The sequence below is a fragment of the Paenibacillus sp. M2 genome (assembly GCF_046713495.1).
Lineage (GTDB): Bacteria > Bacillota > Bacilli > Paenibacillales > Paenibacillaceae > Paenibacillus > Paenibacillus amylolyticus_B.
In genome coordinates, this window is the sequence record NZ_CP169648.1 from 2,709,988 (window position 1) to 3,632,733 (window position 922,746).

At 44.7% G+C, this 922,746-nt stretch carries 746 protein-coding genes, 8 pseudogenes, 2 riboswitches and 1 other annotated feature (1 of these 757 only partly in view); of the genes and pseudogenes, 602 read left to right on the forward strand and 152 right to left on the reverse strand.

Going from position 1 to position 922,746, the window contains the following annotated elements; all coding sequences use genetic code 11:
- Window positions 1-14: 14 nt before the first annotated feature.
- Window positions 15-602 (reverse strand): SMI1/KNR4 family protein, encoded by a 588-nt coding sequence (locus ACETMN_RS12660; RefSeq protein WP_091017071.1) that lies wholly within the window; start codon window positions 600-602, stop codon window positions 15-17.
- A 447-nt stretch (window positions 603-1,049) separates the two neighbouring features.
- Between ACETMN_RS12660 and ACETMN_RS12665 the strand changes: the two genes are divergently transcribed.
- The 21 genes from ACETMN_RS12665 to ACETMN_RS12765 all read left to right on the forward strand — a co-directional run bounded on the left by ACETMN_RS12665 (window position 1,050) and on the right by ACETMN_RS12765 (window position 19,374).
- On the forward strand, window positions 1,050-1,928 hold the full coding sequence (locus tag ACETMN_RS12665) for a methyltransferase domain-containing protein (protein WP_091017069.1): 879 nt from the start codon (window positions 1,050-1,052) through the stop codon (window positions 1,926-1,928).
- 37 nt (window positions 1,929-1,965) lie between these two features.
- Window positions 1,966-2,343 (forward strand): NIPSNAP family protein, encoded by a 378-nt coding sequence (locus tag ACETMN_RS12670; protein ID WP_091017067.1) that lies wholly within the window; start codon window positions 1,966-1,968, stop codon window positions 2,341-2,343.
- Window positions 2,344-2,347: 4 nt separating this feature from the next.
- Window positions 2,348-2,851: a GNAT family N-acetyltransferase gene (locus ACETMN_RS12675; protein ID WP_256975161.1), complete on the forward strand. Its 504-nt coding sequence runs from the start codon at window positions 2,348-2,350 to the stop codon at window positions 2,849-2,851.
- Window positions 2,851-3,393 (forward strand): GNAT family N-acetyltransferase, encoded by a 543-nt coding sequence (locus tag ACETMN_RS12680; RefSeq protein ID WP_091017065.1) that lies wholly within the window; start codon window positions 2,851-2,853, stop codon window positions 3,391-3,393. The genes ACETMN_RS12675 and ACETMN_RS12680 overlap by 1 nt, the downstream gene beginning before the upstream one ends.
- Window positions 3,390-3,959, forward strand: a complete 570-nt coding sequence (locus ACETMN_RS12685) for a hypothetical protein (protein ID WP_411736190.1) — start codon at window positions 3,390-3,392, stop codon at window positions 3,957-3,959. The genes ACETMN_RS12680 and ACETMN_RS12685 overlap by 4 nt, the downstream gene beginning before the upstream one ends.
- Complete coding sequence (locus tag ACETMN_RS12690) at window positions 3,953-4,414, forward strand: GNAT family N-acetyltransferase (RefSeq protein WP_411736191.1); 462 nt, start codon at window positions 3,953-3,955, stop codon at window positions 4,412-4,414. Before ACETMN_RS12685 ends, ACETMN_RS12690 begins: the two co-directional genes overlap by 7 nt.
- A gap of 155 nt (window positions 4,415-4,569) precedes the next feature.
- Entirely contained in the window at window positions 4,570-5,037 is a 468-nt protein-coding gene (locus tag ACETMN_RS12695) for an NUDIX domain-containing protein (protein WP_091017060.1), read from the forward strand.
- A gap of 349 nt (window positions 5,038-5,386) precedes the next feature.
- Window positions 5,387-5,932 (forward strand): GNAT family N-acetyltransferase, encoded by a 546-nt coding sequence (locus ACETMN_RS12700; RefSeq protein WP_210107857.1) that lies wholly within the window; start codon window positions 5,387-5,389, stop codon window positions 5,930-5,932.
- The gene (locus tag ACETMN_RS12705) at window positions 5,929-6,564 is read left to right on the forward strand and encodes a hypothetical protein (RefSeq protein ID WP_411736192.1); all 636 of its coding nucleotides are present in this window, start codon (window positions 5,929-5,931) and stop codon (window positions 6,562-6,564) included. Before ACETMN_RS12700 ends, ACETMN_RS12705 begins: the two co-directional genes overlap by 4 nt.
- 50 nt (window positions 6,565-6,614) lie before the next feature.
- The gene (locus ACETMN_RS12710) at window positions 6,615-7,643 is read left to right on the forward strand and encodes an alpha/beta fold hydrolase (protein WP_411736193.1); all 1,029 of its coding nucleotides are present in this window, start codon (window positions 6,615-6,617) and stop codon (window positions 7,641-7,643) included.
- Between the two features lie 26 nt (window positions 7,644-7,669).
- Complete coding sequence (locus ACETMN_RS12715; RefSeq protein ID WP_149846549.1) at window positions 7,670-8,086, forward strand: hypothetical protein; 417 nt, start codon at window positions 7,670-7,672, stop codon at window positions 8,084-8,086.
- A 206-nt stretch (window positions 8,087-8,292) separates the two neighbouring features.
- Window positions 8,293-9,480 carry a glycoside hydrolase family 5 protein gene (locus tag ACETMN_RS12720; protein ID WP_149846550.1) on the forward strand — a complete coding sequence of 396 codons (1,188 nt, stop codon included), beginning with the start codon at window positions 8,293-8,295 and terminating at the stop codon, window positions 9,478-9,480.
- Between the two features lie 204 nt (window positions 9,481-9,684).
- On the forward strand, window positions 9,685-10,224 hold the full coding sequence (locus ACETMN_RS12725; protein WP_149846551.1) for a GNAT family N-acetyltransferase: 540 nt from the start codon (window positions 9,685-9,687) through the stop codon (window positions 10,222-10,224).
- A gap of 163 nt (window positions 10,225-10,387) precedes the next feature.
- Window positions 10,388-10,663, forward strand: coding sequence for a hypothetical protein (locus ACETMN_RS12730; protein WP_149846552.1), 276 nt, complete (start codon window positions 10,388-10,390; stop codon window positions 10,661-10,663).
- A gap of 11 nt (window positions 10,664-10,674) precedes the next feature.
- Window positions 10,675-11,475, forward strand: coding sequence for a phosphotransferase (locus ACETMN_RS12735; RefSeq protein ID WP_317451999.1), 801 nt, complete (start codon window positions 10,675-10,677; stop codon window positions 11,473-11,475).
- A gap of 235 nt (window positions 11,476-11,710) precedes the next feature.
- The gene (locus ACETMN_RS12740) at window positions 11,711-12,592 is read left to right on the forward strand and encodes an AraC family transcriptional regulator (protein WP_036609061.1); all 882 of its coding nucleotides are present in this window, start codon (window positions 11,711-11,713) and stop codon (window positions 12,590-12,592) included.
- Between the two features lie 22 nt (window positions 12,593-12,614).
- Entirely contained in the window at window positions 12,615-13,886 is a 1,272-nt protein-coding gene (locus tag ACETMN_RS12745) for a sugar ABC transporter substrate-binding protein (RefSeq protein WP_341072981.1), read from the forward strand.
- Between the two features lie 91 nt (window positions 13,887-13,977).
- Window positions 13,978-14,883 carry a carbohydrate ABC transporter permease gene (locus tag ACETMN_RS12750; protein ID WP_105598307.1) on the forward strand — a complete coding sequence of 302 codons (906 nt, stop codon included), beginning with the start codon at window positions 13,978-13,980 and terminating at the stop codon, window positions 14,881-14,883.
- A gap of 5 nt (window positions 14,884-14,888) precedes the next feature.
- A complete protein-coding gene (locus tag ACETMN_RS12755) occupies window positions 14,889-15,707 on the forward strand; it encodes a carbohydrate ABC transporter permease (protein WP_373419856.1) in 819 nt (272 codons plus the stop codon).
- Window positions 15,708-15,736: 29 nt separating this feature from the next.
- Window positions 15,737-18,268: a hypothetical protein gene (locus tag ACETMN_RS12760; protein WP_411736194.1), complete on the forward strand. Its 2,532-nt coding sequence runs from the start codon at window positions 15,737-15,739 to the stop codon at window positions 18,266-18,268.
- Between the two features lie 35 nt (window positions 18,269-18,303).
- Window positions 18,304-19,374 carry a glycoside hydrolase family 105 protein gene (locus ACETMN_RS12765; protein WP_091017036.1) on the forward strand — a complete coding sequence of 357 codons (1,071 nt, stop codon included), beginning with the start codon at window positions 18,304-18,306 and terminating at the stop codon, window positions 19,372-19,374.
- Window positions 19,375-19,433: 59 nt separating this feature from the next.
- Here ACETMN_RS12765 and ACETMN_RS12770 read toward each other — a convergent pair whose 3' ends face one another.
- Window positions 19,434-21,683, reverse strand: a complete 2,250-nt coding sequence (locus ACETMN_RS12770) for an FAD-dependent oxidoreductase (RefSeq protein ID WP_411736195.1) — start codon at window positions 21,681-21,683, stop codon at window positions 19,434-19,436.
- Window positions 21,684-21,835: 152 nt separating this feature from the next.
- On the opposite strand from ACETMN_RS12770, the gene ACETMN_RS12775 reads away from it, so the two are divergent.
- The 13 genes from ACETMN_RS12775 to ACETMN_RS12835 all read left to right on the forward strand — a co-directional run bounded on the left by ACETMN_RS12775 (window position 21,836) and on the right by ACETMN_RS12835 (window position 35,704).
- Complete coding sequence (locus tag ACETMN_RS12775; protein WP_091017033.1) at window positions 21,836-22,603, forward strand: helix-turn-helix domain-containing protein; 768 nt, start codon at window positions 21,836-21,838, stop codon at window positions 22,601-22,603.
- A gap of 210 nt (window positions 22,604-22,813) precedes the next feature.
- Entirely contained in the window at window positions 22,814-24,634 is a 1,821-nt protein-coding gene (locus ACETMN_RS12780; RefSeq protein ID WP_411736196.1) for a sensor histidine kinase, read from the forward strand.
- Between the two features lie 23 nt (window positions 24,635-24,657).
- Complete coding sequence (locus tag ACETMN_RS12785) at window positions 24,658-25,509, forward strand: helix-turn-helix domain-containing protein (protein WP_091017029.1); 852 nt, start codon at window positions 24,658-24,660, stop codon at window positions 25,507-25,509.
- A gap of 168 nt (window positions 25,510-25,677) precedes the next feature.
- Window positions 25,678-26,994, forward strand: a complete 1,317-nt coding sequence (locus tag ACETMN_RS12790; protein ID WP_091017027.1) for an ABC transporter substrate-binding protein — start codon at window positions 25,678-25,680, stop codon at window positions 26,992-26,994.
- A 208-nt stretch (window positions 26,995-27,202) separates the two neighbouring features.
- On the forward strand, window positions 27,203-28,084 hold the full coding sequence (locus tag ACETMN_RS12795) for a carbohydrate ABC transporter permease (RefSeq protein ID WP_192132165.1): 882 nt from the start codon (window positions 27,203-27,205) through the stop codon (window positions 28,082-28,084).
- Window positions 28,085-28,101: 17 nt separating this feature from the next.
- The gene (locus ACETMN_RS12800; RefSeq protein ID WP_244660929.1) at window positions 28,102-28,998 is read left to right on the forward strand and encodes a carbohydrate ABC transporter permease; all 897 of its coding nucleotides are present in this window, start codon (window positions 28,102-28,104) and stop codon (window positions 28,996-28,998) included.
- 133 nt (window positions 28,999-29,131) lie between these two features.
- Window positions 29,132-29,602 (forward strand): GyrI-like domain-containing protein, encoded by a 471-nt coding sequence (locus ACETMN_RS12805; protein ID WP_256975194.1) that lies wholly within the window; start codon window positions 29,132-29,134, stop codon window positions 29,600-29,602.
- A gap of 663 nt (window positions 29,603-30,265) precedes the next feature.
- Window positions 30,266-30,814, forward strand: a complete 549-nt coding sequence (locus ACETMN_RS12810; RefSeq protein ID WP_091017021.1) for a glutathione peroxidase — start codon at window positions 30,266-30,268, stop codon at window positions 30,812-30,814.
- A gap of 65 nt (window positions 30,815-30,879) precedes the next feature.
- Entirely contained in the window at window positions 30,880-31,743 is an 864-nt protein-coding gene (locus tag ACETMN_RS12815; RefSeq protein WP_223199924.1) for an AraC family transcriptional regulator, read from the forward strand.
- A gap of 136 nt (window positions 31,744-31,879) precedes the next feature.
- A complete protein-coding gene (locus ACETMN_RS12820; RefSeq protein WP_091017016.1) occupies window positions 31,880-32,134 on the forward strand; it encodes a hypothetical protein in 255 nt (84 codons plus the stop codon).
- Window positions 32,135-32,280: 146 nt separating this feature from the next.
- The gene (locus ACETMN_RS12825; protein WP_036670536.1) at window positions 32,281-32,880 is read left to right on the forward strand and encodes a nitroreductase family protein; all 600 of its coding nucleotides are present in this window, start codon (window positions 32,281-32,283) and stop codon (window positions 32,878-32,880) included.
- Between the two features lie 93 nt (window positions 32,881-32,973).
- The gene (locus tag ACETMN_RS12830) at window positions 32,974-34,605 is read left to right on the forward strand and encodes an S-layer homology domain-containing protein (protein WP_223199925.1); all 1,632 of its coding nucleotides are present in this window, start codon (window positions 32,974-32,976) and stop codon (window positions 34,603-34,605) included.
- Between the two features lie 181 nt (window positions 34,606-34,786).
- The gene (locus ACETMN_RS12835; protein ID WP_091017013.1) at window positions 34,787-35,704 is read left to right on the forward strand and encodes an NAD(P)/FAD-dependent oxidoreductase; all 918 of its coding nucleotides are present in this window, start codon (window positions 34,787-34,789) and stop codon (window positions 35,702-35,704) included.
- Window positions 35,705-35,825: 121 nt separating this feature from the next.
- Here ACETMN_RS12835 and ACETMN_RS12840 read toward each other — a convergent pair whose 3' ends face one another.
- Window positions 35,826-36,035: a hypothetical protein gene (locus ACETMN_RS12840; RefSeq protein WP_091017011.1), complete on the reverse strand. Its 210-nt coding sequence runs from the start codon at window positions 36,033-36,035 to the stop codon at window positions 35,826-35,828.
- Between the two features lie 247 nt (window positions 36,036-36,282).
- Here ACETMN_RS12840 and ACETMN_RS12845 point away from each other — a divergent pair, with 247 nt between their 5' ends.
- The 5 genes from ACETMN_RS12845 to ACETMN_RS12865 all read left to right on the forward strand — a co-directional run bounded on the left by ACETMN_RS12845 (window position 36,283) and on the right by ACETMN_RS12865 (window position 39,427).
- Window positions 36,283-36,636, forward strand: a complete 354-nt coding sequence (locus tag ACETMN_RS12845) for a DUF3243 domain-containing protein (protein ID WP_091017009.1) — start codon at window positions 36,283-36,285, stop codon at window positions 36,634-36,636.
- 293 nt (window positions 36,637-36,929) lie between these two features.
- On the forward strand, window positions 36,930-37,496 hold the full coding sequence (locus tag ACETMN_RS12850) for a hypothetical protein (RefSeq protein ID WP_036609022.1): 567 nt from the start codon (window positions 36,930-36,932) through the stop codon (window positions 37,494-37,496).
- Between the two features lie 157 nt (window positions 37,497-37,653).
- Window positions 37,654-38,511, forward strand: coding sequence for a heme o synthase (cyoE, locus tag ACETMN_RS12855; RefSeq protein ID WP_047842615.1), 858 nt, complete (start codon window positions 37,654-37,656; stop codon window positions 38,509-38,511).
- Between the two features lie 196 nt (window positions 38,512-38,707).
- Window positions 38,708-39,190: a tetratricopeptide repeat protein gene (locus ACETMN_RS12860; protein WP_411736197.1), complete on the forward strand. Its 483-nt coding sequence runs from the start codon at window positions 38,708-38,710 to the stop codon at window positions 39,188-39,190.
- Window positions 39,191-39,220: 30 nt separating this feature from the next.
- Entirely contained in the window at window positions 39,221-39,427 is a 207-nt protein-coding gene (locus tag ACETMN_RS12865; RefSeq protein ID WP_091017005.1) for a hypothetical protein, read from the forward strand.
- Between the two features lie 37 nt (window positions 39,428-39,464).
- Here ACETMN_RS12865 and ACETMN_RS12870 read toward each other — a convergent pair whose 3' ends face one another.
- On the reverse strand, window positions 39,465-40,340 hold the full coding sequence (locus ACETMN_RS12870; protein WP_307543201.1) for a LysR family transcriptional regulator: 876 nt from the start codon (window positions 40,338-40,340) through the stop codon (window positions 39,465-39,467).
- Window positions 40,341-40,505: 165 nt separating this feature from the next.
- On the opposite strand from ACETMN_RS12870, the gene ACETMN_RS12875 reads away from it, so the two are divergent.
- The 10 genes from ACETMN_RS12875 to ACETMN_RS12920 all read left to right on the forward strand — a co-directional run bounded on the left by ACETMN_RS12875 (window position 40,506) and on the right by ACETMN_RS12920 (window position 52,619).
- Entirely contained in the window at window positions 40,506-41,453 is a 948-nt protein-coding gene (locus ACETMN_RS12875) for a DMT family transporter (protein ID WP_091017003.1), read from the forward strand.
- 189 nt (window positions 41,454-41,642) lie between these two features.
- A complete protein-coding gene (locus ACETMN_RS12880; protein ID WP_091017001.1) occupies window positions 41,643-42,674 on the forward strand; it encodes a LacI family DNA-binding transcriptional regulator in 1,032 nt (343 codons plus the stop codon).
- Between the two features lie 247 nt (window positions 42,675-42,921).
- Entirely contained in the window at window positions 42,922-45,471 is a 2,550-nt protein-coding gene (locus tag ACETMN_RS12885) for a beta-mannosidase (protein ID WP_411736198.1), read from the forward strand.
- A 166-nt stretch (window positions 45,472-45,637) separates the two neighbouring features.
- Complete coding sequence (locus ACETMN_RS12890; protein ID WP_091016997.1) at window positions 45,638-46,189, forward strand: hypothetical protein; 552 nt, start codon at window positions 45,638-45,640, stop codon at window positions 46,187-46,189.
- 77 nt (window positions 46,190-46,266) lie between these two features.
- Window positions 46,267-46,971 carry a response regulator transcription factor gene (locus tag ACETMN_RS12895; RefSeq protein ID WP_017688950.1) on the forward strand — a complete coding sequence of 235 codons (705 nt, stop codon included), beginning with the start codon at window positions 46,267-46,269 and terminating at the stop codon, window positions 46,969-46,971.
- A complete protein-coding gene (locus ACETMN_RS12900; protein ID WP_091016995.1) occupies window positions 46,968-48,008 on the forward strand; it encodes a sensor histidine kinase in 1,041 nt (346 codons plus the stop codon). The genes ACETMN_RS12895 and ACETMN_RS12900 overlap by 4 nt, the downstream gene beginning before the upstream one ends.
- A 34-nt stretch (window positions 48,009-48,042) precedes the next feature.
- A complete protein-coding gene (locus ACETMN_RS12905) occupies window positions 48,043-48,768 on the forward strand; it encodes a cytochrome c biogenesis CcdA family protein (RefSeq protein WP_411736199.1) in 726 nt (241 codons plus the stop codon).
- An 18-nt stretch (window positions 48,769-48,786) separates the two neighbouring features.
- A complete protein-coding gene (locus tag ACETMN_RS12910; RefSeq protein WP_105598324.1) occupies window positions 48,787-49,368 on the forward strand; it encodes a redoxin family protein in 582 nt (193 codons plus the stop codon).
- A gap of 16 nt (window positions 49,369-49,384) precedes the next feature.
- On the forward strand, window positions 49,385-50,473 hold the full coding sequence (msrB, locus tag ACETMN_RS12915; protein WP_411736200.1) for a peptide-methionine (R)-S-oxide reductase MsrB: 1,089 nt from the start codon (window positions 49,385-49,387) through the stop codon (window positions 50,471-50,473).
- Between the two features lie 235 nt (window positions 50,474-50,708).
- On the forward strand, window positions 50,709-52,619 hold the full coding sequence (locus tag ACETMN_RS12920) for an AraC family transcriptional regulator (RefSeq protein ID WP_411736201.1): 1,911 nt from the start codon (window positions 50,709-50,711) through the stop codon (window positions 52,617-52,619).
- A 134-nt stretch (window positions 52,620-52,753) separates the two neighbouring features.
- On the opposite strand, the gene ACETMN_RS12925 is transcribed toward ACETMN_RS12920, so the two are convergent.
- Together ACETMN_RS12925 and ACETMN_RS12930 are read right to left on the reverse strand one after the other, a co-directional pair.
- Entirely contained in the window at window positions 52,754-53,425 is a 672-nt protein-coding gene (locus ACETMN_RS12925) for a hypothetical protein (RefSeq protein ID WP_411736202.1), read from the reverse strand.
- Window positions 53,426-53,469: 44 nt separating this feature from the next.
- On the reverse strand, window positions 53,470-53,991 hold the full coding sequence (locus tag ACETMN_RS12930; RefSeq protein WP_091016986.1) for a hypothetical protein: 522 nt from the start codon (window positions 53,989-53,991) through the stop codon (window positions 53,470-53,472).
- Between the two features lie 228 nt (window positions 53,992-54,219).
- Between ACETMN_RS12930 and ACETMN_RS12935 the strand changes: the two genes are divergently transcribed.
- From ACETMN_RS12935 to ACETMN_RS12955, 5 genes are all read left to right on the forward strand, one after another.
- Window positions 54,220-54,897 (forward strand): SOS response-associated peptidase, encoded by a 678-nt coding sequence (locus tag ACETMN_RS12935; RefSeq protein ID WP_091016984.1) that lies wholly within the window; start codon window positions 54,220-54,222, stop codon window positions 54,895-54,897.
- A 206-nt stretch (window positions 54,898-55,103) separates the two neighbouring features.
- Window positions 55,104-56,234 carry an NADH-dependent flavin oxidoreductase gene (locus ACETMN_RS12940; protein ID WP_411736203.1) on the forward strand — a complete coding sequence of 377 codons (1,131 nt, stop codon included), beginning with the start codon at window positions 55,104-55,106 and terminating at the stop codon, window positions 56,232-56,234.
- Between the two features lie 137 nt (window positions 56,235-56,371).
- Window positions 56,372-57,139: a DeoR/GlpR family DNA-binding transcription regulator gene (locus ACETMN_RS12945; RefSeq protein WP_411736204.1), complete on the forward strand. Its 768-nt coding sequence runs from the start codon at window positions 56,372-56,374 to the stop codon at window positions 57,137-57,139.
- Between the two features lie 20 nt (window positions 57,140-57,159).
- Complete coding sequence (locus tag ACETMN_RS12950; RefSeq protein ID WP_192132148.1) at window positions 57,160-57,618, forward strand: OsmC family protein; 459 nt, start codon at window positions 57,160-57,162, stop codon at window positions 57,616-57,618.
- Between the two features lie 58 nt (window positions 57,619-57,676).
- On the forward strand, window positions 57,677-58,267 hold the full coding sequence (locus ACETMN_RS12955; RefSeq protein ID WP_411736205.1) for a DUF2062 domain-containing protein: 591 nt from the start codon (window positions 57,677-57,679) through the stop codon (window positions 58,265-58,267).
- Here the strand turns inward: ACETMN_RS12955 and ACETMN_RS12960 are convergent.
- Window positions 58,245-59,174 carry an AEC family transporter gene (locus ACETMN_RS12960; protein ID WP_411736206.1) on the reverse strand — a complete coding sequence of 310 codons (930 nt, stop codon included), beginning with the start codon at window positions 59,172-59,174 and terminating at the stop codon, window positions 58,245-58,247. The genes ACETMN_RS12955 and ACETMN_RS12960 overlap by 23 nt on opposite strands.
- A gap of 214 nt (window positions 59,175-59,388) precedes the next feature.
- Here ACETMN_RS12960 and ACETMN_RS12965 point away from each other — a divergent pair, with 214 nt between their 5' ends.
- The 13 genes from ACETMN_RS12965 (at window position 59,389) to ACETMN_RS13025 (ending at window position 75,554) form a co-directional block, all read left to right on the forward strand.
- Complete coding sequence (locus tag ACETMN_RS12965) at window positions 59,389-60,471, forward strand: beta-propeller fold lactonase family protein (protein WP_210107884.1); 1,083 nt, start codon at window positions 59,389-59,391, stop codon at window positions 60,469-60,471.
- A gap of 386 nt (window positions 60,472-60,857) precedes the next feature.
- On the forward strand, window positions 60,858-61,490 hold the full coding sequence (gene hxlA / locus ACETMN_RS12970; RefSeq protein WP_036670570.1) for a 3-hexulose-6-phosphate synthase: 633 nt from the start codon (window positions 60,858-60,860) through the stop codon (window positions 61,488-61,490).
- Between the two features lie 4 nt (window positions 61,491-61,494).
- Entirely contained in the window at window positions 61,495-62,058 is a 564-nt protein-coding gene (gene hxlB / locus ACETMN_RS12975) for a 6-phospho-3-hexuloisomerase (protein WP_091016976.1), read from the forward strand.
- Between the two features lie 267 nt (window positions 62,059-62,325).
- Entirely contained in the window at window positions 62,326-62,685 is a 360-nt protein-coding gene (locus ACETMN_RS12980; protein ID WP_062833989.1) for a winged helix-turn-helix transcriptional regulator, read from the forward strand.
- A gap of 500 nt (window positions 62,686-63,185) precedes the next feature.
- Window positions 63,186-64,988, forward strand: a complete 1,803-nt coding sequence (gene pepF / locus ACETMN_RS12985) for an oligoendopeptidase F (RefSeq protein WP_091016974.1) — start codon at window positions 63,186-63,188, stop codon at window positions 64,986-64,988.
- 136 nt (window positions 64,989-65,124) lie between these two features.
- Window positions 65,125-65,613: a DUF2500 domain-containing protein gene (locus ACETMN_RS12990; RefSeq protein WP_223199927.1), complete on the forward strand. Its 489-nt coding sequence runs from the start codon at window positions 65,125-65,127 to the stop codon at window positions 65,611-65,613.
- A 235-nt stretch (window positions 65,614-65,848) separates the two neighbouring features.
- Window positions 65,849-67,342 (forward strand): rhamnulokinase, encoded by a 1,494-nt coding sequence (locus tag ACETMN_RS12995; RefSeq protein ID WP_091016971.1) that lies wholly within the window; start codon window positions 65,849-65,851, stop codon window positions 67,340-67,342.
- 1 nt (window position 67,343) lies between these two features.
- Window positions 67,344-68,105 carry a DeoR/GlpR family DNA-binding transcription regulator gene (locus tag ACETMN_RS13000; RefSeq protein ID WP_411736207.1) on the forward strand — a complete coding sequence of 254 codons (762 nt, stop codon included), beginning with the start codon at window positions 67,344-67,346 and terminating at the stop codon, window positions 68,103-68,105.
- 244 nt (window positions 68,106-68,349) lie between these two features.
- Entirely contained in the window at window positions 68,350-69,078 is a 729-nt protein-coding gene (locus tag ACETMN_RS13005; RefSeq protein WP_411736208.1) for a (Fe-S)-binding protein, read from the forward strand.
- On the forward strand, window positions 69,075-70,595 hold the full coding sequence (locus ACETMN_RS13010; protein WP_192132139.1) for a LutB/LldF family L-lactate oxidation iron-sulfur protein: 1,521 nt from the start codon (window positions 69,075-69,077) through the stop codon (window positions 70,593-70,595). The genes ACETMN_RS13005 and ACETMN_RS13010 overlap by 4 nt, the downstream gene beginning before the upstream one ends.
- On the forward strand, window positions 70,585-71,310 hold the full coding sequence (locus ACETMN_RS13015) for a lactate utilization protein C (protein ID WP_091016967.1): 726 nt from the start codon (window positions 70,585-70,587) through the stop codon (window positions 71,308-71,310). Before ACETMN_RS13010 ends, ACETMN_RS13015 begins: the two co-directional genes overlap by 11 nt.
- A 216-nt stretch (window positions 71,311-71,526) precedes the next feature.
- A complete protein-coding gene (locus ACETMN_RS13020) occupies window positions 71,527-72,081 on the forward strand; it encodes a glutathione peroxidase (RefSeq protein WP_411736209.1) in 555 nt (184 codons plus the stop codon).
- 299 nt (window positions 72,082-72,380) lie between these two features.
- Window positions 72,381-75,554, forward strand: coding sequence for a bifunctional cytochrome P450/NADPH--P450 reductase (locus ACETMN_RS13025; RefSeq protein WP_411736210.1), 3,174 nt, complete (start codon window positions 72,381-72,383; stop codon window positions 75,552-75,554).
- Window positions 75,555-75,753: 199 nt separating this feature from the next.
- On the opposite strand, the gene ACETMN_RS13030 is transcribed toward ACETMN_RS13025, so the two are convergent.
- Window positions 75,754-76,176 carry a hypothetical protein gene (locus tag ACETMN_RS13030; protein WP_091016962.1) on the reverse strand — a complete coding sequence of 141 codons (423 nt, stop codon included), beginning with the start codon at window positions 76,174-76,176 and terminating at the stop codon, window positions 75,754-75,756.
- A gap of 124 nt (window positions 76,177-76,300) precedes the next feature.
- Between ACETMN_RS13030 and ACETMN_RS13035 the strand changes: the two genes are divergently transcribed.
- A complete protein-coding gene (locus ACETMN_RS13035) occupies window positions 76,301-76,645 on the forward strand; it encodes a hypothetical protein (protein ID WP_341073001.1) in 345 nt (114 codons plus the stop codon).
- Window positions 76,646-76,816: 171 nt separating this feature from the next.
- Here ACETMN_RS13035 and ACETMN_RS13040 read toward each other — a convergent pair whose 3' ends face one another.
- The 7 genes from ACETMN_RS13040 to ACETMN_RS13070 form a co-directional block, all read right to left on the reverse strand.
- On the reverse strand, window positions 76,817-78,472 hold the full coding sequence (locus tag ACETMN_RS13040; RefSeq protein WP_341073002.1) for an MGH1-like glycoside hydrolase domain-containing protein: 1,656 nt from the start codon (window positions 78,470-78,472) through the stop codon (window positions 76,817-76,819).
- A 29-nt stretch (window positions 78,473-78,501) separates the two neighbouring features.
- Window positions 78,502-79,830 carry an ABC transporter substrate-binding protein gene (locus ACETMN_RS13045; protein ID WP_210107891.1) on the reverse strand — a complete coding sequence of 443 codons (1,329 nt, stop codon included), beginning with the start codon at window positions 79,828-79,830 and terminating at the stop codon, window positions 78,502-78,504.
- Between the two features lie 39 nt (window positions 79,831-79,869).
- Entirely contained in the window at window positions 79,870-80,709 is an 840-nt protein-coding gene (locus ACETMN_RS13050) for a carbohydrate ABC transporter permease (RefSeq protein WP_341073003.1), read from the reverse strand.
- Window positions 80,710-80,714: 5 nt separating this feature from the next.
- Entirely contained in the window at window positions 80,715-81,629 is a 915-nt protein-coding gene (locus tag ACETMN_RS13055) for a carbohydrate ABC transporter permease (RefSeq protein WP_091016954.1), read from the reverse strand.
- A gap of 116 nt (window positions 81,630-81,745) precedes the next feature.
- Window positions 81,746-83,302, reverse strand: coding sequence for a response regulator (locus ACETMN_RS13060; protein WP_411736211.1), 1,557 nt, complete (start codon window positions 83,300-83,302; stop codon window positions 81,746-81,748).
- Window positions 83,277-85,094: a sensor histidine kinase gene (locus ACETMN_RS13065; protein WP_341073005.1), complete on the reverse strand. Its 1,818-nt coding sequence runs from the start codon at window positions 85,092-85,094 to the stop codon at window positions 83,277-83,279. The genes ACETMN_RS13060 and ACETMN_RS13065 overlap by 26 nt, the downstream gene beginning before the upstream one ends.
- 118 nt (window positions 85,095-85,212) lie before the next feature.
- Complete coding sequence (locus tag ACETMN_RS13070) at window positions 85,213-86,502, reverse strand: Gfo/Idh/MocA family oxidoreductase (protein WP_105598348.1); 1,290 nt, start codon at window positions 86,500-86,502, stop codon at window positions 85,213-85,215.
- A 127-nt stretch (window positions 86,503-86,629) separates the two neighbouring features.
- Here ACETMN_RS13070 and ACETMN_RS13075 point away from each other — a divergent pair, with 127 nt between their 5' ends.
- From ACETMN_RS13075 to infC, 17 genes are all read left to right on the forward strand, one after another.
- Window positions 86,630-87,532 (forward strand): AraC family transcriptional regulator, encoded by a 903-nt coding sequence (locus tag ACETMN_RS13075; RefSeq protein ID WP_341073006.1) that lies wholly within the window; start codon window positions 86,630-86,632, stop codon window positions 87,530-87,532.
- Window positions 87,529-87,975: a RidA family protein gene (locus ACETMN_RS13080; RefSeq protein WP_091016945.1), complete on the forward strand. Its 447-nt coding sequence runs from the start codon at window positions 87,529-87,531 to the stop codon at window positions 87,973-87,975. The genes ACETMN_RS13075 and ACETMN_RS13080 overlap by 4 nt, the downstream gene beginning before the upstream one ends.
- A gap of 6 nt (window positions 87,976-87,981) precedes the next feature.
- A complete protein-coding gene (locus ACETMN_RS13085; RefSeq protein ID WP_411736212.1) occupies window positions 87,982-88,572 on the forward strand; it encodes a GNAT family N-acetyltransferase in 591 nt (196 codons plus the stop codon).
- 116 nt (window positions 88,573-88,688) lie between these two features.
- A complete protein-coding gene (locus tag ACETMN_RS13090; protein WP_105598351.1) occupies window positions 88,689-88,919 on the forward strand; it encodes a phosphotransferase in 231 nt (76 codons plus the stop codon).
- A 42-nt stretch (window positions 88,920-88,961) separates the two neighbouring features.
- Window positions 88,962-91,184 carry a class I SAM-dependent methyltransferase gene (locus ACETMN_RS13095; protein WP_091016940.1) on the forward strand — a complete coding sequence of 741 codons (2,223 nt, stop codon included), beginning with the start codon at window positions 88,962-88,964 and terminating at the stop codon, window positions 91,182-91,184.
- Window positions 91,181-91,759 carry a histidine phosphatase family protein gene (locus ACETMN_RS13100; RefSeq protein ID WP_256975157.1) on the forward strand — a complete coding sequence of 193 codons (579 nt, stop codon included), beginning with the start codon at window positions 91,181-91,183 and terminating at the stop codon, window positions 91,757-91,759. The genes ACETMN_RS13095 and ACETMN_RS13100 overlap by 4 nt, the downstream gene beginning before the upstream one ends.
- Window positions 91,760-91,819: 60 nt before the next feature.
- Complete coding sequence (locus ACETMN_RS13105) at window positions 91,820-92,482, forward strand: PolC-type DNA polymerase III (RefSeq protein ID WP_091016938.1); 663 nt, start codon at window positions 91,820-91,822, stop codon at window positions 92,480-92,482.
- 22 nt (window positions 92,483-92,504) lie between these two features.
- Window positions 92,505-92,879, forward strand: a complete 375-nt coding sequence (locus tag ACETMN_RS13110) for a hypothetical protein (RefSeq protein ID WP_091016937.1) — start codon at window positions 92,505-92,507, stop codon at window positions 92,877-92,879.
- A gap of 179 nt (window positions 92,880-93,058) precedes the next feature.
- The gene (locus tag ACETMN_RS13115) at window positions 93,059-94,063 is read left to right on the forward strand and encodes an ABC transporter substrate-binding protein (protein WP_091016935.1); all 1,005 of its coding nucleotides are present in this window, start codon (window positions 93,059-93,061) and stop codon (window positions 94,061-94,063) included.
- A gap of 294 nt (window positions 94,064-94,357) precedes the next feature.
- Window positions 94,358-95,836: a helix-turn-helix domain-containing protein gene (locus tag ACETMN_RS13120; protein ID WP_411736213.1), complete on the forward strand. Its 1,479-nt coding sequence runs from the start codon at window positions 94,358-94,360 to the stop codon at window positions 95,834-95,836.
- A 125-nt stretch (window positions 95,837-95,961) separates the two neighbouring features.
- A complete protein-coding gene (locus tag ACETMN_RS13125) occupies window positions 95,962-96,279 on the forward strand; it encodes a hypothetical protein (RefSeq protein ID WP_411736214.1) in 318 nt (105 codons plus the stop codon).
- Window positions 96,280-96,573: 294 nt separating this feature from the next.
- Entirely contained in the window at window positions 96,574-98,946 is a 2,373-nt protein-coding gene (locus ACETMN_RS13130) for a putative PEP-binding protein (RefSeq protein ID WP_411736215.1), read from the forward strand.
- A gap of 115 nt (window positions 98,947-99,061) precedes the next feature.
- On the forward strand, window positions 99,062-100,999 hold the full coding sequence (locus ACETMN_RS13135; RefSeq protein ID WP_411736216.1) for an LTA synthase family protein: 1,938 nt from the start codon (window positions 99,062-99,064) through the stop codon (window positions 100,997-100,999).
- Between the two features lie 234 nt (window positions 101,000-101,233).
- A complete protein-coding gene (locus ACETMN_RS13140) occupies window positions 101,234-102,241 on the forward strand; it encodes an LLM class flavin-dependent oxidoreductase (protein ID WP_036670607.1) in 1,008 nt (335 codons plus the stop codon).
- A gap of 99 nt (window positions 102,242-102,340) precedes the next feature.
- Window positions 102,341-103,093: a metallophosphoesterase family protein gene (locus ACETMN_RS13145; protein ID WP_100528824.1), complete on the forward strand. Its 753-nt coding sequence runs from the start codon at window positions 102,341-102,343 to the stop codon at window positions 103,091-103,093.
- Between the two features lie 483 nt (window positions 103,094-103,576).
- The gene (locus ACETMN_RS13150; protein ID WP_076330830.1) at window positions 103,577-104,509 is read left to right on the forward strand and encodes a manganese-dependent inorganic pyrophosphatase; all 933 of its coding nucleotides are present in this window, start codon (window positions 103,577-103,579) and stop codon (window positions 104,507-104,509) included.
- Between the two features lie 120 nt (window positions 104,510-104,629).
- Complete coding sequence (gene infC / locus ACETMN_RS13155) at window positions 104,630-105,121, forward strand: translation initiation factor IF-3 (RefSeq protein ID WP_091031425.1); 492 nt, start codon at window positions 104,630-104,632, stop codon at window positions 105,119-105,121.
- Between the two features lie 185 nt (window positions 105,122-105,306).
- On the opposite strand, the gene ACETMN_RS13160 is transcribed toward infC, so the two are convergent.
- On the reverse strand, window positions 105,307-106,131 hold the full coding sequence (locus tag ACETMN_RS13160; protein WP_091016920.1) for a protein-glutamine gamma-glutamyltransferase: 825 nt from the start codon (window positions 106,129-106,131) through the stop codon (window positions 105,307-105,309).
- Window positions 106,132-106,403: 272 nt separating this feature from the next.
- On the opposite strand from ACETMN_RS13160, the gene ACETMN_RS13165 reads away from it, so the two are divergent.
- Window positions 106,404-109,151, forward strand: coding sequence for a PAS domain S-box protein (locus ACETMN_RS13165; protein WP_411736217.1), 2,748 nt, complete (start codon window positions 106,404-106,406; stop codon window positions 109,149-109,151).
- 49 nt (window positions 109,152-109,200) lie between these two features.
- Here ACETMN_RS13165 and ACETMN_RS13170 read toward each other — a convergent pair whose 3' ends face one another.
- On the reverse strand, window positions 109,201-109,413 hold the full coding sequence (locus ACETMN_RS13170) for a hypothetical protein (RefSeq protein WP_017688899.1): 213 nt from the start codon (window positions 109,411-109,413) through the stop codon (window positions 109,201-109,203).
- Between the two features lie 119 nt (window positions 109,414-109,532).
- On the reverse strand, window positions 109,533-110,288 hold the full coding sequence (locus ACETMN_RS13175; protein WP_411736218.1) for a hypothetical protein: 756 nt from the start codon (window positions 110,286-110,288) through the stop codon (window positions 109,533-109,535).
- Window positions 110,289-110,894: 606 nt separating this feature from the next.
- On the opposite strand from ACETMN_RS13175, the gene ACETMN_RS13180 reads away from it, so the two are divergent.
- From ACETMN_RS13180 to ACETMN_RS13250, 15 genes are all read left to right on the forward strand, one after another.
- Complete coding sequence (locus ACETMN_RS13180) at window positions 110,895-112,589, forward strand: M3 family oligoendopeptidase (RefSeq protein WP_076217123.1); 1,695 nt, start codon at window positions 110,895-110,897, stop codon at window positions 112,587-112,589.
- Between the two features lie 250 nt (window positions 112,590-112,839).
- Window positions 112,840-113,991, forward strand: coding sequence for an iron-containing alcohol dehydrogenase (locus ACETMN_RS13185; RefSeq protein WP_091016916.1), 1,152 nt, complete (start codon window positions 112,840-112,842; stop codon window positions 113,989-113,991).
- A 565-nt stretch (window positions 113,992-114,556) separates the two neighbouring features.
- The gene (locus ACETMN_RS13190; RefSeq protein ID WP_091016914.1) at window positions 114,557-115,726 is read left to right on the forward strand and encodes a glucose-1-phosphate adenylyltransferase; all 1,170 of its coding nucleotides are present in this window, start codon (window positions 114,557-114,559) and stop codon (window positions 115,724-115,726) included.
- A 26-nt stretch (window positions 115,727-115,752) separates the two neighbouring features.
- Window positions 115,753-116,856 carry a glucose-1-phosphate adenylyltransferase subunit GlgD gene (gene glgD / locus ACETMN_RS13195; RefSeq protein ID WP_074094772.1) on the forward strand — a complete coding sequence of 368 codons (1,104 nt, stop codon included), beginning with the start codon at window positions 115,753-115,755 and terminating at the stop codon, window positions 116,854-116,856.
- 359 nt (window positions 116,857-117,215) lie between these two features.
- Complete coding sequence (locus tag ACETMN_RS13200; RefSeq protein ID WP_091016913.1) at window positions 117,216-119,648, forward strand: glycogen/starch/alpha-glucan phosphorylase; 2,433 nt, start codon at window positions 117,216-117,218, stop codon at window positions 119,646-119,648.
- Between the two features lie 265 nt (window positions 119,649-119,913).
- The gene (locus ACETMN_RS13205) at window positions 119,914-120,783 is read left to right on the forward strand and encodes an effector binding domain-containing protein (RefSeq protein WP_091016912.1); all 870 of its coding nucleotides are present in this window, start codon (window positions 119,914-119,916) and stop codon (window positions 120,781-120,783) included.
- Between the two features lie 41 nt (window positions 120,784-120,824).
- Entirely contained in the window at window positions 120,825-121,283 is a 459-nt protein-coding gene (locus tag ACETMN_RS13210; protein ID WP_091016910.1) for a VanZ family protein, read from the forward strand.
- A 309-nt stretch (window positions 121,284-121,592) separates the two neighbouring features.
- Window positions 121,593-123,305, forward strand: coding sequence for a glycoside hydrolase family 13 protein (locus tag ACETMN_RS13215; protein ID WP_411736219.1), 1,713 nt, complete (start codon window positions 121,593-121,595; stop codon window positions 123,303-123,305).
- Between the two features lie 98 nt (window positions 123,306-123,403).
- Window positions 123,404-124,096 (forward strand): metal-dependent hydrolase, encoded by a 693-nt coding sequence (locus ACETMN_RS13220; protein WP_091016906.1) that lies wholly within the window; start codon window positions 123,404-123,406, stop codon window positions 124,094-124,096.
- 239 nt (window positions 124,097-124,335) lie between these two features.
- Window positions 124,336-125,691, forward strand: coding sequence for a C4-dicarboxylate transporter DctA (dctA, locus tag ACETMN_RS13225; RefSeq protein WP_091016905.1), 1,356 nt, complete (start codon window positions 124,336-124,338; stop codon window positions 125,689-125,691).
- A 374-nt stretch (window positions 125,692-126,065) separates the two neighbouring features.
- Window positions 126,066-127,787, forward strand: coding sequence for an alpha,alpha-phosphotrehalase (treC, locus tag ACETMN_RS13230; RefSeq protein WP_091016903.1), 1,722 nt, complete (start codon window positions 126,066-126,068; stop codon window positions 127,785-127,787).
- Between the two features lie 28 nt (window positions 127,788-127,815).
- Window positions 127,816-129,834, forward strand: a complete 2,019-nt coding sequence (gene treP, locus ACETMN_RS13235) for a PTS system trehalose-specific EIIBC component (protein WP_411736220.1) — start codon at window positions 127,816-127,818, stop codon at window positions 129,832-129,834.
- A gap of 222 nt (window positions 129,835-130,056) precedes the next feature.
- On the forward strand, window positions 130,057-130,905 hold the full coding sequence (locus ACETMN_RS13240; protein WP_411736221.1) for a chemotaxis protein: 849 nt from the start codon (window positions 130,057-130,059) through the stop codon (window positions 130,903-130,905).
- A 79-nt stretch (window positions 130,906-130,984) separates the two neighbouring features.
- On the forward strand, window positions 130,985-131,263 hold the full coding sequence (locus ACETMN_RS13245) for a YkgJ family cysteine cluster protein (RefSeq protein ID WP_411736222.1): 279 nt from the start codon (window positions 130,985-130,987) through the stop codon (window positions 131,261-131,263).
- 76 nt (window positions 131,264-131,339) lie between these two features.
- Window positions 131,340-131,543, forward strand: coding sequence for a hypothetical protein (locus tag ACETMN_RS13250; RefSeq protein WP_017688872.1), 204 nt, complete (start codon window positions 131,340-131,342; stop codon window positions 131,541-131,543).
- An 85-nt stretch (window positions 131,544-131,628) separates the two neighbouring features.
- On the opposite strand, the gene ACETMN_RS13255 is transcribed toward ACETMN_RS13250, so the two are convergent.
- From ACETMN_RS13255 to ACETMN_RS13265, 3 genes are all read right to left on the reverse strand, one after another.
- Window positions 131,629-131,988, reverse strand: coding sequence for an AbrB family transcriptional regulator (locus ACETMN_RS13255; RefSeq protein ID WP_411736223.1), 360 nt, complete (start codon window positions 131,986-131,988; stop codon window positions 131,629-131,631).
- Between the two features lie 4 nt (window positions 131,989-131,992).
- Complete coding sequence (locus ACETMN_RS13260) at window positions 131,993-133,303, reverse strand: MFS transporter (RefSeq protein ID WP_411736224.1); 1,311 nt, start codon at window positions 133,301-133,303, stop codon at window positions 131,993-131,995.
- 77 nt (window positions 133,304-133,380) lie between these two features.
- Complete coding sequence (locus tag ACETMN_RS13265; RefSeq protein WP_091017723.1) at window positions 133,381-134,085, reverse strand: O-methyltransferase; 705 nt, start codon at window positions 134,083-134,085, stop codon at window positions 133,381-133,383.
- A 139-nt stretch (window positions 134,086-134,224) separates the two neighbouring features.
- On the opposite strand from ACETMN_RS13265, the gene ACETMN_RS13270 reads away from it, so the two are divergent.
- Window positions 134,225-135,121: a LysR family transcriptional regulator gene (locus tag ACETMN_RS13270; RefSeq protein ID WP_411736225.1), complete on the forward strand. Its 897-nt coding sequence runs from the start codon at window positions 134,225-134,227 to the stop codon at window positions 135,119-135,121.
- A gap of 112 nt (window positions 135,122-135,233) precedes the next feature.
- Here ACETMN_RS13270 and ACETMN_RS13275 read toward each other — a convergent pair whose 3' ends face one another.
- Window positions 135,234-135,950, reverse strand: a complete 717-nt coding sequence (locus tag ACETMN_RS13275) for a YoaK family protein (RefSeq protein WP_091016890.1) — start codon at window positions 135,948-135,950, stop codon at window positions 135,234-135,236.
- 85 nt (window positions 135,951-136,035) lie between these two features.
- On the reverse strand, window positions 136,036-136,914 hold the full coding sequence (locus tag ACETMN_RS13280) for a prolyl oligopeptidase family serine peptidase (RefSeq protein WP_091017721.1): 879 nt from the start codon (window positions 136,912-136,914) through the stop codon (window positions 136,036-136,038).
- Window positions 136,915-137,159: 245 nt separating this feature from the next.
- On the opposite strand from ACETMN_RS13280, the gene ACETMN_RS13285 reads away from it, so the two are divergent.
- Together ACETMN_RS13285 and ACETMN_RS13290 are read left to right on the forward strand one after the other, a co-directional pair.
- A complete protein-coding gene (locus ACETMN_RS13285; protein WP_036608962.1) occupies window positions 137,160-137,903 on the forward strand; it encodes a GTP pyrophosphokinase family protein in 744 nt (247 codons plus the stop codon).
- 6 nt (window positions 137,904-137,909) lie between these two features.
- Window positions 137,910-139,145 (forward strand): multidrug effflux MFS transporter, encoded by a 1,236-nt coding sequence (locus tag ACETMN_RS13290; RefSeq protein WP_411736226.1) that lies wholly within the window; start codon window positions 137,910-137,912, stop codon window positions 139,143-139,145.
- A 138-nt stretch (window positions 139,146-139,283) separates the two neighbouring features.
- Here the strand turns inward: ACETMN_RS13290 and ACETMN_RS13295 are convergent, their stop codons facing one another.
- The gene (locus ACETMN_RS13295; protein WP_411736227.1) at window positions 139,284-139,886 is read right to left on the reverse strand and encodes a hypothetical protein; all 603 of its coding nucleotides are present in this window, start codon (window positions 139,884-139,886) and stop codon (window positions 139,284-139,286) included.
- Window positions 139,887-140,160: 274 nt separating this feature from the next.
- On the opposite strand from ACETMN_RS13295, the gene ACETMN_RS13300 reads away from it, so the two are divergent.
- The 6 genes from ACETMN_RS13300 (at window position 140,161) to ACETMN_RS13325 (ending at window position 148,131) form a co-directional block, all read left to right on the forward strand.
- Entirely contained in the window at window positions 140,161-141,153 is a 993-nt protein-coding gene (locus tag ACETMN_RS13300) for an iron-hydroxamate ABC transporter substrate-binding protein (protein ID WP_244660926.1), read from the forward strand.
- Between the two features lie 166 nt (window positions 141,154-141,319).
- Window positions 141,320-141,940 (forward strand): flavin reductase family protein, encoded by a 621-nt coding sequence (locus ACETMN_RS13305; protein WP_411736228.1) that lies wholly within the window; start codon window positions 141,320-141,322, stop codon window positions 141,938-141,940.
- A gap of 240 nt (window positions 141,941-142,180) precedes the next feature.
- Window positions 142,181-143,335 (forward strand): type III polyketide synthase, encoded by a 1,155-nt coding sequence (locus ACETMN_RS13310; protein WP_411736229.1) that lies wholly within the window; start codon window positions 142,181-142,183, stop codon window positions 143,333-143,335.
- Between the two features lie 114 nt (window positions 143,336-143,449).
- A complete protein-coding gene (locus ACETMN_RS13315; RefSeq protein WP_411736230.1) occupies window positions 143,450-145,696 on the forward strand; it encodes an MMPL family transporter in 2,247 nt (748 codons plus the stop codon).
- 191 nt (window positions 145,697-145,887) lie between these two features.
- Window positions 145,888-146,907 carry a dienelactone hydrolase family protein gene (locus ACETMN_RS13320; RefSeq protein ID WP_411736231.1) on the forward strand — a complete coding sequence of 340 codons (1,020 nt, stop codon included), beginning with the start codon at window positions 145,888-145,890 and terminating at the stop codon, window positions 146,905-146,907.
- Between the two features lie 108 nt (window positions 146,908-147,015).
- Entirely contained in the window at window positions 147,016-148,131 is a 1,116-nt protein-coding gene (locus ACETMN_RS13325) for a rhamnogalacturonan acetylesterase (RefSeq protein ID WP_411736416.1), read from the forward strand.
- A gap of 128 nt (window positions 148,132-148,259) precedes the next feature.
- Here the strand turns inward: ACETMN_RS13325 and mnhG are convergent, their stop codons facing one another.
- The 6 genes from mnhG to ACETMN_RS13355 are packed head-to-tail and all read right to left on the reverse strand — an operon-like array spanning window position 148,260 to window position 154,168.
- A complete protein-coding gene (gene mnhG / locus ACETMN_RS13330; RefSeq protein WP_074094788.1) occupies window positions 148,260-148,652 on the reverse strand; it encodes a monovalent cation/H(+) antiporter subunit G in 393 nt (130 codons plus the stop codon).
- A complete protein-coding gene (locus ACETMN_RS13335; RefSeq protein ID WP_017688855.1) occupies window positions 148,636-148,920 on the reverse strand; it encodes a Na(+)/H(+) antiporter subunit F1 in 285 nt (94 codons plus the stop codon). The genes mnhG and ACETMN_RS13335 overlap by 17 nt, the downstream gene beginning before the upstream one ends.
- Window positions 148,920-149,396, reverse strand: coding sequence for a Na+/H+ antiporter subunit E (locus ACETMN_RS13340; RefSeq protein ID WP_105598383.1), 477 nt, complete (start codon window positions 149,394-149,396; stop codon window positions 148,920-148,922). Before ACETMN_RS13340 ends, ACETMN_RS13335 begins: the two co-directional genes overlap by 1 nt.
- Before the next feature lie 6 nt (window positions 149,397-149,402).
- On the reverse strand, window positions 149,403-150,881 hold the full coding sequence (locus ACETMN_RS13345) for a Na+/H+ antiporter subunit D (RefSeq protein WP_105598384.1): 1,479 nt from the start codon (window positions 150,879-150,881) through the stop codon (window positions 149,403-149,405).
- Window positions 150,874-151,212 (reverse strand): Na(+)/H(+) antiporter subunit C, encoded by a 339-nt coding sequence (locus ACETMN_RS13350; RefSeq protein ID WP_036670645.1) that lies wholly within the window; start codon window positions 151,210-151,212, stop codon window positions 150,874-150,876. The genes ACETMN_RS13345 and ACETMN_RS13350 overlap by 8 nt, the downstream gene beginning before the upstream one ends.
- 1 nt (window position 151,213) lies before the next feature.
- Window positions 151,214-154,168: a Na+/H+ antiporter subunit A gene (locus ACETMN_RS13355; protein ID WP_105598477.1), complete on the reverse strand. Its 2,955-nt coding sequence runs from the start codon at window positions 154,166-154,168 to the stop codon at window positions 151,214-151,216.
- 301 nt (window positions 154,169-154,469) lie between these two features.
- Between ACETMN_RS13355 and ACETMN_RS13360 the strand changes: the two genes are divergently transcribed.
- Together ACETMN_RS13360 and ACETMN_RS13365 are read left to right on the forward strand one after the other, a co-directional pair.
- A complete protein-coding gene (locus ACETMN_RS13360; RefSeq protein WP_091016871.1) occupies window positions 154,470-156,110 on the forward strand; it encodes a diguanylate cyclase domain-containing protein in 1,641 nt (546 codons plus the stop codon).
- A gap of 71 nt (window positions 156,111-156,181) precedes the next feature.
- Window positions 156,182-156,703 (forward strand): hypothetical protein, encoded by a 522-nt coding sequence (locus ACETMN_RS13365; RefSeq protein WP_091016869.1) that lies wholly within the window; start codon window positions 156,182-156,184, stop codon window positions 156,701-156,703.
- A 103-nt stretch (window positions 156,704-156,806) separates the two neighbouring features.
- On the opposite strand, the gene ACETMN_RS13370 is transcribed toward ACETMN_RS13365, so the two are convergent.
- Window positions 156,807-157,946: a GGDEF domain-containing protein gene (locus tag ACETMN_RS13370; RefSeq protein WP_091016867.1), complete on the reverse strand. Its 1,140-nt coding sequence runs from the start codon at window positions 157,944-157,946 to the stop codon at window positions 156,807-156,809.
- 232 nt (window positions 157,947-158,178) lie between these two features.
- Between ACETMN_RS13370 and ACETMN_RS13375 the strand changes: the two genes are divergently transcribed.
- The 7 genes from ACETMN_RS13375 (at window position 158,179) to ACETMN_RS13405 (ending at window position 170,036) form a co-directional block, all read left to right on the forward strand.
- A complete protein-coding gene (locus tag ACETMN_RS13375) occupies window positions 158,179-164,889 on the forward strand; it encodes an isopeptide-forming domain-containing fimbrial protein (protein WP_411736232.1) in 6,711 nt (2,236 codons plus the stop codon).
- On the forward strand, window positions 164,886-166,577 hold the full coding sequence (locus tag ACETMN_RS13380; protein ID WP_091016864.1) for a DUF11 domain-containing protein: 1,692 nt from the start codon (window positions 164,886-164,888) through the stop codon (window positions 166,575-166,577). The genes ACETMN_RS13375 and ACETMN_RS13380 overlap by 4 nt, the downstream gene beginning before the upstream one ends.
- Before the next feature lie 153 nt (window positions 166,578-166,730).
- Window positions 166,731-166,988, forward strand: a complete 258-nt coding sequence (locus tag ACETMN_RS13385; protein ID WP_036608707.1) for a YolD-like family protein — start codon at window positions 166,731-166,733, stop codon at window positions 166,986-166,988.
- A gap of 100 nt (window positions 166,989-167,088) precedes the next feature.
- Complete coding sequence (locus ACETMN_RS13390) at window positions 167,089-167,208, forward strand: hypothetical protein (protein WP_017688846.1); 120 nt, start codon at window positions 167,089-167,091, stop codon at window positions 167,206-167,208.
- Between the two features lie 156 nt (window positions 167,209-167,364).
- A complete protein-coding gene (locus ACETMN_RS13395; protein WP_036608705.1) occupies window positions 167,365-167,868 on the forward strand; it encodes a ferritin in 504 nt (167 codons plus the stop codon).
- Between the two features lie 471 nt (window positions 167,869-168,339).
- Window positions 168,340-169,080 carry a polysaccharide deacetylase family protein gene (locus tag ACETMN_RS13400; RefSeq protein ID WP_091016861.1) on the forward strand — a complete coding sequence of 247 codons (741 nt, stop codon included), beginning with the start codon at window positions 168,340-168,342 and terminating at the stop codon, window positions 169,078-169,080.
- 44 nt (window positions 169,081-169,124) lie between these two features.
- Window positions 169,125-170,036, forward strand: coding sequence for a hypothetical protein (locus ACETMN_RS13405; RefSeq protein ID WP_091016859.1), 912 nt, complete (start codon window positions 169,125-169,127; stop codon window positions 170,034-170,036).
- A gap of 179 nt (window positions 170,037-170,215) precedes the next feature.
- On the opposite strand, the gene ACETMN_RS13410 is transcribed toward ACETMN_RS13405, so the two are convergent.
- From ACETMN_RS13410 to ACETMN_RS13420, 3 genes are all read right to left on the reverse strand, one after another.
- Window positions 170,216-170,815, reverse strand: coding sequence for a response regulator transcription factor (locus tag ACETMN_RS13410; RefSeq protein ID WP_036608692.1), 600 nt, complete (start codon window positions 170,813-170,815; stop codon window positions 170,216-170,218).
- Complete coding sequence (locus tag ACETMN_RS13415; protein ID WP_105598392.1) at window positions 170,812-171,960, reverse strand: sensor histidine kinase; 1,149 nt, start codon at window positions 171,958-171,960, stop codon at window positions 170,812-170,814. Before ACETMN_RS13415 ends, ACETMN_RS13410 begins: the two co-directional genes overlap by 4 nt.
- A gap of 87 nt (window positions 171,961-172,047) precedes the next feature.
- On the reverse strand, window positions 172,048-173,106 hold the full coding sequence (locus ACETMN_RS13420) for a fatty acid desaturase (protein ID WP_091016855.1): 1,059 nt from the start codon (window positions 173,104-173,106) through the stop codon (window positions 172,048-172,050).
- Between the two features lie 374 nt (window positions 173,107-173,480).
- Between ACETMN_RS13420 and ACETMN_RS13425 the strand changes: the two genes are divergently transcribed.
- The 11 genes from ACETMN_RS13425 to ACETMN_RS13475 all read left to right on the forward strand — a co-directional run bounded on the left by ACETMN_RS13425 (window position 173,481) and on the right by ACETMN_RS13475 (window position 188,211).
- Window positions 173,481-174,320, forward strand: coding sequence for a YitT family protein (locus tag ACETMN_RS13425; RefSeq protein ID WP_062834072.1), 840 nt, complete (start codon window positions 173,481-173,483; stop codon window positions 174,318-174,320).
- A gap of 537 nt (window positions 174,321-174,857) precedes the next feature.
- On the forward strand, window positions 174,858-176,069 hold the full coding sequence (locus ACETMN_RS13430) for an ROK family transcriptional regulator (RefSeq protein ID WP_411736233.1): 1,212 nt from the start codon (window positions 174,858-174,860) through the stop codon (window positions 176,067-176,069).
- A gap of 36 nt (window positions 176,070-176,105) precedes the next feature.
- The gene (locus ACETMN_RS13435) at window positions 176,106-177,164 is read left to right on the forward strand and encodes an ROK family protein (RefSeq protein ID WP_411736234.1); all 1,059 of its coding nucleotides are present in this window, start codon (window positions 176,106-176,108) and stop codon (window positions 177,162-177,164) included.
- A gap of 43 nt (window positions 177,165-177,207) precedes the next feature.
- Window positions 177,208-178,431, forward strand: coding sequence for an MFS transporter (locus ACETMN_RS13440; RefSeq protein ID WP_223199933.1), 1,224 nt, complete (start codon window positions 177,208-177,210; stop codon window positions 178,429-178,431).
- 21 nt (window positions 178,432-178,452) lie between these two features.
- Entirely contained in the window at window positions 178,453-180,696 is a 2,244-nt protein-coding gene (locus ACETMN_RS13445) for a helix-turn-helix domain-containing protein (RefSeq protein ID WP_149846563.1), read from the forward strand.
- A gap of 238 nt (window positions 180,697-180,934) precedes the next feature.
- Complete coding sequence (locus ACETMN_RS13450; protein ID WP_105598397.1) at window positions 180,935-181,306, forward strand: hypothetical protein; 372 nt, start codon at window positions 180,935-180,937, stop codon at window positions 181,304-181,306.
- 394 nt (window positions 181,307-181,700) lie between these two features.
- Complete coding sequence (locus tag ACETMN_RS13455) at window positions 181,701-183,302, forward strand: extracellular solute-binding protein (RefSeq protein WP_091016844.1); 1,602 nt, start codon at window positions 181,701-181,703, stop codon at window positions 183,300-183,302.
- 111 nt (window positions 183,303-183,413) lie between these two features.
- Entirely contained in the window at window positions 183,414-184,316 is a 903-nt protein-coding gene (locus ACETMN_RS13460; RefSeq protein ID WP_091016842.1) for an ABC transporter permease, read from the forward strand.
- A 39-nt stretch (window positions 184,317-184,355) separates the two neighbouring features.
- Window positions 184,356-185,228, forward strand: coding sequence for a carbohydrate ABC transporter permease (locus tag ACETMN_RS13465; protein WP_091016840.1), 873 nt, complete (start codon window positions 184,356-184,358; stop codon window positions 185,226-185,228).
- 244 nt (window positions 185,229-185,472) lie between these two features.
- Window positions 185,473-187,191 (forward strand): hypothetical protein, encoded by a 1,719-nt coding sequence (locus ACETMN_RS13470; RefSeq protein ID WP_091016838.1) that lies wholly within the window; start codon window positions 185,473-185,475, stop codon window positions 187,189-187,191.
- 54 nt (window positions 187,192-187,245) lie between these two features.
- Window positions 187,246-188,211 carry a sugar phosphate isomerase/epimerase family protein gene (locus ACETMN_RS13475; protein ID WP_091016836.1) on the forward strand — a complete coding sequence of 322 codons (966 nt, stop codon included), beginning with the start codon at window positions 187,246-187,248 and terminating at the stop codon, window positions 188,209-188,211.
- A gap of 135 nt (window positions 188,212-188,346) precedes the next feature.
- Here ACETMN_RS13475 and ACETMN_RS13480 read toward each other — a convergent pair whose 3' ends face one another.
- The 4 genes from ACETMN_RS13480 to ACETMN_RS13495 all read right to left on the reverse strand — a co-directional run bounded on the left by ACETMN_RS13480 (window position 188,347) and on the right by ACETMN_RS13495 (window position 194,402).
- A complete protein-coding gene (locus ACETMN_RS13480; RefSeq protein WP_091016835.1) occupies window positions 188,347-188,982 on the reverse strand; it encodes a response regulator in 636 nt (211 codons plus the stop codon).
- Entirely contained in the window at window positions 188,979-191,318 is a 2,340-nt protein-coding gene (locus ACETMN_RS13485) for a sensor histidine kinase (protein WP_411736235.1), read from the reverse strand. The genes ACETMN_RS13480 and ACETMN_RS13485 overlap by 4 nt, the downstream gene beginning before the upstream one ends.
- Before the next feature lie 128 nt (window positions 191,319-191,446).
- The gene (locus ACETMN_RS13490; protein ID WP_179198538.1) at window positions 191,447-193,483 is read right to left on the reverse strand and encodes a serine hydrolase; all 2,037 of its coding nucleotides are present in this window, start codon (window positions 193,481-193,483) and stop codon (window positions 191,447-191,449) included.
- A gap of 334 nt (window positions 193,484-193,817) precedes the next feature.
- Window positions 193,818-194,402: an AAA family ATPase gene (locus ACETMN_RS13495; RefSeq protein WP_091016831.1), complete on the reverse strand. Its 585-nt coding sequence runs from the start codon at window positions 194,400-194,402 to the stop codon at window positions 193,818-193,820.
- Window positions 194,403-194,647: 245 nt separating this feature from the next.
- Between ACETMN_RS13495 and ACETMN_RS13500 the strand changes: the two genes are divergently transcribed.
- Together ACETMN_RS13500 and ACETMN_RS13505 are read left to right on the forward strand one after the other, a co-directional pair.
- Window positions 194,648-194,983 carry a PadR family transcriptional regulator gene (locus ACETMN_RS13500; protein ID WP_167483549.1) on the forward strand — a complete coding sequence of 112 codons (336 nt, stop codon included), beginning with the start codon at window positions 194,648-194,650 and terminating at the stop codon, window positions 194,981-194,983.
- A complete protein-coding gene (locus tag ACETMN_RS13505; protein WP_091016829.1) occupies window positions 194,980-196,317 on the forward strand; it encodes an FtsW/RodA/SpoVE family cell cycle protein in 1,338 nt (445 codons plus the stop codon). The genes ACETMN_RS13500 and ACETMN_RS13505 overlap by 4 nt, the downstream gene beginning before the upstream one ends.
- Before the next feature lie 49 nt (window positions 196,318-196,366).
- Here the strand turns inward: ACETMN_RS13505 and ACETMN_RS13510 are convergent, their stop codons facing one another.
- A complete protein-coding gene (locus ACETMN_RS13510) occupies window positions 196,367-198,178 on the reverse strand; it encodes an ABC transporter substrate-binding protein (RefSeq protein ID WP_091016827.1) in 1,812 nt (603 codons plus the stop codon).
- 134 nt (window positions 198,179-198,312) lie between these two features.
- Between ACETMN_RS13510 and ACETMN_RS13515 the strand changes: the two genes are divergently transcribed.
- From ACETMN_RS13515 to ACETMN_RS13540, 6 genes are all read left to right on the forward strand, one after another.
- The gene (locus ACETMN_RS13515; protein WP_179198537.1) at window positions 198,313-199,932 is read left to right on the forward strand and encodes a DUF4153 domain-containing protein; all 1,620 of its coding nucleotides are present in this window, start codon (window positions 198,313-198,315) and stop codon (window positions 199,930-199,932) included.
- A 92-nt stretch (window positions 199,933-200,024) separates the two neighbouring features.
- Window positions 200,025-200,375, forward strand: coding sequence for a hypothetical protein (locus ACETMN_RS13520; RefSeq protein WP_223199934.1), 351 nt, complete (start codon window positions 200,025-200,027; stop codon window positions 200,373-200,375).
- On the forward strand, window positions 200,312-201,199 hold the full coding sequence (gene yidC / locus ACETMN_RS13525; protein WP_091016824.1) for a membrane protein insertase YidC: 888 nt from the start codon (window positions 200,312-200,314) through the stop codon (window positions 201,197-201,199). The genes ACETMN_RS13520 and yidC overlap by 64 nt, the downstream gene beginning before the upstream one ends.
- Before the next feature lie 285 nt (window positions 201,200-201,484).
- Window positions 201,485-203,452, forward strand: a complete 1,968-nt coding sequence (locus ACETMN_RS13530; RefSeq protein WP_411736236.1) for an AraC family transcriptional regulator — start codon at window positions 201,485-201,487, stop codon at window positions 203,450-203,452.
- A gap of 117 nt (window positions 203,453-203,569) precedes the next feature.
- Window positions 203,570-204,595, forward strand: a complete 1,026-nt coding sequence (locus tag ACETMN_RS13535; RefSeq protein ID WP_091016820.1) for a FecCD family ABC transporter permease — start codon at window positions 203,570-203,572, stop codon at window positions 204,593-204,595.
- Window positions 204,592-205,605, forward strand: coding sequence for a FecCD family ABC transporter permease (locus tag ACETMN_RS13540; protein ID WP_091016818.1), 1,014 nt, complete (start codon window positions 204,592-204,594; stop codon window positions 205,603-205,605). The genes ACETMN_RS13535 and ACETMN_RS13540 overlap by 4 nt, the downstream gene beginning before the upstream one ends.
- 242 nt (window positions 205,606-205,847) lie before the next feature.
- On the opposite strand, the gene ACETMN_RS13545 is transcribed toward ACETMN_RS13540, so the two are convergent.
- The gene (locus ACETMN_RS13545; RefSeq protein WP_244660889.1) at window positions 205,848-206,954 is read right to left on the reverse strand and encodes a helix-turn-helix transcriptional regulator; all 1,107 of its coding nucleotides are present in this window, start codon (window positions 206,952-206,954) and stop codon (window positions 205,848-205,850) included.
- Between the two features lie 150 nt (window positions 206,955-207,104).
- Here ACETMN_RS13545 and ACETMN_RS13550 point away from each other — a divergent pair, with 150 nt between their 5' ends.
- The 13 genes from ACETMN_RS13550 to ACETMN_RS13610 all read left to right on the forward strand — a co-directional run bounded on the left by ACETMN_RS13550 (window position 207,105) and on the right by ACETMN_RS13610 (window position 222,333).
- Complete coding sequence (locus ACETMN_RS13550) at window positions 207,105-207,791, forward strand: class I SAM-dependent methyltransferase (RefSeq protein WP_411736237.1); 687 nt, start codon at window positions 207,105-207,107, stop codon at window positions 207,789-207,791.
- Complete coding sequence (locus ACETMN_RS13555; protein WP_091016813.1) at window positions 207,775-208,878, forward strand: saccharopine dehydrogenase family protein; 1,104 nt, start codon at window positions 207,775-207,777, stop codon at window positions 208,876-208,878. Before ACETMN_RS13550 ends, ACETMN_RS13555 begins: the two co-directional genes overlap by 17 nt.
- Window positions 208,879-208,956: 78 nt before the next feature.
- The gene (locus tag ACETMN_RS13560) at window positions 208,957-209,250 is read left to right on the forward strand and encodes a hypothetical protein (RefSeq protein WP_074094818.1); all 294 of its coding nucleotides are present in this window, start codon (window positions 208,957-208,959) and stop codon (window positions 209,248-209,250) included.
- Window positions 209,251-209,328: 78 nt separating this feature from the next.
- The gene (locus ACETMN_RS13565; RefSeq protein ID WP_091016811.1) at window positions 209,329-210,621 is read left to right on the forward strand and encodes an amidohydrolase; all 1,293 of its coding nucleotides are present in this window, start codon (window positions 209,329-209,331) and stop codon (window positions 210,619-210,621) included.
- Window positions 210,622-210,813: 192 nt separating this feature from the next.
- Entirely contained in the window at window positions 210,814-211,872 is a 1,059-nt protein-coding gene (locus tag ACETMN_RS13570) for a dockerin type I domain-containing protein (RefSeq protein WP_411736238.1), read from the forward strand.
- Between the two features lie 91 nt (window positions 211,873-211,963).
- Window positions 211,964-213,916 carry an S-layer homology domain-containing protein gene (locus tag ACETMN_RS13575; protein ID WP_411736239.1) on the forward strand — a complete coding sequence of 651 codons (1,953 nt, stop codon included), beginning with the start codon at window positions 211,964-211,966 and terminating at the stop codon, window positions 213,914-213,916.
- 194 nt (window positions 213,917-214,110) lie between these two features.
- Window positions 214,111-216,075, forward strand: coding sequence for an ATP-binding cassette domain-containing protein (locus ACETMN_RS13580; protein ID WP_411736240.1), 1,965 nt, complete (start codon window positions 214,111-214,113; stop codon window positions 216,073-216,075).
- Window positions 216,076-216,102: 27 nt separating this feature from the next.
- Window positions 216,103-216,771 (forward strand): response regulator transcription factor, encoded by a 669-nt coding sequence (locus ACETMN_RS13585; RefSeq protein WP_091016806.1) that lies wholly within the window; start codon window positions 216,103-216,105, stop codon window positions 216,769-216,771.
- Window positions 216,772-216,773: 2 nt separating this feature from the next.
- Window positions 216,774-218,105: a sensor histidine kinase gene (locus ACETMN_RS13590; RefSeq protein WP_179198536.1), complete on the forward strand. Its 1,332-nt coding sequence runs from the start codon at window positions 216,774-216,776 to the stop codon at window positions 218,103-218,105.
- 212 nt (window positions 218,106-218,317) lie between these two features.
- A complete protein-coding gene (locus ACETMN_RS13595) occupies window positions 218,318-220,153 on the forward strand; it encodes a UbiD family decarboxylase (RefSeq protein ID WP_192131918.1) in 1,836 nt (611 codons plus the stop codon).
- Window positions 220,154-220,436: 283 nt separating this feature from the next.
- A complete protein-coding gene (locus tag ACETMN_RS13600; RefSeq protein ID WP_036608620.1) occupies window positions 220,437-221,522 on the forward strand; it encodes an HD-GYP domain-containing protein in 1,086 nt (361 codons plus the stop codon).
- A 161-nt stretch (window positions 221,523-221,683) separates the two neighbouring features.
- A complete protein-coding gene (locus ACETMN_RS13605; RefSeq protein ID WP_091016800.1) occupies window positions 221,684-222,157 on the forward strand; it encodes an SRPBCC family protein in 474 nt (157 codons plus the stop codon).
- Window positions 222,158-222,171: 14 nt separating this feature from the next.
- Window positions 222,172-222,333, forward strand: a complete 162-nt coding sequence (locus ACETMN_RS13610) for a hypothetical protein (RefSeq protein ID WP_155985038.1) — start codon at window positions 222,172-222,174, stop codon at window positions 222,331-222,333.
- A gap of 1 nt (window position 222,334) precedes the next feature.
- Here ACETMN_RS13610 and ACETMN_RS13615 read toward each other — a convergent pair whose 3' ends face one another.
- Window positions 222,335-223,555, reverse strand: coding sequence for an MFS transporter (locus ACETMN_RS13615; RefSeq protein WP_091016799.1), 1,221 nt, complete (start codon window positions 223,553-223,555; stop codon window positions 222,335-222,337).
- Between the two features lie 287 nt (window positions 223,556-223,842).
- On the opposite strand from ACETMN_RS13615, the gene ACETMN_RS13620 reads away from it, so the two are divergent.
- Together ACETMN_RS13620 and ACETMN_RS13625 are read left to right on the forward strand one after the other, a co-directional pair.
- The gene (locus ACETMN_RS13620) at window positions 223,843-224,424 is read left to right on the forward strand and encodes a TetR/AcrR family transcriptional regulator (RefSeq protein WP_091016797.1); all 582 of its coding nucleotides are present in this window, start codon (window positions 223,843-223,845) and stop codon (window positions 224,422-224,424) included.
- A 159-nt stretch (window positions 224,425-224,583) separates the two neighbouring features.
- Window positions 224,584-225,552 (forward strand): D-2-hydroxyacid dehydrogenase family protein, encoded by a 969-nt coding sequence (locus ACETMN_RS13625; protein WP_091016795.1) that lies wholly within the window; start codon window positions 224,584-224,586, stop codon window positions 225,550-225,552.
- Between the two features lie 185 nt (window positions 225,553-225,737).
- Here ACETMN_RS13625 and ACETMN_RS13630 read toward each other — a convergent pair whose 3' ends face one another.
- Entirely contained in the window at window positions 225,738-226,775 is a 1,038-nt protein-coding gene (locus tag ACETMN_RS13630) for a LacI family DNA-binding transcriptional regulator (protein WP_091016794.1), read from the reverse strand.
- Window positions 226,776-227,163: 388 nt separating this feature from the next.
- Between ACETMN_RS13630 and ACETMN_RS13635 the strand changes: the two genes are divergently transcribed.
- From ACETMN_RS13635 to ACETMN_RS13695, 13 genes are all read left to right on the forward strand, one after another.
- Window positions 227,164-228,213, forward strand: a complete 1,050-nt coding sequence (locus ACETMN_RS13635) for a 2,3-butanediol dehydrogenase (RefSeq protein ID WP_091016793.1) — start codon at window positions 227,164-227,166, stop codon at window positions 228,211-228,213.
- Between the two features lie 181 nt (window positions 228,214-228,394).
- Complete coding sequence (locus ACETMN_RS13640; RefSeq protein WP_411736241.1) at window positions 228,395-229,708, forward strand: hypothetical protein; 1,314 nt, start codon at window positions 228,395-228,397, stop codon at window positions 229,706-229,708.
- Between the two features lie 334 nt (window positions 229,709-230,042).
- Complete coding sequence (locus ACETMN_RS13645; protein ID WP_411736242.1) at window positions 230,043-231,146, forward strand: NADH:flavin oxidoreductase; 1,104 nt, start codon at window positions 230,043-230,045, stop codon at window positions 231,144-231,146.
- Between the two features lie 398 nt (window positions 231,147-231,544).
- The gene (gene nagZ, locus ACETMN_RS13650; RefSeq protein WP_244660888.1) at window positions 231,545-232,885 is read left to right on the forward strand and encodes a beta-N-acetylhexosaminidase; all 1,341 of its coding nucleotides are present in this window, start codon (window positions 231,545-231,547) and stop codon (window positions 232,883-232,885) included.
- A 41-nt stretch (window positions 232,886-232,926) separates the two neighbouring features.
- Window positions 232,927-233,631 carry a response regulator transcription factor gene (locus tag ACETMN_RS13655; RefSeq protein WP_091016788.1) on the forward strand — a complete coding sequence of 235 codons (705 nt, stop codon included), beginning with the start codon at window positions 232,927-232,929 and terminating at the stop codon, window positions 233,629-233,631.
- On the forward strand, window positions 233,628-234,611 hold the full coding sequence (locus tag ACETMN_RS13660) for a sensor histidine kinase (RefSeq protein ID WP_143786522.1): 984 nt from the start codon (window positions 233,628-233,630) through the stop codon (window positions 234,609-234,611). Before ACETMN_RS13655 ends, ACETMN_RS13660 begins: the two co-directional genes overlap by 4 nt.
- A 312-nt stretch (window positions 234,612-234,923) precedes the next feature.
- Window positions 234,924-235,694 carry an ABC transporter ATP-binding protein gene (locus ACETMN_RS13665; RefSeq protein WP_036608600.1) on the forward strand — a complete coding sequence of 257 codons (771 nt, stop codon included), beginning with the start codon at window positions 234,924-234,926 and terminating at the stop codon, window positions 235,692-235,694.
- The gene (locus ACETMN_RS13670) at window positions 235,669-237,627 is read left to right on the forward strand and encodes an ABC transporter permease (RefSeq protein ID WP_091016786.1); all 1,959 of its coding nucleotides are present in this window, start codon (window positions 235,669-235,671) and stop codon (window positions 237,625-237,627) included. The genes ACETMN_RS13665 and ACETMN_RS13670 overlap by 26 nt, the downstream gene beginning before the upstream one ends.
- Window positions 237,628-237,800: 173 nt before the next feature.
- Entirely contained in the window at window positions 237,801-239,246 is a 1,446-nt protein-coding gene (locus tag ACETMN_RS13675; RefSeq protein ID WP_091016784.1) for a 4-hydroxyphenylacetate 3-hydroxylase family protein, read from the forward strand.
- A gap of 234 nt (window positions 239,247-239,480) precedes the next feature.
- Window positions 239,481-240,188, forward strand: coding sequence for a response regulator transcription factor (locus tag ACETMN_RS13680; protein ID WP_091016782.1), 708 nt, complete (start codon window positions 239,481-239,483; stop codon window positions 240,186-240,188).
- Complete coding sequence (locus ACETMN_RS13685) at window positions 240,166-241,623, forward strand: sensor histidine kinase (protein ID WP_091016780.1); 1,458 nt, start codon at window positions 240,166-240,168, stop codon at window positions 241,621-241,623. The genes ACETMN_RS13680 and ACETMN_RS13685 overlap by 23 nt, the downstream gene beginning before the upstream one ends.
- Window positions 241,624-241,659: 36 nt before the next feature.
- The gene (locus ACETMN_RS13690; RefSeq protein WP_091016778.1) at window positions 241,660-242,739 is read left to right on the forward strand and encodes an AI-2E family transporter; all 1,080 of its coding nucleotides are present in this window, start codon (window positions 241,660-241,662) and stop codon (window positions 242,737-242,739) included.
- A gap of 28 nt (window positions 242,740-242,767) precedes the next feature.
- A complete protein-coding gene (locus ACETMN_RS13695) occupies window positions 242,768-243,166 on the forward strand; it encodes an Asp23/Gls24 family envelope stress response protein (RefSeq protein WP_074094839.1) in 399 nt (132 codons plus the stop codon).
- A gap of 69 nt (window positions 243,167-243,235) precedes the next feature.
- On the opposite strand, the gene ACETMN_RS13700 is transcribed toward ACETMN_RS13695, so the two are convergent.
- On the reverse strand, window positions 243,236-244,081 hold the full coding sequence (locus ACETMN_RS13700) for an AraC family transcriptional regulator (RefSeq protein WP_091016776.1): 846 nt from the start codon (window positions 244,079-244,081) through the stop codon (window positions 243,236-243,238).
- Between the two features lie 201 nt (window positions 244,082-244,282).
- On the opposite strand from ACETMN_RS13700, the gene ACETMN_RS13705 reads away from it, so the two are divergent.
- From ACETMN_RS13705 to ACETMN_RS13715, 3 genes are all read left to right on the forward strand, one after another.
- Window positions 244,283-245,287, forward strand: coding sequence for an aldo/keto reductase (locus ACETMN_RS13705; protein WP_091016774.1), 1,005 nt, complete (start codon window positions 244,283-244,285; stop codon window positions 245,285-245,287).
- 266 nt (window positions 245,288-245,553) lie between these two features.
- Window positions 245,554-247,146, forward strand: a complete 1,593-nt coding sequence (gene mbcS / locus ACETMN_RS13710) for an acyl-CoA synthetase MbcS (protein ID WP_373419839.1) — start codon at window positions 245,554-245,556, stop codon at window positions 247,144-247,146.
- Between the two features lie 115 nt (window positions 247,147-247,261).
- Window positions 247,262-248,506: an aminopeptidase gene (locus tag ACETMN_RS13715; RefSeq protein WP_091016772.1), complete on the forward strand. Its 1,245-nt coding sequence runs from the start codon at window positions 247,262-247,264 to the stop codon at window positions 248,504-248,506.
- A gap of 88 nt (window positions 248,507-248,594) precedes the next feature.
- Here ACETMN_RS13715 and ACETMN_RS13720 read toward each other — a convergent pair whose 3' ends face one another.
- Window positions 248,595-249,053 (reverse strand): GyrI-like domain-containing protein, encoded by a 459-nt coding sequence (locus ACETMN_RS13720; RefSeq protein WP_091016770.1) that lies wholly within the window; start codon window positions 249,051-249,053, stop codon window positions 248,595-248,597.
- Window positions 249,054-249,218: 165 nt separating this feature from the next.
- Here ACETMN_RS13720 and ACETMN_RS13725 point away from each other — a divergent pair, with 165 nt between their 5' ends.
- Both ACETMN_RS13725 and ACETMN_RS13730 read left to right on the forward strand, forming a co-directional pair.
- On the forward strand, window positions 249,219-249,710 hold the full coding sequence (locus tag ACETMN_RS13725) for a hypothetical protein (RefSeq protein WP_256975153.1): 492 nt from the start codon (window positions 249,219-249,221) through the stop codon (window positions 249,708-249,710).
- A 21-nt stretch (window positions 249,711-249,731) separates the two neighbouring features.
- A complete protein-coding gene (locus ACETMN_RS13730; protein WP_411736243.1) occupies window positions 249,732-250,379 on the forward strand; it encodes a hypothetical protein in 648 nt (215 codons plus the stop codon).
- A 48-nt stretch (window positions 250,380-250,427) separates the two neighbouring features.
- On the opposite strand, the gene ACETMN_RS13735 is transcribed toward ACETMN_RS13730, so the two are convergent.
- The 3 genes from ACETMN_RS13735 to ACETMN_RS13745 form a co-directional block, all read right to left on the reverse strand.
- Entirely contained in the window at window positions 250,428-251,060 is a 633-nt protein-coding gene (locus ACETMN_RS13735; protein WP_091016769.1) for a nitroreductase family protein, read from the reverse strand.
- Window positions 251,061-251,565: 505 nt separating this feature from the next.
- Window positions 251,566-252,339, reverse strand: coding sequence for a D-alanyl-D-alanine carboxypeptidase family protein (locus tag ACETMN_RS13740; RefSeq protein ID WP_076330915.1), 774 nt, complete (start codon window positions 252,337-252,339; stop codon window positions 251,566-251,568).
- Window positions 252,340-252,793: 454 nt separating this feature from the next.
- On the reverse strand, window positions 252,794-253,156 hold the full coding sequence (locus ACETMN_RS13745; RefSeq protein WP_076214772.1) for an iron-sulfur cluster biosynthesis family protein: 363 nt from the start codon (window positions 253,154-253,156) through the stop codon (window positions 252,794-252,796).
- Between the two features lie 168 nt (window positions 253,157-253,324).
- Here ACETMN_RS13745 and ACETMN_RS13750 point away from each other — a divergent pair, with 168 nt between their 5' ends.
- The 7 genes from ACETMN_RS13750 to ACETMN_RS13780 all read left to right on the forward strand — a co-directional run bounded on the left by ACETMN_RS13750 (window position 253,325) and on the right by ACETMN_RS13780 (window position 260,071).
- Window positions 253,325-253,909 (forward strand): TetR/AcrR family transcriptional regulator, encoded by a 585-nt coding sequence (locus ACETMN_RS13750; RefSeq protein WP_091016765.1) that lies wholly within the window; start codon window positions 253,325-253,327, stop codon window positions 253,907-253,909.
- A 131-nt stretch (window positions 253,910-254,040) separates the two neighbouring features.
- Window positions 254,041-254,487: a nuclear transport factor 2 family protein gene (locus tag ACETMN_RS13755; RefSeq protein ID WP_310334847.1), complete on the forward strand. Its 447-nt coding sequence runs from the start codon at window positions 254,041-254,043 to the stop codon at window positions 254,485-254,487.
- On the forward strand, window positions 254,477-255,337 hold the full coding sequence (locus ACETMN_RS13760) for an ergot alkaloid biosynthesis protein (RefSeq protein WP_411736244.1): 861 nt from the start codon (window positions 254,477-254,479) through the stop codon (window positions 255,335-255,337). The genes ACETMN_RS13755 and ACETMN_RS13760 overlap by 11 nt, the downstream gene beginning before the upstream one ends.
- Before the next feature lie 197 nt (window positions 255,338-255,534).
- Window positions 255,535-256,509, forward strand: a complete 975-nt coding sequence (locus tag ACETMN_RS13765) for an ABC transporter ATP-binding protein (RefSeq protein WP_411736245.1) — start codon at window positions 255,535-255,537, stop codon at window positions 256,507-256,509.
- Window positions 256,502-258,016, forward strand: coding sequence for an osmoprotectant update ABC transporter permease/substrate-binding subunit OpuFB (gene opuFB / locus ACETMN_RS13770; RefSeq protein ID WP_411736246.1), 1,515 nt, complete (start codon window positions 256,502-256,504; stop codon window positions 258,014-258,016). Before ACETMN_RS13765 ends, opuFB begins: the two co-directional genes overlap by 8 nt.
- Before the next feature lie 50 nt (window positions 258,017-258,066).
- A complete protein-coding gene (locus tag ACETMN_RS13775; RefSeq protein WP_411736247.1) occupies window positions 258,067-259,413 on the forward strand; it encodes a dihydrolipoyl dehydrogenase family protein in 1,347 nt (448 codons plus the stop codon).
- A gap of 37 nt (window positions 259,414-259,450) precedes the next feature.
- A complete protein-coding gene (locus ACETMN_RS13780; RefSeq protein WP_223199939.1) occupies window positions 259,451-260,071 on the forward strand; it encodes a DUF1349 domain-containing protein in 621 nt (206 codons plus the stop codon).
- Between the two features lie 229 nt (window positions 260,072-260,300).
- Here the strand turns inward: ACETMN_RS13780 and ACETMN_RS13785 are convergent, their stop codons facing one another.
- Window positions 260,301-260,774, reverse strand: coding sequence for an SET domain-containing protein (locus ACETMN_RS13785; RefSeq protein ID WP_411736248.1), 474 nt, complete (start codon window positions 260,772-260,774; stop codon window positions 260,301-260,303).
- A 197-nt stretch (window positions 260,775-260,971) separates the two neighbouring features.
- Between ACETMN_RS13785 and ACETMN_RS13790 the strand changes: the two genes are divergently transcribed.
- Together ACETMN_RS13790 and ACETMN_RS13795 are read left to right on the forward strand one after the other, a co-directional pair.
- Window positions 260,972-262,528: an ABC-F family ATP-binding cassette domain-containing protein gene (locus ACETMN_RS13790; RefSeq protein ID WP_017688769.1), complete on the forward strand. Its 1,557-nt coding sequence runs from the start codon at window positions 260,972-260,974 to the stop codon at window positions 262,526-262,528.
- 449 nt (window positions 262,529-262,977) lie between these two features.
- Window positions 262,978-268,203 (forward strand): S-layer homology domain-containing protein, encoded by a 5,226-nt coding sequence (locus tag ACETMN_RS13795; RefSeq protein WP_411736249.1) that lies wholly within the window; start codon window positions 262,978-262,980, stop codon window positions 268,201-268,203.
- A 169-nt stretch (window positions 268,204-268,372) separates the two neighbouring features.
- Here ACETMN_RS13795 and ACETMN_RS13800 read toward each other — a convergent pair whose 3' ends face one another.
- Entirely contained in the window at window positions 268,373-268,933 is a 561-nt protein-coding gene (locus ACETMN_RS13800) for an NAD(P)H oxidoreductase (protein ID WP_091016753.1), read from the reverse strand.
- 175 nt (window positions 268,934-269,108) lie between these two features.
- Here ACETMN_RS13800 and ACETMN_RS13805 point away from each other — a divergent pair, with 175 nt between their 5' ends.
- The 4 genes from ACETMN_RS13805 (at window position 269,109) to ACETMN_RS13820 (ending at window position 274,322) form a co-directional block, all read left to right on the forward strand.
- The gene (locus ACETMN_RS13805) at window positions 269,109-269,498 is read left to right on the forward strand and encodes a winged helix-turn-helix transcriptional regulator (RefSeq protein ID WP_091016751.1); all 390 of its coding nucleotides are present in this window, start codon (window positions 269,109-269,111) and stop codon (window positions 269,496-269,498) included.
- A gap of 219 nt (window positions 269,499-269,717) precedes the next feature.
- A complete protein-coding gene (locus ACETMN_RS13810) occupies window positions 269,718-271,553 on the forward strand; it encodes an assimilatory sulfite reductase (NADPH) flavoprotein subunit (protein WP_091016749.1) in 1,836 nt (611 codons plus the stop codon).
- A 53-nt stretch (window positions 271,554-271,606) separates the two neighbouring features.
- Entirely contained in the window at window positions 271,607-273,328 is a 1,722-nt protein-coding gene (cysI, locus tag ACETMN_RS13815; RefSeq protein WP_091016747.1) for an assimilatory sulfite reductase (NADPH) hemoprotein subunit, read from the forward strand.
- Between the two features lie 277 nt (window positions 273,329-273,605).
- Window positions 273,606-274,322, forward strand: coding sequence for a YebC/PmpR family DNA-binding transcriptional regulator (locus tag ACETMN_RS13820; RefSeq protein ID WP_091017712.1), 717 nt, complete (start codon window positions 273,606-273,608; stop codon window positions 274,320-274,322).
- 86 nt (window positions 274,323-274,408) lie between these two features.
- On the opposite strand, the gene ACETMN_RS13825 is transcribed toward ACETMN_RS13820, so the two are convergent.
- The 4 genes from ACETMN_RS13825 to ACETMN_RS13840 form a co-directional block, all read right to left on the reverse strand.
- On the reverse strand, window positions 274,409-274,897 hold the full coding sequence (locus tag ACETMN_RS13825) for a DMT family transporter (RefSeq protein ID WP_091016744.1): 489 nt from the start codon (window positions 274,895-274,897) through the stop codon (window positions 274,409-274,411).
- Between the two features lie 14 nt (window positions 274,898-274,911).
- A complete protein-coding gene (locus ACETMN_RS13830; protein ID WP_091016742.1) occupies window positions 274,912-275,610 on the reverse strand; it encodes a Crp/Fnr family transcriptional regulator in 699 nt (232 codons plus the stop codon).
- A gap of 45 nt (window positions 275,611-275,655) precedes the next feature.
- Window positions 275,656-276,081, reverse strand: coding sequence for a DMT family transporter (locus ACETMN_RS13835; RefSeq protein ID WP_036608521.1), 426 nt, complete (start codon window positions 276,079-276,081; stop codon window positions 275,656-275,658).
- 528 nt (window positions 276,082-276,609) lie between these two features.
- Window positions 276,610-277,407 carry a Nif3-like dinuclear metal center hexameric protein gene (locus tag ACETMN_RS13840; protein ID WP_091016740.1) on the reverse strand — a complete coding sequence of 266 codons (798 nt, stop codon included), beginning with the start codon at window positions 277,405-277,407 and terminating at the stop codon, window positions 276,610-276,612.
- A gap of 345 nt (window positions 277,408-277,752) precedes the next feature.
- Here ACETMN_RS13840 and ACETMN_RS13845 point away from each other — a divergent pair, with 345 nt between their 5' ends.
- From ACETMN_RS13845 to ACETMN_RS13940, 20 genes are all read left to right on the forward strand, one after another.
- Complete coding sequence (locus ACETMN_RS13845) at window positions 277,753-278,349, forward strand: biliverdin-producing heme oxygenase (RefSeq protein ID WP_091016738.1); 597 nt, start codon at window positions 277,753-277,755, stop codon at window positions 278,347-278,349.
- A 281-nt stretch (window positions 278,350-278,630) separates the two neighbouring features.
- Window positions 278,631-281,171 (forward strand): diguanylate cyclase domain-containing protein, encoded by a 2,541-nt coding sequence (locus ACETMN_RS13850; RefSeq protein ID WP_091016736.1) that lies wholly within the window; start codon window positions 278,631-278,633, stop codon window positions 281,169-281,171.
- Between the two features lie 209 nt (window positions 281,172-281,380).
- Window positions 281,381-282,958, forward strand: a complete 1,578-nt coding sequence (locus tag ACETMN_RS13855; protein ID WP_091016734.1) for a TerB N-terminal domain-containing protein — start codon at window positions 281,381-281,383, stop codon at window positions 282,956-282,958.
- A gap of 6 nt (window positions 282,959-282,964) precedes the next feature.
- A complete protein-coding gene (locus tag ACETMN_RS13860) occupies window positions 282,965-284,308 on the forward strand; it encodes an ATP-binding protein (protein WP_091016732.1) in 1,344 nt (447 codons plus the stop codon).
- On the forward strand, window positions 284,305-286,524 hold the full coding sequence (locus tag ACETMN_RS13865) for a DEAD/DEAH box helicase (RefSeq protein WP_091016730.1): 2,220 nt from the start codon (window positions 284,305-284,307) through the stop codon (window positions 286,522-286,524). The genes ACETMN_RS13860 and ACETMN_RS13865 overlap by 4 nt, the downstream gene beginning before the upstream one ends.
- Before the next feature lie 77 nt (window positions 286,525-286,601).
- A riboswitch (purine riboswitch) is annotated at window positions 286,602-286,712 on the forward strand.
- Window positions 286,713-286,818: 106 nt separating this feature from the next.
- Window positions 286,819-287,778 carry an EamA family transporter gene (locus ACETMN_RS13870; RefSeq protein WP_091016728.1) on the forward strand — a complete coding sequence of 320 codons (960 nt, stop codon included), beginning with the start codon at window positions 286,819-286,821 and terminating at the stop codon, window positions 287,776-287,778.
- Between the two features lie 205 nt (window positions 287,779-287,983).
- Complete coding sequence (locus ACETMN_RS13875) at window positions 287,984-288,409, forward strand: cupredoxin domain-containing protein (RefSeq protein WP_017688751.1); 426 nt, start codon at window positions 287,984-287,986, stop codon at window positions 288,407-288,409.
- A gap of 96 nt (window positions 288,410-288,505) precedes the next feature.
- Window positions 288,506-289,528, forward strand: a complete 1,023-nt coding sequence (locus ACETMN_RS13880; protein WP_091016727.1) for an SDR family oxidoreductase — start codon at window positions 288,506-288,508, stop codon at window positions 289,526-289,528.
- Window positions 289,529-289,683: 155 nt separating this feature from the next.
- Window positions 289,684-297,192, forward strand: a complete 7,509-nt coding sequence (locus tag ACETMN_RS13885) for a fibronectin type III domain-containing protein (RefSeq protein WP_091016725.1) — start codon at window positions 289,684-289,686, stop codon at window positions 297,190-297,192.
- A 127-nt stretch (window positions 297,193-297,319) separates the two neighbouring features.
- Entirely contained in the window at window positions 297,320-298,030 is a 711-nt protein-coding gene (gene treR / locus ACETMN_RS13890) for a trehalose operon repressor (RefSeq protein ID WP_076249494.1), read from the forward strand.
- Between the two features lie 173 nt (window positions 298,031-298,203).
- Window positions 298,204-301,542: a DUF5107 domain-containing protein gene (locus ACETMN_RS13895; RefSeq protein ID WP_091016723.1), complete on the forward strand. Its 3,339-nt coding sequence runs from the start codon at window positions 298,204-298,206 to the stop codon at window positions 301,540-301,542.
- Between the two features lie 52 nt (window positions 301,543-301,594).
- On the forward strand, window positions 301,595-303,934 hold the full coding sequence (locus ACETMN_RS13900; protein ID WP_091016722.1) for a beta-galactosidase: 2,340 nt from the start codon (window positions 301,595-301,597) through the stop codon (window positions 303,932-303,934).
- Between the two features lie 410 nt (window positions 303,935-304,344).
- Window positions 304,345-305,277, forward strand: coding sequence for a glycoside hydrolase family 5 protein (locus tag ACETMN_RS13905; protein ID WP_373419854.1), 933 nt, complete (start codon window positions 304,345-304,347; stop codon window positions 305,275-305,277).
- A gap of 178 nt (window positions 305,278-305,455) precedes the next feature.
- The gene (locus tag ACETMN_RS13910; protein WP_091016717.1) at window positions 305,456-307,525 is read left to right on the forward strand and encodes a bifunctional aldolase/short-chain dehydrogenase; all 2,070 of its coding nucleotides are present in this window, start codon (window positions 305,456-305,458) and stop codon (window positions 307,523-307,525) included.
- 19 nt (window positions 307,526-307,544) lie between these two features.
- Complete coding sequence (gene rhaA, locus ACETMN_RS13915) at window positions 307,545-308,816, forward strand: L-rhamnose isomerase (protein WP_091016715.1); 1,272 nt, start codon at window positions 307,545-307,547, stop codon at window positions 308,814-308,816.
- A gap of 156 nt (window positions 308,817-308,972) precedes the next feature.
- The gene (locus ACETMN_RS13920) at window positions 308,973-310,646 is read left to right on the forward strand and encodes a ribonuclease J (protein WP_091016712.1); all 1,674 of its coding nucleotides are present in this window, start codon (window positions 308,973-308,975) and stop codon (window positions 310,644-310,646) included.
- A 243-nt stretch (window positions 310,647-310,889) separates the two neighbouring features.
- Window positions 310,890-311,873 carry a LacI family DNA-binding transcriptional regulator gene (locus tag ACETMN_RS13925; RefSeq protein WP_091016711.1) on the forward strand — a complete coding sequence of 328 codons (984 nt, stop codon included), beginning with the start codon at window positions 310,890-310,892 and terminating at the stop codon, window positions 311,871-311,873.
- Window positions 311,874-312,218: 345 nt separating this feature from the next.
- A complete protein-coding gene (locus tag ACETMN_RS13930; RefSeq protein ID WP_091016709.1) occupies window positions 312,219-313,694 on the forward strand; it encodes a glycoside hydrolase family 32 protein in 1,476 nt (491 codons plus the stop codon).
- A gap of 26 nt (window positions 313,695-313,720) precedes the next feature.
- The gene (locus ACETMN_RS13935) at window positions 313,721-315,703 is read left to right on the forward strand and encodes a sucrose-specific PTS transporter subunit IIBC (RefSeq protein WP_091016707.1); all 1,983 of its coding nucleotides are present in this window, start codon (window positions 313,721-313,723) and stop codon (window positions 315,701-315,703) included.
- A gap of 424 nt (window positions 315,704-316,127) precedes the next feature.
- Window positions 316,128-316,523, forward strand: coding sequence for a hypothetical protein (locus ACETMN_RS13940; RefSeq protein WP_091016706.1), 396 nt, complete (start codon window positions 316,128-316,130; stop codon window positions 316,521-316,523).
- A gap of 127 nt (window positions 316,524-316,650) precedes the next feature.
- On the opposite strand, the gene ACETMN_RS13945 is transcribed toward ACETMN_RS13940, so the two are convergent.
- On the reverse strand, window positions 316,651-318,375 hold the full coding sequence (locus ACETMN_RS13945; protein WP_091016704.1) for a cellulase family glycosylhydrolase: 1,725 nt from the start codon (window positions 318,373-318,375) through the stop codon (window positions 316,651-316,653).
- A 259-nt stretch (window positions 318,376-318,634) separates the two neighbouring features.
- Here ACETMN_RS13945 and ACETMN_RS13950 point away from each other — a divergent pair, with 259 nt between their 5' ends.
- From ACETMN_RS13950 to ACETMN_RS13970, 5 genes are all read left to right on the forward strand, one after another.
- The gene (locus ACETMN_RS13950; RefSeq protein ID WP_091016702.1) at window positions 318,635-319,465 is read left to right on the forward strand and encodes an amidohydrolase family protein; all 831 of its coding nucleotides are present in this window, start codon (window positions 318,635-318,637) and stop codon (window positions 319,463-319,465) included.
- A 465-nt stretch (window positions 319,466-319,930) separates the two neighbouring features.
- Entirely contained in the window at window positions 319,931-321,373 is a 1,443-nt protein-coding gene (locus ACETMN_RS13955; RefSeq protein WP_091016700.1) for a 6-phospho-beta-glucosidase, read from the forward strand.
- Window positions 321,374-321,861: 488 nt separating this feature from the next.
- The gene (gene licT, locus ACETMN_RS13960) at window positions 321,862-322,692 is read left to right on the forward strand and encodes a BglG family transcription antiterminator LicT (RefSeq protein WP_091016698.1); all 831 of its coding nucleotides are present in this window, start codon (window positions 321,862-321,864) and stop codon (window positions 322,690-322,692) included.
- A 211-nt stretch (window positions 322,693-322,903) separates the two neighbouring features.
- On the forward strand, window positions 322,904-324,787 hold the full coding sequence (locus tag ACETMN_RS13965; RefSeq protein WP_091016697.1) for a beta-glucoside-specific PTS transporter subunit IIABC: 1,884 nt from the start codon (window positions 322,904-322,906) through the stop codon (window positions 324,785-324,787).
- Window positions 324,788-325,283: 496 nt separating this feature from the next.
- A complete protein-coding gene (locus ACETMN_RS13970; RefSeq protein ID WP_091016695.1) occupies window positions 325,284-326,753 on the forward strand; it encodes an Msr family ABC-F type ribosomal protection protein in 1,470 nt (489 codons plus the stop codon).
- Window positions 326,754-327,042: 289 nt separating this feature from the next.
- Here ACETMN_RS13970 and ACETMN_RS13975 read toward each other — a convergent pair whose 3' ends face one another.
- Window positions 327,043-327,633, reverse strand: coding sequence for a biotin transporter BioY (locus tag ACETMN_RS13975; RefSeq protein WP_091016693.1), 591 nt, complete (start codon window positions 327,631-327,633; stop codon window positions 327,043-327,045).
- A 112-nt stretch (window positions 327,634-327,745) separates the two neighbouring features.
- Between ACETMN_RS13975 and ACETMN_RS13980 the strand changes: the two genes are divergently transcribed.
- The 8 genes from ACETMN_RS13980 (at window position 327,746) to ACETMN_RS14015 (ending at window position 333,738) form a co-directional block, all read left to right on the forward strand.
- Window positions 327,746-328,600, forward strand: coding sequence for an ATP-binding cassette domain-containing protein (locus ACETMN_RS13980; protein WP_091016692.1), 855 nt, complete (start codon window positions 327,746-327,748; stop codon window positions 328,598-328,600).
- Window positions 328,585-330,354: an ATP-binding cassette domain-containing protein gene (locus ACETMN_RS13985; RefSeq protein WP_091016690.1), complete on the forward strand. Its 1,770-nt coding sequence runs from the start codon at window positions 328,585-328,587 to the stop codon at window positions 330,352-330,354. Before ACETMN_RS13980 ends, ACETMN_RS13985 begins: the two co-directional genes overlap by 16 nt.
- A 140-nt stretch (window positions 330,355-330,494) precedes the next feature.
- Entirely contained in the window at window positions 330,495-330,794 is a 300-nt protein-coding gene (locus ACETMN_RS13990; protein ID WP_091016688.1) for a hypothetical protein, read from the forward strand.
- Window positions 330,795-330,961: 167 nt separating this feature from the next.
- A complete protein-coding gene (locus tag ACETMN_RS13995) occupies window positions 330,962-331,537 on the forward strand; it encodes a GNAT family N-acetyltransferase (RefSeq protein WP_411736250.1) in 576 nt (191 codons plus the stop codon).
- 121 nt (window positions 331,538-331,658) lie between these two features.
- A complete protein-coding gene (locus ACETMN_RS14000; RefSeq protein ID WP_411736251.1) occupies window positions 331,659-332,504 on the forward strand; it encodes a S8 family serine peptidase in 846 nt (281 codons plus the stop codon).
- On the forward strand, window positions 332,459-332,680 hold the full coding sequence (locus tag ACETMN_RS14005) for a hypothetical protein (RefSeq protein ID WP_411736252.1): 222 nt from the start codon (window positions 332,459-332,461) through the stop codon (window positions 332,678-332,680). The genes ACETMN_RS14000 and ACETMN_RS14005 overlap by 46 nt, the downstream gene beginning before the upstream one ends.
- A gap of 15 nt (window positions 332,681-332,695) precedes the next feature.
- Window positions 332,696-333,121 carry a hypothetical protein gene (locus ACETMN_RS14010; RefSeq protein ID WP_411736253.1) on the forward strand — a complete coding sequence of 142 codons (426 nt, stop codon included), beginning with the start codon at window positions 332,696-332,698 and terminating at the stop codon, window positions 333,119-333,121.
- A 35-nt stretch (window positions 333,122-333,156) separates the two neighbouring features.
- Entirely contained in the window at window positions 333,157-333,738 is a 582-nt protein-coding gene (locus ACETMN_RS14015) for a GNAT family N-acetyltransferase (RefSeq protein WP_411736254.1), read from the forward strand.
- A gap of 120 nt (window positions 333,739-333,858) precedes the next feature.
- Here ACETMN_RS14015 and ACETMN_RS14020 read toward each other — a convergent pair whose 3' ends face one another.
- Window positions 333,859-334,218 carry a MerR family transcriptional regulator gene (locus ACETMN_RS14020; protein ID WP_091016682.1) on the reverse strand — a complete coding sequence of 120 codons (360 nt, stop codon included), beginning with the start codon at window positions 334,216-334,218 and terminating at the stop codon, window positions 333,859-333,861.
- 101 nt (window positions 334,219-334,319) lie between these two features.
- Here ACETMN_RS14020 and ACETMN_RS14025 point away from each other — a divergent pair, with 101 nt between their 5' ends.
- Window positions 334,320-335,030, forward strand: coding sequence for an SDR family NAD(P)-dependent oxidoreductase (locus ACETMN_RS14025; RefSeq protein WP_091016680.1), 711 nt, complete (start codon window positions 334,320-334,322; stop codon window positions 335,028-335,030).
- A 590-nt stretch (window positions 335,031-335,620) separates the two neighbouring features.
- Here ACETMN_RS14025 and ACETMN_RS14030 read toward each other — a convergent pair.
- A complete protein-coding gene (locus ACETMN_RS14030; RefSeq protein WP_411736255.1) occupies window positions 335,621-337,138 on the reverse strand; it encodes a sensor histidine kinase in 1,518 nt (505 codons plus the stop codon).
- Entirely contained in the window at window positions 337,138-337,821 is a 684-nt protein-coding gene (locus tag ACETMN_RS14035) for a response regulator transcription factor (protein WP_091017711.1), read from the reverse strand. Before ACETMN_RS14035 ends, ACETMN_RS14030 begins: the two co-directional genes overlap by 1 nt.
- Window positions 337,822-338,048: 227 nt before the next feature.
- Here ACETMN_RS14035 and ACETMN_RS14040 point away from each other — a divergent pair.
- From ACETMN_RS14040 to asd, 6 genes and pseudogenes are all read left to right on the forward strand, one after another.
- A pseudogene (locus tag ACETMN_RS14040) lies at window positions 338,049-340,214 on the forward strand (glycosyltransferase family 39 protein).
- Window positions 340,215-340,491: 277 nt separating this feature from the next.
- Window positions 340,492-341,478, forward strand: a complete 987-nt coding sequence (locus tag ACETMN_RS14045; RefSeq protein WP_411736256.1) for a glycosyltransferase family 2 protein — start codon at window positions 340,492-340,494, stop codon at window positions 341,476-341,478.
- Complete coding sequence (locus ACETMN_RS14050) at window positions 341,471-341,863, forward strand: GtrA family protein (protein WP_149846586.1); 393 nt, start codon at window positions 341,471-341,473, stop codon at window positions 341,861-341,863. Before ACETMN_RS14045 ends, ACETMN_RS14050 begins: the two co-directional genes overlap by 8 nt.
- Before the next feature lie 57 nt (window positions 341,864-341,920).
- The gene (gene galU, locus ACETMN_RS14055) at window positions 341,921-342,793 is read left to right on the forward strand and encodes a UTP--glucose-1-phosphate uridylyltransferase GalU (protein ID WP_091016669.1); all 873 of its coding nucleotides are present in this window, start codon (window positions 341,921-341,923) and stop codon (window positions 342,791-342,793) included.
- 151 nt (window positions 342,794-342,944) lie between these two features.
- Window positions 342,945-343,790, forward strand: coding sequence for a class I SAM-dependent methyltransferase (locus tag ACETMN_RS14060; RefSeq protein WP_091016668.1), 846 nt, complete (start codon window positions 342,945-342,947; stop codon window positions 343,788-343,790).
- A 79-nt stretch (window positions 343,791-343,869) separates the two neighbouring features.
- Window positions 343,870-344,146 (forward strand) — a binding site (T-box leader).
- A gap of 169 nt (window positions 344,147-344,315) precedes the next feature.
- The gene (gene asd, locus ACETMN_RS14065; RefSeq protein WP_074094892.1) at window positions 344,316-345,401 is read left to right on the forward strand and encodes an aspartate-semialdehyde dehydrogenase; all 1,086 of its coding nucleotides are present in this window, start codon (window positions 344,316-344,318) and stop codon (window positions 345,399-345,401) included.
- A gap of 166 nt (window positions 345,402-345,567) precedes the next feature.
- Here asd and ACETMN_RS14070 read toward each other — a convergent pair whose 3' ends face one another.
- The gene (locus ACETMN_RS14070; protein WP_192131805.1) at window positions 345,568-346,062 is read right to left on the reverse strand and encodes a MerR family transcriptional regulator; all 495 of its coding nucleotides are present in this window, start codon (window positions 346,060-346,062) and stop codon (window positions 345,568-345,570) included.
- Window positions 346,063-346,235: 173 nt separating this feature from the next.
- Here ACETMN_RS14070 and ACETMN_RS14075 point away from each other — a divergent pair, with 173 nt between their 5' ends.
- Window positions 346,236-347,087, forward strand: a complete 852-nt coding sequence (locus ACETMN_RS14075; RefSeq protein WP_091016664.1) for an aldo/keto reductase — start codon at window positions 346,236-346,238, stop codon at window positions 347,085-347,087.
- Between the two features lie 121 nt (window positions 347,088-347,208).
- On the opposite strand, the gene ACETMN_RS14080 is transcribed toward ACETMN_RS14075, so the two are convergent.
- Window positions 347,209-348,177 carry a bile acid:sodium symporter family protein gene (locus ACETMN_RS14080; RefSeq protein ID WP_074094894.1) on the reverse strand — a complete coding sequence of 323 codons (969 nt, stop codon included), beginning with the start codon at window positions 348,175-348,177 and terminating at the stop codon, window positions 347,209-347,211.
- 141 nt (window positions 348,178-348,318) lie between these two features.
- Here ACETMN_RS14080 and ACETMN_RS14085 point away from each other — a divergent pair, with 141 nt between their 5' ends.
- The 5 genes from ACETMN_RS14085 (at window position 348,319) to ACETMN_RS14105 (ending at window position 356,605) form a co-directional block, all read left to right on the forward strand.
- Window positions 348,319-348,789: a DUF6376 family protein gene (locus ACETMN_RS14085; protein WP_143786521.1), complete on the forward strand. Its 471-nt coding sequence runs from the start codon at window positions 348,319-348,321 to the stop codon at window positions 348,787-348,789.
- Window positions 348,790-349,100: 311 nt separating this feature from the next.
- Window positions 349,101-349,856: an SDR family NAD(P)-dependent oxidoreductase gene (locus ACETMN_RS14090; protein WP_076211740.1), complete on the forward strand. Its 756-nt coding sequence runs from the start codon at window positions 349,101-349,103 to the stop codon at window positions 349,854-349,856.
- A gap of 486 nt (window positions 349,857-350,342) precedes the next feature.
- A complete protein-coding gene (locus ACETMN_RS14095; RefSeq protein ID WP_091016659.1) occupies window positions 350,343-351,140 on the forward strand; it encodes a sulfite exporter TauE/SafE family protein in 798 nt (265 codons plus the stop codon).
- Between the two features lie 187 nt (window positions 351,141-351,327).
- Window positions 351,328-353,709 (forward strand): polyprenyl synthetase family protein, encoded by a 2,382-nt coding sequence (locus ACETMN_RS14100; protein WP_091016657.1) that lies wholly within the window; start codon window positions 351,328-351,330, stop codon window positions 353,707-353,709.
- A 268-nt stretch (window positions 353,710-353,977) separates the two neighbouring features.
- Window positions 353,978-356,605, forward strand: a complete 2,628-nt coding sequence (locus tag ACETMN_RS14105) for a PAS domain S-box protein (protein WP_179198534.1) — start codon at window positions 353,978-353,980, stop codon at window positions 356,603-356,605.
- 123 nt (window positions 356,606-356,728) lie between these two features.
- Here the strand turns inward: ACETMN_RS14105 and ACETMN_RS14110 are convergent, their stop codons facing one another.
- Window positions 356,729-358,495, reverse strand: a complete 1,767-nt coding sequence (locus tag ACETMN_RS14110) for an ABC transporter substrate-binding protein (protein WP_411736257.1) — start codon at window positions 358,493-358,495, stop codon at window positions 356,729-356,731.
- Window positions 358,496-358,817: 322 nt separating this feature from the next.
- On the opposite strand from ACETMN_RS14110, the gene ACETMN_RS14115 reads away from it, so the two are divergent.
- The 3 genes from ACETMN_RS14115 (at window position 358,818) to ACETMN_RS14125 (ending at window position 364,166) form a co-directional block, all read left to right on the forward strand.
- Entirely contained in the window at window positions 358,818-360,053 is a 1,236-nt protein-coding gene (locus tag ACETMN_RS14115) for an MDR family MFS transporter (protein WP_105598566.1), read from the forward strand.
- Window positions 360,054-360,654: 601 nt separating this feature from the next.
- Window positions 360,655-362,400, forward strand: a complete 1,746-nt coding sequence (locus tag ACETMN_RS14120; RefSeq protein ID WP_091016650.1) for an ABC transporter ATP-binding protein — start codon at window positions 360,655-360,657, stop codon at window positions 362,398-362,400.
- Window positions 362,397-364,166 (forward strand): ABC transporter ATP-binding protein, encoded by a 1,770-nt coding sequence (locus ACETMN_RS14125; RefSeq protein WP_091016648.1) that lies wholly within the window; start codon window positions 362,397-362,399, stop codon window positions 364,164-364,166. Before ACETMN_RS14120 ends, ACETMN_RS14125 begins: the two co-directional genes overlap by 4 nt.
- A gap of 115 nt (window positions 364,167-364,281) precedes the next feature.
- Here ACETMN_RS14125 and cyoE (ACETMN_RS14130) read toward each other — a convergent pair whose 3' ends face one another.
- Window positions 364,282-365,211, reverse strand: coding sequence for a heme o synthase (gene cyoE, locus ACETMN_RS14130; RefSeq protein WP_036608378.1), 930 nt, complete (start codon window positions 365,209-365,211; stop codon window positions 364,282-364,284).
- Window positions 365,212-365,673: 462 nt separating this feature from the next.
- Here cyoE (ACETMN_RS14130) and ACETMN_RS14135 point away from each other — a divergent pair, with 462 nt between their 5' ends.
- Both ACETMN_RS14135 and ACETMN_RS14140 read left to right on the forward strand, forming a co-directional pair.
- Entirely contained in the window at window positions 365,674-366,594 is a 921-nt protein-coding gene (locus tag ACETMN_RS14135) for an NAD(P)/FAD-dependent oxidoreductase (protein ID WP_192131791.1), read from the forward strand.
- A gap of 299 nt (window positions 366,595-366,893) precedes the next feature.
- Window positions 366,894-370,157: a bifunctional cytochrome P450/NADPH--P450 reductase gene (locus tag ACETMN_RS14140; RefSeq protein WP_411736258.1), complete on the forward strand. Its 3,264-nt coding sequence runs from the start codon at window positions 366,894-366,896 to the stop codon at window positions 370,155-370,157.
- Between the two features lie 303 nt (window positions 370,158-370,460).
- On the opposite strand, the gene ACETMN_RS14145 is transcribed toward ACETMN_RS14140, so the two are convergent.
- Window positions 370,461-372,281, reverse strand: a complete 1,821-nt coding sequence (locus ACETMN_RS14145) for a collagen-like triple helix repeat-containing protein (protein WP_091016644.1) — start codon at window positions 372,279-372,281, stop codon at window positions 370,461-370,463.
- Between the two features lie 261 nt (window positions 372,282-372,542).
- On the opposite strand from ACETMN_RS14145, the gene ACETMN_RS14150 reads away from it, so the two are divergent.
- The 3 genes from ACETMN_RS14150 (at window position 372,543) to ACETMN_RS14160 (ending at window position 375,639) form a co-directional block, all read left to right on the forward strand.
- Window positions 372,543-373,130 carry a TetR/AcrR family transcriptional regulator gene (locus ACETMN_RS14150; RefSeq protein WP_074094904.1) on the forward strand — a complete coding sequence of 196 codons (588 nt, stop codon included), beginning with the start codon at window positions 372,543-372,545 and terminating at the stop codon, window positions 373,128-373,130.
- A gap of 68 nt (window positions 373,131-373,198) precedes the next feature.
- Window positions 373,199-374,680, forward strand: a complete 1,482-nt coding sequence (locus tag ACETMN_RS14155) for a DHA2 family efflux MFS transporter permease subunit (protein WP_091017707.1) — start codon at window positions 373,199-373,201, stop codon at window positions 374,678-374,680.
- 311 nt (window positions 374,681-374,991) lie between these two features.
- On the forward strand, window positions 374,992-375,639 hold the full coding sequence (locus ACETMN_RS14160) for a hypothetical protein (RefSeq protein WP_091016643.1): 648 nt from the start codon (window positions 374,992-374,994) through the stop codon (window positions 375,637-375,639).
- A gap of 87 nt (window positions 375,640-375,726) precedes the next feature.
- Here ACETMN_RS14160 and ACETMN_RS14165 read toward each other — a convergent pair whose 3' ends face one another.
- Window positions 375,727-376,704: an alpha/beta fold hydrolase gene (locus ACETMN_RS14165; RefSeq protein WP_091016641.1), complete on the reverse strand. Its 978-nt coding sequence runs from the start codon at window positions 376,702-376,704 to the stop codon at window positions 375,727-375,729.
- A 199-nt stretch (window positions 376,705-376,903) separates the two neighbouring features.
- Here ACETMN_RS14165 and ACETMN_RS14170 point away from each other — a divergent pair, with 199 nt between their 5' ends.
- The gene (locus ACETMN_RS14170) at window positions 376,904-377,881 is read left to right on the forward strand and encodes an MBL fold metallo-hydrolase (protein ID WP_411736259.1); all 978 of its coding nucleotides are present in this window, start codon (window positions 376,904-376,906) and stop codon (window positions 377,879-377,881) included.
- Between the two features lie 53 nt (window positions 377,882-377,934).
- Here ACETMN_RS14170 and ACETMN_RS14175 read toward each other — a convergent pair whose 3' ends face one another.
- Entirely contained in the window at window positions 377,935-378,516 is a 582-nt protein-coding gene (locus ACETMN_RS14175) for a LysE family transporter (protein ID WP_091016638.1), read from the reverse strand.
- Window positions 378,517-378,644: 128 nt separating this feature from the next.
- Between ACETMN_RS14175 and ACETMN_RS14180 the strand changes: the two genes are divergently transcribed.
- Window positions 378,645-379,199, forward strand: coding sequence for a helix-turn-helix domain-containing protein (locus tag ACETMN_RS14180; RefSeq protein WP_105598573.1), 555 nt, complete (start codon window positions 378,645-378,647; stop codon window positions 379,197-379,199).
- 133 nt (window positions 379,200-379,332) lie between these two features.
- Here ACETMN_RS14180 and ACETMN_RS14185 read toward each other — a convergent pair whose 3' ends face one another.
- The gene (locus ACETMN_RS14185; protein ID WP_411736260.1) at window positions 379,333-381,750 is read right to left on the reverse strand and encodes a family 43 glycosylhydrolase; all 2,418 of its coding nucleotides are present in this window, start codon (window positions 381,748-381,750) and stop codon (window positions 379,333-379,335) included.
- Between the two features lie 385 nt (window positions 381,751-382,135).
- Here ACETMN_RS14185 and ACETMN_RS14190 point away from each other — a divergent pair, with 385 nt between their 5' ends.
- Window positions 382,136-385,873, forward strand: coding sequence for an alpha-L-arabinofuranosidase C-terminal domain-containing protein (locus tag ACETMN_RS14190; RefSeq protein WP_411736261.1), 3,738 nt, complete (start codon window positions 382,136-382,138; stop codon window positions 385,871-385,873).
- A 137-nt stretch (window positions 385,874-386,010) separates the two neighbouring features.
- On the opposite strand, the gene ACETMN_RS14195 is transcribed toward ACETMN_RS14190, so the two are convergent.
- Complete coding sequence (locus tag ACETMN_RS14195) at window positions 386,011-387,408, reverse strand: TrkH family potassium uptake protein (RefSeq protein ID WP_105598576.1); 1,398 nt, start codon at window positions 387,406-387,408, stop codon at window positions 386,011-386,013.
- Complete coding sequence (locus ACETMN_RS14200; RefSeq protein ID WP_091016628.1) at window positions 387,392-388,057, reverse strand: potassium channel family protein; 666 nt, start codon at window positions 388,055-388,057, stop codon at window positions 387,392-387,394. Before ACETMN_RS14200 ends, ACETMN_RS14195 begins: the two co-directional genes overlap by 17 nt.
- Window positions 388,058-388,369: 312 nt before the next feature.
- Between ACETMN_RS14200 and ACETMN_RS14205 the strand changes: the two genes are divergently transcribed.
- From ACETMN_RS14205 to ACETMN_RS14225, 5 genes are all read left to right on the forward strand, one after another.
- A complete protein-coding gene (locus ACETMN_RS14205) occupies window positions 388,370-389,275 on the forward strand; it encodes an ABC transporter permease (protein ID WP_091016626.1) in 906 nt (301 codons plus the stop codon).
- Between the two features lie 15 nt (window positions 389,276-389,290).
- Window positions 389,291-390,181 (forward strand): carbohydrate ABC transporter permease, encoded by an 891-nt coding sequence (locus ACETMN_RS14210; protein WP_411736262.1) that lies wholly within the window; start codon window positions 389,291-389,293, stop codon window positions 390,179-390,181.
- Window positions 390,182-390,243: 62 nt separating this feature from the next.
- Window positions 390,244-392,025 carry a sensor histidine kinase gene (locus ACETMN_RS14215; protein WP_411736263.1) on the forward strand — a complete coding sequence of 594 codons (1,782 nt, stop codon included), beginning with the start codon at window positions 390,244-390,246 and terminating at the stop codon, window positions 392,023-392,025.
- 4 nt (window positions 392,026-392,029) lie between these two features.
- Complete coding sequence (locus ACETMN_RS14220) at window positions 392,030-393,709, forward strand: response regulator (protein ID WP_091016620.1); 1,680 nt, start codon at window positions 392,030-392,032, stop codon at window positions 393,707-393,709.
- 119 nt (window positions 393,710-393,828) lie between these two features.
- Complete coding sequence (locus ACETMN_RS14225; RefSeq protein ID WP_091016618.1) at window positions 393,829-395,472, forward strand: extracellular solute-binding protein; 1,644 nt, start codon at window positions 393,829-393,831, stop codon at window positions 395,470-395,472.
- Between the two features lie 82 nt (window positions 395,473-395,554).
- Here ACETMN_RS14225 and ACETMN_RS14230 read toward each other — a convergent pair whose 3' ends face one another.
- On the reverse strand, window positions 395,555-395,815 hold the full coding sequence (locus ACETMN_RS14230; protein ID WP_091016616.1) for a hypothetical protein: 261 nt from the start codon (window positions 395,813-395,815) through the stop codon (window positions 395,555-395,557).
- A 95-nt stretch (window positions 395,816-395,910) separates the two neighbouring features.
- The gene (locus ACETMN_RS14235; protein ID WP_047842809.1) at window positions 395,911-396,039 is read right to left on the reverse strand and encodes a DUF4023 family protein; all 129 of its coding nucleotides are present in this window, start codon (window positions 396,037-396,039) and stop codon (window positions 395,911-395,913) included.
- 206 nt (window positions 396,040-396,245) lie between these two features.
- On the opposite strand from ACETMN_RS14235, the gene ACETMN_RS14240 reads away from it, so the two are divergent.
- The 4 genes from ACETMN_RS14240 (at window position 396,246) to ACETMN_RS14255 (ending at window position 399,709) form a co-directional block, all read left to right on the forward strand.
- Window positions 396,246-396,998, forward strand: a complete 753-nt coding sequence (locus ACETMN_RS14240; RefSeq protein ID WP_091016614.1) for a TrmB family transcriptional regulator — start codon at window positions 396,246-396,248, stop codon at window positions 396,996-396,998.
- Between the two features lie 127 nt (window positions 396,999-397,125).
- The gene (locus ACETMN_RS14245) at window positions 397,126-398,289 is read left to right on the forward strand and encodes an MFS transporter (RefSeq protein ID WP_091016612.1); all 1,164 of its coding nucleotides are present in this window, start codon (window positions 397,126-397,128) and stop codon (window positions 398,287-398,289) included.
- 217 nt (window positions 398,290-398,506) lie between these two features.
- The gene (locus ACETMN_RS14250; RefSeq protein ID WP_091016610.1) at window positions 398,507-399,073 is read left to right on the forward strand and encodes a sugar O-acetyltransferase; all 567 of its coding nucleotides are present in this window, start codon (window positions 398,507-398,509) and stop codon (window positions 399,071-399,073) included.
- A 39-nt stretch (window positions 399,074-399,112) separates the two neighbouring features.
- Window positions 399,113-399,709 (forward strand): sugar O-acetyltransferase, encoded by a 597-nt coding sequence (locus ACETMN_RS14255; protein ID WP_091017706.1) that lies wholly within the window; start codon window positions 399,113-399,115, stop codon window positions 399,707-399,709.
- A 185-nt stretch (window positions 399,710-399,894) separates the two neighbouring features.
- Here the strand turns inward: ACETMN_RS14255 and ACETMN_RS14260 are convergent, their stop codons facing one another.
- Window positions 399,895-401,328, reverse strand: a complete 1,434-nt coding sequence (locus tag ACETMN_RS14260) for a glycoside hydrolase family 1 protein (protein ID WP_091016608.1) — start codon at window positions 401,326-401,328, stop codon at window positions 399,895-399,897.
- 180 nt (window positions 401,329-401,508) lie between these two features.
- Between ACETMN_RS14260 and ACETMN_RS14265 the strand changes: the two genes are divergently transcribed.
- Window positions 401,509-402,477 (forward strand): LacI family DNA-binding transcriptional regulator, encoded by a 969-nt coding sequence (locus tag ACETMN_RS14265; RefSeq protein ID WP_091016606.1) that lies wholly within the window; start codon window positions 401,509-401,511, stop codon window positions 402,475-402,477.
- A gap of 204 nt (window positions 402,478-402,681) precedes the next feature.
- On the forward strand, window positions 402,682-402,975 hold the full coding sequence (locus tag ACETMN_RS14270; protein ID WP_091017704.1) for a DUF3817 domain-containing protein: 294 nt from the start codon (window positions 402,682-402,684) through the stop codon (window positions 402,973-402,975).
- A gap of 79 nt (window positions 402,976-403,054) precedes the next feature.
- On the opposite strand, the gene ACETMN_RS14275 is transcribed toward ACETMN_RS14270, so the two are convergent.
- Window positions 403,055-403,192 carry a hypothetical protein gene (locus ACETMN_RS14275; RefSeq protein WP_179198532.1) on the reverse strand — a complete coding sequence of 46 codons (138 nt, stop codon included), beginning with the start codon at window positions 403,190-403,192 and terminating at the stop codon, window positions 403,055-403,057.
- Window positions 403,193-403,310: 118 nt separating this feature from the next.
- Between ACETMN_RS14275 and ACETMN_RS14280 the strand changes: the two genes are divergently transcribed.
- From ACETMN_RS14280 to ACETMN_RS14305, 6 genes are all read left to right on the forward strand, one after another.
- Window positions 403,311-403,655 (forward strand): thioredoxin family protein, encoded by a 345-nt coding sequence (locus tag ACETMN_RS14280; RefSeq protein WP_091016604.1) that lies wholly within the window; start codon window positions 403,311-403,313, stop codon window positions 403,653-403,655.
- Between the two features lie 180 nt (window positions 403,656-403,835).
- Window positions 403,836-404,858 carry a LacI family DNA-binding transcriptional regulator gene (locus ACETMN_RS14285; RefSeq protein WP_091016602.1) on the forward strand — a complete coding sequence of 341 codons (1,023 nt, stop codon included), beginning with the start codon at window positions 403,836-403,838 and terminating at the stop codon, window positions 404,856-404,858.
- Between the two features lie 119 nt (window positions 404,859-404,977).
- Window positions 404,978-405,967 (forward strand): ABC transporter permease, encoded by a 990-nt coding sequence (locus tag ACETMN_RS14290; RefSeq protein WP_206099103.1) that lies wholly within the window; start codon window positions 404,978-404,980, stop codon window positions 405,965-405,967.
- A 15-nt stretch (window positions 405,968-405,982) separates the two neighbouring features.
- Window positions 405,983-406,870 (forward strand): carbohydrate ABC transporter permease, encoded by an 888-nt coding sequence (locus ACETMN_RS14295; protein WP_017688674.1) that lies wholly within the window; start codon window positions 405,983-405,985, stop codon window positions 406,868-406,870.
- Between the two features lie 37 nt (window positions 406,871-406,907).
- Window positions 406,908-408,551: a sugar ABC transporter substrate-binding protein gene (locus tag ACETMN_RS14300; RefSeq protein ID WP_179198531.1), complete on the forward strand. Its 1,644-nt coding sequence runs from the start codon at window positions 406,908-406,910 to the stop codon at window positions 408,549-408,551.
- A gap of 29 nt (window positions 408,552-408,580) precedes the next feature.
- Window positions 408,581-409,927, forward strand: coding sequence for a glycoside hydrolase family 30 protein (locus ACETMN_RS14305; protein ID WP_091016600.1), 1,347 nt, complete (start codon window positions 408,581-408,583; stop codon window positions 409,925-409,927).
- Window positions 409,928-410,040: 113 nt separating this feature from the next.
- On the opposite strand, the gene ACETMN_RS14310 is transcribed toward ACETMN_RS14305, so the two are convergent.
- Entirely contained in the window at window positions 410,041-410,448 is a 408-nt protein-coding gene (locus tag ACETMN_RS14310) for a hypothetical protein (protein ID WP_244660886.1), read from the reverse strand.
- Window positions 410,449-410,656: 208 nt separating this feature from the next.
- On the opposite strand from ACETMN_RS14310, the gene ACETMN_RS14315 reads away from it, so the two are divergent.
- Both ACETMN_RS14315 and ACETMN_RS14320 read left to right on the forward strand, forming a co-directional pair.
- On the forward strand, window positions 410,657-411,745 hold the full coding sequence (locus ACETMN_RS14315) for a hypothetical protein (protein ID WP_411736264.1): 1,089 nt from the start codon (window positions 410,657-410,659) through the stop codon (window positions 411,743-411,745).
- 59 nt (window positions 411,746-411,804) lie between these two features.
- On the forward strand, window positions 411,805-412,878 hold the full coding sequence (locus ACETMN_RS14320; protein ID WP_091016595.1) for a glycoside hydrolase family 99-like domain-containing protein: 1,074 nt from the start codon (window positions 411,805-411,807) through the stop codon (window positions 412,876-412,878).
- A 43-nt stretch (window positions 412,879-412,921) separates the two neighbouring features.
- Here ACETMN_RS14320 and ACETMN_RS14325 read toward each other — a convergent pair whose 3' ends face one another.
- Window positions 412,922-413,767, reverse strand: a complete 846-nt coding sequence (locus ACETMN_RS14325; RefSeq protein ID WP_091016593.1) for an AraC family transcriptional regulator — start codon at window positions 413,765-413,767, stop codon at window positions 412,922-412,924.
- Window positions 413,768-413,889: 122 nt separating this feature from the next.
- Between ACETMN_RS14325 and ACETMN_RS14330 the strand changes: the two genes are divergently transcribed.
- The 9 genes from ACETMN_RS14330 (at window position 413,890) to ACETMN_RS14370 (ending at window position 431,967) form a co-directional block, all read left to right on the forward strand.
- The gene (locus ACETMN_RS14330) at window positions 413,890-415,347 is read left to right on the forward strand and encodes an alpha-L-fucosidase (protein WP_091016592.1); all 1,458 of its coding nucleotides are present in this window, start codon (window positions 413,890-413,892) and stop codon (window positions 415,345-415,347) included.
- Between the two features lie 281 nt (window positions 415,348-415,628).
- A complete protein-coding gene (locus tag ACETMN_RS14335) occupies window positions 415,629-417,020 on the forward strand; it encodes an exosporium glycoprotein BclB-related protein (protein WP_091016589.1) in 1,392 nt (463 codons plus the stop codon).
- 685 nt (window positions 417,021-417,705) lie between these two features.
- Window positions 417,706-422,952: a S8 family serine peptidase gene (locus tag ACETMN_RS14340; RefSeq protein ID WP_411736265.1), complete on the forward strand. Its 5,247-nt coding sequence runs from the start codon at window positions 417,706-417,708 to the stop codon at window positions 422,950-422,952.
- Window positions 422,953-423,209: 257 nt separating this feature from the next.
- Entirely contained in the window at window positions 423,210-424,382 is a 1,173-nt protein-coding gene (locus tag ACETMN_RS14345) for a GntR family transcriptional regulator (protein WP_306299282.1), read from the forward strand.
- A 223-nt stretch (window positions 424,383-424,605) separates the two neighbouring features.
- Window positions 424,606-425,907, forward strand: coding sequence for a glycoside hydrolase family 125 protein (locus tag ACETMN_RS14350; RefSeq protein WP_091016584.1), 1,302 nt, complete (start codon window positions 424,606-424,608; stop codon window positions 425,905-425,907).
- Window positions 425,908-425,985: 78 nt separating this feature from the next.
- Window positions 425,986-427,365 (forward strand): extracellular solute-binding protein, encoded by a 1,380-nt coding sequence (locus ACETMN_RS14355; RefSeq protein ID WP_091016582.1) that lies wholly within the window; start codon window positions 425,986-425,988, stop codon window positions 427,363-427,365.
- Between the two features lie 68 nt (window positions 427,366-427,433).
- Window positions 427,434-428,300 carry a carbohydrate ABC transporter permease gene (locus ACETMN_RS14360; RefSeq protein ID WP_091016580.1) on the forward strand — a complete coding sequence of 289 codons (867 nt, stop codon included), beginning with the start codon at window positions 427,434-427,436 and terminating at the stop codon, window positions 428,298-428,300.
- A 22-nt stretch (window positions 428,301-428,322) separates the two neighbouring features.
- Window positions 428,323-429,147, forward strand: a complete 825-nt coding sequence (locus tag ACETMN_RS14365) for a carbohydrate ABC transporter permease (RefSeq protein WP_091016578.1) — start codon at window positions 428,323-428,325, stop codon at window positions 429,145-429,147.
- Between the two features lie 18 nt (window positions 429,148-429,165).
- Entirely contained in the window at window positions 429,166-431,967 is a 2,802-nt protein-coding gene (locus ACETMN_RS14370; RefSeq protein WP_091016576.1) for an alpha-mannosidase, read from the forward strand.
- Between the two features lie 514 nt (window positions 431,968-432,481).
- Here the strand turns inward: ACETMN_RS14370 and ACETMN_RS14375 are convergent.
- Complete coding sequence (locus ACETMN_RS14375) at window positions 432,482-433,114, reverse strand: hypothetical protein (protein ID WP_091016574.1); 633 nt, start codon at window positions 433,112-433,114, stop codon at window positions 432,482-432,484.
- A gap of 431 nt (window positions 433,115-433,545) precedes the next feature.
- Between ACETMN_RS14375 and ACETMN_RS14380 the strand changes: the two genes are divergently transcribed.
- The 28 genes and pseudogenes from ACETMN_RS14380 to ACETMN_RS14515 all read left to right on the forward strand — a co-directional run bounded on the left by ACETMN_RS14380 (window position 433,546) and on the right by ACETMN_RS14515 (window position 462,416).
- Entirely contained in the window at window positions 433,546-434,796 is a 1,251-nt protein-coding gene (locus ACETMN_RS14380; RefSeq protein WP_179198530.1) for an MFS transporter, read from the forward strand.
- Window positions 434,797-435,031: 235 nt separating this feature from the next.
- The gene (locus ACETMN_RS14385; protein ID WP_411736266.1) at window positions 435,032-435,169 is read left to right on the forward strand and encodes a hypothetical protein; all 138 of its coding nucleotides are present in this window, start codon (window positions 435,032-435,034) and stop codon (window positions 435,167-435,169) included.
- A 181-nt stretch (window positions 435,170-435,350) separates the two neighbouring features.
- Window positions 435,351-436,355, forward strand: coding sequence for a Gfo/Idh/MocA family protein (locus ACETMN_RS14390; RefSeq protein ID WP_091016572.1), 1,005 nt, complete (start codon window positions 435,351-435,353; stop codon window positions 436,353-436,355).
- A gap of 24 nt (window positions 436,356-436,379) precedes the next feature.
- Window positions 436,380-437,303 carry an AraC family transcriptional regulator gene (locus tag ACETMN_RS14395; protein ID WP_256975146.1) on the forward strand — a complete coding sequence of 308 codons (924 nt, stop codon included), beginning with the start codon at window positions 436,380-436,382 and terminating at the stop codon, window positions 437,301-437,303.
- A 12-nt stretch (window positions 437,304-437,315) separates the two neighbouring features.
- The gene (locus ACETMN_RS14400; RefSeq protein ID WP_091016569.1) at window positions 437,316-438,413 is read left to right on the forward strand and encodes a Gfo/Idh/MocA family protein; all 1,098 of its coding nucleotides are present in this window, start codon (window positions 437,316-437,318) and stop codon (window positions 438,411-438,413) included.
- A gap of 151 nt (window positions 438,414-438,564) precedes the next feature.
- Window positions 438,565-439,278 (forward strand): glycosyltransferase, encoded by a 714-nt coding sequence (locus ACETMN_RS14405; protein ID WP_091016567.1) that lies wholly within the window; start codon window positions 438,565-438,567, stop codon window positions 439,276-439,278.
- Between the two features lie 385 nt (window positions 439,279-439,663).
- Entirely contained in the window at window positions 439,664-440,416 is a 753-nt protein-coding gene (locus ACETMN_RS14410; protein WP_091016565.1) for a FadR/GntR family transcriptional regulator, read from the forward strand.
- Window positions 440,413-441,624, forward strand: a complete 1,212-nt coding sequence (locus tag ACETMN_RS14415) for a M20 family metallopeptidase (RefSeq protein ID WP_091016564.1) — start codon at window positions 440,413-440,415, stop codon at window positions 441,622-441,624. The genes ACETMN_RS14410 and ACETMN_RS14415 overlap by 4 nt, the downstream gene beginning before the upstream one ends.
- Window positions 441,621-443,186 carry an ABC transporter substrate-binding protein gene (locus ACETMN_RS14420; RefSeq protein ID WP_091016562.1) on the forward strand — a complete coding sequence of 522 codons (1,566 nt, stop codon included), beginning with the start codon at window positions 441,621-441,623 and terminating at the stop codon, window positions 443,184-443,186. Before ACETMN_RS14415 ends, ACETMN_RS14420 begins: the two co-directional genes overlap by 4 nt.
- A 101-nt stretch (window positions 443,187-443,287) precedes the next feature.
- Window positions 443,288-444,205: an ABC transporter permease gene (locus ACETMN_RS14425; RefSeq protein WP_091016560.1), complete on the forward strand. Its 918-nt coding sequence runs from the start codon at window positions 443,288-443,290 to the stop codon at window positions 444,203-444,205.
- A 16-nt stretch (window positions 444,206-444,221) separates the two neighbouring features.
- Window positions 444,222-445,151 carry an ABC transporter permease gene (locus ACETMN_RS14430; protein ID WP_091016558.1) on the forward strand — a complete coding sequence of 310 codons (930 nt, stop codon included), beginning with the start codon at window positions 444,222-444,224 and terminating at the stop codon, window positions 445,149-445,151.
- Between the two features lie 21 nt (window positions 445,152-445,172).
- Window positions 445,173-447,191: an alpha/beta hydrolase family protein gene (locus ACETMN_RS14435; RefSeq protein ID WP_091016556.1), complete on the forward strand. Its 2,019-nt coding sequence runs from the start codon at window positions 445,173-445,175 to the stop codon at window positions 447,189-447,191.
- The gene (locus ACETMN_RS14440) at window positions 447,188-447,664 is read left to right on the forward strand and encodes a hypothetical protein (protein WP_091016554.1); all 477 of its coding nucleotides are present in this window, start codon (window positions 447,188-447,190) and stop codon (window positions 447,662-447,664) included. Before ACETMN_RS14435 ends, ACETMN_RS14440 begins: the two co-directional genes overlap by 4 nt.
- Before the next feature lie 166 nt (window positions 447,665-447,830).
- Entirely contained in the window at window positions 447,831-448,193 is a 363-nt protein-coding gene (locus ACETMN_RS14445) for an Asp23/Gls24 family envelope stress response protein (RefSeq protein ID WP_091016552.1), read from the forward strand.
- 32 nt (window positions 448,194-448,225) lie between these two features.
- Complete coding sequence (locus ACETMN_RS14450; protein WP_091016551.1) at window positions 448,226-448,834, forward strand: GNAT family N-acetyltransferase; 609 nt, start codon at window positions 448,226-448,228, stop codon at window positions 448,832-448,834.
- 252 nt (window positions 448,835-449,086) lie between these two features.
- Complete coding sequence (locus ACETMN_RS14455; protein ID WP_017688649.1) at window positions 449,087-449,692, forward strand: pentapeptide repeat-containing protein; 606 nt, start codon at window positions 449,087-449,089, stop codon at window positions 449,690-449,692.
- 137 nt (window positions 449,693-449,829) lie between these two features.
- The gene (locus tag ACETMN_RS14460; RefSeq protein WP_192131724.1) at window positions 449,830-450,213 is read left to right on the forward strand and encodes a hypothetical protein; all 384 of its coding nucleotides are present in this window, start codon (window positions 449,830-449,832) and stop codon (window positions 450,211-450,213) included.
- A gap of 35 nt (window positions 450,214-450,248) precedes the next feature.
- A complete protein-coding gene (locus tag ACETMN_RS14465; protein ID WP_411736267.1) occupies window positions 450,249-450,785 on the forward strand; it encodes a GNAT family N-acetyltransferase in 537 nt (178 codons plus the stop codon).
- A 376-nt stretch (window positions 450,786-451,161) separates the two neighbouring features.
- Window positions 451,162-452,640: pseudogene (gene abc-f / locus ACETMN_RS14470) on the forward strand (ribosomal protection-like ABC-F family protein).
- Between the two features lie 215 nt (window positions 452,641-452,855).
- On the forward strand, window positions 452,856-453,422 hold the full coding sequence (locus ACETMN_RS14475) for a TetR/AcrR family transcriptional regulator (protein WP_105598607.1): 567 nt from the start codon (window positions 452,856-452,858) through the stop codon (window positions 453,420-453,422).
- 244 nt (window positions 453,423-453,666) lie between these two features.
- On the forward strand, window positions 453,667-454,182 hold the full coding sequence (locus ACETMN_RS14480) for an RNA polymerase sigma factor (RefSeq protein WP_091016540.1): 516 nt from the start codon (window positions 453,667-453,669) through the stop codon (window positions 454,180-454,182).
- Window positions 454,169-455,779, forward strand: a complete 1,611-nt coding sequence (locus ACETMN_RS14485) for an RNA polymerase subunit sigma (protein WP_105598608.1) — start codon at window positions 454,169-454,171, stop codon at window positions 455,777-455,779. Before ACETMN_RS14480 ends, ACETMN_RS14485 begins: the two co-directional genes overlap by 14 nt.
- Window positions 455,780-456,148: 369 nt before the next feature.
- Window positions 456,149-457,303: a glycosyltransferase family 2 protein gene (locus ACETMN_RS14490; protein WP_253435165.1), complete on the forward strand. Its 1,155-nt coding sequence runs from the start codon at window positions 456,149-456,151 to the stop codon at window positions 457,301-457,303.
- A 37-nt stretch (window positions 457,304-457,340) separates the two neighbouring features.
- Window positions 457,341-458,648 carry an aminotransferase class III-fold pyridoxal phosphate-dependent enzyme gene (locus tag ACETMN_RS14495; protein WP_192131716.1) on the forward strand — a complete coding sequence of 436 codons (1,308 nt, stop codon included), beginning with the start codon at window positions 457,341-457,343 and terminating at the stop codon, window positions 458,646-458,648.
- Window positions 458,649-458,690: 42 nt separating this feature from the next.
- Window positions 458,691-459,722, forward strand: a complete 1,032-nt coding sequence (locus tag ACETMN_RS14500; RefSeq protein ID WP_091016533.1) for a zinc-dependent alcohol dehydrogenase — start codon at window positions 458,691-458,693, stop codon at window positions 459,720-459,722.
- 80 nt (window positions 459,723-459,802) lie between these two features.
- Window positions 459,803-461,047: an MFS transporter gene (locus tag ACETMN_RS14505; RefSeq protein WP_411736268.1), complete on the forward strand. Its 1,245-nt coding sequence runs from the start codon at window positions 459,803-459,805 to the stop codon at window positions 461,045-461,047.
- Window positions 461,048-461,141: 94 nt separating this feature from the next.
- Window positions 461,142-461,735, forward strand: coding sequence for a DUF1349 domain-containing protein (locus ACETMN_RS14510; protein ID WP_091016531.1), 594 nt, complete (start codon window positions 461,142-461,144; stop codon window positions 461,733-461,735).
- Window positions 461,736-461,774: 39 nt separating this feature from the next.
- On the forward strand, window positions 461,775-462,416 hold the full coding sequence (locus ACETMN_RS14515) for an HAD family hydrolase (protein WP_411736269.1): 642 nt from the start codon (window positions 461,775-461,777) through the stop codon (window positions 462,414-462,416).
- On the opposite strand, the gene ACETMN_RS14520 is transcribed toward ACETMN_RS14515, so the two are convergent.
- Window positions 462,413-463,228, reverse strand: a complete 816-nt coding sequence (locus ACETMN_RS14520; protein WP_411736270.1) for an AraC family transcriptional regulator — start codon at window positions 463,226-463,228, stop codon at window positions 462,413-462,415. The genes ACETMN_RS14515 and ACETMN_RS14520 overlap by 4 nt on opposite strands.
- Window positions 463,229-463,523: 295 nt before the next feature.
- Between ACETMN_RS14520 and ACETMN_RS14525 the strand changes: the two genes are divergently transcribed.
- The 3 genes from ACETMN_RS14525 (at window position 463,524) to ACETMN_RS14535 (ending at window position 466,393) form a co-directional block, all read left to right on the forward strand.
- The gene (locus ACETMN_RS14525) at window positions 463,524-464,666 is read left to right on the forward strand and encodes an NAD(P)/FAD-dependent oxidoreductase (RefSeq protein WP_411736271.1); all 1,143 of its coding nucleotides are present in this window, start codon (window positions 463,524-463,526) and stop codon (window positions 464,664-464,666) included.
- Window positions 464,663-464,950 (forward strand): hypothetical protein, encoded by a 288-nt coding sequence (locus ACETMN_RS14530; RefSeq protein WP_411736272.1) that lies wholly within the window; start codon window positions 464,663-464,665, stop codon window positions 464,948-464,950. The genes ACETMN_RS14525 and ACETMN_RS14530 overlap by 4 nt, the downstream gene beginning before the upstream one ends.
- A gap of 210 nt (window positions 464,951-465,160) precedes the next feature.
- Window positions 465,161-466,393 carry a cytochrome P450 gene (locus ACETMN_RS14535; protein ID WP_105598613.1) on the forward strand — a complete coding sequence of 411 codons (1,233 nt, stop codon included), beginning with the start codon at window positions 465,161-465,163 and terminating at the stop codon, window positions 466,391-466,393.
- A 101-nt stretch (window positions 466,394-466,494) separates the two neighbouring features.
- Here ACETMN_RS14535 and ACETMN_RS14540 read toward each other — a convergent pair whose 3' ends face one another.
- Complete coding sequence (locus ACETMN_RS14540) at window positions 466,495-467,934, reverse strand: DHA2 family efflux MFS transporter permease subunit (protein ID WP_411736417.1); 1,440 nt, start codon at window positions 467,932-467,934, stop codon at window positions 466,495-466,497.
- Window positions 467,935-468,216: 282 nt separating this feature from the next.
- On the opposite strand from ACETMN_RS14540, the gene ACETMN_RS14545 reads away from it, so the two are divergent.
- From ACETMN_RS14545 to ACETMN_RS14620, 16 genes are all read left to right on the forward strand, one after another.
- Window positions 468,217-468,822: a TetR/AcrR family transcriptional regulator gene (locus ACETMN_RS14545; protein WP_091016521.1), complete on the forward strand. Its 606-nt coding sequence runs from the start codon at window positions 468,217-468,219 to the stop codon at window positions 468,820-468,822.
- A gap of 45 nt (window positions 468,823-468,867) precedes the next feature.
- A complete protein-coding gene (locus ACETMN_RS14550; protein ID WP_411736273.1) occupies window positions 468,868-469,185 on the forward strand; it encodes a GNAT family N-acetyltransferase in 318 nt (105 codons plus the stop codon).
- A gap of 73 nt (window positions 469,186-469,258) precedes the next feature.
- A complete protein-coding gene (locus ACETMN_RS14555) occupies window positions 469,259-469,933 on the forward strand; it encodes a response regulator transcription factor (protein ID WP_017688634.1) in 675 nt (224 codons plus the stop codon).
- Window positions 469,930-471,300, forward strand: a complete 1,371-nt coding sequence (locus ACETMN_RS14560) for a sensor histidine kinase (RefSeq protein ID WP_411736274.1) — start codon at window positions 469,930-469,932, stop codon at window positions 471,298-471,300. Before ACETMN_RS14555 ends, ACETMN_RS14560 begins: the two co-directional genes overlap by 4 nt.
- A 217-nt stretch (window positions 471,301-471,517) precedes the next feature.
- Entirely contained in the window at window positions 471,518-472,504 is a 987-nt protein-coding gene (locus ACETMN_RS14565; protein WP_411736275.1) for an alpha/beta fold hydrolase, read from the forward strand.
- A 126-nt stretch (window positions 472,505-472,630) separates the two neighbouring features.
- The gene (locus tag ACETMN_RS14570) at window positions 472,631-473,614 is read left to right on the forward strand and encodes an alpha/beta fold hydrolase (protein WP_411736276.1); all 984 of its coding nucleotides are present in this window, start codon (window positions 472,631-472,633) and stop codon (window positions 473,612-473,614) included.
- Between the two features lie 128 nt (window positions 473,615-473,742).
- A complete protein-coding gene (locus ACETMN_RS14575) occupies window positions 473,743-475,197 on the forward strand; it encodes an alpha/beta hydrolase family protein (RefSeq protein WP_411736277.1) in 1,455 nt (484 codons plus the stop codon).
- Between the two features lie 36 nt (window positions 475,198-475,233).
- A complete protein-coding gene (locus ACETMN_RS14580) occupies window positions 475,234-477,321 on the forward strand; it encodes a serine hydrolase domain-containing protein (RefSeq protein ID WP_091016512.1) in 2,088 nt (695 codons plus the stop codon).
- A 227-nt stretch (window positions 477,322-477,548) separates the two neighbouring features.
- Window positions 477,549-478,223, forward strand: coding sequence for a response regulator transcription factor (locus tag ACETMN_RS14585; RefSeq protein ID WP_091016510.1), 675 nt, complete (start codon window positions 477,549-477,551; stop codon window positions 478,221-478,223).
- Complete coding sequence (locus ACETMN_RS14590; protein ID WP_091016508.1) at window positions 478,220-479,581, forward strand: sensor histidine kinase; 1,362 nt, start codon at window positions 478,220-478,222, stop codon at window positions 479,579-479,581. Before ACETMN_RS14585 ends, ACETMN_RS14590 begins: the two co-directional genes overlap by 4 nt.
- Before the next feature lie 194 nt (window positions 479,582-479,775).
- Window positions 479,776-481,905 (forward strand): serine hydrolase domain-containing protein, encoded by a 2,130-nt coding sequence (locus ACETMN_RS14595; RefSeq protein ID WP_411736278.1) that lies wholly within the window; start codon window positions 479,776-479,778, stop codon window positions 481,903-481,905.
- A 57-nt stretch (window positions 481,906-481,962) separates the two neighbouring features.
- Window positions 481,963-482,904 (forward strand): alpha/beta hydrolase, encoded by a 942-nt coding sequence (locus ACETMN_RS14600; protein WP_341073104.1) that lies wholly within the window; start codon window positions 481,963-481,965, stop codon window positions 482,902-482,904.
- Between the two features lie 177 nt (window positions 482,905-483,081).
- Window positions 483,082-483,456 carry a hypothetical protein gene (locus ACETMN_RS14605; RefSeq protein WP_091016503.1) on the forward strand — a complete coding sequence of 125 codons (375 nt, stop codon included), beginning with the start codon at window positions 483,082-483,084 and terminating at the stop codon, window positions 483,454-483,456.
- 2 nt (window positions 483,457-483,458) lie between these two features.
- A complete protein-coding gene (locus ACETMN_RS14610) occupies window positions 483,459-485,177 on the forward strand; it encodes an ABC transporter ATP-binding protein (protein WP_091016502.1) in 1,719 nt (572 codons plus the stop codon).
- Window positions 485,178-485,500: 323 nt separating this feature from the next.
- Window positions 485,501-485,923 (forward strand): MarR family winged helix-turn-helix transcriptional regulator, encoded by a 423-nt coding sequence (locus ACETMN_RS14615; protein WP_091016501.1) that lies wholly within the window; start codon window positions 485,501-485,503, stop codon window positions 485,921-485,923.
- Window positions 485,920-486,999 (forward strand): threonine aldolase family protein, encoded by a 1,080-nt coding sequence (locus tag ACETMN_RS14620; protein WP_091016499.1) that lies wholly within the window; start codon window positions 485,920-485,922, stop codon window positions 486,997-486,999. The genes ACETMN_RS14615 and ACETMN_RS14620 overlap by 4 nt, the downstream gene beginning before the upstream one ends.
- 179 nt (window positions 487,000-487,178) lie before the next feature.
- Here ACETMN_RS14620 and ACETMN_RS14625 read toward each other — a convergent pair whose 3' ends face one another.
- Window positions 487,179-488,096, reverse strand: coding sequence for an AraC family transcriptional regulator N-terminal domain-containing protein (locus tag ACETMN_RS14625; protein ID WP_411736279.1), 918 nt, complete (start codon window positions 488,094-488,096; stop codon window positions 487,179-487,181).
- A gap of 371 nt (window positions 488,097-488,467) precedes the next feature.
- On the opposite strand from ACETMN_RS14625, the pseudogene ACETMN_RS14630 reads away from it, so the two are divergent.
- The 13 genes and pseudogenes from ACETMN_RS14630 to ACETMN_RS14690 form a co-directional block, all read left to right on the forward strand.
- Window positions 488,468-488,743 (forward strand): annotated as a pseudogene (locus ACETMN_RS14630) (aldo/keto reductase); the annotation flags it as partial.
- A 163-nt stretch (window positions 488,744-488,906) separates the two neighbouring features.
- Window positions 488,907-489,686: a class I SAM-dependent methyltransferase gene (locus ACETMN_RS14635; protein ID WP_105598627.1), complete on the forward strand. Its 780-nt coding sequence runs from the start codon at window positions 488,907-488,909 to the stop codon at window positions 489,684-489,686.
- Window positions 489,683-490,312, forward strand: coding sequence for a pentapeptide repeat-containing protein (locus tag ACETMN_RS14640; protein ID WP_411736280.1), 630 nt, complete (start codon window positions 489,683-489,685; stop codon window positions 490,310-490,312). The genes ACETMN_RS14635 and ACETMN_RS14640 overlap by 4 nt, the downstream gene beginning before the upstream one ends.
- Window positions 490,313-490,382: 70 nt before the next feature.
- Window positions 490,383-490,483: riboswitch (guanidine-I (ykkC/yxkD leader) on the forward strand.
- A 100-nt stretch (window positions 490,484-490,583) separates the two neighbouring features.
- The gene (locus ACETMN_RS14645) at window positions 490,584-490,922 is read left to right on the forward strand and encodes a DMT family transporter (RefSeq protein WP_411736281.1); all 339 of its coding nucleotides are present in this window, start codon (window positions 490,584-490,586) and stop codon (window positions 490,920-490,922) included.
- A complete protein-coding gene (locus ACETMN_RS14650) occupies window positions 490,922-491,236 on the forward strand; it encodes a DMT family transporter (RefSeq protein ID WP_105598630.1) in 315 nt (104 codons plus the stop codon). Before ACETMN_RS14645 ends, ACETMN_RS14650 begins: the two co-directional genes overlap by 1 nt.
- 117 nt (window positions 491,237-491,353) lie before the next feature.
- Entirely contained in the window at window positions 491,354-492,781 is a 1,428-nt protein-coding gene (locus ACETMN_RS14655) for a DEAD/DEAH box helicase (RefSeq protein ID WP_105598631.1), read from the forward strand.
- Window positions 492,782-492,924: 143 nt separating this feature from the next.
- Window positions 492,925-493,281: an MmcQ/YjbR family DNA-binding protein gene (locus ACETMN_RS14660; protein WP_411736282.1), complete on the forward strand. Its 357-nt coding sequence runs from the start codon at window positions 492,925-492,927 to the stop codon at window positions 493,279-493,281.
- Window positions 493,282-493,337: 56 nt separating this feature from the next.
- Window positions 493,338-494,027: a hypothetical protein gene (locus ACETMN_RS14665; RefSeq protein ID WP_091016482.1), complete on the forward strand. Its 690-nt coding sequence runs from the start codon at window positions 493,338-493,340 to the stop codon at window positions 494,025-494,027.
- Between the two features lie 171 nt (window positions 494,028-494,198).
- A complete protein-coding gene (locus ACETMN_RS14670) occupies window positions 494,199-495,086 on the forward strand; it encodes an alpha/beta hydrolase (RefSeq protein ID WP_411736283.1) in 888 nt (295 codons plus the stop codon).
- 265 nt (window positions 495,087-495,351) lie between these two features.
- Window positions 495,352-496,509, forward strand: coding sequence for a type III polyketide synthase (locus tag ACETMN_RS14675; protein ID WP_411736284.1), 1,158 nt, complete (start codon window positions 495,352-495,354; stop codon window positions 496,507-496,509).
- A complete protein-coding gene (locus ACETMN_RS14680) occupies window positions 496,496-497,215 on the forward strand; it encodes a methyltransferase domain-containing protein (protein WP_411736285.1) in 720 nt (239 codons plus the stop codon). Before ACETMN_RS14675 ends, ACETMN_RS14680 begins: the two co-directional genes overlap by 14 nt.
- A 6-nt stretch (window positions 497,216-497,221) precedes the next feature.
- Window positions 497,222-498,370, forward strand: coding sequence for an NAD(P)/FAD-dependent oxidoreductase (locus tag ACETMN_RS14685; RefSeq protein ID WP_411736286.1), 1,149 nt, complete (start codon window positions 497,222-497,224; stop codon window positions 498,368-498,370).
- Between the two features lie 178 nt (window positions 498,371-498,548).
- Window positions 498,549-499,739, forward strand: a complete 1,191-nt coding sequence (locus tag ACETMN_RS14690) for a PLP-dependent aminotransferase family protein (RefSeq protein WP_091016474.1) — start codon at window positions 498,549-498,551, stop codon at window positions 499,737-499,739.
- A 69-nt stretch (window positions 499,740-499,808) separates the two neighbouring features.
- On the opposite strand, the gene ACETMN_RS14695 is transcribed toward ACETMN_RS14690, so the two are convergent.
- Window positions 499,809-500,234: a MaoC family dehydratase gene (locus tag ACETMN_RS14695; RefSeq protein ID WP_411736287.1), complete on the reverse strand. Its 426-nt coding sequence runs from the start codon at window positions 500,232-500,234 to the stop codon at window positions 499,809-499,811.
- Window positions 500,235-500,398: 164 nt separating this feature from the next.
- Here ACETMN_RS14695 and ACETMN_RS14700 point away from each other — a divergent pair, with 164 nt between their 5' ends.
- The 9 genes from ACETMN_RS14700 (at window position 500,399) to ACETMN_RS14740 (ending at window position 509,862) form a co-directional block, all read left to right on the forward strand.
- A complete protein-coding gene (locus ACETMN_RS14700; protein ID WP_091016470.1) occupies window positions 500,399-501,394 on the forward strand; it encodes a LacI family DNA-binding transcriptional regulator in 996 nt (331 codons plus the stop codon).
- A gap of 116 nt (window positions 501,395-501,510) precedes the next feature.
- Entirely contained in the window at window positions 501,511-502,395 is an 885-nt protein-coding gene (locus tag ACETMN_RS14705) for a helix-turn-helix domain-containing protein (protein WP_188310548.1), read from the forward strand.
- Window positions 502,396-502,480: 85 nt separating this feature from the next.
- Window positions 502,481-503,746 carry an ABC transporter substrate-binding protein gene (locus tag ACETMN_RS14710; protein WP_091016467.1) on the forward strand — a complete coding sequence of 422 codons (1,266 nt, stop codon included), beginning with the start codon at window positions 502,481-502,483 and terminating at the stop codon, window positions 503,744-503,746.
- Window positions 503,747-503,851: 105 nt separating this feature from the next.
- On the forward strand, window positions 503,852-504,742 hold the full coding sequence (locus tag ACETMN_RS14715) for a carbohydrate ABC transporter permease (RefSeq protein ID WP_091016465.1): 891 nt from the start codon (window positions 503,852-503,854) through the stop codon (window positions 504,740-504,742).
- A gap of 14 nt (window positions 504,743-504,756) precedes the next feature.
- The gene (locus ACETMN_RS14720; protein WP_091016464.1) at window positions 504,757-505,638 is read left to right on the forward strand and encodes a carbohydrate ABC transporter permease; all 882 of its coding nucleotides are present in this window, start codon (window positions 504,757-504,759) and stop codon (window positions 505,636-505,638) included.
- Between the two features lie 201 nt (window positions 505,639-505,839).
- Window positions 505,840-507,249, forward strand: coding sequence for a spore germination protein (locus ACETMN_RS14725; protein WP_091016462.1), 1,410 nt, complete (start codon window positions 505,840-505,842; stop codon window positions 507,247-507,249).
- 40 nt (window positions 507,250-507,289) lie between these two features.
- The gene (locus ACETMN_RS14730; RefSeq protein WP_179198528.1) at window positions 507,290-508,405 is read left to right on the forward strand and encodes an endospore germination permease; all 1,116 of its coding nucleotides are present in this window, start codon (window positions 507,290-507,292) and stop codon (window positions 508,403-508,405) included.
- Window positions 508,406-508,447: 42 nt separating this feature from the next.
- Window positions 508,448-509,599 (forward strand): Ger(x)C family spore germination protein, encoded by a 1,152-nt coding sequence (locus tag ACETMN_RS14735; RefSeq protein WP_188310549.1) that lies wholly within the window; start codon window positions 508,448-508,450, stop codon window positions 509,597-509,599.
- Window positions 509,600-509,643: 44 nt separating this feature from the next.
- Complete coding sequence (locus ACETMN_RS14740) at window positions 509,644-509,862, forward strand: hypothetical protein (protein WP_091016457.1); 219 nt, start codon at window positions 509,644-509,646, stop codon at window positions 509,860-509,862.
- 87 nt (window positions 509,863-509,949) lie between these two features.
- On the opposite strand, the gene ACETMN_RS14745 is transcribed toward ACETMN_RS14740, so the two are convergent.
- On the reverse strand, window positions 509,950-511,224 hold the full coding sequence (locus tag ACETMN_RS14745; RefSeq protein WP_149846621.1) for a stalk domain-containing protein: 1,275 nt from the start codon (window positions 511,222-511,224) through the stop codon (window positions 509,950-509,952).
- A gap of 181 nt (window positions 511,225-511,405) precedes the next feature.
- Between ACETMN_RS14745 and ACETMN_RS14750 the strand changes: the two genes are divergently transcribed.
- Window positions 511,406-511,774: a hypothetical protein gene (locus ACETMN_RS14750; protein ID WP_091016454.1), complete on the forward strand. Its 369-nt coding sequence runs from the start codon at window positions 511,406-511,408 to the stop codon at window positions 511,772-511,774.
- 18 nt (window positions 511,775-511,792) lie between these two features.
- On the forward strand, window positions 511,793-513,025 hold the full coding sequence (locus ACETMN_RS14755) for a sialidase family protein (protein ID WP_149846622.1): 1,233 nt from the start codon (window positions 511,793-511,795) through the stop codon (window positions 513,023-513,025).
- Between the two features lie 80 nt (window positions 513,026-513,105).
- Here the strand turns inward: ACETMN_RS14755 and ACETMN_RS14760 are convergent, their stop codons facing one another.
- Both ACETMN_RS14760 and ACETMN_RS14765 read right to left on the reverse strand, forming a co-directional pair.
- Window positions 513,106-513,531 (reverse strand): hypothetical protein, encoded by a 426-nt coding sequence (locus tag ACETMN_RS14760; RefSeq protein ID WP_149846623.1) that lies wholly within the window; start codon window positions 513,529-513,531, stop codon window positions 513,106-513,108.
- Between the two features lie 42 nt (window positions 513,532-513,573).
- Window positions 513,574-514,809, reverse strand: a complete 1,236-nt coding sequence (locus ACETMN_RS14765) for a GAF domain-containing hybrid sensor histidine kinase/response regulator (RefSeq protein WP_149846624.1) — start codon at window positions 514,807-514,809, stop codon at window positions 513,574-513,576.
- A 162-nt stretch (window positions 514,810-514,971) separates the two neighbouring features.
- Between ACETMN_RS14765 and ACETMN_RS14770 the strand changes: the two genes are divergently transcribed.
- From ACETMN_RS14770 to ACETMN_RS14790, 5 genes are all read left to right on the forward strand, one after another.
- A complete protein-coding gene (locus ACETMN_RS14770) occupies window positions 514,972-515,280 on the forward strand; it encodes a hypothetical protein (protein WP_149846916.1) in 309 nt (102 codons plus the stop codon).
- Between the two features lie 153 nt (window positions 515,281-515,433).
- Complete coding sequence (locus tag ACETMN_RS14775; RefSeq protein ID WP_411157706.1) at window positions 515,434-516,039, forward strand: esterase/lipase family protein; 606 nt, start codon at window positions 515,434-515,436, stop codon at window positions 516,037-516,039.
- Between the two features lie 205 nt (window positions 516,040-516,244).
- Window positions 516,245-517,243: a helix-turn-helix domain-containing protein gene (locus tag ACETMN_RS14780; RefSeq protein ID WP_091016447.1), complete on the forward strand. Its 999-nt coding sequence runs from the start codon at window positions 516,245-516,247 to the stop codon at window positions 517,241-517,243.
- Between the two features lie 130 nt (window positions 517,244-517,373).
- On the forward strand, window positions 517,374-518,168 hold the full coding sequence (locus ACETMN_RS14785; protein WP_091016445.1) for an SDR family NAD(P)-dependent oxidoreductase: 795 nt from the start codon (window positions 517,374-517,376) through the stop codon (window positions 518,166-518,168).
- Between the two features lie 189 nt (window positions 518,169-518,357).
- A complete protein-coding gene (locus ACETMN_RS14790; protein WP_091016444.1) occupies window positions 518,358-521,177 on the forward strand; it encodes a glycoside hydrolase family 2 TIM barrel-domain containing protein in 2,820 nt (939 codons plus the stop codon).
- A gap of 105 nt (window positions 521,178-521,282) precedes the next feature.
- Here ACETMN_RS14790 and ACETMN_RS14795 read toward each other — a convergent pair whose 3' ends face one another.
- Together ACETMN_RS14795 and ACETMN_RS14800 are read right to left on the reverse strand one after the other, a co-directional pair.
- The gene (locus ACETMN_RS14795; protein WP_091016442.1) at window positions 521,283-522,656 is read right to left on the reverse strand and encodes a sugar phosphate nucleotidyltransferase; all 1,374 of its coding nucleotides are present in this window, start codon (window positions 522,654-522,656) and stop codon (window positions 521,283-521,285) included.
- A 17-nt stretch (window positions 522,657-522,673) separates the two neighbouring features.
- Window positions 522,674-523,483, reverse strand: a complete 810-nt coding sequence (locus ACETMN_RS14800) for a DUF6492 family protein (protein WP_091016440.1) — start codon at window positions 523,481-523,483, stop codon at window positions 522,674-522,676.
- Window positions 523,484-523,625: 142 nt separating this feature from the next.
- On the opposite strand from ACETMN_RS14800, the gene ACETMN_RS14805 reads away from it, so the two are divergent.
- The 5 genes and pseudogenes from ACETMN_RS14805 to ACETMN_RS14825 all read left to right on the forward strand — a co-directional run bounded on the left by ACETMN_RS14805 (window position 523,626) and on the right by ACETMN_RS14825 (window position 530,454).
- Entirely contained in the window at window positions 523,626-524,450 is an 825-nt protein-coding gene (locus ACETMN_RS14805) for a YheC/YheD family protein (protein WP_091016438.1), read from the forward strand.
- A 198-nt stretch (window positions 524,451-524,648) separates the two neighbouring features.
- Window positions 524,649-525,389: pseudogene (locus tag ACETMN_RS14810) on the forward strand (LytR/AlgR family response regulator transcription factor).
- A 1-nt stretch (window position 525,390) separates the two neighbouring features.
- Window positions 525,391-526,692 carry an ATP-binding protein gene (locus ACETMN_RS14815; RefSeq protein WP_091016434.1) on the forward strand — a complete coding sequence of 434 codons (1,302 nt, stop codon included), beginning with the start codon at window positions 525,391-525,393 and terminating at the stop codon, window positions 526,690-526,692.
- Window positions 526,693-526,802: 110 nt separating this feature from the next.
- A complete protein-coding gene (locus tag ACETMN_RS14820; protein ID WP_091016433.1) occupies window positions 526,803-528,854 on the forward strand; it encodes a serine hydrolase domain-containing protein in 2,052 nt (683 codons plus the stop codon).
- 196 nt (window positions 528,855-529,050) lie between these two features.
- Complete coding sequence (locus tag ACETMN_RS14825) at window positions 529,051-530,454, forward strand: PQQ-binding-like beta-propeller repeat protein (protein ID WP_091016431.1); 1,404 nt, start codon at window positions 529,051-529,053, stop codon at window positions 530,452-530,454.
- Between the two features lie 69 nt (window positions 530,455-530,523).
- Here ACETMN_RS14825 and ACETMN_RS14830 read toward each other — a convergent pair whose 3' ends face one another.
- The gene (locus ACETMN_RS14830; protein WP_091016429.1) at window positions 530,524-531,198 is read right to left on the reverse strand and encodes a class I SAM-dependent methyltransferase; all 675 of its coding nucleotides are present in this window, start codon (window positions 531,196-531,198) and stop codon (window positions 530,524-530,526) included.
- A gap of 165 nt (window positions 531,199-531,363) precedes the next feature.
- Here ACETMN_RS14830 and ACETMN_RS14835 point away from each other — a divergent pair, with 165 nt between their 5' ends.
- The 13 genes from ACETMN_RS14835 (at window position 531,364) to ACETMN_RS14895 (ending at window position 550,589) form a co-directional block, all read left to right on the forward strand.
- The gene (locus ACETMN_RS14835; RefSeq protein ID WP_091016428.1) at window positions 531,364-531,987 is read left to right on the forward strand and encodes a hypothetical protein; all 624 of its coding nucleotides are present in this window, start codon (window positions 531,364-531,366) and stop codon (window positions 531,985-531,987) included.
- Window positions 531,988-532,156: 169 nt separating this feature from the next.
- The gene (locus tag ACETMN_RS14840) at window positions 532,157-533,137 is read left to right on the forward strand and encodes an SDR family NAD(P)-dependent oxidoreductase (protein ID WP_091016427.1); all 981 of its coding nucleotides are present in this window, start codon (window positions 532,157-532,159) and stop codon (window positions 533,135-533,137) included.
- A gap of 265 nt (window positions 533,138-533,402) precedes the next feature.
- On the forward strand, window positions 533,403-534,293 hold the full coding sequence (gene murB / locus ACETMN_RS14845; RefSeq protein WP_091016425.1) for a UDP-N-acetylmuramate dehydrogenase: 891 nt from the start codon (window positions 533,403-533,405) through the stop codon (window positions 534,291-534,293).
- A gap of 147 nt (window positions 534,294-534,440) precedes the next feature.
- Window positions 534,441-535,166: a hypothetical protein gene (locus ACETMN_RS14850; RefSeq protein ID WP_091016423.1), complete on the forward strand. Its 726-nt coding sequence runs from the start codon at window positions 534,441-534,443 to the stop codon at window positions 535,164-535,166.
- Between the two features lie 238 nt (window positions 535,167-535,404).
- Complete coding sequence (locus tag ACETMN_RS14855; protein ID WP_091016421.1) at window positions 535,405-536,364, forward strand: ABC transporter permease; 960 nt, start codon at window positions 535,405-535,407, stop codon at window positions 536,362-536,364.
- Between the two features lie 2 nt (window positions 536,365-536,366).
- On the forward strand, window positions 536,367-537,236 hold the full coding sequence (locus tag ACETMN_RS14860) for a carbohydrate ABC transporter permease (RefSeq protein WP_083679484.1): 870 nt from the start codon (window positions 536,367-536,369) through the stop codon (window positions 537,234-537,236).
- 23 nt (window positions 537,237-537,259) lie between these two features.
- Window positions 537,260-538,798 (forward strand): ABC transporter substrate-binding protein, encoded by a 1,539-nt coding sequence (locus ACETMN_RS14865; protein WP_411736288.1) that lies wholly within the window; start codon window positions 537,260-537,262, stop codon window positions 538,796-538,798.
- Window positions 538,795-540,123 carry a Gfo/Idh/MocA family protein gene (locus tag ACETMN_RS14870; RefSeq protein WP_091016418.1) on the forward strand — a complete coding sequence of 443 codons (1,329 nt, stop codon included), beginning with the start codon at window positions 538,795-538,797 and terminating at the stop codon, window positions 540,121-540,123. Before ACETMN_RS14865 ends, ACETMN_RS14870 begins: the two co-directional genes overlap by 4 nt.
- 1 nt (window position 540,124) lies before the next feature.
- The gene (locus ACETMN_RS14875; RefSeq protein ID WP_411736289.1) at window positions 540,125-542,356 is read left to right on the forward strand and encodes a glycoside hydrolase family 105 protein; all 2,232 of its coding nucleotides are present in this window, start codon (window positions 540,125-540,127) and stop codon (window positions 542,354-542,356) included.
- Window positions 542,357-542,443: 87 nt separating this feature from the next.
- Window positions 542,444-544,738: an AraC family transcriptional regulator gene (locus tag ACETMN_RS14880; protein ID WP_411736290.1), complete on the forward strand. Its 2,295-nt coding sequence runs from the start codon at window positions 542,444-542,446 to the stop codon at window positions 544,736-544,738.
- Between the two features lie 43 nt (window positions 544,739-544,781).
- Window positions 544,782-546,839 (forward strand): glycoside hydrolase family 65, encoded by a 2,058-nt coding sequence (locus ACETMN_RS14885; RefSeq protein ID WP_091016412.1) that lies wholly within the window; start codon window positions 544,782-544,784, stop codon window positions 546,837-546,839.
- Window positions 546,840-546,906: 67 nt separating this feature from the next.
- Window positions 546,907-548,052, forward strand: coding sequence for a glycoside hydrolase family 105 protein (locus ACETMN_RS14890; protein ID WP_256975137.1), 1,146 nt, complete (start codon window positions 546,907-546,909; stop codon window positions 548,050-548,052).
- Complete coding sequence (locus tag ACETMN_RS14895) at window positions 548,049-550,589, forward strand: glycosyl hydrolase family 95 catalytic domain-containing protein (RefSeq protein WP_256975136.1); 2,541 nt, start codon at window positions 548,049-548,051, stop codon at window positions 550,587-550,589. The genes ACETMN_RS14890 and ACETMN_RS14895 overlap by 4 nt, the downstream gene beginning before the upstream one ends.
- 163 nt (window positions 550,590-550,752) lie before the next feature.
- Here ACETMN_RS14895 and ACETMN_RS14900 read toward each other — a convergent pair whose 3' ends face one another.
- A complete protein-coding gene (locus tag ACETMN_RS14900) occupies window positions 550,753-551,529 on the reverse strand; it encodes a DUF817 domain-containing protein (RefSeq protein ID WP_091016411.1) in 777 nt (258 codons plus the stop codon).
- A 266-nt stretch (window positions 551,530-551,795) separates the two neighbouring features.
- Between ACETMN_RS14900 and ACETMN_RS14905 the strand changes: the two genes are divergently transcribed.
- The 7 genes from ACETMN_RS14905 to ACETMN_RS14935 all read left to right on the forward strand — a co-directional run bounded on the left by ACETMN_RS14905 (window position 551,796) and on the right by ACETMN_RS14935 (window position 557,232).
- Window positions 551,796-552,140 carry a YojF family protein gene (locus tag ACETMN_RS14905; protein WP_091016410.1) on the forward strand — a complete coding sequence of 115 codons (345 nt, stop codon included), beginning with the start codon at window positions 551,796-551,798 and terminating at the stop codon, window positions 552,138-552,140.
- Window positions 552,141-552,163: 23 nt separating this feature from the next.
- Window positions 552,164-552,838, forward strand: coding sequence for a bacillithiol biosynthesis deacetylase BshB2 (bshB2, locus tag ACETMN_RS14910; RefSeq protein ID WP_091016408.1), 675 nt, complete (start codon window positions 552,164-552,166; stop codon window positions 552,836-552,838).
- 317 nt (window positions 552,839-553,155) lie between these two features.
- Window positions 553,156-554,544 (forward strand): nitrous oxide reductase family maturation protein NosD, encoded by a 1,389-nt coding sequence (locus ACETMN_RS14915; RefSeq protein WP_411736291.1) that lies wholly within the window; start codon window positions 553,156-553,158, stop codon window positions 554,542-554,544.
- Entirely contained in the window at window positions 554,541-555,122 is a 582-nt protein-coding gene (locus ACETMN_RS14920) for a nitrous oxide reductase accessory protein NosL (RefSeq protein ID WP_091016406.1), read from the forward strand. Before ACETMN_RS14915 ends, ACETMN_RS14920 begins: the two co-directional genes overlap by 4 nt.
- A 28-nt stretch (window positions 555,123-555,150) precedes the next feature.
- Complete coding sequence (locus ACETMN_RS14925; protein WP_411736292.1) at window positions 555,151-555,972, forward strand: ABC transporter permease; 822 nt, start codon at window positions 555,151-555,153, stop codon at window positions 555,970-555,972.
- Complete coding sequence (gene ccmA, locus ACETMN_RS14930; protein ID WP_411736293.1) at window positions 555,965-556,678, forward strand: heme ABC exporter ATP-binding protein CcmA; 714 nt, start codon at window positions 555,965-555,967, stop codon at window positions 556,676-556,678. Before ACETMN_RS14925 ends, ccmA begins: the two co-directional genes overlap by 8 nt.
- 62 nt (window positions 556,679-556,740) lie before the next feature.
- Entirely contained in the window at window positions 556,741-557,232 is a 492-nt protein-coding gene (locus ACETMN_RS14935) for a TlpA family protein disulfide reductase (protein WP_411736294.1), read from the forward strand.
- Between the two features lie 174 nt (window positions 557,233-557,406).
- On the opposite strand, the gene metE is transcribed toward ACETMN_RS14935, so the two are convergent.
- A complete protein-coding gene (gene metE / locus ACETMN_RS14940; protein WP_411736295.1) occupies window positions 557,407-559,701 on the reverse strand; it encodes a 5-methyltetrahydropteroyltriglutamate--homocysteine S-methyltransferase in 2,295 nt (764 codons plus the stop codon).
- Between the two features lie 223 nt (window positions 559,702-559,924).
- Here metE and ACETMN_RS14945 point away from each other — a divergent pair, with 223 nt between their 5' ends.
- The gene (locus tag ACETMN_RS14945) at window positions 559,925-560,548 is read left to right on the forward strand and encodes a hypothetical protein (protein ID WP_411736296.1); all 624 of its coding nucleotides are present in this window, start codon (window positions 559,925-559,927) and stop codon (window positions 560,546-560,548) included.
- Window positions 560,549-560,621: 73 nt separating this feature from the next.
- Here ACETMN_RS14945 and ACETMN_RS14950 read toward each other — a convergent pair whose 3' ends face one another.
- Window positions 560,622-561,287 (reverse strand): MBL fold metallo-hydrolase, encoded by a 666-nt coding sequence (locus ACETMN_RS14950; protein WP_091016395.1) that lies wholly within the window; start codon window positions 561,285-561,287, stop codon window positions 560,622-560,624.
- 218 nt (window positions 561,288-561,505) lie between these two features.
- Between ACETMN_RS14950 and ACETMN_RS14955 the strand changes: the two genes are divergently transcribed.
- Window positions 561,506-561,976 (forward strand): GNAT family N-acetyltransferase, encoded by a 471-nt coding sequence (locus ACETMN_RS14955; protein WP_091016394.1) that lies wholly within the window; start codon window positions 561,506-561,508, stop codon window positions 561,974-561,976.
- A 142-nt stretch (window positions 561,977-562,118) separates the two neighbouring features.
- Here ACETMN_RS14955 and ACETMN_RS14960 read toward each other — a convergent pair whose 3' ends face one another.
- The gene (locus ACETMN_RS14960; protein WP_091017691.1) at window positions 562,119-562,487 is read right to left on the reverse strand and encodes a winged helix-turn-helix transcriptional regulator; all 369 of its coding nucleotides are present in this window, start codon (window positions 562,485-562,487) and stop codon (window positions 562,119-562,121) included.
- 124 nt (window positions 562,488-562,611) lie between these two features.
- On the opposite strand from ACETMN_RS14960, the pseudogene ACETMN_RS14965 reads away from it, so the two are divergent.
- Both ACETMN_RS14965 and ACETMN_RS14970 read left to right on the forward strand, forming a co-directional pair.
- A pseudogene (locus ACETMN_RS14965) lies at window positions 562,612-563,129 on the forward strand (arginase family protein); the annotation flags it as partial.
- A gap of 102 nt (window positions 563,130-563,231) precedes the next feature.
- Complete coding sequence (locus tag ACETMN_RS14970; protein ID WP_179198519.1) at window positions 563,232-564,410, forward strand: MFS transporter; 1,179 nt, start codon at window positions 563,232-563,234, stop codon at window positions 564,408-564,410.
- 85 nt (window positions 564,411-564,495) lie between these two features.
- On the opposite strand, the gene ACETMN_RS14975 is transcribed toward ACETMN_RS14970, so the two are convergent.
- Complete coding sequence (locus ACETMN_RS14975; protein WP_091016392.1) at window positions 564,496-565,308, reverse strand: undecaprenyl-diphosphate phosphatase; 813 nt, start codon at window positions 565,306-565,308, stop codon at window positions 564,496-564,498.
- Between the two features lie 209 nt (window positions 565,309-565,517).
- Between ACETMN_RS14975 and ACETMN_RS14980 the strand changes: the two genes are divergently transcribed.
- From ACETMN_RS14980 to ACETMN_RS14995, 4 genes are all read left to right on the forward strand, one after another.
- On the forward strand, window positions 565,518-566,546 hold the full coding sequence (locus tag ACETMN_RS14980) for an ABC transporter substrate-binding protein (protein ID WP_091016389.1): 1,029 nt from the start codon (window positions 565,518-565,520) through the stop codon (window positions 566,544-566,546).
- A gap of 184 nt (window positions 566,547-566,730) precedes the next feature.
- On the forward strand, window positions 566,731-567,156 hold the full coding sequence (locus ACETMN_RS14985) for a MarR family winged helix-turn-helix transcriptional regulator (RefSeq protein ID WP_091016387.1): 426 nt from the start codon (window positions 566,731-566,733) through the stop codon (window positions 567,154-567,156).
- Window positions 567,157-567,353: 197 nt separating this feature from the next.
- Window positions 567,354-567,698 (forward strand): rhodanese-like domain-containing protein, encoded by a 345-nt coding sequence (locus tag ACETMN_RS14990; protein WP_091016386.1) that lies wholly within the window; start codon window positions 567,354-567,356, stop codon window positions 567,696-567,698.
- Between the two features lie 112 nt (window positions 567,699-567,810).
- On the forward strand, window positions 567,811-568,833 hold the full coding sequence (locus tag ACETMN_RS14995; RefSeq protein ID WP_091016384.1) for an NADH:flavin oxidoreductase/NADH oxidase: 1,023 nt from the start codon (window positions 567,811-567,813) through the stop codon (window positions 568,831-568,833).
- A 134-nt stretch (window positions 568,834-568,967) separates the two neighbouring features.
- On the opposite strand, the gene ACETMN_RS15000 is transcribed toward ACETMN_RS14995, so the two are convergent.
- The gene (locus ACETMN_RS15000) at window positions 568,968-569,894 is read right to left on the reverse strand and encodes an AraC family transcriptional regulator (RefSeq protein WP_091016382.1); all 927 of its coding nucleotides are present in this window, start codon (window positions 569,892-569,894) and stop codon (window positions 568,968-568,970) included.
- Window positions 569,895-570,183: 289 nt separating this feature from the next.
- Between ACETMN_RS15000 and ACETMN_RS15005 the strand changes: the two genes are divergently transcribed.
- A complete protein-coding gene (locus ACETMN_RS15005) occupies window positions 570,184-570,765 on the forward strand; it encodes a TetR/AcrR family transcriptional regulator (protein WP_091016381.1) in 582 nt (193 codons plus the stop codon).
- 96 nt (window positions 570,766-570,861) lie between these two features.
- Here ACETMN_RS15005 and ACETMN_RS15010 read toward each other — a convergent pair whose 3' ends face one another.
- Window positions 570,862-571,275, reverse strand: a complete 414-nt coding sequence (locus ACETMN_RS15010) for a MerR family transcriptional regulator (protein WP_017688550.1) — start codon at window positions 571,273-571,275, stop codon at window positions 570,862-570,864.
- Between the two features lie 191 nt (window positions 571,276-571,466).
- Here ACETMN_RS15010 and ACETMN_RS15015 point away from each other — a divergent pair, with 191 nt between their 5' ends.
- The 3 genes from ACETMN_RS15015 to ACETMN_RS15025 all read left to right on the forward strand — a co-directional run bounded on the left by ACETMN_RS15015 (window position 571,467) and on the right by ACETMN_RS15025 (window position 573,667).
- Window positions 571,467-572,507 (forward strand): NAD(P)-dependent alcohol dehydrogenase, encoded by a 1,041-nt coding sequence (locus tag ACETMN_RS15015; RefSeq protein ID WP_210108109.1) that lies wholly within the window; start codon window positions 571,467-571,469, stop codon window positions 572,505-572,507.
- Window positions 572,508-572,660: 153 nt separating this feature from the next.
- Window positions 572,661-573,167, forward strand: a complete 507-nt coding sequence (locus ACETMN_RS15020; RefSeq protein ID WP_411736297.1) for an HIT family protein — start codon at window positions 572,661-572,663, stop codon at window positions 573,165-573,167.
- A gap of 128 nt (window positions 573,168-573,295) precedes the next feature.
- A complete protein-coding gene (locus ACETMN_RS15025) occupies window positions 573,296-573,667 on the forward strand; it encodes an iron chaperone (RefSeq protein ID WP_091016376.1) in 372 nt (123 codons plus the stop codon).
- Window positions 573,668-573,741: 74 nt separating this feature from the next.
- Here the strand turns inward: ACETMN_RS15025 and ACETMN_RS15030 are convergent, their stop codons facing one another.
- The 3 genes from ACETMN_RS15030 to ACETMN_RS15040 all read right to left on the reverse strand — a co-directional run bounded on the left by ACETMN_RS15030 (window position 573,742) and on the right by ACETMN_RS15040 (window position 576,295).
- Window positions 573,742-574,722: an aldo/keto reductase gene (locus ACETMN_RS15030; protein ID WP_091016374.1), complete on the reverse strand. Its 981-nt coding sequence runs from the start codon at window positions 574,720-574,722 to the stop codon at window positions 573,742-573,744.
- Window positions 574,723-574,952: 230 nt separating this feature from the next.
- Entirely contained in the window at window positions 574,953-575,831 is an 879-nt protein-coding gene (locus ACETMN_RS15035; RefSeq protein ID WP_091016373.1) for an SDR family oxidoreductase, read from the reverse strand.
- A gap of 146 nt (window positions 575,832-575,977) precedes the next feature.
- Complete coding sequence (locus tag ACETMN_RS15040) at window positions 575,978-576,295, reverse strand: winged helix-turn-helix transcriptional regulator (protein ID WP_091016372.1); 318 nt, start codon at window positions 576,293-576,295, stop codon at window positions 575,978-575,980.
- A 366-nt stretch (window positions 576,296-576,661) separates the two neighbouring features.
- On the opposite strand from ACETMN_RS15040, the gene helD reads away from it, so the two are divergent.
- Together helD and ACETMN_RS15050 are read left to right on the forward strand one after the other, a co-directional pair.
- On the forward strand, window positions 576,662-579,076 hold the full coding sequence (gene helD, locus ACETMN_RS15045; RefSeq protein WP_091016370.1) for an RNA polymerase recycling motor HelD: 2,415 nt from the start codon (window positions 576,662-576,664) through the stop codon (window positions 579,074-579,076).
- A gap of 221 nt (window positions 579,077-579,297) precedes the next feature.
- The gene (locus ACETMN_RS15050) at window positions 579,298-580,002 is read left to right on the forward strand and encodes an SDR family oxidoreductase (RefSeq protein ID WP_036616036.1); all 705 of its coding nucleotides are present in this window, start codon (window positions 579,298-579,300) and stop codon (window positions 580,000-580,002) included.
- A 117-nt stretch (window positions 580,003-580,119) separates the two neighbouring features.
- Here ACETMN_RS15050 and ACETMN_RS15055 read toward each other — a convergent pair whose 3' ends face one another.
- The 3 genes from ACETMN_RS15055 to ACETMN_RS15065 form a co-directional block, all read right to left on the reverse strand.
- Window positions 580,120-580,950 carry a carbohydrate ABC transporter permease gene (locus ACETMN_RS15055; protein WP_017688542.1) on the reverse strand — a complete coding sequence of 277 codons (831 nt, stop codon included), beginning with the start codon at window positions 580,948-580,950 and terminating at the stop codon, window positions 580,120-580,122.
- Window position 580,951: 1 nt separating this feature from the next.
- The gene (locus ACETMN_RS15060; protein ID WP_036670879.1) at window positions 580,952-581,824 is read right to left on the reverse strand and encodes a carbohydrate ABC transporter permease; all 873 of its coding nucleotides are present in this window, start codon (window positions 581,822-581,824) and stop codon (window positions 580,952-580,954) included.
- 68 nt (window positions 581,825-581,892) lie between these two features.
- Complete coding sequence (locus ACETMN_RS15065) at window positions 581,893-583,206, reverse strand: ABC transporter substrate-binding protein (protein WP_091016368.1); 1,314 nt, start codon at window positions 583,204-583,206, stop codon at window positions 581,893-581,895.
- Window positions 583,207-583,412: 206 nt separating this feature from the next.
- On the opposite strand from ACETMN_RS15065, the gene ACETMN_RS15070 reads away from it, so the two are divergent.
- The 4 genes from ACETMN_RS15070 (at window position 583,413) to ACETMN_RS15085 (ending at window position 589,964) form a co-directional block, all read left to right on the forward strand.
- The gene (locus tag ACETMN_RS15070; RefSeq protein WP_091016366.1) at window positions 583,413-585,176 is read left to right on the forward strand and encodes a sensor histidine kinase; all 1,764 of its coding nucleotides are present in this window, start codon (window positions 583,413-583,415) and stop codon (window positions 585,174-585,176) included.
- 16 nt (window positions 585,177-585,192) lie between these two features.
- Window positions 585,193-586,719: a response regulator gene (locus tag ACETMN_RS15075; protein WP_091016364.1), complete on the forward strand. Its 1,527-nt coding sequence runs from the start codon at window positions 585,193-585,195 to the stop codon at window positions 586,717-586,719.
- A gap of 243 nt (window positions 586,720-586,962) precedes the next feature.
- Window positions 586,963-588,948 carry a methyl-accepting chemotaxis protein gene (locus tag ACETMN_RS15080; protein WP_179198524.1) on the forward strand — a complete coding sequence of 662 codons (1,986 nt, stop codon included), beginning with the start codon at window positions 586,963-586,965 and terminating at the stop codon, window positions 588,946-588,948.
- Window positions 588,949-589,208: 260 nt separating this feature from the next.
- Window positions 589,209-589,964 carry a gamma-glutamyl-gamma-aminobutyrate hydrolase family protein gene (locus ACETMN_RS15085; protein WP_091017689.1) on the forward strand — a complete coding sequence of 252 codons (756 nt, stop codon included), beginning with the start codon at window positions 589,209-589,211 and terminating at the stop codon, window positions 589,962-589,964.
- 108 nt (window positions 589,965-590,072) lie between these two features.
- Here ACETMN_RS15085 and ACETMN_RS15090 read toward each other — a convergent pair whose 3' ends face one another.
- Window positions 590,073-592,397: an MMPL family transporter gene (locus ACETMN_RS15090; protein ID WP_091016360.1), complete on the reverse strand. Its 2,325-nt coding sequence runs from the start codon at window positions 592,395-592,397 to the stop codon at window positions 590,073-590,075.
- A gap of 20 nt (window positions 592,398-592,417) precedes the next feature.
- Window positions 592,418-593,041: a TetR/AcrR family transcriptional regulator gene (locus ACETMN_RS15095; RefSeq protein WP_411736298.1), complete on the reverse strand. Its 624-nt coding sequence runs from the start codon at window positions 593,039-593,041 to the stop codon at window positions 592,418-592,420.
- Window positions 593,042-593,299: 258 nt separating this feature from the next.
- Here ACETMN_RS15095 and ACETMN_RS15100 point away from each other — a divergent pair, with 258 nt between their 5' ends.
- The 5 genes from ACETMN_RS15100 (at window position 593,300) to nspC (ending at window position 598,982) form a co-directional block, all read left to right on the forward strand.
- Window positions 593,300-594,193, forward strand: coding sequence for a TetR/AcrR family transcriptional regulator (locus ACETMN_RS15100; RefSeq protein WP_091016357.1), 894 nt, complete (start codon window positions 593,300-593,302; stop codon window positions 594,191-594,193).
- 218 nt (window positions 594,194-594,411) lie between these two features.
- Window positions 594,412-595,665, forward strand: a complete 1,254-nt coding sequence (locus ACETMN_RS15105; protein WP_197997667.1) for a cytochrome P450 family protein — start codon at window positions 594,412-594,414, stop codon at window positions 595,663-595,665.
- 113 nt (window positions 595,666-595,778) lie between these two features.
- On the forward strand, window positions 595,779-595,916 hold the full coding sequence (locus tag ACETMN_RS15110; RefSeq protein ID WP_223199950.1) for a hypothetical protein: 138 nt from the start codon (window positions 595,779-595,781) through the stop codon (window positions 595,914-595,916).
- A 698-nt stretch (window positions 595,917-596,614) separates the two neighbouring features.
- A complete protein-coding gene (locus ACETMN_RS15115) occupies window positions 596,615-597,853 on the forward strand; it encodes a saccharopine dehydrogenase family protein (RefSeq protein ID WP_017688530.1) in 1,239 nt (412 codons plus the stop codon).
- Window position 597,854: 1 nt separating this feature from the next.
- Window positions 597,855-598,982, forward strand: coding sequence for a carboxynorspermidine decarboxylase (gene nspC / locus ACETMN_RS15120; RefSeq protein ID WP_411736299.1), 1,128 nt, complete (start codon window positions 597,855-597,857; stop codon window positions 598,980-598,982).
- A gap of 174 nt (window positions 598,983-599,156) precedes the next feature.
- Here the strand turns inward: nspC and ACETMN_RS15125 are convergent, their stop codons facing one another.
- Window positions 599,157-599,930, reverse strand: a complete 774-nt coding sequence (locus ACETMN_RS15125; RefSeq protein WP_091016353.1) for an SDR family NAD(P)-dependent oxidoreductase — start codon at window positions 599,928-599,930, stop codon at window positions 599,157-599,159.
- A gap of 111 nt (window positions 599,931-600,041) precedes the next feature.
- Here ACETMN_RS15125 and ACETMN_RS15130 point away from each other — a divergent pair, with 111 nt between their 5' ends.
- Window positions 600,042-600,398 carry a MerR family transcriptional regulator gene (locus ACETMN_RS15130; protein WP_091016351.1) on the forward strand — a complete coding sequence of 119 codons (357 nt, stop codon included), beginning with the start codon at window positions 600,042-600,044 and terminating at the stop codon, window positions 600,396-600,398.
- 90 nt (window positions 600,399-600,488) lie between these two features.
- Window positions 600,489-601,361 carry a YitT family protein gene (locus tag ACETMN_RS15135; RefSeq protein ID WP_091016350.1) on the forward strand — a complete coding sequence of 291 codons (873 nt, stop codon included), beginning with the start codon at window positions 600,489-600,491 and terminating at the stop codon, window positions 601,359-601,361.
- Window positions 601,362-601,436: 75 nt separating this feature from the next.
- Here the strand turns inward: ACETMN_RS15135 and ACETMN_RS15140 are convergent, their stop codons facing one another.
- Window positions 601,437-602,108 carry a cyclase family protein gene (locus ACETMN_RS15140; protein WP_091016348.1) on the reverse strand — a complete coding sequence of 224 codons (672 nt, stop codon included), beginning with the start codon at window positions 602,106-602,108 and terminating at the stop codon, window positions 601,437-601,439.
- 162 nt (window positions 602,109-602,270) lie between these two features.
- Between ACETMN_RS15140 and ACETMN_RS15145 the strand changes: the two genes are divergently transcribed.
- The 6 genes from ACETMN_RS15145 to ACETMN_RS15170 all read left to right on the forward strand — a co-directional run bounded on the left by ACETMN_RS15145 (window position 602,271) and on the right by ACETMN_RS15170 (window position 608,010).
- A complete protein-coding gene (locus ACETMN_RS15145; RefSeq protein WP_017688524.1) occupies window positions 602,271-602,465 on the forward strand; it encodes a hypothetical protein in 195 nt (64 codons plus the stop codon).
- A 199-nt stretch (window positions 602,466-602,664) separates the two neighbouring features.
- On the forward strand, window positions 602,665-603,393 hold the full coding sequence (locus ACETMN_RS15150; RefSeq protein WP_411736300.1) for a hypothetical protein: 729 nt from the start codon (window positions 602,665-602,667) through the stop codon (window positions 603,391-603,393).
- Complete coding sequence (locus tag ACETMN_RS15155; RefSeq protein ID WP_256975132.1) at window positions 603,336-604,598, forward strand: ABC transporter substrate-binding protein; 1,263 nt, start codon at window positions 603,336-603,338, stop codon at window positions 604,596-604,598. Before ACETMN_RS15150 ends, ACETMN_RS15155 begins: the two co-directional genes overlap by 58 nt.
- A gap of 25 nt (window positions 604,599-604,623) precedes the next feature.
- A complete protein-coding gene (locus tag ACETMN_RS15160) occupies window positions 604,624-605,208 on the forward strand; it encodes a nitroreductase (protein ID WP_091016346.1) in 585 nt (194 codons plus the stop codon).
- Window positions 605,209-605,439: 231 nt separating this feature from the next.
- Entirely contained in the window at window positions 605,440-606,573 is a 1,134-nt protein-coding gene (locus tag ACETMN_RS15165; RefSeq protein WP_091016344.1) for a serine hydrolase domain-containing protein, read from the forward strand.
- 294 nt (window positions 606,574-606,867) lie between these two features.
- Complete coding sequence (locus ACETMN_RS15170) at window positions 606,868-608,010, forward strand: DUF4309 domain-containing protein (RefSeq protein WP_179198523.1); 1,143 nt, start codon at window positions 606,868-606,870, stop codon at window positions 608,008-608,010.
- A gap of 102 nt (window positions 608,011-608,112) precedes the next feature.
- Here the strand turns inward: ACETMN_RS15170 and ACETMN_RS15175 are convergent, their stop codons facing one another.
- Complete coding sequence (locus ACETMN_RS15175; protein ID WP_091016341.1) at window positions 608,113-609,087, reverse strand: DMT family transporter; 975 nt, start codon at window positions 609,085-609,087, stop codon at window positions 608,113-608,115.
- A gap of 274 nt (window positions 609,088-609,361) precedes the next feature.
- Here ACETMN_RS15175 and ACETMN_RS15180 point away from each other — a divergent pair.
- From ACETMN_RS15180 to glyA, 9 genes and pseudogenes are all read left to right on the forward strand, one after another.
- A pseudogene (locus ACETMN_RS15180) lies at window positions 609,362-610,325 on the forward strand (LacI family DNA-binding transcriptional regulator).
- Complete coding sequence (gene rbsK / locus ACETMN_RS15185; RefSeq protein WP_091016337.1) at window positions 610,318-611,196, forward strand: ribokinase; 879 nt, start codon at window positions 610,318-610,320, stop codon at window positions 611,194-611,196. Before ACETMN_RS15180 ends, rbsK begins: the two are co-directional and overlap by 8 nt.
- Window positions 611,196-611,597, forward strand: a complete 402-nt coding sequence (rbsD, locus tag ACETMN_RS15190; protein ID WP_091016335.1) for a D-ribose pyranase — start codon at window positions 611,196-611,198, stop codon at window positions 611,595-611,597. The genes rbsK and rbsD overlap by 1 nt, the downstream gene beginning before the upstream one ends.
- A gap of 14 nt (window positions 611,598-611,611) precedes the next feature.
- Window positions 611,612-613,093 carry a sugar ABC transporter ATP-binding protein gene (locus ACETMN_RS15195; RefSeq protein WP_091016333.1) on the forward strand — a complete coding sequence of 494 codons (1,482 nt, stop codon included), beginning with the start codon at window positions 611,612-611,614 and terminating at the stop codon, window positions 613,091-613,093.
- A gap of 10 nt (window positions 613,094-613,103) precedes the next feature.
- Window positions 613,104-614,066, forward strand: coding sequence for an ABC transporter permease subunit (locus ACETMN_RS15200; protein ID WP_370511443.1), 963 nt, complete (start codon window positions 613,104-613,106; stop codon window positions 614,064-614,066).
- Between the two features lie 14 nt (window positions 614,067-614,080).
- Window positions 614,081-615,013 (forward strand): ribose ABC transporter substrate-binding protein RbsB, encoded by a 933-nt coding sequence (gene rbsB / locus ACETMN_RS15205; protein ID WP_091016330.1) that lies wholly within the window; start codon window positions 614,081-614,083, stop codon window positions 615,011-615,013.
- Between the two features lie 325 nt (window positions 615,014-615,338).
- On the forward strand, window positions 615,339-616,082 hold the full coding sequence (locus ACETMN_RS15210) for a YggS family pyridoxal phosphate-dependent enzyme (RefSeq protein ID WP_091016329.1): 744 nt from the start codon (window positions 615,339-615,341) through the stop codon (window positions 616,080-616,082).
- Between the two features lie 19 nt (window positions 616,083-616,101).
- Complete coding sequence (locus ACETMN_RS15215; protein ID WP_179198522.1) at window positions 616,102-617,307, forward strand: benzoate/H(+) symporter BenE family transporter; 1,206 nt, start codon at window positions 616,102-616,104, stop codon at window positions 617,305-617,307.
- 25 nt (window positions 617,308-617,332) lie between these two features.
- Entirely contained in the window at window positions 617,333-618,577 is a 1,245-nt protein-coding gene (gene glyA / locus ACETMN_RS15220) for a serine hydroxymethyltransferase (protein ID WP_091016327.1), read from the forward strand.
- A 135-nt stretch (window positions 618,578-618,712) separates the two neighbouring features.
- Here the strand turns inward: glyA and ACETMN_RS15225 are convergent, their stop codons facing one another.
- A complete protein-coding gene (locus tag ACETMN_RS15225) occupies window positions 618,713-619,333 on the reverse strand; it encodes an NAD(P)-dependent oxidoreductase (protein WP_091016325.1) in 621 nt (206 codons plus the stop codon).
- 45 nt (window positions 619,334-619,378) lie between these two features.
- On the reverse strand, window positions 619,379-620,809 hold the full coding sequence (locus tag ACETMN_RS15230; RefSeq protein ID WP_091016324.1) for a PLP-dependent aminotransferase family protein: 1,431 nt from the start codon (window positions 620,807-620,809) through the stop codon (window positions 619,379-619,381).
- 285 nt (window positions 620,810-621,094) lie between these two features.
- Here ACETMN_RS15230 and ACETMN_RS15235 point away from each other — a divergent pair, with 285 nt between their 5' ends.
- The 4 genes from ACETMN_RS15235 (at window position 621,095) to ACETMN_RS15250 (ending at window position 626,220) form a co-directional block, all read left to right on the forward strand.
- Window positions 621,095-623,200 (forward strand): serine hydrolase domain-containing protein, encoded by a 2,106-nt coding sequence (locus ACETMN_RS15235; protein WP_179198521.1) that lies wholly within the window; start codon window positions 621,095-621,097, stop codon window positions 623,198-623,200.
- A 343-nt stretch (window positions 623,201-623,543) separates the two neighbouring features.
- Window positions 623,544-624,992: an amino acid ABC transporter substrate-binding protein/permease gene (locus tag ACETMN_RS15240; protein WP_091016320.1), complete on the forward strand. Its 1,449-nt coding sequence runs from the start codon at window positions 623,544-623,546 to the stop codon at window positions 624,990-624,992.
- Window positions 624,985-625,713, forward strand: a complete 729-nt coding sequence (locus ACETMN_RS15245; RefSeq protein WP_091016318.1) for an amino acid ABC transporter ATP-binding protein — start codon at window positions 624,985-624,987, stop codon at window positions 625,711-625,713. Before ACETMN_RS15240 ends, ACETMN_RS15245 begins: the two co-directional genes overlap by 8 nt.
- A 132-nt stretch (window positions 625,714-625,845) precedes the next feature.
- Window positions 625,846-626,220 (forward strand): hypothetical protein, encoded by a 375-nt coding sequence (locus tag ACETMN_RS15250; protein WP_091016317.1) that lies wholly within the window; start codon window positions 625,846-625,848, stop codon window positions 626,218-626,220.
- A gap of 83 nt (window positions 626,221-626,303) precedes the next feature.
- Here the strand turns inward: ACETMN_RS15250 and ACETMN_RS15255 are convergent, their stop codons facing one another.
- The 3 genes from ACETMN_RS15255 to ACETMN_RS15265 form a co-directional block, all read right to left on the reverse strand.
- Window positions 626,304-627,584 carry a glycoside hydrolase family 27 protein gene (locus ACETMN_RS15255; protein ID WP_091016315.1) on the reverse strand — a complete coding sequence of 427 codons (1,281 nt, stop codon included), beginning with the start codon at window positions 627,582-627,584 and terminating at the stop codon, window positions 626,304-626,306.
- A 108-nt stretch (window positions 627,585-627,692) separates the two neighbouring features.
- A complete protein-coding gene (locus ACETMN_RS15260; RefSeq protein ID WP_091016313.1) occupies window positions 627,693-628,574 on the reverse strand; it encodes an AraC family transcriptional regulator in 882 nt (293 codons plus the stop codon).
- 26 nt (window positions 628,575-628,600) lie between these two features.
- Window positions 628,601-629,212: a TetR/AcrR family transcriptional regulator gene (locus tag ACETMN_RS15265; protein ID WP_091016311.1), complete on the reverse strand. Its 612-nt coding sequence runs from the start codon at window positions 629,210-629,212 to the stop codon at window positions 628,601-628,603.
- A gap of 138 nt (window positions 629,213-629,350) precedes the next feature.
- On the opposite strand from ACETMN_RS15265, the gene ACETMN_RS15270 reads away from it, so the two are divergent.
- From ACETMN_RS15270 to ACETMN_RS15285, 4 genes are all read left to right on the forward strand, one after another.
- Complete coding sequence (locus ACETMN_RS15270; RefSeq protein WP_091016308.1) at window positions 629,351-630,112, forward strand: alpha/beta hydrolase; 762 nt, start codon at window positions 629,351-629,353, stop codon at window positions 630,110-630,112.
- A 199-nt stretch (window positions 630,113-630,311) separates the two neighbouring features.
- The gene (locus ACETMN_RS15275) at window positions 630,312-630,746 is read left to right on the forward strand and encodes a ribonuclease domain-containing protein (RefSeq protein WP_091016306.1); all 435 of its coding nucleotides are present in this window, start codon (window positions 630,312-630,314) and stop codon (window positions 630,744-630,746) included.
- Between the two features lie 14 nt (window positions 630,747-630,760).
- Window positions 630,761-631,036: a barstar family protein gene (locus ACETMN_RS15280; protein WP_091016304.1), complete on the forward strand. Its 276-nt coding sequence runs from the start codon at window positions 630,761-630,763 to the stop codon at window positions 631,034-631,036.
- A 275-nt stretch (window positions 631,037-631,311) separates the two neighbouring features.
- Window positions 631,312-633,006, forward strand: a complete 1,695-nt coding sequence (locus tag ACETMN_RS15285; RefSeq protein ID WP_091016303.1) for an ABC transporter substrate-binding protein — start codon at window positions 631,312-631,314, stop codon at window positions 633,004-633,006.
- 137 nt (window positions 633,007-633,143) lie between these two features.
- Here ACETMN_RS15285 and ACETMN_RS15290 read toward each other — a convergent pair whose 3' ends face one another.
- Window positions 633,144-634,007, reverse strand: a complete 864-nt coding sequence (locus ACETMN_RS15290) for an AraC family transcriptional regulator (RefSeq protein WP_091016301.1) — start codon at window positions 634,005-634,007, stop codon at window positions 633,144-633,146.
- A 163-nt stretch (window positions 634,008-634,170) separates the two neighbouring features.
- Here ACETMN_RS15290 and ACETMN_RS15295 point away from each other — a divergent pair, with 163 nt between their 5' ends.
- The 5 genes from ACETMN_RS15295 to ACETMN_RS15315 all read left to right on the forward strand — a co-directional run bounded on the left by ACETMN_RS15295 (window position 634,171) and on the right by ACETMN_RS15315 (window position 642,476).
- The gene (locus ACETMN_RS15295) at window positions 634,171-635,688 is read left to right on the forward strand and encodes a glycoside hydrolase family 43 protein (RefSeq protein WP_091016299.1); all 1,518 of its coding nucleotides are present in this window, start codon (window positions 634,171-634,173) and stop codon (window positions 635,686-635,688) included.
- Window positions 635,689-635,695: 7 nt separating this feature from the next.
- Window positions 635,696-637,246 carry a glycoside hydrolase 43 family protein gene (locus tag ACETMN_RS15300; RefSeq protein WP_091016298.1) on the forward strand — a complete coding sequence of 517 codons (1,551 nt, stop codon included), beginning with the start codon at window positions 635,696-635,698 and terminating at the stop codon, window positions 637,244-637,246.
- Window positions 637,247-637,371: 125 nt separating this feature from the next.
- Window positions 637,372-639,051 carry an extracellular solute-binding protein gene (locus ACETMN_RS15305; protein ID WP_091016296.1) on the forward strand — a complete coding sequence of 560 codons (1,680 nt, stop codon included), beginning with the start codon at window positions 637,372-637,374 and terminating at the stop codon, window positions 639,049-639,051.
- 48 nt (window positions 639,052-639,099) lie between these two features.
- The gene (locus ACETMN_RS15310; protein ID WP_411736418.1) at window positions 639,100-640,866 is read left to right on the forward strand and encodes a sensor histidine kinase; all 1,767 of its coding nucleotides are present in this window, start codon (window positions 639,100-639,102) and stop codon (window positions 640,864-640,866) included.
- Complete coding sequence (locus ACETMN_RS15315) at window positions 640,851-642,476, forward strand: response regulator (RefSeq protein ID WP_091016293.1); 1,626 nt, start codon at window positions 640,851-640,853, stop codon at window positions 642,474-642,476. Before ACETMN_RS15310 ends, ACETMN_RS15315 begins: the two co-directional genes overlap by 16 nt.
- A 124-nt stretch (window positions 642,477-642,600) precedes the next feature.
- On the opposite strand, the gene ACETMN_RS15320 is transcribed toward ACETMN_RS15315, so the two are convergent.
- Window positions 642,601-643,368: a helix-turn-helix domain-containing protein gene (locus ACETMN_RS15320; protein WP_047842955.1), complete on the reverse strand. Its 768-nt coding sequence runs from the start codon at window positions 643,366-643,368 to the stop codon at window positions 642,601-642,603.
- A gap of 274 nt (window positions 643,369-643,642) precedes the next feature.
- Between ACETMN_RS15320 and ACETMN_RS15325 the strand changes: the two genes are divergently transcribed.
- The 15 genes from ACETMN_RS15325 (at window position 643,643) to ACETMN_RS15395 (ending at window position 664,798) form a co-directional block, all read left to right on the forward strand.
- Window positions 643,643-644,995, forward strand: a complete 1,353-nt coding sequence (locus ACETMN_RS15325) for an ABC transporter substrate-binding protein (RefSeq protein WP_091016292.1) — start codon at window positions 643,643-643,645, stop codon at window positions 644,993-644,995.
- 105 nt (window positions 644,996-645,100) lie between these two features.
- On the forward strand, window positions 645,101-647,998 hold the full coding sequence (locus ACETMN_RS15330; protein WP_091016290.1) for an extracellular solute-binding protein: 2,898 nt from the start codon (window positions 645,101-645,103) through the stop codon (window positions 647,996-647,998).
- 19 nt (window positions 647,999-648,017) lie between these two features.
- On the forward strand, window positions 648,018-648,974 hold the full coding sequence (locus ACETMN_RS15335) for a carbohydrate ABC transporter permease (protein WP_036615906.1): 957 nt from the start codon (window positions 648,018-648,020) through the stop codon (window positions 648,972-648,974).
- Window positions 648,975-648,976: 2 nt separating this feature from the next.
- Window positions 648,977-649,852 (forward strand): carbohydrate ABC transporter permease, encoded by an 876-nt coding sequence (locus tag ACETMN_RS15340; protein ID WP_091016289.1) that lies wholly within the window; start codon window positions 648,977-648,979, stop codon window positions 649,850-649,852.
- 15 nt (window positions 649,853-649,867) lie between these two features.
- Window positions 649,868-651,331, forward strand: coding sequence for an NHL repeat-containing protein (locus ACETMN_RS15345; protein ID WP_036670947.1), 1,464 nt, complete (start codon window positions 649,868-649,870; stop codon window positions 651,329-651,331).
- On the forward strand, window positions 651,315-651,950 hold the full coding sequence (locus ACETMN_RS15350; RefSeq protein WP_074095068.1) for a YIP1 family protein: 636 nt from the start codon (window positions 651,315-651,317) through the stop codon (window positions 651,948-651,950). Before ACETMN_RS15345 ends, ACETMN_RS15350 begins: the two co-directional genes overlap by 17 nt.
- A gap of 17 nt (window positions 651,951-651,967) precedes the next feature.
- Window positions 651,968-654,544 (forward strand): DUF5696 domain-containing protein, encoded by a 2,577-nt coding sequence (locus ACETMN_RS15355; RefSeq protein ID WP_411736301.1) that lies wholly within the window; start codon window positions 651,968-651,970, stop codon window positions 654,542-654,544.
- A gap of 53 nt (window positions 654,545-654,597) precedes the next feature.
- A complete protein-coding gene (locus ACETMN_RS15360; protein WP_411736302.1) occupies window positions 654,598-655,443 on the forward strand; it encodes a carbohydrate ABC transporter permease in 846 nt (281 codons plus the stop codon).
- A gap of 17 nt (window positions 655,444-655,460) precedes the next feature.
- The gene (locus ACETMN_RS15365; protein WP_036615897.1) at window positions 655,461-656,408 is read left to right on the forward strand and encodes a carbohydrate ABC transporter permease; all 948 of its coding nucleotides are present in this window, start codon (window positions 655,461-655,463) and stop codon (window positions 656,406-656,408) included.
- 58 nt (window positions 656,409-656,466) lie between these two features.
- Window positions 656,467-656,601 carry a hypothetical protein gene (locus tag ACETMN_RS15370; RefSeq protein WP_256704251.1) on the forward strand — a complete coding sequence of 45 codons (135 nt, stop codon included), beginning with the start codon at window positions 656,467-656,469 and terminating at the stop codon, window positions 656,599-656,601.
- Window positions 656,602-656,682: 81 nt separating this feature from the next.
- A complete protein-coding gene (locus ACETMN_RS15375; protein ID WP_100526246.1) occupies window positions 656,683-658,386 on the forward strand; it encodes an RICIN domain-containing protein in 1,704 nt (567 codons plus the stop codon).
- Window positions 658,387-658,680: 294 nt separating this feature from the next.
- Window positions 658,681-661,032, forward strand: coding sequence for a helix-turn-helix domain-containing protein (locus ACETMN_RS15380; protein ID WP_411736303.1), 2,352 nt, complete (start codon window positions 658,681-658,683; stop codon window positions 661,030-661,032).
- Window positions 661,033-661,307: 275 nt separating this feature from the next.
- Window positions 661,308-662,162: an ABC transporter permease gene (locus ACETMN_RS15385; protein WP_411736419.1), complete on the forward strand. Its 855-nt coding sequence runs from the start codon at window positions 661,308-661,310 to the stop codon at window positions 662,160-662,162.
- Window positions 662,163-662,189: 27 nt separating this feature from the next.
- Window positions 662,190-663,119 (forward strand): carbohydrate ABC transporter permease, encoded by a 930-nt coding sequence (locus ACETMN_RS15390; RefSeq protein WP_036615892.1) that lies wholly within the window; start codon window positions 662,190-662,192, stop codon window positions 663,117-663,119.
- Window positions 663,120-663,139: 20 nt separating this feature from the next.
- Window positions 663,140-664,798, forward strand: coding sequence for an ABC transporter substrate-binding protein (locus tag ACETMN_RS15395; RefSeq protein WP_411736304.1), 1,659 nt, complete (start codon window positions 663,140-663,142; stop codon window positions 664,796-664,798).
- Window positions 664,799-665,022: 224 nt separating this feature from the next.
- Here ACETMN_RS15395 and ACETMN_RS15400 read toward each other — a convergent pair whose 3' ends face one another.
- Window positions 665,023-666,165: a glycosyl hydrolase family 8 gene (locus tag ACETMN_RS15400; RefSeq protein WP_411736305.1), complete on the reverse strand. Its 1,143-nt coding sequence runs from the start codon at window positions 666,163-666,165 to the stop codon at window positions 665,023-665,025.
- A gap of 288 nt (window positions 666,166-666,453) precedes the next feature.
- Between ACETMN_RS15400 and ACETMN_RS15405 the strand changes: the two genes are divergently transcribed.
- The 14 genes from ACETMN_RS15405 (at window position 666,454) to ACETMN_RS15470 (ending at window position 683,102) form a co-directional block, all read left to right on the forward strand.
- Window positions 666,454-667,737 (forward strand): SGNH/GDSL hydrolase family protein, encoded by a 1,284-nt coding sequence (locus ACETMN_RS15405; RefSeq protein ID WP_411736306.1) that lies wholly within the window; start codon window positions 666,454-666,456, stop codon window positions 667,735-667,737.
- Between the two features lie 41 nt (window positions 667,738-667,778).
- Window positions 667,779-668,552, forward strand: a complete 774-nt coding sequence (locus ACETMN_RS15410) for an alpha/beta hydrolase (protein ID WP_036615880.1) — start codon at window positions 667,779-667,781, stop codon at window positions 668,550-668,552.
- A 71-nt stretch (window positions 668,553-668,623) separates the two neighbouring features.
- Window positions 668,624-669,259: a glycoside hydrolase family 11 protein gene (locus ACETMN_RS15415; RefSeq protein WP_036615877.1), complete on the forward strand. Its 636-nt coding sequence runs from the start codon at window positions 668,624-668,626 to the stop codon at window positions 669,257-669,259.
- Window positions 669,260-669,392: 133 nt separating this feature from the next.
- Entirely contained in the window at window positions 669,393-670,232 is an 840-nt protein-coding gene (locus ACETMN_RS15420; RefSeq protein ID WP_411736307.1) for a formylglycine-generating enzyme family protein, read from the forward strand.
- A gap of 349 nt (window positions 670,233-670,581) precedes the next feature.
- The gene (locus ACETMN_RS15425) at window positions 670,582-671,697 is read left to right on the forward strand and encodes a helix-turn-helix domain-containing protein (protein WP_036615870.1); all 1,116 of its coding nucleotides are present in this window, start codon (window positions 670,582-670,584) and stop codon (window positions 671,695-671,697) included.
- 22 nt (window positions 671,698-671,719) lie between these two features.
- A complete protein-coding gene (locus tag ACETMN_RS15430) occupies window positions 671,720-673,483 on the forward strand; it encodes a sensor histidine kinase (protein ID WP_411736308.1) in 1,764 nt (587 codons plus the stop codon).
- Between the two features lie 13 nt (window positions 673,484-673,496).
- Complete coding sequence (locus ACETMN_RS15435) at window positions 673,497-675,038, forward strand: response regulator (RefSeq protein ID WP_340935988.1); 1,542 nt, start codon at window positions 673,497-673,499, stop codon at window positions 675,036-675,038.
- A gap of 139 nt (window positions 675,039-675,177) precedes the next feature.
- Window positions 675,178-676,833 carry an extracellular solute-binding protein gene (locus tag ACETMN_RS15440; protein ID WP_036671131.1) on the forward strand — a complete coding sequence of 552 codons (1,656 nt, stop codon included), beginning with the start codon at window positions 675,178-675,180 and terminating at the stop codon, window positions 676,831-676,833.
- Window positions 676,834-676,945: 112 nt separating this feature from the next.
- Complete coding sequence (locus tag ACETMN_RS15445; protein WP_017688458.1) at window positions 676,946-677,911, forward strand: ABC transporter permease; 966 nt, start codon at window positions 676,946-676,948, stop codon at window positions 677,909-677,911.
- A 12-nt stretch (window positions 677,912-677,923) separates the two neighbouring features.
- Complete coding sequence (locus ACETMN_RS15450; protein ID WP_017688457.1) at window positions 677,924-678,826, forward strand: carbohydrate ABC transporter permease; 903 nt, start codon at window positions 677,924-677,926, stop codon at window positions 678,824-678,826.
- A 282-nt stretch (window positions 678,827-679,108) separates the two neighbouring features.
- Window positions 679,109-679,483, forward strand: a complete 375-nt coding sequence (locus ACETMN_RS15455; RefSeq protein ID WP_411736309.1) for a response regulator transcription factor — start codon at window positions 679,109-679,111, stop codon at window positions 679,481-679,483.
- Window positions 679,473-680,108 (forward strand): hypothetical protein, encoded by a 636-nt coding sequence (locus ACETMN_RS15460; protein WP_017688455.1) that lies wholly within the window; start codon window positions 679,473-679,475, stop codon window positions 680,106-680,108. The genes ACETMN_RS15455 and ACETMN_RS15460 overlap by 11 nt, the downstream gene beginning before the upstream one ends.
- Window positions 680,101-681,063 (forward strand): sensor domain-containing diguanylate cyclase, encoded by a 963-nt coding sequence (locus ACETMN_RS15465; protein WP_100526257.1) that lies wholly within the window; start codon window positions 680,101-680,103, stop codon window positions 681,061-681,063. The genes ACETMN_RS15460 and ACETMN_RS15465 overlap by 8 nt, the downstream gene beginning before the upstream one ends.
- A gap of 1,241 nt (window positions 681,064-682,304) precedes the next feature.
- Window positions 682,305-683,102: a hypothetical protein gene (locus tag ACETMN_RS15470; protein WP_036615847.1), complete on the forward strand. Its 798-nt coding sequence runs from the start codon at window positions 682,305-682,307 to the stop codon at window positions 683,100-683,102.
- 73 nt (window positions 683,103-683,175) lie between these two features.
- Here the strand turns inward: ACETMN_RS15470 and ACETMN_RS15475 are convergent, their stop codons facing one another.
- Window positions 683,176-683,520 carry a winged helix-turn-helix transcriptional regulator gene (locus tag ACETMN_RS15475; RefSeq protein WP_074095086.1) on the reverse strand — a complete coding sequence of 115 codons (345 nt, stop codon included), beginning with the start codon at window positions 683,518-683,520 and terminating at the stop codon, window positions 683,176-683,178.
- A gap of 247 nt (window positions 683,521-683,767) precedes the next feature.
- Between ACETMN_RS15475 and ACETMN_RS15480 the strand changes: the two genes are divergently transcribed.
- From ACETMN_RS15480 to nfsA, 4 genes are all read left to right on the forward strand, one after another.
- Complete coding sequence (locus tag ACETMN_RS15480; protein WP_411736311.1) at window positions 683,768-684,802, forward strand: LLM class flavin-dependent oxidoreductase; 1,035 nt, start codon at window positions 683,768-683,770, stop codon at window positions 684,800-684,802.
- A 26-nt stretch (window positions 684,803-684,828) separates the two neighbouring features.
- Window positions 684,829-685,956, forward strand: a complete 1,128-nt coding sequence (locus tag ACETMN_RS15485; RefSeq protein ID WP_100526260.1) for an NtaA/DmoA family FMN-dependent monooxygenase — start codon at window positions 684,829-684,831, stop codon at window positions 685,954-685,956.
- Window positions 685,957-685,998: 42 nt separating this feature from the next.
- Entirely contained in the window at window positions 685,999-687,102 is a 1,104-nt protein-coding gene (locus ACETMN_RS15490) for a Gfo/Idh/MocA family protein (protein WP_100526261.1), read from the forward strand.
- A 73-nt stretch (window positions 687,103-687,175) separates the two neighbouring features.
- Window positions 687,176-687,916: an oxygen-insensitive NADPH nitroreductase gene (gene nfsA / locus ACETMN_RS15495; RefSeq protein ID WP_100526262.1), complete on the forward strand. Its 741-nt coding sequence runs from the start codon at window positions 687,176-687,178 to the stop codon at window positions 687,914-687,916.
- Between the two features lie 228 nt (window positions 687,917-688,144).
- Here nfsA and ACETMN_RS15500 read toward each other — a convergent pair whose 3' ends face one another.
- Window positions 688,145-688,690, reverse strand: a complete 546-nt coding sequence (locus tag ACETMN_RS15500) for a TetR/AcrR family transcriptional regulator (protein ID WP_100526263.1) — start codon at window positions 688,688-688,690, stop codon at window positions 688,145-688,147.
- 244 nt (window positions 688,691-688,934) lie between these two features.
- Here ACETMN_RS15500 and ACETMN_RS15505 point away from each other — a divergent pair, with 244 nt between their 5' ends.
- The 4 genes and pseudogenes from ACETMN_RS15505 to ACETMN_RS15520 all read left to right on the forward strand — a co-directional run bounded on the left by ACETMN_RS15505 (window position 688,935) and on the right by ACETMN_RS15520 (window position 690,807).
- Complete coding sequence (locus ACETMN_RS15505) at window positions 688,935-689,696, forward strand: SDR family oxidoreductase (RefSeq protein WP_411736312.1); 762 nt, start codon at window positions 688,935-688,937, stop codon at window positions 689,694-689,696.
- 116 nt (window positions 689,697-689,812) lie between these two features.
- Window positions 689,813-690,238: a MarR family winged helix-turn-helix transcriptional regulator gene (locus ACETMN_RS15510; RefSeq protein WP_100526265.1), complete on the forward strand. Its 426-nt coding sequence runs from the start codon at window positions 689,813-689,815 to the stop codon at window positions 690,236-690,238.
- A gap of 151 nt (window positions 690,239-690,389) precedes the next feature.
- Window positions 690,390-690,581 (forward strand): annotated as a pseudogene (locus ACETMN_RS15515) (DUF896 domain-containing protein); the annotation flags it as partial.
- Entirely contained in the window at window positions 690,538-690,807 is a 270-nt protein-coding gene (locus tag ACETMN_RS15520; RefSeq protein ID WP_411736313.1) for an RNA chaperone Hfq, read from the forward strand. The pseudogene ACETMN_RS15515 and the gene ACETMN_RS15520, both read left to right, overlap by 44 nt.
- A gap of 234 nt (window positions 690,808-691,041) precedes the next feature.
- Here ACETMN_RS15520 and ACETMN_RS15525 read toward each other — a convergent pair whose 3' ends face one another.
- The 3 genes from ACETMN_RS15525 to ACETMN_RS15535 all read right to left on the reverse strand — a co-directional run bounded on the left by ACETMN_RS15525 (window position 691,042) and on the right by ACETMN_RS15535 (window position 694,162).
- The gene (locus ACETMN_RS15525; RefSeq protein ID WP_411736314.1) at window positions 691,042-692,169 is read right to left on the reverse strand and encodes an NtaA/DmoA family FMN-dependent monooxygenase; all 1,128 of its coding nucleotides are present in this window, start codon (window positions 692,167-692,169) and stop codon (window positions 691,042-691,044) included.
- Between the two features lie 20 nt (window positions 692,170-692,189).
- A complete protein-coding gene (locus ACETMN_RS15530) occupies window positions 692,190-693,398 on the reverse strand; it encodes an MFS transporter (RefSeq protein WP_237175360.1) in 1,209 nt (402 codons plus the stop codon).
- A gap of 320 nt (window positions 693,399-693,718) precedes the next feature.
- Complete coding sequence (locus ACETMN_RS15535) at window positions 693,719-694,162, reverse strand: MarR family winged helix-turn-helix transcriptional regulator (RefSeq protein WP_100526269.1); 444 nt, start codon at window positions 694,160-694,162, stop codon at window positions 693,719-693,721.
- Between the two features lie 262 nt (window positions 694,163-694,424).
- On the opposite strand from ACETMN_RS15535, the gene ACETMN_RS15540 reads away from it, so the two are divergent.
- Window positions 694,425-696,743, forward strand: a complete 2,319-nt coding sequence (locus tag ACETMN_RS15540) for a glycosyl hydrolase family 95 catalytic domain-containing protein (protein ID WP_411736315.1) — start codon at window positions 694,425-694,427, stop codon at window positions 696,741-696,743.
- 119 nt (window positions 696,744-696,862) lie between these two features.
- Here the strand turns inward: ACETMN_RS15540 and ACETMN_RS15545 are convergent, their stop codons facing one another.
- Window positions 696,863-697,714: an AraC family transcriptional regulator gene (locus ACETMN_RS15545; RefSeq protein ID WP_036671148.1), complete on the reverse strand. Its 852-nt coding sequence runs from the start codon at window positions 697,712-697,714 to the stop codon at window positions 696,863-696,865.
- Between the two features lie 159 nt (window positions 697,715-697,873).
- On the opposite strand from ACETMN_RS15545, the gene ACETMN_RS15550 reads away from it, so the two are divergent.
- From ACETMN_RS15550 to ACETMN_RS15585, 8 genes are all read left to right on the forward strand, one after another.
- Complete coding sequence (locus ACETMN_RS15550) at window positions 697,874-699,856, forward strand: hypothetical protein (protein WP_411736316.1); 1,983 nt, start codon at window positions 697,874-697,876, stop codon at window positions 699,854-699,856.
- A gap of 101 nt (window positions 699,857-699,957) precedes the next feature.
- Complete coding sequence (locus ACETMN_RS15555; protein ID WP_411736317.1) at window positions 699,958-701,544, forward strand: response regulator; 1,587 nt, start codon at window positions 699,958-699,960, stop codon at window positions 701,542-701,544.
- A 5-nt stretch (window positions 701,545-701,549) separates the two neighbouring features.
- The gene (locus tag ACETMN_RS15560) at window positions 701,550-703,262 is read left to right on the forward strand and encodes a sensor histidine kinase (protein WP_411736318.1); all 1,713 of its coding nucleotides are present in this window, start codon (window positions 701,550-701,552) and stop codon (window positions 703,260-703,262) included.
- A gap of 121 nt (window positions 703,263-703,383) precedes the next feature.
- Entirely contained in the window at window positions 703,384-705,045 is a 1,662-nt protein-coding gene (locus ACETMN_RS15565) for an ABC transporter substrate-binding protein (protein WP_036615821.1), read from the forward strand.
- A 42-nt stretch (window positions 705,046-705,087) separates the two neighbouring features.
- The gene (locus tag ACETMN_RS15570) at window positions 705,088-706,764 is read left to right on the forward strand and encodes an ABC transporter substrate-binding protein (RefSeq protein ID WP_411736319.1); all 1,677 of its coding nucleotides are present in this window, start codon (window positions 705,088-705,090) and stop codon (window positions 706,762-706,764) included.
- Window positions 706,765-706,901: 137 nt separating this feature from the next.
- Window positions 706,902-707,843, forward strand: coding sequence for an ABC transporter permease (locus tag ACETMN_RS15575; protein WP_047844314.1), 942 nt, complete (start codon window positions 706,902-706,904; stop codon window positions 707,841-707,843).
- Window positions 707,844-707,858: 15 nt separating this feature from the next.
- On the forward strand, window positions 707,859-708,779 hold the full coding sequence (locus tag ACETMN_RS15580) for a carbohydrate ABC transporter permease (protein WP_036615816.1): 921 nt from the start codon (window positions 707,859-707,861) through the stop codon (window positions 708,777-708,779).
- Between the two features lie 98 nt (window positions 708,780-708,877).
- Window positions 708,878-711,139, forward strand: coding sequence for a glycoside hydrolase family 3 N-terminal domain-containing protein (locus ACETMN_RS15585; RefSeq protein WP_411736320.1), 2,262 nt, complete (start codon window positions 708,878-708,880; stop codon window positions 711,137-711,139).
- Between the two features lie 91 nt (window positions 711,140-711,230).
- Here ACETMN_RS15585 and ACETMN_RS15590 read toward each other — a convergent pair whose 3' ends face one another.
- Together ACETMN_RS15590 and ACETMN_RS15595 are read right to left on the reverse strand one after the other, a co-directional pair.
- Window positions 711,231-711,875, reverse strand: coding sequence for a TetR/AcrR family transcriptional regulator (locus tag ACETMN_RS15590; RefSeq protein WP_411736321.1), 645 nt, complete (start codon window positions 711,873-711,875; stop codon window positions 711,231-711,233).
- Window positions 711,868-713,070: an MFS transporter gene (locus ACETMN_RS15595; protein ID WP_036671164.1), complete on the reverse strand. Its 1,203-nt coding sequence runs from the start codon at window positions 713,068-713,070 to the stop codon at window positions 711,868-711,870. The genes ACETMN_RS15590 and ACETMN_RS15595 overlap by 8 nt, the downstream gene beginning before the upstream one ends.
- Window positions 713,071-713,207: 137 nt before the next feature.
- Here ACETMN_RS15595 and ACETMN_RS15600 point away from each other — a divergent pair, with 137 nt between their 5' ends.
- The 9 genes from ACETMN_RS15600 (at window position 713,208) to ACETMN_RS15640 (ending at window position 723,908) form a co-directional block, all read left to right on the forward strand.
- On the forward strand, window positions 713,208-713,630 hold the full coding sequence (locus ACETMN_RS15600) for a DUF3237 domain-containing protein (protein WP_036615809.1): 423 nt from the start codon (window positions 713,208-713,210) through the stop codon (window positions 713,628-713,630).
- Between the two features lie 239 nt (window positions 713,631-713,869).
- Entirely contained in the window at window positions 713,870-715,450 is a 1,581-nt protein-coding gene (locus tag ACETMN_RS15605) for a histidine-type phosphatase (protein ID WP_411736322.1), read from the forward strand.
- Between the two features lie 185 nt (window positions 715,451-715,635).
- The gene (locus ACETMN_RS15610) at window positions 715,636-716,127 is read left to right on the forward strand and encodes an RNA polymerase sigma factor (RefSeq protein ID WP_036615805.1); all 492 of its coding nucleotides are present in this window, start codon (window positions 715,636-715,638) and stop codon (window positions 716,125-716,127) included.
- Entirely contained in the window at window positions 716,127-717,101 is a 975-nt protein-coding gene (locus ACETMN_RS15615) for a hypothetical protein (protein ID WP_411736323.1), read from the forward strand. The genes ACETMN_RS15610 and ACETMN_RS15615 overlap by 1 nt, the downstream gene beginning before the upstream one ends.
- Before the next feature lie 198 nt (window positions 717,102-717,299).
- Window positions 717,300-718,055, forward strand: a complete 756-nt coding sequence (locus ACETMN_RS15620; RefSeq protein WP_411736324.1) for a carboxymuconolactone decarboxylase family protein — start codon at window positions 717,300-717,302, stop codon at window positions 718,053-718,055.
- Between the two features lie 128 nt (window positions 718,056-718,183).
- A complete protein-coding gene (locus tag ACETMN_RS15625; RefSeq protein WP_036615799.1) occupies window positions 718,184-719,065 on the forward strand; it encodes a LysR family transcriptional regulator in 882 nt (293 codons plus the stop codon).
- 178 nt (window positions 719,066-719,243) lie between these two features.
- Window positions 719,244-721,133: a beta-glucoside-specific PTS transporter subunit IIABC gene (locus tag ACETMN_RS15630; protein ID WP_411736325.1), complete on the forward strand. Its 1,890-nt coding sequence runs from the start codon at window positions 719,244-719,246 to the stop codon at window positions 721,131-721,133.
- Window positions 721,134-721,161: 28 nt separating this feature from the next.
- Window positions 721,162-722,586 (forward strand): 6-phospho-beta-glucosidase, encoded by a 1,425-nt coding sequence (locus ACETMN_RS15635; protein ID WP_036671179.1) that lies wholly within the window; start codon window positions 721,162-721,164, stop codon window positions 722,584-722,586.
- A gap of 131 nt (window positions 722,587-722,717) precedes the next feature.
- Window positions 722,718-723,908 carry an MFS transporter gene (locus ACETMN_RS15640; protein ID WP_411736326.1) on the forward strand — a complete coding sequence of 397 codons (1,191 nt, stop codon included), beginning with the start codon at window positions 722,718-722,720 and terminating at the stop codon, window positions 723,906-723,908.
- Window positions 723,909-723,967: 59 nt separating this feature from the next.
- On the opposite strand, the gene ACETMN_RS15645 is transcribed toward ACETMN_RS15640, so the two are convergent.
- Together ACETMN_RS15645 and ACETMN_RS15650 are read right to left on the reverse strand one after the other, a co-directional pair.
- Complete coding sequence (locus ACETMN_RS15645) at window positions 723,968-724,534, reverse strand: GNAT family N-acetyltransferase (protein ID WP_411736327.1); 567 nt, start codon at window positions 724,532-724,534, stop codon at window positions 723,968-723,970.
- 30 nt (window positions 724,535-724,564) lie between these two features.
- Window positions 724,565-725,440, reverse strand: coding sequence for a LysR family transcriptional regulator (locus tag ACETMN_RS15650; RefSeq protein WP_411736420.1), 876 nt, complete (start codon window positions 725,438-725,440; stop codon window positions 724,565-724,567).
- A gap of 109 nt (window positions 725,441-725,549) precedes the next feature.
- Here ACETMN_RS15650 and ACETMN_RS15655 point away from each other — a divergent pair, with 109 nt between their 5' ends.
- From ACETMN_RS15655 to ACETMN_RS15695, 9 genes are all read left to right on the forward strand, one after another.
- Window positions 725,550-726,944, forward strand: a complete 1,395-nt coding sequence (locus ACETMN_RS15655) for an MFS transporter (RefSeq protein ID WP_411736328.1) — start codon at window positions 725,550-725,552, stop codon at window positions 726,942-726,944.
- Window positions 726,945-727,343: 399 nt separating this feature from the next.
- Window positions 727,344-728,708: a cytochrome ubiquinol oxidase subunit I gene (locus ACETMN_RS15660; protein ID WP_036615789.1), complete on the forward strand. Its 1,365-nt coding sequence runs from the start codon at window positions 727,344-727,346 to the stop codon at window positions 728,706-728,708.
- Window positions 728,708-729,721 carry a cytochrome d ubiquinol oxidase subunit II gene (locus ACETMN_RS15665; RefSeq protein ID WP_174806461.1) on the forward strand — a complete coding sequence of 338 codons (1,014 nt, stop codon included), beginning with the start codon at window positions 728,708-728,710 and terminating at the stop codon, window positions 729,719-729,721. The genes ACETMN_RS15660 and ACETMN_RS15665 overlap by 1 nt, the downstream gene beginning before the upstream one ends.
- A gap of 14 nt (window positions 729,722-729,735) precedes the next feature.
- Window positions 729,736-731,559: a thiol reductant ABC exporter subunit CydD gene (gene cydD, locus ACETMN_RS15670; RefSeq protein WP_411736329.1), complete on the forward strand. Its 1,824-nt coding sequence runs from the start codon at window positions 729,736-729,738 to the stop codon at window positions 731,557-731,559.
- Window positions 731,556-733,283, forward strand: a complete 1,728-nt coding sequence (gene cydC, locus ACETMN_RS15675) for a thiol reductant ABC exporter subunit CydC (RefSeq protein ID WP_411736330.1) — start codon at window positions 731,556-731,558, stop codon at window positions 733,281-733,283. Before cydD ends, cydC begins: the two co-directional genes overlap by 4 nt.
- A gap of 240 nt (window positions 733,284-733,523) precedes the next feature.
- Window positions 733,524-734,219 carry a response regulator transcription factor gene (locus tag ACETMN_RS15680; RefSeq protein ID WP_411736331.1) on the forward strand — a complete coding sequence of 232 codons (696 nt, stop codon included), beginning with the start codon at window positions 733,524-733,526 and terminating at the stop codon, window positions 734,217-734,219.
- The gene (locus ACETMN_RS15685; protein WP_411736332.1) at window positions 734,192-735,469 is read left to right on the forward strand and encodes an ATP-binding protein; all 1,278 of its coding nucleotides are present in this window, start codon (window positions 734,192-734,194) and stop codon (window positions 735,467-735,469) included. Before ACETMN_RS15680 ends, ACETMN_RS15685 begins: the two co-directional genes overlap by 28 nt.
- Window positions 735,470-735,574: 105 nt before the next feature.
- The gene (locus ACETMN_RS15690) at window positions 735,575-736,264 is read left to right on the forward strand and encodes an ABC transporter ATP-binding protein (RefSeq protein WP_105598978.1); all 690 of its coding nucleotides are present in this window, start codon (window positions 735,575-735,577) and stop codon (window positions 736,262-736,264) included.
- Window positions 736,257-738,917: an ABC transporter permease gene (locus ACETMN_RS15695; RefSeq protein ID WP_411736333.1), complete on the forward strand. Its 2,661-nt coding sequence runs from the start codon at window positions 736,257-736,259 to the stop codon at window positions 738,915-738,917. The genes ACETMN_RS15690 and ACETMN_RS15695 overlap by 8 nt, the downstream gene beginning before the upstream one ends.
- 198 nt (window positions 738,918-739,115) lie before the next feature.
- On the opposite strand, the gene ACETMN_RS15700 is transcribed toward ACETMN_RS15695, so the two are convergent.
- On the reverse strand, window positions 739,116-739,391 hold the full coding sequence (locus ACETMN_RS15700) for a hypothetical protein (RefSeq protein ID WP_411736334.1): 276 nt from the start codon (window positions 739,389-739,391) through the stop codon (window positions 739,116-739,118).
- 187 nt (window positions 739,392-739,578) lie between these two features.
- Between ACETMN_RS15700 and ACETMN_RS15705 the strand changes: the two genes are divergently transcribed.
- On the forward strand, window positions 739,579-741,195 hold the full coding sequence (locus tag ACETMN_RS15705; RefSeq protein ID WP_411736335.1) for a helix-turn-helix domain-containing protein: 1,617 nt from the start codon (window positions 739,579-739,581) through the stop codon (window positions 741,193-741,195).
- A 28-nt stretch (window positions 741,196-741,223) separates the two neighbouring features.
- Complete coding sequence (locus tag ACETMN_RS15710) at window positions 741,224-742,969, forward strand: sensor histidine kinase (protein ID WP_411736336.1); 1,746 nt, start codon at window positions 741,224-741,226, stop codon at window positions 742,967-742,969.
- Between the two features lie 105 nt (window positions 742,970-743,074).
- Here the strand turns inward: ACETMN_RS15710 and ACETMN_RS15715 are convergent, their stop codons facing one another.
- The 4 genes from ACETMN_RS15715 to ACETMN_RS15730 all read right to left on the reverse strand — a co-directional run bounded on the left by ACETMN_RS15715 (window position 743,075) and on the right by ACETMN_RS15730 (window position 747,766).
- Window positions 743,075-743,965, reverse strand: a complete 891-nt coding sequence (locus ACETMN_RS15715) for a carbohydrate ABC transporter permease (RefSeq protein ID WP_047842997.1) — start codon at window positions 743,963-743,965, stop codon at window positions 743,075-743,077.
- Between the two features lie 18 nt (window positions 743,966-743,983).
- Window positions 743,984-744,874 carry an ABC transporter permease gene (locus ACETMN_RS15720; RefSeq protein ID WP_036615758.1) on the reverse strand — a complete coding sequence of 297 codons (891 nt, stop codon included), beginning with the start codon at window positions 744,872-744,874 and terminating at the stop codon, window positions 743,984-743,986.
- A 90-nt stretch (window positions 744,875-744,964) separates the two neighbouring features.
- Window positions 744,965-746,569 (reverse strand): extracellular solute-binding protein, encoded by a 1,605-nt coding sequence (locus ACETMN_RS15725; RefSeq protein WP_211083331.1) that lies wholly within the window; start codon window positions 746,567-746,569, stop codon window positions 744,965-744,967.
- Window positions 746,570-746,755: 186 nt separating this feature from the next.
- A complete protein-coding gene (locus ACETMN_RS15730; RefSeq protein ID WP_411736337.1) occupies window positions 746,756-747,766 on the reverse strand; it encodes an alpha/beta fold hydrolase in 1,011 nt (336 codons plus the stop codon).
- 123 nt (window positions 747,767-747,889) lie between these two features.
- On the opposite strand from ACETMN_RS15730, the gene ACETMN_RS15735 reads away from it, so the two are divergent.
- A complete protein-coding gene (locus ACETMN_RS15735) occupies window positions 747,890-748,774 on the forward strand; it encodes a LysR family transcriptional regulator (RefSeq protein WP_091019043.1) in 885 nt (294 codons plus the stop codon).
- A 66-nt stretch (window positions 748,775-748,840) separates the two neighbouring features.
- Complete coding sequence (locus tag ACETMN_RS15740) at window positions 748,841-749,305, forward strand: NUDIX domain-containing protein (RefSeq protein WP_223199688.1); 465 nt, start codon at window positions 748,841-748,843, stop codon at window positions 749,303-749,305.
- Window positions 749,306-749,468: 163 nt separating this feature from the next.
- Here ACETMN_RS15740 and ACETMN_RS15745 read toward each other — a convergent pair whose 3' ends face one another.
- Entirely contained in the window at window positions 749,469-749,816 is a 348-nt protein-coding gene (locus tag ACETMN_RS15745) for a winged helix-turn-helix transcriptional regulator (protein ID WP_411736338.1), read from the reverse strand.
- 134 nt (window positions 749,817-749,950) lie between these two features.
- On the opposite strand from ACETMN_RS15745, the gene ACETMN_RS15750 reads away from it, so the two are divergent.
- Complete coding sequence (locus ACETMN_RS15750; RefSeq protein WP_210108174.1) at window positions 749,951-750,865, forward strand: DsbA family protein; 915 nt, start codon at window positions 749,951-749,953, stop codon at window positions 750,863-750,865.
- Window positions 750,866-750,996: 131 nt separating this feature from the next.
- Window positions 750,997-751,569: a hypothetical protein gene (locus ACETMN_RS15755; RefSeq protein WP_091019036.1), complete on the forward strand. Its 573-nt coding sequence runs from the start codon at window positions 750,997-750,999 to the stop codon at window positions 751,567-751,569.
- A 507-nt stretch (window positions 751,570-752,076) separates the two neighbouring features.
- On the opposite strand, the gene ACETMN_RS15760 is transcribed toward ACETMN_RS15755, so the two are convergent.
- Window positions 752,077-753,585, reverse strand: coding sequence for an alpha-N-arabinofuranosidase (locus ACETMN_RS15760; RefSeq protein WP_091019034.1), 1,509 nt, complete (start codon window positions 753,583-753,585; stop codon window positions 752,077-752,079).
- A 207-nt stretch (window positions 753,586-753,792) separates the two neighbouring features.
- Here ACETMN_RS15760 and ACETMN_RS15765 point away from each other — a divergent pair, with 207 nt between their 5' ends.
- The 5 genes from ACETMN_RS15765 to ACETMN_RS15785 all read left to right on the forward strand — a co-directional run bounded on the left by ACETMN_RS15765 (window position 753,793) and on the right by ACETMN_RS15785 (window position 760,712).
- The gene (locus ACETMN_RS15765) at window positions 753,793-754,725 is read left to right on the forward strand and encodes an ArsR/SmtB family transcription factor (RefSeq protein WP_091019032.1); all 933 of its coding nucleotides are present in this window, start codon (window positions 753,793-753,795) and stop codon (window positions 754,723-754,725) included.
- A gap of 232 nt (window positions 754,726-754,957) precedes the next feature.
- On the forward strand, window positions 754,958-755,806 hold the full coding sequence (licT, locus tag ACETMN_RS15770) for a BglG family transcription antiterminator LicT (protein WP_091019030.1): 849 nt from the start codon (window positions 754,958-754,960) through the stop codon (window positions 755,804-755,806).
- Between the two features lie 158 nt (window positions 755,807-755,964).
- On the forward strand, window positions 755,965-757,902 hold the full coding sequence (locus ACETMN_RS15775) for a beta-glucoside-specific PTS transporter subunit IIABC (protein WP_411736339.1): 1,938 nt from the start codon (window positions 755,965-755,967) through the stop codon (window positions 757,900-757,902).
- Window positions 757,903-757,944: 42 nt separating this feature from the next.
- Window positions 757,945-759,411 carry a glycoside hydrolase family 1 protein gene (locus ACETMN_RS15780; RefSeq protein ID WP_091019026.1) on the forward strand — a complete coding sequence of 489 codons (1,467 nt, stop codon included), beginning with the start codon at window positions 757,945-757,947 and terminating at the stop codon, window positions 759,409-759,411.
- A gap of 173 nt (window positions 759,412-759,584) precedes the next feature.
- Entirely contained in the window at window positions 759,585-760,712 is a 1,128-nt protein-coding gene (locus ACETMN_RS15785) for a phosphotransferase enzyme family protein (RefSeq protein WP_256975276.1), read from the forward strand.
- A 104-nt stretch (window positions 760,713-760,816) separates the two neighbouring features.
- On the opposite strand, the gene ACETMN_RS15790 is transcribed toward ACETMN_RS15785, so the two are convergent.
- On the reverse strand, window positions 760,817-761,668 hold the full coding sequence (locus tag ACETMN_RS15790) for a helix-turn-helix transcriptional regulator (protein ID WP_091019100.1): 852 nt from the start codon (window positions 761,666-761,668) through the stop codon (window positions 760,817-760,819).
- Between the two features lie 176 nt (window positions 761,669-761,844).
- Here ACETMN_RS15790 and ACETMN_RS15795 point away from each other — a divergent pair, with 176 nt between their 5' ends.
- Window positions 761,845-763,251 carry a glycoside hydrolase family 4 gene (locus ACETMN_RS15795; RefSeq protein ID WP_091019024.1) on the forward strand — a complete coding sequence of 469 codons (1,407 nt, stop codon included), beginning with the start codon at window positions 761,845-761,847 and terminating at the stop codon, window positions 763,249-763,251.
- A 79-nt stretch (window positions 763,252-763,330) separates the two neighbouring features.
- Here the strand turns inward: ACETMN_RS15795 and ACETMN_RS15800 are convergent, their stop codons facing one another.
- Complete coding sequence (locus tag ACETMN_RS15800; RefSeq protein WP_411736340.1) at window positions 763,331-764,218, reverse strand: LysR family transcriptional regulator; 888 nt, start codon at window positions 764,216-764,218, stop codon at window positions 763,331-763,333.
- Between the two features lie 346 nt (window positions 764,219-764,564).
- Between ACETMN_RS15800 and ACETMN_RS15805 the strand changes: the two genes are divergently transcribed.
- From ACETMN_RS15805 to ACETMN_RS15825, 5 genes are all read left to right on the forward strand, one after another.
- A complete protein-coding gene (locus ACETMN_RS15805) occupies window positions 764,565-765,311 on the forward strand; it encodes an acetoacetate decarboxylase (RefSeq protein ID WP_411736341.1) in 747 nt (248 codons plus the stop codon).
- 14 nt (window positions 765,312-765,325) lie between these two features.
- Complete coding sequence (locus ACETMN_RS15810) at window positions 765,326-766,357, forward strand: ketopantoate reductase family protein (protein WP_411736342.1); 1,032 nt, start codon at window positions 765,326-765,328, stop codon at window positions 766,355-766,357.
- A 192-nt stretch (window positions 766,358-766,549) separates the two neighbouring features.
- A complete protein-coding gene (locus ACETMN_RS15815) occupies window positions 766,550-767,200 on the forward strand; it encodes a hypothetical protein (RefSeq protein ID WP_411736343.1) in 651 nt (216 codons plus the stop codon).
- Window positions 767,201-767,537: 337 nt separating this feature from the next.
- On the forward strand, window positions 767,538-768,815 hold the full coding sequence (codB, locus tag ACETMN_RS15820) for a cytosine permease (RefSeq protein ID WP_411736344.1): 1,278 nt from the start codon (window positions 767,538-767,540) through the stop codon (window positions 768,813-768,815).
- Window positions 768,784-770,052, forward strand: a complete 1,269-nt coding sequence (locus ACETMN_RS15825) for a cytosine deaminase (RefSeq protein WP_091019012.1) — start codon at window positions 768,784-768,786, stop codon at window positions 770,050-770,052. Before codB ends, ACETMN_RS15825 begins: the two co-directional genes overlap by 32 nt.
- A gap of 87 nt (window positions 770,053-770,139) precedes the next feature.
- On the opposite strand, the gene ACETMN_RS15830 is transcribed toward ACETMN_RS15825, so the two are convergent.
- The gene (locus ACETMN_RS15830) at window positions 770,140-771,264 is read right to left on the reverse strand and encodes a GerAB/ArcD/ProY family transporter (RefSeq protein ID WP_411736345.1); all 1,125 of its coding nucleotides are present in this window, start codon (window positions 771,262-771,264) and stop codon (window positions 770,140-770,142) included.
- Window positions 771,265-771,394: 130 nt separating this feature from the next.
- Here ACETMN_RS15830 and ACETMN_RS15835 point away from each other — a divergent pair, with 130 nt between their 5' ends.
- The 6 genes from ACETMN_RS15835 (at window position 771,395) to ACETMN_RS15860 (ending at window position 777,164) form a co-directional block, all read left to right on the forward strand.
- Window positions 771,395-772,357: a helix-turn-helix transcriptional regulator gene (locus tag ACETMN_RS15835; RefSeq protein ID WP_091019008.1), complete on the forward strand. Its 963-nt coding sequence runs from the start codon at window positions 771,395-771,397 to the stop codon at window positions 772,355-772,357.
- A 156-nt stretch (window positions 772,358-772,513) separates the two neighbouring features.
- Window positions 772,514-773,254, forward strand: a complete 741-nt coding sequence (gene map, locus ACETMN_RS15840) for a type I methionyl aminopeptidase (protein WP_091019006.1) — start codon at window positions 772,514-772,516, stop codon at window positions 773,252-773,254.
- A 169-nt stretch (window positions 773,255-773,423) separates the two neighbouring features.
- The gene (locus tag ACETMN_RS15845) at window positions 773,424-774,662 is read left to right on the forward strand and encodes a DUF418 domain-containing protein (protein ID WP_091019004.1); all 1,239 of its coding nucleotides are present in this window, start codon (window positions 773,424-773,426) and stop codon (window positions 774,660-774,662) included.
- Window positions 774,663-775,125: 463 nt separating this feature from the next.
- Window positions 775,126-775,497 carry a hypothetical protein gene (locus tag ACETMN_RS15850; protein WP_411736346.1) on the forward strand — a complete coding sequence of 124 codons (372 nt, stop codon included), beginning with the start codon at window positions 775,126-775,128 and terminating at the stop codon, window positions 775,495-775,497.
- A gap of 426 nt (window positions 775,498-775,923) precedes the next feature.
- A complete protein-coding gene (locus tag ACETMN_RS15855) occupies window positions 775,924-776,301 on the forward strand; it encodes an ArsR/SmtB family transcription factor (RefSeq protein ID WP_411736347.1) in 378 nt (125 codons plus the stop codon).
- Window positions 776,298-777,164, forward strand: a complete 867-nt coding sequence (locus ACETMN_RS15860) for an aldo/keto reductase (protein ID WP_411736348.1) — start codon at window positions 776,298-776,300, stop codon at window positions 777,162-777,164. Before ACETMN_RS15855 ends, ACETMN_RS15860 begins: the two co-directional genes overlap by 4 nt.
- Here the strand turns inward: ACETMN_RS15860 and ACETMN_RS15865 are convergent.
- Together ACETMN_RS15865 and ACETMN_RS15870 are read right to left on the reverse strand one after the other, a co-directional pair.
- Window positions 777,158-778,507: a response regulator gene (locus ACETMN_RS15865; protein WP_411736349.1), complete on the reverse strand. Its 1,350-nt coding sequence runs from the start codon at window positions 778,505-778,507 to the stop codon at window positions 777,158-777,160. The genes ACETMN_RS15860 and ACETMN_RS15865 overlap by 7 nt on opposite strands.
- A complete protein-coding gene (locus ACETMN_RS15870) occupies window positions 778,507-780,216 on the reverse strand; it encodes a sensor histidine kinase (protein WP_091018980.1) in 1,710 nt (569 codons plus the stop codon). Before ACETMN_RS15870 ends, ACETMN_RS15865 begins: the two co-directional genes overlap by 1 nt.
- A 155-nt stretch (window positions 780,217-780,371) precedes the next feature.
- Here ACETMN_RS15870 and ACETMN_RS15875 point away from each other — a divergent pair, with 155 nt between their 5' ends.
- The 5 genes from ACETMN_RS15875 to ACETMN_RS15895 all read left to right on the forward strand — a co-directional run bounded on the left by ACETMN_RS15875 (window position 780,372) and on the right by ACETMN_RS15895 (window position 786,914).
- The gene (locus ACETMN_RS15875) at window positions 780,372-781,418 is read left to right on the forward strand and encodes an ABC transporter permease (RefSeq protein WP_256975272.1); all 1,047 of its coding nucleotides are present in this window, start codon (window positions 780,372-780,374) and stop codon (window positions 781,416-781,418) included.
- An 18-nt stretch (window positions 781,419-781,436) separates the two neighbouring features.
- On the forward strand, window positions 781,437-782,306 hold the full coding sequence (locus ACETMN_RS15880) for a carbohydrate ABC transporter permease (protein WP_017688372.1): 870 nt from the start codon (window positions 781,437-781,439) through the stop codon (window positions 782,304-782,306).
- Between the two features lie 160 nt (window positions 782,307-782,466).
- Window positions 782,467-784,152 (forward strand): hypothetical protein, encoded by a 1,686-nt coding sequence (locus ACETMN_RS15885; protein ID WP_091018978.1) that lies wholly within the window; start codon window positions 782,467-782,469, stop codon window positions 784,150-784,152.
- 71 nt (window positions 784,153-784,223) lie between these two features.
- Entirely contained in the window at window positions 784,224-785,942 is a 1,719-nt protein-coding gene (locus ACETMN_RS15890; protein WP_091018977.1) for a discoidin domain-containing protein, read from the forward strand.
- Window positions 785,943-785,972: 30 nt separating this feature from the next.
- Window positions 785,973-786,914 (forward strand): family 43 glycosylhydrolase, encoded by a 942-nt coding sequence (locus ACETMN_RS15895; protein WP_091018975.1) that lies wholly within the window; start codon window positions 785,973-785,975, stop codon window positions 786,912-786,914.
- Window positions 786,915-786,980: 66 nt separating this feature from the next.
- Here ACETMN_RS15895 and ACETMN_RS15900 read toward each other — a convergent pair whose 3' ends face one another.
- The 3 genes from ACETMN_RS15900 to ACETMN_RS15910 form a co-directional block, all read right to left on the reverse strand.
- A complete protein-coding gene (locus ACETMN_RS15900; protein WP_091018973.1) occupies window positions 786,981-787,508 on the reverse strand; it encodes a DinB family protein in 528 nt (175 codons plus the stop codon).
- Between the two features lie 144 nt (window positions 787,509-787,652).
- A complete protein-coding gene (locus tag ACETMN_RS15905) occupies window positions 787,653-789,674 on the reverse strand; it encodes an ATP-dependent DNA helicase (protein ID WP_091018971.1) in 2,022 nt (673 codons plus the stop codon).
- A 59-nt stretch (window positions 789,675-789,733) separates the two neighbouring features.
- Window positions 789,734-791,224, reverse strand: a complete 1,491-nt coding sequence (locus tag ACETMN_RS15910) for a PLP-dependent aminotransferase family protein (RefSeq protein ID WP_091018969.1) — start codon at window positions 791,222-791,224, stop codon at window positions 789,734-789,736.
- Window positions 791,225-791,371: 147 nt separating this feature from the next.
- On the opposite strand from ACETMN_RS15910, the gene pdxS reads away from it, so the two are divergent.
- The 8 genes from pdxS to ACETMN_RS15950 all read left to right on the forward strand — a co-directional run bounded on the left by pdxS (window position 791,372) and on the right by ACETMN_RS15950 (window position 803,117).
- The gene (gene pdxS / locus ACETMN_RS15915) at window positions 791,372-792,256 is read left to right on the forward strand and encodes a pyridoxal 5'-phosphate synthase lyase subunit PdxS (protein WP_200869424.1); all 885 of its coding nucleotides are present in this window, start codon (window positions 791,372-791,374) and stop codon (window positions 792,254-792,256) included.
- 151 nt (window positions 792,257-792,407) lie between these two features.
- Window positions 792,408-794,921, forward strand: a complete 2,514-nt coding sequence (locus ACETMN_RS15920) for a GH39 family glycosyl hydrolase (RefSeq protein WP_411736350.1) — start codon at window positions 792,408-792,410, stop codon at window positions 794,919-794,921.
- Window positions 794,922-795,121: 200 nt separating this feature from the next.
- Entirely contained in the window at window positions 795,122-796,354 is a 1,233-nt protein-coding gene (locus ACETMN_RS15925; protein ID WP_091018968.1) for a PTS sugar transporter subunit IIC, read from the forward strand.
- A gap of 19 nt (window positions 796,355-796,373) precedes the next feature.
- Window positions 796,374-798,647 (forward strand): beta-glucosidase, encoded by a 2,274-nt coding sequence (locus ACETMN_RS15930; protein WP_091018966.1) that lies wholly within the window; start codon window positions 796,374-796,376, stop codon window positions 798,645-798,647.
- A 369-nt stretch (window positions 798,648-799,016) separates the two neighbouring features.
- The gene (locus ACETMN_RS15935; protein WP_091018964.1) at window positions 799,017-800,099 is read left to right on the forward strand and encodes an ABC transporter substrate-binding protein; all 1,083 of its coding nucleotides are present in this window, start codon (window positions 799,017-799,019) and stop codon (window positions 800,097-800,099) included.
- A gap of 168 nt (window positions 800,100-800,267) precedes the next feature.
- On the forward strand, window positions 800,268-801,116 hold the full coding sequence (locus tag ACETMN_RS15940; protein ID WP_256975270.1) for a copper amine oxidase N-terminal domain-containing protein: 849 nt from the start codon (window positions 800,268-800,270) through the stop codon (window positions 801,114-801,116).
- 208 nt (window positions 801,117-801,324) lie between these two features.
- Window positions 801,325-801,984: a TetR/AcrR family transcriptional regulator gene (locus ACETMN_RS15945; RefSeq protein ID WP_091018961.1), complete on the forward strand. Its 660-nt coding sequence runs from the start codon at window positions 801,325-801,327 to the stop codon at window positions 801,982-801,984.
- Window positions 801,981-803,117: a choline esterase gene (locus tag ACETMN_RS15950; RefSeq protein WP_091018959.1), complete on the forward strand. Its 1,137-nt coding sequence runs from the start codon at window positions 801,981-801,983 to the stop codon at window positions 803,115-803,117. The genes ACETMN_RS15945 and ACETMN_RS15950 overlap by 4 nt, the downstream gene beginning before the upstream one ends.
- Window positions 803,118-803,260: 143 nt before the next feature.
- Here the strand turns inward: ACETMN_RS15950 and ACETMN_RS15955 are convergent, their stop codons facing one another.
- Together ACETMN_RS15955 and ACETMN_RS15960 are read right to left on the reverse strand one after the other, a co-directional pair.
- Window positions 803,261-803,599 carry a cupin domain-containing protein gene (locus tag ACETMN_RS15955; RefSeq protein WP_091018956.1) on the reverse strand — a complete coding sequence of 113 codons (339 nt, stop codon included), beginning with the start codon at window positions 803,597-803,599 and terminating at the stop codon, window positions 803,261-803,263.
- Between the two features lie 79 nt (window positions 803,600-803,678).
- Entirely contained in the window at window positions 803,679-804,356 is a 678-nt protein-coding gene (locus ACETMN_RS15960; RefSeq protein ID WP_256975280.1) for a helix-turn-helix transcriptional regulator, read from the reverse strand.
- Between the two features lie 352 nt (window positions 804,357-804,708).
- On the opposite strand from ACETMN_RS15960, the gene ACETMN_RS15965 reads away from it, so the two are divergent.
- From ACETMN_RS15965 to ACETMN_RS15990, 6 genes are all read left to right on the forward strand, one after another.
- Window positions 804,709-806,178 (forward strand): ATP-binding protein, encoded by a 1,470-nt coding sequence (locus tag ACETMN_RS15965; RefSeq protein ID WP_411736351.1) that lies wholly within the window; start codon window positions 804,709-804,711, stop codon window positions 806,176-806,178.
- Window positions 806,179-806,184: 6 nt separating this feature from the next.
- Window positions 806,185-806,877: a response regulator transcription factor gene (locus ACETMN_RS15970; protein WP_091018952.1), complete on the forward strand. Its 693-nt coding sequence runs from the start codon at window positions 806,185-806,187 to the stop codon at window positions 806,875-806,877.
- Window positions 806,878-806,996: 119 nt separating this feature from the next.
- Entirely contained in the window at window positions 806,997-808,505 is a 1,509-nt protein-coding gene (locus tag ACETMN_RS15975) for an S-layer homology domain-containing protein (protein WP_091018950.1), read from the forward strand.
- A gap of 10 nt (window positions 808,506-808,515) precedes the next feature.
- On the forward strand, window positions 808,516-809,220 hold the full coding sequence (locus tag ACETMN_RS15980; protein WP_091018948.1) for an ankyrin repeat domain-containing protein: 705 nt from the start codon (window positions 808,516-808,518) through the stop codon (window positions 809,218-809,220).
- Window positions 809,221-809,506: 286 nt separating this feature from the next.
- Window positions 809,507-810,220: a beta-glucanase gene (gene bglS / locus ACETMN_RS15985; RefSeq protein WP_091018946.1), complete on the forward strand. Its 714-nt coding sequence runs from the start codon at window positions 809,507-809,509 to the stop codon at window positions 810,218-810,220.
- A gap of 227 nt (window positions 810,221-810,447) precedes the next feature.
- Window positions 810,448-812,094 (forward strand): extracellular solute-binding protein, encoded by a 1,647-nt coding sequence (locus ACETMN_RS15990; RefSeq protein ID WP_411736421.1) that lies wholly within the window; start codon window positions 810,448-810,450, stop codon window positions 812,092-812,094.
- Window positions 812,095-812,247: 153 nt separating this feature from the next.
- Here ACETMN_RS15990 and ACETMN_RS15995 read toward each other — a convergent pair whose 3' ends face one another.
- Together ACETMN_RS15995 and ACETMN_RS16000 are read right to left on the reverse strand one after the other, a co-directional pair.
- Window positions 812,248-813,924, reverse strand: a complete 1,677-nt coding sequence (locus ACETMN_RS15995) for a response regulator (RefSeq protein WP_411736352.1) — start codon at window positions 813,922-813,924, stop codon at window positions 812,248-812,250.
- A complete protein-coding gene (locus ACETMN_RS16000) occupies window positions 813,900-815,609 on the reverse strand; it encodes a sensor histidine kinase (RefSeq protein ID WP_192131508.1) in 1,710 nt (569 codons plus the stop codon). The genes ACETMN_RS15995 and ACETMN_RS16000 overlap by 25 nt, the downstream gene beginning before the upstream one ends.
- 146 nt (window positions 815,610-815,755) lie before the next feature.
- Between ACETMN_RS16000 and ACETMN_RS16005 the strand changes: the two genes are divergently transcribed.
- From ACETMN_RS16005 to ACETMN_RS16045, 9 genes are all read left to right on the forward strand, one after another.
- Window positions 815,756-816,706, forward strand: coding sequence for an ABC transporter permease (locus ACETMN_RS16005; RefSeq protein WP_017688355.1), 951 nt, complete (start codon window positions 815,756-815,758; stop codon window positions 816,704-816,706).
- A gap of 15 nt (window positions 816,707-816,721) precedes the next feature.
- A complete protein-coding gene (locus ACETMN_RS16010) occupies window positions 816,722-817,600 on the forward strand; it encodes a carbohydrate ABC transporter permease (protein WP_017688354.1) in 879 nt (292 codons plus the stop codon).
- A gap of 43 nt (window positions 817,601-817,643) precedes the next feature.
- The gene (locus ACETMN_RS16015) at window positions 817,644-822,101 is read left to right on the forward strand and encodes a carbohydrate binding domain-containing protein (protein ID WP_411736353.1); all 4,458 of its coding nucleotides are present in this window, start codon (window positions 817,644-817,646) and stop codon (window positions 822,099-822,101) included.
- 135 nt (window positions 822,102-822,236) lie between these two features.
- A complete protein-coding gene (locus ACETMN_RS16020; RefSeq protein WP_219845137.1) occupies window positions 822,237-822,365 on the forward strand; it encodes a DUF6254 family protein in 129 nt (42 codons plus the stop codon).
- A gap of 363 nt (window positions 822,366-822,728) precedes the next feature.
- Window positions 822,729-824,027: an NCS2 family permease gene (locus ACETMN_RS16025; protein ID WP_124114804.1), complete on the forward strand. Its 1,299-nt coding sequence runs from the start codon at window positions 822,729-822,731 to the stop codon at window positions 824,025-824,027.
- A 166-nt stretch (window positions 824,028-824,193) separates the two neighbouring features.
- The gene (locus tag ACETMN_RS16030) at window positions 824,194-825,171 is read left to right on the forward strand and encodes an alpha/beta hydrolase (RefSeq protein ID WP_341073189.1); all 978 of its coding nucleotides are present in this window, start codon (window positions 824,194-824,196) and stop codon (window positions 825,169-825,171) included.
- 141 nt (window positions 825,172-825,312) lie between these two features.
- Window positions 825,313-826,077, forward strand: a complete 765-nt coding sequence (locus ACETMN_RS16035) for a MerR family transcriptional regulator (RefSeq protein ID WP_411736354.1) — start codon at window positions 825,313-825,315, stop codon at window positions 826,075-826,077.
- A 12-nt stretch (window positions 826,078-826,089) separates the two neighbouring features.
- Window positions 826,090-826,734, forward strand: coding sequence for a GNAT family N-acetyltransferase (locus ACETMN_RS16040; RefSeq protein ID WP_411736356.1), 645 nt, complete (start codon window positions 826,090-826,092; stop codon window positions 826,732-826,734).
- The gene (locus ACETMN_RS16045; RefSeq protein ID WP_411736357.1) at window positions 826,727-827,743 is read left to right on the forward strand and encodes an alpha/beta hydrolase family protein; all 1,017 of its coding nucleotides are present in this window, start codon (window positions 826,727-826,729) and stop codon (window positions 827,741-827,743) included. Before ACETMN_RS16040 ends, ACETMN_RS16045 begins: the two co-directional genes overlap by 8 nt.
- A gap of 110 nt (window positions 827,744-827,853) precedes the next feature.
- Here ACETMN_RS16045 and ACETMN_RS16050 read toward each other — a convergent pair whose 3' ends face one another.
- Entirely contained in the window at window positions 827,854-829,206 is a 1,353-nt protein-coding gene (locus ACETMN_RS16050) for an MATE family efflux transporter (RefSeq protein ID WP_411736358.1), read from the reverse strand.
- A gap of 136 nt (window positions 829,207-829,342) precedes the next feature.
- Between ACETMN_RS16050 and ACETMN_RS16055 the strand changes: the two genes are divergently transcribed.
- Window positions 829,343-830,026 carry a TetR/AcrR family transcriptional regulator C-terminal domain-containing protein gene (locus tag ACETMN_RS16055; RefSeq protein WP_411736359.1) on the forward strand — a complete coding sequence of 228 codons (684 nt, stop codon included), beginning with the start codon at window positions 829,343-829,345 and terminating at the stop codon, window positions 830,024-830,026.
- Window positions 830,027-830,072: 46 nt separating this feature from the next.
- On the opposite strand, the gene ACETMN_RS16060 is transcribed toward ACETMN_RS16055, so the two are convergent.
- Window positions 830,073-830,960: a LysR family transcriptional regulator gene (locus ACETMN_RS16060; protein ID WP_411736360.1), complete on the reverse strand. Its 888-nt coding sequence runs from the start codon at window positions 830,958-830,960 to the stop codon at window positions 830,073-830,075.
- A 157-nt stretch (window positions 830,961-831,117) separates the two neighbouring features.
- Between ACETMN_RS16060 and ACETMN_RS16065 the strand changes: the two genes are divergently transcribed.
- Together ACETMN_RS16065 and ACETMN_RS16070 are read left to right on the forward strand one after the other, a co-directional pair.
- The gene (locus ACETMN_RS16065) at window positions 831,118-831,957 is read left to right on the forward strand and encodes an SDR family NAD(P)-dependent oxidoreductase (RefSeq protein WP_210108199.1); all 840 of its coding nucleotides are present in this window, start codon (window positions 831,118-831,120) and stop codon (window positions 831,955-831,957) included.
- Complete coding sequence (locus ACETMN_RS16070) at window positions 831,947-833,125, forward strand: MFS transporter (protein ID WP_411736361.1); 1,179 nt, start codon at window positions 831,947-831,949, stop codon at window positions 833,123-833,125. Before ACETMN_RS16065 ends, ACETMN_RS16070 begins: the two co-directional genes overlap by 11 nt.
- Window positions 833,126-833,154: 29 nt before the next feature.
- Here the strand turns inward: ACETMN_RS16070 and ACETMN_RS16075 are convergent, their stop codons facing one another.
- Entirely contained in the window at window positions 833,155-833,556 is a 402-nt protein-coding gene (locus tag ACETMN_RS16075; protein WP_411736362.1) for a VOC family protein, read from the reverse strand.
- Between the two features lie 200 nt (window positions 833,557-833,756).
- A complete protein-coding gene (locus ACETMN_RS16080; RefSeq protein ID WP_210108200.1) occupies window positions 833,757-834,416 on the reverse strand; it encodes a helix-turn-helix transcriptional regulator in 660 nt (219 codons plus the stop codon).
- Window positions 834,417-834,584: 168 nt separating this feature from the next.
- Between ACETMN_RS16080 and ACETMN_RS16085 the strand changes: the two genes are divergently transcribed.
- From ACETMN_RS16085 to ACETMN_RS16115, 7 genes are all read left to right on the forward strand, one after another.
- Window positions 834,585-835,943: an MFS transporter gene (locus tag ACETMN_RS16085; protein WP_411736363.1), complete on the forward strand. Its 1,359-nt coding sequence runs from the start codon at window positions 834,585-834,587 to the stop codon at window positions 835,941-835,943.
- Between the two features lie 24 nt (window positions 835,944-835,967).
- The gene (locus ACETMN_RS16090) at window positions 835,968-836,303 is read left to right on the forward strand and encodes a winged helix-turn-helix transcriptional regulator (protein ID WP_179198612.1); all 336 of its coding nucleotides are present in this window, start codon (window positions 835,968-835,970) and stop codon (window positions 836,301-836,303) included.
- Window positions 836,293-836,652, forward strand: coding sequence for a HesB/IscA family protein (locus tag ACETMN_RS16095; protein ID WP_091018913.1), 360 nt, complete (start codon window positions 836,293-836,295; stop codon window positions 836,650-836,652). The genes ACETMN_RS16090 and ACETMN_RS16095 overlap by 11 nt, the downstream gene beginning before the upstream one ends.
- Before the next feature lie 21 nt (window positions 836,653-836,673).
- Window positions 836,674-836,961: a HesB/YadR/YfhF family protein gene (locus ACETMN_RS16100; protein ID WP_091018911.1), complete on the forward strand. Its 288-nt coding sequence runs from the start codon at window positions 836,674-836,676 to the stop codon at window positions 836,959-836,961.
- Window positions 836,962-837,156: 195 nt separating this feature from the next.
- Window positions 837,157-838,521, forward strand: a complete 1,365-nt coding sequence (locus ACETMN_RS16105; RefSeq protein ID WP_091018909.1) for an MFS transporter — start codon at window positions 837,157-837,159, stop codon at window positions 838,519-838,521.
- A 70-nt stretch (window positions 838,522-838,591) separates the two neighbouring features.
- Window positions 838,592-839,815, forward strand: a complete 1,224-nt coding sequence (locus ACETMN_RS16110; RefSeq protein ID WP_091018907.1) for a macrolide family glycosyltransferase — start codon at window positions 838,592-838,594, stop codon at window positions 839,813-839,815.
- A gap of 137 nt (window positions 839,816-839,952) precedes the next feature.
- A complete protein-coding gene (locus tag ACETMN_RS16115; RefSeq protein ID WP_091018905.1) occupies window positions 839,953-841,182 on the forward strand; it encodes a multidrug effflux MFS transporter in 1,230 nt (409 codons plus the stop codon).
- 163 nt (window positions 841,183-841,345) lie between these two features.
- Here the strand turns inward: ACETMN_RS16115 and ACETMN_RS16120 are convergent, their stop codons facing one another.
- Window positions 841,346-842,320 (reverse strand): helix-turn-helix transcriptional regulator, encoded by a 975-nt coding sequence (locus ACETMN_RS16120; protein WP_091018903.1) that lies wholly within the window; start codon window positions 842,318-842,320, stop codon window positions 841,346-841,348.
- A gap of 105 nt (window positions 842,321-842,425) precedes the next feature.
- Here ACETMN_RS16120 and ACETMN_RS16125 point away from each other — a divergent pair, with 105 nt between their 5' ends.
- Window positions 842,426-842,908 carry a GyrI-like domain-containing protein gene (locus tag ACETMN_RS16125; protein WP_091018894.1) on the forward strand — a complete coding sequence of 161 codons (483 nt, stop codon included), beginning with the start codon at window positions 842,426-842,428 and terminating at the stop codon, window positions 842,906-842,908.
- A 94-nt stretch (window positions 842,909-843,002) separates the two neighbouring features.
- On the opposite strand, the gene ACETMN_RS16130 is transcribed toward ACETMN_RS16125, so the two are convergent.
- From ACETMN_RS16130 to ACETMN_RS16140, 3 genes are read right to left on the reverse strand one after another with little or no spacing between them, the layout of a single operon-like run.
- Window positions 843,003-844,124 (reverse strand): Ger(x)C family spore germination protein, encoded by a 1,122-nt coding sequence (locus ACETMN_RS16130; RefSeq protein WP_091018892.1) that lies wholly within the window; start codon window positions 844,122-844,124, stop codon window positions 843,003-843,005.
- A complete protein-coding gene (locus ACETMN_RS16135; protein WP_091018891.1) occupies window positions 844,121-845,209 on the reverse strand; it encodes an endospore germination permease in 1,089 nt (362 codons plus the stop codon). The genes ACETMN_RS16130 and ACETMN_RS16135 overlap by 4 nt, the downstream gene beginning before the upstream one ends.
- Complete coding sequence (locus ACETMN_RS16140; protein WP_076327538.1) at window positions 845,202-846,665, reverse strand: spore germination protein; 1,464 nt, start codon at window positions 846,663-846,665, stop codon at window positions 845,202-845,204. The genes ACETMN_RS16135 and ACETMN_RS16140 overlap by 8 nt, the downstream gene beginning before the upstream one ends.
- 232 nt (window positions 846,666-846,897) lie before the next feature.
- Between ACETMN_RS16140 and ACETMN_RS16145 the strand changes: the two genes are divergently transcribed.
- The 12 genes from ACETMN_RS16145 to ACETMN_RS16200 all read left to right on the forward strand — a co-directional run bounded on the left by ACETMN_RS16145 (window position 846,898) and on the right by ACETMN_RS16200 (window position 869,664).
- Entirely contained in the window at window positions 846,898-849,195 is a 2,298-nt protein-coding gene (locus tag ACETMN_RS16145) for a copper amine oxidase N-terminal domain-containing protein (RefSeq protein ID WP_091018889.1), read from the forward strand.
- Window positions 849,196-849,312: 117 nt separating this feature from the next.
- On the forward strand, window positions 849,313-851,601 hold the full coding sequence (locus tag ACETMN_RS16150; RefSeq protein ID WP_411736364.1) for a DEAD/DEAH box helicase: 2,289 nt from the start codon (window positions 849,313-849,315) through the stop codon (window positions 851,599-851,601).
- A gap of 17 nt (window positions 851,602-851,618) precedes the next feature.
- The gene (locus ACETMN_RS16155; RefSeq protein ID WP_192131464.1) at window positions 851,619-852,374 is read left to right on the forward strand and encodes a class I SAM-dependent methyltransferase; all 756 of its coding nucleotides are present in this window, start codon (window positions 851,619-851,621) and stop codon (window positions 852,372-852,374) included.
- 246 nt (window positions 852,375-852,620) lie between these two features.
- Window positions 852,621-853,568 (forward strand): ABC transporter permease, encoded by a 948-nt coding sequence (locus ACETMN_RS16160; RefSeq protein ID WP_192131462.1) that lies wholly within the window; start codon window positions 852,621-852,623, stop codon window positions 853,566-853,568.
- 13 nt (window positions 853,569-853,581) lie between these two features.
- Entirely contained in the window at window positions 853,582-854,451 is an 870-nt protein-coding gene (locus ACETMN_RS16165) for a carbohydrate ABC transporter permease (RefSeq protein WP_411736365.1), read from the forward strand.
- Window positions 854,452-854,516: 65 nt separating this feature from the next.
- On the forward strand, window positions 854,517-856,103 hold the full coding sequence (locus ACETMN_RS16170; RefSeq protein ID WP_192131460.1) for an extracellular solute-binding protein: 1,587 nt from the start codon (window positions 854,517-854,519) through the stop codon (window positions 856,101-856,103).
- 93 nt (window positions 856,104-856,196) lie between these two features.
- Complete coding sequence (locus ACETMN_RS16175) at window positions 856,197-857,936, forward strand: histidine kinase (RefSeq protein ID WP_411736366.1); 1,740 nt, start codon at window positions 856,197-856,199, stop codon at window positions 857,934-857,936.
- Complete coding sequence (locus ACETMN_RS16180) at window positions 857,936-859,546, forward strand: response regulator (protein ID WP_105598828.1); 1,611 nt, start codon at window positions 857,936-857,938, stop codon at window positions 859,544-859,546. The genes ACETMN_RS16175 and ACETMN_RS16180 overlap by 1 nt, the downstream gene beginning before the upstream one ends.
- Before the next feature lie 96 nt (window positions 859,547-859,642).
- Window positions 859,643-861,874 carry an FAD-dependent oxidoreductase gene (locus ACETMN_RS16185; protein ID WP_341073199.1) on the forward strand — a complete coding sequence of 744 codons (2,232 nt, stop codon included), beginning with the start codon at window positions 859,643-859,645 and terminating at the stop codon, window positions 861,872-861,874.
- Window positions 861,875-861,891: 17 nt separating this feature from the next.
- Window positions 861,892-863,100: a GDSL-type esterase/lipase family protein gene (locus ACETMN_RS16190; protein WP_411736367.1), complete on the forward strand. Its 1,209-nt coding sequence runs from the start codon at window positions 861,892-861,894 to the stop codon at window positions 863,098-863,100.
- A gap of 307 nt (window positions 863,101-863,407) precedes the next feature.
- The gene (locus tag ACETMN_RS16195; protein WP_411736368.1) at window positions 863,408-868,438 is read left to right on the forward strand and encodes a hypothetical protein; all 5,031 of its coding nucleotides are present in this window, start codon (window positions 863,408-863,410) and stop codon (window positions 868,436-868,438) included.
- Window positions 868,439-868,776: 338 nt separating this feature from the next.
- Window positions 868,777-869,664: a cation diffusion facilitator family transporter gene (locus ACETMN_RS16200; RefSeq protein WP_091018871.1), complete on the forward strand. Its 888-nt coding sequence runs from the start codon at window positions 868,777-868,779 to the stop codon at window positions 869,662-869,664.
- Between the two features lie 124 nt (window positions 869,665-869,788).
- Here the strand turns inward: ACETMN_RS16200 and ACETMN_RS16205 are convergent, their stop codons facing one another.
- Window positions 869,789-870,259 carry a ferritin family protein gene (locus ACETMN_RS16205; protein WP_091018869.1) on the reverse strand — a complete coding sequence of 157 codons (471 nt, stop codon included), beginning with the start codon at window positions 870,257-870,259 and terminating at the stop codon, window positions 869,789-869,791.
- Window positions 870,260-870,367: 108 nt separating this feature from the next.
- The gene (locus tag ACETMN_RS16210) at window positions 870,368-870,808 is read right to left on the reverse strand and encodes a hypothetical protein (RefSeq protein WP_091018867.1); all 441 of its coding nucleotides are present in this window, start codon (window positions 870,806-870,808) and stop codon (window positions 870,368-870,370) included.
- Between the two features lie 539 nt (window positions 870,809-871,347).
- Between ACETMN_RS16210 and ACETMN_RS16215 the strand changes: the two genes are divergently transcribed.
- Window positions 871,348-872,070: a DUF421 domain-containing protein gene (locus ACETMN_RS16215; protein WP_306299287.1), complete on the forward strand. Its 723-nt coding sequence runs from the start codon at window positions 871,348-871,350 to the stop codon at window positions 872,068-872,070.
- A gap of 83 nt (window positions 872,071-872,153) precedes the next feature.
- On the opposite strand, the gene ACETMN_RS16220 is transcribed toward ACETMN_RS16215, so the two are convergent.
- A complete protein-coding gene (locus tag ACETMN_RS16220; RefSeq protein WP_373419883.1) occupies window positions 872,154-873,518 on the reverse strand; it encodes an alkaline phosphatase in 1,365 nt (454 codons plus the stop codon).
- A gap of 345 nt (window positions 873,519-873,863) precedes the next feature.
- Between ACETMN_RS16220 and ACETMN_RS16225 the strand changes: the two genes are divergently transcribed.
- The 25 genes and pseudogenes from ACETMN_RS16225 (at window position 873,864) to ACETMN_RS16345 (ending at window position 901,133) form a co-directional block, all read left to right on the forward strand.
- The gene (locus ACETMN_RS16225; RefSeq protein WP_091018861.1) at window positions 873,864-875,678 is read left to right on the forward strand and encodes a family 43 glycosylhydrolase; all 1,815 of its coding nucleotides are present in this window, start codon (window positions 873,864-873,866) and stop codon (window positions 875,676-875,678) included.
- Window positions 875,679-875,917: 239 nt separating this feature from the next.
- Window positions 875,918-876,232: an ArsR/SmtB family transcription factor gene (locus ACETMN_RS16230; RefSeq protein ID WP_091018859.1), complete on the forward strand. Its 315-nt coding sequence runs from the start codon at window positions 875,918-875,920 to the stop codon at window positions 876,230-876,232.
- Window positions 876,229-878,697: an FAD-dependent oxidoreductase gene (locus ACETMN_RS16235; protein WP_091018857.1), complete on the forward strand. Its 2,469-nt coding sequence runs from the start codon at window positions 876,229-876,231 to the stop codon at window positions 878,695-878,697. The genes ACETMN_RS16230 and ACETMN_RS16235 overlap by 4 nt, the downstream gene beginning before the upstream one ends.
- Before the next feature lie 143 nt (window positions 878,698-878,840).
- Window positions 878,841-879,167, forward strand: a complete 327-nt coding sequence (locus tag ACETMN_RS16240; protein WP_091018855.1) for an ArsR/SmtB family transcription factor — start codon at window positions 878,841-878,843, stop codon at window positions 879,165-879,167.
- 73 nt (window positions 879,168-879,240) lie between these two features.
- Complete coding sequence (locus ACETMN_RS16245) at window positions 879,241-880,536, forward strand: arsenic transporter (protein WP_091018854.1); 1,296 nt, start codon at window positions 879,241-879,243, stop codon at window positions 880,534-880,536.
- Window positions 880,537-880,574: 38 nt separating this feature from the next.
- On the forward strand, window positions 880,575-880,994 hold the full coding sequence (gene arsC, locus ACETMN_RS16250) for an arsenate reductase (thioredoxin) (RefSeq protein ID WP_047843093.1): 420 nt from the start codon (window positions 880,575-880,577) through the stop codon (window positions 880,992-880,994).
- Window positions 880,995-881,245: 251 nt separating this feature from the next.
- The gene (locus ACETMN_RS16255) at window positions 881,246-882,064 is read left to right on the forward strand and encodes a MerR family transcriptional regulator (RefSeq protein WP_091019092.1); all 819 of its coding nucleotides are present in this window, start codon (window positions 881,246-881,248) and stop codon (window positions 882,062-882,064) included.
- A gap of 24 nt (window positions 882,065-882,088) precedes the next feature.
- Complete coding sequence (locus ACETMN_RS16260) at window positions 882,089-883,273, forward strand: MFS transporter (RefSeq protein WP_411736372.1); 1,185 nt, start codon at window positions 882,089-882,091, stop codon at window positions 883,271-883,273.
- Window positions 883,233-883,545: pseudogene (locus tag ACETMN_RS16265) on the forward strand (arsenate reductase); the annotation flags it as partial. The gene ACETMN_RS16260 and the pseudogene ACETMN_RS16265, both read left to right, overlap by 41 nt.
- Before the next feature lie 917 nt (window positions 883,546-884,462).
- Complete coding sequence (locus ACETMN_RS16270; RefSeq protein WP_047843096.1) at window positions 884,463-884,747, forward strand: helix-turn-helix transcriptional regulator; 285 nt, start codon at window positions 884,463-884,465, stop codon at window positions 884,745-884,747.
- A gap of 1,527 nt (window positions 884,748-886,274) precedes the next feature.
- Window positions 886,275-887,357, forward strand: a complete 1,083-nt coding sequence (locus tag ACETMN_RS16275) for a helix-turn-helix domain-containing protein (protein ID WP_091018850.1) — start codon at window positions 886,275-886,277, stop codon at window positions 887,355-887,357.
- Entirely contained in the window at window positions 887,354-888,130 is a 777-nt protein-coding gene (locus ACETMN_RS16280; RefSeq protein ID WP_047843097.1) for an ATP-binding protein, read from the forward strand. Before ACETMN_RS16275 ends, ACETMN_RS16280 begins: the two co-directional genes overlap by 4 nt.
- A 1,009-nt stretch (window positions 888,131-889,139) precedes the next feature.
- Window positions 889,140-890,423, forward strand: a complete 1,284-nt coding sequence (locus ACETMN_RS16285; protein ID WP_091018848.1) for a DnaB-like helicase C-terminal domain-containing protein — start codon at window positions 889,140-889,142, stop codon at window positions 890,421-890,423.
- 214 nt (window positions 890,424-890,637) lie between these two features.
- Window positions 890,638-891,669 (forward strand): toprim domain-containing protein, encoded by a 1,032-nt coding sequence (locus ACETMN_RS16290; protein WP_256975267.1) that lies wholly within the window; start codon window positions 890,638-890,640, stop codon window positions 891,667-891,669.
- A 92-nt stretch (window positions 891,670-891,761) separates the two neighbouring features.
- Complete coding sequence (locus tag ACETMN_RS16295; protein WP_091018845.1) at window positions 891,762-892,292, forward strand: sigma-70 family RNA polymerase sigma factor; 531 nt, start codon at window positions 891,762-891,764, stop codon at window positions 892,290-892,292.
- 432 nt (window positions 892,293-892,724) lie between these two features.
- Window positions 892,725-893,384 (forward strand): hypothetical protein, encoded by a 660-nt coding sequence (locus ACETMN_RS16300; protein WP_091018844.1) that lies wholly within the window; start codon window positions 892,725-892,727, stop codon window positions 893,382-893,384.
- Window positions 893,385-893,495: 111 nt separating this feature from the next.
- Window positions 893,496-895,370, forward strand: coding sequence for a DNA polymerase (locus ACETMN_RS16305; protein ID WP_179198611.1), 1,875 nt, complete (start codon window positions 893,496-893,498; stop codon window positions 895,368-895,370).
- Window positions 895,371-895,931: 561 nt separating this feature from the next.
- Window positions 895,932-896,693, forward strand: a complete 762-nt coding sequence (locus tag ACETMN_RS16310) for a DNA polymerase (protein WP_091018840.1) — start codon at window positions 895,932-895,934, stop codon at window positions 896,691-896,693.
- A gap of 141 nt (window positions 896,694-896,834) precedes the next feature.
- Window positions 896,835-897,224 carry a hypothetical protein gene (locus tag ACETMN_RS16315; RefSeq protein WP_143786557.1) on the forward strand — a complete coding sequence of 130 codons (390 nt, stop codon included), beginning with the start codon at window positions 896,835-896,837 and terminating at the stop codon, window positions 897,222-897,224.
- A 264-nt stretch (window positions 897,225-897,488) separates the two neighbouring features.
- Window positions 897,489-897,728, forward strand: coding sequence for a hypothetical protein (locus ACETMN_RS16320; protein WP_091018837.1), 240 nt, complete (start codon window positions 897,489-897,491; stop codon window positions 897,726-897,728).
- Window positions 897,728-898,846, forward strand: coding sequence for a hypothetical protein (locus tag ACETMN_RS16325; RefSeq protein WP_179198610.1), 1,119 nt, complete (start codon window positions 897,728-897,730; stop codon window positions 898,844-898,846). Before ACETMN_RS16320 ends, ACETMN_RS16325 begins: the two co-directional genes overlap by 1 nt.
- A 70-nt stretch (window positions 898,847-898,916) precedes the next feature.
- Window positions 898,917-899,135: a hypothetical protein gene (locus ACETMN_RS16330; protein WP_047843105.1), complete on the forward strand. Its 219-nt coding sequence runs from the start codon at window positions 898,917-898,919 to the stop codon at window positions 899,133-899,135.
- A gap of 158 nt (window positions 899,136-899,293) precedes the next feature.
- Window positions 899,294-899,647, forward strand: a complete 354-nt coding sequence (locus ACETMN_RS16335) for a hypothetical protein (protein WP_047843106.1) — start codon at window positions 899,294-899,296, stop codon at window positions 899,645-899,647.
- Window positions 899,625-899,954 (forward strand): hypothetical protein, encoded by a 330-nt coding sequence (locus tag ACETMN_RS16340; RefSeq protein ID WP_091018835.1) that lies wholly within the window; start codon window positions 899,625-899,627, stop codon window positions 899,952-899,954. Before ACETMN_RS16335 ends, ACETMN_RS16340 begins: the two co-directional genes overlap by 23 nt.
- An 882-nt stretch (window positions 899,955-900,836) precedes the next feature.
- Window positions 900,837-901,133 carry a hypothetical protein gene (locus tag ACETMN_RS16345; protein WP_047843108.1) on the forward strand — a complete coding sequence of 99 codons (297 nt, stop codon included), beginning with the start codon at window positions 900,837-900,839 and terminating at the stop codon, window positions 901,131-901,133.
- Window positions 901,134-901,272: 139 nt separating this feature from the next.
- Here ACETMN_RS16345 and ACETMN_RS16350 read toward each other — a convergent pair whose 3' ends face one another.
- Window positions 901,273-901,326: a hypothetical protein gene (locus tag ACETMN_RS16350; protein WP_143786560.1), complete on the reverse strand. Its 54-nt coding sequence runs from the start codon at window positions 901,324-901,326 to the stop codon at window positions 901,273-901,275.
- A 184-nt stretch (window positions 901,327-901,510) separates the two neighbouring features.
- On the opposite strand from ACETMN_RS16350, the gene ACETMN_RS16355 reads away from it, so the two are divergent.
- The 15 genes from ACETMN_RS16355 to ACETMN_RS16425 form a co-directional block, all read left to right on the forward strand.
- Entirely contained in the window at window positions 901,511-901,753 is a 243-nt protein-coding gene (locus ACETMN_RS16355) for a hypothetical protein (protein ID WP_091018833.1), read from the forward strand.
- 267 nt (window positions 901,754-902,020) lie between these two features.
- Window positions 902,021-902,344, forward strand: coding sequence for a hypothetical protein (locus tag ACETMN_RS16360; RefSeq protein ID WP_091018831.1), 324 nt, complete (start codon window positions 902,021-902,023; stop codon window positions 902,342-902,344).
- Between the two features lie 326 nt (window positions 902,345-902,670).
- Window positions 902,671-903,381: a transglycosylase SLT domain-containing protein gene (locus tag ACETMN_RS16365; protein WP_091018829.1), complete on the forward strand. Its 711-nt coding sequence runs from the start codon at window positions 902,671-902,673 to the stop codon at window positions 903,379-903,381.
- Between the two features lie 816 nt (window positions 903,382-904,197).
- A complete protein-coding gene (locus ACETMN_RS16370) occupies window positions 904,198-905,055 on the forward strand; it encodes a sigma-70 family RNA polymerase sigma factor (protein WP_411736374.1) in 858 nt (285 codons plus the stop codon).
- 508 nt (window positions 905,056-905,563) lie between these two features.
- Window positions 905,564-905,845, forward strand: coding sequence for a thioredoxin family protein (locus ACETMN_RS16375; RefSeq protein ID WP_082219096.1), 282 nt, complete (start codon window positions 905,564-905,566; stop codon window positions 905,843-905,845).
- A gap of 1,627 nt (window positions 905,846-907,472) precedes the next feature.
- Window positions 907,473-908,222: a hypothetical protein gene (locus ACETMN_RS16380; protein WP_411736375.1), complete on the forward strand. Its 750-nt coding sequence runs from the start codon at window positions 907,473-907,475 to the stop codon at window positions 908,220-908,222.
- A gap of 484 nt (window positions 908,223-908,706) precedes the next feature.
- Window positions 908,707-909,078 carry a hypothetical protein gene (locus tag ACETMN_RS16385; RefSeq protein ID WP_411736376.1) on the forward strand — a complete coding sequence of 124 codons (372 nt, stop codon included), beginning with the start codon at window positions 908,707-908,709 and terminating at the stop codon, window positions 909,076-909,078.
- 623 nt (window positions 909,079-909,701) lie between these two features.
- Entirely contained in the window at window positions 909,702-910,757 is a 1,056-nt protein-coding gene (locus ACETMN_RS16390; RefSeq protein WP_091020944.1) for a hypothetical protein, read from the forward strand.
- 158 nt (window positions 910,758-910,915) lie between these two features.
- Window positions 910,916-911,377 carry a DNA polymerase III subunit gamma/tau gene (locus ACETMN_RS16395; RefSeq protein WP_091020945.1) on the forward strand — a complete coding sequence of 154 codons (462 nt, stop codon included), beginning with the start codon at window positions 910,916-910,918 and terminating at the stop codon, window positions 911,375-911,377.
- 32 nt (window positions 911,378-911,409) lie between these two features.
- Window positions 911,410-911,712: a hypothetical protein gene (locus ACETMN_RS16400; RefSeq protein WP_235431569.1), complete on the forward strand. Its 303-nt coding sequence runs from the start codon at window positions 911,410-911,412 to the stop codon at window positions 911,710-911,712.
- A gap of 64 nt (window positions 911,713-911,776) precedes the next feature.
- Window positions 911,777-917,050 carry a hypothetical protein gene (locus tag ACETMN_RS16405; RefSeq protein WP_091020946.1) on the forward strand — a complete coding sequence of 1,758 codons (5,274 nt, stop codon included), beginning with the start codon at window positions 911,777-911,779 and terminating at the stop codon, window positions 917,048-917,050.
- Between the two features lie 56 nt (window positions 917,051-917,106).
- Window positions 917,107-917,727 carry an S-layer homology domain-containing protein gene (locus ACETMN_RS16410; protein ID WP_091020947.1) on the forward strand — a complete coding sequence of 207 codons (621 nt, stop codon included), beginning with the start codon at window positions 917,107-917,109 and terminating at the stop codon, window positions 917,725-917,727.
- A gap of 1 nt (window position 917,728) precedes the next feature.
- The gene (locus ACETMN_RS16415) at window positions 917,729-918,772 is read left to right on the forward strand and encodes a hypothetical protein (RefSeq protein WP_047843119.1); all 1,044 of its coding nucleotides are present in this window, start codon (window positions 917,729-917,731) and stop codon (window positions 918,770-918,772) included.
- A gap of 176 nt (window positions 918,773-918,948) precedes the next feature.
- The gene (locus tag ACETMN_RS16420) at window positions 918,949-922,281 is read left to right on the forward strand and encodes a peptidoglycan DD-metalloendopeptidase family protein (RefSeq protein WP_306299296.1); all 3,333 of its coding nucleotides are present in this window, start codon (window positions 918,949-918,951) and stop codon (window positions 922,279-922,281) included.
- Window positions 922,282-922,367: 86 nt separating this feature from the next.
- Window positions 922,368-922,746: the 5' portion of a hypothetical protein gene (locus tag ACETMN_RS16425; RefSeq protein WP_047843121.1), read on the forward strand. It continues 41 nt past the right edge of the window; only the first 379 of its 420 coding nucleotides appear in the window; the start codon lies at window positions 922,368-922,370; its stop codon lies beyond the right edge, outside the window.

The window sequence follows — 922,746 nt, forward strand, 5'->3', positions numbered from 1 at the left end:
TATGTGCAACTTTATTACTCTTCTTCGTTTAGAAAAACAAAACCACTGTCAACAAGCCCCTGTAAATACTCGTCAAAGCTGTTTGCAATCACTACGTATTCGTCAGGGTCGTGCAAAAAGCGAATGATTTGACCACGTACACCTCCATCAGTAGGATTAAAATCAATATAAAGTCTGGATGTTCCACCATTGTTCATACAGTCTGAAAAATGAATATATTTCCCTGGAAGAAGTCCCTCAGGATTGATCTTAGAGTCAACGGCATCCTCTTCATCTTCGTATTCTAAAAGATAAGAGACGTCTTCTTCATTTTTTGAACTTTCGAGCATTTGTTGGGTAGACAGTAAGTAATATGGATATCTACCTTCTTCAACATCTGAGCCAAGAATACAAACCGTAATTTCTTTTTCTCCGTACTTCCTCCAATATGTACCATCAATATTTTCAAGTAAAACGATGAGTGATTCTGGACAATTTGGATATTTTGATCTTAATGTAGTTATATCTTCTTTTGTAGCACCGCTCGCTGTTTTCAGTTCCTCAAGTTCTTCTGGTGATAATGCTGCTCTTAATCGATTTAAAAATTTGTTTACCAAATCCATTATGTTGACCTCCCAATCATAAAATATAAAGCAAATATACGCAGATAAAATAAATGTACTGCGTTGGTGTGAAAAATATATCCCCTACAATATGTCCTGTATACTAAGATCAGTTTATCATTTTTCTCTAGTTTATTGGCAACTACAAGTATTAACTATCGGTCTGGTGATAAAGGCGCGTGGAGTTAGCTGCTAAGGTTGGATAGACCCTCCCATATTTTCGTAGTACACTTATGTAAGTAATTGGAATGCTTAGTTTTATAGTAACGATATAGAGGAGCGGAATACATTGTCATTACATATGCTGCACGGCAATTTTAATACATATGATAGGCATTTTATGAGGGTTCTGCTCAATAGCTCTTCAACCAGGATGTGAGTGAAAATCTCCTATAATATTTGAATGTTTATGAATACGATTACATCTTATGAAGGAGGGATTTCACCTTGTCTGAGTATTATTGGGATGACCAGATTGAATATCTGAGAAATACGCGATGGCTTTATTATAACGATGATTATCTTGAGTTTCTGGTTCAACGTGTATGGAATATTGAAAATTCAGTAGATATTATCGACTATGGGTGTGGATATGGCTATCTCGGCTTGAAACTGCTTCCTTTATTACCCGAGGGATCAACCTATACCGGATTAGACAGAGGTAAGGAATTAATTACGCAGGCCAAAGAGATTTTCTCAAAGACCTCTTATCAAACGACTTTTATAGTAGATGACATTGAAACAGTGCAAGTGAAACGTCAATACGAAATTGCGATAAGTCATGCCTTCTTATTACATACAACAGAGCCGATCACCATTCTTCAGAAGATGATTGAAAGTCTAGTAGATGAGGGTAGAATGATATGTTTTGAACCTCATTGGATCGCTAATATGTCAAATTATGAATTACATGGACTTGAACAATCCAAGATTGTTCAGCTTGGTGTTCTCCAAAAATTGTTCGAGGAGGATACCAAACGGAATGGTAAAGACGGAAATATCGGTATGAAGATTCCAATCCTGCTTAGCCAACTTGGCTTGAGAAATGTAGAATGCCGGGTGAGTGACAAGGTTAACTTCTTAGATCAACACATGGCAGATTCGGATAAGGAAAAGCTTTTTCATGCATTAAAAGAAGAAGGATTGGGACAAGAACCGAATGACAGACATGAAGGAGTTACTCATTTGATGGAAAGAGGACTGAATTCAGAAGAAGCGAATAGAGAATATGAAGCAGAGAGTGTATTTGCTAGGAAGTTTAATGAAAACTCATGGTTAACTTACGCTCCAAACATGAAAATTACATCGGGAATTGTGACGAGATAAGTGTATTGTTTCTAATACTCATAAGGAGGTACAGAGGATGATATATAGGAGAAAAACCTATGTTATTGCGACTTCTTTTGTAGAAGAGTTTAATGCTCTATTTAATGATGTTTTGCTGCCATCCCAGTTGAAATACGGATCAAGACTTATTGGAAGATGGCATACACCAATCGATGATGAAACCAGTGAAATTTTTGCGATGTGGGAATACGACACCCTTGAACAATACGAAGAGATTGAGAAAAATATAAAATCAGATACAGAACACGTAGAGCGAGTTCAAGCGCGTTTTGATCAGATCGGAAGACATCGGTATAAAGAAGTATTTCGAGAAGAAATTAGGCAAGCATTTTTCACATCAACAGTAGATCGCGAACAAACGATTTTGAAGAGAAATATAAGAAAAAGGAGATGAAAGTATGATGGAGACAGAACGACTTATATTTCAGAAATATACCAAAAATGATTTTGATTTACTTTTTGAGATGACTCGTGAGCCAAATATGATGAAATTCATAAGACATGGAGGACCCTGGACGAAGGAAGAAACCATGCAAAGCTTGGAAAAGTTCATCAACTGGAATAAAGACGATAAAGGGCTGTTCCTCGCATTTAATAAAGAGGATAACAAGTTGATTGGAACCTCTGGACTGATTCCTCAAATCATTGAAGGCAATGATGAGCTTGAAGTTGGTTACTGGGTTATAGAGCAATACTGGGGAATGGGTTACGGATATGAACAAGCAAAAGCGTGGAAAGAATATGGCATGGATTACTTGAAACAGAAAAGATTAATATCTTTAATTCAACATGGCAATGTGGGTTCTATGAAAGTCGCGCAAAAGAATGGCATGAAACACGAGAAGGACGTAGACATCATTGGGAAAAAGGTAGCAGTGTACTCCATTGAGGTGAATGGATGATGACTCCATTTCCTGAATTAGAAACCAAAAGATTGCTGTTAAGAGAGATTAAACAGAGTGATTCCCAAGACATATTTCATATTTTTTCTTCAGATGAAGTTACAAGATTCTACGATGTAGAAACTTTTACGAATACAAAACAAGCAGAAGAACTTATACAAAGGTGGAAAGAACGATTCGAAAATGGTCAGGTGATCCGCTGGGGGATTGCTTTGAAATCGGATAACAGAATTATTGGAACATGCGGATTTCATGGTTGGATGAAACAACATTATAAAGCTGTGATGGGATATGAGTTAACACCGGAGTTCTGGCGGCAGGGTTACATGACCGAGGTAACTCGGAAAATCGTTGAATATGGATTTAAGAACCTTGAATTAAACAGAATTGAAGCATTTGTAGAGCCAGAGAACGCGGGATCAAGGAAGTTGCTTGAGAAAATTGGGTTCAGTGAAGAAGGCATATTGAAAGAACATTTTATTTGGAAAAATCGATTTGTTGATAATGTCATCTATGCATTTTTGAAGAAAGAATATGTATGAGAATACGAATTATTGGATCTTGCGGTAGTGGGAAATCAACATTAGCCAAAGAATTGTCGGATAAATTCGGTATTCCTTCCTATGAATTAGACAATCTCATATGGGACAGAAGCGCCGAAAATCTGAGATATCCTGAAAAGGTTAGGGACGAATCCTTCCAATCTATTGTCAGTTCAGAAGCCTGGATCATAGAAGGAGTGCAGTACAAAGATTGGACTTTAACATCCATACAAGAAGCAGATTTGATTTTTGTATTAAATCCAAATGTGTTCATTAGAGATTATCGGATTATAAAGAGGTTTGTATTGTCCAGAACGGGATTGCGACCGTGGAATTACAAGCAGTCATTCAAGGACTTATGCAAGATGATTGTGAAGTGGAACCATCAATATAATATAGGTGCAGCCATAGATGTGATTACCGAAAATAACAAGACAGCAATGATCACTAAGAATAAAAAACAAGTGATACAGTTGATTGAACATCAATTGGAAGCGGTTGTAAGTGAGAGTGAAAAGAACGTTAGAATTAATCAAGGATTGTCGAAAGAGGAGGTGCAGTGTTGAATATAAAAATACTACCAGTCTCACGAGAGAATTGGGAAGAGGCGCTGAAGATCTCTTTGTATAAACACCAAGCGTCATTAGTTCCATCTGTTATTGAGGGGATCGCTTACGCCTATATAAAACCGTGGGATGAAGCATTTGATCCTTACGTACTTGAGATTGATGGGAAGGTATTTGGTTTCTTTTATCTGAGTTATACTCCCGATAGTACAGATAATTACTGGATTGGTGGTTTTCAAATCGATAAATCCTATCAAGGCAAAGGAATGGGAAAGCGCGCTATAAGAGCCATTCTAGATTACATTACAAAACTGCATCCGTTGTGCAAGGTTATTTCATTAACGGTTGAACGGGATAACGAAATAGCACAGAATTTGTATAAGAGCATGTCTTTCATTAGTGAGAACAGAACCAATTTAGATGATGAAGTGATCTACAGGTTGGCAATGAAATGAAAGACTCAACATTTCAGAGGGCAGTATATCTTTGTTAACCAAGATCGAGGATTGGTTGCGGTATTCACAACGATTATTTCCGATAATAGCTTGTTACCACTTCAGTGGTTTAACAATTATATATTGAAAGAATAGTTGTTTATGGGAGAGATAACATGAGCCAATGGTTTGATCTAGATGAACTTGATCCAGAGTTAATCAAATTTGCAGTGATAATCGCTAAATATAACCATAAATTCATCATTATCAAAAATAGGAAAAGAGGAGGTTGGGAAATTCCAGGAGGCAACAAAGAAATAGGGGAAACACTTTTACACACGGCAAGTCGAGAACTCTATGAAGAGACAGGGGCAGTACGCTTCGAATTAATACCTTATGGTGTATATGAATGGAATGGGAGCTTTGGTATGGTTTCTTATGCTGAGGTTAAATTGCTGGAGAGCTTACCGGAGTCTGAAATTGATGAAATAAAGCTTGTGGATGTATTACCTGAAGGGATGAACTTCGGAGATATGTTTCATCGTTTCTCAGACAGATGGGATGGACTTGAGAACTATGAGCTTAAGAAATACACCATTGAAATAAATCATTTGAATGAGTTACCAGTAATTAAAATAAGCTAGTTTTAGTTGGAGGAACTCTGTTTTGAAACTAAAGGAGATGAAAAGAATTAGTGAATAAGAATAAGGGACTCATCATGTCACTATTACTTTTATTGCTTTTAATTTTGTTATGGGATTCCTTTCGAACTTCAATTTTTGAAGCAGTTACTGTTCAAAAGATTAGTGAAAATGAAATGACTGTAATTAATTTTAATAATCTTGAAAGAACAATAGCCGTTCCAATGGATATGTCTAAACTAATTGAAGAGAACAAGGAATACACTATTTTGTACGATAAAAGGGTCTTTGATAAATACAGACTTCGATCAATAAAGCCATAGGATTTTAGAAATAACTTAGGAAAGAATGGATGGAAACGACCATGATAACGTATAGAACGTTGACCCTTGATGATGTGAATCAGCTGCAGGAAATAGATCGCTCGGAACATATTGATCTCATCTATGAAATGAGAGAGAACCGATTGGTTGAGCTTGAACAAAATCATGAGTGCTCAAACTGGGATGAGATGCTTTTGAAAGAGATTCAAAATCGATATGTCTATGAATTAGAACAAGGTGGCATGGCATATGGCGCGTTTGCTGACGATCAATTAATCGGATTTGGAGTGCTGGCACATCAACTTAGAGGAAGAGAACAAAATCAATTACAAGTTGACTTGATGTATGTCTCACGCGGGTACAGAAGACAAGGTATTGGAAAACGTATTTTAAACCAATTAGGTGAAGAGGCTAAGAAACGTGGCGCACAGTATCTGTATATTTCCTCCACAGAGACGAGATCGGCAGTATCCTTTTACAGAAGCCAGGGCAGCCAGATTACTAGTGAAATTGATCATGAACTTTATGACAAAGAGCCGAAAGATATACACATGATAAAGGAGCTGGGCACATGACAACGGTTGGGATACTCGGAACCATTCATAATCCAGAACTCAGAGAGCGATATCATTGTTCCCTTTCCCTTTACAAGGATGTGATTACTGAGTTTAAACCAGATCTCATTTGTGGTGAAGTTCATCCGCAGAGTTGGTTGAGGTATCTGAAGGACAAACATGATAGAGGATACTGGGGAGAACCAGCCAGTGAGTATTGGGAATTGGTCTTCCCTTTATGCGAGGAGCATAACATCCCATTTGTCCCTATAGATTGGTTTGAATTGGATGTGTGGAATGCTTTTGATCCATTCAACGGTTATTCGGGCGTGGAACGCAAAGAACTTGAACAACAGGATGATCATTGGTTTGCGGAGCAAATGGAGACGTATCAGTTTGGCGAGATTCCTTTTAATTCGAAGGAGTTCGATCGTGTAACCAGACAAAAGTATGAATGGTTGCATCAGGTAAACGCGAAGGCACAGAACTTTCGATGGGTGGTCCGTAATCAGATTATGATTCAAAGAGTCAAAAATACAATTGAAGCTCATCCAGGAAAACGAATCCTCTGTATCGTAGGAGCCGATCACAATTACATCTTCCAAGAAGAGCTGATGATAGAACCCGTTGAATTGTTGTATCCGTTACGATAAAGGAACTGTTGGTAGAATTACAAATGAAACTTATATTTAAGGAGCATTACATGCGCAAAAAAATACGTAAAACACTCAAATACAGCATATTCAGTATTATTTTAATAGTTATAGTAGCTCTGATATTTCCCACATGGACACCGAAAATTAAAGGTGAAAACAGCATTAGCATGTTAGAGCAGGTCGAAATTAACGGTACAGGGCATGAAGTCATGATCAGAGGTGTTGATCGGACTAACCCTATCCTGATTTTTGTGCATGGTGGGCCGGGATGCTCGGAGATTCCATACGTAAGGAAGTATCAGAAAGAGCTTGAGCAATACTTCACGGTGGTGCATTATGATCAACGTGGGAGTGGGAAGTCCTATCACTTTTTTGAGGATTACTCAAATCTAACAACAGATGTATTAGTAGATGATTTGTTAGCGTTAAGGGGTTATGTATCTAAAGAGTTAGGTCAAGAGAAGGTTATATTAATCGGTCATTCATTTGGTACATACATCGGGATGAAAGCTGCGGCTAAAGCACCCACTCGGTTTCACGCTTATATAGGCATTGGACAGATGGCTAATACACTTCAGAGCGAACGGGAAAGTTTGGAGTACACGTACGAGCAAGCGAAACAAGCTGGTAATGCAGAGGACGTAAAAAAACTAGAGCTAATTCGCAGCTCGATCGAGCAAGGAAAGGACCTTACGCCTAGAATTTTGTTGCAAAAGTACGGTGGTGCAGCCAGGCTCATCCATGAGAATAGAGATTATATTTCAGGATTCCTTTTAAATCCCGAATACAATGGGCTGGATATGATTCGCTTTTATACAGGGATGTTCAGTTCACAAGACATCTTACTGAAGGAAGCATTTGATCAAAATTTACCTGATATTGTTGATCATCTGGAGATTCCTACCTATTTTGTAACGGGTAAATATGATTATATGACCACTGCGAATGCAGCACGTGATTATTTTGACGTATTGGATGCACCGATCAAAGACTTCATTGTTTTCAACGAGTCGGCGCATTACCCACAGTTTGAAGAGAAAGAAAAATTCGTAAAGTGGTTAAATGAGCTATTTTAATATGCATGGAGAGGAGCAAGATCATATTGTTAAATGATTTCATTGAGCTTGAAGAAGAGAGTGATGAGAGTTACCGGTGTTACACTCTGCAAAATACAGTGCAAATATTTGAACATTGCATACAGGATGAGGATTTAAATGACGTCCGAATATATGTTTCCACTAATACACCGTTAGTTACAATTGATGATAAAATAGAAGATTACATTAAGTGGTTTTCAACTTGTGAGACTGTCTTTCGAGAATATTATGAGAATGAACTTCAGGAAAAAGTACATCAGAATTGGTTTAATGAGATTGAAGTCTATCGTGTAGATATCACATTTAACAGTATAGCCGACTACGGCGCAACAATATCTTGCGGAGATAATATCCTGCGCGATCACATCATGATTATTGATTTTGATAGAGAACAAATCCAAGCAATCCACTTAAACGGCTAGATGGAGTGTTTTGTAATAAACAGTCAGAAAAAACGCAAATAATATCGCTTTATTTTCCATATATGTGTTATTATGTTGGTGCCAGACGAAATTTTCATTTGTTTGATCGATAGGAAAGGAGGCGCGAATTCTCGAATCATTCAATCTGAATCAATAGATTAACTGCACTGCTTGTTAAAAATAATAGAATAAGCGGAGGTATGGTTATGTTCAAAAAATGGAAGAAATTCAGCATCAGCAGCTTGGCGCTTGTGTTAGTGGCTGCCGTGGCTTTTACCGGATGGAGCCCTAAAGCATCAGCAGCAGACGCTTCGCAAGTGGTGGCTGAGATGGGTGCAGGTTGGAATCTGGGCAATCAGCTGGAAGCAGCGGTAAATGGCACACCGAGTGAGACAGCTTGGGGCAATCCTACGGTGACTCCGGCGCTGATCCAAAAAGTGAAAGCTGCGGGCTTCAAGTCTATTCGTATTCCCATCTCCTATTTGAATAACATTGGAAGCGCTCCCAATTATACAATTAATGCGGCATGGTTGAATCGAATTCAGCAAGTTGTGGATTATGCGTACAATGAAGGTATGTATGTCATCATCAATATTCATGGTGATGGGTATAATTCCGTACAGGGTGGATGGCTGCTTGTGAATGGTGGCAATCAGACTGCCATTAAGGAAAAATATAAGAAAGTGTGGCAGCAGATTGCCACCAAGTTTAGCAACTACAATGATCGCCTTATTTTCGAATCCATGAACGAAGTTTTTGATGGCAACTATGGCAATCCGAACTCGGCGTATTACGCCAACCTGAATGCTTACAATCAGATCTTTGTGGATACGGTTCGTCAAACTGGAGGTAACAACAATGCCAGATGGTTGCTGATTCCAGGTTGGAATACCAATATTGACTTCACCGTTGGTAATTATGGATTCGTGCTCCCAACGGATAATTTCCGATCCTCAGCAATTCCTAGTTCGCAGAAGAGAATCATGATCTCGGCACACTATTACTCTCCGTGGGATTTTGCAGGTGAGGAAAACGGTAATATCACGCAGTGGGGTGCAACAGCAACGAATCCTGCCAAAAGGTCTACTTGGGGACAAGAGGATTACCTGGAATCGCAGTTCAAGTCCATGTACGATAAATTTGTGACTCAAGGCTATCCTGTAGTGATTGGTGAATTCGGTTCGATTGATAAAACGTCGTACGATTCCAGCAACAATGTGTATCGCGCCGCTTACGCCAAAGCAGTTACAGCAAAAGCCAAGAAATACAAAATGGTTCCTGTTTATTGGGATAACGGGCATAACGGTCAACATGGATTCGCATTGTTTAACCGTTCGAACAATACCGTGACTCAGCAAAGTATCATTAATGCGATCATGCAAGGTATGCAATAGTTTACTGTCTATCTGTATCCGTGTAAACGGCGTGTTCCTTCAAAAGGGACATGCCGTTTTTTATGCTACCCGAAGATAAATTTAAACAACATTTACCAATGCATTTTACATAAGCGACATACAGAATTCATTAAATCCCACAATAGCTTTTATATACTTAATTTGCTTGATATAGCGAACTAAAAGGACTAGGTGGTAGACAGAATGTTAAAAAAACGTGATTTGCAGGAATGCCATTCACTGTACAGCTTAATGATGGACCCCGCAGTTTTTCCCTACGTTCGTTATGCATGCCAATCGTATGAGGAATATCTATTCCTGACCAAACAATTGATGGCTGAAGAAGAACAAAAAACGGTGATTTCCCGAACGATTTTGAATGAAACAGGGCAGCCTATTGGAACCATTGATCTATATCATATTGAGCATCAAACCGGTTTTTTAGCCACTTGGATCGGATCACCGTTTTTTGGAAATGGGTATAGCCAAAGAGCCAAATCAGCCTTTTTTGTTGAATTGTTTCTGGAACATGGGATTGAAACGGTATTTATGAAGATACGCAAGCAGAATATAAGATCCAGAAAAGCGGTACAAAAACTGCCTTATGTGAAGTTAGCCAATGATGTGTATCCAGATGTATATCAACGGATTAATATGAATGAACAGATGTATGATCTGTATTATGTTGGACGGTCAGCCTTTTTCCAAAATAGTATGGATCTGCACCAAGTGGTAGCTACGTAACTTATTCAGAGAGCGTCAATAGCGGCGTCAGTGATGACGCCGCTATTTGATATGATATAGGAACGGACTGTTAATATAACATGCAGGAATATAGACTAGAGAATCGAAAGACATTAAGTAGATAACCTCATAAAAAGTGGACGGTTAATCAAGGAGGCATGAAATGAATAATATTAACAAGATTTTGGGTGTAGTCCTCATGCTTGGCAGTGTGTTTATTTCAACGATGGAGAGAATTTCAACACGAGTCTCTGTCGCTATAGTAGAAGCAGGATACGCTTCAGGAGGGACCAGCGTACCCCAGTTTGCTCAGATGAACGAGCATTCAACAGGTTTACTCGTATACTTCATGTTCTTCGTTGGATTCATACTATTGGTCTCGGGATTCCCAGGGAGTTATAAGAAAAATCGTAATCATGGGCATAACAAGGAAGTTTAGCTTGAGGAGGGATGAAAGTGGCCAAGCAGGAGGAAGTGTTATCGGGAGGTAATGTGAATCAGGTTGTCCGAATAGGTGAGACGGTTCGCAGGCATGCGAAACCAAATCCATATGTGATTGAATTGCTTTTACATCTCGAAAAAGTTGGTTATGATCACGCCCCTCGATTTCTGGGAATAGATGAACAGGGGCGAGAAACGCTCTCTTACCTCGAAGGCATCGTTCCAGGCAATGACTACCCTGATCTAGAAGAATATATGTGGTCAGACGAATCTTTGATTGAAGTCGCGAAACTGTTGAGAAGTTACCATGATGCGACGGTTGGATTTACAACAACATCAGTATCAACGAACAGATATCCAGGCATAACTGAAGATGAAGTTGTATGTCATAACGATTTTGCGCCGTATAATGTGGTGTACAAGGATGGCCGTCCTCAAGGCATTATTGATTTTGATATGGCGGGTCCGGGTCCGCGAATGTGGGATATCGCCTATGTCTTGTATACATCCATTCCACTTGCAGATTTCTCACCAGAGATGGACGGAAAGGGTGTAATGCCATACGCCAGCCAGGCGCACGGAACTGTTCGAAAAGAACGGATTGCCTTATTCATGTCTACGTACGGGCTGAGTGTTCCAGCAGATTTGAAGGATTGGGTCATATCCCGTATCCGTTTCATGTGTAAAACACTGACTGATCGTGCGGCTGATGGAGATGTCGCTTTTATGAAGATGGTCGAAGGGGGTCATCTGGCCCACTATGAGAAAGAAGTCATTTTTCTTGAAAACCATTGGGATGAATGGGTTTGAAAGGTAATGCTAATGGACCGCATGATAGCCTACGGGCTGGACAGCGGTTTTTTTGTTTCCAGCTTCGAATCCCTATGAATTCCATTCTAATCATTTTCAACAATTGTGATCAACAATACAGCAATATAGTTCAGATTAGATCGAAATAACTGTGATACAATTCATTGTAAAGCGCTATCATTGTAAATTATTAAACTATATTGCTTTTTATATTCTGGGAAGGGAGATCTTACTGATGCTAACCATACACACCCCGACGAATATTGCTTTGCAGGAAAATGAAGTTTATGTGCGATCAGAAGCAGATAATTTTCAGGATGAATGGCCTGTTCATACGCATAATGGGTATGAGATACATTATTTTATTCAAGGAGATGCAACCTTTTTAATCGGTGACCGAATATATAAGCCGTTGCCTGGAGATATGTTTATATTCAGAGGCGGTGTGCCCCACCGAATCAATCCTTCAAGAGAAATGGTGTACAAGCGAAGTTTTGTCAATTTCACGGAATTATTGCTTTTGGACATGCTTGCTGTCAGTCAGTTAGAGAATCTGATGTCCATATTCCGTCATCCCAATGGGTTATTGGTGCATTGGCCTCCGGAGGAGCGTGAGTATATCACAGCTATTTTTAAGGGAATCAAGGAGGAGATGGGGGCAGGAAATACAGGGTACAAAACAATGGTCAAATTGAGTCTTACCCAATTGCTACTGCGGATTTACCGGAAAACAACCAGTGAGCAATCCGCCAATCCTATCTTATGTTCTTCCCAGAAGCAGACAAGCGTAAGTCGGGTTCTTCATTATTTAAACCAGAATTATACGGAGAATGTTTCATTGGATGAACTGTCCAAAACACTCCATTTGAATAAATACTACATTTGTCATTCTTTCAAAGAGACGACGGGATATACCATAAGCAACTATGTTATACGGAAAAGAGTTGCAGAGGCCAAAAAATTGTTGCTGTCTACGGATGCACCGATTTTGTCCATATCTGAGACGTTAGGTTTTAACACACCTGTATATTTTAGCAGGGCCTTTAAACAATATGTGGGTGTATCACCACAGTTATTCCGTAAAAGTGAATTGCTCAACGAAGCCAAAATTCATTAGAACCTTCCAAGGAGATGTTGATATGACAAGAAGAACAACGTTTAAGCTCATCACTAGCATGGTATTGGTCATGTTACTCATCGTATTAACTGCTTGCGGAAATTCAGGTACCAATGCTAATCCAAAACAAACAACCCTGGATTTCCTGTGGTTCTCTGATGGCAAAGAAGGAGAGGTCATCAAGGAAATCATTAAAGATTATGAGCAGACCAATACCAAGGTTAAAATCAACCTGATTGAAGTTGGCTTCAAGGATATCCAAACCAAATTAAAAACCATGTTATCCGGTGGAAAGCCACCTGCCCTGAGCCGGGTCACGGATACCGGATCATTTGCTAATCAGGCGGTTGATCTAACACCTTACGTGGACAATGCGGACCAATTCGAGGATCAATTTATTGACTCACTTAAACCATATTATGTTATTAATGACAAACTGGTAGCGGCGCCTATGGATGTTACAGCGAATGGGCTTATTTATAACAAAACCTTATTTGATAAAGCTGGCGTCAAAGTACCGACCTCTCCTAACCAAGTATGGACGTGGGATGAATACACAGCTGCGTTAAAAGAGGTTATGGACAAAGGCGGAGCACGTTATGGCATGGTATGGGATGTCACACCGCATAGATGGTCCACTCTTTTGTATCAGAATGGCGGAAGCATCTTAACAGAGGATGGCACTGCGGCAGCGATTAACAATGAAGCCGGAATCCGTAGCATGGAGCAATTCAAGCAGCTTCATCAAGAAGGGATCATGCCCGAATCCGTATGGCTCGGAGGGGAAAATCCGAACAACCTGTTCCGTTCCGGGACGGTGGCTACCCACTGGGCTGGTAACTGGATGATCAGCAATTACAAGGATATCACCGATTTTGAATGGGGAGTCACCTACATGCCAAAAGGAACACAACGTTCTTCCGTACCAGGCGGGAAGTTTCTGATGGCTTTCAAAGGCAGCGGATATGAGCAGGAGGCGGCAGAATTTATTGAATACTTAACGTCCAAAGAAGTGAATTCAAAATATAATCAGGAGTCATTGTTTATGAGTCCACGGAAGGACAGCGCTGTCCTGAATTATGAATTTGGCAAGGAGATGTTTGAAATCTTCGCTGATGAACTGAAGAACAGTTCGCCTCTTGCAGCTAATGACTGGTCCAGACAGACCATTATATCCAAAATTACAACGGACCTGAAAAATAATATTGTTGAGGTTCTATCCGATGAGGCAACTCCGCAGGAGGCGCTGGATCGAACAGCCAAACTGATTAACGAGGCTATTGGCAGTCAATAAACGTAATGCCATGTGGTTCATTCGTATTCGGGGGCTTAGCGATTCCTGTGAAGCCTCCCTTTCGAATAACGCATAAGGAAGGGGCAAGCAGATGAGTGAAGGACAACGATTAAACAGGAATACGCTGGCAAAACAGAACAGGAAGCTCGTTATTGCTCCTTATCTGTTTATATTACCCAATCTCCTGATCTTTGGAACTTTTATCGTATTTCCCTCTTTATTGGGCCTCTATTATTCCTTCCATGTCTATGATGGATTGAACCCAATGAAGTTCAACGGGCTGGACAATTACATCAAAATTATAGGAGATCGGGAATTTTGGTCGACCATCGGACGAACGGGGATTTATGCAGCAATTGTTGTCCCACTAATATATGCAGCAGCGCTCGGCATTGCTTTGCTGCTTGCGCGCGAGATTAGAATGCGCGGTTTCTTCAGGGCCGTATTTTACTGGCCGACCATGATTTCTTACATTATCGTAGGCTTGACCTGGAAGTGGATTTTCGGAGATTCATTTGGCATTTTGAATCATCTGCTAACCGTGGTTGGTGTGGAACCTGTCGGCTTTTTAACCTCTTCCTTTTGGGCAAATACGGCTGTAATCATCGCGACAGTATGGTCACGTGCAGGCTTTTTCATGGTCATTTTTATCGCGGGTTTGCAGGCTATACCTACGGATTATTATGAGGCTGCCCGCTTGGACGGGGCTACGGGAATGAAGGTGTTTCGCTATATCACGCTCCCGCTTTTGAAGCCCACAAGCTTGCTTGTTGTTATGCTGACTCTGATTGACGCGTTCAAAGCATTTCCACTTATGTTTGCGCTTACAGGTGGTGGGCCGGGCAAAGATACCACCTATATTGTTCAATATATTTATGAGATTGGCTTTAACAGACAGGAGCTCGGTCTGGCCAGTGCCATGTCGGTGATGCTGTTTATCCTTATTGGTGGATTCTCGGCTCTGCAATTCCGTCTATCGAAAGGAGGGGCTACGTAATGGTAATGAAGCCTATGGTCAAAGTTGTCATCTACAGTATGTTAACTGTTGCTGCAGTGGTGTGGCTCCTGCCTGTCCTGTGGGTCGTGATTTCTTCTCTGAAAACGAATAGCGATCTATACAGCTTCCCTCCCAAGTTGTGGCCGCAGCCCGTCACCTTTGAGCATTTCAAGGCGGCATTCAGCAAAGGTGATTTTGGCTTATATTTTATGAATAGTACGATCGTAACGGTGTCCTCAACGCTGCTGCTGTTATTGATTAATTCCATGGCAGGCTTTGCACTCGCGAAGTACCGCTTCCGCGGAAGCTCGATCATATTAATTGCTTTTATCTCAACACTTATGATTCCGATTGAGGTAATCATGATTCCTATATTCAAGGTGCTGAGCGCACTGGGGATGTATAATAGCCTGCTCGCGATTATTATCCCGCCAGCAGCAACCCCGACAGGTGTGTTCCTTATGCGCCAGTATTTGTTGAGCGTACCGGACGAGCTGTTGGAAGCTGCCCGAATGGATGGCGCGGGCGAATGGAAAATTTACTGGAGTATTATTCTTCCGATAGCGAAGCCGATTCTTGCGGTGCTCGCAATCTTCTCCTTCATGTGGAGATGGGATGATTTTGTATGGCCGTTAATTGCGATTAGTGACCCATCGAAATATACGATTCAGCTTGCGCTTTCTAATTTTATTGGTGAATACAACGTGGATTGGGGAAGTTTGCTTGCGATGTCCGTCATCACGATGCTTCCGGTACTGATTGTTTTTATGGTTTTCCAGCGATATTTTGTCAGCGGTATGATTACTTCAGGAATGAAAGGATGAGTTGAATGTCAGATACCACCCGAAGTGGGATGGATACCTTGAATTATAAACCTATGAAATTAGGTCACAATCAGGTCATTAATCATTGGATGATCAGCGGCATATATACGAAGCCTGTTGCATTTGTTCCAACAACGATGGAGGGAGATATTAATGATTGGCTAATCGATGGTTTTGCCATTCATGAGAATCCATGCAGAAAGGAATTTGTAGAACATAGGAGAACGCAGCCTATGAACCGATTTTTTGATCAATGGAGCGAGTTTCCTAGCCCGGGAGACGACTTCGTTGGAGAAGAGAACGGAATGCCTTGGGCACTGTATTCTCCTTGGAATAATCCACGGGTGGAGCAATCAGGATTTTGGTTTGTACCGACACATCTGCGCAGTTACGCGGCGACAAGACTGATTTCTCCGACTGCTCATACCGCCTCTTTGCAGATTAAGACCTATGGCAGTCTGACGTTGTGGGTGAATGGGGAAATGGTAACGGACTTTGCACCACTCACGCGTAACAAGGAACAGGAAATCGTTATTAAAGCTGAACTTGTAGGCGGAATCAATGAGATCTATGCCTGCTGGGAGGATCTGGCTGAGCGGGATACGATGTATGCTTTTGCGGTGGAATACCTGGGCGACGAGGAATTGGTGATTTCCCTGCCTATTGCTCCTCATTTGGCGGAGTCTGTGAGATCCGCAGAGGAAGCCCTCGAACAGGCTTATTTTCCTTCGGATCTCTTCAGAGGTGAGCAGATTAAGCTTAAGCTGCCGCTTCCCTTACCGGACATCGTTAGAGAGGTTGATATTCAGTATGGCAATTTTTTTGATGGCACCGAAAATAAGACGATACAGATAGCCGAAAAGGAAACGGACCTGGTCCTGGCGCATACGAATCAACTCGGTCATCATTACGTATACTTCACACTGTCTATTTCAGTTTCAAATGTTGTACTAACCAAGAAGTTTGGCTGCCAATCCTATGATACCAGCTATGATGAGGCTGCTCAGCAAGCTGCGGATATTGAAGCCCGCAAATCCCTGGCTCTGCAATGCATTGCCGAGAAGGGCAGTCCCAATATTCATAAGGCCATCGCCATGCTCAAAACAGGAGGTAATCTGCAAGAAGCAGAGAGCATTTTGCTTGATGGTGTGGAAGGGATTGAGCAACGAAAGGATTGCAGTGACTTCTATCTGGTGGGGCTGTTCCGTCTTTGGAGAGATGAGCGAAATAGTGGTCTGTTCAGTGAATCGTTCTGGGATCGGGTAAAAGCAAGCATTCTGGGCTATCGATACTGGATTGATGAACCTGGCGATGATGTGATGTGGTTCTTCAGTGAGAACCATGCCTTGTTGTTCCATACCAATGAACTGTTAGCCGGACAATTGTTTGGAGATAAAACATTCAGCAACAGTGGTGAATCCGGTGGAGTCCATCGTCAAAAAGCAGAGCAGAGGCTTGCATTATGGTTTGAGCGCTTTTTGGATGAAGGATTGGCAGAATGGAATTCAAGTGCATACATTCCGATTGATGCGGTTGGGCTATTGCATATCTATGAGTTTGCCCATAATGAACAGCTCAGGCAGCAAGCCAAAAAGGCAATGGACCTGTTATTCTATTATATTACCGTTCAGATGCATCAAGGAGTCTTGTCCACAACGTTTGGGCGCAGCTATGAGAAGGAACTGCTGGGTGGTTATGCAGCGGGAACCACTTCAATGTGCTGGATCGCTTATGGCGTTGGCAATGTAAACAATTATTCAATAAGCAATGTTGCCTTGAGTTTATCGGATTACAGTCCTCCAGCAGCATATCAGGAGCATCTCTTGCTTGGGGAGAATCAGCAATTGGTGTTCGCCAATCAGCAGGGCAAGGGAGGTTACGCCAAGCTCTATCACTGTCGGACTAAGGAATACTCCTTATCCTCAATCATTCGCTTCCGCCCAGGCAAGCCAGGTTATCAGGAGCATGTCCAGCATTTATCTCTGTCACCTGAGGCGCTGATCTGGGTGAATCATCCGGCAGAAATATACAAGCATGGGGATGGTCGACCTTGCTTCTGGGCTGGGAATGGGATATTGCCCGATGTTGTTCAGCATGAGGGGATCGCTTTGATGATGTTTGATATTCCTGCGGATAACAACTCTGACTGGACACATGCTTATTTTCCTACTCACTCCTTCACGGAATGGGTAAGGCATGAGAACTGGCATTTTGCTCGTTTGGATAAGGGGTATGCAGCTATATATGCGGCTAACGGGACGAGTATGGAGAGCAACGGGGTGACAAGAGAACGTGAGCTTATTTCCCCTGGTTTGCGTAACGCCTGGATTATAAGAGCAGGAAGCGAACAGCAATTCGGGTCATTTGACGCTTTTATCAACCAAGTTCGTTCTTCAAGCCCGCAATTCGACAGTCAAGTTTTAACTCTCACTCTAATAGACCCGGTATATGGTCCAATTCGATGGGGAATGAACAAGCCTTTTCATATTCAAGAAGAGGAAATCGTACATGACGGTCATGGAGTGAAGGGACAACTGAAGTTACTGGACATGGAGCGCTGAATCGTGTGCAAGAAACCAAGGGAGTGATAACCAACATGCTGAATCAAATGGTGCTGCAGGAGAGAATAAGCAAGGTATCTCAAGCGATGGAGTCTATGAAAAACACAAGCATCAATGAACAGTTTCCCATCGGACTAATCGACATACATCTATGGGAATGGCCGCAAGGTGTCGGTCTGTATGGCTTGCTTCAGCTCCATGAGGCAACGAAAGATCCTAAAGTGCTGGAATTTCTCGAATCATGGTACAATGCAAGGCTGATGGAAGGATTACCAGAAAAAAATGTGAACACCTGCGCTCCGCTCCTTACTTTGATTTCACTATGCGAGCTGACCGGAAACAAAGAGTACGAACATGTTTGTGAGGAGTGGAGCAGTTGGATCATGGACGGACTGCTGCGAACCGGAGATGGTGCGTTTCAACATATGATCACGGGAGATGCCAATGATGGTCAAATTCTGATTGATACTTTGTTTATGACGGTGCTATTTTTGGCCAAGGCAGGGGTATACTTCAAGAAACCCGACATGGTGGAAGAAGCCAAACGACAGTTCCTTGTGCATATCAAATATCTATATAACAAGAAAACCGGATTGTTCTATCATGGCTGGGATTTCAACGAAAATCATAATTATGGTGCTGTTCATTGGGGAAGAGGCAATGCATGGTATACGGCGGGAGTTATGGATTTCCTGAATATCATTCCGATCGAAGACGGGCTAAAGGCCTATCTGCTGGATACAGCAACCGCTCAAGTCAGAGCACTGAGCAAGCTTCAGGGTGAGGATGGCATGTGGCACACTGTGCTGGATGATCCAACCTCTTACAAAGAAACCTCGGCAACAGCAGCGATTGGATACGGCATTCTCAAGGGAATCCGGTATGGATACCTGGATGAATCCTATCGCCAGAATGGCTTGAGTGCGCTTGAAGCGGTGTTGAAACAAATTGATGATCACGGAGTTGTACAGCAGGTGTCCTATGGTACTCCTGTGGGGCAGGATGCTCAGTTTTATAAAGATATAGCGATCAGTCCGATGGGCTATGGACAAGCACTTACGTTGTTTATCCTGATTGAGGGCTTGCGGGTTCCAACCGCCGAATAGAATAAGGCGGACTTGTACGGAGGATGGGGGATACAGTTTCCTGTATCCTCCTTTTTGTTTTAGTAAGCTCGAATCTCGATTAATTCGGCATATCTGCTGCCATTTGTGGCATCAATTATAATTCTCAGAGCCTTAGCTGACATAGGCACATCCAGGCGATGAACGACTTTTCTTCTGCGGTTTTCAGTAACGTTGATAATGTCGATCCACTCGCCAGACGGAGCCAATACCTCGACTCGATAATCACGCACCAGCTCAGGCATCACGCGGAATGTTGTGTGATGGTGATGCAAATTAACCAGATCCTCGTTCACATCATCATTAAACGTCAAGTGCAGTTCAGCCAAGGTTTGTGGCTCTTCCCATATCAGTTGTACCCATTGAGGCTTGCCAGACTGCATCGGCTGCGACATCCACTGCTGCGGCCCACCGTAAGGGCGATGATAACCGTTGATCGTGTTGTCCGATGAATAGGCCGAAGTCTCAGAGAGGGTACGACAGCAGAATGGCTGACGCGCCAACCCCTGCATGGACCATAATACGACAGGCTGATCCGTGGCATGATCCTCCAGATTTTTGGACACGTGGTTTTCTTCTGTTTTGAAGAAGATCAGCACCCCGCTGTGTGCTTCTGTCGAATGGTAGAGTGAGACGGCTTTATTGGAGCGGATGATCATAAAAGCATTCTGTGGTTCTTCCGGTCGCCATTCGAGCGGCAGCTTCACCCACTGCGCAGTTCCTGTTGTAACGTTAACAGTCGCCGTAACTTGTAACGAATGCGGGACGTAGTTCTCCTTACGCCCCGTATCCCACAGCTCTACCGTCAGCGCGGTATCGCTGGATGCATCCAGCAGCAGCTCCAGGCCGCTGAGCACTGGATGCACAGGCAGCAGCAGGGCAACATCCGTACCCAGCGGGTACGTCTCGCCAGGCTGCTCAAGGGCGATGCCCGTCAGCGTGCTGGAGGCTGTAACCTTGGCACGCCGGGCTAGATCCAGCTCATCGTGGCTGCGCACCCCGATGATGGAAGCGTCCTGCCGCAGCAACGTCTGCTGCAGGACCGCCAGATGCCTCGCGTGCAACTCGCGCGGCGACACCCCCATGGCCGCGCAGAGCGCCGCGCCCGTACCCGCGGCTTCGCCGATGACCGCGCATGTGGCCATGACGCGGGTTGTGCCGAAGGCGACATGTGATGCACTGATGTCGCGCCCGGCCATGAGCATATTCCGCACATTTGCGGAATACAGCGAGCGGAACGGCACGTGATATATGCCATCGGCATGCATATGCTTAGAGCCGCTCGCTTCGGCATACATGCCCTGCGGGGGATGCAGGTCAATGGACCAGCCGCCAAAGGCAACGGCATCCGGGAACTCCCGCTGGCTGATAATATCGTTCTGGGTGAGCACATAGTCACCCGTGAAGCGGCGGTACTCCCTTTTGCCAGGCAGAGAACCAATCCACTCCAGCGTCATATGGTCGGCATCAAACTTACCGGAATTCTTGATATAGTCCCAGATCCCGTAGATCACGGACCACAGTTCATCACGGATCAGCTCATTGTCGTGTACGGTGTCATGTTCCCCGCCCCATTCAATCCACCAGTAATGACAACCGGAATCCCCGCTGCGAATGACCCGGCGAATCGGAATGCTGGTCTGTGTAATATCCTTTGCAAAAGAAGGGGGGATATAACGGACAGGCGCACCAGCATCCTTGGTATAAAAGAGAAGTGTACTGCCCAGCGTGATCTGATCAGCCACCTCCGGTGCCCACTCTTCGCCATATTCGCTGCGGGCTTCCCGACCGAGTGCAAACTTGGCACCAACCAGAAAGCCAACCAGTCCATCGCCCGTACAGTCCAGATAGATCTGACTTTCGAATCGGATTTTGCGCTCAGAACCCATCATCCACCCGGTAACAGAGGTGATCATGCGTTCATCTCCATCCCCAGTGGCCTCGACTTCATGTACATCCGTGTTCAGGTACAGGCGGATGTTGGATTCAGCTCGAACGGCTTCCAGAATGATCAGGTCCCAGAGATAAGGATTGCCCTCTGGATTACGATACTGATTCTCTACAAACAGTTCCCCCATGATGCCCGTCTCGCGGGCATAGCGGTTAATTCCGTGGGCGGTAGCGCCGCAGACCCATACGCGTACTTCACTGCTGGAATTGCCGCCGAGCACAGGACGATTCTGCACCAGCGCGACCTGTTGGCCCAGCCGGGCAGCAGATATGGCAGCGCATACGCCAGCAAGCCCGCCCCCGATGACGGTGATATCCGGTGTAACGAGTTCATGCTTCATACGAACACCTCTCTCATTGAATATGGATAAGCCTTAGCTAAGATTTCTTGTTTCATATCTATAATTTCATATTAGTTCTATATATTTACTTTTCAAATACACTATATTATCATCGAGCATATACTTTATTTCATAACAAAGGCAGGTGTGTCATGGAGCTTCTTAATCACATCTACTGGAAGAAGAAAGCTGAATTTGCTCTGGCAGAAGATATCTACGACGCTTGGGTCGTCTTTGCCGTGGAAGAGGGCGTATTTCGTTACGAGATTGACGGGCAGACCGGAGAGGCGGGTTTTGCTGATCTGGTGTTGTGCCCACCCCGCGTTCCTTTTCGCAGAGAGACAGTAACCCCGCTGACATTTCACTATATGTTGTTCCGTTGTAACTCCGCAGAGGATGAGAGTCTCCTGCCGCCAATCGGAAAATCTCTCATTAATGATACGAAGCGTCTGGCATCAACATATGCCTACCTGCGTCTGGCGAGTGAGGACAACGATGAGGCTACAAAAGGATGGAAAACTCATCTGATGTTGGATTTGTGGCGGCTGTATCAATGGGAGCGCAGACAGAGCGGGCTAATGGAAACCAAGTTCACGGAGGATGCCCTCATGGCTGAAGCGGCGGTATTGTTGGAGGAGTGGGCAGGAGAGGCGGTCAGTCTCCGAATGTTGGCCCAACATTTGGCTTTGAGTCCAGTCCAGCTCACCCGAAGGTTCCGGGAAGCCTTTCAAGAGACACCATCCGATTATCTGAAAGCGATTCGTCTCAAAAAGGCAAAAGCCTTGCTGGCAGATAGCCGTCTGACCCTCACGCAGATAGCTGAGAGATGTGGATATGAGAACGGATTTTATCTGAGCCGCGTATTTTCGTCCACCATAGGAATCAGTCCCTCGGAGTATCGGCGAAGACATCAAGTATGAGGTTATCGGTCTCGTCCATCTAGCCATCCATCCATTCATTCACTCACTCACTCATTCATTCTTGCTTTCACCAATAGAACATATCTGTGTAGTTCACATGAATGCAGGCAACGAATATCACAAATCCATGCAAATCATTCGACTCCGGCTGTAAATGGCAGGCAGGTGCTATAATGGGGTCATTAATTGTAGGGGAGCGAGCACTAAGGAATGAAGAAGCCAAATTGGAAAAGTTGGTTGCCACAGCGGCTCAGATACCGCCTGTTCGGTGCATTTGTGGTGTTGATTCTTTTACCGTTCAGTGCATTGAATGTCTACAATTATCAGCAGATTGAATCGCTGGTCGAGCAGAAAATCAGTGAGCAGAGCCATGAGCAACTAGTCCAGATGTACCGCTCTTTGGAGGACCAGATGAGCATTGCCTTCAAAACGCTCATTTTTCTGGAACAGGATTCCGCGGTAAGAAGTGTGCTAACCTCCCCGGACAGCCGTACGCCGCTGGAGAACAAGTCGCTGGTAGAAGAAAAGTTCAAGATGATCAACAACAGTTTCTTCCTATATAACCCTTCGGTGTACTTTACCTTGCTGGATTTTCATGATAGCGTTTACACTTCGTATTTGCCCAAAAAAGCACTGACTTATGGCCCCTATCTGGAACAATTCCGCGAACGTTTGGGGGAAATAACCATTCCAAAAGGCGGTACGGATTCACACTCGCTTCAACCGGAAGAACTTTTCTATCGCTGGGATGCACGGGATTCTAACCCTGTGCTCCGAGAGTTATCCTCCAGCCCATATCTGTTGTCGCTGTATGCTTACATGGAAGATAGCGGCGGCAAGCGATACGGGCTGGCACGAATTAGCATTGATTATTCCTACTGGTTCCAGACCATGCTGAAGGATTCCCAGACTAACCAAGAGTATTACCTTATTACAGGTAGTGGAGAGACCATCGCCAGTTCATCCAAAACATCGGTGCTTTCCCCGGAGGTTACGCGTGAAATAGCTCTTCATCCGGCACAGGCTTATCTGACTGATCCAGCCTCGGATACGCTGATTAACTACGTGTACATTGAATCACTGGACTGGTATATGGTGAATCGCATTCCGCTGTCCATTCTGTTTACAGAGATATCCGAGCTTAAACAACGTTACTTTCTGACCTTTTTTGGCTTCACAGGAGCATTTGTAGTGATGGCTTTTATGATCTCGGCAACGTTCACGCGCCCCTTGTCGCACTTACAGAATAAGATGAGGGAGGTTGTCCGCAAAAACCTCAAGATTCGTATTCCCGAAGGCCGCAGCCGTGGGGAAGTGCTGGAACTGACACGCACGTTCAATACGATGCTGGATGATGCCAATCAGATGATCAACAGACTCAAGGCGGAGGAACGCCAGAAGGAAGCGGTACATTTTCATATGCTCCTGGCCCAGATGAATCCGCACTTTCTCCTGAATACATTGAATACAATGAAATGGAGCGCGATCCGCAGCGGGAATGAAGAGATCTCCGAGATGTGTGTTTCCTTGGGCAAATTACTGGAGGTCAGCCTGAATTCACAGGTCGAATTGGTATATCTGAAGGATGAGATCGAGTTGGTTCAAGCCTACCTTCATATTCAGCGGATTCGTTACCGCGATAGCTTTGAGGTGACTTGTGAATTTGACGATAAACTGGAATATGCGCTGGTGCCCAAGCTGAGCTTGCAGCCACTTGTGGAGAATGCCATTCACCACGGTGTCGGGCCACTGGAACATCTTGGTCAGATCCGCATCGGAATTTACAGGCAAGACACCGGAAAGCTGATGCTGGAGGTGGCAGACAACGGAATTGGAATGGAGGAATCCCGGCGTTTGCAAATGACCCGCACACGTCCGGGGATCGGCCTGTCTAACCTTAAGGAACGATTGCGGTTATTGTTCAAAGGCCAAAGTGAACTTGAAGTGATTGATACCAAGCCTGGGACATTAGTGAGGTTCAGCATTCCTTTTTTATTGTCGACGCCTTACGTACAGAAGCGATCAGACTAGCGCACTGGAGAGGGGAATCTGGCATGTGGAAAGTATTACTTGTGGAAGATGAAGTATTTGTACGTGAGTCGGTGCGAGAGATTATTTCCTGGGAAGAGCTGGGCTTCACGGTCATCGGGGAATCCGGTAACGGGACCGAAGCGCTGGCGATGATTATACAGGATACACCGGATCTGGTACTGACCGATATTGTCATGCCAGGTATGGATGGTCTGGAATTACTCAAACAGACCCGTCAGGCCGGGTTAAAAACCAAGTTTGTCATGCTCACCTGTATGGGGGAGTTCGAATATGTACGCCGTGCAATGGAATACGGGGCTTCCAATTATATTCTGAAACTGTCCATGAGTGTGAATTCACTGCGTGATACACTCCGTAAAGTAAGTGCAGAACTGGGAGCTTCGACTGAAGCCCTGACAGAGACAGATCATCATCAAGTGCCACCTTCCACACCGGTTCCCACATCAACGCCTGTTTCGCCTGATTCTCTTACGGTCTCTTCTGCGCCCCCGTCTGATACGGATCTTCCATTTACACCTGTTCGTGAGCCGATTGTGAAACATCCGGAGATTAGCAAAATAATTCATTATATCGGGCAGCATTACGACCAGGACATTACCGTCAAATCCATGTCACGATATGTGATGATGGGTGAGAATTATGTGAGTGCTTTGTTCAAAAAGAAAACCGGCCATACCCTGATTCACTACTTGCACGGGGTACGGATGGAGAAAGCGGCTGAATACTTGCGTGAGACGGATCTTCCTGTACAGGAGATTGGTTACCGGGTAGGATTCGGAAGCGATAATTATTTTATCAAAATATTCAAGCGTTGGACCGGTTGCACGCCCAGCCAGTATCGTCATCGTTCGTGACTCACAGGATGAGTAGAAGGAATATGTGTACCGAGTGCTCAGGCAAGCACAAGTAAATCCGTATTTTTGTTCAATCCGAATCATGGATATGTATCTTATGAACCCAGCAAGGTCCCTGCTACGATGTAACGGAAGGTACACTTCAATTCAGGGAGGTCATGGGACCAGATGAGAATCAAAAAAGGATTAACGGGATTAATCGTAGGTGCGCTGATGCTGGGCTTGCTTGCCGGCTGTGTTGGTAAAAATGAGACGAACGGTGGGGATAACGGAGGTGGAGCGGCAGGGGGAAAAGTGAAGCTCACCATGTGGGGCGCGGTGCCGCCCGAGAATGGTCCACAGGAGGTGGTAGATACCTGGAATGCGGAGCATCCTGATATTCAGGTTGAATATGTGCGGTTTGTGAATGATGATGATGGCAACCTGAAGCTGGATACGGCGCTGTCCACCGGGCAGAACGTCGATCTGTATGTCAACTATACCCTCACGAATCTGGATAAACGCATCAAGGGTGGGACAGCACTGGATCTGGGTGAGTTCACTGATTACAACATTGATGAGAAAATGGGTGAAGATGCGGCTTCCTGGAAAGTGGACGGAAAATATTACGGGATGCCAACCAAGAAAAACGCTGCCTTTTTCGCACTAAATATGAAAGCGCTTGATCAGGCCGGACTGAGTGTTCCAAAAGCCTGGACTTGGGATGAAGCCCGTGAATATGCACTTAAGCTGAAGGCTTCTGGCTTCAAGTACGGATTGGTGCAGCATACCGCTTCCTATGTAGACCCGCTCGATTCCGTTCTGGTGAAGAACGGCTATGTTAAGGCAGACGGTACTTCCAACCTCGATGATCCACTTGTTACCAAATGGCTGGAGACATTGAACGGAATGATGAAGGAGGATGCAACCACCCCTCCGCTCGGAGAGCAGTTGACTTCCAAAATGCCGGTGGAAAACATGTTCCTTGGCGGTGAGTCTGCCATGATTAATATCGGCGAATGGCTGATCCGCACATCAAACAATATGACCGAGTTCCCGCGGGATTGGAAAATCGCCTTTGCCCCTGTACCAAGACTGGCTGCACAAGAAGCAGATATGGTGAAGAGCGGGGGACTTGGTGACTTTATTGCGATCAATTCCAAGTCGAAAAATAAAGAAGCCGCATGGGAGTTCCTGAAATGGTACGCCGATGGGGGAATGATGCCGATGGCTGCGGGTGGACGTTTGCCTTCCTCGAATGCGGTTGATCAACAGACTGCCATTGATCATCTGCTGGGCGATTATGCCGATTCTTATGATAAGGAGTCACTGGAATTTGTGTTGTATGGTGACGAGACACCTACGTTTGTCCGCAGCATTGCGCAGGAAGTGGTTGATCTGCGTGCACAGGAGTATGAAAAGTTCTTCCTCGGTAACCAGACTGCCGAAGTAACGGTACAGAACATGGTCAAACGCCATAATGACTGGCTGAAGCAGAATCAATAGAATGCAAAAGTAATAAGTCCAAAGACCGTCCCTAATGGGGCGGTTTTTTGTATATAAGTAATAGAACAATTCCATGTTGTTTTCCTCCGAAAGTCACTGCCGAAATACATAGTTCTGTGATATCAGGTACAGGGTTATGTTCCTTAAATGTTAGAGGACATCTTGTTATGCTTAATTCCAGAACAGATGTTAAGGAGTGGGGGAGCATATGCATAAATCCTGGATGAAACGACAGAGCAGGCTCGGGTATTTGTTTATTGGGCCCAATATGATTGGCGTGCTGTTGTTTTTTATTATACCGGCTATCTATTCATTCTATCTCATGTTCACCGATTACAAATTCATGAGCCCTGAGACACATTTTGTGGGGCTGGACAATATCCGCCGAATGTTCAATGATGATCTGTTTGGGGTGGCGCTGCGAAATACATTTGTATTTCTGTTAGCGGTTCCAGTATCGATGGGGTTGGCATTTATCGTGGCTGTAGCATTGAACAAGTCGGTGTACTGGCAAAAAACACTGCGCGCCCTCTATTTCATGCCCTATATCACTAGCGGCGTTGCGATCGCCTTTGTCTGGATGCTGCTGTTCCAGCCAACGTCGGGACCGATCAACGGTTTTTTGCGGGGGATCGGTATTACAAACCCACCTGGCTGGTTATCGACAACTGAATGGTCCATGTATGCGATTGATATCATCTGGATTTGGTTCATGCTGGGGTACAACATGATTATTTATTTAGCAGCTCTGCAGGAGATCCCGGAGGAATTAGTTGAGGCTGCTAAGATTGATGGAGCCCGCCCTTGGCAGACCATTCGTCAAGTGATCTGGCCGCTTGTGAGCCCAACGACCTTTTTGCTGCTGATTACAGGACTGATTATGACGATCAAAAACTTTGGCATTATTCAGGCGATTACTCAGGGTGGGCCGGGAAACAGTACAACCGTCCTGTCGCTGTTTATCTACCAGAATGCCTTCCGCTACTACGAGATGGGATATGCTGCTGCCATTAGCTGGGCGCTCTTTGCCATCATCATGGTCTTCACAGTATTGCAGTGGCTCGGACAGAAACGTTGGGTTCACTATTAAGGAGGGAAGGGATCGTTATGGAGAAACCAATTGCCACGAACGCGAAGCCCACAGCTCCGCATGCACCTAAAGGTAAAGTCCGCATGGAGTCCTTGACCCAGATTCGGAGAATCATACTGACACTTCTGATGTCCGGGTTTGCTTTGCTGATGATTATGCCGTTTATCTGGATGATTAGCACGTCGTTCAAATCTCCTGCGGACGTATTCACCTATCCCATCCAATGGATACCCTCCAGCATGAACTGGGAGCATCACATTAAGGTCTGGAGCGGAGCGGATACCTTTGCCACCTATTATCTGAACTCGTTGAAAATATCACTAATTAGCACGATCGGAGCTGTGTTTCTCTCGGCGTTTGCAGCTTATGGCTTCGCAAGGATTCAATTCAAAGGACGGGAGACACTGTTCCTCATCTATCTCTCGATGATGATGGTGCCTCCGCAGGTGCTCTTTGTGCCCAAGTTCCTCATGTTCGAATGGGTCGGCATCTATAATACGCATTGGGCCTTGATTCTGCCCGGAATGTTCACGATCTTTGGGGTGTTTATGCTGCGGCAATTCTTCCTGTCGGTGCCATCAGAGATTTCGGAAGCGGCGTTCATCGACGGTGCCGGTCACCTGCGCATATTTTTCAGGCTGATTCTGCCCTTGGCGAAGCCAGCGCTGGCTACACTTGCGATCATTGATTTCTCCTGGCACTGGAATGACTATGAGAATGCGCTTGTGTTCCTCATCGACAAAGACCTGTATACCGTGCCGCTTGGTCTGCAGAACTTTATTCTGGAGAACAACGTGGATTACAACGGCATGATGGCCGCTGCCACGGCAGGCATTATTCCGATGATCATCGTTTTTCTGGTGGGGCAGCATTATATTATCCAGGGCGTGGCCGGAAGTGCCGTGAAGGGCTGAAGCTGCTACCACTGCAATCCATCAAATAACCCTTTTGCTGAACGAAGAAATCTTCGCGGCAGAAGGGTTTTCTGTTGAAAGGGAGAATTAATCCATGATCTGAGTTTATCCAATGGAGGCGATTCTCTTGGAAATGAAAGTCATCACTTTGCCTGCTTTTTACGTTGTAGGATATTCAATCGAAGCGACGGTAGAAGAGTTTGAATCGGGGCTAGGCAAGAACCATTACCATAAGCTAGTGGAGAGAAAGAAGGGATTTCATTATCGAAAAAATAACAACGTCATGTTGATGCAGATATATCCGAGTGACGAAAATTTCAATGCAAAGGTCGATAAGTTCACACATTTAATAGGATATGAAGTTACCAGTTTGGAGAATGTCCCTTCCGAGATGATAAGTCATGACGTCCCTGATAGCCAGTATGTGATGTGCACGCATCGAGGGATTGAGTCAGAGATTGGTGATACATACGACTATATATATGGAAAGTGGATCTGCGAAAATGGGCATCAACTGAAAAATTATGATTTTGAAATTTGGGATGAGCGTTATCAACCGGAAAGTCCCAATAATGAAATAGATATATATGTAGCTTTGCAGTGATGCTATCGGGATTGATGGGACACATTTAAATGAAGGAAGAGGATGTTGTTGTTGCTGAGTATAATCATATTTATTGTTTTTATATTGTGTGGTATTTCTTCGTTCTTTCTAACCTTTTTTCCTAGTTGGATCTTTTTAAATTTGATTGGAGTAGTAGCGGGTGTGTTTACACTTGGTATGGGGTTGTTTCATAGCATGAAGCAAACAAAAAACATCGTAAAACGAATATCTCTCAAGTGCTGTTGCATCATTTTTGGTATCGGCTCGATATTACTTTTTGTTCCTAAGACAGTGTCGGGTATCCAGGATATAGGTCCTTATCTCTCCCAAGATTACGAAACAATAACGGGTAAACCTAACTACATAGGGTCTATGGGCAGGAAATGGAGGGAACAAACCATCGAAATAAATCAATTGGAATTGATTAACACTCGAGATATCGATTGGGAAAATCGAGATAAAACGTTGGAAATAAAGTATCTGCCTAGAACCAAATATGTTATGAGCATTAGCGTAGTGGAGTAATAGATATTTTCGCAAAGATTTTGGAGTCTAATCTGAAGGATCCATATCTTCAGCAATACAATAGTTCAAACTTCGTATATAATATAAAATCATATGATGCTGTATGACTACATAACTATCGCGAGGTGCACTAGACTTATGCCAACCATCTACGACTTTACCGTAACCAGAACCAGTGGAGAGCGTTTCCCACTCTATCAATATGAAGGAAAACCTGTGCTCATCGTAAACACGGCAAGTAAATGTAAATATACGCACCAGTTTGATGACATGCAGAAGCTGTATGACCAGTACAAGGATCAAGGACTTCAGATTATTGGTTTCCCATGCAACCAGTTTGCAGAGCAAGAGCCTGGAAGCAGTTCGGAAGCAGAATCCTTCTGCCAGATTAACTATGGTGTGAAATTTCCGATGTTCTCCAAATTGGACGTGAATGGAGAAGGGGCGCACCCTCTCTACGACTTTTTGAAAAAATCAGGGCCTTTTGCTGGCTTTGATGAAACCGATATACAGGCCAAACTATTGAAATTGATGGTGTCCGATAAAGCACCAGAATGGTTACATGGAGATGCAATCAAATGGAATTTCACGAAATTCCTGATTGATGCAGAGGGTCGTGTGGTCAGACGCTTCGAACCTATCGATTCCATCGATGAGATTCAAGAGAGTATTAAACAGCTTCTATAATTTCACTTTGATATCTCATACAGGGGTATGACACGAATCGTTTCCCTCTTCCGAACAGGAGGTGCATGAATGTGCCGAGCATGATGCAATTTAGTGCTTCACTGGAGTATAGTTACCGATCCACCAGCACGTTTAACCCAGGCAAGTCAGATGGATTCCATTCACATCCACATTATGAGATTTATTATTTTCATGACGGAGAATGTACCTATATCATAGGAGATCGGGTATATAACCTGGAGCCGGGTGATCTGGTGTTAATGCATGGCTTGACCCTTCACCGACCACATCCGAAGCCAGGCAGTGCTTACGAGCGAAGCACACTGCATTTTGATCCGTCTGCCATTCGCAGCAGCCTGCATCCGGACCGTATGGTTGAGGTCCTGAGACCGTTTGAAGAACTCAGAAACTGTCGGGTCAATCTGAAGGGAGATAACCGCTCTGAATTTGAAGCTCTATTGCATGATCTTCATCGTCTGTCTCAAAGTCAGAGCAATTTCAGGCAAGAGCGAATGAATGTCAGACTGTGTGATCTGTTGTATTTTGTAGCAGAGATCTGCCAGGGTGATGTCCAGGAACAACTTCCCTCATCGGAGAGGGAGCGGCATGTCCAACACATTATTCGTTATGTGGATACGCATTATATGAAGGACATTGGTCTGGATGATCTGGCACTGGAATTACATCTATCCAAACCGTATCTGGCAGGCATGTTTAAGGAAATGACAGGTTTGACAATATTCAAATACCTGTATGACCGTCGCATCAATCAGGCGAAGCTTTTGTTTCAGTTCCAGCCTGAGATCACCGTGACAGAAGCAAGTCGATTGTCCGGTTTCAAGCGCCTTTCGCATTTTAGTCGGATGTTCAAACAAAGTGTGGGATGTTCGCCTGATCTTTACCGTACCCAATTGCATCGCCAATCATAGAAGTCGTCTTTGAGCTGACCAGCTTGTCTGGTTGGCTTTTTTTGTTGATTTTCGTTTGAGGAATGCATCCCACTGTGTTTAGAGGACACGCAGAACAGGTAAAGAAAGGTAATGAACCCAGAGGAGGCGAATATGAATGAAACAGCGCACACCGGATCAGAATAACAGTGATACCCAACAGGAACAATCCCGTGACAATCCTGAACAATATAAGACAGAGCACGAAAGTCTGCTTGACCGACATGAAGAAGAACAGACTGTAGATCCAATTCCGATGGAAGATCTGAATATGGAAGCTCAGGAAGAGAAGAATAAAGATCAGACAAAAAGCAACTCGTCTACGGAAGAGAAATACCGGGCGGATTATCGCAAAAAGACGGGCGAAGGATAATTCCAATTGTTGTTTTGGGCAAACTTGTTGAAATATTTTCGGTGAATGTATATTTAGTGAAAATAAATTAGTTTGTTGACTAATGTAGGTTACTATATTATAGTTACTATGTTGGCAGTTGAAAAAAATTTGGGAGGCGAATAAGAATGACAACTTTTTTTGATGCGTTGAAAAACAGAAGATCTTATTATGGAATCAGCAAGGAATCTACAATTTCGGATGCTAAAATCCAGGAAATCGTAGAAGAAGCGGTGAAATATACACCAACTTCCTTTAACTCACAAACATCCCGTGCCGTTGTATTGCTCGGTGAACAACATGATAAATTGTGGAATCACACAGAAGAAATTTTGCGTGAAGTAGTAGGCAATGAAGAAGCCTTCAAATCCACAGCAGAAAAAATGACTGGATTCCGCAGCGGATATGGTACGGTTCTCTTCTTCGAAGATAACAATGCGATCGCACAGCTTCAACAAAATTTTGCAGCTTATGCAGATAACTTCCCAATCTGGGCTAACCAATCCAACGGTATGTTGCAACTGGTAATCTGGACTGCTCTGGAACAAGAAGGTCTGGGTGCATCTTTGCAGCACTACAACCCGTTGATTGACGAGAAAGTGAAGCAAGAATGGAACATTCCTGAGAACTGGAGATTGATCGCTCAAATGCCATTTGGTAAACCAACGGCAGCACCGGGTGAGAAAGAATTCCAACCAATTGAAGAGCGCGTAAAAGTACACAAGTAAGCTTCGCATTCCCAACATTTAACCACATACGGCCTCGCTTCAATTTGATACGATGATAGTTGATCGTAATCCAATGAAGCGAGGCTTTTTAATGTGAATAATAGATTAAAAGACATAACGAACCAACGGATATGGAAAATGGCTTTATGCGGGTTATTAACCCTTGGATCGGTGGCTGGATACGGCTCTACTGTTCAGGCTGCAACCGTGCAGCAACAGTTTCAGGATACACGCACCAGTTATGCGAAGGATGCCATTACACATCTGGTGAACAAAGGCATTGCTGCCGGTACGTCAGAGACTACGTTTGAACCGAAGAAAGCTGTTACTCGTGCAGAATTTGCGACGTTTGCGGTGAGATTACTAGGTTTAAAGCCCGTTAAAAATAATATAAATCCCTATCAGGATATAAACATGAATGCTTGGTATTACGGCAACGTTGCTGCCATGACGAATCTTTTTATTCTGGAGGGTAAGGGTCAGGGAACGTTCCAGCCTAATGCCTCCATTACGCGCGAAGAAGCGGCTGCCCTTCTTGTTCGAATGTTGAAACAACAACCCGTAGAGACCTCGCTCTTATCTTCAACGTATTTTGACGCAGCGGATATCTCGGACTGGGCACGTCCATATGTTCAGACGGTATATCAACTTGGACTAATGCGGGGAAGTGGAGGCGTGTTCCGACCACATGACCAGGTAACGCGAGAAGAAGCAGCCGTAATGCTCGATGCCATTTTACAAAAGAAAACATGGTCTGAGCAGTTACAACGTGGGGATGAACTTGGCGTTCAGTTGGGCTGGCAATATAACTCCACTACTGCTGAATTCAAGAAGCAAGTGGAACAGTCTGAAGTGAATACACTCGTCCCACGCTGGTTTTTCCTGAACAGCAGTATGAAAGTAACGGATCACGCAGACCCGGCATTGATCTCCTGGGCATCCGCCACCGGCAGGCAGCTATGGCCATTACTTGGGAATCGTTCCGATTCGGCACTTACGCATCAGATGTTATCCAGCTCAGCCAACCGAGCGGCAGTGATCTCACAGGTAGCCGCTTATGTCAAAACCTATAAACTGGACGGCATTAATGTGGACTTCGAGAATGTTGATCCGGCGGATCGTGAAGGTCTGACGGCATTTGTCACCTCTTTGACGGCTACGTTGCACGCACTGGGTGCAGTTGTTTCTGTGGATGTATCGCCAGACCTGGGTACTGATTGGACGGATGCATTTGATTATGCCAAACTGGGCGCTGTATCGGATTATATGGTGCTGATGGGATACGAGGAACACTGGAGCGGTGATCCGAAAGCAGGATCAGTGGCTTCTCTTCCATGGGTGGAAAAGGCTTTGGATACCATGCTCTCCGAGGTGGTACGTGCCAAAACAATTTTGGCCCTTCCGCTGTATACACGAGACTGGTCTTCAGTGAATCCAGCAACCAGCTCTTGGGACATTACATTGGCAGACCAGGGAATGCGTGCGCATGCTACGGGATCTGTAAGACGATGGGATGCAAGTCTGGTTCAATATATTATCGGGTACAACAGTAATGGTAAGCCAAGATATATATGGGCAGAGGATAGTCGTTCGTTATCAGCCAAAGTGTTAATGAGTGAGCAACGGCAAATCGCTGGACTGGCTTACTGGTATATGGGCGGCGAAACAGCCGATGTATGGAACGCCATTTCAAATGCTTCGCGATTTGAATCGTATAACTTCTAAGCAATCATGAATCTTATAGACCCAAACTCATCGTGATTCCGGCGGATGGTTTGGGTCTGTTTGTTTTGGTATAAGATAAGCAATATGAGGAATCGTTTAAGCTTGGCTGAACGGTTTAATGTATAGAAGGACAAACAATTTAATTAAATTAGATAAATGGAAGTTCAGGAGGAGAAGGAGCATGCGAGAGGTTGATTGCATAATTGTAGGTGGAGGGCTCGCAGGGCTTCAGGCAGCCATTCAGCTTGGACGTTATTCAGCTCATCAGGTGTTGGTAATCGACGCGGGAGAAGGCAGATCGACGTTGTGCCGGACTTATCATAATATCCTCGGTTTCCCCGATGGGGTATCCGGTGAAGAGCTTAGAGAACGAGGCAGGATGCAGGCAGAGCGGACCGGTGTATCTTTTGAGAAAGACCGTATTGTTAAAGCAGGACGTCATGGAGAGAAGATCCAATTGTTCGGTACTTCAGGAACTGAATATAGGAGCAAAACCGTGTTATTGGCAACGGGGCTCACGGATAGAGTTCCGGACATTCCGGGACTAACCCCTACGCTGGGTCGAACAGTGTATGTCTGCCCTGATTGCGATGGTTATGAGATTCAGGATCAACGTACGGTACTATTGGGATCTGGCGAACCAGGTGCCAATATGGCGATGATATTAATTCAGCGTACGAATGATCTGTTATATATCAATCATGAGCAGGCTCCCATATCTGCAGAGCTGCATCGCAGCATGAAAGAGGCGGGAGTTCGTTATCTGGAAGCGGCTGTCCAGGAAGTACAACAGATTGAGGATGGCCATATCACCGGTGTTCTGACCGAGGATGGACAGATCTTTGAGTCGGAGCGTGGATTTATCGCATTTGGAGGCAATCGTGTACACTATGAACTGGCGGAGCAGCTGGGAGCTGTAATCGCAGATAATAAACATGTGGAAGCTGATCCGCGCAGCTTGCAGGCAGCGACGAATGTGTGGATTGCCGGGGATTTGGGCCTGCACGCAGAACAAGCAACCGTTGCGATGGGTGAAGGTTCCATTGCCGCGATCTGGATTCATAAGGCGTTACAGCAGATGACAAAGGATTCACGTTGAACCTCACCTTCAAATATGAGGTTGATTATTTAATTGTTCATTACCAAAAAGTCCTCCCAAGCCATATATGTGGCAGGAGGACTTTTTGAGCTATCTTTTGCTAGGGAGAAAAAGATTACGCTTATTTGTCTGATGAATCCGTTGACTTGGAAGATGACGTCTTGTCCTTCGAGTCATGGGAGAAGTCTTTGCGAATGTTGTCCACGATATCGCCAACCACGCCTTCAATCATATCGGTTGGTCCGGGATTATTTTTGTCTGGATGGATAACGGTATTCACTCCTGGTTCAAGTTCATCATTTTTCTTCTCATGTTTGGTTTTATCACGCATGGGATATCCCTCCTGGTTCAATATTGTATAAGGTGTTCATTAACATATCCAAACACCGTTACGTATATGTAAACGATTAACCGCTGTAGTTCTTTTGAAACGTGTACTTGCTCATATATAGAAGATATATACAGAATTGAACGTACTGATTAAACTTCTGCAATACGTTTATATTATAGATAACCAATGAGTATTAAGTTTAAAGCTTAATAACAATAAACAAACTATTATACAGGAGGTTATTCAAATGAATGAAGAAAATCATGTAATCCATAAAGATGGTCAGGTTTCAACGGACAAGGTGGACAATGCAATCGAAAAGATTGCACCGGAAGAGAGAGAACAGATTTTACAAAACTTTGATGCATTCAAAGAATACCTGGGTAAACGAATTGCGATGGGCGAGTCTATCGGATTAAGTGAAGAACAGATGGCTAAAATTGCCCAGAAAGTAGCAGACCATCTGGCTGCGAACGAAGAGCCTCGTAACCGTGAAGAAAAACTGCTTCAGGAGCTGTGGAATGTCGGCAAGGAAGATGAACGTCACATGCTGGCTCATATGCTCGTTCGTTTGGCACAAGACTCCACAACCAATCATTAAAATTAACATGTATGCATAAGCATAATATTCATGAACAAACATAAGAATCTTATGCTAGTCAATAACCTCTGAATGGCGATGCCTTCAGGGGTTATTGCCGTTTACGGAGACTACAGACACGAGTGATGACGCACATTGTAACTATTTTTAATCTGGCTGATACTTTTATAATCCCTGTTCCAAGTATGATAGGAAAAGAAAGAACGTTGGAATCGATAGTTCACATGAGCGTTTGAGAAGCAAGACTTCCGGTTAAGGAATAGTAACGTTCATATTAAGGAGAGATGTTACCTATGAAGAACGCGACAAAACAATGGAAACTAGGAATGATCGGTGCAGTTGTTGCTTTACTTGGCATGATTGTGCTGACTACATATTTACTTACCCCTGCGAATGCTCAAGGTAGTACGGATGCTCAACAACCTTCTGCGAAAGAAGCTCAAGTTGCAAACTCCGAGATGTTTACAGCCTATGTTGAAGGTATGCATATAGAAGACGGCAAATTGTTTATGACAGTGGACAAGATTGGCTGGTATCAGGGTGAAGAGGCCGATGCGATTTTTGCACAGCGCAATCCGGAAGCGGGTATAGATGGTGCTCCAGATGGTTACTATATTGTCAACGATAGCAAAGAGCAGGAACAAGTTGAGGTTAGTGCCAATGCTGAAGTATTGATGCAGTTGTATGATCGGGATGGTACGATGCAGGGCGCAGACATTCAGTGGAATGAACCTGTGACATTATCCAAGTTCGAATCGTTATATGAGAATACCCGTATTCTTGATCTGTCCGTATTCCCGTATCATCTGACGGTGCAGGACGGAAAAGTTACTAAAATTGTGCAACAATACATCCCATAAAATAAGATGAAATTCATCATTCAAGCATTCCTCCTGTTCATTGGAACGGTGAGGGATGCTTTTTGGTTATGACAAATTCATGAAAGCGATTGTAATTAATGGTAGGTACATGTATCATTATTGGAATGGCGTTTTTACATAGTTCAGGAGGAGCCTCATGCTTAAAGACATGATTGCATTAACTAAGCCCGGACTTCTAAGGTTAAATGTGTTTGCGGTGGCGGTAGGATTCTGGGTAGCTTCAAAATGGGATATCAACTGGTTATCTCTGCTCATGGTCGTGATTGGATCAACTTTGGTTATTGCTTCAGCTTGTGTTATCAACAATTATTGGGATCGTGAATTGGACCAAAAGATGGAGCGCACCAAAAAAAGGATGGATTACATTAACCATCTGAAGCCAGGGTTTGTACTTGGCTATGGCATTATCCTTGGTGTTGTGGGACTAGCAGTACTGTATCTCCTGGTGAATCCGTTATCAGGCTGGATGGCACTGCTTGGATGGTTCGCTTACATCGTGATTTACACGATGTGGTTGAAACGCAGTTCAACGTGGAGCACGTCGCTCGGTGGAATTGCAGGAGCGATGCCGCCTGTCATCGGTTATACGTCTGTAACCAATGAGATTGATGCAGGTGCCTGGTTGCTGTTTGCACTATTATTCTTGTGGCAACCACCACACTTCTGGTCATTGGGTATTCGCCGGGTAGAGGAGTATCGTGCTGCGGGCTTCCCGTTATTGCCAGTGGTTAAAGGGGTGAAACGCACCAAGTTTCAGATGATTCCTTATGTTTTTCTGCTGCTTCCTGCTGTATTTCTGTTGTATTATTACGACTACGTAGGTCTGGTATTTCTGATTGTATCTCTGGTCGGTGGACTGATCTGGTTTGTGCATACACTTAGCGGACTGAAGACACAGGATGATGAGAAGTGGGCAAAAGTGAACTTTCTGATCTCGGTGAACTATCTCATGCTCGTATTTATTGTCATGGTAGCGAATACGGTATGGTCTTAATTAGACGATGAACAGATCATTTTCAGAGAGATTTCAGCTTAAGCGAGTTGGCTGCATCGAATGAAAAAGCACACTAGGGAATAGCGTTTGGACAACCTTGAGTTGTTACAACATATTCTCCGGTGTGCTTTTTTGGTATAATCAAACAATTGAATCATATATGTGGGAATTATAATGCAAGATGGGAAGTGACAGCATGAGTAATTTGGAACAGGCCGTACTATGGAGACAAGAAGGCAAGGTGCAGGAAGCGATTGAACTTCTGCAAGAGATCACAGGGCAGGAACCCGAGAATGCCAATGTCTGGTATCAGCTGGCTTGGGCGCATGATTCGCTTGGGTTAGAGCGAGAAGCTGTTCCGCATTATGAGAAGGCACTGAGTCTTGGACTTTCTGATGAGGACAGGGCAGGTGCAATACTTGGACTAGGCAGTACATATCGAACGCTTGGACAGTATGAGCAGGCAAAGGCTTGGTTTGAAACGGGCATGAAAGAATTCCCGGCGTACCGGGAATTTGAGGTTTTCTATGCCATGGTGCTCTATAATCTGGGTGAACATGCAGAAGCGATGCAAAGACTGCTCGTACAACTCGCGGACACATCGAGTGATAAGAGAATAAACGACTATAACCGAGCAATCCGTTACTACGCAGATCAGCTGGATCGGGTGTGGGAATAGATCGAATACACAGAAAAGGGAGATGGATGAATGAACTCCAATCAAGATCTGAAACAGGTGAATGAAAGGTTGGATCAAATTGAGAAAAAGCTGGATAACCTGGGAGGTAGCCAGCAGAACAAACGCTCACCTGGCGTACGCTTCCTGATTGGTTTTGGCATCACGATTGCGGTTATATTTATACTGCTGCTGACTCTTGGTGTTATACAATTTGTGAGTAACGCGAGTAACGGATAGAAAAAGTTGATGACGACAGGTAATGAGTTCTCCAAAGTTACATAGCCGGGCCGAGCCACTGTTGCACCTCTTCAATGAAACGCCGCGTAGCTGGCGATAGATTAACCAAAGACGGGCAGGCCATGCCAATCGTACGATAAGGATCTCCAGTTAGTGGCACGAGCGCGAGCGAATCAGTATGATTTTGAAGTACCATTTCCGGCAGCAAACTGATTCCGAGACCATTCCGGACCATCGCCATGATAGCTTGATCTTCGGCTACTTCATAGACGACATTAAGCTTGGCTGCATGCTGCCGGATCAGTCGTTCGATCTCGTTATCTCCGCCCCATTTGGGCAGAATAAAGGGTTGCTCCAGCAGAATATCAAATGAAACAGACTCCTCTGAGGCGAGAGGATGATCCAGAGGCAGGATGCACATCATCCTGTCTTTTTGTAATGGAATCGTCTCAAAAGGTGATGAATCGCCGAGGGACAGAAATCCGAGATCGATGGCGCCTCCAGCCAGCCAGCCCTCAATCTCAGCATAATCGCCTTCCCACAGCTTGATCTCAATTCCCGGGTGACGCAGGCGAAATTGTTTCAGGATGCCCGGCAACCATTGTGTGGAGACACTGGCGAACGTACCAATACGCACGGTACCAATCTCTGCGCCGCGAATGAGGGAGATTTCCTGGTTCATCAGTTCCGTCCAGCGCAGAATCTCACGTGTGTATCCCAGAATGCGTTCCCCTTCAGCAGTAACCCGCACACCGGAGCGGCCGCGATGGAGCAGGGAGAAACCACATTCTGTCTCAAGACTTGCGATGGCATGGCTGACTGCGGATTGGGTGATGTTTAATGCTTCAGCTGCTTTGGTGAGACTGCCATATTCCACAACGGTATTCAATATTTCGTATTTGATCAGTGACATGAATGGCTCCGTTCCTTCCCATTTTAAAAACATGAGTTTATTTCATATAATACATTATAAATATTCATTTTTATAATGCAAAGAGATCGTTTATACTTGCCAAGGCGAGTTAGTTTGACGCACGATCACACAGCTCAGAATACATAGAATGAAGGTTGAAGCAAGATGAATGGTGTACAGGTTAATCAAGGTCAGGCAACAAGAAGAGCGGACATCCAGATGCTGCTCGCAACGGTCATATGGGGATCATCCTATCTGTTTATGAAATCGGGCCTAGAGTCCATGCAAGAATTGAATCTGGTCGCATTTCGTTTTGGAATTGCCTTTATTGCGGCAGGACTTCTTTTTCATCGGCGGTTGTTTAAGATGGATCGAAGAACACTTGTGGCAGGAGCGATTATGGGGACAGCTTTATTTGCTGCATTTGTATTTATCACCTATGGTGTACAACGAACAACGACATCCCAAGCGGGATTCTTGATAAGTTTGGCCGTTATATTTGTACCGATCCTGACGACCATCCAGCATCGTCGTATGCCGGACAAACGATTGACGCTCAGTATCCTGGTTGCAGTTACCGGGCTTGGCTTGCTGACGCTTCAACATGAGCTTAGTCTGCACACGGGAGATATTCTATGCATCCTAGCAGCACTTGTGTATGCCATCTATATAATGATTGCTGGCAAGTTCACACCGAAGCATGATCCACTAACATTGGGAACAGTTCAATTGGGTGTTGCGGCGATGTGGGGAATTGCAGCTACATTTATGCTGGAAACGCCACGTATGCCCGATACGGCTGAATCCTGGGCAGCCATTCTTGGCTTAGGTGTTTTGTGTAGCGGCTTGGGGTACATTCTGCAGACACTCGCGCAGCGTCATGCTTCTCCTACAAGAACAAGTCTGATTTTTTCACTCGAACCACTGTTTGCAGCAGCATTTGCATTTACCTTTCAAGGGGAATCGCTAACGTTGCAAGGGTATACGGGAGCAGCTTTGATGTTGGTTGGTGTTCTCATCACAGAGATCAAACTTCCACAGCCTATCTTCTGGCGCAGAAAACGCCCGGTTTTACAGCCGGAACTGGGCGATCGCGGAGCACCAGGCGTATAATTGGCGGACAAAGGGTCCTTTCGTCATCTTCTATGGAAGGTGGGGAGAGGGCCTTTTTTGGTTATGTTGCACACCTTGTGAAACAGATAAACAACTACCTAACAACAAAAGAATAACATAACCTTGTTTTGTTGATTTTTGTTTTTTATGCTACACTGAATGGAAAATTAGGAAAAACGGGTGAGTAGGATGGCCAAAAGAGTAACGATGCAGCAAATTGCGGATGCTGCGGGGGTGTCCAAATTCGCAGTCTCCCGTGCGCTGACGGGCAAGCCTGGTGTGAGTGAGCATACACGCGAGATGATTGTCAGAACGGCGGGGCAGCTTGGGTATTTCAGAACTGAGCCTAAGCGTTATCCGGGGGAGACACAGATATCAACGGAGATGAAGCCAGAAGCGGAGCGACAAGGTACCATATTGATTTTGTTTCCCAACATTCGTTCTCAGAATCGAGCTTCCTTATACTGGGGGCCTGTGTTTGATGGCATTTCTGAGAGGTTGAATGAGAAGGGTATGGATATTTTAACGCTGACAGAACCCTCTTCAGATCGGATGTTCTCGGTCCTTAATCCCGAAGCAATCAGCGGAGTCATTACCGTGGGCACCATCTCGACATCGGTATTGCTGGAGATTTACAGACTGCGTATTCCGCTTGTCATGGTGGACCATGAAGACCCTGCCATATACGCAGACTCGGTTTTTACGGACAATATGAAATGTATGAAAGAACTCGTTCTCATGCTCGTTGGAAAAGGGTACAGAAGGTTCCAGTTTGCCGGGCAACTGCCCGATGCGGCAAGTTTCAGAGAACGCTGGCTTGGATATCGTACGGTGCTGGAAGAGAAACAGTTGGAGGGGGAACAGCAAGAAGGCTTGCTGGAACCAGAGTATGATCAGATCAGGAGATCCATTGCTGAAATGGAGCTGGAGGATATCCCTGAAGTTATCGTGTGTGCAAATGACCATACAGCTGTCATTGTCATTCAGGCACTCCAAAGTCGAGGCATTCAGGTGCCCGAACGTTGTGCCGTAACCGGATTTGACAATACGCAGACGGATGAACCCATTCTTGCCTCGGTACATATTAACAAAGAGAATCTGGGAACGAGAGCAGTAGATCAGCTGTTGTGGCGGATCAAACATCTCGATGAACCTTATGAACGCAAGCTGATCTATTCGGAATTAATCATTCGTGAGGAGTATAACGCCAGTAAAGAGTAATGGGATATGAACTTACGGGCTTATTTTAACAATGATCATACGGGTAAATGAAATCAGGTGAAAGACATGGAGAGGTTAGAGCTTCATGTCTTTTTGTTATGCAGAAACTATTTAATAAATTAAATTACAAAACAGATTGACTATAAGAAGCATATCGTGTTAATTTTGTTTTGTAAGTTATTTGGTTTTATAATAACAAAACCTAACAAAATAATGTTTACCAACTCTAACAACAATGGAGGCTGTCATGAGCACAATACAATCACATGTTTTTCAGAATTGGACGTTCAAGGCTTGCGAAGATCAAGAGTGGATGCCGGCTCAGGTGCCCGGCTGTGTGCATACAGATTTGCTGAAGCTGGGCAAGATTCCAGATCCTTTTTATGGAACAAACGAGAAGGAAGTACAATGGATTGATAAGATAGATTGGGAATATCAGACGGAATTTGACGTTGCCGAAGGGTTGTTCTCTCAGGAACATCTGGAACTGGTGTTTGATGGTCTGGATACATATGCGGATGTGTATGTGAATGAGGTGCATGTGTTATCAGCAGATAATATGTTCCGAGTATGGAGGGCAGATGTAAAGGCTGTATTGAAGGGGAACGGTAACATTCTCCGAATACGTTTTCGGTCTCCGATTCAGGAAGATCTGCCGAAGCTGGAGAAGCTCGGATATGCATTACCTGCATCCAATGATCAGTCCGATGTTGGCGGACTTGGCGACAAGAGAGTAAGTATTTTTGCACGTAAAGCCCCGTATCACTACGGTTGGGACTGGGGTCCGCGTTTTGTAACCAGTGGGATCTGGCGTGAAGCACGTCTTGAAGGTTGGACACAGGTACGAATCAATGATGTGTATATCCAGCAAAATGAAGTAAGCGCTACCTCAGCTTCATTAACTGCTGTTGTGGAAGTTGAGACATCACAAGCGGTAGATACGATTATTCGTATCGGCGCAGATGGACAGAGATGGGAAAGATCCGTATCGCTACAACCCGGAACTCAGACTGTGGAGATTCCAATCTCCATGGATGAACCGAAACTGTGGTGGAGCCGTGGGCTTGGTGATCCGCATATGTACACCTTCCTTACCGAAGTGCTTCAAGGTGAGCGAGCTGTGGCTGAATCTACAGTGAAGACTGGGCTTCGTTCCATTCGGCTGGTACGTGACAAAGATGAAGCAGGAGCATCCTTTTACTTTGAACTAAATGGTGTTGCGGTCTTTGCCAAAGGGGCCAACCACATTCCAAATGATAGCTTCATCACTGAAATTACTCATGAACGTTATCGTCATGAGATCGTATCCGCAGCCGAGTCCAATATGAATATGTTGCGTGTGTGGGGTGGCGGAATCTATGAGCAGGATGTGTTCTACGAACTGTGTGATGAATACGGAATTCTGGTATGGCAAGACTTCATGTTTGCATGCAGCATGTATCCAGGAGATGAAGCGTTCCTGAACAGTGTGAGACATGAGGCGATTGATAATGTGAAACGTCTGCGCAACCATCCAAGTATTGCACTCTGGTGTGGGAACAACGAGATTGATTCGGCTTGGGCTCACTATGTTGAGAATGGTGGATGGGGTTGGAAAAAAGAATTTACTGCCGACCAGCGTGAGAGCATCTGGGCCGATTACGAAGCCATCTTCCATGATCTGCTGCCAGAAGTGGTTGAAGCGTATGCTCCAGGTGTGGATTACTGGCCTTCCTCACCACTTGTATCCCTGACAGGAGATGAGAAGCAGCATGCGCACCCGTCCACAGCCGAAGGGGATATCCACTACTGGGGCGTGTGGCACAATGTAGAACCTTTCGAAAACTATAACGTGCATGTGGGTCGTTTCATGAGTGAATACGGATTCCAGTCTTTCCCGGAGTACAAGTCAGTACGCACTTACGCGGAAGAAGAAGATCTGGCTCTGGAATCGGAAGTCATGCTCGCTCATCAGAAGAATGGGGCAGGTAATCGTCTGATCAAACAGTACATGGATATGTACATGCATGAATCGAAGGACTTTCCATCGTTCCTGTATATGAGCCAGGTGCTTCAGGCGGAAGCGATGAAGACAGCCATTGAAGCGCACCGTCGCCGCAAACCATTCTGCATGGGCACACTTTACTGGCAAATGAATGACTGCTGGCCGGTGGCTTCATGGGCAGGTATGGACTACCTTGGTCGTTGGAAAGCATTGCAATATTATGCGAAACGCAGCTTCAGCGATGTGTTGGTATCGGTAGATGGAACAAAAGAAGATACAACAGATATATATATCATCTCGGATCAATTACAACCTGTAAAAGGGCAGTTACAGATTCGTTTGCTCGGATTCGATGGAACGGTGCATCGTGATGAAACACATGATGTGACCTTGGCACCTAATACAGGTGATCAAGTGCTGTCATTACGTAACGTGGAGTGGCTAGAAGGTCATGATACTGCTAACACGCTGCTGCGCCTGGATCTGAAACAGGAAGGTGCGGCGAATATCGTACAGGAACACTATTTTGTACCGTCCAAAGACCTTGCTCTGCAGCCTGCAAACATCAATGTAAGTGGGGGAGCGGATGAGAACGGCGTTCATCTGGTACTGGAAAGTGATGTGCTTGCTAAACAGGTATGGCTATCTTCGGATGTGGAGGGTGTCTTCTCGGATAACTTCTTCGACTTGATTCCTGGCATTCCGGTGAAGGTGCAGTTCACTTCCAGAGAGGGTTTGCAGTCTAATGATGTGATATCAAATCCGGGACCGATCGAGGTTCGATCCATGATTGATTTTATTCGTTTGACCTAGAAGACACGGTTGGAGTCTCTCGTAAGAGAGATTTCAACCGTTTTTTTATTGAAACCGGACTCCATTTATATATCGTAATGGTTTCGTAATACTTCGCTTAGAGAATCGTAAGCTGTCTTGCTTATTGTAATCCATGTAAGTAATAAACGAATGGAGAGTGATAAGAATGATGAAAACAAATAAGAGCAAAAAAGTGATGGTAGCAGCGGTATTGATGATGTCTATGGCCTTTTCTGGATTGGCAAGTGCTGCAGATATGAAAACGATTAAAAAGGATGGCATGGAGCTTGTTCAATTGAGACAGGCAGCCAAAATGTATGATTACAGCATTATGTGGGACAGCAAGGACAGATCTGTAACTTTGATGTATATGGGCAAAATGGACGACAAGATGATGAAAGACGACAACATGATGGAAGACGACATGAAGATGAAAGATGACAACATGATGGAAGACGACATGATGATGAAAGACGACAACATGATGGAAGACGACATGATGATGGAAGATGACATGATGATGAAAGATGACAAAATGATGGAAGAAACGATGATGCCTGCGGGAAAAACGATTAAATTGTGGATTGGATCGAAAAAAATCATGGTAGACGGTATGCAAGTTAACTTAAAATCGATGCCTGTCATCCATGAAGGGAATTCGTATGCGGCTGAGTCTGTAATTAAACAGTACATGATGCCAGCCATGGGAATGAAGTAATTTAAGGGCTAAGCATCGCCATCACCATATGATATGATTGGCTCAAATGTATTTTCTGGAATATGGGGTGGGTTCGTTTGAATGAATGTGTACTTGTTGCTGATGATGATACAAATATTACGGACGTTTGTCGCAGGTATCTGGAACGGGAAGGTTATCTTGTTGTGACGGCCAAGGACGGTTTGGAGGCTATTGAGCTGTGGCACAGCCAAACGCCAAGCTTGATTGTGCTCGACCTGATGATGCCGCATAAGAATGGCTGGGAAGTTTGCAACGAGATTCGGCAAACTGAGGATGTGCCCATCGTAATGCTGACGGCCCGTGGTGAGGAACAGGACCGTCTGATGGGACTGACGATGGGGGCGGATGATTATCTGACCAAACCATTCAGTCCAAGAGAACTTGTCTTACGTGTGAAGGCAATCCTGCGGAGAATGCGAATTGCGCAGGCATCACCTGTTACAACATCTGAATATACGATCAATTATGAAGGGCTTACCATTGATTTTACCAAGCGTGAAGTGCACATCAGCGGGCAGGCCATTGAATTGACCGTTACAGAGTTTGAGATGTTGTATTTGCTGGCAAGTCACCCGGGTCAGGTGTTCTCCCGTAACCAGATGTTAAGCAAGATTTGGGATTTTAGCTATGAGGGAGATACAACAACGGTGACTGTACATGTTCGGAGATTACGAGAGAAGATCGAACAGAATCCTTCTGATCCAAAATATATTAAAACAGTTTGGGGTATAGGGTATAAGTTTGCGGGTGGCAGTTCATGAAACTTCGCACATACTTGGTGTTGTCCAGTCTCACAGGCATTGGCGTATTATTAATTTGTTTGTTCATCAGTTATTCCAAAATGCTGCTTACGATCGAACAACTGTACTGGTTATCGGCTATAACGGCAGGGGTAGGCTTGCTTTCATTTATTCTTCAATATTTGCTGACCAAGCCATTAGAGAAATCAATTGCGCGAATTACACAGCAGACGATCCGAATTGCCGAAGGGGATTTCCATACGGAAGTCCCTCTCATCGGTACGCAGGAATTTAAGCTCCTGGCACAGCAATTTAATGAAATGAGTTCCAAGCTGAAGGAAAGCTTTGATCATCTGCATCACTCAGAAACCGCGAGACGAGAGTTGATCGCCAATGTTTCCCATGATTTACGGACTCCCTTGGCATCCATTCAGTCATTCGTCGAAGCGTTGGAGGATGATGTCATTAAGGATAAAGAAACCTTTCAACGTTACCTGAACACGATACGACTTGAGACGAAGCGTTTGGGAGGGCTTATTCAAGACTTGTTCGAATTATCCAGCCTGGAAGCGCAAGGGGAGGTATTTGAGCCTCAGCCTTGTCACGTCGATGAGTTGCTGCTCAGTACGTTGGAGAGTTTTTCGTTTCATCTCGCCGAGAAAACGCTGAACGTTGAAATCGATTTGCCCGATAAATTACCAGCCGCGGTCATGATGCCTGCACAAATGAAGCGGGTCCTTTCCAATTTGTTGCAAAATGCCATTCAATACTCTCCTATTGAAGGAAAAATTATTCTGGCTGCCGAAGAAAAGGGGCCGTTTATACGAATTTCAGTTACGGATGAAGGGGAAGGCATTGAAGCGGAGGAAACTTCGCGTATATTTGAACGTTTTTATCGAATTGACAAATCACGTAGTAAGAGCAATGGTGGGGCCGGGCTTGGCCTTGCTATCGCTCAATCGATTGTGGAACTCCATGGTGGCGAGATCGGGGTTCAGAGTACAAAAGGAGAAGGAAGCTGCTTCTGGTTCACGCTTCCGATCTACGTCAGTCGTTAACCTTGGTTAATCAAACGCAGTATTTATTCAGGTGGTGAATGACTTGACCAGTGATTTGGTTTTTCTTTTCGGCGTTTTTGGTGCAGGATTGTTATCGTTTTTTGCGCCATGTATTCTGCCGCTGATCCCGGTATATATGTCTTATCTATCCGGAAGTATGGTCAACGGTACGAATCAGCAGCAGCCTGACACCAACTCGATTCGGTTGCGGTCCACACTTGTTTTGCGGACATTTTTATTTGTTCTTGGGCTGTCTCTGGTATTTGTATTACTCGGTTTTGGTTCCGGCATCGTTGGTAATTTGATCTCAAGTCCTGTGTTTATTGCCATCTGCGGAGCCATCGTGGTGCTTTTTGGGATTTATCAAACCGGGTTGATCCGACTATCCTGGCTGGAACGGGAGAGAAAGCTGTCAAACGATCAAGCCAAACGGGGAGGGGATGTCGGAGCGTTCCTGTTGGGTCTGACGTTTAGTTTTGGCTGGACGCCTTGTATCGGGCCTGTGCTGGCTGCCATTCTTGGTATCGCCGCAGGAGAAGGCTCTCCACTGTATGGCGGGTTTCTCATGTTCCTGTATACCCTTGGATTAGCGATTCCTTTCCTGATTCTGTCCGTTTTTTCGGAATATGTTATGAAGCGGATACGTGGTTTATACAGATATATGGGTGTCATCAAAATAACTTCCGGCTGTATTCTTATTGTCATGGGACTACTGTTAATGACAGACCGACTAAACAACTTGGTGACCTGGTTTCAATAATCATTGGAGGAATTTGGTATGAAGACGGCACGGAAATGGATGTTATCTGTAATCGTATTTGCTGGAGTCCTGTTGATCTTGAGCGCATGTGGATCACAGCAAACTGAATCAAAACAAACGGGGTCATCATCAACCCTGGCATCAACATCCGATATGAGTTCGTCAATCATGATGAACAAGGGAGAGACGGCTCCTGAATTTTCATTGCTTGATCTGAAAGGAAACACGGTTGGACTTTCTGATGTTCAAGGCAAGAAAGTGTATGTGAAATACTGGGCTTCCTGGTGCTCCATCTGCCTTGCGGGTTTGGAAGACCTGAACAATCTGGCTGGTCAAAACAATGATTTTCAAGTCATTACGATTGTGACGCCAGACTACAAAGGAGAGAAATCCTCCCAAGCGTTTACCGAATGGTTTGACCAACAGCCATATGATAACATAACTGTTCTTTTGGATGAGAAAGGTGTATGGGCAAAGAAATTTGGCGTAAGAGCATATCCTAGTTCCTTTTATATTGGCTCTGATGGTATTTTAGCGAAATCGCAGCCAGGGCATGCATCTAATGAACAGATCATGGAATCATTACAAGAGATTTTGTGAGAAGGGAGGAAGTGTCATGAAAAGGACGCTGCTCGGCTTGTTCCTCCTTGTTATAGCGATCGTTGTGTCTGCTTGTGGAAACAGGGCTGAGAGCCATTCATCTTCATCTTCGATATCCACTCAACCTGTCAAGGCATCGAGTGTCTCCGAGGAAAACCTGAGTAACCTGTACTTGGCAGGAGGCTGTTTCTGGGGTGTGGAGGCATATATGGCTCGTATTCCAGGGGTTCAGGATGTGACTTCCGGTTATGCCAACGGTGAAGGAGAGAATCCAACCTATGAGGATGTTATTCGCGGAGACCAGGGGTTTGCGGAGACTGTTCATGTAAAATATGATCCGCAGCAAGTATCTTTGCAGAAATTGCTGGAATCTTATTTTCGAGTAATTGATCCTACCAGCTTGAATAAGCAGGGCAATGATCGTGGAGTTCAGTATCGGACTGGAATATATTATACGTTGCCTGAAGATGCCAAAATCATCGAGCAAGCTGTAGAGGCAGAGCAAGCAAAATATGACCAACCCATTGTAACGGAAGTAATGCCTCTGCAGAGTTATTATTTGGCGGAGGAGTACCATCAGGATTATTTGGAAAAAAATCCGAACGGATATTGTCACATTGATATGACTGTCCTGGATGACCTGGAGATTGGGATTGATCCCGCTCAATATCCACGTCCAACAGATGAACAATTAAAGGAACGATTAACAGACGAACAGTATGCAGTTGCGGTAAACAATGATACGGAGCATGCGTTCAGTAACGAATACTGGGATAATGAGGAGCCCGGTCTGTATGTTGATATTGCAACGGGAGAGCCATTGTTCACCAGCCGGGATAAGTACGATTCTGGTTGTGGGTGGCCGAGTTTTACAAAACCGATTGTACCAGAGGTTGTTACCTATACAACGGATACGAGCTTTAGTATGGAGCGCACGGAGGTACGAAGCCGGGCAGGAGATATCCACCTTGGGCATGTGTTCGATGATGGTCCCGAAGATCGTGGCGGCAAACGTTACTGTATTAATAGTTCATCGATCCGGTTTATTCCCTTAGACAAGATGGAGGAAGAACGATACGGATATTTATTGTCATTTGTCGAGTAGAGAAGGGTAGCTGACTTTATCAAAATATAATAACGCCATAATTTAGAACGGTTGAGATCTCTCTATGAGGGATTTCGACCGTTTTTTATTCTGAGGCATCTAACAAAAACGGAGGTAGGCTTCTAAGATGGTTCCATCATTGTTATAATTGATAATCATTATCAATTATGGGTAGGCTTCTGGTCACAATGCCAAGGTATTGTGTGTGTTTGATCGCTTAGGAGAGGGAGTTTATATGGGAATTCAGAATGACATCAAGCTGTGGGATCAGGTACAGGTTCGCGTGCTTGATGTGCGTCTTATATCACTCGCAACACACGAGTTCATACGCAATTATGTGTTACCAACCAGCGCATTTGTGTATGTTCAAGGCAGAGGCCAGGTCTGGCTGGATGAAGAGGTATGGACTACAAACAAGTTCTTGCTGCTGCATGGGGGAAAAGGAAGACGTCTGACACTTGAAGCGACAGGGGCTGTGGAGGTACATCTGATTTTGTACAAATCAACCTTGCCCTCCAACGTGCTTGTGGAGTACCGAATGATGTTGAACCAGCGTAATCCGTTTGAAGAGTCCTGGGCGACAGTGCCGGATCATACACTTGAGCTACGTGAGCTTGTGCGGAATATACATGAATGCTGGTCAGGGCAGGAGCGAGTGAGCAAAATTCAGGTCAAAGTGTATTTCTTTCAACTGGTACAGCTTGTCTTGTTACAGCGGAGTCGCATGTTTAACGAAGTTCAACAGCCTTCGCTTACCGATCAGGTTTTGCGATATATCAAAGCTCATTACCGGGAATCGATCTCACTTGATTTGCTTGCCCAGTCCTTGAGTTACAGTCCGCAATATTTATCACGCAAATTCAAGGAACAGATGGGATGTACACCGACAGAATATGTGATTCGGTTACGAATGGCTGAGGCAAGGAGTCTGCTTGCGTCCACAGAAGCTTCATTACAGGAGATTGCTGCGTATGTGGGTTATATGGACCCGTTTTATTTCAATCGTATATTCAAAAAAGAGACCGGTATCACACCCGGGCAATATCGGACGAAACAGCAGGAAAACTCGAAATCAGTTTCAAAAAGTACATTAAATGCAACAAATGAATCCATTGTAACAGGAGGGGATGAACGTTATCCTTTAATTGATGATGATAATCATTATCAACATAAGGGAGATGAGGAAATCAACATGTTTAACCATTTTAAATCAGCGATCATGTCGCTTGCGCTTGTACTCACATTGAGTGCTTGTGGAACAGCCCAGCAGGGGGCAGAAACATCCGAAGTTGCGGCTGAACCCGAACAACCGGCAGTAGTGGAAACCCAAATGGTAAATACGACCTTTGGCGAGGTAGAGATTCCTGCACATCCGGAGCGTGTTGCTGCTATTGATTATCTGGGAACGGTGCTTGCTCTTGGTGTCAAACCGATTGGTGGAGGACAATTTCTGATGAACAGCCCTTATCTGGAAGGCCACTTGGATGGTCTTGAGACCATAGGGGACTCCGTTGAACAATTGATGGAGCTGGAACCTGATCTTATTATTACATTGAATCCGGACAAGGCGGCTTATGAGAAATATAGCAAGATTGCTCCGACCGTTTCGATCGCATCCATCACATTCCCGACACTTAAGGATGAAGTGAACTATTTCGGTAAAGTCCTTGGCAAAGGAGCGGAAGCAGAGAAGTGGCTGGCTGATTTTGATGAGGAGATTGCTAAAATTAAGCAGGAAGTGCAGAGCGTTGTTCCAGCTGATACTACATTCTCCGTTATGCAGGAATATGATCGCCAAGTCTTCATTTTTGGCAATCAGTCGGGCCGGGGAGGACGTAACATCTACGAATTGCTTGGTTTGCAAGCACCAAAGAACATTCCATCCGAGTTGATGCAGGGCGCTTATCATGAATTCTCCATAGAACTGCTCTCCAAATATGCCGGAGATTACATTGTGCTGACCAGCAAGTCTCAGTTGAAAGACCTTCAGGCAGATCCGATCTGGGGTTCATTACCTGCTATCAAAAATGGAAAAGTATACATATGGACGGAAGAACAATCCTGGTTCCGTGACCCTATCGCCTTGTTGAAACAGACACAGGATCTGGCTGAATGGATTATTGAACTTAATACACCGTCTAAGTAAGAAACTCCAAAAAAACCGTGCTTCCCAGTTTGCTGAGCAGCACGGTTTTCATATTTCTATGTAGGACTGAAAAGTAGAAGGGGATTAGCTGCCTGTAGGCAGATGAAGTAACAGTGTGATTACCGTATAAGAGTTTATTCGCTCTTTTGTTCGTTTTGAATTTCTTGCAGATCCTCCAGCTGGAGTGTAAGGTCATTCTCGGGGTTTGCACTCACAATGACTTCTGACTGTGATTGTTGCTGACCTGGCTGATTCGACTTGGCGGCAGGTTTGATCACGTAGAGACTTTGAACGGAGTTGAGCAGGCTGGCAGGGGTGTCTTCATACGTTTCCAGGAAGAGTACATAGTCTTTGGTAGGAATCAGCTTGAGGTTGTCATCATTAAAAATCTCGGTGTTGCCAAGTTGTCCGCCAAGTTGCTTCACTTCAAGTTTTTCCCCGGCAGTGTAAACGCCCTTATAGGATTCAGCGACCTGAATCGTGTGGATCGTATAGATTTTGTCAAAAGAAGATGGCTCTCCACCCGGATCGGACGCGGGGTTTAACTCGTTTTCATTGGCAGCACCGGTAACTTGTACGATATCGTTTAAAGCTTCCACACGTGTCTCAACAACACTGCCTTTCACAATGGTATTTGCTCTCTCGGACAGGTCGCCAATGCTGGCATAACTCGGGTAATCTTCAGAAGCAATAATGGTCATGGGTGCATCGGATGGGGACGCGGTAGGTGTAACAGAAGAACATCCAACAGCAGATAAAATGAAAATGGAAGAGAGAAGCAGCGTTAATACTCGATTTTTGTTCATGGATAGGAATCCTCCTTGGATTTTTGGGATAAGTTCGTAACGGATTAGTATTTGGATTTTACGTTATTGATATCAAAGGTTTGAGGTTGGGTCATAGAATTGCGGTTACGGGAGTAGGACATAATGGAAGGACTGTTTGTTGTTGGGTTGTCACCGAGCCAAATGGAGTGTCCGAGTTCGTGGACAAATACGCTTTGAATGAAGTTGGATAGGTTGGTTGCGTCAGGGGTGATTGTGGATGCATTGAGTTCGATGCGGAAGCTTACGACTTGACTGCCGGATACGGAGGCGTAGTTGACACCATATGCTGTATTATTGAAGTTTCCTGCGGTGATGGTGTTTGGGGAGTTACTTGTTTTGGTGAATTTAACTTTGGCACCTGCATTGTTCCAGTTGGTAAGGGAAGCGTCCATGGGAGTCTGCCATGCGGAGGCGTAATTATACGTACGAATGGGGATGGTGGTGCTGGGATAACCGTAGGTTAGAAAGGTTGCCGCATAGATGGTACTGCCAAACATCGCAATCACTGAGAACAACATGATGCTCATCAAAAACTTCCTTTTCATACTTAAAACCTCCAATAAATGTATTTTATTCTCTATTATAGTAACAAGGAATATTGGAGTTGAAATGAGTCCGAGGTCGTTGTTTTTGTCGTGAAAAACATGAAATAACTCTTGATCAGACCCTAATGGTGTCAAAATAAGTCATTTTCTGTTTGATATGCATGCATAATTTCCCTGAAATAACAAACAATACGTTCAACTTCTCACAGGGAAAGGTAGTGCTAGAGCATGTGCAACCGTTTTTCATTGGCAGCCGATTTGGACGAAGTCAGAGATCATTTCAAGATTCAGCGAGTGATGTATTATTACAAAAACCGATACAATATCAGCCCAACCCAGCATACGCCAATTATTTTGCATCAGGATGGTGAGCGTGTATTGGATGAGTTCCGGTGGGGGTTCATTCCATTCTGGGGTCGTGATGCCGTTAACGCGAATCTCATGACGGTACATGAGAATCCTTCCTATTACAAACTGGTAGAGACCAAGCGTTGCGTCATTCCTTGCAATGGATTATATTACTGGCGGCAAGAAGGCAAGAAAAGTTATGCGGTTCGTGTTGTCATGCCAGATCGCGGTCTGTTCGGCATAGCTGGGTTATACGAAGTATGGAGAGATACACGGAAAGAGCCGCTTCGTACCTGCACGATGCTTATGACAGGCGCGAACATGGTTACACGCGAGTTTGGCAGTAAAATGCCGGCGATCCTCTCCGAAGAAGAAATCAACACTTGGCTTGACCCGGCCAATACACGGGTGACTCAATTGTTACCGCTATTGAAATCGTATAACAGTACAGAGATGAATCTGTATCCAGTCACCCCAATGGTCGCCAACGATGAACACGACTGTTACGAGTGTGTAGAAGAGATGGATCAGAAGCTGGCTTACGTTCGGAGTTTCTGAATATCCTTTGGATAGAGTGAAGGACTTTGGATAGAATGAAGAAGATGAAGAGGGCTGAGAGTCTGGAGACACTCTGCTCTTTTTTTCCTTTCTGAAAATGAAAAGTTGCAATTGCAGTGAAACGTAACTATAATCATTACAGTAAGTGGACGCACATATTCATATATCTATTAAAAGAGATATTTATAATCAGGAGGGAACCACGAATGAATCCAAAGTTTAACCAGATGTTTGAACAAGTTTCACTGCCGACTGGTATTACACTGAAAAACCGTATCGTGCTCGCTCCCATGACTCATATGTCCTCGAATGCGGATGGTACGATATCCGACGCTGAACTTGCTTATTATGCACGACGCACCGGTGGGGCTGGCATGTCGATTACGGCTGTAGGGCATGTAACAGAGACGGGCATTGGTTTCCCGGCTCAATTTGGTGTTTATGACGACCGCTTCATTCCTGGTCTGAAAAAACTGGCTGACACTATGAAACAACAAGGCTCCGTAGCTGTATTGCAAATTTTCCATGCGGGCCGTTTGACGCCTGAACAAGCTGTACCTGCGGGTCAAGTGGTTGCTCCTAGTGCGGTTGCAAGTGAGCGTCCGGGATCTCCTGAACCAAGAGAATTGACGGATGCCGAGATTACTTCCATTATCAAAGACTTTGGTGAAGCGACACGTCGTGCAATTGAAGCTGGCTTTGATGGTGTTGAGATTCACGGTGCTAATGGTTATCTGATCCAGCAATTCTTCTCCCCGCATTCCAACCGACGTGAAGACCGCTTTGGCGGAAGTGTGGAGAAACGTCTGACATTCCCGCTTGCTGTTGTGGATGAGATTCAGAAAGTGGTTGCCGAACATACGAAACTGCCGTTCATCATTGGTTACCGTTTCTCCCCGGAAGAGCCGGAAACACCGGGACTCACGATGGAAGATACGTATGCACTGGTGGATGCGCTTAAAGATAAAAACCTGGATTACCTGCACGTTTCCTTGAACGAATTCTGGTCCAAGCCAAGACGTGGCGAAGCAGATACACGTTCAAGAATGGAATTCATCCTGGATCGTGTGAACGGTAAATTGCCTGTGATTGGCGTAGGTTCAATTCATACGGCTGATCAGGCCGCTGAGGCGCTCCAAACGGGAGTACCACTACTTGCCATTGGACGTGAGCTGATTATTGAACCGGATTGGGTTGAGAAGATCGAGAGCGGACGGGAAGAAGACATTGAAACGATTCTGACCAAATCCGATCAGGAACGTCTGGTTATCCCTGACGGGTTGTGGAATGCAATCGTCCATACACCCGGTTGGTTCCCTATGGCAGAAGATAAATAATATACACTTCAGAACTGGAAAGGAGGGGGCGAAAGCTCCCTCCTTTTGCACATGGTCCAAATTCTCCTTGTCATCGCTCTGTGGTATGATGGATGAACAGGATCAACTGGATAATCAACGGTTTGGAGTGAAGAAATATGCTCGTAGCTGAACGGTATGAGAAAATAGTGGAATGGGTGGATACGCAAGGCAGCATGCGTGTAACCGAACTTAGTGAGCGCTGCGGGGTGACGGAAGAGACGATACGTCGTGATCTGGACAAGCTCGAACAGGCGGGCAGGCTCAGAAGGTCCCATGGCGGGGCGGTCAGCGTAAAATACAAGGAAGAGTTACAGTCGGAGATTCCGTATCCGGAACGTGCTGTAGCCCATGCAGAAGAGAAGCGCAGAATTGCAAGCGAAGCGGTGAACATGGTGGAACCCGGCGACCGGATTGCTCTGGATGCAAGTACAACTGCGTGGTATATGGCGGCAGGATTGCCGAACATTCCATTGACCGTATTAACCAATTCGATAAAAGTGGCCGCAGAGCTGAGTAACAAGGAGCAGATTCGTGTGATTGCCACAGGTGGGCAATTGGCTTCGAAGTCACTTTCTTTTGTAGGACCTCTCGCGGAACGTTCGTTGGATGCGTATCATGTCGATAAAGTGTTTTTGTCTTGCAAAGGGGTGCATCTGACCAAAGGCATCAGTGAGTCAAATGAATTACAGGCCTTGGTGAAGCAGAAAATGATCCAGATTGCGGATGAAGTCATATTACTTGCAGATTCCAGCAAATTTAATATACAGGCATTTACCAGAGTCGCTGAGATGAGCAGTGTGGCAAAAGTGATTACAGATCAGGGTGTAGATGAAGAGCAAGTTAGCGCATTGATTGAGCAGAATATTACGTGTATACGTGTGTAAATAAGAAAGGAATGAATGTCATGAAACATCCTTTTCATCTGAAAGCGGTATGGAATGGTGGGCGTAACAGTGAGGGAACAATCGATGCAGGTGGATTAAAAACGGTCATATCGATTCCGAAGGATATGGGCGGACCCGGTACGGGAACTAACCCGGACGAGATGCTGCTGGGTGCAGCCTCCACCTGTTACCTGATCACACTGGCAGCGATGCTGGAGCGTTCGGATATTACGCCGGATGAATTGACGCTTGAATCGGAAGCAACGGTAGATGTTACGAATAACGTATTTACGTACGAACGGATCGTACATAGACCCCGGATTGTACTCAGCCAAGATGCTTCAGAGGCGGATCTGACCAAGGCTGAGCGCCTGGCACATAAGGCTGAATCATCCTGTATGATCTCCCGAGCGGTGGCAGGTAATGTCCAGATGGAGACACAACCGGTCATTGTTACTACAGGAGCTAACGCGGTGTGATATACTGAAGAATAGACGATTCAAGTTGTCATTTGTGTAAAATAAGGAGTAATTCGGTATGAACACACAGAAGCGCAAGACTAACCGCTGGGTACGTTTAACACGTGCTATGAAGCTGAATTTTCTCAAATTGTTACGTGCTCCCGGAGGTGCCCATAAAGTATCTACCGGATTTGCCATAGGGTTCGGACTGGAACTGATCGTGATCTCGACCGCTTCCCTGATATATCTCGTATTTTATCCAATTGTGCGATTGTCTGGGGGTTCGGTGCCAGCAGCGATTGTTGGTAATGTGATCGGGAAACTTACGTTTTTACCTATTATCCTGATGCCGCTCGCGAAACAAATTGGCTCATGGATATTGCCTGCTCACAGCATGGGACAGGGACCGGTACATGAGAGTGCATTCATGGAGCTGTTTCGCGGGAACTGGTCGGCCGTGAGTGAATTGTTGCTTGGTGGACTGGATATTCTGGCAGGCATGTCCGTGTTTGGTGTCATTCTGGGTGTGATTTCGTACTTTGTCGTGAAATTCTTCTACGTCAGAGCGCTCAACCGGCGTTATGAACGCCGGCTGGAGAAACGCCGACAAGCGGATATCGCTTCGGTATCACCTCCGCTATTAATCAGGAAGCCATCACAATCATAATGGGCAGCATCAACATGGATGCAGCGGTGGTCCACAGAATGCAGCGGGATACAAACTGCGGAGAAGCATTGAACTGTTCAGCCAAAATAACGGCGTTCACTGCGGTCGGCATCGATGCGAGGATCAGCAGCACACTGAACAACGTGCCTTCGATGTGAAGCGCGGTCAGTATCAGCCAGGAGAGGATTGGCGCAGCTGCGAGACGCACCACAAGTCCGGTCCAGAAGGCTCGGCGTACATTGGGCAACCAAGGCACCGTTGCCCCTTTGGGTCTGAGCATCTGGGCTCCCAGAATGGCGAGAACGACAGGAGAGTAACCCATAGCCAGCATGGCAATCCCTCCATCCAGTGCTTCAGGCAGGCTCAGATTGGACGCACGCAGCGCAATGGCGATGCCAGCAGCATAGATGGATGGCATGCGGAAAACGGACAGAATCGCATTTTTTACGGTGAATTCGGATCTCGCGGCAAAAAAGATACCTACCGTATTAACAATAATCATCTGTCCAATAACGTAGACAGAAGCCTTGTCCAGTCCAAGCTGACCAAAGGCAAGCAGTACAAGCGGGAGCCCGTAATTCACGCAGTTCGTAAACGTGGAGACGAGGGTGAGCCCCGCTTTTTCGCTTGCACCCAGACGGAAAATCCGGCTTAACAGCTCGGCGAGTGCCCACAGGGCAATCAGATTAATAATAGAGAACCAGAACGTGCTGGTGACGTCCGTCCAGGTAATCTCGGCATGCAGCAATGTATTGAAGATGAGCGCAGGGCTCAAAATATAAAGGGAAAAGGTCGAGAGCGACCGGGTATCCCAATTTTTGAAGCGTTTTAACAGAATACCTCCAATCACGGGAAGTGAGATCGGCAGGAACACATGGTATAACGTGAGTAAAAATGAGTGAAGCAATGCAATTCAGTCCCTTCTGGATGAAAAACTGATCTTATCATAGCAGAAGATGCATCTCATATGAATGGATATCAGTATGATGATGTGTAGTAATCGCCTTGTTTAACTAAGGATTTCCCTGCTGGGCAACGACAGCGGATTGCTATTTTGATATGGCAGATTTATTATAGAAGAGGTGCAACAAGATTACATACACATAGAGGAGGAAACTGTAATGAGTGAATCAAAACGCTTGCTCGTACTTGCTGGCTCTTACGCTGAAGCGGAAAATGAGGGCATTTATGCATATGAATTGAATGAGGATACAGGCAGCTTGTCCAAGCTTGACGGCATCGCGGGCGTGAAAAACCCAACGTTTGTCAACGTGGATACTGAGGGTAACAAACTGTATGCGATTGGTGAAACAGCGTCAGCTGAAGGCAACAAAATGTCTGAAGCGGTAGCTCTGAGCATTGATCCTTCTACAGGAAAATTATCGTTGCTGAACCGGAATAACTCCATTTCAGCTCCGCCATGTCACATCCAGCGTGACCCTTCCGGCAAATACTTGATTCTCTCCAGCTACCACGGTGGTCTGGTAGGTCTGCAAGCCTTGACGGATAACGGTGAAGTTGGAGCGCTTCTGGACGAGAAGAAACATGAAGGACAAGGTGCGCATCCTGAACGTCAGGACAAGCCACATGTTCACTCCGCATTCTTCAGCCCGGATGGTAAATACATGATGGTACAGGATCTGGGCGCGGATAACATTGCGATCTATTCCATCGATGCAGACAAAAATGAACTTGTGCTGCACAGTGAAACCAAAACACATCCGGGAGCAGGCCCACGTCACTTGGCGTTCCATCCGAATGGTCAATTCGCTTATGTGATCAACGAAGTGGATTCTTCCATTACTTCGTTCAAATATGATGCAGCAGCGGGTACGTTGACTGAATTGTCTACAGTATCCACTCTGCCTGATGGATATGATGGCAAAGAGAATACAACAGCGGAAATCACCGTTTCCAATGATGGACGTTATGTATATGGTTCTAACCGTGGACATGACAGCATCGTTGTATTTGCAGTAGATGCAGACAAAGGTCACCTGACACTGGTTGAGCATGTATCTGCTGAAGGTGAGCACCCACGTCATTTTGCTCTGACACCTAACGGCAAATTGCTGATCGCAGCTAACCGTGATACGAACAACCTCGTGACATTCACGGTGGATCAGGAGAGCGGCCGTCTGAAATACACAGGTCACAGCACAGGTGTATCCAAGCCGGTATGCGTGAAACCAGTATATCTGTAAAATGATAAATTTCTAAACCAGCCCTGGCTGGATTGAAAATGATAACGATGATAAAGATAAAGACTCTGCCAGGTGGCGGGGTCTTTTCTATTGAATATCTTATTGGATGATTAGGCTGCTGCTCTGCTGTAAGCGGGTGGATTGGAATAGAGGATTAATTCTATATTTGATTCACCTAACAACGAAAGATTATCAATAGTATCTCCCAAGTAACTACCCCACTTCAAAGTGCGTACTTCCTGAATGGATAGTCAGGGTCTACAATGAGTGAGTAGCCAAAAACAAACACTGCATGCATCTGAACAGACCAATTGGTGCAGGCTAAATATCTGATTATTATTTTTACAGGAACGAATCATACTTGAACAACAAAGGAGAAATAAATGATGAAATTGCAATTGGCGCTCGACTTGGTAAATATCCCTGAAGGTATCGCACTGGTTAAAGAGGTTGAACAATATATTGATATCGTTGAGATTGGTACACCAATCGTTATTAATGAAGGTTTGCACGCGGTAAAAGCGATGAAAGAAGCATTCCCTAATCTGCAAGTTCTTGCAGACCTTAAAATCATGGACGCTGGTGGTTATGAAATCATGAAAGCTGCTGAAGCTGGTGCGGATCTGATCACTGTGCTTGGGGCAACCAATGACAGCACGATCAAAGGTGCAGTAGCAGAAGCGAAGAAACAAAACAAACAAGTTCTTGTGGACATGATCAACGTGCCTAACCTTGAACAACGTGCTCGTGAAATTGATGCGCTTGGCGTAGATTACATCTGTGTACACACAGGTTATGACTTGCAAGCTGAAGGACAAAGCCCGTTCGAAGATCTGCAAACGATCAAAGCAGCTGTGAAAAATGCTAAAACTGCTGTTGCTGGTGGAATCAAGCTGGAAACATTGCCAGAAGTAATCAAAGCACAACCGGATCTGGTTATTGTAGGCGGCGGTATCACAGGACAAGCAGACAAAGCGGCAGTTGCAGCTGAAATGCAACGTCTCGTTAAACAAGGGTAAGCAGATGAGCAAAACACAGTACGCAGCTGACATCTTGAAGGAGCTGGAACGTACGTTAAGCCAGATCGACGATGCAGAGATGCAAGCGATGGCTGAGCACATTCTGGCTGCAGAACAGATTTTTGTAGCAGGAGCAGGCCGGTCAGGACTTATGGGAAAGGCCTTTGCCATGAGACTGATGCAGATGGGGCTTCGTGTATATGTGGTGGGCGAGACCGTTACACCCGGGATCAGCTCGAAGGATTTCCTCTTGCTGTGCTCTGGCTCAGGAGAGACAGGCAGTCTCGCAGCTATGGCTAAGAAGGCTAGTCAAGCAGGAGCACCTGTCGGCCTGATTACGATCAAGCCAGAGTCCACGATTGGTCAATTGGCAACTACGGTAGTGCGCCTTCCGGCTTCAGCCAAAGAGGACACAGCGACTTCCGGAGCGGAAGTAACCATCCAGCCAATGGGCTCGCTGTTTGAACAGGGATTGTTAATCGGCATGGATGCTCTCATCCTTACGATGATGGAAATGAAGGGTATGACCGGAGCGGATATGTTTGGCCGCCACGCGAACCTGGAATAGTGAATAGATGAAAGACCGGAATCCTTTGATCATGAAGGGTTCTGGTCTTTTCTGCGATACATAATCATTCATCTGTATAGGTTTTATCCGTGATTTACAGTTAAACTTTGCATCCCGACCAGGCTGTAGTAGAATTAATAGATAGCTGTATCGAATGAATGTACTTATTACATCATGCATGGAGCGGAAAGCTTCCCTGGTGTGAAGTGTCCCCGTGATATGTGTAATATACGCGATATAAGATTGAAGATGAGGGGGCTCGGAGCAATGGCAGCCGAAGTCAAGGAACGGATTAATCTGAAAGAAATCAACTGTGAGAAGGAATTGACCCTTGCGGTGATTGGTGGCAAATGGAAACTGATTATTTTGTGGCATTTGGGTCTGGAAGGCACCAAACGTTTTAGTGAGCTGAAACGCCTAATCCCTCATATTACCCAGAAGATGCTGACCAACCAGCTACGTGAGCTGGAGGAAGACAAGCTGATTGAGCGCAAGGTCTATGCAGAGGTCCCTCCTCGGGTGGAATATACGTTGACAGATCACGGCCAGAGCCTGATGCCTGTGCTGCACGCAATGTATAACTGGGGTAAAAATTACGGTGAAAATGTAATCTGGAAAGAAAGCTAAATTAGTTATATTTTGAACCAACCGCTGGTTAAATGGATGCTTCCATAACCAGCGGTTTTTTAGTTACTTTTAAATTTGGTCACATGATCAATAGTTTACTCCAAACGCAGCGGGCAGAAATAGACTTAAGAAGCGGAGCTAAAAGCTTTCTGAAAGAAAGCTACATTAAAGCATGCACTTCGCCTTTTTTCCGGATGCCCCTTTTATATAGATTGAACTAAACATTCACACGAGAACGTAGAGGACAGAAAGAACCTGAAGAAGCGGAGCGTTCGCCTTTATCACCGGATTTTCACCTTTATAAAATTGAATCAAAAAATTAGGGGATAACAGCGATCGGAAGGTTGTTCTGTCATCGGAGTGGTAAGTGTGAATATTCTTTAGTCCAATCTATACTCTCCTGAACCAAAAGTCTCATTATTTGCAAATGTCATGTATACATAAACCGATTATGATACGATGAGAGATATTGGAAAATGCAAGGAGGATGACAACTAAAGATGGAAAAAATACGTACACGTGCTGAGGTAGATCAGGAAACCACATGGGATCTGAGAGACTTGTTTGTAACCGATGTAGAGTGGGAGCAAGAGCTTCGATCACTTCCTGAGGCTGCTGCCCAGATTGAAACATTCAAAGGACGTCTGGGCGAAGGCGCTGAACAATTGCTGGCTTGTCTGGATGCGCGTGAAGCTTTGCAGGAGCGTATCGGCAAGACGGCTTCTTATGCTCGACTGAAGCAGTCAGAGGACAGCACCAATCCGGTCAATATTGAGAATTCAGCCAAGGCAGGAGATATCCTATCAAATCTGTCGTCATCCATGTCTTTTGTTAATTCGGAGATCGTTGATCTGCCGGAGGGAACCGTTGAACGTTACCTTGCAGAACTTCCGGGATTGGAGCCGTATGCTCGGAGTTTGGAGCGTTTGATTCGAGAAAAAGCACATCGGCTTACCCCAGAGACCGAGAAGGTACTCGCTTCACTAGGAGAGGTACTGGATTCGCCATATCGTATCTATCTGCGCGGTAAACTGGCAGACATGACGTTTGACGATGCTCTCGATGGAGAAGACAATAATCGGCCACTGTCCTGGTCATTCTATGAAAATAATTATGAGATGTCATCCGATACCAAGCTGCGCCGTTCTGCTTATGCTGCGTTCAGCTCGACATTAAATGATTACAAAAATACGTTCGCAGAAGGTTATGCAACCGAAGTGAAGAAACAGGTTGTTTTATCCAGGCTGCGTGGTTACGACGATGTTACAGATATGCTTCTCAGCCCACAACAAGTGAGCAAAGAGATGTACAATAATATTCTGGATATTATCCAGCAGGAACTCGCACCTCATATGCGCAGACTGGCGGCTCTCAAGAAACGTGAGCTGGGTCTGGACAAGCTGATGTTCTGTGATCTGAAGGCCCCGCTTGATCCAGAATTTAGTCCCGCCATTACATATGATGAGGCGTGCACACTCATCCGAGAAGCACTTGATGTGCTTGGGCCAGAGTATGGCGAGATCGTAGAGCGCGCATTCAGTGAACGCTGGGTGGATTACGCAGATAATGCAGGCAAATCCACAGGGGCATTTTGTTCCTCTATATATGGTTCACACTCCTATATCTTGATCTCATGGGCGAACAATATGCGCGGAGCATTTACACTTGCCCATGAAGTGGGACATGCAGGCCACTTTATGCTTGCGGGACGTTACCAACGGCTCACGAATACAAGACCATCCCTTTATTTCATTGAGGCACCATCGACCATGAATGAAATGCTGCTGGCAGATCATCTATTGAAGCGTTCCGATAATCCGAGAATGCGTCGTTGGGTCATTTTGCAACTGTTGAATACGTATTACCATAACTTCGTTACGCATCTACTGGAAGGTGAATTGCAGCGCAGGGTATATGCACTCGCAACTAATGATGAGCCGATTACGGCGAAGACGTTAAGTCAGCTCAAAGGGAACATCCTCTCTGAATTCTGGGGACCTGATCTGGTGATTGATGAAGCGGCCAAGCTCACGTGGATGAGACAACCTCATTATTATATGGGTCTATATCCATATACCTATGCGGCAGGTTTGACCGCTTCCACAGCGGCAGCACAGCAGATTCGGGAAGAAGGACAGCCGGCGGTAGATCGCTGGCTTGAAGCACTCAAAGCCGGTGGAAGTCTCACGCCGCAGGAGTTAATGAAGCTTGCAGGTGTCGATATGTCCGGACCCGAGCCGATTCGCTCTGCGGTTGCTTATGTCGGCAGTCTGGTCGACGAACTTGAACGTCTGTATTCCTGATCTGGTTCATATAGTATATGGACAAGGCAGAACGGGTTGTCTGCATGCACCGCCTTCCTTGCGTGGGGGCGGTGCATCTTATTTTGCAAGGGGAAAGGAACGATGATGAATGGCGTTAACGAGCGTGTCCTCATCGATGGGCCAATTAAGCGTGGACGGCTTTGGTGTGTTTGACGACATGAGTGGAGTACCGGGTTTTGAAGGCAATCAGGGTGGTTTTTTTTCGGGATTGAATGAGTTTGGTGCCATGGGTGCGTTTGTTTCCATTTTTATTGGTGCCGTATTTCTTATTGTTGCGGGTGTGATTGTATATGCCATCATCTCAGGGGTACGCACATGGTCATCGAATAACGCAGCGGCCTTGTTAACCCTGCACTCAACGGTGGTGGCCAAACGAACGGAAGTATCAGGTGGCAGCGGGGATAGCAGTGCGACTACCCGGTATTATGTTACATTTGAATTCGACAATGGGGAGCGCGCTGAACTAATTGTTGGCGGAAACCATTATGGCATGATGGTGGAAAATGATCGAGGGATGCTGACGTATCAAGGGACACGTTTCAAGCATTTTGAGAGAGATGTACAGCCCCAGTCGGGAGTAAACAATGGTCAATTTTATACGTAAAACAAGAACTGCGGCTCCTCCCAAGTGGGAGAGAGTCGTTTTTGGTATACCCAAAAGAAAGAAAAACCGAAGGGTATTCAAACGCTTACAATGGTGATATACTCGTAAAATAAAGTAAAACAGTATTAAACAAAAACAAACAAACAATAAATACAGCATAAAGTACAGGATTACGGACTGAAATAAGAGATGCCGTTTGGAAAATAGGATGGGTTCGAAAGGTTGGTGAAGCGCGGTGAGTGTGCTGGCTTATGATTTGGGCGCTGGGAGCGGGAGAGCGCTATTAGGACATCTGAATGATCGAGGGATCGAAACGAGCGAAATTCATCGGTTCAAGAATGAACCAGTGAAGGTTGGCGAGCGGATGCACTGGGATATTCTGCGTTTGCATCATGAATTGTTGCAAGGGCTTACTCTTGTGAAACAGCAGGGAGAACAGCCGGAGAGCCTGGGGATCGATTCCTGGGGCGTTGATTTTGGTCTGCTTGGCAGTAATGGTGAGCTTCTGGGTAACCCGTATCATTACCGTGATACACAGTTTAACGGCATGATGGATCAGGTACGCCAAGAACTGAGCTCTCAGCGAATCTTTGAACGTACAGGGATTCAGTTTCTTAGCTTTAATACCCTGTATCAGTTGGCAACCCTTCAACGTAGCGGTTCTCCGCTTCTTCATGAAGCAGAGCGGTTTCTCATGATTCCGGATCTGCTTCGATATTTCCTGACGGGAGAAGCCGTGAATGAGTTCACCAATGCCACGACAACACAATTATATAATCCATCGGAGGGTCAATGGGACGGTGAGTTGCTGAAGCATATTCGCATTTCGGAGAAACTCTTTGGTGAAGCGGTGATGCCTGGCACCCGTGTTGGACAATTGCGCAGTAGCATCTGTAACGACCTTGGCCTTTCTCCTATACCTGTGATCGCCGTTGCGGAGCATGATACGGGTTCAGCCGTTGTGGCTGTTCCTGCAACGGAACGTTCATTTGCTTACTTGAGCTGTGGAACCTGGTCCCTGATGGGTACGGAGATAGATCATCCTGCGGTAAGTAGCCAGAGTCTGGCTTTGAACTTCACGAATGAAGGCGGGGCGGGCGGAACATTCCGTCTGTTGAAGAACATTATGGGCTTATGGATTTTGCAGGAAAGCATGCGGGAGTGGGACCGCCAAGGGCAGGGAATTAGCTATGATGCGTTATTGGCGAAGGCGGAACAGGTGGCTCCATTTGCCAGTTTGTTTGATCCGGATGATGAACTGTTTATGCCAGCAGGAGATATGACGACGCGTATACGTCAGTATTGCCGTGATACAGGGCAAGTGGTGCCAGAAGATCAGGGGGCTATTGCCCGGGCAATTCTGGAAAGTCTTGCATTGAAGTATAGAAGAGTCCTGGGATGGACGGAACAATTATCGGGACAGACGTTCAACGGATTGCATATGGTCGGAGGAGGTATCCAGAACCGCCTGTTATGTCAGTGGACTGCAAATTCCATTGGCAAGCCGGTATGGGCAGGTCCGGCAGAGGGAAGTGCCATCGGGAATATGGCCGTGCAATGGATGGCGAGTGGAGCTTTTAAAGATATCTGGGAGGCCCGTAAGGCCATTCGTGATTCATTTCCGGTAACAGTGTATGAGCCGCAGGACGGATCAATCTGGGAAGATGCTTACGGCAGATTTCTGCGTGTGACGGCTTCATCTAATTCACAAGCGGGGAGTGAGGTGTAACATGCTGGCAGCCGAGCGGTATGACCGAATTGTGGAGATGGTGAATGTAAAGGGCAGTATGCGTGTATCCGAGCTTAGTGAGCACTGCCGGGTGACGGAGGAAACCATCCGGCGTGACCTGGATCGGCTGGAACAGGCAGGCCGACTACGCCGATCTCACGGTGGTGCAGTGAGTGTGAAGGAAGATCAACCGGAGATCCCTTACCGGATCAGGGAGACAACACATGCGGAAGAGAAAAAGCGGATTGCACAAGCGGCTCTGGCGATGATTAATCCGGGTGATCGCATTCTGTTGGATGCGAGCACAACGGCAGGTTATATGGCAGCGAACATGCCGGATTTCCCGCTGACGGTTTTAACCAACTCGATTCAAATCGCCACTGAACTTAGCAGCCGTGACAAGGTTGAGGTCATCTCAACAGGGGGCCAGTTGGCATCTCGCTCGTTGTCTTTTGTTGGGCCGCTCGCGGAGCGTTCTCTGGAAACGTATCACGTGGATAAAATGTTCATGTCGTGCAAAGGTGTACATCTCGAAGGTGGCGGAATCAGTGAATCCAATGAACTCCAGGCAAGGCTGAAGCAGAAGATGGTTGGCATATCCGATCAGGTCATCTTACTTGCCGATGCCAGTAAATTTGGTGTCCGTGCTTTTGCCCGGGTATCCGGGTTAAATGCAGTCCATACGATCGTTACCGATCAGCCATTGGAGGCTGAACAGACAGAACGTTTGAGCGGATACGACATAGGGATTATTACAGTTTAAGCTTTTAGAATTTACTAATATAAAATGAACTAAACATTTACACGAAACGGAGAGGACAGAAATAACTTGAAGAAGCGAAGCGTGCGCCTTTATCCCCGGATTTTACCCTTTAAAAAGTAAATTTAAAAATCTGGGGATAACAGCGATCGGAAGGTTATTCTGTCATCGGAGTGTTCATTGTAAATATTCTTATTCAATATTTTTAGTCAATCATCTACTAATCAGTTAATAGGAGCGTGTAATTATGAAGGTCTCCTTATTCATTACCTGCCTCAGCGATGCCATCTATCCCCGAGTAGGGGAAGCCATGGTTAGATTGCTCGCCGCTCATGGCGTTCGGCTGGATTTCCCACCGGTGCAGACCTGCTGCGGTCAGCCTTCCTACAATAGCGGGTACTGGGATGAGACTCGGGTAGCGGCCAGGACGATTCTTGAAGCGTTTGACGATAGTGATTTTGTAGTCTGTCCATCCGGATCGTGCACGTATATGATCCATCATTATCCCGAACTGTTCGCGGATGAACCGGTGTGGCTGGAGAAGGCGAAACGATTGGAAGCCAAGGCCTATGAATTCACTCAATTCCTCGTTCAGGTACTCGGGATAACCGATCTGGGCGCACATTTTCCGCACAAAGTAACCTATCATCCATCCTGTCATGGCAGCCGTCTGCTGGGTGTAAAGGATGAACCGATGGCATTGCTATCCCAAGTAAAGGGACTGGAATTGGTTCCACTGCCGTTTGCTGAGGATTGCTGCGGGTTTGGGGGTACGTTTGCCATTAAAATGTCCGATATTTCGGGAGCGATGGTGACGGAGAAAGTTGATCATGTCAAAGAGACCCAAGCCGAAGTGCTGGTTGGTCTGGACATGGCCTGTCTGATGAATATCGCAGGTAATCTGCGTTATCGGAATGAACCGGTGCGTGTGATGCATCTGGCGGAACTACTGTATGAGGGGGTGCGAACAGGATGAGCCAACCGGGAGTTATGGATACGACGGTCAAAGAACGTGCCGGACTGGCCTTGAATGATGATTTTCTGCGTAAAGCGGTCAAATTCACAACAGAACGATTGCGTAACGGGAAGAAGTCGGCCTCAGAAGAACATGGAAACTGGGATGAATGGCGGGAACGTGGACGTCAGATTCGTCTGCATACCATTGCGCATCTGGATTATTATCTGAATGAATTTGTGAATAACGCCCGTGCGAACGGAGTCCATATTCATTTTGCAGATACATCGGTGGAAGCAGCGGCCATTGCGCTGGATATTGCGGCGCACAAGCAGGCTTCTACGGTGGTAAAGTCCAAATCGATGGTGTCGGAGGAAGTACATCTGAATCATGTGTTGGAGTCGGCGGGCATTGAAGCTATCGAGACCGACCTGGGTGAATACATTATTCAGCTGGCAGGCGAGGCGCCATCTCATATTGTCATTCCAGCCATCCATAAGAACCGCTATCAGATTGCAGAGTTGTTATCCAAGGAAGCGGGTGAAATTCTGGAGCCGGACACAACGGTACTTGCCGGATTTGTTCGCAAAAAGCTGCGCGAGAAATTCCTCGAAGCAGATATCGGCATGACCGGCTGCAATTTTGCGATTGCAGAGACGGGTTCCATGGTTTTGTTCGAAAATGAAGGCAATGCCCGTATGGTATCCACTGTTCCAAAAACGCAGATTACACTGATGGGTATGGAGCGGATCATCCCGTCGTGGACGGATCTGGAGGTCATGGCAACCTTGTTGCCACGCTCCGCAACAGGTCAGAAATTAACGATGTACATGTCAGGCATCACAGGTCCTCGCCGAACAGCGGATGCGGATGGACCGGATGAAATGCACATTATTATCGTGGACAACGGTCGATCCTTACAGCTCGGTGATCCTGAATTCCAGGAGTTGCTGAATTGTATTCGCTGTGGTGCTTGTCTGAATGCTTGCCCGGTATATCGTCATATTGGAGGTCATGCCTACGGTGGAACATACAGTGGTCCGATTGGCGCAGTACTGACTCCTGCACTCAATGGCAACATTGATGAATGGAACGATATTGCGGGTGCTTCGAGTCTGTGCGGAGCCTGTTATGAAGCATGTCCAGTTAAAATTCCATTGCATGATATGCTCGTTTATCTACGCAGGCGTAAAGTGGAAGACGGTCATGGAAACAAAATGGAGAGCATGGGCATGAAGGGTTTTGCTGCCGTTGTATCCAATTCCAAACGTTTCAGTGCGGCCATACGTCTGGGACAGATTGGGCAGAAGGCAATTGTACGCAACAACGGCATTTCTCTCAAGCTGGGTCCACTCAAAGGCTGGAACAATTATCGGGTTGCGCCAAGTCTCGCCAAGAAATCCTTCCGGCAACAATGGAACAAGCTGGATCAGGAACTGAACGAGGAGCAACAAGCCATGGATTCTTCCGTTCGCAGCCGTATGGAGCAGATTATTCGTGAACGAGAAGAAGGGGAGGGGAAGAAGCATGGTCACTGAACATCAGCAATGGCTTGCACAATTGGAGAAGAAGTCCATTGAGAAACAGGAGCAGTTTATGAATGACATTGCTTCGAAATTGAGAAGACCAAGGCAACGCCAAGCGCCGACCCAACCCTTTCGGGGAGCACCCGACTTTTGGACTGAATTGGAATGGGATGAAGAGAAGCGTATTCAAGCATTCACCGATAATTTTGTGAGTGTAGGAGCCCACATTGCCCGGGTTCAGAACATGGAAGAAGTGTCTCAATTTATTGCTAACAAATCTCATGAACTGAGTGCCAAATATATCATTCGTCAAAATGAAGAGGCGCTTGAGGATCTCGGTTTGGAAGCGCAGCTCCCGGATGTACAGATCTCAGTCTGGAATAGTCAAGCCGATGAGAACTGGAAGGCTCGTGCAGCTGAGGCTGATATCGGTGTGGTCATGGCGGATTATGCAACAGCATACACAGGCTCGGTTACTGTACTTTCTTCACCGGAAAAAGGTCGCTCGGTTAGTCTGTTGCCTACGGTACTCATCATCATTATTCCAGTAGACCGACTGTACACCAGACTGGGGGAGACGCTGGATCGATTTGACGAAGCGGGAAGAGAGAATCTTCCGGCAGGTATCCACTTTATTTCAGGGCCAAGCCGATCTTCCGATATTGAAAATGATTTAACCATTGGGGTACACGGACCAGGCATTGTATATGGTTTAATTATGGGTTAACGGTGTGGTAAGCGTGATGGCACATTATGATTTTGATAACTGTCCGAGATGCAGCATGTGACTGCTGAGGGCAGTTTTTTATTTGGTATACTATAGATAAAAACTATTAAAATTATATTAATTATATATTTCACCTATTAATAGGGTGGGTGTATAATTCTTCTCAAAGAGAGAATTGATGTGAGATACAAAAGACAAAGAGGAGGATGAATACAGATGACTATATTTTCTTACCAAGTTCCGTTTATGGAGGCACACAACGGTGATTTTGCTGCTTTTAAAGGGAAGGTTCTGCTTATTGTGAATACAGCAAGTCGGTGTAGCTACGCCCGGCAATTCAGTGAACTTCAGCAGATGTATGAGAAATATGGTGATCAGGGGCTGGAGATTCTGGCGTTCCCTTGTAATCAGTTTAACGACAAAGAACCTGGCAGTAGCGTTGAGATTGCCGAGTATTGCAGGAGTCAGTTTCAGATATCCTTTCCGATCCTCGAGAAGGTTGAGGTCGTTGGGCAATTCATGCATCCTTTGTTCCGTTATCTGATTGAAGAAGCGCCATTTCAAGGTTATAATCTGGACACGAAAGAAGGACAGTGGATGGACACCTTTGTGAAGGAGAAGCATCCAGAATTGTACCAAGGAGACGGGATCAAATGGAATTTCACCAAATTCCTGGTTGACCGCAGCGGGAACGTCCATGGCCGTTATGAAACGACAGTTGCTCCATTAGAGATGGAGTCGGCTATTCAGATTCTGTTAAAGAAATCATAAGTATATCTTAATCCCTGTCCTGAGGTCCTATGACTTTGGGACTGTTGAAGATTAGAACTGGAAATGTTAGGGTAAAAGAAGATAACGAAGTCCTCCATTTTTTTTATTCAAAAATGACCAATATACCATTTCAGTCAGTTGGTTCTTTGTTGGCTTTATCGTTATCTGGATGAAATATGAAAAAGTGCAAAAAATAACTTGAATCTGTTGATCTGAAGAGTAAGTGTAATCGCGTCTGTAAATCAAGTCATTATTTTGTAGTTGTAGAACTCTTAACTTGGAAAGAAGGAGTGAGTGTCATGCCACCAATTTCAGTGCCTCAACCAAAAACATTTGGCCCACTGGGCAATTTGCCGCAATTGAACTTTGAAGAGCCGGTGCAGTCCCTGGTGAAACTGGCTGAAGAATATGGACCGATCTTTCGTATGGAGTACCCCGGGCGAAGTGAATTGTATATTTCCGGTCACAAACTGGTCGCCGAGGTAACGGATGAATCCAAATTCGACAAACGTGTGTGGGCACCCCTTGCGAAGGTTCGTGCTTTTGCAGGAGATGGGCTATTTACGAGTTGGACCGAGGAGCCGAATTGGAAAAAAGCCCATAACGTACTGCTGCCAAGTTTCAGTCAACGTGCCATGCAGGGATATCACAACAAAATGATTGATCTGGCTGTGCAGCTGGTTCAGAAATGGTCACGATTGAACCCGGATGAGACGGTTAACGTTCCGGATGATATGACACGTCTTACGCTCGACACGATTGGACTCTGTGGGTTCAACTATCGGTTTAATAGCTTCTACCGGGAAGAACCACATCCATTCATTACGAGTATGGTCCGTGCATTGGATGAATCCATGAGTTCATTGCAGCGACTGCGTCTGCAAGACAAGCTGATGATCACCAAAAAGAAACAGTTTGAACAGGATATCCGTTCCATGTTCTCTTTGGTGGATCACATTATTGCCGAGCGTAAAGAGAAACCGCAGGAAGGCGCAGATGATCTGTTGTCCCACATGCTCAGCGGCAAGGACCCGGAGACAGGAGAAACGCTGGATGATGAGAATATCCGTTATCAGATTATTACATTCCTGATTGCTGGACATGAGACCACAAGTGGACTGTTATCCTTCGCCGTTTATTATCTGATGAAGAATCCGGATACGCTGGCTAAAGCTCAAGCTGAGGTGGATCAGATACTAAAAGATCCGGTTCCCACGTACAACCAGGTTCGCAATCTGAAGTACGTTCGTATGGTTTTGAATGAAGCATTGCGCTTATGGCCTACGGCCCCGGCATTTTCTCTGTATGCAAAAGAGGACACGGTACTTGCGGGTCAATATCCTTTGCAAAAAGGAGACAGCGTCAGTGTACTTATTCCCAAGCTGCATCGTGACCGCGAAGCCTGGGGAGACGACGTAGAGGAATTCCGCCCGGAACGGTTCGAAGATCCGAGCAAAGTGCCGCATGATGCCTATAAACCTTTTGGTAATGGTCAACGGGCCTGTATTGGTCAGCAGTTTGCACTTCAGGAAGCAACGCTGGTACTGGGCATGGTGTTGAAGCATTTTGACTTAATCGATCATTCTGATTATCAGTTAAAGGTGAAAGAAACGCTGACGCTCAAACCGGATAACTTCACCATTCGGGTACGTGCGCGTGGGGGCCAGCCCGTCATGGCGGTTCCAGGTGTAGCGGTCGAAGAACCGAAGCCGGTTGCCAAAAGAACGGAGCCGGATGCAGCGAATGCCCACCACACACCGATGCTTGTTCTGTACGGTTCCAATCTGGGTACAGCCGAAGGCATTGCTCGTGAAATTGCGGATACCGCCAGATACCAGGGTTTCCGCAGTGAGGTTGCTGCGCTGGATGATCGTGTTGGCAAACTGCCAAAGGATGGTGCCGTCATTATTGTCAGTGCATCCTATAACGGTCAGCCGCCAAGTAATGCCAAGATGTTTGTCGAGTGGATTGAACACGCCGATGCCAATGAATTCAAAGGTGTGCGTTTCGCCGTACTTGGATGCGGTGACCACAACTGGGCCAGCACCTATCAGCGTATTCCGCGTTTAATCGATGAACAGTTATCTTCCAGAGGAGCAGAGCGGTTATCACCGCTGGGTGAGTCAGATGCCAGTGGAGATTTCGAGAAACAGGTGGGGGATTGGACAGAGCAATTATGGCCGGATCTCGCACGAACGATGGGACTGAAACTGAACACAAGCTCCAATAGCGAACGCAGTTCACTATCTGTACAGTTTGTCAGTGGGCTCGCCGTAACACCGCTTGCGGATACGTATGATGCTCATGTGGCAGAAGTGCTAGAGAACAGGGAGCTTCACGACGCGGGCAGTGAACGCAGCACACGTCACCTGGAGATTAAATTGCCTGAAGGCATAACCTACAAGGAAGGGGATCACCTGGGCATTCTGCCGCAGAATCCACCGGAACTTGTGGAACGTGTACTTCGTCGATACGGGTTTACCGGAACGGAGCATCTCGTTCTGGATGCATCCGGTCGGAGTGCCGCACATCTACCATTGCATCAACCGGTTAACCTGTATGATCTGCTCAGTCATAGCGTCGAGCTTCAGGAGGCGGCAACTCGTGCGCAGTTGAGAGAAATGGCAGCATACACCGTATGTCCACCGCATAAGAAGGAACTTGAAGCGCTGCTTGATGAATCTGTGTATATGGATGAAGTGCGGAATAAACGGATCTCCATGCTGGATTATCTGGTGAAATATGAGGCATGTGAACTGCCTTTTGAGCGTTTCCTTGAATTACTGCCTTCATTAAAAGCCAGATATTATTCGATCTCCAGTTCACCGCGTGTGCAACCCGATCAAGCGAGTATTACGGTCAGTGTTGTGCGTGCCCCGGCATGGAGTGGACAGGGAGAATACAGAGGTATTGCTTCCAACTATCTGGCTAACCTGAAGTCGGGTGACGAGATCGTGATGTTCACGCGGACACCGGAATCCGGGTTCCAACTGCCGGAGGATACACAGGTTCCCGTCATCATGGTAGGCCCGGGTACAGGGGTTGCTCCATTCCGAGGTTTCTTGCAGGCAAGGCATGTATTGAAGGAACAAGGTCAAGAGGTTGGCGAAGCCCATCTGTACTTTGGATGCCGGAATCCCGAGCATGATTATCTGTACAAAAATGAATTGGAAGCAGCCCAGCAAGAAGGGCTTGTGAAGCTTCATACGGCCTTCTCCCGTGTAGACGGGGAGGAGAAATGTTATGTACAGCATCTGATGAGAGACGATGCTCAGCATCTGATTCCTTTGTTTGAAGAGGGTGCGCATCTGTATATCTGCGGTGATGGCAGCAAGATGGCACCTGATGTGGAAGCTACACTCCAGCAGGCATACGCTGATATTCATGGCAAGTCCGCGAAGGAAGCAGAAGATTGGCTCAATCAGCTTCAGCAGGAAGGTCGTTATGCCAAGGATGTATGGACAGGAATCTGATGTACACATGTGAAGGGTCAGCTTGATCCTTAACTGGCTGAGCGGTGAGATACAGAAGCAGTTCTGTTCTCACCGCTTTTTGACATAAAATGATTCTTCAGCAGATGAGTGGTTGCATGGGTTATAATTATATATTGGAAGGGAGCACCCGTATGCAGACATTTGGGAACCATTGTATGGCTTGCGAAAAGAACCAGCTTTACTTCCGCCTGCAAGGCCGTTTCAGGTTTTTTCTTCCGGTGGTTGGCCGATAGATCGACTCGATGCTGGAAAGAGGAAATAAAATACGGGAAGGGACTCTGCCTTTTCCCTGAAGTTCAAGATAATCCAGTCCCACGCCCACCAGTCTGATATTGTTAAATGCATTCCTGGAAGGGAAAGTCGTGCGGATTCCCACTCGGACGCCTCGCCGTGTTCGAGGAATATCAAATACCCGAATGGAATTCAGACTGAGTGGAATGAATAACTGACGGTTTACTTTGATAAATTGCCTTGGATAGACACGACGAATACGTCCCGGTTCCAACCCGGAGAGTGGAGTATTCAGTTCTGCAAGGTGCCCCTGGAGTTGTGCCAGGCGCTGCTGAAGTGTTTTTCCAGTATGGAGATGCTGCCAGCTCATAAGTATTCCTCCGTTCGCCATTTGTACCTAGTATATGAAGGAACGGGGTAGGAAGGTGTACGTTTGATAGCCCATGTTCGTTACGGCTAACGGGGTTTCATTTTATAATAGAGGAGTGATTCAAATGATCGTAGAGATGTATAAAGACCTCATTCAGGATGAGCGTGGTAATTATTATCTGGCAGTACAGATGGATGGCAATGAGCTTACACTCGTTAATGCATTCGTCGAAGCGGCATTCACACCTGAACTGATCTACAATGAAGAGTTCCGTGCCAAGCATAAGGAGATGGAAGGCGGGTTTGTAGGCAAAATTGCGATGGACCTGCTAAGGCACGATGTGGTCATGGGGATGAAGCAAATCGACCGAAAACTGTTGAACCTGTCAGAAGTTGAGCAGCAGTTCACGGTAAATTATATTGATACGATTGAATTTTATCGTCATCTGGCGTGGCAACGGAAGGTGTAAGGTAAACTCATCTCCTCTGTAACCAGAGCGAGAATGATTTCCGCAGTGGCAGTCAATTTCTATCTTGTGTCCTTATGAATAAGAAATAAAGAAATGTAAACACGCAAAAGGGAAAAGCGCAAGTGCAGGGGCAGTAAACCTCCGCAACTTGCGCTTTTTGCATACAAACCATTAACGATACGTAGGATAGATGATGCCAATATCGCGCTCGGTTTTCAAATTTCCATCAGCATAACGCTGCATTTCATTTCCTTTGATCTGAATCGGAATGCGCTTTCCTTGATAGTAAAGCTCTCCCTCGACGGTGCGGACGCTCATTCCAATTACGCCTTCCAGATGTCCACTATGATCCGTCACCAGTCGAATCCCTGACGGGCCATCCAGATGAACCTTGCCTTCCAGATATACCGTCATGCGATCAGGGGTGTTGACCAATTCATATCCTACTCCGTTGACTTTTCGGCTATAAGCCGTGTTGCCAGATACGACCTCGCCATGATCCATATCGATAGGGAGTAGACCGGTAAACCAGAGCTGATTCGATCCAACAGGCATAATTCCGCATAAACGCTCCACATAATCGAGAAGACAAAGGATAGTAGGTGAGTAAGTCTCGGTAAAACCTTGTTCGCCGGTCCATGGGCTGAGTACCTGACCAAAACGCTTATCTTTGGACAGAGCGGACAAGATAGGCTGCATTATCCAGGTTAGCTCCACATATCGATGATGGTACTCAAATGCGTGTGGTGCCCGAATCAGACTCAGAAAATTGGATGCGCCTCCCCAACTGTTATAGGAGGAAAAGGGATCGAATCGGGGATCATCCATTGAGATTGATGTAAAAGGATATTTTGCGAAAAACTTGCTTGTATTCAACAAGTACCGACGCAGTAGATTATCGAACAATTCACGCTCGCCCACCTCGCAGGCCATCACGCGGAGCAGCACATCGGATTGCACTCTGACGAATTCGTCATTGCGATCCCGATCATAGAAGAACATATCCTGTTCGTCGTAACAATAACGAAATAGACTTTCCAGGCTGGACTCGGCTTTGCCTTTCCAATCCGTTCCCGACTCCCCCAGCTCCTCAGCCATGCGGGACAGATACATGCGCTGACAATAGATATTGGCGGTCAGATCTGGTGCCAAAAAAGGCAGAATTGGAGAATCCGGGTGATAGGCAGAAGCATCATTCATATAAGGTGTATCCGGAACATGCCAGAACCGGGGGGATAAGTCATGTCCGGTGTCAAACGTACTGAAGGCCTCTACACAGCCGCTTCCTCGGGTATTACGGTTGCGGGCAATCCACTCATCGTAACGAACCATAGCCTTGTACATGGTGCTCAGGAAAGGCGACTGCTTGCCATGATTGTCATGAAGCTGATAGTGGTTCCATACACTGCGTGCCAGTGGAGTGACCAATTGGATTTGCCGGAAAGAGGGCCCGTTTGCCGTAAGTTTATACGGAAGCAATCCATCATCTCTTTGCTGCTCGGCTAATGCGAGGTACGTTGTTTCGGACACGGAAGGAAGCAGGCGAGACAGCAGCTCCGCATTGATGGTACCTGTACTCTCTAACCAACATCCCAGATAGATGCCACCTTCTTGTAAAATGGGATCGCTGTCTCCCATGGGCAGGATGCAAGCAAGCAATTTTTCCACTGCTGCATAATACGTAGCTTCCATTCGTCCGCCCGATGCTGCAAACCGGACACCCGACGCATGCCATTCCTGTAATAATTGCTGATCTTCCGGTTTAACAGGCTGAACTTGATCCATGATCGACATGTTGCGCAGCCGATTCAGTATCTCTTCTGTCATATGTTCCTCCTCACAGATTCTGTTTCTGGTTATTGATTCGATTCAAAAATACGAACGGTTCCGTTATAGAAGTCGGAGACAGCTTGCTCTACACTTTTTCGTCCAAATCCGATCTCTTGATTTGTCGTCTGAGCTAACTTGGAGAACTCTGCAAATCCCGGAGGATTGTAACTCACCTCAAAAGGTTCAGTCTTCGTAGCTTCAGAGACAAGATTTGTATAGTTATAGACAATCTCCTCCACAGGGCCTGCACCTTCCTGAAGAAGAGTACGATTGGCTTCCGTAACGGGCACGCCGCGGTCATTACCGAGGATTTTGGCTGCCTCAGGATCATGAATCCAGAAGTCCATTAACATTGCCACTTCCTTCGGATGTTTGGTATTTGCGTAACCTGATAATCCCTGACTCGACTCAAATACAACACCCGTTCCCTTAGGACCTCGTGGTACAGGGAGAAGAACCAAAGGGTCTTCCGTCAAGCTCTGGAATGCAGCGAGCTGGTTGGATGGCAGTAGAGTCATGGCTGCTTTGCCTGTGATCAACAGGGATTTACTGGTATCATCATGCGGGTTGGATACCTGCAATTCCGGTGTGACTACACCGCCGGATGCCGAAGTCTTTTCCCAATACTGGAACCATTCCAGAATGTCTTCCTTGGCGAATCCAAGTGTGCCATTTTTCATGTCATATAGTTGTTTACCCCGTTGTTTTAGATAAATATCCATCCCGTCGACGGTGAAATTATAGGTTCCATAGAAGCCGTCCCCGAGTTTGTCGGATAACTCCTTGCTGATGGCGGCATAGTCCGCCCAGTCCCAATCGGAAGCTGGCAAAGGCACGCCGGCTTTCTCAAAGAGTGCCTTGTTAACAATAATTCCCCGTGCGTTGGCACCGGCAGAAATATGTTGCAGCTTCCCGTCGAGACGTCCGTATTCGATCATAGTTTCATCCATACCATCCAGATTCAGTTCGTTGCCAACATATGGGTCTAGGTTAAGGAGGACATCTTTTTTGGCATAATCAACGACATTTCCACCGAGGAAAAAGATATCCGGTGCTGTGCCTGATGCCAACTGGGTATTCAGCTTGTCGAAATATCCAGAGGAGGGTGCAAATTCACCTGAAATTTTAATGTCCGGATGTTTCGCCTGAAAGATCTTCAGGGCTTCATTCGTAATATCTGCCCGTTTCTGGTCACCCCACCACATGATGCGAAGTTCGACCTGTCCGCCCTCGGTAGTTCCATTGTTATTACCATCGTCTGTATTATCAGTAGCACCCGTATGGTCTGTTCCAGAGCAAGCTGTTACGAATAACAAAAGTGAAGTGATTATACCGATCATGAAACGCTTGAACATGGTGAATCCCCCTGACTATGGATAATGAGAAACGTGTTGTTACTTCAGACCTGTTGTCGCAATGCCTTCAAGGAAATATCGCTGAAACAGTAAAAAGATGATGGTCACGGGAAGCAGTGACAGGGTAGACATGGCGAGTAATGCGCCCCAATCGGATTGTCCTGACGGATCGAAGAGAGAGCGGATGCCCAGCTGCACGGTGAACAGATCAATTTTGCTCAGATAGATCATCTGGCTGAAAAAGTCATCCCAGCTCCACAGGAAGGTGAAGATCGCTGTTGTAATCAGTGCCGGAACGAGCAGAGGCACTACGATTCTGAAAAAAATCTGTGATTGCCCGCAACCGTCAATGGTTGCACTCTCGTCCAGTTCCCGCGGTATACCGCGTATGAATTGAACCATGAGCAAGATGAAGAAGGAATCCTGCGCGAGCCACTTGGGCAGAATCAGCGGGAAATACGTATTAATCCATTGAAGCTCATTATAGAGAATGTACTGGGGCACCAGAGTAACATGGTAAGGCAACATAATCGTGATCAACATCATGCTGAACCACAGCCCTTTGAATCTGAACTTCAATCTGGAGAAAGCAAAGGCTGCAAGGGAACAGGAGATCACATTACCCAGCACACTCATGACCGAGATCAGAACGGAGTTGCCGAAGAAACGCCCAAAGGAGATGCCCTGCAGACCTTTCCAGCCGTTAATATAGTGCTCCAGCGTGAAGCTGGTTGGGAAAAGATTGCCACTGGTGAAAATGAGATGGTTCGGTTTAAACGAACTGAGAATTAACCATAGTACAGGATATAACATCAGCAGACCGAAAAGTATAATGGCGGCATGCCTCCCGGCCTGAACCAGTTGTCGTTTGATTGGCATATGCATTACCTCCCCTCCTGATTATCCCCGTAGAACACCCAAAATCGGGATGTAACAAAGACGATTGCGGTGAATACTCCGATAATGACCAACATGATCCAAGCCAGAGCCGAAGCATAACCCATATCAAAGAACGAGAAACCTTTCAGATACAGGTACAAGGTATAGAACATTGTTGCATCGAGTGGACCCCCGCGGCCATCTCCGATCACGTAAGCGGGTGTAAACGCCTGGAATGAATTGATCATGCTCATGATCAGGTTAAAAAAGATAACGGGGGAGAGCATGGGCAGGGTGATTCCGAAAAATTGACGTATCTTTCCCGCCCCATCGACATCGGAAGCTTCATATAAGTCTGCCGGGATCTGTTTCAGACCCGCAAGAAAGATAACCATGGCAGATCCGAATTGCCACACGGATAGCGTGATTATGGTATAGACTACATAGTCCGGATGCGCAATCCAGGATGGTCCCGAGATACCAAACCAGCTTAAAAACTGATTGACCAATCCATTCCCCTCAAAAAGTTGCCGCCAGACGATTGCAATCGCGACGCTGCCACCCAAGAGGGAAGGGATGTAATATACGGTCCGGTAGATGCCGAGGGCTCGAATTCCTTTGTTCAGCGCCATTGCCACCAGTAGAGCAAAGGCAAGCCTTAGTGGGACAGATAAAAAAACATAATAAAATGTGAGCCCCAAGGACCTGCGAAAAGTATCGTCCTCGGTAAAAATGTGAACATAGTTGCTGAGTCCGGTCCAAGTCGGTGATGACAGCAGATTGAATTTGGTCATGGATAAGTATAGGGACGCAATCATCGGTCCCAGTGTCAGACAGAAGAGTCCGATCAGCCAGGGCAGAAGAAACAAGTAGGCTGTGGTATTCTGCTGACCGTATAAGGGCTTGGTCTGTTTTTTCATCATGTGCCTCCCTTCTGCATGGATAAAATTCATGGTTACCCACTGTGAATCCGCTTACAGCATGCGGCGTTCACTTGGTAACCACATCATACCGGGGAAGGGGAGAAGCTTGAATCTTATTTCTTCGGATCATGGTTATCGATTTTTTCGGAATGCTGCAACCGATAGTCTGAAGGACTCATGTTGAACATTCTTTTGAATTTCGAACTGAAATAACTTGGCGAACTGAAACCTGTCAGCTCAGTAATATCCCATACGGTTAATTGAGTATCCTTCAGCAGTTGCAAGGCATGTTTCATCCGAACGCCCGTCATATATTGAACAAAAGAGGTACCTGCCCCTTCCTTAAACAATTCGGAGAAATAGGTAGGGTAATAGTTGAATCGTTCAGCGAGTAACGTCAACGTGAGCTCCTGCATATAGTTCTCTTCGATATATCGCTTGGCTGACTCTATAACCGTTCCATCCCCATTTTCCGAAGGAAGTTGTCGACCCAGGAAGTCTTGAGCCCATTGCATTAATAAGCGTTCTGCTTGATCTGGCGTCTTAAGCCACAGTATCCATTCCGGGGCCATAGGATAATCCATCAACAGTGAAATTTGAAAAATACTTCGTGTCATTCGGGAGGGAGAGAGCTGGAATGCCTCGTGAATCTCCTTGTGGATGATGCTGCGGAAGGAGTCCAGTTCCCCACGAATGAGGCAGCGATGCAGCGTACGTATCGTTTCTTCAGGCAGTAATGGACTATAGTCTGTTCCTGCCTGAGGGTTCAGCCTGCTGCCAGCCCGTTCAGCTGAATTCCAAGCCAGAAGGGAACGGATATAACCTTCTTTCCAGTGCTCAAGTCTAGATACAGATCGTCCAATCCCAACCCTAATATTCATGGAAAAAACGGATGCCGTAAGTTCCGCGAGCTGCTGGATGAATTCGTGTTGAACACCGTCTGGTGTCATGAAATGCATGATCCCTGCGTGTGCCGGATCATGAAATACCTGGACAATGTCTGAATCAGACTGGGCGATTTCATAACATACCATCTCAAAAGGAAGATGCATGTGCTCGTGTAAGCGATCTTCTCGAAGATCCTGCTTGTCCGAGTGACTCATACTGGCGGTGATGAAACAGACCTTCTGATCCTGCCATGATTCGAGATGGAACAATCTCAGCCGTTCTGGCATGGAGGAAGGCGGTAGGCGATTGCCTTTGACGAGATCAAGAAGGAAACGTTCTTTCATTTCCCGGTAATACTGAGAGAGTCGCCATTGCAACAATTCGGAATCGCCTCGCACTTTACGTTGTTCATCCAGATCCGCTTTGATTTTGACTAAAGTGGCTTTTAGTTCATCCCGGGTTACAGGCTTCAGTAAATAATCCATGACCTGGCTACGGACACCTGCTCTGGCATATTGAAAATCTTCATAACCCGTGATAATAACAATCTGAATGGAAGGATTATAACTGCGGCAGACATCCAATAATCGGACGCCATTCATGACAGGCATATTCATATCGGTAATCAACAAGTCAAAATGTTCAGATTGTAAAAGTTCATCCGCTTCGATCCCGTTAGACGCTTCTCCTGTTATGGCAAAGCCCATGCCATGCCAATCGACTTTCAATTTCAACCCTTCGCGAACTTCAATCTCGTCATCTGCGATTAATACGTTGTACATCATATTCCTCCTGTACGGGTAGAATCAGTTCTATACATGCGCCACTGCTCTCATCGTTCTTCATATGAACCGTGAACAAGGCACCATAATGCAGGCGGCAACGAGCAATCACATTGCCAAGTCCAATATGCCAGCCTTCATTAAGCAATATGGATTCCAATGAGGGGGAAGCATCAGGGTGATGCATTTTATGGATTATCTCTGTTGGAATACCCGGTCCGTTGTCTGAAACGCGGATATGCAGACGATCATACAGTCGGTTGATCCGTATTTGTACCTGAGCTGTCGTCTGATGCTGGAAGCTGTATTTCACTGCATTTTCAATAAGTGGTTGAAGAATAAACTTGATGATGACCACGGAGTTCAGTGTGCCATCCTTTGTTATCGAAATGTCGAGCTTATGACCGAAACGAGTCTGCAAAATGGAGATATAACGCTGCACATAATCCAGCTCTTCGGTTAGGGGAACACGGTCGTCATTGGTGTTGATAGAAAAGCGCATCATTTTACCCAAATCCTCAATGACCTGAACCGTATCATCCGTTCGGCGCTGAATGGCAAGACTGCTTACCAGCTCCAGAGTATTAAACATAAAATGTGGATTAATCTGTATGAGAAGTGCCTTGTACTCTGCTTGCTGGCGAAGAAGTTTCAGTTCAAATTCATTCTGGATATGCTGCCGCAGCTGACTGATCATATAACGGAAGGTAAAGATGACATAACTGATCTCACTCTTTACATTTTTATCTGGAGGCAGAAGTGAATCCGCTTGGTCAAAAGCCCCTCGTTGAACCTGTCTCATCGCCAGCACCAGTCTGGTCAAAGGTTTGGTTACACCATGGGATAACCATGCAGCCGCCAAGAGGGAGACCAGAATCAGGACAATTGTCACCACCACAATCGTGCTTTGAAGCTTATGGAGAGAAAGATACATTTCCTTTTCCGGTGCCAGACCCGCCAACATCCAGCCGGTACGCCCCAGTTTCTTGAATACAAGGATGTCTCGCTGTCCTTCATGGTTGGTGAGGTATGCCACACCGGATTTGAGCGGGCTGTTTCGAAACCGATCGATCTCTGCGGTAGCTACAGCACCTAACGCGTCTACCTGCTGTGACAGAATGGGATTCCCTTGCTCGCCCAGTAGAAAAATAGTGCTATTCTCCGCAAGATGTATGCGACGGAGCGGTTCCAGAAAATAGGATTCACTGACATTCACCTTCATGACACTCTGCGCTGTAGCATGATGAAAGGTGCCAATGGGCATCAGCAGACTGACCACCGGGTTACCATGATCTCTGACACGTTCATGTTGATCGGTGTGTGCAGGTAACCAGCGTTCCCCCAACGTGTAGAAATTCGTATACCAGGATTCTTGTACAAAGGCAGGGTCATATGTTACCTGATTCTCGCTGCCAATTCGCAGTCCATTCCGTCGATAGATGGATACATCCGAGATACTGGTGTAACTGTTGGTTGCCTGAGTGAGAAAACGGCTCATCGCGAGGTTGGCCAACATCTTTTCTCCTTCCGGCAGGTTCGGATCACCGATCGCGTTATCCCAGTTTTTGCTCGTATCACTATTGAAAACAAGAGAGGCGGCGTCATAGATCTGCATCTGCACCATATCTACGTATGAACCGTATTCCTCCATTTTCTCAAGAGCAGAGGATTCGATGTAAGAGCGAATGACCGTGCGAGATTCCTTGAAGAGCAGGTAGGAGAGTGTACCAAAAGCGAGGACAAACAGGACAACGATAAAGGCAATCAGGCGGTTTTTTAAAGAGAAGAACATGGATTTCCTCCTTCTACCGAGTCAACTTGTGTGCAGGTTAATTATAAAAATATAAAAAAGACTGCGTGATATGCGCAGCCTTTAAAAAGATTAATAATGTAGTGAAGACCTGGGAGACTTAGAACCGAACCAGATTATTGACGTTGACAGGCAAGCCTGTGGCAATGGCACGATTGGCCGCAATCCCAGTCAGAATGGATCTGGCACCGTCCACGTGATTAGCAGCACGATGGAACGGATCTTCTACAGGCTCTCCAAACAGATCATTCAGCAGAACCGGGTCACCTCCGCCATGTCCACCTGCTTTTTCTTCCACTTCAACCTCATATGGCGCACCGAACATCGGAAGGACCCGCAACGTTTTACCGATCAGAGCACCTTCTTTACTTTTGTCACCTAATGAATTGACATAGGATTGTTCCACAATGTTCATCTCAATCCGGCCTTTGGTGCCGTTAATGGCAATACGGTAACCTTCCCATGGCTGATAGGCAACGAGGGAGTACGTCAGAATGGCTTTGCTCCGATACTTCACAAGAACACCCATTGTATCCTCAATGTTGATACCATCCCCAAATACACTCTGATCCCGCTGATAACCATCTTCTGATTCGGCATCCAGATACATGGACTTCATATGTGCGTCTGAATCCAAATGCAGTGCAAAAGGATCTTCCTTCGCGATCGGGTTGCCAGTTGCTCGATTGTAGAACTGCGTTACACCACGTTCTTCTGCGTTTTCTCTGCCGTAAAACATCAGATCACCGAATGCAAACACGGTCTCCGGTTGCGAGCCGATCCAGAAATTCACCAAATCGAAGTGATGGGTGGATTTGTGAACGAGCAGTCCTCCGCTGTTACGCTTGTCCCGATGCCAACGGCGGAAATAATCTGCCCCGTGGCGGGTATTCAGCAGCCATTCAAAGTGAACGGACGTGACTTTTCCGATGGTATCATTCAGAATAAGTTCCCGAATCTTCGTATGGTGCGGCGCATAACGGTAGTTAAAGGTAACTCTGACGTTCTGGCCAGTGCGCTTGACTGCATCCAGGATGTCCTGGCATTTCTCCTCATCGATCGTCATTGGTTTCTCGGTGACAACGTCACAACCCAGTTCCATCGCGCGAATGATGTACTTGTGATGGGTACGGTCAACGCTGGTTACGATGACATAGTCAGGCTTCTCGTTCTCAATCATCTGATCAAACTGATCCGCAGGATAGGTGGGTACCTCTGGATAATCGTACTTTTCCTTCAGCAGTTGATTCGCGTAATTCATGCGGACTTGATTTATATCACAAAAGCCGACAAGCTCGGAAGTATCCCTGTAATCCCGGGTTAATGCACCATAAAAGAATTCCGCACGGCCGCCGGTTCCGACTAATACATAACGTTTCTTGCTACTCATGTCTATCGCCTCCTTGAATATAGCTTTAGACTATAACAAGGGAGTACTTCTTTCGCCGCATTTTATGCGTAACCGCTTTCAAATGCCGCATATTTTGCTATAATTTATGGAAAGGAGAGAGGCCGACATGACAGAACCTTTCAGTGCAGATTTTCATGATCCCACGGATTTACTACATATTGAATATGATCGTCGCATTGGATATTTCTCGATGACGGATGACCACCTGCATGATCATTATGAGTTGTATTACCTGTTGTCTGGCGAGCGTATCTATTTCATCAAGGATCGGACCTATCGGGTAAAGGCTGGTGACCTGGTGTTTGTTGACCGCAATACGGTTCATAAAACATTGGAGAGCGGCATGCCCGACCATGAGCGGATGGTGCTGTATGTGAAGCCTGAGCTTTTTGCAGCCATGGCTATTTCAACGGAGTTAGTCGAAGCTTTGAAGGAGCCCTTCTGCTGGGAGATTCCTATTATAAGGTTTCCTTCACAGGTCACGGAGGTATTGGAGCGGATGGTGAGCGAAATGGTGGATGAAATGCTTCGTCCCCAGCCGGGAAGTAACCTGTTGCTTCGTCACCGGGCTATTGAATTGTTGCTGCAAGCCTATCGTAATCAGCACCTGGGCAGGTTATGCTCCGATGATCGTGAGCCGGTGCTTCATCCCAAGACACAGGCCGTCGTGCGTTACCTGAATGAGAACTATCAGAAGCCACTGACATTACCGGAGGTGGCGGGTATGTTTCGCATTAGTCCGCATTATCTGAGTCGATTGTTCAAACAAACAACGGGGTTTACCTTCAGTGATTATCTGAATCTGTTACGGGTGAAGGAAGCACAGCGTTTACTGCGAGAAAGTGAGGAATCCATTACGGATATTGCATGGCTTGCCGGATTCAGTAACTTCTCTCATTTTGGCAAAATGTTCAAGCGTACTGTTCAGGTAGCACCAAGAGTCTACAGGCAGGAATATAAGGAGTCAGGTTCCGTTAGAACCCTAAAAGAAGGAGAGAATATACGATGATTGAAACGAGATTGAATGAACTGGGGATCATTTTGCCACAGGCCAGCGCCCCCGCAGCAAAATATGCGAATGCCGTTATTGTCAATGGCATCATGTATGTATCCGGTAAAGGACCAGATATCCCCGAACGTGGCAAGCTGGGATCAGACTTTACAACAGAACAGGGATATGATTTTGCCCGGAACGCTGGACTGGAGGTGCTTGCTGTCGTTCGGGATGTGTTGGGTTCACTGGATCGGGTGAAGAGAGTAGTTAAAGTACAGGGCTTTATCAATGCGTCCGCTTCGTATCAGGAGCATCATAAAGTGCTGAATGGATTCTCGGATCTGATGATGGAGGTATTCGGGGAACAAGGCGTGCACGCCCGTTCAGTATTCGGTGCAGTGTCCGTGAGGGACAACTTGCCCCTGATCATTGATTCCATATTTCAGGTGGAGGAATAGGTAACCATGACAGAGTCGTCTTCATTTAATCCGATGATGTTAACGATCCCCGAGAGCTTTCATACGGAACGTCTCACGATTCGTGCACCGCAGTGGGGGGATGGCCAGGCTGTGAATGAAGCGGTCCGTGAGAGTGCGGAACAGCTGCGGTTATGGTTGCCTTTTGCCGAGAAGATCCCTTCATTGGAAGAGTCTGAAGTGACGGTTCGCAAAGCAAGGCTGCGATATCTGGAGCGTACCGACATGATGTTACATTTGCGTGATAGGCATACGGATGAATTCGTAGGCAGCAGCGGGTTACATCGCATCGACTGGAATGCACGCTGTTTTGAGGTCGGTTACTGGATTCGAACATCGCGAGCTGGTGAGGGTCTGATGACAGAAGCGGTGAAAGGGATAGAGCAATTTGCCATTACTCATCTGGAGGCAAACCGGCTGGAGATCCGCTGTGATGCCCGCAATGTGCGAAGTGCCAAAGTAGCGGAACGAGCGGGTTATACACTGGAAGGTATACTGCGCAAGATGCGGCGGGACAGTACAGGTACGCTGGTTGATTGTATGGTTTTCTCCAAAGTCAGAGGCAGTGAGTTCGAGTAAAGGGAGGGTAGATATGGAGCGAATTGGTCAGGGAAGAACTGCGGTAATTTATGTGTATTCGAACGAGCACATTATGAAGTTATATCGAATGGATTTTCCACTCGAAGCAGTCTAGAATGAATACAACATTGCCTGATCAACAGCAGATCTATCATGGCGATTTTCCCCCCGATAATGTTATGCTCAAGGAGGCCCGCGACTCGTACTGGGTTATCGATTGGATGACTGGCATGGCGGGAGATCCCGCGGGTGATGTGTCTCAAAGCTGGGTAATATTAATGAGCGACACATTGTCGGAAGATACAGAGTCAGTTATACAATCGTTCAACTTCTATAAACGAATCTAACTATATTATATAAAAAGGTAGAGAAAGAGAGGGGACTAATTCATGCTGCATTCATTAAAGGCCATACAATCATACAAGTCAGGTAACACGCCGGAAGCCCAGCAGCAATGGCTGCAACTGCTGGCAGCAGCAGAGAAGCCCCATATTAACCTGGAGCGCATTCATTCCATTGCCGAACTTGAGGGAACAAATCCGGTGCTGGAATACACCGAGCGTACACTTCACGTACTGGAAAAGCTTCAGGTTTCTTTTTGGGTGAGAGAAATACTGGAGGACGTATTAATCTGGTCAGAGACGGCGAAGGCCGGATCACGGGAGCAGCGGCGGGTATGGCAAAAGCAGGGCGTTAACTTGTTTGTACACAATGTGGGGTCGGCTCAGTTATATGATCTATTCGCAGGCGCAGAGCACCTGGATAATGACATCGGTAAGACCAAGGAGACGAGTATAAATCAACCTGGTTCTCCGGGCGATTCCTTAAGTAAGAATGCGGATATAAGCGAGCATGATACGCTGAGTACACCCACTCCAAGGCATGAGATTATACGTACTCTAATTGCTACGCATGGACTTATTGGTCAATACATACGCGGAGAGATTCCATTTGCCGAGAATGCTTCGCTCCACGCCTTAATCGTCAAAGGATGGCTTAGTACAGATGAACTGCACACCATACTGATGGCATTAAATGAGTGCATTATTGCAGGTGTTGATCCAGCGTTATGGAATCAGGTTCAGGCTGAGGTGCAGCGCATTATAGGCTGGATTATCGTTGGACCGGATCATGAAGACTGGAGCGTGAAGGAACGGTTATCCCGCTTAAGAAGTTCATCCATTCGGCAGGGAGAAGCTATGGATACGGCTTACGCCAAGCTCCAAACGGAACTGGATGTGGAACAGGCGCTGGCTCCGCTGGCTCATCGCACATTATGGTATGTGGAGTCGGCCATGCAGGATTTTTCGTTGCAGGAGATGGTGAAAGTGTTCCTGTTGACGCTTCGCAGCGAGAGTATGAATCCCACATCCATGGAGAGCCGATCTGAAATCGTTCGCCATATCAGCTTCGAACCATTAATGAATACGATGTATTACGATTACAAGGGCGTCAAGAAGCTCAATATTTACAAGAAACGAATGATTGAAAAATATTTGGAACAGTATTCGTGGGAACAGATTACGGCAGGGGAGCAGATCGTCTATCCCCATCTAACCCATCGCATTGAGCGTCATGCGGATCTGCCGGATACATTGTTCGTGACCTTCGAATTTTCCCCCGCAGCCGAGAAGCTGATTGCATTCTGTATTGAAGCGGAAAAGTCACCGTTATATGAGAAGGCTGTGTTGCTGTTATTTGACCTGTTCGGATTGCGCCGGGATGCCTATGACCGGTTCCACAACGAAGAGACGTATTTGTCCGATATGAACAGCTCCGGTGATTATAAAAAAGTACTGCTCGACTACATCGTTGGTAAACGGGTACTTGATATTGGCCCAGGTGGAGGGATTCTGCTGGATCTGATTGAGCAGGAAAAACCGGAAGTGGAGCCGATTGGTATCGATATTTCAGCCAATGTCATTGAAGCGCTGGAGCGCAAAAAACAGCGTGAAGGACATCGCTGGCAAGTCATGAAGGGCGATGCCCTGCAACTGGAGCAATATGTGCAGCCAGGCACAGTGGATACGGTTATTTTCTCATCCATTCTGCATGAGTTATATTCATATATTGAACTGGACGGTCGAAGATTTAATTCCGATACGGTTGTGGCAGCGCTGAGAAGTTCATTCCGTGTACTGTCACCTGGAGGAAGAATTCTGATTAGGGATGGTATCATGAGTGAACCGGAGGCACAGAAGCGCCGTATTCGTTTCCTGGAAGCGGATGGAATGCGCTGGCTGGAGCGGTATGCAGAGGATTTTCAGGGGCGTGCAATTCAATATGAGCGGATCTCAGACAACGAAGTAGAGATGCCGATCAACGATGCGATGGAATTTCTCTATACCTATACGTGGGGGGAAGAGGCATACGTGCATGAAATTCAGGAGCAGTTCGGTATTTTTACACCGACCGACTATAAGAACTGTATTCTAGAAGCGCTAGGCGAACAAGCCGAGATGATCATCTTCGAACATTTCCTTCAGGACGGTTATACGGAAGCACTTGGAGAACGAATGATCTTCATGAAGGAAGATGGCTCCCCTGCGCCTTTGCCAGACAGTACCTGCCTGATTGTCATTGAGAAGAAGAAAGGATTAGCGGTTGGATGATGAGTGAGGCCAGTACGTTTTTGTATTTTGTCAGACATGCGGAGTCTCGATATGTTGAAGGACAGGAACGCGAGCGTGGACTGACAGAACAAGGTCATCAAGATGCGGGAACGGTTGCCAGTCTGCTGCAAGGGGAGCAGATTCAACTGTTCTATTCCAGCCCTTACAGGCGAGCAGTGGATACAATTCAGATTCTGGCAGATCGGTCAGGTGGAATTGTGGTGACAGAGGAAGATCTGCGTGAACGCCAGTTATCAAGTTCGGATGTGAAGCATGATAATTTTCGTGAAGCCAAGCAGCAGTTGTACCGTGATCCTACGTATGCGTATCCTGGTGGAGAGTCTGGTGAACAGGCTCGCTCAAGGGCAGTAGCGGTGATAGATAGAATTCTGGATAAACATGCGGGTCACAAGGTAGTCATCGGAACCCATGGAGATGTAATGACGCTTATTTTTCAACACTATGATGCTTCCTACGGTTACGATTTCTGGGAGAAGACTACGATGCCGGATATCTATAAGTTGCAGTTTGATGGAACGCGCAAGTTGGTCCAGGTCACCCGATTGTGGGAGTGACAGGTTAATATATGAGAAATGCATTAACCAGAATGATAGTGGGGAGGAGTGAGTTGGCGGATGAAAATTACGCTTTTGCCTGATACATACTTTGTTGAAAATCTAAGCGTATCTTCATTACAGGATAGAATGTACTGCATATTTGATCTCGAAGGGACGGGAATTAATCCTGTGGTGGAGAGTGTGACACAATTTGGTGCGATGCATTACCAAAGAGGTCAACAATGTAATACAACATTTTCTTCACTTGCACGTGCGGATAAACCTATACCAGAAGCTGTGGCGAAATTAACAGGCATTTCGAATGAGGATATGGTAGAGGCTCCGTCGTTCGTAGAAGCATTTCAGGAATTTCAGAAATTTATTGGTGATAACGTTCTTGTGACACAAGCCGGATATGAATATGACCTACCCATCTTGAAGCGGCATTGTGATGAGTATGGTCTCCCGATGTTGACTAACCCAGTATTGGATACAAAAGCAATGTTCACCTACATTCATCCTGAGATTACCGAGGTCGTCTCTACGGATTTTCTGATTCGGTATTACGATCTGAATACAGATGGAATTCACAGGCACAATGCTTTGGCAGATTGTGGTGTGATTGCTCGTATCTTTGAAAGTATCCTTAGCGAATATGAGGAACTTCAATTGGATCATTTTACAGCCGATCCTAATCGAATGATGAAGCGTTTTGTTATACCTGAGATGTATCTGACATGATGATGAACTGGAGGGGAGATCAATGAGCAGAACGGATGTGGAGAAGCTACTCTTGGATCTTAACGAGGGACGGATTCTGACCCAGCAGACATTCGAAGGATTGGATGTGGAAGTTTACCTGGATGAAAGGGACGCCTCTGCATTTGCTGACGAGTGGATGCAAGCTTTTGAACGGTGGGCTCAAGATACTGCGGTGGCTGAAGAAGAGGTGCTGCGGGCATGCAGGGAACAGGCGTTCAAACAGACCTTGGCTCTCACCGGCGAACCTGAGTTAGCGGGGTATGTGAGTGATGATATTGGTTTAATTGGTGCTGCACTGTTACAGGGTACGGCGAATGATTCCTTTGTGGATCAACTGTTGGAAAGTTATCGACAAGGTAGGTTGCCCCTGCGTTAAGCGGGGGGAGGACCAACAAGGGTGTTTTCGTTTGTATAAAAAAACAGCATCAAATGTACATTGTGGGTCGGATGAGGCATAAGGTACAATTCACCTAAGCAATCGATGAGAATGATAATCATTATATGTGGAATATTCTCACGGTTACATCAACAGATCACATAGGGGTGAAGGGTAACATGGTAGGTTTAGTTAAAGGTTTCAAAGGGTGGACGATTACATTACTGCTCATGGGTCTGGTTATTTCAGGGTGTAGTACAAATACCGCTACGAATGCGGAACAGACTCCTGCAACTGAAACTGAAAGTGCAGCTTCTGGAGAAAATACTTCTGGAAACGAGACAGAGCCTGCTACACGGGTTGTACAGGATGAATTTGGAGATGTGACGATTCCGGTTCAACCACAGCGGATTGCTGGAATATATGTGGAAGATTATCTGAAGGCGCTCGATATTACACCTGTAGTGCAGTGGTATAATCCGATGTGGGGTGTACAGGATTATTTAGGACTGGATGTTCCGAAATTTGATACTACGGGGAGTATTGAAGCTTTGTTGGAGTATGATCCGGATCTCATCATTGTAGATGGTGGGGTAGATATGGAGAAATATGAGATGTACTCCAAGGTGGCACCGACGTATCGTCTGCCTGAGAGCGTACTGCAGGATTCGAACCAAATTCTAAAAACCATTGCCGATGTTGTAGGTAAGCCGGACAAGGGTGAAGAAGTTGCTGCGGCATTCGGAGCCAAGGTTGCAGATGCGAAGGCGAAGTTGCAGGAAGCGGTTGGAGACGAGAGTGTCGCAGTTGTCCGGCTGAATGTTAACGATGACACACTGGCGTTGTTCGGTGTGAAAAATCGATTTACCGGATTTATTTATTCCGAGCTTGGCCTAACACCTCATCCTCTGGTTAACAAGATGGAAGAATACCAGGAAATTCTGTCTGAAGAGGCCGTGCCGCAACTTGATGCAGATCATCTTATTGTGTTCCCTTCCAATGGAGAATGGTCATCTCCCGAGAACAAGGAAGCCTTGAAGGTACTTGACAGCAAATTGTGGAAATCTCTTCCGGCCGTTAAGAACAATCAAGTGTACATCATGGAAAGATCACAATGGCAATCAGGTGCGATTACAGCAAATTCCATGAAAATTGATGATCTCTTGGAAAAAATGACTCCATAAGAATAATCCCATAAGAAAGAAAGTTCTTCAGTCAGGGTTGAAGAGCTTTCTTTTTTCGTATACACTATTTTAAATGATAATAATTCTCAGTTAAGGACGATGAACATGTGCCACACCATAATACAACTGATCCCCAAGCCTTGGCTATGCTCACTTCAGCATATGGAATACGTAGATCACCATCAATCTCATATCGATAAACGTTTGTTATACAGGATGTCGTCCTCCCACTCTATATTGGTTGTAACGTCTGGGAAAGGTTCAATAGTTTGCTCAGATCAGGAATCTCATCATTTGCAAAAAGGAATGATTATGTTTGTTCCTGCTGGAACATCCATTAAGGTAGAAGGCTCTCCTTGGACAGAAAGTGAATTGCAGTATTATAAGCTTGATCTGATGATGGCTGAGTTGAAAGAAGAGACTTCGAACGCTTTGTCTAGTAGAAACATGGAGGAGCAGCAGGAACTTCCCCAAAGTCCAGATTCTCCGACATTATTACCGCTTATTCAACTCAGCTACAGTCCGTGGAGTTCCTGTCTGGAAGCCTTGGAACAAATACTACGTCAACAGGTCACTGGCGATTGGCTGGAGCAATGGGAGGTACAGCTTCGTTTCCAGGAGTGGTTCCGAGCCTTGTTTCGCCAGAGTGTCCCCGAAACAGAAGTACCCGATGACCGTGCCCGTCTTCAAAGTTCAATTCGTTATATTGGCGACCACTATGATCAGACGATAACCGTGGATGAGCTTGCGGCAGATATTGGTCTAACCAGAGCCAGCTACACTCGGCAATTCAAAAAAATCACGGGCAAGCTCCCGCTTGAATATGTAAATGCGGTTCGACTGGAGCGCTCGAAGCAACTATTGCAGCTGACGGATGATCGCATCCATGAGATAGCTCAGAATGTGGGATTCAGCAGCGAATATTATTTTGGCCGCCGATTTAAGCAATATGCTGGTATTTCACCTGGGTTATACCGCCGTCATCACCGTCAAGAGGTTCGTGTCTTTGCTCCGTATCTGGAGGACTTTGTGTTGGCTCTTGGCGTAAAACCTGTACTGCAATGCTCCCATCATTCTTGGGGGAGACAGCATTATTTGGGATTGAATGATGTACCCGAATTCGATGTAAGCGAGCAGGATGCTCAATTTAATGTGGGTAATATACCGGACTTTATCATGCTGAACAAGGGATATGATCGATGGAATCTGGACCGTTTCGAGCAGGTAGCACCTACATTTTACGTAGATCATCTGGGAGAGGACTGGCGCTCCATTTTAAGATCGACAGCCGATGTGTTAGGGAAGGTGAATCGGGTTCAAGATGTGATTGGTGCGTATGAGGACAAGGCAATGGAAGCTAAGAGTCGGTTAGCACGTTATATGCGTGGCCAGACGGTAGCTTTTTTGCGTATATCTGCTTCTGATATTACTCTCTATGGGGACCAGCAGGGTTACGTTGGCCCTGTAATTTATCAGGATCTTGGATTGATTCCGCATTCCCGTGTGCAGCAATGGACAAGACACGAGCGGAGGATTTCCATTGGATTGGAGCAGTTAAGTCAACTTGATGCGAATCACTTGTTAATTACATTTGACACTGGAAATTCTGCCAAACCTGGAGATGAGCGCGAACTGCTTGACAGGGACGAATGGAAACGCCTTCCTGCGGTGAAGAGTGGCAATGTGTATGAGGTGGATTTCATGTCATGGATGAACTACGGTGTGATCTCTCATGGGAAGAAGATTGAGGACATATTGCGGTTTATGGCTTGAGGGATGGGGCTAAAATTGCAAACAAGCTGGTTTCAATAATTAAACTCGAAGAAAAATGAAAAAACATTCTACTAATCGGATTTACTGTATGATATAGGAAAAATGAACTGGAGAATAGACATCCTATGAAGAAAAAAATCTGGGCCTCACTTTTAGTAATAGCTGTTATTGGGATGGCCCCTGTTACAGCAATATCAACGACTACGGTCGCCGAATTGCATGAAATTTCGGGTGAAGATCTTCCTGAAAGCTTACGATATGATTCTAATCATCCAGATGTAATTTATGTGAAGGATTGTGGGGTCTTCGAGAAAGTTGATTCGAGTTTAATAGATTACAGTGAAGAAGAAGTTGTGGTAGATGATATACAAAAGGTAACAGATAAAACGAATGTAATTGTTGCTTATGAAGCGATTTACGTCAAAAAAGGTGAATGGGAATAAAACATTTGACGTTTGAGGTAAGTGAATACTAAAAAATATGAAGTTCCATCAGCATAGCTGAAGGGGCTTCTTTTTGTTCAATTTGATAAAGGAGCGAATGCAATTGCCAGAATCAGCTTAGATTCATCTCATTTTAGTGTAGCGTTTACAAAAAAACAGGATAACGAGCACAAAATGCAAAAGCGGATGTCCTTGACTGAACGATTGTGACATACCATTAGAATGAAGGCTGATCTGTAACGCAGGGATTGAAGTCTTCAAGCATAGCCATGAATGGCGGATGGGAGAGCTGTAATGACAAAACGGGTAATTCTGTTGGAAGAAGGTACGGCAGAGATGAAGGGGCTAATGGGCAGTATAGGGGCTGATCTTGCAGAACTTATCCATGCAGGGTGGTCTGTCCCAGCCGGATTTGTGGTCACAACGGAATGCTGTCGCGAGTTCTGTACCCGTCTTGGACATCTTTCCGGTGAAGGAGAGGAAGAGATTATTAACGCGATCCGGCATCTGGAACAGCAAACCGGGAAGTTCTTCGGACATTCGGAGAATCCGCTATTACTCGCGGTACGTACGGACCAGGATCGAGCCTCAGCAACTGCGACACAATCACTGCTCAATGTTGGTCTGAATGATGTCACTGTGGAAGGACTCGCACGTCATACCGGTAATCGGTTGTATGCACTCCAATGTTACCTTCATTACTTAAAGGAATATGGACAGTTGATACATGGAATTCCGTCTGAATTTTTCACAGAAATATCGAGCCACGTTAAGGATGGGGATGAAGCGGAGTTTGAATTAATCATTACCGAATTTAAATATTTAATTGAAGCGAAGGGTCGCAGCCCTTTTCCACAGGATGTCCAACTTCAATTCAATGAAGCAGTACGTGCGGTATATCATCCACAGTGTGTTGAAGCATCCAGATCTCAGAAAGAGATCGTGCGTAAATCATATTACATCTCTTCGGAGCAAAGCGCTCCTGTTCTTATACAGACGATGATACATGGAAAATGTGGAGAATCAAGCGGGGCCGGAACAATATATACGTGTAACCCACTTACAGGAGAAAAGGGAATTACAGGACAATATGTCCCTACCGGGAACGCGAGCCAAACAGATCACGGCTTGGAGCGTTTAAGGAAAGACCAACCTGAGCTGTACACAAGTTTACTGGAGATAGGTAGCCAGTTGGAGACGCATAAGGGAGAAGTGCAGGAAATCACCTTTGTGATTGAATCCGGCGCGTTGTATGTTGTGCAGACCCAGCCCGCCCGATTATCCTCAACAGCCACGCTGAGGAGTACTGTGGATTTTGTCCATGAAGGACTCATCACCAAGGAGGATGCACTTCTTCGTATCCAACCTGGGCATATCACGGAAGTGTTGAAGCGACACTACACAGATTCTAACAGCGAAGAGAGCAATGGACATCTGCCCATACAGATCCAGCCAGTAACTAATGATGAATGTCCAGCTTATAACAACTCAGATTCACTTTTATCAGCAGATCTGCAACTACTGCTCAATTGGGCTGATGAAGTGAAAGAGTTGAAGGTACTGGCCAATGTAGATCATCCACAGGATGCCATGACATCAAGGCTACTAGGGGCTGAGGGAATAGGTCTGTGCCGGACGGAGAACATGCTGTTATCACCTGCGCGGTTACCATTTGTACAAAAAATGATCTTGGCAGATAGTGAATCTGAACGCAGGCGTGGTTTGGAGCGTTTGTTGCCGATGCAGCAGTCTGATTTTGAACAAATATTCGAAGCGATGGATGGATACCCGGTAACGATACGTTTGCTCGATTCGCCGTTGCATGAACTGTTACCGGATCTGGGAGTGTTGGAGAAACGGCGCGAGTGGTTACAAGCAGAGGAATGGCAGGAGCAAAAAGACCATCAGAATGAACTGGAGGAACTGGAGCGCGTAATTCGCAGAGTCAGTGAATTGCATGAACATAATCCGACATTGGGGCAACAGGCTTGTCGGCTGAGTACGGTGTTCCCGGAGATTGTTGATATGCAGCTGGAAGTGATTTTCCGAGCAGCGGTGATAGGCATCCGACAAGGATGGTGGGTACGTCCCGAGATTATGATCCCACAGATCGGTCATGTGCATGAACTTCAGGTGATGAGAGATCTGGTGGATCATGTGGCGGACCAGGTGCTTGGTGAAGAGAAGCGGCATTGTCACTATAGAGTGGGGGCGATGATCGAAGCTCCGAGAGCGGCGCTGACGGCGACTCACATTGCTCGCCAGGCTGACTTTTTCTCGTTTGGCACGGATGAGCTGACAGAGATGACATTTGGATATAGTCGCCATGAAGCTGAGAAGCGGCTCCTTCTCCTTCAGCGTGATACGGACTCTCGTATGGTAACGAATAATCCATTTCATGTGTTGGACATTGAGGGAGTCGGCCAACTGGTGGAGATGGCGGTAGTCCAAGGTCGAATTCGAAAACCTCATCTGAAGACAGGGATCTGTGGAGAAAATGTTGTGGACCTGGAGTCAATTACGTTCTGCCACCGCATTGGACTGGATTACGTAAGTTGTTTGCCTGAACAGATCCCTTATGCACGAATTGCTGCTGCACAAGCAGCCATTAAGGCACAGAGAGAGGGAGCAGACACACAGAACACGGATATTTCTACAATTGCGTAACGCTCACCCTGTCCTACACGGAACTTCCATGGAATAGCAACCAGAAAACTGTTATACTGAAATATGCGTTTTGTAAAATGAACGTAAAATTTCAGGGTAAGGGTTGAAAGCGACCATGTATAATTCCAAAAATGAACGAACTTCATCACGGACCTTATTCGCCGTGTTATTCATTGTAATGCTTCTGAAGCTGTCACTGCTGCGATATTTCTTTTTTCAGGGTCTGTCCGGCATCGGTCTGTTAACTGACGCATTAGGCGTACTAACTGTGGTATGCCTGCTGGATCTGATCGTGCCCAAAGGCTGGAAGCGAGCAGTATACGGAGGATTTAATATTCTGTTTTCTCTGGTGCTGTTCGCGGCTACGTTGTATAACGTCCATTTTAGTTCGGTACCAACCTATACCGCGCTAAGTGAGCTGGGGCAAGTTGCCCAAGTAAGGGGAAGTATCGGACCACTGGTACGACCGGAGCACTTTCTGTTTTTTGCAGACATCGTACTGGCATTGCCAATTTGGTTGATTATACGCAGACGTGCTGGCGGGCGCAACCACATCAGTTACCGCGATAGCGGTTTGACGTTTGGTAGAATTCGCAGACGTTACTGGGGCAAACTCGGCGTTGCGCTTACCGCTGCATTCTGCATCGTGCTGTCTGGCAGTTTTATCGTCAAAGGTGAAACGATTGATAATGAGCTGGTTCGGGCCGAGAATCTCGGTTTCCTGAACTATCAGGTATCGTCCGCCATTCTGACGAGCAAAGAGAATGAGGCCATTGCGAATGGCAACATTAACGAAACGATTGCCAAGATCAATGAGTTGGTTAGCAAGTATCCGTATCAGGATAAACCAAGTAACGGCTCAGCCGTGAAAGCCAAATATTTTGGTCAGGCCAAAGGTAGTAATCTGATTGTACTGCAACTGGAGTCCTTTCAGAATTTCCCGATTAATGCTTCCTTAGACGGTCAGGAGTTAACACCGGTACTGAATGATCTGGCCAAAGAAAGCTATTATTTCTCTCATTTTTTCCAACAGATTGGACAGGGAAACACATCAGACGCTGAATTCATGTCGAACACGTCTATCTATCCAACCGGAGTTGTTCCCATGTCAGCAGGGTATAGTGACCGTGAACTGCCGAGTCTTCCCAAGTTATTAGGAAAAGAGGGATATGAGTCCGAGACGTACCACGTCAATGACGTCACCTTCTGGAACCGGAACAAGATGTATCCGGCACTCGGATTCACTCGTTACTTCGACAAGCCCAGCTTCAAAAACGACAGATTCAATGACTTCGGGCCATCGGATGAAGAGTTGTACCGTGTAGGTATGGAAAAAATGACTTCGCATCAGGCTGCGAATCAGCCGTTCTATGCTCAGTTCATAACGGCATCGAGCCACTCGCCGTTTACGGTTCCCGCTGATCGTGCACGGATCACGATTCCAGCGACCATCACGAACAAACTGCTTCACGATTATCTGCAAGCAATCAACTATACGGACTATGCCATCGGTCAACTCATTAATGAGTTGAAGGCGAACGGATTATGGGATAACACTACTTTAGTGCTCTACGGAGACCACTTTGGTCTGCCAGCTGACGAAGAGATTACACAGCAGATTCAGGCCAATCTGGGCGTCCCTTATGATGGTAAAGTAAGTCGATTCAACATTCCGTTAATGATTCATACGCCGAAACAGACCAAAGGGCAAGTGATTGAGCAGCCAGGCGGTCAGTTGGATATGTTGCCAACGATTATGAACTTGATGGGTGTTTCGCTTCAGGATGAGAAATTCACTGCCTTCGGACATGATTTGCTCAACATGGACCACAATGCCTTCGGTATCCGGTATTACTTGCCGACAGGTTCATTTGTCAACGATGATATTATGTTTATCCCGGGTGCGGGCTTTGACGATGGAACGGCCTACTCCCTAAAAACATATGAACCGGTAACGGATTTGGAACCGTATCGTTCCGATTATGAACATGTGCTCAGCCTGATGAAACTGTCTGACGAGTATGTGAAGTTGTTACCGAAACGTGAACCATAAATCAATTTTTCTGCAATAGGTCAGATCAAAAACGTCACCAGTTCAAAAGCTGGTGGCGTTTTTTGCATGTTTCTTGCACAAGTGTGGTAATAAAGAGAATAACTAAAGTTTGAAACTGTAATAATTAATGTTACAATGGAATGAGCAAGAATGAAGTGAGCAAAAGCGCGTAATATTCGCAGATCTCATATTCACAGTTCTTATGAACCTAACAGACGAGAGGATTGAATATATATGAAACTGAGTGTACTCGAACACGGACATATCAATGAAGGACGAAGTGTACAGGATACGTTGCAGGAAACGGTGAAACTCGCACAACATGCGGATCAATTGGGGTACTCCCGTTTCTGGATGTCGGAGCATCACGGTAGTGGTGCACTGTCTTTCTCCAGTCCTGAAGTTATGATTGCACATGTGGCTGCACATACGGATCGAATTCGCGTAGGTTCCGGTGGCGTTATGCTACCTCACTATAGTGCCTATAAGGTTGCAGAGAATTTCCGTCTGCTGGAAGCTCTGCATCCGGGACGGATTGACCTTGGGATTGGCAGAGCACCGGGAGGCATGCCAATTGCCAGCAGAGCACTGAATGAAGGCAAATCATCGAATGTACAATTTTTTCCGCAACAGATCGCGGATCTGGGCGGATACTTCCACGAGCAGTTGCCTGAGGATCATCGGTTTGCATCTCTGGTAGCCGGACCATCGGTTCCAACGGTACCAGAAGTGTGGTTGCTGGGTTCAAGCTCCGAAGGTGCGAGAATTGCTGCTGCGCAAGGGACGTCCTATGCGTTTGCCCAATTCTTCGGTACACCAGGCGGCGAAGAAGCAATGAAGCATTACCGCAGACATTTCAAGCCGTCCATCCTGAATGACAAACCACATTCAATGATTGCTGTCTCGGCATTCTGCGCGGAGACAGAGGAAGAAGCGGCTGAACTTGCGCGCAGCAATGAACTTTTCTTCTTACGCCTTGGACGAGGTCTTGAACAAAGTTCCTTCCCATCTCTGGAGACGGTAAACAACTATCCATACACAGCGATGGAGATGGAACAGATCCGTCAACGTCGTTCTTTTTCCATCGTGGGAACACCGGATCAGGTGAAAGACAAAATTACCGCAATGGCAGAACGCCATGAAGCAGATGAAGTCATTATTGCATCAGCGGTTCATTCGTTTGAAGCACGTCTGCGCTCATTCGGCTTGATTGCTGAAGCCTTTGGACTCAAGCAGGACTAATGGTAAGCAAGCGGGAATAACTACTCTAAACAGACTGGAATCTTGCTCATGCAAGGTTCCGGTTATACTCTTGCGTGATCAGGGAGAGGAGAGATTCACATGCGCAGATGTGTCATTAGTGATATTCATGGCTGTTACGATGAATTTAATGCATTGCTTAAGCTCGCAGATTATAATCCGCAGCAGGATGAATTGATTTTACTCGGTGATTATGTGGATCGCGGTCCAAGCAGCAAACAGGTCATCGAACAGATTATGCAGCTTCAGCAACAGCACCATATTATGGTGATCAAAGGCAATCACGATGCCATGATGGTGAAGGCGCTTACCCAGGATGTTGAGCAATATGATCAACATTGGATTCGTAATGGCGGACTACAGACGATGGCAAGTTATCTGGATCTGGAGCTTACTTATGATGAGCAACAGATCGATTGGGAAGCTTATGCTGAAGCCAAAAAGTGGATACGTACACACTATGAACACCATCTTCGTTTTCTGGAACAGCTTCCGCTGGTGTACGAAATTCCGGGTTATATTTTTGTGCATGCCGGGATCAACCCGGATATCGAGGATTGGAGAAGCCAGTCCGAGCGGGACTTTATTTGGATTCGTGAATCATTCTATTCCAGACCAACGACGATTAGAGAGACGGTCGTATTTGGACACACCCCCGTGAAGCATTTGCATGATGAGACAGGCATTTGGTTTGACCCGAGCGGAGACAAAATTGGCATTGATGGTGGTTGTGCCTACGGAGCACAATTGAACCTGCTGGAGATTAGCGAAGACGGCAGTCTACAGACCTTTTTTGTACGGCAAGGGCAGAGCGCTGAAGAGCCTGAGATTTAATATTTTCGTTGGACATCAGATTTCGTATGCTAATTTATAAGGTTGTACGATGGAATAAATAGGATACATATCATATCGACTTGAGGGGAATGAACCAAGTTTAGCTATTTTTCCAAAATGACTTGCCTGAGAATAATTTGCAATTAATTCGCTGTAAAGGGATTGGAATTTAGCCTTATTAGCGCTATAATCAGTAGGGTGTGATTAAAATATGACATATATTTTCTATATAAGTTCAACTAAACTTTTTACACGAGAACGGAGAGGACAGAAAAAAGCTGGAGAAGCGGAGCGTTCGCCTGAAAGCTTTCTGAAAGAAAGCTGCATCGGAAGCGTATGCTTATCACTGGATTTTCGCTTTAACAAGGGAATCAAAAAATCTGGGGACAACAGCGATCGGAAGGTTATTCTGTCATCGGAGTGGCAAGTGTAAACATCTTTGGTTAAACTTATATAAATCAGAATTGACGGAGGGCTATGAATATGGAAAAAGCGTTAATCTTCGGTCACAAAAATCCCGACACGGATACGATCTGTTCGGCAATCGCCTATGCGGATCTCAAAACAAAATTGGGTCAGGACGTTGAAGCTGTTCGTCTCGGCGAAGTCAATGGTGAAACCCAGTTTGCACTGGATCAATTCAAAATTGCTGCACCACGTCTGATTAAAACCGCTGCAAATGAAGTAAACAAAGTTATTCTGGTTGACCACAACGAGCGTCAGCAAAGTGTAAGCGACATTGAGGAAGTAACTGTTGTTGAAGTTATCGACCATCACCGTATTGCTAACTTTGAGACAAGCGGACCTCTGTATTTCCGTGCAGAGCCTGTAGGTTGTACAGCAACCATTTTGAATAAAATGTACAAAGAAAATGGCATCGAAGTGAGTGCACCAATTGCTGGCCTGATGCTGTCTGCCATTATCTCCGATTCCCTGTTGTTCAAATCCCCGACTTGCACAGAGCAGGACGTTGCCGCTGCACGTGAACTGGCTGCCATTGCTGGTGTAGATGCAGACAGCTACGGTCTGGACATGCTGAAAGCCGGCGCGGATCTGAGCCAAAAAACAATTGCTGAACTGATTTCCCTGGATGCCAAAGAATTCGTAATGGGTCAATCCAAAGTGGAAATTGCACAGGTTAACGCTGTTGACGTGAACGATGTTCTCGTGAAGCAACCTGAGCTTGAAGCAGCGATTGAAGCAATCATTTCCAGCAAAGGTCTCGACCTGTTTGTATTTGTCGTAACAGACATTCTGAACAACGATTCCGTAGCTCTGGCATATGGTACATCCACTAAAGCTGTGGAGAAAGCCTACAATGTGACGCTGTCTGATAGCAGAGCGCTCTTGAAAGGCGTAGTATCACGCAAATCACAAATCGTACCAGTTCTGACGGAAGCATTCAACACACTGTAAATCAAACCGATTGGTGTAGTTGTACGCTGATATGTACTACAAATAAGTAGCAACACCATCCTAGCCTGCTCTGATCCGTAAATGGTCAGGACAGGCTTTTGATGTAGAGGAGGAAGAATCATGATCAAAAATGAAAAGATCAAAGCAGCCGAAGTGCAGCTGACCGGCCTGAATGGTGAAGATCTGGGTGTCATGTCCACGCAGGAAGCACTTCTACTTGCGAAGCAGCACAAAGTAGATCTGGTGTGCTTGTCCTTGATGACAAGTCCACCGCCATGCAAGCTGATTGGAGCTGGAGCGGCCAAAGCGGAAGCGCAGCAGGCGAAGAAAAAAGCGAGTAAATCCCCCGATAAACGTAAAGTAAAGGAAATTCGCTTGAACCTTGCGATGGAGGATCATGACCGGGATACGAAGCAATCTCAAGCTGAGCGCATTCTGAAGAAGGGTGATTCGGTAAAACTCGTCATCCAGGTGCATGGAGCCAAAGAAGGAGTTGCAGGCAAGGAGTGGGCTGAACAACTGAGCAAATCGCTAGCTGAATTCGGTAGCAAAACGACAGGTGTTCAGGTAAGTGGTAAACAGGTTGTTGTGCAACTGGACCCTAATGCGTAAACCACCAGGAGCGATCCTCGATGTAGCACAAAGGTAAGGAATGTCGATACAGTAATGATCTTTTAGATGTAAAGAAAGCCCAATGAGGTGGCAGGCTAACTGCTGCTGTATTGGGCTTGTTTGTCATCACTTGGATTGAGGTATTGTTCACAATTTAATGCAAAAGCCGTTTCTGTTCCAGTAGTTCAGCTGCGTAAATAACGGCTGCCACCAAGACGTACATATAACTGCCCAGGTAATACAGGCGTGGAACCAGCGGCCATATTATTCTGGCTGTTTTTGGCGAATCGGGATAAATAAAAGAAGTCCGGATAGATCACCATATCCATTAAATAGGCGGAGACCCGGCTACCTGGAACGCGGAACTGATTCAGGGTACGTATAATTTCTTCGCCGCGTGCAATACCAATGCCATGACCATAATACCAGTTCTCACGCAACATGAACGTATTCTCTCCCTGCCACTCGGGGGTTTCCGGAGAAACATCCGGATTTTTGAAATACAGCACATCTCCTGGCAGGGCGGTTTCACTACCGTTTTTTTCAGTTAATCGCAGGTCACTGTCATAATGCCAGTCAAAGAGTAACAGATTTCGAAACAGGGAATTAAAGGCGTCTTCGCGAATGCTTCCCAGCACGCCACCATACAGCACAATAACGGTAGCTGTTGCACATTCAAAGGCATATAAGTGTCCATTCCTCCAGATATCCCGGATACCGTCGGCGGGGGTCACGTTTGATCTTAGCTCGAACCCACCTTCCGCATTACGATTCCAGTAGGCAGGATTACATCTGGATTTTTCAAAGGATGCAAAACTCACACCGCTTCGATCCAATCCTTCCGCTGCATCCACGAGAGAGCCCCTCAAGTCCCACTCAAAACGAAGATGATCCATGGATTGGTACACATACCTTGTAGGACGATCCTGTAGTTGCTGTAACCAATACCATTCAAAATCAGACCATTCCGAACGGTTCAGCAGGGCGGGTTGATTTGCGACAATGATCATGATCCATAACCTCCGTTCCTATTCGAATATTCAACATTGTATAATCGGGAGAGCACGGGTATTGTGTAGTATATGACGTGATGTGTTCGAATTGGTATGTACATAATGAAAGTTGTCAGCATCCAAAATTAAAAATGTCGATTCATGCAGGAATTTTGTCCGATCTCGTTTATCAATCAGGGCATTTGGGGTAGTACTCTATAGATGAAGTTATGTTCAGGTCGATCTATTCATACGGAATACATTCAGATTCTTATAAAGGAGGACATGTAATGTCGAAATCCATTACAGAGAGCCGATCTCTGTTCGAACAATTGTATACGCACGCACCAATCGGCATTGCTGTCGCATCGCATGTAAATGGACGGTGGTTGCAGCTTAATCCTGCATTTTGCGAGATGCTTGCATACAGTGAAGATGAACTGCTCGATACTTCAGTTGTACATATGATCTACGAAGAAGATCTGCACATGGAGGAATTCCGCAGCAAATTCTGGGAAATGACCCATAAAACAAGTGAGATGTACGAGACGGAGGTTCGCCTGAAACGCAAGGACGGTTCGTTATTATGGGCAACCATTAGAGCTTGCATCGTACGGGATGAAACGAGTGGTGAACCTTTGTATCTGCTCGTACAAGCTGCTGATATTACGAAACAAAAAGATGCAGAGGAAATCCTCATTGTGCAACGTAAGCAATTGGAAGAGAGCAGTCGCATCTCTCGCCTGCTCGCGGAGTCTTCACTGGACCTGATTGCAATACATGATGCCGATTCCAGTCGTACATTTAAATATGTATCGAATGCATGTAAAAACATGTTGGGCTATGAGCCAGAAGAAATTATAGGTAAGCCGGGAACATTTGTTATCTATCCGGAGGATGTGCCTTTGGTTGAAGCGTACGTAGAAGAGCAGAGAAAGGGGCTGGCTCCCAAACGGATCAGTTATCGCCTGTTACATAAGGATGGATCTACGGTATGGGCAGATACAATTACACACTATGTATATGACAGTGCAGGTGAATTGATGGAGATCGTCGCCGTAACACGGGATATCACAGCCAGCCAGCAACAACAGTTAAGCATGCAGGAGTACAGATCGTTATTTGACTGTAATCCCCTAGGTGTGGCTTCTCTTGATCTGGAAGGGAATTTGCTGAAAGCCAATATGGGTCAGGAACAGTTGACAGGACACACCAAGGAGGAGCTGCTCAGTCGGCCTTTTGATCACCTCATTGATCCTGTGGATCTGGAGAAGACTCGATATCATTTTGAGGAAACGGTGAAGGGCACTGCACAGAGCTACGAGATAGGCTTGATCCACAAAAATGGACAGCGAATTGAAACCAATGTGATTAATGTTCCTATTATACTTGAGGAAAAAGTTGTAGGAGTCTATGGGATTACCAGTGACATTACAGAGTCCAAACGTTATGTCGAAGAAATCGAAAATCTTAGTTATGAACGGGCATTGATTTTGAATGGCATGTCTGAGGGTGTTATTGGACTGGACCTGGAAGGGAATCTGAACTTTGCCAATCCGGCCGCTGCGGAGATCATGAACTTCTGTCCAAGTGAAATGAACGGCAAACCTCTTGAACAGATGATGATCCAGATGCAGAGCGAAGGTATCCCTTACCCATCCAAGGATACACCCATTCTACAGGCTGTTCGTGAGGGACGAGGTCTGCCGCGTACCGAATCCGTTTTTTGGAGGCAGGATGGGTCAAGTTTCCTGGCGGAGTTCCAGTTGAAGCCGATTATTGATCAGGGTAGAACCCGCGGAGCAGTGATGGTTTTCCGTGATATGACATCTGTTAAGGACATCATACGTGCCAAAGAAGCAGCAGAGGATGCAGACCGAGCAAAGTCCGAGTTTCTCGCCATCATGAGTCATGAGCTTCGTACGCCATTAAATGGCATCATGGGCATGGCCCATCTGTTAATGGAAACCGAGCTGGATGATGAACAGAAAGGTTTTGCGGAAATCATGATTGATAGCGGCGAATCCCTGTTGTACATTTTGAACGAAATTTTGGATTTCAGCAAAATCGAAGCAGGCAAAATGGATCTTGAGCGCGCACCTGTAGATATTAAGACGATGTTGGGTGGGGTGATCGAGCTGTTTGCACTGAAGGCCTCAGAGAAAAATATTGAACTCTATTGTGAAGTGTCGGATCACATTCCTGAACGCATTCGAGGGGATGAGACACGAATCCGGCAGATTTTGATTAATCTGGTGGGTAACGCTGTTAAATTCACAGAGCAGGGCCGTATTAAGGTGAGCGTAGGTGCTGATTACTCAGATGAGCATGGTCAGGATAACCTGATGTTGACCTTTAAGGTGAGAGATACGGGGATCGGCATTCCAATAGAAAAGCAGCATCAATTGTTCCAATCCTTCTCACAGCTTGATCCGGCCATCAATCGTAAGTTTGGCGGGACAGGTCTGGGCCTTGCGATCAGCAAAAAACTGGTGGAGTTAATGGGCGGAGCGATTGGCGTACAGAGTGAGATCGGTGAGGGGGCAGAATTCCAGTTCACCCTCGTAGTGGAGCGGTGGTTAGAGGAAAGTATTGACCCGATTGAAATCACCACGAATGAGGAATTGCAATTGGATCGGGCTAGTCTTGCCCATGACATCAAAATTTTGATTGCTGAGGATCAAGCGGTCAACAGTCATCTGTTGGAGGAGATGCTGCGCAAGTTTGGCGGAGTCTGTGATATCGTTGAGAATGGTGCACAGGCCGTCGATTCATTGAACCAGGTTCAATATGACCTGGTGTTTATGGATATTCAAATGCCAGTTATGGATGGGATTGAAGCGACCTGCCACATCAGACAGAGCCGCCCAGACATACCGGTTATTGCAGCGATTACAGCTTTTGCAGGCGCTGGTGACCGTGAGGAGTGTCTGAAATGCGGGATGCAGGACTTTATCAGCAAACCGTTTCATTCCACGGAGATTAGCCGCGTACTGAATACATGGGTTCCATATATTCGCTCTCAAAGGGTAACGTAACAGAAAAATAACCTGTGCCTTGAATTCAAGGTACAGGTTATTCTGTCATTTACGACCAGCCTCCGATTAAACCGGAGAGAGTCACACATTCGTCATCTTCCAAATCTGCAATCAGAGTGAGTTCTTCGTTGTCTTGTGGATCAACGGAGAATAATTCACGGCGTCCGTCCTCATGCACAATAATGACTAACTGATGGCCGCCCTTTGTATCAAACTGGTACTTAACTCCGATACCAGGTAGTGGGCATTCGCGGATATTCATGAAACCTGTCACCTCTTTAGCTTTGCTTAATGAAAAAATTAACCGTTCACACAGTACGGATGTATTCTACTATCCATAACACCGTTTGGCAAGTCACAAATAAAATTGGTGTGAAGGAATTAATTTTTTCCGTGATGTGATCTTGCACTATGGCGCTGTCTGGCCCGTCTGCGACGAACAAAAAACCAAATGAGCAGAGCAACGATTAATAATAGGCCAATGACTGCAATGATGATGATGTTCCGGATATTGGGAACCTGTACAGTCAGATCCAGTTTATTCATCTGGAGGGGGGAAACGTGCCAAATAAGCGTTTTTCCGCCATCCTCCACCTGATCTGCATTGGAATCGGCTGCCTTGATGGGCAAAGACAACTTAAAGTCAAAGTTAACATCTTTTAACAAGAGGTTTTTAAGAAAGCTAGGCACCTTGTTCATTTGATTTTTGATCTCACCATCGGGCATGGACTCCATGAGATCGGCTTCTGCTGTAATGTGCATCTTGGAAGTGAAGAAGCCGGGTGAAGTTGATTGTTCAACTTTGATCCCTTGTGGTAACTCGGATGTATCAAAGCGGGTCGTATTGTTTTTTTCAAAATGAGTGGTCGCTGTGAGTTGCTTCTGATCGCCCTGTTCCGAAACCTCTGCCTGGAAGTTATTTCGATTCAATGCATCTGCGATCAGAGGCATGAGATTGTCTTGTCCAATTTTTCCAAGAGCGGAGTTCTTTACATTGAGATTGAGATCCAGATCCGTTGATCCATCCATATTCACCGTTAGATGGGCTTCTCCATCAGCACAGGCGGATAAAATCGATAACATAAAGGCTAATAAAACAGTAAGAAATAGCTGACGTAAGGGGATGCGAGTTGACATGTCTTTCAACCTTTCTGCGTAAAAATCCAAATTCCATTTCATAGAAGTATAGTATACACCGTAAGCACGGCGGATGAAACTTTGAACCGTGCAGTGAGGTACGTATGATTTAGTGTGATCGGGGAAACAATCCATTTATTAAAATTAAAGATTTCGTATTTTTGTCAATGTTCGGTCAATTCAAACGGCGCTTCACCGTGTACACTAGTAGTAGTGTGATGAATATACGGAAGCAGGGAGGTTACATTCATGACATATATCATTATTATGGCTGTTATTATGGTCGTGGGCATGGTCGGAATGGGCTGGTTCTATCAGATTATGGATAAAGACCAAAGCTAGTATTGTTTAAATGTGAAAAAAAGAGAGACAACCTATAAGCTGGCTTCGCTAACGCGAGGCGGGCTTATTTGTGTGGGGAAAAATTTTGAGGCACTGACCTTACATTAGCACGTAATATATGTAACCATTCAAGTTGTACAATTTGACCGATGGACAAATATTTTTCGTAAAGATGGGATTTTTTAGCTGCTCTTTTGTATAATAGGGGGTAGTTTAACTCGGGATACTCTCGAGATTCTGCCAAACAGGAAAGGGTGTACATAAATGAAATTTAGTGAGTATACGTATACACGTCCGAATCTGGAACACATCAAGACATCTTTCCGTGAGCTGTTGAGCGGTTTTGAAGCTGCGGCAACGGTTGAAGAACAGAGTGGGTTCATGGATCAGATTAACGCGCTGCGCAGTGATTTTGAGACACAAGCCCAATTGGTCTACATCCGTCATTCCATTGATACCAATGATGAGTTTTACAAGGCGGAGAACGAATTTCTGGACGAGAATGCACCCATTGTGCAGGAATATATTACGGATTTTTACCGTGCACTGGTTAACTCCAAATTCCGCAATGAATTGGAACAAAAATGGGGTTCACAGCTGTTCCAGCTGGCGGATCTTTCACTGAAAACATTCAGCCCGGAGATTATTGAAGAACTCCAGAAGGAGAACAAACTTTCCACAGAATACAATCAGTTGATTGCATCGGCCAAAATTCCGTTCGAAGGTGAAGAGCGCACGTTGCCACAGTTGCATCCATTTGAACTGTCCACGGATCGCTCCATGCGGGAGCGTGCTTCGGAAGCCAGATACACTTTCATGGCTGAACATGAAGCTGAATTCGATCGCATTTACGATGAACTGGTTAAAGTACGTACACAGATCGCGAAGAAACTGGGTTATCCAAGCTATGTCGAACTCGGCTATGATCGCATGAACCGTACGGATTACAACGCAGAGATGGTTGCCAACTTCCGTGCGCAAGTTCGTGATTATATCGTACCTGTGGCGACCAAGCTCAGAGAGCGTCAGCGTAATCGGATCGATGTGGATACGTTGTATTATTACGATCAGGGCTTCAGCTTCAAGACGGGTAACCCGACACCTAAGGGTGACGCGGACTGGATTATTGATAATGGTAAAAAAATGTACGCTGAATTATCACCAGAGACAGATGCATTTTTCCAGATGATGACCGAAAACGAGCTTATGGATCTGGTAAGCAAAAAAGGTAAGCAGGGCGGCGGATATTGTACGTTCCTGAACGATTACAAAGTGCCGTTTATCTTCTCCAACTTCAACGGTACCTCCGGTGATATTGATGTGTTGACACATGAAGCAGGTCATGCTTTCCAGGTGTATGAGAGCCGTGATTTTGCAGTGCCTGAATACAACTGGCCGACATATGAATCGGCTGAAATTCATTCCATGAGTATGGAGTTCTTCACATGGCCGTGGATGCAGTTGTTTTTCAAGGAAGATACGGACAAGTACAAGTTTGATCACCTGTCTTCTGGTCTATTGTTCATTCCGTATGGTGTAGCTGTGGATGAATTCCAGCATTTTGTGTATGCGAACCCGGATGCAACTCCAACGGAGCGCAAGCAGGCTTGGCGCAACATTGAGAAGACCTATCTGCCACACATCAATTACAAAGATAATGCGTATTTGGAGCAAGGTGGTTTCTGGCATAAACAGGGTCATATTTTCTCATCGCCATTCTATTACATTGACTATACGTTAGCACAAATCTGTGCATTCCAGTTCTGGAAACGCAGCAATGAGGACATGAAGTCCGCATGGGCCGACTATCTGACATTGTGCAAAGCGGGAGGAAGCCTGTCCTTCACCGGATTGGTTGAATTGGCTGGATTGAACTCTCCATTCGAGGATGGTTGTGTATCCTCCGTAATTGGCGATATTGAGGCATGGCTTGACGGTGTGAACGATAAGGCGCTGTAAGCTTTCGTAAGGATAAGGATGTTTCAATGAAAGTACCTTCGTAAGGTATAAGTAGTGGATAAAGCTTTAAAATTGATAGACAAGACGGCTTGGATACCTTCGGGTGTCTGGGTCGTCTTTTTCATTACGGGTAAAAATCAACCTCCAGTGTAACATTTATCGGATTCATTGTGATTTATTTCACTATATCTGAAAACGGATTCAGTTACAATGGAGATAGTAAATCAGGGGTTACAGGAGGCTGGTTCAGATGGCAACACATGCATATTATGTTCCGCCCGTGAACTTGATGGGTAGAGGCTGTTTACAGGAAGCCGGTCAGATGATTGAACAGATGGGTATCCGCAAAGCGTTGGTCGTAAGTGATCGTCAATTGATTGCTTCAGGCGTTGCAGAGCAGGTACTGTCTATATTAAGAAAATCAGGGTTAGACTATGTCGTATATGATGAGGTTCAGCCTAATCCAACATGTCAGAATGTACATGACGGACTTCGAGTATTCCAGGATCATGGCTGTGACGCCATTATATCGATAGGCGGAGGTTCACCGCAGGATGCTGCCAAAGGCATTGGCATTGTAGCTACCAACGGTGGGCATATCCGTGAATATGAAGGATTTCATCAATCGAAACATAAGTCCGTGCCACTTGTGGCTGTAAACACAACGGCTGGCACATCGAGCGAGGTGACAATAAACTACGTGATTACAGATGAGGAACGTAAAGTGAAGATGGTAATGGTGGACCGCAATAGTCTGGTCTCCCTGTCGGTTAATGATCCGGAGCTGATGCTCAGCAAACCTGCAAGTCTCACAGCGGCCACAGGAATGGATGCGTTGACCCATGCCGTAGAAGCGATGGTTACACCGGGTGGATTTACAGTGACAAGTGCGACAGCTGCAGCAGCTGTTGAACTGATCTTTGAATACTTGCCAAGAGCCGTGAGAGACGGCAGTGATCTGGAAGCGCGGGAACATATGACCTATGCGTGTTTCCTTGGCGGGATTGCTTTTAATAATGCGGGTCTGGGTTATGTCCATGCGATGGCACATCAACTGGGTGGCGTATATGATCTGCCGCACGGTGTGTGTAACGCAATGTTACTCCCCTATGTGGAAGAGTTAAACGCCAAGCATGTACCCGGCAAATTCCGTCATATTGCTAAGGCAATTGGTATGGATGTGAAAGGCAGAAGCGATGAGGAGTGCTCAGATTACGTCATTGAGGCCATACGTCAGCTATCAAAGGAAGTCGGGATCCCTGAGAAACTGTCTGAACTGGGTGTAAAAGATCCCGATGTGGAACTGCTTGCCGATAACGCGATGAAAGATGCATGTGCACCCGGCAATCCCTATCAACCGTCCAAGGATGAAGTGATGGAGCTGTTTCGCAAAATTATATAGACTGATTCAGAAACGGATACACTAAAGTACGATCCTGTTGAAGCTAGAGGATCATGGACCAAGCAGGGTCAGAATAACAGACAAAATGAGCCGGGATCGAAAGTCGGCTTTTTTGTCATGTGGACTCATTCTTTTTACTTATTTTTCCACTTAATGATTGCACAATAACTAAAGGAGTTTGATTCCCTTTTATCGAATACAATATGAATAACAGCGGCACGAGAAAGGGTAATTTCACCCGCAACTTGATGTCGATGTTTTCCAGCAAGATTCCCCAGTCCGTTTCGTGTTTAATGTTAAATAGGAGTAGTCTATTACATTGTTCACGAGCTACACCTTAAGTTCTGCATCTAACATTCACCTCTGTAAGACAGTCAAGCAATTCTACACCGGCATCATCTCTTTTTCAGGCTTTACAATCCAAGAAGTTCAACTGCAACAAGATTCACCGGTTACACATCTGTACAGCATGCTCCTAATCAAGACAACAGTGTCCACACAACAGAATATCGATTATGGGCTCTGAAATGAATCAGAACGAATGCACGTGGAGGAGGCTGTAATGATGGCGAAAAAAGAAGTTGTAGCGATGCTACTTGCCGGAGGGCAAGGTAAGAGGTTAAAAGGATTAACGAAATCACTGGCTAAGCCAGCAGTATATTTTGGCGGTACGTACCGGATTATTGATTTTCCGCTAAGTAACTGCTCTAACTCGGGTATTGATACAGTGGGCGTATTAACTCAATATGAACCACTTGTCCTGCACTCCTATATTGGTATCGGCAGTGACTGGGATCTGGACCGTAAAAATGGCGGAGTATACGTACTTCCTCCCCATGAACGTGAAGACGGAAGCAGTTGGTACCGTGGAACAGCAGATGCCATCTTCCGTAACCTGAACTTTATTGAACAATTCGATCCTGAGCATGTGCTCATTCTGTCAGGGGATCATATCTATAAGATGGACTACGAAAAAATGCTCAAGTATCACAAAGATAAAGATGCGGATTGCACCATATCGGTCATTGATGTCTCATTGGAAGAAGCCAGCCGATTCGGGGTGCTGAACACCAACGATGACTATAGCATCTATGAATTTGAAGAAAAACCTCCTGAGCCCAAGAGCACACTGGCTTCCATGGGTATCTATCTCTTCAAGTGGGATGTACTGAAACGTTTCCTGATCCAGGATGAACAACAGGCATCCACCTCCTATGATTTTGGTAAAGATATTATTCCTTTGTTGCTTGAAAACGAAAAATCCTTATATGCATATCCATTTGAAGGTTATTGGAAAGACGTTGGTACCATTCGCAGTCTGTGGGAATCCAATATGGACCTGTTGGACGAAGACACACCATTTAATCTGAATGATCCGGACTGGCGTATTTTCACACGTAATCCGAACCAACCTGCACAATATATCTCACCTTCGGGCAAGGTACGGAATTGTATTATTAGTGAAGGTACAGTAGTGCATGGTGAGGTCAACCATTCTGTTCTGTTCTACGGAATTGAAGTTGGTGAGAACAGTGCTGTCATCGATTCGGTGATCATGCCAAGAGTGAAAATCGGGCAAAATGTACGCATTTATCGAGCTATTATCGCAGAAGGATTGGTTATTCCCGATGGAACACAGATTTCGCCTGCACCGGAAGATGAGAGTGATATATTGCTCGTGGATCAGGAAGAACTGGAACGTCAGCTTCGCCAAGGAATAACCAGCAAGGCCTAATTGAAGTCAAAAGGACGGTGCATGCGATGAAACAATTGATTGGAGTTATTAACCTTGACCATGAACTTGAGGAATTGAAGGAATTGACGTACTTTCGCTGCGGAGCCGCGGTGCCTTATGCCGGGCGTTACCGTCTGATCGATTTTGTACTATCCAATATGATGAATGCAGGAATCGAGAGTATTGGTGTGTTTGTCCGTCGCAAGTATCGCTCTCTGATGGACCATCTTGGTGACGGTAAGCCTTGGGATTTGGATCGCAAGCATGGGGGCATGTTTATTTTGCCACCAGACTGGAACGATCCAACAGATACATCACAAGGGGATTTGCAGCATTTCCATAACAATTTGGACTTTTTCCACAGAGGGGCAGGGCAATATGTTGTGCATGCGGGCAGTCGCCATGTAACCAAAGCAGACCTCCAGGATGTCTACAGGTATCACATCAGTAAAGGAGCTGACGTTACACTGGTCTGCAAAAAGGTAGATCAGCTGCTTCCTGAGCATGACGCCTGTGTCAAAGTTGATCATGACGGTGACGGTAACGTGGTGGACATTCACCAAAGCGCTAATCACCCGAATATATATACAGAAATTTTCATCATGGAAAAAGAATTGTTCTTGCGCCAGGTGCAGCGTTGTATTGATCATGGCGAGAGCCATTTCTTCCGGGATGTGATTCAAAAAAATCCGGATGGATTGAATATCGCTGCCTATGCATATGATGGCTATCACGCAGTCATCAATTCCATTGACAGTTATTATCGTAACAGTATGGATCTGCTGAACACAGGGCAATATGAACAACTGTTCAAGGAAGATCCGATCCAGACCAAAATTAAATACGAAGCGCCTGCCAAATACCTGGATACCGCTGATGTTAAACATTCACTTCTCGCGAATGGCTGCATTGTGGGTGGAGAGGTGGAGGACAGCATTCTGTTCCGTGGTGTACAGGTGGCCAAGGGTGCCAAAATAAAAGGTTCCATCATCATGCAGAAATGTTACATTGGTGAGGGGACGGTCCTTGAGAATGTCATTCTCGATAAAGACGTGAGGCTGACCGGAGGACAGACGCTGATCGGCGACCCGTCGAATCCATACATTTTAGCGAAAAGTACTATTATCTAATGCCCACACGTAACCGATATCTTCTATAAATATATATAAAATAAAAATCCTGTAGGATGGATTTAAGGTTCATACACTTTCTAAGCATCGGGCCACTGCTAGAGCTCCCTCATACGTGCAAACGTAGTGGAGGGGACGAAATCGATTCTGAAGAAGCGTAGCGCTCGCCTTTATCACTGTATTTTCACATCTAATTAATAAATTCAAGAAAATACAGGGGTAACAGCGATCATAAGAACGATTCGTCACCGGAACGGGCTTTTAACCGAAAGTGTAGCACTTAAAGGTTTGGCACTCATGTGCAACTGAGTGTTTGAACCGCCACCATCCTGCAGGATTTCCCCGGGAGGAACCTACTTTTGTTTGACAACAAAGAAACGTTCAAGAGTATATTTACACGGAATCTGGTCAGCAAATTGGGCAAACCGATTGAAGAAGCAACACAGGAAGACGTGTACCACGTACTGGGAAGCATGATCCGTGAATATGCAGGCCAGGATTGGGCAGCGTCGAATCAGGGGTTCAAGCAGCGCCAGGATAAACAGGTCTATTACTTCTCGCTGGAATTCCTGATTGGACGTCTGCTCGGGAACAATCTGCTGAATGTGAATGAATTGGAATTGGTGCGTGACAGTTTATCTGAGCTGGGCTTCTCCTTGGAAGAGATAGAAGAACAGGAGGCGGATGCAGGACTCGGTAATGGAGGTCTGGGACGACTTGCTGCCTGTTTCCTGGATTCACTTGCATCACTCCGATATGCAGGACATGGTTGCGGGATTCGTTATAAATACGGTTTGTTTGAGCAAAAAATCATCAATGGTAATCAGGTAGAGTTACCCGACAATTGGCTGGATAAGGGCAATGAATGGGAAGTCCGCCGTCCAGACAAAAAGGTGGAAGTACAGTTCTGGGGCCGGGTAGAAGCTCATGAGCAGGATGGAGAATATCAGTTTGTTACAAAAGATGCCGAATCGGTTGTCGCCATTCCCTATGACGTGCCTGTCATCGGTTATGGTGAAACCCATGTGAACACATTGCGTCTATGGAGTGCCGAGCCAAAGCGCGAGACTTCACTCGACACCCCTTCGAACTATTACGGCTATCTGGATTATAGCCGTTCGGTTGAATCGATCTCGGAGTTTTTATATCCAGATGATTCCCAGTACGAAGGAAAGTTGCTGCGCTTGAAGCAGCAATACTTCATGTGCTCAGCAGGTGTACAGAGCGCCTTGCGTACGTTCAACAAGCTGGAGCTACCATATGATCGTTTGCCAGATAAAGTGGCCTTCCACATTAATGACACGCATCCAACCTTGGTTATACCAGAACTGATGCGCATCCTGATTGATGTGAAGGGGTACGGCTGGGATGAAGCATGGGATATCACAACCCGTACTGTATCGTATACCAATCATACAACGCTTAGTGAGGCGCTTGAGAAGTGGCCTGTATCCATGATCAGCAGGCTGCTGCCACGAATCTACATGATTATTGAAGAGATCAATAAACGCTTCTGTGGCATGCTGCTGGACCGGTATCCGGGAGATCAGGATCGCATAGGGCATTTGGCGATTGTTGCAAACGATCAGGTACGGATGGCGCATTTGGCGATTGTAGGCAGTCATAGCGTGAATGGTGTTGCTGCTTTGCATACAGAGATTTTGAAAGAGCGCGAGATGGCTCCGTTCTATGAACTTTATCCAGAGCGTTTCAATAATAAAACCAATGGTATCACCCATCGCCGCTGGTTGATGCATGCCAATCCAAAACTGTCGGATCTGATTACGGATACAATCGGTAACGATTGGATAACAGAGCCGGGCAAGCTGGACCTGTTGGCTGGCTTTGCGGATAATACATCATTCCAAGAGCAGTTCCGTTTGATTAAGCGGGATAACAAGGAGCGGCTTGCTGCGTATATTCTGGATCATACCGGGACAGCAGTGAATCCGGATTCCATCTTTGATGTACAGGTGAAGAGGCTGCACGGGTACAAACGTCAACTGTTGAACATTCTGCATGTTATGCATCTGTATAACCGGCTTAAGAATGATGCTTCGTTTGATATGGTGCCACGTACGTTCATCTTTGGTGCCAAGGCAGCGCCGAGTTATTATTTTGCCAAGAAAATTATTAAGCTGATCAACACCGTGGCTGACACAGTGAATCGGGATGCGGCCGTAAATGACCGCTTGAAGGTATTTTTCCTCGAAAATTATTCCGTCTCTCTCGCAGAGAAGATCATTCCCGCTGCCGATGTTAGTGAACAGATCTCAACCGCAGGCAAGGAAGCTTCCGGTACGGGCAACATGAAGTTTATGATGAACGGTGCTTTAACGATTGGCACGATGGATGGAGCCAACGTGGAGATGGCGGAGCAGGTTGGGGAAGAAAATATGTTCATCTACGGTCTGCGTGCAGACGAAGTGCTTGAGTATTATCGTTCGGGCAGCTATCGTCCGAATGAGATTGTGCAGCACGATGAACGCATTCGCGAGGTTGTGGAGCAATTAGTGCATCCAGGTGCATTCTGTTATCGTGATGGGGAGTTCTGGGATATTTATGACTCCTTGCTGGCCCATGGTGACGAATACTTTGTATTGCGTGATTTTGCTGCTTATGCTGACGCGCATGCTGCGATTGACCAGGCGTATCGGGATATTCCGGGCTGGACCCGGAAAGCGATATTAAACACGGCTCATTCCGGCATATTCTCAAGTGATCGTACCATTAGTGAGTATGCGACAGATATCTGGGGTATTCACCCCGTGTCCGGGAACTGGAAAGGGTAAGAATAGATTGTTAAACAAACAAATCCCCTTGTTCACAAGAGCCATCTCTGCTGGTAAATCAACCAGCGTAGAGAGCATCTCCTTGTAGAACAAGGGGATTTTTGGCATACAGTGTTTCATAGTATCATTCAACTTGAAGAGAACCGCAACTCGCGTATCTTTCATCATACAAGTTCGCACACAAAATCAAAAAAGTGAACTGGATCTCAGTCATACTACATAAGAAGTCGTTTGATATTTTGAATTAGATAGGGGAGCCGTCACTATGGATCATTACACACAAATTCAGCTTGCTATTGAGTATTTGGAGCAGCATTTGCAAGATGATTTTAATATCAGAGAGACGTCCGCTGCTGCGAACTTTTCGGCGTTTCATTTTCAGCGTTTATTCCAGGCGATCACCGGATTTACGGTACTTGAATATGTGCGCAGACGAAGATTAACGGAAGCTGCAGGGATGCTGCGGGGCACATCGGAAGGCATATTGGACATTGCGATGAGCTTTGGCTATCAATCCCAGGAGGCCTTCACCCGTGCATTTTCAACCTACTTTGGAATGACACCCGCGAAGCTGCGTAAGCTGGAAGCGGAGCAGTTGTCTCTTTTGAAGATGCAACAGAGCATTGATTTTAATGATTATCGAACTTCACTTGGTGGAACATTCCACATGAACACACCCCGTCTGGTCACATTGGCACCGAACTGGATCATCGGCTATGAATATAAGACCAACCTGAATGACAATCAGCATTATGCTGAAATACCCGGATTTTATCACGATTTTGGCATGGAACAAAAATTCATGGCAATCCCGGAGAGGACACGCCCTGATATGGCTTACGGTGTGGCCTGTCATTTTGAAGAGGATGGAGCATTTTCTTTTATTGTGGGTGAAGAAAGCAGTGGAGCATCCCAGGTACTTGAACCCGGTTTTACTTCGATTGAAATTCCGGGCGGCTTGTATGCAGAGTTCACCGTGGAAGGCTCCGGGCAGGATATTCGGAAAATGATCTATGGCAGTTGGTTGCCTCAGTCGAACTATGAACGTAGGGAAGGGCCGGACTTTGAAGTGACGGATGTCTGGAAATCGACCCCTGAACAACTGGACATGAAGATCTATATCCCGTTAAAATAGACCTTACCGCTTCGCGGAAATCAAGGTCGGAGGACGGATGGATGAGCGAAAAGTCGTGGCTCCACTCCAAGTGGATGCTGACCATTGTTGCTTGTATGGCAGTGCTCTATATACTGATTATGGGCATTTTACTGTTTGTCAGTGGACGAACACCTAGCATGTATTATCAATATAATCTCGTACCCTTCGAGACGATTCGTCCACTTCTTATGGAGAGGGAGAGGTACAATACAGATACCTGGGTCAAAAACCTGTTTGGCAATATCGTATTGTTCATTCCGCTGGGCATTTGGATCCCATGGTTGTTTCGGAGGTGCCGCACATTCCTGACATTTACATCTACAGTTGTTTTGCTTCTGCTGGGTGTCGAGGTCACACAGTTGATTACACGTGTAGGTTCGTTTGATGTGGATGACATTATTCTGAACACGATCGGTGCCTGGATAGGTTACGCCGGATATAAGTTAGTCTTATGTTCACAAAAAAGGACTCGGAATTGAACCGCAGATCGCGGTCCATGACCGGGTCTTTTTTGCATAAGAACCCTTTCTAATGTTTACAAGGGAATCATTTCGGATAAAACATATTAACGGCTTAATATAGTGAACAGAGATTATATATAAATTGAACTAAACATTTACACGAAACGGAGAGGACAGAAATAACCTGAAGAAGCAATCAGCGTTCGCCTTTATACCCGGATTTCCCCCTTATAAGAGGAATTCATAAAATCTGGTGATAACAGCGGTCGGAAGGTCATTCTGTCATCGGAGTATCCAGTGTAAATATGCTTTAGTTCAATTTATATATTGGATAAAGATGAGAGCGAGGTGGGCGATATCGTTTGGTGGAAAGAGAGTGTGGTATACCAGATTTACCCGAGCAGCTTTAAAGATTCGGACGGGGATGGATATGGCGACTTGCAGGGAATCTATGAGAAGCTTGATTATTTGGAGAATTTGGGCGTAGATGTGATCTGGCTCTGTCCCATTTATGATTCACCAGGACATGATAACGGATATGATATCCGGGATTACTACGGCATTTTACGCAAGTATGGCACGATGGAGGATTTTGATCGATTATTGGCAGAGGCCCACAAGCGTGGTCTCAAGATCATGATGGACCTGGTGCTGAATCATACGTCGGATGAACATGCGTGGTTTGCTGAATCACGTTCATCAAAGATGAATCCGAAACGGGATTATTATATTTGGCGTTCAGGCAAAAATGGGCAGGTGCCGAATAATTGGGAGTCCTATTTTGGGGGTTCGGTGTGGAAGCATGATCCCGAGACAAATGAATATTATCTGCATCTGTATTCGGAACAGCAACCGGATCTCAACTGGAACAATGCACAGATGGCAGAAGAGATGTATGAGATGGTGCATTGGTGGCTGGAAAAAGGGGTAGACGGATTCCGTTTCGATGCAGTAGCGCATATCGCCAAGGCAGAGGGTCTGCCAAGTGCACACAATCCGGATAATCTGCCGGTGGTTCCAGCGTATCAGCTCTTTTCCAATCTGGAACAGGTACACTCCATCCTGAAGAAACTGAATAACATGATCCTGAAACCCTACGGACCCATGACGGTTGGCGAGACTTCAGGGCTTGGACCTGAGCAGGCCTTGGCTTATGTGGGAACGGATCGTGATGAGCTTAATATGGTATTCCAGTTTGAGCATATGTTTATCGATGCTAAATCCTCCGGAATTGGTAAATGGAACTATAAGGAATGGAAATTGACAGATCTCAAAGAAATCATGAGCCGATGGCAAACGGTTTTGCATGGTAGAGGCTGGAACGCCAATTATATGGGGAACCATGATCAGCCACGTCCGGTTTCCCGTTTTGGCGATGATGGTAAATATCGGGTGCGTTCTGCTCAGATGCTGGCGACATGGATGCTTACACTCGAAGGGACCCCCTACATCTATCAAGGAGAAGAGATCGGCATGACCAATGTCGCTTTCCCGAATATCGAACAATACCGGGACATCGAGACCAAAAATTATTTCAATCATTACATTGGTCAAGGTAAGTCGAAGCATGAAGTCATGCAGGCGATCTGGCTGAAGAGCCGCGATAATGCCCGAACGCCGATGCAATGGGATGAGACGGAACACGCAGGATTTACCCAGGGTCAGCCGTGGATACAGGTGAATGATAACTATCCCGAGATTAATGTGGCTGATGCCGAAAGTGATCCGCAATCCATTTTGCATTATTACCGTAAGCTAATTGCGCTTCGCAAACAGCATAAAGTGCTCATCTATGGTGCGTATGAACTGCTGCTGCCGGATGATCCGGATATCTATGCCTATACCCGAACGCTGGAAGATGAGCAGATGCTGGTCATTCTGAATTTCCGTGGGCATGAGCCTGAGATGCACTGGCCGGAAGGCTGGAATTCCGAGCATGTCAAGCTGATCATCAGCAATGTAAGCAGACGATATTCTACCGATGAAGGTGCGATTCAGCTTCAGCCGTATGAAGCAAGAGTATATCGTAAGCAGCGGTGAGACGGAGGCTAGCATGATTTTGCGTTGGTGATGAGGTATGATTTATAATAAATAGTGGTTTTCAAAATAATCAAAACATATGTCGGGAGGAATCCAAGTTGTTGAATATTACGTTCCACGGTCACTCCAGTGTACAGCTGAGCACAGAAGAAAAGTCTCTGATCATTGATCCCTTCCTGCGTGGCAACGAGCTTGCCGTCACGAAGCCTGAAGATATTAAGACCGATGTTGTGTTGCTGACACATGCACATATGGATCACATCCTCGATGCTGAGCCTATTGCCAAAGCGAATAACGCCAAAGTTGTCGCTATTGTGGAATTGGCTACATATATGTCTTGGAAGGGTCTGGATACACTTGGCATGAACATGGGCGGAACGGTAGATCTTGATTTCGCTCAAGCCAAAATGATTCAGGCATTCCACACTTCCGGGATTGTGCTCGAAGAAGAACAACGGATCATGTATGCAGGTTTGCCTGCTGGATATATCATTAATATTGGTGGTAAAACGATTTTGCATGCCGGAGACACAAGTCTCTTCGGGGATATGAAAATGATCGGTGATCGTCATGATATCGATGTTGCCTTCTTGCCGATTGGTGGACATTTCACCATGGGACCTGAGGATGCACTGCAAGCGGCCGAATGGTTTAATGCCAAACTGACCATTCCGGTTCATTATGATACATTCCCGGTGATTCGTCAGGATGCGGAACACTTCGTGCAACAACTGGCTGCAAAAGGGTTGGAAGGACGTGTGCTGGCCCCGGGAGAATCTATTACCCTGTGATGCACATTTAACCCCTGTTCAATAAAAAATGGATTTATGGATAAAGACGAATATCACGTCAAGATAACTGACGTGGTATTCGTCTTTTTTCGGTTCCAGGTTCAATTTTCACCAATAGAGTTGGTACAAATGACAAAAACATTGTAATTCCATTGTTGAACTCTCGTTTAGAATGATATAAAAAGTTACACGGAAAACAAAACGGAAATCCGAATTGACCGCAAACAGGGGGAGTGTTCATGTCATTTATGAAATCATTATTTTTTCAAATTATTGTAGCGGTAATCATCGGGATTGGCGTTGGCATTCTGTGGCCGGATCTGGGTAGCTTGCTGCAACCGCTCGGAACAGGGTTCATTAAATTGATCAAGATGATCATCGCACCACTGATTTTCATGGTGATTGTAACAGGCATTGCCAAGATCGGTGATCTGAAGTCGGTAGGTCGCATCGGGCTGAAAGCTATCGTGTGGTTCGAGATTGCAACTACAGTGGCGCTGGTACTTGGATTGGGAACAGCCAATCTGCTTCGCCCCGGTGCCGGAATGAACGTGGACCCTTCAACCATAGATGCAAGCGGCATTGAAGCAAAAACCAATGGTTCCGAGTTACCGCATACGGTAGACTTTATCATGAATATTATTCCGACAAGTGTTGTAGATGCCTTTGCACAAAATGCACTTCTGCAAGTACTGCTCGTGGCATGCCTGTTCGGGGTTGCACTGGCAGCAACCGAGAGTAAGGCAAAAGAGAATGTACTGACGCTGATTGAGAACCTGCTCGGAATTGTGTTCCGCATCATTGGTTATATCATGAACCTAGCACCGATTGGTGCATTTGGAGCCATGGCCTATACGGTTGGTGCCTATGGAGCTTCCACATTATCATCCTTTGGTCTGCTAATTCTGGCATGTTACGGCGCAGCACTGCTGTTTCTGGTCATGCTGGCATTGGCTGCCTGGTGGATTACCGGGCTAAATTTCCTGCAATTTGTGAAATATACCCGTTCTGAAGTGATGCTGGCGATTGGAACCGGATCATCGGAAGTGGTGATGCCACGCATGATGGACAAACTAACCAAGGCGGGATGCGATCGTGCGGTTGTGGGTCTTGTGGTGCCGACGGGGTACTCGTTCAATCTGGATGGCGCTTCAATCTATTTATCATTGGCAACGGTATTTGTTGCTCAAGCCGTAGGGATTGAATTGACCTTGATGCAGCAGATTACGATTCTGCTGGTGCTAATGTTAAGCTCCAAAGGCATGGCAGGAGTACCTGGCTCCGCATTCTTGGCCCTGTCTGCAACGGCAGTGGCTGTCAATGCTTTTCCGGTAGCAGCGGTTGCTCTACTGCTTGGTGCAGATCGATTCATGGATACAATGCGTGTATTCACCAACCTGATGGGCAACTGTGTCGCAGCATTTGTGGTGGCAAAATGGGAAGGTCTGCTGGATCAGAAGCGAATGCGTGCCGTACTCTCTGGTGAGATCAGTGTTGCTGAACTGGAAAGGGAAGAGCAAGCTGCACTATCTTTATTGAAGTTGAATATGCAGGAAAAACAAGGGAAAGCCGTAGTTTCACCGGAGATGTCGTAAGAGGCGTGGCTCCGCTGTGGTGATTAAGTCAAGACAACAACTTTATAATAACAATCCATTACAACAGTAAAAAACAGTAGAATACATTTAAAAAGTTCAACCAAGTTCAACCAAGTTAGACCGTCTGTTGCCCGCACCAATGGTGGGAAGAACAGACGGTTTCTTGTTGTCTCAATACAGATATCATTGGGTTCACGAACGCTGGTTCCAAAATAAATGTTACAGAGGAAAGATTTATGGGGAATGTGTAGAAGAGGCGAAGAATATACATATTATAGTTTCAACTTGTATATACATGTTTACTTATGTAATATAGATATGAAGTTAGCCGAGAACATCACATAAGAGCATTACAATTTATTGGAGGCGTTAACATGAGTTCTAATAACACAACTCCGTCATCTTGGTGGAAGACATCAACGGTGTATCAGGTATATCCGAAGAGTTTTAATGATACAACTGGATCGGGTACTGGAGATATTCGTGGATTAACCGAGAAGCTTGATTATTTGCAGCATCTGGGTATCGATATTGTGTGGTTGCAGCCGGTATATGTATCCCCGCAGCATGATAATGGATATGACGTAGCGGACTATTACCGGATTAATCCGGATTATGGGACGATGGAGGATTTTGACGAACTGTTGAAAGGTCTGAAGGCTCGTGATATGAAACTCATGATTGATATCGTGGTGAATCACTCCTCGACCGATCATGAGTGGTTCCAACAATCCCGTTCTTCCAAGGATAATCCGTATCGGGATTATTATATTTGGAAAGATCCTGCCCCGGATGGTGGTGTGCCGAACAACTGGCAATCCAAGTTCGGTGGACCTGCTTGGCAGTTCGATGAACAGACGGGACAATATTTCCTGACTTTATTTGATAAAACGCAGGCAGATCTGAATTGGGAGAATGAAGAAGTACGCAAAGCTGTACGGGATATGATCAAGTTCTGGGCCGAAAAAGGTGTGGATGGTTTCCGTATGGACGTGATTAACCTGATCTCCAAAGATCAGCGTTTCCCTGATGATGATGGCAGCGTGTCACCGGGTGATGGACGCAAATACTACACGGATGGACCGCGTGTGCATGAGTACATCACCGAGATGTACGATGAAGTATTCGGGCCTTACAACATGGTGACGGTAGGGGAAATGTCTTCCACAACACTGGAACATTGTATCCAATATTCGAACCCGGCTTCCCGGGAGTTTTCAATGACGTTTAACTTCCATCACCTGAAAGTGGATTATCCGAATGGTCAGAAGTGGGAACTGATGCCGTATGATTTTGAAGCGATGAAACAGCTCTTCAGTGAGTGGCAGACAGGCATGCAGGCCGGTGGAGGCTGGAACGCGCTGTTCCTGAATAACCATGATCAGCCACGAGCACTGTCCCGATTTGCTGATGATGGTGACTATCGTGCCGAGAGTGCCAAGATGCTTGCAACAACGATACACGGAATGCAAGGTACACCTTATGTCTACCAGGGAGAGGAGATCGGCATGCCGAATCCGGTCTGGAATGACGTTAGCGAGTTCCGTGATATCGAATCGACGAACATGTACCGCCTGCTTCAGGAAGAACGAGGCAAATCCGCTGAAGAAGCATTCCAAATCGTGAAGGAGCGTTCCCGGGACAACTCCCGCACACCGATGCAGTGGAATGGAAGTAAGAACGCCGGATTTACTACCGGAACACCTTGGCTGAAGGTGGATGAGCGGTATCCTTCGATTCACGTGGAACAGCAGCTGGCTGATCCAGATTCGATCTACTACCACTACCGCAAATTGATTGCCCTGCGTAAACAGTTTAACGTGCTGATCGACGGTCTGTATGAACGATTGGACGATGCACACCCGGATGTATTCGCGTACGCACGGACCAATGGAAGTGAAACCCTGATTGTTGTATCCAACTTCAGTAAACGAGACGTTACGTTCTCGCTGCCGGAAGCGGTCTGGAATGATCACATTGCAGGCAAATCAGCTGAATTACTCATTGGTAATACAGAGGCGGACCCTGCGCTGACGCAGGAAATCTCTCTCAGTCCGTATGCATCCTATATGTGGCTTGTGCCACAACAGGACTAATCACATTTTATAAATAGGAAGTGACACTATGGCAATTGATAAAAAACAGGTTGAGGAGATCGTCCGGGCAGTCGGTGGCAAAGAGAATATTGAAGCTGCTACACACTGTGTTACACGACTCCGGTTTGCCCTGTATGATGAGAGTAAAGTGGATACTGAAAGTCTGGATCAGAATGATCTGGTTAAAGGACAGTTCTCTTCCCAGGGACAATTCCAGGTCGTTATTGGACCTGGTCTGGTGGATAAGGTCTATGATGAGATGATTCAGATTACCGGGGGAGATCGTTCTTCCAAGGATGATGTGAAAGCGGTCGCTGGTAAAAAGCAAAATCCAATTCAGCGAGCGATTAAAACACTCTCGGATATTTTCATTCCAATCTTGCCAGCAATCATTACGGCAGGACTTTTGCTCGGGATTAACAATATTCTGACAGGTCCAGGCATTTTCTTTGAAGGAAAATCACTGGTGGATGTTTATCCAGCCTGGAAGGATCTTGCGTCCATTATTAATACGATCGCAAGTACAGCTTTCACGTTCCTGCCGGCTCTAATCGGTTGGGCAGCTGTAAAAAGGTTCGGCGGCAGTCCGCTGCTCGGGATCGTGCTTGGTCTCATTCTGGTACATCCCGATCTGCTGAGTGCATATGGTTATGCTGATGCCGTAAATGAAGGTACAGTGCCAACATGGAATTTGTTTGGTTGGGAGATTGAGAAGATCGGTTATCAAGGGCAGGTTCTGCCGGTACTGGTATCGGCCTATCTGCTTGCGAAGATGGAAATTTTCCTGAATAAAAGGGTACATGATTCAATTAAACTGCTGGTCGTTGCACCAGTCACGTTGCTGATTACCGGATTCCTTGCATTTACGATTATTGGACCGGTTACATTTGCTATTGCAAATGCAATCACTTCAGGCCTGATCTATGTATACGATTCCTACGCGGCGCTGGGTGGTCTGATCTACGGTGGTCTATACGCTTTGCTCGTTATCACCGGTATGCATCACACGTTCCTCGCGGTGGATGTTCAGCTCATTGGTAGTCAGGGCGGTACGTTCCTGTGGCCGATGCTGGCATTGTCCAACATCGCACAGGGTTCGGCGGCACTTGCGATGATGCTTGTCCTGCGTGAGAAGAAAATGAGAGGACTTGCAGCAACGTCCTCGGTGTCGGCCTTCCTCGGTGTAACCGAGCCGGCGATCTTTGGTGTTAACATCCGTTACCGTTATCCGTTTATCTTTGGTATGATCGGTTCCGCGATTGGTGGTGTGCTGCTGACGATGAATAATGTTCAGGCAACCTCCATCGGTGTAGGTGGCGTACCGGGATTCCTGTCGATTTTCCCTAACAAGTGGGGCGTCTTCTTCATCGGCATGGCGATCGTCCTGGTTGTACCATTTGTACTGACCGTCCTTTTTGGCAGAGCCAAACTGAGAAAAGAAGATCGTAATGAAAGTAATGAAACCGTTGCTGAGCCTAAAGCGGCTACATCGCAGTCTGCTTCGGGTGTTACCTCTTCAACTACAAAAACAGATCCAAACCAGCGCACACGTAGTGCAGCTCAAGTAGGGGACGAAGCAGTGAATACGCTGGAAATCATGGCGCCATTAACAGGTCAGGCCGTATCACTGGAGCAAGTACCAGATCCGGCTTTTGCCGAGAAACAGATGGGTGAAGGTGTAGCGATTGAACCTTCCGGCAACGTTGTTGTTGCCCCGTTTGATGCTCAGGTAGCTCATGTGATCAAAAGTAAACATGCGGTGATTCTTGAACACGCAAGTGGATTACAAGTTCTGATTCATGTCGGGATTAATACAGTATCCCTCAAGGGTGAAGGCTTCAACATGCATGTGGAAGCTGGCGAGCATGTAAAGGCTGGACAAAAACTGTTGGAGTTTGATCGTAAGGTAATTGAAGATGCGGGATACCCGCTGATTACACCGATTATCATTCCAGATGGTCAGGATATGGTTGAACGGGTGGAAGTCACGACAGGTGATGTTACAGCTAATCAAAATGGCGTGTTGAAGGTTCATCTGAAAGGTTAATTGAATACAACAACATGAAGGGGCTGCATGATGAGCAGCTCCTTTTTACTGTATGATCGTTATTTTCATGACGATCATGGTAAACTGTATATAAAATGGAAGAATCACATTTTCAAAATAATGGTGGTTGGAAAGGTTCTAACAAAGCAAGCTTCAGGCATGTTCGAGTCGTGGCGTTCATATGGTGGAGAAAGAGTTCCTAGATCGATGAGGAGGAGAGCCATGACACGTATTGCGGTGATGGTCATTCATGGGCTGGGTATGCGGAAGGATGGGTACGCGGACAAGCTGATTGCTTGTTTGCATAAGGAATTGGACAAGGTGATGGTCTTGTCTGGAGCCTCTAAACAGATGGTGGATATCGAACCTGTATATTGGGCGGATGTATTTGAGGAGCGGGAAGAGGCACTCTTTCAACAGCTCGTCAGCTCTCCGGGATTGAACTTTCAGGCGTTGCGCCGATTTGTCATCCATTACCTGGCTGATGCGGTTGCTTATCAACCTGTGGAAAATCAAGGCCATAACTATGATGCCGTACATCGAACGTTGAATCAGGCGATGCATACCCTTGCACAGCGTAACGGACCCGAAGCTCCGCTCTGTGTGGTTGCCCATAGTTTGGGTGCCGTAATCGCCAGTAACTTCTTCTACGATCTGCAATATTCGTCCAGTCGTGTTCCTGAAGTTGTGGATGTGAACTCGGCTTTGGAGCGGGGCGACACCCTGACCAATTTTTACTCGTTTGGTACAACCCTGCCCTTATGGAGTTTGCGTTACCATGACTTTAGTTGCCCAATTCAGGTGCCCTCTTCCCATGTGAATCACTATTATGCCGGGCTGGAAGGGGAATGGGTGAACTTCTACGATCGGGATGATATTCTGGGTTATCCATTACGCCCCATTGATCCCGCTTATGAGAAAGCGGTCAAAGAAGATATTGAAGTGAACTCTGGCGGCGTGGCGATGAGTTGGAATCCGCTAAGTCATGGGGGGTATTTTTCGAATCGAAGCATGAATCGGAGAATGGCTCAGGGGCTCGCTCGAACCTGGACCTGGATAAATCGCTCATAATTAAGAGGTAGTTCAAAAACTGAAAATCGGTCTTTTTGAACATGTATTGTAAGTGTATTGAAATTAGGAGGGTATATGTATGGAATGCAGGACAGGCTGTGCCGCATGTTGTATCGCGATTTCCATATCATCACCGATACCGGGCATGGCTCATGGCAAGCCGGCAGGTGTACGTTGTGTGCAGCTTACGAATGATAATCGCTGCGGAATTTTTGGCCAAAAAGATCGTCCTGCGGTATGCAGTGGATTGCAAGCTGAGGAAGAGATGTGTGGTAGCACCGATCAGGAAGCACTTGATATTCTAACCTGGTTGGAGCAAGAAACTGCACCGACCGTGATTGCGCCGAAAGTAGTTTAAGTGACTTGTTTTAATTAATCAGGATAATTATACTTAATATGGAAGATGGTCGATCTAGAGAGGAGATGCGAATATAATGGGGCTTGTTAAACGTTTTGTATTGGTTGTTGTGAATATGATCGGAGAGTTATGGATGGGCTTTTACCGACGTAACTCGGATTATTATGATCATCAGACTTCGGAGTCCAAAAGTAAGATTGGCTATTATGCATTCATTATTGGGGCAACAGTGGTTACGGTGGGCATTGTAGGCTGGATGTACAACCGAATTTATTCATAAGTAGTCATTATACTTAAAATTGAATGAGGCCAAATGCTGAAGATGAGTCTGTACAAATAAAAGAGAGTATCCGCAGGATGTGACATCAAATGGATACTCTTTTTGGCATGGAATCAGGCAGGAATATGATCATACTCATCACGTTTAAGAGGGAGGCTGGCAGGCTGGGTGTGTGCATCGTTGTGCTTAATTGAACGACACATATGACAATCATGGGACCCAGCATAAAGGCCGTCGGAAATCGGAGTTTGCGTGCAACCCATGCACCCGCTATACAGAGCGGAGAATAGAGAAGAATCTCGGGGAAAAGGGTATCCCACGTTGCTACTTCAAGAGATTCAGGTATGCTTTCAGATTTAATGAAGGATTCATGTTCATGTGGGACCACTCCTGGTGATGAGATACGTTGCGTTATCTGTGGAACAACCAGACTGCTACTGTTCAACTCATTAAGATCCTGCGAGAGCCCTAGCGGAAGGTTTGGGTTCTCTGAACATTACAAAGTACATCAGTGATGAAATAACGTATAGACAGCCTGTGATGCTGAAAGTGATCGCGTAACCCCAGTACGTTCCATATGTGGTGACCAGATAGGATTGAACAGGTCCCATGGTCGCCCAACCAATCATGAACGAGGTCTGCATCAGTGAATTGGCAATGCCGCGGCGTTTGTCCGAGATCCGATCCACCAGTATGGCTGAATGAATGGGATTGGCTGCGTTCATCAATGCTTGTCTGAACAAGAAACTGAGCGAAGCAATGAACAACAGATTGGTGAAACCTGTTAATAGAAGGAAGGGCAGCGACATGACCTGGAAAATGACAACGGCCCTTACGCTTCCGACCTTTGCTGCCAGGGTAGGACCAATCAGCATGGATACAATCGTCATAATCTGACCAAGTGCAATCAGTAAGCTCATGCCGCTCAGAGAAACCGAGAACCGATTGGTGAAATACAGATTCAAATACGGTACAACCAGTCCGGAACCTAATCCAATTAACAACTGAGTCACTATAAACTGATTAATCAGTCGGGAATCTTTTTTCTTGGTGATCGAATCATTCGTGTTGGCGGTATTCGTCAAACTTTCTTTTAGATTTGTATTGGGTTGAAGATCTGATTGTGCCGGAATGGTTGTCTGCGGAGCAGCCTTGCCTTCGGTTACAAATAACAGTGGAATAAACGCAGCCAGTGTTGCTGCACCACCGACAAATAAAACCGTCTGTAATCCGGTCACTTTGGCGAGTCCTGCCGTATGTAACAAATCTGCAAATACGCCGCCACCCAGGCTACCAAGAACCTGGGAAGCGAGCACAAGGGATGAATAATAACTGAACATCTTCAGCCGCTGGCTTTTTTTGACGTTTTCCGCCAGATAAGGAATGGCCAATACTTGGAATACCCCAGCGAAAAGGCCAGAAAATACCGCGAACCAAATCAGTCCTGTAGCTGAATAATCGAAGGAGCGTCCGATTAGAAAGATTCCGCTGAATAATGCCCCGGTAATGAGTAATCGCTTGCGGCTGAACAGATCACCGCATAGACCGATAGGAACAAACATAATGGCTGTTGCGAGTGATTGAATACTTACAATCTGGCCGTTCATTGTATCATTATAGCCCAGACCCTGAATGTACAGATTGTACAAGACAGAGAACATGCCATTTCCGATCTGATACAGAATGCTAGCCAGGAAAAACAGTTGAATATTGCGGGACCAGCCGCGAATTTCATCATTAATATGTTGTAAAACTCTCAAGTGGTTCCCCCCAGTCTGCCTGTGCAGTGATTCCAGTTTAACAGGAAAGGGGAATTTGCGGAAGAATTGACCACTGTTTATTTTGGTTCAGGGGCATCAATCACACGAGCAATGACGAATCCATCGTAACCTTTGCTACCGACGGTTTGCAGTGCTGTAGCTTCAAGCCGAGGGTGATCCGCGATCAACTGCAGGAATGATCGAACACCTTGAACTCTAGGGTCTGTGCTGTCTGTGCGGATCACTTCACCGTCCCTGACGATATTATCACCAATAATAAGACTTCCCGGCCGAGTCAGTCGCAGGGCCCATCTCAGATAATCGGGATTACTCGGTTTGTCAGCATCGATGAAGATCATATCAAACGGTTCCCTGTATTCTTCCTGAACATCGGGAAGGGTGGTTAGGGCAGGACCAACTCTCAGGTCAACCATGTGCATCAGTCCTGCTCGTGTGAGATTGGCTCGGGCCAAGTCTGCATGGTGTGATTCGGATTCCAGTGAGACGATGCGTCCGTGTTCAGGCAGCGCTCTTGCCATCCAGATGGTACTGTATCCACCCAATGTGCCGATTTCAAGTACACGGGATGCGCCTTGGATTTGCAGCAGGAGCTGAAGCAGCTTTCCTTGATTTGGTGTTACGTCATGTGCAGGGAGTCCAGCTTCGGCATTGCTTTGCAGTGTATGTTTCAGCAGGGAATCTGATGGTACCAGCAGATTATTCATGTAGTCGTCAACTTGAGTCCAGGTATGCTGTAGTTCGGTCGTATTTATATTTTTCATCTTCAAATGTTCCTTTCCTTGTTCCTTGTATTGGATTTCATATTTCAACTATAAATGGAGTAGATGTATAAATAAAATATATATTATGTATGATAATATAACTTTAGATTATGTATTTGACGTGGAAGAGGTGTAACACATGAATCTGCATGGATTACGATTATTTCATGCCATTGTGAGATATGGCGGGGTCACTCGTGCCGCAGAGGAACTGAATATTAGTCAGCCTGCGGTATCTTCTCAGGTGAAGAAATTTGAACGTGAATTAGGAATCCAGCTTTTTGTTTCGGAGGGAAGAAGACTGGTGCTTACGGATGCGGGGATACAGTTAACAGGATATGCGGAACGTCTGTTCATGCTGGAGCAGGATGTCGAGAATTTTGTGCAGGATTTTCGGGAGGGCAAAAAAGGACTAATCCGTCTTACGGCAACCTACTTGCCTTCGAATTTTCTGTTGCCTGGCTGGATTGCGCGGTTTAAGCAAATGCACGAGGATGTGGAGATTGTTGTGAGCACAACCAACACCCGGATGGCCTTTGACCAGTTGCTTCGTTATGAGGCAGAGATTGCAGTGTATGGTGGAAGTGGCATTACGCATGCGGGTGTCCAATGGGATGAATTGTTTGACGATGAGATGTGGTTTGTTGTGCATCCTAACCATCCGTACGCGGGAAAAGAAATCGAGCTGCATGAGATGATGGCAGAACCGTTCATCATGCGCGAAGAAGGCAGTGCCACGCGTGAGAGACTCGTCTCCCTTTGCACTACAAATAACCTGGCCCCTCCCCGCATTGCGCTTCAGTTCAACGGGCTGAACGAAACGATCAGTGCGGTGAAGGCAGGTTATGGGGCCAACTTTATATCTTCTTTGGTTGTGAACGAAGATGTGCAGCAAGGCAGGCTGGTACGTGTGTTTGTTCGAGGTGTGCGGCTGAGAAATACGGTTGCTGTATGTACACGAGCCGGGGAGGTATTATCACCTGCTGCACAGCATCTTGTCAAGCTTATCCGCCAAGAGGCGTCTTTGATGAAATAAATAGCGTGATTGTACTTAACTTAAAATATGTGTTCAAAAAGACCAGTTTTCAGTATCCTAAAGCGGATATTTGCACAGCCTGTTGAAAATGAATGGGTTGCTTATTTAACTATTAACTTTCGCTTTGTTGTGAAGTTCCCCATGCATGTAATCGGGCGTATAGGGTTACGCCGCCAATGATCAGGACAGGAATCCAGACTGCAATCATGGGCACATGGTGGAATAACAATGCGGCTGCAATGACGCCGATCAAATAGATGACAACAGCACCTGCACGAAGGTAGGAGTCTGTGGACAAGGCTTTGGCTAACGATCGGATATTGGCATGTCGCAGCTTTTTGAGGATGCTTACGGTATCCTCAACCACAGCGGCCAAATTATTGGTGAGCACAGTTGTTGAGATGCCAGCAATGCCAATGCGGCGTGCCGCAGTTGTTTGCATCCCCATTGCAACGGCTAGGATGACAATTAACAGATAAGACAGTTGTTCTGAAAATGGACTAATCATGGCGATGGCGAACAGCAGGAGCAATATGCTTTCAACAGTAAATACGGCTGTGACCTTGGAGGACCAGCCATTTTTGGTCTGCACATGTCCAACCATATATGCTGCAATGGCATTGCCGGCAATAAAACCAATGAGAGCAAGCAATGACCGAATTACAACAAATTCCTGAGCACGGGCAATGGCAATACCCAACAAAACAATATTTCCCGTCATATTGGCTGTGAGCACATGCCCCAGTCCCAGATATCCGATCAGATCCACCATTCCGGCAGACATACAGAGAAGCAGCATGGCATATTTTTGGAGGGTGCTTTGATTCATCCTATCCGTCCTTTCAAAAAAACATAGCCCCTCTAGTATACAGCCATAACCCATGCTTCTTCAAAATGAATTCATAGTGCAAGATTTAAGGTGCAGCGAGCCAATCAAACATATTGTTCACTGCTGACTCATGTATTTTCTCGTGAAAATGATGATCCTGCCCGCCATAAGCGTGAAATGTGACATCCGCACCTCGGCGCTTAAGCCAGTGATACATTCGGGTTCCATGGCTATAGTTCACCTGTGTATCTGATGTACCATGCATGATCAGCACCGGACAAGATAGTTTGTTCGCTTTGGATAAGGGAGAACGGGCGAGATAAGCTTCCGGAGCTGTGCGAGGGGAACCACCTAATACCCGCTTCAATGTGCGCCTCAGGTCGGTTCGCTCATGGTAAGTGCGTTCCACATCGGCGACACCGCTCCAAAGAACTAACTTATGTACTTTGTCCGGTCCCTCATTATAGGCAGTTGCGGTATGTACAGCATTAATGGCCCCACGTGAGAACCCCATTAACGATATCCGTGTCCGGTCGACAAAAGGTAAACGCTGCATCAACCGGTATGCGGCATGCACATCTTCGACATCTTTCCCGCCATACTCGTCACGGCCTTCACCACCTTCGTTGCCACGATAGGATGGGGCGAACACGATATAACCTTTATGTACAAATTGCTCAAGCCAAACGGTATTTACCCCGCCATAGCTGCCAAGTCCGCCGCGACAATAGATCAGCACAGGCCATTGTTCCGGTATATTATCCGTATCATGCATTGTTGCAGAAGGGTAGTGGCTGGCGAGTGGTTGCAAATGTAGAGATGTATGTATTGAAGCGAATTTCGGAAAGGCAGAGGAGACAGAGTCGAAATGAGAAGTTTCATATGTCGTGATATCAGGTAATGAACAACCTTGTGGCAGGTATAAATAAGCTTTAACCCGAAGTGTATCGGATGAATACGTCACTTGATAGAGCAGGAAAATCAACCTCTTTCATCGGTAATAACAGGCCAAATGACAGGGATGTTTCTATAGGATGCACGTAAAATAAGTTCCCATACCTTCCACGCTGGATCGCCAGCCCAAATGTGAGAAATTCGTTTATTGGCTCCATATGATTTATAATGGTTCAGGAGACATGTGGATTGACCGCTTGTTCTCATATTCATAAAACTAATTTTAGTGTGCAGAAAGAAAGGGAGAAAGCCATGATGAACGCTCCACATCCAATCGATCAATTCAAGAAATTCAAATATGAAATTACCAGATTTATGATGATCTATAAATTTGCTCTGGATCAAATGGAGACCAAGATTGAAGTCCTGAAGGAAGAATTCCAGTCTCTGCATGATTACAGTCCAATTGAGCATACAAAGTCCAGACTGAAATCTCCTGAGAGCATTATGAACAAGATGTTCCGCAAAAATCATGAGTTAACATTTGAGAGCATCAAGCAAAATATCAAGGATATCGCCGGGGTACGGATTACATGTTCCTTTATCTCGGATATCTATCGCATTAAGGATATGCTGTGCAACCAGAGTGATCTGCGTGTACTGGAGGTCAAAGACTACATCGAGAATCCAAAGCCAAACGGCTACCAAAGCCTTCACCTTCTGGTGGAAGTGCCTGTGTACATGTCCAATGGTGAGGAACGAGCATGTGTGGAGATCCAGATCCGTACAATCGCGATGGATTTCTGGGCGAGTCTGGAGCATAAGATTTTTTATAAATACAATAAAGATGTTCCCGAGCATTTGACGAGAGAGTTAAAGAGTGCGGCAGATTCGGCAAATGCGCTGGATCAACAGATGGAGCGACTTCACCGGGAAATTCAGGAGATCAAGGACGCCGATAACGAGCGGGATGAAGAAGAGTTGCGCCGTATTATTATTAACAATCAACAGTTCACACTGCCGTCCAACCTGCTCAAGCTACTGGGTAGCGGAGAGTAGGATTTGATGAAGAGTACAATGGCTTCATTGAACTCAAACTCCACATCCCGTGTACGGATGGCTTTAATTCTGGGGACGTTGTCGGCCTTCGGGCCGTTGTCCCTGGATATGTATTTACCCGCATTACCCACGCTGGCTGATGAGTTTGGTTCATCTACTTCGTATGCTCAACTCAGTCTGACGGCGTGTATGATTGGACTTGCGGTTGGACAGTTGCTTGCCGGACCTCTAAGTGATGTACGTGGTCGGCGAACACCGCTCATTGCAGGACTTGTGCTCTATACTATCGCCTCCATACTTTGCCTGGTCAGCCCGACGATGGGCTCTTTTGTTGTGCTGCGGTTCATTCAGGGTGTAGCTGGAGCGGCAGGGATTGTCATCTCGCGCGCAATCGTCAGAGACGTATATTCAGGCCCGGAACTGACACGGTTCTTCTCCCTGTTGATGCTGATTAACGGCGTAGCCCCGATTGCTGCACCGATCATTGGTGGACAAATGTTGACATATACGTCATGGCGCGGCGTATTTATTTTGCTTAGCCTCATCGGTATTCTGACGCTGTTGGCTGTTATTTTCGGCCTTGGAGAGACATTGCCCTCCAACCGCAGATCAAGCGGGGGATTGAAACAGACCCTGATTACGTTTCGGCAAATCGCAGGGGATCGTCAGTTTATGGGTTATGCGTTGACCCAGGGGTTCGTAGCGGCTGGCATGTTTGCCTACATATCCGGTTCACCGTTTGTGCTTCAGAAGATATACGGGGTATCGCCGCAAATATTCAGTGTTTGCTTTGCCATAAACGGGCTTGGCATTATTCTGGCTAGTCAGGTTGCCGGCAAACTTGCAGGTAAGGTATCTGAGACCCGGCTGTTAATCGCGGGGCTGCTAACCGCGGCGCTCGGAGGAACTTCACTGCTCATCGCCATTCTGGCTGAAGGTAATCTAATCTCTGTACTGATTCCGTTATTTCTGGTGGTATCCAGTGTTGGGTTGGTCAATACCGCGTCCTTCGCCTTGGCGATGGCCAATCAGGAGAAATCGGCAGGCAGTGCGTCTGCGCTTATTGGTGTGATGACGTTCCTGTTCGGTGGTATTGTCGCTCCCCTCGTAGGTCTCGGGGGAGAAGGCACAGCTGTGCCAATGGGAATCGTTATCGCGTGTGCTGATCTCGGTGCCTTGGTGATTTACTTCCTAATGGTCAGTAGGGGCATGAAGCGTCAGAAGGGTCAGGCGTTGAGTTAAATGTACTGATTCTGAACACCTTGCGTTTATGGAGTCATAAAATAGTGTAAAGTTATTTTGGGTTAAAGAACGAACAAGAGCCTCACCTGGAAGGAATTATGCTTCCAAGTGAGGCTCTTGCTGTAGGTAAGGACAAGTTTAGCAGAGCGCAAACAAAATTTGTGTATTGGACAGTATACCTGGCGTGAGGAATGGATAGAAGTATCCTACCACAAAACCAAACAGATTGATGGCAGGCCACATCAGGTACACATCATTGTATGTGAAGACAAGAGACCACCGGTTGTAGCAAAAGTTGGGCAGTGCACGTTCTTCGTTTTCTCGAGGTGCCGCTGCACCCGTCTGTGCAAATTGCACAGCTTGATTAAGACTTTGCGGCTGTTGCTGGAGGAAGAGCGGAAGCAGACCCGGGCTGCTTTTGATCAGGTTATACAGAAAAATCATCTCTGCCGGAGGCTGACCTACCGGCCGGGGATAGCCACTAAGCAGCGTCGGCAGATTGCCTTGAGTCAGCTGCGCAGGTACGCCCGGTGCTGTACCCGGGATCGTACCTGGAATGCCTCCAGGGATATATGGACCGGGTCCTCCACCTGGAATGTATGGAGGATAGGAGCCTTGACCGCCAGGTATACCAGGAAACGTTGGACCACCCGGTGTGCCGCCACCGCCTGGGAACAGTGGAGGCAATTGAAAGGAACGGTCTTCTCCATAACTTAGATAAGGATTATATTCGTAATACATGTATAGAACATCCTTCCTGTCGTCGTATTCTGCATTCAGCATATGGCGGCATTCGCCTATAGGTGAATCTCGCCAAGAAGATTTTATATGATCCACTCGGGACATAATCGGATTGACAACTGGACTGATAACAATTATCATTGTCAATGGAATTGGTCAAATGTACATGCGGATATTATATGTATCAATAATAGTATCAATATTTTTGAACATTAAAATCTGTCACAATAACGCCGAATAAGGTGTTCATAATGAAATGAGAGGGGTTAACAAATTGCTTAAGAATAATAGAAAGATGATCATGCTTCTGATTACGGTGATGGTTATGTCCATCTGGTTGGCAGCGTGTGGAGCGAAGCCGGCAGAGAACGGAGCAGCAGGAGAGAAAGATACAACAACGGAGACAGAGACGCAAACAGAATCCGCTACAGCGCGCACATTAACAGATGCTATGGGACACAAAGTAACCATCCCGGCTAATCCGGAGCGTGTCATCGCGTCTTATCTGGAAGACAATTTGGTAACACTAGGTGTTAAGCCAGTTGCTCAGTGGTCGGTAGCCAACGGAATCCAGGAATATCTGCAAAAAGATCTGAATGGTATCCCGACGATTGCTTTTGATCTGCCTTTTGAAGCGGTAACAAGTTTTAACCCGGATCTGATTATTGTTGGTTCTGAAAGTGTGGTTGAAGGAGAAAAATACGAACAGTACAGTAAAATTGCACCTACTTATGTACTTGGCGATGAGATCAATAGCGACTGGCGTAAAACGTTGCTGAAAATCGGTGAGATTTTGAATAAGAGTGATGAAGCGCAAAAAGCGCTGGATGATTACGAAGTTAAAGCTACAGAAATCAAGGAAAAGATCAACAACGTTACAGGTGGAACAAAATCAGCAGCGGCCATATGGTTGGTTAGCGGCAAGTTCTTTATTGTAAGTGACAACGTATCAAGTGGAGAAGTAATGTACAAAGAACTTGGACTTCAAGAGCCTGAAGTTGTAAAAGAAATCTCTGCCAATGCAACAGGTAACTGGTCTTCCATCTCTATGGAGAAGCTGGCGGAAATGGATGTAGACTACTTGTTCTTTGTTAATAGTGATGCAGGTACTGGAGCGGAAGCACTGAAAGATCCAGTGTGGCAAAGTATCCCGGCTGTAAAAAATGGCAATTTGTTTGAATTCACCCGGTCCAGCAGCTGGTTGTATAGTGGAGTTCAAGCGAACCTTCAAATTATGGAAGACATTCAGAACAGCATTGTTAAATAAGAAATAGTCGATATGAAAAAGCATGTTTCTACTTCCTGGTGCAATAGACACCAGGGAGTTTTTTTGTTAATTCAGCATTTTACGTTATATAATAAATATGAGTGTGTGATCGTGTCTTGAAGTGACATTGACACTTGTTACACGAGCAGGGAAGGGGATATTACATATGTATACATTGGATCCACGTGAAATAACGGGAAGAGACAACTATAAACTGATGAGTGGTTCGGTGGTGCCACGCCCAATTGCTTTTGTGACGACACGTTCAGATGAGAATGGTGTGATCAATGCAGCGCCTTTCAGTTTCTTCAATGTGGTCAGTTCGGACCCACCGCTGTTATCCATATCCATTGCACGTAAAGACGGCATTATGAAAGATACTGCGCGTAATGTACTTGCTCATCAAGAGCTGGTCGTGCATATATGTGATGAAGCAATCATAGCAGAAGTAAATGAGACAGCAGCTATCCTTGAACCCCATGAAAGTGAGCTTGAGCGGACGAAACTGACCCCAGTGCCAAGTACAAAGGTTGCCGTGCCAGGAATAAAGGAAGCTCTTATTCGGATGGAGTGTGAGCTGTATCAGCACATTCCCATTACCAACGATGATGGCAAACCGATGAGTGATCTGTTGCTGGTACGCATAGTGCAATATCATTTCAGCCAAGAAGTCTACAATCCGGACAAGGGGTATATCCTGATGGATCATTTGAAACCAGTCAGCCGACTTGCGGGTAATGATTATGCCAAGCTCGGAGAGAGATTCACCATAATTCGACCTGAATAGTTATGAAAGATCCTATATGTAATTTGTGAAAGGGTTTGACCCTGTTGATAAAGGCGGACAACACATGCGAAACTCGCATAGGTTGTCCGCCTTTTGTTGTGATATGAACATAAACGGGACAGGAAGTGAATAGACTTGTACTATATCCTGCACATTTCTATATGAACCTATTTGATATATAGGATGTTAAAAAGCCCACTTTTGATTACGAAAGACAAGACTATATAGGGGGTTAAGCCGATGAACCAGCTTGAGGAAAGTACAGGGGCAAGTATTATGGGAATAGGAACGGCGTGGCCAGCCCACCGTATTGAGCAAAAGGATGTGTCTGCCCGTCTCGCGCAAGCGCTGGAACATGAGCCGGATGCGAGAAGATGGGCCAAACGGATCTTTAATCAGTGCGGTGTGGAGACTCGGTATACGTGTGAACCGAATCTGCTTGAGCCTGTTGATTCTTGCAGATATTTACCCTTTACCAATGCGGAGGAGGTTCCGACTACATCCGAGCGTATGGGCAAATACAAAGCTGCTGCTGTTCCCCTTGGTCTGGAGGCGGCCGGACAGGCGCTTCAGGACGCAGACGTATCCTCCTCGGAAATTACACATCTCATTACGGTGAGTTGCACGGGGCAATTCCTGCCCGGACTTGATGTTCGGTTGATCCAGCAACTTGAACTGTCACCGCAGATCAACCGGATTCCCCTGGTGTTTCAAGGATGTGCAGCGGGTCTGAAGGCGATTCAACTGGCCAATTCCATTGTAACGACAGATCAGAAGGCTACGGTTCTCATCGTGTGTGTGGAACTATGTACACTTCACTTTCAGCCATCTGCCAAACGGGACGACCTGTATGCTGCATCGTTCTTCGGAGATGGCGCCTCTGCCTGTGTTATTGGTGCGTCTGGAACAGACCGCAATGAATGTTTTCGACTGGGCCGAGGGCACTCAACGCTGCTCCCGGATTGTGCAGAAGAAATGATCTGGGAAGTGGGCAATACAGGCTTTGATCTCTACCTGTCACCACAGATTCCGAAGCTGCTTGGTTTGCATCTCGGTCCAGAGGTAGAGCGGTTGCTGGAGAGTAGCAGTTTACCGGAAATATGGGCGATCCATCCAGGAGGCAGAGGCATCGTGGATGCCGTTCAGAAGCTGTATCAGTTGACAGATGAGCAGGTCTCCTACAGCCGAAACATCCTGCGGGATTATGGCAACCTGTCGTCCGTGACGATTCTTTTTGTTCTTCAAGCCATCCGCGAGGATTACAGACAGAAGGAAGAACATTCCAGTGGGATAGCGCTGGCTTTTGGCCCGGGACTGACAGCAGAGTTACTTCCTTTTACATACATCCCTGCCCCCATAGCGAACAGAACACCTGTGAATCATGGTATCCAATAGTTCATGAACCCGGGTGAAGGAGATATGCACCGCAAGTGGTTGAATGTGCTTATGATCTTACCCTTACCGATGAATATAATCGAATGACTAATCTGATCGCAGAGGAGCTTAGGTATGGGTTATCGCAGACTTGCTGCCTTCATCAGCCGATATCCGCGGTTCATTATTCTCTGCTGGGTATTTATCATCGGGATGTCAGCGGTCTGGGCGTGGAAGTTACCTGACATTGTTCAAGATCACGGATTGAAACAAGTTCACGGGGATGCGCAAGCGGTTGAACTTGTTCTGGAGGACGAATTCGGTTCTCCTGCTGATCCGGTTATTCTGGTTTTTGAGAAAAAGGAAAATACCTCACCGTTACAGTTCCGGCAGTGGATCAAGGATCGTCTGACACAGGTTCAAGTGTTGCCTGCGGTAACTTCTATCACATCCCCTCTGGATGTTAGCGAAAGGGGGACGTTTCAAGACCATAGGGCATATGCCCTTGTGAAAATGGATGTACCTGCACATCAGATGGGTCCCCCACTGGAGCAGTTGCGCGCCGTGCTGGCAACAGACGGTCCAGGTACGGTGCAATTGACTGGAAAGGCAGTCGTGCAGCAGGATGTCAATCATCTGAGCTTTCGTGATCTGGAACGGGCAGAGATGGTGGGACTGCCGATTGCCCTGATCGTTTTGTGTTTTGCATTCAGGGGGCTATATGCCGCGTTGATTGCTGTCATGATGGGGATCAGTGCTGTGATTATCGCTATGGGAGTCACGTCACTCCTTGGTTATCATCTGGAATTGTCCAACTTTATCATTAATGTGATTCCCATGGTGGGCATGGCACTGAGTATAGACTTTGCCTTGATCATTCTGAGCAGGTACAGGGAAGAAGTTCAGCGGGCCTATGAAGATGAAGGCAAAGCTAACGTTACGGGCAGCAGCCTGGATATGCAGAGCGAGATTTTGCGAAGCAAGATTCTTCAGCAAACATTACGTACAGCAGGCAGAGCGGTGTTGTTCTCGGCAGCTTGCGTGCTCCTTGGGCTGCTGGGTTTGCTCTGGATCAGATTGCCGATGTTTCTGAGTGTCTCCTTGGGAGCCATTATTGTTCTGCTCCTATCGTTACTATTAAATGTTACGCTGCTGCCAGCTCTGCTATCACTGTCTGCGAATGGTGTATTCAGGCGAAAGTTAGTCCATTGGTTACCTAGAGGTTCAGTCTGGCATCGATGGTCAGCGATGGTCATGAAACGACCAGTCAGTATGGCCATTGGAGGTACGGTTGTGCTGCTCCTGTGTGTTTATCCAGTAACCCGGCTGGAACTGTCCGTCCCGGATGCTTCTTCACTGCCAGAGAGAATGGAGTCCCGCCAAGCAGCAGAGCAGTTGCAATATGATCTGGGGCAAAAGAATACCTCCGCCATCGAGATCGTGATTGGCGGACAGCAGGAACTGTTGACTGCCTCTCACTGGCAGATGGCCCACAACAAAGCCCGTCAGCTACTGCAGGACTCAGGCGTATTGAGCATTGTTTCACCATGGGGCCTATTACAGCCGAATCAAAATGGCTCGCAGAGCCTTTTTCAAATTCCACCGTCGGCGCTCACTCCTTCCATAGAAGGCAAGGAGTCAACCAGGACGACATGGCTGCGTTCAACGGTCTCTGATCATTCGATTCGATTGATAGCCACGGTGCACGGGGAGCCTGGTTCGGAACAGGTTGCAGACTGGCTGGAACGAATGAGGAAGAGCGATTATACACTTGGTTCCACCAACGTAAAACTACGTTATGGCGGGGAAGCTGCCAAGCAATATGAAATAATGCAGGAAGTCACAAGTCAACTGCTCAAAGTGCTGTTATTTGTGGTGGTCACCAATTACCTTGTGTTACTGGCAGCATTCAGATCTCTGCTCATTCCAATCAAGGCAATTCTGATGAATCTGCTTAGCTTAGCCGCTTCATTTGGCATATTGGTTTGGGTGTTTAATGAAGGACATCTGGGGATGGAAACGTCAGCCATTGCCATTATGATTCCTGTATTCATTGCAGGATTGGTGTTTGGCATATCCATGGATTATGGTGTGTTTATGCTGAGCCGTATTCAGGAAGTGTATAGACGAACCGGAGACAGTGATGTGGCTGTCCAACAGGGATTGGCTTCTACAGGCCGTCTGGTTACCTCCGCAGCGGCCATTCTGCTTGCGGTGACCGTGCCGTTTGCTTTTGCTGAAGTCGCAGGTGTGAGGCAGTTAGGGATCGGAATCACGGCAGCGGTGTTGATTGACGTTACGTTGATCCGGCTAATACTGGTACCTGCATTGATGAAATTAATGGGCAGGTGGAACTGGTGGTTGCCAGGGCAGATAAAATGAAGGGTATTTCCGTAACCTGTCTTCAGGTTGGAGATATCCTTTTTTTGGCTAGAAATCGTGTGATTCCATTCAAAACAGGCAAACATGTTCAATTCATGGGTGACATCCATGTTCTATAATGGATGGGATTAATTCCATATGACAGTCTTATATCTACGTTATCCTACGAAAAACAGGAGGGACACAGGCCCATGTCTGATATTGAAGCCTATCTACAACAACAAACGAATCTTCGTGGTCGTTCCGCGTATCATGCAGATCAACCCCTGGAGTTATGGCGCAATCAGTTACGTACACGTGTGAAAGAACGGCTGGGCGGTTTTCCCACGATGGCGGCCGCGCTGAATCCTGTCTTACTGGAGCGCATTACATGTGACGGATATATTCGGGAGCGAATTGAAATTACGACCTATGCAGGACTTCGCATGCCAGTGTATTTATTAATTCCGGGTGATGGAAGCATTACCGAAAACAAGAGACCTGCTATCGTTGCTTGTCATGGGCATGGCTATGGTAGCCGGGAGATCTCTGGCATGGAACCGGATGGTTCACCACGGACTGGAGAGCCCGGATTACACAAGGATTTTGCAGTAGCGCTTGTGAAGCGTGGATATGTGGTTGCGGCTCCAGAGCTGCTCGGGTTCGGTGATCGAAGACTGGCAGAGGACCGCGATGCGCCACCAGGGGTAAGCTCTTGTACGAAGATTGCGGCGCATCTGCTCATGGTGGGGAAGACTCTCGCCGGTCATAGGGTGTATGAAACAACACGTGTACTGGATTATGTATCGAATCGGCCAGAAGTGGATTCGGAGCGAATTGGAAGCATGGGTATCTCGGGAGGTGGACTGGTGACCGCATTTACAGCCGCGTTGGATGAACGGTTCAGGGCAACTGTGGTAAGCGGTTATGCAAATACATTCCAGGGCAGCATATTGGATCGGAACCATTGTCTGGACAACTATGTGCCAGGTATCCTGCGTGAAGCGGAATTGCCGGATCTCATCGGCCTGATTGTGCCTAGGCCACTTTTTATTGAAGCCGGAAGTGATGATCAGGTGTTCCCAATCCATGCAGCGAAAGAGGCGTATGCCCGTTTGACACATATATATGAGCAGGCGGGAGCATCAGAATCACTGGATGCGGATTTCTTTACAGGTGGACATGAGATTAGCGGAGCTAAGGCTTATGACTGGCTTGATCAAGTTCTGTGAAGTTGTGGATCGTGCACCAATATAATTCTGATTCGAGAGGAGAATTCAGTGATGAAATGGTCAATATCGGTAAAGCTTCTGCTCTGTTTTGTTCTGTTTGCAAGTACAATGGGCATCGGTCTGGGAAGCAATGAAGGGCAAGTCGCCGTAGCGGCAACGGACAATTACAGATTTGATTTTGGTTCGGGTGCTGTTGAGAACGGTTACACAGGCGTGTCCGCAGGAGATGCCTATACGCCTACGAAAGGTTATGGCTTCAACACACCTGCACAGATGAGGAATGTGTCTGCCTCAGGAAGCGGGGTTAAGAGTGACGCTGTGCAGTTTCTGACGTACGGCACCAAGAGCACCAATACCTTCAATGTGAATCTGTCCAATGGCCTATATGAAGTTAAAGTGGTCCTTGGCAATACTGCCAGAGCCAGCGTGGCTGCAGAAGGTGTCTACCAGATCATCAATATGACGGGCAACGGGGCAACGGACCAGTTTCAAATTCCGGTGACTGACGGGCAATTAAACCTGCTGGTTACAGAAGGAAAGACAGGTACCGCCTTCACACTTAGTGCACTTGAAATCCGGAAGTTATCCAATCAGACCGTTACCAACCGCACGATCTACATTGGTGGTGATTCAACAGTCTGCAATTACTATCCGCTGGGTAGCAGTGTACAAGGAGGTTGGGGACAGCTGTTTCCGTCTTATGTGAACAATTCCACCTTCCAGGTTCGAAATATGGCGTCAAGTGGTCAATTTGCGAGAGGTTTCCGCGATGATGGTCAGATGGAAGCGATTCTGAAGTATATCAAGCCGGGAGACTATTTTATTCTGCAATTCGGAATTAACGATACCAATACCAAGAATAATACAACGGAGGCGCAGTTCAAAGAGATTATGCGGGATATGGTGCGTCTGGCGAAAAACAAAGGAGCAACGGTTATCCTCTCCACGCCTCAGGGCCGGGCAACAGACTTTAATACAGCGAATGTACATCAAGCGGAGAACCGCTGGTACAATCAATCCACACGTGCACTCGCTCAGGAAGAGGGGGTTACCCTTCTTGAACTGAATAAGTTAAGTTCTGCCTATTTCACTTCAATTGGTCCTGCGGCAACACTTGCTCTGTATATGACAGGGGATAGTCTGCATCCGAATCGTCAAGGGGCTGCGGAGCTTGCACGTATTGTGGCTGCGGATCTAAGAAGACAGGGATTGAATGGATTCTGACTTTACTACTTAATCAGTCTGCATAATCAGTGTTGATCCGTGTATGAAAAATAAAAAAATACCCCCGGGAACATGCCGCGAAACGGGCGGCTGATCCTTGGGGGTATTTGTTATGCCCAGGCTGGGGATTACTCCATCATGTCCTTGGCTTCATGGTTCACCTTTTTACCTTTTAACAAGGGTTCCAGTTCATCTTGCACGCTCTGCTCCCAGAGTGGCACATCTGTGCGATAGGCGGCCCGTCCGTTCAGATGTCCGGCGACAGGAGCCGTAATGAATACAAACAGAATACCTAGCAACAAGCGGGCACTGATATAGTTATCGAAGTACCAGAAGTAGAAAAATGTAGCGCTTAGTACACAGAACACACCAAGTGTCATACTTTTGGTTGCGGCATGGGCACGTAGATATACATCAGGCAGACGGATAAGTCCGAATGCACTGAGTGCACTGAGTAGTGCACCGAGCAGTACGAGTAAACCTATAGCGGTTTCAGTGGTTACCTTAACGATCTCCATCATTTTTGAATACCGCCCCCCGTTCAATATAACGTGCAAATGCCACTGTACTTAGAAAAGCCAGAATGCCAATCAGCAAGATGATATCCAGATAGGCCTGGGTTTGCAACATCATCGACAGTACGGCAACGATAGCAATCACATTGATGCCAATGGTATCCAATGCTGTAATCCGATCAGCCATGGATGGTCCCCGAAGCACCCTGTACAAGCACCCTAGTATGGCTAAGGAGAGAATGAGCAATGAGATGAACAACAGTGAGGATAACATTAACGCGTCACCTCCATAATTGCTTTTTCGAATGTGTTTTGAATATTATCTCTCATTTTCTGTTCATCCTTGATATCCAGCGCGTGGATAAACAGTTTGCGTTGATTACCCGAGATCTCAAGTGGCAGAGAACCTGGTGTTAATGAAATAAGCAGACAGAGCAGGGTGACCTCCCAATCCGAGGACAATTGAGTTTTATACGTAAAAATACCGGGCCTTATGTCGAGCTTGGGCTTGATAATCTGGCGTATAACCTCAATGCTGGCTCGCACCAGTTCCTTGAACAGCAGTGCAATCAGTTTGAAGATGGCCCAGACTCGAACAATATAGAAGCGCTGGGGGAAGAATCTGCGCATCCCCCCGATGAGAAGCAGTCCGAGCAGGTAACCTATGAGAAAACCAACACCATTCCAGGCGTTGTTCAGAAACATCCATACAAAAGCAATGATAAGATTCAGTACAATCTGAAAGGCCATAGACATCTACTCCTTCAATACGGCATCAATATAAATATTGGGATGCAGTAGAATATCGCCTGCGCGGGAGGTCAATTGGAACATGCCTTCAGCCCCCACACCCATTACGATGATGAATACAAACAGAATTCCGGCAGGAATCAGCAGACCGTTCACCGCGTAAGGGCGTCTTACAACCCCGGCAGGCGGTTCACCCCAGAACGCTTGTATGAAGATGCGCAGTACCGAATATAACATTAATAAGCTGGAGAGCACCGCAATGCCGGTCAGACCATACAAGCCTGCCTGCAAGCCACCTTCAAAGAGAAGCAACTTCCCCGGAAAACCACTGAATGGAGGCAAGCCCGCCAAGGCAAGTGCACTAATGAAAAACATCCAGCCGAGCAGCGGATAGCGATGGATCAGCCCGCCCATGTTGTCCAGTTTGGATGTTCCGGCAACCGCAATCAAGGCTCCGCCGAGAAGGAAGAGCAATGTTTTGATCAACATGTCATGCAGCATGTAGAAGAGCAGACCTTCCAGCGCAGGACGACTGGCCGAAGCCATACCAAAAGCGACAAAACCTACACCTGCGACCACGTTGTAGATGAGAATTTTGTTCACATCGCGGTAGGAGATCGCACCGATGACACCAAGGACCATCGTAGCACCAGCCATCCATCCGATCAGGGTATGGAAGAAATCAGGATCATGATAGAAGATCAGTGTGAATGTTCGCACAATCGCGTACAAGCCAACCTTGGTAAGCAATCCTGCGAACAATGCAGTGACGACGGCAGGTGGTGCCGCATAAGAGCCCGACAACCAGAAGAACAGGAACAGCCCGGCCTTGATGCTAAATACGATCAGAAAGAGAACGGCAATTAAGGTAATGACTCCGCTCTGTCCCACTTCAGCAATTTTGACGGACAAGTCTGCCATGTTCAATGTGCCAGTTATGGAGTAGAGGAAGCCGATGGAAGCGACAAAAAGAGCTGAAGAAACGATGTTAATCAAGACATATTTAATCGTTTCCCGAAGCTGTCTTTCCGTGCCACCCAATACAATCAGTGCATAGGAAGAGATGAGCATCAGTTCAAAGCAAACAAATAGGTTGAACAAATCTCCGGTTAGGAATGAACCGTTAACTCCTGCAATCAGAAAATGGAAGAACGGATAGAAGTGATGTTCTTCTCGCTCCTTGTTCACACTGCGGAACGCATACAGCAGACACGCCAGTGCAATGATGGAAGCGGCGACGACAAGTAGCGCCGATACCATGTCAGCTACTAGCACAATGCCATAGGGAGGTGCCCATCCGCCCATATTAAGCGTTAGAACTCCAGTCTGAGCTACCCGCGTAATGAGTATCGTTGAGACCACTGCTGTAAACAACAGTCCAATGACACTAATGATCCGCTGGATATTTGTTTTCCGGAAAAATAACAGAGACAGAACACCTGTAATTAAAGGCAACAGAATCGGCAGAACGACGAGATTATTCATATGGGCGCCCCCTTACTTCTTCCATATCGTCTGTTTTTAACTTCAGATAAGAACGATAGGAGAGAACAAAGAAGAACGCAGTGAGTCCAAAATTAATTACAATTGAAGTTAGTATCAAAGCCTGAGGAAGAGGATCGACATAACGTTCAGCCATCTCCCCAAGCAGTGGTGGGGCCCCTGTTTTGAGACGTGACATGGTGATCAAGAGCAGATGCACGCCATGGGTTAGTATGGACATGCCAAGTACGATTCGGAGCAGGCTCCGCGACAAGATTAAAAAGACGGCAACCGCAAACAGAATGCCAACGGCTACACACATCAATATTTCCATATCAGCGATCCTCCCCGATCTGTAGAATGATGGTCATGGTGACACCCAGGACAGCGAGATACACGCCAAGATCAAACAGCATGGCCGTGGCGAGTTCTGTTTCTCCCAGCAAAGGAAGTTCGAAATAACCGAAGGTTTGGCTTAAGAATGGAACTCCGAATATAAATGAACCTGCACCTGTCAGTAACGCTATACCCAATCCGATCCCTGTTAGAACACGGAAGTCAACGGGTAACGCTTTGCGTATCGTATCCGTACTGAATGCCAGGGCAATCAATACGAGTGCTGCCGCTGTTACCAAGCCGCCGATAAAACCTCCGCCCGGATTGTGGTGTCCTGCAAAGAACAGGTGCATGGCAAATGTCAGAATGATGAACACAACGACCTTGGTGGTCGTTTGCAGCAATACATCATTACTCTGCAAGGGTACAGTATCCCAGGAGGATGAGCTCCGTTCCCGGTTACCATACTTTTTCGTATTGTCCGCTTCATCATCCAGAGCAGGTTCGGAATCCTGACTTTCGTCCTTCTTACGGAACTTCAAGCGAGCTCCCAGATCTTTTGCTTCGAGGTTCAGATTAATCATGGAGTAGATGGATAGTGAAGCAACGCCAAGCACCATAATCTCCAATAACGTATCGAAGCCACGGAAATCAACCAATAAGACGTTCACGACATTTTTACCACCCGCAGACTCATACGCTTCCTGAAGGAAAAAGGTAGAAATGCTATCCAGTGATGCTGTTCCGCTTGCAGCTAGAGCTACAAAGGTCATCACAACTCCGACTGCAATCGCTACGATCATATTTACCGTGAGATAACTGCGGCTTGATTTGCCACGTTGCAATTCAGGCAGATGGTAGAAGCAAAGCAGGAACAATGCAACGGATACGGTCTCAACAATCATCTGTGTCAATGCCAGATCCGGCGCCCGGAAGAGTACAAACAGCAGGGTTACGATGTAACCAACCGCGCCCGTCATAATGACTGCCGACAGTCTGTTTTTGGCAAAAGGAATTGAAACCGCAGCACCGATGAGCGTGACTAGCAGAACGACCTCATAAAATGAGAAAGGTGCATTGCCCTGCAGATTCCAGGTGATATTCTCTCCTGAACGGAAGAAGGCATAGACCAACAAGGCGACCGTGAATGAAAAAATGTAAACCAGATAATTACGGACCGAGCCATTCATATAGGCTTCCGTCCATTTGCGTGCATAATGCTGGAGATTATCCAATACAACATGGTACATATTGTTAATGGTTAATCCTTGTGGATAGTGCTCATAAATATTCCTCCATCGTGGCAACAGCTTGTAGAGAGTGATTCCGAGAATCACAACTCCGATCGTCATAATCAGTTCCGGAGTCCATCCATGCCACAGGGAGAAATGTACATCGAAGCGCTCATTCCCATTCAAGAGGGATGGAAGCACAGCGGCCATGGCCGGTTCAATCAGTGATCCGGCCAGCAGATTCGGGAAGAGTCCGAATACAACGACAAGAACACCTAGAACAACGGGCGGAATGAGCATACCAGCGGGCGCTTCGTGCAGCTTCTCGGCAGGGATCTCGCTTTGGCTACGACCGAGGAATGTTTTGAACACGATAATAAGCGCATAGATCAGGGTAAACACACTTGCAAGCCAAGCGAATACCGGCAATAGAACACTCCAGGACCCAAGTCCAAAGATTCGCAGATGCGTGACTTCCACCATCGCCTGGAAGAATAACTCCTTGCTCAGGAATCCGTTGAACGGCGGAATACCCGCCATGGCAAGTGAACCGATCAATGCCACGGTGAATGTAATTGGCATGAATGAAGCAAGTCCACCGAGCTTCCGAATGTCACGTGTACCCGTTTCATGATCAACAATCCCTACGACCATGAACAGAGCGGCCTTGAAGGTCGCATGATTAAACAGGTGAAGCAGCGCAGCGGTTATTGCCACGGTGTACATCGCAGAGGACTCGCCATATCCGAAGTAGAGAGCAGCAGATCCAACCCCTAACAGGGACATGATCAGACCAAGTTGAGAGATGGTCGAATAGGCGAGAATCGCTTTGAGATCGTTTTTTTTCACCGCCAGGAATGATCCATAACACAAAGTCAGAAGACCAACGCCAGTAACGAGCCAGAACCAGAGTCCCTGTCCACCGAAGATCGGTGTAAACCGGGCCACAACGTACAGTCCGGCCTTGACCATGGTGGCTGAGTGAAGATAGGCACTAACAGGTGTTGGAGCTTCCATTGCATCCGGCAACCAGATATGAAACGGGAACTGAGCTGACTTGGTGAAAGCTCCAATCAGGATCAAGATAAGTGCGGGTAGAAATAGTGCGCTTTCCTGAAACTGACCCAATCCTGCAATGGTTGCACGAATACTGAACGTTCCGGTAATGAGATACATCATCATGAATCCGGTAAGCATGGCGAAACCGCCAAATACCGTAATCAGGAATGATTTTTGTGCTCCTGAAGTCGAGGCTTTACGTTTGTAATGGAATGCAATCAACAGGAACGACGTAATACTGGTCAATTCCCAGAATCCGTAGAGCACGATCATATTATCAGACAACACCACGCCCAACATGGCTCCCATGAACATCAACAGATACAGGTAGAAACGGTTCAGCGCTTCTTTCATATCCATGTAGAAGATGGAGTAGAGAACAACGAGGACACCAATTCCGGTGATTAGCAGTGTCAACATGAGGCTCAGACCGTCCAGATAAAGGTTAAATCCAATGTCCAGTGAAGGAATCCATGGGATATTTCCGGCTACGGTATTGCGCTGTGACACAGCGGGTATGAGACTCGCAAAGTATACAAATAATAGTGCCGGGACAAGGAGAACCGGCCATCCCAAATGGTTTTTACGGAAGAAACGATGCAGCATGGCAAGAAGAATGCCAGCGGCAAAAGGCAGAATAACAGCAACATGAAGCAGGCTCAACATTACACCCCCAATGTTTAGTATTTCGATTACTCTCTCTGTGACATACAGGCGCATGATCCTTTGAAGGATATGCTTGCTCTCTATATTCATAACCCAAGTATGTATATACAGAATCGTGTCTATTCTTTGAATGGAAGAAACACGGTGAAGATTTCAGTATAATATTGTATGGGCATGTATAATAAAAAAACACACAAGTTCCGATAAATATGAAAACGATTAGGTGACATTCCGTGTACTCTTTGCAGCATAGTTATGTTGAAAAGCAAGATGGTTTCACCGTGTAATGGAGGAAGTAATGTCATTCAAAATTAGAACTGTGCTTACAGTCATCTTTGCTGTGTTATCCTTGCTGGTTACCCTGACGATTGGGTCTATTTTTAGCCAAAAGTCATTTGTTGCTGTAGAGACTGAGATTGGTCACTCGCTTACAGGCACGGCCTCACAGGCTTCGGACAAGCTGGATCGATTCATGTCCGCTCGCGCGGGTGAACTGGACCTGCTGGGCCAAATGGCTTCGTTGGAAGATGGATTTCAACCTGATGAGATTCAGATGCTGCTGGATCAGTTACAAGATAGCTTTCCCTCATTCTCATGGGTTGGATTCATGGACCCGAAGGGAAAAGTGTTAGCTGCCACGGATGGTATCTTGCTTGGGGAAAATTTATCAGAGCGACCTGTGTATCAGGAGGGAATCAAGGGTAAATTCATTGGAGATGTGCATAATGCAGTACTTCTTGCCAAGCTGCTTCCGAATCCAACGGGAGAGCCGTTGCAATTTGTTGATATCAGTTTTCCGCTGAAGGATAGCAAGGGCCATATTCAGGGTGTGCTCGCTGCACATTTAAGTTGGGAATGGGCGAAGGAAGTCGAAGAGTCCGTGCTTGCCCCATTGAAAAGGGAAGAAAAAGACATTGAGTTCTTTATCGTAAGCAAAAAGGAACGTACAGTGCTGTTGGGGCCGAAGGAATGGATCGGTAAACCGTTGGCATTGCCCGGCATCGAAGAGGCCCAGCGCAACAAAAGCAGCTGGTCCATTGAAGAGTGGCCAGATGGTAAAGAATATGTGACAGGATTTGCCTACAGCCAGGGTCATCAGGATTATCCCGGATTAGGCTGGACCGTAGTCATTCGTCAAGTCAAGTCGACTGCTTTTGCTTCTGTATTTGACCTGATGTGGTTTAATGTGTGGGCGGGACTTGCCGTTACCGTGCTATTTGCACTGATTGGCTGGTTTGTCTCACGTCTGATCTCTGCCCCACTTGTGCGTCTTACCAGAGTAGCAAATCGACTGCGTGCAGGGGAAGAGCTTGAAATTCCTGCGATTAAGGGGATAAAGGAGATTGAAGTGTTGTCCCGTTCGCTTCGGGATATGCTGACCTCTCTTATGAATAAAAACTCGGAACTGGTCGTGATGCAGAATCTGGCGCATTTTGATCAGTTGACTAGTCTGCCGAATCGTACTGCCCTAGAAGTGTATCTGGAGGAGTCTCTGGAGACTGAAAGTGAAAATCACACGCTGACTTTTCTCTATCTGGATCTCGATGGATTCAAACGGGTCAACGATACACTTGGACATCAGACTGGAGATGTGCTGCTACAGAAAGTGGCCCAGCGACTGTCTGCTCTTGGTCAGGAGAAGGGTATAACGGTCCGATTGGGCGGAGATGAATTCCTGATTGTACTTCAGTCAGTTGGAAGTCATCCGAGGGAAGAAGCCATGGCTTATGCAGAAGCCATCATTCAAAGTCTGAACAAGCCGTTTATTATCGAATACGAGCGAATTCGAATTGGATGTAGCATTGGAGGTGCTGAGTATCCAACCAACAGCGACAATCCAAGTGAGATTATCCGGATGGCGGACGAAGCTTTGTATGAGTCCAAACGTGCAGGCAAGAACAGAATGACATTTTATTCCGAGTTGAAGCAGGATCGTTAGCGTATAATAATATTAGCTCGGTTATCCCAATCACCTTTGTACGAATGTGGCTATAGACAAGGAGGGGTGAAATGTCTGGAAAATATACAACTGTACCTTATGGTTATGAGCCACCTGCGGCCAACCGCAAAGGCACACTGACTTTTTATGACTCATTTGAACATGTGACCGATAAGCAACTCGAGCGAGCCGCTGCAACGGTAGACACCCGTTCATTCATACAGCTTGTGCTGTATCCTTTACACGAGAGCACGTTTAAACGAATGAGCAAGGATACGATACAGGCATATTACAAAAGAGAAGACCGCCTGCATGATTGGCGGCGGGAACATCCAACTTCACGTATACGTGTGGAGGGGCTTGAGGGCAAGAGAAAGAAATATACGCCTGTGGATAGCGCGCTGCGTCATATCACTGCGGAATATCCAGCCCCTCACTTTCTTTATTTGACGATAGAGATGGCAAATCTGTTTGCTTCATTTGATTCCTTCAAGGATTGGATCAAAGAGCTGCGTCTCATTATTGACGGATCGTCCGAATACCTGCATCCGATGCTGGAGCAAAATCGTCATCGCTGGGAATGGGCGGAATGAAAACATAGACGTATGAAGAAGATCGGCCTGCTGATCATATTCAGACCCAAAAAAAGTTGTGTTGTACAAACCGGGATTCCGGTGTACAGCACAACTTTTTTATTTATATTTTCTCTGCCAAGGACGAAGTCAGGTCAAGTGATGTTACGGTTTTATTTTTACCTGTTCGTTTGGCGGCATACAGACAGGCATCCACTTCCTCAAACAATTTGTCTTTGGTTATATTAGGGTTGTAGCTTTTGAGACCGATACTTACGGTGATGGAAGCTCCTTCAAGTTCCAGATGGCCCATCAGGGCAATCTTCTGACGAATCTGTTCCACCAAGGCATAGGCCTGCTTGAAAGATTGCTCAAACATCAATAAGGCGAACTCTTCGCCTCCGTACCGTGCTGCAATATCACTTGAGGTAATGGTTTCCTGAATGATCAGGGACACTTTCTCCAGAATGATGTCTCCAACCCGATGACCATACGTATCATTAATGGATTTGAAGTCATCAATATCGATCAGGGCCAGATGCATACTCATGCCACTGTTGGCATACTCAAATGCTTTTTCATAATAATCCTTGAATGAGCTTTGATTATAAAGGTTGGTTAAACCGTCAGTTTTGGACTGTTTGGTCATAATGGCATTTCGCACAATAAGGTCCTGCTTGGCAAGCATGCTGGCCTGAAGATCATCAAGCACCTCAACGCCGCTGGTTACGATAACCTGTGCTACATATGTACCTAGGATTAGAAAAGCAGGAATGGATACCATGTCAAATGAAGACAGGTATAACCGGTAGGCCGGATCGAACAAAACCAGAAAGTAACCAGTCATCTGCATCAGAAAGACAATCCAGACTCTCTTTTTACTGAAGAACAGCACCGAAGCAAAGATGGGCAACAGACAGATTGCTAATATAATCCGAATGTCATAATTGACATGAATAATTGTCCAGGCGATAACCGTGCTGGCTATAGACATGGTGTAAAAGGAATATGAACTGAAGCGCCGATCAACCCAACTTGCGAACAAAATGCATGAACTGCTGACGGCCGTAGGCCAGAACAGGACATTCATCAAGAAATCTATCGGTGTACGATCATACTCCAGAAACAGGAAACAGCCAATCTGAATGGCGAAATGTGCAATGATGACTATCCAGTAGGCATGGAGCATTTTTTGAATCCATTTGGAATGTTTGAACTCGTACTCTGTTGGAATGTGGCTATTGTGCGTATGGAAACCTTTCATATATCACCGCTGACTGCATCATAATGGTACGACAGAATTACTCTCGTATAAGATAATTATAAATCACAATGAACAAAACGCAAATGTATTTAACTGTTATGTGAGAACAAGACTCACATAATTTTCGAGTTATCACAAACTTTTTATGGAGGACAAACAAAACTCAACAATACACTCATAGACTATATACATGGCTCCGTTCCATATGTAGGAAATCATTGATGAAGGGGAGGTGATCTTCATTCCTCTTGTCGTTCGTTCAACCGTTAATGCTACGGGAGCAATTACATTTACAGGAAATACGCTTGGACTGAGTCGTTCAGAAACGGCGGGAGTACCCGGAACACAGGATAGTATTGGAGGTTTTACCACAACCAACACCAGCGTCCAATACGGCACCTACCCACTGGGGACCACAAGCTTGTATCAGAGTAACAGTTCCGCTGCTATCCTTGTTCTTCCTGCGGGAAGTACCGTTCTGTATGCGGAATTAATCTGGGGCGGAAGTTATATCAATGGAACTGTCAATCTGAGCTCAGCGATCAACAATCCGGTAACGTTCACCACCCCTGCAGGTTCATTCAGTGTTACACCTGACCCGGTGACTTACAATCAGTTTGATCTGGGTAACAACGCCGCAGGTTATGTACGTTCAGCCAATGTGACGACACTTGTACAAAATGGGGGAGCAGGTACATATATCACCGGAGCAGTGGTAGGGACTATAGTTATTACAAATGATTCCACGGCCAATCATGCGGGATGGACACTTGGCGTTATTTATCAGAATCCCAATCTCCCTTTTCGCAACATGTCTTTGCGTGCAGGCGGCGTACTTGTGCAATCCACTTCACCACCGGTCGTAACAACATTGACTGGATTCGCCACCCCCCTCTCCGGTGTACTCGGAGGAAGAGCGCTGTTCAGTGCCCAGGAAGGTGACGCGAACCGGACTGGAGATCAGGCATTATTCGGGCCAACCTCAGCTACATCGGTTGCTTTGTCCGGGCCCAATAATCTGGCTGCGAACTTTTTTGCATCCCAAATCAATGGGGATACGGGAGCGCTTAACACAACGGGCACCTTCGGAACTCGAAATCAGATCAACGGAGCTCCGGGTTCCAACATTGTCGGTGGTCGTCAAGGCTGGGATATCACCAATGTGGATGTGTCAGCCAGGCTGATTAACAACCAGTCTTCTGCTGTGTTAACGCTGACGACCTCGGGGGATGCCTACATTGTCAATGCCAATGCGATTCAGGTGGATATCAATGCGCCCAAAATTACAGTGGCCAAGGCATCCGTTGCCTCCGGCGCGGTGGCGGGAGATAGTGTTCTCTATACTGTTACCGTCAGCAATGCAGGTACAGCCAGTGCGGCCAGCGTTGTGTTATCCGATTCACTGCCTGCAGGGCTTACCTTCATTCCAGGGAGTGTAACGGTCGCAGGGATACCCCGCCCAACACTCGATGTGACCGCAGGCATTCCGCTGGGTTCATTAAACCTGTCCAGCAGCATCGTAGTCACCTATCGAGCGCTCATTGGTCAGGATGCAAGCATATTGCAGCTGGTGAATTCAGCGAATGCCGCTTTTACATTTCAAAGTGTGGCAGGGGGGGCAGTGATTACGGGAGTTATTCCGTCCAATAACTCCACCCTTACTGTTTATTCGCCAAACCTGTCCGTTGTGAAATCGGCGAGTACCACCAATGCCACGGTGGGTGACCTGGTTACCTATACACTCCAAGTGAACAACGGAGGGAATGTTGCTGCCAACGTTACATTGAGGGATAACATACCAAGTGGTAGCTCATATGTAGCAGGTAGCTTTCGTCTGAATGGAAATGTGATTGCTGGTGCCAATCCGGTTACTGGCGTTAATCTGGGGAGCCTCGCGGCAGGAAGTGCCAATACCGTGACCTTTCAGGTGCTTGTAACAAGCTTGCCGACACCGCCGACTCTTGTGGATCAGGCTACGGCTTCTTATTCCTTTAATTCACCTGATGGTCGGACGATCACGGGAAACATCGCCTCGAATACCTTAACGATCCCGGTAACATTGCCCAATGTGACCACGGTAAAATCAGCATCCGTTACCGATGTTGCAGTCGGGGAGACCTTCACGTACACCATAGTTACTACCAACAGCGGTATTCAGGTGATTAACAATGTGGTACTTACAGATGCGCTCCCTGCTGGAACAACCTTTGTTTCTGGCAGTGCAACCGTAAGGGGAACTGTCGTACCGTCTGCGAATCCGAGCAGTGGCATCTCTATTGGGACATTGGCGGCCGGAAGTTCTGCAACGGTGACGTTTCAGGTGAATGTGCAGTCTCTTCCTGCTTCAGGTTCTTTAGTTAATCGAGCGGTAGTGTCCTATAGCTCTGGTTCGTTCACGGGCATTTCCAACTCCAATTCCATTACAACCCCTGTATACCAAGCTGTTGTCGGTATCAACAAGTCGGCAAGCCAAACCAATGCGACACTGGGGGATCAGATTGCATACACACTTACAGTCACGAACAGTGGAAACATAGCGACTCAAGTGAATGTGACCGATACGATTCCAGCGGGGCTGACGTTTGTCCCGGATTCGGTAACCGTGAATGGTACTGCGCGTCCGGGAACCAGCCCCTTAACCGGTATAACGCTGGGCAGTCTCTCGCCAGGTGCTACGGCAACGGTCGTATTTCGCGCAACACTGAGTACACTTCCATCTCCGCCAACACTGGAGAATCAGGGTACCGCAACTTATACGTACCAGCTTCCCAGCGGACGGAATCTCTCAGGGTCAAGTCAATCCAATATCGTTCGAATACCTGCATCGGCCCCTAATATTTCGATTAGCAAAACGGTAAACACACCTGATGCGACTGTAGGTGACATCCTTACCTATACCGTTATTGCAACCAATGCCGGAATTAGTGCGGTCCAAAATCTGGTGATTTCGGATGCACCATCCGGCTCTGAATTTGTCCCGGGTAGTGTCACGATTAATGGATCTGCTGTTACAAGCGCAAGCCCCGTTGCGGGAATCGCAGTGGGTACATTGAATAGCTCAAGCAGTGTAACTGTGACCTATCAGACCCGGGTGAATTCTGTTCCATCCACAGGTTTGGTTAGTAACCGGGCCAATGCAGCATTTACATCAGGCAGTTTTAATGGTGTTTCTTCTTCCATATCGGTAAATACCCCCATATTTCTGCCAGTGATTCAAGTGGTGAAGTCAGCAAGTACAACAAGTTTGACGGTAGGAGATACGTTTAATTACACCATCCAAATTAACAATACAGGTAATATAGCTGCAACGGTTACCTTGACAGATCCCATTCCAGCAGGAGCAGTATTCAGCACAAATAGTGTCATTATTAATGGCGTACCTACACCTGGGGTCAGCCCGGAGGTAGGGATCAGTCTGGGAGAGATTGCTGCGGGCACAGGTGCAACGGTCACTTTTGTTGCGACGGTTACCAGTTTGCCAGATGCAAGGCAGTTAATTAATCAGGCGGTTGCTTCGTTTGCTTACACGCTTCCAAGTGGGAGAACGATTGCCGGATTCTCGTCATCCAACACCATCACGATTCCTGTCTCTCTACCCAATGTAACGATTGTCAACAGTGACAATGTAGAGTACGGCGTAGTCGGGGATGTCATTCGATACACGTCTGTTATTCGTAATAACGGCACAGTAGCCGTTAATAATGTGGTATATGTCAATCCTCTTCCTTCGAATACCCCATTTGTACCCGGAAGTGTCATTGTGAACGGGACTTCGTTCCCGCTCTCCAATCCGACCGCCGGCATTCCAATCGGTACGTTGGCTCCAGGAGCCGAGGTTACCGTAACTTTTGAGGTGACGATTACCATGCCGATTCCTTCGCAGATTAACAATCAGTCGACGGTCAGCTTCACATCCGGTTCATTTTCAGGGTCATCATCGTCCAATACCACTCAGACTCCGGTCATACAACCGCAGATTTTACTTGTCAAAACGGCAAATACCGTAAATGCGACCGTAGGTGATACGGTTGTATACACAGTAACGGTCAGCAACACAGGCAATCTGGAGGCAAATGTTACCCTGACAGATACCATTCCTGCTGCGACTACTTTAGTACCCAACAGTGTGGTTGTATCCGGTGTGCCACAGCCAGGAGCGACGCCAGCAGCAGGCATTCCGATAGGTATTGTAGCAGCGGGGGCGATAGCTGTTGTCACGTTTGCCGTTGTTGTGGATTCACTTCCATCTCCGCAGCAGCTTAGCAACTTTGCTACATCATCCTTTACATTTACACCTCCAGATGGGCGGACGTTGACTGGCTCAGCCACTTCGAATACACTCACGTTCCCGGTCTCGTCACCAAACGTCGCTGTTGTCAAAAGCACAGCTTCCACTGCGGCTACGGTAGGCGATACGGTGACCTATTCCATTCTGGTGACCAACAGCGGAATTGCACCGGTGAGCAATATTCAGTTTTCAGACCCGATTCCAGCTGGATCCTCCTTTGTTACAGGGAGTGTCACAGTGAATGGGGTTGCGCAACCCGGAGCCAATCCGGCAGGTGGGGTACCCCTTGGTACATTGGGGCCCGGAACGTCCGCGACGGTCACATTCAGTATCCGTGTCGACGCGATCCCGCCAAGTGATCAGTTGAGCAATCGCTCTACGGTCAGTTTTACCTCAGGTACATTCTCAAGCACAACCTTTTCAAATACTGTGGTCACTCCGGTGTACCAGCCTATTCTCTCAGCACAAAAAACAGCCAGTACACAAAATGCTACCGTTGGGGATACAGTCAGCTACACGATAACCGTGAACAATCAGGGAAACTTTGGAGCCCAGATTAACCTGACAGATAACCTTCCAGCCGGAACCATCCTTGTTCCAAATAGCGTTATTGTAAACGGTCAACCGCTGCCAGCAGGAAATCCAGCAACGGGCATCCCCGCAGGCAACGTGGCTCCCGGAGCTACGACCACCATTACCTTTTCAGTGGTTGTTGATACGCTGCCAAGTCCGCAACAACTGGTGAATCAGGCTTCTGTAGCTCTATCATATACATTGCCGGATGGGCGGAACATCACGGAGTCAGTTCTATCCAATGTGTTGACCATTACCGTATCGGCACCGGATGTCGATGTCGTCAAATCCACAACTTCAACGGCGGTATCAGTTGGTGATATCGTAACGTATAGCATCGCTGTAACCAATAACGGAATTGCAACGGTCAACAATGTGGTTTTCACAGATGCAGTGCCGACAAGTACCGTTCTTGCGCCAACCGGCGTGTTTGTCGATGGTGTTCTGCGCCCTGGTGCCAATCCTTCTACGGGAATAACGCTTGGTTCCATCGCACCTGGCGTTACGGTAACCGTTGTATTTAGTGTGCAGGTCGCGGCGCTCCCGGCAAGTGCAGTGTTAAACAATCAGTCCACGGTCAGCTTTACATCAGGGGCTTTCTCAGCAACCACATTCTCCAATACGGTTACAACTCCGGTCTTTCAACCTATTCTGGCTGCAGTCAAAACGGGAGATCAGACGATAGCCACAGTAGGGGATACCGTTGTGTACAGCATCGCCATCTCCAATACCGGGAACTATGGGGCATCCGTCACGTTGACCGATACCATTCCGGCAGGAACAGAGCTTGTTCCAAATAGCGTTATTATTAACGGGGCTTCAGCACCAGGTGCAGATCCGGCTTCGGGTATTCCGCTTGGTGTCGTTTCCACAACAACTCTAGTTACCTTCTCCGTTGTGATTGTGACGTTGCCTTTGAGCCAGTCCATCACCAATCAGGCTTCTGCTACATTTTCGTATACATTGCCTGATGGAAGAACACTTGGAGGCACGATTACGTCCAACGCACTCAACATTCAAGTATCTGCTCCGAATGTCAGCGTTGTGAAGACCACTCCGGTGATTGATGCTGTGGTGGGCGATACGATCGTATACGAGATGGTTGTGACCAATGAAGGAATTGACCCGGTAAACAACATTGTGATCACCGATCCGATTAACCCAGCCACCACATTTGTTGCTGGCAGCGTCTTGGTAGATGGCGTTCCACGGGCCTTGGCAAACCCGGCGCTGGGCATAGCCCTTGGTAGTTTAGCCCCTGGAGCATCGATAGCGGTATCGTATGCAGTGCGGGTCAATACGCTTCCAACACCACCACAAGTGAGCAGTCAGTCTTCTGTAAGTTTCACATCGGGTGTTTTCTCGGGAGCAGCGTATTCCAATACGGTTGTAACACCAATCTATCAGCCGATTATTGCCGTAACCAAAACAGGGAGCACCTCCAATGCAACGATTGGTGACACCATCACCTATTCTTTTGCCATTAACAATAGCGGGAATCTGGATGTAAGTTTGACATTAACGGACAATATACCGAATGGAGCCGTACTGCTTCCCAACAGTGTTCTGATTGATGGTGTTCCACAGCCAGGTGCCAATCCGGAGACGGGTATCGTTGTGGGTACCATACCGTCCGGAGGTACGGTTATTGTAACGGTTACCCTCGAAGTGACTGTAGATTCGTTGCCTCAGGATCAGCAACTGGTTAACCAGGCGGTGGCCAACTATACATTTAGTCCACCCGATGGCCGTCTGTTGACAGGGACGGTATCCTCCAATGTTCTGGTGATTCCGGTATCTGCACCAAATGTGACTGTTGTCAAAAGCACAAGTGCGGTTGATGCCGTTGTCGGCGATGTGATCACCTATACGATTGTAGTAACCAATAGCGGCATTGAAGTGGTAAATAATGTGGTCATGGTTGACCCGGTACCTGTCGGTACAGTATTTGTGCCAGGAAGTGTTACGGTGGATGGTGTGCCAAGACCAACAGGGAATCCGAATACAGGTATCACACTTGGATCGATTGCTGCGGGTGCTTCCGTTACGGTTACATTCAGAGTAGAGGTTGTGGTGATATGAGCCAATCTTCCGGTCCGTTGTCCCACTGGCTAAAGAATCAGTCCCTGGTTCGATTCAGCTCGGGTGCGACTGAACTGGAACAGGTATCCTATTCGAATACGGTTGTAACACCGTGGATCGGCCCCAGGCTTGAAGTCAGAAAAGTCTGCAATGTCACGGAGGCTGCCTTGGGGCAGTCTCTTATCTACCATGTTGAAATTGTTAACACCGGAAATCTTCCGGCCCTAGTGTACCTATTGGATCAGCTATCTGCAGAGACGGCACTGCTTCCCAATAGTGTACTGCGTGATGGTATTCCGTTACCGGGAGCATCACCGGAGAGAGGATTGCCTCCAGCTGAAATCGAGCCCGGAGCCACGTTGCGATACCACTTCCAAGTTGTAATCTTACGTTTACCTGAGACACTGAAGCTGCTGAATCAGGCACAGGTAAACTATGAGTTTTTGACACCGGAAGGCAGAACGGTTACGGGTATGGAACAATCCAATATCGTGGAGGTCAATCTGGTCTCATCCCGGCTGGAGATCTCCTTTCAGGCGGATCACATCTATACCTTCTCAGGGGATATTGTCATGTACACCGTTATCGTGAGCAATCCGGGTTTTATTGCAGCCACGAATGCCCAAGTAACGATTTCTTTGCCACAGGGAATTGTTTTTATACCAGCGAGTGTCATCGTAGATGAAATGTTTGCGCCACAAGTAACGCCTGATACGGGCATACAACTTGGAGAGATTTTGCCCGGAAGCTCAATTCGGATACAATATCGGGTTCAGGTTATTGGGGGAAGCGATGCGAATGGAATATCAAGTGTAGCTGTACTGTCATATATCTCGGCAGGACAGCAGGAGACGGTTTACTCCAATCAGGTTACTCTGGAAGTGTTACAGCCGCAGGTCTCTGTGCAGAAAAGTGTGCTCCCAATAACGGCCACATTGAGTGATGCCGTTCAATATAATATTACCATCTCCAATGCAAGCAGTTATGCGGTGGATGGAACTCTCCTGGATGTACTGCCAACAGGTGTAACATTTGTCGAAGGCAGTCTGCGCTGGAATGGGGTTAAACGTCCCGGAACCAATCTGGCTAAAGGGCTTAATCTGGGGACGTTGACAGCCCGGTCGGTTCTGAATATTCAGTTCGAAGCGAAACTTCCAGATCGAGATGAATCGATGCCTGATGACTACAGGTATGTGAATCATGCTAGCCTGATGTATACATTTCGATTGCCAGATTCACGGTCAGTGCAGCGGATGATTACATCTAATGAAGCTGTGGTCGAATTGAAAGCGCCGATAATTCAGGCTTACGTTCAAGTGACACCCACATTGGTCGAGCAGGGAGGTACCGTCACTTTTCAGGTACGTGTGGGGAATACAGGCAATTTGCCGGCGCGTGTACAACTTGGGAGCATTTTACCTGAGGGTGCCAGATGGCTTGGGCAAGCTACGGGTGAGATCCAATTGAGCTTACCAGAGTATTCCACACCACGGGTTCTGCATGTGGGCGTGATTGAGCCTGGAACGGAAAAGAACATCTCGTATGTAGCGAAGTTAGCTTCTGAGAAGACGGGGACGCTGCAAGGAGCCTTGATTGCTCGGTACACGTATGAATGGAATGGACAAAAACGGGCTGGCGAAACCCGATCGAATGAGTACAGCATCATTGTGGAGTATGGAGAAGAATAGGAGGTATCACGGTTAACGGTAACTTGCCTGAGGAATTTGCTAATTCTGGTTGCCATGAGATTACACGAACGTAAATGAATGGTATACTAATTGAATATGAACTCGGCAATCAACCCGTGGAATCGGGACGTCGGAGTAGAGGAGGCAGCCACATTGGCAAAAGCAAAAGTAGCAAAAAGACCTACACGGGATGAATTCGAACTTGAAGAGTTGGGAAATCAACTAGTTGAAGCTTTTCGGGAACGTTCGGAAGTACTGTTGACCGTATGGGGTAAGGAAGACCAGGTGCAAGGAGTCATCGTCAAAATGGACTCCCGTACACGACTTGTGCATGTAGAGTATACCGAAGAAGAATTCACAGCGAAGGTGCCTTTTCTGGATATCATGCGTGTGCAATCTCCCCGGTACTGAACGAAAAAAACAGCAATCTGAATAATTAGGGCATCCGCCCTGTCAAAGTCGATCTTCCTGCATAAGATAACCCATACCTGTTGCAGAGGAGGTACGGTCAATGAGCGAAGTATTAGGTGGAGAAACAAGAGGCTACGGATACGGAGGTTTCACTTCTGTAGGTGCCATTCTGGTTCTGTTCATCCTGTTGGTTATCATCTCCAAAGCGTTCTTGGTATAATTGCATATCTCTAAAGAATGAAAGAAGCTCTGTCATTGCGGCAGAGCTTTTTTGTACGTTCAGTCCTTGGCGAATTTTGTAGAAAATCGGTGTAAGTCCTGCTGACGTTATGTTAGAATATAACCATCCCTAGAGAAAGAAAGAGGTGTTTTGATTATGAGCCAAACGTTAACAGAATCTTTAAATGAACAGATGAACTTTGAGTTTTATTCTGCTCATGTATATCTGGCTATGGCAGCCTATTGTTCCAGCAAAAGTCTGGATGGATTTGCGAACTTCTTCATCGTGCAAGCGGAAGAGGAGCGATTCCATGGCATGAAAATATACAAATTCCTGAATGATCGTGGACAACGTGCCACACTTGAGGCTTTGCCAGAACCGAAGAATGAATATGCTTCAATGCTGGATGTATTTGAGCATGGTTATGCTCATGAACAGCAAAACACGAAAAAATTCTACAATCTGGCTGACATCGCTCTGAATGAACGTGAACATGCAACGATGTATTTCCTGAAATGGTTCATTGATGAGCAGGTTGAAGAGGAAGCTTTGTTTGACAATATTATTCAGAAACTGCGCCGCATTGAAAAAGACAGCAATGCCTTCTACATGCTGGATGCCGAGTTTGGCAAACGTTCGTTCACTGCTCCTGCTGAATAAATGCACGTAGGGACTCGATAAGATTCCAGCGTCAAAACACCATTTACATACAGCATGAGGTAATGATCCTGAAAGCAATGGGGGCAATCTCCTTGCAAGGGATGATGGTTTGATGCCATATGCTGATTGAAGACAAAGAAGCCTGCACTTGTGCAGGTTTTTTTGCATGCATAGATATTTAATGATTGTATTGATTTGCTTGAATTGGAGTAAAGGTCTATCAAAATTCTGAATGTGGGTAATAGAGGATATGTCACATTTGATCTATCCTGACGGGATCTTATTTTGCGCAAATCTATCAAATTCGTATTAAATTTTAGGTTTATCTGACAAAAGTGTAACTCTACCGTAGCCTTTGGAGCGAGAACAGGAGCCACTATCTTTGATAGTATTAGGATTAATCGCCAAGGGATGAAGGTAGAAAAACATGGACACCCGGGGAAATATAACACACAAGGGAGACTTTTAATTATGCTACATATTCGTAAATCTATCATGGTCACACTTGCTATTTTACTAATCATTCCACTATTATTGCCGCAGTCGGTATCTGCCAAATCAGCTGCATCCAAGGATGGTGCAAGCAAACAAAATTCAAAGATTATATACCTGACGTTTGATGATGGGCCAACCGCTCATACGGGTCAGTTACTGGATATTCTGGACCAATATCATGCGAAGGCAACGTTTTTCATGCTGGGACCTCAAATGGAGCAATTTCAGAAGGCTACCAAACGAATCGTAGCTGACGGGCATGGATTGGGTCTGCATGGTGTGACTCACGTTCCAGGCAAATTCTATAAATCTGCATATAGCGGATTGAAAGAGATGCAACAGGCCAATGCAAGTCTGAACAAGGTTGCCGGAGTTAAAACAAGTCTCGTGCGGACGCCATATGGTAGTAAACCTTATCTCAAATCGGCATTCCGTAATGTACTGCTGGGCCAAGGTGGATTCCATCTATGGGATTGGAATGTCGACTCGGAAGACTGGAAATACAAGAAAGATCACCAGAAAGTCTATAACAGTGTAATGAAACAGATCCACAATGTGCAAAAGAGCGGAACAACACCTATTGTGCTTATGCACGACCAGGAAGCAACGCTGAAAGTATTACCGCAAGTGTTAAAAACTTTGAAGGCAGAAGGGTATCGTTTTGAAGTATTAAGCAAAAAAGTGCAGCCGGTTAACTTCTGGAACGACAAGCGTTAATCTTTTTAATTTTTAGCTTGGCTACAACGAAGGAGGTACACATCATGAAGAAACAACCATTATGGATCACGATTCCAGTAACGACAGCCGTTTTACTTGCTCTGGCAGGATGTGGCGGACCGGATTCAAATGCAGCATCATCAGAGAATAGTTCTTCATCAACGACAACAGTCGGTGAGCAGACCGAGACCGGCAGTGGTGGTGCTGATTTCTCTAATGAAAATGAAACAGGAACCAAAGAGAATACGGGCACAACAGATAATGAAGACACATCTGGATCCAAGACAAATGACAACCAAGTTGCCACTGGTCAATCAGGTGTGAATGATGTGATCAAGCAAGTTCGCAACCAGTTGAAGATGAAGGATGAGGCGTTACCCACTTCATTCACATTGGACAAGGATACATCTTTGAGTGCAGCAATACTGTCCAATACTGCTGATGCATTTAAGGTGAACTTCTATGCTACCACTCAGTCTGTTGCCATTAATGATCAATCTTTAATGGCATCCGACAGTAAGATTCCTGTACTGGCTACCTATGAAGTGAAGACCTATAAGGACCCGAATCAGCCAGAAATTTTCCCTGAGACGGACCTGAAAGATATTCCAGCAGATATGGCTGTGGATCTGGGACATGGCATCAAAGGTATGAGTGAAGGTGCCGCAGGCAGTCAATATCTGACTTGGCAAGAAGGTAGATGGACGCTGGAAATTCGTTCGGTATCCGAAGATGAAATGAATAATCCGGGTATAGCGAAGAAAATGGTGGAGTACCTGGAGTCAAATACCTTGCCTGTACCCAAAGATAAAGGGTACATCAAGGTTGAATATCCAAGTGGTGGACAGTCTGTTCATGTAACAATCTCATGGCAGGACGGTAACCAAATTCATCAGCTTAAGACCGATCAAGTGCCATTAGAAGCTCTTGGTATGGTTGTATCTGTGAAATCTTGAGTATTCTACGGATATTCTGCAATGTAGAAGAGATGAGTGTGGGATGGTTACGATACACCTAAAAAAAGCTTGCCCAGGAAGAAATTACTGGGCCAAGCTTTTTATTTTGAGCATGTTATCGCAGCTTATGCAGCCGGGGTACATGCTTATTTTTGTTTCAATGGGTTAAAGCGGTGCTTTCATTTGAACCACCCTTTTTCCTTGGAGCGAGTGATGGCCTCAATGCGGTTACTGGCATTTAACTTGTTGAGAATAATGGAGATGTAGTTACGCACCGTGCCCGTTGTGATGAACAGATGCCCGGCGATTTCCTTGGTGTTTTTCCCATCTGCCATGAGGCCTAGTACGGCATTCTCCCGTTCTGTCAGGGGGTTTTCTTCTACATAAGCTTCATCTACCAAGTCGGGAGCGAAGATGCGTCTGCCATTCATAACTTGGCGGATCGACTCGGCAAGTTCTTCAATTGGACTGTCTTTGAGCAGGTAACCACGGACACCGCCCTTCAGGGCACGTTCGAAATATCCGGTCCGGGCAAAAGTGGTCAGGATAATGACCTTACAGCTCATTCCTTTGAGTTCTTCTGCGGCTTCAAGGCCGCTTTTCACGGGCATTTCTATATCCATCAGACAGATGTCTGGTGCAAGCTCCTGGACAAGGGCAAGGGCTTCCTGGCCGTTGCTGGCACGTCCGACAACTTCCATATCTTCCTCCAGATTGAGGAGGGAGGACAAGGCGCCGAGCATCATGCGCTGATCTTCCGCGATTACAATTCTAATCATGATTCTGCCTCCTTTATCGGTTTGCGAACGAGTTTCGGAACATGAATAATGATCGCTGTACCCGGGATGTCTGCCGCAGAGCGAATATCCAGACAACCGTTCACAAATTCAAGTCGTTCCTTCATGCCCAAAATTCCTGTTCCGCGCCGATCCTGTTTGCGAGTTCGTTCTATTCCAACACCGTTATCTTGAACGGTTAATACATTATCCGCTAGTGTTTCTTTGATGATGATAGTACAGGTTGTTGCCTGACTGTGTTTGACGACATTCGTGACAGCTTCTTTCAAGCACATACCGAGCACATTTTCATTTAATTGTGACGTATCCTGTAATTTCGGATTACCTTCCAGCACAAATTCAATCGAAGCGGCCTTCAGAATCTGCTCCGCCCGGAACAGTTCATCGACCAATTGTGTACCACGCATGGTGGTGACCATTTCCCGGACTTCCTTCAGAGCTGTACTTGCCGTTTGTCTGAGGTCGTTCAATTCGATCTCGGCCTGATCGGGATTATTGCGGAGCAGCCGTCTCGCCAAATCGGTTTTCAGACCGATCAGAGAGAGCTTCTGTCCAAGTGTATCGTGCAGGTCACGAGCGATACGCTGGCGTTCTTCCATTTTTACGAGATCATCAAGTCGCTTGTTCGCATTCTCCAATTGGCCTTCCAAATGTTCAGTTTTGTTTTTGTTATACGTACTGATGGGAAGCAGAATGGAGGCCATCAAACTGATGAATACAAACGGGAGTTGGCTCACGAGCAGAGAACTCTGATTAATGAAACCGTAATTAATGGTTACGAAACTGGCTCCCAGGTTCACCGAATAGAGGGTGAAGAAACCGGCTTTATTTTTAATATTCCCAATAAAAAAAGCAAGAAACAATGAGAAATAGGCATAATCATAGGCAATAGTCATCGTAATGGATATGGCAATAAGTAGTCCAATCCACATGTACACCTGCCAGCCCTTGGTGATGAAGGCGAGCAGATAACAGACGAAGAAAACGAGGATGATGATGATGCCAGTTACCAACGTCCATAATTTGGAATATTGTGAAATGAAATAGAAGGGCAGGATGAAAAAGGCGAGCCACACATAAAGATTCAATCCTGTCTTTTTATAAAAATTTTGCATCCACTTTTGAATGTAATTCTCCTCCTTGCACTTGTACTCAACTTTAGCATGACTGTAGCATGACTATAGCTTGAACACAAGAAAACGAATCCGACAGAGTTAAGGCTTCTCTGTCAGACCCGCTGGATTGGTTACTCGGATAGGCGGTTGAACATACGGCTTGCGGGACAAGTTTTTGAGCTGTCTGAAGCTAATAAACTGTTTAGAATCTTCATCCCACAGACGGAAGCGCAGGGCAACCAAACTGGAACGTAGTGTAATAGTAGTTGCTTTTTGCAAAGGTGGTGTTGCGTTATGTGCTTCTTCCAAGAAATAGTTAGGTACACGTGGGCTCAAGTGATGCACATGGTGAAACCCGATATTACCACTGATCCATTGCAATAATTTTGGCAATTTGTAATAAGAACTGCCTTCAACAGCTGCTTTTACATAACTCCACTCATCTTCATGTTCAAAATACGTCTCTTCGAACTGATGTTGGACGTAGAACAACCAGATACCAAAGAAACCGGAGAAGAAGAAGATAGGTGCCTGCACCATTACAAAAGCCTGCCATCCGACTAACCAGGACATGAATGCATAGAGCACTACGATCAATACGGTAGTCAGGTGTGTATTGATACGTTCTTTACGTCTAGCACCTTTGCGGTTAAAACGATAAGCCAACAGGAACACGTAAATGGGTCCGATACAAAACAATACAAACGGGTTACGATAAATCCGATAGAAGAGACGACCCCAAGGAGAAGCTGCTTTGTATTCGTCGACCGTCATAACCCAGATATCACCTACACCACGTTTGTCAAGATTACTGCTTGTTGCGTGATGGATAGAATGCTCGTTTTTCCACTGCTGATAGGGTGTAACTGTCAATACACCAGTAATGGTACCGAGAATATCATTGGCGCGTTTGCTCTTGAAGAATGAACCATGACAGCAGTCATGGAAAATAATAAAGGTCCGCAGTACAAATCCGGATGCCACCAAGGCAATCGGGAAGGTCAGCCAGTAGGAAACCGATAAGCTAAAGTAAGCTGCAGCCCATAACAAGAAGAGCGGGAGCAATGTATTGATTAACTGGCGGATACTTAGTCTGAGATCATTTTTTTCGTAAGGGGTAACTTCTTTTTTTAAGGCCATTTCTTTTGATCTGTTCATAAAATTGTGTCCTCCTTCGATCGTTATAACTGTAATCAGCTACAACTTGGCGTTTCCCGCTAGACTTTCCTGTAGGAAGCGTTTTTATCATTGTAAAACAATCCGAACATGACAGTAAGTCATAAACGTCAGCCTTCTGTAATGACGAATATCAATGACGGACCATGACATTTGTCATGGGTGTATGATACTCAATAGCTCTGCAGCAGACAGAAGAGCAGGTTTTACTAATTCCTTTGCACAAATTACGCAACAATTTGTATTATGTATACAAATTTTGTTGTGAGCATGGTAAAATCTATCCTTGAGTGATTATGACAACTTATGAGACGGGTCGATTAGGTTGATTTCTGATGGATTGGATGGAATGCATAATGAAGAAACGAATTACGGATATCCTATTTATTATGGCAGGTGCATTTCTGTTTGCACTGGCGGTGAACCTGTTTGTCATACCGAACGATTTGGCTGAAGGCGGCGTCACAGGTATCACGATTATTTTGTATTACCTGTTTGAATGGTCCCCTGGACTGATGAACTTGATCCTGAACGGCATTTTGTTAATTGTGGGATATCGGTTTCTTGACAAAACGACTACGGTATATACGATTATTGCGGTGGTATTCAACTCGTTGTTCCTGCACCTGACGGAGAGTTGGACGATTGCATCGGATGAACTCTGGATCAATACCATTTTTGCCGGAGTATTTGCCGGTCTGGGTATTGGCTTGATTGTTAGAGTAGGAGGCACAACGGCGGGAACAGTGATCCTGGCCCGACTTGCCAACAAATATCTGGATTGGAATATCAGTTATGGACTTCTGTTCTTTGATCTGATTGTGGCTTTCTCCTCATATTTCATCATTGGACCACAAGGATTAATGTGTACAATTGTCTTGCTGTTTGTTGGAACCAAAACAATGGAGTTCATTATTGAAGGGCTCAATCCGAAAAAAGCAGTCATGATTATCTCTTCCAAACAGGATGAAATCGCGAAGCAAGTCATTGAGAAGATGGATCGCGGAGTAACCGTCCTGTCCGGTCATGGCTATTACACAAAAAATAAGAAAGAAATTCTATACATTGTGATTAGCAAGCAGGAAGTTTCTATGCTGAAGAAGATTGTACGAGCAGAAGATGAGATTGCTTTTATCACCATTCATGATGTGCGTGATGTTTTCGGTGAAGGATTTATTGAACTCTCCAAAACTTGATGAATATGTATATAAGGAAGAAAGGAGTTGCGGTGAAATATCACCGCAACTTTTTTGATAGGTTAATGGTATCCGGTATTAATCTAGTTCAATAAGAAAGAACCCTTCTCCAAAGAGAAGGGCAAAAGAGTATTAGTAATGTCTTCTTTTTTTGACTTCACAATATTCAACAGTGACATGACAATGTTTTTTACACTTTGTAGGGACATATTTAACTTTGGTAACACAGGTTTTCGTAATTTTTTTGTAAAAACACTTTGGTCTTGGATGATGACACTTATGATGTTTTCTATACATATTAAAACCTCCCTGATCGTGATAAGGTATTCTATGAGCGTGTCACTGTTTCGGAAATGTATAAACGTCTATTATTGTATAATAATCCCTTTATTAGGCTTTTGTGTTATAGATGGAGGTGTAGTTCTTTCTACTAAAAGAGTGCAATGACAAAAAGCTGTACACCCACCAAACACGATGATATATTGAATTTAATCAATTTGTTAATAAACCTAACTAACTATAAAAGGAGGCGATAACATGGCTGGCACACCGCAGTATATCCGCAATCTGAATGAAAATCTCATTATGGATGCCCTCATAACTCAGGGAACCATGTCGAGAGCGGATATCAGCCGTCAGACAGGACTTAGTAAACCAACGGTGTCTCAGGCGGTCGAACATCTGATTAACCGTAATCTGGTAAGGGAAATGGGGCCAGCTGACAACGCTCAGGGTCGAAAAGCAACGCTCATTCGTTTCAATGAAACGGCTTATTATGTCTGTGGCATAGATATCGGCGCAACACGTATTCGGATTGCATTATCCGATCTGAATGGAGAGATCATCGCCTATCGGACACATCCCATGGTTGTCCAAGAAGCTCATAAGCGAACAGATTCGACAGCGACGATGCCGGAGCTTCTTCGAAGCCATATGAACGAACTGCTTGATGAAAATCATCTGAACTGGGATCAGATTCAGTGCATCGGGTTCGGTATACCAGGCGTAGTGCTGCCTGGATCAGGGCGTATCCATCGTATTGTGGACCCTTTATCGGGTCTGGAAGAAGCTTTCTCTCTAGAGTCGTTGTCAGGAGCTTTTCCCTGTGAAGTGATTCTGGAAAATGATGTGAATCTTGCGGCGCTTGGGGAGTATCGGAGTGGTGCAGCAGCAGAATATCCCTTGTTTGTTTTTTTCTCCATCGGTACAGGGACGGGTGCTGGCATCATGGTACATGGCCAATTGCTTCGAGGTTTAGGCGGCTTAACTGGAGAGATCGCAGAGATGCTGGTGGACGATGGCCGGCGTCTGGAGGAAGTGCTGTCCGCTGATGGTCTGATGCAACTGGCGAAAGATTATCAAGATCAGCATGATGAACTATTATTGGAGGTTGCTGATTCGGGTGCAGATGATCTTCACAGACACCTGACTCCCGAGAAGTTATTTGAAGCTGCACGCAGTGGAGAAGTAGAGGCGTTAGACATTCTACAACAATACAGCCAGAAGATTGCTTCCGCTCTGCGGCAGATTAGCGTTGTGCTTGCCCCAGATCTCATTGTGCTTGGCGGAGGTATAGGAGGGAACGGTGATGTGTTATTGCCTTTACTGAGGCAGATCATCTCTGAGCAATTCCCGGTGCAACCACAGTTAATCTGTTCCAAGCTTGGTGAGCAAGCTGTTGTTACTGGTGCAGTGCAGGTAGCCATACAACAAACGATGCTGAACCTTCAGCAGGAAGCCATGGATTAAGACATTGGATATACAACATGTGAGGAGGGAAAAGGTATGACAGAATCCGTGAAAAACGTAAGTAATAATTATCATTCCAATCAGGATGGTACGGTTGGAGGTGATCCATCCGGCTGGATTGCAGGTATTGACATTGGAGGCACCAAAACATTAATGCTCTTGTCATCACAACAGGCTGGAAATGAAGTTCATGAACGAATCTTGCCTACGCTTGCCAGTGATCAGCCGGATGAGTTCTTCCGATGGTTATTCGCTGAATTGGAAACATTCTGCCGCGAAGTTGGATGCAGTCTGGATCAACTTAACGGTGCAGGTTTGGGATTCCCTGGTGTGATTCTGCAAGAGGAGGGAATACTGCGAAATGCTCCGGCTTTTCAGTGGCCTGAGCTAGATATTCGCCCTGTTATTGCGAAGTATTACAGAGGGAATATCATGTTGGATAATGATGTGAATATGGCCGCAATGGGAGAGTATGATCAAGGGGCAGCACAGGGACATCAACACTGTGTAATGGTCACGGTTGGAACAGGCATTGGATCTGCTCTTATCCTGAATGGACAGCTCTATAGCGGCCAGAATGGAGCAGCAGGTGAGATTGGGCATTTCATTGCAGGAGAGGAAGGGCTTCATACCGGTTATGTTGCGGATGCGGATTCCTTTGGCGTATTTGAGCAAGTGACTTCAGGTACGGGAATTACCGAACAGGCGAGGCGTTATTTTGCTGCTGGAAAGGGAAGTTCCTTATCCCTGATCATGAGTCTGGCAGGAGGGGAAGCGGAACAGATTGAAGCCAGGCATGTATTCAAAGCAGCCGAGTCGGGTGATCTTGCCGCCCTAGAGATTCTGGAACTACCCATGCGTTATATGGCTAGAGGTCTGGCGAATATTACGGCTTTACTCAATCCTTCCATTATAGTGATCGGTGGTGGCGTGGCTGCATCCAACCCATCCTATTATCTAAATGAAGTGCGCACACGCCTCCAACGTTACACCGTTCTGCCTACACTTTTAGCTGTAGCTGAACTGGGGAACAAAGCAGGAGCAATCGGGGCATTGGCTGCAATCAGGTCGAGTCTAGCGCACACATATCAATAGAGAATAGGTCAAGCTACTATAGAATTAAAGGATGGAGATCCGGATGAGAAGTAGACATATGAAGGCTTACACAGAGAAAACAAAAGCCGATTCCAATGATGCAAAACGTGTTTTACTCCAATTGCAGGGCCTATATCTGTTTATGGGGCTTGCCGGGGGGATGTTTAACCCGTACATTAATCCCATATTGGTAACACAAGGGTTTTCCAGTAAAGAAACCGGATTTATTATGGCGTTTGGCACACTTGTATCCATTATTCTTCAACCTATATGGGGAATTCTGGTAGATAAGTTTAAAAAGACACGGTTCGTACTGGTGATAAGCCTGCTTGTTCCTGCATCGTTAGCGTATTTCTACAATATTCAAGTGTACTTTATATTAATATTGATTTATACTTTATGCACTATATTCCAAGTGACTCAAATACCCGTGGCTGACTCCTATGCGGTTACAGCCGCGAGAGCCGCGAACACCTCATATGGCATGATCCGACTCTTCGGCAGCATAGGAACGGGAGTTGGTGGATTTGCCGCAGGGATGTATCTCTCCCAGTTTTCCATTCACATGTTATGGCTGCCATTTCTCCTGTTTAACATTCTGAGCGCTATACTGGCAAGTACACTCCCCCGGCAGACGAGCATATCCTCGTCCTCGGTAACCTTCTCCGTAGGTTTGGCAAGATTGCTCCGTAACCGGACATTCCTTCTATTTCTAACAGGTTGTTTCCTGGTTAACCAAACGCTCACTGCGTTTAACTCCTTTTTTGTTATTTCATTTCAAATGGCTGGTGGTTCGGTGACCATGACGGGTACAGCACTGTTGCTGGCGTCAATTACTAATGTTCCATCCATGTTGGCAGCGGCATTCATACTCCGAAAATGGGGACATGAACGGACGATGCTGCTTGCAGCTGGGGCGTATATGTTACGTTGGGGAATACAATGGCTATGGCCGACACCTGAGGTCATGATTGGCGTTCAGGTGCTGCATGGGTTGTCCTTCGGATTCTTCTATATCGCAGCAGTCGAATATGTGGCTTCGGTTACGGGGCGGGAAATGCAGGCCACGGGACAAAGTTTATTTAACATGGTGTTTGCTGGGCTGGGCGGAATTGTTGGTAATATGCTTAACGGATATTTACTCGATTCCGGCGGTCCATCACTGATGTATCTGGCTTGCACGATCAGTGCGGCACTAGGATCAGTGATTCTGTATATCGTCAGCAGGCAGGCCAAAGAACAGAGAAGAGCATACTCATTAGAATAGAGATGGAAGGAGTTGGAGCCTATGAAAGTAAATCTGAAGCGGAATTGGCACACCAAGTTGATGTATTCGTATTTTCCTATTTTTCTGCTTACGATTTCCATTCTAATCTTTCTCTCCTTCCTGATTGTCAACGAACTCTCACGTAACGAAACACAAAAAGCCGACATGATCTCCACCCGCTATATCGTGGATACACTGGAGCGCTCGCTAAGCGACATTGAACTTCGGTTACTTGAAGACATTGGTGCAAACAAAACATATAGTCGCTTTCTGGAAGCTGGACGGGGACAATTATCGAGTCAGTTCATCTATGATGCGGCAAGTGGGTTCGGACGTATGCTGGATCAGCAGGATATGATTCAATCCATTTATCTCTATCGTATGTCCGATTCCCAGATTCTTACGCCGAGAGGCATGATGCGTTTGGAAGATTTTGAAGATCGTGCCTATATTGAGCAAGCCTTGAAAGATCGGGAGAACCTCGGTTGGAATCTGCCACGTGATTATAAGGAACGTTCCTTCGACGTACCTTCACAGGTGATTAGTATGAATAAGTGGCTTCCGTTACCGTGGGGCGGGGAAGGTCTGCTCGTCATTACCATCCGCATGTATGCAGTAGAACGGCAGATTGATAACATGACGAATGAAAAGTTATCTGTTCTTCAGGTTCGGGATAAGAGCGACAATCTGATCTATACCGCGCATCAAATGGACCCTTCAGCAGGCGAAATCCTTAATCGTGTGACTGCGGACAAACTTGGTCTGGTCTTTGAGAGCGGTATTCAATCCGGACAACTGTATTCATGGGTATCCCTTGTCTCTTATGTGTGGATCGGTATTGGTTTATTAACAATTGTTGGTGCGGTGGCTGGACTAATCTACATTACTCGCAGAAATACACGCCCCATTCAGCTGATCATGAATCGAATTCAGGCGTTACAGCCACGTGCCGAGGAGGATGAAGCAGCTCCATCCGTCAAAGATGAACTGGCACTCATCGATCGTGCGCTGGAACATTTGATTGCTCAAACGGTTGACTATGAGAAACAACATCATGAAAACTTACTGATTCATCGCAGACAGTTGCTTGTTGATCTGATGGAAGGAGAGCGAATGGATTCATTCCGTCACCGACTTCGCCATCTGCAACCGCTAGAGGAACGATTCATGGAACCGAAGAGTGTTGCTGTCCTCATTGCGGAGATGAATGGTGACGATCTCTCGACCAATCAGAATATTCTGAAGATTGCGCTCATGAACGTAGTGGAAGAACTTGTGCAGAATGAGACCCAGTTCGGCGGTTGGGCTGAATGGTTTGGGAACCGCAGGCTTATTGTGGTGATTGCATCGGATGAGCAGGAAGGACTGGACCGTGAATTGCTTATGGATCTGGCTAAGCAGATGCATATGTGGATTGCGGAACACTTCCGACTCCGGTTTACCTTTGGCATTGGACGAACCGTATCGGGCTGGGAGGAGATCACTCGATCCTATGCGAGTGCAGATGCGGGTTTGCAGCATAGACTTACTCTTGGTAAAGATGCCATCGTTCTCAGTGAGCAACTACCGGATCGTATTGAGCTGAAATCGTACAAGTATTTACAGATGCTCGCAGACTTTGTCCGTGAATTCAGACTAACCGGTGATGGTTGGCGGATTCAACTGGATCAGATGTTTGTTGCGTTCAGCGAAGATCAGATTACAGATAACGATATTCGCATGTTGCTGCAGGCGTTAATCCAGATGTTGTCCCGTGAATTCGGGGAGCTGTCTGAGCGGTTGCAAAGCCAATTTGCCGAGGGAATTCTGACTCGTCTTCGTAGTGATATCCAGCAGGTGGAGACACTGGAGGGGATTCAAGAAATTTTGCAGGAGTGGCTTAAAGAGGTTTATCGCAATTATGTATCTGTAAATGAAACGAAAAGTCATCGCGCGATGATCAACGAGCTGCGGATTTATATTGAAGAGCATTTTGATGATCCGGATCTTTCGCTGAAACATCTGAGTGATCGGTTCCAGATCTCGGGCAAATATGCGAGTTATCTGTTTAAGGAAGAGTTTGAGATGAAGTTTGTTGATTTTCTGGTGAAACTGAGGGTCGAAAAGGCCTGTCGTCTGTTGTCTGCATCCGATATGGCTGTTCAGGATATTGCTCTGCAAGTGGGTTATGCCAATGCCATCTCCTTCGGCAGAGTATTTAAACGGATTATGGGCGTGACACCAGGGGACTACCGCAAGCAGAGTGGAAAACAAGGGGATCAATAATGATATTGGTCGTGTTAGAACACCCGTTAGCGGGTGAAATCCAATCATCTTAGAGATATCTATGAAATCTCCTGTATGAGGGAATAAGGTTCGTACCTTATCGTCCTTTGCAGGAGATTTTTTTGATGTTCAACCACAATCTTAGGCCAGTGTAACTGGTATGTTGTTAAGGAATTTTACGAATGTCCTATACTAGCATTATGACAATCCATAGATTAATAGGGCAGGAGTGAAGATGATGTACAAATACGGACAGCAAGTATGGGGATCAGTAGATATCAGTAAAAGGGTTACCATTACAGCAAACAACAACACATTTACATTTCATGTAGATGACTCGTCATATACGATAACTATACCTGTTGGTACCTATACGACAAGTCAACAAAGGCATGAATCCGAACTTATTCAGGTCATTTCGAAGGCAGGGGCGGCTCAGAGCATTCCTGTACGATTTATTTTGGGCGGAATGCATTATGATGAGAAGTATAATGTATTGATTTTGGAACATACGGACACAAGCAACGAACATGTGATGGATCAATTTGCGGGAAATGCCATCGATACGTTGTTTGGTCAAATGAAGTTTAATCTTCCGCCAAGGAATTAGTGCGTCGAATCGTTCTACACGTGTTGCTAAACAAGGAGATCACATAAGATGTGGTCTCTTTTTCATTTTTTGAAGAGAGATTAATGGAAAAAAGATTATTGCAAGCTGGGTGATTCCAGATTGTCTATGAGAAACCAAAATGAATACAACACAATATGTTATTATAGTTAACATATAAGGTGTGAAAATTGTATATTGTCAGGAAATATGTTTATATTTCGCGGTATTTAACTTAAAAAACGTGAATTTCACATTTTGAAAATAGTTTATTGTCTAAATATCAGATCTTATGTAATGATTAGTGACATTCACAGGTGCAACAAAATGGGATGAACAAAGTGGAGTGGCAATCATGTGAATCCATTCAGAGAGTGTGCGAAAGGGGAAAGGTCAAATGAGATTATTTCAAAGACGTAAGGCAGGCAAGGCAAGTTTAATCCTCGCAGTGGTAACAGCATTCACTCTATTATTATCTGCATGTTCATCAGGAAGCGAATCAACATCTTCATCAGGAGAGTCGGGTTCGGGGGAAAAAACGACTTTGAAAGTGGAAATCTTCGATCGGGGAAACACTCCGGCGGGCTACACCATTTCGGACAGTTATCTGACTCGCTTCATTCAAGAGAAGTTTGGTGATCCAAACAACATCGATGTTCAGTTTGTTCCCGTACCACGCTCGGAGGAAGTACAGAAACTTAACGTTCTGATGGCGAGTGGCTCTGAAGTTCCTGATATTGTCTTCACCTACGATTCGGGAACATTCAACCGGTATGCAGAGCAAGGAGGTCTGACCGAGCTTACGGATCTGATCAATCAAAGTGGTCCTAACCTGAAGAAGTTCCTCGGAGATGAAACGTTGGCCTACGGTCAATACGATGGTCAACAGTTTGCGGTTCCAGGTAAACGTCTTGTACTTGGCAAGTACGCATCTTATGTTCGTCAGGATTGGCTGGACGCACTCGGATTGCCTTCACCTGAGACAGCTGAGGAGCTGCATACCACACTGAAGGCCTTTAAGGAAAAAGATCCGGGTAAGGTTGGCACAGGACTTATCCCGATGGGGATGTCCATTGCCTCGGCTCAATATGAACCACTGATCTGGTCATTCATTGAACCGCTGACGGAAGAACAGAAATATACATTAACGCAACAACTGGGTTCCAATGACTATCCAACGTTGTTGCCTGGTTTCAAGGAAGCCCTGAAATATATGAACACACTGTATAATGAAGGATTAATGAGCAAGGACTTTGGACTCGACAAAGACAAGAAAAAGCTGTGGGAAGACATATCTAACGGCAAAGTTGGATTCTACACCGAGGATGCCGGGGAGATTTATATCTCCGGTACGTACAAAAACCTGCAAACCAATCAACCTGGTGCAGTGATCACACCAATTGATGCATTCAAAAACTCCGAAGGCAAATTTGCCAAACCGGCATATGCACCCAATGCGATGTATGTCATGATTCCGAAATCGAGCAAAAATGCGGAAGCAGCGATGAAGTATCTGGATTGGATGGCTTCAGGCAACAACTTGTTCGACCTGCAATTCGGTGTTGAAAACGAGAACTACGAACTTGTGGATGGGGTACCACTGATCAAAGATGATGCTTCTCCTGAAATCGCAGGTCGTATCTATAATTCCGGTGACATTGCCATTATCGTCAATGGTAAATACGTTGGGGATGACAAGAAAAATGAAGAGGCTTATGTCGTACAGGTAGAATCGAAGTATCGGGATGATATGCGCAAGTCGGTAGCCATTTCCAACACGGACACGATTCAACCGGTACGCTTCTCCAAACCGATTGATGCAGAAGCGCGCTACGGTAACGGCCTGAAAGACAAGTTTATGGAGTTCTTCGTGAAAACAACCATCTCCAAACCTGCTGACTTTGAAGCGACGTATGACAGCATGATGAAGGATTACATGGCGAGCGGTGGTCAAGCAATCCTGGATGAACGTACAGAAGCTTACAAAGCGATGAAATAAGCAGAGTAGAGAACACATCCAATGTGTATGACAACAAAGAACAGGGATTTCATTAGGGCGATGGCAACATCGCCTTGATGAAGAATCCTGAATGACATGGGGGGAAGGTTTATGAAAACAAGCATCTATTTCCGCAGAAACTGGCAACTATATGCGTTGCTCCTACTGCCCATGATCTACTTCATTATTTTCAAGTATGGGCCAATGTATGGCGTGCAGATTGCGTTCAAGGATTTTAACTTCTTTCAAGGGATCTCTGGTAGTGAGTGGATTGGCTTGGATGCATTCAGAGAAGTGTTTCAAAATCAGGGGTTCTACACTGCATTACGCAACACGTTGGTACTAAACATGCTGGATTTATTGGTTTCCTTCCCGGCGCCGCTTATACTGGCCATCTTATTATTCGAGCTGAAAAAGGCCTGGTTCAAAAAGTTGGCACAGACTTTACTGTACATTCCTCACTTTATTTCGTGGGTTATTATTGGAGGGATCCTACTCCAAGTATTCGGTACACAATCGGGTTTCATCAACAATATCTTGATGAGCATGGGATTTGATCCATTGCCATTCCTTTCAGACAAAAACTATTGGCTCTTCACGTATCTTGCGGTAGGCGTGTGGCAGAGTGCAGGCTGGGGTACGATTCTGTATCTGGCATCCCTGACAGGCATTAACCGGGAACTGTACGAAGCGGCAGAAGTGGATGGAGCAAGTCGGCTGCGCAGAATCTGGCACATTTCCTTGCCCGGTATCAAAACGACGATTGTTACCTTATTGATCATCAATGTCGGCAACATGATCTCCATCGGCTTTGACCGACCGTTTATTATCGGAAATGTGGCTGTACGTGAATACTCGGATGTGCTTAGCACGTTTGTCTATCGTGTCGGTTTACAATCTGGTCAGGTCACGCTCGCAACAGCAGTAGGTTTGTTCCAGGCCTTAGTTGGACTTGTCTTCATACTCGGAGCAAACTATACGTCCAAGAAATTGACCGATGAGAGCATTATGTAGTGGATTTGATTCACATATGATCTGTAAGGAGTGAGTGGGATGTCTGAAAACACGGCGAATCGAATATTCAACACGGTAAACGTCATTCTTATTATCATTACGATGGTGCTGTGTCTTGCACCATTCATTCATATTATTGCGATCTCGCTCAGCTCGAACCGGGCGATCGGTTCAGGAGAAGTTTCCTTTTTCCCCAAAGAGTTATCCTTTGAGGCATATACCAAAGTATTTGCAGATGGATCGATGATTCGCTCCCTCATCTATACCGTTTGGCTGACCGTCCTCAGTACGGTGCTAAGCATGGCGATGACCATTGCAACTGCTTATCCACTGGCGAAGAGTAATCTGAAAGGGCGCAAGTGGTTTATGCTTGTCATTGTGGTGACGATGTTCTTCAGTGGAGGTATTATTCCCGAGTACATTCTGATCAAAAATCTTCATCTGCTCGACAGCACATGGGGGCTTATTCTGCCTGGATTGATTAGTCCGTTCTATATGATCATTCTCATTACCTTCTTCCGAGGTATTCCCGAAAGTCTGGAAGAAGCGGCGGGCATTGATGGAAGCAGTCACTTCGGAACACTTATGCGCATTATTTTGCCACTCTCTCTTCCGGTTATGGCAACACTGAGCCTATTCTACGCTGTAGGACGCTGGAATGGTTTCCAGGATGCACTCATGTATATTACGAAGCCTGAACTATACCCTTTGCAATTGAAATTGTATCAGATGATTCAGCAAAACCAGATTACAGAACTGATGCAGAACGAAGGTATTGGTGCTGTTCAAGTCTTGCCTGAGAGTCTGAAAGCAGCCAGTGTTATATTCTCCACGTTACCGATCCTTCTGGTGTATCCATGGTTGCAGCGGTACTTTATAAGTGGCGTAATGGTAGGTGCTGTAAAAGGTTAATAGAGGTTGTTCAAAAAGTTCACTTTTGATTACGAATGATGCCTAGTGGCATCATCAGCATCGAATATGAAATTCAGCCGAAATAAGCGGTAGGCTTACGAAGTATGTTTCCTTTGGAAACATTGTAGTTGCTCACGTAGTTGTCCTACGCTCCGCTACTCCATTTCTAGCTTAATTCCATCTTCTTGGTACTGAAAACTGATCTTTTTGAACACGCACCTATAGTCTCGGGAGGGCGTATGACATGACACAACGAATGGTAGAGAAGATGTCAAAAGAGCAGCAGTACCTTGTAAATCAGTCCATGTTGATGATGGATAGCTTCTATGACAAGGAATTGGATCTGCTTCGGAGTTTTGAAGAGGAGGATTCATCGCAGCACAGCACACGAGCCAGCGCACATTATGCGCTAGGGTTGTTGATTCGAAATGAGCCTGGTGATGTGGAACGCGCGATACGGGTGTTCCACAAGGTGCTCGATGTTCAATATGACGCTCCGGATGAAATCTATCACGGAACCTTCGCGACCCGGCCAAATGATGCGCATCCACCAGCGGGTCACTATGCTTGGAAATCTTTTGCGCCAGGCACGGCCTATTTCCTGGAACGCACCTTTGAGAAGGTGTCTGCGCAGTTTATCCATAAACTACAGGAAGATGGATCTCTGCTTACAGAGACGGCAGATTCCAAACAACTGAAACGCCTGTTTCATTCGGCAGTGAATCAGGTCCTGCCACCGGTCTGGATCAGTTATGATCCCAACTGGCGCGAGTTTATCGCTTGTGTCTGTGTGGTCGTAACTGCCGAATTCGCCGAACTTATGCCGGAGACACTCATGAAACGGATGGACCATGCGATGGAACTGGCTGTTCAAGGGTCAATAGAACGGAGGTTATCCGACGTAATTCCAATGAACACGAATATTGAGTTGATGCATATTTTCATCACCCACTATTATGGCCATCGCTTGAACCGAACAGAATGGATTCAGCATTCGGATGAACAGGCAGAGGGATTGATGATGGAGTTTGAACAATACAACGGTACATTCGCGGAATTTAATACGACAACGTATTACGGGGTGGATCTGTCCGTGCTTGGCATGTATCGAAAGTACGGACTCACCCAACGTTTAGTTGAAATTGGACACCGGATCGAACACGGGCTGTGGAATAACATTGCGCTATATTACAATGCCAACCTGGAGAATCTCTCCGGCCCATTCTCTCGGGCGTACGACATGGAGATGCGAGAGCATAGTTCGATCGGTGTATTTATCTATCTTTTGCTTGGTGAAGGGTATGAATATCTGGCAGGAATCAACTGTGAGTCAGGTCATGATCCACTGATTGCGCTCCTTGGGGTCGATGTGCCCGCAGAAGCCGTGCCGTATTTCAGGACTCATCAAGCGGATCGGCTTGTGCAGAAACAGTTCATGGAACTGTGTGAGCGCAATGATCCAACGTCCAATCGGAATCTATGTACGGCCAAAGCCTGGATTGGTGAGGACCGGATGATCGGTGCCATGTTGGGAAGTGTGAATACGAATGGACAAATGCATCCAGCCACGATTCACTGGCAGACAGAAACGGGGGAGCGTTATTATCTCCGTTTGATCCGCCGTGAGGTAGGCGAGGGGTGGAACAGTCATCTGCGGGGATTGACGTTTGATGCGGATCTCACGCCAGATTCGTTAACCATTGATGTCGCATTGGATACAGAGGAAGAAATCGACGTTTATTTTGAAATCAGAGGGCCATCCCTTCGTCAGCAGGATATTACATCAGCGTTATGGCAGTTCCCTGGGCTTACGTGTACCGTGAAGGCTGAAGCCCCTGAACCATCCGTATTAATGTATGTGAATCATGCGGAGATCATCTATCGTTATGTGCCTGGGCAGACTGCTAACCAGATGAGATTTGAATTGACCCTCCGTGAAGACAATGGACAGAGGAATGAATAGATAGAGATAAATGGAATATGAATAGGGATGAAATGAGAGACAGGAGGATCAATGATGTATACGGACAAACAGGAATATTCGTTTTCAACATGTTGGAATATCAAACGTCATACGACCGGACAAGGCATGATCGAGGAGATCAAGTCTCTTGGATTCAGACAGGTGGAGCTGAATTATAACGTTACGGAAGAGATGCTGCAGACGATAGAACCGATGATTGAACGAGGAGAGATCGGTGTATCCAGTGTGCATAACACATTCCCGCATGTGGCTGATCCGGATTATGGGACGGATTCCGTCCTGCTCGGATTCGATGATGAGCCGCGCCGTAAACGAGCGATTGAACTGTTACTTCGCTCAGCCGAGTACGCACATCGTTATGGCGCCAAGGCTGTTGTTGTACATCCCGGTGAGATCCCGTTTGAATACAATATAGATGAAGCATTGAAAAAGATATACCATGATCAAGGACCGGATTCACCGGCATATCAATCTTTATGGCAAGAGATGCTGAAGAAGCGGCAAGATGGCAGCGCACATTACCTGAGCCGGATTCAGGAGAGTCTGGAAGAGGTATGTGACTTGTCTGAGCAGCGAGGATACGGGGTGAGTTTCGGTATTGAGACCCGTTCACGCTGTTATCAGATGCCGACTTTGCACGAAGCAGGGGCGATTATTGGGCAAATGAAGGGCGCGCCGCTTGGTCTTTGGTACGATATTGGTCACGGTATGATGATGGATCGAATGGGGCTGTACGATAATGTACGCGAGGCTAACGCGTTGATTGATCACGTGGTTGGCGTGCATATTCATGAAACCGTAGGGTTGGCAGATCATTGGTGTCCATATATTCATAGTAAAGACATGACCTTTTTTGATTCATTTTTGGATATTATTGATCGTTCGCCGGTGAAAGTATATGAGCTGAAAGCCGCTTGTACACCGGAAGAAATTGATGAAAGTCATGGAATAATCACGGCTCGTATTGCTGAACGTCATGCGGCGCGTCAGCGCGGATAAAGATCACATGCTTCAAACATGAATGCACCTTATATGAAAGTAAACCAACAGATAGAGCGGTTCAGAACAAACCTCAGGTTGCATTACAGGGTGTTCTGCCGCTCTTATGTTGTTCTTTTAAACTGGTACATGTTTTTACCGTTTCTCAGGGAGTGTTACATCACCGAGGATCCCTGCCTGATATCCTTTGACTACAGCACCAATTCTGGACTTCACACCAAATTTCTGTGTAATAGATGTGATATGATACTCCACTGTACGTTGACTGATCGCCAGATCCTGTGCAATCTCCTTGTTGGTCATCTCCAGTGCAATGCGGTTAAGTACTTCCCGTTCAGTTGCTGTGAGGGATTCCTCCAGATTAGGAGATAACATTTTCTCTGGAATAAGCACATGACCCAACATACTTTGGTGGATGGCGTTAATAATCTGTCCATACGTTGCTTGTTTTGACAAGTAGGCATGTACGCCCAGATCATAAGCTTTCAACTGAAATTCGTGATAGTTGTATCCGGATAACAGTATAATTTTGACGGATAACCCGTATTGATCTTTCAATCTTCTCGCAACCTCGAACCCGTCAAGCTGGGGCATGCGGATATCCATCACAACAACGTCTGGTCGCAACGCCTCTACTTCGGATAAAAAAAGCAATGGATCGCTGAAAGTCTTCAGTACCTGTATGCCGGGTTCGCGGTTTAAGCGATTGTTGAGACCTTCCATGACCAGGGGGTGATCATCAAGCAGTACGACTGTAATGGGTTCGCTCATTGTTCAGTTGCTCCTTTGGTTAAAGGCAAAAGAATGTTGATTGAGGTTCCTTTGCCAAGGCTGGAATGTATGGTGAATTCTCCACCGAGATGCTGAATGCTGCTTTGTATGGATATCAAACCGAAGTGCCCTGTTGCAGTAGCAAATGTGGTATGAACATTAAACCCCAAGCCGTTATCCTCTACTTGGAGAATCAAGTCATTATCCCTTGTATGTACCTGAATGGAGCAAAACGACGCCTGTGCGTGCTTCATCACATTCATAATGAGTTCACGGATCGTCCGAAAGACGGTGGACTTCAGAGGTTCGTGCTTTAACTCTTCAGAGAGGGCGTTATAGTTTAATTCCATTCTGATACCACTTTGTATTTGAAGTGTACGGATGAGCCATTGCAACGCTTCCTCCAGATCACTTCGATCCATAATATGAGGGTAGAGATCATCACACAATTGGCGTATATCTCTCTGGGAAGCATACAGGCACTCCAGCCAAACAGCCGTTTGATCCTTATGCGTCTCTCCGGTATCGTGTAATTCCTCCAAATCACGAGACAGGAAAATCAGGTTTTGTAGCAGTTGGTCATGCAGGAAATAAGAGGTTTTCATACGCTCTGCCTGTTGGGCTTCCATCATAATATCATTGAACTGCCGATGACGGCGTATCTGGTGTTCATGAAGAGCTGTCTGATCTACACGGTGTTCATATCGCTTCTGCAGATCAGATAAGAGTTTGCCATTGATAAGCATTCGAATCGCTTCCAGCCTGCCTTTATCAATGATCTCCTGCTCTTCTGCTGAAAAAAAGGTGCGATTTTCTTTGTGACCAATGCCTAGAAATCCTATCATCTCCGTCGTTGGTTCACCTGAAAGCTCCCAAACCTGTGCCAAGTCATATTTCTGTCGTAAAACTTCAATATCCAACGCCTCGTTATCGATATTCTGAATGGAAGCAAAAACCCCTGTACATTCCTGAGAATATCTGTGCTTATCATCAATCCATATGATAATTACGCCTTCAATATCCAGCATCTTGTGGAACATCTCGGCGAACACGTGAATCATGTCCCGCATGTTTTGCTGCCCAGCCATTCGCACAGTCAACCGCAGTTGCTGGTGTTCCAACCAGTCTTTGTTAAGTTTGTTTTTCTTGCGTGAGCGGGTGAGCATGTACTGATACACCCAAGTGATCAGCAAAAACGAGACAAACAGTAAGCTGATATGAATTAACGAATGCAGGTAAGAAGCAGCCAGAAACAGTAAAAATACGATCAAAGCATATAGTCCATGAATCATCAATCTTGGCATAACCAGTTTGAAGTCAAGCATGCTCCGTTGTACAAGTACATAAGTGAACATCCATGATAAAGGAAGAAATCCAATTAATGTGTACTCTAAAGGCAATAATGGTTCACCTTGAAGCAGGGTTGGAATAGCAAAACAGATGATGAAGGGAATTAGGCTAAAAATAATTCCTGTTAACATGAGCAATAGCTGGTTCTGCTCCTTGCGATTGTAGCTTTTACGATTAACCCATGTCATCCAGATTAAGATCAGAAGGGTTGCGCAAAGAATAAAGTTAAGCAGATTGGTTGGACCAGACGGCGCAACAGGAGTACTGACGGTGGTAATGCCTTGATTGATCTGAACATCGATCATCATCCACTGCTTGATGTATAAATATACTAGGCCTGCAGAATAAGCAACTGCAATACCTCTGCTGATGAATAGTAACCACCGAAAACGATGCAGACGGGTACGGAATACAAAAGACACATAAAAAGCGGCTAGACAGTAAGGTAACCATGCCGCACAAAAGGCCAGAATATAATTGGATAAAGGCAACTGGGATGTGTATATCGTCAATATACATATGGCCATGGACAGGTTAAGCAGGTAGAACAGACGCATCACTCGTGAACCGGGTTGGTTAAACAGGGCGTAGCTTCCTGTCACCAATAGCAATAACTCCAAAATGGATGAGAATCCGATGTTAAACCATTCACGTGGCCCAGGCTTCATGGTATGTTCGGATGCCTGACCGCGAGAATTCTCAACGCTAATGGTATAGGCTTCAGTCACTAAGAATTCACCTTTTTGATGGAGTAATCGGACTTCTCCTTTGGATTCCAACGAGATAACAGTGTCACCCGATCTAATCCCGGATGTATATGCCAAACCTTGAGGATCTACATCATGTACTGCCCAAGAATTAGAGGCATTTGGTGTCAACGAAAGTCCGATATAAGGATTCATAAATGACGAGATATGGATATATGTGGCTGTTAGTGTAAAGCACAACATCGTGACAAACCACACGAAATTAAATTTAGTTTTCATCAATCTATGTAATGAGAGTTTTAGTCGCATGGTAAAATCATCCGTTCTTATAAAATGCATCATTGGTAAAATGAAGTGGAAAAACAAGCCATGTAGCAATGACATGGCTTGCCAAGCAGCACTCTATGTTAATGTAGCAGAGTGCCTAACATTTTGTACATCAAAACTGATGATTCCTGTCTGAGCATAGGCTGCTTCGATTTATAATCCACAGCACCGCTGCTGGATATGGATACTTCTGGACCGTAGAGACCTAAAGCGACTACAAATTGAACCCCTTCTTTAGCCCAACGATCCTGTGAACCGGTAAGATTGGCAGTTACGGTAGGTGCACCAAGTAGTTGTTGAGCCGTTCTCGAAATAATCACCGCGGCCTCTTGCCTTGTTATAGCTTGGTCAGGATGGAACAATCCACGGGTATTTCCTTGCACAATTCCCAGTTCCAGGGCGGTTTGAATGTAGGCGGCATAGGGACTTGATTGGGTGTCTTTAAATTTTGGTGATTGAGTCGAAATCGACATCCCGCTTATGCCTACGACCTGTGTTACAAACTCTCCACGACTTACAGGCTTCTCTGGTTCAAATTGGGATTGATCCTGTGGATACAGGCCAATCTGTGTTAAGCGATAGATGTACGGAGCATAGGGATGGTCTTCTGGCACATCTTCATAAGGCTTGGCTTCAGCCAATTTTTCGGACCAGCTATCTGACTTGTTGTAATAGAAATACGTGATTTCACCTAACTGATTTTTTTTGAAACCAGCGAGTTTACCGTCCTCATCCATGAACAACATGTCCTTAACGGGTGTTAAGTTGTGAGTGCCATAAGCGTCTATAACCTGAAGCCCTTTCTCTGTTGCTGAAATATCATACAACCATGCGGGCAAGCGAATATCCCGATATAGTCCCTCGTAGGTACGGAGTGAAAACTCGGGTACGATATAATTGACATCTTGGGTCTCTTTGTTCGGATAAAAATGATCCATAAATGCTTGAAAAAGCGCTTCTCGCACATCTGGTCCATCACTGTTGGAGACGATAAATAGTCCGGTCTTCTCGTTAGGCAAGAGCCATAGATTGGAGTGGAAGCCCGCAAGATCGCCTGCTTTACTCACGACTTTCCGTCCATGATTATATTGCGAATAGGTGGATTCGAATCCGTAACCTGTGCCGGGTATATCAGGGTGTATGGAGACATCCAACGTTTGCATGTCCTGGACGGATGCCGGTTCGAGTATACGTGCACCCTGGTACGAACCTTGATTGAGCTGCGCAAGCATAAAATGAGACATATCCCGTCCAGTCGTAATTAATCCGCCCTCAGGTGAGCTATCCGGTACATTGGGATATTGCGGTAATGCCTGCCCTTCAGCGCCATAAGGAGTTGCGAGTTTACTGAGGGAGTCTTTGCTTAGTGTAAAATGGCTATCCGACATACCGAGTGGCTGGAAAATATGCTGTTGTACATAAGTCTCAAACGGAAGTTTGGACTGTTTCTGAATAATGTAGCCCAAGAGTGCATAGCCGTAATTGTCGTAACGGAAAACTTCTCCTGGATTGCGAACAACGGACGGTTTGTTGTCTTGGATGAATTGCTCAAGCGGATAAGAACTTTCCAGTTCTCTGTCTGTAGCTGCTACATCTGTGAAATCAAACCCGCTGGTGTGGGTCATCAGATGTTCCAATGTTAACGTTGTTCCGGTATGGTTGGTCAGATGCAAAGCGTCTGTGTATGCGCTGATATCCTGATCAAGCTTTACGTTACCTTGCTCGGCCAATTGCATAATAGCGGTTGCTGTCAGCGTTTTGGAGATGGAGGCTACACGGAACAGGGTGGAGTCGGCCTCGACGGGAATTTGTTTTTCCGCATTGGCATAACCATATCCTTTATTCAACACAATCTGTTGATCGTGAACAACGGTGACGACAGCCCCTTTCAGAGCAGACTTCACTTCAGGCTGGGCGAAGAATTGATTGATGAACGATTCCGTTTCCTGAGGGGTTACCTGGTGAAGGGGGAGACTATTCTCTGCCGATACACTGGTTATCGTGGTGAAACTCAGAGATGCAACCAGAAGGATGTTGGCTACGGCACGTTTCCATTTAGGATTCGATTTGTAGTTCTGTTGTTGTTGAGTTGGACATGTTGCTACGTAAGATTTCATGAAATTCTCCTTTGAGTTGAGAGATGTTGGCTCTCTTACATTTAAGTACATCTATAATCTATCAGTTCGAATGTAATGGCGATTCCGTAGTACGCACTTATTACGGCAGGACTTCCGCAAACCTTTTTGCGTGATCCCGCAATCGCAGAAGGTGAATAGTGAGTTGCGAATGATCTTGAACATATGAAAAGATGATCTTGAATATATGAAAAAGAGGTATTTGTCATGATGGACCCAACGGGGGTCTCGACAAATACCTCTTTTTGTTTCGTCTTTTTTATTTTCCATGTGAAGCGACATATTGCAAAGGAATTGTGATGTGAATTTTATAAAGCTACTCGTACATCCGTCGTTCAAGTTCGGCATAGGAAATCGCAGGATCATCACTGGAATTGTCAATATAAGCGACGGATGAAGCAGGGAGCGGCCAGGCTACTTCTTTACGGACGAGAGAAGCTGTGAAGGCATCCCAGTTTGCGAGTTTCCATTCATCCAATGGAGATAGTCTTGCTGTGATCCGTTTGTGATACAACGCTTCATTCTCAAGATAAATATAGGCCACACGCACATCCGTATCTTCCAGGGTATGTCCAATTCGTGCAAGTTCCTGAGCAATCCAATCCGGGGTACCGATTTCTTTGGTAAATGGCCCCACAACGATCGTATCGATACCCAACTGAACGTTATCCAGAGCGGCATCCATCGTAATGCGGTACCCAAGATCACGGCACAACCTTTTGTATTCAGGCGAATCTCGGTCGGATGGATCAAGTCCCCGAAGGGTCATAATTGCCTCAGCCGCGGGTCGAAGTAGAATATCCATATCAAAGAAAGCCGCTTTATGTTTACGGGAAAGGGCTTTGGCAAGGGTGGTCTTGCCACTTCCGGCCCCGCCGAGAAAGAAAATTAGTTTGCTCATGAATGTAATGCCTCCTTAACTAGATTCAAAAAATAAGATATGTAATTGAGTTATACGAATAGATAGATTCATCATTAGAGTACGTGAATGAAAGGACTTGTTCATTTTAACATAAATAAAGAAGCATGTTAGCTAGACAGAAAAGGAAGGATAAGGTAATATCATACCTAGTTGTTCTATGCATAGGTTTCCAATGTATATGATCAGAAGAGATTTAAAAGTATGAAAAGGAAGGAGTGAGCGCGTTGCAGGTTAACAAACAAATGATTAAGGGGAGTACCGAGACACTAATCCTAACTTTATTGAAGGAACGACCGTTGTATGGTTATGAATTAATTAAGGAATTACATCGTCAATCTGAGGGTGTGTTTAATCTGAAAGAGGGCACGTTATATCCTATTTTGCATGCCATGGAGATTGAAGGATGGGTAGAGTCGTACTGGATGGAGGTTGAAGGCCGTAAACGTAAATATTATTCGATTCGTGACAAGGGCATGGAGGCCTTAGAAAGTAAAAAAGCGGAGTGGAATTTGTTCCGTAGAGCTGTGGATCGGGTGCTTGGGGAAGGAGGCCTGACATGACGAATCGAGATGAACGAATTCAGCATTATCTTGATCACATGTGTGTTCAGGTTAAAGCTCGCGAAGTACATAACGACCTGCGTGATGAGTTGGGAAACCACATGGAAGAGATCATTTTGGACAAAGAACAAGAAGGTTATACAGAAGAAGAAGCAATTGCACATGCCATTGAACAGATGGGTGATCCTGCTGTCGTAGGCAAGAGTATGCACCGGTTGCATCGCCATCGTATGCACTGGGGCCTGTTAACGGGACTTTCCAGTTTGCTAATCATAAGTCTGCTGCTGACGTGGATTTATACAACAAATATCTCAGTTGAAAGGTTTCAGTTCTTGTATAAAAGTCATTTGATCTACACTATATTTGGTTTAGTACTGATGGTGTTTTTGATGTATTTTGATTATCAAAAATGGAAGAAATCTGCCTGGTGGATCTATATTTTGTTAAGTGGTATGTTGTGGATTAATCCGCTGGTATCACCGTTTGATTATGGTGTACAACGGTTCTGGAGCATATTTGGGTTAACTATTGATCTCACGACGATATCCATGTGGGTATTGCCCCTCGCCATAGGCGCGATTATGCTGGATAAGCTGCGTACTAAGTGTGACGTACAATCCGTCTCAACTTATATTCTTCTTGTGGCTTTGCCTTCTTTTAGCCTGTTACAAGCTTCAGATTGGGTGCGATTGTTTCCATTCGGAACGGCAACTATTATCTTGTTTGCCTGGATTACACAAAAATGGCTTTATACATTTGTAGGGGCTGCAATTGCGGGACTTGTCACTATGATGCAATTGTTTTTGAGTGGTGAGTACAGGCGGTTTGAGAGACTCACTGCCGTGTTTAATCTCCAAAATGACCCGCTAGGACATGGTAGCTATAACCACTCAATTATGAGTATTCTTCATTCCGCCGGATGGTGGGGAAACGGTTCTGACACGTCTTTGGACCACTTTACAGGATTTTATATGGACTATCCCGGTGTAGTGCTTATTGATGTATTTGGTTGGTTAGCAGGCATACTGCTGTTGCTTGGAATCGTATGGTTTCTTACTAGTATGCTGAAAATGCTACCTCGTGTACTCGATGAATTTGGTCGTATGATCGTGTTCAGCATTACGTTGATGTTTTCTTTGCAAATGCTTTACTCCCTTGCAATGACTACGGGAAAGGTTCCGATTGTCAGCGTCACTTTCCCTTTTATTGGATTTGGTTCTCATGTGATCTTAGAATACGCCATGATGGGTTTACTGCTTGGAGTATATCGACGTAAAGATACTATTTCATTGAGAAGCAAACAGGGAGAGCCGATCACGACAATGTCAAAATAAAAAAGATACGTGATCGGATGGTATAAGTCATATAATACGATGTTTAATCTTACGGATGTGATCGTGCGTCAGAAGGAAACCAGATATGACGCAGGTTCACCCAGCCCTGGCTGTTGAAAGATAGACCACGCACCGAAGGCAAATATGCGGTTTCTACTGGCTTTACGGATAAATGGAACAGTAAATTCTGACCGACCAAGAATTGTTCAATTCGGTATAATTCAGAAGTTCGATCTGCTGCAATCGGAGAGGCGATAATGGTTTGCAACATCTCATGGATAATTGTACGAGCCGAATCTTCCAGATGCTCAGACAACGTGGAGTAGAGATCATACCGGCGTAGTTCTTCGTCCCTGTCCCGAATGAGAGAGAAGAGAATCAGATCAGATTCCAGCCGGAGATTTCCTTTGAACTGCTCCATCGTAGCGGTACGGACGGTACAGGAGAAACCGTACTGCTCCAGTATGGACGCCAGATGTTTAGCATCCCTGCGATATTGTGGAATGGTTGCAATGTGCAAGGAGATGGGACTGGAGGATATCGAACTTATCGATACATGGCTAAATCCCTCCGAGTGGACCTGGACTTTCTTGGTATTTACCACACTAAAATCAGTCTCCATGACCTCAGAGTCATCTGCATGTCCGTCATCTCTATACATTCCAGCAAGGCATGACTGAAGGTGTGCTCTTACTTCCGGATCGTTTAACGGTCCGGTTTTTTGCGTATTACACGTGAGTAATTTATGAACTATCACCCCTGCACTAATCTGTGTCCAGTCTGCACCCGCAGACGAAGACGGATTATGAACAAGATGAAAGAACGGAGTTTCGATATCTTGGCTATCATCCATTTTGGCCGAGGCACTCCACGGAATTTGCAGGATATCTACCCGGTCCATATGTGCTCTACCTTGAAAATACGATGAAAAGGCTTCAAGTCTGCACAAGTGATCATCCCAGGCAGTGACCTTGAACGGCCCCGTCCCGACAGGTTTTTGCATTCCATGCAGATCACCCGCATGATTCATCTTCTGTTCGTGTGTTCCCGGTGAGGGTACAATCGCCGCACGACTTGTTGTAAGAAAGGACAAAAACAATTCGTGAGGTTTTTTAAGCCGAAAACACACGGTCAAGGGACTGACCGCTTCAATAGATAGGAGCTGTTTACTTACATCACGGTACAGTGTCCGACGATCTGTAGATTGCAGACGTTCAAACGTATGCACAATATCATGGGACGTCAGCATCTGACCATTGTGAAATGTAATACCTTTTCGTAAATAAAACGTCCAGGTCTGTCGGTCTGCACTGACATCCCAAGTATGAGCGAGACAGGGGAGAATCTCACCTTGTTCACCACGTTGAACCAACCCGTCAAAGACATGGCTAGTCACAAAGGACTCAGCGAGCAGATTAATGTACAGCGGATCAAGCGCATGAAGCTGTTGGCGCAGGGGCAACCGAAGCGTATCAATCTGCTCATTGTTGGTGCCGGCTTCCGTATGATGTCCCGAATACCCAAGCAACCACTGATTTAGATGATCCTGCATGGTTGTTGAGCTCGAGAATGCACTCACCTGCTCGGCAGCTTCTTGCAACTCCCGGCGATTCATAGCCTCCATCATATATTCTGCGGCGATTTGATCAGCAGGAACAAGCAAGGTCAGTGATGAACGACGACCCCGGCCACGCTGGGAAACCCAACGAATCCAATCATGGGCGACCATCTTTTTGACAATCGTTAACATATTTCGGTGTGTACAATTTAGCAACTCAGCGAGATCGGCGAGTGTAAGTTCATGTTCTGTATGGTGACCGTAATGACGATGCAACAGCAGATATTGCTGATGTAATTTCAAGTGTTGATTCCCTCCTGGAGGTGAACTCTGACGTATTCCTCTAAAATAAGAAGTTTTGTCGATTATAATTTCTATTTATATTCCTATTTTATCATCTAAAATATAGCATAGAAAGGTTAATGGAGGTTTTTCCCATGATTGATAAAATAATGGCTTCACCACAACGCGCTCTAATCACGCTACTGTCTGCATGGGTGCTAGCGATCATTCACCAGTATTTATTCTATGGTAATGAGATTGGCGTATCGTATCCTATCTTTGTAATTCTCTTTTATGTGTTCATGTATCTGTTTGCAAGGGACCGCATGAGGTCTTTCAAGTTCATTGATGCTTTTGTGGCGGCTGTAGTGCTATTGTTGTCGCTAACGTTCCTGTTATACGACAATGAACTGTTCCGTGTTCTTAATTTCCTGGTTGTACCCGGCGTAATTATCTTACATATGACCTATCTAATGGGCAGAAAACGGAAGCAGTGGTGGGAGCTTGGTTTGATTGGTACGGCAATTGACCATTTACTGCCTCAAGCCATACGTCATTGGGGGACTGTTGCGGCCCTTGCTGTGAGAGCAGGCGGGCGTGGCATGGGCAAATCACAGAAAACGGTTGTTTTCAAAGTGCTCATTGGCCTTGTGGCATCCTTGCCTATCCTTGTTGTCGTCATCGCGTTACTGTCTTCTGCTGACGGGGTCTTCGACCAGTATTTAGCCGGTTTTCCGGAGTGGTTGAATCAGCTGGCTTTTACCCCAGGGATACCGAGAATCATCTGGATTGTCATTGCAGGTGTAGTTCTGTTCGGTTATGTATGGGGATTTGTCCAGCCGATGCAATATGAGGCAGAGAAGAGAGAGAATGCACATTGGAAAAATGGCGCAGCAACCACAGTTGATAAGCATAATCACACCTACATATTCTCTCCTGTGGGTCCACTCCCTAAGGGTCAGGTTACGAATAAAATTACACCCGAGCCCGAACACACTCCGGTTCATCGGGAACCATTCAGATTGGACCCCATCATTGTGGGCACCATGCTGATCGTCATCAACTGTGTGTACGTTATGTTCGTTCTTGTACAGTTTTCGTATCTGTTTGGTGCGGGAGAGGGACATCTTCCGGTAGATCTGTCTTACGCTGAGTATGCGAGAAGCGGATTCGCAGAGTTAATTCTCGTTACAGGTATTAATTTCTTTATTCTTATTGTTGCATTGCAATTCACACGTTCGAGTGGAAAAGTAGGCATGATCGTGCATCAGGCACTTCTCCTGATTCTGGTCAGCTGTTCAGCAATCATGTTGTATTCCGCTTTTATGCGCCTAAATCTGTATGAACAGGCATATGGATATACATACATCCGCTTTCTGGTACACGCATTCATGATCTTCCTTGCACTCCTGTTGCTGATTGCTGGCCTTCGTATACGGTACACGTCCATACCGCTGATCCGCTGGTATATTGTGCTGGCGCTCACAGCTTATGTTGCTGTCAACTATGTGGGCATGGATAAACGGATTGCCGAGCTGAATATTGAACGTTATCATCAGACTGGCAATATTGATGCAACCTATTTGGCGAGTCTGTCAGCAGATGCAGTTCCGTTACTTCGTGCGTTTGCTCTGGAGGAGTACCCCGATCTCAAAAGGGAAATGCTGGAACGTCAAGTCTACTTGGACGAGGATTCATCAAATCGTTCATGGCCTTCTTATAACGTGGCGAGACACCGAGCTGAGCTAGAAATGTCCAAATTGAGAACGGAATAGCTGAATAGTAGTTGTTTTCACGTACGGATTTATGCAAAAACAATATGTAAGTGTTATAATATAAAAACTAACCTATAAAGGGGGTGAATCCCTTGTTTGAACTGCAGGAGTTATTACCATATTTATTCTCGATTGGACTCATCTTCACCGTCAGTTATGCCTATATTGCCCATCTTCATTGTGGCATGACAGAGTACTGGGTGGAAGGTGGCGTCGGTGGTGGACTTGAACCTGTACTTCCCGCCCTGTGTTTGGACAGACAGCACAGACAGGAAGACTGGAGCCGCATGATTAGACGAAGAGAAGCGCCCGATGAAGATGAACCAGATTGTCATTCCTCGTTGAACGATTGGTCAACAAATCAACGAGGAGGATATATATGGAACATAAGACCAACAAGGGATTCACTTTTACTTCGGGCAAGGGACGGATCTATGGCCTGATTGTGATTTTGTTTGCAGTCATGCTGCTTGCCGGATGCAGCAACAACGTGTCGGAGATTACTTCATCGACACCGGGATTTTTTAATCACTACATTGTATTTCCACTGTCGTATCTGATTCAGCATATTGCGACTATATTTAACGGAAGCTACGGGGTCGCGATTATCGTGATTACGCTGGTCATTCGTTTAGCACTGTTGCCATTGATGATGCGTCAAGCCAAGTCCCAGCAGGGAACACGAGTCATCATGAACGCCATGAAACCCGAAATGGATGCGCTCAAGAAAAAATATGAAGGCAAAAATGACCCTGCTGATAAGCAAAAGTTGTCTCAGGAAACAATGGAACTATACAAGAAACATAAGTTTAATCCGCTGAACATTGGTTGCTTGCCGATGCTCATTCAGCTGCCTATACTTTCAGGTATTTACACAGCCATCCGACTTACACCGGAGTTGTCCTCCCATTCGTTCCTTTGGTTCAAACTGGGAGCGCCGGATTACGTGCTCGCTGTGGTGGTTGCAGTCATATATCTGATCCAAGCTAAAGTATCACAAGCCAATATGGCGCCTGAGCAGCGAAAACAGTTCGCCATTATGGGATATCTCTCCCCATTGATGATGGCTTTCTTTTCCCTTTCAGCCCCGGCAGCGATGCCGCTCTACTGGACAGTTGGGGGTTCCTTCCTGGTACTGCAGACGTTATTGTTCCGCAAAATGTACCCGGTGGAGCACCCACAGGAACCTGTGGTTGTGGAAGTAAGTAAGAAAAAGAATAAAAAATCCAGCTCCGCCAAACCTTCTCGGAAACCTGCAAAGTCTTAATAAATTTGGTCGCAGGTGACAAGAGAAGCGTGGTGACTACGTAAACTTGTTGAACACAAAAAACATAAGAAGTCTGATCCATATGGATCAGGCTTCTTTTTGTGCTATCAGGTGTTCCTTTTTTTCAGTCTTTTACGAAAGCCGATGAGAAGCATAACGTCCACTGCCTGTTCCCCAATATCACTTAATGATATATACTTACCTGATCAAATGTGATATTGATAATCAATATCAATTATTGAGTGATGTATACATTGGAAAAAGTGAAACGAGGAGTGCGGATAGATGCAAGAGGAAGAAGCAAGACAGGGATTTACACCGGAGATGATTGATATGATGGCCAGTATCTGGACACGTTCGATCATTACATTAATAGATGTACGCTTTCAGAATGTAGAGTCACAATACCCGTTGGAACAATATAAAATGCCTAGTAGCATGTTTATCTATGCATATGGGGGAGAAGCGCAAATCCAACTGAATGAAACCACATTTGCAATGGAACGCTTCGGTTTAGTTCACGGCGGGAAGGGGAGCATGCTCAGTATTACGCCTAAAGAGGAGATTGTGAAGACCTTTATGGTGTTTTATAGAGCAGAATCACCTCTTTTTTACAAGAAACATCTGCAACAATTACTGGAGCAAGTAAATCCATTTGTTCAACAGTTTGGTTATACGCCAAGTGATCCCATCTTGCTACGCGATTGGTTCCAACGGATGATGAATGGCTGGAAACGTGGCAAAGCGATGGATCAGCTACAGGCTAAAAGTTTTCTATATCAATTGATTCATGAGGTCTACAGGGATTTGGAGGGTGGTGAGATTCGGTATCTCCAGCCAGATCCAGCCGGTTCTGCCAAGATATATCTCGATAAACATTACAGGGAGCCGATTATGTTTCAACAAATTGCCGATATGTTTGGGATCAGTGGTGGACAATTAACGCGGTTGTTCAAAAAAAGGGAAGGGATGAACTTACAGGAGTATCTCATTCAGAGAAGGATTGAAGCTGCCTGCCATGACCTGAAACATACAGAAGCGACGGTTAAAGAAATCGCGACAGGAGCTGGTTTCGCAGATGAGAAAAACCTGTTCCGAATGTTTAAGAAGCATTACAAGATGACACCAAGTGATTATCGGAAAATAAACGCACTATCCATGCAGGTTGATGGTATTGATAATGATTCTCATCTCCCTTACGATGAGAGGGAACTAGCAAGTCTAGTCAAGTCTTATAGAGATGGGGAATCAACGATGTTTGGAACATTAAGAAGTAAAGAAATGATTTTGGCGGCGGCGATAAGCATGATGCTGTTATTGACGGCATGTACGTCAGGGACGCCAGCGAATAATGGGGGAACGGCAAATACAACACCTGCGCAGACACAGCAGACGACACAACAGGAAGGGTCGGAGACAAAAGCTTCAGAAGCAGTCTCGCAGACCAGAACGATATCCACAGTTAAGGGTGATGTTGAGGTACCTAACAACCCTCAGCGAGTTGTAGTTGATTATTTGGTTGGTGATGTGGTGGCCCTAGGTGTAACTCCTTTAGGTGTGGCTAGAGCTGCACGGGGGGAGACAGAGCCTGTTTATGCTAACCAGATTACAGACTCCATAAAAGTAGCCATGGAGCCGGAAGATATCATGACGCTTGAGCCTGATCTTATCATTTTGGCATGGAGTGATGAGTCGTATGATGATTTATCCAAAATTGCCCCGACCATTTATGTTCCCTATGGTGATATGACTACAGAAGAGCGGATACAATTTATTAGCGATGTTTTGAACAAACAGGAAGAGGCTAAGGATGTTTTGAATGCTTATACCGGAAAAATCGAAGAAGCAAAGTTGGCCTTTCAGAATGCGGGCCTATCCGATGTGACGATTACGGTTGGAGAATTCAGTGATAAAAGTAACTACATAGCTGGAGCCAAGCATGCCGTTGGTGAGCTTATTTACGATGAACTTCAATTGCAGGCACCTTCAAAAGTCCAAACGGATATTATTGATGCAAATAAATATTGGGGTGATGTCTCCATGGAAGTATTACCCGCTTACTCTGGGGATTATATGATCTTCTTAGGAGATGGAAACGTTGCTGCTAATAATGCAGTGTGGAATGCCATACCTGCTGTGCAACATAATCGGATCGTAAAGGTGGATTCTTCGCTATCTTGGTCCACCGACGTAATGACTTCCAGTGCATTGATTGATTATATTGTTAGTCAATTGCTGGCATTAGCTAAATAAGAGTTAGAACGAAATTTTAATTGAGCACTCCAAATTTTCAAACATGACCAGTCGAATTTATGGACGTTAATAACCATATTCGTTTGGATTGTAAATAGGTGATGAAAGGGAAACGAGATGAAAAGCAAGCCTGAACAAAAACGCCGTGAGGCGATGAACTTCACCATGTACATGGTAGTAGGGCTTGGATTAACGGTTCTCATGTCGGCGGCATCAATTATGTTTGGTGCTGCTGATATGAGGTTAGCAACGGTATGGGAGGCTATTTTCCGATTTGATCCAATGCTCACTGAACATCAAATTATTCAAACCATGCGTCTTCCGCGTACCGTAGCTGATCTGATCGTCGGGTGTAGCCTTGCAGTATGTGGCGCGATCATGCAGGGGACAACGCGTAATCCGCTGGCCGACTCCGGGCTCATGGGGATTAGCTCTGGCGCAGCATTTGCAATTGCACTTTGCCTGGCCTTTCTGCCGGGTTATTCGTATTGGCAGATGATGTTGTTCGCTTGTCTGGGAGCAGCGATCGCCACCGGTATGACCTACTTTACCGCGTCACTGGGCAATCGCGGAATGACGCCTCAGCGGCTTGTACTGGCAGGTCTGTCTATTTCAATGTTGTTTGGTGCACTCAGTCAGTATTTGGCAATTAATTATGATTTGGGGCGAGCATTGACATTCTGGACGGCGGGTAGTACAGCGGGTGTCAAATGGGGTGAACTGTTGATTATCTCACCGCTTTTTGTTGGTGGTATACTGCTGGCACTGGCGCTTTCCCCTTCGGTTACATTGCTCAGTTTGGGAGATGATGTAGCAAGTGGACTCGGCATTCGTAGCGGACTGGTCAAAATTTTGTCGACAATTATTGTACTTGTACTGACTGGATTGGCTGTTGTTGTGGTTGGCCCGGTTGGTTTTGTGGGTCTGATTACCCCGCATATTGTGCGATACATGGTAGGTGTCGACTATCGATATATTATTCCGGCAGCGGCGTTATATGGTGCGTTGCTGACCGTATCGGCCGATTTGGCTGGACGTTTGATCAATAAACCGTTCGAAACGCCGATTGCCATTATATTTTCTATCATTGGTGTGCCGTATTTTCTCTTCTTGGCGCGAAGACAAAGGAGGGAATATGAATGACCAAGCGGCGTTATACGGTGAAACGAGGCATTATCATCAATGTAGTGCTTATGGTGCTCATCCTTGTGTTTGCGATCATTAGCATGAATTCTGGCAAGATGAATCTTTCACCGCTAGAAGTGCTGAACGTTCTCATAGGAAACGGTACCGATAAGCAAAATCTGATTGTGTTTGATTTTCGTCTGCCACGAATTGTACTTTCGATTTTGGTAGGTCTGGGAATGGGAGCGGCGGGGGTCGTGATGCAGAGTTTGCTGCGTAATGACATGGCTAGCCCGGGTACACTGGGAATTAGTTCGGGATCGGGTTTGTTTGTCCTGTTCTTCGTTGTATTCATTGAATCCACAGGCAAGAGTTCCTTTATTGCTCTGCCTCTGTTGGCTTTTGTTGGCGGACTATTGGCAGCGGGTTTGATCTTCTTATTATCGTATCGCCGCGGACGAGACATCTCGCCAATCGGTTTGATCCTGACCGGGGTCGCGTTAGGAAGCGGGTACGGGGCGCTGACGACCTTCTTGACACTCAAGCTGGATGATTCGCAGATGAACTTCATGCTGTATTGGCTGGCGGGGAGCCTATGGGGCGATGATTGGGGTTATATTTCCATACTGACACCATGGGTCTTGATCTTACTCGGCTATATTTTTTACAAGGCTCGCATACTGAATGTCCTCCATCTGGGCAATCAGACAGCACAGGGGCTTGGTGTTTCCGTGAAACGGCAGTTTTTTGGGTTGTCAATCGCGGCTGTTGCTTTATCCTCTGGCAGTGTAGCCGTGGGGGGAAGCTTCTTTTTCGTTGGCTTGATCGCTCCGCATATGGCCAGAAAACTGGTCGGTCCCGATCACAAATTGCTCATTCCGGCTGCCAGCTTGGCCGGGGGACTAATCGTGGTGTTGGCTGACACGATTACGCGCACGGTTAGACTCGTAGGAGATGTGCCGACAGGAATCGTTATTACAGTTATTAGTGTTCCATATTTTCTTTATTTACTAGCAAAAGCCAAATAACACAATCAATGATATGGTCTGAATATTTTGTGGAAAACGGCTTGGCAGGATTGTGCGTTGCTTATTAAAGCAGAATGCACGATATCAAAAGTTCAACGATCGAAGCTAGCCTGCATTACCGCTAGGCTTCTTAATAAATAGCATATAGAAAAAGATGCCATTACGAGGATGTCGTATTGGCATCTTTTGATTGTACTCATTGTTTGATAGCCAAGTTGATTATCGGGAAATTACATCAGGATTTATATGGCAGGCTCATCTGACAGCTGAAAACGGGAAACAAAATACCAGATGAGCTCGCGACGCGAGGATATCTTGGTTTTGGCGAAAATGGATTTTAAATGATCCTGAACCGTGTAGACGGAAATATGCATCGCAGCAGCAATTTCTTTGGATGAATAGCTGCGCAGCACATATCCGAGCAGTTCCCGCTCTCGACTGGATAATCCATGGCTTTCGGCAAGCAAGGGCAGCAAATCCTGCGGCATCGCCTGCTCCAAACGGATAGCAATCTGATCCGGTCCTTTAAGCTGTTGCATGAGACTGGCATGAAGTATGAGGTAACGCCCATCCGGAAGTTGAATGCAAACTTTGGATGGTGAGTCGGGAGCAAGTTGAGTATCTTCAGCCCGTTCAGCCCGATTCTTGCGCTGCAAGTGGGAACTCACTGCACGTACCGGACGGGGCAGAATGTCTGGCCCTACATGTTCCAGCGTACGCAATTGGGACAGCCAATATTGCGCGGAGGCGTTCAGGGATAAGAGCTGGAACGTATCCGAAGTGATCAAAATTCCGGGTTCCTCGGGACTTTCACTTGTGATCTCATCGATCAGTGTCAGGCTCGTGGACCGCAGCATCGATGCAATAGAAGCGGTCCAGGACTGGATCATCCACCGCTCCTCTTCTGTAAAGACAGCACTTTCTGTCTTACGATATAGGGTCAGATATCCCCAGCAAGCGTCTCCACTGACCAATACAGCACGTAGTTCATCACCGAACCCCGCTGGCTGAAGAATGTTGATATATCGAGGGCTTTGTTCAAGCTGTAAGTTGGACATATGAAGTGTAGCTGTATACTCACCACTGCGAATTAATTCAGCGTATTTATGTATATCTTCTTCCATGTATTCATTGATGAATAACCGATCATGAATGGCCTCAATGCCATCTTCTGTCACGGCTCCTGTGGAGAGAAGAGTCAGAGGATCAACGGTAGTGAAACAGTATGCGTCGTAAGGGATAACCGAATGGATCTGCTTGAGAACAGCTTCCCGGTAGGTACGTGAGGTCCACGTTCCTTTTTCAAGAGAAGTGATAAGTATGTAATTCTGATCAATACGTGATGTCAACAAGATATCTCCTCTCTCTGTGCGCATATCCCAATGTTCTGGGATTGTAGGCTCGCCGTATCCTTCTATAATGAAATTAGACGAACAACGAGTCAAGTCTAACTTCAATTCAAGAGGAGCGCGGTGCCCATGAATCACAATCCATCACCAATGAGCTGGGAAACAGCAGATGTTCATCGTTACGAACAATCGATAGCCCTGAAAATTCCGGGTTATTCTCATATGCATGATCTAATGGAACGGCTGCTTGCAGCATCATTTGCAGATAACAACAGTATTCATATACTTATAGCCGGGGCGGGAGGGGGAAAAGAGATTGCACAGCTTGGATCACGTCATGCCGGTTGGACATTGACCGGAGTAGATCCTTCGCTACCGATGCTGCAACTTGCTGAGAAACGAGTCGCGCAAGCGGGTATTGGCTCCAGAGTGACGCTGCAACCTGTCACGGTTGAAGAGTTGCCGGAGGATATTTTATATGATGGGGCGACAAGTATGCTCATGTTGCATTTCCTTCAAGGGATGGAGGCCAAAAGAACGTTTCTGACCGGCCTTGCAGCGAGACTTAAACCGGGTGCACCCCTAATCATTGCGGCTGTAAATGCCGATCTTCGTTCACCTGCACATTCAGTCATGATGCAAGCTTGGAAGAATCACATGTTGAGTGTGGGCGTGCTTCCTGAAGAGTGGGAGCGCTTTGCTGCTTCTCTGGGCCGCGAATCTGATCCCATATGCTCTGAAGAGATGACTCAGCTACTGACCGAATGCGGTTTCTCACAAATCACACGTTACTTCGGGGCGTTCTGGGTGGAGGGGTATTATGCAATTCGAAACTAACGTGAAGCCGATGAAAGATCAGATCTGGGTGGTTGGTGGTTATGGTCAAGTGGGGCAGATGATATGTAGTCAACTGGGGAAATTGTTCCCAGGTAAAGTATGGGCTGCGGGTACACGCATGAACCGTGCGGAAGAGTTCAGTAGGTCTACAGGTGGTGCTGTGCTACCGCTTCAACTGGATGTAACACGACCTGTAGAGCCATCCATGTTAAGGCCTGTGAAGCTGGTCATCATGTGTGTTGATCAGAGCGATACCCGGTTCGTTGAAGCCTGCGCACAAGCCGGAACCGATTATATTGATATTTCTGCAAAATATGATTTTCTCGCTCAGGTTGAACAGCTGCATACCAAAATGCAACGTTCCCAATCGACCGCGATCCTCAGCGTTGGATTGTCACCGGGAGTAACGAACTTGCTTGTACGCGAAGCGACCATGCATATGGATCAGGTGGAGGAAGCAGATATTACCGTGATGCTGGGACTTGGAGAGAAACACGGAAAAGCTGCTGTGGAGTGGACGGTTGATCAGATGAATGCCACCTACCAGGTCATGCAAAAGGGCAAGCCTACTGAGGTGCAAAGTTTCGGAGATGGCAAAAGGATCGATTTTGGAGCGGAATTGGGAAACCGGAAGGCCTATCGATTTAACTTTTCAGATCAACACGTGGTTGCTCGGACGTTACGAATTCCAACTGTATCCACCCGACTATGCCTGGACTCCCGCTGGATCACAGGATCCATGGCAATCTCCAAACGTGCAGGGTTGTTTTCGTTGTTGCGTATCCCGTCTATTCGGAATGGAACGGTGAAGGCCTTTGGTCTTATTCCTGGAGGAGAGCCGATGTATGCGGTCAAGGTCGATGCCATTGGATGGGAAAATGGGGAACAAGTCCGCGTCGAACAATTGCTTGTTGGCGATAATGAAGCAGATGCAACAGCAGCCGTAGCAGCAGCTGTGGCGGAACGCGTATATAGAACGGAGTCAGCGTTGCCTCATGGTGTGTTTCACATTGAACAGTGTCTCTCTTTGCAGGACATTCAGGATGCACTTCATACGCCACTAGAGGTGACCACCCAGATCACCTAGTTTCATGTTCTTTTGCTGGGAACCTCCGATCTGCTATGATGGAACAATAATCATGGCATGAATGGAGGGAGGGAGATCATGAACTGCGTTGCTGTATTACCGTATTACAAAGTACAGAGAGAAGTGACGGGTCTCGCCCAAGAGATTGAGATGAATGCCCGCTCCATGATTCTGTATTCAGATAAAATCGTGACCAAATACCGCGAGTTCAACATTACGGAAGTGTTTGATATGTCATTTCGCCGTATGGGTGATGAAGGTGGATTTTTCTATCTGCACACAAGCACAGGAGTATATCCATATATGGTCGAGATTGACCCCAAACCCTTTATACAAACTTTCAGAAAGATGACGATACAAAAATTAAAATGACTTGACCTTGCCGTTACGTGAAGGCTTACCCTCGGATATGGAATGAACCATAACCAATTCAGAGGAGCCGTGAATGTAATGAGTATACTGATTCAGCAAGCTACGATCCTGACGATGAAAGATGCCGATGCCCCCTTCACGGGGGATATTCGTGTTGAGGGAGATCGCATTACGCAGATTGCTGATCACATTGTGCCTCAACCGCAAGATGAGATTATCGATGGTCGCAATAAGGTTGCCATGCCAGGACTGATTAATGCCCACCAACATACACCGATGAGCCTGCTCCGGGGATTCTCGGATGATCTGAAGCTGATGGACTGGCTCGAACGCAAAATGTTGCCTGCCGAAGCGCGGATGAACCCGGAAGATATCTATTGGGGGGCCAAGTTATCCATTGCCGAGATGATCCGTTCGGGTACCACTGCTTTTGCGGATATGTATATCCATATGAACGAGATTGCAGAAGCGGTGAAGCAAACGGGTATGCGGGCATCGCTTACACGTGGAATGGTATTCATGGAGGATGATGGGGGACGCAGGTTGCAAGAGGCGATCGATCTTGTACAGCGCTGGTCTGGAGCGGCCGAGGGGCGGATTACAACCATGTATGGACCGCACTCTCCCTACACTTGTCCCATGGAGCCGCTCCGTGAAGTCATTGCCATGGCTGTGACGGAGGATATCCCGCTGCATATTCATCTGGCTGAGACGAAGGAAGAAGTTGTGAAGATTCGTGAACGTTACGGCATGACACCGACAGAGTATTTGGAAGAGGCGGGTATGTTCGAACAGGCACATGTGTTGCTTGCGCATGGTGTACACCTCAATCGAAGGGATATCAGCAGATTGAAGGGTATGCGCGGTGGTGTAGCACATAATCCGGTCAGCAATCTGAAGCTGGGATGTGGAATTGCTCCGATTACCGAGATGTTGGCCCAGGGGATTAACGTGGGGATCGGAACCGACGGAGCGGGAAGTGCCACAACCGTGGATATGTTCGAAGAGATCAAAGCCGCGACCTGGCTGCAAAAGCTGGACTATGGCGATCCCACTTGCTTGCCAGCCAAGGATGTACTAAGCATGGCTACACGTGGAAGTGCTAGTCTGCTTGGTCTACAGGATGAAGTGGGTATGCTTGAGGTGGGGTGTAAAGCTGATCTGATCCTGATCGATCTGGTGAAACCACATCTTCAACCTGTACATGAAGTAGAATCGTTACTGGCTTACAGTGTAAATGGGGCGGATGTGGACACAACGATTGTGAACGGTCAGATCCTCATGCAAGGCAGGAAGTTGTTAACGATTGATGAGGATGAACTTTACCGTGAGGTGAAGGTTAGAGCCAAACGGATTGTTGAGGGAATTTAATTTTTAGTGAATTTAATCCAAACTGGAAAAATATCTGTGCTCAAAACGCTATGGAGGCTTACTCCATGGCGTTTTTTGTCGAATTATAGCTGGAAATAGTTCCATGGTCCTGTTCAGAATCGGTTCAGAATGACTCGTTATACTGAGCATGTAGTTGTTCAAATTAGAAATGTATACGAGGAGGAACATGAATTGAAGGGGAAACAAAACAAAAAACGGCTTAAGCCGATATTGAAAAAAAGCATGTTGACTGCGCTCGGATTGGGTATTGCACTGCCTATAGGTGGAACGCTCCCGCAGGCTGACGCAGGTGCAATTGGTCCGGTAATAAACATTTCACGACCAGTTCTTAACGATGGCATCAACTGGTTTAGTTATTCATCGGAAGAAAATAATCCTTCTTTTGTGTCCGATGTGCCTATCGAGGTAACCATCAATAATATCGTCAGAATCAATCTAAGTACACATTTTCGATCCGATGAGTATAGTACGCTCACAGCTATCTCAAGTGATAGCAATATAGCTGAGGCGTATGTAGAAACGAGACAAGATGAGAATACGCAAACGCCTATCAGTACATTGGTGGTTATTCCTCGCCAAAGCGGCATAATCAACATCGAATTGAAAGCAAATTATATGATCTCTGGTGCACCAGAAACGGTTACGGATAACATTGAACTTTACATTAGTAAAAAAGGGGATGTAAATGCAGACGGGAAAGTGAATTCTTTGGATGCAGCTGACCTTTTCAATTATCTTCGTAACATGATGACTCGCCGCAGCTTTTCTTATGTAGAGATGAACCGAATGGATGTGGATCGTAATATGGAACCCACTCTGGGGGACATGGATGCTTTGTTAATAGGATACAAAGGCAAAACACTTGGTGGAAAAAACAATGACTATGTGTTGACCTTTAAACAAGTAGATGATGCGCCGTATGTACTAAATGGTGAATTGAAGAATGCCATGTTAATTGGAAATGAAATTGGCGTTAGTCATTATATAATGGATATTGATTACAATGATTACATTAATACTCCTTCTTACCAGTGGTACCGCGCAACAGAAGCTTCGAGAGAAGATATGGTGCCAATCGAGGGGGAAACAGGAGCAAAGTATACCGTTAAAGATGAGGACGAAGGTTATTATCTTGTGCTCGAAGTTATTACTCAGTCCACTTGGGACTCGAATACGGAGCCTAGAAAAGTATACATTGTTGGAAAAGAAAAAATACAACGCCCTGATTAATTCATATTTTTTATTTTAGATAACGAATAACAATACATTTTCTATCTTTACCATACGATCTATCAATTGATACAGACATGGAGGCTATCACATGTTTCAACCGAAGAAGAAACGTCCTAGAATCAGAAAAACAATGTCAGGTCTGATCGCACTGACATTACTCTCTTCGCTCATATTGCCAAATGCAGCTGGAGCAGAACCGGTAGAACCAGCACAAGTACAATTTGCAAATGTAAGCGTACAAGCAGGGCAGACCGTTCATGTACCTGTTGCATTGAAGAAGTCATATTTCGGGGTGAAAGCTTATAATATGCAGATTGATTATGATACGTCTGCACTGGAAATTGTTCGGATCACGCCTAAATCGATCAACGCCATCACCACATCCCCAAATGAAGATGGTGTAGCAGATTTCCAGTACGAAATTAACAGTGCGGAAGGCTGGGTACGAATCATATGGGTTGATTTTACCGGGGGTGACCATTCAATTGAAGATGAAACCCAATTATTTGATATGGAGGTCAAAGCCAAAAGCAACGCGACGCCTGGAACGAAACAGCTATCCGTAGATCAAACGGATTCAGAACATTGGCATTTTACGAATGTGGAACATCAGAGCTACACTGAATTGTCCGGTGGAACAATCACAATTACAGCAGCAAACTCAGGTGGTGACAATTCTGGTTCGACACCTACACCGAACCCTGGTAACTCTTCGGGTGGTGGAGGAGGAAGTGTATCGCCAACCTCCCCTGTCATTACCCCTGTTCCATCGACTCCGGCGGTAAACAAAGGTGTAGACATCTATGTCAACGGACAGAAACAGGAACAATCTGCATCGGCTACCACATCAACGGTAAACAATCTGGTTACCACCACTGTTCACGTGGATAATGACAAAGTCATTAATCAGATTGGAAGTGGACTAAAAACGCTTCTACTTCCGATTACAGGTACTGGCAAGGGTGCGGTCGTTGGTGAACTGAACGGAAAATTGGTTAAAACGATGGAAGGAAGTAATGCCGAAGTTGTCATTCAGACAGACAGTGGTACGTACACTCTCCCGGCAAATCAGATTCAGATTGATCAGGTTCTGAACCAATTTGGAAGCACTGTTCCAATGGAAGATATCACCATTCAAATCGCTATTACACCTAGTGCCACATCCAAGCAATCAGCCATTCAGGCCGCAGTGGATAAGATGCAGAACACTTCGGTCGTTGCAGCTCCAGTTGATTTTGAAGTAAAAGCCATCTGGAATGGACAACAAGTTAATGTGGATCGTTTCAACTCTTATGTAGAGCGCTCCATTACATTGCCAGAGGGAGTGGATGGTTCAAAGATCACGACAGGCGTTGTGCTTCAGCCCGATGGCAGCCTTCTGCATGTGCCGACTAAGGTTATCAAAGGCAATAAACAAGATTCTGCTATTATTAACAGCTTGACGAACAGTACCTATGCGCTGATCTATCATCCGGCAACATTCAGCGATGTATCAAGTCACTGGAGTCGGGATGACGTACAGGATCTGGCATCCCGCCTGATCGTACAAGGTACTGGTGAGAACGTGTTTGCGCCAGACCGGAGTATTACGCGAGCGGAGTTCACGGCTGTTCTGTTAAGAGGTTTGGGTCTGCACTCCCCGATTAGCACAGAAGCGGCATCGTTCACAGATGTGAAGACAGGAAGCTGGTATGAGGATGAGGTTCAGACGGCTGTGTCCTACGGCCTGATCTCAGGTTATGCTGACGACAGCTTCCGTCCCAATAGTGAAATTTCTCGTGCTGAAGCGCTGACGATTGTGTCACGTGCGATGAAACTGGTCGGTCTGGCACAGGCCGACGCGTCAGAGACAACAAGTCTGCTGAGCACATACAGCGATAGTGCCAAAGTACAGGCTTGGGCAGCAGAGCCGGTTGCTTCGGCAATTAAACAAGAACTGGTACAAGGTGCTGATGGCAAACTGATGTCAGAAGCAGATATCAGTCGTGCGCAGTCGGCGGCAATTGTGAAAAGGTTACTTGCAAAAGCTGGACTAATCTAATCAAATTTTGGACACCTACACTTACTTAGGAAGATTCATTTCAAGTAAGTGTAGGTGTTTTTTTGTATTTAGTTCTTTTGAACAACCTCTTATAGGTGCAATGGTCCAGTTCATTATCAGTTCATACTGATTTGTTACGATATGAACATCAAATAGATAGATATCGTGCATGATCAGGAGAGGAAGAGATCCATATGAAAATACTAGAAGTTAAAAATGTGAAGAAGTCATACACCTTATATGGAAAAGAAAGAGTTCCGGTCCTCCACGGTTTGAACCTGAGTTTTGAGACAGGGGAATTTGTCTCTATCCTTGGCGAATCTGGCTGTGGTAAATCAACGCTGATGAATATCATTGGTGGGATGGATTCCGATTATGAAGGAGACGTCGTTGTTCGTGGCAAGAACTTAAGTGCCATGACAGAGAAGGAAATGGATGATTATCGGAAGAATAATATCGGTTTTGTCTTTCAAAATTTCAATCTGATCCCGCATCTGTCTGTCCTCGAAAATGTGACGATTGCGATGCAAATGACGGATACCAATGAGAAGGATCGCAACCAACGTGCTGTTGATATTTTGACAGAGGTCGGGCTGAAGGATCATCTGAACAAACGTCCCAACCAGTTATCTGGTGGTCAGAAGCAACGGGTTTCCATCGCACGGGCGTTATCCAACAATCCGGATATTATTCTTGCAGATGAACCAACGGGTGCTCTGGATAGGGAAAACGGAGATCAAATCCTCGCTCTGCTCGACAGTATAGCCAAAAAAGGAATGCTGGTGATTGCCGTAACTCACTCGCAGAAGGTCGCTGACTCCGGTACACGGATTGTGAAGGTTGAAGAGGGGCGCATTAGTGACGATATTCACCTGAAAGATCCTTCTACGGCTGTTTACGAGAGTGGTCAGGATTCTTCCCGGAGCCTGAGCTTGCTTGCTTCATTCAAGATGGCACTTAAAAATATGAAACTCAACGGCAAGCGTAATGTACTGGTAGCATTGGGTGGATCTATAGGTATATTAAGTGTACTCCTGATGCTCTCCTTGGGGAATGGTATAACGACGTATATGAATGACGAAATCAATTCAAGTATGGACCCTTTGCTCGTGGATATAACCAAGCCGAGTGAAGAAGCCAAGGACATGCAAGGTCCTGAGGCCTTGATGGCACCAGGTGAACCTTTTACCGAAGCTGATGTTGAGACGATTCGTAATTTTCCTAATGTGGATCATGTAGAGACAATTACAACTATTACAGGCAAATCCACTATGGTGAATGAAAAACAAAGTGTAGGACTCACACAGTTAACGACATTAACGGATGCTTTTGATCCAGCACTGATGACAACGGGGGTTCTCCCGGCAGAAAATGAGATATTGTTACCCCTCGATACGGCGAATAAATTAAGCGGAAATGATCAAGCTGATTCCATGATCGGCAAGTCCGTGCTTCTATATATCAATGAGATGGATAGCAATAATAAACCAGTGATTTTGGAGAAAGAAGTAACCATCTCAGGGATCTATGAAGCGGCAGGTCAACGATCTCCAATGCAACAATCCCCGGGATACATTTCATCAGAGACGTTGGAGCAAATGTACTCGGACAAAGGAATAACGATTGGACCGATTCAGGTTAACGCCTATGCAACCGATATGAAATATGTAAATGATATCAATGAAGCTGCTGTTGACGCTGGCTTCGCAGGCTCCCAGATGGCCAAGGTCATGGAGAATATTACGACATATGTAAGTATGGCTTCCATTGTACTCGCGGGTATTGCAGGCATTTCGTTGATCGTATCCGGTATCATGATATTGGTAGTGCTCTATATTAGTGTCGTTGAACGGACGAAAGAGATCGGAATACTGCGGGCGATTGGAGCAAGAAAGAAAGATATCAAGCGAATATTCTTCTCCGAATCTGCCTTATTAGGCGTATTTAGTGGTATTATTGCGGTAATCTTTGCAGTGATCATAAGTTATGTGTTAAATATTCTTCTGGACAATGCGTTTGGAGCAAAACTGATTAATCTCTCGGGATATTACATCTTGTTCGGTCTTGTGGTAAGTACGGCGATTAGTATCGTGGCCGGTTTGATGCCATCATCAAAAGCGGCGAAGCTGGACCCGATGGAATCCTTGCGATACGAATAAAACCAATGGCGGAAAGGATAGGGTTACATGAACACGATTCTGGTGGTTGACGATGATTCCCATATCCGCAAATTAATCCGAATTTATCTTGAAAAGAATCAATTTTCCGTGCTGGAAGCAGCAGACGGTCAAGAGGCGTTAGATCTTCTCTCTCATACGAAAGTTGACCTGGCAATTGTGGATGTAATGATGCCGAGAATCGACGGCATTGAACTGACGGAAGATATCCGGTCTTATCTGGATATTCCGATCCTGATGGTGACAGCCAAGGGAGAATCCAAGGACAAAGTCAGAGGATTTAATGCCGGGTCAGACGATTACCTGGTTAAACCTTTTGATCCTGTGGAGTTAATCCTGCGTGTGAAATCGTTATTGAAACGATATAACAAAAGTTCATCAAATATCATTCAGATCAGCGGTGTAACGATTGATTTGGGCAATCTGATGGTCGTTGCGGACGGACAAACCATCGAATTGAAAAAGAAGGAATGTGAATTGTTATTTTCTCTGGCGAGTTCGCCAGGGAAAATATTCACACGTACACAGCTTATAGATGATCTATGGGGCATCGATTATGAAGGCGATGAGCGTACGGTCGACGTGCATATCAAACGGTTAAGGGAACGGCTTGAACCTGTACCTGAGCTAGTGATCTCAACGATAAGAGGACTTGGATATCGTCTGGAGCGGACATGAACATGTTGAGGAAGAGCCTGCGACTTCGAATTGTAGCTACGTTTATCGGGATTGTTCTGGTGAGTTTAATTCTCTCCTTTATGATCAATAACGGGTCCCGCGAAAAGGCGCCGAATCGTTTTATGGTTACCTTTGCTGAAGACATCGCTACAATGATTAACCTGATTGATGATCCGGAAAAAGTGAAATCTAGCTTGGGTATTTTTGCCCGCTACGGCTTGAATATTACTCCCGTGAATCAACAAAGTGAAGTGTTGTCTTCCTTGCCAGAGGATAAAGTTCATTCGTTATTTGAGGCGGGGACAACCGATGCAATGTTCATGTCCAGTAAAGATGGAATTGCGACCATAGGTGTTCCCGGAACAAACGAGGGGATCGGCACATTTCTGATTCAAAGTGATTTCTCCTCTCTTTTTCATACACTGCGAAACACGCTCTTAACTTCACTATTAACAGTACTGGTCATTGGTAGCCTACTGATCCTGTTCATGTCCGGGTACATTGTGAAACCAATTAAGAGATTAACGGTTGCAGCGAAGGAGATGTCGTCAGGTGACCTGTCGGTTCGCTTGAAACATAATAATCAGGATGAGTTCGGGGAACTGATGGAGAGCTTTAATCATATGGCCAGTGAGTTGCAAAAAATCGATTCGGTTCGTGATGACTTTGTCAGCAACGTCTCTCATGAAATGCAGTCTCCGCTCACATCAATTAGAGGATTCACCAGAGCCTTACAAGATGGTGTTATTCCATTAGATGAGCAGAAAGAGCATTTGGATATTATATATGAGGAAACGCTGCGCTTATCGAGGCTCAGCGATAATCTGCTTCGGCTAGCCTCGCTGGATTCAGAGCATCATCCGGTTCATTTCACCACATTCCAGGTAGATGAACAATTAAGAAGGGCGATTTTACTGGCAGAGCCGCAGTGGGCGCAGAAGGACATCGAGATCGAACTGGACTTGTTGCCCTGTGAGATCACGGTGGACAAAGATTTGTTCGATCAGGTCTGGCAGAATTTAATAAACAATGCGATCAAATACACCGGCCCTAAGGGTACCATTCATGTCGAGATTGAGACGACATCTTCATTCGTGAAGGTAGTGATTAGAGATTCTGGACAAGGTATACCTGAGGAAGCACTTCCGTATATCTTTGATCGATTCTACATGGTGGACAAAGCGCGAAGCAGCTCGCTTCGAGGCAATGGATTAGGGTTGTCCATTGTAATTAAAATTTTGAAATTGCATCAATGTACAATTGATGTAGAGAGTGAAATAGGTAAAGGCACCCAGTTTATGGTCACGATCCCAAGATCGAGCATTACAACTTAAGGCAAGCCAGAATAGAAAGCAGCAATATGAAAACAATCGGTTCCTGTGCGTTCAGGATTCAGATTGCTTCATATTGCTTTTTTGATATTAGGATACTCGACAAAATTTCATATATAGTTTTGTTTAGCAGGGAATCATTTGATAAAATAGAAGAGACGTTATGTGAATCTATGAACTTAATCAATTTATCATACACAGAATGGAGCCATCCAATGAAATATCGCAATATGGAAGATTGTATTAACGATCTGGAGCAGCACGGTCATTTGATTCGGGTCAAAGAAGAGGTTGATCCTCATCTGGAGATGGCAGCGATCCACATGAAAGTGCACGAGGCTAAAGGCCCGGCGTTGTTATTCGAAAATGTAAAAGGCTCAAAGTTCCAGGCCGTATCCAATCTGTTCGGCACGGTGGAACGAAGCAAGTTCATGTTCCGCGGTACGCTGGAAGGCGTACAACGGGTCATGGCAGTTCGTGACGATCCCATGAAGGCGCTTAAGACGCCATTTCAGCATGTCCAAACAGGTCTTGCTGCGTGGCAGGCGCTGCCAAAACAGAAATCTATTAGCCTGCCGGTGTCCGCGCAAGAGATTCAAATCTCGGATCTGCCGCTCATCAAACACTGGCCTATGGACGGTGGGGCATTTGTGACGTTACCACAGGTTTATTCGGAAGATCCGGACAAACCAGGCATCATGAATTCAAACTTGGGGATGTACCGGGTTCAACTGAATGGCAATGATTTTGAAATGAACAAAGAAATTGGATTACACTATCAGATTCATCGCGGAATTGGTATACATCAAGCCAAAGCGGTCAAAAAAGGAGAACCACTGAAAGTCAGCATTTTCATTGGGGGTCCACCAGCACATACACTCTCAGCGGTTATGCCTCTGCCTGAAGGACTCAGTGAGATGACATTTGCCGGTTTGCTCGCCGGACGTCGCTTCCGGTACAGTTACAAGGACGGGTATTGCATCAGTAACGATGCTGATTTTGTCATCACGGGTGATATCTATCCAGGAGAGACAAAACCCGAAGGTCCGTTCGGGGATCATCTGGGTTATTACAGTCTGACACATGAATTCCCGCTAATGCGTGTGCATAAAGTCTATGCCAAACCTAATGCTATCTGGCCGTTTACGGTTGTTGGTCGACCACCGCAAGAGGATACGGCTTTTGGTGATTTGATTCATGAGATTACTGGAGACGCGATTAAACAGGAGATTCCTGGTGTCAAAGAAGTGCATGCGGTCGATGCGGCAGGGGTCCATCCATTGCTGTTTGCAATCGGCAGTGAACGTTACACGCCGTATCAGGCGGTGAAGCAGCCGACAGAGTTGCTCACGATTGCTAATCGCATTTTGGGTACGGGTCAGCTCAGTCTGGCGAAGTACCTGTTTATTACTGCTGAGGATCAGCAACCTCTGGATACCCACAAGGAAGTTGAATTCCTAACCTATATCTTGGAGCGTATGGATATGCAGCGGGATATTCATTTCCATACCCATACGACGATTGATACTTTGGATTACTCGGGTACAGGACTGAACAGCGGCAGCAAAGTTGTTTTTGCAGCATATGGCGACAAGGTTCGAGAGTTGTGCACGGAAGTGCCGGGGTCTTTGAAAAACATTCGTGGTTATGAGAATCCACAGCTCATCATGCCGGGTATTGTTTCGATCCAGACATCGGCCTTTACGAGTTATGCGAATACAGCACAGGAGATGCAAGCATTCACATCTCTATTGAAAGAACAGGGAGGCCTGGACTCGTGTCCGATGATCATTCTATGTGACGACAGTTCGTTCCTGAGTGCTAACCTCAGCAACTTCTTATGGGCAACCTTTACTCGCAGCAACCCTTCACATGATATGTATGGGGTTAACAGCGGGTATGACCACAAGCATTGGGGTTGTGATCAGGTGATTATTGATGCACGTACCAAACCCCATCAGGCACCGCCGCTGATTCCCGATGCTTCGGTCGAGAAGAGCATTGAACGATTTTTTGTTAAAGGTGCTAGTCTGGGTTCGATCAAAATCTAATTTGAGATGATTTGAAGAAGTTCAAACGGAGCGTTTGAACTTCTTTGGCTTACTCTGATACGGCAATGAGGCATAAAAGTGTGTGAAAGTTTAAAACCGGGACTAATATGGATATTGGAGTGAGGATAAAGTCTTAGACGTTCGTATTTACCATTGTGATTAAGGTCGTTTGAACTATGTATGAAATGAAGAATTATAACGATATAAAGAAGTATAGGTATTTTTGTGGCCCCGTTCCGTTGGGTGCTGTTACTATAATGAATTGTTCAGGGGGAATACCGATTTGAGAATCCATATTATGAACCTGCAAGACGGAGACCGTCTAACTGCGGATACATTCAGCGATGCAGGATTACACGTTCTCGGGAAGGGAACTGTGATCAAAGGTGAGGATATCACCTTGCTTATGCAGCACCGTGTAGATTATGTAGATATTGAATCACGCGAAGAGGAAATCACTGAAGCAGAATTTTTTGCTGCAGCCGCCAAGCACGCTTCCGGGATAACTACGAAGGAAGAACCGCCTGAAGAAGAGCTGAAGTCCCAATTTATTCAGACTGTACATAATTATCAAAATGCTTTTCTCGAAGCTCTGACCGTTGGCAAGTTCAACGCCACCATGGTGGATGATGCACTGCAACCGATGGTTGAAGGACTGGATGAGCAGAAAGATGTCGTTCATCTCCTGATGATGCTGGAGCGGGATGACGTCAATAACTATACACATTCAATCCAGGTAGGATTGTTGTCCTTCTACCTTGCGAATTGGCTTGGATATTCTCAGAAGGAGAGTTATCAGATTAGTCGCGGTGGTTATCTGCATGACATTGGAAAGTGTAAAGTTTCCCACCGGATTCGGAACAAAACAGAACCGTTGACGGCTGATGAGCAGCTTGAAATGCGGCGTCACACGATATATGGTCATGAAATTATCAAAAATTCGATGACGGATGAAGCGACAGCACTGGTTGCTCTGCAACATCACGAGCGGGAAGATGGGTCGGGTTATCCGATGCAACTTGAGAAAAGTGAAATTCATCCATATACCCAGATTGTATCTGTAGCGGATATCTATATAGGCATGAGATCCGGGAACCACGGAGGCAGCAATCCAAATCTGATCAACAACCTTAGAGATATCTATGGAATGGGATTTGGTAAATTGAATGAAAAACCGGTTCAGGCATTGATGCAACATTTGCTTCCTAATTTCATCGGGAAACAGGTATTGCTCAGCAATGGAGAAAAAGGAGTTATTGTCATGAACAATACATCTGATATTTTCAAACCACTCATCAAAGTGGAGTCTGAAGAATATCGAGATCTCTCCAAAGAGCGTACGCTTGCCATTGATGAATTGCTTATTTAATCTAATTATGATCTGTATTCCTTACTTATATTGAGAACGGGCCTCCTGTATGAAGACAGGGGACCCGTTTTTTGTTATATCATGCTAAATGTGTTGTTCGACCAAGAAAGCAAGCGTATACTTTGCAAAGACCTTATTTTTCCCGCCAAGGAGCGATCGCCATGATTGAAGTGACTACCGAGATTACGATACATGCCTCGATTGAACGGTGCTTTGACTATGCCCGGGATATTAATATACATACTCAGACCGTCTGGCAACATACGCGAGAGCGAGCAGTCGCAGGAGTAACCACAGGAAGAATTGGAGCAGGGGATACAGTTACATTTCAGGCTACTCATTTTGGTATCAGACAGAAGTTGAAGTCCCGAATTGTGCAGTTTGAACGACCGTTCCTCTTTGTGGATCAGATGGAGAAAGGGGCTTTCAAGAGCATGCGACATGAACATCATTTTAGCGAATGCGGAGATCAAATGACTTGCATGAGAGACACACTTCGATTTGAAGCGCCATTTGGATTGTTGGGATGGGCAACGGAGCGTCTTGTGCTGAAGAGATATATGCTGGCATTTCTGGAGAGTCGCAATCGTAAACTCAAAGTGATACTTGAGCAGCAGCCGGAATTAAACGGATAAAGGAGAGAAGACGTTTGATGGATAATGAATATTTTGTAGGTTGGGGCACACTTGCCTTGATTAATGCCGGACTGGCTCAGGGAAAAAACAGAAGTGGTCGGAACTGGTTTCTGATTTCCCTGTTATTTGGTCCGTTGGCAACCCTCTTTATTGTAGTGTGGAATAAACTGGACTAATTCAACGATCGAGATTCCGATGCATATAACGATCGATCATCCAAAACACAAGGGCTGCTGCACTAACGCCAGCACCTAACCAGCATACGGCTGTCCAGCCCACCCATGCATACACTTGGGTAGAAACGATGGAGCCTGTTGCACTGCCGATGGAATAAAAGATCATATAAGCTGCCGTCAGGCGGCTCTGTGCTTCGGGGCGAACTTCGTAGATCAGGCTCTGGTTGGTAACATGTACGGCCTGCACGGCGAGATCAAGCAGGATAACACCCAGGATCAGGAACCAGAGGGAATGATGGACATAACCGATGGGCAGCCAGGACAAGAGCAGAATGACAAGGGCGACACCGGTTGTTTTCTGCCCAAGGCCCCGATCGGCGAGTTTACCTGCACGGGCGGCAGCCAGTGCTCCAGCCGCTCCAGCCAGACCGAATGCACCTATGACCGTATGAGACAGGGACAGTGGAGGGCTACTTAGTGGCAGAACCATGGAAGTCCACAAGATGCTGAAGGCTGTAAAAATCAGCATTGCCAGCACACCTCGTACTCGTAACACACGCAACTCACGGTACAGTTGCAAGACGGAACCGAGTAATTGGATATAGCTTTGTTTCATTTGTGGGGATTGCTGCCTTGGGAGAACAAAAAATAAGGCGACAATTCCGAGTAATGTAAGGCTCGCGGAGAAGAGATACACCGATCTCCACCCGAGCCAATCGTTCAGCGTACCTGCAACCGTTCGTGCAAGCAAAATGCCAATGACGATTCCGCTGGTTACCAACCCGACAATACGACCACGTTCGGAAGGGGCTGCCAAGTGTGCAGCAAATGCAACGAGCGTTTGCGTTATGACGGCTAACAAACCAACGACAGCCATGCCCGTGAATAAAAGTGAACTGGATTGTGCGGTTCCTACGAGAACCAGTGCAAGCACGGATAAGAGCATTTGAATGATGATCAGCATGCGGCGATTTAAGAGGTCACCAAGCGGAACAAGAAGGAACAGCCCCAAGGCATAACATATTTGAGTCACTGTGATGACAATCCCTATGGATGATGGAGAGAGGCTGAATTCTTGAGCGATGGAGTCCAGCAAAGGCTGAGCGTAATAAATATTGGCGACCGCAAGTCCGCTGCACACGGCGAAAAGAAGAGCAACTAACCGTGACATGGCAGGACGATCCTTATTGGATAATTGTGCATCTGGAGAAGAAGTTTGCATGAGTAGTTGTCACCTTTCTGTTATGTACTGATCGGTATGTTATGTTTCGGGATAACCATACTTTATTTGCGTGAATTCTGTCAACAGAGAATTGGGTGAGGGTTAAACTGAAGATTATTTACCCATAGAATACGACGATAAAATAACCATGAGATCGCTTGTATTCCTGATTTTTTTTCGATTCATTTATAGCTAAAAACTCCTTTTCTGTTATTAGGTTTTGACTTTGTAATAAGAGTGAGATTACAATATAAACATACTGATCGATACATAAAGAGGTGAATTGTATGGTTAGACAACGGGAATTTGATACGGATAAAGCACTTGATGCAGCGATGCATACGTTTTGGGACAAAGGGTTCGAAGCGGCATCTTTAAATGACTTGACGACCGCAATGGGCATACAACGTCCCAGTCTTTACGCGGCTTTTGGCGATAAAAAGGAATTATTTGAAACAGCACTTCGCAGGTATACCACTCAGCATGCGGCTCAAGTCAGAGCCAGACTTCAACAGGGCTCCACGGTGCGAGAGGCCTTTCGTGGGCTGTTTGAACATATAGGAGCAGAGGGAAGTATAAACGAGCCTAGTCACGGCTGTTTTTGCATTAATACGATGGTTGAGCTGGCTCCACATGATCCCAAATTCGCTGTCCTTACACGGGAGCATCAGATGTACCTGGGTGTTCTTTTCAAAGAAACGATAGAACGAGGGCAACAGAGCGGGGAGTTGTCTACTGACATGAACGCAAATGCGGTCGCACAGTCTTTGGTAGTATCCATGATTGGACTGACTGTACTGATGAAATCAAGACCGGACCGCTTGTTTGTAGAGCAGAGTATCCAGGTTACGCTGTCTTTGTTACAATAATCGGAATGATACTTATGAAATTGATGCAGAGCACCTCATTTTACAAGGATGATGGAAGTTGTTTCCCTTCTCTTATCTGTGTCTGAGGGCATTGGGCAGATCAGGCCGGAGTTGCTACAATACAGTTAAGACTTGAGCAGATATAGGAGGAGATCAGGGATGAATACGAAGTTGCGCTGTGCCGTTTTGGATGACTATCAGAACGTTGCGTTGACGTCGGCAGACTGGAGTTCGTTGATGGATCGGGTGGAGATTCAGACATTCAACAACTATATGGGCTCGGAAGAAAAAGTCATTCAGGAATTGCAAGATTTCGATATTGTGGTCCTGATGCGGGAACGTACACCATTTCCGGAGAGGGTTATTTCGCAGCTCCCTAAGCTAAAACTTCTGATTACAAGTGGTATGCGCAATGCGTCCATAGACCTTAAGGCTGCGGAGCAAAAAGGGATCATTGTGTGTGGAACCGAGGGAAGCTCTAATCCGCCGACGGAGCTTACATGGGCACTAATTCTGGGGCTGTCCAGACAACTGGTTACGGAAAATAATGCACTTCGCTCTAACCGAAACTGGCAGAGCACTGTAGGGTTGGATTTGTATGGGAGAACACTTGGATTGCTCGGTTTGGGCAAGATAGGCACTCGCATGGCTGAGATTGCACAGGCATTTGGCATGAATGTGATGGCCTGGAGTGAGAATCTAACACAAGAGAAAGCCGAAAAACATGGTGTCATCTGGTCCGAGACCAAAGAGCAATTGCTTGCACAGAGTGACATCGTATCCATTCATCTGGTATTAAGTGATCGTACGCGGAATCTGATCGGACAAGCCGAATTTCAACAAATGAAATCGAGTGCGCTACTCATCAATACGTCGCGAGCGGGCATTGTCGATCAGGAAGCTATGGTAGAGGCATTGCAGAGTGGTGTGATTGCTGGTGCAGGTCTGGATGTATATGAGCAGGAACCGCTGCCGGTTAACCATGTGATGCGCACATTGCCCAACGTTCTGGCCACACCGCATCTGGGTTATGTAACTCGTGGCAATTATGAGATCTATTATAATCATGCCGTGGGAAATATAGAGATGTTCTTGAAGGGAACACCGATCAGGCAACTGCTTTCTTAGAATAAACGTATGCGGAGTATGACTCTGCTATAGTTATATAGAATCAACGACAAATAAGGTGCTGCCAGGAGAGAGTTAGACCTGAGCAACACCTTTTTAGTATATCTATGTAGCAGGACACCGCATAAAGGGATATTCGTAAAATATATTCTTTCCTACCGACCCATCCCCTCACCAAAACAAATTTAACTGTGTTGTCCTCGCTGGGAGGAATGAATCATGGCAACGCTTGATTCACGAACGATTAAGCGTGGTTCAAATTGGATGTGTTCGTAATCGGTCGTATTCATCTCCCGAATTCGTTTTAACAACAGCTCGGTAGCAAGTCTGGCGACTTCTTCGCCCATAATGGACACGGAACTAATCTGAGGAGATGTGACGGTCGTCCATTGATTATTATCCACACCCACAACAGCCACATCTTCAGGTACACGAACCCCTAACTCTTTGAACCGATTAACCAATCCGATGGCAACCATATCATTAATGGCATAGACTGCATCTGGCATATGCGTAAGTCCGTAGAAATAATCTGCAGCATTGGCACCAGTATTCAATGAAAAGTCCTCACCAAAGTAGACGAGAGAAATGTCCACATGGCCTACAGCTTGCTCATAAGCACGGAAGCGCTCTTCAATAATGTCCTTCGGTGCTCCTGCATAAGCGATTCGAGTCCGGCCGATTTTGAACAGATGTTCCATCACCAGTTTGCCTTCGGGTTGAGACAGAGAGACGATATCTGCCCTCATTCCCGGTTCCAGTTTCTTGCCGTAGTTAATCATAGAGATGGGGAGCGGCGCTTTATCAATCAGTCCGGGTAACGTTTTGGGATAGGCCAGAGGCATGAAGATCAATCCATCCACATGCAATTTTTTCACATTACGTATCGTTTCCAGCTCGGTTCGGGCATTGCCCGCCGTATTGATCTGCACGACATGGTAACCATGCTGCTTCGCCGTTTGCTCAACAGACCAGGAAATATCCGGAATGATGGCGTTACGTATGTCGGGTACAACAAGCGCGATCTGGTGCGTTTGCCGGATTTTCAGACTCTGCGCGGACGTGTTGGGGACAAATCCCAGTTCTTCAATAGCCTGCATCACCTTATCTCGTGTTTTAATGCTTATGCCTTCTGAATTGTTGATGGCCCGGGATACGGTAGCGATGCCCACGCCGGCACGCTCAGCCACATCTTTGATCGTCAGTTTCTGTTCTTTCCTCAATGTACGGTTACCTCACTTTATCGGAAACGATTCCGAATATTTAGGGATATGTATGCACTTCACGATAAGTATATAACTTAATTATAACATTTGAGCCATGAAGTATCCCGTGATTGGACCAGATTTATGCCGAAGTATGATTATATTTCATTCCGTCTGCAATATTATTTGTCAGGATATATCTTAATAACTTGGATTACACCGGTTAAACAATACCGCTAAAATAACTTTAATAAAAGTGTAAGCGTTCTTAATTAAACTCGATATGATCACGAAATAGACATATTAGTGGAGAAATATGTTTGACAGTGTATCTAAAATGTGACATATTTAATTTACGGAAACGTTTCCGATTATATCACAAATTATGATCTGGGAGATGAAATGAATGAAAGCATTACGTTGGCATGGAGTCAAAGATTTACGTCTGGAGAATATTAATGAACCTCACCCTGAAGAAGGGAAGGTCAAAATAAAAGTGGAATGGTGCGGCATCTGCGGCAGTGACTTGCATGAGTACACAGCGGGTCCGATTTTCATTCCGGCTCAAGCACCACATCCACTAACAGGGGAACAAGCGCCTGTAGTCATGGGGCATGAATTCTCAGGACAGGTGGTTGAGGTAGGCGAAGGCGTTACACGTTTCAAGGCGGGCGATCGTGTAGTTGTAGAACCGATCTATGCATGTGGACACTGCGAAGCTTGTAAACAAGGCAAATACAATCTGTGTGATAAAATGGGTTTCCTTGGACTCGCTGGAGGCGGAGGAGGATTCTCCGAGTATGTAACTGCTGCAGAAAACATGGTACATGCCATTCCGGATTCAATCTCGTATGAGCAAGGTGCATTGGTTGAACCTTCAGCTGTAGCACTTCACGCTGTGCGCCAAAGCAAGCTAAAAGTGGGAGATACGGCAGCCGTGTTTGGTGCAGGCCCAATCGGACTACTGGTCATCGAAGCGCTGAAAGCTTCGGGAGCGTCGGATATTTATGTGGTGGAGTTATCGGATGAACGGAAAGCAAAAGCCGAAGAACTCGGTGCCATTGTGATTGATCCAATGCAGTTTAATGTCGTGGAAGAGATCCATCAGCGTACACAAGGTGGCGTTAACGTAGCCTATGAAGTAACCGGTGTTCCACGTGTTCTGCAACAAGCCATCGATTCAACACGTATTGGTGGAGAGTTGATGATCGTCAGCATTTTTGAACAGGAAGCACCGATTCACCCGAACTCTATTGTTATGAAAGAGCGGACGGTCAACGGCATTATTGGTTATCGCGATGTTTTCCCGGCGGTTATCAGTCTGATGGATAAAGGTTTCTTCCCGGCTGACAAGCTGGTGACCAAACGGATTTCGTTGGATGAAGTGGTAGAGCATGGATTTGAAGCACTGTTGAAAGAGAAAAATCAGGTTAAGATTTTGGTAAAAGCTGAATAGAAATCACATAGAGTAAGAACAAGTAGACAGCACATCAGCAGATGTGATTGTCTACTTTTTTTGTATAAATAGGGCGAAATTTGTTGCATGTGCGGGTGGTTTTACATAGTATAAAAAGATACAAATTGTATCATCTTGGTGTGAAGGTAATGATGATGAAAAAATGAAGGAGGAAGCGGACATGCAGAGACATACAAAATGGACAGCCGTAATTTTGACCATTGTCGCAGGAATGAGCTGGATGCTTATGGGAAACTCCAAGCCGAAAAACACCACGTCAACGAGTCAACCCCCTGCGACGGAACGTGGGCTTGCCAAGGTGTCGAATGCACCGATCAGTTCAGCGGATGTAACATCGAAGATCGAACTGCTAGGCAGACCTTTTACCAAAACACCATATGCTAATAACGTCTGGGACATGCAACTGTACAACAGCAAAATATATTTGGGCCACGGAAATAGCAGCAATCTGGGCGTAGCTCCAAATTCAGGCCCTATTCCAGTCATTTATTATGATACAGCGAATGCGAAATTTAAGACCCAGTCGGTGACTAACAGCAACCCGGGCATCTTGCCATCAACGAAAATGTATGTGGATGAGGAACAGATTGATATCTACAGAGTACTAAACGATAAGTTGTATATTCCTGGCAATGATTCTGATAGTGAACAGTGGGAACTGGGTAACTTCTATCGTCTGGATGGAGAGGTGTGGACCAAATATCGCAATCTGCCGCTGGGTGTACACGTATACGATTTGGCATCTTATCAGGGTAAAATGTTTGCCGCGCTGGGGACAGACTCGAAACCAACGATATTAATCTCTCATAATGAAGGTGAAACTTGGCAGAAATATGCTACCATTAATACGTTTGGTTTCCGGGCTTATACCATGTTCCATCTTAATGGCAAGTTATATGCATCTGGTATGATGTATCCTGCCAATAAAATATGGAATGACAAAACTAATATTCTGGAGATTAACGAAAAGCTTGAGAAACGGGATGTTGTCATCTATGGTAGCAAAATGTTACCTGGACTAACCTATCAAACGGGCACGATTCCTTATAATAAAATAGGCAAAAATGTTAACTTCAATAACAAGTTGCTCTATATAGCGGGAGGCGTGTTCAATGATGGGCAGCTGCTGCCCAAATCTTTGAATGTTATGACAGATATTAACCAAGCCAAACGAGTTAATCTGCCAGATGCCAAGGCGCTCCCAACCGATGTGCTGTTGCGTGATGGCAAGGTGTATGTGCTTACGTATACTCGCCAAAGTGCCAATCTGTATATCAATCGGGTCTACCAATCCACGGATCTGACCACATGGCATGAGATTTTACGTTTTACCCAGGACACCTATGCCAAGTCTTTTGAAGAGAACGAGGGTGACTTCTACTTTGGTCTCGGTACCGATCCGGATGTGTTATCGACTTCATCAGGGAAATTGCTTCGAGTGAATCGCAATGATATCCCCGTGAATGCTAATTAAATTGGAAGGGAGATTATGGATTATATACTATGCCGCATCCACATTATTGGTGACCGGGAAAATACTTTAAGATGTAGTAGAGTGAATGTCAGACTGCTTCGATGGTGTGATCAAACAGAGGCTGCCGTTAAGGTAGCTTTCTTTTTTTATCTAAAAGATTAGTTCGAACGACTCACTTCAAAAATTTGAAAATAAAATTAAGAAACTCTAAAATGGATAGAGAAATAATCCTAAATCAGTCAACTGGATTACACGTGTTACAATATACAAAAGCATGTCGCATTTCATGTAGATGCGGAGTTCCACACTTCCAATTGCAAAGGAGCAATGTACTATGAACGTACCTTCAGCATTATTCAAACCTTTCACCTCGGACAAGCTAACATTGTCTAATCGAATCGTAATGGCACCCATGACTCGCGGTTTCTCACCAGAGGGTGTACCTGGACCAGAAGTTGCTGAATACTATCGTCGCAGAGCAGCAGGTGGAGTGGGGCTCATCATAACGGAAGGTACAGGCATTAATCATCCATCTTCGGTTAGTGGAGCCAGTATTCCATTATTCCATGGTGAAGATTCGTTGCAAGGATGGGTTAATGTAGTGAAAGCAGTACATGAAGCGGGTGGCAAAATCATGCCACAATTGTGGCATGTGGGTACAGCACGTCGTTCCGGTGACTTGCCTAACGCAGAAGCTGAGCCAGTAAGTCCGTCAGGGGTTAGCATGGCAGGTGAACCATCACATGAACTATTAACGGAAGAGGAGATTCAAGGTCTTGTACAGGCATTTGCCCAAGCGGCAGCGGATGCACAGCGAATCGGGTTTGACGGCATTGAACTGCACGGAGCCCATGGATACCTGATTGACCAATTCTTCTGGGAGCAGACGAATCGACGGACCGACAATTATGGTGGTGATTTGGTACGTCGAACCCAATTTGCGGTTGAAGTGATAGAAGCTTGTCGTGCGGCGGTTGGCCCTGACTTCCCAATTGTGCTCCGGTTCTCCCAATGGAAGATGGGGAATTATGAAGCACGTCTGGTGGAAACGCCAGAACAATTGGAGCAATTCCTGGCACCACTCAGTGCTGCTGGCGTGGATATATTCCATTGCTCTACACGGCGGTTCTGGTTACCTGAATTCGAAGGATCTGAGCTGAATCTCGCGGGTTGGACACAGAAAATCACTGGCAAACCAGCTATTTCAGTTGGATCGGTAGGGCTTGAAGCTGAATTTGTGGACAGAGCAACCGAGAACCAGGGAACAGGGGACGCCCATTTGGATCTATTGAATGAGAAGCTGGAGAATAATGAGTTTGACTTGATCGCCTTGGGTCGTGTTCTGCTTAGTGATCCCGAATGGCCTGCCAAAGTTCGTGAAGGTCGCATATCCGAAATCATTCCATTTACAACGGAAGTGTTGCAAACACTCCATTAATAGAAGACTAAGAACATTTGGTGAAAGGTGAACCAACACTGAACGGCAAAGATTTACAACGAAAAGTAAAACAAAAACGAACAAATAGGCCGCCTTTTGGCGGCTTTTTGATCTACCTATACTAATAATTTCAACATATGAAAAATTCACAATAGAAAATCATTTCCTGCACCGTTGCTCCTATTGATTATCCCCACACGTCCCGCACGCGCTTGGTCACAACACCATTTAGTTCCATATTTCAGGTTCTATAGCAACCATTTTTTTCGCTGCATATATGTCAGCACAACGATTCAATCCTCAGAAGCGCTTATTTTGAAAATCATTCACCTTGTGATAAGGTTAGGCCTGAACCTAAGGGTTGCCAAGATGACATTACATAAGGAGGATGAATATCCTTGCACAACTATAGGTACAACTCGAACAAAAAATGGAGAAAACCACTGCATATGATATGTCTTCTGCTGGGGATCATTCTGCTTTTATCGGCATGTGGCCAAGCACAGAAACCTTCCTCCGCAACGGACTCGAATACCGGCTCCAATGCTGGCTCCAACTCAGGGCAATCTTCCTCATCGCCGGAGCAGAATACCGCTCCACCGCAGGAAGAAGTGCAAGAGGAACCGCAAGAGGAAGTCGATCCGGTGCAGGAGCAGCTCAGTTCATTAACGTTAGAAGAGAAGATTGGACAGATGATACTAGCCGGTGTTCAAGGGACGACGTTGGATGATCAAGCCAAACAGATGATTACGAATCAAAAGGTAGGGGGCATTATTTTCTATGCCAACAATGTATCAACACTAGAGGGAACAGCCAAGTTTGTGCAATCCATCAAGGAAGCGAATCAGTCCAACCCGGTACCAATCTTCATGAGTGTGGATCAGGAGGGCGGCAAAGTGAGTCGTATGCCGGAGACGGTGGAATCCATTCCTTCCAGTAGAAAAGTAGGGGAGACGAAAGACAGCGCGCTTGCTGAAAAAATGGGCGAATTGCTGGCCAGACAAGTTCAGCTTGCGGGTTTTAATGTGGACTTTGCTCCTGTGCTGGATGTGAACAGTAACCCGAAGAACCCGGTGATTGGAGATCGTTCATTCGGCAGCTCGGCAGAACTGGTGTCACGTATGGGGATTGCAGAGATGAAGGGACTACGTAAAGAAGGCATTATTCCGGTAGTGAAACATTTTCCGGGTCATGGTGATACGTCCGTGGACTCCCATCTCGATCTGCCTGTCGTGAATAAAACGGAAAAACAATTGGCCGAGCTTGAATGGATTCCATTCCAGGCCGCAGTGAAGGAGCAGGTAGAGGCGGTCATGGTTGCACACATTTTGTTCCCGAAGCTGGATCCGGATCATCCAGCCTCCTTATCGGATGTCATTATTGGTGAACATTTGCGTGGGAAGTTCAAGTATGATGGTGTGGTCATCACAGATGACCTGAGTATGGGTGCAATCGCGAAGAACTTCAAGTTGGACCAGGCAGCCCTGGCAACGGTTAAAGCAGGAAGTGACATTCTGTTGGTAGCTCACAGTTATGAGAGTGCCAAGACGATTTTTGATACGCTAATAAGTGCGGTGAAGTCAGGTGAGATCTCTGAGTCTCGAATTGATGAAAGTGTATATCGTATCCTGGCGCTGAAGCAACAATACAAGTTATCCGATGATCAGAAAGCTTCTGGAGACCTGAAGCAATTGAATGCAGATATTGTGGATTGGCGTAAGCAAATCGATGCTAGATAATAAATCCTGTGTTATGATTTTGCCAGAGGTGAGATCCAATAATGTATACCATTATGATAATAGAGGACGATCCCAAGATTGCGGGATTATTGAAATCACATATTGAACGCTACGGGGACCGGGCCGTTCTGGTCGAGGATTTTGAGATGATTGTGCAACAGTTTGAGCAGGTACAGCCACATGTGGTACTTCTGGATATCAACTTGCCCAGTTACGATGGTTTCTATTGGTGCCGCCAGATTCGTACGCTGTCCACATGCCCCATTTTGTTTATCTCCGCGCGGAGTGGGAAGATGGATCAGGTCATGGCACTGGAGAACGGGGCGGATGATTATATCACGAAGCCATTTGAGCATGAGATTGTTATAGCGAAAATTCGCAGTCAGCTGCGCCGGGTATATGGGGACTATGCTACACGTGATGAAGAACGCAAGGTGGAACTGGACGGCTTGGTCGTGTACTTGGAAAGACTGGAGATTCAGCTTGGTGATCGCAAAGTGCAGCTGACGAAGAAGGAAACGATCCTGCTGGAAACGTTACTGCGCCGCAGTCCAAAGCTTGTGAGCAGAGAGACAATCCTGGAGAAGCTGTGGGATGACTCTTTTGTGGATGACAATACACTCAGCGTTAACGTTACTCGGGTGCGTAAACGCTTAGCCGAACTTGGTATTATGGACGCACTGGAAACGGTCAGAGGCTCTGGTTACCGATTGAACAATACCTGGAAGGCCTCTTCACCATCATGAGATTGTTTATACGAGAACATCTCGCTTTAACGTGCTGGGTTGTTGCCATCTTGTTCACCGTTGTTGCAGTATTCTGGTATGACGGTTACAACGATTGGATCACGGCTGCTTATGCCGTAACGTTGGGATTATTTTTATACATCGGATATTTGGTGTATCGTTATTTTTCACATCGCTCCTTTTATACCCGGATGTCACGATCGATGGATTCGCTGAAGGAATTTGTACCATTGAACGAAACAAGTCCTTTATCACTGGCGCTGGAAAAGCTGCTGGATTCACAATACGGACAGTACCATGCCCATCTCCATCGGCTGGAACAACGGCAGCAAGAATATCTGACATTCATGAACCAGTGGGTCCATCAGATGAAGACACCGTTATCCGTCATTGAGTTGACCGTGGAAGGTCAGGAAGATGATGATCCTCGGTTCATAAGCATTCGGGAGGAAGCGGACCAGATGAGACGGGGATTGGAGACTGTGCTGTATGTGGCGCGGTTGGATACCTTCGAACAGGATTTCAGTGTGGAACCTGTGATGCTGAAGACCGCTGGGGAAGAAGCGATCCATGAGCTCAAGCGATTCTTTATTCGCAATCACGTCTATCCAGAGATGCATATAGAACCTTCGCTGGTTGTGCAATCCGATGCCAAGTGGCTTCGTTTTGTCTTGGTACAGTTACTGTCGAACGCAATAAAGTACTCCGCAGGCAGCGGGCAAAAGATCTATGTGCGTGCATATGAAAAGGAACGCTCTATCACGCTGGAAGTGCAGGATCAGGGCATCGGAATTCCGAAGTCTGATCTAAACCGGGTATTCCAACCTTTCTTCACCGGGGAGAACGGGCGGCATTTCAAAGAGTCCACAGGCATGGGGCTGTATATTGCCAAAGAAGTGTTAACGCGGATGAATCATCGGATTGATCTTGAATCTGTGTACGGCGAAGGAACGACCATCCGAATCACATTCAGCTCCTGAAGTGACAGATTGAGGTAAGATTGGGACATGAGGTGTTTATTTTATTAAAGAAGTATGAGTGTGAGTATGAATTACAGTGTAAGTGTATGTATAGACGTCTATTGCCTGATCGGGGCGAAGGCGTCTTTTTGATGTTCATGATGCAACCTTACAACATTGTCATGTTGATGAAAGGTTAAACCATAGGAGAATGGCTGAAACTTCGATAGACTGTAGTCATAAGAGTACAGGAAAGGCCACGCACAATACGCATGCACACAGCATGAATAGTAACTTGATTTTGAATTCATACATCACTAAGGAGTTGTAACCATGGAGATTTGTTCTGTGAAACAGATCAGTAAAATCTACAAAGGCATCGTATCTTATGAAGCGTTATCAGGTATTGACCTCAGTATTCAGGAAGGTGAGTTTGTTGGCATCATGGGACCATCGGGTAGTGGCAAAACAACGCTGCTGAACATGATCTCAACCATTGATCATCCAACATCAGGCGAACTGCGGATTGCAGGGAAGAATCCGTTTGAATTGAATCAGGATGAACTCGCTCTGTTCCGCCGCAAAGAGCTTGGATTCGTTTTTCAATCGTTCAATCTGTTAAATACCCTGACAGTCAAGGAAAACATTGTTCTGCCACTGACTCTTGACGGTGTTTCTCTAGCAGAGATGAACACACGTGTGGAACAGCTGGCAAGCAAGCTGGGGATCGAGGGTATTCTGAACAAACGGACATATGAGATATCAGGAGGACAGGCACAGCGTACGGCCATTGCCAGAGCGCTTATCCATTCCCCGAAGCTGATTCTGGCCGATGAGCCAACAGGCAACCTGGATTCGAAGGCGGCAAGAGATGTCATGGAGATTCTCGAAACACGCAATCAGGAGGATCAGGCTACGATGCTATTGGTCACTCATGATGCAGTAGCTGCAAGTTATTGCAGTCGGGTTGTCTTTATCAAGGATGGCAAACTGTATAATGAAATTCACTACGGCGATAATCGCGCAGCCTTTTACCAGAAGATTATTAATGTATTATCCCTAATGGGAGGTTCAGGACATGAATTTTCGCCAGTTCGCCATTAATAACGTTGTTCGCAACAAACGAATTTATCTGGCTCATTTTCTGAGCAGTACATTTTCCGTTATGATCTTTTTTACTTACGCATTGCTCCTGTTCCATCCCGATTTGAAAGCGGGGTTAAAGGGATCAAGTGGGACGGTTACGTTGCTTGCGAATCAGGGGTTTGTGATTGCAGAGATCATTATATTCATCTTTTCATTCCTGTTCCTGCTCTACTCCGTTGGTTCATTTCTGAAGACGCGCAAAAAGGAATTTGGTATCTTCCTGATCATTGGCATGACACGTAAACAGATGAACAGACTTCTGTTTATGGAGAACATGTGTATCGGATTAGCTTCCATCATTACCGGGATTGGACTCGGAATTATTTTCGGCAAATTGATCCTGCTGATCTGTGGCTCCATGCTGGCTGTTGAGAACAGCCTTCGATTCTATTTTCCGCTAAAAGGCATTGCCCTGACGGCTGGTGCATTTCTGCTGCTGTTTGTTATCATTGCGATGTCGTCATCCTTGCTCATACGGAAAGGTTCGCTAATTGACCTTGTGAAATCAGAGGAAAAACCGAAACCGGAACCCAAAGCCTCACGTCTGCTCGCCTTGTTATCCGTATTGTTAATTGGTGGGGGTTATGCAGGAGTATTCACTTTTGTATGGATAAGCTTCTCCTTTCCGTTATTACTCGCAAGTGTCGTGGTTGTTATTGCAGGTACGTACTTTCTGTTCACACAGCTCAGTGTATACATCATTCGGACACTGAAAAGAAATCCAAGGTTGTTTTTCCGTAAAACCAATCTGCTCTTCCTATCTGAACTTACCTATCGAATGAAAGATAACGCCATCATGTTTTTCATGGTAAGTATCATTTCAGCTTCTTCATTTACGGGAATTGGCACCATGCTTGCTATTGCTGACCCGGGGTTGTCGTCCATGTCGAATCCGTACGCATTCAGTTATATGAATAACTGGGATACTCCCAACTCCGAGCGACATATTCGGCAGATTGAAGAAACGTTGATTGATCATCAAGTTCCCTACGTAAAGGGCAGTTATGTTCATATATCTGAAAATAATAATGGAAGGATTATCAAACTGAGTGATTATAACCGTCTGGCGAAGGCACTTGGGTACGAAGAACGTACGTTGAAACAGGTTGATGAGTCATTTATGACACCAAGTAATTTGGCGGTTCGTAAGAAGTACCGTGAACAGGCTGAACAAAGATTCTCAGGGGCAGAGGTCAAGCTGGAGATTGATAATCGGTCGGAACAGATTCGGCTAGTGACACCTGGTACCGATATTGTGATTCCTTATCAAAATGAAATTAATCTCTACGTTGTAACCAACGAATTGTTTGAGAAGTTGAGACCGGCGTATAACGAGGAAGTGGGGATGCCTGAAGATTTCTATTCCATGCGAACGACGCAATTTGTCGTAAAAGATTGGATGAGTACACGCAGCTTTGCTCCTGAATTGATCAAATCCATTCAAGATGATCATTCGGACAAAGGTTATTACGAGGTCAGCGCGCTTGTGGTGGACTGGCTTAATTCCAAACAAACAAACGGGATCATTCTGATCTTGAGCGGTCTGATTGGCATTGTTTTCTTCACCTTTGCAGCAAGTTTCACGTATTTCAGACTTTACGCAGATCTAGAACGGGATGAAGCGCAGTATCGCATGATTGGCAAAATGGGACTGAGTCGTCCCGAACTCCGTAAGATCGTAACAAGGCAGCTATTGCTTATGTTCTTCCTGCCGATTCTGGTGGCGGTCATCCACAGCTCGGTCGCTTTTGTAGCGTTGCAGCAGCTGGTTGATTTCTCGGTCTTCGGATACAGTCTACGCATCTTCCTGGTCTTTGCTTCCATGCAGATCCTGTATTTTGCACTTGTGCGCTGGCGGTACCTGCGTCACATGTATTCCAAATTAGTCTAACATAGCATGGCCCAACAGACACCGGACTCATCGCTCGGTGTCTGTTGACTTTTCTAGCTAAGGCACAGTACTATTTCATTAGATACAGAATGTATCATTACATAGTTTCTCAAGCAGTTAGAAGGATGGAGTTACAGAAATGTCAGGCCGGTGCCTGAGAGGGAGGACATATCATGAGTATCACGATGTCTCGTGGACAAGCATACATTCAACGTTTGAATGATGAGCGGAATGTATGGCTGGACGGAGAGCGTATCCAGGTAACTGGGCATCAGGCCTTTCAGGGAACACTTCAAACCATAGAAGGTTTGTTCAATCTGGTGGATGACCCGGAGACAAGGGAAACCGTGGCCTATTGGGACGAACAGACGGGAAGTTACGTGCATCGCTCTTTTCTAGTACCCCGTTCACTTCCTGACGTGAAGAGCAGGGCGGATGCTTTTCGGCTGTGGGCCGATCGGACGTATGGGGTGATGAGCCGATTGTCTGATTATGCTCGATCCCGGCTGACCGGTTGGTATGCAACACGACATGAGATGACATCACATGACCCGGCATTTGCAGACAAAATATCGACTTATTATGAACAAGCCAAACGAAAAGATGCATTCCTGACAATTGTCCAGCGGGACCCACAGATTAATCGTTCCTTGCCTGTTGGAGAAGATGAGGATGCCATGCTGCGAATTGTCCAAAGCAATACGGAGGGTGTGGTGATCCGCGGGGCCAAAATGGTTGCAACAGCAGCGCCTTATGCGGATGATATCATTGCTTATCCCGTTCAACGAATTCCAGGCCACCTGCCAGAGCTGGCCCATATGGTCATTGTAGCCGCGGACAGTCCGGGCTTGCACATGATGTGTCGTGAATCTTTTGCCACAAAAGATACAGATAAATCACATCCACTCAGTGCGCAGTATGATGAGATGGATGCTGTATTATTTTTTGACGATGTATTTGTGCCCTGGGAACGTGTATTACTGCACAATAACCCTGAAGCCGTATGGCAGATTCGCTGCAATACAGCATCGGCCAGTCTGGCCTACCATCAGAGTGTCATTCGATTACACTCGAAACTGGAATTCATTACAGCTGTGACCTCAGCCATTGCCAAGGAGATTGGGGTGGACTCCTTCCTGAATGTACAGGAACAACTCGGAGAGCTGATCAGTCAGATGCAGACTATCGAGGGACTGATTATTGCTGCTGAAGCACAGTCCAAGCCGGACGCATTTGGCAACTGGCTGCCGGAATTCAAATATATTGAAACCGCACGTAATCTGGGCAATCACTATTATCCCCGCGCGGTGGAGATTTTGAAGACCATTGCTGCGGGTGGTCTGATTCAGATTCCTTCAGGTACGTTTGAGATGAATGAAATGATGGGTTCCATGGTTGGCAAATATCTTGGTGGAGTAACGATGCAAGCCCCGGAGAAGATTCGACTCTTTCAACTCGCATGGGAGCTGACCGGAAGTCCACTCGGAGCAAGGCATGATCTATATGAACGTTTTTACGCGGGTGATCCCGTGCGCAATCGGGCGAACCAATATGTGCAGTATGACAAGGAACGTTTATTTGGGAAAGTTGAGCCGTGGCTTCGTTTGCTTAAGGACTAATCTGATGATCTAATACAAATGGTCCGAATGAAGATTGAAAAGCCTGAATGAAGAACGAAAAGCTTGAATGAAGGCTGAAAACAGCCCTATTTTATTTAATGCCTTGGCCTAAGCCAGGGCTCTATTTCTATTTATTTAGATTATCTTTAGAAATGATTTAGGTTGAATTAAGAGACGTAGTATATAGTAATAATGTAGAGATAGGCATAGAGTATAGGAAATGAGAGGAAAAATATGAGATACACCGTATTAATTGCAGATGACGAACCAGAGATTGTTGAACTGCTTCAACTATATCTGGAGAAGGACTATACCATTAAGACTGCGGTGAATGGAGCCGAGGCATTACAATGCATACGTTCAACACAGATCGATCTGGTCATACTGGACATCATGATGCCTGTAATGGATGGATTGCAGTTGATCAAACAGATCAGGGCCACATATCACATGCCTGTACTGTTCCTATCCGCTAAAAGTCAGGATCACGATAAAATCCTTGGACTTGGACTTGGGGCAGACGATTATATAGCGAAGCCGTTCAACCCGCTTGAGATTGTTGCCAGAGTAGAGGCGTTGCTTAGAAGAGTCAATCAATTTGATGCAGCGGAGATCCCCGTTGCCAAAGAAGAGAATCTGGTATTGGGTGATCTGACGCTGGATCGATCCCAATGTATGCTTTTTCGTTCAGGAACACCTGTAACATTAACCTCTACAGAGTATAAAATTATGGAATTGTTGCTTGATCAACCTGGCCGAGTGTTCACCCGTAAAAAAATATACGAAGCGGTCTGGGGCGATTATTATGCGCACGAGGACAGCACAATTATGGTACATATCAGCAACATTCGGGAGAAGATCGAGCGTGACTCCAGACAACCGGAATATCTCAAAACGATAAGGGGACTGGGATACAAAATTGAAGCGCCCATGGAAAGCTAGAGAAAAGCGACTGTTGCAGACATCTCTGACACTGGACTTCTTGCTGTTCAACTTCTTTTTGCTGTTACTGGTATTGATCGTGTACCTTATGGTTTCACTGGATGTCGTGGATTTTCGCATTTCGGATCAGGTGGTTGATCCAGGTCTGAATGTTGAAGCCCACGTGTATGTAGCAGAGCTGGAGAACGAATTTTATTCCGGTGGAGGTTCGGTGTCGAAAGGCAAAGACACAGAGATTCAACGTCTCAAGGACAGCGGTGGCTGGATTGAAATTCTGGATGCCAATCGCAATGTCATTCGTCATGTGGGAGACAAGCAAGATGCGTTCACGCAATACAGTGAAGCGGATCTGTATGATGGACTGGAAAATCGGAGTGACCAGGAATACTATTATTCGATCACTCCTCTCTCGACTGAAGGAGCGGCAGCGTATGTATTGCTCAAAATCCCGCGTGATCTGGTCAGCGTGCGAATTAATGATAATCAGTTGATTACCAATCTGAAGCATCCACTATCCTTTTACATTATGATTGGCATCGGTTTGGTTTTATTATTGATCTTTGTCTATAGCTATTGGGTCGCACGGAGAATCAAAAAGCCGCTTAGCATCCTCTCCTCTGGTCTTACGCAGATGATCCAGGGAAATTATAGTACACGGATGTCGATCTCGGCCGAGAGGGAATTTGTCCAGATAGGTGAGACATTCAACTACATGGCGGACGTCATTGAGAACACATCTGCGGAGAAACGTTACGCCGAAGAGAGCAAACAGCGACTGATTGTAGATTTATCACATGATCTGAAGACACCGATAACATCCATACAGGGATATGCGCAGGCATTGGTGGAAGGACGTGGAGAGGACAAGGACAGGCAGCAAAGATATCTGGGATACATCTATAACAAGTCTGTTCAAGTTGCACGCATGATACAGAATATGCTGGAGCTGCTCAAGGTGGATTCGCCCGATTTTCGCATGCATATTCAGAGAAGAGAGATTGGAGAATTCGTGCGCGAGATTATGGCAGATACGTATGGGGAGATTGAGCAGAAACAGTTTGTCCTTCATGTGCTTGTTCCTGATGAGGAGATCTATGCAAGGTATGATCCGGAACTGTTATCCAGAGTCATCCAGAATCTGATTACCAATGCTCTGTCTTATAATCCAATCGGGACCGAACTGCGCGTAGAACTCATTCCGCTGGATACCCATGTGGTGATTGAAGTGGCAGATACCGGAGTGGGCATACCTCAAGAACTGTGGTCAACCATCTTTGACCCGTTTGTACGAGGAGATGAGGCGCGCACAGCGACTGGAGGTACGGGACTGGGATTGTCCATCGCACGGCGTAATACGGAGAAAATGGGCGGGCGGTTGATCCTTTCCGGGCGTGGACGGGAGACCACCGTGTTTACCATCCAGATTCCAAATTAAATTAGAGAAGAAATGTCCATGTGGAGGGGAAACGACTTGTTAAAAACAAATTCATTTGTCAGGTTCAGTATCGCACTGGCGCTGATATTGGTTAATATCTATTTATTATCACGTGTGAGCTTCATCTTTCAGCCGCTCGTCACCATGATCACGGTGATCACTGTGCCGATGATGTTGTCGGTGTTCTTTTATTATCTGTTAAGGCCGCTTGTGAATTATATGGAGAAAAAGAAAATAAATCGCACGCTAAGTATTTTGCTAATCTATCTGGTTATTGCTATTCTGGGAGTGTTCTTCATCATTGGTTTATGGCCATCGTTACGTGAGCAACTGTTCAATCTGGTCGATAACGCACCAAGTTTAATTAATTCATTAAGTGACCAGCTGAGAGAGCTCGAGCAGAATGGTGCCATTCAAGCCTTGTTCCCCGAGGGCTCGACACCTTTCTCTCAAATTACGGAGTATATCAACAAAGGATTTAACTTTGTGACCAACTACGTAAGTGGATTTTTCTCACTCGTTTCCAGTTTTGCGATCATCTTGTTTACACTACCGATCCTTTTGTTCTATATGCTGTTACAAGGCGAGAAATTTGGTCGTAAATTGGCACATATCGCTCCAAAACGTTTCCAAAATGACAGCCGTGAAGTCGTAATTGAGATTGATCAGGCGTTGAGTGGTTTTATTGTGGGAAGAGTTTTGGTCAATCTGGCATTGGGTGTACTGATGTATATCGGTTTCTTGATCATTGGACTGCCGTACGCATTACTGCTCACGGTAATCGCGGTCATCATGAACTTTGTTCCGTTTATCGGAGCGATTGTGTCGTCCGTACCTATTGTGATCATGGGTCTCGTGGTATCACCATCGGTTGCCATCTGGTCTCTGATTATTATTCTTGTCGCTCAGCAGATTCAGGACAACCTGGTAGCACCGTACGTATTCGGCAAAAAGCTGGATATTCACCCGCTCACGACCATCATTCTGGTGTTGGGTGCAGGCGACCTGGGTGGAATTATTGCCATCCTGATTATTATCCCGGTTTATATGATCGTTAAGATTCTTTTGGTTCGAATCTATAACATGTTCTTTAAGGACAAATGGCAGAATGCATAGAATTTAATTATTCGAGGGAGTGGAGCACATGTCTGAAATTATCGAAAAACAATACAATGAACCTGAATATATCGCACCTCAATCTGTTCAAATGGGTACCATTCACATCTCGAACGATGTGTTATCCAAGATCGTGGGAATGGCCGCTCAATCAACGGCTGGCGTATCCTCCATGTCCGTTGGACTGACTGAAGGCATTGCCAAGAGCATCAGCGGCAAGAGTCTGCAAAAAGGGATTGACGTACACGTTAAAGACGATCAGGCAACCATCCAGCTGCGCATCAACATTCAATATGGCAACAAGATGCATGAGGTATGCCGTGAACTTCAACATAATGTTCAACAGGCCGTGGAGCAATTAGCGGGTGTTATGGTCAATGAAATTAAAGTGCAAGTTGTAGGCATATCCATGCCGGAGACGGTATAAACCAATGAAAAGAATGTAAGGAATAACAATTGTAAGGATAAACGATTGGCACAAACAGCACCTTCCCAATTAACAACTTAACTGGGAGGGTGCTGTTTTATGTTTGCGATAATAGGTGGGCGCTTCGCCCATCACTTTTTTGAACATTTTGGAGAAAAGCAATTGATCCATGTAGCCCACCGAGCGGGCAATATCACCAATAGTCAGACCGGGATCAAGGGTCAATTCGGCTGCTCTGCGCATCCGGTAATGGACCAGATACGACTGAATGCTGCTTCCCATCTGGTCCTTAAAGAGAGAGCACAGATAACTGCGCTGCAAACCGACATGGGCCGCGATGGATTGCACGGTAATGGCATTGGCATAGTTCATTTCAATGAAGTCCATTACCTGCGTTACGTACGTTTCCTTCGAATAATCCTGCAGGGGTTGAAGATGCTCTGAGTTGGCCTGATCAATCAAAATGGAGAAGAATTGATACAGCAAACCAGTCATGCTAATCTCCCAGCCTTTGTGGGTATGGCGCGAATTAATCATTCGATGCAGACAGGATCGCATCTCGTCATCCCCATTGCCCAGCTCAAAGATCGGGTGATGCTCCGACAGACAAGCTTGCTGTAAAAAGGTTTGGCTATTGCTGCCTTGAAAAGCAACCCAGCTGTATTCCCAGGGATCATCCTGATCTGCTTCGTAATGAACAACAGAATGCGGAACGATCAGAAAACCTTGACCTTTGTGCAGGGTGTACGTTTTGCCACCCACTTCGAAGGTGCCTTTGCCATTCAAAATATAATGAATTTTGTAATAGTCTCTCATGGCAGGGCCAAAGTGATGACCTGGTGTACAGGCTTCCGTGCCATAATGAAGGAGCTGGAGCTCCTGAAAATGATTGTTTTTAAACATATACGTAATCAAGGGTATTCACTCCTGTGTGATTTCGTCTCATCTTGCATTTTAACATATTAGTTAGTGTAAATGGTGGATAATTGAAGATTACTTTGTATAGATAACAATCATTTTTCCATATGTTCAAAGTGGAATGCCATATCGTTTTGCCCGAGAAATGTCTAAGATTAGAAGCAGCAAGGCAAACCCTACAGGAAAGTGAGAATAACGATGCCCTATACTGCGAGTGAACAACGATATGATGAGATGAAATATGTACGTTCCGGCAAATCCGGAATCAGATTGCCGCAAATTGCGCTGGGCTTATGGCAGAACTTTGGTGGCAACCGCACATTGGATATTCAGGAAGAAATGATTTTACGTGCCTTTGACCTCGGAATTAACCACTTCGATCTGGCGAATAACTATGGTCCCCCTCCAGGATCAGCGGAAGAGAACTTTGGTGTGATTTACAAAAAACATCTGCGTCCTTACCGGGATGAATTGCTTATCTCATCGAAGGCAGGTTACCATATGTGGAGTGGACCTTACGGCGAATGGGGTTCCCGCAAAAACCTCATTGCAAGCCTGGATCAAAGCCTCGGCCGGATGGGACTGGATTATGTAGACATTTTCTATCATCACCGTCCAGATCCGGACACGCCGTTGGAAGAAACGATGACGGCGCTGGATCATATCGTGCGGCAAGGTAAAGCTCTGTATGTGGGCTTATCCAATTATAATGCAGAACAGACACAAGAAGCGGTAACCATTCTTCGTCGTCTGGGTACGCCATGTCTGGTTCATCAACCAAACTACTCGATGCTGAATCGCTGGATTGAAGACGGTTTGCAGGACGTACTGGATGAGCAGGGCGTAGGTTCCATTGCGTTCTGTCCACTCGGCCGCGGTCAGTTGACCAATAAATATGTCGACAAGATCAAGGAAGAACGCGCCAATCCAACAGGCAATTTGAAAAAAGAAGCATACACAGACGAACGGATTGCCAAGTTCGATGCGCTTCAGGCAGTTGCCGAGCGAAGAGGGCAGACCATCTCCCAACTGGCTCTGAACTGGATCTTGCGTGGTAACCGTGTAACCTCCGCACTGATTGGTGCAAGCCGTGTGTCCCAGATTGAAGAAAACGTGGCTGCCCTCCAGGCACCGGATCTGACAACGGAAGAGTTGAATGAGATCGAAAGCATTTTGGACGGAATGGGTAATTATCCGTGGTAACATACACAGTATATCGGTGTGAAAATTATAGTTAGGTAAAACTAATGTAATATAAATTAAGAATGAAACGGCGCCTTCCTGATAACCAGGGGAGGTGCCATTTTATTATATGTCATTTTCTTTATAGGATAAGATCTATTATAATAGTTCATTAATTGACCTATGTTTATTTTTTCAGAATGAACCTAGTTCATAGCACCTGGTCCTAGGATTTAGGGTATAATATATAGAAGCTTTACAATTGAACTACGAAGGAGAGGCTCCATTTGAACTTTGAACAGTGGATTTCGCCTGAAAGCTATAACCTGACATCCGAGATGGAGAATCATCCATCAGACCGGATTGCACTTAGATGGCTCAGCGATCAACGAGAATTGGAAGAGATCACGTATGGTGATTTATTCAAGCAGGCGAATCGTCTTGCTGGAGGTTTGCGTGAACTTGGACTAGAGAAGGGTGATCGGGTGTTGGTCATGGTACCACGCCGTATTATTGCCTATGTCATTTATATTGCTTGTCTGAAACTGGGGATTGCCGTTATTCCTTCCTCCGAGATGTTGCGGGCAAAAGATCTGGAATATCGTCTGCGTCACTCTGAGGCGCGGGCTGTTATTGTATGGTCCGAGACAACCTCGGAAGTGGAAAAGATGGACGCGGATCTGCCGTCACTGGCACATCGTATCGTGGCATCACCTAATGGTGAAGCTAGCGTACCTACTGAAGGTTGGGTCAATGTGCATGAGTTAATGCAAAATCAACCCGAAGAGATGGCTGCGGTGGAAACTCACCGTGATGATACAGCTATTCTTGCCTATACTTCGGGCACAACAGGTAATCCCAAAGGCGTTGTACATAGCCACGGTTGGGGATATGCCCACCTGCGGATCGCTTCTTCATTATGGCTGGATATTCAACCTTCGGATACGGTATGGGCAACGGCTGCACCTGGCTGGCAAAAATGGATCTGGAGTCCGTTCCTGTCGGTACTCGGAAGAGGCGCGACTGGCTTGGTCTACAATGGATCATTCCAACCCAAGCGTTATCTGGAACTGATGCAGGAACATCAAATTAATGTTCTATGCTGTACACCAACCGAATATCGGTTGATGGCCAAAGCCGATGATCTTGGACATTATGATCTGTCCCATCTGCGCAGTGCTGTTTCAGCGGGTGAACCGCTCAATCAGGAAGTCATTGAAATCTTCCAACGGCATTTCGACCTCACTATTCGAGACGGATATGGACAGACCGAGAGCACGTTGTTGATCGGCAGTCTCAAAGATGCGCCTGTACGCATTGGTTCCATGGGTCAGTCGATTACACCTGGATTGATTGAAATTATTGACGAAGAGGGACAACCTGTTCCTCCAGGTGAAGTAGGAGATATCGCGGTACACAAAGAGATGCCGGCTTTGTTCCGGTCCTATTATCAGGATGAGGGACGGAAGGAAGCGAGTCAGCGTGGCGATTACTTTGTGACGGGGGATCGTGCACGTAAAGACGAAGAAGGATACTTCTGGTTTGAAGGTCGCAGTGACGATATCATCATCAGTTCGGGTTACACGATTGGACCATTTGAAGTGGAAGAAGCACTCATGAAACACGCCAGTGTGAAGGAATGCGCGGTGGTTGCGAGTCCGGATGAGATCCGTGGCAATATTGTCAAAGCTTTTGTTGTGCTGAGAGATGATTCACTGGCTTCACCGGAATTAATGCGTGAATTGCAACACCACGTCAAGGAAATCACAGCACCTTATAAATATCCACGCAAGATCGAATTTGTTACGGATCTGCCAAAGACCAACTCTGGTAAAATCCGCCGGATCGAACTGCGCGAACAAGAAAAACGTAATAGTTAGATCATTTTGTATAGATGAAATTTTGGGAATTGAACCTGCGTAGTGAAAGAGAAGGAATCGATTCTGCAGAAGCGAAAGCGGTCGTACAATATATGAAACAGGAGTGAACACAACCATGAGTCAATTTGAACAAACCTTTGAAAAGTCATTGGAACAATACGCAGAACTGGTTGTTAAAGTTGGCGTGAATATTCAAAAAGGTCAGGATCTGCTCGTCACTGCTCCCATCGAAACGCTTGAATTCACACGTCTGATTGTGCAAAAAGCCTATTCGGCTGGTGCAAACTATGTACAAGTGGACTTTGATGACGACAACATTACCCGCAGTCGTTTTGAACATGGTTCCAATGACAGCTTTGACTATTATCCAGCCTGGAAAGCGGATATGATGGAAAAGTTTGCGGAAGCAGGCGGCGCTACCTTGACGATCAAAGTTCCAGATCCTGAACTGTATAACGGAATTGACTCCGACAGCGTTTCCCGTGCTACCAAGGCAGCTGCACACGCACGTCGCGGATATGCCAAATACACACGCAACCATGAAATTAGCTGGTGTCTGATCAAGGCCCCGACCAAGGCTTGGGCGAAAAAAGTATTTGCCGACATCCCGGAAGAAGACCGAATCAACGTGATGTGGGAAACCATCTTCAAAATGAACCGTGTGGATGGCGGAGACGCCGTACAAAATTGGAGAGAACATCTGGATACCCTGAATACCATGAGTGATCTCCTGAATAAAAAGAACTATAAGAGCCTGCATTACCGTGCGCCAGGTACAGACCTGAAAATTGAATTGGTTAACAATCATATCTGGGGCGGTGGTGGCAGCGAAAATAAACAAGGCGTATACACGGTTGCCAATATGCCGACTGAAGAAGTATTCACCATGCCTAAGCGCAGTGGGGTGAACGGTTATGTTAGCAGCACCATGCCTCTGAACCTGAACGGGCAACTGGTTGACCAGATGAGAATCACCTTCAAGGACGGACAAGTTGTTGCCTTTACGGCAGCATCTGGTGAAGAGCATCTGAAGAACCTCTTTGCCACGGATGAAGGAGCACGTTATCTGGGTGAAGTGGCACTTGTACCACATGACTCTCCGATCTCCAACCTGAATCGAATTTTCTACAATACGGGTATTGATGAAAATGCATCTTGCCACTTGGCTGTGGGAAGTGCGTATCCATTCAACATGAAAGATGGCACAACCATGTCGAATGAAGAGTTACTGAAGCATGAGTGCAATGTGAGCTTGACTCACGTTGATTTCATGATCGGTTCCGCTGAGCTGGATATCGATGGTGAGTTACAGGATGGTACAATCGAGCCGGTATTCCGTAAAGGCAACTGGGCATTTTAATTTCTAATCTAGTTAGAAGCAGTAATAGTGCTTAACGAGAAAGTGACTTCAACCTGAAGTCACTTTTTTTGTTTGCTCGTATCGCGAATTACACGGGTCTTACAGGCACACATATCTCGCAATAATGCTGATTGAGCAGTTCCCAACGATATCGTTCTATAACTGGCTTGTTGTCCATCCGATAACCACTTGTTTTTAAATGAGGGATGATCACATTCCATGCCTGCTGAATAGCTTCTGCCGTATGTCTCACCTTACAGATGAGATAATCTCCGCCTAATAACTCGCCAATCTCAACCAACTCATCTTCAAGACGTTCAGATTCAGTAATAACAATACAAGCATCATATCTACATTTTTCGGGCGTTGTGGTAGTTGGGTCATCCTGGGGAATACCGAATAAAATTGCTGATTCATGAAGCAGTTGTTTTTTGTCTGCCCATTGTTTCAGCGTATTCATCGCTTGAGTATTGGCTGGACCGTAAGGACCGACTTGTCGAACATAGGCGATACGATATGACGGGAGGTTTTCGATATACATTTCCATGAAAATCTTCCTCTCTGTACGATTTCTCTTACATGTTGGATGTTAACATGGTATAAAAGAATTTGCTTAGGTAATTGTTGAATCCCGGTGATGAAACTCATAGAATAGTGATAATATGTTGGAAGACTGTTCCAATAGAGCAAAACGAGAGGGGAGGCGTTAGACATGGATATTACTTATGCTTTCACGGATGAACGTTTCAGGCAAGTTGTGTTGGATCGTTTTTGTGATCAGCGGGATTTCATTCAGGAGAGCGACGTTTGTGAGGTTGAGATATTGCAACTTTCCAATCACAATATTAGCAATCTTGATGGAATCGAGTATTTCAGGGGTCTTCAAGAGCTGGATTGTGCCTATAATCAATTGACCGGTCTGGATCTAGCTCAGAACCACAAGCTGATGACGTTACGTTGCAGAGAGAATCAGCTTCTTACACTGGACCTCCGTTCCAATTCGGAATTGCAAGTGCTGGATTGCAGTTTTAATCGACTTCGCAAATTGGATCTTTCTCATAATTCCAAACTTATAACGGTGGAGTGTCATTGGAATATGTTGTCGGAGCTGGCTTCGGAGCACCTACAGCAGTTGGAGGAACTTAGTTGCAGTTATAATGCTCTTTTTTCACTTGAACTTGAACACAATAAGCAACTGCGATGACTTGATTGCGCCAACAATTACATGTTGGAACTTGATGTAACCGGTTGTCCAAACTTGATTGAACTTCGTTGTAACCACAACCATATCAAACAGTTGGATTTTCGTTCAAATATGGTTTTAGAGAATGTCCGTTGTTTTAACAACCATATTAGCAAGCTGGATATTCGCCATAACGTACAACTAAGAGAGTTGTACTGTTCCGAGAACAAATTAACCGAGTTGGACTATAGCGCTAATCCCAAGCTGGAGAGACTGCAATATGCAGACAATCTGATTTTTGAATCCAATCATGAAGTTCCGGGTATGGGGGTGTTTCAGTATGACGTCTCGATGTCCAACTATCAGATGCGCTTACATATTCAGGATAAAGAACTGGTAGTCACTGCACAGGTTTCAACCAAGACAGAGATGGAAGCCTTATCCCCATATATGGAAGCGACGTGGAAACGATGGGACATGCTTGGTGAGCAGGCGTTTAAAACCATTGCCGAGGCTCATCCGGACGAAGATATCAGTGCATTGATTTTGGCTGATGCAGAATTTCAGGGAGATCAATATTTCCGATTGGGTTATGATGCGGGGGATACACCTGCTGGCCGACTGTACATATATGCGGAGTTTGACGATGAATTTCACATGTTGGATACATTGATCTATGAAACGTATTAAAGCCACGAGAACGTGGCTTTTTTGCTGTGTCATTTAACTACTTTTATGTTATTCAGCGTGCATTTTGTTGAAACTAACATATTCGTTAATTGGTTTACGGTAACCGCGTGGGCGTTGTTTGGCTTCCGACTTTTTGCCGATGGTGATCAGCATAACCGGTACGTAATGGTTAGGGATTTCCAAACTCCGTTGCAGTTCTTCCGAGTCAAAGCCAATCATTGGACAAGTATCCCAACCGCGATCCTGAGCGATCAGCATCAATTGCATGGCAGACAGGCTGGCATTGCGAATCGCATCCTCACGTTGGAAGAATCTGCCGCGAGATTCGTAAAATTCAGTGACACTTTGGGATTCCTGCTCGTATTGAAACGGAGTGAGTGCGCCCAGGTTCAGCAAGCCTTCGTTAATAGTGCGGATATGATGATGCGCGTTGACGTCGCCCAATACCACGATGACCGCAGAAGCTGTTTTTACCTTATATTGCTGGGAAGCTTCATAGACTTTCTCTTTCTGTTCCTCGTCTTTAATCACAAGATAGTGCGTGTGTTGCAGGTTAAAGGCAGATGGTGCAAATTTGTTCAGGGCAAACATCTCTTGCAGTTCCGAATCCGAAATTTCAATTCCTTCTTCAAAAATAACGGCCGATCTACGGTTTTTGACTAGATTCTCGAACTCACTCATGGTAGTTTCCCTCGCTTATGTATGATTTATAAACTGACTATAACACACTTAGTTACTTTATGTAAGTATTATTTTAGAATAAGACAAGGATTGTCTGCCATACGCTAAAATAAAACACTAGAGGTGATTCATGAAAGCATTGATCGCAAGGTTTATGGGAGGACATGACCCTCATGAATTTAGGGTATATGTGATTCAATCTTCGACGTTAAAACGTTTTGTAGTAGTGGAGATTATTCTAGGCCCTATCGTGTACAATGTCGCACTTTACTTGTGCCATAATGCAATACTTGCTGGAGTAGGCTCTTGGGCTGGAACAGAAGGTCTGAAGAGACTGCCACTCGTCTTTAGAAAAATCGTTGGGACATGATGAAGTGTGTAAATGAAAGATTGAAGCAGAAGAGGGCCAGTTGCGGCCCCATTTTCTCTTTCAGCCATGTTATCTATGGTCACGCTTCTTTTTATCTAATCAGATAACTGTCTACGCTTTGGGTTTCAACCTGCCTTATTTGGCACGTTCCAAATACTGCTCGAGCGTAAGTTTCTGGTTGGTAATCTCACCAGCAATATATACTCCGACATAACGTACATGCCATGGCTCATAGGAGTAACCAGTCAATTTCTCCTGATCTTTGCCATAACGGATGATGAAGCCGTACTTGTGGGCATTGGCTTTTAGCCATTTGCCTTCTTTGGTGTTGCCAAAGCTTTGCTGAAGATCATAACCAGCCGAAGCGCTGGAGATATCCATGGCTAGACCAGTCTGATGTTCGCTTTGTCCTGGCCGAGCACTTGTTTTATTGGCAACAGCTTCACCTTTGATGCTGGCATTACGGTCAAAGATCGATTTCTGGGTCGCATAAGAGCGATAGCCAGACACCGCTTTGATATCAATGCCGTCTTTTTTGGCAGCCGCAAATAATTTTTCAATAGCGGTTGCAGCTACTTTACGCATTTGTTTCTTCGGACTGGAACCTGAGAAGCTAAAAGGAATATTAGGTACAACCAAATCTTGTGGTGCATAAGTTGAAGGCAGATTTCTCTTTTTATTGACAAGTACAACCGTACTGGACACATTGGTCACAGTTGCCACATTTTTAATCGTTTTGATCGTACGACCAGGTGCATTATCATGCAGAAATTGAGTGAAGCTGGAGCTTGCCGCAGACGCGACGGGATTAAGGCTTGAAGTGATAGGGAGCGTAGTAAAAGCAGAACCTGCTACAACAGAGCCTACGAGAATTGTAGATATGATGGATTTACGAGTAAAAGATTTCATGATGTGTGTTCCTCCTCGGAATATATGAATCTATATACCGAGTATACTAGAGGATTATATCCATAGGTTCTCCAATTGTTTCCGAGTTGTAAACAAAGTTTGTTATATAAGTTGAACTAAAGAGTATTACACTGGACACTACGATGACAGAACAACCTTCCGATCGCTGTTATCCCCTGATTTTTTTGATTCAATTTTATAATGGTGAAAATCTTGTGATAGCGTATGCCTCCGATGCAGCTTTCTTGCAGAAAGCTTTTAGGCGAACGCTTCGCTTCTTCAGGTTCTTTCTGTCCTCTCCGTTCCGTGTAAATGTTTAGTTGAATTTATATAGAGTCTTCTTTTGCAACTCTCCTAGAGGCAGTATACATGAAAAAGCCGTTGCATTAGATGCAACGGCTTTTGATGTAAAGAGAGATAATACTAGATTACTTCAAGTATGCTAGAGACTATGTTATAACATGCAAGCGTCAGATCCACCGGAGCTTCCCGCAGTTACGGCCCGTGTATCACGAACGCGAACGTTGGCGCTGAGCACACCAGAATCACTGCTTAATTTGAAAGAAGGATAATTTTCTTCCGTATCCAGCTTCATGTGTTGTTCTAGGTTCAGCTGCTGCTTCGGATCAACATAGAACGGAACCAGATTGGTTTCAATCTGCGCGTCGAGAGCCGCAAGTTCATCAACAATGATAATAGCAATAACTCCGTTACATCCGCAACCTTCCAAGTCATAGATCACTTTGAAATATCCAGGTTGGTCATTCAGGCTTTCCGTCAATCGTTTTGCAGCCAAATCTGTAATTTGAATATACATATAGGTACACTCCTTTATATGTTGTCATGGTTGGTAAATGGTAAAAGAATTCATTCAGCTTCTATTCACATTATACCACTTTGTCAATAATCAAAGCATTTATTTTCTTGACTGATCAGTCTGGAAAGGGTATTCTTTATTTAATGAATAGGGAGGTGAGGTCTGAAATTGGGAAGAGCCAAGGAGTTTGACACGGAGACCGTTCTAAGAAAAGCAACGTCTGTATTTGGAGCGTACGGTTATGAAGGTACATCTTTGAGCTTACTGCTAAGTGAACTTGGTATTGCGCGGCAAAGCCTGTATGATACCTACGGAACTAAACATGATTTATTTGTCTCTGCTCTTAAATTCTATATTCAGCAGAAGACAGAGGCGGGGATCAGACTATTAAACGAATGCACAAGTGTGAGGCAAGGCGTGACCGAGTTGTTCAACGAAGCGGTTAACGTGTTGACAGACAACGAACGTCGTAATGAATGTTTCATCATTAATAGCGCGGTTGAACAGGCACCACAAAATCACGAAATCGCAGCTTTTATTCAAACCACTAATCAACAAATGGAAGATGTTTTTCATACTGCGCTGTTACGGGGCCAGAGGAGTGGCGAATTGAGGCACGCAGAGGAAGAATTGCCCGGGCTTGCCCGTTTTCTGAATTATTCCCGACTCTCATTGACCTTTACGGCGAAGAGCGGTGCAAGCGCAGAAGCGCTGCGAGATTTTGTACAGATGACCCTAAGGGCTATGGATTAACGTTTTACATGGTTTGAGTAAGATTCTTTATGGTTTTTTGAAAATGAACGCTTAGGGCGTTTATTTTTTGACTATTATAGACCGATTGGTCTGGAAAAAGAACACCAAACAAACTGAAGGAGGAAATAAGGATGACACAATCTCAGCAGATGGAAGCGGGCAATAGTATACCGCATCGGATCATGCATGGTTTTACTCAATTGCTACTGGAAGGAAAACTGGAACAGTGGTTGGAGCTATATACATCTGAAGCTATCTTCGAATTCCCATATGCACCAGCAGGATATCCTCAGAAACTCGAAGGCAAAGCGGCAATTACAAATCATCTTCATAATCTACTGGGGATGATTGAAATCCAGCAGTTTTCTGAACCGGTGATCTTGGCTGATTCCACGAAACAACAGTTTGTGGCTGAATTTACTTGTAAAGGGCGTTCATTAGTTACAGGCAAGCCATACAACCAAACTTACATCTCTGTTGTGAGCCACTCTAATGGGAAAATTACACATTATAAAGACTATTGGAATCCAATGGTCGTACTCGAATCGGACTTAGGAGGTAACAAGCATGATCAATGATAAACCGTTGACACTTATTATAGGGGCTAATGGAAAGACGGGAAGCCGTGTTGCGGCCATACTTCAAAAGCATCATTATCCGGTGCGTTTGGCAGGAAGAACTAAACCATCTCCTTCTGATTCTGCCAATAACTATGTCTATTTTGATTGGTATGATTCCGAGACATATGCGCTAGCGCTGAAAAATGTGAATCAGGTGTACCTTGTCGTGCCAGTCATGGACATGACCCCAGAAGACGTCATGATTCCGTTCATCAAGGAAGCATTGTGGAACGGAGTTAAGCGATTCGTTTTACTTGGCAGTGCTTCGATCGATGAGAATGGTCCTATATTTGGCAAAGTACATCAGTATTTAAAAGCGCATGCTCCTGAGTGGGCCGTATTACAGCCTTCCTATTTTATGGAGAACTTTACGGAGGGGCCGTATCGGGAGACGACGAAACAACTCGGGAAAATTTACAGTGCTACGGGTGAAGGGAAAATTGGATTTGTTAGTGCAGATGATATCGCGGTGGTGGCCTTCCATGCTCTGACAGATGTAGTTTCTCATAATACGGAGCATATCATTACAGGGCCGGATTCGTTGTCCTATGGACAGGTTGCAGACGTCTTGAGCCGTGTACTGGGTCAGTCCATCCAACATGAATCTTTGTCCGATGATGAATTGAAAAACAGCATGATTCGCGCAGGAATGTCAGTAGAATACGCTGCTGCCCTGGCAGGACTGGATGTGCCTATCCGGGAGGAGGGGAGAGAAGACCAAACGACGGATACGGTGACAAAAATAACGGGGAATAGCCCGATTTCATTCGAGAAATTTATTCAAAATCATATGGAAGTATGGAAATAATGGAAGAAATATTTTCATATTATGAGAAGACGGTGCCTAGTGCCCGTCTTTTTGCATGTCTACCAGCATGTTGACATCGTTGATTCAAATATGGATCTCTCCCTAACCTGGGACACTTCGGAAAGCAGTGATTATACGAACACACTTTTGGGGAAATAGATGAGGATGAATGTTAGGTAAAGGGGCGAATAGAGCGAATGATTCAGTTCGAAAATGTATCAAAACAATATCCTGATGGAACAACGGCTTTGCGCCAGGTTAACCTCAACATTAACAAGGGAGAACTGTTCGTCATGATTGGTCCGAGTGGATGTGGCAAAACCACCATGCTCAAAATGATCAATCGCCTGATTGAGCGAACAGATGGAATAGTGCGCATTAATAAACGCCCAATCGATGAATACAACATTCACGAATTGCGCTGGAATATCGGATATGTACTGCAACAGATTGCACTATTCCCGCATATGACAATTGCCGAAAATATTGCGGTTGTTCCTGAACTGCGAAAATGGAAGTCAGATCAAATCAAGGAGCGCGTACATACGTTGCTGGACATGGTTGGTTTGCACGGAGATACGTACAGTGAGCGCAAACCGTCCGAGTTATCTGGAGGACAACAGCAGAGAATAGGTGTGTTGCGTGCACTCGCTGCCGACCCCGAGATTGTATTGATGGATGAACCATTCAGTGCACTCGATCCGATGAGTCGGGAGAAATTACAGGACGATATTCTGGATATCCAGCGTCAGATGAAAAAAACAATTGTATTTGTCACCCATGATATTCAGGAAGCGATGAAGCTGGGGGATCGCATCTGCATTATGAAGGATGGACAGGTTTTGCAGGTAGGCACTCCGGAAGAACTGATCCGACAGCCAGCTAATGATTTCGTACGTGAATTTGTTGGAAGTCCTAACACCGATACGAGTTCACAATCTGAATTTGATCTCGAATCCATCATGTCACCACTCTCACCGGGTCATGTGCCAAAATCAGCTAAAACTGCTGTTCCTGCATCCATTACGTTGACGGAGTTAGTTGATATCATGGCTTCCCATGACCATCTGCTGGTTGAACGTAACCGCCAGATTATTGGCGAGATCAGTCGAGTTGATCTGATGAAATACTGGTCTGGTCAGTTACAGAAACGAGGTGAAGGACATGAGTAGATTCACGGAGGTGTTCAGTGAGCGCAAAGGTCAGTTGTTGTCTGCTCTGCTGGAACATATTCAGATCTCATTTATCGCATTGTTCTTTGCTGTCCTCATTGCTATTCCGCTGGGTATATACCTTACTCGCAAACCCAGAGTGGCTGAACCAATTATCGGGGTCACAGCTGTGTTGCAGACGATACCTTCCTTGGCGCTTCTCGGATTGCTAATCCCGTTATTCGGCATAGGTACCCTTCCTGCAATCATTGCACTGGTGGTGTATGCGCTGCTTCCGGTACTCCGCAACACGTACACAGGCATATCCGAAGTTGATCCTTCCATGGTGGAAGCGGCGAATGCGATGGGCATGAATAGTTGGCAACGCCTAATCAAAGTGGAACTGCCACTGGCGATGCCTGTTATTATGGCCGGAATTCGGACTGCTATGGTACTTATTGTAGGAACGGCAACACTTGCTGCTTTAATTGGCGCAGGAGGTTTGGGTGCATTAATCTTGCTGGGCATTGATCGGAATGATACGGCACTGATTATCCTTGGAGCCATTCCGGCAGCCTTGTTGGCTATTTTGTTTGATGTACTATTGCGTCAATTCCAGCGGTTATCCTTCAAGAAAACATTGGTTACCTTGGGTTCGCTAGCTCTGATCGCGATACTTGTGATTACCATTCCCTTCGTGGCACGTGGTGGACAGAAGGATCTCGTCATTTCCGGGAAATTGGGGGCGGAACCGGAGATTCTCATTAACATGTACAAATTGTTGATTGAAAAAGACACAGACCTGACCGTTGAACTAAAACCCGGATTAGGCAAAACGCCATTCCTTTTCAATGCACTCAAGTCGGGTGATATTGACATCTATCCCGAATTTACCGGGACAGCGATCTCCGAATTCATGAAGGAAACAGCAGTCAGCACCGATCGGACTGAGGTGTACGAACAGGCAAGAGACGGAATGCTGAGCCAGTTCAACATGGTGCTGCTGAACCCTATGGATTACAACAATACGTATACGTTGGCCGTTCCAAATAGCATCGCAGATCAATACAATCTCAAGACCATTTCGGATCTCAAACCGGTAGAACAGCAAATGAAGGCAGGATTCACGCTGGAATTCTCGGATCGGGAAGACGGTTACCTTGGCATTCAGAAGAAGTATGGGATTGAATTCCCGAACGTTGCAACAATGGAACCGAAGCTTCGCTATGGTGCTGTTCAACGTGGCGATATCAATCTGGTAGATGCCTACTCCACAGATAGTGAGTTGAGACAATATGAACTCGTTGTGCTGGAGGATGATCAGGAGTTATTCCCACCGTATCAAGGCGCGCCGATGCTTCGTCAAGAAACGGCAGATCAATATCCACAACTGGTTGAGGTGTTGAATCAGCTTGCTGGCAAAATTACGGATGATGAGATGCGTCAGATGAACTATGACGTGAACGTAGAGGGTGCGAATCCTGAACAGGTTGCAGCAGAGTACCTTAAACAGGCTGGATTGCTGTAACTTCAGGCATCCCTGCAATAGATGTACCAAAAGGATGAGGAGGAACCATGATGACACAAGAAACGTATGACTTGATTGCAATTGGAACAGGAAGCGCGGCAAGCTCTGTAATCACCCGTTGCGCTGAAGCTGGCTGGAGAGTTGCTGTAATTGATGAACGTGAGTTCGGCGGAACGTGTGCACTGCGTGGCTGTGATCCCAAGAAAGTGCTGGCTGGAGCGGCTGAGCTGATTGACTGGAATGAACGAATGCAAGGGAAAGGTATTCAGGGACAGGCGACCATCAACTGGTCTGAACTTATGGCCTTTAAACGCACCTTTACCGAAAGCATACCTAGAGCAAGTGAAGATCAATTCAAACAGGCCGGAATGGATACGTTCCATGGTAAAGCTTCATTTGTCGATGAAAACCATATTCAAGTGGGAGAAGAAGTGCTCCATGGCAAACACATTCTGATTGCTACTGGTGCAAGACCTGCGCCACTTGAGATTGAGGGATCAGAGCATCTGATATATAGTGATGACTTTCTGGATCTGGAACGGCTGCCGGATCGATTAGTTCTGGTAGGCGGTGGATACATTGCATTTGAGTTTGCGCATATTGCGGCCAGAGCCGGGACGGAAGTCCATATCCTGCATCGGAGTGAACAGCCTCTGAAATCGTTTGATGCGGAGCTGGTAGAATCTTTGTTGCAAAAATCGAAAGAGATCGGCATTCATGTTCACTTGAACGCGGAGGTGAAGTCCATACGGCAAGAGGGGAACGCCTATGTCGTTCATGGCACACGCAATGGTGCAGATCACCAGTGGCAGTGCGGACTTGTCGTTCATGGAGCCGGGCGTGTTCCCAATGTGGATGGGCTGGAATTGGAGAAAGGCAACATCAGCTACAGCAAAAAGGGTATTGCGGTGAACGAGTATTTGCAAAGTGAAAGTAATCCGAGAGTCTATGCTGCTGGCGATGTAACCGATACAAAAGGGCTGCCTTTGACCCCGTTAGCAGGTCAGGAATCCCGGGCTGTATCGTTCAATTTGTTGGAGGGAAATCAACACAAACCTAATTATAAAGTGATGCCTTCCATTGTGTTTACTGTCCCTGCCCTTGGAGCTGTAGGTATGAGCACGGAACAAGCCAAGATAGAGGGCTACGAGGTGCAGGTAAATGATATGTCGAAATGGTATACTTACAAGCGAACTCATGAAAAATTTGCCATGGCCAAAGTGGTGATCGACAAATCAACCGGGCGTATTCTGGGCGCGCATGTGTTCGGGAGCAAGACAGAAGAATTGATCAACCTTTTTGCAATGGCGATTCAGTTCGATCTGACTATCGATCAGTTAAACACCATGAATTTTGCATATCCTACTGCTGCATCGGACCTGGGTTCTTTAATTTAGAAGTGATGATGAACTCCCTTTAGGGACGGAAGGAAGGATGAAAACAACAATGTCATCGGATTTTATTGGGCTTCATGAAGGCAAGTGGACGAAGGAACCCGTTGCTGCACGGATGGATGGGGATCGTTTCGTTGTGGAAGCTCGGGAAGGCAGTGACTTCTGGGAGAACACATTCTACGGGTTCTGTCATCGGGATGGACACGCCATGCTTGCTCCATGGGACGGAACGGAAGCGATTGAGGTATCGTTTGATCTAAGCTCATTCACCGAATTATATGATCAGGCGGGGTTGATGTTATGGCACGGAGAGGATCAATGGATCAAGGCCGGAGTTGAGGTTAATGACGGTGTTGCTCATGTTGGAGCTGTCGTGACGGATACATATTCGGATTGGTCCCTATCTCCTGTACCTGAGTGGGGTGGACGAATTGTGACGATCAGAGCTTCCTACAGTAATGAGGCTGTTGTCATTCGTGCTCGCACAGATGAGCATCCTTGGCGTACGATTCGGGTTGCACGGTTTGCCTATCCGACGAACAAACACGCAGGTCCATTTTTGTGTTCACCGAAGCGTGCAGGGTTCGAAGTAGCCTTTACCAAGTGGAGATCCACGACACCCGATCAAGACTTGCACACAGATCCACCGATTACGGATTAAAACAAGTTAAGATGCACGCTAAACAATGAAACATGAACAGGTGAATCTGGCTTAGAAAGCAAGACAACACAAATAAGCGAGTCTTCCATTAACGGAGGACTTGCTTATTTTTTGTGTTTAAACTTTGGACTATGAAGAGTCTTCAGTTACTCATTTCATCATTCACCGGGTTCAGCGAGTTCATTCGCACATACAATAGAGTGCTTGCAAAACTTCTTGAGTTTAACGTTTATTTACTCGTGTCCGTATCCAGGGACTGGGGGTTGGTCTCTTTTTCACCCTCATCATCATTGGACGTATTGAACTCAAGCATACGCTCCTCGTAATCGTCCAGGAACCATAACGGGTCCATGCTGTCTTCCTCACCGTTGTAATTGATCACGATTTCTTCGCCAGCCTTGATGTCTGTATACGCGTAGAAGTCAAAGGTGTGGTTATCAAAATTGATATCGTAAGTAGCGTTAGGTTCGTAGGAGTGGTTGATCAGACTGCCGTAGCCGAGCAGAATGGCGGTATGATTCGCCCCGTATTCGAACACGTAATCTTCCAAAATCGTTTTTTCGACATGCTCATGATCTTCATTCGGGTATGGCACGACGGGTGCCTGATGGATAAGCGTTCCTTTGGCAATATCAACAGTAGCGAATACCCCGCGGTTAAACTCACCACCATCGCCCAACTTGGATTGTTTCACTTCAATCATATTTTTCACCTGATGCTCTTCGAAGAGCTCCGTTCTATATAGTAATAATTCGTTAAGGCAAAATTTTAACCCATACTTTCATATAAGGCAAATTTCAGACAAAAAGGTGTAATATTTTTTAATAGGGCGTTGAGTTGTGCAGGAGATAACGCTTATAATATACAAAGAATTAAGTCTATATAGAAAAGGTGTCATGAATGAGCATATTAAATGTAGAAAAATTAAGTCACGGTTTTGGTGACCGTGCTATCTTTAACGACGTTTCATTCCGCCTGTTGAAGGGCGAACATATTGGTCTGATCGGGGCCAATGGTGAAGGTAAATCCACCTTCATGAACATTATTACAGGAAAGCTTCAGCCGGATGAAGGCAAGGTGGAGTGGTCCAAACGGATGCGTGTTGGTTATCTGGACCAGCATGCTGTATTGAACAAAGGCCAATCGATCCGTGACGTACTTCGCGGCGCGTTTCAGTATTTGTTTGACATGGAACAGGAAATGAATGATATGTATGGCAAAATGGGCGATGTGACTCCCGAGGAGCTTGAACAACTTCTTGAAGATGTGGGTACGATTCAGGATACGCTGACAAACCAGGATTTCTACATGATTGACGCCAAAGTGGATGAAACCGCACGTGGTCTGGGTCTGACAGATATTGGTCTGGATAAAGACGTCAATGATCTGAGTGGTGGACAGCGTACCAAAGTACTGCTTGCCAAGCTGCTGTTGGAAAAACCCGATATTTTGCTCCTAGATGAGCCTACGAACTATCTTGATGAATTGCATATCGAATGGCTGAAACGTTATTTGCAGGAATATGAGAATGCTTTTATTCTGATCTCTCACGATATTCCGTTCCTGAACAGTGTAATCAACTTGATCTATCACATGGAGAACCAGAATCTAACTCGCTATGTGGGCGATTATGATCATTTCCAGGAAGTGCATGAGATGAGAAAACAGCAGTTGGAGTCGGCTTACAAGCGCCAACAACAAGAGATTGCTGACCTCAAGGATTTTGTAGCGCGTAACAAAGCAAGTGTAGCTACACGTAATATGGCGATGTCCAGACAGAAGAAACTCGACAAGATGGATGTCATCGAGATCGCCAAGGAGAAACCGAAACCGCAGTTCAACTTCCGTGATGCAAGAACATCCGGCAAGCTCATTTTCGAAACCAAAGGTCTTGTAATTGGTTACAACGAACCGTTGTCCAGACCACTGGATCTGCGTATGGAGCGTGGACAGAAGATCGCCCTTGTTGGTGCGAACGGAATTGGTAAAACAACTCTGATGCGTAGTATTCTGGGTGAAATTCAAGCTCTGGAAGGAACCGTTCAACGTGGTGAACATCTGGAGATTGGTTACTTCCAGCAAGAGATGAAGGATGCCAACTACAATACATGTATTGAAGAGATCTGGCAGGAGTTCCCTTCCTATACCCAATTCGAAGTGCGTGCTGCACTTGCAAAATGTGGTTTGACTACAAAACACATTGAGAGCAAGGTAGCTGTACTAAGTGGTGGGGAGAAAGCCAAAGTGCGTCTCTGTAAGCTGATCAATAACGAAACCAACCTGCTTGTACTCGATGAGCCGACGAACCATCTGGACGTTGATGCCAAGGAAGAGTTGAAACGTGCACTCAAGGCTTACAAAGGCAGTATTCTTCTAATCTCCCACGAACCGGAATTCTACCGTGATGTAGTTACAGAGACGTGGAATTGTGAGTCGTGGACCACGAAAGTATTCTAAATAGAGGCTGTTCAAAAGTCACGGACTAATAATACGTGCGAGCTTGGGAACAAGCTCGAAGCATGAGAAAAGGCGCGAATTTTGCTTGCAAAACAGGCAGAACTCGCGCCTTTTTTGCGTGGTTTTAACGAAAAATGTTGGAGCCCAATTCACAGTTGACAGCTTGAATAAGGCAATAATATAATTCAAGAAAGCGATTACATTTATATATTAGAAACCTGTTTCACTGCATAGGGGCGAAGAAGACACGGTATTCCGTATGGGTACCAGTTTGCACTTAGAAGGGAAGACGGGTCTTTTTTTGCTCTTCAATGAAACCGGTTTCATTATAAAAAGGAGGTGGACCCCGCTTTTGTACTGACCGCCGGCTGCTGAGGATAGGTTGAACAACAACACCTCGCGATCAAGAACCATGCTTTCATCTTTCACGCCAAAGGAGAGAATGAACATTGGATAAACTCAGGAAACCCATGATATTCATGTTATCTGCAACACTTGCACTGTCTTCGGGACCGTTGATGCTGCCGAGTAAGGCGTATGCCGATCTGGGCAGTATACCCGCCACATTGTTGCAGGACGATTTTTCGGATGGGAATTACACGGAATCACCCGCGTGGAACGTAAGCTCAGGCAACTGGGAAGTGTTCGCTGACCCGACAGATGCGTCCAACTCCACGCTTTTCCAGAGCGATACCAATGAAGGCATCATCTCTACTGGAGACTCCATGTCGGACATGACCGTGTCCATGCGCTTTTATACAGGAGAAGGTAAAGGATTTCCGGGCATTTTGCCGCGGTTCCAAGATAAGAGCAACTATTATTATTTTCAAATGCAGGTGCCTAACAACAAATTGGTCTTCAGCAAAAAGGTGAATAACGGCGATACAACGTTGAAAACGGTGGACTATGCGTTTGCCAAAGATACGTGGTACACACTCAAAATAGTGCTATCAGGTAGCACCATTCGAGGATATATAGCCGAAAATGGCTCCGATCGGTTGGTATTCGATCTGGTCGATCCTACATACGGTTCAGGTACCGTGGGCATTCGGAATAAGTGGCAATCGGTACATGTAGATGACGTGACCATTGCCGAGCGACCGCCTGAGAACGATATTCAGCTCTCTATTGCTGAGCAGACGGCGTCTTCAGTTTCCTTGCAATGGTCTGAACTCGCGGGTGCAACAGGCTATCGTCTGTACCGTTCCTCTACGCCTGAAGACGGTTATTCCCTGGTAACCAACACCGGAACTGTGGGATACACAGATGAAGGATTAAGCGGGGATACGGTCTTCTATTACAAGCTTGCCTATGAATACGGAGGATTAACTGAATCCTTGTGGTCTGCGCCGCTGGAAGTACGAACTACAGCGACGGCCCCTCAGGCTCCGAGCGAATTGAAGGCCGAAGCACTCAACGCAACGAGCGTGAAGTTATCTTGGTCCGCCGTGGACAAGTCAACGGGTTACCGCGTGGTTCGGGCTGAAGCTGGCAGTGAGCAATACGAGCAGATTTATGAAGGGAAAGGGCTTACATTCACGGATAAAGAACTTGAGCCGGGCAACAGTTATAGCTATCGCGTAATGGCCTTCAATACAGCTGGGGAGTCAGCCTTCACCATTGCAGAAGCTACGACGTACTCCATTGACTCTCCTACAGAGTTTGCTGCTACAGCTGTGACGGATACATCCATCTCTCTGGGGTGGAATGCCCTTGCTGGATCTGATGTAACGTATACGCTCTCCAGATCTACGAGTGCTACGGGTACGTATCAGCAGGTCTATAGTGGCAAAGAAAGCACGTTTAATGATAGTGGTCTGACGATGGGCACAGGATATTTTTACACCATTCAGGCGACCGTGGACGGCGTAACTACTCCAGCATCCCCACCATTGGGTGTTGCCACGGTTCGCACAAGCATAACACCAGGGCAATTGTGGCCAGGTCTGGACGGGAAGCCAATTGATGCGCATGGGGCTGGTTTTTTCTACGATGAACAGACGGAGACCTATTACTGGTATGGCGAATATCATAAAGGCGGTTGGCCAGCTGTTGGTGTGCGTGTGTATTCTTCCAAGGATCTGATGAACTGGACAGACGAGGGCATGGCTCTATCGACACTTCAGTCCATGGATGATTTTGACAATGACCCGTTGATCTCCAGATTGTATGCGGGGCGTGAAGACCGCGTGGATATCTGGGCAGATATCCGCAAAGGACGGATCATTGAACGACCAAAGGTCATCTACAACGACAAAACAAAGAAATACGTGATGTGGGCCCACATGGATGGTGACAAGGACCCATACAACGATAATGCGAACTACGGTAAGGCGCGGGCCGGTTATGCAATCAGCGACTCTCCAACTGGACCTTTTGTGTATCAGAAGAGTTACCGAATGGACAGAGCTCCGGAAGGGGAGAAAGATTATTTCCCAAGTGATAAGGGCATGGCACGTGACATGACATTGTTCAAGGATGATGACGGCACCGGTTATCTGATCTATTCCAGTGAAGAAAACCTGACGCTCTATATCTCCAAACTGAATGAAGACTACAGTGACGTAACAGGTTGGCATAAGGAAGGACGAACGGATGACAAAGGCAATCCGGTACGTGATTCCACCTATCAGGCCGAGTACGGCGTAGATTACGTGCGGGTGTTCCCTGGAGGGCAACGCGAAGCACCGGCAATGTTCAAGTATCAGGGAAAATATTATATTTTGACTTCCGGAGCTTCCGGCTGGGCCCCTAACGAAAACAAAGTGACGGTGGCGGATAACATTTTTGGCCCGTGGTCAACGCAGACCAATCCGTTCGTGCGCACGTTGCCAAGTGATCCCGATCCAGGCAAGGCATTTGGCACACAGACCACTTCCGTCATTCCGGTCGATCCGGAAAAAGGCAAGTTCATTTACGTTGGGGATACGTGGAATGGTGGCAATTTCTCGAATGATGCTGCAAAATACGTGTTCTTGCCCATTGAGTTTGGAATAGGCTCCGACATTGCGATCAAGTGGTATAACAGTTGGACACCGGATCTGCTGAATTCGATGGGCAAGGTGGATATCGCTGATCCGTTGCCAGAAGCGGTAGCGCTTGGCAAAGTGCCATCTCTGCCAACGACATTGAATGTACGCGACGGTGGTGAACTGGTGTCAACGCCAGCAGTATGGACAATTGATAACCGGGCCATGACGGCAGAAGATTTTGCTAAGCCAGGACCACTCACATTACAGGTAACGACACCGGAATATAACAACAAAAAGCAGGCGGTTCGTGTAAACGTCATTCCAGAGAATGCCCTATATTTTGTGAATAGTGGAGGGTACGAAACGGCTGATTACAATCTTATGGGTGCCTATATGAAAGGAACACTGGCTAACCCGGGAACGGCAGACCAGATGTACGCTCCGGCAGAGGGTCGCAATTGGGGATACACCAGCGCAGATGCACTGTCATCCGGCTCGAATGGCGGAGATATTTTCTCGACCGTACGTTATCTGAACGGTGGCAATATCAGCAACTCTCCAAAAGGCACAGACTTAACCTACAGATTTGATGTACCGAACGGAACATATGATGTGTACGCCGGATTCAACGATCCGTGGACGAATGCATCGCGCAGAGCCAATTTCATCATCAATGGCACCAATACCGGGGCTGTTACGTTTACGCCTGCCAGTGTTAGAGCCGACAAAGGCATCATTGTGTCGGACAACAAACTGGAGTTAACCGTACGCAACACGGCATCACAGGACCCGATGATTAGTTGGATAATGATCGTTAAGCCAGATGCTACGCCACCAGTTAATGACAGTGCTGGTCTCAATGCGGATGCGGTGGATTCAACGAGTGCAACGCTTCACTGGGATGCTCATCTTGGAGCAGCAAGCTACAAGCTCTACCGCTCAGATCGCGAGCAAGGTGAGTACAAGGTGGTCTATAGCGGCAATGGACGGGAGTACACGGACAGTGAACTGAACCCCGGCACGGAATATTATTACAAAGTGGAAGCTTTGGATGCGACAGGGCAGTCCGTGAGAGGTATATCTTCCGCTTATCAGGTGCATACGGCTCAGCAGACTGCTGCCGATGTAGCTACAGGCATTACGGCACTGGAACAACCTTCAGTAGGTGCGAAAAAAATGAAATTACCAAGTGTGCCGCAAGGTTTCACGGTGAAGATCGCTTCCAGTTCGGTACCGTCCGTCATTCAGACGGATGGAACGATTGTCCCACCTTCTAAGGAAACAACAGTACTACTGGAGTTGGAAATTACTCGAATTTCTGACGACACAAGAGCCTTGACTGTACCTTTGACGGTGAAGGTGCCTGCATCTGTTTCTTCCCCCGGAGGATCGGACCCTGGTTCGGGTAGCAACCCGGGCGGCAATTCAGGTGGAAATTCAGGGAGTAGTTCAGGTTCAAGCAACAATGGCGGACAATCAGAAGGTGTTAGCCCAGGTGCAGGGAATGCTGCACCACAACCTAAACCGGAGAAAGACCGTTCCGTTCTGGAGTTGCAGGGAAAGCCTGACCAGAAGGGTGTAGTGCAGTCCAACGTGGATGCTTCAACGATCAAAGATGCTTTTAAAGTTGCCCCCGTAACAGATGCGGGTCGGCGCTTGGTCGAACTACGGTTGAAGCCGGTTTCGGGAGCAACGGCATATGAAGTATCTCTCCCTGCCTCTGCGTTAATAGATCAGGGTGAGTCACATGTGTTCAACATGGTTACAGAGCTGGGCATGTTGGAGCTTCCTGCGACACTGTTAACGAAGGACATCGTTGGTGATGGGATGGCATCCATCCGATTGGTCAGAACCGAGTTACCAAAAACAGTTGCAGATCAGCTTGGCACGCAATATGGAGTCCAGCTCGAACTTCAACTGGATGGTCAACCATGGCCATTGAAAAGCGGATTGAACCTTCATCTGCCTTTCCCATCAACACAAAATGCTCAGCAGGATCGGATTGTAGCATTTGTCATTGGCGCGAACGGTGTGGCAAGCCCCTTGCCGCAAAGTTACTACGATCCAAACAGCGGGCAGCTTGTATTTTCCGTAACGTCACTCACCGAAAATTATGCTGTTGTGTCTGTGGAGCAGACATTCGCAGATCTTGCAGAAGTGCAGTGGGCCAAGAAAGCGATGGAGGCATTGGCAGTCCGAGGCGTGATTGATGCCGAGGCAAGTGGTGATTCCACAGAGTTGCATCCAAAACAGGAGATGACTCGCGGTCTATACATGCAATGGTTGATGACTGCGCTCGGCTTGAATGCTTCTTCCGGGAATGCGTTCACTGATGTAAACGAAAAGGCTCCGTACTACGAAGCAGTTACAGCTGCGCGCTCACTAGGTATCACCAGTGGTACTGGTGACGGGCGCTTCCTGCCAGAGTCCACGATCACTCGTCAGGAGATGATGACGTTGACAGTCAGAGCACTTGCAGCGGCTGGACTGGTTAACTCCGAGACGGCTGCAACAGATAAACTTACTCGTTTCAGCGACGCTTCCGAGATTCGCTCTTATGCACGGGATAGTGTGGCCTTACTTGTGGATCTGGGCATCGCCAACGGGTACAACGGTGAGGTGAAGCCTCTTGCCGAAGCGACCAGAGCTGAATCGGCTACGTTGCTGTATGCGATGATGAGCAAACTGGTATGGAATAACTAATGTTACACCAGAATCGTAGTGTATGATAAAGAAGGCTTACTCTGACCTGGAACTTAGGTTGGAGTAAGCCTTCTTGATTGTACGCCCCCAATGGGTGAAAAGTAGGCTACTCAACGAACGAGTAACTTCCTATGCTTTTGCAGTAGTTAATTGTAATGTTAGTGCATTGTTAATTGTAGTTTTTTCCGATTTGATAGGCTTGTTCCAGCAAGCCTTCGATATGTTCTTTGGATTCTGAGATCGTTTCATAGAGAAATTCGACTCGGGATTCCTGCATTCTTGCATAACCTGCGATCCCATTATTCAGATAATTGGAAATCATGTTGTAATAGTCGTATTTATGGAATGAAGCCTCCGTTCCTCCAGCTAGTGCAATCCACAGTGCCTTTTTGGAGTTTGCCTTGTTCAGTAGCCCCATGTTCCATACCTTGTCCAGATAAGCTTTGAGCATGGAGGGAACATTGTACCACCAGATCGGGAAAACAAATACAATGGCATCAGCCGCAAGCACACGATCCAGCTCTTTGCGAATCACAGGGGCATGCTGTTTATCGGGATTTTGCCAGTCTCGTTCATCTTCTACGCCATATAGTGGATCAAATCCGTCATGATATAGATCGAGGATATCGATTTCATGGGAATTCTCCTGCATACCTTCTATAAAACGATTCATCACGGCAAATGTTAGGGAATCCTGTCTTGGGTGAGTAACGACCAGTTTAACTTTCATGTAGGAGTAACCATCCTTTTTTCTTTTTTTTGGTTAAACATTCTGACCAATGTTATTATAAGATTCATGACATCGTATTGAGAAGTACGCACCTGAGAGTGCTGTAGATACCTTGGGGTTCTTCGGTTACTTTTAATAACGGGTATACATATATGTGAATTATGGGGGAGTACAAGTGGAACAAGAAATGAAAAAATATGAGAGCGGTGTGCAGGCGATGCTGGAACTGGTCGGTGGAAAATGGAGGATTCTTATTCTGCATCAGCTGATATCAGGTAAAAAACGAACCAGCGAACTTCGCAGAGCCATTCCTGGAATTACCCAGAAGGTCCTTACCCAGCAGCTTCGTGATTTGGAAAAGAATGAAATCATCCATCGAATTATTCATCCTGAGATTCCGCCCAAGGTAGAGTATGAGCTGACCGAATATGGCCTGACACTACAGGACATCATTGATCGCATATGTCTGTGGGGAGAAAATCATTTGGACAGAGTATACGGAGATAAAAGCAGAGTGCTTGGAAATCATTTTAGTGACTATATTCCACTTTCAACTTCAACTTGAGATGGCCGTCAAATTTAAAAATAAAACAAAACCGTCCTTGATTTGAAAAGGAGGTTTTTTGTTGTTTTTTGTCCTTTATCAGCGAAACTGATAAATGCTATAAAATCATTGAAATTGACCCTCAACACCCGGTGTGTTAGGTTTTAGATAGAAGAAATTAAATTAATGTGATGATTTTAGTCGGAATTAAAATCGAAGCAATGCGCGAGGTGGCAAACAGTGGAACTTCAAGTGACAAACAGCCCTTTTAATCAAGAACAAGTTGAACTGCTTAATCGTCTTATTCCTACATTGACCGATGGACAACGTACTTGGTTGAGCGGATATATTGCAGCAATTCAGGCAAGCGCGACAATAGCGGCTCCAGCTAACCTGGTACAGGCTGCACCAACTACAGGTATTGCACCTGTCAGTGCTCCGCCAGTATCCCGGGAAGTTACCGTGCTCTTCGGTTCACAAACCGGGAATTCCAGTGGCCTATCGAAGAAGCTGGCCAAGAAACTTGAAGAGCAAGGTCTTCAGGTAACGTTGTCATCGATGGGAGATTTCAAACCGAACGGACTCAAGAAAATTGAAAATCTCCTCATCATCGTCAGTACGCATGGCGAAGGCGAACCACCAGATAATGCGATTCCGCTGCATGAATTCCTGAACAGCAAACGGGCTCCAAAGCTTGAAGGGCTTCGTTACTCGGTGTTGGCTCTGGGAGATACCTCCTATGAGTTCTTTTGTCAGACAGGTAAGGACTTCGATAAACGATTGCAGGAGTTGGGTGGTACAGCCCTTGTACCGCGTGTGGACTGTGATGTTGATTTTGATGAAGCAGCTGCGGAGTGGATGAATGAAGTACTGGCATCCTTAAGCAGTACATCTGCTGCTGCGAGCAAGGTAACTACTGAGGCTGTTACAGCTGCCGTGAGCGGCGGGGAATCCGAATATGATCGCACGAATCCGTTCAAGGCTGAAGTATTGGAGAATCTCAATCTGAATGGCAGAGGATCGGACCGTGAAACACGCCACATTGAGTTGTCTTTGGAAGGCTCCAGCCTGGACTACGAGCCAGGTGACAGCCTTGGCGTATTCCCTGAGAATCATCCACGTCTAGTGGAGGAATTGATTGCAGCCATGGGATGGAATGCCGATGAACGCGTGACCGTGAATAAAAACGGGGATCAGGCATCTGTGCACGAAGCGTTGCTGCGTTATTTTGAAATTACAGCGGTGACGAAACCGGTCGTGGAACAACTTGCGAAACTGAATCCTGGGAGTGACCTGACGGTGTTACTCGCAGATGATTCCGAATTCCGTACAGTCATGAATAGCTGTGATCTGCTGGATCTGGTTCATGATTATCATCTGAAAGGGATTCCTGCTGCAGAATTCGTCGCTGCTCTTCGCAAAATTCCGGCACGTCTGTACTCCATAGCGAGTAGTTCGAAGTCTTTCCCGGATGAAGTTCATCTTACCGTTCGCTCGGTACGTTATGAAGCGCGTGGCAGAGAACGTTATGGTGTGTGCTCGGTACATCTGGCTGAACGAATCGAAGCTGGCGACACCCTGCCTGTATATATACAGCATAACCCGAATTTCAAGCTGCCTGAGAACCCGGATACACCGATCATCATGGTTGGCCCAGGTACAGGTGTAGCGCCGTTCAGATCTTTCCTTGGTGAGCGTGAAGAAACAGGAGCAGAGGGCAAGACATGGCTGTTCTACGGAGATCAGCATTTCGCCACTGACTTCTTGTACCAGACGGAATGGCAACGTTGGCTCAAAGATGGTGTGCTCACGAAAATGGATGTAGCCTTCTCACGTGATACGGAACAGAAGGTGTATGTACAACATCGTATGTTGGAACACAGCAAAGAGTTGTACCAGTGGCTTCAGGAAGGTGCAAGCATATATATCTGTGGTGACGAGAAAAAAATGGCACATGATGTGCATGCTGCGCTCACCACGATTCTTGAACAAGAAGGCGGTTTATCGCCTGAGCAGGCATCGGAATATTTGACACGGTTACAGCAGGAGAAACGTTATCAGCGGGACGTCTATTAATTACCGGCCCAGCCGGACTGCACCATCCCGCAGAGACGAGAGGAGAAAGCAGCATGGTTTATAATAACTTACTTAACCCACAGCGCACGAATAGCGATGTGGAAGATATAAAGATCAAAAGTGATTACTTGCGCGGAAGTCTGACCGAAACGTTGGCTGATCGCATCACGGGTGCAATTCCAGAGGACGACAACCGTCTGATGAAACACCACGGCAGTTATATGCAGGACGATCGCGACCTGCGTAACGAGCGTCACAAATCCAAGCTGGAGCCTGCATACCAATTCATGTTGCGTGTGCGTGCTTCCGGTGGGATTGTAACCCCGGAGCAGTGGTTGATGATGGACAGAGTGGCACATAAATATGCGAATGAGACGATTCGTCTGACCACACGTCAGTCTTTCCAACTGCATGGCGTACTGAAGTGGGATCTTAAGAACACCATTCGCGAAGTGAACGATTCGTTGCTAAGCACACTGGCTGCATGTGGGGACGTAAACCGTAACGTGATGTGTAACCCGAATCCAAATCAATCTGATGTGCATGCTGAAGTGTATGAGTGGGCATGTCAGGTGAGTAATCATTTGGACCCTCGCACGCGGGCTTATCATGAGCTGTGGCTGGACGGAGAGAAAGTGATTGATTCCCAGGACTCCGACGAAGAAGTTGAACCAATCTATGGCAAAGTGTATTTGCCACGGAAGTTCAAGATCGGTATTGCTGTACCACCATCCAATGATGTAGACGTCTATTCACAGGATCTTGGCTTTATTGCTATTGTGGAGAACGGAAAGCTGCAAGGCTTCAACGTTTCCGTTGGCGGTGGCATGGGGATGTCTCATGGTGACGCTAAAACCTATCCTCAGGTGTCCAAAGTCATTGGTTTCTGTACGCCGGAGCAAATGATTGATGTTGCAGAGAAAACAGTTATGATTCAGCGTGATTATGGAGATCGTGCAGTTCGTAAACATGCTCGTTTCAAATATACGCTGGATGATCGTGGTGTGGAGTGGTTTGTCGATGAGCTGACCAGCCGTTTGGGATGGAAACTGGATGCGGCACGTCCGTATCATTTTGAGACGAACGGAGATCGATATGGTTGGGTAAAAGGTAATAATGGCAGATGGCACTACACGCTGTTCATTCAAAATGGTCGTGTAAAGGATGTGGATGGATATCCTCTCATGACGGGTTTACGTGAAATTGCCAAAGTGCATACGGGTGATTTCCGTCTGACAGCCAATCAAAATCTGATCATTGGTAACATTAGCAGCCAGAAGAAGAAAAAGATTGAAGCACTCATTCAACAGTACAATCTGACCGATGGTGCGCATTACTCAGCGCTGCGCAGAAGTTCGATGGCTTGTGTTGCGCTTCCAACCTGCGGCCTTGCGATGGCTGAGTCCGAACGTTACTTGCCGTCTCTGATCGACAAACTGGAGCCAGTACTGGACGAAGCCGGGCTGAGAGACGAAGAGATTGTCATTCGTATGACGGGTTGCCCGAACGGATGTGCAAGACCGATGCTGGCGGAGATTTCATTTATCGGTAAAGCACCTGGGAAATACAACATGTATCTCGGTGGCAGCTTCACCGGACATCGCTTGAATAAGCTGTATAAAGAAAACATTGGTGAAACCGAGATTCTGGACACGTTAACTCCAATGGTGAACCAGTATGCCAAAGAGCGCAATGAAGGGGAACATTTCGGAGACTTTGTCATTCGTGCGGGTTATGTTCCTGAAGTGTTGGATGGTCGACAATTTCACGCTTAATGGACCGGGTAAGATGAACTGAAATTAGGACTGATTTAGGGCGGAAGCATTCCTTATGGGGTGCTTCTTGTTTGTTATATATGGAGTGAGTAGAGGTAATGTTAGTTGTTGCTGAGAGATTATGAGAGGATAAACTGAGGCTAATCTTCAAATGGAGATGGATAATCACCGCAGTTACTCCCAGTTTTTCGTAGGTATTAACTTGTTGAAGTACGCTCAACAAGATATAATGGCATAGTAGAAAGCAGATTACATGTTGAAAGTGAGCGGAAACGATATGGGTCGTAAGTGGAATAATATCAAGGAAAAAAAAGCTTCAAAAGATGCAAATACGAGCCGGGTCTACGCTAAATTCGGCGTTGAGATCTATGTAGCTGCCAAGAAGGGCGAACCGGACCCGGAAGCGAACCGTGCACTGAAAGTCGTGCTGGAACGTGCCAAAACGTATAATGTACCCAAAGCCATCATTGATCGTGCGATGGAAAAAGCAAAAGGCAGCGGGGATGAGAACTATGAAGAGTTGCGTTATGAAGGCTTCGGACCGAATGGTGCGATGGTCATCGTGGATGCACTTACCAACAACGTAAATCGTACAGCGCCGGAAGTACGCTCTGCGTTTAACAAAAACGCGGGTAACATGGGTGTCAGCGGTTCTGTTGCTTACATGTTTGATCCTACAGCGGTAATCGGTGTAGAAGGCAAGAATTCCGAGGAAGTACTTGAACTTCTGCTTGAAGCAGACGTAGATGTACGTGATATCGTGGATGAAGACGAAGCGGTGATCGTATATGCAGAACCGGATCAATTCCACGCTGTACAGGAAGCATTCAAAGCAGCCGGTATTACGGAGTTCACAGTAGCCGAGCTGACCATGCTTGCGCAAAATCATATTGAACTTCCAGAGGATGCACAAGCTCAGTTCGAGAAACTGATCGATGCGCTCGAAGACCTTGAAGATGTTCAACAGGTCTACCATAACGTAGAGTTCGTTTAAGAGAACGAGGCGATACGTGGTTTGATTGTATAAAAAGAGTGTCTGACCAATCTACGGGATTGGACGGACACTCTTTTTTTGTTCGTTTATGAGTCAGACTGAAGTGTTCCAGGGGACTGCTCTGATTTTTCCGATTTCCCCCCACCGAACTTGAACAATACAATTCCCCCAACAATGACAAGTACACCCAGCAGCTGATTCCACGAAAAAGGAATTTTCTCCAGACCGAGCCATCCCATGGAATCAAATAGTAGCGCAAAGCTCAGTTGGGATGTCAGTACGATCGAGATGGCATATGTGGGGCCAAGCAGCTTCATACCTTGCACGAGACAGAAGACCACACCAACACCAATGGCTCCACTGAGCCAGTACCAGAGTTGCATATGCTGAAAGCTGAATGTATTCTTGCCCTCCACGAGCAGAGAGATGAGGAACGAAGCAATGAATCCGGTGAAAAGCACCAACGTTGTTGTGGACCATGAACCGGTGCGCTCGTTGACTTTGCTATTAAAAATCGTTTGCAGACTGACAAGTGCACCTGCCAAGAGCGCAAGCGAAATCCCTGTAATTAACATGGTTGTCGAACTCCTTATTCATAAATGTTGTGACCTGCTATTTCACGTAGACCCGATCGATCTTTGACCATAATCAATCCTTGATGTCGTTCAATTAACCCGTCTGCACAGAGCTTCTGGATGACCCGGTTCAGGTGTCTGTAACTGGTACCGATCAGATTCGCAATGTCGGTCAGATTGAACGCGTCCAGATCTTCGTGAACGACACTACCAGCTTCTTCTGTCGAGATGGAGAGAAGGTAGCTGGCTAGCCGAACCTCAACGGGATACATCAGGTTGAAGTTGGAGAAGTTCGAGTCAATATAGAACTTGTGTGAGATGATTTTGAGCAAAAATTTAAGTAAAGGTGCATAATCGCCGGCAAGCTCAGCGAGCCATTGATAATGAATGCGAAGCATCACCACAGGTGAGACGGCCTGAACTGTATTGACAATATCGCTTTCACGGACATATTCTATGTCACCGACGACTTCAAGCGGTGACTTGAAGCAAAGCACCAGCGTTTTATCCTGAGCTGAGGTGGTGAAAATCTTGATTTTACCCTCGACCAACACGTATAAATATTCAGAGGCTTCCCCTTCACGACAGATCAGTTCACACTTCTCGAAGTGGCATAACGTCATATGGGGACGCAGGGGCTCGTGAAATACCTTTTCGAGTTGATATTGCTTCAGATAATGTATTAATTGTTGCTCGTTATGGATCTCTTCCACGCTGTTGTTCACCCCCGACGATATGTTTCAATTCTTCTCCAAAAACTATAGTTTCATAATAATGACACCAGTCACCATTAAGGCAATGCCCAGAAATTGCGGCAGTTTCATCTTTTGTTTCACCACGCCGAACCATCCGTTGCTATCCACCAAAAAAGTCAGGAATAGCTGAGCAATGAGCAGGGCCGAGATCGTGAATGTAACCCCGATTTGCTGAATGGCCGTCACTTCACTGAAAATAATGACGGCGCCAAAAGCACCTCCAGCCAAGTACATGGGTTTTACTTGTTTGAGTCCTTGAAGGTTGGTGTCTCTAACAAACATTAGGATCAGCGCTGCTAATATGAATCCTGTCAGTTGTGTAATCGTAGCGGCCTGCCATGTGCCCATGTCGGTGCTAATCCGAGTATTGGCAACACCTTGGAGCGTGATACACGCGCCGCCCAGTAATGCAAAAATAATTCCTCTCATATGTACGCTCCTTATTCAATCACTTCGACTTCTATTATTAAATGATAAATTGACTCTGAACGCCAAGGACAAATGTCCTGAGCTTTGAAGTCACAGCATCTAGAGTACAATAAAGAACCCGGGAAATCCAGTTGGGGCATGAAGAGATGCGCGGTAATGCGCGGGAGCACTCATTTTTGGTGAGCATGATCTCTAATGAACCAATGACACCTTAATGTATTGATTCGATTGGATTGAGAAATCTAGGGGACCTAAGCGACGTTAAATGGGTTATGTCGGTTAGAAATGGGCGGTAAAACAGGGGGGGATGAAGGAATAGGGTGTCTACGATTCGTTACTTTTGAGAATCGGCAAATCTTAGCTCAATAGAGTGTGTCAGGTTCGTTAGCTATCCAGGAAATGAAACGAGAGTCTGCCCAGCGTCCCCGGAGCATAGTAAGTATCCAAAGCTCCAGGGTAGGACAGGCAATGAGATTAGATGCAATGTAATCAGCTAGAAAATCCACTCCGTACAAATCAATGATCCTATTAGATCACAGTGTACACAGGCTTCTCGCCTACAAAACGAACAGACAATTCGGGAAACCGTTCTGCCAACCTGTCTGCCAATAGATTCATTCCCGGAGCCTCGCTCTCAGCATGCCCCAACATGATCAGTGCCTTGGACTTGCCTTGTTGTACGGCATCACGGATATATTCCGGTGTCTCCCACTCGAATCCTTCCCCAGCAATGATGAGGTCCAATTGCTCATTCTGAATCAAGGGAATCGTCACATGTCCATTACCACGAAAACCTACCAATACCGCTGCGCGTCTACAGACTATTTCCGGATTGCCTGCAACGCGGACATAATCGATCCCAAGGCAACGTTTCACATGGTGAGCAATAGCTTGGGCAGTGCTTCCTTCCGGAAAAGAAAGGATGTCTGCTTCCGGTATTCGTTGCTCCACATAAGAGGACCATCCCAAGGCCTGAATCAGTCCTTCGGTAATGCCATCCGGTTGGAAGCGGTGGATGATATCATGACATCGATAGATGGAGATGCCTGCTTCGTCGATCAACTTCCTTTTGTCCGTATAAACCAAATCAGTTGCAAGCCAATCCGTATGACTGTGATGATTATAAAATGGAGATTCATGCGCAATGATTAAGTTAGCACCTTGCTGTATGGCTTGTTCAATCACATATTGTGTGGGCATAAAAGCGATGACAATACCTGTGACCTTACAATCAAGTGAGCCGGTAATGAGCTGATCCACCGTGTTTTCCGGCAATTCAATGTTATCTGTGAGATGAAGTACAACGTCTTGAACAGTAAGATCCATAGATTGCATTCCTCCAATGACAAGATATAAAAATAGTGTAACATGTTCACAACTGAAATCTACTGCCATCCAGATTATGGGGTCACTTTTATGGTTTTCGGTTAATACTAAACATACACATTACAGTGAGTTAAGATAACAACGGAGAAAAGTGTTAACTTGGTACTGATCTTGGATTCGTATAGTTTTCTCAAACAAGAATAAGTATACTTACATAGAGTCTTTATTGCATGAAATGAGCTGTTTGCAACGAACACAGTTTTTATTTCAATATATACTGAGATTCAGTTGAGGATAAGCACTCATTGGCAACAACAGAACAGATTGTGAAAGGGGATTACTACGATGACAGCAACAACTATTATGGAACGTCTGAAGAGCGAGACAGCTCATTACCACAGACAAGTAGAACAGAACCCTTATGCAAAAGCCATTATGAATCAAACTGTGACTATAGAAGAATATAGAACATATCTAGAAAAGTTTTATGGATTCCTGAAACCGCTGGAGGATCAGGCTGTGCAGCAGCCTTTCTGGGAAAGTACGGGACTGGATATTGAGATTAGAGGCAAGGCTGGACTCTTGGAAAAAGATTTACGAAATCTGGGTGCCAGTGAAGAAGAGATCACTCAACTTCCGCTCTGTGAAGAATTGCCGGTTATTTCAACACCTGCCCGTTTGTTCGGATATCTGTATGTCATTGAGGGGTCCACGAACGGTGGGCAGATTATGACCAAACGTTTGTCGCAGTTCCTGCCTATTGAAGCTGATCGTGGATTGGAATATTTCAACGCCTATGGCTCAGAGACAAGAACAAGATGGAGCGAGTTTACAGGTTTGCTGCAGCAGTCCATCAGCACGCCAGAAGATCATGACAACATGGTACACAGTGCATCAGAGACATTCCGATTACTGGATCAATGGATTAATACGGACAAGTAACATCCCTTTTCATCAACCCAAACGCCTGCAGGGCGAACTTTTTTTCATTATTTTAAAAGGTATCTATATAAGTTGAACTAATCATTTACACCTAACGGAGAGGACAGAAAAAAGCTGGAAAAGCGAAGCGTTCGCATTTATAACCGGATTTTTCCCTCTAGAAAGGGAATCGATAAAATCTGGGGATAACAGCGATTGGAAGGTTATTCTGTCATCGTAGTATCGTGTAAATAATCATTAATTCAACTTATATAACATCATGAGAGGGGATTTTCCTGGCCATGGCCGAACCGAAGTCCAAGAAAGAACAAAATTTGTTGAACCGCACATTGCTTCATCAGGGAACATACACAAATGATCCAATAGATCTGAATAACTGTGATAAAGAACCGATTCATATCCCCGGCTTTATTCAACCTCATGGTGTTCTTTTGGCCATCAATACCAGTCTTACGCCAACCATTGTTCAGTGTAGTCAAAATACGGAGGACCATCTGGGCATTGCCTATGAGGATATTCTGGGCATGCCTTTGGAGAACCTGATTGGCGAGAAAGAAGTAAGCAAACTGTTGGGTAGCAGCTTCAATGCGGATGTCACCTCTGACCTGCATTACATGGATCTAACCATTAAGGTATCCGGTGAGGAACGGGTATTCTCTTCTGTTCTTCATGAGAGTGAAGGTCTGCTCATTCTCGAGATTGAGCCTTTTTATGAAAAAGAGGACATGGAGACTACCGACTTTGAGTGGATATCCCGTTTCTTTGGTCGGATGAAAAGTACAGACAGTCGCGTGGAGGCAAGTCAGATTGCAGCTGAACAGGTCAAGGAAATGCTCGGTTACGACCGGGTAATGATCTATGAATTTGACGAGCAATGGAATGGTAAAGTTATTGCTGAAGCGCGTGAACAAGAACTCGAACCATTCCTGGGACATCACTATCCGGCATCGGATATACCCAAACAGGCTCGAGAGTTGTATCTTCGCAATTGGCTGCGGACTATTGTAAATGTAAATTATAAACCCGTCGAGATTGTGCCTACGCTACAACCGCTCACTGGCAAGCCGCTGAATTTGAGTCTTTCGGTCCTGCGCAGTGTATCTCCACTTCACATCGAATATCTGCATAATATGGGTGTAGGTGCGACCGTAACGATCTCGCTCATTCATAACAATGAGCTGTGGGGACTCATCACATGCCATCATTATTCGGCCAGATATGTACCCCATCGCGTACGGAATCTGTGCAATTTCCTGGGGGCATTCTTCTCGAATGAATTGTTCCAGCGTCAGCAACTCGATGATTATCAATCAGAGATTCAATCACGTGAAGCCGCTTCACGAATTGCCAACATTTTTATCGGTAACACAAGTCCTGCCCGAGTGCTTGAGGAATTGCAGGGAGAAGAAGAGACGGTGTTAAACCTGATGGGTGCTGCCGGAGCAGCAATCTGTTACCAGGACAAGTTGTTGTTGTATGGTGAAACGCCAACCAGCGGCCAGATTCGGGAACTGGCAGGTTGGCTTGCAGGAAAGTCTGAGGATTACAGTTACTATACTTCGAAACTGAGTTCAGAGTATGAAACAGCCAAAGCTTATCCGGATAAGGCTTCCGGGGTTATTTATGTTGCCATTTCGCCTGGACAGCATAACTACATGATCTGGTTCCGACCTGAGGTCGTCCAGGTTGTCGATTGGGCGGGTGACCCTGCCAAAGCGGTGCTCAAGACGGATGACGGCATGCGGTTGTCTCCTCGTAAATCATTCGAGAAATGGCGTGAGGTTGTAAAGTCAACTTCATATCCATGGGCTACGAAAGAGCTGAGCGTGTTACCTTTACTCAAAACCATTGTACGTCGGCAGACAGAGAACCAGTTGGTTCAGGCCGAAGAACAGGCGCTGCAGAATGCTCGTATTTTGCGACAAAATGAACAGCGTTATTTGCAGTTAATGGAATACTCGCCCGTGGCATTCTTTACTTTGACTGACGGTCAGATTATCTACTGTAATATGAAGGCTGCCGAGTTGCTCGGGTTCGGGAGTTCCAAAAACCTGATGGGCAAGGACTTCGGGGCGTTTGTACCTGAGCAAACGAGAGTGACGTTACAACAGAATTTTGAGGAATTAAAGCACAATAACACAAGTTTGATTACCAGCCAGTCGTATTTCACTACAGCAGCAGGTACCTCATTGTTGCTTGAAATTACACTTGCTTCTGTTACACACGCGGGTAAGCCTTCCGTAATGGTACTTCTGCACAGTGGAGCGTCCCATCATGAACAGGACAATTACACTGAAACGACGAGCCAGCTGCAAAATTACTTGAACACAGATCCGTTAACAGATATGCCAATTCAAACGGTATTCAAGTCTCAGCTTCAGGATGACTGGGATGATTGTTTGGAGGAGAAATGCAGTCTGGGGTTGCTCATTATAGATATCGATGATTTCCGTTCATATAACGCGGCATACGGACTTCAGGGAGGAGATCTGTGTCTGCAATGGATCGGTGAGGTACTTACTGTGGTCAGTGAGCAGCACAATGCACTAATTTCCCGTCTTCGCGGAGGTACATTCATGTTGAAAATGAAGAGCACAACTTCTGAAGATTCAGCACAGCTTGCGGAAGAGATTAGACAACATGTTCTGGCTCTGCAGATCCAGCGAGAATCATCGGGTCCGAGTGGAATCGTCACGGTTAGTGTCGGGGGTGCAGTACTGGTACCTGATGAGCAGTCAAGTGTATCCGAACTGATTGAAAAAGCTACTCAAGCGCTGGCCCAAGCGAAGAGTGAAGGTAAGAATCGAGCGATCGTTGTCTGATTTTAGGGAAGGTACCCTTACTGCTGAAAGGAATACACCTGTATGATCAATATCATATGAATATGAACCAAAAGAGAGCAGAACTGCTCTCTTTTTTGGTTTTAATAATGTGTTAATTTCATCACCGCAGACACAGCACTAGTGTTATAATGATCCCTATGGATACACGTGTTCGTATTCTGCCTTGGAGGAGGGTGAGCTAACGTTCTATGAAAGACGAATCTAGACAATTGGAATTCATGGAGATAGATCTGAGCGAAGAACCCGTAACAGCATCGGTTCCGGTTCCTGATCGTTCAACCATAGTGCAGTCTGCACATGATACGATGCAGCATCGTGGAGTCATATTGTCCTCGGAGAAACGTTTTGTAGAGGAAGCAAAACATTGGTCAGAGATGGAAGGAGATGTGTCTCCCTGGGTTCCATTTATGAGCTACTGGCCAACGTATGGTGTAATGAACGAAGCCCAACGCAAGTGGTATTTGTATTGGAGGAAGGAAGTTCGTCAGGGGAGGTACCCGGATACTGATCTTTCCTATCTATTTGTTCATATATATGAGTTAATTAACGGCATTGGCTGGCAGAATCCTCAGGATGGTTATGATCAATTAAAGCAGCTATGGGTGAACTACCGTGAACGGCTTCCTCAATTAAATATATATATGCAAGAGTGGATGGTCGATTATGTGCTCGTCCATCAACTGGACATGTTTTTATCCGAGGTCATGGGCCTTTCGGGCGGATATCTGCCAGCAGAGATGTTGGATAGGGAGCTGCAACGTATTATGCAGGATAAGGTATCGGATATTTCGCTGAATATGCTGCAAAGATACTATGATTACGATATTACACTCAGTAAGTTCTATAGAGATGGCGGTAAAGAAGTGATGGAGCAGTATATTCCACGGGTCACGGCCTTGGTTCATTCGTACCTGGAACGTACGCGAGAAGTTGGACTGTTGCCAGTGTTTCAACCCAATGATGAACGCACGGTGGAGCGCATACTGTTTCGCAAAGCGGTCTATGATGATTCGATCTATGGAAGATCGGTATCATTCAGATATATGCCCATAGGTGAACAAGCTGAGTTTGTACAGATGGTTACGCGGATCTATCGATGTACTGAAAATAAACTTCGTGAACTGCTCGGATTCAGAGGCCGATTGCGTGGACAAACATTAGAGCCCGAACTTGCGAATCTGATTGAACGATACCTGGACAAAGCATACGCGACCGAGCAGGCTGAGGCTGTGGAGCAACCGGTGATCCGTATTGATACGGAGAAACTGGCATCGTTACAGCAGGAAAGTGAGTACGTGCGATTGGCGCTTACAATTGAGAATGATCACCCTTCTGAAGTGAAATATGACGAGGTTAACAACGCAGATATTACAAGCAATCGAGTAGATGCACTGGAAACAAGGAATGAGATCACTTCAACTGAAGGTTCCATGGGGCCAGCTCCATCTGCAGTAGAGATTGCAACAGGAGCGCAAGTAGAATCTATTATGTTGCAGTGGGACGAGTCTGCTGAGGCTGATCTGGATGAAGAATGGCTGATCTTTGCCAAGGAACTCTCCCCTCAGCAGGTGCAGACGATTCATGTTCTACTTGGCGCAAGTTCAGATACGGAGCTGATGCGTCTGGCTGAGCAATATGGAACGATGCCTACGCTTTTGCTGGATGAAATTAATGATGTAGCTATGGAAACGATCGGTGATCTTCTGATTGATGGTGATCGGATTGTTCCTGATTATATAGATGTGTTCGAACATGTGAAGAGGTGATACGCAGTGACAGAACTTAAAATACCGAAGCGGCTGACCACCGCACTTGTAAATTCATTAACGGCGGGTGTTGTCCCGCGTATAGGACTGGAACAGATTGCAGTTGGCCGGAAATCGGAAGTGGAAGCCATTTTGCGAGATATGGACAATATTGCGGAGGGTGGCGCAGCGTTCAAACTCATTACCGGCCGTTACGGTAGCGGTAAAAGTTTTCTTTTGCAGATGATTCGTAACTATGCGATGGACCGTGATTTTGTTGTGGCAGATGCTGATCTGTCGCCAGAGCGACGATTGGTCGGTACCAAAGGTCAGGGACTTGCGACATACCGCGAACTGATGACTCGTCTGTCTACACGCACACGCCCGGATGGGGGAGCGTTGGAGCCGATTTTGCAAAAATGGATCGCAGGGTTGCAACAATCCACGATGCAGAGTCAGAACTTGCGCCCGGATGATCCCGCTCTGCCGCTTGAGGTAGAGAAACAGATTTATGCGGTGACGGGGGAGATGCAGAATCTGGTTCACGGCTTTGATTTTGCCAAAGTACTGGCGTCATACTGGAACGGGTACAAGCTGGCTGATGATGATCGCAAACAGGCGGCCCTTCGCTGGCTTCGAGGAGAATTTGCAACCAAAACGGAAGCGAAAAAAGAACTGGCTGTTGGCGTTATCATTGACGATGACAACTGGTATGACTACTTCAAATTGTGGTCTGAATTCACAGCGCGCATTGGTTACAAAGGATTGCTGTTGTTCATTGATGAAGCGGTGAATCTGTACAAAATTACAAACAGTGTCTCCCGTCAAAGCAACTATGAGAAATTGCTGACCATGTTCAATGATACGATGCAGGGCAAGGCAGAGCACCTGGGCATATTTGTAGGTGGTACGCCGCAATTTGTGGAGGATGAACGGCGCGGACTATACAGCTATGAAGCGCTTCGCTCCAGGCTTATTGAGGGTCGTTATGCAGCCAAAGCGTATGCGAATTACACAGGTCCGATCCTGAAGCTGGCGATGTTATCGCATGAAGAGATTCTGATTCTGCTCCAGAAGCTGCGACAGATTCATGCCCTGCATTTTGGATATAGTGCAAATCTTACGGATGAACAATTGGTTGATTTTATGCAAACGGCGGTGAACCGACTGGGGGCAGATGAATTGCTGACCACACGTGAAGTGGTACGAGACTTTATGGATGTACTGCATACGCTCCACCAGAATCCTGAAGTGACTTATAATCAATTACTTGGTGAACGGGCTACCAGACCTCAGGAAACGGGCAAAGGGGCGGATGCTTCCGCAAATTCGGATGATCTGGACGACTTTCTGGCGGAGTTTGAATTATGAGTGATAATCCATTCTATCGGCTTGCGCCATTCGTGCAGGAATTTATTTATAAAAAAAGATGGGAATCGCTTCGGCCTGCTCAGATCGAGGCCTGCAATATCTGTTTTCATACCCCGCATCATATGCTGATTGCGGCGGGCACTGCCTCTGGCAAAACGGAGGCGGCTTTTTTTCCTGCATTGACCGAGCTGTATGAACGGCCTTCCAAATCAGTGGGCATTTTGTACATCGGACCTCTGAAAGCCCTGATTAACGACCAATTTGAACGTCTTAAGGATCTGTTAACCGAAGGAAATATTCCGGTTTGGCACTGGCATGGGGATGTACCTCAGGCGGAGAAAACAAAACTGATGAAAAATCCGTCCGGTGTGCTTCAGATTACGCCAGAATCGCTGGAAGGACTGCTCATGAATCGACCGAATGCGATCCCGGCGCTGTTTCATGATCTGCGCTATGTCATCATCGATGAGGTACATGCCTTCATGGGAGCGGATCGGGGCATTCAAGTGCTCAGCGAGCTTGCCAGAATCGAGCGTATGGCTGGTTGTGCACCGCGAAGAGTGGGCTTGTCCGCTACGCTTAGTGACTATGATGCGGCTACATCTTGGCTTGCTGCCGGAACGCAGCAGGGAGTGGATGTGGTCTCTTCTCCAGGTGGTCGCAAGCTGCGACTGCGGGTGGAACATTTCTCTTTTCCAGATGCGCAGGATGAAGAGCAGGCGGAGCAGCTTCATAACGCACGCAAAGCGTACTACGACTTCATCTATGAGAGCACACATCGTAAAAAAGCGTTGATCTTCACCAACAGCCGTACGGACGCTGAGGTCACTATTCTTGAGATGCGGCGGGTCGCTGCTCGCAGGCAAGAGCGTGATGTGTTCCATGTGCATCATGGAAGTATCTCCGCCATGCTGAGGGAGGAAACGGAAGCCGCCCTCCGTACTGGATCAGGCCCCGCGGTTGCTGCGGCAACGGTCACGCTTGAACTGGGCATCGATCTGGGCGAGCTGGAACGTGTGGTTCAGCTCGGTGCACCGTATAGTGCTTCCAGCTTTGTACAGCGTCTGGGACGTTCAGGGAGACGAGAGGACATGGCATCAGAGATGCTTTTTGTATGTCCGGAGGAAGAGGATGAGGAAGCGCAATTGCCAGCACGTATGCCGTGGACGTTGATGCGTGCGATTGCTGTTATCGAACTATATGTAAAAACGAAGTGGGTCGAGCCGCTTGAAGCCCGCAAAATGCCCATAGGTGTGCTCTACCATCAGACGATGAGCATGCTGAAAAGTATGGGGGAGGCGGAGCCGAGAGATCTTGCGGAAGCGATCCTTTCGCTGGCCCCCTTTGCGTTGATTAGACCTGATCAATATCAGGCTTTCCTGAATTACCTCATTGAGACGGATCATCTGCAATGGACAGAGGATCGAACATTGATTATCGGTCTGACAGGTGAGAAAATCGTGAACAATTATCGCTTCTACGCCGTGTTTAAAGACGATGAGGAACATAAAGTATTAAACGGCTCCGAAGAGATTGGTTCGATTACAACCGTGCCCCCACCTGGCTATTGCTTCTCGCTCGCAGGCAAACTGTGGAAGGTGGAAGAGGTCGATCACAAGCACAAGGCTGTGTATGTGAAGTCTGCAAAAGGTAAGGTAGATACGTTATGGCTTGGAGCGGGAGGAGATATTCATACGTCGGTGGTACAGAAAATGCGTGAAGTGTTGTCCGACTCAGTGATCTATCCTTACCTGTCACCACAAGCCGTCAATCGACTTGAACGGGCGCGCCGCTTAGCTCGTGAAAGTGGACTGTTGAAGCAGGTTGTCATTCCGGCAGGGGGAGATTCGATGTATGTTCTTCCTTGGGTGGGAAGTAAATCATTCCGTACATTGGAGCGCCTGATGAAGCATAATCTGTCCAAGAAACTTGCCTTGCGGTCCGTTGTGCCGATGGAGCCATATTATTTTGTGGTGTCCGGCAAGGTCGATGAACGAACATTATTAGCCGAGATCATGAGTGAGTGTCGGACGGCTGAAGACGCATCTGCGTTACTGGCTGAAGATGAAGCTCCTTATCTGGGCAAGTATGATGAATTTGTCGCGCCGCCTTTGATCCGTGAGGCTTTTGCCGTGGATGGGCTGGATCTGGATGGATTGAAGACAGGTTTACAGCAAACATTGGAGTGGGACTCCTCAGGCTCTAATCGAACCTGACGTTTTTTTATGCGGAATAGGGTTGACACCATCTCACCTCCCATGTAATATATGAAAAGTCGTCACACACGAAATACATCAAATTGCATATATCATTTCGTATAACCTCGCAGGCCGAAAGTGTACACAGGGCGAGGGTCTCTACGGGAAGCCTATACTTCCTAACTACGATGCCAAGGAATCAATGTATTCCTTGCTCGTAGTTAGGATTTTTTGCATTTAGATGGTGTCTGTGACCTTGGCATGAACCAACATGCGGGCGTATTTTTCTTATCATCAGGAGGTTTATTCACAATGAAATATTATCTGTCCGTTCTCGCGGGAGCGATGAGCTATGGCATATTATCCACGATTGTGGTTCTGGCGTACGGCGAAGGATATAAACTTGGAGAGGTTGTGGGAGCACAGCTGATTACGGGTTTTCTTCTATCCTGGATGCTGGCGCTATACACAAGATTTAGAACAAAACGTAAGTCACAGGCAAATGGCAAAACATCAGGAGCCGTGGCACAGGTATTCAAGCGGTTGTCGTGGAAACAACGTCTGTTATTGATGGCTGCTGGAACACCAACGGTAATTACAGGGCTCGTGTATTATCAGTCTTTGCGTTATATCCCGGCTTCACTTGCCATTATCCTGTTGTTCCAGTTCACATGGATTAGCGTATTGATTCAGGCAATAAGCAAACGTCAACGTCCAGACAAAGTCACGTTCCTGACGTTGATCATTCTGTTTGGTGGAACCTTGCTGGCAGCGGGTTTCCTGGAACAAGGATTGGGTGAGTTTAACGGTCTGGGTATTGCGCTTGGACTAATGGCAGCCGTAAGTTATTCCCTGTTTGTCTTGTTCAGCGGCAAAGCGGTTCCTTCAGCCCATCCGGCCTTCCGCAGTGCTTGGATGGTTACAGGCGGATTGATCCTGCTGTGCATTCTGTTCCCGCCAACATTCCTCTTTAACGGCTTGATCTGGAGCCAGTTGCTCGTATTTGGATTACTACTTGGATTCTTCGGAGCATTTATTCCACCCGTACTGTTTGCTATCGGTGTTCCGCATATTGGAGGCGACATGGCCGGAATTCTGGGTGCAGTGGAGCTTCCAATTGCAGTACTGCTATCCTCTATCGTGCTTCATGAGCATGTCAGCGGATTGCAATGGATTGGAGTTATCATTGTACTTATCGGTGTAGCCCTGCCAGAGTTGTATAAATTACGCATGAGACGAAGTCGAAGTCGAAGTAAACCAATCTATTCCTGATCCAGACGAAAAGGGATATGGCGGAGCATGAACGGGAATAACCGAAGTAAAGCCTGAGAAATCAGGCTTTTTTTATTGAAGTAATATGGCTCAATCGCAATAGCCCAGAGGGGTCATTTTCATTGTCATGCGAATCAGGTATGCTTAAAGAATAAATCCGTCTGTGGATTGAATATGGATGGGACATCGAATGAGGAGTGTTTATATGAAAAGCTGGTTTGGAAAAACATGGCCTTGGTTAACGCTGGGTCTGACCGTTGTTGTATTGCTTGGATCATTTTTGGTTTATTTTATGGGCAAAGACGTATCCCCAGGATCGGGAAGTGCGGTAACTGCACAAGCCGAGACTCCGGAGGATTTGAAGGGATATGAAGTCATTGATGTGGACGTGAGCAACGATGGTTTTGGACCAGACGTTATCGAGGTGAAAGCTGGTGTACCGACCAAAATCAACTTTATTCTGACCCGGTCGGTGACACATGTGAAATCAGTGGGATCACAAAAGCTTGGCATGGATCTATACATGCAAAAGGGACCCAATTATTATACGGTCGACAAAGATCTGCCCAAGGGAGAATATGAGATCCATTGCGGCATGTACATGATATATGCAACGATTAAGGTCGTATAAGCAGAAGGAGCATGGTTTCGGGTTACCGAGCTTTGCTCCTTTTTTTGGTGCGTGATATCATGGGAAAGTGGGTAAAATCGATCAGGAGGTGGCGAAATGAAAGCGCTATTTATTGGAGGGACAGGCACCATCAGTACGGCCATTACGGAGATGCTTGCACAGCAAGGCTGTGAACTGTATTTGATTAATCGAGGCAATCATAACGATGACTTACCTAGTGAGGTCAACGTACTTCAAGCGGATATTAATGACGAGGCACGTGTAGCGGAACTGATTGCTGATCTGGAATTTGATGTTGTGGCGGATTTTATCGCTTTTGTACCGTCTCAATTGGAGCGAGATTACCGTTTGTTCAAGGATAAAACAAAGCAGTTTATATTTATAAGTTCAGCATCAGCGTATCAGACACCTTTGGCTGATTACCGGATCACGGAAGGCACGCCATTATCGAATCCATACTGGGAGTATTCTCGCAACAAGATTGCGTGTGAAGACTATCTGATGAAACAATACCGCGAGCATGGATTTCCAGTGACCATCGTGCGTCCGAGCCATACGTATGGCGACAAATCGGTACCTCTCGGTGTTCATGGTGCTCAAGGCAGCTGGCAGGTTCTCAAGCGTATACGTGAAGGTAAACCCGTTATCATCCATGGAGATGGTACCTCACTGTGGACCATTACGCACAATACTGATTTTGCCAAAGGGTTTATCGGGCTTATGGGAAATATCCATGCCATTGGTGAATCATTACATATCACCTCAGATGAATCTGTCACCTGGAATCAGATTCATGAGATTATTGCCGGCGTGTTGGGGGTTAAGCTTCATGCGGTACATGTACCTTCCGAGTTCTTGGCAGCATGTAGTGACCAGGATCTTCGCGGCGGTTTGCTGGGGGACAAAGCCAATACCGTTGTGTTTGACAACAGTAAGCTGAAACGGCTTGTTCCGGAATTTGTAGCAACGACAAGAGCTGATCAGGGCATTCGAAGTACGATTGAGCACATTCTGGAGCATCCTGAGTTACAGACCGAAGATCCGGAATTTGATGCATGGTGTGACAAGGTCGTTGGCGCATTGGACGAAGCGTTATTAAAGATCAGAGATGAGAAATGAGAAGTAAGCGTTCATGATCAAGTGTTTACATTCATGCGCTTAATCGTTATAATCAAGAAAAAATGACACTTGTTAGGGGAGGCACCCCAACTTAGGACATCGTTCCTTTGTTGGGGTGCCTCCTTTTTTTTGTGTGCCAAAAAGGAGAGTAGACGTTGAAGAAATCAGGAAAACGTGTGAAGAAACAAGCGGAACAGTTAACCAAAGTGGTGCTGGCATTTGCGTTATTATCACCTCAAGCCCTGCTGCTTGAATGGGGTGTAGCCACGGTAATGGCTGAAACAGTTGAAACGATCGGGATTGTATCCGATACGTCCAGCATGAAGGCTGTACAGTCATCCAAGGTGAAAGTAGAGATGAACAGTGATGGCAAATACAGAATTGTATTACTACCAAACACAAATGTATTTTATGGTGGTGATACAGGGAATGTATCTACCATTATCGACCATAATGGATCACCCGTGAACTTCAAAACATTGCCTTTGAATTATTACCGAATTAACAATAATGTGATTGAAATGTCCCGGCAAAAGGACAATGTGGAATATATTTTGCGTGTTTCTATCGTTAATGCTACCTCACAAGGTGGGTACATGAAGGTTGAACTGGAAGCTATTAACCGAAGTGGAACGGCACTAAATTTGGGTGGAACATTTTATTGGGATACGATGGTGAATGGCAATGATGCTTCTCCATTTGAAGTCATTGAGAATGGATGGCGCAATTACAGCGGGGGTGTTCAGGTCACGGCTTTTTATGCAAATACGTACAATGTTGTGAATGCAGATCGCATATATATGGGTCAGTACAGCAGCCCAGACAGCGCCCAACTCACAGGAGGGTCTTCACCTTCAGCGTTCACTCCAGGCCAGACCGTTACGGCGAGTGATACAGCTGCACAATTTTGGTGGGACGCCAAAACAACAGCGAATCAGGCTTCACGTAAATTTTCAACCATTGTGGGGATTGGCCCCAAAAATGCTCCACCTTCATTTACCTTAACAGCACCCTCTTTGGGACAAACCTATTACAAAGGCGAGCAACTTCAGATCTCTGGTACAACGCGAGATACGGATGTAGGCGACCTGTTGACCGTGAAATGGTCCATTGATGGTGGGTCCGAGAACATTCTTACCCAGATGACCGCAACGGGTTCAAATCAGTCTTTCAACACCAATTACACATTGCCTGATACCCTGCCAGATGGCACACACACATTGCAAGTATGGGTCATGGATGACAAAGGTGGGGTGTCCTCCGCAGGAACCGTTAACTTTACGGTAAGAAGTTTTGTTGTGCCCGGAACGCCGACATATTCATTGGTTAATTCTAATAACTTGACGGTAAATTGGGATAAGAAGGCGAATGATGCATCCGTTACCTATGAACTGAAGAATATGACCACGAACCAGATCGTGGATACAGGTATGTCAAACAGTCGGCAAGTGACAGGGCTCACTCCGAATACCAGTTATTCTTTTGCCGTACGGGCCAAAAATTCAGGTGGTTCCTACACGGGTTACTCTAGTCCAGCTTCCAAGTATACACTGGCTAATCCACCTGCTGCGGCGGCTGTGACACAATCAGGCAACTCTGTCACAGCGAGCTGGAGTAATAATAGCAATCCTGACGGCACTCAGTACAAAACCGAAATACGCAGTCCAGGTGAGCAAGTTCTCGCAACGGGAACAACAACTTCCACTCGTACAGCGTTTACCCTGACTGGACTCGCGGATGGAAAATATGAAGTATTTGTTGCGGCACTGAATGGAGAAGGGATACAGACCCCATTTATATCCGCTGGAGAGATGATGAAAGATACGACGGGCCCAACTGCTCCTTCTGTTACACTCACGCCATCCTCATGGACCAAGGAAGATGTTCTAGTCACGGTTGAAGAGGGAAAAGATGCCTTGAGCGGAACTCAAAAGACTGAAGTGAAAGTCGGTCTGGCAGGAGAATGGCGTGAATACAGTGCTGCGTTTACCGTAAGCAGCGAAGGCAACACAACGGTTATGGCACGCAGTATGGATGCATTTGGTAATACAGGTCAGGAAACGACTGTGACAGCCAGGGTAGATCGGACAGCACCTACGCCACCTGTCATCTCGTTGAATCCGCCCGAATGGACAAAAGCGGCAGTAATTGTGACATTAACAGAGGGTACGGACGCAGCAAGCGGCATTGGTCTGACACAGTATAAGCTGGGAAGCGAGGGAGAATGGATCGACTACAGGACCCCTTTTACACTCAGTGAAGAAGGGATAACCGAGATTTATGCACGAAGTGTTGATCGGGCTGCCAATGTCAGTGCTTCCACTTCGGCAACAGCCAAAATCGACAAGACTGGGCCTGAGCAACCAACGATAACGTTAAGTGAAGAGAATTGGACGAATCAGGATCTAACTTTTGCAATAACCAGTGGTGAAGATGCAGGCAGCGGGCTTGCCAAGAGCCAATATCGACTGAGCGAAAAAGGTCCCTGGATCGATTACATGGGCGAAGTGAAGGTTACCAATGAGGGAGAAACGATTGTATGTGCACGCTCACTTGACCATGTAGGCAATATAAGCACGCTTGCTCAGGCAAAGGTTAGAATCGACACGACAGCGCCAACCGAACCGATAATTAGTTTAAGTTCTGCTGGATGGAGTAAAGAACATGTACAATTTACGATTGCTGGTAGTGTGGATGAACGAGCGATATCCTATGAATACAGTATGAATGATGGCCCTAATATGACAGGAAATACCGGTACAGTAAGCACGAACGGCGCTACCACCATTAGGGCCCGAGCAAGGGATACCGTTGGCAATGTAAGCAAGGAGGTCAGTCGAATCGCCTATGTGGATCAGATGGCGCCAACCATTACATTTTCACCGAACGGACATGACTGGACAGACATGGATATGTCCACTACCATTCAGTATGCCGACGATCACTCAGGCATTCAGGAACTGGAACGATTTTATCAAGTTACGAACAGTGCAGAATCACCGGATCATTGGCTTGAGGCTCGTTCGAACGAGCACAAAATATCCATCGAATCGGAAGGCATATGGTACATCCATGCCAAAACCATGGACAGAGCAGGCAATACATATGAGACAACATCATCACCTTACCATGTTCAACGCAAGCCCGAGCAGCCGAAACATGTGAGAATGACACAGATCGCGGAGACATCAGCTGAACTTACAGTGGATTTGCCAACGGGGGAAAGATATACCGATGGATATCAGTATGAGATAACGAATAAAACGACAGGACAGTCATGGACACTGGATTATCCTAACCACAGTATAATCGATCACTCCCTAAGCGGTGGTCAGGTCTATGAATATGAAGTTAGAGTGAGAAACCACACCGGAGTAAGTGATGCAGTTAGCGCTCAAGTATTAACGATCCCGGCAGCTCCCGGAACGTTGCACGTTCGAAAAGTAGATTCCCAGCCCAATTTGGCCGAAATTCAATTTGATTCAGTAAGGGGAGCAGATGCTTACCGCATCATCGCTGCTACTTCGGACGGCTCCACCGTGTTTGATCAGACAGTATCTGACCCTGCCAACCTACCCTATATCAGTAACCTCGTCCCAGGAACCATGCATAACATCTCGGTCACGGCAATGAATGAAAGTGGGGCAGGCGGTAGTAGTAGAACCGGATTTCTCACACTGCCGGCAGTGCCCGGTGAATTCATGGCTGTTCAAATTCGGGAGCATGATATTTCATTAACATGGGAGACAGTGACTTCTGCAACGTATTATGGTCTTTCGCGTGATGGAACAGCCATATATGAAGGAGAACAGACAGAGTATTTGGACTCAGGTCTGGATAGCGGAACCAATTACAGCTATGCATTAATTGCTGGCAACGAGACAGGACCCGGACCTTTGGCGGAATTACCTTTGCTCAAGACGTTACCAGGGCAGGTGTCCGGTTTACAGGTATCAGATGCTTCCACAGCGAGCCTTCGTCTGAATTGGGAGGCAATACGAGGAGCCGATCACTATGAGTTATGGTTGAATGGAGAGAAGTCGGGAACGGTTGCTGCCGGAACCCAGGAATGGGTATTTGCGGGATTGAGTTCGGGAACATCTTATCAACTGGATGTACAAGCAGTGAACGAAAGTGGACAAGGTATGCGCAGTTCGGTGTCAGGAACAACGCTACCCGAGAGCCCGTCGGGACTTCATGTTGTTCAAGTAACTGAACAGGGAGCGATCTTGAGCTGGGAGCCTGTAGTTGGGGCAATGAAATATCGGGTGGTCATCAATGGACAGAGCCATGAGATATCAGATACACAACTGTCAGTTCACCATCTGTCAAGCAGTCGTGAGTATACCTATGAAGTACAGGCAGGCAATGCTGCCGGGTACGGTGCATCCACCCGTAGTACGATTCTTACGCTACCTGGCAGGCCGGAAGGACTGAATGTCACATGGACTGGTGAAACAAGTATGGGACTTGCATGGCAAGCTGTAGATACGGCGAATCTCTATATTGTGAAAATCAATGGCATAGAAGTGGGCAGAACAACAGAACTGGCCTACACGGCTGATGAATTGTTGCCAGGTACAGAATACACGTTGGAAGTTCAGGCTGTGAATACTTCGGGTTCGGGTGAGACAGCGCAGCTCATCCGATTGTCCAAACCTGTGTCGCCTGACGAGATAATTGCAGACCCAGCAGTACATCGGGCAAAAGTTTCCTGGTCGGTCGTGGAAGGCGCCGCTGAATATGTGATTGAGCAGAATGGCAAAGAGATCTATAGGGGAATTGAGAATGAAGCCACGATTACAGGGCTCCAGGATGGAACGTGGCATCACTATCAACTATGGGCGGTCAACAGACAGGGGACTCGTTCTGAAGCGACAGATGTATCGCTGCTGACTTTGCCTGAGAAACCCGCTAAGGTTGCCGTATATGATGTGGCCAAAAACAGCCTGGGTCTGGATTTCAGCAACACAGGTGTCCAAGGGGCAGATCAGTACGTCATTGGACGGGATGGGAGAGAGATTGCTCAAATGGATTCAACTGAAACCCAATTCGTGGACAAGGATCTGTCGCCAGGAACGAAATACACTTACGTGATTCGGGCAGTCAATGCGAGTGGAACGAGTGCGCCGCTTACTTTCAGTATAATGACTCAAACTTTGCCATTGGTTGCAGAAGGGATCACAGTGAACGCTGGAACACATAAGGTGGATCTGGCTTGGGAAGTTGTTAAGGGAGCGGCTGCCTATGAGATTCGCAATCGGGTAACGGGAGATGTGCAGAGCGTGTCTGAACCGTCTGTACATCTCAATAGTATGCTGGATGGTACAGCGTATGAACTCGAACTCATCGCGATTAATGAAGAGGGTCATCGGTCAGAGTCTATTCAGATTCAGGTTTTAACGAAACCTATATCCCCTCAGACGGCAGGCATAACACACATCACAGATCAGACTGCGGTGCTGGATCTGACTGGAAGCTCTACACGGGGAGCAGAGCAATTCATCATCATGCGGGATGACGTTGAAGTCGCTAAGGTTCCGGCAGATCAAAATTCATTTGAAGATCATGGTCTGACACCAGGAGAGCGTTACCTGTACACCATCAAAACATCGAATGCAACGGGTGAGAGTGATTCTGGTTTCGAAGTTCACGTGCGAACGTTGCCTGCGACCATTACTGAACCTTTACATGCAAGTATAATTGGGGAAAAAGAGGGATTAATCTCTTGGCCAAAGGTACAAGGTGCTGAGGGATATACCATATGGATCGGAGATCAGATGTTCACCACTATTGAAGAAGGGGATATTACCGAGGTGAGATTAACTCATCTGGAGAGTGCAACCCGATATGATCAGGTACAGATTATTCCTTATAATACGGCTGGTTCAGGAAGCCCAATGACCGTGACTCCTTTTTATACCTTGCCTCATGTTGATTCACTGGAAATGAAGATATACCCGGAGACAGACCATGCCAAATTGGAATGGGACTTCCCTTATGGGAACGAAACATTCGTTGTATTGCTGGATGGTACAGAAGTATACCGTGGCAAGCAAAAAGAGTTTATCGTTGATCAACTGGATGCAGGCAAGCAGTACCCGATTGAAATTTACACAGAGAATGATCAGGGAGATGTATCGGAGATGAAGGCGTATTCTGTCCTGACCAAGCCAGCAGCGCCTGCCAAAGTGGAGTATCATTCGGCGAAGGACCACATTCGTCTTCTATTGGAACAGAGCCGGGTTGAAGGTGCCGAGCAGTTCATCATTGAGCGTGACGGTGTGGAGGTTGCTCGTGTTCCTGCTGACGAAATGTTCTATGACGACAAGGAACTTGAACCGGGCGTGAACTACAGCTATACAGTCAAGACCATGAATGCTTCGGGCAGTAGTGATGGTGGTTATTACCTTCATGCAATGACTTTGCCCGGTAGTGCTGCCTCACCTCCCGTAATAGAGGGGCGTTCAACGCATGGTGCAGACATCGTATGGGAACTGATTCCTGGTGCTGCGGGTTATCGAATCTATCGAAATGAAGAGCTTGTGGGAACAACAACGGAGACATCCATACATGTGTCTGAATTAATCAGTGCAGAGCGTTATACTGACTTTGCAATCATTCCATTTAATGAGGCAGGGGAGGGTGAGGCGCTAAAGGTTCCGGAATTCGAGACGTTGCCTTCCGAGGAACTGACAGTAGCAGCCATAGCGCAAGGTACTAATACGATTAAGCTAACTTGGGAACTGGATTCAATGAATGAGGTGATTGTAATCACCCATAAAGATCGTGAGATCTACCGTAGTACACAGCGCAGTTATGTATGGACAGGACTGAATGCCGAGCAGCATTATGAGGTGGTTGTATGGACGGAGAATTCGGCAGGTGAGAAAAGTGAAAGCAAACGGGCCGCAGCCATGACTTTTCCGTATCCACCATCCGCCTGGAGCGGTAGTGGTACAGCTTCAAATCCAGCAGATACTTCGGTAAAAGCCGATGAGGTGAGTTCACAACCTGAACCTTCTGGTGAGCAACCTGAGTTACCTGCGAAAAAAAATATCAAATTTATTGATATCAGCCAAACCTTTAATAAGGATCAGATTACCTGGCTGGCGGAACAAAATATCATTCAAGGTGTAAGTGAAACTCGCTTCGAGCCACGCCGTCCGATTACGCGTGCAGAATTTACCGCATTAATCGTACGTCTGATGGGTGTGGATACAACGGTTAATGAACAACAACATGGATTTCAGGATGTGAGTGCTAAGGATTGGTTCGCTCCTGAGATTGGGGCAGCCGTTCACCATGAGATGGTTCAAGGTATGGGAAACGGTAAGTTCGCTCCGTATGCGCTGGTGACACGGGAACAGGCATCCAAGATCATAGCCAATGTGGTTCGTAAGATCAGACCGGAACCGCTGACTTCCCCAAGAGCGTTTACCGACCCGACTGATGTATCTGATTGGGCCAAAGAAGAAGTGCAGGAGGTTGCAGGTTTGTACATGATTACCGGATATGAAGACGGCAGCTTCCGTCCCATGCAGCACTTAAGCAGATCCGAAGCTGCAGCGCTGATCTTCCGTTTAAATAAGCTGATTCAAGTTATGAATGAGAAGCATACAGATCAAGTGGAGAAAGCGTCAGCGTTCGATCATCATATCTAGATTGAATTGATTCTTACAAGTGATACTTTAATCATCGGCAGTAACGACATTACCGCTTGATTGGTTTTTAATGTTATAATAGGTTGCCAATATGATAAAAAAGGGTAATGAACAATGGTGATGAATAATGAATAATAAATTTATCCGGATATATGAAGATATTGCAGATCGTATTCGGACTGGAGAGATTGAGGCAGGCACGCTGCTTCAATCGGAACTGGATCTATCGGAAAGTTATCAAACGTCTCGAGAGACTATTCGCAAAGCATTGAAAATGTTGTACGAAGAAGGTTATATTCAGAAGATTCAAGGCAAGGGCTCAATTGTACTGGACATACGCAAGATCGATTTTCCCATCTCAGGTCTGGTTAGCTTCAAGGAATTAGCCAAAAAAATGGGACATCGCGCTCAAACGTATGTGAAGGTTTTCGAGGAGCAACAAGTGGATCAGGCTTTGCACAAGAAAATTAACTTTGGTCTGAATGAACAGGTCTGGGAGATCAGACGTGTGCGCAAAGTGGATGGAGAGCATGTCATACTGGACAAAGATTACATTAGCCAGCGGCTTGTTCCTGGGCTCAGCAAAGAGATCTGTAATGATTCCATCTATCAGTACATTGAGCAAGAGCTGGGGCTTTCCATTTCGTTTGCCAAAAAAGAGATTTTGGTGGAAGAACCCACCGCTGAGGACAGGGAATTACTTGACCTTGAAGGTTTCCACAATGTAGTTGTGGTGAGGAGCCAAGTCTACCTGGAGGATGCCAGTCAATTTCAGTATACGGAGTCGAGGCATCGACCGGACAAGTTCAGATTTGTGGATTTTGCACGTCGCAGATAAGTTAATCAAGATCGATCAGAGAGTACCTTTCACTGCATTAATCAGTGGATAGGTACTCTCTTTGGTTATGTGGGAATCCGAAGATCGTCCATCAAGAACCGCTTAATGTCAATGTTCTTCCTGCATGTCGGAGCGTATGATCACAATATATACGAGGCCGAGGAGTGAGCGAATTGAATCATGTGACAGCAAAATCAAATGTTCGCATATGGGAAGAAACCAGAGATATTCCAACCTATGGTACAGGTAAACCGGACAAAAATCCGATGTTTCTTGAAAAGCGAATCTATCAGGGAAGTTCGGGTAAGGTGTACCCACATCCCGTGATCGACAGCATTGAAGATGAAGCAAAAATGAAGTCGTATCGATTAATTATTCTCGAAAATGAATATGTACGTATCGAGATGATGCCCGAACTGGGTGGACGGATCTATCGCGCGCTGGATCGGACCAACAACTACGATTTTGTATATTATAACCGGGTAATTAAACCTGCACTTGTGGGTCTGGCAGGACCATGGATATCCGGGGGAATCGAATTCAACTGGCCACAGCATCATCGGCCCAACACGTTTGGTCCAGTCGATTATACATTTGGCAGTAATGAAGATGGAAGCGCTACTGTGTGGGTTGGTGAGATTGATCGCATGTATGGTACCAAAATGACCGCTGGCTTCACATTACATCCCGGCAAAGCCTATCTGGAAATCCATGCCGAGGTATACAATCGCACCAGCGCACCTCAAACTTTTCTATGGTGGGCGAATCCGGCTGTAGCTGTCAACGATCATACGCAATCCGTCTTTCCACCTGATGTAACGGCTGTGCTGGACCACGGAAAACGGGACGTATCCCGCTTTCCAATCGCAACCGGCACCTATTACAAGATGGACTATTCCGAAGGTGTGGATATCTCGCGCTACAAAAACATACCGGTTCCAACATCCTATATGGCGTATAAGTCGGATTATAATTTTGTAGGGGGTTATGACCATGGGATCCAGGCAGGCCTGCTGCATGTAGCCAATCATCATATTTCTCCGGGCAAGAAGCAATGGACTTGGGGGAATGGGGAATTCGGGCAAGCCTGGGATCGTCAGTTAACGGACGAGGATGGACCTTATATTGAATTAATGACCGGGATCTATACCGATAATCAGCCTGATTTTACGTGGTTACAGCCCTATGAAGCGAAATCATTCTCGCAGTATTTTATGCCATATAAAGGAATTGGCATGGTCAAAAATGTAACGATTGATGCCGCAGTTAATCTGGAAATGGACGAAACGAACGGAGCGGTAACCGTGATGGTATATGCGACGTCGTTTTTTGAACAAGTGACCGTTGAAGTGATAGGACCAACCGCGGTATATCTCCATGAGAGATGTAATATCTCACCTACGGAACTATATAAGTCTTCATTCCCGTGGAGCGGACAAGATGAATGGCATCAGTTGAAGTTAAGTGTTCGAACTGGGGAAGGAAAAGTACTTGTGGCCTATCAGCCTGAACGTTCTGAGATTCAGGAAGTCCCAGACCCGGCCACACCACTCCCGCTACCATCCGAGATTCGTACGAATGAACAACTATATCTGGCAGGTCTTCATTTGGAGCAATATCGGCATGCCACGTATGAACCAGAACCTTATTATCTGGAAGGTTTGAAGCGTGATGCAACAGATATTCGTCTAAACATTGCGTATGGCACATTGCTGCTGCGCAGAGGATTGTTTCAAGATGCAGAGAAGCATTTCAGACAGGCTGTACAATCGCTGACATGGAAAAATACGAATCCATATGATAGTGAAGCATTTTACCAACTCGGTCTGAGTTTGAAACTACAGGGGAAACAGGAAGAAGCCTACGCAGCACTGTATAAAGCCGTATGGTCTGCACAGTATCAGGATACAGGTTATTACATGCTTGCTCAGATCGATACGGCGTTACATCGGGACATCGAAGCGTTGGATCACATCGAACGTTCGCTGATTCGCAACACCAGAAATTATAAGGCTCGGCATCTGAAGGTGGCTCTGTTACGCAGAATGGGTCAAGATAAACAGGCGATCCAATATGCGCGTGAGACATTGGAACTGGACCCGGTTGAATTTGGAGCCGCACATGAATTAGTCCTGATCTACAGCGGAGTAACTGCACCTTCAGAGAGAGAACAAGCGGAGCAAGCACGTGAGCATTTCCATCGTCTGATGCGAGGAGAGGTTTATAATTATCTGAATGTAGCCGCGGATTATGCGGAAAGTGGGTTGTGTGAAGAAGCACTTACGGTACTCTCCTATGTTGAATCCGAAAATTCACGGCCGTATCCTTTGGTTGGTTATGCTCAGGCCTACTTGTATCGTCAGCTGGGGGATGTTGAGCAGGCCCGGGAATGTCTAAGACAAGGGAAAGCTGCTCCAACGGATTATTGTTTTCCTAATACGTTATTTGAATTCATGGTGCTTCAGGATGCATTGGCAGTGGATTCGAATGATGCGCGTGCTCACTATTACCTGGGAAATTGGTTATATGATCATAAACGATACGAGGAAGCAATCACCCATTGGGAAACTTCACGCGAGGTGGATGCTGCATATTCGACTGTACATCGGAATCTGGGACTGGCTTATTATAACAAGTCGAATCGGCCCGATCTTGCACTGGCATCATTAGAGGAAGCTTTCCGGTTGGACTCGCAAGATGCACGGATCTTCTACGAGTTGGATCAGCTGCGCAAGAAGATGGGGTATTCCTGCGAGCATCGAATCAAACAGCTGGAAGATCACATGGAGCTGGTTCATCATCGTGACGATCTGTACATTGAGTGGGTAACTTTATTGAATATGCAAGGTAGCCATCAAGAAGCATGGAATGCCCTTCAGACCCGGCGGTTTCATCCATGGGAGGGTGGAGAAGGCAAGGTAACAGGACAATATGTTACGGCACTGACGGAACTGGCGAAGCGAAATCTGGAGAAACAACAACCTGAACTGGCATTGGAGCTGTTGAAGAAGGCTTTGGTTTACCCGGAGAACTTAGGTGAAGGTAAATTGGAGGGAGCCGGAGACAACCCAGTTTACTTTTATCTTGGCTGTGCCTACCAGCAACTGAAGAATAATCAGGCGGCAGAGGAGAATTTCCACAGAGCATCCATCGGTTTGAATGAACCGGCAAGCGCGATGTTTTATAATGATCAACCGCCGGAATCCATCTATTATCAGGGTCTGGCCTGGCAGAAGCTTGGCAATGTGAAGGAAGCCAACCGACGCTTTAACAAACTCATTGACTATGCGGAAAGACATATGCATGATCACATCCGAATGGATTATTTTGCAGTATCTCTGCCCGATTTCCTGGTGTTTGACGATGATCTCAACCAGCGTAATGAAGAACATTGCCGATACATGCGAGCATTAGGTCTTCTTGGCCTAGGTCGGACAAATGAAGCCGAACTTGAGTTGGAGCGGGTTCTGGAGAAGAACCCCAATCATCAAGGGGCAGTCATCCATAGATAATTGCTAATCGACTCAACCCTATCCCATATATACCGAAGGAGTTATATAATCCATGAACGATAGTATAGCAGGAAGCCAGATTCGTTTTATACTGGATGCAAAAGATAAAGAGATTCGTGCGGGTCGCATGACGGGTAGTGGCGGCAAGAATCCACGAGGGGAGTCTTATGACTTTACCAACTATTATATGCTTCGTAATGATAAACCTCATATTCCCGTGGTAGGTGAATTTCATTTCTCCAGATTCGCTTACTTACAGTGGGAAGAAGAATTACTGAAGATGAAGGCAGGCGGGGTGAACATCGTCGCTTCGTATGTTTTCTGGAATTTTCACGAGGAGCAGGAAGGCGAGTTTAATTGGTCAGGAAACCTGAACTTGCGGCACTTCGTGGATCTGTGTGGCAAACATGAGCTGCCACTGATCGTGCGGATTGGTCCATTCTGTCATGGGGAAGTTCGTAATGGAGGGATGCCTGATTGGTTATTCAGTTATCCATTTGAAGTGAGATCGAATGATGAAGGGTATCTATATTATGCCAAGCGATTATATCGTGAGATTGCCCGTCAACTCAACGGTTGTTTTTATCAGGAGGGTGGCCCCGTAATAGCCGTACAGTTGGAAAATGAGTATATGCACGCTGGCGCACCCATGGATGCCTGGGGGTATACCCGCGAAAAATACATTTCCTCTGGCCGGGACGGTCGTGAACATCTGAAGGTGCTTCGCGGTATTGTCGAAGAAGTCGGTATGCACCCCATGTTCTATACTGCCACAGCCTGGGGTAATGCTGCGGTGCCTAAAGAAGGAACGCTGCCTATGCTTGCGGGGTATGCGTACACACCATGGATTCCCAATCAGCCTCCAAGCCGAGAGTATTTATTCCAGGATCTGCATATGAATCCTGTTGAAGAAGTGGATTATGACAGTCTGGAGTATCCTGCGGCGTATTGCGAACTAGCAGGTGGCATGCAGGTCAGTTATCATGCTCGGCCGGTTGTAGATGCGGACAGTGTTGAGGCGATGACCATTGTGAAGCTGGCAAATGGCAGTAATCTGGTTGGATATTATATGTATCACGGCGGAACCAATCCGGTAGGGCAAAAAACGTATATGAATGAACAGGCATTGCCTAAAATGACGTATGATTACCAAGCCCCGCTCGGGGAGTTTGGACGTATTGGTGAATCGTATAACCGCATTCGAACCTTGTCCATGTTTCTGGAAGCATACGGTGAGCTGCTTGCGCCAATGGGCAGTGTTATACCGGAAGAGCAACATTCGATAACACCGGAGAACATGATGGATCTGCGCTGGTCTGTTCGTCAACAAGAAGGCTCAGGATTCCTGTTCATGAATAATTATCAGGATCATGTGGCGTTGCCTGATCGAGATATACAATTGGAGCTGCATACCGGCAAAGGGACTGCTTTTTATCCAAGAGAAGGCACGATGCAGCTGAAATCCGGCATGGCAGCCATTCTGCCTTTCCATATGAATCTGAATGGAATGAAGATCATTAGTGCTACCGTTCAGCCACTGACCCGATTTATGGTAAATCAGGAGCTCACGGCTGTGTTTTATGCCCATGAAGGTATGGCGCCTGAGTATGTTATTGATGCAACATCTGTTACAAATGTGGATATGCCCGAAGGTGCCGTTTCCGAGCAGGGTAATGAAGTTATTATTCACCCGATGGCTGGCATGGACCATCATCTGCGTATCACAACATCGGACGGTACGGTCATACGTATCATTACATTGACCCGTGAAGAGGCATTGCATGCCTACCGTTTCCGTGTGGGCGGAGAAGAGAGACTTGTGATTAGCAGCAGTCATCTGTATGTGCAGAATGAGATGCTCATATGCAACTCCCTGGAGCAAACAGAGTTTGAGGTATCCTTCTATCCGGCTCCAGAGCATGTTTCACCTTCTAAATATGCTGTGTCATCCCAGTCAAAGCGGGGAATATTCGGTACGTACACATTCCAGATTTCCCCTTACGAGCCGGCTGTAGAGGTTGATTATCCGAAAGAGTATGCAGCAACATTGAGATTGGATACAGCGTGGCCGGAACAAGTAGATGACGTATGGGTTGAGATTGATTATGAAGGAGACGTTGCAGCAGCGCATATTCATCATCAGATGTTAACAGATCATATTCACTATGGGCATAGCTGGATGCTTGGTTTGAAGCAATCCCGTCATTTGTTGGCCGATCACGAGCTTCGTCTTTCCATAACTCCAATTCGAAGAGGAACGATCAAGAGTTATGTGAATCAGGCTTATGTGGAGCGGTTTGAGGGCGTGGAGATTGGGAAGTTTAATGAGATTCGGGTAAGACCACATTACCGGGTTGGGTTGGTATTGGCGGGAGTTAGGGAAGACACTTAGTCTAAATCAGGGATTAAACAACAGATAAACAAGACTTAAGCAAGAGTTAACTGACGTTTATAATGCAGAGGGTTCTTTCTCCGAACGATTGTGAGGGGAGAGAACCTTTTTATTGCTTTGTTATGTAAAACAAATGATTACTATCCATGGTAAAAAGATCTTGACTGGTAAGCGTTTTCAATTTATTATAACTCCATAACCTTAACGATAAAGTTTATTAAACTAAAAAAACGTAACTATAATAAAGTTATTATTTGTTTATTTACTAACAAAAAACCTCTATTACCAACGATTTTAGTTAACTTATTGCCTAGAGCAGGGTTAATTGAAATAAAAAAACAAATACAGGAGGTTCCAAACGAATGGTTAATCTGAAAAAGTGTACCATCTTCACGGTTATTGCTGCTCTTATGTTCATGGTATTAGGGAGTGCAGCACCCAAAGCATCTGCTGCTACAGGATTTTATGTAAGCGGTAACAAGTTGTATGATTCCACAGGCAAGGCTTTTGTCATGAGAGGTGTTAATCACGGACATTCCTGGTTCAAAAATGATCTGAATACCGCTATTCCTGCAATCGCCAAAACAGGTGCCAATACGGTACGCATTGTTCTTTCGAATGGCAGCCTGTACACCAAAGATGATCTGAACGCTGTTAAAAATATTATTAATGTGGTTAACCAAAATAAAATGATAGCTGTACTTGAAGTGCATGACGCCACAGGGAAAGATGATTATAATTCGTTGGATGCGGCAGTGAACTACTGGATTAGTATTAAGGAAGCTTTGATAGGCAAAGAAGATCGGGTAATCGTCAACATCGCCAATGAATGGTATGGAACGTGGAATGGAAGTGCGTGGGCTGATGGTTACAAAAAAGCCATTCCGAAACTCCGTAATGCCGGAATCAAAAATACGCTAATTGTGGATGCAGCTGGATGGGGACAGTTCCCTCAATCCATCGTGGATTATGGACAAAGTGTATTTGCAGCCGATTCTCAAAAGAATACCGTCTTCTCCATTCATATGTATGAGTATGCTGGCAAAGATGCTGCAACGGTCAAAGCCAATATGGAGAATGTGCTGAACAAAGGATTGGCTCTGATCATTGGTGAATTCGGGGGATATCACACAAACGGTGATGTGGACGAGTATGCCATCATGAGATATGGTCAGGAAAAAGGGGTAGGCTGGCTTGCTTGGTCTTGGTACGGAAACAGCTCTGGTCTGAACTATCTGGACATCGCCACAGGTCCGAACGGAAGCTTAACAAGCTTTGGCAACACCGTAGTTAATGATACCTATGGTATTAAAAACACTTCCCAAAAAGCGGGGATTTTCTAATCCACCGATGAAACAGGAACACTCTGACGGTTACGTCAGGGTGTTTTTTTAATAAAATAGCTCAATCGTTGATAGTTTTGAATATTTCCGTTTTGTTTTAAAATATTTTGTTTTCAAAATAAAACAAAGATGTTAAACTCGGATTAGGAATAAAACAAACATTATCGGAGGGAAACAAATGGTACAGAGTTTATGGAATGCATCGCAGGCATCTGAGAAAACAACAGGACTTGAGCAGTTGGTTTACCGATCCAATCTGATTGGATCTGATCGCAGTGTATGTAACATCTACGGTGGTAATACGTCTACCAAAACGACAGTGAAGGATTTTCGTGGTCGTGATGTAGAAGTAATGTATGTAAAGGGAAGCGGCTCTGATCTGGGTTCCATGGAAGCGAAACATTTTACCGGACTTGGGCTTGAAGACATTCGACCATTAATTGAACGTGAATCCATGTCGGATGAAGAGATGGTTGAATATCTGGGACATTGCATGATTGATGCCAAGCACCCGCGTGCCTCCATCGAGACTCTGCTGCATGCGTTCCTTCCATATAAACATGTGGATCATACGCACCCGGATGCGATTATCAGCCTGTGTTGTGCGCATAACGGCAAGGAATTGGCGAAAGAGATCTACGGTGATCGATTTGTATGGGTGCCTTACGTACGTCCAGGGTTTACGTTATCTAAAATGATTGCTGAAAGCGTATTCTCGAATCCCAATGCCGAACTCGTACTGATGGAAAAACACGGACTTGTCACTTGGGGTGAAACATCCGAGGAATGTTACGCTCAAACGATCAAGATTATCAATGAAGCAGAAGCTTTCATCGAAGCACGGGTGAACGAAGAAAGTTTGTTTGGTGGTGTGAAGCACCCGGCGCTTGCCGCTGATGTTCGTCGTCAGATCGTATCACGTGTGATGCCAACGATTCGTGGAGCGGTATCGGATAGTAAAAAAATGATTTTATCCTTTGATGATCAAGAGGACGTACTTGCTTTTGTGGGAGGAGCAGATTCCCCGGAATTGTCTCAGGTGGGTGCAGCTTGCCCGGATCATCTGGTACATACCAAAGTGGTACCTCTGTTCATCGATTGGACGCCGGATGCGGAAGATATTGAAGGTTTAAAAGCCAAGCTGGTAGAAGGTGTAGCTGCCTACAAAGAGCAATATCAGCAGTATTTTGAGAGCAACAAAAACGAAGGTGATGTCATGTTCGAAGCGGCACCACGCGTTATTCTCATTCCTGGTGTGGGCATGATTAACACAGGCAAGAGCTGGGCGCTTTCCCAAGTAAGCGGAGCGTTGTATCACAGAGCGATTGCTGTTATGCGTGGAGCTACTAGCTTGGGTCAATTTGTATCACTCAGCGCAAACGAGTCTTACAATGTGGAGTACTGGCCGCTGGAATTGTATAAATTGTCTCTGGCTCCGGCCGAAACCGAATTCTCCCGCAAAGTGGCGTTTATCACAGGTGGCGCAGGTGGTATCGGAAGTGAAACAGCGCGGAGATTGGTATCTGAAGGCGCACATGTGGTGCTTGCTGATCTCAACCTGGAGGGCGCACAGAAGGTAGCACAGGAAATCAATGATCAGTACGGTGCGAATCGTGCTTATGCGCTAAAAATGGACGTAACCGATGAGGAAGCCGTTCAATCTGCGTATGCAGATGTTGCGGTGCAATATGGCGGAGTGGATATCATCGTGAACAATGCGGGACTAGCGACATCCAGCCCATTTGACGAAACGTCCCTGAAGGAATGGAACCTGAACATGAATGTACTGGGTACAGGGTATTTCCTTGTGGCTCGTGAAGCGTTCAAGCTGATGAAACAGCAGGGTATTGGGGGAAGCATGGTATTTATCGGTTCCAAGAACTCGGTGTATGCAGGTAAAAGTGCTTCTGCTTACAGCTCAGCGAAAGCGCTGGAAGCACATCTGGCACGTTGTATTGCAGCAGAAGGTGGAGAGTATGGCATTCGTGTCAACACGATTCTTCCAGATGCCATTCTACAGGGTTCAGCAATCTGGAACGGTTCCTGGAGAAATGAACGAGCAGCTGCATATGGAATTGAACCGGATCAATTGGAAGAGTATTATCGCAAACGGACGACATTGCTCGTGAATATCTATCCAAGAGATATTGCGGAAGGAATCGCATTCTTTGCTTCTTCGAAATCCGAAAAAACAACCGGTTGCATGATGACCATTGATGGCGGTGTACCGGCAGCATTTACACGTTAAAATAGGAGGGTTCTTGCGGATGGATAACCAAGTTAAGCAAGCGTATGAAGCAGCCAAGGCATTGTATGCCCAGCACGGAATTGATACTGACGAGGTGCTGAATAAACTCGCGGAGATCAAAGTATCCGTACACTGCTGGCAAGGCGATGATGTCAAAGGTTTTCTGAATAAAGATGGGGAGTTAACAGGGGGTATTTCCGTCACAGGTCAATATCCGGGGGCTGCGACCACACCAGCAGAACTTCGTAACGATCTGGAGCAAGCTTTTGCTCTGATTCCCGGCAAACACAAGGTCAATCTGCACGCGATTTACACGGATACAGACGAGCAGGTTGAACTGGATCAGATTGAGCCAAAGCATTATGAGAACTGGGTGAAGTGGGCCAAAGAACAAGGACTCGGTCTGGACTTCAACCCAACATGTTTTTCCCATGAAAAATCAAGTGACGGGTTCACGCTCAGTCATCCAGACCCTGAAATTCGCAAGTTCTGGATTGATCACTGTAAGGCATCCCGCCGGATTGGTGCTTACTTCGGGGAACAGCTTGGTCAGACTTGTGTAACCAATGTATGGGTACCGGATGGATTCAAGGATAATCCCGTTGATCGGTTGACACCACGCAAACGTCTCAAAGAATCGCTGGACGAAGTATTCGCTGAATCACTTAACCCGGAGCACAACCTGGACGCGGTAGAGAGTAAGCTGTTTGGTCTGGGTTCGGAAGCATATGTGGTGGGTTCTCATGAATTTTATATGGGTTACGGTTTGCAAAATGATACGTTGATCTGTCTTGATGCGGGTCATTTCCATCCAACAGAGGTTATTTCCAATAAACTGTCGTCCTTGTCATTGTTTACAAGTGGCATCCTGCTTCACGTAAGTCGCCCGATGCGTTGGGATAGTGACCATGTGGTAATTATGGACGATGAGTTGCTGGAAATTGCCCGTGAACTGGTTCGACATGATCTGCTTGCGACCACACATATTGGACTGGATTTCTTTGATGCAAGCATTAATCGTGTAGCTGCATGGGTTGTGGGTACTCGCAACACAATCAAAGCCCTTCTCCGAGCGATGCTCGAACCGGTGAATGCCTTGAAACAAGCCGAGTTGGAAGGGGATTACACGTTGCGCCTTGCCTTAACGGAAGAGTTCAAATCCTATCCATTTGGCGCGATCTGGGACTACTATTGTGCTCAGCAAGGCGTTCCAGTCCGTGAAAAGTGGATTACCGATATCAAAACCTATGAACAAGACGTATTGCTACAGCGTGATAAATCGTTGGTGTAACCGTATTATTTTTCGTATAAACCACTATGGAATGAAAATTCCGTGGTGGTTTTTTTGGCATAATCACACTTAATGCATAAGTGAGGCGATTGCTTCCATACTAGGAATATAGATCCGTATCGCATAAGGTTGCCACGCAGAGGAGGAATAATAGCGTTGAATCTAGCCCACAACAAACTGTATATCGCTGCACTTGGCGGCGTGAATGAAATAGGGAAAAATATGTATTTCATCCAGTACAATCAGGACATCATCGTGATTGACTGTGGTTCGAAGTTTCCCGATGAGACATTGCCTGGTATTGATCTGATCATTCCGGATGTAACGTATCTGCTGGAGAATCTGGATAAAGTAAGAGGTCTTGTGGTTACCCATGGACATGAAGATCACATTGGTGGCATTCCCTATTTGTTAAAACAAATGAACATCCCGGTGTATGCATCCAGGCTCACTCGCGGACTGATCGAGCTTAAACTGAAAGAGCATGGCCTGCTGCGCAAGGCGGACCTGCATACAATCGATGCTCATTCCAGCATTACGCTGGGAGGGATAGAGGTTTCCTTTTTTGCAACCAGTCATAGTATACCCGATTGTCTTGGTATCTTCTTTAAGACCCCGGCGGGCAATGTCGTGCATACTGGAGATTTCAAATTTGATATGTCTCCTGTACATGGACCTTTCCCAGATCTGCACCGCATGGCCGAGATTGGCAAACAGGGCGTCCATATTTTGCTATCCGAGAGCACGAATGCAGAAAGACCGGGATTTACACCTTCCGAGCGTGTTGTGGGAGATCACATTCTGGATGCCTTTATCCGTGCAAAACAAAAAGTATTTATCTCTACTTTTGCGTCAAATGTCAGCAGGGTACAGCAGATTGTGAATGCAGCATTCGAGACGGGTCGCAAACTGGCACTGTTGGGAAGAAGTATGGTGAATGTAGTATCGGTGGCCAGTGAATTGGGGTATTTGCAAGTTCCTGATGGATTATTGATTGAAGCTATCGATTCGGATCAGTTTCCGCCCGAACAGGTTGTTGTCTTATGTACTGGTAGCCAGGGAGAAGCGATGGCAGCATTATCGCGTTTGGCATCCGGTAAACATCCTCACGTAAGAATTAACGCCGGGGACACGGTCATTATTGCTGCCGGAGCCATCCCGGGCAATGAACGGAATCTTGCACATGTCATTGACAACCTGTATGTTCTCGGAGCACGTGTGATATATGGTTCAAGTGGTGCAGCAGGAATGCATGTATCGGGACACGGTAGTCAGGAAGAACTCAAATTGATGTTAACTCTGATGAAACCGGATTATCTGATTCCGATCCACGGTGAGTTTCGCATGTTGTATCAACACAGACTGCTTGCTGAATCCGTAGGTATAGAGCGTGATCATGTGTTTATCGTGAATAATGGGGATATGGTCCAATACAAAGACGGCATTGCTTCGCTAGGTCCAAAAATTGCATCAGGAAATAGTCTCGTAGACGGTCTGATCATGGGTGATGTCGGCAATATTGTACTTCGCGACCGCAGGCAACTGTCCTCCGATGGCATGCTGGTGATTGTGACTACACTGAGCAAAACGGAAAAACAGATGGTCACGTCACCCGAAATTATCTCCAGAGGGTTTGTATTTGTTAAGGATTCGGAAGAATTCATGCATGAGATTCATGAGCTTGTTCTAAACCGGATGGATGAGTTGACCGGGGCTGGGGTCAATCAGTGGAATGTGATCAAAAGAAAGCTGAAAGACGAGATCGGTCACTATATTTACGCTCAAACCAAGAGAAGACCTATGATCTTGCCAATTATTATTGAGGTCTGAGTCAGCAGGGATAGGGATTATCCTTGCCCTAATGGTCTGTGCAAACGGGATATGGAAGCTTAGCAGCCTGATGAATGTGGGATCATACTTCGGTATGAACGTCACATTGTCATCGGGCTTTTGCTATTACATCGAGAATGTACGATAGATATACCATAAACGGAGGTGAATCTAATTCGCCATGGCTTTGCGATTCGAAGTATAATAAAAGGTAAACTAGTTAAAGAAACAAGAGGAGTTTTTATGAATAAAACGATTTCTGATATCGCTCAGATGGCAGGTGTGGCGAAAAGCACGGTCTCTCGCTACCTGAATGGCGGATCGGTTAGTGAAGATACCCGCCAGAAGATTGAGCGTATTATCAAACAATACAATTATGTTCCCAACACATTTGCACAGAGTTTAAAGGCCAAGAAAACCAGTATTATCGGCACGGTTGTGCCACGACTCGATTCTTTTGCGACATCCCAGACATTGATCGGGATTGATGAAGAACTGCGAAGTAATCAGTATCAGATGCTGATCGCGAATACGAGTCAGGATATGCAGCGCGAGATTGACGCCATATATGATTTTGCTAGACAGAAGGTATCGGGTATTATTCTGCTGGCTGCTGAAGTGACAGAAGCACATCTGAAAGCAGTGGAGGACATCGGTATTCCGGTGCTACTGGTGGGACAGCAGCATGAACAACTACATAGTCTGGTTCACAATGATGATCAGGCAGGTTATGAGATGGGCAGATATGTCGTCGAACAAGGTCACCGCAAGATCGTGTATATGGGAGTTAGCGAGAAGGATCGGGCTGTAGGGATCTATCGTAAACAAGGGTTCCAGCGAGCAATCGCTGAGTGTGGTGGATGTGAAGTGAAGTATTATGAGACAAGCTTTAAGATGTCTGAGGCCATCGTTACCGCTGAAGCCATTCTGAAAGAGATCACACCAACGATCATTGTAGGGGCTACGGATAATATCGCACTGGGTGTGATGAAGATTGCGTTCTCCAATAAAATCCGCATACCGCAAGATTTGTCCGTTACCGGATTTGGCGGATATGATATTACGGAGATGATTCACCCCACGCTGACGACTGTGAAATATCATTATTTGCAGGCGGGCAAAGTAGCGGCGAATCACATTATTCGTCTGGTGAAAGGCGAGTCGGTGGAGGAACGAACAACACTGGACGTAGAACTAATTCCTCGAGAAAGCGTTGACAAATTATAAAAACATCATTTATGATAATTCCATCGAACCGGTTCCATAGTGGATATCCAATACGGATATGCGAACACGGGCAGGCATTAATGCCAGGTGGAATTATTTTTTTGTACCCGCTGGAACCGGTTCCTATAATTTGATTTTCGTATAAGTTAAATAAGAAATAAACATGACGGAGAGGGCAGAAAAAATCTGAAGAAACGGAGTGTTCGCCTTTATCACCGGATTTCAACCTTTAGATAAGGGATCAGGAAATCTGGGGATAACAGCGATCGGAGGATTGTTCTGCCATCGTAGTCCAAGTGTGAAATTTCTTGGTCTAACTTATATAAGCAAGAATGGAGAACAGCTATGAAAATGACTAGAGAGCAGCGCTACAGACGAATTGAGCAAGCTGAGCCTGGTGAGATTGCGAAGCTTGAAGCACAGATATCCGAGTGTCCATGGAGACAGAGTTACCATATTCAGCCCGTAACAGGTCTGCTTAATGATCCTAACGGCTTTGTATATTATAAAGGCTATTATCATCTGTTCTATCAGTGGTTTCCACTTGGAACAGAACACGGCATGAAATACTGGTATCATACCCGCTCGAACAATCTGGTGAACTGGGAAAATATCGGGATTGGAATCGAACCGGGTGGCAGATATGACTCACACGGAGCTTATTCCGGCAGTGCGATTGAAAAAGACGGCAACCTGCACTTGCTGTACACAGGCAATACGAGGGATGAGGCTTGGGTCAGACATCCGTATCAATGCTTGGCAGTCATGGATGAAAGCGGTTCAGTAACCAAATTGAATTATCCCGTAATCTCGTCTGTGCCAGCCGGATACACCGAACACTTCAGAGATCCCAAGGTGTGGCAACAAGGAGACACGTATTATTGTGTAATTGGTGCGCAGAGAACAGACGAGACGGGATGTACGGTACTGTATCGCTCCATTGATCTGAACAACTGGGAGTTTCTTGGTGAAATTCGCACGCAATTAACCTCCTTTGGTTACATGTGGGAGTGCCCGGATTATATGGAGATGGACGGGAAAGGCGTACTTGTTTTTTCCCCACAAGGCTTAGATGCTGCGGAAGATCATCATCAGAATATTTTTCAGTCCGGTTATCTGATCGGTGAGCCGCTCGATCTCCAGACGAGAGAGTTCAATCATGGTGAATTTCAGGAGTTGGATCGTGGATTTGACTTCTATGCTCCGCAAACCATGCAGGGCCCGGACGGAAGACGTATTCTTGTTGGTTGGATGGGGCTTCCCGATCTGGCGTATCCGACAGATGATAACGGTTGGGCACATTGCCTGACCATTCCTCGGCAGTTGACACTACGAGAGGGGAAGTTAATTCAACAACCGGTTGCTGAAATGATCCAATTGCGTCAGCAGGAGGAAGGCACGCATATTCGCGCAACGATTGACCATGAGAGTCGATCTTTCACTGGTTTGAATGGAATTTCCTTTGAGCTGATCTGTGAGATAAGCCAAGTAGATGCAGAGATGGTGGGCATCGAATTCCGTGCAAGTCGAACTGAGAAAACGATTCTTCTGTATGATCGGATTCAGCAGAAAGTTATTCTGGATCGGACGATGTCTGGTGCCGAGCTGGCAGAGCAGAATGGCGTTGTACGACAGTGCACACTTACTGCGGAAGTGATTAAGTTCCATCTGTTCGTAGATGCATCTTCAGTCGAGGTTTTTGTGAACGATGGGGAAGAGGTCTTTACCAGCCGGATTTTCCCAAGCCGGGACAGCGTGGATATTCGTTTCTTTGCACGCGGAGGCAAAGCTGATTTTGAAGCAACACAATGGCATTATTAAGTATTACGTGAGAGGAATGAGATAACATGTCGGAGAATCAACGCATTGCCCAGGAAGTCATTCATGCCATCGGGGGCAAAGAGAATATCGCATCATTTGCACACTGTGCAACACGCCTTCGCATCATGGTGAAAGATAAAGAAAAGATTGATCAGAAAACGGTCGAGAACATCGAGAAGGTGAAAGGCGCCTTTTTCAACTCGGGTCAATATCAGATTATCTTTGGTACGGGAACAGTGAATCGAATCTTTGAAGAGGTTGAGAAGCTGGGCATCGAAGGATCGTCCAAGGATGATGTGAAGAGTCAGGGGAAAAAGGAAGGAAATGCTTTTCAACGGGCTATCCGCACGTTTGGTGACGTATTTGTACCCATCATTCCCGTACTGGTAGCTACAGGGTTGTTCATGGGCTTGCGCGGATTACTTACCCAGAATGAAATTTTGGCGTTGTTTGGGGCAACACCTGATGATATCTCTTCCAATTTCCTGTTGTTCACTCAGATTCTGACGGATACGGCATTTGCATTTCTGCCTGCACTTGTAGCGTGGTCCGCATTCCGCGTATTTGGTGGAAGTCCGGTACTTGGTATCGTACTCGGGCTAATGCTGGTCAATCCGGCATTACCCAATGCTTACGCGGTGGCGGATGGATCAGCCCAGCCGCTGCATATGTTCGGTTTTATCCCTGTCGTGGGTTATCAGGGATCGGTTCTGCCTGCGTTCTTTGTAGGTTTGATTGGAGCCAAGTTCGAGAAGGTACTAAGAAGACGGGTGCCTGAGGCATTGGACTTGATTCTGACTCCTTTTATTACGTTAACGGTTATGATTACGCTTGGACTATTCGCGATTGGTCCCGTTTTCCATTCCCTGGAAGAGTGGGTACTGCATGGAACAACTGCCGTATTGGATCTTCCGTTTGGCATCGCAGGTATAATCATTGGATTCTTCCATCAGATTATTGTCGTTACCGGTGTACATCACATCTTTAATTTCCTGGAGATTCAACTACTGGAGAAAACGGGATTCAATCCGTTCAACGCCATTATTACCTGCGCCATGGCAGCACAAGGAGCGGCTTGTCTCGCAGTCGGTCTGAAGACCAAAAATATGAAACTCAAAGCACTCGCATTACCTTCTTCCTTGTCCGCATTTCTAGGCATTACTGAGCCAGCCATCTTCGGAGTTAACTTGCGTTACATGAAACCATTTATTATGGGACTGGTTGGTGGTGGTGTAGGTGGTTTCATCGCTTCCCTGTTCCATCTGCAAGGTACAGGCATGGCAGTAACGGTTATTCCGGGAACATTGCTCTATTTGAACAGCCAACTGCCGTTGTATATCTTGTCCAACGTGGTTGCCATGGCCATTGCTTTTGCACTTACCTGGTTCTTCGGATATAAGGACCAACCGGTTGCAGAAGAAGTGGTGAGCCATGAAAACAGTGGAGTAACATCAACTGAAGTTAAAGCAGAGGAATCTAATCCGCGTATTAATTCAGTTACCGATGCCGTTACAAGCAATCGTCCTAAGGTAGATTTTCTCGAAATAGCTTCGCCAATGAACGGTACCGTCGTTGCTCTGGAGCAGGTTCCTGACCCGGCGTTCTCGGAAAAACACATGGGTGAGGGCATTGCCATTGAGCCATCAGAAGGAAAAGTGTACGCACCGTTTGATGGTGTCATCGCACATGTGATGAACAAGAGTAAACATGCGGTGATTCTGGAGCATGAAACAGGTGTACAGCTGTTGGTTCATATCGGAATTAATACGGTTGGACTGAAAGGGAACGGTTTTACCGCGCATGTGAATAGCGGAGATCGTGTAACTGCAGGTCGATTGTTGATTGAATTTGACATGAATGTCATTCAGGCCGCGGGTCTGCCTTTGATTACACCTGTCTTGATCTCAAGTGGAAACGAAGCGATAGAAACTGTAACAGCAACGTCAACTGGCCATGTTCAAGCCAATGGGGAAGCAGTACTGGTAGTGAAATTTACTGAGCCACAATAAGTGATCGTTTGAAATAGAAATGTACTGGAACATGGAGGTAGAAAAATACAAATCGCAAAAGGCAAAGGGAACCTGTGTGTAACATCAGGTTTCCTTTGCCTTTTTGCATTACTTTCAGCCAAGGTATTAAGACATTTTGCTTTGAATCTGTACATGTAAGCGATTAAAAAGAGATATATCTTCGATTATGGCTCGGTTAATCAGGTTTCTTGAATCACTTATGATTGACCGAGATATAAGGAGATCCAGAGCGTAAAGGGCATATTAGACAGGATATGAACAGGATTACGGTCTGGAATCAACCAGGAAGGTGCAGAATCGGATACGGCTCAATTGCGGAAAGGAAGATAGAGGACTATGATTCGCACATAACGTACTTGAAATGAAATATGCAGGATCTGATGTGAAGGCGAGGTAGACAGCAATGGATGAAGCAATGATTGTTGTATCAGCAGGGCACAGTGCAGCGGGGATGAATTTTGTAGATTTATTACTGAAAAAGGGATTAGCCTTCGTTGTGCTTGTACACAGTGAAGAGGAACGGGAACAACTTCAAACCCTTGGAGCATTTCCTGTGCGTTATATTCAAGAAACGGAAGGGATGCAACAGACTCGTCCCGAATATATGGTCACCAATGCATTTGTGTTCGAGAATAATCTGCCTCAGTGTTGCCAGGATATCCAGTTGTGTCACAGCTGGTATCCGCAGCATCTCTATGTCGTTTCCAGTAACAAGGCTCCAGTTGGTCTTGTATATAAAGGGCTTGGTGCAACGTATGTCATTCATAGCCAGAGTGGAGATGTTTCGTTTTTATTGTGAACGGTCATTCATAATGGATACGGATTATCTGATTAAAAGGAAAAACGTTCTGTTCGAACCGCTGGCTCTGGACAGAACGTTTGTGGTTCCCCACAGGTATAGATCAAGTGGGGAATCCTTATAACTATTATGAAGCTACGCCAACAACGCTGGTTCCATTTTTCGTGATTTTGTACGTCAGCACATCTCCGTTCCAGAAATGGAACTTAAGTGTGACTTCGCCATCATTGGTTTCATTGAAGAAGTTAGGTTTCAGCTCAATCACATTACGTTCGTAATCTGGGCTAAATGTGTAGGAGAATTCTTTGAACGAAGTCCAGTTCTGTGGACCGGCGTTCTCTCCGTTTGCATATGTTGCTTCCATCGTGGCCAGCTGATTGCCGTTAAACGTAGTCGGAATGGCAAATGCACTGGTTGTACCAGTTGCATCGTTCAACTTAGGTGTGTCATATTTAATGATATTGAAGTTCCAGTCAGCACCTTGGTTGAATCCAGCTGTGAGTGTGGCATTTACGCCCAAATCACCAGAGGCTGTCAATTTGGTTAACAGATTGGATTTTAACGTAAGTACATCTTTTTTGATCGTATAGTCTTTACCTCTGACAAGAGGGGTAGTGCCATTCTTCAACGAATTGAATTTGTTCCCATTCAGATTGAGTTTTACCTTCTTGTCTTGAATGGCTTCATTTTGTTTAAGATATACGAGGTCCGTTTCGGCTGTGGATGAGCGACCTGTCCAGCTGGCTTTCATGGTATTGAATAGTTCCTGATCAGACCAAGTAAAACTTGTGCGCCCGAAGTGTTGTCCGTTGTCCCACAACATCGTTGTCATCTGTTTTTGGCGCAGATATTGTCCAACAAATTCGAAGAATTTCAGTTTTTCGCCTTGCTCGATGACACCTGTGTGCTGGTCAAAACCAAGCAAGCCATACTCACCAACGATAACTGGAATGCCTTTCGCTGTAAAAGCATTGTATACCCGATCAAATGTATCGGTAACGTCCTTCTGTACTTCCTCGTTATACTTGGTGTAACCCGCGATGTTCACACTGAATGGCCAGAACCCGTAGTAGTGAACGGTTGCAATAATATTCGTGTCATTCAATTTTTGAATGGTCTTATTCAGTTCATCCAGATCAGGTTGAGCGGAAGAGGTATGCATCGTTGGAAGCACAAGTGGACGTGTCTCGTTGTTTCCACCCGAAGTTCTTACGATCTTGTGAAAAGAAGTATTCAACTCGTCCAGCATGCGATATCCAATCGCTGCATCTGTTGTGCCGCCTTCGGAGAAACGTGGTTCGTTAACACTTTCGAACATAAGTTTATCGGATGCATCTTTGAATTTGTCCGCAATCTGAGTCCAAGCGGCGTTGTAACGTGCAAGCACGTTGTCATGGTCTTTCTCCATGTAACTGATCCAGCGCCAGGAATCATGGTGAAGATTGATCATGACGTAGAGATCCGCATCGAGGGCCCAGTTTACCACTTCTTGAACCCGATTCATGTAAGCGGAATCAATTATGTAGTCGGGTGCGTCACCGATGTGGGCTTCCCAGGTCACAGGAATACGGATACTGTTGTAGCCCTCAGCTGCAATCGACTGAATTAGTTCCTTCGTAATGCGTGGGTTGCCCCAGGCTGTCTCATCCTCACCAACGGCGTCCAGAGAGTTACCCAGATTCCAGCCAGGCTCCATGGCGTTCACATAGGTCTGCATTTTACTTGGAGGGGGTGAGGCACTGGCCTGTTCGCTGTTGTCAGTTGCAGCTGAAGCCATAGCGGAGGAGAATAGAGATAGAATCAGGGCAGTCACAAGTGTAAGAGATAGGACTGATTTGCGGTTTTTTTTCATTAATATAGTCTCCTTCGAATAGAGAATGGTTGAACGTGAATAGCGGTTAAGCAGGGTGAAAATAGAGCTCAACGCAAACAAAAATTCACTTGTTTAATACTGGAATCACCACCGATTTATGCCCTGAAAGCGTTTTCGTAATTTACTATATCATGATTTAATATTGGACAATACCTGCACAATTGGAATAAAAATCATGTGAAAATCAGTGATTTCTTTTTAATGATAATAAATTTAAATACCCTGGGAGAGATCTAATATGAAGCTGGATGCACATCAACATTTCTGGGAATACAATGTCGCCGAGTACGGATGGATTGGCGAAGAGATGAAAACCATTCGTCAATCTTTTCTTCCGCAAGATCTTGAACCTTTATTGGTCCAATCAGGACTGGTTGGATGTATTGCGGTACAAGCCAGACAATCACTGACAGAAACCGAGTGGCTTCTGCAGCTGGCAGATCGGCATGAATGTATCAAAGGTGTTGTCGGATGGGTAGATCTTTGTTCAAATGAAGTTCGGAATCAGCTTGAACTATTCGCATCCAATCCGTATTTGAAGGGCGTACGTCATGTCATACAGGATGAACCTGATCTGGATTATGTATTGAGAGAAGACTTTCAGCGCGGAATTTCATTGCTAAAAGAGTATGATTTGGCCTATGATCTGTTGGTATCCAAGGAGCAACTGCCTTATGCCGTTGAATTGGTTAAGGCGTTTCCTGAGCAGCGATTTGTACTTGATCATCTTGCCAAACCCGACATAAAATCAGGTATAATCTCACCATGGAAAGAAGCACTTGAGTCATTGGCCGCACAACCTAATGCGTACTGTAAACTTTCAGGAATGGTGACGGAAGCAGACTGGGCGAATTGGACTCCGAGCGACTTTACAGCCTATCTGAATATCGCCATAGAAGCCTTTGGTGCGGAACGGTTGATGTTTGGGTCCGACTGGCCGGTGAGCAACGTTTCAGCTACGTATTCTGAAGTATACGGTCTCATTAACTCTCACATTAATGTCTTACCTATACTAGATCAACAGATGATTCTTGGCGGCACATGTGCTGCGTTCTATCAAATATCGTAGTGGGCAATCCGAAGCTAAACCGGTTTCAAGAAGTTGACAACTGTTCTGATTCTTGCTAAAGTTTTATCCAATCCGTATAATCATGATCTGGGAATGTTACCGATATGGGCATAACCTGAGCTGGCTTGTTTACACGTAATCGTGTACCCAGGCTGGTTCGGGTTTTTTCTATTTAAGTTGAACAACCGTTTTACACGTGACGACTGCGCGGACAGAACAATCTTCCAATCGCTGTTATCCCCAGATTTTTTAATCCCTTTTTTAAAGGGGAAATCCGGTGATAGCGTATGCTTCCGATGTAGCTTTCTTGCAGAAAGCTTGTAGGCGAACGCTTCGCTTCTCCAGATTTTTTCTGTCCTCTCCGTTTATGTGTAATTGTGTAGTTCAACTTAAATATTTTGTCTTATTAATGTTTCTTACGATTGGAGCGGTTAGCTGAATTACATATTTGGAAGGAGAATGATGATGACGAATTTTAAATTTCCTAAAGACTTTTTGTGGGGTGGAGCCATTGCTGCCAATCAGGCGGAGGGCGCGTATCTGGAAGATGGCAAAGGGCTGAGTATCGTTGACTTGCTGCCAACAGGAGAGAACCGCAGAAGTATTATGAAAGGTCATGTTCCAGCTTTCACGCCGCTTGCTACCGAGTTCTATCCTTCACATGAAGCGATCGACTTCTATCACCGTTACCCTGAAGACATTGCTCTGTTTGCCGAAATGGGATTCAAGGCACTGCGTGTCTCCATTGCCTGGGCACGGATTTTCCCGACAGGAGAAGATGCACAGCCAAATGAAGCCGGATTACAATTTTATGATAACCTGTTTGATGAATTGTTGAAAAACGGCATTGAACCTGTGGTTACATTGGCTCACTTTGATGTGCCTGTGCATCTGATCGAGAAGTATGGCAGCTGGAGAAGTCGTGAACTGGTAACGCTATTTGAAACGTACGCTACAACGGTATTCACTCGCTACAAAGACAAGGTGAAATACTGGATGACATTTAATGAGATCAACATGCTTTTACATCTTCCGTTCCTTGGGGCGGGGTTGGCGTTTAATGAAGGGGATAACATTAAGGAAATTCAATATCAGGCTGCTCACCACCAACTGGTTGCAAGTGCACTGGCAGTCAAGGCATGTCATCAGATTATTCCTGGTGCCATGATTGGGTGTATGCTCGCCGCAGGAAGCTTCTATCCGTATACTTGTAATCCGGAAGATGTGTTCCAGGGGATGGAAAAAGATAGAGAGTCCTATTTCTTCATCGATGTGCAGTCACGTGGGGAATATCCGGGTTACGCCAAACGTTTCTTCAAAGATCACGAATTGAACATTGTTATGCAGCCGGGTGATGCGGAAATCTTGAAGAATCATACGGTAGATTATATCGGGTTCAGCTACTATTCAAGTCGTACAACTAGTACCGATCCGGAAGTTATCAAAAATATGACCAGTGGTAATGTATTTGGCTCGGTAGCCAATCCATATCTGGCGAAGTCCGAATGGGGATGGACGATTGATCCCAAAGGATTCCGTATTACCGCCAATCAACTACATGATCGTTATCAGAAGCCTCTGTTTGTTGTTGAGAATGGATTTGGTGCCAATGATGTGGTTACCCCGGAAGGTGAAGTGGATGATGCGTACCGGATTGACTACTTGAAACGGCATGTAGCTGAAATGGGTGAGGCCATTCAGGATGGGGTGAACATTATCGGTTACACCAGCTGGGGACCTATTGATATTGTAAGTGCATCCTCAGGTGAGATGAGAAAACGTTATGGCTACATTTACGTGGATCGTAATAATGAAGGTCAAGGTGAGCTGACACGACTGAAGAAGAAGAGTTTTAATTGGTACAAAAATGTGATCGAATCCAACGGATCAAACCTGGGTGACGAGTAGTTTATATTTTTCTGAATTAAAATGGCCTTGTACAGCAATAAAACATCGGAAGTTTCATCTATGTAAATTGAACTAAACATTTACACAAAACGTAGAGGACAGAAAAAAGCTGGAGAAGCGAAGCGTTCGCCTTTATCACCGGATTTTCCCTTTTAAAAAGGGAATCGAAAAATCTGGGGATAACAGCGATCGGAAGGTTGTTCTGTCATCGAAGTAGCTAGTGTAAATATTCTCTAGTTCAATTTATATAACCATGGAACTTCCGCTTATTCCCGCATTGAAAGCGTTGACATATAGTCAGGTTCGCGCTATACTTGACGCAATTATATCGTTTCTGGGATTGTTACTACTCGAAGTAGGCAAAACCTAAGCACCAAAAAAAGCAGACCACCATGTCTTGTTTATTTTGTGATGCTTCAGGTTTTTTTTGTATGCCCAAAAGACGATGTATAACTGCCAAGAGAGTGGAACGTGACGGGGGGATTGAAGTGAAAATAGCAAAGGTTATCAACAATAACGTCATTAGCATCTATCAGGCGGATGGAGCAGAGCTTGTGGTGATGGGACGTGGGATTGCCTTTAAGAAAAAGCCGGGGGATACAGTAGACGAAACCCGCATCCAGAAAGTATTTGCATTGAAAAACAAACAAACTTCCGATAATTTCAAAATGCTGCTGCGCGAAGTTCCGATGGAACTGATTGAAATAGTGGAAGAGATCATCACGTATGCGCGTGAGAACCTGGGCCGAAAGCTCAATGAGAACATCTATGTATCTCTTACAGATCATATTAACTTCGCCATCGAACGTTATCGGGAAGGCGTGGAGATCAAGAATGCATTAATGTGGGAGATCAAACAGTTGTACAAGCCCGAATTCGAACTCGGCCTGAGGACGTTGGAACAGATCAACACCCGAATGAATATTGAGCTTCCACCAGATGAAGCGGCTTTTATTGCCCTTCATATTGTCAACGCAGAGATGAACGAAGAAGTTATTACAACGATGAATATTACGAAGTTTATCCAGCAGATTATTAATATAGCGAAGTATCATTTCAAAATGGAATTTGATGAGGACTCTCTTAGTTATTTTCGCTTTATCACACATCTGAAGTTCTTCTCCCAGCGTGTGCTCAGTGGTACGCATTACGACAACAACTATGATCATTTCTATGACATGATTAAGGAGAAACATCCGGAAGCCGCAGCGTGTACGGAGAAAATTGAGTTGTTTGTCAAAAAGGAATACAATCATGAGCTGACCAATGAAGAAAAATTGTATCTGACGGTTCATATCGAACGAGTGGTTAATCGATAATATTTAAATGTTGACAAAAATGGTTTAATTATAATAATATGTGATTAACAGGAATTGAATACGATTTAACTGGGATTGTTACTGGTTATGCAGGCAAAACCTAAGTCATGAGAAGGTCAGGACCATTGTGTCCCCTTGCTCAAGGCTTAGGTTTTTTGCGTGCAAAAAAATCGGTAAAGGGCCTGTTTGAGAAAAAGTGGGGGTGCAGATCATGAGTCAAGAGAAACTGGCCAAAGAGATTGTAGAACTGGTCGGCGGTGAGAAAAATGTGGAATCGCTGGTTCATTGTGCAACACGATTACGGTTTGTATTGAAGGACGATGCCAAGGCAGACAAAGCCAAACTGGAGAAAACAGAAGGCATCATCGCAGTCAAAGAAAATGGAGGACAGTTCCAGGTAGTTGTTGGTAACAAGGTGCCTGAAGTCTATAGTGCCATTGGACAGATCAGCAACATTCTGGATGATTCGTCAAACAAAGAAAAACCGGGCAAAAAAGCCAAGGGGATTGGCGGTATCATTGATATCATTTCCAGCATCTTTGCTCCACTTCTGGGAGTTATGGCGGGAGCCGGTATTCTAAAAGGGTTATTGTTGATTGCAAGTAATATCGGATGGCTGGAAACGACAGAAACAACTTATACGATCCTGTATGCAGCAGCAGATAGTCTCTTCTACTTCCTGCCTCTGTTGTTAGCGGTTACAACAGCACGTAAATTCCAGGGAAATATGTTTGTCGCGATGACGATTGCAGGGGCACTTATCTATCCATCCATCGTCACGTTGAAAGCAGAGGGAACACCAACGGATTTCTTCGGTATCCCTGTCATTCTGATGAACTATTCATCAACGGTTATTCCTATCATTTTAGCTGTCATTGTCATGAGCAAGTTGGAGAAGTTCTTTAATAAGACACTTCACGATAGTGTGAAAAACTTTGTTACACCATTGTTTTTGTTAGTGATTATGGTACCGCTGACACTGTTGGTATTCGGACCATTTGGTGTGTACGTTGGTAATGCAATTGCAGCCGGGCTCGTTGCCGCATTTGGATTCAGTCCATTGCTCGCTGGAGCCGTTATGGGTGCAAGCTGGCAGCTGCTCGTGATCTTCGGAATACACTGGGGTCTTATTCCGGTATTTATCAATAACGTTGCAGTGTATGGACAGGATGGCGTAAAACCCGCTGCGACAGCTTCAATCTTTGCCCAAACGGGTGCTGCTTTTGGGGTTATGTTGAAAACCAAGAACAAAAAACTGAAAACGCTGGCGGGATCATCCACGTTGACGGCTTTGTTCGGTATTACGGAACCGGCCATCTATGGGGTAACATTACCACTGAAACGTCCATTCATTGCAGGAGTTATCGGTGGTGCAGTTGGTGGAGCTATCATTGGTCAAGCGGGTACATTGGCATTTGCATCCGGTGCACCAGGGTTGCTGACCTTGCCAATCTTCTACGGACCAGGTGGACAAGGTTTCCCAGGATTGATTCTGGGTATCGTAGTATCCTTTGTTGTTTCGGCTGTACTCACGTACATTATGGGCTTTAAAGATCCGGTAGAAGAAGAAACAAAAACCGAACCTGCTGCATCTGCCGAGCAACCTGTTCGTGCAGCGAATGCTTCGGACGAAATTGTATTTAGCCCAATCGAAGGAACAATTGTTGAATTATCGGAAGTTCCGGATCCGGCCTTTGCATCGGGAGCCATGGGTAAAGGTATTGCGATTGAGCCAGCTGTGGGCAGAGTTGTAGCGCCTTTTGACGGTACAGTTACCGTTGCATTCAAGAAAAAACATGCTTTGGCTGTAGTGTCAGACACTGGTGCTGAAATATTGGTTCATGTGGGAGTTGATACCGTTAAATTGGATGGGCAGCATTTTGTTTCCCATATCAAGGAAGGCGATCGGGTCCAAGCGGGAGATCTGTTGCTTGAGTTCGATATTGCACAGATTAAGGCTGCTGGTTTTCATACGGTGACACCTATTATTGTAACCAACTCAGCCAACTACGAGGATGTAATTCCACAGGCTACAGGTCAGGTTCATAGCCAGGAGCTTCTATTGAAGTTGAATAGCGGAAAGGGACAGGAATAAAAGTAGATTGATGTATTAATCTGATGGTGAAGTGTTTTCATCGTTCCGTTGACATGGTGGAATTGGAAAATTATAATTAGGATTGTACATCTATACATGATAATGAAAGGTGGATTATTGAACATGACACATGCGATGAGACTGCGTTTCCTCCCTTTGAATCGTTAATTGAATACGTTCAAAGGCTCTGACCATTGGTTCAGAGTAAACGGGATCAGTCTGTCATTTTCAATCATCCTGACCTTAAAATAAGTGTTTTACTCGCGTTCCCGTTTACGTTGAATCACAGGCTGTGGCCTGTGATTCTTTGTTTTTTCTTCTAATTAACTTAATCATGTAAATAATTTAGGTAAAGGCGCTCAATAGAGACTACAGGAGGTACACCGCTATGATGACGTTGCTATTCTATTGATACGAGCTGGCACGATAAGCTCGTATCGATAGAAGTGTTCTTCGCTATCGATACGAAATAAATCTTATTTCGGAGGTAGCGAATATGGAAAAGATATGTTTTGAATTAGAACAGGTTGAGATGACCTATATGGATAAAGTAATACTGAACATTGAGCGACTGGCTGTGCATCAACTGGATCGCATTGGTGTAGTAGGTGGTAATGGTCAGGGTAAAAGTACACTATTGAAACTCATTACGGGGCAGATCCAGCCAACAGCCGGAAAGGTAAAACGTTTTGCAGAGTTTGGTTATTTGGAACAAGTGGAACCACCCCAGTCTAACGAAAGTATTGAAGTTGATGGGGCTTTACTCAGTAAATTAGCCATACCTCAACACGATCAACCATGGAGCGGCGGAGAACAGACCCGTCTAAAACTGGCTCAAATGTTCACTCATTATCATGAAGTACTGTTACTGGATGAACCAACAACACATCTGGATCAAGAGGGCATTACATTTTTACTGGATGAATTGCGTTATTACTATGGGGCGCTTGTGCTGATCAGTCATGATCGTGCGGTTCTGGATGAACTGGTGACCACGATCTGGGAAATCCATCAAGGTGAGGTTCGCGTATATTCCGGCAACTATAGCGATTATCAGGCTCAGAAGAGGCTGGAGCTTGAACAGCAAAACCAGGCCCATGAACAGTTTTCCAAGGAGAAAAGACGATTGGAGCTGGCCGCTCGGGAAAAGATGAAGAAAGCCGAGAAAATAACGCAGGCCGGAAGCATGTCCAAAAAAGAATCCAAGGCAAAAACAAACCGTATGTTTGAAACCAAATCCAAAGGCACCAGTCAAAAAGCGGTGCACCGCGCAGCCAAAGCGATTGAACAGCGGATGCAACAACTTCAAGAGGTGAATGCGGTACAGCAGGTTCGGCCAATGATCTTCCGTCAGCCGAAGACATTGGAGCTGCACAACCGATTTCCAATTATGGCTGATCGCCTTACACTTGAGGTGGAAGGTCACATATTGTTGGAGGATGTAAGTTTTCAAATTCCATTAAAACAAAAAATAGCGATAACCGGAGCCAATGGCAGCGGGAAAAGCACATTGCTTAACCATGTTTTCCATGCTGGAGATCACATCACGATGTCTCCAAAAGCAAAGCTCGGTTATTTTCAGCAAATGAGCTATCGTTTCACGACAAAAGAGACCGTCTTACAATTCCTGAAAAATCGTTCGCAATATGAGGAATCAGAGCTCAGAAGTGCGTTGCATGCGATGCAGTTTACAGGTAATGACTTGCTGAAGAATGTTGGGACATTAAGTGGAGGAGAAGCGATTCGTCTTCAATTATGTCACTTGTTTCTGGGCCAATATAACATTCTATTGTTGGATGAGCCGACGAATTTTCTTGATATGCATGCATTGGAGGCGTTGGAGCATTTTATCAAGGCCTATGAAGGAACGATTCTGTATGTATCTCATGATCAGAGGTTTATTGAAAATACAGCGGATCAACAATTTCAGATTATAGAGCGTCAATTAATTCAGGTGAATATATAAGCTGAACTAAAGAATATTTACACTGGACACTACGATGACAGAACAACCTTCCGATCGCTGTTATCCCCAGATTATTTTGATTCCTTTTATAAAGGAGTAAATCCGGGGATAAAGGCGAACGCTTCGCTTCTTCAGGCTCTTTCTGTCCTCTCCGTTTCGTGTAAATGTTTATTTCAATTTATATAGAATATAAATTTATAGGGGATGAGAAGTAACGAAACCGCCAAAGTGATTTTGGCGGTTTTGTCGTTTTCAAGATAGGCAGATCGGATGCCTTATGTAGCTTCTATTAAGACTCCGCTTTTACAACCGCTGAATGCATGTTACCTGTGAGACGTTGAGGTGGGAAAACCATGCGCACGGGCGCAATGATGATGGCAGCAAATACAGCTTTAATCAGATCCCCAATAATGTAAGGATAAAACCCTTGAATCATGGCCTCAGGTAGGTCCATTTTGTAAGCATAAGCAAGCCAAGGGACACCCGATACATACACGAGCAGTGAACCAAATAGTTCAAATACAACAAAAGCGAGAATGAATCCTGTGACACCTTTGATATTGATTCGTGCAAGCAACAGTCCAATTAATAAAGCGGAGATCGGCCACATCATCACATATCCTCCGGTAGGTCCAAGAAGTACCGCAAGTCCTCCGGTCCCGTGCAGCAAGGGGAAACCAAGAGCGGTGAGCAGAACAACCATGGTAACGCTTAGGAAACCATATAGTGGACCAAGTAATCCTCCGGCCAGCATGACAGCCAAGGTTTGTAATGTTATCGGTACAGGGGAGAAGCCAATGGGAATGCTTATGTAACCAAAAAGTACTAAAAATGCGGCCATAAGTGCGCTGAATACAATACCTCGCAAAGATAATTTCATGTTTGAACAATCCTCTCCATTTTGGTAATATGATTGTTAACCAATAATATAAATGTGGTTGACGATTAGGATCGTACCACATAAAAATAGAAAGGGAAAGGACTAATTTACGATGCAAGGCAACCTGCCTATAATTACATTAGAAGATGTTCGGGTGCATTATGCTTCCGAAGGTGGTCAGGTGAGGAAAGCGCTGGATGGGGTCTCACTTATGCTGCACCAAGGAGAATGGATTAGTATTGTAGGGGCGAATGGCAGTGGAAAAAGCACACTCGCTGGACTACTGATTGGATTCATTCCACTATCTGGAGGGGTACGGGATATCTCGGATGAACTTACCGTTCGGGGTGTATTGCAGCAACCGGATGCACAGGTACTAGGCGATACGATTGAAGAGGAGTTTCATTTTGCACTGTCACCATTGATGGATTCTGTAGAAGAGCAATTGGAGCGCAGGCAGGATGCATTACATACTGTAGGACTTCAATATCCCCCGGAGAAGGCTGTCTCACAATTATCCGGTGGACAGAAACAACTGCTTAATATTGCTGTAGCGCTCGCAGCCAAACCGGATATATTGATTCTGGATGAGCCAACAGCCATGCTTGATCCCGGAGCAAGAGACCGTATCGAGTCCATCGTTCAGAAGATTACCCAGCGAGGGACAACGGTGATCTGGATTACACACCATCTGGAGGAAGCAACCCTGTGTCATCGAATCATTGCTATGGAGAGGGGACGTTGTGTGTACAACGGGGAGCCGGAGTCCTTTTTCTATGAAACAGAGCTGAATGAGAAGGCTACACGGGAAAATGTACAGCTATCCCCCTGTGAACGGTTAGGGTTGGATCCTCCTTTTACTGTAAAAACTGCGTTATTGCTCAAGCAAAAAGGTATGATGCCAGAAGCCATGCCACTGCGACCTGAGCAACTGGCTAAGGAGGTCGCACGTTGGAGATCGAGCTAACCAGTATACGTATAGAAGCATCGGAATCGAGCAAACGTGCACTGCTTGAAGATGTGAGTGTCCAGTTGAACAGTGGGGAAATCACCTTGCTGCTGGGCTGTACGGGTTCAGGAAAAACAACTTTACTACAGACGTTGGCTGGTCTGAGACCGCCCGATGCAGGAAGTATCACATTGGATGGCACACCTTTCTGGAAAGAAGGAAAAGTGCCGCAGTCGATTTTATTGCAAATGGGACTACTGTTTCAATTTCCGGAACAACAACTGTTTGCCCGAAGTATTCAGCGTGAATTCACATATTCTCTGCGTCCCTATCGACTTTCAGAGAAACATCAACAAGAGCAGATCATAAAAGCACTGAAGCAATGGGACCCGCCAGTGTCCTCAGAGTTGGACCGACGTTTTCATCTGGACAGGTCACCATTTGCTCTAAGTGGGGGAGAGAAGCGCAGGTTAGGTCTTGCTCTCGGAAGTGTGACCAATCCACACTGGCTTCTGCTGGATGAGCCAAGCGCAGGGTTGGAAGCGCAAAGTGTCGGGCTTTTGCTGGATGTATTGGAGCAACATCGTCTGGCAGGTGGTGGGGGCGTGGTAGCAACCCATGATCTGGATACATTTTTGCCTTGTGCGGATCGAGTATTGCTGTTGCAGGAAGGCCGTTTAATCGCCGATCTTACGCCGAGAGAACTTCACAAAAGGCCTGAACTGCTGGAGCAGACAGGGATCGGACTGCCGCCATCGATGAGACTGGCACAGCAGTTTAGAGCAGCGGGTCTTGAGCTGCCTTTGACCGCGATGACGCCAGAAGAGATGGCTGAATGTATTGTTCAGTCCAAGCTAGTTGAAGTACAGATTCAAAACGAATCGATAGAAGCATCATGGACGGTAGCGAAGGAAGTCAAGAACGATTCAATGAAGTATGAAAAAGAAGCACTGATGCTGTCGTCCATTAAAACGGAAGATGATCCAAAGCTTCTTCCGAACACATGGACTCATTCAGGCGGATTATATGGCGTCATGGACCCGCGTCTGAAATGGATTCTGTATATCTTGCTGGTCACTGCTGCGATGCTTCAACAGCGCTGGTTGGGATTGACGTTAACACTGGTGCCGGTAATAGCAGCACTTGCCGTGCTCCCGCGTCAGACTTTGGCTGGATGTATGAAATTAATGAAGCCACTGTTATTCTTTTTCATCATATCAACGGCGTTATCTGGGACAACCCTTTCAACAGAGGGAGGAGGTCTGCACTTTGGCTTTTCCCTGATGCAGGCGGAGGGCACTTTGCTGAATGTGTATCGTTTGTTTATCGTCACGTTGGCAAGTCTATGGTTTTCACTGACGACGCCTTATGGGCGAATGGTAGAAGGGCTTAACTGGGTACTCGGTATCGGTAAAAAGATCAGGTTGCCCGTAGCTTCGTTCGCTCTAGCTGTTTCGTTAATCTTTCGGTTTATCCCGATGATCTGGAGTGAGTGGCAGCGATTCTCACTGATCGTACGGGCACGTGGAAAGGCAGCTTTAAGACCAAATACCGTTCGAATTCGTGACCTGGGTCCGATGGTGATTCCCTTGTTAATGGCACTGTTCCAACGTGCAGAGGATATGACCATTGCGATGGAAATGCGTAAAGTTAGAGAGCACTCTATGCTCGGAGGACGTTCATCGTTATTAGTATGGTCCAAACGTGATACCTGGATTAGCCTCGCTGGCCTCATTGTTTTTGTACTATTAATATGGATTCGCCAATTGTGATGGCGATAATGATCGTGATGGATCCGGTAATGGATCGAAACCTAAACGCAGTGTTTTCCAAAGATCATGCATAAATGCGTTTGTCCTCGCTCACAATAAGTGGACGTTGATCATCTGAAGTGGATCAGGAGGGATAAACGATGAAAGATAAGTTTTTGCGTGAAGAACGGCAAGAATATACCGATGTGTCTACGGTGGAGTCGCAGCGAAACGATATCACTCTTGAAGAATTCCCGGAGGGTCCTTACGGTTCATCTCTGTTATCCGAGTCTCTCGGGAAAAGTTCTCCGTGGCGGGTGGATCAAAGGTCTGCACATCGTTTTGATTATGAAAATCATGAACTTCACGAGGGAGAAGTAAGGGATTATCCAGGTCAGGATATTTTTGACGAAACGGTTCCGGATAACGTGTCCAAACCTCAATACCCGGAAGAATCGTAATGACAATTTGAGATAAATTAGAGTATAGCCTCCGACAGGTTTTGTCCTGTTCGGGGGTTATTTTTCGTTGTATTTAATGAAAACAAATCTCCTCCAATTCCACATTATGGGTTATTATGTTTGTAGCTCGAAGTAAAAATCTGGTTAAATATGCGGGGGGACTTGGGATGAGAGAGATCGATTATAGTCAATATTTCTGGCAGGATGATAAGGTCAGACTACGTGCTTTGCGTGAGGAAGATTGGGAGGATCATTATTATAACCGCTTTGATACACCTGCCCGTCGGTTATTGGAGTGTGCAGTAGAGTTACCGCCAACCCATGTTGAAGCGAAGAATTTCACGGATAACTTCTCTGATTTTTCTTTAGCCAAAGGACGGATCATGTTTACCATTGTAAATATGGATGGTGAAAATGTCGGAGGTGTGAATCTGAATAGCATTGATGAAAGGAACGGTACCTTTAGCATTGGTATTCAAATTGATAGGGATCATCGAGGAAAAGGATACGGAACCAGAGCCGTTCGAATCTTGTTGAAGTATGCCTTCTTCGAGCGCAGGCTCAACAAATTTAATGATTCTGTACTCGAAGGAAATGAACCTTCTGCAGCCATGATGAGAAAACTTGGATGTGTTCAGGAAGGTGTCCGTCGTCAGGTGATCTATATGGATGGAAAATACCAGGATATGATCCTCTTTGGATTAACCAAAGATGAGTTTATGGCAAAAGAGAGCCTTGTTTGATTCCAGTATAAATAAGATCGCCAGGGTGCTCGAAATCTGCCAATTTTAGTTGGATCAATGATAATGTACATTAAGCGGAAGGCGAGAGTATTCTAATGATATCAAAATCTGAGGTGATCGTGTGGACAGAGCAATACCCGATCCGACATGGAAAAGGTTAGGTTTTGCTGAACAACCTGATTTTCATACTTCTGGTCTGGGTGTGGGGATTGTAATTATCGATTCAATTAAACCACATCATCTCGTAAATCACTTAAATACACGAATCAAATGTGTTGCCGTACATGAAAATATGACTGTCACTGTGCGAGACATTTCATCTATGAACAGGGAGGAGGATAAACAGAAAGGTGAACATGGCCTTATGAGTGTACTGGCTTTAGCCCATGAACCTATTCTGTTAGAGGAACAAATTCACGTCGGGATTGCACCAGCAGCAACATTTATCGTTTTAGATCATGGCGCATTTACAACTGGAGAAGGAGAACGTCTGAAAAAAGGAATGGATTGGATTCTTGAACATGGGGTCGAATGGAATATAAAAATTATTTTAAGCACTGGTTGGCAGGCATTAGATAATGAAGTTCATCTTAAAAATACGAGTGAAAACTCAACGGTTAAAGCACTGGCAACAGCTGTGCAACAGGGCATTTTGGTTATTTGTTCGAATGGAAATACACGTTTAAATAACATCATGCCTCCAATACAATATCTAGCAGTAGGAGGCTATGTTGATCGTGGAAAGGCCGATCGTTCATTACACGTTCCTTTCCCTGATGAACCTTATGGCAGAAATGGAGATGGTCACTTTAGGCCAGATATATTAGCGCCCAGACTACACCTTACAATCCCTCTTATGAAACTGAAGATTCGGGTCAGCGCGTATCTTTTTATGGGGGGACCTCTGGAGCTGCTGCGCTTGTGGCTGGTGTTGCGGCCCATTTGTTCTCCCAATTTCCGAGTTTAAGTTCCGAGATGCTGAGAAACTTATTAGTCGAGCATGGAGAACCACTTGAGGATGATGATAACCTGGCTCCTCGAATTAATGTTGAGAATACAATTCGTTATATGAACAGGGCAGATAAGCTAAGGTACATAACAAAAACTTTACCCATCGTAAGTATAAAAAATCAAAATCTCTAAAACAAAATTCATTCAATGGATGATATTGAAAGAGCGCTCTCTTTAACAGTTTTGGTGGAGAGGGGGGGATTATCACGTGAAGAGATGTGGAGCTTCACTAAGGATTCATCCGCTATTGTTCGTAAAATTGCAGTATCGACCCTCAGCGAACCGATGAACGAACGAGAGCGAAAGTTGTATTGGGTGTATTTAATGAATGAAACAGAAGGGGGAGTGCGTGGATGGTATATGCATGGATTATTGCAAAATGCTCCAAAGGAGGAAATACATAAATGGATAAATTGGTCAACAGATATTAACTGGTCGGTTCGATGGTGTGTTAGCGAATATTTGGCTCAATATCCAGAGTGTTTTCCCCAACTGGAAAAAACCCAAGATCCTGACGCTATACATATCAAGGCATTGCCTTTAAGGCAATGGTTCACGACTCTATTTCTATAATGATGTAACGTAAATCAGTATGTGGAGGTAACCTTATGAAACAGACCATTTCAAGTGATGAATTAATCATTGATTGCAAGGATATTTATTTGCGCGAGTATCGACTTGAGGACTTAGAGAAACTGCAAGAAATTACGTGGCAACCTGAGGTGTATGAATTGTTACCGGGATGGAACGCTACGATTGAAGACAGGACCCTGTGGCTCACCGAATATGAAATCCCTGAAAATCAGCGTTTTAAACAAGCTGTGATGGCGGGAGGCAATATCGGAGAGTTATATTTACGTATGGCTATCGTACTTAAAGAGAATGATGAGTTCATAGGATGGTGCTGCTCAGGGATCAAGGACGAACTGCCAGCACCCAATCGGGAGATTATGTATGGTATTTCGAAACACTTCAGGAATCGTGGCTATACAACGCAGGCAGTAAAAGGAATGACGGAGTATTTGTTTGAACATACAAACGTTGAAATATTAAATGCCATCGCTTTGACTACCAATCAAGCATCCAACAAGGTCATACAGAAATGTGATTTTGAACGGTTAAATTTGATCGAGATCGAGGATGAACCCTATATCCATTATCAACTGTGTAAGCGCGAAGGTCTTTTTTGATTGAACTTTTTTATCCTCTTTAAAATCGCTATAGGTTAAACACTTCTTCAGATCAGGTTAGACAGTTATTGCTGGCTGCCTGATCTTTTTCTTTCATTTAATTTATAGGACAAGATTATTTTAAAAATTTTCTCCTCGATAATAGCGCTCCAGTTTGTTATCCAAATGAACAAGCTGCGCTTTTTTCTCCTCGATATCATTCAGCAACTTTTGCTTTTGGTCCTCAATCAGCTTGGTTCTCTCCTTCAGGGTGGAGGTTCCTTCATTGACCTGATCATAATACTTTTTGATGTCTTCCACACTCATCCCCGTTTCGCGAAGGCATTTGATAAAGACCAGCCAGTTCAGATCATCCTCCAAATAAAGACGGTTATTCTGCTCATTTCGTGCAGCAGGTTTCAGCAGTCCCTTTCTTTCATAAAAGCGGATCGCTCCAATTGAAATCTCAACTTTTTTCGCTACTTCTCCAATCGTTAACATGTGAATCTCCCTTTTATAAAAATAATTTGACCTACACTAAGTGTAGCATAGTAACTTATACATTGTTAAATAAAAATCATATTAGGGAAAGAAGGATTCGCATGAAAAAGACTGTTTTTGTAACCGGAGCAAATAAAGGAATTGGATATGAAATTGTAAAGCAGCTGGGTGAAGCAGGTTGGAAAGTTATCCTTGGCGCACGCAGTGTCGAACGAGGGGAAGCAGCTGTTTCGGAGTTAACTTCCAGGGGATTAGATGTAGAATTTGTACAGATCGACATGATCGACTTGAAGAGCATTGAGCAGGCAGCCGATACGATTCATAAGACTTATCCCGCAATAAACCTTCTAATCAATAACGCGGGTATGCCTGGTGCGTTCTCTCATTCCTTCACGGATACAAAAGAGGAAGACCTGCGGAACGCCTTCGAAGTGAACTTTTTCGGCACGTTCCGTTTGAATCAGCGCTTGTTCCCGTTAATCAAAGATAATGAAGGTACAATCATTAATGTATCGACCGACATGGCTTCTCTGGACCATATGCAAAATGCGGAATTTACTTTAAATGCCTTCGACTATAACTCATCCAAAACGGCCAACAGTGCCATGACACTTTCGATGGCTTATGAAGTCAGAAACAGCAGGGCTCAAGTCTTTGCAGTCACGCCCGGATTCACATCAACAGATCTTAACGGCAATGCCGAAGGCGGTAAATCAAAAGAAGCCGGCGCTGCGATTATCGTGCGCTATGCGACGGATGGTAAACGACATAACGGAGAATTCCTAGATGAAAATGGCGTGTACCCTTGGTAATCGACCGTTGCCAGAAGTAGTCAAAGAGCGGTATTAATTTTAGAGAATGTCTTCAAACTCAAATTTAAACTTAGGCAAGCTATACGATGATGGATACCATCGTCTCAAAAGTCTTGAGGTCCAAGATTGCTGATCCTGGCTAATCTTAGTGAATGCCTAGACGATTTTCTAACGAACTCAGAACGTCTTATTCGGCATCTAGGTACGCTTCTTAAATTGTAAGGAACATCAGACACGCTATTTCCAGAAATCCCCTTAGAAAAAAGCAGTAAATGGCTGTTTATTCTAGTATAACGTGGCTCAGGTTCATTAGATTTCTGGGGGAGCTTCAAATGCTTGAATAAGACGCCTCAGATTCGTTAGCCTGTAAAAATTAGGATACCACTATACTAATCAGATACAAAAAAGAATCCCCCCCTTCAGTTCTCAAACGAAATGAAAGGGGGATTCTTCATGCAATGAAAAGCCAAAATTAAAATGGAAGAAAAGTAGCGTTTGGAGAGCTTGACTAGTGCATGAATAATGATCAAGTAGATCTTACGTAGCGCTGCTATAGCCACCTTTTAGCTTGCGTAGAGCCGAAGCTCAGCCTAGACATCAGTCTTATGCAGCGGCAGCAAAATCATAAATTCAGTCCCCAAGCCTATTTGACTTCGTACTGTAATTTTCCCACCATGCGACTCCACAATCGAGCGGGTAATGGCTAGACCGAGACCTGCACCACCTTGTTTGCGCGAACGAGAACTACTTGTGCGGTAAAATCGCTCAAAGATATGGGGTAGATGTGCAGGTTCGATGCCTGTGCCGTTATCCTTTACCGACAATTCAGCCTTATGGTGCGTGGCATACAACGTAATGGAGATGGCTCCATGCTCTGGATCGGTGTGCTGCACCGCATTATGGAACAGATTCAGCACAACCTGTTTCAGCTTATAAGGGTCAGCCAGTACATGGACCGCAGCCGTCAGGTCGAGATGAATGGATCTCAACTGTGCCATCATCGCAAGTTGTGGTTGCATTTCGAGCAGAAGACTGTCCAGCTGAATGATCTCACGCTCCTGCTTCGGAGCCTGATCCAACTTGGTCAGGAGCAGTAAATCTTCAACCAGCTTGTTAATTCGTATTGATTCGCCGTGCATGCTGTCCAGTGCTTTATACAATTGATCTTGATTGGTCGCTGCACCACGCTGTAGAACTTCAATGAAGCCGTGAATGGAGGTAAGCGGAGTACGAAGCTCATGGGAAGCATCGGACAAGAATCGCTGCATCTGCTCTTTCGATTCCCGCTCCGCTTCGAACGAGTTCTCCAACCTTTCGAGCATGCCATTGAATGAAACTGCGAGCTGATCCACTTCCTCTTGTCCCTGAACGACGGGAAGGCGTTCTGCGAGGCTGCCTGCATCGATCTGCTGTACTTTATTCACCATGTTGGACAGGGGAACCAGCGTCCGGCGTAATACCTTAGTGTATAAAATAAGACCGGCTACCATGGCCAACAGTGATAACATGAGGAAGATCAGAAGCTGTTTAATAATCAAGTCTCTCAGTGGCTTCGTAGCTGTGCCCATCTGGACCATGGGTAAGCCTCGATTGCGTGGACCCGGTGAGGCGAATACAATCAATTGTTCATTCCCCTGGCTATCCGTTACGATCCGGTAGGGAATATGTTTTTGTTCTTTCAACTCTTCTGTAATATCTTGATATTCAACGTTTGATAGATGAGGGGCTTTCAGACCGTCTTCTCCAAAAACATCTTCGAACGTATCTTGATTATCAAACAGGGCCAGTGAACGGTCCGGAATAAATAGCACCCGATTGCCAGATCCGTTACCTGCCTGTCCACCGAAAGGATTGTTGGGAGAGCCACTACGTGATTGAATTCCGAGCCAAACCGGGGGCATGGACATGAGCTGTTCTTCCATGGTTTTTGCCTGATTCCGATAGAGAAAGCTTTCCATGATCCAGAATTGCAGGATACCGATTAACAATAGTAGCCCAGCAAGCAATAACAGAGAACGTGAGAACAATTGAGAACGCAGTGAACGGGGCCAGATCCATTGGTGAAGACGTCTTAAACGAAGTTTATTTTTCTTAGGCAGCGAGTTCATTAGAGATCCACCCTGTAACCGACACCTCGAAGCGTGCGAATGAGTTTATGCTCTTTATCCCCGAGTTTGTCGCGCAAGGAGCGAACGTATACCTCCACAATATTTTCTTCCCCGCCAAAATCATACCCCCACACCCGGCTTAGAATGGTCGCTTTGCTAAGTACAATCCCATGATTAAGCACAATAAATTTTAACAGTTCGTATTCGGTAGGAGATAGCTCCAGGACCTGATTCTGATAGGTTATTTCTTTGCGCTGATCATCAATTCGGAAGGGACCGTGGGTGACAGCTCCTATTAATAAAGGAAATTGATTGCGTAGTCTGGCCTGAATCCGAGCGAGCAGCTCGTCGAAGGCAAAGGGTTTGATCATGTAATCGTCAGCACCTAGCCAAAGGCCCTTAACCCGATTCTCGACTTCGTCCTTCGCTGTCAGCATAATAACGCCAACCTGAGTTCCGGTCTTACGAAGTCGCTCGACCACTTCGAATCCATCCATCTCTGGCATCATGACATCCAGAATAGCCATATGTGGCCTGAATTCAAGTGCCAACTCAAGCGCAGCCGCTCCATCCGGTGCCGTACGCACATCGAAGCCTTCATTGCTTAATCCAAGCTCCAGAAATTGCAAAATATGCGGTTCATCATCAGCCAATAATATTTTAATTCCGCTGCTAAGCTTCATAATGCGGGGTTCCTCCTTGCTTGCTTCCATCTTAGTTCTCCCTCAATTAAGAGAGGGACTGTATGTTGTATTATCGCTTGCCAAACTGAAATTTAGCTGAAAGGATTGTGAATTATCCTCAGACAACATTCAGCGGGTACTCATCCCAGTTTTATTTTGGCATGTCACAATATTAGACATGAAGAACTTTGAAGGAGTGATTAACATTGAATAACACCAAAAGAAGGATGGATCTTGTCCTTCTGCCGATTGTATTACTGGCGGCGTTTCTGAATGGGTACGGTATCTGGAACGATCAATATGCCAATTCCTACTATACGACTGCCGTTGGTAGTATGCTCAGCAACTTCCATAACTTTTTCTATGCTTCATTAGACTCGGCAGGCTCGGTCACTGTAGATAAACCACCTGTTGTCTTCTGGATTCAAACGGCCTTTGCCTATGTCTTCGGATTGCACGGATGGAGTGTTATTTTGCCTCAGGTATTAGCGGGGATCGGTTCGGTGCTCCTGATCTATTTTATGGTGAAACCTACATACGGTCTTGCAGCAGCACGGATCTCGGCGCTTGCAATGGCGACTGTGCCTGTCGTGGCGGCAGTCAGCCGGACCAACAATATTGACAGTATGCTGGTGTTTACACTACTGCTGGGTTCATGATTTTTGTTCAAAGGCAGCAAACAAGGCAATGCTTGGCGCATTCTCGTTGCCTTTGGGTTAATAGGCATAGCCTTTAATATGAAAATGCTTCAAGCCTACATGATTCTCCCGGCTTTTTATTTGTTCTATTTGCTCGCATTTCAGGCGAAATGGAGAAGGAAGATCATCCTGCTGTTCGGCAGCACAGCAGTTCTGGTGGTCGTTTCCTTATCCTGGGCGGTGACTGTGGATTCCATACCCGAAGACCAAAGACCTTATATCGGCAGCAGTGAAACGAACTCGGTCATGGAACTCGCCTTTGGATACAATGGTCTGGCTCGCCTAACGGGCCAGCAGAATACGGCAGGTAACGCAGGTATGCCAAATGGGATCGGACAGGGAAACAATCGTGGCAATCGAGGAGACTTGTCTTCAGGCCCTAATCAGACAGGCAGTGGTGTTCCTGAGGCTGGGCACGATGTCGATGCACCGGATAACGATAATATGAATGGTTCGAACGGTACAAACGCCATGGGCGGCATGAATAGGCCGAATGGTAATTTCCCGAACGGACAGATGCCAAATGATATGGAAATGCCAAACGGAAGAAATTTTGGTGGTAATGGTGGCGGAGGCATGGGGGGCATGTTTGGTACAGGGGAGAAAGGTCCTCTGCGTCTGTTCCAGACTGAACTGTCGGGTCAAGCAAGTTGGCTATTGCCAGTTGTGCTGCTTGGGTGCATTGCCATATTTGCAGGGTTAAGACGGAGAAGTATAACCAGCAAGCACAAGGAGGCCTTGTTCTGGTTGGCCTGGCTGCTTCCGGTTGCTGCCTTTTTCAGTGTGGCAGGTTTCTTCCATCAATATTATCTGATTATGCTTGCACCTCCAATTGCAGCGCTGACTGGTGCAGGATTTGTAGCGATGTGGAAATTATATCGTGATCGCAGCGGATGGCCGGCATGGTTGCTTCCGGTGTCCGTGCTGCTGACGACACTGTTTGGCTGGTATATCATGCAGGCGTATAACGATACGATTGGTGCAGGATGGTCCATAAGTGAATTAATTGCAGGCATTCTGGTCACGGTCATCCTGGTCGTTATGCTTCATCGCACACATCGATGGAAACAGGGCTTCATTATTGCGGGATTCATGGTGATGCTGATCGGTCCAATTTACTGGGCATTCACCCCAATTACTTATGGTGGCAACAGCATGATTCCGGCAGCGGGACCTACTGGTTCCAATGGCATGTTTGGTGGAGCAGGAATGGGCATGCCGATGGGGAACAGTGCAGGAGATACAGAAATGCCTTCAAGGGGTGGTCGTGGCGGAATGGGCAGCCGTAACGAAGAAGTGGATACAGCCACATTGAATTATCTGAAAGAACATAATACAGGCGAAACGTATCTCTTCGCCACTACGGACTACAATCAGGCAGCACCTTATATCATCGATGAGAAAGAAGCAGTGATCACGCTTGGCGGTTTTTCCGGATCAGACCCGGTGTACACAACAGAGGAACTTGAGCAACTCGTCAAGAGCGGGCAAGTGAAATACTTCATGGTTGGTGGCATGGGTGGTCGCGGAGGAAACTCAGAAATTACCGATTGGATCAAAGAGCATGGAACCGAGATACCAACGTCAGAATGGAAGACAGGCACCGACAGCGGATCTATGGATAACGGAGACACCGGAAACAGAGCTGGCTTTGGATTTAGCGGACAGACCACCTTGTACGAAGTGAAATTGTAGCTATATAAATTGAACTTGTCATTTACACGATAACGGAGAGGACAGAAAAAACCTGAAAAAGCGAAGCGTTCGCCTACAAGCTTTCTGCAAGAAAGCTACATCGGAAGCATACGCTATCACCGGATTTTCCCTTTAGAAAGGGAATCAAAAAATCTGGGGATAACAGCGATTGGAAGGTTGTTCTGTCATCGAAGTGTGCAGTGTAAATATTCTCTAGTTCAATTTATATAGAGTGAAAATCTCGAACGAAGTCCATTGGAAAAGGGAGGGGACGAACATGGCTCAAGCGTACCGATACAGCATTATTATTCCCATGTATAACGAGGAAGCGGTGATCGAGGAGACTTATCGGCGTCTGAAGAAGGTCATGGGCAGCACAGGAGAGAGCTATGAACTGTTGTTTGTCAATGATGGCAGCGTGGATCGAAGTGCACAGATGATCCGTGATTACGCACGTTGGGACGAGAGTGTGAAGCTGATTGATTTTGCCCGTAACTTCGGACATCAGATTGCGATAACAGCGGGTATGGATTACGCAGTGGGGGATGCGGTGGTTATTATTGATGCGGATCTGCAGGACCCTCCCGAACTGATACTGGATATGATCGCCAAATGGAAAGAGGGTTATGAAGTCGTATATGCCCGTCGCACCAGACGAAGTGGAGAAACTCGCTTCAAGAAATGGTCGGCAAGTCTGTTCTATCGTGTACTTCGTGCCTCAACGGATACGGATATCCCAGTGGACACCGGAGATTTTCGCCTGATTGACCGCAAAGTATGTGATGAGATGAAACGTCTTCCGGAGAAAAACCGATTTGTGCGCGGGTTGGTCAGTTGGGTTGGATTTCGTCAGACGGCTATTGAATATGAACGTGATGAACGTCTGGCAGGCGAAACAAAATATCCGCTAAAACGCATGCTGAAGCTGAGCCTGGACGGCATTACTTCATTTTCGTATAAACCGCTCAAACTTGCAGGTTATGTAGGTGCGATCCTGTCGGTTGGCGGATTCATCTATATGTTAACGGTTATTGTTTCGGCCATATTTACGGATTCAACAATTAAGGGATGGCCATCCATTGTGAGTATCATGCTGATGTTTAATGGATTCATCCTGATCATGCTGGGTATTCTGGGCGAGTACGTTGGCCGAATCTATGATGAGACCAAGGCACGTCCACTATACATTGTAAGAGATGTGGTTCAGGCCGAGAGTCAGCAAGCGCAATCCCGATTGACAGCCCGAGTTGCTCATCATGACTAAGCGTCTGGTAACAATCTTCAAGTTTGGTATTGTAGGTGTTGCGAATACGGTAGTGGATGCGTTGGTGTTTGCTTTACTCGCAGTGGTCGGTGTGCCGGTTCTGATTGCCCAGGTAATCTCGTACAGCTGCGGTGTTGCGAACAGTTATTGGCTGAATGGTAGGTGGACTTTTCGAAATGCGGCACGAGGGGGTAACGCTAGAGCGAAACTTATTCGTTTTCTAATCACCAATCTCGTCGTTCTCGCGTTATCTGCCCTCATTCTGATGACTTTGCACGATATGTTGGGTTGGAGTCTCGTGATGAGCAAGATCCTGGCGACATTGATGGGAATGGTCCTGAACTATATGGCTAGTAGATATTGGGTGTTTCGTATAGCAACTTAGCTGCGCGCAGTATGAAATATTAGTTATACGAAGCATATGAAAGGAGTGTGTGATGAAATGCGAATTAAAAAAGCAGTTATTCCGGCAGCGGGTCTCGGAACTCGGTTCCTGCCAGCGACCAAAGCACAGCCCAAAGAGATGTTACCGATTGTAGACAAACCAGCTATCCAATACATTGTTGAAGAAGCAGTGCAATCAGGCATTGAGAATATCCTCATTGTGACCGGACGCAACAAAAAATCCATAGAGGATCATTTTGATAAATCAGTTGAACTTGAACATTCGTTATACGCCAAGGGCAAACAGTCTTTGTTGGAAGAGGTGCAAGCGATCAGCGAGATGGCCAATATTCATTTTATTCGTCAAAAAGAACCGCTTGGTCTGGGGCATGCCATTGGTTGTGCACGGCAGTTTGTAGGAGATGATGCCTTCGCAGTACTGCTCGGTGATGACATTATGGTGTCTGATCCGCCTGCACTTGCCCAGATGGTTCATCTCTATGAAAAGACAGGTAATCAGATTATAGGTGTCCGTCAGGTAGACACGGCAAATGTGAGCAAATATGGCATCATTGATTCCAACGGTGCAGAGGACCGGGTTCATCGAGTCACTAATTTGGTTGAAAAACCTTCCCTTGCAGAAGCCCCATCCCGAACAGCTGTAATGGGACGATACATTCTGAAACCCTCCATTTTTCCAATCCTTGATCAGATTGAGAGAGGGGCTGGAGGGGAATATCAGTTAACGGATGCCTTGAAAGAAGTAAGTCAGATGGAGGAATTGTTAGCCCTTGAACTGAAAGGACATCGCTACGATATTGGCGATCAATTCGGATATATTCAGGCGATCTTGGAGATCGGACTTATGCGCAAGGAATTAGAGCCCATGCTGACACCCTATCTTCAGAAGCTTGCAACCCAGTGGGCATAGGCCTTGATATGTAGCAGAGGTCCACATCTGCTGCTGCAAGATAGGCTCTTCTTCGTACATGGTTCTTTCATAGAATCCAGCATTGTACAATTTTTCCAGTAACGCTACAATGAGCAAGTAGTTCAAGTTGCTCTTTGAGGAGTGAGGAATCATGAATGAATCTATCATCAGGGACCTTATTAAGTATATGGACGTGGAGGACAACGCCGCCATTCAGTACATTCAGACTGAGCATCGGATGAAACTGGGACTCTTTTGGGGAATCAAGGAAGGAAGCCGTGTTCTGGAAATCGGGTGTGGTCAGGGAGATACAACGGCCGTGCTTGCACATCTGGTGGGGGAGCATGGGTACGTTCATGGTGTAGATATTGCTCCAGAGGATTATGGTTCACCGCTGACCGTAGGCGAAGCGGCAGCCAAGCTACGGAGTTCTCCGCTGGGTGATCGAATTCGAATGGATTATGATTTTGACATTTTAAGTGATCAAGCCCAATTTGCCGAGAATGAGTTTGATGTGATCGTACTTTCCCATTGTTCCTGGTACTTGAAATCGTTTGACGAACTCGCCCAGATTCTTAGCAAGGTCAGGACATGGGGACATCAGTTATGTTTTGCCGAATGGGATGCACGCGTTACAGATGTGAGCCAGCTCTCTCACTGGTTATCTGTTCTCATTCAGTCCCAGGTCGAATGTTACAAGGAGAACAGCTTCTCCAATGTGCGTACGCTTTTTACACCGGAGGATATACAAGAACTTGTCACTTCGGCAGGCTGGACGATCAAGGAAGAGGCTTCAATCCATTCTCCTGAGCTGCAAGACGGTCGGTGGGAAACTGAAATGACACTGGCAGAAGCACCTGTGGAACTGAAACTGCTTCCGATTCCTGACAAAGTAAAAACACTTCTTCTTTCCGAACTGAAATTACTCAGAACACATCGAGCCTCGGGGCCTGGGAGCCCACTGGGTACGTATGCAATTGTTGCCAACAAACAGTAAGAAATTAACGTGTGAATTTCAATATCCAAAAAAAATGTGTTTACTTCATCACGGTAATTTTGATATTATAATCGCAATATCAAATGCGACGAAGAGACGAGTAGATAAAAATCATTCTTTCAAAGAGAGCTCCGGTAGCTGAAAAGGAGTAAAGAATCTTTTATTGAATAAAGACTCAGAGCAGCACATCGGAACTTGGCATTAAGGGATGGTGTGACAGGCGCTCCTGTTACAGAGCTAGAGTATGGATGGTCTACAGCTTGCAATATGGTTGTATACCTTTACTTGAAGAGGCGGATATGGTGACATATTGGCGAATCTGGGTGGTACCACGAGAATTCAATCTCGTCCCTGAGACTATTGTCTTGGGGATGGGATTTTTTGGTTTTTTCGGGGCTGTGACTACACGCTTTGGAATTGCCTGAATAGTGTTAATTAGGAAGTCCATTTCATAATACGTTTTTAGTGAGTTATGAAATGGATCAATGAGAAGAATCACTTAAACCGAAAGGAAATGATGATTGAATGTCAGCAAAATTGAAAGTTGGTATCGTCGGTGGAACGGGAATGGTAGGTCAGCGTTTTGTAGACCTGCTCGATCAACATCCATGGTTTGAAGTAACAGCTATTTCTGCAAGCGCCAATTCGGCAGGTAAAACATATGAAGAATCCGTACAAGGCAGATGGAAACTCGCAGTTCCTATTCCGGAAGCGGTGAAGAAAATCGTGGTTCAAGATGCTTCGCAGGTCGAAGCTTTTGCCAGCCAGGTTGATTTTATTTTCTGTGCGGTTGATATGAAAAAGAATGAGATTCAAGCGCTCGAAGAGGCTTATGCCAAAACAGGAACACCTGTCGTATCCAACAACTCGGCTCACCGCTGGACAGCAGATGTACCCATGGTAATCCCTGAGATTAACCCGGGACATCTGGACGTAATCGAAGCTCAACGCAAACGTCTTGGTACGAAAACCGGATTCATTGCCGTAAAACCAAACTGCTCCATTCAGAGCTATGTGCCAGCGCTGCACGCCTTGCGTGAGTTCAATCCGACTCAGGTCGTAGCTTCCACGTATCAAGCCATCTCGGGAGCAGGTAAAAACTTTACGGACTGGCCGGATATGCTCGATAATGTCATTCCATACATCGGTGGCGAGGAAGAGAAGAGTGAGCAGGAACCACTACGCATTTGGGGTAGCATCGAGAACAATCAGATCGTCAAAGCTTCTGCTCCATTAATTACAACACAATGTATTCGTGTGCCGGTAACGGATGGGCATCTGGCTACCGTGTTTGTAAACTTCGAGAAAAAACCAAGCAAGGACGAAATTCTGGAGCGTTGGTTGCAGTTCAAAGGTCGTCCGCAGGAACTGGCTCTGCCAAGTGCACCAAAACAGTTCATTACGTATTTTGAAGAAGAGAACAGACCACAGACAAAACTGGATCGTGACATCGAACGCGGAATGGGTGTATCCACAGGCCGACTGCGCGAAGATTCACTCTATGATTACAAATTCGTTGGATTGTCCCACAACACGCTCCGCGGAGCGGCAGGTGGTGCGGTTCTGATCGCAGAACTGCTCAAAGCTGAAGGATATATTCAACCGAAATAAGCATCAAAGAATCAAGAACAGCAACAGATTTCTGCAAAGAATGATTAGATGAAAACCATCACTTGTTGATGGTTTTTTTTGTGGGCTATATCGGAAAACGGAGTGGAGTCATGGAGTGGTATGAAATATGTAAAGTAAAAAACGCCGACAGGATTGTCAGCGTTTTTTACTGCGCAGCTGCCGGGCACTGACTCGAAGCTTCGGTTTCAGGAAGAATACGACTCTTTAGCCGAGAAGCGGGACAGCTACCTTCTTCGTCGCGTTTGGTTTCCCAATTAATAGGATTGGTCATATCCGGGATGTGTTGCTCCAAAATGGCCTGATATTGACGTGCTTTCTCTTCCAAATGAGCAACACGGCTCTTGGCTTCTTCAAGCTGAATCAGCGCTGCTTCCTTGTACTCCATCATAAGTGCGAATCGTTGTGCAACGGTTGAATCTCCTTCAAGACAGAGATCGACGTACGTTTTAATGTTTTCAATCGGTAAGCCTGTCTGTTTAAGGCATTTGACGCCGTGCAGCCAGTTGATGGATTCCTCATCAAACACCCGAATGTTATTTTTATTGCGTTGAATGCTTGGAACCAAACCTTTATCCGTGTAAAAGCGTACCGCGTGCTCTGTGAGTCCCGTAAGCTGGGCAGCATCCTGAACCGTATACATATGTAATCCTCCTCGTAAAAAATATATTGGAGACCGCTTGACTTCGTGTAACACGAAGGAGCTAGGGTTATTGTAACGCAAGTCGGACGGAAGTGGAACAACTGCTTTTTTTGCTGAATTTCAGCAATATGTGAAGACTTGCGATTCACAATAGGACCTTAGGAGGCGTTAATATGCAAACTGTAACTTTAAATAATGGAGTGAAAATGCCGATCATCGGCTTTGGTGTCTACCAGGTTCCTGATGCCGATGAATGCGAGAACACGGTATATGAAGCATTGAAGGCAGGTTACCGCTTAATTGATACGGCCGCCGGATACCTGAACGAAGAAGCAGTTGGACGCGCGATCAAGCGCAGTGGCATACCGCGGGAAGAACTGTTTATCACGACCAAGCTATGGATTCAGGATGCCGGATATGAAAGTACCAAGCTGGCGTTTGCCAAATCGCTAAGTAAGCTGCAGCTCGATTATCTGGATATGTACCTCATTCATATGCCTTTTGGTGACTACTACGGCGCTTGGCGTGCGATGGAAGAACTGTACCGCGAGGGCAAGATCAAGGCAATTGGCGTCAGCAACTTCCTGCCAGACCGTCTGATGGACCTTATTGTTCATAACGAAATTGTGCCTGCCATCAATCAGATCGAAACACATCCGTTTCAACAGCAGGTCGACAGTGCTGCTTTTATGAAAGAACAGGGCATACAACACCAGTCATGGTCACCGTTTGCGGAAGGTCGCAACAATTTATTTAGCAACGAAGTGCTGGCTTCCATTGCCGAGAGACATAACAAATCCATCGCCCAGGTTGTACTCCGCTGGCTTGTGCAACAAGACATCGTGATTATTCCCAAATCGGTACGCAAAGAGCGGCTTATTGAGAACTTTGATATTTTCAATTTTGTACTGAGTCCGGAAGAGATCGCAACCATTGCCACGCTGGATACCAAGGAAAGTCTATTCATGAAGATTGACGACCCTAAAGTTGCCCAGATGCTAGGTAAGATGAAAGTGGATTTGTAAAAACAGAAACGAATGACTAGATTTACGAAGCGGAGCAGTATCGTAGCGATATTAGTAATAAAAGCAATCCAATGCAAAACGCCGACAATCATGTCGGCGTTTTTTACATTCCAATATGTTGTTAAGCTGCAGATGTCTTATCCGACTTTTGCAGAAGCTGCGAGCGACGACCGAGCAGGTAACCTGTCAGGGAAGCGAGCATCTGTTGGAATACCATGCCGAGCACGACAGGGACGGCAACAGGTGGTGGAAAATACGATACAGCGAGTACTGCACCTGCGCTGATATTACGCATGCCTCCATTGAACACAAGAGCGACCTGGTCTGCCTCATTCCAGCCCAACAATCGAGCAATAAAGTAACTTAGTGCATAACCGAATGATGCCAGGAAAATAATGATGACCGCAAGACCAGCCAACTTCCAGTTGAAATCGGCCAAATAAGGTGCAACAACAGATCCGTTAATTGCAACGACAGACGCCATGAACAATTTGGATAATGGATTCAACCTTGGTCCCCAGACCGGGACAATGGCGCCTTTGGTCCACTCATTCAGCAACATACCGAGCAGGGATGGCACTACAATCATCCAGAACAGACTGCTCATCATGGCTGCTGTGTCCAGTGTGACACTGGTTCCGATTAACAGGGATAACACCCCGGGCACTACGAAAGGAGCAAGCATTGTATCAATCAGGATGATGGAAAGCGTAAGTGCGATATTGCCCCGATAGATGCTGACCCAGATGAAGCTGCTTATTCCTGTCGGAATCACGGCTGCCAGAACAAGTCCTGTTATGGTGTACGCATCTGTAGGGAAAACCAGATGACCCATACCGAGAGCAATTAGAGGCATCGCCAAATGCAAAATAAACAGACATACAAACAAGGGGAACGGCTTCTTCAGCACGTTCACAAAATCCCGTATCCCAAGACTGATACTTCCAGCGAACGTCATGAACGCAAAAAGCCAAGGGGATAAAAAGGTATAAGAAGAAAGAAAACTCCCGCATAACACGCCAATAATAATACTGATTGGGGTAATCAGTGGCATGATGCGGTTCAAGCGTTGGTTCAAGGCTTGAAGCATAATCATGACATCCCTTTACCGTGTGATTTTACTATTATACATGTTAATAACGCTGGCTGCAGACCCATTTGCAATGCAGCAGTCTGAACAGGTATCATGGACTTGGAACAAGGATTCCGATTAGGAGAAGGGGAGATGATCATGTTTATAAGAAAAAGAAAGCACACATTAATGATGACAGGCCTTATTGCATCAAGTATTCTGCTGATTTCAGCCTGTTCTGTCGTGGAACAAGCCAATCAAAGTATAAATTATGTGAGTGGGGCTACTGATTATATAGAACAGGTATCAAACGCCGGGGCTGATCTGCAAGAGCTTGCATCGGGCGCGGTGAATAATCCGGAGATAACAACGCAGATTCAGGAGAAAATTGATCTGATCCAAGCAGAAGCAAGCGAATTTTCTCAGCTGGCTGCTCCTGCAATAGGAGAGAGCATTCATGAAAATCTGGTCAGCTACAATACGCAATTAACAGAAGTTGTGGACAATTTCGAGAATACAATTGCTGAGCAAGGTTTTACGGCAGAAAATTGGGAGAAGACAGGCATTCCTGAACTGATCACCAACATTAATAATTTAAAAGATCCGCTTAGCGGACTTCAGGGTGAATAAGTTGAATTGATCTTAGCACCTTAGACAATCAGTTTGTAATCGAATACTTGAGAAGGGCGAGATATCGGAATGATTGAATTACCGTTATGCTCGCTTTTTTATTTTCCGAAAACGGATGCATATTTAATATCACAGGAGCTAGACTATATCATGTAAATAGGAGATGTATATGACAGTTATCTCATATTTATGTGAAGATGATCTATGGTTTGACAAGGTTGGGACAGAGGCGTATGATAAGTATAAAAGTTAATAAAGTATAGTTACTTACTATAAGTTATAAAAATATTTTACCAAAGGAGAACTAAATCATGACGGAGCACAATGGAAAAGTAATCATTATTACAGGTGGAGCAAGTGGTATTGGTAAAGAAACAGCACTTCAACTTTCGGATCAAGGTGCGACTATTGTGGTCGCTGACTATAATGAAGACGGAGCGAAGAAGCTTGCGGCAGAGATTGAAGCAGCAGGCGGAACAGCGGGCGCGTACAAAGTGGATGTATCCAAAGGGGACGAGATCAAAGCCCTGATCGACTGGACCGTAGAGCAATATGGTACGTTAAGCGGTATTTTCAATAACGCAGGCATTGGACTTGTGAAGCCATTTCTGGAGATGGACCCGGAATCCTATCACAGAGTCATTGATGTAGATCAGCACAGTGTATACTACGGTATGTATTATGGCGCGAAAAAAATGGTTGAATTAAATGTACAAGGTACTATTGTAAATACAGCTTCGATCTATGGAAGTGTTGCTGCAGTAGGCAGCTTCAACTACAACGCAGCCAAGGCTGCTGTTGTTATGATGTCCAAATCAGGTGCATTGGAACTTGCTGAGCATGGAATTCGTGTAGTTGGTGTAGCACCTGGCTTTATCGAAACACCGATTCTGGGTGATGACCAAGCCATGAAGGATGCGCTTGCTACTCAACATATGCGTGGAGAGCTTATTCAACCGGAGAAAGTAGCCAGTGTGGTTACATTCCTGTTCAGTGATGCAGCAAGCGCAGTGAACGGTACAACCGTAGCCGTAGATGATGGATTCCTCAGCTTCAAAACCAAATAAGTACCCTTTTATAATCAAGGCAACTCATCTCAAAAAACAGAAAAAAACGGTGCAGAACGATTTATTCGTTTTGCACCGTTTTTGTATTTTCATTATAACGTAATCGTAGCATGTGAGATGGAAATAAGTTTGTCGAATCATCCCGAAATTTCAGAGATCGTGATACAATTAACAAGGCTATAGCTTTTTATCATTTTGTGGTGTCATATACAATTCGAACTCCGAGAGACCCATAACTCTCTTCTTTGTAATGACATTGAGAACAGGTTTTGGTCGAACATAACGCATCGTTATGAACTTGTAATTTTTCGTTGCACTGTGGACATTTATTTTCAAAAAGAGTCTTCAACACGTTAAACATGCTTAATCACTCATTTCGGATTAATTTACTTGGTTTTCATTATAACGGATAATATTCGCCTTGTATAGCACTTTTGAGTGGAATCGAAATGAGATTTATATTGCACGAAAGGAAGCGCATAACCGATGGATCTTCTGCTTTTTGTCATCATGTTTATACTGGGTCTGGTCGGTTCATTCTTCTCCGGTTTGTTGGGTATTGGTGGGGCCATTATCAATTATCCGCTGCTGTTATATGTTCCATCCTGGATGGGACTGGAGCCATTCTCAGCACATCAGGTATCTTCGATCAGTATGTTTCAAGTGTTTTTCGCTTCACTTGCCGGTGTGGTTGCATTCCGCAGAAAAGTAAAGACGGGTAGAAGTGGTGGGGCGATCGTTCACCGCGGTTTGGTGCTGTACATGGGCTCCAGCATTCTTGCTGGCAGTCTGATCGGCGGGTTCATATCCGGTCATCTGGACGGAAGGGTTATTAATCTGATCTATGGCATTCTGGCGATCATGGCGATTGTGCTTATGCTGATTCCCGGAAAAGGAAAGCTTGATACCTCAGCACCACTGGTGTTTAATCGATGGATTGCAGCAGGCACTGCTTTTGCAGTAGGCATTGTATCAGGAATTGTTGGTGCGGGTGGTGCCTTTATTCTTATTCCCATCATGCTGACGATTCTCAACATCCCCGTACGAACGACGATTGCTTCTTCACTGGCGATTGTATTTATCTCCGCTATTGGCGGCGTTATAGGGAAAATTACGGGTGGAGACATTCCGATGGAACCCATCATCTACACGGTGATCGGCAGTTTGCTCGGGGCATCCCTTGGTTCACGGGTTAGTTCGATGATCAATGTGAGGGTACTTCGATATGCATTAATCGTACTTATCGCCATCACAGCGGTCAAAGTCTGGTCATCCATTCTGTAAAATCACATATATGGGAATGAACAATGACGATTTCGTAACCAAACGGTTGGATCGCCGTATAAAGGTTATGAACATGAGCTGAAGCGTTGGATACACGATCAAATGAGTTCAGTTTTCGTCCATGGAGCACCTCATCTCCTTTCATGGATACATGTTTAACATTAATAGAATTTGAGGTATCCACCCTATGAATAACGTACTTACAGAACAGGCTGATGCAGGATATCGGCTAGCTGAGCAGAAAGCATCTCAGTATTTTACTTCTCTTAGGCAGCAACTTATGGATCATACGTATACGACAGCACTTACCCAAGATATTCATGTATGGCAAAAAAAACATATTCATCGTTTTGCCTGGCTTTCTCTGTTATCACCTAGCAAAAGAAAACCGGATCCCCGGGATGTTCATAGATATATCCATTGGCTGAATACGACTGGAAAACTGGATGATTACCTGGATCGGAGTATCTCCTATATTTATATGCGGGATCTGGGGCAAGCCCTTGATTCTCCGGATACGCAGGCCCGAATTCAGCACATTGTCCAGAATACCAAAAAATACTTTATGGGCTCTGCCACTGGGCGCAAAGGACAGCCCGATTATATCAGTCTGGCTGCGTTGTACCGGTGGGGACAGAAGGAGCACATTGAAACGGCTGTCATCTGGGTGATGAACAAATTAAAGAATGTAGCATCCAACATTCCGAAGGAGCTGGATGCAGAGCAGGCGCAGCGAAAGCTAATCAAAATTATTCTCGGCGTGGTTCTTCATGTGGACGATGAGATGAACGAGCAGACCCCACCTGAGGAACGGGCCCGAAGATTTGATGCGGCGATCAGACTCGGTTATTCATACGGTTTGACGTATCCATTTGTGGATGACCTGCTGGATTCTCAAGCCTTGACTGTTCAGGAAAAAGAACAATATTCACTGATGATACGCGAAGCACTTCTTACCGGGGTTGTACCTGATCTGGGGGAGTGGAAAGGCAGCAACCTTGAAGTGATTGAATATGTGCATTCCGAGCTTCGGGAAGCATTTGAGTACATCAAGAACTATCAGCATCCAGAGAAACAGCGCACGTTTTTAGAGCAATCCTATGTGTTCTTTCAGTCCCAGGAGATCGATCGCAATAAGAAATTAGCCAATGCGAATTATAGCAATGAAGAATTGTACATTCCGATTATTATCAAATCTTCTTCTTCCCGATTAATCGTCCGGTCTGTTCTCAGTGCACCAGTGGATGAAGGATTTGATCTGCGGACGTTCTATTACGGGATATATAATCAGTTGGCAGATGATTTTGCCGATATGTTTGACGATATGGAAGAAGGGGCAGTAACCCCGTATACGTACTATTTGAAGTATCGAGATTTGCGTCCTGACTTGATTAATCCATATGAATTGTATTGGGCAGTCATCTCTCATCTAATCCATGATGTATATAACTCGGACGCCAAGACCCGCGAAGTCATACTGGATCGTGCCATTAACGGTCTGAAGCGTTGTAAAGAACGGTTGGGGCAGCAGAAATATGATGAAGTGATGACGATCTTTGCCTCTGGGCAGCCTGAATTCAACCAACTGGTTCAACAGATGGTGAGAAAAGCAGATGACGTTGATTTCCTTGATAAATTGTTACGGGATCAGGTCGTACTTCAATTGAAAAATGACAAACAGGAGAAAGAGGACTTCAAACAGACCATTCGGACGGTTCGCGAACAGATTAATGTGGAGTTGCAGATTGCGAAACCCGGTGGCCTTCATGAGATGAAAGAAACGCTGATCGATGCAGCCAATTACAGCTTGCAGGGAGACGGAAAAAGGCTACGTCCCATATTGACTTGGGTGATGGGAGTACGCGAGTATGGTTTACCTGAATCATCCATTGTTCCACTGCTTAGGTCGCTGGAGTACATGCATACCGCTTCCCTGATATTTGATGATCTGCCTACGCAGGATAATGCTTCGACAAGGCGTGGACGTTCCACACTGCATCAGGTACACAATAGCGCCACAGCAGAGCTTACGGGTCTGTTTCTCATTCAGAAGGCGATAGGAGAGCAATCCTCATTGGATCGTTTCGATGCGGCGACCGTGCTCAGACTCATTCAGTATTCGGCTGAAAAAGCAGAGGATATGTGTATGGGGCAGGCGATGGATCTGAACTCCAAAGGCAAGGCATTAACGTTGGAGCAGTTGAACATGATCTGTTTTTACAAAACAGGCATTGCCTTTGAAGCTGCCCTGGTCATGCCAGCGATACTTGCCCAAGTGAAGGAACCGGAGATGGCTACGCTGAAAAAGTTCGCTTATCATGCGGGGATCGCCTTCCAGATCAAGGATGACTTGCTGGATTTCGAGGGGAATCACCTCATACTTGGGAAACCCGCAGGTCAGGATGAGCGGAACAACAATTCAACCTTTGTATCCATTCTTGGTGATGAAGGCGCGAAGAAAGAGATGTGGGAGCATTATTGTCTTGCTACAGATGCATTGAACGAGATGCGAAAACCGATTTCATTTTTGAGACATTTATTGGATTATCTTGTTGGTCGTGAGCGCTAATCCATTTTTCTAGCGATTCATTATTGCATATGACTTATAATGATATATACTGACAAAGGTCAGGATTCCATATGAATGGATTCCAGGCCTTGTTTGAATTTGTAGACACAAAATTCTTAAAAATATTTGTTTCAACTCCTGAAATTTGGGGTATTAAGCAGATACTGTTGTTTTAAAACTGACTATATTTTATAGAACATCTTATATCAGTAAAAATTTAGTTTTCGACAAACTTTACATGGAGTCTATGCCAAAAGGAGAACTTACAATGCAGGTTCAAAAGGTCGATCATCATGAATTGTTCGAGCAGATCTATAACCAAGCACCTATTGGAATTGCACTCGTTGCTCCAACAGGACAATGGATGAAAGTGAATCCTGCTTTTTGCTGTTTGCTAGGTTATACAAGTGATGAATTAATGGATCTCACGTATCAGGATATTACACATCCGGATGATTCACCGCAAGATATGATCTGTAGTTACGAGTTATTTGAAGGTAAAATAAAAGAAAATCAATACGAAAAGCGTTACATCAATAAAAATGGTGACATCTTATGGACGTCATTGCATGTTACATTAGTTCGTAGCGAAATTACGGATGAACCTATTTACTTTATTTGCCATATTGTTGATATTACTGACCGCAAAATGTCTGAACAAAAGCTTCTGCATAGTGAAGAGATGTTCAAACTTATTACAGATCATGCTCAGGAGATCATCTATATTGCCGATCAGGAGGGTGTTTGTCGATTCTGCTCACCCTCCGTTCAAGGTTTACTGGGTTATTCGCCAGAACAAGTAATTGGCCAAAATAATGATGCATATTTTCATCCACAAGATCTGGAACGGATTTCACAGATGGACTTGACCAAGGGTAATCTGTTGAATACTAGGATCCGTCATAAAGATGGGCATTATCTGTGGTTTGAAACCACATACAAGGTCTTTGGTGATGCTGAGCATGGAATGCAGATTCTTTCAATTGGACGAGATGTATCCGAACGAAAAAAACATAAAGACATCAGTGCAGAGGCTGAACGCATCGCCTTAATTGGCAGTTGGGAATGGGATATGGTCAATGACCAGATCGCTCTTTCTGATCAGATTTTTGAGATTCTTGAATTCGAACGTACACGAAAATCATATCGTGCAAGTGATATAGCTAATGTGATTAATCCCGCGGATAAAGCCTCCTTATACGAACAAATGGAATGGGTAAAACAAGGGAAATCGCTAGATTTCGAGTACAAGCACATTAGCACGAATGGAAGTGAGAAGTATCTTCACTTACGCGGGTTAGTTACGCTCGATGAATGTCAGCAGCCAGTCCAGCTAAACGGAACACTACAGGATATTACTGAACGCAAACGTATCGAATTTAAATTGCAGGAATCTGTGGAGCGATACACTTCGCTTAAGAAATACAATCATGACGCCATTATCTCGTTTAACATGGATGGTAATATTATGAATGCGAATCCAGTAGCGGTGAAAATGACGGGCTGTCCCGTGGCTGAAATGATCGGCACAAGCATAAGCAGATTTATCGGAGCTGTTAATCTGGGTCTGATTCTGGGCAGTAATTATGAGATGGCTGAGAAGGAGATCAACGTTGTTCGGCACACGGATGGCTTTGAGACAGAAGTCTTGGCTACACTTGCTCCAATCATTGTTAATAAATCCAATGTCGGGTTTTACCTGATTGCGAAGGATATTACAGAGCAGAAAAAACTGCTTGTAGCCAAAGAGACAGCGGAGAGAATGAATAAGGCCAAAAGTGAATTTTTGGCGATGATGAGTCATGAAATCCGTACACCTATGAACGGTGTAATTGGGATGACGGATTTGCTCTTGGATACTCCTGGACTTAGCGGGGAACAAAAGGAATATATTGAAATCATTCAGAAGAGTGGAGATTCCTTGCTGGCCATCATTAATGATATTCTTGATTTTTCCAAAATCGAGTCAGGCAAAACCGATCTGGTCGAAGATCCTTTTGATTCCGTAGAAATCGTGACCGAGACGGTGCAAATCGTTAAACCACTGGCTCGTGAAAAGAAGCTGGATGTTCGTATGTGCGTAGAAGACGCTATTCCAACTCCAGTGTATGGTGATGCTTATCGTCTTAAACAGGTACTTACCAATATCATTGGCAACGCGGTCAAATTCACTTCAGAAGGCGGCGTGGAAGTTAAAGTGGGTGTTAAGGAGCAGCAGGGCAATACCGTGCAGCTTTATTTTCAGGTAAAGGATTCTGGCATTGGGATTCCCGCTGAGAGGAAACAACAATTATTTGAACCTTTCTACCAACTGGAGAATTTTATGACCCGCAAACCCCAAGGTACGGGTCTTGGCCTTGCCATTAGCAAGAAACTGGTAGAGCTTATGAATGGAAATATCTGGATTGAGGAGTCGGATGAACCGGGTACAATATTTATATTTACTGCCCAATTCAAATTAAATAACGGTGAAGAGAGCAACAGGTTAGATCAACAGCAGAAGAAGAGCAGAACTTCAGCCTTGCGAATATTAATCGCAGAAGACAATGAGGTGAATAAGCTCGTCCTTAGCAGAATTGTTGAGAAAAAAGGGCACTTCGTGGATCATGTGGTGGATGGTGTTGAGGCAGTCGAGGCGGTCAAACACAATTCATATGATATTGTCTTCATGGATGTGCATATGCCAAGGCTTAATGGATTTGAAGCGACAAAATTGATTAAAAATTCTTTGCCCCCCGAGAGTTGTCCATACATTATTGCGGTAACTGCAAATGCCGTAAGAGGAGACATGGAGAACTGTTTGAAGGCAGGCATGGATGCGTATGTCAGCAAACCGATTAAAATCGAGTCCATTATGCAGGTATTGGAGACCTATTACACCAAATATAATCTCTAAGTGCACTCAAAATGGATCGGCAATAGAGCCGTTAGCTTATCGTAAATAGGCTAGCGGCTTTTTTGCCGATCCATGATTTTGTTCAGCCCTATATCCCACAGATGCGTCTGTGCACATATATCCCTAAGGATTTTTGATCCACAATTGGGAGATGTCCATATATCCGAATTCTGCTATCTGCATGCCGAAGATGCTCTGATCCAGTTCAGCCTGCTTGTTCATGTGACAGCCATGCAAGATCCAGCAGTGATCACGTAGCAAGGCTTCAGCTTCATCCAGGAGTGTTGTGCGGTCTGCCCGATGAAGCGTTGCGAAATGATCCAGTTTGTCATCCAGTTGAGACTGGAATACAGGGGACATACACATATGAAAATGATTGGACAGGTTTTTGAAAAAATGAATCATGCCGTACTGCCAATCTTCCTCCAGTATCTCTTCAGCCAAGATCAATTGGGCGTTCGTGGTTTCCTCTGAGTTGAAATAATCCACAACGGCGTGCATGCTGATGTTCATTCCGATGGACTGCGCACGACATTGGAACCACTCCGCAACGTCTGCGTCCTTATTATGCTTATACGATAAAGTTATCGTCTCACCCCGGTACCCACAGCTATGCAGCAATTCACGAGCATGGTCAAGAGAAACGGCTGTCCAGTCTTGGGCTGCACTTCTCCAGGGAAGGAAGCTGCTGGCTGGTGTGATCCGATTGCCACCGAGATCTCTGACAAGCGCGACCGGATCATAGACGATACGCAGGGCTTGTCGAAATAGGAGATGATGATGGATGCCTTCCTTGTGAAAATTAAACAGCATATACTGACAACCCAGCGCCGGATAATTGATGCTGTTGGTCTGTTCACAGCCTGTTGTGAGACTCAATCGATCAGTACCTGGTAGCTCATAATAGCGATCATTCGGACTCAGGTCAGTCACAAACCAGAAATGAACTTGATCCAGATGTGGCCGGATGCCGTAATAGGCATCAAATGCGGTAAGTTCCAACACATCTTCATTCAGCTCAGAGATCTGAAAAGGACCGGTACCTATTAAGGTATTGGCTACATTGTAATCGTAGGGCAGGATTGTCATTCGAATACAACTGAACAGATGCAAGAAGAACCGATTAGGACGACGAAGAACAAACTTGATACAGTAATCGCCAGCTACTTCCGCACGTTCGATATTCCGATATAACCAGATGGAGGGACTATTCACATCAATTAATCGTTGCAACGTCGCTTGGACATCCCGGGACGTCATGATACGTCCGTTGTGGAAACGTACACCTTTTCGGAGATAAAAGGTCCATAAGCGATGGTCTTCGCTGCATTCCCACATGTGAGCTAGTGCTGGCAGGAATGATTCTGTCTTGGCATCATAGGTGATCAACGTATTACAGACCTGGCTTAATAGGTAGGTTTCAAATGCAGTATAAACAAAGGCTGGGTCCAAATCACCTAACTGGCGTGACCTCATGATGCGCAGGATATCCTGACCAGAGGCAGTTTCATCATGACTGTGAAATCCCATCTGTTGATGGAGGGAGAGCATGAGCTGTTCTCGCAATGTATCATCCACCTGAACAGTTCCGATGAGTTCAATAGCATCTTTCATTTTGCCTTTAGCCAGAAGTTCGGTAAAACTCGCTTCCAGCGCTTCATTCATGCTTCGCAGCATCGTTAACTCCGAATGATGTCCACGACCACGGCCGGGCTGCCAATGGATAAAGCCTTGTTCCTCCAATTTTCTGAGAATGAATTTCACATTACGAGGGGTGCAGCACAAGGCAGCGGACAGGCTATCAATCGTTACTGTTACAGGTTCATGGAGCTTGAAAGACAGTTGTTCGGCCCCGGCGAGCCTTATAAAGTGTGTATGTAGGGTATCCATGGTCATGACTCCTCTATTAAAGGTGAAAAGTGTGATCATATGTTTACACTTTTACTTCCCCCTTTTATCCTTACAATTATACATTAGTAGAAGTTGTTCAAAAAGTCCGCTTTTGATTACAAAAGATGCCTAAAGGCATCATCAGCATCGAATATGGAATTCAGCCGAAATGTCCGTTGCTCACGTAGTTTTCCCTACGCTCCGCTACTCCATTTCTAGCTTAATCCCATCTTCTTCGGTACTGAAAACCGAACTTTTAATTAGTAGAAGTTGTTCAAAAAGTCCGCTTATGAAGCATCTAGAATGAATAGGAGAAGTTCGCATGAAGCAATATTTAAGGCAAATTCACCCCTTGGCATGGACCATCATTATCGGAACCATGTTTGGACGTCTTGTCACGTCAATGAGTATCCCGTTTCTATCCATCTATCTGACACGTGTACTAGAGGCTACACCGACCCAGACCGGTATTACTGTGGCCGTTAGCTCGCTGGCAGGTGTAATGGTCAGCTTTTATGGCGGTTATATTTCGGACCGGATCGGTCGCAAAATCGTGATGTTAATCTCGGTATTTAGCTGGGCAGGTGTTTTTTTCATTTTTTCAGCAGCAGAGCATCTATGGGTGTTCTTTGTTGCCAATACGTTAAACGGATTATGCCGCGCAGTATTTGAGCCCACCTCCAGAGCGCTGTTATCGGATATTACTTCTCCGGAGAACAAATTGCTGGTGTTTAACCTCAGATATGCTGCAATTAATCTCGGTGTAGTCTTTGGGCCAATTATCGGATTTCAGCTGGGATCATCTGAATCAACGTTTCCGTTTGTGATTTCCGGATTGGTATACATAGCCTATGGACTTGTATTATTTCTGCAATTCAAGTTACAGCATGCCAATCTGCCAGAGCGTCATCAGGCAACTGCACCACGTTTGCGTGAAGCACTTATGACCACCGGTCGCGACCGGGTATTTCTGCCGGTATTGATCGGTACCACATTCTGTGTTCTGGGCTACGGACACTTTAGTTCTACGTTGGCACAGTACTTGGCAAGGAGTCCGATCTTTGAGAATGGAAGCCAGATGTTCTCGTACATGCTTTCCCTGAATGCCGTGACGGTACTGATTATTCAGTATCCTCTTGTGCGAACATTCCGAAACTTTCCACCGCTGGTTCCTCTGATTGTAGGTAACCTGCTGGTCGCAACCAGTCTGATGATGGTCGGAATCGCTGAAGGTGTACTCATGATGATGATGAGTGTCATACTATTTACCATTGGGGAAGTGCTGTTGTTCACCATGATGGATATGCTCATTGACCGGATTGCGAAGCCGGAATGGAAAGGAACGTATTTCGGTACCATCGGCTTCAATAATATCGGTAGTGTCATTGCTCCTGTCATGGGAGGGGTGTTGTTAAGTCAATTTGGAGCGGAGAATGGGCTCGCTGTCTTTCTACCGATTGCGCTGACGACTGCTCTGGGAGTACCTTTTCTTCTGATCGCACATAGACGTCTTGTTGTTAGAGAGAAGCAAACAGAGTCCACATCATTGAGTATGTAGCAGGAATTGAAAGATTAATGCAATGAATTAAATAACAATTCAGTTAAAATTATCTTGACGGATGTTAGTCCAGCGAATACAATAAACAACAAATATGTGAAACGGGTGGGATGATGATTATGTTTATGCCTATACAGATTTCGAATCGATAACTGAATACGCATGAGCATAGTGACATTAATCCAATTTTTTTGCAATGATCGCGTTGGGACAGTCATGTTTGTGCACCTCTGTCGGAACGCTCATCATTATTGCGATGCAGAGGAGATACGGGAAATGCTTTGCATTTCATTCGATCTCTTTTGGCTACAAGCTGTAGATGAACATTAGTTCATCTATGGCTTTTTTGCATGCATTTCACCCAATTTGTTCACTTGGAAAGGAGCGTTTGGAGCGTTATTTTATAAAAAACTAACTTGTTAAAAAGGAGAATGTACAATGGTCAACATAGGTTCTACATATCAATTATGGGCGGGAAATACCGATTTTAATGTCTTTATGTATGACTCATCCTAGTGATCGCAAATTTGCTATCGTTAAGATCATCAATAAATATGAATAGGCAAGAACAATTAAATAAACCGATAAAGAGGTGGGACCTGTGCCCAAAACAGAGAAAGGCTCCATGTCATGGCTGCTGCGTTATCTGAAACCCGTTAAAGGACGGCTGGCCTTACTTTTAATCATGTTGCTCACATCAACGGGGCTTCAGCTTTTGAATCCACAGATTATTAAACGATTTATTGATACAGCAGCAAGTGGGGGAGTCCTCACCAATCTTGTTCAGCTTGCAGGAATATTTCTGGTTGTAGCCGTGTTTAATCAACTCATTACGGTAGCGGTCAGTTATTTGGGGAACGACGTGGCCTGGCGGGCCACGAATCAACTGCGCGGAGATCTGCTGAAGCACTGCCTGCGTCTTGATATGCGTTTTCATAATGTGAAAACACCTGGAGAGATGATTGAACGTGTGGATGGTGACGTAACGAGCATCTCCAATTTTTTCGCGATGTTCATTGTGCAAGTGATCGGGAGTTTTGTGCTGCTGGCCGGAATTCTCGGATTCATGTTCAGTGTCAATGTGCCCATTGCTTTGGTGATGACCGTGTTCACATTATTATCGATCCTGTTCATGGTCTTCATCCGAAATCTGGGCGTGGACTCTTCCAAAAATGAACGGGCGGCAAGTGCCTCTCTGTTCGGATTAATTGAAGAACGCATCGCCGGGATTGAAGATGTGCAAGCGAATGGTCATGTGCCGTATGTGATGAACCGCTTTTACCGCACGATGCGCACGGTATTCCGTAAGGGGAGAAAAGCCTGGCTGCTACGGGTTATTCCGTGGAATACCACAGTGGTTCTGTTCGCTCTGGCGGTCACTGCGGTGCTTTTGCTGGGTGTGCATTATTATATGGAAGGTCTAATTAGTATCGGAACGTTATTTCTGATCTACCAATATACGCAGATGCTGAATGATCCGATTGAGATGCTTGGAGATCAGGTGCAGGAGTTCCAAAAAGCAAAATCAGGCATGCTGCGCTCCAGAGAGCTGTTGTCCATGCAGAGTGTGATTGAAGAAGGGATAGAGGAGCAATTGCCTGAAGGACCGCTTGGATTGGAATTCAGTCAGGTACACTTCAGTTATAACCAGGATAAACCGGTATTGCAGGACATTACTTTTGCTATTAAGCCTGGTGAACGTCTGGGAATCATTGGTCGCACAGGTAGCGGCAAATCGAGTCTTAGTCGTGTTCTTCTCCGGCTGTACAATCTGGATCGGGGTACGATCCGCGTAGGTGGAACGGATATCACAAAGCTTTCGTTACAAGCGCTTTATCGCCGCGTTGGTATGGTAACACAGGATGTGCAGTTGTTTGATGGCACGCTGCGTGACAATCTTACCCTCTTCAATGGGGATGTAACAGATCATATGATCAAGGAAACGACGGATCGCCTTGGGCTTAGCCAATGGATTAATTCACAACCAGAAGGACTCGATACGTATCTGGCAGCAGGTGGAGCTTCATTGTCGGCAGGGGAAGCACAGTTATTTGCCTTAACCCGCGTATTCCTGACCGAACCAAGTCTGGTTATTCTGGATGAGCCTTCGTCACGTCTGGATGCTGCGACTGAAAGCATGCTGCAATCTGCAATTGACCAGTTAATGAAACAATCCACCGGAGTTATTATTGCTCACCGATTAGCTACACTCGAGAAAGTGGACCGGATTATGGTGCTCGGGGATGGGAAGGTACTGGAATTTGGAGCGAGAGAAGAACTTGCTAGTAACCCGGCATCTCATTATGCCAGACTGCTCATTACAGGCCGAGAGGAGGAATTGGCATGACTGTAGCAGGATTTATAGGCCGTTTGTTTCGATTCAGGCCTTTGTTATTTGTAATCAACGGATTGTTATGGTGTATATTTCACTCCTTGCCGCTAGCCATTGGTATTGGAATGCAATGGTTTTTTGATCGCACAACAGTGGGGTCAAATGACTACATGTGGCTTGCTGTGCCGCTTATCTTTATTGCTTTGGTCCGAATGGCACGGGTGGGTACATTTTTTGTAGCCTTCTATGCATGGGTTACGTATCTGTATCATGTTCAGGCGATTTTGCGAACCAACATGCTCGCAGCGATCATGCGCTGGCCTGGGCGTAATCTTCCGGCTTCACCAGGGGAGGCGATGAGTCGCTTTCGGGATGATGTCGATGAAGTCGTCGAGTATGTAGAATCATGGGTGGACTTCTGGGGACGACTTGTATTCGCTATTGTGTCCATCGTCATTATGGCGAACATTAATTGGCAGATCACGTTGGTTGCTGTGCTGCCATTGGTGGTCGTGACCTTACTTAACAACCTGTCCGGAAATCGGGCTCGAAAGTATGCACAGGTTAATCGCGAAGCGACTGGGCGAATTACCAGTTTTATTGCGGAAACGTTTGGAGCAGTGCAAGCCCTGAAACTGGGTCAGGCCGAAGAGAATGTCTCTTCACGTTTTAACCAGTTGAATGAGGATCGTCGTCAGGCTGCACTCCGGGACAATCTGTTTAAGCAGTGGATGAGATCGATGAATCAGCATGTTCTAAGTATCTGTACCGGATTGATTCTACTGATGTGTGCAGCTGAGATGAAAGCAGGGAACTTTACCGTAGGTGATTTTGCCTTATTCACGAGTTATCTGGCCAATATCGGATTTAGCATTTCACTGTTTGGTTATATGGTGTTTCAGCACAAAAGGCTCAAAGTATCCTATGATCGTATGCGTAAGCTATTCCGCCCAGGAGAAGAAGACCAGATCATGGATTCGAGGGAAATCTATCTGTATGAAGATCCGCCGGAGCTTGTAAGTGAACAGAGGGACCCTAAGGAGAAGTTGCAATCTCTTGAGGTGAATAAGCTGACTTATCAATATCCGAATTCTGCAAATGGCATAGAAGAGATCAGTTTCCGTCTGAAACGCGGACAATTTCTTGTTATTACGGGACGGATCGGGTCAGGTAAATCAACACTTGTACGCACACTTCTTGGACTGTTACCCAAGCAAAAAGGGGACATTCACTGGAATGGAGCAGCTGTTGATCCAGCCACGTTCCTGATGCCGCCTAGAGCAGCGTATACCCCGCAAGTGCCAAGACTGTTTAGTGATACGTTGAAAGAAAATATCGTCCAGGGCAAACAGGGTAAAACCGAGCAAGCCCTTGAAAAAGCCATTCGTCTGGCTGTGATGGAGAAGGATATCAAACATCTGGATCAGGGGCTTGAGACTCCAGTTGGTCCCAGAGGGGTGATGCTGTCAGGCGGGCAGATTCAGCGCGCGGCCACAGGACGCATGTTAATGACGGAGGCGGACCTGTTTATCTTTGATGACCTGTCCAGTGCACTGGATGTGGAGACAGAACAACAAGTATGGGAAGGGCTGTTCCAAGAGCCGGATGTCACCTGCATCGCAGTTTCTCACCGCAGGGCAGCACTTTCCAAAGCAGATCACATTATCGTGATGAAAGATGGACGCATTGAAGCCGAGGGAAGTTTGGCCGAATTGCTTGCCACCAATGAAGAGATGCAGTTACTGTGGCAAGGGGAGCAAACCCCAGCCAAAGTCGGATAGCTTTAAAAATTTAGAAAAGATAATAACAAAGCAAAAAAGCCTTACAGACGACTCCTTGGTAGAGTACAGTCTGTAAGGCTTTTATCGTTATAACGAGTGGAAATATGGAATATTTTTATCTCATCATTTGAGCAATCAGGGAATACGCAATGATGACCAGGAAGATAATAGTGATATGGTTAATGGAGAAGATAAACATCCGTTTGGACCATTTCTCTGTTTCTTTCTTATCAAAGGTAGCCACACTGAGAATGAGCCAGGCCAAGCTGACCAGAAATGCCACAATAGCGACAAATGGACTCATCGGCCAGAATAAAAAGCTGGAGATCAGTAACAGTACCAGATACACATTTGTCTGAATGTATGTCCGTCTGATGCCTTTAACAACGGGCAGCATGGGAACACCAGCAGCTTTGTATTCGTCAAAACGACGAATCGCAATCCCGTAGAAGTGAGGCATTTGCCATAAGAGCATCGTAACAACCAATGCCCAGATCTCGAAATGACCCAGTTCCGGTGAAATGGCTGCCCAACCGATGAGTGGAGGCACAGCACCCGAAAGACTTCCCACTTCCGTGTTGTAGATCGTTGTACGTTTGGTCCACATCGTGTAAGGGAACACGTAAAGCAACAGACCCAAAATACCAAATACAGCAGCGGATGGGGAAGCGATGTACAACATGATGCCCCCGATGATGGTGATGGCAATACCGAGAATCAGACCCGACTTGGTATCTACGCGACCCGTAACGGTAGGGCGTTTCTTCGTACGTTCCATGATCGCATCGATATCACGATCATACAAGTTGTTAAACACCCCTGCAGCTCCAATAATGAGAGAAGACCCAATAAAGGAAAGGATGATTGGTACAATATTAGCTAAGATTGAAGCATCAAATACATATAAAGCCAAACTTAAACCCGCAAACATGGCGATCAGGTTGGACTTGATGATTCCGATTTTGATCGTATCGAAGAATACTTTCGGAATCGAGCTATACTCCAGGCTGATATTGGTCTGTGAACCATTGTTCAATGTTTTCAAGAACTCACTTCCTATATCTATACTTGTATATTATGTCGCTATTATACCATTCAATACACTATGTGATTTAATTAACGTTTTAGTATTTAAAATAATGTCATTTGATTGTGAACAATTTAAAAACAAGGTTGTTTTTAATTGTTAAATAATTATTTCTGTGTTACAGGAGAGAATCCAAAAATCCGGGTATAACACTGCTTTAAAGTTTGTTCTGTCATTGTAGTGTAAGTGTAAATAATCTTTTATTCAACTGACACAGGCTGGATTGAAGAAGGTAGTTAAAGATATATGTTGCAAAATGGTTAGGTTTTGTTTATTGTAGATATAAGATATCTTTAATAGTCTTGTTTTGATGTGTTCTTGTAAATCTCCGATATTACTTTCTTAAGAGAGAGCGGAGGTTATTTTTAAAACTAAATTAGAGATATTAAATGTCTGGAAAGGGTGAATAGTATGGGTAATATGAATCAACTCTTGGATGTACTTATTATTGGTGGAGGACCAGCGGGGCTTAATGCAGCCCTAGTACTCGGCAGGGCCCGTAAGAACGTTGTGGTCATCGATGATGAGACACCGCGAAACTGGGTAACAAGGGAGACGCATGGGTTTGTGACAAGAGATGGGGCTAGTCCACGTGAATTCCGCAAAGCAGCCAAAGAACAGATTGCAGCGTATCCCTCAGTTCAATTTGCATCCGATACGGCAACAGCGATAACAGGTAACGATGGTGATTTTGTAATCAAGACTACTCAGGGGGCAAGTTATCGCACGAGAAAGATTTTGTTTGCGGTAGGTAAGAAAGACCTTCCTTTGGATATTAACGGATTAACAGAGGTTTACGGTAAAAGTGCGTTTGTGTGTCCATATTGTGATGGATGGGAGTTAAGAGACCAATCGCTGGTCATCATCGTTAGTGGAGATAAGGCATTACATATGGCAAAAGTCATATCCGGCTGGACAACACAATATACGATCTGTACGAATGGATCAGATTCCTTAACCGATGAGCAGCGTGAAGAGCTGAAGCGGCATAATGTTACTGTATTCGATGCACCGATTCAATCCATTAACTCTGAAGAAGGGATGGTACAGCAAGTTGTACTAAATGACGGTATAGCGATTCCATGCACAGGAGTCTTCTTCCAACCAAAACTGTTTACCGGATCAGAACTGCCAAAGGCCATCGGTTGTGAAATTACAGAGTCGGGGACGGTTATCGTTGATGCTTCCGGCAAAACATCCGTAGCGGGTGTTTACAGTGCTGGTGATGCAGCATCCGAGATGTATCAGGCAATCACGGCTGCGTCTCTGGGGGCATTGTCTGCGGTAAGCATTAATAATGAATTGAATTTCGAGAAGTGGGATGAGCCAACTCATCGTTAGATTAAATTAATAAGCGTCATAGAATCATAGCGTCATTGGTTCATACAGTAGGGGATTGCATATGCAATCCTCTATTTGTTGTTATTCAACCTAAATGTTGAATAATTCAAATGAAAGTAATACAGCTAGAAGAAAATTTGATATTAATTTAAAATTGGTTTATTGTATTATCAAATGATACAATTATCTATCATTTATAAAATCATCAAAGGAGAGATCACTTATGAATGAAAGCAGAACAGCTATCATATGGCTAACGAATACCTTGCTCTACGGCGTACAGTTAAGAGGTGATCATCATGAGTGATGCAACTTACATTCCACAGCCCAAAATGTATGGACCACTTGGCAATCTGCCTTTGATAGATAAAGAGAAACCAACGCTTTCTCTTGGAGTACTTGCCGAACAGCATGGACCAATATATCGACTTACCGTTCCCGGTTATTCCGGTTTAATCGTATCTGGACCAGATCTTGTTGCTGAGTTATGTGATGTGTCCCGTTTTGACAAATATGTATACAATGAACTCGAAAATGTACGTGCCTTTGGAGGCGATGGTTTATTTACAAGCAGAACATCGGAGCCCAACTGGAAAAAGGCCCATAACATTCTGCTGCCCACCTTCAGCAAGCAGGCCATGAAAGGTTATCATCCCATGATGGTTGATATTGCTGAACAGTTAATTAACAAGTGGGCACGCCTCAATTCCAACGATACGATTGATGTTGCCGATGATATGACACGCCTTACGTTGGATACCATTGGACTATGTGGATTCAATTATCGCTTTAACAGTTTTTACAGACAGGACCACAGCCCTTTTATTGAAAGCATGGTTCGGGCATTAAATGAAGCGATGCAGAAGAGCTCACGTTTGAAAATTCAGAATCTGCTTATGGTGAAAACCAAACGACAGTTCCATGAGGATATTCAGACGATGTTCTCTCTGGTAGATCAGATTATTGAGGAACGTAAAGCGAGTTCAGCACCCGTAGAGGTCGACTTGCTTGCACGTATGTTGAATGGCAAAGATCCGGAGACTGGTGAAATGCTGGATGATGAGAACATCCGGTATCAGATTATTACGTTTCTCATTGCCGGACATGAAACCACGAGTGGTCTATTATCTTTTGCTCTTTACTTTCTACTGAAAAATCCGGAATCGCTTCAAAAGGCGTATGACGAGGTGGATCAGATATTGGTCAGTGAATCACCACAGTACGAGGAAATTCTTCAGCTTTCCTATATTCGCATGATTCTCAGTGAATCGTTACGTCTCTGGCCAACCGCTCCGGGATTTGACGTATATGCCAAAGAAGACACCGTCATAGGTGGCAAATATCCCTTGAAGAAAGGGGAAAGCTGCAGTATTCTCCTGCCTCAGCTACACCGTGATAGAGAGGCATGGGGAGAGGATGCGGAGCTTTTCCGTCCGGAGCGATTTGAAGATACGGCGAAAGTGCCTCATCATGCGTATAAACCTTTTGGTAATGGGGAGAGAGCGTGTATCGGCATGCAGTTTGCTTTATATGAAGCAACACTTGTGCTTGGCATGGTCCTCAAACATTTTGACCTGATCGATTATAGCAACTATGAGTTGGATGTTAAACAGACACTAACGTTGAAGCCGGGAGACTTCCGGATCCAGGTGAAAGAGCGCAAGGTGTCACAAAAGATGAATAAGTCTACCGTATCCGTGGAAGAAAAACCTGCTCCTGTTGTTCATGAAAATATAACAAGTGACAGCCAGAGGGGAGAAATCCTGGCCGTTGAAACAGATGGTAACCCTTTGCTCCTGGTGTTATATGGTTCCAATCTGGGAACGGCAGAAGGCATTGCCCGAGAGCTCGTGGAGAAAGGCCGTTCTTATGGAATCCCAAGTGAAGCAGCCACTCTGAATGAGTGGGTTGGCCGCATACCTCGCCAAGGTGTCGTTCTCATCGTCACTGCTTCGTATAACGGTAAACCTCCGCAAAATGCTACAGCATTTGTAGACTGGTTGAAGGAAGCGGAGTCAGAGGATGCACGGGATGTGAACTATGCCGTACTGGGCTGTGGAGATCGGAGTTGGTCTGGAACGTACCAGAGCATTCCTCGATTGATAGATGAGAAGCTTGAAGAATTGGGGGGTAAAAGACTGTTATCCCGCGGTGAAGCCGATGCCGGAGGTGATATGGAGAAACAAGTTGAGGCGTGGCAGCATATGTTGTGGCCTCAGGTGTTGAATGCTTTGGGGATCAACGCGGAAGTCGTGAAGCCCTCCATATCAAGCACAAGCAGACTTCAAATGGAGATTGTCCGTGAGAAAACGGATATGCCACTTACACGAACTTATGGTGCCAGCTATGCCACGGTGGTAGTCAATAAAGAGCTTCAGGCGCCGGGAAGTGGGAGAAGCACGCGTCACATCGAAGTGTTACTTCCTGAAGGCATGAGTTATAGAGAAGGTGACCATCTCGGCGTGTTGCCTAGCAACTCGAAGCAGAATGTGGATCGGATACTCAGTCGGTTCCGACTAAGTGGGGATATTCAGATCCAATTAACTTCGGACGTCAGCCATCTTACACACCTACCACTGAACAGACCCGTCAAGATTCATGAACTGCTCGCTCATTGTGTGGAATTGCAGACACCAGTTTCCAGAACACAGTTGCAGGAGTTAGCTAATCATACGGTATGTCCACCTCATAAGCGTGAACTGGAAGGCATGTTGGATGAAAACAGCTACAAGGATTATATTCTTGCCAATCGAATCACCATGTTGGACCTGCTAGAAAAGTATGAGGCGTGTGAGCTGCCATTCGAAAGGTTCCTTGAACTATTGCCTCCGCTTAAGCCCAGATATTATTCAATATCCAGCTCGCCAAGCCTGAATACCGAGCAAGCGAGCATAACGGTATCGGTAGTAAGAGAGCCTGCATGGAGTGGCAAAGGCGAATACCAGGGAGTTGCTTCATCGTACCTTGCCGGTTGTCCATCCGGAGAACGTATTCTGATGTTTGTACGTACGCCGGAATCCGAATTTCATCTGTCCGAAGAGGTTGATGTTCCAATGATCATGGTGGGACCGGGGACGGGGGTTGCACCGTTCAGAGGTTTCCTCCAGTCGAGAGCGGTCATGAAACAGAGAGGTATGCCACTGAGTGAGGCGCATTTGTTCTTTGGGTGCAGGAATGATTCAGACTTCATCTATCGTCAGGAGCTAGAACAATACGAACGAGAAGGCATTGTTAAGTTACACACTGCTTTTTCTCGTGCGGATGGCAAGCCCAAAACGTATGTACAGCATCTGATGAAGGAGGATTCCGAACAGTTGATTCACATGCTGATGAACAAAGGAAAACTCTACGTATGCGGGGATGGAAGCCAGATGGCTCCTGCGGTAGAAGAGACTTTACAGCAATCATATCAGGAGGTGCAGGGAGCAACGATGCAGCAAGCCAAAAACTGGCTCATTCAGCTTCAGGCCGAAGGACGCTACGTGCAAGACGTGTGGGCAGGTAAACGAACGGTTGAACCCTCTCAACTTCAATCAGTAGTTTACCAGAACGTAAACAAGTAGTACCTTACGCACAAAAGTATATAACTTGGCAGACCATTCTACCTAAGTCTCAATTTCCAACGCTTGGTGATATTCCGATGACAGCAAGTTATAATGTTGATCCATATCGGGGGCAACTTAGACTACAATCCGTTGATGGTCAGACAGGTTATACATGGACCGTGACCTACGGAGGTTATGTAACCTATTAATTAATAATGGAATAATGCTCTACTCATCCAAAAACAGCCGTTCGATCTGGAGTTCCACATCCAAATCGGCGGCTGTTTTGATTAGGAGCTTTGTAAGAACGAGTAATGATTTTTATCTGGAATCCTGAATCGTTGCCGTACTGTTGTTGGCGCTCAGGGCGGAAATCGGATCGAAAGGGGGACCTGTTATTGTACCTACGAGCAGTGCAATATCCACCGCATTGACCGGGCTGCCCCATGAATTCCCAGAGAAGACCATGACGGCCCGGTCATTAACAAATCCTCGGGTATTATAAACAACATTGCTAATAACTTCTCCAGTCGTATTAGGGTTAAAGTAGGCTGGCTGACGTAAGGAATAAAAAATATTATTTTGTACAAGCAAGCCAGTCATATTTCCAGTCTGGGTCACGAGACCACGATTGACAACCCAACCTGAAGAAGGGCCAGCTTGAGGAGGACCGAATATCGTATTATTTATTACGGTATGATTGGTTCCGCCTAATTGAATAAATTCAACAGCATAAGGGTTATCACTAGTGATCGTTAATCCGTCTACAGTTACTCCGCTTCCAATGATAGTGAAAGGGATAACAGCAGCTTGTAACAGGATGATTGTACTAGGATAGCCTTTTAGAGTTATTCCTGCTTTATTAATGGTAATGTTCGCAGTGATTGGGTATGTGCCACCAAGAATATGAACGGTTCCTGTTGGAGATACCGCGGTTACACCTTGTTGAATCGTTCCAAAAGGACTGGCCTGTGTTCCATTTCCGCCCACCGCGCCTTGTAAAACATATACATTAAAGGGATCGGGCAGTACAGTACCCGTCGCCCCCGTTGCACCCGTGGTGCCAGTAACACCTGTCGCTCCAGCGAGGCCAGTTGCTCCAGTGGCACCTGTATTGCCTGTAGCCCCCGTTGCACCTGTAGCTCCGGTAGGGCCCTCCGGACCGCCAGAGGGTCCAGTGTCACCCGTGGGACCTGTAGTTCCTGTCGCGCCTGTGACTCCAGTAAGTCCTGTGGATCCTGTGATACCTGTAGCCCCGGTAGGACCTGTCGCGCCAGTGTCACCCGTAGGACCTGTGGTTCCTGTCGCGCCTGTGACTCCGGTGAGTCCAGTGGATCCGGTAATGCCCGTTGCCCCGGTAGGACCTGTCGCACCAGTGTCACCCGTGGGACCTGTAGTTCCTGTCGCGCCTGTGATTCCGGTAAGTCCAGTGGATCCGGTAATGCCTGTAGCCCCTGTAGGACCTGTCACGCCAGTGTCACCCGTGGCACCTGTAGTCCCAGTTACTCCAGTGATGCCCGTAGCTCCTGTAAATCCTGTAATGCCCGTGACTCCTGTAACGCCTGTAGAGCCGGTAATACCTGTAGCTCCGGTAGGACCTGTACTCCCGGTAGGACCTGTCACGCCCGTGACACCCGTCGTGCCCGTATTGCCACTGGCACCTATCGCGCCTGTAAGACCCGTGGCACCCGTCACCCCTGTAAGTCCGGTAGCGCCTGTTGTCCCGGTAGCTCCGGTGGAGCCAGTGACTCCTGTAACGCCTGTAGCTCCTGTAGCTCCATTAAAATTCTCACTGCCAAATAATTCGGAATAAACGAGTCGGTGAGCAGCAACCAAAGAGCCGACAGTGTTTTTCCCCCAAAAAGAAACCAAAATGTCCTCAGGGGTTGCTCCTGTAACGGTAATAACGTATTCGAAACTGTTAAGATCAGCAAAATAAGTTCGTGTAGCTACTGCACCGGGTAAGATTGTGAATTGCTCACTTACATATAGAGCTCTGTTTGTAATTAATGAATATCCTTGGACAAGTATAGTTGCGGCGTTTACGACACTCTGATTTTCAACTTTAATGGAAACAATCTGAGTTGGCCTTACCCCATTCACGGGGCTATTATCAATAGGGCCAGTTAGCAGGATTGCCAAGTTTCTCACTCCTTTTCTCAAAAATCGAAACTAAGTGTGATTCAGCATTGATGTATGTGTATTCGAAGACAGGGAAAAGTTCCCTACTTTCTCAGAATGAAATGTATAAAAGGTAATAATTAAAAAAAGAGGATGTTATGATGCCTCTCATATGAAAATGCTTTCAAATTAAAAGTGAAATATTATGATTGACAGCACCGATCTGAGCGGGTTTAATTATATAGACCGATTGTTATAATTATTTGAAGGAAGTGGCTTTCGTTGAGTGAAAAGTCTAATGCTAGAGAGTCCATTGTCAGCACAGCAGCGAGACTGTTTTTTTCACAAGGATATCATGCGACCGGTCTGAATCAGATCATCAAAGAGAGTAGTACGCCGAAAGGGTCGTTGTATCATTATTTCCCGCAAGGCAAGGAAGAGCTCGCGCACGAGTGTATTCAAAAAGCCAATGAACAAATCTTGCAGACATTTGAGAAAACATTTGCAGCCCACGACAATACGGGGGATGCCATTCAGAGATTTATTCATGATTTGGCTCATGAAACAGAAGCGGCAGGGTTTACCGGATTTCTGCCATTCAGCTTCTGGGCAGCTGTGGAGACTTCGTGTATTAGCCAGCAGTTGCGTATTGCATGTCAGGGTGTATTTGCAGATTGGCAGGATGTCATTAAGAAACATCTGATTCTGGATGGCGTTGGTGAAGAGAAGGCGCGGGAGACGGCGCTTCTGATCATTTCTTTGATGGAGGGAGCACTGATTATCAGCCTGACAAATCAAGATAAACAGCCTCTGCTGACGGCTGCTGAGTATTTGTCGGTTGTAACGAAGAACGCCAAACAGATTCAATAATTTATAGCAAGAGACAGAGAAAAAGAAAGTTCGATACGTTTGAGGAGGATGGGATCGTGGAGGTTTCCATGAAGGCTGATTCTGCACAGAATCAACAAGAAACGAAGCAATACAAGGTATTTCCGATTTTGTTCGCAATGCTGCTGAGCGGCTTTATAGGTCTGTTTGGTGAAACGGCATTAAACGTGGCTTTGACACCACTTATGGGTCTGCTTGAAGTTGGACCTACAACGATTCAATGGTTAACCACAGGTTACTTGCTTGTGTTGGGAATCCTGGTGCCGGTATCCGGTATGCTGTTGCAATGGTTTACAACCAGACAGCTGTTCACAACGTCCCTGATTTTCTCCATTGCAGGAACATTTGTTGCTGCACTTGCACCTAGTTTCGAAATTCTGTTGGTGGCACGGGTACTACAGGCGATAGGTACAGCGCTATTGTTGCCACTGATGTTTAACACCATATTGGTTATTTTCCCGATTGAAAAACGTGGAGCGGCCATGGGATTGATTGGTTTGGTTATCATGTTTGCACCAGCAAGCGGTCCGAGTATCTCCGGTCTGATTCTGGCTAATCTGAGCTGGCATTGGATCTTCTGGATCTCCTTGCCGTTCTTCCTGATCTCACTGGTATGCGGCTTGTTGTTCTTGCCGAATATTTCGAAATTGACCAAGCCCAAAATTGACGTACTGTCCATTATCCTTTCTACCCTTGGTTTTGGTGGTATCGTATACGGCTTCAGTAGTGCAGGAGGACACGGGGAAACTGGCGGAGGCTGGACGAGTCCGGTCGTTGTTGCCACTCTCGTTATTGGTGTGTTGTCCTTACTGTTATTCAGTATCCGTCAGTTGAGAATGAAACAGCCAATGATGGATTTGCGAGCGTTCAAATATCCGATGTTTACGATTGGCTTGATCCTGATATTCATCTGTATGATGATGATGCTGTCATCCATGCTGATCCTGCCAATGTATCTGCAACAAGGTATGGCCGTTACAGCGTTAACTGCCGGACTGGTTCTATTGCCGGGTAGTTTGCTAAATGGTTTACTGTCTCCGGTCATGGGCCGACTGTTTGACAAATTCGGTCCGAAGTGGCTTGTGATTATTGGTCTGGCTGTCGTGACGGTTGTACTCTTCATGTACACTGGGATTACACCAACAACGACACTGGCCAAAATTATTACGCTGCATGTGTTCATGATGGTCGGAATCTCGATGATTATGATGCCTGCACAGACGAATGGTCTGAACCAATTGCCACGTGAGTATTATCCTCACGGTACTGCCATCATGAATACGTTGCAACAGGTATCCGGAGCAATCGGTACGGCTGTTGCGGTAAGTATACTGAGCGCAGGACAATCCCGCTTTTTGAGCGGAGTGGCGAATCCGGAAAGTCCAGAAAATCAACTGGCAGGTTTCACGTCAGGTGTACAGAATGCGTTTGTATTCGCATTGGTTCTGTCGATTATCGGTCTGATTACTTCACTCTTCGTGAAACGGGTCAAAGTAGGATCAACGCCAGGACAACAAGGTCCTATGCATTAATCCATTCACTAACAATAATAATTAAATATTATATAAGAGCGATGTGTCCCTTAACTCTAAGGACGCATCGCTTTTTTGCATATTTATTCTATCTTTTTTGGTGTTGACGTGAAACGGGTTACAGGCTTTAGAGTAAAAATGTAGCCGGAATACGGCGGTTCAAAGAATGAATTTCAGAGCAAATACTTCATGTTCCGGCAAAATTGTATATGTTCATACTAATATAAAAGGGTAATATAGAATGTATTAGTACAATTTTTAACCAATTCGAAAACGGTTTATATTTTATTTTTACTCAAGGAGACATCGTTATGATCATCATCAATCCCATTGGCAATAACATTGAAAAGATGCTGTTGCACTACGAAAAAAATGGCCATCTCACTCTACAGGCTTCGCTTATTAGTAATAGCTCGGTTGTATATAGATTGCAAGACTATTGTCTCAAGGTATATGCTTCACGTGCAAGATTGGATGGGGAGATGGAAAGTGAAGCACTTAGGGCATTGCAGAGTAATTCTTATGCACCTACATTGTATGCGTATTCACCAGGTGAGTACACCCTGACAGAGTGGATTGAAGCATACAAGCTGAAAGAGTACCGTGTGACATATGGACACATTCCTCCCAACTTGATATACGATATGTTTACGACGGAACTTCAGCAGATTCATGCTGGATATTGGGACTGGGATGTCATCCGATATGAGAATTTGCTCTGGACCAAGACAGGTGATGTGAAGAGAACGAACTTTTGGTTGTGTGAGCCTGTAAACTCCAGACGTGAGAGCTTATATAACCAAGTTATACGAAGAATTGATAACATCTACAATGGCGATCGAACCGAAATGGAGGCGATGCAGCAGTACTTTTACCGTCACCGGCTCACCTCATCTGAAATTGAACAAGCCTTCAGCGATTTCCGGTCTCAACGGCCAAGACTGGCGAAAGCACAATAAATCTCATACTTAAAACCCCAAAGATATTAGAGAATCTTTGGGGTTTCTTTCATGATATAACATAGTCCTACTTTAGTAGAGTGTACGTTACTTCTTCACCAGGGCCAATATTTCATCGGCAACGAGGTCAGGATGATATTGATGGATGTAATGGTCGGTATCTTTGATGGTTACCTGTTTCGAATCATCTGACCAAGATTTGAATTCTACTTGTGTTTTATCCCATTCGGGCTCACTTGCACCAAAGTAATCAGCCGTCAGTATGGTGAGTGGAAACGGTAAGGTTTGCTTGTGATCTACAACCACTTTGCCATTTTCAGCTATTTCACGTAATTCATCCAACGTGTTTGCATTGCCATAGTTGTGCAACAGCGCAGTTGTATCCAATTTTTTCAGATCGTCGGGTACAAGTTTCAGTTCATTACGATTGGCATTGGATGTTTCCACAACCAAGTCAGATTGCATGGAGAGGCGGAATAGTCCGGTTTGGATACGGAATTTATTCGCAAAACCACCAATTGTGTCTGCCAAAGAGTCATCGTCATTCGAATAATATTCGGGGCTTCCGCCATCAATCATGACGATACCCTTGACGAGATCCGGGTATTTTTGTGCGAAACGGATGGTTTCCAGCGAGCCGAGCGAATGCCCAACTAATACATAAGGTGGCTTCTGTCCAGATACCTGCAACAACTCGTGTAATTCTTCAGCTATGGTATCGACATCACGTTTCTTATCGGTCTGATCACTATATCCATAGCCAAATCGGTCATATACAGCGAATTTTGTGTTGGGAGCAAGCTTTTCATATAATGGATAATAATCTACATAGGGATTAGCGGTACCCCAGCCAGAGGCGAGTACGACAGTTACATCGCCTTCTCCACCAGTATATAGATGCATATTGTCTCCATGTACTTTGTAGAGTTTTCCAGGGGGGACGAGTATTTTGGCATCTTGCCTTAAACCCACTTGTTGGTAGATCACGCCTGTACCCAGAAGCAACAGAATTACCGCGAGGTCAAATATCAAAAACTTAACTAATCTTTTACGCCATTTCTTCATGTTCTCTCACATACTCTCCATGTATTTTCTCTATCATATATGCCCAATCTTATAGGAGAGAAAACAGAGTCTTAATTCTATCTTAATTAGCCGAAAATTGAATATCACCGGCCAATGAATTAATATATAGCTACGATATGAATAGTTCTCATCCAAATATTGAACCTAGATTGATTATATAGAACAGAAGGTATGTATAATGACAAAATACGAAAATCAGCTCCCGACATCAGCCGGCATGAACTTCAAGTCCCTGATCAGTATATTGAGAGATTCCATGCGTGGCAATGTAGAGCGGAGGCCATCTGGCACGATGCCTATGGAGATATGTGAACCCGCTGAAATCTTTAGTGCATCCGATAATCCACAGGTTACATGGTTCGGACATTCGGCTTTTTTACTCGAAATTGAAGGGCACAGGTTGCTCTTTGATCCGATGCTGGGCAATCGTCCATCCCCCGTGTCTTGGGTGGGTACCAAACGTTACAGCACCAATCTACCAATTCAACCGAAGGATTTCCCAACGCTGGATGCAATTATTATATCGCATGACCATTATGATCATCTGGATTATGACTCCATTCGCAGATTAAAGGATAAAACAAAGCGATTTATCGTGCCGCTTGGCGTCCGTCGTCGGCTGATTCAACTGGGTGTGCCTTCGGAACAGATTACCGAGCACAACTGGTGGGATGAGTTATCGTTCAAAGGTCTAACATTGGCTTGCACGCCAGCAAGACATTTCTCGGGCAGAGGATTATTCGACCGTAATTCTACCTTATGGTGTTCGTGGGTTATCGCTGGACAACATACCAAGGTGTTCTTTAGTGGGGACAGCGGATACGGTCCTCATTTCAAGGAAATTGGCAGTAAATACGGTCCATTTGACCTGACCTTGATGGAATGTGGGCAATATGACGAGCGTTGGTCCAACATTCACATGATGCCGGAAGAAACGGTACAAGCACATTTGGATGTAGGAGGTAAGTTGCTCATCCCGATTCATTGGGCCGCATTTACGCTGGCCTATCATGCCTGGAATGAACCGGTTGAACGGATTACGAAGGCTGCACATGCCTTGCAAGTTAAGATTGCAACACCTAAAATCGGCGAGAAGGTTGTGCTTCATACGGAGGAATACCCTACACATCCATGGTGGAGACCGGAATTAGGATAAAAAAATAAAAGCGTTCAGCTCATCAAATGAGTGGACGCTTTTTCTATTGCATTTTACATCAGTATTGATAATGCACTGTAAATTAACAACATACCCATGACGATATTAACAGGACGCTCGTATCTTAATAAAAAGCTCTGGAATAACATGCCACCAAACGCCCAGGTCATATTGGCACTAATACCGATGAAGGTGAGAAGTAAGGAAAATACGATTAATTGTACATGGGACTGCCCAAGAGGCAGAACAAAAACGGATATGGCAGTAAGCCCATACAGAATGACTTTGGGATTGATGAATTGCAGGGTGAACCCAAATAGAAATGAATAATGATTGACCTTGTTTTCCTGCGAATCTGCAGGTTTACTTCGCATGATTTTGAGCGCCAGATAGAGCATGTACACACATCCTAACACGTTTAAGACGGGTGTGATCCTAGGAATATATTGATGAAGAATAAGGTTGAAATAACTGGACAGAAACATAATTAGCAGGCAGCCGGCTGCAACTCCACTAATAAACGGAAGGGTCTTGCGGAACCCCTGATTTTTGGCATGCGTCATGGAAATGATATTGTTGGGTCCGGGTGTAAATGAAGCAATGATTGCATATGTCACTAAAGGTATAATGTTCATGGTTCCTCCACGTTTTCTTGGTTGTGTGATATAATGAACTGAAATGTACGTTACAGCGCACGGTCTTTATCATTGTACAACATGTGCGTTATATAGCACAACATAATTATAAAATGGGAGGATGGATTTTGAAAAACATTAATAGTATTCTTGCTCAGAACCTGAAACAGCTTAGGGAACAAAGAAAACTTAGTCTGGACAAGGTCGCCGAAATGACTGGTATTAGCAAGACCATGCTTGGTCAGATTGAACGTGGTGAATCCAATCCATCCATTGCAACTGTATGGAAGATTGCTAATGGCCTGAAAACCTCCTTCACTGCTTTGATCCACGAGCCGAAGTCAGATACTACCGTTGTTACGGGGGATGATATTCAAGTATTGATGGAGGATGAGGGAAAGGTTCGGATTTATCCGCATTTTCCTTTTGAAGAGGGGCGTCGTTTTGAAATATATATGATGGAGATGGATCTTAAGTCTGAGTTGAACGCTGAACCGCATATCGAAGGTGCGGAAGAATTTATTACGGTCTTTGAAGGTGAAGTTACGATTCGAGTAGGGGCGGAAGATTATACGGTGAGTTCAGGGGAGTCGATCCGTTTTGGAGCGGACAAGCCTCACGCCTATGTTAACTCCGGTGCTAAGACAAACAAATTAAACATGGTCATTCATTATTCGAAGTGACAATAAAGCAGCCTGATGTAATGAACTGCAACACCGCTGTTAGTCGCCTCTAACAAATGGATGCAGTTCAATACATTGGCTGCTTTATAGGTTTGTTCGCTATGGAGTCCAACGTCTATGATAGGACTCTAACTTATGGCTTTTCTTTGGCCTGACGCTGGATTTCCTTGGCTGTTAAAGCCTTATCATATACTTTTACATTATCCAAGCTGCCTTTGTAGAACGGATCAGCCGTATAACGACTCTTGCCCAGATAAGCTTCGGTTACCTGCAGATCTTTCGGGTTAAAGGTGATCTCAGTGCTGCTTGCAACCGATGTACCATTCACATACAGAGTGCCCACATCACCCTGAAGGGTTACAGCGACATGAACCCACTCTTTAGAAGGCAGTGGATCTGCGGCAATGATGCTCTGATCCCTTCCCTCATTATGAATGGTGAATTGTAATGCTCCATTATGCTGGGAGGGAGTGAGGAACATATGCCTCATCAAGCCATTTCCAAAGTCGAAAATACGCTGCCAGGACCCGCCACCGTCCCAATTGACCCAGGCGCTAAACGTGAAATCCGTTGTATCTGTAACGAGTCCAGGTAACTGAATGTAACTGTCGGTTCCGTTAAATGTGGCAGCCTGATTTTTGCCACTTGCAGCAGAACTGACCACGTTAAAGGCTTGTCCGTGATATTCGTTTTTGCTATAATCCTGTGCGACTTTGCCAAGTTTCTTGTGTTCAAAAGTATACTCCCCGAGCAATGGGCTTACCGCTTGCTGTGGAATGATAACGTTAAACGTTTTGGAGCTTACCGCAGTTCCTTTACGAATCGTGGCGGTTAATTTCACTTTGGCATCGCCCTTACCAGCGCGTGGTCGCTGCACTACACCTGTGGTGGATAGAGCCGAAGCATTGGAGCTTTTCCACGTAATGTCTGCATCACTTGTTCCTTTGGTAGGCAGAGACAGATTGAAGAACACGTGATCCGTATTGCTAATGTTCAGATCCTTTTTCACTGCATCTACAATGTCTTGATCACTCCGTTCAACACCTTGACTTCCCCAGATGGCAATCCCGGAGGAGGAGAGGGCGCTAAAGGTCAGAACCGTACTTTGAGATTCCGAGTTCCATTCATGTGTGAAGACGCCTTTGTACACAACGTTATTCGAAGTGATCTGAACCTTGTTGTCTGCACCAAGACTCCATGCTCCTGTCACGGCACCCTGAATCTGCCCATCTGCCGTGAACTGAACGGTCTGGGATGGCTTGATGTCCGCTGTGATGTCCTTACCATGATTCACCCATTGGTACTGACCAGCGATCTCCTGGGTTGTCAGCTGGGTGGTATCTTCTCCCAAAGCCGCATAGCGATATGGAGAAACGACGGGCCAACCGTCTGCATTCATATGCATCTCATGTACGCGAACTTCATGCTCTTCGCCACGCCCTGGAAAGCGGGTATGGAAGATGAGAAACTGTTTGCCAGTCTCCGGATCAACATAAGCAGAGTTATGCCCTGGCGATACATAGCCGCTACCCAGGCCTGTGCCCGGATCACCGATCTGTCTCTCGAACAGGAAGTTCCCCATCAATTTGACTCCAAAAGGCTCAATAGAACGATCATCAAACAACGGTTTATCCTTGTCCGCTTTAACGTTGATCATATCGTTTCCTTCCGCATCGAGGAAAGGCCCATCCGGTGATTGGGAGCGAGCAACACGAATGTTGTATCCTCCATCAGCACCTAGTCCACCGTAAGACAGGTACAGATAATAATAATCGGTTTCGGGACTGTAGAGCATATAAGGGGCTTCAATACGACTATGATTGCCTCCGGTCAGCTTTTTGCCATAACCTTGATTTGGCAGTGGTTTACCTGTCGTTGCATCCATCTCCAGAATGAAAATCCCTCCGGAATACGAGCCATACACCATCCATAACTTGCCGTTTTTATCATAAAAGACATCAGGATCGACCACATTGGGATGGATCGTTGCATCGTAAATGGTACCATCCTCACTGATCTGATCCCACATGCCGGATTTCAACAGAATGCCTTGATCCTTATAAGGGCCTTCGATATTGTCTGCGACAGCAATGCCAAGCGCTGATCGCGGAGAGTCCCCTTTACAAGCATTGTAGTACATATAAAATTTGCCGTCCGCCAATTGAATGACATCTGCTGCCCATAACGTATCTGTCTGCGCCCATTCCAGCGCTTCAGCGAATTCCTTGGTTACATTGGGGACAACAGGATTGTTATCCGTAACACCCGATGCGACGAGATCCCAGTTCAGAAAGTCTTTAGACTTGGCCACTTGCAAGTGTGAACCAAAAATATAAAACGTATCATCCACCTTAATGACAGATGGGTCATGAACGGAAACATTTTTGAATGATGTAGCAGGATTTGCGAGAGGTGTGGTGGAAGTCTGCGAGTTACCCACGGTTGCCCCTGAACCATTTGCGAACACCGAGACCGGTGCCAAAGTTGTTGCAGTAAGTAGAGTGGTGCTTAGAACAGAGATGTTAAGTACGCGAACCCAATAACGTTTCATACGTTTCCCCTTTCCTATTCCCTGGAATGAAAAATCAACCGATACTTGGCAGCACACGATAAAAGGTTCGGCAGACCTCCTTTGAGTAGCTCATTATATCAAGCGCTTTCATTTGTTATATTATCAATTGATTTATATGTTTGTAAACCATAAATGTAATGTTTATAAGAGTAAAATGAAAAATAAATAAGAGACGGGAAGAGCCGATAAAGGTCATTACATTCAAATAAACCAGTTGTCTTTCTCAAATTTAGGATTGAAATGGGGATCGATGATGCGATATTATTACGTTTAAGAAATGTATTTAACTATTTATCAATCATTTTATATTAATACGAATCAAAAGCGTGAATCGACAATTCCCAACTACATAGGAGGTAAGAACATGAGCACATATCAAAATCAATTAATCGCACAATACACGTTCGAAGCTGCCGGTCAGATCGGGAAGGACAGCTCCGGTAAGGGACATGATGGTATAGCCAAAGGTGAGATCCTACCTGTGGTATCCGAGTTGAAAGGAAGATCCGCGGTGACTTTCAACGGGGGAGCGAATGGAACTTCTTATCTGCAACTACCCTCGAATCTGCTTCGGGATGTAAGCGATAACACAGGAGTTACGATTGCCACTTGGGTGTTTCTGGGCAAGGGGTCCAATGTGTGGGAACGCATTTTTGACTTTGGTAAAGGGGAGAAGGGACCGTATTTATTTTTGACACGTCAGCTTCTGGGTACGTTATATGCCGGAGATAATCTGGTTGTTCATCCAAGTGGGGGAGTTGCAAGCGGTGAATGGATGCATATTGCACTCTCCGTGGCAGGCAGCCAAGGGGGGACGCTCAGCAGTGCGGGTCCGATTGTATATGTGAATGGGGAGAAGGCCGCAGACGGCTCGATCAGTCAGACATCCAGTGGCAATTATGCCAAACTGCGCGAATGGTTTGATTCGTTCACTGATCCTGAGAATTATAGCCAGAATTATATTGGACGCTCCCAGTATGCAGCGGATGTGGATTTTGCAGGTTCGTTATCCGACTTTCGGATCTATGGGGCAGCGCTCACCATGGATGAAGTTATTGAAGTGATGTGTGAATCACTGACAGATGAAGCGATTGTGAAGCTTGCGGCAGACAAGTATTTGTCCTTCCCCAACCGAATTATCACCAAAGATGTGTCACTGCCTGCACATTTGCTGGGTGATAAAGTGACGGTTCAGTGGAGTTCCAGTAATCCGGAAGTCCTGTCTGAGAATGGAGAGGTTCAGGCAATTACATCCGCACAAGAGGTTACGCTCCGTGCGCTTCTGAACAGAGGTGATCGTAAGCTGAGCCACAGCTTTGACGTGTCTGTTGTGCCGGCGCATCTTCCGCCTTATACGGTCACCATCCATGGAGATCAGAAGGTGGCTGACATCAGTGAAGTGATGTATGGTTTGTTCTATGAGGATATTAATAACGCGGCAGATGGCGGTATCTATGCGGAGCTTGTCCAGAATCGATCATTTGAATCTTTTGCATTTGATACATACTCGCATGACTCTGGAGAGTGTGGTTGTTCGACAGGTCGAAATCGTGAGCCTTTGTTTGCCTGGTCAGGCGATACGGATAAAATGCTCGTGCAGCATACGGATGGACTAAACGTTCACTTTAACGTGGAAGATCCTGAAGTAAATGCTTATTATGTCACGGTTCAGGATGGGGCAACGATTCGGAATCGTGGATTCTCAGACTCTAACCAGTATTGTGCCATGTCCATCAAGCAGGGTGAAACATATGACTTTACCGTATGGGCAAAAGCAGAATTGGCAGGAACGATCACTGTTCAATTGCAGGATAGAGAAGACACTTCCATCAGTGATTCGGTAACGTTACATGTTGAAGGCGGAAACACATGGAAGAAATACGGCTTGTCACTTACCGGAACGGAAACTGTACTTGGTCAATTGGCACTTACGTTTGCAGGTGATATCTCCGTCGATATGGTGTCCTTAGTGCCTCAGAATGTATGGGGATTTGATCCGACAGAAAAAGGGATATCCGCTACAGCACATGCCAACTACACAGGTAATCCGAACTATCGATTGAGAAAAGATCTAATTCAGGCACTCGCAGATCTGCATCCAAAGTTCCTGCGTTTTCCGGGAGGATGTATCTCGGAAGGGTCCTTCATATGGGACAACGTATATGATTGGAAGGATTCTGTAGGACCCGTTGAGCTGCGCAAAGAGAATTATAATGTCTGGGGTTACATGATGACGATGGGGCTTGGTTATATGGAGTACTTCCAGTTGGCGGAGGATCTGAATGCTGCTCCGGTTCCAGTGATGGCTTGCGGTGTGTTATGTCAGGCACGTTCGGATTATGCTCATCCTGCGGGTGGCGCATTAAGGGATTATTATATCCGCAACTTCACAGACCTGATCGACTTTGCGCTCAGTACAGATTTTGAACACAACGAATGGGCGGGGGTACGAAGCCAGATGGGACATCCTGAACCGTTTGATCTTCGTTATCTCGGCGTAGGTAATGAGAACTGGGGCACTGAATTTTTTGCCAACTTCGAAGTATTCAAACGTTCGATAGATGACTACATGAAGCAGAACTACCCTGATCATGAACTGCACATTATCTCGACAGTTGGTGCTCAGGCGGATGATAATGCGTACCAGGAAGGATGGAAATTCCTCAGCGGGAACCTCACCGGGTCAGCTCAAGTGGCTTTTGCCGATGGTACTGAGGTGATTGAGGAGACGGTAACCTGGTATGAAAATCAGGACAATTATATGGACACCATCGCAGATGAGCACTACTACCGCTCCAATGAATATTTGCTGAATAACGTAGATCGATACAACTATTATGACCGGGCTTATCATGAAGATGGAAGTATCGATTGGAAAGAAACATCCAAAGTGTTTGTTGGAGAATATGCTTCCACGGACAAAAACACGCTGGCAGGAGCGGTCGCAGAAGCTGCGATCATGACCGGATTTGAAAATAATGCAGACGTTGTTCGTTTGGCTGCCTATGCGCCATTGTTCAACAAAGTACTAACGGACGGAACCTATCGCTGGACGCCAGACTGCATCTGGTTTGATGATGAAACAGTATGGTATACACCGAATTATTATGTACAGCAGCTTTTTGCAAAATATGTAGGGGATCAGGTGCTTGAAACTTCATTCTCCACCTATAGCAAAGGTAAACCGCTGAGTCTTATTCCGCGTGGCGGCATCGAAATTGCAACAGGGAATGCAGAGATTGTGGTGAAACGAGTCACAGTCACGTCCAATGTGGATGGCAGTTTGATGTTTGATGAAGATTTCAGGGAACGTACAGAGCCTAGTGAGGCATGGATTCCAATTCCTGGATCGGAAGGATATACGTTAAACGCAGGAAGAGGGCTCAGCCTGAGCGCACAAACTAGTGGATTGAATGGACTGTACCTGCTGAATGACGAATGGACCAACTACAAGGTACACGTTGAGGCGGTAAGAATTTCAGGTGAGGATGGTTTTTACATTGGCGTGGGACTGACGGATATCTCACCTGAGAACAAGGATGTTATCGAGTACGCAATAAGTTACGGCGGGAATGCAACAGGAGTGAAGGTGTACAAACAAGGGATTGAAGGTTATACACTGGGAGACTATTCATCCAGCTCGGCAGCAGGTAACCTGAGAGCGGCCAATTATGAACCACTCGAGAATGGGATCGATTATACAATCACGGTTAACTATGGTGGGGATACAGGGAAGAATCTGATCTGCTCGTATACGGATGGGCTCCATCCCAGCAAAGTTCTGGATTACAAGCTGGAAGCCTACAACCGGGAAGTATTCCACTCCGTTACGAAGGACACACGGCATGTGTATGTGAAACTGGTCAATGCAGATGATGTGGATAAATCAACCCGGATTTGCCTTCAGGATCTGAAGGTTGATGGTTCAGCCAGACTGATCACACTTACTGGAGAAGATCATTTGGTGCATATTCCAAATGTGAATCAGAAGAATGATGAGAAAGTGATTCCCCAAGAACAGGAGATAAAATTGAATGGTGAATCAGTGATCGTTGGTTTGTCAGCTCATTCGGTAAATGTTCTTATTATGGATCTTCTGTAAGCAAATATATAAATAAAGGCCCCCTTAAGCAGACATCTGTTGTTTGCGATAAGGGGGCGTTTTGCTATTGAACTTGTTTTGAAATAAAAAGAAATTACTTTTCCGCAATAAGATTAACATGTCAGTAGTCCGGTATGTTAACCAATAAGGACATGGTCCTCTGCATAACCGATTTTGGATGTGCGTTTCTTCTGAGCCAGTGCAAAAGCCAGAGTTAAGGGTCCCAATCGTCCTGCAAACATCGTAATAGAGACTATAATTTTACCGGTAACACTCAACTCACTTGTCAGACCCATCGAGAGTCCAGTGGTGCTAAATGCTGAAGTGGCTTCAAACAGAACATCCAGAAAATGATTTTCAAGAATGCCTTCGGATATGGATAGCAGAATGGAGATCCCAAGCACAAAGGCGAGAGAACTTAAGACAACAGCGAGTGCACGCATTACTGTTTCTTCTGCAATTTTACGCTCAAAAGCATGAATCTGTCCGCCGCCCCGAAATGTTTGTATGGTCGCAAGAACAAGGACCACAAAAGTATTGATTTTAATTCCTCCACCTGTTCCGCCGGATGAAGCCCCAATGAACATTAGGATAATAATGAAAAATTGGGATGTGGCCAACATACTTCCAATGTCAATGGTATTGAATCCAGAGCTTCGAGGAGCAGTACCCTGAAATAGAGAAGCCCATATACGTTCACTGTAAGATAAATCAGCAAACGTAGAAGGATTCCAACTCTCGAGTAAAAAAATGGTGATAAATCCAAACAAGTACAGAGAAAAACTACCGATTAACACAATTTTTGAATGAAGGGAGAGCTTTCTCCATGAACGTTTGCGGAATACATCCACAACCACAATATAACCCAAGCCGCCAATGATAAAGAGCGTAATTACTGTAAGATTAACAATCGGGTCACCAACAAATGGAGTAAGGCTATCACTCCAAAGAGAGAAACCCGCATTATTGAAGGCAGAGATGGAATGGAATATGGCGTAATAGAAAGCTTGTCCCCATCCCAAATCGCTCTGCCAGCGCAATGTAAGAACCACGGTAGCCAGAGCTTCAAAAGCAAAGGCTATAAGTACAATATACATGGATAACTTAACCAGACCTTGAGCAGAGGAGGTATTGGTGGCTTGTTGAATAAGAAGCCTCTGTTTCAAACCAATCCGTTTCCCCAGAATAATGGCAACCATTACACCTAGTGTCATGAAACCCAGTCCACCAACCTGAATTAAAATCATGATGATGACCTGTCCGAATGTTGAAAAGACACTCCCTGTATCCAAGACAATCAGCCCATTTACACATATAGCGGAGGTTGCTGTGAACAAGGCATCAAGTAAACCGATGGAATTCCCGGTACTTGAAGATATCGGCAGTGCAAGCAATATGGCTCCGATCCAGATGAGAGTGAAGAAGATCATCATGATGAGTTGTGGAGGGCTCATATTATTTTTCAACTTGTTTACAATCGATTCAATGTTTGTCAGAGTCGGAGTTCCCATCACGCGTTTATCTCTTTGGCTCATAATCGCTCTCCAGATTTCGAATGTCATCGTTACTACCTATTAACAAGAGCATATCTCCCGCACGGACTGTGTCTTCCGCCATGGGTGAGATATTCAGGTTATTCCCTGTTTTGATGGCGATAACCGTACATCCATATTCAGCCCGAATATTGAGTTCTAGCAAAGTCTTCTGATTCATACTTAAGGGAGCTTTGATCTCGACCAGATTATAATCTGAAGACAATTCAATGGAATCAATAATGTTGTCTGAGCTAAGCTGATTTCCCAGCCTTGTGGCCATGTCACGTTCAGGATAAACGATCTGGTCCGCACCAATCTTGCTAAGCACACTGCCATGGTTATCATTTTTTGCTTTGGCTGTTACTTTGGGCACATTAAGTTCTTTCAATAACAAAGTGGTTAGTATACTTGCTTGCAGATCTTCGCCGATCGCGACAATAGCGTGTGAAAAGTTGCTTGCCCCAAGCTCCATAAGGACTGATTTGTCAGTGCAATCTGCTTGTACCGCATGGGTTGCCACCGTTGAAATCTCCTGAACAAGAGTTTCGCTTTTGTCTACAGCGAGCACTTCATGCCCATTTTTAATGAGTGTGTGTGTCAAGCTTGAACCGAATCGTCCAAGACCAAGTACCATAAATTGTTTTTTCATAATATCCCTCAATTGTAATCAAAATAAATAACAGTTTCCTCTACACCCTAATGGTAAATATTACATTACGTACACTGGAATGTAAGGTTTCATATCGTAGTTAGCAAATCCTGTCCGTCATGTCTATGTCTAAGCATATCTCAAAAGAGTTCATTCTAATGGCTTAAGAATAGAATTGCAACTGATTCGATTCTTTTTTGGTATGGCGGTTGAACTGTGCAAAGGGTCAACAAAAGATACCCAAAGTAAATAGCCTACACTATTGCGGTGATCTGGCTGCTCCTATAATAAACGTTGAAGGAGGAGTCAGCTATGCGTTCCAACTACAAACAATTTATCCGAAACGTTCCGCTTCATCTTATGATTCTACCCGGACTGCTGATTATTATTGTATTCGGTTACATTCCGATGGCGGGGCTCTCTATTGCCTTTCAGAATTTCTCTCCCATTGCCGGATTCAAAAACATGAACTGGGTGGGCCTAGACAATTTCAGGTATCTGTTCGATCTGCCCGGTTTCTCGCAAGTTGTATGGAATACGGTGTTTATATCAACGATGAAAATTGTGTCCGGCTTGGTCATTCCGGTACTTGTAGCCTTATTACTCAACGAGGTTCGCAAGACAGGTTTCAAAAGAACGATTCAGACTGTAATTTATATGCCTCACTTTTTCTCTTGGGTTATTCTGGCGGGAATCATCGTGGATGTGTTATCTCCCAGCACGGGGATCGTTAATATGTTGCTCAAAGCCCTCGGAATTGACCCAATTCAATTCCTGGCCAGTAACGAGTGGTTTCCATACATACTTGTCATCACAGACCAATGGAAAGAATTCGGATTTGGTACGATTATCTATCTTGCTGCCCTCACGAATATTGATAAGTCACTCTACGAAGCCTCTGTTATGGATGGAGCGGGAAGATGGAAGCAGACATGGCATATCACACTGCCAGGCATTCGCCCGATCGTAATTTTGATGGTAACGCTTAGTCTGGGGAATGTACTCAACGGCGGTTTTGATCAAGTGTTCAATTTGTATAATCCTTTGGTGTATGAATCAGGAGATATTCTCGATACGATGATCTATCGGATTGGATTGCAGGATGCACAGTATTCTGTATCCACAGCGTTGGGGCTGATCAAATCTGTCGTTTCTTTCATTTTTATTGGACTTGGTTATTTCTTGGCCTATCGGTTCGCGAATTATCGGATATTCTAGAAAGGAGGCAGAGTCATGCACCACGCTTCAAGAGCCTATCGGTGGTTCCTAGGGTTTAACTACGTCATCCTGACGATTCTTGCCTTGTTATGCCTGTTCCCGATTGTGAATATATTAGTGATTTCATTTAGTTCAAGTGATGCGGTCAAAGCGGGAAGTGTCACATTCTGGCCTGTGGATTTTACATTGTCCTCCTATCAATACATTCTGGAAAATCAGCAGTTCCTGAACTCATTTGGCACGAGCCTTCTCCGTGTAGTCCTGGGGGTTACGACCAACTTGGTATTCACCATTCTGGTGGCTTATCCACTCTCTAAAGAGGCTACGAAATTCCGTTCAAGAACGTTCTATGCCTGGATCTTCGTATTCACCATGTTATTCAGTGGGGGATTGATCCCGGGTTACCTGGTGGTTAAGGAAGCGGGCTTGTTGGATTCCATCTGGGCCCTGATTCTGCCAGGTGCTGTTCCGATCTTTAATGTACTTCTAATGCTTAATTTCTTCCGGGGATTGCCGAAGGAACTTGAAGAGGCCTCCTGGATGGATGGGGCAGGACATTTCCGCACGCTATGCAGCATCTATCTTCCTATTTCACTTCCCAGTATTGCGACCATTACGCTGTTCGCCATGGTAGGACACTGGAACGCCTGGTTTGATGGCATGATCTACATGAAGAGTCCGGAAGGTTATCCGCTTGCTACCTATCTTCAGTCCATGTTGCAGCAGGTGACGATGATTCAGAGCGAGATGATGACGCTGGAAGATGCAACGCTCTTAAGTCAGGTATCGGATAGAACCACCCAAGCTTCCCAGATCTTTTTGTCCGTTATTCCGATCCTGCTTGTGTATCCGTTCCTGCAACGGTATTTCGTTCATGGTCTTGTCGTCGGAAGTGTAAAGGGATAAGATCGATAGGAGGAAAACCGATCGATGGAAGGAGCCGATTTCTGGCTCCTTTTTTGCTATTGATGAGAGAGCGTGAGGAAAGGAGGAGGGAAACTTTGCGATTCATCCGGGGGAGATGGAGAGAGTCATCCATTGTCGTCAAACTGATGATTGCTTTTGTACTGGTCATTCTGCCCTTGTATGGGATAAGCATTATGATTACGCAAGTCAGCTCCAAACAAATGCAAACGGAGGTGGAGAAGGCACATGAGTCCAAATTGTACTTCTACCATAATCATCTGCAATTCGAATTGGAGCGAATGAGTGCACTGGTGACCGAATTTTCATTTGATGAAACCATGTCCACACTAAGTACACGAGCCGCAATTATGAGCAGGTATGAAGTCACGTCCAGTCTGAACAACATTCACAATAAGTTGGGTCAGATCATGGTGACGAGTCCTTATATTAGTGATGTTGTGTATTACGTTCCCGCTCTGCATAAACGGGTCAGTGCGGCGGACGGAATTCGGGATGTAGAGGATACCGAGTGGAAGAATCTGCTCGCGACGATGGGGAATCTGAATGGCGAATTATCACATTCCAATAACGATCTCTATTTCCTGAAAAGTAATCCATATAACATGAACCATGAGGAACCACCCAATTTCATATTAGGAATACGCTTGTCTGCTGAAGAACTGAAACATCGTTTGCAGCAGCTATCGGAAACGGGCGAAAGTGAGATTACACTGAGTTTTGGTGAACAGCAACATGTAGTGATTTCTTCTTCCGAGCAGCCAGCACCTGTAAAACCGATCCGAACAGTTTCGCCGGAACCGTCTGAGTCCATGCAAGTTACAAAGTTCCAATCTGATCCATATCTCTATTATTCGTTGCATGATAAGGATCACTCGTTCACCCTGACAGCTACTATACCGCAGGATGTGCTGAGTGCGCCGCTGAAACAATACAACGTATGGTTATGGATGGTGACCTTCATGTCAGTTGTAATTATTATTGTCTTCTCGTTTTCGATCTACAGATCGATTCACCAACCGTTAGCGTTGCTCATCCGAGGATTCAGAATGGCTGAACAGGGCCAGACAAGTGTACATATTCCTTCATCCAGAAGGGATGAATTCGGCTATTTGTACTCCCGATTCAACCATATGATAGAACGCCTACATATTTTGATCGATGAGAATTATGTTGCACGCATTCGAACAAGTGAGGCGGAACTCAAACATCTGCAATCCCAGATTCAACCTCACTTTTTATACAACAGTCTGTTCAGCATCAAGCAAATGGCTGAGGTGGAGAATGTGGAGCTCATTCAGGAATTCACCGACTACTTGGGTCAATATTTCAGGTATATGTCTCGGGATTCTCATACGGAGGTATCGTTGGGGGCTGAGATTGACCATGCGCTGGTCTATGCATCGATTCAAAAAATTCGGTTTGGTTCGAGGATTCAATTGGAATTGGAGGATCTGGACGCAAGATACAGAGACATTTCCGTTCCCAGAGTTATGATTCAGCCGATCGTAGAGAATGTGTTTGAGCATGCACTAGCCAAACGCAGCCAAGGAGGTATTCTACAGATCTCGTACCAAAAGGGCCTGGACAATCTATCCATTCGCATTGAGGATGATGGGGATCAGTTAAGCGATGAAACATTGATTTATCTGCAATCTGCATTTGAGGAAACAGAGCGGAAACATGGAAACGAAGAGATAACCGGGCTCATCAATGTGAATCAGCGATTACGAATCAAATTCGGGGCTGGTCATGGTCTTACAGCGCAGCGAAGTGAGCTCGGTGGGTTGTGCATTATAGTGAAGATTCCATGGGAGGGGGAGTAATGTCATGCAGAGGATGCTTATCGTAGATGATGAACCCGTTATTCTGGACGGACTGTATGCGTTCTTTCAAAAAGCAAATCTTCAGGACATGGAGATAATCAAGGCATACTCTGCCTATGAAGCTATCGATTGGCTGAACTCGGTCAAGGTTGATATTGTACTCAGCGATATCTGTATGCCTGGCATGGATGGCATGCAGTTAATTGAGCAGATTATGGATCGGTGGCCACGATGCAAAGTCCTATTGCTGACAGGTCATAACGAATTTGATTATGCACACCAAGCTATTCGGAATCCTTGCGTTGTTGATTACCTGTTAAAGACAGAGGGCATGAATCACATTCGGGCTGCGGTAGAACGGGCATTAACACAGATCTCGGAAGAGAATGATTTTCGCTACCAAGCTGCATGGTTTCGCAGTAAATTGCCACGAGCGCTGCCCCAGTTACAGCGTCAATTGCTGCTGGATGTGCTGAAGCGAACGGATAGACCTGATATCGCTTCACTTCAGGAAGAGCTGGATGCCGTGCAGCTCCCCTTCCAATCTGATCAACTTGTTATTCCTGTGATTATAAGAGTGGAGGAGTGGAACAACTACCAGTCTCAGGCGGACCGCAGTCTCATCCGGTATGCCGTTGCCAATGTTGCGGAGGAGTTGCTGCAGGACAAGGCCAAGGTGAAGGCAATTGATCTGGACACTCAGGTCATCGCTTGCTTTATTCAATCGCAAGGGGCGCATCCGTCCCACATATCTAATAATGAAGGGGAACGAGGGAGTCAGCTGGATAACTGGCAACAAACTCTTCGTTTTGTCTATGGCACACTGGAGTCTGTGCAGCAATCCTGTGCGGACTGTCTGAACCTGTCTGTATCCATCATGGTCAGTGAGCAGGCGGTAGAATGGAGCGGGGTTAATCAGGCAATCGGGCAGTTACGCCTGTCGATTCATGAGAGTCCCGGGCTTGGGATGGAGAAGCTGCTGCGTGTAAATATCCAGAATGAATTGCCTTACACCCCTAGCATCATGAATCAACAGGGTGTTGTAACGCTGCATCTGGATCAGATCAAACAGCGAATAACCGCCGGGGATCGGGAATGGATGGAGTCTTTCCATAAATGGACCGAGGCTGCGAAGGAAGGGCTTCAAGATCCGTTCTTCCGCATGAAAACGTATACGGGTGCAGCGAGTGTACTCATTGAAGTCCTGCACGAACTGGGGTTGTATGAATCGGCAATGGAAGAAATATCGCTTTCCCGAATGCTGCATTTTGACATCCATACCGCATGGTCTGATCTGGTCATCTTTTATCAATCGGCATACGAATGGATGATCTCCAAACGAAGCGATGCTCGCCTGAATGATCAATCACAGATTCTAATTACGATCCATCATTACATCAAGCACCATCTGGAGGACGACCTCTCACTCACACGGATCGCACAGGAAGTCTCTCTTAATCCTTCTTATCTGTCGCGTTGGTACAAACGGATTACAGGCAAAGGCATATCCGACTACATCCATGACCGCAGAGTGGAGCGAAGCAAAGAGCTGCTTCTGGGTTCTTCCTGCAAAATGCATGAAATATCCGCGAAAGTTGGGTTTAGCGATCAGCATTATTTTTATCGTTTCTTCAAAAAAGCAACAGGCTGCACCCCTCAAGAGTTTCGGGATCAGAAAAGTTAAATGATATCTCAAATGGTAAATCAAAGATACCAGATGTCAACGGGATACACTCGAAGTGATAGCGCTTTCTTTGTAATATAAAATTATACCTCACGGGAGGAGAAAAAAGGGGGATTCGCATGAATATATCATTTAAGAAGTTCTCATTATTAACATTAACCATGGTACTGGCCACCACGCTTGCTGCCTGTTCATCTGGTGCGGGAAGTGCCGAGAATGAAGCTGAACCGAACGCACAGCAGGATGCGGGAGGACCACTTACGAAATATGACCCACCCATTAAACTGACTTCCACCATGAATGAAACAGGGAAAGAATCGCTTGCCCAAGGAGATACACACGCCAATAACATCTGGACCAGAGGGTACAAGGATGAACTTGGTATTGATGTAACGTACGAATGGATTGTTCCGGATGCCAATTATAACGATAAGATGAATGTCACATTGGCGAGTGGTGATCTGCCGGATGTCCTGAAAGTGAGTGCTGTTCAATTCGAACAACTGCATGAAGCAGGAATGCTGGAGGATCTGACCCAAGTATATGACAAGTATGCATCCGAACTGGTGAAGGAGTTCATGTCTGCTGAAGATGGAGCAGGTCTGAAGCCAGTAACGAAGGATGGAAAAATATACGCCATGGTGAGTTTCCCAGGCTCGCTGGATTCCTCGGATATGATCTGGATTCGTCAGGACTGGCTGAAAAAGGTTGGTCTTGAAGCGCCCAAGTCCATGCAGGATGTCATCCAGATTGCGGAAGCCTTTACCTTCGAAGATCCAGATGGAAATGGCAAAGATGATACGTATGGTATTGCCTTAAACAAAGATTTGCCTATTAATGCGTTCTTGCTCGGTTATCATGGTTATCTCGAAACCTGGATTAAGGATGCTTCAGGTCAAGTCGTGAATGGAACGATCCAACCGGAAGTGAAAGAAGGATTGCGTGAGCTTCAGACTCTGTATCAGAAGGGTGTGCTTGATCCTGAATTTGGCGTGAAGGATTTTGCTAAAATGATGGAGGATGTGAATGCAGGCAAGTCAGGCATGTTCTTCCTGCCACAATGGGCACCATTTCAGGTTAGCAGCATGATTAAAAAAGACAAGAACATCGACTGGATGGCTTACCCGGTTCAATCGATTGATGATCAGCCAGCCAAAACACAGAATCATCTTAGTCTTGGCGGTATATTTGCCGTTCGTAAAGGCTACGAGCATCCAGAAGCGTTGATTAAACTGCTTAATTTCCAGGCTGAAAAAATGTTCGGTGAGTCTGCGAAGGAAGAACGGGCTGCTTACTTAAATGGACTGACAGGTCTTGGTTTTCATAATGCAACGGTCTCCAACCTGCCAGCCAACAAAAATGTGAAGGCGCAGGACGAAGTAGAGCAGGCGCTCAAAACTGGAGATACGTCCGGATTGGAACTCGAAGCGAAGCTGTTCTATGACGATATTATGGATTATCGGAATGGGAATCTCGACAAGTGGCATATGGAGCGTATCTTTGGCCCAGAGAGTTCACAAGGTGTGATTAAATATTATCGGGATAATGACCTCATTGTCATGAATGAATTCATCTATGCACCGACGAGAACAATGAATACGAAGCAAGCTACACTGGATAAACTGAGAGCCGAGACGTTTCTGAAAATCATCTATGGTAACTTGTCGATTGACGAGTTTGATAATTTCGTAGCCAATTGGAAGAAACTTGGAGGGGATCAAATCACACAGGAAGTGAATGAAACGATCGCTGCTAACCAATAGCATGATTGATTCATACTATCCAAGAATGGAACATGAAAAATGGTGCGCCCCTTAAAGGGAGGCACCATTTTTTTGCTTTTAATTATTTGCGTTTCAATAACAGAACTCCACTGATGGTTGACGTTTTTTGGCGGTATACCACTTTGAATCCAATATCGTTGTCCAGCAAACAGTTTAATGCATTAATCAATAATGCGCCGGGAACTAATGTGAATGTACACGGAGACGTGTTGCCAATCACTCGTACACTTTGGATTCTGCGCGCAGAACCGGGAATGAGCGGATTTCTGGACCAATAGATTAATACCAGATCCGGTTGTGGAACAGCATTGACACGAGCCATACTAATCATCTCTTTTCTATTAAAGGTTCTTAATAGTAGATGAAAAGTAGAGGAAAGGGTGTTAGACGGAAGTCATGCTGTTCAATAAATAGACTCTACTTATTCGTAGAATGCTGTTTGGATGGCAACTTGTCCCCTGGTGTTCCCTTGCCGTTGTTTTTATTGTGACGCGCTTTTTCGGCATTTTCGTTAACTTTTTTCACAAAATCTTGAGTGCTTTCCATTATAAATTACAACTCCTTCCATAAGCAAAATGTGTATTCCCGATTGTTAATATAACCACTGGAAAGTGATTTTATTTTGGTGACATCGTTAAATTTAATTGTGATTCCACATTCCTAGGTCAATTGGGACATACTGGACATGGGAAGTATAGCCGACTAAACTAGATAGACCAGACATACTAAGAAGGGATGCGCAGATTTAAACCATGTTGCAGAAATTCGGGTTTACACAATATGAAAGTCAGGTATACGAGGCTATATTTGCACAGGATGAACCTCTTGATGCTACATCGATCGTAAATTACTCCAACGTTCCCAAAGCCAAAATCTATGAAGTGCTTAATCGCCTGATCGACAAGGGAACGGTGCTGACAACGATGGATGGGAAGAAAAAACTATATATGGCTGTGGATCTTCAATCCATTATTCATAAGATCAAGGCTGATTTTGAGAAAGATATTGAGGAATTGAAAAGTTACAAAATCAAACGTACATTTACGGATGAGCATATTTGGACGTTAAAAGATGAGTCGTCCATCGCATCGAATATCGAACAGCTTATCGAGGAAGCAGATTCATCCATTCTTTTTCTGGCCTGGAATGAGCGAATGGAGAAATATCGTACACTGCTGGAGCAGAAGGAAAAGCAGGGCGTGTACGTTGAAGTGCTTGCCGTTGGGGGAATGGAGACATCCTTAAACCGGATATACTCGTTGATTCCATTGCTTGATGCGCCGGAACCTTCACAACTGCTTATTGTGGATCATGCATATCTGCTGTTTGCGGGTGTGGAGCACGATTCATGGCGAGCGATCAAGACGATGTCCAAACCGATTGTCAAAGCGATGACTGATTATTTCTACCATGATGTTGCGCTTACTCAAATTACCAAAAAATACGGTGACCAACTGTTACAGGATGCTGAAATCGAGAAACTGCTCACCAGATTGATCTATTAAAACTATTCTCTTGGAGAATAGTTTTTTTGTTATATCTTTGTTTGAAAATATTCATGAAAATAACTATTGAAACTTTCAATCTTATGGGTTACTATCGTAGTTGTAACTTTTTGAGGAGGATTCAAAAATGAATAAGAAAGTATATGTGCTTGCTATCGCAGCATTTGTGGTCGGAACCGTTGAACTGATCTTGGGCGGAATTCTGGACCTGATTGCTACGGATCTTCGTCTTTCCCTGGCTAAAGCCGGGTATTTAATTTCTATTTTCTCACTTGTCTATGCGTTGTCTGCGCCGATTTTATTAAATATGACGGCCAGATTCGAGCGTAAAAAAGTATATATGTGTACGCTGTTTGTATTTCTAATCAGTAATCTGATCTCTGCATTCAGTACCAGCTTTTATATGCTGATGGCGGGCAGAGCGCTCGGAGCCGCCACGGGCTCACTTATTTTTGTACTCTCCCTGACCCTTGCAGCTCGCATTGTGGAACCACAATATAAAGGACGCGCCGTGGGGATCATTACCATGGGAGGTAGTGCATCACTTATCCTGGGTGTACCTCTTGGAATCTTTGTAGGTAACTTGGCAGGCTGGCGTGAGGTGTTTATGTTGATCGCTGTTCTGACCGCAGTGGTTATGGTGGCCATCTGGATTGCGATGGATCGTGTGCAGCCGATTCCTGCTGTATCCTTGAAGAAACAGCTTACGGCTCTGTGGAATCCTAAAATGTTGGCAATCCATGCGACAACTTTACTTGTGCTTGCGGGTCATTTGACTTTATATGCGTATTTTACACCGTTTCTGCAAGAAACGCTGGGAGCCAGCGCCACGATGGTTACCTTTATCTATATGATGTTTGGGATCGCTGCTGTTGCAGGTGGAGGCATAGGTGGCATGTTATCCGATCGTCTGCATCCTGCTAAAGCCATTGTCATTGTGCTGATTCCTTTTATCATAAGTATGGCTGTCATTCCGTTCAGTGTGGGATTACCTTTGATCACCTTCTTGTTATTGTTAAGCATCTGGAGTGCACTGAGCTGGACCGTTACGCCTGTACAAAATAGTCTGATTATCAAAACGTCACCGGAAACAGCCGAAACGCTAATCAGCACCAACTCAGGTATTGCACATGCAGGTATTGCACTGGGTACTTATATCGGTGGCATGGTGATTGATCACTCATCGATTCTGAACACCGGATGGGTTGGTTCTGTTCTGATTCTGCTTGGTTTGCTGTCTGCCATCTATGCCATTAGCGTGAAGGAAAAAACCGTTCAGGCGGTTGCTTAGAATAAAGAAATTAGACAAAAGCTTGAACCTCTGCATTCCCATAGTCTAATGGGTGTAGAGGTTTTTTTGCTGTTTCGCTAGAGTACGCGTCAGTAGATTAAACCATTTTCATAACAAGCAAAACTTGCTTTATTCATACTAATCTATATAATTAAAATAGTTTTTAAAAGTATTATTTAATGTGAATTACATGATGTGTATTGAGGGAGCGGTGATCATGACTACGAAGACGGAAAAACAAAAAATGCTGGATGGCGAGCTGTACATGGCTTCGGATCTTCAATTGTCTGAGGACAGAGAGTTTGCAAGGAAAATGACTCGGACGTTTAATCAAACGACGGAAACGGACGGTGAGCTTCGCACCAAGTTATTGAAGGAACTGTTTGGATCAACAGGCGAACACCTGGGCATGGAACCTAATATTCATGTGGATTATGGATATAACATTCATGTAGGCAACCATTTTTATGCCAACTTTAATTGTACGATATTAGATGTGTGTGAAGTTCGTATTGGAGACCATTGCTTAATGGGACCAGATGTACATATCTATACAGCTACTCATCCACTCCATCCGCATGAACGCAATACGGGTGCAGAATACGGCAAGCCAGTCACGATTGGCAATAATGTATGGATTGGTGGTAGAGCCGTTATTAATCCGGGGGTTACCATTGGAGACAACGTGGTCATTGCTTCCGGGTCTGTGGTTACAAAGGATGTTCCTGATAATATGATCGTTGGCGGCAATCCTGCCAGAATCATTAGAGAGATAGAGCTTTAACATATGTATAGATAGAAGATGGGAAGTGCTTACGAAATGATGACTGAAAAAGAAAAATCCCAATTAGGGCTCTTGTATAACGCCAATTATGATCAAGAGTTAATTGAAGAGCGTTTACATTCCAAAGGGCTTTGTTACGATTATAACCAGCTCCATCCAGGGAAGATCAATGAAAGAGAAGCGTTAATCAAGAAACTGCTCGGGAAAACGACGGATCGTTTCCTGATTGAACAGCCCTTTGTATGTGATTACGGATATAATATTGAAATTGGTGAGAACTTCTATAGCAATCATAATATTGTCATGCTGGATGGAGGAAAAATCAGTTTTGGAGATAACGTTTTTGTTGCTCCGAATTGTGGATTCTATACTGCAGGCCACCCTTATGATGTTGAGCAGCGCAATGAAGGTCTGGAGATCGTTGGACCCATCACGGTGGGCAATAATGTATGGATCGGTGGCGGTGTGACAGTTCTTGCCGGTGTGACGATTGGAGATAATACGATCATCGGCGCAGGGAGCGTAGTGACCAAGAGTATACCGTCTGGTGTGATTGCTGCGGGTAATCCTTGCAGGGTCCTTCGCAAGATAACGGAAGAGGACAAAACAAAGTACAGCAGGGATGTAGTAAGGTGAAGAACATAAAGTGAGGATTAGCATTTTAGCCCATGACAAAGCCCGATGTTTATCATCGGGTGTTTTTAATAATATCCCCCACACAGAACACTTGCCAAGGTATCGTATAATCGACACTTTTTCATGTGATTTGCTGGGGGATAGAAGGATATATCTGTTACATTTGCTTAAACTTTTGCTTGAACTTAACGTTTCAAACTTTTTCCGTTACTGCTGATCACTTCTTTGTACCAATGGAAGGATTTTTTGCGGTAACGTTCGAGTGTTCCTGAACCATCGTCATGACGATCAACATAGATGTAGCCATAACGTTTTTTCAACTGGGCAGTAGACGCACTGACTACATCAATACAACCCCATGAAGTATAACCCATGATCTCCACACCATCTTCAATGGCTTCCCCAACCTGAACCAGATGATCGTTCAAATACTTGATCCGGTAGTCATCCTCAACCGTTTTCTCGCCATCCGCACCGGTGATCAATTCATCCACTGCTCCAAGGCCATTTTCCACAATGAACAGCGGTTTCTGGTAACGGTCGTAGAACATATTGAGTACATAACGCAATCCTTGCGGATCAATCTGCCAACCCCACTCACTTGCATCCAGATATGGATTAGGGTAACCACCAAGCAAGTTCCCTTCACCGGCAATCTGTTTCGCTGGATCAGCAGTCTGACACAGGCTCATATAGTAGCTGAAGGAGATAAAGTCTACCGTATGAAGCAACATATCTTCGTCGCCATCTTCCATATGAATCTGAATTCCGTTCTCACAGAAGTAACGTTTCATGTATCCTGGGTAGCGGCCTCTAACATGCACATCACCAAAGAAATAATTGCTATGTTCGAATTCCATTACCTGGATCATGTCGTCTGGATGTGGCGTCAGCGGATACGTTGGCATGCTGAGCATCATACAACCAATCTGAGCACCGGGAATAATCTCATGACAGAGTTTAACGGCAGAAGCACTTGCTACAAATTCATGGTGAATAGCTTGATACAGATCCTGCTTGCTCAGTTTCTCTTTGGGTGTGTATATACCTCCGCTCATGAATGGTTCTTCAAGAATGGAATTGATTTCATTGAAAGTCAGCCAGTATTTCACCTTGTTTTTATACCGGTTAAAGACAGTAGTTACGTAGCGCTCATAGAATCCAATCATCTTGCGGTTCACCCAGCCGTCGTATTCTTTGGATAGATGAAGAGGGGTCTCGTAATGGGACAACGTAACCAATGGCTCAATTCCATATTTATGGCATTCGTCAAAGAGGTTGTCGTAGAATTGCAAGCCTTCTTCATTCGGTTCGAGCTCATCACCTTTCGGGAAGATTCGGGACCATGCAATGGACGTACGGAAAACTTTGAAGCCCATCTCGGCAAACAGTTTCACATCTTCCTTGTAACGGTTGTACAAATCGATACCAATCAGTTTCATATTATCTTCAGTCGGCTCTTCCGTGATGGGACCCTTGATGCCTTGGGGAGCTACATCCTGAGTAGAAAGACCTTTGCCGCCTTGATTGTATGCACCTTCAGCCTGGTTGGCTGCAATTGCGCCACCCCACAGAAAATTTTCCGGGAATTGATAGATATGATTTTGAGAGTTATTCATGTGTATCGCTCCATTCATCAAATTTATATTTAAGATGATTCATGTATGACATAAAAAAAGCTTAAACGTTGTAACGGGTTACACGTCAAGTTTTACTTTTGACCCAGATATGAGGCATACTATTATTCAAAATAGTACTGGATGAACTTATGTAGTTCGTTAGCAAGAAAGGAGTCTCCGATGTCAAAGTTCGATGAAATTATGAAACGATCTGGTTACTCAAGAGCGACAGTGTCGCGAGTAATCAATCATTCCCCACATGTTAGTGACGAAGCAAGACATATCATAACGAATATTATGAAGGAGTTAAATTATATTCCGAACCGGAATGCAGTATCATTATCTACAGGCAAGACCAAACAAATTGGCATCATAACGTCAACCATTGACGATCTCAGTCTCACTTTCATGAATCAGTTTATGGAAACAGCGATGGATTTCGGGTTTCAGACGATCGTGTATACTTCCCGTGGAAATAAGGAAATTGAGTTACAAGGATTTGAAGACCTGCGTAGCAAGCGGGTGGATGGACTCCTAATTGTTACCTGTGTTAACGATCCTCGGAAATTAAAAGCGTATATGGAATACGGCCCGATTGTTTCCTGGCAGCGAATGGGGAACGACGAGATTCCGTCTGTCGCGATGGATCAGGCAAAAGGGTATAAGTTAGCTCTGGAGCATCTGGTATCAAGAGGATACACTCGAATTGCAAATGCATTTGGCAGGGCTGAGAGTCTGAATACCCAGAGCCGCCGTAAAGCCTATGAAACTTTCATGAAGAGTAGAGGGTTACCTGTATGGAATGAAGCATATCAGTATTCCGTATTTAGCTCCTCCGATGGTGAAGAAGCGATGCGAAGAATGGCAGAGGAGCGAGAGCTTCCACAGGCCGTATTATGTTCGAATGACTATGCAGCCATCGGCATTCTGAGTGAAGCACGCAGACGGAATATTCAGGTACCGGAACAACTTGCCATTGTGGGGTTTGATGATATCGAGCTTTCCCGTGTTCTTGGAATCACGACCATACACAATCCGATTGCGGAGCAAGCCACCCAAGCTTTCCATCAATTGTGGGTCGTATTGGGTAAAACAGAGTTGAAGACCGAACAGCTAACATACCAGCTGATTGAGCGTGAGACGACTTGAATCCGTAAGACCTGTTGTGGGAATCGGGTTTTATGGATTCAATAATTATTCAAATTTGAAGCATCTTCGAATTAACCTCATACGTTATACTTAGGATAAGCTTCAGAACGACATATCTGTACGGAGATGTGATTGAAGTTCTCGTAGCATGTTACAAGTTACATATTTCACAAACGATCAGCGGGAAAGGTGAGAATGGACTTTATGAAGACAGTGACAGGCAGATTTAGAATTGCGGGCATATGGGAGGGGGTATCCTTACTTCTGTTGATTTTTATTGCTATGCCTCTGAAATACTTTGCAGATATTTCTTCTGCTGTAGCCATAATGGGCATGATTCATGGTATTTTGTTTCCTTTGTACCTTATTGCGCTAGTGCATTTGGCTGTGGTCAAAAAGTGGAAGATCACGCGCTGGTTAATGGGTGGTCTTGCCGGTCTATTGCCGTTTGGAACTTTTGTATTTGAATCTTATCTTCGGAAGAGAGATTGGAAATAAAAATCAATATGACTAAATGAAAGCAGGCGACTAATTCAGATGTTATCCGAATTGTCGCCTGCTGGTTTCTGTACAAGTGCTACTTTACTGTACCCTGTTGACGATCGGATAACAGGCTTACTCCAATATCGCCAGAAGCATCCGATACAGGTGCATACGCCGAGAAGGAAGTAACAACAACCAGGGCAGTGAACAGAAATAAGAATGATTTTTTCATACCATAACCTCTTTCATATGGGGATATATTCCATTTGATTTTAACGCACATAGACTATACTTGAAAAGTAAAAGTTTAAATGAGCAAGCTATTGATTGACTGAAAGGGTTGAGCTTCTATGAAAGATATTCATGAGTTAACATCCATAGAAATGGTTGAAGAAAATATTCAACAACATGAATTGGTTTTTTTGTATGTATCTCGGCCAGAGTGCAGCGTGTGCCACGCTTTACTTCCTAAGATCAGGACGTTGCTTGAACCTTATCCATCGATATACCTGGGTCACATTAATGCTAATGAAGTGGAAGAGGTTGCGTCCAAGTTTCTTATTTTTACCGTTCCAACAATGATCATGCTTGTGGAGCAGAAGGAATATATTCGAGCGGATCGTTTTGTTCGCTTGGAACGTCTGCAAGAGCAGCTGCAACAGATTCACTCCATGTATGTCCAGGATGAGGAATAAAAAGATAAAACTACAGGAACGGCGGCTCATACATGAGCCGTTTTTTTGCGCCCGCAGTGGCGTATAGCTATGGATAAAGTGCATGATGCCTGAGCTCGCAAATTAAAGTGTTGCCATGAAAACGGTTTTATGATAATTTAAACATTATAAAAACGTTTTTATAGTAAAGGAACAAAACTTATGGCAAAGATAACGATTAAAGATGTAGCAAGGGAAGCAGGCGTATCCATCTCTACAGTCTCCAACGCTTTAAATGGTGTGGATGTCTTGAACCCGGAGACAAAATCACATGTTCTCAAGGTGGCAGAGCGTTTAAATTATGTGCCTAATCTGAACGGCAAGCTTTTGAAGTCCGGTCAAACCAAAATGCTCGGTTTTTTCACTACAAGTGTATCGGGTCCGTATTTCTATAAGCTGGTCGAGTCGATGTCTCGCGAATGTGATCGTCTTGGGTATGGTTTGAATGTATTTGTGACCAAGGATAAACACGTTATTATGAGTAATATTCTGGGTCGGCGGGTGGATGGTGTCATTATCTATGAAGAGCTTCGGATCGATGAGCAAGATATTATCGCCATGGAGAAAGACAAGATCAAGGCAGTTTTTCTGGATCGGGTCTATCAGAGTGATACGATGGGAAGTGTTATTTTCGACTCGTATGTTGCGTCTTATGAAGCAACCAAGTATTTAATTGGACTGGGGCACAAGAAAATTGCTTATATTTCGGGTGTGGATACGATGTTTGACAGTGTGCAGCGTAGAGACGGCTATCTGGCTGCCTTGCGTGAATACCAGCTTCCAATTGATGAAGATTACATTATTCAAGGGTATTTTGAGGAGGACAGCACGTATAGTGCGATAAAATCTTTTCTTCATTTGCACCCCGGCAAGCGGCCTGATGCATTTCTTGCAGGGAATGACTTGAGTGCAATTGGCTGTATGCATGCGTTGAAGTCTGAGGGTTTTGAAGTACCTCAAGACGTTAGCGTTGTGGGTTTTGACGATATTGATATCGCACAGTATTTTTCTCCACCGCTCACAACGGTAAGAAATCAAATTGCAAGACAGGGTATCCTGGCAATTAATCAACTGGTGGGTATGATCAAGGAGAATGAACAAGGGTCTGCGCAAAAATTGGCGGGTGAGTTGGTGGTGAGAGGTTCAAGCCATGTGAAGATCGACCGCAAAGACTACCGTACGTAAGTTGATTCAGCGTCTTCTCCGGTCTTTTTTTACATAAATATAAATAAAGGGGTTTTTTATGTCGAAAAATAAAAACGTTTTTATAAACATGCATGCATGATGGAGGGGAGTAAAAAAACGTGGATAAATTAGCCGTAGAGACATCAACCGGTAAAAATGCGATCAGTCCCAATGGGAAGAAACCCATCGGACAACGGATTAAAGAATTCATAGTCGATTATCGAAGACAATGGGAGATTCAATCAATGATTATCCCGGGCATTATCTTTATGATTATTTTTTGTTACATCCCGATTTACGGTTTAACAATTGCCTTCAAAAATTACACGGTCATTGATACACTGGCAACCGCTCCTTGGGTAGGGCTTGATAATTTCAGAATCATTTTATCAGATAAATACTTCTGGGATGCAGTCGTGAATACGCTGGGGATCAGTTTTTTGAAATTAGGTATTGGGTTCGTCATTCCCATCATTCTCGCGATCATGATCTACGAGTTAAACAGTGGACGATTCAAGAAGTTTGTGCAAACGGTTTCATATTTACCTCACTTTTTGTCCTGGATTGTACTTGGGGGAATGCTGATCACCTGGTTTTCGACAACGGGGTTATTTAATCAGTTGTTGCTTAGCCTGGGAGTGATCTCGCAACCGCAGAACATCTTGCTGGATGCAGGCAAGTACTGGTGGATTGCTACGTTATCGGATATCTGGAAAGAAGCAGGTTGGGGAACGATTCTGTATCTGGCCATTATGGCGAAGATTGATCCTACGTATTATGAAGCGGCCAAAATCGATGGTGCAAGCCGTCTGAGACAGATCTGGAATATCACATTGCCTAATATGAGATCCATTATCAGCCTAAATCTGATTCTAACTGTAAGCGGTTTATTGGGGTCGAATCTGGATCAGACCCTGGTTCTCATGAACTCCCAGAACCGTGACAAAGCGGAAGTCATCAATTCGTACGTCTATCGTATGGGGATGTCACAGGGTGACTTTTCATATGCAACGGCCGTTGGCTTGGGTGTCTCAATCATCTCTGTCATTCTACTCGTCACGGCAAACAAAATCACAAGCAAATTAAACGATAATCAATCTGTGTTGTAGAAGGAGGCATCCCGCGTGAATGGAAAGGTGGCAAAAGAAGATCTCGATAGTCGGATCTTTGATACCTTAAATATGATTTTGTTAATCATCTGTACGATCGTTATCCTGGTTCCACTCTGGAATGTCATTATCTCTTCCTTTAGCTCAGGCAAAGCGTTGGCGGAAGGTGGATTCATCTTCTGGTCACCGGAATTCTCGCTGGAGAATTACAGAGCAGTATTCAATGATCAGGGCATATGGCAGGCCTTCTTCATATCGGTGTCCAAAACAACGATTGGTGTTGTTACACATGTGTTCTTTTGTGCCATGGTTGGTTACGGTCTGAGCAAAAAGTACATAAGAGGCCGTAAATTATATGTTGCCATGGGAGTCATCACAATGTTCTTCTCCGGTGGCATGATCCCAACATATCTGTTAATCAAATCACTTGGATTATTAAACAGCTTCTGGGTATACATTATTCCGGCGTTATTCAGCTTCTATGATGTTGTGATTCTGATGAATTTCTTCCGGAATGTCCCGGATTCGCTGGAAGAATCGGCCAAGATTGACGGCGCAGGGGATTGGCATATTTTCCTGAAAATCTTCATTCCACTCTCCATGCCGGCTATGGCTACGATTGCGCTATTTAATGGGGTGGGGCAATGGAACGACTTCATGACAACCAAGTTGTACATTACCGATCAGTCACTGTATCCACTCCAGATGATGCTGTATGAGATTATCGTTCAGTCCCAGACCCAATCCATGCAAAATGTTGGGGGTTCGGCTGTAATCGAAACAACGACAAAAGGCGTGCAGTTGGCCACCATTGTCATTACAACACTCCCGATCGTGCTGATCTATCCCATTGTTCAGAGATACTTTATCTCGGGAATGATGCTGGGTGCGGTCAAGGAATAGAAGAAACCAATACCCCAATATGAGGAGGAACAAAAACATGTTGAAGTTGAACAAGGCATCAGGGAAAAAAGGGGTTAAATTGCTCGCAACACTACTCACAGCCGTACTTATGATTACAGGTTGCAGTGGTGGATCGGGGGGATCCAGTGAAGGGAACTGGGTTTCCATTGAAGATCGTTATACGGTCGACCCGGAAAAGCCAGCTTGGCAGTTGGATAAAAAGGAAGAAGCTACAGACCTGACGTGGTATGTCAATGCTGACTGGTGGAACACCGATTTTGGCAAGGACATTGTCACGAAGAAAATCAAAGAGGACCTGAACATCAATATTAAATTCATCACGGGTGATGATACCAAGTTAAACACCTTTTTCGCCGGCGGAGATATGCCTGACCTGCTAACCGTATTTGACTCCAATTCTCCAGTGGTACAAAAAGCCGCTACCTGGGCTATGCCGCTGAACGATCTGGCGGAGAAATATGATCCTTATTTCAATAAAGTTGCGGCTGCCGATACATTGAACTGGTTCCAATTGGCGGATGGCAAAACCTATGGTTATCCGAACTATTCCAATACACAAGAGGATTATGATAGCGGTAACATTCCTGCAAAAACGGCATTTATCATTCGTAAAGATGTGTATGAAGCTTTGGGTAGTCCGGTCATTGGAACGCCAGAGGAATTCCAGAGTGTGATGAAACGAATTAAGCAAGAGTTCCCTGCGCTGATTCCGTTTGGATTCAACTCTATAGGTGAAGGAACAGGTTCACTCGGGGATACGTTGCAAGATTTCATCGGCGTTCCGTTGGAGACCGAATCAGGAGAATTCTATGATCGCAATCTGGATGAAGATTACCTCACGTGGTTGAAAACATTGAACACCGTGTACAGAGATGGCAATATCAGTGATGACAGTTTTGCTGATGATGGAACGGCTTTTGAGGAAAAAGTAAAGTCTGGTAAATACGCGACCATGCTGCTTGACGGTACACCTCAACAAGGAGGAAACCTGCAAATTTACATGAGTGCCAACCCGGGCAAAGAATATATTGCAATTGATGGTCCGCAGAGCACCAAAGGCAATGCCCCGACATTGAATCAATCCGGGATAACCGGGTGGATGATCAATTACATCTCCAAGGATTGTAAAGATCCGGCCAAGGCCATTCAGATATTCACATACTTATTAAGTGAAGAAGGACAGACACTTATGAATTACGGGATCGAAGGGGAGACCTTCCAAACCAAAGCCGACGGTAGTGTAGAATTACTGCCAGCAGTGAAAGACATGCAACTGAATAACGCAGATCAATTCAAAAAGGATTATCGGATGGGTGAGTTTATGTTCTTCGGCCATGATCGTCACAAAGCACTCAGTGCAGATGCTTTTCCGGAAGCGATTAAACAGATGCAGGAGTGGGGCAAAGGCAAGCTGAAACCTCACTTCATTCTGGAGAATATTAGCCCGGATCAAGGTACACCTGAAGCTCGTGCATTGTCAGCTATCAATACGAAGTGGAATACAACGCTGGTCAGTATGGTACGTTCCAAGGATGATGCCTCGTATGACAATGCATTGGCTTCTTATAAGTCATTTTTAGGTGAGAACCGTTGGGAAGAGATTGTGAAGGTACGCAGTGAAAAGATGAAATTGAACAAAGACAAACTAGGCATTCAATAATAGAAAAATGAAATATGAAGGAGAATCTTATGACTACATTCAAAATGTACAAATCAACAGGAGAAAATGAATGTTTTGTACCCATATCCTTGGATCAATTGCAACCTCCAGCACCTGATCTGGAGACCGCGACTATTCTTCTGGATGATCAGCTAACGTATCAGGAGATGGATGGATTTGGTGCTTCTTTTACCGACTCTTCTGCCTATCTGATCAATCAAATCTTGAATGAGGAGCAACGGGAAGAGGTCATGTCCCGCTTGTTCCATCCGCAGGAAGGTATTGGACTCTCGGTCATTCGTAACCCGATGGGCGCTTCGGACTATGCGAGAACGGTATACAGTTATAACGATATGCCAGAACAGCAGACAGATCCAGAATTAACCCAGTTCAGTATTATGCATGATGAAGAGGACGTTATTCCGTTAACGCAAAAGGCGTTGGCACTGAATCCTGAATTGAAACTGTTTGCTTCACCATGGAGTGCACCCGGCTGGATGAAAACGAGTGGATCGATGATTACCGGACAATTGAAAACGGAATGGTATCCCGTTTATGCCGAATATTTCGTGAAATACATTCAAGGGTATAGAGAGCATGGATTACCGATCCATGCCATCACACCACAGAATGAGGCGCTTTATGAACCGGGGCATTATCCCGGTATGTTGATGCCAGCCGAAGTCCAAGCGGATTTTATCAAAAACCATCTCAAACCAGCCTTTGTTCGTAACGATATTCAAACCAAAATTCTCTGTTACGATCACAACTGGGACCAACCGGACTATCCCCTGACCGTACTTGAACAAGCGGGAGAGGAAGTGGATGGTGTAGCTTGGCATTGGTACGGGGGCGATGCTTCTGCTCAAACGAAGGTTTATGAAGCCTTTGCAGGCAAAGAAGTACATTTCACCGAAGGCTCGGGTGGAGAGTGGATTCCGCCATTTGAGCAAGCCTTCTCGAATGTGATGCGAACAGGGATCCACATTCTTCGTAATTACAGCAAATCCTTTGTACTTTGGAATATGGCACTTGATGAGAACAACGGGCCAACCGTGCCGGGATTTGGCCGCAGTACGTGCCGTGGCATCGTGCAAGTGAATCAGCAAACCAAGGAGCTTACGTATACACTCGATTATTATGCCTTGGCACATTTCAGTGCTGTGATCCGCCCGAAGGCTGTTCGGATCGAATCAACATCCAGTGATGATGGAATTTGTTCTGTGGCTTTTAAGAATGTAGATGGTTCCGTAGCTTTAGTCCTCTTTAATGATGGGGAGGAGACGGGCAACATACAGATTAAGCTGCGCGTTGATGTATTGATGAAGTTTCAGCTGGAAAGCAAGAGCGCCTTGTCCGTATTAATCAAAGGTTGATAAATGAATGAAGTTATAAATAGGTTTCATCAGAAACGAAAGCAAAAGAAGCGACGTCCGGAGAATACACGGACATCGCTTCTTTTGCTGACATTACCTGTGGATGGATCACCTTATAAAGGTTGAATGGCAAGATTGGGCGTTCCACTACTCTCATCAACGAACAGAATATATTGATTGCCAGCGGTCCCCGTTAAGACCAGACCGGGTTGACCTGCAACACCAGGATTGTAATACCTGAGCTGCTGTACAATCGGCAGAGCTACTGGAAGCACTGGTTGATTAAGTGCCATTAATTGTGTAGTAGCCTTGACGCTGTCTCCAGCTTCAATAACACCGCCTACACCCAGATTATTAACGATAGAGGAGCTGGCATTGATTTGGAGGCTGCCTGCTACGGTCTGGCTACCATTGACTTGTAGATCAACGCCAATGGTTTCATTACCATTGACTTGCAGATCCTGATTAATGGTCTGATTACCGGTGACAAGGATACTATCAAATGTTGGCAATGAGATCATCTCCTATATAGTATTCTTATATTCTATGAGGACAAGATTTGAACCGACCCGGGTGACTACACATTATATGTACGAGATAAAGCCCGTTTTACATGATGAGCCAGTGAAGCCATTAATAGAAGAAACCATGCCACTATTTCGTGCATATTGTAGCCAGAGAATGTTTTCGTACGGAACGGGAGGGTTTGCTATCCGAAAGAAGTCCAAAATGCAGGTTAGGTCCATAAAGAAGAATCGTTCAGTTCACGATGCAAACCAGTTATTTCTGAGACAGATGCATGCAGTACTGAACAGAAAACTCAAATCCATGCGCAAACATATGGCAGTACAGCAGTTGGATCTCAAGCAACAATGGTTGAAAATGATGCAGGAGGAACATGCATCTAATCGAGTAAAGTCCAAAGTGATCTATAAGGAGTTAAATGTGCTTCTGATTACACCGTGTAATGACCGGGAAATGTCATCACATTGTGTACTGATTGAACAAAGCCTTAAACATCTCGTGAGGCATGTAAATGAGATTAAATATATAGAATCCGTTTCAGCCAGTCTGTCTGCTATGGAGGTTGACCTGATTCTGATTGTTGGAAGTGATGAACAATTGCCGAATGAGAATATCACAGCTTTAAAAGAATCAACCACCAAAAAAGCAATTTGGTTGTCTCCGAATCAAAATGGAAGTCAGAGCGATGCCATATTGCCATGGTTTGATCACGTGTTTGTGCAGCATTCATGGTCAATAAGCGACCAGCAGCATCTGGCAGGCTCTGCTCTTAATGAACTATTAATGCCCCCTGATCCCCATATTTTCTGTCCGCAAGCTATTCCCCCGGAGTATGAATCGGATGTTTATATCATCGGGGATGCAGAACCTGATGGCATCGTCACCGCTATTGCCAAATCGGGTCTTTTGAATAACAAAAACGTTCGGGTGGATGGGAAGGGTTGGGCACAGCTTGGAGATTTCTATCCCGTTCGCAGACATGAAGCTCGCCAGATTTTATTTAACGGAAGCAAACTGGTTATTCATAGTGGCGAATCAATCAAAAACGTGATGGAAATTGCCGCATGTGGGACGTTTCAGCTCATAGGACCATCTTTGAATCAGAGCAACGGGATAGATCTTAGTAACTTTCAACAATACAACTCTTGTGAAGAACTCACTCAGAAGTTTGAACATTACTGGCAGAGTGTTGATGCAAGGAGACTGGCCGCTAGCCATGCTCTGGCATACATGAAATATAATCAATCCCATCTGCAAAAAACATTGCGACTGCTGGATATCATATTCACATAAACCATCAAGAATCACACGAGTTTAGGCTGCATCATGTTCCTGCATTGGAGGAGTTCTGTTTGAAAGTAATTGCGCTGCATCTACCCCAGTTTCACCGGATTGAGGAGAATGACCGTTGGTGGGGGGAAGGTTTTACTGAATGGACTAATGTAAAAAAAGCCACTCCCCTATATTCGGGTCATCATCAGCCGAACCAGCCATTTCAGGGGAAATATTATGATCTTTCCGATCCAGATGTGCGAAAGTGGCAAGCAGAAACAGCCAACCAGCATGGCATTTATGGATTTTGTTATTATCACTACTGGTTCAAAGGCAAGCGATTGTTGGAAAAACCGGTGAATGAAATACTGAGCAGTGGAGAGCCCGATTTTCCATTTTGTTTGTCTTGGGCCAATGAAACATGGACAAGAAAATGGGATGGCCAGGAATCGGACATTCTCATGGCCCAGAACTATGGGGATCAAGATGATTGGGAAGAGCATTTTAATTATCTGGTAAACGTATTTAAGGATAAACGATATATTCGAGTCGAAGATAAGCCATTATTTCTGATCTATCGACCAGCCAGCATTCCCCAATGTGAGGAAATGATTCAGTTTTGGCGTGAATTGGCTTTGAAGCATGGCCTGAAAGGGATTCATTTTGTGCAGACCATTGGTGGATTCCCTACATTTAATCGTCAGATCTTTGAAGCGAGTATGGAATTTGAACCGCATTATACGTTTGCACATGGACATATGAATGGAATCTGGATCGAAATGAACATCGAGGGTCGGCAGCATATTGCTGTGAATTACGACAAGGTATGGTCCTCCATTCTCGAACGAACACCACATCGTAACGGAGAAATGATCTATCCAGGTGCTTTTGTCAATTGGGATAATACACCGCGAAGAGGCGTTGACGGCCAGAGTACGCTAGGGTCAACCCCAGAGAAGTTTGGGATATATCTGGCGAGGCAGATGGAGAGAGCGAGGACAGTGTACAATAGTGAATATCTCTTTGTTAACGCCTGGAATGAATGGGCGGAAGGGGCATATCTTGAGCCGGATCAAAAATATGGTTACACTTATTTGAGAGAACTCAAAAAAGTAATCCAGCAAGAGTTGTTGAACAGAAACAAGCACAATTAAGAGGGAGTTCCGAATGAGGGAACTCTCTCTTAATTGTGCTTGTTCATAAACCATGTTTCGTAGTCAGTACTGTTGTTTGTCTACGGTACTCCGTAGGTGTGAGCCCTGTATGCTTTTTGAACTGTCTGGAGAAATAATACAAATCACTGAAACCGAGATGCTCTGCGATGGCAGTGATTGTGTTCGGGGTGCAGGTCAGTAATTCCTTGGCTTTATCGATTTTTTTGCCAGTAATGTAGAGGATCGGAGGAAGGCCAATCTGCTGCTTGAAGAATCGAATGAAATAATTCGGATGCATGTAGGCAATCTGGGCCAGATCCTGAACTGAAATATTCTCTTCAATGTTGGAATCAATGTAAGCCAGAATGGTAGATAACTTCTCCATAACCGGCACGTTAATAAAAGAGATCTGATCCAGATCGAGATTCATTATATAGTGGGACAGTAACTCAGTCAGTTTGCTCTTGGCCATCATATGGGCATAGACTGAGTCGGATTTTGCATATGCAAGGATACTGCTGAAAATCCCCTGAATCAACTCAGGTTGATCCAACGTGCAGCTATTCGGGAATTTCAGAATTTGGAACAAATTGATTCCCCCAACCTTTGCACTAAAGTGACACCAATATTTGAGAAAAGGACGGTCATTAATGGCAGAGTAGGATTGTTTGATTCCTTCCGGCATTAAAATAAGCTGATTAGGCGCAGGGTAAAACTCTTCGTTCCCAATCCTGAGCCAGCCTTCACCTTCACATATGAAATAAAACTTGCTGTAATCGGGTGTATAATCCAGATCTCTCCAATCGATGTCGCAACGATTATAGTTGACCATGAATAATTCAACTTGCAGATTGGACAGGTAGTTTGTAAGCAACGTTTGGTGGTTCATGTTATTCATCTCCATACAAGGTTAGTATTGTCCATCTAAAAGTTAGTGTTCTGCATGTTTAACCTTTGGCCGTAACACTACAATACAAGTGCAGACGATAACGGAGGGAATGAGAACAGTTCATGGACAAAAAGGAATATTTGCAACAGATCGAAGCAACAATTGCGAACGGTAAATTTAAGGACAACTGGAGTTCGCTCAGCGCTTTCCAAGTTCCAGAATGGTACCCAAAAGCGAAATTCGGTATATTCATCCACTGGGGGCTGTATTCCGTCCCGGCTTATGATAGCGAATGGTATTCGCGAAATATGTATATTCAAGGCTCCAAGGCTTATGAACATCACCTTGCGGTGTATGGACCTCATAAGGACTTTGGCTATAAAGACTTCATCCCGATGTTTCGTGCAGAGAAGTTTGATGCCGATGAATGGGCAACTTTATTTAAACAGGCCGGAGCCAAATATGTTATGCCTGTAGCTGAGCACCATGATGGTTTTCAGATGTACAAGAGCTCTATCTCTCACTATAACACATATGAAATGGGCCCCAAACGAGATATTCTGGGCGAGATGAAGGTTGCATATGAGAAGCAGGGATTAACCTTATGTGTATCGTCCCACCGTGCGGAGCATTGGTTCTTCATGTCTCACGGGAAGGAATTCGAGTCAGATATTCAAGAGCCCCTGAAACGTGGTGATTTCTATTGGCCTGCCATGCCAGAACCGGATCATCATGATCTGTATGGTTCGCCTCCGACCGAGGAGTATCTGGAAGACTGGTTGATTCGTTGCTGTGAACTGGTAGATCAATATCAGCCTAAGGTATTCTATTTCGATTGGTGGATTCAAACGGTTGCATTCAAACCCTATTTGAAGAAATTTGCGGCCTATTATTATAACAAAGGCGAAGAATGGGGCGAGCCTGTTGCGATCAATTATAAACATGAGGCCTATATGTTTGGCAGTGCCGTTCCGGATGTGGAGCGGGGACAATTCGCTGAGCTTAAGCCCTATTTTTGGCAAACCGATACGGCTGTCGCTAAAAACTCATGGTGTTATACGGAAAATAATAACTATAAAACGGCCGAGGAGATTATTCGGGATCTCGTCGATATTGTAAGCAAAAACGGAAATTTGCTGCTGAACATTGGACCTAAAGCAGACGGCAGTATACCGGATGAAGATCGCGACATTTTGCTGAGCATCGGCAAGTGGCTTGAAGTGAATGGAGAAGCGATCTATGACACGACATTCTGGCGTACGTTTGGAGAGGGTCCAACCGAGGTGAAGGAAGGGCAATTTACGGATGGGGATACCAAGGCGTTTACGAGTGAAGATATACGGTTTACGATAAAAGAAAGTAGTCTGTATGCCACGGTTCTTGCCTACCCGGATAACGGAGTGATTCACATTAAATCGCTGAAGGAAGGTTCTCACCATTTTCAAGGGGTCATTCAAGATATTCAAGTACTTGGCTATGAAGAACAGCCGCAATGGGAGAGAACAGCGGACGCACTGACGATCACAACGACAACTGTGAAGAGTAATGCACCGATTGTTTTCAAAATTGAATTGGATTAATCTCAAAGATCATTTTCAATACTGTTTTTATAAAAAGGGCGCATCCAGGAGTATTGTACTCATTGGATAGCGCTCTTTTGGTTGGGCTATACATAGGGCTGACTTCCGTGCAAAATCCTCTCCATGATAATGGAGGTTCCTCCAAGCTGAAAACTGTAATTCGGAAATTCACTTATATAATAATCACGAAATTCTTGCTTGTTAAATATACTGATATCATCAAACCAGTGATGTTCGCCTATGGAATGATTGAGACTCACTAAGGAGGATCTGCAAAAAAGATGAAACCAAAGAAACGCATCAGTTGGAGCGGATTTAAGAAAAAAAAAGCTGAGGACTGTGACCATCCCCAAGAGCAGCACAAAGAACATCACCACGAGCATCATCATAACCACCACAATCATCACCATCATAAGTGTTTTGACAAAGAAGCTGAATTGCTTCTCAAATTAATTGGTGAGTTGAAGGGAGCAATTGTACAGGTTTTTGCCAATCCCACGCCTCATAATGTTTCACTTCTGATTGAGGTACTGCGTAAATTACTGGCTCTGGTTCATCATTCGGATTTGAAAAAGGGAACCAAGGCAGATCTCGAAGCGGTCTTGGAGCTTACCATTGTATCTGCAGAGGCCGTTCCATTTTCTCCGATCAGTGTAGGAACCAATTTGCAGCAATTGCTGGATGTGCTCCTATCTGTCATTTTACAGGGGAATATCGATTCGGCTGAGAAAGATCAACTGGTCATTTTGATCCGGGCGACCGAATTGGCTATCACAACAGGGCTTAGAAACATAGGGAGTCAAGGTCCGGCAGGACCTGCAGGACCAGCGGGTCCTCAGGGCGTACCTGGTCCACAAGGCCCGGCAGGCGTTGCTGGTTCTCAGGGTGGTGTAGGTCCAGCAGGTGGCGCAACAGGAGCGACAGGTGCAACGGGGAGTACAGGAGCTGTTGGGGCAGCTGGCGTTACAGGAGCAACAGGTGATCCTGGCGTAGCAGGCGCCACCGGAGTAACCGGGGCTACCGGGGCAACGGGTGACCCAGGTTTGGCGGGAGCGACGGGTGTGACAGGAAATACAGGTGCAGCCGGAATTGCAGGAGTAGCCGGGGCTACCGGAGCAACTGGCAGCACTGGTGTTACTGGGGCTACGGGTTCGGGAGCTATTATACCGTTTGCTTCTGGCGGACCTGCCATATTGACAACCATTGCTGGTGGACTGGTTGGAACGACAAGCCTTATCGGTTTCGGCAGCTCGGCAACAGGAGTCAGTATTCTTGGTGGCACGATTGATTTAACGGGAACGATTGTCGGACCACTTATAAACTTTGCGTTCTCTGCACCACGGGATGGCGTTATAACTTCGATTGCTGCCTATTTCAGTACCACAGCAGCCTTGGCCTTGGTTGGTTCAACGGTGACCATTACTGCGCAATTATTCAGTTCACCTACTCCTGATAATGCATTTACTGCGGTTCCGGGGGCGGTCGTTACACTGGCACCTCCACTCACCGGTATTATTGCATTGGGTAGTATCTCCAACGGCATCACAACTGGATTGGCTATACCTGTGACTGCACAGACACGACTTCTGCTTGTATTCTCTGCAACGGCAACTGGACTTAGTCTTGTGAATACCGTTGTTGGCTATGCAAGTGGCGGCGTGAACATTACATGATGAGATATAAATTTTGATATGAACGACATGAGAGTTCTCATGTCGTTCTTTTTCTTGATTTGAAATTTTGAGCACCGGGTCTTGGTTATATAGAACTACTACAAACTATTATTTATCAAAAACATGCAGGAATGCGAAAAATAAACTGAAATGTGTAAGCGACATGAGACACATAAAAGCATTAAATAGACTTATTTTCTATATTTTTCAATAAAGTGCTTGTATATATCGAATAATGATTTTATACTATACCAATAAAATCCAATTAAATCCCTAATCGACTATTATATGTAATTAAAATTTTAACTACTCACTCGAATCGCGATCGAAAGTCATATCCACCACTCCTTAGCAAGCGTTCTGCTAACGCTCCAGATTACCCTTCCACATGAATGCTTATAGACATTCACTCTCATTGCATTATTCAAACACCCAAACTATTCACTCACATGGTTTAATCCGACTCAATCAATCTCCTAAACTTCCAAGTAAAAAACATAGACTAATCTGTTATCTCTTCTGACTCATATTGATCCCTAACCAGACCTGTAAAGGAGGTGAGGCTTTATGTGAAATCCAGAGTATCTATCTCGTCCGCAATAAAGGTTATTTACCGTTTTATTCTGCAGAGAAGGGCATATGTACCAGACTAAATTAAAAAACCGGGTAAAAGGAGTGGAAAAGTTTGATAAAGATTAATCGGTTACGCAAGCCCATCTCCATGGGGCTCTCGCTTCTCCTTGCATTTTCGATCATTCATCCGGTTTCAGCTGAAAACTCCACATCATCCAAATTGGATATGAAATCTGGACTTGCCAAAGTTACGGAGTCCAAAGTAAACGCCAAATTGACCAAAGAATTTGATGGTAGTGAGTATGTTACCTATCTGGTTAAAATGAAGGAACAGGTGGATACAGCAGCAGTCTCCAAACAGGCCCTTGAAAAGGCGACCATAGCCAAACAAACGGCTTCAGCCACAAAGCTGTCCGTTCGTAATTCGGTCGTCAGCTCTCTGCGAGAAACGGCCTCGCGTACACAATATCCATTGGAAACTTATCTGGAAAAGGAAGTTGACCTGGGTAAGGTTAAAGAATATAAAAGCTATTTTATTGTCAATTCATTGGCAGTGACGAGTACCAAAGAAGTCATGGAACAGATTGCGCTGCTGCCTGAGGTGGAGAAGATTCTACCGAATGAGACACGATACTTACAGAAAGCCGAAGTGAGTAAAGAACCGGCGAATGCGGCATCAGGCAAAGATGCTGTACAAACGCCAGCTAAAGACTCTTCAGTCGGAGTTAAAGACAAGGAGCCTGCTGCCAAGGACAAGCTTGCGACTGAAAACGTGGAATGGAACCTGGATTACATCAATGCGCCAGCCGTGTGGGATCGGGGCATCGATGGAACAGGGATTGTTGTTGCTAATCTGGACAGTGGTGTGGATTATACCCACCCGGCGCTTCGCAGCAAATGGCGGGGACTGGATGCTTCGGGCAATATCGTTGATCCCGAACTAAGCTGGTATGATCCGCACAGTAATGCTTCCCTCCCTGCGGACGAAGACGGACATGGTACTCACACGATGGGTACGATGGTTGGCTCTGAAGCGAATGGCACCAACCAGATCGGGGTTGCTCCCGGTGCGAAATGGATTGGTGTACGGATATTCAATCCGGAAACAACGGATGCCATTATTCTGGATGGCGGACAGTGGTTGATCGCTCCAGTGGATGCGGAAGGCAATCTGCATCCTGAACTTGCACCGGATGTGGTAAACAACTCGTGGGGTGGAGGTGCCGGACTAGATGAATGGTTCCGTCCTATGGTGCAAGCCTGGCGTGATGCTCAGATTTTTCCGGAATTCTCAGCAGGAAATGTGAGACTGGGTAACCCGGGCGGACCTGGTTCTGTTGCTAACCCGGCTAACTATCCTGAAAGTTTTGCTACAGGAGCAACCGATATCAACGGAAATCTGGCTTCGTTCTCCCTACTGGGCCCATCCCCTTATGATGAGATCAAACCGGAAGTATCTGCCCCTGGTGTGAATATCCGTTCATCAGTTCCGGGCGGTGTATATGAAGGAGGCTGGAACGGAACATCCATGGCAGGTCCGCATACAACCGCCCTTGCTGCACTGCTGCTTCAGGCCAATCATTCCCTTACCGTGGATCAGCTGGAGCAGATCATTACAGATACAGCCACGCCGAGAACGGATAGTCAGTATCCGACCTCTCCTAATAACGGCTACGGTCACGGCATTATTAATGCCCTTGATGCTGTGGGTTCTGTACTCGAAGGGATTGGAACAGTATCCGGCAGAGTGGTTACAGCCGGAGATGATCTGGAAGAGCCAGTACTGGCACATACCCCTGTCAATTCAGCCTTTACAGGCATTGATATACCATTAACCGCTCATGTGACAGATAACGTCGCGGTAGTCTCCGTTGAGGCTTTTGCCAAAACGACAGGTACCAACCAGTACGTCTATCTGCCGATGAATCGAATTGCTGGAGATAACAAAGATGGGACGTATACAGCGACAATCCCTGCTTTTCTTATTGAACCGCAAGGTGTGGAGTATTATATCCGAGTGAATGATTACGGCAACAACGGATTCGAAAGTCAGGTATATAAAGTGGCTGTGTCCAATGGTGTGCAGCCAGGATACCTTCAGGATTTTGAAGAAGATCAGCTGGGCTTCACGACTGGTGGTACCGGAAGTACCTGGGTATGGGGAACACCAAGCAGTGGTCCTGGAAGTGCATACTCCGGTGACAAGGTAATTGCAACCAATCTGCAAGGGACTTATGTAGCGAATAGCAATGCATATCTGCTTGCGCCGCCAATTGATCTTACCGAGAGTCCAGAAGGTGCGTTATTATCCTTCAAGCACTGGTATGACTTGGAGAATAACATCGACTTTGGCAAGGTATACATCGCTTCCGAGGATAGCGATTTTGTGTTCCAAGAACTGTTAACCTTCACGGGTACAGGTGGCAATTGGAAGACACAATATGTGGATCTTCGCGAATACGCGGGACAACAGGTGTTCATCAAGTTCAATCTGACGAGTGATAATTCATTGCAAAAGGCTGGCTGGTACATTGATGATTTTGCTGTAGAAGAGCTGGATGAGATTGCTCCGGGCGCACCTGCCGGATTGTCTGCGACGGCCGATATTCTTGGTAATGTAGCCTTGAGCTGGACTGGTCCGAACGATGAGGATCTTGAATCCTATATCGTATATCGCTCCACAACCGCAGGTGCAGGTTATGAATCCATTGGAACTGCAACCGGAACAACGTTTACGGATACGGCTACGGTGACAGATTCGACGTATTACTATACCGTTGCCGCACTTGATTATAGTGGCAATGAAAGCGATAAATCGAATGAGGTCTCCATTACAGTAGAGGTGCCTCAGGATATCTACATCGATCATTTCGATGGCAGTGATGATAATGGCTGGACTCATTCAGGAACCAAAGATGAGTGGGAACGCGGCATTCCGGTAACGGGACCTGCCAGCGCGGTTTCTCCGCCGAATGTCTGGGCGACTGATCTCGACAATACGTATGAGAGTGGCTCCAATTATTCACTCGTATCTCCGGTCATTGATTTGACGGACGTGTCCGAAGGAACACTCACGTTTAATCATTGGTACGAGATTGAGAGTGGATACGACTACGGGTATGTGGAAGTCACCAAGGATGGTGGAACCACATGGTCAGAACTGGGCAAATTCTCACATAGTACAAACGGTAAACAATGGACACCCGTATTTTATGATCTGGATGCACTTACCGGTAATGAAGTTCAATTCCGGTTCCGCCTGACCTCAGATAACAGTGTTGTGAAGACAGGCTGGTTCATTGATGATTTCCGTGTACTGGGAGTTGCTGCTGAGACGGTAACGGAGGACAGTGCGGTTGTGCTTAACAATGACAAACCTAAACCGTCCTATGATAATCCATGGTACAAAATTTCGCGGACTGACAAAGCGGAATTTAACAAAACGAAACAACAACAACCGGAAGTTGAAAAACCGGAAACAGGTTCGGTTAATCCACAAAGCCTGCCTGCAAGTGCAACGGTTACCGTACTGGAAACCGGACGTTCGGTGAAGACAGATCCAGCTACAGGCAAGTATAACTTCACACACGTAGCAGGTGATTACACGTTAAAAGCTGAAGCATATGGATATTATCCTCGAACTCAGCAGGTAACGATCACCGATGGCAGTGGAGCCAAAGCCAACTTTAATCTGGAGGCAATCCCGCATGGGCAGATTGAAGGTGTTGTAACGGATGAGCGGACAGGACAACCTCTGGCTGATGCTTCCGTTCTCGTGGTGGAAGATGCCAATGTAGGCGAAGTCCACACAGGTTCAGATGGTAGCTTCGTTATTCAGGTACTGGAAGGAAGTTATACTCTGTCCATCCGTGCTGCTGATTACTACAGTAAAACCGTTACTGTAACTGTACCTGGTAATGGTACGGCAGAGGCGAATGTTGCCTTGAAACCGTTCATCGGTTTTCCAGGGGAAATTGCTTATGATGATGGAACAGCAGAGAACGCACGAGCTTTTAACGCTGCGGATAACGCCTGGGCAGTTCGAATGACACCAGAGCTGGAGACCGCTCAACTGACAGGTGCATCGTTCCGATTCTGGAACACCGAATGGCCTGTACCTGGAGGCACAGCGTTCCAATATGCCGTATATGATGCATCGGGTGCGGGCGGAGCTCCGGGACGACAACTGGCTGGACCATTTGACGGTACTGCACTTCGAAACGATCAATGGACAACTGTTGAATTCCCGGAACCGGTCATTGTAACGGGTGATTTCTATATCGTGTACGTACAGAGTTTAGCTGGAACTAGCGCTCCGGGACTCGCTACCGATGAGGATGGTCCAAATGCAGGTCGAAGCTGGCAGCGAGTAGGTGGAGCGTGGAGCACTTCACCTGATGAAGAAGGTAACTACATGATTCGTGCAGTTGTGAGATATCCGGTAAATGCACCTGTGCTCACAGCACCTGCGAACACGTATACGAATCAATCAACCTTCACCGTGTCGGGAACGTCTCCGGCATCCGGCGCTCAGATCAAGATCTACAACGGCAAAGATCTGGCTGGTACGACAACTGTGGTAAATGGGAAGTTCTCTTACGGTGTGAAACTCCGTTCTGGGATTAATGCGATTACTGCCGAGGCAGTGGTGGACGGGAAAACGACCGACCGCTCACTCCCCGTCGTCATTATTCTGGATCAGACCAAACCGCAGTTGACCATTGTTACGCCAACTCAAGGAGATCGCATCAATGCGGAAGTTGTTCACGTAACGGGTAATGTCGTGGAACAATTCCTCGATAAGTTGACTGTTAACGGACAAACCGTACAAGTGGGCAAAGACAGAAGCTTCAGTCATCGCGTATTGGTTAACGAAGGCGAGAACACGATTACCATTACAGCAACCGATCTCGCTGGCAATAAAACTACCGTAACCCGCACCGTCTACGTGGAAACGGCGTTGCCAGAACTTACGAATATTACTCCGGCTGAGGATGTTCGAATCACATCAGGAGAGAGTGTTACTGTTTCATTTGACAGTAAACCTGGTTTGCAAGCATCTTTCCGGATTCAGTTACCGCTGAATCTGAATGCCCAAGGGGCAGGAGAGATTCCATTAGTGGAGACCGAACCTGGTCGTTACACGGGTACGTACACAACACCTTCATCCCTTGTTCTGGATGGTGGAGTCATTGTGATTCGAGCTCAGGATGCAGCAGGCAACAAAGTAGAGGCGGAAGCAGCTGGACGATTGTTCGTCAGCGCAGCACAAGAACAATCCGTTCCAGAACCAGATTCGAGCCCTGAAGAGACTGAAACGGAAGTGGGTCCACCGTCTGCTGAGGGTCTGCAACCTTAATTATGCAAAGTATGACATGGATGAAAACTACATTTTGACCATCTAAGCAAGGAGCCGATAAGCCGAGGTATTAGGGCTTGTCGGCTTTTTGTTGTATCTCGATTCACATCTGACGCCTAAGATTAATGAAGCATCCATTGGGAAGCTTTTTCTTTTGCTCTCATATGACAGCAGGTGAGTTGTCTCCGTTCTTCACATTAATGATATAACATGATATATTAGGATGTAGAACATGAGAAGTATGGGTATTTATGGAGGTGCTTGTATTGGGGAAAGACTCGGCATCCAAGCCGATGTATGAACAGATCTTTGAATCCTTGCGCGAACGGATACAGCTTCATCAATATCAAGTGGGTGAACGTGTTCCTTCGGAGAAGGAATTATGTGATGAATTCGGAGTGAGCCGGATTACGACGAAAAAGGCGCTTGAAATGTTGGCGAGTGAACAATTGATTGTTCGTCAGCCGGGACGGGGTTCTTTTGTAGCTGATACAGCAGATATGACACAAGAAAGACCTAACAGACCTGCTCCGCGTGCTGCGATCAAAGATCCAGAGAAGAAGCTGCTCATTGGTCTGGTCATCACTAACTTCAGCGATATGTATGGTACAGAACTGTTATATGGCATGGAGGAAGCTTCGCGAGAGCATGATTGTTTTCTCGTACTTAGACGCTCCTTCGGGATTCCCGAGCAGGAGGAACAGAGCATTCAGGAACTGCTGGAACTGGGTGTGGATGGATTGATTATTTTCCCGGCACAAGGTGAATATTTCAGCGATGAGATTCTTAAATTGGTCGTTAACAAATTCCCGTTTGTCCTGATTGACCGGTACTTAAAAGGCATTCCGGCTTCATCTGTGAGTACGGATAATGTAGGCGCGGCGCGAGAAGGGATGAATTATTTGTTCGATCTCGGTCACCGACACATCGCTTTTCTGACGCAGCCTCCGGCGAACACTACACCGATTGAAGAACGAATTGAAGGAATCATTGAGGCTCATAATGATCAAGGAGTGCTGGTGAACAGGGAACTGTGGTTAGAATCTTTTCTTTCGACACTGCCAAGTGTGTTTGATCCTCAAGTCGAGGTCCGTGATGTGGAGACACTGGTGGAACATTTACAGAAATACCCCCAGATTACTGCACTCTTTGCTGCGGAGTATCATATTGCTTTACTTGCAGAACAGGCAGCGGATCGGCTTGGTCTGAGGATACCTGAAGATATGTCCATCATTTGTTTTGACAGTCCAAACGCTGCCGAAAGAAGCCGTGTAACACATATGAGACAAAGCCAGTTTGATATGGGAAAACAGGCGTTCGAGATGGTGCTTCAGAGTATGCAGAACAACGAGATGGCAGTGAATAGGGTTATTTTGCCTGCCCGTTTGGTGAAGGGTAAGTCAACAAGTATAGTGAAACAAAAGGGGTAATTTTAGCAACTTAATATTCATTGTGTTCAATCAGGGACTTCGTGTAAACGAGGTCTCTTTTTTATGTGGATAAAATGGGGAGAATTACTTTAAATGGTATACTATTTATTGTCCTTAATTTAAAATAGCATGCTAATATACAAATAAACATATTGACATAACATTATATTCGTTTTAGGATGATGAAAGCGGTTAACAAATTGGATTACATAAGGAGGACAACATGCTGACACCCAGAGATGATCAAGAAATTTCCCCCTCGATATACGACATGATTGATCAGGTTAACAAACGTATGCCAGACCATCCGGAACTTAATCAAATGTTCAAAAATTGTTTTACCAATACGATGGCGACCACAATTCAGCGCAAAGAAGATGGAACAACTTTTGTGATTACGGGAGATATCCCTGCCATGTGGTTACGTGATTCTGCCGCTCAGGTCAGACCTTATCTGGTTCTCGCTTCAGAGGATGAAGATATCGCCGACATGATCGCTGGGCTGGTTGAACGTCAACTGAATTATATTCTCCTGGACCCTTATGCAAACGCTTTTAATGAGACGGAGAGTGGGAAAGGACATCAGGAAGACCTGACGCAGATGAATGATTGGATCTGGGAACGGAAGTATGAGATCGACTCTCTGGCTTATCCGATTCAGCTCAGTTATCTCTTGTGGAAGAACACGGGAAGAACAACTCAATTCAATAATACGTTCCGTAAAGCAACCCAGATCATCATGCAGTTATGGCAAGTGGAACAGCATCATGAGACGAAATCACCCTACACGTTCCAACGTCTGGATGCTCCCGAAACCGATACGCTCACCCGAGAGGGACGAGGTACTGAAACAGTCTATACCGGCATGACCTGGTCGGGATTCCGTCCTAGCGATGATCGCTGTGAATATGGTTATCTGATTCCATCCAATATGTTCGCCGTTGTGGCGCTTCGATATCTGCAGGAAATTGCTGAAGCTGTGTTCAAGGATGAAATGCTGGCAGCGACTGCACAGCAGTTGGAGGAACAAATCAACAAAGGAATTCAGGATTATGGCACCGTTGAACATCCGGAATATGGAACCATATATGCATACGAAACGGATGGGAAAGGCAATCACAATCTGATGGATGATGCCAATGTGCCGAGCCTGCTGTCTTTACCTTATCTCGGATATGTCGAGGAGAACGACGAGGTGTATCAGAATACACGCCGTTTCATTTTATCCACGAACAACCCGTATTTTTATGAGGGAACAGCAGCAGCGGGAATCGGTAGTCCGCATACACCAGAAGGGTACATCTGGCATATCGCTTTATCGATGCAGGGGCTGACTACAGAGGATCGCAATGAAAAACTACGATTGCTTCAGCTTATCCATAAGACGGATGCGGATACCGGACTGACCCATGAAGGTTTTTCGGCCAACAATCCACATGAATATACACGTCCATGGTTTTCATGGTCCAACATGCTCTTTAGTGAACTGATTATGGATTATTGCGGATTCCGCGTACAGAAATAGATAGGGAAGCAAGAGATAACCTGCGAGTACATCATAACGTTCGGAGTTCGTTGAATTCCGACAAGAGGAGAGCGAATCATGAGAAAAATATCATTGAAAATGCCGGTAGCAGCAGTTATGACATCCTTGCTCATTCTTACTACAGCCTGTTCGGGCGGAAGCTCAAGCACAGGCACAACCAGTGACGGTAAGAAGGAAGTAACTGTATCGTTCCGTTCTTCAGGATCTGAAGATACACTTACGAAGTTTTTCCAATCAGGTTTGGTGGATCAGTTCGAGAAAGAAAATCCGGATATCAAAATCAACATTGCGCCTGTATTGGCAAGTGAGGGTGATTATACCTCCAAAATGGTTTTGCAGATGAAATCGCCTGACACGGCGCCTGATGTTATTGCCGAAGATACATCCATCATCAAATCCGATGCTGCTGCGGGATATCTGGAGCCGCTGGATACACAGGTTAAGGGCTGGCCCGATTGGGAAGAACACATCATCGACAACCTGAAGGCAGGGGTTACGGGTGAAGACGGCAAGGTATATGGCGTTCCGGCTACCTCGGATACACGTGGAATCTGGTACAACAAGGAACTGTTTCAAAAAGCAGGTCTGGAAGTTCCATTTAAACCTGCAAGCTGGGCAGAGGTACTCGAAGCAGCACGTACCATCAAGCAAAAACTGCCGGGTGTGACACCGCTTAATATGATCGTGGGCAAAGCAAACGGTGAAGGTGTCACCATGCAAACGCTGGAAATGCTGCTCTATGGTACGGCGGATACGCTGTATAACGACACCAGCAAGAAATGGGTCGTTAACAGCCCAGGTCTTTTGGATTCATTCAAATTCATAGATCAAGTGTTTAACACGGATAAAACAGGTCCGACCATGCAGGTCGCCTTGAATGGACAAGCTGGAAGTATTGCATTCCAGCAACAGTTCCCGCAAGACAAACTGGCGATGGCTGTAGATGGTAGCTGGGCAGGTTCGACATGGGCCGAGAATGGTGCGGCTCCAATTGCCAACGTCGAAGAGAAAATAGGATTTGCGCCATTCCCGACACAAAATGGGGAAGAACCTGGAGCAACGACGATGTCTGGAGGATGGGCTTGGTCCGTTCCTGCACAAGCGAAGAATAAGGAAGCAGCTTGGAAATTTATCGAGTTCCTGATGAATAAGGAGAATGCGACTGCGCGCGTCGTAGCGGAAGGCAGCCTCAGTCCACGTAATGATTCCACAGAAGTTGAAGGTTATACCGATCGTCCATATACCAAAGAAGCACAGGAACTCTTGAATGTAGCCCATTTCCGTCCAGCGAACGATCAATATGCAGCGGTATCCGCACAATTGCAAAGCATCGTTGAGAGTATTGCCTCTGGCAAGCTGACGCCGGAAGAGGGAGTTACACAATTGAAGGATAACGTATCCCGTTCCCTTGGCGCGGACAGCATCGAAGAGAAATAAGGATATCGATATATTCGGAGGGGGAGGCATAATACTCCCCTTTTTCCGGTTCGAATGGAGAGTGACTTATGAAAAGGAAAGCACCAGGTTCATTTCTGTTTCTCATGCCTTCCGTACTGTTATTGCTTGTGTTTTTCATTGTTCCCATCATTCTGACGATCTGCTTTGCCTTTACGAATATGGCTCTGACCGGGGCGGCAGCCAAGAGTCTGGAGTTCGTCGGATTTCAGAATTTCATTAATATGTTCCATGATCCGGACTTCCGCATTAGTGTCTGGCGTACGCTGGTCTTTCTCATCTTCTCCGCAGTGATTGGTCAGGTATTGCTTGGGTTCATTCTGGCTCTTCTAATGAAGGAAAAAAATGTGACGTTCCGCCGGGTCATTGGCATCATCGTCATTGCTGGCTGGGTGACACCCGAGATTGTGGTGGCCTTCTGTATGGTTGCCTTTTTCAGTGACAATGGTTCATTGAATCAGATTCTTGGCTGGTTTGGGGCGAATCCGATCTCCTGGTTGTTCAGTTTCCCAATGGTGAGTGTCATTATCGCAAATATTTGGCACGGCACAGCCTTTTCGATGATGGTCTACCAATCGGCTCTGGATGATATTCCGAAGGAAGTCGAAGAAGCTGCCATTATTGACAGTGCTACAGGGTTCCAGATCGTCAGACACATTACAATTCCAATGGTAAAAGGGTCCATCGTGACCAACATGATGTTGGTTACCCTACAGACACTGGGTGTGTTCACGCTGATCTATACGATGACCGGTGGTGGCCCGGGTACTTCGACACAAACCTTGCCAATCTTCATGTACAACCAGGCCTTTGTGAATTATCAATTTGGATACGGCACAGCCATATCTCTGGTTCTGTTGTTCATTGGTATTATCGCCAGCCTGTTCTACATGCGATCCATGAAAGTGAAAGTGTAACCATGAAGGAGGTTCGATCCCTATGGTCAAACATGGGCTTCAACGCAAAATCCAGTACGGGATTCTAGTTTTTCTGGGGCTCTGTTTTTTATTGCCGCTGCTCTGGATCATTCTGGCTTCATTTGACCCGAACGCGCAACAGGGTATCAAAATGTCCAGTACCTGGACCATTCAAAATTTCAAGGATGTACTCGGGGATTCGAGCAATCTTCGTTCATTCGGTGTGGGCCTGATTCTGTCGGGAGGGCAAGCGATATTGGTTGTTCTGGTATCTGTTCTTGCTGCGTATCCATTATCCCGTTATGAAATGAGATTCAAAAAAAGCTTCTTGTTATCTATTCTGTTCATGACAGCACTTCCGATTACTGCCGTGATGGTTCCGGTATTTCAAATGTTTCTGTTCTTCAAAATGCAAAATAGCATCATTGCCACGATGCTGTTCCTGACCGCATCCTCACTTCCTTACGGCATCTGGATGATGAAAAACTTCATGGATTCGGTGCCCATTGATCTGGAAGAATCGGCATGGATTGACGGTGCATCCGTGTGGAACGGATTGAGACGAATTGTAGCGCCATTGATGTTGCCGGGTATTGCAACGATCGCGATATTTACCTTTTCGGGAAGTTGGGGCAACTTCTTCGTGCCATACATCCTGCTCCAGACACCGGAGAAACTTCCGGCATCGGTCACGATTTATCAATTTTTTGGCAGCCACGGTATGGTTGAATACGGCAGATTGGCTGCATTTTCACTACTTTATACGATGCCTTCGGTTGTGCTATACATCTTCTCCCAGCGTTACATGTCCAAGGGCTTCAGCATGGGCGGGGCAACCAAAGGTTAATGACAGGAGGTACGCAACATGACAACCAAAAAGACGGCACATCTCATCTCGCATACCCATTGGGACCGCGAATGGTATATGCCTTATGAACACCATCATGTACTGCTCATTGAGCTGATGGATAAACTGCTGGACACGCTTGATCAGGACCCGGAATATCGCTATTTCCATCTGGATGGGCAGACGATTATTCGTGAAGATTATTTGCAGGTTCGGCCTGAACAACAGGAGAGGCTCGACCGTTATATTCGTGAAGGACGCATCCATTTTGGTCCATGGTATGTGTTACAGGATGAGTTTCTGACCAGCAGCGAGGCCAACTTGCGTAATCTGCTCATCGGTCATCGTGATGCTCGACCTTTGGGTGTGATATCCAAGACGGGGTACTTCCCAGACTCGTTCGGAAATATGGGACAGGCGCCGCAGATTCTGCAACAGGCGGATATTCATAACGCGATCTTTGGGCGTGGGGTAAAACCTACGGGATTCAATAATGCGGTGGTTGATGCAGACAGTTACGAATCTCCCTATTCCGAGATGATCTGGCGTTCGCCGGATGGTTCGGAAGTGCTCGGCATTTTGTTCGCGAATTGGTACTGCAATGGGATGGAAGTTCCGGTTGATCCGGAGAAAGCCCGAGTATATTGGGATAAAAATCTGGAAGATGCCGAGAAGTTTGCATCGACTTCACATCTGTTGTTCATGAATGGTTGTGATCATCAGCCGATCCAGACGGATCTGCCAGAGGCTTTACGTACGGCGGCTGCGTTGTATCCTGATGTAGAATTTATCCACTCCAATTTTGACGATTACATTGAGGCGGTTACGAAGGATGTGCCTGAGCATCTGGCGACCATTGAGGGCGAGCTTCGCAGTCAGCACACAGATGGTTGGGGAACACTGGTGAATACGGCATCTGCCAGGGTTTATCTGAAACAGTTGAATCAGCAGGGGCAGACGTTGCTTGAAAAGGTAGCCGAACCACTGGCCGCCATGGCCCACATAGCCGGGGTAAAAGATTATCCACATCATCTGTTGACGCATGCATGGAAGATGCTGATGCAGAACCACCCGCATGATAGCATCTGCGGATGCAGTGTGGATGAGATCCACCGTGAGATGGTGACCCGCTTCGCCAAGAGCAGACAACTTGCAGAGAAATTGGTTTCCCAGAGTGCGCAGGCGATTGCTGAGTCCATTCATGTGCAACCTGCTGAGGCTTGGGGGGAGGAAGCGGTGCTGTTCACTGTGTTCAACACGAGTGGTTGGAATCGAAATGGAATCATTGAAATGGATCTGATTGTGGACAAAGCATTTTTCCCAGAAGGTCCTAATCCCCAGGCACTTGCGCAGAAAGTGGAAAAAGATGAACTGCCAGTATATCAGCTGATCGATTCGGATGGACGCACGTATTCGGCAGAAATTAACGATCTGGGTGCACATTTTGGTTATGAACTTCCGAAGGATCGCTTCCGCCAGCCTTATATGGCTCGTAAAGTAAGAGTGACTTTCCAGGCGGTGGATGTACCTTCGCTGGGTTATAAGACCTATGCTCTCATTCCAGTTCATACGCCAACAGAGAATGCTGAGATTGCTGAAGTGCCCGATACAAGCGAACTCATTCAGGTTCATGGAATGATGATGGAAAACGGTCATTTGCGGGTGACGCTTGAAGAGAATGGTACGGCTACAATTGAGGATAAGGTCTCCGGTGCTGTGTACAGGGGATTGAATTCATATGAGAATACCGGTGATATCGGCAATGAATATGTCTACCGACAACCAGAGGGAGAGACAACGCTGACCTTTGAGCATCTGAAGGCAGACCTGCGGATCGTGGAGCAATCTCCGTATCGTGCAGTCATGGAAAGTGTATTACACTGGAATATTCCTGCTGGAGCAGATGAACTGTTCGAGCTGGAGAAACGCCAAATGGTTCCTTTTACAGAACGGAAGGCGCAGCGAGCCCCGAACACTGTTCCGTTGGTTATTACGACAACGTATACATTGGAAGCAGGCAGTAATATGGTCAAGGTAAAATCTGACTTTAACAATCAGGCCAAGGATCATCGACTGCGGGCACTCTTTCCATCGGGATTGGTGACAGAGGATCATTATGCAGATTCCATCTTTGAAATTGCCAAACGTTCCAATACACCGGCCAAAGAATGGGTGAATCCGAGTAATGCGCAGCATCAGCAAGCATTTGTACATGTGACCGATGGTGATCATGGATTAATGATTGCAAACAAAGGGCTGAATGAATACGAGATTTTACAGCATGAAGAAGGTAGTACGATTGCGGTTACGCTGCTGCGCGCCTCTTCGGAACTAGGAGATTGGGGTGTGTTTGAAACACCGGAAGCCCAATGTCTGGGACCTCAGAGTGTGGAATATGCGATTATTCCATTTGCAGGTGATGCGGCACAGTCAGGTGCATGTGCATCCGCATACGTGTATCCGATTCCGTGGACAACTGTGCAGCTAGGGGCATTAGCACGCACGTTTGAGCAAGAGGGTCATGCTGGAGCTGATGGGCAACAGGTGGAACTACCTCTGTCGAAGCAATGGCTGGCATGGAATGCACAAAGTTCGTCACTAGCCTTCTCCACATTGAAGATCGCAGAGGAAACAGGAGATTTGATTGCTCGCTGGTATAATCTGAACTCCGAACCCGTTGAATTGAACGTGCAAACTGGATTTGAATGTGCCTCCGTTTATGAGAGCGATGTGCTGGAACGGGTTAAGGACACGTTGCAGGGTCAAAGCCAGACGATATCTGGGTACAAAATAGTTACACAAGGTTACAAGCTTTGTTGAGTGTGTAATTACAAACAGCAGAGCACTCTTTCATGATGGCGTAATGTCACGAACAGATTTTTCTTCACTAGAAGTCACTATTCAAGCAGCTTTTTCGTATTATCAGGTTAGCCAGTAATTACTGGTTGGCCTTTTTTTTGGTTGGTTTACGATGGGGGGGAGCCGGGAGAACGTGGGGCTTTAGGGACGTGGACCTTGTAACAAAAACAGTTCCCATGACCTACAAAAAATCATGTTTGGATATGTGAAGCCCCGTTGAACATGGGTCGATACGTTTACAGAGCTCCAGCATGTCACCCGGCAACATGAGTTTGTTACCGGACTATACGTTCAAGCCAGGTTGAACAGCAGGGCCTTGGGCATATGTTTGTATTGAAAACCAAAAGCAGTCCCATTCAAACACCTTCCTGCCATTGGCATTGAATTGCATGACAACGAGCGTTTAAATAATCAAGAAGCCTTCGTTCAGTTGAGTACCAAACGAAGGCTTCTTGATTAATCTGGAATGAAGTATTTATCTTACTGTATATTCAAACGTTTGATCCTGAATTTTAATTTCTGCTTTCAACGGTTTATCGCTTTTGGCCACTTCATTCGGGATCTCAACAAGATAGTAAATCGTTCCGGTTTTGAGCGGGTCTATATCAGTAATGTTCGTATAGGTAAAGTCTTCGCCGCCCCGTTCTTCAATCGTACTAAACGTATCATAATCATACTTATTGTCGTATTTCAGACCGACCTCCGCGATTTTGTCTGCGGTAATACTTTCCGTACTCAAATTTTTTGCTTTGAGGATCAGTGCAAAATAGCTAGAGTCCGCTTCTTTTGATTGATAGTATGTATAAAATCTACCTGGTTTGGATGGCTCTATCTTTTTGGCAATCTTATTCGAAGTCACGGTTATGTCAGCGAAATCTTCGATTGTAACAGTTTCGCCTTTTTTGATAGACGTAACGGCTTCAACTTGTTGTTCTTCAACTTCTTCTTTTGGTTCGACAGGTTCTTTAGGTGTTTCTGTAGTCTTCGCCGTCGTTGCAGCACTTGTGTTACCTGATTGCGTGTCGCTTGTTGCAGTGGTTGGCGTAGATGAGCATGCCGTAAGAGTCAGAAATGCAGCGGTCAACAATATGCCTGTTACTATTTTCATTTATCATGTCCTCCTGATGGTCAATTATATTATAGTCTATCAGACCCAAGGATATTTTTCTACAACAAATTAAGTTAGATCAAAAGAACTAGATCTGACTTCATATATCTGGTAGGCCACCTCTATTCAAAAAAACAACCTCTTTACGGATGATTACTTCACCCTTAGTCTATTGTAACTTCATGGGAGCAAGTTGCGTTGGAGCATATCCCGATCAATGACGTTTAGTCCGTCATACTCACACCATGCCAGTCTGGCTCAGGAGGGGAGTCCCCCCAAGAATCTATAGGAGTTTTGGGATATGTACTCTGTAAATTCAGTCTTTAGTAGGAGGTGAACGACAATAATGTCCATATAATTAAGAATTGAAAGGAGACGTCATATCATTACTTAGGATGGGCATCTTTATGACAAATTGGAGGTTGAAAAGATTGAATAGGCATGAAAAGGGCACCAATGCATCAAGCCTGTTTCGCAATCGGTTTCTGCAGACGATTTTATTATCAAGCGTGCTCCTGCAGATCGGTATCTGGGTACGTAATTTCGCTATTCTCCTGTATGTTGCGGAAAGAACAAACAATGATCCATACGCCATTTCACTAATCAGCGTAGCAGAATTCGCACCTATTTTTGTTTTTTCATTCATAGGAGGTACATTTGCCGACCGCTGGCGGCCGAAGCGAACGATGATCTGGTGCGATTTATTATCCGCGGTATCGGTATTCGTAGTACTTCTGACCATACATTACGGTTCTTGGCAATCCGTCTACCTTGTCGCATTCATCTCGGCAATTCTTTCGCAGTTCTCCCAGCCTTCAAGCATGCGATTGTTTAAGTATCATGTGGCTGAAGAACAGCTTCAGCAAGGGATGGCTCTGTTCCAATCGCTGATGGCCATCTTTATGGTGCTTGGGCCGGTGCTGGGCACGTTCATATACAGCACGTTTGGTCTTGAAACATCGATCGCTGTCATGGGTGTGGTTTTTTTGCTCTCCGCACTCGTCCTTATTCGTCTGCCAGAGGATAATATGGAAGCACAAACGGCCGCTGTGAAAGGACAGTTCCGTAAAGAATTCATTGAAGGCTTCCGCTATGTCTGGCAAAGCCAAGTGCTGCGCATGCTCGGACTCGCGTTTATTCTCGCGGGACTCGCTGTTGGCGTCGCCCAAGCTCTCAACTTGTTTATTGTAACGGAGCGGCTGGGCAGGAGTAAGGAGTTCCTGCAATATCTGCTGATGGTGAATGGCGCAGCCATGCTGATTGGTGGCGGAATCGTAGCTGTCTTCGCGAAACGGGTTCCGCCGCAGGTTCTTCTTGCGATAGGTATGATCGCAGGCGCTTTCTGTACAGCTATTGTAGGGTATTCGACGAGCGTTCCGCTCACCCTGACTGTTCAATTTCTGAATGGGCTTGTGTTCCCATGCATCCATATTGGGATTAGCACAATGATTCTGAAATGGTCACATGCATCCATCGTCGGTCGGGTGAATGGGGTTCTGAATCCGATGTTCGTTGGCATGATGGTCATTTCCATGTCCTTCGCAGGCGCTTTAAAGGATGCTTTTTCGCTAAGTACGATCTATGGCGGTGCAGGATTATTATTTCTTCTTGGCGCACTGGTCATGGTGCCGATCATGAACCAAAAAGCCCCGAATAACGCACTTACTGTTGTAGAGACATAATATCGCGATATCTATATGATTTTTATGAGAAGAGCCGGCTATGAAAAAGTGGTCGGTTCTTCTTCATTCCCTGGTGGTTCATCAGGGATTAGCCATATTTTATATCTAATCGTAGTAACTCATTGCATCCCGATAGCAGAGCCTATAAAAAGACGCTCATTTTCACACCTAAACCAATAAACAAAATGAGTGTAAAGAGCGCGTCGATTATAAACAATATGAGGGACAATGATACTTGCACACTGTATTTACAGTTAGAACGAATAGCGAAGTTATTTCGGAGCAGATGACAACATTACAGCGGCAGTTTCAACACTATGCCATGGCTTATGGCGAAGAGCACTTGAAGGGATGGAGAATTGAGTTTCAATGACTATCTGCATTGTCAATCCTGAAATTCAAATCAAATCCTGTTATTGGGCATTAATTTCTAACACTATAATGTGTCGTGATTTTATACATTTATTGTCGTGAGTTTCTATTAAAAATAGATTAAGTCTGTGATAACTTATAGATAAATGTCAGAATATTATATAGTATGGAGGTAAGATACATTGACCATTCGAATTGGGAAAATTAGCTTGTGGCATGTTCACGCATGGGATTACATCAAGCAGGCACAGGAACATGAAGATACAATCATCGCAGCCGTGTGGGATGAAGATGCCAAGCGGGGACAGGAAGCGGCTGAACGTTTAAACGTACCCTTCTATGCTTCACTCGAAGATATGCTGGCCAAGGATGACATCGATGCCGTTATTGTAGATGCGCCAACCCGCTTCCATGAAGAAGTGATCACCGCTGCTGCAAAAGCAGGGAAACACATCTTCACGGAGAAAGTTATTGCAGCGACACAAGCGGAATCCAACAGAATCCTTCATGAGGTAAAGGCAAACAAAGTCAAGATGACAGTCTCCTTACCACGTCTGAATGCAGGGTACACGCTAACGATTCAGGAGGTACTTAACCAGGGATTGCTTGGCAAAGTGACTTATGTTAGAGCGCGTTTATCGCATGATGGAGCGATTTCGAACTGGTTACCTGAACACTTCTATGATCTGAAGGATTGTCAGGGCGGTGCACTGATTGATCTGGGCTGCCATCCAATGTATCTGGCCAAACTGTTTCTGGGTCAGGAAGTAACAGCGGTTAATGCAAACTTCGGATACATTACAGGCAAAGAAGTTGAAGATAATGCCGTTGCAACCTTGTTTACGGATTCCGGAGCAGTTGGCGTTGTTGAAGCTGGTTTTGTGAACAGCCATTCTCCATTTACGATTGAGGTTCATGGTACGGAAGGTACGCTTCTGTACGGGACACCTGATGATAAGCTGTTGATTCGTACAAAAGCAGCACAGGGACAATATGATGACTGGACTGAACTTCCTTTGGCAGACAAAAGGGAAAGCGCATTCAATCAATGGGTCGCACATATACAAAATGATACGGATGCAACTGAAAACGTGCAAATCGCTATGGAGCTGACCCGTTTGATGGAATCAGCGAATCTCTCTGCCAAAGAAGGGCGCAGAATCACTCTGAATGAATTGAAGGGTTAGGTTTTATTAAGGAGGTGTGCAATCTTGAGCCTGTATCCTTATGAGAAAATGCTTGAACGGCAGGATCTCCTGGAGAGACTGGATATTGCAATGGTGTGGGGACATTATGAGATTCGTGTGATGCGATTTCATCTGACTTCTTTTCCAGCGGGCCGAGTTGTGGATTTCCATAATCATGCGGAGTTTGAGTTTCATTTTATCCCGAGAGGTAAAGGTAAAGTTATTCTGGATGATCAGACACATGCACTGTCGGAAGGTATGCTGTATTTGACTGGACCGGGTGTCGTTCATTATCAGGAGGCTGATGCTAAAGAGGACATGGATGAACTATGTCTTCATGTGGATATCGTTCACAGGCCAAGAGAGCATGTCGATCCCTGGGAAGCAGCTGAATCGGAGGAAACGATTGAAAAGCTGAGAACGCTTCCGCTTACCCCAGTGAATGATTATCATCGGGCAATGCATTGTTTTTTGGAAGCCTATGAGGCATCTGATCAGAAATTGTTAGGTTATTATACGTCGATCAAGCAACTGGTTATCAGCATATTACTCAAAACCGTGCGCGCATACGACACCGGGGGGAATCGACCGGAAGCCCCTGTCCGGGATATGTCGGTATATCGCTATGAGTATGCAGTGCAGTATATGGAAGCGAATCATCCTACAGTGGTCACGCTGGAGCATGTAGCTGAGAAACTTCATATTAGCAGCAGACAATTGCAACGAATCTTCTACCAAGTACAGCCGGAGATGCCGTTCAGCCGCGTACTGGAGGATATTCGTCTGCGCGCCGTGTGCCGCAATCTGGAGGAAAGTAACGTATCCATTGAACAGATTGCTCTTGCTTCAGGCTTCAATAATGCCAACTATTTGCATGCTGTATTTCGTAAACGTCTGGGGATGACCCCATCGGCTTTTCGTAAAATGAAACAACCAATACTTAAGTGAGGGTGAATATATATGAGTAAAGTATATCGTATCGGAATTATTGGCTGTGGTGGAATCGCGAATGGTAAACATCTTCCGAGTCTGAGTAAACTGGATAATGTTGAACTGGTGGCTTTCTGCGATATTGTTCAGGAACGTGCAGATGAAGCCAAGCAGAAATATGGCTCTACCGATGCTGAAGTCTACACGGATTATCAGGAATTGCTTAAGGATGAATCTCTGGATATTGTGCATGTGCTTACGCCGAATATTTCTCATGCCGAGATTTCCATTGCTGCTCTGGAGGCCGGCAAACATGTCATGTGTGAGAAGCCAATGGCGAAGACCTCTGCTGAAGCCCAGCTCATGCTGGAAGCGGCAGAGCGTACCGGCAAGAAACTGACGATTGGATACAACAACCGTTTCAGAGAAGACAGTCAATATTTGAAGAAGGTGTGCGAAGCGGGTGATCTGGGGAATATTTATTTTGCCAAAGCACATGCGATTAGACGTAGAGCAGTACCAACCTGGGGTGTTTTCCTGGATGAGGAGAAACAAGGCGGCGGTCCGCTGATTGATATTGGTACACACGCACTTGATCTGACGCTATGGATGATGGATAACTACCAACCAAAGGTTGTTCTCGGCACGACCTATCATGAACTCTCGCAACGTGAAAATGCGGCCAACGCCTGGGGCCCGTGGGACCCTAAACAATTTTCCGTAGAAGATTCGGCCTTCGGCATGATTGTGATGGAGAATGGGGCAACAATCATGCTGGAATCCAGCTGGGCGCTTAACTCACTGGACGTGGATGAAGCCAAATGCAGCTTGAGTGGCAGCGAAGCGGGTGCGGATATGAAGAATGGACTGCGCATCAATGGTGAGAAATTCAGCCGTCTATACACCAACGAGATTGAACTGAGTGCAGGCGGGGTAGCATTCTATGATGGCAAGAGCGAGAGCGCACCGGATGTGGAGATGAGAAAGTGGATCGAAGCGATTGAGAACGATCAGGAGCCAGTCGTCACACCAAAACAAGCGCTCGTTGTATCTCAGATCCTGGAAGCACTCTATGAATCTTCTCGCACAGGCAAGGCTGTGTACTTGAATAACGGTAGCGAAGCATAGTAAAGGCTTAAAACAATAGATTAGAGAACCCTTTGTCCCGTTATTGGCGACAAAGGGTTTTTGGGTATTTTGGTTACTAGCTATTGGTCCATACCAGACTCTATTTCAGCACATATGATGAGAGAAAACTGAGCTGAAAAGAGGGTATGTCTTGACTAAACACAAAACGGGTCATGGTGTTTCCATTGTTGTATGTACAAATCGGCCGCAATTTTTTGAAAACATCCTGCAAAATTACAGTCGGCAGCGTTATAAAAGCAAAGAATTGATCATTGTCCTGAATCATGACAGTATGAATCTGGCATTATACCAAAACCGGGTTCGAAATCTTGCCAATGTTCATGTATATCAAGTTCCGGAGAGTATTTCGCTAGGACAAAGTTTAAACGCCGGAATAACAAGGACTCGCTTTTCGTTGATTGCCAAATTTGATGATGATGACTACTATTCGCCATATTATTTGACTGAACAGGTGAGAGAACTTAGACGGACCAAAAGTGATATTGTGGGCAAACATTCGTGTCTCGTCTATTTGGGCGCGTCCAAGACACTGTTGGTCAGATCCCCCGCTGAAAAAAATAAACCGGTTGAATTTGTACAAGGGGGTACTATTTTATTCAAAAGGGAGATCTTGAAAAAGGTCCGCTTCACGGACCGTTCCATAGGGGAAGATGTGACCTTCCTGAGACAATGCAGGAAAAGAGGATTCAAAGCGTACGCGACCTCTCCTTATAATTATGTCTATCACCGCAGACAGAACAAAAAGAGTCATACTTGGAGAGCGGATGATAACTTTTACCTGGAGGGAAGCAAAAAACTTGCGGTTACAGAGGATTTCAGACCCTATGCTAATAAGAAACTATAGAGGACAGGAACTAAACATTTACACAAAACGGAGAGGACAGAAAGAGCCTGAAGAAGCGGAGCGTTCGCCTACAAGCTTTCTGAAAGAAAGCTACATCGGAAGCATCCGCTATCTCCGGATTTTCCCCTTTCAAAAAGGGATTCAAAGAAATCCGGGGATAACAGCGATCGGAAGGTTGTTCTGTCATCGTAGTAGCTTGTGTAAATAACGAAAGCAAAGATGCATCTGCTGCGTGTAGATGCGTCTTTTTTGTGCCAAAATGCTTCAATTTGGAGGTGGTGAGAAAAAAATATGAATTTACTTGAAAAAAAGTATTGCATATAAGTTTAGTCGGAATTATATTAATGGTATAAGGTCTAGACCATATACAGATCGGAGTGTTTAGATGTCCAGTACGTTTTCATTTCGTTTTGAGAAAGTATCCACCAAAAAGGTTAGTGAATTCATTAGGGAACAACTGGAAGAAGCCATTATTTTGAAAGAATTGATGAGTGAAGAACAGCTTCCAGCCGAGCGAGATCTGGCAGAAATTTTTAACGTAAGCCGCATTACCGTTCGTGAGGCACTCTCTTCACTGGAAGAGAAAGGCTTGATTGAGAAAAGGGTGGGTGCCAAAGGCGGAACATTTGTATTGCCTCTGACAGCCAATTCGCATAAACGGACCAGAGAAGAAATTAAGCGGGATTGGTCACAGATGCTGAAGGTGTTTGAATATCGAACCATCATTGAGCCGGAGGGAGCTTTCCTCGCTGCTGAGCGGATCACCGCAGGCGAACTGGAGCTGCTTGAGGGCTACATGGAACAAAGTATAGAGCCAGACTGCACAAGGGAATGGTTCAGAGCGCTGGATGTGAAATTTCATCTGGCCATCGCCAAAGCGTCTGGGAATCCATACTGCGAGAGAGCTGTCAGACAGATCCGGACGAAAATTAATCCGGCGCTCGACTTGATGCCTTATGATGACCGGATACGTACCGTCAATCACGGTGTACATATGGAGATTCTTGAAGCATTGAAAGCCCATGATAGCATCAAGTCTAAGGAGACGATGAAAAGGCATATCGAATTCTCGGCGGATGCAATCTATGCCCGTTTGGTTTCTGAATCGGACAAAAATGAAGGGAATGACAGCGAATGAATCGTTCAGAACTAATACAGCTGGCTCAGCCACTACAAGCCCAGTTAAGTGCTTGGCGCAGAGATTTACATCGCCATCCGGAAATCGGTTACGAGGAGCATCGCACATCCGCTATCGTAGCTGAGCATCTGGAAAGCCTGGGGCTGGAAGTTACACGTAATGTCGGACAGACCGGGGTTACAGGCCTGCTTCGCGGAGAGACCGATGGACCAACCTTTGCTTTGCGCGCGGACATGGATGCCCTACCAATCCAGGATCAGAAAGCGGTGGAATACCGCTCGCAAGTGGAAGGCAAAGCGCATCTGTGTGGACATGACGCTCATACCTCCATCCTGATGGGTGCAGCCCAGCTGCTTACTGGTCTTGGAAGACCGAAATCAGGCAATATCAAATTTATTTTCCAGCCAGCAGAAGAGGGACTTGCAGGTGCAAGAGCCATGATCCAGGACGGTGTTCTGGAGAATCCGAAGGTTGATGCCATCGCAGGATTACACATGACACCTGGACAGAACACGGGAACCTTGGGTGTAAGTCAGGGCGTTGCGTTTGCGTCAGCTGATCCCTTGATCATCAAGGTGTTTGGTAAGGGTGGCCACGCAGCTCGTCCGCATGAGGGCATTGACGCGATCGCGGTATCCGCTCAGGTCATCACCGCATTGCAAAATATCGTCAGTCGGATGGTTGATCCACTTGAACCGGCAGTAGTCACGATCGGCAAAATCACCGGAGGTTATATGGGAACAGCCATCGCCCCGGAAGTGGAGATGATCGGTACGGTTCGTACACTCTCACCTGCCATTCGTGAGCGGATGCCAGCTTTGATCGAGCAGGTTGTTAAAGGTGTCTGTGATTCTTTTGGAGCAGGATGCGAAGTTGTCTACGGCGATGGATACCCTGTTGTCGTGAATGATCTCGGCATGGTTGACCTGCTGACAGAGACTTGTGATCAGGTTAATGCGGAGAAGGGATGGACTTATATCAAACCCTCCACAGGGGGCGAGGACTTTGCCTTTTATTGTGAACAGATTCCGGGTGTGTTTTTCAGACTAGGATCTGGGAATGATGAGGAACGTACTCGCTATCCACTCCACCATCCCATGTTTGATCTTGATGAGACAGCGATGCCTTATGGTGTGGGCATGTTGTCTGCAGTAGCACTTGAATTTTTGGCAAGGAATACAACTTCTGAGGGGGAGCAATCACAATGAAAAAAAGACAATGGACAGGCTTGTGGATCACGTTACTGGCAGTCGTAATGGTACTCAGCGCTTGCGGAGGAAAATCGACAAGCACGAATGATAGTTCCGCAACAGAAGGAACGGGCAGTGGAAGCGCAAGTACAACACTGACCGTTGCTGCAGCAACAGACATTGAGAGTTTCGATCCGCACAACAATAACAACACCTCCAGTGAAGCGGTTCTGGTCAACGTTTTCGATTATCTGATCAAAAATGACAGTGAACAGAAAAAAGTTGCGGGACTTGCGACATCATGGGATCAGGTTGATGATACAACATGGAGATTCAAGCTGCGTGAAGGTGTTACCTTCCACAATGGCGATCCATTCACTTCAGCAGATGTAAAATACACGCTGGAGCGCGTAGCCAAGGACGAGACACTGAAACAAAACAGTTATTTCAAAAATATCGTAGAAGTTAAAGCGGTGGATGACTATACCGTAGACATTATCACAGATGGTCCAGATCCATTGCTCCTGAATCGTCTGTCCAAAATGGGAGCAGGCATTCTGCCAGCGAAATATATTGCGGATAAAGGATTCGATGTTTTCCTGAAACAACCGGTAGGCACAGGCCCTTACAAGTTCAGTAAATGGACCAAAGATGATCGTGTGGAACTTGTGAAAAACGAGAACTACTTCGACGGTGAACCAAAATGGAATGAAGTGGTATTCCGCGTTATTCCTGAAGCCTCCACACGCGTATCCGAATTGCTTGCTGGTGGTGTAGATGTGGCGTCTTCCATTCCGTCCACCGACATTGCCCGGATCGAAGGCGAAGCAGATAAAAAGATTGTCAAAGCGCCGATCCAACGTGTGCTTCAGTTGATCTTCCGTCAGACAGAAGGCAGCATCACGGCTGATCCGAAAGTACGTGAAGCGATTGACCTGGCTATCGACAAACAAGGAATCGTGGACAGCATTGCCGGCGGAGCAGGTATCGTAACCCGCACGTCTGTAACTCCAGGCAACTTCGGTGCTGATCCTTCATTGTACAAAACGTCACTCTATGACCAGGAAAAAGCCAAACAGCTCCTGCAAGAAGCTGGCTATGCAGAAGGTGAAGCTGAGATGACCATCTCCGTTTCTGCACAGTACAAAGAACAAGCTGAAGTTGTTGCAGCCATGCTGGAACAAGCCGGATTCAAAATCAACCTGGATGTCCTGGAAGCAAGTGCATTCAGTGAACGTTACAGCTCCAAATCATTCAAAGAAATCTTCATGATTGGTATCGGTAACTCCTTGTTCGATGCTTCGAATAACTACAATCGTTATATGTTGGAAGAAGCAAAAGGCGAGTCGGATTACAACAATCCTGAAGTAGAAAAACTGCTTCAATCGGCACTGGTGAACATGGACCCTGCGTCTCGTGAGAAAGAGTATCAACAAGTACAACAGATCTTCTCTGAAGAACGCCCAGCCGTATATCTGTACCAAATGGAAGGTGTCTACGGAACAAATGCTAAAGTGAACTTCGCGCCGCGCAGTGACGAGATGTTCTATGCTGACGAGATTACACCTGTGGCACAGTAACATCGGGTATAACACCGGTCATTGAAAAGATAGGCCGTGAACGGCAGGGACTGGATAACCATGTTCCTGCCGTTCTTTTTTAAAAGGGAGGTGAACAAGGAATGGGCAAATACGTTCTTAAGTCATTACTACAGATCATTCCGGTGCTGTTCATTGTTTCATTAATTGTGTTCATTTTGGTTCGAGTTACCGGTGATCCGGTTGCGCTAATGTTGCCTGAAACGGCTACCGCTGAAGATCGTGCTGTCTTGACGCAGGCACTTGGTTTGGACCAGCCTTTATATACGCAATACGTGAAGTTTCTGGGCAGTGCGATACAGGGAGACTTTGGTCAGTCTTTTCGCTACAATCAGCCTGCGTTAGAGCTGGTGCTGGAGAGATTACCTGCCAGCTTTGAACTGGCTGTAGCCGCCATGTTTTTTGCCGTACTTATGGCTGTGCCACTTGGCGTCATTTCAGCTGTGAAACGCAATACGTTTACCGATCTCATCATTTCAGGAATATCCGTTATTGGTAAGGCGATGCCAAACTTCTGGATGGGGATTATGCTTATCCTCTTGTTCTCCGTCATGCTTGGCGTATTGCCGGTATCTGGTCGCGGAGGGTTGTCACATCTGATCTTGCCGGCATTCACGCTTGGCGTTGGACTGGCCGCGCAGATGACCCGGCTGATTCGCTCCAGCATGCTGGAGATTCTGAATCAGGACTATATTCGAACAGCCCGCAGCAAGGGGCTTGGCCGAATGGTTGTCATTGTGAAACATGCATTTCGGAATGGATTGATTCCGGTCGTGACAATTATGAGTTTGCAGTTTACAAGTCTGATCGGGGGAACCTTGATTACGGAAACGGTATTCTCTTGGCCTGGACTGGGTCAATTGCTGGTCGTTGCAGTCAACACACATGATATGGCGATTGTACAGGCAGCTGTGTTTGTCATTGCGGTTATCGTTGTGGTAATCAACATCTTGACGGATGTAGCTTACAGGCTACTCGATCCGCGCATCAAATACGACTAGAAGGAGGTGCAATCATATGACAGGCAGCAATGAAATGCCAATTCCGGGTACAGAACAGGAACAAGACAATGGGCGTGCACCAACGGGATTTCGTTATATCTGGCAACAACTGATCATCAGCAAGACCGGAATGTTTGGTGCTGTGCTTGTATTGTTGGTTGTGTTAATTGCCATAGGTGCACCTCTATTGACGAGTTATGATCCGGCGGCGGTTAATCCGCTCAATCGACTTAAACCACCAGCGTGGCTTGAGGGAGGAACGGCCGAATACTGGCTGGGTACCGATAATCTGGGTAGAGACATGTGGAGTCGAATTGTATATGGTGCCCGAGTTTCATTAATCGTGGGGATGGGTGCCGTGATTGTGTCAGGAATCATTGGCGCGATTCTGGGGCTGGTATCCGGATTCTACGGGAAATGGCTGGATGCAGTCATCATGCGTGTAGGTGATGCATTCATGGCGATTCCAACCATTCTGTTCATGCTTGTTGTGATGGCGATTGTTGGCCCGGGTATTACAACGTTGATCTTTGTCATCGGGGTGACGAACTGGGTTCCATTCACCCGTGTGGTAAGAAGTGAAGTACTAAGTATCAAAGAGCGGGATTTTGTTCATGCGGCCAGATCGATTGGCGCGAAGAATGGAAGATTGATTCTGAAACACATTCTGCCGAATATCCTTTCATCCTTTATCGTAATCTGTGGTATGAATGTCGGCACGACAATTATTATGGAAGCTTCACTCAGTTTCCTGGGTCTAGGTATCAAACCACCTGATGTATCCTGGGGAGGGATGCTCAGTGATGGCAGACAATACGTTGCAACAAGCTGGTGGGTCGCTACATTCCCGGGACTAGCCATCACATTTACCGTACTCGGTGTTATTTTCCTTGGAGATTGGCTGCGTGATGTGCTTGATCCACGTACGGAGACAACCCATAAATAAACGGAGAAGGGAGCTATCAATATGAATCAAAGACCAATTATGCCGGAGGATCTGAGTCACTACCGTTGGATAAGTCAGCCGGTGATTAGTGCTAACGGACAAGTGGCTTATGTGGAACAGACCATAGATCAGGATAAAAATGAATATAATACACAAATTCGAGGAATTTCGCTCGATGGTGATGAAGATATTGCACTTTCGGATGGAACAAAAGATTCCTCACCTGCTTGGTCGCCGGATGGCACACAGCTCACATTCATTCGCTCAGTGGATGGGGGTAAAGGACTATGGTCGCTCCAGTCAGATCAAAAAGAGACTGTCATGCTGATATCTCCCGCACGTAAAATATTGAGTTATATCTGGTCGCCGAACGGGCAGTACATTGCGTTTACCAGCAAAGTACAACCGGAGGACCAACAGAAGAAAGCAGACGCACAACAGGAGCCTGCATCTGTGCTGCGAGGTAAAGTCTTCGAGCGCACAACGCCGAAGGCGGAAGGGTCTGGCTGGTGGGACGGTCAATACAGCCAGTTGTTTGTATATGAGATTAAAAGCGGGGAAATCACACAGGTGACTTCCGGGCTATGGAATATCAGTGCCCCGGTATGGTCGCCAGATAGCCAGCAGCTTTCTTTCATTTCGAAGCAAGTAGAGGATGAGGAGCTTGATGCGGATCTGCTGTACTTTACGGATATATACAGCGTTCGATTGGGAGAGAGTGATCTGTTCAAAGTGACGGATTCCAGTCTGGCGATAAGCCAATTCTCTTATTCGTCCGACGGGCAGCAGCTGATCCTGATCGCCAGTGATCGTGAGTATGGAAGCGGGAGCCACAACAGCTTATACGCTGTCCCCGTTCATCGAGGTATACCCAGGCCAATCGCACCTCAATTAGATATGCAGATTGGTAACGCGGCGCTTGGAGATATGAAGTCGGCAGGTGCGTCACCTTCTCCTGTCTCGGATGCCAATCATCCCGAACGCGGTGTATATGTACTCGGAACACATAACGGGAATGTGGACGTGTACCGTATTCAAGAAGATGGGGCGTGTCAATTGGTGACGGGCGCTGGTGAAAAGGATGTTTATCAGTATACCTTAACACCAGATGGTACTTCGCTGGTTATCGCTGCATTGACAGATGGACATCCTGGAGAGTTATATCGCGTGGATATCAACAGTGGTGAAATGTTAAGGCTCACCCGGCGAAATGATGAATTCATGGCTGGATTGGCTGTAAATGTGCCAGTCCGTGTAGAGTTTACGTCCTCCGATGGATGGCCGCTTCAAGGTTGGTTAGCCACACCGACAATACGTGACACCAATGGGAGACTGCCACTGATTTTGGAGATTCATGGTGGACCCCACGCAATGTATACGGGAACATATAGTCATGAGATGCAGACACTCGTTGCGCAAGGTTACGCTGTGCTATGGATCAATCCTCGCGGAAGTATGGGATACGGTCAGGAGTTTGCCAGAGCTTGCCGTGGCGACTTTGCCGGAGGGGATTACCGGGATCTTATGGAAGCTGTTGATTATGCCCTGGCTACATACGATTTCCTTGATGCATCACGTCTGGGTGTAGCGGGTGGCAGTTATGGCGGAGTGATGACCAACTGGATTGTAGCGCATACCCACCGTTTCAAGGCGGCTGTAACCCAGCGTTGCATCTCCAACTGGTTGTCCATGTATGGAACGAGTGATATTGGAATTTCCTATGTTGAGGGAGTCATTGGTGGTAATCCGGCGAAAAACGCTGAATTCCTGTGGTCTCGCTCACCTCTTGCCCATGCACATCACATTGAGACGCCACTTCTGATCATGCATGGAGAGCAGGATTATCGGACACCGATTGCACAAGCGGAGGAATTATATACTACGCTAAAACGATACGGCAAAAAAACCAAACTGATTCGTTACCCGGGTTCCAACCACAGTTTGCTGAAAAGCGGTAAACCTTCATTACGTATCGATAGCTTCGAACAGGTGAATGCCTGGTTCAATCAGTACCTCAGGAATGAGGAGGGCGAGCAATGAGTCGAACTCAGCTGTCCATTCCTGTAGGGCTTCTTGTAGAGAATGTTCTGACAAGTGGGGAACCCAAAGAAGTGATTATTGAATGTTTACAACGTCGAGACTATTCCCGGTTGTTGCCTCTGGTTAAGGAATCCGCGATGGACTTTGATGAAAGACTACAGACAGCAGCTGATATCGGAGACGATTGGGAAAAGGCGATACGTCAAGGTTATGAGTTCAAGTTTTTGCATATTAACGGGTTGAAACGATTGCTCGATTTCCGGTTTGACCGTAAGGTGGATCGGGATTACGTTCAAGATGAGTTGTCTCTGAAGCATATTCAACTGACCGCAGAAGAGATTGAATTGCTGCAATCGTTAATTGGCAGGCAATGGCTCGTGCAAGAAGAAGAAACAGAGGCGGCAGAAGAAGGTAAAACAGAGACCAGGCCATCCTCCCACATTCCTGTCCGTATTCAATTGAAATTACCATAGTATGATTAACAGAAGCCGCGATGATCGCGGTTTTTTTGCTATTTACAGGTAGAAATGAGGACGACTGCATTCAAAAGTTGAAATCGGACTCTTCATGATTTATATTTATATTAAATGATATTATTTTCTATCAAAAAAAATGCAGGCATAAAGAGGGGGACCTAAGATGTCCATTCAAAATGTTTTTGGGAAAATTCAAATATCGGATGATGTGATCTCCAAAATTGTCGGCAAGATCGCGAATACTACCAGTGAGATTTCATCCATGTCGACAGGACTTGTAGAAGGTATCACCAAAAAGTGGAGTGGGAAAAGTCTGCAAAATGGCATAGCCATCCGCAAGGTAGAATCAAGACTGGAGATAAACTTAAAGGTTGTCGTTTGTTATGGAACAAAAGTGCATGAAGTCTGCAGGGAATTGCAACACAATGTGAGATTACATGTGGAACAGCTGACCGGATTAACCATTGATACGGTGAATGTGATCGTTGAGGGGTTATCATTCAACCAACCTGATGCGAGGTTTTAGTCCAATTTCAGCTACATAGAGGAGTGACAGCGATGAATAAGATTTCCATAATAAAAGCCAGTCCACAATCATTAGTCGGCGGGCAACTAAATCAGATGGCACTTGAATATATGGCCTATTCGCTTGCAGGTACCAAGGATAAAGGCATTATTGAGAAAACATTCAACAAGTTATGGCGTTCGAATCAGAACCGATTCAGTCACCAATATGCTTATGAAGCTAAAATGGGTAACCAAACGCTGGGCATGATCATGTGTTATCCGACCACTATAATGAACAAACTTGCTTTGCCAACGTTCTCCAAACTGTTTGAACTTCGTAAATGGAGCCTGATTAAGTATAATCTCCAACACTGGAAAGAGTTTTACTCCATGGTGACATTAAAAGAAGCGGAGGACGACGAGTACCACATCGGAACATTGGCTACCTTACCTGAAAGTAGAGGACTTGGTGTAGGGACACACCTCATTCATTTTGCTGAGGAGCAAGCTATAACACAAGGTCTGTCCAAATCTTCACTTACGGTTAAAAAGGAAAATCTACTAGCTATTAAACTCTACGAGCGTTTGGGATACCAGAGAGTAGGGGAAATCAATAAACCGTCGTTATCCCTGTACAGGATGTCCAAAAAACTGGTGTAATGTTTTCTGATACGAATAGAAAAAAGCAGTAAACTGGAGAGTTTCACATATATAAGCCTACATTTGAACAGTTAAAAGTGTGAGCTGGAGGGGCGCTTTATGCGTCCCTTTTTTAGTTTTCAGATTTTTCTCATAAAAAAAGTAACTTGACTTTTGTGGGTGATTAAGCAGGTACTTGACAGGGGTGTGGTATAGTATAAAAAGTTCTTTAATGAAGTAAGACGGAGAAATATACAATGTGGGGTGTAACCAGTGTATCAATATAAGGATCAGGAATATGAAGAAGTACATTTTGAGGGACGTGATCTGCGCTATGGAGAACTCATAAGCTGTGTTTTCAAGCAGTGTACATTTATGAACGCTTCTATGGAAGAAATCGAAACGAGTAACTGTCGTTTTATCGAGTGTGACTTCAAAGGGGCTTCCATGAATGGTTCGATTCATACGGAATCGGCTTTTGAAAACTGCACCTTTGGTGGTGCAAATCTCTTTGCTTCCAAATTCAGCTCCTGCAAGATGACAGGCTCAGACTTTTCAGGTGCGCAAATGGATGGCATCACACTAAGTCACGGCGATTGGTCCTATACAAATCTGAGACATACACGTTTGGGGAAACAGGATCTGCGAGGAATTCGTTTCTTTGAGGCTGACTTTACGGACACGGATTTCACCAAAGCGGATTTGAGAGACTGTGATCTTACCCGAGTTGTATTAAGCAGAGCCAAGCTGCAAGGGGCCGATCTAAGAGGGGCTAACCTGGAAGGAATCGATCTGAAATCACTGGATATCAAAGGCGTACGTTTGGATCGCGAACAAGCCGTTCTGTTTGTACGCTCGTATGGTGCGAAAGTAGATTGAGTTGAACATACACAGCAGCAAGCCGTCCTTAAGGCGGCTTTTTTGACGTTAAAGCTTTCCCATTCAAGCAAATTGGCAGGAATAAGAGATCTAAACAAGAAGTAGTTAACATAAGTTTCAACTAAAAGGAGGTTATCATGACCGTCACATTAATTACTATTGTTGCTATTATTGTCTTTGGGCTTATAACAGGCACAATCACTACAATTATGGCATTTAAACTGCTACGTAACAATAAAGAGAATCAGCATCTTCGAAAGAGCATTCTGATGGACGGAATTCCAGCAGAAGCGATTATTCATGATATTGTACAGACTTCATCCAGTATGGATGGAAGGCCAGGGGTACGACTGGATTTGACTGTAACCCAAGTGGACGGCCGCACCTTCCCAACAATTGTAGAGACGTATATTCCAATCACACATATTCCCCACTTTCAGAAAGGGAATGTCATTAACGTAAGATACATTGCGATGGGGAATGAACGAAAAGTTGAGGTAGAGGATGCTTATGCTCCGTAACGTGTATCAATGGCTTGATTTAGGAGGATATTTTTTTGAAATTAATTAAAACATATGATGTGGATCTAAGTGAAGAATGGTCAACTCTTCTTCAAGAATTACTTGTTGCCAGTTTTCCGGAAGTTTATCCGAAAGACAGATTGTTTTTTAAGCAAATACCACAGGGCAGAGTACTGGCATTTGCCCCAGATAACCAATTAGTTGGGCATGTAGGAATAGATTACAGGATAATGAATTTAAATGGAAAACCCATAAGAGTGTTAGGGATAATCGATTTGTGTGTTTCTTCTGCTATTCGCTCTCAGGGAATCGCTTCTTTGTTAATATCCGAAGTGGAAAGGATGGCCAAAGGGCGTGTTGATTTTGTCCTTTTATTTGCGGATCATGAGGAATTGTATAGCAAAAATGGATTCAAAACGGTAAGCAACACATGTAAGTGGTTGAAAATTGATCATGAAACCTTAACCACAGTTGGAGTTGGGCATCAAAAGGTGGAGGGGTTAATGATTAAAGAAGTTGGAAGCATGCCATGGAGTGAAGGAGAACTCGATTTTTTAGGATATTTATATTAATCTTTACTCGCCAAGATTGAAGAAGGGCGCCTTGACCCATATCGTATTCCATGTTACGTTTTCTGTATTAAATTTTGAACTTTCAAAGGGGGGATAGAGTCATGACAGAATTAGAGGTTGTAGATGTTTATGTGGACCTGTCAACGAACTTGAACAATGGCATGGTTCACAATATAACTAATCAGAATCCGATACTTTATCCCTCCTATGCATAGATCTACTTGGCGTTGAGTAGTTTATCGCCAGGTTTCTTTATTGTATAAGCGAATCTACATTCTGATTATGTTCAAATATTAAAGTGAGGGAATCCATGCCATGTTCGATGGTGAAATCCCGTCAGTTTACTTTTATATTTCACATAAAAAGGATGATCTGCATGTCTTTAATTAACGTTACCAATCTGACCTTTGCCTATGATGGCAGTTACGATAATATATTTGAAAATGTTAGTTTTCAGTTGGACTCCGATTGAAAATTGGGTTTTACCGGCAGGAACGGCAGAGGCAAAACAACCTTCCTCAATCTGTTACTCGGCAAATATGAATACAGCGGACAGATCTCTGCGAATGTTAGCTTTGAATACTTTCCTTACCAGGTAGAGAATAAGGGAGCTATGACCGTCGATGTCATCGGCGAGATTCATCCTGAATATCTGCACTGGCAAGTTGTGCGCGAGCTTAACCTGTTAAAAGTGTCAGAAGATGTGTTGTATCGGCCTTTTGATACGTTATCCAACGGAGAACAAACAAAGGTGATGCTGGCTGCTTTGTTCCTGAAGGATAATCGGTTTCTGCTCATTGATGAACCTACCAATCATCTTGATCTTCATGCAAGACAAATCGTCAGTAATTATCTTGGCAGCAAGAGTGGATTTATTTTGGTATCTCACGATCGGGCGTTTCTGGATCACAGCGTGGACCATATCCTTTCCATCAATAAAAGTAACATCGAGATTCAGAAAGGCAATTTTTCCGCTTGGTGGGAAAATAAAAGAAGGCAAGATCAGTTTGAACTTGCGAGTAATGAGAAATTAATAAAAGATATCAAGCGTTTATCCGATTCTGCCAAACGGACCGGCGGATGGTCGCATGAAGTCGAAAAGACCAAAAATGGTACAAGAAACTCCGGGTCCAAGGTGGATAAAGGATATATTGGGCATAAGGCTGCCAAAATGATGAAACGTTCCAAAAATATTGAACAAAGGCAGCAATCTGCGATTCAAGATAAGTCTAAACCTCTCAAAAATATCGAGAGTGCAGAAAGACTGCAGATCCATCAGCTGGATTTTCACAAGCGTGAACTTGTCGAATTGGAACATGTGTCGGTATCGTACGGGGCCGATACGGTGTGCAAGGATGTCAGTATCACGGTTGAAAAAGGAGATCGTATTGCCCTTTACGGTAAAAATGGATCTGGCAAATCCAGCATTCTTAAACTGATCTGTGGTGAAGATATTGCTTATACAGGTCTTTTCCGAAAGGATCATCAGCTTAAAATCTCGTATGTATCGCAGGACACGTCCGATCTTGGAGGGCATTTATCTGAGTATGCGGCCACACAGGGGATTGATGAGAGCCTGTTTAAATCAATACTTCGAAAGTTGGATTTTTCCAGACTGCAATTGGAGAAAGATATCTCAACGTTTAGCGCAGGTCAAAAAAAGAAAGTGCTCATTGCCAAAAGTCTTAGTGAGAAAGCTCATCTGCACATTTGGGATGAACCACTCAACTTTGTAGATGTCATTTCACGTATGCAGATCGAAGATTTACTGCTGGAATACTCGCCAACCCTGCTGTTTGTAGAGCATGATCGTGAATTTTGTACAAATATTGCAACAAGAATCATTGAACTATGAGTATTAACGAAGAACAATTCCTTGTTAGGAGCCGCCATATGGCGGCTCTTAAACTTTACATAATCTCATATCTCGATCAACCATATAAAAGTTGTTTGTTACACGCACACATTGGTATGGTCAGGAAGTATGCTATAATTTTATGGTCTAATCCAATCATATGATGGATGAACAGATCAATTGTTGAACTATACTCGCTAAGAGGTGTAATACCAATGAAAAAGGAAATGACTACAATCAAACAAACCAGGCTCAATTCCATTTTGGACGAGGCCACCAAATTATTGATTGAAAAACCGAATGCTTCCATGAATGAAATTGCAGAATCTGCAAAAATCGGTATTGCGACTTTACATCGATATGTGGAAAGCCGCGAACAGCTCATGGTTCATCTGGGATTACGCGCAATCGAGGTGGTCAGTGAGACCATGCAACAAGTTCAACTGGATGAAGAGCACTGTGAAAAGTACATACCTGAGCTGATTGAGGCGCTGATTCCATTGGGCGACAAAATATATTTTCTGGCTCATGACACCACCATTAACTATAATCCAGAGATTGAGGGAGCAGATCTGAAACTGAGAGAACCGGTACTGCATGCAGTCGGTCTGTTACAACAAAAAGGTTATTTCCGCTCCGATCTTGATAAAACCTGGATTGTTGATGTGCTGTATTCCATCATGTTCCTGACGTGGCAGCAGGTTGTAAGTGGTCACATCGCGAGAAAAGCAGCCCCCGCGCTTGTAGTAGACACGTTTTATCATGGGTTTAAGCAGAAGTGAAAATTAGGAGTGAGAATAAACCCAACAGCATTAGCTCGATAATGATGACCAAATGATTTCATAAAGTCGCTAATTTAGCGGCTTTTTTTGCTTGTTTACATGTACAAATACCTGTTCAAGCAGAGACATTGAACTAATCTATTCTAGGTATCCGAGAATTTAGCAAAACCAACTATAAACAAAATGAACGATTACATAACATTATTTGTCTTATTAATGAAAACACGGCAAAGGGGGGGATAGAATGACTGACAGAGAAATTTTTGAATTGTACAAAGAGCAAGTTTATTATTTCTGTTATTATCTGATGAAAAATCAAGCAGATGCTGAGGACATTTGCCAAGAAGTATTTGTCAAAGTTATTTTGGCTGACAGAACTAAGGTAAGGAACATGAAATCATGGATATTGCGAATTGCTTCAAATGAGTGTCATAGCGTTATGAGAAGACGGAAATCTGGATGGTTGAAAGAAATGCGGCATTATTTGTTGTCCAAATCCCAGAGTTATAACCCTGTGGAAGAGGGTGTGTACCATAGGGAAACAAAAGAAGAGCTACGAGGATTATATAGTGGGCTTCCTGACAAGATTAGGACGGTTGTTGTCCTTCGATTTATCAATGATTTGACTGTACCTGAGATATCTAAAGTTATGAACATACCTGAAGGGACTGCAAAATCCAGATTAAACAAAGGATTAAAACTTCTCAATAAAATGGTTGAACCTCAACTAAAGGAGCTGAGTAATAATGAATCAGTATAATAAGGAAAAAAATATATCTCATCCGGATTATGATTTGATGTGGACAACCATTGAAAAAGAAGCACATAAACGACGAGTCAATCTGAAATCTTCACAAAAGCCTACTGGATATCGAGCTAAAGCAATTCCTATAAGCATCCTTTTTACTTTTTTCTTACTTGTTGCTATTCCTGTATTCGCCAGTATGACGATTGATTGGGATCGAATCGGAGGCCGGGGCGTCGCAAGCGCAATAAATAATGGTATCGGTCAGCAATATGATCTTCAGTCCGCTAGTTCAGGTGTGACAATGAATCTAAGCGGTGTTGTAACAGATGGAGAAAAAATGAAGATGCTGATATCTCTGGACACATCAATCGATCTTTCAAAGTATACGGGGTTTGCTACGGAGAAAAATATCTTAAAAGATGAGTCCGATTCGAAGGCGAAAGTATATGGTTCCTTAGGATACGATCCTGAGAGCCAAAAACTCATTGGGGTCTATGAAACACCTGATACATTAAAGGATGGTACGAAAGAATATAGATTCGAAGCGCAAAATCTTGTTTTTTACCGGGATAGGGATGTTTCCTTAAAGTCATCTCTTACTGTTGGAGATACGATAGTCACTGGAGTTACGCAATATCCAACGATCCATATTGAATCCGTTAACCATTCGGCAAATCAAACCGTTATTCGTTATAAAATTGCTTCATCCCCATCTGATATGGGACGAGGTAATCCTCACTTGGTAGTACATGAAGGCTCTCAAGTGTTAGAGGCAATTCCAACCTTGTTGCCCAGTAAAGATACAGGTTTGTTGATTGAACAGGTTTTCGATATAACCGAAAAAGAATGGACAAATGCGAATCTTCATCTCGGTTATATTGAAGAAGCAGAGCGTATATTGGCAACTTGGAAGTTTGATTTTGTAGCAGATGGAAAAAAAGCAAGTGAGTCTATTTACACTAAAAAATTGTATAACAATCCTAAATTCCAAGAAAAAACAGGCGTCACTTTAGATCAACTCAAAATAACTCCCTTGGATCTCCAGGTTCTAATTGATGAAGAGGGTTCGCTTAAAAAAGGTATTATTCATTACAATACAGCCCAGTTAGTTATAGATGATAATACAATAACTGGGGGGAAAACTTTGATAGGAAACGATCGCGGCGGTTATCAGCATTTATTCCAATTTGAATCCCCTGAGTGGTATCAAAACTGGTCTGATGTTCCAATGAAACTCATCTTAAAAGATGCCGTTGTTGAGAAACGAGATACCACTAAAAACTGGATTCATTTAAATGAACCCAAGAAACAAAAGCAGTACACCAAACTTACTGTCGATGGACTTGAAATACAATTCTCTTATTATAGGGATGGGGAGAATTTAATTGTAGAGTCATACTCCAAAACACCTAGTTTCAGAGGTGTGAACCAAACTACGTTACGTATTAACGGCAAAGAAGTGGTACCTGAAGTTACACCTAAGGGCATGGTATCTTCGGGAATTTACATTGATACCTACAAAGGTATTCCACTTGACGGAAGGATTGAACTAAATCCTGGGATATATAAATATAGCGATCCACACCGAAACGTAGAAGTTAAACTATAAGGTAAATTTATTTAAAAAGTCAGGCTAGAACGTTCAATTGAATACGCATATAATTGCGAACACCCCAAAAAAGTCGAATGTATCGTTAGATACACAGACTCTTTGAGGGTGTTTTTTTGCGTTCACAACAGCGTTTCTCAGTGCGCAAGCTGCAAAGACTTGATTTTCTCACATATTCAAATATTAACAGAGTTCAGAATTTAAGATTTCCAGTTTACAAAAAATGATATAAATTTCTAGTATATTCAAATCATTACCAAATAAAGACAAAATATTCAAGCAAGGGAGGCCGGACAGAAACACCAGCAATTGTGCAGTTCAAAATCAGCTTATGTACTCATTCCATCAACCCAAATCAGGAGGGATTCCATGCTTTACACCATTATTGTGCCAGTCAACCAGGACTATAACATTTTGAACTTGTTCACAGATTCGCTGCTCCGGACGGTAAGTCCATCCACCCAGATTATTTTCATCAACGATGGTTCCGGCTCAGCAGTCTTTCAACATCTGGATAAACTGAAGCAAGAAGTAAGAGAAGGTGTGACCATCGAGATTCTTCAGCATGATTTTCCACTCGGTTGCGCCGTGTCGATTAATAGCGCACTGAGTCTAGCCAAGGGAGAGTACATTTTCTTCCTGGATTCTGACACCATTCTTCAACCGAACTGGCAACCGATGATGAAAGAGACACTGGATAGCGATATTACGATTGGCATGATTGGAGGGGTTCTGTTGTATCCGCAAACAGGAGGCGTGCAGCATTGCGGCATTGCTTTTGCGGACACCATCGGCCGACACCTGTTCCTGAACGCATCTCCTGATGATATCCCAAAAGAAACCTTCTCTGTTCAACTGGTGGTGTTCGCCATGTTTGGCATGAAGCGGGAGGTGTACGAGACCATCGGTAACCTCGATGAGAAATTCTTTAACGGGTACGAGGACTTTGATTATCAGATGCGGGCACGAGCTGCCGGATACGATACGGTCATTAATCCGAATATTCAAGCATATCACTGGGAACGCAGTAGCGGCATTCACCGGAACTTCAACCGCAAGAATAATCTGGCACGCTTCTGGAAAAAGTGGGGCGGTCAAATCGAGGCTGATGTGTGGCCTTTCGTTTTCAGTCATCTGAAAGCACAGCTAGAGAGTCAAGTTGAATACCAGCATCTGCCGATTGTTGGCATTGACCTTGCCGAGGTTCGCAGTGATGCGGATACATTCTGGACCAAGTTGGAGGAAGCTGACTTTGCCAATGTTACCGAGGTACGTGACTATTCCAATCGCTTCAATTCCAACGGGGCCATCTGGCTGCCACAGGTACTGGGTAAAGAACTGATTCATAGTGAGAACCGGTTACTGTTTTTGGTAGACAATTTCGCCCGTTTATTAGAGAACCGCTACTGGATTGAGATGAGACATGCCCATCGAGCCAAGGATCTGATCATTGATCTGTATGGCAATGTGATCACGATGGATCGCATATACGATGGATGCTGGCCTGGAACCAAAGTTCGGTAATTCACTCACAACGAAAATAAACAGGGAGGTACTTAAGGTGAAAGAAAAAGAGAGCACGCTCGATCGTGCCGTAAGATTTACCCGTAATCTGGAGTGGTTGGAGCAGGTCGAAAAGGTAATTCCGAGCGGATGCAGCACTTTAGCCAAAGCACCTGAACGTTTATTTCCGGGGCATACACCCGTATGTTGTGCAGAGGCTTACAAATCCCGATTTACAGATATCGACGGTAATGAATGGCTGGATTGCGAAATGGCCATGGGTACGGCGTCTTGGGGCCATGCGAGGCATGAAGTCCAATTAACCGTCATTCACCAGCTGAAAAAAGGGACTAGCTTCTCGGTTCCGGCCGACATCGAGCTTGAATGCGCCGAGTTAATTCTGGAGCGGTTCGAGGGTCGTTATCCGTCGCTGCGCTTCACCAAGAGTGGTGCCGATGCAGTGAGTGGGGCCGTACGACTTGCTCGTGCCGCAAGTGGCAAAAGCAAGGTTATTGCGACGGCTTATCATGGGTGGCATGATTGGTCCGCATACGGCTATTATGGTGGCCAAACGAAAGAACGGGGCATTCCAGTGGATATCGAGCGTTCAACGATCTGGGTCAACAAACCTACTGCGGAGCGAATTGAGGCCCAGATTACCTCATCTCCCGAGGATATCGCATGTATTGTTTTATGTCCCAACGAGTGGAAAAGGGAGGCACTGGAGGAAGTCGTCAACCTATGCCGCTCTCTGGACATCATTATCATATTCGATGAAGTCACTTCCGGTATTCGAATGGGCAAACAGGCTACAGCAGGAGAATATGACATCTGGCCTGATCTGCTCTGTATCTCCAAAGGTATGGCAAACGGGTTACCGCTCGCAGCGGTTTTGGGGCCAGAGCACTTGATGTCTCTGTCGGGACAGGTCCGATTCAGCAATGCCCATTCCAGCGAAACAACAGCGCTCGCGGCAGCCATTGCCTGTGAACGATTAATGAAAAATGCGAAAGTGTGGCCGACTTGGCGTGATCCGGCAACCCGGATCATGGATCGTCTGGAATCTGAACTTGTATTACTCGGATTAACAGATCAATTGGAAGTGAAGGGGACGTATGCAAGCTTCTGCATTCAATCTCTGGCCGAGGATAACTTTCAAACAGACCCTTTCCGCGAGTTCATGGTAAAGAGAATGGCTCACTTCGGCATCTTCACCAAAGGTTACTTGATTTTCTCAGATGCCCATACACGGGAAGAATTGCTGTGGGTCGAGGAAGCGCTGTTGCAGATCCTGTCAGACTGGAAAGAGATTCAGAAGCAGGAACATCTTCATGCGATGCAACTTTCGAAAACGTTTGAAGCTTAATCCATAGATCATAATCGACAATCGACTAGGAGGAATTATTCAATGAAAGCACTCGTATATCAGGATCTCAAACAGGTGACTTACCAGGAGATTGAGGAGCCAACCATTCAAAAGCCAAACCAGGTAAAAATTAAAATCTATGGTTCAGGCATCTGCGGTACAGATCTGAATATTGTCAAAGGCAAAGTGCCGGCGAATAAAGGAACGATCATTGGTCATGAAGGCGTAGGCACAGTGGTTGAGGTGGGCGAAGAAGTTCGTGGTTTCAAGATCGGTGATCGGGTATTGGTTGATCCCACGCAATCTTGCGGTACCTGCTCATACTGCCGTGAGGGTCTGTTCATCTACTGCGAGAATTTTGATGACTACCAAGTAGGGATGACGACACACGGAACCTTTGCTGAATATTTTGTTGGGGACGAAAAGTATATCTATGCCATCCCGGATTCCATGAGTTGGGAAACGGCCATGATGATCGAACCACTGGGATGTGTACTTCAGACGTTCATGAAAGCAGGGACTAAGCCAAGTGACTCTGTACTGGTCCTCGGTTCTGGAGCAATCGGTTCCCTGTGTCAGCTTGTTAGCAAACGATTGGCAAGGCTTACTGTAGGCACGGAAGTTGATCCATACCGCAAAGAGTTCGCTTCAGGGATCGCGGATCACGTGTTCTATCCTCAGGATCTGACTCTCGATAAAGTATACGAGATCAATAATAACAAAAAGTTTGATATTGTAGTGGACGCGGTTGGTAACCAGCTTCATGTTGGGTTTGAGCTGATTGCCAAAGGCGGCAAGATTATTCCTATGGGATATGACGACAGCTATGAGGTGACGTTCAAATCAACAGCCGTGATTAATGATGGCATTAGTATCATCGGTGCGGTTGCTAATCACTCGATGATCAGTACGGCACTGAAATTTGCCCAAAGCATCCCGGAACTGGAACAGATGGTGACAGCCAAGGAACTGCTGAGTGATTATGAACAGGCCTTTAATGGAACGATTGGTTATGACATGCATACTGGAGAGAAATTGCCGATGAACTCGGTCAAAACAGCTCTTATCCTATAAGCATATAGACATTAGCGGGTTTGCCGCTGCGAGAAGTTGGAATTCGCAGCGGTGAAAACCGCAGAAGGAAGGGATATCGATTGAAATTGCTTCAAGATTTGCCGAAGAATCCACGCTACTCCATTTTACTCGAACCGGTATGGGCCATTCCGGGCACGATCGTTCTATTCTACGCTCCTTTATATATGAAGGAAGCGGGACTTTCGGACATAGAAATCGGTTTAATCAATTCGGTGAATCTTTATTTTGCCTTTATCTTTCAATTGTTTGCAGGTTCCATTACGAATAAGCTGGGCCGGAAACGAACAACGCTGATCTTTGATCTGCTTGCCTGGAGTGTTCCTATGTTCATCTGGGCCTTCTCTCAGAACTTCTGGCTGTTCCTGATCGCTTATTTACTTAATGCAACATCCAAGTTTGTAACGGTTGCCTTTAACTGTCTGATCATAGAGGATGTCGAGGAACACAAACGATCCAAGGTATTTGCCATTCTCAACATGATTATTACAGGGGCTGGTGTACTCACGCCTATTGCCGGGGTGGTCATTGCTGATTATGGTATTGTGCCTACACTCGCCAGCATTTACTTTGTCGGAGGCATCCTCATGACCGCCATGTTCTTCATACGTAACCGATACACGGATGAGACCGAGGTCGGCAAGGAACTTATGGGATTGCATAGTAAAACCCGTGTACTTCAGAGTTTGGGTTCCAGTCTGCGCCTGTTCGGCAAATCGTTCTACAAACGGAGACTTTTTCCGATTATTCTGATTACGGTGTTATCCAATCTGATTCTACAGCTGAATTTCTTTCAGGTCATTTTCTTCAAGGAACAGTTGAAATTTGATGACCGTGTCATTTCGTTTATCCCAGTAGTGACTGCGGTAACCGTCATGCTGCTCTATCTGGTCATCATTCCGCGACTGAAGCGGCGTTCGGAGGAAAAGTATGTTGGTTTTTCCATTGTGCTTAGCACGGCCGGAGCCATTCTGTTTCTATTGATCCCTGTGGGGAATATAGGAATGTTGTTTCTCACGCTAATCGTGCTCGCTGCGGGTAACTTCATTTTGCAGACGTACCGGGATTCCCTGCTGATGAACCGATTGGGTACGCATGAGAAAGCCGATATGTTCTCGGCCGTGCAGACCGTCATGACGCTTACAGCAATTCCATCCGGTTACCTGACGGGCCTGCTCTACCATCACAATCCAACACTATTGTTCAGTGTAATTCTTGGTCTATATGTCATACTCATGGTTATTATGTTCTTCCTGCCAGATCCGCAAAAGCACTCCCAAGTGCTGGAACCTTACAAAAATATGTAGAAAAAGGGGTTTACTGTATCTGGAGCGAATATGTAGTACAGAAAAAACTAGAACAACCTCTAGAACATATTTTAACTTGGGAGGCTACTAACAAATGACTAACGTAATGACAACAGAAGCACGGAAGCAATGGAGCTGGATGAACGAGCCCGAAACCTGGTCCTATACGGATCAGGGAGGCGTGCTGGTGGAAGCGAAGGCGGACACCGACTTTTTCCAAGATCCAGCGGGGAAACACATTCGTGCAACTGCTCCTTTCTTGTCCATGCCTGTGCCTGGCGATTTCGAAATTACAACCCAATTAACCGTTGATATGAAAAATCAATATGATTCCGGATGCCTGATGGTGATGGCGGATGATCTTAACTGGTGCAAAATTTGTTTTGAATATGATGGAAAAGTGCCTACCATCGTGTCGGTGGTGACACGTGATGGTTCATCCGATGATTGCAATTCGGTTGAAGTCTCCGTACCTAATCCCTATCTGCGTATACGCAAAGTAGAGGGATGCATATCATTCTTTTATTCACCCGATGGTGAAGAGTGGAAACTAATTCGATATTTCGGCATGCCGGTTCAAGGGGAACTTCGAGCTGGATTAGTTGTACAATCGCCGACTGGAACGGGCTGTACGTGTCACTTTTTATCCGTGAACGTTACTCATCCGGACTTGACCGCACGGTTCTAATCCGCTCCCCCGGCCGATCATTGGAAGGAGAACAGGTTCATGGTAAAAGCATTTATATTTGATTTTGATGGACTCATTGTGGATACAGAGACACCCTGGTACTATGCATTTCGCGATATTTATGAAGAGCACGGAGTAGAACTTGGTCTGGAGCTTTGGTCGAAAAATGTGGGGACATCCTTTGAGGAGTTTCATCCATTTCTGTATCTGGAGCAGGCGCTCCAAAAAAAGATAGATCATGATCATATCAAGCTGCTATCAGAACAGAAGTACGAAGCCTATTTGGGACAGGCCGCCATTCTTCCAGGGGTGCATGAATTGCTTCAGTCTGCGAGGGAGAAGGGGATTCAACTTGCGGTTGCTTCCAGCTCCACACGGGACTGGGTGCATGGTTACTTGCAGAAATTAGGCATTTTCGATTATTTCACAGTCGTTCATACATCCGAGGATGTGAAGCGAGTGAAACCGGCCCCTGAACTGTACCTTCTTGCTCTCCAGAGTCTTGGGATCGAGGCTTCCGAAGCAATTGTGTTCGAAGACTCACCTAATGGCTTGAAGGCAGCCAATGCAGCAGGTATTCGTTGCATCATCGTGCCTAACGAGGTAACACGTGGTCTGGAATTCGCCATGCATGAACTGCGGTTATCCTCGCTGGCCGAGATCGATATGGAGGCGCTCTAATCCAGATACTGCTTGCGTAGCTCGATAGGGGAGATCCCTTCGTATTTTTTGAACACTGATCCAAAGTAACTGGCACTGTTGAAACCAACTGCTTCGGCTATTTCATGAGCGGTAGTAGCGTTATTTTCGATGAGCATTTCCTTGGCTTTCAACAGCCGATATCGCATCAGATACTCCAGTGGAGTCATTTGAAATTCTATTTTGAATATCCGATTGAGGTGCTGCTCGGTAACATCCATCTGCTCAGCCAACATGGGGAGAGAAATATCCTGATGATAATTTTGTTTGATAAAAGTAATGAGTTCATCCAATCTTAATCGGGCATCAGAACGTTCGTAAGCACTATAGCGTTCACCTTCAATGGTTAATCTGACCAAAAGCATGTACAGTAATGCGGAGACGTGCCAGATCTGATCCTTGTGCCGGGACTGCAGCGCCAACGTAATTTCACGCAACAGGATATGAAGCATTCCATCCGGCTTGAAGGCGCGCAGCTCCCCGATCTGCAAGGAATGCAAGAACCGTGGCAACAAATAGCCATTGAAAGACAGACAATCAAATCGTAATGAATCACTCAGATTGTGGTAACGGTAGGTTACCTCCGGGAACAGAATGAGAGCGGTCCCTTTTTTGATCGAAAATTCATGATTCTTTGCTGCGATTCGCCCGGTTCCTCCGATGCACTGTACAATGCTGTAATCCCGTGAATGGTCGCTCCAATTCATCAATTCATCAACGGTCAACTGGTTTTGCCCTGTAATCATGAGCGGCATATCGGTATCCAGCGGATTCCCCATACTAGGTTTCGGCATCGTCGTGTTATTCCTCTTTTCGTTAAAGGATCATGTGCGTAAGTGGCGTGGTTACAGCGTTAAAAGAAACCTAGAAAGAATTATATTACATAAATGGAATAATTTTAATTGAATGACGGACAATATATAAAACGTTTTCATATAAATGCTTCAGCAATTATTTATTGGGTGAATGAGTATGAACTGTAGTCTGATCAGCATCTATTTATGGATCCAAAAGTATGCCTGCCTTGCCAACAGAATGCGAAACGGTATACGCTATAAGGAATGAGTGATTAAAGAAAGGGATGCAAACATGAAGAAAGTCATCGTAGTTGGATCGGGTATTCTGGGGGCATCAACAGCCTATCAATTAGCCAAGCGGAGCGCAGAGGTAATTATCGTAGATCGAAAAGATATAGGACAGGCGACGGATGCAGCTGCCGGTATCATCTGTCCATGGCTGTCACAGCGACGTAATCAGGACTGGTATCAGCTCGCCAAGGCTGGTGCGCGGTTCTATCCGGGCATCATAGCGGAGCTTAAAGCCGAAGGAGAAATGGAAACCGGTTATGCTCAAGTGGGCGCGCTCAGCATTCATACGGATGAGGACAAAATCAATAAGATCGAAGAACGGGCACACCTTCGCAAAGCAGATGCGCCGGAGATTGGCGACATTACACCTCTTGATGACAAAGAAACCCGTGAACGTTTTCCATTGCTGGATGAACGTTATCAATCGGTACATATCAGTGGTGCTGCACGTATAGATGGAAGAGCGCTGCGCGATGCATTGATCCGGTCTGCACAGCGAAATGGAGCGGAAGTGATCCATGGAGACGCCACGCTTCAATTCGAAGCGGATCGGGTCATTGGTGTGAGTGTTAATGATCAGAGTTTCCTGGCAGATGAAGTCGTTGTCTGTGCAGGTGCATGGGCCAACGAACTGCTGAAGCCACTAGGCATACACTTTAAAGTGCATTATCAAAAGGCGCAGATTATGCATTTACATGTGACGGATGAGGAGAATACAGGCCGTTGGCCTGTAATTATGCCCCCGTCTGACCAATATCTCCTGGCCTTTGATCAACAGAAGATTGTCATTGGAGCCACTCATGAAAATGATGTGGAGGGTTATGATACAAGAGTCACTGCAGGGGGCATGCAGGAAGTTTTGAATAAAGGTCTGGAACTGGCGCCGGGGCTAGCCAATAGCACATTCCAGGAAGTGCGAGTGGGTTTCCGTCCGTTCACACCTGGATTTCTGCCTGTAATGGGAGCTGTGCCAGGGTGGCGGGGGCTGATTACCGCGAATGGACTTGGTGCCTCTGGCTTGACCATGGGTCCTTTTATCGGGAGTCAACTGGCGAAACTAGCTCTCGGCATGGAGCTGGATATCGATATTGAGCCCTATACTGTTGGCAAAGCAATGGATGATATTAAAAGAGGTGAGTCATGACATATTCACAACGTTTATCCGATGGAGCGAACTTGTCCGACATCATATATCTGGAGCATCAGATCGGTACGACAAAAGAAGAATTGCGAATCGCTTTGGAAAAACAAAAAACATACAAACGCGAATTGTCAGAATTGAAGTCATCAACAATCGGTAATGCATCGATAGACGGTTCGGACGAGCAAGTCTTAATGGAGAAGGCAAGCCAAACGAAGAACTTGATTGAAACCCTGTCTGAACAACTGGAGCAACTACAGGAAACATTGACGAAACTAGGCGATTAATCGGCTCATATCTCGTTTTTTCTGAAATCCTGACACTTAATATACGATGTGTATACACAAAAACCCCTTATTTAAGGGGTTTTTGTGATTTAGTTCAAATGGTTTATACCATTAAATGAACGGATGGTATAAAATGGATGTAGGTGCTGAACTGTCAATTCAGGTACCCATGTAACCAATCACGAAACTATGCTGAGAGGTGGATTCCAAATGTATAAAGAAGTGATACGTGTTGAGGACATCACGGGGTTTCAGTCCAGGTCTGAAGAGTTTTTCCCACTGCACTGGTTTCGAAAAATGCTGTCCGAGCATCCTGTCTACTATCACGAAGATACAGATACCTGGAATGTGTTCGGATACAATGATGTGAAGCAGGTCCTCAGCAATCATGAGTATTTTTCAGCCGAAGGAACTCGAACGACCATTGCGGTGGGAGCGAAGAATAACGAAGGCACACCTCCGGACAAATTAAACATTTCAAGTATCGATCCGCCCCGTCATCAAAAAAGTCGTTCGTTGTTATCCGCTGCTTTTACACCACGTAGTCTGAAAAACTGGGAGCCACGAATTCGCAACATTGCAGAGCAGCTGGTAGCAGATATTGAGCCAAATACGACCATTGATATTGTTCAAGCGTTGGCTGCTCCGCTGCCTTCGATGGTTATGGCTGATCTGCTCGGTATCCCTCTCACAGACAGTCATCGCTTCAAGAACTGGGTAGATATTCTGTTTCAACCTACCAATCCGAAGACTGCTGAAGAGAGTGAACTGAAAAAACAAATTGCAGCGCAAGAGTACTATCAATTCCTGTATCCTATTGTAGTTCATAAACGGACTCATCCTGGTGAGGATATCATTACCGATCTGTTGAACGTTGATGTTGAGGGGGAGAAGTTCACGGAGGATGAGGTTGTTCGCACGACCATGCTTCTGCTTGGAGCCGGTATAGAGACAACGAGCCATATGGTATCCAATACATTTTATTCCTTCATGTACGATGACCCGAGTCTGTATGAAGAACTTAGACAGAATTCGGAGTTGGTACCGCTAGCAGTGGAAGAAATGCTTCGTTATCGGTTCCACAATGCCAAGCGACATCGGACAGTGAAGCAGGATAACCAACTGCTCGGGGTGGATTTGAAAAAAGGAGATGTCGTCATCTCTTGGATGAGTGCAGCCAATATGGATGAACAGATGTTTGAAAACCCGTTTGAGTTAAATATTCATCGTCATAATAATAAAAGACATCTTACCTTTGGCAATGGCCCACACTTTTGTCTGGGTGCCCCGCTGGCAAGAATGGAACTCAGCATTGCCTTGACTGCATTTGTTGAGAAGATTGCTCGAATTGAACCGGTGGAGTCCTTTGATCTGGAGAATAATCTGGCCACTTCAGCTCCGGGACAGTCATTGACCCATCTGCCAGTGAAGATTGTCGGCTAAGGTAATGAGCTTCATCATTGGACAACCTAAAAAGCGGCAGATCAGACGTGAACGTCTTGATCTGCCGCTTTGTTATACAAGCAATTATAAGGCTGGACACCTTAATTTGAATTCATGGAAACTTTTTGTCTTACAACCTGTTTGATTTCTTCCTCTTTGGCTTGTTTGGTACGTTTAATAAAGAAGGAAAGAATCAATCCCACGACAGCGATACCGATGATAACGACATAAGCATCATTTATACCCTGGATCATGGATTCTGTAGCAAGCTGTTTTTGACTGAGACCATTGGCTGCACCAGTTGCCATCATATCCTGTACGTGTGCCGTAGTACGGGAGGTCATGACACTTACGAGCAATGAAGTACCTACAGCGCCAGCCACTTGTCTGACGGTGTTGGAGATAGCTGTACCGTGTGCACCAAGTCTTGGTGGCAGTTGGTTAAGCCCCGCAGTCTGAATCGGCATCATGAGCAAAGCCATACCAATCCGGCGGCCGGTAGACATTAATACCAGGTAACCATAACTGGTTGAGTCCGTTAAGTCGATGAAACCAATGGTCGTGACGATGGTGATCACCATCCCGATAACAGCCAGCCATTTCGCACCAAATCGGTCAAACAATTTTCCGGCTACTGGCATCAGGAAGCCCATGACAAGCGCACCCGGCAGAAGTAATAATCCGGACTCCAGTGCAGTGTAACCACGTGCGTTCTGGAGATACAAGGGAAGCAACATCATGTCAGCATACATGATCATTGTAATCGCGATACTGATGACCGTTGTCAGGGAGAACATGTTGTATTTGAAAGCCCGCAGATCAAGCAGCGGAGTTTCGGAAACGAGCTGACGCCATGTAAACAGGGCAAGAGAAACAATTCCAGCCGCAATACAGATAAGAACTTCTGCACTTGACCATCCCAGACTTCCTGCTCTGCTGAAACCATAGAGCAATGCGCCAAATCCGATCGTGGAGAGCACCACACTGATCGTGTCGAACTTGGTGTTGACCCGTTCGGATACATTCTTCAGGTATACAAACGCAAAAGTAATGACAATAAGAGTTAATGGAATCATGCCGTAGAACATCGTTTGCCAAGAGTAGTTCTCTAGGATATAACCGGCAAGGGTAGGCCCGATTGCAGGGGCAAAAATGATGGCAAAACCAACCATACCCATCGCAGATCCTCGTTTTTCAGGGGCAAACAAGGTCAAAATAACGTGCATCAAGAGCGGCATGATAATGCCAGCACCCGCTGCCTGAATCATACGTCCTGTCAGCAATGTGCCAAAGTTATTTGCAAGAGCGGATACGATGGTACCAATCAGGAAAATAAACATGGAAGCTTGGAATAATTGCTTGGTTGAAAAGCGTTGCATGAAGTAGGCCGTAATGGGGATAAGCACCCCGTTCACCAGCATGTAACCTGTCGTTAACCATTGTGCGGTTGCGGCGGAGATGTTAAAATCACCCATCAGTTCGGGTGTAGCGACACTCATGATCGTTTGATTCAACGTTGCAAGGAAGGCTCCCAAAATCATGATAAACAGGATGGGGCCTTTCTTTACGGATAATTCATCTTGTATTCTAGCCTGACTCAATCCTTTTCATCCTTTCAATCCACGCGTGACTAAATTTACAACGTGTTGTATAGTTTACATTGTATTTATTGAATTATATACATATTCGGACAGATTACAATTTACGTTATGACGTGTTTTCGTCGTTTATTTTACAAATAAAATGAATTTGTTGTGTAAATCAAAAATAAACGACTGATTGTTTTAAATTGTATTGTTTAAAATTTGATGGGAGGGATACACGTGAAAGACGAGAAGAAATCAGCTGTGGACCCAAGAATATTGCGAACGCGTCAGTTAATTCGAGGTGCATTTGTTGAATTGCTGCAGGAAATGGATATTGAGAAGTTGTCAGTCAACAAAATTGCCGAAAGAGCGACGATCAATCGGGTAACCTTCTACCTGCACTATCGTGATATCACGGATATGATGGAGAAGATGGCCGATGAGATGATCGAGCAGATTGAACGGATCGTGGTTGAATATGCTCCTCACTTTGAGAAGCAAAGGACGGAAGAGGCTTGGCCTGTTCTGGTCAAGTTACTGGAGCATTTTGCAGAGAACGCCTCGTTCTATCAGGTGGTACTTGCCACAAAGCGAACACCCATTTTCACAGAACGACTCCTGAAACTGTTAAGTACCTTGGTCAAAGCCAAGATAGATCGAGCCGAAATGGAAGATGTTCTGGAGGATTCCGGCATTCACAAGGAAATTGCCATCTGGTATGGTTCTTCGGCTCTGATTGGAACCATCGTTGCCTGGTTGCGTAATGATATGCCATATTCACCTCATTTCCTGGCTAAACAATTCTCGTTGATTCGCTCGTACTCTTATAATGACCTGATATAATCATGCTACAATTGCACCTAACGTTAATAGAGTAGGGATAATGTAATGAAATATAGTGCAGAACTCGTCGGTGAGATTTCTTTGTTCGAGATCATACTGGATTCTACTCCTAAATGGATCGTTGGTTATGTGACGGATACTCTGCATCAAGGAAAAGGGTATATGAGCGAAGCCCTGCAATGTGTAATGGAATTTGCCAAACACGAAACTGAAATTACTCGAATCGAAGCTGGCGCTGTGCCTGATAATACAGGTTCCATCCGTGTCCTTCAAAAAGCAGGATTCAAGGAGAATGGGTCACAGCCTGTGCCAATCCAGGGAACGTTGAAAGAACATACGATGTTTGCTGTGGATATACTATAAGCAAGATGTTTTACTATTTAATATACAAGTTGAACTATATATTTAAACGTAACGGAGAGGACAGAAAAAACATATGGCTACTATACTCGTTGCAGACGACGATGCAAACATTCGTGAACTCGTCTGTCTATTTCTCAAAAACGATGGATTCACCACAGTGGAAGCTGCGGATGGTAAGGAAGCTCTCACTATATATGGCGAAACTCCAGTGGATCTGGTCGTCCTTGATATTATGATGCCTGTCATGGATGGTTGGGCACTGTGCAAAGAACTTCGAAGAGCCAATCCTGATCTTCCGTTACTCATGCTGACGGCCAGAGGAGAGACTTGGGAGAAGGTGAAAGGATTCGAACTGGGTACGGATGATTATTTGACCAAACCGTTTGATCCATTAGAGCTGACCGCTCGTGTCCGAGCATTACTGAAACGATACAAAATCGGCTCCACACACACAATCCAGTTTGGCAACGTCATTCTGGACCGTCAGACGTATAAGGTGATGAGAGGCACGGAGTCGCTTACGTTACCACTTAAGGAGTTCGAATTGCTGTATAAGCTTGCTGGAACACCAGGACAAGTCTATACACGTGAGCAATTAATCGATCAGATATGGGGTATTGATTACGCGGGAGATGATCGAACAATAGACGTACATATTAAGCGCCTGCGCGAACGATTCGCGACGACACCTGATTTTCGGATTGAAACGGTGCGTGGGCTAGGGTACAGACTTGAGGTCTATGAATGATCAGATCATTATACATTCGTGTGGTGCTCACCTTTCTGATCTCTGTCATCGCTGGTACAGTTATTTCTTTTTTTATGTCAACCTGGATATTCGAAGATAAATTGAACGAAAATGCCCGAATTAACATACGCAACTTTGGCCAGGACGTTGTGCAGATTTATAAGACGCTGCCTGCTGATGAAGCAGAATCATTTGTTAGTAGAATGAAACAACTTGATTCGTATCATATTCGAATTTATGATGCAACGGGCAATTTCCAGTCTTATGGGAAGCTTAACGAACATAAATCATCCCCCGTATCGACGGATCAACTCAAGAAGGTGTTAAACGGAGGGGTTGTACAGGACACACCTAAAGGAATTGCTACCGTTCTTTTGGGGCTACCGATCAAGACGGAAACGGGTACAAGAGCGATGTTTCTAGAAACACTCTCACCGCCCTCAGCCTCTTTTGTGGTCCAGTTTGGCTTGATTTTTGCAAGCTGTTCCTTGATTGTAGGAAGTTTGTTGATTGTGGTTGCTTCTGTATATCTGGTTAGACCGATCAAAAAATTGACCAAAGCGACCAAACGGATTGCAGCTGGAGATTTCAACGTCAAGCTGAACATTAAACAAACGACGGAGATTGGTACGTTGGCCCGCAGCTTTGAAGAAATGATGCATGATCTTCAGCAGTTGGAGCAGATGCGCAGGGAATTCGTTACCAATGTTTCGCACGAGGTTCAATCTCCGCTCACCTCGATATCGGGTTACGCTTCGGCACTGAAGCAAGTAAATCTCTCAGAGCAAGAACGAAACCGTTACTTGGATATTATCATCTCTGAAGCAAAACGAATGTCCAAAATGAGTGATAGCCTGCTCAAGCTGAGTTTACTTGAATCGCAGTCACAGCAACTACGGCTCACCACCTTAAGCCTTGATGAACAGATCAGGCGGGTCATTGTGGCGCTTCAGCCGCAATGGTCTGGGCGCAACATTCATTTCGAGCTTGATTTGGAGAATGTGAAGGTAACGGCTGATCACGATCAGTTAAATCAGGTATGGACAAACATCATCGGAAATAGCATCAAGTTTTCCGAGGATGGCGGTATGATTAAAGTCAGTATCGAAGAGGACTTCAAAAATGTGACTGTTCGAATATCCGACACGGGCATTGGAATTCCCTTGGAAGATCAGAAGCGTATATTCGACCGTTTTTTCAAGGCAGATCGTTCCCACAGCCGCAAATATGACGGGAGTGGTATGGGACTTGCTATCGTTAAACAAATCGTGTCCCTTCATCAGGGTGACATCCGAGTGGAAAGCGAACCTGGTCAAGGCACGACCTTTATGATCACGTTGCCCATCCATCCACCAACGGATAGTTAGGCTCACAGGATAGGGTCAATGAATAGAATATCCATCGGATTATCTAAACCGAATGTCCATGTCCTATGTAACATGCAAGCTTCCTTGTATGTTACATAGGACATTTTTTTTGCTTGTTCATACTCCGTTCATATTCCGGTCATGGGGAGTACATCTTTCTTGATTAGGATTTCTTAAGCAGCCTGCCGGGCTAATATACAGATGAGGATAGGAGCAGATGAATGTGAATCAACAAACAGACAGAGAAGTTCAGAGTAAAAGCAAAACCAAAAAAGTGTTAAGCATTTTGTTTAAAGTACTATGCGCAATCATTTTAGCAATTTTACTTTTTGTAGCTACCGTATATACCGTCAATAAAATCAGCAGTTATTCGGAGCAAAAAAGAATGGAGCCTTATGGTCAACATGTATCCGTGGATGGGAAAAATATGAATGTGTTCATTCAAGGCGAAGGCGAGGAAACGATTGTGCTTCTGCCTGGTTTTGGAACAGCGTCACCTGCACTTGATTTTAAGCCCCTTATCTCGGAGCTAGCCCCATATTATAAAGTCGTCGTGGTTGAACCTTTTGGTTATGGATTAAGTGATCAGACCGAAAGGGAACGCAGTACGGCAAATATCGTCAGTGAAATCCACGAAGCGTTACAGAGTCTACATATTGATCGTTATATCTTGATGGGGCATTCCATCTCGGGGATCTATAGTCTGGATTATGTGAACAAATATGCAGATGAAATAAGTGCATATGTTGGGTTGGATACCAGTGTTCCAGCGATTAGTGAACAGAAGGTTGAAGCATCAGAAATCGTACCGATTCAATGGTACCGTAACTTGGGTTTCCCGCGTTTGCAATTGAAAATGAGTGATGATCCATATGCTGGGCTACCGTATGATGAACAAACCAAAGAACAATTGAACATTTTGATACAAAAGAACATGTTTAATTCAACTCAATTAAACGAGATTGTAAGCATGTATTCCAATTTTAAAGCAGCTGAACAGTTAACGTTCCCAGTTGATCTCCCGATTCTTTTCTTTGTTCAAAAGAATCATCCTGCAGTGGACAATTGGGTTCCCGAACATGAGAAGTTAATAGAGAACTCTGCGCGTGGTGAAGTGGTGCTACTGGAAGCAAATCATTATCTATACCGTTCCCATGCCAAAGAAATCGCTGAAAAATTCAGGGGGTTTATGACGCAACGGTAAATATTAATTAGCTTGTTCATATTCAGTTCATATTGACGTCACGGGGAGTACATCTTCCTTGGATAAGATTTCATTAACGGCAATGAAGCAAGTCCAATAAGCGGTTCAAGACAGGAGAAGATCAGCATGAAACAACCAGAAGGAAAGAAAGCCAAGAATAGTACCAGGGCCAAGAAGGTACGAAATATTATACTTAAAATACTAGGAGCAATCTTAATTGCCATTGTTCTATTTCTGGGTATTGTTTATATCACAAATGTAATCAGCAGTAATTCTGAGGCGAAAAAGATCGAGTCTTACGGTCAGCATGTATCTGTAGACGGGAAAAATATGAATGTGCTCATTCAGGGTGAAGGCAAGGAAACGATTGTGCTTCTGCCCGGTTATGGAACAGCAACACCAGTGCTTGATTTCAAGTTGCTTATTGATGAATTATCTCCATATTACAAAGTGGTTGCTGTTGAGCCATTCGGTTATGGATTAAGTGATGAAACTGAAAAAGAAAGAACCACAGAGAATATCGTAAGTGAAATTCATGAAGCTCTGCAACAACTGGATATTCAGCATTACATGCTCATGGGTCACTCCATTGCGGGCATTTACGGCATTGATTATGTGAACAAATATCCGGATGAGGTAACTGCTTTTGTCGGTATTGATAGCAGTGTATCCACCCAACCAAGTATTACAGATGCAAAGTTCCCATTAAAAACATTCGCTTTCCTCAGAAATACAGGTCTCTTAAGATTAATGATGAAAGTGGGTGCAGACCCCTATGAGGGACTTGCGTTCGATGAACAGACGGTTGAGCAAATGAGAATGATCTCGAATAAAAACATGTATAATCCCACGTCATTAAACGAGATGGAACATATTTATTCCAATTTTAAAGGTGCACAAGGTTTAAGCTTCCCTAAAGATCTTCCACTTCTTCTCTTTGTACAAGCGAATAATGAAGGTGTAGAAGGATGGATACCGCTGCATGAAGGGCAGATCAAAGATTCGGTACATGGGAAAGTGATTACAATGGATGGTTCACATTATTTACATCACACTCAATTCAAAAAAATTGCTGAAGACTTTAGAGCTTTTATGAACGAAGCGAAGTAATTATGGTGTAGATGTACATTCTTTAACTTAACAAGGTGCATGAACGAATATGAGAAACCGTCCTGAGAGGCTGTTTTTCCATAATACGATAAATTTGGCCGTTGCCGTGATGAGAGAGAGGAATTCAAATGAGATTATTTGAGATACTGTTAGTTCTATCCTGTTTCGCTTTACTCGTAGACCTACTATTTATGAAAAGAAGTGCAAAGAAAGTAGGCTTGGGTTTGGGTATAGGAAGTAGCGTTATATTATTAGTTCAATTGTTTGTTGAGGGATACAGATGGCAGTTGCTTTTGGTATATATCATGACGGCTCTATTCATAATTATTGTTTTGCTCAGACATTCCGAAAAGATGATGAATCTAAAAATAGGGAAGTTCTTGAAATATAGTTTATCTTCCCTGATTGTCATTCTGCTGGTTGGTTCTACTGCCTTGTCTGCATACTTACCTGTCTTTAATTTGCCGAAACCGGATGGTCCAGAGAAAGTGGGTACTCAAACCTTTCATTTTACAGATCAGAACAGAGATGAAGTCTTCACTGAAGATCAAAGTGATAAGAGGGAACTCATGGTTCAAGTTTGGTACCCTACTGAAAATAGGAATAATATCAAGCGTGACACGCTGTTTCCAAAAGATAAAGAGAGGTTCAAAAAGTATATTCAGAGCTTCTCTGCTTCTTTAAAACTGCCCGAATTTGTGCTCGACTACTGGAAATATAGTCAAACCAACTCTTATGAAAATGTAGAAATATTACCTTCTACAAGTCCTTATCCCTTGGTACTGCTATCTCATGGCATGGGAACCAGTAGAGTTCTACAAGCATCACAGGCGGAGAATCTGGCCAGTCATGGGTTTATCGTGGTCACCATCGATCATACGTATAGCACCTTTGCTACCCTTTTTCCAGATGGCCGTGTAACGGACTATAAAAAAAGTACGACTACACTAGATGAACGTACAAAAACAGGGGATATATGGACGAAAGACGTGGAATTTGTAATCGATCAAATCGAAAAGCTGAATTCAGGTGCAATCGAAAGTCAATTTAAAGGGAAGATCGATCTAGATCACATCGGCGCGATGGGGCATTCTTTTGGGGGTGCAACTGCGTTTAATGCAACGTATTTAGATCAGAGAATCAAGGCCGGGGTTAATATGGATGGGTCACTATATGAAGTGGAAAATAGAGATGATATAAACAAGCCGTTTATGTTCATCCGATCGGGAAATTTTGAAGACTGGTTAGCCAATTTTGAAGCGGATAGAAATTCCGATGATGAAGTAACTAAATTTCTTTCAGATGAGCTGCACATTATGAAAAATGTTATCAATCATGGGGGAAATGTGATTTATATAGAAGGAACCCAGCACTTCAATTTCACGGACCTTCAGTTCTATTCGGAGCTGGTTAAACTGTCCGGGATCACAGGAGACATCAATGGTAAAAGAGGATCAAACATCGTAAATCAATATGTACTCGATTTCTTTAACAAGCAGCTGAAAGGAACGGGTGGAGATCTGATTCAGGGACCGAGCGACATGTATCCAGAAGTGAAATTTATAGATCCTAAGGAACTTTAAACGACCAAAACACTTAAAATTCAGGAGATGATGTGAATGGGACGACAAAAGAGAAAACGCACTTCAATCGCCGTGTTCACTATGGCATTAATGATGTTAGCTCCAATGTCTGCAATGGCCGCGCCTGCTACAAGTAGCAGTGATTTTACGTATGAACCAACCAAGAAAACGGTGATGGAGAAAGCCGAGTTACTCACCGAGAAACATGGAATTACAAGCCTGCAATATGCCCTTATCGATGGTGGCGAGATTGTGGTGTCCGGTCAGACGGGTAAAAACGATAAAAACAACAAGGTGCCTCTTACGTCGGATACGATCTATGGCATAGGATCAACGAGTAAAATGTTCCTCACAGCTTCTGTAATGAAGTTAGTTGACGAAGGCAAGGTGGATTTGGATCTGCCTGTTGTGAACTATATACCTGATTTTCAGATGAAAGATCATCGCTACAAACAAATCACACCACGCATGCTGTTGAATCATTCTTCCGGTCTGCTGGGCAGCACGGGCAGCAATGCCACATTGTACGGGGATAATGATACGTACTCACATGATACGTTTCTGGAACAATTGGCGAGTCAAAACCTGAAGGCAGATCCCGGCGCGTTCTCGGTGTATAGTAACGATGGGTTTACGTTATCCGAGATTATGGTTGAACGTGTTAGCGGCATGAGTTTTACAGCTTTTATACACCAATATATTACGGAACCTTTGGACATGAAACATACCAAAACACCACAGGATGTGGTTGACACGGCAGCAATGGCGGGAATCTATTCTCCTATGTATGAGGGTCAGCTTCCACAAGAGAATTATAATGTTATCGCTACTGGCGGCATATATTCTACCGCTGAAGATCTTGCGAAGTTTTCACAAATCTTTACGGGAGAGGTCCAAGGCATTCTTACCGATAAGTCTGTAGAAGCCATGGCGCAAGAAGAGTACAAAAAAGGCATGTGGCCAGAGGATGGGGATACGTCTATATCTTATGGTTTAGGGTGGGATAGTGTAAATCTGTACCCATTCAGTGAATATGGTATCAAGGCAGTAACAAAAGGTGGAGATACCATATCATATCATTCATCATTAGTCGTACTGCCGGAATACAATCTGGCTGCAGCCGTTACCTCATCAGGTGGGACAAGTGCCAAAGATCAGTTCATTGCGAGTGAATTATTACTCAGCGCACTTGAGGAAAAGGGGATTATTACAAAACGGAAGCCGGAAAAATCGTTTGGTGTGCCTGTGAAGGCAGATATACCTAAAGAAATAGCCACGAATGCAGGTATATATGGAGGCAATAATTCGGTTAAGAAGATCGAAATGAATACTGCTGGACAAATGACTGTATCCACACCCGCAGCTCCAAGTGATTCGGCTCAAAAATACACCTATACAGCGGATGGTACTTTTGTTAACGATGAGGGCACGGAAAAGTTGAAATTTGTTAAGGAGAAGAATGGAAGGACTTATCTGTGGTATCGATCTTATATATCCTTACCAGGACTTGGACAATTGGCTTTCTCCGAATATAAAATGGAGAAACTGGAAGCCAATGAATTATCCCAGGATATTACGGCCTCATGGGAGCAGCGTGAAGGCAAAAAATATTACCTGTTGAATGAGAAATATACATCAACGGTTTATCTCAACTCGGCACCAATTCTCCCGATTCATTTGGACAAAGAGACCCCAGGATATATATCCAATATTAAGATTATTGGAGCCAACGAAGCAGTCACGGAGCTGCAAATCCCTGGCCTAGCTGGACGTGATACAAAGGAGATTTATTTTGCTGAAAAGAACGGAGTAGAGTACATTACAGCCGTTGGTAGCATATACGCCAGTGAGAAAATGGTACAACCACTCTATTCGGGTAAACAATCTCTAGTAACGATTCAAGCAGATGGATATGCCAGATGGTATTCGATACCAGCAACGGTGAAAGGAAAAGTCATGACGGTTAAAATGCCTGCAACTGGCGCCTTTGCCGTATATGATCAGAAGGGTGTTTGTATTAATCACACCGTAGTCAGCGGTCAGAATGAGGTTGTATTACCAGAAAACGGCCGCATTGTATTTGCAGGTGACGTGGATTCCACATTTGAAATTTCATTAAAATAGATGAATCCTAGTAAGGTAGCATGTTTAACGAAACTAAGAAGGCAGCCGATCAAAGTAATCGGCTGCCTTTGTTATATGGGAGCAGCGGGACTTGTTAAAGGGATTATGCAAAGAAGAAGATGTATTTATAGTAGAACAGAGTGATTTCAACCAATGAGGTAGCATGATTTAGAATTCTTCGCTCTTGCTCAACTGAAGAATTATTCTTTTTTAGGAGAGTGGAAACGATGCCTACGATATTAGTTGCTGACGACGATGCGAACATTCGCAAACTCGTCTGTTTATTTTTGCGCAACGACGGATTTACAACCATCAACGCCGTAGACGGAAAGGAGGCCCTGGCTATCTATACCTCCACGCCAGTCGATTTGGTTATTCTTGATATTATGATGCCGGTCATGGACGGATGGGCATTATGTGAGGAACTTCGAAGAGCCAATCCGGATCTTCCGTTACTAATGTTGACGGCAAGAAACGAGACCTGGGAGAAAGTACAAGCATTTCAGCTCGGGACAGATGACTATATGACGAAGCCTTTCGATCCGCTTGAGTTGATGGCTCGTGTCAAGGCACTGTTGAAACGATATCGTATAGGTTTAACGCAGACCATCCAATTAGGAAACGTTATTCTGAACCGGCAGACTTATAAGGTCCTGAGGGGTGCAGAGTCGTTCACCTTGCCGCTTAAAGAGTTCGAATTATTGTATAAACTTGCTGGGTTGCCGGGACAAGTCTATACGCGGGAGCAATTAATTGATCAAGTTTGGGGAATTAATTATACTGGCGATGATCGAACGATAGACGTGCATATTAAACGTCTACGCGAACGTTTTGCCGATATCTCCGATTTTCGTATCGAAACGGTGCGGGGACTTGGTTATCGGCTAGAGGTGCAGGAGTGAGAGGTTCCCTCTATACACGTGTAGTCCTGACCTTTCTGGTCTCCGTGATCGGGGGCACAATCCTTTCTTTTCTTGCTACAACCTGGATATTTCAAGATAAATTAAACGAAAACTTACAAGGCTCCTTGCTTGACTTTGGCCAGGATATCGTCCGCATCTACGAGACATTGCCTCTACGCGAAGCAGAAATGTTTATAAGTGAGATGAAACAACTTAACTCTTACCACATTCGAATCTATAAAGCTACGGGTCAGTTTCAATCCTACGGAGAACTTAAAGAACAACATCCTTTCCCGGTGACGACGGAACAAGTAAAGAAAGTGCTGGATGGGGAAAGGCTCCAAGTTAATGGAATCGATACGATCTTCTTGGGATTGCCGATAAAAACTGAAATGGGAAGCATAGCAATGTTTGTAGAGCCCCTCACTTCCTCTTCCACCTCATTTCTTATCAAGTTTGTTGTAACCTTTTTGATTTGTTCCTTGTTAGCAGGAAGCCTATTGATACTAATTGCGGCTATTTTTCTGGTAAGACCGATCAAAAAATTGACAGAAGCGACCCGGCTTATAGCTGCTGGAGATTTCAACGTCAAACTTAATATTAAACAAAAGGGTGAGATAGGTACTTTGGCTCGCAGCTTTGAAGAGATGATGCACGATTTACAGCAGCTTGAGCAGATGCGCAGGGAATTCGTAGCAAACGTGTCCCATGAAGTTCAGTCTCCGCTTACTTCCATTTCCGGTTTTGCTATAGCGCTCAAGCAGGTAGACCTCCCGGATGACGAAAGAAGCGAATATCTCGACATTATAATCACTGAAACTGCACGAATGTCCAAAATAAGTGATAGTCTGCTAAAGCTGAGTTTGCTTGAATCTCAATCATTGCAAATGCGGCTCGCCACGCTCAGTCTGGATGAACAGATCAGACGAGTAATTGTTGCTATTCAACCCCAATGGTCGGCCCGTAACATTCAGATCGATCTTGATTTGCAGCCCACCCAAATCACGGCCGATTATGACCAGTTAAATCAGGTGTGGATCAATATCTTCGGCAATGCCATCAAATTTTCCGAAGATGGTGCCCGAATTAACGTCACGATCAAACAGAATATCAAGAACGTGGCGATCCGCATATCGGATTCGGGTATTGGTATTCTCCCGGAAGACCAAAAGCGTATATTTGACCGATTCTTTAAAGCTGATCGTTCCCACAGTCAGAAATATGAAGGAAGCGGTATGGGACTAGCTATTGTAAAGCAGATCGTCTCGCTTCATCAAGGGGACATCCGGGTGGAGAGCGAATATGGACGAGGAACGACCTTCATCGTCATCTTGCCAATCACAACACCCACAGAGTGATTGGATTTCATGCCTTCACTAGGCTATGACACCCTGTATAAACCTCCTTGCGTATGATGATGCAAACTTTTTTTGCCTGTTCATCCTCCGTTCATGTTGCAGTCATTAGGGGGACATCTTGGTTTGTTATATTGTCTTTAGCGCCCACGTTATGGTGGCTTAACACAATGATGAAGACAGGAGTAGATGCAAGAATGAAACCAAGAGAGGTAACAAAACTGAAGATGAGTGTGAGGAGAGCAAGAAAGAGAAATACTATAGCTGCTGTGACTCTCATGCTGACGATACTTGCCCCAATGTCTGCAATGGCCGCACCGGCTGCCATGAATAACAGCATTAACCTTACGTATGAGACAACAAAGAAAACCGTAATCGAAAAAGCTAAGTTGCTGACTGAAACGTACGGTACGACGAGTCTGCAATATGCGCTCATTGATGGTGGAGAGATTACGGTGTCCGGTCAAACGGGCAAGAACGATCTAAACGACAAGGTACCTCTTACTTCGAACACAATCTATGGCATTGGTTCAACCAGTAAAATGATGCTTACAGCCGCTGTAATGAAGCTGGTTGATGAAGGCAAGATCGATTTGGATGTGCCTGTTGTGAACTATATGCCTGATTTTACAATGAAAGATAAACGATACAAACAGATTACACCCCGTATGTTGCTGAATCATTCGGCCGGGCTTTTCGGAACCTCTGTCGGTAGTGCTATACTGTATGGGGACAATGATCCCTATGCACATGATACCTTTTTGGATCAATTGGCGACCCAGAATCTGATGGCAAAGCCAGGTGCGTATTCGGTGTACTCTAACGATGGATTTACATTAGCTGAAATTTTGGTTGAGAGAGTCACTGGTATGAGCTATACGGCATTTATACACAAAAATTTTACAGAGCCTCTGAAAATGAATCATACCAAAACACCACAGGATGTAGTTAATACGGGAGAAATGGCGGGAATCTACTCTCCTGTGTATAAGGGGCAGCTTCCACAAGAGAATTATAATATCATAGCTTCAGGAGGCTTATATTCCACCGCTAAGGATCTGGTGAAATTTTCGCAAATCTTCACAGGAGAGGTCAAAGGGATTCTTTCCAACAAGTCGGTAGAAGCCATGGAGCAAAAAGAATACAGAAGAGGCATGTGGCCAGAGGATAGTGATTCTTCTATGTCTTACGGATTAGGGTGGGATAGTGTGGACTTGTTCCCATTCAGTGACTACGGCATCAAGGCTGTTACGAAAGGTGGAGATACGTTATCTTATCATTCTTCACTCGTCGTACTTCCGGAATACAACATGGCTGCAGCCGTGATCTCTTCAGGCGGAGCAAGCATAACCAATCAATTCATTGCGAGTGAGTTATTACTTAGCGCACTTGAAGAAAAGGGCATTATTAAAGAACGGAAACCGGAAAAATCATTTGGTGTACCTGTGAAGGCTGATATGCCTAAAGAAATCTCCAAGTTTGCAGGGAATTATGGTGGCAATAATTCAGTTACGAAGATCAAAATAAATAAGGCAGGACAAATGACGCTCTCCTCTCTCACGGCTCCAAGTAATCCGGTTCAAGAATACACCTATACATCAGATGGTACTTTTGTGAGTGATGATGGTACAGAAAAGTTGAAATTCGTTGTGGAGAAAAATGGGAATACCTACCTGTGGTCTCGATCTTATATCTCCGTTCCAGGACTCGGACAGGTGGCTCTCTCAGAATATAATGCGGAGAAACTCAAAGCCAATACATTACCCAAGGAGATTAACGCTGCATGGGCAAAGCGTGATGGTAAAAAATATTATCTGGTGAATGCGAAATACACATCAATGCTCTATCTTAATGCTACATCGATCCTGCCTATTCAATTGAATAAAGAGAATCCAGGGTATATGGCCAATAATAAAATTATTGGAGCAGACGAAGCAGCCAATCAATTGCAGATTCCGGGTAGTGCCGGACGAGAACCGATGGACATTCATTTCTCCAAAAAGAACGGAGGAGAGTATCTTACATTTTCAGGTTATGTATTCGCCAGTGAGGGATTGGTAAAACCAATCTATTCCGGTAAACAATCCGCAACAACCATTCAAGCAGATGGATATGCCAAATGGTTTTCGGTACCCGCTACTGCGAAAGGAAAAGTCATGACAGTGAAGTTACCTGCAAATGGAGCCTTTGCTATCTATGATCAGAACGGAATTTGTATTAATCACAGCGTAGTCAGCGGTAAGAATGTTGTTGTTTTACCCGAAAACGGCCGTATTGTATTTGCTGGTGAGGCTGGTTCTCTATTTGAAATTTCATTAAAAAAGTAAGATGAATGGAGTTTCAAACAGTTCGACAACAATCTAACTCAACAGGAGAGAACCATCATGATGAAAAAAATATTAATCATTTTGCTCAAAATATTCGGTGCGATCGTTATCGCTTTTGCATTATTTATTGCGACTGTCTTTATTGTTAATGCGGTTAGCAACAAATCGGAGGAAGGGAAGATAAAACCTTATGGCCAGTTTGTAGCGGTTGATGGCAAAAACATGAATGTGTTGATTCAAGGAAAAGGCAAAGAAACGGTGGTATTGCTTCCTGGGTATGGAACACCCGCCCCAGCCCTTGATTTCAAACCGCTCATCGATGAGCTATCTCCATTTTACAAAGTCGTTGTCATTGAGCCTTTCGGTTATGGATTAAGTGACATTACTGAAAAAGAGCGTACTACGGAAAATATGGTTAGTGAAATTCATGAAGCATTACAGCAACTTGGTATTCAACGTTACACGCTCATGGCTCACTCCATTTCAGGGATATACGGTCTGGATTATGTGAACAAATATGCAAACGAAGTAACTTCCTTTGTCGGCATCGAGAGCAGTGTCCCAACGCAGGGAGGTAACGATGATCCATTCCCAACTGAAACGTACAAACTGCTTAAAAAATCAGGATTCTACCGTTTGTTAATGAAACTGGCCCCTGATCAACTGATTGCACCTGATGTTGATGATGAAACCAGAGAGCAAATTCGAATACTTTCACTCAAAAATACGTTTAATCCGAACAACCTGAATGAAGGCGAAAACTTTGGTCCTAACTTCAAAGCAACTGAGAACCTGTCTTTCCCCAAAGATCTTCCGTTGATTTTCTTCTTACAAGCGAATGATACTGAAACGGAAGGATGGATACCCTTGCATGAAGAGCAAGTCAAAGATTCAGTGCATGGAAAAGTGATGACTTTCGAGGGAGATCATTATTTGCATCACACCCGATCCAAAGAAATGGTCCAAGAATATAGGAAATTTATGAGTGAAATAGAGTAGAGTGTGTCAACAAAAGAAGCCGCGAAATCGCGGCTTTTTTCTATTGAAAGAGGTGATGAGCATACATGCGTAATTACTTTATTGGAAAATTTAGGTTGACACCCCTTGTCACCGCGTATACAATCGTATACATGTATGCGTCGTATACATATGTATACACGCAATGGAGGTGGCAGGATGAGAGATCGACAGATTGAAGAATCGGATGGAAGTGTACGTCAAGGCGAACGTCCGAAACGTGATGTGAGTGACAGTGAGCAACGTGGAGAGCGCTCCAGACGCGGCAGAGGACATGGTGAACAACAGGGAAAACGGGGCCATGGTGCGCAAACATTCCGTCGCGGCCGGATTCTTGTATTTCTGGAACAGATGCAGAATCGAAGAACAACGCTCGCCAGACAACTTGGTCAGGAGGAGTACGAACATATTCGCCCGATAATCAGTGGGGAGTTGAAAGCCATTGATCAGGTCATCGATGAGTATGTCCATCTTTTCGAACTGCAAAATGAAGATGTAATTCCCAATAAGAACCTGGAGAGTGAGAGTGAATAAGTATGATTCGTCGTTTTTTCTCGTATTATCGTCCTTATAAAAAACTGTTTTTGATTGATTTTGGATGTGCTGTACTCGCAGGTCTTCTGGAGTTGGCTTTCCCCCTTGCCGTCAGCAAATTCATTAATGAGTTGTTGCCTGGTCAGGATTGGCCTCTTATTTTGCTTGCCTGTATTGTGCTGTTATCCATCTATGCACTTAATACGGTATTGAACTATGTCGTTACATACTGGGGACATATGCTGGGCATTAACATTGAGACCAACATGCGTGAGAAGATGTTCGCTCACTTGCAGAAGCTGTCTTTCCGGTTCTTCGATAATCGCAAAACGGGTCATTTAATTGGTCATCTCACGAATGATCTGAACGATATCGGCGAGGTTGCTCACCATGGACCTGAAGATGTGTTTATTGCAGTGATGACATTAATCGGATCGTTCTGGTTGATGGCTAACATTAATCTTGAGCTTGCGCTGCTTACCTTTATCATTATCCCTATTATGGCTTGGGTCATTATCGTATTTGGTGGCCGTATGACGAAGACGTATCGAAGACTCTTCGGAGACGTCGGCAATTTCAATGCGCGCATTGAAGACAATGTCGGTGGCATGCGTGTTGTGCAATCGTTCGCCAACGAAGAACACGAGAAAGAGCTTTTTGCTGTAGACAATCAGAATTTCCGTAAAACCAAGCTGCTTGCCTACAAAACGATGGCAAAAAGTATCTCGGTCAGTTATATGATGATGCGACTGGTTACGGTATTTGTCATGATCAGCGGGGCTTGGTTTTATATTGACGGCAGAATTAATATGGGTGATTTTATGGCCTTCCTGCTGTTGTCGAATATCTTCTTCCGTCCTATCGAGAAGATTAACGCAGTCATTGAAAGTTATCCGAAGGGCATCGCTGGTTTTAAGCGTTATCTGGAGATCATTGATACAGAACCTGAAATTGCTGATAACAAAAACGCCGTGGAATTCGAAAGTGTGAAGGGTGATATTCGTTTTGAGAACGTCTCGTTTGGATATGAATCCAGTCGGCGTATTTTAAATGATATCAGTCTGACTGTTCGACCAGGGGAAACCGTTGCTTTTGTGGGTCCGTCAGGTGCAGGTAAGACAACCATTTGTAGCCTGCTTCCGCGATTCTATGAGGTAGAAGAGGGACGGATCACTGTAGATGGTGTGGACATTCGGGATGTTAAGCTTCAATCGTTGCGTAAGCATATCGGAATTGTTCAACAGGATGTATTTTTGTTCTCGGGTACCATTAAGGAGAATATTGCTTATGGTGACCTGAGTGCAACGGACGAACAGATCTGGGATGCCGCTCGCCGTGCCTCATTGGAGGAATTGATTCTTACGTTGCCGGACGGTATGGATACGGTCATTGGTGAGCGTGGAGTCAAGCTGTCCGGAGGACAGAAGCAACGGTTATCCATTGCGCGTATGTTCTTGAAAAATCCACCCATTCTTATTCTGGATGAGGCAACATCTGCACTGGATACGGAAACGGAAGCACTTATTCAGCAATCACTCGCTGAATTGTCGGTGGGTAGAACGACACTTGTGATTGCACACCGATTGACAACGATCAAGAATGCGGATCGAATTATCGTAGTGAACACAGATGGTATCGCTGAACAGGGTAACCATGAGGAATTGGTCGCCGCTGGAGGCATATATAGCCGTCTTCATCAGGTGCAATACAGCCACTCTTAATCCATATAAAATGAACAAAAAAATATTTACACTGGGTACTCCGATGACAGAACAACCTTCCGATCGCTGTTATCCCCAGATTTTTTTATTCCTAGAAACTTAAGTAGGTGACTAAGTATCTGGATAAAGTAACTAAATCAATTAAACCTTGCCGCGCATATGCGCGGCTTTTTCTTTTGGGTAACTAATGAAGTTATAAATGCTATACAAAATATAATGTTGACAACGTCCACTAACCTGATTATTATAATGTTGACAATGTCCACTAAAAAGGAGGGTTTGACATCGACTCTCAGTACATAAATCCAGATATTCTGGCTGACATGCGACGTTTTAACCGTTTTTATACCAACATACTTGGTGTACTCGACAAGCATATTCTCGGAACAGGGTATTCGTTTGCAGAAGTACGAGTCATTATTGAGATTGGAATTCGGGGGGAGAGCATTGCGAACAATCTGGTAGATACATTGACCATTGATCGCAGTTACATGAGCCGCATTGTGAACAAGCTGTCCAAGGAAGGTCTGCTGGTGAAAGTGAATTCTGCGGCCGACAGCCGGGTCAGTCTGATTCGTCTGACAGCCAAGGGTGAGGAACTGTATGCCCAATTGAATGATCGATCCGATCAACAGATTCTGAAATTAATGCAAGACCTCAATGAAGAAGAGATTCAAGAGGTATACACCTCCATGATGAACATACAAGAGAAGTTGAACAAGAAGGCAGGAGAGACAACACGATGATACGATTTGAATGTGACTATAACGAAGGTGCGCATGATCGCATTTTACAAAAACTGATGGAAACTAACATGGAACAGACAAGCGGGTATGGTACGGATGAGCATTGCGAACGGGCGAGAATGCTTATTCGTCAGGCTTGTGACAACGAGCAGGCTGATGTTCATTTTTTGGTTGGCGGTACACAGACAAATACAACGGTGATTGCCTCTATTTTGCGTCCTTATCAAGGTGTGATTGCAGCGAGCTCAGGACATATTGCGGTTCATGAGACGGGGGCTATTGAAGCAACGGGTCATAAGGTACTCACAGTTCCAAGCGAGGACGGAAAGATCACGCCTGAGCAGGTTAGAGCAGTCTACGATGCGCACATGAATGAGTCGTCGCCGGAACACTGTGTGCAGCCAGGTATGGTCTACATATCTCAGCCAACGGAGAACGGAACGATGTACAGCAAGGCAGAATTGCAAGCTTTGCACGCAGTCAGCAGAGCGTGTGGTCTTCCATTTTTCGTGGATGGAGCACGCCTTGGATATGCACTTGCCTCCCGAGATTGCGATATGACACTTGCTGATCTTGCGCGGTTGTGCGATGTATTTTACATCGGGGGAACCAAGATTGGCGCATTGATGGGAGAGGCGGTTGTCATCCTGAATGATGCACTGAAACCGGATTTTCGTTATATGATCAAACAAAAAGGTGGCCTGCTTGCCAAAGGCAGATTGCTGGGTATCCAATTTGAAACGTTGTTCGAAGATGGTCTGTACCTCGATATTTCTCGCCATGCCGTAGATATGGCCTTGAGAATTCATGATTCACTCGAACAACAGGGAGTACGTTTCTTGTACGATTCACCAACTAACCAGCAGTTTCCGATTCTACCTGATTGTTTGCTTGAGAAATTACGCAGCGGTTATACGTTCACCTTCTGGGAAAAGGTTGACGATACACACAGTGCGGTGCGGTTCTGTACCAGCTGGGCAACTCGTCAAGAGAATGTGGATGCACTGACTCGTGAAATTACTCAATTATTGCACGAAGAGATCCACGTGCCAGAACGGGTCGAAGTATTGGTCTAATCTTGTTCAAAAATTAAGGAGAACAGTTCCGATTTCCTTCTCATAAATACGAGTAGCTTGAATAAATCCAAAAGCAATTACGCAGAATTCTGATACTGAAAAAAGGACAACTCATTGTGGTTGTCCTTTTTTGGTTTACCTTTTGTGAGATAGTTGTGAGATAGAGAGTGCATATTCGGTTACTCACTCAAGGCCATGTCATATTTCTCTTTCAGCCGTCGGATATCGGCTCTAGGCGGCGCACCGAACATGCGTGCATATTCGCGGCTAAATTGAGAAGCACTCTCGTAACCAACCCGGAACGCTACATCTGCCGCGTCAGCAGATTCGGCCATCAGAAGTCGCCGGGCTTCCTGTAATCTTAATTGTTTCTGGAATTGTAATGGACTCATGGCTGTGATCTCTTTGAAGTTACGATGGAATGAAGAGACGCTCATGCTGGCGGTCTCAGCCAGATCTTCAATGCGAAATGGCTGTTCCCAATGATGAACGATGTACTCAATCGCTTCTCTGATCCGATAAGTGCTGCTACCTTCAACCGCAATCTGCGTGAGTTCTCCTCCGTAAGGTCCTTGAAGGAGGCGGAACAGGATTTCTTTAACGTACAACGGAGCCAGAAATGGAATCTCTCCCGGCGTATCCAGTAAACGAACAAGTCGGAGTACAGCGTCCTGAATGGACGATTCCATCTGACCTACAAACATGGCTCGTCTGGCGTTTTCGTTGAATGTTACCTTGATATTGCATTCGTTAAGTACTTCGAGAATTTGGTTCGGTGTGAATTCGAGCTTGAGACTTAAGTAGGGTGCTTCAGCGGATGCCGTGATAATCTGCCCGATGACCGGAAGATTCATGGAAGCAATCAGGTAATTGGAAGGTCCGTATTCATAACGCTCCTGTGCGAGCAATACTTCTTTCAACCCTTGAACAATCACACAAAATGAAGGTTTATATACTCTATATGCGGGTTCGCTAATCTTGGAATGGTGATAGACAAACAGGGAAGGAATCTCCGTTTCCATTGCACCGTTATGGTGGGAATGGCGTTTAATCAGGTCACTCAATTCCTGTTTTGGTTGAAATGATTCTTCCGTCATACGTATCCTCCTCACGGATTTAACCTGCTTACATTATAAAGCTTACCGTACAGAACCAAAAGTGGGCCTGAGAGGATCAGGCAATCAATTAAGACGATTGATATACCGCTTGCAGTCCATGACTCGGCATACTAAGAGTATATCAACAGAGCCAAGCGATTAAAGTTTATTCGAAAAGTTGGGTGAGTAAGGTGATGAAGTGGTTATCAAACCATGTGAGGCAAATATTGATTGACAGGCTCGAATCACAGATCAAGTTTGAAGAAAATTCCGTACATCGAGAGATATACTTCACATGCTGGTTAGAGCTAGTTACCGAAGAGGTCGAGACAACATCCATTCACAGAACAAATTCAAGGAGAGTGTGAAATATGGAATATGTGAAATTAGGACGTACCGGTCTGGATGTCTCCAGATTATGTCTAGGTTGTATGAGTTACGGTGTACCGGAACGCGAAATGGCTCCATGGTCCCTGAATGAAGAGCAGAGTCGACCTTTCATCCGGAAAGCAATGGGATAATACAACTCCTATTGAGGAAACCATGGAAGCTCTTCATGATGTCGTTAAGGCCGGAAAGGTCAGATACATTGGAGCTCTTCGATGTACGCCTGGCAGTTCATGAAAGTCCAATATACAGCTGAGCGTCGCATCCGGTAACTGGCAATCTCAGTTGATCCCAATTCTTAAATGTTAAAGTCGCCATTCGGCGGCTTTTTTTATAGTTATCTGTTGAGTGAATTGACACTTCTCTTATATTAAAGTTATTATAGATACATTAGATCCTTAATTGAGAAGGAGATTATATTCTATGAACAACGGACATTCATCCGGTCAGACGAACGAATCGTGGAGTGGTCATTCTGCTCCTTTTACAGCGTTACAGGAAACACCTATCTTATCCTTGCTCCAGCCGTCCCATGGAGAACGAATCCTTGATGTGGGTTGTGGCAATGGGGATCTGACAGCCAAAATTGCAGTCGCAGGAGCGCTGCCAACAGGTATAGATTTTTCAGAAGAGACGATTAGGCAAGCTAAACAGAAATACCCTGATATGAATATTCATGTAGCAAATGCTTGTCATTATCGGACAGAAGAACCTTTTGATGCTGTCTTCTCTCATGCCGTTCTGCATTGGATAAAGGATGCCCCGGCAGTAGTACAATCAATACAGTCAGCGCTCAAGACGGGCGGGCGATTCGTGGCTGAGTTTGCTGCAAATGGCAACACGGCTATATTAATAAGAGCGGTAAGGGAAGAACTGCATGCCCGTGGATACAAATGGGAAGGTCGGAATCCATGGTATCACCCTACCATTGGCGAATATGCTAATCTACTGGAGCAAAACGGATTTCGAGTTAGTCTGGTCCAGCATGTTGACCAATTTACCCCGTTCAAGCCAGGTGCCAGAAAGTGGTTGGACAGCTTCGCGGAGTATTTATTCAGTGGTATCACACCTGCGGAACAGGATGTTATTATGGAAGCTGTAGAGAAAAAAGTACAGCCACAACTGATGCGGGATGGACAATGGTATCTGGACAGAAGCCGACTGCGAGTCGTAGCTATTAAGGAATCGGGGAATACGATATGAAAATGGACAAACCCAAGATTCAGGAGCAGTTACTCGAACCGGAAACGATTGCATTCCTGGAATCCAAAGTTGAGTACAAACACAAACTGATCGAGAATATCATGCTGGATCAACAGGAAGCGAGTAAAGTTTCCTTTGAAAATGTTGTATTTAGACATGTGACAATCTCGGAGTCTACCTTGGAACAATTTGAATTCACCGATGTCCGGTTCGAACACTGTGACTTCTCCAATGTCAATCTCTCTGGTGCCTTCATGCACCGGATCGAATGGCATCACTGCAAGTTTGTCGGAACTGATCTTTCCAATAGTCGATTGCAAAATGTCAGTTTCCTTCATGGTTTAGGTGACTACAGCAATTTCCGTTTTGCTCATTTGAAACAGGTCTCCTTCTCGGAATGTACCTTGATTGGTGCGGACTTTGCCTATCTGGCACTGCAAAAAATGGAGTTTGGTCAATGTAACATCGACCAAGTTTCCTTAACGGGGACCAAAATGAAGGATTTGGATCTTAGCGATTGCGAATTTGACTCCTTGGTACTGACCATGGAAGATCTCAACGGTTGTGTGATTTCACCACATCAAGCCGCCACATTTGTTGGATTAATGGGTTTGATTATCAAATAAAGGGCATGATCACATTTACGGGGTTGCCAAGATAGTGGAAGTGTGTATAATTGGAGTCACATTAGAATAAAAACAGGTTTTCTAGGGTTCCGCGATGGATGTGTCGGTCTGGTCCGAGAGAAAACCCGCAACCTGTTGGTTGTGCCACGGAGGGATAAAAGCCTGGGAGATGAACTGCGACGTGCAGTTTGTTTCCCGGGCTTTTTTTGTTTTTCGCTAATGAACCCTTACAGGTTGTACAAAAAATGTAGTAGAGAAGGAGTGTTACAGTATGAATAAAACGTGGATGTCGGTTGTGGTTGCTGCGTTGTTTGAAGTGGGGTGGGTCATTGGATTGAAACATGCCAGCGGTTTGCTGGAGTGGAGCTTTACACTGGTTGCCATTCTGATCAGTTTCTCCTTGATGATTGCAGCTTCGCGTACACTGCCCGTGGGAACGGTCTATGCAGTATTCGTTGGCCTCGGTACCGCTGGTACTGTATTAGCAGAGATTATTTTGTTCGATGCAACTGTTCAAGCCGGAAAAATGATACTCATTGGTATACTTTTACTCGGCGTAATTGGTCTTAAAATGCTGAGTAAAGAGAAGAATAAGGGGGTGCAGCTATAATGAACTGGGTATTTCTTATCTTGGCAGGGGTATTTGAGATGGTCGGAGTGCTTATGATAAACAAGTTGCACAAAGACCGTAATCTCATTTCACTGGTTCTATTGGTAGCCGGGTTTGGTTTAAGCTTCCTGTTCCTGTCCATTGCAATGGAAACTCTTCCGATGGGGACAGCATATGCCGTATGGACGGGAATCGGGGCCTCCGGTGGTGCTATTCTGGGCATGGTGTTTTATGGAGAACCTCGAAATGCCCTAAGAATTCTGTTTATCGCTATGGTGCTCGGATCGGCAGTCGGTCTTAAATTGGTCAGTTAAACAAAGTAATATGAAAAAGATAATGTACAGATTACGTTTTTAATGGTATCCTTATACGTTACGTGTGAAATAAAAGATGCGTCTTATTCATAGATGTGCGTAAATGAAGGAGAAAACATGACATTTAAGGACTTAAATATTATCCCCTCTATTATGGAAGGGTTAAGCAAAGCAAACTATACTAATCCTACCCCTATACAGGAACAGGCCATACCAGCTGTATTAGCTGGCAGAGATCTGCTGGGATGTGCACAGACAGGAACAGGCAAGACAGCAGCATTCTCGGTGCCGATCATTCAATTATTAAGCGAAAGATCCAAAGGACAAGGATCAAAGTCGGCACGACATATTCGCTCATTAATTTTGACACCAACACGAGAACTGGCTATTCAGATCGCGGATAACATCAAGGTATATAGCCGGTATACGGACATTCGTTGTACGGCAATCGTTGGCGGTGTTTCGCAAAAAGTACAAGAGCGTGCGTTGAATCAAGGTGCAGATATTATTATTGCAACACCTGGCAGATTGAACGATCTGATTAACCAGAAACGTATTGATCTGAAGATGGTTGAGATTCTCGTTCTGGATGAAGCAGACCGGATGTTGGACATGGGTTTCATTCATGATGTGAAACGAATCATTGCCAAAATGCCGAACAAAAAGCAGACGCTGTTCTTCTCAGCGACCATGCCTCCTGAGATCACCAAAATGGTTAAGACATTGCTTGTTGATCCAGTCAAAGTAGAAATTACACCGGTATCTTCAACCGTAGACCGCATTGAGCAGTCTATATATTTGTTGGAGAATGGCAAGAAGCAGCTTATGTTGAACCAAATTTTGGAGGATAAATCCATCGTCACGGCATTGGTGTTCACACGCACGAAGCGCGGCGCTGACCGGGTTACACGTGATTTGGCCAAAGTGAATGTTACGGCACAGGCCATTCATGGCAACAAGTCGCAGAACGACCGCCAACGGGCACTGAACAATTTCAAGAGTGGGGCTACGCGAGTACTGGTGGCGACGGATATTGCAGCAAGAGGAATTGATGTGGAGGAACTGTCACATGTCATTAACTTTAACCTGCCTAACATTCCGGAAACATATGTTCACCGTATTGGACGTACAGGTCGAGCAGGGAAAAGCGGGATGGCCATCTCATTCTGTGAGAAAGATGAACTTCCATTCCTGAAGGATATCGAGAAAGTAATCAAGAAGACGATTCCTGAAGTGAAAGGTCATCCGTATCCGATGACAGGTGTACCTGTGTTTGAGAAAACCAGCAAACCATCGGGCAGTAAACCTGCGTTCAACAAATCGGCTGCAGGCAAACCGGCGAAGTCCAAGGCGAACCCGGCACGCAAGCCGAAATCCGAGTGGTTTGCCAAGAGTGGCAAAGCCAATAGCAGTCGTTCAAGCGAAGGTAGATCCAATAGCAATCGATCAAACAGCAGTAGCAGCAGATCGAACAGCAGTAGCAGTAAATCAAATAATGGTTCATTCAGCCGCAGTAGCAAAACAAGGAATGATAGAGCCAATTAAGACCTAAATAAACCGAAATAAACCCAGATAAAACCTTCTCCATCTTATGGAGGAGGTTTTATTGTATGTGTAGAGAGCTTATTTACATACGAACTTACATTCGGTATCATTATATTGTTCAATTTGAAAGGGGAGGTACTGACTTGAAGGATACGATGATTGAATACAGTTTGAAGAAGAAAGGTGCGATCAAGGATTATCCATTTGGGCCTGATCCAGTCGCGATCAAGGTTGCGGGTAAGATGTTCGCCCTTATTTTTGAAAACAAGGAAAAGCACTGTCGCTTAAACTTAAAATGTGATCCTATAATTGCAGAGAACCTGAGAGAGCAGCATGAAGCAGTTCAACCAGGATATCATATGAACAAAAAACACTGGAATACCATTACGCTGGATGGTTCCTTGTCCAATGAGGATGTCTACGTCATGATCGATCACTCGTATGATATGGTTATCCAATCCCTTCCGAAAAGGGTTCGGGAATCTCTGGTCGAATCGTGAGGTATTTCGCTCTTATCAAGGCCAATGGTCTGCTCGCCAAGTAGAATGAATATCTTATGAAAATGAAGACATACTTGAAGCCCATATGGGACCGTTATCTTGGAAATAAGCAAGATCGAACGGCCTTGTTCAACGTTGCATCCCTTGTTATCAATGCCTGGATTGGGATAGGCAAGCTAGTTTTGGGGATATATCTCCTTTCCGGATGGTTCATCACAAATGCAGTGTATTATTTGATTCTGTGTATAGCCAAAGGCCAGGTACTTCATCAATATAAAGTTGCCAAAGGGATGGCGTCTCCCCAAGAAAGATATTCTTTGGAGCTTGCGGTGTATAAACGCGGAGGTCTTTTTCTATGTTTTCTGGGCGTGTCCTATTCGATCGTCTGTCTGCGAATGTATCTGATCGGTGATGCCTTCATATATAGCGGACTTATTGTATATATCGTAGCTATAGTCGCTTTTACCAAACTTGCTTTTGCCGTGTACGGTACCTGGGCTAATCGTCATCTACATAACCCAATTATATCTACATTGAAAATGATTAACTTCACCGATGCCATGGTATCCATCGTCGTGACACAAGCGACACTACTTACCATGCAAGCCTCACCTCTCGCTTTAAAAACCAGTAGTTTGTTCGGCATGGGGTGCAGCGTTTTCTTTTGTCTGATGGGGGTCAGAATGATGTCCCACAAGAAAAAGGACTCAAGTATGGAGCAGGGGAGCGCATCCAACGAACAGTGAGACAACTGGGGAGCTTGATATTTCGCATGAACATGCTGTCACAACGGAAGGTGGACTGGCAACGACAGTGGGGGAGGAAAATTACATCACTGTCTTGAATTCATTGGAGAATGAATGATTCAAATTTCCGATTGTCGGATTCATTCTTAATGCAAATAAGGAGTGATAAATATGGATCAACAACAACAACAACTGGCAATGGTACAACAAATGCGTCAAAATGTCGTCGGTACAGGTGCAGCTCTTCAACCCAGTTCCACGTATGCTGTCACAGTAAAAGAAGTCATGATTCCTACAACTAAAGGTGATACACGTGTACTTGTGTATACACCGGATAGGGACCATTCCGCTCCTCTGCCGGTCTTCTTCAATATGCATGGGGGTGGTTTCATCCTCGGACAAGCAGAGATGGATGATCCATGGTGTCGCTTGATCGCTGATCGATCTGATTGTGTGGTTGTTAATATCGATTACCGTCTTGCACCAGAGCACAAGTTCCCAACGGCGGTCCATGAATGTTACGACGTTGTAAAGTGGGTCCACGGCAATCCGGAATCCTTCTCGGTGAACCCGTCTCTATTCGCCATTGGTGGGCATAGTGCTGGGGGGAATCTTGCTGCAGCAGTGTGTTTATTGAATCAGCAACGTGGAAGCGAGCTGCCGATTGTACTTCAGGTTATCGATTATGCCGTATTGGATGTGGCTACAGATCCGGCCGAGAAACCTAGTTTTGAAGAAGCCATTCCAGCCGATATCGCGAGAACGTTCAATGCCATGTACCTTGAAACGCCAGAAGATGCGCAAGACCCGTTGGCTTCACCTGTGCTTGCAACTTCATTAGAGGGACTTCCAGAAGCATTGATTATTACCGCGGAGAAAGATTCACTGGCCCAAGAAGCAAGAACATATGCAGCAAGGCTGGAAGCAAGCGGTGTGAAGGTGACGCTTAAGGAGTACGAGGGAGCCGCTCATGGATTTACGCATTCTGGGGATCTCCAGATGGCTGAGGATGCCTGGTACCGGATGAGTGACAAGATCAGAGAAGCATTTTCCAAATAAAGTACATCAGAATGACGTGTAGAAAGAACTGAGAAGTGGTTAGATATCATTTGAGCAAGTTGTTTAAAAAGTTACCTTGAAGTCGCCTAATGGCGGCTTTTTTCGTTCACTGGTGTGATTGCTTCAATGGCTTGGTGAAACCAAGCTTCTGAGCTTGCGGATGTGTTAATAAACTGGATTAGGAGCCTTCTTGAGATTATAACGATATCGTTAAGGGTAAGAGTGTTAATTAGAGGTAATAATAACCAATACCAGGAGGTTTATTATGAACCAATATAACAGTCCATCCGATATCGCGATTCTTGGCATGGGAACGGCTCTCCCTGCTCACCCCGTAGCACAGTCAGATATTGCAGAACTAATCGCTTCTTCTCTTCAGGATCGGCCAGATTTGGCCCGTTTTGCCAGGCGAATATTCAAGTCCTGTGGTGTTGAAACGCGATATACCGTGGAACCGAGCTATCTCGGTTCACTGGAAGAATGCCGATATCTGCCCTCTGGCGAGCGATCAGACATCCCGACAACGGAAGAACGAATGAATACATACAAGCGGGAGGCGCTTCCGCTCGGGATTGAAGCGGCAGAAAAAGCCCTAGAGGATTCAGGCGTATCTCCAAAGAGCATCACGCATATCATCACGGTCAGCTGCACCGGTCAATATCTGCCGGGTCTTGATGTTATGCTCATCCGTCATTTGGGTTTGTCTGCCCGAGTTAATCGACTGCCGCTGATCTTTCAGGGGTGTGCCGCAGGGTTGAAAGCCATTCAGATGGCGCGAGATGTCGTGCAGGGAGCTCCCGGATCACAGGTCCTTGTGGTCTGTGTAGAGTTGTGTACCATTCATTTTCAGCCCGTACAAGATCGGGAAGCGCTGTTTGCAGCTTCATTCTTCGGAGACGCTGCTTCTTCCTGTGTAGTGGGTACACCAGAACCTCAGCACAAGAATGTTCTGAGTCTGGGCACGGGTTATTCTGTGCTTCTTCCGGATTCGACTGAAGATATGACCTGGGAGGTGGGGAATCTGGGGTATGACCTGTATCTATCCCCTCGTATTCCAAAGCTGTTAGGTGTTCACCTGGAAGAGGAACTGCGTCTCTTATTGCAGAGTGAACAGCTTCCTGAACTATGGGCCATTCATCCGGGAGGACGTGGGATTGTGGACTCTGTGCAGAATGTAATGAAACTGCGAGACGAGCAAACAAAGTATAGCAGGGATGTCCTCAGAACGTATGGTAACTTATCTTCCAATACCATTCTGTTTGTGCTGAATGCGATGCGTGAGGACATGAAGGTACAGGGTCAATCCTCTACAGATGGTGTAGCCATGGCATTTGGACCGGGACTCACCGCAGAGTTGATGAAATTCACTTATGTACCCTCATTAACTTCAGTGATGGAGGAGCAAGATCATGTCCTTTTTTAGAACATTGTCCATTCGGGCCAAGGAAGATGAACTGATGGATGACTTTTCTATGGGAGGGGAGGAGCTGCGTGAAGCGCTAAGACATCTGAGACGTCTTAACAAAATATTTGCAGCACCTGGCCCAACTCTGGCTGGTGTAGAGAAGTTGTGGAACTCAGTCGGTAAGCCGAATAAGCTGACCCTGCTGGATGTGGGGGCAGGTTCAGGAGATGTGAACCAGAAACTGCTGCAATGGGCGGATCGTCAGGGCGTTCAGCTGGAGATTACGCTGGTTGATCTGACGGAAGAAGCGTGTGAGGAAGCGAGACAACTATTCCGTCACGAACCCCGAGTCCGGGTACAACGTGCCGATCTTACACAACTGCCGGATGCTTCAGCAGATATCGTGACAGGTTCCCAGTTTGTACATCATTTTGACGGAGATCAGCTGGTTAATATGGTTTCTCATATGCTGCGAGCATCCAGATATGGTGTCGTCATTAATGATATTCACCGCCACCCCGTATCCTATAAGGCGGTCTGGATTACTACACGGATGATCTCGCGCAATCGGTACATTCGTCATGATGGGCCTCTTTCCGTAGCCAAAGGTTTTACAGGGAGGGATTGGAAGGAACTAAAACAACGTCTCAATCATGATACGATGACTTATGAATGGAAGCCTTTATTCCGTTATTCTGTTGTTATTCCCACGAAAGGCAGGTGATCTGACGTGTCGAAATCCATAGATGTGATTGTCATCGGAGCCGGAATTGCCGGTAGTACGTGTGCAATGCAACTGGCAGGAAAAGGTCATCGGACCCTTTTGCTGGATCGCCAAGAGTTCCCTCGGCACAAAACCTGCGGTGAGTTCATGTCACCCGAAACCAAGGAGATGCTGGAGGTTCTGGACATTCACCTTCTGGACCAGTCGAAGAAACCCAGTACCATGGATCATGCCAAAATCGTTATGCCACAAGGCGGAGTGATTGAAGCACCGCTGCCGGGATTCGCATATGGCATAAGTCGATATGAGCTGGACCAGATTTTGCATCAGAAGGCTCTGGAGGCCGGAGCCCAGATTTTGACCAAAGCGACCATAACGAGTATCGAGCAGCTTGAGGATGCCAGTTATGAGGTTCAGGTGAAACAGGGAGATGAGCAGATCAGTTACAGAGCCAAAGCCGTTATCGGGGCACATGGGACCAAAAAGCCGCGTGGGATGGCTTCCGCACCTGATCTGCGGGACCAAACCGTATACGTTGGCGTTAAGTCCCACTTCAGCGGGATAGAGATTCCCGCACGGGTAGAGTTATATTTTTGCGAGGGTGGTTACGTGGGCATTTCCCCGATTGAGGATGGCATTGTGAATGTCGCCGCATTGTTGACACTGGATACCGTTCAGGGAAGTGGCAAGTCTGTAAACGATATTTTACAGGCGGCATCCCTAACAAACGTGAGTTTGGCAGCCCGTTTAGCCGAAGGAAAACCTGTAGATGGAACGCAAGTGTCGATTGCACCGCTGCATCTGTCCAATGTTCCAGAACCGTGGTCCCAATATCCGCATATTGGGGATGCCATGCTGATGATACCGCCCTTATGTGGAGACGGAATGTCCATTGCCCTTCGCTCTTCACTTCTGTGTGCAAGGTGGACTGACAAGTACCTGCAAGGCGATATTGAACATGCCGATTGGCAGAGTAATTACACACTGGAAGCAAGCCGTGAATTCACTCAATTGCTCAGACGCGCAAGAAGAATTCAAAAGCTGGCTTTTGCCAAAACCAATAAATTCTATCCTGGTCTGGCCCGGATGATCCCCGGTCTAGCCGCTTATGTTGTGAAGGCCACACGGTTATCCGAGATGAACGCAGCGCGCTAATAGGCTGAAATTTGCTTAATACTTATGCGAAAGAGGTTGCTGACGGCGGCCTCTTTTTTGGTGTATAAACATTAATTTTGTGGAGACAGTTTGGAAATTCGGGAAATGCTCGTATAATAGAATCTAATGTAACGATAGAGAACTAAGTCAGATGAAATGTCGGGAGGCACTATTTAAGATGAACTATTCATTTTCCAATCGTATCGCAGCACTGCAACCATCCATTATTCGTGAGATTCTGAAGGCTTCTTCGGGACAAAATGTGATTCCATTCTCCGCGGGAAATCCTGCTCCGGAAACCTTTCCTATTGAGGCGATTCGCACATTCACTCAATCCATTCTGGAGCATGACCCGGTCACAGCTCTGCAGTATGGGATTACGGAAGGATATGTTCCCCTCAGGGAAGCATTGACTCAACATTTGAAGACAGGTTTTGATACCGGTAAACCATCCGATCAATTGTTCATTGTATCTGGAGCGCAGCAAGGGATTGAACTGGCCTGTAAAGTGTTTTGTAATGAAGGGGATACGATTATCTGTGAGAGTCCAAGCTTTATTGGTTCCCTGAACTCCTTCCGGGCATCGGGTGCAAAACTTGCCGGTGTTCCGATGGAGATGGACGGTATGGATATCGAGAAGCTGGAACAGGCGCTGCAGACGGAGCCCAATGTGAAACTGATCTACGTGATCCCAAGTTTTCAGAATCCGACGGGTGTAACAACGAGTCTTGCGAAACGTAAGGCCATATACGAGCTGGCTAAGAAGTATGGCGTTATGATTTTGGAAGATAACCCGTACGGAGAACTTCGATTCAATGGAGACGATGTGCCAACCATCAAGTCTATGGATGATGAGGGTCTGGTCATCTATGTTGGATCATTCTCCAAAATTTTGTCGGCGGGACTACGTGTTGGTTTTGTACAAGCGCCACATGAAGTGGTAGAGAAGATGGTTGTTGCCAAACAGGGAGAAGACGTACATACAGCCATGCTTCCACAGATTCTGGCATACAAGTTCATGACAGATTATGACTACGCGGGGCACATTAATAGCATTCGTGAGGTATATCGGAGAAAAGCTACATTGATGATGGACAAGCTGCAAGAGTATATGGGTGAATCCATTACCTATACTCAACCGGATGGTGGACTGTTCCTCTGGTGTGATCTGCCAGCACATGTGCCCATGCTTGATTATGCCAAGACAGCGGCAGCTCAAGGGGTTGCAGTTGTACCTGGAAATGCATTCCTGGTGAACGAGCAAGACCCTTGTAATGCCATCAGACTTAATTTCTCAACTCCGTCAGACGAACAGATTGTCAAGGGTGTAGAGATTTTGGGGAAGGTATTGAAAGGGTATAACGCTTAATATTATAAAACGCAATATATCCATGAGAAGTCGCCCATTGGCGGCTTCTTTTTTGGCCTTTCGCAGCCCTTAATTATCGATTAATGCACTTAATTCTGCCTGAAATACCTTTTGATTCTTCTGATTGAAAGTACTCAGCAGCACGGTAACAATCCCATTTCCTTTTCGTCTGGGAGACAGTCCAATAACTTCTGCAATGACATGAAGTTCATCATCCGGAAAGACAGGTTTCAGAAATTGAATGTTATTCATTCCGGTGCCCGCCACGACATGCTCTCCATATACCCCGACCTCAATCCACAATTTGAAGGAGATACTCATCGTTTGCATGCCAGAAGCAATTAAACTGCCAAAGCGGCCTTGCTTGGCCTTTTCCTCATCCAAGTGCATGTACTGTGGGTCATAGATTGTGGCAAACTCGATAATATCGCTCTTGGACAATGCCAAGGATGTGGTTTCGTAGCGCTGACCTATTACATATTCACTGAATCTCATGAAGGCACCTCGGTTTCTTTGATATGTTTTTTCGTAGTCGATGCCTTGGAAAGAGACATGACTGGACTGACGTGTTAAAATGCTAGTGAACAGTCCGGTGTGTATTGCTGTATTACTGCCATAATGGACTAAACAGATGAAACTTTGTTTGAGGAGTATATATGATGATAACGATTAAAGATGTAGCCAAGATGGCGGGTGTAGCCAGTTCGACTGTATCTTGTGTACTCAACGATAAAGGCAATGTAAGTGAGCCGACAAGACTCCGAGTACTTGAGGCAGCGAGCCAACTTAATTACGTTAGGCATGGTCCTGCATCTGAATTAAAACGAAATAGTACACAAACCATTGGTGTTATTGTCCATGACATGTCCAGTCCATATTTCTCGGATTTGGTGAACGGAATAGAAACGGTCGTCATGAGTCATGGATACGATATGATTGTATGTAGTTCGTTGGGTGGAGAGAAATCAACAGCCCATCGATACATCCGAGAAAGAAGAATTGATGGAGCTATTGTTATCGCTCAGAATATTCAAGATCAATTGCTTATTGAAGCATCTGAAGCAGGATTTCCGATTGTCGTCATGGATCGGGATCTGGATGCTCAACATATTGTAAAGGTTTTGATGAGTGATACGCAAGGCGGTTACTTGGCTACCCGTTATCTGATCGATAAAGGTCACCGGACAATAGCTTATATTAGTGGTCCGTCACAATCGGAATGTAATCTCCATCGTTATCAAGGTTATTTGAAAGCCTTGAAGGAGGCAGGCATCGAAGAGAACCCCGAATGGAAAATTGGCGGACAATACATGAAGCAAGATGGCTACATTGCAGCCAAGAAACTGCTTGAAGGAGAGTTGCCCTCCGCTGTTTTTTTTGCTAATGATGAAATGGCAATCGGCGGCTTGGAAGCCTTCAGGGAGCATGATATTTCAATTCCTGAGCAGTTATCCGTAATTGGTTTTGACAATATACCTGCATCTCAGTATATGAATCCACCACTAACCACATTTCGTCAGCCGAAGAGGGATGCAGGCCAGCTTGCAGGTCATGTTCTCTTCCAACTGCTGAATGGAGAGATCGTAGAGACGTTATATACACTGGACATCCAATGCGTGGAACGTGATTCTGTTAGGCTCCTCAACCTGAGTTGAGGAGTTTTTTTCATTCTATAGAATTTTAAATACTTAAAAAGAAAGGAGAGTAGCCATTAATGCATAATATAAATACGAGGAGTATTTTTCGTTGGAAATAAATGGAGGGTGATACGATGGGCGTACCCACTTTTTTGGAGACAGGTCATATGCAAGAAGGTTTTCCCATTCGGGTAATTCACACAGGAAATCAGTTCAATTATGCTGCACACTGGCATGATGAAGTTGAATTGATTCTTGTCAATGGTAAGAGCGCCAGAATTGGCGTGAACGACCACGTGTGTGAGTTGGAAAAAGGGGATGTGCTGCTGATCAAACCAGGGGATGTGCACTGCTTTTTTCCGGGGACTGAACAGTTAACCATTATCTTGTTCCGCCTTGAATTGTTAACGGGAAGTTTTACGACCGAAGCCGAAATTCAGGATCTCGGACAACTTTTTAACAAAACAACAGTTATTCCCTCAAATACGGAGAGTCAGAGCAAACTGGCTCATTATATAGATGTCATCATTACCGAGAAGAAAAATCAGAAGCCGGGATATCGGTGGTTAATGGTATCCAGATTATATGATCTCATCATACTTTTACTACGTACCATCGTGCCTGTTACCACTGATGAATCAACATCTTCAGGATGGCCCTGTACTTCCTCCAAAAAATTTGAATTTCTTGAATCGGTCTGTGAATACCTGGAGGAGCACTATGCTGAACCGATCAAGCTGGAGCAGGTGGCGGAACATATTAAGTTCAGCAAGTTCCATGTCTGCAAGCTGTTCAAAGAGATTAAGGGCGTAACACTGATGGAATACTTGAATCACTTTCGAATCATCAAATCAGAGTGGGCCTTATTGTTCCGTCAGGATACCATTCTGGAGATTGCGATCGGCCATGGTTTCAACAATGTAAACTCCTATAACCGTCTTTTCAAAAAATATAATGACTGCACACCCTCCGAATTTCGTAAAAAACACCGTACGAATATCACAAAATATGGAGGGTAATGCACAATATTTGTGGAGAAAGCCCTCTCCAAAATCAATATACTCTAATAAATTGTAAGCGTTTCCTTTTTGAAGGAGGGGGCCTATGAAGAAGTGGTTTAAGCCAACTATTGTATTTGTATGTGCAGCACTGTTGTTAGCTGGTTGTCAGTTCAGTCCATCCAATCAAAGCAAGCAACAGGAGATTACCGTGTGGAGTTTTACGGATGAAGCAGGATATGCCATCGAGAAATTCGAACAGCAATATCCTGACATCAAAGTGAACTTTGTCAACATCCCCGGTAATTTCTATATCACCAAGCTGAAATCTGCGCTACAGACGACCTCGAAGGCTCCGGATGTATTTATGATTGAAAATGCGAATATTCGAGAACTGATTGACGTTCCTTATCTGGAGAATCTATCAGCTTCGCCGTATAACGCCAATGAACTTATCCAGGAACAATATGCTTTTGTGCAGGCCAATGAAAAGGACAGTGAAGGAAATGTCAGAGCGATAGGTTACCAGGGAACACCAGGGGGCATCTATTATCGTCGGGATTTGGCGAAGAAATATCTGGGCACCGATGATCCTGAGAAGGTGGGTTCACAGATCGATACATGGGAGAAAATCTTCGAGATTGGAGAGAAGGTGCAGCAACTAAGCGGGAATAAAGTACATGCATTGGCAAATTGGAATGCTATATCGAATTCATATGATGGTATACCTTGGGTGAAGGACGGCAAACTCGTCATCGATCCAACCTACTTGGAAGTGCTCGATCTTGTACGTGAAGCACGTGAGCGGAAAGTGCTTGCCGAGTATGATGATGGAAGTGCCGGTTACGCTGCATCCATGCAAAAAGGAGAGGTCATGTTCTATCCCGGGGCAACCTGGGCCCTGCAATTTACGTTCAAGGCAAATGCCCCGGATACCGAAGGCTTATGGGGCTTGGCACAGGGTCCTTCAGCGTTTAGTGCAGGCGGAACTTATATAGCGATGTATAGTAAAAGTGACAAAAAAGATCTCGCCTGGAAGTTTATCGAGTTCTATAACTTTAACCACGACTTTCTGTCGGAGCTCGCGAAAGAACAGGATTATTTCACGAGCAACATGGTTGTGAATGATGAACTTGCACCGTCTCTCTCATCGTCCTATTTGGGAGGACAGAAGCATTTCGAGTTTTTCTCGGAGGCTGCAAAACGGGTACCTGTATACGAACGAACCAAATATGATGCCACAATTAACAACGATATCTACAAGATTGTACTCCAGTTATATCTCAATAAGGACATTCAGACCAAGGAAGAAGTCGTAAAGCGAATCAAACGTGATGTCACCTTGAGATTTCCGGAGCTGGAAGTGGATTAGCTTAGGACGTGTCTGAAAACCTTCCTTCGGAGTTTTCAGACACGCCCTCGAAGTAAGCGATGGTTATACACATCACACATCCGATGATAACTGGGGGGATAGAACATGTTTGCCAAAACGATTCGCAAGGACCATTACGGCTACTACTTCATTGCTCCGTTCTTTATTATTTTCACCATTTTTGGGCTTTATCCCATTTTATATTCGCTCTATATCAGTTTCACCAACTTTGATGGCATCACGACGCCTGACTTTGTAGGGATCGGTAACTACGTGGCCGTACTACAAGACCCGTTGTTCTACAAAACCTTGTTTAATACGTTATTCATCTGGGGCGTATCTGTCGTTCCGCAGCTGACGATCTCCCTGGTGTTGGCCTTTATTTTGAATGATAAGCTGCTCAAAGGACGGGACTTTTTCAGGGCCGTATACTTTTTTCCGAATATCGTAACGGCTGCATCCCTTGGGTTGCTTGTCAGCCTGATTTTTGACTGGCAATCCGGGGGACTGAATCATTTTTTGGTGCAAACCGGAATCATACAAGATCCAATTAACTGGAAAAATGATCCGTGGTTTATGCGGCTGATTGTGTCTTCGATTCTCTTTTTCCAATACTTTGGCTATTCCATGGTCATCTACCTCGCAGGTCTTCAGGGGATAGATCCGTCGCTACTGGAGGCAGCCCAGATGGATGGAGCGAAAAAGAAACATATTTTCATTCATATCATCGTGCCAATGCTCCGTCCAATTATTCTGTTTCAGATGATCACATCCATAATTGGTGGCATTCAGATTTTTGATCAGCCATTTACATTAACCAATGGCAATGGTGGTCCTGACAGGGCAGCTATGACAAGCATTATGTATCTCTATAATGTCGCATTTCAGAGCACTCGTTTTGGTTACGGCGCTGCAATCGCATTTTGTCTGTTTATTATCATCATACTGTTGTCCGTTGCATCCTTCATCATGACCAAGCGGAAGAGCCGTTCATAGGGAGGGGAGTTCTTATGCAAACTGCAAAATCAGTTGAACAACCAAATGCAGCGATTCAGCAATATGCCACCACAAGGCGACTGACGGCAGGCAAGATTATCATCTATCTGTTATTGATAGGTCTTGCTGTGCTGTGCATTATTCCATTTTATCTGATGCTCATCTATTCAACACATAACAATGCAACGATTGCTTCAACATTCACCTTTCTTCCCGGATCGTTTTTAGTGGATAATTATATGAACATGGTATCCAAAATTAACATTTGGCGTGGGTTTGCCAACAGTATTTTCATTGCTGGATCATCAACCGTGTTATCTCTCTATATTGGTGCTTTGACCGCATACGGTTTTGCCAAATTCAAATTCAAAGGGCGGAACTGGTTGTTTCTGTTTCTGTTAGCGACCATGATGGTGCCGGGTCAGCTGGCCCTGATTGGGGTATATCGCCTATTCAGTATGTTGGGGCTTCTGGACAGTTATGCCGCGATTATTTTGCCTGCGGCGGCTAACGCATTTAATGTATTCTTTATCAAACAGTTCATGGAGAGCAGTATCCCGGATGAGATTATTGAATCTGCGCGGGTGGACAGTGCCGGTGAGTTCCGGACGTTCAATCAGATTGTATTGCCTATTCTGGGGCCGGCAATCTCAGCTCTTGGCATATTCACGTTTATTGGGTCATGGAATAATTTTTTAACACCGCTTGTTCTGTTTTTCTCTCTGGATAAATACCCGCTTCCAGTACTGGTTGCGTTAGTGCAGGGTTACTATGGGATGGATTATGGGCTCTTGTATTTGGGCGTAGCAATCTCAATCCTGCCTATTATTGTTGTATTCTCTGTGTTTTCCAAACAGATTATCGGAAGTGTTGCTTTGGGTGCTGTAAAAGGATAGTGATAACTAGAAAATAGGGTATAGCAAAGAGCAACATATCCGTATTCATAGGCATGAACAGCATTCTATATCATCAGGGTCGCTCAAGAGGGCGGCTCTTTTTGCTATTCACTATTTTGCGTATATATCCCAACTTATAAGTAAAGGATACCTTTAACTGAGAATATCTGGACGCAGCATGCACAGAAAGGGGAGGGCGGTATGGACACATCACTGATAACACAACAGAACCTGCCGTTAACCGGACATCTTGCTGTTGATCAAGAAATGTTAAGCTCTGTTTTTGCAGGTTGCTCGGATGTTGTGTTTCATACATTTCAAACCGCATGCCATACTTCAGCGCTATGCGTATATTGTGTTGGTTTATGCGATACAGAACGGCTGGAGAGACAGGTACTAACGCCTCTTCAGGAGATGGGGATTGAAGCTGCGCAGGTTCCTCTGGCTTCTGTTAAAAGTGTTGATACAACCACTCAGGCGGTGCAGGCGATATTAGAGGGGGAAGCTTTGTTACTGCTGGAAGGTTCAATGACTGGAACTACATACCCTCTATACAAAGCTGAAAATCGTTCAACCGAGGAACCATTAGCTGAATCGACAGTGCGCGGTGCACGAGATGGATTCACAGAATCGTTGACCATGAATATGTCTCTTCTGCGCAAACGTCTCAAGACACCTGCATTGAAGATTCATACACGTAACATGGGAGATCGTACCAACACCAGTATTTCACTTGTATACATGGAGGGGATTATTGACCCCAAACTGGTAAAGGAAGTGAAAAAACGACTTTCAGATTTAAAGCTTCGAGACGTACTGGAGAGTCAGTACATTGAAGAAGGCATTGTTGATCAGCGATACTCCCCATTTCCACAGATGATTGCGACGGAGCGTCCGGATGTTGTCGCTTCCAACTTGCTGGAAGGTCGGTTTGCTATTCTTGTGGACGGAACGCCTTTCACCCTTATCGCGCCAGTGACCATCTTTTCCATGTTACAATCCCCCGAAGATTATTATCAAAATGTGTTTATGAGTGTTTTTGTACGCTGGCTGCGATACATTTTTTTTGTGTTATCCATGCTGCTTCCATCTGCTTATGTTGCGATTACGACGTTTCATCAGGAGATGATTCCTACCGTATTACTTCTCAGTATTGCACGGGCGAGAGAAGAGATCCCTTTTCCTGCATTGGTGGAAGCGCTCATTATGGAAATCGCCTTTGAAGCACTGCGGGAGGCTGGCGTCCGTTTGCCAAAGCAGGTCGGATCAGCGGTCAGTATTGTGGGAGCCTTAATTATTGGGCAAGCGGCGACGAGTGCCGGAATTGTGTCAGCCCCCATGATTATCATTGTTGCGATAACCGGTATCGCTTCTTTCATGATTCCTCGCTACGCTGCCAGCATCGCGACCCGATTACTGCGTTTTCCTATGATGTTTCTGGCGGGAACGCTGGGACTCACAGGTGTCATGTTGGGAGTCATCCTGGTTGTCATTCATCTGAGCAGTCTTCGTTCATTCGGAACACCTTATCTGTCACCAGTAGCCCCTACGATGAGCAAGGAACTCAAGGATGTATGGTGGCGTCCAGCACCAAGGAACAAACCGGACTAGAACAATTCATACTCAAGCAATCAAGGGAGCGGGATTACACATGTTAACTGACAAAGGAAAAATATCAGAGACTCAATTGGCATTCATGATCTTTCCTGCCATTCTCGCAACAGCCATCTTGTCTGTTCCTGGAATTACAATGCACTATGCAGGTCATGACATGTGGCTCTCTCCGATTATAGGCTCCATTATTGGTATTGCAGCGGTAGCGATCTCTATAGGACTGGATCGCCTGTACCCCGGAAAAACGCTCATTCAATCGAGTGTATCGATTGCGGGGCGTATCTCTGGAAAATTAATAGGATTGGTATATATCATTTTTTTGCCCCATTTGACGGGCTTGATTATACGGACGTACGGTGAATTCATTGTTAACAATGCACTTCCGCGGACTCCGCTATTCGTTGTAATGGGGACGATGGTTGCGGTGTGTGCGCTTAATGTCAGACTAGGAATCGAAGTAGTTGGACGCACGTCTCAAATCTTTGTGACCCTCCTTATCGTGTTGCTTAGTCTAATCTTCATTCTATTGATCGGGGAACTGAATCCAGCGGAATTATTCCCTTTCATGGAGAACGGACCACTACCTAGTATTAAAGGAGCCCTTGGACCTGCTGCATGGTTTAGTGAATACATCGTAATTGCCTTCTTGCTTCCTTATGTCAATCGTAGAAAACGCACAACACGAGTTATGTTGGGTTCCCTTATACTAACGACAACCGCAATGACGGTAATCAATCTGTTTTGCCTGTTTTTAATTGGAGATCTGACGGATAGCTTTGTATATCCGGTTATGATTGCTGCAAGATACATAACCATTGCAGACTTTCTGCAACATATTGAATCCCTGATTATTGCGGTTTGGATTTTTGGAATCTTCGTCAAGATTTCTGTTTTTCTTTATATTTTTGCGACATCCACAGCAGAATGGTTCGGTTTGAAGGATTACAAACCCGTCGTTGTGCCGCTTTCGTTTCTATGCATGGTATATGCCTACTGGGTTGTGTCCGGCGGATCGGGTGCTTCTAGTCTGATTGGGCCTTCAGCTAACTTGTATACGATCAGCATTTTATTGATCCTTCCGGCTATGATCTACGGTGTCGCATGGCTGAAGAAAGGGTGGGCACATTTTCGAAAGAATCAAGCGAACACCTGATTGATGGGGGAGGAGCACTTGCGAATATATAGAGTACTACTAATGCCAATATTGTGTTGTGTACTTTTAAGTGGATGCTGGGATCGCATTGAGATTAACGATTTGGCTATTGTGCTGGCTACGGGTATAGATTACGAAGACGGCAAAGTACAACTGACTTCACAGATTTTCATTCCGCGAAAGGCCAGTGCAGGAGATAGCAGTGGGAGCGGAGGCAGTCCAAGCGGGGTTACGATGATTCGAACGGCGGAAGGACTTACAATTGCCGAGGCATTGAATCGGTTACAACGTAAGGTTCCCCGGAATATGTTCTGGGGCCACTGCGAAGTCATCATCATTAGTGAGCAAGCCGGTAAACGCGGTATCCGCGAGTACATCGATTTCTTCCTGCGCTACCCTCAATTCAGGGAACATGCATATGTCTTTTCCAGCGAAAGGGCGGCGAAAGATATTCTTGCCTTGCTTGATCCTCTGGAGCGAAGTTCTGCAGAATCGTTGCGAGAAATGGCCAATATGAAGCTGGGTACACGGATGACTGCTCTTGAACTAGGTAAATCGATCGAAGGTCCAGGTAGCTCCGTCATCTTGTCTCGCATGTTAATCTTACCCCCGGAGCCCGATCAGGATAAACTGACAACTACGCCATATGTAAAAGGTTTGAGCTTGTATAAGGAGGATCGCTACGTCAAGACGGTCAAAGAACCATTAAGTGTAGGTGTATTATTACTTGCAAAAGAACTGAACAACATTATCATGCCTGTTGAATTTAAGCCGTTAAAAGGTTCTTTTTCGATCCAGCCCATTGAAATCCAAACGGTCTTGAAACCTCGGATTGTAAACCAACAGTGGAGTATGAAGGTCGACATCCAAACCCGGGGAGAAGTGGTGTTAAATACGACGGAGGCCGATCTGACTGATCCCGCTGTGTTATCTAAATTGGAACAGGAATGGTCAGCTAAGCTTACAACACTGGCTCATGATGCTTTAGAGATGGCCCAGAAGGAGCTGCGCACAGATTTTTTCAAATTTGCTGTTGAATTTCGTAGATATTATCCAAATCAATGGAAGAAGCAGGAGAAGAACTGGGAAACCATCTATCCTGAAATGGACGTGGAAGTCAAAGTGGAAGCACATGTAGTACGTACCGGAAAATCAACAGGACCTCAGGGGATACCTGATGAGGACGAAAATTGAACAGAGATCGCTCCTGTTATAAGCCTGAGAAATGAGGTGATTGTATGAAAATAGGCTCAATCCTTGGAATTTTGATGCTGTCGGCTGCGATAATGTATGGAGAGTGGAAGAGTAGCAAAGAGAAGCGAGCCAGAATAGTGAGTGCGGGGATTACTGCAGTGGCGACAGTCATTGGGATTATCCTTCTCTTTCAGCCCCGATTTCCTGGTCCTACCCAGGTTATGAAGCTTGTATTTGGAAGCGTGGATAAATTAATGAAGTGAGAATATGGAACAGAAGGACCACGTCTTTACGTACCAAAGATGAGGTCCTTCTTTTATTTTAAGTGAGCTGCATCCACTTAAAGATGTCTATTCTTTGATCACAGAAGCGTTCACGGCATCTTCCATCTTTGTATTGTAGGAACGGAACAGCCCCAAACGCCAGAACGCGGCTCCTTTGAGGTCATAACGTTTGGCAAGACCGAGCTTATCATCTACAGAGGAGGGCGTTTCACTGCTTAGACTGATCCCGAGCAGAAGCTTGCTCTTCGGGACACCGGCCTGTATGGCTAATTGAATCGCCTGATCTACAAGACTATTTGGCTCAGGTACCTGAGATTTGGTGCCAACCGGATTATACTGATAGGCCATAATAATAAGATCATCTGCAATAGAGGCAAGAGTTTTGTAATCATAACCTTTATAAGCACTATTTAGCGGGGGTACCGCCAGAGATAAAGCTGTGTCCTGGGGCAAGGAACTCTTTAGTTGTTTCACGTAAGCATTGAGCAGCTTCTGTTGTTCTACTGCATCCAGTTTAAAGCCCAGTCCTTCAAAATCCAGAACAACTCCGCCAAAACCATGTTCAGAAACAGCAGAGGTTATACCTTCAATCGATTTCTGACGCAGGTTGGTGTCACTCAACACTTTGGTCAGTTCGCCGTTTCCGTCCAATGCATATACCATTAGTTGCGGTTGGATACGCTGATCTGCTGCGTCAGCAACAATAGACTGCGGCGTAATATCACCCGCAGCAGCAGGAAGACGGTACTCTTCCCCCTGGAGTGTAAACTGACCTTCGCGATCAATGCGGCTCCAGCCAAATGCTACAGAATTCATGGAAGTAATGAGATCCTTTTCTTGAAAGGATTGCAATGCATAGAAGGCTCTCAGGTGCATCTCGCGTTGTGGGGAGACGAGAGAGACCGTCTTGGTTGCCTGATTCCAGCTTACTTGTACACCGAATTGGTTACTGAATGAACTTAATGGAATAAGTACTCGTCCTTCCCGCTGAACTGGTGGTGCAGGAAGTTTTACGTTCTTTCCGTTTACGGTTGCTGTAGTGCTGCCTACCGTTAATACTACCTCGGTGGTTTGACCTTTTACAGCATTCGTTGCTTTTACAGTCTGCGTTTTGCTGTTCCACGTTATATCGATACCCAGAGCCTCTCCAACCGTCCGAAACGGAACATAAGTGACACCCTTATCCATGCGTGGAGCTGCATCAAACGTTAAGGGGACATCGTCCAGTTGAACGGTAATGGCCGGAGCAGCATAGGCTCCACCGATATTTGGGGTGTTTCCAAGGACAGAGAGAGTAATCACTGTAACCGCAGCAATTTTTCCTACACGCTTAATGAACATCGTCTGTTTCCTCCAACTTGGTACATAATAGTAGATTCTTGCTTTAAAAGTAATCTAGTAATCTAGCATATGTATCATAACAAAATTTTCATATCGTTCCAATATAAGAGTCGAAGTTTAGTCATATTGGCGGCAAGAATCGTAATATACTTTACTATATATTGCGGAAGGAGTGTGCTTTTTGCCAAACTCTACGGGTTTTATATACAATCCAACCACCGGTGCAACTCAGTCCACGCAGCTTATCGTGACTTGCATTAACGATTCTCTTAATGCTCCCGTTAATATTGAGCTTGAGGTTTTCAGGTGGGATACTACTCAAACTGCACGTATTGCGATTGGTCATGATCTGTTTGAATTATTGCCTCAAGCGACTAGAACCGTAATCTATCCACTGATCAACGCCGCTTTTTTCGAGGTGCAAAGTGATTATTTTAGCGCCACAAGCACTATCATTCATGTATATGGTGTTGATTCTACAGGTCAGATCATCCAGCGTGTGCTCCAATCCGAGATGACATTAATTGACCGATTCACAAATATCCCTTAAAGGAAGAGAGGTGAGCAGATGGCAGTTGTGAATATTACTGGAGCATTAGCAGGCAGCCAATTCGAACCTTCAATTGCAGTTAATACGTTGAACCCGAATATTATGTGCGTGGTAGCTGTGGATACCAGTACTGGACCAACATTGACTGGATTCTATCGTTCCATTGATGGAGGGAGTACCTGGTCTACAACGATACTTCCTCAACCAGCAGGATATGCAGGAGCAGAAGCACCAACAATAGACTATACGTTTCCAAATACCTTTATCGTTACCGTTCACTTGTTTAACGGGATTAATGATGGGACGATTGCAAGTTACACCTCATTTGACGATGGGTTAACGTGGCAGCCACCGGTTATCGTGCAGGCAGGTTTCGGTACCATTGTTCATAATGATGAGCCTTACATAGCGGTAGACCGTTCTCCTGGTAGCCCCTATCGAGGCAATGCATATGTCGGATATACCCCACTTGCCACGACTTCTTCCGCTATATTTACACAACGGTCGGTCTCACAGGGGTTAACCTGGGAGCCACCTGACCGACAGTCGAATCCGCGAGGAATTCATGACCGGGCAGCGCTGGCTGTTGGATTCTCGGGTGAGGTCTATGCAGGCTACATCATAACAGGGCCTGCCAGCCCTTCTGCACTTTTGCGTATTTCCTACGATGGTGGCATTACCTATCAACCTCCTCTGGATAGACAGGCGACATTCATCTCATCCGTTGTGCCAGCTCCATCGCCTTTACCTGTACCGAATTACGCTTTTCGGGTACAGACCAATCTAAGTCTGGGAGCAGATATTTCCGTTGGACCTAACAGTGGAACCGTATATGCCGTATGGAATGATGCACGAGCTGGCTATACCGATGTGTTACTCTGCGAATCTCCGGATGGCCTTTTATGGTCAGACCCCATCAGTATCACAGGCGCGCCACCGGGTACACAGAATTTTTTCCCGTCGATAACCGTATCACCTTTTGCAGGGACGATCAGGGTTATTTATTACTCCAATCGAATTGACGGATTCCTGCTGGACGTTTTTGTTGCGGAATCATTTGATGGCGGGACCAGCTTCGCCAATCGACGTATCACAACCACATCTTTCAATCCCAATGGTAACTCTCCGATGCCAACGGTACTGATTGGGGACTACATCACTGCTGCAACGTATGCTCCAGATAATTTAGCAGCCGTGTGGATGGCCACAACACCACCCACGGGTAAGCTGGATGTTTATTTTGGAAACTGATTCAATGTAAATTGGAACACCCCCACACCTTAATCTTTATGAACAAACAGATTAAGAGTATAGGGGTGGAGGTGTTCATTTTAATCAGAAACGACAAATCCGTCGAAACTCTCAGGACCGACCCGAACCGTTCCGAGCAGGTTGGTACTGATAAATGCAGTGTACGTTAGTTGTGGCTGGATCGGTGGATTATAGTCGTTGGCAGAGAAAACAATAACTTCGGGGTTGAGGAAACCGCTTAAACCATAAGTGAAGTTAGCAGAGTAAACAATCGGATCCGTAGCAACGGTGCCTCTAACAATGGTAATTCTGACTTGAAAGAGTGCAAGCGGTAGTCGCACCGTAATGGTTCCTTTCAATGAAACTCGTGGATTGGCTCCAGCTCCAACCGTTTGCAGACCAATCTGTGCAAATAGTTGAGGCGTATTAATCACTGGAATCGGTATAGAAATGGAATTAAACAACGCAGCATTTTGCGAAGATCTTGCATCCAGAAATTGTGTCAACGTATATACCTCCTATCTGTTTCAGATAGAATAATATATTCCTCATTCAGAGATTTGCATGGACGTTGGTGACGCGCTGGAAATATTAAAGGCAAATCGACTGCCCAAGTGACTTGTTTCTTTAAGCCATACAATCCCACCCATCAATTCAGCGAGTTGTTTACAGATGGATAGGCCTAGCCCGGCTCCACCATACTTTCCGGAGTTGCCGTGAATCTGCGAATAGGATTTGAACAATAGATCTTGGCGATCCTGGGGGATGCCGATGCCCGTATCTATTATCTCGTAAGATGCATGGAGTGTACCTTCTGGATCAGCAGATACTTGCGTAGAGATGCATACTTCACCTTGCTCCGTGAATTTCAACGCATTGCCAACAAGATTGATTAGGATCTGACGGACTTTTTGCTGATCGCCTATAAGCATCAAATGATCATTTATATCGTATTCTGCGTATAATCGGACACCTTTTTTCTGTGCTTCAGATGAGAACAACTGGAGTACATGGTCGACGGTTTTAATGACACTGTAGGGGTTAATCTCCAGAGAGATCGCACCCGCTTCTGCTTTGGAATAGTCGAGAATTTGATCCATCATGGATAACAGACTGGTTCCACTAGACTCTATGACATTAACATATAACGATTGATCCTCATTCAGCTTGGTAGATTGCAATAGATTTGCCATTGCAAGAACACCATTCATCGGGGTACGAATTTCGTGGCTAAGGACGGCTAAGAGATTTTTCTTCTCTTCCAGTACTTTTGCAGCGGTTTCTTCCGCATGTTTTAACTGTTGCAGTGTCGTTTCCATCTCAAGAAGACCTGTGAAGAATGAAGACAAGGAGAGAAGCAGATCCACGTCCTTTTGTTGATAGGAATAGAAATCCTGATCAAACGAACAGAGGGAGCCATAAATTTCTCCGTTCTCATTATGTATAGGTACGCCTACAAATGAACAACCACCTACGAATTCTGTAGCGTCCATATGTTTGGTTAACGGATGAGTCAGATTGTTATTAATTACCAATGGACCTTGGGTATGTTCAGTCACAAGTGCACAATATGACTCGGCGTTTTCAACGACAAGTCCCTCACCTAAAATTAGTTTGTCACGATTATATACGTTCAGAACTTTGGTGGATAGATGATCCAACTGAGCGATACAAAACGTATTTGCAGGAATTAACCTGCTTGCCGTGTCCATAACATTAGCAGCCGAATCATATAATTTATGTGAGACTATAGATAGCACATCAATGAATTCTGTTTTCAACATATTGATTTGACTCCTCCTGATTGTAGAAATTCGTTGTGCACTGTATTAAGTATATATGAATTCGAAGAATAGAGCATGTATGGTTTTGACAGTGGAAGATGGAAATGAGAAAATATAATGCTGTAGAACATGAAAAATATATTAAGTGGTGGAGGCATTTCAATGAATCAGCGTTTTCGAATTACCCGGTCCGTACAAGAAAGCAATGCGGAACAATCCATCTCCCTGGAAGAATGCAAACTCTACTTCGAGTCCAAGCCCGAATTCACCTATTCATCGGTTCTTCACATTGTTGGAGCAGAGAGCACCATGTCCATCGATGGGGATTTTTTTATGTGGGACCTTGAGGGAACACAGATTGCTTTTCGTTTGTACATGGGAGATCTGTATGTAGCTATTTCTAACGAAGCTATTGTACCCAAAATGATTGAGATTGCAACGGATCTACGTGCAGACATCGTTGAAGGATAAGAAGTAGAGAACTAGGTTTGATAAAAATGTAATCATGTTAGTTGTAGTATACTTTAGACATTCCTGTAAAAATGAGACTAAAGGTTCATTTATATTCCATATGTTAGATTGTAATATATGGAATATAAAACATTTTACAGGAGAGTGAATGAAGTGAAAAAGACCAAATTAATACTTATTGCATTCATGAGTATGATCCTTGCCTTATCAATAACTGGAATAGGATCGAGTTCAAAGGCATCTGCAGCTACGGCACGTACACCCATTGTATTGGTACATGGATTGACTGGTTCAGATAGCAATTTTACAGCAATTGAGAGTTATTTGCGTAGCCAAGGGTGGACAAGAGACGAATTATTCGCGATTGACCTTCCTAGCAAACAAGGAAACCAGCTGTTGAACTCTGCAGCAATTAGTCGATTCGTAGATGATGTTCTGCGCGAAACGGGTCATACAAAAGTCAATATTATAGCTCATAGCATGGGTGGAGCTAATAGTCTCTATTACATACTTAACCGTGGAGGCTCTTCCAAAGTGGATAAGTTGATTACCCTTGGCGGGGCTAATCGATTGACCACAACGACAGCTCCGAGTGGAATAAAGGTGACTTCGATCTATTCCACCAGTGACACGATTGTGTCCCCAGTACTTTCCCGGTTGAACGGGGCAAACAATGTTTCGGTTTCCCTCGTATCCCATATCGGTCTGCTGTTTAACTCACGGGTGAATGCCCTGATCAAAACTGCGTTGAATGAGTAGCTAACATTATAAAAATGGAAAACAAATGTATATTTTTCATAATATACTGAATGATTGACTTGAACACGACGGACCATTCATGGTTAGTCGTGTTTTCGTATTACCCGGAAATGGCTCACTGAGGTAAGATTTAAAAATAGCAACATTCGTTCTATAATTAGAAATCAGAATGAAAAATGGAACAAAGTTAAAGGAGTCTGGATGTATGCAATCTCAACCGAATGATCGAATTAAAGTTCACCCAGGCTTTTGGGCTGGATTACATCAAATAGGGATTGGTGCAGAAGACATCGCTCGCACAGCACAATTATCTCTTGAGACAATAAATAAACCTGTAGTGACCCAATCTCAGTACTTTGCAATCTGGCAGGCCTACTCTGATCTCATTGGGGACACCGCTGAGGGCATCATCAAACTTGCAACCGGATATGAGATATCCAAGTATCCTCCGCCTGTGCTGGCGATGTACCATGCTCGTGATTATCGTGATGCGTTGAATCGAATGGTCCGTTACAAGCAAATGTGTCCTCCCGAGAGTCTGCAGATTACCGAAGCAGGGGAGGAATGTATCATTGAACTCGAATGGTTACATAAGGAGCTAACAGGTCCGCCATTATTGGTCGGTATTACACTGGCATTTTTGCTTGAACTTGGACGGAGGGGTACAGGCCAGCCTTTGATGGCCAAAAGGGTCGAGTTCACCCAACCGATGGGCAACGTATATACCCTTGAAGCTTACTTCGGCTGTCGAGTCGATACAAATTCTAACCATAATCGGCTGACGCTAGAGCGAAAAGATCTGAATCTTCCATTTCTCTCGTATAACGAGGAGTTACTGGAGATCCTGACCCCGGCTCTGGATCGGTCGCTGGACGAACAGAAGAACAGTCGTTCCGTTACTGAAGTGGTCAAATGGATCTTGAAACGTAACCTCACAGGAAAGCGCCCTGACATCCAGACGGTCGCCAAAGAGCTTTGTATGAGTGATCGTACCTTGCAACGGCGACTGACGGAAGAGAACACAAACTTCAAGCAATTATTAACCGAAGCAAGACGTGAGCAGGCCCGGGAGTACCTGGCAGATCCTTCGCTCGATATCAAAGAGGTAGCATTCCTGGTTGGATATGAAGACCAGAATTCGTTCTATCGTGCGTTCCGGACCTGGGAAGGAGATACTCCTTCGAATTGGCGTGTCAGGCATTAACTTTGTCGCAAGATGCTAGTTACTGAGCCCTTCAGACTGCGTAATATTATATCTATCCAGTGAATGAAGCTGTTCGCAATGTTCAAGAAACAGCTGCCGGATAGTTGTAATCAAGAAGGAGAAATGCAGGATGGATATGGGACTAAAAGAGAAAACAGCCTTAGTTACAGGATCAACAAAAGGGATCGGCAAAGCGATTGCTATAGAACTCGCTCGAGAAGGTGTTCATGTTCTGATTAATGGACGTAATGATGAAGAGGTAGAACGAACAGTTCGTGAAATCAAGTCTACTTTTCCGGAGACCTCTCCGCAAAAGGCTACCGCTGATCTTGTGGATCTGGCGCAACGCCAAGCTTTATTCGAGAAATTTCCTGAGGTCGATATATTAATTAATAGCATGGGTATATATGAAATCATGAGTTATGAAGACATAAATGATGAAGTGTGGGAGAAATATTTCCGTACCAATGTGTTGGCTGCCAATGGCTTGTCTCAATTTTATTTACCTAAAATGGTGAAGAACAATGACGGGCGTATTATTTTCATCGCAAGTGAAGAAGCCCTTATGCCTTCAGGCCAGATGCCCCAGTATTGCATGACCAAGTCAATGCTGCTGTCATTATCTAAAAGTTTGTCCAAACTGACAGCAGGGACCGAGGTTACCATTAATACGATCCTGCCAGGTCCGACACTGTCCGAAAACGTACAAGAAATCATTGAGGGCATATACCCTAATGAGGCACTGACTTTTGAAGAAAAAGAGAAAGACTTTATGAAGAGTAATCTGCCACAGTCCGAATTACAGCGATTCATCAAGCCAAGTGAAATAGGCAGACTCACTGCATTTGTATGCAGCCCATATGCTTCAGCCTTCAGAGGTTCTCCCATCCGGATGGACGGGGGCATGGTTCCCACCATATTTTAAAATTGTTCAGGATACAGGATATGTATCCATAAGATGTCGCCAGCATTGGCGACTTTTTTATTTGTAAATGATCTATGCGAGGGGCGTCAATCGAGTTTATAATACAGGTATGATTTATCGAAAACGATTTCTGTGCATTGGAAGCGATTACTTTTATTTGATTATATGAATCTAAAAGGGGACACTATCATGATAGCTGCAATAAATCTGGAAGGGGTTTGGAAACTCCAACTCGATGAACATAAGGTGGAACGTGGTCTGAATTTCTCAGACATTATTACATTGCCAAATACTACATCTCATGCGGCCAAGGGCAAGAAAAACGAGAATGTGTTAATCGGTGCGCTGACGGATGAGTACTTATTTGAGGGTTATGCCTGGTTTTCACGAGAGATTGAAATTCCCGAACACTTGGCTGGCAAATGTTGCTTCTTGCATCTGGAACGAACACGAGTAACCACAGTTTGGATCGATGGGGTGGAATGCGGAACACAAAACAGTCTGAACACACCTCACCGTTACGAGATTGAGGCAGGGCTAACCGCGGGGACTCATACAATTACCATTCGAGTGGACAATACCAATTATCCAACCAAAGGTGGTCACCTTACATCCGAAGACACGCAGACGAATTGGAACGGCATCACCGGGAAATTGGAACTTCAATTTTTCGAGCGTGTTTTCCTGGATAATGTTCAGGTCTATCCCGATCTTGCGACTCGATCTTTCGAGATCAAGGCAGCACTTGTTGGTGACCTGCAAGAAGTACGAATCGTGGTTTCGGCTGTTGCAGTCAGTGCAGATCCGGTGTATACGACCGAGGAACAGATTTTCGCCCCGGATTCGCAGGAAATCCAGCTGACGTACAAGATTGGCGAAGATGCGATGTTATGGAGTGATGATGAACCTAACCTGTACCAACTTCATATTCATCTGCAAGATCAGGACGGCCAAGTGCTGGATTCCACCGAAGTATGGACGGGATTACGGGAATTCCGGGCTGCTGGAGACAAATTCACCATTAATGGTCGCAAAACGTTTCTTCGAGGAAAACATGACGGGCTGATCTTTCCGCTCACGGGATATGCGCCAACAGATGTGGATGAATGGCTTCGCATTCTTGGCATTTCCAAGTCGTACGGTATCAATCACTACCGTTTCCATACCTGTTGTCCTCCGGAGGCTGCTTTTATTGCAGCGGATCTGTTAGGCATCTACATGGAGCCTGAGCTTCCGTTCTGGGGAACCATTACGGATGAATCTTCAGATGGGCATAATCAAGCCGAGCAGGATTACTTGATTAGCGAAGGATTTGCGATGCTGCGTGCTTTTGGTAATCATCCTTCGTTTGTCATGATGTCCATGGGGAATGAACTATGGGGAAGCAAGGACAGATTGAATTCGATCCTGAAGGCATACAAAGCATATGATCATCGTCATCTATACACCGAAGGTTCGAATAACTTTCAGTTTGTGCCGGACATTCTGGAGGAAAGTGAATTCTTCTGCGGGGTTCGTTTCTCCAAAGAGCGCCTGTTCAGAGGTTCATATGCGATGTGTGATGCTCCGCTCGGTCACGTGCAGACCGACCTGCCAAATACATTGAAAGATTACGATTCAAACATTGTACCTGAGCAAGGCAGCGATGCTGACCCTTCTGGTCAGACTGGGGACAAAGAGATTCAGATTCAGTATGGGACAGGTTCCAAAACAGTGCAGGCCGAAGCTGGAAGTGACCAACTTGTCTCACACGTACCAATCATCTCGCATGAAATAGGACAGTACGCCACGTTTCCTAATTTCGAGGAGATCAACAAGTATACGGGTTCTCTCAAAGCAAAGAATTTCGAAGTGTTTCGAGAGCGTCTGAATGCCAGAGGGTTGGGACATCTGGCGGAAGCATACTTCAGAGCCTCTGGTAAACTCGCGGTAGCATGTTACAAGGAAGAACTGGAAGCTGCCTTTCGTTCGCAGCAACTAGCCGGGTTCCAGCTGCTGGATCTTCAGGATTTCAGTGGTCAGGGAACAGCGCTGGTGGGTGTACTGGACGCATTCATGGATTCCAAAGGCATGATTACACCTGAGGATTGGAGAACGTTTTGTTCCGACGCTGTGCTGCTCGCGAGATTCCCCAAATATAATTATCAAGCGGGTGAATTGTTCGAAGCACGCATTGAACTAAGTTACTTCCGGAGACAAGCATTGGATGGACTTCAATTGAAGTGGGAAATTCAAAGCGAGCAGATCGAAGGAAGCGTCCTATTGGAAGGGAAAACAGACCTGCCAGCGACCCATGGAGAACATTATGTGAATGTCGCGGATCTCAGCATTCGCATTCCTGAAGTCTCCAATATGACCAAAGTGGAGCTTAGACTGTCCATTCCGGGTACGGATATCCGTAAGTCTTACGACCTGTGGATCTACCCGAGTCAGGAGGAAGTGGACCTGAGCGGTTTGAATCTATTTACCGAACTCTCGGAGCAGGCGTTGGCGCTGCTTGAGCAGGGCGAGGATATTTTACTTTTCCCGAATCCCAATCAGCTTCAACACGCGATTCAAGGTTTCTATAGCACCGATTTCTGGTCTTACCCTATGTTCCGATCCATCTCGGAGAATATGAAAAGAGAAGTTCCTGTGGGCACAATGGGCTTGTTAATTCAACAGGATCATCCGGCCTTCGACCATTTTGTCACAGAGGAGCACTCAACTTATCCGTGGTGGAGCATCGTGTCCGAGTCGTCATCGATCATCTTGGATGAGTTGGATAAAGACTTGAATCCGATCGTGCAGACCATTGATAATTTTGAGCGAAACCACAAGCTCGGCCTGTTGATGGAGTGTCGGGTCCGGAAGGGGAGAGTGCTGATGGGAGCGCTGAATCTGGAGCGTCTGATGACTACATTGGAGGGCAGACAGTTGTTATACAGCTTCCAGCGTTATGTACAAAGTTCCGCTTACCAGCCCGTTGCACGTCTGGAAGTAGAGGAACTTCGCAAGTTGTTTAACTAAGATATAGGGAGAAGAAGTGTCAGGTTTCCCTTAATTATGTTTTATAGCCCCTTCCGCAAATGGAAGGGGCTATAAGACATGCAGATTGAATCGGTTCATTCTCCGTTAAGCGCTAGATGAACCTGCACTTTTTAGGATTACATTCCAATCTTTTTCTTCAAAAAGTATGTTGTCTTTATCCTCTGTTACTCCGATCCGGACCTCAAGGATCACCATCCTGATTTCAGCCAGAATAGAAAAGAGACTCTCCTTGGTAATCGCGAACTGAGTGCCCATATTCACTTGCATGACCTTTCCGTTGACAAGCACTTGCCCACTGCCTGCAAGCACGGTCCATGCTCTACACCCAGTTCTATGCCAGTTCAACCCGATATGTTTGCCTGGTAGAACCGTTATGTTTAATGTGGTTACAGTTGTATTCTCATCGTCTAACGAACTCTCAATGACACGATAACTGCCCCAGGTTGCTTCACCATACATCGGTTTTAATGGCAAGTTACCCAATTGCGCTTTAATTTCATTTGAATTATTTTTGTTGGCAATGAGAATGCCATCCGGACTTGCGGCAGCGATAATACCTGGCACGCCAATGACTTGGATGGGGTAGGGAAGTTCGTTAATAATATAGGAATCGGAGGAAGAACCCGAGATTCCACCGTGTCCGATTACATGGGTATCTAACTGTTCGCACAGCGTATCCCAGCTTCCGATATCCTGCCATACTCCCTTATAAGGCAGGACTACGGCCCGCTGCGCCTTTTCTGCAACATGCTTGTCAAAACTGCGTTCAGGCAACGCTTCATACAGGGACGACAATTGATCATAATGAACCGGAAGCCCCATTTTTTTAATATGGGATATCATAAACGCGACGGTGAATGCGTACACACCACAGTTCCACAGTGCCCCACGTTGTAGCAGAGTTTCAGCAATGGTGGCTTCGGGTTTTTCTATAAATTGTGTTATGGGCGCATAAGCATTACGTTCTTCTCCACCCGGCAGGATGTATCCATACTGTTCTGAAGCATGTGTAGGCCTTGTCCCAATTAAAGCGATATCGGCTTGAGAATGTTTCAATATGTCCGGCAGTAATTGGAAGTTGCTGAAAAAATCTTCACCTGCGAACACATCAGCTGGCGCGATACAGATTACATCGTCATCCTTGGCCATTCGGAAGGATTGCAGATATAACGTCGCTAAGGCCGCCGCAGTAAAAGTACCTCGTTTATAAGGTTCCCCAATGACTGGTATTTTGCCTTGAGTATGTCGTGCCGTAATATTAGCCTGATCCTGATGTGAAATAATGAGTGTTGAATCCGTTAGGGATGAACTGTCAAGCTGGCGGCATACTCTGCTGATCATGGATTCCCTGCCTCCAGCGGGTGATGGAAGTATATCTATGAACAGCTTGGAGCGAAGCTCATTGGATAAAGGCCAGAGCCTTTTGCCAGAGCCGCCGCACAGCAGTACGATATGCATGGGCTTCCTCCTTAAGCTCAGGGAGCTTTACTATAGATTTTCCGTTTATGAAAGGAAAGAGAACGGTATTTAAGAGCCAGATTGCGGATTTGTTGTTCTTTTAACGAAGAAGCATTCACATTCAGACTTTTATTCTTGGAACTTCTAAGAACCATGCTGCTTGGGTTTTTCGTATACATAAAATTGGCATACGTTTCATACTCGGAAAATCCAAACTGTTTCTTCTTATTGATATTGGAGATGATCGCTTTGTACCATGGCAGCTTATGAACCGCTTCAATTTTCTGTTTTAAGGCAGCGAGTTTCGATTTGTCGAACAGCATATAATGGGTGACAAAAGAGCGGGGACGCGGAGCTTTCATGCCTAACAACTTGCGGTAGGTATTGAAATATTCCGGTTGGCTCCAGTCACGGCAGTAAAAGACTGTTTTGCCTTCTACAAGAAATGAATGAGGTTTAATCAGTACGGTATCTGCATCCATGACTAGAAAGTACTTTGCCTTCACAATGGAATCTCCGTTCATTTTGAGCAGCTGCTGATATAACCAGCCTGACCGATTCCATCGGGAGGACTGGTAGTGTATCTCGTTTTTGGTTATAGGCAGGACGGATCGCTCATTAACAAAAATGCAGTTTTTAAGGGAACAAAGTTTTCTGATTTTGGCGCTGACCGGAGAAACAATATATATGCTTCCAATGGGATGATTTACATAACGGCGAATGTTATCAATGACGAGGGGAAGGGTAGCCAAATCTTTCTCGATCGCTGGTATAAGAACATCAATCTTAGGCGCATTATTCAACCGGATTCCAGGCTGGACGGACATCTTCTCAACTCCTTGCACAAATCGTGATGACTCATTATATGGTATGTGTGCAAAAGTGTTTTGGTCAGGGCATGTGCAAATATACATTTTTACGAATAGGGGCTTTTGTGGAGGGTTCCTTTATCGGAATTACATATAATGCATGCAGGATCTTGATCAAACAGCGGGCTATGATGCGGTTGCTGAAGGGAGAGTTTACGACATGGGAGTTGATAAATTGCAGCCGTTAAGAAGCAAGTGGTTAAAAACAAAATTAATCATTAATAATGAATTAATTAAACCGTTTATCCCCGACACACAGAAATATAACAAAACGAATCTGAAATCCATGATCAGCAAATATGGAATGGTCTATGTCAAACCCGAGAGAGGTACTTTCGGGATGGGTGTTATTAAGGCCGAGATGGAAAGTCATCAACATTTTGTCTATCAGATAGAGCAAAAACGTCTGACGTTTGACAGCTTTGAATCGTTTTACAGCAGTCTGACTCGCTTGGTGAATAAAAGAAGTTATCTGATTCAAAGAGGAATCCATCTTCTTAAGCACAATAACAGACGTTTTGACATCCGAGTCATGATACAGCTAAGCCCGACCAAACATTGGGAAGCTACCGGAATCATCGGCCGACTGGGTCATCCAAAGAAAATCGTAACCAATTATCATAGTGGTGGTACACCGATGGATATTCACAAGCTGCTACAATCACATGCATCCACAAAACGCAGGAATGAACTGGTTCAGGAGATGAATGAGCTTAGCCTGCGCATAGCTCGTCATATGAAAAAAAAGTACCCGTATCTAAAGCAAATCGGCGTGGATATCGGCCTTGACCACAGTCTGAAACCCTGGATTATTGAAGTGAATGTCAAACCTGACCCATATATATTCAATCAATTAAAGGACAAGACGATGTATCGCAAGGTCATACGATATTACCGCCATGCTGTGCCCAAAAAAACAAAATAACAGACCGGACTTTTCATAGGAATGGCTGGAGAAGGTTTCAAGCTCAAGAGTCGCCAATGTGGCGACTTTTTTTGTTGATCTGCGTTTTAGGGTCGGAATAATGCATTTCATCCCAATTCGACTCCGAAACCTATGCTAAAATAGTATATTCGAGAGTGAAATTCAGAGTCGATGTCGATGAAAGGCGGATGTTCCCCCATGTTCAATATTGCAATCTGTGATGATGAGGAGCAGCAACGAGAACGTGTGAAAACGATGCTGGTCTCCTTATCTCTAAAAACCAATTTTGATTTTCAAATTAGCCTATTCACATCTGGTGAACAACTGCTCTCACACTACAGAGAGGTTGGGGACACATTCAATATTCTCATCTTGGATGTGGAGATGGGCGGAATGAACGGGATTCAGACCGCTAAAGAGATCAGGAACATGAAGTTTCTGGATGTACAGATTATGTTTCTGACCAGTTATCCGGAATATATGGTGGAGAGCTTTGATGTCATCACCTTTCAATATCTGATCAAGCCAATCCAGCCGCAAGTTTTCGATGAAAAGATGATTAAGCTGTGTCAATATTTTCAGGCATTGGACAAAAAGTATGTATTAATCAAATCAGACTATGATGAACTGTTGCTGAAATATGATGATATTCTCTGGATTGAGGTCGTCAAAAGTTTAACAATCAAGAACAAGTTGAATTTTGTGACACAGGAAAATGTACATTAGACCAAAGGCATTTTATCCAGCTATGCTATTGGTTTGAAAGACCATGGTTTCTTGCAGATTCATCGCTCGATTATCATCAACCTGATGCATGTTCAGAAGTTTTCCGGTACCCAAGTCGTTATGTTAAATGGAGCGGAACTGCCCATAGGCCGATCCAAGGTCAAAGAAGTCAAGGATGCGTATACCAAATACATGATCATGAGGATTCAATGATATGGATACCTATATGATTTTTTCCATCATCTTTGTGACCTTACTCATGGCGTTTCAGGCGAATTTTTATTTTGATTCTGTGTTGGGCAAGTCCAAGCGGAAGACACAGAGAGCACTCTATTTCGTAGTATTTGTTATGCTGGGTTATTTTTATTTGGCATCTTCCTTCTCCGATCTTGTTTCGACTGCTGTTGCTCTGCTATTAATCTTCAGTCTGGCACAGTCCTATAAAGTGGAGTTCAAAATCAAGCTTGTTTTTACCATTCTATATGCAGTCCTGATTACTATGGCGAATACGATAGCAGTATATATTCTCGGAGTTTTGGAATCCACAGGAGACTTCATCTCATGGGAACAATTCAATGGTGAAAACTACTGGATTCTCTCCAAAGTGATGCTGGTTGGATGCAGTATCATGTTTATTGTTATTCAAATTGTGCGTCTAGTTGCCAAGCGCAGAGGTTTTGCTGTGCATTATCGTTATTATTTGTTGTTTCTCATTGTGCCGATCATTACGATCTATCAGATCAATGTGGCCTCGATCTATAGTGAAAAAAACATATTCTACGTGTTTTCTGTGCTGGGCTCTCTTTTTCTCAATGTGTTTATTGTTTATGTATTCGATAATATGGTGGAAAAGGTACAGCTCACGCATGAAAATAGCCAGTTACAGCGTCAGATGGACTACCAGGATGCCAACTATGAGAAGACCGTTCACAGTTTCAAAAACATTAAATCCATCATCCATGATATCAATCAGCAATTTCTGTATATTGATGAATGTATCCAACGTAACGAACTGGCGGCAGCAGGTGACCATATCAAGTCTACGTTAAATACGATTGAAGGTGCATACCAGAGGGTGAACTCCGGCAATCTGGTCATTGATGCTCTCGTTACGAATACCCTGGCTATGGGGCAGGCAAACGGAATCAAAATCGACACCAAAATCCAGCTTCACTCGCAACATATCCAGATCGATCGATACGATCTGTGCGTAGTGCTTGGTAACATGCTCGATAACGCAATTGAGGCCTCCAAGAAGGTTAGACAGGCCGAGGATCGATACATCCTGATTGCCATGCACTCCACATCAACTGCACTGGTCATCCAGATCATGAATCATGTGGAGCAACCGATCGTTGACTTGAAAAGTGACAAGCCCAATCCGGAGTACCATGGGATCGGTCTAACCAATATATCGCGAATGTGCGAGAAATATGGTGGACATATGAGTATTGAGCATCAGCATCGGAAATTTAACAACATGGTTGTGCTTCCGTTCCACACCGACAATCCCTGAACCTGCCGTTCAGGGGTTGTTTTTTTCCATTCAGGGTCCGTTTGCGTTTGATCAGTCTCTTCCCGGATATGATGAATTCATTCATAAGAACATTTGAGGGAGGACATATGATGAAGAAACTAATTAGTTTTTTATGTACAGCGGTACTTGTAATTACACCGCTGGCAGATGTCAGAGCAGAGGCGAATAACAACGGTACGATTGAGGCACGGGCGGAGCAGATCGCCAAGGAGATGGTGCAAAACTACGGTGTCACCAGTGTGCAATATGCGATCATGGATGAAGGGGAATATATTTTATCAGATAGTGTCGGACTGCACGATAAGGCATCACAGAAGCCAATAGACAAGGATAGCATGTATGGCATAGGCTCGGTTAGCAAAATGGTTGTTACGGCAGCCGCCATGAAGCTTGTCGATTCAGGTAAAGTAGATCTGGATGAGCCGCTTACTTCGTATATCAAGGACTTTAAAATGGCAGATGCGCGCTATACTCAAATCACACCGCGCATGTTGATGAATCATTCATCCGGTCTTTACGGTACACATTATGGAAACAGCATGTTGTTTGACGATAATGACACCCGCAATCATGATGAGTTATTGCTTAAACTTCAGTCCGAAAAACTGAAATCCAAACCTGGCGCATACTCCGTCTACGCTAATGACGGTTTTCAATTGCTTGAAATCCTGGTTGAACGGGTGAGTGGGTTAAGCTACAGCGAATATATCGCCAAGTTCATCAGCGAGCCGTTGAAGTTGGAATCAACGAAGACACCACTAGATTCCTTTGACAGAGCGCAATTATCCGAAACCTATTGGCCTACACTTGAGATGAAGATGCCTACCGAAAATGCAAACATTATCGGCACAGGCGGAGTGTACTCTACCGCAGAAGAATTGAGTCAATTCGGAGAGGTTTTAATGGGGAACAGACCGGATATTCTGTCCGAATCTGCTGTGAAGGCCATGCAATCTCATGAGTATCGTAAGGGCATATGGGTATCTGATGAGCAAAATACGATCAATTATGGCTTGGGGTGGGACGCGGTTGACCTTGCACCTTTCAGCGATTATGGGATTACCGCGCTTGCCAAAGGTGGGGATACCATGTTGTACCATGCCGTGTTAATCACTATACCCGAACATGATATTTCAATGGCGGTTCTATCATCTGGTGGATCTTCCGTCTACAATCAGATGTTTGCCAGCAAAGTGCTGCTGGATGTTCTCGAGGATCAGGGCATCATCGACGATGTTCAGCCTGATCAGACATTCCTACCACCTGTGAAAGTGAAAATGCCAACGGAGTTGAATACGTACTCAGGTCTGTATGGTACTGTAGGTGAAACACTTGATATAGCAATCAAGGATGGTGAATTCAAACTCCCTGCCTTGCTAGGAGGCATTATCCCGGAGCAGAACTATGTGTACACAGGCGATGAACATTTTACGAGCACGGACGGCAGTGTGAAAGCTAGTTTTGTGAAGGAACGTAATGACAAGGTGTATGTTAAAGTTCAAGGCATGATAACGTTACCCGGCATAGGCCAAACGGTAATGAACACGTATGATTATCAAAAATTGGATCATAATGCGCTTGACGCAGCAACCAAAGAGAAGTGGACAGCTCGTGACGGCTCGAAATATTACGCGTTGGATGAAAAAATAACATCGATCTTTTATCTGCTTCCATCGATGCTGATCAAGAACCTTTCCGTTGATGCCAAAAATGGCTATGCTAATGGCACGCAAATCATGGATGCGAACAACGCAGAGAATATCGCCCAGATTCCTGTGATGAACGGAAGAGACGCATTTGATCTGCAATTTTACACGAAGCATGGCGCTGAGATTTTAATTCAGGATGGACAGGAATACATTGCAGAGGATGCGATTACTCCAATCTTTGGTGGAAAAAAAGGAATTACGACTATTCCGGCAAACGGTCAAGCCCGGTGGTATGCGATCGACGACCGATCGGGTAACAAATCCATCACGGTGGATTCTCCGAAGACCGGAGGTTATGCAGTGTATAATGATAAAGGGGAAATGGTTGACTTCTCTGTAGCAACCAATCCGGAATCGACGAAGCTCCCGAAAAGTGGTTTTATCGTTTTTGGTGGGGACGCCGGTGATGTATTCCAGATTAAATTAAAGTAAAGCAGGGATTGCGTTACAAAATCACATTCGCAATTTGTCACATAAATAATGTCGTATTCAGGAAGTCGCCTTATGGCGGCTTTTTTGATTTTATTTTTAGAATAATTTAACAATCTGGTAACAATTCGGCCTCATTACTCGTTAAATTTATGTAGTTATATATCAGGCTAATTTTTAACAGGAGGATTCATTATCTATGACTAATAGACATAAACGTCAAACGACTAAGCAATGGAAAAGAAGAGCAGGCAGACCCATCGTTGCAGGCCTTACTGCCGGAATATTAATGGTTCACGGAGTCATCGGCGTGTTGCCATCTCAGGTACATGCTGAAGCATCGGATGTATCCATCCGTAACTGGTACTCGTATCAGCGCATCACAGTGCCTGAACTGAAACCTACTTGGACAGCGAAAGTAGATAACCATTTGAATATGAACGAGACGTACATCGGAGCTAATGCCATTGCAGAAGAAGGCAAAGTATTCACGTTTGCTGGATCGAAGTTGATTGCACTTGATGCGACAACAGGTAAACGGTTGTGGACTTACGGCAAAGAACTGACACCTTATATTACTTATCAAGGCGGCGTCCTCTACGGACTTACCAGTGATCACAAGCCATATGCCTTGAATGCGAAGACAGGCAAAGCCAAATGGCAGTCAGGAACATCCACCTGGATTGATACGGTTCAACGTACGGAAGTGCTGATTCCAACGGTGGATACCCTCTACGTGATTAAGGGGAGTACAACGTTTGCACTGGATATCCAGTCAGGCAAACTGCGCTGGAAGGCAGATGAGCCATTAGGCGAAGGTCACGGTACTGAATATCTTGAAGAGTCTAATGGTGTTGTACTGAGAACCTTTTTTGTCCAAGGGGCACTTACATCCGTTCAACTTAATGCGTTTGACAAGAAAACGGGCAAGAAGTTATGGGGTCATTTTGGTCAGGGGGAAGGTATTCAGATCAAAGACGGTCTTGTGTATTCGGTGGATTTTTATTCTCCAATGTTGGAAGATGACGAGTCTTCACCTGAACGCAAATGGAAAGTTAATGCGTACAACCTGAAGACCGGTGTGCTGAAAGGAAGTCAGGAGTACAGGTGGACCATGCCGGGTGACCCACCGTATATGAATGGTAGAGGAGATATACTTGTCAATAAAGACAAACTGTACATTGCGCAGGGGGACAACATAGCGGAGTATTCGTTGAGTACAACCAAGTCGGAAACTACGCCAATTCGAACGTTTCACCAACCTTACGGGGACAAAATGGAGTTACTTGGCATTGTACAGGAACGGATGGTGTACAAAAACCTCGAGACAGGTGAACTTAAAGGCATTAAGCTGGCTAATGGTCAGGAGGTTCAGTGGCATGGTGATGCCCCGGTTTCTCAGATTGATGTTTACGGTAAAGGAATGTATCGAGCGCAACGTAACGGCACCCTGCTTGCCCTCAACATGATGACGGGTCAGCCAGCTTTTCGAGTCGCTACCGGGGGAGATCTGCACAACACGACATTGAAGACAAACGGAATGATCATCATCCAAGCCGAAGGCAAACTTCTCGGCGTTAAGCTGCCAGCATCGCTGAAATAAGTGATCTAGAATGAAAAATATGTGAAAAGACCGGATTACGGCATAGCTTGCTCATAATCCGGTCTTTTTTTATTTTTGCGCATAAAACACTGCAAAGTCCAAGTACTTGTACATGCAATCTGCCACACGAAACCCCGCTTCCTCCAACCACTTCAATTGATCCTCCAGCGTGGCATTGATATCCACCTTGCGTCTTTCGATCGAAGCCGAGATGGCTTCCTCAGACAAACCACTTTGTTGAATCGCTTCCAACCAGCGCTGGCGGTAATAGGTGTCCGTATCGAGGGTTCTTCCCTGAACCTGATCTGCGTTGATGAAGCATCCGCCTGGTTCTAACAGCTTATGTACAGAGTCAAACACCTTTTTCTTGTCAGCGTGGGTCAGATGGTGAATAGACAGGGAGGAAATAATCATGTCGTAGGAACTGGTGAAATCGTACTTGGAGTAATCCCCGACCACATACTGCACTTGGTTCGCATCAGCAAATCTTCGACGTGCTCCTTCGAGCATATGATCACTAATATCGATCAGGGTTAATCGCGCGTTGGGATACTTTTGCAGGACCAATCCGGAGAGCAGTCCCGTTCCTGCACCCAGATCAAGAATACGTGGAGAATCGATCGGGCTTTCCATTAGGTCCAGAGCCATTCCATAAAAATCATCAAAACAAGGGATAAGCTGCTTTCGCTGCACATCATAATCTTGGGCTACCTTATCAAACAGCTGCTTTACTGAGAATTCCATGTGCTCATCACTCCTTGAGGTTTTCTCCATATTTTACAAACTGGAAGGGATCAAGGGAAATACTGATTATGGATAAACTCATAGGTTGGACCTATGGGTTCCGAGTCTCTGCCATGGGTAATAACATGTGTAAGCGCAGAATATAGACAGGGAGGAATGAACCTGATGTTTCAACCACGTTCTATTATGATGAGTATCTCGTTAATCGTTATAGTTCTAACACTTACAGCTTGTTCTGGTAGTAATGAACCCTCGGCTATCCCTGAACCATCAATGCCAGTAGGTGAATCTGCTCCAGCACCTTCAATAGGAAATGAAACGAAGCGTCAACAGACCGAAAGTTTTGAAATGTTGACGGCAGATGGCAATCAATCACTAGAAGCGACTTTGCAACAAGGAGAAGGATTTTCCTTGTACGTATTCGAGAAATTCACATTTGATGCTGCTCAAGGCCGTCTGTCACTGACTAGTAATGCTGACTATTATGTGGATATTGAACCACTGCCTTCGGATTATAATCTGGCAGAACTGGAGACAGCGGGTAAAGAAGAATTAAAAAAAGCCGGTAAGGTATCCGATTATAGTGGAGAACTGGTAGAACACCCGCTTGGTTATGCCGAGCTCTATCTTCAGGCCTCTGGTGAAGAAGGAATTAGCGATTATATGGTCTGGAAATCAGAAGAAGGGGACGCATTTTTATTCCGTCTTCATAATCCAAAAGGAGAAGAGGCCTCTGATTTCGGCAGTCCGGTCCTTGTTTCGTTATCCACCGTTCAGGGTGATTCGTAACCTAGATGACTATAATGTTTTCAACGAAAGTCGCCAACTGGCGGCTTTTTTACTTTTGCAGATTGCACGGAGAAGTTGCGAGGTGATGTATTCACTTCCGTTTGACTTAGAGTACGCTCTAGGGTGTAGACTTTGAAGAAGAAGAAATATTGCCAAGGAGATGAACAGAATGACACAGGAAAATAATTTTAGAACTTTACAACATAAAACAGGCTCTGGCTTCAACCATAACAGTACAGCGGAGGAGGTATTGAAAGATCTGGACTTGTCAGGACAGCTTGCTATTGTAACGGGTGGATATTCCGGCCTCGGGTTGGAGACGACACATGCGCTTGTTAATGCGGGAGCCCGTGTAGTGGTGACTGCACGTCGTCCAGCGGTTGCGAAGGAAGCACTTTCGGGTCTGGAAGGTGTTGAAATAGATGCATTGGACCTCGCTGATTTATCCAGCGTTCGTGCTTTTGCCGAGCGATTCCTCGCGAGTGATCGCAACATCGACATGCTGATTCTTAATGCGGGCATCATGGCTTGCCCGGAGACGCGGGTTGGTCCTGGCTGGGAAGCTCAATTTGCAACAAATCATCTGGGTCACTTTGCCCTGACTAATCTGTTATGGCCAGCACTCACTAGTCAAGGGGGAGCACGTGTTGTTTCCTTGGCATCAGCGGGACATCATTTTTCATCTATTCGTTGGGATGACATCCAATTTGAACATGGCTATGAGAAATTCCCTGCCTATGGACAGTCCAAAACAGCAACTATTTTATTCAGCGTTGAGTTGGATCGTCGAGGTGCAGAGCACGGAGTACGGGCTTTCTCCGTTCATCCAGGCGGAATTATGACACCACTACAGCGTCATATGCCCAAAGAGGAAATGATTGCGCTGGGCTGGATTGATGAATCTGGACAAGTGGCCAACCCTGCGTTCAAAACACCTGAGCAGGGGGCAGCGACGCAAGTCTGGGCAGCAACTTCACCTCAGCTTGAGGGAAAAGGCGGTGTCTACTGCGAGGATTGTGACATCAGTGAAATGGCTCCCGAAGATGGAGGTTTCTACGGGGTGAAGGAATATGCGATTGATCCTGAGCAAGCTCTTCGTCTATGGAAACTGTCCGTGGAGATGACGGATACGGATATCCCAACCACGTAAAACCTTGATTTACACAACAATTAAATTGAGATACACACTAAACGCTACTGAAGTTGTCCGTAGCGTTTTTTTATTTTTGCTCATACGAATTGAGAAAGTAACATCCCTCATGGTTAGGTGAATATCATATATCAGAATAGAGGGAAGAAAGGATACATTATACGGCTCAGTGAAGTGAAATAACTGTGATGGATTGTAATGTGAGTGCTTTTCCATTTAAAATAGAGGAATCATGTTCTTTTTGAGAACGCAGGGAGAGAAAATCATGAATATTTTTGAGCAACACATACCTTTGGAAAAAGTGAAATTTAATGAACCGCTAAAAAATCACACGTTTATTAAAATTGGTGGTAAAGCAGATATCCTCATCCATCCAACAACGATAGACGAAATCACTAAAATCGTAGAGATTGCCAACATACATCAATTGCCGCTGACGGTTATTGGCAAAGGCTCCAACGTCATCATTAAAGATGGAGGCATCCGTGGTGTAACCATTTCCCTTAGTCATTTCGATCAAATTAAAGTGAGTGAGGACAGCATGATTGCCCAAAGCGGTGTTGATATCATTGATGTATCCAGACTTGCTTTGGAGCATAGCTTAACTGGTTTGGAGTTTGCTTGCGGTATTCCCGGCAGCACGGGGGGCGCACTTTACATGAATGCGGGTGCTTATGGCGGTCAGATCGCCGATGTTGTTGAACGTGCAACTGTGATCACCAAAGACGGTGCAGTGTTGGAGATCCCGCGAGAAGAGATGAAGTTTGGATATCGAAATAGTCTCTTCAAGATGGATCACTATATCATACTGGAGGCCGAATTCGGGCTCAAAAAAGGAAACAAGGAAGATATTGCAAGCAAAATGAAGGAATTAACGTTCCTGAGAGAATCCAAACAGCCGCTGGAATTCCCCTCTTGTGGAAGTGTATTTAAACGACCCGAAGGACATTTTGCCGGTAAACTGATTCAGGATTGTAACTTGCAGGGCACTCGCATCGGAGGTGCAGAAATCTCCATGAAGCATGCAGGTTTTATCGTAAATGTGGATCACGCTACTGCCCAGGATTATATGGATCTGATCCAATTTATTCAGAAGAAAGTATATGATACGTTCCAAGTTGAATTGGAAACCGAAGTCATCTTTCTGGGAGAATAGCTTCGATGAATACTTAAAAGGTCGCCATTGGCGACCTTTTTTTGATTGGACGAATTGGACTCGGACAAGAATCCATATGCTAATTATGGTAATATTAGAGTGATTGTATTTAATATCTCATCGTGATTATAAGGAGTGCAATTGGAGATGTTCAAACGTAACAGGAGAATTCTGCTAATCGCGGCTATGGTAGTTTTACTGTCGCCCTTGTCAGTCCTGGCATATATGTATATGAATGAACGTGCAGGCGGCCTAGCCGATCAACGGATATCTAAAGTTTGGGGATTAAGTGAACCTATACAGATTCCTATAGCGAACAGTCCTGAGAGGGCAGTTCAGGAATTTAGAGGTGAGTTTTATACCTCCCAATTTATTCATCAGGAGGCTGTAGACGGAGGCATGATTTTGTTCACACAAAAAAAGGGGCGGGAAAACAACAGTAATCTTCAAATGGAGTATACCCGCAAGAACATGTTTGGATGGAAATGGGTATGGGGTGGAGGTTATTCCATAAGTGAGGGTCAACACACCAAGTTTGCTTTGGATTATATGAGTATACCGAAGTTGGATAAAGTTTCGGCACCGTTTCCCATGTTGTTTGGTAATATTAAAGATTCATCCATTAAACGTTTATATGTAGAGACCAAGGACGATGGAAAAGTGATTGAGACCGAAGCGAAACTGGTTGAGGTGAGTTCGGGACGTCTAATCTGGTATGTTTTCCTTCCTCCGTCAGCCGCTATCCCATATGTAATGAAGGGATTTAACGAAGAAGGGAAACTCATTACCCATGAACAAATTAAAGATGCCAATGACAGCGGGTCGTTAACTCTCCGAAAAAGATCTCGTGGACTATCTAGATACATATGGTAAAGGACAACAAACATTGATTCTTAAGAGGTCGCCTTATGGCGGCTTTTTTTATTGCCAATGTAGTACCAACCATTCCGCCAGTGAATGAACCGATCCTGCAAACCCGCGTCACGCAAGCGATTGGCTCATGCTATGGCTGATTGAACGATTGTTTGCTGACCCAGCTCTCGCTTAACATGTGAACAGAGGAGCCTGCTCGTCATTCACCATCATTCTGTCAAAGGGGGCCTGCGATCGTATGGCTGAGCTGTCGGAAACATCAACGTTGCAACCCGGGGTTACAGTCAACAAACCCGTCAAACCAAGTTATCTGCGTAACATTCGAAAACACTGGATGTTGTATGTCATGATCCTGCCCGGCATTTTGTTCTATATTATTTTCAAGTACATTCCACTTGGCGGAAGCGTGATTGCATTTCAGAACTTTCAGATTATGAAAGGCATATGGAGCAGTCCATGGGTTGGCCTGGATAACTTCAAGTTTATTTTTACGTATCAGGACTTCTATCATGTGCTTCGGAACACAGCTCTGATTGCCTTATACAAACTGGTGATCGGATTTCCTGCTCCGATCCTGCTAGCGCTATTGTTCAACGAAGTGAGAAAAATGCTTGCCAAACGCTTTTTGCAGAGTCTGTTTTATCTGCCTCATTTTCTCTCCTGGGTTGTTGTCGGGGGGATCGTGTTTGAGGTGCTAGCCTCGGGTGGTTTTGTAAACGCTGTCCGTGGATGGTTCGGGTTCGAGCCGATCCTGTATATGCAGCAGGAGCAATATTTCCGACCTATTGTTGTCTTGTCCTCCATCTGGAAAGAGGTAGGGTGGGGAACGATTATATACCTCGCTGCGGTAAGTGGTATTGACCCCACGCAATATGAAGCGGCAGTGATGGACGGAGCGAACCGCTGGAAGCAAACGATCTACATTACATTGCCTGCGTTGTTCCCGACGATCTTAACCCTGTTCCTGCTGAATATCGGCAATTTCCTGGAACTTGGCTTTGATCAGATCTATAACCTGCTGACACCGATGACCTACTCGGTAGGGGATATCATTGAAACGTACGTATACCGCTCTGGTGTCCTGCAAGGGCAATATAGCGTAACAACAGCGATTGGTCTATTTCAGTCGGTGATTGGCTTCATTCTGCTCTGGGTCTTCAATCGGCTAGCGAGAAAATCAGGAGAGGGGTTGTGGTAATGATCAAGCAGACGATTGGAGAAAAGCTGTTCCAAACCGCCAACTACATTTTCCTGACACTTGCGGCCTTTACGATGCTCCTTCCGTTGCTACATCTGCTTGCGGTTTCCCTGAGTTCGCCGGTTGCGGCAGACTCCAAAGAAGTATTTCTGTGGCCCGTTGGCTTTACTTTCGCGTCATGGAAACACATTCTACAAAGCTCGGGCTTATGGCAATCGTTCGGTGTAACCGTATTCATTACGGTAGTGGGTACTGCGCTTAGTATGTTATTTTCAGTGTTGACCGCTTTTCCGTTATCGCGCAGAGAATTCATGATTCGCAAACAAGTGATGCTGGGCATTGTAATTACGATGATTTTTAATGCCCCGATGATTCCATTTTTTCTGACGGTAAGGGAGCTGGGCATGATGAATTCCATCTGGTCCCTGATTATTCCTGGTGTAATTGGCACATTTAATATGGTCATTCTGCGTACCTTTTTCATGAGCTTGCCCAAAGAACTTGATGACACGGCCCGAATCGACGGTTGCCATGACTTCCGGATTCTGTTTCAGATTTATTTGCCGCTATCCAAGCCGGTTCTGGCTACGGTCAGTCTGTTCTATGCGGTGGGATACTGGAACACGTTCCAGCGGGCGGTACTGTTTCTACGTGATCCAGGGCTATGGCCTCTGCAGATGAAGCTGCGAGCGTATTTAACCAGCCCGGAGGAACTGGCCCAGGTAAATATGTTTCTTGGGGATTACAACTTCAATACAACCACGTTAAAGGCAGCGACGATACTTTTTGCAAGCGTTCCCATTATTTTGGTGTATCCTTATCTACAGAAGTATTTTGTGAAAGGTTCATTGCTCGGATCACTGAAAGAATAAACCATGTTCAGGGGGATGATTTCATGAGAAAACAACTGACCCGCAAGATGATGCCGCTAATGCTCAGTCTAGCCATGCTGTTGGTCGCTGGTTGTGGATCAGCGACTACAAGTTCCGGAAATGACGTTGGTAACGGCGAAGACAGTGGTGGAGCTGCAAAAGCCAAAGTATTCAAAAGCCATATGGGCGTTGGCAGCTTGCCAACTGCGGATAATCCACATGTGAAATACATTGCTGAACAGACGGGAGTCCAGTATGAGCTCATTACAACGCCTCCCGGTTCGGAGCCATCCGAATACTTGAACCTGATGATTGCCTCCGATGAACTGCCAGATATCCTGCGTCCGATTGGAGGCATTGAGCAGACACTGATTCAGCAGGGAGGCGCGTTACCACTGGATGAACTCCTGCCTGAATATGCACCCCATGTGTGGGAGAGTATTCCTCAGGAAGCTTGGGATATCGTTCGCTCTGCTTCCCCTGATGGCAAAATCTATTATGTGCCCAAGGTATTCCTTGTGCCTGAACGTGCACCGTTAATTCGTCAGGATTGGGTGGATAAGGTGGACATGGAGATGCCAAAGACCACTGATGATTATGTCGAGCTGCTCACAGCTTTCCGTGACAAGGACCCGAATGGCAACGGCAAACCGGATGAACTGCCAACAAGCGGAAGGGAATTCGGCAGATGGATGGACCATTTGTTTGCGATGTACGGGGTAGCGATGTGGGAAGGGTATCCCGAATGGGATGAATACGATGGAAAAATCCAGTACGCAGGGACTACCGACAATATGCGGGAAGCAATCAAGTTCATTCGCATGTTATATGTGGAAAAACTGCTTGACAATGAAACCTTCCTGAACAAAGGGGAAGTGTGGCAGGCCAAAATCAATAATAACCTCGTAGGCAGCTGGTACCATTTGCCTGCAAATGTGCGAGATCGGTACAATGCGATGCTGACCCAGGCTCCAGATGCCTACATTGCAGCAATGCCCTTGCCCAAAGCAGAAGGGTTTGAAGCTTTTGTCACCCAGAAAAGCATGGGTGAACCGGAATGGATGATCCCAGCCACCAAACAGGATAATGCGCCAAATGCGCTGAAGCTGCTGGACTTCTTCTATAATCCTGAAAATGATGAGTTTGGTCGCTTCGGTCTTGAGGGTGAGCAACATGAAGTCAAGGATGGACGCAAAGTCATTCTTCCACCTGCTGACAACAAACCGCTTGCCTTGGGTATGAAGAATCTGACCACAGCAGAAGACATGAACAAGCGGATTGAAGAGACATATCCGGAAGATCAGCAGCAAATGGTCAAAGACATGTTCAAAGTCAGCACTGCCGATGCGCGGCAAATTGCCGGTGACGGTCTGCCAGCCTCTGTGTATGAAGGTTTTCCTGATATCCAGTCTCACAAGTTGTTTCAAGAGGTATTGACCAAGATTGTCATCGGCGAGCTGCCGATCGAGGCTTATGATGAATATGTGAAGAAATGGAATGCTTCCGGGGGCGAAGTGGTCACCCAGCGTGTACAGGAATGGTATGAGAAGGTGAGAAAATGAAAAAGAGATATGCCCTATGCGGGGTCAGCGGCAGAGCATTGGGACAATTTGCAAAACCAATTCATGAGCTGTTCTCTCATAATTCAGAGGTTGTCGCTTTGCTGGATACCGATCCTGCACGATTTGAAGTCTATCGCGCCCATTTTCCTGAGCACACAGAAGTAGCAGTATATGGAGCTTCGAATTTCGAGGTTATGGTCGATGAGACGCGGCCTGACTGTATCATCGTGGCTGGCAGGGACGATACCCATGCCCACTATATTGTTGCCGCGTTGGAGCGGGATCTCGATGTTATCACCGAAAAGCCGATGACGACTACTGGAGCTGATGCCAGACGCATTCTGGAAGCAGAAGCAAGAAGTAATGGCAACGTCATCGTAACGTTCAATTATCGGTATATGCCGATCCACATGCGCATCAAGGAATTGATTCAGGAGGGGAAACTCGGTCGCGTCACTTCCATCGACCTTAACTGGTATATCGATACCCATCACGGCTCCAGTTATTTTAAACGGTGGAACCGTGAACGGGCATTCTCGGGCGGACTGTCTGTCCATAAAAGTACCCACCACTTTGATCTGGTCCAGTGGTGGATCAATCAAAAGCCAGTTGAAGTTTTTGCCTATGGAGCACTGAACTATTACGGGGCTGAAGGTGAATGGAACCCGGCACAGGAGGACGGAAGACATTGCCGTACATGCCATGTCTCAGAAGATTGTGCCTATTATTCCCGCTGGACGTCCCGCAGTCGTCAGATCCGGGTACCGGATGACCATCTGAACCAGCTCGGTACAGCAAGCCAGCAGGAGTTTCCATACACTTCATACCGCCCCGACCAGTGTATCTTCGATTCCATCATTGAGATTGAAGACACGTATGCCGCAACCGTGAAATATAGTGGCGGCGCGCTGATGAGTTATTCGGTCAATTTCTCACTTCCTTACGAAGGGTACCGTTTGGCGATAAATGGCACGAAGGGCAGGCTAGAAACATTGGAGTATCATATGCCGGCCCGGACGCCTTTTCCCACACCCGTCCAGACGATCGATTACTTTCCGCTCTTTGGTTCAAAAGAAACGATCCATGTTGTTCATCGTGAAGGCGGACATGGAGGAGGAGATCCACTGCTGCTGGAGGATATTTTCCTCGGCGAAGATAAGAGACGCCCTTACCGAATTCTGTCTGGCGCTGAAGACGGCGCTTATTCCGTTGCCGCTGGAGAAGCAGTGTGGCGATCTGTGGAAGAGCATCGGCCGATTTCCATAGACGAAGTGCTGGGTGGTTGGAACAGCAGAGTTGCCACACACAAAGGGAGGGAGAAGTGACATGAGCAGACCTGTGTATTTTGAACCGGAGGAGAGCATGGCTTATCACAGTGGTGAAGACGTTATTCACGCCCTGATGAGCATTGCGGGAAGGTATATTGGAGCCAATCCTCCGCATCCCCCGGTCTACAGGGTAAGTAGATCAGGACTTGTGCGCAAGTCCGATGATCACCGCTATGATTTTCCATTGGAGGATCTATTCCCCGACATGCAGAGAGGACAACAGGTCTATGCATGGGCCAAACTGTGGAGTGACAGTGATCAGGAATTTATTTTTCATATCACCTGCTTCGGACCTGTTAGGCTATATCATAATGGCGTGCTGATCTATGGTTCTGCACCTGAAGAGGAATATCAAGCGATTCCTGTTCTGAAACTGAAATGTGGACTGGTCAGAGGCTGGAATCATTTCGTTCTTGAATTCAAATTAGGGGAGAAGGGGGGAGGAGGCCAGTTTGGCACTGGCTCCCGGAAGAACAAACCACTTCACTTCATTGTGCCTTCGCTCGAACGAGATGGGGAAGAAGGCTGGCTCTACAGCGAGCCGTTGGATTTTCCGTTGTCGGAAATTCCTTCTGGCCCCATGCGAGAGAAGGCCACTGGCGTTAACTGGTTGCCTCGGGAGGAAGACCCCGAGAAGGCATCGCCTTATGGACAGTTGGCACGGATGTATGGACTGACCAGCGGCATGTCTGCGTATGCATGGACGAAGATAGATGGTAAGAAATGTGGCAAGGAGACTGTGCTAATCTCTGGTGAGGCCTACAGCCCGATTGAATTCTCGGTGGAGGGCAAGGTGGTATTCCATCAAGAGCATGCCGGACGCTTTCGCTTCGAACTGCCATTGTCAGCTGACGTGCAAGATCTGACAGCGAACTGTGTAGGTGGAGACCGGGATTGGGGATTCCGTATGGATGCAACTACAGATGAGATGTTGACACCCGCACTGGATGTGAAGGGGCACAGAGGCAAGTGGCTGTACCTGGGTCCTTTTCAAGCGGAACAGGAGATTGATCTGGCTTCCTGCCAGAAGATGAAGAGGACTGCTCGTAGCGGAACAGGTGAAGAGGTATACTGGCGAACAGAGCTGCCAGACGGAGAGGTACGTCCATTTCTGGAAAATGAATGGTTCGGCCGATGGAACTATCCCCTGGGCGTCACGTTATACGGATTGCTTCAGCTTGGCAAAGTGGGTCAACGATCGGATATTCGAGATTACGTGCTGAATCACATTGAATTTGCCTCTTCACGTTTCAGCTACTCCTTATGGGACAGAGAACGTTATGGTGCAGCTGGGCTGAATAATCAGCTCTCCCATATCGACAGCCTGGACGACTGTGGATCTTTCGGCGCCACCATGTTGCTTGCCGATCGGGAACGCAAGTTAGACGGCGTTTCAGAGACGGCAGCTCATATCGCTGACTATATTTTGCATCAACAGTCCCGTCTGGAAGATGGAACTTTATACCGCAAGATTGGTGTCTCCAGATCAATGGATAACACGATGTGGTGTGATGATCTGTATATGAGCATCCCGTTCCTGTGTAGATACGCCGAATGGTCGGGTGACGATAAGCTGCTGGATGAAGCGGCAAGACAGGTTCTTTTGTATAAAAAGTATCTGTATATTCCAGAGCGTCAAATCATGTCCCATGTATTCGATGTGGAGCGAGGTGAGCCAACAGGGACCCCTTGGGGCCGAGGCAACGGCTGGGTACTGTTCTCTTTGTCGGAGCTGCTGACGGCCCTTCCTCATGATCATCCATCCTATACAGTTCTCAATCAGTTCTACAGGGAATTGTGTGAAGGGTACTTGGCATTGCAGGGCAGAAACGGACTGTGGCATCAGGTATTAACGGACCCGGAGTCGTATGAGGAAACCTCCTGTACCTCCATGTTCATCTATGCGTATGCCCGAGGGGTGCGAAAGGGTTGGCTTTTAGATCCGAAACCCTATGCACGAGCGGCGTATCAAGGGTGGAAGGGGCTATCGGAGCGCACAATTGATAAAAGAGGCAATGTATACGGCGTATGTCGTGGCTCCAGCTACTCCTTCATGAATCACTATTACAAGCATGAACTGGGTTGGAATCTGAATGATACCCATGGGATCGGCATTGTACTTCTTGCTGGGCTTGAAACTATTGCCATGCAAGAATGGCAGACAAACACGCCGGTTTTCGCTGCGGAAAGGGTCGGAACACCGGAGAAATTGGAGAAGTCATCTTTTTAGAGGGAGAAAATAGGCTGTTGGACCGGGTCGTATTGGGCATATGGGAACGGTATAATATCGGTATATTGCATATGAGGTGGGATAATTGTGACCCTTTCCTTCTTAAAGTGGCTAAAATTCAATTTCACCAATACCCAGACCCGGCTGCTGCTGATTCTGACTGTTGTTGTCTTCATGATTATTATTGCGGTGGGGATGACGACGTATTATTTTTCCAAATCGGTGTTACAGCAGGAATTAAGTGAGCCGCAACACCAGATGCTGCGTATCAGCATGAATGATATTGATGAAGTGATCCGGGAAAGTGATCAGATTGCGGTGAAAATTGCACTGAACAGTAATGTATACCGATTTCTCACCAATGAAGTACAGGGATCATACCGCAATATTACGGAACTGGTACAATTTCTGGAAACCTTAATCAGTAGTACGTCTTTTATTAAGAGCGCTTACATTTTTGATATGAATCGGGAGAGCATTGTTGCCTTCCCACAAGGCTACAGCTCCAGCAAAGTTAATTTCCCGGATTCGGATTGGGTTAGCGTTGCCGATGAACTTGAAGATCGTCCCATGCTGGTCAAGCAACGTGAGATTTCCACTTCTTCTGGTGCATCCATGCCGCAAATTACACTTTACCGAAAAATAATGATCGCTGGCGAGTTGAAAGGGATTATCGCAGTTAATTTCAAGACAGAGAAGATGTTCGAGCACATGCTGCTCTCATCCGTCTCCGACCTTGACAGCCACCGGTTCATCCTCGATACCAACAACCAGCCTTTATATGATCTCGGCAATTATGCTGTCGGAGAGGAAGCGGTCAGTCATGTACTCACTCAACTGGATGGTGAAAAGCTTGGTGAGTTTAAACATGAAGGTAAGCTTTTACTGGCTTCACAGACCATTTCACCGTACACCGGATGGCGTTATCTGTCCGTGATATCACAAGACAGTCTTCTGGCTAATGCACAGAAGATTCGCAATATTGTTTTTATCGTATCTTTGTTGGCTCTTGTAGCAGGAGCGGTTACGATCACAGTTTACAATGCAGCTGCTTTTAGACCGGTAAGACGCATGAGACAACTGCTCAGCGGTTACGACCAGGAGAGAATCCATCCGGAGCAGATTGATCTGGAGAAAATAACGGGGCAATTGCTAACGGATCATGCTCAGCAGGCCATCAATCTCAGGCAGACCCTTCCGGAAGCTTCATCCAAATTTCTGACGGATATCTATAACGGACATATGACAGGAAGTCGGGAAATTAGCGAGAAATGGTGCCGTTATTTCAAGGATTGGAGCGATGAGCCACTCTCTATTGCCATGTTGTCGATTGATAATTATAAGGCCTGGTGTGAGCGCTTTACGAAGTCAGATCACTCCCTGCTGAAATTTGCCATTGGTAATATCATAGCTGAACTGTTGTCTGGACAATGGCGGGTGTTATCAGCCGATCTGGGCAGAGACCGGATGCTCGTGATGCTGCAACCGATTCATTCTGGCGGTAGCAAGAGCGTAGCGACAGCGATACGAGAGACGATTGGCATGATTCCTCGCTTGCTCAAGTTTCAGGTATCGAGCGGTGTAAGCGGGGGGCACGACGGATTCATGCGACTTCAGCGAGCCATGCATGAGGCGGAAAGTGCGCTGGATTACAGATTCTACCTGGGGTATGAACGAGTTATTTCGTTTGAAGAGATCTCGGGTCTGCAACCAACCGAGAACACATTGGAAGAACTTGAATTCATGACTCAACTGACGGAGACCGTCGAAGCAGGAAGGGGTGAAGAAGCCCTGAGGACTTTTGACAAGATAGTTGGTCGAATGACTCACGAACAATGGCATCCTTCATCAGCGCTGGCCTTTCTTGAAGCTGTTGCAGCTACACTTGAACGAATTCGCCTGAAGCGCGAGACAGAAGGTTGCGGACTCGAAATGGTGGATATGCAGACCATGCATCTGGAGGCTGTCTGTGAAGTGCTGCGAAGCCAGATCGAAGGTTTGGCAGAATGGTTCGGTAGTCTTATGCTCAGCAAGGATTTCATACTGTGTCAACAGATGATTGCATTTATGAACAACCACCTGGAAGACCCGGTAAGCATTCAGGAGATTGCCGAGCATGCCGGGATCGGAAGCAGTTTGGCAAGTCAGTTGTTCAAGCAGGAAATGGGTGATACCATCCACGGATATTTCACCAAGCTTCGCATGGAACGTGCCTGTGAACTATTGCTGGATACGGATTATAGAATTTCCGAGATCGCAACGATGGTGGGTTATCAGCATGAGAACAGCTTTATTCGTGTGTATCGAAAATACAAAGACATTACACCGGGCAAGTACAGGGAGGTAATGCGAAGCCGCAGGGGAGTACTACGGGAATCATGACCCATACTTGAACCCATAGAATGACAAGGAGGCAGAGCCATTGATGGATCGACAATCGGTCGTCACCAGGAATCATCCCGTATTAACGCAGCTTGAGCCCAGATCGCCTTTATCTGTAGGTAATGGAGAATTTGCATTCAGTGCTGATTTTACGGGACTTCAGACGTATCCAGAACTGTATGAACTACCTCTTGGTACACAATCCAACTGGGGGTGGCATTATACGGGCGGTCATCATGTATTCGGAGATGAGGATATTGTCTATCAGGCATTCGAGACATATGGCCGCAAAGTGCCATACCCCATGAAGCCCGAAGACAAGGGAGAAGCCTATCATTGGCTTAGGCAGAACCCGCATCGAGTTCAGCTTGGACGCATTTCATTTCGTTTGCTAGGAGAAGATGGTCAGGAGACGGACGTCACCCATGTCGTTCCGGTACGTCAGGAATTGAATCTATGGACCGGAATTCTGCACAGTGAATTTACCGTTCAGGGGGAAGAAGTGCGTGTAGAGACAGCCTGTGACCCACGGCTCGATTGTATCGCCATTTGTGTACAATCCGAATTAATCCGTAAGCAGCGTCTGCAACTTTTTGTTCTATTTCCAGCGCCCGATATGACACACCGGAGCTGGTCAAAATCAGTATTCCCCGACTGGAAGCAAAATGACAGACATTCTACTGTGCTGACATCGGTCACTTCGACTTCCGCATCGTTGAAACGTGTGCTGGATGAAGATGAGTATGCATTGGAATGGATCTGGGACGCAGGCCAACTGGAACAGACAGGAACTCATGAATTCACCCTATCTCCCAAGGCCGTACCAGACTCGGACATTTGGTCGTGCAGTGTATCTTTTGCTGCACATAAGCCGGAAACCTTGCCAGCAGATACAGTGTTGCGATCAAGCTCGGTCCACTGGAATCAGTTCTGGAATGATGGCGGAGTGATTGATTTTGAAGGCAGTTCAGATCCGCGTGCCGCTGAACTGGAGCGTAGAGTAGTCCTATCCCAGTTCCTGAGTGCGGTGCACAGTGGTGGGTCCATGCCACCACAAGAGACCGGATATATGTATAACAGCTGGTTCGGAAAAATGCATCTGGAGATGCATTGGTGGCATGCAGCGCATTTTCCGCTCTGGAATCGGACCGATCTGTTGTGCAAGAGTCTGGACTGGTACCTGACCATCCTGCCAGAAGCACACGAACTGGCACGCTCTCAAGGTTATGTCGGTGCGCGATGGCCCAAAATGGTGGGTTATAACGGGCATCAGACTCCGTCGCCAGTAGCTCCGGGATTGATCTGGCAGCAACCACATCCCATGGCACTAGCTGAGATGTGTTATCTGTCCCGGCCTGACCCTGCTATGTTAACAAGGTATAGGGATATCGTATTTGAAGCAGCTGACTTTATGGTGTCCTATGCCCATTGGGATGGGAAAAGGCAAGCGTATGTGTTAGGTCCGCCGCTTATTCCTGCGCAGGAGAATCACGCCATGACCGATAGTTTGAATCCGCCCTATGAACTGGAGTACTGGAAATTCGGTTTGGAGATAGCCATCCTTTGGGCAGAGCGTTTGAATCATCCAGCCAATCCAGACTGGCGAAGAGTGGCTTCATATATGGCTAAACCTCGACATGAGAACGGAGTTTATCTCGCACACGAGAATTGTCCGGACACTTATACCGTTAAAAACCATGATCATCCCTCGATGGTTGGAGCACTTGGACTATTGCCAGGTTCATTAATCGATCCGGAGATCATGAGAAATACGTTGCTCAAGGTCAAAGAATGCTGGGACTGGGAATCCGCCTGGGGTTGGGATTTTCCGATGTGCGCGATGACAGCGGCCAGATTGAATGAACCAGAGCTTGCAGTGGATTTCCTGATGATGGATGCCACGAAGAACACGTATTTGCCTAATGGACACAACTATCAGAGAGCAGGGTTGTGGGCATATCTTCCCGGGAACGGTGGTCTCCTAACCGCTGTCGCCATGATGGCCGCCGGCTGGACAGGGGCAGGAGAACAAGCGAATCCGGGATTTCCACGGGATGGAAGCTGGACTGTGAAGTGGGAAGGTCTTCATCCTTTGATGTAATCATCAGAACGTTAAACCCCGAATGAACGGTACAGATGGCATAATCTATCAGAAGGAGGATTTCGATATGGTTGGAACTTCGACAAAGTCAGTGACACAAGAACGGAGAATGTCTGTCAAAATAGCAGATACCTTGCTTTCCGAATGCCAGAATGGCGATCATCCCAAGATTGCAGGCAAATGGGGCTATGTGGGCGGGATGACGCTGATGGCACTGGAACGCGCTGCCGAATGGAATCAAGAATCCCGCTACGCGGAACTTGTCGAGCGTCACATGAATGACCTCATCGAGAATGACGGCACCATTCGGACCTACCAGTTGAATGATTACAACCTGGATATGATCAATGAAGGCAAAAATCTGTTCAACCAGTGGAAGAATTCCGGCAATGACAAATATGCTAAGGCAATTTTGCACCTGGTTTACCAGCTTAAAGGACAGCCACGGACAAGTGAAGGTGGATTCTGGCATAAGAAAATATATCCGTTTCAGATGTGGCTGGATGGCATTTATATGTCTTCACCCTTTCTGGCGGAATATGCGAGCACCTTCGATCATCCCGAGAGCTTCGATGAAGTGGCACGACAGATTTTGTTGATCGAGCGAAAGACCCGTAATCCGCGTAATGGCCTACTCCACCATGCCTGGGATGAGAGCAGGGAACAACGCTGGTGCGCTCAAGATACTGGTCGATCCGTTCATGTTTGGGGCCGGGCCATGGGATGGTATGCAATGGCCGTGGTAGATGCACTGGAGCACTTTCCCGTGGATCACCCACAGCGCGGACAGATTATGGGCATATTTGAACGAATGGCATACGCGATTGCTCATGCTCAGGATCATGATAGTGGACTCTGGTACCAAGTGATGGATCAGAACGGAAGAGCCGGCAATTATCTGGAAGCCTCTGCTTCCTGTATGCTGACCTATGCACTCGCGAAAGGCCTTCGGTTACATTATCTGGCTGAACTGGACCGTGAAGTCGTTGATCATGCCTATGCTGGAATATTGAAGCAGTTAGTCACTGAAGATGAAAAAGGGGTGCATCTGCACCACATCTGTCATGGTGCCGGACTCGGTGGGAAGAAGTATCGGGACGGTTCTTATGAATATTACATCAGTGAACAGGTCGTTAGCGATGTGCAGATGGGCGTAGCCCCATTCTTGCTAGCCAGTATTGAGATGGAGAGACTTGGGGCGGAAAAAGCGTGAACCAAAACACTGATCACACAGACACTACAGGCATACGGCCGGACAGGAACAAGTTGTTGCTAAAATATCCTTCTTCCTGGTGGCAAGGGTTGTGGCGAGAAGCGCTTCCTTCCGGAAACGGTAAGCTTGGTGCTTCAGTGCAAGGCGGAATTCAGACGGAAACTGTGCTCTTGCAGCACAGTGAATTATGGCATTGGGGGCGCAAAGATGAACTGCCCGATGTCAGTCATACCTTATCAGAAACCCGTAAGTTAATGGATGAGGAACGATATTTGGAGGCAAGCTGGCATCTGACCCGTACACTGCAAGCAGAAGGTTACGCGTCCAAGTTGTCTTCACGATGCCCACTGGCTACAATGACGGTGGAAATGAAGTGTAATAACGCTTTTCGCAAATATCGGCGGGAACTGGATATGGACACAGGGGAAGTTCAGGTCCGCTGGCAGGACGGAAGTGACAACTATACAAGAAGTCTGTTCGTCTCACGTGCAGACGATTGTGTTGTCTATGAGATCGAGACTCATAGAGTGAAAGATGGAACAAGTGCGCAGGGAACAGGTGCGGCTGAGCATTCATCGCTGTCGGGGACGATAGGCCTGCAATTCCCGCAGGGCGACAGGGTGAGAGAAGATGAGGAGTTCAACGCACTAAAGTCGTCTATAACGATAAGAATTGATCGGGATGATAGTGGAGACTATCTGTGCTATGGCGGGCAAAATGACGATGGACAGGACTACGGAGCGGTGCTGCGACTGATCCAATTGAACGAAATACCTGGTGCGAGTCATGATCAACAAAAGGAAAGCGAACCTAACGAAGATATGCTTAGCAGGCAACTTCATTTCCATATCTCTGGAAAGGTGCTTGTGCTTGTTAAAATGTTTGCTACGGGCAGACGAGCGCAGGAATGGACACGGTTAAAGCAGGAACTCGCATCGCTTGAGAGCGACTACAATACGTTGCTGGATCGGCATATCTCACTGCATCAACCGTTGTTTCGGTCCGCTGAGCTTGATCTGGGTGATAAAACGGATGACGGGCGCTGTAATGAAGACTTACTTCTGGAAGCCTATGAAGGTGAAGCACCTACAGGGTTTGTGCGCAAGATGTGGGCCTATGGTCGATATCTATTTATCAGCGGAACCTCTGAATATAGCGGATTGCCATTTGGATTATACGGCTTGTGGGGTGGTGATTATCGCTTGATCTGGGGTCACAATATGGCGAATGAGAATGTGCAAATGATGTATTGGCACACTGACGTAGGTGGTTTATCCCATCTGAATCGTTCGTTGTTCCGCTATTACAACGGATTAATGGATGACTTTCGCGACAATGCTCGCAAGTTATATGGCTGCCGAGGAATTTACATTCCCGCTGGAACAACACCGGGTATCGGTGTGCCTAACCAGATTGTTCCGGTAATTATGAACTGGACCGGAGCAGCAGGATGGATCGCCAGACATTATTATGCACATTATCAGTTCACTGGAGATAAGCAGTTTCTGCTCGAGGAAGCCCTGCCCTTCATGAAGGAGGCCCTTCAGTTCTATGAAGATTTTCTGGTGCTGGATGAAGACGGAACATACAAGATATACCCGTCTGTTTCGCCAGAGAATACACCTGAGAATTTTATGCCTAAGCATGGACAGCCACTGGCGCATCCTATGCCTACAGCCATTAATGCCACCATGGACATTGCTATTATTAAAGAACTGCTACAGCATGTCATTGCAGCCAGTCGACTAACTGGAGTGCATACGACTAAGATTCCGTGCTGGGAAGCCATGCTGGAGCATATGCCCGACTATCTAATTGAAGCGGAGGGAGCTGTGAAAGAATGGCTGCATCCTGCGTTTGAAGATCGACGTGATCATCGTCATCTTTCACACCTGTATCCTGTTTTTCCAGGACAGGAGCTCACCCGTGAAGAACAGCCAGAACTGTTCCAAGCGTTCGAGACAGCAGTTGATCAGCGAAGGCTTGGTGCTCAGAGTGGTTGGTCCCTTACACATATGTCGTCCATATATGCTCGACTTGGCAATGGTGAGCGGGCGCTGGAAAGTCTCGATATTCTTGCGCGCTCCTGTGTTCTGAGTAATGGGTATACCTTGCATAATGACTGGCGTAATATGGGGGTATGTATGTCGATGCCCGCTGCTCCGATTCAGCTGGATGCCAATATGGGCTGGGTTAATGCAGTACAGGAAATGCTGCTCTATGTGTCAGAACAATGGATCAAGTTACTGCCAGCATTGCCAAAACGGTGGACACAAGGTTCCATTCGTGACTGGTGCATACCAGGAGGTAGAATGTCCTGTACATGGAACCGGAACTCGGGCTTCTTCCGGGCAGAACTTGTCGCGGACCGGCGGATCAATACGAAGCTTCATATTCCTGAATGGGTGAACGGATGCGTGATGCTCAGCAAAAGTGCCTGCTTATGTGAACTTGATGATAATGGCATCTATGAGCTTGAAATTGAAGTTGGTGGGGAACTAGTACTGGAGCAGTTAGCATCTGGACATATGCAATAAAAAGTCCACATTAGGCGCCTTTTCACGTAGCAATTATCAGTTGCTGCGAATACTTTCAAAGTACTGAACAGACTGAAGAGCAAAACAGCGGCACTCAAAGACTTATTTTCCAGTCTAGAAGTGCTGCTGTTTTTGTGATAAGGGGATGTAATGGCTCGTCAGGTTATGATTCATCTGCGGTTCGATTGGCCTTCACATATTTAAGTTGCGCAACGATGATGACGCTAATAATCACCAGCAGAAACCACGAACTAATTTTGCTAAAGCTAACCAGTTGCCAGGCATCATGCTGATCAGGATATTTCCAGGCATTGAAGAAGGTAGCGATGTTCTCAGCAGTCCAAATGAAGAAACCAACAATGATAAAAGCAAGCGATAAGGGCATTCGATAGGTCGTTGCTCGTACCCTGTAAATAATCCAGGTTTTCCAGAAGACGACGAATACAAGGGCCGTCAGCCACCAGCGAAAATCGGGCATAAAATGATGAGTGAAAAAGTTAATATAGATGGCTGCTCCCAACAGCATGGAAGGTGCAAAACCAGGCCATCCGGTCATGTCCATTCGCAGTCTTCGCCACACCTGACACATAAAACTGGCTACACTTGCATACATGAATCCGCTATACAGAGGGACACCCAGGATTTTGGTGTAAGCTGGCTCAGGGTAAGACCAAGATCCCATCCATACTTTATAAATCTCCAGCACCAGGCCTATAATGTGAAATACACAGATGACCTTGATTTCATCCCGGGTTTCCAAGCCGCTTCGATACATCAGGTACTGCACAGCAAGTAAGACAAGCAGAATGGCATCATACCGATGAAGGAAAGGAATAGGAATTACGCTGGACAGGGCCAGTGTACCAAAGATCGCTACGGGAAATATGCAGCTCATGGCCTGATGATAGCCAAAATGAAGTAGTTGTATTAGAGATTTCAAGTTGAGTTAAACTCCTTTCCAAACATGTTGGAGCAAGATTCACTTAAGATTTAAGGTTCTTCATCACGGGCGTTTTTGCCTACACTTTATAATATAGATATGGTCCATGAATAAAAAGAGAAAAAAACGCGCAAATCTGTTCTTGTTTTCAAACTGGAATCATCATGAGAACGCTCTATAAGAGGTGATAGGGTCACTCCATGTATATTCTCTTCTGGTTATGTTAAAATGAAATTCGTACAATTACATTAGACAAGGAGGCCGCTATGCAACCGATTAAACCTCAAGATATTCAGCTCCGGATCAATGAACTTGTGGATCAGGACTTATACGTACACCTCGAACTCACGTCTGGAGCGTATGCGCATCACTATGACAGTTCGAAGCACCCAGCATCGGCATTCATTACTAATGCGGCCATACGATATACGCAGGGGTCCATTTCAGGTACGGGTCCATACCGGGTTGGTCTGAAAACCACTCAGGGATGGATTTACGCCGAGGGCCTTACACATATTGACGAACAGGACCAAGAAAGACTGATTCTGGCTGGTCACGATACCCAAGGTAAACTAGTTGTGGCGTTACAATTAAGCCGAGAGATGTTCTGATGAAAGCGGAGGATTGAATAACCATGAATACTATACACAATGAGCATGAACGAATCTTGGTGGTGTATCCACATCCGGATGATGAAGCTTTCTCAGTGTCCGGAACATTAGCCAAGTACATAGAAGGTGGCTCTCACGTTACCTATGCTTGTCTAACACTAGGCGAGATGGGACGCAACATGGGGATTCCTCCTTTTGCTAACCGCGTCACATTGCCTCAGATCCGCAAACAAGAACTGATTGAAGCTTCAGCAGCCATTGGAATTCAGGATTTAAGAATGCTTGGTTTCCACGATAAAATGATCGAATTCGAAGACCCGCAACTGCTCGACGATAGCATCATGGCACTGATCAAGGAACTGAATCCATCCCTTGTGATTACCTTCTATCCGGGGTTCAGTGTACATCCCGATCATGATGCGACGGGAGAAGCCGTCATTCGGACGATTAGTCGTCTTCCTGTAGGAGAGCGTCCATTGGTTCATTGCGTTGCATTTGCCCACAACCAGGAACAATTCATTGGTAAAGCGGATGTAATCGTTGATGTATCCGGATTTTTGAAACAAAAAATGGCGTCGATCCGCGCCCACCGTTCACAGTTTCAGGCAGCCGAGCTTGTCGGGGATCGAGAGTTGAATTCAGAAGAGATCCAAGCCCGTTTTGGCAGAGAAACATTCTGGACCTACCCATTTGCCTAACACCATTACGTAGAAGTCGCCAATTTGGCGGCTTTTTTTGTTTACATCACAATATCGACACAAAAATGTAGTGTCTATAGCCTGATTGAGCTATATGGAATAAATATCATTTTAAGTACACTGTGATCAGGATTGTGATAACGCTTCATTTATTACATTGCTTCAATGGATGAGGAACATGGAGGGTTGATTTTAAGTGGAATGGAGGGATGGTGTGTACAACCAACGTATATTTTGGATTAATGTAAGACCCGTTGAATACATTGCCACAGCAATAAGCAACTGTAACAAGAAGCCGGAATTGCGCGGTTTGAATCATGAGTAATCCTTGGGCAGGATTGGGTGCATTCGACAGCTGTAAGAAGAGTCGGGTTACGGGTTTCATTTTTCTAATCGGAATGATGATGCTCCTACTATCCCTTCCGCACGGTGCAGTCATGGCCTCCTCCGGACAACGTGAGCTTATTCCCCTTCAGCCTATGATTGACCGTTCTGCACCTGGAGAAGTCATTGAGCTTGCATCAGGTCGTTATTCTGGACCCGTGACGATTGACAAAAACATCACCATTCAGGGTGATCCTGCGGTCATCGTTGTTAATGCGGAAGCCACCTCTACGATAATGATTCGCTCGGATGGGGTGAAATTGAGTGGTTTTACAATTGAACATGATACGAATGAACAGACTGCAGCGATTCAGGTTGAAGGAGAAAACAGTGAGATCACGGATCTGCATATTCAGACCCAGGGGTATGGGATGATTATCCGGAATTCGAGTCAGGCAACGATTCAACGGAACAGCATTACGTGGGCCGGGTCTGATTCGGCTTCCAGTGGCCAGAAGGGCAATGGCATTGATCTGTACAACTCCCATGATAGCTTCATTGAAGCCAATGAGATCACCGGCATGAGGGATGGAATCTATTTGGAGAACAGTCGCAAGTCTACCGTTCGAAATAACAGGCTGTTACATACAAGGTACGGCATCCACTGTATGTACATTGACGGCTCTTCCGTCATGGACAATACCGGAGAGGAGAACATGACAGGTGCCATGATCATGGGCGTCAAGAATACGGTTATATCGGGCAATTCTTTTCGCAAACAAAGTACCAATGTTCATTCCCAAGGGATTCTGTTGTATGACGTACATCAATCCTCTGTTCACAACAATGTAGTGGAAGGTAATCGTGTCGGCATGAATATTGCAGAATCGTCAGGAAATGAGATACATGACAATGCGTTGCTTCGGAATTTTGTTGGCATCCAGCTTGTTCTGGCAGAAGCTAATGAGTTTACACGTAACCGAATGGTGTCTAATGTCATTGAAGCTTCGGCACTGGATAGCCCGAATAATGTCCTGATGGAGAATTACTGGGACTCCTTTCAGGGGCTCGATCTGAATCAGGATGGAATCAGTGAAATTTCCTATGCCATCAATCCTTTTTATGAGCAACTGGTCAGTCGAAATTCTGCGTATCAGCTCTTTTTTCAATCACCGGGTATGGTCTTTCTGAGTGACTTGTTTACAGAAGGCAGAGAACAATGGACTACCGACAAATCGCCACGAATGAGCATGGATACGGAATCTGATCTGCACATGTCAGTGGAAAGGGCAGCAGGTTCCAATCTGGTGTGGATGTTCGGGTTAGTTCTGTTGGGTATGGCAACTTTTATAATCATCTATATGGGGGTATTACGAAAATGAACAAAAGTTCGAACAGAAGATGGTCCATGGTTATGGTACTTATGTTTGGCATGGTATTGTTAACCGCTTGCGGAACTAAATACGCGGCATTGCCGATTAATGAAGACGTGGATATCTGTGCGATCTGTAAAATGCAAGTGAAGGACGATGCATATGCAACACAGCTCACTACGAAAGACGGCCAAAATTACAAGTTCGATGATATCGGGTGTATGAACCAGTGGAAAACAGAAAATGGCACAGATAACATCGGCATGGACTATGTACGTGATTACAATGACAAGGAATGGATTGAATACAGCAAAGCCACGTATGTATACGATGCTTCATTGCGTACGCCCATGGCATATGGAATTCTTAACTTTAAGGACAAACCTTCGGCTGAAGCTTTCATTGCAGAGCAAGGTGTTGGAACCATTATGACCGCTGAGGATCTTGCCTCCCATGACTGGAAACAGAACACAGAGAATATGGACATGATGGGTGAACATGGGCATGATGAGCACGGACATGGTGAAGAAGGAGATGGTAATGAGATGCATCAGGAAGGTGAGATAGAAGAAGAGTCAGGCCACTAAGTATGACAATAGAAAATGGTGATCAATGATGTCAGATATGATACAGATTGCAAGACGAGAAGTGAAAATGGGATTTCGCAATCCTTGGGCGTATTCGTTTCTGATCCTTTTTTGCACCTTTAGCTTAAGCTTGTTACTGCTGAATTCGCAGAATCTGGTTGAAGGATATTCGGGCACCACAGGTTCCATGTTGAATCTCATTCTCTACCTTTTGCCATTAATGACGCTATTCCTCGGTTCCTTCTCACTAACATCCGAAAAGGAAGACGGTAGTTGGCAACTGCTGTCCACGTATCCCATCGGCACGATGTCTTTTATTGTGGGCAAGTATCTTGGGCTGTCGATTGTTTTGATCACCATTGTTGCGTTTGGATACGGCCTGATGGGGGTCATTAGCGGAGTAATCGGGAATCCACTGGATGTCATGACATATCTTCTCTTTCTGGCATTTTCCTGTGGACTGGTGTTGTTATTCCTAACTCTGGCGCTATTTATCGGTTCGTTGTCGCGCAATCGGTGGCAGGCGTTAACGATCTCGGTGACCGTATGGTTTTTCGCTGTCATTGGGTGGCCGACCTTATTGCTCTCTGTGCTGGGACTGATGCCTTATCTGTGGGTGAAACCGCTACTGATTATACTAACGCTCATCAATCCGGCAGAGCTGGTGCGATTGTTTGTAGTCATCAAACTGGGAGGCGGCTCCATTCTTGGACCAGAATATTATCGATGGGTGGAGTGGGTGCAGCAACCAAGTGGCAGTTGGATATTCATCGGGATATGCCTGTTCTGGATAACCTTCTCTATCTTGGCGGTATATGCGATCTGGGAGAGGGGGCGTTCTCATGGATAAAGTAGGGCTCGAAGTGATAGGATTGTGCAAATCCATTAAAAAGCAACCCATTGTTGAGGATATCTCCTTTCACATGAATTCTGGCCAAGTGCTTGCCCTCTGTGGAGGGAATGGCGCAGGGAAAAGCACGGTTCTGCGAATGATCGCAGGGATTCTTCGGCCTACCTCCGGTGAGGTTGCGGTAAACAATGTGCGATGGTTGAAGGAACGCAAGCGTTATTCAGAGCAGATTGGATATATGCCGGACGATTATCAATTTAATCAAGGACTGAGTGCGGAGGAATTGCTTCTGTTCTGGGCTTCTCTGAGGAAAGTTCCCAAGGAGAGAGTACAGGAAGTACTGACGATGGTAGGTTTGGAAGATCAAAAGAAAAACCGGGTTACGACCTTCTCCAAAGGGATGCGCCAACGTGTGTTATTTGCCCAGGCTGTACTGTCCAAACCTCCACTGCTCATCATGGATGAGCCAACAAATGGATTGGACCCATTTTGGATGCAGGAATTAACTCAGCTGCTCAAGGGAATCAAACAGGATGGTCACATGGTCGTGTTCTCAACCCATCAGTTGGAGATCGCGGACGACATTGCGGATCAGGTGATATTCATGAACCATGGACGTAATGTTGGAGAGGGCTCCACTCACGACTTTCGTGATCAATTTGGTTCGCTCCATGCAGCATTTCATCAAAGTCTTGGTTTAAAGTGAAGGTGAGTTTATTGCAGAAGAACAGTTTTAAAAGCAGGCGTACACTTACAATTTTGATTGGTATGATCGCATTGTTAGCAGGTACATGGGCCATTTTCGAAAATGTGTCGACACCCGAATCTGGGCGTGGCATCTCTATTCAAGCAGGTGCAAAAGCCCCTGAGTTCACAGCGGTTAATTCAGCAGGCGAACAAATCAAGCTATCCGATTATCGGGGCAAAGCCGTCATGATTAACTTTTGGGCTTCATGGTGCACGCCCTGTGTAAGGGAGATGCCGCTCGTTCACCAGATCGCTCAAGACTATCAGAACGACGTGGAAACCCTGTTTGTTAACGTGGGGGAATCGAAGGGAACGATCCGTGAGTTTATGGATAAGCAGGCGTTTGATTTTCCGGTGATCATTGATGTGACAGGCAACATATCAGGCATGTATCGTATTACAGGTTTGCCCGCAACAATGGTCATTGATAGGGATGGGGAGTTCCGTCACATACTGCTCGGTGAACTGACAGAAGATATACCATTGCAACAATGGTTGGAAGAGAGTATTTAGGTGTAAGCGTTGGATGGTGAGAAAAGGGGAAGGAACGCCAGAGATTGCCATGTTACAAGTGAAATGAATTTACGTTAAAATTACCTACAAAAAGTAACCAGATAAAAAGCCGAACACCCATTTAACAAGGGGGTGTCCGGCTTTAATTTTGAAGTTATGCTGCTTCGCAGCCGATTACAATACAGCAGCTGAAGCGTGATTGTTACGAGCGATTCTGGTTGCGTCAACCATGTTACGCAGGGAAGCAACCGTTTCTTCCTGTCCACGGGTTTTCAATCCGCAGTCCGGGTTAATCCAGAACAGCTTCGGATCAAGAACACGCAGGGCACGTTCAATCATGCTGCTCATTTCATCTACACTCGGAACTCGTGGGCTGTGGATGTCATATACGCCAAGACCGATACCGAGCTCATACGTATTTTCTTCAAAGCTATGAATCAGTTCACCGTGACTACGGGATGTCTCAATGGAGATAACATCCGCATCCATAGCTTCAATGGAATCAATCATGTCATGGAATTCGCAATAGCACATATGCGTATGGATTTGAGTCGTTTCATGCACCGTGCACGTGGAGATACGGAACGCTTTGACTGCCCAAGCCAGGTAATCGGCTTGTTCATTTTCTTTCAGCGGAAGCCCTTCACGAACAGCCGGCTCGTCAACCTGGATCATGCCAATACCTGCCTGTTCAAGTGCCTCGACTTCCTGTCTCAACGCATACGCCAATTGATAGGCAATCTGCTCACGAGCAATGTCTTCGCGTACGAATGACCAGTTCATGATGGTAATCGGGCCAGTCAACATGCCTTTGACAGGACGCTCAGTCTGCGATTGGGCATATTTCGTTTCTTCCACCGTCATTGCACCCGTAAATGCAACATCGCCGAAGATAATAGGTGGCTTCACACAACGTGAACCATACGATTGTACCCAGCCGAACTGTGTAAAGGCAAAACCGGCAAGTTTCTCGCCAAAGAATTCAACCATGTCGGTACGCTCAAACTCACCATGCACCAGTACGTCAATTCCGATCTCTTCCTGAATCTTAATCCAGATATCAATCTGCTCCCGGATGAAGGCAGCATACTGTTCGTTGTTCAACTCGCCCTTACGCCATAATTGACGTGCTTTTCTGACTTCAGCAGATTGCGGGAAACTACCAATCGTTGTTGTCGGGAAGAGTGGTAATTGCCATTTGGCCTGTTGGGCTTCATGACGCTCTGCAAAAGGACGGGAGCGCTCTGGCTGTTGAACACTGATGGAAGAAACGGCTTTCTGTACAGCGGTACGGTTCCGATCTTCGGATTGCTGAAGCGCCAGAAGAGGAAGCTCTGCTTCGTTAATTTTAGCGGTAATCTCTGCACTTGGTGAAGATAAGGCTGTAGTCAAAAGAACAACCTCATCCAGCTTTTCATCTGCAAATGCCAGAGCATTCTTCAGTTCGGTTGTAAGTTTTGCCTCCCGTTCTGTCGTTACTGGCACATGCAGCAGGCTGCAGGATGATTGCACGATGATACGTTCAGGCGTCACGAACTCAGTCAGTTCATTCAGCAATTTTAGTTTTCCTTGAAGGGAAGCTTTCCAGATCCCACGTCCATCAATAATACCTGCACCGAGCACTTTGTCTGCTGGGAAACCGGAAGTCCGAATAGATTGTGTGTTACCAGAGAGTCCGTGTACAAAATCAAGTCCTACACCTTGAACTGGCAGTGCAACAATATCGTTGTAGTTTTCGACAGATTCAAAGTACGTTTGCAGCATGATATTCAGGCCTGGAACGGCTGCGGCAAATGCTTTATATATTTTATTCAGACGCTGTACGTCTTCATCGTTTAATTTGGTTACCAGAATAGGCTCGTCGACCTGCACCCACTGAACGCCTTCGCTTGCAAGTTCTTGAAGCAATTGAGTGTAAAGTGGCAGCAAGCGGTCCAGCCAAGCGTCTGTCTCGGATTTATCATAGCCTTTGGAGAGCTTCAGGAAGGTTAACGGTCCAACGATTACCGGTTTGCCTTCAATGCCGAGTTTTTCTTTTGCTTCACGATAAGCGAGAAGTGGTTTGTTCTCCGTCAGAGTTGGGGAAGCCCCGTCCAGTTCAGGTACTATGTAGTGATAGTTGGTGTTGAACCATTTTGTCATTTCGCTTGCTGCGGCATCTTTTGTTCCTCGGGCAATGCCATAATATACGGACAACGGAACGGAACCACCATCATAAGCAAAACGTTTAGGAATAATGCCAAACATCACAGCCGTATCCAGGATATGATCATAATAGCTAAAGTCATTCACCGGAATGATGTCGATGCCTTTCGCTTGTTGCTTGCGCAAATGATCGATACGGATCTCTTGCAAACGTGCGTGAAATTCTGATTCTTCCAGCTTGCCTGCCCAGAACACTTCCAACGCTTTCTTCCATTCCCGATCAGCACCAATACGCGGATATCCCAATACACTACTCTTTGTCATCGTTTAAAACCCCTCTGCTTTTATGTTACACAAAATTTATCACAGATCCGGAGTTATAATGTAATTCCATTAAATTATACCTAGTTATAGCCTGGGGCTATATCAGAAAGTATGTTCAGCATGAAGTATGAACTTGAAGAAGTCATTACGTTTGAAATAGATATCACTAATGTTACAATGGTTAACTAAGTTCATACGAATGATTGAAAGGAAGGCGGTACGCATGAATCTGTATCATATCCAGTCGACCGTGCATGGAATCAACAGAGTAACATCCTTTTTGAAAGACAATTATATTGGAATCGCTTGGTCAGGTACAGGGGATCTGGAGGAAACGCCCCCGGAGCTATGGAAGGAACAGTTGGTTCAACACTATAGCTTGGATGAAGCAGAATTGGCGACCACACTCGCGACACTACATATGTTTGCTAACCTCATGCAGGATGGAGATTATGTATTAATTAGCGATGATGAATGGACGTATGTTGGAGATATCGGGGATTATTATTACGACGATTCCGCTGGCTCAGAAAACGACTTGATCTGTCATCGTCGCGGAGTGACATTGTTGGGTCGTATTCCTCGTGCTGAGCTGAATGACAAAGTGCAAGCACTGCAAAATGATTCAGCCATCCTTGCGAAGTTTGAGTATCCCATATCACAAGCACAGCTGGATCGAGGTCTTGCAGTCAGTATAACAGCCGAAGCAACGAACTCTCTCTCAACAGGGGTAGATGAAGCGACGATTCAGACAGCTCTCCAGGTGCTGAGAGAAGCGTTACACAGTGAAGAAGAAGAGGTGCGAATTCGTGCGGCTACAGCCATTTTGCAGTATGCCAAACCATAGGAAGACTATGTTAAGACTAAGAATGGTTACTGGGTTTAGATAGTAACCATTTGCGGATCAGCAATTTCAATATTTATAAACCTTGAGAAAGTTCTGAGATCTGTTCCTTTACATTCCTATGAGTTAGTCCACCGTGATAACAAACCACAGATGAAATGTCGAGTTCCATATACTTCTTTAAGGAGCAACGAGCCGTTTCGATATCCAGTGTAGTAGGTTCATGAATGCCTCCAAGCCTGCCGTCTACACTGTACATTGAATCTCCGGCGATGAGCGTCTTGCTGCCCGTCAAATATAGACTGATATGACCTGGCGTATGACCAGGTGTATGAATAACGCGAATTCCACCACAAAACGGCAGTTCCTGACCATCAGTCACCGTTTCATTTACTTTTCCCTTTGGAGGATGCTCAAGGTGACCGTCTTTGAGAAGAGGGAGCTGTCCCTCAATATATGGCTTATCCAGCTCATGCGCATATATCTTGACTTGTGAGCCACACTCTTTCAAAATCTCGGGAAGACAGCCTATATGGTCCACATCCTGATGCGTCAAAATCACTGCTTTAAGTTGGCTGATCGGCACACCAATCTTTTCGAGTGCGATACGCAAATCGTCATATTGTCCGGGGAAGCCGGTATCAATTAACACAACCATTTCTTCATCCCATATCAGAACAGGGTGAATTATATTCCTCTCAAAATCAAGCTGAAGCATCGTTATTCCCTTTGAAATTTCCATAATATCAGACCTCCGAGAGTTGAAATTCATATACATCATTGCTTGTTATATTTCTTATGTAAACGAATAAAGACGGCAATAAGATACGTTCGGATATTTATAGGGTGCACTTATAGAAATATTAAATGAATGGGGGAATTGACGCTTGCAGTTGGGAATGATAATTTAGATATATCATTTAAACCAATAAGTCCAATAAGATAAAGGGGGTATGTGGGATGACACATATCGTGCATGCAGCAGCTGAAGATATTCGGAGCGAGGATTCGCTGTTATTGATCAAGGAACTGAGTGAAGAACTCGGTTTGTTATATGGCGGTGATGGAACTGCGGGATTTCAACTCTCAGACGTTGAGGTGCCACGTGCAGCCTTTATCGTTGCCAGGATCGACGGGTATCCGGTTGGTTGCGGAGCACTTAGACCCCTTGATGAAACATCTGTAGAAGTTAAACGCATGTATACACGCAGTGGTTACCGCCGTAAAGGGATTGCCCAGGCTATATTGGCCGAGGCAGAGCGTCTTGCGAACGAACTTGGTTATACCAATCTGAAACTGCAAACAGGTCCCTTGCAACCAGAAGCTGCAGCGCTGTATGAGCGTGTAGGGTATTATCGAATTCCTGTTTTCAGTGGCAATTGGGACAGAGTGTTGGCCTACCAGAAAGATCTGGTACACGAAAAAGTATAATTCTACGAATTAGAGCTTTTATTTGCTGAACAGACAGAGAAACACAAGATAAAAGTAAAAAAGTCGCCGATTGGCGACTTTTTGCATTTTAACATACTCCATTTACTCCAATTATCTCATCTGAAAATATAGACAAAAGCGTTCAATCCGTTGCGTTACTATTGATCAATGAAGGTTCTTGATGTTGGACACCCCATTCGCATAGTCCTTCCAAAACGGGCAATAACGTTTCAGCTTTGGCTGTCAGACGGTACTCGACTTTAGGAGGGACTTGGGGATATTCTTTCCGTTCGACCATACCATCTGCTTCTAATTCTTTGAGTTGTGAACTCAGTGTTTTATACGTGATGGCGCCGATCTGTCTTTTAAGTTCATTGAAGCGGACAGGCTGGTTCTCAGCCAGTAGATACATAATCACCATTTTCCATTTTCCACCAATGACAGACAACGTATATCCAAAAGGGGTATCTTGAATATTTTTAACTTTACCGTGGTATTCAGTCATACTCATCATTTACACTATCCTTCCGGGTAGTACCTATCATAAAAGACCGTACTATTTATTTGTTTGGGCTCAGTTTATACTAACCTTACTTTGAAGTAAAGGAGATTTATGATGCCTCAACAAACAATACGTTGTCATGTTTGGCGGTGACTGTTTGGTTGAACAAGCCCCGTTTGCTTATTTAAATGAACGATATGGCGGAGAACTTGGTTTGATATGGATTGATGCCCATGGTGATTTGGTTAGATACGAGGGCTATGACAAAGGTCATACTTTACCGCGCTTGAGAACCTTCTTGGGGAAGGCGATCCGGAGTTTGCCAAACATGTGAGTGTCCCCTTGAAGCCCGAACATGTCTTCATGGCCGGGTTGACAACCCCCACGGAACAGGAAACCGAAGTAATTCAAAGATTGGGTATCCGAACGGCTGGAACTGCAGAATTAACCGATGGCATGGATTCGATTAAGAAGTGGATTACAGAAAACGGCATCAAACACCTGGCAATTCACCTTGATCTGGATGTGCTTGATCCCAATATGTTCCGTTCATTGTTATTCGCCAAACCAGGGGAACCTTATGTGTTTTCACCAGCGGGAACCATGCAATTACATAGGATAATAACAAGAATATATCAGAATACTGATATAAGGAGTCAAAATATAGGAAGATTACAGATAGAAATATCAATATTATTATATGGGTGGTTCGACGAGAATCAGAAATTAAACAAACTGAGGAGAGACACCCGGATGGTCACGTTATTGTTAATCATTATTTATCTCGCATTTATAGGGCTGGGATTACCGGATGCTTTACTTGGCAGTGCCTGGTCCGTTATGAAAAACGATATACATGCGACAACAGAAATGGCTGGTTACATATCGCTAATCATTTCATTTAGTACAGTAGTGTCCAGTCTGTCCGCCAGCCGATTGTTACACCGATTCGGAACGGGTAAAGTCACATTATTCAGTATCCTCTCAACAACGATTGCGCTGTTGGGATTCTCATTCTCTGAGAATTTTGTGTTTTTACTGATTCTGGCGATCCCTCTCGGCTTAGGTGCAGGTTCAGTGGATGCGGCACTAAGTAATTATGTAGCATTACATTTCAAGGCCAAGCATATGAACTGGTTGCATTGTTTCTGGGGAATTGGGGCAGTGACAGGCCCACTCGTTATGGCATATTGGCTGAATCAAGCAAACAACTGGCGTGCAGGATACGTTACTGTGGGGTTGATTTTGCTTGGGATCGCGGTGATTTTATTATCAACTTTGTCTCTATGGAAGATTTTTGAGAAGGGCAGAGTAGAGGGTTCAGGTGATGAGAAGAAACGCGTAAGTAACCGTGAGGCCATACGTATCCCCGGCGTGAAAATGTCGATGCTTGCGATGCTCTGTTACAACGGTTCCGAAACTGCTGCCGGTCTGTGGATGGCTTCTTTCTTCATTGTTAGCAAAGGAGTTTCTCCAGGTACTGCCGCAGCACTATCCTCCCTTTTTTTCATTGGCATTATCTTGGGACGCGTAATTTCAGGTTTTCTTTCGACTCATGTATCCAGCAAAAATCTCATCAGATATGGTGGAATCGTTGGATGCTTCGGATTAGTTATCCTGGTTATGCCGATTCCTTACTGGATTGCTGCAGGGGCTTTATTTATCGTGGGATTGGGCGGAGCACCGATCTATCCGAGCATTGTTCATGCGACACCGGAACGCTTCGGTGAGAAGGCATCCCCAAGTGTAATTGGACTTGAAATGGCCAGTGCCTATACGGGTTCAACACTCATCCCGTTAGGTATGGGACTCATAGCCAGCCAATGGGGAATGTCAATGGTACCCCTGATCCTGCTGATTCTGTTCAGTGTCATGTTCGCGGCTACAGAGCTGGTTAACAGAAGCAACAAGGCTACGCGCCTGACCGTATAGCTCTTGCTATAGGTCATTAAGGCTCTGCCACTATACAACAAAGGAACAACCATCGCTGGTTGTTCCTTTTGGTGTGTTTAATTTTTTATAAGAAAATCAGCAACAATGTACCTGCGGCAAAACAGTAATACGAAAAGTATTTCAGGTTGCCTTTGGCCATAATGCCCATAAACCATCTCATGGAGAAATAGGTGACGAAGAGCGTCGTGATGAATGCGATCAGATAAGGGATAGCCAGCTGTGATCGATTCGGATCATTGGCAATGTCGGATACCCCCATGATGAGTCCACCAATACTTATGGGAATGTACAGCATAAAGGAGAACTTCAAAGCTGTTTCCTGTTTCATGCCGACAGCGATGGACGCAATTACAGTTGCCCCTGAGCGGCTAATCCCCGGAATAAGAGCGACCGCCTGAGCCAGACCTACCAACAATGCATCTTTTGTAGACAGATCACCGTCTTGCTTGCGACCACGAAGATTACGAATCAACCATAAGGCAACTCCAGTGATCAATAGCGCGATGGAAACGGTATATACGGATGAGAAAATTTCTTCAATCCGGTCCTTGAACAGGACTGCAACGACAGCAGCAGGGATCGTACCAATAATTATGTATAAGCAAAACATGAAGTCTGCTCGATATTCTTCTTTACGAGTACGCAGGTAACCGAGTGCACCAATAATCAACTTTTTGATATCTTGCCGGAAAATAAAAATAATAGCGATAAGTGATGCCGTGTTAGTTAAAATCTCAAATGACAATCCATTCTGCTTGATACCCATGAGCCTCTGGGCGATGATCAGATGACCGCTTGAGGAGACGGGAATCGGCTCCGTTGCACCTTGAACAATACCTAAAAACAAATACTTTAACCACAATATGATCTCTTCCATGTTTTCCTCCTTGAATACATTTCATTGGCTTTTCAAAACTCTCTTTTTAATAAAAGTGACTTGTCTACTCTATTGATGATAGCTGTTTAAGTTGGTGACTTGCAAGTTAGAGTTCATAGAGAGAGGGAAATAAACATAACTTGTCAAATCCTGCATAGCATGTTATCGTTGATAACGATTATCAATATCAATGAAAAGGTGGGTTTATTTTGCGTAAACAGATAAAATCTATATGGATCATGATGGCGCTTATCTTGCTGATTGTACTTAGTGCATGTGGTCAGTCTGCCACGACCAATAGTACAACCGGGGACAGCACGAATGCAGCTGCGGAGACAGAAACCAAGACGAACTCGGATTTAGCTTCTTCCGCTGAATCAACGGCAAGTGCCGAAGAGGAACTTGTTACATATCAATCGGATGCAGGTGAAGTACAGGTACCGAAGAATCCTAAGCGCATTATTGATTTGACATCATTTTCGACAGGCTACTTTGTTGCCCTGGATGCACCGGTAGTCGGCGCCTTATCAGGAGCGATGAATAACAAATATATCAAGGACCAACTTGCAGCAGCGGGCACCAGTGATCTGGGTGAAGAGCCTACGCCAGAGAAGCTAATCAGTTTAAAACCTGACTTATTTATCGTGTACACTGGAACAGAGGGTATCGACAAGCTGGAGCAGATTGCGCCTGTTGTACAGATTGCTTATGGTAAGCGCAATTTCAAGGATCTAATGATTGAAATGGGTAAGCTCACCAATAGAGAAGACGCTGCTAAAACTTGGATTGCTAAATGGGAAGCGAAGATCAACGAACTGAAGCCCAAGGTTCAGGAAACTGTAGGAGATCGTACCGTTTCCATACTGAATCCATATGCCAAAGGATTATTTGTATTTGGTCATAACTATGGTCGAGGCGGTGAAATTATTTACGGGGAGTTTGACCTCAAGGCACCAGCCAAGGCCCAAGCTGAAGCGATTGACAGCGGAACTGGATGGGCTTCAATCTCCATGGAACTATTACCGGAGTATGCAGGTGATATCATCTTTACCAGCCCGTGGTCGGGAGATAAAACCGATCCCAAGATCGTATATGACAATACATTATGGAAGAACTTGCCTGCTGCGAAGGCAAGTCATGTGTTCCAGCTTGATCCGACTTCAGACTCGTACAACGATCCGTTAACGTTGGAAGGTCAGCTGCAATTTATTTCCGATAGCCTGCTTACCGCGAAGTAAGATTACTGCATAAATGGTAATACTGGAGCATTTCCAAACGTCGTTACAAGACGGGGAAATGCTCTCCTTAAGAGATTAGAATGTTATATACGTCGATCTTGGATGGATTTTGACCAATGTAATTAAGCTTGATACAATAGGATAACAGCTGATGAACATTAAATATCAAGTGGGGTGATCCAGATTGCAGCAAAAGAGTGAACGTTTGAATGTTTGGTTGGCTTTCTCTAACATTCATACCCATCTGAACGAGAAGCTGGAACAAGCTCTGCTTCAACAATATGACTTATCTTTGAAGGAATTTTATGTGTTAAACTTCATATATAATGCGGAGGGTAAGGAATTACGCCTACAGCAACTTCAAGATCTGGTGGGGTTGAGCCAAAGTGCTACTTCCAGGCTCGTCGTCAGGATGGAAGCCAAAGACTGTGGGGCTCTGGAAAGACATGCATGTGAAGATGACCGTCGTGGCATTTATACTCGTATTACGGAGCTTGGAGAGAATAAATACAAGAAAGCACTCCAAACGTTTAATCAGGTCTTGCAAACTGAATTGGAACAGGATGGATTTGAGACTCGATTAGAGAACCTCACTAAAGAATTGTTCTAAGACTAGGGTGAATATAGGGTAATGTAGTCATTTACCCTATAAGAAGACTTGACACTCATTAATATATCCTTTAAATTAAATGCATGCGCATGAATTTAATGTGGATGCGGTGATTTTGTATAAAGGAGGCACTGAGTAGACTTTGATCCAAAACAAAATTTTCGACGATATCTGATGAATTAAGAGAGGGCTATACAATGATTATGTTGATGCTTTTGACCTTCATATTAGGTATCTTCATCGTTGTACGTCAATTTTGGCCACTGCACAATCTTGAATATATAGATTATGAAGTATTTCTCAGATATGAGCGTGATTTTCGGCAGTATAAAGTGATTGATATTCGAGATGCGACGGATTATATGGCTAATCCTACTCCGGATACGATTAATATCTCATTGGGACGCCTTGCTTTCACATGGGAAAAATACCTTCTTCGAGAAGATAACGTAATTATAATGTCACCTGGTATGCTTCAATCCAAAAAGGCTGTCCGTATTTTGCGAAAGCATGGATTTGAATGTCTTTATGTGATGAAGTAAAAGATAAATGTGAGTTCTAAATCATACGGAGTTATTAATTGCAGGTATTATTTCGATGCTTGCGCATGCATTTTTATTATACATGATTTATGAAAAGGGGGATTTTATTTTGATGACAGATTTGTTTAGTCCATATTCTTTTAAAAGCCTAGAGCTTAAAAACCGTGTCGTAATGGCTCCAATGTGCCAATATTCAGTTGAGCAAAAAGATGGTATAGCAACCGATTGGCATTACATGCACTACGTTAGTCGTGCTGTGGGAGGAACAGGTCTCATTATCATTGAAATGACAGATGTGGAGCCGGATGGCCGCATTTCAGACTTTGATCTTGGGTTATGGTCAGATGAACAGATCCCAGCTCTGAAGCGGATCGTAGATGCGTGTCACAGTTATGGTGCCAAGGTCGCTATACAGATTGCGCATGCGGGCCGCAAAGCAGAAGATGCTGAGGTTCCAGTAGCACCTTCCGCGATCGCCTTTGATGAGAAGTCCAAGCAACCAAGAGCGCTCACAACGGACGAAGTAAAAGGAATGGTTGAGAAATTCCGTAGTGCAGTAGCGCGTGCTGTGAAAGCTGGTTTTGATGCGATTGAGCTTCATGGTGCACATGGATATCTGATTCATCAGTTCCATTCTCCACTTACAAACAAGCGAGAAGACGAATATGGCCAAGATTTAACGTTATTCGGCCGGGAGATCATTCAGGCTGCAAAGGCAGAGATGCCGAAAGATATGCCTTTGATGATGCGTATTTCAGCTAAAGAATATGTAGAAGATGGCTATGGCATTAACGAAAGTTCCGAGTTTGCCAAGGCTTATAAAGAGGCAGGTGTTGACGTATTTGACATCTCATCTGGTGGCGAGGGACCTATTGCTGCATGGGGCAGACCAGGGACTCACGCGGCGTATCAAGTACCTCTGGCTAAAGCAATCAAAGAAGCTCTTGATGTACCCGTGATTGCTGTTGGAAGACTCGATGATCCTACGTTGGCGAATGCAGTCATCGGAAATGAAGAAGCTGATCTCGTTGCGGTTGGAAGAGGTCTGTTAAGAAATCCTTACTGGGCCTTGGAAGCTGCGTCTGCTTTGCGCAAGACAACGGACGTTCCAAAACAATATACGACTGGTTTTTAATGTATTAATAATTTAACGATTTAATGATCTTCATTAATCCTTGCATAGGGAAGGACTCCGACTGACAAAACAGAAGGAGTCCTTTTTGAGGTTAAACTAGGCGAGGTAAAGGAACGATACTAGCCAGTAACCAGTCAAGAGATGGTAGTCGTCTCATCGGTTTTACCTCGCAGGCGTTTAATGTCTTCTCTGGGTGGGAATCCAAACATGCGAGAATATTCACGACTGAATTGGGAAGGGCTCTCGTAACCTACCTGAAATGCTACATCTGCTGCATCGTTGGACTTGGATAATAACAAGCGGCGGGCTTCTTGCAGCCTAAGTTGTTTTTGAAACTGAATCGGACTCATGGCAGTCACTTCTTTAAAGTGTCTGTGCAGCGAGGCAGTACTCATATTTGCCAAATCCGCCAATTCCTCAACCCGAAAATTTTGCTCAGAATGATTCATAATATATTCAATAACGTCTCTGATTCGATAGGTGTGGCTGCCCTCCATGGTAGCTTGTTCCAGGGCAATCCCATGTGGGCCCTTCAGAACTTTATAGAGAATTTCCTTTTTGAACAAAGGAGAGAGTAGTGGGATATCTTCCGAATGATCTTCCAACAAACGGGCTAACCTGACGACCGCATCCAGCAGAGACGGCTCAGCTTGGCTGACAAACATCGCACGTCTCGTTGTTTTTCGCGGTCTTGCTGGGAAATCGGAATGGTTCAATACCTCCAGAATCTCACTGGATGTGAATTCAAGTTTCAGGGCCAGATAGGGAGCCTCAGACGAGGCTTGAATCACTTGTCCACTAACCGGCAAGTCAACGGTTGCCACGATATAACTTCCTGGACCATACCGGAAACGATCTTGTCCCAGTAGGACTTCTTTCTCACCCTGAACGATAATGCAGAAGGATGGTTCATTCACTCTAAATATAGGTTCAGTGACAACGGATTCGCGGATTAAAAATAATGAGGGAATGGCAGTAGAATGCACCCCGTCCTTGTCAGAATAACGGTCAATGAGTGTGGCTAATTCGTTTTGTTGTTGTTCGTGTATTTGATCAGACATGCAAAGTTCTCCTTTTTTCCTCACAACATAATAATCACATTCTATCGTATATTGACCGAAGGCGGTAGAAAACGGATAGGAATAGGCAAACATTTGATGTGAATGGATAAGACATGCTGAGTGCTGGTTGCATATTCACAATTACACAGGTCATGATATACAACAAGTACAGAAGATATACACTTATGGTTCAGCTAATACATGATCAGATGAGAATGAAAAGGGTATCTGCATCTTTTATTTACTGATCGTTCCCGATGTGTTAGATTGATTTTGGGAGGGAAGTTGAATGGCTAGAAGTAAAGAGTTTGAAGTGAACGAAGTATTGGATAAAGCAATGAAGATCTTCTGGGAACAAGGTTACGAGAAAACGTCGATGAGTGACCTGGTTGAGCATATGGGAATTCATCGCAGGAGTATATATGATACATTTGACGACAAACATTCGCTGTTCTTGCAGGCAATCGATCGTTACAGAGGTAAGGTCAGCGCCACATTACTTGCAGAAATCAAGGCATCCAAGACGGCAGTGGAAGCACTGCATAAAATTTTCGATGTTATGATCAGTGAAGCAGAGGAGACACCATCGGGTTGTTTGATCGTGAACTCGGCTGTGGAGCTAGGCGCGCGTGATGAGGAAGTGGACAACCGGTCTCTTGAATCGTTTAACGAAACTGAGCGAATGTTCGAGCAAATTATTCAATGGGGGCAGCGGGAAGGAGAATTCTCTTCTGATCATGATGCGAAGGAAATGGCAGAGTACCTGCACAATATTTCTGTCGGCATCAGAGCCATGGCAAGAACCTCGACGGATAAGGAAAAATTAAATCGCATTATTAATGTATCAATGAAACTTTTGGAGAAAAGATGAGTAGAGACGTACCCAAAAAAGTAGTTTGAAATCCGTTAGAGGAATTCAAACTACTTTTTTTGTGCGCTAATTTTAGAAAATAGAAAGCATGAACCATCAATTGGTGATGGCATTTTCCATCGGTTTAATTTTATGAATCTCTTCGGTTCCAGCCTCCAAAGCTGTTTCGTAATAGGAGCGTTTGTGCTCGATGACTTCCATGGTTCTTCTTAGTTCCTCCATTTGTGCTTCCACAATAGCTTTTCGCTCCGTAAACATGTCATATCTTTGCTTCAGCGAGGAGTCCCCTTCAGAGCACCATTCAATAAAGTCCTTAATGTCTTTAATAGGCATGCCGGTCAGCTTCAGACATTGGATGATCTTTAGAAAGTCAATGTCGGAGTCTTTGAACAAACGTGTTCCACTAGTGGTACGTTCCACAAAAGGCATGAGTCCTTCCTTGTCGTAGTAACGCAATGTATATACTGTAAGGTCTAATTTTTTGGCAACTTCACCGATTGAATAGGTCATTTAGAATGAATTCCTTTCTACTAGGGGTAGACTTCGAGTTAACTCTAGGATTGATCCGAGTGAATTCTAACATGTTGGATTACTGGATGTCAAAGTACGTTGGAGATAAAAAATAAGATAAACATTTGACCTAGAGTTAACTAGAGGGGGTAAGATTATTTTGAACTTTAAATTACTAGGAGGTTATCCCATTGATTATAGCTAAAGCCAGAGCCGTTGACGGACCAGACCAACAATTCAGAAGTGCTGAAATTAAACGACGTAATCTGGATACCAATGATGTATTAATCGAGATTAAATATGCCGGTATTTGCCATTCTGACATCCATACTGCCCACGGTGAATGGGGTCCAGTGAATTATCCACTCGTTCCTGGCCACGAAATTGCCGGGATCGTAACTGATGTAGGAAGCGGAGTTTCCAAATATAAGGTTGGTGACCGCGTAGGAGTCGGATGTATGGTCGACTCTTGTGGTGAATGTGTTAACTGCCGCAAAGGTGAAGAGCAATACTGTCTCAAAGGAAATATTCAAACTTACGCTGGAGTAGACAAATACGGTGAGCCTACGCAAGGTGGATATTCAACTCATATTGTTGTCGTAGAGGATTTCGTCGTTCGCATCCCTGATAACATTGCACTTGATGCAGCTGCACCTTTACTGTGTGCCGGTATTACGACATATTCACCACTTCATCATTGGGGAGCTGGCCCGGGTAAGAAAGTTGCCGTTGTAGGTATGGGTGGTCTTGGTCATATGGCTGTCAAAATTGCACATGCGATGGGTGCCGAAGTAACCGTTCTTTCCCAATCCTTGAGCAAAAAAGAAGATGGACTGCAATTTGGCGCAGAACACTACTTTGCCACAAGTGAACCGGAAACATTCGAGAAACTTGCAGGTACCTTTGATCTGATGATTAACACGGTAAGTGCGAATATTGACATTAACGCTTATTTCTCACTGCTCACACTGGATGGTACACTCGTGAACGTTGGTGCTCCTGCAGAACCATTAGCCGTAAACGTATTTTCTCTGATCGGTCATCGCCGTTCATTCGCAGGTTCCATGATTGGTGGTATTCGTGAGACGCAGGAAATGCTTGATTTCTGTGCAGAACATGATATTGCACCTAACATTGAGGTCATCTCCGCAGACCAGATTGACGAAGCATACAAACGTGTATTGGCTTCCGACGTGAAATATCGCTTTGTTATTGATATCAGCACCATGTAAGTGTGAACTTTGCAATAGTGATAGTTAAAGATAGAAGAAAGCAGCTGCCGCCAAGGTCAGCTGCTTTTTGCTTTTCAGTTTGTTAATTGCTGATCGTTCTACAACCAGCACTCTTATCGCAACGAACAGAAGATACCTGCGTCCAATAACTAGTTGGAAAAATATGAAAGGAGTGGGATGAGAAAGATGACAGTATCATTTTCACATCAGCCTGAAGGGTACGAATGTCCATTTTGTCGTATTTGGGGTATTGAGCGACCTGATCAGGGAACAAAACAAAGGGATATCATCTATCAGAATGAAAAGGTAACGGCATTTATAGCAGGCAAATGGTGGCCAAACAATAAAGGACATGTTCTTATTGTTCCGAATCAACATTTCGAGAACATCTTTGAACTCCCTGCGGATTACGCTGTTGAAATTCACCACGCGGCTCAGCTTACAGCATTTGCAATGAAAAGTACATATGGATGTGATGGGATTTCGACACGGCAACATAATGAACCTGCTGGCAATCAAGACGTGTGGCATTATCATCTGCATGTTTACCCTAGATACGTGAATGATCAACTTTATCTGTCAAATGGTTCTCAATCCGATCCTGATGAACGTGCTTTCTATGCTGATCAGTTGCGTTCTTGGATAAAGGAAAACATTTAAAGTCTAGCAGGCTGCTCATTTTTTGTTGAGTTATCGGGCAGATAAGGGGTTTTGAATTTGATATTCATGATAGAATGAGTTTGAATAGGGCAAATTAATTAGTATATTTTATGATATGGGGGAAACCAATGGAGACCTTTGCAGAATTTATAGCACGCATCGATAACCCGGAACACCAGGCACGAACGGAAGAAGTTTTGAACTGGATTACTGAAAAATTCCCGAATTTAAAGCAAAAAATAGCCTGGAATCAACCGATGTTTACTGACCATGATACCTTTATCATTGGCTTTAGTGTATCCAAGCAACATTTGGCTGTTGCTCCCGAGAAGGCAGGAATTATTCGTTTTTCGGAAGAGATCACACAGGCGGGTTATGATCACACCAAAGAGTTGGTGCGGATGAAGTGGAAACAGGAGATTGATTTTTCGTTACTTGAGAGAATGATTGAGTTTAATATAAAGGATAAGGCAGAATGTTCAACATTCTGGCGCAAATAAATCGCGATATAAAAAGAAGACCCCAACTTCCGGATGTGGAAAGAGGAGGTCTTCTATATTTTAAGCAAAAACGATTATTGAGCACCTACAACAGGGTGAGGTATATAGGGCTCTTCAAGGAATGAGACGTCTTCTGAGGTCAACTTAACAGAAAGAGCACCTACCGCATCTTCCAGATGCGATATTTTGGTGGCACCGATAATTGGTGCTACTACAGTGTCTTTTTGCAGCAACCACGCAAGTGCAATGTGAGTGCGAGGGACACCGTATTTTTCTGCAATGGATGCAACTCGTTCAACAACAAGCCGATCCGCATCGCTAGTCGCATTGTACTTGGATTTCTGAACTTTGTCTGTCTCGGATCGAAGTGTTGATACGGACCAGTCACGGGTTAACCTGCCTGAAGCTAGGGGACTGTAGGGAGTTACACCAATCTTCTCTTCCTTGCATAAAGGCAACATTTCTCGTTCCTCTTCACGGTAGATGAGATTCAAGTGGTTTTGCATGGAGACAAACTTGGTCCAACCATTTTTCTCTGCTACATGTAATGCTTTTTGGAACTGCCAAGCGAACATGGCTGAAGCCCCAATATATCTAACTTTACCGGACTTCACCACATCATGTAAGGCTTCCATGGTTTCTTCAATAGGCGTATTGTAGTCCCAACGATGAATGATATAGAGATCCACATAATCGGTTTCCAATCGTTTCAGGCTTTTATCAATCTCACTCAGGATGGCTTTTCTGGAAAGCCCTGAACCGTTGGGTCCTTTATGCATTTGTCCGTGTACTTTGGTTGCAATGACAACCTCATCCCGATTTGCATAATCTTTTAACGCCCGACCAAGGTATTCCTCACTTGTACCCAGAGAGTATACATTAGCTGTATCGAAGAAATTAATACCTAAATCCAGCGCTTTTTTGATAACGGGGCGAGAGTTTTCTTCATTCAGTACCCATTCATGAACCCATTTACTGGCGTCCCCAAATCCCATACATCCCAGGCAAAATCGAGATACGTCCACGCCTGTGTTACCAAGTTTTGTATATTCCATATCATGTTCAAATCCTTTCTAGTGTTTATTATTGTCACCTGTACGGTGATCTATATACACATTATTATGTCATATTGAATGAACCAATCTGTACCACATTTCTATCAAAGTTTTGCCTAATCCTATCAGATTCTCTGAATCTGAATCAGTTGAGCCATTAAAGTTCTCCTATAAAAAGAACAAGCCATGCGTTTCTCCGTTGGAGATTCAAATGGCTTGTTCATAAAATATTATTTAATCATTGTTTGGTGAATCCAATCGCTTATTTTGGTTAATTTAAGATTGGCTTTGATGTTATCATCCAACTCTTGATACCGTGGAAGAAGATCTGTATGCCCATCAATCCATTGGTACAATCCTTTAAGACCTGCAGCTGTCTCACTTCCCAACAAAGGCTGAATCGCTGCTTCAAAATGATCAAAAGGCAGAGACATGAAGCTGATCTTTTCACCTAATACAGCACTGAATTGTTCCGCTAATTGTGCACCTGTCAGGGCTTCTAATCCGGGTGCTGGGATAATGCTTCCTGCCAATTCCGAATGAGTCAAGGCATAATAGTGGAATTGAGCTGCATCGTTTAAGCTAATCCAGGAGATCGGCTTGTCTGCTGGTACCGGGTAGGCCAAAACGCCATTGTTCAGTATTCCGGGAATCAGGAAGTTTTCCAAGTATACAATGGGTTCCACAATGATATATGGAAGACCACTTTGCTGCAATTCATGGATAACTTCACGTTTCAATTCAATTCCTTTGGAATGGGTGATAGGGTCAGGAACATAGGTACCCGTGTTAACTACAATCAATTTAACGTTTGCCTGTATAGCAGCATCAATTGCATTTTTGGTATATTGTCTGATCTTATCCGGATTGAACTCCACCGGCAGGTTTAGGAATACTTTACTTACACCTTCATGCGCCGTATGGAGCTGTTCTACATCTGATAGATCCCCGATGAAAGCTTCAATGTTTTGTTCCTTTAATGTTTTGGCTGTTTCCTCATTTCGAGTAATCGTGCGAACCTCAAAACCGTGTTGAACGAGTAATTGAGCGACAGCGCCGCCTTGGGATCCCGATGCTCCATATACTAAAAATCGATCATTCTGTGTCATGGTGGTCAATAACTTCCTTTCAATATGTCATTGGAATGGATGAGTTAACACTCAGCATTGACTTCAGCATAACGGATTTAGAATAGGAGCGTAAGTACGCACATTAATGATATAAAGTATCCCTTGAGATACTATGGGAAGGCGTTTTACATATGTTTTGATCCCCAATCACCTAGCTGAAACAAGATCGAAGTCAGGCTTTGTCCTTTTTCTGTAAGGGAATATTCGACTTTAGGTGGAACTACAGGGTGGGTAACACGGTTTATCAAACCAGCTTCTTCAAGTTCTCGTAATTGCCTGGTTAACGTGCGATGCGTAATGGGGTCAAGCATTTTTTGCAATTCATTGAATCGAATTGTTGAATGGAGGATGAGCCGATTTATAATTAATAGCTTCCATTTCCCACCAATCATATTGACTGCAAACTCAACAGGACAACGGTCCTCCACAGGTTCTATATTCATGTTTATGTATCCCTCCCAAAACATCAACTCATGTTTCATGTTTCGTTCATTTTATCGAATTTATAAAGGGGTGTATAGCTTACCACATTCAGGGTATGAACCATGCCCGAGACATAAAAAAAGATGCCCTCAGTGTAGCTCAAGGGACATCTTATTTAATATAAATTATTGTTCAACTCAGACAGAACAGAAAAAAAGCATTGAACGTGAAAAAAAGCCATGATATAATCTATAGCGCAATTGACATTTCTATTGATTGTAAAGGATGAATCATTATTTCTCCTAATTTAATTTTACATCCGACATTCCGATTTGTCAATGCTCTTTTTTTGGTCCTAATAAATGGAAAAGGGAGTGGACTCATTCATGGATAAAACAGTGGAATGGAAGTTGGAAGAGGAACGACTAGTGCAGGTGAGGAACAAACTTCAGGCACGACTCGACGAGTTAGAACCGAAGGTTGCAGGACTGCATGAACAGGCTGCCGAAATTCGTAAACGCTTTTGGGAAGAAGTGACGATTAATACGGGTTCGTACACGGATTTTGAAGATGCATTTTATACCATTAATCAGCAGTCCAGAGTGTTGGCCGAGAGGGAGCGCGGGCACAAGCTGTTAACACAACAATGGAAAAATACAAAGAGACTGCTTCCAACGCCGTATTTTGGCCGTTTCGACTATAAGGAAAAAGGCATGACATTGACGGAACAGATCTACATCGGCGTATCATCCTTCATGGATGAAGATGGATTGAACTTTCTAATCTATGACTGGCGTACGCCAATTGCGAGTCTGTACTATGATCACTCTCCCGGACCAGCAAGTTATGACACACCTTCAGGACGAATCGACGGAAAGATGGAGCTCAAGCGTCAATTCCAGATTCAACATGGGCAACTTCATAGCATGTTTGATTCAACTGAGACGATTGGTGACGAATTGTTGCAGCAAGTGCTCGCCAAGGGTGCAGACTCACAAATGAAGAGCATCGTAGCAACAATCCAGAAGGAACAAAACGCCATTATCCGTGATGACCGAAGCCGAATGCTTATCGTTCAAGGGGCAGCTGGCAGTGGCAAGACGTCAGCTGCGTTACAGCGAGTGGCCTACTTACTATACAAACACCGCCAGACCGTCAAAGCAGATCAGATTGTGCTTTTCTCGCCGAATCCGATGTTTACCAGTTATATTTCCACCGTGCTTCCGGAACTTGGCGAAGAGAACATGCAGCAGACAACTTTCCAGGAATATCTGAATTATTGGTTGGATTCCTCCTTACGACCAGAGGATGCCTTTGATCAGATTGAATATGTGCTGACAGCTCAGAATGATCCGGGATATGAAGCTCGTCTGGAGGCGATTAAGTACAAAGCTTCCGAGACATTCCTGCAAGTGCTCCAAAACTACGGTAAGTGGTTAGGAAGAGAGGGGATGCGGTTTAACGGGATTCAATTTCGGGGACGTGAATTCATCACTGCGGACCGAATTAAGACTCAATTTTACAGTTTGGATCAAAATCTTACCTTGTCCAACCGTATTCTTCTTTTGCAGGAATGGTTGTTGAGAGAACTTGTCTCGCTGGAACGTCTGGAACGGGAAGCAGACTGGGTTCAGGAGGAATTGAATTATCTGGACACGGATGAGTATGTGGAAGCTTTCCGCATGCTGCACAAAGAAAAGCCTGTGTTCGATGTAGCGGAAAAATACGCAGCACGAGATAACGGTAATAACAGCGCAGAGCAAGATGAGGGTGCCTTTAACTTTGGAGTGCGGGAAGAGGAGTTGCTTCGTCAGAAACTGGTGAAAGACATGTTTAAACCTTTAAGAAAGAGTGTTCGGAAATTCCAGTTCGTGGATGTGAAAGGGATATACGAACAACTATTTGTAGATGAAGCCGCTTATGGGGAACAAACGAATGGGGCACCCCCCCCACAGCACTGGCCTGAGATTTGTAAACAGACCAAAGCCATGATCCTTCAGAACAAGCTGTTCCATGAGGATGCTACTCCGTATTTATATGTAAAAGAGATGATCGAAGGCGTCCGGACGAACACAGAGATTCGTTATGTCTTTGTCGATGAAGGCCAGGATTATTCGGCGTTTCAATACGAATATCTGAAGAAACTGTTTCCTCGTGCTCGCATGACGGTGCTGGGGGATTTCGGGCAAGCGATCTTTATGCAGGCTACGGAGTTAGCAGCGTCCAAGTCGCCATTGGTTCACCTATATGGAGAAGCCGATACTACATTGATACGGCTCGTACGCAGTTATCGCTCAACCAAAGAGATTGTTGAATTCACGAGACAGATGTTACCAGGTGGAGAAGAGATCAGACCCTTTGAAAGGGGAGATCAGAAGCCTCTTTTAACAGGATTGAAGGACGAAAAGCAGCGTGGTGCGCAGATTATCGCAGACATTGCCGCGCTTAAGGCAGAGGGGTTTGATTCCATCGCTGTGATTACGAAGACCGCGGCTGAAAGCCGTGACGCCTATGAAAGGTTGCAAAGTCAAGGCGGCGAAGGGTTGCAGCTCATAACAAAGGACACACAGATTTTCGAAAAAGGAATCATGGTTATTCCTGTGTACCTCGCGAAAGGCGTTGAGTTCGATGCTGTCCTGGTCTATGATGCTTCACCCGTTGATTACAGCCAGGAATATGATCGCAAGCTTCTGTATACGGCATGTACACGGGCCATGCACCGACTTCATCTATATACAGTGAGTGACTGGTCACCATTTGTGCAGGCGTTACCTGCGAATCTGTATGACATAAAATCATAATCCATATGTAAATCCATTCTCAATGAAGGACCAAAGAAAGATGCTCGGAGCCTTTTTTCAAAGGTTATCGGGCATCCTTTTTTTATGAAGATATGAATCATAAAAGTTATTCTTTACTGATCGTTCCCGATGTGATAAGTTGTTATTGGGAGTTATGAGAATGATCATTCCCATAACAGCTCGAAAATAAATAAATTCTCAATGAGAGGGAGTAATATTAAATGAATATTTCCAAACAAGTTGCTATTGTAAGTGGGGCTAATCGAGGGTTGGGCAAGGAACTTGCTCTTGAATTGCTGGCGCGGGGAACAAAAGTTTACGCTGGCGCAAGAAATCCTGAATCCATTGATCTGCCGGGGGCTATTCCACTGCAACTCGATATTACTGATCCACAATCTGTCATGGCTGCAGCTGAGGTAGCTAGTGATGTAACCCTTCTAATCAATAATGCTGGTTCCGCTACAGGTGCTTCTCTGCTCACAGGTGAGCTGAACGATATTCACTTGGAGTTCAATACACATGTATTCGGTACGCTTTCAATGATTCGTGCGTTTGCACCGGTGATAGAGAAGAATGGAGGCGGTTCGATACTGAATATCCTGTCTGCTCTATCTTGGCTCAGCCTTGGTAACTCAGGTGCATATTCAGCTGCAAAATCCGCTCAGTGGGGAATTACGAATGCATTACGTCTGGAATTAGCCCCTAAGAACGTTAGTGTTGCCGGATTGCACGTGGCGTTCATGGATACGGATATGACGGCAGGTATCGATGCACCAAAAACGAGTCCAACGGATATTGCCAAAATTGCAATAGATTCCATCGAAGCGGATCTCTACGAGATTATTGCTGATGATACCAGCCGGAATGTACAACAGGGTCTTGCTGGTGGTGTTGCTGCCCTTTACCCGCAATTGTTTCAAAAATAAAGAGGTGTAGATGCATTTTCACGCTATAAATAAAGCAACCCCCACCAGATAGGTGGGGGTTGAGTACGTCATGAATTCTCCAATTCCATTCCTTCAAGAACGGTGAGAATATGAGGTTTAACCTTTAACTGCACCGGCAGTAAGGCCGCTGACGATATATTTTTGCCCGAATAGATACAGGATGAATACAGGCAGGGAAGTAAGCACGAGATTAGCGAAGATCAGGTTCCAGTCCCGGCTATATTTGCCGTAGAAATTGTAGATCGACAGTGGCATCGTCCAGGTGGAACTGTCTGTCAGGAAGTACACCGGAATCGTGATGTCATTCCATACGGACATGAACACCATGATGGCTACCGTTGCGTTAACGGGCAGGATGAGCGGCGTGACGATGCGGAAGAACACCCCGAACACACTTGCTCCTTCCAGAAATGCCACTTCGTCCAGCGCTCGTGGAATGGTTTTGATAAATCCACTATACAAGAAGACACTGAAGGCTGTATTTAACGCGGCGTAGATCAGGATAACACTTGTGATGCTGCCGTAGAATCCCAATCCCTGTACAACACGAATGGTCGTAATAATCGACATGGGTGCAATCAGTCCCATGAAGAAATACATGTAGATCGTACCGGATAGTTTGGTTTCCCGACGTGCCAGAATGAATGCCGCTGCCGAAGAGGCAACGATATTAATAATGGAAGATACGCCAGTAATCAAAATGCTGTTGAAGAACGCTCGCGACAGACCGCCTTCCTGGAAGACACGAACATAGTTCGAGAACTGCCATGTTTCCGGAAAACTCAGGGAGAAGCTAAGCACTTCGGCGCTGGTTTTGAATGAACCAAAGATCAGAATGACAAGCGGCAACAGAACGATAAGAGAGGCCAGAATCAGGAAACCTTCCACGATATAGTTGCGGATGGCGAGTTTGCGTGTATAGCCCATGTTATTCCGTAACCTCCTTACGCCGCATGAAGATCAATAGCGGTATAGCGATAATGGTAACGACCACGAACAGTAGAGTGTTGACCGCGGTACCAAGTCCCCAGTTGCCTTCGCCGAAAGATCGCAGAATGATCGTACCTACGACCTGTGAAGCGTTACCCGGGCCACCACCGGTCATGACATATACTTCGGAGAATACTTTGAGTCCACCGATCAAGGTCAACATCAAGTTAATGTTAATCGCGGGCAGCAAGAGTGGTAGTGTGATTTTGAAAAAACTTCTCCACGAGCTTGCGCCATCAATCTTGGCGGCCTCGTAATACTCTTGAGAAATGGACTGCAGGCCCGCCAGATAGATGGCCATCTGGAACCCTGCACTCTGCCAGATCGAGACGATGGCAATCGTCCAGATCACAATTGATGGGTTGGTCAGCCAAGCTTGGCTTAACGAATGTAACCCTACAGATTCCAATAGATTGTTAATCGTACCTTCGGTACGCAACATGGGAGTGAACAGAATGCTGATCACAAGAATGCTGAGTATGGAAGGAGAGTAGAAGATGGCACGTAGCAGGTTCTTCGTTCTTAATCGCATGTTAAGTCCTACAGCCAGCAATAGACCGATAACGTTTTTGCCCACGACAGTGACGATTGCAAATATCGCCGTGTTTTTCAGCGCCAGAATAAGCGTTTTGTCCGAGAAAATTTTCTGGAAATTATCCCACCCGATGAACTTCAACTCCAGCCGATCCAGCCGCCAATCCGTGAATGAGTAATAGAAAGCGGCGAGAGCAGGCACAACGAAAAAGATGGAGTAGATGATCAGTGCGGGAAATATCATGTAATACGAATACAAATTTTTAGTCCTTTTCATGTCTCACACTCCGTTATAGCTAGGCAGCATAACGGTCGATCCTGTTATGCTGCCTTATATTTCACTCTTTAGAAACCTTCTACACCTTTATCCTGCATCAGCTGACTGAACTTCTCATCCCAGGATTTCAGTACTTCTTCCGGTGACAATCCGCCTGCAAACTGATCCTGCAATAATCGGTACAGTTCGCTGCGATCAACCAGCATGTATGCGTCCGTTGTCAGCACGGTTTTCTTCGGCGTAATATAATTGTCTACAATATCCTGTTTGTAAGCTGGCAGTTCCGGTGTAGTAACGTCACTGAAATTGGATACGTATCCTTTGGAATCCACGATCTGTTGTGCAACATCTTTGGAAGCGATATAGTCCAGGAACTGCTTCGCCTCATCCAAATGTTTGGATTTCTTCGGAATGAACAGTTGTCCTCCGAGTGGACTTGCACCGAGACTGGCATTATCCGACGATGGAATCGGGAATACGCCCAGTTCCATATTTGGATCTTGCTCGGCCACGCCTTCAATTAACCAATCGCCCATAAACATCATGGCTACTTCCTTGTTCAGGAATTTACCTACAGCCATGTCATAGCTGTCGCTAAGTACATCGGTGTTGGTGTATCCCTTGGTGTAAATTTCATATTGTTGTTCCAGGAAAGTTTTGAATTCCGGGATATCAGACCATTTTTTCTTATTGCTGTTCAACTCATCAAAAAAAGTCGGTTCATTTTTGGCTACAAAATCGGCAAAAGCTGCTGCAGGCCAGATGTTGGCAGCCCAGGCATCTTTGTAAGGCATGAATACAGGTGTAATGCCACTTGCTTTGATTTTTTCACAGATCGCCAGGAATTCTTCGTAGTTCGTTGGAATGGACAACCCGAGTTCTTCAAAGATTTGTTTGTTATAAACGACCCCTTGCATCCCTGTATCTTGGCTGACATGGAAGCTGTAGAGATGGCCACCTGAAGAGAGGACGTCTTTGTTCACAATTCTGCTCGCCCAAGGCTCGTTGTCCAGAATCTCGAAGTTACGTTCAAGGTTCAGGTCCGTGACTGCGCTCGCCAGATTGTACTGAATAATGTCAGGCGTCTCATCTACAGCCAGTTTGGTTTGCAGTACAGTTGTTGTTTGTTCCGCTGGAATCAGCTGCAAATTGACGCGAATGTTCGTTTGTTTTTCGAATGCATCGAGAATGTCCTGCTGGATGAAGGCAGAGTCCTGAGAACTTTTAGAGATTGCCAGCTCCAATGTGACTTTGCCACTCTTGCTGTCCCCGCCAGCAGCAGTCCCGGAATCCGTACCTCCTGATCCACAAGCCGTTAACGAGACCGATAATAAACTGGCCAGAATAATGGAAAACGCCTTTTTTCTTTTTATTGTTTTCAATGCAAATCCCCCTCTAAAACGTGTATTGAATCCGTTTACAAATTCGATTATAGATTCTTTTCTCGCCCCGGTACATGTCTGTGCTTGAACGTTGATGTGTAAAATCCTGAACTTGAAATCGCTATCATTTCATGAAATACCGTGATAGAGTAGACATGAATATAAGGGATTTCACATCATGTCAGAACAGGAGGGCATCTCTGAGAATGGCAAAGCTCATACATAAAGCAACTCAATTCAGTTTGCAGACAAAGGTGTTTTTGACATTTCTGGCTCTGCTTTTGTTTGTGCTGGGCTGTTTTATCGTTTATGTGAATGTGATTGTTGTCCGCCCGCTCAAACTGAAAACAGAGCAGGATACGCTCGTTACAGCTACGAAGGTAAGAGAGCAAGTTGATCTCTACGTAGAACAACAGAACCAGATGTCGCAGCGAATATTATCCAGCAAAAATATATTTGCAGCCATGGACAAGAGCTCCTCTGCGCATAGTAATTATGAAAGGCTGAAACAGATTCGGATCATCAAAGACATTATGTTTCAGGCTATCGGGCCGAGTATGAATATCAAAGACATGTCCATCTATGACAAACACGGTGTTCTCCTGACAACATATCTGGGTTCGGGCAATCCGCCCGCAATACTGAACACCATGATGGAGAGTAGTCAGGTCGGACGAGATTGGACGGAAAGTGGTTTTGTTCTGCTGCGTCAAGACGATACGATCTCCTTTGTGCGCACGATCAATGATCAGAACGGCAAGGTGTACGGTTATCTTAGCATCCAGATGGAACAGGCCTATATACAGAATCTGACGGAGGGCATTACCGCTGGCGATGTCTATATTCTGAATGAACAAGGGGAGCAGATGACCGGCTCGGAAACGGGTGTGACATTTGCCAATTGGACAAAGCCTTCATCAGACGAGGGACTGGATGTGGACAAAAACGACAATTATATCACGCATTCCACATCACCCAGTACAGGCTGGATCACGTATATCATAACGCCCAAAAAATCTGTTCTGGGTTCGATCCATTCGGTTCAGACGATGTCCATTCTGCTGATTACAGCACTGATGCTGGTTTCGTTTGTGTATATCTTCCTGTCGACACGTAACCTGCTGCTGCCTATCCGCAAGCTACGTGGTCAGATCTGGCGCATGAACTACAGCAATATGAATCTGAAAGTGGATGAAACGCCAAAGAATAACGATCTCTCATTGTTGAATGAAGCCTTTCAGGATCTGATGGAGAGGCTGCAGCAATCGATTGACCGGGAAAAGTCGGCGCTTCATGAAGAAGTAAAGGCACGTAATTCGGCGCTGCAAGCCCAGATTGCACCTCATTTTATTCATAATGTCTTATACCTGATCAGTATTGCCGCCCAAGAGGGGAAGACCAAAGTTGTATCGGATATGTGCAAACATCTTTCGGACAGTCTGCGTTATATTGTCTCTTCACCATACGCGCATGTAACTTTGGCTGAGGAGCTTCAACATACGAGACATTATCTGTCCCTTGTACAACAAAAGTACGAAGAGGATCTGGAGTGGGACATCAGTGCTGACGAGCTGGCGAACGATATCAGGTTGCCGCGGTTGGTCATTCAGCCGTTTGTGGAAAACTGCATTGAACATGCCTTTGCCAACACTACGCCGCCTTGGCGTATCCAGATTACCGTGAAGCAATATAACGGATTATGGGCTTTGGAGATCAAAGATAACGGAGAGGGCTTTCCACCGGATAAGATCCAGGAGATTTTAGCCAATATTCAGGCATCGGGTTCTGGAATGAACCAGACTGCCAATCGTGGAACAGCCCTTGGTAACATGGGGATTATCAACAGTGTCAATCGACTCAAACTAATGTATAACAACCGGCTCTTTATTAATATATTTAACAATCATGCGGAAGAGCAACATGGAGCAACGATTCAAATCATCGGCTCACTGACGAAGGATTTTTACTAGCAAGGAGGTATAGGCGATGTATAACGCGATGATCGTTGAGGATAGCAAACCGATATTACGTAATATTAAAATGCTCTTGGAGACGCTGAGCTTCCCAATTCGTGTAACGGCTACGGCAACGAATGGAGAGGAAGCCTTGGCAGCGATAAAGCAGTCACCGATTGATCTGCTGTTGACAGATATACGAATGCCGAAAATGGATGGGCTGTCCCTGATTGAGCAAGCCAAGCTTGCCAACCCGGATCTGAAGGTTATCTTGATTAGCGGTTATAGCGATTTTGAATACACAAGAAAAGCATTGAACCTGCAAGTGTTTGACTATTTGTTAAAACCTGTCGAGCGAGAGGCGCTTGAAGAAGTCATGGGTCGGGTAATTGATCAACTTGATCAACAGATGTCCAAGGAACTGCTGGATTTGCAGGAAATCATTCATCCCCAAGGTGAGACTACGCCCAAACAAGGGGAGGAGTTTCCGCCTTTATTCAGCCAGATGATGATTATTATGAGCAAACAGCCTTTTACCGCAGGGCATGAACGATGGGTGCAGGTGGAACTTGAGGGCATAGTGCAGGATTTTTTTGCATTCCATCCTTGTCGTGTTTACACTAGTCAAACCCCATATCAATTTATCGCTTTTGTCAATAAGAGTGCACTTGAGGTGTACTCTTCCGTACATGAGTGTCTTGAATCGATGCGACGGCATTTGGTTGCGCATGACATCGATGCGATCATTGGAGGACAACTTCTATTCGCTGAGTCTGGTAATCTGCCGGAGCTCTATCACCGCATGTCGTCCATTTTGTCTGAGCAGCAACGGTTGAAACAAGGAATAGTGCTGGATACCGGTAATCCGGTGTCGATGGCCAGATCTGAGACAGGCTGTCTGGATCCGGTGCAGGAATCTGCTTTTGTACAGATGATACAGGCTCGGCAGAAAGAACGGTTTGCTCTTAAGTTATCCGAATTGCTGAATCGATGGGCAGAGGATAATGTACATATGACCGAGGTGGATCGGTTTATTGGTTTGGTCGTAGACACGTTTGCTCATCTGTACGAGGAACAGGGGTCGGGCATGAGATTGGGTCTGGAGCTTCGGTCAAGACAATTCGCCCAGGCACAGTCCTATGCCGATTTTTGCAGGGAACTGGCAGAATGGACGGGACAGTGCTTCGATATGCTGCAATCCCACGTTCGAAAAAGCAAGGCGATCCTGTTCGAACAGATTGACGATTACGTAAAACTAAATAAATACTCTCAATTATCTATCAACGACATTGCCATGAAGTTTCATATTAGCCCGTCGTACGTCAGCAGAGTGATCAAAAATGCAACACAAATTACGTTTGTTCAGTATTACACCCGGCTTCGCATTCAGGAGGCAGTCAAACTGATGGAAAGTCAACCCGACATGAAGTTTAAGGAAGTATCCGATTTGTTGTCATTTAGCGATCAGCACTATTTCTCGAAGGTGTTCAAAGAGTATACGGGGCTAAGTCCTACGGATTATAAACAACAGATGTCTGGTATAAAGAACCAATCATAGCTAACAAACCCTTTTTATTTATGTTATAATACGAAACAAATACGGCTTGTTACTGAATTTATTCAGGCAATACCTATGTATATACATGCTCAAAGTTTCTTTGGGTGTGCATATACATGGGTTTTTTTGCGTTTACTTGCCGATTGATTCTACCAAAAATGGATAAAGAGAGGAAGATTCACTTTGGAAAAGAAAAAGAAAAAAAGGTCATTTTATAAGAAAGGAGGAGCTGGTTTACGATTAATGAGTACTAGACTCATTGCAGCTTTCCTTGCGGTGCTTATTGTCCCAACTGCACTTATCGGTTATTTCTCGTATCATAGTGCCAAAGATCAGGTGCAACAAAAAATGACAGATCCCATCAATACAATTTTAACGATGACAGGACAGCATATTAACAATCTGGTAGGGGAAAAAGCAGAAATGTTGAGTTACATAGACAGCATGTATGGCTCCGATCCCAGTCAGGCGAACAACGAAGTAATACAAGTAGGAATCGACCAGTTAGCTGATACATACCCTGATATTATTGCCATAACCGTAGGCAACGACCAAGGCAGTGTTATATCTTCTCCAGCAATTGAGGATGCAACATATGATCCACGCAGCACAGAATGGTACACCAATGGTATAAGTAACAATGGATCACTCTATTTTTCGAGTATTATGAAAGATTCGGTATCCGGGAAGATTTATGTAGAGATTTCAAAAGCTCTGTCAAATAAACAAGGTGTAGCAAGTATTAAACTTGATCTGGAGCGATTAGCAAATGAAATATCGATTGTGGATGTCGGAGGTAATGGGAGTCTGATTGTGGTGGACTCCAATCGAACCATCGTGGCTTGGTCCGGTGCCATTGTAAACGGTGGGGGAGGAGAGCTTGGCGGAGCACTCATCGAGGGAATTCCAGTCCATCCAAATACGGCTTCAAGTTCCGATGAACCGATGGCATTTTCCCAATTTGTCAGAACGGATCTGGCGTATGATCTGGAGGTATATAACGGTGTTAATGCTTTGACGGGTTGGAATGTCATTGCTTTAATGGGCCATGAAGACTTTATCGCCGCAGCGAAGCCCATCATGGTATCGAGTTTAACCGTCATTGCGATATCTGTATTGATTGCTGGTGTAATTATTTTCTTCATCCTGAGATCTTTTATCGTACCTATGCAAAAACTGCGAAAGGCCACTCGCAGCGTAAGCGAAGGGAATCTGTCCGAACGGGTTAATCTTAAAACTGAAAATGAATTTGGCATATTGGCCAATGATTTTGACCAGATGACCATTTCACTTCAATCGGTGGTTGCCGAACTTCATCAGACGTCATCGTTGTTAAGTCACTCTTCCCAGATGATTCAGGAGAGTACAGAACAAACGACCCAATCGGTACAACATGTGGCTGTAACCATGCAACAGACTGCGGAGTCAGCTATCGTTGGAGCGGAAAATTCGGAACAGACAGCAAATGCAGTCGAAGAGATGGCGAGAGGCATCAGTACAATTGCAGAATCTGCGAGTGCGATTGTAGATTCGGCTGAAGAGACGGAGCGCGCTGTTGCTAATGGTGGCAAAACCATTAACCAGGTCGGAGAACAAATGGAACATATTCTCGGAGCTGTTGAAGAAACCTCGGCATTGATTAATGAGCTGTCCAGTCTGTCTGCCGAAGCCAATCGAATGAATGAAGCGATCGCGGATATCTCTCGGCAAACCAATCTTCTATCACTGAATGCCTCTATTGAAGCATCAAGAGCAGGAGAGCATGGAAAAGGTTTTGCTGTCGTTGCAGGCGAGGTACGAACGTTATCGATGCAATCCAAACAAAGTGCGGACGAGATTGGCGCTACCATTGGTAAAATGCTTGATCTGATTGCCAAATCCACGTCTCTTATGAATGATAAAGTTCGTAATCAAGTTGGTGAAGGAATCCGGATCAGCCAAGAAGCTTCAGCAACCATATCGAATATTGAACAGTATACAACACATATCGTGGATCAAATTCAGGATATTTCCACTGTCTCCGAACAGTTGTCAGCCAGTACGGAAGAAGTCTCGGCTACAGTTGCCACGATGAGTCACATCTCTAAAGTGTCGGCTGACAGTGCTCAGACAACTTCAGCAGCAGCCCAAGAGCAAATGGCGGCAATGCAGGAGATATCGGCATCATCTGCACAGCTATCCAAAACAGCTGAGAACATGCAAGAATTGGTTCGCCGGTTTAAGCTCTAGAGTAGAAGTAAGTAAATGTGTAAGGAAATATGTAAAGAGATATGTAAAGCACCAGGCGCTCCCCAAATGGAGCGCCTTTTTGCATTTAGAGAGATTAGTAAGAATGTGATCACTTGAGCACTCCTCCTCCTCCTCATATCCTTTCCAACATTCCGGATGAAACGGGTTCGTAGATGATGGAGGTAGGATAATGCAATAATTCAGTGAATTTATATATGAAGAGATCTGATAGAATGAATGAAAAGCTGGGAGGTAAAGCCATGAAAAAGCCCATGATCGGTGTACTGCCTTTGTATGATACGGACAAAAAAAGTTACTGGATGCTTCCAGATTATATGAACGCCATAGAAGGAGCAGGTGGGATTCCAATTATGCTGCCTTTGACAACGGATACCGAGATCATAGCAACGTTGGCTAATCAGTTCGATGGGTTCCTGTTCACCGGGGGACATGATCTCAATCCTGAGCTGTATCATGAGCATGCTGAGGTTACCTGTGGAGAGTTGTGTATTGAACGCGATATGATGGAGTCGATATTATTACAAAATGTAATTGAGCTAGATAAGCCTGCGTTTGGCATATGCCGTGGACTACAGCTATTTAACGTTATGTTGGGTGGAACGTTATATCAAGACATTCCGACTAACCTTCAACTTCATGGGAACAAGATCGTTAATCATAAGCAAAGTCCGCCGTATACAGATCTTGTACATGATGTACATATCGAGGGAAATAATATCCTATACGATATTTTGCAAACCGATACGATAAAAGTGAACAGCTACCACCATCAGGGACTCAAGATGTTATCGGATAAGTTAACTGCCGTGGCAGTCGCTGAAGATGGACTCGTTGAATCCGTGGTCATGCCAAACCGTTCATTTGTTTTGGCTGTGCAGTGGCATCCAGAGTACAGCTATAAAGTAGATGACTACAGTCAGAAGTTATTTGAGGCGTTTGTTCATGCTGCTAAATCCCCACGCTATACTATCCATATTGAAGACATCATCGCATAAAATGTTAAGAAGAAAAAAGACCTCCTGTTTATAAAAACAGAGGAGGTCTTTGTATTGGTGAATGTAGTCGTGATGAGTAATCCTGGTATTACCATTGTAGTGGAATGATTATTTTAATCCAGACTTCGTGTTGGCATGCTCTTCAGCATTCAGGGAAGCAATCAGCTTCTCGCCTTCAACATCCAGATTTGGCAGAATGCGATCCAGCCATTTCGGAAGTGCCCAAGCTTTATCTCCGAAAATAGCCATGATGGCTGGAACCAAGCCCATACGGATGATGAAAGCATCAATCAGAATGCCTACCGCCAAGGTGAAACCAATCTGCTTGATCATGACATCATCAGTGAATATAAATCCTGCAAATACAGAGACCATGATCACTGCTGCGGCAACAACCACACGACTGACCTGATTGTACCCATGAACGACGGATTCGGTCCCGCGATGACCGTGGACATATGATTCCCGCATAGAGCTAACAAGGAAGACTTGATAGTCCATCGCGAGGCCATACAAAATACCTGTCACGATGATCGGCATAAAGCTCAGCAACGGGCCGCCAGTATCGAAACCAAAGAGCGAATGCAGCCAACCCCATTGGAATACAGCAGTCGTAATCCCGAATGTGGCCAGGATACTAAGCAGGAAGCCAATTGTAGCTTTGATAGGAACGATGATCGAACGGAATACAAGTAACAGGATGATCAGCGATAGCAGGATTATAATGCCTACATAAATAGGGAATACCTGCGCCAATTTGGCAGACATATCAATGTTAACAGCCGTAAGACCAGTAACCCCAAGCTTCACATCATAGGTCTGTGCGATACTCGAATCAGCCGAGCGCAGATCACTGACCATTGTTTTAGTGAGCGTATCGTTAGGACCTGTTTTTGGAATGAGACTAAAGATAGCCAAATCTTCTGTCATACCAAGCGGTGTAACCTGTGCTACGTTATTCTGATCTTGCAGCTCCATCATCAGACCACCCAAGAGTTCCGGCGTGACTTTTGCAGAAGATTGATTAGGCTCTGCGACCAGAATAAGTGGTCCGTTGAATCCTTCTCCGAAGCCTTCCGAGATAGCATCATAGCTCTGTCTTGCGTCCGTATCGAGATTCGCTGAGGAAGCGCCAGGGATACCCATTTCCATTTTGGTGATAGGTGTCGCGGCAAAACCAAGAATAACGATAATCGCGATAATGGTAGCCCAACGATTCTTGATAATGAATTTCACCCATCTATCCGCAACTCCGTGACTAGCGGCTTTAGGATGTTTCTTGCTTTTCTCACGAGCTTTGGCGGAACAGATGCGTTCTCCTACCAATCCCAGCAAAGCCGGCAACAGGGTTAAAGCAACGAATACGTTGATTAGCACGGTGGCAGCTGCGACCAAAGCCATCGTAGACAAGAATGTGAGACCGATGACAAGCATACCGCACAGTGCAATAATGACGGTTAACCCGGCAAAAAATACTGCGCTGCCCGATGTACCAATGGCTCTGGCTGTTGCTTCTTTTGCGCTCAAGCCTTGATCAATGATCATTCGACGTTGACGATTAACAATGAAGAGAGCGTAATCGATTCCAACAGCCAATCCAACCATGAGAGCCAGGACGGAAGTGACACTTGGCATTTCGATGAATTTGGAGATTGAGAATGCTCCACCTACTCCGATCGCAACACCCAGTAATGCAGTGATCAGAGGCAGACCTGCTGCAACGACGGAGCCGAGGGTGATCAACAATACGATTACAGCAATGACCAGTCCAACAATCTCTGCGGAGCCGACCCCAATCGATACCGCTTTGAGCGTTTCGCCTGGCAAGACCGTAATGTTGGTTCCTTTCTCTACCGTCATAACGGATTGAATAACGGAATCAAATATATCCTGCGTGATGGCAGACTGCTCGATTGTAAATTGGAACTGGAACAGTGCAATACTACCGTCTGAAGAGATCAGCATACCAGGTACAGGAACACCATCCACCATCAAAGGTCCATAGGGAGGAGGCGTGGTTGTTGCGGATTGAGCTGCACCCGCAGACTGAGCATTCTGAGCCATCTCTGCAGAAGCCCCTGAATTACTCGCTTCAGCTGCATAATCGGCAGGGTTAAGGACTTTGTCTAATGCGTAAACTTCATTAACACCTTTCATCATGGCAGCCAAACGTTCAGGCGTATCCAAACGCTCGTTGTCCGGTGCCTTGAACACAACACTTCCTTGACCGCCGGAGGCGGCTGGCAATTCTTTTGCTAATTGATCCAGAACCTTCTGTGACTCTGTGCCTTCAATCTTCATTTCAGAACTGATGTGAATACCATTGATGCTGATCATGGAGATGACAATTCCCAGAATTAAAACCCAGCCAATGATGAAGGTTGCAGGTTTGCTAAAAGCGGTTTTCCCCACTCTGTATAATAATGTAGACATTTCTCTATTTTACACTCCCTCTATGATGAATGTGGATGGTTGGCATGTTCGAATCCCGCCCGCAAATGACTAAACGTCGTTTCCAAAAATTGATCGAATGTTAAAGCACCGGGCTTGGTATCCTCAGTAATGACTTGTCCGGGTAGTAACACATTAAGTCTTCCATCAATTAATGGCAGTATTGTTCCATATAGTGCGTTGATCAAAAGATAAGTATAGATCTCGTCATACTTCCCGTTAGATAAGTCTAATAAGGTATCTTGTGCCTGCGTCTGCATCCGGTGCATGGCTCCAAGGTAATGCGGTTCAAGTACGGGATAAGTCTGGGATAGTGAGAGCAACTGATGAAGTCTTCCAATTAGTTCTGTTGTAAGCTGCATCTTGATCAGGTTATACAGTACGTCAAGCAAGGAGACGTTGTCGGGCATTTTGGTAAGTAACTCTTCGAGTTCCGTTGTATTCTGAACGGATATTGCGCCTCTTGCTACAGCTTCTTCTTTACATGTGAAGTAGTTAGCAAATGTTCTACGTGAACAACCCACCTGATGCACAATATCTTCGACCGTAAAGCCATCAAGCCCATGTTCAAGGGTAAGTTCAAATGCAGCACTAGCAAGTGCTTTTTCAGTTGCTTCTTTCTTCAAATGTCGCAAGTTTCGTTTGATCATTATTCTCCGCTTATGCGTTCACCTCCAATACCAATGACTATGGTTTGTTTTTTTTAAGAAGAGCACACTTACTGAATATGTACTTTGTGAGGTTTATCATAACAACAAGTTGCTCATTGTGCAAATTTACCCATTGTGCAAATATTTTATATGACGGCTATACTATGAACCAATGCTTCAACTCCTGAGGAATGAATGTTAAAATCAGATAAAAACCTGGGGCGATGATGGAAAATGAGTAGTCGTAAACAAAGTTTATTGGAAACAGCACTTGCACTATTTTTAGAGCATAGCTATGCAAATACAACAATCCAGATGATCCTGGATCAATCAGGTGTATCCAAAGGTACATTCTACAAATTCTTCAGTTCGAAAGAAGACTGTTTATATTCGATTATTGATCAGCGTATGCAGGAGGATGTTTTCATTCGCAAGGAACTTGAACAAAATCATTATACTTCGGATTATGCTCTGCTTGTTGATCAGATTGCCATTCCCATGTCTGGACCTGACAAAGAGCGAGTGTGGGAATTGTATTGGACTGGTTTTTACGCCGGAGAGATCAACTCAGCTAAACTGGCTAAAGTGCATCTAAACTGGCTGTCTACACGCTTGATTCAGGTGTATGGAAAAGACATCAGCTTATACGCCAACGAAGGTGCAATATTGTGCTATGGCATACTACATCAGATCGCCAACACCTCAAGAAGTCTAAATACTCAAAAACCGGTTTGGAGCGAAGTTGTTCCAAAAGTATTAACGTACATCGAAGTGATATTAAGAACAATGCACCAAAGAAATGAACATATTTTTGACGTTCAGTCTCTTTATTTTCTGAATGCCGATGAGCGTAACCATGATCATGGTCTCGATATCGACAAGCTGTTGGAGGAATTGGATGAGTTCAACAAGATTGTTCAAAAATCCAAGGAATCTACATCATTAAAGCAACTTTCCAAGGGACTTTTGGCGTTATTACAGGATAAAGAGGATTTAAATATTCCTGTAATCGAAGTTGTCCTTCAAGCATTTCACAAAGAGTACAAATCAAGTGCATTTCACTCCGAAGCCAATAGACTAACCGAAGCCTGCTGGTGGTATTTGGAACTTGTGAAGCACCATAATTAATTTGGAGGTTGGCCCCAAAGCCAACCTCTTTTTTTGTTTTTTTTATGCTTGAAGTTATTATTAATATACTATTAGTACATTAATTAATTGTTGTTATAACAGTTGAATATTGCAGTTTAAACTACGGAATTTGAAATTAAATATACGAGTAGTATATAATCGAAATGAACATATATTTCCATAGATTTCAATAACTTCACTAAGAAAGGAAGATTTCAATGAATAATAACCAAACATCGGAAAAATCAGAATTCAATTTGTTTAGTGAAGAAAATGTTAAAGATCAATTTGCCATGTTTAAACAGATGCGATCCAGAGGCTCCGTTGTTCCTGTTCCCAATCCAATGGGTGGAGCAGAGCAAACCTGGATTATAACTCGGATGGACGTTGCCATGGAAGTGTTGAAAGACCACTCTCGATTTACGGTAGATATGAACTCTATCGATAATGGCAATGATATTCGAAAGAATCTCTCGGACGATCTTGGTTCATCGGAACCCCAGACTTTTTTTACCGGAAAGTCGATGCTCTTTGTTGATGAACCGGATCACCGAAGACTGCGTAGCCTGGTGTCCAAAGCATTCACTCCAAGATATATGGAAAGCCTGCGTCCGCGTGTCCAGGAAATTGCCGATGAATTAATTGATCAATTTGAAGGAAAAGGAGAGATGGATCTTGTAAAAGACTATGCCTACCCTTTCCCAATTAACGTCATATCCGAAATGCTCGGTGTACCTCAGGAAGACCGACCTCAGATCCATGTATGGTCTGAAGCCATTGCGAAAGGTCTCGGTTTCGGTAAACAAGACCCTGAAGTAGCGCAGCATTTGCGATCATTCGCAGAATACACGGCTCAGCTTGTGGCGAACAAACGAGTGGAACCTTCCGATGACCTCATCAGTCAATTAATTGTGATCGAGGAGGAGGGGGATCGACTGAATGAAGATGAATTAATATCCATGATCACGTTATTAATATTTGCTGGACATGAGACAACGTCGAATCTGATTGCGACCGGCTCTTATCTACTTCTGACACATCCCGAACAACTGGAACAACTTAAACAAGATTTGAATCTGGTTCCTTCTGCGGTGGAGGAGTTGTTACGATATAACGGCCCCGCGACTTCGTCAGGTCCTCGATATGCAACGCAGGACACGGAGCTGGATGGACAACGGATTAAAAAAGGAGATGTTGTGATTCCTCTTTTGAAATCAGCGAATCGGGACGAGTTACAGTTTAACCAACCTGAAGAACTGGATCTTGAGCGCAAAATAAAACGGCATTTGGCCTTTGGCCATGGTATTCATATGTGTCTTGGTGCTCCACTTGCCCGTGTGGAGGGAGACGTAGCGTTTACTACGCTATTAAGTCGGCTTCCTGGTCTTCAGCTTCGTGTTCCTCCGGAAGAGATTCATTGGCACTACTCACTATTATCTGAGGGATTGGCATCATTACCAGTAAAATTTTAATAGATAAATTTAGTGTGTCTCACTGGAGTATGACGAATTGTCGTCATACTCTTTATTTATAATGATGATAGAACGGTATGAACAAGAAGCATTCCAATGGAGTGAACATGCTAATGCAAAAACATAAAATTGAGTACATAAATTTTGTTGTGGAGGTAAACTTTATGAATAAAGATGAACTATTCATGCATAAAGCCATTGAGATTGCTTTGCAAGCTCGCAAAGAAGGAAACGAACCATTCGGCCCATGATCAGTTAGCGGAAATTGCTGGCAGCAACATCATGATCACGTGTGAAGAAGTGTTTGAGAAAAGTCCTCAAAAGCCTGAAGTAGTGGGGGAATTACTGAGCGCGGAAGGCTTGAAAGTATTCGAAGGATATCAATTTCTTTCTTAGTCCTCGTTCGGACAAAAAAATAATTTTTAATTATTGCTTGATTTTTTTTTCAACGTCTGATAGTGTAAGACCTGTGATTTTGGGAAGTTAATTTATCAATATGAATTAGAGCTTTCCAGCAGATAATTTTGACCACTTCACCAGGAAGTTAAGGCCATACGGACAGCCGGGTCAAACGCCGATTGGCAACTTACGTTGCTTTATTGATTGAGTTCAAAGCTCAAATTTTATAAGTTGGTTACTTTACAACCAGTGCAATTGCACATCAACTTGTGAAACGGTCAATAAGAGTGGTAAAGGCGAATTATTTGCTATATAGACTCTGATCCAATATTGATATACATGAAGGAGCTTTCCGCCAAAGGAGTTCTTGTGAACTTTTTTGGTCATGGAGACTTCACGTCTTTTTTATGATGTATATCGATAAGCAAGTGTGATGGTGCGCGATTGCGGGCATTTTTCACCTTGCTTTTTTTGTTGTCTTGTTGTCGTTACTGTATCAAACAAATTAAACCAATTAAAAAAAATACATATTGGGATAGGAGAATGTAAAATGGGAAAAGCACTAATCATCGGCGCCGGCGGCGTTGCTTCCGTGGCAGTACACAAATGCGTTCAAAACAGTGAAGTTTTTGAGGAAATCTGCATCGCGAGTCGTACAAAATCCAAATGTGATGAACTCAAAGCCAAGCTGGACGGCGGAAAAACAAAAATTACAACAGCACAAGTAGATGCTGACAATGTTGACGAACTGATCGCTCTGATCAACGAAGTTAAACCGGATATCGTTATGAACCTTGCTTTGCCGTATCAAGATCTGACAATCATGGATGCTTGCCTTGCAACTAAAACAAATTACATGGACACAGCGAACTATGAGCCACATGATACAGCGAAGTTCGAATACAGCTGGCAATGGGATTACAAAGAGCGTTTTGAACAAGCAGGCATCACTGCATTGCTCGGTAGTGGATTTGACCCAGGCGTGACAGGCGTATTCTCCGCTTATGCCCTGAAGCACTACTTCGACGAAATTGAGTACATCGACATTTTGGACTGCAATGGCGGCGACCACGGCTATCCGTTCGCAACTAACTTCAACCCTGAGATCAACATTCGCGAAGTATCTGCGAACGGTAGATACTGGGAAAATGGTGAATGGATCGAAACGAAGCCGATGGAAATCAAACGTGTCTACGACTTCAAAGAAGTTGGCGAGAAAGACATGTACCTGTTGTACCATGAGGAATTGGAATCTTTGGCAAAAAACATGCCAGGTCTGAAACGTATCCGTTTCTTCATGACATTTGGTCAAAGCTACCTGACTCACTTGAAAGCTCTTGAAAATGTAGGCATGACTTCAATCGAGCCTATTGAATATGAAGGTAAACAAATTATTCCACTGCAGTTCCTGAAAGCAGTACTGCCTGATCCAGCATCCCTTGGACCACGTACTGTAGGTAAAACAAATATCGGTTGTATTTTCAAAGGTAAAAAAGATGGTCAAGACAAAACATATTATGTTTACAATATCTGTGATCACCAAGAGTGTTACAAAGAAGTGGGTTCCCAAGCGATCTCTTACACAACAGGCGTTCCAGCTATGATTGGTGCAGCAATGGTCATGACAGGCAAATGGAACAAACCAGGTGTATACAATGTAGAAGAGTTCAACCCGGATCCATTCATGGAAGAGTTGAACAAATGGGGCCTCCCATGGGTAGAAGACTTCAACCCGGTACTCGTTGATGAGCTGCCAGAAGAAGTTAAAGAATCGGAGCTAGTTCGTTAAAATGCGGTTCGAGCAATTACCGACACCATGTTTTGTTGTTGACGAGGCGCTTATCGAGAGAAACCTGAAAATCCTGAACGGTGTTATGCAGCGTACAGGTGCCAAAATCGTGCTCGCTCAAAAAGCATTTTCCATGACTGCGATGTATCCGCTGATTGGAGAATACCTGAGCGGAGCTACGGCGAGTGGTTTGTATGAAGCACGCCTGGGCCACGAGGAAATGGGCAAAGAGAATCATGTCTTTGCTCCAGCATACCGCGCAGAAGAGATCGACGAGATTATCTCCATCTGCGATCACATTATTTTCAACTCATTTTCACAGCTTGCAAAATTCAAGAATAAGGCGCTTCAGGCTGGCCGTAAGGTTGGCTTGCGCGTCAACCCTGAATGCTCCACCCAAGAAGGACATGAGATCTACGATCCGTGTTCTCCGGGTTCGCGTTTTGGCGCGAAACTGGAGGATTTCGATGCAGACCTGTTGGAAGGTGTCTCTGGACTGCACTTCCACACACTGTGTCAACAAAACTCCGACGATCTGGAGACTACGCTGAATGCTGTTGTCGAGAAGTTCGGACAATGGTTGCCACAAATGGAATGGATTAATTTCGGCGGTGGGCACCATATCACACGTGAAGATTATGATATTCCAAGACTGGAAGCATGCATCAAGCGTATGCAGAACGATTATGGCCTGGAAGTATATCTGGAGCCGGGAGAAGCTGTTGCGCTGAATGCGGGTTATCTGGTGACCTCTGTGCTGGACTTCCATAAAAACGGTATGGACATCGCTATTCTGGATACTTCAGCTACGTGTCATATGCCGGATGTGCTGGAAATGCCATATCGCCCGCCGCTGATCGGTTCGGGAGAAGTGGGTGAGAAAGCTCATCTGTATCGCCTAGGTGGACAAACCTGTCTGTCTGGTGACGTGATTGGGGATTATTCATTCGATCAGCCTTTGCAAGAAGGCGACCGTCTGGTATTCGAAGACATGGCGATTTACTCCATGGTGAAAACCAACACGTTTAATGGCATGCCGCTTCCAGCGATTGCTGTTAAACGAAAAGATGGCGATTGCGAAGTTGTCCGCGAATTCGGATATCAGGATTTCAAAATGAGGCTGGCATAATTACTTCATTATATAGTAAGCATTGAATATAAATACAAAGAAGGGAACCTGGAGACAGGTTCCCTTTTTAACGTTAACTGATGTTTAACGATTAGATTCATTGATGTTTATCAGTGAGGTTAGATGAATGTTTACCGGTATTAAGCCGACTTAGCTTCGATTTCAGTTTTCGGGTTAATTTTTCGGTTTCGAGGCTGCTCGTGCAGCGTATGGAAAGATCGGTTCTCTTAGTTCAAAGTCATACGTCAACCCATTCACAATGCCGACCACACTTTCACTGTCATACAACTCAAGTAAAAATCCAGCCATTTGTTCCGCCGTATGGAACTTGGGAACTCTGCCTTCATACTCAAACTCGTCTACATTAAAGGAATGTTTCGCAAACTCGGTCTCGGTTGCAGCCGGAGCGAGAACTTTGGCTTGCATTGCTGCGTTCTTGCCCTTTAACTCTTGCGCAAGCCCTTCCGTAAAGGCACTTACATAGAACTTAGTTGCGCAGTAGGTTACTGCATCGGCTACAATCGTATATCCACCACCAGAGGAAATATTAATGATCTGTGTGCCATCAACGTTTGCATAATCACGTACATACAGGGAAGAAAGAATCGTAAGAGCTTCTATATTAAGATGAAGCATCTGCTCAATTTTGGGCAGGTGTTGTTCGCCAACGGAAGCGAAATTCCCGAATCCTGCATTGTTAATCCAAGTCTCAATGGGGTAAGCCTGAAGACTCTCATAGAATTCATGCACATTAGCGGCAATGGACAGATCCACTGTACGAATGACAATATCCAGATCAGGATTGATTTCAGCTACTTTTGCTTTTAATTTGTCCAATTCATCGGTTCTGCGTGCTGCCAGAATCATATTTTTGCCACGAGCTGCAAAAGCTAAAGCCGCTTCATATCCAATGCCCGAACTGGCACCGGTAATCACTGTGTATTTCATGGGAATTCCTCCTGGATCTGATTTCATTATTTATTGTGATGTGACCACGAGTTGATTATACTGATTAGAGCTTACTCTAAGTCAAGCGGGAAAATGGAGGGGAGGTTAACCATGCATACCATTGGTGAAGTGGCAGAATTACTCCATATCAGTGCACATACGTTGCGTTATTATGAGAAGGAACAGATTGTAACTCCTCTCCGAGATGCGAGTGGAGACAGGCGGTACAACGAGTCACACCTGAAATGGCTACAATTTGTAATTAAATTAAAAGAGACTCAGATGCCCATTGCTACCATTAAGAAGTATGCGTCCTTGTTTAAGGAAGGGGAGCATACGGCGGCGGATCGTTTGAAGCTACTGGAGGAGCATAAAGAGTCGATTCAAAAACAGATGCACATCCTTAACACAGCAGATGAGATGCTTGAGCATAAAATTTCGACGTATCGAACGCTCATCGGACAATGAACTAACACACACAAATGACGATCTATTGCCAAAACAGTGATTTTTATTATAGACTGTTTTTTATCGGTTGTTCATCAAGGGGGAAATGCAATGCATCAAATCAGGAAACAAAAGTCAAACAAGTTAAAGATTCTCTCAAAAGTATTATTGATTATTATTGGGGGATTTATAACGGCATATGGTCTGGAAGCCATATTAATTCCGAATAATGTCTCAGATGGCGGTGTCACAGGTCTGAGTATCGTAGGATCACAGCTGTTTGGATTACCACTCGGGCTGCTCATCGGGATTATTAATATTCCATTTGTGTGGCTAGGGTACAAGCAAATCGGAAAAAGCTTTGCGTTATATTCGATCATCGGTATTGCTTCACTCGCAATCAGCACCAGTCTGATGCACCATGTACCAACCATCATTGAAGGTGATACCTTGCTTGTTACGGTTGTCGGCGGGATTATTATCGGTTTTGGTATGGGACTTGCATTACGTAATGGTGGCGCATTGGATGGCATAGATATGCTGGCTGTACTCCTTTCGCGAAAAGTACCTTTTGGAACCAGTGATCTCATTCTGTTCCTCAACATGTTTGTATTTATTGTCGTTTCTACCGTGTTTGGTCTGCAAGGTGCGATCTTGTCAGGACTTGCGTATTTCATTGCTTCTAAAGTAATACATATTGTTGAAGAGGGCTTGAGCGGCTCCAAAACGTTTAAAATTATTACGAATCAACCTGAGATTATGGTTGAAACCATTCGGGACCGCTTAGGCCGTGGAGCAACATATACCGAGGCTTACGGTGGCTATTCTAATGAGCAATTCAAAGAAATTACTTGTGTCATTAACCGGATGGAAGAGAGTAAAATTAAAGATATCATTCACGAAATTGATCCAACTGCTTTTGTAGTCGTATATGATGTAGCAGAAGTCAGAGGCGGCAATTTCAAAAAGAAAGACATTCACTAACATACAAAAACGCGCTGACAGGAGAAATACTCTTGCCAGCGCGTTTTTGTTTTACCATATGTATATAAAAAAAATTCAAGCTTCAGTAAAAACTGTACTGAAGCTACTGTCAACACCTTCAATATATAATGGAATAGCATATACCTTTTCAATTCCAGATAAGTCATGGTTTAAATTCATATCCTCTATAAGTAGAATGAACTTGCCATCAACCCGACCTTTCCCAAGCATAATCTGATGAAAAGTGATAGCCTCATCCACATGAATCACAGAGCCAGAAGAGATCATATCCATTCCAACTGCTCTCAATGAATCAAAAACCATCAGGTAACTTGCAGCATCTGCTGCAAACCCCGGGTTATGATCGCTATAACGAACAGGGTCAGATGACCGAAACTTTCCAAAACCTGTACGTATGAGCAGAAGATCTGAGCCAGCGATCTGGTGTTCATACGGCTCCAGGTCAGCTTTTGTAATAAGTTCATCGTCACCTTTGGGAATATCGAGGATTGTTGGATGAGTAAAGATAAAGTAGTCTATGGGAATCTCGCTGATTTTTAGACCTCGCGGATTGAAATGCCAAGGCCCGTCAATATGAGTTCCATTATGGTTGAGAGATGTGATAATAAATTGGTTATACAGATCTCCTTGATCTATGCTGGACTGCTGCTGAATCTCAACAGGGGGATTATCTTTATAAACGGGAGTATTTACACTAAGAGGGTAGGACAAGAGGATCCGCATCATCTGTTGTTCTCTCCTTTATGTCACACAGGTTCTATATCATGTTTGGTGAATGTATGGACTCATATTATGAAAGAAATCGGTATTTCATGCATAAGCACAGCTCTATTATGGAAAACTTCTGTAGTGTGATTAAAAAGCATGATTCTATGGGAGGTTAGCATAGTGACAAAACAGGACCCGCAAGAGCTTTTGAAGCAAAAACATGAACTGGATGAACAAAAAAGACAGTTCACTAATTTTTCCCGAAATATTTCAGGTCATGGTGAGGTTGAAGCTGGTCAAGAGTTCAGTGTTGACCGAGTGCCAGATGACCAAAACCGTATGAAATCGGTTGAGAACAGACGCGGCGAAGTCTAAAACGTTACAACATAAGCTGATCCTTTATTGGATCGGCTTATTCGTGCGAAGCATTTTATTGAAGAGAAAGATATATGTTGTGGTTGAGAATGATTATCGATAGAATGTAGAAAAGTGAAAATATCTGCTGATTTTGCTGATGTTTTGCTAACTTAATGGGTTGTGGAAGGTGAAGGAAGAGATGCACGTAGAAGAGCATGTGAAGTTATGGAATCTAGCCACCATTAAAATATGGGATGTGCGTCACGTCGTAGTGGGCGCTGACGAATCAATCTATGCCTACCGATTTCCGGTTAGCGGTTTTATATACACCGTAAGAGGCAATGCAACGATTAAGCTGGATGACACGATGTACGTGATTGATCAGATGCAAGTCTTACATGGAGGCAAAGGGGTATGGATGAATATCTCCCTGAACGAGGATTCATTCGAATTTTATTTGATATTTTATCGGGCTAATTTGTCGTTATCCAATACTCGTGAGAATCAAGCTCTGCTCAGGCAACATGTCCCGTTTCATCTGCAATATGCTTTCGCCCCAGGCTATCCCATGGACTTATATGATAAAGTCCAAAGAATAGAGCAACATTGGGAACGGACGGATGTGTTCTCGAAATTTCAGGTAAAGACGTTATTTTATCAATTTATTAATGAATTAATGAGGCAGTTAAGTGCACAAGGGATTGAGACTGCCAAACCCGATCTGGTAGCTCAAGCCGTTCGTTATCTTCAAGAGAACTACATGTTGCCCGTTATGGTCGATCCGCTCGCAGAACTTCTGGATTGCAGTGCAGGGCATCTGTCGAGAACGTTCAAGAAAGAGACAGGCAGCAGTCTGATTACCTATTTAACTCGGATACGGAGCTGCTGTTGCACACAGATGCATCTCTTCAGAAGATTGCCGAGGCAATCGGCATTCCGGATGTGATCTATTTTAATCGTTTATTTAAAAAGCATGTTGGCCTTTCACCAGGTCGGTTCAAACAAAAATGTATCGCCCTGCCAACCGGTCAGAATAATGCTATCAAAGAATCAGAATTGTCCATTGTCAGTCCTATGCATCGCGGTTATGATCCTATTGATGATAATTATTATCAATACAAACCCAAAGGAGAATCACTTACATCTATGAGATCGAGAAAACCCGTTGCATTGCTTTTGATGCTCAGCCTTACATTATTAATATCAGCCTGTTCCCCTTCTCAGGGCAGTTCAGCAACTAACAGTAATGGAACAAGCGGTAACAATGCTCCAACTACCGAAGTCGCGCAATCCACCGAATCAGCAGTACAGGAGCGTGTTGTTAAACATCCTTGGGGAGAAACGGTCATCAAAGGTGATCCTGAGCATATTATTTCGTTGTTCCCGGCTGCAACTGACTATTTGTTAGCACTCGGTATTGTACCCCAGGCAGCATCCAGTAATGAGGAGGGGAGTGATCAGTTTCCTACCTACCTGTCCGATCAACTACAAGGAAAAGAAAATCTGGGCTGGCAGGTTGATCCCAACTACGAAAGTATATTGGCGGCAGAGCCAGACCTGATTATCGGTCAGGATTTCATGAGTGATGCCTATGACAGCCTCAGCAAAATTGCGCCTACCTTGCTGGCAGAGAAGCTGCAGGACGAGCAAGGTATTATTCGTATGAAGACAAGCCTGTTACATATGGGAGATATGTTAGGGAAGACGGATCAGGCCAAACAGGTCATTGAAGAATACGAAAAGAAGGCTGCAGAAGCCCGTGAGAAAATCAAGCAATCCATCGGAGACGAGACCGTGATGTTCCTGCGTTTATCCGATAAAGAAGTGCGTTTTTACAGTAAAAGAAACTATGAGGTTCTATACGACGATCTAGGCCTGACACCTCCTGTATCCATACCTGACCCGACAGATTCAATGAAAGTAATCTCCATGGAGTCGTTACCATCGATTAATCCGGATCATATTTTCCTGTTGTCATCAGACGAGAATGAAACGACAGAATTGCAAAAAACAGCAGTGTGGAAAAGCCTGAATGCTGTTAAAAACAACAATGTCTACATCGTTGACTACGGTTTGTGGTTCCAAGGTCCGGGAGGACCCATTGGACAGAGCAAGATTATAGAAGAAGCGGTGAGTTTCCTTACCCAATAAGAAAACAAGACAGGAGGATCCCCTTTTGGAAACGTCTGTAATGGAAAAGATTATTCGTGAACGAAGAACCATTCGTCAGTTCAACGGCAAACCGCTGGCGAAAGAAACGATCATGCACTTGCTGGAAGCGGCCGTGTGGGCACCTGTTCATTCCCGCAAAGAGCCATGGCGCTTCATATTATTTGTAGAGGAAGGTCGGAAGCAATTTGCTGATGCAGTGCTACATACGTTTTCCAAAGATGAGCGGGAGCGTTGGACAGAGAAGCTGCAAAAAGACTACTGTGAGTCTATCCAAGCCCATCTGCTGGTTGTAATTGAGGCTGATCCGAGACAACGGGTATGGGAAGATGCTGTGGGTGCTAGTGCTGCCCTTATTCAAAATATTCAACTCCTGGCATGGGAGCAGGAGATCGGCGTAGTGTGGAAGACGAATGAATATAATTTTGACCCTGATTTCTACGCCAAGACAGGTGTAAAAGCAGGGGAGAGAATCATTGGCACACTTCATCTGGGGTATTTTGATACAAACAAGGTTCCAAAACCTCGTCCTCGCACACCCGTAGAAGAATTGATGACCTTTGTCTCCACGGCAATAGCAGAAGTACAGTAGTAAGACATTGAGGAGTTCAAACTGTTTCTGATTAATGTTATCTCACACTGCCTGCCAAATCATGAACGAAGTGGATTACAAATTCGGCTGTCAATAAATGGATGGTTGAGGCCATTTAGGTGGTGGTCAATCGTTGTAAAAGGTCGTATATTATTACTATGTCGATTGTGGGATTGAATATGGACTACATCGCAATATGATAAACGATTTTACATAGAAGGACGGGAAAAAATGGACTTTAAACCGCTTGCTTCATTTATCGACCGCATTACATCCTGGCGTATACCGTGGGCAGAGGTGCTGGTGATGCATCGAAATGATACCGTTTTCCATTATCGTAATGGATACGCCAATCTGGAAGAGAAAACACCTATCGGTGATGGAGCGATCTTCAATCTATACTCCATGACCAAAATCATGACTTGTGTGGCAGGGCTGCAACTGGTGGAGAAAGGGGAAATGCTGTTAAGCGATCCCTTGTCTGATTATCTGCCAGAGTACGCTGAGATGACGCTGAAAAAAACGATGGCGAACGGGGAGATCCGACTGGAAAAGGCGACAAGAGCCATTACAGTACGTGATTTGTTCACCATGACTGCCGGGTTCTCGTATAACGTTGATTGTCCAAGCATCCAAGAAGCTGTAAAAAGCACCGATGGAACATTGCCAACACGCGACTTCGCGAGAGCGCTTGCGAAAGAACCGTTGTTATTTGAACCAGGGACACACTGGAATTACAGCATGTGCCATGATGTGCTGGGAGCCTTGGTGGAAGTGGTAAGTGGCAAACGCTTTGGTACCTATCTGCGGGACGAAATCACCGGACCCCTTGGCATGAACGATACAGCATTCAATCTGAACGATGAGCAGCAGAAGCGCCTGATTCCACAGTATGCTTACAACGATGAGCTTGAAAAGGCTGTACGTATGGATGGTAATGGATTCCGAGTAGGTACGGAGCTGGAAAGCGGCGGTGCAGGATTATTGTCAACCGTTAGCGATTATGCACGTTTTCTGAACGCGCTTACTGGGCATGGTACGAGTCCCGAAGGCGTGCGCATTCTGTCACAAGCTTCAGTGGAACTGATGCGAACGGACCACCTGAACGAGATGACTCGTGCTGATTATTCGTGGGATCATATGTATGGATACGGCTATGGATTGGGTGTTCGCACACATATCTCCAAAGCAGGAAGCGGCTCACTGAGTCCAATTGGCGAATTTGGATGGAGCGGCGCTGCTGGCTGTATGGCTATTATTGATCCGGATTCAGAGCTTACAGTCATGTATGCACAGCACCTGCTGAATAGTCAGGAACCATACGTTCAACGACGCTTACGTAATGTGGTTTACTCCTGTCTATAAATCATATCGTATTCGAAGTTACTTGAAGAGCCGCTAAATAGCGGCTTTTTATGTTATATGATTCGAAATCTATTAATTAGATTGTTATTTCTTTATTGGAAAGGGTATGTTATCATTCTTAGGAAAATAGTACTAGCAGGAGGATATGCTTATTGAATATAAACCTATATTAATTACATAGTTTGATCAAAAGTACACTCTAGCAAGATCTATTAAAATGTTGAGATTATGCACGATTCAAAATTAGAAATGAGCTTTTAGATGTTTATTTTTTTATTCAAAGGAGAGTCATCAATGATACACCCTAAGCACCAATCAAAATGGGCTTCTCTGGCCCTACTAACCTTAATCGGCTATGTTCTGAGCGCATTGCTTCTGCTACCACCCAATGCTGCTGCCAAAGGAGAGCAAATCTCCGCCAAACAGCTCGAAAGTATGAGCCGGCTTTCATTTACGCTTCGTGATGCCAAACAAACGGCTTACACCGTTTATATTTTCGCTTATGATGAACAGAAGAGAACACTGACCGAAGAAAATGGTTGGACCAACAATAAAAAAGGCGATAAGAGCTATTCAGGTACGTATCGTGCGGCCTTGCTGAAAAAAGGTTCAGCATACGGAACTGTTCAGGCAGCAAAACTGGATCTGAATACGATTATTTTGCCTCAAACCTGGAACTTTGTTGTGAAAAGCAAAGAGGCTAGTACACCAGACATGCTGATGATCACCGATTGGGGAACTTCTAATTTCAATGAGGTGAAAACGTATATTGTTCGTTCCGGGGAATTGCGCCGTGTAACATATGTCGATAATAAGGGAAAAAAAATCGACGATTCCTACTCTGCAAGCAGAGATGATGGAATCCGCACTCTTTCAGGTGCCCGAGTGCAGTTCAAAAATTACAACAACCTTCAATTTGTCTATGGAGTTGATACGTTTAAGCTGAATGTGAACAAATTGGTATTGCAGTTGGAAGATACACGTAACCTCCGTTCAGATGCTTGGCCGAACTCGGGTGTTGGCGATCGCGCTTACCTGAAAAGCCTAAAGGAAGCCGCTTTAAAGGGTGTATTGCCAGGTCGGACGGACATCAAGATTGGCATGACGCTTCAAAATGCGCAAAAAAAGTTGGGGAAACCAAATTCTCGTTCAAACGGGGAATGGGGAGCGTACTATTTTTATTCTAAATTCGGCGTCGGATTTGATTCATACATGCACGAGCTTACCAATAAATCACGTATTGCCGTTTTTGATTTGTACAATGAAAAGCAGAATCTTTCACCACGGAATGTGAAAATATGGATGGGAAAACCTTCCTCAGAATATTACAATGAAGTCGTGGTTGGTTATGAGATGGTATACCAATTGGGTAATCACGCCATTGTATTCACTTATGAGGAAGAAGAGGACTTGATTGACTTTACAAGTATATATTAAGGTATAACATCGTAAGAAATAAAAATTATATCGTATTGGTATTTACAGGAAAAGCCGCTGATCAGCGGCTTATTTTGTTGTCCATGGAAGTGGACAGGTAGTCTATTTTATTGGAGTGTTATTAGAGGTTTGCACAGAACGTACACGATTGACTAAATAAATGCCAACGGATACAAACAGCAATGCGGCCAGATTCTTCAGTTCCAAGATCGTTTCCCCGAGGAATAACGCTGATAACAATGCGCCAAACACAGGAATTAGGAAGTTGTATACAGACACTCTTCCGACCTTGTTATACTTGAGAAGCATATTCCATAGACAAAATGCGACGGAGGACAGCAAAGCCAGGTAGATCAAGTTACTGGTGGATTCCAGGGTGAAATGGGTGACTCGACCGCCGAGTGATAGACCTAACAGCGTAAGCACCAGTCCCCCGACGAATAAGCTGACACCTGTTATGATCAGAACATCGATGGTGGCGGTGAGACGTTTTGCGTAAAGGGCTGTAACGGAAAAAACAAGTGCCGCTATAATAACGAAGCCTTCGCCTGTGAATGAAAAGGAAAAAGCAAGCAGATCCGTATGGAAGTTTACGATAATGACGCCAACGAATCCGAGCAAGCAGCCAACGATTTTATTTCTGCTTAATTTGTCGTTCTTATAGATGAAATGGGCCAGAACAACACTGAAAAAGGTTGTCGTTGCATTCATAATGGAGCCTTTGACACCCGTTGTATTGGCTACGCCAACGTAGAAAAACATATATTGCAAACCGGTTTGCAATATACCTAACATGATAAGGCTTGTCCACTGAGGCCGGGACAATTGAAGCTTCTCTTTTCTAACGATACGAGACAGGAGCAATAGCAGCAAGCCCGCCAGTGTGAATCGATATCCGGCAAATACATATTTGGAAGCAATGTCTTCCGGCAGAATGTTAAATGCGATATATCCAAGTTTGATGGACGGGTACGCACTTCCCCATAACAAGCAACACAGGCTTGCGACGAGCATGACAAAAATGGGATCACTAAATTTACTCGGTTTTTGATTTTCAAGGGTATTTCTCTCTATCACTCTCAATCTTCTCCTCGCATTTCATGCACATATGTATGTACGAATCTACTATCCTCACTGACCATATCACATATCGCTAATATTTGTAATGATAATTAACTCCTTAATATAGCTGAGAAGACTGAATAAGACGGGAAGAAGCCAGGTTACAGATGAATTTCAATGTACTTTCATGTTTACTTGGAGAAATTTCCAGAATGAAAACGCTTGTCAAATTAAAAATAATATGATAATTTAATGTCTGTAACCGGTTACACATAGAGGAGAGCAACTTATGAAAACAATTAAAGACGTAGCTCAACTGGCTGGCGTATCTGTTGCCACCGTATCCAGAGTCATTAATGATAGAGGTTATGTTCATGCCGACACACGCAAGAAAGTGGAAGATGCTGTGAAGGCGCTTAATTTTTCGCCAAATGAAGTGGCCCGCTCATTATATAAACGCAAGTCCAAACTGATTGGCCTGTTGTTGCCGGATATTGCCAACCCTTACTTCCCGCAGTTGGCCCGCGGCGTAGAGGACCGGATGCAAGAGCAGGATTATAGACTGATATTTGGAAATAGTGATGAGGATGAACGGAAGGAGCAGGATTACATCCAGACGTTTATCCAGAACAACGTGGTCGGTGTGATCTCTTCAACGAACTACCCTCATTCTTCAATATATGAAAACCTGAAGATTCCCGTTGTGTTTCTGGACAGAACATCACTCGATCGTCCATCCGTGTATGCGGACGGCAGGGAAGGTGGAAGACTAGCTGCAAGGGAGATAATCAAACGCGGCAGTCGCCGGATCACAGTTATGCAGGGACCGTCACAGATCAGACCCGCTCAAGATCGCTTTGAAGGAGCGATTGAAATCATCCGTGATGCTGGGTTAGACTACCGGGTGATCCAGACGACCTCATTTTCAATTAACGAGGCAGGTGTATGGGCTGAAGAATTATTCAGGAAGTATGGGGACACAGACGGGGTCATTGCCAGCAATGACATTGCAGCCATGGCTGTACTGCATGAGGCAGCACGAGTTGGAAGAAAAGTTCCCGATGACGTACAAGTGATCGGTTTCGATGATATTCCAATGAGCAGCCTGTTGTCGCCAGTTTTTTTTTTGAAGAGAAGCGGCGGGATTACTTATCCAGCTTGTGGAACAAGCTGCAGTAGAGAACAAAAACATACAGTTACCCGTAAGTTTCATCGAACGGGGCACTACGAGAAAGGTGAAATCAGATGGCTAAAATATGTGTAATAGGAAGCAGTTCAATGGATCTGGTTGTTACTTCGTCAAGACGGCCGGGGGCGGGTGAAACCGTTCTTGGCGACAGCTTCAAAACGGTTCCGGGTGGCAAAGGAGCCAATCAGGCTGTTGCCGCTGCACGACTGGGTGCCGAGGTTGCGATGATCGGCCGGGTAGGCGACGATGCTTTTGGCAAAGATATTGTAGAGAACTTTAGAGCAAATGCTGTAAATACGCAAAATGTGAAACCGGTTACACATTTAGAAAGTGGAACGGCTCATATCATTCTGGCGGAAGGTGATAATAGTATCGTAGTGGTTGAAGCGGCGAATCGTGAAGTCACTCCTGCATATGTCGATGAAGCAGCTGAAGTGATCCGCGGTGCAGATATCGTATTAATTCAGCAGGAAATTCCGGAGGAAACGGTTGTGCATGTGAGTGCATTGTGTGCAGAATTTGGAACACCCCTGCTGCTTAATCCCGCTCCGGCGAGAACATTACCGCAACAAGTGATCGACAATGCCGCATATATCACGCCGAACGAGCATGAAGCTGAGATTTTGTTTCAGGGCATGAGTCCGGCACAGGCATTACGTCAGTATCCAAACAAGTTGTTCATCACGGAGGGCAGTAAAGGTGTACGTTACTTTGATGGCACTGAGGAAATTCTAGTCCCAACTTATAAAGTTGAGGCTGTTGATACTACTGGGGCAGGGGATACGTTCAACGCCGCATTTGCAGTTGCTTTGGCTGAAGGAAAAGCGTTGCAAGAGAGTATACGCTTCGCCAATCGGGCTGCATCGTTGTCCGTCACCAAGTTCGGAGCGCAGGGCGGCATGCCGACGCGTGATGAAGTAGAGGAGAGCTTGTAATGAAAAGAAATGGCATGTTAAATAGTCACATTTCCAAGATTTTGTCTGATCTGGGCCATACGGACTTGATTGTGATTGCGGATGCAGGTCTGCCAGTACCGGACGGGGTGCTCAAAATAGATCTGGCCCTCAAACTGGGAACACCAAGTTTTCGCGAAGTGGTAGAAGCGATTGCAGAAGATATGGTCATTGAGAAAGTCATTGTGGCTGAAGAGATTCGCGAAGGCAATCCCGTAGCCATGCAATTCATCAAGGAGAAATTCGGGGAAGAAGCAATCGATGCTTCCGTCAGCCACGAACAATTCAAAGCATTAACACGGCAAGTGAAAGCTGTTATCCGCACAGGTGAAGCCACACCCTATGCCAATTGCATTTTACAATCGGGAGTCCATTTCGGTTAAAAGGAGGTTGCGTAATGCACATTCAGATGCAAGACATTCACAAAGCGTTTGGCACCAACCAGGTGCTGAGCGGAGTGGATTTTGAATTAAAAGATGGTGAAGTTCATGCCTTAATGGGGGAGAATGGAGCCGGTAAATCCACACTGATGAACATTCTGATTGGTCTCCATGAGCGAGATCAGGGAACCATCACGATAGACGGAGAAGAAAACTATTTTGCAAGTCCGAAGGAAGCCGAGAAACTAGGTATCACCTTTATCCATCAGGAGCTGAATGTATGGCCTGAAATGACGGTGCTGGATAATCTATTTATTGGTAAGGAAATGACATCATCCATCGGGTTGCTTAATACAAGACAAATGAGAGCGCTTGCCAAAGAACAGTTTGCCAAGCTTTCCGTAGACATACCACTGGAACGTCCTGCGGGAGAATGCTCTGTCGGGCAGCAGCAGATGATTGAAATCGCCAAAGCACTTATGACAGATGCCAAGGTTATCATTATGGACGAGCCAACAGCGGCACTCACGGAGCGCGAGATACAGAAACTGTTTGGTGTAATCAGCTCACTGAAGAAGGACGGAGTATCCATCGTGTATATTTCTCACCGCATGGAGGAGATATTCACGATCTGTGACCGGATTACCATTATGCGTGACGGCAGAACGGTAGACACTCAGCCAATTCCACAGACAAGCTTTGATGAAGTGGTGCGGAAAATGGTAGGTCGGGAACTTACAGAGCGTTATCCTGTCCGGAATCCTTCTTATGGTGAAGTTGTTCTGGAAGTAAGGAATGCAAGCAGTAAAGGGTTGTTCGAGAATATTAACTTCACTGTGAGAGCGGGAGAAATACTTGGTTTCTCAGGACTTATGGGTTCTGGACGAACCGAGATTATGCGAACAATCTTCGGTTTGGATACGTTGGATAGCGGTGAAATCTTCATCCGCGGTAAAAAAGCGAACATTCGTAAACCGACAGATGCAGTGAAACATGGAATCGGGTTTATTACAGAAGACCGCAAGGATGAAGGGCTGGTATTAGACTTCTCTATTCGCGAGAATATGGCGTTGCCAAATCTGTTCAGTTTCTCAAACAAAGGTTTCATCTCAGCTCCAAAAGAACAAGATTTCGTAGATACATTGATCAAACGTCTACAGATCAAAACGCAATCCTCGGAGACGGCGGCAAGGAATCTATCCGGGGGTAACCAGCAGAAGGTGGTTATCGCGAAATGGGTTGGGATCGGACCAAGTGTGCTTATCCTGGATGAACCTACCCGCGGAGTGGATGTTGGGGCGAAGCGCGAAATCTATGAATTGATGAATGAACTGACTGACCGCGGCGTTGCAATCATCATGGTATCGTCGGAGCTACCTGAAGTGCTTGGCATGAGTGACCGGATCGCGGTTGTGCATGAGGGACACATCAGTGGCGAGGTTGCAAGGGAAGTAGCAACACAAGAACACATTATGACATTGGCCACAGGGGGACAGTGATATGACAACAATGCAGGAAAACAAAACGGCTAAAAGCGGCTTCCGTTTCTCAAACGTGATACAAAAATTGGGACCGCTGCTTGGCTTAATCATTCTTATTCTCATCGTATCGGTGTTGAATCCAAGTTTCTTGGAACCGCTTAATATCTTGAATTTATTGCGTCAAGTCTCGATTAATGCGCTGATTGCCTTCGGTATGACGTTTGTGATCCTAACGGGTGGAATTGATCTGTCGGTCGGCTCAATCCTGGCTTTATCCAGTGCTTTTGTAGCAAATATGATGTTGTCTGGCCTCGATCCGATCTTGTCCATCATTATCGGTGTAGCACTCGGTGGTGTCATGGGTATGGTGAACGGACTGATGATTACCAAAGGTAAAATGGCTCCGTTTATCGCCACACTCGCTACCATGACGATATTCAGAGGACTGACATTGGTGTACACAAATGGTAACCCAATTACAGGCCTCGGGGATAACCTGCTGTTCCAATTGTTCGGCCGCGGTTACCTGCTGGGTATTCCGGTACCTGCAATCACGATGCTGATTACCTTCATGATTCTATGGATTGTTTTGCATAAAACAGCTTTTGGCCGTAAAACGTACGCCATCGGTGGTAATGAGAAAGCTTCCATTATCTCGGGTATCAAAGTTAATCGCGTGAAAATTATGATCTACTCCCTGACAGGTATGCTCGCTGCTCTGGCAGGTGCAATTCTGACATCGCGTTTGAATTCAGCGCAACCAACGGCAGGTACATCCTACGAGCTGGATGCAATTGCAGCAGTTGTATTGGGTGGTACAAGTCTGGCTGGAGGACGTGGACGAATCGTTGGTACATTGATCGGTGTTCTGATTATCGGTGTATTGAATAATGGATTGAACTTGCTTGAAGTAAACTCATTTTATCAAATGGTTGTAAAAGGTATTGTCATTGCCATTGCCGTCCTGCTGGACCGCAAGAAAACAGCATAAGGAGAGAAGCGAATATGAAAAAGTGGACTGTAACACTCATAAGTATGCTGATGATCATCGTTCTGGCCGGGTGCTCTCTGGAGCCACCGGAATGGGCGAAACCTAACCCAAACAAAAGTAACGGACAGAAGAAAATAGGTTTGTCGATATCTACATTAAACAATCCATTCTTTGTATCACTGAAGGACGGGGTAATGGCTGAAGCCAAAAAACAGGGAATACAGGTCATCGTGGTGGATGCGCAGAACGATTCGGCCAAACAAACCAATGATGTGGATGATCTCATTCAGCAAGGCGTTAGTGCACTTCTGATTAATCCTGCGGACTCTGCAGCGATCTCCACAGCGGTTCAATCCGCTAATAGTGTGGGCATTCCCGTGATCACGCTGGATCGCTCCGCAGATAAAGGCGAAGTGGCGGCACTAGTGGCATCTGATAACGTTAAGGGTGGCCGCATGGCAGCTGAATACTTTGTTGAACAACTGGGTGAGGGAGCAAAAGTCATTGAACTTGAGGGTGTACCTGGCGCTTCCGCAACAAGAGAACGGGGGAAAGGTTTCCATGAAGTGGCTGACAAGCAACTCGATGTGGTTTCCAAACAATCTGCTGATTTTGATCGGTCCAAAGGATTAAATGTCATGGAGAATCTGCTTCAGGGTAATCCTGACGTGCAGGCCGTATTTGCCCATAATGATGAGATGGCACTTGGTGCGATTGAAGCGATTCAAAGCTCGGGTAAAGACATTCCGGTTATCGGATTCGATGGCAATGATGATGCAATCAAATCCATTCAGGATGGGAAATTGACAGCAACAGTCGCTCAGCAGCCTATACTGATTGGTCAACTGGCGCTGCAAGCAGCTCTGGATGTGCTCAGTGGCAAGCAGGTGGAGCCATCGATTCCGGCTGAATTGAAGCTGGTAACCAAGGAAAATGTGAACGAGTAAATCATCATGTAACATGTTTCTCGTCTTGTGGAGAAGAGCATAGGAATATAACCAAGCCGCTAATTTAGCGGCTTTTTTCATTTCGTAATGTGTGGGCATCACATCAATCAGATTATTGACTTTTAAAAGCATATTAAAGGTGCCCCAATTGAATTAATATCCACTTTTATAACTTTGGATTGCTCAAAAAGAGCTTTTTTGGATATGTATATCCAATCCATGGGTTGCTATACTAGCATGACGTTCTACACAATCTTCACAATACATAAGGAGGAGCTAATCTCAATTATTCATTCCTGTTTGGAATAGAAAGAAGGTAGCTGACATGAAACATCTAGTAGGAGAAAATCTTCAAACTGTAAGACAGCAAATGGCACTGGCCTGCCAGGCTTCCGGTCGCAACTTAGAGGAAATTCAGTTGTTGCTCGCGACCAAAACGGTACCGCTTGAGAAACTAGAGGTAGCGATTCAAGCAGGTGAGGTTCTATTCGGAGAAAACAAAGCTCAGGAACTTCGGGACAAATTTCCACTTATGCAGCAACACGAACAGGTGAAATGGCATTTTATCGGACATCTGCAAACGAATAAAGTAAAAGACGTGGTTAAATATGTTACGCTCATCCATTCCGTAGATCGTCTGAAACTGGGTCAGGCGTTACATAACCAGCTTGTCAAAGAGAATAAGACCTTAGACATTCTTGTGCAAATTAATACGTCCTACGAAGAAAGTAAATTTGGCGCATCTCCAGAAACAGCCGTTGAGCTTGTAGAACAGTTGTCTCAATTCGAGACATTAAATGTGAAAGGTTTAATGACCATTGGAAAACTGAATGCGACGAACGAAGAAACACGACATTGTTTTCGATTGTTAAACCAGATCCGTACACAGATTAAAGAGAAAAATATTCCACGCGTAGAAATGGATATTTTATCGATGGGTATGTCTGGTGACTTCCAAGTCGCCATTGAAGAAGGAGCTACAATGATCCGGGTAGGGACAAGTGTATTTGGTCAACGCTACTTACCGGACGAGTATTACTGGAATGAAAACACACGCATCGATGATTAAGTGAGAGGTAGTGTTAAATATGAAGACAGCATCCCCTTCGTTACGTGGCCGTGATTTGATATCGCCTATGATCGCCGCTTTAATATCCGTAATTGTGAATTACGGGGGTACGTTTATTCTTGTTTTTCAAGCTGCAAAACTGGCTGGTTTAAGCCCGGAAATGACCGCTTCCTGGATTTGGTCCATCTCGATTGGGGTAGGAGCGACAGGAATTTGGCTCAGTTATCGGTACAAGGAACCGATTATTACAGCCTGGTCTACACCGGGTGTGGCGTTTCTCGTTTCAGCATTAGCGGTAACCCCTTATCCAGAAGCTATTGGCGCTTACATGATTTCAGCAGTCGGATTTATTATTTTAGGTTTGTCAGGCATGTTTGAACGTTTCGTTCGACTTATTCCCCCAGGCATCGCTTCCGGATTGTTAGCTGGCATTTTACTACAGTTTGGTATTTCGGCCTTTGGAGGGGCGAAGGTAGATCCTTTGCTTGTGATTGTACTGTTTGCAGGCTATATCGTGCTAAGAAGGTTTACTTCCCGTTACGCCATTGTTGGCATATTGGCAATCGGTTTGATTTATTTGATATGTATGGGGAAAACAGACTTCAGTACGATCCAATTGGCTGTAGCATCGCCTGTATTTGTTGTTCCAGCATTTTCGTTAAATGCTTTACTTGGCGTTGCGTTACCGCTGTTCATTATTACCTTGACAGGGCAGTATATGCCCGGAATGCTTGTTCTGCGTAATGATGGATTCAAGACAAGTGCCAATCCTATTTTAGCTGTAACAGGTTTGGGTTCGCTTCTTGCAGCCCCATTCGGATCACATGCTTTTAATGTGGCAGCTATTACAGCAGCGATTTGTACAGGGAAAGATGCACATGAGGATTCAACGAAGCGGTATATTGCAGGTATTGCTTGTGGTGTTTTTTATATTTTTGTCGGCATTTTTGGCGTAACATTGGCTGCTCTGTTTTTGATTCTTCCTGCTACTTTTATTGCAACATTAGCGGGATTGGCCTTGCTTGGAACCATCGGTGGCAGTCTTGCCAATGCATTAACGGACCCTAAGGGACGTGAAACTGCTTTGATTACGTTTTTGGCCACAGCAGCGAATGTGACTTTGCTTGGTGTGGGTGGTGCATTTTGGGGACTGTTTGCAGGAATGATGGCACATCTACTGATGAATAGTAAATTTCCCAAAAAACAATTTGGAACGAATAAATAACCGTAATATTGAGAGGAAGATGTTCATGAAACATTTGGAGAAGCAAGACAAAGTAATAGGAATGGCTGTCCAGCAAGAGCTTGGAAGGCAGCAGGATACGATAGAACTGATTGCATCAGAGAATTTTGTAAGTCAAGCTGTGATGGAAGCAACAGGTTCGGTATTGACCAATAAATATGCGGAGGGGTATCCGGGCAGAAGGTATTATGGCGGATGTGAGCATGTCGATACAGTCGAAGAGATAGCAAATAGCCGCCTTAAAGCACTTTTTGGCGCTGAACATGCGAATGTGCAGCCTCACTCCGGTTCTCAGGCTAACATGGCAGTATATTTTGCCTCGGTTGAGATTGGGGACACAATACTTGGCATGAATCTATCCCAAGGTGGTCATCTAACACACGGAAGTACTGTTAATTTTTCAGGTAGGTTTTACAATTTTGTTCCATATGGTGTCGATGCACTGACGGGCCGCATAGACTTTGACGAAGTACGTAAACTTGCTTATAAGTATCGTCCACGCATGATTGTTGCAGGTGGAAGTGCATACCCGCGGACCATTGAGTTTGAATTATTTGCCCAGATTGCCGCCGAAGTGGGAGCTCTTTTCTTTGTAGATATGGCGCATATAGCAGGAATTATTGCGGCAGGTTTGCATCCTAACCCGGTACCGCATGCCCATTTTGTTTCAACTACCACACACAAGACCTTACGAGGACCACGAGGGGGAGCCATTTTGTGCCGGGAGTCGTGGGCAAAGACGATTGACAAAGCTGTATTCCCGGGGACTCAGGGCGGGCCATTCATGCACGTTATCGCGGGGAAAGCGGTGGCATTAGGTGAGGCATTGCAATCCGATTTCACAACATATATTGAAGGTGTTCTGAATAACGCCAACGTATTGGCAGAAACTTTGATGAATGAAGGGCTCACCCTTGTATCGGGTGGAACAGATAATCATATTGTGTTGGTTGACTTACGAACTATGGGCCTTACAGGCAAAGAAGCCGAAGTTTTACTGGATGGAGTAGGGATTACGGCGAATAAAAATGCAATCCCTCACGATACGGCAAGTCCTTTGATTACAAGCGGTATTCGTTTTGGAACTCCGGCTATGACTTCAAGAGGGCTTGGAGCCAGGGAAATGAAAGAAATTGCTCAGCTGATAGGGCTTGCTTTCAAAAATCCAAAGAGTTCGAAGGTGAAAAATCAGATATTAGGCAGTGTCCGCGAAATCACTTCGCAATTCCCTCTATATGAAGGACTTAAATAGCTCAACAGCAGACACAAATAGAGCCTGCAATTGTTCCTAATGGATAACAGTTGCAGGCTCGTAAATTGCCTGTTTATATTGAAACTTACTTTTTTGAACGAAGAGATATACCTTAATTGAGATTTAGGAGACACCCTAGTAGGCTATGCCTACACGTGACTGTACATACTCATCAGACATTAATTGTTGATAAGCAAACTCTGCCGTATCGATTACAGATATTGAAGTTCCACCGTCAGGCAAGTAGTCGCGCTCAACCCGGTACTTATCGGGGGATTCTCCATCAAATAAGTAGGTAGGACACACGATGGTCCATTCTAACTTTGAAGCTTTGAGAATGTTGTACATCTCCAGATGCTCTTCAGCTGCTCGCGTGGACTTACGTTTGGACTCAGGGGATTGAAAACGAAACAAGCCAGGATCCGTTCGACTTTCCAGTATTCCTGCTGTACCAATGGTAATGATTCTTTTGATACGCTCCTGAGCCATAGCCTCAACAATATGTCTCATGGATTGCGATAATGTAGTCGTTCCATCGGTACTTAAGGAACTAACAACGAGATCAACACCCTGTATGGCGTGATGAATATCCTCTTTGACTAAAGCGTTTCCTTGATGCAGAACGAAATTGTCATCGCTGATTTGTAGCTTTTCCGGGCTTCTAACCAGTGCAGTTACATGATGATTGGAACGTAGGGCATTAGAGAAGAAATGATTTCCAACCCGTCCGGTGGCTCCTAACACTAAAATTTTCATTACAAAAAACATCCTTTCGAATCCGATTGGAGAGCATGTTCTCCATCATAATACAATCTTTGCAAGCCGGCGTATGCCGTCCTCAATCTGCTCCTCATCCACTTTCGCAAAACCTAATATCCATCCTTTTCGATGACTCTCCAAGCAATACCTACTAAGTGGATACACTCGTACACCTTGATCAAGGGCGGTATTCGTCAGCGCTTCTTCGTCAAATGACGTTTCAGATTCCAGAAGCATATGTAATCCCGTCTCCACACCACTTAATGTAAATCGTGAGCCTAGCCCTGAAGCAACAATGGCTTTGGTCATGACTTCGTGTCTACGTCGATATATGTTCCGAACTCTTCTCATATGGCGCATAAAATGACCACGCTCAATAAAATGAGTTAGCGTTAATTGTTCCATAATCGGCAGATGACGATAGGTTAATTCATGAACTTGGGTAAGGCGATTGATGGCTATTTTGGGACCGATGATAGCGGATAGTCGAATGCCTGGTGCAACCATTTTGGAAAAACTCATCATATAAAGCGTATTCTGAGGTTGTTGACTAAATATAGTTGGAAGTGGATCTCCACGGTACCTAAATTCGCTATCGTAGTCATCCTCAACAATCCAATATCGATGATGAGCTGCCAAGTGCATCAATTGTTGCCTGCGTGGCTCCGACATAATAACGCCAACGGCGCATTGATGAGAAGGTGTGACAAATACAAGTTTCGTCTGTGGGTGAATATGATCTACACTTAATCCATACTCATCGACTGGAATGGGATCGACTTGCATCCGGCGGTATTTCATCGCCATCCAAGCGGCAGGGAAGCCGGGATCTTCTACGGAAACTCTGTCTCCCTCACTTAAGAGTGCCTGGGCAATTAAATCAATGCTATGTTGAGCACCTGAGGTTAACAAGATTTGATCCACATCGATATGAATGCCTCGTTCAAGTGACAAATAACGCTGAATCTGTTCTCTTAACGCCAGTAATCCTCTGGCATCGCCATAAGCCCATATATCCAGATTGGGTTCAGTGGAAGCTTGTAAAAAGGATTGCCTCCAGGCTTTTGTGAAACTTTCATCCAGATAAGGTTCGTGGGGATTAAAATCGATTTCTATTTTGCGATTGTCTCTATTGCCAAACCAACTATGCAGATGACCAATCGATTTGTTTAGTGTAGGCAGTTCGGGCGGAATAGGTCCTTGCATCGTGACGTCTTCTGATGAACGAGGTGCATAAGTCCAATCACTAACCCTAGTCCCGGCTCGTCGGGAGGTTACCGTATACCCTCGGCTGAATAATTCCTCGTACACAATCTGTATGGTTGAGCGTGAAACACCAATTAATTGAGCAAGTTCGCGTGAGGGGAGTAGCAATTCGCCTGGTTGCCATTTCCCGGTTGTAATATTATGAATCGCTTGATCCAGAAGTTGCTGCCAGATCGGGCGTTGGTCATTCCGATTAACTTTTAGCATTGCTTCAACTCCATTACTCATGCTGAATTATGGATTGCATTATTTATGTACTTAGCCATGTTATTGGCACTCCATTGATTGATATACCATTATAGCAAAAGTTTAATTTGTAAACAAAACAAAAGCTGGACTAAAGCGATTTATACCGTGTGTCCAAGCTATTTGGGTTGATCCTGCTTGGTTCATACTCGATTCATATTCAAGCCACAGACAGTTCATCTTCTTCGGTTACACTACGGGAGTACTAACACAGAGATTCCTAATCCATAGACTAGACAGGAGAAGATGAGATTGACACGAAAGAAACGAACAACGATTGCCGCCATAACCTTGGTGTTTGCGATGATGTCCCCAATGTCGGCCATGGCCACATCCGCTATCAGTAAAGGTAGTAGCCCTACGTATGATCTAACTAAAAAGGCAGTAAGTGCAAAGGCCAAGGTACTCACTGAATCATACGCTACGACAAGTGTGCAGTACGCACTGATGGAGAATGGTGAGATTGTGATCACCGGTCAGGCAGGCAAAAATGACCTGAAAAACAACATCCCGCTTTCTTCAGATACCATGTATGGCATTGGTTCAACCAGCAAAATGATGCTCACAACCGCCGTTATGAAGCTCGTTGACCAAGGCAAGATTGATCTCGATGAGCCTGTCGTGAAGTATATTCCGGACTTTAAAATGAAAGACAAGCGTTACCAACAAATTACACCACGCATGTTACTGAATCATTCATCCGGACTTCTCGGAACATCAAGTAACAGTGCAATATTGTTTGGAGATAATGATACCTATGCACATGATACGTTACTGGAACAATTGGGAACGCAACATCTGAAGGCCGATCCTGGCGCATACTCGGTGTATAGTAATGATGGTTTTACATTAGCAGAAATTCTGGTTGAGCGCGTCAGCGGCATGAGTTTCACCACTTTCATGCACCGTTACATAACGGAACCACTTGGGATGGATCATACTAAAACACCGCAGGATATTGTGGACCTTAGCCAGATGGCAGCAACATATTCCCCGTCACAAGAGGAGAAACTTCCATTAGAGACTACAAATATGATTGCCTCAGGAGGCATCTATTCCACCGCTCAAGATCTGGTTCAGTTCTCGAAAATCTTTACAGGTGAGGTTGAAGGTGTTCTTTCGAAGGAATCCGTAGAGGCCATGGAACAGGAAGAATACAAGAGAGGCATGTGGCCGGAAGAAGGGGATTCATCCATTGGCTATGGCCTGGGGTGGGATAGCGTGAACCTGTTTCCTTTTAATGATTACGGCATCCAGGCAATAAGCAAAGGTGGCAATACGATAACCTATCATTCCTCATTGATTGTGTTACCGGAATATAATATGGCTGCTGCCGTAACCTCTTCGGGTGGTCACAGCTCAACGGATCAATTGCTGGCAACTGAACTGTTGCTTGGTGCGCTTGAGGAAAAGAATATTATTCCAGAGCGTAAGCCGGAGAAGTCACATGGGGCACCTGTAAAAACAACCATGCCGAAGGAACTTACACAGCATACGGGTACGTATGGCAGTGGTGCAAACATGTTAATGAACTTGACCGTGAAGGATGGCGGACAAATGACGATATCTTATCTGTCGTCTCCTAACAGAACTAATCAGACATATACTTACAGTGCTGATGGCTCATTCATTAATGATGAGGGTACGGAAAAGCTCAAATTCGTTCAGGAAGTCAACGGAAACACATACTTGTGGTCTCGCTCGTATCAGTCTGTTCCCGGACTTGGACAAGTTGCTTCTTCGGAATATAAGGCAGAAAAGCTTGAAACTAATGAATTGTCTGCAGAAGTAAAGGCCGCATGGCAGAAACGGGAAGGCAAAGCGTACGTGTTGGTCAATGAAAAATACACATCAACTTTGTACAATGTAGCCATGCCGATCATTCCCATTCATACTTTTAATGAGCTGCCTGGTTATATCTACACCAATAAAATCACTGGGGCTAACCAAGCCGTAAACCAATTGCAAATTCCTGGATTAGCCGGACGTGACACGATGGAGTTCAATTTCTATGAGGAAAATGGCGTGGAATACGTTACAGCTGGAGGCAATGTCTACGCTGCTCAAGAAATCATAAAACCGATCTATGCGGGAAGACAATCGAAGACAACAATTCAAGCAAATGGTCATGCTACATGGTTTGCGATTCCGGCATCTGTCGCCGGTAAAGAAATGGCGGTCAAGATGTCTGCAAACAGCGCATTTGCTGTATACAACCAAGCGGGCGTAGGCATTAATCATACAGTGGTCAGTGGACAAAACGAAATTGTATTGCCTGAGAACGGAACCATTGTGTTCGCGGGTGAAGCTGGTTCGAAGTTCGAGATTGTATTGACAACCAGAGCAAATTAATAGATGATAAAAAAACTGTACAACAAAAAGTCGCGGAAATCGCGGCTTTTTTGAGTTTTAAATTTTAAATAATACGTTTTAAAGTAAATGCACTTTTTTCAGATTCGCGATGTAATATTGGGTTTCGTAAAGCTTACCTAAAGGGTAAGTATGAAGAGGGCTTTTACTGGTTGGAAAAAAATGATGGAGGAAAATGTTGCAAGTGGAAAGGCAAAGCATTGATTGTTAATATACAGTAAATAATAACAATCAAATATGTAGAAGATCGACAAAAAGTTTAATAGCAATACCGATTCCAAAGAAAATAATGATTATTCGGACAACACCGAGACGGGGAGGACACATGAAAACAACGAAGATTTCATTTTTTATACTTTCACTGATGCTGCTCCTGGTGAGCGGTCTATCAGGGTGGGCGGGGGAAGCCGCTGCAACATCCAATTCCGGTAAGACCTATGTTATTGGAACTGATGTCACATTTGCTCCATTCGAATATGAAGATGAGAATGGTGATTTTGTAGGTATCGATATGGATTTGCTGGATGCCATCGCCAAAGACCAAAATTTCAAGTATCAAATCAAAGCTTTGGGTTTTAATGCAGCTGTACAGGCACTTGAAGCCAATCAGGTTGATGGTGTCATTGCAGGGATGAGTATTACGGATGAAAGAAAAGCAAAATTTGATTTTTCCGATACTTATTTTGAATCAGGTGTCGTTATGGGGGTTAGTGCCAACAATGACACAATCAAAAGTTATGAAGACCTTCGTGGACAAAAGGTAGCTGTAAAAACCGGAACAGAAGGGTATAGTTTTGCAGAGTCCATTGCTTCGGAGTATGGATTTACGATCGTTCCGTTTGATGAGTCCTACCAAATGTATGAAGATGTAAAAACCGGTAATTCCGTAGCCTGCTTTGAAGATTATCCTGTGCTGGCTTATGGCGTCAATCAGAATAACGGATTGAAAATTGTTACAAAAAAAGAAGAAGGGGCTCCTTATGGATTTGCAGTAAGCAAAGGGAAAAACCAGGAGCTTCTGGAGATGTTTAATACAGGTCTAGCCAATATCAAAGCTAATGGTGAATATAAGCGCATTACCGAGAAATATCTTGGTGAGAACGCTCCGACGGTTGCTAATCAGAGTCGTTGGGAGCTCATTCAGAAATCTCTTCCTGCACTTTTTAAAGGTCTCGGAAACACACTTATATACACAATTGTGTCCCTGTTCTTCGCGTTTATCATCGGTCTGATTTTCGGATTTATGAAAGTGGGACAGAACAAATTCCTTCGTGGTGTTGCCACCGTATTTGTGGATATTTTCCGCGGTATTCCGTTGATTGTCCTGGCATTCTTTATCTATTTCGGGATTCCACAGGCGATGGGTTTCACAATGCCATTGTTCTTGGCGGCTATTCTGACACTTAGTCTGAATGCAGGGGCGTACGTAACCGAAATTATCCGAGGCGGGATTCAATCGATTGATCGTGGTCAGATGGAAGCTGCCCGTTCATTGGGACTTCCTTATCGCAAAGCAATGATTAAGATTGTCATTCCGCAAGCAGTGCGTGTTATGATTCCGTCCTTCATTAACCAGATGGTTATCACGCTGAAGGATACGTCCATCTTATCCGTTATTGGTCTCGTAGAGCTGACACAATCGGGTAAAATTGTAATTGCAAGAACGTTCTCCTCTTTTGACATTTGGTTAACGGTTGCTGTTATGTATCTGATTGTTATCATCACACTGACCAAAATTGCTGATTATCTGGAGGTGAAGGTTCGTCGTGGCTAAAATTAAAGTTGAAGGTTTGAAAAAAAGTTTCGGCACAAATCAGGTTCTTAAGGGAATTGATGTGGCTGTCAGCGAAGGTGAAGTGGTCTGTGTCATCGGGCCTTCCGGTTCAGGAAAAAGTACTTTCTTGCGCTGCATCAACCAATTGGAAGATATCACAGCTGGTCGAGTTATCGTGGATGATCAGGATCTCAATGATCCTAAAACCAACATTAATAAAGCACGTGAAAATATCGGCATGGTGTTTCAACATTTTAACTTATTCCCTCATTTTAACGTCTTGAAAAATATAACGTTTGCGCCAAGAGAATTAGGGGTTTTAAACGCAGAAGAGGCTCGAAAAACAGGTCTTAGCCTACTCGATCGTGTCGGGTTGTCTGATAAAGCGGATAGTTTCCCCAGTCAACTCTCGGGCGGACAAAAACAACGTGTAGCTATCGCTCGTGCGCTTGCTATGAATCCGGACGTTATGTTATTTGATGAACCAACTTCGGCGCTCGACCCTGAGATGGTAGGAGAAGTCCTTGGTGTTATGAAGGACCTCGCGAGCGAAGGCATGACGATGATTATTGTTACTCATGAGATGGGTTTTGCACGTGAAGTAGCTGATCGTGTCATCTTCATGGACGGTGGTTATATTGTAGAGCAGGGTACCCCTGAACAGATATTTGGAAATCCGAAGAATGAACGGACGATCAGCTTTTTGGAGAAGGTACTCTAGAACTGATCAAGACTATACAGTTATCACATTGAAAGTCGCTAGTTTTAGCGGCTTTTTTTGTTATATTTATGAGGTGATTTAATTTAATATATTTGAATACCAAATAAAGCAAGAGAGAGAGGTTAGCACGCTATGGAAAATGTGTCACAGGAAGACAAACTGGAATCCATCAAAGCCTTTCAATCAACCATCCGCAAATCGGAGAATGCTTTAGTGAATATGACTCAGAAAAGTACTAACACAACATTGCTACAGAAACGTCTCCAAGCTTTTTACATTGGTCTAGCACTGTTGGATAAACAGTGGAATCAAAAAGCTCATTCATACACCAAGGAAGATATAGCAGAAGCCCGACTTGTCTTAATTGGATTGTTTCCATCCCTTGAGAACATGTATGCCAAGGCCAAAGAAGGTAGCCCTCAAAAGACTCTTCTGGAAAGAAGGATTAAAGCATTTCATCTGGCCGTTCAAGCCATGGATACATATAGACTATCGAATGGAAACTGAATGTAATCCATTCTAGCGATGAACATGAAATGAGAGAGAGGTCTGTCTAATGAACGACGGACCTCTCTTTTTCTTTTGCAAGCTTAGGAAAAGCGATAAAGACGCACACCATGTGATGGCACAGTCGTAAATAAGGAATTCTCTGTAAATTCAGCTGCTTCTCCGCTCCACAACTCCGTACCTTCGATAATGCCGGACAGTCCGACCTTATCAAAAGACAGATCCACGGGAAGAGATTTCTCTCCTGTGTTAAATACAGCGACGTAAGAGGAACCATCCGCATGCTGGGCAGTCCACACAATAAGATCGTCTTTGCGTAAGGCTTCTTTGGCTCCATAACTCTCGCGATGCATTCGCAGAACCTCACGATTGGTTAGCAGGGACAGCGTCCAGTCATCGTTATCTCGCAGTTCACCACCAAAAATGAGCGGGGAACGGAAGATGCTCCACAGTGACATCATCGTCAACTGCTCGTCAGGTGTGAACCGAGTCCAGCGATCTGCTCCACCACCGTCTACAGAACGGATACCGATATGACCCAAAGGCAACATATCACAGTCTGGCCAGCAGCCTGCTTGGGGAACGCCCTGCCACGTCCGGCAGCGGTCGAACATATCCAATAACAGCGGCCAAAGGTCCCAGAAATCGTCCGTGACACGCCACATGTTGGCATGATCAGCCAAGAATTCTGAGTATTCTACTGGAGCAGGGCCAGGAGAGAGACTTAGTACCATGGGCCGACCGGAGCGCGCAATCGCTTTGGATATCATCTCGATCTCAGGCTGATGGGTATCGTAGAGCCTGGAAGCAGCAATATCGTCTACTTTCACCAAGTCAACGCCCCATTGTGCATACAGTTCAAAGAGCGAATCGTAATAGGCCTGCGCGCCTTCTTTTGAGCTATCGATACCGTACATATCTGTGTTCCATGGACAGATGGAGTTTGGATGAGCAATGTCGCGCGCAGTGGAGGTTGAACCCAGGATCGGAGTAGCCGCATGTGCAGCTTGACGTGGAATACCACGCATGATGTGAATCCCAAATTGCAGTCCAAGACTATGAACGTAGTCGGCTAACGGCTTAAATCCCTGTCCACCTGCAGCGGAGGGAAACCGATTCTCAGCAGGCATAAGCCGTGAATATTCATCCATGATTAGTGGAACGAATGGACGATATTGCGAAGAATTGGCCAAAGGCTCGTACCATTGAATGTCGACCGTAATATAGGTCCAGCCGAAGTCTTTAAGATGTTCTGCCATGTACTCCGCGTTGCCACGAATTTCGTCTTCCGTAACGGCCGCGCCGTAACAATCCCAACTGTTCCAGCCAAGCGGTGGAGTTGATGCTGCAAGCGTATGATTCATGGGAATACTCCTCTACTGATTAATTATTGCTCTCGCTAAATTCATCATAATAAAGGATTTTATTAATATCTACAGTAATGTTGAGTGTGTAATAGCAAAATATTGCGGTTAGTCGAAGAATAATTTACGGTATACAAGGCTTTCACCGCCGCTTCGAAATTCACCTGGCGTAACCCCAGTTATACTGCGAAAAGCTTTGATAAAATAACTTCCACTGGAATAACCAACTTGTTCGGCGATGACTTCAATGCTAAGAGTAGTTCCGCGCAGCAGTTCGAAAGCTTTCTCGGTACGTACACGGGTCAGATAAGCACCTGGAGTCAAGCCTGTACTGGAGGAAAAGCGACGTATAAAGTGATATTTGGAAAGGGAAACATACTCGGCAAGGTGATCAATACTGATCATCTTGGAGTAATTGTTCTCTATGTATTCAACGGCTATTTGAATGTTTTCAGACCAATTCTCCCTGTTGCGTAATGTTGTTTTCTGTAAGCGGGTCAATTCTGTCATGAACTGATATACACTGGATGATGCGATCAGAGGATCAGTGATCCTGCCTGCCGCCGCATCAGTCACGATCATCCGCAACAATCGGATGGGTGTACAATCAGCGGGAAGATAGGGAACTTCTCCAGCTTCCCGAAGGAATTTTCGCCAATGGGGCAGAATAAGAGTTGGCCTGAACAGCAAGAATAGAAACTCCCAAGGCTCTTTTGATGTTGAATGGTAGTAATAGCGATGTTCTCCCGGAATTTCTGCCAAAAAAGCTTGTCCTGCGGTAATATGATGAATGCGATTATTCGACTCAAATACACCTTCACCCGAAATGGTATATTGGAATAACAGGAGAGGCCCGTCTGAACGTTCGAGTCCATCCCAATGATAGGCCGGATCGGTTACTGAATCACTTCCAGCCGCATAGAGTACGCACAGTTGGAGCTCTTTGTCTTCGGCGAATCGAAACCCATACGTTCCTCTAGGGATATTCATGTCAGCTCTCCTTGTTGCCCTGAATTTTATTGCGCTCCGCGAATGAAAATTTCTACTAGCTTTTGGCCCAATGAAAGATTGGAACCATATTTATGCAGGTTATCTTCCCGATTACCCATTAACATCAATGTCGAGAAGGTCTCTGCAAGGAAAAATGGATCGTCCGTTCGCAGTCTGTTTTCATCCATTGCCCGTTGGAAATGGGAGGCTAACACTTCGTGAATCAGATGCTCTGCGTTGCGTATATCCTGAATTTGAGCTGGTTCAAGAAAAGGTTCAGCTTCTCTCAGCATGGTTTCAATCTCTGCATGTGGATTAGCCAGTCTGGCCTCTGCCAAACGCACAAGTCCCGACTCCAGATTCTCGGCTTGATCAAGGATATGCGAGGTTAACCGGCTCACATTTTGTAACATCGATGTAAAGGCAACCTTAAAAAGCTCTGGTTTGCTGGTGAAATGATAATAAATGGTTGGTTTTGACACGTTACATGTTTTACCAATTTGCTGGAGTGTGACTGTTTCGTAGCCGTACTCCATGAATAGCTTTGAAGCTGTATGAATAATCGTTTGCTGAACTGAGATATCGTCATCGCCATGTTTGGGTCTTCCAGGCAAACGTTTGTGTGATTTTTCTGTCATTGGACTTCCCTCCATGAATAGTTTATGACAAATAACGATGGTTAGCAAAATCATCTTGTAATTATACTTACCGGTAAGTATAATTATGAAGAGTTAAAAAAGACATATCATTATCCTCATACTAAGGTGGTTTTAAGGTTGAAAACAGCACAACGTACAAACAAATGGAAAAAGATAATCATGTGGACGATCTTGTCCATCGTGATCATTGTGGCTGGAGTGCTCGTATATCTCAATTCGGTTACGTATAGTCCTTCTGAACGAGCTGAAGCGGCAATAACAAGTGACGCTCAGGTTACTGTCACCAAGTTGAAGGACGGTTACCGGTTTGAACCCGTGAATACAAAGGTAACCGAACCGAATATTATTTTTTATCCAGGAGGTCTAGTCAAACCTGAAAGTTATTCTCCACTTGCTAGAGAAATGGCAGAACAGGGACACCGCGTTTATATCGCTATCATGCCAATGAACTTGGCGATTTTCGGTCAGAACAAGGCAGATTCGTTTATCGAGGAACATCCTAACGAAGCTTTTATAATTGGCGGACATTCATTGGGAGGGTCATTCGCAGCACGGTATGCTACGGAGCACAATGAAAAGCTGGCAGGCGTCTTTTTCCTGGCTTCCTATGCAGATGATGGGGGGAGCTTAAAGAATACGAACTTGTCTATTTTACAGATTACAGGCTCGAATGATGGGGTGCTTAACAGGGAATCCTGGGAAAGCGCCAAAGCAAACCTTCCAGAAGACACGACTTATGTAAGTATTGAAGGTGGAAATCATGGTCAATTTGGCTCATACGGTATGCAAAAAGGAGATAATCAGCCTAAAGTTACAGAAGAGAAGCAGTTGGAAGAGGTTGTTGTAGCGTTGGAGAACTGGATGGATCGATTCAAATAAGATCATAAATGAATGTGTTGAATGGTAATGATCCGTGGTACGATTAAAGTCGCTATTTTAGCGGCTTTTTTTAGTTGAAGGATATGGTTGTGCCTCAATGGAGAAGGGCTAACTTCTTATATTGATTGAATTTCGGTTCAATGATAGGCTTAAAAACGAAGACACAGCAAGAGCAAGAACATTCAAAGGAGAAAAGATTATGTTTTTCAGAAAATTTGTTTACACGTTAGTGATTGTCCTCGCTGCATTAATGTTCTCGGGTTGTACATCAGAGTCTGTGCTGGATATCGGATCACCTCAAGTATCAGAGGATATGGGATTTGATGAAGTTGCCAATTATATCTCGGAGCATCATGAACTCCCACCGAATTACATTACCAAGAAAGAGGCCAGGGAATTGGGCTGGGAGCCAAGTGAAGGGAATCTACATGAAGTCGCTCCAGGCAAAAGCATCGGCGGCGATGTGTTCGGTAACCGGGAAGGGCTACTCCCCAGCAAAAAAGGCCGGATATGGTATGAAGCTGATATCAATTACTCAGGAGGACGGCGCGGAAGCGACCGAATTCTATACTCGAATGACGGTTTAATCTACCAGACGACAGATCATTACAAGTCATTTGAACAGTTAAAATAAACGGAGGTCATGATATGAGCAATATTCAAATTGACGGATACCACATTCACAGCAAGGAAGAGTTGCATCAAGTGCTCCAGAACCAGCTTGAGTTAGACGAGAACTACGGAGGCAATTTGGACGCGCTGTGGGATGTCTTGACTGGGGCTGTAAGCATGCCGCTTACTGTTCAATGGCTTGGTTTCGAGAAAAGTAAAGAAACTCTTGGTGATTACGCAGATCAAGTCATGGAATTGTTGCGAGATGTGGAAGCGGAAATCCAAGGTTTTACGTTGGAATTATATTACTGAAAAGTATGTTAGATGTTATGAGGCGATGGGCAACCATCGCTTTTTTGGTCTTCACATTTTACTGAGATTCATGTCTAGATCATGCTATTTTTATGGCTTAATAATCAAGGTTGGGGTTATTAGACTTCCTTATACTTTAAGCATGGAATAGGTTAGGCAGGAGTGTAGTCGTACATTACCGATTGAATATGTAAGCGTATACCACTTCTGAACGAACCATCTTTAATGTCTGGATTGGTTATTACGACTAACACCATTTAGGGGGCAGAAAAATAATGAGAGCCGTTTCAAAAATGCTAGGAGCATGTCTCGTAACAAGTGTTGTACTGGTTTCCGTCGGTTGCGGAAACGCTACAGAGAATTCAGAATCGAATACCAGTGACCCTAACAGCCCGATCACGTTTACCTTCTTCGGTGCGGATGCAAGTCCCAACTGGAACAATATGCAGGATGCTGTAGGGAAGAAAATTACGGAAGAAACGGGTGTAACCATCAATGCAGAATTCGATATCTCAAGCGGGGGAGGAAACGACCGTATATCCCTTATGGCCGCAAGCGGTGATTACCCGGATCTGATCTTTCCTAAAGGCAACTTAAGCAGACTTGTTGATGCTGGTGCAATGATTGATCTGACGGATCTGATCGAAGAACATGCACCCAATTTGAAAAAGATATACGGTGAGCATTTTAATCGCTTGAAATATAGCAATGAAGACCCATCCATATACTGGATTCCAACGAATGGTGCGGTCGATCAAGAAAGCTTCGATGCGACAAATGGTGCTGCTATTCAGCATCGTGTCGTCAAAGAGCTTGGGTACCCCGAGATCAAAACCTTGGAAGATTATGAAAATGTCCTCCGAGAGTATTACAAGAATAATCCAACGACAGATGATGGCCAACCGACAATCCCGCTGACACTCAGTGCAGATGGATGGCGCCGTATGATTACCGTAACTGATCCGGCAGTCATGGCTACGGGAGGACCTGGGGATGGTGAATATTTCATTAACCCTGACACATATGAAGCTGTTCTTCATTATAAGCGTCCTGAAGAGAGGGAATATTTCCGTTGGTTAAACAAAATGTATAATGAAGGTCTGGTGGATAAAGACAGTTTTGTTCAAAAAGATGATCAATATAAGTCCAAGATCGCCAGCGGACGTGTTCTATCCGTGCTTGATCCACTTTGGGGATTTAGCGATGCGGAAAATGCTTTGAAAAGTGCAGGCAAGGACGATATGACTTATGGCTTCTATCCGGTAACGCTGAACGACAACTTCCAGCGCAAAGATTTTCAGGATATCGGCTTTGATGGATATGGTATCGGCATAACTGTTGATGCTGAAGACCCGGTTCGGGCCATCAAATTCCTGGATTGGCTTTCTTCTGAGGAAGGTCAAGTGTTGAGAAATTGGGGTATCGAAGGAGAACATTACGTTGTGGAAGACGGAGTTCGCAAAATACCGGCAGATATTCAGGAACGTAAAAACAAAGACAATAGTACATTCAGCAAAGAAACCGGTATCAACTTATACACCATTTTTGGCGCTCATTATGGAGATGGTGTCAAAGATTCAACGGACAACTATTATACAACCAACTATCCTGAGCAGATCCAGGAAGGTTATTCTGATATAGAAAAAGAAACTCTGAAAGGGTACGGTATTACAACCTGGAAGGAGTTATTCCCTAACGGAGATGAGTTCCCGGTGAAAGAGTGGGGCGCAGCTTATAATATGCCGATTCCTACGGATAGCGGAGACTATAATGTGGTGTATCAGAAGACACAGGATATTATCCAGAAACGGATCGCGGAAGCAATTACATCCTCTCCAGCTGCCTTTGAAGACATATATGATAATATGATTGCAGAACTTGATGCTGCGGGCGCTGTAGCCATGGAAGAGCAGTATACAAAGTGGATTAAAGAACGTGTTAGTCTGTGGTCTGGCAAAGAGATCAATTAACGGATGGACATGATCTCGTTAACAGTTTAATACAGATTAAATATGTATACCAAGCAAATGAAGAAAAAGAAAAACATCGAGCCATCCTGCATGGCTTGATGTTTTTTGCTTTTTGTTGCATTATCTTGTCGTTATCATCATAATATTTCGATTGCATCACGTCGTTGTTTGCTATATTTGCCTGGAGAAGTGCCGACCATTTTGGTAAAACTGCGAATGAAGTTAGCATAGTCACTAAAGCCAGATTGAAAGCAAGCATCCGTAATACTCATTCCTTCAGACAGGTGGAATTTGGCCCGTTCAATCCGACGACCCAAAATGTAGGAACGAATCGTCAATCCGGTATGCTTTTTGAATTGTCTACTGATGTATGTGCTGTTCATATAGAACACTTCGGCAAGTTTGCGAAGTGTAATGTCTTGATTTAGATGTGTTTCAATATAATCCATGGTTTCACGAACCAGTTCAGGCATAATGTCATTGGGAACAAAGGAATTGTTATGAAACCAGACGTTAATCATGACCAACAATTGGGCTACGGCTGCATTTATTTTGATATCGGTGCCATAAGCATCGGAAGCAAGCAATCTTTCCAGTTCGTTCGTACATTGCAGCATCTGCTTCAAGTTATACTCGTCTAGATGCACGATGTTGCCTGTTCCTTTGGGGCGATGATCAAAACATGATGATAGATTGGTTGATGGTGTGGAAAGCTGAAATAGATATGTTTTTTTGAGATTAATTGTAATTCGCTCATACTCAGATTCATCCAGAATAAAGGCTCGGTGCATCTCCTCGGGTGACATCACTAGCAAATCCCCCCGCTGCAGATGATAACATCGATTTTCTACATAAAAGTGAACGTTGCCACGAAGAAACAGGTAGATCTCGTATGCATTATGGCGATGATAGATCGTTTCCAGCTTATACGTTGTTACGCGGTGCAGATATAAGAGCTCAGGCTGGATGGGATCATAAAAACATTCAGAGGATCCACTCATGAAGTACCTCCCGTCATTTCACGCAATAAATAGAGCGGTTAACGCAATGAAATTGTACTCAGCTTACCTTAAAATGTAATCATCCTATCATGATACCTTTTGTATTGCAAACGCTTTCTCTTTATAAAGTACAACTAAAAACGATTATAGGGGGATTTTTTCGATGAATCATCATTCTACACCACATGCTGGTGAGCAAAAGCAAACCCAAGCTGCCAATCTGGAGAGTATCCCAGGGGAGATTGGAAAGCTTCATCCCAACGGTAACCCTCTGGTGGCTCACAAATTCGGAGCCGATCCCTATGCTTTGGTATTTAACAATCGAGTCTACTTATACATGACTAGTGATAAGCTGGAATATGATAAGGACGGTCTTCCTCAGAAAAACAGTTACAGTTCAATCAACAAGATTACGGTCATTTCTTCGGATGACTTAATCAACTGGACCGATCATGGGGAGATCAGAGTTGCTGGACCTCAAGGCGCTGCAACATGGGCTTCGCAATCCTGGGCGCCGGCAGCTGCTCATCGAACCTTGGATGGCAAGGACTGTTTCTTTCTTTATTTCGCCAACAATGCCAGTGGAATTGGTGTATTGTCTGCACCAACACCTATTGGTCCATGGATAGATCCGATAGGCAAAGCACTTATTACAAGAGAAACTCCGGGAGTGGAGGAAGTAACCTGGTTGTTCGATCCGGCTGTAATCGTAGATGATGATCATCAGGCCTATATATACTTCGGTGGTGGTATTCCGCAGGGGAAACCAGAAAGACCTGATACGGCAAGAGTTATGCGATTGGGAGACGATATGACCAGCGTTGTTGGTATAGCAAAGGTGATTCAGGCGCCTTATATGTTTGAAGATGCAGGGATACATAAATATAATAATAGTTACTACTTTACGTATTGTTCCAATTTTGTTGAGGGTAATCGGCCAGAGGGCAGTCCACCACCCGGTGAAATTGCATATATGACCAGTGTTCAGCCGATGGGGCCATGGACATATCAGGGAACGTTGCTCCAGAATCCGGGCCACTTTTTTAATGTTGGCGGCAATAACCATCATGCTATATTCCAACTGGCCGATCAGTGGTACATTGCCTATCATGCTCAGACATTAAGCCAGGCTATGAATATTCCCGATGGTTACCGTTCAACACATCTGAATCGAGTCGAGCATGATGAGGCCACGGGTAAGATCCAGAAGGTACATGCAGATTATCAGGGCGTAGATCAAATCAAGTGCTTCAATCCTTATGAGTGGGTAAGCGGTTCGACGATTGGATGGAGCAGCAGAGTAACAACAGAGCAATATCTTGACGCTACTGAGATATCTGCATCCGATTCGAATATCATGTCCGCTAAGCTGCAAAACGACAGTTGGATAGCTATATCCAAGGTCGACTTTGAAAGTGAAGGACCCACAACCTTTACAGCCATTATTGCGAATCAAGGAAGCGAAGGCACGTTGGAACTTCGGCTTGATCGTGCAGACGGACCGTTAATTGCCGAAATCATTGTTCCGCCTGCGACCGGATCTCTTCAATGGATGGAACTAACAACGAAAGTTACGGGTGCAAAAGGTGTGCAAGATTTGTATATTAAGCTTAAGAATTCAACCGACAGCTCCATCATCCTTTTAAGAGAATGGAAGTTTAACAGAAAAAATGAGGTGTAATTGAAACATGTATCCAAATCCGATTATTTGGGCTGATTACCCGGATCTTGACGTTATTCGTGTAGAGGACACATATTATATGGTTAGTACGACCATGCATATGATGCCGGGATGTGTCATCCTGCGTTCATATGACCTGATCCATTGGGAAGTAGCGACATATGTATACGACACATTGGACGATACACCTGCACAGCGGCTGGTGGATGGTCAGCACATTTATAGCAAAGGCATGTGGGCTGCATCGCTCCGCTATCATCAAGGGATGTTCTATGTGATCTTTGTGGCGAATGATACCCGAAAAACATACTTGTACACGTCACCCACCATCTCGGGAGTGTGGAAGAAACAAGTAGTCGAAGGGTTTTACCATGATTGCTCCTTATTTTTCGACGATGATGAACGAGCATATCTTGTCTACGGGAATACCGAGATCTATCTGACCGAATTAAGCTCTGATCTGTCCGGGCCGAAACCTGGCGGAGTGCATCGCTTGATTGTAAAAGACGAGCAGCCTCATCACCTTGGTTATGAAGGAGCACATTTCTACAAGATTAATGGGAAATATGTTGTATTCCTGATTCATATAACGAAAGCTACCGGACGGAGAACGCAGGCGTGTTATACGGCAGACTCTCTGGAAGATGTCTTCACTGGTGAGGAAGTATTCAATGACGATATGGATTATTTCAATTCAGGTGTGGCTCAGGGAGGTATCGTGGATACGCCGGATGGGGACTGGTATGCAATGCTGTTTCAGGATCATGGGGCTGTTGGCCGGATTCCTGTTTTGGTTCCGCTCCATTTTGATCAAGGTATACCGGTCTTCGCAAGCAAAGCACCGATGCAGATTGATATCCCGAGCACTAGACCTGAACACCGTTATAAACCGTTAATAGGTAGCGACAGTTTCAATTATGCAGCTGAAGAAGATGGAAGAATACGCCTCCGCGATTTTTGGCAGTGGAATCATACACCTAATGATGAACTTTGGTCCGTCACAGAGAAACCAGGAGTTTATCGTGTTCGAACTGGACAGATCAGCCCTAATCTGACATTCGCCGTCAACACACTAACCCAGCGTTCAATGGGGCCCGCTTGCGAAGCAATCGTTACACTTGATGGCAGCCGTCTGAATAATGGCGACTATGCCGGGTTGTGCTTTCTGATTGGTTCATACGGCATGATCGCTCTTACGAAGCAGGATAGCAAGTTTTACTTGGTCATGCATGCTAGAAATAGTGAGGACTCAACCATATTTGGTAATCTTATTGACCAGGAGCCAGCCACTGAACATGAACGTATCCCGGTATCAGATCCAGTCGTTAAACTAAAAGCATTCGGAAATTTTGAGAATAATCTGGATGAATGCTCTTTTGCCTATTTCGATGGGGTGGAATGGAGAGATATCGGGATTGTCCATAAAATGGTATATAAACTCGATCATTTTATGGGTTGCCGAACGGGGTTGTTTGCATATTCAACTCAAATGGTTGGCGGAACAGCTGACTTTTCGAATTTTGAATATCGTGTGATTAATCCTGATGAGAAACAATGAAATATGTAAAAGCCGCCCAACGGCGGCTTTTCGTATTCAATGATTACAAGTTGTTGTACAATGATATGGATTCATAATGGACAGAGAGAAGACAGTTGTTTAAACCGAACTGGGGGCATGTCGTCATGTATAAGAGATGTCTGGACATAACAAAATGGACTTTTATTCTGTTCCTAGCTGTGTCGATACCAGCAGGTCATACCGAAGGAAATTCCAAACAACCTCATCCGCAGCCAGATGGGCAACAGATGAAACTTCCCGCTACGTTTGAGAGGTATTCTCCTCCTATTGTGGTCTCTTTTGTCAGGGAAACCGGAGATGACCTCGAGCGCATGATTAGCCAGTTGCCTGGTGAGACGATGCTGGATAATCGCTGGACTCGTTTGTACGAGAAAGAGTTAGGTATTCAAATTCACTATGACTGGATTGCTAATGGAGATGTATACAATCAGAAGCTGGGTGTATCTCTTGCTGCTGGACGTTTCCCGGATGTGGTAAAAGTAAATCCATATCAACTTAGACAACTGAGTAACGCTGGAATGATCGAAGATTTAACCCATGTGTACCAAGAGCATGCTTCACCACTTACGAAGAGCATATTAGAGGCAGAGGGCAGAGGAGCGTTTGATGCGGCAACCATAGACGGCCAACTCATGGCTATTCCTGAATCCTCTTCCTCCATTGAGACTGCGCAGTACCTGTGGATTAGAACCGATTGGTTGGAGAATCTGGGACTACGGCCGCCTGAAACGATGGAAGAGCTTCTTCAAGTTTCGAAAGCGTTTACAGAGGGAGACCCCGACGGGAATGGAGAGCAGGATACGTACGGACTTGCGCTAACCAACCATTTATGGGATCCAGTTATGGGAGCTGCGGGATTGATTTCTGGCTACGGTGCCTACCCTAATATATGGGTTAAAGATGCAGAAGGGAATCTCACTTATGGAGGTATACAGCCTGAAGTTCGCGAGGCTCTGAAAGCACTGCAAACATTGTATCGTGAAGGCCAACTTGACCCGGATTTCGGCTATAAAAGTGGAAGCAAGGCGTTTCGTCTGGTTCAGGACGGAAAAATAGGGATGCTCTACGGAGAACAGTGGACACCCTTTATGCTCCAGACCACCCGTGACACAGATACAGATGTAGAATGGCAGGCATACCCCATTGTTGCCAAGTCAGACCAGAGTCTGTTCGTACCGCTACGTTCCAATACCGGGCAATACTTTGCTGTAAAAAAGGGATTCGCTCATCCGGAGGTGGTTGTAAAGCTTATGAATCTGCATCTGGACATCAACTGGGGCGATCAGGCACAGTACGAAACATACTATAATGACGACTCCCGAGCTGTATGGATGCTTTCACCGGTGACTCCATTTCCCGGTAATAAAAACATAGATGCATACAAACAAATTCGTGATGCCAGAAGCACAGGAGACTTCTCGGCTCTGGAGAATGAAGCTCTCGCCATTCACAAGCGCATTGTGGCCTATGAATTGGAAGATGTAGAGAGCGGCTGGGGCTGGAAACAAACCTATGGTCCTTCGGGTGCTTTTAGCATTGCAGATGCGTACGAGAAGAACGGTCAACTTCTCTATGATGAGTTCACTGGCGGCATTACAGACACCATGGTTGATCGACAAATTATTCTTCGAGATCTTCAGCTTGAAGCCTATATGAACATTATTCTAGGCAGGCCAATAGAAGAGTTTGATCAATTCGTAGAGAATTGGCGCAAGCTGGGGGGAGATCAGATCACATCGGAAGTTAACGCGTGGTTTCGCACCAGCAAGCCAAAGGAGCACTAATGTTCACTTTATTCATACAAGGAACCCACTCAGCCTTTGGCATTGGAGGTGAATGCATTGATCAAGATCCCTGCTAAATCATGGTTTAACAGTATATTTGCACGATTAATAATCACCTATCTGGTATTTGTGCTCCCCCTGATTCTCCTTGGAGTGTATCTGTATCATTGGAGTTATGACAATGCAAGCCAGGAAATATCATTGTCAACAGAGAGACGGTTAAACCAATATGTCCTGGAATTGAACAGAGAGATGGAATGGATGGAATTACAGCAGTTTGATATCGTTGAGGATCGCAAATTGAATCGTCTGGCTATTCTCTGGGATATGATGGATCAGGTTGAGCGACGGGATACATTAAATTATCTGACTGAACGACTCGCTTCATTCAAGAATAGCACGGCTTATATCAAAAACGTATATGTACATATCCCTTCAGTTGGCAAAAGTATATCCGCGATCCAAGGTATCGATGATTTTGATAAAAGTTCATATGTATACTTCAGTTCAGGCATGCAAGGAAAAGGTACACGTTTCACGGTGAAAGAGGACACCCTGAACCACAGTGCCGTCAGACTGACGGGTACGAGAGGAGAGCCCCCGCTTTTTGTCATTCAAGTGGAGCTGAATACTGATCATTTTCAAAATGAACTTACACGACTTAATTTGTACCCGGAGAGTTCAACTCTCCTGATTGAGGACGTCACGGGGCATGCCATCACAGATAACCATCAAGCAAGTGTTATTCTCGCAAATTATCGTGAAAACAGTGTGAAAGGTACACTTGATGGCTTTCGGATGAAGGTGGGGGACACCATGTATCATGTTAGTCAGTTGCATATGGATTCTCTGGGCTTATCCGTAGCTACATATCTACCCGAGGCCATTGTCACCAAACCGCTTAGCAAGTTCTATCATTGGGCTTGGCTGTTTGCAATTACATCATTTGTTGCCATCACGGCGTATCTCTATTCAAGTTACAAGTTGATTCATATCCCGTTACTATTGTTGGTGAAAAGATTCAAAAAAATGGAGGGAGGCATGCTTGATGTCCCCATTGCACATAACCGAAAGGATGAATTCGGCTTCCTCTACACCCGTTTTAATCTAATGATTGAAAATCTTCAATCCCTTATCGATCGAGATTTTAAGAAAACACTGATGATGCAACGGGCCGAGTTGAAACAGCTCCAATCGCAGATTAATCCTCATTTTCTGTATAATAGCTTCTTTATTCTGAATTCACTGGCAAGGACAGGAGAAACCGAACGTATTGAGCAATTCACGAACATGCTTGGAGAGTATTTCAGGTTCATTACCCGGAATGAAACAGATCATGTGAAGTTGAAAGTGGAAGTTGAGCATTCACGAATCTATACAGAGATTCAACAATTACGATTCTCCAGACGAATCAAAGTTGATTTTGGGTCACTACCTGCTGAGATGGAACACATCAAAGTTCCCAGACTCATTATTCAACCCATTATTGAGAATGCCTACGAGCACAGCCTTGAAAAGAATTCGGACTCCGGTCTTCTAATTATTGGGTTTAATATGGAAGAGTCATATGCCGAGATCACCGTAGAGGATAATGGTAATGAGTTGGAAGAGCAACACATTCAATCTCTTCAACAACGCTTGCATAAGGACGGAGGTACAGACGAAATGACCGCGTTAATAAATATTCATCGACGTCTGGTCCTGACGTATGGAGAAGGAAGTGGCCTTTTCCTAACCAGAAGTGAACTGCAAGGGTTAAAAGTCACAATTCGAATCCAGTGGAAAGAGGGGGAAAACGAATGTATCGACTTTTGATTGTAGATGACGAGGAGATTATTACGGATAGTCTCTATGAAACGTTCGCCAGACATATACCCGACCAGCTTGATGTATGTAAAGCCTACTCTGCAACAGAAGCATTGTCCTGGATGCAACGGTCGAGAATTGACATTGTTCTAACGGACATCCGTATGCCGGGCATGAGTGGGTTGGAACTGACAGAGCGGATTCAAGCCAGTTGGCCGAATTGTCGCGTCATTTTTCTGACAGGACATAGCGATTTTGATTATGCATATCAAGCTTTTCAGATGGCTAATGTGCGTTACTTGCTCAAAACGGAAGGTTATGACAAGGTGATGTCAGTTGTAGAAGATGTGATGGAAGAGATCCGTCGAAGTTACAGCATGGTTGAGTTGTTGGAACATTCTCATAAAGTCAATTCGCAGCTTGCACTGATTCAGCAAAAAGAGTATTTACGGAAGTTACTTCAAGACTGTACAGCGGTTATAGATTCTACCATGGATATGCAGGACGAATTATCCAAACGAGATATAAGATTACAGATCAACTCGCCTGTTTATCTCATACTGGGTCGGTTCAATAATCTGCCAGAAAAAGGTTCGGACCTCACACAAGTCCAGGAATCTGTTCGCATTATCGGCTCTTCTCTGATGAATGAGCGTACAGTGTGTGCAAGTGTAACGGACCATTATGGGGATACGATCTGGCTGCTTCAGCCGAAGCAGGAGGAAGAGATGACTAATGATAAACTTGTGCGATTTCTAGAAGGTACACTGGAACTGGTACAGGAAGCATGCATGGTCTCACTCGGCGTATCCATTGCTTTTTCATTAAGTAGTCGAAGCTGTAATTGGTCCGAATTAACCAAACAATATGAACGTCTGAGATTACTCCAGTGGATGAAAATTGGGGATGGTGTATCCATGGTACTCACGGATCATCGTAATGATCTCTCATCTGATGTACCCAAAGAATCCATGCGGATCTCAAACCGGATCGAGATTATGTCAGGATATTTGGAAACGGGAAGAATTCAGCCATTTTACGATATATTTGAGGAGCTTGCAGGAGAACTGCTGCAACAGGAAATTACGATGGAACGTGCCATGGAGACATACTACAATCTGGCCTTATTATTGCATTCAACGATCAATCGTTGGGGTCTTCAACAGAAAATCCCGGATCAACGAAGCTTGCTGCACTTAGGGGAGTATACATGCATGAAGGATGCAGTACAATTTCTATATCGTGCTGCCGATGAACTAGTACGCTACAAAAGATCAAATGAACAGGAACGCGCTAACGTTGTCATTCATTCCTTATGCAGTTACGTCAAGGAGAACCTTGAGAAAGATCTTTCTCTGGTGAGACTGGCAGAACTTCATCATTTTAATCCATCCTATCTGTCCCGATTCTTTAAGCAGGAAATGGGAATAAACGTGTCAGAGTTTATTGACGACTGCCGAATACGGAAAGCCAAAGAATTGCTTCAGAACACAAATCTTATGGTGCGTGAGGTCGCACTTCAAGTGGGGTACGAGGCTGCCCATTCATTTACCCGACTTTTTAAGAAAATAACGGGAATGACTCCCCAAGAATACCGGGAATCCCTTTTGGTACGTTAATGGTGAATACTCTGGAATTGACCAAACCCAAACAACTACAAAAAAACGCAGGAAGAAGAATACATCCTGCGTTTTTTTGTAGTTATTATCTAATCGATACACAAACCGATTCGGCAATCCACCTTTAGGCCGTGTGGATTTTTTGTCTTCTATAAGCATTGGGACTTGATCCGGCATACGCTTTGAACTTTTTATAGAACCAATCAATATCCTTATAGCCTACCTCAATAGCAATCTCATATATTCGCAGATTCGTGGAAGACAACAACTGCTGTGCCTTTTCCATACGTTGCTGGAGCATATAATCATTGAAAGACATTTTCTCTTCCAGCTTGAACTTCTGTCCGAGGTACGCACAGTTAAAATGAAGCATGTCAGAGATCTTCTTCAGCGTGATTTCATCACTCAGATGATCCCGTACATAGGCCTTGACGATACGAATAACATGACTGGAGTGCATGGGTTTACCGTTCATTTGAACAGGTGTTTTGAAGAACGACGACGTTTTGTGTGCCGGGTCGGTTTCAAGATGGGATCTAAGTCCATGCAGACTGTTAAGTAAAGAAGAAGGACTAACTGGATACGGGAGATAATCATTTACCTGATACGTCAGGGCTTTGCGTACGAACCTGAAGTGATCTCTTCCACCCATCAGGAGGATAGGTATCTGACTTTTTTTTCGAATGTCGTTGCATAACCAGAGCCCCGCGGTATCAAACCTCTCTGTATGTACCATAACAAGGGAAAAGTCTCGTTCTGACAATGCGGTCAAAGCCTCGGCCGATGAGAACACACAATTTGCGATAGTATATTGAGCTTTGCTCCGTAGCAACATCTGTTGCAACTCCCCGCACAAACGACGGCTGAAATCCACAAGTAAAATATCATACATGAAGCAATACCTCACCTTCTGCTGAATTGTAATGCGCTAGATTAACTGAAATTTGACTTAATTTCATTATGGTAATAAAAGAAAGCGCATACAATGTGCATATTTTTGTAGACAGTGCATTTCTTTACCAATTAAAACCTATAATGCACTTTGCTCGTGCAAAATTACACGAATCTATATTCAGCCCGGGTAAACATCTGTATTTCGGCAGGTTGTTTGCGCTTTCATTTGAACGATACACTGTGATAGCAAACGACAATCAGGGGGGAAGACGATGAGAAAAAACAAGTTCATGCTACTGAGCCTGGTATTTGCGGTCTTGTTGGTGATTGCTGCATGCAGTTCTGCACCTACCGCTCAACCTGAGCCGGAAAAGACAACACAGGAGGAACAAAAACCCGCGGAAACCGAGCCAAAGAATGAAAACTCCACGCCAGAAATGGACTTTGACATGGGTGGCAGAACCATCAAGGTTGTTGCTTGGTGGGACATGGAAATACAGGGGAACAACCCGGACAACATTCAACGCCTTGAGAATCTCGAAGCGCTGAAGAAAAAACACAACTTTAATATTGAATATGTTTCCATCGATTTCGGTGAATATCAGGAAAAAGTAGTTGCTTCCCTGATGGCTGGTGAACCGCTTGGCGATCTGGTGAGACTGGGCAAAAACTATGCCATTCCGGCATTGACCAAACAGGATCTGTTATGGCCGGTGGATGATTATATTAAAAACGACAAGGTATTCAACCAGAAAACAACCAAGGAATACATGCAGTATGAAGGCAAAGGTTACGGCTTTACCGAGGACCAGTCCTCGTTTATCAACGGAATTTTCTATAATCGCACACTCATGCAAGAGCTCGGCTTGAAGCCACTTCAGGAGTATGTGGATGCCGATGAATGGAACTGGGATACGTTCATCAGCGTTGCCAAGCAAGCGAACAAGGATCGAAACAATGATGGCAAGCTGGACACTTGGGGACTCGCGCAAACGGGCTTGCTGGAACCGATTCTGTATTCCAACGAGGCTTCTCTGACCAAAGAGGATAAGCAGAACCTGGAAGATCCAAAAACGAAAGAAGCGTTGAACTTCCTGTCCAAACTGGCTACCGAGAAGGTCGGCAGAGCTTCTGAGGGCGGCGATTGGACAGAGCCATCCACGTTCTTCCGTCAAGGCAACACCTTGATGTATTCAGGTGCCATGTACGAAGTCGAAGGTATTATGACGGATATGCAGGACTACGATATTGGTTTTGTACCGTTTCCAAAAGGTCCAAGTGCAACAGCGTATCACTCCGGTGAGTCACGTTACCAAGCTATAACGATTCCAAAAGCGGTAGAGAATCCGGAACAACTGATGTACATCTGGGAGAAAATTAATGAGATCGAATCGATCTATGAATACCCGGGACAATCCACACTGGAGACACATCTGACCGATGAAGCAGATATCAACAATGCCAGAGAGGTAGCGGAAGGTATGTTGGTTCTCGACCATAACACATTCCCGTCCTTGCCGTTCTGGGATTTTGATGGGGAACTCAAAGAAGGGGTATCCGTATCTACGCTGATCGAGAAATACAAGGCTCCTTTCCAGGCTGCGATTGATGAGGTTTACAAATAAGTATCACGTTACACGGGCAGAACGCACCAGTGAAGGTGCGGTCTGTCCGGGTTAGTCAATCGTTCAGTTCTCTCAACGCTTACAGGAAAGGGGATACAATCAAACATGCGGTCACGTAAGAAAAAGGGACTAATCCTGGTGCTTGTCCTGGCCTTGGTGCTCTCCATATGGACACTATATCCATCGCGGGATCGTAATCCGGGAACGGTACATGCGCTTGAGGACTTTGAGGCGGTATCGGGAACCGAGGATTCATTCAGTTATGAGCATTATCTGACTGCTCATGACAATACGGCCAAACCGGATGAAATTGTACGCATCGAAGGCGAATCTTATGTTCAGGCAGAGGATGGGGAATTTGAGGTTGTGCAAGGGTACGCCGGATTAGACGGAAATGCCGTAATTACGCCGGAAACTGGAACCATTCGCTGGGATGTTCCCGTTCAAGTGAGCGGTTTGTACAACATTCGCATTCACTATTATCCCGTAGAAGGCAAAAGCTCCGGGATCGAACGCAAGCTTGAGCTTAATGGTAAGGTTCCCTTCAGAGGGGCCGATATTCTTCTGTTTGACAGGGTATGGGGGAATCGCGAGGATAACGTCCGGCAGGACGATCGTGGCAATGAGCTTAGACCAAGACAAGTGGAGCAGCCCGAATGGCAACTGACTTCCTTCAAGGACAGTGCAGGGTACTTCGAGGAACCGTTTCAGTTTTATTTTGAAAAAGGCAGTCAGAAGTTATCGCTCACTTCATTAAGAGAAAGCATGGCGATCGATTATATCGAGCTGTACCAAGAAAGCGAAGTTCCTTCCTATGCAGAGCTGGAGCAGACCTATGCCTCACTCGGCTTGAAACAATCGGCTCCTGTCATGTTGAAAGTTCAGGGGGAGGAAGCTGTTAGCAAATCATCTCCTACACTTGCACCAATCTCGGACCGATCAAGTCCTTCACTCGAGCCTTATAATGTATCGAAAATTCGGATGAACGCCATCGGGGGCATTAACTGGAAACTGCCGGGCGAATGGATTGAATGGGAAATTGACGTGCCTGAAGACGGACTATATCAACTGGCGCTTAAAGTGAAGCAGGATCAATTGCGTGGCATCTATGCCACCCGCAGTCTGACGATTAACGGTGAAGTACCGTTTAAGGAAATGAAACGCATTCGATTTAATTACAGCCCGGCTTGGCAAACTCAGGTGTTGGGTTCGGGAGAGGATAAGCCATATCAGTTTCATCTTGAAAAAGGAAAACACCGAATCCGAATGACGGTTACACTTGGCGACATCGCTCCACTGTTGCGGACCGTGGAATCCAGCGTGCTGGAACTGAATGAGATGTATCGCAAAATATTAATGATCACCTCCAACAGTCCGGACCCACTGCGGGATTACCAACTGGAACGGCGTATTCCGGAGATGACGGAGGTGTTTGAACAACAAGCTGACACCTTGCGCTCCGTTGCAGATTACCTGGAAAAGGCCACGGGTGAGCAAAGTGACAAAGTGGCCGTACTGCACGCCATGGTATTGCAGCTTGAAGATATGGCCTCCAGACCAGAGACGGTTCCCAAACGGCTGGATACGTTCAAAATTAACGTAGGTGGTCTCGGCACATGGATTCTATCGGTACGTGAACAGCCGATTACGTTGGATTACCTTGTCGTATCTCCGCCGGGTGAATCGCTGCCAAAAGCGGAAGCGAGCACCGTCCAGCAGGTGAAGCACGAACTGGGCGCATATGTTGCCTCGTATACCGAAGATTACGACAGCATTGGTAACGTGGAACAAAAGAAGGATGCCATCACCGTATGGATCACGACCGGACGAGATCAGGCCCAAGTACTGAAAGGCATGATTGACGATTCGTTTACCCCGGATACGGATGTGTCCGTGCAGTTACGTCTCGTTCCGCCTAATATTTTGCTGCCCGCAACACTCTCGGGGGAAGGACCGGATGTTGCCATGCAGATGGGCGAAGACATTCCGGTGAACTATGCGATGAGGAATGCAACGGCGGATCTAAGCCAGTTCCCCGATTTCGAGGAAATTTCGGGCAGGTTCCGTGAAAGCGGATTGACGCCTTACCGCTACAACGACGGGGTATATGCCCTTCCGGAGCAGCAGCATTTTCCAATGCTCTTTTACCGCAAAGATATTCTGAATGAACTGGGCCTCGAACCACCGAAAACATGGCAGGACGTATATAACGCCATCGCCGTGCTGCAGAAGCATAACATGGAGTTTTATCTGCCGATTGAGGATACGCTGAACAATGCCAACCTGGTTCCCAATTCAACCTTTGCGATGTTGTTATATCAGAATGACGGAACGTTCTACACCGAAGACCAGAAGAAAAGTGCACTGGATTCGGAGATTTCAATGGACGCGTTCAAACGCTGGACGCAATTTTATACCAATTACAAGTTTCCGCTCAAAGCCGATTTTCCGAACCGCTTCCGTACCGGGGAAATGCCGATCGGAATTGCTGATTACACCACGTATAACATGCTGACGGTTATGGCTCCGGAAATCCGCAATCTCTGGGACTTTACGATTGTTCCAGGTACACAGCTTCCGGATGGGTCCATACGGCATGAAGTGGCCAGCGCTACGAGCGCGGTGATGATGCTCGAAAATGCCGACAACAAGGAAGCGGCGTGGAAGTTCATGAAATGGTGGACTGCTGAGCAGACCCAGATTGAATACGGGAGAGAAATGGAAGGTCTTATGGGAGCGGCTGCCCGTTACCCCACGGCCAATATCGAAGCCTTGAAGCAATTGCCTTGGCCTGTGAAGGATTATCAAAATCTCGAGAAACAATGGGAATGGGTACAGGGAATCCCGCAGCTTCCTGGAGGTTATTTCACGGGACGACATCTGGACAACGCCTTCCGCAAAGTGGTCAATGCAAATGAAAATCCGCGTGAAGCCTTATCAGACTATGTATTGTACATTGATGATGAAATAGAGTTGAAACGCAAGGAATTTAATCTGAAATAGAGGAAAGGGAGGGTAACGGTTGCAAGCTAAAACTACCAAGACAGCCGCCGCTCCTGCCGTCCATACCCGCCAGGTCGGCTGGTGGTCCCTATTGAAGCGGGATCTGTATCTTAGCAGGCATTATTATGTATTGATGGCACCGTTTATGCTGATTTTTTTCATGTTTACTGTCATTCCGGTCGGCATTTCACTCGGGCTCAGCTTTTTTCATTTCAATATGCTGGAGCTGCCGCGATTTGTCGGCTGGCAGAACTATTCCCGGCTTTTCCTGAACGATGACGTATTTCTGATCGCGCTCAAAAACACGCTGCTTTTTGCCGTAATTACAGGCCCTCTCAGTTATATTGCCTGCTTTTTGTTTGCGTGGATCATCAATGAGCTGTCTCCTAAAATTCGAGCGGTCATGACGCTGGTTTTCTATGCCCCATCCATATCGGGCAACGTCTTTTTCATCTGGCTGATCATCTTCTCGGGTGACAGCTACGGGTATATGAACGGATTTCTGATGCGCCTTGGCGTCGTACTGGAACCGATCCAATGGCTCGCAGACGAGAAGTATGTACTGGCAATCGTCATTATTGTACAGCTGTGGCTGAGCCTGGGAACCAGCTTCCTGGCCTTTATTGCAGGACTGCAAACCATTGATCGTTCTCTGGTTGAAGCAGGAACCGTAGACGGGATCAAAAACCGCTGGCAGGAGCTCTGGTACATCACCTTGCCTTCGATGAGACCGCAGCTGATGTTTGGTGCGGTAATGCAGATTACTGCTTCCTTCGCCGTAGCTGAGATCTCCATCGCACTGGCAGGTTTCCCGAGCGTAAACTATGCGGCACACACAGTTGTCACGCATCTGATGGACTTTGGAACCATTCGTTTCGAGATGGGGTATGCCTCGGCCATCGCAACGGTTCTGTTTGCCCTGATGCTGGGTACAAACGTTTTCACGCAAAAAATGCTTAGAAAGATAGGTGAATGACGATGACCAGCAAAGTACGTGCCGTGTTTGGCATGCCAAAAAGGCTCAATCGGTCATTTACCGTCAGCCTGTTGTTATTTGCATTGCTGGGCGTGTTCGGCTCCTTTATGGTGCTTCCGCTCATCTATGCAGTCAACAATGCATTCAAGCCGCTGGATGAGCTGTTTATTTTCCCGCCGCGTTTCTGGGTGAACAATCCGACAACGGAGAATTTTGCCGATTTGATCAACCTCATGGGCAATTCGTGGGTGCCGTTATCCCGCTATATTGCCAACACATTGCTCATTACGATACTTGGCACAGCGGGGCATATCCTTCTTGCATCTGCAGCAGCTTATCCGCTGGCGAAGTATCGTTTTCCGGGTTCCAAAGTGTTGTTCACCATTGTCATTCTGTCCCTGATGTTCTCGCCGCATGTTACGGCGATTCCGAACTACATGGTGATGTCCTGGCTTGGCTGGATTAACACTCATGCGTCCATTATTGTGCCATCACTTGCGTTCTCGCTAGGACTTTTCCTGATGAAACAGTTCATGGAGCAGATTCCCGATGCTTTGCTGGAGGCAGCCAAAATCGACGGAGCCAATGAATACCGGATATTCTGGAGCATCGTGATGCCCAATGTGAAGCCGGCATGGCTCACGCTCATGATCCTGCAGTTTCCAGCGTTATGGGGAACGGATGGCGGAAGCTTCATTTACAGTGAAAATCTCAAAACGCTGCATTATGCGCTCAGTCAGATTGTGCAGGGAGGGATTGCAAGAGCCGGTGTAGGTGCGGCTGTTGCCTTGCTGCTGATGATTGTACCGATCACTCTGTTTATTATCTCTCAGAGCAGTGTTATGCAGACGATGGCCACTTCGGGCATGAAAGAGTAGAAAGGAGGCAGCGAGGTGCGGAGAAGCACATGGAAAAAACGTAAATCGATCATCATGGGCATGATCTGCCTCCTGTTGTTCGTTCAAGAGGCGCCCTACGTGAATGCAGATGGTAAAACGGATGCGTATCATTATTCCTTCTGGGGTGACGCAGTTCCTTCACCGGCGGCATATGAGGCAACAACCATTATCACCGGCAAGAAGCTGAACACAACTCCTATGAAAGAGCCAAGTGACATGCATGTTACCGCCAATCAGCACGTCTTTGTGCTCGATTCGGGCAATGGCCGCATCATTGAGATGGATCGCAACTTCAAGCTGGTACGGACGATTGATTCATTTGAGCAGGAAGGCAAGGAAGATCATTTTAAAAATCCACAGGGATTGTACGTCACGGAAAAAGGTCATCTGCTGGTCGCTGATTCGGATAATCACCGGGTGGTGCATCTGGATGAACAGGGGAAGCTGGTCAAGATTGTGTCTGAACCAAAATCGGATCTGTTAAAAGCAGACTTCCAGTTTAAACCGATGCGGATTGTTATGGACAAAGGGGAGCGTATCTACGTCATGGCCGAAGGCGTATTTGATGGATTCATGGAGTTCAGCGCCGATGGTACGTTCTCTTCCTTCATTGGAGCGAACAGAGTTCAGGTGGACCCGGTGGAATATCTTTGGAAACGGTTTGCAACACGGGAGCAGCGCAGTCAGATGGTGATGTTCACTCCAACGGAATTTACCAATCTGGATATGGATGAAGAGGGCTTCATCTACGCCACTAGCGGGGATCGCGGCAAGGATCCGGTCAAGAAGCTGAATGCCCAGGGTACAGACATTTTGCGCAGAGAAGGCTATCAGACTCCGCAGGGTGATTTGCTGTATACCCAGGAAGCAGGGCCATCCCGCCTGATTGATGTGGATGTGGGTGACAGTGACATGTATTCCGTACTGGATTCCAGCAAGGGCCGAATCTTTACCTACAATGGAGACGGATATCTGCTCCATATTTATGGGGGCATCGGGAACCGGCTGGGCCAATTTAATACACCTGTTGCCCTGGAACGTGCGGGAGACCGGATGTTAGTTCTGGATAAAGCGCTGGGTGAAATCACCGTCTTTCAAACAACTGAATACGGACGTACACTCCACGAAGCGGTGCGCAGCTACTATAACGGTGATGAAGATCAATCTTCGGTGCTGTTTGCCCAAGCTGCCGAGATGAACGCTAACTTGGAATATGCGTATGCGGGAATTGGCAAAGCATTGCTTCGTCAGAAGGAATACGCCGAGTCTGCGAAATATTTCAAGCGCAGCATGGAGCCCAAAGGGTATTCCAAAGCTTTTCTTTTGTACCGCAAAGAGCTGATGCGTGAGCATTTTTCATGGATGATGTCCGGTATATTCCTGGCTGTCGCTGCGATTGTCACCGTCATCATCGTTCGCAGGCAGAAAAGGAGGACTACGAATGCAGGCATCAAGTAAGCAACTATACCAGTACCCGCTGCATCTGATTTTTCATCCGTTTGACGGATACTGGGAACTGAAATATGAACGGAACCAGAGAAACTCACTGCTGATTGCTTTCATGATCCTGGTGCTTCTGGTCATCACCAAAATTTTGCATGCCCAGTACAGCGGTTTTCTCATTAATCTCAGTAATCCAAAGTACCTGAACAGTCTGCTCGAAATGTTATATGTCATTATACCGGTACTGTTTTGGTGTGTGGCGAACTGGTCGTTAACCACATTGATGGACGGGGAAGGCAAGTTCTCCGAGATTTTCATGTCAACGTGCTTTGCACTGGTACCGTTGTTACTCATTCATTTTCCATGGATCTGGCTGAGTCTTGTGATCTCTGCGCAGGAAACTGCCTTTTATTATTTCTCCAATGCACTCGCCGTTGTATGGACGGTATATCTGTTATTTGTGGGGAATATGACGGTTCATCAGTACACACCAGCCAAAACGGTGCTCACGATGCTGCTGACACTTGTAGCGATGGCGTTTATGGCATTTCTATGCCTGTTATTCTTTAGTCTTGTACAGCAGATTGTATCGTTTGTTGTAACCATCTATCAGGAATTAGTGCTTCGGGGCTAAGGGAGGAGGAAATTGTTATGAATTGTACCGTAGCCAAAAAAATAACAGGAATGCTGCTCGCGGGCAGTCTGCTTCTGGGCGGTTGTCAATTCTCGCCAACACCGCTCGCTCACGAGACAGTGACTGCCGCTGATCAGACGGACTTTCCCTCCCTGCCTCCCGGAGAGAAACTGAAATCATCGTTCAGCGATGTCCGCCTTCCCGGCATGGTAGGTATTGCGCAGAATGCTGCGCTGCAGTTGTTCATTAACGAAGAGACTGCCGAGATTGCAGTGATTCACACGCAGAGCGGGCAGATCTGGCGCAGCAATCCTGCAGATCGTGAGCAGGATGGGGTTGCTGCCGGGATAAACAAAGACCTTTTGTCATCACAGACGAAGCTCAGCTTCTTCAACAGCCTCGGACAGAGCAGCACCGTGAATTCCTTCACGGATAGTGTTGCACACAAGCAGATAAGCTACGAGGTGCTGCCAAGCGGCGTGCGGGTCCACTACCAGTTTGGAAGCACTGAGCGATCCATAGAAGACTTGCCGATGAAGATCAGCAAGGAGCGATTCGAACAAAGGCTGCTTGCACAGCTAGACAAGGCCGGGCAACGGGCCTTGAAGGTCGGCTATGCGGAAGACAAGGATGAAGGCGCTTACGTCCGGATTGATAAGGCGATGCAAGGATTGCAATTGTCCCGGGCCTTGAAGGCTTTTGACACAGCCGGTTACACATCGGAGGATCTGGCTCAGGATCATGCCGAGTTTGGCATTGAAGAGGAACGAAGTGGACCACGGCTGTTTATGCTTACGATGGAATATGAGCTGGATGGAGAGGATCTGCTCGTGCGTGTTCCGTCCTCAGGCATTCATTTTCCGGAGGAATATCCGATCAACAGCATATCTGTAATGGATTACTTCGGGGCCGGGGGTTCAGAAGAAGAGGGCTCCATACTGGTGCCGGACGGTTCGGGAGCGTTGATCCATTTTAACAATGGCAAGCTGCAGTATCCTGCCTATCAACAAGATATATACGGACCGGATATGACCATGAAACTACGGGAAGCAAGTTCGAATGAAGCCAGAGCCAGGTTGCCGGTATTTGGACTGATTCGGAAAGAGGGAGCTTTCCTGGGCATTATTGAAGAAGGGGATGCCGTTGCAGTTGTGAATGCCGATATCAGCGGCAAACTGAACAGTTACAACAACGTATATCCAAGCTTCTATGTCGTGAACAAGAGCGATGTGACGCTTCAGGCAAGTGATATGGTTCGTACACTTCCGAAATTCCAGAAGAAACCGACCGCGTCTGATTTCGTCGTTCGATATGCTTTTGTCGGGGCGGATAAAGCCTCGTACTCGGGACTTGCATCACTCTATCGGGATTATCTGGTGCAAAACGGCGGACTTCCCGAGCTGAATGCCAGCAAGGAGCAGAGTAACGTTCCCTTTTATCTGCAATTGTTCGGTGGCATGACAACAAGGCAGCATATGCTGGGCATACCGTATGATTCAACGGAGGCTTTGACCACGTTTGATGAAGCCAAAAACATTCTTTCCGCCTTGACGGAGAAGAAGGTATCCAATATTCAGGTGCGCTATGCGGGATGGCTTAACGGCGGACTCCATCATCGACTGCCGGATTCCATCCAAGTAGACGGCGCGGTAGGCGGGAAAAAGGGATTGCGGGAATTCAGCGCATATACACAAGAAGCGGGCATCGGTTTCTATCCCGATATCGCTCTGCTGAATGTGCAATCCAAAAAAGGGTTTAAACCGTCCAAAGAAGCTTCACGCACATTAACTCAGGAACCGGCGGTCTTATATCCGATGAACCAGGCCATACAGCGGCGGGACCGGGATCGTTCACCATCCTATGTGCTTTCGCCCAACATGCTGGAGGACGTGACGGCAGACATGTTAGATGAGCTGAGGTCCCTTCAAAAGGATGGACTGTCACTAAGCCTGAATGATCTGGCAGCTCAGTTAAACAGCGATATGAATCCGAAAAAGCTGGTGGACCGAACCCAAGCGCTTGGCTCCGTGAAGAAGGCACTTGAACAGATCGGACAGCAGTCTGGCTCGCTTGTTGCTGAAGGTGGGAACGCTTATGCCCTGCCGTATGTAACTGGTCTGACAGATGCGCCAATGACCAGCAGTCGTTTCAAGCTGGAGGATGAAGAGATTCCGTTCTATCAGCTCGTTGTACACGGCAGCATCGGTTATACGGGGACGCCATACAATCTCTCCACATATACCAATGCAAGGCAATATGTGTTGAAGCTGATTGAATATGGAGCCAGTCCTTACTTTGCATGGTTCAATGCGCCAAACCATGTTGTGAAAGAAACGGATTATGATGATCTCTACGCGGCGAATTATGAACAATGGATCGATCTGGCTGCCGAGATTTACAACGAGGTGAACCAGGTGAACCAGCCGTTTGCCGGACGTTCCATGATGTCCCATGAATCCCTGGAGGAGGGCGTCTTCCGGACAACATATGAAGGTGGCGGGTTCGTAATCGTCAATTATAACGACTTCCCTGTAGAAGTTAACAACGATACAGTGGAAGCCCAAAGCTATGTGACTGGTGGTGAGCAGCTCTGAAGACGCTCCTGAAATGGAAATGGGGAAGTCGTACGTATGCTCAGCAGAAAGCCATGTGGGGCGTAATCTACGTGCTTCCCTGGCTCATTGGTTTTGTGTTGTTTTTCTTCATTCCGCTGTTAGCCTCTCTGCGATACAGCATGAGTACAATTCAGGCTAACGCGGAAGGCATAGCAATTCAGTTCAACGGTGTTGCCAATTATATTCAGGCGCTGACCGTCAATACAAGCTTTAACCGTGCGTTAATTGAGGCGATCACAGACGTGCTCATCAACGTACCGCTTATCGTTATATTCAGTCTGTTCCTTGCCGTCATCCTGAATCAGAAGTTCAGGGGCCGGGCTGTAGCGCGGTCGATCTTTTTCCTGCCCGTTATTCTAGCATCGGGAGTGATTATGACACTGGAGAGCACCAGCTTGATTGAAGCGGTTAATCAGAGCAGCACAGGTGGAAGCTCACTCGGGACATTTGAACTCGAAAATCTGATGGTTAACGCCGGAGTGAGCGATTGGATCGTTACGTATCTGAGCAGCGCCGTAGATCGGATCTATCAGATCGTCAGTCAATCCGGTGTACAGATTTTGATCTTTTTGGCAGGGATCCAGACGATTTCCCCTCAACTGTATGAGGCTTCGAAGATGGAAGGGGCAACGGGTTATGAAACCTTTTGGAAAATTACGTTCCCAATGGTCAGCCCGCTTATTTTTGTCAATGCGATCTATACAATCATTGATTCGTTTGCCAATAACGCCATGACGGAACTGATCCGGGATACCGGCTTCGTCAAATTTGACTTTGGATTAAGTTCTGCCATGGCATGGGTCTACTTTCTGGCCATTGCCATCATTCTGGTTATCGTAAACATCATTTTCTCGAAGCGAGTCTTCTATCAAGATTAGAAAGGAGGGTGTCCCACGTGACAACATCACGATTATTATCGCTGGAGCATTGGAAAGGCTGGCTGTGGGCCATGATCCGATTCGTTCTGATTACCGGGCTTTCCTTCGTTATCCTGTTTCCCATATTTCAGAAGGTTTCCACATCCATCAAAGCTAAAGGTGATCTGTATTCGGCAGTGGTGGTGTGGATTCCACAGAACTTCTCCATCGACAATTTCAAAGAGGCGATACGCGTAATGGATTACTGGGCAACGCTGTTTAATACGTTTGCCCTGTCTGCAACGACTACACTGCTGACTACAGCATCTTGTGCACTTGCAGGATACGGATTCGCCAGACTGAAATTCAGGGGAAGCAACTGGCTGTTTGCCGGTGTAATTCTGACGATTCTTGTACCGCCAACGACCATTCTCATTCCGGTATACCTGAATCTGAAAAGCTTTGACCTGATGGGGCTTATGACGCTTATAGCCGGCAAACCTGTTAATTTGCTTAATACCTATTGGCCGTTTATTCTGACGGCGATTACGGCCAATTCACTTAAAGCCGGTTTGTACATCTTTATCTTCCGGCAATTCTTCAGAGGTATTCCGAAGGAAGTGGAGGAGGCGGCCTATGTGGACGGCGCGGGCATCGGACGAACATTTTCAAGAATCATGCTGCCCAATGCCATTCCGTCCATGGTAACAGTCATGCTGTTTTCCTTCGTATGGCAGTGGAACGACAGCTTTTATACGACGACTTATCTGACTTCAAGTAAAGTCATGTCGACTCAGTTATCGTCCCTTCCGTATAATCTGGCCCAGCAGGTTACTGACGGTGCAGCTTCCCAAGCCGATCCGTTCTATCTGAGTATGATCCAGGATACAGGAATTCTTCTTGCCATTCTGCCTTTGATCATCATCTATTTGTTTGTGCAACGATATTTCGTAGAGAGTGTAGAGCGTACGGGAATCGTCGGTTAAGTTAAGTTCTTCTGTACGTTTGGAGTGGGATCAGACTGGAAGAGGGAGGAGGAACTTCATGCAACATTCCATCTGTGAAAAGGGGGCATGTAACGATCTCATGAACGTCTGCTCACAGCAGAACCGCGATCCTTCCCTGCGCAGGATCCCCCTGCTGGTGTGGAACGGGCTGCGGGAGCGGGCGCCGACCTGAGCGATCTGTTTGATCAGAGATACTCTGACGGAGCATACTCGCGTTATTGCAAGGCAATATATCAGATCAGGAGGAATTAAAGTGAAGAAGTTCATGACATCTTGTAAACTTGTACTCATTCTGGCTTTATTGATCACAATTGCTCCATGGGGAGGCAGCCGTGCCGAAGCATGGGTGGGCATGCCGATGGGCAAGCTGCACGTAAACGGCAAAAACCTGGTGAACAGCAACAACCAGCCTGTGCTACTGAACGGTTGGCATCAACCCTCAGGTGCCTACTGGACGTATCAGGACAGCAATTATTACCTCAATTTGCACGGCAATAACCGTCATGCAGCTACACTGGCTTATCTGAAAGACATTACCGATACTTTTGCTGACACCAGCGCGAAGTACGGAAGCAATCATGGCTGGAATATGAATCAGGTACGTCTGTTCATCGATCGTCAGGACATGGGAGATGTGGCTGCTGGTACATATAACTTTGCCGGTGTGCAGACCGTTACGCAAAATGTAATTATTCCGTATATTCAATATGCCAAAACAAAAGGTGTCTATGTTGTCCTAGGACTGGACTTCACATTGAAGGATGATCAGGCGACAACACCTGCCAACCTGCAAAAATTCAACGAAATCTGGGGTTATCTCGCTTCACGCCCGGAGATCAAAAGTGCAGACAACGTTCACTTCGAACTGATCAACGAACCGGTGAAATCCTATGCCAATGGACATTGGGGTGGATACAACGGGGAAAATGACTTTGTGGATCACTGGAATGACTTGCGTAATTTCCAAAATTCCATGATTTCAACAATTCGCAGCAAAGGTGCGGACAACGTCATCTGGGCGGCAGGTCTGGGATACAACCAATTTTACAGCTTGACGGCAAGCCATCCATTGACTGATCCGCTCAATAACTATGGATATGCGGTTCACTGGTACCCTGGTTATGGCGCATATGACAACTTCTCTATCCTGCAAGACCAGTGGAATACCAACGTGAAGGCAGCTGCTGACAAATATCCGATTAATATTACCGAGGTAACCTGGTTCAAAAACAAACCTGGCGATTCGGCCTATTGGAACTTGTTTAATGGTAGCAATGAAGGTTTTGGCACCAATACCAAAACGATTTTCAACGCATCAGGCAATGTCAGCATTGCAGCTCATATGAACGGATTCATTCTAAGTGAAGGACCACGAAGCTCCTTTGCCGATCCTACGGCAGGCCTGAAGTGGGACGGTGATGCTTCACGGAGTGCCATGGGACGATTCCTGTTTAACTGGTACCATGAACGTGCTCAGACTTACCCGGGCAGTGGAACAGGTGGACCGACAACGGGTCTTGTATCCGGTGCAACTTATAAAATCGTAGCCCGGCATTCCAACAAAGTTGTTGATGTTCCTGGTGGTCAAAATGAAAATAATCTTCAGCTCCAGCAGTGGAGTGATCTGGGCGGTAACCCTCAGAAGTGGGTTCTGACCTCGATCGGTAGCGGCAACTATACACTGACAAGTGTGAACTCACCGGACAAAGTCATCGATATTCGCAACGGTACCCTCACCAATGGGGAAGCGGTTCAACTCATGAGCAATCTGAACACAACCGCTCAGCATTTTAAGGTCAACGATCTTGGTAACGGGTACTGGAGTATCATCAACGTGAACAGCAATAAAGCGATTGAAGTGGCAAACGCTTCCACTTCGGATGGAGCCTTGCTGCAGCAGAGCACCTACACAGGTGCTACAAACCAACAATGGAAATTTGTTGCCGTTAGCAATTAATAAGCACAACGTTAAACAAAAACCTCCCCAAGTCATTCCATGTCTTGGGGAGGTTTTTTGCGTTTATTTTTGATACTTTGGGATGGATGTCATGCGAAGGTAAAATACAACTATATTTGTGCGCTAACCCGCAGACCAACAATTATTTTCATGCAAGCATTGTACGCTACAGTATGTAAATGTACCATAAGGAAGAAGTTGTACCTTCACCAGGAAGAAATGCCCGGTGTATCATTGAACAGCTACCTTAACACAGAGAAATGTAAGCGCTCGATAAAAAAAGGGAGGGTACATATGCAGCTCCTATGGTCCAAATTTTCACCCGTGTTCCGCCGATTCCTCATTTCGTATCTTGTCATTCTGATGATTCCTCAAATTGCGGGATATGCCTCTTACCGAGCTTCTATTGAAGCGGCCCGTTCCAGTTCCATTGAAAACAGCTTGAAGTCGCTGAGTCTCGGGAAAGAGATCATTGAGCGAAATCTTCTTCAAGTCGAAGCTTTTACCAGACAGCTTGCCGTCAATCCCGATTTGCAAAATTTAATTGCTGGGCCAAAGCCGCATGATCTCTACAATGTCTACGGTATGAACCGTATGCAGCGGAGCCTCTCCATGTACAGCAGTACCAATGATTACTTGTCCCATTTCTTCATTCACATTCCGAACTACAATGCCATCATCACACCAAGAACTGTGTATTATCGTCCAGAGCATTATTATGCTGCCAATCAGCTGGACGGTATGTCGTTTGAACAATGGCATGACCAAATTCTTAAACAACCACACTTTAATGAAATCATACCGCTTCGAAACTATAAACGTGAAATACTCGGCACTGTGCTTGCAGACGTTCCCGCCATTACGTTTCTGCAATCTCTGCCTTTGAACAGCTTCAACAAACCGCAAGCGACGATTGGTGTCATGATTGATCAGGATCAGATGGCCAGCCTTACTCAAAATATTGTGGATCAATATGGCGGCTGGACTCTCGTCACTGATGCGGAAGGACAGATCATTTTCTCCCATGGCATTGAACAAGCCGAAGCCGAGCAAATGGCACAGAGTCGCCAGAGAGAAGATAACGCTGCGGAAACGGAGCTGAACGTGCAGAATGTACAGCCTGGAAATGATGGTCGGCTGCTGATATCGATGCAGTCCAGTCAAAATGGATGGAATTACATGGCAGGGATTCCGGAAAAAGCACTCATGACAAAAGCGGACCAAATCAAACAAGTCACGCTGGTCTTTACTTTGGCAACCATTGCCTTGGGACTGTTATTCGGGCTGGTTCTGGCCTATCGGAATAGTGCACCCGTTTACAGATTGTTGGCCTCTTTTAGGGAACAAATCACCGATTCCCCAGGCAGACGGGGCAATGAATATGATTTTTTGGCAAGCCATATTAACAATCTCATTGCTAATAATGACTCACTTAAAAACGCCATGAATGAGCAGATTCCGTTATTGAGAGACGGTTTTATCAAACGTTTGTTAACGGGAGAAGTCTATACCTCACTTGAGTTGGAGGTTATCTCATCCCAGGCGCACATTTCTCTTCATAGCAGCAAGGGCTTGGCAGGCTTAGTGAAGGTAAACGGATATGCCAATCCGGACAGTGAAGAAACGATCCATGAACTGGGTGTCGCAAGGCTGCTCATCAAACAGGTACTTACAGAGTGTAATGCGCAGCTGCTGATCACGGATTGGGGAACAGACCAGATCGCTTTTGCCTGTCCATTGGATGAGAACTCACTGAATGAAGCTATAGGGAGATGTGAAAAAGAGCTGAACACCTTGATGGAAGTGATCTACCGGGAGCATCGGATATCCACAACAATTGGCACAGGTGCAGCTTACGAGGTCTGGAATGATGCAGGGCGTTCCTTTGACGAAGCCAAACAAGCTCTGGATTATGCCATTCATATGGGAACAGATCATCTGGTGAGATTTGAAGATACGATGAAGGAAAATGAAATGTTCTATTATCCGATTGAGTCTGAACAGCGCCTGCTGAACACAATCAAAGTCGGTGAGCCTGAAGAGGCGATACGTATTCTGGAGCAATTGTTTCTTCGTAATTTAGAAGAGCGGGAACTGTCCTACGAGATGACACAGCAGTTCATCATGGAGCTGAAGGGGACTTTTCTGAAGCTGGACGAACCCAAATTCAAGTTGGATGCCTCCCTGCTGGAGGAATATAAAACCCGGGTGACATCCATTCAGATGACAGAAACGATTACTTCGCTGCGTGCAAAGTTCAAACGGTTAACGGAAGACATCTGCGGTGATTTCCAGAGAAGAAGAGCAGGAGCACATGCGGATACTGTAAGCGAAATGATTTGTTTTATCCAACAACATTATGGGGATGCAAACTTGACGATCTATCGGATTGCCGAGCACATGAGCAAGTCCGAGAAGTTTATATCCCAACTATTCAAAGAACATACGGGAGAGAATCTTTCCGATTATGTAGAACGGGTACGCATCGATGCTGCCTCGAACTTGTTGCACTCCACCGGTCAGACCATTGACGAGATAGCGGAGGCCACCGGGTATAATAGTGCACATTCATTCCGCCGAGCTTTCAAGCGGGTACGCGGCATTTCTCCGAGTGTATTTCGGAAAATGGACGTTCATAGCGGTTAATGTAGGCTGTTTCTCGGGAACTATATTCGCTATTTGTACTTTCTCAGCGTAACTGTACCTTTACGCATCCCCAGCGCAATCTTATGATTACTCAAAAAGTAAGCGCTACCAAGTTGAGCTGAAGTTCAGCACGATTGGAAGCCAAGAATGGGGGGATGATTCTGAGAACCACAATGACCAGTGAATCAAAGTCCGTGGAGAAACCAAGTAAACCGTTTGCCTTGAAGCAAGCATTATCCAGAAGCTGGAGGCGACATTGGCAGCTATATCTGCTGATCCTGCCACCGATTGCTTACTTTATTATTTTCAAGTATGTACCTATGGTGAATGCGATCCTGGCATTTAAAGATTACAACGTCATCAAGGGGATCTGGGGCAGTCCGTGGGCCGGAACCAAGTATTTCGAATTACTTTTTAAAAATCCGGCGTTTGTCATGCTGATCAAGAACACACTCTACATTTCGTTTTACAGCCTGATCGTTGGTTTCCCGATTCCTATATTACTGGCGCTCGCGCTGAACGAAATCAAAAACATACGATTCAAAAAAACAGTACAAATGGTGACATATGCTCCATATTTCATCTCTACTGTTGTTATGGTCTCCATCATTATGCTCTTTCTGTCTCCTAGGCTGGGTATTGTCAACACGATTGCAGGTGCCTTTGGTTTCGAAGCGGTGAATTTTCTCGGTGAGCCCGGACTGTTTCGATCCATCTACGTATTCTCCGATGTGTGGCAGGGAATGGGGTACTCGGCTGTGATATATCTGGCTGCTCTGGCAGGTGTTGATCCATCCCTGTATGAAGCCGCCAAAGTGGACGGAGCCAACCGAATACAGAAAATCATCAATGTTGATCTGCCTGGACTACTTCCGGCAGCCGTCATCATTCTGATCCTGAGTGTAGGGAATATCATGGCTGTTGGGTTCGAAAAAATATATTTGCTGCAAAATCCGCTCAACCTGTCTGCTTCGGAGATTATCTCCACCTATGTCTATAAAATAGGATTGCTGAATGCCAATTATAGCTTCGCTACTGCGGTTGGCCTGTTCAACTCGGTGATTAACCTGATTCTGCTATTAATCGTAAACGCGGTCGCCAAGCGACTGTCCAATACAAGCTTATGGTAACGGGAGCGAAAGGAGGAGAACCAACCCATGCCTAACACACAGACAAATGCAGGTCGTTCGCGGATCAAGAGCAGCAGTACGATTCGTGAATCCTGGGGAGACCGTGTATTTATAACGGTTGTTTACTTCATGTTGACAGTGGTGCTGATTGCCGTGCTGTATCCCTTGATATATATTGTGAGTTCTTCGCTCAGCAGCCCAGCTGCCGTCTCCTCGGGAAAAGTCTGGTTGTGGCCCATTGACCTGACGTTTGACGGTTACAAGTCTGTATTGCGGAATGATCAAGTCCTTACCGGTTATGCCAATTCCCTTTTTTATACAGCCTGCGGCACCTTCATCAGCGTAGCACTGACCATTATGATTGCTTATCCATTATCCAAAAAAACGTTTGTTGGTCGCAGCTCGTTAATGATGTTTATTACCTTCACCATGTTGTTCTCAGGCGGTTTGATCCCTACCTATCTGGTGGTCAAAACCATGGGACTGATTGATACCCGCTGGGCGTTGCTGATTCCCAATGCCGTCTGGGTATGGCAAGTCATCATTGCCCGTACCTTTTTTCAGAATTCGATACCGGAAGAATTGTCCGAAGCAGCAGACATCGATGGCTGCAGTGACATCCGGTTTATCTTCAGTATTATCCTGCCACTCGCCAAACCGATTATCGCCGTGTTGTCACTTATGTACGCTGTCGGTCAGTGGAATGCATACTTTGACGCCCTCATCTATCTGAAATCACAGTCGCTCTATCCGCTACAGCTGATATTACGCAGCATTCTTATTCTGAACAGCAGTACGGGGAGCATGGATGCATCGGAAATGATCAAACAGCAGCAGATGGCTGAACTCATGAAGTACTCGTTAATTGTGATGGCCAGCTTGCCGGTGCTAATCATCTATCCTTTTGTTCAACGGTATTTCGTGCAAGGTATGCTGATTGGCTCAGTTAAAGGATAAGTTCATTTTTTCTATTATTCATGAAGGAGAGGATTATATTGAAAAAAGCGGGATTCATCATTCTTGCCTGTATGCTGTTTACCTCGTTGGTACTTGCCGGATGTTCAAGCTCTGATAAGGGGAACGGGGAAGGCAGCGATCCGTCAGGCAAGACGGCCATTAATGTGTTTGCTCACCAGGGTTCGGATACCAACCTTTCCACTAACAAATTCACGAAGAAAATGGAAGAGAAGTTTGATATTCAGTTCAACTGGACTACGGTTCCATTCGACGGTGCAGCGGAGAAAAGACAGATTTCACTGGCTTCCGGTGATTATCCGGACTTGTATCTGCTCATCCCTTGGGTAGATCGTTTCTCCCAGACAGACTTGTTGAAGTTTGGTCAGCAGGGGGTTATTTTGCCGCTGAATGATCTGATTGAGGAGCATGCTCCCAATATTAAAAAAGTACTTGAGAGCAATGACTATTATCGGGCCATGAACACTGCTCCTGACGGAAATATCTATGGTCTGACGGGTCTGAATGAATGTTTTCACTGTTCATACCCAAACAAGATGTGGGTCAACACCAAATGGATGGAACAACTGGGCCTGACCGAACCCACGACGACAGAAGAATTTAAGGAAATGCTTCGGGCATTTAAAACGAAAGACCCGAACGGGAACGGTAAAGCCGACGAAGTACCGCTAAGCGGTTCGACTGAAAATTTCGGTGTGCACATTATTCCGTACTTGATGAACGGTTTTATCTATGACGACGATCGGAATTATCTCATTGTCAATCAGGGGAAAGTGGAGACCGTAGTGAACAAACCGGAGTGGAAAGAAGGGCTTGCCTATATTAAATCCCTGTACGATGAAGGGTTGATTGATCCAGGGGCATTTACCCAAAACGTCGGGGCCTTCAAAAAAATTGGCGATAACGCTGATGCACAGCTTCTCGGTGCGGGAGCAGCGATGCATCCATCATTATTCGTAACCACTGCCGAAGGTTCTCCTTACGGGAATGATTACAATCCCATCCCTCCATTGAAGGGACCCCATGCTGCTTATGCTACGTACAACTATCCAATTGATCCCGGAGCGTCTTTTGTACTGACAAACAAAGCCAGTCAGGAAACACAGATCGCGGCCATAAAGCTGCTGGATTATCTCTATACCCAGGAAGGAACCATGGCATCATATCTGGGAGAAGAGGGCGTAAGCTGGCGCAAACCACAAGAAGGAGAAGTGGCGCTCAATGATCAGATTGAGCCGTTATATAAAGCCATTCCGCTTCCTTCTGGAGAAGAACCTCGTAATGACAGTTGGGCTGCATTGAGTCAGTACAATCATTATCAGGCATACCGGGACTCCGAAGTACAGGGGACAGACATCTATGCCAATGATGGTGGTGAGCGACGTCTCTATGAGGCGACATTGTTAATGGAGGGCAAGGAACCAAAAGAGATTTTCCCTCATTGGGCATTGTGGGTAGATCCGTCCCAAGCTGATGAAGCCAGCATGATGCAGACCAATCTCAAGGATTACATCGATCAGAACGCCCTGCAATTTATTACTGGCGCCAAAAGTCTGGATAAGGATTGGGATGAATATGTGAAAGGCCTGGAGGGATTGAACATTAATCGATATCTGGAGATTATGCAGTCTTCCTATGATACTTCTTCCGTTTCCAAATAATTAAAGTATCTGGATCATACAGAGTGGGGAAAGTTACTGCCTGTATTTGCACAACCAAACGCGTTCCCGGTTCGCAGTCAACATATGCGAGCCGGGAACGCGTTTGGTTGATATAGATTAAATCGTAATATCATTGCATCCTTCTTAAAATTCAGTGATTGGACCTGTCCTGCAAGCCAAACGTTCACAGGGCAGGTTCAACGGCTCGTGCACATTCCCTTAGTTTAGTACATGCGATATCTTCCGCTTAGAGCGAGCATGCTGAAAAAATACAGGCAATTGTCGTAATAACGTCGCTCTCCCTGACGCAGAGGTGTGTTCCAGAACTTGTGAACGAATGTGTCAGCATGTGGACCGTCCGCAGCCAGTGAAGCCATGGCATTGGTAGCCAGCAAACCTACAGGATGCAGTGAAGGTTCGTCGAAAGGTTCACCTTCTATTGTATAGCGACGATAATCGGACATTTCAATATCACTGAAGAAGGATTGAATCCGATTGGATTGTTCGATCTGCCAGTGATCCTTGCGGAACCATTCCCAGTCCAGCGCTATATTTGCAGCAACACGGTAGGCATCACTGTAAAAATGTCTGAAATCACCATGCGGCTGTATTGGAGCCGGAGAGCCGTCATAGTTCGCATATTCAGGTGATAGTCCCGTTACGGGATGGCAGGCTGTATGAAGGTAAGCGCGACTAGCGGCCGCCGCTTCTTTCCAGAAGCGCTGATCTTCTTCATCCGCATATTTCGCGAATAGTTCATAAAAATGAGGCAGATGGTAGGATGGGTCGCTAAACGGTGTTTCTGGTATGAATTTGATCAGTTTTGTTTCCGGGTCCCACATGGGATCGCCTTCGCCGTCTTCGCCTTGATGTATACATGCACGAAGAATCTTGCGGGCTTGTGCCTTGTAATCATAAGGTTCAGCGCCATCGCCCCAGCGGTTGGAGGCAAAAAAAAGCGCCATGGCAAAAAACTCCTCACCATCAGGAGCAGGACCTTGCGAGAGTTGGGTTCCGTCAGGCTTGCAATGCCAGGCAAAATAATCTTTATAACGACCCGCTTTATGTTGCATAAACGAGTGTGAGAAATTCCAGAGTCGATCAAATTCCTCTTTTTTGTCCATCTGAACAGCCATCATCATGCCATAGGACATGCCCTCGGAGCGAACATCGAGATTACCAGTGTCCAGCAAATAACCCTTATCCTCACCCATGGGGTAATATATTCGAGTATTATCATCGCCGTAAAACAGCTCGTTCCATGTTTCTTCCAATCTGTTCGTGATCTCATTCTCATCGTAGCCTAGCTTCAAGAACAGATTTGTATATGTACCCGTATCCCACGCGCCTTGACCCGTGATATTCATGAGTATCCTCCTTCATCAATGCGGTTTTTCAAAATTATAACATGGAAATAGTATACAAATTAAAGCGTTTACATGAAAAATTATAGGTGTTCATATCTGCATGTCATTGTACTCAAATTAAAATGATATATTGGTTAAAATCCTATACTTTGTCAGGTTGTTGTAAAATTATGTAAGGGATACACTTTGGGAGAAGGATCACATCTGATCTAATAATACAAGCTGTGATTCTTTAAAAGTTGTTTGAGGATGGTCAGAATCTAAACCGGAAGGATGTGATGATGATTTATGCTCCAGGATTCAGGAGATGCAGGTGAAAACACGGAATTCACTGCACCGCGCGATCCAGTTGGAGTGACAGCGTCGGCAGTCAAGCCCGCAATTGATTTTGGGTCACCTAGATATCGCGACATGATTGGCCGATCTCTTCTGAACAAAGGAAATAATGTCAGATTAAAACGAGCCATTGAGAAGGCAAAAAACGGCGAACCTGTCGTTATCGCTTATATTGGAGGCTCCATTACCCATGGTGCTGGTGCAGTACCTATTCATCTCCAAAGTTACGCTTATCGGTCGTATGAGTCGTTCAAGTTTATGTTTGCGCTTTCAAAAGATAGTCCGATTCATCTGATTAAAGCAGGTGTGGGTGGAACTCCTTCAGAACTGGGGATTGTACGTTATGATCGTGATGTGCTGAGGGGAGGTGCCGTTCAGCCGGATATTGTCATAATCGAATTCGCAGTTAATGACGCAGATGATGAAACCCAAGGTAAATGTTACGAGAGTCTGGTACTCAAAGCACTTACTGCCGATAACAAGCCAGCGGTCATCTTGTTATTCAGTGTATTCGAAAATGACTGGAATCTACAGGATCGTCTCGCTCCGGTAGGCTGGCATTATGATCTGCCAATGGTAAGTGTGAAAGATGCTGTCGTAGATCAGTTCAATAAGACAAAAGGTGAAGGCAACGTTATTTCCAAAAAGCAATTTTTCCATGATATATATCATCCAACTAATATAGGGCATCGAATTATGGCCGATTGTTTGGAATATTTGTTCGACGTGACGAATCGTTCTGAGTGGGATGAGAAAGATCATCATATTGAAAAAGCTCCGCTAATTGGGAATGAATTTGTTAATGTGAAGCTGTTGGATCGGAAAAATGGCAATCATATTGCCCGAATCGATGCAGGCTCTTTTTGTAAAACGGACACGGATCTGCAGATGGCTGAGATGGATGCTCATGACTATGGTACACCTCAGTTCCCCAACAACTGGATGCGTACAGGAGAGGGAAAAGAGGATCAGAGGAGCTTTCGGATAAGTTTGCAGTGCAAACGCCTCATTCTGATCTTCAAGGATTCTGGTAACGAAAAATTCGGAACTGCACATATCAAGGTAGATGGGGTATTTGTCCAAAAAGTCGATCCGCGTCAAGTGAACTGGACCCATTGCCATGCCACACTTCTGCTTAACGAAGAGCATGTGGGGGAGCACTCCATCGAGATCGAAATGGCGGAAGGCCATGAACATAAATGCTTCACTATTCTGGGTTTTGGCTATGTGGATTAACTGAAGACTGATAGTCACTCATATGTTCGGAGGAAAAGAGAATGGAATTGATCTCACCAGCAGTAACGGGATATGACCAGTATCGGGAGAATATACCACGTGGAGTCATGGAGACGGTAGAGTATCCTTCCACCACGGTTGGCAATTCCCGTAAAGTGATGGTGTACACCCCACCAGAATTTTCTTCGACAACGATGTATCCTGTACTTTTTCTTTTGCATGGTATTGGCGGAGACGAAACCGAATGGCATACTCATGGTTCTCCGCAAATTATTCTCGACAATCTGTACAACGATAATATGCTTGAACCGATGGTTATTGTTTTCCCCAACGGTCGCGCAATGTCGAATGATCGAGCCGTAGGAGACCTGTTTGAACTTGAGAAAATCAAAGCATTTAAACGGTTCGAATCCGATCTGCTCAACGATTTGATACCTTACATGGAGTCGAACTACCCTTTGCATAAAAGCCGGGATAAAAGGGCGATTGCTGGTTTATCCATGGGTGGAGGTCAATCCTTAAATATCGGATTAAGTAATCTAGACCATTTTGCATGGATCGGTGCTTTCTCCGCAGCCCCAAATACCAGAAGTCCCGAGCTGCTTGTCCCTGATCTTTCGAAAGCGCCTTCATTACTCTCGCTGTTATGGATCTCTTGCGGTGAACAGGACAATCTTATAGAGATTAGTCTTGGGGTTCACCAATATCTGGCGCAACACGGAGTACCTCACATTTGGCATGAGGAAAGTGGAGGACATGATTGGCCCGTGTGGAAAAACGATCTGTATCTGTTTTCGCAACGTCTTTTCAAGTGAATTTGCTGAAGAACATTTATATCGGATTGTAGCATCAACCAAATCTATTAAAATATCAGGAGGTATAATCTATGTTTAAATTTAGCAAAAAATTGTTAACCGTTGTTCTTGCAGCTTCCATGAGTTTTGGTGTCTTCGCAGCCACATCGAGCGCAGCAACAGATTATTGGCAAAATTGGACAGATGGTGGAGGAACGGTCAACGCCGTGAATGGATCGGGCGGGAATTACAGCGTGAATTGGCAAAATACCGGGAACTTTGTTGTCGGGAAAGGGTGGACATACGGTACGCCTAATCGAGTGGTCAATTATAATGCGGGCGTATTCTCTCCTTCAGGTAACGGCTATCTCACCTTCTATGGTTGGACTAGAAACGCTCTAATTGAATATTACGTGGTGGATAGCTGGGGAACGTATCGTCCTACCGGAACGTATAAGGGCTCAATGACTAGTGATGGCGGCACATATGACATCTATACAACGATGAGATACAATGCACCTTCCATTGATGGTACTCAGACTTTCCCTCAGTATTGGAGTGTTAGACAGACCAAGAAACCAATCGGAGTCAATTCTACCATCACGTTCAGTAATCATGTGAATGCATGGGCGAGCAAAGGGATGTATTTAGGCAACAGCTGGTCCTATCAGGTGATGGCAACGGAAGGTTATCAAAGTAGCGGAAGCGCAAACGTGACGGTTTGGTAAAAATGATGTGATGCAGTTCAACTTCTGCACCTGCATTTGAAATTCAATTTTCCGGTAGCGTTGAGTAACGTTATTCTCCAGACTAACGGACCTCGACGTTGCCGGATTTAAGCTAGTAAAGGAGAATAATTGAATGAAGAAGCTGGTATGGTTAACTTTAATCGCTATAGTTGTTAGTCTAAGTGCTTGTTCAGCAAGTAATACGAAATTAAGCGATGACTTGGTATTCGTCGAAGGAGGAGCCTTCAAGAGCAGTAAGCCGAGTCAGATCGATAGGAATGAAACGCTGGATCCCTTCTATATTGGCAAATACGAAGTAACTCAAAAAGAATGGATGGAGGTTATGGGGGAAAACCCTTCTGGCTTCAAGGGAGATGACCTGCCTGTTGAAATGGTCAGTTGGTATGACGCAGTGGAATACTGTAATCAAAAAAGTATAAAAGAAAACCTGAAACCTTATTACAATATAGATAAAGACAACCAGGACACGAATAATCACAATGAAAATGACACTATAAAATGGAATGTAACGATCAACGAGGACGCCAACGGTTACCGTTTACCCACAGAGGCAGAATGGGAATACGCTGCAAGCGGAGGTCAAAAGAGCTTAAATTACACATACAGCGGAAGTAACAATCCTGATGAAGTTGCTTGGTACTGGGTAAATGCAGGCGAGAACATTCTGACGGGTGACTGGAGCTGGCCCGCTATTGAGAGCAATCGTAATCAAACCAAAAAAGTCGGAACTCAGAAGGCGAATGAGTTAGGAATCTATGATATGTCTGGGAATGTGAGAGAATGGTGCTGGGACTGGTACAGCGATTCGGAGAGTCCAAATCAAACTTGGCGAGTTGTGAAAGGCGGAGGCTGGATCGGCGGTGTCAATAACAATGAAATATCATTTCGAGGCAAATTTGATGCAAATGGTTTTGGTCCCGATCAAGGATTCCGTATTGTACGTGGAGAATGAAAAATCTTTCTACTGACAATAGATTACTTCTGAGCTAAACCTATACTTTGTCGGGTGAAAACCTATAGTTTAACAGGTTGTTGTACAAAAATGTAAGCGTTACACTTGAATTGTTAACCCGGCGCTTCGCTACAATCGGAGCGTTCTTATAGTACGGTCTAATGGAACCATTTCTATGTTATTGATTAATGACGATGAGACTGGTAGAAATTTTGTTCTCCAAAGTTGTGCGAGCAGACAACAATCCTGCTGTTGTTCTGCTGTTTAGCGTTTTCAGAACAACTGGAATCTACCTATTGATATAGATAAAATACATGCAGCTGATCAAGGATAAAAGTGAGGTGAGCTAATGTACAAGGTCATTGTCGCGGATGATGAGCCATTTATGCTAGAAGGATGGAGAACAATGATTGACTGGCGAGCTTGTGGATATGAACTCTGCGGAACGGCAACAGATGGGGAGGAAGCACTTGCTTTATTCAACTCGGTTGAACCGGATCTTGTCGTCACGGATATTCAAATGCCTGTTATGGATGGTCTTGGTTTGATTCACACCTTGCGAGAAGATCTCGCCTATACCTCTAAAATTGTTATCGTTACAGGATACTCCGATTTTAATTACGCGAAGCAAGCCATACGTTATCAGGTCGATCAGTACGTGCTTAAACCTCTTGTTCCCGAGGAAATTCATCAAATCCTTATGGAAATGATTGAACCTCTGGACAAACGCAGAAATGAGCAAAAACAGCAAAATGGAGTCACGGTTACAGATGAAGCCTATGAAAATCATCTTAATGAATATCGAATAAACGAAGAATATGATTTAGAGCAAATGATGAATATCTCCAAAGAGATCTTGGCGTTGATTGAAGCAGAAAACACGTATTCCATCGATATTGCAGTGAGTGCACTGTTAGAGAAAAGTGAGAAAGCAGAGGTTTCGTTGGAATGGATACATCATGTCATCCGGTATATCCATGGGGAGTTGTTACGAAAATATGGAAAAAGAGAGGGTTGCAAAGAAATACTATGTGAAAAAGAATGGCATGAAGCTGCGAGTTGGTCTTCCGGCACATTGCAAGACCTGTGTGTTCGACTGTCCAAGCAACTTTCCCAGTCTGAATTGAAGCAAAAGACGGGTACGGGAGGGCTGGTTGCAGAAGCAGTGAATGAATTGAAGCAACACTATCGAAGTAAAATTAAATTACAAGATGTAGCTAATCGTATTCACGTGAATTCTGCCTACCTGGGTCAACAGTTCAAGCGGGAGATGGGGGTCAGTTTCAGTGACTATGTGCACCAGCTTCGTGTTGAGGAGGCCCGTAAACTCCTGCGACGTACCAATATGAAGATCACTGACATTGCATTCAGGCTAGGATATCATGATGCTGAATATTTCACCCAAAAGTTCAGAGCGCATACTGGGGAGCTTCCGTCAGTCTATAAAAACAAAAACCAAGGGTGATTATATGCGTCATAAATTCTGGATGTTCAGTAAGGTTAATGATATTCCTCTCCGATCCAAATTTCTGCTTATTTATGTACTTAGTATTCTCCTTCCTGTAATAACGATTAATATCTTCTTTTATGAACGAACCTCTGCGGATATCAAAATTAGAGAACAGGAAAATCTGCGTAAATCCATCGACAGGGCTGCGGGGGAACTGCTAGGCATGATTGATGAGAGCGTTGCCCTGAGCCGAATTATTGCAGCAGACGATTCGCTCTATGAGGCACTGGATCGGACCTATCACTCCCCCGTGGATTATTACAACGTCTACCATGCATTCCTGCGAGATAAATTAACACGGTACATGTCAGCGAATATTCTGGAGGTGCGTATCTATACAGATAACGATACCATTCAAACGGGCAGTCATTATATCGTGATGAAAGACAAGAATGTACTCCCTGGATTGAAACAGCTGAAATCCACCAGTGGAGGCATTCTTGTCGTTGATTATATTGAGCCATCCGGATTCAACGCGGGAAGAAGAATCAGTGTGATTGGCAAAATGGATACCTATACTTCCTATGCCAGTTACAACAAGTATTCCAAGATTGATCTGGAACTGAGCCGGGTGTATAGCATTTTAAATCGTGAATCAGACAGTCTTCAGCTGCGTCTGGTGGACAGCAATAATCGAACTGTCGTTTCAAGTGGGGAATTCAGCGAAACCGACTTATCCCCCCTTGATAATGAATCAATGCTCAAGGAATCTGGAGATTCTGCTTACACGCTCGAAAAATCGTTGGGGAATCTAGCCTACCTAAAGGGTTGGAAATTGATTGGAGTTGCCGATACGCGTCACCTTGACCACCTTTTGCAAGAAGCCTTTAAATCAATTCTGGGGTTGCTCGCATTAAGTATCGTGGTCCCCTCTGTATTGATCTACATTATTTTACGTTCCTACCACTATCGGATTCGCAAGTTATCCAGACATATGGAGAAGGTTCGTAACGAACGATTCGATCTCATTGAAATTCACGAAGGCCGCGACGAAATTGGCGGGCTAATTCGTACATTTAACATCATGATTGGTAAAATTCATACGCTGATTAATGACGTATATAAACTGGAAATCCGTCAAAAAGATCTGGAGCTGGATCAAGTGAGGACTGAATTGTCGATGCTCCAGAGTCAGATGAATCCCCATTTTTTATTTAACACATTGAATGCCTTGCTGGTCGTGAGTACGAAGAATGGATATACAGAAGTAATTGAGATTATTAAAAGTCTGTCCAAACTGATGCGACAGTTGCTCAGTCATTCTGACAATCTGATTCCTTTGCAAGAAGAGCTGCAATTTACGAATCTTTATCTCCAGATTGAGAAGTTTCGCTTTGGAGAGCTGTTTGATTATACCTTCGAGGTTGATCCTGATGCAGCTTCGTTGCTCATTCCCAGAATGAGTATTCAACCGCTCGTCGAAAATGCCTGCAAACACGGCTTGCAGGCGCGAAAAAATGGAAGACAGATCAAGATAACGGCGAGTCGAAACGCTTCTGAACTGGTTATTCAGGTGATCGATAATGGAATCGGTATGGATGCAGGGAGATTAACCGAGCTCCTGCGAGATATTCGTTCTGAAAGACCCAGGAACGGCGAGCATGTAGGACTCCGCAATGTCTACCGCAGGTTGGAACTCTTTTATGAAGGAAATGCGATATTTGATCTAAGCAGTGTACCTGGAAAGGAAACCATTGCAGGGTACCGTATACCGATCTCCAAGCTGGAACAGAGGAAATAGGAGGTAAACTCTCATGTATAAAGTATTGTTAGTCGATGATGAACCTTATGCCATTGAAGGGTTACAGCTTCTGATCAATTGGGAAAAGTATGGTTTCGAAATCAGAGGTGTGTGCGCCAACGGTGAGGAAGCCATTCGGATGATGGAACAAGATCGACCTGATCTCGTGGTGACAGACATTCGTATGCCTGTGATGAATGGGCTGGAACTTGTAGAAGAAGCACGACGATTGGAACATGAGTCTGTGCTGTTTGTCATCACGAGTGGATACAGTGACTTTAATTATGCCAGACAAGCTATTCGATTAGGTGTCTCCAACTATCTAACCAAACCGGTTGACAGTACAGAAGCAGAGGATATGTTGGTCCGTCTCCGTATGCAATTGCAGGAGCGTGAAACCCAGGAGCGTATAAGGGAACATGCAAACGAGCAAAGGATCAAAGCGTTTTTGTCCGCACTGATTAAGGATAAGCAAAATATATCGGAGGAGGAGATGTCAGAGATACGTCCTCGTTTAAACAAGTCCCATTGGGCATACCTGCGGATAGCCTTTCAGGGAGATATTCAGGAAGTCTGTTCAGTAGTCGAACAAACGGCTGAAGAAACAACTTGCTGTTATGTGATAGACAGAACAAGAGACTCATTGGGGCTTGTATGGGGGGAGGAAACGAATAATAGAAATGAGACGTTTGAAGCAATTAAAGCTTTTACCCAGCGTTTGATGAATAATATGCAACATAACGGCTGCGGAGATATTCATATCGCGGTTGGATTAACGGTCAACAAACTGGAGCATTTATCTGAATCCTTCCGCTCCGCTCAGGAAGTTGGGCGTTATTTGTTTTTTAATCAAGAGCGTCTTTTGTTTGCCGAAGATATTCAGCTGGAAAATTGGCAGTTTGATCCAGAAACGCTGTCAGAGGTGGACCATATTTGCGATTTGCTTGAAAACGGTTCTGTAGAGGAACTCTCGTCTGCGATTCGGAGTGCTTTTGAACTGTTTGTACAGATGAAGGCTGCGCCAGAGATTGTACATATTTTCTCTACCCATATTATATTCCGCGGATTGTCCCTGTGCAGAGAATTAGGAGGAGAACCTAATGCTCTAATGAACGAATTGGCGAGTGGAATTCTGGAGAAGGGCCAACGAAATATAGAAGAGGTTGCTAACAATCTGGAACATTTCTGTTTGCAATGCAAGTCAGCACTGGCCATTTTCCGGGAGAGGCAAATGGGTGGCATCCAGGCGACGGTTGCTGAATATGTGCAGATGCATTACAGGGAGACATTTACGATCCAGGAGCTCGCAGAACGATTCTACGTGAATCCTGTCCATTTAGGGCAATCCTTTTTGCGAAAGTATGGTAAGGGTGTAATCGAGGTAGTACATGATTTAAGAATGGAAGAAGCGAAGCGTCTGCTCCAGCAGACGAATCAAACATCCAGTGCGATTGCGGAGCAAGTAGGGTACCGCAGTTACCAGCATTTTCTCAGACACTTCGAAAAACGAACAGCCATGAAACCAGTAGAATACAGGCAAAAGTATGCGAATTGATCCATGAAAAAGAAGAACCCCTCCTGAATAAGACCTACAATTACAGGGGGGTAGACCTTAAATGTATATATTTTGTAACCGCATACATTTCTTCATACTAAAAACAGTAAGACATACCACTTCCAAGGAGGGCAAGTACATGGGGGGACTTAAGAAAAAGAAGCTTTGGGGTTCCGTATCACTCGTTCTGGCTTTGAGTTTGGCACTGGCAGGATGCAGCGGTGACAATGAGAAAGCGACTACAAAGGATGGGAAAGAGGTACTGAACATCTCGGCCTTTATCGGAACGCCAAATCAGGCGCCAGCTAAAGATAACCGAATCTACAAGAAGATTCAGGATGAACTCGGCGTTAATCTTGAGATGGAGTTTCTAGTAGGTGATCTTCAACAGAAGTTGGGCGTTATGATTGCCGGGGGCGATTTCCCGGATCTGATCACAGCAGACACCAAGTTGGTCTCAGCGGGTGCGGTTATTCCGCTCGAAGATCTCATTGAAGAGCATGCACCTAATCTGAAGAAACATTTCGGTAAAGACTGGAACCGGATGAAAGATTCCAGTGACGGACATATTTACTGGTTGCCTAACTATGGAGTGTATACAGGAGAGTTCATTAGTAACTATTATTCTGGTCCTGCATTCTGGATCCAAAAGTCCATACTGAAGGATGCCGGGTACCCAACTCCTAAAACGTTGGATGATTTCACAAAGTTGGTCCGTGATTATGCAGCCAAGAATCCAACTATTGATGGTCAACCAACGATTGGTTTCACTACATTGGCTTCAGACTGGCGGACGTTCCCTTTGCTTAACCCACCTGAACATCTTACGGGTCACCCCAACGACGGGGGCGTAGTCGTAGATGATAGTGGAGTCGCAACCGTTTTTGCCGACAAAGATATCTCCAAACGGTATTATAAGGAACTAAACAATCTGTACAACGAGGGATTGCTGGATAAAGAAGCCTTTGTTCAGAACTACGATCAATATCTGGCCAAAATTTCTTCGGGACGTGTGCTTAGTATGTTCGACCAGCACTGGAATTTCCAAGCCGGCGAAGACCCACTCGTAGCACAGGGGAAAATTGGCCAGACATACGTAGGCTTCCCGCTTGTCTATGATACAAGTATCACAGATCATTATCTGGATCGTCCGGTCATTAACTTGAACAATGGTTTTGGTATCAGTAAAGATGCCGAAGACCCTGTCGCACTCATCAAATTCCTCGATAAGCTTATGGACGAGAAGTACCAGAAGCTCTTGTCATGGGGTGAAGAGGGTGTAGACTACCAAGTGAATGAAGAGGGAAGATTCTATCGTACACCAGAGCAACGGACAGAGCAGGATGATCCAGCATGGAGATTGGTTAACAAAGCTGAAGGTTTCTACGCTGCTGCACCGAAGCTCGAAGGAACATTTGAAGATGGCAATGCAATTGGAGCGATCAACCAACCTGAGGAATTCTATGACAACCTCAAACCGGAAGATAAAGAACTTCTGGATGCATACGGCTTCAAAACGTGGAGTGACTTCTTCTCTCCTGCACCAGAAAATCCAGTGTACTATCCAGCATGGCAGGTCGATCTGAAAGAAGGCTCTGATGCTGCGGTAGCGAACAAACAAATGACAGACACTTCATTGAAATTCTTGCCTAAAGCAATCATGTCAAAACCGAATGAGTTCGATAACATTTGGACTGAATATGTAGACGCTTACAAGAAGATCGATGTCAAATCCTATGAAGATCGAATTAATGATCAACTGAAATGGAGAATCGAGAACTGGTCTGTTAAATAAAAAAATGCGGCAATGATTCTCTCGGAAGGTATCAACCAAAGGATTACTCAGGCGAGTGCCTTCCGGGGACATCATGCTTAAAGTCGCTGCAAGCCAATAGGAGGAGTGAAAGATGGCGAACACGCCTGGAGCCATACCAGAGCAAACCACCCGTACAGTCGTTCCCAAAGCACCACTGTTAAAACGATTGCGCGGACAAAGACAACTCATGTTCATGTCATTGCCCATCGTTGCGTACATTCTCGTATTCTCGTATTATCCCATTTGGGGCTGGGTTATGGCCTTTCAGAATTACAGTCCTGCGAAGAGTTTCACGCAGCAGGAATGGGTCGGGCTCAAACACTTTAAGTTTTTGTTAACAGACGATGCATTTCTTAACGTGCTTCGTAATACCATTGCGATGAGCGTCATCAATATGGTGCTCGGATTTGCGACAGCAATTATATTTGCCATTTTACTTAATGAGATCAAACATAAGTTATATAAACGAACCATTCAAACAATATCGTATTTACCTCACTTTCTCTCATGGATTATTGTGACAGGTATCGTAGCAAGTTCACTATCTGTAGATGGTGGGATTGTGAATGTGGTACTCATGAAGCTGCATATCATTCAAGAACCTATCATGTGGCTTAGCGTTCCGGAATACTTCTGGGGCATTGTAGGCGCATCCCATGTATGGAAAGAAGTTGGCTGGAATGCCATTATTTATTTGGCGGCCATCACGTCTATCGATCCTTCCCTCTATGAAGCGGCAGAGATTGATGGTGCGAACCGATATAAGAAAATGCTGTATGTGACCTTACCCGGAATCAAATCCATTGTTATCATTTTGCTGATTATGAATATGGGCTGGATTTTGGAAGCTGGATTCGAGGTTCAGTATCTGTTAGGTAATGGTGTGGTTGTCGACTGGTCACAGACGATAGATATATTTGTCCTGAAGTACGGACTACAGATCGGGAATTATTCTTTGGCTACTGCGGCAGGTATCTTCAAAACAGTAGTTAGTATCACGCTGATCTTTGCGGCGAATTCAATTTCCAAACGGCTCGGGGAAGACCGATTAATATAAGGGGGACTAGAGATGGGAATCAATAAATCTCGGCTTGAACCGATTGTCTTCCATACGTTAAATGGTATACTGATGATCGCAATCGCGATTGTTACCCTGTATCCGTTTGTGAATACACTCGCCGTATCATTCAATGCCGGTAATGACACCATCCGGGGTGGGATTTATCTGTGGCCTCGGGTATGGACAGATCAAAACTACAGAGCAGTATTTGCAGGAGGGACCATCTTCAGCGCCTTTGGTATATCTGTGGCGAGAACGGTTTTGGGGACAGTTTTAAGTCTATTCTTAACCTCCATGCTGGCTTACACACTAAGCCGAAAAGATTATATATTACGAAAGCCCATTACCATTACAGTTGTTCTTACGATGTATTTTAGTGCAGGTCTTATTCCAACTTACTTCCTAATGAAAGATTTGCATTTGTTAAACAACTTCCTGGTGTACATTATTCCTGGGCTGATCAGTGCCTTTAATATGATTGTTATTCGAACTTATATCCAGACACTACCCGAGGGATTGATCGAATCCGCCAAAATCGATGGTGCTGGAGATTTCAGAACATTCATTTCCATTATTCTACCGCTGTGCCAACCGGTTCTCGCTACTGTTGCGCTGTTCATTGCAGTCGGTCAATGGAACTCTTGGTTTGATACGTTTCTGTATGCATCTTCCAAACAAAACTTGAGCACGCTGCAATATGAGTTGATGAAACTATTATCATCTTCTATGAATTCCAACAGCAGTGCAGCCGTTGCCAATGGTGCAGATCTTGGTGCTGCGCGTAACATGGTCACACCTGTATCTATTCGGGCAGCGATTACGATTGTTGCCGCATTACCCATCTTAGTCGTATATCCATTTTTGCAGAAGTATTTCGTTCATGGCTTGCAGCTTGGAGGGGTAAAAGAGTAAACTTAATGCAGTTCCAGATAACCGATCAAAAACGGTCACTAGGTGACCGTTTTTTTATGTTTTTTAAACGGCAGACCTTAGTATGTCAATTGCACACGAATCGAACTTATTCAATAATGTTGTTGACAATTAAATTAAAGTTACTATAATTTATATTTACTTGATTCACCAGTCAGTCTCTTTTCAGGGTGCCACTGCGCGCGAAAGCCCTATATCAAGAACTGTCCACAGCGCCTGACCATCCCGAGCTCTTACCATTTTATCAAGGAGACTGAAGAGAAAATGAAAGTATTAATCGTGGAAGACTCCATTTTCGTACAGAAATTGCTTACAAAGCTGATTGTTGATCATATTCCAGAATGCGAGATTCAGATTGCTAACAATGGAGAGCAAGGATACAACCTATTTAAGGAATTTCAACCTGATTTTATAACCACTGACCTGCTGATGCCTGATTTGAACGGACAAGAAATGCTTCGAATGATTCGAGAAACGGATAGCAATGTCAAAATTATTATCTTATCTGCAGATATTCAGAAGACAACTAGGGATGAAGTTGAAATGTTAGGCATTTCTGGTTTTTTGAATAAACCTTTAACCGCCGAGAAGGCAACTACTATGATTCAACTGATTCAGGCGGCCTATCATGCTGAATGATTTACAGAAGGATTTGCTTACTGAACTAGTGAACGTTTACGTGGGACAAGCGGCTAACATGTTGTCAGAGATTGTAGACAAGCGTATCGTTTTGAATATTCCGGAAGTGGAACTAATCTCCATATCCGATGTTGATCCTGGAGATCGAAGATACAACATTTTCTTTAGTGAAGGTCACCTGTTTAGGTCATCCTTACAGTTTGGATACGAATTTCAGGGAAAAGCATTTCTGATGTTTCCTGTTGAGCAGGCTAAAGTATTGGCAAACATCTGTCTTGGAGAACTGGGTGAGAGCGTTATACCGAACGATCCGAACCTGATGGACACGGATTTGGACGTTTTGAAGGAAGTTAGCAATGTCCTGCTTAACGCCATTATTGGAGAATTCGGTAACTTCCTGGAGATCAAACTGGAATACGTCCTGCCTGATATTGAACTGATCTATGTCACCAATTCCGATCAACAAATATTGCTTCAGAATGAAGTTTATGTCCTGGTTTTACATACCTCGTTTTTACTTGCCGATACGGATGTGACAGGTATCATTGTCATAGCACTGAGTATGAACTCCATATCGAGCCTGCTGGCCAAAATGGACGCTTTGTTGGAGGCGGACAATGGATAATCTTATTTCACAAGCTTTGAACAAAGCCCATATGGGAATAATGATCGTGGACAGGCATTTAAAAATTGTTGTGTGGAATGCCTGGTTGGAGCGCTTTACTGGCAAGAATGTAGAAGAGGTAGTTGGCTTAAATCTGCTTGAGGTCTGCCCACGGTTTAAGTCGAACATATATTTAAATATTTTGCAAAATGCGCTGTATCATGGACAGAGCAGGTTTTGCTCAAGCGCTTTACATAAGGCGTTCATTCTTCCTACTGAAGGAGAGGATGAACAATTATTCAGACAAAATATGCATGTTGAACCGCTCTATCATGAAGATCGGAGTTATGTCCTTATTCAGATTACTGACATGACACACACCAATACCAGGGTATATAAACTTAAAAATCTGATCAAAGAACTGGAGACGGAGTACGCCAAAATCAAAATCTCCGAGAAAATCAGCAAGCACTTGTCTTTGCATGATCCACTTACCGGTCTGCCTAATCGTCTTGCTTATAATGACCGTCTTGCCTGGGCCATCAGTAATGCCAAAAGAAACCATAACAAACTAGCCGTCATGTTTGTGGATGCTGATGGGTTTAAACAAGTGAATGATACATATGGACACCATGTTGGCGATCAAGTGTTGTTGGAAATGGCAAAGCGATTAAGCGAAACAATTCCAGGTGCGGACACTGTAGCTCGGCTTGGCGGGGACGAATTCATCATTTTAAGCCATCTGAAAGATGATCACGATGCTGAAGTCATCGCCAAAAGATTGGAAGCTGCATTCAGTACCCATTTCAAAATTGCCGGAAACTATATCAACCTTTCGATGAGTATTGGTATCAGCCTATTTCCCAAGCATGGACAGGAGCCTTCCGAACTTCTGAGACATGCGGATGGAGCCATGTACAAGATTAAAAAGAATGGCAAGAATGGTTATGGAATCTATGAACCTGAAAATGCTTAAGAAATCTAAGAATGTCATTTAATAAAGTTGCTATAATAGCAACTTTATTTGTCTATACAATTAACATAAGAAAAAATATGTTTTTTCTATGAATAATATTTTTTTACATATGAAGATGAGAGAGTAGTTATTGAGTAATGTAGTAATCATTCAGCCAGTAATACTTATAAAGGAGTGTGCATATTGAATGTAATAGATGGGTCGATAATCGTACTTTTGCTGTTCAGTTTCTATATTCTATTACTGTACGGAATGCCGATTATCTTAATCATAGTGGGGTATTTCATATTTAAAGGGTACAAAAAGCGCAGGGGTGTGAAGACGAACGATAAGTCGGTGGCTCCTGATGGTCAGCAAGCTAATATTAAACCATAGATTAATGGTTGATACCACGATATTGAGCGGGACCAGAGTAAGGCCCGATTGAGAGCCGCTATATTAGCGGCTTTTTTGGATTTTAAATAAGAAGAAGTCTGAAAGAGGCGATAGTCAGAACAGTACCAAAAGCAAGGAGAAAAACGCCTCTAAACTTGATGCCCATCATATCGTATTCATGAAGTTCATCCTTCGTACGATTAAAAGGCCATGAATTGGGTCGTCTCATTGCTCTAACTCCAAAGAATAAACCAATCATTCCAAGTAACAGAAAGAAAAAGAAGAAAAACATATCATCCACCCTTTAACAAAGATAAGTAATATGGAACCCTATTGATCTATTGATTTGCCTATGCTTGCTGAGAATACATACTTTATGAAGGGTTACCTGGTTTGAACATTTTGTTGAAGATCAAACTGTATACATAAGCCATCACCATAGGGATTAAAATACGAAGCATAAGACCAGATGATGTTCCTCCCATTAAAATACCACACTTTTCAGTAATCTTTGGCGATCCACTCTACAATAGTCAATATGAGAGGTGATACAACTGCTACTAAACATGGATGTGCTCGATGCCTGTTAATATAATATATCATAAGACATCCAGCCATAAGGAAGAGACCCACATCGAATGGCAGAGCTGAAAAGGAGCGATTCGTGAATTCCGGAGCAAGGTGTCAAAAGTATGTCTTTGATGTTAAGGCAAGAAAACTAGCGAATCTATTTCAAAAAAACTGGAACAGTGCTATGATAAAAGGGAAATAAATCTAATTATTACAATAAATTTAATATATTTACAGAGAGGGATTAAAGATTGAAACTATAATCCAAATATTTTTTATTATGAGGAGGATAAACTATGAATAAGAGAAAAACGAAGAAAGTTAGTACGGTAATGATTTGTATTCTATCGTTATTTTTGGCATCTTCAACAGTCCTGGCTAATACTGCATCTTCACCGTATAGTACACCCAAAATTAAGGGACACACGTACACTTTCACATCTGAAGTATGGACTCGAAATTTCACTACAGGTACGACTGCTGAAGCCGTTGCATCAGTGAAGGCTTCAGCAAGTGTTCCAAATGGATATATGGGAGCTATGGCTAGATTGTACACATCTGGCGGAAGCTTAACAGCTTCAAGTTCCATGACATATAATACGTCGAAAACCTCTAGTTTTTTTGTCTACTCTCCAAGAATAACGACTAAAACGACGTATTATGCTCAGAACGTTGGTGAATTCTATAATGGGAATGGATACACACGGTATACTGGATACAAATCGCCAAACTTAAAGTTATCGAACGTAAATTCATCAAATGTTTTATTTGAAAACAACACTGAAACATCGGAAACGATTCACGAATTATTGCTTCAAACTAAATATGATGTCAATTCACAGGGCGATACCTATGGCTCAGCATTATCTGAACCAATCATTGGGGTTGAACCCGATTTGATTGCTGCAATTGGCACCAATGGAATCGAAGGTTATCTAAAAGCTGAAGATCTTACACCTAAAATCACTACCATCGAAGAAGCCTTGGCACAAACACAAGTGAATGGTACTGTTCGAACGATTCATTTGTATGATGTAGAAGGAGACAATATTATTGGAGAATTTGATGTAGTTACTGATTATAAAGTAGAATAGAAATTTTTCAGAGTAAAAGAGCCGCTAAATTTGCGGCTTTTTTGGGTTAAGCTATCCATTTCAATTAAGTTGCCTAGCCGTATTCTTTGCCGAAGTCCTCCATCTTTTCAAGGATCGGTAGTAACTTCATTCCCTTGTCTGTTAACGAATACTCAACTCGCGGAGGAACTTCCGGATAAACATCACGTTGAATAACACCATCATTCTCCAATTCTTTAAGCTGCTTTGTGAGGGAGCCTTGAGACAGATCTCCAAGGAATTTTTTGATATCCGTATATCGACGTGTTTCGTCTTTTAGGTACCATAAGATAAAATATTTCCAACGCCCAGAGAGGACATTCTGAGTAAAAGCTATGGCGTACATGTCACTTTTTCCATCTATAAACTCTTGTTCAAATCCTTCGTTGCAAACTCTCATTCATATCACTCCTGATCCAAAGGTACAAAAAGATGTACTATGTTCATTTAAATTGCCCTCTTTGCAAACGAAACGAATACACTTATGATTGGTTCAAGAATCAAAACAAAACCATTTTAGTTTGACTAAAGTGTAAAAATATAAACTCATTTGGTTTTATAGTTAGTAGGCTAAGTAATTATTATATTTTTTAATCCTATAGTTAGCAAGCTAAATAATAAATATAACTCAGAAAGGTGTATCCGATGTGAATACAGCAAATGGACTAAAACTTTCGATTTTGGAATTTGTTCATATCTATGCAGGATCTGAGGCTTCAGAAAGCCTTCAGAACGTGACAGAAATGGTTCAATTCGCAGAACAGTGGGGGTTTAACAGATATTGGTTTACAGAACACCATAACACCAAAAACTTGATGAGTACCTCACCAGATTTACTGAGCTTGCATGCGGCAGCTCATACCAAAAGCATTCGAGTAGGCTCAGGTGGCATCATGTTGCCGAATAACAGTGCCTTGAAAGTGATGGAAAACTTTACGCTCCTCGAAGGATTATATCCAGGGCGGATTGACCTCGGGATTGGACGAGCTTCAGGCACGGATGGCAGAACCATGTTGGCATTGTTGAGGTCTCAAGAATTAATGGAAGTGAATGATTTTCCAGAGCAATTAGATAACCTGCTTTCTTTCTTTGCCCGTGACTTCAAAGAAAACCACCCGTTTAGTTCCATCCATCCTCCGGGAGATCATTCCATGGTTCCAGATCTGTTTATGCTAGGATCTAGCGAGGGTGGATTACATTTTGCCTTGGAAAAAGGATTAGGGTTTGTATTTGCTGCACATTTGGCACCGCAACTGGCTATTCCTGTGTTGAGAGCTTATCATGCGAATTTTAAGCCTTCGTCTTATTTTACGGAACCTCAAAGTATGTTAGCGACAATCGTTATTACAGCCGAAACGGAAGAAGAGGCTAAATATATCGCAGGACCAGCTGAGTTAATGTGGGCACAGATGAGTACGGGGACGAGAAACCTTACTTTCCCTACACCGGAAGAAGCCAAAAATCACACCTATACGCCTCATGAAGAGCTGGCCAGGGAACGTAATAAAGATCGCTTTGTGATTGGAAGTGTCGAACAAGTTGCGGAGCACCTTTGGCAGCTTGCGAAAGCAAGTTTAGTGGACGAAATTATGATTGCAGACTTTTATCCGAATCAAGAGAGCCGCAAGAAAGGCCATGAATTATTGGCAAAAGAATTAGGTTTATCACAGGGGAATAAGTGAACTCGTGAAAAGGAGATCATTCAACTATGGAAGAAAGAAAGCTTAAATTAGGAGGAATTATTGATGGCGTGGGTTGGAATCACACGGGTTGGAGACACCCCGCTATTCCAGCAGATGCCAGTGAAAATATTGAGTATTACGTACAGAAAGCCATACAACTTGAACAGGCAAAGTTCGATCTCATCTTTTTGGCAGACGTAAGTCATATTGGACCTGGCATGATCCCACACTATCTAAGTATGTTTGAGGGCGTATCCATTTTGTCTGCACTAAGTATGGTAACACATTCCATTGGCTTGGCTGCAACCATAGCGACTTCATATGCTGATCCCTTTACAGTTGCCAGGCAAATCGCCTCACTCGACAAGATTAGCAAGGGCAGAGCAGGGTGGAATGCGATCACCTCGAATCCGGGAGGGTTAGCCAATTACAGTCGGTCCCATTTAAGAAAAGCAGATCTTTATCCCATGAAAAAAGAGTTTTTGGAAATTGTTGAAGGCCTTTGGGATTCGTATGAAGACGATGCCTTTATACGTGATAAGGAACGTGGGGTATTTTATGATCCGCGTAAGATGCATCCTCTACATTATAACGGGAATTACTTCTCCGTGGAGGGTCCTTTAAATATCAGTCGATCGAAGCAAGGCAGACCGGTGGTCTTTCAAGCCGGCACTTCCCCGGAGTTCATGGATATTGCTGCACAGCATGCTGAAGTCATCATGGCACCTGGACATGATCTGGAATACCTCAAGGCATTCACTGCTGAACTGACACGTAAAGTTCAAAATCAAGGGCGTTCACCACATGATCTGTTGATGATGCCTTCTCACAACCCGATCGTTGGTAAAACGGAGAAAGAGGCTCTCGAAAAGCTAAGGGAAATCGAATCATGGATGCCACAAGGTTATCGAATGCCGAAACCTGGGTTAATAGGATCGGCGGAGCACGTTGCCGAACAAATCGAACATTGGTATAGAGCAGGCGTCATGGATATCTTGCTCATTAGACAAGATCATCCAGCAGGATTTAAAGACTTTATTAAATTGGTTGTTCCCATCTTGCAAGATAAAGGCATATTCCGCAAGGAATATGAGGATGACACACTTCGGGGGAATTTAGGTCTACCTTACCCTGAAAATCAATACACGAAGTAACAATCAGAAATTTGTTATTTAAAATAAAGGAGATGTTATACATTGAGTAAGAAAATTCGTACAGGAATCATAGGGGCTTCCATTAATAATGGGTGGGCGAGTGGTACACACATTCCAGCTATTGAGCATTTGGATGAGTTTGAGCTTACAGCAGTGGGGACAAGCAATATGGCTAGTGCGAAGAAAAGCGCAGAAGCTTTCCGGGCAGATCATGGCTTTGATAATATGGAGGAGTTGGCTCAGCACCCTGATGTGGATATGGTTGTTGTAAGTATTAATGTCAAGGAACATTATAACGCCGTTAAAGCCGTCGTGCCTGCTGGCAAACCAATCTATTGTGAATGGCCTTTGGGTTCGAATACAGAGGAAGCGCTTGAAATGCAGGAATGGGTATCATCTACCCAACTGCCAAATGCGATTGGATTACAGGCTAGACAAGCCCCGGCCATTCAATATGTAAAAGATTTATTGACAGAAGGTTATATCGGTAAAGTGTTATCTGCCAACCTGAAGATCGCTATAGATGGCATGGGTGGCGTTGGTGACAAGTCGACTGCGTATTTGTATGACCGAAAAGTTGGAGGGAACTTGCTGACCATTGTAGGGGGCCATAATCTGGATGCCTTCACTTACATGCTTGGGGACTTTACAGAATTGTCTGCTACCACAGCTCAACAGTTTCCAGAAGTTGAATTGGTTGATATTCAGAAAGTCATCAAGAAAACAACGGATGATCAGATCATGATTACAGGGAAATTGACTAATGGGGCAGCAGCCAGTGTCCATATTCAAGGTGGAGTTAAACATCAGACAGGACTTACACTTGAAATCTTCGGAGACAACGGCACGATTGTTCTGAGCGCCCCTGCATCCATTCAATTCGGATCACATCAATTACGCGGTGCAGGATCTACGGACAACGAGCTTCGCGAACTAACCATTCCCGATGCCTATTACTCGGCTCCACATTCTCTATATAACGACTCCGGATTTGTTCTGAACATGGCTCAGGCTTATCGTAAGTTCGCCCAAGATATTCAGGAAGGTACGACCTTAGCACCTACTTTTGCAGATGCGGTGAAACTTCATCAGTTACTGGATGCCGTCGAAAAATCAGCACAGACAGGTGAACGTCAATATTTCTAATCCTAACCAAAAAGAATATGAAGGAAAATATTACGAGAGAATATGGAATCAAAGAATAAAGGAGAGGTTTTTAATGAATAACACACTCGAATTGCTTCATAATCATACATCGTTTCGTTCTTACACATCTCAACCCCTAACTGAGGAACAAATAGATGCAATATTTCAGGCAGCGAATCAAACTTCATCGTTCAGTCTTCTGCAGGCGGTATCCATTATTCGAATCACAGATCCAGTGCTTCGAAAAAAAGTCAGACATCTCTGTGTTGATCAACCTTATATTGAAGAAGCGTCCGAATTTTGGATATTCTGTGCAGACTTCAACCGAAATCATGAAATCGCTCCGGATGTGGATATCGAATATATTGAATTTCTGCTAATCGGTTCATTCGATGCAGGACTGGTGGCACAAAATGCATTGACCGCGGCCGAATCCATGGGGCTCGGCGGGGTGTATATTGGTGCGGTCAGAGCAAATATTAACGAGCTATCTGATGTATTAGGTTTACCGAAATATGTGATTCCTTTAGTGGGGCTGTGCATCGGTCATCCAGATGGAGATAAACCTGAGCTTAAACCTCGGCTGCCTCAATCCATGGTTTTACTTGAGAATCAGTATCAATCTCTTGATCAAGAGAAATTAGCTATCTATGATGAAACGATGTTGAAGTATTATGAAAATCGACCGACGAGAGCCCCTTTCACTGTGAAAAAAGTAAAAGGATGGAGTGACCATATCCAGGATCACCTCGAGAGAAGTATTCAGCCGCAAATGATGGCCTATTTGAACAAGCAAGGTTTTGCCAAAAAATAAGTTTAACGATAAATCCAATCTTCCTGAACTTTAGAGTTGTTCACATTCTTTCGATCTGCTTTCCTCGATATGAGTCAGAATTATAGTGTGAATACTTGACGAAAAGCTATTGTAGGCTGAAACCGTGCAGACCTAAAATTCCTTGGTTTGATGCCTCTTCAAAACTATGAGATAAAATGAGAGCAACATTAGTAACAGTGGCTACTGATGTTGCTCTCATTTTATCGTTTAGTTTTGGTGCATCATTCGAACAATATGCTCTGCTATACTTCGTTCTGTTAGTTTAGTTTGTTCCGCAGTATGCAGAGTAACTGCTTCATTTATCATGTTAGCATAGATTTGTGCGTACAAAGTACGTTCATCAGAGTTTATGTCCTGCATACAAAGATCCAAATACTGCTTAAGTGCAATGACTAATTTTGAAGAGAGAAGAGGAATAATTTTATTATAGTTTCTTCGACATTTCTTTTTGACTTGTTGATGATACTCAAATGCTGCGAATACCAAGTGCATCATATTGTCTTTGGTAAATGCACACACACCATTAGTATGTTGTTGAATAAGTTCTTCTGCTGATTTTTTTATAATCTCATCCAACAATTCATATTTATCCTGGAAATGAGCATAGAATGTTGCCCTATTGATTTGGGCCCGTTCCGTTAAGTTTTGTATGGTGATTTTATCAAAATCTTTTTCTTCCATCAGTTCGAAAAGCGCCTCGAAAATGGATTCTCTTGTTCGAGTTGTACGAATATTTCTTACTTTAAGTCCCATGAATCTATCTCCCTTTTTTTAAACCAACAAAAGACTCGCATTGTTGGTTGTTCCTCAATGATATTCCGGATACAATTGAACTACTAAAGCAACTATTGTTGTAATAGTATAATACTAAGAAGGTGGTTAGTCCATTCAGAAACTTTAAAGTGCAAGGTTAATAGTAAGTAACGATTTCATCTAACAGTGTAAATAATAAAACTACAAAGTGATTAAGAAAACTAAATATTGGAGGGATTTTAAAATGAAACTTACAGGAAACACGATCTTCATTACAGGTGGCGGCTCAGGAATTGGACGTGCATTGGCAGAAGCTTTACACAAGCTTGGAAATAAAGTAATCATCTCGGGTAGAAGAAAAGAGCGTCTGGAGGAAGTACTTAGTGCTAATCCCGGAATGTCTGCAGTTGAACTGGACATACAGGATCTTTCCAGTATTGAGGCAACGGCTAAGCAACTTATTCGGGACTTCCCTGAGTTGAATGTCTTATTTAATAACGCCGGCATCATGCTTTTCGATGAGGCTGCAGGTGTGATTGACGAAGAGGTTCTGGTTTCAACGGTCTCAACAAACTTGCTTGGACCCATTCGAATGACATCTTCATTAATTGAACATTTGAAGTCTAAAGAAGAAGCTGTGATCATTAATACGACTTCTTCAATCGGGTTTATTCCGTACGCAGCGACTGCAGTGTATTCCGCGACCAAAGCAGCGCTCCATTCTTATACCTTATCACAACGTTATTTGCTTAAAAATACAACAGTAAAAGTATTAGAAATTATACCACCTGGGGTTCAAACAGAACTCATGGCAGATCTTAGTGACGATCCACATGCGATGCCACTTGAAGCATTCATTAAAGAAACCATAAGATTACTCGGTACGGATGCTGAAGAAGTTCTCGTGGAACAAGCGAAAATGATTCGTGATAATCAAGGTCCGAATGAAGGAGCTTTTGTAACGCAACTTAACGATATGGCGAGCCAAGCAACAACAGACCATTAATTTCATCCTTCCAAGACTATTAGTTTCATTGTTACCAGAGGTGAATTGACACCTGTATATCTCCATGATACATTTAGTCTGCTAAATATAATTCGGATGTTAGGGAGGAATCGTTCATGACAAATATAGTAGATTGTGAAATTCGACAGTCTTTAGATCGAATTTCCTCCCAAATGCGTCGAAACTATAGTGAATCTCTTCGGGAACTTAATTTATATGTAGGACAAGATAATTTGTTGTATCGGCTGTGGTTGGGTGATGGGGTAACACAGATGCAACTAAGTGAACATATGAAATGCGAACCACCAACGGTTACAAACATGGTCAAATCACTGGAGCAGAATGGATTTATATATCGCAAACGTGATGTACAGGATGCAAGGATCATGCGTATCTTTCTAACCGATAAGGGCAAAGAATTAGAAAAACCGGTTGAGCATAAATGGAGAGAGCAGCAAGAGAAACTACTTCAATCCATTTCTTCGGAAGATCGGCTGATATTGAGGCAATTCATGCAACAAATGGAGAGGAATATAGTGTGACTCTCTATTTTTTCGATAAATACTTAGCTTGCTTAATATAATTCCCGAGTGTAGTCAAGCTTGGTTCCACAAACTAAAAATAGAGGATCGTATGAACATGCTGATCCCATATCTGGACAGAACTAATGAATTAAGCTGAAAACAAAGGAATAGTGAACTGACCGACCAGGAGAAATCAGAACAGTTGGAACTTCGGCAAAATTACTTGAAAATGATCCGAGGACGACTTCTAACTACAATGCTTGCAGTATCTGTGGTTGATCCTGAAGGTAATGATTCCACGCCATCCAGATTGGTTGATGAAAAGAAAATCCATTCCAATACCAGTGAGAGAGAGGGATAACGGAATGTCTAATAAACAATTTGAGTTAGAAGACAATACACAAGATAATCTATTGCAAAATTTCCAGAATTACCGCAAGATGTGTACTGTTATAACGACTAATGGTGTTCATCTTAAAGGCATAATCGAAGGTTTTGATAGGTATGATATTATTATAATTTCAACAGCAGGGAGAAAAAGTTTGTTGAGTAAAAAAGCAATATCTACCATTATTACAGAAGAATGATAAGTGTTTCTGGGGATGAGTTTGTATCCATCCTTGCACCAGAATCTATGTTTTTCGTGAAGTTTTCGAACTTGACAGGTCAATCCTTCAATACAGATCCTTATTGATATTCCGCAACAAAAAACCCGTTAATCATCACATCACAGATTAACGGGTTTCAAAAAACGCTTCGACTGATTATTTAGTAATTAATCATGATATAAACGAGTTCACATCAGTTGCAACTATTCTTTTTCAAACTGAATATCTATTTTCTGGATAGGGCAAACCTAAATTACCACGTAAAGTGTTTGATTCGTATTCCGTACGGAAAATTCCCTTTTCTTGCAAAATAGGAATAACAAATTTGATGAAGTCATCGAATCCTGAAGGATGCTCCTGTCTGATCTTCAATAAGTCCATCGCACCTGCCTCATACCATTTTTGAATTTGATCCGCTACTTTTTCTGCAGAACCAAAAAATTTAGGTTTAGGTATTCTGTACCCAGGCATTAAACTTTCTAATTCTTGAAATTTTTCTTCAGCTTCTGTTTCTGTGCGTCCTACAATCGGATTATGCGAGAGTGTAATTATGAAATCATCAGGCGATCGGCCTTCTAATGCGACCCTTCTTTTTACCTCATTACTGAATGCTTTAGCATCTTCTAAGTCATCAGAAGGGAGAAATACTCCGTCAGCATGCTTTGCAGCAATATTCATGAAATCTGAAGAGGAGCCAGCTTGGAAAATCACGGGTCTTCCTTGTCTCGAACGGCTAATATTTAACGGACCATCCACTGAAAAATAATTCCCTTTAAAGTTTAGAGCGTGCATTTTTTTCGGATTAAAGAATATACCTCTTTGTTTATCCCGAATAAAAGCGTCATCCTCATAGGAGTCCCACAGGCCTTCAACAATCTCTAAGAACTCTTTTTTCATAGGATACAAATCTGCTTTTGAAAGATGGGTGCGGCTATAATTTGCTAATCCACCCGGATTTGAAGTTATGGCATTCCAGCCTGCACGTCCATTACTAATTTTATCTAAAGAAGCCATCTGTCGGGCAACGGTAAATGGATCTGCATAGGAAGTAGCAATTGTTGCAGTTAGCCCGATTGAATGAGTCACCATGCTTAATGCAGAGAGAATAGTAACACCTTCGAACATACTTAGATAATGTGGGATCATATTCGGTCCTATATGGCTGACGTCAGTTAAAAAGATGGTGTCAAACTTTCCTTCTTCTAATCTTTTAGCTTTTTGTACATAGTATTCTATGCTCTCACTAGCATTAGCGGGCATATCCGGGTGACGCCAACCTATATAGTTCCAGCCAACTCCATCTATGGTACCACCGATTTTAAGTTGTCTTTTCTCTTTCATGTATATCTTCCCCTTTCATTTTAACTTGTTTCGTTTGTTGAAACATGAGTATTATCCGTTAATCTGGTCTTGGCATTGGAACGGAACAAAGCGAATGAAATTGCAAAAATACTAATTGCAACGACAACTGAAGCAGCGGCTACCAAACTGACTGATTGAATGGATAATCCAGCAGTGACCAGCCCTCCGAAAGCTGCGCCCGTAGCCATCCCAAGTTGCAGGACGGAGCTGTTTAAGCTAAGTATAATTCCAGACGCTTCTGGAGCAATTGAGACGAGGTTGTACTGCAGGGTTGGCCCTGATGTCCAAGCAGCAATTGCCCAAACCATAAGCAAAACAAAAGTGACAATATACGACCCTGCTATGGTAGAGAGCATTATAAGAGCAAGAGCATTAACAGACATACCGAAAAATAGTGTACGGGCGAAGCCTAAACGATCCGTCATAAATCCACCGAGCTTGGAGCCAATTAATGTTGCAATCCCGAGAACAAGTAAAGTAAGACTTAATGCTCGTTCGCTCATCGGTGAGACGGTATTCAGGAAAGGCGTAATATACGTATAAAACACTGCGTATCCAATAAATAAAAAGAATGTCACGCAGAGAGAGAAAGTAATCTTTGAATTCTTCAAAAGTGCGAGTTGTTTGCCGAGAGGAACTGGCGCTTCGTTTTTTGTTGCAGGAATCATTTTAGCGACGGCAAAAATTGCTAGAAGACATAAGAGACCGATGCCCCAATAAATTATCTTCCAATCGAATGATGCAGCAATGAAACGGCCTATGGGGACTCCAATGACAAGAGAAGCACTAAATCCCATTGTCACAGTAGCCAGGGCACTCGCCTGATGACCTCGTGGTGATAATTTTGCTGCGAGGGAAAAAGCAGTGACAATAAAGACTCCCATTCCAACTCCGAGTACAATGCGTGACAGCATCAAAAATCCGAAACCAGAAAAAATGACCGTCATAGCACTTCCGAGAACAGTTAATGCGAGAGCCAATATCAACTGTTTACGTTGGTCTAACTTTGCTGTTGCTAATATAATGATAGGCGTGCCTATTGCATTGGCTAATGCAAATAGGGTAACAAGCTGACCCGCAGCAGAGACGGTTACACCAGCATAATCAGCAACTTTGTCCAAAATGCCCACAAAGACATTTTGCGAAGTGCCAACTAAAAGACTGATCAGGGTAAGCAAGTATATTTGTAGTTTCCATGTTTTACTCATTTTAGTACTCCACCTTGTAATCGATAATTTGTAATTCTGAAAATGTTGGACAATAAAACACAACTTTGAATACTCCAGCGAGAAGGGCAGTATGCTTATTTCAAGATGATTGGGAGCGTTGTTAATACAATGACGCTTTGTAACAGCTTTACTGCCAAGTGCTACTACATAAATAACTGTTTAGGTAAACTAAATAATATAACAGTGTAACATATCAAGTATTTCAATTTTTTAAAGTCTTATCACCTCAATCTCACTCTTTATAATATTTATTTAGGTAAACTAAATAATAAAGTGAAGCTAAGAGTTCTGTCAATAGCTTATCTTTTTATATTTTTTTCCATTCGTTTTAGCCAGACTCGCATTAAGGATATTTCTTCATTTGTAAATCCTTCTTGCATCTTCTGTTCAATAACATCAATTGTATGCAAATTCTTTTCCTCTTGCGCTTTGCCTGTCTCTGTGAGAAATATTCTTTTTACACGTGCATCTTTTGAATCAACCTTTCGGGTCACCCAGCCCCCTGCAACCAAGCAGTCAATAAGATTTGATAATGATGCAGGACGGATATTTAACTTTTCCAATATCTCTTTTTGAGTAAGTCCATCTCCTGTTTTCCATAAACAGCGTAATACATCTATCTGAGCAGAAGAGAGTCCGTCTTCTAATTTAGCACACATTTGGTTGGTGAGATGGGTTAAGTCACGAGAAATCCGTTTAATCGAAAAAAAGGTACCACCTTGATCATTCATTTTATCATCCATTTATTTAACCTCCCTAAACTTTATTTTGAAACTTCGTGGACTGAATGTCAACCTTGTACACATCAGGATCATCAATGTATTACCTGTACTGTCAGTTTCGGAATTCACGATTACACCTCTAATGTTGGGATAAGATTGTGATAATTCAAGTTAATTTTGTTCATTTAGATGTTTAAGAGATTACAGTACACTGAAAGAACATACAAACGGAACACACTAAACATGAAAATGTGAGGAATTATAATTCGTTGGAGGTTTTAACGTGAAGACCAAAAATATCTGGTTTAATCAACCTGCTGGAAGATGGGAAGAGGCATTACCTATCGGAAATGGAACTCTTGGAGGCATGATTTTTGGGAAAACACAGATCGAGAGAATTCAGCTTAATGAAGATAGTCTGTGGTATGGTGGTCCGATGCAGCGGAATAATCCTCAAGCACTTGAATCTTTATCTCAGATCAGAAGCCTGATTTTTGACGGTAAGATTAGGGAAGCAGAAGAACTCGCAGCAGATACTCTGGTAGGTGTTCCTGACGGGCAAAGGCATTATGAGCCATTAGGGGACTTCTATATCGCTATGGATCACAGTGAACATGAACCAAATGGATATCAAAGACATCTCGATCTGGAACAAGGCAAGGTAAACGTGAATTATACCGCAGATCAATCCATTTACAGCCGAGAATATTTTGCTAGCTACCCGGATCAAGTGCTCGTTGTTCATCTCAAATCTAGCGTGCCTGGAAAGTTATCTTTCTCCACTGTTTTTGGCAGGGGAACCGTTCTGAAATCAACATCCTATTCCGATATTCTTAAGCATCCTGTTGGTTTCCAATCCTATCTGGACCGGATCGAGAAGCGTGGAACGAATGACTTGATCATCCGGGGAAGAAGTGGGGGAGAAGAAGGAATTCGATTTTGTTGTGCGATTCGCCTTATATCTGAAGGAGGGCAGGTTCATTATTCAAGCGGTCAGCTTTCTCTGAAGAATGGTAATTCAGCGACTATTCTAATCACGGCTTGCACGGATTTCCGAGTACCCAAGGAACAACTCGAAGTGGAGTGCCTCCGCCGAATTGATGCTGCTTCCGCAAAACCATATAGCGAACTGCTCGCCGATCATGTCTCGGACTATCAATCCTTATTCGAAAAGATGGATATACATCTCGAAGATGAAAATAAAGATGTTGTATATTCCGAACTTCCAATCGATCAGCGCCTTGAGCGGCTTAGAGCTGGCAAGCATGATCCGGAACTGATGAGTCTATACTTTCAATTTGGTCGCTATCTGCTTATCTCAAGCAGTCGTCCAGGTTCTTTACCGGCAAACCTTCAAGGGATATGGAATAAAGACATGCTTCCTGTATGGGATAGCAAATATACGATTAATATTAATACACAGATGAACTACTGGCCTGCAGAAAGCTGCAATCTGTCTGAATGTCACGTTCCATTGTTTGATTTTATAGATCGACTGCAAGTCCGGGGAAAGGAAACCGCTAGAACCATGTATGGATGCAAGGGGTTCGTTGCTCATCACAATTCGGATATCTGGGCAGACGCTGCTCCGCAGGATGTATGCATGACATCGACGTTTTGGACCATGGGAGGAGCATGGCTTTCATTACATCTATGGGACCACTACGAATACAATAAGGATGTTCAATTTCTTAAAAAAGTTTACACCACGATGAAAGATGCGGCTATGTTTATTCTGGATTATCTAATAGAGGATCCTTCCGGCAATTGGGTGATATGTCCTTCGTCCTCACCGGAAAATCGCTATATATTAGATAATGGAGAGTCGGGGGCTTTATGTTTTGGTGCTTCAATGGACAATCAGATTATTAGAGAACTCTTCACGCGTTGTATTGAAAGTACCCGGATTTTGCAAGAGGATCAGGAATTTGGAGAATTACTCCGTGGTGCTTTAACCAAAATACCGGAGACCTCCATTGGCAAACATGGCCAGATCCAAGAATGGAGTAACGATTATGATGAATTGGAACCGGGTCACAGACATATTTCCCATTTATTCGCTTTGCATCCTGGAACGCAAATTACGTTGCAATCAACGCCTGACCTGGCCAAGGCAGCTCGTGTAACACTCGACAGAAGACTGGAACACGGTGGTGGACACACAGGATGGAGCAGGGCGTGGATTCTCAACATGTGGGCACGATTAGAGGAGTCGGAACTTGCACACGATAACATCGTGGAACTTCTACGTTCCTCCACGTTACCCAATCTGTTTTGTGACCATCCTCCATTTCAAATTGATGGGAACTTTGGAGGTACTGCAGGGATAGCAGAGATGCTTCTCCAGAGTCATAACGAAGTGATCAGATTGTTACCTGCTTTACCAGCAGCGTGGCCAAAAGGATATATTCGTGGTATTCGGGCTCGTGGCGGATTTGAAATAGATCTGGAATGGAATAATGGTCGTCTATTCAATACCAGAATTCGCTCTATTGCAGAATCAAGAGTAACCGTATCCTATCTGGACCAAAAGATAGAATTAACCTTTCCTGGCCCCAATTCAATAATTGAACTAAGAGGATACGACTGGAATAACAAATAAGAACTTACTGATTACCTGAGCGAATGCCGGCTGACAAAACTGCCGGTCTTCGCTCTTTTTTTTGGCTGAGATAAAATAAGATATAGGCAAGAGTTGGCGTGTTTTGCTTAATGCAATGTTTAAAGAAGACTTCCATATTTAACAAATTTACCAGGTGAAGTGCCTACCTGCTTGGTGAAGCTGCGAATAAAATTGGCATAATCTCCAAAACCGGATTGATAACAGGCCTCTGTAATACTTAAACCTTCGATTAAATAAGATTTCGACAGCTCTATACGGCGACTAAGAATGTATGCTCGAATCGTGAGTCCGGTATGCTTTTTGAATTGTCGACTAATATAGCTGCTATTTGTGAACATAGCCTCTGACAATTGTTCGAGCGTCAGTTGCCTCGTCAGATTACATTCAATGTAATCCATCGTGTTTCGAACTAGTTCAGGCATAATATCCGTTGCAACAAAATCCGTATTTTGAAAAGTTAGATTCGTTAGAAGAAGTAGCTGTGTAATCAAAATATTCCTCAGAATATCCGCTCCATAGTCACTTGATGAGAGACACTGTTCAAGCTCGCCAGCTAATTGTAGCACTCGTTGAAGTTCGTCCTCTTCAAGATGTACGATATTACCCTTACCCTTGGGACGGTAGTCGAAACATGCGGATAAGTTGGTGCTTGAAGTAGACAAGCGGTTCAGATATGACTTTTTCAGATTTATGGTAATTCTCTCATATTCGTTTTTGTCCAAGGCAAAGGAACGGTGCATCTCCTCCGGGTTAAGAACGAGCAGATCTCCACGTTGCAAATGGTAACAACGGTTCTCAATATAGAAATTCACATTGCCACGAAGAAACAAGTAGAGTTCATATGCATTATGTCGATGATAAAACGTTCCCATATTATACGTGGTGGTGCGATGAAGGTACAACAGCTCATTCTGGATTGGATCAAACAGGTATTCTGAAGTCTCATTCATATCAGATATATGACCTCCTTGTCGTTTCGCGCAATAAATATAGCCGTTTGTGCAATGAAATTGCAGACGTGAACCTATAAAATGTAACCATCCTAGCATGATGGATACATAATTGCAAGCGTTTCCACTCAGGTGTGTACAACGCGATTGGAGGAAAAGATGGATCTGATTTTCACGGCTAGAAGTAGAGCGCAGGACAACGTAGAGTACACGGCATTGAATAAGCATGCTCTCAAGGCTGACGTAAAAGTAACAAGCGGGAACGGCAGTGCAGAAGACCCATGGCAAGCCGACATTCAGATTTACAACGAGGGCCAGAATGCCTGGGCAGGGGTTATTCATGTGGAAATGCCGTTGGACAAACAGAATCCGAGGTTTTTTTTACCTGCATTTATGTATGGCCGCAACCGGGGCGAAGCACCTCAGAATGTTCCAAATGAGTTCCCCAGGCTAAGGGAGGGCAGTCCTTCTCGTCCTTCATCACCCTGGTGGATGGTAAGAAGTGATCGTCTGTCTCATCCAGCTGCACTTATCTATGATGAAGGTCGGATTGTTGGTCTAAGCGCAAGTCCCTACTGGATCAATACAGGAAACCAGAAGCAGCAATGGTATCCAGGAATGGAAGGAAACTTTGTGCAATATGGGGGATTCTCATGTTCTATTAAAAAGGGTACGGTCGGATATACGTTGGGATATGAGAATGCTCCGTTGTTATTTATCAAATCCAGACTTGTCCATGAGCGAGCTGCCCTTGGAGAAAACTGTTTTGAACTTGCTGCAGGTGAATCGATTGGGCTCACACTTGAACTATATAACTACGAGTCTGAATCAGAACTGGGCATCAATCCAGCACTGGAAACAATCTATAAGAGGTATCACGAAAAACCAAGAGAAGGAAGTGACACTCAGACAACGGTAACGGATTTGTCCAATGCCATCTATGAGTATGCCTGGCTTCCGGAGGATCGTCATTACTCTACATTTGTATATGAAGATGCTGCTGAAACCGGTGGCTACCGATACAACAAAATTATCTCAATCAGTTGGACAAATGGTATGACCATCGCTGCACCAATGCTTATGGCCGCACTGCGCCTGAATAATGAGCCCATGCGACAGCAGGCGTTATCCTGTATTACCAATATTATCGAGAATGCCATGAATCCCGAATCCGGACTTCCGTATGACGCTTATCAGGATGGGATCTGGAGTGTTAAAGGCTGGTGGTTCGACGGCATGCGTACCCCAGGACATTCCTCTTACCTTGTAGCTCAAGCGATGTTCTACATTCTGAAAAGCTACGATTATGAGAAGCGCATTCGAAATGTGAGACACGATGATTGGCTTGCTTACGTCAAGCAAGTACTTGATCGTCTGGAGTGCACGAAAAACACGGATGGAGAATATCCCACCATTTTGTCAGAGCGGACCGGAGCAGGTCTTGAATATGATGCTTTTAGTGGAGTCTGGTGTCTTGCTGCCAAGGCATATTACAGTTGGTTAACCCATGATGAATCTTCTCTGGATGAGCTCAGACGCAGTGAAGCCCACTATTACAATACCTATGTGCAACATATGGAATGTTACGGCGCTCCGCTGGATGCGGACAAAGCTGTTGATTCGGAAGGCATTCTGGCTTACATCAAAGCTGTTCGGTTTCTGCACGCGTTGACCGGTGACGAGCTGCATCTAGATCACATGAGAGATGCGATCAGTTATGAATTCAGCTTCAAATTTTGTTACAACTCACCTATTAAGATTCCGCCACTCAGTACATTAGGCTGGTCCAGTTCCGGAGGAAGTGTTACTTCAGTAGCTAATCCGCATATTCACCCTATGTCCAGCAATCTAGTGGATGAGCTATTGTATTATGTTGGACAGAGGGAAGAGAATTATGTTCGTCAACGTATGATGGATACCATCGGGTGGGGTTGTCAGACCTATAATCGTTATGATCAAGAATTCGGCTATGGCAAAAAAGGATGGATGTCTGAACGCTTCTGTCATTCGGAAGGACTGGTCACTGAAAAATATGCGGATGGTACACCAGCCAGCACCTGGTTTTGCCTGATGCCATGGGCCAGTGGATCGATCATCGAAGGCCTCGTTGGCGACTATTGGGATTATGCACGACATGAATGAATGTATTATGCAATAACTACAACAGTCACCATATTAGATTCCGCCGATAGGGAGACACGCTACCGGCGGTTTATTTTCGTTGGAGGAAAGGGGACACACGGATGTTAAAAGTATTACTGGTAGATGACGAGATGTATGTACGAAAAGGGCTGTATGAACTCATAAATTGGATGGATCTTAACATGGAGATTATCGGAGAGGCAGAGAACGGTGCAGAGGCATTAAATCTGATTAAATGCCTGCAACCAGACGTGATTATAACAGATATCCGCATGCCAATCCTGGATGGACTGGAACTGATACGTGCCGTAGAGAAAATACCACATCTGGAACCTGTGTTCATTATCATCAGTGGTTATCATGACTTCAAATATGCACAGCAGGCAATCAGGTACGGCGTTCATGACTATATCCTGAAGCCTATTGATGATGAAGAACTGACGGCGACGTTGCAGAAGTCAGCTAATCTGATTTGCAATAAAAGAAAACATATTCTTTTGGCTGAGGGACAGGCCAGTAACATCATGCTGGAGGATGTGATCAAGGGCCATGTACAGATGGAAGATGAACATCGATATGCCGAGATGCTTGGGATCAATCGTAACTCCAGTCTGCTCATGACTTTGATCGAACTTCAGACCGGATTAGATGCAATTAAAATTACCATTGAACAGCTACGTGAAGCAGTACATTCTCTGGAGAGTAATTTATGCAAAATGTTCATCAGTGAGCAACAACGCGGCATGTTTGCATTATTACTGTTGTGGCCTGATCATCATCAAGGGGGCTCGGCGTTACAGGATAAACTGCATAATATTCATATAACACTGAGCAAAAGGTTTAACCTGGATATCGGTCTTTACGCAGGAACACTTGTCAAAGAGATTGGTGATGTCACACAATCCCTTATGGCGGCTGAAGAAGCAGCCAAGCATAAGTATGCTGAAACTGGAGGTATCGTACGTTATACGGAGATCAAGGACAAACCGCTGTTTGTTTTCAATGTATATCAAGACGAGGTGGATCAATTAATTTTGAGCCTGGAAGAGGGGAATAGGTCAGCTTATCACAAGGTTGTAGAAGAGAAATTCAAATTGTTTCATATGAATCGATTTTCTCCTCAGGCTGTATCGGGTTCTCTTTTGCGTTATATAACGGGTATTCTTGCTGTAGTCCACGAAATGGGTGGGAATGATGAAGGGTTGCAGCAGCTAAAGGAGCTGGCACAACAAAATCATGAAGGTTGGAATTTACGACTTTTGAAGAATGCATTTCTCATCGCGTTGGAGGAAGCCGAGGATTATGTCTCTCATTTACGAATGGAGCGATCCAAAGGAGATATCAGCAAGATCAAACGATATATTGATGCAAATTATACCGAGAACATCAATCTCAAAAGCATTGCTGCGCTCTTCTACATGAATCCCGTTTATCTAGGGCGGTTATTCCGCAAAAGTTACAATCAATACTTCAATGACTATCTGCTGAACCTGCGGATTCATGAGGCGAAGAAGTTATTACGCCAGACGGATCTGAGAATGTACGAGGTTGCTGCACGTGTAGGATTTCAGAATGCGGATTATTTTGTAACCCAGTTTGAGAAACTTGTTAAGTTATCGCCTACAGAGTATCGCAATCTCCTTATGGGAAATGAGCAGCGAGGTGCACAATGCCAAGATGGAACCTGAATTACATGAAGCTTCGAGATAAGCTACTGCTCATGTATGTCTTATCTGTGTTTATTCCCATCGTTGTCACCAATGTGGTGTTTTACAATGTCACATCCGCCAATATTCGTAGTCAGAAAACTCGTGATGCTGGCATGGCCTTGAACAATCTGAAGAACGACCTGCGGGTAACCATTGATCAGGGCGTCGGTCTCTCTTATTCGTTATATACTGACCCTGTATTCAATGACACCATCTCCCGTTCATTTCAAAGTCATTTTGAGTATATTGACGCTTATAATTCCTATCTAAAAGGGCAATTCTCCGGTCAAATGAATCAGGGAATTCGCTGGTATCAAGTGTATACCGATAATTCTACCATTTTATCTTCCGGTTATATTGATCGTTTAACTGACGAGGTCCGCAATTCGGACTGGTACGTTCAATTTCAGGCATACTCCGCCCCTTATCCGGCATTGATCTCATCGGATCAGATGTTAAGTCTGGTTCAAAGGCTCGACAATCTGGACACTGGGGGGAGAGAGCAGTTACTTAAAATTGACCTGAATATGGATATGATCAAGCAGTATTTCCACAACAGCGGATTTGATGGAAAAGTGTATCTTCTTGATCCGGGAGGACACATCCAATTTTCAAATGATCCTACAGCAGAAGCTCAGATAGGGAAACGTTACAGTGAGATCCAGTTTCCGAACAAAATGATTCCCTTTGAACTTACGTATACAGGCATTAACTATCTGGAAGGGTGGTCCCTACATGGAGTGATGGATGAAGAAATTGTGTTGAAGGAGGTGCGGAAGTCCCGTTCCTTCGTCGTATGGCTGGCTTGCATTAATTTTGTCCTGCCTTCTATTATCATCGCGGCGATGTCCAGATCCATCCATGTCAGGCTGGTGCGTATTCTGAAACATATGAAAAAAGTAAAAACACAGAATTTCCAGACGATTCCGCCTGAAGATGCAAGAGATGAAATAGGTCAACTCACGATGGAATTTAATCGAATGACCGAGACGATCCATAACCTGATTCATGAGGTATATCTCGCCGACATCCAAAAGAAAGACCTGGAGTTGAAGCAGCAGGAAGCACAACTTCATGCGCTCCATAGTCAGATCAACCCACATTTTTTGTTTAATACGCTGGAGTCGGTACGTATGCGGAGCCTCATCAAAGGTGAGAAAGAGACTGCCAAAATCGTGCATAACATGGCCAAGATGTTCCGCAAGTCGATTAGTTGGAATCAGAATGATGTGACAGTGAAGGAAGAATTGGAACTCATCGAGAGTTTTTTGCAAATTCAAAAATACCGCTTTGGAGAAAAACTCCAATATACCATTGAGGCAGATCCTGCGGTACTGATGTACCGAATCCCCAAGATGGTTATCCTTCCCTTTGTTGAGAATGCAAGTATTCATGGAATTGAGTCATCTCCGGGAGTAGGCATCATTCAACTCTTCGTTTCAATGGAAAATGACCAGCTCCATATCAGACTAACGGATAACGGTATAGGGATGTCACAAGCAAAATTGGAAGAGTTGTTAAGTTACTTGGATCAAAACACCGATATGGGAGAGCATGTTGGCATGAAAAATGCGTATAGTCGCTTAAAACTTTGTTATAAAAATCACTTTACATTCGACATCCAGACATGGGAAGGAGAAGGTACGCGTATCCAAATTAAGCTTCCGCTTGATCCATCAGCCATGCCAGGCGACTAAATACGAGGGATATACTTTTCAAAGTAGGAGGTACACTTTCATGGGTAACTTTGAAAGCGCTATCTTGATATATTGAGAAGGCTTAAAGACACAAACAATACTTTAAGGGGGCATTTGCTACATGTTTAGAAAAAAAAACATTATAACAGGTCTGGCCATTTTACTGGCTGTAACCCTGGCAGGTTGTAATAAAGCCAGCCCGGAAGCCTCTTATCCTGACAGTAATGACAACACCCCGGTCACCTTTAAATATTTCACGTTTGGCGGTGGGAAGAAGGACATTCTGGCAAGCAGCACGACCATTGGCAAGAAGCTACAGGAACAAACAGGCGTTGACTGGAAGATGGAATATCTGGTGGGCGACGGTGCAACCAAGGCAGGTGTAATGATTGCGAGTGGGGATTACCCCGACATCATCGACTCCAGTGGTGAAATGGCCAAATTGATGGATGCAGGTTCTTTTATCCCGCTGGATGAACTGATCGATCAATACGGGCCTAACATCAAGCGGGTATACGGGTCTTATATGGACAAATTCAGACAGGAGGATGGAAAGATATACTTCTTGCCATACACTGCCAACATCGGTTATGTGTCAGAGCCTAATTTTCAGACCGGCTTTTATATTCAGCGTGCTGTGTTAAAAGAGTTTAACTATCCCAAGATCAAAACGCTGGACGAATATTTTGACTTGATTGAGCAATACAAGCAAAAGCATCCGCAGATCGATGGAAAAGAAACCATCGGCTTCGCCACACTTGCTGGTGAATCGGGCAGCTTTTTCACACTGCTAAATCCGGCTATGCATCTGGCAGGTTATCCAAACGATGGCAGTGTGATGGTGGATATGCAGAGTCATGAAGCCAAACTGGTAGCCGGATCTGATTATCAGAAACAATGGATTCAGAAGCTGAGCGAGGTTAACGCACAGGGGATGTTTGATCCAGAATCCTTCACAATGAACCAGGATCAGTATCTCGCCAAGTTGACGTCCGGTCGGGTGCTGGGATATTTCAGTTACTCCTGGCAAGTTGGAGACGCAACGAACAACCTCAAGAAGGCTGGTATTGACGATAAACGATACGTATCTCTACCGATCGTATTTGATGACAGTGTCAAAGATCAGTATGTGGACCCGCCAGGTTTTGTGAACAACTACGGTGTCGGAATTACCGTAAATGCCAAAGATCCCGTGCGAATTATTAAATATTTTGATAATTTGCTCAAGGAAGAAAACCAGATTCTGGTTCAATGGGGTGTTGAGAACGAGACGTATAGTGTGAATGATGAGGGCCGCTTTTACTTTGAAAATGATGACCAACGCAAAGCACATGAAGATCCGGAATTAAGTCGTAAATTCGGCTTTGACTATTTTAATTACAGCTGGCCTCGTTACGGGAATAACTCCGTGCTGGAGGATGGCAACGCCTATGGACCGGGCAACCAACCAGAAGTGGCTACCTTTAGTTACACGGACGGTGACAAGCTGTTGTTAGAGAAATATGGTGTGGAGACATTCACAGAACTATTCAGCACACCGGATGAGCGTCCTTGGTCTCCTGCTTGGTCTATTGCACTGGAGCAGGGCTCTCCTGAACAGATTTTTATCACCAAGGCAGAAGACCTCCAGAAGAAATATTTACCCAAAATGATTATGGATTCGCCTTCCACTTTCGAGAACACATGGAATGAATATATGAGTCAATTGAATCAACTCGACAAGAAAACATACGAAGCTACGATAACACAGGCAGTTAAGGATCGTGTAGCTGGCAAATGGTGAGTGTAATCCACAAGAGAAAACACGGAACGGGGGAATATTCACATGTTAAAACCAAAATTTAGAACAGCGGGTTTAGCTGTATTACTAACAGCTTTGCTGGCTGGGTGCAGTCAAAACAGTTCGTCATCAGCGCCTTCAGCCACAGGTGATGATGAGAACAGTCCAGTCACGTTCTCGTATTACATGTTCTCTCCAGGCAAGAAGGATGTTCTGGCAAGCGAAACTACCATCGGTAAAGCGTTGCAAGAGCAGACGGGTGTGGACTGGAAGATGGAATATCTGGTAGGTGATAGTGCTACAAAAGCCGGTGTCATGATTGCCAGTGGAGACTATCCTGATGTCATTAGCTCCAGTGGTGAGATGTCCAAGTTACTGGATGCAGGTGCCTATATTCCGCTGGATGATCTGATTGAGGAATACGGTCCTAATATCAAAAGGGTGTATGGACCATATTTCGATAAAATGAAAAATGCCGAAGATGGTAAAATCTATGCTCTGCCTTATACGGCTAATCAGGGTGAGTATTCAGGTAGTCCAAATGTGGGCGGAGGAGCTTTCTGGATTCAACGATCTGTGCTCAAAGAGTTTGATTATCCCAAGATCACTACACTGGATGAATATTTTGATCTAATTCAGGATTATAAGGAAAAACATCCAACTGTCGACGGTGCAGACACAATCGGATTTGTGTCACTTGCGGGTGTGGCTAATAACTTCTTCACACTGCAAAATCCAGCGATGCATCTTGCCGGTTATCCGAACGATGGCAGTGTCATGGTCGACATGACTACCCATGAGGCAAAAGTTGTCGCCGGAACAGATGCCCAGAAAAAATGGATTCAGAAGTTGAATGAAATCAATGCTCAAGGCATGCTTGATCCGGAATCCTTTACGATGAACAAAGACCAGTACTTGGCCAAGCTGACTTCGGGTCGTGTGCTAGGATACTTCAATTATGGCTGGCAGATTGGGGATGCATCGAAAAACTTGCTCTCTGCAGGCATTGATGAGAAGCGCTACGCTCCACTTCCGATTGTGTTTGATGAAGGAATCAAGGATCAGTATGTGGATCCTCCCGGCTTTGTCAACAACTATGCAACAGGTATCTCGGTGAATGCCAAAGACCCTGTTCGTATCATCAAATATTTTGATAATTTGCTGAAGGAAGAGAATCAGGTTCTGGTGCAATGGGGAATCAAGGATGAGACGTACAGTGTGGATGAAAAGGGCCGATTCTATTATGCAAATGAAGATCAACGCAAGGCTCATGATGATCTGGAGCTCAGCCGTAAATTCGGGTTCACCTACTTTGGGACAGACTGGCCGAAATATGGCGGTGAATCTACACTAACCGATGGTAATGCTTATAGCCCTGGCAACCAGCCAGAAGTAGCCGCTGCATCTTACACCGAGGGAGACAACAAGTTCCTTGAAGCCTACGGTATCCAAACCTTTAGTGAATTATTTAACAAACCGGAAGAGCGGCCATGGTTCCCCGCATGGTCCATCGCCCTTGAGCAAGGATCACCTGAACAGATCTTCACCACCAAATCGGATGATCTGCAACGTAAATACTTACCGGAAATGATCTTGGGAGCACCATCGAATTTTGATAAGCTGTGGGATGCCTACATGGCTGAATTGAACAAATTGGACAAAGCTGGTTATGAAGCGACCATTACCAAAGTTGTGAAGGATCGTGTAGCAGGAAAATGGTAATACGAACACTTTAAAACAAACTGTTACATGCGCAGGAGAAGACGAAAGAGCATAAACTCCGGCTTCTCCTCGCATGAATAACAGCACAGGAAAGGAGCAGGTTCACCGTGGAGAAACCTAATGTCTCCCTTAACTCGATGCCTCCAGCCTCGAGTCCGAAGGGAACCAGAGCACACTCGTTCTTTAAGCGACTTGTGCAGCAACGAACGCTTGCCTGGATGTGTATTCCTTTTGTCATCTGGGCTTTTATCTTCAAGTACCTGCCGTTATGGGGATGGACCATGGCTTTTCAGAATTTCAAACCGGCAAGGTCCTTCTCGGATCAGCAATGGGTAGGTTGGCAACATTTTAGTACGTTATTTGAAGACAATACCTTCTACCGGGTGCTGCGAAATACACTCGTTATGAGTTCCATTAAACTGGTGTTGGGATTTGTGACAGCAATTACGCTGGCTCTCTTGTTGAATGAGCTGAAAAATGTCATATTTAAACGTTTTGTGCAAACCGTCAGTTATCTGCCTCACTTTATCTCGTGGGTTGTTGCTTCCAGCATTGTATTAACAGTCCTGTCACCAGACGGAATTATCAATCTGCTGCTGATGAAGCTTCACCTGATTGACAGTCCGGTACTATGGATGGGGAAAGGAGAATACTTCTGGGGTATTCTGGGGGCAACTGAGGTCTGGAAAGATGTCGGTTGGAACACCATTATCTATCTGGCAGCAATTACGGCAATTGATCCGGCGCAATATGAGGCTGCCGAGATTGATGGAGCCAGTCGCTTCAAACGGATGTTATATATCACCCTGCCTGGCTTGAAACCGGTTATTGTGATCTTGTTGATCATGAACATGGGAAGTATTCTTGAATCCGGATTCGAACCGCAATATCTGCTGGGTAACGGGATGAATATGGACTATTCGGAGAATCTGGACATCTTTGTACTGAAATATGGATTAGGGATGGGGAACTTTTCCTTAGGTACAGCAGCTGGCATATTCAAAACTGTGGTCAGCTTCATCTTCCTTTTCTCGGCGAACTATATAGCGAAAAAAATGGGAGAGAGCAGACTATTCTAAAAGGAGGCCTATGCCATGCGTAAAGGAAACACATCCCGCTTGCGGAATAGCAGCACCGGGGATCGAGCGTTTGACACCTTTAACATCATCTTCATGGTATGTCTGATGATTGTGACGATCTATCCCTTTGTTAATATGATTGCCGTATCCTTCAATAATGCAAACGATGCCATTCGGGGTGGAATATATCTATGGCCTCGTGTATGGACACTGGACAACTACAAATACATTTTTGGCGAATCCGATATTTATCACGCAACTCTGATCTCAGCGCTGCGTACGATCATTGGAACCGTGGTGTCCGTCTTCTGTACAGCCATGCTCGCGTATACGGTTAGTCGTCAGGAATTTGTGCTTCGCAAGTTTGTTACGATGTTTTTTGTATTCACCATGTATTTCAGCGGGGGGTTGATCCCCGGTTATCTGCTGATTCGAGACCTTGGATTGATCGGTTCCTTCTGGGTATATATCATTCCGGGTGTAATCGGTGTCTTCAATATGATTGTCATCCGTTCATTTATTGAAGGTCTTCCTGAAGGCATTCTGGAGTCAGCCCGTATTGACGGGGCAGGGGAGTTCACGACATTTATCCGCGTTGTCCTGCCGCTAACGATTCCCGCAATGGCAACCGTATCACTCTTTGTAGCTGTGGGACAATGGAATTCCTGGTTCGATGTATTCCTGTACAACTCTTCCAATAAAGAATTAAGCACATTGCAGTATGAGTTGATGAAGATTCTGCAAACTTCGACAACCTCAGCGACTTCATCAGCAAGTGATGCTTATCAGTCTGCCGAAAGCAATGCAACGGCGGTCACACCAACCTCGATTCGAGCGACCATGACCATTATTGCAAGTGTTCCTATTCTGATGGTGTATCCGTTCTTACAGAAATACTTTGTCCAGGGTATGACGATTGGTGGCGTGAAGGGATAGTCATGACCTGAATATAATTTCATTGAACTTATGAAAACGCAACAAACTATACCGTAGTAACGTCTATTCATCCATAGAATACAACAGGAGTGAAACAAATGCATGTAAAATGGATGACGATTATTGGTGCCGTTGTTGGCTCTATGCTTATAGGGGTGGGAACGGCAGCTGCGGAAGAAACGTTTGTTGATCTAAAGTATTCAAAGTGGGCAGAGGATGGCATCACGTATATGGCGAAACGGGGAACAGTAGCCGGATACGGCAATGGGATCTTCAAGCCAGAGGCACTTGTGACAAGGGCACAAGCTGTCACTTTTATGGTGCGCGAGCTCTATTCAGATCAGCTTCAAAGAGCAGTGGAAGGCACAACTTATTCCGATGTTCCAACTACACATCCTTTCCATCGAGAAATCATGATAGCTGCTAAAAATGGACTTGCAAGTGGTTTTCCTAACGGAACTTTCCGTCCGGATGCACCACTTAGCCGCGCAGAGACTGCGGCCTTCCTTACACGGGCATATGCACTCGTGGAAGGTAAGAACGCCGCAAAATGGACAGACACGGACAGGCATTGGGCAGCAGCACCCATTCTTATTATGAGTTCAAATGGCTTGGTCGGCGGTTATTCAGATGCCACCTTCCGTCCGAATCAAGCTGTCACGCGTGCTGAATATGCCGTATTTATGGCGAGAGTAATTCGCTTCGAACGTGAAGAGGCCATTCGGACACAAGATTGGGACAAACTGATATCCTATATGACGGTAAGCGAGCAAGTTGGTCAGATGCTTATGCCCGACATTAGGCAATGGAATGGTAAAGCGACAACGACCGTTAATGAGGGGCTGAAACGCACGATCCATGATCAGGACTTGGGCGGACTTATTCTTTTTGACAAAAATATTGTAGACGTGACGCAGCTTACAACGTTCACACATGATATACAAAGAGAAGCAGGTGACATTCCTCTATTTCTTAGCATCGACCAAGAAGGAGGCGTTATTAAACGAATACCAGGAGGTACGAACCTTCCCGGTCAGATGGCGCTTGGCGCAACTGGAGATGCAACACTAGCCGAAGCAGCTGGTCAGCTGACAGGAGAGGAGCTGAAGGCACTGGGATTGCAGATTAATTTTGCGCCAGTGCTGGACATCAACAGCAATCCAGATAACCCCATCATTGGTATACGGTCGTTTGGCTCGGAGGCGGATTTGGTGACACGGCTTGGTCTGGCAACAATAAAAGGGCTACAGCAATCAGGGGTGATGGCGGCAGTTAAGCATTTTCCGGGACATGGAGATACAACGGTAGATTCCCATCTTGGTATGCCTGTGCTTGCCCATAACCGAGAACGGCTTGATGCGGTAGAATTAAAACCGTTTCGGGCTGCAATCAAAAATGATGTGGAGATGATTATGACCGCACATATTGCTTTCCCTGCCATAGACAACGAACATGTCACTTCGCTCAAAGACGGTGAACGTGTGCCGATTCCTGCCACCTTATCGAAAAAGGTACTGACAGGACTTCTTCGCGGAGAGCTTGGATACGAAGGTCTCATTGTGTCGGATGCCTTTACCATGAATGCAATTGCAGAGCATTTTGGGGAGAATCAATCGGTAGAACGCGCCGTTTCCGCAGGTGTTGATATCATCCTTATGCCAAAAGATTCAGCAGCGGCCCATCAAACGCTGGTAAACGCGGTGAACAATGGAACGATCAAGGATGAAACCATACATGCATCTGTGAAACGAATCTTGGAGATGAAAGCGAAATATGGTTTATTTGAACGCAGTCAAACTCTTGCGCAAAAGCTAACTCAGCTTAACGGTATCATCGGATCGAAGGCGCACCGAGCAGTGGAGCAGACAATCGCAGAGCGAGCGGTCACTGTACTCAGCAGTCGCAAAGGTGTGCTTCCTGATCCAATTCAGCAAGGCGACCGGGTTGTTATTGTCGCAGCTGAGCAGGAACAGGCGAAACAGCTTGAGAAACAACTGTTGCAAGCCGCTAATAACCTGTCGTTAAAGACTGAAATATCACTTGTTGGACAAGGCAACATGAATGAAACGCTCCAGGCGATTGGCAAAGCCAATTATGTCATTCTTGCTTCTTACCAATTCCGCAATGTGGCCAGCCAGTTCGGGTGGAGTGATTATCAAACCTTGATTAATGCAATGAACGAGAGTAATCAGCGATACACGCTGTTGTCTCTCGGTAATCCTTACGAAACGATCTATTTGCAGAACGTGCGCTCAGGAATTGCTGTGTATGGAAAGCAGGAGCCCAATACGTCTGCCGGGATCAAAGTATTGCTTGGTCAACTGAAAGCTGGAGGACAATTACCCGTACTAACGGATTAACGCTTAATTAATGAAGAAAAAAACGGATTCCAGCATACGGAATCCGTTTTTTATTTCAAACTTTTGTTTTATCGATCCATGTACCATGCCATCACTTGGGTATTTCTTCGCTACAAACAAAATGAAGTAGCATCTTCACAAATTGCTCCGTCATCCGCATATCCAATGAATTATCATGAGCACCACGAATAGTTACCATGCGCTGGAGCATGCCCATCATCGTTGTGAAGATAAACTGAGCCAGATCCAGCGGAGGGGACGGATTCTTAATACTGCCGTCAACAACACCTTGGGATAAAGCGTCCATCAGGAAATGATTTTCTTTCCCGTTCTGGTTGAACTTATCATACTCTTCTCTTAATTCAGGGCTAAAATCATACATCTCATAGTTGATATCAAACAATTGAATAAACCGGATGTAGTCTGGATGATTCTCGGCATAAACAACCCATGCATTCAACATAACCGTGAGTTGTTCCCGCCCGTTTAAGTCCTTCGTTGAAGCACGGCTAACCTCATCCGTTAAATGTTCGATCAGTTGCATCTGAATGGCTAGAAGAAGTTCATCCATTGACTGGAAATGTTTATAAAAGGTCACTCTACTAAGTTCAGCTTTTGTACATACATCCTTAATCTTCACCTGGAGCAATCCATATTTCAAAAAAAGCTCCTTACCTGCTGCAATCAAATCATCACGATGTTTATTTCCCAATTGTTGATGCCAGTTTTCATTCACTTGTATACAATTGTCCTTTCTTCGAACGAAATGCGTTCAAGGTCAGTCCGAGTGAAGCGAGTAGCATAATTGCACCAAAAATATACGGGAAGTTTATGTTTTTGTCAAACAATAGTCCTGCGATCAGCGGCCCAATCACCGTGCCGAGACTGGAAAATGTAGTATTCAGACCCGATGCATAACCTTGCCGATCTCCTGCATTTTTGGATATTAACGTGCTGACCGAAGGTCGTAAAAACGAATTAAAGGCAAAGAATAACGCAGAAGCGAACAACAGAAACACAAGGTTGACCTTAATTAACATTAACAATAAAGCTATGGGTGTGATTATTAAGGAGAGACGGATCAACTTAACTTCACCGATTCTCTGTACGAACCAATCCAAAAGCCAGATCTGCACAACGATACCGATAATCGCGCCCAAAGTAATAATGATGGAGATTGTTGCAGCGTCGAATCCGTATTTTTGCTCTGCAAAAAGCGCGAATACTGTCTCATAACTCATGAGACCAAAGGTCATGACAAGCAACACAATCAAGTATTTGAAATAGGGGACTTTAAAAGAACTCCAGATTTTCTTGCCCAAGTGATCTCCTTTTTGAAGACGGATGGAGACCGTTCTTTTCTCGGGGGGAAGTGTCTCAGGCAATAGTAGCGTCATCAGGGCCGCAATCAGTCCCAGACCCGCTGCGAAGAAATAGGGCATGCGAATGCCCATCTCGGCGATGAGACCGCCCAGACCAGGTCCGAGAACCATCCCCAAATTCATAGCTGCGCCGAAATAGCCCATACCTTTTGCACGTGTCTCTGGCGTTGTAATATCGGCGACATATGCGAGGTTGGCAGGAACCATTAAACCAAGACTGATTCCACCGATAAACCGTGCGACATAGAGGAACGGCAATGACGTCGACAGCGCAAATATGATATCTGAAATGACAGATAGAAACATACCCGCAATTATCAACTTTTTGCGTCCAAATCGATCAGACAGTTGTCCCCCGAGAGGGGAAAAGAAGAATTGAGCGGCACCGAAGGCTGCAACTAAAAATCCTGCTACTGTGCCTCCCGCATGAAAAAGCTTCAAATACTCCGGCAATATGGGGATGAGCATCCCTTGCCCCAATAAAGCAATAAACAGATTTAACATCAGAATGAACAGTGGAAAGCGAACTGATTTTGGTAATGTACTCATGTACGTCATTAACCCCTTCATTTACAACTTGTTAACCTTTACATTGTGTAAACCATTTTAAATGATTTGAAGGAAATATGTAAATCTTTTTTTTAGTGAGTAGAGTTATAATTGAATTCATATGGAGGTGGGAACACGTGAAATTAGAGGAATTGTTTACGGTACATGTGAACATCGAGAAATCATTTGATTTGCAGAATAGCGAAGATGATTCGGTTGTCATGATTACTTTTACAGGCAGCGTAACCGGAAAGTACTTTGAGGGAATTGTGCTGGGTGGAGGAGTGGATACGCAGATCATCGGGAAGAATGGTGGTCCGCATACGCTATCGGCAAGATACATGCTCCAAGGAACCGACAACGCAGGTCATTCCTGCAAAATTTATATCGAAAATAACGGAAATATTGATAAAACGCTGAAAACTGCTTTATTTCGTACTTCCCCCAAAATGATTACAGACAGCAAAGCCTTATCCTTCTTGAACCGTGAGACACTTGTTGGAGAAGGTCATCCGACGGAGTCAGGGATTGATATAAAAATATATAGAAAACCGCTGTAATGCGGGGCAAATAGCAATTATCTTTTTATTGTATGGCAGAGAAGATAGCTTTTTATAATGAAAAGTCAGAGTCGCTAAGGAGCGGCTCTTTTTGTCGTATGAGACTTTACGTCAATATTTATATGTACTCTTTTACAATTAATTAACATAGGATGGATACGGCGCAGACACTTCACACCTATAGTATGATGAGCGAAAATAAACCCATATCAGGCGGAATAAGGAGAAAACTAATTAATATGATGATCAAAAAAATCGGGATTTCAGTAGCATCACTCGCCATCTTAACGTCTGTAAGTGTATTTGACGCATATGGTGCAGGCTCCAAACGCATGATCGAAGTTTCTGAACAATCGGCTAATGTGGTTGTGAACGGTCAAAGGGTGGAAGGCGAATCATTTCTCTACAATGGGGTTACTTATGTACCTGCAAGAGCGATTGGTGAAGCCTTGGGGCAAGAGGTAGACTGGGATAACAACACCCAATCGGTATTTGTTGGAGCTAAAATTAACGATCAGCAGGGATACCGCGGTACCAAAACGCCATATCCTTTTAAGGAAACAAGTTATACAAAAGCTCCTATTGGATATGAACCCATATTTATTAACTACATAGGGAGACATGGTTCCAGACATCTATCCAGTTCCAAGTACGACAAGACGTTATTTGAACTACTCGACATCGCTGAAAAGGACGGGCAGATCACTAATCTGGGTAAAGAGCTGAAGAAGGAAATTGGCAATCTGATGAAGGTTGAAAAAGATCATTATGGATTGTTATCCACTACGGGTGGAGAAGAATTGAAAGGAATAGGGGCCAGAGTTGGGCAGAATTTCAAAGAACTATTTACATCGGATAAAAAAGTGATTGCACAAGCAACCTTCAAAGATCGAACGCCGCAGAGCAGAGATCAGTTTATTGACGGGTTAAAGGAAAGCTTGGGAGATAACAAGGTAGACATTCTGGCTTCAGCTTTTGAAGAAGGGAAAGACCCCTATCTACGGCCCTACGACTTGGCTACGAAGTATAACGAGTATGTAGAAGATGGAGACTGGGTTAAGTTATACGAGGATTATGTCACACAGAGCACTGGAACGCGTTATGCAAAAGAGGTCCTTCTGCAATTTTTCTCTGAAGACTTCTATCAACGGCTGAACGCTGGAGAGTTTGAACTGAAAGATGAGAAGGGAAAAGTGAAGCTCAGCAACCCAACCGAGGCTGCTTCTAATCTATATGAACTCTATATCATATCTTCGAATATAAAAGGAGAAGGTGACTTCGAATTCGGGCGGTATTTCACGGCTAATCAGTTGAAATGGTACGAAAGTATTGACAATATCAATGATTTCTATGAAAAAGGTCCATCTTTAACGTCAACGGATCTGCCGCAGAATATCATTGCACCTCTGGTCAAAGAGTTGATCGTGTCTACCGAACAGTCCATTCAGCAGAAAGACACGGCTGGTATATTTCGTTTTGCTCACGCAGAAACCATCATTCCACTATCTTCATTCCTGGATATCGCCGGAGCTAATGTGAGTATCGACAAACCGCAGGACGTGACCCAAAACTGGAATGGCTCGGTTATCTCACCAATGGGAGCAAATATTCAATGGATTCTTTATTCCAATGGTAAGGATGTTCTCGTGAAAATGCTTAGAAATGAAGAAGAGATCGCGTTCCCGATCGAAACAAAGACCTATCCGTACTATAAATGGGAAGATGTAAAAGCATATTACCAAAACAAACTGCAGAAGGTAGGCGTAAGCTTGGACAGCAGTTTGGAAGACAACATTGAGCTTTTACAGAAGAAATTCTAATCGGTGAAACGATATGCATTTTATATGAAAATAAAGACGAAGATGAAGAAAGCAACTCCTTTTCATGGAGCTGCTTTCTTTTTTTGCATTTTGAATGAAATGGACCAATAAAAAAATCCTAAAACAAAATGTGACCAAATGCCGTCCGTAAGAGTGTTAGAGGTATAAAGGAGGGCATACCAACCATGCAGCGATCAGTGCCCCAGCTGGGCGATCATGTGATGAAAGTCTATGAGACATACGCGGATACGCTGTTCCGGATTGCCATGGTGCACCTCGGCAGACGAGAAGACGCGGAGGAAGCCACTCAGGATACCTTCATCAAACTAATAGAAAAAGCCCCTACGTTCAACGATGCGGAGCATCAAAAAGCATGGTTGATTCGGGTCATCACCAATCATTGCAAATCCTTATTAGGCAGAGGCTGGCGCAAACGGGAGGTCAAGCTGGAGGGAGTCGATCCTCTTACAACAGACAACCCTGAAGATCACGCGCTGATCGAACTTGTGCTGTCACTGCCCGTCAAGTATAGATCGGTGGTTCATCTGTATTATTACGAAGATTATCCGATCCGAGAAATCAGCGAGATCCTGGAGATTAGCGAATCAGCAGTGAAAATGAGATTGAAACGAGGAAGACAGCTGTTAAAACTGGAGCTGGAAGGAGAGGAACTGTAATGAACGAAGAACAATTCAAACAAAACTACAAGAAAGCGGTGGATCATATGAAAACAAACGAGCAAATGAAAAAACGGGTAGAGCAATCTTTAAACACGCAACATCAGGGACCAAAACGTCAACGTAAACCACTATACATTGCAGCAAGTGTTGTTATCGCTGCCAGCATTGGATTGGCTGCGCCAAGTGTATGGCAACAATTCAATGGACCAGCCGCACCAACACCACAGGTGGCAGCGGTGACTCCAGGCGCGTCGTTTGACCCGATCGTGATTCCGAAGATGGAGTTGCCGAGTTCACAGGGCAAAGGCGCGATGGCTGATATGATGCAACTGGTTGTATATGGAGGAAACGTATATACGCAGTCCCCAACATTGCTTGAAGGCGCAAATGCACTCAACCTGCGGGGTGAGAAGCTTGGCACTACAACTGGTGGCATCAATGAACTGAGCGGCCAGGATAAATATACGGAGCTTGCTTCCAACATTGGCGAAGCAGACATCTATGCGGTCAATGGCTACGACAAGGATTTCCGCATCATGTCTTACACCGAGATCGATGGTCAGGTGTATGCTCAGTTATTCGACAAGAACAACGGGATCACCATTGGTACTGGTGCCGACCTGATCGGCAAGCTTCATCTCGAAGGCAACATCGCCTCGGCGCAATGGGAGACGTTCGACAGCTGGAACAACGGATTGCAGCAGCTTCAACCGTTAGCAGCGGATGAATCACTGGAAAGCTTCATCTCATCGCTAAATGCTGCCAAACCGATCGCAACGAGCCCAGAGTTGGAAGAGAACCTCTACGGCAAGGAAGATCGCAAGATCATCTATCTCACGCTGGAAGACAAAACGCAGGTCCCACTGGTTCTGTTTGGTGAAGAAGGTCTGGTTCGTTATGGTAATGTTCCGGCATTCCTGGAAGTGGAGAAAGGCGCGTTCCAATCATTCTGGAACAGCCTGAGCGAGTAAGACGAAGACAGCAATACGGATGCACCAAGAAAAGCGAACAGGGCACGCAAGTGCTTTGTTCGCTTTTTTCATCAACAAACAATCATTTGATAGGATTAGGCAATAAAATGATATGAATAGGATATGGATTCTTTCCCCTTTCAATGTAAAATGGGTACACCTAGTTTTAACTAAAAAGAAACAGGAGGTTAGATGAATATGAATCGAATCGAAAAGAGCCAGGAAACATATAAAAGACTATTCGGCGAGGGAGTTCCAGCGGCATATGCTACTGATCCTGAGTTACAGGACATATTAAGTCGCTTCATATTTGGTGAAATTTTTGATCAAGGTACTCTTGACGATAAGCAACGTGAGCTTATTACTTTGGTCGTACTGGCTACTAATCAAACGTTGCCACAGCTCAAAGCACATACTCGTGCAGCGCTAAATGTTGGGTTGACTCCAACGGAGATCCAAGAAGCAATCTATCAATGCGCACCTTATTTGGGATTCCCCAAAACCTTAAATGCCATATCGGAAATGAATGAAGTGTTCAAAGAGCGAAATGTTGCACTGCCTCTTGAAAGTCAAAAACGGGTTGAAGAAGATAATCGCTTTGACAAAGGACTTGGTATTCAAAAAGAGATTTTTGGCGATATTATTGACAAAAACCGGGAAAATGCCCCGTCAAATCAGAAGCATATCCAGGACTATCTTTCAGCATTTTGCTTTGGTGACTTCTATACCCGCGGTGGTCTGGATCTGAAAATACGAGAGCTGCTTACCCTTTGTATACTAAGTGCACTCGGAGGTGCGGATAGTCAAGTCAAAGCACACGTTCAGGGTAACATCAATGTTGGCAATAATAAAGAAACCATGATCACCGCTCTAACTCACTGCCTTCCCTACATGGGATTTCCTAGAACACTAAATGCTTTAGCCTGCGTTAATGAAATCATTCCAGAGAAATAATCTTCTTTATTTGAAACAACAGACAGTTGATTATCCCAATCAACTGTCTTCTTCTGGTTAACAGGAAGGTATAGTAAAGAAATGAATGATTCAGTAGACACTTAAATGAACGTAAATCAGGAGGAATTATGGAGTTAAGAGTACTTCGATATTTTTTGACAGTAGCTCGAGTAGAAAATATCACACATGCTGCAACGATCTTACATGTGACACAGCCAACGTTAAGCAGACAGTTGGCTGATCTGGAAAAAAATTTAGAAACTCAATTGTTTATACGCGGGAAAAGTAAAATAACACTGACAGATGCAGGCATGCTTTTACGTCAAAGAGCAGAAGAAATTCTCACACTTGCGGATAAAACAGAGAAAGAGTTTAAAGATCAGAACAACCTGGTTGGAGGAACCATATCGATCGGGAGTGTTGAATCATTAACGTCCAATGTTATTTTACAATTATTAAAAGACTTCAATATGGAGTATCCGCAGGTTAAATATCACATCTATAGTGGAACGGGGGATGATATAAAGGAGCGAATCGATAAAGGACTGCTCGATGTGGGCATTTTGTTAGAGCCCATTCACATTGAGAAATACGATTTCATCAGACTGCCCCAGAAGGAGCGCTGGGGAGTCCTTATGAAGACCTCATCACCTCTTGCACAAAAAGAATATGTCACTTCAACCGATTTAGCCGGAGTGCCTCTGCTCATATCCAGCCGATCTGTCGTACAGAATGAGATTGCAAGCTGGTTTGCCGATGAGTATGCACATTTAAACTTCGTTGCGACCTATAATTTAATATCTAACATACTTAACCTCGTAGAGGAGGGGTTAGGGACGGCCATCTGTATTGAGGGTGCGCTTGCAATGAAGCAGTCTGACACATTATGCTTCAGACCTTTTCAACCGGAACTTCAGTTTCCAACAGTGATTGTCTGGAAAAAACATAAGGTATTCAGTCAAACGGAGGTACGTTTTTTGGAACATATCAGGCATGCCTTTCAGGCATAATAAAGTATGAATTATAGGTATTGGCTATAGCAGTTTATCAGATGATATTTTAAAGGTGTAATGAATGCAGCCTTTATGTATTTCAGATAAATAGCTTTTTTTATTGCAAAGAGAAGTTATTTAGAGCGCTTTTGGTCTCATTCATTTAGATGGCAACAACAAGAGGGGGCATTATTGGATGAGCAAGAAATACGAGAAGTTGGCTCAAGATATTGTAGAGAAAGTGGGCGGTAGTGAGAATGTATCCACTCTGACTCACTGTATGACTAGGCTTAGATTTGCACTGAATGATACTAATAAAGCAGATCAAAAAGCGCTTAAATCGTTTGATGGTGTTATTGATGCGCTTGAGAGCGGCGGACAATTTCAAGTCGTCATCGGCACACATGTTGAAGACGTTTACAAAGAAGTGATCAAGCATCTTCAACCTAACGCGAGTTCATCGGGTGAACCAACTGATGTTAAGAAAGTTAGTATTTTGGGGAAATTAATCGATTTCGTCTCGGGGACATTTAGTCCGATTGTCCCCGCTATAGCTGGGGCTGGTATGATCAAGGCATTACTCGCTCTACTTATTTTGTTCAACTGGATTTCAAAAGATTCCCAAACCTACTATGTCGTAAGTCTTATGTCAGATGCTATTTTCTACTTTTTACCATTCTTGCTGGCGTTTTCAGCTGCAAACAAACTAAAATGCAGTCCCGTCTTAGCACTCGTTTTAGCCGGTGTTTTACTCCATCCCAACTTGACACAATTGCGTTTGGATGGGTCTGACGTAAGTGTTTTTGGAATCCCGCTAACTCTTGTATCTTATAGTTCTTCTGTAGTTCCAATTCTCTTAATCGTTTGGTCACAATCATATATTGAATCGTTGTTTAAAAGGATCATTCCGAATGCAGTGAAAGTTATTTTTGTTCCCATGTGCACTATTTTAGTAACGGGAATTCTTGCCTTAACCGTGTTGGGACCACTGGGGTCATTTTTCGGAACGTATTTAGCGATGGGCTTTGACTTCTTGGCCGCACATGGTAGCTGGCTGGTTATTTTCCTGGTTGCAACCTTCTGGCCAATACTGGTTATGTTTGGGCTGCACCATAATATTGTTCCTCTATCCATTGCTCAAATCACCACATCAGGTTATGAGAATATCCTCGGTCCTGGAGCGATGATCAATTGTATAGGTCAAGGTGTTGCGGCATTAGTTGTAGGGATGAGAACCAAGGATAAAGCATTAAAACAAATTTCTGCTTCCAGTGGGATCACCGCGTTGATGGGAATCACGGAACCAGCTCTTTACGGCGTAAATTTACCGAAGAGATACCCACTTGTCGCGGGTATGATTGGAGCTGCCAGTGGGGGACTCTTTGCAGGGCTAATGGATGTTTCTCGTTACGCAACAGGCGCTTCAGGAATCCCGGCGATTCCTCTGTACATTGGTGAAAATATCTGGAATCTATATAACATTTTGATCGCACTTGTTATAACAACTGTCGTAACTGCTGTACTTACCTATTTGCTCAGTTTGAAATATGAAAAAGATGCACCTTCACAGAACACTGTTTCAAATGCGAACGAAGGGAGTGGGGTTGCGGATGAAGTCATTACAATTAAAGATTCTGTTATTGCAACGCCACTTAAAGGTCAGCTTATTCAACTTCAGGATGTACAAGATGCAGCGTTTGCATCAGAGGCAATGGGTAAAGGAATTGCTATTGAACCTAGCGAGGGGAAAGTCATTGCTCCATTTGATGGCATGATTGTATCTCTATTTCCTAAGAAACATGCTATTGGACTATTATCCGATGAAGGAGTCGAAATTCTTATTCATGTCGGCTTAAATACGGTAAAGCTGAACGGAAAATATTTTGAAGCGTTCGTTGAAGAAGGTCAGAGAATTACAAAAGGACAGACCTTGCTGACTTTTGATCTGGACAAAATCAGACAAGAAGGATATGTCACTCAAACGCCCGTTATTGTAACCAATTCGTATAGTTACTCGGATGTGATCGCAGAGACTAGTCCCAAAAATATTGATTTTAACAATACATTGTTGGTTGTCAAAGCTTAACAAAACTACAGGTTAGGAGTGTGTTTTAATGACTTTAAGAAAAGACTTTTTGTGGGGTGGGGCAGTTGCTGCTAACCAATGTGAAGGTGGATATGCAGAAGGCAACAAGGGACTATCCACAGTTGATGTAATCCCGGCAGGGAAAGATCGTGTTCCTGTCATGCGAGGACAGTTAAAAATGTTGGAGTGTGATCAAGAACATTTTTATCCGAGTCATGAGGCTATTGATTTTTATCATCGGTATAAAGAAGACATTGCTTTATTTGCAGAGATGGGCTTTACGTGTTTCCGTTTATCTTTGGCATGGACTCGGATCTACCCTAATGGAGATGACGAGTTACCCAACGAAGAGGGTTTGAAATTCTATGAAAATGTATTTGACGAATGTTTGAAGTATGGCATTGAGCCGTTAGTCACCATTACCCATTTTGATGTCCCTATTCATTTGGTGAAAACTATTGGATCGTGGAGAAGTCGAAAAATGGTGGATTATTATGAGAGACTGTGTGAAACGATCTTCACCCGTTATAAAGATAAAGTGAAGTATTGGCTTACCTTTAATGAAATTAACATGCTGTTGCATCTACCTTTTGGCAGCTCAGGCCTAGTGTTTGAAGAAGGTGAGAATGAGGATGCTGTGAAGTATCAGGCGGCTCATCATCAATTGATCGCAAGTGCAAAAGCAACTGAAATTGCGCGTAGAATTAACCCGGAAATTAAGATTGGCTGTATGTTAGCAGGTGCCAACACTTACCCGTATACATGTGCACCAGATGATGTCTGGAAAGCCATGACAAGAGATCGCGAGCACTACTTCTTCGTCGATGTACAATCCCGAGGAGAATACCCAAACTATGCCAAGAAAATGTTAGAACGAATGAATATTCATTTAGCCATGGAAGACGGGGACGAGGAATGTTTGAAAAATAATACGGTTGATTTCGTTTCGTTCAGTTATTATGGTTCACGATTAACCAGTGCAGATCCGGAAGTAAACACACAAACGGCAGCTAACCTGTTTCCAACACTGCGCAATCCTCATTTGAAAACGAGTGAATGGGGATGGCAAATCGATCCTGAAGGTCTAAGAATTACAATGAACTCCTTGTATGACCGATATCAAAAGCCACTATTCATCGTTGAAAATGGCTTAGGAGCGATAGATACTCCTGATGAGACGGGATATATTGCGGATGATTATAGAATCGAGTATTTGCGTCAACACATCCAAGCTTTCATAACAGCAGTGGAAGAAGATGGCGTAGAGTTGTTGGGTTACACGTCCTGGGGTTGCATTGATCTAGTAAGCTCAAGTTCTGGAGAGATGAGTAAACGATACGGTTTCATACATGTCGACAAAGATGACGCTGGAAATGGTACGTTGAAACGCAGCAAGAAAAAATCCTTTGAATGGTTCAAAAAAGTTATTCAAAGTAACGGCAAAGAACTCTAATCGACTGAGCAGTAACGTATGAAGTCATCGACTTATGCGTTACTGCTTTATCCATTTATCGCAGCATCAAGGCTAACTATCGGCCATATGGAGCAAATACAAACATTAGGAGTTGGTTTTTTATAATATCCATGGAGAAGCTTAAAACATATTCGTTATTGTCCGTTGCGTTATTAATTTCTTCAGGTCCAGTGATTGCCGCTAACATTCCTGCGATAGCCAATGATTTTCCAGAGATATCGGTAACACATGTAGGATTATTAACGACCATACCTTCATTATTTGTCATTCTTGGTGTGTTAATTGCTAATCGACTTGAACTTCTTATTGGGAAGAAAGCAACTATACTAACTGGATTAGGACTTGTTCTCATTGCGGGAGTATTCCCTGCATTGTATCATGACCTTTTTTCGTTGCTGTTCATTTCTCGCTGTTTGTTTGGGTTAGGTGTAGGTTTATTTAACCGGCTCATCATTCAGATGATCAGTGATATGTATCATAAAAATCAAGGTAAACAAGCAACCGTAATTGGCTTAGAAAGTGCCTTTGAGGGATTAGGAGGCATTTGTCTGACACTACTCGTTGGTCAACTATTGAAAATGGGCTGGCACACATCATTTTATGTCTACGCCCTGGCACTTCCTATTTTCATTGCATTCCTGATTTTCGTTCCTTCTGATAAAAAAGAGCTTAATAGAAGAGAAGAGGTCACCACGAATCCAAGCCACACAAATAATAAAAAAGCCCTTCAAGTCATGATTGGCTATGGTCTCTTATTTTTTGTAATAGTAGCTATTTTCATCAATTATAATTTACAGATTACTCCTTTGATTTTGGAAAAAAATATCGGAACTGTGACAAATGGAAGCAACATGATTGCATTTATAGGTTTGGGAGCTTTTGTTGCCGGCTTTTCTTTTGGGAAAGTATACAAAACACTCGGTAACTATATCGTTCCATTATCGATTCTGTTACTTGGCGGAGCCATGTTCGTTACGACCATCTCTCAAAGTATCATGCTTACTACCATTTGCTCAATGATCATCGGGTTTTCATTCCGCTGTGTAATGCCCTATTTATTGCATACTTTTGCACAACAAATAGCCAAAATGGCAAAGCTGGGTACGACCATTGTTCTGATCGCGTATAACTTGGGAGCCACACTTTCACCGTATGAAGGAAGGTTAATTACGCAATTATTACAACTAGATACAGTGCAATCATTAGTCTCAAGTAATGCAATGATTCTATTATGGATTTCGGCAGTTAGTTTGGGAGTAGTAACCCTTCATCGCAAAAAGAAGAATATTCAACAAACATAGAAAACAGGGAACTTCTTGATATGGAGTTCCCTTGTTTTAGAATGAGTTGTATGAACCGTTTAATTATAATTTTTGTAATACACCAAGTGATCGGTCCATTCATTATTTTCGTGTATAAACCCTTTACGTAGACATTCAAATTCCATACCAACACTCTCTGCCAGTTTCATGGAAGGGGTGTTATCCACATTGATATGAGCCTCTATGCGGTGGAATTTCAGATGTTCGAATGCAATATGAAGAGCTCCGTTCACTGCTTCTTTCCCATAACCTTTTCGCCAATACTGATTATGGATCGTGTATCCGAAACTTCCCCATTGAAAATGATCTCTTGCCAAGGTCGCAATATCAATCATACCCAGATGTGTACCATCTTGCTTTCTAAACACACCAAATACATAAACCGCATCTGTACGCGCTAACTCTTGGTGTCGATCTACCAGATCATGAAACCAATCCAGCGTACATTCACTCATATCCATTTTCCCTTTATCATGGCGCTGTTGGGAAGGCAAGCGGTTTTCAAACTCATTCAACCAATTTTCATAGTCGTCTTTCTGTAATGGTCGGATGACTAGCCGTTCTGTCTCTGAAATATGATCAAATTTTTCTGGTTTTAATATCAAAATGACATCTCCTTTATATTGAATTTATGCTCATGACATAGCACTGAAGTAGTCCATAACCACGCTGCGAAACTCTAAAGCGGCTTTGGAAATATACCTGTTTTTGTGCGAAAGTAGAGCGATTTCCCGAACGAGTTGGTGTTCCTCTACCTGAAGATATCTAATGCGCTCATGCGGGTTTCTGGCTGTGCTAGGTATAAACGCGAGACCGATCTCCGCCTCCACAAGGGCTGTTAATCTTGCAGGCTCATCCCCTTCATATACATACTTCGGTAGGAAACCAGCGGATTGACATACGGAATCCACCATATCACGAACCCCATAACCTTGCTTCACCCCAACAAACCACTCGTCCTTAAGCTCAGTTAATTGAATGCTGCTTCGGTCTGCATATCGATGACCCATAGGAACAGCGACTACAATCGGGTCGTCATATAGTATCTGACATTCGATATCGTCACCTTGAATCGGAGGGGAGGAGAGACAAAAGTCCACCTCGCCCCGATGTAGGAGTCTGGACATGTTTTCTAACGAAACCATTTGCACATGGAACTGAATATCCGGCTTGTTTTTCCGGAATTCCCGCAGTATGCCGGGCAATGTGCTCGCCGTAGTCACTGCCAATTGCAGTGTACCCTGATTCGGGTTGGAGAGGTCAGCGATTTCCCGCTTTCCTTGTTCCAATTCAAATAAGGCTTTTTCAGTTCGCTGAAGAAATGTTCTTCCAAAGTCGTTTAATCGCAGCTTTCTCCCGATTCGATCAAATAAAGGGACTCCCAAGTCGTCCTCTAATCGTTGTATCGTTTTGCTCAGGGAGGATTGCGTGACATGCAGCTTTCCCGCAGCTTCCGTAACATGTTCGCATCGGGCCACCGTCAGGAAATATTTTAGTTGAAGAAGCTCCATTTGCACCATTCCTTCATTCCTTCTAGTTCATCAAATCATAACATATAATGCGTTGGAATAAATGAATAAGTTCAAGTAAGATAACAGCAGAAGAGAGAGAGGTGCACCAATGAACGTTCGAAATAAAGGATTGATGTTAGCTGTTGGACTCGGAATTATGTTGAATCCGTTGAATTCCTCCATGATTTCGGTGGCAATCTCCAGGCTACAACAAGTGTATCAACTTAATTTTACAGCCGTTTCGTGGATTATTTTATCATTTTACATTGCCAGTGCTGTCGCTCAACCCGTCATGGGCAAGTGTAGTGATTTGTTTGGCCGCAGGAAGATCTTCCTCATGGGTCTTGTTATTGTTTTTGTATCGTCCATGTTAGCTCCGTGGTCTCCCAGTTTTTCGTGGCTCATCGTATTCCGGATCGTTCAATCAATTGGCACAAGCATGATGGTGGCCGTCGGAATGGCGATTGTCAGAATGAACGTGACTGAAAAGCAAGCCTCCGCCTTGTCCACCTTGGCTATATTCCTTTCTGGAGCGGCTGCAATTGGACCTTTTATTGGTGGAGTATTGATTCATTGGTGGGACTGGCACAGCATATTCTTCGTTAATATTCCGTTTGTCATGGCAAGCTTTTGGTTCGCCTGGAAAACAATCCCGAAGGACGAGCAATCTCCGTCTATCTCTGGTCACATGTCCATTCGGCAATGGCTAGCGTTAATTGACGCACCAGGTATCCTGATGTTTACGGTAGCTTTGGTGACTCTGCTCATCGGTTTACTTTCAGTAAATTCCACAGGAGATATTTCAACATGGCATCTGCTGACAGGGGGGATCGGGTTAATCGCACTCGTCATGTTCTTCCGACATGAATTAAAAGCAGCCACGCCTTTTATCCCTCTGCGAACGTTTGCCTCATATCCGGAGATGACTTGGGTGAATGTGCAATACATGCTGGTGAACATCCTGTTTTACGCACTTTTTTTTGGAGTTCCTACGTATTTGAAGCAGGTACGTCATCTCAACGAAGTTCATACAGGAATGAGCATGCTAGCTTTGGGGTTATGTTCAGTCATTATTGCTCCGATCGCAGGGCGCTGGATTGACAGATCAGGATCACGGCCAGCTCTGATCGTATCCGCTTCTTTAATGACATTTGGATCTATATTGATCGTTGTTATGAATGAAACTTCTCCAATCTTCATAATCATTGTTGCTTTAGCTTTATTTGGAATAAGTAATGGCCTAAACGCGGTCGGCATGCAAGCAGCACTGTTTAAAAGCACACCGAAAGAAATGATCGGAGTGGCATCGGGTATTTTTAATACATCACGCTACCTGGGGACCATTTTATCGTCGTTATTGATTGGAATTGTTATGGGGGATACATTCAATGTGACAGGATTTCAGAAGCTTGGAATCATCCTTACGGTATTAGCTGCATCACTGATCATCATGAGCGTACGTCGCGAGGCAGGTTTAGTGAGTCCGGAGCAAGTAAGCAAGTAAAATAGAGAATCTGCCGTGCAATAACACGTTTACACCCAATGAATCAATAGCTCCATTGGGTGTATTTTTTGATTTTCACCAAGTTGTCAGAAAGAGTTGATCCTTTCTTGAACGTTTAGGGTAGAACACGTGTCTTTGATTGAATTAGGTAAAAATAAAGATATAATAATTTTGATTAATAGGCTTGGTTAGTACTTTAAGTGCATTAATATCAGATTTTAATAGGCATCCAATGCTTGTTATTATCGGGGGCCTACAGGAGTAAACGCATTATAGGTGTGGCAAGATATCGTCATACCTAACTTTGTGAAATTTTTCGCAACTCTGCATTGAGCTTGGCCAAAGCTGATATTGAATGTTTCTAAATTGAACAGAGTTTGAAAGGAGGCAACACAAAGAATGGCTATTGATACGGTGTTATGGAGCAGGCTAGTGACTGGTTTGACGCTCGGGTTCCACGTGATTTTTGCAACGCTAGGTGTCGGCGTACCTTTGATGATTGCTATTGCAGAGTTCATCGGCATTCGGAAGAAGGATCACCATTACATACTTATGGCAAAGAGGTGGTCCAGAGGGTTTGTCATTTCTGTCGCGGTTGGTGTCGTGACAGGCACAGCGATCTCACTACAGTTGGCCTTGGTATGGCCGAATTTTATGAAACTTGCCGGGAATGTCATTGCACTGCCACTATTTATGGAAGTATTTGCATTCTTTTTTGAAGCAATATTCCTGGGCATTTATCTGTACACGTGGGATCGGTTCAAAAATCCGTATATCCACTGGTTGCTGACTATTCCGATTGTCGCCGGGGCAGGCATGTCTGCTGTTTTTATTACAACAGTGAACGGATTCATGAACCAGCCTGAAGGTTTTGTCATGGAAGCAGGTCAATTCATGGCAGTGAACCCCGTGCAAGCGATGCTGAATACAGCGACGTTCTCCAAAGTGTTCCATGTATTAAGCTCGGCTTATCTGACAGGAGCTGCTCTGTTAGCAGGAATAGCAGCCTTTGCGATGCTGAGAAAAGGAGTGTCGGCCTACCACAAAAAAGGCTTGAATCTCATGATGGCCGTTGTGCTGGTATTCAGTTTGTTAAATTCTTTAGCTGGAGATGTGTCTGCCAAGTTTTTGGCTGAGCATCAGCCGGAGAAGCTCGCAGCTGCCGAGTGGCATTTCGAGACGGAAAGCGGCGCGGATTTGATTTTTTTGGGATGGCTGAATGCAGAACATGAAATTATAGGCGCTCTTCATTTGCCGAAACTGCTCAGTTTCCTTGCCTTTGGAGACTTTAACGCCGAGGTAACCGGGCTGAACGAATTTCCACCAGATGAACACCCGCCCTTACTTGTGCATTATTTGTTTGATCTAATGGCTGGTATTGGATTCGCTCTGCTTGCTATATCAAGTCTGTACTTCCTGTTTGTATTCTGGAAGAAACGTAATCAGTTTAACAAGTGGATGCTTCGTATGGTTGCACTGAGTGCACCGCTTGCTTTTCTGGCCGTTGAGATGGGTTGGTTTTATGCAGAGATCGGGCGGCAACCATGGATCATCCGAGGTTATATGCGGGTAGAAGAGGCCGCTACTTCTTCACCAAGTGTGAGAATTTTATTTTTCGTCTTCTTGCTTCTCTACATCCTGCTAGGCGTTATGTGTGTCGTCGTACTGAGACGGTTGTTCAATAACAATCCTGCTGAACTCGAGATGGAGAAATGGTTGAAGGAGAAGCATGATCAATCAGCCAAGAAAGGGGATCAGGCCTGATGAGTTATGAATTAATTGGTATTTCGGTACTCTGGCTGTTCTTGTACGGCTATCTTATTGTAGCTTCCATTGATTTTGGAGCAGGTTTCTTTGCCTTTTATGCACGCCTGACAAAGCAGGATCATCTGATTAATCGTCTGATCTCCCGTTATCTATCACCTGTCTGGGAGATCACCAATGTATTCTTTGTCTTTTTCTATATTGGCATCGTTGGATTTTTCCCGGACACGGCCTATTATTATGGCTCAGCGCTGCTTGTTCCAGGAAGTATTGCCGTCATTTTACTTGCCATTCGTGGGTCGTTCTATGCTTTCGAAAATTATGGTTCCAAAAAAAGTATCGTGTATTTGTTCTTATATGGAGCTACAGGGTTGCTTATTCCAGCGTCATTGTCAGTGGCACTGACCCTGTCTGAAGGTGGCTTTATTTTGAAGCAGGGAGATACCGTTTCCCTGGATTACTGGGCACTATTTACGAATCCATTATCGTGGAGCATCGTTGGACTGGCGATCGTGTCCGTATTGTTCATTAGTGGGTCATTTCTCACATTTTACGCTTCTCGCGCAGAGGACCATTCGGCATTGAAGCTGATGCGGAACTATGCTTTGTTCTGGAGCACACCGACCATTATTCTCGCGCTGACTGCATTTATATATTTGGGTCAACACAATGAGCGTCATTTTCAAAATATGATGGATTTATGGTGGCTGCTGGCGCTTTCCGTTGCGTTTTTCATGATTGCCATGTGGCTGTTATATAACGGACGCCGTTATGGTTTAGCTTTTATATGCATCATGCTGCAATTTCTCACAGCCTTTTTCGCCTACGGAATTGGTCAATATCCTTACATTCTTGATCCATTCATCACCATTCAGAGTAGCGCGACACCACCAGCGATGGGTTTTGCACTCGTCGTTGTGTTTATCGGTGGTCTGTGCCTGTTAATTCCTTCTCTTATTCTGGTCTTCAAACTGTTCCTGTTTGATGCGGATTATGTGAAAGGGAAAAAATAAAGGAGGAGCGTTCAATGAAAAGGAGAGGCAAATCCAATCTGATCTCGCAGCAAATGTCTTTACAACGAAAAAACAGACTTCTCCTTGCGATCATTTCGCTGGCCCTTGGTGTAGCTATTATAAGCCAGGCCACCTTGGTGGCTGAAGCAGTCCAGCGAATCTTTGTAGAGAAAGCTTCCTTTTCATCAGTGATCCTGTTGCTTGTCCTATTATTGGCTGTTATGGCCGTACGCTCACTGTTGTCGTATGGTAATGGGAAAGTGGGCTTGCATATGGCAGCACGCGCCAAGACAAATATGCGAGCATCTGTGTTGCAGAACCTGACCCGCGCTTCCATGCCTTCAACCCTGAGTGGACAGACGGGAGGAAAGGTCAGTGTTGCTTTGGATGCTGTGGATGAGGCCGACAGTTATTTCAGTCAGTACATGCCGCGTATGATGGAAGCTGCGATGATCCCGATTCTGATTCTGGTTGTTACGTTTACGCAGCACTCTAACACAGGCTGGATTATGTTGTTTACGGCACCGTTTATCCCGCTGTTCATGATCTTGGTTGGGCTCAAGACAAAGAACAAATCAGAAGAAAAATACGCGCAACTGGCTGAGTTTTCCGGTACATTTCTGGATTCGCTTCAAGGGCTGGTTACGTTGAAAATATTCGGACGGGCTAAACGTCAACAGCAGGAGATTGAACGCAGCAGTCTGGGGTATCGTGATGCCACCATGGGCATTTTGAAGATTGCATTTACAAATACGTTTATGCTGGAATCGATCGTGATGTTAAGCATTGGTATTGTCGCGCTTGAACTGGCTATCCAATTACTCGTTTTCAAATCGATGAGCTTCCACACAGCCTTTCTCGTGTTGTTACTCGTCCCTGAGTTTTACAGTCTGTTGAAGAATACAGGAACGGCTTTTCACAGCGGGCGAACCAGTATGGGGGCCATTCGTAAGGTGGAACAAATGCTTGAGGAAACAAGTATCAAGAGCACACAAACGGAGCGGGAAGAAGGATCGGATCAAAGCGAATTAACCAATGTCGATACAATTGCAAGGACGGAAGAGCTTCGTACAGCTCGTACAGAGTCGATAACAATGCCACCAACCATTGAACTGAACGATGTCCGATTCCAGTACACACCTGATTCCTTTGGACTTGAGACAGGACAGATCTCGATTGGACCGGGAGAACAGATCGCTATTGTAGGCAAAAGTGGCTCAGGTAAAACCACGCTGCTTCATCTCATTGCCGGTTTACTGAAACCAGATTCGGGAGCGGTTCTGGTTAACGGAAGCCAGCTTTCGCAACAGGATGAGGCTGCTTGGTTTGAACGTGTTAGCTATATTACACAGCATCCGTATATTTTTGCAGGTACATTTGCCGAAAATATAGCGATTGGCGCGGGTCGGAACGTCTCCAGAGCTGAAATTGAGCAGGCAGCAGAGGAAGCAGGACTTGCTGGCGTTGTCGCTCAATTGGAGCAGGGACTGGACACATTTGTTGGTGAAGGTGGCCGGGGGCTGTCTGGTGGGGAAAAGCAGCGACTTGCCTTAGCACGTGCTTTTCTGAAGCGACCAGCTGTTATTTTGTTCGACGAACCCACCGTTGGTCTGGATCTACACACCGAGCGGGTATTACAACAATCCATTGCGGCGTTGGGCAAAACGGCAACGATGATTACGGTGGCACACCGTTTATATACAATTCAACATGCGGACAACATTTTGTTTATGGATAGTGGGGTATTAGTGGATTCAGGACATCATGAAGCGCTTCTGGCGCGCCTGCCTCAATATGCGGAGATGGTGGATGTACAACGGAAAGGAGGGTTAGCATGAATGAGCTGACGATTCTGTCAAAAGCGATGATTCAGGAGCGCAAGGATATCTTGCTTTCGATATTGGGCGGATTTATCGCCGGCATAGCAGGGGTAGCTCTCTTTTCCGCGAGTGGGTATATGATATCTCAAACGGTATTTGCGCCACCGCTGTACACCTTAATTGTACTCACCTCCATGGTCAAACTACTTGGTTTCCTTCGAGCGGCAAGTCGCTACGGGGAACGCTTGTATTCGCACAGGGCAACATTCTCCATGCTGAGCCGTTTGCGGACGTCCTTTTTTGCCAAACTGATCCCGGTAACGCCAGGTATATTGAACAAAAACCGAAGCGGGGATCTACTTGCGCGGATCGTGGGTGATGTGGAAAGCTTGCAAAATTATTTTTTGCGGGTCGCGTATCCACCCATCATGGTCGTTATGGTGTTTTTGGCTACCATGCTGTTCACTTCGGCCTTTTCGATCTGGATTGCGTGTTTGTTAGTACTAGGTATGCTGATTACGGCATTTGTTGTACCAGGTATTGTCTTGTTAGGTCAGCGAAAAATAAACGGACGTGTCCGCCAGCAACGGGCCTTGCTGTCCACGGAAGTAACCGAAGTGTTGTATGGTTTCAGGGATTTGAAAGTATACGGCCAATTGGAACAGCGTGAGCAACAGCTTCAGCAGGCTTCCGCTGCATTGGCAACGGAGCAGAAACAAGCCGCTTCGCACCTGTTGCGCGGGCAGTCCATGCACGTTTTTGTGACGTATCTCGTTACATGGGGAGTGCTAGCACTCAGCGCTTTCTTAATTGTGAATGGAGCATTTGCCGGTGTATTTCTCGCCATGCTGATCCTGGCCACGCAGACCGTGTTCGAAGAAGCTGCCGCAATGGCTATATTGCCTCTATATAAGCAGGACAGCGAACACGCCGCTCAGCGACTGGCGGAAACGGTGCCAACCTCCGATGTACAACCTGTACAGCCAAGCGGTGAAGTTTCAGCCGATCAGGCGGTTTCGATTGACCTATCCGGTGTTAACTTCCAATATGAAGGGGAATGGAGACCGGCGCTGAGGGAGCTATCTCTGCAACTTGCAGCAGGCTCCAAAACAGCGATTGTCGGGCCGAGCGGGTCAGGCAAGTCAACGATTATTGATTTGTTACTCAAGTTGCGCGCACCAACGTCTGGCGATATACGATTAAACGATGTTTCGGTGAAGGAACTGAATGAAGAGAGCATTTGGCAAGGGACGAATGTCGTGCTGCAGCAAAGCCACTTCTTCCGGGGAACCATCCAGGACAACCTGTTGCTGAATGGAGAAGAACATTCGGATGAACAACTGTCGGCTGTGCTGGATAAAGTCCAACTGCCGAATAAGTTGTTGACCGACATGGTCTATGAAAAAGGGGAGAACCTGTCGGATGGTGAGAAGCAGCGGCTGGCTCTCGCACGGGCCATGCTGCGCAAAGGACGGTTATGGCTTCTGGACGAACCAACTTCTTCACTAGATTACGTCACAGAGCAACGTGTATTGCAGCATCTTCTGGCACAGGCATCCGAAGATACACTTCTCCTGATCTGCCATCGGCTGACGGGATTGGAAGAGATGGATCGGATTGTAGTCATGGACCAAGGCAAGATTGTAGAATCAGGTTCTTTCTCCGAGCTGATGGAGCAAAAAGGCTATTTTTATGAAATGAAACAAATTGAACGACAAATGATTGGAGACGCCGGGATGTAAAAACGAATATCAGTCCTATTCAAGGTGTCGGTAGTATTTCATAACAGGCTAAAGAACATTACTGATGTTATCTGTTCTCATCAGTAAGTTGTTCTTTAGTCTTTTTGTTGATCCATCGAGAACATCGTAAAGTGAGCAAACATTCACTTGTATGAACTCAAATGATGTATAATGACGCAGGAACTCTATAATTAAATTGAAATAAATACAAATTCAAAATAGCATGAGCTGAGGTGTACGATGAATCGCTTATTACTTGTCGAAGATGATGAAAATCTGGTGTTTGGTATGCAGTATACACTGTCCAATGAAGGATATGAGGTTGTGGTGGCGGGTAGCTTGGAAGAAGCCAGACAGGCACTGCAGGCAAAGGCGATCGATTTGATTTTGTTGGATGTCACTTTGCCTGATGGATCGGGATATCAACTATGCCGTGAGATTCGGGTAACGTCGCAAGTGCCCATTATCTTTTTGACAGCATTGGATGAGGAAGCAAACGTAGTCGCAGGGCTTGATCTCGGAGCAGATGACTATGTAACCAAGCCTGTTCGAACCAAAGAACTTATTTCACGAATTAAAGCTGTATTACGACGTAACAACAAGGGAAAACAAGAAGTAAGCTTATGGACATCCGATAACATCCAGGTGCGTATTTTAGAAGGAACTGTACTCAAAAACAATAGTGAAATTACACTGACGGCGCTTGAATACCGATTACTATTGATGTTGATCTCTCATCCGAAGCAGATATGCAGCAGAAGTTCAATTCTGAATCATCTCTGGGATCTCTCGGGCGACTTCATTGATGATAATACGCTCTCTGTCCATATCCGCAGGTTAAGAGAGAAAGTCGAAGATATTCCAGCAGCACCACAATATATCGTAACCGTTCGGGGGATCGGATATAAATGGAACGTGGAAGTTACAGGGAAATGAACATGATCGAAGTTTTACGAAATCCAGAGTGGAAATCCATCGCCATTAAAGTACTTGCTCTGCAAGTTCTTTTGTCGTTTATGATGTTTTTATACATGCAGCATCAAGTCGATAGCATCAATACAACTATCGTGAATCAGAATAGCGCCCTAATCGGACATCTGTTGATGAAAGATCCACAGTTGGAGAATGAGGTGATTCACTTTGTTACCCAAGGAGCCCAGACCGATGAAATCGCTGAGGGGCAACGTATCCTTGCACAATACGGTTATAAGGCGGACATGCCTATAGAAGAGCAACCGGCTCTTTCAGGACGAGCATTACCCTTGAAAACAGCGGTTCAAGTATTGTTGTTCCTGATCCCACTCATGGTATTGCTTCTGTGGGAGTATCGTACATTTTTCATGAAAATCAGAACCATATCTCATGCGGCGGAGCAGGTTGTGGAACAGCAATTCGATAAAAAACTGCCTGAGACGGAGGATGGAGACTTCGGTGCGCTCGGCCGGAGCTTCAATGCAATGGCTGGAAGATTAACCAACAGCCTGGAGCTACTTCGGCAGGAAAAAACCTTTCTGCGCAATCTGTTATCCGACATTTCCCACCAGCTCAAAACACCCCTGGCTTCTCTGATTGTGTTCAATGAAAATCTGCTGAATGATCCCGGGATGAAAGAAGAAATGAGAATGACGTTTCTGGAACGAAGTCGGCAGCAGCTTGATCGAATGGAATGGCTCATCATCAGCCTGCTCAAGCTGGCACGAGTCGAAGCGGGAGCCATTGGATTTCGAAAAGAAAGGATCGAGTTAAGGGAGATGGTGGAGAGCGTTGTCTATTCACTCCGGACGGTAGCAGATCAGAAGCGGCAAAACATAACTATCCTCGGAAGTGAGAATGCGTTTGTGCAGGCAGATGAAGAATGGCTTAAGGAAGCTGTCATGAATTTGATAAAAAATGCACTGGAACACACCCCGCCAGAGGGGGAGGTTCGAATCCATTTGGAGGAAAACGCACTGTTTGATACAATCATTATTCAGGACAACGGCGAAGGTATTCATCCCGATGATATACCTCACATTTTCAAGCGATTCTATAAAGGTAAGAACCATAACAAGCCCAACAGTATAGGGATTGGTCTGGCTTTGACCAAATCGATCATTGAGGAACAAAACGGCATCATTACGGTGGAGAGTGTGCCACAAGAAGGAACGACATTCAGAATTTCGTTTTTCAAAAAAGAGTGGACTTAAGAAGAAGCTTACGAAAATGTAAGCTTCTTCTTCACTTCAACGTAAGCTTCCACACCTATAATAACAATCAAGCAATGTTAATCATACAACTGGAGGTACAACAGGGTGGAAATTTTGAAGACCGAACATTTATGTAAAATATACGGAAGTGCTGAGTCTAGGGTGGAAGCATTGAGAGATGTTAATCTGTCCGTCAATCAAGGAGAATTCGTTGCGATCGTGGGCGCCAGCGGATCTGGAAAAAGCTCATTACTGCATCTGCTCGGGGGAGTGGATCAACCGACAAGTGGCCAAGTCATTATTGACGGTATGGATCTGTATTCTCAAAGTGAAAATGAATTGGCTGTGTTCAGAAGACGCAAAATCGGTTTTATTTTTCAATCGTACAATCTGATCCCGGTGTTAACTGCGGAAGAAAACATTAAATTGCCGATGCTGCTTGAGAATAAACATGTGGACGAAGGTTATCTTGAGGAATTATTGAGCGTGCTGGGACTCAGCGATCGAAGGCAGCACCTTCCGTCCCAATTATCAGGCGGGCAACAGCAGCGAACTGCAATTGGACGCGCATTGATCAATAAACCATCGATTATTCTGGCGGATGAACCAACCGGTAATCTGGACAGCAAGAACAGTAAAGAGATTGTGGATCTGCTTACCTTCTCCGTCAGAAAATACAATCAAACCTTGATTATGATCACACATGATTTGAATGTGGCCCAGAGAGCGGACCGTGTTGTAAATATAAAAGATGGTACACTCTTGCAGCAAACAGGGGTGAAAGATCGTGAATAGGTATACCAGTCTTACCCAAAAATATTTGCTAGGACAGAAAAAAAGATCAATACTTACGATCGTTGGCATTATTTTGTCTGTGACTCTACTTACAGCCATAGGAACCATTGGCCTTAGCTTCAGAGACAAGGTGGTTCGGCAAACCGTTCAAGAGTACGGGGATTACCATGTTTCTTTTAACGGATTACCGGGAGAAGCAGTCTCAAAAGTCGTCAATAATGCATCCGTAGAGAGTGCTGGGATCATTAGCAGAGAAGGTTATTCGGTCATCAGCAAAACGAGTGAGAAAGAAAAGAAGGAAAACCCGTTTGCTGCACCTTATCGGTATTTGAATCTCAAAGGTTATGATACCGATGCGATGAACATGCTCCAGGTTCAGCTGGATTCGGGCAGGCTGCCGAAAAATTCGCATGAAGTTATTCTTTCGACCTGGAGTCTGGATCGTTTTGCGACCAAACCAAAGCTAGGAGATTCGATTACCCTGAGTCTGGGAGAACGAACTGTCGCATCAACCGGGGAGATCAAACCGATCAATGGTCTGGGTGATTTTGGCTGGGATCTTGATGAAGGCTTTCGTCCCCAAAAAGAGAGAGAATTCACCGTTGTGGGATTTATGAAGACAGGAAGTAACGCTTCGTGGTCTTCCAGCTTCATCTTTCCAGCTATCACGTATGCAGATAATGTAAAAATAGAAGCGGATAAAAATTATTTTATTTATGTCAAAATGAAATCGATGAATCAGATTCAGGCAAAGACGGAAGCGATGATATCTTCATTGAAGCTAGACCAAGTGGATCAAGGCTCTGCCATAGCGTTGGATAAGGATATTCAATATAAAAATATTCGTGTCGATTATAATAATGAACTGCTTAAGTTGTATGGCAAAAGCACCTATGAAGGTGTAAACCATAGTTTGTTATATGCATTCGCAGCAATCATCATTATTATTATGGGTTGTACGAGTGCAGTGATATATAATACGTTTCATATTTCTGTTCTGGAGCGGACCTCGCAATTTGGAATGCTGCGGTGCATTGGGGCTACCCCATCACAAATACGTAAATTGGTTCTCAAAGAGGCTACAATACTGAGTCTAATTGGTATTCCTGTTGGATTATTGATGGGAACTGTTTTTATGAAACTTCTGTTCTACAACATCAGCTTTTTGGCGTTGGGATTTCTGAATGATATGCAAATGGTCATTTCCCTTCCAATCCTGATCATAGCGGGGGGACTGGGATTATTAACTGTTTATCTGTCGGCTATCGGACCTGCGAGACTGGCAGCGAAGGTATCCCCACTTGAGGCGGTTCATAGCTCGGGAGGCACGAAAGTGGAGGACGTAACATCTGTCCGGAAATCAAAACTGCTGGGAAAACTGTTGGGTATCGAAGGACAGTTTGCTAGTCGAAATATCAGGCGGAACAAAAAGCGCTTCCGCATCACTGCCTTTTCCATAGTGGTCAGCATGATTCTATTTATTGTTTTTAGCGGACTAGCTGGTTTGCTGGGGCAGACATCGCAATCAGGTATCGATTATTCCTACTCGGTTATCTATGAAGGACCTTCCAAACGGATCGATGATTCCGTATATTCTGACATTGTTAAGCTTGATGCAGTTGAACATGCCTATCCGTATTACAATAATCAAGTGATGGCTATGTTTCCGAAAGAAAAAGTGAATCCCAAGTATTACGAACTCCGTCCGGGAATGTACTCTGTTGAAGATGGAGAGGGGTACCGCACAGACAATAATTACCTCGAATCCTACGGAGATAACGGACTCGATGCTCTGAAATCCAAACTAACGGCTGGTAAGATCGACAAAGAGAAGATGAACCGGGAAAATGGCGTTATCGTCAATCAGAAATTAAGAATGACAACAGAGGATGGCAGACAGATCGTTATGGATCAAACCCAATTCAAGGTTGGGGATCACATCAAAGTACGTAGCTTGGACTTGGACGAGAAGGGTCGTGGTTACACAACACTGACGGTAACTGGAATTGTTGATCAAGGCTTGTTGTCGAGCAACTATAATGAGAGTGCAATGCTTGAATTCATAACAACGCCTGAAGTCGTAGAGAAGGTTACAGGAAACGATACGTACTCCAGAATCTTTATTCTTGCCAAGTCCGATATTTCCAACAAACCAATCACGGACTATCTCAAATCCCTGCCCCAAAAAGATGCAGGTTACAGCTACACAGATAAGGTGGAACAACTTGCTCAAGCTAAAAACGACGCGACAACCGCCAAGATATTTTTATATGGATTTATTGGTGTCATTGTCTTGATTGCGTTCCTAAATATACTGAACACCGTCAGCACCAATCTCATTCTACGAACCAAAGAATTTGCGGTGCTCAAAGCGATCGGCATGACACAGCGTAATGTTGGGAAAATGATCCTATTAGAAGGTGTTTTATACGGCCTATACGCTGCGGTATACGGTAGTATACTCGGAACAGTACTGAGCCATGGCATACATCATCTCTTCAAAGGTGCTGTCGACGTAGGTTGGGCCATTCCATGGTCTAGTATTGTTCTTGCTTGTGCAGGTGCCATAGCAACAACACTCGTTGCTACAGCTTGGCCGATGTATAGATTAAACCAAACGAGTATTGTAGAGGCACTGAGAAAGGAAACCTAGAGAATCTGGAGAACTATAAAATAGAATATCCCTTAAAAAAAGTCGCATAAATAGAGTGCGACTTTTTTTGTTTTTAAGAAGCTTGGTTCTTATGCGGTACATCAGAAGAACGTCTCATAATTATACTCAACATGAAAATCAAACAACGATTGAATGTGTTCTGGTTCACTTGTCTTTTCTTACGTCTTGTAAACATCTTTACATAACAGCAGATGATTCAGACGCCTTATTTTTTTTCGCAAGCGGCTTTTTCTTTAGTGTCCTATCATACAGATATGGCTTTCCGTGATATTCCCGTGCATGCTTTTGTTTCTGCTTTTTATGTATATCAACCTTGATCTCCAGATTGGCAACGTTATTCTGGAATTCAGTAGCAATTCGTTTGCACCATTTCAATCCACTTTCTTCAGATGCACTGAAATGAACACGTAATAGATATCCGTTCACCGTTAATTCAAACTTGTATAAATTCATGATATGTATCCTTTCCATACGGGCATGTTATTCTACACCAATTACGATAATCTGATTATAACAGGAACGTATGTTCTGTAAAAGTGTTATTTATGATACCCGCAATTCAATAAGGTTCGCTAGACATCTTTGCAACGGTTCGTTTAATGGTAAAATATCTAAAAATGGTTCATGTTGGGGGATACGCATGTATAAACTGATGATCGTAGATGATGAATTGCTCATGCGGGTTGGAATTCGTTCCATGCTGAATTGGGAAGAGTACAATTTCTATGTTGTTGGTGAGGCGGGAAATGGAAAAGAGGCATTAAGCCTTGCGCTTGAAGTGATGCCTGATCTAATTATTACAGATATTAAAATGCCGATTATGGATGGGCTACAGCTTATACAAGAGGCCTCCTACGTACTGAAAACCTGTAAGTATGTCATCCTGAGTAATTTTGACGAATTTCATTATGTGAAAGAGGCGCTAAAACTTGGCGCTTCAGATTACTTGATTAAAAGTGAGATCACCGAATCCTCCCTTATTGACCTCCTGAGCACTGTTGGACAGAAACTGCAAAGTGAACATGTTCACCCAACCAACACACCCTCTATAACACAGGACTATTCCAAGAGCCTAAGATATCTAAAGGATAGTTTCTTCCAAGATATTGTAAGCGGATTCATTAGTGAGGAGGATATCGTCACCAAAGCGGAAGAACTGCATTTTCGTATACGTTCGGACCAGTTGGTTGTCATGAAGTTCATCGTGAACTATTACGAGGATGCAAAGCGGAAATATGTAGAGAAGGGGGAAAAGCTGCTCCGATTTTCGATTCTTAATATTATGGAAGAGATCATTCCATCGAAGTGGGAGAAAGAGATTTTTGTTGAAAGTTCCTCAGAATATTGGGTGATCGTCAATGTACTTCCTGAGAGCCAATCTGTACACGCCGACTTAAATAAACTATGTAATAAATTGCTGTCTTCGATCAAGGATTTTATGAATCTATCGCTCACGGCTGGGGTAAGTAGAATGACTTCCGGATTCCTTCACATCAGGAAGGCCTGCCAAGAGGCAGAAACGGCTCTACAACAGAGTTTCTTCACAGGAAGCAACCAGGTGTTGTATTACGATGATATGGTTCAATCCCCAGATCGACATGAAGTTAAGGGGGCTTTAAGCCCGCAACAAGAACGAGATTTGTTGAAGTTATGGGTAAGCAAAGACAACAAAAAGGCGGAAGAGTTCCTTGAAGGAATCCGATCCAATCTGGAACAGCTACGAGCGGATGAGAATAGCATTCGCAAGCAATATATCATGGTAATGGAAACGATACATTCTCATCTATCCCGAGCTACGGAAAGAGGTGCACCTTCTTTAACAGAAAAATCACCCTATGAAATCGTTCTAAAGGGGGAGTATTGGGAGGATATCCACCAAGATATGCTTGCTCATATTGCGTATTACTTCCAAACCGATTCCCAAATCAAACAGGAAAGCACGTACACCGATCTCGCCACTGAATTGATCGACAAGTATTATGCGGAAGATATCTCACTGCAAAGTATCGCTAGCCAAATTAGTGTGAATCCGTCGTATCTCAGCCGTGTGTTCAAACAGGAACGAGGAGAGAACTTTATCACGTACTTGACCCGAGTTCGAATTGAACATGCCAAGGCGTATCTATTGAGCAGAGGAATGAGAGTGTATGAAATCGCAGAAAAGGTGGGCTACCATAATTACACGTACTTCAGTAAGATTTTCAAAAAATCGGTAGGTGTCACTCCTGAGGAATATCGAGAATTACAGCAGGGATGAATGTAATCGGTGAATAGAGGTGCAGCATATGAAGCATGTTCGGCCCTTCCGAATCAAGTACAAAATTATGGTGATCTGTATGACGGTCATTATCCTTCCGGTATTGGTGATGACAATCAACTCGTATTACTCCTCAGAGCGTTTATTGGCACAGAACTATACAACGTTGCTAAACGATCTGGCCAAACAGACGAATATTCGCATTGATGAGTTCCTCAAGGAGATTGAGAAAATTTCGCTGCTCGCCAGCAATGGGCTTAGTGACAATCTGTCTGCGACTCATGAGGGGAGTTTTCCGATCCAGGATTTCCTGCGAGAGGGTGATGAACAACATGAGATTGCCGCATACAATATTCTGATGAATTATATCATGATGAAAGATCGCGTATTCTCCATCTACCTTTACAATATGAACGGGGGGCAAGACCTTTTTGTCAGTCCACATCAACCCATTGATCCAAACTTCAAAGTAGCAAACGAATTGTGGTTTAAAAAGTTCATGCATGATAAGGATCGAACCATTACCCTCACAACACGAATCGACGAGCAATTGGAGAATAAAATACTGGCTGTGTCACACGCTCGCAAAATTCATGATGTGACTAGTGGAAAACTGCTTGGCGTGATTGTTGTCAGCATTGATATCAAATTCATTGAAATCGTCAACCGCAACTTGCAGGAAGGGCTGCGCTCCAGATTCATGATTGTTGATGAGGATGACAAGATCGTATATAACGTGAATGAACGATTAATCGGGACACTGTTCCGGGACAACGCTCGTCCGCCTGAAGCACTAAATGTCGTGGTGACCAGTCCCCTAAGTCAGCAAAAATGGACAACTTACTTATATATGCCTTTGGATGAGTTGACTGCTGATGGCAAAATATTGGGCCGTAATCTGGTGACGCTTGCCATCGTCATTGTTCTTTTTGCTGCCGTCATATCCATCTTTTTATCTCACGTGATCACAACTCCCATTAAAAAACTGCTACGGAATATTTCTCTAGTCGAGAAAGGTCAGTTTGAACAAGTTGAACCTATTGGATCAAGAGATGAGATTGGACATTTATCCATTCGATTCAACAGAATGTCACACGAATTGAAGCGGTTGGTCGAACGGATGCAGCAGGAAGAAATAGAGAAAGCCAAGGCCGAGATGCGTGCGCTCCATGATCAGATCAAGCCTCATTTTCTGTATAACACCCTTGGGTCGGTGAAATGGATTGCCTCGATGCAGCAGGCAGACAAAATCGTGGAAATGACCGATGCACTAATCTCGATGCTTCGCTATGCAACAAAATCCGATGGAACCCTCGTAACCATTCGTGAGGAACTTGATAATATAACGAATTACGTAACGATCCAGAATGTCAGGTACTACGATTGTATTCAGATGAGATACGAGATTGAGGATAGACTGCTAAATTATCGCATGCCCAAAATGATTCTACAGCCCATTGTGGAGAATGCAATATTTCATGGACTCGCTGAACTCGAAGAAGACGGAATCATCACCATTCGGATTCAATCACAGCTGGATGAAGTTGTGATCGAGGTCTGCGATAATGGCGTCGGTATGGATCATCATACGATGCAGAATTTAATGGAAGAGAAATCCGGTGAAGGTACGGGAACGAATGGGATTGGATTGCATAATGTGCAGCGGCGGATTCAACTTCATTTTGGGAAATCCTATGGAATACAGGTGGAGAGTAAAATAGGTGAAGGTACCATTTTCTCCATTCTGCTGCCTGCCATCATAGAAGCCAAATAGTCATTCATGTTTCCACTTAAGCATCTCATAATACGGTACAGCGATCATAAAAATAAGTTTAGATATAAACAAAGGGCTCGCAGTATGAACTGCAAGCCCTTTTGTTCACCCTTTGACGCTACCTAACACCAAACCTTTGGTGAAATATTTCTGCAAGAATGGGTACACGAGTAAAATCGGAATGGCACCCAAGAACATCTGAGCGGCGCGCCCCGTTCTGGCGTTCATCATGGACAACAGCTGCGTATAATCTGACCCAGATTTCAGCATGATTTGCTCAAAACTTTGCAGGAGGGTCTGCAGGTAGCTTTGTAATGGATAATTGGCTGGATTGTTCATATAGATAATGCCATCGAACCACGAATTCCAGTGGGCAACGATACTGAACAAACCAACCGTAGCGAGAGCGGGCTTGAGAAGTGGGAGTAGAATACGAAGCAATACCTGTACAGGCCCAGCACCATCGATAATGGCTGATTCTTCAATCTCTTCGGGCAGCCCCCGAATGAAATTCATGAGGATAATCATGCTGAATACGGGGAGGGCCCCAGGCAGGATCAGAGACCAGATGGAATCGATCAGTCCCATTTTGACGACCACGAGATAGGTTGGAATTAGTCCTCCACTGAATAACATGGTAATTATGAAAAATCCCATATAGATATTACGCCCCATCAATTTTTGTTTGGATTTGGAGAGGGGATAAGCCGTGAGTACGATCAGAACCAGATTCACCACCGTTCCGATAACGGTTCGTTGAATGGCTACCCAGAGAGAGGAGAAAAATGATCCTCCAGTTAATGCAAACTCATAGGCTTTTGTCGTAAATTCCACAGGCCAGAACGTAACACTCCCCGCAGATACAGCTGCGCTGCTGCTGAATGAAACAGCCAGCAGGTTGATAAACGGTAGAATACATAGGAGAGAGATTAGAAGCAATATGGTGTAGTTTATGATAAGAAATACACGTCTGCTCATACTTTTATCATAGATCATAATGTAAGTTCCTCCTTCTTAGAAGATACGATAACCAGCCACTCTGTAAGCCAGGATGTACGATACAGCAACGAGAACACTGGAAATGATCGATTTGAATAACCCGACAGCGGTACCAATCGAATACTGTGCTTGTTGGATTCCTAAACGGTAGACATAGGTATCAATAATATCACCCGTCTGATAGACAACAGGGGAGTAGAGATTATAGATTTGGTCAAAGCCAGCATTGAGTACGTTCCCAAGTGAAAGTACGGTCATTAAAACAATGGTTGGCATGAGTAGAGGCAACGTAATGTAGATGGTTTGTTTCCACCGTTTCGCTCCGTCGATCACCGCGGCCTCGTAAAGTCCCGGGTCAATGCTAGTTAAGGCTGCTAAATAAACAACTGTGCCAAAGCCGAAACCCTTCCATATATCACTGACAATCATCGTCCAAGGAAAAATTGAGGGTGTGCCAAGAAAGGAGATCGGTGCAATCCCAAATACACTTAGAAATGTATTGATAATGCCGTCGGAGCTAAGGATATCCAGCATGATGCCGGCCATAATGACCCAAGAGAGGAAGTTCGGAATGTAGACAAGGGTTTGAAATGTACGTTTGATTCCACTGTGCAATACCTCGTTAAGCAGTAATGCGAAAATTACGGGTACGATTATACCACCGATAATCTTAAAGACAGACATGTACAATGTATTCCAGATCGTTCTTACGAAGTTCGGCTGATTAAATATGTGGGTAAAATTATCCCATCCTACCCATGGCGAGTTGAATCCGAGGCCCGGATTGTACTTCTGAAACGCAATAATAAGTCCGTAGAAAGGGATGTAACAAAAGATGAAGACCAAGACCAGGCTTGGGATCAACATGAGATGGTAAGGACTCTGCTGCTTCCATTTTCTCAACATTCATATTCCTCCGTTCATCGTACGCCAAATGTAATCGCTATCAAATAAAGGGGAGGGATGACCCTCATCCCCTCTTTGTGACAAACGAGATTATTTCTTCCCGTAGGCTTCATTAACTGCCTGAGTTGCGTTATCGCCCCCGGCTGCACGCCAATTCTGGACAATAACATCGAAATAATCGATACTTTCGCTACCCATAATGATCTTGGTGAAACCTTCGGTCAGGATATCATCCAAGGTTGTACCGTAGCTTGAAAGTATTTCTGGCGTAACACCCCATAAGGCCGTCTTTGTATAGTTCTCGCTGTCCAGTACTTTCTTGGCAAGACCATACGCATTCTTTGGAGCCCCTTGTTGCAAATAATCGCCAACTGCTCCTGGGGTTGCATTCTCCATGAATTCCACACTGTTGTTATATTTTTGCCACATTCCCGAAGTTGTGAGTCCACTGGTATCCTTGGATTGAAGGGCAGCGGAGACCGCCTCAAATTGCTCGTAATCGGAATTCGGATTAAGTACACGGAACGCTCCAACAACATGTGCAATATCGTTGTCCAGCAAGGCGGATAACGTTTCTGTGGATTCCTTGCCATTGCCTTCATCCACAATATAAGCATAGTCGTTCAAAATTTTGATCACTTCTTCAGGGCTCTTAAATCCCTTTTTCATAACGATATAATTGTTGTTGGCAAAGAAAATGGATTGTTTGGCTTCTTTTCCATCAACGGTAGGGATGATATATGGGTAGAAGATAGCGTCCTTACCCAGATTGGATACTGTGTCGACACCCGGATTATAACCCCACCATTGGTAATAAGGTTGCATTCCCACTTTGCCGGCTACGATATCCGCGTTCATCGCATTAAAGTCTTTGATTGCAAATTCCGGATCAATGATGCCTCGCTTGTACCATTCTGACCACTCAGCCAGCGCATTTTTCATCTCAGGCTGCACGGAGCCGTACACGAGTTTTCCAGTGCTATCCTCCATCCACATATCCGGATGCGCATTCCATGCAATGGCCAGCAGGTTGAGGTAATCCAACGATTGGTCTACCGCTATACCATAACCACCGTGCTTTTCCATGAATTTTAGTGCGATATTTTTGATGTCTTCCACAGATTTCGGATCTTGGACTCCCAATTCTTCTTTCCAGTCGTTCCGAATCCAGATGAAGTCTGGTTGTTCAATTAATCCCCAGTGCATCTGTGGTATCCCGTATAGCTTACCGTCCTTCTTTCCAGATTCGTAACTGTCTGCATCTGCTTCCATGTAACCTTTGAGACGATCTGAAGCGTGTTGATCAAAGACCTCGGAAAGGTCCATGACCATATCTGCTTCGACTAACTGTCTCAGTTGTGATGGATTAACTCTGAATACGTCAGGAAGATCGTTCGATGCGATAGCCAAATTGAGTTTTGTATCGTACTCATCGCTGACCCAGTCTGTTTTGACATTGATATTAAACTTCTCTTTGTATCGCTTAATCCATACATTGTTGGTGATATCGTCGCCCTTTGGATATTTTGCTGAAGTGTATTCTGATGTTACGGTGTGAATGGTTGTCGTTCCAGCCTCGTTGGAATCCGTGTCCGTCGTTGAACCTTTATCTGCACCGCTTCCATTGCTACAGGCTGCGAGTAATAAGGTTGACATGCACACAGACAAGACTAAGGCTTTCGTTTTCTTGTTCATTTCTTTTCCCCCTTATCAGTCATATTTCAATAACGCTTACTTGAAAATATTCTAAACGAGAAAGGGGGAACGTGATATAAAGGTTATTGACGAGAACTGGTATCTTTTTTTACTTTTGAGTTGTAGCGGAGAAAAGAATAATGAGCTTTGTGCACTTTTTTTACTTTGTGCTCCTTCTTTTTTTACTCATGACTCCAAAAATTGCTTTAGATGACGATCGATAACGAGTGAATCCTCTTCGTTTGCTCCGATTCCAAAGCAGTGTCCCCACTTGGACTCTATAGGTTGATACACCGCGTTTGGCATATGCTGAGCATCATACGAACTGTCTTCTGGCGTGAAGAACAAGTCACTTGATCCTGGCATAACGAGTGCAGGAGAAGTGATCTTGCTTAACGCCTGTTCGAAGTTGCCGTCATCTACGGGATTATCGCTAATGTCTCCATAGATTCCTGTACGCAACATGGTAATCAAGTCGTTAGCATCGAAGGGAAGAAATACCTGATCCCAGTAATCTTCTACATAAGATTTCAAGGAGTCGAAACCCTCAGATTGGTACAATTTTTCCAAATAATACGTCTGCGAGAACCCCCATGGAGCATAAGCTCTTCCCATCGCTGCGAGACCGGCAACCGGAGGGCGCTCATATCTACCATTTTTATAATTCGAATCTGCCTGTAACGCCGCGATCATTGCTTCGAATACCAACTGTGTATGGGGTCTGCTCTTTGCCGTTCCGCCAAAGGGGGCAATACGTTCGACCATCTCAGGATAACTAGTTCCCCATTGATAAACCTGCATGGCTCCCAGAGACCAGCCCACAACAAGTTTGATTTTGGAGATACCGAATTTTTGAGTGATGAGTTGATGTTGGGCATGCACATTGTCATACATGGAGATGATAGGGAAGTTGTTCTTATCATATGGGGCAGGGGTATTACTTGGAGAAGACGATAACCCGTTACCCAACATATTGGGCACAATGATAAAATAACGACTGGGGTCCAGTGCTTTGTCTGTTCCAATTAACCATTCATTATCTGTGTGAATTCCAGCAAACCATGTTGGGACAACAATAACATTGTCCTTTTCCGCATTTAAGTTTCCATAGGTCTTGTAAGCGATAAAGGCTTGAGGGAGCTGTTGTCCCGATTGAAGTAATGTATCTCCAAGGTTATATGTTTCATAATCGTTCATAGATTGATTCTCCTTATAAAATAGTAATAACTTGATTTCACTCTACAATACGTCTATTATCAATTCAACGAAACGTTATCGAACATATCATTCATTTATTTTGAACTAGGAGGTGCCTGACTCATGGAAATACGCCAGCTAAAAACCTTTTGGACACTTGCATCGACCTGCAGCTTTAGTCAAACTGCTGAATTATTGAGCTATGTACCGTCTACCATAACCATGCAAATCAAATCGCTGGAAGAAGAGCTCGGTGTGAAATTGCTGGATCGACTAGGAAAAAAGGTCGTGTTAACGGATGCTGGTCAACAGTTTCTGCCATACGCCACTAAGATATTAAACGATATAGAGGAAGCAAAGTGCATATCCAGTCAGCACGGAGAATTGGCGGGGACGGTTGTGATCGGAGCAGACGAAGTTCTGTGTGCATATCTTCTTCCAGCCTTGTTCAAACGCTTCCGAGCGGACTATCCTGGTGTGCGGTTATTGTTCCGCCCGTTGTCTGGGCAAGAGCTTAAATCGAGTCTGAGAGAAGGGCATACCGATGTCGTTTTTGTATTGGATGAGCCCGTTGGTGCCAAAGATCTTCATTCAGAGTTTTTAAAGGATGAGACCTTTCAAATGGTGGTTTCTCCCGATCATATGTTAGCATCGCGTTCCGCGTTAGTTATCGATGACTTCCACAAGCAGCATTTTTTGCTGACCGAAAAGAACTGTTCGTATCGCACTCATTTTGACCAATCCATAACGAAGAAAGGTGCAGATGCTCTGACAGAGCTGGAGTTTCATAGTGTAGAAGCCATTAAACAATGTGTTGTGGCTGGTCTGGGGATCGCTTTATTACCTGAGATGGCTTTGAAGAAAGAGTTGAGCGAAGGGGAAGTGGTTGCTCTGCCGTGGGATTTATCAGATGTATCCTTTTCTGCGCAAATGCTCTGGCATCGGGAAAAATGGATCTCTCCGTCCATGGCTGCTTTCATGGAGGTCGCCAAGAGTGAGTTGATTTGATTGTTCAGAATTTGTTTAGATGTATGTGTTAAAATATTCTTCACAGACATATATGGGGGATTAGCAATGGAGAGAAAGATTAGAAATTCTGCAAAAGCATTGATCATTAAAGACGGGAGAATGCTTGCAATGAAGCAGGATGATCATGATGAAGTGATCTATATCCTGCCTGGTGGGAGCCAGAATGCAGGTGAAACGCTGACCGATGCTGTGAAGCGTGAAGTTGCGGAAGAAATCGGAATAGATGTAGAACCGTTATCACTGGAATTTGTCATTGAGGGTGTATACGGTGAAGCTCTTCATCGTGTAGATTTTGTTTTTTTATGCGAGTACATAGGTTTGGTGGACCAAGATAGTTCTATTCTGCCAAGTGACGAAAACCAGGTGGAATATGTGTGGCTCGAAATTAAAAATATAAACGAACTACCTTTATTTCCTTCAAAATTACGAAAGCAGATCATTAGATTGGTTGAGGGAGAAAAAACGATTATGTATTTAGGAAATGAGGAAGATGACGACCTGAATAGTTAGATATGTACATGTCGTAAACAAGCGGCTGTCTTGTATTTATAAAGGAAAGGCTATTTCAAAGGACGTGATGGTCCAGTGAAATAGCCTTTTTGCCGTTGAACAAAGGTGTACAGGGCGATTAGAAAATGAACATCTATGCTGAGGTGTTACAGTAGGCCAAATGTTATTTTTCTTTTTCCTTCACGCCTGCTGTCATATTTTTCTGACCCCAGATTACCATGGATTCAATTAATGGAACCAATTCCTTGCCTGATTCTGTGAGCGAATACTCCACTCTCGGTGGCACCTCGTTATATTGCTCCCGATGCACGATGCCGGAATGAATCAAATCCTTCAAACAGTTCGTTAGCATCGTTCCGGTAATGCCGGGCAGTCTTCTTTTTAATTCATTGTAACGTATACAGTCATTTTCACTAAGGATTGCCAGGATCGGAAGATTCCACTTGCCTCCAATGACCTGAAATGCATAAGTCGCTGGACATAACTGATCGAAATTAAACTCGTATTTCACTTGATACCCTCCAATAGTATACTTTTTAATACTAAGTCAGAAAAAGAATCGTACTTGTTCAAAAGATTGTAAACATTATAATCAAACTAATACGAGAAAATCAATTCATAAGACAATATAAAGGCGGGATTAACGTGAGTAACGAATCAATGATGTGTGATCTGGAAACAGGCGTATGTGGTGTGAATGAGGAAGAGGCGATGCAAGAAATCAATCTGAATCACGTTGAGAAAAGGATAACTCTTTATTACGCAACAGATCCGATCTGCTCTCACTGCTGGGCGCTTGAGCCTGTGCTTCATCGGTTTATTGAGGAATACGGTCATTATTTTACGCTGCAAATTAAAATGGGTGGGCTACTGGCTAACTGGAATGGTTTCTCGGATGGCGCTAACGGGATTCAGAAACCTTCGGACGTTGCAGCGCATTGGAAGGAAGTGGGTGAACATTCACGCATGCCCATCGACGGTTCCTTATGGCATGATAATCCAATACTTTCTTCTTATCCGCCATCTCGCGTATTTAAAGTCATTCAGAGTACACATCCTGGTAAAGAACATGAGTTTTTAAGACGTGCACGTGAAGCCGTGTTTGCATTCAATCGAAATATTGGAGAAGATGATGTGCTGACGGATATCGTCAATCAACTGGGCCTGAATGGAAAAGAAGTGGTTGAGGCGGCTGCACAGCAATCTGCACAAGAGTTATTAGAGGAAGACTTTGAGAGTGTCGTTAGTTTGGGAGTTAGAGGGTTCCCATCCATTATCATTGTGAATGAAGAGAACCATGGTATGAAAATTGTCGGAGCGCGCTCTCTTGAGACATATGTGCAAGCACTTCAGCAGGTACTTGGTGGTGATCTGAAACCAAAACAGATAACCTCGTTGGAGCAGAAAATCAATGAGGGACACCTTCTTTTCTCTAGAGAACTGGAGGTCATGTACAATATCGAAAAGAGTGATGTTGAATCTTATGTGGAATCTGAATTGGCAGAGCACACATATCGTAAGGGACATATTTTGAATGAGATGTATATTGAGCATATCTGAGGGAAAACAAGAAATCTGTAATTGCACGGCGGAATCTTCCTGCTTTCGGCACACGGATGTGTTATTCGCACAGGCAAGTCGTCCACCCATTGCGTAGACTGAAGTAGATCAAGTCAAGTGAGGTGAATTCCATGGCTAAAACCAGTGAAATACACGTCCGGGTGAAACGGCTCAAGGATCGCCCAGTCTGCGTGACTCTTCATAATGGCGAGACGTACGTCGGGTACATCTCTGGCGTAAACAGCGAAGGCGTAGTGCTTACCGGGGGCGGAAAGCTTACTCAGGCCGCAATCACAGCACCCTCATCTGAAGGCAGTGCTCGCAAAACCAAACCTAAAGCAGGGGCTACGAGAAAAACAGCATCCTCTCGAAACCGTAAACGGGTGAACAGCACACGTAAGTCTCAAGTACGATCCCGGTCGATGTCTCGCTCAACGTCTAGGCAAGCCCAGGTATCATCTTTCATGCCTATGTTAGGCTCATTGTTAGGTGGCTTTGGCGGTGCAGGCTCGATTGGAGGTATGTTAGGCGGGGGTATGCGGTTGTTTGGCATGATCCAGCGGTTTACACCTGTGGTCAAAATGGGGTATGGCATGATTAAGCAGATTCAGCCATTTATGGGGGCAGTTCAAGGGCTGATGACTCCAGCAAGCCAAGCAGCTCAGGCTGAAACTGAAGGTGAAGAGGAAGCACAACAAGGATAATACTTGAAATGAAAATCGTGAAATAGAGCACAACCTTCGTTGCATTTGAGAAGGAAGAATCGCTATTATGTTGGGTGATCTGATCTCTTTCTGATCTGTTTTGTTCCTTATCTTTCCCGCTAGATGCTTAACTGCAAGCTGCTCTCCGGACGAAAAACGGAGGGTGGCTTATTTTCTTATGCTGTATATGAGGTTCAAACCAGCTCAATATAGCATGCTTGCTCAGCGCTAACGAACCTCAGAAACCTTATTCGGGTCAATATCAAGCCATTAAAATCCGCCCGAATCGGGTTAAATAAGACTCCCTGTGTTCGTTAAATTCCTTCGTTGCGAGGAATAAAAACTGAGATTTCAAATACGCGTCTAACATCTAACTTTGATACCATGTAGTTCGGCCGACTACCCTCATACAGCAAAAAACACCGCGCGCAGGGAGCTGCACGCGGTGCGAAAAACAATGCTGATGCTGAAGAGTAGGAGAAAATTCTATCCCACTCTTATTATTTATTATGCCTGTTTGGTTTTCAGGCGAATCACGTTCCATGACGCTTTGTTCAACACAGCTTGAACTTTACCTTGATCCACGGTTGTATGTCCACCATTGTGTGGAAGGACGTTGCGTGGATTTTCTTTGGTATTGGTAGCCTTCAGGTCATCGTTTTCCAGTACGATGTGCTCCACAAATGTGGTTTCTCCAAAAGAACGAAGATCCACATTCAGTTCCAACTTCTCATCCAGATGTCTGTTCACCGCGAAGATCGTGATCGTGCCGTTTTCTTCATCATGTACACTGATCGCTTCGAGATAAGGTACATCTGTAAAGTCTTTGGAATCATATTTAGGTGAAGTTGTGATGGACCGTAACACCGTACCGCGCCCGAAGTTGGATGCATGCATGAACGGGAAATAGGTCGTCTGGAACCAGATCGCTCCGTTATTCTCGGTCATGATTGGTGCAATGGTGTTAATCAACTGAGCAAGGCAAGCCATTTTTACACGGTCGGCGTGCTTGAGTATGGTAATCAGGTAACAGCCTACAGCCAGTGCATCTTCATGTGTATACACATCTTCAAACTCTGGAGGTGCAATCTGCCACCGTTCTTCCATACGGCTCGTGCCGATGGATTTCCAGACATTCCATTCATCCAGAGACAGCATTAATTTCTTTTTGCTGCGTTTCTTGGCTTGTACAAAATCACAGATTGAAGCCACACTATCAATAAATTGATCCAGATCCAGCGATGTCGCCAGGAAGTCATATGTGTTGTCTTTGTTATTGTTGTAATACTGATGCAGGGACAAGTAGTCCACATTTTCGTAGGTGAGATCCAGCACGGTTGCTTCCCAATCTGCAAATGTACTCATGTCACGGCTGGAACTGCCGCAAGCCACAAGCTCAATTTCCGGATCAACCCATTTCATCGCTTTAGCGGTCTCATTGGCAATACGGCCATATTCATATGCAGTCATTGCACCAATCTGCCAAGGGCCGTCCATTTCGTTGCCTAGACACCAGGTTTTGAATTTATGCGGGTCCTTGTAACCGTGAGAGATACGCAGATCACTCCAGTATGTGCCAGATGGGTGGTTGCAGTATTCAATCAGGTTTCTGGCCGCATCAATGCCGCGAGTACCCAGATTTACAGCCATCATCACTTCGGTTCCAACCAGTTTGGCCCAATCTGCAAATTCGTTTGTTCCTACCGCATTCGTTTCAATCGTCCACCAAGCGAGTTCAAGTCTGCGTTTACGCTCCGCTACCGGACCAACACCGTCCTCCCAATTGTAACCGGATACGAAATTGCCGCCCGGATAACGAACAATTGGCACATTCAAAGCTTTAATCGCTTCAATGGCATCCTGACGGAAACCTTGAGCATCTGCCGTAGGATGACCTGGATCATAAATACCGCCGTATACGGCCCGTCCCAGATGCTCTATAAATGAACCATAGACACGCGGGTCAACTTCGGCAATCTGAAAGTCTTTATCGATAAGCATTTTGGATGTAAGCATGGTAAGTACCTCCATTGAATGAATTCATATTTTTGAAAGAATTAACGTGATATTGAATTCGCTTAAAAGCAAAATCAAATCATTGATTTGTTATCTAATATGTATCATAATGCTTATATATTGAGCAAGTTCATTTTAATGAGTTCGCAAAATAGCGAATCCTGAAATTGAAATAGATCGATTTTACTCAAAAAGGAAGTGGACATCATGATGCTTGGGACAGATGCAGCTTCATTACTAATTTACGAGGCACTGGCAAGTGAAGCCCGTTTAAACATTGTGCGCCTGCTACTACAAAACAGGGAAATGCATATCAATGCGCTTGCCCAAGAGCTTTTTCTGAGCAAAGCTATTGTAAGTACACATGTAAGCAAGCTGCAAAAAGCCGGAATTGTCGGTAGCCGAATGAAACGGGAGAACGGCGGAACCTATAAGTACTGTTTTATCGTACGAGAGTTCATGACTATTAACCTGTCACCAGAGCCTGTTGACGCTCCTTACCATGAAATATCCATACCGGTAGGTCAATATACAGATTATGAAGCATGGCCAACCTGCGGGATTGCGACAACTACGCAGATGATTGGACAGTACGACACACCAGCCTGCTTTATGGACCCGGATCGGGTGAACGCGGGAATCCTTTGGATGGCAGCAGGTTTTCTTGAATATAAGATTCCCAATTATCTGTACAATGATCAGCATCTTCGAGAGATTGAAATTTCCCTTGAACTAAGCTCGGAAGCGCCAAAGGTGAATGAAAACTGGCCGTCAGATATTCGCTTTACCCTTAATGGCAATGACCTCGGTACTTGGACAAGCCCTGGTGATTTCGGGGATCGGAAAGGTAAACATACGCCACTATGGTGGAAGCTGGATGTCAACCAGTATGGTGTATTGAAAATGCTGCGTATTAACGGGGAAGGCACGTTTATTGATGGTCAGCGCATCTCGGACGTGCGCGTTCAAGACCTGAATCTGGGTGTATCCACCTATTGGACCTTTGGATTGAAGCCGGAAGAGGGCGTAGCTGGCCGAGGCGGACTCACCCTGTTTGGCAAAGGTTTTGGCAACTATGATCAGGATATTCTGATTCGATACTATTATGATGCTCAGGAAAATAAGACTCCAGATGAATAGCTTATGCGTTTTGATAACAATTTATAGAGAGAAAGTTCCACGATGAACCACATGCAGAACAATTCCAGAGTAATGGTATTGACAACGATTACATAGCTGATATAAGATACAGCTATATAAGGAGTGTCACTGATTCGATCAGGCACCACCAAAGTCTGGATTTCACAAGTTTGTTTATTACTTGTGAATTGGACATTGGTGGTGCTTTTTGCATACTGGGGGTGATTGCATCATGAGGTTTAAAAAATCGTTAAATAACAACATCGCACTGGCGGAAGACGCCGAAGGCTGTGAAGTCATTGTCATCGGAACGGGTGTTGGCTTCAAAAAAGTAAAAGGACAGCCAATTGAGCAGAGCCAGATCCAGAAAATGTTCCGAATTGGCTCGAATGATAAATATCAGCGAGTTGAGCAATTTCTCAGTGATATCCCTCTGCAAGTCATCGACATTACGGATCAGATTATTGAAGAAGGCAAGACAATGATCGGAAAAAAGCTGAATGACTCGATCCTGTTAACACTTGCGGACCATATTCATTTTGCGCTGGATCGTTTCAAAAAAGGCATGGATGTGCAAAATCCGCTTCATTGGGACATTCGCCATCTATATCCTGCTGAATATCGTGCCGGAGAATGGGCAGTTCAAAAAATCAATGATGCTTTTCTAGTCTCACTGCCATCTGGTGAATCAAGCTCTATTGCCCTTCATTTCGTGAACTCACAATTCGACTCGGGCAGTATGAACCAAACGATTAAAATTACACAGATGATTAACGACATTTTAGGTATCATGACTGAACATTTTGGAATGGCACTGAATCAGGAATCTGCTGATTTTTCCAGGTTCATCACCCATCTGAGATACTTCATCGTTCGTCAGTTGAATCGTGAAGTGCTCTCGTTCAAAGATCAACAATTTCTATATGATGTATTGTCGGAGCGGTATCCTGTCAGTTTCCAATGCGCACTCAAAATAAAGGAGGCGATGGAGCAGCAACGCGGATTTGTGATTACTCCCGATGAGATGGTATATCTCATGATCCACATCGAGAGAGTGACATCCCGTACCGATACGGATTGATCTCCATACAACCTGTTTGAAGTTATACCATCATCAAAATGAATTGAATATGGAGTGTTACTGATTCGATCAGGCACCACCAAATGTTTCCGACTCCGCATCTGCGGCGGGCCGGTATTACATTTGGTTTTTTTTTCGCCAAAAAAGGAGGAAGCAACATGAATCATCGGGAGTTGTCCAAAGAAATTATCCAGTTAACAGGAGGGCAAGAGAATATTACCCAAGCCTGGCATTGCATCACACGGCTTCGGTTCAACGTTCGAGAGCAAAACAAAGTTCAATTGGAACAGATCAAAGCACTTGATGGTGTGCTCGGCGCACAGTTTCAGAACGATCAGTTTCAGGTGGTCATTGGCAACCAGGTTGCAGCCGTATATGAGCAGATCGAGGATCAGATGAAGCAGAGTAGCTTATCGAAGCCCGAAACAGACGCGCCACGCTCTAAAGGGATTAATGCTGTTTTGGATACGATCTCCGGCATTTTTACTCCGATTCTGCCCGCCATCGTAGGTACAGGGATGTTAAAGGGGATTCTGGCACTGCTGGTTACACTTGGAGCGATACAGGAGAAAAGCGGTGAGTATCAAGTTCTGTCTTCAATAGCAAATGCGGCCTTTTATTTCTTACCTTTTCTTCTGGCCCTATCATCAGCCCGAAAGTTCAAAGTGAATGAATATATTGCTCTGACGCTTGCAGGTACTTTATTGTATCCTACGATTCTGAACGCTTATCTGGCAAACCAGCTTGAACCGATTCGTTTTCTCTCGCTGCCCGTGTCCATTGTGAATTACACCCAGTCTGTTATTCCCATTATTCTGGGTGTATGGCTTCTGAGTTATGTACATCGCTGGGTGGATCGTTTTATTCCCGGTCCGGTCAAAGTCATCTTTACCTCGATGATTGTGCTAGTCATCACGGTGCCGATTCTATTAATTGCGATTGGCCCCCTAGGGAATTACATGGGCATCTATCTGGAAATGGGCACTTCTTGGCTCTTTGCCCATTCGGGTCCGTTAACCGGCATTATTCTTGGCGGATTCATGCCGCTGATTGTTATGACGGGAATGCATTATGCGTTCTTCCCGGGCACATTGCAGAATCTGAGCAAACTCGGATATGACGTACTTTTGCTTCCAATCAACCTGATAACTAATATGAGCCAGGCTGGTGCAGTCACGGCTGTTTTCCTCAAGACCAAAGATAAAAGAATGAAATCTATTGCGTTATCCAGTGGAATATCCGCCTTGCTTGGCATTACTGAACCTGCACTGTACGGTGTCACCTTGAAGCTGAAAAAACCATTTTACGCTTCACTCATCGGTGGAGCAGCAGGGGGTGGATTTATAACCGCAGTGGGTCTGAAATGCTTCGGTTTTGCTGTGCCAGGATTACTTTCACTTCCGTTATACATTGGCCCGAATGGTGGGATGTCCAATTTCTGGTATGCATTAATCGGAATCGGCATCAGCTTTAGCGTTTCCTTCGTGGTGACTTTGCTGCTCAAATGGGATGAGCCAAATACACGCAATTCCGCCATGCCCGACTCAACACAGACATTAACCGAACAGGAACAGGCTACAACCATTTCCTTTTCTCAAGAAATGGTAACACCTGTCACAGTACATTCCATTGAGGAAAAGAAAGGGGAGGTGTTCAGCCCGCTCATTGGTGAATTGGTGCCGCTCTCAGAGCTTCCGGATCAAACGTTTGCCGAGGAATTGACCGGGAAAGGTATTGCCATTCGTCCGCAGGATGGACGTGTTACAGCTCCTTTTGACGGAACCGTCACGTTGGTTGCCAAAAGTAAACATGCGATTATGCTGACTTCCTCCAGTGGAATCGACATTCTCATTCATGTTGGACTAAACAGTGTGTCGCTCAAAGGGAAATATTTTGACGTGAAGGTTGTTGCCGGACAAGAAGTGAAGAAGGGTGAGTTGCTTCTGGAATTTGATATGGATGGCATTCAGGGTGCAGGTATTGATCTTGTGACACCAGTCATCGTAACCAATACGCCTGATTACCTCGATGTAGTACCTGTTCAGGTGAAGGGGGTGATTCCAATGAATGAATTGCTTCTCCTCACCGTTTGTTGACAGCTTCATGAATACCACATACAAAAAAAGGAGAGAAACAACATGACAAAAACAATTAAACACTCATTTCCTGAAGGATTTTTATGGGGCGGAGCTACCGCTGCCAATCAGCTCGAAGGTGCATATGATGCAGACGGCAAAGGACTATCTACCTCAGACATGGCTCCATTCGTTCCACATGAGGAGCGCAATGGCAAGGATTTCACCTTCGACGTGGATTCTATTCAATTAGAAGAATATCTGAGCGGTAACACCAACGTATATTTCCCGAAACGCAACGGCGTGGATTTCTATCATCGCTACAAAGAAGACATTGCCTTGTTTGCGGAGATGGGTTTCAAAGTGTTTCGTCTTTCGATCGCATGGACACGGATCTTCCCAACAGGAGAAGAAGCAGTTCCCAATGAAGCTGGTCTTGCCTTCTATGATAACGTGCTCGACGAACTCTTGAAATACGGCATTGAGCCGCTCGTAACTATCTCTCACTACGAGATGCCCGTTGAGTTAACCCGCAAATACAATGGCTGGGAAAGCCGCGAGATGATCGATCTGTATCTGAAATTTGCCAATACGCTGTTTGACCGTTACAAAGACAAAGTGAAATACTGGATTACCTTCAATGAAATGAATATGATGCTGACAAGTCTGTATACTGGCGGCGGCATTCTGGAAGATAAAATCAAGGGAAACCCGGAGCAAGTGGCTTATCAGGCAACGCATCATCAGTTTGTAGCTAGTGCGCTGGCTGTCAAAAGCGGAAAAGAGAAAATGCCGAGTGCACAAATCGGCTGTATGATCTGCCGTCTGGAAACGTATGCTGCTTCTAGTAAACCGGAGGACGTTCTGCAGACGCTGAAGGAAGATCAGATGAACCTGTTCTACCCAGAGGTGCAGGCACGAGGCGAATACCCATCCTATATGCAAAGATACTTTGAGGAAAATGGCATCGAACTCGTTAAAGCTACTGACGACGATGCCATTATCCGGGACAATACCGTGGACTTTATTGCTTTCAGTTATTACATGACGTATATCGGAAAATATGATCCCAATGACAACAGCAACTCTGGTATGCTGGTAAGTCAGATCAAAAACCCGCATCTGAAAGCTACCGAATGGGGATGGCCTATCGATCCAATTGGTCTTCGCGTCGCGCTGAACCGATTGTATGATCGTTACCGGATGCCGCTCTTCATCGTTGAGAACGGGCTGGGTGCTATCGACACACCGGAAGAGGACGGGACAGTGCATGACCCTTATCGCATCAATTACTTGCGCAGCCACATTGAACAGATGAAAGAAGCTGTCGCTGACGGCGTTGAATTGATGGGTTTCACTAGCTGGGGACCTATCGATATCATTAGTTGCTCAACTTCTGAAATGGGCAAACGTTATGGTTTCATTTACGTGGATCAAGACAATGCAGGACACGGTTCATTGGAAAGAACCCGCAAGGATTCCTTCTACTGGTACAAACAAGTTATTGAAACGAACGGAGAAATCCTGTAATTATACAAAATTCTTACACGCCGCCCGTATGGGCGGTTGTTTATTTTACACTAGTAAAATAAGGGATAATTATGTAAACTTGTGATATTCAAACAAGAGGAGTGAATTCAATGTCTAACAAGGTGATTGTGCTTTAGGTTCACAGAAGGATATTTGCGTTACAGGGATTCCTTTTGTGGACATTGCAGTGCGGGAAACCGTCCAAACAATGTTTACTGGAGGAGATTATTATTAATTTTAACGAAGCTATTAACAGCAGCAATACGCATGTATTGGCATTGGTATCCGAGTTGTTTGACCTGGAGGGTTACAACATTCAACTTATTCCGCCTCATGAGGGTGGGCGTAATGTTGTTTACACTTGTGAGCAAGAGGGGCATGAATCGCTAATTCTCAGAGTGTCTTTTTTGCCTGACAGAAGGCGGGAAGATTATGTTGCCGAACTGGAGTATGTTCGGTATTTATTTGAGCACGGTGCAAGTGTCTCGAATGTGGTCAACTCGAAAAAGGGCCATATGCTAGAAGAGGTCACATATGATGAGCATACATTCTTTATCTGTATGTTTGTGAAGGCCAAGGGGAAGTTGCTGGTAGAAAACCATTATCAGTACCGTGAAGGGGTCCCACTTACCGAATATTATTATAATAGCGGTAAAGTTTTGGGGGAAATGCATCAGCTATCCAAAAGCTATGAACCTGTTCATGGCAGGCATCATTTTTTGGACAAATATAATACGGAGCATATCGAGAGGTTGGTCCCTGAATCATTCTCTTTGCTCAGAAGCAAAATGGTGGAACTACTGCAAGCAGTAAAAGAATTGGAGTCGAGCAAGGAGACATTGGGCATGATCCATTTCGATTATAATGACGGGAATTATTCGATCGATTTTGATACGGGACAAATCACGGTATATGATTTCGACAATTCCTGTTATGGCTGGTACATGTTTGACCTCGCAGGTATGTGGATCAACGGAGTCGGTTGGGTTCAATTTGAACCTGAAGCGGACAAACGTAAACAGTTCATGGATGAGTATTTCCAAACCGTGCTCGCCGGATACAGATCAGAAACCCAGGTTTCTGATGCGATGCTGGAGAAGCTGCCTTTATTTATTCAAGTCAGCCTTCTGGAGAATATTGTGGATCATTTTGAGGTGGCGCAGCGCGAAGGGAAAGAACCAGAAGAAGATGACGAGGTTCTGTTATATCTCATTAAATGTCTGGAAGAGGATATACCATTTAAGGGATTTTTCCATGATATCTATTCGAGTGAAGCACCCTTTGAATATGAGGAGCGCTGAAGGGTCTAGACCCTAATTAAACCAATAACCAATGATTCTAATGATTCACCAAGGTGGGGAGGCAGCCGGATCGACCGGTTGCCTCTTTGTTTGTTTGCGGTATGTTATTCAAATTTGGAAGGAGGTACGTTGTAGAATTTTTTGAATGCTTTGGAGAACGTAAAGGGATCAGGATATCCCAGAAATCCGGCAATTTGCTGGATCGTATATTTTTTCTCGTACAGATAATCTCTGGCCCGATTCATTTTGATTTGATTAATGTACTGCCCAGGTGTGATACCGAGAATTTTTTTGAACAAAGAAATAAAATATTTCTCAGAGACGCCAGCAATAACAGCAAGTTCATTCACTCGGATGGCACGATGCAGATTCGCATCCACGTATGGGAATACGTTCTGCAGAACCTCCAGGCTTGCTTCAATTTTCCTCGGTTTCCGGTCTTTCAAGAATTCACCTTGATATGAGCCTTGACCATATAATTCGAAAATTTTGGCGATGACGAGAAGTAGAGCAGCTTTCATGTAAAGTGGACTTCCGGAAGCGCCGCTACTCTGCTTGAACCTTCGATAGGACGAGGTGAACAGCGTTGATTCCTCTTGAATCAGGTTACCAGGTACGATGCCAGGAAGTTGAAACTCGCCGAGAATCCGTTTTTGATCAGCGATGCTGAAATCAAAGTGCATGTATATGAATCGGCATAGCTCTCCGGTCGTTGAAGCGATATAGGGCATGTCCGGATAAAAAAACACGACATCACCCGGGGCCGCCATATGTTCGATTCCATGGATGGTAATCTTGACAGAGCCTGCTGTAATGAACCACAGATCGTAATCAGAATGTGACTTGTGCTCAATCCAATGACTGTCATGCGTCTGTTCCAGATAAGAGCTCATGCGAAGCGTGATATACTCCGAAAGCTCGTCGATTATACTCATATTTACAGTCCCTGCATGCATCGAATTCAGCCTATTCCTCTCTACTTTATGACATCCTTCATTTTTCCCTATCATACCAAAGGAATTACTCCTTGTTAACCATCGTACGATATGACATCTTTTGAAAACTATCACACATTCCGATTCCCGCCCACTCACCTATAATGAACTTATATCGTTACGAGGAGGGGTTATAGATGAAGGTTACAAGCACACAGCACCCAAAGGTAGTTGTTATTGGGGCGGGCAGCCTGTTTTTTGGTCGGCAGTCCATCTGGCAGATGGTACACTCCCCATATTTGAATCAGGGAACGCTGGCTTTGGTGGATACGGATGAGGAACGGCTCTCAAAAATGGTAACACTAGCGGAAATGGTCGCCAAGGAGAACAACGTATCCCTAAAGATTGAGGGTTCAGTGGACCGAAGACAGGTACTACCTGGAGCCGACTTCGTTGTGCTCAGCTTTGCGGAGCAATCGGTGAAATATCGGGGCATCGACTGCCAGATTTCTCTAAAGTATGGGATTCGCATGTGTTCTGGCGATACGATTGGCCCGGGCGGGATCTTTCGTGCGATGCGTGAACTGCCGGTTATTATGGAATGCGCTAAAGACATTGAGGAGTTGTGTCCGGATGCTTGGGTGATCAATTATATTAACCCGTCTACCGTACATGGCATCGCATTACATCGATATGCTCCGAAGCTTAAATCGTTTGCGCTGTGCGATAGTCATCATATGCCCCATAAGAAAGCCTATTATGCCGTACGAGCCGGAATCATCGGAAATACAAGCCAGTTCACTGCAGAAATAGACCAGAAATTCGATTTTCGCATCGCTGGTGTTAATCATTTCACTTGGCTGCTCAAAGCCGAGTATGAAGGAAAAAATGTGATGCCCACAATTGCAGAAGCCATGCGCAAGCTGGCAGGTGAGGAGAATAACGGTGGTGATCGCGGCGCAAAAGCTCTTTTTAACGATGCAATTACCTATGAACTATATGATATTTTCGGAATCATTCCCACTTGTACAGCGCATACGAAGGAATACGTTCGGTATTGGCAGGGGCTTGGCAAAACTGAGGACACGATTCCTCCATTATCGATCTGGGAGACAGAGGACAGGTATGAGCGTCATGACGAAATGTGGCGTCAGGTAGATGACTTTCTTGCAGGGAACATCCCCATCGCCGATTACATGAGTACTTTTGGGCCGGATCATGCGACCGACATCATTGAGAACATGGTGGGGAACTTGGGCAAAAAATTCTTCATCAATACGCTCAATCAAGACGCTGTAACCAATATGAATGCAGATTCCTTCCTGGAACTACTATGTGATGTAGATATGGATGGCGCGAAACCACTCCATGTAGGCGAGATGCCGCGTGGAATTAGAGGGATGCAAGAACTTGTACTTGATACGCATGAGCTTACGGTTGAAGCTGTTTTGGAACAAAGCTACGAGAAGCTGAGAAGGGCGATGCTCACCGACCCGCTCGTAAGTTCCATCAGTGACGCGGACAAGATCATCCATGAATTGTTGGAACTGGAGCGTAAGATGATTCCGGACGTTTGGTATAAGGATAGACTGCAGTATAGCTAGAACAGAGAACGATAATAGACCACGTCAGCTCCTCCAAAGGGCTAATGTGGTCTTTGCTCTTTACTATTTTCAAAAAATCCTACTCCACTTTAAACAAGCCAGCATGGTCTTCATAATACGAAGTAATAAAATCACGAAATTCGCTTACAGCAGGAGATAACCATTTTTGTTTGACCCAGGATAGGCTAATAGGATATATCGCTGAATCATCAGCAATTTTTACATAACGTAACCCTAGTGTTCTACATACGGAGATCGGAAGCAACGCAACACCCTGGTTAAGTCTAATAATTTCGAGCAGGGTATGAGGATCGACCTCAAATGCATGATTGGGCAGGAAACCTGCTTTTTCACAGAGCATGGTGGTAAACCGGCTGTATTCCTTATTATCGGCAAGGGAAATAAAGGGCTCATTTGCAACAACACTTAATGAAATACTTGTTTCTCCGCCGTATGTATGATCCGTGGGCACAACCAGAACAATATCCTCCTCAACCAGGACAAAACTCTCAATCTCCTCATCCTGAATCGGATGCCCCGTAATCCCCAGATGCATGTCGCCTTTCTTCAAACCTGTAATAATTTCACTGCGGGTTCCAATACCCTGATGAAGCTTAGTTTCGGGGGAAGCGTTGATATAGTCACTAATGAGACCTGTGAGGAACCGAGTATTCGTAATTGAGATCCGGATTGTATTGGATATTTGCTGTTCCTCCGCTTTAATCTCCATCTCTGCATTTTCAATTTCAATAAAAATTCTGTTCACATGTTTCAATAAAATTTCACCTGAGGAGTTCAATTGAATGTTTCGTCCTCTCCTATGAAATAGGGGGGTACCCAGTTCATCCTCAAGTCTTTTGATTGTTAAACTTAGGGAAGGTTGAGCGATATTCAATTGTGCAGCTGCCTTGGAGATGTGTTCAGTATAGGCAACGGTCTGAAAGTATTTGAGTTGAAGCAATTCCATACAAGGACACTCCTTATTTATTCTGATAAATATATATAGTACTTATTATGTATTATATTAAATTTAAATATTGATGTAGAATTTTTTTATGAGATACAGTTCAAATTTCGAATACCAAAAACCTGACTATATAAGTTGAACTAATCATTTACACAATAACGGAGAGGACAGAAAAAATCTGAAAAAGCGAAGCGTGCGCCTTTATCACCGGATTTTCCCCTTTAGAAGGGGAATCGAAAAATCTGGGGATAACAGCGATTGGAAGGTTGTTCTGTCATCGTAGTGTCAGTGTAAATAATCTTTAGTTCAACTTATATAGAACCAAAACATAAGGTAGGTGTCTTTGATGAAAATCGATGTGAATAACATAGCTAAAAATCTGAATACACCCCTAACGGCTCCGGCATACCCAATGCCACCGTACAAATTCGTGAATCGTGAGTACTTGAATATTATTTACCGGACCGATGAAAAAGCGTTGCGGGCAGCCGTACCAGAACCACTGGAAATTACGGAACCACTGGTTAAATTCGAAGTGATGTGGATGCCAGATGTTTCTGGACTGGGGGCTTATACAGAAGCTGGACAAGTTATCCCTGTGCAATTCAATGGGGAGAAGGGCGATTATGTGCATTCGATGTACGTAGACAATTTCCCCGCGATTGCAAGTGGTCGAGAGCTCACCGCCTATCCGAAAAAGCTGGGAGCGCCTAAGTTGTATACCGATTCAGATACACTAGTTGGCACACTTGATTATGGAACGCTGCGTGTAGCCACGGCAACGATGGGGTATAAACACGTGGAGATGGATAAGGAGCTCGCCAAACGTGAAATATGCCGACCTAATTTTATGATTAAGATTGCTACGGACTATACCGGGAATTTAAGAATATGTGATCTGATCCGTACTCAAATTAAGAACATCGAAGTGAAGGAAGCTTGGACAGGACCTGCCCGGCTTCAATTGTTCGAACATGCGTTGGCACCTCTTGCAGATCTGCCTGTGTTGGAAGTGGTGTCCGCTTCTCATATCCTTACCAACCTAACCTTAAACGCTGCACAACCTGTATATAACTACCTGGAAGAGAAATAAGGAGGAAAAATAAAATGAGAATTGCAATTGTAGGCGCGGGATCTTTGGGAACCATTGTAGGCGCATATCTTGCGGATGGCGGACTGGACGTTGAGTTAATTGATGCATATCAAGAACATGTAGATGCTTTAAATCAGACGGGTGCTAAAGTGACGGGTACTACGGAGTTTCAGGCAAAAGTAAAAGCAATTACGCCTGATCAGAAATCAGGCCAATATGACCTCGTTTTACTTTTGACCAAACAACTCTATAACGATTCGATTCTTCAGGAATTACTTCCATTCTTGAAAGAAGACAGTATGGTGTGTTCCTTGCAGAACGGGATTCCGGAAGAAAAAGTCGCGTCTATTGTTGGTGAAGAACGCGTCATTGCAGGCTCCGTTGAGTTTGGCGCTACGTTTATTAAACCAGGTGTATCAAGTCTCACAACGGAGTACACTCAATTTAAGCAGTATGCTTTTCAGATTGGTGAATTAAATGGTGAGATTACCGAACGAATTCAACGCGTGAAATCGGTGTTGGACCTTGTGGGTGGAACTCATATTTCCGATAATTTGGTTGGAACCAAATGGTCCAAATTGCTGATCAACAATGCATTCAGTGGTTTGTCCGCTGCATTGAATGGGGAATATGGGGACATCATCGATCATGAAGCTGGCATTGTGAGTGCAGCTCATATTGCGGACGAGACGATTAAAGTTGCTCGCGCCAATGGGGTCACATTGGTTAAAATGAATGGATTTGATATCGCCTCACTCGAACTGAATAGCGAAGAAGATATCCCTGAACGGGTGAAAACATTACGTTACGTGATGGAACCCTCCAGACTGCTCAAAGCAAGCATGCTTCAAGATCTGGAGAAGAACCGCAAAACGGAAATTGATTATATTAACGGGGTGGTTTCAAGCAAGGCAGAAGGTACCGGAATTGCGACACCTTATAATGATTTGGTTGTACAACTGGTCAAATCTGCTGAAGAAACTCATACCGTTCCTGATTTTGTCACGAATATAAAAGCTTTTGAAGAACTATTAAGTGCACAATAATAATTCAATTATTTCATCTGAAAGTCGCAAATATAGCGGCTTTTTTGTTGTATCAGTAAATCTAGTCAGGCTTGATTTTGCGACAGATAGAATATTCTTCGTGATTTTGTTTCCTAAAATTATACAAAAAGGGGGATTGAATTTGATATAATATAGACTTGCTGGTTATTTTTCTATTCGAAGGAGATACATATGAGGAAATCTTGGGGGGAATTCGTCTTTTATTTGGCGGTGTTTTTCTTTGTTTTGTTTATGACCGGGAATGACTATTCACTATTTTGGACAATAGGGGTCGTAAGCGTTACTATTCTTATCGCATTTATAAAGCATGTTTTTTATCCTTTAGTATTTGATAAGCGTATAGATCGTTTAGAGTCCTTTTTATCCAAGCAGCAAAATACACCTGGGACATACATTATTTATGTTCTTGCAAACAGACTTGATGATGAGGTAGAACTAGTTATGGAGCAAATTATGCAGAAATATAAGCGAAGAACAACACAAGCACAGTTCAAGGCAGCTTACGGATTATATCGCAAGGATATGTTTGCCATTCGGCAAGCTGTACCTCATATCGGCTTATCGGACTACCGTACATATTACGAAAGCATTCTACTCTTGGAAGACGGGAAAAGTGAAGAGGCGCGTGAAAGACTTCAATCCATTAAAAAACAGTGGATGAGATCAACATTGCTCGCGGGTATTGAACTCAAAGCAGAAAACCGCGATACCGCTATTCAGCACGCGCATGAAGCACTTAACTCTTCCAGAGGTGTTAATCGTTATGTCTTGTATAAGGAATACGAAAGAGTATTACCAGAGGTTGTTGGACACATATCGTAAACTCGAGTTAAGGAGGAATGATCAAAAAAAACAGCTTGTTGTATAAGGAATTAATAACCTTTGGATAATAATGACATTGACAACTGCGGAGTTTTCCAAAATAATAGTATGTAATTGAATACTGGTACCTTTAATTCAGTCCAGAGAGGCTGGCAAGGGCAGCGGATTTCATAATCACGCGAGAATCAGGGCATATTCCGTAATAGGATGCGATGCGCTGTGTCTTCGCGCGGATTATGATGCAAAAAGAGGCTACTTGTCAGTGTATAACTTGACGAGTAGCCTCTTTTTTCTGCTTTTTTTGGTATCAGATACACTTTATGTTGGGGGTATTCTGATGAGCAAACAAGATCAAGAGTTTTCATGGCAAGCCGTGCCGAAATCGCAAAGAAACCAATTTTGGAAAACATTATCCGTCATGCTGGGTTTCACTTTCTTCTCTGCAAGCATGCTGGCAGGAGGCACCTTGGGCGTCAGCTTGACGTTCATGGAGTTCATTGGCATCGTACTTGCAGGCAATCTGGTGCTCGGTATCTACACAGGGGCACTGGCACATATCGCCGCCAAAACCGGTCTGTCCACACATTTGCTTGCTAAATATGCGTTCGGTACGAAAGGGTCGTATCTGCCTTCGTTCCTGCTAGGCTTCACACAGGTCGGATGGTTCGGAGTCGGTGTAGCGATGTTCGCGATTCCGGTCGCCAAAGCCATGGACTGGAACGTGTATCTGTTGATCATTGTGTTTGGACTTGCCATGACAGCATCAGCCATCTTTGGCATGAAGTCACTCGTCATTCTCGGATATATCGCGGTTCCTGCGATTGCCATTCTCGGTGGTTATTCCATGTTCGAAGGTGCAGGTTCGCTGGGTGGTCTGCAAGGGTTGCTAGATTACACGCCGACTCAGTCGCTTACCGCGGCGGCGGCATTAACGATCTGTATCGGATCATTCATCAGCGGCGGAACGCTGACACCCGATTTTGCCCGCTTTTCCCGAACATCGAAACAGGCAGTTACCGCAACAGTGATTGCATTTTTCCTGGGTAACTCACTCATGTTTCTGTTCGGTGCGGTTGGTGCGATGGCTTATAACCTGGCTGATATCTCGGAGGTCATGTTCCTGCAAGGATTGATCATTCCAGCGATCATCGTTCTGGGCCTGAATATCTGGACGACCAACGATAATGCACTGTACGCTTCGGGTCTTGGTTTTGCGAACATCACCAAAGTCTCAAAGAAATTCTTCGTCATTGTAAACGGCATCGTGGGTACCGTATTCGCCATGTGGATGTACAACAACTTCGTCAGTTTCCTGAACGTACTGGGTGCGGCGGTACCATCCATCGGGGCTATTATTATCGCAGATTACTTCATTGTAAAACGTAGAAACTATAAGCCATTTGCCGACATGTCATTCAAAAATGTAAACTGGGTAGCGATGGTGGCTTGGGCCATCGGTGTTGCATTCGCCCAACTGGCTCCTGGCGTAACACCATTGAACGCGCTGCTTGGTACAGCAGTGGCCTATATCGTTTTGATGCTGATTGTTCCTGCCAAAGAAACCAAAGAAATGGGGAAAATAAATGATTATACAGAACGCAAAATTGCGGGGTAAAGAAGGACTATGGAATATCGTTGTGAAAGACGGAAAGTTTGAACGAATTGCACAATCGCTGGAAGTGACCGAGAATGAAGAGATCCTGGATGTCAACGGATCGCTTGTGCTGCCACCTTTCATTGAGCCGCATATTCATCTCGATACAACGCTCACAGCAGGTGAGCCGGAATGGAATCTAAGCGGAACGCTGTTCGAAGGCATCCAACGCTGGTCAGAGCGCAAGGCTTTCTTGACACATGAAGATGTCAAAACACGGTCTAAAACAGCACTGAAATGGCAGTTGGCACAAGGTATCCAGCATGTACGGACTCATGTGGACGTTACCGATCCAAGCTTGATCGCCGTTAAAGCGATGCTTGAAGTAAAAGAAGAAATGGCTCCATATATGGACATCCAGCTTGTTGCTTTCCCACAGGAAGGCATTCACTCTTATCCAAACGGGGCAGAATTGCTGGAAGAGTCACTGAAAATGGGCGTTGACGTGGTCGGCGGCATTCCACACTTCGAATTCACACGGGAATACGGCGTTGATTCAATGAAAGTTGCGTTTGATCTGGCCGAAAAATACGACCGTCTGATCGACATCCATTGTGATGAAATTGATGACGAGCAATCCCGTTTTGTTGAAGTTGTTGCCAAGGAAGCTTACGAACGTGGACTGGGTTCACGAACAACGGCAAGCCACACGACAGCAATGGGCTCATACAATGACGCTTATACGTACAAATTGTTCCGTTTGCTGAAGATGGCCGATTTGAACTTTGTCTCCAATCCGCTGGTTAACATTCACCTGCAAGGACGCTTCGACACGTATCCGAAGAGAAGAGGGCTGACGCGTGTCAAAGAGTTGCAGGAAGCAGGTCTAAATGTGTGCTTTGGGCACGATGACATCTTCGATCCATGGTATCCGCTCGGTACAGGCAACATGCTGCAAGTACTGCACATGGGGATTCATGCTTCGCAGTTGCTTGGTTACGACCAGATCGTGAATTCGATCGACCTCATTACGAAAAACAGCGCAAGAACGTTGAACATTGAGGATGTATACGGTATTGAAGAAGGTAAACCTGCTAACTTCATCGTACTTGAAGCAGAGAACGAATATGAGGCTGTTCGCAAACAAGCCGGCGTACTTTATTCCTACAGAGGCGGCCTTAAAATCGCGGAATCGAAGCCGCGGGACACATCCATCATTTTTGACGGCGGTACAGAAAAGGTTACTTTTAATAAATAATAAGAAAATATACTCCCATTAAAAGTCGCTATTTTAGCGGCTTTTTTTGCTTTTTTGTACTGTCTACATAGAATAAAAACCGAATATTCAGCTTGACTTAAGTGCTTCACTAGAAGCCTGCTTCCCACCTTTTTTACGAACAAAACTAATGATCAGCAGTAACAGTGGTAACAAGCCAAATAAAAAAATGGATATATTGCCAAGAAAATCACCCAAAGCTAACGTTTCCTCCAGGTTTTTAGGCAAGTAAGCAATTACATACAAGACCGGCAGCATTGCGAATTGTATGATCGTAATATTTTTGAGACGAAACAAATCTCGGATCCCGATTGCCGCAAAATAGTGTTTGAACGCATAGGTTGCAAAGATTTGCATCAGCCAAAACACAATGAACAGTGATTCATAACGTTCGAATAGAAACCCCTCAATTTCAAAACTCCGAACCATGTCGAACGTTGGCCACATTCGTGTTTGAATTCCTGGCAAGGATAAATTCCCCACCACGGTGACAATCGTGACCAAATATATGATCGTACAACTAAGTATGCTGTATATAGCAGCTTTATTGCTCGTTTTCACGTCCACCATGTAAGCTGTGATGATGAGTAACACTTCATATCCGGAATAGGAGAGACACGAAGGTTTAAGACCCTTCAACACAGGCATGAATCCATCGCCCAGGAGTGGTCTGAGGTTATTAAGTTCAAACATCTTGGTACTTAAAAGGAAAACCAGCGCTAGCAATACAAGCGTAACGGGCAACACGATTGAAAAGACCCGGATGATGACCTTAAGACCACCCGTTAACATATAAATCCCAATCCACAAACTGACCATAATGGTGACCCAAGTAGGCGTGCGCTCAAGGATGTACATACTTGTAATTTCGGCCATGACTCTAACTTCGAATGAACAAAGAACAACAAAATACACGATAATTAAAAGTCCCAATAGATAAGCAATCCACTGACCTGTAATTTCGGGTATAAATTCGAATACCGTTTTACCGGGGAATCTACGACACAAGGTTACAAGGAGGATGCTGATTGTGGTTACAATTAATCCTGATAAAATGACAGAAATCCATACATCAGGTGTCCCTACTGCTTTACTAATTGTGCGAGGGAGTGTTAAAATTCCAGCTCCGAGTATGGAATTGATAACTACAATAATAACCTCGGAGGTATTAATATTAGATGTGGATTGCTTCATTGGCCTTCGCTCCAAACCGGAGAATATATTTCTAGGTAGTATCGCCCAACGCAGTTGTTTTATGTAAAATATGCTGTACTGATATAATGTAGAGATATCCAATAATGAATTGAAGATGAGGATGCAGGTTATGCCAAAGAACGATAATATGTTAGCCATTCTATGGATGCTGAATTCAGGCACCAAAGTAACTGCAAAACAGATGTCCGAAAAGTTAGAAATCAATATAAGAACCGTATATCGATATATTGATGCATTATGTGCCAGTGGAGTACCGATCATTTCCGATACAGGTCACAACGGCGGGTATAGCTTGCTGAATCAGCATATCAAAGCACCTCTGTTATTTGATATTGATGAAAAAAAGGCACTTCTCCAAGCTGCTGTGTTTGCAAAAGAAGCTGGATATCCTTTGAGTGAGGCATTGGACAATGCAACATCCAAATTGAAAATGTATTCAAATCAGGATCAGGAAAACACACTTCGTCGTCATTTAGCTGGATTTAACGTTATCAATCGCATGGGAGATCCATCCGTTCAGCCGATCTTGGCGGAATTGGAGCAAGCCGTGGCTAATGACTGCTCTGTCGAAATTGATTATCGCAGAAGCCGTGATGAACAACCCAAGAATAGAGTAATAGACCCGTATGGAATGGTTTACTGGAATAATAAATGGTATACCATTGCGTTTTGCCACCTGAGAAATGAATTCCGCAGCTTTCGGGCAGATCGTATTCTACGAATGAAGCCTACTTCGCTGCGCTTTAAGCGTTCGGAAGTTTTTTCAGCCCGTGAATTATTTATGCAAAATTTGTTACCTGATGTAGTGGGCAAAGAGGGGTTAATTTCCTTGGTTATCGAAGGCCAATCAGAGGCATTGGATGACTTGGGGCTGCATTGGTTTATGGGACATTATCTGAAAGAGCGGACTTCTAATCAAGCCATCTTTTTATTTGATGAAAAATCGATTGATACATACGTCCCCTATTTTCTCCTATCCTACGGGAAGTCCATTCAAGTCATCGAACCACAGCGCTTGAAGGACAGACTTGTTGCTGTTGTATCCGAGTTAATGGAATACTATCAACTTTAACAACTTCACTGACAGTATTTGAACTCATCGGATTTTGATCTGTGAACTTGATAAAAAAGTTGCGAAGCTTTGCTGCTTTGGATATGATTATCTAATGTTCAATTAAAAAAATACTTATGTAATCAATTAGTGATAAAAGATAGTGAGGTAGAAAAAATGATCGCAAGAACAGAAGAAGATTTTAATGGCTTGAAGGAAATTGGCAAAATTGTTGCTGCTATTAGAGATGAATTGGTTCAAAGAACTATCCCAGGCATAACCACCAAAGAACTTGATGATTTGGCAGGAGAGCTTTTTGAGAAAGCTGGCGCAGTTTCTGCTCCAAAAAGTGAATATAATTTCCCGGGATTTACTTGTATTAGTGTTAATGAAGAAGTGGCACATGGTATTCCTGGAGATCGGGTTATTCAAGAAGGGGACATCGTCAATATTGATGTGTCTGGTTCCAAGAACAGTTATTTTGCAGATACGGGAATCTCGTTTGTCGTAGGCGAAGGTGCAGAAGTATTAACGAAAATATGCGACGTTGTTAAACTGGCATTTGAAGCAGGTCTTAAAAAAGCAAAACCGGGCTCCAAAAAAAGCGGAATCGGAAAAGCCGTATTCCAAACTGCCAGACAGCATGAATTAACGGTTATCAAAAACCTTACAGGACATGGTGTTGGACGTGGAATACACGAAGCACCTGACCACATCTACAATTATAATGATCCATCGGATGATGAATTGTTAAAAGAAGGTATGGTTATCGCATTCGAGCCATTTATCTCAACTTCAGAAGAAGAAGTAGAACAAACAGGAGATGGCTGGACCTTTGTTACTAAAAACAGCTATGTAGCTCAAATAGAACATACCATTATTCTTACTAAAAATGGTCCGATTATTGTCACTATTTAAGGTGTTCAAACTGAAAGTCGCTAAATTTAGCGACTTTTTTTGTTTTGTTGTATTGGTACGTTAAAGTAAATCACAATTTAAATGTTAACTTATTAATTTATGTTGAAATTATGGAAGGATTTAACGTATATTTAGATCTGATCTTTATGTTATAGACAGAGGTGATTGATTGAGCACATCAACAAAGCGCGTTCAAGTCATTGATGGACTGCGTGGATTCAGTCTGGCCGGCATTGTGCTGGCGAATATGCTGGCTTTCCAATATGGAATGTATGGCCAGAGCAAACCCCAACTGTTCGGGATTGGCGGAGCAGATCAGGCTTTCCTCTCGTTCCTGCTGATCACTGTGGTGGGCAGTTTTATGCCGATTTTTGCATTTATGTTTGGCTTTGGAATGGTTAAGCTCTCGGAAAGCCTAAAATCACGAGATTTACGACCAAAGTGTCATCTGGCACGCCGTTTTCTACTACTGTTTGGAATCGGATTACTGCATATCATCTATCTGTGGGAAGGGGATATCCTGACATTTTATGGCGTACTCGGTTTTTTCCTGCTCATGTTCCTTAATCGGAAGCCTATAACGCTGCTTATTTGGGCGGTACTGCTATTCGTGGGAGCGGGCATACTTGGTCTCCCGGCATCTAATCCGATGAACCCGCTGGCGATTGAGTCCATTCATATGGAGAACTACATCATTCAAAGTCAGGATGTTTACGGCAACGGCACATACGCGGAAATCAGGAATTTCAGTAATAACGGCGATCCATTCGGCGGGGATTTGGAGCTGTCATATGCCCTGATAGCCCTGATGTTAGCACCACTCATGACGGTGCCGATGTTCCTGTTCGGCATGCGCGCTGCCAGAATCGGCACGTTTAGCGATCCGCAAGCGATGCGGACTATGTATCTTCGCCGGGCATCATTATTGATTCCAGTTGGTTTGATACTCAAAGCATACGGCGTATTGGCGCCACAATTGGGTGCGGAAGGTTGGCTCGGAATTGGAATCGGGGGGACGCTTGGAGGAACGTTGCTTGCACTCGGATACATCTATGCATTTGCACTGTTGTATGCGGGAAGTCGCCATTCCAGCCTGTTGGGCAGGTTCGAGGCGGTTGGCCGTCTCTCGTTGACGAATTACCTGATGCAGAGCGTAATCTGTACGACAATTTTCTATGGATATGGCCTGGGACTGTTTGGAAGTGCTGGCGTGTTTATCGGAGCAATTATTGCACTTGCTGTGTACGGTATTCAATTGTGGCTCAGTCCGCTATATCTCAAGAAATTTAGCAATGGTCCTGTCGAGTACCTGCTACGGATTTGGACATATCTGTCCTGGAAAGGGCAGCCAAGAAAGAAGAAAAGATCGAACTTAACTACGAATGAAAACGCGCCTGGTGTTCAGTAAGCATAAAGTGTTATCGTGAAACGCAAAAAGAAGCTCGTTCTACCAAAAGAAAGGGCTTCTGTTTGCCGTAACGATCATATCCCTAAACTTAAAGCAAGACACGAATTATCAACCCTAATACATAAGCTAACTATTATAGTGCGGGCAGTGGTAAGGTAATGCAAAATGAAAGATGAAGCATATACATTCAACTGTTTCCACTCAAGCTTGAAAGGATCATTATTGTGCTAAAAATAATTAATTTTCTTCTTTTCTTGCTGATCATTTGGGTAGTCATCTTTTATCCTTTTCGTTTTGCTTGGTTTGAAGGTTTGAAACAGATTCCTGCAGATCTTCATGGTGTTTATTTACTATTCTTGTTCTTTGGATATCTGATCTGTTCATCGGCTATGGGACTTATGGTTGGCAAGATGTTTTTTAAACGAAAAGAACAATGATTACGGGTAAGTATGGAGGTTGGAGAATGGATAGTGACATTTTAATCAATCAATTGTTAATACTTTTTCCTGAATTCCACGATTGTTATATAGAACATTTGGAATTAAATCAAGAGTTTCTAGGACATGTGTTTTTTGGTGATGAAGTGGCTAATTATGTTGAAGGATTGCTTCGTGAAAATGATGACACAGAACAACTTGAGAAGTTTTTTGATTTTTTCGAATGGATGGCAACTCAAACGAGCCTTTATATTGTACAAGTGTTATCTACTACAATCTTGTATGATCTAGGAGGGCAAACAGATATTTTGCAAAAAGCTCAATTTTATATGAAACCACATACTAAAAGACTTTCTCAAGAAATAGAAGATTTGCACTCAGGGAAATATTTTTCATAGAATAATCTGCTGCAGATTAGGTATTCAATGCGTTTGAATCGTTGGTTTATAATATCATTCAAGGTCGCTAAAACAGCGGCTTTTTTGTTTTATCCATGTAATTTCCTATCTTAGGGGTTGAAGGGGAAAGGACTTATTTCAATGATCGATTAGATAATTATGGATAACTTTTGCTTGGGATACGTCTTCAATCGCATCAACCAGCGCGGCGGAAGCAATGAAGGAGTTTACTACATTTTTCGAAGAAATGGGAGGCAACTAACACATTAGATTGGATCAGTTTCAATCTGGACATATATCCTTTGTCTTAAGACATGGGAAAAATAGGTTCTTGAATTTCTTACCCGATGTACAGCCGAATCCGAGATTGTGATAGGCTGTATCTACAAAAGTATTGCACGTTCTAAATGGAAGGGGATAATTTACTTGGATCAGGAACTTGCGACCACGATTGCTATCGAATTTAAGAACAATCAGAAGGTGTTGAATGCGATCGGAGACGAAACCCGGCAAGCCATCCTCATAGCCTTGATTCAAGGACCACAAAAACCCGGCATGCGCGTAGGAGAGATCAGGATGAAGACACACCTTTCCCGACCGACCGTATCACATCATCTGAAAATATTGAAAGAATCACAGATAATAAGTGTTCGTAAAGAAGGAACTCTCAACTATTACAGCCTTGACTCCGGTAGCAAGTTAAAATTGTTGAAAAACCTGGTGAACCAAATAGAAAAGTTGCTAGCGCAATGCGAAAAACAAGCATCGGAACAACAAATAGGAAACAGGGGGAGTTGCGAATGAATCAGACAGTCGCAGCGGCAAACGGAGTGGGCATTCCTCAACTAGGGTTCGGCCTATATAAGATCAAAGACGGGGGGACCTTCAAGAGGACTGTCGAGGAGGCTATTCGAATGGGTTATCGCCATTTCGATACGGCCAAAATTTATGGTAATGAAGCGGTGTTAGGTCGAGTCATCCAAAACAGCGGCACTCCGAGGGAGGAGTTCTTCATTACCTCCAAGGTATGGACGACAGACCTGGGCTACCGTGCGACGAAAAGGGCGTTCGTGCAGACTTGCCAGAAGCTGAACGTAACATATCTCGATATGTATTTGATTCATTTTGCTGGTCCTCAATACGTGAATGCTTGGAAGGCGATGGAAGAGTTATACGACGCAGGTAAAATCAAAGTTATAGGTGTAGCCAATTTCGAGATCCGGCATCTGGAGCATCTGAAGAAACATTCCCGGATTTCGCCGATGGTAAATCAGATCGAGACCCATCCGGAATTTCCGCAACATGAATTGCATGATTATATGGTTCGGCATCGGATTCTGCATGAGGCTTGGGGACCGTTGGGGCAGGGTAACAAAACGCTGCTGGAGCATCCGGAGCTGGCGGCAATTGCCCTTCGTCATCAGAAGTCGGTTGCGCAAGTCATTTTGCGCTGGCATCTGCAACGTGGAATCATTGTCATCCCCAAATCATCGAATCCTCAAAGGATAAAAGAGAACAGCGAAATATTCGACTTTGAGTTGAATGAGAAGGAAATGGAACAAATACGACGGTTGGACACGGGTAAAAGATATTCCGTAAGTCCGAATGGCTACATGGTCAACCCGTTTTATATCAATTTGATGAAGTTATTTATTCGCTCTCATTGATGGATCATATTTCTCCGGTACTGATAGGGCGTAACTCCGTATTCCACTTTGAACAACTGGATAAAATATTGATTTTTTCGGTAACCAACCATCTGGGCTATATCGGCTACACGGAGTTCCGAATCTTGAAGCAATTGAGAAGCCTTCTCCAACCTCTTCCTGGAAATGTAGTTTGACACATTTTCGCCCGTCTCCTGTTTAAACAGTTTGGAAAAGTAGACCGGATGTAGATGTGCCACTTTTCCCAATTCATCCAGGCTAAGGCCATGTGACAGATGATCTTCGATATAGGTTTGCACTTTGTCGACGATGGTTCGAATGGACATCTGTTTGTTGGTTCTGATCTTACTGACCCGATCCAAAAGAGTTAAGGATAGTTCATCAGGATGCCGTAGCTGGTTAAATATCCAATCCGCGGTTTCGGATGCTTCCCAATCCTTATCGGCCAGATATACATATAGGATCGTCTCCATGAGAAAGATTATTTTTTGCTTTTGGAGACGGATTTGATCATATTTTTTAATGATATTTCCCGCCGACTCCCAATCACCGCATGATGGAGAATGGTTGAATATGCCAATGAAGTCTTCCGGGCATACTTCCTCATTATGGAAGAACCTGTAGAACATCTGTCGGGTCACATTTCGATCAGCCAACAAAAATGGAGGAGACACGACCGATTGCTCCAGTTTGATAGTCAGTTCCCCAGCAGCTTCTTGCGGAACAAGAGCGAACAGTCGCGTGCCCGCAGTCCAAACGAGACGATCCAGTTTGTCTCCGACTGTACGTTTTATAACATCCTCATGTTCCTGTGTAAAACCCTCCAGCTTGAAGCAGCAAAAACAGCGTTCCCCTAAAAATTCAGTATAAGCATCATATTGCTTCCTTAATGTCTCGTTATGACCAAGAAGCGAAAGCAAATACTCCAATCCATCGAAGTTCTCCCATGCAACAGATTGAGCGGGCCGTGTCTTTGCAATATTGTTGATGGCTTTGGACATGGCTTTCTCCACATCATCTTTGTCGACAGGTTTGAGCAAGTAGTCGAGCGCACCTAAACGGATTCCTTGTTGTGCATATTCGAACTCGGAGTAGCCGGAAAGGATGATCACTTTGGTTGGCAAGTTATGTTGGTGGATATGTTGAAGCAGATCAATACCAGACACCTCAGGCATTCGGATGTCAGTGATCAGAATATCGATGTGGTTTTGAGTCAACATGTCTCGGGCTTCAATCGAATTGGTCATCGTCTCGATCTGATCAATGCCAAAGGTGTTCCAATCGAGCAAGTGCTTCATATACTCCACGACATAATGTCCGTCATCCACAATTAATAATCGCATTAGTTATCTCCTTTCACCACGGGAATGCTGATGAGCAGCAGGACGGACAAGCCGCCCCAATCATTAGTAGTAAAATGTAACCCGCTAAGTTCACCGTACGTATTTTTCAGACGTTGATTTACATTCCAGAGCCCTACGCCTTTAATTCCTTCAGGCGGGGTATCACTCTCAAGCCGACCCTCCAGGCTACGGATATCATCGAGGGAAAGACCTTTGCCGTCATCGGAGACCTTGATCGTTATTCCAGCCTCCGTCTGTTTTACATCAATTTTCACCCGATGGGCACCTTGTTGTCCTTCAATTCCATGTTGAATCGCATTTTCAACCACTGGCTGGATGATCAGCGGCATGAGGGGAAGGCAGGACAGTTCTGGCGGCAGATCAATGCTGTACTCCATTTTTTTGCTAAGAGCCATAATAATCAGGAAATGTTCCGCAAACTGAAGCTCGCTTTCCAGCGTGACTTCATGCCGGTCCAACTTCGTTAAATAACGATAATATTCAGCTAGATGTTTGCTCATGCGCATGACAGAATCAGGTGAAAATTGAGCCACCGACATGATGAAAAACAAACTATTGTACAAAAAATGAGGATTGATCTGAGCCTGGAGTTGTTGAAGTTCCGCACTTCGTCTGAGTTCCGTTTCAGTCTTCAAGGATACGAACAGATCCTGGATCTCGGTAACCATATGATTAAAACTTTTGAACAGGCTGTAAAACTCTCTATCCGTATTTTCGGTAATACGTGTATTATGATTGCCTTGTTCGACCTGTGAAAACTTCCGCTCCAACAAACGAATATTACGGTAATAGTTCCGGTAAAACGTAAAGATCACAACCAGACCAAGCGTGAAAACGGCTAAGATGCTGGCAAAAAAAACTTTACGGTTGCGGTCAATCGGTTGCAGAAAATCATTCGTCTGTGTATATGTAATCAGGTAGGCGTCGATTGATTCAATGTATCGGGAAAGAACATAGTAATCGTCCGACTTGGTGTGATAATCATATTTCAAAGTGATCTCCGGCTGTGGAGAAATCATATTAGTAACCGCTTTCAATAGATCGTTGTCGACTTCTTTCTCACTCCATAGCTGATGGGAATTAAACCAAAAAAAAGCGTTTGAGCTGTCGTTGTTCACAGCCTTTTTCAGCAGATTTTTCAAATAATCGGTATTCAGCTTTACACCAACGACGTACTGAGTCGGTTCATTTTGTCCGGATTTTTGGATGTAAGGGTAGAGGGCAAAGTAATACAAGCTATTGCCGACGATTTGCCATCCCCGCCCATGAACATCCTTGAACGGAAGTCTCTCCTCCGGCGCACTGTTAGTGGACAGAAACGTTTCTTCAGACTTCCAGTAAATGCCGATCGATTCAATCGATCGACTGGAGAGGAGCGTTTGCCGCAAGCGCTCAACGATATCGTTTTTCTTCATTTGGGAATCGTAATTGCTCAGCTCGATAACATGCCTCTGATAAAATCGGACATCACTGTCAGCTGCATATTGAACTCCGTACATGTTAGCCTCGTATATAATCCCGTCCAGAATGCCTTTCACATAATCAAGCTGGTTTTTGGAAGCGCCTATCAGATTTTCTTCCAGTGTCTTGGAACTCAATCGGTTCATCACGAAAAACAAACTTAACGTCAGCAACAGAAAAAAAACAAAGAAATAGATGAATCGTTTCATATACATTTTTCTGATCATATGTGGTTCCTTTCATATCGCCAAACGTAGAAGTTCAAACTCCAGATCGGATTAACCTAAATATAAGCCAAACCTTCGAAAAGCGGAAGGGCAGCAACGACGATAAATAAAAGCGGTTTTAAAGTGCTTCAGGGTGGGGTGATGATCTTGAAATTTTGGCATTTTGGAGTGAAAGCGCTTTTGTTAAGCTTAACTGCAAGGATCGCTTTCGAAGAACCATGATAGAGGAGGTATGCAACATTAACGAGATTGTGCCCGCCAGATCCGCAAAAAAAACAAAAACAAAGCTTTCCCAGCGGACTTCATTCAGTAAGGAAATCAAGAAAAGCTGGCCTTTGTACGTATTGTGTATTCCCGCATTTGTGTTTGTCTGCATCTTTTCTTATGGCCCGATGGTAGGTTTGCTCATGGCATTTCAGGACTACAAACCATGGCTGGGCATCACAGGTTCACGGTGGATCGGGTTAGATAATTTCGAACGAATTTTCCAGTACAAAGAAGCCACACAAGCGATCGTGAATACGTTAATTATCGCCGTTTCTAAAATTATCGTTGGTATTATCGTTCCAATCGTCATGGCTATCCTGCTGAGCGAGATTCGAAATATGGGCATTAAGAAAAGTGTACAGACACTGGTGTATTTGCCGCATTTCTTGTCCTGGGTTACTGTGGCAGGGTTGATGATCGACATTCTGGGATTAGACGGAGGAATCAATCACATCTTGACACGTATTTTCGGGAACGATCCCATTTACTTCTTGGGTGATCCTGATCTGTTTCGATTCACGGTTGTGATCAGTGATGTTTGGAAGAGCTTTGGTTTTGGCATGATTGTCTACTTGGCGACCATTGCAGGTATTAATCCATCTTATTACGAAGCGGCCGAGATCGATGGCGCTACACGCCGGCAGCAAATTCGATACGTCACTTTGCCTAGCATGTTGCCCATGATTATCGTCATTTCTACGCTGAGTCTGGGCAATATTCTGGACGCGGGCTTTGATCAAGTTTTCAATCTGTACAATCCGCTTGTCTACAGTACGGGAGATATCATTGACACCTATGTCTACCGTTCATCCTTGTTAAACGGGCAATACGGCTTCGGAACCGCTGTCGGACTGTTCAAATCGGGGATTAGCTTGATCTTGATCGTTGTCTCTTACAGGCTGGCCTATAAATACGCCAATTACAAAATATTCTAACAAGGAGGGGGAGGGATCATGTACCATAAGACGACAGGTTATAGAGTATTCTCCTATTTTAATTACGCGTTCATGATACTGGCGGGTCTGGCGTGTTTCCTGCCACTGCTTCATCTATTGGCGCAATCGCTCAGCAGCAAAGCGGCCATTAGCGGTAATATGGTTTCATTTTGGCCGGTGGGGTTCAACGTGGACGCCTATGTAAAAACGTTCAACAATTCTAATTTTAACGGTGCCATGCTGACATCCATCACTCGAACCGTATTGGGTACAACCATCAGCATGTTTATCCTTACCTGTGCAGGATATGCTTTGTCCAAGGAATTTCGGGGACGCAACGTGCTCATGTGGTTTTTTATCTTTACCATGCTCTTCTCGGGGGGCTTGATACCTTCTTACATATTGATCACAGCCCTTGGATTAAAGGATACCATATGGGCTCTTGTTCTACCGGGCGCTTTCGGTGCTTATAATTTGATTCTTCTCGTCAATTTTTTCAAAACGATTCCCAAAGCCCTGGAAGAAGCAGCTTTCATTGATGGAGCTTCCTTTTTCGTAATTCTCAGCAAAATATATTTACCATTATCTCTGCCTGGCATCGCGACCGTATCCTTGTTCATTATGGTAGGGCACTGGAACTCCTGGTTTGACGGGATTTTGTATATGTCGGATGCAAGTAAGTATCCGTTGGCTTCGTTTTTACAGACGGTCGTTGTGCAGAGCAATATGCAGAATATGGCGATGAGCCAGTCTGAGGTGGCAGCCATGTCCGAACAGAGCATTAAGGCAGCACAAATTTTTGTCAGCACGCTCCCGATTATTTTGGTTTATCCTTTTTTGCAGCGTTATTTCGTGAAGGGAATCGTACTGGGAGCCGTCAAAGAATAGTTAGGATGACGATAAATTGGATTACTATAAGTTCATCTAAACATTTACACGATAACAGCGTTCGGAAGGTTGTTCTGTCATCGGAGTGCCAGTGTAAATATGCAATTAGTTGAACTTATATAGAAAACAAATTGAGTATGAGTGAAGGGGGCATGTTTCCATGAAGAAAAGAACTGATTTATGGAAAATGGTAAGTATGGTTATGCTGTCGGCTATTCTTGTGGCTGGCTGTAGCAAAGGGGAGCCTGCTTCCGAAACCGCACCGGCATCGGTGCTTAAGGACGGTAAATATGATCCGCCATTTACGATCACCATCGCCAAACAACAGGATGAAAATGCTGGAAAGTATATCAATGGTGAGACGTTGAATGACAATGTGTTGACCCGTTGGGGCGAACAAAACCTGGGTATCAAAATCCAAACCACCCTGCTGGGAGGTGATGCTTCACAATATAATACCAAGCTGAGGCTGGCGTTGACGGGTTCCGAGAAGCTGCCAGACGTTCTGCCTGTCTATGACACCATGCTGGTCAATGATCTGATTGAGTCGGGGCAAGTCAAGGAGATTACAGAAGACATCTCAACCTACATGCCTGACCGGATAAAAGAAATATACAAACAATACCCGACCACTTTCAATCCAGTGGTTAGGGAGGGCAAGGTCTACGGGATGGCGATTGCGCCGAATCTGACGGAAGGCGAAGTTATGTTAATCCGCCAGGACTGGTTGGACAGATTAAATTTGGAAGCGCCAACAACGATTGATGAGTTTGAGCAAGTCATCGCGGCGTTCACTAATGAGGACCCAGATGGGAACGGCAAGAAAGACACATACGGCTTTACTTTTTCAGGTAAAGATTCCTACAATACGGGCTGGGTCAGCGATCCGGTCATGATATTCAGCGCATACACAGGCAAACATCTTCCAAGGCAATGGCATAACGATAACGGCAAACTCACCTATGGATCTGTGGCTGCCGGCAACAAAGAGGCTCTTGCCAAGTTACGCGACTGGTATGCAAAAGGGTACTTGAACAAAGAATTGGCCACCCAAGGGGCTTGGGACGCACTGTCCGATTTTACGGAGGGGAAAGCTGGCATCATCATTGGTCGTCCTTGGCTTTACGACAGTGTGAAGGACGTAGAGAAGAATGTGGATGGCGCAAAAATAAGTGCTTATCCGACCATTCAAGGTGTGAACGGTGATAAGACCTATCAGTCCGCCCAATTGAACGATGGTGTGTTCATGTTTAACAAGGACTTTCAGAACATGGAAGCCTTCTTCCTATACTACGATAAAATGTACGACGCAGCGTTCAGCACGGGAGATTTCAAATACGGCTACGCTCAGGGATACGATTACGATATCGTCAACGACGAAGTCACTTTTGATCCAACGAAATTCAATAAGCCATTAGAAGCCGTGCAAGGCGTTGGGAAAATGGCATTTACCAAAAATACACCGAGTGTTGATGGTCCCGGCCAATCGTACTACGATCTGGCGAATGGAGTTAAAGCCGACACGGGCGTCCTCATTCAAAGCGCTTCAAAAGATCAAACGACACAGGATGGATATCAGATTTCGTATGAAAACAGAGATGTTTTACTGCCAAATGAGTTTAACGGTCCACCAACGCCAACGATGCAAAATGTGTGGGAACAGTTGACCACCATGGAACAAGAGACGTTCACCAAAATCATATATGGCAATGAGCCGCTTGAAGCATTTGATACCTTTGTGAAACAGTGGCACGAAAAAGGCGGAGACACCGTGATCGAAGAAGTTAACGAATGGTACAACCAAGCCAGCGAGACGGATGTAATGACACTGATGAATTTGAAATAAAGTCAAGTTCACCCTGGATCAGCCTTCCGGCAACAGGAAGGTTGGTCTTCTAAAAAAGGAGATGATGAGACATGATCAAAGGTAAATCGTGGATGGCTATCGTCATTGCATTGATGTTGTTAACCGTTCATTTAACGTCCCCAGCTCAAACCGTTCATGCTGCTGGTGGTGAGGAGACCAAGATCGCCTCAACACTGTTTGTCCTGAAGAATGAATCTGAAGTATCCAATGCCAAAATCCATTGGGCGCCTGTCCAGGGAGCGACTGTATACGAGTTGTATAGATCCGAGAACAATGCGCCTTATACGTTATTACAAACCCTGACTGGTACAACGACGGATGATTATGACCTTAACATAGGTAACACATACAAGTATCAAGTGAAGGCGTACGATGGAACTTCCTTGTTAACCTCTGCTATCTCGCCAGAATACACCCCTTACAGTCTTCCAGAAAACCTCACAACTTTTGATAACACAACACAATCCACTCTCATGCTCCCGAATGAACTTAAAGTGGGGGATACCTATTACAGATTTAATTTTGTACAAAAACCAACTGGTGGTTTTGGCGAAATGATTCAACAGACATCAACAGATGATATCACCTATGGTGACGACAAAGTGGTCCTTTCCTACACAGATCATCCCGATCTGGCGAATTCCAAATTTGAAGGGATTAACATCCTGTACCATGCGCCTACGAACAAATTTGTTTTTTGGGCTCACTATGAAAACAGTACAGACTACACGCTTGCGAGAGTATCGGTGGCTTCGGCCACGCCTGGAGAAGACTTTACATTTCACAAAAGCTTTCGGCCGGAAGGGAACCAATCCCGGGATATCTCCATTTTCAAAGATGATGATGATTCGGCGTATCTGATCTCTACGGCCAATAATAATTCGGACACCATCTTATATAAGTTAACCTCCGATTGGTTGGATGTAGATCATCAAGTTTCAGTTATTTATCAAAATCAACATAGGGAACTGCCCAAAATGATCAAAAAGGATGGCATTTATTATTTGTTCTCTTCCCAAGCGGCTGGCTGGTATCCGAGTATACCTTTGTATTCTTCAGCAAATAGCATAGACGGAGATTGGTCCGAATTACGGACGATTGGCAACACGTCAACCTTCTCGGCGCAGTCGGGTTCCGTCATGAGGGTGAAGCCAGATACGGGTAATAACGTGGTTATGGTTGCATATCGCTGGATGTTCGGTTGGGCAGGTACGCAAAATGGAACAACGGAGGAAAGACTGCTTCCCGTGTGGTTCTCCGATGGTTACGCATTTTATGATTATTTTGATCAAGTTCTGTACAACACAAGCGATGATGTTGTCGTTCCCGTTCAGAACGGAAAACTTCTGTCGCAAGGCAAACCTGCAACAGCCCAAACGGCTACTGGAACAAACCCGGCAAGTTATGCTAATGATGGTAGCTATCAAACTGAATGGGTCGGCACAGGCAGTTCTTGGCCACATTGGTGGAAGGTCGATCTCGGCTCTGTTCAACAGATGAATAATGTGCAAATCTCCTGGTGGATGCAAAAAGGCTCCGAAGGTTATTACAAATATAAAATTGAGACCAGTACGGATAATGTAAACTGGACCGTGGCATTGGATCGAACCAACAATACATCTTACGGTTTTACCTCAGACAATCTATCGAGCACTGCTGCCAGATATGTACGAATTAATATGCAAAATGCGGCACTTCATAACAATCCAAACAATTGGTACACGCCAAGACTTTGGGAAGTGAAGGTATTTGGATCGGACACCAATTAACGATGTTCTTAAAAGAAGAGAGGTAACGGTGTGAATAATCAACTAACTAATGGTGGCATCTGGAATGATTCAAATGGTAATCTGATCCATGCCCATGGTGGACATATGTTATTCCATGACGACTATTATTACTGGTATGGCGAAGATCGGAGAGACGATATATATGTGAGTTGTTACCGATCCAAAGATCTATTCAACTGGGAGTTTCGGAACCATATCCTGACCACCTCTACGCCAGCTGCACCCATTCGTGTTCGGACAAATCTGGCATTAGTGAACGATAAAGGTGGAAAGGTGAATCTCGAACGGCCTAAAGTGCTGTTCAACGCGGTGACCAAGAAGTTCGTACTCTGGGTTCACTATGAGAATGGTGAGAATTATAACGATGCTGCATGCGCCATCGCTACCTCGGATTATCCAGACAGCCATTTTGTTTATCATGGTAGCTTCAATCCGTACGGGTATATGTCGCGTGACTGCACACTCTTTCAGGATGATGACGGGACGGCATATTTTATTTCGGCTGCCAGAGACAATGCGGACTTGCACATCTATCGTCTGCAGGAAGATTACCTTAATGTGGAAAGTCTTGTCGGAAAGCTGTGGCAGGGGGAATATAGGGAGGCGCCAACTGTCTTCAAACGGAAAGGGAAGTATTATATGGTGACCTCATTTTGCACGGGTTGGGCTCCCAATCAAGGGAAATACGCGATGGCTAATACGATGGATGGTCCATGGGGGATACTCAGCGACTTTGGGGATGAAACGACGTTTCGAACGCAACCAGCGTTTGTGCTGAAACGATCCGCTGAGGAGTACTTGTATTTTGCGGATCGCTGGAACGGATCGGATTACTTTCAATCCAGCTATGTGGTCCTGCCCATTGAATTCAATGGGGACATTCCGATTCTAGATGAGTATTCCACGTTATCTTTGCGGGAGGATGCACATCTGATTCATTTTGAACGATAAACCGACTGATGAGAAAAGACTTTGATCCTACAGAGAATGCAGGTTCAAAGTCTTTTTGGATGAATTTTATAATTTCAAATCTAACGAATAGCGATCGCGAAGTACTGATAAATGGTGGAGCTCATGTCCAGCCATAACAAATGCAATCGATCGAGCTGAAGCAGTGTTATCACTGACGATCCCTTTACAGAGCCATGCTTCCGGGGTGAGGCGACGGAGCATAAGAATGGTTGAGCGACGTGTGACAGCATATTCTTCATTCAAATCAGCTACGGTATACGCATTGAAGGGATGGCTCTGCATAAGCACGTCCTGATCGTAGCCGGGATGATTCGCTTGGTCACCTCTGGCGATGCGAAGCAATCGGCTGCTCATGATGCGTTCGTTATCCAAAAGGTGACCGATGACCTCCTTCACGCTCCATTTGCCTTCGGCGTAACGATAATTTGCTTGCTCCTCTGTCAATGAAGAGAGCAAAGCTGGTACGATATTGGATTGCAGCTCTAAGCGTTCGATGATGTTCCCTTCAGGAACAAGCTGGATGTACCCTGCATAATAAGCTGCATATTCCTCTGTAGTTGGTCTTTCAACCATGGTAATGCCTCCTTTGGGATTCGTAGATCTGGAATATATTGTAGCATATATCCTACAGCATGAAATTAGCCCCTCCACATTATGAGCGGAAGGGCCGTTTCATGTAATTTAGGCAGATTTTCAAGGTTACGTGTTATTCCACTTCTAATCCGTACGTCGTATCCTCTTATTTTGAACAAACTTCTCCAAAACCGCAAAATCCTCCGTCACTTTTTGGAACGGCAATGTTTCCAGCACCTGTTCCCGATAACTCTTTTTTGCTGCTGTGCTGAGACGGGAGTCAAGTATGCTGAGTATGCCAAGGTCCGTTTCACTACGAATCAAGCGTCCCGTTCCTTGCCGTAACCGAAGGAGCATGTCCGGTACAAACACCTCCATGAACGGATTCTCCGTTACAGATGCCTTATATTCATAAACAGGATCCGATGGAACAGGGAAGGGCAGACGGAAAATAATGACCTGTGACAGGTCAGACCCCTCGATATTCACGCCTTCCCAGAATACACCGGTACCCAGGAGTACACCTTTGCTTTTCCTGAATTCGGCGATGACACTGTCCTGGGAAGATCCTTCTTTTTGAATATGGACTGCCCATGTGTATTCATTAGCCTTTGAGATCAACTTTTTGTGAATGTACTTCATGTCCTCTTTTGCTGAAAAAAGGACGATTGTTCTTCCCTGAGTTAGATTACAGAGTTGAACCATTTCGTTGTACGCTGCTTCAAGATAGTTTTCGCGCTGATCGTGGTGGTAATAGGGTACTTTGTTCGAAATATACATCATGGCATGGTTGGTGTAGTCAAAAGGGGAGGGTTGGCGCTCTAAGAAATCTCCCTTATAACCAAGGGAGTGCGTCATATAAGAATATTGTTCCTCCAGCGTATCCCCGCCTTGGCACAGCGTTGCTGATGTTAGGATTACAGGTACCTTGCCATTAAATAAAGCGTATTTCAGAAATTGGCTTATATCTTTGGGACAGATACTGATCGTGGCTACTCCCAGGGGACTGCTTGCCCATAAAAGATAGTTGTTCTCAATCTCAGATAAGACATGAATGAGGGTAATAAGCCCGTTGGTGGCTTCAAAAGCGTCATCTATTTCCCGCTCGTGACGGGAGGTCAAAATGGAAAGGCGCAGACTGAGATCTTTTAAATCATTCGCGACTTTGTTCAACGGTACTCCTTTGATCTTCGACACTTTGATTCGGTCGTTATCCTGCTTGGCATGGTCGAGCAAATCTGCGTTTACCTGTTTGAAGATGCGCTCAGCGCAGTTTTTGATGAACTTGGATTGTGAGAAGAGACTTTTATCTCCGGACTGCTTCGTTAGAAGCTGCACCGTGGTATCCAGAATGCGGCAGATTCCGCGATAAGTGAACTCAAGTGTTCTGGCATCTCGAACTTTTGCTTCCAGATTATGCGCTTCATCAATGACGATCAGAGCAGGCTGTTCCGAGATGATGCTTTTGGTTCCTTCTTTTTTCTTCATCAAATCCCGTATCAGCAAGTCCTGGTTAACGATAATAAAATCAATCTCGTGAGCTTTTGCATTTAATTTCGCTCTCATATCGTAAAACAAACATGCATTTTTGTGATGACAACGTTCAAATTTGCAATCATTCACGGAAACGTGGGACCATTCGGCATCACTAATTCCAGCTTTAATATCGGCTCTTTCATCAATTTCATAATCTAATATGCGCTGTGCAAGGGTAGATACGGAGGCGTTTGCATCATTAAGATTGATCCATTCCGCTGCTCTACTTCTGCAGGCATACTGACCCATGCCTTTCCCCACCACGGAGCGAACCGTTGAGAATCCCAACCGGCTACCAATAATCCTTAAATCTTTATGTATCTGTTCCGAGAGCTGAATGGAGGATGTAGCTATAATGACTGGTTTCTGAGACATTTGATTCGTGAGCAGACTTGGGATCAGGTACGCAAAAGACTTACCGATTCCAACCCCAGCTTCAATCATGGCGTTATGCCCATGGATATAAGCATCGGCGATATCAAGAGACATTTCTTGCTGTCCGATCCGCTCTCTAAGGCCAATTCGGGGGAACCGGTCATATATTCGGAAGATGGCGTTAACCAAAGAACGTTCGATTTCCTTGTCCGGTTCCTGTTTATTCATTTTGTAGAGTTCATTTAACCAATTCATAACGATCGCCCCTCTTCCGAATGATGATCTTCTTGTACTCACTTTGGAGACGATTTACCTCACAATGCAGTTGTAACGGCATTTTTTAATCTGGATACGCCTTCCTGTAATTGTTCATCTGACAAATGTGCAAAAGACAAATAGATACCATACTTCGTACCAACAGACGTTGAACTGCTGACTTCTGAGTATACCACACCTTGTGACCTAGCCGATTCCCGAAAGGCCTCATAAGTGGACACATTACCTCGCCACCAGCCAAACACGTGTAGACCCGCTTCGTTCTCCACCCAATCAAACCATGTAGAGAGTTGCTTGTTCAAAAGTTTGAGTAACAGATGGAATTTGCGACTGTATAATCGATTCATTCTGCGCAGATGACGCTCATATTGACCACTTGTCATGAATGCAGCTAATGCCCGTTGTTCGATCAGGTTGACGGGTCTTGGCTCGTATAAAGCCTGTGCCTTTCTAAAGGTGTCAGCCAAGGTAGGGGGAAGAACCACATAACCAAGTCGTACTTCTAAAGGCAAGGTTTTTGTAAAGCTGCCTAGATAGATTACGCGTCCTGCTTTATCAAGTGTTTTCAGTGGTTCAACATGCATGCCGCGATATCGGAATTCACTATCATAATCATCCTCAACAATCATGGCATCATTTCGCTGTGCCCAGTCCAGCAAGGTTTGTCTGCGTTCCAGACTGAGCATTTCACCAGTAGGAAATTGTCGTGACGGCGTGACAAACAACATTCGTGCTTCCCAGTCTTGGGGCACAACGCCCTGACCATCGAGATTGGCTTCAATCAACTTTGCACCCGCAGCCAATATGGCTTTAGAAATCCCGACATAACAAGGACTTTCTGTCACTACATAATCCCCAGGATCAGCAAGTAATTGAGTGAGTAGAGCTATAGCTTGCATGGAGCCTGCGGTTACTGCAATATGATCCGGATCGACTTGAATGCCCCGCATCCTCCGAAGATAGGCAGCAATGGCTTCTCTCAATTTTGGATCCCCGGTTGAACTAACCATAGCAGAGGTTGTTTTCAGGTGATGCTCACGCTGCCTTATCTCTGCATACAATCGATTATTCCATTCATCGTAAGGAAACTTGGAGAAGTCAGGTTGATATTTGCTAAAGTCGATCACTTCGTCGCTATTCATTCTGGAATCATGTGTATGGGCATTGGCAGGTGCATTTCTTTGAGTCGTCTGATGTTCAAACTGCTGAATACGATTTCCCCAGGCGGATAAGTGATGCGTGCAAGCTTTCACGGTGGACGCATTATTGTTCAAATCCAACTGGTAAGCAACAAAAGTTCCTCTTCCATGCTCTGAATGAATGTAACCTTGAGCAGTCAACGTATCATAGACCTGATTCACAGTTCCTCTGGAAATGTGATACGTCGTAGCTAACTCTCGAGTAGAGGGTAACTTCTCGCCATGTATAAGATTACCTTCATGAATTGCATCACGGATGGCATGATAGAGAGCCTTCATCTTCGTATATTTTCGGTTCAAATATGAACTGTAAGCTACATGAAATTGCATAGGACCTCCAGAGTTATCATTGAAGTGGTACAATAAAAACCGAAAATATTGGATCTTTTTATATGACCATTCTCATTCTATACTAAATCATAGATTAGAGCGATGCCTTTATTGAAAATCACCCAAAAGTTACTTAGGAGGACTACAATCATGCAAACAGGTACAGATCGTGTAAAAAGAGGAATGGCTGAGATGCAAAAAGGTGGCGTCATCATGGACGTTATGAATGCAGAGCAAGCTAAAATTGCTGAGGCGGCAGGGGCAACAGCTGTTATGGCTCTTGAACGGGTACCTTCCGATATTCGCGCAGCCGGCGGTGTAGCTCGTATGGCAGATCCAACCATCGTTGAAGAGGTTATGAAGGTTGTATCTATTCCAGTTATGGCCAAAGCACGTATCGGTCATTACATAGAAGCCAAAGTGCTTGAATCCCTGGGTGTGGACTATCTCGATGAAAGTGAAGTTCTTACACCTGCAGACGAAGTGTTCCATATTGATAAACATGAGTTTACTGTACCATTTGTATGTGGAGCCAAAGATTTGGGAGAAGCTCTTCGCCGTATTGGTGAGGGTGCATCGATGATTCGTACAAAAGGTGAGCCTGGAACGGGTAACATTGTTGAGGCAGTTCGTCATATGCGTCTAATTAACAGCCAGCTCCGCAAAGTGCAAAACATGTCCAAGGACGAGCTGTACGCTGAAGCCAAAAATCTGGGTGTAGCTTATGAGTTGCTGCGCGAAGTTCATGAAAATGGAAAACTTCCTGTCGTTAACTTTGCAGCAGGCGGTGTAGCTACTCCGGCGGACGCAGCATTAATGATGCACCTGGGAGCAGATGGTGTGTTTGTAGGATCAGGTATTTTCAAATCCGATAGCCCTGAGAAATTCGCTCGTGCAATCGTTGAAGCTACTACACATTACACAGATTACAAACTGATTGCCGAAGTATCCAAAAACTTGGGTGCCCCGATGAAAGGGATCGAAATTTCTAAATTGGCTCCAGAAGAGCGCATGTCCAACCGCGGTTGGTAAGATAACAGGGCATCTAGTTGAATAGGTAGTTTGAACATTTATATAGAAGAGCCGATCAATTGAACCTTAATTGATCGGCTTTTTTGTTATTACTGTTTAGCTTGTTGATATCTTCAAAATGCTGTGCCTATAATAATCGGTATGAAGGAAGGTGCAGACAATTCGCTATCTATATGAGTTTATTCAACATCAGGACGATCTGCCTATGAAACTCTTCGTGAACTCGGTAAAACATATTGATTTCCATTGGCACAAGGAAGTGGAAGTTGTATATGTTCTCCACGGTTCAATCATCATGTATCTGGACCAGCAGCAATATACACTGCATGAAGATGATGTGATCGTGGTTAACAGTATGTCCGTCCACAAGATCGAACGAACCAATCAGGACAATGTATTATTAACATTGCAGTTTGGTCCCGAGTTGATGAACAATAATGTGTTTATCTCCTGTAACTCTGCTATGAACGTGGAACAAAACGCTCCTCGCCTGCAAAGTATTAAACAATATCTTGCGCAAATGGTATGGGAGATCAACAAAAAAACGCCGGGTTATCAAAATTTTACAATGGGCAGATTACAGATGTTATGCGGATGCCTGCAGAGGTATTTTTCCAGTGGAACGAATTCCGCATTGGAAGACGGTAGCAGGGATTATGACTATAAAAGACTGAACAGGGTCCTCACATATATTGATTTACACTACAATGAGAAGATTACACTGCAGGATATGGCGCATTCCGAACATTTAAGTTTGCATTATTTCTCCCACTTCTTCACCGACAAAATCGGGATACCTTTCCAAAAGTATTTGACGCTCATTCGCTTGGAAAAGGCTCAGGCTCAGCTGGCAGCAAACGACAAAAATATTTCGGAGATTGCGCTGGATTGCGGATTTGCCAATGTGAAGCTGTTTAACAAATACTTCAAGGAAAAGTACGGCTGTACGCCAGGTTCCTATCGGGAAGCTTCTCGTACAACGGAACTCCATCAGTTGAATGTGAACCGCAAACCCAAAACATATGAGGAGTCTTCAAGCGGAGATTATTACGAGATGGAAACGCTGAATGCGATTGGCTCGCTGTATCGATATCTGGATGCTAAGGTAGACGCCGATCAGGACATGCTTCCTGTACCGTCTGTACATCTGTCAGACCAAACTTATATTGAAATTCGTGCGGATCAGACGTCGTCTGTCTATGAAAAGCACTGGAATATGACCATGACGGCAGGGAGAGCCATTGAAGGTTTGCGTGAAGATTGGCGGAAGCAGCTCACCGCGCTGAAGGGAAAAGTACCTTTTAAATATATTCGATTTCACGGCATCTTTAATGACGAGATGATGGTGTACAGCGAGAACGAGCAGGGCACGCCCCTCTATAATTGGTCTTATGTGGACAAGTTGTATGATTTTCTGCTGGATCAGGGCGTTCGGCCATTTGTGGAATTAAGCTTTATGCCGAGCCAGCTGGCGAGATCCAAAGAAACGCTGTTTTGGTGGAGGGGGAATATTAGCCCGCCATCCGACCCTGCCAAGTGGCAGGCGCTTGTTGGCGAATTCGTTCGCCATTGTTTAAATCGTTATGGAGTAGAAGAGGTGAGACGGTGGTATTTCGAAGTATGGAACGAGCCTGACCTGGCGGGTGTTTGTTGGGCAGGAAGTAAAGAAGAATACTTTGCGTTTTACGAATCGACCGTTCATGCCATCAAATCGATCTTGCCAGAACTGAAGGTGGGGGGGCCAGCTATGGGTTACGGTTCTCTCTGGAACGATACCTGGGCTGAGGAATTTTTGTCCTATTGCCGCAAGCGTGAAGTGGCTCTCGACTTTTTCTCGTTTCACATCTATTCGGAGTATCCCAAGCTAAAAGTTGAAGAGGATCGTTTAACCCAGATCATGCCGCCTGCTTTTTATAAAGAGAGTATTGAACTTATGCGGCAAAAAATGAATGCGTCATCGTACGGTCATGTTGAACTTCATGTCACTGAGTGGAACTTTTCGCTGTATGACCGGAATTTGCTGCACGATACCATGTTCATGGCTCCGTTTGTCATTTACCACACCATGCACACACTTGGTGACGTGAAAGCGATGGCTTTCTGGTCCTTTACCGATGTATTCGAAGAAAGTATCGTTCCCTCTTCTCCTTTCTACGGAGGTTTTGGCCTGATTAACCGCGATGGGCTGAAGAAACCTAGCTATTATGCATTTGAACTTATGCAAAAGCTTGGGGATGAGCTGCTCGTCAAGGGAGACGGGTATGTCGCAACCCGAAAAAGGGATGGAAGCATGCAGTTTTTGTTCTATAACTATGTGCATGTAGACCGGCTGTTTGCAAGTGGAGATTGGTCGGAATTATCCAGCTCAACCCGCTATGACGTATTTGAGGAAAAAGGCAGCAAAGCTTATGAACTTACCCTGAGCAATCTCGAGGGACTTTATAAATGCACCAGTTATCAATTGGACCGGGAGCATGGATCGGTATTTGATGAGTGGACCCGCATGGGATCGCCCTATTCCTTGACGGAAGAAGAAATCTTCTTTTTAAACGGGAGGAGCGGCCCGGTGATGGAGACAGAGATGATAAGGGATGAATGTTGGCGCAGAGAGATTTTTCTTCCACCGCATGGGGTAATGCTGCTCATTTTGGATAGACAATATTAAAAAAGTGCTCTTAAGACATCCTTTCAGTTTGAAGGGATGTTTTTTGTTGTTTATTTCTTGTTCAGGCTGGCAAGCTAGAACTATAGCGATGGATTGGGCAAAAAACGAACCATGATGCGGCAAGTTCCAACAAGAAAGCGTTAACATAAATCGATATACTATGGTTGTAGCATCATAGAGGAAGACAGGGGGAGTTTAGGATGAAGCGTTTCATGAAATGGATGACTGATTCGTTTGCGCCAAGATTGGAGGCGTTTACGAACAATATTTGGGTTTCTTCGATTCAAGAAGCCATCATGGTCGCCATTCCGATGATTTTCATCGGTTCAATTATTACATTGATTTCGATTTTGCAGGATTTCATTCCGGGAATGCCGGACCTGACACCTATCACGACATTCAGTTTCGGTTTGCTGGGGTTGTTTATTGCTTTTTTGACGCCTTATGTCGTGATGGAAAAAAGAGAACGACATAAAATCAAGTTGCTGGCGGGAATGACGGGGATATCTCTGTTCGTTATGCTACTTAACCCGACAGTAAACGAAGACGGTACCATTCAGTTCATCCTTGAACGATTTGGACCCTCGGGGATGATTACAGCACTCTTGGTAGGTGTATTCGTCGCTCTTGTAATGATCATGTGCAACAAATTTTCGTTCTTCAAAAAGGGATCTTCACTTCCCGAATTCATTATGGACTGGTTCGATTTTCTCGTCCCGATCGCCCTGGTATTAACAACAGGATGGGTGCTTGTATATCAGCTTCATTTTGATATTTTTGGACTGATCGTGAACGTTTTTGAGCCGATCAATGCCGTAGGACAAAGTTTAACCGGATTTTTATTGTTTAACTTTATCGGCGTAGTACTGTATTCCTTTGGCGTTAGCCCGTGGGTTATGACACCGATCTGGTACGCGATCTGGATACCTGCAATCGAAGAAAATGCAGCTCTTGTCGCAGCGGGACAAGATCCCGTCAATATCAACACGTTTGAAACCTTTTTCTCCGGATGGTTGGGTATTGGAGGAATGGGAGCGACCTTGCCGTTAGTTGTTTGGTTCCTGATGGCACGTTCGAAAAAGCTGAAATCTGTCGGCAAGGCAACTATTATCCCATCCTTGTTCAACATCAATGAACCCGTCGTGTACGGAGCACCGATTGCCTTTAATCCATTACTCATGGTGCCGATGTGGATTAACTCACTTATTACACCGGTCATTGTGTACTTGGCTCTCGACTGGGGTTGGGTACGAATTCCAAGCCAGATCTTCCAGCTATGGTATACACCGATCGGCCTGTCCACCTACATTATGTCTGGATTCAACGGGCTCATCTTGCTGGCGGTTGTCCTGGTAATTGTATTTATTGTCTGGTTTCCGTTTTTCAAACTGTATGATGCACAGGAACTGAAGAAAGAACAGGAAGAAAATTAATATCAGAAGGGTGAGTACTATGGATAAATCAATTAATGAATTACTGTCGGCATTGACTCTGGCAGAGAAAGCTTCACTCTGCGCAGGATTGAATATGTGGATGACAAAAGGAATCGAGCGGTTAAACATTCCGCCAGTTCATATGTATGATGGAACAAACGGCATCCGTAAAACGAACAGCGATGAAGAAATGGGGATTACAACGGAAAATGTACCCGCAACCTGTTACCCTACGGGTTCAGCCATCGGCTCTTCGTGGAATACGGAATTGTTGTATGAAGTTGGCGTGGCACTGGGACGTGAATCAAAAACCATGGACGTTGAGCTGCTGCTTGGACCTGGTGTCAATATGAAAAGAACGCCACTTGGCGGAAGAAACTTCGAATACTACTCGGAAGACCCATACTTGACGGGAGAACTTGGAGCGGCGTTTATAAACGGGATCCAAAGCGAAGGAGTGGGCGCTTCTGTCAAACACTTTGCGGGTAACAACCAGGAGTTCGAGAAGATGGTAACCAGTTCGGAAATCGATGAGCGAACGCTCCGCGAGATTTACCTGAGCGCCTTTGAACGGATTATTAAGAAATCCGATCCTTGGACGGTTATGTGTTCTTATAATTTATTGAATGGAACGTATACAAGTGAGAACGAACATTTGCTGCATGACATTTTGAGAGAAGAGTGGGGTTATGAAGGTGTTGTTCTATCCGACTGGACAGCTGTTAATGATCGCATACGCGGTCTGAAGGCTGGGCTTGATCTGGAGATGCCGGGTCCCGCAAATTACAATGCCAAAGCGATCATTGAAGCGGTTCAGAACGGAAGCCTGTCCGAAGAACAGTTGGATCGAAGCGTGTGCCGGATTCTGAAACTGGTTGAGCGGGTAACGGGCAAGAAAGATATGGATTCTTCTCCAGATTCGGACTATCATGCACTCGCACGTAAAGCGGCGGCCGAAAGTATTGTGCTTCTGAAAAATGAGAACGCGATTCTCCCGCTAGGGCAGGAGTCCATTTCGTCGATTGCGGTGATCGGACGCTTTGCCAAAAAACCGAGAATTCAGGGAGCGGGCAGTGCAAAGGTAACGCCTACAAATGTCGATATTCCATGGGACGAGATAAAAAATCTGGCTGGCGATGCCACGACCATAAATTATGCAGAAGGGTACCCGGAGGATGACTCCATCAATGATGAGCTAATTAAGGAAAGCGTCTCATTAGCGATGAATTCTGATGTTGCTGTATTGTTTGTTGGCCAACCGGAATATGCGGAATCCGAGATGCATGATTTGCAAGGCATTGATCTTCCCGAGCATCAAGTGAAATTGATTCTCGCGGTAGCCGCAGTTCAACCCAAGTGTATTGTCGTAACGAGCAGCGGTTCTGCACTGGCGATGCGCCCATGGGTACAGCATGTACCTGGTGTGATTCATTCTTGGTTGTCGGGTCAAGGCATGGGTAAAGTGATTGCAGATGTATTATTCGGACAGACGAATCCTTCGGGCAAACTGTCTGAGACATTCCCTGTCAAACTGTCGGATAACCCTTCACATATGCGAATTCGCGGAGAGAACGGCAAGCTGTATTATCGCGAAGGCCTGTTCGTGGGTTATCGATATTATGACCGGAAAGAACTGGCACCTCAATTCCCGTTTGGACACGGATTGTCTTACACATCGTTTTCCTATACGGATCTGGAAGTGTCTCAGACCCATACCGGTGTTACTGTGTCTTTCCAATTGAAAAATACCGGAAAGCGCAAGGGGAAAGAAGTTGTTCAATTGTATGTTCACGATGAAGAGTGCACATGGACCCGTCCAGAGAAAGAATTAAAAGCTTTTGCCAAAGTTGAATTGGAGCCGGGTGAAAAACGCAAGATTACCTTTGAACTGGAAGAGAGAGATTTCTCATATTACAACACCAAGTATAACCGTTGGGTGGCTGAGACCGGGTTTTTCCAAATTTCACTTGGCAGCTCGTCCAAAGATCTCCGAATTACGGAACGTCTGCATTGTGACTTTGGTAAGGAAGAAATCACGTTCCACAAATTCAGTCTGCTCAGTGAGTGGATGAGTGATCCTGTAGCGAAAAAGGAATTGGAGCATCGCCTGAATGAAATGAACGAGCATGTTACGGACAAGGTATACCTTAACGAGGAGTTTGTGGGATTCTGGGCAGATTTCCCGATGATCAAAGTATTCCAAATGTTCGGTCAACAATGGATGAATGAGCGTTCACCTGATGAAATTATTAATGAACTTATCGCCAAGGTTAATCAGGCACGTAATGAATAGTTAAGTAAAAGAGAAACCAAGTTCAATCCTAAACAAAGGACATGAACTTGGTTTTTCTAACGTTTCGGGATATATCGTTATGGAACGTAACCTTCGAACCAGGATGCGGCAACAACTGTCATATTCACCGTGACGGATTTCAGCTCATGTTAGTCACCAGAGGAGAAGGGCATTGAACCTGTCACAGATTAAGTTTACGATAATGCGACGAAATGAGGCACCCATAAGGGGTTTCTTTTTATTTATCAGATAAATGATATTGATTATTGTTCTCATTTACACGCTTCGACATTTACTGTATACTGACAATAGTTATTTTACATATTGGTTTAAAGACAAGAGGGAATTCAAAAGGGAGAGATTATTTACATGTTGGTATCCGTTAAAAAAGGGATGTTTCTTTGTTTTATTACTGCAATGATTCTGGTGCTCGCAGCGTGTTCAAGCAACAATGGTGGCAGCAAAGATGCAAATGGCAGCTCACAGCAAGCTGCGGAGAGCAGCGCCACGAATGCAGCAACAAATGGGGAACAAGCCGACGCAGACGCTTCAGCACCTGCTGAAACAACTTACCCGGTAACCGTTTCAAATTATACAACAGAGAACGGCACATGGGTGAAGAAGGATCAAACGTTTGACAAGGCACCTGAACGAGTAGTTGCCAATACACAAGGTGCAGCCGAGCTGATGATTCGCCTTGGTTTGACAGACAAACTTGTAGGTGTAGCTGCGTTGTTTGGTAGTGTACCTGAAGATATTGCTGACGAGTTTAAACAAATTCCTGTGCTAGCTGAAGGCTATGTCGGTAAGGAAGTGACAATAGGGGCTACGCCTGACCTGGTTGTAGGGCGTGGTGGACTGTTTGAGGATGCGGACTGGGGTGTTGGTACAGTAAGCAGCTTGAATGATATGGGGATTAAAACGTACGTACAAAGCACCAGTGTTCCTGATGCATCATTAGATAGTCTTTATCAGGATATTACTGAATTAGGAGAGATATTCAACGTACAAGCGAATGCAGCGGCATATATTGAGACGCTAAAAGCACGCGAGAATGCCTTGTCGGCTCGAGCTAGCACTGAAACGATCAAATATGCATCATTTTCGGATAATGGTGATGGAACCATTGGAATCTACAACGGAAACGGTGATACGTTTATTGAAAGTGCAATGTCATTAATCAATATGCATAATATGCTGATTAATGAAACCGGCACACTCAGCCTGGAGAAGTTAATCGAGATTAATCCGGATGCAATGATTATTTCGAGGTATGCAGGTGGTATTGATCCTGAGCAGACGATTGAAAAGCTGCTTGCCAACAAACAGGTACAAAACATTAACGCAGTTAAAAACAAAAAAATCTACATTATTGATTTCAACAACTTCTGGGGTTACGGGGATTCCATCTTCACAGGAGTTGAGGGACTCGCTGATGATCTCGGGTTGTAATGAAGCCAAGAACAAAAACATAGTACCATTAAAAGTCGCTATTTTAGCGGCTTTTTTTTTTGTTATCAGGGACCCAATTCTTGTTTCAAGCTGATCAAACTTTTATTGGAATCTAACGTTATTATTGTAAGATTAAAAATTACATGAAGTGGGTGAGTCGCTGTGAGAATGAAGCAATTGAAAAAAGTAGTTGTCGTTGCATTAGTGATGTCGGTGTTATTACCATTGGGGCCTCAAAAATCTGAAGCAGCATCCAAATATGTTGATTTGGAAATTCAGTGGGCAGACGGTCGTATTAACCATGTTCAGACGTTAATCAAGGATGGAGTCACTTACGGAAGTTTTTTCTCACTGGGTATTAAGGCAGGCCTAGAGTGGGGGATGGAAGATGATAATACGGCCGTACTGAAGAACAGTCAGAAGCAAATTGTTGTGCACTTGGGAAGCAGCATTGCCGAAGTGGATGGTCAAAAAGTAGATATGGGCAGAGAACCGGTGTGGTATATTAGTCACCTTTATGTACCCATAGGATTTCTTGCATCTGCTTTGGACGGGGAAGTGACTCATCAAGATATGAAAACGAAAAAGGTAACCGTGACTGGATTGAGCAATTATACCGATACTTTTTATGGCAGCAACATGGGTTACACCTATGTCATTCGCACTGCAAAAGGAGATCTTGAGATTACGAATGCTTCTACTGGACAAAAGAGTTCGATTCCCTTAGGGATCAAGGACATGAATGTGAACACTCATGATCTTAAGATAAATTTTAAGAGGAGTCCCCAAAATCTACTTATTGTCATCATTGAACACACTAATCGAAAAACGGAAGATTACGACCTTTACACGTTGGTATTCAAAAATAAAGGTCTGATTCGCAAATCCATTGCTCACGGGGTAACGGGCCAGCAGGAAATTTTGAATTCAGATAGTACCATTCAACTCATCGATGACAACAGTATACGTATTATTGAAGATGGAAGTGGTAAAGTGCTTGAAATCCTTTCTCGTTGAATAGACATCTGATCCGAGTGATCAGCTGCTCTTGCATATTTCTTACGAATCTTTTCACAATCAAAAGTAGTTAAAATATCTTTTTGTAAATCTAAATACAGTGGTTTTAAATTTTTATAATGATATTAATCTTTCAAGACTAGTTGACTTGTGAATGTATTATCAGTATAGTGTGAATCAGTTCACACTATACATTAAGGAGTAGCCTATGCCAAAAAATTCGTTCTTTCGTTTAGATGAAACAAGGCGCGAGGAAATATCGAGTAGCGCTATGCTTCTTTTTGTTGATAATCTTTACGAGGATATAACTATGAAGATGGTTTTGGATAGTTTGTCCATGCACCCCGGAACATTTTATCGGTATTTTGAAGACAAAGATGACCTTTATTGTCACTTAATACGTAATGTAACCCAGAAAAGAGCTGCATATTTTAATAACAGTAATGAAGATTCCCTTTACAGCTATTTCCTTACTGGCTTATTTGGTAACGTTAATGGTATGGTGACCGAGCCATTGAATGAGTTGGAAATCAAACTCACTAAAACATTTTCATATATTCCTGAGGACATTTTGCTGAAAGTATATGTGAATGTGTTAAAGGGCGAGTCATTCCCCATGATCAAGGACATTTTACGCCGAATGAGGGTTGATGGATATCTCCGACCAGATGTTGACGACGACCTGATTTCTTTTATGTTTGAGTCAATGCAGCTTAATTTAATCTTGTTTTTTAGAGAATTCGATATTAAGGACTCTGAGCTGCAACATAAGATCAGCAAGTACTTTGCTGAATTTATGGGTCATGGGCTGCTTGAGGATCATAAATATTCTGAAATGGTTAGTGATCTCAAGGGGGAAAGAAAATGAAAAACTATGACGCATTTCCAGAACCAATTGGCGGCTATACTGTCGGTCGAACCCAGATGGATTTTGAGTACACTGCATCAGATTACTCCAAAAGAGAACTGACCGCTTTTGTGTATTATCCGTCCGACAGTAGCGAAGGTAAGACTACATCAACGTACATGTTTCCTGAAGTCTACGAGATGTTTAATGAACAGCCACTTGTCACTGCGTTGAAGGATGTTTTCTCTATAGATATCAAGACCCAGTGTTACGATGACCTTGCTGTCTCCGGGAAGGAAAAGCGCTATCCAGTGTTATTCTATGTTTGTGGTGGAGGCGGTTCTCCAGAATGGGGTACAGTGCTCTGTACAGACTTGGCAAGCATGGGGTATGTTGTGGTAAGCATCGGCCATCAGAATAGCACGATGTATAAACGTAAAGATGGGCGCTTGTTCAATGTATCCAAGGATTTTTCGGATGTTATTACAGCGTTTGGTGAAGATCCGGAGATGCTGGCGTTGGCTGGCAAGATGGAGATGCGTCCTGACGATGAAACTGCCTTTGAGATGTGCCGTAACGTGCTTGCACTACCGATACTTTCCAAGATAACAGAGTATAGTGAATCACAGGCAAAAGATGTAAGGTATGTAGCCGATTATCTTTACAAACTGGACTCTGGAGAGCTGAATTCCATCTTTAAAGGCAGATTGCTGCTTGACATCGGCATGGGTATAGTCGGACATTCTTATGGAGGGCCCACCACGGCAATGGTTTGCCGGGATGACGACAGGTTCGCCTGCGGGATTGGCTTGGATAGCGGTGCGTTTGGACTTCTTGATAGCGATCTTAAGAAACCCTTTTTGTTACTGTTTTGTGAACCTAACTATAATATGAATGCGGTTATTGGCGCTAACAATAGCATGGAAACCTATTATATCTCAGTTGATCGTGTTGCACATTTGGATTACTGTGACATCGTGTTTACCAGTGTTAATGAGGAACTCAGAGGTGAACGGGATGCTATGGAGATGCGAAATCTTGTTACAGACTATGCGAAGAACTTTTTTGATCATTACATACTGCAGAAGGCAGCAAGTGTGGAAAGCCTGGCATACAATGGTGTGGAATTGATCAAGAAGACCAGCAACAAGTGACATAACCGAGAGATTGCTGATTAATGCATGTCAATTAATGCATGTCAAAAAGCTAGCCGTACAGACGGAGAGCCGATAACCCCTATTACGCGGTTATCGGCTCTCCGTCTGCAAATTGACATCCTGGTCCCAATAACTGACGCTTATTCGGCCTTAGTCCCGCCAGTGTTTACTTCGCTTCCAGGCTCCATCAACATGATATGACATTCCTTTTCGGAGGAAGGCTTGATCTCGACTCCCTTAGGGACAATATACATCTCGCCCTTGGAAATCTTCACTTGCCCATCACGAAAATCAATTATCATTTCCCCTTCGAGCACAAAAAATAACTTATCTGTCTCCTCATGAACATGCCACTCAAAATCTCCAGCAATCTTAACGATCTTAAATTGATGGTCATTCATTTCACCAATGAGTTTCGGAGACCAAAGATCGTTTAATTTCGAAAATTCCTCATTTAATTGAATCGCTTGATAGTGCATCGTCATTCCTCCTGTGTATTAATCCTCTATGTTCAGTATACTGATCTAGGCTTTTGTATAACATGGATGCCTATTGAAATCAGCATGGATTATTGATGAACTTCAGACGATATTCACTAGGAGAAATACCATATTGTTTCTTAAACACTCTGCTAAAATAAAAGGGGTCAGCAATGCCAACGGTCTCAGCAATCTGTTGTACAGACGCATCACTTGCCAATAACATTTGCTGTGCCATGTTTATACGATATTTCAATACATATTCTGCTGGACCCATACCTGCATGTCTTCTAAACACGTAGGAAAGTCGATTTCGATTAACGTTATTTTGTTCTGCCAACGATGCGACAGTCAGACTTTGATCATAGTATTCTTGGATATAGGTAGAGACCCGTTCGAATAAAACATCTGATTCACAACTATTTTGCCTATGATCAACACATATTAAGGTCTCATTCAGTACATCGCGAAACAGCATCTCGGTCTGAAACTTTGAAATACCTCCGCGCTGATTATACACATGCCAAAGACGCGTGATTAATTCGATCAGACGCGGGGATTGACCCGTTGATAATTCAAAATGCTGATGGGAAAAGCTTGTCTCCTTGAGGTCCGAACTACATATCCGGTATAAAACGAGGATGTATTCCCAGTCCGTTCTATGAAAAACGGTTTGATCCAGTTTCATTTTCGCGCCCCCGTGTACAACTTTTCCTGGTGAAAAGATATAGGGCGTACCATCAAATTGGAATTGAATCTTTCCTGTAAGAGGAAATACAAATCCAGGAAAAGAATCGGTATAGTCAGCCTAGGGAACCCCTGGATTTCTAGCATATCGATATACTCCTTCGACTTGAAAAGGAATGTGTGCAAAATGCGCTGCTAACTGATTAACGTCTACATTCACATTACGTACCTCATTTCAAAAGTGTTTGCTGGTCATTCTAAGATAAATCGTTGTGTACCTTACTCCAACATTATTGATAACGATTATCACTGTCAACATATATAATGAAAAAGAAAGCTCTTTTTACATATGGGCAATAGAATCCATCTTGTGTTAACATGTGCACTAACTAATCCAATGGCTTGTTTGAGAAGGGGAACCCATGTCAATTCGAATAAAATTGCTGCTGTCCTTCACGGGCATGCTTGTTATAAGTCTGCTGTTCATCCTGCTTACGGCAAGTCTGTATACGATTGCGGCTACAGGGGATCTACAGAGTTTCCGCGATATTTACAAGGTACATTATCAGATCAACCCCCTGACTGAACAGGGAGAATCGATCTTTCAAGAGATGAAATTTCTGGCCAAAAATGACCCGGACGACCTGCAAAACAAGGTTTTGCTACGTGAATACGATATGAAGCTTCGAGCTGAGAAGTCAGGGCTCTACATCAGACGGGAGAATAGTCAGATCTTTGAATCGCTGACCTTCAACCAGCCGGAACTGAAACAAGCTCTGCCTGCCTACGATCTTAACAATTATCAGATTCGAAGCACCTTTAATATTGGTGAGCGATTCTACGCGTATGCGAAATTTGATTTTCAATATTCAGACGGGGAACGGGGGAGTATCTTTGTCATTCGTGAGAGAAGCCCCTTTGCGGAGCTTACTCGCAAGCTGCTGCCTGTGATGTCATTCCTGCTTATTGGCGTCCTAATCATTGCAAATCTGCTCTTGTTTCGCTGGATCACGCGCAGCTTCATTAAGCCATTGAATCAACTACGAAGTTCAGCCGAACATATTAAGGATGGCAATCTATCCTTTAAACTTCAGCTAAACTCCAATGACGAGGTTGGTCAACTCAGCGAAGCGTTTGAGAGCATGCGGAATCAATTGCAGCGCTCTTATGCGTTACGTCAGCAGGACGAAGTGAACCGCAAAGAGCTTATCTCCAACATTTCGCATGATCTCCGTACGCCGATTACCAATATCAAAGGTTATATTGAGGGCATTCGTGACGGAGTGGCTAATACTCCGGAGAAAATGGAGAGTTATGTTAATATCATTCACTCCAAAGCAGTTAGCATGGATAAGCTGGTGGATGAACTGTTTTTGTATTCAAAGCTCGATTTGAACCAAGAACCTTTCCTGTTTAAAACAGTTGATCTCGCTGATTTCCTTGAAGATAGCATTGAAGAGCTGAAATACGATTTGGAGGATAAAGGTGTTGCCCTGGATTGGAATAACCAGGTGTCTGGTCCCGCTATGGCTGCTGTGGATCCGGAAAAGTTAAAACGTACCGTTGTTAATGTGGTGGATAATGCACTCAAATACATGGAGAATGAACATAAACGATTCGAGATTACACTTCAAGCCGATGAGAAATGGATTACGATGGCGTTTAAAGATAATGGGAGGGGAATACCTGAAGAGGCACTGCCTTATATATTTGAACGCTTCTATCGTGCAGAACAATCCCGGAACTCCTCAACGGGCGGAAGTGGGCTCGGGCTAGCAATTGCCCGCCAAATCATTGATGGACATGGGGGCTTCATCTGGGCTAAAAGCCAGCCCAATGATGGCACGAGCATATATATCAAACTGAAACGGCTGAATGAAGAGAGGGACTAATAAGTAATGGCAAACATTTTGATCATTGAAGACGAAACAACGATTGCGGAACTGGAACGGGATTATTTTGAGCTCAACGGATTTTCCGTGGATCTCTGCCATACTGGAGATGATGGCCTAAAGCAGGCACTGGAGGGGGACTATAATCTGATCATTGTTGATCTGATGCTTCCGGGACTGGACGGCTTCGAATGTTGCAGGCGCATTCGCGAGGTAAAGGAAGTGCCCATCCTTGTCGTTTCCGCAAAAAAGGAAGAAATCGATAAGATCCGGACGTTCAATCTGGGAGTGGATGATTTTATTACAAAACCGTTCAGCCCAAGTGAGTTGGTTGCACGAGCAAAGGCTCATTTGACCCGATACGAGAGACTTCTTGGCAAAAACAAACCAGCTGAGCAGGATGAAATCCACATTCGGGGGCTTCACATTGACAAAGGATCACGCCGCGTTTTTGTTAATGGAGAAGAGGTGGCGATTACAACCAAGGAATTCGAGTTGCTTGTATTTCTTGCGAGTCATCCCAATCGTGTATTCAGCAAATCTGATCTGTTCGAGCGGATCTGGGGCATGGATTCCACCGGAGATATTGCAACGGTAACCGTCCATATTCGCAAACTGCGTGGGAAGCTGGAGACAGACCCCAAAAATCCGGAGTATATTGAGACCGTCTGGGGCGCAGGCTATCGATTTACTGCATAAGTTTCCTGAAAATTTAGAGTCAGTTTATATTTTGTTAATAACTTTAGCCTTGGGAGTTTCTTTTTGTCCTCTATTCTATAGATACAGGCAACTACAACCTATAGAGGAGGAATTCAACTATGAATTCTACAACCCGCAAAATCGCTACATTTCTAACCATAACTGCATTAGGTACAGCAGTGTTCCCGTTAACTGCGAATCAAGTACATGCAGCTACATACGTCACTAACATTGCGGCAACAACCGCACAGCTTACCCAACAACAGATCGAAGCTGCTATCAAGGATCTGAATAGCTTGGGGATCATGAACGGATATGCAGATCAATCTATGGGTGAACATCGAGCGATTACCCGTGCGGAGTTAGCTTCATTGGTTTTCAAAACATTTCATTTGGAGAGCAAGACGGGAGAAACCGTAGAATTAATGGATGTCAATTCCAATGCATGGTATGCGCCATATGTGTCAAAGCTTGTTGAACTCGGCATCATGCAAGCTAACGATGGACAATTCAATCCGCAGACTCAAGTGTCGGATGCTGAACTCGAACAGGTCGTATCCAAAGCGATGCAACGTGATGTAAAGTCCGTTCACCATTGGATGAGCGAGTTTTACTCCGAGAACGGTTCGGCAACGCGTGGCGAAACAGCAGTGTTGTTGCAAACCGCACACCAAGCTATTCCTTCGGAGCAAGCTCAAATCAAGAGCGTTAGATCGCTGAACGCCATTACGTTAATTGTCACATTCGACAAGCCGCTGACAGCAACGAATGAAGCTTTTGCCAAGGCACAAACGGACTTTGCATTTAGTGGCGGGTTGACGTTAACCAATATGCCCCGTTTGAAAACAGGGTCGATTGCGACTTACATCGTTCCAACGTCCGTACAAGATGCTGGTGAAGTGTACAACCTGACTTACAAAGGCCAAGACGCTGGTTCCTTTGAAGGCAGTGCCACGAAAATAAACATGACAACGGCTAGTCAAGTAACGAATGATACATTCGAGATCGAAGCACTGCAAGTGAACGGTGTAGTGGATTATGGTTACATCATTTCGGCTTACAGCGGTGGTCGAGGAGCTAATGCATTTGTGCTGAATGATCAAGAGAAAGCAGGAGGCAAAACGGTTCAAATTATCTCTTCCATGCAGGCAAGACAAGTTGTAATTACGCCAGAAGGTGGCGAGCCTATCGTTGCCAGATATGTTCCATTCACGCAATCCACAGATGGCAAACAAGAACCGAAGTTCCGTTTGCCTGAGGGACAAACGCTGAAATCAGGTGTCACATATACGGTTTCTTCGGATTGGGCTAACATCGAAAATGCTTCATTTACGGCGAAATCGTTTGATGCACTAGTGGTTGCAAGTGCTCAAGCAGTGAGCGAAACCTCCATTGAAGTTACACTTGACCAGGACCCTGGGGATGAACTGTTCTCTGGTCGAAGTGTAACGTTAACTTCACCTAGCGGGGATGTTCTGACGGCAACTTATAAATATTCAAGCCGAAAAGGTGCGACGGGTGTATTCGACCTAACAAATGATGGAAAGTTGACTCCGAGTACTACGTATACAATAAACCCGGTTGGGGATTGGAGTATCGCTTCTTCGGTCACCTTGACACTGGAGTAAAGGAGGCAGTATGAGTAAATCTCTGATCATCGTTATCTTGATAAGCAGTATGTTGATCGTTCAAGGCTGCGTGCCTGAAATGAGAAACGACTCTAACGTGGAGGAAAAGGCCACGACTTCAGCAGATGAACAGCTGTTCAAGGCAGTAGAGGACAGCGATACTGAACGCATCGAACAAATGATTCAAGCAGGCGCCAATATCAATACTCAAGATCAGACTGGACGAACCGCTACAATGATTGCAACTTACAATAATGACCCAACATCGGCTAAAGTGTTAATTGAAGCGGGGGCAGACGTGAATATACAGGACGATATGAAAAACACCCCGTTTCTGTATGCTGGGGCTGAAGGATACTTGGATATTTTGAAGCTGACAATCGAGGCCGGAGCGGACCCAACGATAACGAATCGATATGGAGGGACAGCACTTATTCCAGCTTCGGAGCATGGATATGTGGATGTAGTGCAAGAATTACTGAGTCAAACTTCGGTGGATGTGGACCATGTGAATCAATTGGGATGGACAGCATTACTCGAAGCGATCATTCTTAACGATGGCAATGCTCAGCAGCAGGAGACGATACAATTACTCATTGATCATGGAGCAGACGTGAACATACCGGATCGTGATGGGGTATCACCGCTCAGTCATGCAAAGAATAAAGGCTTTAAAGAAATTGAAGACATATTGGTACGGGCTGGAGCCCAATAGAAATGATCTAGGGTCAATAAAGAAACCAAAATGTTGAGCTACATGTAAATGGTATTTATAGAGCGCCTGGTTCCTTCGATGCTGAGAGGCAGGCGCTTCATTATATTAAAAAATGAATATCTCTGCTTTGAAATTTTCTATAGTGTACCACTCTGCTTCCAGATAAAATGGAAATACCAACCATGTAAGCGCTATCTATTATTGTAGCTCAGGTATCTTTACCTTTTGCACCTGCTACTCAGTAGCCCTAACTTGAACAGGTTGGAATCATTCATGGAGGTGTATGATGAAAAGGAAGTCTTGGTATACTTTGGCGGTAACTGGTGTCATCTCTTTGTTTTTTTCGGTAAGCGCTTTCGCGGGTTATGTTTTCTGGGAACCTCTAACCTATTTTAACGCAAGTACGTGGCAAAAAGCGGATGGGTATTCCAATGGAAGCATGTTTAACTGTACGTGGAGGGCTAACAATGTTAATTTTACAAGTGACGGCAAGCTTAAGCTTGGTTTGACCAGCTCTGCACAGAACAAGTTTGATTGCGGAGAGTATCGTACCACAAATACGTATGGGTACGGCTTGTATGAAGTCAGTATGAAACCTGCCAAGAACACAGGTATAGTTTCCTCATTTTTCACATACACAGGCCCTGCACATGGCACCCAATGGGATGAGATTGATATCGAATTTTTAGGTAAAGACACAACCAAAGTGCAGTTTAATTATTATACCAATGGCGTTGGTAATCATGAGAAGGTTATCAATCTAGGTTTTGATGCATCCCAGGGCTTCCATACGTATGCATTTGACTGGCAGCCGGGACATATCAAATGGTATGTTGATGGTGTATTGAAGCATACGGCAACCAGCAATATTCCTAAAACACCTGGAAAAATCATGATGAACCTCTGGAATGGAACAGGAGTAGATAGCTGGCTTGGTCCTTATAACGGGGCCAATCCGCTCTATGCTGAGTACGATTGGGTTAAATATACGAGCAATTAAGCAGACTGAAGCAGCCGTTAGCGGCTGCTTTTTTCTATATTCAGGCATTGTATTTATTCAATATATGTATTCAATATCCAATATCCTAAATTAATGCAATAAATGTTGCAATATTAGTATGGGCATAAATATCAAACATTCATTATGATTAACCTGTAAGCAACATTACATAGACTGGGGGAACGAAGTTGGACACAAGTAAAAAGAGACGAGTAGGCAGTTTGGTCATGATCGGTGTATTGGCCCTATCTGCAGCCTTGAGCGGGTGTAGTAACGGGAGCGACAAGAAAACAGAATCGAGTACACCAGCGACAACGTTGGAACTCAAAAATGGGAAGTATGATCCACCAGTATCCATTACGTATTTACGACCATGGGGTCCAGACGTGAAGTTTAAGTCAGGCGAGGATCAGGATAACAACGTCCATACAAAATGGGCCAAGGAGAAACTCGGGATTGAGTTGAAAAACCAGTGGATATCTCCTTCTACCAATAATGCATTTGAGACGAAACTGCGTCTATCGCTTGCTTCCAATGCGGACATGCCAGACATTATTTCGTATCGCGGCGAATTCAATCTGGTGCGTGAATTGATTGAGTCCGGAAAATTTGTCGATGCTGGCGAGTTGTTTGACAAATATGCCAGCGACACATGGAAAGCAGCCGTAAACGAAGATCCTTCCGTATGGTATCCATACATGCAAGATGGCAAAAAGATCGGTATTCCGATCCTGGACTATTCCTATAATGGTGATCCTGTCATGTGGATCCGCGAAGACTGGATGAAGAAATTTAATCTGGAAGCACCTAAAACGATAGATGATCTTGAAGTCATTATGGAAACGTTTACGAATCAAGATCCGGATGGCAATGGGAAGCAGGACACTTACGGACTCACCATTGGCTTTAAGAACTGGCTGAACACATGGATGTCTGAAGCTGGGTGGGTATTTGGCGCTTATGGTACAATGCCAAACCAATGGAATCTGACGGCAGACGGAAAACTTGAATACGGTTCCGTTACACCTGGTGCAAAACAGGCTTTGGCCAAATTACAGAGCTGGATGAGCAAAGGTTATATCCCGGAAGAAGCCGGTGTGTATGATGAGACAAAAGCTGCTGAAGAATTTACTGCCGGAAAAGCAGGTATTGTGGTAGGTCCTCACTGGATGCCATCCTGGCCGCTGGAGGATGTGAAGAAAAACAATCCTGAGGCTGAATACAAGGCGTATCCCATTCCTTCCGGTCCAAACGGTCAAGCAGGAAGACACGGTACGTCGAACGGAAACGGCGTAGTTCTAATTAACAAAGATATGAAAAATCCGGAAGCCTTTTTCACCTATCAGAACTATCTCTTTGATCATTATGCGAATCCTAAAGAGGGCGATGAGTTTGAGCATGGATTTGCGGAAGGATACGATTGGGTTATGGTAGATGGGAAACCATCAACCGATGCAAGTCTTACAGGTGGTTATGCTCCCGAGAAGTACACTTTGACTTTTGATGGAGCGCGAATTCCGAATCTGAGTATGACAACACTCGCGAAGCTGGCAAGTGGTGAAGAACCAACAACGCCATTTGAGAAAAAAATCAAATCAGGTGTACCGACACCTATGCTTGATGCAGCCAAGATTGTTTTGGATCAAAAGGATATCGTGTTCAATCAAATGTTTACTGGTGCACCTTCAATGACGATGCAGATGAACAATGACATTTTGACCAAGATGGAGAAGGATACCTTCTCTCAAATTGTATATGGCAAAACCTCTGTTGATGCGTTCGACTCATTTGTTGAGAAGTGGAAGTCTTCAGGTGGAGATCAGATCACGAAAGAAGTTAACGAGTGGTATGATTCCGTGAAAAGCGGAGAATAGGATGACGCAGGGCTGGCTGAATTGATTCATCGCGGCCACATAAGCACCAAAAAGGCATTGCAGGAGTAGATCTCCGGCAATGCCTTTTTGTATTTGATATGGAGAAGGGGAAACCGGAGAGATTACTAGAAACTCAAGTCTGGCCTGAGTATCTTAAACCGGCAGATTTTCCCGATATTCCTGCGGTGTAAGATCATAAAATTTCTTGAAAACTCGAATAAAATATGCGGTATTGTTGTAACCGACAAGTTCTGCAATCTCAAACACTTTGGCGGTTGATGTTCGCAAATGATAGGCTGCTTTCTCCATTCTTAACCGGTACACATAGGCAGTAAGTGCTTCACCTGTCTCCGCTTTGTATACCTTGGACAAGTACACTGGATGCAGATGCACATGGTCGGCAATTGCAGGCAGCGATACATCTCCAGCCAGATGAAGGTCGACGAAACTTTTGACGCTGCGCACAATGGTGCTGTGATTGTCTCTAAGCTCTTGTTCTGCATCATCTCGTATGTAATGGAGTGTACGCAAGGACCAGTCCTGTAGCTGCTGCGCAGTGGAGTAGCTGGGAGCTTGAAAGTAACGATAGGACTCTGCTGGAATCAAAGAAGAGATTTGTTTGCCATTTTTATGAATGATGTACGCAAACGCACCCGCAATAGCAAAATACACCTCGAAGGTTGACTCCGCAATATCATGATGTTCATTGGAATGCAGCAGTTCTTCAAATATGTGTTCGATTTTCTGTTCCACATCCTCAAAGCGACCAGCTTCGAGCAGGCTAATCAACGTTGGTGGCTGATACAGCGACCTGATCGTATGTAGAGGGTTGGCATCCGTTTCATCGGAAGCGGTGACAAACAAACCTTGCACCTGACCCATCCGTTTACGCATGGACATAACCGTTCGCTCATAGAGTTCTCCAATTTCGTGGGGGAACTTGCCCCAACTGGAGACGGAAATGGAGATTGCACCTTTCAGGTATAACTGAACATTGGTTTGAATCTGGGCAGCATACTGCTCAAGCAATGTCTGAGGCGTCTCGCTCCGGCTATAACTCATCGTTGTGGAATGTTTCATGCTTACCAGAACAACAATGTAATCGTGCACGTCACGTGTATGCCAGATATGAAAATGATTATGCATCACTTCACTTATGATATTACATATCGCATATTCCATTAGGGCCAGGTCGCCGTGTGCCATATCGGATAGATGTTTCTCCATACGGATAATCAGCATGCCGAGATCTTCTCCTACGGAGTAGGGAAGCTCCAGCAGATCAAGCTTGTCTGCCAGTGTCTTCTGATCATAGACTTTTCCAGTCAGCAACTCATGCAGCATCGTGGATTGAAGTAATGGCAGATGATCCTGAAAGGCGTGTAAGGCTCTTTGATGAGATGCTGCCGTTTCCCACTTTTCTTTAATTCGATGAACAAGACGTTGCACGGATTCGATCAGATCTTCATCGCTAACAGGTTTCAGCAAGTAATCAAAGCTTTCCTGAGCAATAGCCTGTTTCGCATATTCAAAGTCGGCGTGACCTGATAACAGAATCGTCTGCACATGCGGCCACTTTTCATGAATCGCTGTAATCAGTGCAATGCCTGACATTTCGGGCATACGTATATCCGTAATTACAATGTCAATTTCGTGGTTGTCCATAATTTCCAGCGCTACTGCACCGGATAAGGCTTCATGAACTGTACCGATACCGCAGCTTTCCCACGGAATGGTCTCTGCCAGCGTTTCCACGACAGAACGTTCATCGTCAACTAGTAATATTTGCAGCATGGGTCGTTCACCTACTTGTCTGTATTGTCGTGCCATGTGATGTTAACTTTAATTCCACCCATTGAAGAATGATCATAAGATAGTCCAGATCCTTCACCGTATAGAAAAGACAAACGTTGATGGACATTCCATGTACCACATCCCATATTCTCATCCAGCGGTTTAAGAAGATTATCTCTCAAATGATCAAGTTGTTTCTCAGACATGCCAAGCCCGCTGTCCTCCACGATAATTGTGTACACATCATCCTCGCAGTCCGCATAGATTTTAATCTCACCATCTACCGATTTGGGCTCCAGACCATGAATAATAGCGTTCTCAATAATAGGCTGGAGGGTTAGTCTGGGAACTGTTTTATCTAAAATATCATGGGGCACGTCGATTGTAAAATGCATTCGTTCCAGACGAAGTGACTGGATTTCCAAATAATTTTTGACCATCGTCAGCTCTTCACGAAGCGTGGCTTGATCCTTTTCGGACCTGGTTATGTATCGGTAATACTCCCCCAGATTCAGTGCCATGGCTACCACGGCCTTTTCATTTTTCATTCGGGCCATGTTCTTGATATAGAACAGGCAGTTATATAGAAAATGCGGATTAATCTGCGACTGTAACTGTTTGAGCGTGGCTTCCCGACTTCGTAATTTCTCCTCATATACATTCTCGATTAATTCTTGAATTCGTTGAGCCATGATGTTGAAACGTGCAAATAACAAGCTGAACTCATTGCGTGCAGAATGATGAAGCCGAACGGAAAAATCCCCGGTGGACAAGCGATTCGTCCCTTTCACCAACTGTAAGAGTGGAAGCTGCACACTTCGGTAGAGTGTATATAATACAACAACGCTCATCACGATCAGAACGGCAATTGAAGCGTAAAAGAGATTCCGGCTGCTCGTAATCGGTTTCAAAATTTGCTGCATAGGCACGTAGTCAACATAATACCAGCCGAGGCTCTTGGATTGAATATAGGAGACGTAATATTCCGTTTTGTTTAACGTTGTGGTGAATCCACCACTGGCTTGCAGTTTTGCTCCTTTCAAAGAGGGCAGTATGGCATTCAGCGTTTCCTTTCCAGAGCTATTACTGATTAAACCATAATCGGGATGGAACATGAATGGATCGCCCTTATTGTTTAACTTGTTTTGATTAAGAAGTGCAGTTAAGTGATGAACTGGAAAACTGATTTTGGTAATTAATCGAGCTTTGTCGGGTTGCACCATCGCTGTCGTTGGGTCGGTCGTGTACCAGATAAACTGATTGTCGGCATAGGTCCAGGATTGCGAGAGAGGCTCCTTAAATTCATCATCCCTGTAAGGAATGTAAGCATAATAATCCGTTGATATCACTTTTTGCATCCTTGGGAAGTAGAGTGTGATGGTCGAATGCCATTTGCTTGCTGCGTTGTACAGATTCATCTTTTCCAGAATAGCACTTCCAACTTTCACACGTTCATAGGGAACGTCCTTATAGTCGGGGCGTTGATATTCCTGAATACTCGAATCTTGCCCAATAGACATCCCATACAATGACAATTGGTAAATGTTGGATTCTACTGAATCAGCAAATGTCGATAGATGATTCATCGTATTGTTCTGAATCTCGTGTTCGATAACACGCACGCTTTCCCGGTTCGAGTATGTATAGAGAAACAGCACCAGAATAAGCAGCATCACAAACAACAGTGTAATTTTGGTAAAGACATTCAAACGTGTGAACAAAGCCCAACCTCCTTAATCTTATTAAAATATTGATATCGTTGTTGCAATATTAGGATATAGATCACAAATTTCCATTGCTATAATTTTAATATACAAGTTCACGATGACTTGTAAAATACAAAATTTAGAACATGGGGGATGCAGGAGTGAAGGAACATACGTTAGAAACGCCGCATAAACGGCGCTCCACCAGGGTTAAACAGCGCTGGAATATGCAACGGAATTGGACCTTGCATATGATGCTCATTCCAGCTGTATTGCTGGCACTGGTGTTTCAGTACATACCGATGGGCGGCATTGTAATTGCTTTTCAGGATTTCAAGCCATACTTGGGATTTTCTGAATCCAAATGGGTGGGTTGGGACAATTTCCGATATTTATTTTTATATCCAGACGTAGGTCAGGTGATCTGGAATACACTGGTCATTGCATTTTTCAAAATCATCGCAGGACTGTTCGCTCCATTCCTGTTTGCCATTTTGCTCAATGAAGTGCGCTTGACGGCATTCAAGAGAGTAAGTCAAACGCTTGTGTATCTACCGCATTTCCTATCTTGGGTTATTCTCGGTGGTATTCTGCTCGATATCCTGTCTCCTCAGGGCGGCATGGTCAACCAGCTTGTCGTAGCCTTTGGAGGAGAACCGATCTTCTTCCTGGGGGACGGTACATGGTTCCGAATAACGCTGATCCTCAGTGATGTGTGGAAAGAATTTGGTTTTGGTACGATTGTATTTCTGGCTTCTCTCTCAGGAATTAATCCTGCACTCTACGAGGCTGCCGAGGTGGATGGGGCCAACCGTTTTAAACAGACGCTGCACATTACGATTCCGGCATTGATGCCGATCACAATTGTACTGATGACGCTCTCTATCGGCAACATACTGAACGCCGGTTTTGATCAGGTGTTCAACTTGTACAATCCGCTTGTGTATGACAAAGGCGACATCATTGACACCTTTGTATATCGACTTGGGATTCTGAACGGGAAGATGAGTTTTGCCACAGCAGTAGGGTTGTTCAAATCTGTGGTTGCTACCATTTTGATTGTTATATCTTACAGAATGGCTTACAAACTAGCTAATTATCGAGTTTTCTAGAGAGGAGAAAAGGGCTTGTATTATAAAACAAAAGGATACCGCATATTCAGCATCGCTAACTATACCTTTCTTGGGATATTATCGATACTCTGCATTTTACCAATTATTCATATATTGGCTGTTTCATTCAGCAGTATGGCGCCAGCATCATCAAACCTGGTTACCTTCTGGCCCATCGGGTTCACTACCGACGCATATGTGAAAACATTCGGGAATTCAAACTTCATTAACTCCTTGATCGTATCACTTAAACGGACTGTAATTGCGACGATCATTGGTATGGTCATCATGCTCTTAACCGCATTTCCGTTGTCGAAGGAAGATATCAGTTTTAAAGGTCGCTCCTTATATACGTGGTTTTTCGTATTTACCATTTTGTTCAGCGGCGGTTTGATTCCAAGTTACATTCTGATCCAGAAGCTTGGCTTGATGAATACAATCTGGGCGCTTATTCTGCCTGGAGCACTGTCCGTGTGGAACGTTATTCTTATGATGAACTTCTTTCGCGGACTGCCCAAAGAACTTGAAGAAGCAGCTTATTTGGATGGAGCAGGTCATATCAAAACGTTGATTCTGGTCTACGTACCACTGTCGCTTCCGGCTATCGCAACCTTGTCCTTATTTACGATGGTTTACCAGTGGAACTCCTGGTTCGACGGCATGATCTATATGTCTGATATTAAAAATTATCCACTTGCTTCTCTGCTCCAGACCATTATCGTTCAGCAAGATCTCAGCAAAATCAACGTTGATCCTTCCATGTTGGAGAATATATCACAGCGAACCGTACGCGCAGCACAGATCTTTATCGGCGCGCTTCCGATCCTGATGGTATACCCGTTTTTACAACGTTTCTTCGTTAAGGGAATCGTTATTGGAGCAGTCAAGGAATAGGCTATGCAAATGCAAGGATAACTGAGCTGAGGGAGGAAGAAGGATGAGAAAAGGACTGGCATGTATGGTGGCATGGAGTTTAATGGCTTCTCTCGTTTATCCAGCAACTGTAGGAGCAGAAAGTGTACAGGGTCAAGCGGAGGTGGGAAATGTGCAGGCGAAAAGCCTGCACTTCTCTGTTCCCTATACAGACCTGACTGGGCATTGGTCACAATCTGCAGTTACACGGTTGCAAGATTTGAATCTATTGAAAGGTTATACTGACGGTACATTTAAGCCCAGTCAGGTCATTAGCCGAGCTGAATTCGTGATGATTCTGGATCGAGCCTTTGGTTTCACTGGTAATGCGGCGACTGGTTCATATGTGGATGTGACTTCAGACGATTGGTACTATGACGTGATGGTACGAGCAAATGGTTCTGGCATCATCGAAGGAACAGATCGTGATCATCTGTCACCACAACAACCGATTACACGCCAAGATGCAGCGGTTATGGTAGATCGAGCTTTTCAACTTTCAGCGGCTACAAATGAAGATAGTGAACAATTGGAATTTCAGGATGAAGATGATATTTCCAGTTATGCAAAGAAAGCGCTTACCTATATGGTGAACGAAAATATTCTTAAAGGTTTCCAAGGTAAATTAAATCCCAAATCCCCGATTACACGAGCAGAGACGGCAGCAATGTTGTCGGAGATGATTGCAGATGTGAAAAGTGCTCCTGGTATTTATGAGTCCCGGGTGGATGGCAACTTGATTATTAATTCAACGGATGTCACGTTAAAAAATATGATTGTTAATGGAAATCTGCTGCTGGCAGAAGGCATTGACGAGGGATCTGTTGTTCTTCAGGGCGTAACTGTCACAGGAAGTGTCATCATTAAAGGCGGAGGAAGTCATTCCATCAACATTAGCAACTCAAAGCTGAATCGAGTAGTCGTTGACAAACGTGGGGAGCCCGTTAGAGTTGCCATTACGGAAGAAAGCAACATTCAGGAGATGCATGTAATGCAGAGATCCATTCTGGAGATCTCTTCAAACAGCCTGATTGATTCCATGAATATCCATGCAGAAGCGAGTCAGACTCGAATGGATACCAAAGGTACGATCCAAAAGTTGAGTGTAGATGCCGATGAAGTTGTGATCAACGGAGAAAAAGTAAAACAAGGATTGCGCACATCCATGGTGGGTGAAGCTCAACAACCTGTTTCATCGCAGCCTGGTGGTTCAACAAATCTGACAAGCACACCAAAACCATCTTCTCCAGACGGACAATCACCGTCTACACCATCAACACCAAGCAATCCGGCGGGCGAAAAACCGGTTCCTGCAACAACGATTCCGCATGATCAATGGGAGCTGGTCTGGAATGATGAGTTCAACGGGCCCGCGATTGATTCATCCAAATGGACCGTGCAGGATACAGGACTCGTTTATAACAATGAAATGCAATATTACAGCCCGGATAACACTCGCATTACGAAAGATCAGAATCGAAGCGTGTTGCAAATTGAAGCAAAAAAGGGTCCGAAAAATGGTAAGGATTACAGCTCTGGCAAACTGATCTCTATGGGAAAAGGAGACTGGACCTACGGTAAAGTAGTTGTACGTGCAAAGCTTCCTATTGAAAAGGGCATGTGGCCTGCCATATGGATGATGCCAACGGATGAAGCACATTATGGTGGATGGCCTGCCTCTGGAGAAATCGATATTATGGAGCTAATTGGTGGCAAAGAGAGTAATAACAAGGTATATAGCACATTGCATTATGACAGTGTGAAGCCTGACGGTTCCCATGGACACGATCAGGGAAGCCTTACTCTTCCGAAGGGAGAAACTTTCGCTGACGATTATCATGATTTCCAGGTGGAATGGTTGCCGGGTATGATTCGTTTCTATGTGGATGGAAAGCTGCATCATGAAGTGACCAACTGGCAAACGAAGGCCGCGGGCCAACCTGAGTATTATACGTTCCCAGCTCCATTTGATCGTCCATTCTATCTGATTCTGAATCTGGCGGTTGGAGGAGACTGGCCGGGGGCACCTGAAAGCAACTTCACTTCCGAAAAGATGAATGTTGATTTTGTGCGAGTATATTCTTACAAAAATCTAGACACATGGCCTGATGTAACAACAAATCCCATCGAGCCTGCGCAACAGCGGGAACCACAAGCCGATGGCAATCAAATCTACAATGATCGTTTTTCGGAAGGGTCTGCAGACAATGGAGTGCCTCTTCAGTGGAAATTCATCACAAATGCTGATGGAGCTGGCAGTGTCAAAGTTGTAACGGATGAGCAGAAAGGGAAAGCAGCAGAAGTTACCATTGATGCATCAGGAACTGAAAACTACTCGGTTCAACTGACTCAGATGCCGATGTACATCAAGAAAAACAAAAAGTACAAGATACAATTTGATGCGAAAGCATCTGCTAACCGTACAATCATGTCCAAACTGAACCAATTTGAAAAAAGTTGGACCAATTATTCGGGTGATAACACCTTTGCACTCACGACAGATTGGCAATCCTATGACTATACCTTCAATATGCGGGATGGCACGGATAACAATGCCAGATTCGAATTTAATCTGGGGCTGGATGATACAACCGTTTGGTTTGCCAATGTCAGACTGATCGAGGTGGGTGAGGCTGATCCGTTAACTGTCGAACGAAACGCACTACCTGATGGCAACTTTATTTACAATGGCACATTCGATCAGGGCAAGGAGCGTCTGGGATTCTGGTCAAACAGCATTCAGGACAGTGCTGCAGCCAATATAAGTGTAAATAACTTTTCGAAATTCCCGATTATGGAGCGTCAGCTAGTTGTTGATGTTACTCAAACGAATGGTGATCCACAGCAAGTTTCGGTGAACCAACCGGATTTGAAGCTGGAAGCGAATACAACGTATGGTTTCTCCTTAGATGCCAAGGCAGACACACCGCGAAGCCTCGACATTGATGTTGTCAGCAGTAATGGTCATACGGTACAGGTTCATCAAGGACAAAACCTCTCCTTAAACCAAGACATGAAAACATTCACTGGAGAAATCAACATTGGAGATGGAGCATCAATCGCACAATCCGAACTAAGACTGTTATTTGGCAGTTCTAAAGGCAAGGTATATGTGGACAATGTTCGTCTGACGAAACGCGGAAAACCTCTGTCCGTGAATGGCTACGCACATGTACCTGCAACCGAAGCCTGGATGATGCAAGGTTTGCAACTGGAGGACTCCGTCGAAGGAGGAAAACATGTCAGTTACATGGATCAGGGAGATCTGTTGCAATATAAAATTGATGTGGCCCAAGAGGGGGAATATGTACTGTCTGCCCGAATGGCCAGTGGGAAAAGTGATTCTGAAGTACGGTTCAGCATTCAGGATGAACAAGGTACAATCGTTGCTCAATCCGAACTGAATCTCGGAGACACGGGGGGATGGCAAACATACGAAACGGTGTATTTCCTAGGGGTCAACTTGACAGCAGGCAAATCCTATTATGTGAATTTTGAAGGAGCAAATTATAATACACGTTGGGTGGATATCTCACTAAACAAAGTTCAAAACAGCCAGCTTGCAACAGATCTGAATCATTGGGAGCTAATTCCTAATGATCTGACAGCTTCACATGAAGAGGGCGAAGGATTAACGATTAACTTGCCTGGTACAAGTGAACATTGGTGGGATGCATTGCTGCAACAAGGTCAGATCAAACTGGATGCAAACAAAACGTACCGACTTACCTTCGAGGCATCTGCTTCAGGTCCTAAATCCATGCAAGCGGTTCTTTCTCAGAATGCAGGCGATTTTGTGAAGTATTTTGAAGAAGAAGTGGAATTAACTGCGGATCAAAAGTCGTATACTTACACCTTCACTATGGGGGATACCTCCGATTCGGCAGCTATGCTTGCGTTTGGATTAGGATATCCGCTCTCTACAGGTGAACACTCGATTCACATCAATAACGTCCAGTTATATGAAGTTAATCCAAATGCAGATCAAGGAGGTCAGCCAGCTCATGTTAACCTTATTCCCAATGGAGACTTCTCCAAAGGTAAAGACAGCTGGTTTACCTACGCGGATGGTAATGCAGCTGATCTGGAGATGGAAGTTAGCAATCAACAGCTTCATGCCAAGATTGGTAATGCTGGACAGAACCCATGGGATCGTCAAGTCATCAATGAAGGATTTGGCATACAGCAAGGTTTTAAATATAAATTAACGTTTAAAGCCAAAGCGGAGAAGTCCAGGAAATTGGGTTTGGGGGTTGGATGGGTCGATGCCGCTGCCAACTATGAATGGCATGGTTTCTTTGGGGCACGAGTTGATTTGACTCCAGAAGAACAGGAATTCACGTTTACATTTGATGCAACAGAAGCCAGCTATGCGAATACTCGCATCTCATTTGATCTGGGTAACATCGATGGCGCAGAAGATGGTAACACAACTGTCTCTTTGTCCGATGTCAGCTTGATTAATCTGGGTCCTGCCAATTAGCTTCTGAATTCTCTATATATTGTCTTATATGCTTGCCTAATTCTCTTATTACCTATACATGCAGAATAAAGTTGTCCAGGAATGACATCATAAAGAAGTAGTATACATCTCAGTTTCCAGAGGAGGATATCTTGTATGGCTGACCAGAAGAAAAGAAAAGAAGCTGCCTGGAAGTCACGAAAGCAAGAACAGCATCCCCATGGCAAAATCAAATCGCTAAAAGAATTATCCAGCGAGTATGAAGAGAAACCTACTACGAATTAAAAGAAAGACTGTCAGTGAACATTGCTGGCAGTCTTTCTTCATATATTGCAGACATTGAGCCATACGTACAGACTCTATTCTAAAAACGAATGAATACAAGATATAACGTCCGGATAGTTCGTAAATAACTGTGCACAAATCGTTAATTCATTGACATTGTATGTAATTTTAATTAGAATACGAAATGGACTTCAGGTTGAAAACAGATATGAGTATCTTCATGTTTAGTTTAGGGCTTAGCTGTTGAATCTTTAAATCCTAACAACGAATATAGGAGCGAGAATATTACAATCCTATATGAAGATTAGGATTTTTTGTTTTTAGCTTTGGAGTATAATTTGAAAGTTGGAGGCTGGCTTTACCATGGATAAATGGTTCAAACTTAAAGAACGAGGCACGAGCATCCCCACAGAAATTATCGCAGGGGTTACAACATTCTTCACAATGGTATACATAGTTATCGTAAACCCAGGAATACTCAGCAGCACGGGCATGGACTTTAACGGAGTATTCATAGCAACGGTACTGGCAAGTATTGTGGGAACTCTGATTATGGGAATATGGTCCAATTATCCAATCGTCATCGCGCCGGGTATGGGCCTGAATGCATTCTTTGCCTATAGCGTAGTTGCCGGATATGGCGTATCTTGGCAGGTTGCACTGGGAGCCGTATTTATAGCAGGGATTTTGTTTATCATTTTATCACTGACTTCATTCCGTTACATGTTGCTTGATGCAATTCCTGCTAGCTTAAAACATGCCATAACCGCAGGGATCGGATTGTTTATTACAACGGTAGGTTTGCAAAATGCCGGGATTATTGCCGATTCAGAATCGAATTTGATTACGATCGGAAATTTGGCTGAGCCAATGGCTTATCTGACTATTATCGGATTGATTATTACCGTTGTGCTGATGGCTTACAATGTGAAAGGTTACCTGTTCATCGGAATGGTGGTAACAGCGATACTTGCCTGGATCATGGGACTATTCCAAATGCCGGAATCGATTGTATCCATGCCGCATGGCCTCGCTTCAACGGCTTTGCAACTGGATCTGGCAGGGGTATTCTCGAATGGTTTGTATACAATCATATTTACGTTCCTGCTGATCACGCTGTTTGATACGACAGGCACGATGCTCGGCGTTGCTGAACAAGCAGGATTGCTTAAGGATGGTAAATTCCCACGCTCGCGTGGCGCATTATTGGCAGATGCCGTAGGAACAACCAGTGGCGCTTTGCTCGGAACAAGCCCAACATCAGCTTATATCGAGTCCAGCACAGGGGTAGCCGCAGGAGGAAGAACGGGACTGACAGCGGTAACGGTAAGTGTGCTGCTTGCGCTGACTTTGTTCTTCACACCGATCGTAAGTGTAATATCAAGCATTCCGGCGATCACTTCTCCGGCACTGATCATTGTTGGATACTTTATGATTAACGTTATCAGCAAAATCAAATGGGATGATCTCGAAGAAGCATTTCCTGCCTTCCTGATTATCATCCTTACTCCATTGACGCATAGTATTGCGACAGGCATCGGCGTAGGCTTCATCTTTTATCCGGTACTTAAGCTGCTTCGCGGAAAAGGTAAAGATGTTCATCCAATCTTCTACATTTTTGCGGTATTGTTCTTCATTCAGCTTGTGTTCCTGGACCACTAAAACTGTCTTATCCTATGGAGAACTGCTCTCAACAAGCAGCTCTCTTTTTTTTTTGTAGTTCATACTCCGTTCATATTCCCGTCACGAAGGGGACATCTTCCATGGTTACACTATACCTATGTCGCAAGAGCGGCTCTACAGATATAAAGGACAGGAGAAGATGGATATGGCAGAAGCAGTGGATGTAACAACAACGGGGACTAAGGGCCGTAAAAAACGGTACTTATGGTTGAAAATAATAGGTGGTATTGTCGGCGCGCTGGTGCTGTTCATGGGCATCACGTTTGTCGTTCATACGATAAGTAATGGGGCCGAGAAAAAGAAAATCGAATCGTACGGCCAATATGTCAATGTTGATGGGAAGAATATGAATGTATCCATTCAAGGTAGCGGCGAACAAACCATCGTGCTACTTCCCGGACAAGGAACACCATCACCAGTACTTGATTTCAAATTGTTAATCGATGAATTAACTTCTGATTACAAAGTTGTGGCGATTGAGCCTTTCGGTTATGGGTTAAGTGACCAAACCGAAACGGAGAGAACCACCGAGAATATTGTTAGTGAAATTCATGAAGCTGTACAGCAGCTCGGTATAAATCGTTATATTCTGATGGGGCATTCCATCACGGGACTGTACGCGGCGACTTATGTGAACACGTATCCAGATGAAGTCTCTGCTTTTGTCGGGATCGATAGCAGTGTTCCGAATCAACCTGGCATGGATGTTAAATTACCTTTGAACCTAATGAAATTCCTTCAAAAATCAGGCTTAATGAGAGTACTCAATAAAGTGAGTGGTGATTCATATGCATCACTTGCATACGATGAACATACCAAAGAACAGATGAAGTTGATTTCGAATCAAGTCTCGACAAACCCGACATTAGTAGATGAGCTTAAACATCTGGGTTCCAATTTCAAAAATGGAGAAAAACTCACGTATCCTAGTGATCTGCCAGTGCTTCTCTTTGTTCAATCCAATAACGAGAAAAACCCGCAGTGGATTCCGCTACATGAAGCACAAGCCAAACAATCCGCGCAGGGCAAAATGATCCCAATGGAAGGTTCACATTACCTGCATCATACGAAATACAAAGAAATTGCCGAGGAATTCAAATCTTACATGAAACAAATCCAATAGCATAATTGATCATTGAACTGCGGTACCGAATCTGGTGGCGTGGTTTTTTGTTATCAGGAGAGGCTAAAATAAAGACTTGACCTTAGGTCAGACCTAAGGTTTATGTTTGTAATATGAAAAACAGCAAAGGTGGTGAATTGGTTGAGTGATGAAATTACGATTAGTGAGCTGGCAAAGCTGATGAAAGTCTCTGTCCATCAAATTCGTTACTTTGAAGAAAAAGGGGTGTTGAACCCTACTTATATAGCAGAAAACCAGTATAGGATGTATGGGGTTGATGAAATTTACCGTCTATCTCATATTTTGTTACTTCGCAAAATGGGTCTATCTGTTTCAATGATCAAGGAATGTTTGAGTAACTTGACATCCGATCAAATCACATCATTATTTCAACAAGCATTGGCAGACACGGAAGCAGCCATCACTCAGCTTCAGCAAACAAAGCACCTTATCGGCAAGCTGTTGCATGAGAAAAAGCATATCCCAATTGAGGATCAAGTGACTTATTATATTGATACTCGTGAGGAGATTCACTTATCCCTGTGGTTCCATATGGAAGCGCAAAAGTACTTGCAAGCAAGGCAACTGATCCAACATAAAGAAAACATTCCCAATTTATTTGAAGCCGACATCCATTATGCGTACGATGAGACGGACACCGTAGGAATTTATATACAAAAGGAAGGAGCGAACGATTTAGTTTTGCCTAGAGGAAAATATCTTTCTCGTCATGTATATGTACAAATTGAAGCTGAACTCAAAGAACATATCAACGAATTTTATGCTTATGCAGAACACCAAGGCTATCCGTATCACGGTCCACTTATTATGGTAGAGAAATCTTATTTATCTTTATTCACACCAGAAAAGCTTCATTATGAGTTATTGTTACAAATGATCGAGTAGGGGAGGCACATAGTGACAACTTCCATTCAGATAGAACCCGTTTGTCCCCTGTTTCATCAAGCTGTTGCTGAACTCATGGCTTATGGTTTTGGACACAAATTTCAAAAGAACACTTCATTGTCCATAACTGATCTGGCTTACGTATTTGAACAGTTGCTCAATCACCCGCCCATGGAACAAAGTACTCTTCGAGTCATTGCTCGTGAACATGAGGAGATTGTTGGCACCATGTGCTTGAAATGGAAGGAAGCAGATAACAGAGCAGCAATAACCAGCGTTCGTGCCAATCTTCATTGGTGGGGCCAGTGTAATAGGGTTGGCATGTGGAAAATGCTTCGATTAATAACTGGTTTACATCTGCTGAAGCATACTCCTACATTAGGCGAATGTTATGTGAAAGATCTGGTTGTACATCCACAGCACCAAGGCAAGGGAATTGGTACGCAGTTGCTTCAATGGGCACAGAAATATATGTTGCAATCCAAATCAATGTCATTTCTTAGCTTGCATGTGGCAAGTCAGAATGATCAAGCGATACAGTTATATGAACGCTATCAATTTTGCAAGCAGTATAGCACAAACAGTTTTCTGACCGGCCTGCTCTTAGGCGAAAATCAATGGCATTACATGATTTACAAAGGAGATACTTATGTTTAAATGGAAAAAACGATACATCTCAGTTATTGTGGCAATCTTACTGATGGTTGGTGCAGGACTGTACATAGTCGATCAAAGTGATTTTGACATGGAGGAACAAACCGTTGAAATTCAATCTCCACAGGGTAAGTTAACAGGTACGCTCACGTTACCCAGAAACCATTCAGGCAAGCTAGGTCTAGTATTGTTTATTCACGGTGACGGTCCGATAGACTCTACTCATGGTGAGGGATACAAACCGTTATGGGAGCGACTGGCATCGATCGGGTATGCGTCCTTGTCGCTAGATAAACGGGGAATCGGAGGTTCAGAGGGAAACTGGCTACATCAAAGCATGGATGATCGTGTTATGGAGGCACAGCAAGCTATTGCATGGGCGAAAGAACAATCCATCATTGATGATTCCAAAATAGGCGTATGGGGTGCCAGCCAAGCAGGTTGGGTGATTCCTAAGCTTGCTGGGAAAGAACATCTTGCCTTCAGTATCTTGGTATCACCAGCGATAAACTGGTTGGAACAGGGAGAATACAACACACGCAGCCAAATGGCGAAAGATGGTCATTCCACCGAGGAGATTCAAAATCAGGTCGATTATGAAAACCAGATTAAAGAGATTTTAAAGCAACATGGCACATATGAAGAGTACACCAAGATTGCTCGAAAGGATGATCTGATTTCCAAAGAACGCTGGAACTTCATAAAGAAAAATTTTGCTTCAGATGCCACGGCGGATTTGCATCATTTCAAAACCCCTATACTACTTCTGCTTGGAGAAGAGGATGTGAATGTGGACATTGTTAATACAGAGCAAGCATACCGTAAAGGAATTCAGCCATCTTCCTTGCTTCATGTGAAAATCTTCTCTAATACAGAACATTCGATGTTACCAACCTCTATTGCAGGCTCGGAATGGAAACAATCACTACGATTTCTGTTTGCTCCGAGAAGCATTACAGTGGATGGGTATATGGATGAAATAGAACATATGTTGACCATTTCTCCCTTATAAAAGACGGTTTACGATCTCTTCGTATCATCAGATACATAATTGTCATTTCGAAATGAAAGAGCAGGGTCAGGGAGCGCCCTTATCCTGCCTTTTTGCGTGTTATACTTTAACTACTGTGCCAAATGTTCCAGATCTGGCTGCAATTTGGTCCGCAAAACATATATCATGATGGCTCCAACTAGGAACGCCACGGCATCCGCAATAACGAGCGACCAGACTACCCCATGAAAGCCGTTCATTTGATTAGCGATATACAATACAGGAATTAACGTAATCCCTTGAATGATCGACATAACAAACGCTGCGGTTCCTTGGGCTGTTGCTTGGAAGATACCCATAAACAAAGAAGTCATTCCTGTAATAAACAAGGATAAGAAGGTTACATGCAGAATGTAGCTGCCCATTTCAATTAATTGCGGGTCAGTCGTAAATAAACCAATCAAGTGGTCAGAGATCAGATAAACGATAATACCGAACAGGACGGCTAAACCCAAAATAGCTTTGATCGTGAATCTAATCGTTTGTTTCATGCGTAATTTGTTCGCTGTGAATGAGAAGGCAATCAACGGCACAACTCCCTCACACAAGCCCATCAGAATAAACTCAGGAAATTGCAATAAACGTGATGAGATTCCATACCCCGCAACAGCCTGATCCCCATATTCGACAAGAAAAAGGTTAAGAATAAGCGACATTGCACCCAAGAAGACACTCATAACAAAGACGGGAACACCGATTTTGAACACATTGCTCAGGATGTCCTTCGTCACCTTGAACCATTTCAGGGAGACGGTTAAGAATTGACTTTTATAACTCATATGGTAAGCGTAAAATGCACTCGCAACCAAGTTGGAGATGACGGTAGCAGATGCAACTCCAATCACGCCCCAATGGAAGACAAAAATGAATAATGCATCAAGAACAATATTTATAACAACACTGAGAATCATACCGGTCATTGAGGTGATTGCTGAACCTTCTGAGCGCACGATATTCTCCAGCGTGAAGAATAAGATGACGAAGGGTGAACCCATAAGCATAATCGTGACATACTCTTTCGTAAATCCGAAGGACTCTGGGGTTGCCCCCAGCCCATGAACGATTGGTTCGATCAGCGGGAGGCCAACGGCCATCACAATAATTCCGAGAACTAAACTACTGTAAAAGGCGAATGAAGATACATGCTGCAGATCATCGACTTTTTTCTCTCCCAGCAAACGAGAGATGAATGTACCGCTGCCTATACCAATTAAATTACCAAGGGCCATGATGACCGCAAATAAAGGTAAAGTTAGTGCGAGTGCAGTTAACATTGCCGTATTACCCAGTGTGCCAAGGAAATAGGCATTCAAGATGGAGTAAATAACACTCATTGACGTGCCTAGCATCATTGGGACAGCAAAGTGAGCTACGGCTTTGGCGATTGGTGCTTTTTCAAAGTAATGGAGGTTTTCTGTATCCATGTGGGTCACTACTTTCTTCGTTAATATTGATCTAATCTAACACCGTTAGATTGAACCTTACAGTGTTAGATGTTATCATGAACTTATGGACCTGTAAAGCATAAACTTACACTGTTAGATAAAAGGGCGGATACCGATGAAAAAACAACAGCCTCAGATTTCGGAAGATAAGATTTTGGAAATTTCGTGGGAGCTTCTCGGAGAAGAGGGCATCGAGAAATTCAGCATGAGACGATTGGCAGACAAGCTGGGGATTCAGGCTCCATCTCTATACTGGTACTTCAAGAGCAAGCAGACGCTCTACCAGCGTCTCGCCAACCAGATATCAAAAATTATTCTGGACGAGTTTCACACTGAAGGAGACTGGAAGGAGCAGATGGAGGGGCTTGCCGTGACGGTACGGAGTGTGATCAGCAGATACCCGTGCTCCACACAGCTCATGATGATGACGCTGCCTCATGAACCGGACATGATCCGCTTCACCAACCGCATGTTGCTCTGCATGGAATCAACACCACTAGAGCAAGAGCAGAAATTACAGGCAGTTCTTACACTAGTCAACTATGTATTCTATTTCGTACTGGACGATTATCAACATCAGCGCAATATATCTGCTGTCCTTAAGGACAAGGAAGTACTTGAGGGTGAAGAGATGATCCATCTTCTGGACTCTATGAGTGAGAAGGAAGCTGGACTCTTCAGTAGGATGTATAAGAATGGTCTGTTTGAGGTGATGGGAACCGACGGAGCTTTTGAGTTTGGCTTGAAGCTTATTTTGCTCGGGATCGAACAAGTGGTAAAGAAACCCACCGAGAATTAAACTCCGGTGGGTTTCTTCTTGTACTCACGTTAATCCCTTTATCAGTCTAAAATTTAGCCTGAATTTCTTTTAAAAACAAATCCGCAGCAGTCGAAAAGACCTGATGTTTTTTCCAAACGATATTTAAGCCAGATTCAAGTCTTGGCTCTAGAGGTCTGAAACAAAGGTCGCTTTCACTAGACGTATTCACTATTTTATCAAGTGTTAATGCATAACCAATACCTTCTTCAACCATAATGGCAGCATTATATGCAAGATTGTATGTAGTAACCACGTTTAATTTGTCAAAATCTTCGCCAAACCAATCCGCAAACTCATTTTTTGAAAATGTCTGCTTCATTGACTGTCGTGAACAGATCAATGGAACATGAAATAAGTCTGTGGATCGAATCGTATCTTTGGAGGCGAGTGGACTTTCTTTTCTCATAACCACTCCCCAAACATCTTTGTCGGAGAAATTGATATAGTTATATTTGGAAACATCCGCTGGCTGGATTAGAATACCGAAGTCAAGGAGCCCCTTGTCGAGCCGCTCAGTTACATCATCTTCATTGCCGCTGTATAGGTGATAGCGTATATTGGGATATTTATATTGTACGTCTTTTGCCACTCTTGCAATCTGTTTCATGGCTTCCGTTTCTCCACCGCCAATATAAATATCTCCACTTATGGTTTCTTCCATGGATTCAAATTCTGCCTCTAATTTATCGACCATACCCACAATTTCTTCAGCCCTATTTCTTAAAAGCATACCTTCATCTGTGAGATTAATACTGTAACTACTGCGAATAAATAATTTCTTTCCCAACTCTTGTTCAAGGTCTTTCAATTGTCTGGACAAGGTGGGCTGCGTAACATGCAAGAAATCAGCAGCGCGTGTAATACTTCCTTCTCTGGCGACAGTAAGAAAATAACGCAATACTCTAATCTCCATTTTAACTCCTCCTTTATCCTTTATATTCTACAATAAACCTTACAGAAATGCCTTTCAAGCATAACTTGTTATAAGATATGAGTATTTGCTATGTGGTGTATAAACGCTAAACTAAAAAGCAAGGCAACTGGAGAAGAAATTGAAAGGAATGAATGATATGGATAAGACAAAAGTATGGTTTATCACTGGCGCTGGTCGAGGTATGGGCACAACTATTGCTAAGGCTGCTTTAAATGCTGGACACAAGGTTGTTGCTACCGGCCGAAATCCCGATGCAGTGGTTCGTGCGATCGGTGATTCCGAGAATGTAATGGTTGTCCCATTAGATGTTTGCGAGCCTGCTGATGCACATGCCGCAGTTAAGGCGGCAATTGAACGGTTCGGGGCGATCGATGTACTCGTAAATAATGCGGCACATTTCTGTGGAGGGTATTTTGAGGAACTGACCCCTGACCAGATTGAACATCAGCTACAGGTGGCGTTGGTTGGTTCCATGCACGTTACCCGGGCCATATTACCTGTGATGCGCACCCAACGTTCAGGACATGTTATCTCGATCTCCTCGGGCGCTGGCATTTCAGGATTTGAATTTAATTCGGCATATAGTGCTGCAAAATTTGCGCTTGAGGGATGGATGGAGGCATTGGCTCCTGAGGTAGCTCCTTTCGGTATTCATACGACTATAGTCAATCCCGGATTTTTCCGAACGGAATTTCTTACAGATGCATCCTCAACTTTCGCTAAGCCTTCGATTGAGGACTATGATGATCGGAGAGCTGGTCATCTGGAATTTTTTAATAATCAGAACGGGCAACAACCTGGAGACCCAAAAAAACTTGCCAATGCTCTTCTTCAAATTGCAAACGAGGCCCAACCGCCGCAACGCTTCATTGCAGGAGCCGACGCGATAGACATTGCAGAGCAGAAAATTGCCAACCTTCAGACAGAGATCAATGCTTACCGGGATCTCTCTAAATCCATGGCATATGACAACTAAACGAAATCACCTGCTTGTATTCATTCTGACCTTTGGTGTATTCAGTATTTTAAATACGGAGATGGGCGTAATCGGAATCTTGCCTTTGATTGCAGAACATTACGAGGTCAGTATCTCAACCGCTGGTTTGATTGTGAGTCTTTTTGCGCTTGCGGTTGCTGTATCTGGTCCCACTTTACCCTTATTATTTTCGGGAATGAACCGCAAGTATGTTATGTTGTTTGTACTTGGGATTTTTATTGTGGGCAGCCTGGTCTCCGCCATCACATCGAACTTTACGGTATTGGTCATTGCACGTGTCGTTCCGGCTTTTTTCCATCCTGTCTATTGCTCATTGGCATTTACGGTCGCAGCGGCGTCAGTCCCCAAGGAAGAAGCGCCGAAGGCAGTGGCTAAAGTATTTGTAGGCGTGTCGGCAGGCATGGTACTTGGAGTACCCCTTTCGAGCTTGATTGCCACCAGCACATCGTTGTTCTATGCGATGTTGTTCTTTGCCGCCGTAACGATCGTCGCATTTGTAGCAACACTTCTTTTGGTGCCCTCAATGCCAGTTACGAAAAGAATCTCCATGGGTACTCATCTGTATGTATTGAGAAGATCCGTGATGTGGCTATCCATTGCTGGCGTGATTTTCATGAACGGAGCTGTATTTGGGGTCTATAGTTACCTTGCTGAGTTTCTGAAAACCGTGACAAGATATGACTGGAACACCGTCAGTGTGTTGTTATTTCTATATGGCTTGGCCAATATGGTTGGGAACATGATAGCAGGGAAACTGCTCGCTAATTTCCCTTTAAGAACGATCAAGGTGTATCCCATTGCATTAATAACGATATACATCTTGTTGTTCACCTTCGGACAATTCAGTGTGCCAACAGCCTTCCTTATTTTCATTTGGGGGATCATAGGAGGCATAGGGGGCAATATCACTCAATATTGGGTGGTATCGGCAGCACCGGAGGCACCCGAATTGTCTAATGGGATCTTTCTAACCTCTTCCAACCTGGGAACAACACTTGGTGCTAGTGTATGTGGACTAATCGTAACTGGAATAAGTACACAATATATTGTAGTTGGAGGAATCGTATTCCTTATCTTTAGTATCGTAACGAATTACTTCAGAATCTCCATGACTGGCCGATTCGAGGGTTCCAAAGTTGAAGGATAAGAAGCGGACGTAGTGATAGACGTTATATGTTACCGTTTCGGCATTTTGCTCTCATCCATATACAACAGGTTCCAGCGGTGACCGTCCAGGTCGGCAAATCCCGCGCCGTACATCCAGCCGTCTGTTTCACCCGGCTTGCCAAAGATGGTTCCTCCAGCTAACTCGACTTTTTTAATAAAAGCATCAACTTCTTCTCTGCTGTCAGCACCAATGGAAAATATCACTTCTGCGCTATGGGAAGTATCTGGGATTTTGGCACCTGTAAATTTCTCGAACGTTGCATCCGGAAACAGGAGGATTGTTGTTGAGCCTATGACAAGCTGGGCTCTCTCGTTGCCAACATTCTCCCCATGGAATCCAATCTCATTAAAAAAGGTAGTGGATTTCACAACATCTTTCACCGGCAGGTTCATCCAGATTTTTTGTGACATGGCAGTAGCCTCCTAGAGTATATTTTCGACACTCTTACTATACTCTACCTCAATTCAAAATTACATAATCGGGTACATACGATTATGAAAGAGTTAGAAATAACCGGTAAAATGAAGGATGATTTAGAGAAATCCGAATCGTTCTAATCAGTTCGAAATCCAAACCAAAAGAGCAATCTCCGATGAGGTTGCTCTTTTGGTCATGGCTTATTATGCCTAACGGTATATACGCAGTTTCTTCCTCCGGCTAAAATGTATTCTCCCCGTTCAATATGAACATTATCGCCTAGAACTGTTTTGAATAAATGTAGCTCATTCTTGCATAACCCGGTACATACCGCAGCCGCTTCACAGATCGGACAATGCTTCTCAATAAATAGAAGACTGCCATCATCCTGCTCCTTAACCTCGGCCATATAACCTTCATTGGTACGAATTTCGGCCAATTTCTCCAATCTCTCTTTAACTCCTGATGAATCGCCAAGATGCTGAAGATATTGTTCTTGCATATTTTTATTTCGAACATCCAGCAGCTTGTCCAGCCCTTCAGTACCAAAAGCTTCTTTCATCGAATTGATGAGGCTGACGGATAAATCCGAATATCCACTTGGGAAAAAACGATTAGCCGCGGGAGTTAATATCCATAACTTGGTGGGACGACCCATGGGACGGGCCTCTTCCACAGTGGTAACCAATCCTTCTCCTTTTAGCGCATTCAGATGTTGACGAATAGCCATTCCGGATAACGAAAACTGAGAGGAGAGAGTGACAACATCCATTCCCCCGCGCTCTTTTAACAGATTAATAATTGCTCTCCGGGTACTGGTCGAGACATCCTTTTTAGTTTGATTTCCGCTCATGGTGCACCTCCTTGTGACGCTCTACTGAATCTACATGACTAACTACATTTTAAACAAAAATGTTGACAAAGTCAAAGCCGAACTGTAGCTTAGACATTATAAACAAAAATGTTTACTAAGTATCCGGATACGATGTATACATACCAATTTTCTTGGAGGTCACATTTCATGTCGTCTAATCATCAAAGTATTTTCAGCCCGCGTTATTTTGCATTATCCATAGGAATTATTTTGTCAGTGATGGCCGTTGGATTCGAAGGTCTATCCGTAACCACCATTGCTCCTTCAATTGCTGGAGACTTGAACGGTCTTAGCCTGTTCGGGTGGATATTCAGTACATATCTGCTTGCGCAGATTATCGGGACGCTGGTCGTCGGTCGGATCATTGATAAAAGAGGACCTGCAGCACCGTTCACTTTTGCACTTCTGTTGTTTATCGTAGGGCTGATCGCTGCCGCAACCGCAGGCGACATGTATACCATGATAGGATCACGGGCCCTGCAGGGTTTGGGTGCCGGAGCTATGATGACTTGTGTGTATACAGCTATATCCTTAAGTTACCCGGATGAGTTGCGTGCCAAAATTCTTGGAGCATTTGGTACTGCCTATGTTCTTCCGTCCATGCTCGGTCCATATGTAGCAGGAGTTATCGCAGATCAGTGGTCCTGGCGCTTTGTTTTCTGGGGGATATTACCTGTGCTGGTGGTTTCAGCATTGCTTAGTTTACCTGCCTTTAGGAAATTGAAAGTGCAGAAGACGGGAGGGGATAGCGGATCTTCATCCACTTGGATGGCGTTACTCTTAACGTTAGGTACAGGGATTTTCCTGGTTGGTCTAAGTATGCTTCCGAGCTTTATGGGGTTTGTTTTAGTCGTGATTGGCCTGGTATTGATGTTATTTCCGCTCCGTAAATTGCTACCGAAGGGAACTCTTACGTTGCGAAGAGGTATGCCAGCAATTCTGGCAACACGTGGGTTGTTCTTCGCTGCCTATACCAGCACACAGAATTTCCTGGTATTAGCTCTAATCGACGTGAAAGGAATTACACCTTCACAGGCCGGATTAATTGTCGCGAGTGCTGCATTAAGTTGGTGTATCATTGCGTATCTGCAAGGACGATGGGATGCGGCAGATCAGGGCAGTGGACGTCATATGAGAATCATTCTTGGGGTAGTGCTGCTTGCGATAGGGATTGCCATCGTATTTTGGGTACCTGTTGTGACCGTTACCATCGCAGTTCTTGGTCAGATCATTGCAGGCGTTGGTATTGGATTGGCGCACCCGATTAGCGGTGTTGTCGCATTTTCCCAAACGGGGGAGGAAGGTGTGGGCCAAACCTCAGCAAATCTGCAATTTGCAGATTCTTTTACACCTGGTGTAGTGATCGGCATTGGTGGTTCCATTCTTGTCGTGTGTCAGGCTGGCGATATGTCACTTCAATCCGGCTTAATTGTAGCCATGGGTTTCCATCTCTTGTTGATCGTCACGAGTATCATTGCCAGCACTCGGATCTCACTACGCGGATGAATAAGAAAGTGGGTGTGCGAACCATTGTTCACTGAAGATCCGAATAAAATATTTACAGCTTATCGCATCATCGGAACGAAATGGACGATCCATATTTTATGTGCTCTGTCTCAAGGCCCGAAGAGATTTGGTGAAATATTTGATAGCATTCCTTCCATTTCCGAAATGATCCTCTCCAGACGTTTAAAGGGTCTTCAACATGATCATTTGGTCAAAAGAACAATACGGACAGGTCCTACACAAATTATTTATGAACTTACGCCAAAAGGAGCTGCTCTTGCGACATTCATACCCTGTCTAATAGACTGGGATACCAAATTTCAAAATGATACCACCGGGAGGAATAAAGATGATTATTGAGGTCAGTGATTCAGCATCGGACAAAATCGTTGAGATCTTATCAAGTGCGGATATACAAAATGCCTTCCTTAGAGTAGGCGTTGATGAAGGGGGATGCAGTGGTTTATCTTATACCCTTATCGTGGATGAACAGCAGGCAGAAGAAGACATTGTGTTAAATAAAAAACAATTTAGGATATTGGTGCACGCGAAAAGTATTCCATATATTGATGGTCTTGAGATTGACTATGAAGAGAGCGGAATGTTAGGCGGATTCACCATGAATAATCCAAATGCCAAAGTTTCGTGTGGATGCGGGGCCAGTTTCAGAATGGCCAATTATCGTGGCGAAGTGAAAAAATGTGATTAATGAAAGAAGGAGTGCAAAGCAATGATCTCATTTGTAATATCTGAACAAGCAATCGATTCATTTAAGAATGAATGGGAATTGGAAGAAGACCAATATGTAAGGATTTATGCAAAATATGTTGGAGGAGGCTCCGATGCTTTTACCATTGGCATAAATGCGAGTGCTACACCGGTCGATCCCGCATTGGTTCAATCCATCGGAGGATTTCATTTCTTTGTTGAAAAAACAGATGCCTGGATCCTGGAGGATGAACTTCTCCAAATTGACTGTAATGAAAATGGCATATTTTCAAGCAAAATCTCCTATTGAACATGGGAACCCTATTCTAGACCATAATCTTACTTTTTAAACATTTAACTTTACAAAGTATAACACTTCATGTATATTCAGGAAGTAAAAGGTTTATTTTACCATAATATCCATCGAATTATGGAGGTGTAGAAGACAAATAACAATCAGATTGGGATTTTTGATGCTCAGTACAGGGCGCCTACAATTGGGATTATGCTGGTTCTGGCAACCGTAGCTTTTGAAGGACTGGCTATCACAACGATTGCTGCGAAGATGGCACAAAGTTTAGAGGGCATTCATTTATATGGTTGGATCTTCAGCGCATTTTTGTTATCTCAGCTTATTGGAACTTTGGTTATGGGTCAGCAGATTGACAAGCGCGGTGTTTTTACATCCATGCTGATATCTTTTAGTGTTTTTGTGTTAGGAACGGTGGTCTCCGCTATTTCTTTCGATATGCACATGCTTATTGCCGGAAGAGCCCTTCAAGGTTTTGGAGCGGGAGCCCTGATCACATGCGTTTATACCTGTGTGACGTTACATTATCCAGATACACTTCGTACTCAAATCCTGGCCGCATTCTCCATGGCATTTGTCCTGCCTACCTTAATCGGACCTTATGCAGCAGGCCTTATAGCTTCTCACATCTCGTGGCGATATGTTTTCTGGATCGTTTTACCCTTGATTGGAATAGCGCTCAGTCTCACATTCCGTTCTTTCCGTAATTTGCAGCTTCAGCAAGATCTGTCAGGTCCGCCCCGAACAACCGACTCAAAGATTATGTATGCGATTCTGCTTGCCGTTGGAACGGGACTGTTACTCACAGGACTTGGTATGATAACCGATTGGAAAGGTATAGTACTCACTTTGGCTGGATTAGTCATCATGATCACACCAATGCGTAAATTGCTGCCTGTGGGCACTTTTTCGGTAAAAAAAGGATTGCCTGCTACTCTGGTTTCGAGAGGGCTATATGTTGCTTGTTATTTTACAACGGAAAGTTTTGTGATCTTGGCACTAACCGAAGTGAAGGGGTTATCAGCCGACCTTGCTGGCCTCATTGTAGCAGCAGGTTCTCTGAGCTGGTCCGCCGCAGCGTGGTTGCAAGCCAAGCTTGATGCACGAGATCAAGGTCGTGCCCGAAAGGGCAGGGTCATGACGGGCATTGGAATTATGATTGTTGGAACTGCACTTGTGATCCTGGCTCTTATTTTGACGGACGGCGGGATTATACTCATCCTTCTCTCACAAATGATTACAGGGTTCGGTGTTGGATTGGCCAACCCTACAACGGCAGCCATTGCTTTACAACATGCCTTGCCCAGGAAAGAGGGAGAAATGTCCGCCAATCTGCAATTTGTGGATTCCTTCTATATGGGAGTAAGCATTGGAGTTGGTGGCGCTCTGATTGCCTTGTCCGAAACGTTACAGTGGGGCATATCTACAGGTGTTTTGATCGTGTTAACTCTGCAATTACTATGGGTCTTGTTAAGTTTCTTAGCATCACTACGAATTACCAAACTCGTTCATCAAGAACATCATCCAATCAACCAAGTGAAGGATAACATCTCCATGTAACGGATGACGACCGCGTCGTTAAATACATCATGAAGAACGGGGGGACTAATTGCATTGGGAGGTGGGTAAGATGGCACGTGTATTAGTGGTCATTACTCCAGCTGAAGGACATGTGAATCCGTCGTTAGGATTAGTTACTCAGTTGATAGACAATGGTGAGGAAGTCATCTATGTGTGTACGGAGGAGTACCGTTCCCGAATTGAACAAACCGGTGCCCAGATCATTACCTATCCGTTTCCACAAGATGCCTTCTCTCATGATCCGGTGTTGAAACCCCAAGAATACAAGCATTCTTATCAGTTCATTTATATGATGGTAAGCGGTATTATCCGGAGGATCATCCCCAATGTGCTACAGGTGATCGAGGGTCAAAAGTTCGATTATATGATCTTTGATTCCCTGATGGGATGGGGAGGGACTATTCTTGCAGAAAAACTGGGAATTCCTGCGGTGTGCTCGATTGCGTCCTTTGCCTTTGTGGAGCCTCTGGGATCTAACTCAGTTCTAAATGAGACGGAGACGAAGGAGCTTTATGAGGCTACGATGAAGATCACAACGGAGTTAGCCGAAGAGTTTCAAGTGAGTATTCCAGCCATGGAAGAGATTCCGGCACATGCAGGTCAGTTAAAGCTCGTGTACACCAGCCGTTATTTTCAGCCGCAGGCAGAAAAGCTGGATGATCGTTTTATTTTCACGGGTCCTTCGATCATAACACGTCAAGATGCTCCAACCTTCTCGTTTGAGTTGCTTCGTGAACGGTACCCGCAAACCGTGTACATTGCTATGGGTACGATCTTGAATAAAAACTTGGATTTCTATCAGCTTTGCTTTGAAGCGTTAGGGGATCTACCCGTGAATGTTGTTTTATCTTCAGGAAAGTACACGGACATGACGCCGCTGGCGGATCAAGTTCCTCCTAATTTTATCGTCAAGCCATACATTGCCCAGTTGGACATGTTGCAGCATGCCGATGTTTTTATTACACATGCTGGGATGAACAGCACAAGTGAGGCGTTATATTACAACGTTCCGATGGTGATGATTCCATTAACATCGGATCAGCCTCTTGTCGCCAATCGGGTACAGGAGTTGGGCGCGGGTATTACTTTAAATAAACATAACCTCAGTGCAACTAATTTGAGAGAGGCATTAACAGAAGTGCTACACAATTCACTTTATAGACGGCAGGCTTACCTCATTGGTGAATCTTTAAGGCAGGCTGGCGGTTACAAGCGAGCTGCCGAAATGATCATGAGTCATATGGGTTCAGGCCGGGGAAGTTACACAACTTAATGGTTTTCCATTCAAAGTCGCTTAATAAGCGGCTTTTTTTGGTTTTAATAACCTAAAGACTTGACCTACAGTTAACTCTATGACTTATACTCGATTAGGCTTGCAAATTATATGAGGAATTGGAGATTTTATTTATTATGGCAAAGAGCACGAATTGGAATGTTTTTGGACTGGCAGTACTACTAGGTTTATTTTCTACATTAGGTCCATTTACGATTGATATGTATTTACCGGCTTTTCCGGAGATTGCACAAAATATGAATACAACGGCATCACTTGTACAATTTAGCCTTACTGCTTGTTTATTAGGACTGGGTGTAGGACAACTTGTTATGGGTCCTTTGAGTGACGCGTACGGTAGACGTAGACCATTATTGATCTGCATGGCAGCTTATATTATTTGTTCCTTGGCATGTGCTTTTGCTCCGAATATCGGACTATTGATTTTGTTTCGTTTCACGCAAGGATTTGCCGCATCAGCTGGAATTGTCATTTCCCGTGCGATAGCTAGAGATCTGTATAGTGGACATGAACTCACTAAATTTTTCTCTTTGCTGTTGCTTGTAGGGAATTTGGGGCCTCTGGCAGCACCGATTGCGGGAAGTGGGGTTCTTTCCTTCACAACATGGATTGGCGTATTTATCTGCCTTTCATTCTTGGGGATTTTCTTATTAATCATGACAAAGTGGAGCTTAAAAGAAACACACCCCGTGGAAAGACGTATGGTTCCTGACTTCAAACAGCAATTGGGAAATTACAGAATGCTTCTGCGTGACCGCAAGTTTGTTGGTTACATGCTGGCACAGGGAATCATGACGGCAGGGGTCTTTGCTTATGTGGCGGGAACACCATTTATTTACCAAAATATATATGGAGTTACACCCACGGTATTTGCTATATTGTTTGCTTCGAACGGCATCAGCTTGATCATCGGATCTCAAATCGTGGGTCGATTGGCCAAACGTATCCCTGAGCAGACGCTGCTATTATCGGGACTATGGCTTGCTATAATAGCAAGTGTGGCAGCGTTGGTCGTAACCCTGGCTCATGGTCCACTTTTCGCGTTGGTGATTCCATTGTTCTTCTTCGTATGCTCGATCGGCATTACGTCTACAGCGGCATTCCCGCTTGCCATGGAGAGTCAAGCCAAGATGGCCGGAAGTGCAGCAGCACTGCTCGGCGTTGTGCCTTTTCTTCTGGGTGCACTGGTTGCTCCTCTGGTCGGTATCGCGGGTGAGGACACTGCCGTCCCGTTAGGACTCACTTTATTAATGACCAGTATCATTGCGATTGTTACTTATTTCCTACTCGTTAAAAACGTCCCGCAGCATACACCTAATCATGTCCAGTCTAATGCTGACTTTTAGTATAGAAGGAACAGCTCGCCAAGCATTGGCGTGAGACATGAATGAATATGAATCCATTACAAGTCGCTGTAATAGCGGCTTTTTTGGTTTTTCTTACTGAACGCCAGCCTGAATTCAGGTAAGACATTGTAAGAAAATGGAGAGACTGGGGAGGAGGGGCTGCTCACTGCTTCATTTGATATAAGCTTAATCTCTCTTGTACAGCATTCAGGACTTCTTTCGGAATCTCCTTCACCTTGATATCTTCTCCTAGAAAAAGCAACCAATTGGTGACTTCGGTTAATTCTTCTGAGTTATGAACATTCATAAATGACTTTAGTTGGGCCGTAGTCTGGTATGGATTTGTATAGGCAATTGAAAATTTTAAAGGATGGTATTTTTTGAATTGCGCAATTGCCTTTGGACCAAGTTCCAGGACAAGGTTGAAAACTTCTTCCTGCGTATTTCGTTTTAGTTGCTCTACAATCTTTTTTGTACTCCGTCTTTTTTTCGCCGGGTATGCTTCGACATGGATGAGGTTGTCAACGGATACGATTCGTCTTTTTTCCTCCTCCAAGTCAAAACCTTCAATGATCCAATGGCCTTTTTGATGATGAAGGTGCAAGAGAACGATGGGATAGGACTTTGTTTTCTTCTCTTCTTGGACAGTAACTAACAAATAACGTTCTATAAGAAGAATTTGGATGAGTTTTTCCAAAGTAGGGTGAGGCAGGTCTGACAGATCAAGCAAGTCTGGATTATGGGGATTGGTCCCTTCAAAAAGCAATATTTGATTCAAATGCACAAGGTCATCTTGCTGATTTTCTGAGATAAGGCCTAATAATTTTTCAGCCAAAGATTGACGACTCTTCAGATAAGGAAGCTGTTGATTTCTTGTCGCCATAAAGGCAATGAATAACGCTTTGATTTCATTATCGGTAAACCGAACCGTGGGAAGGAGCGAGTTGTTCATGACAAAATAACCTCCGTCCCGCCCAACTTCAGCGACAAGTGGCATTCCCATGGCTTCAATTTCTCTGATATCTCGAATGGCTGTTGAACGAGAAATTTTAAATTCTCGCATGATTTCAGAGATGGTAAAGTGTGCACGGTTATTGATATACCGCGTGATGATATTTATGCGTTCAACTTTCTTCATTGGCCCCCCTAAACAGTATCATATTCTGACATGATTTAAGGTTATTATAAACCTATCAAGTGAAAACACAAATCAATTGAAAATTTAAAGAGGACGGTGTAAACCATGAGTAATTATCATTTCGAAGAAAAAGACAGCTTTATCGTTTTAGGTATTGGAACAGAACTTAAAAGCGACTACACAGACTATGCTGGTATCAGCAAGGAGAAGGCGGATTTTTGGTCCACTGTGAAAGAGGATGGAAGCCTAGACACATTAAAGTCCCTAGCTACTAATGACTATATTTTCGCTGTAAACGAAGCAGTCAATAACAAGATGATGCATTATGCTGGGGTCATGACAGAAGAATCTCTGCCAGAAGCAACAAGAGTGATCCAATTCCCTAAGGGAGAATACCTGGTTGTGAAGGGCGAAGCAGAGACGGCAGATGCACTCAGTAATATGCTTACTGGCACTGCCTTTGGTCAAGCCCTCCCCACAGAAAAGGATTATGCCTATGTTGGCGGTCCGAATACAACGGTTGAAATGGGACAGAAAAACGGTTTGGTATATGGTGAAATGTGGATTCCTGTTGTAAGGAATGGATAAGACGTGGAGATCTGAAGACTTTTGAGTTGAATATGAAGGATAAAGCTCTCTTCCAAATGGAAGAGAGCTTTCCCAATTGCACGACAGCATGTTATTAATTTAAAACGCCACTTCCGACTATTGTAACCTTTACTTCCGGGTGAAAACGGACTTGGGCATATTGTTTATTCCAGTCCAGGCTTTTCCACAATTCCGGGTAATGGGCAATTAAATGTCTGCCAATACCGAAGGAATCACAGCCGCTTTGCTGAAGTGTCTTGATAATTTGTTCTGCGTCCTGAGTCATGTCATCGGATAACTTGCGGTTCAGACGTTCAATTGTGTCTTTTTCCTGAAGATGATTCATTGCATACTCAACGATCGTTACTGGAAGTTCGATACGGAGGTTTACATCAATTTGGCTATCACTTGCCACCTTTACCGCAAGTTTGCGCTTAATTTGTGCGATATTTGCTTCATAAGTGACATAGTTCCTCGGGTTGTTGGAAGGCCCTGGGTGGACCTTTTTGACAAAACGCGCTGCTTTATTCCATTTCCCACTCATAATAATGTATAGAGGAGCCTGTTCGGTAGTAAGACTGCCACTGAACCTTTGCCCATGAAACAAGGCAATTCCCCGAGCATCAATTTCCTCTCCATCCTTATATAGATAAGGCAGTGTAAAATCCTGTCCCGGATCCAGCATGGGAGGGAGAAGGGTCTCTAACGTCATTTCCGGAAAAATACATAATTCCTCCAGACTCTTAATTTTTTTCGTAATAAAATCACCAATCAATATGCTGCCAACTTTTTTTTGGTGTAACAGATCTCCGGCATCGCCATCCACAATTGCAATCTTCACATGTGAGGTTGGGTAATCGGGTTCCCGATATAAGACGTCCAGGTAGGGGTAGATATCATTTTGTGCGAGTTTGTTGCCGTATAAGATCATCCCATATTTGAAAAACCGGATATCACCAGTCACTTTAGCCCGAATTCTATCTGTACTTTGACGGACGGATCTCCCGGTGCCTGAGTGGACTTCATTACCGCTGCTCCCTTGTTGACTCTCAGAATCATCGACAATTTCAAGCGTCTGTTTAATTTCACCCTCTGAGGTGATGTCAAACGCCGAAGCATTAGCCAATCTTGCATCTTTTAAACTATCCTGATCCCAGCATCCCGTCATCACCATGAGCAGGAACAGGAGGACAAGGATTTTTCCTCGTTTACTCATATCATCTTCTCTTTTCGTTTCATTATATAAGATAGGACCAACAGGAGCAGAGGCAGGATCATGAGAAAAAAGTATGCCGATCTGTTGGCAATCGTACTAATTAACTCCAGTTTTTCCTTCTGTTGTGGCAGATAGGCAATTATGCAAGAAGCAAGAACGACATAAGGCACCGCTTTTTTATGGTGTTTTAGTTTGAAGAGATAACTTATACCATAGGATGCCGTATAGTAATAGCCACATATGGCCCCGAAAATGGAAATTAACCAGATAGGGAGGAACAGGAAATCGGCCCGATCCATTGTTCCGAGTGGGATAGAGCGGAGCAGATATATGACCGGTTCAGGCATTAAGTCAAGTTGCTGGGGGCTGAACGCCGTTGAACAAATGAACACGGTGAATGCATACAACACTACGACTACAGCACTTGCTGAAGCAACAGACTTGAGTTTGCCCCCGCTGCTACCTTCAACCATAGGAAACACAACGAGAAAAAACTCGAATCCGAACATAGCCATTAATGTTTCGGTTGATCCACTAATAATATTGGGCCATCCCGCCTCGGTTAAAGGCAAAAGATATAACAGATTGATTTCCTTGAGTCCATAACTGATCAATACCATCATGGGCAAGACCAAAAAGGAGATGAGTACCAGTACTCGGGCAATGATTCGTAATTTTTGCCGAACCAAATAGATACTGCTGAACAAGAAGAGGGCTAATATAGCCCATCGAGGCGTATCCTGCAGCATCCAACGGTTAATCACACCGTAAGCGTTCACCAGAACAGAAGTGCCCATTAATAGGAAATATCCAACGTAGGCAATGATCAGCAACTTGCCAATCCATTTACCCGTAATCAGCGTTACAATATGATAAATGGACGAACTCGGGAATCTTCGCATCAAAAGCCAGCACAACAGTATGACAAGTTGGATCAGGAACCCTCCAAGGAAAACAGAGATCCACCCACCTCCTTTAGAGATAAGGTGCATACGGTAAGGGAGGGACAGAATATCTACACCAATTTCAAATTTCAAAATGAGCAAGAATAATTGTCCCCGAGTGATTGTTGTTTCCTTATTCACGTTTTTTCCCACTCCTATAGAACTTCTGCTGATTCAGCCGCTGCGGGCGGGCATCATGAGGACGCTCGCGAAGCGCCCAGATGGGAAATCGAATCCATACATCCTTCATGTCAGCTAATCGGAATGGGGCCACTGGAGCAAAATAAGGCGATCCGAAGTTTTCCATCTTACAGAGGTGAATGGTTAGAATCACCAGACCAAATGCGATGCCGATATATCCAAAAAGCGCCGCTCCAATCATCATTGGAAAGCGGAGAATACGTACTGCCGAACTCATCTCATGCGAAGGCACCAAAAACGACGAGATAGCGGTTAGTGAAACCACAATAATCATTGTATAGGACACAAGCCCCGCACGAACGATAGCATCTCCGATAACCAAACCGCCAACGATGCCGATGGTCTGGCCCACTCGGCTGGGAAGTCGGACCCCGGCTTCTCTTAACACTTCAAAGATCAGTTCAAGCAACATTGCCTCTACAAGTGCAGGAAAGGGGATGTTCTGCAATGATTTCTTGATTGTGTGTGCCAGCTCGATTGGTAAAATGGCGGAGTGAAAAGAGATGGTTGCAATATAAACAGCAGGTAATGTAAAAGCAATGACAAAACTCATCATGCGAATTAACCGTAAAAAGGAACTGACAATCCAGCGACCATGATAATCATCCGGACTTTGATAAAAAGCAAAAAACGTAACTGGAGCAATAAGAGCTGACGGACTTCCTTCGGCAAGTATGGCGACGCGTCCTTCCATCAAGTTGGCAATAACCCGGTCAGGTCTTTCTGTAATGAGCTGCTGAGGAAACAGAGAGAAAGGGTTATCCTCCACAAACTCTTCAATAAAGCCTGGTGCGAGCACCATATCTGAAGATATGGATGTGATTCGCTCTTTAACTTCGTTCACCAACTCCGGATTGGCTAAGTCCTGAAGGTATACAACTGCAATTTTGGTATGTGTCTTCTCGCCAACGTTAAAATATCGAACGATTAGGGATGGACTGATAATTTGTCTGCGGATCAGATTCAAATTAACCGAAAGCTGTTCAACGAATCCATTGTGTGGCCCTCGAATAACGCCTTCGTTTTCCGGTTCGGTTGTGCTTCGGACATACATTTTCTCGGTAGAAAGAATGTAAAACTCCGGGTGCCCATCGATTATGTAAAGACATTTCCCTTGAATAAGTGAGTCTATTCCACGTTGCAGATCCGTATCTTTTCGACTTTCTAACGTGGTGAACGATGGGTAGATTTCAGAGTGAGCTTGGCCATTCAGTGCTGTTAAGACATGTGTTTGAATGATCTCCTGATCCACAAGTGAATCGATATAGAGAAGCACACTCTGTACACCATTAAGTAGAAGCTGTTGTTGTTTCAAATCGTCTGTACAGTAGAGGGACTGTTCCACATAAGAAATATTCATTTTTAATTCAGAGAATGCCTGATTGGTTGGGGTCATTGATCCACCTCTTTATAAAATGCGACATGGATTATCTTGTGCAAAATCAAGACTATTATTCAATAGTTGCTTTTTATTCAAAGAACTTATAACCAAACATTGAAAAAATAGTTGTACTAAAATCCATAATTTACAATTCAATTAGAAACTTTTTCCTAAATCTAGCGTCTAATATTATGACTTTTTGAGGGGTTATAAATTACTAGAGAGTAGAAGGAGCCAAAGACAACACATGAATATGAAGAAGAAATTATCCATTTTTACCGCTTTAGCCGTTTTTCAAGCATTTGCAGTTGGTTCTGTGAATGCGCAATCAGCACCACAAGGTGACACCGCGTCAGTAAACACGGCCAATGTAGAATCAGTTGAGGTGTTAAAGCAAGAGCAGCCAATTGCAGAGCGTGAAGTGAAGACGGAGAGCAATAACAAATCGATCAATACTCCGCCCACTGAAGCCAAGGACACTCAAACCTCGACCGGTACTGAGGCAACACCTAAAACAGATAGCGAGAAACCTGCATTGGATGGGGAAGAGACCACTACAAACGAAACGGGTACGAAACCTGTAGTTCAAGAGGAAGCCCCTGAGGGGGAAACGCCAGCTACACCTGCTCAAATAGAGCAACCATCCATTGATGGGACGTCTCCTGTAGCAGCAGGTGGGAATCTGACGTTGTACATGAATAGCAACAAAATGGAGCAGGATGGAAAAACGTATCTTGCTGGCCAGCCAATGGCTGTAAAAAACGGTGTATCCTATGTTGCCATCCGTGCGTTGGTTGACCGTGTGGGATACGGCGTCAAATATGATAACAAAACCAAGGAAACCATCATTATTAGTGGTGAGGATGAACTCCGATTCAAGACGAACAGCAAGGACTATACCGTCAATGGAGAGACAAGAACGATGAAAGGCCCTGCATATCAGCAAAAAAGTACATTCATGGTGCCGTTAACTTCCATTACTCAAGCTCTGAACATCACTTATAAAGTGAATCAGTCGGCTAAAACGGTTGTGTTGAATCTTAATACAAAACCTGTTGCAAGCTTTACCATTTCCCAAAAGGAAATCTTTGCAGGAGATCAAGTGGACTACGTGACTTCTTCCAGTTCACCTAATGGACTGGATATCGTTGACGAACGCTGGACTGGTCGCCAGGATTCATTTGATCAAGCAGGTACATATACGATTTCATATGAAGTACAGGATTCCAATGGTCAATGGAGCGATCCGTATTCAATTACCATTGAAGTATTGAGTCCTAATCTTCCTCCTGTAGCCATGTTCGCCACGGATAAAGAAGAATATAAAATGGGCGAAAAAATAACATACACGGACCAAAGCACAGATGATGAAAATAATATTGTCAAAGCCGTATGGGAGAACAATTCACTTGCTTTCTTTGAACCGGGTCCCAAAACGGTGACACTTACGGTTACTGACAATCACGGCGCTACGAACACGTACTCCAAAGTCATTACCATAACCAATGAGACCTTATATTCATTTACCGACTTCAATTTACTCTTCACGCCGGTAGGACAGAAGTTTACCTTTAACGGCGGCGAAGTGACTACGATGGAGAAAGTGCCTTATACGTACATGGATGAGCCCAGTTTGCTAATCCGCAGTAACAGTCCGGAAACCGTAAATACGGAAGGCATCGTATATAAAGAATCATCTTCGGGGCAGACCCGGTTCATGATTCACCACGTCAACAATACAGGCAAAAGAGTAAAAATGTATGTGATTGCAACCAATAACAACCCGAATCCGGCAGTTTTCGAACAACAAAATATGGGATTTGCGGGACCTACACCGTATGCTACTGTAGCCGGGAAATTGTCTATTGATAAATGGTTCAAGTCAATTCAGACTGGAGCGGATCAAAAGAAAGAGTACCTTCAACCTGGGGAAAGCAAATTGATTTTGACAGAACTTAATAAAACGCCGATGAAAGAAGGACAAGTCATCTCTCTCTATTCGGATGCATATAGTGATTATTCCTTGGACTATAACGTTATCCTGGTGGAAGAAAATAAAGATCCGTTCGAAGCGTTGCCATTGCTTCCCGTGCTTGATCGTGACGGCGTGCACAACCGGGGTACGTACCCGAACGCGACTCGCATCATAAAGTACGATGAGCACGTGGGACTCAAACCGGCCCGTCTGCCACTTGGTGACAATTCAAGCGATCCCAATCTGGTAGGAACAGATCCGATGGCTTACACAGACGCATCCAATGCGGGTAATTTCGGCGTATTGTACAAAATCACACTGACCAATGTTGCACCGCGTACGCTTATCTCCTTTAACCCTCGTGGAGGGAAGTACTCCGGAGTAGCGCTGGTGAACAACCAGTTGGTATCGATTGCCGAAGGCAACGTTGCCGTTGCCAATTCAAGTGAACAAAGCGTTCTTTACCGCACCGGATCAATTGGAGAGAGCGTAACGATTCTGTTCTCAGCCGCGCCAGGAAGCAACCTGCCGGTCAATCTGCTCTTCACACCGCTCCCATCGGAGAAGTAAGGTAGTTGTCTCTTATAACGAATGGTTTGAGTGGCGCGTTAACCAGCGAAAGAAAAGACTCCATATGGGGTCTTTTCTTTTCACAACTTATTTCTACTAAGGAGGAATCAAATTCCGATGAATGTAGTCGTCAAGTTGATACGTGAATTCAAAGAGCGCGACACCCGGCGTTTGTTGAAAGATTACCGAGACAGAGTGGAGCTTATAAGGAAACGGAATTTGGAAACTTGGGACGATCAGCGCCTGCAAGCGGAATCCCTTCGGCTGCAAGAAGAAGCAAGATCAGGCACATCTTTGGATGAACTACTTGTTGATGCTTATGCTTTAGTCTGCGAAGTTGCGAAGAGAACACTCCGATTACAGCCTTACGATGTGCAGATTATGGCTGCTATTGCTTTACACGAAAGATTTTTGATCGAGCAGCATACCGGTGAAGGAAAAACACTCTCTGCTGTTATGCCTGCTTATCTCAACGCGTTGACCGGTGAAGGCGTTCATATACTCACATTTAACGACTACTTGGCAAATCGAGATGCAGCGTGGATGGGCCCGATCTATCGCTTCCTCGGGTTAACCGTAAGCTCGGTTCAAGCGGGCATGAGCCTGTTCGAGAAAAGGGAAGCTTACGCCAAGGATATAACCTATGTTACGGCTAAAGAAGCAGGGTTTGATTATTTGCGTGACACAATAGCATTCAATGAAGCGGATACCGTACACCGTCCTTTCCACTACGTCGTCGTAGACGAAGCGGATTCGCTGCTTCTTGATGAAGCGCGGGTGCCACTTGTCATTAGTGGCGATTCGAGTGCTTCCAAAAGTGACGGCGTTCTTTTCGCAGAAGTGGCCCGGCAGCTGCAGCCAGGAGAGCATTACGATTTTGACGAGTTCCAGCGGAACGTTTACTTGAATGAAGAGGGTGCTGCGAAAGCGGAGATGCTGCTGGGATGCGGCAATTTGTACGATAGCGATAACAGTCATTGGTTAACGTCATTGAATTGTGCGCTGCATGTGGAATCATTATTAAAAAAAGACGTCGATTACATCGTTCGGGATGGTGGAATTGAACTAATCGAAGAACATACTGGCCGTGTGGCCGAGAACAGGTATTTGCCGGACGGGCTGCAAGCTGCGCTGGTGGCGAAAGAAGGATTGCAGTGGAAGGCCGGCGGGAGAATTCTCGGCACGATCACGATTCAACATTTCATTAGCCTGTATTCGGGAATCTGCGGAATGACGGCTACGGCGCACGCTTCAGCACTGGAATTCGAGGATATCTATGCGTTGCAGGTCGTTCAAATTCCACCGAACCAGCCAAACATACGGATCGACCACAAGCACCGAATATACACCCATAAGGAAGCCAAATATAAGGCACTTGTACAAGAGATCTCCTCCGTTCATAGGGTGGGACGTCCCATTCTTATTGGTACGTCTAGCGTTGAGGAGTCTGATATGCTGGCGGAGGCGCTTGCCGCTGCTGACGTACCTTGCCAGGTTCTGAATGCAAAAAATGATGCGAGAGAAGCCGAAATCATCGCTAAAGCGGGAGAAATAGGCGCGGTAACGGTATCTACGAATATGGCAGGGCGCGGCGTCGACATTCGTCTTGGCGGCGGTAATCCTGCTCAGGCAGAAGTGGTTGCCAAGCTGGGCGGATTATACGTAATAGGTACACATGTGAATGAAAGCATGCGAATAGATAACCAGCTGCGCGGGCGTTCTGGCCGCCAAGGTGACCCGGGAGCTTCCGTATTTTATATAAGCCTGGAAGACGAGTTGATGCTTCGCTTCGGCATTCATAGACTGTTTCGCGCTACCAGACAGGACGAGGCTCTTGATGATCCGGCGCTACGCAGCAAAATCGAGCATATTCAGCGCGTGATCATAGGCCAAAACTTCGATATTCAGCGGGAATTGAACGGTTATTCGGATATGGTGGAGGATCAGAGGCGAATCCTATACGAAGAAAGGCTCGGAATATTGAAAGGCGAGAGACCAATGAGCCCATCGGAGCAGCGGGTACGGCTTTTTTATATGGATGAGTTCTGGGCTGACCATCTGGCATACGTATCTTACATTCGCGAAAGCATCCATCTCGAGAGTATTACCAGTCGCAACCCGATCGATGAGTTTCATACGCAAATTACCCAAGCATTTGAGAAAATTCCGGCTAAAATAGATCATGAGTCGGCGAATATGCTTGGAAAACTTGGAGGTTCAAATGATCCGGCCAAATGGGAACAGTTCGGTCTAAAGAGTCCTATTTCGACTCGGACTTATATGATCAACGATCAATACAGTCAAGATAAGCGCAGCTCATGGACCGGAACGACGGTATTTGCTTTTTGGGGCAGTAAAATTTTGAAGCTGTTACTGTGGCCGGTATATAGGTTGTCAAAATATTGATGGGAGCGTGACGATCGATGAACAGTGAAGAACGGTTTACGAGCCGGGTCGAATCGTATTTGAAATACCGCCCGAGCTATCCAAAAGAGGCTATTGACCATTTGTACGACGTAGTCGGTTTAGATGCGAACAGTAATATAGCAGACATCGGTTCAGGTACTGGGATCATCTCAAAGCTACTTCTGGAACGCGGAAGCTATGTAATAGCGGTCGAGCCAAATCAGGCCATGCGGGAAGCCGCCGAGCAAACGTTAAAAAGCAGTCCGCAATTCCAGAGTATAGCAGGTTCTGCAGAATCTACGGGATTACCTGATCAGTCGGTTGATTTTATTGTCTGCGCTCAGGCATTTCACTGGTTCGATCGCTCCGCAGCTCAAATCGAGTTTCGCAGAATTCTACGGCCAGGCGGGAGAGTAATACTCATCTGGAATTCACGTCTTACACACGGTACTCCGTTTCGTGAAGAGTACAATCAATTGCTCCATACATATGGAACCGACTACAATAAAGTTAATCATAAAAATATCTCTCAAACGATACTGCTCTCTTTTTTCAAGGAAGGTTCGATGCATGAAATGCGATTCGGAATGAGTCAGGAGTTCGATTTCGAGGGATTGAAAGGCCGGTTGCTATCATCTTCCTACAGCCCTGCACCCGGGCATGCAAATTACGATCCTATGATGTCAGAACTGCGGAATTTATTTGATAAAAATAATCAAGATGGTATTGTTGCATTCGACTATGAAACTGAAATTTTTTGGGGAGAAGTATAGATCACCAAAATGATACCCCGTTATATCAATAAGGGATAAGAATATAACGCCATTTGAAAGTCGCTATTTTAGCGGCTTTTTTTATATTTTATTAGAACAAATTATTGCCCAGCTTGCCTGGATTTAAGTGTTGAAAGGAACCCTGGTACACTTCCTTAAAATCTTATAAGAAATTCTTGAAATTTCAGAAATTTATCCGATAGGCGGGTGCTATTATACAAATACAAACAAAGACGAGGTGATGAAATGCAAGCGAAACTGGCAGCGGACGCCGTTCCCATCTCCACAAAGCGAAAGTCATGGATCAGGACAATACAAAAGCACAAAGTGATGTATGCTCTCTTATTACCAGCCTTAATTTATTTTGCCCTATTCAAATACATTCCCATGGCGGGAATCATGATTGCTTTTAAAAACTACAACCTGGCTTTGGGACTATGGGATAGCCCCTGGGTGGGATTCAAAAATTTTACGGATTTTATGAACGGCGTTTATTTCTGGGACATCATGAAAAATACGATCATCATATCGCTGTATAAGCTATTGTTCGGATTCTCCGCGCCCATCGTACTTGCTTTACTCCTCAATGAAGTGTATAGCCAATGGTTTAAGAAAATCGTACAGACCATCACTTATTTACCTCATTTTCTGTCATGGGTCATTGTGTATGGAATTATGGTGGCATTACTAGCCCCAGGCGATGGTCTCTTTAACATGATCTTGAAGGATTTTGGTGTTGAACCCATCTCGTTTCTAACTGAACCTGCCTGGGGCAGGTTGCTGATCATCTTATCTGAAGTATGGAAGGATATTGGATGGGGGGCAATATTGTACCTTGCCGCCTTGGCAGGAATCGATCCAAGCTTATATGAAGCGGCTCGAATGGATGGTGCTTCCAAATGGAGACAACTATGGCATATCACGTTACCTGGTATTCGAGGAGTCATTATTCTGATGCTGATTCTAAAATTAAGCCATATCCTGGATGCGGGTTTTGACCAAATATTCATGTTTGCCAACACCTTTAATCAGGAGAAGATCGACATTATTGACACATGGGTATACCGTGAAGGGTTGGAGCGTCTCAAGATTGGCTTGGCTACTGCTGTAGGATTGTTTAAAGCTGTCATCGGATTTGCTTTGGTGTTGGCAGCGAACAAGCTCGCCAAAAAATTCGATGGGCAAATTTGGTGAGGTGGTCTTTAGAATGATCCATATGACAATTGGTGAAAAAGTCTGGCAAACCGTCGTTTATGTGATGCTTATTTTGTTATCCCTACTTTGCGTGCTGCCCTTCCTATATGTGGTTGCTGTCTCCGTAACGCCAGAGTCGGAAGTATTAAGAAGAGGAATTGTGATTATACCCGAATCCTTTACCTTTTTGGCCTATAAAGAAGTATTCGTTTCTCACGGGATCTGGCAGGCGTATAAAATTACGTTGTTTCGAACGATTGTAGGGACTGCGTTAAATGTGTTTTTTACGGTGATCGCGGCCTACCCGTTATCCAAAAAATATTTACCCGGAAGAAGTCCGTTTTTACTCTTCATTGTGTTTACCATGATGTTCAGCGGGGGGTTAATTCCGACATATTTACTAATCCGCTCTCTGGGATTGTTAAATAGTCCGTGGGTATTGATCATTCCAAATCTCATTAGTGCATTTAATCTGGTGATCATTAAAGGCTTTTTTGAGCAATTGCCTGGTGAAATCGAGGAATCAGCAAGGGTAGACGGTGCCAGTGAGCTTCAGACGTTATGGCGGATCATTTTACCTCTGACGTTACCCGTGCTTTCAACCATTTCCTTGTTTTACGCAGTCGGGCATTGGAACAGTTATTTCGATGCTATTGTTTATATCAATGATTCCAACTACATGCCACTTCAAGTGATTTTGCGCAATATCCTACTTAACGTGGCAACGCAAAGCGCTGATTCACTCGCCAATTCCGGAGCTGTCAGTACGTTCGCTGTGCAGATGGCTACAGTTGTTGTAACTACAGTCCCGATATTGATCGTTTATCCATTTTTGCAAAAGCATTTTACCAAAGGTGTACTCCTGGGTTCCGTTAAAGGATAAAAGGTGTTCCAACCTAACTTATTACGGGGAAACCGTGATAATATACAAGCAAAGGAGAGGTCAATATGCAACGTAAAAAGATTTCATTTGCTATTCTGTCGGCAATCTTAGGATTTGGAACGCTTTTGTCAGGATGTGGGGGAAATGAAGAAGTTACATCGACAACCTCGAGTAATTCGCAAGGTCAGTCTGGCCAGTTTGCAACCAAAATGAAAATCTCCATGTTTAACCAAGGTACGTTCAATGCTGCTGCTCCCGTACCTCCACGTGATGAAGATATTCAACGCCAAATGTTGGAAGAAGAGATGAACATCGACTTGGAGATGATGATTCCTCAAGCGGGTCAAGCAACAACCAAACTGAATACACTCATTGCAGGCGGGGATATTCCAGACTTGATCTTCTTGAAGAGCCGTGCTGATCTCGCGCAATATTACGACCAAGGTGTTCTTGCGGATTTGACACCGTATATGGACCAATTCCCTGAACTACAGAAACGGTTTGGCACTGACTCCTGGGAGGCGATGTCCTATCAAGGAAAAACCATTGGAGTTCCAGGCTATGATAATGTAAACGGTATCAGTCGAAGCTTCTTCATACGCAACGATTGGCTGAAAAAGTTGAATATGGAAGTGCCCACGACACCTGATGAGTTGTTCGAAGTTATGAAAGCCTTTACAGAGAAAGATCCGGACGGGAATGGTAAAAACGATACGTACGGATTCATCGGCGGTATGAATAAAGAAGGCAATCTGCAAACCTACGGCTTTGATAGCTTGATGTGGATGTTTGGCGTTAATCCTCCTTCGGCCGTTGAGATTAAAGATAATGAACCGGTATTTCTGTTTATCGAACCCAAAATGAAAGAGGCACTTGCCTACATTAACAAAATGATGGCAGCCAAAGTCGTAGACCCGGACTGGGTGACAATGAATTCACCTGATCTGTTGGACCAAAAGATGTTTAAGGGTAAAGTTGGCTTCATGATCAGAGATGCCCGCAGGCTGGAACCGGATTATCAACAGAAAATGAAAGAAATTAGTGGAGAGGTGCCGGAATGGATCGTTATTCCTCCGATGAAAGGTCCTTACGGCGATCAGATTGTTGAGAGAAAATCGTTCCAAGGCAATTCATGGGCCATTTCCGCAAAAGCGGACGAGGACAAAATCATTCGGATCTTGTCCATGCTGAATTATCTCTTTACGGATGAAGAAGCCTATCCGAATTTTGCATACGGAATCAAAGGGATTCATTGGGATGTCGTAGACGGCAAAATCAAAAATAAAACCTCCGAGTTATCGAAAGAAATGAAAGAGAAGTACCTGTGGGTCGATCATTATAGAATGCCGCGGCGTGGTGATGATGCGGAGTACTTCAGCTTCCAGAATCCGAAGACGGCGGAAGCCTTCAAGAACAATCAGCAATATGTGGGGCCAACGTTGCCAGGTAATTTATTGACCCCAGACCCGAGCGACACTTTGGATGCTGACCGCCAACGTTTCATTAATGAAAGCTTGGTTAAATTTATGACGGGCAAAGAACCTCTTTCCAACTGGGACAATTTCCTCCAAACGTTGGATACCAAGTTTGACATGCAGAAATATAAGGAAACAGCAATCCAGCAATTTAAAGAAGCGGGCCTTATCAAGTAAAAATAAACAAAGAGAGAGTGGCTATTCGTAGCCCCTCTCTTTATTAGCATGTGCTATTCTTAGTTTAAAACGGAACTAAAAGGAAGATGATCGATGCGAAGAAGAATCAGCTTGCCTTTAAAATTATTTTTTATCGTATTTGCATTTGTATTGGGCTGCATCATCTTGATAAGCCAATTATCTTATCGCTATGTCCAAAAAGAAATACGAACCAATGATATTTATTACACCAATCAAATACTAGACAAGGTAGACCAGTATTTCACCGTTAATTTTTCCTCCTTCCAGACGATTCTCTTCTCAGTTGAAACTTCGGTGAAAGCCAACATTAACAATACCGAAGTGATTAAAAAGCAATTAAGGGAGCTGTATGAACTCAACAGTATTTATGTCAGTAATATTTATTTGATCAAAAGCGATTTATCCATTCTGGGCGGAAGTACACCTACTCGAATATTCGATGAACCTTTGTCGGAAAGAGCCCCTTTATTTGATGCGGCTGACAAGAATAGAAGGACTACCTTTGTTAGTGAACCTTACAAATCGAAGTACTCCGGCTGGACTGTTACGATGGTTCGTTATCTGAACGGTGCTCCGTTTCCTATGGCCATTGCGGTTGATCTGGATCTAAATGCCATTGAAGAAACCTTGTTCAAGATTAATAAACAAGAACAAATGAATCTGGCTCTGATCACTGCGTCAGGTAAGATCATTGCCGGATTTTCTGAAAATAAAGGACCCCTTAGTATTCAAGATCATACATTTTCAATCGGAGAGACGTCAGCGGAAGAAATTTTGGATACGTCAGAAACCACCCTTCAAGTGCATACGAAGGATGGCATTCCCGTCTCCCTTTTGAAGAAACCAACGGAGAAATTCAACTGGACCATTGTCTCCGTTAATGATGAATCACGCTTGAAAGCAGCTTTGTCCAGATTGGAAACCTATTATATTGAGCTTCTGGCTGCAGGTCTTCTTTTAAGTTTGTTCATTTCTTTCATGGTTGCCAAATTTATAAGAAAACCACTCTATACGCTCAAAACAAAAATGAAGCAGGTGGAACAAGGTATCCTCACAACGACAATAACGATTAATCGAAACGATGAGTTTGGCGATCTTTCACGAGCATTCGATCGTATGTTACAGCAAATTGTTGAACTGATTCGTCGAGCCGAGCTTCATAATGAACTTGAGCGGAAGTTGGAGATCCAGGTGTTACAGTCTCAAATAAACCCACATTTTCTGTATAACACGCTTGGTTCAATCAGCAATGTTATACGTCTTGGACAAATAGAGAAAGTCGATGTGGTAATCGGATCGCTCATTTCATTATTGGAATACGGGATAGACGATGCTTCTGAGAAGGTTTCCCTACGCCAGGAATTACGCAATGTAGCGGACTATATCGAGATCCAGAACATTCGGTATAACCGAAACTTCAACTTGATTGAAGATATCGAAGCAGGGTTAATGGAATTTCCGGTTTTCCGAATGTTGTTGCAGCCCCTTGTGGAGAATAGTATCTTCCATGGTTACAACGGAGGAGGAATTGAAGGGCCAATTACGATTCATGCGCACAGGGAGGACGGCATCGTCATCATCGAAGTTGTTGATCAAGGTGAGGGAATTCCGGCCGACAAATTAAAGCATATTTTAATCTCGGAACCAAGTGAAGAGGAAGTAAAAAGAAAACGAATCGGGCTGAATAATATTCATGGTCGAATAAGACTTCACTACGGAGATCAATTCGGACTGGATATCATTAGCATACCTAAGGAAATAACCCGTATACGCGCTGTATTCCCGGCAGAATTGCCAAAAGGAGATGCATAATGGGGAGAGACTATACCTGCTTCATTGTTGACGATGAAGACCTGATCATTCAACGATTGGAATTGTTTTTTAGCGAGCTCTCTCTTAGGGATAGACGATTTGTTCTGGTGGGAAAAGCGAATAATGGGCTGAATGGGATCGAGGAGATCATCAAACTTAAGCCGGATATCGTCATATCCGATATTGTCATGCCGCGAATGGACGGAATCTCCATGATTGAGCAGTTAAAAGTGGAGCTCCCCCATACCCAATACATACTTCTGACCGCCTATTCATCCTTTGAATACGCCCAGCGAGCTATTCAAGCCAACGTATTGGAGTACATTGTAAAGGTTCCGCTAAGGGAAGCCGATCTGAATCGAGCATTGGATAAGGCAGCTGGAATTCTAAATGAGTTTGAGAAAAAAGAAGCGGAATTTCACTCGTTAAACGTATCCGTGCTTGAAAATAAATACAGAGTCCGCAAGCAATTTTTTAACGAATTGATCCGAGGTGAAATTCCTTCTCATCGGGCATCGGATTTTGCCAATCGCATGCAGTTTCATTTCTTTCAAGCCAACTATTGCTGTTTCATCGTTGAGATGAATACGTATGAAAGTTTCCGAAACGAATACGCGGCCGCAGATCAAAACATCTTGAAGTATGCGATAACAAATATCATCGAAGAAACAGTTATGAATGGTAGCAGTGGGGTAGCTGCGGATCTGTCCGATAATCGTTTTATTGGTTTTTTATCCTGGGAAAATAACCGCAGTGATATGGAAACGGAATATGCTTGCCTATCCTTGGGAGGGCAGATCATCTCTCATTTGCATCAATATTTGAATAAAAGAGTATCTGTCGCTTTTGGAAGTCCACACCGAGGCTGGGAATCGATAAAACAGGCGTATACGGAAGCTAAAAATGTGAGTGAGGATTTCTATTATCATACCGAAAAAGTCGTAAAAACACCGATGCATCGGTTCCAATACCATAATGACAAAAAAGCAGACTTTCAGCAAAAGCTTGCTGATTTTCTTATACGTCTGAAGAGGAAGATTTCCAAGGAAGAGCTGGATAATGCACTTGCCGATCTGTCGCAATTTGTTACGGACTATAAAATCCACAAGTCCATCATGGTGCCCATGATTAGAGACTTGTACAGAGACATTACCGTGAAATTTAAATCGGGAAATAAGATGGCCACGGAAGTTCCAGACTTCCCCATGGAATATATGACATTTCAAGAGCAGCTCGCCTATATTGGCGACTTCACATTCGAATACGTGCGTGCGGGCCAACTATTACATCGTGCAGAAATTATGAGTGCTATGCATTATATAGAGACAAACCTGAAACAGCGTTTAACGCTGGAGGCCATTGCGGAGGAAGTGAATTTAGCGCCATCGTATTTTAGCAGCTTATTCAAAAAAACAATGAACGAAGGTGTGATTAGCTACATCAACCGTAAAAAAATCAACCTCGCTCTCGAGTTGTTAAATGTCCGGGATTATTCTTTATTGGAATTGTGCGAGGAAGTAGGCATTGTCAATGAAGGTTACTTTTGCAAACTGTTTAAAGAATATACCGGTGATACACCTAAGCAATACCGGATCAAAATGACACGGTAGGAATTCCAATAAGGATGCAAAAAATGTATGATTTTTTCGTGAAATCCTGTAAAAAAACAGGTCCCAAAACCATTACCATGATAGGAGCATCTAATCATGGAGGTTATCAAAATGGAGTCTATAAAAGCTGATGTAACCGTCGTAGGTGGAGGTATTGCAGGGATATGTGCTGCCATTGCAGCAGCACGCCAAGGGCTGCTGGTTTCACTTATTAATGATCGGCCGGTTCTAGGGGGAAATGCGAGCAGCGAGGTCAGAGTGCATATCAACGGGTCGGCTTATCTCGGAAACAGTCCATCCTACTATGCTCGAGAGGGCGGGTTGATAGAAGAACTGAAGCTGAAGATATTTCATTACAATCCGTTATACAACAAGAAGTTGATGCTTTCGCTTTCGGATACAGTCTTACTCGACATGGTTTATGATGAGCCCAACATCTCTCTATTCCTGAACACATGCGTTCATGAAACGGGTATGGAGAACGGCAGAATCCAATGGGTGGAGGGCCTTCAATTGGCTTCCGAGAGAAAATTTCGTTTTGAAAGCCCCACCTACATCGATTGCTCCGGGGATGGAATTGTTGGATACCAGGCAGGAGCTCACTTCCGATGGGGAAGAGAGGCGACGCATGAATACAAGGAGGAGCTCGCTCCAGAAGTGGCGGATCATTACACGATGGGCGATACGATTCTGTTTCAAGCCCGTGACGTAGACTATCCCGTTCCTTACACAAAGCCAGGCTTTGCGTATGATATTACGAAGCTGGAGTTTTTTGATAGTATCCGAAAAGGATTAAACCATCGGTCTTTTCCAAGAAAAATCAACGGGCTTGGCGGATTGTGGTGGCTGGAATACGGCGGACATATGGATATTATCAAGAATAATGAAGACATCGCATTAGAATTGCGAAAATTGGTGTACGGAATCTGGGATTATATCAAAAATAGCGGTGAATTTGATGATGTAGACAATCTTATCCTGGATTATGTATGCCCGATTCCGGGAAAGCGAGAGTCGAGACGATTTATAGGTGAACACATGTTGTCTCAGAACGATCTTACAGCAAAACCTCATTTCGAGGATGCGGTATCCGTCGGAGGGTGGTATATGGATCTGCATGCAAATAAAGGCATCTACGATGAGGGGCCGGCTACCGCGTGGAATTTTGTGCCTGGATTGTATAATATCCCGTTTCGCAGCTTATTTTCACGCAATATCCCTAATCTCATGTTCGCTGGCCGCAATATAAGCGCTACCCACGTGGCTTTTGGATCTACAAGAGTGATGGCAACCTGTGGTTGTATGGGGCAGGCGGTAGGAACGGCTGCTGCGTTATGTGTAAAATATGATACAGACCCCGCGGCCATCGTCAAAGCCCATATGGGTGAGCTTCAGGCGCAGCTACTTCGAGACGGGCAAACGATTGTAGGGCTTCAAGAGCCGTTGGATCCTTATTTCGCAGATGGATTAACGATTCGTGCCTCTTCTCAGCGAAGCTATGAACAGCTTCATCCAACCGAAGAGATCTCCTTGGAAAGAGCGTTATGTTTGGTCTTGCCGATTCAGACATCCGTGGCTGAAAGTGTGCAGATCAAAATTAAAAATAGATCCGAGCAATCGGAAACGTTGCAAGTGAAGCTGTACGGCGGGGAGCGGAAGGAAAACTATATTCCCACCAGCGAGCTGAAAGACTATCACTTGCTTATTTCAGCGGGTCACGATGACTGGATTACACTGGACCTCAGCTGCAAGAAGCCAGAAGACGACAAAATCTACATTGTATTGGAAGGTACGGCGGGCCTTACTGTACACAGCAATGAAGAGAAAATGACTGGAGCGGTTAGCTTCCTTTATAGACCGGAAGAGCCATCCAGGCTGAAAAAACTTAATAAGAGCATTTGCTTCAAAGACCTGAACCCATCCCAGGATATGTATAATCCCACGAATGTTGTCAACGGTTTCTCCAGACCTTATGGTCTGCCTAACGGCTGGATATCGGAACGTACGGAAGGACAGGAATGGTTGGAATTTGGTTTTGCAAGCCCCAAGAATCTGGATGAAATCCATCTTATTTTCAATTCAGAACTGAATTTGGAGCATTTCGACGATCCGATCGAACCACTGATCCAGGATTATGATGTGACTTTAACTTTAGAAGATGGAACCAAGAGTGAAATTAATATCCGCGGGAATTACCTTTCGTTGAATAAACATCAGGTGCATGCACAAGGTGTAACCCAGATCCGGTTTAATTTCTGTGCAACGTATGGCTCACCTTATTATGAAGTGTTTGCAGTGAAATTTTTTGCTCCTAAAAATGCGAAGTGAGGTCGGGTGAAGTTGCGATGAAAGAATTTTTTCCTCGGAGAGGGCTACCTAATGTCATTCAGAAGTTGGAAAATGGGGAACCTGTGACCATCGTTTATTTTGGCGGCAGTAATACACGTTCGGAAGGATACAGGGTCATGACCGCGGATTGGCTGCGAGAGCAATATCCCCAAGCCGATATCCGCGCAGTGAACGCAGGCATTGATGGGACAGGATCGGACCTCGGCTGCGCCCGTTTGGAGACCGATGTACTGCGTCATCAGCCTGATCTCGTGTTTGTTGAATTTGTCGGAAATGATGGGGGAGTCCCCGAATCCAAGGCGCGGATTGAAGGAATTGTCCGCCAGATCCGCAAGCACAGCCCGTTTACCGATATCCTGTTCGTATATACGATTAAGGAGCGGGATTTGAACTTATTTCAATCCGGCGAGTACCAGAAGGGTGCACTTATGCAAGAGGAAGTTGCCGACTATTACGGCATTCCTTCGATTCATCTAGGCGTGACGGTCAGTCAATTGGTTTCAGATGAAAAGCTCATTTTCACCTCAAGTGCAGATGTATCCATTCCCGGTGCCGTTATTTTTACGCATGATTCGATCCATCCAACGATTCCCGAAGGACACCAGATTTACACAGACACCATCACCCGGTCATTTGAGAAAATGAGCGAACTTCGAGATCACGTGGGAAAAGTGGAACATCATTTGCCGCAAGACACTCTGGTCCCGGCCAATCCTTGGGAGTATGCAACCATGCTGCCACTGGATCAACTCACTCATTTTTCCGCAGGATGGTCTTACATGACTTCCGATGATTTTGCCTTAGTGCGCGAGTATGATTGGTTGTTCCCCGGTCTATGGCGAGCAGTTGATCCCGGAGAGGCGATCACAGTGGAGTTTGAGGGAACCCACATCGGCTTATTTGATATCGGGGGGCCGGATTCTGGCAGATTGAAGGTGTCGGTGGATGGAGGGGAACCATTCCTTATTGATCGATTCACACTTTATAACGATCATAATCGAAATCAATATGTTTTCTTGCCGGAGCTACCAAATGGAAAACATACCGTTCGCTTCGAGATCGATCACGAGAAAACTGACAAATCGGCCGTGTTTGAGGCAAGTGGCAATGAAAGAAGTATGGCACATGTTCAGCAGCATCCGGATTGGTATGATCAAACGGTCATTCAGCTTGGAAAGTTGTTATTGGTGCAGCCGCCATTATAATGGATGGTTCACTTGGAACACTTGGAAGACCTATATTCTATCTGACTGCTACTGAGCAATCAATTAGGATGTAGGTTTCTTTTTTTACTTAAAATCGTATAAAAAATTCTTAAAATGAAAGAAATTTCACCGTAATTTAACATGCTAAGATAAAAACGACAGAGCGGGATTAGGCAGAAGGCGAAGGTTAATTGTTTTTTTACAATCATTTGAGCAAAAGGCAATCTATTTTTGAAAGCGTTACCATTATTGAGGAGAGGCTGTGAATTGTATGGTCAAAAGGAAGCTGTTTTTCTTCATCGTTTTCATGTTGACGATCGTAGTTCCTTTCAGCCTGATTGGAATAAGGGCCGCTTATGCGGAGACCTTACCTTATCAGACCATTATCATCGATGACGGGAGTATCAAGATCAATGATGTTCTAACACCTGATGCGGGTAACGAGAACAATGGATATTCGGCTCCAAATTGGACAACAAGCACAGGGGTAAAGGGGTATGATCTTTCCAGCTCCAAATATACGAGTACAGCAGGCAGAACGATCACATGGAATCCACGCTTGGAAGCAGGAACAGCGAAAATATCGTTCTATAAGCTGGATTGGGCAGATAAAGCAGATAGCAATGTGAAAATTGAGATTGTTCATAATGGGACAACGGATGTAGTCTTTATGGATCTAAGACCCTCATCTGGCGAGCCAGCGGGTTGGGTTGATTTGGGAGAGTATTATTTTTCCGGGGTTGGTGAAGAGTTTGTTCAATTGACCCGGTCTACCGGCACCACGAACACGATCCTTACACGTGCGGATGCGGTCAAGTTCGAAGGGAACATTGAGCAAAAGGAGCCACATAAGACGATCATCATTGATGATGGAAGCCTCACAATTGATCATGTCGTCACTGTTGATACAGGCAATACCAATAACGGATTCTCCGCTCCGTATTGGACCACAAGCGCGGGAGTGAAAGGATACAATAATTCCAGTTCCAAATATACGGATGCTGTAGGCAGAACGATAACATGGAATCCGCGCTTGGAAGCGGGGACGGCGAGAATATCGTTCTATAAGCTGGATTGGGCGGACAAAGCAGATAGTAATGTGAAAATTGAGATTGTTCATAACGGGATTACGGATGTGAAGTTTCTGGATCTAAGACCCTCGTCAGGTCCATCAACCGGGTGGGTTGATTTGGGGGAATATGAGTTTAGTGGTGATGATAGCGAATTTGTCAGGCTGACTCGAACGCAGCCTTCTACGGGTACAATTATTACGCGGGCCGATGCAGTCAAGTTCGAGGGGAATATCCGTCAACAAGCACCGCCGCTCCCCCCGCTAAGAAGCCGTACCTTAGCGAATCTCAGTTACACGGAAAAAGGCAGCATCGAAAATGATAACTATAAAGCGACCTTCTACGAGGCGACATGGGATGGGGGCAAATCCATCGTTCGTGACATGTTCTATAAAAACACGGTCACTGGGAATTGGACGCCAATTAATAATGAATCGGAAAGATTGGAGGAACAATGGGTTTTATTGGACGGGAATGCGGGCAGCCGAACCAATTACTATGATACGATGAACAAACGCTGGATTACATTCGACGGGGTCCATTTTCCCGACAGCCAGACGGCGGTACTAACCGACTCTACGCATGGCAGTGATTACGATTTTGAAGTGAACTGGTCCATGGCAGGGGATAAATTAGATGTCTCTTTTGCCTTTACGCCTCGCCGCGACGGCAATTATGTGATTGGATATCAGTCCTTCACAACAGAGGCAGTCTCGGGCATTAATGAAGTGTTAAATGGATTTAGGTCACATGCCAAAATGGTAGGTACGGTGGAATCAACAAGTTTAAGAGAGCTGAGCGCTCCGATGAGCCTGGTTGAGAAAAATGATGGTGCGGGAAATCCATTGACGTATGGCGTATTTGTACCTTCGGCAGAGCTTCCGGTTGAATTTGAACCGACGGGAGGCGTTACGAAACAACGGCTGGGCATGAGCCTGGTCAACAACGAAGGCAGCGTGCAGCCAATCCTGTATGCGCCTCAATTAGGGACTTATTCCCAAATGACCGCAGAAAGCACGTATCAATTTCATATTGGGCTAATCGCTCAAAAAAGCAAACTGTATGAGTCCTACGCGGATATTCTTCGCAATGATTATGGTTATTCAGCTTATCGGGAAAATGTGTCAGATCAGTCGCTTACTGATGCGATGTTTAATATGATCGATTTGCTTAAGGTTGAGCCGCAAGGGGACGACTCTGTGAATTATGTCCCATCACCCAGCGGGTGGTGGAGCCGTGCCAAGGGTTTTATCGATATTGAAAACGAGGATAGCGTCCGAACAAGCTCAAATGCGGTTCTTTTGGGAGCTTACTATTTAACTGGGGATGACCAGCTATACGATACGAGAGCACTGCCGTCCGTCCAGTATGGCGTATCGCGAAACGGTATCGGTTGGTCGCCAACGCAGAAGAAAGTATACGGTGTGCCTTCGTTATGGAAAATGGCTACTCTGCCGTTCGATGTTTCAAGTGTAGCCGCTGTCAATCAGATGATGGGCACTTCGGCAGGGATTGGGGCACTGGCACAGGAAGAGTACCTTGTGCGTGACCCGGATCAGAAAGACAGGGGTCCTGTCATTCAGCCCCTGATGATGTATCGGATGACGGGAAATGCGCAGTATTTGCAAGCTGCAAAGGATGCAGCCGACAGTTATATCACGCAACATATCGATACGCCTGCATCTGTCGATGTGAGTAAAAATGAGTTCATTTATTATTATAGCAAGCTGTGGATGGAGATTTTGGAGCTATATGAGGAGACTCAGGATCCCAAATACTTGGATGCCGCTTATAAGGAAGCCAAACGGTATGCAACCATGTTTGTTGCTCGTCCAGTTCCTGAAGGGAACGTTACGATTCCTCAGCCGGAAACATATAATTACGCGGAGTCGTTCCATTGGCCGGAGGGTGGTAAATTTCAATATCCTCGGCTCAAGCTTCCCGAAGATATTGCCGGAGGCGTTCAAGCGGAGCGTTGGCTTGTTTCACCAAGCGGATTGACGTTTGAAGCAGGAAGTACAACCGGCTATTATCGGATGAATGCTCAGGAAGCTCCATTCATGCTAAGATTGTCGCTCTATACAGGGGATAAACTGCTGCAGGATATTGCTCATAATGCGGTTATTGGTCGGTATTCCAGTTATCCAGGTTATTACTATAAGGGCTTCGCCGTTAGCCAGCTTGAACCCGATTTTCCACTGGAAGGCCCAAGCGGAGCTACATCCATCTATTATCACCACATACCCGGGCAGCTCGGGCAAACGATGGATTATTTGATCAGTGAACAATCCTTGAAATCGAACGGGAGCATTACATTCCCTTCCGTATTTGAAACGAATTTTTTATGGTTCAAATATCACCTCTATGGGAATAAACCAGGTCAATTTTATGGCAATTCCGACGTTTGGCTATGGATGCCGAAGGGGATCATTAAGACCAATCATCCTCAATTGAACTGGATCACAGGTGAGAGTGGAGATAAATTCTACATTGGGCTAAGCAACGCATCGTCAGAAGAAATTCAGACTCCGATCGAATTGAATGAACAGATCATTGGGTTCAACCCGGCACAAGATTATATTGTAACGATCATCCGCGACAATGGTACACCTGAGCAAGCAGTTATGAGTGGCGGAATCATTCAAGCCACGGTTTCAGGCAAGGGAATCACCGCGATCATTGTAGAGGGACTCAATATTGATGTACCGCTGCATCAGGTCAGAACGGCTGATACATCGGATGCCAGTTATTTCTTTGATACACACAGTCCAATCGATGCGGTTAAAGGCATGCTGATGGTCAAGCCCGACGAAACGGTCTATGATGCATATGTTCAGGCCAAAACAACGAAACCAGCGACAATCCATTATTCCCTGGATGGCGGGGCCACGTACACAACCGTGCCAGATACGATATACCCAATGGAATGGTCGATACGGGTGAATGACTTATCCCAGACCTTCACTTATTATGTGGAATCGGAGGGGAAGCAGACCCGCAAGCGGACACTCTATCTGCCTAATCAGGTATCGGAAACTCCAGTTCAACCCGATGGGCAGGATAGTTCAACCATCATTGTGGATAATACGGAGGCGGAGACAGAAGGTGTCTGGATAAGGGATACGACGGCTAACGATTATTATTATGATAACTATGTGTATGCCAAATCTACGACCGGCACAGCGACAAGCAAAATGAGATGGCGGCCTGAGCTGCCGGAAAGTGTCACTTACAGTGTGTATTACAAGATTCCGCAAATCACGGCTACGAGTGAAAATTGGGCAACAAATGCCTCATTTACCGTTTATCATAGCGGCGGCTCCGAGACGGTGACAGTTGATGAGACAACAGCGAATGGTACTTGGGTGCACCTAGGTGATTATCCTTTTGCTGCAGGCGATAGCGGGTACGTGGAATTAACCAATAAGGCCAACAAGTCCAGAGTCGTTGCCGATGCAATCATGTGGGTGGACCCAAACAGGATACCGCAATTGGAGTCTGCTGTGATCATGTCCGATCGGAACGAGTTGCAGATGACTCAAACCGCACAACTGAGCGTAACCGGCTACTTGGATAACGGTTTGATCGGTGATCTTACACAGGCCGATGTGCAGTATTTCGTTGATCGTACGGATCTGGCTGAAGTGAATAGCAGTGGGTTGTTGACTCTTCTTAATCTCGATGGGAACACGGATCACATTGAGGTATGGGCTACTGTCACGATTGACGGAGTGACCTTAACCACACCGCCTTTGAACATCACGATCAGGGACCTAACGGTTATCGTGGACAGTACAAATACAACAGGGTTATACACGACAGAAGGGTCTTGGAGCCAAAGCAATTTAGCTGGATACAAAATTGGGGTTAAATCCCGCTATTCAACCGTTCAAGGATCATCAGCAACGTGGAAAGGCGAGTTTCCAGAGGGGAAATATACGGTCTCGATCTACAAACTTGTCCATACGACCGCAAACGATAACAATGTCAAAGTGGAAGTGAAACATAAAACGGGTACCGAGGTCACCTATATCGATGCAACGGCCGGCTCATCGGGTTGGGTTAATCTGGGAACGTTCGACTTTACGGGTGACGGCAGCGAGTATGTCCGGTTAACCAGAGTTACGCCTACAACGGTAGACCCACCAACGCTTCCTGCGGATATGATCTATACGAGAGTTGACGCTGTTATGTTCGAACGGCATTCCGATGATTCGCAGTTGCTTGCAAATGAGGCTCCAGATGAACCGACAGTTTCTGAAGAATGACCCTGAATCATGAATGGAAGTGAAACAACAGTAAGTGATGTTATACAAATTAGTGTAAAATAACGCTAAGAGCCGAGTGGATGAGAGCAATCCATTTGGCTCTTTTTGTCTAGGTGCAAGAAAGTGTGGTAAGAGGAAGGAAGGCAATCGGAAATCTTCCTCTTATCACCCATTAAACAGTTAAGTTTGCCAAATCCAACTTTTTTGGATTCTCTTAAAAAAATTGCCGCTTTCAGATTATGTTTCGTCACACTCAAAACGTTTCTCTAGACCCACACAAATCTTCAATGATACCATCATACACGTGCTAGAAATGAAGATTGCAGGAGGATATCATTTTGGATCAACTAAAATACGATAATCTAAAGCTGGGGGAGCGCGGAGCGATCATCAGCATTATCGCCTACATATGTTTGACCTTATTAAAACTGATCGTTGGCAATATTGCCGGATCAGAAGCGCTCAAGGCGGATGGATTAAACAATGCCACCGATATTGTGGCCTCCATAGCTGTACTGATCGGTTTGAAACTTGCCCAACGCCCAGCCGACAAAGACCATACATATGGCCACTGGAGAGCAGAGACCGTTGCGTCACTAGTTGCTTCTTTCATTATGATGGCAGTAGGTTTACAAGTACTGTTTGAAGCCATCGGTTCTGTGTTCCAGGGTACACAAGAATCTCCGGATATCATCGCCGCGTACACAGGTATTTTCTGCGCGGTTATCATGTATCTGGTCTATCGCTATAACAAGAGACTTGCTACACGTATTAAAAGTCAGGCGGTCATGGCTGCAGCTCGAGATAATATCTCCGATGCCTGGGTGAGCACCGGTGCGGTCATTGGAATCGTGGGTTCCCAGTTCGGCCTCCCATGGCTGGACCCTGTAACAGCTGTCATCGTAGGTTTCCTGATCTGCAAGACCGCTTGGGACATTTTCAAGGAAGCCACACATCATCTGACCGATGGTTTTGATGTTGAACTGATTCAGGAGTACAAAAAGACGATTGCCGGAATAGACGGTGTAGAGAAGGTCAAAGACGTAAGAGCCCGCAATTATGGCAATAATGCTGTCGTGGATGTTGTCATCACCGTACATGCTGAGCTGGATCTTCAACAAGCACACGATATCTGTACAGACGTGGAGAACGAGTTAATGGAGGAGCATGACGTATACACCGTTCACGTTCATGTGGAACCTGATATGTTGAAAGAATGCATATGAGATTTAGATTTTAAAAGAGTGACCCGGCAAAGCAAAACCAGTGAATATAACTCATTCACTGGTTTTTTGCTGATTCCAATTGTTATTTTTGAACGAATACACGCGTTATTTATCCCCTACATCACTATCTCGGCAAATTGTAGGTAATCAGATTGTTATATTTATCCGCATGTTTCTGTTCATCCAGAATGATCCCCCACACCGTATCTTTATATATGCCATAAGGGAGACCAAACCATATTTTTCTATACTTTTCCACGGCCGCCAATTCACCTTGAAACGCCTGTTGCAGCCCAGCAAGATAAGAGGTGACCGTCTCAACCGGCTCACTACTTACGCCGGAAATCTCCTGACCCGTTAGATCTTTGTACATTTGCCGAAACATTTGATTATGTCCACGTTCATCATTACGGATGCTCGTGATGATGGCAGCCTGATTGGCATCAGGTGACAACTGAATCAGTGAATCATAGAAAATCTCGTCGTTTCGTTCTCCCTGCACAGCGGATTTGATTAATTCAAGTGCTTCGGCTGATGATGTTGCCCATACCGGAGTAAAAGTGTACCTGTAACCATACGGATATGTCACATACATTAACGAATCCCTCCAAGACCAATATGAGTTAGGGTATGCACGTAAGCCTATCAGCGTTAACCCATATCAATCTGTCCCGGCTTATTATTCGAAAGCTTCAGTGAAAATTCACTTGGTATACGTCAATATTTTACTGTAACCATAAGCAATAACAAATGGCAGGAGGTATGACAAAAAGGTCCAAAAAATGTTCCATCCATTAAAATAAATGACATGTCCAATCATTTTCGCAACCCACTCAATTAAGGTCAGCGACAATGATGCAACAAGGATCGCTAACCATGGATGGGCCCCTTTCACTAAAATCGCATACATCATCAGGCAACCGGCAATCGGATAGATTCCAAGATCCATTGGTAGAGCAGCATAGGATTGGTTACGTGTATTCGGGAGAATGTTCCAGAAATAATTGAATCCTACATTGTTAATGCAGGACGATATAGCCACGCCGAGTGGATAATATTGAATAAGGATTGTAAAGTTCCGACGCAGAATCCATACGCCCATTATAATGGGAATGACCATACCCAACAGAATGTTTCCTATCATGCATTTTTCCTCCAAAACTTGTTGCTTCTATAGTTCAAAATAAGCTGCATCACTCCGTTGTTTTCTCTTCGAGAAGACGATCCACCTTATCTGTAAGTGCATCCAGTTTTTTGTCATAATGCTTGTACGTGTAGAATCCAATGACTGCTTTGACAGCAAAAAAGAGCACCGCAGCAATGACAATGAGTAGATAATTGTGGGCGACCTGCCTTAACCAATCGTTAACTGCATTTATCGGATTTCTCTCCCTTCAAAGCAAGTGGTGTTGTATATGGTAACCAACTCCATGGGATATAATGCATACTGGCAAATTCGGAAAAGGCATGTGTGACTTGTAATTAATATCCTGAAGCTTCTAAAGAATTCTGACCTGGTCATCCTCAGCAGCGCGGAGAACCAGCCCGGCCGAATCGAAGTATTAACTTTGGCAGGGGATCAGGTAGCCTGCTTTCCGTTTATAGCATTAGATAAGGCGACATATTTAAGAATAATTCTGTGAATACTCAAAAGAGTTCCATAATTATCTAACGAGTGAAAGGGTGCTTGTATTGTACGAACATGTTATCATCTTCACCCGAAGTATCTTTGCCTTTTTGCTTTTATTGGGTATTGCTCGTATATTGGGAAAACAAACGTTGTCTGATATGAACTTCCATGAATTTGTCACCGCAGTCATTATGGGAGCCATAGCTGCCAATCTAGCTTTTAACGAGAAAATAGAAGTCACACATCTGATTATTTCTCTAATTGTTTTTACCGGAACCTCTTATCTGTTATCTAAATTAAATCTGAAAAGCAGAAAAATCCGCCTACTGGCAGAAGGTTCACCTACCGTATTAATTGAAGGCGGCAAAATTCTTGAAAATAACCTCGCCAAGAATAAACTGACATTGGATTCCTTAAACCAAGTGCTAAGACAGAAAGATATTTTCAACATAGAAGAAGTGGAGTATGCTTTGCTCGAAGTGAATGGACAAGTCTCAGTCATGAAAAAAGCCAACTATAGAACAGCTACGCTTGCGGATATTCATAAGAAGGTAGAATCCAATCCAGAACGCATGCCTGTGGAGTTAATTATGGACGGGGAGATGTTAAGCAAGAATCTTGAACTGAATGGCATATCTGATAAGGAATTAATGCAACAGCTTGAATCGAAAAGCAAGAACATAAACGATGTATTCTATGCTGTAAAAGGAAGTGATGGCAGGATCTATATTGATTATTATGAGGATCAAATCAAGCATCCCATTGATGTCGAGTGACACCATCAGAAATGAAAAAAATTCCCTTCTCTTCAGATGAAAGAAGAGAAGGGATGATCGTAAACTACCGAATTATGGTGAAATTATTGGTGCTTGCTGAGGATATCAAATATGATCTTGGCATTATCTGTGTTGTCGATCAAACCGGCGAAGCGATGACTTGCCGGGCCGTAGGCATAGACAGGAACATCTTCACCTGTATGTCCACCTGTGGTCCAACCCGTAAACGAACGACTATTAATAATTGCTTCAATGGCATTATCAATCTTCGTTACATCTGCACTTTTGGCTGCTTCTTTCACCGATTCAATCTCTTCCGCCTTCAACTCGAGTTTCAGATAACTTTTCAGTGTTTCTTCAACCGAAGCACCCTTCGCAATTTGTGCGGCCATGAAGTCTGGTGTCCGCAGTGCAGCTTTAATCGGGTCTACGAAGAAGTTGTATTCGCCGTCTTTTCCAAGCGTAAGTCCGCCCGTGGAGTGGTCGGCAGTAGCTACGACAAGTGTTTCACCATCTTTTTTGGCAAAATCAATAGCTGCCTGAAATGCTGCCGCGAAATCTTCCATTTCACTCATTGCGCCAACGATATCATTATCATGTCCTGCCCAGTCAATTTGGCTTCCTTCGACCATTAGAAAGAACCCTTTGTCGTTCGAACTGAGGCGATCAATCGCTGTATTGGTCATCTCAGCCAATGATGGCGTTGCAGCAGTACGATCGATCATCTTGTCCAATCCTCCATCGGCAAACAGTCCAAGCACTTGTTGATTCTTATCAGCAAGGAGAGCGGAACGATCCGTCACATAGCTGAATCCGGCCTTTTGGAACTCCTTCGTCAGGTCACGACCCTCGCGCACAAAATTGGATTTCCCTCCACCCAGTAGGACATCAACCTTATGCTTGCCATTAATCAATTCATCATAATAATCGTCCGCAATGGCATCCATGTTTTTTCGACTGATATCATGGGCACCGAATGCAGCCGGTGTGGCATGAGTGATCTCCGATGTAGCCACGAGCCCGGTGGCTTTCCCGTTTTCTTTGGCCTGCTCCAGTACGGTTTTAACTTCCTTCTGTGCGGGGTCGACCGCAATAGCAGCATTGTAGGTTTTAACGCCTGCCGACATGGCTGTTGCTGCGGAAGCGGAATCCGTCACATTTTGTTTATCATCATCCGGATAAGTCATCTGTGCCCCGACAAGATAAGGGTCAAATACGGTTCTGTCCATGCCCTTCGTTGAAGGATCATCCTTCATATAACGGTAGGCAGAAGTATAAGAGGTCCCCATGCCATCCCCAATGAGGAAGATGATGTTCTTGATTTGTTTTTTCTCTACACTTACAGCTTGAACGGCACTTGCTTGTCCGGCAGACAAGAGACTAGAAGCCGATACAGCCAGAGTCAGCGCTACCGCTGGTAATACTCTTTTGGATAATTTCACAATGATTCCTCCTCATCATATCTCGAAAACAAAAATGAATGCATGAATCTATATTCATTTGTTCATCATTAAAAAGGTTAGCATTCATTTGTAAATGAAAACCAAGAATTTTGTATACCTGAGGTAAAATAAGGCGATGTGTTAATTCTTTGCATGAGCAGTAAGTCAAACATCCCAATCAGGACAATAGGGTTCCAGCAAAAGATTCACATGATCTGCAATATACGAGATTATAAAAATATACTCATGCCACTATTTTTGAAGTATGATACAACATAAGGTGAACGCTTTCATTTTTTTCTGTTAAGGTAAATCATTTAAATCCAATTTCATTTCAGGAGGCTCTTACCATTGACCACACCAACTCCAAATTATAATGGGTATCTCTTTGTACATTTTATTGGCGAACAACCAGACGGAGAGCAGGTTTATTTCTCCTATAGCGAGGATGGTCTTCACTGGAAGGATCTTAATAGTGGAATGCCTGTGCTGTTTTCCGATCTTGGAGAAAAGGGGGTACGGGACCCGTTTCTGATTCGTTCAGTCAAGGAAAATAAATTCTATCTGATTGCTACGGATCTCCGCATCGCAAGCGGCAAAGGATGGACTCATGCCGTTAATGCGGGGAGCCGGGACGTAATTATATGGGAATCCAGCAATCTCGTGAATTGGTCGTCCCCATGGAACGTTACACTGGGTGTTGAGGGGGCTGGATGTGTCTGGGCACCCGAAGCTGTGTATGATGAAAAAACAGATAAGTTTCTCGTATTTTGGGCTTCTGCAACGCAAGAACCTCAGGAGAAAGAACGAAAGCAAAAAATATACAGCGCTCGTACAAAAGACTTCCGTACGTTCTCCACATCGGAAAAATACATTGAGCGGGATAATCATATTATTGATACAACGATTCTTCCTTCGGCTGGTTGTTACTATCGATACTCCAAGGATGAAACAACCAAAAACATACGGGTAGAAAAAGGAGACTCTCTCGACAAAGGAGCTTTCGTTACGCTGCAAGCCCCCATACTGGAGGCTGTGGCAGGTGTGGAGGGACCTCAGATCTTTAAATTCAATGACAGGGAGGAATGGTGCCTGATTGTTGATCGATTTGCAGAAGGCAAGGGGTATCTTCCTCTGTTGACTACAGATCTGGGAAGCGGAGAATTCCGAATTGTCCCTGATGGTGATTTTGATATGGGAACGACTCAAAAACGGCATGGAAGTGTCCTTCCAATTACAAATGAGGAGTGCAGTCGGCTTCTCGCGGCTTTCGGGGATGGTCATCAAGTGCTTCCGGGACAATATGCCGATCCTGATGTCGCCAAGTTTGAGGATCGTTACTATATGTATCCGACAACAGATGGCTTCGAGGGGTGGTCGGGAACACAGTTCAAGGTGTTTTCTTCTTCAGACCTCCAGCATTGGCAAGACGAAGGTGTGATCCTTGATCTGGGAACAGAGGATGTCCCTTGGGCAACCGGTAATGCCTGGGCACCGGCAATTTCCAGCCGAAACGGGAAGTTCTATTTTTATTTCTGTGGCAAAATGCTGAACGGCGAGAGTGCCATCGGCGTTGCTGTAGCGGATACACCGATTGGTCCATTCCTGGCCGAGTCGCAACCTTTGATCACAATGGAGCAGTTGAAACGTCTGGGCATTACCATGGGCCAGGCTATTGATCCCTCCATCTATGTTGAGGAAGATGGAAGACCATATCTGCTATTTGGCAATGGACATGCTGCCATTGTGGAGCTTAATGAAGACATGATAAGTGTAGTAGAGGACACCATGAGTAATCTGTCAGGGCTGCATGATTTTCGCGAGGCGGTAACTGTGTTAAAGCAGGGGGGACTGTATCACTTTACGTGGTCCTGTGATGATACAGGCAGCGAAAACTATCATGTGAATTACGGTACGTCTGAGCAATTATACGGTCCAATTACCTATCAATACCCGATTTTGAGCAAAAATGTCGAGAAGGGCATGCTGGGCACAGGTCATCACTGTATCTTTAATGATTCCGAAACTGATCAGTACCGGATAGCCTATCACCGTTTTGTCACGCCACTATCCAGATTCTCCTCTGGAAAGGGCTATCACCGCGAAATATGTATGGACCCGCTTCTTTTTGGTAAGGACGGACTGATTCAGCCTGTTATACTCTAACTTAACATAAGACTTTCAATTGAATCGCTATTTTATGAAGAACGGATACACTTTGAAACGCCTGTCAGAATTCGCTTTTAGCGGTTTTGGCAGGCATTTTTGTCATCCACCTAAAACAAGCCCATACCGTAGGGTTGAGGAGGGGATGTAACTTATTGAACTCCTTCATTTGAGAATGTATTTGACATCCATATCAATAAATCGTATTATTACGATATAACGATTTAGGAGGAATACTTTTGAACATTCCCGCTTTTGACAGCAATAATATTAAACAGTTCGATGAACCCGCTAATCTGCTGAAAGCTTTATCTCACCCCATTCGTTTATGCATTGTGAGGGGACTGATGATGAAAAAAAAATGTAATGTTTCTTATATGCAGGAATGTCTGGATCTTCCCCAATCTACAGTGTCACAACACCTCCAGAAGCTTCGTAGTGCAGGTATTGTTGCTACAGAGCGCAATGGTCTTGAAGTGAACTATGTGCTTGCTGATCCACGGGTTGAACAGATTATAAATACTTTATTTGAAAAGGATGATTGTGAATCATGAGTAAAAAAGTACTGATTGTTGGCGGGGTAGCTGGAGGTGCATCTTCAGCTGCACGTCTTCGCCGTCTGGATGAACATGCCGAGATTATTATCTTTGAGAAAGGGCCTTATATCTCATTTGCCAATTGTGGCTTACCTTATTATGTAGGGGGATCAATCGATGACCGAGAGCGTCTGCTGGTGCAAACGCCAAAAGGGATGGCTGATCGTTTTCGTATCGATGTTCGCACAAGAAGTGAGGTTGTAGCTATCGATTCGCAGAAGCGAGTGGTTAAGATACAGTCGCAGGAACGCGGTGCATATGAAGAAAGCTATGACGAGTTGATATTGTCACCAGGTGCAAAACCGATCATTCCCGATCTGCCGGGTAAGGACAATCCACTAATTTATACCGTACGAAGTATTCCAGATATTGATCGGATCAAAGACCAGGTAAGTTCTTCTAACAACAAGTCTGCGATCGTCATAGGTGGTGGATTTATAGGTGTGGAAATGGCTGAGAATTTAAAGGAAGCTGGTCTGAATGTAACGCTGGTTGAGGGGAACGCACAAGTACTCACACCATATGATCCCGAATTAGCAGCCGCATTGTCACAGGAAATGGAGAATCATGGTGTGAACCTGCTGTTTTCCAAGCGTGTTCAGGGATTCCTTTCCCTGGAGCAGGGCATTGGGGTTGAACTTGCGGATGGTCATACGCTAACAGCTGACATGGTTATTCTTGCGATAGGCGTAACGCCGGACACCTATTTCTTGAAAGATAGCGGTGTTTCTCTGGGTGCACGTGGACATATTATCGTAAATGAAGCCTTAGAAAGCAATGTGCCACATATCTATGCTGTTGGGGATGCCATCGAAGTAACGGAAACCATTCATGGTACGAAGGCAACGATACCACTTGCCGGACCTGCCAACAAACAAGGCCGTATTGTTGCTGACCGTATCGCAGGGCTTCATTCTACCTATAAAGGAACACAAGGTACGTCCATTATCAAAGTATTTGGAATGACCGCAGCCACAACAGGCAGTAATGAGAAAACACTCCAGCGTCTCGGCGTGGAATATCAAACCGTTATCGTACACCCTGCTTCTCATGCATCGTATTATCCGGGTTCTAGCGCAATTACTCTTAAACTGCTGTTTACTCCGGAAGGTAAGATTTTAGGCGCACAAGCAGTCGGGTATGATGGAGTGGATAAACGAATTGATGACATTGCTGTTGCCATTCATTTTGGAGGACATGTCCGGGATTTGACAGAGCTTGAACTGAGTTACGCACCACCTTATTCTTCTGCCAAAGATCCCGTGAATATGGCTGGATATGCAGCAGAAAATATGATTACTGGACGTGTTCAGACGTTCACCTATAATCAACTGGCTGATCGTCAGCCGGAGCAATCAATACTTCTGGATGTTCGCAGTGAAATGGAGCATCAAAATGGTCATATTCCGGGTTCACTCTCTATTCCAGTTGATGAGCTTCGTGAGCGATTAGATGAATTAGACCCATCCAAAGAAATCTGGCTATACTGTCAAGTCGGCTTACGTGGTTACACAGCTTCGCAAATTCTGCGTCAGCATGGTTTTAGCGTGAAAAACTTGAGTGGTGGTTATAAAACATACCGTCAAGCCCAGTTTAAGCCTGCTCCAATTCCTGCTGGAAAACAAGATTATCATAATCCTGCGCTGGAAGCTAAGGGAAAGAAGTCTATTCCAGCTGACTCGACACAGCCACAACGTATTGATCATGACTTGAATGTATGCGGATTGAGTTGTCCTGGTCCGCTAATCCAAGTGAAGCAGAAAATGGATCAACTCTCGAACGGAGAAACCCTGCGTGTGAAAGCTTCCGATCCAGGCTTCTATGAAGATGTCAAAGCATGGGCCACGATGTCAGGTTCCACCATCTTGCAGTTGGAAAGACTGAAAGGCGGTACAATTGAGTCTGTCCTTGTTAAAAATACAGCACAACCGGTATCGGATTCTCCCGTCAGCGATCCTGCCAGCACAATGGTAGTCTTCAGTGGCGATCTGGATAAAGCGATTGCCTCACTCATTATTGCAAATGGGGCCGCAGCCAGTGGACGAAAAGTAACTCTATTTTTCACATTTTGGGGATTGAGTATTATTCGTAAGCCGCAACCGCAAAAGTTATCCAAAACCATGATCGGCCGTATGTTTGATATGATGCTGCCTCGCGGCAGCCAGAAGCTTGGCATGTCCCAAATGAATATGCTCGGAGCAGGCCCGAAAATGATCCGTGGTCTGATGAAAAAACATCATGTGCCTTCGTTGGAAGAATTGATAGAGAGTGTAATTGCACAAGGAGCAGAGATCGTTGCCTGCCAAATGTCTATGGATTTAATGGCAATCCAGCGTGAAGAATTAATAGACCAAGTCAAAATCGGTGGTGTCGGTTACTATCTTGGTCAAGCCTCACAAGCAAATCATAATCTGTTTATTTAAAAATTTATCACAAACTCCAAAAAGCGTTGGTTCGAATTCGAACCAACGCTTTTTGGACTTAGTCATCAAGTAAAAATTCGACTTCATTTTTTTGGTATTATAATATAAGCATACACTTATATTTAATTGAAGGAGGACGTGCTATGGATTCTATGCAAGAGATAGCGGATAAGCTTAAATTGCTCGGTGATAAAACACGCCTTACGATCCTTACACTCCTCAAGGAACGTGAATGGTGCGTGTGTGAATTTGTAGAGATTTTAGACATGTCACAACCTGGAATTAGTCAACATTTGCGCAAACTGAAGGATCAAGGCTTGGTTAAAGAAAGTAAACGTGGTCAGTGGGTATACTACTCTTTAAATGTAGAGAATACACCCTATATTTCATCTGTCCTGGAATTGATGCCGGATACAGCAACTATTCTTAAATCGTTAAATAAAGAAAACTTTACATCAGTATGTAATTAATTTTTGATCAATATATAAGCATATCATTATATACCAATGTAAATTAAGATGAACTGAAAGGGGGTGTATCGTTTTGTTTTCTACGCTGTTAGCCTGCATCATCTTTTTGATTACACTTGTACTCGTTATTTGGCAGCCTAAAAACCTGTCCATTGGTTGGTCTGCTTGCGGCGGAGCAATCCTTGCTTTACTTGTGGGTGTGGTCAATTTGGAAGATGTATGGGATGTGACACAAATCGTATGGAACGCCACGCTTGCTTTTGTGGCAATCATTCTGATCTCATTAATTCTGGATCGTATCGGCTTTTTTGAATGGGCTGCCTTACATATGGCCAAAGCCGCTCATGGCAATGGTGTACGTATGTTTATTTATGTCTCCATCCTTGGTGCAGTGGTTTCTGCTTTCTTTGCCAATGATGGAGGTGCACTGATTCTGACACCGATTGTTTTAGCCATGGTACGTGCACTGAATTTCGATGAGAAGAGAGTATTTCCATTTATTATCGCCAGTGGATTTATTGCGGATACAACTTCCTTGCCATTGGTTGTAAGTAACCTGGTCAACATAGTGTCTGCCGATTTCTTTGGTATTACGTTTATGGAGTACGCAGGAAGGATGTTTGTTCCAAATCTGTTCTCACTGGCGGCGAGTATAGGTGTACTGTATCTCTTTTTCCGCAAGAGTATTCCCAAACGATTTGATGCCAGTGAATTGAAACCTCCGGTAACTGCCATTAAGGATATGAAGATGTTTCGGTTGTCGTGGGTGGTGTTAGCGGTTCTTCTCATTGGATACTTTACCAGTGAATTTATCGGAATTCCCGTATCTCTTGTGGCAGGTATTGTCGCGATATTCTTCCTGATCATGGCTTCCCGCAGTTCAGCTGTACCAGCAACATTGGTTGTCAAAGAAGCGCCGTGGGCCATTGTATTTTTCTCCATCGGCATGTATGTCGTAGTTTATGGTCTACGTAACGTAGGTTTGACCGATCTGTTGGCCGTAGTCATTCAGGCTGTAGCTGATCAAGGATTGTTTGCTGCAACAATGGGTATGGGCTTTATCGCAGCAATCATCTCATCCCTGATGAACAATATGCCTACCGTTTTGATTGATGCACTTGCCATTGATGCAACAACGGCTACGGGAACGGTTCGGGATGCGCTCATCTATGCCAATATTATTGGATCAGACCTGGGTCCCAAGATTACCCCGATTGGTTCACTCGCGACCCTGCTTTGGCTTCATGTTCTCAGCACCAAAGGTGTCAAAATCTCATGGGGCACTTACTTCAAGACGGGTATCATAATCACCATTCCGACTCTGTTTATTACGCTAGTGGGTCTGTATCTGTGGTTAAGCATTCTATAAAAGCAATCTATAATTCAAGTAACGAGGAGACGATGAACATGAGTAAAAAAACACTGTACTTCCTGTGCACAGGCAACTCTTGCCGGAGTCAAATGGCCGAAGGCTGGGCCAAGAAATATCTGAGTGAGGACTGGAATATCTATAGCGCAGGAATTGAGGCCCACGGTCTGAATCCAAAAGCGGTTGAAGCCATGAACGAAGTTGATCTGGATATTTCAACTCAAACCTCGGACATCATTGATTCAGAGTTGTTGAACAACGCTGATTTCGTAGTCACGTTGTGTGGGGATGCCGCAGATAAATGTCCAATGACGCCTCCACATGTGAAGCGAGAGCACTGGGGATTTGATGATCCTGCCAAAGCGCAAGGTACAGATGAAGAGAAATGGGCCGTATTCCAAAGGGTTCGTGACCAGATTGGGGAGCGTATTAAAACATTTGCTGAAACCGGAAAATAATACAAACCTGACTGAGCAGGATAATTGAATGAGTACCGAGAGAATGCCATGATAAGTGGCATTTTTTTTGTTCAAAAAAAATGAACGTTTCATTCAGAAACGGTTCTTTGACTTACCCATAACCCCAACATAGAGTGATGACAAGGAAGGTGGTTGATTTAGCTAGCAAATGAGAAGCACATCCCCCCTTGACTTTCCCCTGTACGGGAAACTATATACTCGCATTAAGTTAATAGATTGGAGTTGATATGTTGTTCAAAATCAGTGCATTTTCCAGGCTGAGCAGGGTCTCATTAAAAACACTGCGTTATTATGACCAGATTGGCATACTTAAGCCGAGAAAGGTAGATCACGATACGGGTTACCGTTACTATTCCGCAGATCAGCTTCTTGAGCTTAACCGAATCTTCATTTATAAAGAATTGGGGTTTACGTTGCCACAAATCACACAGCTGTTACAGGAACATATTACATTGGAGAATATTCAAGGCATGTTTAAGCTAAAAAGAAGCGAAATTCAGCAGATTATCGATACGGAACAAGCTAAACTCGTCCGAATTGATGAACGCATGCAGCTTATAGAGGAAGAGGGGCATGTCGAAACTGGGCAAGAAATCCGAATCAAAGAGGAAGGTGCTCGACCGTTTCTTTTTCAGACAGGGTGCGGGAGGGAAGAGGAGATCCCGAGTTTATTTCATCAGTTTGATCAGTCATTAACAAAAGAAATGCGCCAACTGATCCACGGACCTCAGGTTGTTTTGTGGAAAGAAATCGCAGGACAAGAGGATGAGTTCGAGTTTGAAATAGGTTACTTCTTAAGCTGTGATCTGCGATCACCTCCCGACCCATTTCAACTGCGGACTCTTCCTGCCGAGCCCATGATGGCCACCATAGCTTATCGTTCCAATGCCACCTTTGCCTGTAAAGCCTGTGTCCATCTAGCTACATGGATTGAGAAGAATAACTATCAGATCAAGGAGAACGGAGCTGGTAGGGAGTTATACATACCCTTATCTCAAGAACAAGATGTACAGTTTATAGAAATACAAATTCCAATACTAAATAGATAACTGAAGAAGACGGAGTGGATTAAAGTGAAAAATAAATGGATTATATATATTTTGGCATTGGCTGTTTTTCTGATCGGAACCCTTGAATACATTATTACAGGAGTCATAGAAATGATCGCCTCAGACTTGAGCGTATCTACTTCCGAAGTGGGTTTACTGGTGACTGTATTCGCCCTGGCAGCGGCCATTATCGCTCCGATTCTCATTGCAATTACAATAAATATGGATCGCAAGAAGTTACTGTTGGCCGCCCTCAGTGTGTTTATTGCCAGCAACGGACTTATGCTTGTTGATCTTTCTTATGAAACTTTGCTATGGGTGCGAATTATTCAAGGGGCTAGCGGAGGAGTGGCTACCGTAGTAGCAATGGCCGTGTCGACACGACTGGTTGAAAAAGAAAAAAGGGGCAATGCCATCGGCATCATTTTGATGGGGCTAAGCAGTTCGCTGGTACTCGGTGTCCCTCTAGGCACATTTTTTAGTGAAATGTTTGGATGGAGAGTTCTATTTGTTTTAATCGGTTTGTTAAGTGTTCTTCCATTACTTATTATCTACAAAAAGGTTCCGGCAATCAAAGAGGAAGAAAAAATCACCCTCAGAATGCAGCTCTCCATTTTAAAAAATCCACTCATTCTGACTGCCTTGCTTATTACGTTATTGTATATCGGCGGCTATTCGACACTGTTCACGTATATTACGACTTTCTTGCAAGCTACATCGACTCTTACCATGACCGAGATAAGCGGTGTTCTGTTTCTCGCGGGAATTTGCAGCTTTGTCGGATCAAAAGTGGGCGGACAATTGGCAGATGCAAAGGGATCAAAGTTTACAATCTGTCTAGGCCTTCTGTTACAAGGCATAACTCTTCTTTTGTTTGTTCTAGCTGGAGTTAATCTTATGATGTTAATCTTGGTTTTAATGATCTTTATGTTGGCAACGTGGAGCATATCTCCGGCCCAGCAACTATATCTGGTTACACTGGCACCTCGTAATCCTGACATTGCCCTTAGCGTAAATACGTCGTTTATCCAATTTGGTTTTGCACTGGGATCTGGATTAGGTGGGATTGTGATCAGTCGTACATCTGTCCTGTATTTAAATTGGTTGGGTTTTGGAGCTGTAGGAATTGCTTTACTTCTTGCCATACTGCTATTTAAGAAATCGAGAAGCAGGATTGGAGACTCATGGTCTGAATCCAAAAGCGGTTGAAGCCATGAACGAAGTTGATCTGAATATTTCGACTCAAACCTCGGACATCCTTGATTCAGAGTTGTTGAACAACGCTGATTTCGTAGTCAAATTATGTGGGTATGCCGTAGATAAATGTCCAATGACGCCTCCACATGTGAAGCGAGAACACTGGGGATTTTATGATCCTGCCAAAGCACAAGGGTCAGATGAAGAGAAATGGGGCCCTATTCCAAGGGGTTCGTGACCAGATTTGGGAGCGTATTAGGACGTTTGCTGAAACGGGAAAATAATACAAACCTGACTGAGCAGGATAATTGAATGACTACCGAGAGTATGCCACAATTAGTGGCATTTTTTTGTTCGAAAAAAATAACAACAACATAAAGTGAAGACAAAGAAGTTGGTTGATTTTAACAATGCAAATAAGAACATATATACCCTTGAGTTTCCCCTGTACGGGAAACTATATACTCGCATTATGTTAATAGACTGGAGATGATATGTTGTTTAAAATCAGCCCGTTATCCAGGATAAGTAGGGTCTCATTAAAAGATGGAGTAGATAAAATAATATATGGTGTTACTACATAGTGCAGCAAAGAGGTAACCGTAAAACTTGAGTCTTCATGACTTATATGAACAGATGCAAAACTGAGTTAAAAGAAAATGAGAACTATGAAAATGGGAAATATAATGGGAAGGTGTATAAATTCAGTTGAAAATATTGCTATTATAGCAAAAAAACTTGGCACAATAATAAAGCGTTTTCTGTAAACTTGGTGTAATTTTACCGACCTCTTACACAACGGTAGGGTATTGACAATACGTAAATGGGCGAAATATAATAATTAATAGTTAAGATATTATGAAATAATTCATAAGAATGTATAAATTTACACTATGTTAACTAAGCGTAAGAATAGACTTATTTTCCAAAAAAAAGTATTGTTCTTTCCTACAATCAGCAAGCTCCAATCAAAGTTGGATTTCTTTTAGTTACTTAATTTAGATGAAATTAACTCTGATTGGAACAAACACTCAAGGAAGGATATAAAGTAGCTATTATAGATACACCTGTACTAAGCTTCTTAATGATGATTAGGTTCAATGCTCAAACTGAGCAAGTGACTCGTTTCCTGAATTATAGAAGTAAAAGAGTACCGACGAGTACGTAAAAGTATATGCACTTTTTTAGGAGATGATTCATTGTGGCAAGAATACCACTACCGTACAAGACTGAAAACAACCTAACTGAACTATTGATAATGGAGCAAGCAAGAAGAGCAGCTGGAACTCGTGGCACTGCCCGCCCATCTCTTAAAGAACTTGAGGAAGAATTAGCTACATACTGTAATGTTACGCAAGATACCATCAACCTGCTGAGACGTAATAAGCATCAACCATCGCTTCCGGTTGCAATCAAAGTATGTGAGTATCTACAAGTTCAAGTGGACGAAGTATTTAAGCTTATAGTCAATCCCAATTTCAAATAGGGTGGTAGGGCGACATTCCTGCTGCCTTTTTTTTCTATGATAGGCATTATATTAGTTAAATGTAATAAGTTAAAGTAAACATGAGAATTGAGTAAATTACGATGGTTGAGACTTTCTCAAAATTTCCACACATCTAAAACATCTGACCTCGGTACACTGTCCTCGTCGATTTGTTTAATTTACATGGTGGCCGTCCCATAGAGTTGTCGTAGACATGAGACGTTTACTAAAAATCTTGCTTTATGTGAACGACTAGTCAAGCCATTTTTTGTATGGAAAAAGTTTAGCAAATGTTTAAAGTACCCGCCTTTGGTCATTTAGTTGACTAAAGTTAGTGGTCCACAATCTTATCTTATTAAACAGGGCTTTCTTGGATGAAAGATAGAGCCATGAAAGCCTACCTTGCATCTCACTGTTGTGAGTTCCTTTTATATCGAAGTTTCTTACACAGGGTGGCTTGAAGACCAATCTTTTGAACCAAATACAGTACCGTCTTAAGATTTTCCATACTCCTCTTAGTAGTTTCCACACATGTGAAAAAAATTCTCCTCCACATCTTGATCTATCTTTTTTCCTCTTCGAATTTGAGTCTTTATGAATATCTGTAAACTTCTCACTTTAATCTCCACACAAAAAAACCTTGTATACAACTCTTAAACCCTGGTATTTTTTCGCGATTTCCAACCACTTAGCTGATAAAGCAATAATTTGTTTTACCTTAAACAAGCAACTTTTTTTAAACATAGAACGACCATTGAAAATTGAGGGGGTCAAACATTATGAGTTAATACAGCAATTACCTTGCCTTATATCCTTCGATAACAATTGAGTACATCACTCGAACTATGTCATCGACTCTCGCTTGAAGCATCAAATAGAAATGAAAATGTTAAATGCTAGTGATTTGAATAGATTAGCTACATTTACAGGAGAGAAGAAATAAAGATGAAAGTTAAGAAGGCCGTAACAGGCAGTAACTTCTACCACTGCGGCTATTATTCTTGCTGATTGATAAGAACACTGGACAACGCTCTACATACTCTTATTCGTATTACGTACCTAAGGTTATACTGGAGTTTTAGGTGAAAAAGCTACTTCGAATATTTGATGCAACTAGCCAGAACAGGAAAACTCAATGAACCCTCTGATAGGAAGCGAAATATGCTTAGGCTGAATTATTCAACCATATAACGACAGAGTTCTGTAAGAGCATTGACCTCTAAAGTAAGGCTCGGGGAAAGGACTGTGTAGTATTGAATTATGATTGCACGAAGTGCGGAAAGAGAATGAATGATATTTTAGAACATATATTACATATCATTCATGAATGCCCTATTAAGGGTTGACTAGTGAAAATTGAACATCATATTGATTAATTCATTTAAACTAATGAGTAGCCATATATTAAATATGATTTACAGTAAGACTTATCCTAAGGATAAGTTGGTTGTGCATTTAGGTTTTTAACATTTAGCAACTATTTCAGTACTTGAACCGACTAATGAGGTAGGGAGCTGATTTTTAACGATGGTACACAAAGAACCGGTGGTATTATCTAAAGAAAGAGAGTGCATTTATCAAGATTCTGGAAATAGAGGGCACATTCAAATACCGAATATGGTCATCTCTTGTTTAGACTTATCAGACACATCGAAGGTAGCATATGGCGTAATATCTAAGTACGTTTGTGAGAACGGCAGAGAAGCATTTCCTGCAGTATCTAGAATAGCAATGGCCTGCAATTGCACCAAGAAAACCGCCATCAAATATATCAAAGAACTTTGTGACAAAAAATTCATCCTTAAAGATCGAAACGGTAATCGAAAGACAAACACCTACTACTTGATGAGTGTTGACAAAATAGAGCACTTACATGTGTCGGAGATGTTCTGGCGCGCAGTTAACGAAGTTTACAAGAACGTGGAAGCTTGCCTTTACGAAGAAGTCTACAACTCCTTCATGAAAATGCTTGAGAACATAGTTGCCAATGGAATTGTGTTCCGAGAAATTCCGGTCAATGTTGAAACAGAGGGTTATATAAGAGAGACCCTTTTAAAGGGTATATTGAAGAATGCTGATGGCATGTATAAGCCACTCGACCTTGCGAAAGTGAAGCCTAAAACGTTTGATCAACCTATGATGAAGAACACAACAGATAAGTTTTTGAACGGAGCTATTAAAATTCATGGAACTATCTTAATGGATACAAATAGATTTGTTCTTCCCGATGACGTAGAGAAATGGAATATGGATAACTTCGTTCAATATTTTTATGAACAGTTCATTAGTGCAACAGGAAGAACTCACGAGTCCACACGTAGTAAGCACCGTGGAATGTTTAGACGTATAGTTGATAAAACTAATAATGATAAAATGCTGGTAAAAAAAAGGATACAAGCTTTTTTTCAAATCGGCTATGATAATCAATCGCTTGAATGGTTCTGTACATCTGGAAGAGCCGTTGAGATAGATTTGTTCATTACTCAAGGAAAGAGACCCTTTTACATTATCACAAAAGAGAAGAAGGGCACCACTGAAACTCAATTACAAATAAAGAGTGGTATGACTGCTGACGATTTCCTAAAAAGGATTAAAGGAGGCAAAAAATGAGTACAACGATTGAGATTAAAGAAGAACTCTTCAGCACATGTAAAAACTGTGTTGTGAAGGATTGGTGTAGACTTCGTAGCGGCGAGTTCAAGTTACCGCTCGATAATATGCACACATTCTGCATCGGCTATGAAAAGCTGTCCAAGGCTATTGAACTGGCGAAGATACCGAAGGAGTACCACAGCGCAAACCTTTACAACTACGTAGTGGACGATGACAATGTAGACTTCGCTCCAATAGTAAAGGAATTGCTCACTAATCCAGTGGGCTTCGTCACTTCCGGTACAAACCTCGCGCTGATTAACTACAACAAGGGGACAGGTAAGTCATGGACTGCGAATGCAGTCCTTAATGAATTTATCTACAAGGTTTGTCGTGACTCAGGGTGGTTTGACTATGAAAGTCCAGTAGCAATGTATGTTAAATTTGGGGCATGGGCTAACCGTCAACGGGATATTTATATTCGCAATGACGCACAGTTTAGCTTTGAAGCGCACAAAGAACTAAGTCAAATGAAAGACGTTCCTTTACTACTTCTAGATGACATAGGGAGTGGCAGAATAACCCCGATAATTCGGGATCTTACCTATGATGTTATTGACTTACGTAAAGAAGAACAAAAAAGCACTATCTTTACAAGTAACTTCACTACTTCAAGATTGCGTCAAGATGACATGCTTGGTGATATGGTTGTTTCCCGAATGTTTTACAATACAATGGTCATTCCATTGGGGGGTAGAGATAGAAGGGAAGATAATACTTATATTTACTAAAGGTAATTTGACTAGAAATAGAATTTTTCTTTGTAAATGGTTATTAATATACTCTAAACCTGGACATCACAAGTTAGTTGAATATACGGCAAGTAACTGCTATGATAGCTCTAATAAGTTCGCTAAACAACTATATGTAGAACGTCTGAAGGTTGCTAATGTAATCCTGGGAGTAGTTCTATTCACCCTAAAACTAATGCGGACGGAAACCTTTATCCGAGCAATAGAAAGCTGTATTATATGCAATTTGTTCAAGTTAAAGTTATATTGGTTGTACTCACCTTCGTTATATTCCTAGTCTAGTTATCAAGTAGGAGGTATTGAAATTCCCTACTTGGAAACTCAGTACTACTTATTGTAATCCGCCTTCCTTTCCTCAAACTTTATTGCTCTAAATGGATTAGGCTTGACGGACTAAATTTTTTGAATTATACACCACGACTACCGTCAAGGTTATATTAATTAGGGCAATGTCCCTTCAGGATGCCCACTATTCATATAATAATGGGTGGCTCCGAAATTTCCCGAATTTTTGTCGCTAAATCTGATTCTAGTAAGGAAGACATTAATGTTAACTCACGTAAGCCAATGGGCTTATTTAAGTTACCCACGCTTTTCAATCACCAAATAATTGCTTTGTTTACAATATTTTATAATAACGACACTCACAAGGTCTAACGACTAGTACGTTCAAAAAAGCCCCCAAATGGGCATAATATCTAAGTCTTGTGATAAAGTGTGACTTCTTCTTTCTAATCATAGTTTGAATTGTATATTAGTGTTTAGGCATATCATATGGCGACACCTTAAAGACTTGTCGATTACACCGATCATTATTGTAATTGAGCAAGTCTTTTCTTATTGCCAAAATTCATGAAATGCTATTTACTGCCGAAGTAATAATAGCATACATAATGAACAAGAAAAGAAGTATTTGTGATCCTCGCGCACCTTTACCAATACATGAATCAACTACTGATAATGTAATTGGATATTGGGAGGGGAAACGTTGGCAGCGATCGAAGAACTCCAACTATTAAATCACGTCCTCAATGTTAAAGACTGGGGCGTAGTAGAGGGTGCAGGAATCACCGAGAATTATTTCCAAATCCACAAAGACGCTTTTGAGTTCATCAAATTTTTCATAAGAATTAATGGACAATTGCCAACTATTGAAACGGTAATGAACAAGTTTAATACATTTGAATTGGTGGATTTAGAGAATATCGACCATGTAATTAAATCACTGAAAGAGGACTTCCTATACAGACAGTTTAAACCGATACTTGTATCAGCTTCAGAAACCTTCGCTAATAAAGAAACGACAGCGGCAATTCAACAATTGCAAATGGAAGCGCAGCGTTTTTTGAAGTCAATTGGATCAAGCAGTCAAGGGTACTCCTATGTTAAGAATGCTCAAGTAAGGCTAGAGGCTTATAACAGAATTCATGGTAGAGCAGAAGATGAATTTATTGGAATGACAACGGGTTTTAAACCACTTGATTTAGCAACCAACGGACTTGAATCACTCGAAGGAGCGGTTGATTATTTCCTTGTGTTTGCGCCAACAAACATGGGAAAAACACTCATATCATCATTTATGATGGGAGCTGCATGGAATAGTTCGTTAGCCACAGACTATCCTGCCTATTTTTCACTTGAGCAAAGAGCATCCGAAATTGCTCTGAATTGGGACAATACTCTTGCAAAAATATCTAGACTAGCTTTAACACGAGGTACGCTTTCTGGTGAAAAGAGAGACGCTTATGCAGAGTTTGTTGACCGACTTAAGCAAAAGAAGAAGGACATGATGATTTATGACTTTGACAGCAACGGCGGCAAACCATTTACGCTTGACGAGATACACAGGATACTGGAGCGAGAAGGTCACAATCGCTGGACTCTTGATCAACTATCAAAAGTTAGACTCTCACATCGTAGTGCGGGAGACCTCCGCCAACGATTATTTGAAGTGTCTGCAGGTGTCCGTGAAATTATCCTCAACACTGGAAAACCTGCTATGGTAGTTGCTCAAGCGAACCGTGACGCTCTCAAAAAAATTAAAAAAGATATTACAGAAGATGTGGATGCTACAGATATCGGGGAGGCTTTCTCAATCGTACAAGATGCTTCTAAAGGAATCTCTATCGTTAAAGTAAGCGATAATACATTCCGTATTTTGGTCATTAAGAATAGAAATAACATAAGTGGGCAATCATTCCTTGTACGCTACGACTTCGATACTGGAATCGTTTCCGTCTTGGATGATTACATTGGAGAACAATATTTTTAAGAGAGATAAGCACCAATGCAGTTAATGCAAGAATACATGTATATAACTCTCTCTGTCCGCTCAGAAGAGTTACCGACTCTATAGTAATACTTCCACTTGTCTATATACATATTGAATCGTATAAAAACCCTTCCATGCAAAAATAAGGGAGTAAGGGGAGTGGAATATTTACAAATCAACAAAAGAGAATCCAAATATAGAGATTCTTGAATCCTTGCACATCGACCCCAAACAATTGATAGAAGAACTACGTTTTTCTTTTCAGTATCTCTCTAAGGGTTTAAGCAACCCTAATGCATTCACGGGTTTAAATGATACAGGTGAATGGATCATGAGTTGTTGTCCCTTACACGCAGAATCTAGAGCTTCTTTCGGAATCTCTAAAGAGTCCCCCTATCACTGCAACTGCTTCTTTTGCGGCTATTTAGGGACAATAGACAACTTAATAGAGAATGCTCTGGACTTAAACGAAGGAGAAGGCATTAATTTTTTGGTCTCTACCTATATATTCGAGGAAAAAAGTAGAACATTCGATATGGTTGACTATATAGATAATCGTAGGAACAAATATGTAATCCCCTATCTTGAAGAAAGTAAACTAGTGACTCTAAAGAAATCAAGATCAAAGAATGAAGTTCTCTTTCAATCAGGCATGAGCTACATGCGTGGTCGGGGTTTTAAAGATTGTACTCTTGAGACCTATGAAATTTGTGTTGACACCAAAACAGAAATGTTGGTATTCCCTCAAAGAACCAGAACGGGACAACTCCGTTTTGTTCAAAAGAGGAAAATCGGCAACAACTATCATGGTGCTAAGTTCATAAATGAAGGGAGTACGATAAAAAAAGATATCGTCTTCGGTCTTCACTTCATTAACAAACTTAGAACTACGACAAACCGAATCAAAAGAGTCAGAATGGTCGAGTCACCTACTGACTGTATGTCCAACTACCAGATAGGTATTCCCGCGGTATCAATTAATGGACGTATCCTTTTCAGAAATCAGGTTCGGGAGTTACAGTTGGCAGGCATCGAAGAGGTTGACTTGATGCTCGACAACGATAAGGCGGGTGAGAAGGGGATGCAGGATGCCGCCATATTACTGGATAGGGCGGGTTTGATTGTAAACCGGGTTCGCTACCCTAGCTTTCCTGTGTTCAAAGATAGCAATGAGCTACTAAATGCTGGACTACTAGACCGTCTTGACACCTACAATGTGAACCTTATCGGTGCAATTTTCAAGTAGTTTAATTTCTTTCGCACCTTTTCTACAGCATGCAACGACCACTAATAGCAAAAGGTAAAACATTATACATTATCCCATTGGAGGAATTAACTGTGACCAATCAGACAACCGTAGCTAACTTCGATATCGAAACTTTGACGCCAATCTTTAACTTCATATTGAAAGGTGTAAGACACGAAGACCGTGAAGAAGTTAAATCCGAAGCCGTTCTACGTATTCTGACTGCCATCGACAAAAGACAAGTTAAAAAAGATGTGTTTACATTCTCACACACTGTCGTTCAACGTGCTGTTTACGACTACTATCGTAAGAATAACAGAATGATTACGAAGAACAGCACTCTTGTAAACTATTGCGATGGTGCAGATGAAGAGCAAGGTTCAACCATTGATTTCTTCTCTTACGCAACTGAAGAAGTGGGCTACGGTCTATCTGATGTAAAGACAGATTACTTGAATAATTACTCTGATTTTACTCCGCAACAACGCAAAATAATTGATTTCATGCTCTTCACGGAAGGAGGAATAGATATGAAACCGACAGAGATTTCTAATTTCCTCGGTTTAGACAAGTCCCATGCTTCACGTGCAATGAGCAAACTTAAAAAGTTATGTCAAAGTTAAATGAATGAAGATACTTTTCTTTAAGTATATCACATAACACTTCACATTTTTTTTAATTTTCTCATTTGTTCCTAGGTATTTCTTTCCAAGTTTATATACGATCATATTACCACTCTGCTGAGGGTAGTGTCAATACACTACAATACTGCTTATAACAATACATCTTTATCAAATTCATATAAATATTATTCTAAAATCTTAAGATTAATTAACCAATTCTTACGTTTTTGAAACAACCTTTTTTATCTTTTGAATAGGATAGAAACATTACTAAAAATTAAGTGAAGAAACATTTAAGAGAACATTGAATCTTCCTTACATATCATATCCAACTTCTTAACAAGTCATTCCTATCTTTCAAAAATGTGGAACGACAAATTATTTGAATTTATTTAATCTCAAACACAAAACTGTTATTGGAGGAAGCCCGATATGTCTAACACTGTAGTTCGTGGTCTTGGAGCAATTCTTTCTGGTGGTGCAGATTTTCTTACTTTTCAAGAAGGGAACCCCATGACTTTGCTCTTTATTGATTGGTTTGAAAACTTGCTCGGTATCCGTGAGCATTTTGAAGCTACTTTGAATCCTAAGTATGTTCGTTGCCCTGGAAAAAATATTTGTCCCCTGTGTAAAGCAAACCCTTCCAAGTATCCTGCGCTTCGCATTAAGTTCCGTGTATATGATGCGGTTGAAAATAAAATAAAATTCGTATCTCTAGCTAAATCCCACGTTCAAAAATTGAACTGTGATTTCATACAGCACGAGATTGACCCAACGAAGAATTTTGTAACTATCTACCGTACTGGAAAGGGAGCATCGGATACTTCCTATAGCGCCCTCCGTTACGTAGCTAATCTTGAGGCAAACAATTCACTTGATTATCCTTCTCAAGAATTACTAGACAACATACCTGACATAACACCACAAGTAACACCACACAGCCCTGATGAGATTACGGCTTTTGTACAGGCAATGGCCGGTGTTACTCAGTTCTATACTAACAGCGATATTCGATCGCCTCAAGGTAGACATGTACTCTCTTACGAGAAGCAGCAAGGGACTCCAACTGCACATCGTAAGCTGCCATTCTAATCGTTAAACGTGAGGGGATATAAAGCCCCTCATTGTTGTACTTTCTTAAACCTTAGCGCATTCATCATGTTAAGACGTTACAACATTTCAAGTGTAATAGGGAGGGTCACAGTGTCTGAAGCTAATGAAATACTTGAAATTCTCAAAAAGGCTGAAAAGAAAGACGCCCAACCGAGCCGCACTAAAAAAACAGAAATTTTAAAATCTAAAAAAAAGTTAACTAAAAGAGAACAGCAGATTTTGGATATCGAATCTTCTATTAGAATGCCAGATAACTATACGCTTGTTAATACCCCTGAACTACTTGAGCGGCTAGTGAAATATTATAAAGCATATAAAAAGATGTATCAAGGCGATGCTTTTGTCTATTTAGATACTGAGACTTATGGACTAAACAACTGGCGGGACTCTTTAATATCCATTTCTATCGGTTTTGAATCAGAACAATATTTTAACATACCTATGCGCAAATTTCTACATAATATGTCGAAGGATGTCGAAACTTTGCCTTTTGATGTTGTATCCAACGCGCTGAGACCATTGTTAGAAGCTGATTATATGATTGTAATGGCAAACGGGAAATTTGATATTCACGTACTCAAGAATTGGGCAAACATTGATATTACCTTTAATATTCATTGGGATATTATGATAATGGGTGGGTTGTTAAACGAAAACAAACCAAAAGGTTTGAAGGAATGGTACAACTCATACACCCTCCCTTGGCTAATTGAGCAAGGTAAAATGAGTCGTGACGAACTCAGTCGGCCAACCTTCAAGTTTAGTAGCATGTTCGACAAAATCCCATATGATAGTATACCTCACAGTATTGCCAATTATTATGCTTGCCACGACGTGTTCATGACACATTGGGTGTTCAGATATCAAAAATTCATTATAGAAAATCCTTCTTTTGGACTATATCGTGTTTACAAATTGTTCAGAGAAGTTGAGATGCCATTGGTGGCAATTTTCGCCACTGCAGAACGGCGAGGTGTAGAACTTGATTCTAAGTTTCTCAAAGACATTATAGGTACAGTTCTTCAAGAAAAGTTGGATGAACTTAAGAAAGATATCTTCAGTGTCTTAGGCAGAACGATTACCCTCACCAAATCAAGAACACGTCAGCGACAGGGGATTAAGTTCAAGGAAGAATATGAGATCGTTGAGAAATTTAATCTTGCTTCTCCCGCGCATTTAGCAATTAAGTTATACGTTGAGCACGAGATACTTGAGCCTGAGATGGTTTACGTCAAAGAACTCAATCGTAAAGTACCTACGCAATCAACAAGCAAGAAGGTACTGACAAGGAATAAGAATGTCCTGGTCACTGTAAACGACAAGGCTCATAAAATAGTAGATTATATTCTGGAATATCGAGGTCTTTCCAAGCTGATTGACGCTTTTTGCAATAAACTTCCTAATGACACAGTGGAAGGTATTATACACTGTTCCTACAATCAAATGGTTCGTACCGGGCGTGTATCCTGTTCAGCACCGAATCTGCAACAGATTCCATCAAAGTTCGACCTTATACGATATGCATTCCGTGCATCTGCTGGTCGATTGCTGGTTTCTGCCGACTTTTCACAACAAGAACTTCGCTGGTTAGCTATCTTTTCTCAGGAGCAAACCCTCATTGATATATTTAAGTTGGATTTGGATATGCACAGTCGGGTAACGTGCCAGATTCACGGATTTGATTACGATATGTTTGAGATGATTCGAAGTTACAAGGGTGAGTCCGAAAAAGAAACTTCTAATAAAATAGAGGAAATAAATGCGAAATATTCTGGTTCTCAAGAACTTCTCTTCGCAATGACCTATCTTAATAGTAAGGAAAAAGGGGCGAACGCTTCCACTGTGGGGGGGTCAAGCCAAACGATTGAATACCTTGCTGGATTATTTGAACTGCTCCGTAAGAAAACTAAATCCGTAGTGTTCGGTAACAACTATGCCGAATTTAAACTCCTCTCATATCGGTGAAATCTAAGTGGCTGTCGAGAGACGCTCCATACGGCAATACCGAGCTAAAACTCGCTAGGTTAGTAGTGAATGATGGTGTAGAGACTTATCATAGGTCGCCTGACCACTAGTGGTCAAATCAATCGAATCTATGTAATGGGGAGAACAGTTATCTCTTAGATAGGATCAACCTACGTTAATTTAACAGTCAGCAGCTTATATTAAAGCCAAAATAAATTTACTAAGGTTGCTTCTATAGCTAAAGGACGAATTAAAGTTGATGTTGAAAAGGCATTGCTCTTTACTGAAGATGCTAAATTCACTCCAATATGCGTGAATTCACGGGAAATGTAAGATTACAAGGTGTCTCGAATCGCTTTGGTACTTACAGTAAATTGTGATGAAGCATGAGGGAACTTGTTAGTATTGATCTCAGGCGGTAAATGCTTTTCGAAAGCACTTTAGGTTCATAGAGAACTGAGAGCGGTTAACTATCTCAAAACTAATCATCGCGAGATTGACCGCCGTAGTTTTATAACTGTTAAGGGATAGTCCACTCCCATAGAAATATGGGGATACGAAATGGTAGTTTACGGTATTACTGAGTTAGGGCTAAGTGAGCAAATTGGTTCTAGTAAAGAGGAGGCTAAGCAACTAATTGAAGGCTTTAAATCCTCCATGCCCAACTATCTTATGTGGGAAGCAACAACTCACAAGGAAGTAATGGAGAAGGGGTTCATAGAGACTGTTCTCGGACGTAAACGTAGATTTGGTGAGACCATTACCGAAGCTAAACAAGAGGACATCTGGAAGAAGTCAGGATGGCATTGGAAGATTGAAAAATGCAAACGTCAGTCCTGCAATTCCAAGATTCAGGGTTCATCTGCTGACCAAACCAAGAAAGCAATGGTTGATCTATTTTACCCGAGCCGTCTTGACGGAACGAAGTGTTTAGACCGCCGTGAGTGGTTACGTGAAGGCTATATGTCTCAGCTTGAGAAGGACGACCTTCACCTTGTTCTTCAGGTGCATGACGAGTTGATTTTTGATGTCCCAGAGACAGTTGACCCTGCAGCGCTCAAAGCGATCACGGACACAATGGCTAATGTCATCCCCAATGACGTAGGCGTTAAGTTCAAATCAGATATTGAAGTAAGCCCTTATTGGGGTGGTAATTTCTCCAAAGAACAAATCCGTCTCATGACTGAAGGCCTGTTGGACTGGAAAGATATATTCAAGGAAGAGGTGAATAAGAAACTTTCTAAGTTCGGCTTTGATTACAAAGTTGGAATTTTTGCTGATGGAGACTTAGATGATGAGAATGATAGTGAAGAAAACACTTAATACGATTCTTTTTGTTTTTTTGAAAGTTAGTTACTTATAATGTGCTTAGCTGATTAAAAGGGAGTGATTTTTATGCCATCCGTAGGCATTCGAATATGGGGAAATTCCCACCTCGCCCCTCAACGTGAGGTGGAATCTGGAGTGAATGACATAATCGTTATCAACGTCAACGGTACAGACTACACAATTGTCCTTGATGCAGGAAGTTATACATCAAGCCATGAGCATGTAACCTCTAGCTTTGTACAGCATGTGAACGACAAATTGATCGAGGTAGGCTGTCCTGTTATTGCAAAGGTAGGAGGTATTCATGATGACCAGCCACGTACAGTGCTGTTATTTGAGACATCTGAATCATCCGAGAGAGTGACAATGTCTATTGAGGGACCAGGTGCAGTAGAGTTTATCGGAGATACACCATACCAGACAGTACCAGCTGTTGAAGAAACCCAGATTGACGGTCTACCTTCTAAAGTTGCAGCACGTGGTACCGGCATGATTTCGCTCACAGGAGAAATTGGGGTATCTTAATCTCCCTAAACAGTAAAGTAATTTTGATAATTCATAGTGGATAATTAGTAAGTCAAAGACCTCTAAGGGGTCTTTTTTCATTGCCGCACCCTTTCAGGCTAGTGGGTTGACTACTAGAGTGTATGCCAAACAGCAACTGATAGGAGATGATCCCATGACAACAGGAAAATTCCACTCCAAGAACGTGTATCCCAACGAAGTCAAGCCTTGAAATCACTTCCATTAGCAAGTGCGTGGAGCGACTATTAGAAAGAGGGTTACAATATGAAGATGACAACACAACAATACGCAGAAATCATCGCAGGTAAGGTTGCTCATACTGCAAAAAACATTGCAAAGAACAGTGGTCGTAAGGAAGAAGCAGATTCCGATGTAGCTGCCGCAATGATTGTAACGTTCGCAGAAGAGATGATGGAAGTCATCCGAAAGAGTACACCCAATACACCAAACCCCTTATCTAAAACCTTCGTGAAGCTGAAACGGTTTCTGCGAGGTGTTGGGTAATGTTTGAGCGGTACTTAGTTGGCGGACGACTTGACCCACCCTACTTTCCGACGAAACCTAGCCCTCACTTTGTAGGTAGGGAAATCATAATTCCAGCTAAAGCGAGCGGGGATAGAACTGTCAAGGATACCTTTACAATGTCACATGACCTGGAGTTCTATGCGGTATCCATCCGAACCAATTCGAACAACGTCGAGGACTACTGGAATCTGATGATAGATGGCAATTTTGTTGCTAAGAACATCCACTGCAAAAACTACGAGGAGGGATTATATTTTCAGGTGGCACATCCTGTGGCGGCAGGTAAAGAGTTCCTCTTTGAGTACCATACACCTCAAGGAGACAGAAGAAATTTTGAGTTAATGTTTCACTTTCTTACTGAGCATAACGTTGATTTGGTACTCACTGAAACAACAGATTTGGGAAATTACCCTGATCCTTCCGAAGAGCCAGCAGATGACCAGCAGCCACCGGATACGCCTGAAGATGGTATACAACTTCCCATTACGTGGAAACCGTTTATTTCCGTCGTAGATGCATACAAATGGACACAGAACCTTGGCGTGTCGGTAAACTTCGCAAACAAACTTGATGCAGCAAACTATGTGACTGAAGCTTTGGCGCTTTTACTGAACACATGCGATGGCTTTAAAGAGATGATTCAGAAGCACAAACTAACTATTAACATAGAGAATGGAAACGGAGCTAATGGTTACTTTGATCCTGCTTCTGGAAAGGTAGTCATAAGCAAGACGTATGACTACACTAACGCCGCCACAATTGCTCAAATGGAGTACAGCACAGGGCAGAAGTCTTCACCCGACAAGCTGCGCACAATCATTCATGAGATTGGGCACTGGCTTCATTATCACAATATCGGATCACAACAGTTCTTTCAATATTCAGCACTTGACCCTGATAACTACGGCGTGAAGACAATACTATCAAACGCTCAATCATCTTACATAGCAAACAACCTGTGTAACTACGCTACAAAGTGGTTTCCTATTGAGTTCGTCCCTGAGACATTCACTGCCAAAATAACCGGAGTCTCCATTGATGCTAAGATATGGGAGTGGTACGAGCAATACGGTGGATACAAATGTATAGGATGGTAGATATCTATCAATAAAATTGCAAGTTTTTATGAATGTATTAAATAAAAGCAACATAAGGGGGCTATGCTTAATGGACATTACAGTTCCTTGCGTATTCTGTAAACACTTCAATCGGGACGAACGTGCAAGAATGACTTGTGCTGCATTCCCTAACGGGATTCCGAAGGACATTCAAGAAGTAAAAGTGATTCATACTTACCAATACCCTGCCGACAATGGGGTTCAATATGAAGCGTTAAGTGATAATCAAGACTATTTCAAATATTTTAAGGGAGAGACTCGATTATAAATGTATGAGCAATTGCATTCCTTATCATTTAGATAAACCTACCACCCAACGTAAAGAATTTATGAAAACTACAGCTAATTATAGAAGAATCGAAGAGGAGTTTAAGATTTTGCAACTCTAATTAACCATATATCGACCACTATAATGAGGTGATGTGAATGATAGGCTTCTTAAACAAGTGCCCTCATTGTGGGGCACGTTCTTCTTTTACACCTGAAGAAATGGAATGCGATAAGGCACTAGTTCTGTGGTGTAACAACTGCGGTAACTTCATAAATCAAACCTTGACTATCGAAACTGTTCTCAGGTGGTGGCTTCGCTACAATGAAGGTGAGGAAACGATAGTCCCTCCAGTCAGCAGGAAAAACCTTCAGAAACTCATAAACATTGAGCAGATGCTTAACGAAGAAGGCGAGTGGATGGAAAGTATAGAGATACACATTAAAGACTTCAGAGAGTACCATTATACAGAAGTAGAGGGTGAAAACCATGAAGGTTCAGGTAACGGCTAAGTTCTTCCTTGATAATGGGGAAGTTAAGCGAGTCGATTGGTTTGAGATTGATCCTAAGTTGATAGGTAAGATTGTAGAGAATGGCGTTGACAAGCCTATTGAAATTATTCTCAAGTCGGCAAAGGACGTACAGGACGAATACAAAAAGATATTCCGCAGGCTTCATCGCCAGGGGGAGATGTTCATTGTTGAGAACATCAACGGAGAGTTAGCAGGTGTACCTTTTACCAAGGTGACCTACTGGACATTAAAAGCGGGAGAGGTTACAAAGAATGTAACCGTGTCTACTAATAGAGCGAGTGTCTAATATACCTTGAGAAAATCTGAGACCTAGCCTCTCACTTCTACCATTGCCAGCTAACCTGAGATATTTGAACTGGAGAGACTGGGTAATTTTTACGCCCACTACGGTGATCTCTCCCTCGTACAACCTTCAATCGTGACTGCCACTTTTAATAGCTAATGGACAATACAAGGGCGCATCTGTCACTGGTAACTGTTCCGGACAGATACTAGTGCACCGAAGGCAGGAAGGTGAATGTAGGTTGCATAATTAGATGAGAGGCGTGGGGTCACAGACGTATATAGATTATATAATTGACAATATCAGACCTTCTAATAGTTGCTCGTTGACTATCTGGAAGGTCTATTTCATGATGTAAGAGTTGCTGATAAACAAGGGAGAATGAGTCTAAAAGGGCATGAAAATAAAAAGTACATGAGAGGCCTACGGGTCTCTTTTTTTGACTGAAAATTCTCATCGCACCCCTCAATGGAGATACCCCGACTACTGAAGTATAAGCAGTTGAACTACACTGCTGAGGGCTCTGTATGATTAAAGAGAACATATCTTATCATATAGATATTCCGGTCACCTTAGAGGGGAGGAAAAGTGAAAAAAGAATGGTATTCGAAGTATAAAATGAACAAATATCATTATAAGTTAAATTATACAAATTTGATTAATAACAGGGCTGAACAATGAGCAGACTTGATAATTCAACTTTGCAAATGACGAAGTAAACTAGAACTTAGTGAAAATTCATTCCTATCGCGACTATTAGAGTGATCGAAGTACTTAATCCAGTGAAAATGATTAGAATGCTATTAAACCTAAATAAAGCCAGTAACACGACATTATCAACAAATGATGGGATAGCTTTAACCTCACATTACTAGGAGGATCAAAATGGCAAGCACTTATGTCTACACTCTCGGAGTCATAGTAGAGCAAGTCGAGCAGATTGAGAGATCTATTAAGAATATGGAACAAACTATGCGTCATGTATCGCCTGCCACTGTGGATGTAATTCGCAGAAACAAGTCTCAACTTGAAGCATTGCTTGAACGCATCATGAATGCTGATGTGACCTCCACATTTAGTTTACAAGCTTTTATTGAAGTCAACAAACAGTGCCTGCAAGACTGTTTCTCTGCTGACTACACAAACCGTCTCAGCACAATTGGGAGGACGAGAAGACAATGAAAATCAAATTCCGTGATGTATATGAAATCCTGCAGAACAATCGGAAGGCTGTGTTGGATATGGGGCTTGATGTAACAAATGTTCTTGATGGTGAAGGTAAATGCTTAATTTCAGATGAACTAAATGTGCTGAAAGAAAGTTACGCAGACCTGTACAATTCAGACATTAAATTGAACGAGAATATTGACGCTATTAGGGCTAAAGCTAACTCTTGTTATAAATGTTTAGACCTTAGTTGATAGGCAAACATCAGAATGTTTTTGATCAATAAATATATCCTATTACATCCAGAGATTCTAAAACTAGTTACGAATAGCACGGTGTCAGCTTGGGATAAAAAATGAGCGGCTTATTTTACTAAGAATGGCGTGATATAAATGAAAATTGACAACAGAATAGTCGAAGGGCTCAGATTAAAAGATGTGCCCGAAAACAAAACGAAAGAGATGCACTTCTACGCTAACGGGAAGAGTATTTTTCTGAGTTCTATTACTGAAGAGAAATTGATTAACGAGGAACAGTTGGATATGTTCCAGCACTGGATTGAAGAGACTACTCTTAACCTGCCGACTTACCAGACATTGTTAGAAATTCTTGAAACAGAAGGTAATGTGGTCTAATGATAGAGACATCGTGAGCTCGTCCATTTTCACAATAGCAATGTGTTTGCAAGCGGAACGTGCCAGTGACATTATCTTGGTACTAACTATGTTAACTTGTTCCCAGCACTAATGTGTGGCTTGCTGAAGAATATGGAGTTCTCCATATGGATAACCGTCTAAGTTCCCTATCTATATATGCTGCAGCTATCGTCGCAACTATGAATGGATCAAGAAGTAGTTAATTAACCGTGCAGGAGTAAACTAAAAAGTAAAGGAGGCATGCCTATGTTTCCAGAAGTGGACGACTTCATAGAAATTGATAGTGAAGGACACCCGCATAACGGTCTTATTGGCAGAGTTGTCTCACTCGCCCCGAATAGGGTTACTTTCAATCTGTATGGTAAGGAAGTTTCTATTGCGGAGCGTTTTGTCAAAGTAAAAGCAAAACTAGGAACACGGGCACATATCCTACTGAGTCGGAAGTCTATGCACTGGGAACTGGATTCTCTGGATTTCATAGGCTTATATGTTCTTATGGACATTGCTTTATGGATGCGAGACTACGAGTGGTGTAGAGATATTCAGCAACGGATGGCTAAGGTGGGCTAAGCGCCCACCTTTTTTCACACCTTATTGTAAGCATGTCACGACCATAATAGGGAAGACAAAAGAAGGAAGGAAATAAGGTTTGAAATCAAATGGCATGGTTATTGGCAAAATGAGCGTCAGCAGTTACTTTTATTTAGCACATTAAACCGGACGAAGAGAAGTTCAAATTCATCCAAGCTACTCCATGATTCATCTTAGACAATTTAGCTCACCTTTTCTTTATTCTATTTCTTCAGTCAGAGGCTTTGCATCTAAGGATTTCTATTATTCAATTGTAGACTTCGTTTGGAAAATACTTGTAAAACAAAAAGGATGAAAATTGTTAAATGAAGAAAATTAAGTTGACAGTGGCATTAGCCATGACGATTACTGCTTGCTCCCCGCATGAGAAAACATCGGATTTCGATAATAATCCGATCCCCCAAGTTTCTGTGTCAGAAAGTGTGTTTAACGTTAGACACCTCTTGTCGATAGAGGCGAATAAAAAAGAGCCAATCCCAATGATTGCAAAAGCTGTACTCGAAGCAAAACCTGTACCTAAAATGACAGCTGCTGCAGATAAACCGAAAATTACGCCTAAATCTATTGCTGTCGTTACAAAGTCTTCCACTGTGCAAAAGAACATAGTGAACCATCTTCTCAAGTACAAGGTAAACAAGTCAGACTCTACTAAGTTTGCCACTCTTATCGTACAAAATAGCAAGACTTACGGTGTCGATCCTTATACTATACTAGCAATTATTCAAGTTGAAACGGGGGCGACATTCGACCCTAACCTTGTCAGTACTCACGGTAGCGTAGGCTTGTTACAGGTGCTCCCCTCCACACAGAAATATATGAATATATCGGGGAATCTCAAAAAACCTTCAATCAACATCAAAATTGGCACTAAGTACCTTGCCTATACTCAAAAGAGATTCGGCAATGAATTGGGAATCGTTGCTTATAATCAAGGCGAGGGGAACGTGAAACGAGGGACGTATAACACTAAGTATTTGACCAAAGTTAATAAAGCATTGGCAAAAATCAAAAAGTAGTTGCACAGGATCATGGTTCAGGACAACAAGGTTACGAAACTCAAAACAGCACAGGAAAGACTTAGAGTCGGCAAGAAAGTCTATCTGCTTAAAGCCTCCAAGCAATATTAGTTAAACTACAAAGACATGATAGGGTAAATAAAATCGAAACTGAAACGGCATGGGAAAAACCCTCATGCCGTTTTTTTATGTGAAAACAAGGACGTCCATAGCATAAATGAAGGGAAGTAAAAATTCGTTTAAAAACTCAGATATCTGGATGTAACTCTGTAAATGGGGTGGGGCAAGGTTTCTACAAAAAACGGTTTTTCTGTCACTGTTGGACAAAGTCAGAAATTGTTGATCCTTCATGGAAATAAGTCGTTGATTAGCTTTTCAAAGTTTCCGTCTTTTTTGAGATGAGCTCAGCGCTTCAACTTCATTATATTGGCCCCGAGAGGGGGCTTTTCTATTTGTTCACACCTCCTGATAGGGTTAGCGCGACTACTAAGAGTATGCAGGAAATAATTTTGTTTGACACAGGAAGGAGACCAGAAAATGAGTATTTCACACCTCTGATGTAACGATAACAAGTTGGTAGAACTTCAAGAACTTAATGTAGGCCTTTAAAGTAGGTCCTCAAGATCAAGGAACAAAGTTGCAAAATCACAGCAGATGGGACGTCAGCGGACTTCTCAAAAGTAATACAAAAAAGACAGAAAGTTCGAGGTGAATTAGATAGTGCCGAGTCCCAACTACCTACAGCTCAGGGATAAAGAGATGAAGGATATGCATAATATGGTTCTCTTGAAGGCGTGTAAAGAGAACAGAGAACTCATGGGAGACTTCTTGAAGGCTAATCGAGACTTTATCTTCTCTATTATCAAGCACTACAAGGGGAGTATCCTAGAACTTAAAACGAAGTTCCGAATCACAGAGGACGAACTATACCAACATGCTTGCATTGGCATTTTGACTGCTATCAAGGATTTTGATTTTGAACGAGGCATTAAGTTCACAACATTCGTTGTACGCCCCATCCTCTGGGAAATCAATCAGCTTCTTTATAGTGATTCTCAGTCTGTAAGGTTGAGCAGGGGGGCGGTTGACCTGATTAAGCAAATGGTCGGGATTGAGGATGCTCTAGGTTATCGCCCCGCTGAAGAAGAAATGTCAGCTCTACTTAATGTGTCAATTGAGCGCTATCGCGAGATTGCCATGTTCAGCGATGGCCTTGAGCATTATGACGGGATTGATAATTTTGAATTCGTCAACAAGGACGAGAAAATCCTTGAAGAAGATGTGGCCAATCGTCTTTATGTAGAGCAACTGCTGGATGACCCTATATTTAATGAATTCGAAAAGAAGGTCATGCGCCTGCTCTTGAGCGATACAAGTAACAACAATGCTCAGATTGCTGAACAACTGAACGTATACCCCATGACCATTAGTCGTACTCTCGCACGAATCCGCAGTAAAACTGTGAATAGAGAGTTGAAGGAAGAGGAAACTAAGAGCTCTTCCAAGTATGAACGGGAGATTGAACTTATCGCTCAGGCAACAAAGGAGCGTAATAAGAACTTGTGCATCAATAAAATTACAGAACTACTTGAGGTGTGTGGGTATGACACCAACGCCTACACAACCAGAGTGCTTTATTACATCCGTCAGAAAGCTATTCAACAAAGCGCTTAAATAACTCGCACTTTTTAATAAGGATGCGGGGATCAATATTGTATATAGAAAACAAAATAAAAAAGGACGTTTGGATCACAATACCTTAAAATGTATCATTATTAAAATCACTCTGAAGTCCCTTCTTACGGTGAAAATCTTGAACAGCTGCCAGCGGATGAGACAACAGCCGAATTATCAATTAATCATAAATAATCATAAAAAATTTAGCTAGAGAAATCATCGTATTGGACGTTGGTGAAAAAGAAAACAAAATTTGTATGTTAAGGAGGGGCGACAAGCCCCTGATACTATATGGGAAAGAGTGTATAGGAAAGAGTGATGAGATGAAAGCGCGAACTCATCATAAACCAGAACATCCTTTTGAAAAGAGACTGACGATAACTGCCCATCTATCAGTTCTATTATTCCACTATGAATTCTAAATGAAGGGAGCACTATAAGTGGATACCAACGATTATCACAACTGGAACATAGACCCTTATGACAAGCACCTTACATACTACAAATGAAAATCACCCTATACTACAACAATGAATGCGGTCATTGCCGACGTTTCCATAAGACCATAGACAATATAGCCTCGGAACGTCCGCACATTGATGTCTCTAAAGTCGAATATGTGCCCTCTATACACACAGATGTCATGTTCATACCAACTATGATCGTCAGCCACGGAGGTAGGGAATTAGGGCGCTTCAGCAGTGCACTAGAGAAAAAAACTATCAGCATATGGTTAGATCAACTCGATGAATACATTAAAACTCACTTGTATTCCAACGATATATAAAACTCTTTGAGTATTTTATCTTATCAAGTAGTCCAGGACAGCTCTAAACACCATTAAATTACATCCTAAATTAAGTCTTAAATCAAGTCCCAGTATGTTAATTAAGACCCTTCGGGGTCCTTTTTAGGTTGATAACGTAGAACGGTAATCTGCGCAAGAATACATCCAGTTTGGACAATCACAGCATAATTTTTTATTCATAATAAAGAGGAACAGTATCAACAATGTACACGTGAGTCAACGTCTCAGCGGTTCCATTGTTTTATCACTCTTCCTTGTAGTTTGATGGATCTGTTTGCTCGAATGTCATCCACCAATTCATGACTTCCATCAAAAATATACCTAGTAGCTAGAACTAACATCACACGTTTTTAATTCGACTTTTTGTAAGAAATACCCATTGTATTGTGCATGATTGACATGTAGACATGTACTTCTGGTTTACATCATCCATATGAAAGGAGCTAAACATTATTAGAGTTTCCACTTCTATGACAAATCAATCTTCCGATTGCTTTTACCCCGATTTTTGGGTTCCCTCCTCCAAAGGGGTAACTAGAGGAAATTTATCCCGCTGGCATAACTTCGCTTTCTCACATTATTTCTGTCCTCTCGGTTCTAGTCTTATTATATTCATTTCTCTTCTGACCCTTACATTCCAATTAGTCGTACTACTCCTATAAAAAGATGTGTCAAGTACGTACAAAAGTTCAATTGTGTACAAATCAACTTATATTGGTACTAGAGGTGGTCATATGAAATGCGATTGCGGACGCTTCATCACGCAGAATGCCAAGGCTTTAGCCTCTATCTATGAGACGAATGGTGGCAAGTGTATTCACTGTTTGTCAGAGACCCTGAGTGTTCCTTATCAAGAATTAGTAGATAGGTATATGGGAATCTACGAGTGCCGTCCTTGCGCTCAAGATAAGAAAAAAGAGGAATTAAGAAGGAAATTACTTGGATTAGGGGGTTAGGACATACTGGTTTGAATCGTGAAGCGAAGTGTAAGCCTTGTATGGGCAGACAAAATCCTGAATACTGCAGAGTATGGTAAAGGTTGTGGAGAGTGAAAAAGTCTCTCCCATCCTAAACTAGCCCTGCGCTTTACGGTAAGAAGAAAAATAAAGGGATTGATAAAATGGACTTTTTAATCAAGTGCATTAAGTGTGAATTCAGGTACGTTACTGATAAAGCAAGGGAGAACTTTGCGGCTGAAGAACTGGAAGGAGAATCCATGCTTTGTCTACACTGTATCGGGGAAATTACAGGGAAAGTCTTGAACCGATACAGTTACTTGGTCTTGCCCGAAGAACTAGAAGATTCGAATCAGCGGATGCAAGTTCTACCTAAAACGCCCACTGGCTGTAGACCCTGTATGAAGAAGAGAGGGTTATCGTCATGAAAACGGAACGTATTTACTTGAGAACTACTCCTAATAATAAAAAATATTTACAAAAAGTAGATAAAAATTATTTTAAAGGAAATCTGTCTGCTGTTTTCGAGTACATGATTGAACATCTCGATATACATATGGATTGATTACTCTTAACTGAGTTGCACATTCGCAAAAAAAATGTTAGAGCGGCATAAGGTTAAACGGTCTGCTTTCAGGGAGAGTGAAGTAATGGAGACAAACATTGGGAGATTAATTGCATTTGTTGGATCAGTAAGGAGCGGTAAGACAAAAAAACTAATTGACCTTTACGAAGAAATGATGGGCGACGGTATCAAAGTCGCTGTGTTCAAGCCGTTTATTTCGAGTGAGAGAGAGGGTGATGAGTTTGTCCGTTCTAGAGAAGGTGATAAAGCCCCTGCGAGGGCTGTTAAATATCTGTCTGAAATCCCAGCTATAGTCGAATCGGAGCGTCTGGAGGCAATACTAGTAGATGAGACACAGTTATTTAATCAAGAGGAAGATGGCTTCATAATTCTTGAGGGATTGGCTATGGGAGGACTTGAAGTTTACTTGTTTGGTCTCGATGTTGATTCCGAAAACAACACATTCAGGTATATAGGGGATATTCTCGCTCATGCTGATGAAGTCCATAAACTCCGTACATCATGTGTAAAGTGTGGAGAGGAAGCAAGGATTAGCAAATTCGTGGGCATAGTCAAGTCCGACGTCATACCATATGGTGAGCCGGATGATTATGCCCCTTATTGCCGTTTCTGTTACCACGGATGGAATGACCGGTTGGAAGAACTCCGTAAGACAGCACAGATCACTGTCGGGGGGGACGGCTTCTTTTTTACTTGCGATATCGACATTGAGCGAATCACGGAAATAGGCTACGACGTTGAGACCCTTGACGATAACTTGCGGACAGTTGACAAAATATTAGAATTCATTTCAAAGCTGAAAAAAGCAGATTGATTTTATTTCTAAGCATAAATGATGTATCCCTTTGTTCTTACCATATATTCCAAATTGGGACATTATGAATCGTGAAGTGTAAGTTTTACATTTTAGTATTTTCACCTATTTAAATGTTTTTTTGAAATGTAAATTTTACACTCAATAAAGATTAAAAGATTAAAAGATTAAAAGATTAAAAGATTAAAAGATTAAAAGATAAATAATATATTAAATTAATAAATATTGCGAAAGTCATTACAGACCAATTCTCCCAGTACAACTCAAATATTTTCAAACTAGCATGAACCTAGTTTGTTAGTCTGTTTTTAAATAACCATATAATCGAAGCTTAGTCATATAAAGTGAACTTCAGTAAAAATATTCTTTTGACGATCTAATGTCGATACCCTGTTAACTCAGCACTAACTACTAGGCGGATAGGGGCTAAATACCCCGCCTTTTTATTATCACAATAATACCATTTTGAGAGGAGTTTTCTTACATGGCAGGACCAACTGGGACGCACAAGAAAGAATTAAAAGTTGCTGAAGCACACTTAGAGACAAGGGAAGGAAGCAAGTCGATGGCGACTGATGATGTAAATGTAGTGGATGTGGAGGGGGATGTGGTAGCCGAGTTAACACAACAACTTACTATGTTCGGACAGTTCATTTATAACGCTCAGGATAAAGATACCATCCTGATTGTCGAGAACTTGGGATATGGCGATATTTACGTAAGTGACAAGCATAATCCTCGAGTAGGCAATGAAGATCAACGTCTAATTTTCAAGGAGCAAAAGGCATTCAAAGCTGGAAAGCTGTTTATGATTTCCGCAAGCTATCCCATAGTATCCGTTATTGAGATCAAGTAAAAAGAGTATAGGGCCAGTCTACTTCAATCATGGGTTATTACAGATGCCAGGGAGAGCATCCCCGGCTGATGTTGATATTGTTGGACACCTCAATACGCAGGGCTGTTAGAAATGTTCCCATTTCAGCTTATATTGGTATACGAAGCATTCATAAGAGGATGTGATGTAATAGGAGAATCAACATCTCCAATGTTTACATCTACATTCACATCACGCTTCGTCAAGACCCTCAAATCTTGCCTGCTAGGACTGCCAGCTAACGATTCTCCAGAAAATTTAGCTACCTAAATTCAGAAGAGAAAGAAGCCACAAGACTTAGTCAGTACAACTTGCCCTTGATAATATTTTATAAAAATCCTGGAGCAAGAGGCGAGAATTACCTTGAGTATAGATTCATCGTAGACTTCGATATCTATACGAAGGATGATGTGGTATTGACTGTAAACATCGCTGACCGATTTGCCAGATTTTCGACGACCAGTACCTTGGTATGCCGAAGGGTAGTGTGTTTAAGAGGGAGTACGTCACAAGTTCTGAAGACGATACTGACTGGAAAACACCTACAAGTATTTCACCCAAATAGTTTTCACTATTGGGATAGACGAATAAAGGAGGTTTTTTGAATGAAAGTTACTAAAAACAAAAAAATGCTGATTAAAGGTGCAGGTAAATTCATGGCGAAAATCCCGAACTGTGACGACCTCGTTACAATCGGAACGCTAAATAACATGCGTCTAGACATTCAATTGGATATGCAGGACATCGAGGCTGGCGATTCTAGCGTCGCTCTGGACACTTTGCTGCGTAAGAAGACAATCGACATTACTGCAGAAGCGGCTAAGTTCGATCTCAACCTTGTTAGATTAGTACTTGGCTCAAAACTGCGCGAAGGTGTCTCAGGTTCTGCTTACAGTATGGTTACTGAGACTTTCGTAGTTCCTTCTGCATCTCCATATCAAGCAGAATTGACTCAAGTATCTATCGCTTCTCCTGCACCTAAGTCCTTTGAGGGTGCAGTGGGCGGTCCAGACCTGAGTAAAGACGTGACGATATCCGGTCAGAACGTAGTGTTCGACATGGCACTGGCAGGTAAGACAGTTGTCATCGTCTACGCTGTGGCTCTAACGGGTATTACTCCAGACCCTGATGGCTTTGTATGGGTTCTGGAAGAGAAGCACAACGTTAAACAAAACGGTTCTGAATTCACTACTGATCTTGTTTATGGTGCTTCGCTCAACACAGACCCTCAGATATCCGTCCGTACCCTGCAAGGTAACGTCCTTCTGAAAAAAACGGTCAATCCTAATCCTACGGAAGACCAGTATGTAATTAGCGGCGGCACGCTGAAGTTCAACTCGGCTATGAAAGATGTAGACATTTATGTCAACTACAAGCGTAACGAAGTTGTCGATATCCTCGATATCACAACCAAGGACATGCCGTTGACAGTTCACGTTGTTCACGACGGACAATTCGAACAGAAAGATGGAACGATTCAAGGTTATCAAACTGAGCTGTACCAATGCCGTGTGAAGTCCAACTTCACTCTCGACGCACAACGTCAACAAGCTTCCACACATAGTGTAACTCTAACTGTAATCGACCCTGAACGCTTTGACGGTAAGCTTGGTTCTATCAAGCGTTACGAGGCAGGTTCAGCCCAATCGGTAGATTGCTAATCATTAGACTCCCCTCGGGGAGTCTTTTTACATACAAAATGTTATAGCCTTGGCTTACTCACTTAGAATGTCCTATGAGGTGATTACAAGGATTCCCCCACCTTGTCGTCACTTCGATTAACTGATTCTTGGGGGAGAATTTAAAGGGGGAGTGTAAAGTGAGTGAACGAGATTTAGTAATTCCAAGAGCAGATAGTACTGTGACCAAAGAGATTGCCAGTCAAGTTGAAGAGCAGACACAAGAGGCGGTAACTGAAAAAGAAAAGAATCCTTTGACACAAGAGGAAGCAGAAGTGTGTGAGAAAGTATTCTTTGAAGAGGACGATAAGGTTCGTTTACGTGACGGCAAAACTTACAATATTCCACCATTAGGTCTAATGGATGCTCGAAAGCTAATGAATAAACTTAACACGATTGATTCTGGTGTAATCATCGCTAACCTTATCCCTGAAGACGGGGATGATAGATTTGACGAACTGCTTGATGTGCTACTAATGGCATTTAAACCGTACTACAACCACATGACGGTCGAACATCTTGGAAATTACGTTGATTTGGAGACGGCTAAGAAAATTATCGACTGCATGATTGGTCTCAACGGGCTAAAAAAGTCCATGTAACCACTCAGGTAGAGGAAGAAAACTATGACAGCATGCCGCCTGTCAATTGGGCAAATATCTTCTTCAAGCTCGCCCACTACTGCCACTTGAAAAAGCAGGATGTATGGCAGTTAACCTTACCTCAGTTGGGTTATTACCTGGAACAATGTAATGAACACATTGAATTTACTATCAAAGTTTCTAGTATGTCTCTCGGCGGGTTGTTCGGTAGCGGTGTTCCTTCCAACGAAGATTCCAGCGGTGGCGAGGAAGAAACAAGAACCGACGGTAACTACGTGAATGGTTATAAAGTAGCCGATGCGGAAGACATGAGTTTCCTTGCACAGTTATTATAAATTCTCCTGCTCTGCTTCCTTCTAGGGAGGGGCAGGAGTTTTATTTTATGAGGGTGGTGAGATTATGAAAAATATCCAATCTGATGTGATTTTAGAATTTCAGAAATCCATTGAAAACATGACCCGATTGGGACAGGAGATGGCAACTCTCGATGCTCAATTTGGTAGATTAGACCAACGTATTGACGCAATGCGGACATCTCTGTCTGGCCTGCAATCCCAGGTTTCTCGTGGAACTGATGGGAATATTAGACAATCATTAACTAAAGGACTTAACAACTTTATTGCAGGAAACGAAATTTTTCTTCAGCAGTTAGGTTCGACAGGACTGACCGTTCAGCGTGAGACTCTACAAAGCATCTTCGGCAAGATAGAGGTCGAAATTAATGAAGAGTTACGTAAGCATGTCCGTAACATGAATGTTGAAATAGACTCTAGCTATGCCAAAGGGCAGAAGCTACCTATCAGCAACGAAGATTTTAAAGAGATCAACGAGGAAGTCGCTAAGGTTGTAAAAACGCAAATCCATAACCTTATTAAGGTTATTCAAAATCACACAACAAGTCTGGCTGGACCTGAGTCTCTCGAAGGTTTACAAGTTACGGTAGGCAAGAACACCATCATGGCGTTCGTCAATAAAATCAAGCAAGAGATTCTGAATAAGCTTGAGAACCCATATGTAGCGAATTCTAGTGACTTCATAATTACCAAAGAAGATTTGAACAAAGCAATCAAAAATGTAAAAGAAAAGCTGTTGAAGTCGGTAGAAGTGGAAGTACCTGATGTTAGCAGCAAGGAGATCACCGACAATATTAAGAATATCTCGAACGAACTTGAACGTAGTTTTACGGAGTACGTCAACAAAACTGTAGCAGGAATCAACGGGGCGACGACAGGCAAGCTGGACGTTCCAATACAAAACCTTAGCAATAAAGTCAAGAAGATTATTGCAAGAGAACTCGAAACTACGGTTGATCAATTGGACACTCTTGGAACAGTGGATTTAGGTTCTTTCCGTGGGAATGAATTGGAATATCAACTTGAACGAGTGGCTAAGGCTCTCGACAAGAAAATGAGTAATAGTGTACAGGAAGAGATTGACCAGATAGTTAAGACAATTAACAATGTGGAAATCACGCCTGAACCTAAGTTAAAGCGTCACCTCGTCAACCAAATTAATCATATTAATAATGCCATGATTGATAAAATCCGCGAACAAGTGGATGAACAAGTACAGTCTATCATCCAGGAGATTAATGAAGTCCAGTCAAGACCAAAAGGATTAAACCGAGACGCTAAGATACAAAACGCAGGAGGTCTTGACATTTCTACAGAATCCTATTCCGAGAATGGCAAGAACGACAGCACAACACCAAGTGAAACGGTATCCAACGGAAACAGTTCAAGTCAGGAGAACAGTTTTGCAGGAACAATAAGCAACGTGGCTCTGGAGTCCGCAGTCTCTAACATGATGCGCAACAACATTACAGGCGTTATGGTCGGTGCACCGATGCTTGTTTTGAACCAAGCTGTCGAGACCTTCAAGTCTGTTCAGACAGAACAGATCAAGATGATTCAGAACTTGATGATGAAGGACAAGTACAATAAAGATGAAAATGGAAATGTCCTCAATAGCACCAACATGGCTGGAGTAGAGAGTACTGTCAACGAACTACAATCCTTTATTCGACAACAGTCCATGTTTTACGGAACGGACTACCATAAACTTTATCAAGTTGGTGGAGTAGCTTCCGGTTTTCTCAAAGAGCCTGTTGAAATGAAAGAATTCGTACGGGTGACTGCTCAGTTGCAGGCCCTCACCCCTGGTAGTGACCCTCTTAAAATTGCAAAGGGTCTTGAGTCAGCAAAGTCGCAGTTCGGCCTTGAGATGTCCGACATGGAAGATAGGGTGGCACATCCGATAGCAGCAGTATCTCGAGTCACGAATACAAGCGTCGAGGAACTTTTCGACATTATAAAGCAATCCGGTTCTGCTTCTAACAATACCAAAGTTGACTCTGAGACAGCTATTGTAATGGCTGGCGCTTCCAACCAATCTCCTGCAATAGAAGGGACAAATGTCAGTCATTTCTACAATTCCATTGTAGAAAGATTACAGCCTTCTAACTTGCTGAACAAAATGGATAAGTTGGCTGTTGACCCGAACTACGGTGATGATGGCGAGAAAGTAGCTGCCAAGCTTCAGTCTCCTGATGCCATGAAAAAACTGCAGGAACTTGGTCTTGCGAACGTTACGGATACAGGAGGACAACTACTGGTTCCAGCCAAGGAACTCTTCAAATCCATCTCTCAAAAGTTGTCCGGTGCAGACAGTCTAACAGTTCGCAACACAGCTGATACCCTGTTCGGTACATCGCAGTCCTCAAAGGGTGCTGCGGCAATGCACGAAGTCATGAACACGTTCGTCAAGGTAATGCAAGTTACTGATAACTTCAATAAGTCCCAGTACGAGAAAATGATTATGACTTCACTAGACAACCCTCTTGTCAACACTAAACGAGCAACACAAGGGACTACCATTGCCTTTGATGCTATCGTTCAAGAAATGACTCCTGCCATAAATAAAGTGTCCTATGCACTTATTAACATGGCAGATAACGTGGCGAAGAATGCTCAGATATTTGTAGCTTTGGGTGATGTACTCTCAAATGTGGTGCTCGGAATGCTAATGCTCAAAGGTATAAAGTGGGGAGCTGGAAATCTAGGTATTAGAAGTAACTTTGAGAGTGAGACTGCACGGACTGCTTTCCTAGATAACATGAAAGATGTAAGTGTTGATAGCGACTTCAAGAAGTTAAATCGACAAGAGGTAGCTGCTATGCAGCAAGATCCACTGCTGAATCGATATGTTCAGGAACTGAATGGTATGTCGGAAGAACAGAGTAGACACTTTAAAGATTACATTTCTGAAAAGAAAGTTGATATAAAAGACATTCCAACTCTGTTTACTACGATGGACGAAGCTAAGAATTGGGAGAAGCAGACGGAGTTAACAGACGATGAAAAATTCGACCGGACAAGGCAGTACAACAACCGTCTGAGCACAAGAGCTGAATTGGCTAGTGTTATCAACCCTAGCCTTCTGACCAGGTTGAGCAATAGTACAGCTAGTCAGGGGACATTCGGAACCTACAGAGCTAACGTATCTGGATACACCGAATTGACTGACAGAATGTCCCAAATGTCTCAAGGAGATTTCAATGGATTTGAAGACCACTTGGTAGACAGACAGCGCAATGGTTTACCTCAAATTAATGATATTAAGAGTCTTAGCGATGCGATGGATGACTATCAAAATAGTCAAAGGGACGCTGCCACATCTGCACGACGAGCCTCCCCTGAATTTGGTAACTTATCCAACGCTGTGCGTGGAATGAACTCTGCATTGTCTCAGACTACATCCCTGAAGACTGGTTTCAAACAGTTCTTGAAGGACATTCCAGACTTAGGGAGAGGTGCGCTGTCTTCGATAAAGAACTTGGCGGGCGGTATTGCTAAGATGGCACTGGAAATAGCAGGGGCAATTGGGCTTGCTCAAGCGGCTAAGGGGTTGTCTGAGTCGTACCTGTCAACCGACGACCAAAGACTCTTGGCTAAAGCTGACGACCGTGACAACGATCTGAAGGGAATGGTAAACAAAGTAGATGCTTTCGCAGAGGGTGGTTGGTCAGGGACTCGTAACGACTTAACGGGAATGTTCTACTCTGCTATGAACGGAATCACGTCTACGTTCGGTGGAACACCGTCCAACTTTGGTTATATCGAATCTAGCGGTAACCCTTTTACCACTCCTTTTAAAAGTAGTGTGACCAACGACGACTTTGGCATGATGGGCGAAATGATGAATTACTTCAAGTTCTACGGAGGAAGTCAGGAGGACTTCTCTAAGTGGCTCAAAGAGAGAGAAGAAAGTGGAGGGCAGACTGTAGAGGAAGCCGTTGCTGAGTTCAATCAAAAATCAGGGCGCGGTGAGGCAACTAAGAAGTTACGTCAGGAAGCCATTACGAAGCAATACGAAGCTGCACAGCTGGAGGAAAAGGAACAGAAAGAGCTCAGAGATATAGCTAAAAGGACATACGAGGAGAAGTACAAGAAAGGTACGGCCGATTTCTCTTCTATTGATACCGATACTGTACTTAGCCGTGTTTCTGACATTCTGGCGAAAACTAAGGATTCTAGCCAGATCGAAACCCTCCGTTCTCTCATGAGCGGGATGAAGACGGACTCCGACGAATACATTGCGATGCGTAAATCACAAACGGCATCCATGCGTCAGGTATTGAATGATGAATTGGCTATCATTGACCAGTATATCCAAAATGCAAAGACTATTATGGAAACTTCTGATCCTGAGTCGCAAGAGTATCAAAATGCAAAGAATGCCTATGATTCCTTTACATCTGCCAGAGACAAAGTAGCCAATGAAGGTGAGGCAGAAATTCTACAGGAAGAATGGAACAACCGTCAGGAAACATACCAAGGTCAGGTGCGCAAGGTAAATAACAGTCTGTCAAGAATTGATCTTCTCACTCAGGCGAAGGAATTAGCCGCGGCATACAACATGGATACTCAGTCTCAGGAATATCTGGATACCATGAAACAAATCACCCTGAATAAGCTGTCTGCGATGAAGTCCGAACTCTCCAACCTCAAAGCAATCGAATCCATCGGGGATCTCTCCGAAGACCAAGCAACGCAGGTTTTACAGCTTCAGAATCAAATTGCCAACGAGCAAGCAAGAATTAAAGAATACAACCTTGCATCCATCGGTCTAGGTACTGCAGAAATTCAGAACAACAATTCGGAACGCGAGAACAGGCTACTGGAACTCAAACTTCGTGCTGGAAACCCTGATGATTCTTCCCCAATACTACGTAACAGACGTATCGCCAACGCCAAGGAAGAGGTATCCGAAATCAATCAGGTAATTACTGACCTGAAGGCTAGGCTACCTGCGGCAGGAGCTGACGAGACCTATAAGATTAATCAAGAAATCCGCGACTTGCAAAAGCAATCTTTACAGACTCAGTTAGGAATCTTGAGTGAAATGAAAGCTTCGGCAGGCACGTTCAACATGCCAGATGGTGTACAGGCTATGAGTCGCTACCAGTACCTCACACGGGGGAATACTCATAACACAACTACCATTGGAGCAGGAGACGTGACCGTAAACATCACGCTTCCTAACGTGACTAACGGCATGACATCCAGCCAATTGCAACAGGTCGGACAGTCCATCGGACAAGGCTTGTCAGTGGGACGTGTGGGCGGTCTTCGTAACCAACAAGCCATGAACCCAATTAACTACCGAAGTTAGCAACTCACTCCCCATCTTAAAATGAGGTGGGGAGTTACGTATAGGGAGGTACACTCATGACACAACAAAACAGCCTCTTATCGGAGGATTCGGTTTATAAGAAGAAGCTATTTTACGACAACGGAGTTCAGTTCACACAGGTCAAGGCGAAACTGATTACGGAATATAAGCCTCCAACTCCAGTACTTAAGACATATGTCAATAAGACCCTAGCATCTTCTGCGGGGCTCGTGCAAAACGGTACTTCCCACTATGACGCTACACTTACCATGCTGTTCTATTCCAAGAAGGAATACGCTGATTGGCTTCAGTATATTGGATCACAGCATAAGTATTACGACGAAAAGGGAACAGTTTACATCGGCATCGTAACAGGTGAACCCAATATCAGGGCTGCAGAGATGGAAACCAAGTACATCGTAACAGTTGGTATGTCCCTTGTCCGCAAACAGGAGTTCGAGTACAAATACCTGACCGAGTTCATCGACATTGAGAACCATTGGGCAAACAAGTACATCGACAATATGCAACAACTTGGACTTATTGCAACGAATTGGGAAGCAGACGGTGAGTCCGTTGTTAACTTCCGTCCGGACGAAGCGGCGACACGGGCAGAGTCAGTAACGTTGCTTATGAGGACTTATAGATACGTGGATAAATTACTAAGGGGGTATTAAGATGAAACGATGGATTGACGTTGACCCTCTGGATTGGTTCTACCGTGACACCCTTGAGATTACCCGACTGAAGACAGACGGTACAGGTGACGTGGACGTACTAAGCGGCATGACTTATAACGTATTCAAGACAGGTTACGAACGCATGGTTAAGCGTTTTGTAACAGTCAACGGACAGCAGGAGTTCCTTGTTCCTGACTATAAATACCATGCCGACAACCCTATGTTCGTCATGATTAATGGGGTGGAGGTTCTTCCCGAAAAGATTGAGGATGGGAAAGTTACCATGTCCAACCCTTTGTCGGCGGGCATAGAGGTAGTATGTGTCGCTTATGGTATTCCTGACCGGAAGGATATTGGTTGCCTTAATACCCCATACAACGGAACATCTGACTACCGGATGCCGCACGGAACGCTAAAATATGCGACCACTTACAAATTTAGTCTGAGCAACCCACCGGAGTCTTGTACGGTGCTTGGTGTAAAGCTGAAGAGGATGATTGTTACTGTGGGGGCTGGAAGCGATGCGGGAGTTGTAATCAGGAATGCTATCGGATTCCAACGGGATGTATTCGTAATACATAAAGGTGAAGTGTACCTTCCTTATATGTATAACGGATTCCCTGCAACCATCGGGTATAACGCAAAGATTAATGGGGTTAATAGACGCACAAGCGAGACGGTGATCGTCGAATCAGGACGGGTGACATATAACGACAGGTTCTTCGGAGACGTTCGCATTCGTCGTGGAGACTTCTTCGCACTCATGAGCCGTATTTATGAGAACCTTCATAACCGATACACTGACCGTGCGTTCGCATATAACGCCACGCCAATGCGAGATATTGCAGATAAAGCTGATATTCAAGCCAATTGGTACAGGAACGATGTGCTGACTCTACTGGATGAAAAATACCATGACGGTTGCTACGTGTTCCCTCTTTACGCCGATGACAAGTTTGAACCTGAAGCATGTATTACTAGAGCGGAAGCTGTAACCTACCTAAACCGATTCATTGAGTGGATTACAGAGAAATATAGATAAGGCAGGTGGGATAAGTGACTTATGTTTCTAACGTGAACTACCCTTCAAGGCAGTTGTTACAAGGAATCATGGAGCGTGTGAATGCACTTGGAAATGAGCCGAAGGTGGTCGTGGAGTTGGACAAAACATCATACGTGCGGGGATTCCGTAGAAAATACGATGCAGTACAGTACGTAATGGATAGTGCTGTAAGCGACCTTTTGTCCATCGACAAGGCTGAGAAACTTACGGACTACGTTGACGGTACGTTGGTGGAGACTAGCACGGAACTTCGTAACTCCGACTTCTCCATGCCAATCAAGAGCAGTTCGACCATGCACGGACATGAGAACGGGGAGCGTACCATCAACGGCATGGCTATCACGGACTTCTTTGAGACCGACCCAAGAAGCACTCGGTATGTTGGTCGTGGAGGTAAGCATAAGGGGATTGACCTCGACCTTGCAATGAACGACCCTGTTTACGCTGTCTGGTCAGGTACGGTCACAGTCGCCAGCACCTTAAGAGGATACGGTAGAGTTGTTTATGTTAGCCACGGCAACGGATGGGAGACTCGCTATGCCCACTTAAACAAGATAAGTGTCAGTGTGGGGGATAAGGTTAAGGCAGGAGGTCTTGTGGGTCTAGGGGGCAACTCCGGTACTTCTCGGTCTAATGGGGGAGACGGTTCACACTTACACTTTGAAGTAAGGCTTAACGGCAAGGCACTGAACCCTGAGCAGTTCCTTCGCGGTAAAAAGACCATTCAGACCGCATCCAAAGCTGACCCACGAAACATACAGGATTCGGTTTTTATGGATGCTTCAGTCATGGCTGATTCATCGACTTCTCATGTGGAATACAACATGGAAGCAACGGCGTATGTCGCTGATTGCCCCGGCTGTATAGGAATCACAAGGGGCGGCACAGATGTTCGCAAATGGAAGAATTGGAAAATTATTGCCGTTGATCCTTCCATCATCCCCTTAAAGAGTAAGGTTGAACTTGTTGTCGATGGAGTAAGTTGGGGAGAATACCTTGCCGATGATACTGGCGGCGACATTAAAGGAAACCGGATTGACATTCTTTTTGACACGAAGGCTAATGCCCTTAAGTTTGGTAGGAAGCCTGTCGTGGTGAAAGTAAAGTCTTGGGGAGACGGAAAGACCCGTTCAGCGGACACTACCGGAGATACAAGCATCGACAAAGAAATCGTGACGTACCAGTACAACAAGACGACTTCCAAGCAAACCTACTTCAAGGATTTTACAACCAAGAAGACTGCGCTGGATGCTAAGAAGTACACCAAGACTGACGGCGCGGTACAGATGACGGTCATTGACGACGATACTCAGATGAACGTACTCGGATTCAAAGGTACGGACGGGGCTGGTCAGGCTAAGACGATCGTGTTCGAGCATGACTGGTTTAAGGCAGGAAACCTTGGATGGTCATACTTCTCAGACCTTGAAATAGACGATGTAATTATCGTCAAGGTAAATGATTACGAGGTCGTGCGAATCAAAGGTATTAATGCCAAGAACGGTGTAGCTTATCCACCATCAATCCCAATGCCAAAAGGACATAACGTGGTCGAGATTACGTTTGCCAACTCTTCCAAAGCATCGAGAGGCAAGTTCGGTTTTCTTTGGTTGCGGGCTAAAGAGTTTGATGTGGAGACCGTAGAGACAAAAACCTTATGGGACTTTGAGGACAACATGAGTAGCGCCAACAAGTGGACTCCGTACAGCACCGTTGTACAAAAAGACAAAGGTGACTATCAGGCAATCTCAACTAGTGGCGGCGAAGCAGGTATTGAGCGGCTAGGTAAAATCAAGAAGTTCCCCTTTACGATTAACTTCAGCCTGAAGACTGCGGCGGGCACAAGTGGCAAGCTAGTTATCAGCGACGGTACAAAAGGATTCCTTCTGAACATAAAGGATGACCAAATTTACACTAGTGGTGGTGGGACATACCAACTCAATACGGCTGCCGATTTCATTGAGTATACCGTAGTCTGCCATGACCAAACGGACATTGACGTATACGTGAAGCTTAACGATGTTTGGGTCAACACCGGAATCCGTGGGGCGGCGTTCGACTACCCATACCAAAGCAGAATCCTGTTCGCTGTGACGGATGGGACAATTTACCTCGATAGCATCAACTATGCTTCTAACGACTACGCCGTCGAGCAGTTGGCTACAGCTATCGGTGACACTTACAAGGAGAAGTGGTATGAAGTAGGGGAGTTCGTCTTTGAAGAGATGTACACCATCGACGTAGACGTAATGAATTGGGAAATCAATACCCATCTCGATACGACTATTAGCACAGCAAGGATTACGCTGAACAACGCTTCAGGTATCTACTCTCCATTGTGGGAGCGCAAACCGGAGTTTCCAGACGCATTCCGAACGGACAAGTCTCCCCTGAGTTACTACGAAGAAGGAGAACTGCGTCACGTCATTAGTGAGTACACCCCAATCAGGATTTACGCTGGATACGGCGAAGAAGTTGTTCGGGTATTCACGGGGATGATTAAAGGGGAGATTACAGAGAACTCTGCGGAGAAGACTATCTCCTTTAGCTGTGTGGACAGGTTCGACATGCTTGAGGAATTTGTGTTCTACAAGCCGATGCAGTACCCGCCAGAAGAAGCTTATGCGGGAGACGGTGGGGCGTTTGCTTGGATTAAATCAAGCATCGTGGAGGATATCGTTGTCGCTTCTGGATTCACCGCATGGAAAGTTCATGCAGAGGATATGGCTAACCCTGACTACGTGATTGAGGATACAGTGTACACTGACGTAAACAAGGGAAAGAACACATTCATGAAGTTCAACAAGGATACCGGAGAACTAGAAGCAGTTAGTCAAGAGAACATCATGGAAGTGGGTGGCTGGCAGAACCCGTTCGTGGCAAGTGTAACCTTCCCATTAGGTACAAACGCTTCCGATGCCTTGCAGTCTCTCATTCAGGACTTACCATACCGAATCTACTGCGATAGGTACGGGACGTTCAGAATGGAACGCATGGATTTCTTGGATGCACCTGATTGGGCCATGGTCTCTGGAATGAAGTGGGAGTTCATCGACGGCGAGAATCTAATGGAAGTCACTTCTTCTACGGATTACTCCCGTGTTAGAAACCACTTGATGATTTCCGGTACAGCAGGGATTGTCGAGCACTTCTTCGATAAGTCGCTGATAATTGCAACCAAGGGTAATATGCGTACCGCAGGTGCTCAACTGGATTGGATTGAGGAAGTCGATGGCTCTTCAATGCGTGGGCTGAAGGAGGACGTAGCCAACAAGATTTTCTTTGACTATAAACGTCAGGCGAGAACGAAGAATGTGGTGGTCAAAGGGAATCCGTTAATCGAACTACTGGATTCAGTTTATGTCTACGACGCAAAGACATTCACGTCCAGTTACTATTTAGTAAAGGGAAATAGAATGGTGGGCAGTAACGAAGGTATTTTCAATTACCTTGAGTTGACCTGGCAGACACTATCAGAAGTAGGGTAAGCACATATGGGCAGGGAGCACTTACGTCTATGACGCTAATTGTTTCCTGCTTTTTCTTATAATGCCATAGAAGTGAGGTGGATTCTGTGGAGAATAGAAACTTTCTAAACTCGAATGAGATTTATCCCATACTTGACTTAATTCGTAGGGAGATGCAGAAGTCTGGTCTGTATACGGGCGGCGATGACCTCACAATCATAAACAGTGCTCCTGTAGAACCAAATGTAATTAACGTGGAAGCCCGTAGAGAGATGGCAGGATACTCCGCTCTCGTAACCTCAGTGGTTTACACCTATGACAATGGGACTATTGAAGTGCTGACGCTTGAGAGGGACGAGAATCTAATCGTTAACGGCTTCCTTATAGAGATAGCATATCCTTCCAGAATCAACGAGCAAATGGAAGAGGAAACGGATATCGCATCTTTTAGCACCATTAGAGGGACTATTATAAGGGAGAACGGGT

Coding starts and splice junctions, on each gene's coding strand:
- ACETMN_RS12660 (WP_091017071.1), bottom strand. CDS start 602: ATGGATTTGGTAAACAAATTTTTAAATCGATTAAGAGCAGCATTATCA.
- ACETMN_RS12670 (WP_091017067.1), top strand. CDS start 1,966: ATGATATATAGGAGAAAAACCTATGTTATTGCGACTTCTTTTGTAGAA.
- ACETMN_RS12675 (WP_256975161.1), top strand. CDS start 2,348: ATGATGGAGACAGAACGACTTATATTTCAGAAATATACCAAAAATGAT.
- ACETMN_RS12680 (WP_091017065.1), top strand. CDS start 2,851: ATGACTCCATTTCCTGAATTAGAAACCAAAAGATTGCTGTTAAGAGAG.
- ACETMN_RS12685 (WP_411736190.1), top strand. CDS start 3,390: ATGAGAATACGAATTATTGGATCTTGCGGTAGTGGGAAATCAACATTA.
- ACETMN_RS12695 (WP_091017060.1), top strand. CDS start 4,570: ATGAGCCAATGGTTTGATCTAGATGAACTTGATCCAGAGTTAATCAAA.
- ACETMN_RS12700 (WP_210107857.1), top strand. CDS start 5,387: ATGGAAACGACCATGATAACGTATAGAACGTTGACCCTTGATGATGTG.
- ACETMN_RS12705 (WP_411736192.1), top strand. CDS start 5,929: ATGACAACGGTTGGGATACTCGGAACCATTCATAATCCAGAACTCAGA.
- ACETMN_RS12710 (WP_411736193.1), top strand. CDS start 6,615: ATGCGCAAAAAAATACGTAAAACACTCAAATACAGCATATTCAGTATT.
- ACETMN_RS12720 (WP_149846550.1), top strand. CDS start 8,293: ATGTTCAAAAAATGGAAGAAATTCAGCATCAGCAGCTTGGCGCTTGTG.
- ACETMN_RS12725 (WP_149846551.1), top strand. CDS start 9,685: ATGTTAAAAAAACGTGATTTGCAGGAATGCCATTCACTGTACAGCTTA.
- ACETMN_RS12730 (WP_149846552.1), top strand. CDS start 10,388: ATGAATAATATTAACAAGATTTTGGGTGTAGTCCTCATGCTTGGCAGT.
- ACETMN_RS12735 (WP_317451999.1), top strand. CDS start 10,675: ATGAAAGTGGCCAAGCAGGAGGAAGTGTTATCGGGAGGTAATGTGAAT.
- ACETMN_RS12740 (WP_036609061.1), top strand. CDS start 11,711: ATGCTAACCATACACACCCCGACGAATATTGCTTTGCAGGAAAATGAA.
- ACETMN_RS12745 (WP_341072981.1), top strand. CDS start 12,615: ATGACAAGAAGAACAACGTTTAAGCTCATCACTAGCATGGTATTGGTC.
- ACETMN_RS12750 (WP_105598307.1), top strand. CDS start 13,978: ATGAGTGAAGGACAACGATTAAACAGGAATACGCTGGCAAAACAGAAC.
- ACETMN_RS12755 (WP_373419856.1), top strand. CDS start 14,889: ATGAAGCCTATGGTCAAAGTTGTCATCTACAGTATGTTAACTGTTGCT.
- ACETMN_RS12760 (WP_411736194.1), top strand. CDS start 15,737: ATGGATACCTTGAATTATAAACCTATGAAATTAGGTCACAATCAGGTC.
- ACETMN_RS12765 (WP_091017036.1), top strand. CDS start 18,304: ATGCTGAATCAAATGGTGCTGCAGGAGAGAATAAGCAAGGTATCTCAA.
- ACETMN_RS12770 (WP_411736195.1), bottom strand. CDS start 21,683: ATGAAGCATGAACTCGTTACACCGGATATCACCGTCATCGGGGGCGGG.
- ACETMN_RS12775 (WP_091017033.1), top strand. CDS start 21,836: ATGGAGCTTCTTAATCACATCTACTGGAAGAAGAAAGCTGAATTTGCT.
- ACETMN_RS12780 (WP_411736196.1), top strand. CDS start 22,814: ATGAAGAAGCCAAATTGGAAAAGTTGGTTGCCACAGCGGCTCAGATAC.
- ACETMN_RS12785 (WP_091017029.1), top strand. CDS start 24,658: ATGTGGAAAGTATTACTTGTGGAAGATGAAGTATTTGTACGTGAGTCG.
- ACETMN_RS12790 (WP_091017027.1), top strand. CDS start 25,678: ATGAGAATCAAAAAAGGATTAACGGGATTAATCGTAGGTGCGCTGATG.
- ACETMN_RS12795 (WP_192132165.1), top strand. CDS start 27,203: ATGCATAAATCCTGGATGAAACGACAGAGCAGGCTCGGGTATTTGTTT.
- ACETMN_RS12800 (WP_244660929.1), top strand. CDS start 28,102: ATGGAGAAACCAATTGCCACGAACGCGAAGCCCACAGCTCCGCATGCA.
- ACETMN_RS12805 (WP_256975194.1), top strand. CDS start 29,132: ATGAAAGTCATCACTTTGCCTGCTTTTTACGTTGTAGGATATTCAATC.
- ACETMN_RS12810 (WP_091017021.1), top strand. CDS start 30,266: ATGCCAACCATCTACGACTTTACCGTAACCAGAACCAGTGGAGAGCGT.
- ACETMN_RS12815 (WP_223199924.1), top strand. CDS start 30,880: ATGAATGTGCCGAGCATGATGCAATTTAGTGCTTCACTGGAGTATAGT.
- ACETMN_RS12820 (WP_091017016.1), top strand. CDS start 31,880: ATGAAACAGCGCACACCGGATCAGAATAACAGTGATACCCAACAGGAA.
- ACETMN_RS12825 (WP_036670536.1), top strand. CDS start 32,281: ATGACAACTTTTTTTGATGCGTTGAAAAACAGAAGATCTTATTATGGA.
- ACETMN_RS12835 (WP_091017013.1), top strand. CDS start 34,787: ATGCGAGAGGTTGATTGCATAATTGTAGGTGGAGGGCTCGCAGGGCTT.
- ACETMN_RS12840 (WP_091017011.1), bottom strand. CDS start 36,035: ATGCGTGATAAAACCAAACATGAGAAGAAAAATGATGAACTTGAACCA.
- ACETMN_RS12845 (WP_091017009.1), top strand. CDS start 36,283: ATGAATGAAGAAAATCATGTAATCCATAAAGATGGTCAGGTTTCAACG.
- ACETMN_RS12850 (WP_036609022.1), top strand. CDS start 36,930: ATGAAGAACGCGACAAAACAATGGAAACTAGGAATGATCGGTGCAGTT.
- cyoE (WP_047842615.1), top strand. CDS start 37,654: ATGCTTAAAGACATGATTGCATTAACTAAGCCCGGACTTCTAAGGTTA.
- ACETMN_RS12860 (WP_411736197.1), top strand. CDS start 38,708: ATGAGTAATTTGGAACAGGCCGTACTATGGAGACAAGAAGGCAAGGTG.
- ACETMN_RS12865 (WP_091017005.1), top strand. CDS start 39,221: ATGAACTCCAATCAAGATCTGAAACAGGTGAATGAAAGGTTGGATCAA.
- ACETMN_RS12870 (WP_307543201.1), bottom strand. CDS start 40,340: ATGTCACTGATCAAATACGAAATATTGAATACCGTTGTGGAATATGGC.
- ACETMN_RS12875 (WP_091017003.1), top strand. CDS start 40,506: ATGAATGGTGTACAGGTTAATCAAGGTCAGGCAACAAGAAGAGCGGAC.
- ACETMN_RS12880 (WP_091017001.1), top strand. CDS start 41,643: ATGGCCAAAAGAGTAACGATGCAGCAAATTGCGGATGCTGCGGGGGTG.
- ACETMN_RS12885 (WP_411736198.1), top strand. CDS start 42,922: ATGAGCACAATACAATCACATGTTTTTCAGAATTGGACGTTCAAGGCT.
- ACETMN_RS12890 (WP_091016997.1), top strand. CDS start 45,638: ATGATGAAAACAAATAAGAGCAAAAAAGTGATGGTAGCAGCGGTATTG.
- ACETMN_RS12900 (WP_091016995.1), top strand. CDS start 46,968: ATGAAACTTCGCACATACTTGGTGTTGTCCAGTCTCACAGGCATTGGC.
- ACETMN_RS12910 (WP_105598324.1), top strand. CDS start 48,787: ATGAAGACGGCACGGAAATGGATGTTATCTGTAATCGTATTTGCTGGA.
- msrB (WP_411736200.1), top strand. CDS start 49,385: ATGAAAAGGACGCTGCTCGGCTTGTTCCTCCTTGTTATAGCGATCGTT.
- ACETMN_RS12920 (WP_411736201.1), top strand. CDS start 50,709: ATGGGAATTCAGAATGACATCAAGCTGTGGGATCAGGTACAGGTTCGC.
- ACETMN_RS12925 (WP_411736202.1), bottom strand. CDS start 53,425: ATGAACAAAAATCGAGTATTAACGCTGCTTCTCTCTTCCATTTTCATT.
- ACETMN_RS12930 (WP_091016986.1), bottom strand. CDS start 53,991: ATGAAAAGGAAGTTTTTGATGAGCATCATGTTGTTCTCAGTGATTGCG.
- ACETMN_RS12935 (WP_091016984.1), top strand. CDS start 54,220: ATGTGCAACCGTTTTTCATTGGCAGCCGATTTGGACGAAGTCAGAGAT.
- ACETMN_RS12940 (WP_411736203.1), top strand. CDS start 55,104: ATGAATCCAAAGTTTAACCAGATGTTTGAACAAGTTTCACTGCCGACT.
- ACETMN_RS12945 (WP_411736204.1), top strand. CDS start 56,372: ATGCTCGTAGCTGAACGGTATGAGAAAATAGTGGAATGGGTGGATACG.
- ACETMN_RS12950 (WP_192132148.1), top strand. CDS start 57,160: ATGAAACATCCTTTTCATCTGAAAGCGGTATGGAATGGTGGGCGTAAC.
- ACETMN_RS12955 (WP_411736205.1), top strand. CDS start 57,677: ATGAACACACAGAAGCGCAAGACTAACCGCTGGGTACGTTTAACACGT.
- ACETMN_RS12965 (WP_210107884.1), top strand. CDS start 59,389: ATGAGTGAATCAAAACGCTTGCTCGTACTTGCTGGCTCTTACGCTGAA.
- hxlA (WP_036670570.1), top strand. CDS start 60,858: ATGAAATTGCAATTGGCGCTCGACTTGGTAAATATCCCTGAAGGTATC.
- hxlB (WP_091016976.1), top strand. CDS start 61,495: ATGAGCAAAACACAGTACGCAGCTGACATCTTGAAGGAGCTGGAACGT.
- ACETMN_RS12980 (WP_062833989.1), top strand. CDS start 62,326: ATGGCAGCCGAAGTCAAGGAACGGATTAATCTGAAAGAAATCAACTGT.
- pepF (WP_091016974.1), top strand. CDS start 63,186: ATGGAAAAAATACGTACACGTGCTGAGGTAGATCAGGAAACCACATGG.
- ACETMN_RS12990 (WP_223199927.1), top strand. CDS start 65,125: ATGGGCCAATTAAGCGTGGACGGCTTTGGTGTGTTTGACGACATGAGT.
- ACETMN_RS13000 (WP_411736207.1), top strand. CDS start 67,344: ATGCTGGCAGCCGAGCGGTATGACCGAATTGTGGAGATGGTGAATGTA.
- ACETMN_RS13005 (WP_411736208.1), top strand. CDS start 68,350: ATGAAGGTCTCCTTATTCATTACCTGCCTCAGCGATGCCATCTATCCC.
- ACETMN_RS13010 (WP_192132139.1), top strand. CDS start 69,075: ATGAGCCAACCGGGAGTTATGGATACGACGGTCAAAGAACGTGCCGGA.
- ACETMN_RS13015 (WP_091016967.1), top strand. CDS start 70,585: ATGGTCACTGAACATCAGCAATGGCTTGCACAATTGGAGAAGAAGTCC.
- ACETMN_RS13020 (WP_411736209.1), top strand. CDS start 71,527: ATGACTATATTTTCTTACCAAGTTCCGTTTATGGAGGCACACAACGGT.
- ACETMN_RS13025 (WP_411736210.1), top strand. CDS start 72,381: ATGCCACCAATTTCAGTGCCTCAACCAAAAACATTTGGCCCACTGGGC.
- ACETMN_RS13030 (WP_091016962.1), bottom strand. CDS start 76,176: ATGAGCTGGCAGCATCTCCATACTGGAAAAACACTTCAGCAGCGCCTG.
- ACETMN_RS13035 (WP_341073001.1), top strand. CDS start 76,301: ATGATCGTAGAGATGTATAAAGACCTCATTCAGGATGAGCGTGGTAAT.
- ACETMN_RS13040 (WP_341073002.1), bottom strand. CDS start 78,472: ATGACAGAAGAGATACTGAATCGGCTGCGCAACATGTCGATCATGGAT.
- ACETMN_RS13045 (WP_210107891.1), bottom strand. CDS start 79,830: ATGTTCAAGCGTTTCATGATCGGTATAATCACTTCACTTTTGTTATTC.
- ACETMN_RS13050 (WP_341073003.1), bottom strand. CDS start 80,709: ATGCCAATCAAACGACAACTGGTTCAGGCCGGGAGGCATGCCGCCATT.
- ACETMN_RS13055 (WP_091016954.1), bottom strand. CDS start 81,629: ATGAAAAAACAGACCAAGCCCTTATACGGTCAGCAGAATACCACAGCC.
- ACETMN_RS13060 (WP_411736211.1), bottom strand. CDS start 83,302: ATGTACAACGTATTAATCGCAGATGACGAGATTGAAGTTCGCGAAGGG.
- ACETMN_RS13065 (WP_341073005.1), bottom strand. CDS start 85,094: ATGTTCTTCTCTTTAAAAAACCGCCTGATTGCCTTTATCGTTGTCCTG.
- ACETMN_RS13070 (WP_105598348.1), bottom strand. CDS start 86,502: ATGAGTAGCAAGAAACGTTATGTATTAGTCGGAACCGGCGGCCGTGCG.
- ACETMN_RS13075 (WP_341073006.1), top strand. CDS start 86,630: ATGACAGAACCTTTCAGTGCAGATTTTCATGATCCCACGGATTTACTA.
- ACETMN_RS13080 (WP_091016945.1), top strand. CDS start 87,529: ATGATTGAAACGAGATTGAATGAACTGGGGATCATTTTGCCACAGGCC.
- ACETMN_RS13085 (WP_411736212.1), top strand. CDS start 87,982: ATGACAGAGTCGTCTTCATTTAATCCGATGATGTTAACGATCCCCGAG.
- ACETMN_RS13090 (WP_105598351.1), top strand. CDS start 88,689: ATGAATACAACATTGCCTGATCAACAGCAGATCTATCATGGCGATTTT.
- ACETMN_RS13095 (WP_091016940.1), top strand. CDS start 88,962: ATGCTGCATTCATTAAAGGCCATACAATCATACAAGTCAGGTAACACG.
- ACETMN_RS13100 (WP_256975157.1), top strand. CDS start 91,181: ATGATGAGTGAGGCCAGTACGTTTTTGTATTTTGTCAGACATGCGGAG.
- ACETMN_RS13105 (WP_091016938.1), top strand. CDS start 91,820: ATGAAAATTACGCTTTTGCCTGATACATACTTTGTTGAAAATCTAAGC.
- ACETMN_RS13110 (WP_091016937.1), top strand. CDS start 92,505: ATGAGCAGAACGGATGTGGAGAAGCTACTCTTGGATCTTAACGAGGGA.
- ACETMN_RS13115 (WP_091016935.1), top strand. CDS start 93,059: ATGGTAGGTTTAGTTAAAGGTTTCAAAGGGTGGACGATTACATTACTG.
- ACETMN_RS13125 (WP_411736214.1), top strand. CDS start 95,962: ATGAAGAAAAAAATCTGGGCCTCACTTTTAGTAATAGCTGTTATTGGG.
- ACETMN_RS13130 (WP_411736215.1), top strand. CDS start 96,574: ATGACAAAACGGGTAATTCTGTTGGAAGAAGGTACGGCAGAGATGAAG.
- ACETMN_RS13135 (WP_411736216.1), top strand. CDS start 99,062: ATGTATAATTCCAAAAATGAACGAACTTCATCACGGACCTTATTCGCC.
- ACETMN_RS13140 (WP_036670607.1), top strand. CDS start 101,234: ATGAAACTGAGTGTACTCGAACACGGACATATCAATGAAGGACGAAGT.
- ACETMN_RS13145 (WP_100528824.1), top strand. CDS start 102,341: ATGCGCAGATGTGTCATTAGTGATATTCATGGCTGTTACGATGAATTT.
- ACETMN_RS13150 (WP_076330830.1), top strand. CDS start 103,577: ATGGAAAAAGCGTTAATCTTCGGTCACAAAAATCCCGACACGGATACG.
- infC (WP_091031425.1), top strand. CDS start 104,630: ATGATCAAAAATGAAAAGATCAAAGCAGCCGAAGTGCAGCTGACCGGC.
- ACETMN_RS13160 (WP_091016920.1), bottom strand. CDS start 106,131: ATGATCATTGTCGCAAATCAACCCGCCCTGCTGAACCGTTCGGAATGG.
- ACETMN_RS13165 (WP_411736217.1), top strand. CDS start 106,404: ATGTCGAAATCCATTACAGAGAGCCGATCTCTGTTCGAACAATTGTAT.
- ACETMN_RS13170 (WP_017688899.1), bottom strand. CDS start 109,413: ATGAATATCCGCGAATGCCCACTACCTGGTATCGGAGTTAAGTACCAG.
- ACETMN_RS13175 (WP_411736218.1), bottom strand. CDS start 110,288: ATGTCAACTCGCATCCCCTTACGTCAGCTATTTCTTACTGTTTTATTA.
- ACETMN_RS13180 (WP_076217123.1), top strand. CDS start 110,895: ATGAAATTTAGTGAGTATACGTATACACGTCCGAATCTGGAACACATC.
- ACETMN_RS13185 (WP_091016916.1), top strand. CDS start 112,840: ATGGCAACACATGCATATTATGTTCCGCCCGTGAACTTGATGGGTAGA.
- ACETMN_RS13190 (WP_091016914.1), top strand. CDS start 114,557: ATGGCGAAAAAAGAAGTTGTAGCGATGCTACTTGCCGGAGGGCAAGGT.
- glgD (WP_074094772.1), top strand. CDS start 115,753: ATGAAACAATTGATTGGAGTTATTAACCTTGACCATGAACTTGAGGAA.
- ACETMN_RS13205 (WP_091016912.1), top strand. CDS start 119,914: ATGGATCATTACACACAAATTCAGCTTGCTATTGAGTATTTGGAGCAG.
- ACETMN_RS13210 (WP_091016910.1), top strand. CDS start 120,825: ATGAGCGAAAAGTCGTGGCTCCACTCCAAGTGGATGCTGACCATTGTT.
- dctA (WP_091016905.1), top strand. CDS start 124,336: ATGTCATTTATGAAATCATTATTTTTTCAAATTATTGTAGCGGTAATC.
- treC (WP_091016903.1), top strand. CDS start 126,066: ATGAGTTCTAATAACACAACTCCGTCATCTTGGTGGAAGACATCAACG.
- treP (WP_411736220.1), top strand. CDS start 127,816: ATGGCAATTGATAAAAAACAGGTTGAGGAGATCGTCCGGGCAGTCGGT.
- ACETMN_RS13240 (WP_411736221.1), top strand. CDS start 130,057: ATGACACGTATTGCGGTGATGGTCATTCATGGGCTGGGTATGCGGAAG.
- ACETMN_RS13245 (WP_411736222.1), top strand. CDS start 130,985: ATGGAATGCAGGACAGGCTGTGCCGCATGTTGTATCGCGATTTCCATA.
- ACETMN_RS13250 (WP_017688872.1), top strand. CDS start 131,340: ATGGGGCTTGTTAAACGTTTTGTATTGGTTGTTGTGAATATGATCGGA.
- ACETMN_RS13265 (WP_091017723.1), bottom strand. CDS start 134,085: ATGAAAAATATAAATACGACCGAACTACAGCATACCTGGACTCAAGTT.
- ACETMN_RS13270 (WP_411736225.1), top strand. CDS start 134,225: ATGAATCTGCATGGATTACGATTATTTCATGCCATTGTGAGATATGGC.
- ACETMN_RS13275 (WP_091016890.1), bottom strand. CDS start 135,950: ATGAATCAAAGCACCCTCCAAAAATATGCCATGCTGCTTCTCTGTATG.
- ACETMN_RS13285 (WP_036608962.1), top strand. CDS start 137,160: ATGAACGCTCCACATCCAATCGATCAATTCAAGAAATTCAAATATGAA.
- ACETMN_RS13290 (WP_411736226.1), top strand. CDS start 137,910: ATGAAGAGTACAATGGCTTCATTGAACTCAAACTCCACATCCCGTGTA.
- ACETMN_RS13295 (WP_411736227.1), bottom strand. CDS start 139,886: ATGTATTACGAATATAATCCTTATCTAAGTTATGGAGAAGACCGTTCC.
- ACETMN_RS13305 (WP_411736228.1), top strand. CDS start 141,320: ATGTATACATTGGATCCACGTGAAATAACGGGAAGAGACAACTATAAA.
- ACETMN_RS13310 (WP_411736229.1), top strand. CDS start 142,181: ATGAACCAGCTTGAGGAAAGTACAGGGGCAAGTATTATGGGAATAGGA.
- ACETMN_RS13315 (WP_411736230.1), top strand. CDS start 143,450: ATGGGTTATCGCAGACTTGCTGCCTTCATCAGCCGATATCCGCGGTTC.
- ACETMN_RS13320 (WP_411736231.1), top strand. CDS start 145,888: ATGTCTGATATTGAAGCCTATCTACAACAACAAACGAATCTTCGTGGT.
- ACETMN_RS13325 (WP_411736416.1), top strand. CDS start 147,016: ATGGGCATCGGTCTGGGAAGCAATGAAGGGCAAGTCGCCGTAGCGGCA.
- mnhG (WP_074094788.1), bottom strand. CDS start 148,652: ATGATGGAGATCGTTAAGGTAACCACTGAAACCGCTATAGGTTTACTC.
- ACETMN_RS13335 (WP_017688855.1), bottom strand. CDS start 148,920: ATGTTATCCTCACTGTTGTTCATCTCATTGCTCATTCTCTCCTTAGCC.
- ACETMN_RS13340 (WP_105598383.1), bottom strand. CDS start 149,396: ATGGCCTTTCAGATTGTACTGAATCTTATCATTGCTTTTGTATGGATG.
- ACETMN_RS13345 (WP_105598384.1), bottom strand. CDS start 150,881: ATGAATAATCTCGTCGTTCTGCCGATTCTGTTGCCTTTAATTACAGGT.
- ACETMN_RS13350 (WP_036670645.1), bottom strand. CDS start 151,212: ATGGAAATATTGATGTGTGTAGCCGTTGGCATTCTGTTTGCGGTTGCC.
- ACETMN_RS13360 (WP_091016871.1), top strand. CDS start 154,470: ATGTCATTCAAAATTAGAACTGTGCTTACAGTCATCTTTGCTGTGTTA.
- ACETMN_RS13365 (WP_091016869.1), top strand. CDS start 156,182: ATGTCTGGAAAATATACAACTGTACCTTATGGTTATGAGCCACCTGCG.
- ACETMN_RS13370 (WP_091016867.1), bottom strand. CDS start 157,946: ATGAAAGGTTTCCATACGCACAATAGCCACATTCCAACAGAGTACGAG.
- ACETMN_RS13380 (WP_091016864.1), top strand. CDS start 164,886: ATGAGCCAATCTTCCGGTCCGTTGTCCCACTGGCTAAAGAATCAGTCC.
- ACETMN_RS13390 (WP_017688846.1), top strand. CDS start 167,089: ATGAGCGAAGTATTAGGTGGAGAAACAAGAGGCTACGGATACGGAGGT.
- ACETMN_RS13395 (WP_036608705.1), top strand. CDS start 167,365: ATGAGCCAAACGTTAACAGAATCTTTAAATGAACAGATGAACTTTGAG.
- ACETMN_RS13400 (WP_091016861.1), top strand. CDS start 168,340: ATGCTACATATTCGTAAATCTATCATGGTCACACTTGCTATTTTACTA.
- ACETMN_RS13405 (WP_091016859.1), top strand. CDS start 169,125: ATGAAGAAACAACCATTATGGATCACGATTCCAGTAACGACAGCCGTT.
- ACETMN_RS13410 (WP_036608692.1), bottom strand. CDS start 170,815: ATGATTAGAATTGTAATCGCGGAAGATCAGCGCATGATGCTCGGCGCC.
- ACETMN_RS13420 (WP_091016855.1), bottom strand. CDS start 173,106: ATGAACAGATCAAAAGAAATGGCCTTAAAAAAAGAAGTTACCCCTTAC.
- ACETMN_RS13425 (WP_062834072.1), top strand. CDS start 173,481: ATGAAGAAACGAATTACGGATATCCTATTTATTATGGCAGGTGCATTT.
- ACETMN_RS13430 (WP_411736233.1), top strand. CDS start 174,858: ATGGCTGGCACACCGCAGTATATCCGCAATCTGAATGAAAATCTCATT.
- ACETMN_RS13435 (WP_411736234.1), top strand. CDS start 176,106: ATGACAGAATCCGTGAAAAACGTAAGTAATAATTATCATTCCAATCAG.
- ACETMN_RS13440 (WP_223199933.1), top strand. CDS start 177,208: ATGAGAAGTAGACATATGAAGGCTTACACAGAGAAAACAAAAGCCGAT.
- ACETMN_RS13445 (WP_149846563.1), top strand. CDS start 178,453: ATGAAAGTAAATCTGAAGCGGAATTGGCACACCAAGTTGATGTATTCG.
- ACETMN_RS13450 (WP_105598397.1), top strand. CDS start 180,935: ATGTACAAATACGGACAGCAAGTATGGGGATCAGTAGATATCAGTAAA.
- ACETMN_RS13455 (WP_091016844.1), top strand. CDS start 181,701: ATGAGATTATTTCAAAGACGTAAGGCAGGCAAGGCAAGTTTAATCCTC.
- ACETMN_RS13460 (WP_091016842.1), top strand. CDS start 183,414: ATGAAAACAAGCATCTATTTCCGCAGAAACTGGCAACTATATGCGTTG.
- ACETMN_RS13465 (WP_091016840.1), top strand. CDS start 184,356: ATGTCTGAAAACACGGCGAATCGAATATTCAACACGGTAAACGTCATT.
- ACETMN_RS13470 (WP_091016838.1), top strand. CDS start 185,473: ATGACACAACGAATGGTAGAGAAGATGTCAAAAGAGCAGCAGTACCTT.
- ACETMN_RS13475 (WP_091016836.1), top strand. CDS start 187,246: ATGTATACGGACAAACAGGAATATTCGTTTTCAACATGTTGGAATATC.
- ACETMN_RS13480 (WP_091016835.1), bottom strand. CDS start 188,982: ATGAGCGAACCCATTACAGTCGTACTGCTTGATGATCACCCCCTGGTC.
- ACETMN_RS13485 (WP_411736235.1), bottom strand. CDS start 191,318: ATGAAAACTAAATTTAATTTCGTGTGGTTTGTCACGATGTTGTGCTTT.
- ACETMN_RS13490 (WP_179198538.1), bottom strand. CDS start 193,483: ATGAAATCTTACGTAGCAACATGTCCAACTCAACAACAACAGAACTAC.
- ACETMN_RS13495 (WP_091016831.1), bottom strand. CDS start 194,402: ATGAGCAAACTAATTTTCTTTCTCGGCGGGGCCGGAAGTGGCAAGACC.
- ACETMN_RS13505 (WP_091016829.1), top strand. CDS start 194,980: ATGACGAATCGAGATGAACGAATTCAGCATTATCTTGATCACATGTGT.
- ACETMN_RS13515 (WP_179198537.1), top strand. CDS start 198,313: ATGATTGATAAAATAATGGCTTCACCACAACGCGCTCTAATCACGCTA.
- yidC (WP_091016824.1), top strand. CDS start 200,312: ATGGAACATAAGACCAACAAGGGATTCACTTTTACTTCGGGCAAGGGA.
- ACETMN_RS13530 (WP_411736236.1), top strand. CDS start 201,485: ATGCAAGAGGAAGAAGCAAGACAGGGATTTACACCGGAGATGATTGAT.
- ACETMN_RS13535 (WP_091016820.1), top strand. CDS start 203,570: ATGAAAAGCAAGCCTGAACAAAAACGCCGTGAGGCGATGAACTTCACC.
- ACETMN_RS13540 (WP_091016818.1), top strand. CDS start 204,592: ATGACCAAGCGGCGTTATACGGTGAAACGAGGCATTATCATCAATGTA.
- ACETMN_RS13550 (WP_411736237.1), top strand. CDS start 207,105: ATGAGCTGGGAAACAGCAGATGTTCATCGTTACGAACAATCGATAGCC.
- ACETMN_RS13555 (WP_091016813.1), top strand. CDS start 207,775: ATGCAATTCGAAACTAACGTGAAGCCGATGAAAGATCAGATCTGGGTG.
- ACETMN_RS13560 (WP_074094818.1), top strand. CDS start 208,957: ATGAACTGCGTTGCTGTATTACCGTATTACAAAGTACAGAGAGAAGTG.
- ACETMN_RS13565 (WP_091016811.1), top strand. CDS start 209,329: ATGAGTATACTGATTCAGCAAGCTACGATCCTGACGATGAAAGATGCC.
- ACETMN_RS13575 (WP_411736239.1), top strand. CDS start 211,964: ATGTTTCAACCGAAGAAGAAACGTCCTAGAATCAGAAAAACAATGTCA.
- ACETMN_RS13580 (WP_411736240.1), top strand. CDS start 214,111: ATGAAAATACTAGAAGTTAAAAATGTGAAGAAGTCATACACCTTATAT.
- ACETMN_RS13585 (WP_091016806.1), top strand. CDS start 216,103: ATGAACACGATTCTGGTGGTTGACGATGATTCCCATATCCGCAAATTA.
- ACETMN_RS13590 (WP_179198536.1), top strand. CDS start 216,774: ATGTTGAGGAAGAGCCTGCGACTTCGAATTGTAGCTACGTTTATCGGG.
- ACETMN_RS13595 (WP_192131918.1), top strand. CDS start 218,318: ATGAAATATCGCAATATGGAAGATTGTATTAACGATCTGGAGCAGCAC.
- ACETMN_RS13605 (WP_091016800.1), top strand. CDS start 221,684: ATGATTGAAGTGACTACCGAGATTACGATACATGCCTCGATTGAACGG.
- ACETMN_RS13615 (WP_091016799.1), bottom strand. CDS start 223,555: ATGCAAACTTCTTCTCCAGATGCACAATTATCCAATAAGGATCGTCCT.
- ACETMN_RS13620 (WP_091016797.1), top strand. CDS start 223,843: ATGGTTAGACAACGGGAATTTGATACGGATAAAGCACTTGATGCAGCG.
- ACETMN_RS13625 (WP_091016795.1), top strand. CDS start 224,584: ATGAATACGAAGTTGCGCTGTGCCGTTTTGGATGACTATCAGAACGTT.
- ACETMN_RS13635 (WP_091016793.1), top strand. CDS start 227,164: ATGAAAGCATTACGTTGGCATGGAGTCAAAGATTTACGTCTGGAGAAT.
- ACETMN_RS13640 (WP_411736241.1), top strand. CDS start 228,395: ATGCAGAGACATACAAAATGGACAGCCGTAATTTTGACCATTGTCGCA.
- ACETMN_RS13645 (WP_411736242.1), top strand. CDS start 230,043: ATGAACGTACCTTCAGCATTATTCAAACCTTTCACCTCGGACAAGCTA.
- ACETMN_RS13655 (WP_091016788.1), top strand. CDS start 232,927: ATGTATACCATTATGATAATAGAGGACGATCCCAAGATTGCGGGATTA.
- ACETMN_RS13660 (WP_143786522.1), top strand. CDS start 233,628: ATGAGATTGTTTATACGAGAACATCTCGCTTTAACGTGCTGGGTTGTT.
- ACETMN_RS13665 (WP_036608600.1), top strand. CDS start 234,924: ATGGAGATTTGTTCTGTGAAACAGATCAGTAAAATCTACAAAGGCATC.
- ACETMN_RS13670 (WP_091016786.1), top strand. CDS start 235,669: ATGAATTTTCGCCAGTTCGCCATTAATAACGTTGTTCGCAACAAACGA.
- ACETMN_RS13675 (WP_091016784.1), top strand. CDS start 237,801: ATGAGTATCACGATGTCTCGTGGACAAGCATACATTCAACGTTTGAAT.
- ACETMN_RS13680 (WP_091016782.1), top strand. CDS start 239,481: ATGAGATACACCGTATTAATTGCAGATGACGAACCAGAGATTGTTGAA.
- ACETMN_RS13695 (WP_074094839.1), top strand. CDS start 242,768: ATGTCTGAAATTATCGAAAAACAATACAATGAACCTGAATATATCGCA.
- ACETMN_RS13705 (WP_091016774.1), top strand. CDS start 244,283: ATGCCCTATACTGCGAGTGAACAACGATATGATGAGATGAAATATGTA.
- ACETMN_RS13715 (WP_091016772.1), top strand. CDS start 247,262: ATGAGTCAATTTGAACAAACCTTTGAAAAGTCATTGGAACAATACGCA.
- ACETMN_RS13720 (WP_091016770.1), bottom strand. CDS start 249,053: ATGGAAATGTATATCGAAAACCTCCCGTCATATCGTATCGCCTATGTT.
- ACETMN_RS13725 (WP_256975153.1), top strand. CDS start 249,219: ATGGATATTACTTATGCTTTCACGGATGAACGTTTCAGGCAAGTTGTG.
- ACETMN_RS13730 (WP_411736243.1), top strand. CDS start 249,732: ATGTTGGAACTTGATGTAACCGGTTGTCCAAACTTGATTGAACTTCGT.
- ACETMN_RS13735 (WP_091016769.1), bottom strand. CDS start 251,060: ATGAGTGAGTTCGAGAATCTAGTCAAAAACCGTAGATCGGCCGTTATT.
- ACETMN_RS13740 (WP_076330915.1), bottom strand. CDS start 252,339: ATGAAATCTTTTACTCGTAAATCCATCATATCTACAATTCTCGTAGGC.
- ACETMN_RS13745 (WP_076214772.1), bottom strand. CDS start 253,156: ATGTATATTCAAATTACAGATTTGGCTGCAAAACGATTGACGGAAAGC.
- ACETMN_RS13755 (WP_310334847.1), top strand. CDS start 254,041: ATGACACAATCTCAGCAGATGGAAGCGGGCAATAGTATACCGCATCGG.
- ACETMN_RS13760 (WP_411736244.1), top strand. CDS start 254,477: ATGATCAATGATAAACCGTTGACACTTATTATAGGGGCTAATGGAAAG.
- ACETMN_RS13765 (WP_411736245.1), top strand. CDS start 255,535: ATGATTCAGTTCGAAAATGTATCAAAACAATATCCTGATGGAACAACG.
- opuFB (WP_411736246.1), top strand. CDS start 256,502: ATGAGTAGATTCACGGAGGTGTTCAGTGAGCGCAAAGGTCAGTTGTTG.
- ACETMN_RS13775 (WP_411736247.1), top strand. CDS start 258,067: ATGACACAAGAAACGTATGACTTGATTGCAATTGGAACAGGAAGCGCG.
- ACETMN_RS13780 (WP_223199939.1), top strand. CDS start 259,451: ATGAAAACAACAATGTCATCGGATTTTATTGGGCTTCATGAAGGCAAG.
- ACETMN_RS13785 (WP_411736248.1), bottom strand. CDS start 260,774: ATGATTGAAGTGAAACAATCCAAGTTGGGCGATGGTGGTGAGTTTAAC.
- ACETMN_RS13790 (WP_017688769.1), top strand. CDS start 260,972: ATGAGCATATTAAATGTAGAAAAATTAAGTCACGGTTTTGGTGACCGT.
- ACETMN_RS13800 (WP_091016753.1), bottom strand. CDS start 268,933: ATGAAAGTTAAACTGGTCGTTACTCACCCAAGACAGGATTCCCTAACA.
- cysI (WP_091016747.1), top strand. CDS start 271,607: ATGGTTTATAATAACTTACTTAACCCACAGCGCACGAATAGCGATGTG.
- ACETMN_RS13820 (WP_091017712.1), top strand. CDS start 273,606: ATGGGTCGTAAGTGGAATAATATCAAGGAAAAAAAAGCTTCAAAAGAT.
- ACETMN_RS13825 (WP_091016744.1), bottom strand. CDS start 274,897: ATGTTAATTACAGGGATTTCGCTTGCGCTCTTGGCAGGTGCACTTGTC.
- ACETMN_RS13835 (WP_036608521.1), bottom strand. CDS start 276,081: ATGAGAGGAATTATTTTTGCATTACTGGGCGGCGCGTGTATCACGCTC.
- ACETMN_RS13840 (WP_091016740.1), bottom strand. CDS start 277,407: ATGGATCTTACTGTTCAAGACGTTGTACTTCATCTCACAGATAACATT.
- ACETMN_RS13845 (WP_091016738.1), top strand. CDS start 277,753: ATGACAGCAACAACTATTATGGAACGTCTGAAGAGCGAGACAGCTCAT.
- ACETMN_RS13850 (WP_091016736.1), top strand. CDS start 278,631: ATGGCCGAACCGAAGTCCAAGAAAGAACAAAATTTGTTGAACCGCACA.
- ACETMN_RS13855 (WP_091016734.1), top strand. CDS start 281,381: ATGAAAGACGAATCTAGACAATTGGAATTCATGGAGATAGATCTGAGC.
- ACETMN_RS13865 (WP_091016730.1), top strand. CDS start 284,305: ATGAGTGATAATCCATTCTATCGGCTTGCGCCATTCGTGCAGGAATTT.
- ACETMN_RS13870 (WP_091016728.1), top strand. CDS start 286,819: ATGAAATATTATCTGTCCGTTCTCGCGGGAGCGATGAGCTATGGCATA.
- ACETMN_RS13875 (WP_017688751.1), top strand. CDS start 287,984: ATGAAAAGCTGGTTTGGAAAAACATGGCCTTGGTTAACGCTGGGTCTG.
- ACETMN_RS13880 (WP_091016727.1), top strand. CDS start 288,506: ATGAAAGCGCTATTTATTGGAGGGACAGGCACCATCAGTACGGCCATT.
- treR (WP_076249494.1), top strand. CDS start 297,320: ATGAATAATAAATTTATCCGGATATATGAAGATATTGCAGATCGTATT.
- ACETMN_RS13900 (WP_091016722.1), top strand. CDS start 301,595: ATGAACGATAGTATAGCAGGAAGCCAGATTCGTTTTATACTGGATGCA.
- ACETMN_RS13905 (WP_373419854.1), top strand. CDS start 304,345: ATGTTCATGGTATTAGGGAGTGCAGCACCCAAAGCATCTGCTGCTACA.
- ACETMN_RS13910 (WP_091016717.1), top strand. CDS start 305,456: ATGGTACAGAGTTTATGGAATGCATCGCAGGCATCTGAGAAAACAACA.
- rhaA (WP_091016715.1), top strand. CDS start 307,545: ATGGATAACCAAGTTAAGCAAGCGTATGAAGCAGCCAAGGCATTGTAT.
- ACETMN_RS13925 (WP_091016711.1), top strand. CDS start 310,890: ATGAATAAAACGATTTCTGATATCGCTCAGATGGCAGGTGTGGCGAAA.
- ACETMN_RS13930 (WP_091016709.1), top strand. CDS start 312,219: ATGAAAATGACTAGAGAGCAGCGCTACAGACGAATTGAGCAAGCTGAG.
- ACETMN_RS13935 (WP_091016707.1), top strand. CDS start 313,721: ATGTCGGAGAATCAACGCATTGCCCAGGAAGTCATTCATGCCATCGGG.
- ACETMN_RS13940 (WP_091016706.1), top strand. CDS start 316,128: ATGGATGAAGCAATGATTGTTGTATCAGCAGGGCACAGTGCAGCGGGG.
- ACETMN_RS13945 (WP_091016704.1), bottom strand. CDS start 318,375: ATGAAAAAAAACCGCAAATCAGTCCTATCTCTTACACTTGTGACTGCC.
- ACETMN_RS13950 (WP_091016702.1), top strand. CDS start 318,635: ATGAAGCTGGATGCACATCAACATTTCTGGGAATACAATGTCGCCGAG.
- ACETMN_RS13955 (WP_091016700.1), top strand. CDS start 319,931: ATGACGAATTTTAAATTTCCTAAAGACTTTTTGTGGGGTGGAGCCATT.
- ACETMN_RS13965 (WP_091016697.1), top strand. CDS start 322,904: ATGAGTCAAGAGAAACTGGCCAAAGAGATTGTAGAACTGGTCGGCGGT.
- ACETMN_RS13970 (WP_091016695.1), top strand. CDS start 325,284: ATGGAAAAGATATGTTTTGAATTAGAACAGGTTGAGATGACCTATATG.
- ACETMN_RS13975 (WP_091016693.1), bottom strand. CDS start 327,633: ATGAAATTATCTTTGCGAGGTATTGTATTCAGCGCACTTATGGCCGCA.
- ACETMN_RS13980 (WP_091016692.1), top strand. CDS start 327,746: ATGCAAGGCAACCTGCCTATAATTACATTAGAAGATGTTCGGGTGCAT.
- ACETMN_RS13990 (WP_091016688.1), top strand. CDS start 330,495: ATGAAAGATAAGTTTTTGCGTGAAGAACGGCAAGAATATACCGATGTG.
- ACETMN_RS13995 (WP_411736250.1), top strand. CDS start 330,962: ATGAGAGAGATCGATTATAGTCAATATTTCTGGCAGGATGATAAGGTC.
- ACETMN_RS14010 (WP_411736253.1), top strand. CDS start 332,696: ATGGATGATATTGAAAGAGCGCTCTCTTTAACAGTTTTGGTGGAGAGG.
- ACETMN_RS14015 (WP_411736254.1), top strand. CDS start 333,157: ATGAAACAGACCATTTCAAGTGATGAATTAATCATTGATTGCAAGGAT.
- ACETMN_RS14020 (WP_091016682.1), bottom strand. CDS start 334,218: ATGTTAACGATTGGAGAAGTAGCGAAAAAAGTTGAGATTTCAATTGGA.
- ACETMN_RS14025 (WP_091016680.1), top strand. CDS start 334,320: ATGAAAAAGACTGTTTTTGTAACCGGAGCAAATAAAGGAATTGGATAT.
- ACETMN_RS14030 (WP_411736255.1), bottom strand. CDS start 337,138: ATGAACTCGCTGCCTAAGAAAAATAAACTTCGTTTAAGACGTCTTCAC.
- ACETMN_RS14035 (WP_091017711.1), bottom strand. CDS start 337,821: ATGAAGCTTAGCAGCGGAATTAAAATATTATTGGCTGATGATGAACCG.
- ACETMN_RS14045 (WP_411736256.1), top strand. CDS start 340,492: ATGGCTCAAGCGTACCGATACAGCATTATTATTCCCATGTATAACGAG.
- ACETMN_RS14050 (WP_149846586.1), top strand. CDS start 341,471: ATGACTAAGCGTCTGGTAACAATCTTCAAGTTTGGTATTGTAGGTGTT.
- galU (WP_091016669.1), top strand. CDS start 341,921: ATGCGAATTAAAAAAGCAGTTATTCCGGCAGCGGGTCTCGGAACTCGG.
- ACETMN_RS14060 (WP_091016668.1), top strand. CDS start 342,945: ATGAATGAATCTATCATCAGGGACCTTATTAAGTATATGGACGTGGAG.
- asd (WP_074094892.1), top strand. CDS start 344,316: ATGTCAGCAAAATTGAAAGTTGGTATCGTCGGTGGAACGGGAATGGTA.
- ACETMN_RS14070 (WP_192131805.1), bottom strand. CDS start 346,062: ATGTATACGGTTCAGGATGCTGCCCAGCTTACGGGACTCACAGAGCAC.
- ACETMN_RS14075 (WP_091016664.1), top strand. CDS start 346,236: ATGCAAACTGTAACTTTAAATAATGGAGTGAAAATGCCGATCATCGGC.
- ACETMN_RS14080 (WP_074094894.1), bottom strand. CDS start 348,177: ATGCTTCAAGCCTTGAACCAACGCTTGAACCGCATCATGCCACTGATT.
- ACETMN_RS14085 (WP_143786521.1), top strand. CDS start 348,319: ATGTTTATAAGAAAAAGAAAGCACACATTAATGATGACAGGCCTTATT.
- ACETMN_RS14090 (WP_076211740.1), top strand. CDS start 349,101: ATGACGGAGCACAATGGAAAAGTAATCATTATTACAGGTGGAGCAAGT.
- ACETMN_RS14095 (WP_091016659.1), top strand. CDS start 350,343: ATGGATCTTCTGCTTTTTGTCATCATGTTTATACTGGGTCTGGTCGGT.
- ACETMN_RS14100 (WP_091016657.1), top strand. CDS start 351,328: ATGAATAACGTACTTACAGAACAGGCTGATGCAGGATATCGGCTAGCT.
- ACETMN_RS14105 (WP_179198534.1), top strand. CDS start 353,978: ATGCAGGTTCAAAAGGTCGATCATCATGAATTGTTCGAGCAGATCTAT.
- ACETMN_RS14110 (WP_411736257.1), bottom strand. CDS start 358,495: ATGGATACCCTACATACACACTTTATAAGGCTCGCCGGGGCCGAACAA.
- ACETMN_RS14115 (WP_105598566.1), top strand. CDS start 358,818: ATGAAGCAATATTTAAGGCAAATTCACCCCTTGGCATGGACCATCATT.
- ACETMN_RS14125 (WP_091016648.1), top strand. CDS start 362,397: ATGACTGTAGCAGGATTTATAGGCCGTTTGTTTCGATTCAGGCCTTTG.
- ACETMN_RS14135 (WP_192131791.1), top strand. CDS start 365,674: ATGAATCAACTCTTGGATGTACTTATTATTGGTGGAGGACCAGCGGGG.
- ACETMN_RS14140 (WP_411736258.1), top strand. CDS start 366,894: ATGAGTGATGCAACTTACATTCCACAGCCCAAAATGTATGGACCACTT.
- ACETMN_RS14155 (WP_091017707.1), top strand. CDS start 373,199: ATGAAGGCTGATTCTGCACAGAATCAACAAGAAACGAAGCAATACAAG.
- ACETMN_RS14160 (WP_091016643.1), top strand. CDS start 374,992: ATGATCATCATCAATCCCATTGGCAATAACATTGAAAAGATGCTGTTG.
- ACETMN_RS14165 (WP_091016641.1), bottom strand. CDS start 376,704: ATGAAGAAATGGCGTAAAAGATTAGTTAAGTTTTTGATATTTGACCTC.
- ACETMN_RS14170 (WP_411736259.1), top strand. CDS start 376,904: ATGACAAAATACGAAAATCAGCTCCCGACATCAGCCGGCATGAACTTC.
- ACETMN_RS14175 (WP_091016638.1), bottom strand. CDS start 378,516: ATGAACATTATACCTTTAGTGACATATGCAATCATTGCTTCATTTACA.
- ACETMN_RS14185 (WP_411736260.1), bottom strand. CDS start 381,750: ATGAAACGTTATTGGGTTCGCGTACTTAACATCTCTGTTCTAAGCACC.
- ACETMN_RS14190 (WP_411736261.1), top strand. CDS start 382,136: ATGAGCACATATCAAAATCAATTAATCGCACAATACACGTTCGAAGCT.
- ACETMN_RS14195 (WP_105598576.1), bottom strand. CDS start 387,408: ATGAGCCAAAGAGATAAACGCGTGATGGGAACTCCGACTCTGACAAAC.
- ACETMN_RS14200 (WP_091016628.1), bottom strand. CDS start 388,057: ATGAAAAAACAATTTATGGTACTTGGTCTTGGACGATTCGGTTCAAGC.
- ACETMN_RS14205 (WP_091016626.1), top strand. CDS start 388,370: ATGCGTTCCAACTACAAACAATTTATCCGAAACGTTCCGCTTCATCTT.
- ACETMN_RS14210 (WP_411736262.1), top strand. CDS start 389,291: ATGCACCACGCTTCAAGAGCCTATCGGTGGTTCCTAGGGTTTAACTAC.
- ACETMN_RS14215 (WP_411736263.1), top strand. CDS start 390,244: ATGAGAGAGCGTGAGGAAAGGAGGAGGGAAACTTTGCGATTCATCCGG.
- ACETMN_RS14220 (WP_091016620.1), top strand. CDS start 392,030: ATGCAGAGGATGCTTATCGTAGATGATGAACCCGTTATTCTGGACGGA.
- ACETMN_RS14225 (WP_091016618.1), top strand. CDS start 393,829: ATGAATATATCATTTAAGAAGTTCTCATTATTAACATTAACCATGGTA.
- ACETMN_RS14230 (WP_091016616.1), bottom strand. CDS start 395,815: ATGGCTCGTGTCAATGCTGTTCCACAACCGGATCTGGTATTAATCTAT.
- ACETMN_RS14235 (WP_047842809.1), bottom strand. CDS start 396,039: ATGGAAAGCACTCAAGATTTTGTGAAAAAAGTTAACGAAAATGCCGAA.
- ACETMN_RS14240 (WP_091016614.1), top strand. CDS start 396,246: ATGTTGCAGAAATTCGGGTTTACACAATATGAAAGTCAGGTATACGAG.
- ACETMN_RS14245 (WP_091016612.1), top strand. CDS start 397,126: ATGAATAAGAAAGTATATGTGCTTGCTATCGCAGCATTTGTGGTCGGA.
- ACETMN_RS14250 (WP_091016610.1), top strand. CDS start 398,507: ATGACTACGAAGACGGAAAAACAAAAAATGCTGGATGGCGAGCTGTAC.
- ACETMN_RS14255 (WP_091017706.1), top strand. CDS start 399,113: ATGACTGAAAAAGAAAAATCCCAATTAGGGCTCTTGTATAACGCCAAT.
- ACETMN_RS14260 (WP_091016608.1), bottom strand. CDS start 401,328: ATGAATAACTCTCAAAATCATATCTATCAATTCCCGGAAAATTTTCTG.
- ACETMN_RS14265 (WP_091016606.1), top strand. CDS start 401,509: ATGTCAAAGTTCGATGAAATTATGAAACGATCTGGTTACTCAAGAGCG.
- ACETMN_RS14270 (WP_091017704.1), top strand. CDS start 402,682: ATGAAGACAGTGACAGGCAGATTTAGAATTGCGGGCATATGGGAGGGG.
- ACETMN_RS14275 (WP_179198532.1), bottom strand. CDS start 403,192: ATGAAAAAATCATTCTTATTTCTGTTCACTGCCCTGGTTGTTGTTACT.
- ACETMN_RS14280 (WP_091016604.1), top strand. CDS start 403,311: ATGAAAGATATTCATGAGTTAACATCCATAGAAATGGTTGAAGAAAAT.
- ACETMN_RS14285 (WP_091016602.1), top strand. CDS start 403,836: ATGGCAAAGATAACGATTAAAGATGTAGCAAGGGAAGCAGGCGTATCC.
- ACETMN_RS14300 (WP_179198531.1), top strand. CDS start 406,908: ATGTTGAAGTTGAACAAGGCATCAGGGAAAAAAGGGGTTAAATTGCTC.
- ACETMN_RS14305 (WP_091016600.1), top strand. CDS start 408,581: ATGACTACATTCAAAATGTACAAATCAACAGGAGAAAATGAATGTTTT.
- ACETMN_RS14310 (WP_244660886.1), bottom strand. CDS start 410,448: ATGATCTCATTGCCAACATTTGATAGTATCCTTGTCACCGGTAATCAG.
- ACETMN_RS14315 (WP_411736264.1), top strand. CDS start 410,657: ATGCAGGTTAGGTCCATAAAGAAGAATCGTTCAGTTCACGATGCAAAC.
- ACETMN_RS14325 (WP_091016593.1), bottom strand. CDS start 413,767: ATGAACCACCAAACGTTGCTTACAAACTACCTGTCCAATCTGCAAGTT.
- ACETMN_RS14330 (WP_091016592.1), top strand. CDS start 413,890: ATGGACAAAAAGGAATATTTGCAACAGATCGAAGCAACAATTGCGAAC.
- ACETMN_RS14335 (WP_091016589.1), top strand. CDS start 415,629: ATGAAACCAAAGAAACGCATCAGTTGGAGCGGATTTAAGAAAAAAAAA.
- ACETMN_RS14350 (WP_091016584.1), top strand. CDS start 424,606: ATGCTGACACCCAGAGATGATCAAGAAATTTCCCCCTCGATATACGAC.
- ACETMN_RS14355 (WP_091016582.1), top strand. CDS start 425,986: ATGAGAAAAATATCATTGAAAATGCCGGTAGCAGCAGTTATGACATCC.
- ACETMN_RS14360 (WP_091016580.1), top strand. CDS start 427,434: ATGAAAAGGAAAGCACCAGGTTCATTTCTGTTTCTCATGCCTTCCGTA.
- ACETMN_RS14365 (WP_091016578.1), top strand. CDS start 428,323: ATGGTCAAACATGGGCTTCAACGCAAAATCCAGTACGGGATTCTAGTT.
- ACETMN_RS14370 (WP_091016576.1), top strand. CDS start 429,166: ATGACAACCAAAAAGACGGCACATCTCATCTCGCATACCCATTGGGAC.
- ACETMN_RS14375 (WP_091016574.1), bottom strand. CDS start 433,114: ATGAAAATAGTAACAGGCATATTGTTGACCGCTGCATTTCTGACTCTT.
- ACETMN_RS14400 (WP_091016569.1), top strand. CDS start 437,316: ATGAGTAAAGTATATCGTATCGGAATTATTGGCTGTGGTGGAATCGCG.
- ACETMN_RS14410 (WP_091016565.1), top strand. CDS start 439,664: ATGTCCAGTACGTTTTCATTTCGTTTTGAGAAAGTATCCACCAAAAAG.
- ACETMN_RS14415 (WP_091016564.1), top strand. CDS start 440,413: ATGAATCGTTCAGAACTAATACAGCTGGCTCAGCCACTACAAGCCCAG.
- ACETMN_RS14420 (WP_091016562.1), top strand. CDS start 441,621: ATGAAAAAAAGACAATGGACAGGCTTGTGGATCACGTTACTGGCAGTC.
- ACETMN_RS14425 (WP_091016560.1), top strand. CDS start 443,288: ATGGGCAAATACGTTCTTAAGTCATTACTACAGATCATTCCGGTGCTG.
- ACETMN_RS14430 (WP_091016558.1), top strand. CDS start 444,222: ATGACAGGCAGCAATGAAATGCCAATTCCGGGTACAGAACAGGAACAA.
- ACETMN_RS14435 (WP_091016556.1), top strand. CDS start 445,173: ATGAATCAAAGACCAATTATGCCGGAGGATCTGAGTCACTACCGTTGG.
- ACETMN_RS14440 (WP_091016554.1), top strand. CDS start 447,188: ATGAGTCGAACTCAGCTGTCCATTCCTGTAGGGCTTCTTGTAGAGAAT.
- ACETMN_RS14445 (WP_091016552.1), top strand. CDS start 447,831: ATGTCCATTCAAAATGTTTTTGGGAAAATTCAAATATCGGATGATGTG.
- ACETMN_RS14450 (WP_091016551.1), top strand. CDS start 448,226: ATGAATAAGATTTCCATAATAAAAGCCAGTCCACAATCATTAGTCGGC.
- ACETMN_RS14460 (WP_192131724.1), top strand. CDS start 449,830: ATGACCGTCACATTAATTACTATTGTTGCTATTATTGTCTTTGGGCTT.
- ACETMN_RS14475 (WP_105598607.1), top strand. CDS start 452,856: ATGAAAAAGGAAATGACTACAATCAAACAAACCAGGCTCAATTCCATT.
- ACETMN_RS14480 (WP_091016540.1), top strand. CDS start 453,667: ATGACTGACAGAGAAATTTTTGAATTGTACAAAGAGCAAGTTTATTAT.
- ACETMN_RS14485 (WP_105598608.1), top strand. CDS start 454,169: ATGAATCAGTATAATAAGGAAAAAAATATATCTCATCCGGATTATGAT.
- ACETMN_RS14490 (WP_253435165.1), top strand. CDS start 456,149: ATGCTTTACACCATTATTGTGCCAGTCAACCAGGACTATAACATTTTG.
- ACETMN_RS14500 (WP_091016533.1), top strand. CDS start 458,691: ATGAAAGCACTCGTATATCAGGATCTCAAACAGGTGACTTACCAGGAG.
- ACETMN_RS14510 (WP_091016531.1), top strand. CDS start 461,142: ATGACTAACGTAATGACAACAGAAGCACGGAAGCAATGGAGCTGGATG.
- ACETMN_RS14515 (WP_411736269.1), top strand. CDS start 461,775: ATGGTAAAAGCATTTATATTTGATTTTGATGGACTCATTGTGGATACA.
- ACETMN_RS14520 (WP_411736270.1), bottom strand. CDS start 463,228: ATGCCGAAACCTAGTATGGGGAATCCGCTGGATACCGATATGCCGCTC.
- ACETMN_RS14525 (WP_411736271.1), top strand. CDS start 463,524: ATGAAGAAAGTCATCGTAGTTGGATCGGGTATTCTGGGGGCATCAACA.
- ACETMN_RS14530 (WP_411736272.1), top strand. CDS start 464,663: ATGACATATTCACAACGTTTATCCGATGGAGCGAACTTGTCCGACATC.
- ACETMN_RS14535 (WP_105598613.1), top strand. CDS start 465,161: ATGTATAAAGAAGTGATACGTGTTGAGGACATCACGGGGTTTCAGTCC.
- ACETMN_RS14540 (WP_411736417.1), bottom strand. CDS start 467,934: ATGATTTTGGGAGCCTTCCTTGCAACGTTGAATCAAACGATCATGAGT.
- ACETMN_RS14550 (WP_411736273.1), top strand. CDS start 468,868: ATGAAATATAGTGCAGAACTCGTCGGTGAGATTTCTTTGTTCGAGATC.
- ACETMN_RS14555 (WP_017688634.1), top strand. CDS start 469,259: ATGGCTACTATACTCGTTGCAGACGACGATGCAAACATTCGTGAACTC.
- ACETMN_RS14560 (WP_411736274.1), top strand. CDS start 469,930: ATGATCAGATCATTATACATTCGTGTGGTGCTCACCTTTCTGATCTCT.
- ACETMN_RS14565 (WP_411736275.1), top strand. CDS start 471,518: ATGAATGTGAATCAACAAACAGACAGAGAAGTTCAGAGTAAAAGCAAA.
- ACETMN_RS14570 (WP_411736276.1), top strand. CDS start 472,631: ATGAAACAACCAGAAGGAAAGAAAGCCAAGAATAGTACCAGGGCCAAG.
- ACETMN_RS14575 (WP_411736277.1), top strand. CDS start 473,743: ATGAGATTATTTGAGATACTGTTAGTTCTATCCTGTTTCGCTTTACTC.
- ACETMN_RS14580 (WP_091016512.1), top strand. CDS start 475,234: ATGGGACGACAAAAGAGAAAACGCACTTCAATCGCCGTGTTCACTATG.
- ACETMN_RS14585 (WP_091016510.1), top strand. CDS start 477,549: ATGCCTACGATATTAGTTGCTGACGACGATGCGAACATTCGCAAACTC.
- ACETMN_RS14595 (WP_411736278.1), top strand. CDS start 479,776: ATGAAACCAAGAGAGGTAACAAAACTGAAGATGAGTGTGAGGAGAGCA.
- ACETMN_RS14600 (WP_341073104.1), top strand. CDS start 481,963: ATGATGAAAAAAATATTAATCATTTTGCTCAAAATATTCGGTGCGATC.
- ACETMN_RS14605 (WP_091016503.1), top strand. CDS start 483,082: ATGAGAGATCGACAGATTGAAGAATCGGATGGAAGTGTACGTCAAGGC.
- ACETMN_RS14610 (WP_091016502.1), top strand. CDS start 483,459: ATGATTCGTCGTTTTTTCTCGTATTATCGTCCTTATAAAAAACTGTTT.
- ACETMN_RS14615 (WP_091016501.1), top strand. CDS start 485,501: ATGCGACGTTTTAACCGTTTTTATACCAACATACTTGGTGTACTCGAC.
- ACETMN_RS14620 (WP_091016499.1), top strand. CDS start 485,920: ATGATACGATTTGAATGTGACTATAACGAAGGTGCGCATGATCGCATT.
- ACETMN_RS14625 (WP_411736279.1), bottom strand. CDS start 488,096: ATGACGGAAGAATCATTTCAACCAAAACAGGAATTGAGTGACCTGATT.
- ACETMN_RS14635 (WP_105598627.1), top strand. CDS start 488,907: ATGAACAACGGACATTCATCCGGTCAGACGAACGAATCGTGGAGTGGT.
- ACETMN_RS14640 (WP_411736280.1), top strand. CDS start 489,683: ATGAAAATGGACAAACCCAAGATTCAGGAGCAGTTACTCGAACCGGAA.
- ACETMN_RS14645 (WP_411736281.1), top strand. CDS start 490,584: ATGAATAAAACGTGGATGTCGGTTGTGGTTGCTGCGTTGTTTGAAGTG.
- ACETMN_RS14650 (WP_105598630.1), top strand. CDS start 490,922: ATGAACTGGGTATTTCTTATCTTGGCAGGGGTATTTGAGATGGTCGGA.
- ACETMN_RS14655 (WP_105598631.1), top strand. CDS start 491,354: ATGACATTTAAGGACTTAAATATTATCCCCTCTATTATGGAAGGGTTA.
- ACETMN_RS14665 (WP_091016482.1), top strand. CDS start 493,338: ATGAAAATGAAGACATACTTGAAGCCCATATGGGACCGTTATCTTGGA.
- ACETMN_RS14670 (WP_411736283.1), top strand. CDS start 494,199: ATGGATCAACAACAACAACAACTGGCAATGGTACAACAAATGCGTCAA.
- ACETMN_RS14675 (WP_411736284.1), top strand. CDS start 495,352: ATGAACCAATATAACAGTCCATCCGATATCGCGATTCTTGGCATGGGA.
- ACETMN_RS14680 (WP_411736285.1), top strand. CDS start 496,496: ATGTCCTTTTTTAGAACATTGTCCATTCGGGCCAAGGAAGATGAACTG.
- ACETMN_RS14690 (WP_091016474.1), top strand. CDS start 498,549: ATGAACTATTCATTTTCCAATCGTATCGCAGCACTGCAACCATCCATT.
- ACETMN_RS14695 (WP_411736287.1), bottom strand. CDS start 500,234: ATGAGATTCAGTGAATATGTAATAGGTCAGCGCTACGAAACCACATCC.
- ACETMN_RS14700 (WP_091016470.1), top strand. CDS start 500,399: ATGATAACGATTAAAGATGTAGCCAAGATGGCGGGTGTAGCCAGTTCG.
- ACETMN_RS14705 (WP_188310548.1), top strand. CDS start 501,511: ATGGGCGTACCCACTTTTTTGGAGACAGGTCATATGCAAGAAGGTTTT.
- ACETMN_RS14710 (WP_091016467.1), top strand. CDS start 502,481: ATGAAGAAGTGGTTTAAGCCAACTATTGTATTTGTATGTGCAGCACTG.
- ACETMN_RS14715 (WP_091016465.1), top strand. CDS start 503,852: ATGTTTGCCAAAACGATTCGCAAGGACCATTACGGCTACTACTTCATT.
- ACETMN_RS14720 (WP_091016464.1), top strand. CDS start 504,757: ATGCAAACTGCAAAATCAGTTGAACAACCAAATGCAGCGATTCAGCAA.
- ACETMN_RS14725 (WP_091016462.1), top strand. CDS start 505,840: ATGGACACATCACTGATAACACAACAGAACCTGCCGTTAACCGGACAT.
- ACETMN_RS14730 (WP_179198528.1), top strand. CDS start 507,290: ATGTTAACTGACAAAGGAAAAATATCAGAGACTCAATTGGCATTCATG.
- ACETMN_RS14735 (WP_188310549.1), top strand. CDS start 508,448: ATGCCAATATTGTGTTGTGTACTTTTAAGTGGATGCTGGGATCGCATT.
- ACETMN_RS14740 (WP_091016457.1), top strand. CDS start 509,644: ATGAAAATAGGCTCAATCCTTGGAATTTTGATGCTGTCGGCTGCGATA.
- ACETMN_RS14745 (WP_149846621.1), bottom strand. CDS start 511,224: ATGTTCATTAAGCGTGTAGGAAAAATTGCTGCGGTTACAGTGATTACT.
- ACETMN_RS14755 (WP_149846622.1), top strand. CDS start 511,793: ATGGCAGTTGTGAATATTACTGGAGCATTAGCAGGCAGCCAATTCGAA.
- ACETMN_RS14765 (WP_149846624.1), bottom strand. CDS start 514,809: ATGTTGAAAACAGAATTCATTGATGTGCTATCTATAGTCTCACATAAA.
- ACETMN_RS14770 (WP_149846916.1), top strand. CDS start 514,972: ATGAATCAGCGTTTTCGAATTACCCGGTCCGTACAAGAAAGCAATGCG.
- ACETMN_RS14780 (WP_091016447.1), top strand. CDS start 516,245: ATGCAATCTCAACCGAATGATCGAATTAAAGTTCACCCAGGCTTTTGG.
- ACETMN_RS14785 (WP_091016445.1), top strand. CDS start 517,374: ATGGATATGGGACTAAAAGAGAAAACAGCCTTAGTTACAGGATCAACA.
- ACETMN_RS14790 (WP_091016444.1), top strand. CDS start 518,358: ATGATAGCTGCAATAAATCTGGAAGGGGTTTGGAAACTCCAACTCGAT.
- ACETMN_RS14795 (WP_091016442.1), bottom strand. CDS start 522,656: ATGCATATCGTACTGCTGTGCGGCGGCTCTGGCAAAAGGCTCTGGCCT.
- ACETMN_RS14800 (WP_091016440.1), bottom strand. CDS start 523,483: ATGTCCGTCCAGCCTGGAATCCGGTTGAATAATGCGCCTAAGATTGAT.
- ACETMN_RS14805 (WP_091016438.1), top strand. CDS start 523,626: ATGCAGGATCTTGATCAAACAGCGGGCTATGATGCGGTTGCTGAAGGG.
- ACETMN_RS14815 (WP_091016434.1), top strand. CDS start 525,391: ATGGATACCTATATGATTTTTTCCATCATCTTTGTGACCTTACTCATG.
- ACETMN_RS14820 (WP_091016433.1), top strand. CDS start 526,803: ATGAAGAAACTAATTAGTTTTTTATGTACAGCGGTACTTGTAATTACA.
- ACETMN_RS14825 (WP_091016431.1), top strand. CDS start 529,051: ATGACTAATAGACATAAACGTCAAACGACTAAGCAATGGAAAAGAAGA.
- ACETMN_RS14830 (WP_091016429.1), bottom strand. CDS start 531,198: ATGGAATTCTCAGTAAAGCAGCTGTTTGATAAGGTAGCCCAAGATTAT.
- ACETMN_RS14835 (WP_091016428.1), top strand. CDS start 531,364: ATGTTTCAACCACGTTCTATTATGATGAGTATCTCGTTAATCGTTATA.
- ACETMN_RS14840 (WP_091016427.1), top strand. CDS start 532,157: ATGACACAGGAAAATAATTTTAGAACTTTACAACATAAAACAGGCTCT.
- murB (WP_091016425.1), top strand. CDS start 533,403: ATGAATATTTTTGAGCAACACATACCTTTGGAAAAAGTGAAATTTAAT.
- ACETMN_RS14850 (WP_091016423.1), top strand. CDS start 534,441: ATGTTCAAACGTAACAGGAGAATTCTGCTAATCGCGGCTATGGTAGTT.
- ACETMN_RS14855 (WP_091016421.1), top strand. CDS start 535,405: ATGGCTGAGCTGTCGGAAACATCAACGTTGCAACCCGGGGTTACAGTC.
- ACETMN_RS14865 (WP_411736288.1), top strand. CDS start 537,260: ATGAGAAAACAACTGACCCGCAAGATGATGCCGCTAATGCTCAGTCTA.
- ACETMN_RS14870 (WP_091016418.1), top strand. CDS start 538,795: ATGAAAAAGAGATATGCCCTATGCGGGGTCAGCGGCAGAGCATTGGGA.
- ACETMN_RS14875 (WP_411736289.1), top strand. CDS start 540,125: ATGAGCAGACCTGTGTATTTTGAACCGGAGGAGAGCATGGCTTATCAC.
- ACETMN_RS14885 (WP_091016412.1), top strand. CDS start 544,782: ATGGATCGACAATCGGTCGTCACCAGGAATCATCCCGTATTAACGCAG.
- ACETMN_RS14890 (WP_256975137.1), top strand. CDS start 546,907: ATGGTTGGAACTTCGACAAAGTCAGTGACACAAGAACGGAGAATGTCT.
- ACETMN_RS14905 (WP_091016410.1), top strand. CDS start 551,796: ATGCAACCGATTAAACCTCAAGATATTCAGCTCCGGATCAATGAACTT.
- bshB2 (WP_091016408.1), top strand. CDS start 552,164: ATGAATACTATACACAATGAGCATGAACGAATCTTGGTGGTGTATCCA.
- ACETMN_RS14915 (WP_411736291.1), top strand. CDS start 553,156: ATGAGTAATCCTTGGGCAGGATTGGGTGCATTCGACAGCTGTAAGAAG.
- ACETMN_RS14920 (WP_091016406.1), top strand. CDS start 554,541: ATGAACAAAAGTTCGAACAGAAGATGGTCCATGGTTATGGTACTTATG.
- ACETMN_RS14925 (WP_411736292.1), top strand. CDS start 555,151: ATGTCAGATATGATACAGATTGCAAGACGAGAAGTGAAAATGGGATTT.
- ccmA (WP_411736293.1), top strand. CDS start 555,965: ATGGATAAAGTAGGGCTCGAAGTGATAGGATTGTGCAAATCCATTAAA.
- ACETMN_RS14935 (WP_411736294.1), top strand. CDS start 556,741: ATGATCGCATTGTTAGCAGGTACATGGGCCATTTTCGAAAATGTGTCG.
- metE (WP_411736295.1), bottom strand. CDS start 559,701: ATGACAAAGAGTAGTGTATTGGGATATCCGCGTATTGGTGCTGATCGG.
- ACETMN_RS14945 (WP_411736296.1), top strand. CDS start 559,925: ATGAATCTGTATCATATCCAGTCGACCGTGCATGGAATCAACAGAGTA.
- ACETMN_RS14950 (WP_091016395.1), bottom strand. CDS start 561,287: ATGGAAATTTCAAAGGGAATAACGATGCTTCAGCTTGATTTTGAGAGG.
- ACETMN_RS14955 (WP_091016394.1), top strand. CDS start 561,506: ATGACACATATCGTGCATGCAGCAGCTGAAGATATTCGGAGCGAGGAT.
- ACETMN_RS14960 (WP_091017691.1), bottom strand. CDS start 562,487: ATGAGTATGACTGAATACCACGGTAAAGTTAAAAATATTCAAGATACC.
- ACETMN_RS14970 (WP_179198519.1), top strand. CDS start 563,232: ATGGTCACGTTATTGTTAATCATTATTTATCTCGCATTTATAGGGCTG.
- ACETMN_RS14975 (WP_091016392.1), bottom strand. CDS start 565,308: ATGGAAGAGATCATATTGTGGTTAAAGTATTTGTTTTTAGGTATTGTT.
- ACETMN_RS14990 (WP_091016386.1), top strand. CDS start 567,354: ATGATTATGTTGATGCTTTTGACCTTCATATTAGGTATCTTCATCGTT.
- ACETMN_RS14995 (WP_091016384.1), top strand. CDS start 567,811: ATGACAGATTTGTTTAGTCCATATTCTTTTAAAAGCCTAGAGCTTAAA.
- ACETMN_RS15000 (WP_091016382.1), bottom strand. CDS start 569,894: ATGTCTGATCAAATACACGAACAACAACAAAACGAATTAGCCACACTC.
- ACETMN_RS15005 (WP_091016381.1), top strand. CDS start 570,184: ATGGCTAGAAGTAAAGAGTTTGAAGTGAACGAAGTATTGGATAAAGCA.
- ACETMN_RS15010 (WP_017688550.1), bottom strand. CDS start 571,275: ATGACCTATTCAATCGGTGAAGTTGCCAAAAAATTAGACCTTACAGTA.
- ACETMN_RS15025 (WP_091016376.1), top strand. CDS start 573,296: ATGGAGACCTTTGCAGAATTTATAGCACGCATCGATAACCCGGAACAC.
- ACETMN_RS15030 (WP_091016374.1), bottom strand. CDS start 574,722: ATGGAATATACAAAACTTGGTAACACAGGCGTGGACGTATCTCGATTT.
- ACETMN_RS15035 (WP_091016373.1), bottom strand. CDS start 575,831: ATGACACAGAATGATCGATTTTTAGTATATGGAGCATCGGGATCCCAA.
- ACETMN_RS15040 (WP_091016372.1), bottom strand. CDS start 576,295: ATGAATATAGAACCTGTGGAGGACCGTTGTCCTGTTGAGTTTGCAGTC.
- helD (WP_091016370.1), top strand. CDS start 576,662: ATGGATAAAACAGTGGAATGGAAGTTGGAAGAGGAACGACTAGTGCAG.
- ACETMN_RS15050 (WP_036616036.1), top strand. CDS start 579,298: ATGAATATTTCCAAACAAGTTGCTATTGTAAGTGGGGCTAATCGAGGG.
- ACETMN_RS15055 (WP_017688542.1), bottom strand. CDS start 580,950: ATGGGCTATACACGCAAACTCGCCATCCGCAACTATATCGTGGAAGGT.
- ACETMN_RS15060 (WP_036670879.1), bottom strand. CDS start 581,824: ATGAAAAGGACTAAAAATTTGTATTCGTATTACATGATATTTCCCGCA.
- ACETMN_RS15070 (WP_091016366.1), top strand. CDS start 583,413: ATGGCAAAGCTCATACATAAAGCAACTCAATTCAGTTTGCAGACAAAG.
- ACETMN_RS15075 (WP_091016364.1), top strand. CDS start 585,193: ATGTATAACGCGATGATCGTTGAGGATAGCAAACCGATATTACGTAAT.
- ACETMN_RS15080 (WP_179198524.1), top strand. CDS start 586,963: ATGAGTACTAGACTCATTGCAGCTTTCCTTGCGGTGCTTATTGTCCCA.
- ACETMN_RS15085 (WP_091017689.1), top strand. CDS start 589,209: ATGAAAAAGCCCATGATCGGTGTACTGCCTTTGTATGATACGGACAAA.
- ACETMN_RS15090 (WP_091016360.1), bottom strand. CDS start 592,397: ATGTCTACATTATTATACAGAGTGGGGAAAACCGCTTTTAGCAAACCT.
- ACETMN_RS15100 (WP_091016357.1), top strand. CDS start 593,300: ATGAGTAGTCGTAAACAAAGTTTATTGGAAACAGCACTTGCACTATTT.
- ACETMN_RS15105 (WP_197997667.1), top strand. CDS start 594,412: ATGAATAATAACCAAACATCGGAAAAATCAGAATTCAATTTGTTTAGT.
- ACETMN_RS15110 (WP_223199950.1), top strand. CDS start 595,779: ATGCAAAAACATAAAATTGAGTACATAAATTTTGTTGTGGAGGTAAAC.
- ACETMN_RS15115 (WP_017688530.1), top strand. CDS start 596,615: ATGGGAAAAGCACTAATCATCGGCGCCGGCGGCGTTGCTTCCGTGGCA.
- nspC (WP_411736299.1), top strand. CDS start 597,855: ATGCGGTTCGAGCAATTACCGACACCATGTTTTGTTGTTGACGAGGCG.
- ACETMN_RS15125 (WP_091016353.1), bottom strand. CDS start 599,930: ATGAAATACACAGTGATTACCGGTGCCAGTTCGGGCATTGGATATGAA.
- ACETMN_RS15130 (WP_091016351.1), top strand. CDS start 600,042: ATGCATACCATTGGTGAAGTGGCAGAATTACTCCATATCAGTGCACAT.
- ACETMN_RS15135 (WP_091016350.1), top strand. CDS start 600,489: ATGCATCAAATCAGGAAACAAAAGTCAAACAAGTTAAAGATTCTCTCA.
- ACETMN_RS15140 (WP_091016348.1), bottom strand. CDS start 602,108: ATGATGCGGATCCTCTTGTCCTACCCTCTTAGTGTAAATACTCCCGTT.
- ACETMN_RS15165 (WP_091016344.1), top strand. CDS start 605,440: ATGGACTTTAAACCGCTTGCTTCATTTATCGACCGCATTACATCCTGG.
- ACETMN_RS15170 (WP_179198523.1), top strand. CDS start 606,868: ATGATACACCCTAAGCACCAATCAAAATGGGCTTCTCTGGCCCTACTA.
- rbsK (WP_091016337.1), top strand. CDS start 610,318: ATGGCTAAAATATGTGTAATAGGAAGCAGTTCAATGGATCTGGTTGTT.
- rbsD (WP_091016335.1), top strand. CDS start 611,196: ATGAAAAGAAATGGCATGTTAAATAGTCACATTTCCAAGATTTTGTCT.
- ACETMN_RS15195 (WP_091016333.1), top strand. CDS start 611,612: ATGCACATTCAGATGCAAGACATTCACAAAGCGTTTGGCACCAACCAG.
- ACETMN_RS15200 (WP_370511443.1), top strand. CDS start 613,104: ATGCAGGAAAACAAAACGGCTAAAAGCGGCTTCCGTTTCTCAAACGTG.
- rbsB (WP_091016330.1), top strand. CDS start 614,081: ATGAAAAAGTGGACTGTAACACTCATAAGTATGCTGATGATCATCGTT.
- ACETMN_RS15210 (WP_091016329.1), top strand. CDS start 615,339: ATGAAACATCTAGTAGGAGAAAATCTTCAAACTGTAAGACAGCAAATG.
- ACETMN_RS15215 (WP_179198522.1), top strand. CDS start 616,102: ATGAAGACAGCATCCCCTTCGTTACGTGGCCGTGATTTGATATCGCCT.
- glyA (WP_091016327.1), top strand. CDS start 617,333: ATGAAACATTTGGAGAAGCAAGACAAAGTAATAGGAATGGCTGTCCAG.
- ACETMN_RS15225 (WP_091016325.1), bottom strand. CDS start 619,333: ATGAAAATTTTAGTGTTAGGAGCCACCGGACGGGTTGGAAATCATTTC.
- ACETMN_RS15230 (WP_091016324.1), bottom strand. CDS start 620,809: ATGCTAAAAGTTAATCGGAATGACCAACGCCCGATCTGGCAGCAACTT.
- ACETMN_RS15235 (WP_179198521.1), top strand. CDS start 621,095: ATGAGATTGACACGAAAGAAACGAACAACGATTGCCGCCATAACCTTG.
- ACETMN_RS15240 (WP_091016320.1), top strand. CDS start 623,544: ATGAAAACAACGAAGATTTCATTTTTTATACTTTCACTGATGCTGCTC.
- ACETMN_RS15250 (WP_091016317.1), top strand. CDS start 625,846: ATGGAAAATGTGTCACAGGAAGACAAACTGGAATCCATCAAAGCCTTT.
- ACETMN_RS15255 (WP_091016315.1), bottom strand. CDS start 627,584: ATGAATCATACGCTTGCAGCATCAACTCCACCGCTTGGCTGGAACAGT.
- ACETMN_RS15260 (WP_091016313.1), bottom strand. CDS start 628,574: ATGAATATCCCTAGAGGAACGTATGGGTTTCGATTCGCCGAAGACAAA.
- ACETMN_RS15265 (WP_091016311.1), bottom strand. CDS start 629,212: ATGACAGAAAAATCACACAAACGTTTGCCTGGAAGACCCAAACATGGC.
- ACETMN_RS15275 (WP_091016306.1), top strand. CDS start 630,312: ATGTTTTTCAGAAAATTTGTTTACACGTTAGTGATTGTCCTCGCTGCA.
- ACETMN_RS15280 (WP_091016304.1), top strand. CDS start 630,761: ATGAGCAATATTCAAATTGACGGATACCACATTCACAGCAAGGAAGAG.
- ACETMN_RS15285 (WP_091016303.1), top strand. CDS start 631,312: ATGAGAGCCGTTTCAAAAATGCTAGGAGCATGTCTCGTAACAAGTGTT.
- ACETMN_RS15290 (WP_091016301.1), bottom strand. CDS start 634,007: ATGAGTGGATCCTCTGAATGTTTTTATGATCCCATCCAGCCTGAGCTC.
- ACETMN_RS15295 (WP_091016299.1), top strand. CDS start 634,171: ATGAATCATCATTCTACACCACATGCTGGTGAGCAAAAGCAAACCCAA.
- ACETMN_RS15300 (WP_091016298.1), top strand. CDS start 635,696: ATGTATCCAAATCCGATTATTTGGGCTGATTACCCGGATCTTGACGTT.
- ACETMN_RS15305 (WP_091016296.1), top strand. CDS start 637,372: ATGTATAAGAGATGTCTGGACATAACAAAATGGACTTTTATTCTGTTC.
- ACETMN_RS15315 (WP_091016293.1), top strand. CDS start 640,851: ATGTATCGACTTTTGATTGTAGATGACGAGGAGATTATTACGGATAGT.
- ACETMN_RS15320 (WP_047842955.1), bottom strand. CDS start 643,368: ATGTATGATATTTTACTTGTGGATTTCAGCCGTCGTTTGTGCGGGGAG.
- ACETMN_RS15325 (WP_091016292.1), top strand. CDS start 643,643: ATGAGAAAAAACAAGTTCATGCTACTGAGCCTGGTATTTGCGGTCTTG.
- ACETMN_RS15330 (WP_091016290.1), top strand. CDS start 645,101: ATGCGGTCACGTAAGAAAAAGGGACTAATCCTGGTGCTTGTCCTGGCC.
- ACETMN_RS15340 (WP_091016289.1), top strand. CDS start 648,977: ATGACCAGCAAAGTACGTGCCGTGTTTGGCATGCCAAAAAGGCTCAAT.
- ACETMN_RS15350 (WP_074095068.1), top strand. CDS start 651,315: ATGCAGGCATCAAGTAAGCAACTATACCAGTACCCGCTGCATCTGATT.
- ACETMN_RS15355 (WP_411736301.1), top strand. CDS start 651,968: ATGAATTGTACCGTAGCCAAAAAAATAACAGGAATGCTGCTCGCGGGC.
- ACETMN_RS15360 (WP_411736302.1), top strand. CDS start 654,598: ATGTGGGGCGTAATCTACGTGCTTCCCTGGCTCATTGGTTTTGTGTTG.
- ACETMN_RS15370 (WP_256704251.1), top strand. CDS start 656,467: ATGCAACATTCCATCTGTGAAAAGGGGGCATGTAACGATCTCATGAAC.
- ACETMN_RS15380 (WP_411736303.1), top strand. CDS start 658,681: ATGCAGCTCCTATGGTCCAAATTTTCACCCGTGTTCCGCCGATTCCTC.
- ACETMN_RS15390 (WP_036615892.1), top strand. CDS start 662,190: ATGCCTAACACACAGACAAATGCAGGTCGTTCGCGGATCAAGAGCAGC.
- ACETMN_RS15395 (WP_411736304.1), top strand. CDS start 663,140: ATGAAGGAGAGGATTATATTGAAAAAAGCGGGATTCATCATTCTTGCC.
- ACETMN_RS15400 (WP_411736305.1), bottom strand. CDS start 666,165: ATGAATATCACGGGTCAAGGCGCGTGGGATACGGGTACATATACAAAT.
- ACETMN_RS15405 (WP_411736306.1), top strand. CDS start 666,454: ATGCTCCAGGATTCAGGAGATGCAGGTGAAAACACGGAATTCACTGCA.
- ACETMN_RS15410 (WP_036615880.1), top strand. CDS start 667,779: ATGGAATTGATCTCACCAGCAGTAACGGGATATGACCAGTATCGGGAG.
- ACETMN_RS15415 (WP_036615877.1), top strand. CDS start 668,624: ATGTTTAAATTTAGCAAAAAATTGTTAACCGTTGTTCTTGCAGCTTCC.
- ACETMN_RS15420 (WP_411736307.1), top strand. CDS start 669,393: ATGAAGAAGCTGGTATGGTTAACTTTAATCGCTATAGTTGTTAGTCTA.
- ACETMN_RS15425 (WP_036615870.1), top strand. CDS start 670,582: ATGTACAAGGTCATTGTCGCGGATGATGAGCCATTTATGCTAGAAGGA.
- ACETMN_RS15430 (WP_411736308.1), top strand. CDS start 671,720: ATGTTCAGTAAGGTTAATGATATTCCTCTCCGATCCAAATTTCTGCTT.
- ACETMN_RS15435 (WP_340935988.1), top strand. CDS start 673,497: ATGTATAAAGTATTGTTAGTCGATGATGAACCTTATGCCATTGAAGGG.
- ACETMN_RS15440 (WP_036671131.1), top strand. CDS start 675,178: ATGGGGGGACTTAAGAAAAAGAAGCTTTGGGGTTCCGTATCACTCGTT.
- ACETMN_RS15445 (WP_017688458.1), top strand. CDS start 676,946: ATGGCGAACACGCCTGGAGCCATACCAGAGCAAACCACCCGTACAGTC.
- ACETMN_RS15450 (WP_017688457.1), top strand. CDS start 677,924: ATGGGAATCAATAAATCTCGGCTTGAACCGATTGTCTTCCATACGTTA.
- ACETMN_RS15455 (WP_411736309.1), top strand. CDS start 679,109: ATGAAAGTATTAATCGTGGAAGACTCCATTTTCGTACAGAAATTGCTT.
- ACETMN_RS15460 (WP_017688455.1), top strand. CDS start 679,473: ATGCTGAATGATTTACAGAAGGATTTGCTTACTGAACTAGTGAACGTT.
- ACETMN_RS15465 (WP_100526257.1), top strand. CDS start 680,101: ATGGATAATCTTATTTCACAAGCTTTGAACAAAGCCCATATGGGAATA.
- ACETMN_RS15470 (WP_036615847.1), top strand. CDS start 682,305: ATGAATAAGAGAAAAACGAAGAAAGTTAGTACGGTAATGATTTGTATT.
- ACETMN_RS15475 (WP_074095086.1), bottom strand. CDS start 683,520: ATGAGAGTTTGCAACGAAGGATTTGAACAAGAGTTTATAGATGGAAAA.
- ACETMN_RS15485 (WP_100526260.1), top strand. CDS start 684,829: ATGGAAGAAAGAAAGCTTAAATTAGGAGGAATTATTGATGGCGTGGGT.
- nfsA (WP_100526262.1), top strand. CDS start 687,176: ATGAATAACACACTCGAATTGCTTCATAATCATACATCGTTTCGTTCT.
- ACETMN_RS15500 (WP_100526263.1), bottom strand. CDS start 688,690: ATGGGACTTAAAGTAAGAAATATTCGTACAACTCGAACAAGAGAATCC.
- ACETMN_RS15505 (WP_411736312.1), top strand. CDS start 688,935: ATGAAACTTACAGGAAACACGATCTTCATTACAGGTGGCGGCTCAGGA.
- ACETMN_RS15510 (WP_100526265.1), top strand. CDS start 689,813: ATGACAAATATAGTAGATTGTGAAATTCGACAGTCTTTAGATCGAATT.
- ACETMN_RS15520 (WP_411736313.1), top strand. CDS start 690,538: ATGAAAAGAAAATCCATTCCAATACCAGTGAGAGAGAGGGATAACGGA.
- ACETMN_RS15525 (WP_411736314.1), bottom strand. CDS start 692,169: ATGAAAGAGAAAAGACAACTTAAAATCGGTGGTACCATAGATGGAGTT.
- ACETMN_RS15530 (WP_237175360.1), bottom strand. CDS start 693,398: ATGAGTAAAACATGGAAACTACAAATATACTTGCTTACCCTGATCAGT.
- ACETMN_RS15535 (WP_100526269.1), bottom strand. CDS start 694,162: ATGGATGATAAAATGAATGATCAAGGTGGTACCTTTTTTTCGATTAAA.
- ACETMN_RS15545 (WP_036671148.1), bottom strand. CDS start 697,714: ATGAATGAGACTTCAGAATACCTGTTTGATCCAATCCAGAATGAGCTG.
- ACETMN_RS15550 (WP_411736316.1), top strand. CDS start 697,874: ATGGATCTGATTTTCACGGCTAGAAGTAGAGCGCAGGACAACGTAGAG.
- ACETMN_RS15555 (WP_411736317.1), top strand. CDS start 699,958: ATGTTAAAAGTATTACTGGTAGATGACGAGATGTATGTACGAAAAGGG.
- ACETMN_RS15560 (WP_411736318.1), top strand. CDS start 701,550: ATGAAGCTTCGAGATAAGCTACTGCTCATGTATGTCTTATCTGTGTTT.
- ACETMN_RS15565 (WP_036615821.1), top strand. CDS start 703,384: ATGTTTAGAAAAAAAAACATTATAACAGGTCTGGCCATTTTACTGGCT.
- ACETMN_RS15570 (WP_411736319.1), top strand. CDS start 705,088: ATGTTAAAACCAAAATTTAGAACAGCGGGTTTAGCTGTATTACTAACA.
- ACETMN_RS15575 (WP_047844314.1), top strand. CDS start 706,902: ATGCCTCCAGCCTCGAGTCCGAAGGGAACCAGAGCACACTCGTTCTTT.
- ACETMN_RS15580 (WP_036615816.1), top strand. CDS start 707,859: ATGCGTAAAGGAAACACATCCCGCTTGCGGAATAGCAGCACCGGGGAT.
- ACETMN_RS15585 (WP_411736320.1), top strand. CDS start 708,878: ATGCATGTAAAATGGATGACGATTATTGGTGCCGTTGTTGGCTCTATG.
- ACETMN_RS15595 (WP_036671164.1), bottom strand. CDS start 713,070: ATGAGTACATTACCAAAATCAGTTCGCTTTCCACTGTTCATTCTGATG.
- ACETMN_RS15605 (WP_411736322.1), top strand. CDS start 713,870: ATGATGATCAAAAAAATCGGGATTTCAGTAGCATCACTCGCCATCTTA.
- ACETMN_RS15610 (WP_036615805.1), top strand. CDS start 715,636: ATGCAGCGATCAGTGCCCCAGCTGGGCGATCATGTGATGAAAGTCTAT.
- ACETMN_RS15615 (WP_411736323.1), top strand. CDS start 716,127: ATGAACGAAGAACAATTCAAACAAAACTACAAGAAAGCGGTGGATCAT.
- ACETMN_RS15620 (WP_411736324.1), top strand. CDS start 717,300: ATGAATCGAATCGAAAAGAGCCAGGAAACATATAAAAGACTATTCGGC.
- ACETMN_RS15625 (WP_036615799.1), top strand. CDS start 718,184: ATGGAGTTAAGAGTACTTCGATATTTTTTGACAGTAGCTCGAGTAGAA.
- ACETMN_RS15630 (WP_411736325.1), top strand. CDS start 719,244: ATGAGCAAGAAATACGAGAAGTTGGCTCAAGATATTGTAGAGAAAGTG.
- ACETMN_RS15635 (WP_036671179.1), top strand. CDS start 721,162: ATGACTTTAAGAAAAGACTTTTTGTGGGGTGGGGCAGTTGCTGCTAAC.
- ACETMN_RS15640 (WP_411736326.1), top strand. CDS start 722,718: ATGGAGAAGCTTAAAACATATTCGTTATTGTCCGTTGCGTTATTAATT.
- ACETMN_RS15650 (WP_411736420.1), bottom strand. CDS start 725,440: ATGGAGCTTCTTCAACTAAAATATTTCCTGACGGTGGCCCGATGCGAA.
- ACETMN_RS15655 (WP_411736328.1), top strand. CDS start 725,550: ATGAACGTTCGAAATAAAGGATTGATGTTAGCTGTTGGACTCGGAATT.
- ACETMN_RS15660 (WP_036615789.1), top strand. CDS start 727,344: ATGGCTATTGATACGGTGTTATGGAGCAGGCTAGTGACTGGTTTGACG.
- ACETMN_RS15665 (WP_174806461.1), top strand. CDS start 728,708: ATGAGTTATGAATTAATTGGTATTTCGGTACTCTGGCTGTTCTTGTAC.
- cydD (WP_411736329.1), top strand. CDS start 729,736: ATGAAAAGGAGAGGCAAATCCAATCTGATCTCGCAGCAAATGTCTTTA.
- cydC (WP_411736330.1), top strand. CDS start 731,556: ATGAATGAGCTGACGATTCTGTCAAAAGCGATGATTCAGGAGCGCAAG.
- ACETMN_RS15680 (WP_411736331.1), top strand. CDS start 733,524: ATGAATCGCTTATTACTTGTCGAAGATGATGAAAATCTGGTGTTTGGT.
- ACETMN_RS15685 (WP_411736332.1), top strand. CDS start 734,192: ATGGAACGTGGAAGTTACAGGGAAATGAACATGATCGAAGTTTTACGA.
- ACETMN_RS15700 (WP_411736334.1), bottom strand. CDS start 739,391: ATGAATTTATACAAGTTTGAATTAACGGTGAACGGATATCTATTACGT.
- ACETMN_RS15705 (WP_411736335.1), top strand. CDS start 739,579: ATGTATAAACTGATGATCGTAGATGATGAATTGCTCATGCGGGTTGGA.
- ACETMN_RS15710 (WP_411736336.1), top strand. CDS start 741,224: ATGAAGCATGTTCGGCCCTTCCGAATCAAGTACAAAATTATGGTGATC.
- ACETMN_RS15715 (WP_047842997.1), bottom strand. CDS start 743,965: ATGATCTATGATAAAAGTATGAGCAGACGTGTATTTCTTATCATAAAC.
- ACETMN_RS15720 (WP_036615758.1), bottom strand. CDS start 744,874: ATGTTGAGAAAATGGAAGCAGCAGAGTCCTTACCATCTCATGTTGATC.
- ACETMN_RS15725 (WP_211083331.1), bottom strand. CDS start 746,569: ATGAACAAGAAAACGAAAGCCTTAGTCTTGTCTGTGTGCATGTCAACC.
- ACETMN_RS15730 (WP_411736337.1), bottom strand. CDS start 747,766: ATGAACGATTATGAAACATATAACCTTGGAGATACATTACTTCAATCG.
- ACETMN_RS15735 (WP_091019043.1), top strand. CDS start 747,890: ATGGAAATACGCCAGCTAAAAACCTTTTGGACACTTGCATCGACCTGC.
- ACETMN_RS15740 (WP_223199688.1), top strand. CDS start 748,841: ATGGAGAGAAAGATTAGAAATTCTGCAAAAGCATTGATCATTAAAGAC.
- ACETMN_RS15755 (WP_091019036.1), top strand. CDS start 750,997: ATGGCTAAAACCAGTGAAATACACGTCCGGGTGAAACGGCTCAAGGAT.
- ACETMN_RS15760 (WP_091019034.1), bottom strand. CDS start 753,585: ATGCTTACATCCAAAATGCTTATCGATAAAGACTTTCAGATTGCCGAA.
- ACETMN_RS15765 (WP_091019032.1), top strand. CDS start 753,793: ATGATGCTTGGGACAGATGCAGCTTCATTACTAATTTACGAGGCACTG.
- licT (WP_091019030.1), top strand. CDS start 754,958: ATGAGGTTTAAAAAATCGTTAAATAACAACATCGCACTGGCGGAAGAC.
- ACETMN_RS15775 (WP_411736339.1), top strand. CDS start 755,965: ATGAATCATCGGGAGTTGTCCAAAGAAATTATCCAGTTAACAGGAGGG.
- ACETMN_RS15780 (WP_091019026.1), top strand. CDS start 757,945: ATGACAAAAACAATTAAACACTCATTTCCTGAAGGATTTTTATGGGGC.
- ACETMN_RS15790 (WP_091019100.1), bottom strand. CDS start 761,668: ATGCATGCAGGGACTGTAAATATGAGTATAATCGACGAGCTTTCGGAG.
- ACETMN_RS15795 (WP_091019024.1), top strand. CDS start 761,845: ATGAAGGTTACAAGCACACAGCACCCAAAGGTAGTTGTTATTGGGGCG.
- ACETMN_RS15800 (WP_411736340.1), bottom strand. CDS start 764,218: ATGGAATTGCTTCAACTCAAATACTTTCAGACCGTTGCCTATACTGAA.
- ACETMN_RS15805 (WP_411736341.1), top strand. CDS start 764,565: ATGAAAATCGATGTGAATAACATAGCTAAAAATCTGAATACACCCCTA.
- ACETMN_RS15810 (WP_411736342.1), top strand. CDS start 765,326: ATGAGAATTGCAATTGTAGGCGCGGGATCTTTGGGAACCATTGTAGGC.
- ACETMN_RS15815 (WP_411736343.1), top strand. CDS start 766,550: ATGAGGAAATCTTGGGGGGAATTCGTCTTTTATTTGGCGGTGTTTTTC.
- codB (WP_411736344.1), top strand. CDS start 767,538: ATGAGCAAACAAGATCAAGAGTTTTCATGGCAAGCCGTGCCGAAATCG.
- ACETMN_RS15825 (WP_091019012.1), top strand. CDS start 768,784: ATGATTATACAGAACGCAAAATTGCGGGGTAAAGAAGGACTATGGAAT.
- ACETMN_RS15830 (WP_411736345.1), bottom strand. CDS start 771,264: ATGAAGCAATCCACATCTAATATTAATACCTCCGAGGTTATTATTGTA.
- ACETMN_RS15835 (WP_091019008.1), top strand. CDS start 771,395: ATGCCAAAGAACGATAATATGTTAGCCATTCTATGGATGCTGAATTCA.
- map (WP_091019006.1), top strand. CDS start 772,514: ATGATCGCAAGAACAGAAGAAGATTTTAATGGCTTGAAGGAAATTGGC.
- ACETMN_RS15850 (WP_411736346.1), top strand. CDS start 775,126: ATGGATAGTGACATTTTAATCAATCAATTGTTAATACTTTTTCCTGAA.
- ACETMN_RS15860 (WP_411736348.1), top strand. CDS start 776,298: ATGAATCAGACAGTCGCAGCGGCAAACGGAGTGGGCATTCCTCAACTA.
- ACETMN_RS15865 (WP_411736349.1), bottom strand. CDS start 778,507: ATGCGATTATTAATTGTGGATGACGGACATTATGTCGTGGAGTATATG.
- ACETMN_RS15870 (WP_091018980.1), bottom strand. CDS start 780,216: ATGATCAGAAAAATGTATATGAAACGATTCATCTATTTCTTTGTTTTT.
- ACETMN_RS15880 (WP_017688372.1), top strand. CDS start 781,437: ATGTACCATAAGACGACAGGTTATAGAGTATTCTCCTATTTTAATTAC.
- ACETMN_RS15885 (WP_091018978.1), top strand. CDS start 782,467: ATGAAGAAAAGAACTGATTTATGGAAAATGGTAAGTATGGTTATGCTG.
- ACETMN_RS15890 (WP_091018977.1), top strand. CDS start 784,224: ATGATCAAAGGTAAATCGTGGATGGCTATCGTCATTGCATTGATGTTG.
- ACETMN_RS15900 (WP_091018973.1), bottom strand. CDS start 787,508: ATGGTTGAAAGACCAACTACAGAGGAATATGCAGCTTATTATGCAGGG.
- ACETMN_RS15905 (WP_091018971.1), bottom strand. CDS start 789,674: ATGAATTGGTTAAATGAACTCTACAAAATGAATAAACAGGAACCGGAC.
- ACETMN_RS15910 (WP_091018969.1), bottom strand. CDS start 791,224: ATGCAATTTCATGTAGCTTACAGTTCATATTTGAACCGAAAATATACG.
- ACETMN_RS15925 (WP_091018968.1), top strand. CDS start 795,122: ATGAAGCGTTTCATGAAATGGATGACTGATTCGTTTGCGCCAAGATTG.
- ACETMN_RS15930 (WP_091018966.1), top strand. CDS start 796,374: ATGGATAAATCAATTAATGAATTACTGTCGGCATTGACTCTGGCAGAG.
- ACETMN_RS15935 (WP_091018964.1), top strand. CDS start 799,017: ATGTTGGTATCCGTTAAAAAAGGGATGTTTCTTTGTTTTATTACTGCA.
- ACETMN_RS15940 (WP_256975270.1), top strand. CDS start 800,268: ATGAAGCAATTGAAAAAAGTAGTTGTCGTTGCATTAGTGATGTCGGTG.
- ACETMN_RS15945 (WP_091018961.1), top strand. CDS start 801,325: ATGCCAAAAAATTCGTTCTTTCGTTTAGATGAAACAAGGCGCGAGGAA.
- ACETMN_RS15950 (WP_091018959.1), top strand. CDS start 801,981: ATGAAAAACTATGACGCATTTCCAGAACCAATTGGCGGCTATACTGTC.
- ACETMN_RS15955 (WP_091018956.1), bottom strand. CDS start 803,599: ATGCACTATCAAGCGATTCAATTAAATGAGGAATTTTCGAAATTAAAC.
- ACETMN_RS15965 (WP_411736351.1), top strand. CDS start 804,709: ATGTCAATTCGAATAAAATTGCTGCTGTCCTTCACGGGCATGCTTGTT.
- ACETMN_RS15970 (WP_091018952.1), top strand. CDS start 806,185: ATGGCAAACATTTTGATCATTGAAGACGAAACAACGATTGCGGAACTG.
- ACETMN_RS15975 (WP_091018950.1), top strand. CDS start 806,997: ATGAATTCTACAACCCGCAAAATCGCTACATTTCTAACCATAACTGCA.
- ACETMN_RS15980 (WP_091018948.1), top strand. CDS start 808,516: ATGAGTAAATCTCTGATCATCGTTATCTTGATAAGCAGTATGTTGATC.
- bglS (WP_091018946.1), top strand. CDS start 809,507: ATGAAAAGGAAGTCTTGGTATACTTTGGCGGTAACTGGTGTCATCTCT.
- ACETMN_RS15990 (WP_411736421.1), top strand. CDS start 810,448: ATGATCGGTGTATTGGCCCTATCTGCAGCCTTGAGCGGGTGTAGTAAC.
- ACETMN_RS15995 (WP_411736352.1), bottom strand. CDS start 813,924: ATGGCACGACAATACAGACAAGTAGGTGAACGACCCATGCTGCAAATA.
- ACETMN_RS16015 (WP_411736353.1), top strand. CDS start 817,644: ATGAGAAAAGGACTGGCATGTATGGTGGCATGGAGTTTAATGGCTTCT.
- ACETMN_RS16020 (WP_219845137.1), top strand. CDS start 822,237: ATGGCTGACCAGAAGAAAAGAAAAGAAGCTGCCTGGAAGTCACGAAAG.
- ACETMN_RS16025 (WP_124114804.1), top strand. CDS start 822,729: ATGGATAAATGGTTCAAACTTAAAGAACGAGGCACGAGCATCCCCACA.
- ACETMN_RS16030 (WP_341073189.1), top strand. CDS start 824,194: ATGGCAGAAGCAGTGGATGTAACAACAACGGGGACTAAGGGCCGTAAA.
- ACETMN_RS16045 (WP_411736357.1), top strand. CDS start 826,727: ATGTTTAAATGGAAAAAACGATACATCTCAGTTATTGTGGCAATCTTA.
- ACETMN_RS16050 (WP_411736358.1), bottom strand. CDS start 829,206: ATGGATACAGAAAACCTCCATTACTTTGAAAAAGCACCAATCGCCAAA.
- ACETMN_RS16055 (WP_411736359.1), top strand. CDS start 829,343: ATGAAAAAACAACAGCCTCAGATTTCGGAAGATAAGATTTTGGAAATT.
- ACETMN_RS16060 (WP_411736360.1), bottom strand. CDS start 830,960: ATGGAGATTAGAGTATTGCGTTATTTTCTTACTGTCGCCAGAGAAGGA.
- ACETMN_RS16065 (WP_210108199.1), top strand. CDS start 831,118: ATGGATAAGACAAAAGTATGGTTTATCACTGGCGCTGGTCGAGGTATG.
- ACETMN_RS16070 (WP_411736361.1), top strand. CDS start 831,947: ATGACAACTAAACGAAATCACCTGCTTGTATTCATTCTGACCTTTGGT.
- ACETMN_RS16075 (WP_411736362.1), bottom strand. CDS start 833,556: ATGTCACAAAAAATCTGGATGAACCTGCCGGTGAAAGATGTTGTGAAA.
- ACETMN_RS16080 (WP_210108200.1), bottom strand. CDS start 834,416: ATGAGCGGAAATCAAACTAAAAAGGATGTCTCGACCAGTACCCGGAGA.
- ACETMN_RS16085 (WP_411736363.1), top strand. CDS start 834,585: ATGTCGTCTAATCATCAAAGTATTTTCAGCCCGCGTTATTTTGCATTA.
- ACETMN_RS16095 (WP_091018913.1), top strand. CDS start 836,293: ATGATTATTGAGGTCAGTGATTCAGCATCGGACAAAATCGTTGAGATC.
- ACETMN_RS16100 (WP_091018911.1), top strand. CDS start 836,674: ATGATCTCATTTGTAATATCTGAACAAGCAATCGATTCATTTAAGAAT.
- ACETMN_RS16105 (WP_091018909.1), top strand. CDS start 837,157: ATGCTGGTTCTGGCAACCGTAGCTTTTGAAGGACTGGCTATCACAACG.
- ACETMN_RS16110 (WP_091018907.1), top strand. CDS start 838,592: ATGGCACGTGTATTAGTGGTCATTACTCCAGCTGAAGGACATGTGAAT.
- ACETMN_RS16115 (WP_091018905.1), top strand. CDS start 839,953: ATGGCAAAGAGCACGAATTGGAATGTTTTTGGACTGGCAGTACTACTA.
- ACETMN_RS16120 (WP_091018903.1), bottom strand. CDS start 842,320: ATGAAGAAAGTTGAACGCATAAATATCATCACGCGGTATATCAATAAC.
- ACETMN_RS16125 (WP_091018894.1), top strand. CDS start 842,426: ATGAGTAATTATCATTTCGAAGAAAAAGACAGCTTTATCGTTTTAGGT.
- ACETMN_RS16130 (WP_091018892.1), bottom strand. CDS start 844,124: ATGAGTAAACGAGGAAAAATCCTTGTCCTCCTGTTCCTGCTCATGGTG.
- ACETMN_RS16140 (WP_076327538.1), bottom strand. CDS start 846,665: ATGACCCCAACCAATCAGGCATTCTCTGAATTAAAAATGAATATTTCT.
- ACETMN_RS16145 (WP_091018889.1), top strand. CDS start 846,898: ATGAATATGAAGAAGAAATTATCCATTTTTACCGCTTTAGCCGTTTTT.
- ACETMN_RS16150 (WP_411736364.1), top strand. CDS start 849,313: ATGAATGTAGTCGTCAAGTTGATACGTGAATTCAAAGAGCGCGACACC.
- ACETMN_RS16155 (WP_192131464.1), top strand. CDS start 851,619: ATGAACAGTGAAGAACGGTTTACGAGCCGGGTCGAATCGTATTTGAAA.
- ACETMN_RS16160 (WP_192131462.1), top strand. CDS start 852,621: ATGCAAGCGAAACTGGCAGCGGACGCCGTTCCCATCTCCACAAAGCGA.
- ACETMN_RS16165 (WP_411736365.1), top strand. CDS start 853,582: ATGATCCATATGACAATTGGTGAAAAAGTCTGGCAAACCGTCGTTTAT.
- ACETMN_RS16170 (WP_192131460.1), top strand. CDS start 854,517: ATGCAACGTAAAAAGATTTCATTTGCTATTCTGTCGGCAATCTTAGGA.
- ACETMN_RS16175 (WP_411736366.1), top strand. CDS start 856,197: ATGCGAAGAAGAATCAGCTTGCCTTTAAAATTATTTTTTATCGTATTT.
- ACETMN_RS16180 (WP_105598828.1), top strand. CDS start 857,936: ATGGGGAGAGACTATACCTGCTTCATTGTTGACGATGAAGACCTGATC.
- ACETMN_RS16185 (WP_341073199.1), top strand. CDS start 859,643: ATGGAGGTTATCAAAATGGAGTCTATAAAAGCTGATGTAACCGTCGTA.
- ACETMN_RS16190 (WP_411736367.1), top strand. CDS start 861,892: ATGAAAGAATTTTTTCCTCGGAGAGGGCTACCTAATGTCATTCAGAAG.
- ACETMN_RS16195 (WP_411736368.1), top strand. CDS start 863,408: ATGTTGACGATCGTAGTTCCTTTCAGCCTGATTGGAATAAGGGCCGCT.
- ACETMN_RS16205 (WP_091018869.1), bottom strand. CDS start 870,259: ATGTATGTGACATATCCGTATGGTTACAGGTACACTTTTACTCCGGTA.
- ACETMN_RS16210 (WP_091018867.1), bottom strand. CDS start 870,808: ATGATAGGAAACATTCTGTTGGGTATGGTCATTCCCATTATAATGGGC.
- ACETMN_RS16235 (WP_091018857.1), top strand. CDS start 876,229: ATGAGTAAAAAAGTACTGATTGTTGGCGGGGTAGCTGGAGGTGCATCT.
- ACETMN_RS16240 (WP_091018855.1), top strand. CDS start 878,841: ATGGATTCTATGCAAGAGATAGCGGATAAGCTTAAATTGCTCGGTGAT.
- arsC (WP_047843093.1), top strand. CDS start 880,575: ATGAGTAAAAAAACACTGTACTTCCTGTGCACAGGCAACTCTTGCCGG.
- ACETMN_RS16275 (WP_091018850.1), top strand. CDS start 886,275: ATGGTACACAAAGAACCGGTGGTATTATCTAAAGAAAGAGAGTGCATT.
- ACETMN_RS16280 (WP_047843097.1), top strand. CDS start 887,354: ATGAGTACAACGATTGAGATTAAAGAAGAACTCTTCAGCACATGTAAA.
- ACETMN_RS16300 (WP_091018844.1), top strand. CDS start 892,725: ATGTCTAACACTGTAGTTCGTGGTCTTGGAGCAATTCTTTCTGGTGGT.
- ACETMN_RS16310 (WP_091018840.1), top strand. CDS start 895,932: ATGGTAGTTTACGGTATTACTGAGTTAGGGCTAAGTGAGCAAATTGGT.
- ACETMN_RS16320 (WP_091018837.1), top strand. CDS start 897,489: ATGAAGATGACAACACAACAATACGCAGAAATCATCGCAGGTAAGGTT.
- ACETMN_RS16325 (WP_179198610.1), top strand. CDS start 897,728: ATGTTTGAGCGGTACTTAGTTGGCGGACGACTTGACCCACCCTACTTT.
- ACETMN_RS16330 (WP_047843105.1), top strand. CDS start 898,917: ATGGACATTACAGTTCCTTGCGTATTCTGTAAACACTTCAATCGGGAC.
- ACETMN_RS16335 (WP_047843106.1), top strand. CDS start 899,294: ATGATAGGCTTCTTAAACAAGTGCCCTCATTGTGGGGCACGTTCTTCT.
- ACETMN_RS16340 (WP_091018835.1), top strand. CDS start 899,625: ATGAAGGTTCAGGTAACGGCTAAGTTCTTCCTTGATAATGGGGAAGTT.
- ACETMN_RS16345 (WP_047843108.1), top strand. CDS start 900,837: ATGGCAAGCACTTATGTCTACACTCTCGGAGTCATAGTAGAGCAAGTC.
- ACETMN_RS16355 (WP_091018833.1), top strand. CDS start 901,511: ATGAAAATTGACAACAGAATAGTCGAAGGGCTCAGATTAAAAGATGTG.
- ACETMN_RS16360 (WP_091018831.1), top strand. CDS start 902,021: ATGTTTCCAGAAGTGGACGACTTCATAGAAATTGATAGTGAAGGACAC.
- ACETMN_RS16365 (WP_091018829.1), top strand. CDS start 902,671: ATGAAGAAAATTAAGTTGACAGTGGCATTAGCCATGACGATTACTGCT.
- ACETMN_RS16370 (WP_411736374.1), top strand. CDS start 904,198: ATGGGAGACTTCTTGAAGGCTAATCGAGACTTTATCTTCTCTATTATC.
- ACETMN_RS16375 (WP_082219096.1), top strand. CDS start 905,564: ATGAAAATCACCCTATACTACAACAATGAATGCGGTCATTGCCGACGT.
- ACETMN_RS16380 (WP_411736375.1), top strand. CDS start 907,473: ATGGAGACAAACATTGGGAGATTAATTGCATTTGTTGGATCAGTAAGG.
- ACETMN_RS16385 (WP_411736376.1), top strand. CDS start 908,707: ATGGCAGGACCAACTGGGACGCACAAGAAAGAATTAAAAGTTGCTGAA.
- ACETMN_RS16390 (WP_091020944.1), top strand. CDS start 909,702: ATGAAAGTTACTAAAAACAAAAAAATGCTGATTAAAGGTGCAGGTAAA.
- ACETMN_RS16400 (WP_235431569.1), top strand. CDS start 911,410: ATGCCGCCTGTCAATTGGGCAAATATCTTCTTCAAGCTCGCCCACTAC.
- ACETMN_RS16405 (WP_091020946.1), top strand. CDS start 911,777: ATGAAAAATATCCAATCTGATGTGATTTTAGAATTTCAGAAATCCATT.
- ACETMN_RS16410 (WP_091020947.1), top strand. CDS start 917,107: ATGACACAACAAAACAGCCTCTTATCGGAGGATTCGGTTTATAAGAAG.
- ACETMN_RS16415 (WP_047843119.1), top strand. CDS start 917,729: ATGAAACGATGGATTGACGTTGACCCTCTGGATTGGTTCTACCGTGAC.
- ACETMN_RS16420 (WP_306299296.1), top strand. CDS start 918,949: ATGGATAGTGCTGTAAGCGACCTTTTGTCCATCGACAAGGCTGAGAAA.